The following is a 922,746-nucleotide window of genomic DNA, read 5'->3' on the forward strand; positions in this document are numbered from 1 at the left end:
TTAAGATATAAAGGCAAAAAGCTGTTGTAACGGAGATAAAAGCGATCATATATTATATGTATATGTTATTATCTCCGCTACAATGGCTTTTTGCTTTTTGACTTAAACTTTATACTTTTCCCTATATGTTTTTGGCTTTATGCGATAATTCGTATCTTGCACCACTATTTTCTAATCTAATAGTAAAATATGTCAAGCTGGTTTAAGCGAATTAAACAAGGCATCTCTACCACCACCAGTGAAAAGAAAGAAGCACCGGATGGTTTGTGGCACAAGTGTCCTAACTGTAAAAAAACCACCACCGTAAAGGATCTGAAAGAGCATTACTATGTTTGCGATAAGTGTAATTATCACAACCGTATTAACTCTGCAGAGTATTTTGAGATCATATTTGATAACAATCAGTTCGAGGAACTGTTCCCAAATATATACCCGACCGACTTCCTGGGATTCAAGGATCTGAAGCCGTACGCCGACAGGCTGAAGGATGCGCAGAAGAAATCCGGGCTGAAAGACGCGATGACCGTAGGAGCCGGCAAGGTGCTGGGAAACGACCTGGTAGTAGCCTGTATGGATTTTAACTTTATCGGGGGTTCTATGGGCTCTGTAGTAGGTGAAAAGATAGCCCGTTCTATCGACTACTGCATACTGCACAAGATGCCGCTGATGGTCATCTCCAAATCAGGAGGCGCCCGTATGATGGAAAGTGCCTTCTCCCTGATGCAGATGGCGAAAACATCGGCCAAGCTCACGCAGCTGGCGGATGCAAGACTCCCCTACATCTCTTTAATGACTGACCCCACCACCGGTGGTGTAACCGCCTCCTACGCAATGCTGGGCGACCTCAACATTGCTGAACCAGGCGCGCTCATCGGGTTTGCAGGTCCCAGGATCATTAAAGAAACGATTAAAAAAGACCTCCCCGCTGGTTTCCAGAGCGCTGAGTTCCTGCTGGAACATGGCTTCCTGGATTTCATCATGGATAGAAAAGAACTTAAGACAAGGTTGGCAGGTTTGCTGACCATCTTCAAAAATTAGAAAAACAGCTTTTAGCCTTCAATTGTTAGTACGGGCATGGATCTTTCCTGCATCTGCTAACAATTGAAGGCTAAAAACTAACAGCCCATATTAAAGCGCAAATGGCAGAGTTAAAGAACAGATCGGCATATTTTGAGTACGCAATAGAAGATAAATTTATTGCCGGGATGGTATTGCTGGGTACGGAGATCAAATCGATCCGCGCCGGCAAGGTGAGCTTTAATGATTCTTTCTGCTATTTTTCCAAAGGAGAATTATATGTGAAGAGCCTGCACATCGCAGAATACTCACACGGTACCTCCTCCAATCATGATCCGCTGCGGGAACGCAAACTGCTGCTTACCAAGCGGGAACTGAGAAAGATGGAAAACAAGATGAAAGAACGTGGCTACACCATTGTACCACTTCGCATGTTTATTACCGATAAGAGCCTGGCAAAAATGGAAATTGGTATCGGTAAAGGTAAAAAGCTTCACGACAAACGCGACTCTATCAAGGCCAGGGAAGCAGACAGGGAGCTCAGACGACAATTTAAATAAACATAGCCCCGGCAGGCAAAGCATATCCTTATAAAACAGTTCCCCATTGAAAAAACTAGCATTCAGGCCGTTACTGAGCATTACCGCCATCCTTCTCTACACCTGTATTCTCTCCTGTAAATCAGGTGAAAAATTATACAATAAAGGCAGATACGACGAAGCGGTTACCGCTTTTGTAAAAAAGCTGCAACGTAAACCGCAGGATGCCACCGCCACGCGGATGCTGCCGGACGCCTATAAACAGGCGCAACTGGTGCGGGAAGACCGCGTTAACGGATACCTTCGCTCTAATAATCAACTCAAGTGGGAAAATATACGGAATGAGTACAGGGCTTTACAAACGCTCTACAATGCCGTTCACAGCTCCCCGGCGGCCCTTAAACTGGTGCAGCCGGAGGACTACCGCGATGCGATCACCGGCGCCCAGGAAAACGCCGCAGAAATGCGATACGACCGGGGCATGGCTTTGCTGGATAAAGGCGATAAAGCCAGTGCACGCCTGGCCTTTGATGAATTTAATGCCGCACTGAAGCTGATCCCCGATTACCGGGATACCAAGCAACGGCGGGATGAGGCTTACCAGATGGGCGTGATCAATGTGGTGGTCAGTGAAATTGAAGTACGCTCACCTTATTACCAGTTCAGCGCCGATCAGTTCCGCGACTACCTGGTGCGCAACCTTCAGCAGCGCAGTATCAACCAATTTGTGCAGTTTTACGACGAACGGGTGGTTCGTAATGAAAATCTCCGCCCCGATGAATATATTGAACTGCGCTTTTTTGATTTCGTGGTGGGTCAAACATATGTAGACCGTATCCAGCGCGATGTTTCAAAAGAAATTGTGATTGGTACCACGAAAGACTCCACCGGTAAGGAGTTCAATATCTACAAAACGGTGAAGGCCACACTTTTTATCACTAAAAAAACGGTGGTATCGAAAGGGTTACTGGATTACCGCATCACCAATACCGGCAACGGGCAATTACTGCGCACCGACCGCATCCCCGGCAGCTATACCTGGCTCAACCAGTTTGGTACCTTTAAAGGCGACGAAAGAGCCCTCAGCGATGAGGACAAGCAGCTGATGGGAGGACGGGATATGCCGCCACCGCCGCCTACAGACTTATTTATGGAATTTACCCGGCCTATTTATGATCAGCTGGCAGGGGATCTGCAGAGTTTTTACAACAGGATTTAAGGGACATAGTGTATAGATAGTGCATGGATAGTGCATGAGGAGTCCATGAGAAGTGCATGGATGGTCCATAGTATACGCAGGTTTTAGGCATGGATGAAGTATCCATGAAGTAATGAAGATTATATCTTTTGCTTTAGCAGCGGTATCAGCTGGTGTGCTGGCACTACCCCACTCTGCCGCCAGATCAGTTTCCCTTCCCGGAAAAGCAACAAAGTAGGTACGCTGGCAATCTGCCATTGAGCGGCCAGTTGCTGGTTTCTGTCTATATCTATCTTGATGATCCTGATCTGTTCCCCCATTTTATCCTTTACTTCTTTCAGGATAGGCGGCACCATCTGGCAGGGACCACACCAGGTGGCAAAACAATCGATCAGTACCGGGGTTGATGAAGCGAGTATTGCCTGAAGGTTTTCCATAGCACAAGTTTTAATTCCAATCACAAATTACGACTTTTTGAAAATCAGAAAATATAACATATATTACCAATATAACCCGTCTTATTTATTTGCATATGAACGTGCTATCCACTATTATCTATTTTGCCTGGTTCCTGTCTGAGATTCTGCTGCACCGCATTCTCCGCGGCAAGGACAAAGAAGACAAGAAGAAAAAGGACCAGGGCAGCCTGGCGTTTATCTGGATCGTGATCATTGTGTTCATCAATATTTCCGTATTGGTATCTGCAAAAACAGCTTACCCTATTCTTCCAGGCCCGGATATGAATCGTATAGGCCTTAGCGTTATACTACTGGGAATGGTGTTTCGCTTTATGGCCATTGCGCAGCTGGGCAGGTTGTTCACCGTAAATGTAACGATCCGGAAAGACCATCACATTAAAAAGGATGGACTGTACAGCATATTACGGCATCCCTCCTATGCCGGTTCCCTGTTATCTTTCCTGGGATTCGGGTTATCGCAGAACAACTGGCTGGGATTAGCCATCGTGTTCATCCCGGTTTTTATAGCATTTGCTTACCGGATGAACATAGAAGAAAAAGTACTGAGCGAACAGTTTGGAGAAGAATACACCAACTATATGAAGCATACCAGCCGGGTTATTCCCTGGATCTATTAGCAATTTCTTTTTACGATAAAAATATAGAAGCATAAAAAAAGCCCCCGGAAATTCCGGGGGCTTTTTTTATGCTTTAATTATTGATATTCGGATTGTTCTGCAACTCCGTAATTGGAATGGCAAAGAGGTAATATTTACTGTATGGCACAAACGGCGTTCCATCCGGTTGTTTCAGCGTAAGATGGCCCTGTGCAGGCACTTCTACAAAGGTACCGTCTCCTCTTGGCACACTGATGATGCTATCCTGCCCATTATAAGAAAGGAATGGCTTCCTTACTACGGTACCGCCTGTACGAATAATATCAGACAATGAAAATCCTTCTCCCCACAACTCTTTCCTTCTTTCCACCAGGATGGTATCCACCAGGCTGCCGCCACCTTTATAAAGCGTAGCGTTGCGCGCTGCACGCAATACATTGAGGGCTTCCGCACCTTTGACAGTGTTGCCGCTTTGGGCATAGGCTTCTGCTTCAATCAGGTACATTTCTGCGGAGCGCATCAGTACCAGGTCGCCCACCAGTGCGCCGGCATCACGGAAACGGAATTTTTTATAGCGCAGGTAGCCTTCCTGGTCAGGCAGGGTATCCCAGTCGAATAAACGGAAACGTACGTCTGCACTATCAAAGAAATTCTTAAAGTAAGGATCTGCCATAAAGCTCTGGTAGTAAGAGGCCGGGCTGGAAACATCCAGGAAATGGAAGTTATAGCTGGCGTTGCTTTGATTAGGCGTTTGTGCATGTCCCCAGATCCACTCCCCATTATTGATATCGCTGAATCCTTTGTTATAATCATCGCCCGACATCAGGGGATAACCATTGCGGGCCGCTATGGCAGCGGTGACAGCGCTTGTCCATTGGCGGTTGTAAAGGTAAGCACGGGCCAGTAAGCCATTGGCTACGTTGAGGTCAATTTTCCATTTCTGGGTAGCGTTGCGTTGATAATTCTGTAACAGCGGCAGCGCTTTCTGCAGGTCGTCGATTACCTGTTTGTATACTTCTGCTACGGTTGATTTTGCCTTTCCTGCAGTGGCCGGGCCGGATGGTTCTGTGTAGATCGGGATGGCTTTTTCTGTCCCGGTTCTGTTAAACTGGTAAAAAGACGCGAGCGTGAGGTAGCAATTGGCGCGCAGGGCGTATGCCTGGCCTTTAAGACGTTTCTTTTTGTCCTCGTCGCCGGTGGCATTATCTACTTTCGCGATTACATTATTACAGTTGTCGATCACCTTGTAAAGAATAGTCCAGAAGGCATTTACCCGGTTCTTGGTATTGTCCGTCATTTCAGTGTATCCATATGAATCACGCAGGCCATACGATTGCGTTACCGCTACATCGCTGCCCATGGCGTCGCTGGTGAGATGAATGGATTTATAACCCGGCACTGCAAAGGTGAAGAATTCTTCAAACATATATGCCCAGGTACCGTTGATCACCGTTTCCACGTTGTCGGCAGTATTAAACACCTGGTCGTCGGGTACGGCATTGGTTGGTTTGGTATCCAGGAAGTCCTTGTTGCAGGCGCCTAATACCAAAGCTGCGATTATTATTAAGAATATATTCTTTTTCATGGTCGTAATTTTTAGAAGCTCAGATTAATACCTGCAGAAATGGATTTGATGGCCGGGTAACGATAGTAGGTAGTACCTCCTACTGATTGTTCCGGATCCAGGCCCTGGTGGTTATAGATCGTGAACAGGTTTTCTCCCTGCACATATACGAGTACGTTATTAAGATGTGCTTTATCCATTAATGATTTAGGAAGGTTATAGCTGATGTTCAGGCTCTTCAGGCGGGCGTAGCTGGCATCGTACAGGAACCGGTCGGAAACGGATGTCCAGTTGGTTTGTACGGTAGTGAGTTTAGGCACATCCGTTACCTTGTTGGTGGGCGTCCAGCGGTTCAGCATTTCCGTGCTGAAAGGGCGGCCTGCGGAGGTACCGGTACCCAGCAGGAACAGGTAATCCTGGTCCAGTACTTTACCACCAAGACTGTACACCATCAGGAACGACAATGAAAATCCCTTGTAGGTAAATGTGTTGGTGAAACCGCCGTATACATCCGGCAGGGAGGAACCGTTATAATACTGTGTAGCCGAAGAATAGTTGCCGGTAGTACCTTTGGTGCCATCTGCATTATCGATGTACCACATTGGCAAACCTGTTTCCTGGTTTACACCTGCCCATTTTCTCAGGTAAAAATCATAGATAGATTTACCTACCATGAGTTTCTTGGTGCCGCTGATAATTTCTTTCTGCGGCAGCTCCGTAATCTTATTCTTATAGTGAGTAGCGTTCAGGTCAATGGACCAGCTGAAATCTTTTGTTTTCACCGGCACTGCGTGTATGGAACCTTCCACCCCGGTATTTTTCAGTGCGCCGATATTTTCATCTACCGCCGAGTAACCTACTGAAGGCGCCATAGGCCTGGAATACAACAGGTCCTGTGATTTGCGCTGGAAGTACTCTATGGTACCGCCCAAACGGTTTTCAAACATGCTGAAATCCACACCAACGTTCAGGTTCAGATTGGTTTCCCATTGCAGGTTCGGATTGTATACCTGGCGACGATAGGTACCACCTTCTCCAAGGTTGCTGTTTACATTCAGCAGCGGGTAGTAGTTGTAAAATGCGTCATCACCGAGGTTATCGTTGCCTTGTCCGCCGTAGCTGGCGCGGAGTGTTAGCAGGTTAAGCCAGGAACTATTCTTAAGAATACTTTCCTCTGTTAATTTCCAGGAAGCGCCCACGGACCAGAAAGTACCCCAGCGGTGATTGGGTGCGAAACGGGAAGATCCGTCGCGGCGCAGGGAAGCCGATAAGAAATATTTCCCTACATAGTCGTATTCAGCCCTGCCCAGGAAGCTTGAGAGCGTGTACGTATCAGTATATCCCTGCAGATCCTTGATGAGAGAGGCATCCGACAGCTCTTCCAGTCCTGGCAGGGAGAAGCCGGATTTCTGACCATCTAAAAAGGTAGTGGTGTATTTATAAGCTTCCTGGCCTGCCAGCAGGTTCAGGTGATGCTTTTCATTAAATGTTTCTTCGTAGGTGAAGATGTTGTTGAACGTCCAGCTGAATACGCGGGTGTTCAACCGTTCTATTGTTCCGCCCACTTCTGCATCAAAGCCCAGGGTTGGGTTTGTATAATCATATTGTTGTTTGGCGGTATAATCGGCGTTGTAACTTGATTTGAATTTAAGTCCGCGCCAGATGGTGGCTTCGCCGTACAGGCGGGCCGATAAGTCATCGCGGGTAAGGCGGTGTTTATCGATAGCGGATGTGGCCACCAGGTTGGTGTTTGTATTGGCTGCGCTGGGGCGGTAACTGCCGTAGTCAAAGATCTTATTGCCGTTGGCATCCAGGATATAGGCGCCGGTGGACCGGTCGCGCTCATAAATAGGATAGAAATTTGACATCAGGCGGCCATAGTTTACATAGTTATCAGAGCGGCTGTCTTCCGAAGGAGGCGCATCCTGTTCGGAGTGCGTACCATTCAGGTTCAGTCCTACCTTTAACCATTTCTTGGCATCAATATCAATATTGCTGCGGAGGTTATAGCGTTTGAAACCGGAAGCAAGATAAATACCCTGGTCATTCAGGTATCCTCCGGAAACGTAGTACCTCGATTTTTCGGTAGCGCCACTGAGTGCCACATCTGCCTCGGTACGTTTCCCGGTTCTTTGCATGGCATCGTCCCAGTTATCGTCCCACAGGGCTTTAGCGCCGGCTACCAGTTTGCCGTCGGTGCCAACAGGTTGCGGAAACGCGGTGCCATAGGGGTTAATCCCTACCCTTCTGATAAGGCTGCTGCTGGCCTGGGTGGCTGCGGTTGCGGGCGATAAGCCGCTGGTGAGGCCACCGTTACGGATGGCTTCCCAATACATTTCAAAATACTGATCGGTGCTTACCCGGTCGTAATTATCTACTGCTCTTTTTGAAAAACCCTGACTAACGCGAACGTCTATATTACTTCCCTGTTTCTTCCCTTTCTTGGTAGTGATAATCACTACGCCATTGGCGCCACGGGAGCCGTACAGCGCGCTGGAGGCAGCGTCTTTCAGTACACTGATGGATTCAATGTCGTAGGGGTTGATCGCATTCAGGCTGCCTCCGTAAGGCACGCCGTCTACCACGTATAACGGATCGGCGGACGCGTTGATGGAGCCGATACCGCGGATGCGGATGGTGGCATCAGAGCCCGGCTGACCGCTGGTAGACGTGCTTTGCACACCAGCTGCAAGCCCCTGTAATGCTTTGGTAACGCTGGATACCTGCCTGTTTACCAGTTCCTCGCTTTTAATTTGCGAGACAGAACCGGTGTAGGAACTCTTTTTAGCAGTACCATAAGCTACCACTACAATTTCATCAATGTCTTTCCCCAAAGAACGGAGTGATACATTGATGGGAGATGTGCTGATGGGTACTTCCTGTTGTTCCAGGCCAATGTAGCGGATCACGAGCGTAGTAGCAGCCGGATCAGTTACCTGGAGACTGAAGTTACCTTCAGGATCACTCACCGTGCCGCTGGTAGTGCCTTTAATCACCACCGAAGCACCCGGTAAGGGCGAATTATCTTTCGCGGAATAAACACGACCGGTCACCGTACGTGTTTGTGCAAATACTGCCATGGGTCCAATAAGCAGTAGAAAGAGGAGTAGTCGTTGTAACATAGTAAAATGTTGAGAGTTTTGCAGTGATCTGGTTTTTCCTGGTAATACCTGCCCCTGTCTGTTATTGAACAGGCATTGCAGCTTTGTATCCCATTGTTTTTTAACGCCGGTACAGACGGAGTTCCGGAAACAGTTATTGATCGTTGTAACCTGCTGTGGTTAAGCAGACAAATATTTATTACTTCTTAATGGTGGCAACAACAATAGTTGCTTAAACAATATGGTTGGGTAATATTCTCCATAAGCAATTCTTTAAATTAATTCCGTTCTATTATCCTATAACTCCTATAGACTAATGGGACGCAAAGCTATATGCTTTCATAATTAAAAACAAAAGAATTGTTAAAAATGTTGAAGAAAAGATTTTTCATCAGAACAGGTTTTCAGTACAGACGTGGATTTCAGTGTTAAAAAATGTGATGAGCGGGGAACATCAACTGCCTTTATGCATCAGCAGCACGATGATGACGCCGGAGGTAGTGAGTGTAATATTCGCTACTGCATATGCCACGGTATATCCCAGTGCGGGCACTTTGCTGTTGATGGCATCCTGTATGGCCAGCAGTGGTGCTGATTCATCATGCGCTCCCGCGCAGGCCCCGAGACCAATGGCCGGGTGGAATTTAAATACATACTTCGCCAGGAACAGTGCCAGCACCATTGGCAGCAGGCTTAGCACCACACCGGCCAGGAAAAGAGTGACCCCTTCTTCTTTCAATCCCTGCAAAAATCCTTCACTGGCGCTCAGCCCAACGATGGCAATAAATACATGTAGCCCCAGTTTGGTCAGCACCCATTGCGAGGCAGCCGGGATGTAACCAAACCGGGGATGAATACCACGCATCCAGCCGAAAACAAGACCTGCTATCAGCGCCCCGCCACTGGTACTCAGCTCTACAGGCACACTGCCAATATGTATGCTCAAACTGCCAAATAAAGTACCGGCCACAATGCCTGCTGCGAGATAAACAATATCTGTTTCCACCCCACTGCTTTCCTTATAACCTAACAACGCAACCGCCTTATCAAGGTCTTCCTGGATGCCCACCAATTCTACCATATCTCCTTTCTGTATAACAGTAGATGCATGCAGTGGCATCTCCATGCCGGAACGCAGAATTTTACGCACGCTGATACCATGAAATTCGGGATGTTTTGAAAATGCTTTCAGCGGCTTATTATTGGCGTCCTTGCTGGTAATGATCAATGTTATTGACTGTACCGGGAACGTGAGCAGTTCCTCATCGGCTACTTCTTTTCCCAACAAAGATACTGACGCAATGGCCGCTGCACGCTGGCCACTGACCGCAATAATATCTCCCGGCTTTATTATAAAATCAGGGGAAGTTTCCATGAGCTTTCCTTCCCGTCTTACCCGTAAAATATAGAGGAACCTTTTCTTGTCGTGAAGTAGGTTTTCTATTTCACGGATGGTTTTGCCATCACCGGTAAGTTCTGCACTAACGAGGTAAGCGCGGAAAGCCACCTGGTCGTAGGCATTGGTAATATTCTCCTCTCCTTCTGCACCGGCCTCTGCTACTTTCGCTTCCATTTCCCTGGTTTCTTCGATGAGCTTTGCACGGCTGCCAGACATAAACCATGGCCCTATTACAGAAAGGAACCAGCTGGTACCGGCGGTACCAAAAATATAGGTGACTGCATAAGCGACCGGGATCTGGTTGATGAGCGTATTCTTTTCATCGTCGGTAATATTAAGTTCACCGATCGTATTGGATGCCACCCCGATGATAGCGGAACAGGTATTGGCGCCGGACATTAACCCCGCAGTGGTACCTGTTTCAAAACGCAGCAGGGAGGCCAATCCCCAGCAAAATAGCAAACTGCTGCAGCATACTATAAAGGAGAACAGCGCCAATGGCAATCCGTCTTTTTTAAGTCCCTGGAAAAACTGCGGACCGATACCATAGCCGGTACAAAACAAAAAGAAGAGAAAGAAAATAGATTTTGTTTCTGAGGGTATATTGATGTGAAAGCTCCCTAAGGCAATGCCTACTAATAAAACACCAGTAACAGTGCCGAGTGTAAAACCTTTTATATGCACCCTGCCAATCAGGAAGCCCGTCAGAAGGGTTAGCATCACTGCTATTTCGGGGTATTTCTGCAACGTATCTGTGAACCAGGAGAGCACCATCGGAATATAAGTTTGCGCTTATATTACAATTATGATTGCCGGTTGGTTCGGTAAAGAGTGTGTTATTCTTTAAGCCAATCCGTTTTCAAAACCTTCATCAATCAGCCAGTTACCGCTGTCGGCGGCCTGTGTGGCCAGTTCATCACAGCGGTTATTGAAAGGGTTGCTGGCGTGGCCTTTCACCCATTGCATTTTTACCTGGTGTCTTTTAAACAAGGGGATAAAGCGTAACCAGAGGTCTTTATTTTTTTTATCTTTAAAATTAATTTTTACCCAGCCCCATAACCATCCTTTCTCAATACTATCCACCACATATTTACTGTCGGTAAAAATGGTGACGGTTACGCCATCTTTCTTCAGTGCTTCCAGTGCAACAATAACAGCCAGCAGTTCCATCCTGTTGTTGGTGGTTTTGCGGTATCCCTGGGATAATTCTTTCCTGACATTTCCCCATATAAGCACCACGCCATACCCACCCGGACCGGGGTTACCGCGGGATGCACCATCTGTATATACTACCAGTTCAGCCATGTTCAATTTTAAAGAAGCGCGAAGATAAGGAAAAGTGCGGAGGGGATCGAACACTTTCCCCTCCGTTCTTTACACCTGGAATACGCCTACACTAAAAGGCTGATCCACCGGTGCGTTGTTGGCAGCTTTAATACCTTCTGCAATTCTTATCCGGGTATCGGCGGGATCAATGATATCATCTACCCATAACCTGGAAGCGGCGTAGTAAGGAGTGGTTTGTGCGTAATATTTATCGGTAATTTCTTTCAGCAGGCGGGCTTCTTCTTCCGGGGTGATCACCTGTCCTTTTGCTTTCAACGAAGCCACCTGGATCTGCAATAATGTTTTGGCGGCCTGCTCTCCTCCCATCACCGCAATTTTAGCGGATGGCCAGGCATATATAAAGCGTGGATCATAGGCTTTGCCGCACATCGCATAGTTGCCTGCGCCATATGAATTACCAACGATGATAGTAATTTTTGGCACCACGGAATTAGCAACGGCATTCACCAGTTTTGCCCCATCTTTGATAATACCGGAATGTTCGCTTCTGCTGCCTACCATGAATCCTGTTACGTCCTGGAGGAATACCAGTGGAATTTTTTTCTGGTTGCAGTTCATGATGAAGCGGGCTGCTTTATCGGCGCTGTCGTTGTAGATAACGCCGCCCATTTGCATTTCGCCTTTTTTACTTTTTACGATTTTACGTTGGTTGGCAACAATGCCTACTGCCCAGCCATCGATACGTGCGTAGCCGCAGATAATGCTTTTGCCGTAGTCCTGTTTGTATTGGTCGAGTGTGTTGGCATCTACAATACGGTCTATTACTTCCAGCATATCATAGGGCCGGGTACTGTCGGCCGGCAGCACGCTGTCCAGTTCATCGGCGGGCTTTGCCGGTGGCTGCGGCGCTATCCGGTCGAAGCCGGCATTACCGGTATGACCCAGTTTGCTTACAATGCGTTTTATCTGGTCGAGGCATTCCTCATCAGACTTGAATTTATAATCGGCGATGCCGGAGATCTCAGTATGGGTAACGGCGCCTCCTAACGTTTCCGCATCTGCGTCTTCCCCGATGGCGGCCTTTACGAGGTAAGGACCCGCGAGGAAAATGGAGCCATTACCTTCTACCATGAGCACTTCATCGCTCATGATAGGCAGGTAAGCTCCTCCGGCCACGCAGCTGCCCATTACCGCAGCAATTTGTGTGATACCCATGGCGCTCATGCGGGCGTTGTTGCGGAAGATGCGGCCAAAGTGTTCTTTGTCGGGGAATATTTCATCCTGCATGGGAAGGAATACGCCGGCGCTGTCGACCAGGTAAATTACCGGCAGCCGGTTTTCCATGGCGATTTCCTGGAGGCGCAGGTTCTTTTTGCCGGTCATGGGGAACCAGGCCCCGGCCTTTACGGTCATGTCGTTGGCTACAATCATACATTGGCGGCCGCTTACATATCCAATTCCTCCTACGGTACCTGCTGCGGGGCATCCGCCATATTCTTCGTACATGTCGTACGCGGCGAATGCGCCGATTTCGGTAAAGGGGGTATCTTTATCGATGAGGTATTGAATGCGTTCCCTGGCAGTGAGCTTACCTCTTTGTCTCACTTTCTCCAGGCTTTTCTTTCCTCCGCCCTGTTCTATTACGCCCAGGCGTTGTTTCATGGTGCTGATTGCCATCCGCATAGCATCTTCATTTTTGTTGGTTTCCAATTGCTGCTGATCCATAACGATGGTTTTTATATTCTTTAAAAATAAGGGAAAGAATTCAGTAAATTACGATTAACGGGAAGGCTACCGGTGTTTGAAGCCGGATATCTTTTAAAATAAAAATCCTATTGTATGTCTTTATTACTGGAGCATTTAGCCGTATCGCTTGAAAATCTTTACAATGGCACCCCCTGGATCGACGTTACCTTCCAGGAACATCTTTCGCGCATTGACGCCCGGCAGGCGGTAAAATCTTTCGGGGAATCCAATAACATCTGGGAGATTGTCAATCATGTGATATTCTGGCACCAGCGGGTGCAGCGATACATGCACAATGAAGCGCCGGAGCAGGATGGCGACCTGCCTGATTTTTATATGCCGGAGAACCATGGGGAAGAAAACTGGCAGGCTACTATTCACCGGCTGACCCATTCCTTTGAGCAAATAGCCGCTACCATCCGGAAGTTCCCGGAGAAAGAATTGTTTGACACATTTCCCGGAACAGAAAACAAGGCCATTTATTATTTACAGGGGCTGGCGGAACATGACGCGTATCACCTGGGGCAGATCGTACTGCTGCATAAATATGCATAACGGGGGAAGAATCCGGGCATACCTTGCGTATGCTTAAAATAAATCCATATCGTAACGCTGTTCATACAGTTGCTGTCCCCACAGCTGCAGATATTTTTCGCCCGTTTTGCGGAAGCCGGCATTCTTATACAGGGCAATGGCGGTTTCCTGCATGCTGGTGGTCATCAGGTATACTTTCTGATAATGTTTTTCCTTACAGAAGGCAATGGCCTCCTGCAGCAGTTTCTTTCCCAGCCCTTTGCCCCGGAAGTCGGGATGGATAAGGAACCACCGCAATTGCGCCAGGTGGCGGGAAGATCCCAGGATGGCCACTGAACCAACAATCTGATCGTTTACAGTAGCAAGGAACATCCTGTCTTTGGCCGGGTTATAGGCAGGAAGAAATTCATAGAATGTCTTACAAACATATGCCTCAAACTCCAGGTTATATCCTGATTCCCTTGCATACAGCTGCCCGTGCAGGTAAATGAGGTAGCCTACATCCCCCGGCAGCAGGTTATAACGGATATGGATATCCGAAGTTTGCTCACCCGGCTGTGCAGACAATACCTGTTCAATGGTTTTCATAGCACCGGCTACCTGTTGTTGTTGTTTTTCGGAGAGATGATTGGTGATCTGCCTGATCTCCCGGTTAGATTTATCTTCCAGGCCGGCCAGCATTTTTTTACCGGCAGCACTGAGGTAAAGAAAAAACGTACGTCCGTCGGCGGTAGACTGCTGCCTGTTCAGCCACCCATTCTTCTCAAACTTTTTCAGCAGGCGGCTAAGATAACCTCCATCAATCTTCAGGATGGCAATCAATTGCCCGGCAGTACATTTTCCAAGCTGTCCTATTTCAAATAAAACCCTCACTTCGGAGAACGACAGGTTACTGTCCAGGATATGCTGGTTCAGCAACCCGATCATGCCGGTATAGAAACGGTTAAAGCGGCGGATATCGCCTACAACCGGAGATTCGACAGTCATAGTTACTTGTTTTCCAGGCAAAAGTAGATAGTTACTTGACAAAAGCAAATAATTAATTTGCTTTTGTCAAGTAACTTGAGCGGAGTTTGTCTTTCTCAGGATTACGCTGATTATACTGATTTGGGGGATTTGATCACTTTGGATTTTAAATGATTCGGGGAGATCTAAGCGGATTTTAAATGATTCGGGGAGATCTAAGCGGATTTTGTGTTTTTCAGGATTGGGGGGATATACTGATTACCTTTGTCCTTTTGTCCTTTTGTTCCTTAGCGGGAAAGTAGTATCTTGATTAAATTTGATTTTTGATTTATGTCTCCAGGATTATTATTCTCATTCGTCATTGCCTACTTTATCATTTTGCTGGTAGTTGCCTGGTATACAGGCCGGAACTCCAACAACGACTCCTTTTTCATCGGTAACCGCAACAGTAACTGGATGCTGGTGGCCTTTGGAATGATAGGCACCTCACTGAGCGGGGTTACTTTTGTAAGTGTGCCCGGCGCGGTGGGGCGCGACGCCTTTTCCTATATGCAGATCACCCTGGGTTATTTTATCGGGTACATTACGATTGCCTATGTGCTGATACCGCTTTATTACCGGCTGCAGTTAACTTCTATCTATAATTACCTCGACAGCCGCTTTGGAAGAAGCTCCTATAAAACCGGGGCCTCCTTCTTTATCCTTTCCCGTACACTCGGCGCTACCGCAAGGCTATACCTGGTGGTGAGAATACTGCAGGACGCCATCCTCTCCAGTTTTGGCGTGCCCTTCTGGTTAACGACCATCATCATCTTATTTATGATATTGCTGTATACCTATGAGGGCGGTGTAAAAACAATTGTATATACCGACACCCTGCAAACAACCTGTATGCTGGCCGGACTGGTAATTTGTGTAGGTTATATCCTGCATACCATGAACCTTAGCCTCGGTGAAAGCTTCACCGCCATGGGTGAAAGAGGGCTGACAAAAATTTTTAACACCGATCCAAACGACAAACTCTTTTTCATAAAGCAGATTGTGGCGGGTGCATTCATCACCATCACCATGACCGGTCTTGACCAGGAGATGATGCAGAAAAACATCTCTGTAAAAACTTTAAAAGATTCCAAGAAGAACATGGTATCGCTGGCTTTTATTATGGTGATCGTAATTGGCCTGTTCCTCTTCCTGGGTGGTTTGCTTCATTTATACGGCGCACAGCAACAGGTAACAGCCACCGGCGATAAGTTATTCCCGGAACTGGCATTGCATCATATGCCACCGGTAGTTTCAGTGATCTTCATCATTGCGCTTATCTCAGCGTTGTTCCCCAGCGCCGACGGCGCTATGACGGCCCTCACCTCTTCGCTCTGCATCGACATCCTGGACATGCAAAAGCGCACCGACTGGTCCGAAGCAGAAAAGAAAAAGTACCGTCAGCGTATTCACCTGATGATGGCGTTTATCTTCCTTCTTTTTGTGATGGTATTTGAATGGGTGAATAACCAAAGCATGATAGGCGTTATCCTGAAAGTAGCTACTTATACCTATGGACCGCTGCTGGGACTTTTTGCCTTTGGCATTTTAACCAAACGCAAAGTGCAGGATGCGCTGGTCCCGGTTGTTTGCGTAGCTGCGCCGTTGCTTTGCCTGGTGGTGGATCTCTACCAGTCGCATATTTTTGGTAAATTCCAGATAGGACTGGAACTGCTGATCATCAACGGGCTGTTTACTTTCCTGGGGTTATTGCTGATTTCCCGTAAAGACTAATGATATCATCCGGATGCAGTGATGATCACTGCGTCCGGGTACAAACTATTTCAATTCTTTTGTTTTATTCAGGTGGTGCAGCTCCAGCACAGTTGTTTTCCCGTTATCACTTTCCCGGTACATCGGTATAAATTTCCTGTTATAAATAATTTCCTGGTAGGTGTAAGACGTGCGTTGCAATACCGTATTGGAATACACATCATTAAAGCCTCTTACCGTTACATAAATTTCCGCATCGGCCACTTCCATATCCTGTGCCGTAAACCCGAGGAAGGGGCTGTTTTCGTCGATAGGATGCACCACGGTCCAGTTCATCGACAGTGTTTCAATTTTGCTTCGTTCCAGGGCAAGGTTATAAAACTTGTATACGGCCTCCCCGTTTTCCTGCACCTGGACACCCGCTGTTACCAGCACTTCCACGTTGGTGAGGGTATGATTTTCTTTGTAAGAAGCGAAGCGGAACATCAGGGCTGTTTTATCCTTGTAAGGAGCAATCAGCGCATGATCGCTGAACAACAGGTGTGCCCGTGGCTTTGAAAACCGGCCATAGATAAGACCTGTAGCAACTGCGAAAGAGAGGAAGCCTGTCATTGCTTCAATGGCAGCTACAAAGTTGATGCCGTCGCCCACCGGGTTAACACGGCCATATCCTACCGTAGTAAAGGTTTCTGTACTGAAAAAGAATACTTCTTTAAACCTTTCCCAGCTGGTTTTACCGATGATCCCCTGAAATCCTTCCGTGCCTATCCACCAGTAAATACCGGTATACAGGAGGTTAATGGAGAAATAAAAAAGCAGGATCACCAGGGCAAACTGCCAGGCGGGTACACTTAATAAAGCATGGTAAATATTAAAACGTTGCATAAACGAACGGCCTTCCCGGCGGATGTTAAAGCTTCCGTCGCGGTTAATAAACCGGCCGCCATAGCCATTTGCATTCGTACCAAAGCCGGTGTCGTCGTTTTGCCTGGAAAAAGGGTTGATTCTTTTCAGAAGCGCCATAAATGGATATTTGAGGTGTAAAGCTAAGAAGAAATGCGAGGATAATAATGAATCAGGATGATCGTGTTTGGGTGGGGTTAACAGTTGGAAAGTAAAAAATTGATTTCTTGCAGAAAAGGAACGTAATGGCACTAAATTTAAAGATAAACTTTAACGATTGTTATGAAACGGAAATACTAAGCTCACTAAACCAGGTTATTAAAACCAGGGAGCAAGCGCATATCTTTATGACAATATTGAAGTGTTTATAACTAAATCAATAAATAGAAATGGCGCAGAAGATTAATCCTGCGCCATTTCTATTTATTACAGTCACCCGTCTATAAAAATTGACCAGCCAATTACCTTATAAAAAATCAAACTATTGACAATCTCCTTCCGGTGTACAAACCTGGCCTGATAAAGTATCCAGTGCTGTTACCGGCTGTGTGCTTTTCCATTCTGCAAACGCCTGTTCCAGTGTTTGTGTGAAAGCTTCTACCGGTTGTGCGCCTGACACGCCGTATTTGCGGTCCAGTACAAAAAACGGAACACCCCGGATGCCCAGTTGCTGCGCTTCGCTCACATCCCTGTTCACGGCGGCGGCCATTTCTGATGTTTCCAGTACAGCCTCCACAGTAGCTTTATCCAATCCGATTTCCAGGCCAAGTTCCAGCAGGGTGGCATGGTCGCTCACATCTTTACCTTCCGTAAAATAGGCGTAAAACAGGCGTTCTTCTGCTGCATCGCCGAGGCCTTGTTGCTTCGCCAGCTGAATAAGGCGGTGGGCATCAAAAGAATTGGCGATAACTGCTTTATCAAAATTATAGGTAAGACCCGCTTCACGGGCGGTACCTGCCAGTTGTTCGTGTACGGTTAACGACCATTCGCGCGACTGCCCCTTCATTTCTGCTACATAGTCATATACATCTTTTCCCGGCTGCGATTTGAGGGAAGGGTTCAGCTGGAAGCTTTTCCATTCCACCGTGATGTTGTCTTTCCCCGGAAATTTCTCCAGTGCTGCTTCAAATCTCCGCTTGCCGATGTAGCAAAACGGACACATGATATCGGACCATATTTCTACTTTCATTAATTTAAATTTAAGTTCCACCAACAAAGTTAATATATTTGCTATCAGAAAGTAACCAGTTTCCTTAAAGTAAGTGCTTTACAAAAGGTAACCAACTGTATGCAGATGAAAACAGAAGAACTCACGATAAATTGTGGCAGACCGGAGGCGGAAAGCAGTGCTCATACCGATTGCCATAAAGTGATTATGCCGGTAAGGGACGCGCTGGATGTGATCAGCGGAAAATGGAAACTGCCCATTATCATCGCTGTTTCCCGGGGTCATAAACGTTTCCGGGATATAGAGCGCAGCATTCCTAAAATAACGTCGAAGGTGCTTTCCAAAGAGCTGAAAGACCTGGAAACGCATAAGCTGGTGAAGCGAACTGTGTACGATACACAGCCTGTATCGGTAGAATATACCCTAACGCCTTATGCGGCTACACTGGACAGTGTGATCATTGCCCTGCAGAAATGGGGCATTCAGCACCGGAAAAAAATACTCGGCAAATAATACCATCAGCCGGAGGATGACCCCGGCTGACGTTTATTCTTCCGCTATCTTCAGTACTATTTTTCCCCTTCCGCTACCACCATTTTTACTGTATTCCTGTGCTTCAGCGGCGGCCGACAGGGAATGAAATACTTTGCGGACGTAAGGCCGGATCAATCCTTTATCCAGCAATTGATGCACCTCCTTCATGGAAGCGAGTGTTTTGGTGCCTCCCCACAGCGCGCGGACGCCTGCCGCAGCCACCTTTTCCGCATCAGGCATTTGCACGATACACAATAATACGCCTTCGGGTTTAAGCACCGCCAGCGATCTTTCCGTGGTATCTCCGCCAACAGTGTCAAATACAATATCTACCGGCGCTACCTGGTTTTCAAAAGGCGCAGCCTTATAATCAATCACTTCATTGGCGCCCAGCGAGGTAACGAAATCCAGATTCTCTGCACTGGCCGTGGCAATTACATATGCGCCTGCATTATAGGCCATTTGTACGGCGAAATGCCCCACTCCGCCTGCGCCGGCATGAATAAGAATGCGTTGTCCCTTTACAAGGCCTGCCACATCAAACATTGCGCCCCAGGCCGTTCTGGCGCCCGCCATGGTAGCTGCTTCCTCAAATGATATGCCGGGTGGCTTACGGAATAAACCTTCGCCCTGCGCAATGGCATAAGCGGCATAGGAGCCATCTACAGAACCATATACCTCATCGCCTATTTTTTTCCCGAAAACGCTTTCGCCTACTGCAGTAATAATACCGGAAGCTTCCACTCCAGGGATGTAAGGCAAGGGATGTTTCATAAATCCTTCTCTTATTTTCCAGTCAATCGGGTTTACACCGCTGGCTACCACTTTGATCAGCACCTGGTCTTCTGCCGGCACCGGAACGGGCACCTCCTGCAGTTGCAACTGCTCAGGGCCTCCATATGCTTGAACACTAATAGCCGGTATGTGGAGGTTTTTCATAGCTTTTTTTATGCTAATGTATTGAAATAAGAATTACAAAGGGCAAATCCATAATTGGTAATTCTTTACCTTTGCAGTTCATATTATAGTAGTATCATGACTTTTGGTGATTTAAACCTGAATACCCCATTATTAAACGCGATAGACGAATTAGGTTATAAAAGACCTACCACCATACAACAGCGCGCCTTTTCCGTTATCATGTCCGGACAGGATGTGTGCGGGATTGCGCAAACAGGTACCGGTAAAACTTTCGCTTACCTGTTGCCCACATTACGGCAGTTTAAATTTTCGAAAGAAAAATATCCCACTGTACTGATCATTGTACCTACCCGGGAACTGGTAGTACAGGTGGTGGAATCCGTTAAAAAGCTCACTACCTACATGAATGTATCAGTGCTGGGCATTTATGGCGGCGTGAATATGAATCCTCAGATGGAGGCGGTGCAGGACAAACTGGATATTCTCGTGGCTACCCCCGGGCGCCTGTACGACGTTATCCTTAGCGGCGCCTTGAAAGTGAAACTGGTAAAGCGTCTTATTATTGATGAGGTAGATGAAATGCTGAACCTCGGTTTCCGGACCCAGTTAAGAAATATCATGGACCTGTTGCCTCCAAAACGGCAGAACCTTATGTTTTCCGCTACCATTACGGAAGACGTGGAGAAAATGATTGAAACGCATTTTAATAACCCGGTAAGAATAGAAGCAGCGCCTACCGGTACCCCACTGGAAAACATCGACCAGATCGTATACAGGGTTCCCAACTTTTATACAAAGGTGAACCTCCTGGAAATGCTGATCACGGACGATAAAACCATGACCAAAACCCTCATTTTCGCCGCCACCAAACAACTGGCGGATGATCTGCATGAGCAACTGGAGAAGGAATTCCCCGGCCAGGTAGGCATTATTCACTCCAACAAGGAACAGAATCACCGTTTTAATACTGTCCGTAAATTTCAGCAGAACGAATACCGTTTCCTGATTGCTACAGACATCATTGCCCGCGGACTGGATATTGCAGAGGTAACGCATGTGATCAACTTTGATACGCCGGAAGTACCGGAAAACTATATTCATCGTATAGGCAGAACCGGTAGAGCTGATAAGAAAGGAATTTCTATCCTGTTTACCAAAGACGCAGAAACAGAAGACCTGGCGCGGATAGAAAGCCTGATGAATTATGCCATTCCCGTGCAGCCATTACCGGACGACCTGGTAATTTCTGATGTATTAACGGAAGATGAAAAACCGAAGGTACATATGCGGAATACGCTGGTAAAGGCGCCCAAGCGGGAAGACGTAGGCCCTGCTTTTCACCAGAAGCTGGCTAAAAATATGAAGACCAACAAAAAGGTGACCCACAAAGAAAAGATGATGCTGAAATATGGCAAACCCAAGAAAAGGGGCGCCAAAAAGAAATAGTAAAGGCGGGTTATTTTGTGCAAACTGCACAGAATAACTCCGTTTTCCTCCTCCTGCTCCCCTGCCTATTCCTGTTTCAAACACCTGAGACAGCTTCCGGAAATGACGGAATAACAATTCATTAACAAACTTTACTTCTAATTAAAAATCCGCCCATACCCCCTGATCGAATATATTCTGTAGTGTGCATGTTATTGTATCAAAATCAGTTGTCTTACGGGTGGTTTTTCCTCATTGCTTAAAATAGCCATGCTGTTTCCTGCCCTGTCTGACGTATTTCCTAACCGCGTATCAGTAACCATTTGACAACAGCAGCCGTTGCCAGGCCTGCGATTATCAACTAAATCCCAGCATGAGTGCATCTATCAACGATATTGAATTGCTTGCACAACTGAAATCGGGCAGTGTTTCCGCTTTCCAGTATTTTTATGAGAGCTACCGTCAATGGTTGTATATGACTGCATACACAATACTCAGAAACGAAACCGAGGCCCAGGAGCTGGTCCAGGACTTTTTTGTCGACTTCTGGCAAAAGGACCTGAGCGCGCGGATAGACCTGAGCGCCACCGGTTCTCTCAAAAACTTTCTCTTTGTCAGCGTACGTAACCGCTGTTTGAATAAAATTGCCAAAGATGCCACCAGGAACAAAAGGTTAAAGGAAATCATGCTGCCTGAAACCTACACGATTCCTCCAAGCAGGCTGGAAAACAACGAGCTGAAAGAGCAGCTGGAAACCGCCATCAGTCAGCTTCCGGAACGCCAGTCGATGGCATTCCGGCTGGCTTACCAGGAACATAAAACGCGAAAAGAAATAGCAGCCTTCATGGACACCACTGAAGAAACTGTAAAAAAACAGGTAGCCAACGCGCTGAAAACTTTAAGGGCATCCTTAAAAAAAATCCTTTTTTAATACCCCGCCAGATCAAATAAACGGTTAATAGTGTACATGAACAGCGCAGAAGAAATATACAGGCTAATGACGGAAAAGCTTGCGGGAAGAATTTCCGCAGCAGATGACCAATTGCTGGAAGAACTTATCGAAGAAGACGAAGTAGTAAGGGAGAAGTGGGAACAGCTTTCCATGATGCAGATCCCAGCCCCTCCTGCCCCGTGGCTGGAAGTGATTGACTTTAAGCAGAAAAAGCCGCTGTACCGCACCATACTTCCCTGGGCAGCCGCAGCAGTGGTAATGGCCCTTGTAGCATTTTCGGCCTGGAAATGGGACTTTTTCGCCTCTCCCAAACCAGCGCCGGTGGCCACCATCAATAAAGATGTGCTGCTGGAAATCACCGGCCAGCCCACCATCAACCTGACCCAATCAGCCGGCAACGTAACTATTGGCGGTAAAACGATTCCCAATAAAAACAATACCCTTTATCTCAACGCATCAGACGACCTGCCACAAGGCATTCACTCATTGATAGTACCGCACGGCAAAAGCTATGAAGTAGCCCTCCCGGATGGTTCCGTAATTACGCTCAATGCTGCTACCACCATGGATTTCCCGGCTACCTTTAAGGGGGCCGACAGGGAAATTACCCTGAACGGGGAAGCATACCTGAATATCGCGAAGCGCGCCGGTAAACCTTTCCTCGTACATCTTCCCAACAGCACCGTGGAAGTACTGGGTACCAGCTTTAATATCAACAGCTACGACAGTGGCATGGTGAAAGTATCCCTGGTAGACGGAAAAGTGCGGATGAAAGCCGGTAAAAAAACCGTTACCATGAAACCCGGACAGCAGGCTATCTTCAACAAAGAGGCCGCTACCCTGGATACACAACCTTTTAACGCTACTGTAGAACTGGGCTGGCAGAAAGGGCTTTACTGTTTTTCTGATACCCACCTGGATGAAATATGTAATGCCATCTTCCGGTGGTACGGTGTTCGCGCTACCCTGGATCATCCTGACCTTGCCAGCAGAACCTTCACCGGTTTGCTGGATAAAAATACACCGATAGGCTTCCTCCTGGAAGGTATAAAAGCCACTACAAATACCGATTATTATTTTACCGCGGATAGTACATTGCATTTCAAATAACAGGCAATATCAAAGGAAATTAACCATGAGTCAACCGAAAACCAAGTACCTGCTGATCAATCCTGGGAAAAGAGTTTGCACCACTTACGAACAGGTTCCCGGCTACCTGCAGTCGCAACTGATCCCTAATGCCAAATGCTTTGCCGATATTGATGAAAACGGGGTGATCATGGATCAGGAGATAGCGCTCAATGAACTATCTGTCCACTACGCCCTGGTTCATCTGAAACAGGGCGTGGAACTTACCACGGTAGCGCCGGACAACGCCTGTCTGCCTGTTTGTATTTCCGGTTTTGCTGAAAATGCGGCGGCTTTTCCCATGAAGATGAAACCGGGCAAAAAGGAAATGAATACACGGGAAGGCGCCACCCACACCACCACCCTGATCACAGAAAAGGAATTTACGATCAACTTTCATGTAAATCTGCACCTGCCGGCGGCGAAACACCTGGTCACCGAATTTCCCCTTTTCAAGGTGTTGAATCTGAAAGAACCGGCTGCAGACAAACAGCCCGTTAAAAAAGCTCCTTATCATCTTAATGAAGTCAACTACCAGATCATGCACCGGATCCGCAGCTTCAAAGCAGTGGGCGAAACGGCAGACGTTTTCTTCCGGCGTAATGCCATCGACTTTTACGCTACCTATCTCCGTTACCTGCAAGGCCCTCCCTCGCTGATGCTGATGGAACACTACCGCGAAAAGCTGCGGGAAATAGCCAATTATATTATTCATCATCCGGCGGAAGCGACCTGCAAGGAAGCGCTCTGCGACCGGTTTAGCGTGGCGTCCGAATTCCTGGAAGCGCCATTTGAACAGGAATTCCTCATCACTGTGGAAGAACTGATCCTGCAGGAAAAAATGGCCTTTGTATTTAAAATGCTTATTGAAACCGACCGTACACTCACGCATATTGCCAGTCTCACCCAATACAGCGGATGGGAAGAACTGTCAGATGTATTTGAAAAATATTATAAATGCAATATCGCAGAACTGCGAACCGCACAATAACCCCTTACCTGTGGTCACCCGGCGGCAGCACTTATGTTGCTGCTGAGTGCCATATGGCGCCGCCTTACTTCCCTGTGGGCGGCAACTCCTTCAGTAATTCCTTTATAAACAGATCTGCCGCTTTTTTGTGATACGTTTCTTTTTGCCAGATGATATACGCCCGGCGTTGTAACTCCTTTCCTTCAATAGGAATGGCCACCAGGTTTTTCCATCCCAGCAAGGCCCTTTCGTTAAGTAGCGTAGCCCAATGTCCTTTCTCCACCAATGATAAAATAGAATGCACATCATTCATTTCAATCTTCACCGAAGGCTGAATTTTATTCTTCTGTAATACTTCGTCCAGCGAATCACGGGCGCTGAAACCCCGCGAGGCAAAGATCAAATCCATACCATTTAAACTTTGCAGGTTGATCTTTTTTAATCCTGCCAGCTTGTTCTTTTTAGACACTGCCACTACAATCCGGGAACGGAACAGCTCCCGCGTTTCCAGGTCTTTGTAAAACGCATCCTGGTGAAAAGCCAGTACCAGGTCCAGTTCAGAGGCTCTTAATTTATTTTCCAGCTGTTCAGTAGTGCCATACTCCACGAATATTTTGATGCCGGGATATTTTACCGGGAAAGTTGCCAGCGCCGGCAACAGGAACGAGGTAAAGGCATATGTAACGCCTATACGTAATTCGCCACTCAGCATATTCTGCAAATCCTGGATCGCCTGTTTACCTTTCTCCACGTCGAGCAGGATTTGCCGGGCATGCAGCAGGAAAACCCCGCCTGCCTCTGTGAGGTGAACATGCTTGCCGATCCGGTCGAACAATAACATGCCCAGTTCATTTTCCAGCTGCTTGATCTGTTGCGATAAAGTAGACTGGGTAATGTACAGCGCCGCTGCCGCTTCTGTAAAATGCACCATTTCTGCGGCCTTCACGAAATACATCAGTTGACGGAGTTCCATGCACTAATCGTTTTTATCAATCAATATCATTAAAACAATCTATTTAACAAATATACTTCACTTACCGAAATTTGCACCAGTTCAATAACGGATCAATACCCTAAATATGATTTCTAAATGGATGCTTTTCGTGCTTTAAAATCCCGGAATTTCCGGTTATTCTTCTACGGACAATCAGTTTCACTCATAGGTACCTGGATGCAGAAAACAGCCGTATGCTGGCTGGTATATCGCCTCACCAACTCGGCAGTGCTGCTGGGGGTAGTGAGTTTTGTAAGCTTAATTCCTTCCCTGCTCCTGTCGCCATACGCCGGCAGTTATATCGATCGCCACAACCGTTACCGGATCCTGATGATCACCCAGATCATTTCCATGCTGCAGGCAGGCGCATTGGCGCTCATGATCCTGTTGCGTTACTATAATATTCCGGGCATCATCTTATTATCGCTGATACAAGGCGTTATCAACGCCTTTGATGTTACCTGCCGGCAATCGCTGATGGTGGAAATGGTAGAAAAAAGGGAAGACCTCCCCAACGCCATTGCGCTGAATTCCACGATGTCTAATTTTGCCCGCATCGCAGGGCCTGCGCTGGCAGGGTTTATCCTGAGTACTTTCGGGGAAGATATCTGCTTTGTCAGCAACTTCCTGAGCTATGTGCCGGTGCTGATCTCTTTATGGATGATGAAAATTATCCTGCCGCCGGTTCTCCGGTCGGACCGGAGCATATGGGCCGAACTAAAAGAGGGTTTTCATTATATCGCCGGTGATAAAGACTTATCGTCGCTCCTGCTCATGCTTTCAGCCAGCAGCCTGTTTGTGATTCCCTTCAATACCCTGATGCCGGTATTTGCCAAAGACATTTTCAATGGCGACGCCAAAACATTCAGCTGGTTTGAAAGTGCTGCTGGTCTTGGGTCTATTGCCGCAGCCATTTACATGGCCAAACTAAAGCCGGGAAAGGATCTTGTAAAGCTCCTCATTACTGCCAGTCTTATTTTTTCGCTCAGCGTACTATTGTTGTCGCTGTCGGGCTGGTTGCCGCTGGCACTGGTATTTATGGCGCTTTCCGGTGTGGGTATGATGGCGCAAACCGCGTCTATTAATACTTACATTCAAACACACGCTATTCCCACCATGCGCGCAAGGGCTATCAGTTATTATATCATGGCTTTTCAGGGCATTATCCCCGTGGGCAGTTTGCTCACCGGGCTGCTGGCGCATTTTATAGGTCCGCGGTTAACGGTATTTGTAGCAGGTTTGGCGGGCGCCGTGACTACAGTGGTATTTGTTTATTATCGTAAAAAACTACGCTTTCACCACTACGAAATACAAGGGGATCGTCGTGCTGGTGTGGCAGCATAACTGAAAACGCCCGGGCTGTGAGGATACACCGCCCAGGCTTCTTTTATTAAAATTTAAACGACAAACTTCCGGTAAAGCTTCTCAGCTTCTGTGGGTTTACAGTAGTATAGCCAATCCAGTAATGCTTATCAGTAATGTTATCCATTTTAACCGCTACGCGGAAACGGGGTTGATCATAGAAGATACTACCATTTAACACGGTGTACGATGGCAGTATAAAAGTACCGACTGTTCTGTCGTTCACTATTTTATTGTCGCTGGCATAATTGCCGCCAAAACCAAAACCAAGACCGTCGGCTACGCCGGCGGATATACGATAACTGAGCCACAGGTTAGCCACAGACGGCGCGCCGGCAGTACCCGGACGCATTCCTTCCACCTCTTTAGCGGCGGCCTCATATTTGGAATCATTATAAGCAAAACCGGCCACAATGTTAAAGCCCTGGAAAGGATTGGCAATTACTTCTGCCTCAAATCCTTTACTCACCTGCGTTCCATCCTGTACAGAGAAATTGGGGTTCGCCATATCCGGACGGAGTACGTCTTTTACTTTGATATTATAGTAACTGAGCGTACTGTTAATACGGCCATTCAACAACTGTAATTTCACACCTCCTTCCAGCTGGTTGGCCTGCTCCGGCTTAAACGCTTTCCCCGCAGCACTGGTGCCAGCCTGGTTGGTAAACCCGTTCTGATAATTACCGAATATGGAGATCCTGTCCTTTAAAGGCTCATACACGATACCCAGTTTTGGAGAGAAAGCGGTTTGGTTGTAGCCACCTTCATAAATACCTTTTACATCATTGTAACTGCCCTTGTTATCAAAATAATCCACGCGGAGGGCGGCCATGATCATCAGGTTATCGGTCAGGTTCAACAAATCCGATACATAGGCACTGTAAGTATTGGTAAGGTTCCGGATAGGAAAGGTAAATGCCAAACCGTGATTATTGTACAATGTATCCAGGTTACGGCGATTGAAATTGGAATAGGTGGGGATATCGCCGTGAGAAGGAATGGTATCATAGGTACCGCCACCAAAGAACTGGTCGGCATTATGATGGAAATAATCCAATCCGCCAACGAAACGGTTTCTCAGGCTGCCGATGTTAAAATCTCCATTAAAGTTTTGTTGTATTTCCAGGATACGATCCCTGCTGTTATCGGTAAACTGGTCGTTACGCGAAATATAGTTACTTCCTTTGGCGCCGGCTACCCCGGTAGCTGCGGCGTCAGACAGGAGATAAAAATAGGGAGAAGGACCATCTGAAAAGCTGTTGGTAGAGCTGATGTTGGTGCTCATGGACCACTGGTCAGACAATTTATACTTCATTTGCCCGAAAATATTGGTATTACGGGAAGTCTGGTACAGGTCATTCTTTGCATAGGCACGTTTGTAATCTATCTTCAGCTCATCGGCGCGGTTAGTGCCCAGATCAGCCATGGGTTGCATATACGGGAAGAAAAACACACCCAAACCGGTATTCTGTCCCGTGGAATATTCTGCATCGAAGAGGAAAGACAGACGGTCGTTGACCCTATAGGATAAACTTGGCGCGAAGGAGAAATTTTTGTTAAAGCCATAATCCTGCCAGCTGCCTTCGTAATTATAGGCCGTATTGATTCTCAGTAATACGTCCTTTTCCTTGTCCAGCGGCGTATTTACGTCGGCGCTTACGCGGTTAAAACCGTAACTGCCCATTGCGTAGGTAACATCTCCGCCGAAATGATCGTAAGGTTTTTTGGTAACGCGGTTAATGAGGCCGCCGTAGGAAGTAAGACTGTTACCAAACAAGGTGGCAGACGGTCCTTTGATGACTTCCACCTGCTCCAGGTTATAGGCATCAATTTTAGCGGTCACATTACCAGCCAGGCCATTGCGCAATTTACTCTGGGTGATAAACCCGCGGAGGTTATAATAACCGCCACCATCGCCGCCTCTGCCCGTGGCGTCCCACATACGGGTAAGACCCGGTGCATTTTTCAGGGCATCATCCACTGAAAATACCACCTGCTGCTGTAACAGTTCTTTCGTGATGGTGCTGTATACCTGCGGGTTTTCCAGGTTTTTCAGCGGCATTTTTGCCACATCGTAGCTGGAGGTTTTGATGAGTTTATTATGGTTACCGGTTACCACTACTTCTTTCAGGGCTTTGCTGGTAACGGCCAGCTGCAACCTGATGGTAGTGGTTTTCCCGGCATTTACCACTACCTGTTCCTCTATGGGGGTGTACCCCATCAGCGTTACGGTGAGGTGATAACTGCCCGGTTTTATGCGGTTAAACACGAAAGATCCATCCGTTTCCGATATTGCGGTTTCATTCGTTTCCTGCAAGAGGATGACTACATCACTGGCAGGCTTACCATCTGTGGTGATCACTTTTCCCCTGATGGTACCAGCATTCTCCTCTTCTGCCCGCAGGCACACTGGTGAAAAAAGGAGTACGATAAATAAAAAAACTAAGCCGGTTTGCCTGATCATATTTTGCTTTTTTTGATGGTGCAAAATTGGAGCAGGCAAGACCGGCAATGTAATCGTATCCGGAATTTTATTTACGCAATAGGGAAATGTTTAGCGGATCACCGCTTTGGTAACGCCTTCGCGGGTGATTTTCACCGGTTTGATATAACCGTCTTTATCAAAATACATCCGGTCAATACAGGTTTCACGGGAATTAGCCGCTTTTTCGGTTAATGGACGGCGGTGGTACACTATATACCAGCGGTTTTCCTCCGGAATACCGATAACAGAGTGATGACCTGCGCCAGTGGCGATGGTGGCGTCCTGTTCCAGGATTTTGCCGATCCTTTTGAACGGGCCCATCGGGGAATCAGCAATGGCGTAGGCCACGCTGTAGTCGGGGCCTGTCCAGCCGCCTTCAGACCACATAAAGTAGTACTTCCCATCTTTTTTGAACATGGTAGGTCCTTCCACGTATTTTTCGGGAGTGATTTCTTTAAAGGTAGTACCGTCTGCAAAGGGAATGAAGCCGGTTAAATCGGGTTTCAGCTGTGCAATATTACAATGTCCCCATCCGCCGTAGATCAGGTAATACTTCCCGTCGCTGTCGTGAAATACATACTGGTCGATGGGTTGCGCCTTATTAATGATCTTATCCACCAGTGGTTTGCCGAGATAGTCTTTAAACGGACCGGCAGGATTGTCGGCCACCGCCACGCCAATGCCGCCTGTTTCCTCGTTGTTCTGTATGTCGTTGGCGCCAAAGAACAGGTAATACTTATTCGCTACTTCTATAATGGACGGCGCCCATACGGCGCGTTTGGCCCACTTCACCGAAGCGGTATCCAGGATATGCGGGTGTTTTGTCCAGTTAACCAGGTCGGGCGACGAGAAAGCGTCGAAGAACACCTGTTTTTCGTAAGCGGCAGAATAGGTAGGATAAATCCAGTATTCCTTACCAAATACCACTCCTTCCGGATCGGCGTACCAGCCCGGGAATACGGGGTTTCCGGATAACTTGTCCAGCTTTTTCTGCTGAGCCATTGTAACATGCGTACTTCCTGCGAGCAACAACAGGGCTATCAATCTTTTCATGTAACCAGATTTTATGAATCGTTAAAAATAATAAAAATCGCTGGCCGTTCTTAAGAGATGAAAAATATCTGCTATATTTTTTCATAATTTTATCGTTCAGAAAGGCATTTACATGAAGCGGGGAAAAAAAGTAATCAGGCTATTCCTGATCATCACAGGCGTTTTTTTGTTGGTGATGACAATAGCCGGCGGTATCTTATACAGTCAACAGGAGCGGCTCACGCAGATGGCGGTGAAGGAAATGAATACCGAAAGCAGTTTGCGGGGGAGCTGGTCATCACAAAAAGTAGTATTTCTCCATTCAGCAACTTCCCATATATTTCTATTGCCCTGCACGACGTTCGTTTTTTTGCAGATAAAAAAATGCAGGGACAGCCACTGTACCAGGTAGAACGCCTGTACGTGGGCTTCAGCTTACCAGATATCCTCCGGCAGCGCTACAATGCCCGCATTATTGTGCTGGCCAACGGCCGCGTGCATGTGGCCCGTTATGCTAACGGCGATGTGGATCTGATCAAAGCCCACGAATTCAAAAGTACCGGCCCCGCTGCGCCGGCCGACTCCAGCGAGGACCTGAGCCTGGACCTGAAGAAAATAATCCTGAAAAATATTGACGTCAGCTATTTAGACGGCATGTCCGGCCTGAAAGTGAACACCCATATAGATAGGATAAAAACAGCTTTCGCGATGGACTCCGCCCGTATTGCCATCGATATGGACAGTAAGCTGGAAATAGACATCACCGGGAAGTCCGATACCACGCTCTTCCGGCACAAACAGCTGAACTTTAAACTGGCGGCTGTTTATGACAAGCAGCAAAAACAACTGACCCTGCCTCCCGGCACTATCCGGCTGGAACAGGCCTCACTGCAACTGCAGGGAGTGGTCAGCGAACATTTTGTGGACCTGAAAGTGAAAGGCGATAAACCGGATCTGAACCTCCTGCTGGCCATGGTGCCGGCAAACGTGGCTGTGATGCTGGATAAATACCGTCATGATGGCCGCGTCTTTTTCGATGGCATTATCAAAGGCGCTATCGGCAAAGGCATCATGCCTTTAATGGAATTTAATTTTGGCTGCGAAAATGTATGGTTCCAGAATAAGAAGATCGACCGGAAAGTAGACCAGCTCGGCTTCAAAGGGTTTTATACCAATGGCGCCGCACATAACCTGCAAACATCCGAACTGCATATCCTGAACTTCAATGCCAAACCGGGAAGCGGCATATTCAAAGGTAACTTCGTGATGAAAAATTTCACCGATCCGCAAATCCTGATGCAGTTATATTCTGAGCTGAACCTGCGCTTCGTGGGCGAGTTCCTCGGCATCAAAGACCTTGAACAGATCAGCGGTGAAATCAAGCTGAATATGAATTTCCGGGAAATAGTGGATATGCGCATACCGGAAGAAAGTTTAGCTAAACTGAAAGACGGCGTACAAAGTGAGCTCACTGTTAAAAACCTTGAATTCCGTATTCCCGGCTATCACCTGCCGGTACGCAATATGAATGTGCATGCGCAAATTCGGCAGGGGCGGCTGCAGCTGGATTCCATTGCTTTTCGTATAGGCAGCTCCGATATACTGGCGCAGGGCGCTGTCAGTGACGTACCGGCGCTGTTTCACCAGCAGGATAAACCGGTAGCAGTAAATTTCAGCGCTTCCAGCAAGCGTTTGCAGCTGGGAGAATTATACAAATTTGATTCTACCCATCCCATTTTATCCAAAGAAGTAATTACCGGGTTTAATATCGGCCTTGCGTTTGAAACGTCGGTAAAAGAATTACTGCATCCCAATCCTTTGCCCAAAGGCACCTTCAAGGTAGAAAAGCTGTACGCCAAGTTCCAGCAGTACCCGCACGCCCTGCATGATTTTAACGCGGCAGTGATGATCAACGACACCAGCCTGCGGGTGTCTAACTTTAGCGGAAATATCGACAGCACCAGCTTTGCACTCAAAGGAAGGTTAAATAACTATCTCATCTGGTTTGATAAAATTAAAAAAGGAAACACGGAAGTGGCATTCGATTTTAAGTCGGACCGCCTGGCCGTAAATGACCTTATAAGTGAACGTGGACACAAATTTATTCCGCAGGGATATTGGTATGAAGAAGCCAACAACGTTTGGCTGCGGAGTAAAATGAGCATAAAATACGATACTGTTTTTAAACGGATAGATGCCCGCATCGCCAATATTTCCGGCACATTGAAACAACATCCTATCAAAGTGGAAAATGTGACCGGGCGTATACGGTACGGCAATAACCGCTTTATTGTGGTAGATACGCTTACCGGTAAAGTAGGTCGCACCGATTTCAACCTGAACATGCGCTATGCTACCGGCAAAAGCAAACGTCAGTTAAAACGCAGCAATTACTTCCGGTTCAAATCTGACATGCTGGATATTGATGAACTGATGAACTATGATTTCAGCGACCATCCCGTGGCAGGCGCTGCACCCGCGCGGCGCACCACAGTAAAGGAAAACGACTCGCTGCATGCCACCGGCTTCAACGTATTCAATATTCCTTTTTCAGAATTTGAAACACAGGTGGATGTAAAGAAGATCAAATACAAAAAGCTGTGGCTGAAAAATGTGCTTGCGAATATTCATATGCGGGAAGACCAGAAAATAAAGGTAGACACCATTGCCATGAATATTGCCGGCGGACATATTGCCATGCGTGGCATGTTCAACGCAGCTGATCCTAAGAAACTGTATTTCCGCAGCGGCATCTATCTCAAAAACGTGGACATCTCCAAACTGCTCATCAAGTTCGACAACTTCGGACAGGATTTTGTGCTCAACAACAACCTGAAAGGTATACTGAGCGGTAATATCAAAAGCTATGTGCGAATGCATCCCGATCTTACGCCGGTGCTGAGTGAAACGGAATCGCAGATGGATATTGAAATCACCAATGGCACCCTGCTGGATTTTGGTCCTATGCAAGCCATGGCCGGTTACTTTAAAGATAAGAACCTCCGCATGGTACGCTTTGATACCCTGCGCAATAAGCTAACCCTGAAAAACGGCACACTCGTTATTCCAAATATGAACATCAATTCTTCGCTCGGCTATATTGAGGTTTCGGGCAACCAGTCGCTGGACATGAGTATGAACTATTACCTCCGCATCCCGATGAAAATGGTGACCCAGGTAGGCTTCCAGGCGCTTTTTGGCCGGAAGCAGGAAGAGGTGAACGTGGACCAGGTGGATGAAATTGAATACCGGGATAAAGATAAAAAGGTGCGTTTTATGAACATCAACATTTCCGGTACCCCTGATAAATACAAGATAGCCCTTAAAAAAGCAAAGAAAACTTCTTAGGGCATTACAGATGCCCGCTGGCGGGTAATGTAGGCGATCCTGCTTTTTATTTCCTCTTCACTGGTTTTGTCGGCCACCAGGTTTTTACCGTTATATTTTTTATATAACGGCGAGATGTTACCCGGCTGGAACTGCACCTGTTCTACAGATGCCACGATACCTGGAATGACTGCGCCAAACCAATGATCGTCCGGTTGCTGTTTCCAGGTGACCAATGTAAGCAGGGCATCTGCCGGATAAGTGGCCGCTCCTTTCCTTGCACTGGCTACTGCCCGTTCGTTGCCATACAGGGTACTCATGGTCTGATCTTTCTGAATACCGCTGGTGATCACCTTCCATTCATTCAGCTTCAGGCCCAGCGTATCAGGCAGTGAAGCAACAGTGTGCTGCGTAGGCGCAGTGAACACAAAATCGTTGTTGCGCATAGGTTGGTGGCAGTTAACACATTCCATGGTGAACATAGCATTTTTACCATAGGGCTTCAGCGCGGTTCCTTTCCAGCGCGCCCATCCCCAGCCTTTGGTGGAAGCATATTTATGGCTGTCTTTGATCATAAATTCTACCTGTTTAAACTCCCCCGGGGTAATGTTCCCGGCGGCATCAGGAAGTTCATCCCAGGCTATTTTTGCGAAGGCAGTACCGTCGGGCCAGGGATTGGTCTGGTGTTCCCGGATGGCCTTCACGGCGATGTCATTCCCGGTAATGACCCGCATGGTGCCGTTGTCCAGTCGCTGGGTGCTGCTGATGGCTTCCCAGTTCTTATACTCCGGCATATAGGCGATGCCGTTAGGTACGGGCATTACTTTTACAACAGGGCTGTCCGGATGCCAGGCGGCGTATTGAAGGTTGGCGGCGGCGGTTTTATTACGGTCTGGCTTCAGGGGAGCAAGTTGTGTGGCCAGGTAGTTTTTCAGGATGCTGATCTCATCATTTGTAAGGCGTGCAGCGGGATGGAGGGCCGTGTACTGCGACAGTGGCATTACATTGAACTGCATCTGGTTCAGGGATTCAAACAGTTTTCCTTTTTGCTGGTCTTTCGGTATACTGTCCCAGTTGGAGAAATTAAGCACCCGCCGGCCTTCCGTGATATGACCGGCCACCAGCCAGATAGCAGGTGAAATCTGGTCGAACCAGGCCAGGTGCGTTTCATTTGAGTGGCAGTCGTAGCAGGCCTTCCGCAACACAGCGCTGACTTCCGGCGGAACATCCGGTTCGCCTGTAACGGGTGGATGGGTAATACGCGGCCGGATAAACTGTACGGCGATAAAACAGCCAATCGCCACCAGCAGTATTACTTTCCATTGTTTATACCGTTTCATAAGGTCGACATTTATATTTATGGCAAAGTAAATTCCCTTGTTCACCGTAACTAATATTTTTAGGTGAACCGGGCAAATGGGGGTGTGAACCAGGATAAATTAACAATGAACCCGGGCATATAGTTGCTGCCACCTGGCAATAAGTGCTGCTGCCTGTCCGGAAATGAACACTTCTCCCGTGAAAACGGACAACCTTAATTATCCAAATAACTCATTATCAATATAAAATGCTATGGCATTATCTTGGCCGGAGCTAGTCGCACTACTCCCAAATGTGTACAAATGATGATGCTAAAAAATTATATTAAGATCTCATTCAGACATCTCTGGAAAAACAAAACCTACAGCTTTCTGAATATTTTCGGACTGGCCATTGGCCTGGTCTGCGCCGGTGTAATTTTTTTATGGGTAGAAGATGAAGTTACCTACGACAGCTCTCACGTAAAAAAAGACAGGATCTACCAGGTGTGGGAAAACTGGAATTATGATGGTAACATCCGCACATTTACCTCTACGCCTGCCCTGCTGGCCGATGCGATGAAGACAGAAATACCGGGTATTACGCAAACCTGCCGTACCTCAGAACAAACGACCAACCTGCTATTCACGTTCGGAGATAAAAAAATGTATGCCGGCGGTATTTATGTGGATGCCAGCCTCTTTAATATTTTCACGCTTCCATTTACAGAAGGCAACGCGGCTGTTCCGTTTCCGCAGTTATACTCCATTGTGATCACTGAAAAAACCGCCCGGAAATTTTTTGGCGACACGAAGAATATAGTGGGCAAAACTATTACGGTGGATAATGCGCAGCCATACGTGGTATCCGGGGTAATAAAAGATATCCCGGAAAATTCCACACTGAAATTTGAATGGGTAGCTCCTTTTGAGATCTTTTTCAACCAAAATCCTTATCTGAAAAACTGGGGCGCCAATTCTGTTGACACATATGCCGAACTGGCTCCCCATGCAGATCTGACCGCTATCAACCATAAACTTCAAAACTTCATTGCAGCGCACAATCCCGGCGCCATTAACCAGGCCTTCCTGTTCAGTATGAACAACTGGCGGTTGCGCGACCAGTTCACTGACGGAAAACAAAGTGGTGGCCGCATAGAGTATGTCCGTTTGTTTTCTCTGATTGCCTGGATCATTTTATTCATTGCCTGCATTAATTTCATGAACCTGTCTACAGCGCGCAGTGAAAAACGTGCAAAAGAAGTGGGCATCCGCAAAGTAGTGGGCGCCGGAAAAAGTAGGCTCATCACGCAGTTTATCGGTGAAGCACTGTTTATGTCAATGCTGGCAGCGGTGGTGGCGGTGCTGCTGCTATTCCTGGTGCTGCCCGTATTTAATGCGCTGGTGGATAAGCGCCTCAGCGTAGGGCTGGATAAACCGATGCATCTTATCTGGTTACTGGGAATTACGTTGATTTGCGGCGTACTGGCAGGCAGCTATCCGTCGCTGTACCTGTCTTCCTTTAACCCGGTTTTTGTGTTAAAAGGTATTAAGTCGAAGACCGGCAGTGCCGCCTTTGTCCGTAAGGGCCTGGTGATTGCGCAGTTCAGTGTTTCCATTACGCTCATCATTTGCACGGCTATCATTTACCAGCAGATCCAGCATGTAAAGAAGCGGAACCTCGGTCTTAATAAAGATAATCTTATTTCTATGCCGCTTCAGGGAACGATGAAGCAAAACTTTGCCGCCATTAAAACAGCCTTGCTGGCTACCGGCGTGATAGAAAATGCTGCATTGGCGGACCAGGTTACTTTATACGGCGGCAACAACACCGACGATATCGGCTGGAGCGGAAAATCGCCTACTGATAAAATCCTTGTTTCCCAGCGGCGCATAAGCCCCGAGTTCATTCAAACTACCGGAATGAAGATAGTGGCTGGCAATGATTTTAAACCGGTGGCTGCTGCCAATGGCATGGATGTGCTGATCACCGAATCGTTGGAACAGTTGATGGGCAAGGGAAGCGCTGTAGGCAAAACTATTAACACACCATTCAGCGCCGATTCTGTCATTCATTCCCGTGTAGCCGGTGTAGTGAAAAATTATGTTTATGGTAATATGTATGGCTCACCTGATCCTGTAGTGTTCTATTGTGTTCCTGATGACGCCAACCTGCTGTATGTGCGCATGAATGCGGGCACAGATAAGGAAGTGGCGCTTCATAGAATCGGCGATGTGATGAAGCAGTTGAATCCCGCTTATCCATTTACTTATCAGTTTGTGGACGACCAGTTTAACGAGATGTTTACCAATGAAACGCTGATGCAGCAGCTTTCCCGGCTGTTTGCCACGCTGGCTATTGTGATCAGCTGCCTGGGGTTATTTGGACTGGCCGCATATACCGCGGAGCGCAGAACCAAAGAAATAGGCATCCGCAAGGTACTCGGCGCCAGCGTATCCGGCATTACGCGCCTGCTTTCTGCCGATTTCCTGAAGCTGGTGGGCATTGCCGCGCTGATTGCCTTCCCGGTGGCGTGGTATACCATGGATCAGTGGTTGCAGAAATTCCCTTACCGCATCTCTATTCATTACTGGGTATTTGTGCTGGCCGGTGTGGCCGCCATGCTCATTGCCCTGCTCACTATCAGCTTCCAGAGTATAAAAGCAGCACTGATGAATCCCATTAACAGCTTAAAGGCAGAATAATACTGTTGCCCATATAAGTAATTCCGGCGGGGAAGTTTGAAATCAAACCTCCCCGCTTTTTTTAAGCCAATAAGTTACAAAAAAGCCGTGCATTTGTTTACTTACTACTAAGTAAGTATATTTGGGCCGCAAACGGCAAAGTATGTCTGAAACAAAAGATAAAATAGTGGCGCTGGCCGACCGCCTGGTGAGGACCAAAGGATTTAACGCCTTTAGTTACAAAGACATTTCAGGACCGCTAGAGATAAAAAATGCGGCGGTGCATTATCATTTCCCGGCGAAAGCCGACCTGGGCGTGGAAATAGTAGACCAGGACATTGCGAAATTTATCGCACAAACGAGCAAGTGGAAAAGTTTGCCGGAAGAAGAACAACTGGTAAAGCTGACGGAAGTATTCCGCCGGCACAGCAAAGAAGGCAATATCTGTTTGATGGGCTCTCTCGCCCCGGATTTTGAGACGCTGGAACCGGCTATGCAGGCGAAAGTACAGGAAATGGCCAGCGGCATCCTCGCCTGGCTTACCCGGTGCCTCGAAGAAGGCCGGAAAAAGAAACGCATTCACTTTAAAGGCGCCGCTAACACGCGTGCGCTCATTATCATATCCAATTTGCAGGCCTCCCTTCTTTTATCGAGGGTGATGGGACCATCAGCTTTCCGCCACATTGCGGAGCAGCTGTTGGACGATCTGCGTCATAAATAACCAGCTATGAAAAGAGTTGTCATAACAGGAATGGGTACCGTATCCCCTATTGGTAACAATGTTACCGATTTCTGGAATAGTCTTGTTACCGGTAAAAGCGGTGCTGCCACTATCAGTCACTTTGATGCCAGCCGCTTCCGCACACAGTTTGCACACGAGCTGAAAGGCTTCGACCCTGGCGCGTTGCTTGACAAAGGCGAAGTACGCAAAACAGATCCCTTTACGCAGTATGCGCTCGTAGCGGCCGACCAGGCGGTGAAAGATTCGGGGCTGGACTTCAGTACCATGGATCCTTTTGATACCGGCGTGATCTGGGGCTCCGGGCAGGGCGGTATGCAAACGTTCGAGGAACAGGTTACTGAATATGTTTCCGGCGATTTTAATCCCCGTTTCAGCCCTTATTTTGTGCCCAAGCTCATCACCAATATGGCATCAGGCATGATCTCCATTAAATATGGCCTGATGGGCATTAATTATACGACGGTATCAGCCTGCGCCACTTCCAATACCGCTATCATGGATGCATTAACGTATATCCGTTTGGGTAAGGCGAAGGTAATTGTGACCGGCGGTTCCGAAGCGCCCATCACATCGGCATCTGTAGGTGGCTTCTGCGCCATGAAAGCCATGTCGGTGCGCAATGATGACCCTACCACCGCCTCGCGTCCTTTCGACGTGCACCGCGATGGCTTTGTGATGGGGGAAGGCGCCGGTGCACTCATACTGGAAGAGTATGAACATGCCAAAGCCAGGGGCGCACACATTTACGCCGAAGTAGCCGGTGCAGCCATGACCGCCGATGCCTATCACATGACCGCCACCCATCCGGAAGGACTGGGCGCCCTGCGGGCTATGCAGCTCGCATTGGAAGACGCCGGGCTGAATAAAGAAGAAGTGGATTACCTGAATGCACACGCCACCTCCACACCCGTGGGCGACCTGAGCGAAATAGCTGCCATCGGCAAAATGTTCGGAGCCGCACCGTCGCACCTGCACATCAGCGCCACCAAATCCATGACCGGCCACCTGCTTGGCGCCGCCGGCGCCATAGAAGCTATCGCCAGCGTCATGAGCATTCAGAAAGGCATCATCCCTCCCACTATCAATACACAGGAACTGGATGCCGCCATCCCTTCCACCTTACAGATCGTACTGGGAACCGCCATAGAAAAAACGGTCAACGTAGCCATGAGCAATACCTTTGGCTTCGGCGGACATAACGGCATCGTCGTTTTCCGCAAAGCTTAGCGGAGGTTGTCTTTCTCGCTGATTACGCTGATTATACTGATTTGCTTGATTTTTACTTTTGGATTTTATAAAGGATTACGGGAGATAGAAGCGAATATATCCGTTTCTATCTCCCGTATTATTAATCAAAAAATCCAAAAAAATCCAAAAGTAAAAATCAAGCAAATCAGTATAATCAGCGTAATCAGCGAGAAAGACAAAATCCGCTTTGTCACGCAAAACACCCACTCCGTCACATTAATCCCCGCGTGCATCACAACTCCGGAAATACGTGCCCGGAAAATTCCATCTTTCGGGAAATAATAACCCGGTATGAAAAAAATATTCCTGGTATTTCTGGTGTTCCTGGCCTTCCTGGTGCTATGCGGTGGTGCTGGTGTGATGGCACAAGCAAACCAAAGCCTGGTTTCCTTCGGCCAACCTGATAGCATTTATTCTGATGTATTAAAAGAAAAAAGACCCTTATGGATCTATACGCCTTCGGCAGATACCAGCTATTCTGCAAAGCCGGCCTTCCCGGTGGTATATGTGCTGGATGGCGATTTTCACTTCTCCTCCCTGCAATCAATGATCCTGCAGCTAAGCGCCATTAATGGGAATACAGCGCTGCCAAGGATGATCATTGTTGGTATTCCGAATACCGGCGGTAACCGGATGCGCGACCTCACACCCACACGCGATTCGGCGTATCCCGGTTCCGGCGGCGGCGAGGCTTTCACGGAATTTATTGGTAAAGAACTCATTCCCTATATCGATAAAAAATACGCCACGGCCCCCTACCGTACGCTGATAGGACACTCCCTCGGCGGACTGATGGTGGTGAACACGCTATTGTATCATCCTGCGTTGTTTAACGGTTATATTGCCATAGATCCGAGCATTTCCTGGAATAAAGGCCAGGTGCTTGCAACAGCCAGCAGGCAATTGCAGCAGTCATTTAAAGGTAAAAACCTCTACCTCGCAGTGGCCCATACCATGAAGCCCGGACTGGATACTGTACAATTAAGAAAAGATAACTATCAGGGATCCGTTCATACCAGCGCCATTCTTAACTTAACCGATTTCCTGAGAAAATTCCCCGGTAACCAGCTCAGGTGGAGTTATACATATTATGAAGATGATGACCATAACTCGATACCGCTCGTGGGAGAATACGACGGATTAAGATTCCTGTTTCCGCATCACCGCTTTCCTACTTATCTCTATACCGATGACAGCTGCCCTGCGGATTCGTTAAAAACACTTATCACCCAGCATTTCGATATTTTGTCGAAAGACATGGGCTACCGGGTACGCCCCTACGAACCTACCTTTAATGAATTTGGCTACCACCACCTGCAACAGAAAAATTTTGATAAGTCTAAAATGTTCTTTCAGCTGAACATAGATTATTACCCGGAAAGCTTTAATACGTATGATAGTATGGGAGATTATTACCTGGAGAGGAAAGATACTGTAAATGCCAACATCCTCTGGAAAAAAGCGCTGAGCATCCGGCCTTCAAAGGAAATTAAAGATAAGGTGGAGAGCATAAATAATACTCCGCCACGTTGAGGGTTACTATTGTTTGAAAAAAGGGGCTGCAGTCACAGCCCCTTTTTATTTGTTTATGGTAAGGTATTAAAATTAATTACCGGCGCAGTACCCGATGGTGTACGGGTAAGCGGCGTATTGATTTTTACAAAGTTAGAGAAGAAGCCACAGTTGCGCAGGTAAAACTTTGTGGATTCCACGCCACCGGCAAAGTCCATACGCGACTGGGATGCAGCAGTAGCATCGCCTGTAAACTGCGCCTTTGTTAACTCATACCAGGTGCCATTGGTATCTCTTGCCCACTGATTGCCGTACTGTGCTTTCCGGCCGATGTAACCGGTTTCGGTGGAGAAATTTTCCAGGAAAGAATACAACCCGGTCAGGTATGTATTGGTTTGCGGACGTCTGAAGCTGGCAATCAGTTGCCAGGCGCCGGTTTCAGGGGCATAAAACCAGGAAGTGAATTCCGTTTTGTTATTGGCCACCGGCACAGCATGCGTTAAAAAGCGATAAGTAGTTCCCGCCTGCCAGTTGTATACCAGGTAACTTTGTCCGCCTGCACCTTCGTTGCCAAAGGAACCCGTTTGTACATTGGGGCCTTTGCGCAGTAATTCAATCTTCAGTGAATCCGGGATGCTGTTGGGATCATCTGTATCGGCAGGACTCCAAACTGAAAACAACACCCTTCTTTCGGTAGTACTGTTTACCTGTATGCCAAAATATCCCTGGCTAAAGCCGTTGGACATAAAGTAAGATCCAACCGGGTCCTGGCCAGTAGGTACGGTTACTTCATTATAAAACCATTCCACGTTTTTACCCGCCGGCGGCGTATAGCCCAGGTGTACAGAGGGACCTCTCCTGCCCCAGTATACATCGGTTTGAATGTAGTTGAGCCGGCCACTGGTGGCGGCGCCGCTGATGTACAGGTCGGACAGGTCGGCAAAGTAGCTGCCTGTTTTAGATACGCCCTGGAAATCGACTTTCAAATAGCCGGTATCCGTTAGGTTAAAATCGCCCACATCAATGGTGTGGTAGTTGCCGCCGGAGGCGGTAATAGTTTTCGACTGGCCCGCGGCGGTTATTTTCAGCTGGCTGCTGCCACCCGGTACTTTACCGCGCAATGCGAGGTGAAGGGTGCCGGTAGCGCTGGTGCGAAAGTAAGCGCTGAATACGGAACTGCTGCTGGTCCAGTTGGCCAGGCCATAGTCCACTACTACTTCTGCAGCGCCTGCGCTGCTTTGTGTTAACCAGGCGTTACTACCCAATGCCACGGCAACATCCGTAATGCCTGAAGCTTTAACGGTGGCGGGTGACAGGCTGTCTTTCGGGGATTCGCCGGAGGCAAAATAGTTCTTTGAACAAGACGCGAGGGTGAGGCATCCGAATGCGAACGCAAGCGATAATTTTGGTTTCATTGCACTGTATGTTTGGTTAAAAAAGACAAATGGGCTCACAGATTTTTTCGTACGCTCTTCTACGTGGTATACCTTGAATTTAGTTACTGTAATGGTTATACGGAAATACTGCCGCCCAATTATGACATTGTAATGACGCCTGTATTTTACGGGATGGGGCAATTGTGTTTTTTATCTCCCGAAAATAAATACCGGTAAAGGCATAGGGGTATATGGGGTGCATGGTGTCTTCCTCTAAAGCAATAAATATCACTCATGACGAATCAACAACGCATACATAAACAGCCCGTGCAGCAAAAGAAAATATATACCTGTTTGTTACTCGCCTTATTCGCCTTTGCACCTATGCAACGCCTGTGGGCGCAGCTGGGCGCCACTTCCCTCAATGGTCCCGGCATTGGGATCAGCGTGGATTACTTACCACCCTCCCGTTATATCAGGCCGGAAGATAGTGTGAAAACAAAGTCCACTACTTCGCAGCAACGTTATAATTTCGGCGCTGTATTTATGCTGAGCAACCAGGTGGATACCGCTACCGGAAAGGTGCGTACCTGGAACCTCGCGGCTTCCGGCAGCTATACCAAACTGGTCAGCGAAGATTATGATCACCGGATCTTTCCGGAAGAACTGCTGGAAACACAGCTGGCGCTCCTTCATTTCCGGAGTATCGGTAACCGTTGGGGTATGCTGAGTATGTTATCTGCCGGGGTTTTCACTGATATGAAAAAGATCAACGGGGAAGATCTTTTTATTAACGGAGGCGTAATATTTATAAAACAACATAACAAGCGGTTCTCCTATGGTATAGGCGCTATGCTTACCAATAGTTTTGGCACGCCTATGATATTGCCTGCATTGCTCATTAAGTACCAAACAGCCGGCAGGTACAGGATAGATGTTAATTTCCCGGAGAAAATAAGTGTATCCAGCAGTCTGAATAAACAAACGGACCTGGCGCTGGCATTCCGTATGCGCGGTTCTTCGTACGATGTGGAGAATGCGCCGGATAAAAAACGGCTGATGGGTTATGCTGAAATGAGCGTGGGACTGGAGAATACCTGGCACCTGAACCGGCATATCGATTTTGTGGCGTCGGGTGGCAGTATCCTTTACAGCGGCGCTACTTTTAAGGAGAAGAATTTATCTGAGATGTTTGCAGATAAACCGATGCACCGTTTTGCGACCAATTACTTTTTCAGTGGCGGACTGCGATGGAATTTCCAGCCGCGTAAATAAAAAAACCGGTGGCTGTTTACTTAAAGCAAACAGCCACCGGTCAGTTATATAAAGCCGTTATCTCACTTCATAAGGAGGCTGTGCAGGCGCCTTGTAAGGCTTTGTTTGCAGCAGGTTCTTTATTTCGGTGATGGCCCGTTCCAGCTGCGGATCGATGCCTTTGGCCATATCGCCGAGATTTTCATCTACCGCAATATCAGGATCTACGCCGTGTCCTTCGCGGAACCAGGTACCGTCGTTATTAAACATGCGGAAGGATGGTACGGTGATGATGCCGCCGTCGATTAAGCCGGGTGTATTGCTGATACCGATCAAACCGCCCCAGGTGCGGGTACCGATGATGGGGCCCAGTCCTGCCTTGCGGAAGTAATCAGGGAAGGCATCCCCGCCGGAACCGCTCCAGCCGTTGATCAGCATCACCTTCGGGCCGAAATGCGCGTAAGAAGGCCATTGTGTGGGCGTACCGTTACGGGTAGCCCAGTAAGCCAGCGGTTTGCGGTTCAGCATTTCTATAAAACGATCGGGAATCTGCCCGCCGTTATTGAAGCGTTCATCAATGATAAGGGCCGCCTTATCCCACTGACCATTAAACTGGCGGATCAGTTCATCCTGGCCATCGATGCCGGTACTTGGCACAAAGATGTATCCAACCTGGTTATTGGTGGCATCCGCAATACGTTTGCGGTTACTTTCTATCCAGGCCAGGTGGCGCAGGCGGTATTCGCTGCCGATGGTTTTTACGATCGCGGTTTTAGCGCCTTCCAGGGAAGGGCGGCTATTCCAGGTGATCTCCACTACTTTTCCTGCGAGCGACTGAAACACGCTGTATGGTTCCTGCGCGGTGGTGAGGGGCTCGCCGTTTACTGCCAGGATATAATCTCCTTCATGAATGTTCACACCGGGTTCGTCCAGCGGGTTACGGGCTTCCGCGTTCCATGCGGCGCCGCGGACGATGCGTTTAACTTTGTAGTATTTACCATCTGCCTGCCAGTCCACGCCCAGGTAGCCTACATTTTCATGTTTGCCATCTTCAACATCGCCGCCGAAATTATACGTATGCGATGCATTCATTTCGCCGAGCATTTCATTAATCACAAAGCTTACTTCTTCGCGGGTGCGGGCGCCTTCCAGGAGGTGCAGGTATTTATCTTTTACACTGTTCCAGTTCAGGCCGTGCATATGGGGATCATAGAAGAAATCACGTTCCAGGCGCCAGGTATCCATAAACAGCTGTTTCCATTCTTCTGCCGGGTTCACGGTCATTTCCATGTCGTCCACCTGCATAGCGGTGTCGATCTTCTGATTTTCGGCTACGTCGATCACGCCATAGGGCCCGTTATTGACCAGTATTTTATTGCCATCGGCGGAAAGTTCGTACTGGCCCGGGTCTTTGATGATAGTTTTTACCTGTTTGGTAGCGATATCATAGTATTGCAAAGTGGCTTCACCGCCGCTTTCCTCGTCGCTGGGTGGTGTGCTGCTCACAAACAGGATTTTGCCTTTTACGGCGCCGAGGCGGGAGTAGTTGCCACCTGGTACCGGCAGCAATACCATCCTGGCTTCCATGTTGTCCAGGTCGATATTGGTGGCGGTTTCTTTTTTCTTATCGTCTGCAGGTTTCTCCTTCTTCTCTTTTCCTTTTTTTGCGGCCGGCTTTTCCGGTTCCTTTTTATCTTCCTTTATATTCACTGCATCATTGCGGGTTGCCAGCAGGGAAGGTGTTTCCTTTTGCAGGCCAATAACCCCGATCACGGTGCTGTTGGCGTAAATAAAAGTATTATCGATACTGCTGTAGGTGGGTTTGAACGACTGGTTGGTAAGTACATAAAGATACTTGCCTTCTTCGTCAAACACCGGCCGGGCGGCATCATAGAAACCGCTGGTTACCTGGTGGCGCTGGTTATTTTTTGTATCGAAGAGAAAAACGGCTTCATGGCCGTTGTCCATGTCGCGGCTATAGGTAAGCCATCTGCTGTCGGGAGTCCAGCTGAAACGGAAGCCATCCAGCACATCGGGTGAATAGTGAAGGGCTTTGTCGACCGCCGTGGTTTTACCGGTGGTCACATCCAGCACCCATATTTTCAGGTCGTGGTCTATAAACGCAAGTTGTTTGCTGTTGGGCGACCAGTGCGGGCGGTAGCGGAAGCCGGGGCCGTAATGGGTGATCTGTTTAGCCTCATTTTCCTTGCCGGCGGCAGCCAGCCACAGTTCATATTCACCTGATTTATCGCTCCACCAGGCGATGGTTTTGCCGTCCGGCGCCCATACAGGGAAGCGTTCTGCCACACCGCTGGTGCGGGTAAGATCTTTCACGTAGCCGTTTACAGCGGGTACGGAGAAAACATCGCCGCGTGCGCTTATCAGCGCACGCTGGCCATCAGGGCTGATGGCGGTGGACTGGATATATTTAGCAGTGCGTTGTGTGCGTGGTTTCAGTGCCGCGAGGTCGGTGGTGATATTAATTTTCACCTCGGTAGATTGTTGTGTGTTCAGCGACAGGAGAAACAATTTGACATTGGCTTCATACACGATATCATCTGGTCCCAGGGAGGGAAAGTGAACGTCATAGTCTTTGTAGCTGGTAATTTGCTCGCAGGCTTTGGTATTAACATCAAAACGCCAGAGGTTCATCCTTTTCTCTGCGCCGCGGTCGGACAGGAAGTAGATGAAGTTGTTGTGCCACATGGGAAATTCGTCGCCCGCGTCACTTTTTGCGGAAATGTTTTCCGATTGTTGTTTGGCAAAATCAAACACATGGATATCTGCTTTCATACCGCCGCGGTACCTTTTCCAGTTGCGGAAGCTCTGGGAGCGGGTAACCAGGGCCATTTTGGAACCATCGGGCGACCATGATCCAAACTCTGCGTAGGCCAGTGGCAGTTTGGTGGCGGCGCCACCATTTTCCGGGATGGTGTAAAACTGGTTGAAGCGTTCTTTCGTGCTTTCCCTGCCGGAGGCAAAAAGCACCTGCTTGCCGTCGGGTGTCCAATCTACTACGCGGTCGCTGCCGCCGTACTCCGTGAGACGCAGCGGTACCCCACCGGCTACCGGTAATACGTATACATCGGCGTTGCCATCATAGTTGGCGCTGAAAGCGAGTTTGTTGCCATCCGGGGAAAATTTCGGGAAGGCCTCCACTCCCGGTGGAGAAATCAGTTTGATGGCTGTGCCACCCGTTTTCGGGACAATCCAGATATCATTGGCATAGGAAAATGCGATCTGCGACCGGGATACATCAGGATAGCGGAACAGGCCGGCGTCTACCTGTGCCATTGCCTGTTTTCCTGCAATAGCAGCAAGGAAAACCAGGGCCGTTTTCTTCATCATAAGCGTTTTAAATTTTTTTAGACGGGTCCACTTCCAGGTGGTTAATTTTGTTGCGCACTAAAACCAATTTGCTAATCTATGGAAATCCCATGACACCATAATTATCCCTGGTCACAAATAAAATATCATGATAATCTGCAACGTGATGCGAATTATTTTCAATGTGCAAAAAATATAGAATAGCCGCTATAGGGAGTCCTGGGGCAAAATACCTGTGCATAAAGGCTGTGCTGCTTTATATTCCGGGCCTTTTACGCAAAAAAAGCCGATCTTTGTAAGGTATCAAAATATATACATAAATATGGCTAGATCCCAGGAAACAGTTGGTAAAAAAGAAAAAGAAAAGAAAAAAGCGAAACAAAGACTGGATAAACAAGAAAGAAAGGAAGAACGAAAGAGAGAAAGCGGAAAAGGAAAGAGTCTGGAGGACATGATGGCTTACATAGATGAGAATGGTAATATCTCTTCTACTCCACCCGATCCAAGCAGGAAAAGGGAAATCAATGTGGAAGACATTCAGCTCGGACCAGGCAGACAATTGCCCGAGGAACCAGCAGAACTGATCCGCAGAGGTGTGGTGAAATTTTTCAATGAGTCCAAAGGTTACGGGTTTATTATCGATCAGCAGACACAGGATAGTGTGTTCGTTCACATTAACCAGCTGACTGAACTTATTAAAGAAAAAGACAAGGTAACTTTTGAAGTGGAGAGAGGACAGAAAGGTCCAAGTGCGGTTAACGTAAAGAAAGAAGTAAAAAGCTAAACTGTAACAGGTCTGGCTTTATTGAAATAAAAAAATCTGAGCGGTTATTGATAATCGCTCATTTTTGTGCGTGGTAAGGTACTCAGCCACCTTTCTAAAAAAATACAGCGTGCCGCATCCAGTGAAAAAATTCTTCCAGCGTCCTGTTATCTGGCTTTCAAACAGGTTTTCTTCCCAGCCGGACAAATCCCAGGTATTTACCTCCCTATCCCAGCTTCACGAGGAAATCCTCAAAGGCAACCGTCAAAAAGGACTGATTGTTCCTTTTGATTACGAGCATAGCCGCTTTATTATTTTCTCCGATCAACATAAAGGAGGTAAAGATGGTGCGGACGACTTTATGGCCGCAGAAGCCAATTATGTGGCTGCGCTCCGTTATTACTACGACAAAGGCTACACGTTTATTAACCTGGGCGATTGCGAGGAATTGTGGGAATGCACGCCGGCTACCGTGATCCGGGAAAACCGCGACACATTGCTGGAAGAAGCCCGGTTCCTGCAACAGCAACGTTATTTCAGGATATTTGGGAATCATGACCTGGAATGGCATTACGCCATACCCCGGCAGCAATTTCTGAAGGGGATCTTCGGGAAGAAACTGAGAGTATATGAAGGCCTTATCCTGCAAACCCGCTACCAGGACCACGACTACAAAATTTATCTCACACATGGCCACCAGGGCGACCTGCGCAGCGACGGCAATGCTTTCAGCAAATGGTTTGTAGCCGCTATATGGACACCCGTACAGCGCTTTTTTGATATCCGGATGGATACCCTCTCCGATTCCTTTGACCTGGCCGACCGCCACAATATCATGATGTACGAATGGAGTATCCGGTACGAGAAAACCTTCCTCATTTCCGGGCACACCCACAAACCGGTGTTTGCATCACTGGATCATATCGACAAACTCACGAAACAACTGGATAAAGCCCGCGCCCAGGGAGACACTGGTGAGATAGCCATCTTACAAAAAGCATTAGCAGCCAGACAGGCAGAATATGCCGGTAAACAGGTGGTAAAAACAATGGCGCATCCCTCCTATTTCAACACGGGCTGTTGCTGTTTTAATGATGGCGATATTACGGGGATTGAAATAGCAGATGGCGCGATCCGGCTGATCAAATGGAAAAACGATGCGCAGGGGAATTCCCGGGTAGTGCTCGAAGAATCCCCGCTGTATTACCTGTTTGATCAGATGACCTGATCTGCTGTGGGCTGCCGTAATGGTTGCTGATGCTGCACCTCCTCCAGGAAAGCCTGTTTCACCACCTTCGCGGTTTTATGATCCCCGGTATGGCTCCATCCCGGCGGCATTACAATGTACAACAGCTTGTTTTTTATGCCGGGCGCTTTCCGGACATCTTTCCACAACCCGTACAATTCACCAAAATAAACATCCAGGAAATTATTGGGATTCATTTCCCGGGAAATACCATATTCGATCTGCATATCCCTCTTTTCAGGCTGGAAAGTGCCAAATACCTTATCCCAGATGTTAAGCAGGTTACAGAAATTGGTATCCATGTACAGGGGATTCTTTGCATGATGCACCCTGTGATGCGATGGCGTGAGAATGATTTTATTGAGAAAGCCAAGACGCCCGTCTTTAACCAGGTTTTCACCCACATGAATGAAAGATCCCCAGGTGCCGTCGATGAACATAATGATAAAAAGCAATGGCGGATTAACGCCCATGAGGATACAGATACTGGTGCGGATTACGTCTGCATAGGGTGCTTCCAGGAAGAAGTGCGCATAAGTAACCGAAAGGTTCATGGTTTGCGGCGCATGATGAGTAGAGTGCAGGCACCAGAATAAACGCACCTTATGCCCATAATAATGGTAAATAAAGTGGGAGAATTCCCAGATCACATATCCATAAATAAACCAGTACCATTTAAGGGAAGTATTGATCAACGCATATTTCTCCAGCAAGCCAATACAAAAAGCAACTGCCGCAATAGAAATGAACCGGGAAATGAACCGGTTGGCCACAAAGATCAGGAAGGGCATTTTATAGTCTTCAATCTTGAATTTCTTATAAAAAATGGCCCTGCCTATTTCCAGCAATAGCAGAAAAGGTACCAGCGGTGAGATAACCGAGAAGATCCCGTTTAACGTAAGCAGCACCTTATAGTTTCCTGTTTTACATACTTCTATTAGTTGCGAGATACCCAGGAACCCGATGATCTCCTTGAATATCGTTTGAATGACCTCCATAACGCGCCTTTATTTAAGTTTACTTTGTTCGTACAATATACAACTTTGTATGAACAAAGTATAGCAAAACGGCTACTTTTTTTTCAGATAATGCCGCGCCCGGTACACCAGGCCCTACCGCCCGGATAGGCCGTAAATCCGTATATTTATGCCCTGAGACCCAAAAATTACTTTATGGAAGAGGCGGATAAACTAAAGCGTATCGTAGAAGCGAGAATGAAGCTCAAATCCCGTTTTGAGGAGAAGATGCGGCTCACCCCATCTGTAGCCGATAATAAACCCAAAGGCAGCGGCAATCCCAACCGGCATGGCATGCCCGTATTACCGGTAGGACAAACCATCACGCATAAATGGCCGGTACTGGACCTGGGCATACAGCCGGAAATTGAAAAAGAAGAATGGCAGCTTGTCCTCGATGGTGCTGTGGAACACCCGGTGACTTTGAGTTGGGAAGATTTCCTCGCACTGCCGCAAACATCCGATACCTCGGACTTTCATTGCGTTACCACCTGGTCGAAGCTGAATATGAACTGGGTGGGCGTTCGCCTGCTGGACCTGGCCGCGCTGGTACAACCAAAAGACACGGCCACACACATACTCTGTTACGGATACGATGATTACACCACCAACGTGTCGCTGGAAGAAGCATTGAAACCGGATGTGCTGCTGGTACATACATTTGAAGGCGCGCCATTACCAAAAGAACATGGCGGACCGGTAAGAATGATTACCCCTGAACTATATGCCTGGAAAGGTGCCAAGTGGATACGGCGCATTGAATTCCTCACTGCCAACAGGCTGGGCTTCTGGGAAGAAAGAGGTTACTCCAATACCGCTTACCCCTGGAGAAACGACCGGTATAGCTAATGCTTTATAAACGCTGCCAACGACGGTACCAGCTGCGACGACAGTGGTAATGGCGTCTTATTCCCTGCGGGAACGGGTGCGGTGTCTTTCAGCGCGTGCGTCATTCCTTTGATCATCAGCAGCTGCGAACCCGGCTTACAGTGATGGAGAATATCGGCTTGTACAGGTGGCACCTGTGTATCGCTGGTACCGCCAATAATTAAGAACGGCATTTTTACAGCGGGTAGCAAGGTACAGGGATCATAATGAAAAGTACTTTTCCAGAAAGTATACAGGGAAGGATTGAAAAGCGTGCTTAATACCGCCGGTACCTGCTGCGGATTATTGCCCTGCCGGAGTTCATTTAAAATCACGGTCGCCCTATCATATAACGAATCAGCCAGCATTGGCCTTAACTGTGTCAGCAATACTTTATCCATACATTCCCCCGGTCCGGATAATGATATCAGGCTGTTAAAGCTCCTGCGGCCGGCACACATCAGGCCTATTAAAGCCCCTTCGCTATGCCCAATAACTGCCACACTTTTAAATTGCTGTGTATTTTTTTGGAGATGATCTATCCAGGCGATGGCATCATCCGTAAAATCGTCGAGTGAGGTGGCGCTGCTGCTTTTTTTGAAGCCGGTGCTTTGCCCGATGCCGCGTTTATCGTAACGCAAAGAGGCAATGCCATTGGCCGCTAAAGCTGCTGCCAGCTGCTGATAAGAGTTACCGTTGGCAGCCGCTGATAATGGATTATTACCATTATGATCAGTTGGCCCGGAACCTGCGATGATCAATGCCACCGGCCAGGGTTGTTTTTCCACGGGCTTTGTAAGAATGCCATACAGGATACCACCGTCCGGAGTAATCACCGTATCCGTTTCTTCATAAGGCAACAGTGCGGTAGTCAGGAGTTTGGTACCTGCAATAAAAAAGCCGGCAATCCGGTGGTTGGTGTCGAACACCACACGAAAGGTGATAATGGCTTTGCCAAACCTGTTATCCGCCAGTATCATATCATATGCGCCTTCCTTTGCTGTTTTCAGGGAGATAACAGTTTCCCATTTCCCATGGGACTGTTCAATCTGCTGCCAGATCCCTTTCAGCATGTCCGGCGTTACCTTTGCCGTCATGGTGGCATCCATATTTTCTTTTGCGCCGTCCCAGTTCCCTTTACCGAGCTGCTCAAAAAAATGAGTCGCTATCTGATCATTTTGTTGCGCAGATGCCGTGCAAAGCAGGATGCACAGGAGTGATAACAGGTACCATTTCTTCATAGGTCCGGAATTTACTGCATTATTTTTTGCTGGGCCTAAATTATTGAATACGCCTGACAGTCAAAATTAAAATCACATTAATAGAGACCAGGCCGTCTGTATTAAAAAATAAACAACTCTTACCGTCTTATTGCCGGATGAAAAAAGATACTTAACTTAAGAAAGTATTTTTTCATCATTAAAACCTCAGTATGATTATGAAACTGAAACACCTGACCACAGTGATCCTCTCCGTGGGACTATTGTTCATGATTTCCTGCAAATCGAAACCTAAGGATGCAGACATACAGGCTGCAGTAACCACTGCATTACAATCGTCGCCCGGCGTTAGTGCAGATGTGAAGGATGGCGTAGTAACCCTTTCCGGATCTGTTGCCACCCAGGCTGACAAAGATGCCGCAGAAGCTGCTGTTAAGCTGAACCAGGGTGTTAAGAGTGTTGTTAACAATGTTACCGTAGCCCCTCCTCCACCGCCGCCACCCGCACCGGTAGAAGTTACTGCCGATGATTCACTGAAAACAGCCGTAGCAAGTATTGTGAAAGATTTCCCTGGTATCCAGGCAGATGTTAAAGACGGAGTAATTACTATTACCGGCGAACAGAAAGCAGACCGTTGGAAAAAACTGAAAATGGCGCTGGATGCCCTGAAGCCTAAAAAGGTAGATGCTTCCGGTTTAAAAGTAAAATAATCTTTCTCTTTAAATACAATAATCATGGCAGCATTACAGGATAAATATAAAGAGCTGATTGATGCAGCACAAGCTGCAGGCACCAGCAACCTGAAAGTAAACGAACTGGATGGCGTATTGCATATCGAAGGAGAAGCACCTACCGGCGCCGTAAAGGACCAACTGTGGAACATCTACGGAAAGATTGATCCCAACTTCCTCACCGGCGACGTAGTAATGAATATCAATGTAGCTACTGCTGTAGCAGGCGCTAAACTGAAAGTGATCACAGAATCAACTAACCTGAATATCCGCAAGGGCCCCGGCACCGACCAGCCTGTTGTAGGAAAAGCAGCACACAATGAAATTGTTTCGCTGATCAGTAAACAAAGCGATCAGTGGTGGCTGATCCGCACAGATGCAGGCGAAGAAGGCTATGCCTATGCGCAGTATCTGCAACCGGTGGAATAAGCGGATATTGTCTTTCCCGCTGATTACGCTGATTATACTGATTTGCTTGATTTTTACTTTTTGGATTTTTTTGGATTTTTAGATTAATAATAAGGGAGATAAAAGCGGATATATTCGCTTCTATCTCCCTTAATCCTTTATAAAATCCAAAAAGTAAAAATCAAGCAAATCAGTATAATCAGCGTAATCAGCGAGAAAGACAAAACCCGCGTTTATCTACGCGGCGCCGGGATACGGATAAGCGCCACCGAGCGGGGCGCAACTTCATAACTAATCACTTTGTCGATTTCGAGATTACTGGTAGCAGATGTAACTGCCGGCGCATTTTTATCCGTTGCATTTTCTGTAAGTACCGTTACTGCTGCATTTGTATGCCGCGCTACGAGGCCGGCCACATTGGCTTTGGCGGATACACCGGTTTCACCGGCATTCACCAGTTTAATAATGAGATCACCGGTTTTACTGTCTTTCACGCAAGATACGCCTGTATTGGTATTATTATTCAGCGTAACGATATCAGGGTAGCAGATATCGCCTGCATTGTTTGAAAACAGGTGCTGTACGTAATAATTAGGCGTACGGGTGATTGTAGTACCCGTGAAATAAATGAGGTTCGGGTTCCACGAAGTATGACCGGTACGGGCCAGCAGCGGAGCGTAGGAAGATAACCGTACGATGTCGCCGTTGCGTTCCAGCGCGGTCATGTATACGCCTTCCGCTAAGGCATTGAACCAGGTGTTTCCTCTTGAAGCATATTCACCGAGGTATACTTTGGATTTCTTGCGGTTATAGGAATCGTAGCGGTTTTTATTTTCCAGGAACCACTCCGGTTTTTCGTAATAGTGTTCATCTACGATCTGCAAAGCATTTTTGTCGGCAAATGCCCATCCTGCCTCAAAATCTTCTCCTGCCGGAGCCGGGCCGACGGTTCCGATAAGGGTAATTTCCGGGTGCTTTTCTTTTACAGCCGCTTCAATTAATTTAAAGCGCTCCCTGAATTCGGGCGTTTGTTTATCCTCGTTGCCAATGGCCAGGTATTCCAGGTGGAACGGCGCAGGATGACCTGCAGCAGCCCTTTTGGAGCCCCAGGTGGAGGTGGCTGGTCCGTTGGCATATTCAACCAGGTCCAGTATTTCATTGATATAAGCGGGCATTTCTTCCAGTGGCAATCCCTTTTGCCCGGTGCCGCCAATGCGCCAGGTGCCGCCGGAATTCTGGCAGCTCACCGCCGCAGGTACTACCGGTAAAGGTTTGGCGCCAATATCTTCACAAAACTGGAAGTACTCGAAGTAGCCAAGTCCGAGCGACTGATGATAGTTCCATATATTCCGCTGTGCTTTTCTTTCTTCTACAGGACCGATGGTGTTTTTCCAGCGGTACATGTTTTCGAGGCCGTCGCCATGCACGAGGCAACCTCCCGGGAAGCGCATGAACCTGGGCTTCAGATCCGCGATGGCCTGTCCGAGATCGGCTCTTAGCCCGTTTGTTCTGCCATGAAAAGTATTTACCGGGAACAGGGAAACCATATCTATCGCCAGGCTGCCTTTCGCTTTGGCCACCAGTACCAGCACGGCGCTATCGTCTGTTTGTTGTGCGGTAAGAACGCCACTGCTCTTCTTCCACTCCTTTGCATCTGCCGTGATGCTTACTTCTCCATACACCTCCCCTTTCCGGCCGCGCAGCTGCACAGACACTGGAATAGGAGTTGCCGACAGTAGCCGGGTAAATACGGAAAAGTTATACTGTTCTCCTTTTTTGATGGCAATGCCATCAAACCCGTTGTTTTGCAGCCCGATGCCTTCCTGGCCGGGTTCCTCAATGGTGAGTACTACATAATGCGGGTTATTGGGATGAACCGGCGATTTACTTTCCACGTTCACCGCTCCGTAGCCGAAGCCTTTTGTTACGTATTCCCAGGCCGTGAAAGCATGCCACTCCCGCCTGTCGGCCGGTGTATACTCAAACGAACGGTTCTGGATTAATTCTGCATACAGGCCGCCATCTGCCGCATAGCTGATGTCTTCAAAAAAAATTCCGAACAGATCGGGGGAAATAGCTTTGCCGGCTTTGTGCTTCGTTTGTGCACCCGCCAGGTGTGTACCCAACAAGCCAATAAAGAACATAAAGAGGATCTCTTTTCTTACATGCTTTTTCATAACGCGTACTAATTTTTGTAGCTGCCTGGCAGGTGCGCCGGCTTACTTCTGACAGGAAAAATAATAAAACTATTTTATTAATCGTCAATTTGACAATTAATTTTTATAATTCCGGAAGATGCCTGTGTTTTGTTGTTATATTTTTGTTGACAGCAATAAAAGCCCCGCTCCGCTTCCGGTTCTTTTTTCTCCGGCTGGTATATAAAACTTAACTTCCCGTTATTCATTTTATCGTTGTTAATGAGCATGACCATCAGACCATATACGCCCTCCGATAAACCAGCCTGCATGGCTGCTTTTAAAAGTAATATGCCTGGCTTTTTTGCACCGGCAGAATTACCCGATTTTGAAGAATGGCTCCGGGAACAGGATGCACGGTATGCATCTCCCCAAAAAAATAACAACGAACAATATTATGTAGCCACCCTGCAGGAACAGGTAATCGGCTGCGGAGGTTATTATATCGATACTGCAAAACAGGAAGCTGCAATGACCTGGGGCCTTATCACACAGGCATTACATAAACAGGGATATGGCAGGCAACTATTCCTGTACCGCGTACAGGTGATCCGGTCGGTATGCCCGCAATGCAGCATCAGGCTTGACACTACGCAACACGTTTATCCTTTTTTCGAGAAACTCGGATTTGTGGTTACCCGCATCACGAAAGATGCTTATGGTCCGGGACTCCACCGGTACGATATGGAACAGCATGCATAATCCGCACACCGGATGGAAAATATTTTTTTCGGACAAAAAAATGAAGTTATTTGTCCCCCTCATGAATATTCAGTCGTTACTAAAACGAAACCATAAAACATTATGCAATGAAAGAATTCATGTTAATTTTCAGAAACAGTACCAACTCGCACGACAACCCATCTCCCGAACAGTTACAGGAAAGGATGAACTGGCTGGCTGGTATTGCCGCCCAAAACAAACTGGCAGATAAAGGAAACCGGTTATCCGCCAGCGACGCCAAAACCGTGAAGCCCGATATGGTAACAGACGGCCCCTACACGGAAATCAAAGAATTTATCAGTGGCTATATGATTGTGAAGGCAGCCAATATTGAAGAAGCGGTGGCATTTGCCCAGGCCAATCCGGTACTTAAAGCCGGCGGCAATGTAGAAGTAAGGGCTATACTCAGACCGGAAGAGAAAAGCTAACGCCCATGGCAGCAAGCACCCCTCCCCACCCGGAGCTTTTACCTCAATTATTCAGGTTGGAATATTCCAAAATGACGGCTGTATTATGCCGTCTTTTTGGCTTGAAACATATGGAAACAGCCGAAGACATTGTGAGCGAAACCTTTCTGAAAGCCACCGAAATATGGCGCGTACAGGGCACCCCTGAAAACCCCACCGCCTGGCTGTACACCGTAGCAAAAAATAAAACGAAAGATTATCTCAAACATCTGTCCATCTTCGAAACACAGATAAAAGGCGCTCTTACAGCCAGCGAATGGCAAATAGCACCCGACTTTGATTTCACCCCGCAAACTATCAGCGACAGCCAGCTGGCCATGATTTTTGCGGTTTGCAATCCCGCTAACTCCACCGAATCACAGATCTGCCTCGCCCTCCAGATCCTGTGCGGATTCAGCATCGAAGAAATTGCGGATGCCTTTCTTTCTAAAACAGCGACCATCAAAAAAAGATTGCTCCGGGCAAGGGCCAATCTGCGCAACGACAACTTCCAGATCAGGCAACTGCAGGAAGCAACCATAAAAGAAAGACTGGACGTTGTTTTAAGAACCCTCTATCTTTTATTTAATGAGGGATACTTTTCTAAATCCAATAATCACCTCATCCGGAAAGACCTCTGTTCAGAAGCCATCAGGCTGGCGCTGGTACTCGCCGAAAACCCGCTCACTAACACCACTCAATCCAACGCACTGCTGGCACTGATGTGCTTTCAAAGTTCCAGGCTGAATGCAAGGGACAACAAAGGAGAAACCGTGCTGTATGAGCAACAGGATAAAAACCTGTGGAGCAAAGAACTCATCCAACAGGGCAACTACTACCTCGTAAATGCCTGCTCCGGCAATGAAATATCGAAGTATCACCTCGAAGCAGGCATCGCCTACTGGCATACCACGCCCACTGATCATAATAAATGGACGCATATCTTGCAGCTGTATAACCAGCTGATATTAATTGAATATTCTCCTATGACCGCACTGAACAGAACCTTTGCCTTTGCAAAAGTTTACGGACACCCCGCCGGCATACAGGAAGCGGAAAAACTTGGCTTACACAACAACAGCCATTATCATTCCCTGCTGGGTTATCTGTACGCGGAAAACAATACAGCAAAAGCGGTTGCGCATTATCAACAAGCCATCCATCTTACAAAATCAACCGCAGAAAAGAAAACGCTGATGAAGGAAATACAACGGCTTCTCCTGTAACAGGATCACTTTTTTTTGATAACTTTATATTATGCAGGCGGATATTCAAATACTCTATCAATCTCCCGTTTGCACCGTACATAATTTTCTGTGCCGGTGCCAGGAATGTTCCGTGTCTGCAAAAGAATACCAGGAAACATTTTCCATTGCTTATATCCGAAAAGGAAACTTCCGCTTCCGGGTTTTCAGGAATGAGCTGGATGCTTACAGCGGTCTTTTCCTGCTCTGTAAACCCGGCTACGAACACCAGGTAGCGCACGTGCACAACATACCGGATCAATGCACCATTTTTTCTTTTACACCCGCAAGTGAAGGCCTGTTGATGGAACATGCTGCCAACTTTTCCTGGTTCTTCAGTAACCCCGACATTCAATCCATCCTGGTAAAAGCTACGCCGGAAATGGAGTTCCTGCATCAGCGCATATTCAGCCTGCTGCAAAAAACACGCTACCCTTCTTTATGGGCAGAGCAGCTGATGACCGCGCTTTTCCACCTGGTGTTGTCTGCCGGAGATCCGCGCCATCCCCTGCCCGTATTGAATGATAAACAAAAAAGGAATTACCTGCCGGTGATAGAAAAGGTGAAAGCGTTTATCCATGAAAACTATGCAGACAATGTTACGCTTCCGCAACTTGCAGCGCAGGGAAATATGAGCCCGTTTCATTTTAACCGGCTTTTTAAACAGATCACCGCCGCCACTCCCTACAGTTATTTGCTGCAGGTAAGGCTCAAACAAGCTGCGCTGCAACTTTGCAACACAGGGCTGCCGGTAACCGACATTGCATTCTCCACAGGCTTTAACAGCCTCGAACATTTCTCCGCCGCCTATAAAAAACAATTTGGCCAATCACCCTCCGCCATGCGTTCTTAAAGAGAGCAATTTTCCTTAAACAGATGCTTCCCCTTCCGGTTAATTTTGCGGTAACAAACTTAATATTATGAAAACGCAATTATTAACGACCCTGGAAAATGCGAAGCATTATACGCTAAGCGTAGCGGAGGCCATGCCGGAAAAGAACTATCACTTTAAACCAACACCAGCCGTATGGACGTTTGGAGAACTGCTGCATCATATTGGTTATGGCATCGGCTGGTGGGAAGAAAATTTTATCCAACAACAATCTTCAGAATGGAACCCTCCTCCTGCTACTACCGGCAAAGCGGCCACCATTACCTACCTGAACCAGGCTTTTGCCGCCTTGAAAAAAAGTATCGAAGAAATGCCGCTGTCGGACCAGGTGGTGGCCGGCTTCTATGCCACCATCGATCATGTTACGCATCACCGCGGACAGGCGACTGTCTATCTCCGCACACAAGGTATTGTTCCTCCTGAATACGTTTACTGATCTTTCAAATAAAAAATCATATGCCTGTATATTATATCAATAGCTACGACATTATCAATGAAGAAGAATATGCAAAGTATGGCCCGCCGGTAGTTCAATTATTGCATAAATATGGCGCGGAAGTACTGGCATCAGACCTCCAGGCCATCGCTGTAGAAGGAACGGTGAAGAAGATGACTGCCATTATTAAATTCCCGTCGGAGGCAGCTGCGCTGCAATGTTACCACGACCCGGAATATCAGCCGCTAAAGGCCATTAGGTGGCGTTCTACTGAAAATTGTACGATGACGCTGGTGCATGGATGGGAGTAGTGTATCAGTGCGGATGCCCCGTAATTTCCTGGAACGACCTTTCAAAATCCTGCCCGTAACTTTCCTTGTATTCCTTTGCAAAGCGCTGGTAAACATCTTTGGCGGTGCCATGCCTTCCCAGCAGGATCAACGCCTTGCTTTTATGCACCAATGCTTCTTCATTCAGTGTATCGAAAAAGAAGATGCAGTTGCTGAGCCGCACAATAAGCTCTGCATCTGCACTCATATCAGCATGGTTAATAAAAGATAGTATAACGTCCGTCACCTGGTTGGAAACGTCTGCTTTGATATGATCCAGCCATTCGTACTGGCTTGTTTTAAGAAAGGCTCCCCTGCCCGCTATGCGCAGCAGTTCCAATATCCAGTCGCGGTTAACAGGCGCCTTTGCGCCCACCAGCTGGATATACTGCTGGTAATCCACCCGGATGGAGTTATTCAGTATTTCAAGCCGCCATTTACCTGCTTCTTTTACTACCTGGTAGTCGCCTACTTTTTCCAGGAGATTTTTCAGTTTTAAGATGTTTACGGAGTAATTGTTTTTGGCGTCTTTCTGTAACTTATCCGGCCATAGCGTACTATAGAGTTTTTCGGGAGAAATGCCTTTTCCGTCTTTAAGGGAATAAATGAGCAGTAACAGGAAAAGCTCTTTCAGCAGCGGGGTGAAATGTTGCGTAATATCCTGACCGTTGGCATCAAATACTTCGAAGGATCCAAAAAGAAATATGGCAGCAATTTCGGGGTTCTCCTCCGGCAAAGGAGCGGCGGGTGGCTCCGGTACGGGAACAACCGGCGCTGCGCTGCTGCTGACCGGAGGAGGCACCATAGCCGGCACGGCACTCTCCGCGGCTTTTGGGAAAGCAGATTTCCGGCTCCGGTAATAAAGGAATATAAGACCCGCTGCCGCAAGTGGCAGCAACAGGTACCACCAGTAAGTCCTGCCGGTTGCCGGAACGGCCGCCCACACGCCTGCCTGGTTTGGCGGAAAAAAGATCGTATGTACTTTCACGTTGGTAACATTCCCTTTGGAATTGTATAAGGTTACGGCTACCAGTTTTTTACTAACCGGACAATAATATAAGTCGGCAAAAGAGGCGATGTCATAAAAGGAATAAGGGATGGAATCTCCCATCAGCTGATATTCCGGGGAGTTTAAGGAACCTTTGATCAGCTGCAGGGTGGTATTGAACTTATCCGTTGGATAAATGAGTGCATAGAAATCATTGGTCCCCGGTATGGTGATCATGCTGTTGGCAAAACAGAATTGTCTTTCCGGCTTTTTAAATTCAAAAACCGGGTGAAAGGTCCGGTCCCTGATGCTATAAGCCATCAGGTCGTAGCAATATTGCGGGTTGATCCCCTGGTCGCCGGATTTACTGCCGTAGCCACCTATAATATACGCGGTATCCTTTGCCGCGTTCATACCAAGTGCGGTGAGATAACGCGGCATGGGACGTTCCCCTCCGTAGGGAACCACTTCCCAGGTTTTACTGGGAAAATGATAGCGTTGCAACAGGTTTTTATACTGCAGTTGCCCGTAGCCGCCCAGCACATATAGGGAAGAGTCAGTGGGAGAAAGGAACTTGTTGACCTGCCAGAATACGGTCAGGGAATCCGTGGTAAAGTTAACGTCCCACTCCGGTTTGGCAGGATCCAATGTGCTTACCTTTTTTTCATCTGCATAAAAATTATACAACCGGTTATTTACCGGATCAAAAACGGACTGGTTGCCGGGAGGCAGCAGGTGACGGCTGCGGGTAAGCCTTTCGCCTTTCAGCTGCATATTGCTGAACGATAATTCATAAATGGAATCAACCGACACTACACAGAGCACTTCCCGCTTACCGTCGAAGGCAATACTGGCAGCGCCCTTTGTGTCAAAGTCCACTGCCTTTTCCCATTTCCGGTGTTTGGGACTGATCCAAACAGGGTTGCCCACGCGGGCCACCCTTTTCCCGATCTCATCACGGGCTTCATTGCCCTTCTCTTCTGACAAAGGGAAATAATGCGTCAGCTGCCCGTTTTCACTGATCCTGATATCCCGGATATTCATGGGAGGGATATCCAGCATCTGGAATCCCTCAAAACTGTTGGCGCCAAAATAGATATTGCAACAGGTACCGGCGGAAAAGTTGCCTTTGCCTTTACTGATTAACCGGCCATTCATATAAAAAGAAGCTTCCTGCCGCTCTGTATCAAATCTTATACGGACCTGGCTCCAGTTCCCGAATAATTTAGCAGAGTCGATATCATACCCCCCTATATAGTTTTCCCCGATAACAAAATTCAACCTCGCCAGCCGCTGGTTATATACCAGGTCGATACTCTGATTGGTGGGGGTAATCAGCCGCATGATATACCCGAAATAAGTTTCATGGTAAGGCAGAAAGGTAAGATCGAAGGATATTTCCGTGTTATGTTGCAGGCATATGGGGGCAGTGGGGGTTAGATGAAGGGATGTCCGTTTCTCCTGTACCACCTCATGGCTCCGGAACTGCAATCCGTGTGATTGACAATACCCCCCGTGGCCAGCTAACAACACACCGCATATACATAAGATATATCTTAACATTAGATCCATTCTAATAAGGACTACAATAATTTCCTGGCTAATACGCTGGTGGAATTAATGTCGGAATTTTTAATCAACGTGAACAGTTACAATAAACAATTAACCAGCGGACAGCGTCTGCCCTGTTTTGCGCCAGCAGGATAAATTAATCTTTTACTTTGGTTGATGAGAGATAATCATAGGTAAACTACCTCCAGGATGCTTTCAGCACAGTGTTTTCAGCCACAGATCCTCCTGTCATATTATCCCTGAGGCAATATTATAAAATTAATCCAAAGAATAATCGGTTTTTTAAATATTGAAGATGACCCATTTTTTGTCTTATTTTTTATCGACTACAATATATTGAAAACCAACTAGTTATCATTCTTACAGAAAATTAATTTTTCAGTTAGTCGGTTCATTAACCGGTTTATTAGAAGCTCTCCGATTTATTGCAGCAGCTTATTGCAGCAAAACGATTCCACGATTATGAAGCGACTTATATTCCTTTCAGTACACCTGTTTGTGTTGGTTTACTCCTGCGTGCCAGCCATCGGAAAACATCCTTACACTTCAGCTTCGTTTGTGCATATCACCTTGCCTGCCATCAGGTAGCATATTCCTGTTTCGCGTATTAACCAAAATCAAGTATTGATATGATGTATTGTACTCATTTTTTTCCACCGTAATCCCGGAAGAATCATCAGGCACTCCTCTCCTGACGACTTTCTGGCGAAAACAAATTTATCCAATGCAATAGTAACGTTATGAAAAGAATCTACCACCTATTCCTTTTAATATGTATCTGTCCGTTAAGTGTGCTGGCCCAGCAAAGGACCATCACCGGCAAAGTAACGGATGCCAAAGATGGCAGCCCCATACCGGGAGTGAGCGTAACGGTGAACGATAATGCTCCTGTCCGTTCCGGCGCCACTACCAATACAGCAGGGATCTACCATATCACCGTAGATGCCCGCGCTACGGAACTGGCCTTTTCTTTCATGGGCATGAAAGGCGCCATCGAAAAGATCAATGCCCGTACTACCATCAACGTTAGTTTGTCGGCCGGCGAAGACCAGCTGGGAGAAGTAGTGGTGGTGGGATATGGCACCAAACGGAAAGAAACCCTTACCGGGGCCGTATCCAATATCACTTCAAGGGAAATACAAACCTCCACCAATGTAAGCCTTGCGCAAAAGATCCAGGGTAAAGTAGCCGGCCTGATGGTCCGCCAGTTAGGCGGCGAGCCGGGTAACTTCGATAACATGATCAATATACGTGGCTTCGGAACGCCGCTATATGTTATAGATGGCATTGTAAGAGATGGCTCCTCCGAATTTCAGCGTATCAACCCGGAAGATGTGGAAAGCATTTCCTTCCTGAAAGATGCTTCCGCCGCCATCTACGGGTTCAACGCCGGCAACGGCGTGGTCATCGTAACTACGAAGAAGGGCGCAAAGGGAAAAACCGCTTTCAACTATTCAGGTACCGTAGGCATGATGAAACCTACAGACGTACCCCGCATGGCCAATGCCTCCGAGTGGATGCAGATGCGCAATGACGCAGCCGTATTAGGTACCGGCGCCCCTTTTGTAACAAAAGAAGAGTTACAAAAATATATCGACGGGGCTCCGGGCTACGGTACCACCGATTGGTACGACGTAACCATGAAGAAAGCCGCTACCCAGCAGCAACATAACCTGTCGGCCACCGGCGGCACCGACAAAACCCAGTACTTTGTAAGCCTGGGATATTTCCAGGAAGGCGGTTTGCTGCGTAGTAACGACCTGAACTACCAACGCTTTAACCTGCGGTCAAATATCACTACGGAACTCACCAGGAATCTGAAGGCAGAAGTATTGATCGGCGGCCGGTACGATAAAAAAGAAGCGCCGGGAGAAAACTTCTTCAACATCTTTAAAGGTACCCGCGTTACCCTCCCTACTGAGCAACCCTATGCCAACGGCAATCCTGAATACCCGGCAGTAGTAACCCCTTCTAATCAGAATCCACTGCTGCTGTCGCAGCGAGGCGCCACCGGCTACAGTGAAACCGTGAACAGGAGTGTGCAGACTTCCCTCGCGCTCACCTACATGTTTCCTTTCCTGGAGGGACTTTCGGTAAAAGGACTGGCAGCCTATGACATGAACAGCTACCAGGGTAAAGATGTATCCAAACCTTATAATCTCTACACGTATGTAAACGACGAATACCTCGTGGCTCCGCAACGTGTAGGCGCCGGCGCTATCAGCAACGGCTACGGTAATGGTAACCGTCTTACGTTACAAACACAGCTGAATTATTCCACCAGCATTGCCCGCGCCCATAATATTGGCAGCTCCCTCGTATTTGAGCAGCAGCAATCCTGGAGCCGCAATGCGGACCTGAGAAGGCTGTATTCCTTTTATACCACCGACCAGATCAACGGCGCTTCAGAAGCCGGCATGACCAACTCCGGCCAGGAAGGGCAATCTGCCTACCAGTCGTTGCTGGGCCGTTTCAATTACGACTACAAATCCAAATACCTGGTAGAATTTGCCTTCCGTTACATGGGCAACTATGCATATCCCAGCAACAGTAGATGGGGCTTCTTCCCGGTGATCTCCGGCGGCTGGAGAATTTCTGAAGAACCTTTTCTTAAAAACAAGATACCAGCGATCTCCAACCTGAAGTTACGCGCCTCCCATGGTAAAATGGGCGAAGATGCCGGTCAGCCTTTCCAATGGATCCAGGGATTCTCCACTTCAGGCGGTGGACGATATGAATTTGCAAACGGAATTCTTACCAACGGCGCCGCGGCTCCCGGTATCACCAATCCCAACCTCACCTGGGCTACCAACACTACCACCGATCTGGGTATCGATATCGGTTTATGGAACAACAAACTCGGACTGGAAGCGGACGTTTACCGGAAAACACGGACCGGTCTGCCCGCCCGGAGAAATGTATCATTGCCCAATACTTTTGGCGCAGGATTACCGGAAGAAAACCTGAACAGCGATCGCGTACAGGGCGTGGAGTTTACCATCACGCACAACAACCGCATCGGTGAATTCTCCTATAATATCTCTGCTAATTTCAACTTCTACCGTGCACAAAATCTGTATGTAGAAAGAGGCGCTTACCAGAACAGCTACGACAAATGGAGAAATGGTAACGACTACCGGTATAACGATGTGATCTGGGGATACCAGTACCTGGGCCAGTTCCAGAATTTAGACGAAATCGCCAACTGGCCTTTGCAGAACGGCGGTCAGGCTAACATCCGTGAGCTGCCCGGTGACTTCAAATACGCTGATCTCAACAATGATGGCGTTGTGGATGATAAAGATATGACGCCCTCTTTCATCGGCGCCGTGGGTAACAACGACAATCAAAATCCAAGCGGCAAAAATCCGAAAATAAACTACGGTCTTTCTATCGGCGCCGCCTACAAAGGCTTCGACCTGAACCTGCTCCTGCAGGGCTCTGCCATGTATACCGTACGTTTCAGCGAAGTGTATGCAGAAATACTGGCGTTCCGCGGTAACACCCCCGCCTACTTCTTCGACAGATGGCATAAGGCAGATCCCTATGATCCAAACAGCGAATGGGTGCCGGGCAAATGGCCAGCCTCCCGATTCAATGGCGACGTAGGTAAAATGTATGCAGAAAGCTCCGTGTGGAGAAAAGACGCCTCCTATGTCAGGTTAAAAAGCCTGGAACTGGGATACACCTTCGGTCCCAACCTGCTCCGTGGAAGCGGCATCCAGAAGATCAGGATCTATGCCAACGGCTTCAACCTCTTCACGATTGCAGATCCATTCGTAAAAGCGTTTGATCCTGAAAGACTGGAAGGCCTCTTCAACGCCGGCTTCAACTATCCCCTCACGAAGAATTACAATTTCGGGATCAACGTCAACTTCTAAAAGCACGCAACATGACTACCAATAAATTCTCTTTTATTATACTGTTGACAGGCATCCTCTTTTCCGGCTGTAATAAAGTACTGGATCTGAAGCCTACCGACAAAATCCAGGCAGAAGCCCTGTTTGGCGACCCGGAAGGGGTGAAAATATATATGGCCAATCTCTATTACCAGTTACCGGTGGAAGACTTTACCTATTTCCGGAACGGGTTTAACTGGAACAGCGGAGATCCCAACAACGGCGGGTTCGCTCCTGCCATGGCTACCGATGAAGCCGTGCATACCGAGTTCGGCGACTTCGTTGGCGACGGTGATTTTAATTGCTGGGAGAGCGCTTATAAGCTGATCCGCGATGTAAACCTCCTGATAGATGCCATTCCAACATTAAAGATCCGTGAAGAAGAACGTGCGGCGTTAATTGGCGAAAGCGCCTTTATTAAAGCATACGCTTACTTCGCACTCGCAAAAAGATATGGCGGCGTATCGCTCATTAAAGCATCCCAGCAATATACCGGTGACGCAGAAAGCCTGAAAGTGCCCAGGAGCACCGAACAGCAAACATGGGATTATACCTTGGAATTGTGCGATCAGGCGATCAGTAACCTCGGAGATGGGGTGAGCAGAAGAGCTTCCAAATGGACGGCTTATGCGCTGAAGTCGAGAGTAGCATTACATGCTGCTTCGCTTGCAAAATTCGGCAGCCTGGCGCCTATGTCCGGACAAGCAGTAAATGAAAAGCTGATAGGACTCGAAGCCTCCCTGGCCAATGGTTATTATGAGGCCTGTAAAAGCGCTTCCCTGGCGATTATGAATGCCAACAAGTTTGAACTGTATGCGGCTAGCCCGGCAAACCGGGAAGCAGCAGCAGAAAATTACCGGCTCCTGTTCCAGGACCCTGGAAATAAGGAAGTCATCTTTGCAAAAGGATATACACTTCCCGGCGCATTCCTGGGTCATAACTACGATATCTGGTACCAGCCCGCCCAGGTGGCCAATGGCTGGCCGCATCCCGGCAGGATGAACCCTACGCTGGATCTCGTAGACACTTACGAAAGCTATGATAATCCCGGTCATTCATCACCCGTTGTTACCTCTACAGATGCAAACGTGACAGACTATAACGGCTATAACCCTTCCAGGACGTATATCCAGTTTGATTCTCCCAACGACATCTTTAAAAATAAAGATGCCCGCCTCTGGGGAACCGCTATATTACCCTCTACGCTCTGGAAAAATATCCCGATCATCATACAGGCAGGTTACGTAAAACCGGATGGCACCGCAGTGATCCGCACCAATGATCACATCACCATCAATGGCACCACCTATTATACATACGGCGCCGCCAGCACCAGCCTGTATTCCGGCTTTGATACCTACGGCGGCAATAACACCCGCACAGGCTTCTCTTTCAAAAAATTCATGAATCAGAACGCGCCTATTATACCGGGATGGAACCAGAGTACCACCGACTTTATTGACTTCAGGTACGCAGAAATATTACTCAACTATGCGGAAGCTGTTGTGGAAAGCGGAACAGGTGATGCGTCCATCGCTGTAAAGGCGCTGAACGATATCCGTAAAAGGGCCGGTCATACTACAGATATCCCCTTAACCGCCGCTAACGTACAGCGGGAAAGAAAAGTAGAGCTGGCATTTGAAAACAAACGCTTCTGGGACCTGATCCGCAGAAGAGAGTATCATACCGAATTCAATAACCGGATGCTGCACTCGCTGTTACCATTACGGGACCTCCGTGCATTACCGGCCACGAAATACATCTTCGTCCGCGTAAACGTACCTAATACCAATACCAAAACATTCCAGCCTAAATCCTATTACAGACCTATTCCGGGTATCGGTTCAAATGGCTTGATCCAAAACCCGCAATATTAATGTGTGATTCTAAAAAAATGATTATGAATAAGCTAAGATATTTTTTCTTCATCGCCGCACTGGCACTGGGAATGATGTCCTGTGAAAAGGATAACTACGATGGCCCCACTGCAGGATTATCCGGCAGCTTCCGGGATGTTAAAAGCGGTGAACTGATAGAACAGGACATCATCCTGGGCACTACCATTGAAATTATTGAACATGGTTATGCTTCCCGCACACCGCAACCGCTGATCGTAAAAACCGACGGCACCTACGCCAACACCATGCTCTTTGCCAACACCTATACCGTTACACCGGTGAGGGGTAACTTTATCCCCGTAGATTCGCAGGTGGTAAACATCAATGGCCAGGTAACCCTTGATTTTGCGGTAACGCCCTACATCCGTGTGAAGGATGTAAATATTGTAAAAAGCGGCACCAAGGTAACCGCTACCTTTAAGCTGGAACAGAATGTGATCAACAACGTAAAGAAAATCGGGCTATATGCACATTCCGATGCAAGGGTCGGGGAACCTATGCGCCTGGTGGCCTCCGAGATACAGTTAAATGCGGTAAGCGATCCGGCACAGGTATATACACTGGAGATTGATCTGGCTGCCAACAGTTCTATACTGAAACCCGGCAACAAATACTATTTCCGGGTAGGTGCGCTTATTGATGCCGGTGAAGCGAAACCTAATTACCGCCCGGCAGTTCGACTGGATATTTAACCCATTATAACAATTGATGAAGTTCCGCCTCCCTGCGGGACTTCATCAATCGTTGTTCTCAAAAATAAATATTATGAAAAAACTAAGTTGGCTCTTTTGTGTACTGGCGCTTTACATGGCTTGCGGTTGTTCCAAAAAAGAAAAAAAAGTTGACACCCCGCCTCCAGGTCCTCCATCAGATACGGAAAATGTAGTGTATGACGAAACCGGTTGTTTGTACAAGAGTTACAAGAACCTGGTGATGGCTGGCTACCAGGGCTGGTTTGCAGCCGCAGGCGATGCGTCTGACCGCGGATGGTATCATTATCAGAATGGCAGCTGTGGCGGCTTTCTGCCAGGTTGTTCTGCAATTGATTTCTGGCCGGACATGGGCGAATATGTGAAAAAATATAAATCCCCTTTCAGCTTCGCCGATGGCACCGACGCATATTTGTACAGCCCCTACGATGAAGAAAGCATGGACCTTCACTTTAAATGGATGAAAGATTACGGCATCGACGGCGTTTTCATGCAACGTTTTGTGGTGGAGATCAAAAACTCCAACCCGAAAGGGAAACGGCATTTCAATAAAGTGCTGGAAAATGCACTGAAAGCGGCCAATAAGTACCAGCGCGCTATCTGCGTGATGTATGACCTCAGCGGCTGCACCAGTGAAGATGTGGCGTATATTGAGCAGGACTGGAATGAACTGCAAACGTTATTTTCCCTCTTCGACAATAAAAAGCATCCCTCCTATGTAAGGCACAACGGCAAACCGTTGTTGTCCATCTGGGGCGTGGGATTCAATGATAACAGGAAGTATACCATCGCCAATGTAGACCAATTGGTAACAAAGCTCAAAGGAAAAGGCAACAAGGTATCCATCATGCTGGGTGTGCCTTATTACTGGCGCTCGCTGAAAAATGATACAGAAAATTCTTCCCTGCTGCATTCCCTCATCAAACGTTCCGATATTATTATGCCCTGGGCCGTTGGCCGGTACGACAACAACAGCTACAACAACGTGGCCGGCGCGGAGCTGGCGGCTGATATCCAGTGGTGTAACACGAATAAAGTAGATTATGTGCCGCTGGTATTTCCGGGTTTCAGCTGGGGAAATTTGAAGAACGACGTGGCAGCCTACAATTCCATTCCGCGACTGAAAGGCGACTTCTTATGGAAGCAGGTGGCAGGCGCGCGGATATCCGGGGCGCAGTCGTTATACGTAGCTATGTTTGACGAAGTAGATGAAGGCACCGCTATTTACAAGTGTGCCAGGGAAGGCGAACTGCCACTACATGGCGATAAAAAGTTCGTCGGTATTGAAAAAGATCTGTCGTCCGACTATTATTTATGGCTTACAGGTCAGGCTGGTCGCTGGTTTCATGGTGAAAGCGGCTTCAGTGCCACCAAGCCGGCCAGATAAAACAGTTCATTTCTGTTAAATCATAAAAGCGCCTTGCAGGTAAACCTGCGAGGCGCTTCCGGTACAACACCTTATCTGCTAAAGCTGTTTCTTCATCGCATATTTCAGATATACGTCACCGTTAGAAGTGGAATTAAGCACATACCACTTTTTGTTGTCACTGAGCAAAAGCTCGTATGTAACGCCGCTTTTGTTGGTAAGCTCTGTAACCCCTTCGATATGCTTATTATGATACTCTTTCTTTACCGTCAGCAGCACGCTCAGCGGCAATTCACTCTCCTGGCAGTACCTTAAAGCATAAACCAGTGCGCCTGCTTTATCATACCATATCCTGCATTGCGTATCGTTCCTGGTGAAAGAAACAATATAATACTCGCTATCTTCCACCCACGAGGTGGATTTCGCATCCGGGAATGTTTGACTGAACACCCGGAGTACCGTATCATTGGGCGCTGCCATTGCATGGGATAACCACAGTGTAGCGGTTATCATGATGAGGAGTATTTTACTTATACCGCGAAAATTCCGTTTCATAATTTTAAAGTTTAAAGGTGATTTTGTGTTTCACGATGTAAAATTAGGATAGCCCTAAACTTTAAAATTGTACAAAACGGAACAAACGCTTACAAAGACCAAACTGCCAGTTCGTACCCGTCAGGATCCGTGAAATGGAACCGTTTGCCGCCGGGGAAGCTGAAGATATCTTTTACAATGGTCCCTCCTGCTGCTACAATCTTTTGCTGGGTTGCTTCAATATTGTTTGAATAAAGGATAACCAACACAGTTCCTTTCACCGGTTTACCGGTGGTGAATCCTCCATCTACATAATCCCCTTCAAATGCCGTATAGTCGGGACCGTAGTCAGTGAACTTCCAGCCAAAACTTTTGGTATAAAATGCTTTGGCGCGGCTGATGTCTTTTGACAGGAATTCGAGATACTGTACCTGCTCGTGTTTTAATTTGCTTTCAGAATGTGTGTCTGCCATAGATCTTATGCTTTTTGTAAAGATAAGAAACGACCGTTTTTACCTGTTTGTAAAAAAACGACAACGTTACACATGAATTTCAACTTCGCCTAGTTATCAATAATAAAAGTACCGGCTTCGGCCAGGCCGGGTTGAGGCTGACTGTCGAGCCCTGATACCGGCACCAGTTTAAAATACCTGAAATGCTTTCTGGCGGGAAGATTAAAATACTGTTTATTAGGATGGAGATTAAGCAGTTCAGCGGTACCCAAATTTTCCCAGTTCTGATTATCATTGCCCGCGAGTATCTGCAGCTCTTTTATTTTCCGGTCGCCACTCTTCTGGATAAAAACAAACCCATCTACTGCAAGCGTATCGCCCATGTCTACCGCAATCCAATGGTCAGGGTAGCTGGTGGCGGGCGCGGAATAGCGGGCTATCCAAACTGTAGACGAGTCATCGTCTATTATTCGTATAGCCAACCTGCTGTTGTTAAGCTCCTCCGAGCTGAATCCGGCAATTGACCAATTCTCTTTGGTATACATCTTCCGTACCGGTTCACCGGAAGGCTTCTGCACAAACGAGCCGATTTTAACCGGTACCCCGAAATCAGGCGTGCCATCTGTTTTCCATGTAAAGCGCTGTATACGGGCATTCCGGGCTCCCCCGCCAGCCGCACTGCGCGCATGGTAGATGAGCCAGTCTTCCGTACCGTCGGGTGATTTGAAAAAACCATTATGACCGGGACCAAAAGCACCACTATCTGCGTTCATTGAGAAAACGGGAGTTGATGTTTTCACCCAATCCGCCGGGTTCATGGGATCGCCGTTCTGGTTAAGACTAAGTAATCCGAGGCAATAGGTATCCACCCAATAGCCGCTGCCCGAATACACAATGAACAGGCGTCCGTCCGGGTTGACGATCACCTGCGGCCCCTCGTTAATGGCATTGCCATTCATTTCCCAGGAGTAGGTGGGGCTGGAGATGGCCACTTTCGCGCCCGCGATGGTCCAGGGATTGCTCATGCGGGCGATGTAGATACGCTGCGGAGCAGCGCCCGCATTGCCACCGGACCATAACATATACATCTGTCCGTTATGCTTAAAAACAGTTCCGTCTATTGCCCATTGATCGGATGAATCGGCAACCTTTCCCTTCAATGCCCAGGATCCCTGCGTTGGATCGGCAGAGCTGTTTTCCACCACGTACATACGGTGATTGGCATTTGTGCCGTTGTCGGCGGCAAAATAGATGTACCATTTATTATCTATTTCATGAAGCTCCGGCGCCCAGATATTTTTGGAGTACGGCATGCCCTGTGGAGGAATCCATGCATCATGCGGAGTTGCCAAAGCCAGTTCGGTCATGGCGCTTGTTTTGTAAAGCACCAGTTTACTCCCCTGTGTATACATGAAATAATACATCCCGTTCTTTTGGGTTACCCAGGGATCAGCCCCACGTGGTATCAGCGGATTGGTGAAGGTGTTCTCAATAGTAAAATTTGCATCATTTACTTCATTAGCCCCGATAGCCATGGCATGATGGCCAACCAGCTTTTCAGGATTATTTTTTTTACACGCGGAACAAAGTGCAAGGCATAACCAGGCAAACAAATAGGGTGCTTTTTTTTTCATGGACGAAGCGGATTAACGGTTAACGCGGAAAAATAGAATATGCTATTCTAATATACTAAATTATCCGTACAGTTATCGTCACTTTGAACTACTGCATTAACGCAGCACCGGCCCGCTTCAGGGTAAGCACCGTTATTTCAGGCCATATGCCAATTCTGCCTTTTAACCCGTGAAAACCAAAGCCCCTGTTTACATAAAGATATTTACCCGCCTGCTTATAAAGACCGGCCCATTGCTTGTAGAAATATTTTATCGGGCTCCATTTGAAACCAAACAGTTCAATGCCAAACTGCATACCGTGTGTATGCCCCGCCAGGGTAAGATGTACATGTTGTTCATGATCCACCGTTACTTCGTCCCAATGGGACGGGTCATGGGACATCAGAATTTTAAACGCGTTATCATGTACCCTGGCGGTCGCTTTTTTCAGATCGCCATATTGATGAAAACCGCCTTTCCCCCAGTTCTCCACCCCGATGAGGGCAACATGCTCTCCCTGCTTGTTTATTTCCACCGCTTCATTAAGCAATAATTTAAAGCCGGTTTCCGCATGAATTTCCTTTAGGCGTTTAAGATTGGCTTCCTTAGCCGCATTACTGTCCCACCTGATATAATCGCCGTAGTCGTGGTTACCCAATACGGAATACTTCCCGTAAGGCGCCTTCAGTTTCGTAAACATAGGAATCCATCGATCCATTTCCGACGCCATGTTGTTGACAAGATCTCCCGTGAACACCAGCAGATCGCTGTTCTGGGAATTTACAAGGTCAAGGCCCTTTTGTACGCCTTTAGCATCGCTGAAGCTTCCGGAATGCAAGTCCGATATTTGTGTGATGGTAAAACCATCAAATGCCTCGGGGAGGTCCGGGAAATAGATCGTTTCCTTTCTTATCTTGTAAAAGTGCTTACCACGGGTAACACCAAAAACGATGATGAGAAAAATCAGGCCCGCCAGCGCAAGCGCCGCCTCGCTAATGTAAAAGCTTCTAGGCGGAAAGCCCCGGAACAAACGGAGGATATCTTCTGCCAGCAGAATAGGTGAAGAGAATAATTTTGGAATGAAAATCAGCAGCATGGCAGTCATTAGCCCGGAAAGCAGACGCTGCACCTTCCTGCGTGCCCTGAGCATAGATATCGCCGATATAATCCCGGCCATCAGTAAAATATCAATCAACCAGTAGCTCAGGTGGATAACCGGATTCGGCGTAAGTGTAATAACAGCCTGGTAGAAATAAGTATCGCCTATCAGGAAAAGTAATAATATCAGGAAAAGTCTTCTGGCCATATAGATAAAAACATGTGTAAATTAGTAGACGAACAACTAGCAGGAATATTTTATCCACGGACCGCATCGTTATGAAATACTTAAAAATAAGTTATGAGTAAGGTCAAAGTAGCCGCATTTTCGGTTTCCCTGGACGGGTTCGGTGCAGGAGCCCATCAGGATGTAGAAAATCCGCTCGGTATCAGGGGCGAAGAACTTCACACCTGGATGTTTGAAAGGACCAGTAATGTTGAAAACACCGGCGTGGATGATGACTTCGTTAAGAAGTCAATGGAAAATATAGGCGCCTGGATAATGGGGCGCAATATGTTTGGACCGGTTCGAGGCCCCTGGCCGGATGCTGAATGGAAAGGCTGGTGGGGCCAAAAACCACCCTATCATGTTCCGGTATTTGTTTTAACCCATCATCCAAGGGAATCTTTTGAGATGGAAGGAGGAACCACCTTTCACTTTGTCACCGGCGGTATTGAAGCGGCGCTCGAAAAAGCTGAAAAGGCGGCAAATGGAAAAGATATCCGTATAGGTGGTGGCGTTTCAACAATACACCAGTTCTTACAGGCGGGCTGTATCGACGAAATGCACCTGGCATTCGCTCCCATTTTCCTCGGTTCAGGAGAACACCTGTTTTCAGGAACCGATATCCCCGCCCTGGGCTTCCATCAAATCGAAAAATTTAACGGAGAAAGAGCCACACATATTATTTTAAAAAAATAACATAACACCCTAAACAGACAGTATGGACAACGCCAATCAGCGTATCGCAAAAATGACATTTGCCTCCGTCTATCCGTTGTATCTCGCAAAAGTGGAAAGGAAAGGCAGAACAAAAGAAGAATTGCATCAGGTGATAACCTGGCTGACCGGCTTCGATAATAAAAAGCTGCAGGAGCTGATAAAAGAAAATGTAACCTTCGCTGCATTCTTCCAACAGGCTTCGCTGAATCCCAACGTAAACCTCATCACAGGCGTCATCTGCGGATACCGTGTGGAGGACATCGAAGATCCTTTAACGCAACAGGTCAGGTATTTGGATAAGCTGGTAGATGAATTGGCGAAAGGCAGAAAGATGGAGAAAATTTTGCGCGGCCAGCAATAAAAGCTACCTGTTTTCGCAAGCCATTAAAATTGATATCCCAAACATCGCCTTTGGAAATTTTATTTCCCAGGTTATATATATTTATTATTATTGTCGGAGCTACACTTTACCGATCCAACCGCTATACTCAAATTATCTTTTCACTTAAAGGTGAGCACTTGCCAATGAGCATCAATTACACACAAAACAATCCGGATGGCGTACCTCCTGATAATCCACGGTTCGACAAAGCTGCCTTTAAGGAGTTATTTAAGCAACATTATCCACCTCTTTGTCTTTACTGTAAGTTGAAATATGGCTTCGACATTCATGCAGCAGAGGAGATTGTTCATTCAGGTTTCATAAAACTTTGGGAAACCCGCCAAACGCTTGCCCTGACCTATCTCCAATATCTTATCTGTATAAAATTGTTAACAATCTCAGTTTAAATACGCTCAGGCATGAAAAAGTAAAGCAACAGTATGCAGCCCATCTGTTGAGAACAACTTCTGAAGATATTGCTGAAACGGACTTTAACAGTATTGATTTAAAGCAGCTAAGTTCCGCTATAGACGCTGCTATTGCAGAACTCCCTGAACAGATGCGCATCATATTTGAACTCAGAAAATCTGAAGGGTTAAAGTACGCGGAAATAGCCAGCCGGTTAAATATATCTGTAAAAACAGTGGACACCCAGATAAGCAGGGCTATGATCAAATTGAAGGAAAAGCTGTCGAAGTTTCTCCTCTTTATTATTGTATTGATTTTCAGCCTCTTGTTAAAAAAGTAAAAATATTTTTTCCCCGCTTGTAGGGAAGAATTCATCATCAGGTGTATAAATAATATAGCGCACATGGAACATAATAATCAATATGACGAGCTTTTAGTCAGATACTTGTTTAATGAGGAAACTGCTGAGGAGAAAGTATTTGTTGAAAACTGGCTCAATGCAAGTGAAGAGAACCAGCCTAATATTTCTTATGCAGACCTGGCCCCTAAAATAAAGGGAATGCTGGTTAAGCACAGTCCTAAATATTTTGCGCAGACAAAAGCTGACCTGTTCCTGGAACCTTTAAAGGACTGGCATTTATTTTCGGAGTACAGGAATGGAGTGGCAACCGGCGGCCTGATAGACTACGTGAAGATGTTTGCGATCATCGGAATCCTCATCCTGGTCATTGCCTGTATCAATTTCACGAATCTTTCCATAGCACGTTCAGAAAAAAGGGCGCGCGAAGTGGGCATCCGTAAAGCCATAGGCTCCCGTCGTAAAGACCTGATTTTGCAGTTTTTAACCGAATCCATGACCTTAACAGTAGTGGCATTTTTGCTTTCGCTGCTTATAGTCATCCTGGCGCTCCCGGCTTTTAACAACCTTACCCATGCAACTATCAGCATTCCTTACACTAATGGCTTGTTCTGGCTAACCATGGCAGGCTATGTCCTGTTTACAGGCCTGCTTTCCGGAAGCAGGCCCGCTTTTTACCTGTCTTCCTTTAACCCGGTGAAAGTTTTAAAAGGGTCTATACAAACAGGCAAAGGTAGCAACCTTCCCCGGAAGGTACTGGTGGTAGTGCAATTCACCTGTTCTATTACACTGATCATTAGCACGATCATTATTTACCAGGCTTATCATTATTTGCAAAACTGGCTGATGAAATACGAGTACCGGATCATAATCAGCCCCATGGCGTTTGTATTGGCGGCGGCAGCAGCCATCTTCATAACCGTATTTACCGTCAGTTTCCAGGCTATTAAAGCGGCCATTGCAAATCCAGTGAAGAGCTTAAGGTCGGAATGATCGTCCTTTCCTGAGAATCATTCCTACTTATGAATTCGATGAATGCTTGCTTTAAGGATCAAATAATTGTAAGATTAAATTATAGCCTTTTAAATATTATTTGCCAGATCAGGTAGTGATTATTGCATATAAAAAATGGCCGGAAATTCTTCCGGCCATGAGTAAAAAAGTACTTATCATATTTTAATGATGATTAATTATCTTTAGAACGTAATTCCTTTATTTTTTTGATTCCTATTTCATCCATCCATTGTTCAAAGCCTGTTAGCTTTGGCATCCAAGATGATATAAATTTGTAATCGATAGGATCATAACCTTCTTTGTCGATCATTTCAACCAGTTTCGCAAATGTTTCACTTTGTTGATAAAGTACTTCTAAGGGTACTTGTACGAAATTGATTGATTGGTTCAACTTCTCCTCCAATAACGATAAAACTTGTTTAGGTGTAAAAAGTTCACCTCCAAAATCAACTGTTTTGCCATTGAATTCTTTATAATTCTGAAATATTATTCGAGCAAAAGTTCCAATATCACCGGTGGCTACCCAAGGGATTGCTTTTTCTTCAGGTAAGGGATTGATAAACTTGCCCTCTCCCAATCCGAAACCTGGCAAAAGTAGATTTTCCATAAAGGAAGCAGGTCTAATTACTGCTCCTTGTAAATTGCTTTCTAATAAGTATTTTTCGATTGTAAATTTAAATTTCGGCCTGAATAAATCCTGTTTATCCGATCCAAGAACTGATGAATAAAGAACAAATTTAACGCCTTGCTCTTCTGCAAATTTGATTGCTTGTATTCCAATTTCTGCTTCTTTCTCATCCGTTTCTTTGCTGGAAACCCAGACAGGAGGAAGGACTAAAAAAAGTCCGTCGACTTTTTTAAATATGTTACTTAAACCTTCAATATCTTCTAAATCGCCTTTCACCAAAACTGCTCCTGCTTTTTTTAAATTATCCGCTTTTGAAGATTGAGGATTTCGGGTAAGTGCAAATACCTCAAAATTGTTTTTTAGCAACTCATATACTGCGGCACTACCTTGCTTTCCAGTTGCACCTGTAACTAAGATTCTTTTCATTTTAATATTGTTTACAGCAAAATTACTTTCCCTATTTAGTAAATTTGTGGTTAGTAACCTTTAGGAAAGTATTATGGAAAAGAAAATAAAACCTTGTATAGAAAATGAAAAAATCTTAAAACAAAGATTTTTAGCATTGAGAGACACCTTAGATTTATTAAGTGGAAAATGGCGTTTCTGTATTCTTTTAAACTTACATTATTATGAGAAGTTACGGTTTAAAGATTTCTTTGAGGTATCTAATGGTATTTCTCCGAAAGTGCTAAGTTCTGAACTTACGACGTTGGAAGCTCATCAGCTAATCGAAAAAAATATTGAATATACACCCACACAAGATATAACTTACTACCAATTAACTAAGCACGCTCAAGAAATCTGGCATGTCTTGAATACTTTAATTGAATTTGGACTGTCCAATCGTAAAGAAGTGATCAAATCACTGCATCAAGGTAAAAATTAGACATTTCCCTATTAAAGAAAATCTTCTATTCAGTATGTAGCATTCTGTTATTTAAGTATTAAAGTGATTATTTTGATAAGTTTTACCAAAACGAACTTAAACGTTTCTTTAGTTGGAGTAGGGAATTAAATATGTTTGATAAACCAAGGTAATGCAAACCGAATTTTCCTGCCAGAGTAAAAAGCCTTACGGGGTGTGAGAGATATAGGATTTTTCCTTTACAGACTAGCTAAAATCGATGCGTAACATCATAATCCCCAAGTTTTCAACTTGATTCGGAATATCATTAAAATAGCAAACCCGCTCTACGAGCGGGTTTGCTATTTTAAGTGCCCAGAACTGGATTCGAACCAGCACACCCTTGCAGGCGCTGCGACCTGAACACAGTGCGTCTACCAATTTCGCCATCTGGGCAACTGATATTGTGTCAGGGCTGCAAATATAAGCAGCCATTTTATTTTTCCAAAATTTCACCGAGATATTTTTTCAGTCAACCGCCGCAACTACCCTGAAAACCAGCCCGGTAAACAAATAACCCGCCGCTGTTGTTTAAATAACTATGACTTCTATCATCATCATACTCGTACTTATTGCACTCAACTTTTACTTCTCCATTGCGGAGATTGGTTTAATTTCTGTCGACAAACCCCTCCTCCAGCAACAGGCGGACAACGGCAATAAAAAAGCCCTCAACGTACTAAACCTCATCAAAGATCCGGATGAATTCCTCAGCGCAGTACAGGTAGGCATCACGCTGGTGGGCATACTGGAAGGACTATACGGAGGCGATCTCATGGCTGCGTGGCTGGAACCGGTATTTGTTTCCTGGGGCCTGCATGAAAGCATGGCGCATCTCATAGCGCTGATCGTAGGCGTAAGCAGCATCACCTACCTCACTATCGTTATCGGTGAGCTCATCCCTAAAACCCTCGCCCTGCTGAACCCGGAAAAAGTATCTTACCTGATCACCCCTTCGATGATCATCTTTTCAAAAATTACCTATCCTTTTATCAAACTGCTTACCGCCAGCACCAAGTTCATTCTTGGCCTCTTTTCCGTAAATACGATCCGCGAAGAAAAATTAACAGAAAACGACTTACGGAGCATGCTCACCGCCGCATACAAACAGGGACTGATAGATAAAGGAGAATTCACCCTGCACAAAAACCTGTTCTCAGCCTACGACCTCACAGCGGAAAACATCATGACGCCGGCCAGTATGATCACCTACATCAATAATCAAATGAACAGGGATGTAATAACGGACACGATTAAACGCAGTATACACCGTACCTTCCCCGTAGTCAGCGATAAAAGGGAAGTGCTGGGCGCACTGAGCGCGAAGGAATTCCTGCTGTATCCCGATAAGCCGCTGGAAGCGCTGCTCTCCCCCGTTTCTTTCCTGTCGGTGAACCAGGCCGTGTACGATATCTTCCAGCAGCTGCGCCGCGAAAACACGAATGTAGGCGTAGTGATCAATGAGTACGGCGCCTGCGAAGGAATAATCTCCTATCATGATATCGTTTCCGGCTTACTCGGCGGCAGCCTGCCGGGATTCAACGCCACAGAGCGTTACCTCGTACAGCAGGACGACAAAAGCTGGCTTACCTACGGTTATACACGGCTAAACTATATCCGCGAAACACTGAACTTCGAATGGCTCCGCGAATATGAAAAGGAAGATATTACCATCGCCGGCCTGCTCATCGATAAACTGAAACATATTCCCGCTCCGGGCGAAAAAGTAATGCTCAACCAGGTTACTTTCGAAATAAAAAAAATGGATCATCACCGCATCGATGAAGTAATCATCCGTACGCAAACGCTTGCGCAATAATGCTTTTACTATAGTTCATCTACCATAACATGTCTATCTTGACACAAACAATCTGATGGTATGGTAAGAAAGACCTGCTTGCTTGGGCTACTGGTCTTGCAGGGCATCGTAAAAAAAGAACACCGGAACGCACATATCAATGAATGGGAATTCATCAACCCAAAAACAAACAAAACGAAATAAAAAATACCACCGGTATGTTCAACGTGGTTGAACATACCAGCGATTCACTACTTGTTTTCCCACTTAAACCACTTCACCCCCAACACCACAAATACAATAGTATAAGCTGCAGACGCCAGTAATGCCCAGGTGGTATCTATACTCCAGCTGGCAGGATCAAGGCTCGCCGCCAGTACTTTCCTTACCACACCATACGGCGACCAGATCACCAGTAACGCTATCTTCTTACCCAGCACGCCAAACTCGCCGAACATACCGATCATAATAAATATAAAGTAAACAAGACGGGTAGTAGAGTTAACCGTATCGGGATTTTTGATGAGTCCCACAATGGCCTGCCCCATCCCCAGGTACACTAAACCTCCTACCATCGCCATCAGCAAACCGGCGATGTAACCCACCGGCGAAACATAAATGTGATCCACAAAATAACCCACCACAAAAACAAGGATCGTCATCAGCAAAATCATCGCTATTTGTACAATCAGGCGGCTCATCATAATCGTCCATGCCGATACAGGGCCTACTCTCAAACGCTGAAACACGCCCCTGTCGCGGTCGCGGGCAATGCTATTGGAATACCCCATTAACCCGATACTGGTCAGCCCGATCGTAATACAGGACGACAGCACAAACACACCGCCCAGTTTATCCACCAGCCCTTTCCAGGACACTAAAATAACGAGCGACACCAGCAACACCAGTCCGAACGACCGGCGGTTGCGCCACAGCGTTGTAAAATCGGCCCGCAACAAAGCAGTCATCACCGTCCTATTTTTTGGTACACTTGTTTCCATCCGTAGTAATTTGATCAGGAACGGACAGCCGTTCCGGTTAAACCAATAAACACATCTTCCAAAGTAACTTTCCCCTTCCTCACTACGCCCAGCACTGCCGGATCATCCCGGTGCTGCGCGATCAGCGCCTCCGGCGTATCTATGGCGATAATGCGGCCATGGTCAATGATCGCAATACGGTCGCATACCGCTTCCGCTTCTTCCATGGAATGGGTGGTGAGTAATACCGCATGACCGTTGTCGCGGAAGTACTCCATCCTTTCCCATAACTGGCGCCGCGACTGCGGATCCAGCCCCGTAGTGGGTTCATCCAGCAATACCAGCTGCGGGTTATGAATAGTGGAAATCACCAGCGATACGCGTTGCTGCTGTCCGCCCGAAAGCTGCGATATCTTCTTTCCTGCTGAGGTTTCAAGATTGATCTCCGCCAGCTTTTGCTTCACGGCATCATCCTTTAAGTTTACCCCATAAATACTGGCAAACAACCGGATGATTTCAGAGATGGTCAGCTCAGGCTGAAAACTGGTAGCCTGTAATTGTACGCCCATATTGGCACGGGCATGCAGTGGCTTCTCCCTGATATCAAAACCTGCTACGGTAACGCTGCCGGAAGCAGGATGTAGCAAGCCCTCAATAGCGCTGAGCGTACTGGTTTTGCCGGCGCCATTGGGGCCCAGCAAACCGAAAATTTCACCGGCATGCACCTCAAAGGAAACACCCTTCACTGCCTGGAAAGCGCCATACTGCACGTTCAGCTGGTTCACAGCCAAAACGGGAGCAGCGGCCTGTTGTTGATTGATCATCTGATCACATTTAGTTTAAACGTACAGCCGAAAATACAACAACCAGATTGATCACCGCGGCTAAACCGGTGAATGCCACCGGAAAGGCGGTAAACAGTGGAGATAAAACGGTGAAAGCCAATTGTCCGGAATTGAAATCAGTTGTTCAGAACCGGACAATAAAGCATGATTAAAGACATTGAATCTGAGCACCTTACATTTCTGACCTGCTTTTTGCAGTGGCATAACCACTATGATAAACAGCTACCTGAAAACAGCCTTTCGCAGCATCACCCGGAAGAAAACTTTCACCATCCTGAATATAGCAGGCCTGTCTGCCGGCATCGCCGCTGCATTGATCATTTTCCTGGTCATCAGTTATGAACGCGGCTTCGACACCTATCATACCAACACCAACAGGATTTATCGTGTTACCACCGACGTAATGAACCGCAGTAACGGAGAAGTGATAGAGCAACTGAGTACGGTGAACTGGGAGCTCCCGGAAAAAATAAAAACCGATTTTTCCGGCGTGGAAAAAGCCGGGCTCATTTCTTTCCAGGGGGGAGCGCAGATGTACGTTCCTGCCCCCGGCGCCACTGATGAAAAGCGTTTCAAACAAAATGGCATCTTCTATACCTCTCCTGGTTTCTACAGCATCTTTGATTATTCCTGGCTGGCCGGTAACGCGGAAGGCTTATCAGCCCCGAATACAGCGGTCATTTCAGAAAAAGTGGCAAGGGCCTATTTCGGGGACATCCATGCCGCCATCGGGCGCACTATCCAGATGTGGTCCTTCAGGGTGCCATTGCAGGTAACCGGCGTATTCAAAGACCTTCCCGCAAATACAGATCTCCCCATACAAGTGGGTGTATCTTACAGCACCCTGAAAAAACTGGTACCGGAAGATTTTACTGCGGGTGCACAATGGGACGCCGTACCCGGTGGTTATGGGCAATGTTTTGTGCTGCTGAAAAAACCGGATAATGCCGCGGCCATTACAGCAGGCCTGCCCGCCTTTGCCAAACGGTATTACAAGCCTCATAATACGCGGTTGCCCCAGCTAAAATTGCAGCCGCTGACTGCCATGCACCTGGATAAGCGCTATCCCAATTTCACCAATGCAACGCTGAGTACCAGGGAATTGTGGGCGCTTACCCTCATCGGCATTTTCCTTCTAATGGTAGCCTGTATCAACTTTATTAACCTGGCCACTGCCTTGTCTGTAAACAGGGCGAAGGAAATAGGCGTGAGAAAGGTACTTGGCAGTAACCGCCTGCAGCTGTTTTCACAATTCCTGTCGGAAACAGGTGTCATTACGTTGCTTTCCATCGCTGTAGCCATCGTTATTACCATCGTGGCACTGCCTTATGCGGGCAACCTGATCGACCGGCAGCTGCCATTGTCGTTACTTGCAACGCCACGTGTATGGGCCGCCATCCTGGCCTGCGGCATTGTGGTAACACTTTTATCTGGTTTCTACCCGGGCATGATCGTTTCCGGTTTTAACCCGGTAACAGCGCTTAAAAGCAAAATCAGTATTAAATCAACCGGGGGCGTGTCGCTTCGCCGTGGCCTGGTCGTATTCCAGTTTGTAGTTGCCCAGCTGCTGGTCATAGGAACACTGGTGGTACTGAAGCAAATGGATTATGTAAGACACCAGTCGATGGGCTTTAACAAAGATGCTGTTGTAATGATCAACCTGCCCAGCGACAGTACTTTAAAATTAAAATACAATTCTCTGAAAGCCAGTCTGGCTGCACTGCCGGGCGTTACAAATGTTAGCTTCTGTGCAGATGCTCCCACCACTTACTGGATATTTATGCAGAATTTCCGCTTTGATACTAATCCCGAAGGACAACCCTTTAAAATAGGCGCCAAAGCAGCAGACGCCGACTTCTACAAGACCTTCGACATCAAACTGAAAGCAGGCCGGCTTCCCTACCCCAGCGATACGCTGCATGAAATTACTGTGAACGAAACCACCGTAAAAAAACTGGGTTTATCCTCTCCCGAAAATATTCTCGGGAAGACGATCACCATTGATCATAAAAGTTATCCCGTGGTAGGTGTGGTGAACGACTTCAACAGCAAATCCCTGCATGAAGCCATTGTGCCCATGTTCATTGGCTCCCAGGCAGCAGCTTATGAATATGTAGCTGTGCGGATGGATCCCGGAAAGGTAAGCGCCACGCTGAAATCGGTGCAACAAACCTTTACCGGCATCTACCCTACTTACCTGTATGACCTTTTCTTTTTAGATGAGCGGATCAGGGATTTTTATGCGGCAGATGTTATTACGTCAAAGCTGTTCCAGTTATTTGCAGGCATTGCGATATTTATTTCCTGCCTGGGTTTATACGGACTGGTTTCTTTCATGGTCACCAACCGTACAAGGGAAGTGGGCATCCGTAAAGTGCTGGGCGCATCGGTTAACAATATCCTCTTCCTTTTCTCTAAAGAATTTATGCTGCTGATAGGTATCGCCTTTGTAATTGCCGCACCGCTGGGATATTTCTTTATGCAAGGCTGGCTATCCGGGTTCTATTATCATACCGCCATTGGCGTGGGCGTATTTGCGGCCGCCATTATACTGTCGCTGATGATGGCATGGATCACCGTAGGTTACAAAGCGCTGAAAGCGGCCCTGTCTAATCCCGTAAAAAACCTGCGGGAAAACTAAGCCCTACAAAGAAACCAGCTGCCTGCGCAAAGCTTCCAATACCATACCGGTACGGCTTTGCACGTTCAACTTATTAAACAGGATTTCGCGGTAACCATCCACGGTTCTTTCTGTGACGTTCATTTTAACGGCAATAGCTTTATAGGTAAGATCACTGCACGCCAGGTGAAGGAACTCCCGTTCCCGCTCTGTAAGCGTTTGCTTTTGTTCGGACTGCAACAGCAACCGGCGGTAGTTAACATTGGAAGCATCGTTGTTATACTGACCAGTGGTATAAATTTCCGTTAGTGCTTTTTCCAGTTCTGTGGGATGGATATCTTTCAGGAGATAGGCACAGCAACCAGCCTTCAGCATTTCTATGATCGTGGCGTCATTGTCTTTCATCGACAACGCTACTACTTTTACCGTGGGATACAATTTCAGCACCGCCTCGGTAGCCCTGGCGCCATCCATCACCGGCATATTTACATCCAGCAGCAGGATATCCGGCAGTACAGGCAGTTGCGCCAGCTTATCCAGCATCTCCCGGCCATTCATGGCTTCCGCTACAATATGAAAGCCGGTGAAACCACTCACCAGTAAACTAAGTGATTTCAGGAACAGCTGGTGGTCATCTGCAATACCTATGTTGATCTTCATAAACAAAAATTATTCAAGGGGTAATGTTATCAATACGGCGGTACCGCCGGCGGTGGTTACCTCCCAGCGGATTTCGCCTCCAAGTAAACTGGTGCGGTGCTGCATATTCCGGATGCCCATCCCGATAGACGACATCCCTGCTTTATCAAAGCCGGAACCATCATCTGCGATAATGAGGATCAATTGTTGGCCCGCGGTTCTGATACTGATATCAATTACCTGCGGACGGGCATGTTTTATACAGTTCTGGATCGCTTCCTGGATGATCCTGAACAGGATGATCTGGGGTTCTGCCTGTAATGGCAGCACCGTTAGTTCATGGGTAAACTTTATGGTGATAGCCCTGCTGGAATTGATCCTGTCCACTTCTGCTTTCAGGTTTTCTATCAGGCTGAACTGGTCGAGCCACTGACGGCTAAAGGATTTGGAAAGCGCCCGCAGATGCTGAATGGCGGTACTCAGGGTATCTTCCGCAATTTGCAGGGTATCCGGGATTTCCTTCATGCTCCGTTGGGTTACATTGATCAGGAGCTTGGTACTGCTCAGCAGCTGGCCGATATCGTCATGCAGTTCCTGCCCGAGGTGGGCAAAGGCTTCTTCCTGCATTTCAATCTGGGACCACATTAATTGTTTGTCGTAATCTTCTTTCATTAACTTAAGCTGATGTAAATATGCATCCTGCTTCTTCTTATAACTTATTACCGCTGCCACTACCACCAGTCCCATGATGGTAACCAGCAACGAAATAAAAATCACAGCTACAAAGAGATCCTGTTTGACCGGAAGCATACGACGCCTTTTATCAGCATAATATACAACAGGTAATTGGATAATGAGTTCAACACCGCGAAAAAATGCCTGGCCCTGGTAGTATCGTTTTCCAGCAACAGGTTATAAAAGGCATTTACACTCACGGAAGCCGCGAAATAAATAAAGAAAGCAAGGGTTAACCAAAAAACAGGGTGCCGGAATATAGACGCTTCACTATCCGGGGTTATTGAAAAAAAGGATAAAAGGCACCAGCAAATAACCAGGAAGCTTTCTATGGTGATGTTGATACCCGGAAAGGCACGCCACCCGCCCAATACAAAGCTGTAGAAAAGGGACACCATGCAAAACACAAAAATGGAAATCCCCATCAGTAAGCGCCAGCGGTAATCCCTGATCCCCGATCGGAGAATAATTGTAATCAGACTATATTCCAGCACCACAAAAAAATGATACACTATAAAAAAACCTAAACCTTCTGTGCCGATCAATTCTACTATTATCTCCGTAACAATAGATACTGCGAGCAATACGCACAGTAACTTTACTTCCCTGTGTTCCAGGTGAAATAAGCTGATAATAAAACAGGCTATCAATAAAGCATAATATGCGTACACCCAACCGTTCATCGGCACAAAAAGTTTTAATCGGGTTAACCAAATATCTGGTCCAGGTCTGCCGTAGCTAACGGTGATCCATGTCCTTTCAGTAATTCAAATAAATGTTTTAACGGCGGGAAAGGAACCGGTGTTCCATTGCCCCTTTCCTCTATTTTCGGATCACCGCCGGCATGCACCATGTTGTTGTCCGTTGCTTTCTGCAACAACTGCGCATAGCCTACCTGGCTTCTGTCGAAAATTAATCCCTCGGCTACCAGGCTCAGCTTCTCGTTAGGCTCGGGGATGGCAAAATGAAAACGTACGTATTCGCAACCTTCCTGACTGAGGATGCGTAAAAGAGAGGCTTTACTGAAATCCACAGAGTAAGATCCCTGGAATAAAGGAATCAGACCCGGGTTAGCAATCAGAAATTTGTAGAAGTTATTCAGCATACCAAAATATGCCGCAACAGTAATAGGCATTCCATAGGTCACGGCCTGGTCCTCTGTAAAGGGCATCCGGTAGTCCAGCTGTTCGGTGATAGGATTCAGGTAGCCCTGGTCATTACAGCCATAGCCTGCAAGGGACATTTGATCACTCATGTTAGGTCAGTTTAGTGGAAACAAATATTTGACTTTTTGCTCATGACTGATACCGGGAAAATCCCCGGTAATGTAAAATACTGCTTTCCACCTGCAGCGGTCCTCATTTACAACCTCAGCAAACCCAGCTTGTGAAGGGTATTCACCGGTTTATTATCCCAAAACAATTCAAAATCATCCAGCCCTGCCGATTCATAGCTGTCTTTCACCTCCTGCAGCGTATATGTTTTAGCGTTAGTCACGGCCAGCTGTTGCAGCATTTCCGTGAGCCATGCCCCCTGGGGAGGTTGCACGCTGATATTTACTTTCTCCTTTTTACCCTGGAAAGTTAAGGAAGACATTTCCCAGGTACTCCCTTTCTTTGATTTGGTAATTATCTCCATCGCCGGCTGTTTGCCCAGGTATACTACTTTAGAAGTAGGTTTAACCGTGCCCGCTTCCTCCTCCATCAGCGCGGTAGTGATGAAATCAGGATGCACCGTGGTTTTCGGCACTTTGAAGTCGAACCATTTGGACAATGGATAATCCAGGCAGGCGCCGTGCATAAAGTTCAGCAGCGATTTCTTCAATCCGTAGCTGAATGCCTCATGGTCAGTACCGGTAGGATCAATATGCAGGATATCGTTATTGGCAAAGGGTCCAATCTCTTCTGTTTCTTTTTGTACGCCGAACCTTGCAGGTTCCAGTCCTACCGGGCTGTGAGCCGTCATCGTAAACTGGTGCCAGAAGGCCGATTGCAGTATCCCCGCCTGGAACATCTGCCGCACCATTTCCAACGCGTCAATGGTTTCCTGCGCTGTTTGCGTAGGGAACCCGTACATCAGGTACGCATGCACCATAATGCCCGCTTCTGTGAAATGCCGGTTTACACGCGCCACCTGGGCCACGGTAATCCCTTTCTGGATCAGCCCCAGCAAACGGTCGGAAGCTACTTCCAATCCGCCGGAAACGGCAATACATCCAGATGCTTTAAGCAACAGGCAGAGATCACGGGTAAAGCTCTTCTCAAAACGGATGTTTGTCCACCAGCTAACAGTGAGCTTGCGCCGGATGATTTCCAGCGCCAGCGCGCGCATCAGCGCGGGAGGTGCGGCTTCATCCACAAAATGAAACCCGTTTTGCCCGGTTTGCGCAATGATAGCTTCCATCCGGTCGCATAGCAGTGAAGCGGTAATGGGTTCGTATATCTTTATATAATCAAGAGAAATATCACAGAACGTACATTTACCCCAATAGCAGCCATGCGCCATGGTGAGCTTGTTCCAGCGCCCGTCGCTCCAGAGGCTGTGCATCGGGTTTACCACTTCAATAGCGGAAATGTATTTATCGAGCAACAGGTTGCTGTAGTCCGGCGTACCCAGCTGGGCTTGTTTATAATCGTGTGTAGCCTTGCTGTTCACATAAGTTACTTTCTCTTCCGTAAGCAGGAAAGTACGCTTCAGCTCTTCTGCCGTTTTCTTTCCTTCCAGGAACAGCAGCAAATTTTCTATCGGTGCTTCGCCATCGTCGAGCGTAATAAAGTCCACGAATTCAAATACACGGGCGTCTGCCAGCGAGCGCAGCTCGGTGTTAGGAAACCCTCCTCCCATCGCTATTTTTACCGCCGGGTAATGTTGTTTGATCCACTGTCCGCAGCGTAATGCGGCATACAGGTTACCTGGAAAAGGCACAGAAATCGCTACCATTGCAGGTTCAACCTGTTGCATATGCAGCGCCAGGAGATCGGTCAGGATACTGTCTATATAAGTATATTCCGCCTGCAAAGCGGCGTATAGTTCATCAAAGCTGTTGGCAGAGCGGCTCAGGCGTTCGGCATAGCGACTGAAACCAAAATGCGGGTCCACACATTCCATGATCAGATCCGAGAGATCTTCCAGGTACATGGTGGCCAGGTGTTTCGCTTTATCCTGTGTACCCATAGAGCCGAAAGCCCAGTTCAGGTCATCCAGCTGCGCAAATCTCGACGCTTCCGGCAGGTAATCCCGCTTACAGATAAGATGTGCCAGCGTAGGATTCTTTCCCTGTAAAAATAAAATAACCGCGTCGATGGTCTGTATATAATCGTCCTGCAGCACCAGCATCCGCGCAATATTCTCTGAGGCCGCCGCCGGCGGGGCTGCAGCAATATGCGCAAACAACTGCTCCAAACCCTGTTTTGAAAATAAACGGAGCGTTACCTCAATACCCAGATCCGACTGGAAGGAAGTAATATTCTTTGTATTCAGAAACCCTTTCAGATAAGCAGTGGCCGGGTAAGGCGTGTTCAGCTGGGTAAATGGTGGTGTTATTAAAAAAACAGTATTCCTCAAGTCCGGTTATTTAAACCGCAAATCTAGCTCTTTTTGCGCGGACTTTGTCTTTCTCAGGATTACGCTGATTTTACTGATTAATTTGATTTTACTTTTAGGATTTATAAAGGATTTTGGGAGATAAAAGCGGATATTTTCGTTTATGGCTTTTGGATTTTTTAAATTAAAAGGATCAGATCAATGAAACCAATTTATATCTTCTAAAATCCTTTATAAAATCCCAAAAAACAAAATCAAATTAATCAGTAAAATCAGCGTAATCCTGAGCCAAGACAAAATCCGCGCTAGTAGTCTACAAAATTTATAGACTTTTATTTGGAAATAATAAAAGACCCCTTTATCTTTGTTTCACCACCACTGATAAAGCCACCACTCCATCAGTACTCCACCACCAGTTTTATTTGTAGCATACCTCGTCGCCCCACCAGGACCGGCAACGTCTTGCATTGTTCAACCAATAATATACAAACATGAAAACGCATAAGCACCTATTTCTAACCGGCCTGATGGTGGCAGGATTATTCGGCAACAGCTCCTTCGCTGCCCCTAAAAAACCATTCGTAAAACAAGGCATCTGGAGAGGCGTGTTCACCCTCAGCGAATCACAGGTACCCTTTAATTTTGAACTGAAAGGGAAAGACCCCGAGCACGCCGTTTTCACGCTGATCAACGGTTCCCGCCGCGACGACTTCCACGTGCAGCGCATTGGCAACGACTCTTTATTTATAAAGATGAATACCTATGACGCCGCACTCGTAGCGAAGATTGAATCAGATGGTAAGATCACCGGCGAATACCGCAGCCTGGTGCCTAACTTCCGTGGCAATGCCCTGCCATTCATCGCGGAACACGGACAAACCTACCGCTTCGCGGAACCTGGTACGGAAGCCGCTCCTACCTACGATATCAGCGGTAAATGGGACCTGAAAATTTATAGTAAGGAACCCACCCCTAACCGCATCGGCTTACTGAAACAAAACGGCAACAAACTCACCGGTGTTGTGATGTCTGTAGTGGGCGACAGCCGCGAACTCGAAGGCACCGTTCATGGCGATGAATTTGAACTGTCCGGCTTCACCGGCCCCAGTCCCATCTACATCAAAGGAAAAGTGAATGATGATAAATCCCTTACCGGGGAAATCAGCTTAGGCATCTACAATAACATCAAATTCGATGGAGAAAAAAATGCCGCCGCCGAATTACCAGACCCTTACAAACTTACTTTCCTGAAAGAAGGTTATAAAAAACTGGACTTCACCCTGCCAGACCTCAATGGCAACAACGTTTCCCTGAGCGACGACAAATACAAAGGAAAAGTAGTGATCGTGGAAATCATCGGTACCTGGTGCCCTAACTGCACCGATCAGACCTCCTTCCTTTCACCGTGGTACAATAAAAACAAAGACCGCGGCGTGGAAGCAATCGCCATCGGCTTTGAACAAAAAGACGACCTGGAGTATGCAAAGTATACCCTGGGGAAATTAAAAGAAAAATACAACATACAATATGATATTCTTTTTGGTGGTATTGCTGATAAGAAAGTGGCATCAGAGAAGCTGCCAGCGCTCAACCGCATGATGGCCTTCCCCACCACTATTATAATAGACCGCAAGGGCGAAGTACGGCAAATACATACCGGCTATACCGGCGAGGTTACAGGTCAGTATTACAAGGACTACGTGGCAAAATGGAACCAGGACCTGGATGCTTTAATCGCTGAAAAGTAATTTTAACATTAATTTCCGGATCTCGTAAACGCTAATCCGCCCGTCACCCTTAAATTGCACCTAATTTAAACACACAACACATATGCAACGATTAGCATCATTATTCTTTATTGGAGGAGCTGTCTTCCTGATGTCTTTCACCACACCTGCTACTGTCAACAAAGGAGAAAAACCAACCAAAGCTGCTGCCACCAGGAAAGCAACGGTTTTCCAGGTAGACATTAAAGAAAGCAAGTTAAGCTGGACAGGTAAAAAAGTAACCGGACAACACGAGGGTACCATCAATATTGCCGACGGCAAACTGGAAGTAGAAAGCAATGTACTGAAAGGTGGCAGCTTCTCACTGGATACCCGCAGCATCGCGGTAACCGATATCAAAGATGCTGGCGGCAACGCTAAATTACTGGGCCACCTGAAAAGCGAAGATTTCTTCGCCGTGGAAAAATTCCCGGCAGCCACTTTTGCTACTACCAGCGTCACTTCCAAAGGCGGCGGTAACTACGAAGTAACCGGCAACCTAACCATCAAAGGAATCACCAACCCGGTTACCTTCCCCGCAACGGTAACGGTGGCAGGCAACAAACTCACTGCCAAAGCCGCTATTAAAGTGGATCGTACCAAATACAATATTAAATACGGTTCCAAAAGCTTCTTTGAAGGCATCGGCGACAAAGCCATTTACGACGACTTTGACCTGGATGTAACCCTGGTAGCCGCTGCCAAATAATTCGTTCTTGTTTATACTACCCCATTATATAATTCCTGGGGAGCACGGGCACTCCCGCCCATGCTCCCGGGAATGCCAATAACCATTTCTCTTTTTACAGCCTCCTTACAGCAACACCTTTTTTATTAATCGACCAATTACTTTTTAGCAACGCCCAAGTTGCTGCCAGGCATTTCATGCCATCCATAATTTTTACCACCATGAAGCTGAGAAAAATGATGCTCATCTTACCGGGCATGCTATGCGCCATTGCCATCAGCGCGGGGTTCAACACCACTGATCCGCCTACCAAAGCGCAACTTGGAGAAAAACTATTCTTTGATCCGCTGCTGTCGAAAGACCGTAGCATCAGCTGTGCCTCCTGCCATATCCCACAATTTGGATTCGCCGATACCCTCGCTTTCAGCAGGGGCATTCATCATACGCCCACCAAAAGAAATACACCAGGCATCACCAACCTCTCCGGCCGCCCCAACTTCTTCTGGGATGGTCGCGCCGCTTCCCTGGAAGACCAGGCGCTGCAACCTATCATCAATCCCGACGAAATGGGATTGCCCATCGAAGAAGCCGTACAACGCCTCAACGACAATGAAAGCTACCGCCGCTATTTCCAGCAACTGTTCAACAGTCCGCCTACCAGCAAAAACCTGCTGCAGGCCATCGCCGCTTTTGAACGTACCCTGGAAACTGCTAACAGTCCATATGACCGGTACATCGCCGGCGACGACAACGCACTAACGCCGTCGGCTATACGCGGCCGCCTCCTTTTTATTGGTAAAGCCAATTGCAATAATTGTCATTCGGGAGAAGATTTTACGGCAGACCGCTTCAAAAATATCGGTCTTTATAACGGAACTACCCTTACAGATGCCGGCCGCTTTGAAACAACGAAAGACAGCTCCCACCGCGGCTTTTTCAAAGTGCCGGGACTGCGTAACGTAGCCGTTACCGCTCCGTATATGCATAACGGTATGTTCAAAACACTCAAAGAAGTAATTGCCTATTATAATACACCCAATAACATTGTACACGATGGCATCAACCGCGATCTGTCGCTCAACAAGCCACTGAACCTCAGCAAGGAAGAAATGGAAGATCTCGAAGCATTTCTCGTAGCACTTACAGACGACCGATTTAAAACAACACATCACTAACCATAAAAATCAACCAGGGCATGAAAAAAATTATACTGCCGGTCATCTCCCCCCTGTTGCTGTTTTCCGCAACACTTACCGCACAGGATAAACACCTCACCGATACCACCAGCCAGCTGGGTGAAGTACAGATTGTAGGCAGCCGCAGCGCCAACCGTACCAAACTGAACTCGCCGGTACCTGTAGATATCATCGATATCAAATCACTCCAGGAAGCAGCGCCGCAAACCAGCATCACGCAGTTGCTGCAATATGTATCACCCTCCTTCCATTCTGTAAACGGTTCCAATGCCGGCGACGCAGGATCTGCCCTCAGTCTCGCGCAACTGAAAGGCCTGGGTGTGGATCAACTGCTGGTACTGGTAAATGGTAAACGCCGCCATAAAAGCTCCAATGTCAACTGGGGCGGCCTCGGCAACGGCGCCACCGGCTACGATCTTAACTCCATCCCCGCCGGCGCTATTGAACGCATTGAAATACTGCGCGACGGCGCCGCCGCACAATACGGCTCCGATGCCATCGCCGGCGTTATTAATATTGTACTGAAAAAACAAACGGCCGATGTAATCGTGAGCACCACCGGCAGCATCCGCCGCCGCGGCGATGGCGCCAGCACCCGCACCAATATTAACTACGGCATCAAAATAGGCGATCGTGGCGGCTACCTCAATGCCACCGCCGAATTTGCCACACAAGCCGTGTCCCTCCAACCCGGCCGCGACGATGCCGGATTGTACAACGGTCCCTTTTATGGCGGCGGCGCCAATACCCGCGGATACGATAATATTTATACCAAAGAAATAGACGATGCCATTCTCGCCAGCCGGGGCATCGACCGCCACTTCTTCGACCAGCGCGGCGGAGGTTCCAACAAAGCAAAAGACGCACTGCTGTTTTTTAATACGGCCATTCCCGTTGGTGAACATGCAGAAGTGTACGCATTTGGCGGTATCAGTCACCGCAACTCCCAATTCACCGCAGTATACCGTCTACCCGGCTGGACGGAACGCAACAACACCGGTCTTTACCCAGACGGCTTCTTACCCGCCATGGACAACAGTATCTCCGATAAATCCATCGCCATCGGGCTGAAAGCCAAAGCAGGTGAATGGAACCTCGATATCTCCAATGTATTTGGCAAAAACGACTTCGGCAACGTGATCAGCAATTCACTCAACGCCAGCCTGGGGCTGAAAAGTCCAACCACCTTCGACGCCGGTAAATACAACGCCTCGCAAAATACTGCCAGCCTGGATATCAGCCGGTACTTTCCTGCTGCGCTGCATGGTCTCAATGTTGCACTCGGCGCACAATACCGCACCGAAACCTACCAGATCATCGCCGGGGAAGAAGCCTCCTACAGCAAAGCCGACCTTCGCCCTATTTACTCAGTAGATACGTCCGTTAACGGCATCCCTTACCTCACCGACGGCGGCCTTCTCGCGCTTAACGGCCTTTCGCCCGGATCACAGATCCACGCAGGATTCCGGCCATCGAATGAAGTGAATGTAAGTCGCGCTATCGTAGCCGGCTATGCAGATGTGGAGCTCAACGTCACCGAAAAATGGCTGGTGTCCGCCGCCGTCCGCGCGGAAAACTTCTCCGACTTCGGCAATGTAACCACCGGTAAAATAGCCACCAGGTACAGCTTTGCACCCTGGCTCGGCATCCGCGGATCTGCTAATACCGGCTTCCGCGCACCCGACCTCGCACAGTTCTATTATACCGAAACCTCCACCAGCTTCCAGCAGGGCCGCGCTATCGACCAGGTAACCGCCTCCAATAAAAATGCTGCTACCAGGGCGCTCGGCATCCCCTCCCTTACGCCGGAAAAAAGTACAGGATACACCGCCGGCATCACCTCACAACCCGCCAGGAACGTGGAACTAAGCGTAGACGCCTATCTCGTGGATATTAAAAACCGTGTAGGCAATACCGGTAATTTCTCCGCTAACGATCCCAATCTCCCGGCAGATGTAAGGGCACTGCTCCTGCAAACAGGTACCACACAGGCAAAGTTTTTTTACAACGCTTTCAGTACCCGCACCAAAGGAATTGAATTCACCGGCAGCTACAAAATTCCCCTGCACAGGAACAGCCTCCAACTGCTGGCCGGCGGCAACTTTGTGAAAAATGAAGTAACGGCTGTAAATACGCCCAAAGGACTGGAACAATACAAATATGTTATCTTCAGTGAATCAGAAAAAGCCAGGGTAACCACCAATATTCCGCAACAGAAAATAACGTTGCAGGCTATACTGAATACGCCCCGCTTCACCTTCCTCGCGCGTACCATTTACTTCGGTTCCGTTACCACCGCTTCCGCGCTCAATGCTAACTTCCCACGCCCCGATTACTACTTCCAGGAACTGAAACCCATTTGGGTAACCGATTTCTCAGTAGGATATCATATCAGCAAAGCCATACAGGTAACCGCCGGCGTAAACAATGCCTTCAATGTACTGGGCGATTACTCCGATAAAGTAATAGCAGGATTACGCAATCCATCCGTAGTAGGCATTCAGAACGGCAGCGCAGGCATTCAGCCGTTTGTAAGATTGTACGCCCGTTTCTAATACTTAAAAAATGTACTCATGAAAAATAATCTCCTCTTGCTGGGCAGCTTCACCATACTGGCTTTCAGCGCCTGCAATAAAACAGATTACCTCGATGTAAACGCCGGCGACCGGCCTCCCCTCTCCGCTAATATCCGTTTTGTAAATGCCCGCATCCCTGCTACCGGGATCCAGTTCTGGACCTTCACGCAAAAGGTAACAACCGATGCAGTACTCCCAGGCGCCGCATCTCCCTATGTAGCTACTACTTTCGGAAATGTACAGATCAATTTCACGGAAGGCGGCGGCACTGCCTATAAAGCTTCCAGACAGTTTGGCAACAGCGCTGCGTATTCCGCCACCGGCGGACCTAACGGCCCCATTGCCGGATACTACCACACGGTATTTGCCGCCTCCACAAAGTATAATGCCGCCAAAGATACCCTGCTCCTTTTTTACGACGACCTCTCTGCTCCCACCGCCGGTAAAGCAAAGCTCCGCTTTGTACACCTGGCGCAAGGCGTTGCCGGTGTGAGTGTACGGTTACAACAAAATAATACGGAAACCCCGCTGTTCACCACAATCCCCTATGGCAGCGCCGGCGGCAGCAACCTGCAGGGTGCTGCATACGACAGTGCGCCGTTCACTAACGTAAACGCAGGTACGGTTTCGCTGATCGTTAGCGCTGGTGAAAATGCGGCGCCTGTTACTATTGACCAGCAGGCACTCACTAATATTCACCTGGAAGCCGGGAAAATATATACGGTATTTATCCGGGCCGATACAAAGGGCGTGGTGAGTGCAGGCATACTCTCCACTACAAGTTTGTAGCCTGCAACAAAAAAGCTGTCTCAAAATAAATTTGAGACAGCTTTTTGTTATTGAAGTAAACCAATGCTTAGAAAAAAGTCTTTTGCAGATAACTTTCCAGGGAAGCTGGTTTTCTGCCCAACAAATTTTCCAATTCAGTACCTGGCAGATTGAACTCATTCTTTTTAATTGCTTCTGCAAAGCCCGACATAACGCCAACATACGCCGGTGGTACGCCCGCTTTCGCTAAAGCAGCTGTATACGCATCATGCGGGGCGTCAACATAAACTACCTGCTTATTAGCCAGTTTAGATAATAGTTGCGCAATATCAGCAAATGAATAAGTAACATCAGATGCAATGGTATATTCCTTATCATCGTGTCCTGTTCCGGCAAGCACATTAGCCGCCGCTTCTGCCATATCCAACCTGGATGCATAAGGCACCCTGCCTTCTCCACCCGGAATGAAAACACCGGTTTCCACTACCTTTTCTCCAAGAAACATGGGCAATACATCTGCATACAGATTGTTGTTCAGCAGCGTATAGGTCAACCCGGATGCTTTAAGGTGGTTAGCGGTAGCGATGTGTGAGTCTACCACCATAGGAATAACGGTGGTAGTTGGAGCATTGGTCGCAACGCTGGTATAAATAACATGTTTCACACCTGCTTCCTTAGCGGCATTGATCACATTGATCTGCTGACCGGCACGATCATTAAAATCACTGGAAGATACCAGCAATATTTTATCAACGCCCTTAAAAGCCGGTACCAAAGAGGGATAATTGTGATAGTTGGCAACCCTTATGCTAATACCTTTTTCTTTTAATCCACTGGCTTTTGCTTCGTCTCTTACTAATGCCGCAATCTGGTTAGCGGGAACTTTCTTCAGCAGAAAATCGATCACCGCTGCTCCTAAATGGCCGGTGGCGCCTGTTACAAGAATCATTATGTTAAGTTTTAAATTTTTAATAATACCAGTATGTAACTACCTTTACATACTAATCGTATGTTAGTTACCTTTGGTAAGTCAAAGCTATTAAACAATTGATTATCAAACAATAAGGCACTAACAGGTGTGCCAATTACCTCCGGGTAAGTAATACTAAAAATCAATCTGTTGACATGATAGAAGAATATAAAAAATTTGATAAATCCATCCCTTGCCCGGTCAGAACACTGATGGACCGGATCGGCGACAAATGGGCGGTACTCGTTATCAGTACCCTGGGAGAGAAAGGAACTATGCGTTTTAACCAACTGCATGAGATGATTGGAGATATCTCGCAAAAGATGTTGACCGTAACGCTTAAAAAGCTGCAGGAAGATGGATTGGTATCCCGTAAAATGTATCCCGAAATTCCTCCCAGGGTTGAATATGCCTTAACGGCTATGGGCGAAAGCCTTTTACCACATATTACAGGTCTTGAACAATGGGCCATCGCTAATATGAGTGGCATTCAACAATCCAGGCAACAGTATATGTCCGCTAAATGATATTGCAAAAAAAGCTGTCTCAAAATTCCTTTTGAGACAGCTTTTTTCTATAAGTTATTATCAGAAGCTCACCTTGCCCCCCACCGTTATCCAGCGGCCAGGCATAGGCACTGCACCTGCTTCCACATAGGTTACATCCAGCAGATTGTTGGCATCTGCATAGATCTGGTAACGTGGTTGCCTATACGCAATACGCGCATCTACCAGCGTATAATCTTTATAATTTACCCGCATACAATAACGCGCTGCAGCAGAAACACTGAAATGGCCGATATCCGTACGTACATTGGCGGTGAACTGGTGCCGCAAACTTTCAATGACATACCGTGAAATCTTCGTTGTGATCGCATCCCCTTTGAAGGATGGAGAAAGATAATTGTACCCGGCATTTACACCAAAGCTGTTAAACAGCGAACCACTATTGAAAATAGTATTATAGCCGCTGTTAAGGGAAAAACCAGTCATATCTGCGCGCTGGAAATTCTGCGGCTGCCACGGAACCTTTGTTGGATCCACACCACCGGCGGTATCTTTTACAAAATCAATAAAGTTGCTGACCTGTCTGTAGAACACAGACCCTGCAAAAGAAAATTTACCACTGAACTTCCGTATCCCCGCTTCTGCAAACGATGCTTTTTCCGGTCCCAGGTTTTCGTTGCCAATAATACCACCGCCTTTATAATAAAGATCGGTGTAAGTAGGCAAGCGCTGAGCGGTACCTGCATTGGCAAACAGTTTTATGTCGGGGGTAATATTAAAGCCCACATCTGCTCCCGGGAAAAACTGCCAGCCATATACGGTGTTGTAATTGAGATAACCGCCTATCGTGAAACTAAAGCGGCGGTCGGCCACCGACTTATACTCACCATACAGCCCGAGGTTGGTTCTGTCGTGGTTACCAAGATTAGAACTTTTAATATGCTCGTAACGTCCTTCCACACCGGCGCCAATGGTACCAATAGCAGTGGTGAACGTATTATTCAGCTCTGCATCAAATACGTGGGTATTATGAAGATTACGGTATTTATCCGGTTTTATGTAGATGTAATCATCTTTGGTGTACCGGTAGCTCACCCTGGGCGTCATTACCCAGTTGGGATTGATCCGCGAAGTATTGCTTACGGCGGCGAAGGCGGTTTTCACGGTTTCTTCTGAATTCAGATCACCGGGGGCTGCATAAAAGCCGTTGGCGCCGTAGCCGTTATTTACAAAACCGGCCATTACATTGTACTGGTGCAGGGTATCGCGGTTAAAGGCGGCCTGGTAAAACGCACGGTAGTTACTGTAGGCCGTATTATAGCGGTAGCCGTTGCCCTGGTTGCGGCTGGCGGAAAGCGACTGGCTCACGCCATTCTTTACCAGTGCGCCGGTAGCGCCAATGCTGTAAGCGCCGTAAAGGTTATTGTTTTCGTTCTTTTTGAAGCTGCTACCCCCGCTGCCGCTAACGGTAGCGCCGCTTTGGGTGGCTTTGCGGGTTACGATATTGATAGCGCCATTCAGCGCGTTGATTCCGTAAATACGGGCGGCAGCTCCTCTCAGTACTTCAATATGGTCCACATCGGAGAGAGACACCGGCAGGTTCATGATGTTATGCCCCGTTTGCGGATCGGTTATTTTCACCCCGTTCAGCAGCACCAGCGTCTGGTCAAAAGTGCCGCCGTCGATACCAATATCCGCCTGGATACCGCCCGGACCGCGCTGCCGCACATCCAGTCCCGGCACATAAGCCAGTACTTCCGTGATAGACGACACCGGCATGGCTTCTATCTGGCGGCGGGTAATGATGGTAATATTACGGTTCACTGCCTTTACAGGCGCGGCCAGCCTGTTTTCCTGCACAATCACCTCATCCAGGTGATGGGTGATAAGGACAGAGTCGGCCTGCTGCTGCGCAGTGGCGCTGCCACAGAGGCCCAGGAACAGGGATATCAGTAGTTTATTATTCGGTACTGCTACACGCATCTTTTAAAAATCGTTGCTAAAAGAGCGCAAAAGTACGTATTAAATCATTTATTCAATCATGAAAGCCGTTGCTGGCTCATGAAACGGCACCTGCGATGCGCAACCAGGTATCCCGGTCCATCTCAAACCTTACCTCACCGTTTTTCATCAGCCCTGCATTTTTCCAGCCGCTGCGGGTGTAAAACCGCTCTGCCCTTGTACCTGGCGAGGTTCCCAGCCACAACGATGTTTGATACACCGCAAAGTACCAGTCGAGCATCAGGCGCTGCAACTCTCTGCCCACTCCCACCGCCTCTGTACGCGGGTCTACAAACAGCGCCCAGATATTATGCCGGTGTGTATCCACAATGGCAAACCCCACAATAACACCGGCAGATTCACATAGCCATCCCCTGCCATCGGTAGTGAGATATTGTATGTAATCTGAGGTAGTAACCAGGTCGGGGTTATTCAGTACATTTTCCTTTACAGCGCCACGTACCCGTTGCAAACCGGGAATATCTGCAGTAGTTGCTTCTCTGAAAATCATATACAGGGATTAGGTGATTACGCCGACGCATACACGTAATTGCCAGCCAAAATATATTCACCCGGGCAAGATACATTTATCTGCACAAAAATCTTAATTTTGCAGGGCTATGACACCGGAAAATAACAGGAAAGCAAAGATCCTCAAATGGATAAAAAAGCTCGGCTTCTGGGGCTTTCTTTTCTTCCTTATAAAAGGCCTGCTATGGCTGGCCCTGGGCTATTGGGGCGTTTCTTTATTCCGCTAAAAACGGAACACCCCGTCTATCACTGTTACCGCTTCTCCTTTCAGCAATACCCGGTTACCTTGCAGCACTACTTTCAGTTCACCTCCCCGCTGCGATGCCTGGTAAGCAAAGAATTCACTTTTATGCAAACGTGCAGCCCAATATGGCGCCAGACTGCAATGTGCGGAACCTGTTACCGGGTCTTCATCAACGCCCACCGGCGTAGCAAAATACCGGGAAATAAAATCGTACGGCGATCCTTCATCACCCTTTCCTGTAACCACCAGTCGGTATGGCGCCAGCAGGTTCCTGTCGGGCACAAAGCCGGCCACAGCAGCCCCCGTTTTCAGCTCCACCAAATATCGATCTACGCTGAACACCACGTTCGTCACCTCGTCTTTAAACAATGGCTGCAGCTCTTCCGGCAGCGTAGCGGGTTCATGGTCCCTGGCGGGGAAATCGAGCGTAATCCAACCGTTTTGCCGGCTGGCGGTGAGCAGGCCGCTCAGCGTGGTAAAGGAAATGGTTTCATCCGGAGTTACCAGCCCGGTTTCCCATAATACATGCGCACTGGCCAGCGTGGCATGCCCGCAAAGCGCCATTTCCACCAGCGGCGAAAACCAGCGCAGGTGGTAGCCATTCTCCACCCGTAATAAAAAGGCCGTTTCCGCAAGATTATTCTCAGCGGCGATGGCTTTCAGTACTTCATCGTCCGGCATCTGCTCCAGGAGGCACACGCCTGCCTGATTGCCTTTAAAAGGCTGCCTGGTAAAGGCATCTACCTGAAAAAATCTTACTTCCATATGTTACTGCAATTTGTAACACAAAAATGCGGTGATTTATTTTCTGAAAACAGATGCAATTCTGCTCATTTCGACCAGATCAGATATAAAAAGGCTCCATGCAACACGTGCATGGAGCCCCTGAATGTTATCATTGTGACCTTACTTTTTAGGCGGGAGCGCAAAAGCCACGGCGTCGTGCTCAAAATGTCCCTTGTGTGAACCATCACAAAACGGCTTATTGGCAGAACGTCCGCAACGGCAGATCCCTACCGCTTCCCGGCCGCCCAGGTCGTATTTGTTGCCGTCTTTATCCACGATCTCAAATTCACCTTCTATCTTCAGTGAACCATTGTTGTTAACAGTAATCTTAGTAGCCATAAATGTTCCTTATTTGAGCGGCAAAAGTAGGAAAAACAATTGGCTATTACGTTAACACCGGGTTAGCCTTCTTCCACAACCGAAAGTATATTGCCGGCAGGATCAGCAAACCAGGCTATCACCGGTCCGCCTCCACGGAATATTCCCTTCTCATCTGTTTTAAGTTCCCCTTCATACTGCTGGAACTTTACACCCTTTGCGGTCAGCTGGTCCACGGCTTCTTCCACATTACTCACCTGGAAGTTAAGCACCGTAAAGGTAGCAGGTGTATGATCCGGTTTTTCATAGATCCAAACCGATGGTATCCCCGCAATTTTAAGTGTGATCACCGGCTCTTTGCCGGCTGATACTACTTCTATTCCCAGCGTTTCCTGGTAAAAATTCTTTGCCTGCTGCAGATCATTAACCGAAAAACTGCTGAATGCTTTTGTTTTCCCAAACATAATAACTGATTTTTTCAGGTGAAGAATAAATGCAGTGAAACCCCGCACAGCGGCCTGCTCCATTGCATATGCAGATATAAATATATCACCATTATAGCACAGTTACAGGGGGTAAACAGGGCAAATAACGGGTGTATTACGACATAAATCCTTTCACTGCTTCACCCAGATCATATACCGGCGTTTGCGTCTTTAATGCGGCCGCTACAATACTGCTGCCCGCCGCACTTCTATAGCCACCGGCACAATGCACTACCACCGGCTTATCTGCCGGAATTTCGGATGCCCGTTCCCGTAGCTGATCCAATGGAATGAGCATCGCATGCTCAAAAAGTGGTTCCTCTTTTATTTCTGATGGCATGCGTATATCCACAATCGTATACTGCTCCGGATGTTCCCGGAAATCCGCCAGTGGTATGGGCGCCATCATTTCGGCTCCTTTTGTATAAACCGCCGCAGCCCTGATATTACGCTCGTAACCAATTTTAGCAGCCTTGCGGATCACCTCCTGCAACTCCGCTTCATTCTCTGCCAGCAAATAATACGGTTCCTCCGGCGCCACCATGCTACCCAGCCACGTTTCAAATTTCCCGCCATTCTGCAGGTTGATCGCATTAGGCAAATGCCCCTGCTTAAAACCGGACTGTGGCCTGCTGTCTATTATAACAATATTTTCTTCAAACGCTGGTGTGCCCTTTACGATCTCCACTTTATCCAGCGAAGCCTGCAAAACCGGCGCTCCTTCCCGGTTTACAGCTACATCATAGGGAAAGTATTTTGGAATAAAAGGCTGCTCCGATAATAAAGCCACCACAAATTCTTCTTCCGTAAGCGGCTGCAGGCTCCAGTTGCTCACTTTCTCGGCAGCAATCGTGCTGCTGTCGGCATCACCGAGCGACTTACCACATAACGTACCGGCGCCATGTCCCGGGTACACCAGTACATCATCCGCCAGCAACATCAGCTTTTCATGAAGGGAATGATACATTTGCTTCGCCAGCTCATTGCGGCTCACAATAACATTGCCGGTATTCTCCCGGAGATCCGGACGACCGCAATCGCCCACAAACAAAGTATCGCCCGTAAATACAGCCCTGGGCTCTGCTTTATACACCAGCACCACACTGATGCTGTCCGGCGAATGACCGGGTGTATTCAATGCTTTCAGCACAATATCCCCCAGCATCATCCGCATACCATCATCAAAAGTTACATGCGGGTAAGCTGCATGGGTATACTTCGAACAATAGATAGTGGCTCCCGTAACGCCATGCAGCTCCAGGTGGCCACTCACAAAATCCGCATGCGGATGGGTTTCAATAACACCGGTGATCTTTGCATTCAATGCCTTAGCATACGCCAGGTAAGGCGCAACATCCCTCGCCGGATCTATCACAATCACTTCCCCCGACTTTTCACTGTAAATAGCATAAGAGTACTGCGCCAATCCCTTGTCTTCAAACTGTTGGATATCCATGACTGTTTATTTTTAATGAGGTAATTGCATGCGTCCGGAATGAAGCATACAAGTTACGACAATCAGTATTATCACCAGTTACCCTTATTTGTTTGTTTTCGGGAGATGTAAAACGCCCCGGGACTTCCGGGGCGCAAATTATTCACAGGGGTTACTTTACAAAACGTGGCTGCAGGTAAGGCGCTGCACCCGGCAGCTTTACCTTGTACCGGTAAAAGCCGCCAAAGGAATCTTCTTCTTTTAATAATTCATGCCCCGCTTTGCTGATCCAGAAAGTTTGCGAGTAATGCCCCCGTGGCGAATCCCCTTCGGTTAACAACTTCCAGCAGTCCACCGGCCGCTGATCCAATGTCTGCAGCACTTCACTGCCGGTTACTTTATATGTCACATACGCAGGAGGTTCCAGCCCCGCATCGTAAAACCGGATAACAAAGGTTTTGCCGGCCTTTAAAGGCAGCATCTCAAACGTTTCAATGTCGAGGTTCCAGTTATAATTGGGACGGTCAAAAGCCAGCTTGAAATCCGCCGCTTTATTGTTCATGGTGGCAGTGTCACCGCTGATCCCATTAACCGTCCAGCGATAAGCCTGCTGCTCCCCGCCCCTGGTTTGTGCATGATATAATGGTGAAAAATCGGCCACGCTGTTATAGGAAATGCTTTCGAGATACCGGGCAGTGTCGCTCCCATACCAGTGCTGGGTGATCCGGAATACCGGCTCATTGTTGCGGCTCGTTTTCTCAATCTCCCGCACCCACAGGCTCAGGTCCAGCCAATTACTGCGGGAAGGCATCTGGAAGTACACGAGGTATTGTTTTACTCCTGGCTTCAGGAAGGCTGTATTCAGCCGGTGATGTTGCTGATCAACTGTATCGGTTTGTGCAAAAGCAGGGAGCATGGCAATGGTGACTAACAGTACCGAAAGGACCAGGAAACGTTTAGGTTGCATATCTATCAGGGAATTTAAAGTTTTCAATATCCGCCGCCGGAGGGCATACGGACGTGTAATTATGCTCAAAGATTCCCGGTTTCCGGTCTGTCAAAAAAATGATTTCAATAACAACCCCTGTATTTTTAATAATCAGGCGGTTTTACCCATCACCGGCCCTCGTTGAATTTCCGGGCCTGCCCGTTGAGCCGTTACCGGTATTTATTGAATCCTGAACAGGACAGGGGTTAATGAGCGCAAAAGCTTCGTAAATTGAGACATGCAATTGATAAGTCGTATGCCGGCAGCCGCAAAAGTGCAATGGGCGCTTTGGCTGGTTGTTTTCCTGATGATGTTTTTCTCCATGCTGCCGGAAGATGGCTTCTGGCAGGCCGCCATTTTTTCATTGTTGAACACCCTTTTTTATGCGCTGGTCATTTATGGCAATATCAGCTGGCTCTATCCACGGCTTTATTTAAAAGGCCGTATAGTGGTATACGTTATAGCCGTGCTGCTGTTTTTACTGGTGGCAGGATTATCCAGGGGCTTCTTTCTCAGCTGGATCTACAACACCTGGTTCACTTCGCATCCCGAACCCGTTACCGTAAAAATAATGCTCCGGTATATGACCGGCATCCCGATGTTATTTTTACTGAGCTTCGTATTCCGGATGGCCATCGTTTATTTTGAACTGAAAGCACAAGCCGCCGCACTGGTTTTACAGAACACGAAAGCAGCACTCAACCTCCTGAAATCACAGGTGCAGCCGCATTTCCTTTTTAATACCCTTAATAACATCTATTATGAAGCCTATCTTGAAGCGCCGCGAACCGCCGCCCTCATTGAGCGGCTGTCGGATATCATGCGGTATTTTGTAGATGAAAGTCCGAAGGACCAGGTAGACATCTTCACAGAAATAAACTTCCTGGAAAATTATATAGCTTTGGAGCGCATCCGCATCCGGCATGATATCGACCTGCAATTCACCCGCGAGGTACCCGGCGGATGCAGTATTCCGCCGATGTTACTAATGACTTTTGTAGAAAATATTTTCAAACATGGGATCGATAAAACCAGTTTACAAAACCACATTGATATTTCACTCGTGAAACAGGAAAACAGGTTACTCTTTACCACCCGCAACAGCTTACCGCAACAGCCGGTACATAATCATCCGCTGGGGTCCGGCATCGACAACCTCCGGAAACGCCTTACCCTGCTGTATGGCGCCGGCTTTATCCTGCAAACCGCCCGGTCAGAAAATTATTTCACCGCCTTTTTATCCATTCCGTTATGAGCCTGAAATGTATCATTGTTGATGATGAACCCAATGCGGTAAATTTGCTGGAACTGCATATTCAGCAAACCACCGACTGGCAGCTCATCGCCAAATGCTATCACGCGCTGGAAGCGCTGACGTTCCTCAAAAGCAACAAGGCAGACCTGATTTTCCTTGATATAAACATGCCCCGGCTCGATGGCATGGAACTGGCCGCACTGCTGCCGCCGGAAATGAAAATTGTGTTCACCACCGCCCATACGGAATATGCCGCCGCCAGTTATAATTTCCAAACGGTCGACTATCTCCTGAAACCCATTACCCTTAAACGTTTCCTGGCGGCCCGGCAAAAAATAGAATCAGCGTTTATGCATTCCCGTATGCCGGAAACCGCCGCCCCGGCGCCTTCCGCCGATTACTATTTTGTAAAAACCGGTAAAACCCTCCAACAGATTAAACTCTCTGAACTACTATACGTTGAAGGAGAAAAAGAATATCTACGGATCGTTACACTCCGGGAAGAAATCCTGGTTTACAAACGCCTGAAAGAAATTGCCAGCCAGCTGCCGCCGCCTTTTATCAGGGTACACAACTCCTACATTGTAAACACCAGCCGGATCGATAAAATCCAGGATAATCACCTGTTCATCGCCGGCAAACGCATTCCGCTAAGCGACAAATTCCGGCCCGCATTCATGGAACTGATACAACAGCGTTTTTTATAAACCGGTATTTTACTTAAATTGCAGTTACCGCAATTTTCAACCAAAATGATATACAGGGAAATCCTTCCGGAACAACTGTTAAAACCATATGTAAAATGTTACTACCATTTTGAATCCGAGGCAGACACTGCTATCGACGATGTAGTATTTCCCGGCGGTCACATGGAAATTATCTTCAATCTGGGAACAGCCACCTGGAAAACAGCCAGCAATAATATCTTTCAAAACACCCCTAAAATTGAACTCTGGGGCCAGATTACCCGTCCCCTTCCCGTGAAAGCCGCAGGCAGCTATAATAAAATGCTGGGCGTGAGATTTTACCCCCATACCGCCGCATTTTTTATGCAGGAAGATATCATGCTGCTGAATGACCAGGTGAACGACCCTGCAGATATGTTAGGCAAGTCCATACACCAGTTGCATATGAAACTGCTGGAAGAAGAAAACCTGGACCGGCAAATAAAACTGGTGGCACAATTCCTGTTAAACAGGCTACAGGAAGTAAAACGGAAACCGCTGAACATCGCTATGGTGGGCAATATCATCCACCAGATGAAGCAGCCGGACGCTGATGCAAAAATTGAAAGTATCGCGCGGCAACATCTTATATCTTCCCGGTATCTTCATAAACTCTTCTTACAGTATACCGGCGTTCCGCCCAAATTTTATACAAAACTGCACCGGTTCCAGAAAAGCCTGGAACTGGTGCAGCAACATAAACTTTCCCTCACAGCCATTGCTTATGAATGCGGGTATTTCGATCAATCCCACTTCATCCGGGAATTTAAATCCTTCACCGGCGTTTCCCCCGCCTCCTATAAAGTATCCCCCTATCCTGTTACGCTGATCTGATTGGTTCTCATCATTTTGTTTTCGCCACTGCCGATGACAACAACCCCGCCACCTTTGCTTCCATCCCATCTGATTTGTTGCGGGCAGCATCTGCTTTCACAGCGTTAGCGGCCGCCCATTGCATCAGCGCATTGTCATCCCCTTGAGCAGCCAGCGTAGCGATCCGGTAATAAGTATAAGCCAGCAGGTCCGGTGCGCGTGATACGCATTGCAAAGCACGCTCATAATAGGCCAATGCTTCCGCCGGTTTATTTTGCATGGCAGCAATACGCCCCATGTGGTAAAAAAGTGTAAACTCCACACCGTACTGGTCATCCGGGAAACCTTCCTTAATATAGGATTGCGCCAACTGCATTGCTTCGTCATTTTTTTGCTGGCGGCGCAGGTTCATCACCCGCACCACTTTTGCCTGGGCAAGCGCCTCCGGTGTTAGCGCTTCGTCCCAGTGAAGCACTTTGAAATAAGGATCTACCTGTACCTCCTTTACTTCGCCATTAACCGGCAGTTGCAGCTGATTGCTGCGGTCGCGGATAGTGACTTGCTGCAGTGAAGTGGTTCCGTTGCTATACGTGATCAGCACTTCTAGCGGAAGATGATATATACTGTCTTTTTGCGTAATGCTGAGTTGCAGTTTGTTTTGCTGTTGCTGCCAGCTGCTTTGCCAGGAAGGTGCGCCCAACTGCTCAAACCACTGGCGGTAAAACCATTGCAAACTGCTGCCATGCGCTTTCTCCACTTCCATCTGGAAGCCGTCCCACGTAACGCCGGTTCGATTATATTTATCGCCGATCGTGCGCAGCGCTTTATGAAATACGGCCTTACCAACGGTGTTAGATAATAGTTCCAGGGCAAGAAAACCTTTACTGTCGCCAATAGTATGACCATTGTTGCCTGACAGCGACACTAACGCTTCATCATTACCGGCAGCTACGTTTTTAAGATAGCCCAACCCACACTGATCGCTGATATAACCGGGGTAACCGGTTCTCCGGTAGGCCATCGCATGGGTGCTGTCGAAATGACTCACCACCTGCAAAGAACCATATTGTGCCAGTCCCTCCGAGAGCATGGCTTCTCCTTTCGTCCCGGCCGATAACACTTTATTGCCCCACCACTGGTGACCTATCTCGTGACCAAAAAGCGCATAGTTAAATTCGCGCAGCGCCCCGGTAGGCATGGCCACACCACCTAGAATACTGGCGCCGCCAATACCTGTGATTTCAGCCACATAGTCGGGGTATTCAATAATGGAAAAGTTGGGAATGTCCAGCGGACCAAATTGTGAAGACAGGTAGTCCAGCACCGCAGCGGACTTGCGGCTTAAATCGTTGCCATCAACACCCTTACTTAAACTGTAAGTATAAAAAGACCGCTGCCCTTTATATTCCTGCCGGGTGTAATTACCGATATAAAGTGAGAAAATATCCGGTTGTGCATAATGGAAAGTATAGGTGTGTCCGGTCACTGTCACCTTACTTGCAGCCATTACAGGCATCAAATTAGCGGAAGTGGTAACAGCAATGGTGCCGGTACCACGGGTATGATTACCTGCGCCATCTGTAACCTGTGGATACCACGCAGCGCCATAGCCGCCAGCCATGCAAAAGGTACTGTCGAGATAATACTGGAACGCCGGCGCACCACCCCGCTCATACGCACAGGTAAAATGCAGGGCCGTTCCTGCCGGCAGCGGCGATCGGAAATGCCAGCGGTAAATAATATCCCCGGAAGCCTTGCGGCTGGTATCCATTACGGCGGCAGCACCCTGTAACTGCAGCCTTACCGGTCCTGCACCCTGGCTGATGACAACATCCACTGAGTCGGCAGCAGCCGTGTCGGTTTTAAAACTAAATCCGCCCTGTACAAAAAACGACTTCTTTACCAGGTCCGCTTTTACCTGCAACTGGTAATCCAGGTTACGCTGTGCTGATAATAATGCCGGTGCTAACAAATATAAAAAGACGATCAATCGGCGCATACGCTTTTTTTACAAAGTAACGGCCGGCGCCACAAATAAAATGGTACCGGATTAACTTTTTAGCAATGCCCGGAATTTATGGGGAGTAGTACGGTAAAACAACCGGAAACACTTTACCAGGTGGGAAGCATCGGAAAAACCGGCGGTAAAGGCAATATCTGTTACCGGCAACGTAGTGGTGAACAACAAGGTCATCGCTTTTCGCACCCGCATCTTTAACTGGTACTCGCCGGGCGTAATCCCCTCCCTTTCTTTAAAGGCGCGGGCCAGGTAAACGGGGTGTACAAACACCCGCGCGGCTAACGACTGAATAGTATGATGGGTATCAAATTCATTTTCCAGGATCTGCTTTGCTTTAGGAAGCCAGGGCAGGCGCTCAGGCATTTTGTCATTGGTATATTCACACAGCCAGTTGATAATATGTTCTTCCGGTAATGAACTGCCCGGATCCTGTACAAAAGCATACAACAAGCGGTACAGGTAATCGAATGTGCCGGTTTTATAGATCGCCGCGGTGCGGGGAAGCAAATGATCCAGTTCCAGTTCCTGTAATCCGCCTGGTTTAAATTCTATATTCAAACACCTGCCGCCTACTGCCTGGAAGTGGTTGGCATGGCTGTATCCGGCCGGCCGGAAAAGCACTTCGCCGGGAACCACCCCGCTCTCCGTTTTTTTACTTCTCTCTTCATAACTGCCGCTGATCAGCAAACTCAGGTACGCATTTTCATGATAGTGCTCACGGATCTGCACATCCGGCTGGTATGCCGTGATGTTCAGCCGGAAAGACGCATTCTCGCTGACCTGTTGTTCTTTGCCAAAATAATTACCTGGCGACAGGATAATACTCATAAAACGGGCCCGTATCCTTTAGGCGTAACGGTTATCAAAGATACTTTAACCATTTCGTTTTCTTAACTGAGTTTACATTTCTTCCCTTTCATACAATTTTAGTCCCCTCGATAACCGGATGATCGATTTAGTCATACGGCTTACTCTCGTTTCCGTTCTTTTGGCGGAATAAATCCAGTCGATATAAAATTTCTGCTCACTTTCAGACAGGGATGCAAAGAAACGGTTAGCAGAGGGCTCGTCTTCCAGGCAAGCCTTCAGCTCCTCCGGTATTTCCAGCGGATCATCATCCCGGAACAAAGTGATTTCCACCCAATCGCCTTCTTTCTTTTTTATTTTCTTCCTGATAGCTGCTTTTACAGGAAGAAATAACACCCCATTGCCCATAGGCATCAGGTGGCATTTTTTTATTTCATGGTCGTCAATAAACCCCTTTACTCTTACCAATCCGAACGCTTTCACTTTATCGGGCGTAATTTCGGGGATACGCGCGAAAGTCCATCCACCTTTCCCGGGGATTTTCTCAAGGCGGTAGGATTGACGGACGATTGGTGTAGCAGCCATAATATCAGAAATGGAACGAGCCTTAAAGTTATTGTATTTTAACATAAATGATCTTTTCAACACCGGAAACTGTCCACATGTCAAAAATGTTTTCCTGAAAACCGCCGGTCAGATAGGTTTGCACTAAACAATTATCTATGCAACCAATATCTTCTTCCCGGCTGGCGTATTTAGACTGGCTCCGCATCATCGCTATCCTGGGCGTCCTGTTCTTCCATTCCGCGATGCCCTATGTGTCTGAATGGGGATGGCATATAAAAAATAAAGAAACCAGCAATGTGCTGCTTGAAATGAACGACTTCCTCCACCGCTTCCGCATGCCCTTGCTGTTCTTTGTTTCCGGCACAGTAAGCTATCTTATGCTGCAGCGTAATTCCGGCGGCAGCTTTATCGGCCTGCGTTTCCGGCGGCTGTTTATTCCGTTGCTGGTGGGCATACTGATTATTGTTCCACCTCAGGTATACATGGAACGCCTCACCCAGGGCTTCAAAGGCAACTTCTTCGACTTCTACACCAGTATGTTTACCACCGGCGCCTATCCGTACGGCAACATGAGCTGGCACCACCTGTGGTTTATCGCTTACCTGCTGGTATATGATATCATTTTTGCGCCCGTTTTCGTATGGCTGATCTCCGGCAAAGGCAAAAATCTACTTCAAAAATTAAACTGGATGGGAAGCAAACGGTATATCTACCTGTTCATCATCCCGGGAACACTGGTGCACACCTTTCTGCTCATCTGGTTCCCGCAAACCGGCGACCTGGTACATGACTACGGCTATTTCTTCTACTGGTTGTTTTATGTACTGGCAGGATTTATCTGCATTGCCAATCCCCTGTTCATGGACAGCCTGGAACGGAACCGCCGGTTTTCACTGGCCATCGCTTTCGCCGGCCTTATGATCATTAACTACCTGCGCTGGAATAAAATGGAACCCTGGCTCTTCAACGACAATGCTAAACATGTACCCTTTACTTATGTATATATGGCTTTAGGCGGCATTGTTGCCTGGATGTGGGTACTGGCGATTGTTGGCTACGCAAAAAAATATCTCAATAAACCCCTGCCCATCCTGGCATATGCCAACCAGGCCGTATATCCGTTTTACATCCTGCATCAAACGGTTATTGTAATACTTACTTATTACCTGGTGCAGGTACCTGATGGCGTTGGACTGAAATACACTTTTACCGTTCTGGTTACTTTTTTAATCAGTATATTCATCTTCCATTTGTTTATCAGACCCTTTACCATCATGCGTTTCCTGTTTGGCATGAAACCACCGGCACGGGAAGGGAAAGATCGCAGGTCCAAAGAAACAAAGTTAATACCGGCACAACCTGAAGTGGCATAATTAATCAGCTATCATGAAAATATTCTGGAAATATTTCTTTCCCCCGTTATATGGCCTGCTGGTATACTTTACCATCCGCCTGCTTACGGACAGCATAACAGAAATGAAATTCTGGTACCGGCCACTACTGGTTAACATGATTGAAATAGGATCCAGTATGCTGATGGGCTACCTTTTTGTGTGGATCTTCAACCTCCTGTTCCGCTATCTCGATCAAAAAAGCCAGGCCGGCTTCTCTTATAAAATCATCCTGAAGGAATTATTATATGTCTTTATCATCAATCAACTTATACAAAACGCCATTTTTACGCCCATGGCCGCCTTCACTGACAACGGCCTGCAATCGTTCGACCTCATCGATATCAATGTGATCCCGTTGTTATATTGCCTCATCTACTATGGGGTACGAAGAAGCAACTCTTTTTTACAGGCATATATCAATAACCGGCTGCAGCTGGAGAAAATCACCAACGACCAGCTGCAAACAGAACTCAAATTCCTGCGGGCACAATACCACCCCCATTTTTTGTTTAATGCGCTAAACACAATATATTTCCAGATGGATATGGATGTGGAGGCAGCTAAAAAAACAGTGGAACGTTTTTCAGAACTGCTCCGCTACCAATTGTACGATCAGCAGCAAACGGTAAGCGTGATGAATGAAATACAATACCTGCAGAACTTTATTGCCCTGCAGAAGATCAGGTCGTCACGCAGGCTGCAGCTCAACGTATTTTTTGATGAAGCCCTGCACGATGAACAGGTATATCCACTGCTGTTTCTGCCGCTGGTGGAAAATGCCTTTAAATATGTTGGTGGTAATTTTCATATCAATATCGATCTAAAAAAACAGGATCATGAAATATCTTTTTGTGTAGAGAATTCAATACCCGATAAAATTAGCTTCCAGGAAAAAGGAGGCATCGGGTTAGATAACCTGAAAAGAAGACTGGAACTGTTGTACCCCGGTAAACATACGTTTACCGCGGAAATTAAAGAAGATAGCTTTTTGGCTGAACTAAAACTCACTACGCGATAATGGATCAATTAACGATACGCTGCATTATCACTGACGATGAACCTCTCGCCGGAGAAGGATTACAACGTTATGCCCAGAAAACGCCTTTCCTGCAGGTAATAGCTGTTTGTGAAGATGCCATACAGCTCAATACCCTGCTGAAGCAACAACCTGTGGACCTGTTGTTTCTCGATATTGAAATGCCTTATATCACCGGCATCGAATTCCTGAAAAGCTATCCAAATCCACCCAAAGTGATTTTTACCACCGCATACGAGCAATATGCCATACAGGGTTTCGAGCTGGATGTACTGGATTACCTCGTAAAACCAATTTCATTCGACCGCTTCCTCAAAGCTTCCAATAAAGCATTTGATTATTTTTCCTCCCAGCACATCAGCAAAGAACAACCTTACTTCTTTATAAAAACAGATAATAAGCTGGAGAAAGTAATATTCAATGATATTTTATTTGCAGAAGCATTGGGCAACTATGTGGCGATTTATACCGCAGACAAAAAAATCATCACCCATACAACCTTGAAATCGGTACAGGAAAGTTTGCCTGCGCGGCAGTTCCTGCAACCACACAAATCCTATCTCGTTAACATCAATCATATCAGCGCCATTGAAGGAAACGTATTACACATGGGCAATCATGAAGTACCTATCAGTAAGTACCAGAAAGAAGAATTACTGGAGAAGATCGTCAACAACAGGCTGCTGAAAAATAAATAACATCATTTCATCCGGTCCCGGATAAATTGTATGACCTTACCGGCTGCCGGCCGGTATTGCGACTGGTACTTAATCCGCACTGAACTTTTATAAATATTATCAAAATACACCCAGCCGCCCATCTCCTGGATAACATATTTAGGCTGCCTTTCCGCGTTATAAACTTTATCGAATGGCGCATGCGCGAGAAAATCCTGGTGAACCTTTTCAAACAATGCTTTATCAATGGCCGGTCCGTTAACGAAAGTAATGTTCTCCTGCTCGTAGTGGTAGTAACTGTCGAAATATACATCACCTGAAAAATGATACGTGTGATCGTAATAATCAATCACCTCCTCAAAGGCGGCAAACCGCAGGATCTTATCTGAATGCCGCGGCAGGATAATAAAAGGATATTGGCTATCGTCAATTACAGCAATGATATCTCCATCAATCGTAGTCGCAATGGTTAACCCATTCAGCACTGCAGGTTCTTCACTCTCCGGCAGCTCCCATAAATCCATATACTCCCCGAAATTAGACCGGATATACGCTTCATCGGGTTGATGGATCATCAGTAGTTCATTGATGGCTCCCAGTCCGTAAGTATAAAGAAAATCCCGGTAGCTCACCGGCAAAAGAAATGGTACCGCATCGGTTATTTGCTGAAATTCAGCCGGGGTTAATGGTTTTATTTGTCCTATTAGGTAAGGAGCCTGCATAGCCTGTATCCACTTATTTGCAACCGCAATATACGAAGGCAACGGAGAATATTTTCATGGGGATCGCATTTAGGCCCGGAATTTCGGCGTCGCCAGCAGAACAGGTAAACTGGTCCGGCAGGCTATAACGCCCCAATTAAGCATTGGCCGCGATGGTATGCTGGTAAACCGCCTCAATAAAGCCCTGATACAGGGCGGCAAGGACCGCCTGCAACAACTCGAAGGCTTCCGGTTCAACCGCCACACCGGCGTGGAGAAATTCTTCTCCCGGCTCCCTATGCTATCTACGGATGGCACATTGGCGATCCCCGCACAAACCTGGTCGCCATCAACCGCCGGCGATCTGCTGGAGCTCAGCGTTATCGCCGTTCGCATCAATCCGGTTACGCATCGGGTAACCGGCAGCCGCAGCTCCTCCCTGTTCACAAATATAGAGGAACTATTTAATGGCGCCACACTGGAAGCCAACGTTCCTGGAAAAGGAATCTTGCTCGTTACGCTCCAGGTGAGAATATTTAACGGCGCCACCCCTACACTAAACCGCCGGTTTATGGCCGCCGATATAATAGCAGTCGTACTGCCGGTCAACAAACAAAAATCCAGCAAAGGAAACCGCCTGGCCGGTGTTAAACGGGTACTACGGTACGCTCCGGGTAAAGTTAACCGCATGAGCGTCATCACCAACTCAACACCTGATCAAGTCCACCTCCCGTCCGGGCATTCCCCTACTCCCAGCCCTGCCATAGGGCATTCCAGGGCATGTGCTCCCCCATCCATTGCATATCTCTTTTAAAGACTGTATTTTACAAGGATCAACAGACAGGCATTTTTCATGACAAACACCGACATAACGGTTAAAAAACTCTCCGGACTGGATCATTTAAGGTCGCTGGCAATACTCATGGTGTTGTTCTATCACTACCGCATGTTCCAACATCCGCAATGGCTGGATAATATCATGGGCTTCGGGTGGACAGGCGTAGACCTGTTCTTCGTATTAAGCGGATATCTCATATCCTATCCCCTCTTTGTAAACATGGCGTCAGGGAAAAACATCTCCCTGCCGGAGTTCTTTATCAAACGTTTCTTCCGGATCATTCCGGCTTACCTGGTGGTACTCACCATCTACTTCCTTTTTCCGGCATTCCACGAAAGGGAAGCCCTGCCACCGCTATGGAAGTTCCTGACCTTTACGCAGAACTTCAATTTCGACATTAAAAACTATGGCACATTCTCTCATGTATGGTCGCTGTGCGTGGAAGAACACTTTTACCTGCTTTTCCCGCTGGTACTAATTACGCTGCTCCGTTTCAAGGTATGGAGAAAAGCGGGATTCCTGCTGCCGGCGTTATTTATATTGGGTATCGGTATCCGACTGTACTGCTGGTACGCCCTGATTGCCCCTCACGCAGAACAGGACAATTTCTGGGTGATCTGGTACCGGCACATGTACTACCCCACTTATACCCGCCTTGATGGCCTGCTTGCCGGCGTTTCCATTGCTGTGCTGTTTGCATTCAAACCAGCTGCAAAAACATGGATTATCAAACGTGGAAACGTTATTTTATTATTGTCCCTGCTTGTGCTTACAGGCGCCTGGTTCCTGTGCAATGAACAGGAAAGCTTTTACGCTTCCATATTCGGTTACCCGCTGGTGGCGGCAGGATATGGATTGATGGTGATAGCAGCGGTAAGTCCGACAAGCATATTGTACCGGTACAACAGCCGTGTTACTGCCTTAATAGCTAAACTATCCTTTGCATTGTATTTATCGCACAAAGGAGTGATACACCTGGTGCAGCCCCTGCTGGCACAAACAGGCATCGCGCCAAAGGGAAGCCTCATGCTGGTGCTATGCCTGCTTATTGCCGTTTTAGGAGCATTCATCCTGAATAAGGCGGTAGAGGCGCCGTTCCTGCGGCTCCGGCAGCGTATACTGAATAAGCGGAAAGCCATTACCCATAAAAATGTGGCGCTTCTCACCAAGGATTCCGCAGCATAACTTAACTTCACATGATTAAAAGAGGAAAGACATATGAATATTGAAAAAGCGATTCTTGCCGGTGGTTGTTTCTGGGGCGTGGAAGAACTGATCCGCCAGCTACCCGGCGTGATCTCAACAGTGGTAGGATACACCGGTGGCGATGTTCAAAACGCCACCTACCGGAACCATGGCACCCATGCGGAAGGTATTGAGGTTACCTTTGATTCAGCCGTGTTATCATACCGCTCCCTCCTGGAATTTTTCTTCCAGATACATGACCCTACCACGCGCAACAGGCAGGGCAATGATATAGGCACCTCCTACCGCTCCGCTATCTTTTACCAGAACGAAGCGCAACAGGAAACAGCCAAAGCCTTAATCGCAGAACTGAATGCCTCCGGTAAATGGCCGGGGCCCATTGTAACAGAAGTGGTTCCGGCAACAGCATTCTGGAACGCCGAAGAAGAACACCAGGACTATCTCCAAAAGCATCCGCATGGATATACCTGCCACTTTGTAAGGCCCGAATGGAAAATAAATTAACATAAAAAAGGAGAAAATGAATCCACTTCATTTTCTCCTTTTTTTATAGAAAGATAAATAGCGCTTAGCTATTCCGATCTCAGCGATTTAACAGGGTTCATCAATGCCGCCTTGATCGATTGGTAGCTCACCGTCAGCAAGGCGATTAACAACGCTCCTGCAGAAGAAGCCACAATGATCCACCACGATATTTCCGTACGGTATTCATAACGCTGCAGCCAGTTGTTCATAAAATAACAGGCCACCGGCACCGCTATCACCAAAGCAATAACAACCAGCATAATAAAATCCTTTGTCATCAAACGCCATAAGTTGAAAACGGAAGCGCCCAAAACTTTCCGCACCCCTATTTCCTTTACCCGTTGCTCGGCCATGAAAGACGCCATGCCAAAAAGTCCCAGGCAACTGATGAATACCGCCAGCACCGCGAAAAAACTCGACAGTTTACCAATGCGTTGTTCTGCATCAAATTTAGCGGCATACTCATCATCCACAAACCTGTAAACGAAAGGAATACCAGGGTTATATTTTTTAAAGATGCCCTCAATCCGGGCCAGCGCATCAGCGGTTTGTTTAGCCGGGTTTATCCTCGCATTGATCACATTGGCAGCATTGTAGTCCAGTGTAAAAACAGTCCGGAAAACCGGCTCGTATGGCGACTGCATCACCATATCCTTTATCACACCGATCACGGTAAAAGGCTGGCCATCTTTTTTTACAATTTCTCCTATCGGGTTTTTCAGCCCCATAAACTTAACAGCCGATTCATTCAGGATCATCGCCGTGCTATCCGAAGCAAAATCCCTCGAAAAATCACGTCCTGATATGATCTGCCAGTTGATCGTTTTCCCGAAATCATGCGTAACCGTTACTGCGCCAAAATTGCCCTGTGCACCTGGCGCCATCCCTTTCCAGGTATAACCATTGTTTATTGCATCCACATCTGTTGTAGGCGCGGAAGAATAAGCCATCTCCGTAACGGCGCCTGATGATGTCAACTCATTCCTGATCACCTCGAAATGGTCTTTCAATGCGCCGGTAGACACCGGGATAAGGAGCAACCCTTCACGGGTGTAGGCCGTAGGCCGGTTCTTAGCGAAATGAATCTGCCTGAACACCACAATCGTTCCGATGATCAGGATCACCGATACCGTAAACTGCATCACCACAAGTGCTTTCCGCGGAATAGCGGCATAACGTCCGGCCCGGAAAGTACCTTTCAGTACTTTTACCGGCTCAAAAGAAGAAAGATATAACGCCGGGTAACTGCCCGCTATTAAACCCGTGAATAAGGTGATACCGAAACAAACCAGCCAGAATACCGGGCTGCCAACCGGAATGCTTACCTTCTTATCAGCTACCTCGTTAAATACCGGCAGCCCGACCTGCACCAGCACCAACGCTCCCACAAAACCGATAGCCGCCAGCAAAAGCGATTCACTGAAGAACTGCGTGATCAGCTGTCCCCGGAGGGAACCAACTGCCTTGCGGATGCCCACTTCTTTCGCCCTTTTCTCAGAACGGGCAGTGCTCAGGTTCATAAAATTGATGCAGGCCAGCAACAGCACAAATACACCGATGATCCCGAAAAGCCATACAAACTGGATCCTGCCACCTATATTCTTCCCGTTATCCCAGTCGGCGTACAAATGCCATTTGCTCATGGGATGAAGAAAAACTTCGGGTTTAAAAGCGGCGTCTGCTGCGCGCACTTTGTGCAGTTTTACATCTTTTATTTTAGCGGATACTTTTTCAAGGTCGGCATGATCCGCCAGCTGCGCATAGGTCTGCGTAAAATTGGATCGCCACGGGTTTTCCATCTCCCTGATCCAGGGCTGACTGCTCAGGTACAACTCCCACGGCGCCATAAAAGCCAGGTCCCGGAAAGCCGAATTATAGGGCAGATCTTCATACACCCCCGTTACCTTCACCGGCGTCTGGTTATCCAGTTTCACCAGCTTATCTACCGGATCTGCATTCCCGAACAACGCCTTCGCAGTGGAAGCCGACAGCAGGATGGACGCAGGATCTTTCAATCCGCCGCGGGTCCCCTTCAGCATTTTTAGCGTCAACATTTCCGGGAAATCCGGTTCAAAATAATTCCCGGTTTGGGAAACCACATTGTTGTTGTAAGCCAGCAGGTGTTTGTTGGGCCACGATGCCATGACCACGTATTTAAAATCGCTGCCGTATTTATCCCGGATCTCCTCTCCCAGCAGGTAAGGATTAGCCGTTTGCGTACCCACCACGCCGTTAAAGGTTTGGTGCTGCATCACAGATACAATACGGTCGTAATTCGCATGATTTTTACTGAAAGTAAGCTCATCGTATATCCATAAACCTATCAGCATGGCTACCGCCATACCAGTAGATAGTCCCACAATATTGATGAGCGAAAAAGTTTTATTTTTCAACAGATTTCTCCAGGCAATTTTAGCATGATTTCTTAACATAGCTAACTGGTTTGCCATTGAAAAAACAATAATACTGCCACACCTGAAATGCTTACTGGTAGACATTCTACGAATATTTTATTTTCATGTATCTGTCCGGATATGAACACCGGTGTCTGAAAATGGACACCGCAACGATCAGGCTGGTCTACAATTTGTCCAAATCTCCCTACTATATCCATCAACTTTACCCGCTCAGGATCATCTCTCCGCCTGCATTGTCCACCTGCTGCTATCCGGTCTGCCTTTTGTTGGAACAGATGGTCAGGACAATATCATTCACCCATAAAACAACGGTTATGATTAATAAAGATGACTTAAACGAAGACCTGCTCAATGAAGACGATTTACCGGAGGAAGATACAACGGCAGATGCGGATGCAGATGTAAGCGAAGAAGAGAAAGAACTATTGGAAGAAGCATCTACCACAGATCCAACTTATTCGGAGGAATTACGTATGCGCGGAGCCGTGGTAGATAATGCAGATGACGACGGAGACCCACTGAATGAAGCCGGAGACCTGGATGTACCCGGCGCAGAGCTCGACGATGACCAGGAGCGGAACGGCGCAGAAGATGAAGAAAATAACGAATACAGTACGGATAAAAATGACTGACCGCAAAATTTTACCGCGAATTGTGCTATCATCACCACTGGATGGGCATTGATTTTCTATGGTTACTATCTTTCCTTTGCATTGTTCAAATACATCAAAATGAGAATAGTAACCTTAGAAGAACATGTATCCTTCCCGGAGATGACCCATCTTCTTCCCGCCGGTACCCTGAGCAATACACGGCCATCAGCCGTGGCAATGCAAATGATGCCAAAGCTGGCCGACATTACCGGTGAACGGTTGGATTCCATGAACGAATCCGGGATATCCATGCAGGTATTATCCGTTGAAAACACCGATGTAAACCTGCTGGACACCACCAGCGCTCCGGCGTTTGCTTCAAAATACAATGATCTGCTGGCGGAGAAAATCAACAACTATCCCGGCAGGTTCACCGCATTTGCACATCTCCCAATGACCGCACCCGCAGCGGCGGCCGACGAACTTGAGCGCGCCGTAAAATCTTATGGCTTTCGTGGCGCCATGATCAGGGGACTTACAAACGGAGAATTCCTGGACGCTCCTAAATTTGCGCCGGTGCTTGCAAAAGCTGAAAAGCTGGGTGTGCCTATTTACATCCATCCGGGTCTTCCACCCAAACCGGTGATAGATGCCTATTACAGCAACATAGGGCATGATACCGGGCCTTTTGATGCGATTGCCTGCTGGGGATGGGGATGGCATTCGGAAACCGCTATTCACGTGCTACGCCTGCTGGTGGCAGGTATCTTTGACGTTTACCCGGAACTAAAAATAATTATCGGTCATATGGGCGAAATGTTACCCATGATGTGGGCGAGATCCAACCGGTCGTTTCAACCCGGCAACGGCGGGCGCAATCAACGCACACTGATCGATACATTCCGGCGGCAACTCTATATCACCACAAGTGGCTTCTTTACACAACCACCCCTTCAGATTGCACTCGATACGATTGGTATCGACAACATTATGCTATCAGTGGACTATCCTTTCAGCACGAACCAGATGGGCATCGAGTTCTTAAATAACATCCAGCTTCCCGCAGAGCAGGTAGCAAAAATTGCCCATGGAAATGCAGATAAATTACTCCGGTTACAGGCTTCATGAACCTGCGTTAAAATACTTACTTTTAAACTCATGAAGAATATTCCGGTACATAAATTACAGGACAGCACCAGTCGCGGTTACCTGCTGAAGCCATTCACAAACAAGGGAACAGATGATAAACCGCCCGCACAACCGGGCGCGCACCGGGATGATCACTATATCTTTTTCATCATGCTGAAAGGCGCCGGTACAGCCGTGGTAGACTTTGAAGAAAAAACCGTGCGTGCAAATCAACTCTATTATATTCTGCCGGAACAGATTCACTACCGGATTAAAGCCGACAAAGCAAACGGGTGGTTCATCGCTGCAGATCCTTCGTTAATTGATCCCGCCTGCCGCCATGCTTTCGATAGCTGGTCGGGCTTCCAGGAACCTGTTACTTTATCGCGCAGCGATGCACATCACTACAACCAGCTCCTTAGCATCCTGTATAGCAAAATGACGGATCAACCTCCTGGCAGTTTAACGGTACTTCATTCATTACTTCGCTCCTTCTTTGAAATGGCAGCAGACACTGTACGTGTCTCCGGGGATGCCGGTACCGGCAGTTCAAGGCCAGCCTACCTGTCGCTCAAATTTAAAAAATTGCTTGGCGAACATATAAGACAACACAAAAGTCCTTCGGATTACGCCGACATGCTCCATATTTCAGAGCCGTATCTCAATGAGTGCCTGAAGAAAATAACCGGTTCCCCGGTTTCGTTCTGGATAAAATACAGGATTATTATAGAGGCAAAGCGACTGCTATATTTCAGCGACCTGAATGTAAAACAAATAGCCGATGACCTGGGCTTTGAAAACCATTCTTACTTTTCCCGGTTTTTCAGTAAAGAAACAGGAATGACTGCCCTTACTTTTCGTAAAAAACTCAAAGATCCAAGCTAGTTACTCTGCTGAAATGTATAAAGAATCTTTAGGGTTATATGATATCACGTGTTTTATACCCACTGGAAATTGTGCTGATGCTGTTTCCATCACCTTTTCTACCGCTGGTTGAATCCCGCTATAATTTGAATCCGCCCACTGCATTACCACGATGTTAACGCCAGGCTTACCATTGATACGCGAAAAGTTTCCATAAGTATAAGGGCCAAATTCAATCTTCGTCGCCACGTCCTTCCATCTCAGGATGGTATCAGCATCCTTGCGGATAACCATATTTCCATACTCAGCAGGTTGGTTGTGCTTACTACTGCACTTAATAATATAATCAGATGATGATTTACTTTTCTTATAAAACATTTCCGTTACTGCATCCAGTTGCCCTGCCGGAATGGCTGCTAATATTTCCTTTAGGGTGAGATGAGCAGCGGCCATGTGCTCTTCATTTAACCAGATACGCATCACCGAATCTTTACTCTTGTTAAAAGTGATCAAATGACTGACCCCGGGGATTCCCCGTATTCCAGGAACAATATTGGTTGCCGTATAATTTACCAGGAATGCCTGATCATAACTTCCGGTATCCTCCGCATACATACCCACCGCCATTACAATGGACTCATTTTGCCGGGTAACGGTAACGCCTGATTGTACTACGGGTGACGGTAGTTGTGGCGAAGCTACTGCCACCACGTTGGATATACCCGTTGCAGCTGAGTCCAGATCAATACCTGGTTTAAAATAAACCGTAACAATGAATGAACCATCGATATTGGCCGTATAGGTTATATGATCCATGTTTCCGGCATACTGGGAGAAAGCATCTTTTAATGGCGCGGATACTGAATCCAATAACTTCCCGGCATCGGCGCCAGGATAAAACGCCCTTACCTGTATAGATGGTAAGGCCTGGTGAGGGGACTGCTTTACGGGGTGTTTGGTTGCCGCTGTTTCGCCGCAACTAAATACAGTATAAATAATCGTGGCTGCTACCAGCCATTTCAACGGGTTCTCAAACATCTTTCTGAAATTATTCAACAAGGAAAAATGATTTTAAATATCAGGCTGGCACAAGATAAATTATATTTAGATTCCGTTCGTTTTATTCATTCAGTTTTCAGAAAACGAGTCATCTTCTTTCCCGGCGACTGTAAGGTCCTTTCCGGTTAGATTAAGAAATATTGATTCTAGCGCTTCAAAATCCCATGAAGGAATATTATTACCGAATTTAATTGTTCTTCCTTCAAAATCAAAAGCAAGCTGATTATCCCCATGCATATCATTAATTACCTGCTGTCCGGTCTGAAACCCCAGATAATCAAATTCTCCTCCTGCTAAAGTATGCCGGGTTAAGGTTGGTTTTGCCAGATGTCTGAAACTGGATATTTTCTGTATGTCGAAGACCTGTATTGCCGATCTGAAAATCCCTTTCCTTATTAAATGCAAGGACTCCCTGGTAACAAGTATCTGTTCTGTCATAACAATTTTATTTGCGAACTGGTAAGCTCCTGCATAAGTCAACAACATAAACAAGCCACCTACAATTAACGCTACTATTTTGTCGGAGTTTGTTAAAACTACACGGAGCATGAATGTTCCTAACGTGAATAAAACAATGAAGTAAAATAAATATAGCATCTTGGACCTCGTATCAAATGCAGTTGATAGAATTACTAATTTTCCGGCGCCGGAATCTTTTATTTTCATAGAAAGGATATTTCAAATAGTAGCAAAAATAACTATATATTTGATTACCAGGTAATGATTTTCCTGGCTAATCAAGTAATTGGTTGTAACAACGGCAGGCGGCAGGCACTGCTCTCCTACCGAATCGCGAATTAATTTGTTATACTGGACGATGAATTAATTTTCACATCTGCATATTGCCAGGCGGATTCGAATGCAGCCAATATTTCCTTCGCCTCCTTATTTTTCTTTTGTAAAACCAGCGCGTTATATAAACCGATCAATGCCCATCCATTCTTTCTCCATATTCCCAGGTCTTCCCGGTAAACTGTCTCCGCCTGCCGGTATTGCCCTGCTTTGAGGAGCACTGCACCTAAATGATGCCGCACGGAGAAGAACCAGTCCGGCGGCTCGTTGTAGTTGAGGTGGTCTTCCATAGCCACGGCCTCTTTTAACAATGAAATAGCCGTGCCGGACGCTTGTTGCTGCACTGCGATGCCCGCAGCCAACACCTTTCCGGCAATTTCTACCAGGTCGGCCGAAGTATTGATATTCCAGATCGTCAGGCTTTTCAGGATGGTATCAGCAGCAAGTACATACAGGCTATCCAGTTCTTTCCGGGCCTTTATTACTTCATGCCTGCCTAAATAAGCCATTCCCTTTGCATAGTGCCAGATAGCCCGTGGATACACCAGGTGCTTGTCCGGCGCTGGAAGCGCCAGTATGGTGTCCCACATCGATAACTTCGCGGCAATATAAAACGGGATGGTATAGTAGTGTTGCAAAGTGCCCCAGCCCGGCATGCTCATAATCTCTTCGGAGGTATGTTGCTGCAATTTCACAGCGGTTTGCCAGGCCAGAGCGGAATGGCCTTCCAGCGTAGCCGTAGCTGCCAGGAAGTGATAGTTATGCGGGTAGTACGCCAAAGGGTAAGCCCCCTGCGCATGACATGCCACGGTGTAAACGCTATCGGTGGTTACCGCGCGGATATTTGACAGCGAACCTTCATGATAATCGCCGGTACGGATGTAAATATGTGAAGGCATATGTAGTAAATGCCCGGCGCCGGGCACCAGGCTATCCAGCAATTTCGCACTGTGTATGGCTTTCTCCGGCTGCGAAGAAGCTTCCAGTGCATGAATATAAAAATGATGCGCGCCAGGATGAGTAGGATGCAATTGCATCAGGTGTTCGAGTACTGCTATTATCCCGGGCGTCCATGCTTTGGGCGCTTGTGTTCTTTTCTCATACAAATCCCAGGGATGCAGGTTCATCATCGCTTCTGCATATAAAGCACCGATATCCGGATCATCGGAGAATTGCGTGTATACCTTTTTCATGGCTGCCGCATAGGCACTGTCCAGGGCGCTGCGATCAGCCGGTGGATCTTTAACATACCTGCTGGCCAAAGCGGCGATGAGCGCCTGCTCTTTTGGACTGTTCTGATGGGAAAGCGCCTGTGCTTTCACAACAGCTTCGTAGGCGCGCTGAAAATTATCCGATTCCATACCGGCATTGTAATTGGGGCCCAGCACGTACGCAAAGCCCCAATAGGCCATGGCACAGGTGGAATCCAGCCGGGTGGCTTCAAAGAAAGAACGGGCTGCTTCTGCATGGTTAAATCCATAGGAGAGCATCATTCCCTGGTTAAAATAAGTTTGTGCTGCTTTCACGGATGTTGAAATCGTGAAATGAACGCCTTGCAACCCATCAAATAAAGGCGCTTTCTTACCGGATGTATACCATTCTTTGTCGGTGGTAGCAGGAACTGTGCAACCAATGGTATTAGCATTGCTTTTTACCTCTTTGGACGGGCGTCCGTAATTACAGGCCATTAGGCAGCAAATGACGGATGCTACATAAAACGTTTTCATAAAGGGATTGAATACTTTGGGGTAATGGAAACTATCGGGGTATAAGCCTGTCGCTGATTACTAATTTACATCATTCCTTCCATAATTTGTCAATAGGAGAAGCGGGTGTATCCATGTTCAGATACTCCCGCTTTAATTTTGTGAGTAAGTTTATGCAGTGGCGCTATCGTCTCCGGTTGTGTGATCTTCGCTGGCTACAGTGCCTCCGGATGTAGAGGAAGATGAATCTCCACCCAGGAATATTAATAAGGCCGCGGCGGCGGCCGTGCCGATGATCAGTCCTAATTTGGTTATAGGCTCAGGGTCTGCTAAAGCAGCGACCACTAATGCAACCATTCCTCCAAGGGCGAAAGCCGGGATACCGATATGGATCAGGAACCGCTCTACCCGTTGCCGTAATTCCGGGTCAGGTGAAGCCGTTACAGGCTCTCCATCCCGCCGCATGGCAGGGAGAGGCCTTGTGGGAAACTCCCTTTCAGCAAATTCCCTTGCTTCAGATAAATCCTGCGCTTGCTCCCTGGTGAGCTGGTAGCCCCGGCACCTGTCGTTAATATCCCATTCACCCAGTTTGGTGCGCAGACGGCCACGGTCATAGTTAAAACGATCGCGGTGACCGTCCCAGCTTCCATACTCGGGATGTGGGGTACGCCTGCCAAAGAGGCCATGGCGGTCGTTTTCAGCATCCATAATACGGTGTGCCACTTCTTCCAGCAAAGCAATGATTTCCTGGAGCAAATTAAAGCAGGGATCCGGTCCACCCGGCGTACCGGCTACCTGGCGTTGTACCGTAGCCGGAGCGGCGGCGTTTTGCTGCGCTACATGCGTAAGCTCGTGTGCCAACAGATGCTGTCCCTCCCGGGAATGAGGGTTGTATTCCTGTTCATTAAAAACCACATGATTGCCCACGGTATAGGCCCGGGCGTTCACAGCCTGTGCCGACTGCGCAGCTTTATCTTCTGTATGCAGCACTACGTTGCTGAAGTCGTAACCTATTCTCTCTGACATTTCCCGCTGGATGAGGTTATTCATTGGCTGTCCGCCAGTGGAAATCACTTCATTGATCATGTCTGCGGATGGTGCGGAGACTTCAGCGCCGTCGATCTCTTTGCGGGTCAGCTCTTCTTCATGTTCGCATGCCTCGCATTTTCGTTGTAAGAATGTGTTGTGGCCAGCATTTATTTTAAGATCCATGGCGGCAGGCTGGGTAACGGCGTCCGCTACGGCGTCGGCCTCTTTTTCCTGCACAGTATCTGGTTGTCCTACCTTTAGACGGGGCTGAAAAAAGCTGGGTTTGGCAGATTTCGGGTGATCATTTTTAGCAGTAAAAAATGGGGTATGCTGTGGACGTGCAATCCCTGGTGATTGATTGGGTACTTTAGAGAACATTCTGGGGTCTATTAAATGTTAATGGATATTGGGGGTCATCTTTAGGGAAGTTACTAAAAATTTGGAGAAAAAGAGGGCATGACTAAGGGGGTATTTTTCCCGGGTAAAAGAGCTCTTGTTCATAGATCAGGAAACAGGTCGCCCTGTCCAGGTTTCAAAAACTAACGGAACGATTATTGAACAAACCAGCTTCGTAAACGTTTAATTGGTTAACAGTGCCTCTCGCTCTCATCTTCAGTTCACTAAGCATAACAATATCATCGGGTAAAAATTTTTCCTTCAATAAAGGAGGGATGAGTCATTGCAATTTGAAATGCATACAAATGCCAAAGAGTGCAGGTGGAAGCCTAAGATTGCATGCAAGCTGATCATTCCTGTTATGCTGTTTTTCGCAAGCAGTGGTGCTTTCGCGCAGTCTCCCCCTCCATATACCTTCGGTTTCATTCCTGCTTCCATCGGGGAAACAGATTTTTCCTTTCCATTGATAAAAAAATGGCATCTCGACGGCGAAGTAGACCTGCAGATAGTTACCCAGGGCTCATATGATACAGGCAATCCATTTGCCTATGCACAACGGTTTGTTGTCAGGCCCTGGATATCTTACTCAGGGTTCAAAAATATGAAGTTGTGGCTGGGCTACGCGCGCAATAAGAAATATGAAATAAAGGAAGCCGGCAACTATGAAACCCTCGAGCGGCGGTTAATCGTTATGGGCTCCTTTGCTGAGAAACTGCCCAAAGGAAGCCTCTTTCAGCAGGTACGGTTTGAAACCAAATTTTTTGACGACCGGCAGGGTATAGCAAGGGTGGTACCGAGGATCAGGGCCAGAGTAGGTGTCAATCACTTTCTCCTTAATAACGTCATCAACAGCCAATCTTTCTTCTTTTACATCAGAAAGGGATGCGACAAATACACTATACTTTACGACCTTCACTGGCATCACTTAAAAATTTAGAGGTTAATTAAATCGTTACATTAATGAAGAAAGTAGGGCCGAGTATAAAAAGCGTACAAAAACCACACTGACACAAATAAAAAAAGGTTGCAAGTCCTCAAACTTACAACCACTCTAGTGCCCAGAACTGGATTCGAACCAGCACACCCTTGCAGGCGCTGCGACCTGAACACAGTGCGTCTACCAATTTCGCCATCTGGGCAACTGATATCGTGTCAGGGAGCGCAAAGATAAGCAGCTATTTTAATTTTCCAAAAAAATAACGGCAACGCCTATATTAATAATTAAAAATAAAGCCAAATGCTGTAATGCTGAAAGGCATCCCGCCCTTCGCTACCAGGTACAGATCATGCACGCCTTCGGCATGACGAAGATTACCCGTTAACTTCAACGCATAGGTGCTGTCTCCCGTATAAGGAATGTCAAGGGTACCAATAATTTTACCTTTGGGTTTATCTATCCGGAACTCCAGCCGGGCATTACTCTTTTTGTGCTCCGATGCCACTTCCACGCGGAAGCCTATTTCACCAAGACTTAAATTAACCTGGGCAAAGCTGAGATAACTGCCCTCCTTCATCTGGAATTCCGTTGCACGATTCCCCTTTTTACCCGCCGGCGCCGCCGTCTGTCCCAAAACAGATACCGGCACGAAAGCAAAAAGCAGCAATAACATCAGCCTCATAGGATAGGATAGGTTGTCTTCTTCTCTTTTCTAAGATGGTCAGGAAATAATGCTTCCCGGGATAAATTAATAATAAAAATTATAAAATTAAGGAATTATGTAATATTATAGCAAAATAATAACCCGGGCTCACGGGTAACCACGAAAAAGCCCGTAACAATAAATGCTACGGGCCTCTCCTTTAATTTCATTTCTTTGATTATATACCGGCCAGCCGGGCGTAAATTTCCATCATCCCCGCCTGTCCCAGCAGCTCTTTTTCCGGACGGTTGCCCACCATATTGTTGCTGCTGTTCCTCTCCTGCTCCCATACCTTACCCGCATACTCCTGCATGGCACGGATATACTTCGGGTTGTTATCTGTCCTGTACAGCGCTTCGTATCCCCTTAGCAATACGGCATTAAACCAGTACGAAGATGGAAACTTTCCATTTCTGAAAAAGCGCCTGTAGCTGCCTTCTGCAATATGACGGGCCTCTTTTAAATACTGCGCATTCTTTGTAATGCGGTACAGCTTTACATTGGCCTCCAGCATAACGCCGGCATTGTAAGTATACGTCGCAGAATCAATACGGTTGTTTTCTGCCGGCTTTATGGCATCCCAATACACGCCGTCCTCACTGCGGAGATACCTGTTTACCCAGTTGTACAACAACAAAGCAGTATCCAGGTAGGCTTGTTTATGAACCGCATCATACAATTGCAGCGCCAGTAAAATAGCCGGTCCGTTGGAACAGGTATTTTTCGTGGTGAGATCTCTTTCCTTCCAGTATAAACCGCCACCACTAACGGTATCGTAACCCGTCATCATAAAACGGTAGATCTCCGTTCCTTTACCCAGGTACCACTTCTTCCTGGTACGCGCATACGCATCCAGGTACGCAATGCCAATCCACTGGTTATCGTCGTAGTACCTATCCTCCCGCCTTTCCTTCACTACATAAGATGCATATCCCGGAGCAGGTGGAATAGGATCATAATACTGGTTAATTGCCTCCACCACCGGCGCCATATACACTTTGCCGGGATGGATCCGTTCCATTTCATTGGTGGCTTGTATGAGCCCGCAAAGACCCCACAGGTCGGCATGCGGATTATGATTCTTTGTACGGTCGCTGGTTTGGATATACAACCCCGTTTTGCGCTCATACAAATATTTGTTCACTGCCTGCTGCAGCATCTCTGCCTTTTGCCTGTTGCTTTGGGCAAATACGCTGCCGGCAGACAGCAAACACCAAAAGGTAAGCCTCACTATTCTTCTCCCCATCTTTATCATTTTCATTACTTCATCAGTCCCATACTCTTCAGCTTCACCGCCGCTTCCATGAGCATAGCGCCACTCAACTGGGTGGTGAGGTCGCTGCCGGCAGCCATGGTGGACCAGTCCTTGTTAAATAACACCTGCGGGCGCGTCGTGCCTTTCAGCCACAACGTTTCTGCGTTCAGCTGCAGGAAAGCGGCATACTTTGCCACATCCGTGCTGCTGATACTGCCATCGGTGATCAGTAACATCAGGTAACGCACCAGTACACCTTTGAACAAACCACCATCTCCGCCGCCTTCATCTTTCAGGATATTGGCATTGGTAAATCCACCGGCTAAGGCGTTGTTGGCCGTTTTCAATGCGTCATTGATATATACATTCTGACCGGTCAGTTTATACAACTCCACCCCTGCTCCAATAAACACACCCTGGTTGTAAGTGAAGTTCCAGTTCTTGGTTACCTGACCACTGCCGTCCTGGTTAATACCATCCCAAACGAGACCGGTAACCGGGTCTACCAGCGTGGCTTTCTGCCAGTCGTAGATCTTTTTTGCCCAGGCAATATCATCCGGGTTCTGGGTAAGACCATACATCCGGCAGGCAATAATACACGCAGGCGCATTGGCAGGCGTATTCTTGTAGTTCTTGGATTTATCCTTATTCCAGTGGATACCGCCGCCCCATACATCATCCCAGCCGCCTTTGATATCGTTCCACAGCAATACGGCTACATCTTTGTACCGGGTATCGCCGGTGGCCTCAAAAGCGCGTAAGCAGGCAAGGTTCATCCACTCCATATCATCATAGAAATGGTTGATGTAAGTACCGCCGTTCTTTGTTTTCATGCCCGCCAGCAAATCATCCATACGGGTTTTGATAGCCGGGTCATTTTTACGTATATAGGCATCCGTTAGTACGTCCAGTGCATGCGCATTGGGCCAGTAATTAAAGGTGGCATTACCCGCATTATTGGCGTTAAAATATTTCTCCTGGTTCCAGAAGTTGCTGGTGAGCCCCTGTAAAGAGGAATCACCGATCTGCGCCCAATCGAAAACATAACGCGCCTTGTTGGCTCCCGGACCCGGGCCATTATCTACAGGTTCTTTCAAACATGCAGTGAAGGCCAGGGAGAGCATCAAAAGGGAATATCGTATCAGCTTCATAGCGGTCATTATTTTACGATGATTTCGTGGGTGTAATTTTTATCCGTGGTGAAGTACAGGTCCACATCACAATTCTTGTTATCTGCTTCGGTAGCGAACTTGTAACAGTAGTTCCACTGGTCGTTGTTGGTAATAGGACGCAGCTCCCAGAAACTCAGCGGTGTAGCGGAAGTTGGACGGTTGTTATCTGCATTGGAACTTCCTATCCACTCTTCACCGGCATTGCCATCACTGTCTTTTACGTTGATACGGAATTTATAACGCTCATCACGTCCCCATGATTCCTGTTTGAAAGTGATCAGCTGGCTCTGAATTTTCCAGGTACCGCCACCGGCATAATTGATCTCGAATAAAAATTTATTCAGTGGCGCAAACCAAAGACCAATAGTGCCTATTTCTGTTACGGTTGCTGCCGCGTTATTGAAATCCAAGCGCAGGCGATACACTTTAGTACCTGCGGTTTGTTCACTTTCACCACCTTCTTTTACAGCGGTACCGGTAATGGAATAGGTATCCGGTGTACCAGTGTTCCTGCTGGTGAAATGATATTTACCGTTTTTGAGAGATGTATAAATTTCATATACCCCCGGAGCAGTGGATTTCAGCTTCAGGGCTTTCGACAGGTCAGCACCCACTTCGGTAGCTTCACCGGTGAGGTACACATCTGTAGGGATCTCGGCAAAACCATTAGGTCTTTCTACTTCAATGGTTTTTGTTTCGGCTGCCTTCTGGATATTATATCCTTTGGATGCCAGCACCGTCCATATCAGTTTACCGGTGGCCAGGGAAGCAATGCCTGCTTTACCCGCCACACTGTTCAGGTCTTTATGCGACAAGGTCAGTTTGTTCTGCACACCGCCACCATCAGAAGAAAACTTTGCCACAGGGGCAGAGAAATCGCCACCGGCTTTGTCAAAGGCTACTTCATATTGCACCAGGGAACCATCTTCGGCGCGGGCCTGGTCCCATTCAAAGCTCACCGTAGCGCTGGTAGTAGGCTGCAGCTTGATGTATTTATTGTCCAGCGGCGCGGTGAGCTTTGGCACCGGCTGCATATTGGTGTTGAGTGAATAATCGTCTTTCTTGCAACTAAAGAATAAAACACTCAGTATGATGATCAGATATTTTTGCATGTTATTACAGTTTTAGGTGGAAGGATATTACCAGTCTTGATTTTGTGAAAGATTTTTATTCTGATCGCGTTCTACGGTTGGCACCGGCCACAGGTAGTGTTTGGGATTTGTAAACAACCTGTTTTCCACGATGATGTAGCCGTTCGGATCTTTATTGAATGCACCGGAAGTTACTTTGATGCCTCTCACTGGCCTGTTCATCACTACCTCCGCAATTTTCCAGCGACGTACATCGTAAATACGCAGTCCTTCAAACGCCAGCTCAGCTCTTCTTTCCCGGCGGATCACCACACGCTGCTGATCCTGGTTAAGCGCTGCATTAAACTGCGTGGCGCCTGCATCGTTAAAGCCGGCACGCACACGGATAGGCTGAATGGTTTGATTCCATACGGCCGCATTCATCTGCCCCAACTCATTTTTTGCTTCTGCATACATCAGCAGTACATCGGCATAACGGATCATGATCAGGTTCAACCCGGAAGCATAATTGGTAGCGGCGCGGTCATAATATTTGTAGAAATAATAACCGGTGGGAGAAGCGCCCTGGTCGTCTACCGTATTGGTAGCAGGCACAGAACCCGGCTGCGTAAGAATGGTTTGCTCCGCTCCTGTGAAATCAATCACCTTAGAGCCATGATGCAGGATGGTAGCCTCAAAGCGTGGGTCCCTGTTGATATACGGCGTGTTCTCATTATAACCGGAACCGGCTTCACCAATGGCTTTACCGTTAGCCATGATATAATCATTTACCAGGTCCTGGGTAGGCACCAGCACACTTCTCAGCGCGGCAATGGTTTGCGGCATGAAGGAACGTTGCTTGTCGTATGTTCTGCCACCACCATATTGCAGGTCCAGGATTACCTCGCTGTTATATTCATTGGCTACGGTAAACAGGCCGCTGTAGTTGCCAAACAAGGCATAGGCGCCATTGTCTGTTTTGCCGATCAGCTTCTCACAATCTGCTACCACAGCTGCCCATTCGCTGCGGAACAGGTGTACACGGGCGCTCATAGCGATGGCTGCACCGCGGGTAATGCGACCACGGTCGTTCTGCACCTGTTGCGTGTTAGTAGGCAGGTCTTTCTGGATATCCGCCAGTTCTGCTAATATAAATTCCTGGACGGTGTTCTTATCGGTACGTGCAATGGTACGGGAAGCATCAATGGTGATGAGGTCCGTATAGAAAGGCACATCACCATACCAGGCGGTGAGCTGAAAATAAGCATACGCACGGATAAAGCGGGTTTCCGCCAGGATACGGGCTTTCAGCGCCGGGTCCATATTGGGTACCCGGTCTATATTGGTGGTAACGGTATTGCACCTGCGAATAGTGGTATAGTAATACGACCAGGTATCCGATACACGCCCGTTGGCGCCATCATAACCGCCGTTGGAAATGGCATTTACATTTATCATGCCACCGCCGCTGTTATACGCATTATCACTCAGCGCTTCATCTCCAAAGAAATAATCATCTTTTGAAAGATGTTCATAACAGGCGGTCAACGCATCGAGGGCATCCTGTGAATCACGCCAGTAGGCAGTTTCAGTGAACTCCCGGGTGATCGGCTGATCCAGTTTACGGCAACTGAACAAAGTGCCGGCCATTAATATTGATAAAACTAATTTCTTCATACAATTGATTGTTTAGGCATCAAAACTTAACATCCAGACCAAAAGCAAAAGTGGCCGCATTCGGGTAATTACGTCCTGCAATAGGGTTGTAATTAGACATGGACAACTTATCATCAAACTGCGTAAACTCAGGGTCCACGCCTATTTCACGGAAGCGTTTAGGCATAATCGTTATCAGGTTCTGGCTGGTAAAGTATACCCGCACACCCTGGATACGTGCCCTGTTCACTAAAGCTGCAGGCAGGTTGTAGCCCAGCTGGAAGTTTTTCAGACGCAGGTATTTGGTATCAAACAGCCAGTAATCGGAATAAGCGAAGTTGTTGGCATCAGCAGAACCGATGGTCAGCCGTGGATAGGAAGCACCCGGATTAGTAGGCGTCCAGCGGTCGAGGTGCTGCACCATGGCGTGGTCTTCATTGTTATGGAATGCCTCCACGATATCGCCTCGAAGGAACTGGGAACGCTTGCCCACGCCCTGCCAGAACATGGTCATATCGAAGTTCTTCCAGCTTACGCTGTAGTTAAAGCCAAAAGTGTAACGCGGGAAAGGATTACCAAAGATGTAGCGGTCGTTTTCATCGATCACGCCATCTTTATTACGGTCAATATATCTCACATCTCCCGGCATCACCTGCTGGTTGTAGGCAAACGGCACTTTAGGTGCATTCTTTATATCGTCCAGGTTCTGGTATAATCCATCGGATTTATAACCATAGTAAGAAGCGATGGGAAATCCTTCTTTAATGATAAAGGTTACATCGGAACCACGAACAGATTCCTGGCCGAATTTAATCACCTTGTTCAGGTTATCGGCGAGGTTGAAACCAAAGTTGTGGTGGAATTTACCGGTGGTCAACCTGTAATTCACAGCCAGTTCCCAGCCTTTGTTATTTACCTTACCCACGTTTTCCAGCGGAGCGGCAGTACCTGCGGTTCCCGGTACCGTCTGGAAAAGATAGATCCCGTCTGTTGTCTTATTAAAATAATCGAAAGACGCTGTTAAAGCACCCTTCAGGAAATCCGCATCGATACCATAGTTACTCATGGTAGAAATTTCCCACTGCAACAGGTCGTTGTAAGTAGAGAAAGTAGCGCCAATGGCAGGCGTGTTATTAAACGAATAACTACCGGTCGTATACGGAGAATTGCGGTCATCTGTCAGTCGTACCCTGGCCAGGTAATTGAATCCGCCGATGTTAGAGTTACCCACCTGTCCCCAGGAATAACGCAGCTTAAAGTTGCCGATCTTATCCTTTACTTCTTCCATAAATGCTTCGTCTGTCAATCTCCATCCCAGTGAAAATGCCGGGAAGAACTGCCAGCGGTGGCCCGGAGCCAGCTTGGAAGAACCGTCGTAACGCCAGGTCACTTCCGCCAGGTATTTATCGTTATAAACGTAGTTAAATCTTCCGAAAAGAGAATTCAGCGCATACAGGTTAGGATTGCTCATATCGTTATAGGTGCCAATATCCCTGTAATCGAAGGTGCCATCCGGTTTAGGGATATAGCCGCCACCGATGGCCCAGTCGTTGTCCAGGTTGGTAGTACCAAAACGGTCGGCCCGGAAGCCGTAACCTTCATTCACCGCATCACTGCGCACACCCACCTGTCCTTTTACATAATGCTTACCAAAGGTATTCTCATACTCTACGGTACCATATACGTTTGTCGTCAGATCCTTGTATTCGGAATTATGCATCTCATTATACAACGGCGGTGTGGCGGTAGTATAATAAGGTGCATACGTGAATTTATTAATACGGGTAACGGTATTATCAATGTTATAATTACCGGACGCATTCAGGTTGATCTTAAAATGATCTGCCGGTGTAATCACTACATCGATTCCTCCCATCAGGTTATCTACTGTTCTCAGTTTGTATCCGCTCTGTGCCAGTAAAGCCATTACGCTGTTGCTGGTCAGTGGTGGCACCACCCAGTTACCCAATGTATCTTTCACGGCAGTGGTACGCGGTACACGCATCGCATCGCGCATCAGGAAGCCGATATCAGATACCTGTGTGCGATAAGTGGAGCGGGTATAAGCTACATTACCGCTTACTTTCACGTATTTGCTCACATCTACCGACATGTTGAGGCGGGCGTTGTAACGCTTGTAGTAAAAGTCCTGCGGCACATATTTATTCTGGAGCATATTGCCCTGGTCGAGGTAACCCAGCGATAACAGGTAACTACTGGTTTTACCGCCGCCGTTTAAACTTAAATTGTGACTTTGCTGCGGCGTGTATTTGCGGATCATTTCGGTGAGCATGGCGGGTTCGGAGCCACGGTTGTGCCACGACTGTATATCGCCCGGCGTATACTGCGGCGTTTTGCCGGAGTTCACGAGGGCTTCATTTTTCAGGGTCATGTACTGCCATGCTTCCATCTGCCGCGGCAGTGTGGTGGGCATTTGCCAGCCATACATACCGTTGTAGCTAACTGAAGGATGTTCGTCTTTCTTACCTTTCTTCGTGGTAATATAGATCACTCCGTTGGCGGCCTGCGAACCGTAAATGGCGGCCGATGCCGCATCTTTCAGTACAGAAATGGTTTCCACATCGTAGGGGTTCAGGTTCTGCAAACCATTGCCTCCTGCCTGCACACCATCAATGATGACCAGCGGAGCATTGCCGGTTAGGCTACCTACCCCGCGGATGTTCATGGTCATAGGTGCGCCGGGTTCCGCAGTGTTCTGCTGCATGATGAGGTTGGGCGCCTGTCCCTGCAAAGCCTGGAACATATTCACGGCCGGCCTGCTGGTGATGTCTTTTGAATTAATGGTGCTGATGGCGGCGGTTACCTGTGTTTTCTTCTGCTGGCCATAAGCCGTTACCACGATTTCTCCCAGGTCTTTGGAATCTACATTCAGCATGGCAATGATGCTGGTTCTTCCGCTGATGGCTATTTCGGAAGTTACATATCCTACGGAAGAAAATATCAGGGTGCCGTTAGCGGCGCTGGCAGGGATCTTCAGCGTGTAGTTGCCTTCCGAATTAGTAACAGTTCCCACACTCATTCCCTTTACGCGAACGTTGGCGCCGGGAATGGTTTCTCCTTTGTTATCCACTACGCGACCGGTAATAGTAATATCCTGCTGCTGATCATTATCAGCAGTAAGATTACTACGCTTCAGGATAATTTTATTAGCGATGAATTCATAGTTGATTTCCAGCGGCAACAGGATCATCTGCAGTACATCATCCAGTTTGTTATCCTTTACGTTCAGGGATATTTTTTGTGCTGCTTTAATATCATCGTTGGAATACACAAAAACCAGGGAGGTTTGTGCTTCAATCTTTTCCAGTACCAGTGCGAGACTGGCATTGTCAACCTGCAGGCTGATCAGCTGATTCATAGCGGGAGGTCTTTCCCGTTCCTTTACCGGCTGATGTTGCACCTGGCGGCGTAGCCCTGCCGCATAGGCTACCTGCGCATGCAGATCCAGCACGCTCAGCAGCGATAAGCAGATTATCAGCGACAGGAAAGGCGGACGAAAAGAAGGCTTGTATAATACCTTTCTCATAACGTAGTGGTGATTAAAAATGAATAAATATTGGTGTTGGCTTGATGTGATTATTCTCCTATAACTAATGTTGAATCGGTGATACGGTAGTGGAACGCTTTCGATTTACTGAGGTAGTACATAATATCTTCCAGGGAGTTATTATGGAAAGCCCCGGTTAACCGGTACTGTTTTGGTGCGTTGGCTTCAAACTCTACCCGCTTGTTGAAATTGCGTTGCAGGCTGGCGCCGATTTCTTCCAGGGTGGCATTTCTGAAAATAAGCCGTCCTTCTGTCCAGGCTTTATCTTCCGACCCGATGGTATTGCCTTTGATCAGGGTGCCGCTGCTGGCGGTATAGGTTACCTTTACATCAGGTGTTACCAGGATGGTATCACTAATCTTTTTGGTTCCTTCATAGCGTGGAATGAAGGCTACTTTTCCTGTTACCACGGCGGTTTGCACCGGTTCATTTTCATAGGCCCGGATATTAAAAGAGGTACCCAGTACTTTAATAGTCCCTTTTTTCAGGTGTACAATAAAAGGACGTTTGGCGTTGGTGGCTACATCAAAAAAGGCCTCTCCTTCCAGGAAGATCTCGCGGTTGTCGCCGCGGAATTTTTCCGGGTAAGTGATCACGCTTTCTGCATTCAGCCAGATCTTACTGCCGTCGGCCAGTTCAATAAACGACCGGGTAGCCTTGCCGTTGCTGCGTTTCACCCATTGTTCCCGTCCGGCATCCGGTATCTTACGTGTAGCGTTAAAAAACCAGAGGACGCCGACCGGTAACAATATGGTGGCAGCAACAGCAGCTACCCATTTCCATCTCCCGGATCTCTTAGGCTCCATCGGATGGATGTTAGTCGTTTGTTGTTTTATTTTAGACATCGTTCGCTGCAGGGCCTGTTCCGTGTTTTCGGCCGACAGGTGCCGCGGATCTTCAAAATAGTGGTGGAGGTGATGATATTTTTCTTTCAATACCGGGTACTGTTCCAGCAGGGCATCCAGCTCCGCCAGTTCCGCAGGCGTTGCAGCTCCCGCCAGTTTACGGGTAACCAGTAAGACGAAATGTTCTTCGTTTATCATAAAATGGAATCGTGTTCAGGTATAAGGACAGGTGGCGGAGGGAAAACTACTTACAAGCGCGGAAAAAATATTTTCCGCGGAGGTTGTCTTACTCAGGATTACACTGATTATACTGATTTTCTGGATTTTGTTTCTTTGGATTTTTTTGATTTTAACAGAATTAGTGGGTGAGATATAATCGAAGCTATCCGCTTATATCTCCCCTAATCATTAATAAAATCCAAAGAAAAAAAATCCAGAAAATCAGTATAATCAGTGTAATCCTGCTCCAAGACAATTTCCCTCGCCGAAGGCGAGCAGGGCAGACATAGCGAGCAGCATGATCAGCGGTGGCAGCATTTCCTTCGTTTTGCCGATGGCGCCCAGCCCTTCGTTCAGGCGGCGCATGGCGCGGAAAAGCTGCGTTTCCACCGTGCGGGGAGAGATATTGAGGATTTCAGCAACCTCCTTGTATTTGAAGCCGTCTTCTTTGATCAGCTGGAAAATGCGACGGCATTGGGCCGGCAGCGAGGACACGATCTGGTCCATTTTAAAACGCATCTCCTTCCATTCCAGGTCGCGTTCCAGGTCGATGCTGTTACGCAGATCGGCCGTATCGGAACCGGAAAGCGGTACAATGCGCAGGTGGGAATACTGCTCCAGGTAATTGAGCGAATGATTTTTTACGGCCACAAAAAGATATACTTCCAGGTTAGATACCTGCTCTATTTCCTTACGGCGGTTCCAGAGTTTAACAAAAACATCAGACACTATTTCCTCCGCCGCTTCCTTTACATGCACATACCGGATACAGAAATGCAATAAACGGTCGTACAGATGACGGAACAAACGGGCAAATGCCTGTTCATCATCATAACGCGCTATCTGCACCTGCCATTCACTAATCTCAGCCATCTTCATGTGTATGCTAAAACGTTTTTGCTTAGTGGACAAAAAAAACGAGAATCAGCGGTTCTCCTTGTTGTTCTGGTTGTTATCGTGATAACTTTTGGTTGACATAACAATGTTATAAAAAAAGATCAATATAAACAATTATCCATTTTAAATGATAATATATCTGCATATATCTATCAGTCACGTTGCCCTGTCTCTCCGGATCTTACCTCCATCCTTCCTTAGTCAAAGGATAAAAATCATTATAATCAGCGTAATCAGGCAGAAAGACAAAATCCGCTGCATTAAACCCACCCCTCCTTCACCGCCTTTACCACCAGTTCAGCAGCCGATTTGATTCCCGTTTTCTTCAGCATGTTTTTACGGTGCTTGTCCACCGTAAGCTTACTGATATTTAGATGGATAGCAATCTCCCGGCTGGGCATACTGGCCAGCACCAAACGAAGGATCTCTTTTTCCCTTTTGGTCAACACTTCCCGGCTGGGTGTGAGCGTTTTCCGGATTTCCACATTGGTAAAAGATGGTTCTCCCTCCAGCCCTACAAAAGATAACACCGGGTGACCGGCGGGTTTCAGGTGGGTAATATCCGTATGCACGCATAAACTGCGTAATACGGCGCCGGTTTCATCGTGCTGTATGCAGGTGGACTGCTGCAGCAACCGCACATATTCGCCGCTGGCTTTCCGCACGCGCAGATCGTAACGGACTTTATACTTCAATACTTTTTCGGGTGGCAGCCGGGAAAAGAAATCCACCGCCGCCTGCTCAAACTCCAGGAAACTGGCCACATCTTCCGGGTGAATACGTGACATCATCTCGGTAATCGTACATTCATCCGCGTTATAACCCAGCACGTCGTATACACCCGGATGCATGAAGTCGAGTTCTCCCCTTACCGCATTAAATATAAAGTAGTAGCACGCTCCCACCTGGAAAAAACTAAGCACTTTCTTATGGACTTCCATCTCCAGCGCCAGATCCGGCGGATCATTGCGCTCAGCCAGTATATTCCAGACCTTCCTGGTTTCTTCATATATGCGAATCGTCATGGTACTAGGGAGATATTACAATGAAAACCGTAAGCAAACCTGCTAAAAAGGGCTATCGACGGGCATTCCGGCAACGTCAACTAGCTCAGCAGATTAAAAGATACAAAAACAATTGTGATACTTATGCATATTAATGCCACCAGGAAGGTATAATCAGCTACCTGTTCCAACCGCTCACTGGTCCTCCCTTCGTTGCTTTTCAACGATAAAAAAGACAACAGGCAACTCGCCATCAGCAGGATGGCCGCTATCCCGGTGCAGTCATCTATAATGGTGGCATGATTGAAATGAGCCACTTTAATGGAAGTTAATACGATCAGGCAAAAGCCCAGCAGGTTGGTAGAGGTATTCAGTATGTGCGGCGACTTACTTTGATTTGCCATAACTCTGTATTGTATGTTATTCAGGATTAACAAAAGTCCTGTATTGCAAATGAATAAATTTTGTTGATAGTTTAGGCTCCTGATAGCATATCTTATGAAAAAAATAACACTTATAGCGCTGTGTTTGCCCGCATTCATAAATGCCCAACCCGCAAAATATGTCCTGAACGGCAAACTTACCAAACAGAACGGCCCCGCAAAAGTGTACCTGAACAAAGTAGTGAATGATGTGCTGGTAGTTGACTCGGCAGTGGTACAAAATGGTGAATTCCGTTTTGAAGGTTCCGTGGAAGGTCCCGTTCGTGCCATGCTCATCCTCGATACCAAAGGTGGCGGCATCGATTTCATGCAGCTTCCACCGGACGCGGACACCAGGATCTTTTTCCTGGAAAAAGGAACCACCAAAGTGTTGATCAGGGAACATGTAAGCAAAGCGCGCATCTCTTCCCCCATCAACGAGGAAGCTGCCAACTTTAATAAATCCATGAAATCTGTTCTGAAATCCATCCGGCAGCTTTCAAAGGAATATAACAGGGCGCCTGCCAGTAAAAAAGACGACAAAGGATTCCAGCAGCAAATGGCCCTGCAGTACCGCGTGTCCTACGAAGCACAAAAACTGCTTCAACATAAATACATTGCAGAAAATCCCAACTCCTTCTATAGCCTCATGGCACTGGAAGAACTGGCGGGCCTGGATGTAAACCCCGACCTGATAGAACCTATCTTCCTTAAACTCTCCGAAGAAATACGCAATACCACCGAAGGAAAAGCCTTTGCAGCAGAAATTGCCCGGGCCAGGAGCCTCACAGTAGGATCAGATGCACCCGACTTTGAAGTACCCGACATGAATGGGAAAATGGTAAAGCTCTCCGACTTTAAAGGCAAAACCGTATTCCTGGATTTCTGGGCCTCCTGGTGCGAACCCTGCAGACGCGAACACCGCAAGATCCAGGAAGTCTATAAACAGTTCAAGGATAAAAACTTTACCATTATCAGCGTGGCACTCGATCCGCCGGCCGACCGGAAATATTTGCTCGAAGCCATTAAAGAAGACAGCATGGTGTGGACCAACCTCGCCGATCCTAAAATAGATAAAAACCACGCTGCCAGGGTATATGGCGTGAAAGCCATCCCACAGAACTTCCTCATAGATTCTACCGGCATGATCTTCAATAAAGACCTCACCGGGGAAGCACTCTACCAGCAATTAAACAGTTTGCTGAATAAACAGAATGAGTAAAAAGCCCTACATTTGTCCTTGTCAATTATAAATATAAGTTATCGTAAATATATAATACATGGACAAACAGCCCCTTTTCTGGGCCGCTAATCTCAAATTATTACGGACACGAAAGAAGATTTCCCAACAGCACCTATCTGATTTACTTGGACTGAACCGGAACAAGATCACCGCACAGGAAAGCGGGAAAACACGCAATCCCCGGATGGACGACCTGGCGCTGATCTCCGGCTATTTTAAAATAGACCTGGACCTCATGGTGAAAACCGACCTGTCGCAGCTCCCGGAAGAACAACTCCTGGAACTGGAAGCCGGGAAAAAGGTGGACCTAACAGGCAGGCATATACGTATCCTGCCGATTACGGTCGACAACAGCAATGAGGAAAACATGGAGTTTGTTCCTGCACGCGCCCGGGCAGGCTACCGCAGCGGCTTCAGCGACCCGGCGTTTATTTCGGCACTGCCCAAATTTACCCTGCCCGGTTTGCCCAGGGGTAAAACCATCCGCATGTTTCCCATCAGCGGCGACTCCATGGAACCCATTCCTGATGGCAGCCATGTTATTGCGCAATACCTGCAGGACTGGTCCCATTTAAAAGATAATACCGCCTGCATCCTCGTGCTGAAAGGAGGCGAAGAAGAAATTGTATTTAAAGTGGTAGGCAATCACATTAAGCAAAACGGTACGTTATCACTGCATTCACTGAACCCGCAGTATGAAACCGTAACCGTAGCCCTTGAAGAGGTACTGGAAATATGGACTTTCATCGGTTATGTGAGCAAACAATTCCCGGAGTTGAATTAAATCAACCCGGCGATAACATTTTCATGCGTCCCCGTTTATTTAAATATAAACAGGCGCACAAAAAAACGATGCCGGCCGGCATCGTTTTTTTGTGCGCCTAACTTTCTGAGGAACCGTTTACTTGTAATTCTCTCGGAACGCCTGTAACGCCTGTTCTATCCTGACTTTCAGCTTTTCGCCGGGTGGCCCGTCGCCGGGTTTGGCGATGTGAAAAAGCGCCAGCGTATTGTTTTCCTTCAGCTCACGGCTGCCCTTGTCGCTCTCCGCTATGTGTACAACCGGGCCGTCAAATTCCAGCCCGATATAATAATCATAAAACACACCTTTAATGGAGCTCACCGGCGCACTAAGGCGGTAAAGGCTATAACTGGTTTCCACCGGGTAACGGAAAGTTACCGACAGGATACCATCTTCGCTCACGCGGAAAGAAGACTCGATTTTCGCACCCGCCTCCGTGAGATAAGATAACTCCGGCGGATATACGGCAGCGGCGTCGTTGAGGATTTTGGTAAATACGGCGGCGGCCTTGGCCCTGCTTCCCGGGTTGACTGCCTCCTGGGCGAAGCTATGGATACTGAAAATGGTCAGCAGGATGCCGACAAATAAGTAGCGTTGTTTCATAGGTATAATTTCGGGTTAGATAGTTTATTACAACCCTAAATATAATATTTTTAAATTATATATCTATACCCCGGACACGGGAAGAAGAAATTCACTGTTTTTGTTTACCTGTAGGGAGATACAGACCGCGGCCAGACCTGCTTCTTTTTAAGATTGTTTACAATCTTTTAAATTTCATTAACAAGTTATTTTTCCTGTTCATACTAATTTCATCCTCACATTCTGAGACCTGTGATTTAATCAGAAAATCGATTTAGCAATATAAGAATTTATCAGACCAAAATTCAAATTAGTAACAAAAAAAGGAGTTTATCAGACCAAAATTTTGTCATCGGAAGCGACGATGGTATTTGTCAAATCAAAATTAGTCAACAACAGAGAATACGTTTTACATCATTTATTCCGGGTATAATACGTCAACCAATATCATAATAACAACTGGGTAATCAGCATTCCAGTATCATTCATCAGTTTCAAATCAATTTACATGACTGTTAATTTTACACAAAACAGCCGTAACGGCGCTGTTATGTTATTAACGTTCTGCCTCACCTTCCTATGCCTGAGAGGTACCGCACAGGTAAAATCTGCCTCCACACAGATCACCGTATCAGGCACAGTAAAGGATGGTTCAGACGGCAACCCGTTGCCGGGCGTATCTGTAAGCATTTCAGACAGCAAAGCAGGCGCTATCACCAACACGGATGGTGGCTACACACTCAAAATGAATCCTGGCAGTACGCTTACCTTCAGCATGATGGGCTATCTTCCTTACTCGGTAATAGTAAAGGAAGCTAATGCGCATCTAAACGTAACTTTACCGGTAGACAAAAAAATGTTGAAAGATGTGGTAGTTATCGGGTACCAGGAAACCTCCCGTAAAACAGTTACCGCCGCCGTTACTTCCATTAATCCAAAAACATTACTGGATGTGCCCACCCCTACTTTCGACGCCTTGCTGCAGGGACGCGCACCCGGCCTGGATGTGCAGAACTATTCCGGTGAACCCGGCGTAAGGAGCAACGTGGTAATGCGTGGTAACACCGCCGTAAGCCGCAACATCAACAGCGACTTTACCAGCAATTCCGGGAAAGCCAGTTTGGCCCGCGCATTGAGCGGGCCCCTTTACGTTATCGACGGTGTACCGCAAACCACGGAAGACATTGCCGCCATCAATTACGGCTCCGGTACCAACACCGACGTAATGGCTGGTATTTCCATCAACGATATTCAAAGCATCGATATCCTGAAAGATGCCTCTGCTGCCGCGATCTACGGATCAAGAGGCGCAGGCGGTGTCATCATCATCAAAACAAAAAGAGGGATCTCCGGTAAACCCAAAATTGATTTCGCTACCTATCATGGTTTCACTGAAATGCCCCAACTGGATAAAGTGCTGATAGGCGCGGAAGAACGCCGGGCTAAAATGGACCTGATCAACCATTACGGCGACTGGGGCACCCTGAGAAATATCCCGCAGGTGCTGACCGACAGCCTGAATCCGGCCTTCAATAACGCCAACGATTACCAGGGTGGTATGTATCAAACCGGCCGGGTCGACAACTACGACCTTTCCATTTCCGGTGGTAATAACCTGATCAACTACCGCTACGGCCTCAACTACTACAGCGAAGATGGTATCATCCGGAAATCAGGCTTAAAGCGTTACAGCTTCAGCAGCAGCACCGGCTTGAACCTCTCTCCCAATGTACAGATCAATACACAGATCCGTTACTCGAAAATAGACCGCCCAAGATCCATCAATGATCTCTCCGGCGGCTACGGTCCTTTCAACGGCGGGTACTATGCATCCAACGCATTGCCTACCTCCCTGCTGTATATGAGCAATGCCAACAAAGACTTCATTTTCGGTAATACCACCAGCGGCACAGATCAGAACAGTAATGATAACCTGTCTATCAGCCCGATCATCGAATGGAAGATCTCCAGCAAATTTAACTTCACCACGGTGATCTCCTTTACACAAACCAACAGCCGGATGGACTCTTATACCCCCGGTGCTGTAAGAAGAGACGGAACCGGTAAGGCCACCAGCTTTGTTGATAAATCGAACAACTACTTAATGAGCAATACGCTCCAGTACACCACCACGCTGAATACCAATCACTCGTTCAACTTCCTGGCGGGTCAGAATACAGAGTACTGGGAATACCGGGCTACACAGTCCAGTGCGATCGGTATACCGAATGACCAGATCCGTACCGTTACCGTGCTCAATAAAAACCTGGCCGATACCCGCTCCGATCTGTTACAGAGCGGTATCCAGTCGCTTTTCTTCAGAGCCAACTACGGCTATAAAGAACGCTACCTGTTATCTGCAGTAATCACCGCAGATGCCTCCTCCCGTTTTGGTAAAAATAACCGCTGGGGTTATTTCCCTTCCGTATCTGGTGGCTGGGTAATCAGCGACGAACCGGCACTAAAATCTGCCAGCAGCTGGCTAAGCCTGTTGAAATTACGCGCCAGTTACGGCGTTGCCGGCCGTCAACCGGATGGTGGCGACAACTACCTCTCTTATAATACTTACCGTATCGGTGCAGGTGATTTCCCCGGCAGTACCAATCCTGCTACAGGAAACAACTATGGCTTTGCCTATAACGGTATTCCGGCCGTGTCGCTCGACTTCGACAAAGGTCTTACCAACAATAACCTGAGCTGGGAAAAGAGTACACAAAGTAACCTGGGTTTGGATGTAACCTTATATAACGGCAGGTTTAATGTTGTTGCAGATGCTTACATTAAAAATACCAACGGCGGTATATTTAACCTGAATGTACCTGTAACCACCGGTTACTCCATCCTCACTGCCAACGCCATCGGCATACGCAACACCGGTGTGGAAGTACAGTTCATTGCCAATATCCTGAAGCCATCTTCAAAATTCCAGTGGCAGGCGTTGTTAAACCTCGCGCATAACGACAACCTGATTACCTCCCTGCCGAACGGCGGCCGTGATATTTATCTCGATAAATACCTGCTCCGCCAGGGACAACCACTGAACTCTTACAATGTATTTAACAAAACAGGCATCTACTTTACCGATGCAGATGTACCGGTAAATAAAGCCAGCGGATTACCGCTCAGTTTCTACGGTTATCCATTCAGAGGTGGCGACCCGATCTGGCAGGACTCCAACGGCGACGGTATCCTCGATAACACCGATTACATCCCGGCTGGTAACCCCAACCCTAAAGTAACCGGCGGTTTTGGTAATACCTTCAGCTACAAGAATTTCACGCTGTATGTGTTCTGTACTTTCACGGCGGGCCGTAAAGTATTCAACGACTACCTCGCCGGAAAGCTTTCCCAGCTGGTACCTACGGATGATGGCGATCCCGATCCCTATCACTCCCTGTCCACCCATTCCATGCCCGACCTGAGCAACATCAACTACTGGAGAAATCCGGGCGATAAGGCGGACTATCCAAGTCTCAGTTCCGTAAACGGTACCCACTACAAATACGCCATGGTAAGTTCTGCCTGGATCGAAAGCGGCGCCTACTTCCGTGTGAAAAACGTATCCCTCTCCTACTCTTTCAAGCAGGAAGTACTGGATAAAATTCACTTCAGACGTTTAAGGATCTATGCGCTGGCCGACAACCTTTATATCTTCAAACAATCTAAAAATATCCCTGACCCTGAGCAGGTGGATGCCTTTGGAGTATATAGCGGCAGTGGTTATCCCATTCCCAGAAAGTTCACCCTGGGACTGGATCTTAGCCTTTAACCATAAAAAAGAAAATCATGAAAAAACAACGCTTATATATCGCTTATGCAGCTGCTGTTATTTCTGCAGCTTCCCTGGTGTCGTCCTGCTCCAAAATACTGGACCTGGAACCGCATAACTCCACTTTTACCAGCGCTTATTTTTCTACGGAAACAGATGCCAAAACATCGCTCGCCGGAGCTTATGCCATCCTGCGTAATATCCTGATCCGTGATAATTCCTGGCATAAATACGGGGACATTGTATCCGGCGAACTGAGTATCGACGGCGGCCGGGATAACGGCAACTACAATATTTCGAATGGTCAGTTTGTTGGCCTGAACGTGGGTGGTAATAACTGGAACTGGCAGCAGTACTACCAGCTGCTCCAACAGGTAAACCTGATCATCAATAAAGTACCGGGTATCGACGACAGCAAATTCACAGATATCAATAACAAACGGCACGTGATCGGCGAAGCTTACTTCCTCCGCGCCTTTACCTACTTCTATATGAGCAGGATCTGGGGAGATGTGCCGTTGAAACTGGAACCTGACCTGGATGTGTCTACCGCGAAGAATATCCCGAGAAGCCCGGCCGACAGCGTTTGGAAACAATGCCTGGCCGACCTGGAAGTGGCTAAACAAAACCTGGATTTTGGTTATGAAGATGAATCTGAACGGGCGGTAAGAGCCAATAAAGGCGCTGCATTTGCCCTGCAGGCACATATCCTGGCATGGAAAGGCGATTACGCCGGCTGTGAAGCAGCAGCGAATGAAGTAATCACCAACGGTGGTTATGCGCTGATCGATTCTGCCAATTACATGAAAGTATTTATCGGTAAAACACAGGAAGGTATTTTTGAGATCAATATCAACGACGGACAGTCAGAAGGAATTTCCCTGGCCACCAATGGCGGTGCAGGCGTTACGCTGATGATGCCGTTTATCGACGGAAAAGGATATATCGAATGGCCGGTGAATGAAAACTACCTGTCAATTTATGATGCCGATAAAGATATCCGTTTCAAAGACTTCTTCTACGGACTTGGCGGGAACCAGGGACAGATCATCAAGTTTTCCAATATTGCTTATGCGGATGGTTCTACCAAAAAAGATCCCCGCATGACCAACAACCTCACCATCTTCCGGCTGGCGGATATCCTGCTGCTGAGGGCTGAGGCGCTGAGTAAACTGGGTAAGGATGGCGATGCACTGCCCCTGCTTAACAGGGTACGCGAACGTGCAGGACTGGACGATTATGCCGGCGCTGGTGAAGACCTCGCCACTACCATCCTCGAAGAACGCCTCCGGGAACTCTTCTACGAAGGCCACGCTTATTACGACCTGGTGCGTAATAAAAAACTGACTACCTACAATGAGCATTTCCCAGGCGATCAGTTTGAAAACGGCGGCTGGTTATGGCCCATTGATCCAACAATGTTTAAAGACGATTTCACCCTTACACAAACTCCTTACTGGAGAGGTAAACTCTAACCCATTAAAATCAGCTGTATGAAACATAAAATATATATCTCTTTCATCGCTTTGATGGCCCTGGTTTTATTTTCCTGTAAGAAGGATTACACGATCGGCGGCAGTTTGCATGATCCGCATGTAAACATGACTACTTATGATTACCTGAAAACAAATCCGCTTTTTGATACCGTTGTGTTGATGATCGATAAAACAGGTTTGAAGGAAGAAGTAAATGCTACCGGAACCTTCTTTGCCATCACTGACTATGATATCACCAACTACCTGGATTTACGGCAGGAAATGGAACGCACGCAGAGAACAGATCCTAACTATATCTTTACTTTCGACTCCCTGGATTTTGGAGCAATGAGAGATTCTTTACGGGCTTATCTTTTCAAAGACCTGATTCCTTTAGACAAAGCTACCAAAACAGGAAAGCTGTACAGGGCAAACGACGGGGAACTGCGTCTGGTACAGGGCATTCCCAGCGGGGATTATACCGACGGAAGCGTATTCACGCAATACCCGGTATACCTCTACCTGACCAAGCTGATTGCAAAACCCGGCCATCCTGTTCCCGTAACAGATGCCGACCTGGCTAATACCATACCAGAGCAATACCTGCAAGCACGCTGTCAGACTACCGGTATACTTACTACGAACGGAATACTGCATGTGTTGAATAACAAACACACATTTACCTATTTCGCGGATACGTTTAACTGAGTTTTCACCCTTACGCAATGATCATGAAAAGAAATATAAAAATATTCGGCGCCCTGGTGATGGCTGTTTCGGCAGCTATGTACGGTTGCTCAAAAGTGGAAAACGGTTTTCTCAGCAACCAGATACGCTACATCGATAATCCGATTAAAATAAAACGCGGCCAGGTACAATCCACCAACCCCGTGAGCAACGATGGTTCCAGCGCACCGGTAGTGTACAAGCTCCTGGATATCCGCGATGCGGTGAAACACACCCATGCCGACTCCGTGTTCACTAATTATGAGCGCTATGAGTGGATCGGGAAATTTGATCCGGAAAAAGATACCACGGTAGAATTGCTGAATAAAAAAAGACAAAAAGTAAACACCCCCTGCTTTGAATTCAACGAGCATACCGGCGCCTTTACTTTTTACGGCACTTCCATCAAAGTACCACTGGGCACCTACGAATTTGATATAGAGGCCTCCAATCAGAACGGCAGCAAACAGTATAAAAACATTGCCACCTTCACGCTGATAGACGAGCCGCCTTATCATGTGGGCGACGGCGGCGCTGCCTGGTTTAAAGACGGTACCACTACCAGTGGCGACCTGGGCGTGCCCACCGTTACCATCCGGAAGATCTCCGATGAAGGCACCAATATTATCCTGAAGATCGCTGACCAGAACGGCCGCTACTTTAACCCGGCCAAGGGAGAGATCATCCGCAGGGGCGACCGTAGTGATTTCCAGACCTATGCACAGTTTCATCCGCTGGAGAAAACAGATACGAGCATGGTCTGCAACTTTGAAACCACGCCGTTTCCCTTATTACAAAGTGTGTACGGATACCTGATCTATTATCGTATCCCAAGCCAGTTTGTAACCGTGGATCCAGGGTATGCACCTACCAACGAAAAAATCTATAACGTGAACCCCCGGTTCCAGTTCCAGATTTTCCAGGAAGGAACCTACGAGGTGGTTGTTAAGATCAAACACGTGAATAGAATTATTTAACAACGATAAGACGATGAATGAAGTAAGAAAGCCTTTCCGGTAATTCGGGAAGGCTTTTTTATGTGAGGAAAGAATATTCCCCTGCCAGTTTCCAGGGGCCTTTTAAATACCGCCACACCTGCATGCCCGTAGCGGTTACTTCAAAGGGCCGGAAGCTGGCCGCCAATTGTTCATGCGCCTGCTGCGCTTTAAAAGCCGTTACCTGGTTCATGATAGTGATATGCGGCCGTAATGGCTGCCGGTCGCGCGGAATCAGCCAGGGTTCCCATTGCATTTGCAGGGCTTCATGCAATGCCTGTAGTTCTGTGGACATGAGCGTATAGGCAATACCGTTGGTATACCGTTTCAGTTCACTTACCTGCAATAAAAAAGACGGCCGCGCAACCATCGCCGCAAGGGAAGTAATGATTTGTGGTTCATCCGCCGGCAGGCGGTAAAATAAAGTAAGATGTGCGTGCACCTCGTTGGCATGAGCAGGATAATACTGCCGGCGCATCTGGTTAAAGAATGCGGCGGCGTTCCGTTCAAGTTGCAAAGTAACGATGTAAGATGCCATGTCAGCTGCGAAGATAATAAGGCGCCGCCGGTTTACAGCCAAGATATCAGCATAAAAAAAGACCGCCTCATTAAGAGACGGCCTTTCTTTTGTCTTCATCATTGTTACCGGTTCACCAAAACCAGTAAACTTCTTAGCGCCTAATTACTGTACGCCCCAGCTTTTGTTAGGCTTCGGGCCCATGAACAGCTCCAGCGTTCCGCCATCAGTTAACTGCTGATGTGTAAACGTAGGTTTGTTCAAAGGTTTGCCGTTGAACTTTGCCTGTTGAATATATTTATTTACCACGGAGCTGTTGTGCGCCACTACGGTAAACTGTTTCTTGTTGGGCAATGCGATGCTTATATTTTCAAACACGGGGCTGCCAATGGTATATTCCGGGATACCGGGTGTTACCGGGTAAAAGCCCATGGAGGAAAATACGACGAAGGCCGACATTCCGCCGCCGTCTTCATCACCGGGAATACCAAAGATGTTATCCTTAAACCAGGTATCGAGCAGGAAACGGATACGCTGCTGCGTTTTCCAAGGAGCGCCGGTGTAGTTGTACAGGTACGGAATATGAAAGCTTGGTTCATTACCCATGGAGTATTGTCCTACAAGACCGGTGGCATCCGGGAACTTACTCCAGAAAGCGTAACGCGACATATCCAGCGGTTCACGGAACAACTGATCCAGTCTTTTTTCAAACGCATCTTTCCCACCCATCAGGCTGATGAGGCCGGGGATATCCTGTTGTACCTGCCAGAGGTAGGTCCAGCCGTTATTTTCGTCGTAGAAATCGCGACCACCAATACCGCCGTCATACTTTACGTTGATATCGATCCATTCCCCGTTACCATCTTTCGGCAGGAAAAATTGTTTATCGGCGTTCCATAGATTTTTATAATTCTTCGCTCTTGGTGCAAACAAACGCTGGTCATCTTTCTTATTCAAATCACCAGCCAGCTCGGACAATGCCCAGTCGTCGTAGCTGCCGCCTAAGGTAACGGCTACTGCCTGTCTTTTTTCAAAAGGATGCACCGCTGGCTCGGTTTCTTTTTCGCCGATGCGCAATGCAGGGAAATAACCTTTGTTGTGATACACGTCGTCGAGCGCTGTTTTAGGACCATTGCGCCACGGAAGCATAGTAGCGTCCGTCGCATTTTTCCGCATGCCCTCATAGGCTTTCCCAATATCAAAATTTTTCAACCCTTTCCGGTGTGCGTCCAGCATTACTACGGAAGAATGGAACCCGTTCATGCAGGCGTGATCGCCAAACAACACGGGGAAGGTAGGCAGCCAGCCACTTTGCTCGTACATGTGTACAAACGATTGCAGCATGTCTTCTTCCTTTGCAGGATCCAGGATCATTCTCAGCGGATGCAGTGCCAGGTAGGTGTCCCAGGTCCAGTCATCTACATAAAAAGGACGGTTGTCTTTGTGGATCTGTTTATCATAACCACTGTAATACTGCCCGTCTTCTGTAATATCCACTGCTCTTTCATAGCAACGGTATAAGGCCGTATAAAAAGAACGTTGTTGCGCCAGCGTACCACCTTTTACCTTCACCTGGTTCATGACATCTGCCCAGGCTTTTTTTCCACTGGCGGCTACGGCGTCAAAATCTTTCTTACTGATTTCTTCTTCATAACTTTTCTTTGCCTGTTCTGCGCTGATGTAACTGATAGCGTATTTGAAAGTAACTTCCTTTATAGCGGCAGGGAAACTGATAAATGCTTTGATTCCTTTACCAGCAATATTTTTATTGTTGCTCAACTGTCCCTGTTCCGCTACACCGGGTGTACCGGCTTCACTGAAAACACCGTACAGGTATACTTTTACATAGCCGTTATAAGTTTCCATGCCGGTCATTACCTTATTGGGCAGGAAGGTGTAAGCAGCCTCCCCATCGTTATAGGTACCAAACAACAGCGATTTTTCTTTACCGGCAGGAAAACGGAAACGGTAGTAGCCTGCTTTTTTACCGGCAGTAAATTCCACGTTTACTTCTTCATCCAGCAGCCAGGTAGAATAGTACCAGGGCCGGTTGGTTTCCAGGTTATGGTCGTAAGCCATCCGGGTTTGCCAGTCATTTTCCGACAGCTTGCCAGTGGCGGGTTTCAAGGAAAACACCTGCCCGAGCCGGTGTGATACCACGTTCAATGGAAAGTCGGAGATCTGGTCATCCATAAAGTCTTTCCGCTGCGGTGTAAACCGGATCAGCTGGTTCGGCAACTGCACGGTGGGCCGGGTAGGCTCCAGCAGCTGACCTACGTTTCCTATGGTTGGGTCAATCAGGTCGATGGATGGCTTTACGCCGGGGATAGTATCATACACCGCTGCATGCGCGCGGCCGGATAAGCATACAAAAGGTGTCAGCAACAGAAGGCTGTACAGCTTCCAGTTTGTTTTTTTCATTCACTAAAATTTATGCGCTGGGAGAATTCCTCATTGGCTACAGAACGAATTAACAAAATAGTTTAATCATGCACAAGGCATGATTAAACTATTTATAGGCCAAATCAAAAAGTGTTTAGTATGTCGGGTTTTGTGTCCATCCCGGGCTCAGGTTCAGATCTCTGAACGGGATCGGAGCAATATACTTAGGACCCGGGTTGGCAACCGCAGCAGGATTCAACGGGAGATCCTTGAACTCATTCGGATCGCGGCGCGCAATTACTTTTGGCAGCAACTGCAAGCGAACGATATCGAACCAGCGTTGTCCGAATTCCCCGGCAAATTCATATTTGCGTTCATTGACTACTGAATCACGGAAAGCCACTGCCGTTAAACCTTTTACGATGTTGGGCAAACCGGCGCGCCGTCTCACCCTGTTCAGCGCTTCATAGGCTTCATCAGAAACGGTGTTGGCAGCCATGGCAGAAGCTTCCGCGTAGGTGAGCAATGTTTCTGCAAAGCGAACGATATCAGTGGTTTTATTGGTACTGGCGTTAAAGCTCACCACCTGTGTAGGCGTTTCAACGATACCATCACCTGCGCCATAACGGAATTTGTTATAGTAAGGATGGTGGGTAGCCGTTCTCGGATCATCCCATTTTACTACACCGATTTTATTGCTTTTGATTTGTGTGTGGAATGTTTGATCGGTACGTTTACAAACCGGTGCATCCTTAAAGTAGTTGATTTCAGGAAAGAAATCATCCCATCCACCTTCATCATCAGGAATACAGGTAGCGCCAAAGGAACGGTTAGGCAACTGGCCGCCTACATTGTATTGCAGTCCGAATACCGATTCAATATTATTATTGGTTTTGAATACATCGAGGTAGTCGGGCATCAGGTCGTATTTCCCGGCGTCCATTACGGCTTTCGCCTCCGTGGCAGCCAGCGCGTAATTGGAATTTTGGTTAACAGGCCAGCCTGCCATAGTGAGGTATACGTTTGCCAGCACGGCTCTTGCCGACAATGCGCCGGGTCTGCCTACGTCTGCGCCGGTCCATTTATCGGGCAGCATGTCAGCCGCCTTTTTCAGATCGGCGATGATCAGTTCGTATACTTTTGCAGGTTCTTCCCTGGCCGGTGTTACAGTAATATCTGCCGGACCGGTAACAATAGGCAATGCACCAAATGTTCTTACGAGGTAGAAATAACACAGTCCCCGGAGGAAGTATGCCTGTCCGCCGGCATACGTGCGTTGCTGAATCGCTTCATTGGTGGTGGCGGTTACTTTTTCAAAATTGGCAATCACGTTGTTTGCCTGATAAATGGTATTCCACGGGCCTTCCCACTCGGCTCTCATACTGGAGTTGGTGGTGGTACCCTGGAGCCGGTCAAATTCCCGCGAGTCTGCTTTGTTGGAAGCAGGGTGCGTGGTTAAATCATCGGAGCCGAAGTAACTGGTCATTTTACTGGTGAAACCCCATGCACCATCTACGGCGAGCGCCCTGAAAGCAGAGGTTACAGCGCCATCCAGTTCATTTTGTGTATTGAAATAATTGCCGGGAGTGAGTGTTGCTCTTGGATCTTCCGTCAGCTTCACGCAGGATGATGCACCGATCATTGCTGCCATCGCTAAAGGGAGGAAATATTTTTTGTTCATAATAGTAATTTTTTAGAAAAACAGAATCCTTACTTATACGCTATGTCAATTATAAACCAAGTCTTACACCAATCGTATAGGTTTTGGGGTTAGGTATCGTACCTGTTTCCAAACCTTGTGTAATGGCATTGGTGGCGTTGGTTACTTCCGGATCGTAGCCAGGGTAGTTGGTGATGGTCCAGATATTCTGGGCGCTGATATAAACATCCAGGCTGCGTGCATGTATCCTGTTCAACAGTGATGCTGGAATGGTATAAGTGAGGGAAATATTTTTCAGTTTGATATAGCTGGCATCGTATACATAACGGCTGCTTTTAATTTCGTTCTGGTTACCATAGACGGGAACGTCTGTCTGTTTTTCAGGCGTCCACATATCGAGGAGTTGCGCGTTGGTGGCATCGCGTGCATCTCCCAGTCCGCCCATTGTATAGGCCTGGGTAAAGGAATACATCTGGTTGCCGTGCGTGCCCTGGAACATAACGTTCAGGCTCCAGTTCTTGTAAGAGAAATCATTGATGAAACCGAAGTAATATTTAGGCATACCATTACCAATCGTAGTAAGATCGCCGCCGGAAAGTTTATGATCGCCATCGAGGTCAGCATATTTTGTATCTCCGGGCTTCTTGCCGTATGTAGCGGCTTCTGTCTTTTCTTCATTTTTCCAGGTGCCCAGGTATTTATAACCATAGAAGGTACCCAGCGGTTCCCCTACTTTGATGATGGATACGCCTTGTTGTGCAGAGCCGATACCATTTACAATGATATTGTCCTGACCTCCCAGATCCAATACTTCGTTCCTGTTGAAGGAGATATTGAAGTTGCTGGTCCACTTGAAGTCTTTTCCAACAACCGGCATACCGCCTACGCTGAATTCCAGGCCGGTATTCCTTACGCTGCCGATATTACGCTGAAAGCTTCCGCCGCCATAGTAAAAAGGGTTATCGGTGGCATACAGCAGGTCGGATACTTTTTTATTATATGCATCCGCGGTGAAGGTTAAGCGGCCACGCCAGAATTCCATGTCCAATCCTACATCATAGGTAGCGTTCTTTTCCCACTGAAGCGTAGTGGCTACCGGTGTTCCCAGCGGGGTATTTACGCTTGAAGTAGTACCATCGAAGTAGTAAGGCAGGGCCGTACCGATCTGGGCAATGGTAGAATAGGCAGGTACTGCCTGGTTACCCGTTTGCCCGTAGCTGGCGCGGAGTTTCAATCCGGTTATCACTTTGGACTCTGCCATAAATCCTTCTTTGTCTACAGCCCATCCCAATGCAACTGCGGGGAAAGTGGAGTACTTCTCTACCAGGTGGGACGATCCATCTGTACGAACAGAAACGGTTAACAAGTATTTATCTTTAAAGGCATAGTTTACCCTTCCCATATAAGAGATGAGCGCATCTGCCCAGTAACCGCTGCTGGTCGACTGGGTTTTACCTAATCCCAGGTTCCAGTAGCCGAGGCTGTAGGTAGATAATTTATTAGCCTGCGCAATGGTGTTTGTATTGGTTTTGGAAGCCTGTTCCACGAGCGCGGTGACCGTGAGGGAATGATTCCCGAAGCGGTTGTTATAGGTCAGGAAATTGGAGTTCTGCCAGCTCCTGTACCGGCTATTCTCCATTTTCGCATAGTCGTTACCGTTAAACGCTTCGTTTGTTCCCGGAGGAAAAACGGATTGCGTTTGCTGGTTCTGCAGCTCATAGCTGTTATTGGAAGTAAAGGTAAGGTGATCGATGATACGATAGGTGAAAACGCCGGTAGCAGTCAGGTTAGACGTTTTTCCATCCACCGAACGGCTCATGATATTTTGTACCGGGTTTTTAGCGAGGGATGCGAAATTAGACTGGCTGAGATAATCACCAGCCGCATTTCTTACCGGGCTGGTAGGATCCCACATACTGGACTGCGAGAACGGATCAACGATATCACCGGAGAAATCCGTGTTGTGTGATTCCGGCAACAAACCTGTAATATTTACTTTCAGGTCCATTTTGCTGTTCAGCTTCACATCCACATTCGCGCGCAGCGTATTTCTTTTATAGCCGGAGTTGATCAGCAAACCTGGCTGATCCAGGTGGTTGTAAGAGAAATAATACTTTACATTTTCAGAACCACCGGACACGCCTACCTGGTAGTTTTGTGTCAATGGCTTGCGGGTCAGTTCATCCTGCCAGTCGGTGCCACCGGGATTTTTCTGCAGTTCTGCGAGTTGCGCATCGGTAAACGGATGGCCCGTTCCGGCAACATCGCCTTTTTTATTTACCTGCTGCGCAAATTCGTAGGCGTTCATCAGGTTTAGTTTCTTTGGCAAAGAAGCTTTGCTTATCCAGGCGCTTGCATCCACGCGGGGTTTTCCTGATTTACCGGTTTTGGTAGTTACCATTACCACGCCGTTAGATCCGCGGGAACCGTAGATGGCGGTAGCGGAAGCATCCTTCAGGATTTCCATGCTTTCAATATCGCCGGGAGCGATGGACTCCAGGTTGCCGCCAATGTAACCATCAATGACGTATAACGGGTCGTTACTGCCGGTGATGGAACTGGCCCCGCGGATCCTTACACTGATGCCTTTACCCGGCTGACCACTGTTGCTTTGCACCGTTACGCCGGAAGTAGTTCCCTGTAAAGCCTGTTCTACTCTTACTAAAGGACGTTTGGCAATTTCCACGGCTTTCACCGAACTGGTAGCGCCGGTTACGTCGCTTTTCTTCTGTGTGCCATACCCGACTACTATGATATCATTGAGGGATCTGGCATCCGTTTTTAAAGTGACGGACAAGTCGCCGCCGGTTACCGTCACCTCCTGTGAAAGGTAGCCGATATAGGAAATCACCAGTACCGGGGAAGCGGTTTCGCCGGTAGCAATCTGGAATTCGCCCTGTGCATTGGTGGGGCTTGAGATGTTGGTACCTTTTACTCTAACGGTTGCTCCGGGTAGTGGTTGGCCGGTTTCATCCAGCACTTTACCCTTTGTCAACTGCTTTTGTGCATAGGCCTGCAGCAGGCCCGATGCGAGGAGCATCAGCAATAGTAATCTTTTCATAACGCGAACGATATTTCGATTGATAAGAGAATAATGAATGCAAGTAAGCGCCGGCGGCCTAACAGCAGCGCTAATAATGAACTAACAGCCGTATTAATGCTGTATTTTTTTTAATTTTCTTTTTAAGAAGAAGCTATTAATCCCTTTCAAAGGATTTGAACAACTCCGGCGGCAACGCTGGTTGCTGGCGGCGATCAAAAATATAATTCCCCATTACCAGGTAATCCATTTCTGTTCGCATAAAAGCCAGCCACGCATCTTCCGGCGTGTTTACTACCGGCTCTCCCCTTATATTAAAAGAGGTATTGATCAACACACTGCAACCCGTTAGTTCTTTAAAACAATTAATAAGTTGCCATAACTTTGGATGAAGCGTACGATGTACGGTTTGTATCCTGGCGGAATGATCGAGGTGTGTCACCGCAGGGATGGTGGAGCGTTGCAGATGCAGCCGCTCATAAATGGAGGCGGGGGCATCTGCTGGTGTATTTGTGCGCAGCGCATCTTTTAATGTGGTGGTAAATAACATATAGGGAGAAGCAGTGGCGTCATTAAAATAGTGGTGCGCATCTTCTGCCAGTACTGCGGGTGCAAAGGGGCGGAAGCTCTCACGGAATTTTATTTTCGTGTTGAGTTGCTGCTGCATGGCCGCCTGCCGTGGATCGGCGAGGATGCTCCGGTTGCCGAGTGCGCGGGGACCAAACTCCATCCGGTCGTGGTACCAGCCCACTACTTTTCCGCCGGCCAGGTGGGCGCTCACTTCCTGCGTGAGTGCGACGAAGTCCGGCTGATGAACAGCCACCGCTGCATAGCGGGCCAGCAGCTTCCGGATATCGGCGTCGCCATAAGCGGGGCCGAGAAATGCGCCCTGCATGCCATCATCTCCCGGGAAAAAAACACGCGCCTGCTCCATACCAATATGATAGGCGACGTATGCAGCGCCCAGCGCGCCGCCGGCATCACCGGCAGCAGGCTGTATCCAGATATCCTCAAAAATACCGGCGGCTTTTATTTTATGATTGGCCACACAATTAAGCGCTACACCGCCTGCCATCACCAGGTGATTGCTGCCCGTAATGGCTTTCGCCGTGCGTGCCAGCGTCACTACAATTTCTTCGGTAACCTGCTGAATAGCCAGCGCCAGGTTCATGTGCGCCTGCGTGATAGCTGACTCCGGCTCCCGGCGGGGAAAACCAAACAAGGCTTCCCATAGTGGCGTAGCCGTCATTTTCAGCCCGGTGGCAAATTCAAAATAATCCATGTTCAGCAGGATGGAACCATCGTTTCGTATATCCACCAACGTTGCCAGGATCTTTTCCCGGAAGGCAATGGTTTGCGGGGTATCAGCCAGTCCGTAGGGCGACAGCCCCATTAATTTATATTCGCCGCTGTTTACTTTAAAGCCCAGGAAATAAGTGAATGCAGCATATAATAAGCCGGGTGAATGCGGAAATCGCAGTTCCCTTAAAATTTTGATATCGTTACCGGCGCCATAACAAATGGTAGTGGTAGCCCACTCCCCTACGCCATCCACCGTAAGAATGGCCGCCGACTCAAAAGGCGACGGGTAAAAAGCGCTGGCAGCATGAGATAAATGATGTTCTGGGAAATACAGTGGCACTTTTATCGTAGCTCCCAATGTGCGGAACTGGTGGCGGAGCATTTTCTTCATAAACACTTTCTCCTTCATCCACACCGGCATAGCGGTGATGAAGCTGCGCCAGCCACGTGGTACAAAAGCGTGATACGTTTCCAGCAACCGTTCAAATTTCAGCAGCGGTTTGTCATAAAATGCCACCGCCGTTAGCTCATCAAAGGAGATACCCGCTTCAGACAATACATATTTAATGGCCTGCGCCGGGAAAGCAGCATCCTGCTTAATGCGCGTAAAACGTTCTTCCTGTGCGGCCGCAACAATGCGCCCATCGATGATCAGCGCAGCTGCACTGTCATGATAAAATGCCGATATACCCAGGATAATTTTCCTCAAAGCCGTTAAAATATGGCATAAATAAAAGGCGCCAGCGCGGAAGCACTGGTCAGGGCTACCAGCGATGCCAATAACAACAGCACGATGATCAGCGGAAGCAGCCAGAATTTTTTACGGGTTCTTAAAAAATAGAACAGTTCATGCAGAAATTCCATGACGTGAAAATGATGATCGTTTTAAAATGTGTGCAGTAAATCTTCTTTCGTATATACATGATTACGTGTAACCATCACCGATCCTTTCTCCTTCTTAAACCCGCGTAGCTGTAAAGTATCTTTGCCCCGCCACTTCCGCCATAAGCCCACAGGTACTACTACCAGTATAAAAACAAGGGTCAGGAGTATGCGAATGTTTACTTCTCCCAAAACTTTTCCGATGCCCAACCAGATCACCGCCAGCGGATAAAAAAGCCGGGGCGCCAGCAATGTGATGAGCAACAGCAGCAAGGCAATGGTTACCAGCCTGAAATCACGGAAATACAGGGCCGCCGCCAGTAGCGCCGCCACAGCCACCTGGCCGGATTCTATACATTGCTGCAACGTAATATGGGTGAACCGTTTCCACATGGCTATACTTTTTTGAGTTGACTTTGCATGGTGAGTGCATCCCGGTTGCCTGGCGAGACTTGCAATACTTTTTCTACATACAGCACGGCGCCCTCTTTATTGCCCATCCGGTAGTACAGTCCCGCAATCTGGTTAAGCAAACCTATATTTGCCGGCTCCCTCGCCGCCTTTGTTTGCAGCTCCAGGACCTGCAACAGGCAATCTTTTACGGGCAACAGGTTTAAGCGCCGTTCGTTATGATCGATGGCATAATTCAGGTAAGGCAATGCTCCGGTGGCGTTATCCTGTTTCAGGTAAAGCACAAAAAGCGTCCTGGCCACCTCAAAGGAAGGCGACATGTCAAATACTTTTTTAAAGTAGAAGATGGCTTCCGCAGTATGATCCAGCTTACCATAGTAATTACCGGCTTCCTCGTAGTATCCCGCTTCGGTAGGATGCTCCTGTACCCATGCCGCCACAATGGTAGCGGCGTTTGCAAAATCGCCGTTTTGATTGTAGGCATTATAAAGCTGTTGCAGCGCCGCGGCCCAGGATGTTTTCCTGAAAGCAACTTCATAAGCAAGCTGTTCTTCTGCACTGGCAATCAGCATAGTATCGTCAACATGCGTTTTACTAAACGGCCAGCTTCTTTTAAGATTAGCGATCTTATAAGCGCCGGATAAGCTGTCGATAACCGTAATGGGCATGGTTTGCTGCAACCGGGCAAAGCTCATTTCCGTTTCCGGCAACGGCTTGAAAAGTCCCTGTGCTTTCATGGTATTATAAAACACATCCGACAGGAGCGCATAGCCTTTCAGGTTAGGATGTACATGTTCGAGGATCAGCTCATTACCGATAATACGGCCGGCACTCGCAGCTTCAAAAGCCGCATTGGCATCTACCAGGTGCGCGTTCTTATATTTGCTGCATAGCTCCAGCATCACTTTATTCAGTTTGGATGGCCCCCGGAAACGAAGGGCATCGAGGTCCCTGGCTTTGTCGAAATACGTTTTGGCAGCGGCGCTATCGCCGTTGTGCTGGGTCAGCAGTCCCAGGTAATAGTTGCAGCCGGCATGCGCCTGGTAGCTGTTTTCCGCGGCCATGAAATATTGCAGGGCTGCAGCGGAATCCCCATTGGCCATCGCCCCCTCACCCTGTAGGTATGCGGTGTTGAAGCCCGGGTACTTTATGCTGTCGGGTGGCATACTAACAAATGGGAACAGGTCTTTTTCAGCAGACACCAGGTTGCTGATGAACACCGGAACATTTGCCTGGTCCAGCATGTGCAGGGTATTATCCATGTTGGCCGTGAACTGGGCAATGCCTCTTTCGTACATCGCTGATCCAAAAGGGATCTGTTGTGCTGCCACCATCATTTCCATGCGGGTTTTGCCGGCGCCATCCGGGCTGGCCGGTGTTAGCCTGGAAATTTTATGGAGCGCGTTGGCCATGAGCTGGGTAATCCGGAACTCCCGGAGCTTCAGCACCAGGTGGATCAGGAAAGGGTTGCCGGCAATTTTGTCGGTGCTGCCGGTGCCCAGGCAGCCATAATACTCATTATGCCCGGTATAAATAAGTACCGCATCCGGCTGATACGGCAATAATTCTTTTGTAAAACCCTCTACTGTATAGGAATTAACGCCCGTTAGTGAAAGATTAATGATTTCGAGGCGTTTCTCCGGGCAGGAATGCATGAGGCGGTATTGCAGCCAACGGTGAAAGGAGCCATTATGAAAATAGGGATACCCGATCGTAGTGGACTCACCTAATACAAAAATGCGGAGGGTACCTGTGTCTTTTACTTTCTTAAATAATTCACTATTGCCTTTGGTAGCGATTTCCGTATTGGAAAAATATTTCAGGGAAGCTGCGGGGTTGAGTTGGTAGTAATTGCTGTTTTGCGGAGAGGTAATAAAAAGCGCCAGGTTGTGGCCGTAATTAAATAACCGCAATCCCCCTTCCACTCCACCGATAATTAAAAAAGGAAAAAGAATGCTGATGATTTTAATCACCAGCATCCTTTTTTTTCGTAATAAAACGGCCTGAGTGCCATAGTCGTGGAACCTTGTCTTATTCATTTCAATGCAATTTATACGGCGGGCCTTAACGGCAGCACTAATAATGCACTAACGCGGGATAAAAGCGGAAGGATTGATGCGGATTTTGTCTTTCTCACTGATTACGCTGATTATACTGATTTTTAGGATTTGATCACGTTGGGATTTTAAAGGATTTTGGGAGATATAAGCGGAGATATTGGCGCAGATCGCCTTCGGCGATTTTAAATTGACTTGGTGCAGGATTAGGTTGATTAACGCCGATTACGCTGATTTGATAATGTTTTGATTTTAACGATAATAATAACAATAATCAGGAAAACAGAAGCCAATATATCCGCTTATATCTCCCAAAATCCTTTAAAATCCCAACGTGATCAAATCCTAAAAATCAGTATAATCAGCGTAATCAGTGAGAAAGACAAAATCCGCTCTAATCCCGCTACCCTGAGTAGTCCGTGAACGACTGCGGGAACTCTTCCCCATACATGTGGAGATATTCCTTCGCGAACTTGTTGAAGGCCGTTTTGGCGAGGGAATGGCGCCCCAGCGATACGAGGCTGCTGCACTTCATGCGAAGGGCTTCTTCATTCACGGGGTCGAAGAGGAAGATGCGGTCCGCGATTTCAATGAGGAGTTCCGGATCTGATTTGAACTGGTTGGCGGCCTCTGTGAGGATGTCGAGGGTTATGCCGGAGATTTCGGACTGGATATCTTCCAGCCAGGTGTAGTTGGTGTCGGGCAGGAAAGAGCCACGATGGAGGATCTTCAACAGATCCCTTACATGTTGTTCCTGCAGTGGACGGGGCGAGTGCAGCAGTTGCTGGAACCCGGCCAGGTCCATGTCGATATCGGCGGTGGAGTATTGGAGGCTCCAGCGGTCAGCTTCTTTTACGAAGGCACAGGCGCCCAGCTTGTCGAGTATAGCTTTAAGCTTTACCATATTCACAGAGCGGTTGTTCTGTGCTTCCTTGCTGGACTTATCGCGCCAGAGGGTGGCATAGAGCCGGTCGGATGAGATACCTTTTCCTGAACGGATGGTATTGATGGCTATCAGCAGGAATAATTCTTTGAGCAGCGGCGTGAAGAATTTGGTAACGTCCTGCCCTTCTTTGTCCAGTACTTCAAACGGACCAAAAAAGTAGATGTTTCCTTTTTTTTCAGCAATGATTTCTTCCGGTGCCGTTTCATCTGTAACCGTTTCGGGTATTACCACGGGCAGCGGAGGAAGCGGTGTTGCAGTTGCTGGTACCGGCGGCACAACAACTGAAGGTGGTGGCATGATCTTTCTGCGGCGGCGCAGGAATAAGAACAGCCCGGCGGCGACTACGGGAATGAGCAGCAGCGGGTACCAGGCGAAAAATTCCGGGAGACCGGATTTATCTGCCACTACCGCGTCGGGCGGGAACTCCAGCGTATACACCTTTACTTCCGTGATATTGTCTTTAGAAGTATAAAGTGTTACGGCGACCAGCTTTTTACTGTCGCGGCAGTAATAGAGATCTGCGAATGATTTGATATCATGAAAAGAGTAAGGGATGGTATTGGCCAGTGGCTTCAACCGTGGTGCTTTCAGCGAGCCTTCCACGAGCTGCAGGCTGGTATTAAATTTATCGTCGGGGAAGATGAGGGCATAATAATTCTGGGTATTGGGATCGATCACCAGACTGTTGGCAAAGCAGAACTGCACAGGAGGTTCTTCCAGCTGGAACACTTTATGAAAGGAGTGATCTTTCACGTGGAAGGCCATGAGATCGTAGTAATGGCGGGGGTTTACTACCTGGTTCCCGCTGTTGCTGCCGTAGCCGCCCAGGATATAAGCGGTATCTCCATTGCTGGTAGCGCCGGTGGCGGCGAGATACCGGGGAATGAGCCTTTCGCCGGCAGTGGGTACGGAGTCCCACTTCTTATTGGCAAAATGATATCGCTGTACGGTATTTTTATATTGCATTTGTCCGTATCCGCAGAGGATATAAAGGGAAGTATCCCGTTGGGAGACAAATTTATTGGCTTGCCAGTAAACGGTAAGCAGGTCTGGTGTGTAGCTGATATCCCATTTCCGGTTGAGGGAATCATAAGACCCTGCTTTTTTTTGGTCTATATAAAAGTTAAAGAGCTTATGGAGAAATGGGTTGAACACCGACTGGTTCCCCGGCATGAGGCTATCGAGGCGTTGCGCCAGGCGGATACCGTGTTGCTGCTCATTTTTAAACGAAATATTGTATAGTGAATCGGAAGATACAATATAGAGCACTTCTTTCTCCCGGTCGAAAGCCACACTGGGGGTACCATTAATTTCCCAGCTCTGGAGCAGGCTCCAGTTGCGGTGTTTGGGACCTATCCAGTTGGCATTGCGGATCTCGGCAGTTTTACCTTCCTGCAGGTCGGTGGCGTTACTGCCATCGTTTTCGGAGAGCGGCCAGTTGTACCTGGTTTGGGCGCCTTCTTTCACCACTATATTACGGAGGTTCATGGGTGGAATATCCACTGTTTGAAAACCTTCGTAGGTATTGGCGCCAAAGAACACGCGGGTACATGCCGGGTTGCCTAGCTTTGCAGGACCTTTGGCGATAAATTTATCATTGACCGAAATAGCGGCTTCATTACGCCCGAGGTCGAGGTGAATAGTGATATGCGTCCACCCGCCGAAGAGGGCGGCTGAATCAATGGCAAATGCACGTGAAAAGCTTTCGCCTATGAGGAAGTTAAAGGTTCTTTCTTTCTGGTTATATACCAGGTCTATGTTCTGGTTGTTGGCGGCGATGATCCTTAATACGTATCCGAAATAAGTTTCTTTATAAGGAAGGAAGTTCAGATCGAATGATATTTCCCCGTTCTTTTTGAAACACAGCGGACCGGATGAAGTTAAGTTCAGCGTTGTTCTCCTTTCCTGCACCACTTCATGACTGGAAAAGCGTAATCCGTAGGACTGCGCATAACCAGCATTTGTAATCAGATAAACAGATAAAAATAGTAAAAGGATAAATTTCCGCATACTCCGCTAAAAAACTAAAATAACTGATTGTCTAATATTTGTTGATCTAACGCCACGCGGAATATACAAATAATAAACAAATTAGTGCTTTTTTATAGCCTAATAATCAATGACAAATGTAAAATGTACACGCTAAATTGGCAATCGGTAACCGTCAGTTGCCGGTTATTTTAAATACTGGGTAACTAATTGTTCCCATTCTTCTTCCTGTGTACCAGAAGGCCTGGTGGTGCCTGCCCGGCGGTACCAATAGTCAGCATTTGCCTGATCTCCTTCTACCCTGTGCAGGTAAGCATGTACCCTTGCAGCATCCGGTCCCGGCAGATCGTCTACCAGGTCGTGCGCCTTTTTCCAGTTACCTTTCCCTTCGTACCAAAGGGATTCAAGATATATGTCGACATATTTCGGTGGGTGCGTCTCCTGTAAAGATTGCTTAAATTCGTTCAGATCCATCTTTTCCATTTACCAGCTTGAATAATGTGGGTCTCAAATATACGGAAGCACAAAGCAAAATGACAACTTCCTCTTCCAATCTGATATTAAATTAGCCAATATTCCCTGATCCTCAAAACGATGTGGTTATTTCCTTTCATCCATTTTTAAGGAAATAAAATATAATATTCTATTATTTTGTGTCCCGCAAATCAAATCCATAATCACATTACATGAGTGAACTGTTCAGGCTATGCACGCAGAGACTTCCGGCCCTGTTTATTGTCGGATTGACATTAATTATGCAGGGATGCGGCGACCATCCTGCCAAAAGCAAAGCTACCAAAGCCCCGGAAGACAACCGTTTTACCAAAACCATTCTTTCCAACGACCTCAACGAGCCGATGGAACTGGCGGTAGCTGGAAATGGCAGCGTGTATTTTATTGAACGCAGCGGTAAATTGTATCACTACGACCCGGCCACACAGGCCACCAAAGTCGTATATACATTCCCGGTACTCCCCGATACGAAGGAGGGATTTGGTAACGGGTTGCTGGGTGTTACCCTTGATCCGGACTTCGACAAAAATCATTATATCTATTTTTACTACACACCCAATAAGCTCCCGGCAGCGCAACAGGTATCCCGCTTTATGCTGGAAGGCAAAGACTCCCTGGTGGTAGCTTCCGAAAAGGTATTGCTCACCATTCCGCTGGAACTGGAAGTGAGCGCGCATACCGGCGGCTCGCTCGACTGGGACCGCAACGGCAACCTCTTTATTTCCACCGGTGACAACACCGTGCCTTTCGCTTCCAACGGTTATGCGCCGATAGATACTATTCCCGGCCGCATTACTTTTGACGCAGAGCGCTCCGCCGGTAACACCAACGACCTTCGCGGAAAAGTGCTGCGCATCCATCCCGAACCGGATGGCAGCTACACGGTTCCTGCCGGTAACCTCTTTCCGAAAGGTACCGCCGGCACGCGCCCTGAGATATACGCGATGGGCTGCCGCAATCCCTACCGCATGTCTGTTGACACGGCCACCGGCATTGTTTACTGGGGCGAAGTAGGTCCGGATGCTGGCCAGGACGGCGACCAGGGGCCGCGCGGATACGACGAGATCAACCAGGCGAAAAAACCAGGCAACTTCGGATGGCCATTCGTAGTAGGCGATAATAAAGTATATCCGCAATATGATTTTGCCACCAAAACCATCGGCGCACCTTTCAAAGCAGAAGCGCCGGTAAACAATTCACCCAATAACTCCGGGCTGAAAGTATTGCCACCCGCACAAAAGGCCATGATCTGGTATCCGTACGATTCCTCTGCCGTATTCCCTCAACTGGGCAACGGCGGCCGCTGCGCAATGGCCGGACCAGTATTCCATTATAATGAAGCAACTGCCTCCCCTACCGGTTTGCCTGCATGGTATGATAACGCCTTATTTATTTACGACTGGATGCGTAACTGGATATATGCTGTGCGACTGGACAGCCAGCAGCACTTTAAATCGATGGAACCTTTCATGAAAACCAACGGCGATTTCAGGCGCCCGATAGACATGGCCATTGGTAAAGGCGGCGACCTGTACATACTCGAGTATGGCTCCGTATATGGTATCGACAACGACGATGCGCGACTGGTACGCATTTCCTATAACGGTGGCAACCGCGCACCGGTAGCAGCTATTACCACTGCTGATACCGCCGGCACTGCCCCTATGAAAGTAAACTTCAGCAGCAAAAGGAGCTATGATTTTGATGAAGGACAGGCACTTAAATACGAATGGCATTTTGGCGATGAAACCGCTGCGGTAACTGATTCCTCACCTGTGCACACGTATGAAAAGAATGGCGTGTACCATGCCATCCTGAAAATAACGGATCCGGAAGGCGCCAGCAGCACCGATACCCTAACCATCCGCGTAGGTAACACCGTACCGGAAGTAAAGGTTAGCACAACCGATAACACTACCTTCTATTTTGAAAACAGCCCGCTGCATTATGCCGTTACAGTGACGGATAAAGAAGATCCGGCCATCAATAACGAGCAACTGATGATTGGCCTGCATTACATTCCACGCAGCAAAGCGAAAGCAGAGAAAGGACATCAGCTCATTACCACGGTACCGGCGCATCCTGGCAAGTTGCTGATGGAAAGCAGCGATTGCAAGGCGTGTCACCAGGTAGATAAAGCCTCCGTAGGCCCTGCCTTTACACAGGTAGCCAAACGCTATGAGAAAGACCCTAAAGCACCAGCCTATCTTGCTGCCAAGATCATTAAAGGCGGCGGCGGCGTTTGGGGAGAACACTCTATGGCGGCACATCCGCAGCTGTCTGTTGACGAAGCCGGACAAATTGTAAAATACATCCTCACGCTGTCCGCGCCACAGGCGGCAGGCAGCTTGCCCGCCTCCGGCAGCGTAGCACTGAAGGATCACCTGGGTAAGGAAAAGTATGGCACCTATGTACTGGCAGCCACCTATACAGATGGCGGCGGCAACGCCTCCCCGCTCAGCGGCAGCGGACTGTTGCTCCTTCGCTCCCTCCGCGTACAGGGAGAAGATGCGGACTCCGTTAACAACATAGACCGTTCATCTGATCACCTTGGAGCTATTCATAACAAATCGTTCTTTGTATTCAGGGATATTGATCTGAAAGGTATTCATAAAGTCACTTACCGGTATTCATCCCTCGACAAGGATGCGGTGCTGGAAATTCATACCGGCAGCGTGAACGGACCAGTGATCAGCAAGCTGGCATACAAAGCCACCGGCAACTGGGATAAATTTATAGAAGTAACCGCACCAGTGGAAGCACCTGCCGGTAAAAATGATCTCTACTTCGTGTTCAGCAAAGATCAGCAACCGGACCAGCATTTGTTTACACTGGACTGGCTCGAATTTAAACCATGATAAAAATATAGCCTTGCACGTTATGGTGCTTTTCTGCGCCCTGTATACAAATGTATACAGGGCGCATTTTTTTATCTGCATTTGATTTATCTTCCGTCTGAAATTATTCATTATGTCTCACAGAGCTTACCTCTATAATATTTCTTCCCCGGCTGTTGTTCAGGATACCGATGTAATGGTAATGGAATGGGGATACGAAGTGCCGCTGCTGCTGCAACCCCTGCTGATTGACGAAGGTTTTGTGTCAGGTAACATTTATAACACGCATACCGATCCAGAAAATTTTGGTCTTTATTATAATGCAGAAAAGGGAATCCAAAACATTAAACGGTTTTATAATTTTATCGAAAATCACCAGTCAGCACTGATAGATGATATAGAAAATTTTACGGTCGCCAAAGAAAAAATGTTCCGGTACCTGGATAATTTAAGTCAGCCTTACATTCATGTAGATGCCTGGGATGTTTTTAACATGAGCGATGAAAGTCATCAGCAGCAAGCCAATGACCTGTTGACGGTGATAGCCTATAATAACAATGTCATCACCCGTGCAATAGACGCCGATGATATTTCGCTTTTAACCCCTGCTGCATTTGCAGGCGGGGTGATGCTGGGGTTCTCCGATTTCAGGTCCTTGCTGAATTACCCTGGTTATGATTATGGATTCAGGTATATCTATGAACAGGCAGATACCGGGGATACAGATATTTTTGAAGAAAACGGACTTTGGGGATTAAAAGATAAGAAGGGGGAGATATTGGCGGAAGCGATTTATGACGAGTTCTATGGTTTCGATGAAGAAGAAGAACTCGCCGTTGTAGCAAAAGACGGGAAGTACGGCTATATCCATAAATCCGGAAAAATGGTTGTACAGCCGGTTTATAACGACGCCTATGGATTTGACGGCGGATATGCAGTAGTGAACTTAGAGGGCAAGTATGGCCTGATACAGTCGAACGGCAACATCAAGCTCCCGCCGCGTTACGATGACCTCTCCTCCTTAATGCCTTTGGGAAGTTACTGGTCGGCCGCATTGAATGGAAAATACGGGGTAATAAATGCTGATGACAAAGTAATGCTGCCTTTTGATTATAATCATGAAATTAAAGTTTCCGACGATGAAACGTTTTACACCATCGAAGAGGAAGGCTCCGGCAGCCATTTAATATTCTCCGGTCAGTTTGTTTTTCTCGGCAGATTCGATCCTGCCTTGGTTAAAGGGAGAGCTATTTATCATGCTGAAAATTTTAATGAAGAGGTTGTTATATTCGAGGTTTTAAAACATCCATATCAGGCGCATAATGTTTTACTATCTTCTAGTGGAGAAATCTTACTGGCTGATTATACTGACATCATTGAAACCTGGGGACACGCATTTTTAATGAGTAAGAATGATAAACAAGGATTGTTTAAATACCCGCTGGGACTGGTGCTGGATTTCGATTTTGATTTAATAGAAGATCTGCGTCCAATTACCGATGAGCCGATAACGGCTATTATCAAGGAGTTACCCGAACGTCTTGAACATCTGTCTTTCAACTTTTGTAAGGTTACTACCAATAATCAAGATGGCTTATTCTTCACCTGCGGTGATTTTAGCAAATGGATACTGGCGCCTGAATACGCCGCAATAGAATACCTCAAATCGCAATACATCGCCGTGCATGACGGCGCCAACTGGGCGGTGTTTAATATTGACGGAAGCCAGCATACCGGTTTTGAATTCGAAGAACTTATCAACCTGATTTCTTACACCGGAATTGCCTACGGTATAAAAGGAGCACATGTTTTTACCATTATGAAAGAGGGAATCATGCCTGCTGATAAAATGCATTTGCAGGATTATGTGGAGGCAAACGAGGAGTATGGTTATTATTATTTCACGGAGGATGTTCAGAAAAAGTTCCAGGCGTATATTGACGAAGAATGATAGGAAGGGGTCCGGTATCCGATGATAAAAATCCCGTGTCAGGTCGATCTTATACTCATCGATTCCCACTTTCCTGCCCAATCCATCAGATAGGGCTCCACCCCTTTTATTGACTTACATTTTTCCAGGATCCGGTACACATTCTCCCAACTTTGCGCATTGGGCACAGTTAGAAACCGGTGGATGTTTTCCGTCAATATCTCCAGCGCCTGTTCTCCATGCGACACACTGGCAATCAATCCCAGCAATTCTTCGGCTTTTTCGCGGTCAGCACCAGATAGTGACGGTGCACTAACAGGCGGCGATTGGGGTTGAAAACGAGGTATGTCCGGCTGCGGGGATATTGTTGCAGTTGTATTGGGAATAAAGGGACCCGGGTCTGCTGTTTTAGCTTTCTTGTCTTTTCCTTCGCCGGTCTCCTCTGTTTTCAGGTCTGTTTCAGATTTACGTTTCTGTATTGACCGTTGCACATGATCAAGTGCCATATCGAGTTTTTTATAGACCGAAGCCAGTAGCTCCTCCCGTTTTCTTGTAATTAATGTTCCTTTCAGGTCCCGCCAGTATTTTTTATAGCCTTCGATGATAGCTCCTGCCTCTCTATTAAACTTCTCTTTTTTCCAATCTTCCTTCAAAACAGGCAGGTAGCGCGAATTGATCGTGGCATTTAACTCATTCAAAAGCCCCTGCACAAAATCACTCGTTGTTTGTTCCTTCAGCAACTCTTCTTTGTCCCTTGCGATCTGTGTTTTCAGTGGAGCCATCAGGATATCCATTGTTTTTTCACCAAGTTGGGGGTCTTTCTCCCATTCTTCCTGGGTTTTAATCAGTATTTCTCCTTGTTTATCCTCAAAACGTTTCCCAAATTCGGGGTTAAGTTCCAGGGTATACTTCTCCACTTCCCTTTTGAACGCTGGTCCCAGCTCCCGTAACCAGCGCTCTTTCTTAAGTTCTGCCAGGGTTTTGACTTTATACTCCGGCTTGGGTGTCTTTTTCTTTTCCAGTGCCAGTTTCTCATCTTCCTTTGCTTTCCTTACTTCTTCTACCTTCACCGCATATGCTGCTTCATTAGCCGCCTGCTCTGTTTTTTTGGCGATAAGAAACGATTGGCCTTCTGGTGTTGTCGTGGAATGTATATTATTATTATGAATGAAGGCTATCGGCTTCTGGGGTATCGGTATTAGTTCATAACCAGCCGGCATTTTAAATGCAGTGGTAATCTCCAGGTCGTACTCCTTAGAAAACAGTGTACTTTTATTCAGCCCAAACGGTTCAAAAAGATAGTCGAATCTGGATCCGTTAATAAAATATTTGCCTGAAAGATGATAATCCGGTGGCACTTCTTTTAATGTTCCGGTAGCAGAAAAGTAATACCCAGGTATAAATGTTTCCGGTACCAGCGCCATTGTTCCGCTCTTGGTTTCTTTGCTGGTTGGTATGGTATGCACCAGTGTTTCACTGAATATCGGGCTTTTAGCGGCCAGTTTCCAGTGGCCGGTTTCACTACCATCTTTTGTGGGATCCCGCTCCAGCTGTTGAACAAGGAACCTGAACTTAGCTGGAAGTTTGTTCTCCTCCAGGAAAGTGCCTTTAAAAAACCCTTTGTATGCGCCCCATTCGAGTGTTTCCACTTCAAACCTCACTACTTTATTGTTGGCATTCACGGCTTCTTTGGTTTTCGCTTCCACCGTTGTCTTCATCAAACTATTAAACGGGGTGGATATAGGAACCAGGTTATCGTTAGTACCTGGTCCATGCAGGTGATCATTCAGCATATGACCACGTATATACGTGATCTTTTTGTTGAGCGCTGTGAATAGTTTTGATTCACCCGTAGGGGCGCTTCCCATCACACCGTCATCCCTGGGCAACAGGCTCAATGGGTGCATCACCACTTCCTTACAAAAAGTGTCCCCGTCGGTCGTTGTATGAACGGATGATTTTTCTTTATGAGATGGTGGCCGTACCTTTTTCATCACATCAGCCGACTTCGCGTTTAGCTGCTTTAGCAATCCGGCGATCTCTCTCAATTGGCCCACCGCCATAATGCGCTCCGCCTTTGTGGCCGCCACGTGCTGAGATTTTTTTGGTAAACCAGTCTTCTTACTGATCCTGTTAGCCGCCTTAGTAGTGCCATAGGTATTCACATGCACCTTCTTCGCCAACACCTCAATATCGTTCAGCAGTTTAGCGATATCCGGCGTCATATGCCTGGCGTGTTTGCTGCGTTTCCGCCTTAGAAAAAGTTCCAGTGTTTCTTTGTCTGAATGCAGCCACAACTGCCCATCTGCGGTGTCCATGATCAGCGTATGCAGTTCATCTTCGCCATCGCCGTCCATATCGATCAGCAATGGCTCCGTCAGTTCTCCATTAAACGGTACTTCTGCAGTGGGGATTTCCTCCTGTGGCGCCGCCCCCCGGTTTGCTACCGCCGGTATCGCAATGCCATTGGTTGCCGCCTGGTTAGCGGCTGCATGGGAACTGGTTAACGTATCCGGTGATGACGCGGCCTTCATGAAAATGGTTATTTATAAGGAAGTTACAAAATTTTCGTTTTATTTTGAACCTGCTTTGCACTTTGTTATTTATGACTTCAACCCATGAACAAAAAAACCGCGTACATCATTCTTCTTTCCATTGCACTCCTATTCACACTCTATGAAGAGCTGAAACTCAGACCTTACTTATTAAAGCATCATATTACCACTTTTTACATAGCGGATTCCCTGCCGAACTTCCTGGCGGTGGTGATCTCTTTTGTGGGATACATGGTGATAAGGTTTCCTGTCGACGACCGGAAAGCTCCCAGCCTTATCTTTTCGCTGGTAGCCGGGCTCACGCTATACGAAGTTTGCCAGTTATGGATGCCCGGGCGGACTTTTGACGTAAAAGATGTGATTGCCTCTGTTATCGGTGGCACATTTTCCTACCTGGTTTTTCGCATCGTGAATAAGGCATTTAATAAACATATTTAATACCGGTTCTCCCAGATAATAAATTCAGGACCATTCATCCAGTAATTCATCAAAGACTTATCATTCCCCGGCTTTGCAGCCATATTTCCGGCGAGGATATCCGGCTTGCCATCGCCGTTAAAGTCTTTTACATCCATACATACCCACCGGCCCATGCCAGCCACCTGTTTGTCGGTATGTAATTCAAACTGTCCATCCTTTTTTTGCAGCAGGCAGGTAAGGGCCAGATCGGGGTGCTGTGCATAATCAGCGAAGAAGCTGATAGCAACAAGGTCCGGGCGACCGTCGTGGTTAAGATCCGCCGGCACTGCCTTATAGCAGCCATACAGCGGCTGGAAGAATACCTGGCGCCAGGCATTGCCTGTGTTCCTGAAAATATAGACGCCATGATAGGGCTTCAGTACGGGCGACTGATCCGCATTGTCGCCACAGGTAAAAATGATATCCCGCTTGCCATCGCCATCCATATCGGCCAGCTGGAAATAGGTAGCGCCATAGGAAGGCGGGAATCGCAATACCTCCTTTATTTCAAAGTTACCGTTTCCTTTGTTGAGCAACTGGAAGATGCCTTCATTCCCCTGTGCAAACAATACCCAAATATCTTTTTTACCATCTCCATCAATATCTTCTATATACATTTTTTCAGCACCGGGAAGATTAACGATCACCTTTTTACCGGCTTTGGTAAATAGAGACAATCCCCCTTCCATAAAACCAAACTCGCATACCAGCAGCTCATCATCCAGCAGGAGCGATTGTACCGGCCGGTAAAGCTGGTCGCATAAAATTTTTCGCTGTATAATCTTATTGTCTTTGATGGCAATTTCTTCCACTGCGCCATTCCTCGCTATCCCGCCCGGATTAAGACTTCCAATGTGCGTGAGCAGGTAACGCCCTTCGCCCACAGGCGCTACATCCACCACTGTGCTGTTATCAAGACTGTCCACCTGCTGCAATGCCGGGTCAAAAACACGGAGGATACGCTTATTAATATCTGATTGAAACAGCAGCTTTGCTTTTTCATCATAATAAATGCAAGATGTAAAAGACGCCGATTTTTTTGGCGGTAATTTCAGCAGGAAGTTGTTGCCGGACACAGGAACAGGAAATACCGGCTGCGCAATTCCTGCTGGCGCCGATGCGGCGTACCAGGCCACAATTTCCTTCCAGTCGTCCAAAGGAATAAATGTTCTCATAGGCGCTATGGCCGGATCACGCAGGTGCTGCAATGCCGGCGGCAGCAGCTTATATTCGCCGCTGCGGTCCTTATAAATATCCGCAAAGGCGCCCATCGCCGGCAGCACGCCATCCGTCCAGATATGCGCCGGCAGCAGCGCCGGTTCAGGGAACAAATGACAGGAAGCGCAATATTTTTTTGCGATATCGCGCCGGTGATCCGGCTGCTTCCCTGCGCAGCCACAGAGCAATAATAAAACAACGGACCAGGCCCGAGCCAGGTCCGTTGCTTTAATTTTAGTATCCATTATTTTGCTTGATAACACCTTTGGATTCGTCGATTACCTTCCGGGGCAACGGGTACAACACAAATTCCGGCTTTGCAAATATGGAGCCTTCATCTTTCGCATGCTGTACAAAGGTTCCCCACCGGATCATATCTTCCCGGCGGCTTCCTTCACACCACAGTTCAAAGAACCTTTCATCCATGATCTTCTTCCTGAAGGTATCCTTCGTGAATTGACCAGGCTGGTAGGTAGCCACGCCTGCGCGGGTTCTCACCGCGTTCACCAGGTCACAGGCTTCCCGCACAGGGCCCTGGGTTTCGTTAATGGCTTCTGCCAGCATCAGCAACACATCTGCATATCTCCACACAATAATATCCGTTCCCTGTGCTTCACTGATAGCGCCGGGATCAGGGCCATACTTCATGGGAATGGCGCCAATATAATTATTTGCACGGGCGTCGAATATGGCGCCGCCGGAAGTGGGCCATTTGGCCAGCAAAACGCTCAGGCGTTTGTCCTGCTGATCAAATTTATCGTAGGCTTTCCAGGGCATTTTATAACCGCCCCATTGCGTAATGGTAAGTCCTTCGGGATCTACATAGTTACCCGGCATACACATAGCCAGCCAGAGGTTATTATTGACCGATGCGTCGAACCTGCACGGGATAGCCAGGATTACTTCCTGGATATTTCCTTTGTTAGCGAAGGTGAAAATATCCTTATAGTTATTCTGCAGGCCATGACCATATGTTTGCAGCTGTTTACCAGTACTGATAACCGATGCCCAGTTCTTTTCATGCAGGTATAATTTCATCAGGCCCATGAGACAGATATCCTTTGTAAACCTGCCATAATCGGAGGTTGCCAGTTCACTGGCCTTGGGTAACCCCTCAAATCCTTCCTTGTAATCTTTTTCTATCTGTGCTACCATCCATGCGGCATCGGGCCGGGGAATAGGTTGTGCTGAAGGATTTGCTGCTTCCTTCGCATCCAGGCGGATAGGCACAGGGCCATAGCAATTATAGAGAATCCAGGAGTAATGGGCGCGCAATGCCTTTAGCTCTGCGATATACCTGCTTTTCAGGGTTTCATCCATCTGCACGCCTTGTATTTTGTCGATGTCAATGGCTATTTCAGAAATCACCGGCATCAGGCCATTATAATGATTTAACAGTTGGGAAAAATCTTCCGAAAAATTCAGCTGGTTAAACTTACGCCAGCCATCCCAGCCCCAGGAACACACCAGTTCATCTGTGGTGAAGCTGCTCTGGGCATTCCAGCCTTCATTGGCGGCGCCCCAGCCTCCCCCGTAAAATCCTGCATTGAGCATACCGGCATACATACCGGTAACCGCCGCTTTTACATCTTCGGCATTCAGAAAAAAGGTGGAGGAAGAATAACGGTCGTATGTTTTTTCTTCCAGCCCCTTTTCACAGGAAAAGCTGACCAGGGAGAAAAGAAAAATTATCAGTAAAGCGTATCTGTAGTTATTTGGACGTTTCATTGCTGTTCCTTTTAAAATGAATAAAGAGGCTAGAACCTGGCATTCAAACCAATGGTGTAAGAGCGGGACATGGGATATGCCAGGTAGTTCTGCAATTCAGGATCAATTCCCCGGTAAGGAGTAATGATAAAAGGATTCTGAACATTAGCATATATCCGTAAGCCGCTCAATACATTTTGTTTGGCAATCATTTTTCCGCCGAAAGTATAGCCCAGGGTAATATCCCTGCATCTAAGGAAACTGGCATTTTCCAGCCAATAGTCGGAGTTGGCGGCGTAGCTGGCATAAGGATCATTGAGACCGGTGGGGTACTTCGCGTTCACATTATCGTACGACCACCTGTCTTTGGCAATGCTCAGCACATTCCAGCCAAATTGTCCCAGCTGCGCATAAGTACTGAATGCAGACGCATAGTCAGAATTATATTTCTTCTGAATAAAACCATACATGAAAATGCTCAGGTCAAAATTTTGATAGCTGAAACTGTTGTTGAATCCAAAGCTGTAGCGTGGACCGTCGATGCCCACCAGCACCTGGTCGGCAGAGGAAATTTTGCCATCGGGTTTACCGGTAAGATTACCCGCATCGTCGTAGCCATTCAGGTCTTTCACAATAATTCCACCCGGCAGGATGCCCGGCATGCTGGCCGGAGCTGCTTTATCTCCGTTATAGATCCCGTCGCTGACATAACGATAGAGCCCATTGAACGGGCCATCGGGGGCAATATATTTTGCCAGCGATCTTAACGCATCAGGGGATCTCTTCACCCAGGAATTATAGTAATGCGACAGGTTGATCGTGGTGGACCAGTTAAATCCTCCCGCTGTTTTGCTTATAATATTTTTAGTATTCAGGCTTGCATCCCATCCGCGGCTGCGTGTTTCGCCAGCGTTACCCGCCACGCTCGATACCGGGAAGTCCGATGTCAGCGGTACGCTCTGCAGCAGGTTCACAATCGTTCTGTTGAAATAGTCGAATGAACCTCCTACCCTGTTACTGAACAACTGGAAATCCAATCCTACGTTCACATCCCTTTGTGTTTCCCAGCTCAGGTTATCGTTACTCAGCTGGCTAAGCGACACACCAGGCAAGCTGGTACCTCCAAACACATAAGAGGTGTTGGCAGTATAATAGGAGAAAGCGCTGCCGCCGATGTCGCTGTTACCAGTGGTGCCATAGCCTGCCCTTAACTTCAGGAAGCTGATCACCGGGAGATTATTTTTCAGGAAATTTTCTTCGGAGATGATCCAGGCAGCGGAAATGCCGGGGAATGTACCCCACTTTTTGTTAGGTGCAAAGTTAGACGCGCCGTCCCTTCTGATGCTGGCTGTGAGGATATACTTATCTGCAAAGTCATAAATAATCCTGCCAAAATATGATTTCCAGATACGGGTAGGATTTCTGTAAGAGCTTACGCCGGGTCTTGGCGCGGTACCGTACCCGATGTTATTAAAAAGGAAGTTATCGGTCGGGAACCGGTCATTATAAAGCCCTAAACCATCCCAATCACTTACCTGGTAAGAATGTCCGGCCAGTGCCTGGATATTGTGTTTTTCCCCGAAGCTTTTATTGTAGTTGAGTGTAACTTCTGAAATTTTGGAGACAGAGTTATTTTCATTGATAGATGCCTGTCCGCCTGCGCGTGCACCATAGAGGAAGGTTTTAGGGAGATAGGCATACCGTTTCCCGGAGGACTGATCATAGCTGTAATTCATTTTAGCTTTCAGGCCGGGGATGATTGTCCATTCCGCATAGCCGGAAGTAAGCAGGCGACTGCTTTTGGTGTAATCTGTAATATCCAGGAACGACAGCGGGTTGGGTGAGTTCTGGTAATCCGGGTTGATGAGATAGTTACCCGCTGCATCTCTCAGGGGCATATTGGCCGGGTAATAAAATGCGGACAGCACCATGCCGGAATATTCATTTGCCTGTGTGCCCACGTTGGCATTGATGGCATTGGAACCGGAAGCAATCACGTTTACACCCACTTTTATGTTCTCGCCAACTCCCTGGTCAAGACTGATCCTTCCATTGTACCGCGTAAACGCAGAGTGTTCCAGTACACCCTGCTGATCCAGGTAATTGCCGGATACATAGTAACGCGTTTTATTGCTGGCGCCGGAGAGGGAAATGTTATGCTGCTTGGTATAGCCTTTCCGCGTGATCGCATCTATTGCACTGGGTAATAAAGCAGTGGTATCTATTTGTGATTGTGTATACTTTGGAATATACGGCGTTACGGTACCCGGATCAGTGCTGCCATAAGGCGCAATCTTGTTAGTCAGCATCCATTGTTCCAGTCCTATTTTGTTACGTTGCTCCATATACTCTTTCGTATTCAGGATATCATAAAACTTAATGATATCCTGGAAAGCGTAGCTTCCGCTGTACTCAATATGCGGCTTATCTCCTTTACCCTGTTTGGTGGTGATGAGCACCACACCTGCGCCGGCCCTGGCGCCATAGATCGAAGTAGCCGAAGCGTCTTTCAGGAAGTCGATCGATTCAATATCATTGGGGTTAATAAAATTAAGGGGCGACCGGTCAACACCTGAGCTGCCATACCGGGTGTCTGACGAAGGTTCCGCGGCGTTATCGTTAATGATAACTCCATCTACCACGTACAGTGCTCCCGGGGAAGCGAATGATGGATTACTCCTTATCTGCAGGTTAACGCCGGCGCCTGGCTGTCCGCTGCTCTGGATGGCGGATACGCCCGCAGCGCGGCCAGCCAGTGCCTGTACCACATTGGTGGAAGCGGCCGTATTCAGTTCGGCAGTTTTTACAGAAGATACGGCGCCGGTCACATTTCTTTTCTTAACGGACCCGTAACCAATCACCACTACTTCCTGTTTTTGCTCGATAGCGGCTTTAAGTACAATCCTGAGTTTTGTATTGCCATTCAACGGCACTTCCTGTGTCACCATCCCGATAAAAGAGAAAATAAGGGTATGGGAAGCATTATCAGGCACGTTGAGAGAAAAATTTCCTCCTGCGTCGGTACTCACGCCTTGTTTTGTTCCTTTCACCTGGATGGATACGCCCGGCAGCGGTGCGCCGTTTTCATCGGTTACCTTACCGGAAACCTCCACCCGCAGCGGCGCTGCGGCCGCTGGATCAGGGGCATTCCTGCTAACAACAATCACATTATCGACAATGCTGTAATGAAATGGCTGCCCTTTTAAACTCAGCTCCATCACTTCCGGCAATGAGGCCTTGTCTACCCGGATGTCTACTTTCCTGGCTTCTTTCAGCAGGTTAACATCATACCAGAAAGAGTACCCGGTTTGTTTTTCAATCAATGAAAAGATCCGTTTAAGCGACAGGTTGCGCTCATTCAGCGTCACTGTCTGGGAATGGGCGCTGGCCGATATTCCCGTACTGACAATGATTAACAGGACCGCTAGCTTCATAAATAGCAGTTTTTTTATTTTTTTCCAATTAAAAGGGATCGTTAAGCTGTTCCCCTCCGGACGGGGGAATTTTTCTTTCCGAAAAGCCTGCAATTTCATACTTTTGGTTGTTTGGATGTTAAATGAAAATTTCTGACAAAGGAATTCCGTTTAGTTCAGGCGCCGCCGCTTCATCTCGCACATGAAGCGGCATTTTATTGAACTATTACAATAAGTAGATGGATCAGGATCATGACTATCCTGAGTACATTATGAAAACTCTCGCTGACATAGCTTTTGGTTGATATTAATTTGTGCTATCGGGACTTAATGATGATTTTATTTCCTGTAATTCTGAAGTTGATGCCACTTAATTCTAATACCTTCATCACCTGCGATACTTTGGTGGCACGGGATATCCGTCCGTTATAACGGCCGTCTGGTAGCGGGCCGTCATATTCCACGTCGAGGTTATACCATCTTTCCACCTCCCGCATGATCTGGCCGATATTTGCTTCTTCAAAAACAAAATAGCCGTTCTTCCAGCCCATTACTTCGTCCATATTTACATGATCAGAAAGCGCAATCTGACCGTCTTTTCCAACAAGGGATTGTTGTCCGGGTTGCAACAGTTTTGTATTTGCACCCTGTTTTATTTTGACAGCGCCTTCGAGCAAAGTAGTTTTTATATCCGTTTCATTATTATAGGCGTTGATATTAAAATGCGTACCCAGCACGGCTACTTCCATGTTCCCGGCTTTACAGAAAAAAGGAACCGGGTTGCCTTTTACCACCTGCTTTGCCACTTCAAAATATACTTCCCCGGTAACTTCCACGGTGCGTTCCTTTTCTGAAAAAGCAACGGGGAAGCGGATAGAAGAGGCACTGTTCAACCATACGTTGGTGCCATCGGATAAAGTAAGTTTAAAGATGCCGCCACGGGGCGTTGCCACCTTGTTATATATAGGATTACCGGATCCGTTTGTTGCTGCGGCGTAGGAAAGATGCCCCGGCGCCTTGCTCAGGTTAACAGTACCCTGCCGGGTAATAGCCCCGCTCCCGGCACTGTCGAGATTCACGGTGTTACCGTCTGCCAGTATCAGTACGGCTTTATTCGCCGCAGGCAATGCATCTCCCTGCGGTTGCACATGCGCTAAAACGGGCGCCGCACGGCGGGCAGCAAAATGCGACCATGCCCCGCCTGCTGAAACCAGGATTAATACGGCAGCAGCAATTTTCAAAAGACTGAAGATCCTGGTCCTTTTAGCAGGAGCCTCTCCCAGGACAATCTTATTATACATGAACTCCCAATCGATCTCCTCACCGTCCTCCGCAACTCCGGGAGCTTCAAAATCTTTATCCACTATATTATTGAACAGCTCCCTCACCGCGGGGTTTTCCAGGTACCGGAACAACTCCTGCATTTCTTCAGGAGTACAGCGCTTTCGTGTATATTGCTGTAACAGGTACTGCAGCCTGTCATAAGCGGGAATTACCTTTTCTGTCATAAAACGTGAGGGGGAAATACTTCCTCCAGTATATAGACTGTTAATAAAGGCAACCGTACCGGTTGAATGCAAAAAAAATTTTCCTATAGAAAGAAAGAGAGCAGGAAGCCTATGATCAGGACGGAGGATTCGTACTGGTTGCTCATATAGGTCCTGATATAACGGAGGATCTCCACGAGGGAATTTTTAACGGTAGGCACGGAAATGCCCAGTTGCACAGCTATTTCCTGGTTACTTAACCCTTCCCGGCGGCTGAGGTAGTAGATGGACTGCTTGCGGCTGGAAAGACCGTTAACCGCCTTTTGAACGATATTGGCCGTTTCAGCTGCCAGCACTGCCTGCTCGGTGTAATCGCCGCTTTCATGGATATTTGCCCATACCTGTTCATGCAAACGCTTATTCCTTGCCACCCGTGAGAGATGATCAAACACCTGGTTGCGCGTCATGGTATAGATATACTTTTGTGGAAGCTGGATATTGGCAAGGTTTAACCTGTTTTTCCAGATTTTCAGGAACACATCCTGCACTACCTCCTCTGCATCGGTTCTGGAATGAGTGAACTGGAGAGCGAATGCGAATAAACGCAAGCGGTAGCATTCAAAAAGCGCTTTAAAGGCTGGTTCATCCCCTTCAGCAATAAGCCGGAAGAGCGCTTGTTCACTATTTAGCTCATTTTCTTTTTTCATTAAGTTCCCTGTACAAGGTAAATTTAGTCCTTTTTTTCTTATCAAAAAATTTGCCTTGCCGGCGGGAAACTGCTTGCCCCTCCTGCTCCAGGTTGCCCTGGTAACCATCTATAGCGATTTTATTTCTTACCTCTTACCGGTGTATTTTCCTGCTTATTAAATTCAAGGGCAAGTGTTAACCAGTAATTAAAATCTCTTTTCGTTTTAAGATGCTCTTCATTTACATATACAAATCCTTTGTACTCCCGTCCTCTCATGATGACTGTACGGCAGCCTTCTTTTTTTATCGCTTCTTCATGAATACCGGGGTCAATGCGGCACATCATTTGTCCTGGGCCTGCTGTCAGGCACATTTTATTATTCACCATAAAGGCAATCCTGCCAAACATTTTCTTCTCTTCAACATTGGGCACTTGTGCGAGTGCCTGCCGGATTTTCTCCGCCAGTTTTTCACTGTAGGGCATAAAAATTATTTGGGGATATGCTTATCAAAAGTAAGCGTATCAAAGAAGATTGTCAGTGCATCTAATTTTCCGTTCTTTGCCTTCCAGATCTCCGCTACATCGCCATTGATGCTTGCTCCGTCGGGAAATATAAAATCGTAATTTCCGATTACACAGGCATTTTCACCGTCTATGATCATTTCCTTCACCCGCATTGTTTTGAATGCCCGTGAAAATCTTTTAATCACTTCTATGTACGCCGCTTTTCCAACAACAGGCGCCGTTTTTGTCATATCGCCGCCGGTGAATTTAAAGTCGTCGGAGATGACCGTCTCCCATCCTTCTTTCCTGGCAAAGCCATTGTAATAAATTTCGAGTAATTGTTTTGTTGACGTGGAGGTTTCCATTTTTTTCTATTTTTAAAGAATCAGGAATTGCAATCTTAGTTATTGCATTTTGCAAGTAAAAATAATAAAGTTATTGTAAATTGCAAGTACTTTTTAAAATCAGTCAGTATGGAAAAAGTCAGGTCGGATTGCCCCATCAGTTGCTCGCTGGATGTTTTTGGAGACCGGTGGTCGCTGCTGATCATCAGGGACATTATGCTCAGGGGGAAATTGTCTTACAGTGAGTTCCTGGAGTCGGAAGAAAAGATCGCCACCAATATCCTGTCGAACAGGCTGAGCGTGCTGGAAGCAGAAGGTATCCTGTTAAAGCGGGTATCACCGGCGAATAAGTCGAAGTTCCTTTACAGTCTTACGCCAAAAGGAATAGACCTGTTACCCATCATCATTGAAATAATGGATTGGGGGGCAAAATACAATGTAAATTGTCCGCGAAGAGAACTTGGAAAGAAGATAAAAAAAGATAAAGCCGGGGCCGTTAAGGAATATTTTGCAAAGTTGAAAAAGCAGTTCAGGTGAGAGGTTGCACCCTGTTATTTACGCTTCAGATCTTCCCCCTTCCTGGTGTATAATACAATACACGGACACGGCGGATGTAAATCCTGGAATACTTTTGCGAAGGCGAAATCCGACAGCGGGCGCGTGGCCACTATAGACGCAGGCACTTCATTCTCATCTATGAAATATTGTACCCCGGAGGAACAGGAAAGCACGCTGCTGGATTGCCACCCTGGCGGTAGCTCCCGGTTCAGAAAATCCAGCACAAAGTATTCCCTGCCGGGGTTGATGGGGTCCCGGAGATCAAAAGTATAATGTTCAATGGCCCTGAATTCCTCCCGGATGACATATTGCTTATTTAACGCCGCATGCCTGTTCTGCCAGCGTGCCTTTACCCTTACCTCCTTTAACTTTCTGGGTTTTGTGGTATCTGCTTGCTGTTGCTGCGCCATTGCAAAAAGGGGCAGGGAGAAAAAGAAAATAAAAATAATGCGAATCATTACAAGGATTACACAGATCAGCAGGATAAAGTACCCTGCTTTTTTGGATGGCGTTGCCTTTTTTTTCCAGTACTGTATTGGGTTCTATCAATATGAGCAGGATGCCCGGTTATACTGATATCGGTTATCATTTTAATCCGGGCCCCGCCGCCCCCAAATCGGACATAGTGCATGGGGAGTGCATGGGAAGTCCATGGGGAGTGCATGCGAACAGTATTAAAACCGCATGGATGATCCATGATATACCCATGTTTGACCCATGGATGAAGCATCCGGGAAATAACCGTGTCCCAAAGGACTTTTATTTAACCGTCATCTTAAATACCAAATAGAAAACAGGTGAATTTAATATTAACTCTGAATGTTTTTTGCCATTACCTTAGTGAAAGTTTATGCTTATAGAGAATCGTCATTTTTAGTTACCCGTACTATGTAGTTTAACCAAAATCGTAGTTCGTACCTATTTGTAAACAAGATCCTGTAACAACCTGTAAACCTAAACACGCGTATAGTTTCAACCAAATATCAAGCTTCATTTAAAACAACAGAACATGAGAAATCCTCTCCGGTTATTGGCGATATTATCGCTGGTATTCCTGATGTTACCCAACATTGCTTATGCACAGGAGCAAAAACTCATTACCGGCATTGTGTTAGCCGATGATGGTAATCCCCTGCCTGGCGTCACCGTCAGAATCAAAGGTAGCAACCGTAATACACAAACCAATGCTACAGGGCATTACCGCATTGCGGTAACTCCGGGAGAAGTCCTGGAATTTTCCTTTATCGGCTATGAAAGCCAGAGCATTCCTACCGGGAAAAGCCCGACAATCGACGTGAAAATGCTGACGAGCGCCAGTTCGCTTGAACAGGTGATCGTTACCGGTATGGGTATCAAAAAAGAGAAAAAAGCACTGGGTTATGCCGTGCAGGACATCAAATCGGCTGAACTGCTGAAAAACAAGGATCCTAACCTGGTGAATTCCCTCAACGGTAAAATTGCTGGCCTGAACATCACCAACTCCGGTGGCGCACCCGGCGCTTCTGCCTCAATTATTATCCGCGGAGGTACCTCCCTGGAAGGAAACAACCAGCCGCTGTTTATCATTGATGGTATGCCAATGGACAACTCCACCGGGCAGGGCGACAACAGCGCCTTCGATGGATCTATCAACCAGAGCACCACTTATAGTAATCGCGCCATGGATATCAACCCCGAAGATATTGAGTCCATTTCCGTCCTGAAAGGCCCCGCTGCGGCTGCGCTTTATGGTCTCCGTGCTGCTGCCGGCGCTATCGTGATCACCACCAAAAAAGGTACCACCGGAAATGTAGCCGGCTCCGTTACCAGCCGCTATATTACCAACTGGGTAAACCGGCTGCCCAAACAGCAAAGTATCTATAAACAAGGCTCCAATTATAACGGCACCTTTACCGATCAGACGGCGATGTCGTGGGGAAATAAATTTGACCCGGGCGAGAAGATCTATGATAACATGAAAGACTTCTTCCAGACAGCCAATGCGTTTGATAACAGCTTCACCATTTCAGGAGGTACTGCCACCGGCAACTTTTATCTCTCCGGGTCTAACCTCAACCAGTCAGGTGTAGTGCCTTCCACAGACTTCAACCGTTCTACCGTGCGGTTTAACGGCGAACAGAAGATCGGCATTTTTACGTTTGGCGTAAATGCTACCTATGCGCGGAGTGAAACGCAGAAAACACTTACCGGAAGCGGCTTATGGGCCTCCGGCGGTTCCGGTTATATGGAAAGCATTGTGGCCTGGCCACGGAACGATGATATGAAAGTATGGCTGAATGCAGATGGCTCCAAGCACCGGCTGCTGCCGGATATTCCGCTGGATACCGACATCGACAATCCTTACTGGATCATTAACCGTAACCCGCAGTCGGATAAAACCAACCGCTTTATCGGTTCTGCTTATGTAAATGTAAAAGTAACCAGCTGGTTTGACGCTACCTACCGCCTGGGCATAGACAACTACTACACGCAGCTGCGTAATTTAATTTCCCCGGGCTCCAGTGTCAAAGAAGGCTGGCAGAAAGGAATGCTGTCGGAAACAGACCGGAACTACAATTATGTAAACTCCAACCTGATGCTGAACTTCCACAAAACCTTTCATAAAGACTGGGATGCCAGCCTGCTGCTGGGTACTACTACAGAAGACAGCTACACAAAATCCAATTCTGCCCGTGCAGAAAGTTTCCAGATACCCACCTTTATCAGCATTAACAATGCTGCCAAGGAAAACCAGTACATCAGCCAGGGAATCAGCCGCAGAAGGTTGGCCGGCTTCTATGGCGACCTGCGCTTGTCATACAAGAACATTGTATTCCTGAGCGCTACCGGTCGTAACGACATTGCCTCTACCCTGCCACCTCAGAACCAATCGTTCTTTTACCCTTCATTAAGCGGAAGCCTGGTGTTTACGGAGCTGATCCCCAAAAACAATATCCTGAGCTTTGGTAAGCTGCGTGCTTCCTGGGCGCAGGTGGGTAAAGACGCTCCTACCTACCAGACCAACACTTACCTGTTCGGGCCTGAGCTTACTATTGGCGGCGGCTTCCGCAACTACTGGTCGAGAGGAAACGATAACCTGAAACCGGAAACAACTACCTCTACAGAATTTGGTACCGAAATGCGTTTCCTTAACGGCCGGCTCGGATTTGATTTCACCTGGTATGTTACCACCAGCCGCGACCAGATCCTCACGCCCCGCGTAAGCAATGCCACCGGTTATATCCTCAGCTCTGTGAATACCGGTACCATTGAAAACAAGGGGATTGAAATATCCATTAACGCCACGCCGATAAAGAAAAAAGATTTCAGCTGGGAGGTAATGCTCAACGCGTCGCATAACAACGGCGTGGTAAAATCCCTGCCGGGCTCCCTGCCTATCCTGTATGTAACTGATGTCCACCTCGCAGTAGGCCAGGCTGCTTCCTTTGATGGTGGCGTGTTTATGGGCGTAAGCGGCTCCGTATGGCAGAAAGATGAAAACGGCAACCTGCTGCTCGACTGGAACACCGGCTACCCGATTCCTACCACCGCCCTTACTACGTATATAGGTAACCGTGAGCCCGACTTTCTCGGAGGGTTGAACAACAGTTTTACCTATAAGCAATTTAACTTTTCCTTCCTCTGGGATTTCAGGGTGGGCGGAGATGTGTTTAACGGCACCGACTACCTGCTGACCTCCTACGGCCTGAGCGAACGCACCGAAAACAGGAACAGCGAAATTTCCTTCAGCGGTGTAGCTAAAAATCCCACCACAGGAAAATTTGAACCGGTAACGAAAACAGTGGTGCAGTCGGAGAAATACTACCGCGATGTGTATGTAAAGAACGCGCCTTTCTTCCTGGAAAAAGTAAACTGGATGAGACTCCGTTCTGTTTCCCTCTCCTACTCACTTCCCAGAACATGGCTTAGCGGCGCACGCTGGCTGAGGGATGCCACAGTAACCGCTACCGGCACCAACCTCTTACTGCTGACGAACTACTCCGGCATGGATCCTGAAACCAGTACTGCCGGCGCCGGCGTAATAGGCTCCGGCTCTTCCGGCATCGACTATTGCGGGGTACCTGCCACAGCAGGATTTGCCATTGGTTTAAATCTTAAATTCTAAACGTGCGGAAAATGAAAAAAATACTCTTTATCATCAGCCTGTCGTTTGCACTTGCCTCCTGTAAGAAATGGGTGGACATCAACGACAATCCCAATAGCGCCAATTCATCTGTACCCACCGCCGAACAACGGCTGCCGCCACTCATCGCCCAGTTCTGCGATGCATATGAAAGCACCGGCACCCGGGCAGCCTATCTTTCACAACAACTCGCTTCCGTATACGTCAGCGGCGGAAGTAACTACAATCTTACTGCCTGGGTATCTAACAGCACCAACATACAATGGCCGTGGCAATGCTGGTATGTAAATACCGCCGTAAACGTGGCGCCACTCATCACCGCCGCAGAAAAAGTACAGGCGTATCATTATATCGGCGCCGCCAAAATCATGAAAGCATGGGGCTTTGGCACCCTCGCAGATGTATACGGCATGCTGCCATATGACCAGTTCGACGATCCCACCACTATCACGCCGAAATTTGACCAGGCATCCTACGTTCAGGAAAAAGTGCTGGCACTGCTGGATGAAGCCATTGCGGACCTTCAGAAAACACAGGGACCTACTGCGCCTCCGCTGGCCAAAGGAGATATCCTCAACAACGGCAGCACCGACAAATGGATCCGCCTGGCCTACGGCTTAAAAGCACGCTGGTTGAACCACACCTCCGCATTGCCTGGCTTCAACCCACAGGCCGTACTGGATGCCACTTCAAAAGGCGCACAGTCGAAAGACCAAAGCGCCGTGATGCAATATGTAGATGAAGGTCCAACCGTCACCTCTTCTGCCAAAGAAGCATTACAGTACACGAATACAGCTACCACCGCCAGGATCACCAAACTGTACATGGACTACCTCACCAATAACTACACCGGCGCTCCTACAGGCATCAATAATATGGAAGATCCAAGAGTAGACCTGCTCATTCCAAGCATGGCCGACCGGAACGGCGTACTGCACCGCACACAGGGCGTAGACATGACTTCCGGTATTACCAATACGGGTCCATTGTCATACACCTACAGTACGACTAATAATACGTTCTCTAACAAGGATTCCATTTATGTGATCCTGCGTAAAACACCGTATGCCCCAACGGCTACCGACCGTATACAATCCACCGGTACCTGGTACACAAAAAGAGGCGCTAAAGGATTATTGTTTACCAATGCGGAACTGCGTTTTATTGAAGCGGAAATTCTTATTAAGCAGGCTAAAAATACAGAGGCATTAACAGCCTACAAAGCCGGCATCCGTGCGCATATGGAACTGCTGGATATTCCCGCCGGAACCATCGACGCATTCCTCAACAGCAGCTCCGTAGTGCAGCTGCCGGCATTGCTCACACTCAGCAATATCATGATCCAGAAATACATTGCGTTGTCTTACTCCCCCGAAAACTGGGCAGACCTCCGCCGGTTAAATTACTGCACCGACGCCGCCGGAAACTATAACGAAACAACCGGCGTTTATAAAGGATTTAAACGTCCGGCGCATGTTAACACGCTCTATTACCCGGCCCAAACCGATTGGCCACGCCGCTTTGCGGTACCCAGCTATGAAATCAATTACAACAGCACACAGGTACTGAATGCAGACCCTACTGCCAGCAGCCCGACGTATATCAGCCAGCCAGTGTGGTGGAATAAGAAGTAAACGCGTAGGTTGTCTTTCTCAGGATTACGCTGATTTTACTGATTACCTGGATTTTTACATTTGGATTTTTTTAGATTTTTAGATTTTCTTAAAAATAATAATTAAGGGAGATAAGAGCGATATCCGCTTCTATCTCCCTTAATCCTTTATAAAATCCAAAAAGTAAAAATCCAGGTAATCAGTAAAATCAGCGTAATCCTGAGAAAGACAACCTACGCTCTACGGCACATCATCATCTTTAAAAAATGGTTGCAGGAAGAAGTGCATGATCAATAATCCCAGCACAAAACCAATACCCAGTATGGCCAGCACACTCATTAGCGGCACACTGTGACACTGACCTGGTATGCTGCTGATCCCTACAAACGGTATTTCCTTATTTAGAAAAAGCGCCATAAAGCCACTGACCACCGTAAGCAGGATGAGTACAATCAATAGTATCAATAATTTCTTTCGCCACTTCCAGTCGTCCCCTTGTGTTTTTACAAAATAAAAGTACACAGCACCCGCCATCAGCACTAAAATAAAAAAACCGATGGTGAAATAAATAAAGTAAACATCCCCTTCATACTGCGAGGCATCCACGCTGCATGGATCTTTGAACAGTATAGCGTATATGCTCAATTCTCTTTTTATGCGCTGCCAGAACGTGAGATGCTGCGGGATGGGGGGATACAGCGATACCGTATCAAGAACAAGCGTGTCTGTTACCACAAATTTATCTACCAATGCATCCCACAGGTCTGTGGTGCCGTTATCGGCGCCCAATGTCCATATTGCGATGCCACCTAGCTCATTCTTCATTACAAAGTCATACTTCATCGACATGCTGATGCCATCATCAAACCAGATCTCCTCCTTTACTACGCCATACTGATCTTTTACTTCTATAAAAAAAGTAGCGGTGGTTTCATCGAAGATGGCGACAGTATCCGAAGGGTACTGCTTGCGGATATCGCTGTAGCTAACGTAGCGACTGAAAACATCCGGGTTGCCATCTCTTCCTTTTTTCCATACGGCGCCGTAGTAAGGCAATAACAAGGAAAGTTGTGCAGGCGGAATATCGCCTTGCAGGTAACGTGAAACAGCGCCTGTCAAAGACTTTGACGCATTGCCATCCAGTGGTGCAAGCGGTCCTGCCGTTTCGCCGCCCGCCTGTGTAAAATCAATGATAAAGTAATCGACATAACTGTGGAGTGCACGCAGATCGTAGTTATAGGAAGGGTCGTACGGAGGTACAACTACATTAATTTTAAAGTTCTTATTTACATTTTTCAACGCACCGGAAAGCCCAATGATAAAGCTGCTGAAAGCGGCACGTTGATTACCGGGCAGTGCCTGAAAATAGATAGTAACCCCATCTGCTTTTTGCTGCACCAACAAACGGGCAAGGCTATCCGAAAACGTTGCCTGTGCATTTTTATTTTTGAGAAGGGCGAGTATGTTACTGCTTTTTTTATCAAGAAAAAGAAACTGCAGGTTGCATCCTGCCGACAGCGCATCGCCCACAGACTTCACTTCATCCTGCTGAAAGGCTGGCTGGATACGGCCAGTCTGGCCATCAACCAGGTATCCGAGGAAACTGTAAGTACTCAGCGCATTAAAATTGTACGTCGTATATCCCTGCTCCATCCAGTATGGCTGGATACCCATTACATTTACTTTTTGTGAAAGCCGGAGCAGGTAACGCGCGCCCACACTATCGCTCAGCCGCAATGTATCTACCTGGTCGGGGGGCCGTCCGTACAATGAGCGGATAGCGGTAAGATGAGCGGCTTTGGTATTTTCTGTTTCCTGTTCCTCACTCTTCTTCTGCAGGATGGGCATCATCTTATCCACCAGGGCATCAAGATCAGTTCCGGGCACCGCACTATCGGGTTCCTGCACCGGTTTTTTACTGCTGGTATCAGCCGGCGGATTTGCAGCCTGCGAAGCATGACTTAATGCAATGGCATTGAGCAGTGACATCAGCGAATCAAATTGCTGGTTTTCTGTTTTGGTTAATGCCTCGTTTAATTTCCGTATGTCATCCTTACTAACTACCAGTGAATCTGTTAACGTTTGGTTGATAACATATAAAACGCGGGCGCGCTCGCGCGCGTGAGCATTATATCGAAAACGAAAGGCTTTTAAAATCCGTTGTATGAGCTTAGTGTTGGCGGCAGTATCCGATGGCAGCTTTGGCGGCTTCGGCAATTTAGGCGCTGGTGGCGGCTTTGGCGGCTTTGGTAATTTAACTGGCGACTCCTGGAAATAATGGCGCACACTCCTGCTGTTGCCGTATGCGGTGCTATTGCAATGAAAAAAAACGAGGAATGCAATTATGAGGGCGGTTATTTTTTGAGCGGGATTCATCAGGATGCTTAAGATAATAAAAGATAGAAAAATATTTTTTCAAATAAAAATAAATAAATCGCTTTTTTGAATTTATATTGCGACATCAACATGAAAACTCAATTTCATTTCTCAAAATAACGAACACCTTTTTCAGCCCGGACAATTTACAGGACAGTATACATCTCGCGATAAGAATTAAATACCATTCCAATGATCTATGAGGCCCTTAGCTGTGTTACAGAAGATATTAACAATAACCTGAAGCGAAAATTACAGATCAACGAAGATAAAGTGATACTTTCCGGTATTGTAAACCAGGATGGTTCCGTAGCGATACAGGGCGAAAACAAAATGCTTGTAACGCTTGTCAATGTTGAAAAAGAGACAGCAAGAACATCCGTTTCAAATACCGGCGCCGGCATGTACAATACCTCGGCAGCAGCGGTATCCGTGAACCTCTATGTATTATTTTCTGCTTACTTCAGCAGCAATAACTACGCGCAGGCTTTAAGATTTCTTTCCTACACCGTCGCCTTTTTTCAGTCGAAAAATACCTTTACCGCACAGAATACACCTGCGTTAGATGCCGGCATCAGCAAGCTTGCCTTTGAACTGGAAAGTCCCGGAGCCGACAGGCTAAACAACATGTGGGCTACGCTGGGCGCCAAGTACATGCCATCCGTTTTGTACAAGGTGCGCATGCTTACGTTCGACGATTCCATCATCAAAGAATACAGGCCAGCCGTTGCGGGCACTGCCGGAGAAATGTTACCGGCGAGATAAATGTTATCCTTAGCTAGTTTTAAAAACTTGAATGAAACAGCAATATGAAATACTGACTACTATCCGCTATCGTCATGATTTTTTCCAGGCGCTATCCTACGAAGGCATAGGCATCCGCATGTCTGCCGCTACCGGAAAACAGTTACTGAATGCAGATCTGATGCTTAAACAACAGGCATCCGGGTTCTTGTTGCTATACAACACACTGGGCGCTGGAAAGCGCACCAGGAGCGACTTACTGCAAGACAATACCATGCTAACCTTTGAAGTAATCCTGAAAGATCCGCTGTTTTATAACTATACTGCTATTGATGCCGGCAGCATTACTACCCAATGCTTTATGTTTGGCAATGATGCCGCTAATGCACCAGGCGTTTTACACCGGCATCCATATGCTGATGCAGCAGACCTGTACGGAACAGATACGTTGACGGAACCCTTTTTTACAAAACCGTTCGGATTGCTGACATTGGTGCTGAATGACTCCCTACAGGATAACTATGAGATCAGGTTTCAGGCCCGGAGCACCTACTGGTGCTACTACCTGATGAGTGAACAGCTGGCAGCGCTGCCACACCCGGTAATCCTCAACAACAGCGGAACTTCCTGTTTCAGCGAGCCATTGCTGGCAGCGCTGCCTGAGCGGAATAACGTACCGGTACTGGTATCAAATGACCCTATCCCACTTTCGGATAGGACTCCTGACATACTAAAACTGGCAAACCGGCTATCGGAGGAAGACAACAAACACAAAATCATCATCTCCCCGCTCCCGTCGCCGGAAGTCAACAGGATATCTGCTGCAGGAAGATCGTGGTATACCAATGGAAAAACGTACTCGGAAATATTTTTATACTAAACAAAAAATCACCTAATATGGCATCAACCTTCATGACCCCTGGGGTTTATATTGAGGAGAAAAATGCGTTCCCCAGTTCCATTACCGCTGTGGAAACTGCAGTGCCTGTGTTCATAGGCTATACGCAGAAAGCAGAAAGGAATGGTAAATCCCTTATCCACAAGCCCACCAGGATCACGTCTTTCGCAGAGTACCTGGAATACTTCGGCAGTGAGTTCAAACCTAAATTCACGCTGGCGGACGCAGATCCCAAGGTGAAGCAGGAAACCTTTAACATCAACGGGAAGCCGACCGTGGTCCAGATTAAAGACAATAACACGGCCTACTTCTACAACAGTATGCGGCTTTTCTTCGGCAATGGCGGAAGCCTCTGCTACATCCTGTCGGTTGGCACCTATGGCAGCGGAGCAGATGGCGTTATCATTGCAGCAGATGATTTCATTGGCTCGGACACCAAGCCCAATGTATTTACCCTGCTGGAAAAAGAAGCTGAACCCACGCTGATTGTAATGCCCGACATCATTGCACTGGGAGCAGATGCCTATACTACGGTGTACTCACAGGTATTACAGCATTGCGCCAACATGCAAAGCCGCTTCGGTATCTTCGACCTGGTAAAACAAAAACCATCGGACGTACTGGAAGATGTGGTGGGCGTATTCCGGGAACAGATCGGCGTTAACTCGCTCAACTACGGCGCTGCTTATCATCCCTGGCTGAAAACTACTATTGTGCAGCCGGATGAAGTGGACTTTGAAAACCTGGATGCCAGCGTAGACCTGGAAAAATTATTACCCGAACCAGCGGCTGCGCAGATCATCACCAAATTTAAAACCAACGCCACACCTGATAAAAATACCAAAAAGAATTTCCATCAGTCGCTGAAGGCTGCCAGTCCTACCTACGTGCATATCCTCGAGGAAGTGCGTGCGCAGATGAATGAACTGCCACCAAGTGGAGCATTAGCGGGCATCTATACCCTGATAGATAATTCACGCGGCGTGTGGAAAGCCCCTGCCAATGTATCTGTGAGCATGGTAACCGCCCCCACGGTTAACATCTCCGGTGAGGAACAAAAAAATCTCAACGTGGATATCATGGCAGGAAAGTCTATCAATGTGATCAGGCCATTTACAGGCGTAGGTACCCTGGTATGGGGCGCCAGAACATTGGATGGCAATAGTCTCGACTGGCGTTATATCAACGTGCGGCGCACGCTCATCATGATTGAGCAATCTGTAAAACTGGCTACCCGCGCTTATGTGTTTGAATCCAATGATGCCACTACCTGGATCACGGTAAAAAGCATGATCAACAACTTCCTGCAAAACCTCTGGAAACAGGGCGCACTGGCCGGCGCCGCACCGGAGCAGGCTTTTGATGTACAGGTAGGTCTTGGTGCTACTATGACACCCCAGGACATCCTGGAAGGCAGGATGCTGATCACCGTAAAAGTAGCGCTTACACGTCCTGCTGAATTTATCATCATCACCTTCCAGCAGCAAATGCAGGAATCTTAATCCACAACTAAAAAATCTATTCAATAACTTTTAAAACTTGCAATTATGGCAGATGACGGCTCCACCCAATCACAGGCCACCTGGCCTATGGTAAAGTTTTCTTTCAAAGTCATGTGGGATGGCAAAGAGATCATATTCCAGGAAGTAACCGGGCTTACTTCCGAAACACAGGTAATAGAATACCGCGGCGGCAGTAATCCTGTATACTCGGTAGTAAAAATGCCGGGGATCGCCAAGTTCAATAATATCACCCTGAAGAAAGGTATCTTCAAAGGAGATACTACCCTGTGGGATAATTATGATCTCATCAAAATGAATACCATCAAGCGTTCCACCATTGTAATCAGTTTACTGGATGAAACCGGTCAAACCGCGATGAACTGGACACTGACCAATGCGTTTCCCTGTAAAATGACGGTTACCGATATGAAATCCGATGCCAATGAAGTGGCAGTGGAAACCATGGAAGTAGCGCATGAAGGACTGCATTTAACCAAATAAAAACGGACAACGGGTAGCGAAGCCGCAGGAATGACTTCGTTATCCGTTACTCCGCTTATTCACGGCTTCAAATAAATTGTCATGCCTATTCCACCACCACCGCCCTCGTCGGCCCAAACGCCTTTTTATCCACCGGTGGGATTTTATTTCAGGGTAATGGTGCCGGGAATCACCGGCAGCAATGAAGGCAGCTTCCAGGAAGTAAGCGGACTAACCGCCACCATTACGCCATTGGAAGTAAAAGAAGGGGGAGAAAACAGGTTTATCCATCGCCTTCCGCAGGCGCCCAAATATGGCAACCTGGTGCTCAAAAGAGGCATGCTCACCGGCTCTCCGCTGATACGCTGGGCGCAGAACAGTATCAATCTTTTTACCTTCTCGCCCGTGGCGGTAGTAGTAAGCCTGATGAATGCAAACCGCGGACTGGTAGCCTCATGGCAATTTGTAAATGCCTATCCCGTAGCATTGAAAGTATCAGAATTCAAAGCGCAGGAAAGCGTTATTGCCCTGGAAACACTGGAACTATGCTATGACTATTTTCAACAAATCAGTTAGTTATGCCTTTGGAAATAAGAGAACTGGTGATCAAAGTCACCATAGAAGAACATCCCCCGCAGGCAACAGGCCATACCGGCGTTAAAGACCTGCAAGCCCTGAAAGATAAGATAGTAAGGGAATGCATGGATAAATTAATTACTACCATAGAGAACTTACCCGCAAGATGAACCCTACAGGAGGACCCACGAAATTGTTACTGGCAGGCTATGCAGATCCGGAAGCTACGGAATTGATCGACAGCGTATCCGCCGTAATCAACCCGGACAATTATACGCTCAACTATACCATCAATTATAAAAACACAGATGAGCAGGGCGCAGTAGCGCCTACACAAATTTTCAGCAGCATGGAGTCGGGTAACTTCGACCTCGAACTGCTGGTGGATGGAACCGGCGTAATCCCTATTCCCGGCGGATTAACAGTAGACGCCTATATCGAAAAAGTGATGAACATCGCGTATAACTACCAGGGAACAGACCACCGTCCCAACTACCTGCGCATCACCTGGGGAAATACCAACTTTACAGGCGTATGTAAGAACATCAACATTAAGTACAGCCTGTTCAGCACTACCGGCGTGGCTTTGCGTGCAGTGATCAAACTCACTGTAATAGAGTCGGTAGCCTTTGCAACGAAAATAAAAGAATCCGGTGTGTCATCCCCGGACCTTACACATATGCGGACCGTACTGGCCGGCGATACCCTGCCGTTAATGACCTATCGTATTTACGGTGAACCCGGTTATTATATGGAAGTGGCCAGGGTAAATGGTTTGAATAGTATCCATGATATTAAACCCGGCGACGGACTCTATTTCCCTCCGCTAAAGAAATAAATTCCCATGGCAGCAGTTGTACCTATCAATATAGCAGATCCTACCCTGCAATATACCATCACGGCAAACGGCACCGCTGTGCAATACACGTACCCTGTCATATCTGTAACAATACATCATGAACTGAACCGGATCTCCTATGCAGAAATCATGTTGTCTGATGGCACTACAGCGAAAGCATCTACAGGTGTGATCGGCGATTTCCCCGCCAGTGACAGCGACAGCTTTTTGCCCGGGAACACCATCACCATTACTGCCGGATATGGTAATACCGGTGAAGAACTGATTTTCACCGGCGTGGTGGTGAAGCAGTCCATACAGGCCACCGACCAGGGTTTCCACCTGATCGTCACCTGTAAGCACAGCGCCGTGCAGATGACCATCACCAAAAAAGATGCAGTGTTCATCAATCAAACAGATAGCGACATCATGTCCACGACTGTTAGTAATAACGGTTTGAGTGGAGATATACAAAGTACCAGCGCGCTCAACGAACTGGTGTTTCAGAAATTTTGTACCGATTGGGATTTCCTGTTATCACGTGCGGAGTTTAACGGCTTCGTGGTATCACTGGTAGGTCCCAAAATAGTGGCCGCCCCTCCGGTAGTAAGCGGAGAGCCGGTGGTATCTGTAGCTTTCGGTGAATCGCTGATCAGCTTCAACGCTTCTGTAAGCGCCGAGAAACAGGTACCTTCTCTCACCGCTGCCGCATGGGACCCGCAAACATTGGCCATGATTACCGCTACCGCCACGGAACCGGGACTGAATGCGCAAGGTAACCTGGAAGCCACCACACTGGCTTCCGCGCTGCATCAAACGCCGCTGCAGCTGGTATCCAATTCGCCGCTGGCACAGGAAACTTTGCAATCATGGGCCAACAGCACCCTGCTCCGTATGCGGCTGGAATCCATCAGCGGGCAGGTATCCTTCATGGGCAACGCCACCGTATGGCCCAACACATTGATCACCTTAGCCGGCGTGGGCGCACGCTTTAACGGCAACGCCTACGTATGGGCCGTAACACATACACTCAAGGAAGGCGTTTGGAATACCAACGCAAAGTTTGGGTTGAACAGCAAACCTATTTATGAAAGGGAAAATTTTTCCTACTCCCCGGCAAACGGGCAGCTGCCGGCTATACAAGGACTTCAGCTGGGCACCGTAGTCGCCATTTCTGAGGACCCTGCCGCAGAGTACCGCGTGCAGGTGATGCTGGCCAGTACCGCTACCGGTCAGCAAGGCACCTGGGCCCGGCTGTCTACTTTCTATGCCACCGCCAGTGCAGGTGCCATATTTTTCCCGGAAGTAGGCGATGAAGTAGTAGTGGCTTTTATTGAAAATGATCCGCGTTACCCGGTGATCATCGGCTCCTTATATGGCAAAATGAAAACGCCGCCGGTAATTCCCGCAGATAATAACAATTACATCAAGGCGCTGTATACAAAGAGTCAGCTCAAAATTAGTTTTGATGATGAGAACAAGATCATCACCGTGATTACACCGGGAGGCAACAGCGTGGCACTGAATGACACATCGCAGGAAATAGTGATCCAGGACCAGAGCAGTAACAGCATTACCATGGCACCGGCAGGCGTTACCATAAAAAGCGCCAGCGACCTTACATTGCAGGCCACGGGGCAGCTCAAACTGAATGGCATGTCAGTGAATGTTGCCGCCACTACCGCACTGGAAATGAGCGGCGCCACACTGTCAATGTCGGCCGACACCACGCTCAGCGCTACCGGTAATACCTCTGCTACCCTCTCTTCTTCTGCTGCCACCATCATACAGGGAGGCGTAGTAATGATTAATTAAAACGATAAAAAATAAATTATGGGACAACCCGCCGCAAGGATCACAGATATGCATGTATGCCCGCTCATTACACCTGGACTGCCCCCTATTCCGCATGTGGGTGGCCCCATAGTAGGGCCGGGTATGCCCACTGTTTTAATCGGCGGCATGCCCGCCTCCGTAATGGGCGACCTGTGCACCTGTGTGGGACCGCCTGATTCTGCCATCATGGGATCGTTCACCGTGCTCATAGGCGGAAGACCTGCGGTACGTATGGGCGACACCACCGCCCACGGCGGCGTAATTGCATTAGGATGTCCAACGGTATTAATAGGAGGTTAACAATGGCAAAAGATATCAAATCATTTTTAGGAACAGGCTGGAGCTTCCCTCCTTCCTTCGACAAACCCAACGCCTCGGTACTGATGGTGTCTGATGTGGCGGATATTGAAGAAAGCATCCGCATCATTCTCAGCACCATTCCCGGCGAACGCATCATGCTGCCGGATTTCGGCTGTAATATCCGCAAGATGGTATTTGAAGTAGTAGACTCCCGGTTTTCCGGGGAACTGAACCACCTCATCTATCATGCATTGCTGGAATACGAACCACGGATCAAACTGGTGGACTGTCAGATTGTTGACCAGACAATGGAAAGCGGCACCGTGTACGTTCAGATCAACTATACGGTGATTTCTACCAATACCCGGCATAACCTGGTGTATCCGTTCTACTTCCTGGAAGGTACCAACATCAGCACGAGATGAATAACTACTTTGAAAATATACAGGATGGCGTCAGCCAGTTGGAACGGCAACTGGATGCATTGCAACCTGCCTATGTAAAAGTAGACGACAAAAGTACCTTTGACCTGCTGGCGCAGCTGACCGCGCTCGCCAGCCAGTTTAACTATTATAATTTCCAGGATCAGCCGGATGGCGACTGGCAGGAATTTTTTCAGACAGATCTGGTGATTATGCTCATCACCTGTTCCAACCTCCAGTTCACCGCCTATGAAGAAAAATATCTCTTCCTGCGGGAAGCGATGGGCAAAGCAGGAAATGAAGCCAGTCTTTTTAAACATACCGCCGGCTTCTTCTCCCTGCTTTACGACATTGCCATTGAACTCATGGATGCCCTGCAGAAATTATTCCTCTCGGATAAACAGCAGGTGATCCGGCATTACATACAACAGGTAATCCAGGTGGTGGAAGATGAAACGATGAAGTTAAACCGGTATGAATTGCAGGTAAAACAATTGTTTCCTTATGAAACAGCCAGGCATCATACCCTCCGCGGCGTCACTACCACAGCGCGGTTGCAGGCGCTGTTCCCGGGCATTTCAAATAGTATCACCGAAAGCGAAGACATCTTCAGCGGATTTTTTTCGCTGAACGAAATTTACGATACACTGCGGACGAAATTTTACCAGACTTCCAGCGCTTCCGCCTACTACCTGAAGAATCAGCTCCGGGAACGGAAACATACGCCGCATATGGGGCTGCTGATGGCGTTTACGGAGCTTTATAAATACCTGCAGGACCAGATCAACGAAATACCCAAACGGCATCTGGATTATTATTACCGCACCATATTGGGTATGGAACCCCTGCATGCGGTACCGGACAAAGTACATATCCTGGTCACGCCCGCCCCGCAGGTGAACAGCCTCACGCTGGATAAAGGAGAAATAGTGCTTGCGCCCAGCGCTGCCAGGAAGGAACCCCTGCAATACCGGCTGCGGGATCCCCTCAAGGTACATGCCACCACCATTACCGCCATACACACCCTGTATATCAGTAATTACCTCCAGATCGCTGCGCGGTCGCTGCAAACAAATAACATCTGCGAAGCAGCTATTTATCATGCTATTCACCCGGTAATACCACCACCGGCTTTTGCCGCCCTCACCGCCCCGCCGGTGACCTGGCCCTTGCTGGGAGAAGATCAGCACGACCTGTCGCAATCGGTACGTACCATGGAGAATACCTCGATCGGCTTTATGATCGGATCGCCTACACTATACCTTACAGAAGGTGCGCGGTCGGTACAGGTAAGACTTCATTTTAACGCTGCCGGCTATACGGAGTTGATTAAATACCTTCAGAATTTTTCTGCCGTTACCGGCAGAAGTGCCGCTATCATTAACAGTGAACTGATGTCTGCCGCATTCCTGCTATACTACACCACTCCCACAGGATGGGAGCCCATTAAACATTATAACGTGCGGTGCAGCGCCGCAGAGCAGGCAGATAACGCTATTGTCATCAACTTCCTGCTACGCAGCAGCGAAGCCGCTTTCACCGTATTCAGCCCCGATGTACATGGCGATAATATTACATCGGCATTGCCGCTCCTGAAAGTATTGCTGAACAATAACAGCTTCCACCACCCCTACTCCTTTCTCCGTCAACTGGTACTGGACCGGGTAACGGTAACGGCTAAAGTAACCGGCTTCCGGGCCGTAAAACTGGATAATAACGTAGGGGAACTGAACGCATACAGCTCCTTCAGGATATTCGGCCCCATGCCGGCAGTAGGCTCTTTTCTCGATATCTCCAACAGCAATGTTTTTAATAAGTATACGAAAGACTTCAGCATAAAACTGGAATGGCTGGATCTTCCCAAAAATATAAACGGGTTCGATAGTTACTTCGCCGCCTACCCGGGGAATATGACCAACAACTCTTATAAGGTGGGCCTTAGTAGTATTAACAACGGCGTATTTCTGCCCGAACGTGGCAACCAGGAACAGTTCCGGCTTTTCGATACGCGCCGCGACAAAGAAGGCGATCTGTACCTGACCGATACCTCATTGATTAAAGACGCCGATTTCAATAAAATCAGTTTCCCTAATGGGATGAAAATGGATAAGGAAGTAAAGCGCGGCGGCACGGCTTACAAGCAGGGCGCCGTCAGGCTGGAGCTGTCGGCCCCCTCCGAAACATTCGGGCATCAGTTGTACACACTCATCTTTCCGGAAGTAATTTTATACAACGCCAAACACCCGATGCGGAAAAAACCGCTGCCGTCGCCTCCTTACGTGCCGGTGGTAAAGGCCATTGCCGTCAACTATACACTGGAACATTCCGAGTCATTAAAGCCGGGAAAAGTAGCCATACCTGGAGAAACCATGGAAGTACACCATGCGGGCGTATTTGGAAATGAGGGCATTTATCCCGGCAACGGCGCCAATGACTTTTCCCTGCTTCCGGTATTCAACGAAGCCGGTCACCTCTACATTGGGTTTAACGAACTGAAACCCGGAGAAGAGCTGTCGCTGTTGTTTCAACTGGAAGATAAATATTTCACCGACACCACTACCAATCTTACCCCGCTCAACTGGCATTACCTGGCAAATAACAAATGGTATCCCTTTGAAAGCATGTGTCTTTTATCAGACAATACAAATAACCTTTCGCGGAGTGGTATTGTAAAGATCCGTGTTCCACACGGTATCAATCCCAATAACACTATCCATACACCCGGTACCTGGTGGATCAGGATTTCCACCCCTTCCCACGAATGCATTACGCCGAGGGTGATTGGTATCTTTCCTAATGCCGTAACCGTGGAGCGGGTGTTTGAAGGAATTGGCGGTTCGCTCGAAAAAGTATTAACGCTCCCACCCCTGACGATAAAAAAAACAAAAAAAGATATCCGCACCATCCAGGCGATCTGGCAGTTATTTCCTTCTTTCGGGGGCCGTAAAACAGAGCCCGAAAGTAAATTTTATACACGGGTAAGTGAAAGACTACGGCACAAGCAACGGCCCGTTACAGCACTGGATATTGCGCAGGTATTACTGGAAGCTTTTCCGGAGATACTGATTGTAAAATGCATCACTGCGCTACCCGGCGCCAGGGACGAAGATGTAAGCATTGTGGTGGTTCCGCGGCAATCGGACAGCGGCCTGTTTATTAGCCCGGAACCCAAAGTAGACCTGGATACCCTTTGCCGCATTCAAACCTTTATGCAACAGCATATATCTCCCTTTGTACGTTTATCGATCCGCAACCCGGTGTATGAAAGCGTGAAGGTAGTATGCAGCATCATGTTCAGGGATCCATCTGAAAACAACCAGAACAGCCACCTGCAACAGCTGCAGCTGGATATCCAGAAATATCTTTGCCCATGGTTGTTTGATCCTTCTTCCCATTTAAAGATAGGCAGCACCTTGTACAAATCTGAGCTACTGAATTATATCAACCGGCAGCCTTATGTGGAATATATCACCGGTTTTTCCCTCGTGCATTTCTATTACACAAAAGATGAAGATACCGGTATGGTAACGGCCTATTGTACAGATACCGCCATAGGCGGCCTTCAGCAGGTTACGCCTTCCTTGCCGCAAGCCGTGCTGGTCCCGTCGAAAGAACACCTCATCACCGTGCTGCACTCGCCCGAATACAAAGAACCGGAACCATTGGGCATCGATGCGTTGAAGATCAGCAACGAACTCATTATAGGCAACGACCATCATGTTATAACGCCAACGGACCAACGACCGGATCACGCAACCGATGAAGAGATGCTGACCATCTCTATACTTCCACCCTGACCGGTCATACCAGTAACTATTCATCTCTTAAAATAAATTGCTTATATATGGATACGCAACAAAGTAAAAAAGTATACGGGCGGGATGAGCTCAAACAATATTTCAGAAACGGCATAATGCCAACAGAAAACCACTTCGGCTACCTGATAGATTCTACCATCAATAAACAGGAAGATGGTTTTTCAAAAGATGAAGACAATGGCTTGCTGGTATCTACGCTCGGCGACTCCAAGCGGCTGGTATCCTTTTACCGCGCCACTGATGACCTGGAACCTTTTTTCTGTATGGAAAAAGATGAACAGGACTTTCCTGCCCTTCGCCTGAAACCCGGCACCGGGGAAGATGACCAGACCGGACCCGGGAAGAGCTTCTTTTTTCATATGAACGGTAACCTCGGGGTCGGGAAAAAAAGTGACCCCCGTTTTAAAGTGGATGTCAACGGCTTTGCAGGTATGCAGGGACGCGTAGGAACTTTTAAAGCAGGCGCCGTTCCGGCAAACGGCAAATGGCATCCCATTCTCGAATCGATGGATAACTGCCAGGCATTTGAAGTGATGGCCAGAACCGGCCGGAAAGGCGCCGGCAGGGTAGCATTGCTTCACGCCACGGCACTCGCGGCATACGGCGGATCACATAACCGGATCAGCCAGCGCTGCGCCCACTATGGCTTTTTCTGGAATAAGATCAAACTGCGCTGGAAAGGCACCACGCATAACTACGCGCTGCAATTACGTTCCAACAGCAACTATGGCGATGGTGTGGAAATCTTTTATAACATCACCCGGCTATGGAGCGACGAGCTGTTTATGCCGGATGAATATTACTATTAATGCTGTCATATGTCCGATAGTCCCGTTCAGATCAACAGAGACAAATCCATTGCCCCTGCAATGGATTATGATCTTTTAATGAAGGAAGCCATTACCCGCGTGCAGGAGCTGTCCGGTACCGAATGGACCGACTACAACCTGCATGATCCCGGCGTAACCATCCTGCAACAGCTATGCTATGCAATCACTGATCCGGCATATCGCACGGCTTTCCCAATAGAAGAAATACTGGCAGATAAAAAGGGCGACATTGATCCTTTGCAACACTCCTTTTTCCGGAGAGCAGAAATGCTTACCTCCGCGCCCGTGACGGTGAACGACTACCGCAAACTGGTGCTGGATGAAATAGACGACCTGGAAAATGTATGGATTGAACCCGTACAAACCATCCATCCATCCGGGTGTACAAAGGGCGTATACCGGGTATTTATACAGGTGGAAGATGCAATTGCCCGGAACATGGAAGCCAATGCAGACCAGGTACAGCAGCTGGCCGCACAAACAGATCATCTCCTGCAATCGTACCGGAACATCGGGGAAGACTTTGAACCCGCAGTAGTATTGCAACCACAGGAGATTTTCATTAAGGCCGAAATTTTTGTAGACAGCAGGCATGAGCCACAGCAGATCCTCGCCCTGATGTGCAATGCTTTTGAAATGACAATGCACCCGCCGGTAAGATTTGTACCCGCCGCCGAAATGTATATCAATGGCCACACACCGGAAGAAATGTATGCAGGTCCCTTGCTGAAGAAAGGTTTCGTAGCGAACAGCGATCTGCATCCCCGCAAACAAACCGCCGATCCGGCCGACCTGATGAAAAGTGTTTCAGAAGTACCCGGCGTAATGAAAGTAAAAGCTATTTACCTCGCGGATGAAAACGGTAACTTCCAGGCAAAACCGGTGCAGATCAAAGAAGGCCACTACCCTTATCTGGAAATGATAAGCGAAAAGCACGAGATAAAAATATCGAGCGACAAATTTGAATACAACCTCCGCGATGCCGGCTTCCTCAATATGTACGAGCAGGTAAAAACAGTAGCCCGCAGGAAATTTACTGGTCATCAAAATGCCGAAGCTCCCAAACCACTGAAAGGAATATACCGCAACTTAGGCCAGTACTATTCCCTTCAGCATCACTTTCCGGCGATTTATGGCATCGGGCATGAAGGCCTCGAAAAAGATGCTCCCGCCCTCCGCCAGGCACAGGCTAAACAGCTAAAGGCTTACCTGCTCTTTTTTGAACAGTTGCTGGCCAACTACCTCGCGCAGCTAAGCAACATCGGCAACCTGTTTTCGCCTTTCCTGCAACAGGTGCCAGCTGCTACCTACGCTACACAACCGCTGTACAACGTGCCGCATGTGGCCTCATTGCTGAAAGCATTTACCCATCAGAAATCACCCGTATCCTGGGAGGATTTCATCAATGATAACGGGAACCCCTATATTAAAAATATGCAGGAAGCAGCAGAACCGGATAAAGAATACCAGCAACGTAAGAACACGATACTGGATCACCTGATGGCCCGCTTCAACCTGGTGTTACTGAAATACCCGGTTACTTTCTTTGAACAAACCTATGACCGCGATGCGCCTCCCACCCGGATCAGTCCGGAGCTGGAATGGAAAGCATCCATCCTTCGTGACCTGCCCGCACTCAGCGCTAACCGCAACCGTTCGTTCAACTACCGCGAAGATATTTTTAACGAAGGGAGTTTGTCAGGCTATGAAACCATTCTGCATAAGTTGCTGCATGTGCGTCCGGAAAAAAGAAAGCGGCTTACCGCCGTATTTGATAGCAGCAACTGGAAAGTATCCGTGAGTCAACCTTCCGAGCCACATATTCATGTTCACCTGGTGAAGGAATACAAAGTGAAAGACGAACTGCTGAAAGTGAACATCGCTGAAAGCACTTCAGGCGAAATCATTACCGGCAAGAAATATGACTATGGCCGTCAGTCGGTGTCGCTGCTGCGTTACGGACTGGATCCGGCCAATTACCGCATCGTATACGATGGGGAAGAAGATGTGTACCTGGTGGTATACCGTCAGGCTACACATGCGTTGTGGCAGGTGATAACCCGGGAAAACACGCATGAAGAAGCTATGCAGGCGCAAAAAGAAACGATGCGGCACCTGAAACAGATCAGCACAGAATCGGAAGGATGTTACCTGCTGGAACATCTGTTGCTGAAACCTGCCTACACAGACAAGAGTTTTGGTTTCCGTATTTACAGCAGGTCCAATAAACTGCTGCTGCAACATGCGCAATGGCTCACCCTTGAAGAGCGGGAAGCGCAGCTGGAAAACGTGGCCCCGCTGGCGGCTGCCCTGAATGAACAGGATGCTTATGGCAGCTGGCAACAGCTGCAACAGTATTACAAAATATATTTCTATCGCGGCGATACGCCGGAACTGTTAACAGCAGCACATTTCACTTCGCCTGATCATAAGGTCGCCGTTGAAAAAACAATGCTGGACCTGCTGTTGCTCATCAGGCAAATGAAAACCGGGCAGCACCGGCAGGTACGTGTGGTGCCTTATGTAAAACACGGCGAGGCTGAAATGTTGCAGGAAGCCTTCTTCAAATTCGGCATGAGCATTATTTTCCCTTCATGGCCGGCACGCTTCCAGTATAAGGAGTTCAGGAATTTTACCGAAGGATTGTTCCGGGAACATACACCCGTGCAATTCCGCTTGAACTTCGACTGGCTGGGTATCAGCGCGATGCGGGACTTTGAATCCCGGTATTTCGATTGGCTCAAAGCCATGCGTGGAGAGGGCGACCGGCCATCTGCCACCGCTGCTTTGCTGGCCTTCATTGTAAAAGATCCGGCATTTTCTCAACATGTAGTTACTGTATAATGGAAGCACACATCATCCGGCGATACAGCTTTGATATCACCTACGATTCGAGGCCCAGGGCTTTTGCCTTGCAGGATAAAATGAGTACGCTTTTCCGGCAAAGCATCAGCAATGGTACGGATGATCTACTGCAACAACTGATCCCCGCCGACATGATGGCTTCTATCGACGGGCTGATACTGAACATAGGGACCATTCCTTTCAAAGACCTGGAAGCTGAGCTGCCAACAAAAATATTAGCGGCTTTGCAACAGGCGCTTACCGATCTGCTGTATCATCAACAGGCGGGCACGCAGCATGGCGTTAGCGGGGATATTACCATAAGGAAAGGCGAAGACCGGCAGCTGGAACTGATGAGCTTTTTCCTGTTGCAGGGGGTGATGCCGTGGTGGGCCACTACCACCGAACGCGCGCAACCGGGAGACATCATTTTACAGTTATCAAAAACTTCCCCGGGGAAACTGGCTGGTTTTATCCGCAGCATTGGCCGGAATCAAAGCGTACGGGAGCGAATTGTGTGGCAATTTTCCGTTGATGTATTACAGGCCATCGTACAGGTGCTGGAACCGGCGGAAGCGCTGTTTATTATTGCCGGCAGCCGGGAAATACTGTTGCTGCAACAGCAGCAACAATTACTCCATACTGAAACCAGTGAACTGGAAAAAGCGGTGTGGTTATTTATGCTCACCTATCTCATTATGGAACGGGGCAGCAACTTTAACCGCAAAGAATTTGTACGCAGCAACCTGCTGAAGCTGGCGGGGCATTTCAACCTTTCCTATGAAACCATCCTGGAGTTGTTTTATGAAGCATTGTGGCGTTACAAATCTTCCTTACCAGAAACAGGATTGGGTAACTATATCAAAGATCTCTATAACGAACTAACCGTTTCGCCTCAACGAAAACCAGTTGCCGGCGGTGATCCATCTTACAAAAAATTAATGGCAGACACCGGGGAACAAATCAATGTACTCCGCTATTATCTGCTATATGGCGCTATTCCCTGGTGGGCTCCGGGTGTTACACCTGCGTCCCTGCAACTGATGTTTAACAATACCGGTTACCATGCCGCCGCCTCCCTTAAACAAATGCTGCAGCTGGTATTGCAGCATCAAACCGCTGCCGGCAGGTGGCATGAACTTATGCAAACCAATGAAGCGGTGGTGGAGCAAACCGGGTATTTAAGGGAGATAAAGAACTGGGCAGCTGATACCATTGCTGCGGCTTCCTTTACCGGGGACACGCTTACAAAACGGCTGTTGCTCCGCGATGTGATCCTGCACCTGCTCACCTATGGCAGTATGTCGTGGTGGGGAAAAATATATGCGCACTACTCCCTTAACAGCTTACTGGAACAGCTGGCCGATCAGCATCCGGATCAAACGCTGACGATACTCGAATACGCCGCCACCCTACCGGCAGCTATGTACCGGCTGGTGTCAGGCGTAAAGCCCGCGGTGTTTTTCCGGTTGCTGAAAAGCAGCGGTATGGCGGCCGCCGCGGAAGAAGTATACGACAACGTATATACGCTATTAACCGCTGTACAACAATTTGTGACGGTTAGCACCCTGCCGCCGGAGCAGTTTATCCTGCAAGCCATCTGGCAATCACTCGCCGCCACGCGTTACCGCCGGATCAGCAAAGAGGTGTTACTGCAACACCTGTTCCTGCCCGCATGGTCGGAAACGCCGGTGGCAGCACCGCACATGATCCGCTTCCTGCTGCAACAGCTGCTGCCCGTTATTAATCACCTTTCCGGGAATACGGTACTGGCCAATGATTTGCAGGCATGGACCATGCCTGTATCCGCTCTTTCCCTGCAGGAGGCAGAACGCTTACCCGCACAGATAACAGCCTCACCGGAAGAGATTACCCGCTGGCTGCAACAATTCCTGACCACCGGGCAATTACCTCCGGCAGCAGGCAATGTCTCTTCAGCCTATGCCGCAAGGTTACTGCAATGGCTATACGAATATCATGAAGAACACATGAAGCTATTACAGGAAAGCATCACCCCATCGCCGCAACTATTCCGGCAACTGGAGGAGCTGTTTCTTCAGCTGGAACCACATATTGAACCGGTACAGACGTTACTGCAACCCTGGCTGGAGAAAACCATCGCAGAAGGCAGCTTCTTTGCGGAAGGCAGCAGCAGCAGCAGGATCTATCAACCGGCGGTGGCCTTCCGGTCGTTATTACAGCGCATGCAGCGCTACCCTTCCATTACCGTGGAACATCAGCAACAGCAAGTGCTGGAAGAAGCGCGGCAGCTGCTAACGGCATACCTTACACGCTACCGGCTGCCGGAAAAACTGGGTTCGTTGCCATTATCAGCGACCAACGAAATCATCAAAGCAGCCGTGGTCCTTTTATTCAACGCCGCTCCTGCCATCCTTCATCAGCTCTTTACCAGCTACCGTCAACAACTGGCGGCCAGGCTGCAGGTATATGGGTTATTCTCCTTCTACGCGGGGGTGCCCGACAGCCATATCCGGCAAACGCTGGATATATACGCGGTACAGGACAGCCTGCTCCTGTTACAGGAAACAGCCGGTAACAGTCACCAGGGCAGCATCACCGACCTGCGGAAGGCCGTCCGCTTTTATAAGCAGCGCAGCCGGCAGGAACGCAGGTTATTCTACAGTAAAATACTGCAGCATCCGGCACTGATAGAACAAATGGCGCAGCACCTCGATGAAGAATCGTTCCTTGACATTGTACAGGATGTTCCCCTTGGCTGGACAGCCAACACCACGGATGCCTTGCACGAGTTGCAACAGCTGCTGGAATCACTGCTTCCCGGCAGCCAGGAGAAAATACAGCTGCAACAGGTATTCCGGCGGTTTCACCTGTTGCTGCTGGGCGCACATATACATGTATATGACGCGCGCAGCTACGCTGCCCGTTTCCTCGATTTTATAAATATGACCACCCCGGGCATCGCGGAAATACTGGTCAACCGGCTGGTAAAAAGCGCGCAACAACCAGCGTCGCTATCGTACACGCATATACGGCATGTAGTACCGGTATTGCAGCAGGAAGCGCAATTAAACATTACAGCCAGCCGTCACCGGGCGTTGTTACGGGAAAGTCTCTACGAAAAAGACCTTCTCCGGACAACAAACCCGGCTACCGCTACGGCAACGGCGCATCCGCTGGAAACACCGCCTCACGAGCCCGACAGCTGGGCTAAAGTGAAGAAGCAACCATTGGATACCATTTATACCGGTAACGCCGGCCTGATCATACTGCATCCTTTTATTCCGTTTGGCTTCAAGCGGATCGGCCTGGTGAACGACGAAGGTTTTGTAAACCGGGAGGCACAACATCGTGCCGTACACCTGCTTCAGTATATGGTAAACGGCAGGGAAATACACGCAGAGCATGAATTGGCGCTCAATAAAATACTATGCGCCTTACCACTGGAAGAACCCGTGCCCGCAGAAATACTGCTGACCGCGGAAGAAAAACAACTCTGCGAAGAACTGCTGAAAGTAGTGATCCAGCGCTGGGAGAAAATGAACAATTCCTCCGTAGAAGGTTTCCAGGCGGCCTTCCTGCAGCGCGACGGCGCACTGTGGCAAAAAGATGACGACTGGTGGCTGCGGGTAGAAGAACGGGGCTACGACATGATACTTCAAACCTTACCGTGGGGCATTGGCATGATCAAGACCCCGTGGATGGAAAAAACAATATATACAGAATGGGCATACAGTTAATAGCAGCCAATGCAGCTGCATTGGAGAAAGAACTGGAATGGTTCCGGCTACTGACGGAAGCACGGATGCAACAATACTTCCAGCAAACAGTGGGTGGAATACCCGCCAATACCGGATCTCTCGGAAGATCCATCTGTGTACGCACAGATTATAAAACACTATGGCATGTCGCATGCGGAGCGGATTATACTGCTGCTCGCGCTGATCCCGCATATACAGCCACAGTTGCTGGACATTTTCTTTGTAAAGAACGCCACCTATGATAGAGGCTTCACAGAATTTGGTGGTATTAAAGGACAGATGCACGGCGGCTTTTTACCAACCGGGGAAACAGCCGCGTTCCTGCTGACGGCGGACGGCTTGCAGCAACGGTTTAACATGATCCGGTATTTTAGCCCCGATCATTTCTTTGCCAAACATCAAATCCTCAAACTCAACCCCGCCGGCGATGAGCCGCTGCTAAGCGGCACCCTAAGCTTGTCGACCGAGTATCTCAGCCTGTTTACAGAAGGCGTTTCCTACCGTCCTGATTATAATACGCAGTTTCCTGCCAAGCGTATTGAAACCGGTATGGAGTGGCAGGACCTGGTACTGGAACCGCATGCGATGGAAGAGGTAGAAGACATCCGGACATGGATAGAACATGGCACCACCCTGCTGCACGACTGGGGCATGAGCCACAAAATAAAGCCTGGATTCCGCAGTCTTTTTTACGGACCACCGGGAACGGGGAAGTCGCTCACTGCCTGCCTCCTGGGTAAAACGTTCAACATGGATGTATACCGGATCGACTTATCGCTGGTGGTATCAAAATTTATTGGTGAAACAGAAAAGAACCTCGCACAGGTATTTGACAAGGCCATCAACCAGCAATGGATTCTATTCTTTGATGAAGCAGACGCGTTGTTTGGAAAACGCACACAAACCTCTTCTTCCAACGACCGTTACGCCAACCAGGAAGTGGCTTACCTGCTACAGCGCGTGGAAGACTTTCCGGGCGTGGTAATCCTGGCCACTAACCTGAAAGCCAATATCGACGAAGCTTTTGCCCGTCGTTTTCAATCGATGATCTATTTCTCTATGCCAGGGCCGGAACAACGGTTACGCATATGGGAACAATCCTTTCCTTCACATATAGCGCTGGAAGATAAAGTGAACCTGGAAGACACTGCGCGTAAATACGAAATGACCGGCGGCACTATTATCAACGTCGTGCGGTACAGCTGCCTGATGGCGCTGAAACGGGGAGATAAAACCATCCGGCAAAAGGATCTGCTGGCGGGCATCCGCAAGGAGTTTGGGAAAGACGGGAAGATTGTATAGGCGTTACTTTAGCCAGGACATATCACTACCTTCAAAATCGCTTACCGCCAGCGAAGGGACTTTAATGGAGAGATCGTCTGCTGATATTTTATTTTCCATTGCTTCACTGAAATACTTTCTATTTCCGACAGGGATACTACCGGGAACCCCTCTTGTCCTGCTGTTGGTTCTTAACGCTTCTCTCATTCCCTCCGGACCTGTGGAGCCCATTGTTTCTAATCCCCGGGCGCTAAATAATCCTCCTTTCACGTCAGGATACTCTTTAAGCCTCTCCCCGTCTTGATATAGCGCATTCAGCTTCTTCTCCGCATTAGCGTTAATAAGTCCTATATTCTCTGCGCCAGGCAATGCTGCGATCAGGTCATTGGCAGCCTTTTTTGCTTCTGTCCTGTTATGGGTAAGCATACCTGTTTTATAGATCTTCTTTTTTACTTCTTCAAAAATATCAGGATGTTCTGCTTGCGGGGAGCTACCCGCCGATTCATGCTGCCCGGTATTCTTCCTGAAACCAAGATCGCTGTCTGAATAGATGCCGCCATACTTGCTGAGAATGCTGTAACGCGCCAGATCGGACGCAGTGCCAAAGTTGGTCCATGTATCATTTGGATCCGTGGGCGCTCTTTTAATATAGCCTGCCTCCTTCTTATAATGTTCTGTAAAGACGCTGGCATCAGCCGAGATATCCTTTATGGTTATTTCATGCTCTCCTGCCCAGGCGGCCATATCTGCAAAACCATTCTGTATAAGGTTAGTCCGGTCGCGCCAGCGGCTGTCAGACCATAACCAGATCTGCGCAGTGGGATTTCTTTCCTTCCAGGCAAGTACATTTGTTTTCCCGGATCCAGGCATGGAAGCCCCTATCCAGATAAAATGGATGATCTTCGGCAGGCCTCCGTTATCCTTACTCTTAAATTCACTAATGTAACGCTCAATAGCCTCCTTCTCTTTTCCTTTCTCCAGTGGATATACTTTGGGTTCGCGCATCAATACCTGTATTAAGCCATAGTGCTGCTGAAACAGTTCCGGATTAAAAGCTATCATATCAGTGATGGTGGGTTCCTCTTCGGTACCATCATATATAAATTTTCCCTGTACAGGCGGATTTTGGGAGATACCATTTCTGCCAGCTATGTGATCGGCATTGCTGCGGAATTTACGTTCCTGGGGGTTATTTCGGGTATACATGGGAGTTGTATTTTCGTTATTCCGGCTGACTGAAATTAACGAAAAACACCCGGCTTTCAACATTTAGTTTAACCCGCAGAATTATACCGCCACCAGGTTTTCAACCCCGGCCTGTTTCCTTAAATTCATCAGTGCATACCGTACCCTTCCCAGCGCTGTATTAATACTGATACCGATGGTTTGCGCCATCTCCTTATAACTCAGGTCGGCGTAATACCGCAGGATCAGGGCTTCGCGTTGCAGTCCGGGCAGACGGTCCAGCATCCTGTTTACTTCTTCGGTTACCTCTGCACGGATCATACGGTACTCCTGGCTGTGTTCCGTGACTTCCATGTAATCGCCCAGGTCATCGTTGTAGGTAACGATGGTGCTTTGCCGTTGATTGGTTTTCCTGAAATGACTGATACAGGCGTTATGGGCAATCCTTACCGCCCATGCCAGGAACCGGCTGTTATCAACATAGTGGCCCGATTGTAAAGCGTTCACTATTTTTATAAATACTTCCTGGAAGATATCTTCCGCCAGGCTTCTGTCTCTCACAAGTAAAACAATAGTAGTAAAGATCCTGTTCTTATGGCGGTATACCAATGCGGTAAAAGCCGGGTTATTTCCTGAAATATACAGGCGGATCAACTCCTGATCCGTAAGGTCACTATATGGGTTCATACACGGTTTCGTAAATTTTGGTCAATAAATGATTTCAAATGGGGGCCACCCTGAATAAGGCAGCCCTTTTATATACTGGTGGTTGTATTAGCCAACCTAGTCCTTGAGATTTAAATATTTTTCCACCTGGCTGTAATCATTCCAGTCGATGCCTGCCGCAGATCTTGCAGACACGCCACCGGGAATAATTACATACCTGTATTGATAACGTTTATCCGTAGCAGTGGTGCTGATAGGTGCATTCGCAAGCAGGTCGATGGCGCCGACAGAGGCTACAAACCTTACCAGGTAACCATATTCATCCACATACGGTAACGCTTGTACGAAAGAATTGGCAGCAGTACCGAGATTGATATATACGTTGATAGATGCATTGGCCAGTAAGGGAGCTGTTAACTTCGGAGCATCCAGGCTGGCGCCATATATGATGGTGTTAATAGTACCATTCTGATTAAAGATGGTATCTGCAGGCGCAAAGGCCACATCCTTCCAGGCAGAATAAATAACATTCGCACTACCGGGCGCACCTGAATCGCCTTTGGGACCGGTAGCACCGGGCACACCCGAAGGACCCGCAGGGCCAGCAGGACCGGCAGGACCCTGGTCTCCGTCTTTGGAGCAGGCAGCAAAAAATAATACAACCGCAGTGATCAATGCATAGGGCATAAAGCGTGTAACCTGTTTCATAATGACAATTGTTTTGTTTTTGTTTTTATTTATTAAATGAAAAGATGAAAAAATTGACAGCCGTTACCATACGTTACGGGGACAGGTATCTCCATACTTGTTACCCAGCAGGAAACCGATCATGATTTCATGAGTACCCCGGCTCACTGTATTCAGGGAAGATGCCGTATAGTCGTAAGAGTAACCAATGTTAAACTGCGAGCTGATGTTGACCCCAAACATAGCAGCCACCCCCGTCGTTTATCCTGTAAGAAGCCCCCAGCCAGAGCCGGTCGCGGTACATAAACCTGGCGTTAACATCCACACTGAATGGCATGGCGGTGATCATTTTCAGCATTACCGACGGCATCACATTCAGATCATCGTTTATCCATAACCGGTAGCCGGTAGTAAAGAATAAATGCGGTACCAGTTTGCCGCTGTAAACAGAGTCGCCCACTACTTTGCCATTGTCGAACCCGATTTGCTGCGGGATAATATTCTGTACAGAGATACCGGCAAAATAATCTGCTGAGTACAGCCACAGTCCGGCGTTTACTTCCGGCTTCCATTTGTTCAGTATACCGGTGCTGGTGCCCAGCACCGGATCGGAAGGATCAAAGAATTCCACCCTGCTGGCATCCAGACTCACCTGTTGCATACCTATACCGATACCGGCGCTGACGCTGGTTCTGGGAGATAGGTTAATGTGATGCGCATATGCCCCCGTAATGGAAAAGCGGTTAAGCGGACCGGTTTTGTCGTTCAGCACGGTGAGCCCTATTCCGGGATGCGGAGGCGGTGTGGTGTAATCCTGCCAGTAGCCTTTTCCACGGGGATTATTTCCTTCTGGCTCAAAACCTGTAGGCGATGCGGTACTGTAATCCGATTTACGCAAAGGCCCCTGCAGGGTCATATACGTGGTTACCGGTGCACCTTTCATACCTACCCACTGATGCCGGTGACTGAAGCGCAGGTCCCAGTAGTTTTCAATACCCGCCAATGCCGGGTTGATGATGAAAGGATTCATGATATACTGCGTGTAATGTGGCTGTTGCTGCGCATGGGTAACATGCACCAGCAAAACAAGCAAACCTGTGAGCACAATGTTTTTCATGGATCAGTGATTTTGGGTTAAACAGCCGGGCTGTTACTTTTTAATGATCGTAAATGCCGTTCTCCTGTTCTTTTGTCTTCCTTCCGGGTTATCACTACCATCTTCCTGGGTGTTGGGCGCTACCGGCTGTGTATCGCCATAACCTATATAAGTAAGCCTGGAGCGATCAATGCCTTTGCTGACGAGATATTCCACGCAGGTTTTCGCACGGGCTTCAGACAGGCGTTGGTTAAACGCGGGCTTACCTTTACTGTCGGTATGCGCACTCAGTTCTATGTGCATATCGGGATTGGCGGCAAGCAGTTCCGCTAGCTTATCCAATGAAGGGAATGAACCTTCCTGTAACGTAGCCTTGTTGAAATCGTAGTACACGTTTTCCAGCACTACCGGCGCTTCCGGTGTCACCAGTTTCGTCAGACACAATACCGGCACTGTCATGGCAGCGGTGTCTTCGTCCTGTGGAACAGTTATCTGCCGGGCATTGGTCGTATAACCGTCTGCATTAGCTACTGCCTTTAACGGTAAAAAGTCTTCCACGGTAAAAGCGTAGCTGCCATCGGCGGCCGTGGTGTGCGTGTATACCACTTTGTTACTGATAGTATCTATCACATTTACGGCAGCACCCGCCAGCGGCGTGTTACTGTCGCAGGATACCACGATGCCGCTCAACCGTTTTGGCGGACGGTTTTTATGTACAAAGAACAATTCCAGGCAGCATTCTGCTGCACGGTCAGTGCCCAGCAGTACATCATCCAGCAGGTTTTTATTATTGCTTCTGCTGGTAAAATAAATATCGTCTTTCACGGAGTTCACCGGGTAACCCATGTTTACCGGCGCTTTCCAGGTACCTACATTTCCTTTGCTGGAAAAGAAGTCGTATCCGCCCATACCTACACGGTTATCTGCCGAAAAGATCAGCGTTTTGGTAGCCGCATGATAGAATGGCGCCTGCTCATTACCGGCAGTGTTGATTACTTCTCCCAGGTTGGCTGTTTGCAAGGGCTTACCGGATTCATCAAGGGAGGCATACCATAAGTCGAAACCACCGTAGCCATCGGCCCTGTCGCTGGCGTATAACAATGTTTTACCATCTTCCAGTAAATACGGTTGCTGGGTATTATTACCCACCGAATTCACCAGCGCATCCATCACCACAGGTTCGCTCCAGTTATCACCGTTTTTACGGGACACATAAATGGCTGATACCTTTTTGCCATGATCCATGTGCCAGCGGGTAAGGAATAGTAACTCCCCGTTGGGCGACAGGCATGCAGCGCCCTGGTGCAGCCCTTCCGGCTGATCGAGCTTTAACAGGTGAATATCAGATACCTGCCCGGCTTCATAGGTGGCGGTATATAAACGATTGATATAAGTATGATTTTTCTGAAACGAACTGTCGGGCCGGGTAGAAGTAAAGATGAGGGTACTGCCGTTACTCCACAACGGCGCATAGCTGGCCCCCGTAGTGTTTAACGCAGGAGGCGCCTTCTTTACGCTGTACTCCGACAGATCTTTTTTATTCAACTGGGCGGTAATAAAAGCCAGGTTCTGCAATTCGCGTTTAGCCGCTTCCGTGAATTTATCATTAGCCGTATAGCTGTCCAGGAAATTTTTGAACGCCTGGGTCGCCTCTTCATACTTAGCCAATGCCCGCAGGGAAACTGCGTAGTAGTATGGCGCCAATGGGAAACCAGCTTTATCCAGTTCCATCACGGATTCGTAGTAAGGCGCTGCCTTACCATAGTTATGCAGGTTGCGATAGCTCTCTGCCAGCTTATACACCGCCAGCTGTTCGCTGCTTACCTTTACTGTTTTATTCTTTACCACCGACACGGCCGCATAAGGTTTGTAAGTATCCGGCTTCACCGTTTTGGTACGGGAGCCCAGGTACTTTTCATAATAGGTAGCCGCTGAATTGTAGTCTTCTTTACTGTAGTACTGATCTGCCGCTTTGAGATAGTTATAGGTAAATTGTGCAAACGACATCATACCCGATAACAGCAATGCGGAAGTAAATATTATTTTTTTCATGAGATCCTGTTGCTTTTAAAAGTTGATTACAATCGTGGACAAACAAATTCTACATCCGGTGTTCTTACCGATCTGCGGCCAATGAACGTAAGGGATATTTCAAAGCTGTTGGAGCCATGTGCCATTTTGCTGAGATCAGATGTATTGATATCATAGCTGGCGCCGAGCATCATATTCTTATAAATAAATCCCGCGTGTGTAGTCACTGCATCTTTGTACCGGTAGTTTACACCGAGCAGGAAATCCGTTCCCGCTGCTGCATTCAGCTGGCCATAGGCGCCGATCATTTTTTCCTGTGCAGGGCCCTGCTGCATGAACAGGAAGTTGGGTGTAATGCTGAGTATTTCCGACAGGGTTAACTTCACGCCGCCGTGTACATTAAAGCGCATCGGGAAACGGGCATCACCTTTGGCGCTGAACTGGTCCTGTGGTTTGGTAAGATGCATAACGGAGACGCCGCCATAAATATTAAAGTTCTTCCCGGGGGTAGCGTCATAATACAATGCCCCTGCGCCGGCATCAAAGGAGGCTGCCGAGTTACGGGTAAGTACATCCGATACAGGATTACCGGGGTTGTAGCCGGTAACAGGGTTCCATTGCTCGCCATAGGTGAGCTTGGAAGGGTCAAACCTGCGCTGGATAAAGCCCAGCTGCAAGCCGAAGTTCAACTGGTGATAATGGGAAGCATCGAGTTTCACACCGGTATAGGCCGCGCTTACATAAGCCGTTGTATAATTGTAACCGCCATCGCCGGCAGTTTGATTTAATACGCTGGCGCCTATATTAATATTCTTTGCGGTGGGTATTTCCCCGCTTACACCGTATGTTTTAAACGGGCTGATATTCCCCCACTGCGTGCGGTAAATGGCCGCCACGCGATAGTCGCCATCAAATACGCCTGTAAGCGCAGGATTTAACCACGACGGATATACGTAGTACTGTGAAAAGTGGGGATCGGTTTGCGCCATTAACCGGGTACCGGAGCATACAGTGGCAGCAAAGATGAATAAGGTTGCAATGATCGTTCTCATTTACAATACGGTTTTATGTGAATGATTTACTTTACCTGATAATAGTTACATAGCCGGTGATAGGCGCCATACCCGCCCGGAGCCTGATTACATAATAGTAAGTGGCCATTGGCAGCTGATTACCTTTGAATCTGCCGTCCCATGGTACATTATAACCGGTGGAATGGTATATCCTTTGTCCGTAGCGGTTAAATATTTCCACGGTGCTTTCTGCATAATCAGACAGGTTGGTGATAATCCAGGTGTCATTAACACCATCTCCGTTTGGAGAGAAGGCATTTGGTGGCGCAACTGGTTTTAATACTTTCACCGTCATAGCGTCACGAGCCATACAACTATGTTTGCCGATGGCAGTAAGTGTGTACGTGGCATCGTGCATGGCGGGAATTACCGGCGACAACACCGTAGGATCGGGGAAGTCGGCAGCAGGGTCCCAGGCAAAAGTGAGGTTCACCGAATCGTTGGCTACCGGCTTAAAGCTCACGATAGTACCCTGCGGCACAACAAAGGATGGTCCGGCATCTATCACCGGCTGGAGGTATACAATCACCTTGCTGCTATAGGCAGATGATCCGCAACCCGACTGATTTGCTACCTGCAACTGCACGCTGTATTCACCAGGTGCGGTATATTTTTTTACCGGGTGTTGTTCAGTGGAGGTGGTGCCATCGCCAAAGCTCCACTCCCATTTATTAATGCTTCCGGTAGGATCTGTGCTTTGATCCGTAAACACATTGTCGGCGCCCTGGCAAAGGGTATCCGGCGTTACTTTAAAGGATGCCACCGGCTGGCCAAAGAAGGCGCTTAATGTTTTAGTGGCCGAATCTTTACAACCATAAGCGGTAGTAGCCACCAGCTTCACGTTAAACGGTCCAAAGGTTTTATACTGCCAGGTAGGATCTTTTGCCGCCGATCCTGCACCACCGTCGCCGAAGTTCCACTGGTAAGAAAGGGATGACTTGTCTCTCGCCGTAGTGAGATTGGTAAACGCGGCGGTTCCATCCGGCATACATACTTTGGCAGGCAGCGCAAAATCGGTCACCGGCAACTCATGTACGGCCACTATGGCTTTGGCGGTATCGCTGATACAATTATGATCACTCACCGCCACCAGCTTCACGAGGTAGCTGCTGTCTTTCTGGTAAGTGATGGTAAACGGATTGTTGTTGGTGTTGTTTCTCAGCGTACCATTGCCCAGGTCCCATTTCCAGTTGGTGATGGTTCCTACGGGAATGGCAGACTGGTCAGTGAAAACAGTATTCTGTCCAAGACACAAATTGGCGGTAGCTGTAAAAGCAGCTGCAGGTTTAGGATACACTACCACGGTGGTGGAAATGGAATCGGTACAGCCGTTGCTGGTGGTAAACACATACCAGATGGTATGCGTACCTGCGCCTGCAGTAGCAGGGGTGAAATTGCCTGTTGAATCCGTAGCCGGACCACGGTAGTAACCTTTACCAGTTACGCCATTTTGTACAGTAGCTTTGCCTATGGCAATGGTGCCGGGCATGTTTACGCAAACCCCGTTCAGGGCAGCATAAGCCAGTTGTGGTTTCAGTTTAAAGGTAGCCGTTACCGTAGTATCCTTCGTACAGCCTTTATCGGTAGTTACACTATATTTAATAGCATAAGTGCCAAACTTCGTATAGGCATGCGTGGGATCTTTCGCCACCGAGCTATTCGGGTTAGCAGTTGTTGCATTAGCATCCCCGAAGTTCCAGGCGTGTGTGCTGATGGTTTGCGCATCGGGTACCACTGCACCGCTGGTAAACTGTACCAGGCCACCTACCGGCAGGCAGTCGCCGGGATAAGCAAAAAGCGGGTTGGGTTTGGCGTACACGGTAACCGTTTTTGAAACGGTGTCGCTCACACAGAGGTTACTTACTTTCACCACGTGTTTTATGGTGTAGGTATTATGATCTTTGTAAGTAATCGTTTGTACCGCGTTGGTAACAGCGTTCAGCACAGAATCATTTCCAAAATTCCAATACCACGATTTTAAAGGCGCCGTACCTCCGTAAGTGGAGTTATCGGTCATCTTCAATACTCCGCCTTCGCATAAGGCAGCAGCATCTGTTGTAAAGGATGCCACTGGTTTGGCCGCTGCGGCTACCTGGAAGGAAGTATCTCCCACACAGCCATCCCTTGAAATCACCGTTAGCTTTACCGCAGCATTCCCCACAGGAAATACTTTTCCTACCTGGATGCCACTATCCTTCACTGCTCCCGGGAACTCCCACTGCCAGCGGTCGATCAGCGGATCCTTCAGGCTTGTATCTCCCTTAAAGTAAACCGTATCCAGCGAACACCCGGTATAGGTATAAGTCATTACCGCACGCGGCTTTCCTTTCACCAATACCGTGAATCCCACCTTTTCGGTGTTGTTACAGTTTTCAATGCTCGGATGCGTGGACATGACCGGGATATCATACTCTCCTATTGCGCTGAACTGGTAAGTGCCGGGCAATGAGTATTTATAATAAGTGATCCCATTGATCAGTACCGTACCGGTGCTTACCGGTGCATTAACCGTTACGTCTGCGTTAGGTGTAATCGCTGTGCCCAGGGTGCTGAGCCGCCACACCATTTTTGTAGGCTTGTACGCCATTAAAATGGACAATTGCACGGGGGTATTGGTACAGGTAAAATCATTGGATGTTTTAGAAGTATCATAACTGTTGTGAATAGAGCCTACGGCATTGAGGTTATTGATCAGCGTACCGGCATTGTAGCCATAGCTTTCCACGCTGCCCAGGCCGTATGTAACTGCGGTGAAGGCGGAGTCGCTGCTCACAATACATTGTGCAGGCGCAGCCGGCCATCTTTTGATCACTACCGTGTAACCGTTCAGGTTAGGATGCGGGTAAGAGAAGTCAAACAGGGGGCTGCCATCAATCCTGAGCGAGGGAATACCTGCCGTAGGAATGATCATGGTGAGATAGTTGGTTTCTATAAACTCCCGGTCGTTCCGGTAAAAACCAATCCGCTTGATGGCTTGTTCTATAGGGCTCAGGTATACCATTTCCGGATCTCCCAGTCCGCCGGTATTGCCGCAGGCCCCGGAAGACGACATAAACTGCGCCACCAGCACCGGCTTATCTGACTCTATATAATCGGCGGTATTGCTAACAAACTCGTAGTAAGAATTGGCGATCAGGCCGGTGAGCGTTACACCATTTCTTTTTACAATGGTGGCAGGATCTTTCACCACTACTTTATAAATATTATACTGGAGGGTCGACGGCAAATCATCTTCAGAGGTGGGCGCGGTGAGATAACGTTTACCCCACGCCTGGAACGGAAAGATCTGCTGGATGTTATTATCGCCGCTGCTGCTGGAGTTATTGCAGGTGATGGCCGTACGGCTGCTGCCGGAATACACGGCCACGGGATAACACTGTCCCATTGGATTGCCGATCGATTTAATAGTAGTGCCGGTCAGCTCCCGGCCGGCGCCACTGCCCAGCGAAGCGCCTACCAGCTGGTAGATATCCCCGCGGTTCAACGTAACGGTGAAAGGTACGCCCGCAGGGCGTCCGTTACGGGTTAATACCGAAGGGGTAATTTCCACCACAGTATTATTCTGGTTCGCAATAACAAACATCCAGGAGAAACAGTCGTCCGCATAGTTCTGCATACTGTTCACAGAAATGTAGGAATAACCCCATGTTTCTTCCGGCATCAGCATAGTAGCCCCGGAAGAGGCGCTGCCATAAATATGCGCATAGGCAACAATAGGCACGTTACTTTGTATGTGAATAGACTTTCCCGTGAAAACGCCCTCGCCTCCGGTGCCGCCAAAAGAAGGCGGCAGGGAATACAGTCTTGCATCTATAGCGCCCGATTTAGGGATCAGGTCAGAAGCAATAACGGTATTCGCCGGGATGTTATACGTACGCGTCCAGGTGGTGCCGGTAATGCTCACTGTAACGGTGGCAGGCTGTTCTGCACTCAGGTACAGGATCATTTCCTGGCTGTTGCTTTGCCCCATCTCCATGAACTGGTGGTGTCCGTAGCCCACCCAGAAATCTTTCCCTTTATTGGAAAGATTCTGGGCGTATGCAACATCGGCTACGAACTGAAACAGGGTCAGGGATATGGCAATGCAAAGTCGCTTTATGTATAGTAATTTGGTTGACATCTTCTTCAATTTTTCATATTGAAATGATTATTGTTTGATGATCATCTTCGACGTCGTTGTGCCATCTGCAAAAATGGTATTCAGCATATAGGCTCCCCGCTGGATATCCTGTACATCCAGCTGGTTATTTTTACCGGTAACCGCTACACGCTTGATGGTTTTGCCATCCATCCCATAGAGTACCAGCTGTTGAATTGATTTGCGTGACTGTATGGTGAGGGAAGAAACGACCGGGTTGGGATATACCTTCACAGATCGCTGCAACATTAAAAGGCTGTCGATATCCTGGCGCATGGGCCGGATAGTTGCATTGGCGCAAGGCCAATGCAACATCCAACATCCAATGACTAACAGTAACAACTTCTCTATGCTTACTTTTTTCATACAACTGTTTTTAGCGGATCAGGTTAATAACTCCTTTCTTCTCTGTTTTACTTCCGTCTGTAAGGGTCAGATGACATACATAGATGTATACACCGGAGGGCAATGCCTTTCCTTTGTAGTTGCCATCCCAGCCAACAGACTGATTGTTGGATTCGAATACTTTTTCACCCCACTGGTCAAAAATGGTGATGTGCAGCTGCTTGATAATGTAACCATACACGAGCAGTACATCGTTCCGGCCATCATTGTTAGGTGTGAACGTATTCGGAATATAGATGCCGTCAGGCAAGGTTTTACCTTCAGCCGGCAGTGATGCCTTGTCTTCACAACCTTTCGCACGGACAATCAGTTTCACTGTTTGCACCGGTTGTAACCCGCTAACGATATGCACCAGTCCTTCCCTGCCGGAAGTTGGCAATGTCCAGCTGGTACCGCCATCCAGGGATACTTCATAACCGGTGGCATTGGCAACTGCCTTCCATTTGAAGCGGATCATGTTTACGCCTACGCTGTCTACCGTAACTACCGGTGTTTCCAGAACCGGCAATACATGTACAATGGCTTTAGCGCGTGACAGTCCGGGGCATCCGTGTGTGAGTGTTTCCAGGTAGTAATTACCGTCGGCGGCAATGTTGTTAATCGTGTAGTCGTTGCCGGTATGCAGCAGGGTACCCCCTGTTGGAGCATCGTACCAGTTGTACAATACGCCGGGTTCAGGATTCCTGGCAGACAGGGTAACATCCGTGCCGTTACATACAGTCATAGAGTCTTTCACAAGTTGTGCCAGCGCAGGCGCATACACTTCCACTTCTTTGGTAGTATCACCTACGCAACCCTCTGCCGCCACAATGCTCAGTTTCACTTCTTTCACACCCGGGTATCTGAAGTACTTCAGGGTATCTTTTGCGGACGATACTGTAGAATCGGCAAAGCTCCATTTCCAGGTGCTGATAGCAACCCCGTTGCTGGTAGTGGCGGTGCCTTTAAACAAGGCGCCGTCGTTCAGGCAGCCGGTATAGTCAACGCTGAAATCAACCACTGGCGCAGGGATTACCTTTATCTGCAGAATGCTTTCAAAACTGTTGCTGCAGCTTTCTATATCCGGATGTGAAATCAGGATAGGCACTTCATACAAGCCTGGTTTGCTGAAGATGTAATCAGCCGGCACCGTAAAGCGATAGTACTTCCGTTCGTTGCTGATGATAGAATCCACTGGCACCGGGTTATTCTGCACGATATCAGTTTTAGGTGCAAGGCTTGCTACCTGGCTGAATTTCCAGGTAATCGCTGTTGGCTTCACTGGTATCAGCATAGAGAAGCGGAATGGTGTTTTAGCGCAGGTGTAGGTGTTGTTCTGACCACTGTTGTTCATTACGTTGTTAAATGAAGGCAGGATGTTCAGATTCTTCACCAGGGTACCCGCGTTGTAGCCATAGCTTTCCACGCTGCCGAGGCCGTAGGTAACGGCGGTGAAGGCAGAGTCGCTGGTTACCGTACACTGTGCAGGTGCTGCCGGCCAGCGCTTCACTACTACCGTATATCCGGTAGCGTTAGGATGCGGATACGTATGATCGAAAGTAGCGCTGCCGTCGATCAGCAGGGAGGATACACCTCCTGTAGGTATGATGAGGGTAAGATAATTAACAGTAATAGACTCCTGTGTATTGCGGTACAGTCCTACCTTTTTGATACCCTGTTCTACCGGGCTCAGGTAAATCATTTCAGGATCGCCGTTGCCGCTGGTATTGGGACAGCTGCCGCTGGACGACATATACTGCGCTACCATCACCGGCTGATTGGCTTCAATATTATCGGCAGTGCTGCTTTCAAACTGGTAGAACCTGTTGTTGATCAGTCCCGTCAATGTGGCGCCATTTATTTTCACTACGGTAGCAGGATCTTTCACCAGCACACGATAAATGTTGGTCATGAAAGAACTGGCCGATCCGCTGGTAGAGGTAGGTGCAGTAAGATACTTTCTGCCCCATGCCTGCGACGGGAAGTTCTGCTGGATCAGGTTATCGCCCGATCCACCCGTTTCGATGCCGCAACCAATACCGGTACGGCTGCTACCGGAGAACACCGCCATCGGGTAGCATTTTCCATCTTCATTGATGACAGACCTGATGTGGCTACCAGACAAGTCGTATCCTTCGCTGCCACCGCCAGGCATCATAGCGCCCAGCACCTGGTACACTTCTCCTTTATTCAGTGTAACCGTAAACGTTGTATTGGCAGGTTTACCGGCCAGCGTGGGCACAGAAGGTGTGATCTCCACTTTTGTATTATCATAGTCTGCTATTACATAGAACCAGGAATAGGTGTCTGTGCTGTAATTCTGCCTGGACGATAGTGTAGCATATTCATAACCATAGGTACCTACCGGCAGCAGCATGGTGGCGCCGGAAGAGGCGCTGCCATAAATATGCGCATAGGCAACAATAGGCACATCACTTTCAATGCTGATACCTTTATCTGATAATCCTTCCTCTATCAGGCGGGCATCGCTCAAACCACTCTTTGGTATTATCTCCGTAGTGATGGTTTTGTTGGCAGGAATGTGATACACTCTTTCCCAGCTGGTGCCATTAATACGCACGGTTACGTTGGAAGAGTCCTGTGCATTGAGGTACAGCACCATGTTCTGCGAGTTGTCCCCGGTGAAGAACTGGTGGTGACCATAACCTACCCAGAAGCGGGTACCGCGGTTGGAGCTGTCGGCCGGCTGCAACAATTGAGAAGTAGCCGTGCCGCCATTGAGACCGGTGAATTTATCCAGGAAGTGTACAGCGCTATCCCTGATCACATTCGGGATATCATATACATGGCTCAGCGAATCCACGATCCATGCATTGGCACTGTCTGTGCGGCCCATCCGGATATCCTTCTGGCGCCTGATATAACCCTGCCACGGATCGATATAGAACTGATCGATGTTAAAGTTATACTGACCATTGGCCGGTGTTACATCCACATCTGTGTAGAAATACATAAAGTCCCTGCCTGTAGCCAGGTTTGGCGGCTTAATACCGGAGTAGCGTCTTACCGCTATGTTATTGGGTATGGCCGTACCCGGGTTCCAGGTAATTTTTGTTACCGTGTCCGTACCAAACATAAATGTTTGGGTAACGCCGGGAGCCGGTGTAGCCGGGAATGCCGGGAGCACCGGTGGCACGGAAGTAGGCAGGAATTCGTAAGCGCCCATATCCGGCACACCATCTGTGAGCTTAACTGCCCTGGCAACACCGTTGATGTCTTTATCATTACCTTCTATCTGCACACCACGGCCATGGATAGCCCATACATCGGGCTTTGCAATGGCTGGTTGCAGCGTGGTATCATCTGTAAATGCAGGTTTGTATACAATTGAATTTATATCCAGTGTATCCGCTGTGATGTAGTCATGCAATGTAGCATAGCTGCCCGCAGGGGTAAGCTGTTTCACCAGCACGGTACCTTTTGTATACAGTGTGTTATAATCGCTCTTCATGTAAAGCGGGTTCGCAATATACATGGCGATACCGCTGGTATCTGAAGCAAAAATGTTATTCTTTACTTTGATATTACCATAGTAAGACGCCGTATGCCTGAAGTATGCAGCGTAGTTATCGCCGGTGGTAGTGGAGCTGTTCAGTACCGAGTTATTGTAGTAGCTGAGGTTGGAACTGCTTTCACTATAAATACCGTACGCATTCACACCATTGGCTTTAACACTGATCACGTTATTGGAGATGGTAGCCCCGTCTGCCTGGTAAAGTTCCAGTCCACGGACTTCCCCGGTAATATTTCCTCTTGCAGTAATCCTGTTTCCGGATACGATGCCTTTTACGCCGGCATCAGCAGTCGCGTAGTAAAGGTATATTCCGTGAACATCATCGGTGGTATTGGTTACCTTAATGTTGTTGGCTGAAATCGAGTAACCGTTGGTGTTATCTGTATGGATACCATAGGCATCAGCTGCCATGTTACCACCCAGGTTCACCTGGTTGCGCCGGATCATCACACTGTCGGCGTACTCAACATACAAGCCGTTTGAATATGGTTTATCTACAATATTGCTATCCAGTACAAGTCCGCGTGCAACGGCGCTGTAACTGCCTTCCCAGTAAACGCCATTCGACCCGTTGGTGATGGTATTACCGGTGATCACGTTACCAGTGCCGATACATTCATCGGCATACACACCGCTCACGGCAGTACCGGTGCTGGTGCTAACCGGCAGCGGAATGGCGCAGTTAGCGATGCTGTCGTACGAAGATGCGTTGGCATACACCACTGCCCTTGCGTTGGTGGTGCCTGCCGGTTTAATGGTAATAGCTCTCCAGGTGACATAGTCTACGCTATCCAGCTGCAATACATAATTCAATGCAGATGTACCGGCGTAGGTAAGCGTTACAGCAGCTGCGCTGTTGGCTTCACTTTGGAAGGTTACCCTGTTTACCGCAGAAGCGCCGGGGATATGATGCATGGTGACCTGCTCTGTATAGGTACCTGCCTTTGCAAGGAAGGTAACGGGACCGGCTATACCGCATTCCAGTTTGGATACAGCGCTGCTGAACGACTGGAAGTTAGTAAGACTGGTAGGCGCAGCAGGGTTAATGGTATAGGTGCCTGCCAGCAATGGTGGGTTCAGGTTAGCCTTTACCACGGTAGAATAAGCGCTGTCGGTGCCTCCGCATATGATTAAGCAGCGGTAGTAGTTTTCTACGCCAATGGTAGTATTAAATACGCTCACATATTGTGAATCGCTGACAATTACCCATGGACCTGCAGCGGTGGTAGAACGCTGCCACTGGTAGGTTTGTGTGCCACCGGTGCTGTTGCCGGTAAGATCCAGCTTAATATCGGTACCCATGCACACCGGTGTAAGCGGAAATACGGTGGAAGTACCCGGTACCACTGGTTTGCTGCAATTAGGCACGCTCACTTCGTAAGCGCCCATGTCTGGTTTGGTAGTACTCCTGGTTACACCAAGGATATCGGTAGTAATGCCTACCGGCTTACCGGTGTTATCCAGTGGAGAGATAACCGTTGCGTAGTTACCGGCAACAGGATCTGCAAACACAGGTTGGATAGACAAAGAGTTGCTGTCCAGCTTAGTGGCGGCAGTCCATGCTGCAAGCGTAGGATAGTTACCGCCTATATAAGCTGTATTAAAATTGCTTTTTACATAAATATCATTGTAATTGGACGTAAGCACCGTGCTGGTGCCTATGCTCAAACCTCTCCTGTTTCCTTTACCGGACCTGCTTACATCAAGAATATTATCAAAGAACTGGATGCCTGTAGCAGTACCCGACTGATAGAAGCCGGTAGCTTCATCGGAAGAGGTACTCTTAAGATCATTCAGCGCAATTGTATTGTGATAATAGTAGACATAGTCGGCGCTGTAGTTGGAGAATCCATACTGCGTACCCTGACCACGGAAATCATAGATCACGTTATTGAAAACTTTTGCCGGGTTAGTGGCGGTTGCATCTGCATAAGAGAACTCCATTCCATAAACAGTAGAAGTACTGCCTGGTGCACCGCCCAGCAGGTTATGGATACGGTTATTGCTCACCACCACATCAGCTGCTTTGTTTTCAACGCTGATACCATACAGGGAGTAGCTGTCATTGTCACGGCCCGGCCTGGAAATATCATTATGATCTATCAGGGTATTAGTGGTATAGCTTACCGCAATACCTGTTTCATAAAACTCTTTTATGATATTGTAACTGATGGTATTACGTGTGGGGATAGAAGCAGTAGCACCATAGATAAGCACACCGTTATACCCGCCGGTAATGGTGTTTTTTGTGATGATATTGCCATCACAATCGTTATTGGAACCGGTGGTTGGACTGGATTCACTACCATTGATCACGATACCGGCAAACTCATTGTAGGTACCTGTTTGATCTATGATGAGGTTACAGCGGCGGATAGTATTGCTATCAGCGTTATTGAGCATCTGCACACCATAGCCATAATCATCGCTGGCAGCGTCTATGGTAAGGCTGTCGAAGGTAATATGATCAGCACCACGCAACTTTATCACCGCCCTTTCATTATCATCGGTAGGTGCAAATTTTATTGTATTGCCGTTACCGTTAAAGGTGATGGTGTTAATGGCAGAGGCGCCTGCAATAGAGTCGAGGATCAGCTGCTCCAGGTAAGGACCGGAACCGGCTACTACATTCATTACCACAGGGCCTTGTATACCGCATTCCATTGCCGCTTTGGCAGCGTTAAAGCTGATAAAGTTGGTGGCGCTGGCTGGTGCATTTTTATTAATGGTATAGCCGCCACCTGGGAATGCCTGGTTTACAGTAAGGAGTATTGGTTGTGAGTACGCGGTGTTACCACTACACGTAACGGCTACACGATAATAAGACGTTATAACCGCCGTGATCACTGTATCCGGGTTGGTAAGCACATTGCCAATGTTGGTGTACGTACCCGTAGCGGTAGCTGACCGCTGCCACTGGTAGGTTTGTCCGAGTCCGATAGAATTATCTGTGAGTGATAACGCCACTTTCCGGTTCACACAAATCACGGATGGGCTTACCTGTGCATTACCTGCCAGCGGTGGATTAATGCAGGGACCGGGTGTAAACTCATATGCACCAATATCAGGCGTAGAGGTACTTCTTACTGCATTATTAATATCTACAGTAATATTTACCGGTACACCTTTGTTATCGATAGAAGCATTCGCCGGCTGATAGTTACCGGTGCTGACAGATACAAACAGCGGATTGGAACTTACCGAGTTGCTATCTTGTGCAGAAGCGGTTTGCCAATCGAGCAACGCCGCATTGTTAGCGCCAAAGTAGCCTATATTGCTGGTGCCACCGCTGGCAGCCAGGTAGTAATCATTCCTGTTGGCATGAATAGTACCGTTGGTTGCAGCAAAGTATATGCAATACTTGCTGCCGCCACCACCACGTGTTACAGCAATGAGGTTATTTAAAAATTCGATACCGTCGGCCTTGGATGTCTGATAAAAGCCGCGGGCGGTATAGGTAGTACCTGTAGTGGCAGTTCCATCCAGCGCAATGGTATTATGGTAATACCAAACGTTGTCGGATCCTGAGTTGTAAATACCATAAGCATCTCCCTTACCCGTATAATTATACATAAGGTTATTGCTTACTACGTTTTCCAGCTGTGCGAGTGCATCGGTGCTGCTGAAATAAATGCCGTAAGCCGCGCTGGTGCTGTTAGGCGCTCCTCCAAAAGGATTGCTGATGATATTACGGGTAACGTTTGCCTTTGTACTGAGATTCGTGAAATAGATACCGTAGAAGGTGCCTACACCGGTACGCGCCGGCCGGCTGATGGTATTATTTTCTATCAGCGTATTAAAAGAGCCGGTTACATAGATACCATAGCTGTAGAAATTGCTGATCTTATTACCGGTAACTTTATTATTACCATTTGCAAAAGTATTGCTGCCGGTTAATACAATTCCATAGTAACCGCCATTGATAATATTATCAGAGAAGATATTGAAATCACATTTCGCCTCTCCGGTAGTAGTAGCTGAAGTAAGCGAGCTGCTGATAACGATACCTGCGTTACTGGTGGAACTGGCGGTAGAATCCAGCAGGAATGTACAGTTCTTTATTGTGTTATAATCTGCATCGTTGATCAGATGTACACCCCATCCGTTGCTGGCGCCACTGGTTTTAATCACCAGGTTGCTAAAAGTAAAATAGTCGGCGTCCGACAACCGGATCACTGCCGGCGCTGAAGCGGTGCCCGCAAATGTAAGCGTGTTGCCGTTACCGTTAAAGGTAATGGTATTGGTAGCAGAGGCACCTGGTACCGGTGTGATCAGCAGTTGTTCGTTGTACGGACCACTGCCGGGAGCCACGTTAAATACAACAGCATTGTTGATACCACACTTAATAAAATTATAGGCATCATTGAAGGAGGCAAAGTTGTTACCACCGGTAGGCAGGGCCTTATTAATATTGAAGACGCCTGACACCGCCTGCGGAGAAGTAACTGTTACCGCATTGGAGGTAACAGTGGTACTGGAAGCGACACAGGTTACGTTACAGCGATAGTAAGTAGTAGCCGGTTGTGTAGTTACCAGGCGGTTGGTAGTATCGTTGGGAATATTGGTCCAGGTAGTATTATCAGTGGATTTCTGCCATTGATATTTAATACCGGAGGCAATAGTAGTGCCGGACAAGGTGATGGTTACCTGCCCGTTCATACAAACGGTTGATGAACTGGCGGTAGCAGTTCCTGCAGCGGGCGTACCGGTACAGGCCACAGCGGGCGTCCAGGAAAAGATCACATCCGGGCGGGTGGTCATGGTACCGGTATTAGTGGTGCTGGTGGTACCGCACAAATAATTCAGTCCGTCGGAGCGGTAGGTATGTGACGCGTTAAAAGGAAGTCCTGTTGTATACGGTACTTCCGGGTTATTCGTATAGGTAACATTGTTATCTGAATCAGGCGCACCGTTACATATTTCCACTACGATGTTATCTGTGCCATTCCAGAAAAAAGCAGAGCCAAAAGGAAAAACATTGACACCTGTTTTCGGGAGATAATTAACCGGACCCAATACCTGGTTGGTAATGGGTACCCAGGTGCTATTGTCCAGCGCCGTATCAGTAGTAGTGCCAATTTTTATGGTATACTGCTCGATCGTATCGGCGCCGTTGAGGTTGAGCACCTTGTATTTCAGTCCGCTGATAACACCGGCATTCATTCCTGCGGCATGCAGCTCTGAAGCGCGGTACAGGTATTGCGTCCTGGTGCCTTCATAGTAATCCTGTAACGGGCACGGATATCCCGTGTTGGTATTACCGGAAGTGCTTTGACCAATGCTGATATCCGTTTGCGCCGACAGCCGGCAGACCAGCATCAGCAATACTCCTACAAGTAATGTTGTTTTATATAGATAATGAACAGTACAATTTCTCATATGAGGTTATTTGAATTTTGGTTGAATGCATTTAGAATCCCTGCCAGTTGATCCATGATTTACCATCCCGGGCGCTTACCATGTCGTAGGTAAGGGAGCTGGTTTGTACCAGGTAAAAGCCCATCGGATCGGCCATCAGCGACCTTGTTTTATTGATAGCGGTTCTGTTGGCGGGTAAGTTGCCATATAAGCCGTTATCATTAAAAATGATCCTGCCATCCGAAGTAAAGGTGGGTGCGTCGTAGCCGGGACCATAAGAGATCACATTTCCGCCCGTTTCCTGCTTCACAACAAAACCGAGTAAGTCCAGGGAAGTACCGGGACCGTCTATCTGGGGATAGTAAGTGAGGAAAGCATAAGCTGGCAGGCCGGTGATACCGCAGGCGTCGTCCTTTCCATTTACATGGAAGCCATAATAGGTAGCCCAGTAGCTTTCGTTCTGCAACGCGTACCGGTACCATCTTTTGGGAGCTGTTGCATCAATCGCCAATGGCGTTACCGTTTCCGTGATGGCTGCGGGTTTACCGTTTACCGTGAAAGTAATGGCGCCATTTTCCCACTTCACCTGGTCGAAACTATTAATAGTGATGGTGCTGTCGGTAAATGCCGGCATCAGGGAAATACCTGTTGCCGTGTATACGTAACCGGTAGAAGCCTGTTTTACCTTGCCGTTGGAGATCCAGGTAAAATTTACCTGGTGCAGGTAGGGATTGATACTGATATCATACCGGTTGCCGCCTGTGGTAAACTTGTGGAAATAAGTAAGTATAGCGCTGATGCTATCGATGGAGCGGTTAATACGGTGCTGGAAATAATTATCCTTATCCTGCTGTGTAGCTTTCACCAATATGGCTTTACTGCCATGGAAACGGCCGGTCAGCCAAACGGTATCGCCCGCGGCGCCATTAATAGCAAATTCAAAATCGGAGCCAAGGCCCTGGCCGTATTGGCCGCCATTCTGACCGGCATCCGGATCGGAAAGCACATGCAGGTAGGAATAGGTATCAAACAGCAGGCAGGGTTGCTGCAATGCTTTCAGTCGCCAGCTGCTTTCGCGCATGGTTCCCGTGCTGGGGGCATCGAAGTCGGAAAACATCTGCACCCGGTTAGCATCAGAGAAACTAAAGTAAAAGCCAAATACACTGCCCGGAACGCCGGCAGGATATACGAAAGCTTTCCAGCCATAAGGCGCCGTTGTGAGCACCTGCTGGTACCGTGCCAATGTATCATTGATACGTTCGTCCGGTGATTTATCAAACAGCGGATCTGTTTCCTTTTTACAGGCAAACATCCCGGTGATGATGAAGAATAAGCAGATCAGATTATTTCTCATACTATTATTTTTACTCCTCCGGAGTCTTTCGTTTTAATAGAGTAACTGATTAATTTCTTTCCTGGTACGGGTTTGAAGGCTATAAAAATTGATATGCCATACGGTGAGGAAATAGCTGACTACCATTGCCTCCTTCTGGCGCAGCCTCGACTGCGCCTCTGCTTTGGTTACGCCGTTGATGCTGGTTCCTTCCGGGATACTGTTCACGATGGCATCAAAGCCCTGCTTTCCTTCTACCAGCATGGTAGATACCATTTCCACAAAGTCCTCGTCAAAGGCCGACATCGCGTAGGGCGTTACAAAGCCATCGCGGCGGGCGGCCATATCGGAGATGTTGTTCCAGTTACCGGTGTAAAAACCCGCGCAGATGCGTTTGAATTCCACCGGGTACATCACTGTTTGATGCAGGATGTGTCCGAACTCATGCTCTATGACATGGAACATCTGTTTCACGTTGGCGGAGTCGGAAGGTTTGTAGCCTTCCATCGACTTTGTGAGGAAATCGTTTACCAGGTATAACACTACCTTCCGGCCGCCTTCTGCGGTGCCGAGGGTGATGGTGCCGTTTTCATTCCAGCTGGCGCTTCCGGAGAGAATAAAATACTTGGGACAGTACTTTTTAAAGAAGAGGGCGCCCGCTTCCGCAATGTAGGTGTCCATCCAAACCTGCCGGATGGCCGACATCACCGGGATTATTTTCTCTTCTTTAGGGGGTACCAATGTTTTGTTGAGTTCAAACTCGAACTGGTCCCATTTATATTTCACGGCAATATTAAAAGGCACGGTAAGGGTATCGTGCAGCCATTTATCCAATGGAGAAGCGGCCCAGGTATCTCCGCCGAGGCCGGGAATATCTTCCACATTGCCCAGGTCTTCTTTTTTGCTGCAGGCCATCAGCAAGCAAAGAGGGATGATGAGTAAGAATGCTTTCATTTGTGTATGTATTAATTTTGGTACTATCGCTATTATTATCTTGGATTCAATGCTATTCCTGAGGTAGTGGCCGACGCCGGTATCTGGAACAGGCGGCGGTTATCATCGGCTTTCAGCTCCAGTACTTTTCCTTCGCGGGTGGTGTGCACCACGGGGATCTTATACCGCTGCAGATCAAACCAGCGCTGGCCTTCCTGTACATACTCCGCACGCTTGAAGTCAAGGATGGTGCGGATACAAACCGTTCTCGCATCGCTGATACCGTAGAAATTCTGCATAGCAGCCAGGGAAATATTATGCAGGGAGGCATTATAATTCCGGATACGTTTGCTGGCAAACAGGTTGAGATCTTTTAGTACGGCGCTGGTGTTGTTGAGATACACATTGGCCTCTGCGCGGTTAAACAATACTTCTTCCGTGGTGAACAGCGGTGTCATTACATAGGGCTGACCAATGGTAGCATTCACGGAGTTCTTTACAAAGTACTCAGAGAGCTTTGGCACAAAATAATCCTGTGAGCCGTAGTAGTATAACGGGTAGGACCAAACGCCGCCGGTGACATTCCTGCCCAGGATGAGCGCTTCATGCTGGAAGTCGAGGTCATACCGGAGCCGGCCTGCATTGCGGCCCCACAGCGAAGGCGCTTCCACGATCAGCAGGTTGGCTTTTTCGTTGGCATTGGCATAAATATCAAAGATCTGCGCCGGCGACATGCTGCCATATGTGGTATTCCACAGGCGCATGTTGGAGGCCACGTCATTGTTTGAAAAAGTATTGTCGGCATAGGCTACTACTTTCGCGTAATCTTTTTTATACAGGTAGAACCGGGTGGCGAAGGCATAAGCAGCGCTGCGGTTAAAATGGAAACGGGGTACGCTGTAGGCGTCGTCACTGATCAGCGGCAACCCGGAGAGCAGGTCTTTCTCCACCATGTCATACACATACGCCACTGTTTTGCGTTCGTATTGTTTCATTACCACGGTTTCCGGTACTGTTACGTATGGTATTCCCGGATCGTTTGCAGCGGTAGCCGCATCGTAGGTTTTGGCAAAAATATTTACCAGCATAAAGTGGGCATAGGCTCTTGCCAACAGCGCTTCGCCCCGCTGACGGGTGTAAGCGGCCGGATCGGCGGCCTTTTCACAGGCAGCCAGCGCCTGGTTGGCTGCGGCGATAGCAGTGTAGCAAGCCCTCCAGTAAGCTTCCGGAGAGTCTTCCTCTATCCATTGAATGTCGTTAAATAGATAGGCGTCACCGTTAGGGCGGTAGTACTCTCCCACTCCCTTGTCGCCCACATTATCCGACATGGCTTCACACATCGTGATGTAACTGGCCTGCGGATAAGCAGTTCCCAGCAGCTTGCTCACCTTTACTGGCGAGCTGAGATCTGTCCAGGTACTGTCTGGTACCTGTTCCAGGTATTTTTTACACCCTCCGGTGACAAGGGCCATCAGTGCAAATGCCCCGATGATGGCAGGCTTTATTTTTCGTTTATTCGCGGAGGTTATATAGTACATTGACATAGTGCTTCTTTTTAAATACCTACTTTCAATGAAAAAGTGAATTGTTTCTGGATAGGCTGTGCCACGCCACCAGCGTTGAAAAACTCGGGATCCTGACCCTGCAGCTTTTCATCGGCATAGATCAGCCATGGATTAATGGCAGCAGCGCTTACAGCCACATTGCTTAATCCTGCGCGTTTGATGATTACACCCGGCAGCTGGTAAGTAAGTGACACTGTTTTCAGGCGGATGAAATCTCCTTTCGCCACTCTTTCGGTGGAATAGTTATAGTTATTGTAAGGATGAGCGCCTCTCAGTAATATCTGCTCAAAAGCATCCAGCATAGAGGGAACACCTGTTTTGCTTTCATCTCCCGGCATTACCCAGCGGTCATAAAATTCTTTAGGCATCGCATCGAGGTCTGAATAAGAAGTTTTGAAAGCCGGGTACAGGCGGATTTTGTTGCCAAACTGGTAAGTAAAAAATATATTCAGTGATAGCGCTTTATAGCGGAAAGTATTGGAGAACCCGCCGGTAACCGGTGGATCAACCGGACCTTCGTATACCAGGTGGGCTGTATTTAATGATTGCAGGTTTACATCGCCGCTGACAGCACCGTCCTGGTTGATAAACACCGGGGAGCCTGATTTGGGATCAAGCCCGGTGTATTGCAGGGAAAAAAGACTATGTACAGGATAGCCTTCGGTGTTACCGCCTTCTGCTACCACCAGGTCGAAAATGCCGGGGATATTTTTTGCATTGGTGATTTTATTGACGCTGTATCCGAGCGTAACATTCGATTTCCAGCCCCAGTCTTTACTACGGAACACATCTCCGCCTACCATTACTTCCACCCCTTTTGAATCCATATCGGCGTAGTTGGCCGCTTTAAACATTTCACCGCCGATACCGGAAGTTTTGATGCGGCTGATCAGGTCAAAGCTTTTACGGGTGTAAGCATCTATACTGAAGTTGAGGCGACCATTGAAAAATCCTCCGTCAACACCGATGTTGGTGGTATATAATTTTTCCCAGGTGAGTTCATCATTCTGCAGGTGCGACAGGCGGATCACTGACTCTACTTCTGTGAGGTGAGGCCTGTTGGTATTAACGGTCTGGTATACGATGTTTGAATTGGTGGCGGGTCCCATGCTGGCGGTTAAGCCGTAGCTGGCACGCAGCGTGAGATAGTCCAGCTGGCGGATACTGGCCGCAAAAGGCTCCCGGTCGATGTTCCAGGAACCGGCTACGCTCCAGGTGGGCAGCCATCTTGCCTTACGGGATTGTCCAAGGCGGTTGGAACCATCGTAGCGGCCGGTGGCTGTAAAGTTATACTTGTTGTTATAGGCATAGGTGCCGGTAGCATAGAAAGCGGCGAAGCGATCATAGTCCCTGCTCATGCCAAAGTAAGGGAAGTTACTTTCAATGGTTTGTTTGAGGATGCGGTAGTCAGTGAAAGTGGCGCCGCCATTATCGTATTGGTAACCGTAGCCGGTATTGGAAGCGTTCTGGCGGTCGGCATATTTTACCTGCTGACCTACCAATACGTTGATATTATGTTTCTGGGCGAAGGTGTCGGAGTAGTTGAGGCCATTGCGGAAATCATAGTTCAGCAGCTGGTCTTCCGTACGGTTATAGAAACCGCCGGCGGGCAAAACAATTACCGGTTGTGCATCGGGATTTTCCGGATCGCGGTAAAGGAATTTATTCCTTTCCGCGATGGTAGCATTACCGGCAGCGCGGTAAGCATTGGCCATGTTGGCATTCTCTGCAATCTGGTGTTCACGGGATGATTTTACATACCTGATAGCACCGGTAAATTCGTAGCGGATATTTTTTGTCAGCTTGAAAGTCAGGTCGCCCTGCAGGCGCAAATCCATCATGTTCAGGTCGAGGTAATTATTTTTCAGTTCATTGATGATATTGAAGGGAGCATAATTTCTTCTGAAGTATTCCAATTGTCCATTTGGATCATAGGCAGTAAGTGTGCGGCTTGTATTCAGCGAGTAGCTGAATGGGTTAATATCGAAATCGCGGTCGTATTGTCCTTCTACAGGATTACTGCTGCGGGTGAGAGCGCCGGGCGCTTTCTGACGCCGCACAGAGGCCAGTGAAGAGAATCCGGCAGATAACCGGTCTGAGAGCTTATAGGTATTGCGGTAGTTCAGTGTGTAACGGGTTACTTTATCCGCGAGGGTCCAGCCGTTATCGCTGTAAAAGCTGGTAGAAAAATAAGATTGTGATTTATCCGTACCGGAAGAAATGCTGAGCGAATGTTCCTGTACGAAGTTGTTGCGGAAGAGCAGTCCGAACCAGTCGGTATTGGCTTTCGCGTAACGCAGTAAAAAAGCCTTCTTACTTTGCGGATCGTTTTCTACGGGAAAGTTACCATCTCCATCTGCATCCAGTTGTTCATATAATTTACCGAACACCCCGATATCACCGCGTGAAAGGATATCTGAGTTAAGTATTCCTTTTCTTTCCAGTTCAGCCAGTACAGACATCTGCTGGCCGGAGTTCATGATATTGAAGTTGTTGTAGTTAGGTTTCAGCTGTGTGCTGAAGTTGCCGCTGTAGTTAATAACGGGCTTGCCTGCACGACCTTTTTTAGTGGTGATCACTACCACTCCGTTCATGGCGCGGGCGCCATATAACGCAGCGGCTGCGGCATCTTTCAGGATGTCGAAGCTTTCGATATCGTTCGAGTTAAGACCGGCTACTGCGGAGCCCAGTAAGGTGGTGGGATCGCCACTGGAAAGCTGATCATTGGAAATATTTACCACGTCTTCCAGTACTACGCCGTCTACCACCCACAATGGCTTGTTATCGCCATTAATAGAGGTAGCGCCGCGGATGCGCACTTTGGGGGCGGAGCCGAAGGTACCGGATACATTCTGGATGGCAACGCCGGCTACTTTACCCTCCAGCATGCGGCTTACGTCTGTCATACCATCGATCCTCACATCTTCTCCTTTGAGCCGGGTGGCGGCGCCGGAGAATTTAGATTTATCGATGCTCTGGAAGCCGGTTACCACTACTTCCTGGAGGCGGGTCGGTTTTTCTTTCAGTATGATGGTCAGCGTGCCGCTTCTGAATTCCGCCACGCTGATTTCTTCTGTTTTATACCCGGTAAAATTAAATACCAGTATAGCATCGTTGGCGATCTTCTTCAGTTCAAATACACCTTTGTCGTTGGTAGTGACTCCGCGGGAAGTTCCTTTGATCATGATGCTTACGCCGGGTAACAGTTCCTTCTTTTCATTTGTCACCACTCCTTTTACATCTGTAACGGGAACATTGAGTTTCAACAGTGTATTCGTTACCGTTAGTTGATTCAACTTTTTGCCGCTGTCGTGTTTGATCACCACGCGGTCGTACATCACGCTATAGGAAAGTGAGTAGGGCGTAAGCAGTTTATTAAGCAGGTCGCCTACTTTTTCGTTGTGCGCATTTACACTTACCTTATTCACATCCAGGGCTTCATTGCCTACGTATACAAAGGATACTTCGGCGAGGCTGCCTATCTTCTCCAGTGCATCTTTAAGGATGACATTCTTTAGTTCGATCGTAATTTTTTTATCGAGAGCGTCCTGCAAACCGTTACCGGCGTGGGCTTGCGTTACTGCCAGCAGGAGCAGTAAGCAATAGATGAATGATAGTTTTCTTCTGAACATAATTGTTTTTTATTGGTTTCGTTCGGCCATAGGTTCCCCGTTCCGGTTTTTGGACAAAACCGGGCAATAAAGGGCCTTCTGCGTAAGCAGGGTGTTTTTCAATCAACTATATCATGGCAATATATTAGCCGGGCGGTAAGGGTATTACTTGTATCATGTACAGTTTAGTTTGGTTGAAAATAATTCTACGGTTTATTCACGGTAAGTATTGGCAACAGGTGGCCCTGTGATCAGTTTTCGTGATCACTAGTTAACTAACCAGCATGAAGTTCTTTCAGGCTAAAAGGCCACCAGGATAGTATACCAGACTGAAATTTCTATTCTCTTAAATTTTGGTTCAGCTTTGTTGATAGCAGTTTCTCATTTGAAATATAGTTTGGTTAACGATATAGCGGTCGTTATTTTACTTACAATTTCCACCAACGATGATATATCCTTTATTGATATTATCTTTTTTGACTCTGGCATCTAATGAAAAAGCAATTAACGCAAGTGCTTTATCTAAATCGTCCACTGTATTAAATGATCCGTAAAACCTGCACTGTGCCGATCTTTGGTCGGTTATTACCGGCACATTGTAATATCGCTGCAGGTCTGTTGCCACTTTTGACAACGGATCTCCTTTGTAAATAAATTTGCCACTCGTTTTCTGGGCAAAGAATTTGGCATCTTCTGTTCCGTCCTGTAACAACAGGTCTTGCGAGGCCGGGTTGTATACCGCGGTTTTGTTGGCTGTTAGTACCAGTTGGCCGTTTTTATGCGGTTTGCCTTCACGGGTATTCACCTGCACCATTCCTGATACCACTACTACCCTGGCGGTATTGCCTTCGTGTACTTCCATGTTAAAGGAGGTACCTAATACGGTAGTATTGATCAGCGAAGAGGAGATGATAAAAGGGTGCTTTGCATCGTGGTTGATTTCGAAGAAAGCTTCTCCTTTTAATATTACTTCACGATTCTTTTTATCAAACACTTCCGGGTAGGTAATGCTGGAGCCTTTCTCCAGGTGTACCACTGAACCGTCGGGCAGTTTCACGGTTTGCCGTTCTGATGTGGTGGCAAACACCCTTTGCTTTACCCGGTCGTGCAGTAACATGTACCAGGCGGCCCCTGCCAGCAGCAGTAAGGCGGCAGCCGCTGCTACTTTATATTTAACTAACCGGAAGATTCCTTTGAAAGAACTATCTGCAACGCCTATACGCTTATGAAGGTTATTCAACATCCTGTCCGACAGGCGTTTATCTAATATATGCTTTGCCGTTAGGAGGTCGGCCTCAAAATATTCGGCGGCTACTGTTTCCAGTTCTGAAAAATCATTGGTATCCAGGTATTCTACCATCCACTCCTGCTCTGTGGCAGTCCATTGATCTTTACTTAACAGCTGTTTGAGATATTCCTTTCTGTTGGGCACTAGCGTGATGGTTTAATCTAAATACGCGCAGTTAATAAAAATGGGTGGGTCGTTTTTGAACTTTTTTTGAAAAAACAAAACATTAATTAAAAGATAATATGAAATAGGTTCATCTGCTTATGAATCAGGATAGCTCAGGAACAGCATCAGGAGCACAATGTATTTCTGATCGCCGTTGCGCTGCATATAGTCGTTTAGCTTGATCATGGCGGCAGACAGGTGTTCTTTTACTGTATTACGGGAGATGTTCAGTTCATTGGCTACTTCTTCATAGGTTTTACCTTCCAGTTTACAGCGGGTTACGATGGTTCTTTTTTTAGGAGATAGTTTTGAAATCGCCTGTTCCAGTAAATGATATTGTTCCTCATCGATATTTTTACGCTCAATGGCTACCGCATCATCCGTATCGGTTTGGAAGATATTTTTGTGGAAAGCCTGTTCACGCAGCTTTTTCCTTACAAAAGACACACACATATTAAAGCTGATCACAAACAGCCAGCCGCTCACAGACTGGTCTGGCTCGATATCCTGCCGTTTTTCCCACAGCCGTGCGAAAACATCCTGGAGAATATCTTCAGTAACCACATCATCTTTCACAAACTTGAAAATATTCCGGTATACAGCCCCGTGATACTTCCAATACAAACTATCAAAGGCGCTTACTTCGTGGTTTTGTAACCGCACTACTAATTCAGCATCTGGTATATTCATATCTCTTCTTTTATATAAATCATATCGTGGAATATAATTTATATGGCTAGAAAAAAGCCAGGTCTCCCAAAGGCAATGGCCATCTATTTTGCTGCATAAATTAGTAACAAATATTATTATTTTATAAATAAATTCGCATTAGCTATAATTATAAATTATTACACACCGGCAGAGAGCAGTGAAAACATTGGCTGGCAGGGATTTTCGGGATATATGGGAAAGATGGGAACAAGAATTTCTGGCACAGACAGCTTCTGCCAAACATTAAAACAGGGTAATAATTACTAATATGTCGGCTTTATACAGGCGTTACTTCGTAGTTATTCCATTCCCACTGCAGCAGGGATACAATAATCGGCACAAGTCCCTCGCCTTTTGATGTAAGGCTGTACTCTACATGTACCTGGGTATCCGTATATGTTTCACGGAGAATGATCTCCTCCGCTTCCAGTTCCTTTAAACATTGCGCAAATACCTTTGCAGATACATCGCCTATAATAGCATGCAGTTGCCCGAAGCGCATTTTACGGTTACGTAATGCGTAAATAATAATAGGTTTCCACCGTGATCCGATGATTGATTTTGACCGTTTGATCGGGCAATCGCTGTATTTCGTTAATATCTTATCTTTCATTTGTACTTACCTTAAGGTAACTGGTATTGCTCCAAAGCCGCTGTAAAATTAAGCATTTGGTTGTTGCTTTGCGTAAAAGAAATATTCAATGAATTACGCATCATTTTTTACACCGTTTCAATACAAAGGTCTTCACCTGAAAAACCGTTTTGTGATGGCGCCCATGACACGCGCGGCGTCGCCGGATGGCATACCTACCCAGGCAGTAGCCGATTATTACGCACGCCGCGCCGCCGGAGAAGTAGGGTTGATCCTCACCGAAGGCACCGTCATCGAGCGGCCAGCCTCGAAGAATGAAAAAGACATTCCCAATTTTTATGGAACCGCCGCACTGTCAGCATGGAAAAATGTAGTGGACCACGTTCATGCACAACAGGGCGTTATTGCCCCACAACTATGGCATACCGGCGACGCTCCCGGCATGAGCGGATGGACGCCGGCTGCACCAATAGAAAACCCTTCCACCATGTCGGTCAGCGATATTGAAGCCACTATCGCCGCATTTGCCAATGCCGCCAAATCGGCCAAAGAAGCCGGGTTCGACGCCATAGAACTCCATGGCGCACATGGCTACCTCATCGACGAATTCTTCTGGGACAAAACCAATTCACGCACCGACGACTACGGCGGCAAAACCATCAAAGAAAGAAGCCGCTTTGCAACCGCCATCGTAAAAGCCATAAGAGCTGCAGCAGGCCCCGACCTGGTGATCATCCTCCGTGTATCACAATGGAAAGCCACCGATTATAACGCAAAGCTGGCGCACAATCCAAAAGAAATGGAAGACTGGATCATTCCACTCGCAGATGCAGGTGTAGACATTTTTCATGCCTCGCAAAGAAGATACTGGGAACCCCAGTTTGAAGGGTCCGATCTGAACCTCGCCGGCTGGATTAAAAAAGTGAGCGGTCAGCCTACCATTACTGTCGGCTCTGTTGGCCTCTCCGGCGATGTAATGGGCGCCTTCTCCGGTGAGAACTCAGACGTGGTTACGGATATGCGCGAACTGGAACGTCGCTTCGAACGGGGCGATTTTGACCTCGTGGCGGTTGGCCGGTCGATTTTGCACGATCCTAACTGGGTGAAGAAGGTGAGGGAGCAGCAGTTTGATCAGTTGAAGCCATTTGATGCAGCGAGTATGAGGACGTTGTATTGAGGGAGGGCTTGCTTGCTAAATCTAATAAATGATAAAACCCAGTCAACATACTGACTGGGTTTTATCATTTTAATTCTGTTATTTTAAAACCTGTACTTATTTCAGGAATACATAAAGATCTGATTCATACCAATCATTAATTATTGGGAGTATGCTGCGCAGAGTTTCCATACTACTGCCAGACAGAGAAAATTTGCAGATCGTCTTATGCCCTCTAGGTATCATATCAAATGGCATAATATATCCCTGGCTTACCTTTTCAAGAACAATTTTCTCAGAAGATATATCATCTCCATTCATGCCCTCAATAAGATTAAATTCATATCCAGTAGGAATATCAAATTCTGAAAAACTACAGAACAAAGCAATATCATTATCTTTTATATCTAATACCGACTTAAAAAGATTAAGCACTTTATTAGAGGCTATTCCGACAACCTTCACTTTTATCTTTTCTATACTATTCATGAAGTTATACGGCTTTTATAAAATTTATCGTTGCAACGCTTTAATGAGTAATGCAAGATTATGCACCAACTAACCTGAAGTGACCTCCTCCCAATAAATCGGGCCATTGAAAAGTAGAGAAATCGGGCAATAATTCATAATTTAAACATGAAAAATTGCTCATGAAAAAAACAAAATTTACCGAAAGCCAGATTGTGTTTGCGCTTAAGCAGGCGGACAGTGGTGTAAAGGTCCAAGAAGTATGCCGGCAAATGGGTGTCAGCGAAGCTACTTTTTACAACTGGAAGAAAAAGTATGGAGGACTTGGAATGAGTGAGCTAAGGCAACTGAAGCAACTTCAGGACGAAAATGCGAAGCTGAAGCAGATTGTCGCAGATTTAAGCCTGGACAAACAGATGTTGCAGGATGTGCTAAAAAAAAATCTTTGAAAACCCGTCAACTACGGCAGTTGGTAACCCATTTAACTGCCGACTACCAGGTATCCCTTCGAAGAGCCTGCCGCGTAGTTTGCATGCCCTGGTCCAATTGGCATTACCGTTCGCGCCGCCGAGAAGATCGGCACCTTCGCCAACGAATGCGCGAGATTTCAGAGGCGAGGGTCAGATATGGGATGTGGCGGATTTACATACTGTTACGCAGAGAGGGGTTTAAGGACAATCATAAAAGGATTCATAGGATCTACAAAGAAGAAGGGCTTAACCTACGCAGCAAAAGACCACGAAGGAATAAATCAGCGGCACACCGTCTGGAAAGACCCAATATCACTAATTTACACCAATGTTGGAGCATGGATTTCGTAGCCGATGCTCTCTTCGACGGACGTAAATTCAGGTCGTTAACTATAGTCGATAATTTTAGTCGCTACTGCCATGCGATCCGGGTCGGGAAATCCATCAAGGGGATAGATGTAGTGGAGGCTCTGGAAACTCTTAAGCGGGAGAATGGCACCGTCCCAAAACGGATACAAGTCGATAATGGAAGTGAATTTATCTCGAAGGATTTTGATCGATGGGCATATGAAAACAAGGTTGTGCTGGACTATTCTAGACCAGGTAAACCTACAGACAACCCATTCATAGAATCCTTCAACGGTTCATTCAGGGATGAGTGCTTAAACGTAAACTGGTTCTTATCCTTGGATGATGCCTATGAGAAAATTAGCAACTGGGTACAAGAGTATAATACCTTTAGACCACATAGCTCATTAAACGAGCTAACACCTGCTCAGTTTGTAGCCAATTGCAAACAGAACGAATATTGAGATGGTAGAAATAAAAATAAATCCTGATGATAAAAAGACGTCTTTTGCGGCAGTAGAATATAAACCAACGGCATCAGAAAAGACATCTTTTTCCCATCAGTTTTGTATCTTTAGATAGCCCGGCTTTCTCTATCTCACACTGACCCGACAAATGGGGGGACCTCAAATTAATTTATAACTCTAATTCTTGCGGCCGAAATATGGGGGAGCCGACATTTGATTACGATATTTATGTTTCCTACATTTGCCAAAACATCATCTTAACCGTTGTTTTTACTACACATATGAAGCAGGTTACTTTTGGCAAAAGGCTTACTGAAGTGAGAAAGGACAAAAAAATGTCCCAAGAGGAGATTGCTAAAAAAGTAGGCGTACATGGCGCCGTAATTGGCAGATATGAACGTGATGAGGTAAAACCCTCTATCGAGATGGCAGCCCAGATTGCAACAGCACTCAATGTTTCTCTTGATTACCTGGTAGGCAATACCGATCTTTTACTTGACCAAACCATCCTGGATAGGATTATGGATATACAAAAACTAAATGACCAGGATAAAGCTGATGCCTTTAAACTACTGGATATGTTTATACGTGATGCTAAAGCTAGGCATACTTATCATAAATAAATGAACCCCAACCTAACGGTTGGGGTTCATTTATTAAAAAAATTTCTACTTAATCCTATTTTAAATGCTCAAATTTAATATCTGGCAACTTTATGTTTTTCAATTCATCGATAGTTACAGGATGTAAGTAGTCAGGAACCTCCATTCTTGAAAGATGGATTCCTCTAAACGTTACTGAACACCACAAAAAACCATACCCTAGTTTAGTTGTACCTTGTTCTTTAACTACTACAAACAATGATTCAATAACACCATCTTTAGCAAATGGGGAGGGTACATTTTTCTCGCCTCTTAAAGCCCGAAAAATAATTGATTCCCAAATCTTATCCATTACTTCTTATTTGTTTTATAATAGTTCCAAAAAGTTCCCTCTATATTATAGGCAGCATTCTCAAAATTTGTTATCATTTCACTCGATGGATTTGTTCCCCATATACGATATTGCATAACATGAGTTCTTTCATGGCCTAATGTTTCTACAAGTGTGCGATAATTAGTAAAGGCTCTGGGAAACAAGGTGATTCTATCTTTCTGAGCACTAGCAAGATAAGGGAAGCCACTAGCCATTTTTGAGGCATCTCTATCAATCTTAATTTTAACTCCTTTAAGCCCTACTCCCGCCTCCTGTGCAACTTTTCTTACCTCTTTTAAGCGCATCGGCACCTCTAAACCAGAATAAACTCCAGTATTACCCTTTTTAAACAGCGTTAAGCCTTCACCTACAGCATCTCCCCCTAAAGACAGTCCACTACTTCTTGACGCCCCTACTTTCCCTAAAATAATGCTACCTGCAATGTCTTCATAGTTATGAACATTTGTTACCTCTTTGCGTACAAAATCAGCCTTGTCATCATCACTTGTTTCGCTTAACCATTGCAGCCCCCTAAAAACAGCAGAGATGATACCTTGTTTCATGCTGCTAATTGTTCCCTTAGGATCGGCTGCAAAATTTGCATCAAGTTGTACAGCATCAACACCTTGATTCCATGCACTTCTGAGAGAGTTTGACCCAAATACACCTAATGGGTCTTGATACCAACGTCGATTTTCATAACTCAATTTGTTAACCTTAGCCCCTCTAAAATCATATTTTTCTAAACCATCAAGATCTATCGCTGTAATGGGAGTATTGCTTGCAAATTGATAAGGCGTTAACTCTGGATACTGCGCAGTTATAGGGTCAACACTCAAGAACTTTGCTATTCGCGGATCATAGATTCGTAATCCATAATCCTGCTGATTCCCCTCTCCCTTCACTTCATTATCATTCTCCTTCCCGTTAAACCCATATCTATATACTCCCCCCAGCGCCCACTTCCTAACCCTCCACCTGCTACCAGATCGCTTGCTCAAAGAACTCCCATAAATATATAGCTTTTTATTTCATCTGTTTTTTTCAGTTGAAAGAAAAAAATACAGGTGGGTAAAATGCAGGCGCCGTCCTGGCAGATAGATGATGTGTTACTGATGCTGATAGTATGTTATATCGCTGATCAGGGAACTAACGTCCAGCCCATGTTCTAACGCTGATCACATCATCTGTCTACCAGGGCGGAAGCAAGATAGCAGACAGCTGATCAGGGTACTGAAGCTGATGTTCGCGCGCTTTATTCTCCCGCCCGCTGGGCAATGTTATAACGCTGATGGTTATCCTATCGCCCTAACATACGGTCTACCGCCCCGCACCGCCATTCCCCCCTGGCCGCTGCGGCGGTAGCCAGAGCGCAGGCCCCGAAGCGCAGCGGAGGGGCCCAGCGAGGGCGAGCCGCAGCAGGCCGCGCCTTCGACCTTTATCTGGCCGGGAGCGCCAGCGGACGGCAAAATCAAAAATGCAAGGCCAGGGGGGACGGCGGGGGGCGGACAAAATGGACAGCGAAGGGATGGCGGGCATAAAGGCAACCAATATTAAAAACACCTCCTTAGCCAGACCGGGAGCTGGCCGAACGAAGGGCGAAGGGAGCGCAAAAAGCGTGACAGGACGAAGCGCAGCCCCTGAAGCGCAGCGGAAGGGGCAAGCGGAGTACTGGCGCGCCTTTTTGCCGACCTAGCCCGTAGTGAGACCTTTTAACCCAACAGGTCTTTATGGTCAGTAGAAGCAATACTGCATACCTGTAGCAACCGGGATTACCGCATCGGATGATACTGTTCTATCGCCGCTTTCAACACCTCTACCCCGCTCTGCTTATAGCGCTCCGTGCTGGATGGATATTTATGCCCCGCGAACTGCTGCACCACACTAATATCGTGGCCCTGAGCCAGCAGGTTAGCTATCACGCTACCACGTATAGCCTGCGCCGTTACACGCCGATCAGCATATACGTTTTTATAACTACGCAGTACATGCTTCACTATATCATCCGCTCTCATGGGCGTACCTCTGTGGCCGATCAGCAACGCATCACTATCAGCGCCCTTTAACAGCTTTGGCCGCACCTGTTCCAACCAGGTATATAACAACAGGATCTGACCGGGCTTTAGTGATAATGTACGACTGTTAGTTATGTGGGTAGATTTTATGTAGATGCCTCCCGCCTCCAGATTAATATCTGTAACAGATAATAAGGCCATTTCCTGCGGCTTTAACCCCTGATAGATCAATAGCCCCATTAGCACCCGGTTACGGTAATATAACGCCTGATAATGCTCTTTGCGGTCCAATAGCTTTTCTAGTTCTTCCCCGGTAAACAGATCCTGCAACTGTACATCACGGCTCCGCTGATCTCTTAACAGGATAGAACGCGCAGGGTGATCATCACGGCTGCCGGTGCAACATAAATAATCATAGTACACCTTTATACTGCATAGGATACGGTTTAACGTAGCGGCATTATTATAACGCTCACGTAAAACAACCAGGTAACCTATCAGCTCTGCATAAGTAGCCATCGGCGCAGCTGTGTAATTGCTTAAAAAGATGGATATTTCACGGTGATAACTTTCCGCCGTAGCGGGCGTGTAGTGCTTTTCAAGATATTCATATAATGTCATAAGCCTTGTAATTGATGTGATCCGGGCCGGGCATAGATCTGCGTGGATTCAAGACATTTATGCCCTAAAAAGTCACGTACATATTCAATGCTCATACCACTTTGTAAAAGATGGGTGGCTATACTATGCCGCAGATGATGTGGGCCGATATCCTTACGCATACCTGCTTTGCGCAGTAAAGATTTAAGCAGGAGAACATAACTATTACCTCGCATAGCCCTCCCCTTGCTGTTAAGCATAAACGCAGTACCAGTGTACCTGGCCCTACCCCGCTCCTGTAATATATATTGCTCCAGACTGACAGCAATCCTGACCGTTAAAGGGATCACCCGACGCCTGTCACCCTTACCTGACCTTACATACAGTAACCGCGGCATGAAGTGAACATCCGATAACTGTAATCGTACTGCCTCACTGCGTCTTAGCCCACAACTATAAAACAGGTGAAGCATAGCATGTTCCCTGCAGGTGACAGCTGCAGTAAACAGGGCTTGTATTTCTGCCACCGTTAAGGGCTTCCGGTGATTACACACGGGCCGTTTAAACTTCAATACACTAACAGGATTATGGGTAATGGCTCCGGTTTCAAGCTGCCAGCTAAAAAATACCTTTAACGCATACACGTAATGACTGATCATCATTTCGCTCAAAGCCCCCTCACCACGCTTTAACGGCCGTTCATGCAGCCATTCATAAAACTTACTTATATCCACTGGCTGGATCTCTCCGATACTGCTATACTGCCCATACGCCAAAAAATCACGGATACACGCAGGCAGCATACTTTGCGTACCACTGCTGTACCCTAGTACGGACAGATAGCTTTTAAAACTATCTACGATCTGGTACATAACTAATGATGTTATTTTGTGATAAAATAAAGAGAGGGGTTAACGGTACGGCGATTTCGGTATAGGTATGACGTTTTTTAAAAAGGGGCCTTGAGTACTTTTTTGGAACGCGGAACGCCAGGGCTATTTTTCAGTATGGGTAAGGATTACAGCGTTCCACTGGCGTTCCGTGGCGTTCCATTTTTAGTTATTAGCGTTCCGGATAAAAACTTATTTCAACACTGGCAAGGGTTCCAGCGTTCCATAATGAGCAGACGCCCTGATAGACTGTATTTGAGAAGCAAGATAATTACGGATTCTTTCACGCAGCAACTGGTAATTATCACAATAACTGAGTTTGTATGTAAAACCTCTGTTGATATGACCTCCGCATATCTGTATATATTCCAACCGGGTTAGATCACTTGCATAGCGGAACACCTGTGTTTTACTGAACTTCAACGATTGCCTGATTTCACGTAGGCCAAACGACGCATTTTGATATTTATCACCATGTTGCTGCTGCAGCCACCCTTTCAGCTGCTCATAGAACTGCCGCAGGCTCCCATCAAGTTCATCCACCTTCAACACAATACTATCGAACATAACATCAACTGCCGTTTCAAGATCGGTTATTTCTGTGATTAAACGGCCTTTACTATCTTTTTTTCTTTGGTACTGATGTACCAGGGTGATCATTTTTACAAAGTTTAAAAAAGATCGTTTAAGCGCCTGATTTTATGCGCATCAGGCGGCAGTTGTAACTTACTGGCGTAAGGGTTGATGACCTGATACACCTCTAAGGAACGGATAAGGTTTTGTATAAAACGTTTTGTATCCTGTTCCTTCTTATTATCGATCTGCCCGGAGGCCTTATCATTCTGATAACCAATAATACGGCTGGTCTGATTCCCGCTTTCATCTACTGCCAGCAGGAACACACGGCTCATATTGTCCTCATAGATTTCTCCCCGCGTAGTACAGGCAAGGGAAGCAATAGGCCCTTTTACTGTTTTCTGGCCGCTGGTGATCTGTCCGTTATCCAGCTTGATGCTGGTAGCACTGTTCAGCTCTCCGTTGCTCTGTAGTTCCCTAAACGCAAACTCCGCTTCTTCACTCAGCCCGTCTATATCTTCAAGGCATAGCAACCGGTTGACAAAATAATGCTCCGGGTAATTATACAGCACCTTATCACTAACACGGGTGAGCTTCGTTACTTTCTCCTGCGGGATACAATCCGAGATTTGTTTTAGTAACCGGGTCTTTCCGCTGCCGCTGCTGCCTTGTATCAGCGCGTGCAGGGTTTCAGGCATCTTATAGCTGATGGCGATAAGCAGTAAAAATAAACGGTTCGTTTCTTCCCCTACTATACCTGTCTGCCCCAACTGATCATTCAGTCTGTCCATCAGGTCCGGGGCTTTTAAAAAATCTTCTGCGATAGTGCGTTCCTGTAACGTAAGCGGATACACGCCTGTAACAGCTCCATTATCACCTCCCGGTTTAATATCCTTTTCCCGGTACTCGTCCAGTAGATCCGTTAACCGGTATAAATCCGCTTCCAGTAAGGACTTATCCAGCAACAGTTTTTCACTCACCTCCCTGCTCACTTTCTCCACCTGCTTATCTTCGTAAAGATCCAGTTTGTTTCGGCTTTTCTGGCTGTTATCCTTTCGTTCTACTACCAGCGTCACTTTCATACTATCCAGCTGCTTACTAATACCACCCTGCACATAATAAAAAGCATAATCCGTGCTGTAGCAAAGTTTATAAGGATTCGTTATATCCAGACCACCAGGTAATAGCTCCTTTTCAGTAGCCTCCATAGCGGGTTCCGGTGTTATTTTTTCAGATGAAAGAAAAAATTCCTTTCGCTCACTAAGCAAGTGAACAAAAATATCCGGTTCATGGGATAAAGCCATACTGTTTATATCCTCACCAGCAGGAAGGGCTAACGTAGTAATAACAAGTTGTGGCTGCTGCTCCCGCAGCCGTGCCGCATATTTAGCAATAGCTTTATTTCCTGCCTCGTCACCGTCAAAGGCAAAAATGATTTCCTGTAAGGCTGGTAAAGATTTAACGGCCGTCCAGTGTTCCTGTGTAAACCCATTGGTGCCGTAGCAGGATAATACGCTGTAATCCTTTATAATAGCGGACTGCTGTAGTAATGTGGCGCATCTATGATAGCTTCCGTAAGGATTAAACGCTGCGTGTCCGGTTTAGGATAACCCGGATAAAGACCCCGACGGTCTTTTAAATAAAAGTGTTTCTGTTCATCATCGTTAATAGTACTGCGGAAGTAAAGGCCACTCACCTGGTTACTGCTGTCACGCAACGCAAACACAATACAATACTTGGCAAAAGGTTTATATGCCTGCCCACCTTCACGGGTATTGGTTCCCCACGGCGATAACAACCCCACTTCCACACAAGGCCCGATAAGGCTGGCATCTTTACGATTACCATGATGGAACTGCGCCGTATTATAACCTATCTCTAAAACAGTAGCATCCAGTCCGCGGCTGCGTATATACTCCTGCGCTGGTTTGCTGTGATGTACGGCATTCCTAAAATAGATAAACATATTGCCCAGTATAGATATACCGGGCGGTGAGGGAACGTAAGTTTGATATACGGGGCCACCGATTAATTGTTTGCATTTCTGGATAGCCTCATGTTTGCTGCAGCTTTCCTTATGCATCACAAAATCGATCACGTCTAATGCCTTGCCATGTGTTTTACAGTTAGAACTAAAACAATAACAGGTATGCGTTTTATAGTACACCTGCAGGCTAGGCGTTTTATCATCATGGAACGGGCAGTGTAACCGCAGATGCTTATCTGGTTTTAAGCCATAATGCTGCAATACAGCCGATAACGTAAGCTGCTGCTTAATCTCCGCTATATTCATTGCGCCAGCTTTTTCAGCGTCTGCTTCATTTCCTGCAACGCGGATTTATATTCATGCGCTGCCTGCTCCGTACCTTCAAGTGGTTCTATGATAAGCAGCCTGTCACGGGTGGTAATCTTTACCATATCTCCCACTTTAAAACCCAACTCTTCCAACCACACGCCGCTGATATTGAGCCACGGTACTACTGTATGACTGCCTGATTGATCCCGGTGTTTGGGTTGCAGTTTGATTTGTCTGTTATTGCTTGTCAACATAGAAAAATATTTTTTTGTACCTAATCCGATACAAACATACTTAATCATATTTATTTGACAAACTTTTTCAGATTTTTCTGTAGTCTTTAAGTACTATATATTTGTACAAACACCGTATTATACGGTCATTTAGTACCTAATCCAGTTTAAAAATGGCTACTTTCGGTAAAAGAGTAAGAGAGTGCAGGGAGGCTAAAAGCCTTTCCCAGCAAGAGTTGGCAAAGCAGATGAAGACTTCTTATACTGTCGTCGGTAAGTATGAACGTGATGAGATGCTACCTTCCATTGAAGTCGCTAAAACTTTAGCCCGACTCCTGGACACGACTGTAGGTTACTTACTGGGCGAAGCTGCCAACAGTAATACATTTAAAGATCCTGCTATGTTGCAGCGCCTTAATGAGATCAGCTCATTGCCTGAAGAAGATAAACACTGTATTTTATATACCATTGATAGCCTGTTACAAAACGCCAGGACGAAGAAGGCATTTGCCCATAAATGATAAAACCCGGTCGACGACCGGGTTTTATCATTTATGGGATTATAGCATATCAAGATTTAGTAATCTTAAGCCTTGATATTACACTATATTTACCACAGTTATCACATACTAAATATCGATCAACCGCATCTAGACCAGAAATTGGCTCATCCTTCACTAGCAATCGTCCCTTCCCACACGCTGGGCAAATTACAATAGCTGTTGGATCTTTGGCTAAGATCTCTCCTGCTTCAATCCATTTTTTTATTCTGATTTCCATAATTATTTCTTCTTAACATAAGGTAACAACTTATCGGCAGTTTTCTGAGCAAAATCCGTATAACCTCTACCTTCGCCAACACCTAAACTTTTACTCGTTTGGTTATACAACCTGCTAGTTTCCCATATTACTGTATGCTCAACACCTCCTGAAGCAGTATTAAATGCTTTAGGCCCTAACATAAATCCTTCATTTTCTAATGTCATTGCTTCTGAGTAAGTCCATTCCGGATTGTATAAAACTTTCGTACCTTTAATATTAACCTCTACTTCTACCCCCTTTTCAAATGCCTTCCTTATAACATTAAACTCCTTTGCATTAACAATTTGCCGTGATTGAGCTACAATCTTCCTCTCTATATCTGATAATTTTCCTCCTCCACCTAAACCACCTGCTGGTAATGCCGCATTTTCTGGCCCCATTGCTGGGCCAAACTGTGTTGCAGTTATTGCAAGCCTATCAGAAAAAGACCTAGATCCATTCTTACTACGCGAAAAATCATCTAAAGAATTATAGGTTGTTCCTATATCAAAATCTCTCCACTCCTGCGACTGATTTGGATCTAATCCTCCATGTCGATCTATTGGTTCCCTGTAAACATCATGTACGGTAAATAATTGACGTTGATTCACACGGGTTTCATAAACAGGAACTGGTGCATCATTGTATGTACTGTGAGAACTTCTATAACTTGCAACAACCTTATCAATAACATCTGTCTTGCCTAGGTAATGAAGAGATGTATTACCATCTTTACCTTTTATATAGGTAAAATGATATTCCTCAGCACCATCCAGATCGATAGCTTGTATCGGCGTATTTCCTGCGAACTGATAGGGCGTATAATGTGGATACTGTTTAGTTAGAGGATCTGTAGAAAGGAACTTTCCTATCCTCGGATCATAGATACGCATTCCGTAGTCTATCTGATTCCCTTCCCCCTTCACCTCATTATCATTCTCCTTCCCATTAAACCCATACCTATAAACTCCTCCCAATGCCCACTTCCTAACCCTCCAGCTGCTACCTAACGGCATGCTCAAAGAACTCCTATAAATATATAGCTTTTTCTTTCATCTGTTTTTTCATTTGAAAGAAAAAAATACAGGCGGGTAAAATGCAGGCGCCGTCCTGGTAAGATGATGTGTTACTACTGCTGATGTTATATTCTAACGATAGCCATAGAACTACCGTCCAGCCTATGTTCTGCTGCTGACCACATCATCTTACCAGGACGGAAGCAAGATAGTACTACAGCTGATCAGGGTACTGACGCTGGTGTTCGCGCAGTCTTATTCTTCGCCCGCTGGGTAATGGTATAACGCTGATGGCTATATGCTGTCGCCCTAACATACGGTCTGCCGCCCCACACCGCCATTCCCCCCTGGCCGCTGGGGCGAGAGTGCGAGCCGGGCCCCGGAGCGCAGCGGAGGGGCCTGGCGATGCACGGAGCACCAGCAGGCCGCGCCTTCGACCTATATCTCGCCGGGAGCGCCAGCGGACGGCAAAATCAAAAATGGAAGGCCAGGGGGGACGGCGGGGGGCGGACAAAATGGACAGCGAAGGGATGGCGGGCATAAAGGCAACCAATATTAAAACACCTCCTTAGCCATACCGGGAGCTGGCCGAACGGAGGGCGAAGGGAGCGCAAAAAGCGTGACAGGACGAAGCGCAGCCCCTGTAGCGCAGCGGAAGGGGCAAGCGTAGGACTGGCGCGCCTTTTTGCCGACCTAGCCCGCAGTGAGACCGCTTAACCCAACAGGGCTTTATGGTGAGTAGCAGGGATATGTTATTCCGAAGCAATGTCACTAGCCTTTAACACGCTTTATACCTGCCTTTGACGTGGACTTGATCACCTTCTGATCCGTAGTCAGATGCTCATTAAAAAGAGAATAGGGTTTATTGGCGGAGAGAGAGGGATTCGAACCCTTGATGGGCTTTCCAGCGGTTCAAAATAACTCCCGTTAGGGATACCTGTTAGGAGTTGAACTCCTATTCATTTCACTCCTTTTAATACATGTGCCCCCCCTGGGGCTCGAACCCAGGACAAACAGAGTCAGAGTCTGTCGTACTACCGTGCGAAGGAGGAGATTCGAACCCCCAAGACCTTTCAGGCACTCTCAGAGGTTCCGAGCGGATCGAACCAGCTAACAATAATAAAACATTTTCTTCATTTCATTGGGTGATATTGTTCTATCGCAGTTTTTAATGCTTCCACCTGGCTTTGTCTGTACCGTTCAGTGCTGGACGGATACTTATGCCCTGCAAACTGCTGCACAACACTAATATCATGACCCTGAACCAGCAGATTAGCTATCACACTACCACGTATAGCCTGCGCCGTTACTACCCGTTCAGGATACATATTCCGGTAACTCCTGATTACATGCTTTACTATATCATCCGCACTCATGGGCTTTCCTCTATGGCCGATCAGCAGCGCATCACTTGTGGCGCCCTTTAACAACTGCGGGCGCACCTGCTGCAACCAGGTATATAGTAACAGGATCTGACCGGGCTTTAACGATAAGGTACGGCTATTAGTGGTAGGAGTAGATTTTATGTAGATGCTGCCCGCTTCCAGATTAATATCTGTAATCGATAATAAGGCCATTTCCTGCGGCTTTAATCCCTGATAGACCAGCAACCCCATTAACACCCGGTTTCGGTAATATAACGCCTGATAACGCTCTTTACGGCCCAATAATCTTTCCAGTTCTTCCCCGGTAAACAGATCCTGCAACTGCACGTCACGGCTGCGCTGATCACGTAACAGGATAGAGCGCGCCGGATGATCACTGCGGCTGCCGATACTACATAAATAATCATAGTACACCTTAATACTGCATAGGATGCGGTTTAAGGTAGCGGCGTTATTATAACGCTCACGTAAAACACCCAGGTAACTGATCAGCTCTGCATAGCCAGCCACCTGCGCAGCTGTGTAATTGCTTAAAAAAATAGTGATTTCCCGATGATAACTTTCCGCCGTAGCAGGCGTATAATGCTTTTCAAGATATTCATATAATGTCATAAGACTTGTAATTGATGTGATCCCGTCCGGGCATAGATCTGCGTGGATTCAAGGCATTTATGCCCTAAAAAGTCACGTACATATTCCATGCTCATACCACTTTGTAAAAGATGGGTAGCTATACTATGCCGCAGATAATGAGGGCTGATATCCTTACGCATACCTGCTTTGCGCAGTAAAGATTTAAGCAAGGCGACATAACTATTACCTCGCATAGCCTTACCCTTGCTGTTAAGCATAAATGCAGTACCGGTGTACCGGGCTTTGCCACGCTCCTGTAATACATACTGTTCCAGACTAACCGCAACCCTGTCCGTTAAGGGGATCACCCGCCGTCTGTCACCCTTGCCCGATCTTACATACAGTAACCGCTGCCGGAAGTGAACATCGGATAACTGTAACCGTACCGCCTCACTACGCCTTAGCCCGCAACTATAAAACAGGTGAAGCATAGCATGCTCCCTGCAGGTGGCTGCTGCTGCAAACAAGGTTTGTATTTTTGCCACTGTTAAGGGTTCCCGGTGGCCACGCCCTGGCCGTTTAAACTTCAATACACTAACAGGATTACGGATAATAGCTCCGGTTTCAAGTTGCCAGCTAAAAAATACCTTCAAGGCATACATGTAATGACTGATCATCATTTCGCTTAATGCCCCTTCACCACGCTTTAACGGCCGCATATACAACCATTCATAAAACATACTAATATCCACTGGCTGGATCTCTCCTATACTACTATACTGTCCGTACTCCAAAAAATCACGGATACACGCAGGCAACATACTTTGCGTAGTGCTACTGTATCCCAGTACGGACAGATAGCTTTTAAAACTATCTACGATCTGGTACATAACTAATGATGTTATTTTGTGATAAAATAAAAGGATGGGTTAACGGTATGGCGATTCTGGTATAAGTATGACGTTTTTCTAAAGTAGGGCTTGAGCACTTTTTTGTCACGCGTTACGCCAGCGCATATTTTGGCTATGGCAGAGGATTCTGGCGTTTCGCTGGTGTTTCACTGGTGTAACATAGAGGGGGCTGGCGTAACATTTTTAAGCAGATCGATTTGCACTTGCAGGTGCTGCTTCACCCTTGCCCGTAAGGCTTCGTAATTATCCCAATAGATTACCTGATAGGTAAATCCACGATTAGCATGACCGCCCTGCTGACGAACATATTCCAGACGGCTAAGATCATTAAAACAACGGAACACCTGCATTTTACTACAGCGCATTCCCTGACGAACTTCCCGCAGACTAAAGACAGCCGTTTTATAGTTTTCGCCGTATTCCTTGCGCAGCCAACACTTCAGCTGTTCAAAAAACTGTCGCAGGCTCCCATCCAGTTCATCAACTTTCAGCACAATACTATCGAACATAATATCAACTGCCGCTTCAAGATCGGATATTTCTGTGATTAAACGCCTCTTACTATCTTTTTTTCGCTGGTACTGATGTACCAGTGTAACCATTTTTACAAAGTTTAAAAACAGATCATTTAAACGACGGATCTTATGCGCATCTTGTGGTAACTGTAGCTTACTGGCATAGGGGTTAATCACCTGGCATGGCTGTAAACACCGCACAAGATTTTGTATAACCTGTTTTGTTTCCTGCTCTTTCTTACCGTCGATCTCCCCCGATGCCTTACTGTTCTGGTAGTTAATAATGCGGCTGGTCTGATCTGTACTTTCATCAACAGCCAGCAGGAACACACGGCTCATATTATCCTCATAAATTTCTCCCCGCGTGGTACACGCAAGGGAGGCAATAGGCCCTTTTACTGTTTTCTGGCCGCTGGTAATCTGTCCGTTATCCAGCTTGATACTGGTGGCGCTGTTCAGCTCTCCATTGCTCTGTAGCTCCCTAAACGCAAATTCTGCTTCTTCACTCAACCCGTCTATATCTTCCAGGCATAGCAACCGGTTTACAAAATAATGCTCCGGGTAATTATATAATACCTTATCACTGACGCGGGTTAGTTTGGTGACTTTTTCCTGCGGGATGCAATCAGATATTTGTTTTAGTAACCGGGTCTTTCCGCTGCCACTACTGCCCTGTATCAGTGCGTGCAGGGTTTCGGGCATCTTATAACTGATGGCAATAAGTAGTAAAAATAAACGGTTCGTTTCCCTCTCCTACTATACCCGCCTGACCTAACAGGTCATTTAATCTGGTTAGCAGATCCGGTTCCTTTAAAAAGCTCTCTGCTGCTGTACGTTCCTGTAACGTAAGCGGGTACACACCTGTAACAGACCCATTATCACCACCAGGTTTAATAAGATCCTTTTCCCGGTACTCGTCCAGCAGATCCACCAACCGGTATAAATCCGCTTCCAGTAAGGATTTATCCAGCAACAGCTTTTCGCTGACCTCCCTGCTCAGTTTATCCAGCTGTTTATCTTCGTACAGATCCAGCTTGTTACGGCTTTTCTGGCTGTTATCCTTCCGTTCTATTACCAGCGTCACTTTCATACTATCCAGCTGCTTACCGATACCGCCCTGCACATAATAAGATACACGCTCCGTACTATAGCAGAGTTTATAAGGATTCGTAGTATCCAGACCACCAGGTGATGGCCTCTTTTCAGCAGCCACCGCAGCGGGTTCCGGTGTTATTTTTTCAGATGAAAGAAAAAAATCGGTTCGTTCACTAAGCAGGTGAACAAAAATATCCGGTTCATGGGATAAAGCCATGCTGTTTATATCCTCGCCAGCAGGAAGATTCAATCTAGTAATAACAATATGCGGCAGCTGCTCCCGCAGCTGCGCCGCGTATTTAGCTCCCGCTTTATTTCCTGCCTCGTCACCATCAAAAGCAAAAATGATTTCCTGTAAGCCTGATAAAGATTTTACTGCCGTCCAGTGTTCATTTGTAAAACCATTGGTACCGTAGCAGGATAGTACACTGTAATCCTTTGTTATAGCGGATTGCTGTAGTAAGGTGGCTGCATCTATAATAGCTTCCGTAAGGATTAAACGCTGCGTTTCCGGTTTAGGATAACCGGGATAAAGACCCCGACGGTCTTTTAAATAAAAGTGTTTCTGATCATCATCGTTAATGGTACTGCGGAAGTAAAGGCCACTCACCTGGTTACTGCTGTCTCGCAACGCGAACACAATACAATACTTGGCAAAAGGCTTATACGCCTGCCCACCTTCACGGGTATTGGTTCCCCACGGCGATAACAACCCCACTTCCACACAAGGCCCGATAAGGCTGGCATCTTTACGATTACCATGATGGAACTGCGCCGTATTATAACCTATCTCTAAAACAGTAGCATCCAGTCCGCGGCTGCGTATATACTCCTGCGCTGGTTTGCTGTGATGTACGGCATTCCTAAAATAGATAAACATATTGCCCAGTATAGATATACCGGGCGGTGAGGGAACGTAAGTTTGATATACGGGGCCACCGATTAATTGTTTGCATTTCTGGATAGCCTCATGTTTGCTGCAGCTTTCCTTATGCATCACAAAATCGATCACGTCTAATGCCTTGCCATGTGTTTTACAGTTAGAACTAAAACAATAACAGGTATGCGTTTTATAGTACACCTGCAGGCTAGGCGTTTTATCATCATGGAACGGGCAGTGTAACCGCAGATGCTTATCTGGTTTTAAGCCATAATGCTGCAATACAGCCGATAACGTAAGCTGCTGCTTAATCTCCGCTATATTCATTGCGCCAGCTTTTTCAGCGTCTGCTTCATTTCCTGCAACGCGGATTTATATTCATGCGCTGCCTGCTCCGTACCTTCAAGTGGTTCTATGATAAGCAGCCTGTCACGGGTGGTAATCTTTACCATATCTCCCACTTTAAAACCCAACTCTTCCAACCACACGCCGCTGATATTGAGCCACGGTACTACTGTATGACTGCCTGATTGATCCCGGTGTTTGGGTTGCAGTTTGATTTGTCTGTTATTGCTTGTCAACATAGAAAAATATTTTTTTGTACCTAATCCGATACAAACATACTTAATCATATTTATTTGACAAACTTTTTCAGATTTTTCTGTAGTCTTTAAGTACTATATATTTGTACAAACACCGTATTATACGGTCATTTAGTACCTAATCCAGTTTAAAAATGGCTACTTTCGGTAAAAGAGTAAGAGAGTGCAGGGAAGCTAAAAGCCTTTCCCAGCAAGAGTTGGCAAAGCAAATGAAGACTTCTTATACTGTCGTGGGTAAGTATGAACGTGATGAGATGTTGCCTTCCATTGAAGTGGCTAAAACCTTAGCCCGGCTCCTGGACACGACTGTGGGTTATTTACTCGGCGAAGCTGCGAACAGCAATACGTTTAAAGATCCTGCCATGTTGCAGCGCCTTAATGAGATCAGCTCATTGCCTGAAGAAGATAAACACTGTATTTTATATACTATTGACAGCTTGCTACAAAACGCCAGGACAAAGAAGGCATTTGCACATAAATAGTAAAACCCGGTCGCTGACCGGGTTTTACTATTTATGTGCAATATTTTTTCTATTGAAAAAACTTAACAACACCTCTTATTATATCGAACTGTTGATAATCATCTGTCTCAACAACCCTCGTGGGCACTTCTTCCCTATCTTCTTTAATGTTATACAATGCGTAATCCAAAAAACCTTTACTCCAAAAGTAAATATAACCACTAAAATTTGGGGAGTCTAAATCAACTCCTGCTAAAACACCTAGATTATTAGAGTCACTACTATCCCGTCTGATACTAATGATCGTATCTTTATTTACTTGAGATAAAAACTCCTTTTCTAAAAATTCAATAAAATCCATCTAGTCCTTTTTTTCTTTAACCTCAGAAATATTTTTTACTTCCGGATTTAGCGTGCCGCCTTGCTTCTTCAATTGATATTTCATAGCTGCGTTAGCGCCTCCACCTATTGTTTTAAACCAATCGGACTGACCTCCTTGAAGTAAACTATTAGAAGGCACATCGAACTCAACATAAACAGATCCAGATGCTGCTTGTTTCCTAAAAGATGCTGGTCCACTGGTTGCTGTAAAGGTCATTCCCCCAGCCCCTTCCTGGATTCTCCCAGTACTCTTCATGGCTGCATACTCCTTAGGTTGCATCCACCTTCCGACTCTAGTAAATGAATTACTTTCAGTATTGACTTCGGCGGCATTAGTATTACCACCCTGTGCTGCCGTAGCTTGTTTATTCGTCCGCTGTGTTGCAGCAGTACTATTAGTTGGGCGTTGAGGTGCAGATTGAACTCTACTCATTGCATAATTAACAGTGGCTGCAGTCTGAAAACCTTCCCCTATAGTATTACCAATTTCCTCTGCATGCTGAGTTTGTTTCTGTCCGTCGGTTTGAACAGTATTCATAAATTCATTCCGGTAATCCTCATCATAAGCAACCTTCCTCAAAACATTTAAGCCACCTTGACTTGCAGTATTAAAGGAATATGTACCTACAAATTTCCCACTTTGATATACATCTAAGGAGGGAATTTTCATACCAAACAAATCGAAAATCGTCCATCCTAAAGGAGTTCCAACATTCTTACCTAAAAATACAAATCCGGTTTTATGCCCCTTATCATCCAAATCTAGTCTATAATCATAAATCTCTTTGCCATCCAAATCAACGTTCTCAATAGGGTTATTTGCTGTAAATTGATATGGCGTCAACTCTGGATACTGTTTCTGCAATGGATCTACACTCAAAAATTTCCCTACTCTCGGGTCATAGATACGCATTCCGTAATCTATCTGGTTCCCCTCCCCCTTCACCTCATTATCATTCTCCTTCCCGTTAAACCCATATCTATACCTGCCCGCTCCCAAGTTCCATGTCCTTCCCACCATCTGCATACCAAACGGCGCATAGTCCGACATATTATACACCGTAGCATTCAACCCTACCTGCTGATCTGAAATCACTCCCAGGGTATTTCCCAGGTGATTATTCAACTCATAACGGGTCAAATTAATCTGCGACCATGCCGTGGCGGGATTGCCAACTGTACCTGTTACTGCTATTTCTGGCATCCACATACCCAATCTGGAGCTACCGTAAAGATGTTGCTCTTTCCAGTAGGTTTGAGTACCGCCATTATTACCATAAACGGCCAGGGAATTGCCTTGTGCATCCTTTACATACCAGGTTTTATTGACAGTACCGCTTTTTGTATACTCCTTATAGATACGGTTGCCGGAGGCATCATATTTATACATCAAAGAACTACCGTCACTAAAAGTAATACTTTTAATTTTACCATAAACAGACCAGGCAATATTTGTGATGGAAGCGCTCTGATCTTTTATCAGATTACCTATTTTATCATAGGTATAATTGTCATCAGGCATGTCGTCGAGGTCCGAATTATAGGTACCAGGAGCAACCGTTTCCTTTATATGACGCAATGTATTGGCAGTAAGATTCCCCGCCTGATCTATGGGATAGTAATAGCTGAGATTATCCATCGGCAGGGATACGTCATGGGTACCATTCCTGAAATAGGAAAGGATATTACCATTACCATCATAGCTGATATCTTCCTGATTGTCTTCCACCCGTTGCGATAAGCCCCATGTACCTATGGCTGTCAGCGGGTGCTGACGCATACGTATCAGGCGGTTTAACTGGTCATACCGGTAGCTGTAGCCAACTGGGTTACCGCTGTTCAATTTCGATAAGGCCACAGTGGTACGGCTGATATTTCCATTAAAGAGGTTCTGTCCGGTGATGTCGGTGGCGGTGGCGGCATACTTTACCGCGAGAGCATTGGCTGTAGTGCCAATAGGCTTATAGTCGCCGGTAAAATAGTCAAGAGAATATGCCATTACGTCTTTGGCGAATGTGCTGTTTCCGCTGCCTGTTTGCCCATCCTGCCCAATGTCATTGGCAGGGGTAAGCCCTGTACCATTTATCGCTTTAAGCCATCCCTGTAATGTGTAGGCATAGTCAATTCCCTGCGCGTTGTTTTTACCGATGCGGGCACGTGCAAGAGGTCCGTGCTTGTAATAATAATAATGCGCATCCGTAACGATACCGGTAGGGCTAATTGTCCAGTTGCTGCCGTTATGCGCAATACCGGAATTGGCTTCCACCAGCCTGTTTTCAGCATCGTAGGCATAGTTATAAAAGAATTGATCGGGTTTTGCCTGCTGATAACGGACCGCGTTCACTTTACCGCTTACCAGGTCATAATTGTAGTCGATTTTCTTTACTTCATGTAAGCCGTACAACTTCTGCCACAGCGTCTTCACATTACCTAACGCGTCATAACTATAATAAGATGCCTGTTCTACAGTTCCTTCTGTTTCCAGGTATTGGCTTGCCGAAACACGTTTACGGAGATTATCCTGTGTATACAGCGCATCCGGAGCAACATCGTAGAAAGTGCGGGTAATCTGGCTGTTGGTTCCACTGTTTAAAAAGAGGTTCACAGTGGCGTCAGCTATAAAAGCCGGTACGCCAAGACTATTGCCATTCTTCTTTTCCCCTACTTCGGTGATCCTGCCGAGATTATCATATTCGGTATAACTGAATTGATTGGTTCCCAGGTACTGATTGGCATTACGGGATGCGAAAAGCCTGCCTTTCTGGTCGTACCAGAAATAGCTGGTATTGGCATCCGGCGAATTTTGCTGCACCACCTGCCCCAGGGAATTATATGCGTAGTCCGTGCTAAGCCGGTGCCGTGGATATACCGCGGATGTTTGCACCTCCGTTGTTCCTCCATCCGGGAGCGTGGTTGCTGTTCCGGGCAATGGCGTATTGAACCTTCCCCAGCTAATGGTGTCCGCTAAAAGGGCGGCACTATAGGCCGCTGCCATCCCCATGCAGTTCTCTTTCGCATTGGCGGCAATTTCGGCAACAGACATCAAACGCTTATACATCCTCAGCTGCCTCAGGTAAGTAAGGTTCTCCGCAAATATGGCGCTTCCAGTCGCTGCGGCTGTAATGTCCCATCCACAACCCAACTGCGGAGCATTACTCACAGCAGGACAACTTACCCCATTCACAAATACACTGATAACACCACTTTCGTCCAGGTCAGGGCCTTGCAGTACCACATGGGTCCAGGGATTCAGTGGCAATAAGGCGCTGATATTAACATCTATGCTGTTGGAGGCAATGATCTCTGCAGATCCCGTCACCGGTGGCGCCAGTTTATACACGTCTGCATGCAGGTAACTGCCGTCTATGCAAACATTGAAATACGCCTTGTCTCCTGCGTTGGCAAGCACTTGTGCCCCACCGCCATCTGCATTATACAACCACATTTCCACCGACTGGCTCGCGCCTATCAGCGCAACACCGAGTTTATCGAGCGTGGCATCTTCGTTTGTATTCGCCTGTGGTCCTGTATAGGTACACTGACTGTACTCTGCCCTTCTCGAGCGATCAACCCAATCAAGCTTTTCAGGTTCTTCGATCAGATCCACGCCTTCGGGCGGAACGGTCCGCAGGAGATTCCCGGCCTGATCATAATAGTATAAGGTATAATGATAAATCTGCTGGGAGGTGTTGAGTGATACCTTAGATCGTACCGCACTGCAGATATCGATGTATTGCTTACGGAAATCCTGTTTCACAGAATCTATATACATGGTGTAAGACCTCTTCGCTCCTTCTATTGCGCCATCAACTAGGTCATACATGCACTGGTATGGGTCCGCCGGCAAAGTGCTGTACACGGGACTGTTACAAAGTGTTGCAGTGGGACTTGTCTGTAATAACTTCCTGAAATTATCATAATCCGAAAAAGTGAGCGAAAAGCCCCAGCGCTGGTTCAGATAATTACGATATATATTCTTGTAGGTGATGGCTGAAGTATCTCCAGTTGCTCCAACTGATGCCGCAAAAGCTGCTCTGACGGCCCAGAATTCGGTGGCAGTAATACACCCTTTGGTAGTGCCATCCAGGAATACCGGTAAGGTAACTTCCCGGTCGAGTAAATACCGACAGTTATTACAGCCTTTCATGAGCGCGTCAAGTTCAACAGACGTGATGCTCATGCCACTGCCATACTTCGCCACCAGGTAATTAAAGAAGGTTGTGCCGGGCTGTGTGTTTTGTTGTTCCAGTTTAAGGGCGTTCAAACGTGCACACATGGTTGAATCAGTAGCGCCCACTGACCTGGTAACGGTTTGCGGACTCACGTTGTACGGATAAGGCACATCAATCAGCCATGGATTACAAAGCATGCTAAGCGAAGTAACGTTCAGGTAGCGTTTCAGTACCTGCTCAAAGGTCGCATCGCCATCAGTATTTACTTTTCCAGGCGCCGCATTGCTGGAGCCATTGATATGCGTTTCATCTCCACCCAACGCGCAAACCTCTATCAAACGGGTACGCAGCAACGGCTTATTTCCTGCAGTAAGGGCAGAGCATCCTTCCAGTTTTTTCATCAGAAGATCCACCGTCACTTCACAGGAGCGCTGTATCTGCAGCTTCAGCGAGTCCCTGGCAGCTGGCAGATAAGCAGCCGTATCAACGGATAATACTTCGTTGTATTTATAATTATTCAAACGGCTTGTCTTACTCCAATAATCTACTGCGCAGGGCGAAGGAGGATTTGTAGGCGTACCGGTGCATGAATATTCTGACCAGGTAATCTGCTGTCCGCTTTTTAAAGTAAAGCTTTGAGGACCTGATCCCGCAACAAACTGCACATCATAAGGCATATCTGCCGGCCAATTGCCACCATTAGCATAATAGGTAATGTCAATCAGAAGACCAGCTGGAATCGGCATATTGGCAGGAGGCCATATAGTAACCGTTCCTACATTACCAGACTTGGTAAACATCGACAAATTAAAGTCAGCACAGGTCCTGTAAGGAACAGGTGGTGTAGGTTTGTTTCCTGGGCTGATTACCGGGTAAGCGCCTACCGTACAAATACCCTGGCAGTAATTGGCGTCCCTTAAAATCTGGTAATACTTTTCTTTCAACTCCAGGTACAGATTGGCATACGTTTGCCATTGCTTGTCAGGAATTCTGCAACTGGCAACCGGGGAACACTGATTCCATCTTATCGTTAAATCCGTACTTGCGTTCACATTGGTATTACCCTTACCATCTCCGCAATACAATAAATAATCTACATACTGCGACAAGCTCTTATTATTCACCCCCGAACCCGATATGTGCAGTATGTTTGCGGCATAATTATCCAGGTCCGCTTTAAATGCAGCATAATAGGCCGTACCGGCACCGGTGCCTGTAAAGAAGGGATCAGCGGCCAACAACCAGGAACCATTGCTGATATCATATGCCAAACCCGCCTTAATCAGCGGAATATCTGCCGTTGTGTTATAGATTTTTTCTACCCGCTGGTCCCATGATTTATAGGTATTCATCGCTCCGCAGAAAGTGAGCGCACATTTCTCCGGATGATAGGCAAGGAACTTCTCCGCCCATTCCGTCCTCCAATAATTCACTAACATGTCTAGCGTAAAAGACTCATCATAGGGCGACGTGTAAGAGCCATCTTGTAGCTGAAACTTAGCGGCTTCATAATCCGTATTTCCGGGTTGCTTTATTGGAAAAACATCCGGTTTGCGCCAGTTATTATAAATCACATTTATATTGGTTTCCATCGGCACACCGTTGGAAAACATCGCGTATTGGCCGCCAGGACTTACATCATTTAAGAGTATATTTTCTAGTTTGTCGCATGGAGACGCCAAACAGGAAGTACGCAATGTCTGGCAATTACTGTACAATGCGTCATACAATCCGCCTGCCCAGGTATTAATCGCCGCGAGGTTGGTGACCGTATCAATACCGTTCTGACTGATCCTTATCTTCAGGGCGGTCATAAATCCAGGTTTCGTTCCCAGCGTTTCCCGGCAGGTGGTACACTCCGAAAAACATCCCGTAAAATCTTCTCTCTTCAACTGTTCCATTGCAAACTGGAACTGCGTTTTAAGATTGGTATTCCGCGCGATGAAATCATTTGTGTAATACTCAATTACATTCGGATTAAGCGCCAGTTCAAACGTAATGTAGTACTCTCCGATTTTATTCAGCGCTACCGTAAAAGTGGTATCACTCGCAGATGTGAGATTACAATCCGACAATGCACTTCCCCTCTTTACATTGGCAATATTCAGTATCCGGTTATTGCAATCATCATTGACAATGACCTTTACATCATAGTAACAATTACTGCAAATAGTGACACCACCCTGCACGTACTTCTTAATTAACCTGTCCATGCTAAAAGTAAAAGACGCAGTAGGATCCGGCACAGAAGCCAGGTAAGTGGTAGTAGCAGTAAGTTTTAGGGTACCAGGATCAAATACAAACCGCTCCGGCTGCAGCAACACCATATTCTTTTTAACCGCAGCAGGTTTAGAGGGCAATGCCAGCAGCGACGTATCAGGTGTGCTCCCCGTAAGTGCAGTTGCTACCGTTTTTCCGGCGGCGTTCTGATAAGATATGCTGATCTGGCCATTGGGATCTATCACCATATTCTTCAGATAGTGATCCGCATAGCCGGCGTCATTACCAAACAGACGATCAAGCTCCCATTGCTCGGGCTTACCATAATAATAGCGGGTAGTATGATTCGCAGCAACATTTGTTGACGGTTGCATAGTAAGTCCCACTCCACCTTTCACCGCAATACGGCCCGTGTTGTCCGGCGCATACGACGTCACTGCCAGTGGATATCCCTCTGCATCAGGAATATATTTCGCCAATGCATCCGTTGCAAGGAATTCGTTACTGATAGAATAGTATTTAGATGCCCCGGACTCCGTTTTTAAAGGATCAGGGAGTCCTATGCAGGCGCCTGTAAGGCCCTTAAATACGTTAGCAGCAGTATAGGTAGTTCCCGCAGCATTTTTGTTAAAAGTAGGGAAAAAGTTCAAAATCCCGGAGCCTGTCGGAGCTGGCAAAATATTCGCTACGGGCCTGCCATACTGGTCATAAACATTTTCCTGTACGATGGCTACCTTGTCACTGTTGTTTACTGTAACCGTTTGCCTGTTGCGAAGTGTCCCATCAAAATAATTCACCACTTCTTTTTTCTTTCCCTCTTCCGCATAGGTTGCATCATACTGCCAGTTTAAACCTGGCTGATGCCAGGTAGTAGGGAGTACCACCACCGCCGGCGAAACAACGCCACCGGATGAAATCTGGTAGCTCCAGGTGCCCTCGTTACGATACCCTGCGCTTTCATCAACAGTACGCATGCGGATAAGCAGGTACTTATTGTTGTGCACCAGTGAAATCGTGTAGTCAGTATTCTCCACCGTAATGCGTGTGGAATTATTACGGAACATTGGCGCCAGTATCTGCATAGTAGCACCGCTCCCTGCCTGCGCAAGAATAGCACCATTGGCAGATTCCTCATCTACAAAAGTCCACTCCAGGTCATACTTCTGCGCGCCCGGTATCAGGTCCCAGCTTACTTTTACGGCATTGGCCGTTATTATTACGGATGTCATGGCGCTCATGGCACTCATACCCTGCATCACCGGCTGTTCATCCTCCACGATATCTACCATAGGGATCAGCGTTTTACCACTTTGCGGTAAATAATCCCTGTTTACAACAACATGTGCCTCCAGCATGAAAATGGCAGGCAATTCACTCAATTCATCACTGCTGATATCATTTACAGTAACCTTTATCTTATAGGCATTGCTGAAGTCGTATTGCGCCACCTGCTGATATACAGCACCGGTAGCAGTGTCGTAGTTAATGGTAAGCTTCACATGCTCTATGGTAATAGGCTCTTCCTGTCCGGGTTGACTCCAGTACTCCACTTTAAGATCCGTCTTGCAGGAAAATGACTTGTTAACCCCGGCAAGCGCGTTATTATTAAGTTTAAAAACAATCATGTTCAGCACAGAATTGTTATGGATCGCATCCCAGTTGTAAGCGGAATTCTCAAACTTTTCGTCTTTCACTACCAGGGTGTCACCCTTTTTCACGAGGCCCTGAATTTTCTGCTGATACGGCTCTATCGCCGCCAGGGCCCTTCCGGTTGCAACGCATAACAACAGGAACACAATCAGTATGATGACAGATGATCTGGTAAAATATTTGAATAAAGGCATATTCAACATTAAATGGGGTTAACACTAAAATAAACTGATCAGCGTATAACCGGCATAAGCGCCGGCGGGTTCCCATCCCTCGCTTCCTTTTTCCAGGTAGGTTTGCTTTTGCAGCAGCTTTTGGGGAATAGTGCCTTCCTGCCACCTGTCTACAGTGATCATCACTTCTTTGTCCATCTGGTCATTAAGAGGATCAAGGAGATTAGTCAACCTCATATACAGGCCTTTCAGCACCATGGCGGACGGATCATATTCATAGCGGTATTCTTTACAGGAAATATGCCGGCTGTTCTCCATGCTGATACTCGCTTTTCCGGAAGAAACATCTTCAGTGATCTTATAGTTTTCATCCCTCCATATCTGAACAAGACTATCAGCAGGCATATGAAACGGAGGAAGTACTTTCCTGGCAGGTCCCACAAAGATCTTCTTTGTATTCTTGCTTACGCTGATAAAGATGTCCTTCAGCGCAATGGTTTCCACGTCACTTGCCTGGTAATAGAATTCATTCCCCTTGCGGCAGAAACTATAGGCAGTGTACAGGTTGCTGGCACTATCTGATGGATCTTTGGCTGATATGGTACCAGCGGTATAAAACTCCTGGCAGGAATCCATATGCGCATATACGCCGATCAATTGCCGCAGCGCACTTTCATCTTTCATACTATGTAAAACACCCTCTTTAGAAGCGGGATTTACGGAAAGCTTGCGGCTTGTGGAATTCATCCAGGCAGGCACGCCTGCAAAGGAAATGATAACGCCTCCGAGAATCAATGCCGGGAGTATGAATTTTAATATCCAGATAAACTTTTTCATATGTAGGGAGTCAGATCCGTTTAATATTATTAATTAACTTTTTTACGAAACACTGAGCGGCTTTCTTTAAGAGTCATTATACCACGGTCTGTTTCTTTCTTGACCCTGATCAATGTTCCTTCATCATCATACTCATAGAAAGTGGCAAAGTTATTCTCGTCCATTTCTGCCATCAGGCGCAGTGTTTTTTCATCGTAAGCATATGTTTTAATCGTGGCATCATAGGGAAAAATGCGGATATCATCTACTGCAGCTGACGCAGATGCAGGCAATATTACCTGTATAGAAGTAGCTCCGGACAGCACATCAAATTTCCCTTCCACAAGTTTCCAGCCTTCTACAGCGGCTTTTACCGTTAATGCAATCGCGGCGCCGTTAACAGACGGATTGAAAGCAGGCATCGTCAATCCCGTACTACCATCCTTTACCCATGCCGAGAAAACATACTTCTTTGAAGGCAAGGGTTGAAATCCTTGTGGGTACAAGCCTTTCGTAAGTTTAATAATATACTGGCCAAATGCATCTTTATTCAGATAATTGCTATTACCAGGCTTATGTTCCTGCGCGTGAACAATTGCCTTCAGCGTAATGGTATTGGTTAACTTAAGACTGTAATTACCAGAATGCGCGTCGTCAGATTTAAGGTTGGTAAGTGAGCTGGTACCTAGTGCCGCGCGGATGTCAAAGCTATCTAAACTACAGGACCCGGCGCCGCAAAGACCACTATACTTATAATCCTCAAAACCATCATAAAATACTTCCCGCTTCATTGCATTCCCCGCAACAGCTACCGGCACCACTCCCCTGTAACCAAAAGCAGCGCTGCTATACCGGAGCAAGGCATCCTTATTCTCGATTTCCTGGCCATACTGATCATACAAGGTTACATAACGGCTGGTCACCCAATTGGTATTGGCAGGAACAGGCCCCCATTTCCCGGTGGGAATATCATAATACCAGAAAGATTTAAATGTATTGTAATAACCGCTGTTACGCAGGTTAAGTCCACCGCCCTTGTTAGCGAAGATCTGCTGATCTGTACGGTTCACTTCATAAGTTTTTTCTTCAGACACCCGCCAGTTACCTAATATCCCTGCCAGGTAAGGATTTACCGTTCCGGCAAGAGGCCGGGTATCGCATATAAATGGATAAGTGCAAAGATCCTGGATGCAGGAATACCTGGATATTCTGCGGTTGCCGCTGGCGTCCAGGATGTAGGTATTTACCTGTGGATTATTGGGAAGAGTTTCAGTAGAGAAGAATTTGGTGACAGCTCCAGCCTGGGCATCTGTCATTGCGCTGAGTGCATCTACAGTTGCGTTGTATATCTCTACCCCAACCGAGCCAGCGTTGCCGGCGGTCGCTGCCGGGAAGTTATAGAATTCTATACGGATCTTATGCGAACCGGCTGTAAGCGGAAGTGCTACTACTGTCCAGCTTCGGTAGTTGACTGCATCTCCTCCCGAAATGTTTGGCGTAATTACTTTCAGTACATCATCAATATATAGTCTCATCTGATTATCCGCACCGTAACCCACGGCATACGTCCCGGAACCAGCTGCTGTAAAGCAGGTTTCCAATCCCATCCAGATATCAGTTACAGTTTGTGATTTATTCAACCATACCCCTGATGAGTATAATCTCCCGCAGCGTGCCACAGTTAAGGCGGCAGATGTTTTTGCATGTGAAGAAGTATCAGCCTTACTACGAAGATCATCTGACATGGTAGTATCCTGAATAGAGTCACTGTTAGCAGCCATCAAAAATGACCCTCCTCCATCAGGACAAGCGCCGCCCCAGAAAGCGCTTTTCTTTGTCACTGTGGTATTGTCTGATTTTTTGAAAATTACCCCATCCATACCGTAGTCGGCATCGAATATCCCTACTACATTCAACGTATCATTAGGATTCAACACCGACATTAACTGGCATTTGGTACTATCCGCACTGATCGTATATCCCGGTGGACAGCTGATACACATTTTTGCCCCCCATTCTTCTTCATATAATATCGCCTTGGCATCTATTACTCTGTAAGAAGTATTGTCGGCATTGGAAAGAACAGCAAGCTTACCGCCTGCCAAAGGATTCTTAAGACTAACCACGGCACCGGCGGTTGCGCCCAGCTGGTTCCTGTAACCGGAGCGATATACTTTTACATCGCGGTTCAGGCTCCTTACCAGGTTTCCGGCGTCGTCAATTAACCGTATGCGGTTTACCGGATCACTGCTTGTCGGACTGCTGATCACCCAATACCGTTTGCCGTTTGCCACCAGGTCTATCAACTCATCTCCACCCGTCAGATAAGAGGCATAAGTTGATCCTACCAATCCGTTGACGTCGGTAGTTAAATTCTTAAATATCGTATTGACGTTCTTATAAGCACCGGCCATTTTTCCATAGCTCCAGTAAGCCGGCATATTTACGGAATACACCGGGTCATCAAACTCATTGTTGGTGCTTGTTACTACCGGCTGACCAGTATTGCGGTCAAATACCAGGTTAGAAGAAGTAATGGTAGAACCATTCACCGTTTTCACTACTTTTTCCAGTATACCTGTTTGCTGCACTGTTTTAAGTACCGATGCTGATCTGAATAATCTGTAACTGTCGTTATCCTTCCTGGGCCAGTGTGGGATAGGCAGCGCGCCCCATATAAAAGGGACTACATCCACTCCAAGTTGTATGGATACTCCCATATCACTGGTTTCCTGCTCACGCATATCCGCGACCAGTTCTATTTCCCGGCCAATCACTTCTGCGGGGTTAATGGTCCCCTTTTCGTCCACCGTAGCTACCGTATTGTTTAACTTTTGCTTACCCGCATCCAGCAGATCAGATTTATAATAATAAACAGAGGAAGATATTTCCGAGCCGTTCTGATTAAATACCCGTTCTGCTTTGGGCTTACCATGCATATCATTCAACCAGATAACGTACCCCTGCGACATGGCCAGTTCGTATACCTGGTTTCCCCCGGCAAAGTTGGCCCATCCGGCCGGGCCTCTTTTCTCTACATCCGGTCGCGCCTGCACTTCTGTTATTACAGGGTAGTCTTTTGCGGTGTAAAATTCCTGCTGGATCCAGCCGGTGTTTTTTTGCGGATCAGCATTACCTGCTGCATCCAGGTCGCGTATAATCACGTTGCTATAGCCTATTTGCGGAGCCGGGAATAAGCTTTCCCCAAAAGGCTCTTCCAGGTAAAAATAATTGGTCAGCGTACCTTTGGATTCCTGGCTGTAAGGGACAGGCATCCGCATCGGGTTTTCATCCGGACCAATAGACGGTTCGTAAGATGCCACGCCACTGCTGATCGTTTGCCCGGATGCATTAGTTGTTCTGTACTCATATTGCTGCCCATAAGCCGCTGCCGGGGCAGTGCTACCGCTCATTACATCCCAGCCATCAAACATACGTATTTTTTTCACTCGCGCTGGACCACCTAATTTAATGCCATCCGCTTTTACAACGCGGGCAAAGCTTTTACCGAGATTAACCTTGGTCGCAAAGTCATTGTCCCTTGCACGCTCATTGAAATTCTTCTTCAGCTCAGCCAGATTACCGATTGCGTTCACGATGGCTGTTAAAGCCCTCTCAATACCTGTTTCGTTTTGGATCCTGTCTTCAAACCCAGGGTACGCATATTTCGGATATTCCAGCCTCATTTTCTGCCATGCCGCCATAATAAATGGATTGGCGGTGACCCTTCCCTCTGTAAGATCTTTAAAGATTACATTGGTCGTGCCATCTCCATTGTTCTTAACCTTTACTATTTCTCCATAGCAGGAAACGTTGTCAAAGGAGGCATCGCCTGCTGCCCCCGGAGCGTCCGTTACATTTACATTTATCCGCGTATAAAAATCATTCCGGCCGTTCAGATAGTCATTTACAAAATTCTGCAGAATGGCCGCATCATTCACTCCCCTTAAAGGGCCGGGAGTAGGTATTTTTATGCCATGAGCAGCTCTAAGGTTACTGGTGGCATTACCGGCGCTGTCAGTAATAAACGCCTTGATATCTACCATCTGCATCGCTTTCCGGTCCTGCACGTACGCATAATCACCGGATTCATACTCTACTTCAATTTTTCCTCCTGTAGGCAATTTTATCCTCGACAAATTCCACAGGCGTGCATTATTGTTGGCGGTAGTCTGGTTCTGTATGGTATATGGGAATTCGTCATTCCTCATGGCGCCGGGATTCAGGCCTGTTCCTTTAAAAACACCCCAGCGGTCGGTCGATAAATATCCATAAGCCTGGTTATAGTCATATTCAAACTCATAGGGATGATTCCTCCCTTTAGTAGAAGAAGCGTAAGTGAAGTACACACTCTTCAATGTGTTTTTACCGCCCCCCAGGCTATTATTTGGTACGCCGGGACACAGGGTGTTGATATAGTCTAAGTGAACCGTTTTAATAGGACGGGTAAGATCGCTTTTGGAATACAACCTTATTTCCTTCAGCTTACGTTGTTTGACGGTGTTATCGCGGTGCCCGTATACGTCGCTCACGCCAAGTGCATCGTCCCTGTCTGCCGTAAGAAAATAAGCAATCTTTGTTTTGGTTTCTATTGAGCTCAGGTACCATAGTTCCTTTCTGCCATAAATTACACTTCCTTTATCATCTTCTGCATCTGCATTCAGTCCGCGGTTATATAACGCCTTGCCTGCATCCAGCGGGGCACGCCATCCATAGTTGCCGGGAACCTTGGAATAATTGAACTTTACCGCGGTACCAAGATCATCGTCTGTTATACCGTTGTTCGTAACATCTACGTAGTCCGGGCTTAATATGGCGGTAAGCAGGTAGGAGGAGGCATATGGCGGCTGTTTTTCGTGCTTGTAATATCTGTCTCTTCCAAAATCATGCACTATTTCTCCATCACTGTCAACATCCATTCCTATCAGGTTCTTCGCTACATCGGTTGCATTATTTTTATACGTGGGATTTACTGCAAATGTAAATTCGTCCTGCTGCAGGTTATAAACAGGCAAACCATATACGGCTCTTTTACCATCATTTTCAGTTACAGTAATTTCTGAAATATGATGTTTCTTCCTGGTGACATCACTCCTGAAAAAGGTGTTCACAACTTCCGGCCCGCAAGGCGGAGGCGTACTTAAAGTAGTATCATACAGCTTATAGGACTTATAGCTGTTATTACCAGAAGTAAGCATCGCTTCGCCGGCAGTAAGATAGCTTACAGGCGAATTTCTCAGCTGACGGTCGTTTTTTTTAAATCCGCCTGCCTGCAGATATTCGTTGCCATATTTATCGTGTATCTTTTTTTGTGTCTTTCGGCCATCCAGTGAAACCGCTATCATCTTCTCTCCCTGTACACTGTTTACATATCCTCCATCCTCCGCCGTTTGCTCACCCATCATTTTAAAATAGGTTTGTTCTTCCATTATTTTGGCAGGATCTGCATAGTAGTCTGCAACAGGAAGAAATGGATTGTCTTTAGTCCATTTCCTGGTAACATTGGTAACATTCTGATCATAAATGGCTATGCCGCCATGAAACCATAATCCGAAACCATAATCCGCACCCAGAGAAAAATTCCCTGACTGGTCTTCAGCCTTAGGGTCAAATACCACCCCGGTATTCCCCCGCTGCAGCCGGAACTGCCCGCTGCCGGCCTGGTTGGTGTAAGAAAAAACATCCGGGGTATTAACAGGTACCGCCAGGTTCGGCAAGCCGGGAATAATGGGGTTATCTTTTTCACGTAAAAAGTCCATTACAGCCCGGTTATCCTTCGTTCCCCTGTCGGCATACAGGTAACCATACTCCGGTGTCATTAATTTATTTGTGATCAGGGATTGTTTGTTCATATACCCGGTGAGTCCTCCTCCGCCGAAAACTGCAAAAGCATGACCTCCTATTGTTATAGAATAAGACTGATTGGAAGATTTATACCCGAAGCCAATCCGGGGACTAAACGGCGGCGTGTTGTAAGAATAGGTAACACCTGGCTGCGGAGCCAGTTCTCCTGGTAGAAAAGAACCTGACAGCGCCAATTCTTTGAAGCCTTCCCTGGTATTATAACTGAGATTCGCGGAAACACCCGATACACTAGTTGGATTGCCAGCTATATTGGCGTTCATAGACAAGCCTCCGAAAACGCTCACACCGCTGCTGGTATTCGAGTTTACCCCGACATTCAAACCTCCGGTAAGGCACCCGCTGTTCACAGCTCCCAGACTTAGGCCGGCATTTACACCAAACTCCGCTCCCATGCCAGTGTAGCTATCGCTAAAAACACCTATAGAAATAGAGCCTGATACTTTCGCCACGTCTCCGCCTTTTAGTTCCAGCCTTACAGTACCTCTTCCCCCGTAGGTAATTTTGTCGGCCGTAAAATGAGTAGTGGCAATGGTATCCCCGGCAAAGTCGTCCGGTACCCCACGCAGCTGCCGGTTAACGGCGCCCACGTTCAGGTTCCATCCAAGTCCCACCCAGCTGGCCTCATCATCAATTCCAACCCCGGAAGCGTAATTCAGGTTAACAGGGTACCCATCAACATCCAGTAAGGGTATGTTATATTTAAACGCCCCGGAGAACAGGTCTACCATATCGTTTGTGCCATAAGGAGCAAACTGTTTATGTTCCGGTTGTGCCGGTCCTGAAGTCAGGGCCAGGGAATGAAGCGGCAACAACATCTCCGCAGTCAGGAGAAACAGGAAAAAAAATGCCAGTGCCTTTTTAATCTTTATACTTTGAATAATCATAACCTGCAGCTTATAGAATCTGATTTCTGGAGATAATTTTTTTGTAGCGGGAATACCAGCCTGGTAGAAGTAAATAACCAGTCCTTGTAGATAAATGCAGCCGCCTGCACACTACTCAGCGGGCGTCTCTCAAAAATTACCAGATATTCAATTCCTTTCATATTACCATTGGCAATGCGCTGCGCCTGCAATGGCGCCAGCGTATCGTGATTGAGCACCAGCTGGAAAACAGAATCCAACCCATAACTGGCTCCCTGGGCGTCTTTCTTCCTCATGCCTGCACTATTTCCGGGAGAAAACACATTTACCTTAAAGCACATTTCTGTAGCCCCTTCGTTTGCGCTCCGTCCATTGACACGCTCCCAACACGCAGGCAAATAAGTAAATGACACTACGGTATTGCCCACACGCTTTTCCTGGTGTAAGCCACTTGCCGGATCATTCATGATTGCTTTGAGACCTGCACCTGGCTGGTCGCAGGCGGAGAGTAGCAATAACGCAATCCCAAATAAATTCAAGACCTTTCTCATTATTCTGTTTCGCTTTTATAGAGGAATCTGAGTTGTTTTACTTCGCCGTCCGGCAGTTTCACCGTTAGCTGGTAATAATAACCATCCACGAATGCCCTGTTTTCCGAAATATCTATGATTACATGGTTGTTACCATTTTCTAGCTTCACTTCCGGCAGCTTCCTGATTACTTTCTTTGGATCCGATATACAAGTAATTTGATATTGCAGTGTGGTTTTCTCAAAGATGTTCTGCAAAGCAAACAGTACTTTACCACGCGCCACATAAAAATTGCCTTTTTCCAGATCCCTGATATCACGGAAACTTTCCGGTGTAAATGGTTTTACACTGTCGGTGCAGCTCACCTTAAAAGTCCATATTTCAGAAGTGCCCAGTATCATTCCTTCTTTGTACGCGGTAACCTGCCAAACATATTGATGTCCCTCTTCCAGTGCTTTAGCAGACGGCGGGAAAAAAAGCATAGGTAAATTGATATATTGCTGGTTAATTACCGGGAAGTTATACCTGAGCGCTTCCACCTTTGCCTGGTCCTGCTTCCACTCTGCCAGCACCAGCCGGTACTGCAGGCCGGGAATTGCAGGCAACAAAGGCTGCCAGTAAAGCGACGGACGTTTATCACAGATGTCATCCTCATCAGCCGGACTACTTAACAGCAACGGCGAAAAGGGCTGCAGATAATAATCGAAACACTGCATGCCGAGTGTTTCTCCTGTATGCCCGCCCTCATCCAGCAGTTCAAAACAATATTCATAATCTCCTTCCGTAAAAAAGCCCGACTGGCGGACGATTGTTGCAATTTTACTGTTGCCGAAATTAATACCGGCGCCAGCTATGAGTCCTGGAGGCAACGGATTCACACCAGGCTTCACTTCAAATGGTTTTGTTTTAATAGTCACGATACGTCCTTCTTTCGGTGCAGTTACCGTTATCTGCAAACTGGCTACCAGCCGTTGTGCAGCAACACCGGCAATCCTTACCTGAAAAAGACCATCCATCGTTCTTCCCTGTACTTCAGGCAGAAATACAAATGATACCTGTGCAGTTGCCTGCGCACTTATCAGAAGTAAACATCCTATGATCCAATACGTAAACCTCTTCATATACTATCTGTTCAATTGGTAATTTAAAGCCAGCTGCGTGCTGATGTTGCCAAAAAGATAATTTTGCGGGGTGTTCAGTAATTGCTTCCTGCAATCAGCATACAGGTTGACCTGTAGCCGATCCAGCAATGCGGCACTGACAGTTTGCAGTATTCCTATCTGCCGCACCACATCTTTATTATCGAGATAATTAATACCACTGGTACATGACCAGATTTTACCCAACTGATAACTCCATCCGGTTTCCGCGGTAAAAAGATTACCGTAGAGCGCCTGATCCTTCACATCTTTATTATAGAACACGGAAACGGTCAACACATGGGTGTTTATCACCACACTATGATTGATATTCAGGTTAACCAGCAGGCTTTTCATCGGCAAAATGTCCATCTGTTGCAGACCAAAACTGACATTGTTATTCTGCATGCGGGAAAACAGCTTTCCGCTTAATTGTGATGAAACATTTATTTGCCTGCTCAGGTATCCGGTTTCGAAAAGTCTTTCCGAGGTGCTCTTCATGGTGGATTGACCCATACGAGTGGAGAGGGAAAAATTCTTCTTCACTTTTATACGGGTATCCAGTGTATACTGCCGGTTGCGCCATCCGGAAGCCGTGGTGGCAGACGTATTCATGTCCTGCATATCTGTTCTGAATCCCACCATAACTTTCCGCTTATTCCAGTACCGCTTAACATTGAGGCCGTAGCGTATGGTTCCTCTGCTGCCACCCGGCGATCCGGGGTTCGTATAGGCCAGGCCGGAGTAATTAAGGTATAGCCGCTGCGACATGCTTTGGGCTTTCCATTCCCCGCTGTAATCCAGTCCTGCTGAAACAGTTTGCCAGAAATCGTTCAGCAATGTGAATGCAGCGGTTTTGGATGAAAGTGCGTAGCTGTTCCCGGTGGCAGCGTTATTGAATTCGTTGTTCGACTTCGATATATCTGCTGTTATACTTCCATATTCTCCCAGATCCATTTTCTCAGAAAAAGCTCCCACGAATATGTTACGTTTCAGGCTCGAGGCATTGAACTGCCGGTAATCTTTGTTTTTTGTATTGGCATTCATCAATGCCACATGACTGTGTGTCTCGCTGATATCACCTTTACCCATTTGCAGGAACTGCATGCTATAAGCGCCGGGGTCAAGGGAAGAACTGAAATTCTGATCCCTGATATCCCCGCCCTGACGGGTAGTTCCCAGGCCCAGCATCAGGAAACTGCCCTTATTAAGAAATGACCCCTGCACACCGGACATGAAAAGATCCCGCACACCACCCTTACTACCGTTTGCAGCTATATTACCGATGTTGAGGCTTTTAGCCTGCAGTAGCAGCCGTTGTAAAAAATTCAGGGGTAACAATTCTTTAATACTCCTTTTCTGCGCCTCCGGATCATTGATCCGCTGCCGGATATCACCGGTAGCCTGATGCTCGGCGGACAATGTTTCCCTGGCCTGTAATCCCTGCACCACCGACGTTTTTAAGGTTTCAATCCTGCTGAGATAGTGACGGGCTGCCATCACTGTTTTTCCGTGGGCCGACACCGAATCCATTCCGGCGGCAACATTTCCGTTCAGATCTTCGGCTGTAAGTTGCAACGTCTTATCACTTAACAGCAGCTGCCTTATCTGGCTGCTGTCCAGGTAAATCAACTGTTCGGGGGATGTCAGGTTATTGAAAGCGGCGGCCTGTGAAGGATCTGTCATTGCCTTCATTTCATTCTGTATATCAGTGAGCTGTTTTGATGCAAAAGATTTAACAGCAGTTGTTACATCTATATCTCCCAGGAAATATTTTTTGAGATCGTATGCTTTATTAAGATACCCGTTCATCCTTTGCAGGTAAACATCTTTATCAAATGAAAACTTCTTCAGTTGTTGACCCATCAGCCCTTTATCAAACGGGGACGTTCCTGCCAGGCTGTTATAAACAATGTTCACCGGGATATTGCCTACTACCACCCTGTCCTCCAGCTGCACACCCACGCCGGATTTCACAACTGCTCCCGGCGTATTATCATAAAAAGCACTACCGGATAATAATTTAAAGTCATTCGCATATGCGCCGGCCTTCATAAAGGCTGATGCTTCGGATTCATTCCTGAGAGCATAAAATCCTCTTAGTTTTCCGGCTACATAAGAAGATATTTTAGCGGTATCTCCAAACATCTGGTAGCTGCGGCTTAACTGTTGTAACTGCCGGGGGCCATACACAGAATTAACATGCCTGTAGAAAAGCTGACGGGCAGTATCGTTTAATGCGGCGGCCAATTTCCCCGGGTTGCTTTTACCCATCAGTTTCCCCTTCTTGTTCAGGGAATCAATCAACGCTGTTTGCAAAGCCGGGTTTGTCCTGAGCAGTGTGTTATAAACCTGTTGCGCCGAAGAAACCACCGGCAGCAGGCTGATAAAAACCAAGAGATAAAAAGTTTTCATTGAATTGCTCATAGGAGTTTCAGTTTTCCTGTAAGATGAGTGCATTTAAAAAGTGCCATAGGCCGGATTTAATTTTCAGTGTACCTCCACCCGCCCGGAACATAGCGCTGTCCGGAGCAGTAAGGGATAACATCCTAAATAAGAAAGACAAACAAAACTTCATGGTATAGGGATTAATGTTAGCCGGCGCTTTGGAACGCCGGAAGAATAAAATAACAGTCTGACCGCACTTGGATTACACAGGTATACCACCAACATCACCGATGGCATGCTGCATATCAATCCCCTTTTTCTCCGGATAATTTGTATCCCCCAAAACGCTGACGGGACCTTGAACAGTAGTGTACATTGCACAGGCAATATGACGGATTAACAACAAATATTTCATGGTATAGCATTTGAAAATCTCTGATAAGGACAAACAAAATATAGTGGGCTCTTTACTTTTACTACATGACTCTATTCCGGCACAAGATACTCACACCATTTCCGGGTTTCAATAACACGTTAGTGTAAAATGTTGCTTAAAGGGTTAACTATGTTACTGATGATATAAAGGTAGAAAGCCGCAACGTATTGTATGTGCGTAGTCTTTGATGAAGAAAGAATAGCTTCTGTACAAGATTAGTTCATGCACCCTAAATACCCCTCCCCCGCCACCACCTGGAAAAACCCCATACCACCCCGGCCAGCCCCAGCAAAATAATACTCGTATACGCTACATACTGTACCCCTGCCCTGGCAATAGTCATACCTCCCAGCGTGGCGCCTATAGTAACCGCCATGTTGCCACAGGAAGTAAAAATACTGTTGACAAACTCCCGTGACTCCGGCGCCGCGGAAGTGACATTGATATTACTGATCAGGAAACCACCGGTATGAATAAATCCCCACACAATAATAACCATCACCATCGGGATAAAAAAACCGCCGGCTACATACAGCAACAGGTGCGCCAGCGATAGCAACAAAATAAACATAATAGTGGTAAGTGGAATATTCCTGCTCAACATTTTGCCGGCCAGCCAGTTGCCGCCAACGCCCGCGACTCCGAAAATAAGCAACATAACACCGATTTCGCGGCCATTCATTCTGGTGATGCTGTTCAGATAAACGGCCAGGTAACCGTAGCTCGCGTACATAGCAGATACCATCAAACAAGCCAGCAGCAATTGTATCCATAATACCGGTTTCTTTAAAATCTTTACCTGGTCACCAAAGGTTGCCTTTACACTTACCGGCATCGGCGACAACCATAAGCATAAACCAAGCAGGGAAAATCCATTTACTATGGCGCATAAAGCAAAAGAGGCCTGCCAGTTAAAAACAGCCGCTATGAATGTGGACAACGGCACGCCCAATACACTCGCTATGGTAAAGCCGCCAAAAACAATTCCCACTGCTTTGGGCGAATCTGCTGCAGGTACTGCGCCCGCTGCGGCAGACAAAGCAATAGACCAGAATACAGGGTGCAAAAATGCGGGTAATATTCTCGCAAACAACAATAAAGGGAAATTAGTTGCCAGCGCCGACAGGATATTCGAGATCGTAAAAACCATCAATACAAACACCATCGCTTTCTTCCGGTCCACGCCCGAAAACAATAAGGTCATAAACGGCCCGAATACGGCAATTACCAGTGCGAAAGCACTCAACAGCCAACCAGCCTTATCTACTGTGATCTGAAAATGGGAGGCTATCTGCGGCAATATGCCAATTACGCCAAACTCTGTGGTAGCAATACCAAATACCCCTAACGCCAATAAATAAAGGGTGCGTTTCATCCTGCTTTGCATGTGTAAATTTTTATGCAAATTTGCAGGACCATAACATTGTTATTGGCATGTACACTTTTAAGTGTGATACTCACCTTTTTGAAAGCATCTTATCTGTCAACGATTTAAAAGTCCTTTCCACCACCCCCAAAAAAAACTCCACGAAAAAGTAAAATCTATACCAAACCTTCGTTTTCGTTCTATTTTTTACTACCCCGTTGCCGCACTTTGCAGCCAAATTGAGCTGCATGGATCAGAATACAACACCTTATACGCTTCAACAGCTGGTGCTTTATTTTCTCCGCCTGGGCGCCTTGGGCTTTGGAGGCCCGGTGGCACTGGCCGGCTATATGCACCGCGACCTGGTAGAGCAACGCAAATGGATCAGTGAAGAAGATTATAAAGAAGGGCTTGCACTGGCGCAACTCGCTCCCGGACCACTGGCCGCCCAGCTGGGCATTTATATCGGGTATGTTCATTACCGCATCCTCGGCGCTACACTGGCCGGACTGGCATTTATACTGCCATCATTCATCATCGTAGTGATATTGGGTTACATCTATACCCAATGGCAGGGAATCCCCTGGATGCAGGCCGTATTCTATGGCGTGGGAGCGGCCGTCATAGGCATCATCGCTATGAGCGCCTGGAAGCTAACACGTAAATCAATCGGCGCAGATAAATGGCTGACAGGCATCTATCTCCTTACAGCTGCTTACACCATTTGGAAAGAAAATGAAAACATATGGCTTTTCCTCGGGGCGGGTATTATTTACTGGTGGTGGAAATCCCCCGGAAAAAAAATATCCTTCCTGAAAAAGAAGCCGGCAGATCTTATCAAATCGTTATCATTTCCACTCCTGCTCAATACATCTCTTACCACATCGGGCAACACCCTCTGGCAACTCCTGCTGTATTTTACGAAAGCAGGCGCACTGGTTTTCGGCAGCGGCCTGGCCATCGTTCCATTCCTTTATGGCGGCGTAGTGAAGGAACATGCGTGGCTGAATGAGCAACAGTTTATGGACGCGGTAGCCGTTGCCATGATCACGCCCGGACCTGTAGTGATCACCGTAGCATTCATTGGTTTCCTGGTGGCCGGCTTTGCCGGTGCGGGTATAGCCGCATTAGGCACCTTCTTTCCCTCTTACATCTTTACTGTTGTACCAGCGCCCTATTTCAGGAAATACGGGAAACATCCCGGTATCAAAGCGTTTGTAGATGGCGTTACCGCCGCCGCTATCGGCGCCATCTCGGGCGCAGTGATTGTGCTGGGCAAAAGGTCTTTAACCGATGCCTATACCATCGCTATCGCCATTATTACGGTGGTGATAATATGGCGATTTAAAAAAGTACCGGAGCCGTTGATCATCCTGGCAGCAGCAGGCATCGGACTTTTGCTGAAAAATATCCAATGATTGTAATATCTTAACGGGAGAATTTCCACCAGAAAGACCGGCACCATACTTTTAAACAGTTTGATAAATGAACGTTTACCATAAAAAGATGCTGATCAGCGGCTGTTTCATCACGCTGTCATTATCTGGTATAGCACAGCAAAGAACTATCCGCATCAAAGAGTTACTATCACTGGTACAATCGCAGCCACAGGTGAAAGCATCGGAACAACAATCCCAGGCTGCGCAATACAATGTGCGTATGGCCCGGAATTCACTGATGCCTGAGCTTACCGCAGGATACCAGGCAGGATATGCCACCTACAACAATATTACCGGCATGAGTTATCCCGGTTTGTTTTTACCGATCAGCGGCCCTCCATCTGCCGGAAACACCTACGACCCCGTTCCCGGTACGGCATTAACCGCCCTGGTAAAATGGAACCCGCTCACCTTCGGCCAGCGCCAGGCCGCCGTTGAAAAAGACATTGCTCAATATAAACTGGCAGGCAGCTATTACAATGAAGCGCTTTTCCGCCAGCAGTACTTAGCTATATCCACTTACCTGGATGCGGTATATCTGCAGAAATTATTACTGAGCTACCAGTCGAATATTGAACGCACCCAGGCCGGCCTGCAGCAATCGCTGGTGCTGGCTCAACAGGGACTACGCCCCGGCATTGATACCACACAGTTCCAGTCGGTGCTGGCACAGGCCCGGATGGACCTGATGACAGCGCAACGGCAATACTATGCACAACTCACTGAACTCAGCCGCCTGGCAGACCTGCCGGGTAAACCGGATGATATTTTACTGGCAGATACATCGCTGATAAACCAGTTCCCCTCCGGCGCCGATACTACCACCAACCTTACAGCACATCCTTCTTTCCAATATTATCAAACAAAAAAAGAAGTAAGTGAAGCAGCGCTGAAAGAAGCCGGACGCGCATGGCGCCCCAAACTGGATCTCTGGGCAAATGCCTATGCCCGCGGCTCCGGTGTGGATGCTGCCGGTAATATCAATAAGGCCGACGGCTGGTCGCTTTCCCATAAGAACTATGGCGCCGGTATCCAGCTGAGCTTTCCGATACTACAGTTTTCACAGGTAAATCTTCAGAAAAAACAATACCGGTCACTGTTAAAATCCGACGAAGCACAACTGGACCAGGTAAAACTGAACCTGCAAAAGCAACAGGAAACCGCACAGTTTAATTACGACCAGAACCTGCTGATTGCACGCCAGGCGTTAATACAATCGCAGGCAGCACGGTATGCTTTCGACGGACTGAAACTCAGCTATGAAAGCGGACTGGTAGATTTTACACGCCTGATGCAGGGACAATATGAACTACTGAAAGCGGAAACAGGTGAAGCCGGTGCATTCCTCCAGGCATGGCATGCTTTACTGGAACTGGCTGCGGCAAATGGCAACCTGAATGTTTTTACAGATAAACTGAAATAACGATCCATTCTTTATGAAACTAATCATTTCGGCATTAAGGCATCCCGTCACCATACTGGTAGCTGTTATTGCCATCCTCTTTTTTTCCTTCCTCTCCATCCGCAATGCCAGGGTGGATATATTCCCGCGCCTCGGACTGCCCGTGGTATATGTTGCCCAGCCGTACGGGGGGTTGTCGCCCGAGCAGGTGGAAGGTTTTGTTACTTCTTATTATGAATACCACTTTCTATACATCACCGGCGTTAAATACGTGGAGTCGAAAAGTATACAAGGCGCGGCCCTCATCAAAATAGAATTTAATGAAGGCACTGATATGAGCCAGGCAATGGCAGAAGTAGTAGGCTATGTGAACAGGTCCAGGGCATTTATGCCTCCCGGTACCGTGCCACCATTTATTACGCGCTTTGATGCTGGCAGCGTGCCGGTAGGACAACTCGTATTCAGCTCCGACAGCCGCTCGCTGGGAGAAATATCAGATCTGGCGCTGTTCCGCGTGCGGCCTATGTTTTCAACACTGCCGGGCGTATCTGCCCCACCGCCGTTTGGTGGTAACCAGAAAACAGTACTGATCACCATAGACCCGGAAAAACTGCGCGGGCATAACTTCTCACCGGACCAGGTGGTACAAACCATCGCAAAGTACAATACTATTTCTCCTGCGGGCAATGTGCGTATCGGCGATACTACTTACATCACACCGCAAAACAGCGTGATCGAAACATTACAGGACCTGCAGAACACGCCGCTGCAATCCGGCGCAGGACCCGCGGTATATGTGAAAGATATTGCCAACGTTACGCTGGGATCTGATGTAACAACCAGCTATGCGCTGGTCAATGGTAAACGCTCTGTTTATATCCCCGTAACCAAACGCGCCGACGCTTCCACCTGGGAGGTAGTGCAACGGGTAAAAGCGGCACTGCCTGATATGCAGGCGGCCATCCCGGAAGACATAAAAGTAACCTACGAATTTGACCAGTCCGGATACGTGATCAACTCCCTGAAAAGCCTGTTGTTTGAAGGCGGACTCGGCGCACTGCTCACCGGCCTGATGGTATGGTTTTTCCTGGGCGACAGGCGCAGCGCGCTCATCGTGGTCATGACCATCCCGCTGGCATTACTTTCGGCAGCCACACTGTTGTACCTCGCCGGGCAAACCATTAATATCATGACCCTGGGAGGACTGGCCCTATCAGTAGGTATACTGGTAGATGAAGCCACGGTAACCATTGAAAATATTCACCGGCACCAGGAAGCGGGTAAAAATAAAGCACGCGCCATTGCAGATGCCTGCCGGGAAATAGCGGCGCCAAAACTGCTGATCCTCCTGAGCATCCTCGCGGTATTTGTCCCCTCCCTGTTTATGAACGGCGTGCCCAAAGCCATGTTCCTGCCTTTATCACTGGCAGTAGGCTTCGCCATGATAGCTTCTTTCCTGCTATCGCAAACTTTTGTGCCGGTAGCGGCCAACTGGTTGCTAAGGGATCATCAAACCCAACAGAACACCGGCTTTTACCATCGCCTGCAACAGCGGTATACCAACACCGGCCAACGCTTTCAAACCGGCTTTGGATGGCTTACCACCCTGTTCCTGGTAGTGTCATTGCTGCTCGTGGGAGTGTTGTTCTATTTTACCGGCACGGAACTCTTCCCGCAAACCGACAGTGGCCAAACACAGGTTCGTTTGCGCATGCCCGTAGGCACCCGTTTTGAACGTACAGAAGATGCTACCAGGAAACTGTTGCGACTGTCCGACAGCATTGCCGGCAAAGGGAACACCGACATCACTTCTGCCTTTATTGGCACCCAGCCGTCCAGCTTCCCCGTAAACTACATTCATCTGTGGACCGGTGGCCCGCATGAATCAGTAACAAAAATAAAGTTGAATAAAGATGTGATTCCGATAGCTGTTTTCCGGGAGAAATTACGCGCAGCCGTTGCAAAAGAAATTCCGAAAGCCACGGTTTCATTTGAACCGGGCGACATCGTGGAACAGGTGCTGAACCTCGGCAGCACGAACCCCATAGAAATAGCTGTGGTAAACCGCAACCTCGCAGAGGGCAGGAAAACAGCGCAGCAACTGGTACATCAGCTGTCGGCCATTCCTTCGCTGCGGGATCTGCAAATTGCCACACCGCTGGATTACCCGGCCATCAGGCTGGAAATAGACCGCGTAAAAGCCGGACAGCTCGGCATCTCCGGCGAACAGGCAGCCCGCTCTGTTGTTACCGCTACTTCCTCCAGCCGCTTTACGTCGCCTAATTACTGGCTCGACAAAACTACCGGAACGGCCTACCAGGTGCAGGTGCAATACCCCGAATACCGGATGAACAGCACCGCGCAACTGGAAGCAATTCCTATCTCCGGCGGCATTGGAAACACCCACTACCTCAGTGAATTAGCCACGTGGAAACGAACCGTTGTTGCCGGTGAATACGACCGCCTCAACCAGCAACGTTATATCACCATCACCGCAAACATCCACCGGCAGGATGCCGGAACCGTGTTTAATAAAATAAATGGCATCATTTCCGGCATGGGTAAACTGCCCAATGGAGCAAAAATACTGCTTCGCGGACAACCACAACTGTTACAGCAAACGCTTACCAGTCTGCAGTTTGGACTGTTAATCGCTATCGTCGTGATCTTCCTGCTGATGACGGTTTACTTTCAATCGTTCCGCGTGGCACTGGCAACCTTGTCCATTATACCCGCGGTGGTAGCAGGTTCCCTGCTGTTCCTTTTTATTACCGGTAACACGCTGAATATCCAGTCGTATATGGGCGCCATCATGGCGGTGGGCGTGGCCATTGCAAACGCCGTACTCTTTATTACCGGTGCAGAGTATAACCGGAAAGAAGGGATCGAGGCAGGTCATCTCCGCGCAGCGGAAACACGCCTGCGTCCCATCCTGATGACCAGCGTCGCAATGATAGCAGGCATGATCCCAATGGCGGCAGGGCTCTCGGAAGGAGGCGATCAAACCGCACCACTGGGCATCGCAGTGATTGGAGGCCTTTTATTTTCAGCCATCAGCGTATTATTTTTCCTGCCGCAGGTGTACCAGCTGATCGTTGGAAGAAGGAAATTTGTGGCGGTATCTTTAGATCCGGATGATGTAAACAGTATTCATCACGACAAACAATCTTAAAAAATAAATTTAATCATATGCGATCTATCGCGTTTATCAGTTTGGTTATAACACTGGCAGCCTGCGGCAACGCAGCGCAGCAACCGGAGCATAAAAATGACAGCGCCGCAGCGGATACCGTGCCGGTATTCTTATTGAAGCAGGACACTGTTAAAAAAACAATTGAATTACCGGCAGAACTCATCCCCTACGAAACCGCTGAGTTATTTGCCAAAGTACAGGGCTTTGTGCGCAGCATGAAAGTGGACCTGGGTGACCGCGTAAAAAAAGGACAAACACTGGCAGTAATTGAAGCCCCGGAAATCAACAGCCGCCTGGCGGAATCCGAAGCTGCTTTACAATCCGCCAAAGCGAAATGGGCGTCCAGCAGGGATAATTATGAGCGCCTCTACAGGGCATCACAGGCGAAAACACCGGGCATCGTTGCCCCGGTAGACCTTGAGCGGAGCCGCAATCTGATGCTGGCCGACAGCTCCACTTACATTGCCGCCAGCAAACAATCGCAGTCCTACAAGGAAGTTTCCGGCTACCTGTATATCACCGCGCCTTTTGATGGCATCATTACCGCGCGTAAAGCCGATCCCGGTGCGCTCGTAGGCACCAACGCCATGCTGCTCACCGTTCAGAATAACCGCACGCTGCGTCTTCGTGCAGCCGTGCCCGAGATATACACCGCTGCCGCAAGCCCGTCAAAAAACATCGACTTTCGCGTAGATGCCTACCCTACCCAGCGCTTTAAAGCTACGCTCACCCGTAAGTCTGAAACCATCGATCCCGGCACCCGCACGGAGTTGTGGGAGTTCCAGGTAGATAACAGTGATCACTTACTTAAAGCAGGATCCTTTGCATATGTAAAGCTGCCGCTGGAACGCGGCACTACTTCCTTCATCGTGCCATTTGCAGCCGTAGCCACTACGCAGGAAAGGAAGTTTGTGATTAGAGTACACCAGGGCCAGGCAGAATGGGTGGACGTACGCCAGGGCATGACGGTAGATGCTGGCATTGAAATATTTGGCAACCTCTCTCCCGGCGATACCTTGCTTAAAAAAGCAACAGATGAAAGAAAGCCTGGCAGCACAGGGCTCTGGACATTGAAATAATATTATGAAAGATGCCCGCCGGTTGTTCCTGGCGGGCATCTTTTATAAATCACTGCTGATAAATCGCCTTTTCTGAATAGAGTCCCGGCAACACGCCCAGGTATCGCAGATAACGATCCAGTAATTCCTTATCAAACACAGGTTCCGCTATACCACTCCCCTCCAGGAAAGTAGCCACATGGGTGTTATCCCAAATGTAGGTATCCTGGTACAACTCTACGGTAGATAGCCCCTCGTGCATATTGTCTTTGAACAAACTGGTGAGCGCATACAACCTGTTGGCAGGATCATCTTCCCATATCTTTCTCCATTCTTTATATGGCAGGCCACGCAGATCAAAAGAATAGTATTTATTCAAGAGGTCAAAAAACTGCTGCAACGTAAGGTTCGTTTCCGGGCTGGCAATCAGGTTAAATTTCAGACCCAGGGCTGTCTCCTTTTTTGAAATATAAGCGATGGCCTTTGTCATGTAATCTACTGTAATCAGTCCTTCCCTTAACTCCTTTAATGCAGGATACGCATTAAACTCAACACAGTTTTTCACTAGTCCGGCCCACCACTGGTAAGGTGCGCTGGCGCCGGTTTCGCTATGGCACATCGCATAGCCAAGCCGGTAGGTAATTACCGGCAATCCCTGCGCAGCCGCAAGATCTGCGATGCCTTCCATCACCCACTTGCTTCTTACATAGCCGATATCTTTGCTCACCGCCAGCAGGTTCTGGCCAATATCATCTGTTTCCTTCATCACGGTTTTATGCGTGAACACATGCCCCCAGCTGTATACAGAAATAGTGGACAGCAATACCAGGCATTTTGTTTTACCGGCAGCTGCAAAGGAAATAATTTCCCTTAGCCCTTCCACGTTGGCCGACTTCATATACGAATAAGGTTCGATAAAATTGACGGAACTACCCGAATGATAAATCACATCAATGGTATCAGCTAATTCCTTAAACCCGGTTTCCGTTAATCCCATATCCGGTTTGGAGAAATCGCCCGTTACCGGTATAATACGCTGGCGCAGCGATTCATCGAGGTGGATGTGATAATTGTTCAGGTATCCATTGATCCGTTCCATCGCGTAATATTCGTTACTGGCCCTGATAAAACAGTATACCTTTGCATTGGAAGCCAGCAGCAGGTCTTTCAGCAGGTGAATGCCTACAAAACCGGTAACGCCGGTGAGTAATATTGCCCCCGGGTTTTGCAGCCTTATAATGTCAAAATCCCTACGGATAACAGTGCCGGGTTTCAGGTACACATCCTGCTGTAATGCAATATATGGTTCGACGTCTTCCTCCATCACAATGGTATCCGCCTGTGCCTGCCGGGCCGTCAGGGTTTGCGCCAGGTCTTTCAGCACCGGGAACTGGTATACATCTCTCATATATACTTTCAAAGACAACCTTCTCCCCAACGCAGTTACTACCGGCGCTACCCGAACAGAGTTGCCTCCGATATCAAAGAAGTTATCCGTGTTGTTGATGGCCTTCCGCCCCAATACACTTTCCCAGATAGCAGCAACCGTTATTTCCATATCTGTTACCGGCGGTTCATACACTGCTTCTTCTTCATAGGCAGCGGCCAGCTGCGATAACCTCGCCTGGTCTGTTTTCCCATTAGGGGTTACGGGGATTTTATCCAGGAAAATAAATTGCGAAGGGATCATGTAGCCTGGCAGCGCCTCTTTTAGCACCGCCCTGATGGCCGCGATTTCCGGCGCTGCTGCTTCCCAGTTTTTCACTAAAAAAGCAACAATATATTTATGCTGTTTTTCATCGTCGCGTGTAATCACAGCAACATCTTTGATACCATCGATTGGCAGCAGCACTTTTTCTATCTCCCCCAGTTCTATCCTGAACCCACGGATCTTCACCTGGTTATCGACCCGCCCTGAAAAAGTTAATTCACCCGACGGCAATAAGGAGACGAGATCACCGGTTTTATACAAACGCGCACCAGGTATAAACGGATGGTCAATAAATGATGCTGCAGTTTGCGCGGGTCTGTTCCAATATCCCAGTGCCAGTCCTTCCCCGCCGAGATAGAGTTCCCCAATACCACCTGCAGGCACGGGCTGCAGGTGCTGGTTTAAAATATACGCCTGTGTATTGGCAACCGGTTGCCCGATGGACGGTACATACTCCCCGTTTTCATCGCGCACAATCCGGCAGGTAGCGAAAATGCTGTATTCAGTAGGACCATAATAATCCACCAGTTGATAATCCAGGCCATGTGTGCGTACTGGCTTCAGTTTTTCTCCGCCGGTAAACAGGTAGCGCAGGTGAAGATGGGGAACAGAGCGGCTAAGTGCTACTACTTCCGGCGCCAGCACGGTGGGAACAAAAGCATGCGTGATACCATGCCTGGTATAGAACTGCAACAGCGCTGCTGCATCCGTTCTTTCTTCGTTGCTGGCTATCACCAGCGTAGCGCCGGAAGTAAGTGCAGTCCATATCTCCCAAACAGAAATATCAAAAGCAATTCCCGCCACCAGGGTAACCCGGTCGTTCGCGGTTACCTCAAACCGTTGCTGATGCCAGGTTACCAGGTGTTGTAAAGACCGGTGCGCCACCATCACGCCCTTTGGCATTCCGGTAGAACCGGAAGTATAGATGATATATGCCCGGTCATCGGCGGTCACCGGTACCTCCGGCAGGGCATCTGGCCATTCATCAAGACTGCCCAGCGAATCCAGCATCACATAGTGATACTTACCGGCATCCGGTAATGTATGTTTACTGGTCGTGATCACGCAGCTGGTTCCGGTGTCTTCCAGTATCACCTGTACCCGTTTAAGCGGATAGGAAGGATCAATGGGCACATATGCCGCACCCGTTTTTAAGATGCCAGTTACTGCTACCAGCCATTCAACGGACCTGTCGATCCATACCGGTATAATATCACCTGGTTTTACCCCCTGCTCCAGCAGGTAATGCGCCATCTGGTTAGATCGCCGGTGTAGGGTGTCGTAGCTGACTACAGCTGAGTCGAATACCACCGCAGTGCGATCCGGGTTAAGTACCGCCTGCTGATTGAAAAGAGAGATAACAGTGGCCGAGCGGTCATAGCGCCATTGCTCTCCCTGTACCATAAAATTTTCCGGATTTTCATACGCATAGTTTTGCTCCACGGGAGCGTGTTTGGGCTTCATAGAATAATAGTTAGAAATTAAGAAAAGGGGCGTTTGCTTCCCCTGGGTTAAAGGTTCTTACAAAAATCGTGGTATATGGTTATATGGTTATTTCGCGCAGGAACAAAACTATCCGGTTCCACTGCGATATTTCTACAGTGAAAAAAAATTCCGGTTAAAAAAAAAGCGGATGGTAAACCATCCGCTTTTAAAAATATTTGTTTAATTAATCCATACTGTCTTCTCCCCAAACCTTCGCTCCTGCAGCTGATCATACTCCTTCACATAGTCGGGGTGCTCTGTTCCCATCGCCCTGTCCCACACCCGGAAATACAACCCATAATTACCCCTGAACTTTTTGTGATGCAGGTTGTGGTGAACAGACGTATTGAACACTTCAAACAACCAGGTATGCCGGAACCCGCGTGGCATCAGTTCATAGCCGAGATGGCCATATACATTGATAATAAACCCGGATACGGTGAACAACAGCACTGTAACCGGATGCATAGGCATTACGCTCGTAATCACCACCAGCACTCCGCCTTCCAACACCGCTTCCAGGAAATGAAAACTATAGGAAGTCCAGGGAGAAGGATTGATGCTCTGGTGATGTACCAGGTGGGTGCGCTTAAACAGCTGCTTATGATGCAGCAGGCGATGCATCCAATAGAAATACGTATCGTGTATAACGAGACTCCCCACCAGGCTTACGCCGATGTACCACACCGGGAACGCCTGTATATCGGTATAGATCATGGTATACTGCCTCACCGGCGTAAACAGCAGTATAATCGTAATGGCGGTAAACACCAGCGTGCTTTGCATGGAATACCAGATCTCCCGGAGAAAATCTTTCTTTGATGCCAGCTTCTGCTGGATCTTGAAATGTTTAAACCTGTCTGGTAACAGCAGGTAGAATAATGTAAAAGGAATACCCGCCAACACAAAATACCGGAGGGCAGACATGCTAAAGATCTTAACGGTAGCTTCAATGATCGGTTCCATGGCCTTGAGAAATTTATCTCTCAAAATTAGAGAACCGCTATGGCAGATGTAGTTAACAAAAGATAATTTCGCTGCTTAACAAAGGATAATTTATCCCTTCCCCTTATCAAGCATCCGTTTGCGGATACGGCTTAACGACACGGGTGTGATGCCCAGCATGGAAGCAATATATTTATCGGGCACCCGGTTCACCAGGTCGAAACGCTCTGTCAGCAGGTTACGGTACCGCTCTTCCGGCGACAGCGTGACAAAAGATTCCATGATTTTTAACGACTCGGACAACATGCGCATCAGGAAGAAATTCCGCAGCGGTTCATATTCCGGGTGCGTTTTCAGTACTTCTTCCAACACATCATAATCTATTTCCAGCAATGTGACTGGCTCCAGTGCGCGGTAAATAAAACGGGAAGGCTGCCGGTGAATGATAGTATCATGCGAAGCGATAAATTGCTTTTCCCAGCGCAGAAACAAGGTGGCTTCATCGCCATTATCCTTAATAATATAGGCCCGCATGATGCCCTGTTCTATAAAAGCAAGACGGCGTTCGGTATCACCCTCATGGATATACGTTTCGTTGGCCGCCAGCTTTACCTGCCGCGTCATGGCAAATAACGGCGCGGTGTCGGCCGGCAGCACGCCGGCCAGGTCAAATAATAACTGCTGTAAGGTGGTGATGGATACGCTCATATGATCTGTCAGAGCGCTAATTTAAGGTTATTTCCCTACAAGCTGAGCTATTGTTAATTTCACCGTATTAGTCAATATTTTCATGATTCCGGACAAATGCTACTTTTGTTCTCTCACCTTATTATTTTACATTTCAAATAATCTTATGGGCTTAATTGCTTCATTACCGGATATAGAGAAAAAGAAAAATTCCGTTTTTGTCATGCACGAGAAATCGGAAAAACTAATCCCTCTGCACCGGCATAATAAGGGGCAATTAAGTTATGTGGAGGGGGGAATCGCCTATATTACCGTTGAAAGCCTTACTTATATAGTTCCAGCCAGGCATTACTTCTGGATTCCGCAGGGAATGCCGCACATACTGCGGATCGGCTATAAGGCCACTGTGCTGCGGTCGCTCTATTTTTACGCCCACGATGATACCAGGGATCCTTTTTATAACAGGCTGGGAATTTACCCGGCCAGCGAATTAGTGATCCAGATGATCAATTACACGGAGCGGTGGGATGGAAAACATGTTGATAACACGGATCCCAACTTTGAATTCCTGGTAGCGCTGAAAAAGATCCTTCCTGAAAAAAGCAGGAAATCGCTCCCTATAGTTTTGCCTGCTACCAACAATGAACAGATGCAGGATATCATTGATTACCTGGAAAAAAATATCGGGAAAAAGCATACACTGACCAGCATCAGTAAGCAATTTAATATCGGGGAACGCTCCCTCTCCCGGTTATTTCAGGCTAACCTTAAAATTTCATTTTTGCAATTTCTTAAAACAATAAGAATGATAAAAGCTATTGAAATGATCTTAAAAACAAGTAAGCCTATCAACGAAATAGCTTTTGCGGTAGGTTACAGCAGCATCAATTCCTTCAGCGATACATTCAGGGGATTCCTGCATGCGAGGCCGTCGGACTTCAGAAAACTGTAACCGGTTAACCAGCGGCGTGCTGGTTAACCGGTCCGTTACGAATGTGCTTCCTTCATTTTTGTGAGTTGAGCCAGCGTATAGGCGCCGATTGCCATCACCAGGTCCCTGACCGCCACATCGAAGTACTGACCGCCAAGAAGCAATTGCAGTGCAATGCATATCAGCCAGGCCATTACAACGTACGCGCCGACCAGCGGACGCACCAATACAAGTATCCCCGCGGCAATTTCAATAATACCCACGATTTTCATGAAGGTGGCGGCGGCAAACGGGAGCATATCTGCATTACTGCCCAGGTAGTTTTCCCAGTGGGTAAGCAGGTTAGTGAATTTGTCCAGCCCGGCTACAATGGGCACAATGCCAAAGGTCAGGCGTAAGGTGCTTTGAAGCTGTTTTATGGTTGCCATGATACATATGTTTAGTGTATTAATTAGAGAGGCTATTGACAAAAAGGTTACAGGAAATCAATAGTAATTTTCTGTAACCTTTCTCCTCTTACTTCATCTAAATAACATGACCATACAAAAAGAAGCAATAGCCGCACAGGTTCCTGACCGGGAAGCAATAGAAAGAATACTGGCAGGTGAAAAGAAGATGTTCAGTGTAATCATCAGCCGGTATAACCAGCGGCTGTACCGGATTGGCATGTCTATCCTGGAAAATGATCCCGCAACTGAAGATGCCATGCAAAATACCTATCTCAATGCTTATTGTCACCTGTCACAATTTCAACACCGCGCTTCATTTGGCACCTGGCTTACACGGATTATGCTCAACCAGTGTTACGAACTGAAACGTAAAAATAACCTCCCTTTTAGTCAGTTACCTTCAGATAAATTCATAGACATGAAAACTCCGGCCAGAGATTTAGCGAATAAGGAATTGAACCAGATACTGCAAGACGCCATTACCCGCCTGCCGGAAAAATACCGGCTGGTTTTTATGCTGCGCGAAATCGAGGAAATGTCTGTCCGGGAAACCTCCGAAACACTGGCCATTGAAGAAAATAATGTAAAGGTACGCCTGAACAGGGCTAAGGCCATGCTCAGGGAAGATCTGACCGCCTATATGAAAGATCATGTCTACCATTTTCATTTAACCCGCTGCGACCGGATTACCCGTAATGTTTTACTAAAGCTGGGTATAGAAGGAGAAAGATGAATTGAAAAAATGTCATTTTCCTGAAAAAATTTCCGGCAGATACCGCCTGGTATACCCTTTGCCGGGTGCAGGGAAAGCATTTTAAGCATTCATTAAAATCTCCGTTAATATATGGTGAAAGGCTATTGTATTATCGTCGACATGAGGGTACAGGCCGGCTATACGGAATACTGCCGGTTCTATATCGGGGAAGACCGCAGCAGGGCGCGGGCACTCTTCGACTCCCTGCATGGCAGCATCGTCATTGAAAGCATCCTCCTGCGGATGAGCCTCGTAAACCTCGATGATACACCACACGAGGTATTGGTTGTCCGGTATTGCACCCTCACAGAACTTACTGAAAACTGCCGCCTGATCACTAAGGAGGTATTCCGTTATTTTAATATTGAGTAAACGGCGTGATAAAGGTTACCCCATCCGGCCAACCATATGTCTAAATGAGCCCCCATTTTGTCTAACTCACCCTAAAACCGGTTCCCGTTACCTGGTCCGGCTGGTACCTTTGTTTCGCCTGGGAGCACAAAAGCATCTGCAGGAACGCATTATGGAACCGACAAAAAAATTTAACCGCAGACATTTTTTAAGCGCTGCTGCTTTAACTTTCGCAGCAACCAAACTCTCACCCCTGCAGGCATTGGCCACTACGGGTCAAAGGGACAAAAAAGCTAGTCAGGCCCCTGTATCCTTTCAGGACATCAAACAGGTCAGGGCCGGGCTGTTGGATGTTGGCTACGCTGAAGCCGGCCCGGCAAATGGCCAGCCCGTTATCCTCCTGCACGGATGGCCTTATGATATTCACAGCTATGCAAAAGTATCGGCCATACTGGCTGCTGAAGGCTACCGGGTGATCGTGCCTCACCTGCGTGGTCATGGTACCACACAGTTCCTTTCTGCCGGCACATTCAGGAACGGGCAGCAGGCGGCAGTAGCAAATGATATCATCTCGCTGATGGACGCACTCCATATAAAAAAGGCGATCATCGGCGGGTTCGACTGGGGAGCGCGCACCGCCAATATTATCGCGGCACTATGGCCGGAACGCTGTAATGCAATGGTTTCTGTTAACGGCTATCTCATTAACAACCTGGCAAAAAATAAACAGCCCTTGCCTCCTAAAGCAGAATGGGGATGGTGGTACCAGTATTACTTTGCTACCGACCGTGGAAAACTGGGGTATACCGCCAATTGGTACGACTTCAACCAGCTGATCTGGAAAAATGTTTCTCCCAAATGGGATTTTGATGATGCCACTTATAAGTTGTCCGCAGCCTCTTTCAATAACCCCGACTATGTTGCCATTGTTATTCATAATTACCGCTGGCGGCTGGGCATAGAACCCGGTGAAGAACAATACGACGTCATTGAAAAGCAACTGGCTGCAGCACCGGTTATTACGGTTCCATCGGTTACGCTGGATGGCGATGCTGACGGCGTTGTTCCCGCCGGTGATGGTTCAGCGTATGCCCGCATGTTTACCGGCAAACACGTGCACCGCATCATCAAAGGAGCCGGCCATAACCTTCCGCAGGAAGCGCCGGAAGCATTCGCCAAAGCGATTATCGAGGCGAGCAGCTATGCCTGACATTGGAAATACATCTCAGTAAAAAAATAATTTATGAAGTTATCTTTCTGGAAAACCAGATCCGGCCTGGTAATAGCCCTGTTCATTTTAATGGTAACCGCTATGCAATTCATTGGTCAGCCGGTTCAAAACCACGCCGTTACGTCGCCCATAAAAGCGCCGGAGGAAGTACTGGGCATTCTTAAACGTGCCTGCTACGACTGCCACTCCAATGAAACTAAGCTTAGCTGGTATGATCATATTGCGCCGGTTTCATGGCTGGTAGCTGCCGACGTTACGGAAGCAAGGTCCCGGTTTAATTTTTCCACCTGGGATACACTCTCGTCGGCCGACCAGCAAGGACGCCTCTGGGAAATGGTGAATATGGTGCTGACAGGAAAAATGCCATTGAGCACTTATACTGCTACACATCCACAATCCAAGCTTTCTGCAAAAGATATCACTGTTTTAAAGGAATATGTAACGGATATCAGCCCCTCAAAATATCACGATACAACCATTATCAGTGAAGCCGCCCGGGAGTTCCAACAATTCCGGCAACAATCCCTTCTCTCAATGGAGAACCCGGTTGCTGCTAACGGAGTAGCCTATACGCCCGGCTACCGGGAATGGCAGGTGATCAGTACCACCAACCGGTTCGACAACCACAGTATCCGGGTAGTGTATGGCAATGCCCTTGCCGCAAAAGCCATCCGCGATAACCGGATCAATCCTTTCCCGGAAGGCAGCACCATCGTAAAAGTAGTGTGGAACAGCATTGAGGAAAAGAACGGTGACATCATCCCGGGTTCTTTAAACAGTGTACAGATCATGACCAAAGACAACCAGCGCTTCGCGGATAGTGAGGGCTGGGGCTTCGCAAAATTCAACGGAACAGCGTTGAAGCCTTATGGCAGCACACCTATGTTTAATACCACCTGTTTCAATTGCCATAAAATAGCCAGTGCGAATGATTATGTATTCAACCTTCCTTTAGTCGATAACGCACCTAAGCCGGCAAGGGAGATGTTTGATGCAGGAAACCTGCATGTGATCACATCGTTTGCTAACAGGCAAAAACAAACAATGTCTGTGTTGTATGGCAATACCGCCGCACAGCAATCTGCGCTTGCCGGTTACGAAAAACATACCCCCGGTGAAGTATTCCGGCTGGTGACCTACAAACAGGCCGATAATAAATACTGGTACGGCAGTTATATCAATGGCGAAGTTCAAACCGTGGAAATGGTATCCGGTGATGCGGACAAACTGACTTATCAACTGGAACGTGGCCACTGGCCGGTCAATAACGCAGGCAACAAAGTAGATGCAGCCGTCCGGATCAATAATATATTTTCCTACAGACCCTCTGTTTTCCCTTGATGCTTACCGGCGGGAATAAAAGAGGGCAACTAACTTTCCTAAATGGTAAGTTAAAAATCAATATTTTTAATTTAGCATTTAGATTGATTTCTTACAGATGGAAAAAACAGGGTTTAAAATATCACATGCAACGATATGGGTCAGCTCCATTGTTCTCGGACTGTTGTCGTCCGTGCCGCAAATTGCCGAGCACCATTTTCACTTAGCGGAAGCAGCTGTTAATGCAGGTATAACAGCCACCTTCGCCGTGCTGATGTGGTACTTCAATATTTTCATGCTCTCCCGGCAGTCCGATGCTCCCCGGAAGCAGAGCATTTCGTATTCAAAACTGATAAGCAGCCTGTTATTTGGTCTGGTAGTGATGCTGGGCCTTGCCTGCATACAGCAGTTGATCCTGTCGCATATTAATTTTGGGCCGGTGATGCTGATGGTGGAGGTAAGAGGTATCCTGATCAACCTGGTATTTTATATGTTCCTGCACCTGCTGCAGCAGAATTATGAAAACCAGCATGTGACGATGGAACTGGAACGTATTAAAAGTGATAATCTCAGCGCGCAGTATGAACTATTGAAGCAGCAGGTGAACCCGCACTTCCTGTTCAACAGCCTGAATACGTTGAAGGCTATGGTAGAAAGCGGTGAACAGGAATCTGTTGACTTTATCATCAAGCTGTCCAACTTTTACCGGTTTACGCTCGAAAGCCGCAAACTTGACCTGATCCATGTGAGTGAAGAAATGGAAATACTCAACGCCTATCTCTTTCTGCAGAAAGCGCGGTTCGAGGATGGCTTTACCTTTGAGAGCACGCTTAGCCCCGGCACATTGAAAACGCTGATTCCTCCTTTCACGTTGCAGTTACTGGTTGAAAATTGTATCAAACACAATATCGTTTCCCTGGAGAAGCCATTGCGTATCAGGATCTATGAGGAAGATGACAAAATAATTGTAGAGAACCAGGTCCAGCAGAAAACAGGAGAACAACATTCTCTTGGTGTGGGATTAAAAAATATTGACCTGAGATATCAGCACCTGCTGAACCAGCATATTGATATTGTTGCCGACGAAAAAGTTTTTCAAATCAAACTTCCGCTTATTCATGAACATTATCATCATTGAAGACGAACTTAAAACAGCTAAATCACTTGCGAATATTATACTTGAATTAAAACCCGGTGATAAAATTACCGGCCAGTATCAGAGTGTGGCAAGTTCCGTCAGCGCGTTGTCTGAGGGCCCCATGCCCGACCTTATCTTCATGGATATCCAGCTGGCCGACGGTCTTTGCTTCGAAATATTTAAGTCTGTAAAAATCACCTGCCCCGTGATATTTTGCACGGCTTATGATGAATATAGTCTTGACGCTTTTAAAAATAATGGAGTGGATTATGTGCTGAAGCCCTTTTCCAAACAGGATATACAGGACGCATTGCGGAAGGTGGATGAACTGAAAAATTTCTTCCAGCAGAAAACAGTTCCTGACCTCAATGACCTGCTTTCAAAATTGGCGCCTCCCAGCGGCAAGACCAGCTTTCTTATCTTTCAAAACCAAAAGTACAAGACGATAAATGTGGAAGACATTGCGTTCTTTTATATACGCCATGACGCCACCTGGATTATGTGTTTTGATAAGCAGCAGTATGTCATCAGCCAATCACTGGACCAGATCACACAGTCGGTATCTTCCCTGCAGTTTTTTCGCCTTAACCGCCAGTACCTTATTAATTTCAAGGCCATCAAAGAGGTGGAGCCCTATTTTCTCCGTAAACTTTATGTAAAACTGGTTATTGAAACACCAGAAAAACTGCTTGTAAATAAAGAAAAATCCCATAGCTTTCTCAGCTGGATGGAAGAACGTTAACCTCATTTTTCTCCCGGCCATATATTCCCGGTTGAAAGCCAAAAATGTCCACCTGGTGGCTTTTTTGCTTACTTAAGCCATCAGCAGCCGGTACTTTTGAATAAAATAAAAATTCAAAAGATGAAAACAATAATGATGTCGGCGATAGGCGCCGCAATGGCATTCACACTGGTTTCCGCGGTATGTGCAAACAGGAATACCACTCACAAAAAAACAGCTCCGGCCGGCAACGGCTTTGCCGTGCTGGAGCTGTTCACCTCGGAGGGATGCTCCAGTTGTCCATCTGCTGATGCCCTGTTAGCCCGTATCCAGGACGAAGCCGGAAATAAGCCTATCTATATTCTGGCCTACCATGTGGATTACTGGAACCGCCTTGGCTGGAAAGATATATTTAGTGATTCCCGGTTTTCAAAGCGGCAATATCAATACAGTGAACAGCTAAACAGCCAGGTATATACGCCGCAGCTGGTGGTGAACGGCAAATCATCCTGCATAGGATCAGATGAAGCTGCAGTAACTAACGCAGTAGGCGACGCTTTGACCAGCGCTGCTGAACTAACCCTGAATATAAAAGGGCAACTGCAATCCGGCAAGGCAAGTCTTGCTTACGAATTTACAGGCGATGCCGGCAACAGCCGCCTGCTGATAGCCACAGTGCAAAAACGTGCTGTCAGTAAAGTAACCAGAGGAGAAAACGAAGGCCGCATGCTTTCACATGTGCAGATAGTACGGGACCTTCACTCATTCGGCCTCGGAGCCAAGCAGGGCACTGTGCAGGTTAATTTACCCGGCGATTTTAATACACAGGAGTGGGAACTGATTGGTATGATCCAACATGGGGAAACAGGAGCTATTAAAGCGGTAACGCGGGCTTCCCTGTAATACGTACTACATTAAAAAGAAATGCCCGGAATATATCCGGGCATTTCTTTTTAATGTAGTGGACAATTCGTTTTACAGCCCGTTGGGCCTTGAAAACTCAGCATTTAAACCCGGGTACATCTTCCGGAACATCGTATAAGTTACACTTACCATTATAAACGCCACAACAGCATCTACGGTTGCCAGTAACCCAAGTACGCTTAATTTTGATGCAAAGGCAAAGATGATATCAAAAAAGATTCCGGCGAACACCCATTCCTTTAACCGGAGCAACTTGCCAGGCGCTAAAAGAACGGCTACACCAGACAGTTTGAAAACACCAAGCAGGTATATGAAATGTGAGGGATACCCCAGTTGCTGCGTTATTCCCCATACAATGGAATTTCCGGTGATTTCAAAAAATCCGCTTGCTCCAAACCATAAGGAAGTGAGTACGGTTCCTATCCAATAAATTGTTGTTACAGTTTTCTGTGTCATGAGAATTTTTGGTTTATGTTATCAATGACACAAAGTTGTTGCAGGAAGGGGGAATAGTCCAGGTAATTTGAGGTGAAGCGGACAAATGAAAAGGCTGATTAGACAAAGCGCTACTTCAACCAATCCGCAATCGTAACCCCGCCAAGATACCCCATAACAAGCACCACCAGCCACCCCGCCAGCTGCATCCATACAGGATGCCGGTAATGTTGCAATAACCTTGCGCTGCCTGCCGCCACCAGCACTACTGCAAGCGCCACCGGCAATATAAGGCCATTAAGCGCGCCTGCCATCAGCAACAGCTGCACGGGGTTGCCGGCTATTACAAAAACAACAGTGGAAAAAAGTATAAAAACGCTGATAAACCAACGCTCGTTCGCCGCAATAAAAGGATGAAATGTCTTCAGAAAGGAAACAGAAGTATACGCCGCACCTACCACAGAGGTAATAGCAGCGCTCCACATTACGATACCAAAGAAACGGTAACCGATCTCCCCTGCCGCGATCCGGAATACAGATGCCGGAGGATTACCACTGTCGAGCACCGCGCCCTGTGTGATAATACCCAATGCCGCCAGGAACAATAAAACGCGCATGATGGCGGTAATAACAATGCCGCTTACTGCACTGCGGTTAACAAACCGTACCTGTGTTGTTCCACTTACACCAGCGTCCAGCAGCCGGTGTGCGCCGGCAAAACTAATGTAACCACCAACGGTTCCGCCCACAAGGGTAACAATGGCTTTGGTATTAATCACTGCGGGCCATACGCTTTGCCGCACCGCCTCCACCATTGGCGGATGGGAACTGATGGCCACGTACAACGTGAGCAGCACCATCAGGATACCAAGCCAGCGCGTAAACTGATCCAGCACATTGCCGGCCTCCTTCATCCAGAAAATAAACAGCGCGATACCACAACTCAGCAACGCACCATAAACAGTATCCATACCGGTGAGTACCTGTAACCCCAATCCACAGCCACCTATGTTGGCAATGTTAAAGGCCAGTCCGCCTGTTACCACTAATGCCGCCAGCACATAACCCAGACCCGGCAACAACGCGTTGGCAAGATCCTGCGCGCGGTACCCGGAAACAGTGAGGATACGCCAGATATTCAGTTGCGCACCGATATCCAGCAACACCGATATCAATATTACAAATCCGAAAGACGCCGCCAGCTGCTGCGTAAATACCGTTGTTTGTGTCAGGAAACCGGGACCAATGGCGGAAGTAGCCATGAGAAAGGCTGCGCCCAGCAGCACGGAAGATTTTTGTTTACTCAAGGCCGTTGTATAGTTAATTGATGATGATGTAATGCAACATGAATGGTGCGCGCAAATTCGACAGCATGTGCGCCATCGCCGTGAATACAGATGGTTTCAGCCGTCATCGGAATCGTATGCCCGTTAACGGTAGTTACCTTTTGGTCGGCGACCATCTGCAACACCTGGGCTATCACCTGCTCCTCTTTTTCAATAAGCGCATTGGGTTGTGTGCGGGGAGTGAGAGAACCGTCGTCCTGGTAGGTCCTGTCGGCAAATACTTCGCTGGCTGTTTTAAGTCCGGCCTCCCTGGCGGCGGTAATAAGCCAGCTGTTACTGAGACCGAAAAAACAAAGCCGGGAGTCCACATCTTTCACTGCTTTAACAATCACGCGCGCCATTGCGGGAGACTTTGCCGCCATGTTATACAATGCACCATGTGGCTTTACATGTCGCATAGTGGTATCGAGCGATTTGCAAACCAATTGCATGGCATACAGTTGTGTGGTAATCAATTCATACAATGCATGATCTGAAAGCTGCTGTTCTGTTCTGCCGAAATGTTCTTTATCTGCAAACCCCGGGTGGGCGCCAATAGCCACGTTATTTTCGAGCGCCAGCATTGCCGTACGCAGCATCGTATCATGATTGCCGGCGTGGTAGCCGCAGGCAATATTGGCGCTGCTGATAAAAGGCATAATAGCGGAATCGTTGTCCAAACCCTCTCCCATGTCGCAGTTGAGATCTATATAATGCATAGTGATGATGATTAAACAGGCTGCTGTTGCAGCCATTCCTCCAGTCGTAATTTACAGGCATTTTGAAGAAAGAGCAAGTCCTGCTCCTGTTTCCACAACAAGGCAGACGCCTTTTTTTCCTCGGTCATACTGAAATGAATCTCCTGGTATGGCATGCGTTGCGAAAGGGAAGGCATATCCGCGGTTGTCACGTGCGCCAGCCGCCCATACCCACCGGTGGTTTGATGGTCGGCCATCAGTATAATGAGTTGTCCGTCCGGCAATAACTGGATGGTGCCCCTGGTGGTGCCGGCAGATAGCTGTTCCTCCCGCGGCTCGGTAGCCAGGGCCGGTCCGCTTAACCGGAACCCCATCCGGTCGCTTTGTTCCGTTAAGGTGAAGGCAGTGTTGGTAAATTGCTGACGGGTATCTTCGGATAACAGGTTCCATTGACTGCCCGGCAATGTATGTATAATGCCGTTTTTGGTATAAAGATGGCTTACATCAGCGGTCCATGGCAACGCTACAAACTCTTTACCCTGGAACCATGACGGGGAAATATTGCCTGACCGCAGGTGGAGGCGGTCATTTTTTTTCAGCGGCCGGCCATCAAACCCGCCGGCGCCTGCCTTTAAATGGGTGCTGTAGCTTCCCAGCCAGGGCGTCAATGCCAATCCTCCCCGTACTGCCAGGTAGCACCGCGCACCGGAAACAGGCTTGTTAAAACGCAGCACCGTTTGTTTACTGACCAGCACCGGCCGGTTAATATCGAGGGGCCTGCCGTTGACGATTGCCCCGAAATCAGCGCCGGATAAGGATATCATGGCTTCTGTATCAAACAGGAAAGCAGATGCCGGAAAATGCAGTTCAATAGCCGCTTCGGTAATGTCGTTTCCCACCAGGCTGTTGGCAACTGCAAGTGCAACCCGATCCATAGCCCCTCCGGGGTTAATGCCCAGGTGCTGATAACCGTACCGCCCTGCATCCTGGATGGTATCCAGCAATCCTTGTTGTATTACCTGTATCAATGTTTTCTGGTCTTAATGTGTCAAATATAATGGGTCATCTCCCGGAAATCTTCCAGTGATACCGGCATAAACTTCACCTGGTCGCCAGGTTCGCAATAACAAGGGGCTTCCGCAGCGGCGTCAAACAGCCGCAAAGGGGTACGACCAATAATATTCCAGCCCCCCGGCGATTCCTGCGGATAAATACCGGTTTGTGCACCGGCAATACCTACACTTCCTGCCGGTACCCTGAGCCGGGGCTGCTTTAACCGGGGCGTAACCAGCAAGTCGTGAACGCTGCCCATGTAGGGAAAGCCGGGCAGAAATCCCAGCATGTACACCGTGTAGGTTTGTGCCGTATGCAGTTCGATGATATGCTCCGGGGAAACTTTCTTGCTCTCCGCCATCGCATGCAGGTCAGGTCCTAGGGAAGGATGATAGCATACAGGGATCTCCAGCAGGCGGGGTGGCGGGGCGGCAGTGATTTCCGCGGCCCCGTCCAGCGTTGCCGCAATCAATTCCCGGATCTTTTCACCGCCGTAACTATGCTGTTGAGGATACAGCACCACCGCATCATATACCACCGTCAGCGAGGCATAGGCCGGGATAAGGTCCAGGATGTAAAGCTGATGCAGCTCCCGTAGCCGCCGGAACGCCTGCATCACCTGGCCATGAATATCCCCGCCAATCTGTTGTTCCCATTCGATGATAACAGCCCGGTCGCCCAGGGAAGATATACGGTAGTTTTTGTGCATATATCTATGAAGATAAAATAACTTTAAAACATTATGGTACATTGCTGTTAATACCGTAATTTCAGGGTACATAACATATCTATGAATGAACCTTTTTAGCCTCACCAAGCTTAAATTGGGTCCATCACTACTTTTATTGCTATTAGCGGATTGTTTTATTTTTTCGGGAGTAACAGCACAAATCAAAGCAGATTTCAATGCTTCATCAACCAGTGATTGCGAACTGCTACTAACAACATTTAGTGATAAATCGACAGGTCAGCCTATATCCTGGCAATGGGACTTTGGTAACGGTTATACCTCTACTGAACAGCACCCCGGGGCTACCTATGTCAAGCCGGGTGTGTACACCGTGTCCCTCACCGTGAAGGATGCAGCCGGACAATCTTCTACCATTACCAAAACAGGATTTATTACAGTAAGATCTAAGCCCAAAGTGGACTTCACGGCTACCAATGTAACCGGCTGCGCGCCTTTGCAAACCACCTTCACAGATAAATCAGACCCGGTAAGCGGCACCCTGCTCACTTATACCTGGGACTACGGAGATGGAACTACCGGCACCGGCAGCACCAGCACACATACTTATCAGCAGGCAGGAAAATATCCCGTAACACTCATTGTTACCAACAGTTATCAATGCACCAGCTTTAAATTGGTAGATACACTGGTAAGGGTATCCCCTCCTATTGTGGCCGGTTTTACGGTCGCCGATAAAATATTCTGCAGCGCACCCGCCATTGTGCAGCTCACCAATACCTCCACCGGTCCCGGCCAACTGGCCTATAACTGGACCTTTGACGACGGAAGCTCTTCTTCTTTAAAAGATCCCGGCACACATACCTTTACCAGCAAGGGCCTTCATTCGGTTACCCTGACGGTGACCAACGAACTGCGTTGCAGCTCGGTTAAAAAAGCAGCCGATATTAACGTAGCCGCCTATACTACCGATTTCACCTTTCCATCTCCTGTTTGTTCCAATACGCCGGGCATTTACAGCGGTGTATTTGCTACTACCGGTCAGCTCCAAGTAGCCTGGGAGATCAACGGTCAACCGGCTTTAAACAACCCGGATAATACTACCACCTACACCCCGCCTGCTACTGGTCCGTTACATATTAAACTAACCGCTACCTACGGCAAATGTGTGGATGTAGCAGAGAAAACACTGGATGTTAAACCATCACCGGCGGCCAACATCGCCGTAACCGTCCCGCTTTTCTGTAACCTGCCGGCTACCGCCACGTTCGCCGGCAACGCCCCTGCCGCCGCTGCATGGAAATGGGACTTTGGCGACGGGCAAACCGCTACCACGCAACACCCCGCACATACCTATGCTGCAGAGGGTAACTACACCGCTACATTGCTAACCACCAGCAAGGATGGCTGTATGGCTACCACCAGCAGCAGCTTCGATATATCTCCCGTAAAAATAACCGCAGCAGCAAAAAACAACAGCGGTTGCGAAGGACTAACGGCCACCTTCAGCGCCGCTACCAACAATGCAGACGTCATTAAAACCTACCTATGGGATTTTGGCGATGGTAGTCCCGCATCGGCATTGGCAACTCCTGCCCATCAATATAGTGACGCAGGCATCTATACGGTTTACTTAACCTATACTACCGTCAATGGCTGCACGGGAAAGGTAGAGACAGTGAATAAGGTAGAAGTATATAAAAAACCGGTTCCTGACTTCGTTTCACCTGATGCGCCGAAAATATGCGGTAATAATCCCGCTGCATTTAAAGACCAGTCAGATATTGGCGACAGCTGGCGCTGGGACTTTGGAGATGGAGCCGCCGCCGCCGGCAAAAACACCACGCATAGCTATCAACGCCCCGGAACGTATGACGTGCAGCTGATTGTGGGTAATCACACCTGCTATGATACTATTGCGAAAAAGGAATACATTACTGCTACTACTCCATTCCCCCGGTATGCGGTAAGGCCGGTGGACTGTAACAAACGCACTGCTATCGTTTTCGAGGATCATTCCTTAGGAGCGGAATCCTGGGAATGGAATTGGGGCGACGGTACCGATACGGCCTATAGTAAGGCTACCGCTACTTTAACACACGTTTACCCGGGCAGCGGTACTTACCAGGTAGTGCTGACTACGAAAGACAGTCACTGTACCACCCATCAAGGATTGATGGTAACCGTGATCGCTCCTTCTCCTGTAGTCATCAGTACAGATAAAACTACTTTATGCAGCAATGAGTTGCTGAACGCGGCTATCACCAGCTACAACCCCGCTATATATAAAACCTCAGGCTACAAATGGCTGGCAGATGGCATCGACCAGAGCGATCCCGACAACCAGCAAACATTCATCTACAAAAATCTTCCTCCGGGTAAAAAACTGATACAATTATCAGCCGAAAACCTGCAGGGCTGTATAGACCTCAGTAACATTATACCCGTAAACGTTCGCGGACCTGTTGCCGGGTTTAAACTGCCGGCCGCAAAATGCGCCGGCACCGAACTCACTTTCACGGATGTTACCACTACGAAATACAGTGCAGGTATCAGTCAATGGCAATGGGATTTCGGCGATGGCACCCCGGTAGCCACCTTTACAAAAGGACCTTTCGTGCATACCTACGAGCAGCCGGGCAATTACAACCCGATGCTGAAGGTAACAGATAAAGAGGGTTGCGTAAGCTATGGTTATGACAACACCCTCCAGGTAAAAGGCCCTCATGCTGTATTCGACGCCAGCAGTTATCTTGTTAAACCAGGTACAGATGTATTTTTCTATAACAAATCCAGTGAAACCGGCGGCACTATTACCAGTGTGAACTGGAACTTTGGAGACGGGCATACTTCTGCCGCCACCGGAACGGTGGTAAATAACTACACGCTGTCGGGAACCCACCAGGTAATACTGCGCGTAAAGGATAACAATGGTTGTGAAGACAGTGCCAGGAAACAGGTAAGAGTGTCTGCTGTTGGTGCAGCCTTTACCTATAGCGGTATTTTTGCTAATGGCGGCAGTTGCGCACCTATGATCTTCTTCTTTACCAATACTTCCCTCAGCTATATTTCCAGCCATTGGAGCTTTGGCGACGGCACCACTTCTACAGAAGCGGATCCCATTCATACCTATACGGAACCCGGACGTTATGAAGTGATACTAACCGCCCGGGGCGAAGCTGGCGTAACAGATCAGTACATTGATACCATAGAAGTAAAAGGCCCCTATGCCGCTATAATAGCCAGTTCTGACGGCGGCTGCCTGGAAAAGGAGATCCGGTTTAATGTGGTTAGCAAGGGTACACAGGATTTCAGCTGGGATTTTACAGATGGTATTATCCTTCATACCAACGACCAGGTAGTGACGCATGTTTTTAAAACGCCCGGCATCTATCAACCGAGGCTGCTCCTCACTGACTCTGCCGGTTGCAGGGGCAGTGCACTGCTGCGCAACCCGATTGTTATTGACAAACTCGACGTGCAGTTATCATCCATGCCCGCTATCCTTTGTGGTAAAGGAACGGTTACTTTTAATCCTGTATTCAACAGTTTTTCGATTGATCAATTAGGGAAGCCGGCTACCTATCAATGGGATTTTCATCCCACATTGGTACCCTCCAATGAAACTACGGCCACCCCATCCTTCTTTATCCCCGCACCGGGTAAGTATGACTTTAGTCTTACCACCACTACCGCCTATGGTTGTAAACAAACAGTAACTACCAACGTAAACGTGTATACGAAGCCTGAAGCCAGCATTGCCGGACCTGATAAAGTGTGTGTGGAATCGCCGGTCAGCTTCACCGGCAGTGCCACCAACGACAATGGTCTCACCTGGGAATGGAACTTTCATAACGGGCAAACCCCTGCCGGCAGTAAACCTCCGCAACAAGTGTTCTCTCAGCCTGGTCCTGTGGATGTATCTCTTGTTGTTGCCAATAAAGACGGCTGTACAGATACGGCCCACCACCTGCTCAACGTGCAACCTTTACCTAATGCAAAGGCCACTTCACTGAGTGAATTTATCTGTTTACATAATACTACTGTACTACAGGCTTCCGGCGGCACCAGTTATGAGTGGACACCCGTAACAGGGCTCAGCAACCCGCTCACCGCCAACCCCGCGGCAAGTCCTGATACCAATACCATGTACCACGTGAAAGTAACAGACAGCAATGGATGCGTTAATACAGATCAATTGACGCTGGCCGTAATCCAACCCTTTAAGGTAACGGCCACACCGGATACCTCACTATGTCTTGGCGCAGTATTGCCATTATACGCTTCCGGTGCAGACTATTACAAATGGGAAGGCAGCGGCCTGACAAATCCCAATACGGATGCTACCACGGCTACATTAACGAATACAGGCAACTATACCTACACCGTAACAGGCTATGACAGCAAAGGATGCTTCTCCGATAAATCATCCCTGCAGGTAACCGTAGCGCCCCACCCATCGGTAAATACAGGCCCCGACCGGAATGTTCCCGCGGGCACTCCTGTGCATTTGACCGCTGCTGCTAGTAATGATGTAGTCAGCTATAAGTGGTCGCCACAACAGGATCTCAATTGCCCTGGCTGTGGCAGCATACAGGTGACTCCCAACCTTACCACCATCTATTCCGTAGAAGTGGAAAACCGCTATGGCTGCAAAGCAACAGATGATGTTACGGTACACGTCCTGTGTAACCAGTCCGCCGTTTTTATGCCTAACGCATTTACGCCCAACCAGGATGGTCAAAACGACCGCATTTATCCTAAGGGAAAAGGCGTAAAAGAAATTGAATACCTGCGCATCTATGATCGCTGGGGAAAACTGGTATTTGAAAAAACACATTTCCAGATCAACGCACCTTCTGCCGGTTGGGATGGCCGGATAAACAATACAGCGGCCGCTTTTGGAAGCTATATTTATTACATGCAAACCATCTGCGAAAACGGAGAGAAATTTGAATTCAAAGGAAGCATTTTACTGGTGAAGTAATCTTTCCAAACCCGGAGCAGATACCACCATCATCTTCATGGAGCTGTATGCCCCGTCCGACAATGGGTACGGCCGTTCATTCACCATCTGCACAAACTCAATGCTGAGCGCCAGGAACAACGGGAAAGGACTGTGCGGCGAAATACTGACGGTAAGCGTCAACGGCGCAGTAAAGCGGCTATCCAGCAGCAATGGAGCACTACTTACCTCGTCACGTTCAAAACGCGCTCCGGCAAAATCGATCGCACTCACTCCGCAGGTAATAATGACATGTGTTGCGCCGCGGGGAGCCTGCACCTCCTTTGCCGGCAGGAAAGGTGGTATTACAACGGTTCCCTTGCCGGTATCGCGATCGATGGCCGCCGTTAAAGGTGCATAAAAAGAAGTACTCATCACGCGCGCTGTATTGAATTCAAAATGCTCCATGATTTTTATATCGCCATCCATCACGTTGCGCCATCCGCGCTCACTGATCGTATCCGCTTTTATCACCTTCAGGAATTCCCGGAGGAGGCGGGGTGTAACGCCACCATCGGCTGCGTTCCTTATCATATTACGGAAAGCGGTGCGGAGCAGTTTCCCGGCCCTTCCGGCCCGGCCAAATTCCCAACTATTTTCCCTGCTGCGCTGGAAGGCAGGGTCTGTAGCTACCCGGGCGCCCGGCACACCGGCACACCGGATCTTTTTCTGACCACGTAACCATGTTTGGTTTTATAAAATGATAAATTTTCGAGTGGGCCAGTAAATTGCAGCAATCCATCTTGTTTGCTCATAGTAAAGTATTTTCGTTAGAAGAAAGGCAATTTAGGTTGCTATGCCTGTTAAGCTGCTCCTGTTGATCAACCAGGTACTATGCGAAGTTCTTTACCGGCAGGCACACGTAAAAACAAACCTGCCGCTTTTGCCGCTTTTTGTCACATTTTGCCGGAAATGGTTGTGGCATAGTGTATGGGAAGTGCATGGGAAGCCCATTGGAAGTCCATGGGGAGTGCATGGTAACCGTATAGATAACGCAGGGAATACGCAGGGATCAGGCATGACTGAAGCAGGTGGTAGTCATCCCTCACCCGGTGGACATCGAAAGAGAAATGATGCTATTTACGCTGTAGCTCTTGAATATGCTTATATAAAGGTTAACAATTCTTCCGTTACCAGTGTACTTTACTTTATGTTTCCGCTTAAAACACTTAATTCATTCGCTGTTAACAGAATCATTTCATAAATTTACTATTAATTGTTATCACTAAACCTACCTATATGATCCCCCCAAAAGAAGTTGCTATTGACGATTCCAAGGCCGTACCATCACCTCCCAAGCCACCAAAAATTGTACAGTTAACGGATTTGCTCAAGGTTGTATTATGGCCAACAATTGCGTTACTAATCATTATAATATATTGGCGGCCTTTATATTTGATTCTGGACGAGTTACCTGGAGTAATAAATAACTCAGAATCAATTACAATAGGCAGCTTGTCTCTCAAAATTGAGAAAAGTATATCCCGGCCTCCTTCAAAAGAAATCCGGGATATTTTGAGTTCGATGTCAGCATCTGGCGTAGAGACCTTAATCACTGGTGAAGGAGTTACAAAGTATTATCACAAGAGTGAGGCTTTATACGGACAAGAAAAATACGCTGAACTGATAAAGCTCGGCTTATATAAGGAAATAGATGTTAATCATCTCAGCCTTGACCCTAATAATATTAAATATCAATACGGAGTTCAACCCACGGAGCTGGGCCTGCAGGTTCGGGATTACTTAATGAAAGTATTTGCTGCCATACTTAAAGAAGTGTGACAAAGCAGGTCCTTCACTTATAGGGCGAAGCCAGTAAATTCCCTGGCAATAAATGAGGCTGCCCCCATCTTACTCCCCAAAAGTATGGATCACCTTCGGCTCGCCATTCCTTGCAATGTCGCTGATCAATGCGCTGTCGCCGGGATAAAATAAGCGCTTCCCGGTGCAGGTATGCAACCCACAGGGCCAGCAGGAAATTATGTTCTGTTGGATATTGATGTAATCCTCTCCCCTGTAGCTGACCAATGTTACACTGCCGCCCTGCTTAAGCGACACAAAGCTGTCGATGGCATGCTTCAGCCAGGGTAGATTCGCCACAGGATTTTCCACATCACAGGCGGTTGTCTTTTTCCTGTCTTTCTTACAGGCCGCTACTAACAATGCTGCAGCTAAAATACAGTAGATAAATCTCATAGGGTTGCATTTTTTTATTAAACGTTTTTATCCTGCATAAAGTTACATATTGCTAAAGCTAACGCACGGGTAATGCCATAACGCATACCATTACCGGCCATCGGTACAACCAGTTGCACTTCCATTCCATTCAGCGTATAATCTGTAATTTGTACCGTGTTGCCGAATACTTTACTGGTCGACTTCACCTTATACCCCTCTCTCAATAATTGTTGCTGAATGGTTTCCAGGTCATTTTTATAGATAGTGTTGTAGGTTATTGTATTAGGCCTGTCAGAATACAATATTTTTTCCATAGTTAATGTTCCACCCTCCTTTTTCAGTTCATAAGCATGGTATGTATACGGCTCCTCCGGCGGCATTCTTTTATTAGCAAAAACAAACTTCTGCTTATCCTCCATCTCTATCCTGAAAGCGTCCATACTCATTTTATTCATCTGCCTTAAATTTTCAAGACTAAAGCTTTGGGCAAAGGTACTTCTGCCCAATAACAATAAAATGACAACTGCAATCGCCTTTATCTTTTTCATAATCTCTTCTTGAATTTAATTTGCTTCCGGTTCATGCATCAGCGCTTCCGGAAAACTATAGTTCTTATTAATCCAGGGAATAATGACGCTGTCTGTTTTCTTTTCTTTTTTAGAGACAAGACAACTGCTGCGTATAATTTTCAGGTCGTAATTTTTCTTTTCTGATTTGATAAACAAATAGTTTCTTTCGTTGCATATTTTCAGGCTTTTTTCATCATGCGACGACCCAAAATCACCATAGCTATGATGGATAACGACAGAAGTCAGGTTGTATAATTTACCGGCTTCCATCGCAATAATATCATCTTGTTCCACCAGATCTCCCATATGCATTTGCCCACCGGCGATTACCAAAGCTACCACATTAGTCCCGGCCTGAAGCAACTTCTTAAATCCCCCGGAATTGCCGTACATACCCCCACCTCCCGCATGTAGTTTAAAATCTGTCATCCGCCATTGTTGATCTTTTTGCTCAAAAACAAAGGCATCGCACCAGCCGTAGCTAAGAATGCCCTGCTCCCGCCCGGGATTCTCCACCACTACTACCGCATATACGCCACCAGGAGTTTGAAAAAACCGGGGATCGTTAACAATGCGTTGAGCGCTCTTTTTATTAACAGCCGCATCGTTTTTTACAGTATCGTATACAGGTTTTATAAAATTATTCACCGTCGCTTTGTCCAACCCGGGCTGGTCTATTAATTTAAGGTTCCAGCCTTTTTCTGCCCTGTCAGTTTGTAACAGGCTGGTACTCCGGATAAACCATTTGTGTTCTTTCTCTACCAGCACAAAGTTCTGGATATACCTTCCGTCACCGTTCACCGGGTCTTTTACTACCACATCTACTTTTGCTTCCATGTTTTTAGTGTCGCGCTGTCTTTTATAAGTAACAGACGACAGGATAACATGATTAATACCGCCGTAACTGCCTGAATCGGCAAATTGTTGCAGGGTGCCCCATTGAGGCCCGGTACACAACGCATAGGCACTGTCAAAATCCCGCTTTCCCAGGGCACCGTAAAATTTTTCTACAACGCCCTTGTATGCCTGGGCATAAATAAGGGGTGATGCAAGCATTAACAAGAAAAAAGAAATCAAAAATCTGCTATTCATTATCCCGATAAAAAAATACGTGACTTATAAGTTTTTTCACAAGATGGTCGTTGTGTTTTAAATCTAAAAGTAACCATAACACGGGCTACAATAAATACCTGCTTTCAGGTATTTATCTGCCGGTAAAACTGTACTACTTTTAAAAAGCCAATACCAATATACGCTTGCAGAAACCATCAAAATGAAATAATTGATGAACCAAAATAATCTATTTAAGATAATATCGCTGCTAATAAGCAGCCTTTTTTATTTTACTTCGTGCGCGCAGGAAATGGAATATGCCATCCCACCGGGACAGTTTAGCCGGATACAACCTATGAGTGAGGGACTCCTGAGCGTAAAAACAAAAAGAGATGGACTATATGGTTTTATCAATGCCGCAGGTGAGTGGAAAATACCCGCCCAATATAATCTGTCATCCCCGTTTAGTGAAGGCTTCGCGTCGGTAGTACCAGCGGGTGCTGATCTCTATGGTTATATTAATAAAACAGGAAAACTGGTTATTGAACCAGGATATAAGGATACAAGACCTTTTTCCTGTGGACGCGCCATTGTGTGGATTCCAGGAGATAAAGGCTGGGCCTGTATCAACACTAATGGCAAAATAATATTTACGGCGGAAAGTATAAAAGCCGAACCTACCAGTATGCCCTATATGTTTAAAGAAGGTCTGCTGGAAGTTTTCCAGGCAGATAAAGATAACAATTTCCGCCACGGATTTGCGGATACTGCCGGCCGGTTGGTGATCCCCTATCAGTATAGCAATACCTTTTATTTTTCAGATAGCGTGGCGGTAGTAACAGTAACAAAAAAAACAGGGAACCAAAACGAAGGAGACGAATACCATGCAATAATTGATAAGAAAGGTAATACCTTGTTTACCATTACCAACAATATAAATGAAGTGACAATATTTAAAAAAGGCATCGCCAGGTTCCTTGCAGATGGGCATTATGGATTAGTAAATAAGAAAGGTACAATAAGGTTAGCTCCCCGTTTTGATAGGTTGCCGCCAGATTACGATGGCGGGCCTCTTTGGGGCATCATACGTGGAAAGGCGGGTGACAGCAAAGACGGCTTCCTTTACTTATTGGACAGCAATTTTACAGAAACAGGCAAACTGCTCCTTTATGCCGCAGGCAAACGTATTACCGGCACTGAAGGCAATTTTAGCGAAGGGCTACTGGCGGTAAGACAAGATGATTTATGGGGTTATGTTGACACAAAAGGTAAATGGATCATACCACCACAATTTACCGAAGCCGGGCAGTTTAATGAAGGGCTGGCTATTGTGAGCAATAGTGAGGATTCAGTAAGCATTATTAAGAATCCATTGAGTAGTTCTAAATAACCTCCCTGGTTCCACGTCCCTTTCTATCTAAATCGGAATTAGCCTATATTTGCTTTGTCATTATTCTTCTTTTCCGAAATTCGCTTCTTTATGCGGCTCAGCGATTGATTTTTGATACCTAAATAAGAAGCAATATGAAACGAAGGTACACGCTGCACAATGTTGGGATGTTCTTGTAGTAAATTCAGATACCTTTGTTCATGGGTTAAAAATAGCAGTTCTTCTGTCCTTCCCTGAGAATGATTAAAAAAATGCTCTGCAAGAATTCTCCCAAATTTCTCCCATCCTTTATGAGATGCGTATAAATCCTGCAGATCGGGGTAATTCAGGCACAGGATCTCTGCATCCTCCAATGCTTCTATATAGTAGACACAGGGATACTGAAAAATAAAACTTCTGAAAGAAACAATAAATTGATGCTCGGAAAAGAAAAAAATGTTTCTTTCCTCATCGGTTTTAGGGTCATAATAATAAACTCTGAACATTCCCTTGACCACAATTCCTAAATCTTTACAAACAACATTTTGCTTGTTATAAAAATCTCCTTTTGCAATTTTCCGTTTATGCCAAAAAGCAAGACTAACAGAGAGATCCTCCTCTGTCAGTCCTGAAAATTCTCTTATTACCTGTCTTAATAAATAAGTTTCATCAGTAGTAATCATTTATCTGCATCAATTTTCTACTAATGTAGAATAAGTTACCGTATTCCGGCAGATTTGTTGAATTTTTTCTGTTTGATAAACTGATAAACAGCGCCCGCAATAAATAATACCAGTACCACTAACAGCGTTCTGCCAACCACAGGGTCGCCTGGTCCGCTTGCCAACGGGTGATGCAGCGGAATCCTTGTTAAAGTTTCGTTGACAGTTGGGATCATAGAAAGGAAAAAGCTGAATGAAAAACAAAAGTTCTCCCAGTAACGCGCTTTTTTACTTTCCTGTTTTCTTTTAAACAGGAAATATGAAATGCCTATCAATGCAATCACCAACAAACTAAGTCCATGCCCGGGATTGAACCCTCCATGCCTGGAGATACCCAGCGCGGTCAGGGATGTAACCAGTGTTCCGAGAAAGTAAACCTTGCCTGACCAGTGAGCCAGGCTGATTTTTCCAAATTTAAAAAAGGATGCCAGTCCTGCGATAATGGCTACCACACCAATAATAGTATGAAAGATGCCTAAAGGTGATATTCCCATAATTGAATATTTTTAGGCAAAGCTGGGGGAATATGAGGACGTTTTTTTTCACTTAAGTTAATTTCAGAAAATGTTTTATTCGGAGGCTTACGCATCATGATAAGATCGACCACTCCGTTGCAACCTCTATCCTCTATAATGATACAAATTGTCAACATTATGATACAAATTGATGAACCGGTTAAAGAAAGTCTTTTTAACTTTTAGAAAGTTTAATCACATTAACCTCTAAATGTTATCTTATGAGCAAAAGGACTCTACTTTTGACCGCAGCCATCATTCTTAGCTGCGGTTTTGGCATGAAAGCCACTTCCGCGTTAAAACAAACAGCTTCCATCCCTGGCGTGAAGGCGCCGGCTTTCGCCTGGAATTTCATCTATGCCTTTGGTAATGGCCCTGTATCCGGCTTAAGCTGGTCGAGCAATTATTTGTATGTTTCTTCCGGCAGTTACATAGTATATTCCGCGAACGGATATGGATTCCTTACACCATCGACCCCGGTTTATTGTAATGCGGCAGACAATGCAAACACCTATGTACAGGTGGCTGTAAACGGCGGCCCCGTTTCGTATTATGACTTCCAGGAATATTAATTAAAAAAAGAGCAGCGCCTTTTTCAAAGCGCTGCTCTTTTATTCAGTGACTATCTTTCTTCCTGCGCTTTTGTTGCCAAATCCTTGATGTCTGCAACCATGTACGGTATTGCCCTGTGATAAGAATGATCCATACCTGAAAACACCCTGTAATTTGCCTGTGGCATTAACTTTTGGTAAGTTTCAAATTGCTGACGGGGAATCACCTCATCGTCTGTTGAGTAATAAAAATAAATATTATCCAGCTTGTTAAGATTACCTGCAAAATCATCTTCTATAACATATTCCGAAACATCCCAGTTCTGATCCTTCCAATAGGGAACACCGAACAGGATCATTCCTATTATTTTATCCGCAACCGGCTCCTGGGAAAAATGCTTTAATATTACAGAGGCTCCTAAAGAGTGGCCGAGCAGGATAACCTTTCCCGATAAGTTTTCCAGGCTGGCCGTTAAAACAGCGTCCCAGGCCTGATAACTGGGATTGTCAGCATCCGGAATAGGCGGGTATATAATCCTGAACTCATTGCCAAGTTCAGCCTTCAGGGCGTCTGCAATTACCTGTTCTTCTTCTGTGGTTACAAGGCCCGCGCCCTGGATTAATAATATTTCATAACTCATAGCACTTCGTTTAGTAAGGTGGTTAATAAAGCATCGCTATTCTACAAACTGCCGGGACTGTATCCGAAATGTTTTTTAAACGCATAGGAAAAATGGGAAAGATCCTCGAAACCTGCATCGAGGTAAACCTCGGATGGCTTTCGTTTTTTTTCAGAGATCTGGTAATGCGCCAGTTCCAGGCGTTTTTGGGTGAGCCATTTGCCGGGTGTGCTGTTGAAAGCTTTTCTGAAATCTTTTTTAAAGGTAGTCAGGCTTCTGCCGGTCAGATAACCAAATTTCTCCAGCGGAAGATTGAAACAATAGTTTTGCTCCATGAAACTAACCAGGTCCAGTTTGCCGGGCTCTTCAAAATGCCCCAAGAGCAGATCCACCTGAGGGTCAATTACCCGGAGTACACGAATGGCTTCCTCGACTTTTAAGGCAGCGATGTCCTCCGGCAAAGCATCGGCCAGCTCAAAGTAAGGTTGTAAAGAATTGAACAAACTTTTCAATAAGGGATGTTCTCCTAAAACCATGAGCTCCGCACCATGGCGTTGTGAAGTGGCCAACTGATTCTCCGTATAATATTGCTGTAGCTTTTCTTTACGGAACACTACTGATATGGCGATGCAGGGCTGCCCCGCCAAAGGGAGTTTGCTCATCCTGCCCAATTGGTTACGGGGTAACAAGATCGTATCGCCTGCGAAAAACTGATAGTGACGTTCCGCAGTAACAATCCTCATTTCGCCGGAAACTATTTGTACCAGCGCTGGTTGCGGTAAAATTAGCTCACGGCTGTAATGGGCCTCTTTCTTGCAGGCAATAAATACTTCGGCTACTTCCATCGGTATAAAGTTAGCTTTATTGATCGAGTAATTGCAAACGGATCAGGCTTTGTGCAGCGGCCAGTATCGCTTCCTCTGCAGGGCGCGGAGACCAGCCGAGCTGACGAATGGCCTTTGCGCTGGTTACGTTCATCACTTTACCCAACAGCGGGATCATCGATTTAACCATCGGGTCTTTCAACGCGGCAATACGTAACAAAGTATTGGGCAATTCTTTCACTTTAACTTTGTCGGCAGCAGCACCAAGGTTCTCTTTTAATATTTTTGCCACAGCCACCAACCAGATACTTTCGCCGGCAGTGGCAATAAAACGCTCACCGTTTGCTGCAGGATTTTCCATTGCACGCAGGTGCAGGTCCGCCACATCACGCACATCTATAAAACACGAGTTGATCTTAGGGCAACCCGGCATCTTTCCGGTCAGGAGATTTTTGATCAGGTGAATGGAATGCGAATAATCAGGTCCTAGTACCGGGCCCATAACCGTTACCGGATTAATAACAGCAAGTTCCAGCCCGTTTCCTTCCGTTTTGATGAAGTCCCAGGCCGCTCTTTCCGCCAGAGTTTTTGATTTTTGATAGGCTGGAGCATTTGCTGTATTCGTCCAGGTATTTTCATCGAAGGGTGCTGTTTGGTTAGGATGTCCGTAAACAACCGCTCCGATGGCGGAGGTCAGCACTACACGTTTTACCCTGGCATCTTTGGCTGTGCGCAATACACGCAGTATACCTTCCCGCGCCGGAATAATCATTTCATCCTCATGTTTGTAATTAACTTTTGGAGTAGGTGAAGCCACATGCAAAACGTAGGTGCAATCACTTACCGCTTTACTCCAGTTGGCATCTGAAGCAAGATCGGCCTGCACGAAATTTAGCCGGTCACCAGCGTCAGCGCCGCCTTCGCGCAACATGGCTCTCACGGTGTCCCCACGGTCCAGAGAACGCAATGTCGCTCTTACATGGTAACCGGCATTTAATAATTGAGCAATGCAATGCACTGCAATAAACCCAGTGCCACCGGTAACCAGCACCAATTTTTCTTTACTTGAGTTCGTGTTCATCTCATATTGTTTTGATGAACCAAAATTCGGTTTAAAGAAGATAGCTTGTTTTGTTTAAAAGGCGCATTATGCTTTGTTTAAAAGGCGGGGGAGATTAGACAGGCACCATCGCTTTAGGGCTTATCATCCGAAATGGCCTCCTCTATCCGCAGACTTTCTTTATGGATGGCATTGAGCATTTCAGTGACGAATTCGGCCGACAGTCCTTCTTTCTTACCCGCCTCAATCCCTCTTTCCAGCACCTTTTGAAAGCGGGCGGCCTGTAAGGGAGCAATATGATGCCGGGCTTTATAAACACCTATCTCACGGACAACCCCTTCTCTTGCCCCTAGCACCTCGAAAAGCTTTTTATCAAGCGAGTCGATGTCCTTTCGTTTGTTTTCCAAAACAGTATCAGTGATATTTGTGGACGGGCTTTGTCCATCTGCTTTGTCCGCAATGGCTATAGCAGCCAGAGTGATAATAAAGACAAGAAATGTATTTTTCATACCGGAAGGCCCGCCATTTTAATGCCATTTTTGGTGAGCGTCAATGTCATAGTAGGGATTCCCACGTCGTTTATTACACCAATCATAATAAAATTTGTATATTGTTGTCGTATATACTATATTTGCGACAACAATATACATACACAATGAGAAAATTGGAATTTGCATCCCTGCAAGTCAGGGATCTTGAAACCTCGAAAGAATTTTACATTACCAAACTAGGGTTTGAAGAAGCAGGAATCTCCAATCCGGGAGCCTGTATTTTTAAATTTAACAAAGGCGAAGCAAGTTTTGCCATCAGAACGCCTATCGGTAACCTCGAAGGAAAAGAACTCGGTATAGGTACCTCACTTTGGTTCGCAATCGATGAGGAAATAGAGGAGCTGCAAGCCCGGTTATCAGCAAAGAATGTGCCCCTGTTAGGCCCGGTCCAGGCAACACCTTTCGGGAAAATCCTCGTTGCTAAAGACCCCGACGGATACAACATCACCTTTCTAAAGTCAAACTAAATCATTCGGATATGAACAGGGATACGAAATACTGGATCATCGTGGCATCGAAAGACCATGTCAAAACCGGAATCGCAGAGGGAATTGCCCAAACCTGCCATGGAAAGGCATCACCTTTGAAAAGGATGCGTAAGGATGATTTCATTATCTATTATTCGGGAAAGCAGACACTGGAAAAACCCCAGGCCTGCCAGGAATTTACCGCGATAGGAAAGGTTATGGATGATGAAATCTATGAGATCCGGGTGTCTGAGAACTTTTGCCCATCAAGGCGTAAGATTGAATTTTTGCCAGGTGAGGATGTTTCTATTTTGCCGTTAATTCCCCGGCTGGATTTTATCCAAAACAAGAAAAGCTGGGGCTATCCATTCCGTTTTGGTTTCTTCGAGATCAACCGGCACGATTTTGAACTGATTTCTTCACAGATGCTACAAAAAAACTATGCCCAAAAAGATTGAGTTTCATTTTAAAAAGCCAGAGGACAGTCCGGGCTATTTGCTGGGACAGCTGACCATGTTATGGCAGAGAAAACTAAAGCGTGTTTTAGATCCTCTGGACCTGACGCATACCCAGTTCATACTGCTCTGTGCACTGGCCTGGCTTTCCAGGGAGAGCGATGCCGTAACACAGATCGATATTGCAAACCAGGGGAATGCGGACAGGATGATGGTATCGAAGGTGTTAAGAACACTGGAAGATAAAAAGTTTATTACCCGTCACGAGCATCCGACGGACACGAGGGCCAAAACGATCAGGCTTACAGCTACAGGGGAAAAGATCTTACAAAAAGCTATTATCAGCGTAGAAAATGCTGACCTGGAATTTTTCACAAAATTGGGTACTGAGCTGGTGGCGTTCAATGCTAATATGGCCAATCTGATTAAAGAGAACAAAACAGAATAGTTTTCTCCAATCTCTAATGGGTCCTTCCGGTTTTCGCTGGTAAGACAGTTTCAACAGCACGAATGTAGAACGACTGTTCAACAGGTACTGCCGACTGGAACTTTCCTGTAATGCCATACTGCCAGGCCACCACAGTAACTTTTAACGGTAGCTTTGCACGTGGCGGCACGCTTGTAAAAACCAGCTTATTGTTGTCAATATATGCGGGACCTTCCTTTACATAATAACTCACCGGCAACCCCGAAGTCGCCTGTGCAGCCAGTGGCAGACCTTTTATCCCCTTTCGCTGATCCGGCAGTGATTTGAAATGTATCTGCTGCGCTTCACCGGTAGTTTGCGGTAGCGGTATCTTAATATTCAACTGCTGTACAGCGCTCTTAAACGTATCATCTCCTTTATTCTCCGCTACCAGCCAGATATCGTTGCTTCTCTTGGTATTATTAAAGCCCATACGGTAAAAATCCAATCTGAAAGTGGTGTCATTTATCTTCTTAACGGGGCCGCATATACGATTAATTTGCAGCGCCGTTGAAGCATGTTGAGCAACTTGCCTGGTTCTGGTGGAATCGCTAAAAAATGCGCTGATATGAAAAGTGCCATCGCTGAGCAGAGGGCTGTCTATGGCATATACAGCATGAGATTTACCAGGTATTAGCGGCTTGCCATCCTGCATAAACCCGATGAACTGTTGCTGTTTTCCTCTTGCCATGCGATAATACTGTTCGGTGGCATCGGCCATTTGCCGGTCAAATACCCATGAAGCAGATTGCCTGTTCCCCGTATATGCGTTGAAAGGCGCCGCAGCGGCGTTAGGCAAACTATCCCTGTGCCATCTGTCCACCAACCATCCCTCCTCCGGCTGCACCGGATGTAAACCCTTTGCACGCCAACGGAATTTCATCGCTTTGCGTATAAACAAGGAGAGATAATCGACTAAGGCATCTGATGCATCAAAATGACTGTGACCGGCATCTGCAAATAAGGAGATGACGCTACGCGGATGTGATTGTATGTAGGAGAATGCCGGGACAATCCGGTCTTCCCACCACTCATATTCCCCCATGATAAAAAGAGAAGGCACACCATTTATATCCCTGTTGCCCCAATCCGGATTGGCCTTGCCGCTACCGGTTAGCGTTGTAAGCGGCGCATCGCCATGAAGGGATATTACTGCCAGCGTTCGTGCCGGATTCCATGCCGCAAAATTCCAGGGAAAACTGGCCTGGGCAGAATGGCCGATAGGAATAACAGGAATTGTTTTTAGCTCCGTGTATCCGGAGACCTCTGCCAGCCGGTTCATCATCATCTCAAAATCTGCAGGTGCATTTTTGGTGAAATCGAACATCTGCGTGGTAATAGGGGTAACCCATATTTCTCCCACCCCAAGTTCAGCCAATGTTTTACGGAATGCAGGATGTTCCAGCACCGTTTCTTCCGTCATGTTATGCTGCCCCCAAACTACCGCCTTTAACTTTTTACAGTTCTCAGGTATCCAGAGAAATGCATGCGGAGGTGCTTTCGTCTCACCGGAAATAATATTGTCTACCAGAATACTCCACTGCCAAACCTGCGCAGCAGACCGGGATGCAATGAGAAGAAATATTACAATTGCGAAACTTACCTTCATCCTTCTTTGGGTTTTAATGCAGCCGAACACGTACCGTAGTGGTATTTGAAATATTGGAGGCCGCAGCCACACCAATCAGTACCGGCTGGTCAGCGCGCCATTCTACAGATGCCAATTGCTGCCATTTTATACCATCGTAGGATCCGGAACCTGTTATGGTATTGCCTGATCGCTTAAGCTTTAACCAGTAACTTCCTGTCAGGCGGCCGTAGGTTACCGCCGGCGGTGTTAATAGTTCCCTTGCAATAACAGATGCATTAATTCCGGGAGCCTTCCGTTGCAGGAACTGCATCATCCATGCAGGCACTTCTATTTCCTTTGTTTTACCAGGGTACAACATCAGCGCGGCAAAAGGACTGTCGGGCTCCAGCCCGGACCTGATCATCAGTCCCACCGTTGTAAACTGTGAACTCGGCTGCGGACACACCCCGACAATCATCTCCTCATTTCTTAACAGCTTCCTGTAGGTATAATTGAAAGCTTCCTGCAAGGTGTCTGTAAATACGCCCCCTGCCTCTATCCTGAGCAGATTGCCATCATACTGTGCGTAACCGGCCTTTCCTGTATTTCCGATATCACTGTTACGCCAGCCGCCGGGAAGCCCTCCGCCCGCTAGAGATACAGGGATTGATGCGGCTGATTCTTTTCCATTACTTATCCCTGCAACAGTATAATAGTATACAACTCCTTTTTTTACATGATCATCCGAGAAGAAATTTCCCGTAGAAGTTCCTATTGTTAGATACGGACCATTTTTTTTATCTGCCCGTTTGATTATGTAAGACGAAGCATCTACCAGACCAACCCAGCTCAGCGTACTTGCATCAGGCGTTGCTGTCAATACCAGCCCGGCAGGACTTTCAGTGACAATATTTTGTGCATGCCTGTTTCCCTCTCCCGGATCAATGGAATAAAATAAGGTACCATACCCGGGATGATCTGCCCCCGGATTACCGGGGCCTTCAGGCCGGAGTTTATCAGCCGCCGCTTTTGTAAACGGCGCCTCTATCCCCATCCTGTGTACATAGTGATTATACACCTGTTCAAATACAGCACGCAGATTACCCCGTGCCACCTCCGATGGACGCATATGGCTGTATTTACCGGTGCGGTCAGGCATTGGCGTATAGGGGATATCGTTATACCCCAGGTTATATTTTGCGGTGTATTCAAATCCTTTTAATAAACGGTTGTCAGCATAGGCATATAGGTTCAGTCCCTGGTGCCAGGCCATTTCGCAGCATTCGGCCAGCATGCCAATGCCGAGCTGCGTGTGGGCCTGATCCCTTCCTGTTTCCTGTACCTGGCCGGTGTCGTTAATAATATAGTGAGTAAGGCTTCCATTCCCCCGTCCGTTTACATAGTAGCGGACTGCCGTTTCAAAAATTTCACGGTCATTGCAGAAAATCCCTATCCCCATCACCGTTTTAAGCGCGGCATCGTCCCAGTTGCCATTTGCAAAAGGCGCAAACTCCGCAAGAACAGGATAAATCACCTGGCGAAAATGTTTCTCTGTACGCTTTGCGGCATCTTCCGGCCACCCCGCATTACTGTGTCTTATAATCTCTGCGGCGTTAACCATTTTAAATGGGCCCAGGCCGGCCATCAGCACGGCGTCTTTTCCGGTAACCGCCTTCAGCGTATTACTCCATGCGTCAATGATGCGGATCGCTGTTTCGGCATGGCGTTTATCACCGGTGATGGCCCACATCAGCGCATTCTGATAAGCGGCATTGGCATCACTGTCATAGTCGGACTGGCCAATGCCCGGGTTTCTGCCCACGGTCGTCAGCGGTCCCTTTATCCTGTAATCATAATGTGAAAAAGGACTTTCCCTGAAAACCAGGTAACCTTCGTATATGGGTGACCGTTGCTGTGCCACGCCGTTTCTCATGCGCTGTAAATCAGCCTGGCTATGCAGCAGGCCAGGGTGTAAAAAAGCAGGCGCCTGTGCGAAAGCGGTATCATAAAACAATAATATGCATGCCACAAATGATACGATTATTAGTATCACATTTTTCGTGCGACTCATCATCTATTCGATTTTTATTTTTCGGGGTTGTTGGCGCCTGATCTGAAAATGATGGCCTGTCCACCTTTCGCTAAAAGCTTTACCGGCAGCTTGTCGGTATTGTTGAGTGTAACGGTTCGCTTATTGATGGCTTGATTATCGCCGTCTTCATAAATAGTGGCAGTATAAGTAATGCCAGGCCGGAGAAAAGAAAGGTCCAGCATAGTTTCCCAATCCTGCGGGCCGGCTGCACAACCAAGGTACCAGGTATCTCCTTTTCTCCTCGCCACTGCTATACCCTTTCCGATATCGCCCGACAGGTAATGCGATTCATTCCAGGTAGTAGGTACATAGTTGTAGAACGCGATCTCTTCATCGTTGATATAGTCGTTGGGCTGGCCATACCAGAAAACGGCCTGCAGCGGGCTGTAGTAAACCACACTGAGCGCCAGCTGCTGGGCTTTCGAAACTTTTATATTTTTTGAAAAACTATTCTTCGAATTCGGGAAACAATAGGTAAAATCAGCAGCTCCGGCGAAAAAGCGCGTAAATGGCAGCGTAGTATTATGAAAAGCATCAGGGCTGTTTTCATCTCCTCTTATGCCTTCCTGCGTCAATAACGCCGGGTAGGTCCGGCTAAGACCAGTAGGTTTGTAATTATCGTGTATGTTCAGTACAAAACCATAATGCTGGACTTTTTTAATGGCCTGCGACAGCCAGCTGAGACCCGCCTGGCTAAGACCATCCACGAAACCGAATTTAATACCTGCTACACCCCATTGCTTATAAAGCGGGAGAATGGTATCCAGTTTGCTTTTCAGCCCTACGTAATTTACATACAGGATAACCCCAATATTTTTTTCCTTGCCATATGCTATCACCTTCGCCATATCAATCGCGGGGATTACCTGGCAGGGATCGGAAGACGAACGGAACTCCGCACCATACCAGCCTGCATCAAACATGATATATTGAAAATGATGCTTTACTGCAAAATCAATACAATCCAGTCCGCTTTGGGTATTCAGCTGTGCACGGATAAGTTTCCCAGGCCTGATCCACGATAAATCGCCTGGTGCAGGCGCATCTGCCAGCTTCAAATTCAAGGTGCGGCAATGAGCCAGCGCAATAGCAGAACCGGCTACACTCAACGTTCTCCATGGTGTTTCAATTTGTTTGCTAGACAGTACAGCGGTATCACGAGGAAACTTTACCGCCAGGGTATTTCCATCAACTCCACGGGTCAGTTCCACTTTCGTGTAATTAAGGTTCGCGGCCTCTCCAAGCTGGCAATAATTTCCATCTGCCAGGAGTGTAACCGGCAAATCCGTAGTAGTGTGGAAGGTATCCACCAAGGTCGGCGTAAAAACAGACTCCTGGTTGTATTGATAGATGAGTGGAGAAGATGGGAAAGAGAAGGTAGTCAACTCCCGGAGCTGATGCGGTACGGCGTCAGCAACAGATACGGCATAACGGAATGCCACACTGCTGTCCATCACCCTGAAATCCAGCCTTACCTGGTTACCACTATTGGTTTTCAGATACAATTTTGCCTGCCGGTAATTGCTATACAAAGTGTCCTGTTCGCCCAACGGACTCGCAAAAGATTCCCGGTGCAATGCAGGCTTAACATACCGGCTGATTTTTGCCGTGTTGAAAGACACGCCATCCACTGTAATCTCAAGTGCAGACCTGTTCGTAATTGTTTTTCCTTTAAAAAAGAGCTGATAGCTGAGCTTCCCACCTTCAGCCCGTAATTCCAACACTGTTGTTCCACCCGGGGATGCAATGGAGTATACTTTTTGTGCAGCTAGTTGCCCATACTGCAAAAGAAGTATCAGGCCCAGCATTCCGGGTGATTTCAACCAAAAGAACCTTTGACTCATTTTCAATTTTTATCAATTTAAAAAATTAATTGTGCTATTTCCTGAAAAAGGTACTCCAGCAAGGTATTCACCATACACTATTCTGTTTTCCTGAATACCAGGCTATCTACAAACTCACCTACAAACATCCGCGCCATATCTGCTGTTTTATACCATCCTGGTTTTCCCTTCATATTATCGGACATGAGTGTTCCATTAATTTTCAGGTTTTCGAATACAACGTTCCTGACCCTTCGCGCTTCGCTGTAGCCGGTAATAATAGAAAGTTCCGGGTTATCGCCGTTGTAGGTTATATTTTTGAATAGTATATTTTCTATGCCTTCGCCGGGCGCTGTGCAGTATTTCTTATTAAACGGGATCTGCAGATGCACCAACTGGCCGCACCTGATATTCTCTATGCGGATATCTTCAAAGGATACATCTCTCACAAGATTATTATCGCCCGCATTGATGGCCATGCATCCCTGGTAATCTACCTGCATTTCCCGGTGTTCCAGGATATCGATGTCGGTATAACGCACATTTTCGATCGTATCCGGATGCGGCGTATTCCCATGGAGACCAATATGAATGGGATGAGCAACATCTGCCCAGAGCGTGGAATGCTGCATGACTATATTCCGGCAGCCACCCACAAAACCCTTTCTTGTGGCGTATACGGTACTGCAATCATCTGAGTTGCGGCAAAAAACACCATCATACAATACATTATTGCTGGCAAATACATTCATGCCGTCACCCCATTTGTAAGCGCTGATGCTTTTTACATTCCTGACTATCACGCTATCTGAACTACCCACCGGGCATTGTGTGAGGATAATACCCTCCAGCAATACATTTTTTGAATGCGAAATTTTCACCCCTTCCTGCCCGGGAGAATCAATAATACCCCTGCCGCCTATTTTCACATCCCGTACACTATCCACCGCAAAATGGCCTTTTACTACAGCCCCACCGGCGAGGTACACGTATTTTCCTGACGGCACCTTCAGCACCCCGCCTTTGATTTCGTGGATACCCGGACCAAAATAAATAACATTTTTTGCTTTCGGATCCGGGACCGCTGCCTGTACAGGATTGGCAAACAAATGAAGATTATGAAATTTATCTCCGTTGATTTCAATGGAAAGATGCTTCGGCTGAAGCAGGCGGAAATAAATCGTATTGTTTACCACCTTGCGACCAATTCCGTATGAAAGCGGCCGTATTGCCACCTGTCGTATTGGTGCCCTGTTGCTGGTGATGGCAACTTCTACTTCTCCAGAAAAATCAAAGGATGCCATGGAAGCGTTTTCCACATGATGATTAACTCCGCGCACCTCATCTACCTTTACATTATACTCATATAAGTCCTGCCACTTGCCACCGGGTTGCCGCACCTTCACCATAAAATCTGCGTTATGCGCAGGATTTCCCGCCTCTGGTGCGGGGAAAGCATAAGCCACCAATTGCTGCTGCTGTGCCATACATACTGCTGAAAACAACACACAAATAATAATACCGGTTAGCTTCGTCAATATCCGATCGAAATTCATCATTGTAAAATTGAAAGCACTAATAAAATTACTTGCCGTAAAATTCAATTTCCGCTATGTTACAGTTGCCTGCCGGAGAGTAATAATAGATATAGCGATAACTATTGACAGTTGAAATTTGCGCATCCGTATACACACCATTAGGCGGTGCAGCGGCAATGGTATAAAGCACCACATAATCGGACAGTGACGGATCATTGGCTGCTCTTATCTGTCCGCCCACCATCCGGGCGGCATTGCCGCTCCTGGGTACGTAACGTACCGATTTCAGTAATGCCGCTTTCCCTTCTCCCATATCGTATCCAACGTAACCGGTTGCGGTAGGTCCATCTATGTAGGTATTCAGATTACCGTCTACAGCAGCAGGAATCATGGTGGCCGGATTATTGGACCAGGAGCCTGAATGTCCAAACAGTATACCAGTAAGCTTCTCCGCGTTTATCAGCAGGTATTGTCCAATGAGGCGCTGACCATCAACAACCAGTGTTACGGATCCGGGAAGCGCATCCGGCACCTTGAATTTTACCTGTTCCGATGCAACGCTCAGCACTTCTGCCTCCTTTGCACCAACAAACACATGAACGAGGGATTTATCTGTTCCGAAGTTATTTCCTGTGAGCGTAATTTCATCGCCTGCCTGTGCTTTATCCTTACTCATAGAAATCAGTCGGGCAGAGGCTTTGAAGGTAAATACCTGCGGTATGGAATCGCGCTTGCCAAATATCTCAACGGTGACTACACCGGTGATGCCTTTTGGAGGGACCTGCACTACAATCTTATTGCCGGTAACGCTTCTCACAGTATCTGCACGCACGTTACCAAAATATACTTTCACTGCACCAACCACTTCCCCGAAATCCTGCCCGTCTATCGTTACATTGGACAATGCATATCCCTGTTTAGGTGAGAAGTCTGTCACCACGGGAGCAGGATAATTAAATTCCCTGAATTGTGCATCCTTTTCACAGGCAGGGAGAAATATGCCGGCAACCAATATCATTCCCGGCAGGAACAGGTTTTTAAAAATATTGCTAGTCATATAAAATGCGCGCTGTTAATTGTGAATTGAATGTTTTTAATAACCCGGGTTCTGCAGCAGATTTTTATTTAAGATCATCTGCGAGGTGGGAACCGGGTACAGGTAATGTTTCTTTGCAACACTGTTATTACGCGAACTGGCGACCACCACACATTTCAACATACCGGCCGGTGTTGCCGCGGTTTCCTCTCCAAACACATAGGTGGATGGTTTATAGGCAGCCGTTGGATTGCCTGCGGCATCTTTAAACGGTGTTTCATAAGACGCATCGCCCACTACCCTGCCAAGCCGGGAAGGATTCAGTGATGCCTCCAGTATGCCCCAGCGTTTCAGATCGTCAAAGCGTTTACCTTCACGATACAATTCCACAGTACGTTCCCTCCTGATCTCTTCCTTGATATCCAGGCCGTTTGCAGTCACCAGTGCATTGGTGAGATGGGCTACGCCGGCACGGTCACGCAGTTTATTGATGGATGCGTCTAACTGTCCGTCTGACATGTTTCCATTCAATTCTACCAGCGCTTCCGCATACGTGAGGTATACTTCCGCAAGGCGGATGACAGGCCAGTTGGCCGATTCAGTACGATCAGTTCTGCGGCCGCCGAAACCGTAAACACCATATTTGTTGTTGCCATAGCCGCTGGATCCCAGGCCGCCGAAGTCCAGCGTCACGGTTGCCGGCGCTGTAGCGGAAGCATACAGGTAGTTCAGTAAACGCAGGTCACGGTTTTGAAACTCAGCGGCAGCCGTATGGTATCCCTGGAACAGGGATGACTTTGCCGGTGGCAAACCGTCTGTACAAACCGCCATATCCACAAACTTGCGGCTGGGGTACAACTGCCCTACGGTCCAGGTGATGTTGATGCCGGATTGCCGCAGCGTATAGTCGTACACGGTATAGAGGATAAATTCCTTGTTGGATTGCTTATTGTAACCGCCAGGGTTACTGCCTTCATCTTCAAGATTGAATAAATACCAGGAACTTGAATTGGCCATTTTTGAATCGCTGTTCTTGTTCCACAACTCATAACCGCCGTTGTCCATTATCTGCTGGCAAAGGCTCACGGCCTCATTGAGGTATTTGCCGGCATTGGCAGGATCGTATCCCGCAGTGCCTGCGCCAACGCTGCTGCCATCGCCATCCGGCGCCTTGCCTACATATTTTTCCCAGGTAGCTTCATATAGTTCCACCTGCGCCTTCAGCGCCATGGCGCCCCACTTACTTATTCTGCCTTTATCGGCAGTACCAATATTCTGCTCGGTGGGCAATCCTGCAATAGCCAAATCAAGGTCAGCTAATATCTGGGAAACTACCTGGTAGCGGCTGCTGCGCTTGTCATAGAGTTCAGGCGACTCAACACCCAGTACCGTTGTTACAATGGGTACCCCACCATAGAGTTTGAGCAGGTTAAAGTAAGCAAAGGCACGAAAAAAATAGGCTTCTGAAACATACTGGCCGATTTCACCGCCACCGGTATACGCAGCTGCCTTTGATAACAGGATATTACAACTTCTTATACCATTGTAATTCCAATTGGTGCTGCCAACAGCAATAGTACCAGTGCCGATGTCCGAGCCATTGCCATTTGTATTGGCGGAAAGGTCAGAGCCATTGTCCATGGAACCAAAATTCCATCCGGGTAATTGACCATAGAACCCTGTGGCGAAGTCTTTGAAATCCGACGGCTTCTTAAAATATACTGCGTCCGTAAACTGGGCATTCGGTTCCAGGTCAATAAAATTCTTCTGGCAGGCAACCATTCCCAAACAAAGGCTCCCTATGATAATATTATTAAGTATAGATTTCATGAGTTTTGTTTTTATAAGTTCCGGTATGAAAGATGAATACCTTATAATCCCAGGTTTAAACCAAAGGACCAGGTTCTTCCGAATGGATAGCCACTGTTGATGGAAGCCTCTCCCATTTCAGGATCAAATCCGTCTTTAATGGAAGTCGATTCCCATAGGTCGTTGCCGGAGAAGTATACACGGACCCTGTTCAGTTTTGCTTTTTCAGTCCATCGTTGTGGCAGCGTATAACCGAGTATGAGTGATTTCAACCGGATATAACGGTTGTTTTGCAGCATAAAATCATTATTGGCATAGTTCCAGCCTGCACGGGTTGGATTCACCGTTAAACGCGGGTACATCGCTTCCGGGTTGCTGGTGGTCCAGGTCTTACCGAGGAATATAGGATTCTGGTTAGTGTATACTGCGCCAAATGGATAAGCCATATAGCCATTACGCATCATATTCTGTTTAAGCTGTCCCTGGAAAGTGGTGAAGATATCAATACCTTTCCAGGAGGCGCCGAGGTTAAGGCCAAAGGTGAGATGAGGTGTGCCGTCGCCTGCATACACCAGTGAGCTTTTTTCATTTCCGATGTTGGTAATATTTTTCGTACCGGCTACATCTACCCTTTTCGTGTCGCCGGGGCGCAATGCAACCGCCTGATTGTTCTGAGGCATATTCGCCAGCAAAGTACTGCCTCCATAGGCGGCATAATAAGCGTCTACATCAGCCTGATCGCGGAAGTAACCGTCTGTTTTGAAAACGAACCACGACTGATACGGATAACCATTCACAATATCGTTTCTTCCGGGGCCATAACTATCTCTCCCTTCCACGCCGCTAACCACTGTATTGGTATTGCTGATATTAAATGTGGCACTGTAACTGAAGTCTTTTTTCGAGTCTTTCCACGAGAGTATAAACTCCCATCCTTTGGTTTTGAACCTGCCGCTGTTCGTTTTCGGAGCCGATCCACCCAGCACGGAGGGATAGGTTACGTCTATCAGCATGCCGATATTTTCTTTTACGAAGTAATCTACGTTGGTCGACAGCCTGTTGGACAGGAAGTTCAGGTCCACTCCGATATTCTGCTGCTTTACTTTCTCCCATGTTCTGTTATAGCTGATCAGGCCATTATTATTAAGTCCGGTCGACTGCTGCTGCGTAACGGGAGATCCCAATGCCGTTGTTCCGATATTGACGGTAGACAAATAGTCGAATGCACCCAGCCCGGATGCTTCATTACCGGTAGTGCCGTAGGTAGCACGGATCTTACCAAAACTTAGAATGGAGTTAAATCTTTCCATAAAACCTTCGTTGGTAAATACCCATCCCAGCTGCACGGTACCAAAGTTTTTGAATTTATAGCCGGGGGCAAACCTGGAATTACCATCTCTTCTTCCCACTAACTCCAACAGGTATTTTTCCGCATAGTTATAATTCAGGCGGCCAAGATAAGAATAGCGGCCATTCAGACTTTTAGACCCTGAATTGGTTTGGGTGGTGGTAGACGCCAGGCCGATGTCATACACGCCCATATCGGTAAAGCCTATACGCTGGGCCGACACCCACTGTGCATTATTCTTTTCGGCGTTGATACCGGCCATTGCTGCAATATGGTGTTTCGTGGCGAGGGTTTTATCGTAACGCAGTAATCCTGAATAGTATTGGTAGGTACCCTGCCAGGCATAGGTATAATAAGTATTATTGGTTCCTCCTGTGTTAAGACCAATACCGGTAGGTACGTTATACCAGTTGTATAACTGCACCGGTAATACGTAACGTTCCTGGTTGAACCGCTCGTTCTGAAGAGAAACCAGGCCTTCCAGCGACAAGTCTTTTGTGATCTGGTAGGTTGCCTTTACATCCACTCTGCCTGTCAGTGAATTCCTGTTGTTTCGCCCACCGGCTGCGCTCATAGCTGCCGCATTCCTGTTGGCGCCGCCATCGATACCGTTAAAGGTAGCAAACCAGTTGCCGTAGGGATTCTTTGCGGGGAAGAACGGCATATCATATGCATAGAGGGTATTATCCAATCCTACAGCAGGCTCGCTGGTTTTTGCATCGATCAGGCTGATATTGGTTTCCAGTTTCAGGTCCTTTGTCAGGTTGTAGTCGTAATTAAACCTGGCGTTGTATTGTTTCTGTCCGTCGTAGGCGGTAGCCAGATTACCCTGGTTATCTGCATAGCCGAAAGACAGGCGATAGGACGACTTTTCTGTACTGTTGGAAATACTCAGATTATGCTGATAGGAATATCTTGGCGCAAACATTTCCTTAATCCTGTTGGCATTGTATATATAGAACTCGGTACCATACAGCGGATACGCGCCTTCAACGCCCTGTTGCATTTTCTTCACGTTATCTTCGCCCCATACCCACCAGTTGGGAACGGTTTCCTCCTTGTTGGCTTCCACCCACATGGTGGCATATTCCTGCATGGAGGGTGAATAACCGGTGATACCGTTTGTAACGAAACGCATATTGCCGTTGTAGTCTACTTTGAGTTTGCCCTTGCCTCTTTTGGTCGTAACAAGTATCACCCCATTGGCTGCACGGGATCCGTATATAGCCGCAGATCCATCTTTCAGCACAGAGATACTTTCAATATCATCCGGATTGAGGTTCTGAAAAGAGTAATTGTTGAGAACAGGCACGCCATCTACTACAATCAGCGGATCACTCCCATTTACAGAGGAGGCGCCGCGGATACGCATGGAAATCCCTTCGTTGCCCGGGCGGGGAGAACTTCTTGTAACCAGCAGGCCCGGCGTTTGCCCCTGGAGTGCCAGGGCGATGTTGGTGACCGCCCGGCTTTCAAATATTTTGCCGGATACCTGTTCTACCGCACCGGTGAGGGTAGCCTTCTTTTGTTTGGCATAGCCAACGACTATCACTTCGTCGATATTTCCGGCAGGCTTGAGTTTTATATCCAGGAAACCTGCTGTGACAGGCACTTCCAGCTTTTCAAAATTCAGGTAACTAACGGTCAGTGTGGAGGAAGAGGTGGATACCGGCAGGGAGAAGAGTCCATTTTGGTCGGCGGTTGTTCCCACCTTGAGTCCTTTAACCAAAATGGTGGCGCCAATTAATGGCTCGCCCGTTTCGGCATTTACCACTTTGCCGGAAACGGTTCTCCCGGTTTTAACCTGTGCCGGCAGGGAGTTTACAATTAATAGTAATAACATTGTTCCGAGGATGGCGGCACATGTTGGTAATAGTCTGATTTTACGCATACCAGTTTTTTTTGTGGCGTTGAACGTGGATAATAAATCTTGATAAAGCTTTTGTACTGTTTTTTACTGACAAAAAATCAGGGATAAATCACGCTGGTGATTCATAAAACGTAGAATGATTGTCATAACGGGTAAATTCAATTTTGATTGATAAGTATTACTGGCCAGTATGCAAAGTAAACACCAAGCACTCCCAACTATAAGGGGGAGTATTCGCATAAAAAGGGGGGTGTAGTGTGAAATTTAGGGAGAATTTACCCCTCCCCGGGCGGATTTGCCGGGAAGGGGAAGCGGGGGTTAACATATCCGGGTGTCAGACTTTCTTTCGACCTGCCCTCTTTTTCCGTGTATCTGTCTGTTCAAGGTTGTATTTATCTTCGAATACCTTCCGGTAACGCCTTATATATTCGGAAGGATTCACGCCAAATACCTTGTTGAACTGTCCACGGAAAAATTTAACGTCATTAATGCCGACCTGGAAACCTATTTCATTGACATTCAGACTTGTATTTATCATCAGCTCAGCGGCTTTCCTGAGCCGTATAAAACGCACGAACCCTCTCAGCGACTCCCCGGAAACCTGCCGGATCTTTTTATAAACCGAAGAGTGGCTCATGCCAATTTCCCTGGCCAGTACCTTTATATTGAATTCATCATTATCGAGGTTAGCCTCCACTATTGCAATACATTTTTCGACAAACTCCTTATATTGACCTGACACTTTAAAATCATTCTTACGGAGAGTCACTTCGTTCAGAAAATAATTACGCAGGTTATCCCTCATCTGCAGTACCCCCTGCACAGCTGCCGCTAACAACTCCTTGTCAAATGGCTTGGTGATGTAATAGTCGCTGCCAACTTCCGCGCTTTCCAGCTTTCCCTCTTCAGTGGAGGAGCCCGTGAGCAGGATAACCGGGATATGATTCAGCAATGCATGCTGTTTGATTTCTTTGCAGAGCTCCAGCCCTGACATCGTCTCCATCCTGATATCGCTGACCACTACGTCCGGTAGTATGGCTATTGCCTTTTCCAGGCCTTCTTTCCCATTGCCGGCTTCCTCTATGTTAAATGCTGAGCGGAACATGCCTGAAATGTATTGGCGTATCTCGGCGTCATCATCTACTATCAACATGGTTTGTTTGGCCGTTATTATGGTACCGATCGCTTCCTCGTCAGACGGTCCGTCCAGTATTTCTTCGGGCTCTTCATCTGCCATTGTGGTCAAAAAACTGGTTCTGTCAACGGGAACACTATGGGGAGAATCTGAATGAACCTCGTTCTTACTACGGGGCAAAACAACTTTGAATACAGTGCCCTTGCCCTCTTCGCTTTCAAAATTGACATTGCCGCCGTGCAGCGCTATAAACTGTTTCACCAGGTACAGGCCAATACCGAATCCCGGTTGTTGTGTATGACCATTGCCCTCCGACCTGTAGAATTTCTCAAATACGTGATGGGCGCTGTCGGCACATATTCCATAACCAGTGTCCGCAATGGTTATTTCCACCTGGTCGCCGGCACAAACGAGTTTCATTTCAATGCTGCCACCGGCAGGAGTATATTTTAAGGCATTCGATAACAAATTGAATAACGCTATCTCCAGCTTCTCCCTGTCACCGGATATCCATAGCGCCTCGCTTTCGCAAACAAATGAATAGTGCTGACTGGCCGACTGGGCCTGCTGTTCAAAGTACTGGAATACCTCCTGGCATAATTCCGTGAAATTAAAATGGGCTGGCTTCAACCGGTCTATATCACTGTCTGCCTTCCTGAACAACAGCAATTGATCCAGCAACCGTAACAGCCGGCGGGCACTCCGGTATATGGTAGTCAGCTCGCGATGGTGCTTTCCGCCGGGCTCCTGCTCTGTCATCAGGTCCTTCACAGGATTAATAATGAGCGTGAGCGGTGTGCGGAACTCATGTGATACGTTGGTAAAAAAGGCGATCTTCTTTTCATTGAGTTCCCTTTCTTTCTCCGTATTCAAATTTGCCATGGCAACCTGGTACCTGAGCCTGCGTTGTTTTGTTTTATAGGTAATATAAATGGCCGTCACTGCCAGTACCATGAACAGGTATAGCAAATATGCCCACCAGGTGTCATACCAGGGAGGCAATACTATTATCTCCAGGCTTATTTCGTTACTGATCCATTGACCTTCTGCGCTGGTGCTTTTTACCCGGAATGTGTAATGACCCGCCGCAAGATGTGTATAGGTGGCAGTTCTTGTATTCCCGGCCTGGACCCAGTTTTTATCCCAGCCATCCATATAGTAGGCGTAGGAGATCTTATCGGAAGTAGAATAATCCAGCGCGGTGAAGTCGAAAGAAAAGACAGCATCCCTGTATGGCACCCGGACTTTCTGTATGTCATCACCCAGCCGTTTGGCAATGTAGCCTGGTCGCTGCCCTACAGGCATATTGTTAATATGGATATCGGTGAAAAGCATTCTGGGCTTTTCGCCCGATGCTATAATATTTGATGGCCGGAAGATGTTCAGCCCTTTAATTCCTCCAAACATCAATTCGCCCGAGTTAAGCCGTAGCGCTGCATTGTAATTAAACTGGTTACTGGAAAGGCCATCGCCCTGGTAGAAATTGGTAAAATTTTTCCGGGTGGCATTGAACCTGGAGAGGCCATAAAAAGTACTTAGCCACAGGTCTCCGGCTTCGTCTTCCAGGATATTGAGTACTGCATTGTTGCAAAGCCCTTCGGCTGTAGTATAGCGTTCCAGTATTTTACCGTGCGTACGATCAAATAAAATCAGGCCTCCTCCTTCGGTACCGATCCAGAAACGCCCTTTACTGTCTTCATGAATGGCTCTTACCGGGTTGCCCAGCGTATAGGAGGTATGCATTTTGTTTTGAGGGTCAATCTTTATCAGGCTGCGAAGATTCCCCGCCCACAGTTGCCCGGACCGGTCCTCGTTCATCGTAAACAGATCCCTGATCCTGTCGTCAAAGAGTCTGAAAGAATCCTGCTGCCTGTCATATTTATACAATGCGCCCTTATATAATGAACCTCTGCCAAAGGTTCCAGCCCATAGCGTATTCTTGTTGTCTTTATACAGGTAAACGGTTTTACTCTCTTTTTGGGTGTTATTATAAAACAGGCGGTAATGCCGGAAGCTATTTGTTTTTTTGTCAAACCGGTTGATGCCTCCCCAGAAAGTAGAAACCCAGATATGCTGCTCATTGTCGCATCGCACATTTGTTACAAAATTATCGCTGAGAGATGCAGGTACACCTGCCTGATGAACGAAGTTAGTGAACAATCCTGCTTTTCGCTGCCACCTGCTTAGCCCACCACCATCTGTACCTACCCAGATGGTTCCGTCGCCCTCTTCGCAGAAGGTGAAAATGAAATTGCTGACAAGACTGTTCCTGTTTAATGGGTCGTGGAGAAAAGACTGAAACCTGTCTTTTTTAGGATCTATGATGTTAACGCCCCCCCTTAGTGTTCCGATCCACTTTCTACCGTCCGCATCTTCATAAATTGCGCTTACTGAGCCACTTGCAAGCGTATAGTTGCTATTGCCCGAGGGGATGCTCTCCGCTACCGTTCCGTCTTTTGTATGAATGATATTTATGCCTCCTCCATTAGTGGCAATCCACAGCTTGCCGCATTTGTCGAGGAACAGGCCGGATACTTTGTTGTAAGAGAGTTTTCCGTTTTCTTCCGTATAGCTCTCCTGGTATTGGTTAGCGGGAATGGAGTATTTCTGCAGTCCATTTTGTGTACCTATCCAAAGCAGGTCCCTGTCGGCTTTTATACAGTCGCCCGTCGGATTAGTTCCGTTAATCAAACTAACCCGGGCAGCGCTTTTATCCATGCGACACAATCCTTTCCCCTGCACAAACAGCCATACATCGCCATTAGCGGCCACCTCAATGGCTCCTGCATCATATGAAACGAGGCGCACCCCATCAGCATCCAATGGTAACGGTATAGCAGTATAGGTTCCGGCGGGGCAAAACAGCAGGCCGAGTCCCTCTGTCCCAATCAACATATTTCCTTTCGCATCTTTTTTAATATCGCGCACAACTGCCGTGATCGGCTCATATCTTGTTGTACCGGTTACCTGGTAACGTACACTGCTGAATTTCCCGGTTACCTGATCGTATATGTTAAGTCCCTGACGCGTGCCTATCCACAGTTTATACTGCAAATCCTCGTTAATCGTGAATACCCAGTTATTTACCAGTGAACTGCTGTCGTTGAACCTGTTGCGGAATACCTTAAATACGTTACCATCGTACCTGTTCAGCCCATCATAGGTGCCAAACCACATAAATCCTTTGTGATCCTGGAACACACAGCGCACAGCGTTATTCGATAAACCCTGTTCTATGCCCAGGTATGATATAACATGGTAACGATTATCCCGGGCCTGGGAACCCGGTGTGTGGAATGTTGCCGCAATAAGCAGCAAACAGTGCATTACAAATTTTCTCATCCCGTGAAATTGAAAATAGTACACAAGAATTACTGACAATTCCTTCTATCTTCCTATTATGATCTGGTTGACTGGCTGAACTACGAATTTACCCCATGTCCTACATGATTAAGGTCTATTCTCATCATTCAGAGTGCATAATAGTAATTATTGTCAAAATGACAATTTTTTATTTTGAGGTGATATTGGGGCGATGACCGTCTGCCGGGAGGGGATGTTGGAACCGGGGCATTGTTTCTTTCTGTGCGCTAAGATATAGTCCAATTAATCATGTCGGTTATGTGCCAGGCGGTCCTCACCCGGCATTCAATAGTTAGCATAAAAACAATTCCACGTTAAAGCATAAACCTTATTTGGCGGCGGCAACTCTTCTATTAAGATCAGGCCAATATTTCACATACCCGACATCTGTGGAATCTCCTATCTGCAATTTTGGATCCTTTGAACCATTCTTATACGCCTCCCCATTGACATAAAAAAGATAAGAATAAGATCCATCATGACTAACAGGGCTATTACCCATATAATTTTTTGTCATCGATAATTATGGCCCTGGTCCTCTGTGCATCATGTTTCAATAAATAGCTGGTTAGTTGTCTTTTACCAACCTTACAGAAGATAAAACTAAACATGATTAAAAAGCAATAATTGTTGCTATACACTTTAACTTATTCATTGCATTTATCACTTTTATCCTCTAATTTGCCCTTGCTCCCTCATTCTCATGATAAAGAGCATTCAGCATATGGAAGGTCTATGTCTTTGTAATATACTTTCTAAATACAAGTCTAAAAAGAACCCATCCTGCCAAAATAAAAACAACAATTCGAACAGGTATCACGAGGGCACGTTGGGCTGGATCGGAGTATAAGATGCTCCAACCTATGAAGTTAACTGGTAGAGTGAGTAACACTCCCCACATAGCCCACTCACCATAAAATAAATTATAGTGTCAACAATAATTGCTCTGTCATACTTTGCAATAGTATTTGACTTTGTAAAAGGAAAAATGGTTAGCGTCATCGGTATACTCTTGGCTTTCATTACCCGACAAGAACCGCCAGCCGCTGTCCGCATTTTCGGTAGGTTCTTCTCTATACATGTAACCGAGGGAGCCGCCATCTACTGTAATCATATCAGAAGCTATACAACCCATATTTGAGTCAATAACCTTAATGATATCTTCGGCGGATATTTTGAACTTTTTCCCTTTCATAAATTCAACATCTATTTCGCTGATGGGTTATCAAATCAACCTGTCAACCTGAATGATGGGATGATAAACAGGCTTACTGAAAATCCCACAACTCCTTGCCGAATCCCTCATCCAAATAGGGGAAAACAGTTTCCTTGTAGTTGGCATTCCGCTGTACATTATTCAAAATGGTATTTACCAATATTATGATATCATATGTTTTACTATTGGACAGAAAATTTTATTCTATACTCCTTTGGTGTCATGCCAGTAGTCTCTTTAAAGAAGAATGAGAAGTAAGAGATATTGGTATAACCCAAACTGTAGCCAATTTCCTTTATTGACAGTTCGGAGCTATGAAGGAGTTTTTTGGCTTCCAGGACTACCCGTTCCCGAATCATCTCCAGGGGTGACTTCCCAAATTGCTTGCGACAAATAATTCCCAGGTAGTTAGGTGTTATGCTCAGTTGCTGAGCATAAAAAGCGACAACTTTTTGAGATTTATAATGCTTATCTATTAAGGCATGGAACTTATTTGAAAGGCTTGCGCCTTGTGATATTTCGGTATATCCGTGTACATGTTCTTTCCATAAGTGTACAATTAGAGCAATAAGCCTGGCCCTGGCATTAATTAACTCAGGGAAAACAATATTTGAGCCAATTTCTTTTTTGATCGCATTGAACTCAGAGCTAAATCTCTCATATCCTTCTTCATCAAGGCTTAGGGCAATATTTTTATTTAAAGATGAGAATGTGTGCCTTATTGGAATTGTAAATGTTTCCATTAAGGCGCTTTTTATTAAAAGTCTTCTACCGAAGGACTCAGGCGAAATTTTCCAATCAAACGTTTTATCAGGAAGATGGATGAAAATCTGCTTTGATCGGAGTTCAAACATGGTATTGCCTGTCCTGCATTCACCAGCGCCATTGTCAAGCAGAACAATCGTAAAAGATCTATCCGGAAAGTAATTTAGTTGTGCTGAACTTGAAAATTCCTGATATAGCACGTTGGACTCATTTTTAACTATTCCGGCCCGATTAGAATTCAACTCAATTGAATGGTTATTATTTTCTTCAGTCATCTGATTTTAATATAAATTCCGAAAATACCATGAAATTAATAATTTGCATAGTACCATAAATAAAATAATAATAAAAAACCGGTGCATTTCAAGACAAAAATATAAAAATAACAGTTGGGCTCAAAATTCGTCCAGGCATACAAAAAATATCAAAATAAAATGGAATTTGTGTCGAATATTGTGATATTAATGTCTATCATTATCACTTCCTGAGACTTCAATTTATATTCTATTTATATTCTATCCTACCCCGATTTTAGCATGAGGTATTTTTTTTAATTTTATGATGTTGATTCATTTTCAATAAAATCATAGCCTCAAATTATTTATATGAGGATCAGAATGCCTGAAATAATGCTCAGGGAATTGGCACGACTAATACGGTGGGTTTCAGTGGCTGGTCAGCTAAAGGAGTCTGCTCATTGAAAAGGATTGTGTTTGTATTGATACTGTTGAAGATCAAAGCGGTAATTCCCAATCCTCTGTTTAACTGTCTGTAAAAACTTGTATTTATGAAAGAAGACCATCATGCAGGAGATCAGCATCCTGGAGGAACAGAATGGGTTCTGAAGGCTATACCGGATGCTGAAAACCCATATCGGCTGCTGAATCTTAAACTAACTCCGGTGAAAAGCTGGGCTGCGGGCGTTCCTGCAGTGATGGCGGCGATGAAGGATCTCATGGAGGAGAAGGCTTTTTTAAGAGGAAACATTGCCTTGCTGAAAATGAATCAGTTTAAGGGCTTTGACTGCCCCAGTTGCGCATGGCCTGACCCTGATGATGAGCGGTCTCCGATAGCTGAGTATTGTGAGAACGGCGCAAAAGCCTTGGCAGAAGAAGCAACTACTAAAAAACTTACTACGGAATTCTTCAAGGATAATTCCGTGGTTGATCTGGCAAAATTAGATGATTACAGGATTGGCAAATTGGGACGGTTAACGGAACCGATGTACCTGCCCAAGGGAGGAACGCATTATCAACCGATATGCTGGGATGACGCATTCAAAAAGATTGCTGAGCATCTTAATGCGTTGGAAGCTCCTGATGAAGCGGCATTTTATACCTCAGGGAGAACAAGTAATGAAGCTTCCTTTGTATACCAACTTTTCGCAAAAGAGTTTGGAACCAACAATATGCCTGACTGTTCCAATATGTGCCATGAAACATCTGGTTCGGCGCTACGTCCCACCATTGGTATTGGCAAGGGAACGGTGAAGTTGGAGGATTTTTATGATACTGATGTAATAATTGTTATAGGACAAAATCCCGGAACCAATGCGCCAAGAATGATGAGTGCTCTGGCAAAGGGAAAGAAGAACGGGGCCAGGATTATAGCGGTCAATCCTTTACCTGAAGCTGGATTAATGGGCTTTCGTAATCCACAGGAAGTATCAGGTGTTTTGGGGAATGGAGAAAAACTGGCAGACCTGTATCTACCGGTGAGAATAAATGGTGATATGGCATTCTTAAAGGCTATAGAGCTGTTATTGCTGGAATTTGAAAAGCAATCTCCGGGAGAAGTATTGGATCACCGGTTTATCAGGGAAAAGACTGTAAACTATGATTTATTCATTGAGCAGTTTGCGAATTATAACCTCGATGACCTTGCTGCTGAGGCCGGACTCGAACCTGCTGCGATATATGAGGCTGCACAAATGCTCGCCTTTAAAAAGCGCATAATTGTTTGCTGGGGCATGGGACTTACCCAGCAGCCTAACGGAGTGGACATGATCAGGGAGATGCTGAATATTTTACTGCTAAAAGGAAGTATAGGTATACAAGGCGGAGGTGTTTGTCCTGTGCGGGGGCATAGCAATGTACAAGGAAACAGAACAATGTTAATTGATGAAAAGCCAACTGACGAGCAGCTGGACCGACTTGAAAACTTCTTTGGGTTTAAAGTGCCGCGTAGTCACGGATATGATGTAGTGCGGGTCATTAAAGCCATGCACGATGAAAAGGTAAAAGTTCTGTTTTGTATGGGCGGAAACTTTCTATCTGCAACGCCGGACACGACTTATACTGCAAATGCGTTGAGAAAACTTAATTTGTTGGTATGTGTTTCCACAAAATTAAACCGTGGCCATTTGATTCATGGGAAGGAAGCTATCATTTTACCGACATATGGGCGCAGTGATAAAGACATTGTTAATGGTGAGCTTCAATTTGTTTCTACCGAGAATTCAATGGGAGTAGTACAGCATTCTAAAGGTGTATTGGATCCTGTATCCCGGAACCTCATCAATGAAACCCAGATTGTGTGCCGAATGGCAATGGCTACATTAGGAAGCAGGGCAGTGGTAAATTGGCAGCGGTATCACGATAGTTATGACGCGGTTAGAGACGATATTGAGCAATGCATTCCTGGATTTAAAGATTATAACGTGCGGGTGCGGGAAAAAGGAGGGTTCTATCTGCCCAATGCCGCTCGCGATGAGCAGCGTTTTGCAAAGCAATACGGATATCGGGCACCCTTTACACTAACTGTAGTTCCGGAAAACCGGCTTGCCGATGACGAATATATGATGGCAACAACCCGCACCCATGATCAGTTTAATACAACTATTTACGGTTTGGATGACAGGTATCGGGGTATACATAATGAACGGCGTGTGGTATTTATGAATCAAAAGGATATTGATAAAGCAGGATTCAAGGCAGGAGACAAGGTAGATTTATTTAACTATGATGACGACATTGAACGTATCGCTCCTTTATTTATTATAGTATCGTATCCTATACCGGAAAAAAATACTGTTACATATTTTCCTGAAACCAATGTGTTGGTATCGGTAAACAATGTGGTAAAAGAGAGTAATATGCCAGCGTCAAAATATGTAAAAATAAAAATTAGAGGACATGATCCGGAAGTATATAAAAAAATAGATGAAATGCTTCATAAAGGGCAGCTTCAACGCTAACCTGTATTAAGTGGTGATAATGCTGATATTTAAGCGGTATTGTATCTGAATTTATTTATATAACTTGTGTGATAGGAGATTTTAGATTTCGGTATCCAGTTTTTTGCTTTGCCTCTAAGTATTTTACTTACGCTACATTTGTAATACAAGCCTTTCCCAGAATTAATCAGCACAATAGAATTATGATTATCAGAAAGAAGGAACACTGGTTCAGGATGCTTTTTGTGTGGCATGGATCTGTGCTTCCCAAAGTACTGCCACGGCTGGTAGCGCTATTTATACTTTCATTTGTGATAGTATATCTTCATGGTCACATCCTGTCCTATAAAGTTCCGTTAAACCCGGCGCCGCTTACTTTGTTTGGCTTTGTGCTGGCCTTATTCCTGGGATTTCGCAATAGCGCAAGCTACGAACGTTTCTGGGAGGGCCGGAAGCTATGGGGAAGCATGCTCAACGTGACACGTTCTTTAACACGACAGGCTTTAACACTTGTTAATCCTCAATTGAAGGATGAGGAAGTTCTTGAATTCGTACAAATGCTTAGTGCTTGTACTTATGCTCTTAAACATCAGTTAAGAGGAACAGATCCACGACAGGACCTTGAATGTCGCTTGAAGGAACGATTATTTAAAATAGTGGAACCGGAGCATTACAAACCTACCGTTATAATGAGGTTTTTAGGTGAATGGGTACAGAAAGTAAAGCTTGACAATAAAATAGATTCTATTCAGCAGGCCCGTTTCGACGAAAATCTTGATAAAATAGCTGAGATAATTGGCGGTTGCGAGAGAATTGTTTCTACTCCCATCCCATACAGTTATCGGGTATTACTACATCGGACCGTTTATATCTACTGTTTTTTGTTACCATTCGGACTGGTGGACAGTCTCAGCTGGTTAACGCCTTTTATAGTCGCGTTTATTGCATACACATTTGTTGCCTTTGAAGCCATAGCAGATGAGATAGAAGAGCCTTTTGGGGTGGATACTAACGATCTTGCGCTTACCAGTATGTGCGAAATGATTGAGGTTACATTATTGGAACTGATAGGCAAAGATGTGGATACAAACCGACAGGGCAATGACGGTTTCGTTGATTGAACTTTTGGTAAAATTGCACAGAGGGAATGACAGGTAGCTGACCGGATAGCGTAATTTTTTGAAATAGGGTTATTTCAGGGAACTGTTATTTTTTGCATCAAAGCTTACCGTCCAGTTGATCCCAAACTGGTCTGTCACCATTCCAAATAAATCACCCCAAAAAGCAATCGCCAGGGGGACCGCAATTTGACCGTATTGAGCGAGCCCTGAAAATATTTTTTGTGCTTCGGCTTTGTTCTCCGCCGAAACAGACACACAGAAGTTATTACCTTGTATGAGGGAGGCGGCACCTTGTTCGTCTGCATCGCAGCCCATCAATACGGACATCCCTATTGGCAGGGAAATATGCATAATAAGAGCTTTATTTGCCTGGGTAACCTGGTATCCCTGATTGGCAGGCAATTCACTGTACCGGACAATATGGCCAAAGTCTCCACCAAATATTAACTTGTAATAGTTGAATGCTTCTTCACAAGTGCCGTTGAAAGTAATGTAAGTATTTGTTGTTGCCATGTTTTATTTTTTATGATTGGTTTTTTTTTGCACAGAATGTCTTTCTGCCTTCATTTGTGACTGTGCGCTTATAGCATTTTCGATGTTCTTTATTTTTTGCTGAAGATGCTCTATGCGGTTAATCAGATGATGTATGGCATCTAATCCTGCGATATTAATATCCAGTTCGTAATGCAATCGCCTGAATTTTTCGAAGCGGGGCAGCTGCTCAAATGCCAGGTATGATTCTTTCCCCGAACGGATAAGCTCAATCAATCCATACTCATCCAGCTGCTGGACAAATGATGTTTCTACTTCATAATAGATACAACATTGTTCTACTGAAATTTTTTTTGATGACTTCATACGTATTTTCCATTTACCGCTCTTTGGAGAGCTGTTGAAATAATTCTTTTTCCTTTGCTGTTAAGTTTGTCGGCAACTTTACCTCGTATGTTACATAGAGATCTCCATAAGTATCTTCCTTTTTATAAACAGGAAAACCCTTTCCTTTTAACCTTATTTTTGCTCCGTTTTGCGTTTCTGGCAAAACCTTAAGTTTTACAGCCCCTGACAGGGTGCTAATGGTTTCTTCGCCACCCAGCATGGCTTTATAAAGGTTAAGAGGGACAGTTGTGAACAGATCATTCTGTTTTCGGATAAAGTTTGTATCGTTTGTTATATTAAAAGTGATATAGAGATCACCGTTCGGTCCTCCGTTGACGCCGGGTGAACCATAGCCGGAGATTTTTATTTCCTGGCCGTTTTCAACGCCTGCAGGAACCGTGATGCGGATGTTTTTCCCGTTTACAGTGAATGATTGCTTATGGTTATGATAAACTTCAGATAATTTGAGTTGTAATGAGGCTCTTATGTCCTGACCTCTGAATTTGGATTGCCTGCCACCTGCTGCATTGTAATGGCCAAACATCGATTCAAAGAAGTCCGAAAAGTGGCCTTCATCAGCTTCGTTGCGGGAATAGTAGTCGCCACCGCCAAATGGATTCGCGTTGGCATAACTAGATTTATTTTGTTGTTGCCTGCGTGTTTCTTCAAACTGGTCAGCGTGTTTCCAGTCTTTGCCATATTGATCATATTTTTTTCTTTTTTCGGGATCACTCAATACTTCATTGGCTTCATTGATCTGCTGAAATAATTTCACCGCGTCGGGGTTTCCTGGGTTTAGGTCCGGATGGTGTGCGCGAGCCAGTTTCCGATAGGCCTTTTTTATTTCCTCCGTGGTAGCATTTTTGTTAACGCCTAGAATTTTATAATAATCTATATAATCCATTTCATTTTTTGATTAATAATGGTAATCCGTCTGTAAAGCCGCAGCTACTTTGCTTTGTATGCGTTAAGTAAATCGACTGAAGGTGCAAAGAAAAGAGTTCCGGTTTGAGCGATGCTGAAATCAAGGATACGATCATAGTTGCCGGGGGGATTTCCGATGTACATACATTTCAGCATTTCATTAGTGGTGCTGAACGTATTGGCATATGAGATAAAATAGGTGCCGAATTCATTTTTTGCTGCATTTCTAAAAGGCATATTATCCCGTACGATCTTCAAATCATTACCTTGTGCGTCAGTGATGCCAGCCAAGGCACTGTGGGAGTTGCCCGGTTTTATGTTTTCCGGCATTTCAATATCGCTGATCTTATAGCGTCCAAAAACTTTTTCCTGTTGCTCATCCGACAGACTGTTCCATGCCTCCATATTGTGCACGTATTTTTGTACAAACAGATAGCTGCCACCTTCATATTGGAGATCCTCTTTACCCACCATACCAAAACGTGCCCTTTGTTTTCCAATAGGATTTTCCGTACCATCTACAAAACCCAATATTGACCGGCCATCCCAATATCTGAAGCCGTGCACTTCCTCCACGCGGTCTGCGACAGTGTTTAACACCGCAGCAATGGCTACCGACATATCGATACATGCGGAAATATTAGCCGCCCGAAAATGGAAATGGATATCTCCCGGGGTGGATACTGCGGTGTATTTCTCACCAACTATAGGCCGGAAATTTGTTAACTCCTTTGGTACCGGCGTAGGTAAGTTCAGCTTTATCCATGCCTCATAGCCAATTCCCATGACACAGCTGACCCTATCCTCCGGCATTCGGACAGCAAAGGAATGGTTTAGGTTGGCAACCACTGCACAAACCTGTTCGAACGCAGGTTGAATATCAGCGTCTTTTTTAAATACCCAAACACAAAAGATGGTATTTGTATTTGGATAATCCGTTACATTCTGGGATTCAAAATGCTTTTCATAATTATCAGAAGAATTCATATTGTATCTATGTCTTTTGTCTTTGTTAAGGCCTATTGATTGTGGAAAAATGTATTTTTTAGGTTCAACCCCATTCTGACAAAAGTAAATCTTAGTTAGGTCAGAAATGATTAGCGTAGAATTGTTTTCGATATTGTTTTCACAATATTGGATACTAATAGTGTTGTGCATATTATCCTATACATGACGATAAATATTAGTTTTACGATAGAAATTATCCTTGAGTAGTTAGCTCCCTTGAGATGATAAATAAACTTGAGATGGTAAATAAAGTAAATAGTATGACATTCATTGTTGTTACCCGGATTAAATAGTTGATGAGTAATTACCTCATTACTTCCGTGATCAATGAGTGGTCAAATTGATGCAGGCATATTTTAAATTGGTTACCTCAGGTAATGTATCCTTAAGCTTTATTCTTTAAATACTTTAATTTCTATTTATGGGCAAAATAATCGGAATAGATTTAGGTACTACTAACAGCTGTGTGGCGGTAATGGAAGGCAATGAACCCATCGTGATAGCTAATGACGAGGGAAAAAGAACTACCCCTTCAGTAGTGGCTTTCAGTAAAAACGGAGAACGTAAGGTAGGTGATCCGGCAAAACGGCAGGCCATTACTAATCCTCACAATACAATAATGTCTGTAAAGCGATTTATGGGTAGGAAGTTTGACGAGGTTCAAAGCGAATTATCTCATGTTAGCTACAAAGTAGTCAGAGGTGATAATGATACCATCCGTATAGATATAGAAGGCCGCCTATATACTCCTCAGGAAATTTCCGCAATCATTTTGCAGAAGATGAAAAAAATTGCGGAGGATTATTTGGGACAGGCGGTCACAGAAGCTGTAATAACAGTGCCGGCTTACTTTAATGATGCTCAAAGACAAGCTACAAAAGAAGCGGGTGAAATAGCCGGGTTGAAAGTAAGCCGTATTGTAAATGAGCCTACCGCTGCAGCTCTGGCGTATGGACTAGGGAAACAAGACAGAAATCATAAAATCGCGGTATTCGATCTTGGGGGAGGAACATTCGATATTTCTATTCTGGAACTTGGTGATGGCGTGTTTGAGGTAAAATCTACTAACGGTGATACTCACCTTGGCGGTGACGACTTTGACAAGATTATCATGGACTGGCTGGCAGAGGTGTTTAAGAGCAATGAGGGCATTGATCTTCGTAAAGACCACATGGCACTGCAAAGGTTAAAAGAGGCTGCTGAAAAGGCAAAAATTGAACTTTCTTCAGCTACAGAAACCGAGATAAACCTTCCTTATATTACCGCTGTGGATGGAGCGCCTAAGCACCTGGTAGTAAAACTTACACGGGCCAAATTTGAGCAATTAGCAGATTCTTTGTTTGAGAGATGTCTCAAGCCCTGCCAGGCAGCGCTGAAAGATGCCGGGCTGGCAGCTAAGGATATTGATGAGATCATACTGGTAGGTGGAAGCACCCGTATTCCGAAAGTACAGGACATAGTAGAGAAGTTTTTCGGTAGGAAGCCTAATAAAGGGGTGAACCCGGATGAAGTAGTAGCAATTGGAGCTGCCATACAGGGCGCCATCCTAACCGGGGAAGTAAAAGACGTTGTACTCCTGGATGTAACACCATTATCGCTCGGTTTGGAAACGATGGGAGGCGTAATGACTACACTAATACCTGCCAATACAACCATTCCTGCAAAGAAATCAGAAGTGTTTTCTACTGCTAGCGATAATCAGCCCGGAGTGCAGATACAGGTATTGCAGGGAGACAGATCGATGGCCAAGGACAATAAAAGCCTGGGGATTTTCAATTTGGATGGCATTCCACCTGCACCCAGAGGCGTTCCCCAGATTGAAGTAATATTTGATATTGATGCGAATGGTATTTTGAATGTCAGCGCCATAGACAAAGGCACAGGGAAACAGCAGACCATCCGTATTGAGGCTGGAAGTGGGTTGAGTAAAGAGGAGGTGGAGAAGATGAGGGCGGATGCAAAAGCGAATGAGGCGGTAGATAAAGCTGCCAGGAAAAAAGCAGAAAAGATGAATCAAGCCGACAGCCTGATATTTCAGACTGAAAAACAGTTAAAGGAATTTGGAGATAAGATATCTGCCGATAAGAAGACGACGATCGGGGACGCATTATCCGCTTTGAAATATGCACATGAACATCAGGATGATATTGCTATTGATAAAGCCTTAACCGACCTCAATGCAGCATGGGCTGCGGCGGGTGAAGATATGTACAGGCAAAATGATGGTTCAGCGGGCGGTGATACGACTGCAAATGCACAGGCTCAACCTGATCAGTCCAATAGCAGCGGCGGCGGGGATGTTACTGATGTGCCTTTTGAAGAAGTGAAATAGCATTGGCTGTTTTATGTTTATGAATTGATAGAAGCTCTCCGTGATACCTTTTTCTTTGGTAATGATTGTTATTACTTAGTATCCTTAAAAGTGATGAGAAAAGCAACGATGAGAGTAAATCGCCTCATGTTTAGATCGGTATAGGGTTAACAAATTTCTTCACTGCACAAAACGGTACGTTCGATTTTAAAAATCGAAATCCTCAGTTTGTCGAAATTGTTTTATTGGCTATACCGGAAGGCGATTGCTTTTCCGTCCGGCAAAGATTATGATGAATAACGGCAATCGTATTTTTTTTTATAATGCCCTAGATAATCGAATTACTCAAAATTATCTTAGCCCTTTTAAAAATCTCTCTCAGAATAAATAGTAGGTGCCCAATTACACCCGCCGATCAAAAATTTATTTCAAATTTATTCGCAATTAATCAACTGCCAACCGTTATGATAGAATTACCTTTCTACTGTATGGAGATTATATGGAGATGTGTCTTTTAATTCCACTTTTGTTCCCGTAGTTTTACATTAGAAAGTTCTTTTAAAAAATAAGCCACCATAGGATGTTTGCAAATTGTTTGCAAATTTGTTGGAAATAAGAAAGGCCCGCTTGCGCGAGCCTTTCTAAGTATTTGGTAATCAATGTGCCCAGAACAGGAATCGAACCTGCACTCCCTTTCGAAAACAAGATTTTGAGTCTAGCGCGTCTACCAATTCCGCCATCTGGGCAATCTTACTAATGAACTTCGCCGCGTCAATTGCGGGATGCAAATATAGAAACTCTTATTTAATCTGCAAATAATTTTTACATTTTTGTATATAAAAATTTCGCACCCCGCATAAACAGGGCGTTTCAGGAGTTCACAAATGACTAAAATACCCTAAATTCAAAGATGGAAAACAAGATACACATCGGACTTATCAGGGAAGAAAAACACCCGCATGATAACAGGGTAGCCTTTACACCCAAACAATGCCAATGGATCATGCAACATTTTCCACGGGTTCAAATCTACGTACAACCATCCCCGTTACGATGCTTCAAAGACGATGAATACGAAAAAGCAGGCGTCCCGCTGGAGGAAGACCTCTCCCACTGCACCACCCTGCTGGGCATCAAAGAGGTTCCCACCGATAAATTGATCGCAGGAAAAACATACCTCTTCTTCAGCCACACCAAAAAGAAACAGCCGCATAATCAACACATGCTGCAAACCATCCTGGAAAAAAATATCACACTGATAGATTATGAATGCCTCGTACACCCCGACGGACAACGAATCCTGGGCTTCGGCTTCTTTGCAGGTATCGTAGGCGCGCATAACGGCCTGATGGCATACGGGGAAAAAACACAGTCCTTTCATTTTAAAAGAGTGCACACGTGCCACGACTTCCAGGAACTCATCAATCATTACTTCGGCATCAAACTGCCTCCGCTGAAAATAGTAATCACCGGCTCGGGACGGGTAGCCGCCGGCGCACTGGAAATCATGGGCCTGCTAGGTATCAAATATCTTCCGCCGGAAGAATACCTGATCAATACTTATTCCTACCCGGTATATACTCAACTGAAAGCAGGCGAACTCTATCTGCGGAAAGATGATAAAACATACAGCCGGGCCGACTTCCACGCACATCCGGAAGCATACGAATGCCGCTTCCTTCCCTATGTGACCGTAAGTGATATACTCATGAACGGGATCTACTGGGACCAGAAAATCCCGCCGCTCTTCCAGGCAGATGATCTGAAAAAAGAAAACTTCCGCATACAGGTCATCGCCGATATCACAGACGATACCAACGGCTCCATTCCCTGCAACCTCGGCGACAGTACCATCGAAAGCCCCGTGTACGGCGTTACAAAAGATAAGATGGAACAAACAGAACCTTATCTCCCCGGAACGGTAGACATGATGTGCGTAAGCAATCTCCCCAACGAACTGCCGCGGGACGCCTCACAGTATTTCGGGGACCAGCTGATGAAATATGTTTTTGATGAGCTACTGCAAACAAACAGCGAGATGATCAGTAATGCAACGATCGTCGCTAATGGCAAACTAACCGCTAGGTATGCTTACCTCGAAGACTATGCAAAAGGAGCGCTATAGCAACAGGTTAACAGCGCCTTTCAGCTGTTTTTCTATCCCATCAATGTTCTTATAACGGATGAAATATACATAGGCTCCCACCGGTTGCAACTGCCCTTTATATGTACCATCCCATCCCTGCAACAGGTTAGTCGTGGAAAATATTTCCACGCCCCAACGGTCAAATACTCTAAACTCCAGCAATACCTGTCCGTTCGGCTGACGAAGCCTGAACACATCATTCAGCCCATCACCATTCGGCGTAAATGCATTAGGGACATACAAGTCAGAAGCACATTCCTTCACCAACGTTTGCAGGTTAACCACACCGCATTCATTGGAAACAGCCACCCGGTAAATACCCGGGTAACGGATGGCGTAAACATTCCCGGAAAATCCGCTCTGCCATTCATATTTGTCGTATCCCGGAACCAACGTTATAACGGTTGGCCGGCCGGAAAACAAGCACACTTCAGGGACAAGCATTACCTGCGGCTTCTCTTTTAATGCCAGGTACACAATAACCGTACTATCGCAGCCACTGGTAGTAAACAATGCGCTCACATAACGCCCGGTACTGCTCACACTTCTGCCGTCAGGCAGCGTATAAAATTGTCCATTGCAAATGGTATCATATTTTTCCTGGCTGTAAACAGGCATTACAGTAAGCCGGGTGGTAATAATGCTATCACATCCATGATAGGAAGCGAACGAAGATACATACGTACCGGAAACCCTCACTGACCGCCCGTCCGGTAATATATAAGGTTCTCCCTCACAGGTAATAGCAGTCTTCGCAATATTATAACGCGATTGCATCTGCAGGTTTGTAACAATAATGCTGTCACATCCTTTATCACTCTTGAAACGGGAAGTATACTGCCCCGTAATACTTACAGTCCGGCCATCCGGCAAGCGGTAAGTATCACCATCGCAAATGCTAATGGATTCCGCGGCAGTATAAACCGGATTCACCACCAGTGTTGTGATAATAACACTGTCGCAGCCCGCCGAGGACGTAAGAATACTGTTATAGATGCCCGCAGCAGTCACCACCTTCCCATCCGGTAAGCGGTAATTATCGCCCTCACAAATAACTGCATCCTGCAGATAGTTCTTCTCCGGCACATACAGTTCAGTGGTAATGATACTATCGCAGCCCTGGTAAGTTTTCAGGGAAGATGTATAGCTACCAGAACTATTTACCTTTCTTCCATCAGGCAACTGGTACTCCTGTCCGCTGCAGATAGTCACTTTCTCCGTCAACTGATATACCGGCAATATTTTTAAGGTGGTGTTAATAATGCTGTCGCAACCATTGCTCAATCTTTTCAGCGTACTAACGTAAACGCCGGCGGTACTCACTTCCCTGCCATCCGGCAGCGTATAAGTGACGTTACTGCAAATACTTTTTGTAACACTTTCCTCTATCTTACTGCCAAGGATGATATCCTGTATTTTCTCATCAGTACTGCATCGACGCGTTACCTTTACTTTTACGGTATGTTTTTTTTCGATGGCATATGTATGCCGGGGCGACAGGTCGGCAGAAGTAGTTCCATCTCCAAAATCCCACAATATACTCGTTACATCTACTTCATTATTCAGCCTGAAAACAGGGCTACGACTACAGAGGTCCGATGCAGTAAAGTCCGCAGGAAAATAAAGAAAGCTATTTACAAATGTGGGAAAGGACACCGAAGTTCTGTGTTGCCCGGTGCCGGGAGGCTCCATATCTATCGCATCCCGTTCAAAATTACAACCTACACCCCTCACCTCCGGGTTATGGATCATACCCACATACCGGTATCCCCCGTAGTATCCCTGCTCATACCCCATATAAATATGCCCGTCAGGCCCCATCTGAAGTCCGCCCATCTGGATATCATCCGTATTGGTGACTATTGTTTGCTGGGAAGCATTGATGTTGGGCGCCCTCAAATCATACTGGTATAACTTACCCCAATTCAGATAGTTCATGCTCACTACGTACAGCAGCTTCCCGCTGATAGTAAATTCAATGCCAAGTGGGAAAATAATATTGAGCGAAGCAAAAGGAGGACTGATCACGCCTGTACTGTTATTAAACTTCAGCAAATCTACCACGCTCATAGCGCCCTGACGGATAGATCCCAGGGAATGCACCATAGTGCCGCCGTCAGGCGAAAACTTGATATGACCGGTTTCTTCCCAGCCTCCCGGATGAATAACTGCACCAGTTGTATAAGTAGTGGCAGCAGATAATCCGGCAGGGGAAAGCAGGTATACATGAAAGGTAGCGGTATTGGCGGAATGCGTTACTACCCAATAGTCCCTCCCGTTACAATGCCGGGTAGCCGCCATTTTCTCCGTACTCTGACTATTACTCAGCAACGGGGTATTCTTGGTGGAAGGAATGATATCACCTTTACCGTTATCCAGCGCCATATCCAGTATATTATAACGGAACCCTTTATTGGTCATTGTAGTAAACAGGTAATACTGCCCCGGATGTCCCGGAAATGGTACGGCAATACCCGACTGCACACTGGATGGGTCGCCCATGAGACCAGTTCCATTGGGCATAATGCCATGTTGGGCATTCCAAACGGTAGATCCCTCTGTATAAAAAAGTAATTTCCCGGTGGCGCCATCACAAATGGTGGCTACCCCTTCGCGGGTGTAAGTTCGTCCATCAGTAAGAACGGTGGCAGGGGTAGTGTTGAAGTTAAGCCCGGCATTATATCCAAAGTACCAGATATTGATCTCTTTCTGGGCATGCACAATAACGGGCAACAATAAAAACACCAAACAAATTCTGGCTACTCGAAGCATATCAGGATAAATAGAGTGCCAAAATACAAAAAATCTACAGGTATAAATAATATGGCCGTAATAAGGCGATAAATCCAGGCGTATATACATGCTCCGCATCATACACGGAAAGTTCGCTGATCACAGTATTCACCGGCTTCCTCGAAAAAATACCCACGGTCCGAAAAAAGCCATGGTTCACACTCTGCCGGATATACAACGCCTGCTTCAAATGCAACCCTGCTGCCTGCGCCAATACACGGAAACCCTCAAAGGCAGTATAAGGCAGTAACACCGACAACTCTCCCGACGCCGCCAATTGCTGGTCGACTGCCGCAATCAATTCCTGGTAGCTCAGGTTGGTGGCATGCATGGCCTGGTCTTTCTCCGCCTGCCCACTCTTCAACGCACGCTCATAAAAGGGTGGATTGCTGATAATAAAGTCATACTTCACCAACCCATCCAGTTTTCGTATATCCTGCCGGGGTTAGGGTTAAACGGTTCGCCCAGGGCGATTCTTCAAAATTCTGTATGGCCTGGTGAGCGGCTCCGGCGTCCAGTTCCACCGCTGTGATTTCAGCATCTACCTGCTGCGCCAGCATAAGACTCAGCAGGCCGGTACCGGCGCCTAAATCCAGTATAGCCGGCGCCGTTATATCGTTGTCCGCCAGGTACTGTGCTGTGAAAGCCCCTTGTATACAGGCATCTGTACAAACTTTCATGGCGCAATGCTCCTGGTGAACCGTAAACTGTTTAAATTTAAAAAATGTATTTGCCATCTTTATTTTGAATCTAACACCACCGCCAGGTTAGGCATCCGTAAATTACGGTGCACAGATACCGGGTTGGCCTGCCTGATCACGCAGTTTTCTACTTTACCGCTGCCGCCTGTACGTTGCGGCAACTGCTGAACATATAACACCTGCGGTACATTACGGCTGATGCCCACTACTGCCTGCTTCGCAAAACGACTGTAGAATTTGGCCACCAGCTGATTCTTTCCTTCTTTCAAAGATAATAATAACACTTCCGATTGCGTACCTCCCCTTTCCGGGTTATTGTGCAATAACTGCTCTTCCCCGTTCAGATATACTGCAATACCATCTCCGCTATTAAAACTTACCAGGTAATCACCGGCTTTCGGCGCCGTGATCTCCTGTAAAATATAACTGGCCACACTTTTATCTGCGGTTAATGTAATAGGTGCATCATTCTTCCAGTCACTGTGCAGTGTCCACGCAGCATTATCCTTATTGGGCCAGGGTTTGGACGGATCAATATCTTTCACACTTCCATGCGTGCCATCAATACCGGACCAGAAAGGACCCGCGCTGTACATTGGTCCCCACTGCAGGGAAGCCGGGTCATTTTTCAGCGGACTGGTAACACCACCATCCAGCAACACTTCCCTGGTGCTGCCATTCAGTGTCAGCAAAATTCGTTTGCCTTTCTCTGCATCGCTATACACCAGCTCCAACGCAGCAGGGCGCGGTGTGGTAAATGCCCACAACTCACCCACCTCACTGCGGTAATAGCTTTCATAATCAATACCGGAGAAGCTGAATAACGGCGTAGCATTATCCCTGCTCAAACGCGTAGCATGATGTAATAAGTGAACCGGTGTAATCGCCACAGGTCCTTTGCAGGCAACTGCCAGCACGGCAATGTCTTTATCTGCGAGCTTAAAATCTGCGGGTAACCGGAGATAGGTGTTACCATCTTTGGCAGATATTTTAACGGGTACTTTCTTTCCATTGCTCAATAAGGTTACCTGGCTGATCTTACTGTTCAGTCCTGGTAAGATAATAGTGCCATGTTCCGGCTGCTGCAGTAAATGCAGGTACAATTTTCCGGGCTTCGTAGTCACTTCGCCCCAGGCAAAGGTAGTATCGAACGGATTGGCAGAAGCGCTGTAAATAGCTTCACCATTGAGTTTCAGCCAGGCGCCGTTTAACAGCAGCACCTCTTTTTCAAAGTCCACCACAGAACCGTCGCCACGCGGGCCAATATTCAGCAGGTAGTTTCCGCCACGGCTTACCACTTTAATCAGCCCCTCCAGTTTTTCATGCGCTTTGTCTTCCGCCTTGCCATGCTCCTGCCAGCTGCGATAGCCCCATGTTTCATCATACACGGAGGCAGGCGTTTGCCATGCGGAAGCAATCTTATAGTCAGGATACTGGTTATCTCCCATTACACAAAAATCACCGGCATCATTTCCCAAACGGCCACTCACCATACAACCCGGCTGCAAACGATGCACGATATCAGCAAGGTCCCTGCTTTGCTGCGCTGTCAGTGATCCCATATCAAACCAGATCTCGGATACCGGACCATAGTTGGTCATCAGCTCCGTTACCTGCTTCTTATTGAATTCATGATGCTCGGGGGTAATAGGATCACTATTACTGCTGGAAATAGGATACGCCTGTGGAAAATGCCAGTCGATCAAAGAAAAATACATCCCAAACTTCAACCCATGCCTGTGGCACGCATCCGATAATTCTTTCAGCACATCCCGTTTGAAAGGCGTTGCATCCACTACATTATAATCTGTATACGCAGTATGAAACATGCAAAAACCATCATGATGCTTGGAAGTCATTACCACCGATTTCATACCCGCCGCCTTTGCCAGCAGCACAATTGAGTCAGCATTCCATTGTTCGGGGTGAAACTGTTTGGCCACGTCTCCATAGGTATCACTGTAAATACCGGCATGCGCCTGTATCTGTTCACTATATCCCTTCGTAACCGGCTTGCCCTCCCAAACGCCTCCCAGCGTGGAATAAATAGCGCCCCAGTGTATAAACATGGAATACTTCTGATTCTTCCACTCCGTTTGCGCCACAGGTTCCTGTGCTACCGCAAACTTTCCTACCACAATAAGCGCCAGTAAAATGCTAAAAATTCTCTTCATAGATAATAAGTAATGTAAAAAACAATAAAATCAGCGTAATCCTGCTCCAAGACAATTTAACATCGCCGAAGGCGATCCCAAAGCACGACTTAAAGCTAAACCGATATACTATTGATTTAGAATAGGATTTTAGCAATTAGCAGTTCGTTTTTAGCCAACCTTGTTAATGAACTTAAAAAGCGGCTCTCGCAGTAGGCACCGCATCCAGTGACGCAAAGTCACCCGCCAGGTATTTATAGTAAGCTGTAATGGCAATCATACCCGCATTATCCGTACAATATTCGAACTTAGGAATAAATGTCCGCCATTGGTGTTGCCGGCCATATTCCGTTAAAGCAGTGCGCAAACCACTGTTGGCGCTCACGCCGCCAGCAATGGCAATATCGCGGATACCTGTTTCTTCAGCCGCCTTCACCACCTTGTTCAGTAATATACTCACAATACGGTGCTGGATGGAGGCACAGATATCAGGCAGGTTTTGCGCAATAAAGGCAGGATCTTTCTGCTGGTTCTCCTGCAGGAAATAAAGAATAGCCGTTTTTAATCCGCTGAAACTGAAGTTCAGACCAGGTATCCGGGGCTCGGGGAACTTAAAGCGCGCCGGATTGCCCGTCTGCGCATATTTATCTATCAACGGGCCGCCGGGATAGGGCAAACCCAATATTTTGGCACTTTTATCAAAAGCCTCTCCGGCAGCATCATCCAGCGTTTCACCAATTACCCGCATGCTAAGCGGACTTTCACATAAAACGATCTGGGTATGACCACCAGACACGGTTAAGCATAAAAAAGGAAAGTCCGGCTTGGGATCATCTATAAAGTTAGCCAGTACATGCGCCTGCATATGATGCACGCCTATCAGGGGAATATCCAGCGCCATCGCCATCGATTTGGCAAAGCAACTGCCTACCAGCAGTGAACCGATCAATCCGGGCGATTGGGTAAAAGCAATCGCGCTCAGCTCCTCCCGCTTCACCCCTGCGGTTCTCAGGGCAATATCCACCACAGGCACTATATTCTCCTGGTGCGCGCGGGAAGCCAGCTCCGGCACCACGCCCCCGTATTGCTCATGTACCTTCTGACCGGCAATATGATTGGATAACACCTGCCCGTCTACAATGACTGCTGCTCCTGTATCATCACAGGACGACTCTATAGCTAATATTTTAACCGACATAAGGCGCAAAATTAATAAAAAAGGCGGGAAAACCCCGCCTGTACAACAGCTAAGCTGTTGCCTGTTACGTATGCCTGTTTAGTTGCTGCGGATGGCTACCACCGGATCCAGCTTGCTGGCCGTATAAGCAGGAATAAAGCCCGCCAGCAGCCCTACCAGGGCAGATATGCTCAACCCGAATATCACAGAACCGGCAGACAGCACCATCTCAAAGGTACCAGACAGATTAATAATTACTGTAAGAAGATAAACCAGCAGCAAGCCAAAAGTTCCTCCCAACAAACACAAACTCACCGCTTCCAGCAAAAACTCCATCAGGATAATGCCCCGGCGCGCTCCTATGGCTTTTTTCAGCCCTATGATGTTGGTGCGCTCTTTTACCGTTACAAACATAATATTGGCAATACCAAAAGCCCCCACTATCAGCGCAAAAATCGCAATCATTCCCCCACCCATATTGATCGCAGCAAACATCGCGTTCAAACTGTCGTTGGCGGTACTGATTTCATTCAATGAAAAATCATCCTCTTCCTTCGGCCTTAACCGGTGAGACGCGCGCACCACCCCTTTCAGCTCATCTTTCAGCTGATCCATACTCACACCGGGTTTGGCCTTTATCAGGATATACGGGTCCGCAAACCGGCGCTCATCCACTACCGTACGGGCAAACCGGTAAGGCAGTATAATGGCATTGTCGTACCCGATCCCGCCAATCATGCTTTCTCCCTTCTTCTTCAACACCCCGATGATCTTTACATCCCTCCCCGCTACTTTCACCACCTTGCCCATAGCCGCTTCCGGCGAAGGGAAAAGTCCATCCCAGATAGTAAAGCCCAGGATCGCCACATTGGTGCCGCTGTTACTTTCACTGTTGGCAAAGAAACGGCCGTCCAGGATCTGTAAGGTCTGTATCTGGTCAAAGTCGTTCGTCACCGCCATCATCGTCACGCCATCCATATAATCATCCCCATATTCCACCTTCTTATTGCCCGATTCAAAATTAAATGAAGCAAAACTGGCGCTCTGCACCTTGTCCTGTATAGGTTTCAGGTCCTTATACTCCGGCTCCGGACGGTTCATATATTTCCACCACGGATATTCCCCATTACCGCCCCAGGGCCACTTCTGCATATATACCACATCGTCGCCCAGGTCAGCCAGATCCTTTCTGATATTGTGTTCCAGGCTACCGGTGAGCGTAAATACCGCGATGATACAGAAGATGCCAATGGTTATTCCAAACAACGATAAAAAAGTGCGCAGCTTATTTACCCGCAGCTCCTGCATCGCCATTTTGAAACTATTCCATAATATTTTAAGGGTTGCTATCATATTCCAAATTTAGCGGATTTATCGGCACGGGCAGCGCCAATAAACACGAAATATAGCCGGACAAAAAATTTAGTTACCTTTGCTGCCATTTTTCGGATATTTATGAAGTACGCTAACGAAATCAGTAAAAGAAAATCCTTTGCTATCATCGCTCACCCGGATGCCGGTAAAACTACGCTGACAGAGAAATTCCTCCTGTTTGGCGGCGCTATTCAAACAGCCGGTGCGGTGAAGTCCAATAAAATAAAGAAGCACACCACTTCGGATTTCATGGAAATTGAAAGGCAAAGAGGTATCTCCGTAGCCACTTCCGTTATGACCTTCGAATACCGCGATATCCTCGTTAATCTCCTGGATACCCCCGGTCACAAGGACTTTGCGGAAGATACCTACCGTACGCTGACTGCCGTAGACAGCGTGGTACTGGTGATCGACTGCGTGAAAGGAGTGGAAGAACAAACGGAAAGACTCATGGAAGTATGCCGCATGCGCGATACGCCCGTGATCATCTTCGTCAACAAAATGGACCGCGATGGTAAATACCCGTTCGACCTCCTGGATGAACTGGAAGAAAAACTTAACATCCGGGTAAGACCCCTCAGCTGGCCTATCAATATGGGCAGCGACTTTAAAGGCGTTTACAACCTGTACGATAAAAGCCTCGTGGCCTTCCTTCCCAACAAGAAAGCAACGGACGAAGACGTAGTACCGCTCACAGATCTCAGCAGCAGCTACATCGATGAACACTTCAATGAAAAAGATGCCGCACAGCTGCGGGGCGACGTGGAACTGATCGAAGGCGTGTACGATACCTTCAACAGGGAAGAGTACCTCGCCGGTAAACTGGCGCCCGTTTTCTTTGGCAGCGCCGTCAACAACTTCGGCGTGAAAGACCTGCTGGATACCTTTGTGGACATCGCGCCCATTCCGCGTAACCGCACCGCTACCACCCGCGAAGTAGACGTAAACGAAGATAAGTTCAGTGGATTCATTTTTAAAATCCATGCTAACCTCGATCCGCGTCACCGCGACCGTATCGCCTTCCTCCGCGTTTGCTCCGGTAAATTCGAAAGGAATAAATTCTATCACCATGTTCGTTTAGACAAAGACGTTAGGTTCAGCAACCCTTACAGCTTCCTCGCCCGCGAAAAGAACGTAGTAGACGATGCCTACCCCGGCGACGTGGTAGGGCTGTTTGATACCGGCAACTTCAAGATCGGCGACACCCTTACGGAAGGTGAAAACTTTTACATCACCGGTATTCCCAGCTTCTCTCCTGAACTGTTTAAGGAACTGGTGAACAAAGATCCGCTGAAAACAAAACAGCTGGAAAAAGGTATCCGCCAGCTTACAGACGAAGGCGTGGCACAGTTATTTACGCAGCACGGTGGCAACCGCAAAATCATCGGCTGTGTGGGCGACCTGCAGTTCGAAGTAATCCAGTACCGCCTGCTCCAGGAATATGGCGCCGCCTGCCAGTTCAATACCCTGCCTTTCTACAAGGCCTGCTGGCTCACCGGTCCGAAAGAGAAAATCGAGGAATTCATCCGCTTCAAATCCTCCAACATCGTGGAGGACAAGGACGGCCATATCGTATACCTGGCGCAATCGGAATGGTACCTTAACACCGAGCGCACTAACAACCCTGACATTCAATTCAACTTCACATCGGAGATTCATAAGTAGCGGAGGGAGGGCGGCGCCTTCGGCGCCTTTTGTCTTGGAGCAGGATTACGCTGATTATGTTGATTACGCTGATTTTCCCACCTTTTGTTTTAGATTTTTTTGGGGAGAGATTAGATTGATTTTCCCACATTTTATTTTAAATATTTTGGGAGATAGAAACAGAGATCTCTGTTTCTATCTCCCATTTTTTTTATCACAATACCAGGAAAATTTTTCTAATCAAATAAAATGCAGAAAAATCATTCCCATCTTCCCCTAAAAAAATCTAAACAAAAGGTGGGAAAATCAGCGTAATCAACATAATCAGCGTAATCCTGCTCCAAGACAAAAGGCGCCGAAGGCGCCGCCCTCCCTCCGCACAAAAAAGCCACTCCCTGTGAACAGGGGCGGCATTACTTGTACGACCAACTCAAATTATTGCTTTATTGAGAATATCTTGGTGCTGTGTATCGTGTGTGTGTTACACAAAAGTAGGTACAGCAATGCACTCCGCTTTCTCGAAGCGGGAAAATCATTTACGCAATCGGGAAACTTTACTCCGGGGAGAGGGTATACTGGAAAATGTATTCCTCGGTGGTGCCGTCCCGCACGCCTTCCACGCGGGCGTCGAGGTGTTTGGCGTCTTTAAAACGGTAGGTGATTTTTTTGGGGAAATCATTGTTCAGGTCTTCTGCAACAAAACCAATGGCTTTTAAAACCCGCAGTTTCAGGTGTATGGTGGCGGGTTTGTCCTGCCCTTCATAGGCTGGAATATAAAAGATGCCGGTTCCTCTTCTCACCAGCTGCATGGATTGTTGCAGGGCGCTGTCCGCTCCTACTACCCGCCAGGTTTTCCCTTTCCAGGTAGAGTCATTGACCTGGCTCCAGGTTTCCACGATGGTGCTTTTGCGGGTGTTCATCTTCCAGGTGCCTTCCAGCTTATCCAGGAAACGGAAGTCGGCAGCACTTACCTGGCCGGCTGCCCGCAGGCTGCCGGCCAGTAAAAGGATCAGCAGCAGGTAACTACTGTTGTACCACCGCTTCTTCACCATAAATCTGTTGTTTGTATTTGAGAGAAGGAGAAGTCAGTAAAGGTCCGATACCCAGCTCAGGCCATTTGGTATCCACTTTCCGGATAGTGGCATCGTCGGCCACAATGATATTGGGCCAATCGCGCTCAAAATTGTCCAGCAGCCTGGTTTTCAGGGTGCCGTCCATACCAATGCCGCCAATATATTTACCGGGTTCCCCGGAAGGAATACGAACAACAAAGCTGTCACGTTTAGGGTCCAGGTTATTGCAGAAGCGCCATAACGCAGAAGCAAGATCGCTTACGTCCACGGTATGCTCTACGAAAAGGATCATTTTAATGCCCGCCAATGCCGGTAAGGTGTACAGCTTTTCATTCAGCTCCCTCACATGCGAAGGACGGGCCTTTTCCACTGCCACCAGGATACAGGAAATATCCAGTGGCAGCAGCGAAGCGTTGATGCCTTTGATTTCCGGGAACTGCTGCATGATGGCGGCTGTATCCAGCTGCCGCGGCGCCGGAACAGATATAAAGGTGGTGTCCTGCTCTTCTTCATATTTGCGGGTACCATCGATACACATTTTACCGCCAAAGCCCATTTTGGAACAGGAGTGATCCAGTACATCCATCGGCCCCTGGCTGAGGTATATATCGGCAGCGGGGTTCAGGTGTTGGAAGACATACTGCGCCAGCTGCTTATAGTCTGTGATCTTTGTGCCGTCGTCTGTTACCACCAGGATCTTGTTAAACATCATCTGGCCGGCGCCCCACATGGCGTTCATTACTTTCTGCGCCTGTCCGGCATAGTCTTTTTTAATCTGTGCAATCACCAGGTTATGGAACACGCCTTCCACCGGCATTTCCATATTAATGATTTCAGGCACGAGTGTCATTTTAATCGGCGCCAGGAAAATACGTTCGGTGGCTTTGCCTATCCAGGCATCTTCCTGCGGCGGAATGCCTACTATCGTCGATGGATATACGGCGTCTTTACGGTGCGTGATAGCGGTGACATGAAATTTAGGATACCAGTCGGCCAGTGAGTAATACCCGGTATGATCACCGAAAGGGCCCTCCCAGATGAGGTCTTCAGCCGGTTCTACATAACCTTCAATCACAAAATCGGCATCTGCCGGCACTTCTATATCCGGTTGGGTGATACACTTTACCAGCTCTACTTTCTTCTTGCGGAGAAAGCCGGCCAGCATATATTCATCTACGTTTTCCGGCAGCGGGGCGGTAGCAGCGTAAGTATAAACGGGATCCCCGCCCAATACTACGGCAACGGGCATACGCTTATTCAGCTTCTTGTATTCCATGAAGTGTTTGGCGGATACCTTATGTTTATGCCAGTGCATACCGGTCATATCTTTTTCAAATACCTGCATACGGTACATGCCTACGTTGCGGGTGCCGGTAAGCGGGTCTTTGGTATGGATTACGGGCAGGGTGATAAAAGGACCACCGTCCTTAGGCCAGCAGGTAAGCACCGGCAATTTGCTGAGGTCCGGGTTGGCCATTACCACTTCCTGGCAACTGCCTTTTCCACTTACTACCTTTGGCATCCAGGAAGCAAATTGTCCGAGCTTTGGCAGCATGGCCAGTTTATCAAGTATACTTTCCTTTGGTTTGGATAATAATTTAAAGAGATTTTCAATTTCACCGGCCACATCGTCCAGTTCACTCACGCCCAGCGCCAGGCACATACGTTTGTAGCTGCCCATGGAATTAATCAGCACAGGGAAGTCGGTACCGGTATTTTCAAACAACAGGGCTTTGCCGCCATCCGGCGATTTGCTGACCCTGTCTGTTATTTCAGCGATTTCCAGTTTAGGGTCCACATAAGTTTTTATACGTACCAGTTCTCCTGCCTGTTCCAGCGTGTCTATAAAGTGTCTGAGATTTTTATATGCCATGTTTGAATCTTATTACCAATCAACAAAAGTAACCATCCCGCACCGCAATAAAAAATGCCCCCCATTTAAATATGGGAGGCATCTCATTTATTCCATTTTCAGTTATCAGTTCACGATGGTAACACCCGCGTGGAATACGGCCCCTGGCCTTGATGGGTAGTAACGTACCGGAGCTGGTACCGGAACAGGTATTACAGCAGGGTAGTAAGCCGGTCTGGCGTATACCACTCTTTGACGAGGGTAGCAGTCATAGTCATACCTGTCGCGTACATACACTCTCCTGGGTCGCTCGCATCTCTCCCAGCGGTCATCATCATAACGGTCATGTCCGCGCCCATGTCCATATCCGTGGCCACGTCCATGTCCCCTTTGTGCATACGTGGTGAGCACAGTGCCGCCAATAAGCAGCATCAACAGCAGTACTTTTTTCATGTTTCTTTGGTTTTTAGTTCAAGATCGGTTGGCAAATAATAGTTGTGGTGTGTTGTTAATGTTAACCCGCATACCGGGCAAAACTGGCATCTGTAACAACATAAGTGGAACCCGGATATGCGATAAAAGAATATCTCCGGGGCTTACGCGGTTTCTTGTAATGCTTTTTATACGGTTTTTTATGATGATGCGGTGGTGTTGGCGGAGCCGGTGGCCGGTGATGCGGAGGCGTTGGAGGCCTGGGCAATCCTGGTGGTACTGGTGGCGCCGGCGGATGTGGTAAATGTGCCGGAGCCGGTGGCCTGGGTGGCAGTGGTGGTGCAGGCGGCCTTTGTTGTGCAGAAAGGCTCATTGAACCTGTTATCAACATCACTGAAGCTATATTTAAAAACTTCCTCATGGCACTTCTTTTTCGTTAGTTAAAACAGGCAGTTGCACACCAACTTATTTTCTTGCGGCTGTTGATTCATTACTTTCTCCGCGATTTGTGATTCTGCGATCCGCCATAAGCTGGTGGCTGCATTAGTACCTGTTTGAACTCATAAATTCAACAACTATGCCAATAAAAAAAATCCCGGCGGGATGCCGGGATTAAGAGGATAAATAAAGTATTAAACAGTTTGAATATCAGCTGATTACGGCCTGAGTATCGGGCACCGGGTAGCCTTTTGTTTACCCCAGCCACTGCCACCACCCAAACGGTAAGTAATGGTGAACCCGGAAAACGCATACCAGTCGTTATGCTTGTCAGAACCACGGATAGCACCATCTGCAGGATATGCTCCCGGCGCCACTTTGCCGGTTACTTCATCGCCACGGTAAGCCATATCTACCGCCTTCTGGCCACGGTAGGTCAGCAAGGTATTCTGATCAACATAGTTAGTGCTCACATCATCCATATAGTCTGTGGTAGTAGCACGAAGTCCTATCTCAAATCCAAGTGTCCATTTATCATTGATGATCGCCTTTACACCCGCTCCAAACGGAAAGGAAAAGGAAAACAGGTCGTAAGGCTGACGGGTAGGATACTGCGGTAATCCCTGTCCTTCGGTACCGAGGGGACGAAGCCGTACCCGGTTGCCCGACTGGTCTTTAGAAGTGGGATCAAAACCAAAACCACCCACACCCACAAACACATAAGGCGTAAACCCCTTTTCGTCGAGATCAAAAAAGTTGATTTCACCAATCAGGCTGCCTTCAAAAATATTGGTCCGGAAACTAAGGTTACGGGCCACCAGGTCTTTGGAAGAGTTGGTGCTGTCGGCGCCGGTAGCAATTCCCCAGGTAAAAGAGCCACGGATAGTGAGGTAACGGTTAATATCCTTTCTCACCAGCAAGCCAAGCGCCGGCCGGGTATATTTCATATCCACCCTTTGCTGGGTAAGATCCCCGCTGTAGTTGCTGATACCTGCAAAAGCGCCGACATGCCAGTCCTGCGCAAAGGTGAAAAAGGGAACTGCCATGAATAACAACAGTATTCCGGTAGATTTGGAGAATTTCAATGTATTTAAGTTTAAAGAGGTTAGTCCTTATTATTCGTGCATCCATTTAACGTTATTACTGCAATTTTTATTTGGTGCCGCCCTCCCAAACTTTCAACCGCTATTCCCGGCACTTTACTTTAAAAATGTAAAAATAAACTAATAAACCAATTAACTCATAAACAATTAAACTAACATCTTATATAGGCCCATCCCTCCTGTTGCCTTTCTATAAGGTGCGCTATGGCTGCAGGCACCACTTCCACAAAGGGAAACAGCTGATCCGCTGCCAGCTGACGACTATTCAAGGTATTTTGGCAAATAAGGAAACGGACCGACCGGCCCTGCAGGGACGCTATCTTTTCGGGGAAAGGGTGGCCCTCCGGCAGCAGTAAATTCCAGGCATGACCATGTACTACCACCTCTATGGCTACACGTGTTTGACGTTCGTTGGTATAATGAAGAAGATTATTGAGCTGCCCGAGCATAGACAATTGTGCATCCCGCTCACCGGATGTAATCTGAAAAACTACCTGCATGCCAGCAAACCTAACTAAATATTGGCAAACCCGAAAACAATGACATCAATACCAGGTGGATGTTATTTTCAGCGCTGACTCTCTTTTTGTTTTCCATTATGCAGCTCATATTGTACCTTTCTGAGCTTCTCTTCCAGCTTATTGTATTTTTCCCTGGCCTCACGCAGCTGGAACTGCAACGAAGCCTCTTTCTGCGCCTGTTTTACCAGGTTAATATTAGCTACCCGCAGGGCCCTGAAATGGTGGTACAGGATGGCCCAACCCAGCAGCAACAATAACGCTAAAACAATGATGACGGCTACCATAACATAAAAGGTTATACAATCAAATCAATCAACTATGCTAAACCACCGGCAAATGGTGTTGCGAGGGCCGCAACTCCATAACAGGATTGATAGGACAAAATCATTTAATGGCTATAAAACTATGGGAATGCCCGACTGATGATCCAAACATAACATGACTGTCAAAGATATTCATTCCCGTAATTAACGGTTTGTCCATTTTAGCTTTTTCTGTTTTTTTTCTCCTCCGGAACCTCCTTCCAGGCAACAATTTTTCTACATATTATAAATTCATATGCTAAATGCAAAATATATCATATTGAAAATCAACTTAATAAAATGATCCTGAAATTTACTTCTCCGGTAATCATAAAAAAATTAAATTAGGGATAATGTTCTCGTAGCGATCTGCTTATCCAGGATGTAAATCAGCATGTACCGGATCCAATGAAAATCAACTAAAATCCCTCATATTTTATGGCCGCCCTTTTGACCAAAGAACAACTTGAAAATTTTGCTTTACAAGGGTTATCTTATGCAGATGATCACGTAAGTGATCCCTTTAATATCAGAGATGTGGCAGAACGCCTCGGCATCTCCTACTCCTACTTCTATCACAACTTTGTGAATTACATGGGAGAACCATTCTGGCACTATGTTAAAAGACACCGCCTGGAACTCGGAGCAGGCCTGCTCCGGCACAGTGGCTATAACATCGGTGAAATAAGCGAGTATTGCGGATACGCCACCACCGCGGCTTTCAGCAAAGCCTTTAAACTGCACTTTAAAGAAAGTCCCAAAGATTTCCGCCGCATCATCATCCTGCCCAATGAAAACAGGACCCTGCAGATCACTAAAACCATCACCGCAGCTGTAGGTAGTGAAGCATTCCAGGAATTGTTCAATTATGATCGCTGTGAGAAAATCAGAATGCCGGACAGCATCCTGTACTACTCCTTCATTTCACGGGGCCAGGACCCGATCGCTGAAATGATCGCCCGCATGAACACCTATCATAGTCTGTTTAAAAAGATGCAGACATTATACGATCTGCCACAAAGCAGGATCATTACAGGTACCCTCGACGCCGTACCGGTAACCAACTATGAAAAGCTGTCTATGTTCGCTGGATTGTTGATTCCAACGGCTGCAATAAACGCGCATATCCAGCTGACGAAAAACCACTCCTATCTCGCCACAAAACGGATAGCAGGTGGCAACTACCTCAAACTGCCGGTGCCAATGGACTTCGCCACAGCAGGTATGCCGATGTATAATTTTATCAGCATGAACTGTAAGGAAGGAATCTTCAAAATGAGCGGGAACCACTTCTTCATTTCGCTCGACGGCCCTCAATACTCTGAAATATTTATTCCGCTGCTCAAAAAACATTATTAAAAAGAGAACGGAATGACCAATGATGTCATTCCGTTTATTCTTTTATCTATTTAGTAAATACAGCCCGGAAACAATTGGCGCTCGTATTCACGGTATCTTTCTGCGGCTTGCCCGTTCCATAAAACTCATCCAGGAACCCGGCGGCATCCGACCAAACCGTTTGCATCATTCCCTGGAAACGGGGTTTCATTTCTTTGGTGGCACTCGCCCGGTAATCATACATATCCTTCAGCTGCAGCTTCGCATTAGCCGGCATCCTCCACGGACACGTAATCACCGATAATCCCTTCATCGCCAGGTATACCGGCGTTTTATCCGGACGCTCGTAGTGCCAGTCGCAAATCACCACATCCTTCGGAACCAGGTCCACCGCCCGGTGTGTATTGTTCATACTCGCCTCCCAGGCGCCTAACCCCGTCAGCTTGCCATCCAGCAACCGGTCGCCCCACATCCACAGTTCACGCCCCTGCTGCGCCAGGTGATTCCGGATCGTCCATACCTCCCCGGCAAATAATTCGGCCTTGTCCCGGCCGCCGCAACGCGGACATTTATCCTCGCCAATATAAAATACTTCATCCATGCCGGCATGAAAAGCGGTGCTCTCAAATACATCACAGATCTCATCCACCAACTCAAACACAACTTTATGTACCCCCGGATGCAACGGGCAATAACTTTTGCAATACAACCCATCTGCATTTGGCCATACATATTTCGCCGGCATTTTTACCCACGGCGTTTCATCAAAATCAGGATACACCTTCAGCAGGTTGGTAGTTGTACCCGCCCACGACTGGTGCCCCAGCAGGTTGATCTGCGGAATCAGCCGGATATTATGCTTACGGCAGGTTTGCACCAGCTGTTTTACCTGCTGTTCGGTTAACCCACCGGCATCACGCAGTTCCGGGTGCGACTTAAACTGGTAATTAAAATCAACGCGCAGCACCAGGGTGTTGATGTGCCGGGGCGCCAGTTCTGTATCGATAAATCTCAGGAACGGAGCCAGTCCTTCCGCCCTGGGCGCCGCTATACAAAAACCGCGGACAGGTAAGGTGTCAGCCGGCAGGGGTTTTGCAAAGGAAAGGGATCCACTGCCGCAAACGAGCAGCAAAAGGGCAAACAGTTTTTTCATAACGCTTGAATTTTTACGGGCATGTCCGTAAAATAATAAAAGCGGTGCGCAACTGCAACCTTTTCACCGTAACAAATGTATAATCAGCATTCTAATGTTATACACTTTGATTTTTAATATCTTTGATAAAAGCACTACCTCTATGAACGAGATCAAACTACCGTTTACTGCCCGTCTCACTTTTACCCTGTTTTCGATTATCCTTATCATCTATATAGCTCATGTTGGCAGTGGTATCATCGTTCCGTTGATGTTTGCCATGCTCATTGCCATCATGCTGCTGCCCGTTGTTCATCAGCTGGAAAAATGGCGCCTGCCCCGGGGGATGGCAGCCATCATAGCGGTATTGCTGTTTATCATCGCCATCCTGCTGATAATGCTCCTACTCGCCAAACAAATGGAAGCCTTCATCTCCGATTTCCCGCAACTGGAACAAAAGCTCATGCTGGTGATAGATTCCACCCAGGATTGGATCAATACCAAGTTTCATATCAATTCCAGCACACAAATGAGCTACGTGGAAAAAGCGATGATGGGTACCCTCGGAACCGCCACCAGCTTCATCAGTCAAACATTCCTGTCGCTTTCCTCCCTGCTGGTATTCGTTGTATTTGTATTCCTGTATGCTTTCTTTATCCTCTTCTACCGCAGGTTACTGGTATCTTTCCTGATCAAGATCTTCCAGGAACAGCACCGCGAAAAATTACTCACCGTCATCGCCAGCACCCGCACCATTATTAAAAGCTATGTAGGCGGCCTGATGATAGAAATGGTGATAGTAGCCGTTCTCAATACCGCCCTGTTCTTTATTCTTGGTATTAAATACGCCATCCTGCTGGGCGTAATGGCCGCTATCTTTAATATCATTCCTTATGTAGGGATCTTAACGGCCGCCATCCTTATCATCCTGGTAACACTGGCTACGGGTACGCCTATACAGGCATTGCAGGCGGGCATTGCCCTGTTCCTCATTCATGTACTCGACAGTAACGTGCTTTTCCCCAGCATTGTGGGTTCCAAGGTAAAGATCAACGCATTGATCACCATCATTGGGGTGGTACTGGGCAATATGTTATGGGGCATCCCCGGCATGTTCCTTGCCATTCCGACCATCGCTATTATTAAAATTATTTGTCAGAATATCGAAGAGATGACCCCCTGGGCTATTTTGCTTGGCGATGAATCCAAACCGAAAGTAAAGAAGGTGAAAGTGGTGAAGAAAGACTAAACCATAAATATCGTCGTTGCCGCAGCGGTCCGGACTAACAAAACCTTTACAGCCATTTACCGGCCGGAGGAAAGAAAATATTAAAGGTGGTTCCCTGCCCTAACACGCTGCTCACCGTGATGGAGGCCTTATGCAGGTACAGAATCTTTTGCGTCATGGATAAGCCAATGCCATACCCCTCGAAGGAATGCGCATTATCTGCCCGGTACAGCGGCATAAAGATCTTTTCGGTATCAGCTGCCGCAATACCAATACCACGGTCGCTTACAGACAGGCTGATACCACTGTCGCTATAGGAAAGCCGGCAACTAACGTCACGGTTATACGAAAATTTAAATGCATTACGGAGGATATTTTGCAACGCCAATGCCATCAGCGAACGGTTACCACGGATGCAAAGCAAAGCAGCATCGTCTGGCATACCGCTGAGTTGTACGTGCAGCTGCAACGGCGGCGATTTATGACGCCAGTATTCCGCCAGGTCCCACAATAACTCGTCCATCCGGATCAGCTCACTGTTGGCTTCTGTAAGGTTGGCATCCACCCGTGTAAGCTGCAACAGTCCATCCGTAATGATCTTCAGTTTCTCCGATTCACCGAGCAGCGTACCCAGCGTTTGTACATATTCTTCCGGGCTACGGCTGTTCTGAAGGGTTACTTCTATCTCCCCGATAATAGTAGTTAATGGTGTACGTAACTCGTGGGAGGCATTGGATGCAAAAGAACGCTGCATATCAAAAGCCTGTTCCAGGTGTTGCAACAGTCCATTGAAATTAGCAGCCAGTTCATCTATTTCATCTTTATTTAATCCCTGCTGCACGCGCAGGTGCAGGTTGTTGGAGCGGATCTTTTGCACCTGCCGGTTGATGCTTTTAATAGGTTCGAGCGCCCTGCTGGCATACCACTGCCCCATCAGGAAGGTGATCAGCAGGGCAACAAAAAACATCACGACCAGTATCCATAAAAGATACTGCAGCTGCTGGATGCCCGCCGTATTACGCGCGGTTACTATCACTACAAAATCGCCCTGGTTATCGGGATAATAAATCCCCAGGCCCGACTCTTCCCGGAAAACGAACCGGTACACTTCCTGGTGACGGATGGTTTCCAGCAGCGACACCGGCCAGTTATACCTCGTTTTTTCAATGAACACCGCCTGGTTGTGCTGATCGTAAATATTACTGGATTCATCGGGTATCCGTTCCCGGTAGCTCTTTTCTATTTCAAGAAATTTCTTCTTCGTCAGCTCGTCTTTTTCAAGGTACACCTGCGCAGTTACCAGCGCACGCATCTGCAACAGCTTATAAAAACTGTTCCGGATGTATTGGGCAGATAACAGGTATATCAGTACGAAAACAACCGTAAGGATAATACCTGAAATCAAAGTAAACTGCAGCGATAGCCGGTGGCGGATCTTCATAAGCTTATTTCTGTTTCATCACATAACCCATCCCAACTACGGTATGGATCAGCTTTTCACCGGTAAAGCCTTTTTCAATTTTATTCCGGAGATAATTAACATATACATCAATGGTATTGGTGCCTGTGTCAAACTCGAGTCCCCACACGGCTTCTGAAATAAGCGCCCGGGACAGCACCCTTCCTGTATTACGGAGCAGCAGCTCCAGCAACGCATACTCTTTCGCTGTAAGCACAATTTCCTGTCCATCCCGGCTGGCAGTTTTGGAATGGGTATCCAGTTGAAGATCCGCAAACCTAAGCACCGCAGGCTCCTCGTGGAAGTGGCTTTTCCGTCTCGACAACGCATTGATACGTGCCATCAGCTCAGAAAAATGAAAAGGCTTGGCGAGATAATCATCTGCCCCGGCATTGAGTCCTTCTACAATATCCTCCGTGGCATTTAACGCGGTAAGCATCAATACAGGGATACTGATTTCCAGCGCACGCAGTTTTTTACATATAGCCGTTCCGTTTATTCCCGGCAACATCAGGTCCAGTAAAATGAGATCATAGTCGTGTTCCAGCGCCGCCTGCTGACCGGTAATGCCATCCGTATGCACATCCACATGATGATGATGCTCTTCCAGCCCGCGTTTGATGAAAGCGCCCACTTTTACTTCATCTTCTATAACCAGTATTTTCATATCAAAAAATTATAAGCAATAAACCCTGCAAAAGTAGCATTGTTTACCCGGGCAGGCATTAAAGCGGGATTAAAATCAAGGTTCCTATGGACATTTTCGCAATATCTGTTAGCTTTGCCCCAACCTAAACCGGCAACCGTATCATGCATTTACCCGTTTTAAATACCGGCAACCTGGTACTGAGACCAATAGACGAAAAAGATACCGCCGCCCTGTTCAGGCATTTTTCGGATGATACCGTCACAAAATATATGGACATTGATTCATTTTCCAATATCAGTGAAGCCACCCATATTATACAGTTTTTCCGCCAAAGCCTGGAAAAGGAAGAAGGCATGCGATGGGCCATCACACTGGCCGGAAAGGATGAACTGATAGGCACCTGCGGGTATCACAAGATCAACAAAACACATTTCAAAGCGGAAATCGGCTACGATCTGCGACCCATCTACTGGGGCAAAGGCATTATGAAAGAAGCGATAAGCGCCATGCTCAGTTATGGCTATGAAGAATTGCAGTTCAACCGCATTGAAGCCTTTGTGGACCCGGAAAATCAGGCGTCGTCCAAACTGTTGAGCAGATTGGGATTCCGCTACGAAGGCTTTTTAAGAGATGCCTTCTTTGAAAAAGGAAAATTTGTAAATGCAGAACTCTACAGTCTTCTAAGACACGAACATACACGCGAATCTATTTTCTAATTATTATATCATGAGCTTACAATTCCGGCATGCTACAGAAGCCGACCTGCCAAGGATCGTTGAAATTTATAACACCACTATCGCCAGCAGAATGGTGACTGCCGACACCTCACCTGTTACTGTTGAAAGCCGGCTACCCTGGTTTCATGCGCACAACAATACCCTCCGTCCCCTGTGGATGATAGACGACAACGGCAGTAATGTGGGCTGGATGAGCTTTCAATCGTTTTACGGCCGGCCGGCCTACGACGGCACAGTAGAAGTAAGCATCTATCTCGATGAAACGATGCGTGGCAAGGGATTAGGCAAAAAAATACTGCAACATGCCATTACCGTAGCGCCGGAATTTGGCGTACAAACACTGCTGGGTTTTATTTTTGCGCACAACGAACCCAGTCTGAAACTGTTTCTGAATATGGGTTTTGAAGAATGGGCGCACCTGCCGGAAATTGCGGTACTGGATGGAGTGGAAAGAAGTTTAAAAATTTTAGGTAGAAAGATCTGATTCCGGCTACAACATTCCTTCAGTTTTCCGGGATAACTTACAAACCGTAAAAGGAAAAATATGTGGTGGTTTTATGCATTACTATCCGCTTTCTTCGCGGCCTTAACCGCTATCCTGGCCAAAATCGGGGTAGCGGACATCCCTTCCAACCTGGCTACCGCCATCAGAACCCTCGTTATATTGGTATTGGCCTGGGCCATTGTGTTTGCAAGAGGGGAATATAAAGGCGCCGGCGCCCTGTCCAAACACGCACTGCTCTTTCTCATCTTATCCGGTATCGCTACCGGTTGTTCCTGGATCTTTTATTTCAAAGCGCTCCAGATCGGCAAAGTATCGCAGGTAGCCCCCGTGGATAAGCTCAGTGTGGCGCTCACCATTCTCCTCTCCGCTATCTTCCTTCACGAAACACTCACCCTGAAAACCGCCATCGGCGCCAGCCTCATCATCGCCGGCACCCTGGTGCTCATCCTGAAATAACAGTCTCACGCGGATTTTGTCTTTCTCGCTGATTACGCTGATTATAATGATTAGCTTGATTTTTACTTTTGGATTTTTTTAGATTTCTTTGATTTTTTCAATAATAATTAAGGGAGATAAAAGCGAATATATCCGCTGCTATCTCCCTTAATCCTTTATAAAATCCAAAAGTAAAAATCAAGCTAATCATTATAATCAGCGTAATCAGCGAGAAAGACAAAATCCGCTACTCCGCCTCTATCTTATACACACAACGGCGGGCGCCGTTGATAATATGCTCCATCCGCGACACATTCATTTTCTCCCCGAGTATGCTCACAAACGTGCGCATTTCGGAAGTACAGATATTGTCGCATTCTGTGGCGGCGCAGCAAATGGGACAGTGATTCTCTATGAAGTAATACGTATCGCCTTCTTTTTTCCATTCCGCCAGGTACCCTTCGCCGGAGCGGATGGCCGCAAACGAGGTGAGCCGGTTTTCAATACCGTTGACGCCTTCCAGGGCGCTGCTGTATTTTTCCAGCTGGCTTTTTTCCCGGGCGTTCACCACGTTATCGAGCGCTTCCTTACCCAATACCGTTTTAATGGTCTGGATCAGCTGAAGGGTGAGTTCGGTATGTGTGTCAGGGAAACGGGCATTACCCAGGGGGGTAAGACTCCATATTAAAACAGGGCGTCCTACGCCTTTGGAAGCACTTTCCGACTGCACCAATCCTTCTTCTGCCAGTTTAAGCAGTTGAAGCCTGGCGCCCTCTCCGGTAATACCCAATTCGTTGGCCAATTCAGCTGCAGACAGCGGTCCCCGGGTCTTGAGCAACGTCAAAAACCGTTCGGCAGCATTCTTGGTTCGTATTGGATAATTTTCCAAGTTCTTACTTGTTTTATTCTCAAATATCGGTATTTTTGTGAAAGCTAAAAAAAAGATTTTGGGATTTTGGTGAGTTTATGAGATCCTTCATCAAAATTTAATCTCATAATCATTTAAATTTCTAAAAGTTAAATATTAATGAACGTCCTGATATTTAATGGTGCGATAGATGACCGTCCTTATGCCACAGCAAACCAGCTGGCGGTGTATCTGACGGAACAGTTAAAAGAGAAAGGATTTTCCCCGGAGATCTTTAGTCTGGGTAACGCCCAGATCCCCTTTTTCTCCCAGGCGGAAGCAGGAACGAAACCACCCGCAGTAGACGCCATGTGCAAAGCTTTTTGTAAGGCAGACCTGCATATTTGGATGACTCCTTTATATCATGGCAGCATGACCGGCGCCATGAAAAATTGCCTGGACTGGCTCGAGATGACAAGCAAGAACCAGCGTCCTTATTTAACAGGAAAGGTTGTAGCTTTGCTGTCCTGGGCGGACGGCACCCAGGCCATGCAGGGTATAAATGCGATGGATGCAGTGGCAAAGGCACTAAGGGCGTGGGTTTTACCATATTCCCTGCCCATTTTGAAAGACAACCTGTATGACCCCGAAACCCGGGGGTTCACTGAGTTCTATAAAAATAAACTGGATACGATGGTGCAGTTACTGTGTGCGGCTAAATCGCATGTAGTGGCTGGTATTGAAGGATAAACAGATAAGGATAGGCCGGGAAACCGGTAAATAGCTAATTAAAACAAATTCTGAGTATGATAACCGTTTCAGAAAAAGCAGGAGAATATATAAAAGCGCTGATGGAAAAAGAACATCATGCGCCGGGCACCTTTGTACGGGTAGGCGTAAAAGGTGGTGGCTGTTCTGGTCTTGAATATGTGATGAAATTTGAAGCAACCGAAGAAGAAGGCGACCAGATTTTTGAAGATAAAGGCGTAAAAGTAGTAGTACAAATGAAAAGCCTCCTTTACCTGTATGGTACAGAACTGGACTATTCTGATGGACTCAACGGAAAAGGCCTCTACTTTAATAATCCAAATGCAACCAGAACGTGTAGCTGCGGCGAAAGCTTTGCGGTTTAAATATTAAACTTGTATGATCAACAGTAACGAAATAATTGATGATATAGCCAATAAGGAGTACGAGTTTGGCTTTAGCACCGATATTGAAATGGATATAGCTCCTCCGGGGCTGAATGAAGATATCATCCGTTTTATTTCGGCGAAGAAGAATGAGCCCGAATGGCTGCTGGAATGGCGCCTGAAGGGATTTGCCGCGTTTAAGAAAATGGAATTCCCGAAATGGCAGCACTTTGAAATGCCTAAGCTTGATCTGCAGGCACTTTCCTATTATGCCGCACCAAAGAAGAAAATACAGCTCAACAGCCTGGATGAAGTAGATCCGGAACTGCTGGCTACCTTCGCAAAACTGGGTATTCCCCTGAATGAACAGAAAGCCCTTACCGGTGTAGCCGTGGATGCCGTTTTTGACAGCGTTTCCGTAGCCACCACTTTCAAAGGGAAACTGAAAGAAATGGGCGTTATCTTCTGCTCTTTCGGTGAAGCAGTACAGGAACACCCCGACCTGGTAAAGAAATACTTGGGCAGCGTGGTTCCCCATACGGATAACATCTTCGCAGCACTCAACGCCGCCGTATTTTCCGATGGTTCCTTCGTTTACATTCCCAAAGGCGTACGATGCCCGATGGAACTGAGCACTTACTTCCGTATCAACGCACAGAACACCGGACAATTTGAACGTACCCTGATCATCGCAGACGACAACAGCTACGTAAGCTATCTCGAAGGCTGCACCGCTCCCATGCGTGATGAAAATCAACTGCACGCCGCAGTAGTGGAACTGATAGCACTCGAGCAGGCTGAAATAAAATACTCTACCGTACAAAACTGGTATCCCGGCGATAAAGACGGTAAAGGCGGTATCTATAACTTCGTTACCAAAAGAGGCATCTGCAAAGGCGCTGCCAGTAAGATCTCCTGGACACAGGTAGAAACCGGCTCCGCTATTACCTGGAAATATCCCAGCGTAATCCTGCAGGGCGACCACTCCGAAGGTGAATTTTACTCCGTGGCAGTAGTCCGTAACAAACAGATCGCTGATACCGGTACCAAGATCCACCACATCGGTAAAGGCACCAAAAGCCGCATCATCTCCAAAGGTATTTCCGCCGGCAGAGGCGATAACAGCTACCGCGGCCTGGTATCCGTTGGGCCACGTGCCGATAACGCACGTAACTTTACCCAGTGCGATTCCCTGCTCATCGGTAACCAATGCGGCTCCCACACCTTCCCGTATATCGAATCAAGGAACAAAACAGCCATGATCGAACACGAAGCCACCACTTCGAAAATCGGGGAAGACCAGATCTTCTACCTGAACCAACGTGGCATCGACAGCGAAAAGGCAGTTGCCCTGATCGTAAACGGCTATGTGAAGGAAGTACTGAACCAACTCCCGATGGAATTTGCAGTAGAAGCGCAAAAATTATTATCTATTACACTTGAAGGAAGCGTTGGATAACTCATTATCCAATTAATACATACAGAACGAAATAAAACAATCATGCTGACGATTAAAAATCTGCACGCAGAAGTAGAAGGGAAAAAAATTCTGAAAGGCATTAATCTCGAAATAAACAAAGGAGAAATGCACGCTATCATGGGACCTAACGGTTCCGGCAAAAGCTCACTGGCTTCTGTTCTGGCGGGACGTGATAACTACACTGTCACCGAAGGTGAAGTTTGGTTCAACGGCAAAAATCTGCTGGATATGGCTCCGGAAGAACGCGCCCGCGAAGGTGTTTTCCTCGCTTTTCAATACCCCGTAGAAATTCCAGGTGTTTCCAACCTCAACTTCCTCAAAACCGCACTGAACGAAATCAGGGCGTATAAAGGTCTCCCGGCCCTCGAAGCCAGGGAATTCCTGAAGCTGACCAAAGAAAAACAACAACTGGTCGATTTTCACTCCAACCTGATGAACCGTTCCCTGAACGAAGGATTCAGCGGTGGCGAAAAGAAACGTAACGAAATTTTCCAACTCGCTATGCTGAACCCACAGCTCGCCATATTGGATGAAACAGATTCCGGACTGGATATCGATGCACTGCGTATTGTTTCAAATGGTGTAAACAAATTACGCGATGCAGAAAAATCTTTCGTAGTGATTACTCACTATCAACGCCTGCTGGAGTATATCATACCTGACTTTGTGCATGTATTATACAACGGCCGTATTATTAAAACCGGTACCAAAGAACTGGCACTGGAACTCGAAGAAAGAGGATACGACTGGCTGAAAGAGGAATTACATTTGAAAGAATCTGTATAAAAAGAACTATGACAAGCGATATGATATTGCCATTTTACCAGGCGTTAACAGAAGATGTAAATGCACTGTCGGCACAGGCTCCCTCCCTCGCTACCGATACGCTGCAGGACATCCGCCGCAAGGCGCTGGAGCGTTTCTCTGCGATAGGCTTGCCTACGCTGAAAACGGAAGCATGGCGCTACACGAATATTCAGCGCTACCTGAAAGAGTTTCCTTATGAACTGCTTACCACTGCTTCCCCCGTTGCGGAAGAAGTAGTAAACAGCACCGCTATTCCTGAACTGGACTGCTACCGCATTGTGCTGGTAAATGGCCACCTGCAGGCGGATCAGTCTACCCTGCCGCAAGGCAAAGGTATCACCGTTGGCGCCATGAGTGCCCATACCACCGCACCAGGCTTTGTTACTTATTTCAATGAACAGCACCACCTGGCCGCAGAATCATTGGCACAGCTTAATACAGCCCTCTTCGCAGATGGCCTGTATATCGAACTGGCCGCCAACACCGTGGTCGATAAACCCATACATGTAGTAAACGTTTACTCCTGTACAGCGCATGCCTTCATTCAGCCACGCCACCTGTGGATCCTGAACAGAAACGCTGCCGCCACCATCATCGAAACTTCCATTCACCCGGAAACCGCCACCATCGCTTTTGCGAACAGTGTACTGGAAACCGTGGTACTGGAAAATGCAGAACTGTGGCACTATAATGTACAACAGGGCGCCGAAAGCTTCCGGGAAGTACATACCACCGCTGCACAGCAACACAAAGACAGCCGTTACCACCATTTTAATTTCACCCTGCCAAACACCCCGTTCACCCGTAACAACCTGAGCGTGGCCCTGAATGGCAGTCATACCGAAACTAATCTGAACGGTTTATATATTGCCAGCAAACACCAGCATGTAGATAACCATACCTTTATGGATCACATCATGCCGGACTGCAACAGCAACGAACTGTACAAAGGCGTACTGCTCGATAACGCCAACGGCGTATTTACCGGCAAGATCCTTGTACACCAGGAAGCACAGAAAACAAATGCTTTCCAGCAGAACAATAACCTCCTGCTCGGTACCAAAGCGGACATCAATTCACAGCCTCAGCTGGAAATTTATGCCGACGACGTAAAGTGCAGCCACGGTTTTACTGCCGGTCAGTTCAGTGAAGAGTCCATGTTCTACCTCCGCTCACGCGGTATTGGCGAAGATGCGGCAAAAGCACTGATGGTAAACGCCTTCTCCCACGACATCACAGATGCAGTGAAGGTGCCTGCCCTGCAACATTTCCTGCAGACGCAGATTGCGGAGATCATGAATAACTAATTTTACGATGGAACATATTGCTAACATCATAACCGACGGCCTGGACGTAAAGCAGATCAGAAAGGATTTTCCTATCCTGCAGCAACAGGTACATGGTAAACCGCTGGTATACTTCGACAACGGAGCTACCACGCAGAAACCACAGGTTGTAATAGACACGGAAGCCCGCTATTACGAAGAATATAACAGCAATGTGCACCGGGGTGTACATCACCTGAGCCAGGTAGCTACCAACGCATACGAAAAAGCCCGCATCACCATTGCAGGTTATATCAATGCCGCAGACCCGCATGAAGTAATCTTCACCGCAGGTACCACCGCCGGCATCAACCTGGTAGCCAATACCATGAGCCGCCGCTTCCTTCAGCCGGGCGACAGCGTCATCATTTCCGCCATGGAACACCATAGTAATATAGTGCCCTGGCAGATAGCCTGCGAAGAAACCGGCGCCACACTCAAGGTAATTCCTATCAACGACCGCGGCGAACTCCGGATGGACGCATACAAAGCCATGCTGGATGATTCCGTGAAAATAGTAGCCGTTACCTACGTTTCCAATACCATGGGAACCGTAAACCCGGTACAGGACATTATAACGCTGGCGCATGCACGCAATATACCGGTACTGCTCGATGCCGCCCAGGCAATCCAGCATATCAGTATCGATGTACAGGCGCTCGACGTGGATTTCCTGGCTTTCTCCGGCCATAAAATTTATGGCCCTACCGGCACCGGCGTACTCTATGGCAAAAAAGAATGGCTCAATAAACTGCCCCCCTACCAGGGCGGCGGCGATATGATCAAAACCGTTACTTTCGAAAAAACAATCTATAACGAACTGCCGTATAAATTTGAAGCCGGTACCCCTAACATTGCCGGTGGCATCGCATTGGGTGCGGCTATCGAATACCTGCAGCAAACCGGGATCTCCAAAATCCAGCAATGGGAAGAAGAGCTGATGGAATATGCCATGCAGGAACTACGCCAGATCGATGGCATTCGTTTTATCGGAGACGCCACAGAAAGAAGCGGCGCCATCTCCTTCCTGGTACACAACATCCACCCGTTTGATATGGGTGAACTGCTGGATCAGCAAGGCATCGCCGTAAGAACAGGACACCACTGCACCGAACCACTGATGGATATCTTTAAAATCCCGGGTACCGTGCGTGCATCCCTTTCTTTCTATAATACCAAAGAAGAAATAGACAAACTGGTAGCCGGCATAAAAAGAGCCGCCGCCATGCTTTTGTAAACAGGTGAATATGACGATTCAGGAAATACAGGAAGAAATAATATCCGATTTTTCGGTGATGGGCAGCTGGGAAGATAAATACGAATATATCATCCAGCTGGGTAAGGAATTACCGCTCATCTCAGAAGAATTTAAAACGCCGGACAATCTCATCAAAGGCTGCCAGTCGCGCGTGTGGCTGCATACAGAGCTGAAAGACGGGAAACTTTTTTTTACCGGCGACAGCGATGCCGTTATCACCAAAGGCCTCGTAAGCCTGATGATCTATGTACTTTCCGGTCATACGCCACAGGAAATTGCCGCAGCAGACATTTATTTTATCGATGCCATCGGCTTGAGCAGCCATCTCTCCCCCACCCGCTCCAACGGGTTGCTGAGTATGCTCAAACAAATGAAGCTGTACGCCATCGCCTACCAGGCTAAAATTAATCAGCAATGAGTGAAGCAATATTAAGAGAACAGATAGAAGCACAGCTCAAAACCGTATTCGACCCGGAAATCCCGGTGAACATATGGGAACTTGGACTGGTATACGAAGTAAAGATCAAGGAAAATAACAGGATCGGTATCGATATGACCCTTACCGCCCCTGGCTGCCCCGTAGCCGGCGATATTATCCGCGAAGTAGATGAAAAAATAAGAAATATAGAAGGCGTTTCCGATGTGGATGTGCACCTTACTTTTGATCCCCCCTGGACAAAAGAAATGATGAGCGAAGAAGCTAAACTGGAACTCGGCTTTCTGTAAAACAACACAATACTTACATACTAAAACCAAATATCAGATACACTGCGTAGTGTTACCTGATATTTGGTTTTTTATTTTATGGAATTATTTACTTTGCGCTTTAAATCGTTAATCCATTGAACCTATCCGACGAACAAGTGCTTGCTATGGCGCCTGATGAATCTTCCCGTAAATCCGGGAAGGATCTGGCTAATCCGGCTAAATGGGTTAGTAAAGGCGTCAGCGATATAGCGTTATGGGGCGAATGCCAGGGCAGCGGCAGCAAACCATACCAGACACAGATAGATACCGGCAACATGGCATTCAAATGCAGTTGCCCCAGCCGTAAGTTTCCCTGTAAACACGGACTGGGCCTGCTGTTGCTCTACTCCAGGCAACGGGCTTCCTTCCAGAAAGAAACACCACCGTCCTGGGTAAGCGAATGGCTCGCCAAACGCGCCGAAAAAGAAGAGAAGAAAAATACATCCGCCACTTCAACAGAGAAGCAGCCAGATACGTCCGCACAGGCCAAAAGGCAACAGGCACGCATGCAGAAAGTAAGCGACGGCGCCGCAGAACTTCTCCGCTGGATAAAAGATCTCGTGCGCAACGGTATCATGGACATGCCCGAAAAAGATCCGGCTTTCTTCGAAAATATGATCCGCCGCATGGTAGATGCACAGGCCCCCGGCCTCGCCGCCATGTTGCGCGAACTGGCAGACATCAGCTACTTCCACGACGGATGGCAATCCGTTTTTATCACCCAGCTCACACGCATTTACCTCGTTATACAGGGCTATCAGCACCTCAGCGACCTCCCACCAGCACTCCGGCAGGATATCCGCACCCTCGCCGGTTTTTCTACCTCACAGGAAGAACTGAAGGAACAAAACGGTATCACCGACACCTGGCAGGTACTGGGAAAACAAACCACGGAAGAAGACCGCCTCGTGGTGGAACGCTACTGGCTGTACGGCATAAATACCAAACGTCCCGCACTGATACTGCAGTTTTATGTACGCGGACAAAGCACCATCGCCAATACCCTCACTCCCGGCAGCGCCATCAATGCGGAACTGGTATTTTATCCTTCCGCAGCACCGCTGCGCGCACTGATCAAACAACAGGTAACAGTGCCGGCAAACCACACCTTCAGCGGCTATGCCGGATGGCAGGAAGTAGTAACCGCGCAAACCGCCATCAATGAAGTATTGCCCGTGTATAACGACCAGGTATATACGATCGCAGACCTTACCCCTGTTTGGCACGCGGATCAATGGTGGCTACAGGACAGCCGTCAGCAACTCATGGCCGTGAAAAAAACTTTCCAGCACACCTGGAAACTGCTGGCGCTGAGCGGGGGAACACCCCTCCATATGGCAGTTACCGGTAAAGAAACCCAATATGAACCCATTGGCGTTTGGCATGAACAGGAATATAAAATACTATAATGGAGCACTGGCATCAACTCATTAATACCGCCTTACTGGGCACCGCTAAAAAACCGGTAGACAGCACCGGTATGAACGGCCCCCTGCAACAGGCGGCCCATACCATCCTGACAGGCGAACACACAGATAAAGAAGATAAGTTCCTGCAACTGGCAGCAGTGCTCTATAACTACCGCCTGAGCGGCACGCAACCCGTTACCGCCAACGTAGCACCCATGAAAGTGTGCCCGCCGGAAACAAAACTTTACTGCAAGCCCGCCGCCATAAGAGTACTGCAACAGGTACTGGAAACCGAAAGCATCCAGCTGCTCCAGCTATGGCTCGAATACTGCGCCAAGGCCAATGTACTCCTGCCACCGGCGCAACTGCCCGTGATGCTCGACAAAGGCTGGCGGAATAAATCATTGCGCGCATTGATCGCTGCTACGGGCGGACAACGTGCGGAATGGCTCGGGCACTTTAACCCCGACTGGAACTTTTCACGCGTAGCGGATACCATCGAAGACAGATGGCAGAATGGCGCCACCGCACAGCGTTTTGAAGCGCTGAAGGAGTTGCGTGCAACCGATCCCGTAATGGCGCGCACCTGGCTGGAGCAATCCTGGCCTAAAGAAAGCGCTACCGTGAAAACGGAACTGCTCTCCGTACTGGAACAACCTGCCCATCCCGCAGACATTCCCTGGCTGGAATCGCTGCTCACCGAAAAAAGTAAACAGGTAAAAGACACCGCCACCCGCATCCTGAAAAAACTGCCCGGCTCCTCCCTCCATGAAAAATACTGGCAGATCGTAGCCGGCGCCATACAACTCGATGAATACGGTCAGGTAACGGTAGCGCTCCCGGAAATAACGGACGACAGCATTTTCCAGAGCGGCATCGAAAAACTCAGCAACGATAAAAGCATTACGGATGAAACACACATCCTCTACCAGCTGATCAGCTTCGTACACCCCGCCCGCTGGGAAGAACATTTTAACCGGAATACGGAAAGGGTCATCGCCCTCTTCCAGCTACAGGAATCGCTGAAACCTTTTATCCCTGCGCTGGTGCTGGCTATTGCCTGGTTTGAAGACAAAGCGCGCGCTGTCTCGTTTATGGAGCACAGCGAAACTTTTTATATAGATATCATCCCCCTGCTACCACCGGAACAACAACAGCAGTTCAGTGAAAAGTTTTTTGATGAACACCCGGACTCCATTATCCAGTATGCCTGCAACAACCAGGAAGAATGGAGCCTCCCGCTATGTACCCGGATCTTCAAATATGCGGCCACACAGCCTTACACCTACAATCAGCAATTCATGAATAATCATATCCGGCAGATACCCGTAGCCATTGCCGCCACCCTGGATGATATCACACCCGTGGAGGCCTATCACACCGGGTACTGGAATAATATCAAAGTTCACCTGGGCCGGCTGCTCCAGGCAAAAAGCCAGATACAATCACTTTAATCCAAACACATTAATCAACATACCATGTCAGACATTTTACGCTACCACGCCGAACAACTGTACGCACAGGAGCTGGAAGAACTGAAAAAAGACGACGCAGGGAAGCGTCCGCAAAACTGGTTACTGCCGCCACAAGCGGTAGTTACTTACCTGATCGGCGGGAAACTGAAGAACGGTTTTGAAGTCACCCCTAAATATATTGGCAGCAAACGCCTCATGGAAATAGCCGTGGCTACCCTCGCCACCGACAGGGCCCTGCTGCTGTATGGTTTGCCTGGCACCGCCAAAAGTTGGGTGAGCGAACACCTCGCCGCAGCCATCAGCGGCGATTCCACGCTCATCATTCAGGGTACCGCCGGTACCAGCGAAGAAAGTGTGCGCTATGGCTGGAACTACGCCCGCCTGCTGGCCGAAGGCCCTACCCGGAATGCCCTGGTGGAAACCCCGGTGATGCGCGCGATGCAGGAAGGAAAAATTGCCCGCATAGAAGAACTCACCCGCATCGGCGCCGATGTGCAGGATACCCTCATCACTATCCTGTCGGAAAAAACGCTTCCCATTCCTGAACTGAATACGGAAGTGCAGGCCACCAAAGGATTCAATATCATTGCTACCGCCAACAACCGCGATAAAGGCGTAAATGAATTATCCAGTGCGCTGAAACGCCGCTTCAATACTGTTATCTTGCCTGTTCCGGATTCCATGGAAGAAGAAATTGATATTGTAAGAAGAAGGGTGGAAAGCTTTGAAAAAACGATGGACCTGCCGGCAGAAAAACCTGCGGTGGAAGAAATCCGCCGCATCGTTACCATCTTCCGCGAACTCCGCAACGGCGTTACCCTCGATGGCAAAACCAAGCTGAAGTCGCCCGGCGGCACCCTCAGCACCGCTGAAGCCATTTCTGTGGTGAATAACGGTCTCACCCTGGCCGCCTGGTTCGGCGATGGCACCCTCAATGCTGCGGATCTGGCCGCCGGCATCATCGGCGCTGTAGTGAAAGATCCCGTTCAGGATAAATTGGTTTGGCAGGAATATCTCGAAACAGTGGTAAAAACACGGGAGGATTGGAAAGATGTGTACCGCGCCTGCCGTGACCTGGCTTAACAGCAGGTAAGGTTCAGGTCCGCCTTTAAAGCGGGGATGAAGCGTATCAAGTCCACCTTTATGAAGGCTATAAAGCGTGATACAACGTGAAAACTCCTGCTTTACTGCTTTAGTTTTTACTTTAATAGTAATTTCATAAGTAAATCATAATGTGTTCATTACATTATGTTTGTTTAGAAATTACTTTCAGTATAATTTCCGGGAGATGCCGAACTGCTGGCACTCCATTCATTTGTTAATAATGATCGACGTATGTCCGTACATATATTAGGTATCCGGCACCACGGCCCTGGCTCAGCAAGGAATGTAAAAGCTTTCCTGGAAGAGCTGCAACCGGATATTGTGCTGATCGAAGGACCACCGGAAGCAGATGCCTTGCTGCAATGGGCTGGTCATGAAGAGCTGCAACCACCCGTGGCCATCCTGGCTTATCAGCCGGATAGTCCGCAGAAAGCCTGCTTCTATCCATTTGCGGCCTTCTCACCGGAATGGCAGGCCATGCTGTATGCCAAAACCCACCGCATCCACGCCCGCTTTATGGACCTTCCCCTGGCCCATGTATTCGGCATGGAAAACGAAGCCGCGGCAAAAAGAGCAGCCGGCGCTCAAAAAGAGGAAGCTCAAAAAGAAGAAGCTGAAAACACAATACCAGGGGAAGACATGCCTCCCGCGGAACTGAACTCCGCATTGAATGCTTCCACGAAAGCATTCAATGCGGAAGAACTGGACCTGGAATTTCTCCCGCCATCACCGCAGGACCCGGTCGCCCACCTGGCCCATGCCGCCGGATACGACGATGGCGAACGCTGGTGGGAACATATGTTTGAATACCGCCTCGGACAGGAACAGGTATTTGAGGCGGTGCATGACGCCATGCACGCCCTCCGGGAAGAACTCCCCCGGCGGTACGACCGGAAAGAAGCCCTCCGTGAAGCCTGGATGCGGAAGTGCATCCGTCAGGCAGAAAAGGAAATGTTCCAGCGGATAGCCGTCATATGCGGCGCCTGGCACGCACCGGCGCTGCAAACCATGCCCAAACAAAAAGATGATAACGACCTGCTGAAAGGCCTCCCCAAAGTAAAAGTGGAATGCACCTGGATACCATGGACGTATAGTCGCCTCAGTTATGAAAGCGGCTATGGCGCCGGCATTCCGTCACCGGGATGGTACGAACACATCTGGGAATACCCTGCCGATGATGGTACCCGCTGGATGGCGCTGGTAGCAAAGCTCTTCAGGGAGCAGCAACAGGATACCTCCGTGGCGCACGTAATGGAAGCAGTACGCCTGGCCAACGCATTGGCTGCCCTCCGTCATTATCCCAGACCCGGATTGGAAGAACTCAACGAGGCCACCCTCAGTGTGCTCTGCAACGGGGAAAGTATCCTCATGCAACTGATCCGTGATGAGCTGATTGTACGCAACCGGATCGGGAAAGTACCCCCAGAAGTACCTACGCCTCCACTCCAGGCCGATATTTCCCGGTGGCAGAAAAAACTAAGGCTGCCGCAAACAGCTGACTTTAAAGACTATACCCTCGACCTGCGGAAAGACACGGACCTGGAAAGAAGTATTTTCCTCCACCGCCTGCAACTGCTGGAAATATACTGGGGAAAACGTTTCGAGGTATCCGGGAAAGGTACCTTCAAAGAACAATGGCGCCTGCAATGGGACCCCGCCTTTTCCATTGATATCATCGAAAAAGGCAGTTGGGGAAATACCGTAGCAGAAGCCGCTACCAGCTTTGTTACCAACACCGCCAATAATACCGGCACTCTTCAGCAGGTATGTAAAATGCTGGAATCCGCCATCCCTGCAGAACTCCCCGCTGTAGTGGAAGTATTGATCCACCGGATCAACAACCTCGCTGCCGCCTCCGGCGATGTGCTCCAGCTGATGGAAGTAATTCCCTCACTGGTAAATATCAGCCGCTATGGCAACGTGCGCAAAACAGATGCGGCGCTGGTCAGCAACATCACCGAAAGCATGATAGGCCGCATCTGCATCAGCTTACCCGCTGCCTGCACCGCCGTTGCCGATGATGCCGCACTCCCGCTGCTGGATCTCTTCTTTGCCATGAACGACGCCATTAACCTCATACAGGATAATGCCCTCACCACCTCCTGGCAGGAAACGCTGCTGGCCATTTCCCGCAACGCGCAATCGGCCCCCATGATAGCCGGCTACGCTTCACGGCTCCTCTTCGACGGCAAAATAATGACGGGGGAAACATTGGTAAAAGCTTTCAGTGTATCCATGTCAGTAGCCAATCCGCCTGCACTGGCGGCCGCCTGGCTGGAGGGCTTCCTCAGGGGCAGCGGTACCCTGCTGCTCCTGGATGAAGAGCTGTGGGACATGGTGCATAATTGGGTTTCCCAACTGGAAAATGATATTTTCATACAGGTATTGCCGTTATTACGCCGCACCTTTTCTAACTTTACCGCCCCGGAACGAAAAAAACTGGGCGACAAAGTGAAACACGGCGGAAATGGAACCAGCATAAAAGCAACTACCACAGGGGATATAGATCATGACCGGGGCGCCCGGGGCATCCCCGTAGTGATGCAGCTGCTGGGATTTAAAGACGCTAAATTATTACCGGATGGAGCATGAAGAACAGGTTCGCAGGTGGCGGCTCGTACTGGGTGGATCCCAGAATGACGGTACCTCCTTCCCGTTAAATAAAACGGACCTGCAGTTGGACAAAACACTGGAAGCCCTGTACGACAGCACCAGGCAGGGAGGATTAGGACCATCCTCTCCAAACGTAAGCCGCTGGCTGGGCGATATCAGGAGCTACTTTCCCGCCTCTGTGGTGCAGGTAATGCAACAAGATGCCCTCAAACGCCTGAACCTCACCCAGATGCTCTTCGAAAAAGAGATGCTGGAAAACATAGAACCCGATGTACACATGGTGGCCACCCTGATGACTTTGAGCAAGGTTATCCCGGAAAAAACCAAAGACACCGCCCGGCAGGTAGTGAAAAAAGTGGTGGATGAACTGATGCGGAAACTGGCACAACCCACCCAGCAGGCCATCACCGGCAGCTTAAACCGCAGCGCACGCAACCGGCGCCCACGGCATAACGAGGTGAACTGGCCTCTAACTATCCAGAAAAATCTGCAACACTATCAACCGGAGTATAAAACCATTATCCCTGAAACACTGATCGGGTACGGCCGCAAACGGTCGGCGCTGAAAGAAGTGGTATTATGCCTGGATCAAAGCGGATCAATGGGTACCTCTGTCGTTTATTCTGGTATCTTTGGGGCTGTAATGGCTTCTATCCCGGCGCTAAAAACACAGATGGTGGTTTTTGATACCGCCGTGGCAGACCTTACAGAAGAATTGCAGGACCCGGTGGAACTGCTGTTCGGCGTACAACTGGGCGGAGGTACAGATATCCATGCCGCACTGAAATACTGCGCACAGATCATCACCAAACCGGCAGACACCGTACTGGTACTGATCACCGATCTCTTTGAAGGAGGAGATGAAAAAAATATGCGGAAACGCTTTACCGAACTTGCAGCAGCAGGTGTACAGGTAATCGTACTGCTGGCGCTGAACGATGAAGGCGCCCCCAGCTACGATCACGAGAATGCCCAATTCCTGGCAAACCTCGGAATACCCGTATTCGCCTGCTCCCCGGACAAGTTTCCGGAGATGATGGCCTGCGCATTGAGCAAACAGGATGTTGCACAATGGGCAGCAAAAGAAGATATTGTGCTGAAAAAATAATCTGAATCTATCTATACCCTTATGCCATACAAAAAGGAAACTATACTACCTCTTGTTGAAAAACTGAAACAACTGAATGACTATGAAAACATCGCAGGCGCTATACAGTCCGGGGTAGATTTCCTTACAGGGCACACCTATGAAACACCGGTATTTCCCACCGCTGAAACCGCCCGGCAAATGGGACATTTCATCTCCCTGCTGCAAATTCCCGACCACTGGGACGACAACGACCGGCTCATACTAAAGCTGATTTCACCACCGATTACCTGGAACGAATGCAGGGAAACCTTCCTGACAACCATCATTCCGATGATGGACATGCCCGGCACCTCCTCTTCCATTGTACTGCGGTTCAGCTATTTTACCAGCTACCTCCAGCAACGGGGTTGCACACCGGAAGAAATCGGCTCTCTCATGATCAGCTATTCCAGGGACGGTAACAACTTCGACCTTGCACCGCTGAAATTCACGCCCCTGCGCAAATTTCTGCAGGACCTGATCAAAAGTGCGGAACCACATGTGATCAACGCCTATGTAAACACCTGGCGTAAAAAAGGATGGAACTCCCTCTTCTTCCGGCTCCTTACCAAAGGGCACCCGGACCGGGAAATGGAATACCTGGAAAACATCCTCCTGCTGCCGGAATACCTTCCGGATCAACAGGCCGTGTCCCGCGTATTACTGCAAAACAACCCTGGCAAGTATGAACCGCTGATCGAAAAAACAACCACGCAACTGGCTGCACTACCCGATTATGCCGCCGCCGTCAGTGGTTATTATCTTCTCGCCGGTCATCTTCCCGAAAAATATAACCAACGGCTGCTGAAAGCAGCCTACGATTACCTGGAAAGGCAGGTTGCCGGCCCATACACACCGGAATCGGGGTACTCAAAGGTAACAGGGAACATACCGCCCAACAACATGCCCCCCGGCGTACTGGCAGTGCGCGGCTTGCTGCACCTCGACCGCCCCGCAGCCGTTCCTTATCTCGCTGACCTGCTTGCTCAAAAACGTTCGCTCCACCCCGAAGCCTTCCAGGTGCTGGCAGACGAGTTACAGGAACAGGCAGCACCCATGCTGCTGCACGCACTGGAAAATGATTACGACGCCAGAACAATACTCCCGGTGCTCTCCCAGCTGGACAAGGCGCTGTATATAGATCAGCTCTGGCCTTACACCCTGCATAAACTGAAATCAGTTCGTACGCTCGTTGCCGTGATACTGGCGGAACACCCGCAGGCGCTGGAAAGAGCGGCGGAATTACTGGGGCATAAGAAAGCCGATCAACGCTTAACCGCCGTACAGATCCTGTCTAAACTCGACCATGAGCATGCCCGGGAACTGCTGCAACAGGCGCTCCACAAGGAAGTAAACGACGATGCACGTGACCTGATGCTGGAAACACTGGGAGGACATACCCTCACAGATACCGACGACCTGGTGCTCGTTACCAGGCTGGTGATGTTTGCAAAGAAAAGACACAAACTCTCCAAGCCGGCAGAGAAATGGCTGGACGACAAAGCCTTGCCGCCGCTCTACCTGCTGGATGGTACAGTGATGACCACCGACATGATGCGCTTCCTGATTTACCGCATGTCGAGGGTAACGGAAGTACACGCCGACGTGGAAGCCAAACCACTGCTGCGTTTGATCGACCGGTCCCGCAGCGGCGACTTTGCCCGCGCACTCTATAAAGCATATGCCGACCAGGGCGGCGACCTGAAGCTAAAGTACCTCATGACGCTCACCGCCCTGCTGGGAGACGACCTGCTGGCCGATACCCTGCGGGAAGACATACAGCTCTGGATTACCACCAAACGGCTCAAAATGGCGGAACACGGCGTGGGCGCGCTGGCCCTGCATGGCAGCAATAAAGCGCTCCGCGAAGTGGAATTCTTCTCACGCAGGTACCGCTTCCGTAAAGCAGTAGTAGGCGCTGCAGCCCTCCGGGCGCTGGAGCTGACGGCCACAGAAAGAGGTCTAACGCTGCAGGAGCTGATCGATTCAATAGTGCCTGATTTTGGCTTCGATGGACTGTACCGGTCCTTTGAAGTGAAAGGCGAAACATACCGCGCATTCCTCGACAGTAACTTTAAACCGGCTTACATTAATGATAAGGGCCGTCGCCTGAAAGCCATTCCCGTAGCCACTCCCAGGGAAATCAGGAATGCTTTCAAAGCACTGCCAAAGGAAATGGCCGATACCATCAAAGTACAAACACAGCGACTGGAACTTTTCCTGGAAGAACAAAGAAAATGGAGCGCCGAAAAATGGCAGGCCGTATTCCGGCACAACCCGGTGATGTCCGTTTTCGCCACAAGGCTTGTCTGGGCGTTATTCGATGAAGGCGATCAGCTGATCACCGCCTTCTACTGCGATGAAAACATAACACCACGGACGCTTACCGGCGACTCCCTTACCCTTCCGGAAAATGCGCAGGTAAGGATATTGCATCCCATTCACCTGGATACAGCTACCCTGCAGCAATGGAAAGATACATTCAAGGCGCAGCCGGTGTTTCCTCAACTGGACAGGCCCGTAACCCTGCCGCAAAATTATGCGGTAGAATACGACTATGGCGACGCCTCTATGGAAAACGGATTACCAAGCGGTTATATGGAACAGGAAGGTTAATGGCGCAGTTCTTTTAAATCACGGGATTTTATTGTATTTTTTCACCTTAACCAAGTGAACAATAAAAATCTACGTATGTTAAAACTACGCTCCACCCTGGCATTGGCAGGCCTGCTGCTGCTATCGGTAAGTACCATGCCCCTGCAGGCAATCAATATTATTCCGCAGCCGTCGGAAGTAAAAACATTGTCCGGCACGTTCTCTTTATCCGGCGCCACTGCCATCATTCCAGGCAAGTGCGCCGGCGAGGCCAACCAGCTGCAACAGGCATTACAGGAAACATATGGACTCTCTCTGACACTGAAACCTGCTGCCAAAAACAACTACATCCGCTTCTCCCTGGACGCAAAACTGGAGAAGGAATTAGGCAAGGAAGGCTACCAGCTGCAGGTAACGCCTGATAACATCACCATCACCGCGGCAACTACAACCGGCGTGTTTTATGGTATACAGTCTTTACGCCAACTCATTACCGCCAACGGCAGCGCATATACGATTAATGCCGTGTCCATCAAAGACAAGCCCCGCTTTGGCTGGAGGGCATTCATGCTGGATGAAGGCCGCTACTTCAAAGGCGGCGAAACCGTAAAACACCTCCTGGATGAAATGGCGCTGCTGAAAATGAACGTTTTCCACTGGCACCTCACCGACGACCAGGGCTGGCGTATTGAAATCAAAAAATATCCCCTGCTTACCACTGTCGGCAGCAAACGCGATTCCACCCAATCCGGTACCTGGAACAGCAAAGTATACGACGGCAAACCCCACGAAGGGTTTTATACGCAGGAACAGATTAAAGACATTATCAAATACGCGGCAGACAGGCACATCACCATTGTTCCTGAAATAGAAATGCCGGGCCATTCCAGCGCGGCCATTGCAGCCTATCCGTGGCTTGGCACCACCCACACGCCTATCAGGGTTCCGGGTAAATTCGGTGTGCATTACGACGTTTTCAATGTGTCTGATCCCAAAGTGATCGCCTTCCTGGAAGATGTGTTGCAGGAAGTGATTACCCTCTTCCCCTCTAAAGTGATCCATATCGGCGGCGACGAAGTAAAATACGACCAGTGGAAAGCAGATGCCGGTGTAAATGCCTTCATGAAAGCGCATCAGCTTGGCTCTCCTGCCGACCTGCAGATTGCTTTCACCAACAATATCTCCAACTACCTGGCAAGCAAAAAACGCCGTATGGCCGGATGGAACGAAATCATGGGCACAAAGCTGCATGAGTTCACTGATAGCAAAGATGTTTCCGCTACGGAAAAACTCGCAGCCGGTACCATTGTGCAATTCTGGAAAGGGGAGCTGAAACTGATCACCGATGCGGTGTCTAAAGGATACGACGTAATCAATTCCTATCACGCCATGACTTACCTGGATTACAGCTACAAGGAAATATCACTGGAAAAAGCCTACAGCTTTGATCCCATCCCCGAAGGCCTTGATCCGAAGTTCCACAGCAAAATACTGGGCAGTGGCTGCCAGATGTGGGGTGAATGGATTCCGGATGTAAAAACAATGAACCACCAGGTATTTCCCCGCCTGGCGGCTTATGCAGAAGACGCGTGGACCATTCCCGCCAATAAAAACTTCACACAGTTCTCCGATGCACTGCAATACTTCTATACCCGCTGGGATAAAGAAGGTATTCAGTACAATAAATAATTGTAAAAAAGCTATTGCAGCCATACCAGGCTGCAATAGCTTTTTATTTCGCCGGCACCAGTTTCAGGGTGTCGCCTGCCTTTTGCAGGTGATAAATGATAATCCCTTTGGTGTTTGCAGTTAACGCATCGGGATCACCTTCCCTGAACGCCGGAAAAGTACGTACCAGCGTTTTCTCTTTTATAAAAAATGTATCCTGTCCCCTGTAATCCTTTTGCTGCATGGTATCCAGGGAAACAGTGTTAATCCTTGTCACTTTAGGCCGGCCTATTTCAAAAGCATAGATCTTACCAAACCGGCCGGTACCCTCCGATAACATTTGCAGGTAAAGCTCCGGTTTACCGTTTCCATCCAGGTCTGCGATCATCATATTTTTCAGCTGCCCTTTCACGTCATGCTCAATGGTACTGTCTGCCTGTGTAGAATCCTTTTTGCTGCCTACCGCCAGGATAAGATCCCGCATACTGCCGGTACCAGAGGCAATCGCCGAAATGCGGTAATCGCCATATGTAGTATCTAACGAGATGCTTTCCGATTTTTCTTCTGGCACGCCCTGAACCGGGGCATTGGCCGAATCTTTGGCTGCCCGCTCCTGCTCATTCTGCATCGGGCTGTTACATGCGGTGCAAATTACCACCGCCAACAGCGATAACCTGAAAAATGTGTGATCCATATGCTGCTGATTTAAAAGCCCGGCCGCCGGTTAGCGGCCCGGAACTGCCTGTCATCAATGCTTTTTATGTTTATTAGCTTTGGTGTCTTTACTGTTGTGCGTGGTATCGCTGCCTTTATAATCCTGTTCTTCATTTTTCCTGCTGTCAAGATTATCCCTGATTTCGGGCCGTGGCATATTGGAAAAAGACTGTTGTTTACTTTGCCGGGTGTTCTCATTTCTGGTGCCTTTCATAAGATAAATTTTTGGTGAACAATATCTTAACCGCCACAAAAGCAGTGCCTCACGTTCTTCCGGCCGTCCATAGGGGTATACAGTATGGGATAACGTGTCTGTCACTCCACTGTTTGACGTGCAATATCCACAGTAAAAACGGGAATAAATAACGCAACGATAAGATAACTGAAATATTGTCAGCAGCTTACATCAACAGTGCTCTGCCGCTGGAAAGGGCGCATGATATCTGCTTATTAATACCTGAACAAATTTATTTTTTTATGAAAAACCTACCAGCTACCATCGGCCTTATAGGCACGCTTACCCTCCTCTTTTTCTTCAGGGGTACTCCGGACAAAGCACAGGCGGCTCCGGTAAAGCCAGCTCAGATTGATCAGATTGAAGTATTTGCACAGGACACTTTTCCACCTAAGCCAATGGATACCGTCATGAAACACAAGAAGAAAAAAGATAAGAAAGGAGATACTTCCTGGCCACAGAAAAGAGATACTTTATTCAGATGATTTTTAGCGGAGGGGAATCTCCCCTCCTTTTTATTGTTCGAGGGTACCAAATAGCCCATTCTTATAATCCTGTATTGCCTGCTCCGTTTCTTCCGCAGTGTTCATTACAAAATTATCTTTTGCCGCCACGGGTTCATTGATCGGTTCCGCGCAAAGGTATAACAGGCGGGTATTTTCAAGTGCTGAAATATGAATGTCCGGTTGCTCATCATCCTTATCAAACACCACCAGGTGATAGCCTGATACAGCGGTTCCATTCACTTCTATTTTTCCATCCACTACATACAACAACGTCCAGTATCCACGTGTAGCCGTAAGCGTTACGGCTTTTCCTGCTTCCACATTTCCCCAGATGGCGGTGATGGGCGTAAAGTTTTTTAATGGCCCTGTTTTACCTTCATAATCGCCGCCTACCAGCGTAAGGTGCACGCCTTCTTTTACCGCCACTGCGGGCATTTCTGTTCCTTTAATATACTGGTACCAGGGATCTTCTGCTTTATGCGCTGCTGGTACATTAAACCAGAGCTGCAATAGTTCATAGTTGCCCCCTTTCTTCAGAAATTCCTCCGACGGGCCTTCACTATGCAAAATACCTTTCCCGGCAAACATCCATTGTACGTCGCCGGCGGTAACGGTCATGGCATTACCGGCATTATCGCGGTGATATCCCTGCCCCTGCAGCATAAAGGTAACCGGTGCAAACCCGCGATGCGGATGCGGATGCAGCCTGTCTTCCGGCGATCCCGGCGCAAAATACTTTGCCGGCATATGATGCACCACAATAAACGGGTTGGCAAACCGGAACTGCATGGTAGGCAGTGATTGTCTTACGACTTCTGTATCTGTAATATGTTTTTCGCGTCCTTCGAGGACGTGGAGGATCTTCTTCTCCATAAAAATTATTTTATCGGATCAGTTTTAATCTGGCTTTTTCCACGGAGCTGCGGAACATTTTCAGGATCAGTACTTCATAATTTTCAATGATGATCACTTCTCCTTCCCTCGGAATATTTCCGTGGATGTAGTTGATTAAACCCGAAAGGGTTTCATAATGTTCACTTTCTGGCAAAGGATGGGGTAATAATTCATTGATATCTGCCAGGTATTCATGCGCATCTACAATAAAATTATCATCTTTTTGCTCTACAATCGGCGTTTCATGATCATGTTCATCCTGTATGTCGCCTACCAGTTCCTCCAGGATATCTTCCATGGTAACAATTCCCTCTGTATCGCCAAATTCGTTGGTCACTACCGCCATTTGCAGGCGTTGGCCCTGGAAGGTACGCAGCAGGTCTTTTATTTTCATGCTGTCCGGCACATAAAATACCGGCTTCATGATATCCTTAATGCTATGCAATGTTTTTTCATGCACGCCCTTCACCACATCTTTGGTATACACCACCCCTTTTAGTTCATCGAGCGAACCGCTGGATACGGGATACCTGGAGTAGCCGTCCCTGATCACCTGGTCTATCAGTTGATCCAGGGGCAGGTTGATGTCGAGGGAGGATATGTCTTTACGGTGGGTGAGGATTTCCTTTACGCGGCTGTCGTCGAACATAAATACGTTCTGGATCAGTTCCCGTTCGGTTTCCTCGATAGCGCCGCCTTCCTGGCTTTCAGAAATGATCAGCTTCAGTTCTTCTTCCGAATGGATTTCCGATTCTCCGGCCGGTTTAATACCCATAAGGCGGAGAATACTGTTGGCCAGCCCGTTGAGCAGCCATATAAAAGGACGGAAGATCACAAACAGCGCCCGCAGCGGGATGGCCACCACCAGCGTGGTGGGCAGCGGTTTACGGATGGCCATTGATTTGGGAGCCAGTTCCCCGAAAACGATATGCAGGATGGTAATAATAGTGAAAGCAACGGCTACGGCAATTACATGGGTAGCGGCCATTGAAATGGTAACACCAAGACTTTCCATCAACCGGAGTACGATGGCCGTCATCACCGATTCACCCACCCAGCCAAGTCCCAGTGAAGCCAGGGTAATTCCCAGCTGCGTAGCGGCCAGGTACCCGTCCAGGTTATTGAGGATGCTTTTGGCGGCGGCGGTAGCTCTTTTGCCGGTCAAACCGCCTTTACTGTTGATTTGGGAGGAACGTACTTTAACAATGGCAAATTCTGCCGCAACAAAGAATCCGTTTAATAATACTAATATAATTGTCCAGAAGAGTTGCCAAAGCATGTAGTTGTTAAATTGGTTCGCAACCCCAAATATAGGTAAATCAATTTTTATACGTTCGGGTATTTTGAAGAATTACAGATTATAAATTAAAATTCCGGGAGATATATTCGGGATTTTACCTTTCTGATATGCAATTTTTTCCAATCAGTCTACTTATTTCATAGAGTTTATGTATTTTGTGGGGAATTAAGGCTGGCACATTATTAAAAAATGGAGAAAGAACTTACTACCCTTGCTGCACCCGCAGCTCCGAGCACAAACGAATCAAATGCTGCAACGCCGCAGGAAAGCGTCAACTTTAGAAAACAGCGCTGGATTTATGGTATAGCAGGCATCCTCATACTGGGCGTTATCCTGGGTGTGGCGTGGTGGCAATCGCCCGATTTCCGCACGTATGTAGAAGACGTACCTCCTACTTTTTACTATTTCCTCATAGCAGGATTTATCTTCGCCATGATCGACGGCGCCATCGGCATGTCTTACGGCATTACTTCCACTACTTTTTCCCTGTCGATGGGCATTCCGCCTGCATCGGCGAGTACGGCGGTGCATATTTCGGAAATCCTCAGCTGCGGCATTGCCGGCTGGATGCATATGCGGATGGGAAATGTCAACAAAAAACTGTTTAAACTACTCATATTACCGGGTATTGCCGGTGCTGTGATAGGGGCTTACCTCTTATCGTCGCTGGAACATTACGCACAATACACTAAACCGGTGGTATCGCTGTATACGCTGATCCTCGGCACCGTTATCCTGATGAGAGCCATTAATGCGCAGCGCAAAAAACACGCAGCTAAAAAAATTAAGCGAATAGGCCTGCTAGGCTTCGGTGGCGGATTTATAGACGCTATCGGTGGCGGCGGCTGGGGTTCTATTGTGTTGTCGTCCCTGATTGCCGGCGGCCGACATCCCCGCTTTTCGCTGGGCACGGTAAAGGCTACCCGCTTTTTTATCGCTATGCTCAGTTCCCTCACTTTTGTAACGGTGTTGTATCACGTACACTGGGATGCCGTACTCGGCCTCGTAATAGGCAGCGCCATCGCCTCTCCTATTGCGGCAAAAGTATCCAATAAAATTTCTGCTAAAACTATTATGGTAGCGGTGGCGATCATTGTGATCCTGGCAAGTATGAGGAGCATCTATATGTTTGTAGCCAAAATCATATAGCCGTAGCCGTTAATCGTTGCTTACCTGCTGGTTTACCTTTAAAGTAATGGGCTTGTCGACTTCGTATTCCACCAGCGCCTTAATAGTGATCACTTCCCGGTCGCTGAACGGCCGTTGCGGGAGGAACTTCGGGTCTATGTCCACCTGGATTTCGGCGGTACGGTCTTCAAAAAGATAATTATTGCCACGCAGCTTTTTGGTGATGTAACCGGTCACCTTAACAGCGATGCTGTCGTTGTGCAGTTGCCGGGCATTGCGCATCACCTCTCCGATGGTGTAAGTTCGTTCCTGCAGAGCGAACAGGGGAAGCAACAAACATAGCATCCAGCTTTTCATGATAAATATATTGGTTCGCTAACACCATAAACAATAATCATGGCAGATTGTTCACCGAACAGATACATTTGGTTATCTTGTAAATCATAAACTTCAGGTATGGGATTCCTCAAAACGTACAGTAGTATGTTCTGGTTACTGGCAGGCATCATTGCCGGCAGTATTGCCGGGCTTATATTGGGTGAGCGTGTAGCCGTTATCAAACCATTGGGCGATGTATTTCTGAACCTGCTGTTTACAGCCATCATACCACTGGTATTTTTTGCGATCTCGTCCGCCATTGCCAATATAGAAGCGGGGCATAAGCTGGGCCGTATTCTCGGTGTGATGTCGCTGGTATTCCTTGGTACCGTTCTCATCTCCGCCTTTCTTACTATTGTGGCCGTATGGATATTTCCCATCCACCAGCAGGTAACGCTTACAAAAGATGTGAACCTGGAACAGCCGGGCAACTGGGGCGAGCAGGCAGTACGGCTCCTCACTGTGAATGAATTTTATGAGTTGCTGTCGCGTAAAAATATGCTGCCGTTCCTGATTTTCTCCGGCCTGGTAGGTTTTGCAGCCATGCGTACGGGAGAGAAAGGCGCTGCTTTCCGCGGATTTCTGCAGTCGGGCAATGAGGTGATGAAAGATATCCTTACGCTTATCATGAAATTGGGCCCTATCGGGCTGGGCGCCTACTTCGCTTACCAGGTGGGCACTGTAGGACCGCAACTATTTGGCACCTATGCACACTCTCTCGGTATTTACTACGGCTTTGGCGTTGTATATTTTATTGTTGGCTTCAGTGCGTACGCATTTGTTGCCGGTGGTATACCGGGTATAAAAATTTTCTGGAAGAACAATATTGTACCCACCCTTACCGCGGTTGGTACCGGCAGCAGTATTGCCACTATTCCGGCTAATCTCCACGCAGTAGAGCGGATGGGCGTTCCACGCGATATCGGCAACGTGGTAGTGCCATTGGGCGCTACCCTGCATAAAGATGGCTCCAGCATTTCTTCCATCATAAAAATGGCCGTGGTGTTTGCCATGTTCGGAAAGGGCTTCGACAGCGTCCCCATCATTTTAATGGCACTAGGCGTTACTGTTATAGCCAGCATCGTGGAAGGCGGTATTCCTAATGGCGGCTACATTGGCGAACTGCTGGTGATGAGCATCTACGGGTTTCCCATAGAAGCACTCCCGCCGCTGATGATTATAGGCACGCTGGTAGATCCGCTGGCTACAATCCTCAATGCGACGGGCGACAATGTTGCTGCTATGCTGACAACACGTTTTCTGCGGGGGCGGGCGCCGGCAGTTTCGTAAACGCCTGCTCCAGGTCGGCCAGCAGATCGGCGGTTTCTTCAAGTCCTACTGATAAACGGATCAGGCTATCGCTTACGCCTGCCGCTCTTCTCTTTTCTGCGGGAATGGATTTATGGGTCATCGCCGCGGGATGACACAATAAGCTTTTGATGCCTCCGAGGCTTTCTGCCAGTTTAAAGTAATGCGTAGCTGTAACAAACGCAGTTGCCGCTTCGGCCCTGTCATCTTTCAAGGTAAAAGATATAATTCCTCCAAACCCTTTACTCTGCTGCTTTGCCAGCTCGTGGCCCGGGTGCGATGGCAATCCCGGGTAAAACACTTTATCTACTGCCGGGTGTTTTTCCAGGTATTCCGCCAGGGCCTGCGCATTAATGCCATGTTGCTTAATACGCAAGTGCAATGTTTCAATACCACGTATCAGCAGGAAGCTGTCGAACGGGGAAAGAATAGCGCCGCAGGCATTCTGATAAAATTTAATCTCCTCTCCCAGTTGTAATGTTTTAGCCACTACCACGCCCGCAATCAGGTCGCTGTGGCCGCCCAGGTACTTGGTAGCACTGTGGATCACCAGGTCGGCGCCCAGCTGCAAGGGCTTTTGCAGCACAGGGGAGGCAAAGGTATTGTCTACACAAAACAAACAGTTATGCGCTTTTGCAATGCGGCCTATAGCCGCAATATCTGAAATCTTCAGCGTTGGATTAGTGGGCGTTTCCAGCCAGATCAGGCGCGTGGCCGGTGTGATGGCGTTGAATACCGCCTGTGTATCGGAGGTATCTACATAGTTTACTTTGATACCAAACTTCTCATATACTTTATTAAACAGCCGGAAAGCGCCGCCGTAAATATCATCTACCGCTACAATTTCATCGCCTGATTTCAGGAGCTTGATTACCGCGTCGATTGCTGCCAGGCCGCTGGCAAAAGCAGATGCAGTAGCGCCGCCTTCCAGTTTCGCAATGATCTTTTCTGCGGTTTCACGGGTAGGATTATTTGACCGCGCATAATCGTATCCTTTATTTACACCGGGTGCTGTTTGCACAAAAGTAGATGTCTGGTAAATAGGAACTGCAATAGCGCCTGTTTGCGGATCTACGGGAATAGAATGGATCAGTTCAGTGATAGTGCTCATCTTTGTTTGATTTTTAGTTTGATGAAAAATTGGTTAAACAGGTCCGTTAAATGAGCATATCAAAAAGGTGGGAGCATAAAAAAAACTCACCTGGGAGCCAGATGAGTTTTCTATTATCGTAAGAATAATATAATGTAAAACTATTGATCTGACTTATCTTTCCTGGTCCGTAAACCGGGATGGATGCAGCACCTTTCACTGTTTGCACAGTGATGGTTGCTAAGGTATCGTCGGGCCATGTCCCTCCTCCTTTCTTGATAAGCTATTTAAAGAACTGGTGCAAAGATAAGACAGAAAAAATAACTTCCAAATTTATTTTCCTACTAAACCGGTAGACTATTATTTATGTGCCAGTGTTAAACGGATTCCTTCTTCATAAGAAGTAGGTTTCACCTTAAAGTGTTGTTCAAACTTTGTAGAGTCGAAGATATAAGGATAGTTACTCTGGTACAGCATTTCCTTCATTTCCCGGATGGTAGTGTCAAACAATCCCGAGAGGGTCAGCATAAAACTGCCCAGCTTCATATATTTAGGTTTCACCCCCATCTGGGTGGCAATTATATTTATATATCCGTTGCCGTCCGGCGCCGGGTTGGCGGTCGGCAGGTGCCATACCTGGTTCCAGGAACTATCGTCCTGTGAAAGAAGGAACAATCCTTTGGCAGCATCCGGCGTAAAGGTATAGCTATGTGTCTGATCGTCTTTTCCAAGCCACATGGCATTGCTGTTCTTCCGGAACTTATCGATGATCAGCAGGTTCAGGAAGCCGGTTTTATCTGCGCCGGGTCCGTAGAAGTCGGCCGCCCTTGCAATGGTAGCCGTAAGGCCACCGGCCTTTACCTCGTTCATTAACTGGGTTGCAATGGCTGCACGGATCGTTCCTTTCTTACTAGAGGGATGATACGGCGTATCTTCTTTCATAGGTCCGTTTACTAACCCGTAAGAATATACGTTGTCGAAGAAAATGAGCTTCGCACCGGCTTCCTTGCAGGCATTAATTACATTGGTCATGATCTTTGGCCATGCATCAGACCATACTTTGATATTATATTGGAGACCGGCTGTAAGAAATACGATGGCACTATCTTTCACGGCGTTCTTTGTTTGAGCGGCATCAGTAATATCGGCCGGCACCAGGTCGGAGATGCCTTCAATGTATTTTGGCGACCGGCTTACGAGGCGTACCCGTTTCTGATGACGCACCAGTTCGGCTGCCAGTTCGTTAGCAATAATACCTCCTGCACCGAGGATTGTATATAAGGGCTGGATAGATGAATCAGACATAATAAGGATGTGTTTATAAAGTAGACGAATAAATGAATGAGATATTTTATTTCAGGGGTCCAATGGATCAAACACATTTACCTGCAGCGACCGCAGATCCGGCAGGAATGATAAAAAGTAAAGGTCGGCCTGTTTGATATCTGCCGCAGGCATATATCCTAACTCTATGGTGCAACGTTGGGTGAACATCGGGCTGTTCACGTAGGCAACGTGCATCACATCAGACACGCACATCATTCTTTTACCGGCCGGTATGCCACTCTGCCACACGATCCTCACGGCATTACGCACGTTGGTGGTAGTGTGGCGGGCATAAGGGTCTACCATCACCGCCGACGCGGGGATCTTCAGTTCATTTACCAGGTATTTCCTCATTTCCACTGCTTCGGAATATTGGGTACCTACCGGTCTTACATGACCACCGGATACAATAATAAAGGGCGCCATTCCTTTGCGGTATAATTCCGCACCGGTACGGCAGCGGCTTTTACCGGTTTCACTGATGGCCTCCTTTGCTACCGGGCTTGCGCCCAGGATAAGCATGGCGGTGTACGGATATTTGTTCCAGTCTGTTTTCTTTATTTGTTTATACGCATCCCGGTTGGTATCAGATAATGGTTCATAACGCACGGCTTCATCGCGGCGGTTCAGCGTCAGTAATTCCAGGGCCACGTGCAGCGACGGCTGGAAAAACAAGTCCGGCTTCTTTTTCCCCGCATCTTCAATTACACGTTGTACCATTGCCTTGTAGGCAGGCGACATCACGTAATAAGTGGCCGAATCAATCACCGGGTAGCGGAGTCCTTTTCCGTTCGTATAGGCATTGAGGATATAGTTCACGCCATCGGCGGCATCCTTCCAGGCGAAGGAAAGCAATACCGGGTCCGTTTTCCCGGCATACAACTGGAATAAGCCACTGCTGCGCATTTCACTTACCAGTTGTTCCATTTCCTTTGGATGTTGCTGTAATAAAGTAATAAAAGCACTGCTCACTTCACTGATGGTGCTGCCGGCAAACTGCAACGGAGCGGTAAAATCACCGCTACTCACGGGATGGGTTATACGCTGTGTGTATTCATCCCGCAATGCGGTAAGGGTGCTATCCTTATTTATCAGCTGCGTCACACCAGGCACACGCTCCAGCAATGTAAACAGGTAAAAGATCCTGTCCTGCAGGGCACTGGTTCCTTTGTAAATTTTGTAATGCGGTTCCGGTGAAACAGGTTGACCAAAAACAAAAGGCAAGCATACGAGGAGTAACAGACCGGTAAGAAAACAGTTTTTCATCAAAAGCAGGTATTACAGCAACAATAATACAAAAGGAAAAGGGAACTTTATCTTCTCCCTAAAATATAATACATATTTTATATACCAATATTAAAACCTTAAAGTTTGCACCCATATGAAAGTTTTAATAGGTAAAAATATATAATGTATTAAATATAATTATACATAGGAAACTCAGCAGAAAATACATACCTATTCTTTTAGTTTTTCATTGATTATCTATTAGTTAGGGAACGTAAAATCATTATTTTCGTCGCGGTTTTGCCACCACGCCGACGTCCCAATCATATGTAACAATGTATACAACCCACGAAAAAAAGACCTTTGTACGTTATGCTGTGCTAACGATAATGGTGATTGTTTTGATGACCTTTTTCATGATTATCTCTTTAAGAAAAAAAGAGTCAGCACAGTTAAGCATTGTTGTTAAAGACCTGATAGCCACTAAAACTGATGTAGGTCATATTGACCAGGCAGTGCAACTGTTGTACGCAGCAGACAATAACTTCCGTGTATATACGCTCACTTACGACAAGCATTACCTGAATGCTTATGTGGGCCAGTTGAGCAGCATTACTGCGCACCTGGACAGCGCCGTGAGCTCCGCTAAAAATGAAAAGCAGATGCATGCGCTGCTGGCGGATAAAGTAAAGAAGTCGCAGCTGTACCTACAGACACGCCTATACGTAGATTCATTGCTGCAGCTATCGCAGGTATGGGACACTGCCACCCACCCCCTCCCCCTGCAGCAGTTGAGTAATATTAAAATACCGGCGCCCAACATAAAGGCCGACACGATTATAACTACGGAAACGGCCACTGCAAAGGGCCGCAAGAAACTATTGGGCCGCATCAAAGACGCGATCAGCAATAAATCACAGGTACAGCAAACGAGCCAGCAGGTGAAAATCGTTCAATACGACACACCAAAGGATGGCAAAGCCTTTTCAAAAGATCAGCTGTCAAAGATCCAGGCCGCCTATAACAAGTTTATAAAAGATGCCACCGAAAGTCATAATAACCTGAAGCAAAAAGAATACGCCCTCGTTATTGCCAACGAGCGGCTGTTCTCTGAATTGCTTCGCCTCATGGCGAACCTGAAACAGGACATCGTGGCCGAAACCGATAAGCGGCGGCTGCAATTGGGTCACGATATCGATCATTCCCTCTACAAGCTGGATAAGCACAACTACTGGGAGATTCCGCTCATCCTGTTACTGGCAGCGATTATTATATATGGTATTGTCCGTTTATACCGCTACGACCTGGCGTTGCTAAGAGCCAAGCAACAGGCTGAAAAGTTTGCACAACAGAAAAGCGACTTTGCAGCGACGATCAGTCATGAAATACGCACACCGGTACAGTCGGTGCTCGGCTATACGCACCTGCTGGAACGCGATACAACGCCCGAAACGGTGGCGGCTATACGTCACTCTGCAGAAATGCTGCTACAGGTTGGTGAATAACGTACTCGACTACACGCGGATGGAATCTGCAGAACCCATATTAAGAGAAGAGAAGTTTGCTCCCCGTACCGCTATTGAAGAAGTATGCAATACACTGGCCATACAGGCAGCCATGAAGTCGCTCACGCTGGAGGTAAACATCTACTTTCCCAGCACTTTAATTGTGGTGGGCGATGCCTTCCGCCTGAAACAGGTGTTGATTAACCTGGTAGCCAATGCCATTAAGTTCACAGAAAAGGGCGGTATTACGGTAACCGCGCATATACGTGACAACAACTTATTACAGGTAAGCGTAAAAGATACGGGTGTAGGTATTTCGCATAAAGAACTACCTTTAGTTTTCGAGGCCTTTTCTCAGGGAAATAACCATTATCATAAGGGAAGCGGATTGGGATTACATATTTCCAAGAAGATCATCGACCTGCACAACGGAAAGATACATGTGGAAAGCCTCGCAGGAAAGGGCTCCACTTTTTATTTTGAAATCAGGTATAAGCTGATGACCCCATCACCTGTTACCAAAAAAATTATTGTCCCGGTGAATAATACATCTACAAACGCAACTATTCCGGCGGGTATCCGGTTACTGGTAGTAGAGGACAGTATCCTCAACCAGAAACTGCTGGCCCTGATGCTGGACAGAATGCAGGCTTCTTACCTGATTGTTTCTTCAGCAGAAGAAGCACTGGAAGTATACCATCGTGAAGCATTCGATTTTGTACTGACCGACATTGACCTCCCCGGCATTGATGGACTGATGCTGACCAATATGATCCGGGAATTACCTGACAAGAAGAAAGCCTCCGTAACCATTATTGCCATTACCGGTAATGTTATGGACGATGATATTGAGCTGTATCTTCGTTCAGGTTTAAATGATTACATCATGAAGCCTTACCGCGAAGAAGACATCCTGGAAAAAATTACCAGGCATCATCAAATGGCGTAAATTGCGGAATGACTATCGCCGATCAGATCATTAGCTTCAACAGCCAGCTGCATTTCCCGGGCAAGTTGCCCGCAGGTATACGTGTGATGAACCCTTTCCGGGAAGGCCCCGGTATCATGGATATCATGACACAGTTCTATAAAAAATTTTATAACGACAAACAGCCACGCCAACTGATCCTGGGCATTAACCCCGGCCGGCTGGGATCGGGATCTACCGGCGTCCCTTTTACGGATACCAAACGTATGTGGGACAAGTGCGGCATTGAAATTACCGGGCTTAAAACGCACGAGCCCTCCTCTGTATTTGTATATGATGTAATAGACGCCTATGGCGGGGTGAAAAAGTTTTACCAGCAGTTTTATATCAGCTCTGTTTGTCCGCTCGGATTTACCTCTCTTCAACCTGGCGGGAAGGAAATAAATTACAATTACTACGACAGTGCCGCTTTAACAAAAGCCGCCTATCCTTTTATGGTGAGCAGTTTAAAAGCGCAATTGCAGTGGAATATCAGTCGTGAGGTATGCTATTGTATGGGGACAGGGAAGAATGCCGCGTTCCTGCAGGCATTAAATGAAAAGGAGAAATTTTTCAGGGCGATTGTCCCGCTGGAACATCCCCGCTTTGTTATGCAGTACAAATCCAAAACGAAGTCGCAGTATATCGACAAATACCTTACAGCTTTTGAGGAACACCCGTAACCCCAATCTGTGGAATTTTTACGCCGTCTGAACCGCGATCTGGTCTGCAATGTTGTTCAGCAGTCCCATGTTTAAACGACGGCCATTGTCTGTAGCGCCCGGTGCACGTACATATCCGTCTTCGTCTTTCTCCATCATTACCTCTTCTCCGTCTACGTCTACCAGAAAGCGTTCAGCTGAAGAGGGTTTTACGTAAAAGCGGCCTCCGGAAGTTTTAATCATAAATGCGTTCATAAGATTCTTTTTTCTAAAGAACTTACGCAAACCACGGACCAGCTATGTCAGGACAAAAAATAAAAATATTGATTCCAGATCAGTTCAAATTCTGCCTTGGAAATTAGTTCAGGAATAAATTGCCTGTCTTCCATGATTTCTTCCAGGCCGGGCATCACCTGATCGGATAAGGCGGTGCCGCCGAAATGAAAATTGCTGCAGGCGATGCCGAAGCTTCCATCCGGGTAGATTTCAATTTTCCTGTTTTCGAAACGCTGCGAATCTATCTCGCTGTATAGGTATACCGGTTCGTCTTCAAAATGATGAAGCCAAGATACTTTGAGATACTCCATTTTTTAGATTTTTACAAGACGGCAATCCCAGGTATCTTTGGGTTGTTCCTGTACCGGATCGGGCGTTACCACGCCGGTGATCTGGTAGATATTGCCTTCTTCATGCAACCGGTCGCCAATTTGAGGCGTCAGCTCGTATTTAAAGCGGATGGTAGCAATGATACCGAAAGACTTGTAACTATGAATTTTTATGATACTCGCAGATCTTACAGGTAAAAGCAATTCGGCCTTTTTGCGATTACGACTCCTGTACATGGAGATCATCGCCCATAATGCCAGGGCAAACAAAAGGCTAAGGAGCAGCAGATTCACGGTTTTGATCAGGTTTAGGTTGAATAATATTTTATAGTTGAGCGGTACCTCCTGTTGGCATAAAGCAGGTACTACTACAATATAGTGAATTTAATACATGTAAACAATTTTTTTTACAAGGCGGGGATGCGCCCTCCGGCGGGGAGGTATGGAGAATGCTTATATATGTGTTACTTCCGGGATACTTCTGCCATGCTTCAAACCTGCGTATACCTTGGATAAACCATGCGGTATTAATACTGTCAGCATGCACTTCTAATGCACTACCCATGCACTCCCCATGCACTATGTCTCATTTTCCCCCCGGATGGGCGGGTGTTGGTACTTCCTGAATGATGTCCGGAATTCGTATTCTCCGGCAGCAGCGTCCTTAAACATTGATATTATTAAACACCTGTAGCGGATCATCATACAAAAAACTATATCCCAGCACGTTTCTCAGTTTACTGGAACCTACAATTTTATAGGGTTCCTCTTCGGCGGGTAATCTGCGTGGCATCTGGATGCCGAGGTATTGCGCAGCTGCCTTGTAATAATGGCTGCGTTGCGGGTGTCCGCTGGCGCAGGCGTTGAATACTTCTCCCCACATCTTCTTTTCTATCACCTGCCGGATAATACCGATGCAGTCGTCGCGGTGGATTACATTCATAGGCTGGCCGTTGGCTTTCCGGCCTTCCATGATCCGGCGCTGATCTGGCAGCCGGTCGTAGCCAATGAGCCCGCCGAAGCGCAATACGGTGGTATCAAATGCGTCTGACTCCAGCAGGAGGCTTTCGGCTTCCCGTAGCGCCATTCCGTTGGGAGTGTCAGGGATTTCTTCATTTTCTTCTGTTACCAGGCCGTTAATGTCTTTATAGACAGAAGTGGAGCTTACAAAGATAACTTTGCTGATGGGCGTTGTGGCTATAAAACTGCGCAACAGCGCTATTTCTGATACATGTGCATCTTTGCCTCTTTCTTTCCGCGGCGGAATATTTATGATCAGTATGTCGGCATCCCAGAAGGCATCGGGGCCGGTCAGCACGTCTTCAGACAATACCACCGTATACGCTTCCAGGCCAAGGGCCTGCAGCTCCTGTACGCCTGCCATGCTGGTGCGGGCTCCTTTTACGGAATAACCTGCGGCTTGCAGGTGCAGTGCCAGCGGCTTTCCCAGCCAGCCACAGCTTAAAATACTGATCCTTTCGTTTCTTTCCTGTCCGGGGTTTACCGCTGTGCTGTCCATATAAAATAATATTTTACTGCAATAATGCTGATGATCATCACGAAAGTAACTGCCTGATTAAGGTACATTACCTTGCTGAATTCTCCATGTTCAATACTGCGTTCATTTTCACCGATGTAAGGTTTGTTTACCACTACTCCCTGGTAGAGGTTGGGACCACCGAAGCGGCAGTCCAGGATACCTGCCAGTGCGGCTTCCGGATATCCTGAATTGGGGCTGCTGTGTGCCGGTCCGTATTTAATCATAAAATGCCAGGCACGGCTGCTGCCATACAGGAGGATCATCAGCAGCGCCGTGATACGGGCCGGGATAAAATTGGCTACATCATCCAGGCGCGCAGCGAAGCGTCCAAAATACAGGTATTCCTTGTTCTTATAGCCTATCATGGAATCCAGGGTATTGATCATTTTATACAACATCATGCCGGGCAGCCCCAGCACGGCGTAAAAAAACAGCGGCGCTACTACCCCATCGCTCAGGTTCTCAGACATCGATTCAAATACCGCGATGCGGATCTGATCAGGTGAAAGATGACCGGTATCCCTTCCAACTATCCACGACAACCGCCTGCGGCCGGCCTCCACTCCTTCGTGGTGTAAAGCTGCAAATACTTCTTTGCCTTCCTGTAGCAGGCTTTTGTTAGCCAGCGCGAAAAAAACAAACACTGCACTGAATCCATAGTACACTACCGGCCACCCCGATAGTACTATAAGCGTAAAATAAAAACTTATATATACTGCTACGCACAAGGTAACCGTGAGCAAGGCCCCCTTCCAGAACCGGGCGCCTCCCCTGTTCAGCCAGCGTGTGCCCCGGCTGATCAGCCAGCCATAAACTTTCACAGGATGCGGCCAACTGCGGGGATCTCCCAGCAACAGGTCGGCGATATACCCTAACAGTAGCGGCAATACGAATTTTAATACAGGGTCCATTGGCGCAAAGCAGTAGTCAGTAATTGATTGTCAGCGGCATTGCGGCAGGCAACCCGGCAATGCCCGGCTTCCAGTCCATAAAAATTGGAAGCATCCCGGATCAGCAGGCCATACTTCTCCATCAGCCATGCTTTCAATGTAGCGGCGGTACCGGTTAATGTTTCAAACAAAAAATAATGCGTATGCGATGCATATACTTTGTACTCGGGCATCTTACGGATACTCTCCCACAAATGAAAAGTTTCCTGCAACAGGCTGTCGGTCGCAATGGTAAACTGCTCCGGGTGTTCCACGATATAATAGCCGGCATCCAGTGCCAGGCTATTCACCGACCATGGCATCCGGAAAGCCCTGACACGGTCCAGCAGTTGTTTTCTTCCTGCCATATACCCCAGCCGTAAGCCCGGGATACAACAGGTTTTAGTCATGGATCTCAGCACCAGCACATTTGGTAACCGGTGCAGGAACGGCAGCATGGTAGCGGCATTTAGTGTAAACTGTATATAGGCTTCGTCAATGATGAACACCGTATGCTTATTATGGGCGATGAGTTGTTGCAGGGCTGTTTCATCCAATGCCTGCCCTGTAGGATTGTTAGGATTGCAGATAAATACCAGGTCGCTGCTGAACACGGTACCCGGTGTGAGCTTATCCCATTGCAGGTACAGCACCTGGTGCCCATACAGCTTACACGCATCTGCATACTCCGAAAAAGTAGGCACTACCACCGTGGTAGTGGCGCCTGTAAATGCCTGTGCCACCAGGTAAATGGCCTCTGTGCCACCGTTGGTAACCAGGATACTGCCGGCGGGGAGAGCCGCCTGGTTTTCGAGCATGGCCTGCAGCTTTGAGCCACCTGCGTCCGGGTAATGATCTATACCCGTTACTTTATTCCTCAGATGCTCCTTCAATCCTTCCTGTAAACCACCATACCATACGTTGGAGCTGAAATCAGCTTTCACCTGTTGGGCAAACAGGTAACCATCATCACCGTGTCCTTGTATCATAATGCAATATTATTATAATTCCAGTGCCTTATAAACAGCCGGAATGTCCAGATGTTCACGGATGTGTGTTGCCAGTTTGTTATATTGTTCCTCCTTAAACCGGCGGTAATCGAACTCCTTTACTACTGCGGGTTTCCCGCAATGCGCCAGCAGGTCGTTGATCACTGTGTCGTTATCGAGGATGCCATGCAGGTAAGTACCCCAGCAGTTAGTCCGGAGGAAATACCCGTCTGTGCCGCCATCTGTAAACGTGTTCAGCGGGGAAGCCACTGCGGCGGTGGTATCTCCCATATGAATTTCATATCCTTCACATACTTTCGGCTGATCCCGGTAATAAAAGCTTCTTTGCCTGGTGATCTTTTCTTTTGTAAGCACAGTGGCAACTGGCAATATTCCAAGCCCCGGTATGCTGCCGGCAGGGCCTTCCACACCATCAGGATCCGCTACCTGCTGTCCCATCATCTGGTAGCCACCGCAAATACCGATCACTGCTTTATTTCGTTTATACGCTTCCGTTATTGCGGCAGCGGTACCGTTATTCCTGATGGAGACCAGGTCGGCAATCGTATTTTTACTGCCCGGCAGGATGATAATATCTGCGGCCGACAGTTCTGCCGGATTATCTGTATAAAATATATTTACGCGCTCATCTTTTTCCAGCGCATTGAAGTCGGTGAAGTTGGACATATGCCGCAGCAGTACGATAGCTATATTTATCTGACCGGCGGCAAACCGTTTCTGTTTAAGCTGCAATGAAACCGCATCCTCTTCTTCAATATGAATATCGTGATAGTAAGGCAGCACACCGGTTACTGGTACGCCGGTAATGCTTTCCAGCATCGCCCGCCCGTCTTCAAACAACCGGATATCGCCACGGAATTTATTGATAATAATTCCTTTGATCAACGCCTTTTCTTCCGGCGGCAACAGGGCGATAGTCCCATATACGCTGCCAAAAATACCGCCGCGGTCAATATCCGCGATCAGGTACACCGCTGCTCCTGCATGCAGCGCGATCCGCATATTCGTGATATCTTTTGCACGCAGGTTCAGCTCTGAAATACTGCCTGCCCCTTCCATTACCAAAGGATTGAATCGCTGCGACAAACGGTCAAAAGCGCCTTTCACTTCTTCAAAGAGCGCGCGTTTATCGTCTTCCATAAAGTATTCCCAGGCCGACTGATTACCAGCTGGTTTGCCGTGCAGCACCAGTTGCGCGTTGCGGTCACTGGTAGGCTTCAACAACACGGGGTTCATATCGGTGTGACATTGCACCCCGGCAGCTTCTGCCTGAACAGCCTGCGCACGGCCTATTTCCAGTCCATCGGGGGTAGCGTAGCTGTTGAGCGACATATTCTGGGCCTTAAAAGGTGCAGGAGCATATCCATCCTGTTTGAAAATACGGCAAAATCCTGCGGTGATTACGCTTTTGCCTACATCGGAAGCCGTACCCACAAACATTACCGGCCGGAGTTGTTTCATTCGTTCATGACGTTAGTACTGCCGCGAAGATATTAACTTTAAGACAAGTATGCCACCTTTATGCCGCCTGTAAGGGAGTGGCCTGCCGGCAATTATTTAAATATATCATCTCCCAGCCCACTGTTAATAGCCGCCTTTTTCACTTTCATCACCGCATCATAACCGCCTGTATTGGTAGTAATGGTAAACGGCAGTTGTACACCATTCACGTTGCGGTAATCAGTGTAATCAGTAGTGGTTTCCTTTTCATTGCCTTCCTGTCCCGGCAGGGAAACAGTGCGTACTTTCAGGCCCGTTTTCACATCGTAGTAGTTGCGCAGCAATGCCCCGTTGGAAGTAGCCACACCAATAACATAGGCGCTTGCATTATTGACATCGGCGGTCAGCGGCGCCAGTTCCAGCTTAACATCGCCGGCATGGTTAAGGTATTGCAGTTCGGGAAACAGGCTGTTTTTATCCTTCAGTATAGCCTTGTCCGCCGGTGAAAGCGGCACCTCCTGCCCCATGCGGGCCATACTTACATTATTGCCATTGATAAGCAACTTATAGGCAATTAACTTATTCACCGGAACGCTTACCACCTGCAGCATTTTATCGGGTTGTTTCGCCTGCACACTGCGTTCAATAGCCGTTCCTGCAATATCTCCATCTTCTTCCAGCAACAGGTCTTTTATGCTATTCAGCTTATCGGCGCCGCCTATGGCATCAATGTATTTTTTTAGTATAGCCGTTCCCGTAGTACCGTCGGGTACAGGTTTACCGGTGTCTGCTTTCCAGCTGTTATTTGGAGGGTTGATATCGGGGAAATTGCCTGCTGGATCGATGATCACGCTGGTGAGCTTAGTAGTGGAAGGATAGCGGAAAGTCCAGTTGTTGCCGCGTTGCCACACTTCCACCGGCAGGTGAACGGTATCTGTTTTACCATTGGCATCTGTTACTGCCAGCACTACCGGCATGGGAAGTTGTTCCAGGTTCTGAATGGTGATGAGCGCGCCCTGGGCAGGATCGTTCTTTACATATTTCACATCTTTTACTGCCTGGTCGAGTTTCCAGGTATTAAAAAACCAGCCGCGCCAGAACCAGCTAAGGTCTTCACCCGCGGCGTTTTCAATACTTCTGAAAAAGTCCCACGGTGTGGGGTGTTTAAATGCCCAGCGCTTAATGTATTCCCGGAATGCATAATCGAAACGTTCCGGACCCAGGATTTCATTCCTGAGAAGATTCAGTCCTGCTGCGGGTTTATAATAAGCCGCGATGCCATTGTAATTGAGACCGATAACATCCGGGGTATTCATAATGGCTTCCGCATTGGCGGAAAACAGCATGGGGGCTGCTCTCTGCATACTTTGACGGGCAGCATATTCTCCGTTGTTGAAATTTTTAGTGGAAATACCGTTAATGAAGGTGTTGAAGCCTTCATCCATCCAGGCGTATTTACGTTCGTTGGAGCCCACGATCATGGGGAACCAGTTGTGTCCGAACTCGTGGTCTGTAACGCCCCAGAGGCCGCCCTTGGTGGACTTCCAGTTACAGAAAACAATACCGGGATATTCCATTCCACCTACAATACCTGCTACGTTGGTGGCTACCGGGTAAGTATAAACATACCATTTATCTGAGTAGTGTTCGATACACCCTTTCACATATTCGGTGGATCTGCCCCAGCCATTTTTACTGGCAACTTCTACCGGGTAAAGTGATTGCGCCAGCGCCTTTTTGCCACCGGGCAGGTTAATGCGCGCGGCGTCCCAGATAAACGCTGCGGAGGCGCCCCAGGCCACGTCACGGGTATTTTTACATATGAAATGCCAGGTACGATTTCCTTTGGCGGTATTGTTTTTTACATCTGCACTGTCGCGGATAAACACGGTTTCATTGCTGTTGCGCGCTTTGGCCAGCCGGCTCATTTCCTTCGGCGACAGCACCTGCGCTTCATTCAGCAGTTGCCCGGAGCCTCCTATCAGCAGGCTGGCGGGAGCTGTGATGGTATAATCGAAGTTGCCGTATTCAAGATAAAACTCGGACGCGCCCAGGTAGGGTATATTATTCCATCCGAGTACATCGTCATACACGGCCATGCGTGGGTACCACTGTGCTATTTCGTAGATCCATCCGTTGGCGGTGCGCAGGCGGCCGGTGCGGTCGGTACCATATTCCGGGATGGTATAGGCGTAATCTATTTTCAGTTGTACGGAGGCGCCTGTTTTAAGGGCATCTGCCAGCTTCACCTGCATACGGGTATCATTTACCAGGTAATTGGCGGAGGCGGATTTGCCGTTGGCAACTACGTTTACGCTTTTCAACTCAAAGCCTTGTGTGAAGCTCCGGTTAGCAAATCGTTCGCCGGAAGCCGCTACGGTAGCGCTACCGCGGGAATCTTCCCGGTAAATGTTCTGGTCCAGCTGCAGCCATAAAAAGGGCAGTTGGTCCGGGCTGTTATTTTTATAGGTAATGACTACGGAGCCGCTTATACGATGTTGCGCCGTGTCGAGCGTTACGGCCAGTTTATAATCTGCTGCGTTCTGCCAGTATTTCGGACCTGGTTGTCCGCCTGCACTGCGGTATTCGTTACCGGGAGCAGGATAAAATAGTGGGGAAAAAGCCTCATGCGCATCATATTTAGATACTGTCTGGCCCATTACCTGCTGCATCCCGGTGCATAATAACAAGGACGCGATAGCATAGATTCTGTTGATTTTCATCGGAAGAGAATAGATTTAGCAGCACCGAATATACAGAAAATGCCGACAGTATAAAGCTGTTACAGCGAACGGCAAAGTGGTGAATTACTTTGTGGTTCGCTGTAACAGCTTCTACGGCGTATCTTTTTTAAAGGCCGTGTTCTTTTAATTCTTTTTTAACATGTTTGAGACGGAAAGCGAAGATAATACTGAGAATACCGGTTCCCCAGAAGGCAGCGGCCATCAGTCCGAGTACAGTAGCCACACCGAGTGCGGGGTTATCGAGAATAAAGATAGCGATAATAATAAGCCCGATTCCTCCCACCAGCAGCCAGCCCCAGTTAGGCACCTTATCTGTTTGAAGCTGGATAGAGAATCCAATGAGACTGATACCTTTGAACAAAAACCAGAAAGCCAGGAAAAGCGGGATCACAGCCATACTTACCGAGGGATACAGCATCAGGATAAAGCCTATCACTACATCTATGATACCTGAGGCCAGCGACCATCCCCACCCGTGGTGCCCCCTGCGGTTGCCGGCAGCAAAAGCTATTTCAAAGATCCCTGTCACAAAAAGGGTGACACTGAAGAATATGCTGAGCAATACATAGCTGCTGAAGGGATTGGCGAAAACAACGCAACCCGCAATGAGGAATATGATCCCGTTGAGCAGGTACAACCACCAATACTTCACATTGTTCCTGATAGCCGAAATGAATTGTGACATAATAATTACTTTAACGTGATGAAAGGATAGTACTACGTTTCTCTCTAACACATCCGGTTGTAAAATGTTCGCCGGAATATAGGCGCGCAAAAACCGGGGAAAAGCACTTAACTTTGTCCAAATGATTTAAATCATTTATTTAATAAAAGACGGAAATTATCTTTGTGGAATGAATAAGGCGATCAAGCAAGAAAGACAGCCACCTAACTGGTGGCACCAGGCAGACTTCATGGGCATTCACGCGGTGCCCTTACTGGCATTTTTCACCGGTACAACAGCTTTTGACTGGATATTGTGCGGTGTACTGTATGTAGTACGTATGTTTTTTGTAACGGCTGGTTATCACCGTTATTTCTCGCACCGTGCATTTAAAACGTCGCGGTTCTTCCAGTTTATCCTGGCGGGAGGTGCACAAAGCAGTTTACAGAAGGGCGCCTTATGGTGGTCAGCCAATCACCGTATTCACCACAAACACAGCGACACCCCGGAAGATCCGCATTCAGCAAATGTTTACGGATTCTGGTATGCGCATATCGGCTGGATCATGGGCCCGGAATACAAGCCCACCCGTTTCGACCTGATCAAGGACCACAAAGCAAAAGAATTGTTGTGGCTGAATAAATGGCATATGATACCGGCAGTGGTACTGGCAATAGCAGTGTATTTTGTGGGCAATAAAGTAAATGGTACTGGCTGGTTCGACTGGTCCGCCGGGTTATCTACTTTACTGATCGGGTTTTTCCTGAGCACCGTACTGTTATATCATGGTACTTTTACCATTAACTCACTTATGCACAAAATTGGTAATAAGAGATATTATACCGGAGATGAGTCCCGCAACAGTGCTATCCTGGCGCTGATCACCCTGGGAGAAGGCTGGCATAACAACCACCACTACTACCAGAGTGCAGCCAGACAGGGCTTTTACTGGTGGGAATTTGATATCACCTATTATGTGATCAAAACACTGGGTTTCCTGGGAATCGTATGGGAAATACGCCCGGTTCCAGCCAAACTGAAGGAAAGCAATAAGCTGAAGCAGGAAGCTGCTCCACGCGTACCGGTGGAGGAACTGAGCTAAAGCGGATGTTGTCTTGGCTCAGGATTACGCTGATTTTACTGATTACCTGGATTTTTACTTTTTGATTTTTTTTGATTTTTTAGATTTTCGTATAATAATAGTTAAGGGAGATAAGAGCGAATACCCGCTTCTATCTCCCTTAATCCTTTATAAAATCCAAAAGAATAAAATCCAGGTAATCAGTAAAATCAGCGTAATCCTGAGCCAAGACAAAATCCGCTTTATTTTTCTATCTTGTCTCCCTAAAATTAAAATTCCATGCATTACACACCCGCTGCAGACAGGTATAACAATATGACCTACAACAGGTGCGGTAAGAGCGGTTTACAGCTGCCTGCCGTATCACTGGGTTTATGGCACAATTTCGGCTCTGTTGATAATTTTGAGAACGGACGCAGTATTATTCATAACGCTTTTGATAAGGGTATCACTCATTTTGACCTCGCCAATAACTACGGGCCATTACCTGGTAGTGCGGAGGAGAATTTCGGCAGGATATTGAAACAGGATTTCACCGGGCACCTGCGGGATGAACTGATCATTTCTACTAAAGCAGGTTATACCATGTGGCCTGGTCCTTATGGCGACTGGGGATCCCGTAAATACCTTGTTTCCAGCCTGGACCAGAGTTTACGCCGCATGCAGCTCGAATATGTGGACATTTTTTATTCTCATCGCCCGGATCCGGCTACCCCTGTTGAGGAAACAATGGGAGCGCTGCATAGCATTGTGCAACAGGGCAAGGCGTTGTATGTGGGACTTTCCAACTATACCGCCGAGCAAACAAAAGTCGCTGTAGAGATATTAAAATCGCTTGGTACGCCCTGCCTCATACACCAGCCTAAATACAGCATGTTTGAACGCTGGATAGAAGGCGGACTGCTGGATGTACTGGAAGCCAACGGCGTAGGTTGCATTCCCTTCTCTCCCCTGGCACAGGGATTACTGACAGACCGTTACCTGAATGGTATCCCGGCCGGCTCACGCGCCAGCAAACCAACAGGATTTCTGCAGGAAGGTGAAGTAACGCCTGAAAGAATTGAGAAAGTAAAAAAGCTGAATGTATTGGCGCAACAACGCGGCCAGTCCCTCGCCCAGATGGCGCTGGCCTGGATCCTGAAAGACAAACGGATTACCACCGTATTGATCGGCGCCAGCTCTGTTGCTCAGCTGGACAACAACCTGGATACGCTGAAAAATACCGCCTTTACAAAAGAAGAACTGGACGCTATTGAAGCGATACTGAAATAGTTTTTTGGTGGTTAGCCGTTAGCAGAAATTGCTAACGGCTAACTGCTACTTTCTTCGTTTTGCCCGCTCGTATTGCACCGGCCATTTGATCTCAGCCCCCAGTTCATGGGCCGCCCTCAACGGGAAATATGGATCACGCAGCATTTCACGCGCCATCAATACCATATCTGCACGCCCCTCGGCAATGATAGATTCTGCTTCTTCTGCTGTGGTAATTAATCCTACTGCACCGGTGGCAACACCGGCTTCCTTCCGGATTTTCTCTGCAAAAGGAGTCTGGTATAAAGGTCCCACTTTAATTTGCTGATGTGCGGCCAGTCCGCCGGAAGAACAATCTACCAGGTCTACCCCCTTCCCTTTTACAATTGCCGCCAGCTTTACAGCTTCCTCCAGGTTCCATCCACCTTCCGCCCAGTCGGTAGCCGAAATACGCAACAACAAAGGATATTGCTCCGGCCACACTTCCCGTATGGTTTCTATTGTTTCTACCAGCAACCGTATCCTGTTTTCAAAACTGCCTCCATATTCATCTGTACGTTGATTACTAAGGGGAGATAAAAAGTTGTGCAGGAGATAACCATGCGCGCCGTGTATTTCTATTACCTGGAAGCCGGCCTTCTGTGCCCGGACAGCGGCGGTCTTAAAATCATCTTTCACTTTACGTATACCTGTTTCCGTGAGTGCTACCGGCATAGGATATACGTCGTTGAAAGGAATGGCGCTGGGCGCTACCACCTGCCATCCACCGTCTTCTGCGGGCAGGGCGCGGCTGCCTTCCCACGGTCTTAGTGTGCTGGCTTTCCTGCCGGCATGCGCCAGCTGAATACCAGGAACGGCGCCCTGCGCGGAAATAAATGAGGTGATTTCCTGCAGCATAGGTATGTGCTCATCTTTCCAGATACCCAGGTCGTGAATGGAAATACGGCCTTCGGGGGATACCGCTGCGGCCTCCGTGAGCACCAGTCCTGCGCCGCCCACTGCCCGGCTTCCAAGATGCACCAGGTGCCAGTTGGTGGCAAATCCATCGGTAGAAGAATATTCACACATAGGCGACACCGTTATCCTGTTCCGGAACGTAACTTCCCTCAATTGCAGAGGGCTAAACAAATGTGACATAAAACGCTGCTTTTAAGACCTTTAAAATTAAGCATTAATCGTATAGCGAAAACATAATATTCAAGACTCGCCAGGCAAAGCAAATATCCGCGGAAAAGCCTATTTTTAGGGCTTATACCTATACGTCCGATGTACCGTTTCCCTGTCCGATGCAAATTTGTTGTATCCCTTGTACTATGTTTTGTTATCAGTTTATGTGCGTTGGCGCAACAAAACGCCGACTTTTCTGCTTCCGCCACCAGCGATTGTGAATCGCTCATCACCAGTTTCACCGACCTGTCTACCGGTAACCCCACCGCCTGGCTGTGGGACTTCGGGAATGGAACTACTTCTACCAAAAAAAATCCCGGCGCCACCTATGTAAAAACAGGAAAATATACTGTATCGCTAAAAGTAACCTTCGGAGATGGCAGTACGAAAACAGCCGTTAAAACAAACTATATCGCAGTAAGGGCAAAAGCCGTCAGTAAACTTCAGTGTGTCTTCCGGCAAAGGATGCGCACCGTTTACGACTACGTTCACGGATAAATCCACAGCGGAAGGTACCCTGCAAAACTTCAGCTGGGATTTTGGCGACGGCGAAGTTTTACAGAACGGCAGCGGCGTAGTTGATCACATTTACAGCAAACCAGGAATTTACAGTGTAGTACTCAGTGTAACTGACGGCTATGGCTGCACGAATTTCAAAGTACTGGATAAGGCAGTAGATGTAGCCCCTGCTATAAATGCTGATTTTACTGTAACAGAAAAAACCTTGTGCAGTGGTCCGGCCGATGTGTTCTTTAAAAACACTTCTACAGGTCCGGGGACCCTTTCGTATAAATGGGAATTTGATGATGGTGGCAGCAGTACTCAAAAAGATCCCGCCAAACATACTTTCAACAAAGGGCAGCACAGCATTAAGCTCACGGTTACCAATGAAAGAGGATGCAGTGATACAAAAGAAGTAAACGATATCAACGTCGCCAACTATGGTACCGACATTATTGTTCCGGCGCTTATGTGTTCTAACGAATATGCCACCTTTAATGCCAGTTTTAGCGGGGTTACTCCAAACAGCACCTTATGGGAATTTAATGGACAAAACGCTTACGGCAACTTCGACAACGCCACCTATATGCCCTATGGCAGTGCCGGCACTATTACGGTACGGCTAACCGCCAACTATGGAAGCTGTAAAGAAGTAGTAGAGAAAAAAGCGGTTATTAATCCCGCTCCCACAGGGAATCTGCTGATAGAAAGTCCTCCGACCTGCACGGTACCGGCTACCGTCAAATTCAAAGACAATTTAACCGGCGCCAGCAGCTGGAAATGGGATTTTGGGGACGGACAAAGTTCCACCGAACAAAACCCTTCTCATATTTACCAGGCAGAAGGCGCTTACCAAATTGTGTTGACCGGCACCAGCAGCAACGGTTGGGCTATGAACAGCTACAGTGCGGTGACGGTTTATACTACAAAAATATCTGCCATCGCCTATAATGACAGTGGTTGCGAAGGCATGTCGTCCGGCTTTACCGCCATTGGCAACTATAATGATCCCATTACAAAATATGAATGGGATTTTGGGGATGGCAGCCCGGTGTCCCATGAAGCCACACCAAACCACATTTTTAAAAAATCCGGCATCTTCGAAACATATCTCCAATATACCACCACGGCAGGCTGTACAGGCAGAATAAAAGTTTATAACGACGTCAGGGTATTTAAAAAACCAGTGGTAGATTTCAGTTCTCCCAATGCACCTATCGTTTGTGGGAATTCTATGGTTACCTTTAACGACAAATCTGATGTTGCCGATGCCTGGTTCTGGGAATTTGGAGACGGCGCAGGAGATGGCCATAAAAGCACTCAACATGAATACAGTGAACCCGGTGCATATGATGTAACACTTACCGTATGGAACGGCGGTTGCCCTGCTACGCTTACCAAAAAGGCATACATCACTACTGTTGATCCCTTCCCGCGGTTTACGATAGACGATGTGGATTGTGCGAACCGGAATGTAATCACCGTGACCGATGGTTCTCTGGGCGCCACCGGCTGGAAATGGGAATGGGGCGACGGGCAGGATACTGCTTATACGGTGAGCAGCAATAAGATCTCACATTATTACCCAAAAACCGGCACCTATATTATTAAACTTACTACAACAGCGGGCAATTGCACCACTTTTAAAGAAGTAATGGCGCGTATATATACTAAATCCCCGATTGAAATCACTACTGATAAAACCATATTGTGCGCCGGTGAGGCGCTGACCACCACCATTACTAAAGCTGATCCTTCCTATTATGATGTAGCTGGTTACTACTGGCAATTAAACGATCTTAGCAATTTTCACAATAATTCTTCCCAGTCGTTTGGTTATTACATCATGGAACCCGGTAAATATCGCGTAAGGGTAATTGGTATCAATGATCTCGGCTGTGTAGACACCAGTAATTCGATTGATGTAAACGTACGCGGCGCTGTTGCAGATTATAATTTCCCCGTTCCCTATTCCTGCCGCGGCACCGAAATGAGCTTTACTGATAATTCAAATGTCAGTAACAGCAGTGGAATTGTAAAATGGGAATGGGACTTCAGGGACGGAAGCACTCCGCAGACGTTTACAACCCCTCCCTTCAAACATACCTATAACAAATCCGGCTATTACCAGCCCTCCGTTACTATTACGGATAAAGAAGGTTGCAGGAATACATTTGATGGCAGGTATATCCAGGTGAATGGCCCCATAGCCGATTTTGAAGCAGATAACTATATAGTAAAACCCGGTACAGACGTATTTTTCCGCAACACCTCGAGTGAAGTGGGTGGCAATATCTCTATGGTAACATGGAATTTTGGAGACAATAATACTTCCAATGCCATGCAGGATGTAACCCATAATTATCCCAATAAAGGAACATATCCTGTAACTATAAAAGTAAATGACAATAACGGCTGTACGGACGAGGTAACCAAAAATATCAAAGTGGCATCTGTTGCCGCAAGTTTTGTTTACACATCAGAATTTGTAAACGGCGGAAAATGCGCTCCTATGATATTCCGTTTTAGTAACCGGTCCCTCAACTATCTGAACAGCTCCTGGGATTTTGGTGATGGCGGTACCTCTAATCAAAGTGATCCCGTACATACCTACACAGAATCCGGCCATTATACCGTAAAATTAAAGGTATACGGAGAAGCCGGCACTGAAGATGAATACAGCGAGATAGTGATCGTTACCGGGCCGTACGCTACCATCGCCACTAGTGCCGACGGCGGTTGCCTGGAAAAAGAGATCACCTTTACCATCAAGCCGGAAAATGCAACGACCTTCAGCTGGGACTTTACGGATGGTAACGTTGAACAAACCACGTCGCTCGAAATAAAACATCATTTCACCGAACCTGGCATTTATAAACCACGGCTATTACTGAAAGATGATGCCGGTTGTAAAGGCAGCGCCTTCCTGGATCACCCGGTGGTAATAGATCAGCTGGATATTAAGCTGAATCCTTCTCCCGCAAAAATATGCGATGCAGGAACGCTTACTTTTGCCCCTGCGTTTAATAGCTATTCTGCAGATGAACTGGGTATTACACCTGCTTATACCTGGACCTATGATGCCGCACTTACTCCAACGGATATCAATACTACCACACCGGTGTTTCACCTGGACAAAACCGGCGAATACATCTTCGGCATGACGGCCACCACTAAATACGGCTGCACACAAACCGTAACGGTACCGGTAAACGTATACCCGAAGCCGTTAGCTGCCATCAGCGCGCCCGATAAAGCGTGCAAGGACGTGCCGGTTACCTTCAGTGGCAGCGTTACCAAAACGAATGACGTTACCTGGAGCTGGGATTTGGGTAATAATACCACCAGTGATGTGCAGCAACCAGCGGCCTTGTCTTATTCGCAGCCCGGCCTGGTGCAGGTAAAGCTCACCGTTACCAGCAAAGACGGCTGCACGGACGAAAAAATACATCCACTGAATATTTTACCCTTACCGGACGCCAATGCCAGCGCCCCCGCAGATTTTATTTGTCTTGGTAACACCACTGTATTACACGCCGGCGGCGGCGGCACCTATGAATGGACCCCTGCCACCGGGCTAAACGATCCCACCATCGCTACCCCTACGGCCGCACCATTGGCAACCACCACCTACCAGGTAAAGGTAACTGACAACAACGGCTGTAGCAATAACGATGAAGTAGTAATACGCGTAGTACAGCCCTTTAAGATACAGGCAACGCCTGATACTGTTTTATGTCTCGGTGATAAATTGCCGCTACAGGTATCGGGCACGGATTATTATACGTGGACCGGCACCGGAATCGACAAGCCCTCCTCCCCTGCGCCTGTAGCCACGCTCAACGCCACAGGGCAATACGTGTATGAGGTAACCGGGTTCGACAAAGACAATTGTTTCTCCGATAAAGCTTCCCTTACCGTAAAAGTAAATCCTGCCCCAACCGTAAATGCTGGCGTAGACCGTGAAATTATGGCGGGCATCCCTGTATACCTGGCAGCACACGCCAGCAATGATGTAATCCGCTGGCGCTGGACACCTGCGGAATTCCTGGATTGCGCCACCTGTGCACGGGTCCTGGCACTGCCTGATTTCACGACAAAATACCGGGTAGAAGTAGAAAACGTATATGGCTGCAAAGCTGCCGACGAAGTAGTGCTGCACATTCTCTGCAACCAGGGCGCCGTTTTTATGCCAAACGCCTTCACCCCCAATCATGATGGCAGAAATGAACGCATCTATCCAATAGGAAAAGGTGTAAAAGAAATTGAGTGGCTGCGCATCTACGACCGCTGGGGTACCCTTGTATTTGAGAACACCCACTTCGCTATCAACTCGCCTTCCTCCGGCTGGGACGGCCGTAGCGGCAACAAGGAAGCGCCAATGGGCACTTATATTTACTCCATGCAAACCGTGTGCGAAGGCGGCGAGAAATTCGAGTTTAAAGGGAGTATTACGCTGATTAAATAACGCGGATTTTGTCTTTCTCGCTGATTACGCTGATTATACTGATTACTTTGATTTTTACTTTTGGATTTTTAGATTAATAATATTTAAGGGAGATAGAAGCGAATATCCGCTGCTATCTCCCTTAATCCTTTATAAAATCCAAAAGTAAAAATCAAAGTAATCAGTATAATCAGCGTAATCAGCGAGAAAGACAAAATCCGCTTAATACCCCGCGTTCTGCTTCAACGTAGCCGTACCGTTTTTAACACTGAGATCGATCTGGCGTTGTGGAATAGGGAACCGCACGTTTTTGCTGGTGAAGCTACCGTTCACGATGTCGGTGGTGATATTTTTTTCGTAACTGAAATAGCGGTTCAGTTCTGTTTGTGCGATGCCCCAGCGCACCAGGTCAAAGTAGCGGTGCCCTTCCATTGCCAGTTCCAGCTTACGTTCAAACTGGATGGCTTTGATGGCCCATGCTTTGCCGTTGGCGGTAAAGGCGCCGGCAGGATAAGCTTTGATGTTGTATTTCGCAGCGGGCGTGTTGGTATATCCGTCCATCGGGTGTGATGGATTCAGGTATGTTTTTACCCAGCCAACAGGATTTGCAGCGCGCATGCGAACAGTGTTGACATGATCCTGTGCGGTAGCCAGGCTTCCGGCCTGTGCCTGGCATTCGGCTGCCATGAGTAACACATCGGCGAAGCGGATCAGCACATAGTTGATGGCGTTGCCGGGCGCCCAGCCATTACCATCATAAAATTTATCCTGGGTAGCCTGCATGTACACGTTTTTGATGGCGGCATAAGGACCTGCGGATTGCTGGTCGCGCACCCAATTCATACCAGGATGATTGCCCCAGTCGAGAAAAGGAATACCGCGGCGGCCAACGGTCCAGTCGAGACGAGGGTCCAGGTTACCTGCATCCGGTGTAAAAGCGGCGCTGCTGGCTAGTCCCATGTCGTTCTTCACAGGATGGCTGTTAAAGTCGTCGATGTAGGGCAGCCCATTGGCGTCGGTGCGATAGGAGTTCACCAGGTCTTGTGAAGGCTGGTAGAAACCACAGCAGCTGAAAGGTCCGTTGTAAGGATAGTTCAGCATTTCGCCCTGGTTAGCGTTGCCGGTGCCGCCGGAACCATCGTTGGCGCTGTATTGAATGGAGAACACTGCTTCACTGTTATTCTCTGTAAAAGCATCAAAATTATCATGGAACTTTGTAGTGAGGGCGTAAGGAGTTCCTTTGGCGGTAACGCCGTGCGCAATCACATCTTCAAAAATGGGCATGGCTTCCGCATATTTCTTTTCATAGAGCAATGTTTTAGCCAGGTAGGCTTTGGCGGCCCAGCTGTTAGCGCGACCTATTACATCCTGTATTTCATTAAGATTTTCAGCTGCATATTTAAAATCCGCTTCAATCATCGGCCAAACGTCTTTGTCGTTCGGTATTTTATATTCATCTACATCGAGCTTGTTATAGCTGTTGGAATTTTCATCTACCCAGGGAACATTATCAAACATCTTTTTCAGGTCGGAATAAAAATGACCGCGAAGGAACCGGGCTTCCGCTGCCAGTTCTTTCTTTTCATCTTCCGTCATATCTGTAACATTTGGCAGGATGTGCAATACAAAGTTACAGCGGCGCACGCCTTCATAATTTACGCGCCATTTATCATTGAAGAAGCCGTTGGTAGCATTCCCCACGAAAGTGCCGATTTGCAAAATAGCGGCAGCATCACCGGGATCGCTGCCTTTATGGGCATCCCCACCGCATACGCTGCCATAGATCCAGTTATCGGGAGATACGGCAAAACCGCTGCCACCGGAGATATTCACCATATCGCCATCTTTAAAATCCTGCCCGTCCAATGCACCATAGGCGCCAATGAGCAGCGTATTTACACCCTTTTTATTGGTGAGGGAAGATTCTTCGAGGGAAGATTGCGGGGTGCGTTCGAGAAAACTCTTGCTGCAACCGGAGATGAAGGGAGTTGCAATGGCCGCACTCAATAGTATATGATATAATGATTTCATGATCCTACTTTTTTAAATGAGCAATTGTTAGAAACCCAGGTTGATGCCAATGAGGAACTGCCGCTGGTTGGGGTATGCGCCTTCGTCTACCCCAAAGTCGGTGATATCGGAACCCCCGATTTCAGGATCCAGTCCGGAGTATTTTGTAATGGTGAATACATTGGCAGCCTGTATATAAACACGCAGTTTTTCTACGTGTATACCCGACAGCAGTTTAGTGGGCAGGGTATATCCGAGCTGCATATTTTTGGCCCGGAGATAAGCGCCGTTTTCCACCATATAGGAATTGGGAACGCCTTGTGTGCTGGTAGATCCGTCCACTTCCTGGATAGGCGCTGTTGCGTTGTGGTGATCGGGTCTCCAGGAATCATACAAGGCTGTTTTGCTTTTGGCGCTTTCAAAGGATGGATAGAAATCGCGCCACCAGCGTACATTATTCCAGATCTGGTTGCCGTGTGTACCAAAGAGGAAGATGCTGAAATCAAATCCTTTGTAAGTTACGCCCAGGTTGATGCCGTAAGAGAAGTCGGGGTTAGGGTTACCGAGGAAGGTACGGTCGTCTGGTGTGATGATACCATCGCCGTTCACATCCTGGTAGCGGAAGCGTCCGAGCCCTTCGCCTTCCTGGTAAATGGCGTCTGTGCTGTTGGTTACTTTCTTTGCCTGTTCATCTGCTGCTGCAATTTCAGATTCTTCATTCCAGAAACCGATCACTTTATATCCAAAGAAAGAAGAAACCGGTTGGCCTACTGCATTGCGGATGATGTTGCTGCCATCGAAGCGGCGACCGTCGCTATCGAAGTAGTCTACGCCGTCGGCAATTTTCACAATTTTATTTTTATAGGTAGTGAGTGTACCGCTGATGTTCAGCTGCAGATCTTTGTTGATATTTTTATGCCAGCCGATGGAGAAGTCGAATCCTTCATTTTTCATGCGGGCAATATTTACAAACGGCTGGGCGCCTGTGCCGGCAAGTCCGGGCAATTCAGGATTGTAGAGCAGGTCTTTGATATCTTTGCGGTAGTAGTCGGCAGAGAAATCTAATTGTCCGTTAAAGAGACTGGCATCGATACCGATGTTTGCATTCACATCGCTTTCCCATTTGGCGTCGGGGTTACCGATTTGTGTGCCTGCAAAGCCGGCATTGAGACCATTGTTAACGCCGGCCAGGTCGTAATAGGAAGAGTTGCGGTTCCCACCGTAGAGGAAGTAGCCATTGTTAACGCTGAGGTTGAGCTGGTTGCCCATGATTCCCCATCCGCCGCGGATCTTCAGGTCGGTGATCCAGCTGATCTTCTTCATAAATTCTTCCTGGGAAATACGCCATCCTGCGGTAATAGCGGGGAAGGTGCCGTAACGGTCGTTTACAAATTTGGAGGAACCATCACGGCGGATGGTAGCGCTTAAAAGATACCGGTCGTTAAATGAATAATCCACGCGGCCCAGGATAGAAAACAGTCCTTCTGATGCCCGGTTGCTGTAGTTGGTTTGTGTGCCGGTGCCGGTGCTCAGGTCCGGGAAGTAATCATCGAAAGTAAAATAATCTTTCGTAGTACCGCCTACTGCGCGGTTGCGGCTATCAAAAGATTCCGTGCCGGCAATTATTTTCAGGTCGTGTTTATTAAACGTCTGGTGATAGGTAAGGGTATTGGTCCAGGTCCAGCTATGCGCGTTCACAGATCCTTCTGTGTAGGAATTGCTGGTGGAATTTTCTTTGTTCTCATATTGCGGGAACAGGAAAGAGTGCGACCAGCCGGAGGCTACTTCTCCGCCGAAGCTGGTGCGGAAGGTCAGGTACCTGAGGAAGTCCACTTCTCCATATACATTCCCGAACAAACGGGTATTGAGACCTTTATTATTCCGGGTACGATACTGCGTCGCTACCGGGTTAAAAGCGTCTCCCAGTGCGTCGCCGGAGGAACCGGCAAAGTTGCCTTTGATATCATATACCGGTATAATGCTTTGTTCGCGCATAGCATGACCAATAGCGGCATCCGACGTATTGATATCTACCGAAGGATTTTCTGACATGGAAAAAGCGAGGTTCTCTCCCACCCTGATACCGGGTGTGATATTATACTGGGTGTTGGAGCGTACCGTATATCTTCTCAGGTAGGTGTTCATTAAAGTTCCCTGCTGATTAAAATAATTAAGGGAGAAGAGATAGTTCCCTTTATCGCCGCCGCCGCTCACTGCTACATTGTGGCTGGTGATGGGCGCCGGGCGGAAGATCTCACGGTACCAGTTGGTACCTGCTTTGTTGGCCTTTGAAATCTGGTAAAAGCTGTTATAATCGTCCAGGTCAGTATAGTTTGGATTTACATAATAGAGAGATGGGTCAACGGAGGGATCTCCTTCCATTGCGCCCGATGGCAGGATGTAATCCGGGATAACGGGTTTTGTACCGTTGCCATAGAGTTCTGTTCCGGGATCTAATCCGGAATTTTTGTAGGCCAACCACCGTAGGTCGGCCTGTTCCTGGGGGTTGAGGGTATTCCATACGTTACCTTTCTTTGGATATTGCCGGCCATAGTAGCCGTCGTATGCCACCTTTACCTTGCCGGAACCGCGACGGGTGGTGATGATGATCACGCCATTAGAGGCACGGGAACCATAAATGGAAGCAGCGCCGGCATCTTTTAATACCTGCAGGCTGGCTACGTCGTTGGGGTTGAGGTCTGCGATATCTGTGGTAGGCACGCCGTCCACCACATAAAGCGGGGAATTGGCGCCGAAGGTATTCACGCCACGGATACGGATCTGCGGGGATTCGCCAGGCTGACCGGAGCCTATAACGGTGACGCCTGATGCCTGTCCTTGCAACTGTTCTGTTACCTGGCCGGAAGGTTGCTTTTTCAAGTTATCGATGTTCACTACCGCCACGGAGCCTGTCAGATCTTTCTTTTTCTGCGTGGTGTAACCGGTGACCACTATTTCGTTCAATGCGCTGGAACCCTCTTTCATGGTAACATTGATGAGTGATCTACCGCTAACGGGTATACGTTGTGCTTCGTACCCGATGAAAGTGATATCCAGTTCATCACTGCTTCTTCCCGGGGCGGAAATGGTATAAGAGCCATCGGCATTGGAAACGGTACCGATGCTGGTGCCCGCAATGCGAACCGTTACACCAGCCACGGGATTTCCTTTTTCATCCCTTACCACGCCCTTTACCGGGTGTTGTTGCTGTATGCCGGCGGGTTCTGCAGGAGCAGGAACAATGGCTTTTTCTGTGACCATGTAAAAGTGTTCCCGTACCTTTTCGAAGTGGAGATTAAAGGGCGACAACGCCTTGCCCAGGGCTTCTTCTGCCGACTGACAGGCAGCTACCGACAATTGTATCTTTTTGTTTTTAACCAGGTTGCTTTTGTAGGCGATGGATACGCTGAAATGTTCTTCGATGAGGTGGAGAACTGTTTTCAGGGATGATTCATCTGGTTGTGCTTCCGCACTGTTACCGGTTGCGGGGGGAACCGGCTGATTGCCGGCATCAGCCAATTCCTGAGCTGATACCGTTTGGGACAGGAAATACAGGGCCAATGCTTGCATCAGCAAAACACGTAAACCTTTTTTCATCTTGAACAGGTTTTAACGATTAAGAATAAGACATCTATAAAATTGAGCGGCGAATGTTACGGTTTATGGATCCAGACTTCGTCGCCTCTTTGGTTGAATTGCATACGGAAAACCTTACCCAGCTGTGTCATCATAGTATCGGCGTTATAAACGATAGGCATTGAGCCCGATACTTTATAGTTTAATAGTTGTGTGTCGCGAACGATCAGTTTTTTACCAAACACCTGTTCCATGAAGATGGCTGCATCTGCCAGCGTAAAATCATCCATGATTAACCGGCCGGTGTGCCAGGAGGTGTAGTGTATAGCATCTACACTTTTTTTGGTATAGTCGCCGTCCTGTTTGTTGTACCGGAGCATTTCCCCCGGCTGCAGGTACAGCGCTGCGGCTTTTCCCTTACTGGTTTCGCCTATATTGAGCAGGATACTTCCCTGCTGCAGCACTACTACTATTTCTTTACCGGTGCTGTTTACATTAAACTGTGTTCCCAGTACTTCCACGTCGAGGTTATCGTAGGTATGCACAATAAACTGCTGTTTGGAGGCGGTATGTTTTACATGAAAAAAGGCTTCTCCATCGAGCCATACCTCGCGCTGCCCGTTTCCGGCAACAGCATACAGCAGGCGGGAGTCGGCGTTCAGCGTAACTTCCGAGCTATCCGGCAACATCAGGTGCCTGGTTTCTCCCAGCCGGGTATAGGTGCTGAGGATGGCCGGTTGCTGTACTGCAGGCTTCCACCACCACCAGGCTGCAGTGAGCAGGATACCGAGTATTACGGCTGCTGCATATTTACCCACATTCCTCCAGACAGACGGATGTATTGGGATGGTTGTTTCTTCTTCCTCCTCTTCCAGTCCATTCAGCACGGCATCCCACAGTTGTTCCTTGTCCGGTGCGGACAGGGAATAGTCGCGGAAGCGGATGCTTTGCACGAGTTGCCTGGCGTCGCTGATGACCGATTCTTTTTCCGGGTGTTGCCTGAGCCATGATTCCCAGAATACATTCCTTTGCTCCGGGTGTAGTACCCATTGCTGAAAGTCCTCGTCCATCGCAAACTCCCGGGCCGTGTATGATAAATAGTTACTGGCTGCCAAGAGAACGTGCTTTTACCTAAAGAGCCCGTAACGCTCAAAATCTCATCACTTTTTTAAAAAATATTTTTTATTTGCCTAAAAGCAGCAACAGAAGCGGTAGCGGGAGGTTCTTTTTGAGGATGCCGATGGCTTTGGAGATGGTATTATATACAGAATCTACCTGCATGGACATGATATCGGCGACTTCAGTATAGCTCAGGTTCTGGAAAAAGCGGAGATAGATCGCTTCGCGCTGGCGCCGTGAGAGGTTGCTGAGGGCTTCCTGGAGGAGGCGCTTTTGTTCTTCTATGGTTTCGTGCTGGATTAACTGGTTTTCGAGCGGCAGGGTGTATTCAAATTCAAAGGCTTCCCATGATTCGCGGTGCTGGTAGCGGCGGTCTTTACGCAATGCGCGGAGCAGCCGTCTTCTCAGGCTGCTGATCAGGTAATACCGGACATTCCCGATATTGGCAGTCAGGTGTTCCCTGCTGATCCAGAGATCCTGGAACAGGTCCTGCAAGCAGTCTTTCACCCTTTCCTTATCCTGGCAGAAATGCATGCCATAATGAAAGAGGTCATCGATGTGTGCATCGTATATTCCGGCGAAAGCGTGGCGGTCACCCTGTAGAAAGAGTCCCCAAAGTGAGGAATGGGAAGCCACCACGTGCAGCCCCGATCTGAAGGCTTTCCCTGTATTCATACTATTCTGGTTGATCTGCTAAAGCTTGTTAATTATTCTGACACTTGCAAATATTTTTTGGTACAGGATATGTCTGGTAGTATATAACATTAAAACTGAACGATATGAAAAACCTCACTTATTTGTTACTGTCATGCCTGGTACTTTTACTCAGCAGTTGTGAAGTTATAGGCGGAATATTCAAAGCAGGCGTGTGGACCGGCATATTAGCCGTAGCAGTGGTGGTGGGCCTGATCATTTTCTTAATAAGCCGCGGCGGCAAGCGGGGCTAAAGCTTTATAAATGCAGCCTTGTAACAGTGTTACAAGGCTGTGTTGTTATCATGGGTGTTTATCGTAGTGATGGTTGTTAAAGGTAACCATGTGGTTGTTAAAGGGTATTTATTACGCTTCAGCGATTTTTTTCCTGCTCCTGCTTCAACATCGCTTCCAGCAATTCAATACGCTTCCGTTCTGTGGCCAGGAGTTGATCGTATAAAGCCACTATTTTTTCAATGGGATTAAACTGGTAATTGATCACGGTATTATTCTGGTCATACACATTGTTGATGATCACGTCTTCCCGGAAATTACGGATTACATCCGGCGATACTTCCAGGGCGGAAGCCACTCTCTCCAACCGTTCATCATCCATCGACTCACAATTCTCCATTTTAGATAACGCCTGTTGTGTAACGCCTAACCGACGCGCCAGATCAGCCTGCTTAATGCCCCGGATTTCCCGGAGACGGGCAATTTTCTGACCAATATTCATAGTAAAAAAAGTTTTGCTTTCTAAAAGTACGTCAAACAATCAAATAATAGCTGATCCGGTACTTTTTTCAAACACTTTATATACAATAAGTTAGCAGGACTGGCAATCGAACCATTTGTAAAACACAACTATACAGGTTGTATTTTACAACCTGCAAAACTTGCATTAAGCGCAATATTATGGAATCTTTGTTTTGGTGCTGCAACAGTTCCTATATGCTTAAAACAGCACCTGCCCACAACCAGATGATAAACATTCCCCTATTTGTGATCCACGTATGAAGCAATGTTTGTTAAGGGGAAAAGAATAATGACCAAGACAAAGTACTGAGATTAACATTCCGGCAGCAACCGCCGGAAAGGATGTATGTTTTTTTTAACCACGCTTGCAATCGATTACAAGAAAAATTGACCGCCACAAAAAATCCTTTATGAATTATTATCTCCTGATGAAAACATCCGGCGCATAGCCGCGTACTGGCAACATTCTCCTGAACAAAGGTGATTACCGCAGTTGCTATTCCACTGATCCACCGGATAAAATACTGGTGGAAATGGCCTTTCTATGTCTGTAACGGAAACGTATACACGAATTTTATCCATCTTTTAAAAACAATTTATGCGAGACAAATTTTACGTTGGTATAGTAGCCATATTGCTGCTTTTATTCCGGCTGCCTGCCTCTGCTGACGCCATTCTCCCGGCAGCCGACAAGGAAGTAAGGGGACTGGTAACAGACAGCAGCGGCGTTCCCATGATAGGCGTAACCATCGCTGTAAAGAACAAGCCAGGAGTGGGCACCGCCTCCGACGTCAACGGACGGTATATCCTGAAAGTTCCGGACAATGCCTCCCTGATATTTTCCATGATAGGTTTCACCTCACAGGAGATCCCGGTAAACGGCAGGGAAGTAATTAATATCATCATGCGGCCCTCCTACAGCCAGCTGGGAGAAACAGTAGTAGTAGCTTTTGGCAAACAGAAAAAAACAGATGTAGTAGGCGCCGTAACCACTATTAACCCCGCTGAATTAAAAGTACCGGCCAGCAACCTGACTACCGCCCTGGCAGGCCGCATTGCCGGCGTCATTGGCTACCAGCGCAGCGGCGAGCCTGGCCAGGATAACGCCGATTTCTTCATTCGCGGCGTAACCACCTTCGGCTATAAAAAAGATCCGCTGATATTGATAGATGGTATAGAACTCACCGTAACAGACCTCGCCCGGCTGCAACCGGATGATATTGCCAGCTTCTCTATCATGAAAGATGCCACTGCCACCTCCCTGTACGGCAGCCGCGCTGCCAATGGCGTAATACTGGTAACGACCAAGGAAGGAAAAGAAGGGAAAGCCGCCATCACCGTCCGGCTGGAAAATTCCCTGGCCTCCCCCACCCGCAATGTGGCACTGGCAGATCCCATCACTTATATGCGGCTGAATAATGAAGCGGTACTCACCCGCGATCCACTTGGGCAGCTACCTTACACAGATCAGAAAATTGATAACACCATTGCCGGCATTAATCCTTACATGTATCCGGCTACCGACTGGAGAGGCACACTTTTCAAGAGCTATACCACCAACCAGCGCGCCAACCTCAATGTAAGCGGTGGCGGCACCGCAGCAAGATATTATGTGGCCGGCTCTTTCAATAAAGACAATGGCATACTGAACGTAGATAAACGGAATAATTTTAACAGCAACATCGACCTGAAAAATTATTCGCTCCGTTCCAATGTAAACGTGAACATCACCAAATCTACTGAGATGGTGGTTCGTTTAAGCGGCTCCTTCGACGATTACACCGGTCCTATCGACGGAGGCGCAGACCTGTACAAAAAAGTAATGCGCACCAATCCCGTGTACTTCCCGGCCTATTACCCGGCCGATGCAGACCACCAGTATGTTCAGCATATTATGTTCGGCAATTATGATGACGGCACCAACGCCTATCTGCTGAATCCATATGCCGACATGGTAAAGGGATATAAAAATTATTCCCGCTCTATGATGGCGGCGCAGTTTGAAGTAAAACAAAACTTATCGGCACTGACAGAAGGTTTGAATTTCAGGACGATGGTAAATGTAACACGCAATACCTATTTTGATGTAACCCGTGCCTACAGCCCCTTCTGGTACCAGGCAGGTTCTTATGATAAACTACAGAACACCTTTAAACTGGAACTGCAGAACGAAGAACTGGGCACAGAATACCTGAACTATGTACCCGGCGCCAAAACAGTGAACTCCAGTTTTTATATGGAATCCGCACTTAATTATAACCGCACTTTTCACAAGGATCATACCCTGAGTGGTTTGTTTGTGTTTATGGTACGTAACAATCTTACCGGTAACGGCGCGGATCTGCAGGCGTCGCTGCCTTTCCGCAACGTGGGCCTGGCAGGACGCGGCACCTACTCTTACCAGAACAGGTATTACGTGGAGCTGAACTTTGGCTATAACGGGTCGGAACGTTTTCATGAGTCCCACCGCTATGGATTTTTCCCTTCTGCAGGCGTAGCCTGGAGTATCTCCAATGAGAAATTCTTTGAGCCTTATAAAAATGCCATCTCCAACCTGCGGCTCCGCGCTACTTACGGGTTGTCCGGTAACGATGCGATCGGTGATCCAAACGACCGCTTTATGTACCTCTCCAATGTAAACATGAACGACGCCGGCAAAAGTGCAGTATTTGGCCGCGACAATGGCTACAGCCGGCCAGGTATTTCCCTCTCGAGATATGCAGATCCTAACATCAGCTGGGAAACTGCTAAAAAAGCCAACCTGGGCCTGGAGCTGGGCCTGTTCGGCAAACTGGATATCATGGCCGACTTCTACCAGGAACAACGCAGTAATATCCTCATGACCAGAACTGCCACACCAGCCACTATGGGACTTTCCGCCCAACCCCGCGCCAACGTGGGCGCCGCCGAAGGAAAAGGAATCGATCTCTCAGCCGATTACAACCATTCTTTCAACCAGCACTTCTGGATCCAGGCAAGGGCCAACTTCACCTATGCCACCAGCAAGTTCACCACCTATGAAGAACCATCGTACGATGGCGCACCCTGGAAACTGCACGTGAACTACCCCATCTCCCAGCAATGGGGATACATCGCAGAACGGCTTTTTGTTGATGATGCGGAAGCTGCAAAATCGCCGCGGCAGAATTTTGGGGAATACGGCGGCGGAGATATCAAATACCATGATGTAAACGGCGACGGGCAAATCACCCAACTCGACCAGGTGCCACTGGGTTTTCCTACCACGCCTGAAATCACTTACGGATTCGGTTTTTCTATAGGATATAAACGATTCGACCTCTCTGCATTTTTCCAGGGACTTGGCCGGGAATCGTTTTGGATCAATGCACGCGCCACTGCCCCTTTCATGACCTATTATTATGATAATGAAACATTGTCAGGTAAACCACAGAACCAGCTGCTGCAGGCATACGCCGACAGTCACTGGTCAGAAGAGCACCGCGATCTGTATGCTTTATGGCCGCGGCTCAGCACTACCGCCATTGGCAACGATAACAACTCCCAGCAAAGTACGTGGTTTATGCGGAATGGCGCTTTCATCCGGCTGAAGCAGGTGGAAATAGGTTATACCGTGCGGCAATGGGCGCATATGAGAACATTACGTGTATACACCAACGGTACCAACCTGCTTACCTGGAGCAAGTTTAAACTATGGGATGTGGAAATGGCCGGTAACGGTCTGGGTTACCCGGTACAACGGGTATTCAACGTTGGCGCACTCGCCACTTTCTAAACATCCGCTTTCTTATTCTTTTAACTGCATGTTATGAAAAAGATCATCTGCCTGATATTCATTGTTACGTTACCACAGCTTTTCAGCAGCTGTAAAAAATACCTGGACATAGTACCGGATAACGTGGCCACCATCGACTATGCCTTCCGGCTCCGTTCTACTGCCGAAAGATTTCTTTTTACCTGCTACTCCTATATGCCGGCGCTGGGCAACTTTGACGGCAATCCGTCTAATGCCGCCGGAGATGAGTACTGGCTGCCCGTTACCAATACCTCCAATGCCTGGCAGATTGCCCGTGGCAACCAGAATGTAGTGAACTGCTACATGAACTACTGGCAGGGTACTTCCGGGGGTAAGGATTTGTTTGAAGGAATCCGGCAATGCAATATTTTCCTGGAAAACATTGGTAAGGTGCCCGATATGGAGAGCACCGAAAAAGAACGCTGGGCAGGGGAAGCAAAATTCCTGAAAGCCTATTATCATTTTTGGCTGTTCCAGATGTATGGCCCTGTTCCGCTCATCAAAAACAATGTGCCGGTAAGCGCCGGCGAGGAGGAAGTATATCCAGCCAGAGAACCGGTAGATTCCTGTGTGAACTACATTGCCAAGCAGCTGGACGAAGCTGCTGCACAACTGCCGGACAAAATAGAGAATGAAGTATCAGAGCTGGGCCGTGTTACCAAAGCCATTGCATTAACGGTGAAAGCACAGGTGCTGGTACTGGCGGCCAGCCCGCTGTTTAACGGCAACTCCGACCACGCCGGTTTTAAAGGTCCCGACGGCAGGTTGCTGTTTGCCCAAACCAATGATCCGCAGAAATGGGTACGCGCCGCCGCTGCCTGCAAAACTGCGCTCACGCTTTGCGAATCGCAGGGATACAAACTATATACCTTCAATCCGCAGTTCTTTCAATATAAAATCTCCGACACCACGCGGATAGAACTCAGTATCCGTAATGCTGTATGTGAGAAATGGAATCCCGAAATTATATGGGGCCATACCAATAGTTTGGCCGGCAGCATACAGGCCAGCGCCACTCCGCGCGGACTGGATCCTTCTAAAACGGCCAACAGCGCTACGGTGGGCAACATCGCCCCTACCCTGAAAATAGCGCAGCTATTTTACACCAATCATGGTGTACCGATCACAGAAGATAAGACATGGGACTATAACGGCCGTTTTAAACTGCGTACCGGCACGCATGCATACCGGTACGACCTCCAGGAAGGATATCAGACCGCAGCCCTTCATTTCGACCGGGAACCCCGCTTTTATGCCGACCTGGGATTTGATGGCGGCATCTGGTACGGGCAGGGTTTATTTAACGACAATGCCAATCTCTTTTTTGTATCCAGCAAAAAGGGACAACCAGCCAGTGCGCAGAACCAGTCGTCGTACTCCGTTACCGGTTACTGGCCTAAAAAGCTGGTGAACTTCAACAACGTAATCGGCGATGGTACCACCTACACCATTCAAAACTATCCATGGCCTATTTTACGATTGGCGAACCTGTACCTGTTATATGCAGAAGCCGAAAATGAAGCCAATGGCCCCAGCGCAGAGGTATACCGGTATATCAACCTTATCCGCGAGCGGGCTGGCTTAACATCCGTGGAAAGCGCCTGGACCAACTACGCGCGTAACCCTGCCAAGTTCACGACAAAAGAGGGCATGCGTGATATTATCCAACGGGAACGGCTGATTGAATTAGCCTTTGAAGGACAACGCTATTGGGATCTCCGGAGATGGAAAAAAGCTGTGGACGAACTTAACAAACCCATTACCGGGTGGGATCTGGCGCAGGAAGACGCCACCGCTTATTATCGTGAAAAAGTGATCTATAACCAGGTTTTCACCACCAGGGATTATTTATGGCCGATACCCGAATCAGAGTTGCTGAGTAATAAAAAGATCAATCAAAATCCCGGCTGGTAATCTGTTTACAAAAAAAGAAATTAACTATGAAAAAATATATCATACCTGTTCTGCTTTGTGCTGGCTTATACTGCTGTAAAGAGGAAGGCGTTCAGCCGCTTAACAAAGACCAGGCGCCGGGGCCGGTTACCAACGTACGCGCCGAAAGTATTGCCGGCGGCGCCAATATCAGTTATAGTCGCCCGAAAGACAAAGACCTCCTGTATATAAAAGCCGTGTACTCCATCCGGCCAGGTATAGAGCGGGAAGTAAAAGCATCTTACTACCAGCATATGCTAACCATAGACGGATTTCCCGACACGCTGGAATACCCGGTAAAACTTTATGCTGTGAGTCGTGGCGAAAATATATCGGAGCCGGTCACCATCTCCGTAAAGCCACTTACGCCGCCGGTAAAACAAGTATTCCAGCAACTGACGCTCGCTGCTACCTTCGGTGGCGTAAGGGTCAACTTCGTAAATAATTCAGAAGCAGATGTGGTGATTACCGTACTGGCGGCCGATTCCACGAACGACCTGGTACCGGCGGAAACATTTTATACCAAAAGAAAGACCGGCACGTTTGCCGCCAGGGGCTTTAATACTACCAAAAGAAAATTTGCCGCCTTTGTGCGTGACCGATGGAACAATCACTCCGATACGCTGTACGCAGCACTATCGCCTTTATTTGAACAAAAACTGGAGAAAACAAAATTCAAAGAAGTAGATCTTCCGACAGATACCTATGCAGGGCACATCAGCAGTAAAATCCCCTACCTCTGGGATGACAAGCTGGGCAACGCCGGTACCTCCATCTTCCATACCAAACCAGGCAGCGGCCTGCCGCAGTGGTTTACGATCGACATGGGCGTTACTGCTACGCTGAGCCGCTTCAAGCTGCATCACCGTGACGGCAGCACCGCCGACGGGTCTTATACCGGCGGCGATCCCAAAATATATGAGATCTGGGGCAGTAATAATCCATCCAGCGATGGCAGCTGGGACAACTGGGTATTGCTATCCGGTTTTGAATCCGTAAAACCCTCCGGTACGCCCGATGGCACCATCACCACGGAAGACAAACAATTTGCCACTGTAGACGGGGAGGATTTTGATTTTCCGCCCGATGTACCACCTGTGAGATACCTGCGCTTTAAAACCGTCAAAGTATGGGGCGCGCTGGATCATATCTACATCGCGGAACTTACCTTCTGGGGCAATGTGAAGTAAAATGTTATCATCTAACACAAATAACTGGTCATGAAAATATATAACGCCTGTTTATTAGCGCTGCTCCTGTTATTTGCTGCCTGCAGCAAAATGGATGACACCTACAAACAGTTCATTAAAAACGGAGAAATCCCTTACGCCGGCTCAGTAGATTCCGTAAAGGTTTTTCCGGGTGATAACCGGATCCAGCTATCGTGGCTGGTCAGCGATCCCAGGGTCACTAAAGCTAAAATTTACTGGAATAACAAAAGTGATTCCCTGGATATGGTGTTGAAAAGACAATATGATGTAGACACTATCAACGTGATCCTCTCCCCGATAGCCGAGGGCGCTTACTCTTTCGATATCTATACTTTTGATGATGAGGGAAACAAGTCCATAAAAGTAAGTACTACCGGCCAGGTGTATGGTGAGCGGTATATCAGCTCCTTGTTACCCAGACCTGTTAAAAGCGCGCTCTACTCCAACGGCAAAGTGGCCATTACCTGGGGAAGCGCAGATACCCACGTAACGGGTACGGAAATACGGTATACAGATGCTGGTGGTACGGTGCAGCACATCAGCGTACCGGTAGATTCCAATACTACTACCTTGTCTAATTTTCTTTTCAGTGATAATACCGATCTCGCATACACTACGGTATACCTGCCGGATTCCAGTGCCATCGACTTGTTTAAAACGGCCTACGAGGCGATTGCGGTAAAGGGTCCGCCGGTGGAATATGCCAAAACAGGGTGGACGGCCACCGCATCTGACTATGACGAACCCTCCGGCCGCGGGCCCGCCAATGCGATCGATAACAAAGCATCTACCGTATGGCACATGTCGAAAGTTGCAGGTCTTACTTATCCGCGTACCATTACAGTAGATATGGGTACCATCAACCTGGTCTACGGCTTTACCTTCACACAACGTACCCCGCTGGACGGACCATTGAAACTGATTGAAATTGAAGTGAGCGACGATAATACCACCTGGCAACCGCTGGGTGCGTTCACCTTGTTATCCGCAGCGGATAAGCAATACATAGACCTGACGGAAACGGTAAGTTTCAGGTATTTCAGGGTGATTGTGCGGTCGGATTATAAGAACGGAAATTTCTCTGCGCTGGCGGAAGTGGGTGTGTATAAACGTTAAAGGAGCTGTTTTGAAAAAAAGGCCGCAGGTGTTGTACCTGCGGCCTTTTTTCGGTTTTACCTGAACGATTTCTTAGAATAAATGCTTATATTTAGGATATACATTCGTACTACTCCACTACCTGTCAAAACCCTGGCTAGAAGCAAGATTTAACTTCATAGGATAAAACTAAAATCTACCATTATGCCTAAGTATGTTATCGAACGCGAAATTCCTGGTGCAGGTAAACTCTCAGGAGAACAGTTGAAAGCTATTTCACAAGCTTCCTGTGGCGTATTAAGCAATATGGGTCCGCAAATTCAATGGATCCATAGTTATGTGACTGCTGATAAAATTTATTGCGTTTACATTGCCCCTAATGAAGAAATGGTTCGTGAGCACGCGAAGCAGGGAGGATTTCCGGCCAATGCTGTCAGTGAGGTGGCTACTGTTATTGATCCTACAACTGCGGAGTAAAAGGTTATAGTATTTTAAAAGGGAAACTTAGGATTAAGGATCCTCTCCCACCATTAGAAAAAATTTCCTGCACTGCGGTGGTATGCTTATTGGTCGTCCATATTTGAAAATAGTAGTAATGGCTAGTGAGGATAAACTCCATTCCTTACATCGGGTAATTATTGCATCATCTGATATTGAATCATCCAATTCCCGGTCGGCAGATATTATTCTAATTCAAGACAACCAACTGCAAACTGACCATATATTTAAATACCAAGGCTGGCACATCTTCCCAATTAGTGTCAAAACAACGCTTATAAAAACCCACACACCCTCTCTTATTCATATTATTGTCGATATGACATTTAACATAGACGCATATTAATACTCTACCGGCTTTTGGGATAAAATACGTTTACAATCGGTTAATTATTCTGAATCCATGTTTACGGCTTACACCTACTTTTATTCCGCTAACTATTCTATGCAGCCCTCAACTTGTCAACCAAACGTTTATTCAAATGGCACTATCAGCAAAATCAGCAGTATCAGGATGCTTCGTACCGCTATATGTGGTATGTTTTCTCGCTTTCTTCTCCTTGTCTGCATCTGCGCAGAAGAAAGCGATTACGGGCACTGTCGCCGATTCGTCCGGCATGCCTGTTATAGGCGCCACCGTCAGGGAGAAAGGCGGGAAGGCCGTCACCACCTGCAGCGCCGACGGTACATTTAAATTAACCGTGGACGAAAAAAATTCGCTGGTCATTTCCAGTGTTGGATTTCTTAGTGCGGAAGTACCGGTGGGTAGCAAAACAACGTTTGCTATTACTTTAGCCAGCAACACCTCGGCGCTGAATGCCGTGGTAGTAACGGCATTGGGAGTAAAACGGGAAAAACGCAATCTTACCTTCAGCTCCCAGCAGCTGAACGGAGAAGAACTATTAAAAACCAAGGAACCCAACCTGGTGAATACTTTGGCCGGCAAGGTGCCGGGCATACAGATTACCAGTTCTTCCGGTAATGCAGGCGCCTCCTCCCGCATTGTGATCAGGGGTAACTCTTCTCCCACCGGGGAAAACCAGGCGCTGTTTGTAATCGACGGCGTGCCCGTTGATAACACGGAAACCGGCAATATCAGCGGCGGAGCCGCGGGCTCCGGCGTAAACCGTATCGCAGATATTGATCCCGCTATCATTGAAAATGTGAACATCCTGAAAGGCGCCGCCGCTACGGCGTTGTATGGGTCTTCCGGCGCCCGGGGTGTAGTACTCATTACCACTAAAAATGGCGGTGTGGATAAGAAACCGGTATTCAACTTTTCGTCAGATGCTTCTTTTGAGCATCCACTCCTGCCGGAACGGCAAAATATATATGGACAGGGTACCACCGGTATCTTTTATAACGGTGAGGACGCCGACAAAAAAACAAGCCTTTCCTGGGGTCCCCTCATGGATACCCTCAAAGTAAACGGCCAGCCTGCACCTACCTACGACCCGTACGATTTTTTCCGCACGGGTATTACTACCAACAATACTATTTCTGCCTCCGGCAGTACCAATAATTCCAACTATTTTCTCAGCTATTCCTATTTCAACCAGAAAGGTGTAATGCCGGGAAATGATTTTAAGCGGCACTCCTTCTTTGCAAAGTACAATTCCAAAATAGGCAAATATGTGAGCACTACTTTCCAGATGGGATACAACAACTCCGACCAGGAAAGGCTGCCGGAAGGCGCCAGCAACGGGCCTTTATTTGTGCTGCTGCTGCAACCGGTATCGTGGAATCCATACCCTGTGCTCCTGCCCGATGGTAGCCAGCGCGGCTACCGCTATTCCAGGAATATGCCGCTGTGGACGCTCGATAACATCAGCAATGATTCTAAAGTCAACAGGTTTCTCCCGGTATTTACCGCCAACATCACTCCTACCAGCTGGCTTACTATTACAGAAAGACTTGGCGCGGACATCTACACGGAGTCTGATAAGTATATAGAACATCCAAGTCCGCAGATTGGCCTCACAGGACAAATCAGGAACCAGAACATCAACTTCCGGCAATTCAATAATGACCTGATCATCAGCGCCACGAAAACATTTGGCAAATTCAACGTAAACCTGTTAGTCGGTAATAATATCTATACTACTTACAGCCAGTATATGAATATTAACGGCACCGGGCTAAATATTAACGACTTTAATAACTTATCGTCCGGCTCCACTATCACAGGTACTGAAAGTTACACCCAGCTCAGAAAAGTAGGCTTCTACTCCCAGGCTAATATTGAGTACAACCGCTTCCTCAACCTGTCTTTAACCGGCAGGTACGACGGCAGCTCCGTGCTCAATCCCGATAAAAACTTCTATCCTTACGGATCCGCCGCTGCCAGCTTTATCTTTTCCGAATTCCTCGGACCTAAAGCCTCCAATGTCATTAACTTCGGAAAGGTACGCCTGAGCTATGCTACGGTGGGTAACGACGGCGTAGGTCCGTATGCGTTATCTACCCCTTATGTGCAGGCAGGCAGGAATACAAACGCCGGTTTTTTCCAGTTCCCGTTCCAGGGACAGCAAGGCTTTTTACTGACAACTGCATTGGGTAACCCCACGCTCATCAATGAACGGCTCAATGAATATGAAGCGGGGCTTGAAATGCGTTTCCTGAAAGACAGGATCACCTTTGAAGGATCTTATTTTAGCCGTCGCTCCAAAAGCGGGCTCATTCCGGGGTCACAAATCCCCCCTTCAACCGGTTTCAACAGCACTACTATTAACTCCGCTGAAATATCCAACAAAGGAATAGAGCTGCTGTTGGGCGCCACTCCTGTAAAGACAAAAGATTTCAGCTGGAATGTTACCCTGAATTTTTCGAAGATCAAAAACGAGGTACTTTCCCTGGCGCCGGGCGTTGACCAGCTGGGACGTTTGATCAAAGGAGAACCCTATAACATCTTCTTTGGCAACCGCTATAAACGGGCCGACAACGGGGAACTGCTCATCGACGCCGGTGGACTACCGGTAGTAGATCCGCAACAAGGCATTGTGGGCGATATTAACCCGGATTGGCTGGCCGGCATGGATAATACCTTCCGTTATAAACAGCTCAGCCTCTCCTTTTTCTTCGATATGAAAAAAGGCGGCGATGTGCAAAATGATGTTGAGTCGGCCGGTTTCTACTACGGCACTGCAAAGGTAACTGCCACCCGCGGCCAAATGGTGGTGAAAGGAATCAGCGAAGTAGACGGAAAGCCCAACACCGTGGCAGTAGATGCGCAAACCTACTACCAGACCAGGCAATACGAATCTACCATCCAGGATGGTACTTATATCAAGTTGCGGAATGTAAGTCTTTCCTACCTCCTGCCTGCTTCCTTTGTGGCTAAAACACCTTTCAAAACCGCTTCCCTGGCAGTAGCCGGCAGGAATCTCTGGATCTACAGTCCGCATTTTACCGGTGCTGATCCGGAAGTAAGTTCCTATGGCACAGGCAACAGCTCACAGGGTATTTATGCGTTTTCAACGCCAACATCACGCTCTATCAACTTCTCATTGAAATTTAGTTTTTAGTATGCCGGCACCACTAAAATTTATCAACATGAAAAAGTCTCTTTATATACTGCTGCTCACCGGTCTTTGTTTACAGGGATGTAAAAAATTCCTGGATATAAACACCGATCCCAATAATCCGATAGATGTGCAGGAATCACTGATCCTGGCGCCGGCGGAACTGAACATTTCTGACAATATCCATGGCGGCAATGCGGGAATCATTATACAGAACTATGTGCAGAACATAGCCGCCAACCAGCTGAATCCTTATGTGGGCAGTTACCAGCTGTTTAATATTGATATGGATGGCGACTGGTCCAACTTCTACGTCACCTCACTCAACAACCTGATCACGTTGAATAAAAAGGCGGAAGCGAATAACAACTGGAACTATGCGGCCATTGCCAAAATACTTACGGCTTACACCCTCGGCACTGCCACCGATTTCTGGGGAGATATTCCTTATTCTAAAGCGTTTGTCAGCGGCGTTTTCACAGTACCTTACGATAAACAGGAAGATATTTACAAAAGTATCCAGTCATTGCTCACCGATGCCATAGCCAACATCGACAAAAACAGCAGTCCAAAGAGCCCAACAGGTGACGACTACTTCTACAACGGCAATATGAACGCCTGGCGCAAGCTCGCATGGTCGCTGAAAGCGAGGTATTATATACATCTCACCAAAGCACCCGGATACACCGCCAAGGTACAGGCCGAAAGCGCAATAGCTGCTTTAAAGCAAGGCATGACATCCAACAACGATGATCTTAAGTTCACCTACTCCGGTGCGGCAGGATCGGAAAACATCTGGTACCTCACCTTTACACCGGTAACTACCTACGTGATGAATGCCACACTGATCGATACCTTACGCAACCGGAATGATCCGCGGCTGCCGAAGATGATTGCTCCTGCCACGGCAACAGGACTGTTTACCGGCAGAAAGATCGGTACGCCCACAGGAGACCTGGCTAAGTACTCTTACCCCGCTGCATTTTATGGCGCCAAAGCATCGTCCAATTACATCTTCAATTATTCTGAAGCACTATTCATACAGGCAGAAGCCCTGCTGATCACCAGCGGTTATGCCGCTGCGCAGCCGGTATATGTAAATGCGATCAATTCCCATCTGTCTAAACTCGGGATTGATACTGCCAGCGCTGCGGCCACTGCTTATGTAAACCGCCGCAAACTAACCGCCGGAAATGCGCTACAGCTGATCATGGAGGAAAAAGCAGTAGCTAATATCTTCAACTTTGAAACGTATAACGACTGGAGAAGAACGGGTTTTCCAAAATTGCAGAAAGTAGATGGGGCATTGATAGATATCCCCCGCAGGTTGTTATATCCGCAAAACGAGATATTAACGAATGCACAACCACAACAAACAGCTATCCAGAGTACAAAGGTTTGGTGGGATAATTAAGAGAAGAAAAGTAAAACAGTAATACGGGGCGTCTCAAAAGTATTTGAGCTGCCCCTTTTTTTTAAAACAAAAGCTGGTGTGGCCACCTCTTATTTTTTTCGGACCTTTTTCCCGGTTGCGCCACCTTTTCCGGATGATGCTGCCGCCGGCTTTTCTTGCGTTGCCCAAAATTGATTGATACCGTCTACCATGGTAGCAATAATGCGTTGCCCTTCTTTCAGCCGTTCCAGGGTATCCAATACAGCTGCCCTGCTATCACCCAGTGGGATCTTTGCAAAAGCCCGCAGGTCAAAACGTAACTCTTCTAATCTGTCAGTGCTGCTTCTCAGGAAACTGAGTTCGTCTTTCAAAATGGAATCGTCCCCTTTTATAATGGTATTTAATAAATTCTCTAAGGCTTGGTTTAATGCCTGTACTTCAACGGCATTCCCAGCCAGGGTTTGGCTTTCATATTCCCTGTCCAACGCCTGTTTTTGTTCTTTCGCTACTCTTTTCCTTTCTATATTCTCTGCAGAATTTTCCTGTTCCGAGAGTGATTTCATTTTTCTACTATCGCCCAGCCGCCGCTGCAGACGTTCTTCCAGTCCATGCATTAAATGCTGGCAAGCCTTACAGGAAGGTACAATATCACCACTGCCATATTTTATGATCTTGCCATGTGCATCAATTATAGGAACCGTACTGTCGGCATTGAGTGGAGACACCCATCTTTCCGTCATGGATGCATGCTGCATAGTGGTGGGATGCAATTTCACATGGCCTCCATCAATGATAGACCAGATCAGCTTCGGGGCAGCACAGGTACCGGCAAGCCCGGTTTTCACTTCCTCGCTCCCCGTATGTTCTTTTACAATGTTTTTCTCCTCTCCGGTTCCAAAACTATGCGGCCCTATTTCTTTGACGATAATTCCTCTTGCTTCCTCCACATTCATTACGGAGCTCACGTACTGCATCCCCAGTGACTTGGCGATGAGCTCAAAACCGGCCGACTGACCACCGGAGCAGGTAGCAAACACCTGCCCATCCATAATAAGTACACCCAGCATATATCCTTTGTAGGTGTCGTGCTCTTTATCATAACGCAGCAAGTTTCCCAATTTCGTTTTTGCCCCATTATCTTCCTTTTTCACCAGTTCAAACAAGCGTTTCGCTTCCTTATCAATCTCTTTATACAGTGTCTCCGAGCGCTCCTGGCTTTTCTCGCTTTGCGGAATGGTAAAAGGCTTGTCCGGCCTGAGGTCATGAGATCTCAGGTTGGGATAGGGCGTATGTTCCATGAAGATCGTATTCACGTCTTTAGACAACCGGATAATGCAGTCTGTTATGACATCAATTTTTTCACCAGACAAGGATTCCTTTAGTAAAAGCCAGGTTTTGGAGATTGCCAATTTATCACTCAACGCCGGGAACAATACCATCACTTCTTCCACCGCCTGTTCAAAAGTCTGGCCCCGTGAATTCACGGCGCCTTTCATATAACGTTCAATCGCCTGCTTATCACTTCCGTTGTCCAATAACTTGTCAATTTTGAGCTGCATGATCCCCTGTTGTTGTAATACAGGTGGCGTTATAACGGCCGGATAGGCAATTCCACTACGGGGAACCGTTTGATTTGCAGCTGCACGGGAAGCGGCAGGGACAGGTATTTTGAGGAAGCCTGATGACATATGGGATGCATCTATTTATACAAAAAATAATCAATTGCACCTTCATAAACAAAAATTGTTTGCAGATGGGCCACCCGGCAACATTTCACTTTTTCGTTCCCTTAAAAAACCTGCCGATATTATACGATATACTCATAGTAATACAAATGGGACATACCCCGAAGCGGAAAAATGTTAGGGCCACTTTCTTATACCATGGCAGACGAGCGGGAACAACAGGGCAGCTTTTACCATCTCCTTCATATTCCCTTATTCCCCAAATATTGACAGCTGTTTTCATTCTAACTGTTTTTTAATCAACCAAAGAAATGATAAAGGCAAATACCAGTTAATACTAAAGAGACAATACAAAAAATGATTTTTGTTTTTACAGACATAATTAAACTGTTTAAAGGTGATTTCCTATTAATACCCGTTCATAAGATTTATCACCCAAAAACTATATGCTATCTTCTTTTGCCTTCATTTTCCTAACCTGTTGAATGCATTTATATTGCTGATTGGCTGCTGTATGCCTGTTTTTCCAGCCCATTCTTTTCATTAAAACTTCCATAGGCTCCCGGTAAAAAAAGATGGCTTTTAGTATACGCTGGCAATGCCCTGTGATCCTGGATATCCAGGTTTGTACTTTTTCATCTTCGGTTTTCTCCTGGTGTAATTCCGTTGGAAAGTCCGCTGTCGCGCACGGATACAGGGATACATCCTCTACGGGCAATAACCTATTATCCCGGAGATGTTTCAGCCAGAGGTTCCTGGAAATAGCAAAAAGATAAGTTTTCAGGGAAGCCGTAAGTAAGAAATCAGGTTGCCTTACTTTTTGAAGCAATACAATCATTGCTTCCTGAAAAATATCTTCCGCACCCTCATTTTGCCCGTAGTTATTAATAATATATGCGGCAATAGTTGGAAAATAGTATTGATACAATACCTCAAAAGAAGCATTGTCCTCACTTCTGAGCATATTGAGCAATGTGTGGTCTGATATTGTTTGCATACGATGGTGAACTTGGTCCATACTATATACCGGAAGACGCGATTTATCACCCGCAAAGCATAAAATTAACGATAAATGTCATTGCTGGAAAGCTTCGACAGCTTTTTATCCTTTTGTATCTTTTCCCTTATCTGCTCCAGATAGGCCGCCCGGTTCGTTACCATTTCATTCAACCGTTGCTCCCAGGCAGCAACGTCCCCGAACCAGGCCGACAGCGTATTGGCAGGCACGGCTGCTGCTTGCTGACGGATACTTCTCAGGCTTTCCCGGACCTGTGCCTCATCGTCGACATAAAGCGCCACATGCAATTTTATCAGGTGAAAACCTATCAGATATTTAATTCGCGCTTTCACCTCGATCCATTCCATAAAATAATCAATCATTCTGTAAATCGCTTCCTGTGTTATATCCCGATCAAAAGGAATACTGAATTGTGTAAGTACACCATCAATTACAGCCGGTAATATAACATCATACTTCTCTTCAGGTATAAACAACTGCCTGTTATCCGTATCCCTTGCCTGTATAACTATCTCTGTACTGCCTGCTTTGCCATCCGCTTTTACGTCGATTAACGGAATGAATACAAAATAGGGCGCATAACGCTTCCAACCGGGAATTTTATTTATTTGTATCCCTATAACCAATGGCCCCAGTATCTTAAGTAATCGTGTACTGCCATACATCGACAGACCAGGCAATACTTTCAGCCATTCCTGCGCAATCATTTTACCCGACACATTTTCCGTCATTTTACTTATTTGGTTTAATAATTGTTGATGATGAGCCCGTAAATTCATTACGGTATCTTATCATTTGGGGGGAATTATTCAACATAGCCGGTGTTTTATCCGGATACCCAAATTTAAAATCGTATATCATATTATTTTGCGGGTCCCATAAATCCAGGAATCCCGCCCTGCCATCATTAAAATACTCTCTATACCGGAAACCCCTTGATCCGTCAATACGCTCAAACTGATCCAGAAGTGTAGTCACATAAGAGTGTTTCTCCGTCCCCGCGAATCTTCCTGTCCCGCCTACCATTCTTTCTGCCTCGTCGGCGCCAAACTGTATCAGTTCTGTATTGGTCAGGCCCTTTGGAATTAAATGTTCATTTCCGTTTACGACCACCCGTACAGTAGCTTTTTCTGCCAGCTTCACAGCCTGCCCGGAAATTTCCTTTACCAGGACTTTCTCCGCTACCTTCATCGTCACCTTCGCGACACCCTTGGCAGCCCCTTTAAACAAGGATTCTCCCGCCAGGTCGGTGGCTGCGTATAATACGCCAGTAATATAGTTTCCTTTTTTAAACTCTTTAGCGGCGTCAACGAAAGGTACAAATCCTTCCACAATCTCCTGCGCAAAATCTACTGCTTTTACAAAAGGCCTACTTGCAGGGATGGCTTTATCCATCATAAAGTTAAAGTAAGCCTGCAGCTTCGGATCCACACCATGATCGCCCTTGTCCCGCCCCGGGACGTTCAATCCCCTCGCTATATAATTGGCCACCATTTGACTCATTCTGTTACGTGGCCCCGGGCCATCAACAGGCGACATCCCGTCCGGATCAATGAACCTGATTGGGTTATCAAAAGCGTAGTTATAAGGCGACCACCTCCTCATTTCATCTGCCCGGGGATCCGGGGTAAACCATCTGCCAATCTGCGGGTCATACATGCGTGCCTCAAAATCCAGCCACTGCAGCCCTTCCCCGTCACTAAACTCACGGCTTTGCAACTCCTTACCACCAAACTGAAAATCGTTAGGCTGCTTACCAAATGCCTTACTGCAGATACCTTCCAGCCTTCCTCCAAAAGGATAGTAATGCGTTTCCTCCAGGATCGCACTGCGTTGCTGCGTTACCTGGAAATTGTCAAAGTATACCTCTTCCTCCGTCTCATTACTGTAATAGATATAGGCATATCCGTTCTTATTTACATTAATGGCATTGGACAGGGATTTATCAATCGTCTGTTTAACTTTGTTGCTGATATAACCTACCGGGAAAACTTTGCTGTTTACCTTATCAAACTGCAGCTGTTCATTAAAGAATATAACGTTCAGGTATGCTTTCGGCGCCTGGTTGGTACCGCTGGTGGCAGGGCTGGTATTCAGGAGATTGGCCAGGTCAGCATTGCCGGAGAGTCCTCCGGTAATAGCTGATACATTACCCTTGATGAGTTCAGAAGGCACAGCACTGGCGGTAAGGGCATTCAACAGGCTGGCAACAATACTTTGCGCACCGTTCGCGCCGGTATTATTAGCATTGGGTACATCATACCAGTAGTCTACCTTTACATGCAACCTGTCACCACTCATGACCTTCAGCAGCTTAGCCCCGCCTATGGCACCGGCGCTCTTTTTTACAAGCATACCGTAATCATTGACCGTGCCCGGAGCTACCGGGTTATTGGCTTTATAAGCCGAAGGCCATGTTGTCCGGCTACCGGCAACAGCGATGCTGTTACCATTGCGATTCTCATAATTACTATCCTGTGTTATGACTTCAGGGCTACCCGACGCTCCTTCAAATGATAATGCAGGATAAGCATCCGTCTGTACCTCCTCTGTCAGTACCATCCTGACATTGCCCAGGTAGTCTTTTAGGAGGTAGTCAAAATCATACCTGCCAGGGTTGCTGCCTATACCTTTCGTGAAACGGATACGGCCTTCTTCATGCTGGAAGTATTTCAGCTGGTCATCTTCATATACCGCATTGTCCAGATACTGGAAAACCTTCACCGGCTTGCCGGTTTCATTTATCTTCTTTGTCAGCTTGTTTCCCGAGGCATCATAGATATACTCTATGGTGCCTTTGGATGTTCCGTCACTTTTAAGCAACGTGATAATCCGGGGAAGGTTCAGGTGATTATAAACGATACTGCTGATTCGTTTATTCTTATCCGTTAGCAGGTTGCCATTAGCGTTATAAGAATAATCATCGTTGCTACGGTTGATATCTGTGAAATCACCCAGCTTATTGTTGGTAAGACCGATGGACGCATCCTCTGTTACCGCCAGTAACTGGTTACTGGTTCCGCCGGCAGTATAGGTATAGCGCATTTTATCCAGCGGCGCGGAAGTTCCCAGCTTTAGTCCGTTCTGGAAAAGACTCAGCAGGTTACCGTTTGCGTCGTACCCGATCTTATTACCGTGTTCAGGCGCCCCATATACGCTAAAATCAACACTGGCAGCAGACCATCCGCTATTGTCCTGATTCTGGGTAAAATCGGCCTTATTGAGCCGGTCCAGGTTATCATAGAGGTAGTCATACTTACGGAGTATCCCGTCTCCTTTGCTTTTCCATACCACTCCGCCAATACTGCCATTGAACCTGGCTGCCTGGTAAGCCGTACCTGGGATACCCGCATCGGTTTTATCATATCCGATCACCATACCAAAATAGTGGACACCATTACCTTTTACATAGTCGCCGTTGATACCGCTTACCCACCCCCTTACATTATAGGTATAGTCAACTGTTTCCAGGGTTCCGTTGTTAGCGCCCAGCTTCTTGCGCAACGGTTCACCCAGTTTATTGTATTCGTAAGTAACGATCGACTGTTCCGGTTTGTCGGCTGCCAGTGTGGAAGATATTTTCTTACGCACGCTCAGTAACCCCACATGATTGTACGTATTACGGGTGAGCACTTCATGAACCTGGGCATTAGCGCCCGCTTTCTCCTGTTTGAGATAACTTGCATTTATCCTTCCTGCAAAATCATATTGGGTAGTAATGATATCTGTCCCACCCGTTTGCTGTTTGGTCTGCGACTGAACCAGTTGTTGCCTGGAATTATAGAAATTCACACTCAACACAGCGGTATTCCCATCGTCCAGTATCAGGTTTTTCACACCAGTAGATAAACCTCTTGTTTGCGTGCCCTGTGCAATGGACTGCGGATAAGGGTAAACCGTATTGGAAGCAGCCGGCAACTTGCTGTCGTAGCTGTTATTCTTTATTGAACTGATACCCTGTGTGCTGCACCAGTCGTAGTCATCATAATAGCTGGCTGTAAGAAAAGGCGGATTTAAAACTGACGGAAAACTGAGACTGGTAGTATAACCATGTGCGGTACCAACATCTCTTTTTTCTGCACGGCTAAGTGTGGCGGTACTGGCGTCCACAAAGCTTTTCATCTGTGCTAAACCAATATGGGTAGCGTCCGAGTAAAAGCCCGTCATCACCACCCTGTCCAGGCCATCATACTTGGTAAAGATCCATTTGTTGGTCTTCCGCAATTCCCCGCTCTGCGTTAATACCACCCGTCCCCACTGGTCATACACCGTGAATACCGGGGTGGCGCCCGGTGTCCTTTTGGAAATTGTTCTTCCCTGTACATCGTAAGTATACTCAAAACAATACTGTGTAATCAGATTTGCTACAGCGGCGGGATTCCAGGTGGCATTCCTGATCAGTAACTCCACCCCGGCAGGCTGCATAACCATTACCAGGTTTTTGTAATCATCATAAACATAATAAGTACATAACCATCCTGTGTGATTTACACCCGGAGCATCCGCCAGCTGCACTTTTTTCAGTACCAGGTTATTGTTTTTATCAATGTACTCCACTACCTGTTTTCCGTTCTCATTGGTCGTAACGGATTTATAAAGTGTACCACCGGGATAGGCATTAGGCGAAGTATAAGTACCATCTGTATTTATATTCCAGATCCTGACTTCATCGGCGGCAGTATTGGTGAGAAATTGTACACCGACCCCCCTGTTACTGCCAGACCAACTGGCGCCCGGCGCCGTAGTTTTAATAATCCTGTTAAGCGGAGATGCTTCATAGCTCATTTTTTCCAGGAATGCGGATTCCCCGGGAAACTGGGCCGCATTAAAGCTCTGTTGTTCCGTGAGCGGATTGATTTTATAGTTGCCATCAGAGCCGGCCGATACATACGGCATATACTTGTTGCTCTCCCTGCCATATGCATCGTATTCCAGCGGTTGTACCAGATCAGCCGGAGCTGCGCTGCCGCTCTGCTGTTTAGACACTTTCTGGATCAACCTGCCCAGGCCATCAAAGTATTCGGTTACCTGCTGCACGTCTTCAGGACTTGCCTGGGCATCTGCCACCGCCTTATCCACAATAAGGGGTTTGAAGAAGCTACGGGTGCGGATATAGTTCATATTAAGCGCATCAGGGGGAGCCTGCTGCACCACAATAGTTACTACATTGCTCAGAGATATTTCAGTCGCACAACTTACCACACGCCTGTAAGAAGTAGTGGCAGTGAGTATGCCAGGATCAAAATTTATTGTAGTAGCGCCTGTAATATTGGTAAATGTTGACGCATTGGGGGAAGACTGCCACTGGTAACTATAAGCACCATTACAGTTTCCTCCGCCGGCGGTAGTACCGGAGATATTACCGGCAGGCGTTCCGCCGGGTATATTTAATACCGGCGCTGATATACTGCCACCCTGCAATGCAGGCGCAACGACAATCTTCACTGTATTTGCACTCACTACGTCGGTACCGCAGATTGTCTGACGATAAAAAAAGGTGGTGGCAGTCAGCGGGCCAGGGGTATAACTCTCGCCTGTGGCGCCATTGATCACTTCAAAATAAGTATCATCCGGACTCCTGATCCATTTATACACGTAAGCGCCGTCACAGCTTCCTCCTGTGGAAGGTGTTCCCTGTATGATACCCGGGCTGGTGTTATAGAGGACCTGTGTATTTGTTGCCTGAAGAGAACCGGCAGATAAATACGGAAATACTTTCACCAAAGCGTTATTGGTAAACCCTATTGTGCTACCGCAGGTTACCCTTCTTCTGAAATAGGTGTTGACAGTAAGGTCCGACGTCCACTGAAATACCAGGGACAGGCCATTGGCGCCGCTGATATCGGTGAAATTAGTTCCGTTCGTACTGGACTGCCACTGGTAAACATAATTACCGCTGCAATCCCCACCTGATGCAGCAGGTCCCGTAATGGTGGCGGGGGCCTGGTAGTACACAATGTTTTGTGAGGCCGGCCCTATACTGCCAGCTGCCAGTGGAGCGGTAACATAAACAGTAGCCACATTAGAGTATCCTTCCGTACTTCCTGAAATGGTTCTCCTCCTGTAGGAAGTGGTATTTGTAAGTGCAGCGGAGAAGGACAAATTAACCCCGGTAGCGCCGCCGACATCCGTCCAGTTAGTGTTATCTGAAGAAGATTGCCACTGATAAGCAAACGAAGGATTACAGGTACCGCCTTTACCAGGTGCACAGCTGATCGTAGCCGGCACAGTATTGTAGGCGATCTGTTGTGTGGTAGCCGACGTAATATTACCCGGTACAAACGGTGATACGACCGTTACTGTAAGACTCGCATTTCTACCACTTAACTGGCAAGTCACCGTAGCTGTTCCGGGATTCCCCCAGGTGATCTGGATAGAAGGTAATGGTGTGCCGGACCGGCAGGTTCCGTTACTGCCCGTAATGATCCCATTGTCTGAGCACCATAACATATTGGTCGTAACCGACCAGTCGCCCGCTATCGCATAATTATTGGAGGAACCGGATATTACACAGGTAGGGCCGGATATAGTAAATTGTGAAAAGCCTTTTAAAGAAAAAAGGGAGTAACAGATTATTAGCAGCACCCTGACTACGAACCTGTGATGGAAAAATCGTTTCATACCAGTGTCGTTAAATGAGTTAATAGTTTTTATAGTTGTAGTCGACTGTCTTCTGGATATTCCGGTCTTCGTCCCTGATTATTTTCAATCTCAGCAAATCATCATACTCATAATAAGTAACGACATTTCTTTCATCACACTTGGTCAACATGCCAACACCCGGTTTATAAGTATAAGTCCGCATCAGTGCATCAGCAGGGTATAGCCGTACTTCATCCAGTAAAACCGTACTACTGCCGATCGTATAATCAGCCGCATTGGTAGTGGTGATAGAGACAGGTTGTTCCTTGTATACCCATGCGCCGCTGCTGCCGGCAGTTTTCTCCCACCACGATAGTATATATTTCCCCAATGTCCAGGGCATCGGTACATTAAAGGGACCGGTAACGCTTTTGCTACCTGTTTTGCCTTCGTTCTGAAAACCTGTGGTGAGGTCTTCAAAGCTGGTGTGGAAAATGCTTCTATGAATACGGGCTTCGTTATAATTAATCTTGATATCCACCCTGGTAGTGGTCGCCGTTACACCGGTCCAGTTCACCGAAAAATAATAAGAGTCAGTTCCTTCAGGTAACTGCGCGGTTTCGGTATAGGTATTGGCGCTGTAATAAGTACCGGTATGAACCGTTCCGTTACTGCTTCGCAGGTTTACGGTAATCATCCCACTCGGATTGGTACCTTCCATTATTACTTTAACAGTATAGGTTACGGGTTGACCGACATTGGTTTTGAAGGGGGTAAAGCTAACTGATGCCGGCGATGCGCTCAGGTCCAGAAACTGGCCTACCGCCTGGCTCCTGGGTATCATTTCATTGACAGGCTGCAGTGGCGCATTGTTAACTTCTGCAATGGGATAAGTATCGTCATATCCCCATATGTAGGAAACAGGTTTCCCTCCATTTTTAGAGAAGGACGCCACCTTTCCATTCTCCAGGTAACCGTTATATCTCATTTCGAGTTGAAGGCTCCCAAGAGGTCCTTTCTGAATAAATTCCTCATATGGTTTGATTACTTTCCCGTTATTGAGCCAGTCTTTATACGTCCTGCTTTTTTTTGTCAGCAAAACATTATCCTTGAGATAATCTTCATCGATCACCGCACCTATCATGTTCCTGCTTAGCATAGTGGCATAAACGCCACCCAACAGGGATGCTTTTTCCTGCACATAGTGATTGGTTGTTTGGATCGTATTGTTCTTGCTATCGGTACTGACAATCCGTGTCGGGAGACAATTGCCCGTCTGATCATAATAGTATTGGGTGGTACTGATCACCGGATTAGTACCATTCTGATCATAGTGATATACCGTTTGAAGACTTGGCCGGATCCACTCCGTAGTTATATCATAAGGAAAATCTTCACACTTGTCATAAGCAAAACGCCTTACATGCATCACTTTGGCATTAGCGGAGGAATATTCGTTATGAACGCGGTTCAGCAGTACATAGGCGCCATTTACCTTACTATACGTATATTCGTCATTCAGATTTCCGTTTCTGGCTGATATATTCAGGGGCACCGGAACAGGAAATATTCCCGAATAATAATTGGTGGGCGGAGGCACAACATTTTCGAAGTAAGCCTCCCTTTTGCCATTCTGCCCATTCTCACCAAAATATGTAACCACTTTATCATATCCGAGCATAGCACCATTCACCGTTTCACTCATGGTTGAATAGTTAGCTGAAACAACGAGTTTGCGCCGCACAGATCCGTAAACAGTACTCTGGTAGGAACAACAGGAGCCGGCTGGTACGATAACAGACGTAGTCAGATCTGTGGAGAAGAATTCATATTCATCTCCCATGAGTTTGCCGCCGGTATACTCAAAATTTCGGACATCCAGTTTATTGGCCGGGTCCAGGGCATAGATTTGCCGGATGCGTAATCCTTTCGGGCCAGGCATGAGGCTACCGGCTTCATTTGGTTCGAACTCGAAATGGGTACTGCCACCTGTAGGATAAACGATAGACTGTATAATACCGTTGCTTCCCATAAATCCTCCGTGGGAAGATTTATCATCCACATAGTCGCTGATATAATAAAATGAGTAGGGTTTAAATGCAGCTGTCTGCGTTTTTTCATTAATGCTCCGTAGCCGCAGGCGGGTAGAAATAGCCGGAGGAGCAGTACTGCCGGAGCTGAAGTAATCATAACCCATCTGAAAAGATTTCAGATAAACGTCTGCCCCGGAAACCTTCATGTAAATATCGATCTTGTCCAGTTTTTTACCCGGGGGTAACCCTGGTCCCACCCGTAGGTCGGTTCTGTTACTGGTATTGAGCACTATCTTTCCTGTCGGATAATCTACCTGGGTCAATACCACATCATCTGACAAAATACTGGTGTTTGAGTAGCTGTAAAACGTTCCTGGTTCAACCGATCCCGGCGCGCAGCAACCGCTGCCCAGCTCGGGCGGATATATAGATACCAGCGACGATTTGACCGATGAAGAAGTTGCCCTTAATACTTTAGTATTCAGCGGTGTTTGATAGGTATAGTTTATCCTGGAGTTATCCGGTAAAATGATGGAGGAGATATACCAACTGGAAATGTAGGTTTCTGATTTATCCTTATCAGGCCCATCGGCTGATGGGCTAACTGTACGTTCCGTAGTCATTTCAGTTTTGGAAAATACATATTTCACACCGTCATCGGTCGTAAGATTCCAGGCAGAATTGAGCATATCGTATTCAAAACGTATATTCTCCTGCGTAAAAGAGCGGACTATAAACGGTTGTCCGCCTGTTCCGACGTCCAGCACAAACTTCCCCGTATAACCGTTGAAGTTATAATAGAACATGTCAGGCTCCTGATCTATATCCTCATGACATAAATTAGGAAAACCAGGAGGGAAAGTATTCTTCCTGAAATACCCCCATTGGGAAAAATCATCCAGCTGACGTTTGGATCTGGTGATCACCCCACCGATGTTCAATGCCCAACCCAGGCCAACCCAGGACGCCTCATCAGAAGTCCTGAATCCTCTCCCGTGGTAAGTTATTGAAACCGGCATATTAAAGTCTCCGGTACTGATGGTGTGAAGCGGTATACTTATTTCTGGCACGCCGCTATACTCACTGACCGGCACTTGTCCATAGATCCCAAGGCTGGCAGCATTCGGTCCGGGAGGAACATAAGATTTTAATGATTGGGCTATCAGCGTGATTTGAAAAAAGGTACAAAGGAAGAGGGCCTGGCAAAGGCTTCTTGATAGTAATTTCATAGCATAAGAATAATGGGTTCTATAAACAGTAACCTACTCTGAATTTAAATGGCGTGGTGACAGGTGCCCGGTATCTGTACAGAAAATCATAAAGCAGCTTTATTTCATAGCTCTTAAATAGTCCGGACCCAATATTTAGTTTTTTAGTTAATCCAAGCAAGGCGCTCTGTTTCCAGTCAGACACCTGCCGCAAACTCCGCAGCATATGAAACGGCTGCTGGTAATTAAATTCCCAGCCTCCTGAAATCCAGATGCTTCCTTTAAGTTTTATATCTGTGAATGTGCGCAGCGATAAGCCCTGCCCTGTAATATTGATATCCTGAAATCCTTTTCCCCAGCCGATCTTCCCACTCGATCCCAAACCGGCTGTGCTACGTTCATTAAACCGGTAGCCAACAGAAAGGCCAAGGTCTGTCGTTGCCGGAAAGAAGTTGTCAGCACGTACAGTTTGTATATTGGTGGAGTATTCTAACCTTTCACGGAAAGATTTCCTGCGCTTAAAGCCAGCATGGACGCCTGTCAAACCAGGATCCTCTTTTTTGAGATCTGTCAGTTTCTGCAGATCTGATAACATACCGTCCACCTGGCCAGCGCCGGATGGAAGGCTTTCCTGTATCCTTGATTGTACATTACTGGCCGAACCGGTACTTTGCGCTATAATTTGATTGAGCACATCCCTTGTTTGCAGATTAGCGGCGTTTGCAGCATTACCCTGGCTACTCCCCAGCTGAAAGATACTGCCCAGGTCTGAGTTACTGTTGAAGAAAGTACGGAAATCCGGATTACCTGCTAACAGGCCGGTGATCTTGCTTTCCAGCTTGGAAGGGTTCTCCCATATCTCTTTGCAGGCACTTATTTTTGAACGGTAACCTGCTATCTGTTCCTGCATTTTCCGAAATCCCTTATAGCGTCCCAGTTCTCCTATCTTATCCAATAACTGCTGCTGTCTCTCCATTAATAGCCGGCTGATATCATTGGTTTCATTAAATTTTTGCTGCAGTTCATTATATTGGGAAAGCAATTGCTGGTACTGTTTCTGCCCCTGTACCGATTGCAGTAACTTTTGCCGGGAAAGAAATTTCATAGCAGTTTTCAGAGAATCCAGTTTGCTGCTGTATACGTCAGAGAAAGCCTGTGCAGGGAGTTGCATCCCGGAACTTATCCTTTTCTGCAGTCCGTCATAAAAGGCTGCTGTTGATAACAGCGATCCATTATTTAATAAAGTGTCTTTCCTCTTTACTTTATTCAATAATCTATCTTCCTGCATCCGGAGCTTTTGCAGGCTCCTTTTCGTTGCCAGTAGTAATTTGTCCTGCGTTTGGGAGGTGGTACCATTTAATTTAACAAGCCATTCATCAGCTAACAGGGACTTTTTCTCTTTATAGGCTAAACTGTCAGATTGAGCGAATGACTGGATACACATAAGCATGCAGCATCCAATCATGAAAACTGAAGATTTCACGGGAACGGGTTATTGTAGTGACGTAAAAAAAATGCGATAAAGGGCTCTCCTCTGTTGATTAATATGCTACTCTGGGAAACTAATTAGATTTGGTCTATCTGTCGGGTCGGATAACTAACATTAAATGATTCTCATAACAACTCTTAGTACACGATCAAATATAAATATTATATTCTTTAAAAATAAAATTATTTTTTGATCTAATTCAAAAAGAGGAGTTCTCTGTTGACAATGATAGTGGATATTCAATGCCTGTGATTATTTTCAGGTTTTTAATGTCATTCCATGCGGCAGTAATGGCAGCGTATTCAGCTTAACACCGGTAACATCCGCAATCGCGTTACGGATGGCAGGCGCAACACCAACAATCGGAGCTTCACCCGCTCCTGCAGATGGAATGTCCTTTCTGTCAACAAGCACGATGTCCAGTTCCGGAATATCTCCAAACCTGGGCACCCGGTAGCTGGAAAGCGATGGGTTTAAAATGCGGCCATCCTTAAAGTCCACGGCTTCAAATAAAGCGCCACCAAGTCCCTGCAACACACAACCCATCACCTGATTTTCCAGGTGCATGGGATTCACAATGGCGCCACACTCAAAAGCCACCACAAGACGGAGCAACTGCAACTGCCCGTTGGATTTATTATAGGCTACTTCCGCGCAGGTTCCTACATAGGCGTTTTTTACAAATCCACACGCCATACCGTAACCACGACCAGCTTCCTTTTGCCTTGTCCAGCCAAATTTGGATGCTGCGGCCAGTAACACTTGTTTTAATCGTTCATCTTTTAAATTATTAAGCCGGAACCGGAATGGATCCTGTTTTAATTGCCGGGCCAGGTCGTCCATTACGCTTTCTATGGAAAAGACGTTGGCCGTGGCAGCAAGACCCCTGTAAGAGCCTTGTTTCAATGGCGTATCAGATGGATGGTATTGGATGTGCTTGTGTGCCACTTCATAAGGGACTTCAATACCCGCACCGCCGGAGTTGTAATTATGAAACTCCCAGGATGCCAAAAGTCCTTCGTTGCTGGCGCCGGCAACAACTTCTACGAGTCCGGCCGGTCTGAAATAAGCCCATTTGAATTCTTCTTCACGGGTCCACACTACTTTTACCGGTTTACCTACGGCCCTGGAAAGGCGCGCCGCTTCCACCGCAGCTTCCCCGCTATGTTTTCCGCCATAGGCGGAGCCGGTATCCGGCATCATTACACGGATATGATCTTTCGGAATGGAAAATACTTCCGCCAGTTCTTCCTGCACACCAAAAGGCCGTTGCGTGCCAGTCCATACGCTCAGCTTCCCATTTTCCCACACCGCCAGCGCCGCCCTCGGCTCCAATGGCACATGGGCAATATATTGCACCTCAAAATGTTGTTGTACCTGCACCGGGGCTGCCCCAAAGGCTTTATCAACGGCCTCCCCAGCTTTTCTTTCCTTGTCTTGTGCGTGCGTTTTAAGATAAGTGAAAATTTCCGCCCTGGAAGGCTGCGGGGTAGTTTTCCAGCGGGCCTCTATTCGGGCCAAAGCATTAGTGGCTGTCTGGGGATCAGGGGCAGTTACGCCAATGAAGTTATCTTCTTTAACAACATTTACACCTGGAGAGATCTTTGCCTTTTCTACATCAGCAGCAACCAGGGATGCGCCATAAGACGGCGCACGGAGCATTTTCCCATACACCATGCCTGGCATCACCATATCTGATACATATTGATGCTTTCCTGAAACGAAGCTTTTCGCATTAACCTTTGCCACGGGTGTACCGGCTACGGTCCATTTTTCAGCAGGAGTGAGCTGCACCTGGTCGTTTACGGCTAAGAGCATTTTCTTCCCTTTGGTGAGATCGCCGAAGCTCGCGGTTTTACCGGATGCGGCATGGCTAACCTGGCCGTTTTTAACAGTCACCGTTTGTTGGGCGACGTTCCATTGTTTCGCAGCCATATCCGTGAGCACCTCTTTTAACGAGGCGGCCGCTTTCCGCAACTTCGGTCCCATAGTAGGTGTAGTGAGACTGCCATATGTACCCCGGTCGTAAGGGGTAAGAAGGGTATCGCCCATGATCATTTCAATGCTGGTCACGGGAACAGACAACTCTTCTGCCACCACCTGCGATAAGGAAGTACGAATGTTTTGTCCTACTTCCACTTTGCCGGTGTAAACGGTTACTGTTCCGTTTTCCAGGATGTGCACCCAGGCGGCGATAGCGTCATCGCCGGGAGGAACGAAAGCTGTATGCTTCGATAATGCGTTCAGATCAGAATAGGTAAGGGCAACCGCAATACCGCCGCCCAGCAGTTTCAGAAAATTCCGTCTGTTGATTCCTTCCACAGGAGTTTGCCTTGTGCCTGAATTTTTCATAACCTTGGGTTTTGAACGTTAAGCCTTGCTGATGGCATTTATAATACGTGGATAAACACAGCAGCGACAAATATTTCCCTGCATTGCTTCTATGATCTCCTGCCTGGTGGGTGTTGGATTTCTTGCTTTTAAGGCAACCGCTGAAATGATCATGCCGGAGCTGCAATAGGCGCATTGGAAGGCGTCTTCATCCAGGAACGCCTGCTGTATAGGATGCAGCTGACCGTCTTTTTCCAATCCTTCTATGGTGATAACAATTTTATTTTCCACGCTTGCTACGGGGGTAATACAAGAAGGTGTAGCATGACCGTCTATCAGCACTTTGCATGCCCCACAGGCGCCTTCTCCGCAGCCGTATTTACTACCGGTGAGATTTAAATTTACTCTTAAGGCATCAAGAAGGCTGGTGTTAGCCGGCACGTTCAGGGTATAATCTGTGCCATTTACATTGATTTTCATAAGAGATGATTTAGAATGACGGGAAAACCATTTTTATTCTATAACTAAACTTAATCAAAATTAGGTATTATACCTATTTTCTAACTATCATTCCAGGGCTTGCCATACTCCTCGCCGGATTGTTCAATGTTTTGACGAATCGTACCAAATATAGCATGCACCGCAATCAAGTGATACAATTTTATTTTAAAACCCATAGTATTTTGATATCATTATTTATATTTGAATTCAGTATTATGAAATTCCTCGGTTATATTGTTTTGCTGAATTTATTCTTACCGGTCACCATTTCTCCATGTTATGGGCAATATTATTTTAAGCACTACCAGGTGGATGACGGGCTGGTGCACAATGCAGTGACCGCTGTAATACAGGATAGTAAAGGGTTGATATGGGTGGGGACCCGTGGTGGTTTGAACCGTTTTGACGGGTATTCTTTTAAAGCCTACAAAAACAATAACGATAAATTCGGCAGCCTGGGAAATGATGTTATCAATTCTATCGCTGAGGATAAAAACAGGATGATCTGGATAGCCACCGGCAAAGGCATTTTTAAATATAACCCGTACAAAGAAGTACTCACTGAGCTGGAAACGGTCCCGAAAGAATATACCAATAATCTTGTAATAGACAAGGATAATAATCTTTGGTTTCTCATCCAGTTTTCTCTATACAAATACATACAGGCAGAGAACCGGGTAGAGGATTTAAAAACAAGAGCATCCTGTATTGCACTGGATTCAAATATGAATTTATGGATGGGAGATAATGACGGTAATATTCATATTTACAACCCGAAAACAAAGCCTGGCATAAAGATAAGGATCGTTGATAAAAGTGCTCCTGCAAATGCCCGGTCTATCAGCAAAATATACCCTATCAATAATAACGAACTGTTGATAGGTTGCTTTAAACAGGGATTAAAAAGCTATCATACCCAAACAGGCATCGTTAAATCTTTATCACTGGATGCCGATAAAAACAAAGACATATTTGTCCGCGATATTGCAACGGGTAATGACGGGCAATACTGGATAGCTACTGAATCAGGAATTTACATTTACGACTTAGCCACCAACAAGAGCATAAGCCTGAGAAAACGGCCAGGCGACCCCTATGCCCTGGCAGACAATGCTGTTTATGCAGTATGCAGGGACAACCAGGGTGGTATGTGGGCCGGTACTTTTTTTGGCGGGTTAAATTACTATTCGAAGGTTAATGCACGATTTGAAAAATATTATCCGCTACCGGGTGCTAATGCTATTTCAGGAAATGCGGTAAGAGAGATATGTGCTGACAGCAGCGGCCACTTATGGGTGGGTACCGAAGATGCAGGTATTAACAAATTGAATTTAAAAACGGGCATATTTACAAACTATACAGCCACAGGCAAAAAAGGAAGCATCTCTTACTCCAATATACATGGCCTGCTATCCTGGGGGAACGAGTTATTTATCGGCCCTTTTTTACAGGGCATGGAAATAATGGATATGCGTAGAGGTTTGGTTACAGACCGGTTTAAACTTATTGGTGACAGGAACGGCCCGGTAAGTGATTTTGTAATTTCAATCTACCGCACAAAAAACAATAAACTACTGGTGGGTACTGCATATCGTAATGCAGGACTATTTGAGTATGACCCACAACACAAAACATTTAAGCGCATCAGCCAGATACCATACAACACTTATGTTTATGATATATTTGAAGACTCAGAAGGAAATATCTGGACAGGCAGTGTAAAGGAAGGCGCATTTTATTATAATCCTAAAACCGGCCGCCGCGGGAATTTACATTTTGGTGATACCACTAAGGGAAAGACCATCAACGAATTCCCCGTGTACAATATTTTTGAAGACAGCAACCATGCTTTATGGTTTGCCACAACCGGCAGTGGGCTTATAAAACTAAGCCCCGACCGGAAAACCATCAAAAGATATACAACCGCAAACGGGCTGCCAGGCAATGTATTATACAGTATCCTGGAAGACAATTCAAAACATTTGTGGATCAGCTCATCCAAAGGTCTTATTTGTTTTGACCTGCATACAGAACAGGTAAAAGTGTACACACAAGCCAACGGGCTGATAACGGACCAATTCAACTACAACTCAGCGTATAAACATACCGATGGTAAAATGTACTTTGGCTCTGTTAAGGGTATGATTGGTTTTGACCCGGTTTTATTTAACCAAAGAGAGCCAAGCCCGCCTACCTATATCATAGGTTTCCAAATTAATAACAAAGAAGCAATACCTGGCGGGCATAACAGCCCCCTCTCCCAGTCTGTTTTATACACAGACACCGTTATATTGAAATATGATCAGAACAATTTTAGTATTGAATTTGCGGCGTTGAACTTTTCCTCGCCTGAAGCAACACGGTATAAATATCTTATGAAAGGCATTGACCAGCCCTGGACCTATCTCAATACTAACCGCAAAGCGTACTTTACCGATCTTACCCATGGCACTTATGAATTTATTGTCCAGGCTGAAAGCAACACCGGAAGCTGGACGGGCAAGGAACGGCGGCTGTTCATCAAAATCCTTCCACCTTTCTGGAAAAGCAACTTCGCTTATATTGTATACCTGCTGCTTTTAGGCGTTATAATATTCATCACGGACCGCCTATATCGTCAATACCTGGAGCGTAAAAATTTGCGAAAGCTACAGTTGTTTGAACATGAAAAGGAAAAAGAAATTTACCAGGCCAAAATAGAATTTTTCACCAATATTACCCATGAAATACAAACGCCGCTTACACTGATAGCGGGCCCCATAGAATGGTTGAGCAAAAAATTTGATAAAGACCCAGATGTTAAGAAAACGCTCGCCATAGCTGAAAAAAATACCCGGCGCCTGATAGAGCTGGCCAGTCAACTACTCGACTTTAGAAAAACGGAGGCGGACCAGTTCAGCCTGAATTTTGTAAAAACAGATATTGCCGGGCTGATAACCGATCTGGTAGCGGGCTTTAAAACACAGGCTGCCGCCAACAATATTGAACTGGATATCGCATTACCGGAAAAACACCTTACGGCTTTTGTAGACAGAGAGGCGCTCATTAAAATATGCACCAACATACTATCAAATGCTATTAAGTATGCAGCCACCAGGGCCACCGTTAATATAAACACGGTAAGCGATTCCGACGAATATTTTAAGATTAGCTTTCACAACGATGGCAAAGGTATACCAGAAGAGTTTAAAGACCAGATATTTGAACCCTTTGTAAGAGTACGTGGAAATAATAAGCCGGGCACCGGTATCGGGCTGTCGCTTGCAAAATCGCTCACAGAGTTGCACAACGGATCGCTGCGATTGATTTCCGGCGAAACTGACTTAATTATATTTGAACTGCAACTGCCCATACATCAAAAATTTGAATTTCAATTAAGCAGTTGGAAAAAGATAAAATAGTATGACCGAAAATATTCTTATTATTGACGATAATGAAGATATCCTGGAATTCTTATCTATGGTTTTGAGAGATGCTTACCAGTTACATCTTGCCGCCAATGGAGAAATTGCACAAACCATTTTGGACAAAGAAATTATTCACCTCATCATATCAGACATTATGATGCCGGGAATTGACGGATTTGAGTTGTGCAGGCTCATTAAATCCAATGTTGAATACTGCCATATCCCCATCATTTTATTAACGTCTAAAAATACGTATAAGGCTCACATCGAAGGACTGGAGGTAGGCGCAGACGCCTATATACAGAAGCCATTCTCATCAGAATTGCTGCAGGTACAGATTGCCAACCTGCTTAAAAACCGCCGTAAGATAAAGGATCATTTTGCCAGTTCGCCTTTTGAGGATGTAAGGGTAATGGCGCATTCAAAAACAGATGAAGCCTTTCTAAAGAAACTGGATGAATATATCAAAACAAATATTGAAGACCCCAATATTGATATTGACATGCTTGCCGCACACATGTTCATGAGCCGCACCACCTTATATCGCAAGATCAAATCCTTGTCCTCGCTATCTCCAAAAGAACTCATCGACATCACCCGTCTTAAAAAAGCCGCCGATTTAATTGCTAAAAATGAGTTTTCATTTTATGAAATTTCAAAGATGATAGGTTACAGCTCGCAAAGTCTATTCAGTCGTAATTTTCAGAAGTATTTCAAAATGTCGCCACTCGAATACTTTGATTCATTGCCAAGAGAGTAAGCAAGCCTTGTACGCCTTCATTGGGAAGGCGTACAAGTATTTCCATTGTCCTGGGAGGTGACCGTGACTGTACCTCTCTTCTTAATCTTTGTTTTCATCATTAACGGCATCTTCCCATTTCGTCCACATCTCCACGCCCTGTCCATAACCGTTATAACCGGGGTTTTGGCGGAGTTTTCCATACAAATTTGCGTCGATCGCCGATTGAGGAATGGGCCAATAGATATTATGTGGCGCTATGGTATAGGATCTGCCCTTTACAGTTACTTTGTTTTTGTTGTAATAATTGCTGTAATGCTGTATGCGCTGATACCAATAACTGTTTTCTGAAAGGGTATTCACATTATAGGTATTCCCCCATTCATCTGCTTTACCGCTTAAGGCCAGGCTATATGACATACGGCTTAGCTCCATGTGCCGCCACTCTTCCATCCATAATTCCCGGGCACGTTCATTGGCAATATCACCAATAGTAACAGTAGTGTATAACTGCTGGCATTTTGCTCTTTGTCTTACAATATTTACGTCTGCTGTAGCTGCGCCAATATTCCCTTTATAAAATTGGGCCTCGGCACGGAGCAGATAGGTTTCCGCAAGGCGATAGCAATACCAGTCTGCCGCCCCACCCTTATTGTTATTACTTGCAGCATTGCCAATATGATCAGGATCGTTTACGAAAACTTTGTAATGCGGCCAATCGAACCAGCTACGCACCGTATCGGTACATAAAAGTTTATTGCCATTGTAAAGCCGCAGGTTTTTACCGAAATACAATGCGTCTGAAGGATCATTGTATTTCAGGGAATCCATTCTTGCCCAATTGCCCACGCTGCTGTTGTGTCGCAGGTCTCCGGCATCATTAATCCCGTTTACGTTCCAAAGATCGTGTTGTGCAAAATAGGTAGGGCTAATCATTGCAATACCACGCCCTACAGCCGAGTTATAATCGAGGTTGGCCCGGTAGGAGCTGCTTGATGAAGCGTAGCACTGCATAAATTTCCCAGCAGGCGACACTAAGGTAGAGATATTCCACATCGGCCCCCAATTCCGCATGGTGCGCATTTTTATTGCGGCATCTGTATTATCACGGTTGGGCATAGCAAGAATGGCTTCTTTATTTGTCAGGATACATTTGTTCACAGGGCGGTGCAGGTCCCATATCACGTTCCGCGTAATATGCCAGGTGCCTTCCAGTGGGCTTTCAAACGTACCAAATGTGTTTGTCATTAAGGAATAACCTGAATTATTAATTAAAGAATCAGCTTGTGCAATTGCCTTGTCCCACTGACCGGTAGCCAGGTAGCATTTGATCAATAACTGGCGGCAGGCGCCTTTATTAATCATGCCTATATATGACATACTGGACTGATCAGGTACCCATTGCACGGCATCTTCCATATTTTTGGTGATCATTTCCAAAATAGCTTCACGACTGGTGCTTTTATAGTTTTGCTTGGGAGAAGAAGGGATTTGGGTTATCAGCGGAACATTGTTAAACTGAAAGCACAGGGCGAGATAACGAAAAGATCTGTGAAAGTAAGCCCTGCCAATATATTCACGTTTTGTAGCTTCATCCAGGCCGGGAACTTTATCAATAAACGAGGTGATTGTATTGGCATACTTGATACCATTATAAGTTTCCCCCCAGAAATAGCTCAACATGTTCACATCATTAGTGTACATACCATCTGTTGGAGTAAGGCGTGTAGCCACATCCGCAAAGATACTTCCATCATCTGTTTTACCAGCTACCGCCATGTCTGACAACATATACTCGGTATTAATGGGCACCGAAATATCCCTGGTCGTGATGTAGCTCCAATAGCTCCGCAGATGTTTGTCACACATCCCTATTGCAGCATCCAGTCCCGACTTGGTAGAGAAAGTAGTTTCGGGCTCATAAAAAGATAAAGGATCCGGTTTAAGATATTTCTTACTACAGGCGGCAATCATTGTTGATGCCATCACCAGGAAGAAAATTTTTCTTATATAGTTATTTTTCATTTTTGGTTTTTTTATTTCCCCTGCGTAAAAGTTTAGAATGTCACGTTTAATCCAAGCGTGTAAATTCTCGGTGCAATGTCACCAGTTTCTATATCCCAGTAGTCCCAGTTTTTGTCCTTTCTCCAAACAGCTACATTGCGAACGGTTGCATATAGTTTCAGGTTTTCAATGGCTGCCCGTGAAATAAGTTTGCGGGGCATTGTATAGCCAATTGTTACATTATCAAGCCTGATAAAAGAACGATCGAATACTCTGCTGGGGGCAGCAACTCCGGAAGGACCTCTCGCATCCAGCCGCCCAAAAAAATCACTCGGATTATCAAGCGTCCAATATTGTTTTTGATAGGTATTGGCATTGTATGTAACCAACGAAACACTATTATCCTGGTTCAGGTAAGAAGTACTTAAGCTTTTACTGCCCCAATAAGAATAGATATTGAATGAGAAGTTGAAGTTTTTATAGGTAAAATCATTTCGCAACGACCACATAGTAGGCGGTGTAGTCTGGCCCAGGAATTCCTTATCCTTATTATTATAAACCGCCGTTGTAGTTCCATCGGCGTTTTTAATATCATCTGCCGTGTAATTGTTAGCTACTTTAGGATCGCCGGGGCGCTGGCCGTACTTAGCCGCTTCTGTAACCTCATCCACCTGCCATATTCCCGTTACACGGTAGTTCCAGATGGCACTGGCCGGTTGTCCGATAAACCATCCGTTGGATATATCATCAGATTCTTTTGAGGTCACTACATTTCCATTGGCATCTAACACATCCTCGTACCGGTAATAAAGATGCTTAATCGTATTTTTATATTTCGAAAACCCCACTGTAGTATTCCAGGTAAAGTCAGGCGTTCTTATATTTTGTGTGTTGATCGAAATCTCGAAACCTTTGTTTTGTACTTCCCCTAGGTTGGTGGTGATACTCGTAAATCCTGAAAAATCCGGTAACGATTGGCTCATGATCATATTGGTGGTGGGCATGTAATAATAATCGAGTGTACCGGAGATCCGGTTATTTAAAAAAGCGAGATCCAGTCCGATATTATATGCAGTAGTTTTTTCCCATTGCAAATTGGGGTTTGCCATACGGTCAATTCTTAAATAGTAATACTGGATATAATTACCGCTGGCATCTACGTATCCCTGAGTGGTTGCGCCGTTTGCAAGGTTTGCCAATGCTATATAGGGATTGGCAAGCGACCTGTTTCCATTTTGTCCATAAGACAAGCGCAATTTACCATTGCTCAATGGACTCCATTGAAAGAATTTTTCATTAGTAAATGTCCAGGCCAAAGCTGCCGAAAAAAAAGTAGCCCTTGGATTCGAAGTGCCGAAAGCAGAATAGCCATCACGGCGCACAGAGGCTGTCAGCATATAACGGTCATCATACGAATAAAACACACGCGCAAGCATACCATCAGCAGTTTCATGAGAATCGTCCGTATTAAAACTGCTGTTAAGCGGATCGCCGGTAGAAGTTTCGTGGAATCCCAAGGCATCACTTGGTAAAATATTACGTGCATTAATAGCATCGCTCCAATACCGCCGTTCTTCTGCTTCCTGAACCAGGGTTATATTTACCTTATGTTTTTGGGCAAAAGTTTCTTCCCAGCTGATCGTATTATTCAAAGACCAGTCGAAACGCTTTCCCCAGTTCCGGTCAACACCATGATTAATTGGCAGCCAGTCGGGATGCTCCGAGGATTCAAAATAGCGGTTATAATACCACTGATACCTGGGAGAAACATTAAAAGAGTACTTGATATTAAAGGGCAGTTTTACTTTGGCAGAAAGAATGGTATTCAGAACAGTATAGCCTCTTTCCAATTTCATATACTGTTTATTGAAATCAAAATTATATCCTTTACTGGCAGTCATTTCATCGCCCATAGGATGTACTTCCAGGTTTCCATCCTCATCTTTATAAGATGCAAAAGGGCTGTTATTAATAATCTGTGATCCCCAGTTAACCGCAATATTTCCGTCGGACCGGTCCTGAAAATTAACATTGGCGCTAATATCCAGCCAATCGGTGACCTTTCCGTCCACTTTTAAGTTGGAGCGTACTGCCCTGTAATTATCACCCACAACCACTCCCTGGTTAGACAAATAACCTGCAGACAAATAATAATTTATTTTATCACTGGCGCCGGATACGCTGAGGTTATAATCCTGGTTAAAACCAGTACGGAAACTATGGTCATACCAATCGAAGGTTTTACCTTTCAGATAGTTATCCAATGTTGTATATTGAAGACCTAACCGTTTAGCCCGGATTTCGTTATCAGGTGCGTTACCTGTATTTGTTGAATAGGCTCTCCATTCGTCGATAGTGATACCGTATTTCTTCAGCGTTTCATCGGTAGGCATTTCATAGTATCCCAGCTTACCCGCTGTTGCCGTTTCTGATATATAAGGTTCATAGGCTCCTGTTGCTGAATTGATGCCGTAGGTACCAGCCATGTACCAGTCCTGCCGGTATTTCATATAACCGTCGGGGCCAAAAACCTTCCTGTTTGCGGCCATATCAGAAAGCCCGAAATTGGTTGTCAGATTAACAGTCGGCTTCCCCTTTTTCCCTTTTTTTGTAGTGATGATAAGAACCCCGTTAGCTGATTTCGCTCCATAAATTGCAGCAGCTGATGCATCTTTAAGGATATCAATCTGATCAATATCATCGGGATTAATTTCAGACAATTCTCCATAAAAAATCATACCATCCAGTATCAGCAAAGGATCATTATGTCCGCCATCCGTATAAACGGAACGCTGTCCGCGGATTCGTATGGTACCTCCTCCTTTTGCAGAGGCATCGAAACCTACACTCACACCAGGTGTTCCGCGTATGATATCCTGAACTGTTTTAGGATTCTCGTCTGCAATCTTATTTGGGCGGATAGAAGTTATTGCCCCGGTAAGATCTTTTTTCTTCATAGTACCATAACCAATCACCACCACATTGTTCAGGTCATTGGTAGCTTGTTGCAGTATAATAATCAAAGGCTTTCCATCCGGTATCACCTCTCTGCTGACATAACTTACGTGTGATGCTCTCAGGGGCACTCCTTTGGCAGCCTGAATGCTAAAATTACCCGATACATCTGTTTTTGCAATCACGGTTGTTCCCTTAGCGGCGATTGTAACATCAGCTATTCCATGACCGAGAGAGTCAGTAACCCTGCCGGTTATACTTTGATGTTGTGCATGGGCACAAAAGGGAAACAGCAGAAACAATAAAGCCCAGAATAATCCAGGCAATAAGAACATCTTACACAAAGAAGAGGCATTGCTTTTCCCGGTTGCTGTATAATTTTTCTCCATAATGATCAGTTAGTCGTTATCGCGGTGAAATTTATAATGCTGTATTGGGTTATAGAGACCCATGGTTGTTTTAATAGCCACAATCGTTAAAAAGATTAATAGAATAATATACATACGCCGCCAAGGCACGTAGTTCTTTGAAAGTTTTCATTCTTTGAGATGCGTGGAATATTCACCGGCGCGACTCCTGGCCAATTCATAAGTGGACACACATATTTGTGGATAATTATTAATATTAATACTGTAACGCGAAGTAAAAATTCTTTTTTGATACGTTTTATTCAACTTTTTGTCGAATCATTCCAAAGTAAGGAAGCATAGAAAAGGGAGGTGTTAAATCACAGGTGCGCGAAAACAGCTTTTCAGGATAAGCCGTTGGCGTCATGCCCCTGTGCAGGGGCGCCAACGCCAACGGCAGTTATAAAACTCTCCAACTATTTTCCTAAAAGTGCAGCTGCGCACCAGAGATAGGGTGCTTGGCCGTGAAGGTCACCTGCATTACGTGGGCGATCGTGGTAATACTGTTTATCATTCTTTTTGCCCGTGCCAACGCAAACTTCGGTCACATTATTACGTTCATCGATATACGAAACCATAGCTGTCCATGCTTTTCGCGCTGCCGGAGCGTACTCCGCCGCATCCAGCCATCCTTGCTTAACGCCTGTAATAAAAGCATACGTGAACATAGCGGTGCCGGATGTTTCCGGCCAGAAATCTGCTTCATCAATAAGCTGGTTCCACATTCCATTGGGCCTTTGGTGCTCCTTCAGACTTTTCATCATGGTAAGATACCCTTCCATAATGCGTGGGCGGTCTTTGTGATCTTTAGGCAACTCACGAAGCAGATCGGGCATACCTACTGCCATCCAGCCAGCTCCTCTTGCCCAGTAATATGGAACATCCGGAGCATGATAGAAAAGCCCGTTCGGGCGTTGCAGCTCATCCAGGTAGCGTACCATTTCCTTTGCCGCCCTGTCAATATATTTGCGGTCGCCGGTTACTTTATAGGCTTCATTTTGCACAACAGTAATCATATACATATCATCGATCCACAAACGGGTTTGCCACGAATATCCTTTATCCGCCCAGGCTTTTTCTTCCGGATTCGCATTCTTTGGCACTTCCCACTGCGTATCGGCGTAGGCCAGTCCGATTTTCTTATAGCGTTCGTCTTTTGTTACCTGATAAAGTTTCAGCGCAACGCTGCCAAACATATTGTAGTCCACGTGATTCATGGGAGGCAGTAATACTTTCTCCCGGGAGAAGAAGGGCTCAAATTTATCCTGTAAAAGCCTGATCAGCTTTTGGTCTTTTGTTTTTATAGCGTAGTCCAAGGCGCCATTCCAGGTACAAACTTCGGCATAGTGAATGTACCTTCCTGCATAGAGTTCATGCCTGCCGTCCACGAAGTGATAGGCCAATCGTTTGCCCACCTCGCCAGGTGTAGCTCCCTTTGGAAATTTGGTCAGATGATCCTGCTGGGCAAACAAAAACTGAAAAGATATCATTGCCAGCAACGATAAAAATAATTTACTCATAACGCTTTTTTTGTAGAACTTATTTAAATTTTAGTGATTATTTCCAATGCTTTGAACGACCGCCTCATACTTCATCCAGTGTATGCTGCTGGTATATTTCAGTTCTGAGATCGTGCGAAGAAATGAAATATCTCTTTTAAATTTTGTTCAGTTTTTTGTCGAATTGATCCTAAAAACCGGCGTGAGGAAGAATAGCGGGAATGTAAGGCAACAGCCGTGGATGGCAGGAATATTTATAACCAATGGATTACTTAGCAAAAGATAGATTCAGGGCGTTTTTCTGTCCCGTATGAAGAACGTGGATAAAATAAAAAGAAGCTGCCTCATTTATTTATGAGACAGCTCCTTCTTTGTCGCCCTGACTACCGTACAAAATTCGAACTTACTTCTGCATGGCTTTAGGGGAACATTCTTTTTAAGCTATGCTTCCCCGCATTACCACACCATCCTCCTTTTTTTCGCTCTTAGCGATCTGCATTTTATTTCTGTTAAAATAAGATAGCGCCAGCACAGCCATCACACCCACAGGCAGTAGTATAAACCCTATGTTCCCATCTACAACGGCATGACTGATGATAGCGAATACCAGGTTGAACGTAAGTCCCGCATAGGCCCATTCCTTTAACCGGTCCGGGATCGGGGGCAACAATATAGCTAATGCGCCTGAAAATTTCAGAATGATCAGCGCAACTGCAAAATAGTCAGGATAACCAAGTGGCTTCGTTCCTGCATTGGTATACTGTGGTGCAAACAATAAGGTACTGATGGGCATGATACCTTCAAACAGGAATATAAAAACAGTTGACACCCAAAAAATAATTTTAGCCTTTTTCATTTTTGTATAATTTATTTTTGAACACTTAATATCAAACTGATATAGTACATGTCAACGACGTTAACCAACGGGCTGGGATTTCGGCCTACATCATGGTTAACCGGGGAACTTGCTCATATCCATATATAATACCTCCCAATGGTTACCATCCTGATCGCTAAAGCTTCTTTGCTGCATAAAGCCGTAGTCCTTTGGCGAATTGGGCTCGCTTCCACCGGCACTTAAGGCAGCATCTGCCATGGCATTTACTTCCTCCAGGCTGTCGACTGAAATGGAGTTGATCACACCAATGTCTGTTTTAGTGTCAATGATTTTTTTGCTTGTAAACTGCGAGAACTTGTCATGGGTCAATAGCATCGTATAAATTTCTTCACTTAGTACCATACAGGCGGCAGTGTCGTCCGTAAAATCCGGATTGTTGGTAAAGCCAATTTTGGTATAGAATTCCATTGCCTTTTTAAGGTCAGTTACCGGTAGATTGATAAAGATTTTCTTTGCCATGATGTGTAATTTTAATTGTTAGTTCGATGAAACAAAGGTGGTCTAAATACATGGGACTGAGGATACATAAATGCGTCAAATTAGGGGGGTGAAAATGACAGGGATGTATTATCTTTACTTTTAATCTTACAACGTCTATGTTAATATCAGTTTTTGCACCAGAGAAGGGCGTAATAGAAGCGGTAACGCCACCTTACCGTGCTTTTAAGACAGCCAATGATTTTCTTATGGCCCTGGGAAAAGAGGCGATATTTGAGGTTGAATATGTTGGCCTTACCCCGTTTGTTTCGGCAAACGACGGTGAATACACGATAAGGACCGACCGCTTGCTCCGGGATGTGAGTAAAACCGATTTATTAATAATTCCTCCTGTATATGGCAATATTGCTGACGGAATAGAAATAAATGCTGACGCCATTCCACACATCAGGAAATTGTATGAAAAGGGCTGTAGCGTTGCCAGCTTGTGTTTAGGCGCTTTCCTGCTGGCTGAGACCGGGTTGTTGAACGGCAAAAAGTGCTCTACACATTGGGCCTACCTTGACGAGTTCAGAGCGCGGTACCCTGGAATTGAGGTAGTGGATGGCGCTATTATTACTGAAGTAGGAAACATATATAGTAGCGGAGGTGCCAGCAGCCTTTGGAATTTGGTCCTATACCTGATTGAGGAATTTTCCGACAGGGGAAACGGCCGTATTAATTTCAAAGAGCTTCGCCTTAGATATTGGCCGCAGCAGCCAGGCCGTATTTACAGTGTTTAAGGGGCAAAAGAAACATGCCGATGAAGAAATCATGAAGGTCCAGGATTACATCGAGATGAATTACAACGAGAAAATGTCGATAGACGAGTTAGCGGCCATAGTTAATTCCGGGAGAAGGACCTTCGAGCGAAGGTTCAGGCAGGCAACAAGCAATACTCCTTTGGAATATATACAAAGAGTACGCGTAGAGGCCGCTAAGCGCTTCTTTGAGGCTTCCCGGAAAAATGTGAGCGAAGTAATGTTTGATGTAGGGTACACCGATACCAGAGCTTTCCGGGATGCATTTAAAAAAGTAACCGGCCTAACGCCTATAGAATACAGGAACAAATATGTTAAGGTTACTGCAGAAGTATAGATGTGGGTTGATATTAGGAATGGAAAACGCACGGTACAGGATCAGGACCATTCCATTTGAAATTGTTTACAAATGGCAAGAATTTCCTCCGGTGTCTTTTCAAAGTGATTTAATACGACTGTGTACCTCTGGTTGCTGTTTGGGTTCAGGTTATCTATATTACTAAGGGTTATGATAAGATACTCATAGTTCGTTGTGATGGCTCCTCTATCACCACCGTTATCCGGGATGCAGTACGTATAGGATTTTACATCAAAGTCTGCGATATTTCCCCATTTAAGTTTTACAATTGATGGAAAAGCAAAGCTGCCTCGCGCATCTACATCCTCTAAAATACTTCTGCCATAGTATATGACCATCTCGTCTTCTGATAGTTTTATTTGTGATGGTACATCCCATAAATATTTCACTATTCCAACTGAAGGGATGATTAATGAGACGATAAAAATAATGGATGGTAATGAAGCTGAATATTGTATAATAGAAATCAGTCCTCCAGCCAATAATATAGCAAAAATGATCAAATCTGCTATATATTTTCTCTTGCGTTCTGCAATGATTATTGTTTCCATATATTGTTCATAACAAGGTAAGTATTTAACAGTAAACCTGTTCTTTGGTTCTAAGCCTTCAATTGTAGTGGTAAGTTAGAAAAAACGGACACAATTCGAACTTTCTTATGGCAGACTTAATTAGTATTGATAGTTTCCATCAGAAATCAGCACAAAAATTATTAACAATGAAATAAAGCCGCTATTCCTATTGGATTAAGTTGTGTTTGCAAAACATGGAGGGGACCCTTCTTAATTTTCTTCCAACCAATGTCTCCATTATCCACCATGGTGTTTCAACTATTTTGAAACCAGCCTTTTCCTGATCCGGCTTAATGCTTCGGGCGTAACTCCAAGATAAGATGCCACGTAATACTGCGGTACTCTTTGAATCAACTCTTCCCTTTCTTTTATAAGATTCAAATACCGCTCTTCGGGCTTTTCTCCCATCAACCTGGCGTTTTTTTGGGTAACACGCAAAAACTGGGCTTCTGCAATGAGCCTGCCAATGCGTTCATACTCAGGAAATCTTTCATACAGCTTTTGCAGGCTGTTGAAATGAAGATGATACAATTCACAATCTTCCAGGGCTTCTATTCCATAATTAGCAGGACGGGACGTCAAAAAACTTTCATAATCTCCAGTAAATTGATGCTCAAAAAAGAACTCGTAGACGGTCTTCTTCCGGTCAGACAAATCAAATGCGATCACCGCCCCCTTCTCAATAAAGGACACCCATTTGTTTACAGCACCCAAATCACTGATAATTTCCCCTTTCTTGTAAGACTTCACTACCAAAAGCTCAGTAAGAGGCTCCCACGCCCCGGCAGAAAGGTTGGGTAAAAATTGCAAAAAATACTGATGAATATTTTCAAACATAAACTTAGCCGGCTTCAATAGACTGTTTTTCCCAGGATACTTTCTTTATTGACCCAGATCAATGAACAGGAAGATCCTGTTGTGGATTTTTGTCCAAAATAATTTCCTGAGATAAATATAGCGAATTATGGCAGCAAAATCAATCTATTATAAGGCCACTTTATTGGCTGTGTTCCTCATTGCCTTTTTCAGCAATGTACAAGCCCAAACCCAAACTATAAACGGGAAATTAGTTGACGAGGCCTCGTTCGCTCCTATCGGTGGTGCGACAATACAAATGGCAAATTACCCGGGGATAAATACGTTTTCGGACTCGCTTGGAAGTTTCCGGCTTATGGGAGTTCCTTTAGGCAGGCAATCTATTATCATTACGTTTGTAGGATACGAACCCTTGTTTCTTTCCGATTTATTGATCACCGCAGGGAAAGAACTTCAACTTAATAATGTGGCAATGCGTGAAAAAATTAAGATGTTGGATGAAGTGGTCATTAGCGCTTCTAACAGGAAATCACCCAACAATGAAATGGCTACGGTAAGCGTCCGCACGTTCAATATGGAAGAAACCAAAAGATATGCCGGCTCTTTTGGCGACCCTGCACGGATGGCTATAAACTTTGCCGGAGTGGTATCCACCAATGACACAAGAAATGACATTATTATACGGGGCAATTCCCCCAATGCTATGCTGTGGCAGTTTGAAGGTCTTAACATTCCCAATCCTAACCACTTCGGTGCGCTGAACAGTATGGGAGGTTCTGTAAGCATGCTGAACAACAACCTGATAGCCAAGTCTGATTTTATATCAGGTGCTTTCCCCGCCCAATATGGTAACGCTGTTGCAGGCGTCTTTGATTTACGGTTGCGAAATGGAAATAAAGACAAGCATGAATTTGTAGGACAAGTAGGTTTCAACGGATTTGAAGCCGGAGCAGAGGGGCCGACCGGGAAAGGTAAAAAAGCGTCCTATCTCGTAAATGCCAGATATTCCACCCTTTCTGTATTCCGGCAGTTAGGGCTCAACTTTGGCACTGGCGGAGGGCAACCCGACTACTACGATGTAAATTATAAAGTACACTCATCAGTCGGGGCGAAAGGGAACCTGAGTTTGTTTGGTATTTGGGGCAGAAGTTCATTTGTGAGCCTGGGCAAAGATTATGATCCCGGCGGACAGGCTTATGGAAATAGCTACTCCAATCGTTTTGCCGATTACGAAACCAACATTACAGGACTTAGTTACGAGCATCTGCTCAGCAATAAGACTACTGCGAAAATAACAGTCGGTTATAGCAGTACGAACGAATGGTTTGACAGGGATTCTATCAGTACGGTAAAACCCGATATCGCTACTCCCGACTGGCACTGGAAATTCTCCACTCAAAAATATTCTGCTGTTTTTCAGTTGAATCATAAGTTAAATGCAAGGCATAGCTTTATTGCAGGGGTTTCCAATGACTATACCAACTTCTCCATTCTCAACAAACGGATCTACGCCGGCGTGCACGACCTGGTAATTGCTGACCGTCAACGCGATTTGGACCTGTTGCAGAGCTATGCTCAATGGAAATACAGGATGAACGATGTGTGGACATTTATTGCAGGGATGCACTACCAATATCTGGATATTTCCCAGAGCCAAAGCATAGAGCCAAGAATAGGGCTAAATGCTAAAATAAACAACAGGCATACTTTAGGCTTCGGTTTCGGAATGCACAGCCAAATGGACAACCTGCTAAATTACACGGTTGTAACATCCACTCCCTCCGGCCACTTGTATACAAATGAATCCTTAGGGTTTATAAGGAGCAACCATGCTGTGTTGTCACACAACTGGAAATTAAACAATAATACAAACCTGAAGACCGAACTTTATTACCAGTCGTTGTATGACCTTCCTGTGGAAAGTCATCCGTCTTCTTTTTCGACCGTCAATCTTGGAGCAGAGGCCACTCCTACATTGCGGGACAGTCTTATCAACCAGGGCAAGGGAAGAAATTTCGGTGTAGAGTTTACCCTTGAAAGGAATTTTTCAAAAGGGCTTTATTACCTGCTTACCACATCCCTGTTTGATTCCAAATACCAGGGAAGCGATAGGGTATTGCGAAATACGGCGTTTAATATGGGTTATGTAATCAATGCTCTTGCAGGCAAGGAATGGAAGTTCAACAGGGAAAGATATTTCAGCATTTCAATGAAGGTCTCTGCTGTCGGAGGTCGCTATCTTTCACCTGTGGACATTACAGCATCTATTGCAGACGGCGAAATACAGTTTATTGAAGAAGAGGCTTTTTCATTAAGGCAATCGGCTTATTTCCGCTCGGATGTAAAGCTATCCTACCGGAAGGAATACAGAAAATCATCTTTAGAAATTTCGCTGGACCTGCAAAACGTTACCAATAACAATAATATTTTCAGACAGGATTGGAACGCCCGTACCGGACAAGTCGTAAACAATTACCAGCAGGGGTTTTTCCCTGTGCCGTTTGTAAGGTTTACTTTTTAATGAAATTGACCAGGATTGGGTTTCGTCTCAAAAACCCAAAACACGATCACTAAAAGGATTTTCACTTCGAACTATCCTCATCAATACCTGGGGGTTTGAGCGCTCCTCCGGCTCCCATCACAACCTCTTTCAGGTTTTGCCGCAATACATATACGGTTACCTTAAAAGATTGGCCATTGCTGGAATCCGGATGGATACCCAGCAAGCCGAAAAGATGCATAGACGGTACATTGCAATGCATGCCATTGGTATTCCACCATTCCATTATGGATTGAAATGGCTCGTTATCCCTACCACAATAAATCAACACCCCTTCCTTTTTTACCCAGTCAGCCAAACGGCGTGCACATCTGGCAGATAAATAATGGTGCCGGACTTCAACATGGAGGAAGCACTTCCTGCTGAAATGCAACAATTGCGTCAGTAGCACGCAAATAGCCTCCTGCACTATGGATTGTGTCCTTTATATTGTGTACAGAATACCGGATCGATTCACTTTGGAATACTATTGTGACAGCCTCACGAAGTGCTTCAGCAGTAAACTCTGTACGATCAAGAATAAGGCCCAGATGCAAATCCCGTATACGTTCTGCTGTTGTTACCTGTTCCTTTATGGATGGTAGCACAACCAAAGGCACACCATAATACAGGCTTTCCATGGTGCTGTTTAAGCCGCCGTGAGTGACAAAAACATCCACATGAGGGAGTAGCGCGGTCTGAGGAACAGAGCGCCTTACAACAAAATTATCGGGAATGGGTTCTAGCGTATGTAAGTCAACCTGATCTCCAACCGACATTACCACGCTCCAACCGGGTGCTGAAAAAGCAGAGAAACACATCCGGTAAAAATCAGGTTCATTATTTCGTAATGTACCCAATGAAATATAGATCCTGATTGCTGGTGATTTGCTGCTTTGCGCTATCGGCCATGGGACTGGTGGTTGCTCCATAAAGGATGGCCCTACAAACAAAAAACGCTCGTCGAATTGTGCGGCATTAACCTGAAATATTTTTGGTAGAAATACCAACGTTAATCCAGGCACTTCTGAAAACAGCTCCTGAAGGGTAAGATCAGGAATCTGGTACAATGTGGTAACTTCTGCAAACGCTTTATTAGCAGTATGTGCAAGTAGTTTGAAATTCGGGGCAGTAAACGTTTCGATAATCTTTTGCGATTGTCTGGGACTATGGAATGGCCGGAAGCCGATCGCAGGTAACCGCAATATCCGTGCTGCGAGTCTGGCTGCAAGCAGCATGGTATTAAATACAATACAGTCAGGGCGTATACTTTTTAACTTTTCTACTATTTCCGGCACTATACGTGGCGATTCACGCGCCATTAAAAACGGTAAAAGCGCAATCTCTTTATCCCCCGGTGGCGGTGTATTTTGACTTCGTAAAGTTCCTGACAATGTGACCGGGATGCCACCTGCTTTTTGCACAGCCCCGGTGAAGGATTCGCCAATAAAATAATAAATTTTATGGCCACGTCTACTTAGTTCTGCCACGATGGGGAGCGTTGGGTTCACATGACCATATGCTGAAATATTGAAAAAAACGTAAGTGGCCATATTTTTATATTCCGATGTGAACATGGTATCTTTTCCAAATCTACACTTTTCCGTTTACCATGCAATGTCTGTGAACGCAATTCATTACTTTATCGTATAATCCTTTGTGTCTACTTCCGATAACCTGAAATATCCATAAGCGAAGTTTGCGAAATGGGTCTGATTGATGATATTTCCTCTCACCGAACCTGGCGTTGTTTGAAACGGGCCGCTACCAGCTCCGGATGCTGCTAACAATTTCCTGAAATAATCATAATATCTCCTGGAAATTCCATACAGCCGGATGTTTACCGGATCTCCGGCTTTCAGATCTTCGTCAGAGAAATATTCCGGTATCAGGTTACCTTGACTGTTATCATCGTCTTTAGCTTTATAATCCGGAAACGTTGATACAGGTGATTGAATACGGTGCAGATAATAATTTTCCACATTGCCGTTATCCTGGTAATAGTAGGTGATCTCCACTTCATCACCCCCAAATCCGCCCTTATCATTCTGTACAATATTATTGTCAATATTCGGCACACCAATACAAGTTTCGGTTGCGGTATAAATCTCTCCATTTAAAACCACTTTTAATGCATAGTTTTCCCCGATAACCGGATGGAAATTGGAGCAGATATATTCCCCCGTACCGGGATTTTCTATAAAACTAAAAACAGTATTTGCTGAATTTGTTATAACTATATTGGCTCCGGAAACTGTTGGAAATTTCGCACTGTAATATCCCGTTGTGGTGGAGAGTTTAATTTTCTGCTCATTGCCTGTTGTACCTTTCACCCAATCAATCGATGCGTCAATTACCAATTTTGGTGCTGCCGTTTCCAAATCCACTTCCACTACTTTTGTGCAGGACAGAAGAAAAAAACAACATGAAGCAATCAGGTATTTAAGTATGTTTTTCATTTTGTAATTATTAGAATCAAAATTTGAAATTGTAAGTCACACCAGGAATGATACCGAAAATCGATATCCTCTTTGCTTCACTCAACCCTGTTTCCCTGTTTTGCTCGAACATAATAGATGCGGCGTTGCCTCTGCTGTAAACATTGTAGATACTGAACACCCATTCACCTTTCCACCTTTTTTTGCTGTCAGGCTTTGGCGTGTAGGTGGCCGATAAATCCAAATGGTGATAAGCCGGAAGCGAATTGGCGTTTCGCTCCCCGTAGTTCCCAATTGTAATTCCCTGATACTCATATTTTCCAATAGGATAAGTTGCAGCTTTCCCTGTTTGGTAGGTAAAAATGCCGCCAAAACTCCACTTTCTTGTCAGTTGATAAGCGCCTGTAAGCGAAAAATTATGTGTTTTATCGTAGTTGGCACGATACCATTCGCCGTTGTTAATGCCAGGTTCTCCGGCGTTTCTTCCCGGTGTACGCTGCTCTGCTTTAGAAAGTGTATAAGAAAGCCAGCCTGTGAGTTTTCCGGTATTTTTCTTCAGCATCACCTCAAGTCCGTAAGCCCTTCCTTCCCCGTTTAGCAATACCTGTTCTATGGCTTTTTGGGCGATCAATTCGGCTCCGTCAATGTAATCCGCTTTATTTTTGATTTTCTTATAAAAGGCTTCTGTTTCCAAAGAATATTTTCCATTGTTGAAATTTCTGAAATAGCCCAATGCAACCTGGTCAAGAATTTCGGGTTTCAAAAACTGGTCGCCCGGCGCCCAGATATCGAGTGGAGAAACGGAAGCTGTGTTGGAAATTAAGTGAATATACTGGCTCATCCGGTTGTAACTCGCCTTAATGGATTGGTCGTCATTTATGGCAAAAGAAACTGCCAAACGAGGTTCTAAATTTCCAAACCCAACAATCTTTTCGTTTTTATTGTAATGCGTTATACTGGTAGGCGTTCCTTCCTCATAAATTTGTAACCCGCGATTGAAAACCACTGCCTGATTATTAGCATAATTATTTACGTTCTGTTCCCCCAACCGCATGAAATTGCTATATCGCAGACCATAATTCAATGATATTTTATCGGTGAGTTTTTGCTCGGCACTGATATACAACGCATTCTCCCAGGCATATTTTTTTTCAAGCTGGTCGGCATTGATAGACGATTTAGCGTCCATGGGTTTTATTGTGCCGGGATTGAATTGGTAGTAGATGGAATTGATGCCATAATTCAAAACCAACTTATCAGACAGACGGTGGTTAAAATTATATTTCAGATTATAATTACGGATGTCCGATGCCCAATCAATGCCAACATACTTTATTTTCAGGCCATAATCGTACTTACTGTAAATGATCGATGCATTGGAAAAAAGTTTATCGGAAAAGATATGATTCCAGCGAAGATTAAAGAATGAGTTTCCATAATTGTTGCTGAAAAAATTACTGAAATCCATTTTATCCTTACCGAAATATCCTGAAAGGAAAATCCTGTTATTGTCATTAATGTTATAATTCAGTTTCGCATTCAAATCATAAAAAGAAACAGAATTGGGGTTGTCTGCCAGTTTCATAAACAATTGAGCATAAGAAGTACGACCAGCAACCACGAACGAACTTTTACCTTTTACAATAGGGCCTTCTGCCAGTAATCTGCTCGAAATCGCTCCAATTCCATCCGTTACGTGATATTCCTGGTTGTTCCCTTCTTTTTGATAAATATCCAGAACAGACGAAGTACGTCCACCGAAATTTGCTGGTATTCCACCTTTATACAATTTCAGATCTTTAATCACATCAGCATTAAAAACGGAGAAAAAGCCGAACAGGTGCGAAGTATTGTAAACAACGGCTTCATCTAACAATATCAAATTACCGTCAACCGAACCTCCTCTGACGTTAAAGCCGGTTGCTCCTTCCTGGGCAGTGGAAACTCCTGGAAGCTGCAGAATAGCTTTCAAAATATCAACCTCGCCCATCACTGCCGGCATCTTTTTGATGGTGGAAATAGAGAGTTTATTCACACTCATTTCCGGATTCCGGATGTTGTTTGTTGAACTCCTGTCCTTTATCACTACCTCATTTAAAGTTCTGCTTTTTTCAAGCATCGAAAAATTTGCTCTGGTGTTTTCTGTCAGAGAGATATGTTCCTCAATATTTTCAAATCCTATACAACTGATAACGATTGTATATGCTCCTTTCGGCAGCGTGATAGAATAAAAGCCATAGGCATTGGTAACTGCCGAGGCTTTTGCTTCAGGGATGAAAACACTTGCACCGATTATTGTTTCGGTGTTTGTTTTCATGGTAACTGTTCCGCTCAATGTGACCTTCTGTTGTGAATAAGCCCCGAATGAAATCACGATAAACAGCAGTGTATAAATGATTTTGTATCTCATCTTTTAAAAATCGATTTAACAATTGTAATTGGCTACAAAACTATCCCTTTGGATAACCGCCTTTTTTTAATTATACCAAACGCGGTATCTTTTATAGCAAAGTATACCGGGGCACTACAAAACATATTTCTTGTCTTATGCGTTTTTATAATGCGTCCTGATTTCGTATAAAAAGCGTACACTTTCGTATAAAACCAGGATCAAACCATCACTTTAATTGTTAAGTTTGCTATATACAATTTTATAAATGAATGATTTTAACCATCAACAGCTTATTAGCGAAAACGTGCTGTTTCGTTTCCTGATTTCACCTGACCTCAGGATATTCCGTCATTTGCTGCTCATTGTTTTTATAGGTAGTGTATTGTACAACAGCGCTTCCGTAATTGCCAACCCGATAGCGATATTTGTATATTTTATAATATTATTTTATGTAAATATGTACGTACTGGTACCAAAGCTTTTGTTCAGGAATAAGAATATCAAATACTGCTTATCAGTGATCATCATCCTGGTTGTAATGGCTGTTTGTGGCTATTTTTTTAATCCTATTAATAAAGAAAATGCGCTGAATATTCCACTTTTTTCCTTCCTTACTGTACTGCTGTTAGCAGCGTCATCTTCCATAAAACTGTTTCAGAAGGGAATGATGGACAAGCAATTGATCTACGAGCTGAAACAGTCGAAAACTGATGCAGAACTGGAACAATTGAAAAACCAGATCAACCCGCATTTTTTATTTAATATGCTCAACAATGCCAATGTTCTGACAAAGAAAGATCCCGAAAAAGCCTCGCAGGTTTTAATGAAGTTGAGCGATTTACTTCGCTACCAACTTTATGACAGTGCAAGAGATAAGGTGTTGTTGACTTCGGATATTCATTTCTTGGAAGATTTTTTAAATTTGGAGAAAGTAAGGCGGGATAGTTTTGATTTCCTGATTTCAAAAGAGGGAGATCTGAGCGGCGTGCAAATCCCTCCTTTGCTGTTCATTTCGTTTGTGGAAAATGCGGTAAAGCACAACAATGATGCAACAAAAGCATCTTATGTAAACCTGTATTTCGATGTTAGAAACGATGAACTTTTCTTTAAATGTATCAATTCCAAACCTGTGCTTAAATCCGTTAATAATACAGGCGGATTGGGGCTGGCAAATATCAAACGAAGACTGGAACTTTTGTTCCCGGCAACACATCGTTTAAATATCGAAGATGATTCAGAAAGGTATTGCGTAACCTTAACTATAAAGCTATAACTTGCATAGTAATCAATAACGAGCCGATGGCGATGAACGTGATCAAATTCAAATATCGCAAACGATAATTTCGTTATATAGTAAAGCGTATAAATTATGAACTGCATTATTATAGATGATGAACCACTCGCAAGAGAAGCCATAGAGATGTTGATTGACCAAACCGATGATTTAGATTTAATCGGTTCGTTCAACAGCCCCGAAGCCGCCAAAAATTTTATAGAAAACAATACAGTTGAATTAATTTTCCTTGACATACAAATGCCGGGAATAAACGGAATTGAATTTGCCCGAACCATTCCGAAAGAAACATTTGTGATTTTCACAACCGCCTATTCTGAATTTGCTACCGACAGCTATGAAGTAGATGCGATTGACTACCTGATAAAACCCGTAAAATCGGACCGTTTTCAAAAAGCGGTTGAGAAAGCCCGCACCTACTCCAAATTATTCAAGGCGGACTACGCCGATAACAATATTGAACAGGTAGCAGACGACTTTTTCTTTGTGAAAGCAGACCGGAGAATTTTTAAAATCTATTTTAATAACATACTTTTTATTCAGGGTTTAAAAGACTATGTCGTGATGCATAGCGAAAATCAGAAAGTAATTACGGCGATGAATATCAAAACTATCTACGATCAATTACCAAAAGATATGTTTGTGAGAGTAAGCAAATCCTATGTCATTAATGTTAAGCATATCGATTCTGTGGATAATAACACAGTGTACATAGGTACAAACGAAATTCCCATCGGAAATACTTACAGGGATTTCTTTTTCAATGAATTTGTAACAAAAAAGATTGCGAACAGGTAGCATACGCATTTCCCTGCTGTATCAAAAGGCGCTTTCAGCCAGAAGAAGCCTTGATGAAATTTTACCCTCCCGATTAGCGATACGATAGCTTCACAACACCCTATTGGTTACTATTATCTCCTTTTGTATAAAAACCAGCCGGTTTGGTATAAAATGAATTTAAGCCGTTCTCCTGTGGACTATTTTAGCATCATTTATCAGAAATCCTTTTACAGACGAAGGAATAAGTTAGAATGTATGGCTAAAAATTTTCTAATGCTAATGATCTTTTGCATCTATGTCAAAGCTGAGGCCCAGGAGAGCTGGACATTGAAGCATTGTATAGCGTATGGTCTGCAAAATAACCGGAATGCCAGCATTTATGCGAATCAGAAGATAGCTGCCGATGCTAAAGCCAGGGAGGTTCTTGCAGATTATCTCCCCAAAGTGAGCCTTACTTCAATGTTGGACAACAATCTCAAATTGCAGCAAAATGTTATTCCAGCTGGAGTTCTCGGACCCAATGAAATCAAGGTGTCCCTTACCCAAAAATTTAACTCGAATGCCGTTGCACAACTTGACCAGGTATTATACGATCAGTCATTGTTGACAGGGCTTAAAGCAAATAAGTTCAATAGGGAACTGGCGGATCTCAATATTCAACAGAGTCAGGAATCAATTATCTACAATATTAGCGCTGCCTTTTTTCAATTGCTGGTTTACCGGCAACAAATTCTGCTGTTAGAATTTAACAGCAAAACATATGAACGACAGATGGATATATACCGGCTGCAAGTGGTTAAAGGTGTTGTATTACAGAAGGACCTGGATAAGGTGTCCGTGGATTTCAATAACACTATGTCACAGATCAGGGTAGCTGAGAGTAATTTTCAATTGGCGGAGAATCAATTGAAATTCGAGATGGGATATCCCATTGATGATAAACTTCCCGTTAATCTGGTTGATGCTATAGCACCGCTGGCTGGTCCGGAGGATTCGCTGGTGCGTTTTTCTCCGGCAGCCCGGATTGACTATCGGATATCATCCGCTAATATCAGATTATTAGAGATAGAACAGGCTTGCATTAAAGCCGAAGGACTACCCAAATTAACGGGATATGTGCGTTATGGCGCTGTTGGATTTGGCGAAAAATTGAGAGGGGCCTATGATGAATTATTGCCATATTCGACAGTCGGCTTAAAACTTACAATTCCGATCTTGGACTTCTATAAACGTAATGCCAGACATAAGCAGGCTGTGTTGAATCGGATCAATGCAGAGGAGAGTTTGAAGCTTTCCGAGAGTAAGTTCAGCGTTGAATTTGAAAATGCCCGGACGAAAGTTGCCCAAACCCGGACCAATATGGAAAACGATAAACGAAATATGGACCTGGCCGAATCAGTATTTAAGGTAACAAATCTTCAATTTCAGAAAGGCACTACTGATTTGAATGACTGGTTAATTACCCAGAATTCCCTCAAGTCAGCACAAAACAATTATCTGAACGCTATCTACAACTACTACCAGGCTCGGGTTGATCTTGAGAAAGCCGCAGGTACATTGAAAACATTTTTAAATTCTCTTTAACTGGGATGAAAAAAAGAATCGTATTGATACTGGTTATTACTGCAATGTTAATTGCCATTGTGTTTAAGTTAGCATACAATAAAACCAAAATTGCAGAGAAAAATTCGCCTGCTAAGATTGAAGACATTCGTATACCTGTCACTACCTCCAATGTGAAGTCGGAGATTATGCTGGAACCGCTGGTGAAAACTGGCGCGCTGGCGCCTTTAAGAGCGTCCAGGGTGTTCTCTGCTTCCGGCGGCCAGTTACAGAAAGTGATGTTCAACCTGGGCGACCATGTAAGAAAGGGCCAGTTACTCGCTATTGTTGATAGCAGGTTGCTTGCGCTAGATCTGCAAAAGGCAGAAACGAATGTTGCAAAGTTGGAGAGGGATATTAATAATTACAGGGAACTGTTGGCAGGAAACGCCGTCACCCTTGAAAAGGTGGAGAGTATGCAACAAAGCTATAATGACGCATTGAATCTTGCTCAACAGATACGAAAACAGATAGCCGATGCGAGTATTAAAGCGCCGGATGATGGCATTATTGCTTCCAAACCGGTTGAACAGGGCATATTCATAGCGGCCGGAACGGAAGTGGCTTCAATAGTGAATATGTCGTTGCTGAAAGTACAGGTAAATCTGACTGAGGATGAAGTTTACAAGGTGGCTAAAGGCCAGAAAATTGGTATCACCACAGCTGTTTATCCAGGAAGAATTATTCCCGGCGTAGTGATTTTCATTAGTCCCCAGGCTAACCAGGCATTCAATTATCAGGTTGAGATTACTGCACCGAATGATAAATCCATGCCGCTGCTTGCAGGTACATTTGTTAATGTCGATTTCTCAAAGAAAACTGAACGGAAAGTATTACTTGTTTCGCGGGAGGCCTTAATCGAAAGCACTACTAATGCAGCTGTTTATGTGGTGATAAATGGCAAGGCTATCCGGCGGGAAATCAGCGTAGGTAGAAATTATGGGGATGAACTGGAGGTACTGGGTGGTTTGGAAGACAAGGATAAGGTGGTTATTTCTGGTCAGGTTAACCTGAAAGACAGTGCCTTGATTAATGTTATTAAGTAAAGAATAAGATGTATGTCAATTACTGAAATCGCCATAAAACGGCCACTACTGCTGATTGTGATCTTTACTGTACTGATCCTGTTTGGTGTCCAGTCGTACCTGGGTTTAAATTACAATCTCCTGCCCAAAATTGATGTTCCTACGGTTTCTGTCAGCACAATCTATCCAGGGGCTGCAGCTGCTGAAGTTCAAACCAATGTTACAAAAAAATTGGAAGATGCGGTTTCCTCAGTTGAGGGATTGGATCAAATTAGTTCAACTTCCCAGGAGAATCTTTCAATAATTACAATTTCTTTCAGATCGGGAACCGATATCGATAAAGCAGAACGTGATGTTCAGCGAAAAGCCGATCAAATTATTAGTCAGTTACCACTTGATGCTGAAAAGCCGGGGATAAGTAAAGTTAACCTGGATGAAACGCCGGTTATTAAGGCCGGCGTTACGGGGAACCTGCCTCCGCGGAAAATTTTTGACCTGGTTGATAACCAGTTGCGCCCAATATTACAGAACGTTCCCGGAGTGGGGCAGGTTAACATTATCGGGGGAGAAAAACGGGAGATTCAGGTAAATGTAATGCAGGATAGGCTTATGGCTTATGGGCTTTCCATTGGACAGGTGACAAATGCGATCGGTAAAGCGAACCTTTCATTTCCTGCAGGGAGCATTGAAACAACAAACAAACAGCTTTCCATCCGCTACGATGCAAATGTGGATTCGATCGGGGAGCTTCGTAATCTGATCATTTTACAACACCCAACTCAGGGTACCATAAAGTTAGGAGATGTTGCGGATGTGTCAGATGGGACGGCAAAGCCTACCGCCATCAACCACATAGATGGGATTCCATCAATTGGTATCCAAATCATTAAGCAGAGTGATGCAAATGCAGTGGCAGTAAGCGATCGGGTAAAGAAGTGCTTTCGTGAGCTAGAGAAACAATACTCGGGGCAGAAACTGCTGTTTAATGTTTCCTCGGATCAGAGCGTGTATACATTGCATGCAGCTAATGCAGTTATGTTCGATCTGTTTTTGGCTGTAATAATTGTAGGTATTGTAATGTTGGCTTTCCTCCATAGTATAAGAAGTGCGTCATTTGTACTGATCGCTCTTCCATCTTCTATCATTCCTACATTTATCGCCATGTATCTGATGGGATTTTCCTTGAATTTAATGACGCTAATGGCAATGTCTTTGGTGGTGGGGATACTTGTGGATGATTCAATTGTGGTTCTGGAGAATATTTACCGCCATATGGAGATGGGGGCGGATCGCCGGAAGGCTGCACTGGAAGGACGAAATGAGATTGGTTTTACAGCCTTATCTATCACATTGGTGGATGTGGTGGTGTTTCTGCCGTTGGCATTAGCAGGCGGGATGATTGGAGCAATTTTACGGGAATTTTCCCTCGTCGTTGTTTTTTCAACACTAATGAGCCTCTTCGTATCATTTACCATCACACCTGTGCTGGCAAGCAGGTTTGGTAAACTGGAGCAGCTGTCTGCAAAAAGTATTTGGGGAAGGATTAATTTGAAGTTCGAGTACTTTATCGAAATGATAAAAGAGGAATATGGCAGGTTATTAAGAGCAGTATTAAGAAAAAAGAGATGGTTACTGATACTTGTAATGTGCCTGATTTTTGGATCAATTGCGTTGGTCCCGATGGGGTTTATCGGCGCCGCGTTTATTCCTAAAGCGGATCAAAGTGATTTGATCCTGAATATGGAACTGGAGCCAACAGCAAGTATTTACAAGACTAATATGAAGGTTCAGCAGGCGGAAAAGATTATCCGGGAACAACCAGAGGTGAAGAAGATCTTCTCCAGCATAGGATTTGTGAGTGGAAGTGTGGCTGGAGCATCTGCAAATGCTAACCTGGCTGAACTGACGGTTGGCCTGGTCGATAAGAACGGGAGAAGTAAAAGTTCTGAGGAACTCGGAATGTATCTACAGCAAGAACTAAGTACTATCATAGAGGGTGTGAAGTTTACAGTCGCCTCCACTTCAATAACCGGAAATGTAAGCAATGCGCCGATACAGATAGCCATCAAAGGTGTTGATCTGAGCGCCGTTCGACAGGTTGCCCAGGAGTATATGAAGGTGGTCGCAGATGTTCCCGGAGCGCAGTTTGTAAAGCTGTCGGTAAAGGACAGGAAACCCGAGGTGGACATCAGGCTCAATAGGGAAAAAATGAGTCTCCTTGGACTCAATGCGAGTGCTGTTGGTGTTGCGTTACAGAATGCTTTTAGCGGGGATGATAAGAACCAGTTCAAACAAAATGGGAACGAGTATGATATCAGGATAGGGCTGGATCAGTTTAGCAAATCGGATATCAGCAATATAATGGACCTGCCGGTGGTAAACGCTAATGGTCAGACAATACTGCTGCGGCAATTCGCGGATGTTAAAGAAACACTGGGGGAAACCACTCTTCAGCGTATTGACCGGCTCGGGTCTATTACAGTGCAGGCAAACGTTTCCGGGCGGCCAACGGGTACTGTAGCCGATGAAATCAAAGCTAAGACAAAATCTATAAAGGTGCCGGAAGGGGTTAATATTGAGTACCTGGGAGATTCCAGGAATCAGGCAGATGCCTTTGGAAGCCTTGGTCTGGCACTTATCACCGCAATCGTACTGGTATATCTTATCATGGTAGCGCTTTATGAAAACGCGGTGTATCCATTTGTAGTGCTGTTTTCGATACCAGTGGCACTGGTTGGTGCATTACTGGCACTGGCGCTAACTATGGAAACATTAAACATCTTTACAATTATTGGGATGATTATGCTATTGGGGTTAGTCGCTAAAAATGCTATTCTCATTGTCGACTTTGCAAATAAACTCAAAGAGGAGGGACATGGAACTGTAGAAGCACTGATAGAAGCAGGCAGGGAAAGGCTTCGCCCAATTTTAATGACAACGCTCGCGATGATTTTTGGCATGTTACCTATAGCAATGGCAAAAGGCGCCGCGGCTGAGATTAAAAACGGAATGGCCTGGGTAATCATTGGGGGGCTGACAAGTTCTATGATACTCACGCTCTTTGTGGTACCCGCAATGTACCTGATTGTGGATGGTATACTTGTCCGCCTTTCCCGTCATCGTAAGCAGCCTTCCATCGAGGGTACTTCATAAGCAGCAAGAAAGCCGCCTCATTCCGGGCAACCTTAATTTTTGTAGTTGAATCGTGATAGGTGCCGGTTGCTAAGGTATTATGGGCCGCGTTTGGCCAATATTCCTCCTGAACATAATGCAGATGTATACTTTCTGAACACTTATGGGTAACACTAACACATACAGTGTAATCAGTTGTAGGTTAGACAAACGGCCCCGATATTTATCGGGGCTTAATTGTTTGTGAAGTATTGTGCTTTCCAGCTACTTTCTCGTACGCAGGGAAGTATAAAATACCAGCAATAAAAAAGCCTCAAAACCTTTACTAATAAAGATTTTGAGGCTTGTCGGGACGACTGGATTCGAACCAGCGACCTCTTGCACCCCATGCAAGCGCGCTACCGGGCTGCGCTACGTCCCGTTTTAACCGGTAAATTCCCCATTCGATGGGGTGCAAAAGTACTTAATTATTTTATTTTTCAAAATATTAGGTATACTTTTTTTTATAAAATATTCATTTCTAAGGAATCATCGAAGCTTCGGACTACCCCTCATTTTCCGCCCACCGGGATTCTTCCGTATTACCATTGATCAAAAGTTCAGCTCCGGCAACGACAGGCGGTCATGCCTGTGCGACAATTTTTGTTATTGTTCAAACTCCGGATATATCGCGCCGCCTTATTTGTTGTAAGAATACAGATTGTTGCCTTTTTTCATTATATTCAATATCGATATAACTGCTTGTCAGATGAAGGACGATTGATTGATTATCATAATCATTCGTTTCTTTTTCTTAACTGCCTAAGTATATTAATCAATAGTTTTGTTTTCATGTTAAAGTGCAGATCATTACCTGCCAGGTACTATATACCCTCCAATGCAAGATCAAGATTAAATAAATAAAGCAATATGGCTAAATATTCAATTCATGTAAATGGCAAAACACACGAAGTGGATGTGTTAGAAGATATGCCATTGTTATGGGTGCTGCGGGATATCATTGGCTTAAAGGGAACCAAGTTCGGTTGCGGCAAAGCCTTGTGCGGCGCCTGCACGGTACATCTCAATGACACGGCCATCCGCTCCTGCAGTTATCCTGTTTCTGCAGTTGGCGCCGATAAGATTACCACCATTGAGGGGTTGGCGGAAGAAGGGGATCATCCTGTTCAGCAAGCCTGGGAAAAGCTGGTCGTGCCACAATGCGGCTACTGTCAAACCGGGCAAATCATGAATGCAGCAGCCTTGCTGAAAAAGAATCCGCACCCGTCCGAACAGGAAGTCGAACAGGCGATGCAGGGCAATCTTTGCAGATGCGGCACCTACAACAGGATTAAAGCAGCTATACTAAGTGCTGCTACTGTCTAATTAATCAGTCATTCAAAAAGAACAGATCCATGAAGGTTATATCTCCATTTGAGAAGAACACCGATGCCGTAGCATCGGAAATCTTCAGAGCTTCCAGAAGAGATTTTCTAAAAGTAGGTGGTTTACTCGCAGGAGGTTTGGTGTTGGGTGTGAGTATTTTTAGCTGTAATGAAAAAGGAAAAAAGATTGCCACTTTAGCTCCCAATGTATATTTACGTATTACTTCGGCCGGAGAAGTGATCATCATTGCCCACCGCTCTGAAATGGGTCAGGGCATCCGGACTTCCCTCCCACTGGTTATAGCAGATGAATTGGGAGCCGATTGGAGCAAGGTTCAGATTGTGCAGGCAGAAGGCGATGAAAAGAAATATGGCAATCAAAATACAGATGGCTCCTTTTCCATAAGGATGTTCTATAAGCCGATGCGTGAGGCAGGAGCAATCGCCAAACTTTTACTCATGCAGGCGGCGGCAAAAAAATGGCAGGTGCCCGTAGAGGAATGCGACACGGCCAACGGCCAGGTGGTTCACAAAAAATCGAATAAGCAGCTGGGTTTTGGCGAGTTGGTGGACGCCGCCAACCTTTTACCGGTTCCCCTTGCGGCCAATGTGAAACTGAAAGATCGTAGCCGCTTTAATATGATTGGCAAAGCAACTCCCATTGTGGATCTGCACGATATTGTAAGTGGCAAAGCCGTTTTTGGAATAGATGCCGTGACAGAAGGCATGAAAGTGGCGGTTATAAAAAGGTGCCCGGTAGTAGGCGGTTCTGTAAAGTCGTTTAACGATACAAAAGCCCGCAGCATACCAGGGGTGATCAAAGTTATTGCCATTAAGGGCGCGGGTCTTCCGGCTACTTTAACAAAACCCCTGAGTGGTGTGGCGGTTATTGCTGAAAATACCTGGGCAGCCATCAAAGCCCGCGATCTGCTGGAAGTGCAATGGGACCTGGGACCTAATGCTACCTATGATTCAGCCAAACAGATCGAGGAATTAAAGCTGGAAGTCGCGAAAAATGGAACGGTGCGCAGAAAGCGGGGCGACTTTAACGCCGCAAAATCGGGAGCTAAAAAAGTGATTGAACATACCTACGTGGCGCCACACCTTGCCCACGCCACCCTGGAGCCGCCCTGCGCGCTCGCAGTGGTAAAAAATGGCACCTGCGAAGTTTGGGCCTGCACGCAAAACCCACAGGGAGCGCGGGATGCCATTGCAGAAGCATTGGGATTTTCCGCAGAAAAGGTAAAGATAAATGTTACCCTGCTGGGCGGCGCTTTCGGACGTAAGTCCAAGCCCGATTTCATGCTGGAAGCAGCCATACTCGCAAAAGAATCCGGTCTTCCCATCAAAGTACAGTGGACCCGGGAAGACGACATCCATCACGATTACCACCATGCTTTAAGCGTACAACGCATTGTTGCCACCATTGACCACGACAATAAGCTCAGTGGCTGGAATCACCACATTGCCTACCCCTCCATTTCGGCTACAGAAGATATTTCCGTGGTGCAACCCAGTGACGGAGAGCTGGCGCTGGGTGCTTCCGACTTCCCGTATAACGCGTCTGCCATACAAATAGAAACGCATGATGCCAAGTCACACATGCGTATAGGCTGGCTGAGATCCGTGCGTAACATTCCCCAGGCATTTGCGATTACCACCATGCTGGACGAAGTAGCGGAAGCAAGAGGAATGGACGCTGTTGCCAATGCCATTGACCTTCTGGGAGAAGACCGTAACATCACCTTCAACCAGGAACTGGTGAAAACCACTTATCCGAATTATGGAGAGGATATCGCCAATTACCCCTGGGAAATCAGCCGGATGAAAGGCGTTATCCAACGGGTTGCCAAGGAATCCGGATGGGGGAAAACAATGCCCAAAGGTTCCGCACTTGGCTTTGCTGCGCACCGGAGTTTTTTAACGTACGTTGCCTGCGTAGTGGAAGTACAGGTAGATGCGAATAACAAAATCACGATTCCAAGCGTCCATTATGCGGTCGATTGTGGTACGGCCGTAAACACCGACAGGATCAAATCGCAGTTTGAAGGAGGTGCGCAATTTTCGGCCAGCTTTGCGTTGAAGAGTGCTATTACCCTGAAAAACGGGCAGGTGGAACAGAACAATTTCGACGGCTACCAGATTATCCGGATGCCGGAGTCACCGAAAGAAATACATGTGCACATCATAGAAAGTGATGCCCAGCCAACCGGTATTGGCGAGCCTCCCGTGCCGCCTTTCACCCCCGCATTATGTAATGCGATTTATGCCGCAATAGGTAAACGCATCTATACCCTGCCTATTGATTTGAGCGCCTGATGTATGCAAATAGTTAAATAATTGAATGAACAAGGCCCGCTTTGCAACGGGCCTTGTTCATTCAATTCAAGTTCCGGTATTCCCTCGGTGAATAACCGGTTTTGCTTTTAAATAATTTTGTAAAGTGAGATGGGTGTTCAAATCCCAGCTCGTAGGCTATTGTTGCAATAGCGTTGTCGGTGCCCCACAACAGGGATTTAGCCTTGTCTATCAGCTTCAGATGAATGTGCTCCTGTGTCGACTTACCGGTATATTTGCTTAATAAATCCGAAAGATAATTGGCGGAGAGATGAAGACGCGATGCGAAATATTTCACATCCGGTACACCGGACGCTATTGGAGTATCCTGGGCGAAATAGTCATTCAAAATCCTGTCAAATTTCTCTATAATATCATTGCTTGCCTTTGTTCTTGTAAAAAACTGGCGATCGTAAAACCTTGCGCAATAGGATAACATCAATTCAAGATTAGTCAGGATAAGATGGTGTGAATGAGTATCCAGATTCATCGAGATCTCCCTGCTGATATTCTTCAGACAATCTTCCAGCACACTTTTTTCAGCATCCGAAATATGCAGGCATTCGTTGGTATCATACCCAAAAAAAGAATAGCCGGTCAGCTTTTGTCCCCTGCTGGTGTGCAAAAAATCAGGGTGGATATAAATTGCCCAGCCTTCCACCTTATTCTCTATGCCGGGCGATAAAACCTGCTGGGGAGCTGTGAACATCAATGAGCCTTCGGAGAAATCGTAAGAAGTACGCCCATATTTAAAGGAGCCCTCTATTTTCTTGCAGGCAATGGAATATAAATCCAACCGGTAGGCCGCCCCTGCCTTCCGGTGCGACCGGTCCACTTTAGACAAATCCACCACGCTTATCAACGGGTGCAGTGGCTTATCATAATGAAAAAAATCATGCAATTCCGAAATCGATCCGATGTCGATATACTTCGTTGGTGTTGTCATAAAGTAATTTAACAAAAAAAGAGATATCATTAACGACAGCGGCCATCTGACAGATGGCCGCTGTCGTTAATCAGATAAAGATACCGCCGCTAACCTCAATTCGCTGGGCATTTACAAAGCGGCTGTCGTCTGAAAGAAGTGATGCAACAAAAGCGCCAACATCATCCGCCTCGCCAAGGCGACCGATGGCAGTCATACCGGCAATTTGCTGGCGGTGACTTTCATCCCCTTTTCCTCCGCCAAACTCCGTGTCAATGGCGCCGGGCGCCACACTGTTAAAACGAATTTTCCTTTCCGCATATTCTTTGGCAAAATACCTGGTCAGTCCTTCCAACCCGGCTTTGAGCGCACCATACACTGCAACACCGGGAAAAGCAAAGCGGGCAAGGCCAGATGAAATATTGATCACCTGCCCGCCCTCCTTCATCAAGGGAATCAGCTTTTGCGTCAGGAAAAATACGCCTTTGAAATTTACGTTTACGAGCTGGTCGAAAATCTCCGGGGTGGTGTCTTTAATGAGCGTTCGCTGGGCGATCCCTGCATTATTTACAAGGTAGTCGAAGTCTTCCCGGTTCCATTCTTTTTTAAGTACCTGTTGAACCTGGCCGACGAAATCGTTGATGGAGCTAAATTCAGCAGCATCCATCTGCAAAGCAACAGCTTTTCCTCCATTACCATTGATAGTATCCGCTACCGCCTGGCCTTGTTCAGGATTGCTGTTGTAAGTAAGGATGACGCCGATATTACGTTTAGCCGCATTTAATGCAATGCTTTTCCCTATACCCCGGCTGCCACCGGTCACCAGGACGATTTTTGATGGCTGATTTGTTGTGTTCATAATCATTGAATTTTATAACACAAAGTTCCATCAGCCTTTCGTCACGCAGTTGAACATTTAACGGTAAAACTTATACATTTCTCTGAAATGAAATGTATTTAACGCTGGTGAGAAGCTACTATTCATTCAATGTCTATAAGTTGCACATAATTGCCGGCGCTACATAAACTCCGCCTGCATCCCCAATAATATCAATACCACCACTAATTTATCCGCAACAAACTTCTTGCGAAGTACCTGGTTGGCCAGGTTTAGATGCTTTTCAATCGCTTTTACACTCAACTTTAACTGATCTGCAATTTCCTGGTGAGTATAGCCATGTTGTTGTTTCAGGAGGAATATTTTACGGCGTTTCTCCGGTAAGGAATTAATAACTTCATGAAAACTACGCCAACCATCTTTGAATATCAGGTCTTCTTCGAAAGATACAGAAAGCGGTTGCTTCTCATTAAAGGCAATATCCCGTAACAAACGCCTTGCTTCCTTCTGATTGTGGTTCACTATTATACGGTAAACATAGGTGCGCAACAAGGGATAGATCATCGCATCATCCTTCAGCGAGGGCAGGTTATCCCATACCTTAATAAAACACTCCTGCACCAGGTCTTCTACCACGAGGGTATCTTTAGTATATCGTTTTACAAAATAATAAAGGCGGTCTTTATTGTCCAGGTAGATCCGCTTAAACCTTTCCTCCAGGTAAAGTGATTGCATGTCCATATTGCTGGTACTTCCCGTTATCGGGGAGCTACAAAGTTGGAAAAGTTTTACCTTCTGCCGCTTCTCTTATAAAAGATAATGATTAATTCACATGCCCACTCACCAATGTTATCTCCATGTTAACTCCACTTTTCGCGGTAGGGTTCTGGTATGCCAGTGCTGTGTTATTATTAGCGGAGATCTTAAATGCACTTCATGATGATAGATAAAGCCTTGCTTAGTAAATACTTTGACGGAACATGCACGCAACAGGAAGAACAACAGGTGCTTAAGTACCTGGCGGGACGGGACCATCAGGAATTCATTTCCCTTATGGAACAATCATGGGATGACCTGCCTGCCGGCAATATTGGGGAAGACATTACCCGGCGTATGCTGATGCAACTGGAAATGAAAACCTATGGGAGGCAGCAGGTTATTCCTGTTGAATGTGCTTCGCAGAAATGGCGGAAAAGCTGGCTGCGCATAGCGGCTGCTGTAGTATTCATGATAACAGGAACTACATATTGGCTTATTACGAACAAGAACCATACGACGCCCATTACCTGGACCACCATTTATAATGATCATAACAATCCCCAACTAGCCGTATTACCTGACAATAGTAAGGTGTGGCTGGCGCCAGGCAGTAAATTATCCTATACGCCATTTACCGGCAAAGGGCAGCGCAGTATCAAACTGGATGGAGAAGCTTTTTTTGATGTGGCGCAAAATGCCTCCCGGCCATTTGTGGTGTATACAGATAAGCTAGCTACCCGTGTGTTGGGTACCACCTTTAATATTGAGGCCTACCCGCAGGAAGCAGCCGTGAGAGTGTCGCTGGTAAGCGGACTGGTTACGGTAGCATCTGCTGACAGCGCTGATCATATGGCTACAAGGCTTCACCCGGGCGATGTGATGGGTTACGAAAAAAGCAGCCATACGTTTAAACGGCAACAGATTAAAATCAGTGATCCGCAAGAATGGACGAGCGGTTCACTGGTGTTTAATGATCTGCCGCTCACGGATGCAATGCAAAGGGTAGCCGCACGATATCACCTGGTTATACACTATGCAAAAGGAACGCAATCCGCACTGTCAGATAAAAAGATAACAGCCATCTTCCGGAAAGAAAGTAGTAGCGAGATCTTAAATAATATACTTTTCATCTCCAACTGTTATATGCAGCAGCACGGCCAGGATATCACCGTTTACAATATGCCTTAAACCAACGCCAATAGCGGGGCCATATCCCCGCTATAATCTATTCTTAAAATAAATTAATGTATGCTTTCTATGTACTATAAGGCAAATGAAATTCTTTTGCTATTCAAGTTCCTTCCTATACAATTAAAGCGAGGGTGTTTATGCCTGCTGATGTGTTGTACCATTTATACGCTGCAAGCACAGGAAAAATTCTCCGGGCTTACAGCTAAAGTTGAGTATTCATCCGCCGCCATCAGCGCATCCGCGTTACTCGAATCTATACAAAAACAAACGGACTATACTTTCTCTGTAGACAAAGCGGTATTAAACAGCATCACCGTCCGCGACGTGCACTTTACCAAAACGAACCTCGGTAAAGTATTACAATACCTGGAAGAACATTATGGTCTTGCATTTTCCGTGGCCGGAAAAAATATTGCTGTGAGAAAGGTTGCTGCCGTCAGCCCGGTTCCTCAAAAAAAAACAGCGTCAGCAGAAGGTATATTAAGAGGAAGAATTGTTGACTTCGAAAATGCGCAGCCCTTGCCCGGTGCAACACTACGACTGGATGGAACCGCCAAGATCACCATCAGTGACGATAAAGGTTTTTATAACATCAATAGTATACAAGCCGGTAAATACGCCCTGACGGTTACCTATACGGGCTATGCTACTACCCACCAGATGATCCGGATAGAAGCGGGAAATAATACGGTGGATGTAAAGCTACAGGTGAAATCCACTACTGCCAACACCGTAGTGGTAACTGCTATTAAACGGAAACGGGTGGCCAATACCACAGATGCACAGCTGATCCGGGAACTATACAATGCCAAATCAGTAGTGTCCGGCATTTCCAGCGAGCAAATAGCCAGAACACTTGACCGTGACGCGGCTGAAGTGGTAAAAAGAGTGCCCGGTGTAAATATTTCAGAAGATAATTTTGTTATCGTTCGTGGGTTAAACAAAAGATATAACCTTACCTATCTCAATGATGCAATTGCCCCTGCCAATGATGCTGACAGCCGTTCATTCTCCTATGATGTGATCAGTAGTAACGCAATTGACCGTATTATGGTGTATAAATCTCCTTCTCCTGATCTGCCTGGAGAGTTTTCAGGCGGACTTGTAAAAATATATACCAAGAAAAGCCAGATGACCCGGCAGGTGGATCTTCAGCTTTCTACGCAGTACCGTTCCGGTTCTACATTCGATAATGTCTGGTCTTATGCAGGCGGTAAATATGATTTCCTGGGTTTTGATGATGGTACGCGCAAACTCCCCTCCGGGATACCAAGAGCCGCAAATTTCAATCATCTTACCCCTGCAGAAAATGCCGGATACTCAAAGCAGTTCAAAAATATTTATGTCCTGGATAAAACCTACACGGCGTTACCGGACCTGCGGCTGAATCTCAATTACTACGATGCCTGGAAAACAGGACGGAAATACCTGAAAAACCTTAGCGCCGTTTCTTATTCAAACACCCACGAACAAAGGCTTTCAGAACAACGTTCGCTATATAAATTCTATGACGGGCAGCTCACACAAGGTATTCATGCCGCCAGGATTTCCATAATACAGGATAATGAAATGCAGGTCAGTGACCGGCTGACACTAGCGCTTCATAATTTTCTCAACGTGAATAATCAGCGTATTGCAGTAGAAGATTACCGCAAACTGGATGATTACCCGGGTCAGGAATTCCGCCATACCAATCTTTACTATGTACAAAACACCCTGTACTCCGGCCAATTTGCCGGAACATACCTTTTTGGAAAAAATAAAAGAAATGAACTGAAAGCAAATGCAGGCTATTCCACTATCCATAAGCAGGAGCCAGACAACCGCGACTATACATTCAACAGGCAGCTATCCAATACCGGAGAAAGCCCCTGGGCCCTCAGCACTGAATTGATTTCTTTCTATACACTATCCCGCTCTTTCAATGACATTACCGAAAAAAGCTACCAGGCAAACACTGACCTGAATTACCGGCTTACGGATGTATGGGGGTTTAAAGCAGGCGCTTATTACCAGTCAAGAATGAGGAATTTCAACAACCGGATCTTTATTATCGTAAATGGTGTAAACCTCTACGACCCCAACCTGGCCATCCGGGGTTCAAAATATGATGGCGACAACGGGGAGGTAATGGGAAATGGTCAGCTCATTGAAGAGAAATACCTCCAACATTATTTTGATCCCTCCATGTTCCGCACAGATGGAACCGGTTACCGGTGGTTGGAAAAAACAACCCCCAATAACCAATACTATGCAGACAATACGTTGAAAGCAGGTTATATCAGTACCGATATTAACCTGTTACAGGAGCGTCTTAATATATTTGGCGGCGTGAGGATTGAAGACAATCACTTCCGTATCCTGGGATCCTACGAAAATGGCCTCGCTGCGTATCCGCTTATTGTGGATCAGCCGCTCACCAGCATTCTGCCCTCCGTGAATGCATCTTTTAAGGCAGACAGCTCCCTGATTATCCGCATCGGTTATGGCAAAACACTGAACCGTCCCGAGTTCAGGGAAGCCGCGCCTATGCAATATGTTAACTACGTGGACCAGGAAACCTACAACGGTAACCCGGATCTGAAAACAGTAAATATTCATAACACCGAACTGCGACTGGAATGGTATCCCCGTGGCGCCGGTAGTAATGAACTGATAAATGTAGGCTTCTTTTATAAACAACTCGACCGGCCTATTGAACGTTTCAGGATGATCTTTAGTGAAGGTTTTGACCAGTTTGTATATGTGAATACCGGCAAAGCTAACGTCTATGGCATAGAAGCCGAACTAAGAAAGAACCTGGATTTCGTTTCAGGCAATTTCTTCCGGAATTTATCGGTGGTTCTGAATGGATCCTGGTTCAAAAGCAATGTAGATGTGCCTTCCATGCCACAGTATGTGGGCTATGAAGGCACCAGGTCCAGGCCCATGCAGGGCCAGTCGCCCTATTTGATCAATGCTGCTCTCAACTACGAAAACCCCGGCCTCGGTACAAAAATTTCCATTACCTATAACCGTGCGGCCGACTACATCTATGCGGTAGGTGCCAACCAGGGAAAAAGGGCGGATACCGACATCATGATGAAGTCGAGGAATCAGCTGGACCTGACATGGAGGCAACGCATCAATAAAACGTGGAGCATAGGCGCCGGTGTACAGAATATGCTGAATACACCTGTACTGCTTTACCAGGACTGGAAACACAACTATCACTTTGATAAATTAAAAGGTATTGCACCTGAGCCTGGGCAGGTAATCCCTTTTGACCAGGCAGACATTATATATCGCAGATACTACCAGCATCCTTACTATTCACTCGCTTTAAACATTATTCTCTGATTGTCATGATATGTACTCATATGCAAATAAAATCACCCACTGTATACCTGCTCCTGCTGCCGCTCCTCTTATGCTGCTGCAATAAATTCAGGGAAAAACTGGATCTTCAAAACAACGAATCCGGCATTATTAAGGTAGTGAAGGCTGGTGTCAATATTACGGAAGCACAGATCGATGAAACGATTACGGTATATGCCAAAATAGGAGATCCGGCAGCAGTCGTCAAAATATTCGTTTCGGACGTGGAAGCCCAGGTACTCACCCACGGTAAAGGCAACAGTACGCTTTTAACATCAATCGGAGAACATGTGCAGGTACCTATGGACACCTTTAATATCACTGTTCCCAAGGCGGCCCGCATTGGTCCGGGTAATATTTACTTCTCCGTGAACGGACTTGCAAAACCCGCCCTTCCATTTGTGGTAAAACGGCCGAACATCCTTATTCCAAACCAGGTAACAGTAATACCTTACCTCTTCTCGTATTCCGATAGCCTGAAAAACAGTGACGGGGCATACGAATACACTTTCCCTGTTGAGCTGAAAGACGGTCCTTCCAGACAGGCAGTGGTGAACGTAGTGAAGCAGCTGACCTATGATCGCAATACCCAAACCTTTTACTTCATCGATTTTCAGCAGAGCGATAACTCCCTACGCATCCGGATGATCAAAAACGGAATGGTAACCACCATTGCAGGGGGAGGCGATGATTATTTTGCCATCACTGGTAGTAAACTCAAACTGGGAATAACTGATTTTAGCCCCAGTGCAGCCAATACCGTTGATATGAAACCTGGGCCCGACGGCAAATTATATTTTAAGAACCTGTTTACAGTAGCGCCTGCAACGCCTGACGAAAAACCAGCCGATTACTCGCTGATCCAGAGTTTAGACCCCGCCACCGGTAAAGTAACCATCCTTGCCGGTAATAACAAACGCAGTATAGATGCTTATTACTCGAATACAGTAATGAACTACCGTGGATTGGAGGATGGTCCTGCAGATTCAGCGATGATCACTTCTCCCAACGGGCTTACTTTTGATAAAAATGGAAATCTCTATTTTCTGGATATGGAAACATTGCTCCGGGTGCTTAAACCCGATGGCTCTATTAAAACGATAATGGGTAAAATTAGCAGGGAAGTATTTGATTTTGAAGACGCAGATGGCGTTACCTACCATCCTGTATTGTACACCAATCTCATGGAACATAGTGATGGATTTGGTGATGAAGCACGCTTCTATAACGCTACTAACATGGTAATGGCAGGCAATGGCAAACTCTATGTTCTCAGTAATGGCGCCGGATGGGGCACTAACATTGTAGAAATAAACCTGGATACCCGGGAGGCCTCCACCATTGTAGGCTTACCGGAGGGACAACGCAGTGATTACGAGACCGGCACCTTCAAAGAAGTAGGTTTGCCTTATACGATCACTACCTATGATACCGATTTCGATGGGAATATTGTTTTTGGGTTCACCACTATTTACAAAATGGACCTCAGGGCGGAGACGATCGCGGTGATTGCAGGCGGTCCCATGCAAAATCCTATTCCGCCGGAGTATAAGTCCCAGCGGGCTTTTATGCAGGATCCACATCCCGGCAATAATTGTATACTCGCCAGGCCAAACAGGATCGTATTTGATCAATTCGGCGATCTGTATGTAGGTTATGACAATGTGTGCTGTGGAGCAGATGTGAGAATTGTAAAAATAGTCATTGGAAAATAATAACCACACATTTAAAGTCAAAAAACAATGATAAAAAAATATCTTCTCCTGGTCCTGGCAACAGGGTGGTTACTGATATCCTGTAAGAAGGATAGTGAATTACCAGCTTCTCCCACCCTTGCGTACCTGATGGTATACAATGGTGTACCGGATTTCTATGGCGCCAATAGTATGGTGCTGGTGAATAATACACCTTATGGCCCCCGTAGCTATAATGATAACGGCAATGGATTGGTGGGCGCGTTCAATTTTTCCAAATACACTTACACAGATACCGGCGTTTTCAAAATTGGGTTTACTGATACCACCAATCTGCCGGACAACGCGCATAAAATTTCGGAAACCCTGCTGAAATTTGAAAACCATCAACATTATACGCTTTACCTGCTGGATAGCCTGGGGTTTTATGAAATACGCTATACCCATGACGACGTACAGCCAGATCCTGACCATGCAAAAATAAGGCTGGTACATCTGACGCCTGATATGGGCGCAGTATATATGAAGATTGATACCACCGCGGTTGATGCGATCAAAAACATTGCCTTCCGTAGTGTGAGCAACTATGCCACCGTTTCCCCCGGTCCCAAGCCCGCCATCCGGATCATGTACAGGGATGATGTTACAGGTGAAGAAAGAACACTGGTCCGCAAATCGGTACCACTGGAAGCAGGCAGATGCTATACAGTCATCCTCCGCGGCTACCGCCAACCGGTAGATGGCAATGTAAATAAAACCATCAACCTTTCTACGATCACCAATTTCTGACCTTACAACCGTAATAATGAAAACAACTTTTTTACTTAAACATATACCCGGGATTGTGCTAATGTTTTTGCTGATTGCTTGTAAGAAAGATCAGCCTTCGGCAGATGACCTGGCTATACAAACACCGGTGATCAATAAAGTCAGCAGAACGTTTGCACAAACCGGAGACCGGCTAACGATATACGGCCACCTGCTTATACAGGATGGCCTGCTTACGGAAGTATTTATCGGTGGGCGCCCCGGCGCTATACTGAACCGGTCTGCAGACAGCATCGCCATTATAATTCCGGCCAAAGTGCTGAATGGCCGGATCCGGGTAACGATCAGCCATAATCAGCAATTTAAAAGTGCAGATGGTCCTGAAATAGCGGTAAACCCCACCCCGTTAATAAAAAGCTACTGGCCCAGCTATGCGTTTGCAGGAGATACCGTTGCTTTATACACGGAGAATTTCAGCAGGCAGGATAGTGATAATTTCTTCTATATCGGAAACGCAGCATTAAAAATCGTTTCAAAGAGAGGCAGTGATACCTTTCTTGTTAAACTACCTGCAAATGCAGATACCGGACCTTTATCATGGCATACTTATGATGGCGCTTCAGATACTTTTCCTGTCCCTTTCCCTATCAGGCAGGCCAGCTATGCAGTCAATACCGTAAAGGATTGGCTGCACCTGGATCCTGCGTTCTCTTATATGGATACGCTCGTACGGGGTTATCCCGTGCTCGCTGGCGGTAATTATGCCGACGTCCATAAAAGGATCTACGATTCCGTACTGCTGTATATAGCACATACCGACCGGCCCTACACTATCTTTCTACCGGCAAGTGACAGTTATCTCAGGAATAATATCAGCCGGGAAACCTTTTTGAATAAAATAAAGGCAACACCTTATAATTATAACTCGTTGTTGATTACAGCAATTATTCCAGGCCGCCAGCTCCAGCTGCAAACCCTGCACGCTGGCGATCTTTTCCCTACTGCCTATACCATGAAAATGGTATATGGAGATGATTACAGTGACGAGTATGGAAACTCCGTTTCAATAATAGAACAGGGTGGCGAAAAATATGCGCAACTGACAGGCATCTACGGGGAAACAAATCCACCCGTTAAAATACTCAGAAGTCACCAGGCAGGTAATGCCACCATTCTTGAAACAGACGGCGAACTGGGAATTATCTATTTTTAGACCCGGTTTTCCGTGAGTATCGTTTGAATGTGCCAATTTAAAAGGTGAAAGCCGCTCAGGGAGCAGCTTTCACCTTTTAATAAAACCAGGAAAATCACCATCAGTTCAAAGGCTTTCCCTACACTGTTGTTTCGTTTCTTTTCTTTGCCTCCTGCGTCACCGGGGTAAAGAAGTTAATCAGGTTGCCATCCGGATCCCTGAATAACAGTGAGCGGTTCCCCCACGGCATTGTGGTTGGTTGCTGCACCACCTGTTCGCCTAGCAAACTGGCCAACTGCTGGTATTTGTCATCAACATCGTCAACACCAAACTCAATGATAACCGACCTGTTACTCGAAGCTGTAGCCACCTCATTTCCTCCAAAAAGAGCTAACGTGCGGGTACTTCCTATAGCCAGAGCCCCGAGAGGCGTTCGCAGTTCGGCAAAATCATCAGTATACCATTTAAACGGCACTCCGGTGATGCTCTCATAAAACTGCACCAGGCGTTTAATATCGGCAGTAATAATACGGATGGAAGATAAATTCATATTGTACTTCGTTTTGTTTAGTACAAAGCTATTCCGGCCGTGTGACAACCCTATGTCAGCAGTGTAAACGATAGAAGGTAAACAAGTCGGTTGAAGACAGCTTTGTGAAGCCGGCCTGGCGCAGCATGGTTACTAACTGTCCCCGGTGAAACGTAGAATGGTTAATGATGTGAGGGAATGTTTGCACAAACTCCATCTGGTCTTCTTCGCCATTCGGTTTTATAAAAGAAATTTTTTGCAGATAATTTTCTTCCGGATATTCTTCTATGAAATTTCTCAGGCCGGCGGATGCCTTTCTCCAAATTTCTATTAAATCATTCTTCGTGCCTTTAAACCCGGCTGATAAATAAACCGGATCAGGAACCTTTCTCCAGAAGTCCACCCAGATTTTTTCAGCACTGGCAATATGAATGGCAGTTTGTTGAATGCTGCTGAAACTGCTGATGACAGGCAGGTTCCATTGCTCCTCATCGATTTGATTGAGCCATCCCATAGCAATATTATCTGCCCAGACGTTGTAGTCTGCCAGCGTTATAAAATACTTTTTGTCCATTTTCCTGATGTTTCTCTTTACCTCAATGCGGCTTACTGTTTTTGTCCGTATACCAGCAGCGAGGCTTTAGCGAGGGTAGTGAAGTGTATATTGAAACCTACTAACGCCGGGGTAGCGCTTTTATCCAGTTCCAGTTTTTTGCCCAGGGCATAAACCGTGATCACATAACGATGTGCAGGGCCATCAGGAGGCGCAGCCCCTGCGTAGCCGGGAGTTCCCATATCCGTATTGCTTTGCACGGCGCCTTCCGGAAGTAAATCCTTTGCCGGATTTCCCGCATCCGGCAGGAGTTCGTGCACATCGGCCGGGATATCGAAAACTACCCAATGCCAGAAGCCACTGCCGGTTGGAGCGTCCAGGTCATGCATGGTTACTGCGAAACCCTGCGTTTCTTTCGGGGCGTTCTCCCAATAAAGCTGCGGTGATTGGTTTTCGCCGGAGAATCCCATGCCATTGAAATACTGTTTGCCGGTTAACTGACCGCCAAGCTCGTTGCTCTTCAGGGTGAATGCCTGCGTCAGGGCGCCGCCGCCGGGTGCCGTAGCTGTTACTAGTGTTGCCATAACTTTATGAATTTTATTCAAAGGTAGCCCGGAAGAGGGCTGGCAACAGATAGTGCAACGTTCAAAAAGTGTTGCTAAACGTTCAATTTGACAGCTGGAATTGCTTGGGGGTTATTCCGTGTACTTGTTTAAATGATTGAATGAAGCTCGACAGGTTCTCGTAACCAAGTTCAAAATATATCTCGCTTACTTTGCATTCGCCTTGTTTAAGCAATTGAGCCGCTTTCTGCATTCTCTTTTCAAGCAGCCATTTATTGGGCGAAGTACCATAAATTCTGGCAAAGCGACGCTTAAAGGTGGACAGGCTCATGTGACATAGAAAGGCCAGCTCTTCAACGGTCACCGTATTATACATGTTCGCCGTGATAGCCTGGCGGATCAGCAAATCGTTGTCAGTTTCATCGTTGAAATTGCGGAGCCCCTGGATTTTCTCGGGATAGTGTTCACTTAAATACAGCAGCAATTCTTCCAGTTTCACTTTCCTCAATTCCGCGGACGGAGGCACACCGGAAGCTAAAATAAAACCCAGCGACTCAATGAAGTTTATCAGGAATGCATCTTTCTCAAACACCAGGAAAGGTGCTTCCTGTTTTCTTTGCGCCGGGGTCTGGGGATGACGGAGGAAGAAATCTGCCAGCACTTTATTATCCGCAAAAAGCAGGATACTCCTGTAACGACCACCAGGCGCTGCAATTTTCTCGCTCATGAGGCAATTGCCGGATGAAAGCAGTAAGAACTGATCCGGGTTTATGGTTACCTGTGATCCGGCGTATTGAACGCTCTTCTGGCCTTCCAGCAGGAAACTGAATAAGTTTTGCCGCAATTCAATTTTGCCATTAATATTTGCCACGTCCGGGTTATACAGCATAACAGCCACCTGCTCCAGCGTATTTTGTGAACCGGCAGTAGGATGACCGGCAGGTAATATAGATTGCTTCATAAAACGGTGTATATAAAACAATGCGAATTTACATTTTTTTGATTTGAGAGCCGCGTGCCGGCTATGGCTTTATACCACCGCATATTAGGCCAGGTAAGCATTCCACGTCATCCTTTTACTTCCTGGTTCCTTAACCAAGGCTACCTCAAAAATACATCTCCCCGGCGAATCCTGGATGAGATTGCTCTGCTACTGTAAAGTGCTCGCTGAAAGAATCTCCAAAATGTAAAGCTAATTCTGTATTCAATACATCAACTGTAAGGCTTTTCTGTACTAAGACACCGTAGCCGTGCTATCGGCCTGGTGGGACGAGTGCACGGCTACGGCGCAGGCGGGCTAAATAACCGACTGCTGGTATATTCCCGGAACCCAAAGGAAACTACGTTGTCAGAACCTGACAACAGACCAAAACGCCTTCTTTGGCTGCAAATCCTTGTCGAATAAAAGGGGATAGTCTTTCCGGCCACGTACAGGGAAGTTATCAAGCCAGCTGTATCTGTCAGATATATTCCAGAACGTCACACCGGTTAAAGCATTACTATACTTCCGGAAAACATCAAAACACATACGGAATTGTTCGATCTGCCGCTGTTCCCTGGCAGCAGTAAAAGCAAAGGCGCTGTCGCCCGGTTGCCTTTCCCGCATTTCGTGCTCCTTTGCGTAAACAGAGATGTCGAGTTCAGTGACCTGTAGTTTCAGGTTCAGGGTGAGAAAATCCTCAAAAGTCTTTTCCAACTGCTCTTTGGAGGGCTCATTGATGGCCCAGTGGCCCTGCAGGCCAATACCATGCACCGGCACGCCTTTGGCGATCAGGCCAGTCAGCAGTTGCATTATTTTTTTCCGCTTTACGGGGTTAATTTCATTATAATCATTGTAAAACAACAACGCCTCCGGATCGGCTTCATGGGCCCACTGAAATGCCTTCTCAATAAATTCCTCACCGCAGATCTGGTACCAGGGCGAATTCCGGTACATTTCATCCCGCTGATCACTTATCACTTCGTTGGCAACATCCCAGGCATACACCACGCCTTTGTACCTTTTCACTACTGTTGTAATGTGATCTTTTAACCGCTGCAGCAATACTTCTTTAGACACCTGCTGTCCGCTGGCATCCTTAAAGATCCACTCCGGCGCCTGCCGGTGCCAGACTAATGTATGCCCCCGCAACTTCATGCCGTTTCTACGGGCAAATGCCGCTATGGAGTCGGCGTCTTTCCAGTTATACCATTGCTCACGGGGATGGATAACGCTCATCTTCATGGCATTTTCGGGCGTGAGACTATTAAACTGGCTGATAAGTAATCCCGCTTCATCTGTTCGCAGGGCACGGGCGGAAACAGCCACGCCTATAGGAAAATAATTTTTGTAGTAATCCTTCAACCCGCCCGTTCCGGGAGCAGCAGCGGGTTGTGGACGGTAGGCGAAGCAACAAAAGCTCACCGAAATAACGATCAAAGTAATAGCAGCAAAGCTGGTATATTTCATACGAAAATTGTTCATGAAGTGGTTATTCCAATTTTATTTAAATGCACTCAAAGGCTGGATAGTGCCGTCACTATTATACTTTATCTCAGTTACCTTCACGTTTCTCAAATGGGTTTTACCGGACAGCTGCGTATCGTGGTAAAACAAATACCATTTATCGCCAATCTGAATAATGGAGTGATGATTGGTCCAGCCATCAACAGGTTTCAGTATCACCCCCTGGTATTTAAACGGTCCGTACGGATTATCCCCGATCGCATACACGATATTATGCGTATCCCCTGTTGAGTAAGAGAGATAATACTTCCCATTATACTTATGCATCCAGGCGGCTTCAAAAAAACGTTTATCATTGTCCTTTTCCAGGAACAGGTTACCATTGCTGTCTGTTATTTTTATTTCTGCGGGCTCCCCTTCCAGGCTTTTCATTCCCGGCGAAAGCCTGGCCACACGCGGAAGAATCGCTGTCTCATCTTTATTACGCAGCTTTGCGGAAGAATCGTACCGGTTGTTGTTCCAGTTCTGCAACTGCCCTCCCCAGATACCTCCAAAGTATAAATAAAACGAGCCATCATCATCCCGGAATACAGTCGGATCAATGCTATAGGTTCCTTTAAGCGGCTCCTTTTCTGCCGTAAATGGACCTTCCGGCTTCGGGGAAGTAGCCACCCCTATTTTAAATAAACCCTGCTTATCCTTTGCGGGGAAATACAGGTAGTAAGTTCCCTGAGAAAACGCTGCATCCGGCGCCCATAGTTGCTGCGAAGCCCACGATACCTCTTCTACCTTCAAGGCAACACCATGGTCTGTTACCTTTCCTCCAATGGAATCCATGGAAAGGATACGATAGTCGGCCATCCTGAAATGATCACCATTATCATTCTCTGTAGTGCTTGTTGCAGTATCATGAGATGGATAGATAAATATTTTACCATCAAAATAATGGGCCGATGGATCGGCAGTATAGATATGAGACACCAGTGGCTGGGAAGCATATTTTCCGGTTGTTCCTTCAGTGATCGCACGTCCGGCACGTGGCGGACTACAGGCAACCATGTAAAAAATAACTATCACGGACAACAGGTACTTAAACGATGTTTTTCCCGGTGTACAATACATTTTCTTTGATTTAAGTGAATAAAATAAATTCAACATAAGCAGTTATAACCCGGGAACAACGCTGGCGGCGTTGCCCTTCTTTCCGGGCGTGGCGTTGGTGAAAGAAAACCAGTTAAGACTCACCGGCGATCCCGCATCTCCCGTAAACTTAAAAGTCAGCCGGTGTTTCCCCGTCAGTTTTTTAACTGGTATAGAGATGGTGCTATATTCCTTAGCCGTAGTGGAAGGCAGCGTGATGGACGCATAAGGGTTCAGGGAATCTTTGTCAACATACACGGTAACATGCCCCTGTCCGGGAGAAACCCGCAGCAGGAGCTGCTGGTAGCCCTTCTCAAAATCCACCTGGTTAAACCTGATCCAGGAACCATCGGTTAAATTGGAGATATCCTGATCACCGGGATGGCTCAAATCCTTGCTGGCGGTGGCATGCCCCAGGTGTATTTCATCATACATTTCCGCCTGAACAAACGAAGCCGCTTTAAAAAGATTGGGCGGCCCCTGGCGGGTATCCATCCGGAACCAGTTAAAATCCACATACCCGCCAGGCCGCCCGGTGGCATAGTTAAACAATGTAAACCTGTTGCCCGTAAACATCTTCAGGTCAAACTTCATGTTCAACGTATCGCCAATGGGAACAAACACCTTGTTATCAAAACTATAAGAAAAATGAGCCTGGTCTTTAACCGTATTGACCGACGCTTTGAAAAAGATAACATTCCTTTTCCCTAAAGCAATACTATCGATGGTTTTCCCCGCATTTTCCATTACAATAAACTTTGCACCTGCTGCTGCCTTTACACCAATGAGTGCATGAGGGATTTGTAATACCGCAAGACCTGCCACATCTCCCACCTGCATGTGGCTCACATCCAACTCCGTGGTGGCATCGGAGAAGGGACCAAAGATCCGTTGGGCCAGGGAATTCCGCGCCTGCGGAAGGTTGGTTGCAATACCGCTGGTAATCAGCCGCAGATAACCTTTTCGCGCGGTGAGCGACCAGGCGCTGTCGTTTGGATTATGGTTCCAGGCCCACTGAATGGCTGGCTTATCTGTATTAAATTCATCGCTGGTAGGCAGCATCCGTACGGGTGAAAGAGTACCTGTATTGGGCTTGGCATAGGTAACCACTGCCCGGCCATCTTTTCCTACCATGGGCCAGCCATCTACCCACTGAACCGGCTGCAGCGTGGGCACTCTTCCTACGCCTCCCCTGTCCTGGAAAATCACACTCCACCATTCCCCTTTCTGCGTTTCAATCAATGCCCCCTGGTGAACACCCCTGCCATGAAGGTTCATATCGTCCTTTAACACAATCTTCTCTTCATAGGGACCAAAAATATTTTTTGACCGGAGACAACATTGATAACCATCCCCACCACCATAAGTAGCATAGATATAGTAGTACCCGTTTATCTTGTAAACATGCGATCCCTCCAGCCCGGGTCTCTGCACCTTGTCAAACACCACACTGTCCCTGCTAATTGGGGCCAGGCTGGAATCTACTTCTGTGACTGATATTTTGTTATAACCATGCGCGATATAGGTGCGCCCGTCGTCATCGAAAAAAAGGCCTGCATCGTAATAAGGTCTTGCCAGCTTTCGTATCTCCCAGGGACCTTCGGCTTTAGGGGCTGTGCATAAAAAGCCGCCTTCATTCAGCGTAAGAAAGAGGATGTGAAATTTTCCATTGTGATAACGGATACTGCTGGCCCACTGGCCCTTCCCATACCGGTTACCGCCGTTTAGATCGTAGAAGGGATGTTGTTTAAACCGCTCCACCGCATTGGAAGCATACTCCCAGTTCACCAGGTCTTTCGACTTCAGCACAGGAACACCCGGGAAAAAATACATGGTAGTAGTTACCATGTAATAGGTATCTCCCACACGGATCACATCATTGTCCGGAAAATCAGCCCAGATAATCGGATTTGTAAAGGTACCGTCTCCATTATCAGACTGCTGCGCCTGAAGAGCGGTACCTGTAAACAAGAGGGCCATAACGAGGAATCTTTTCAAACCTTTCGCGGTTAGATCTATAAGCATCTTCAAAAAATTATACTATCACCCGCTGCCGTTTTGTCCACACTAGACATTTAGTCATTTACGTTTAAGCGCGGCAAATGGTGACCAGCGATAAAACAAAAATACCCGGACTATGTTTCTGTTGATAGCTCATTTGTTGAAATTGATAGCACAATTGTCTTAAAGACAATCATTTTAAGCGCAAGAAACTACCAGGGGACCGGCGCGGCGCAGATAAACACCGGTAACACTTTTAAGATTGCTTTACAATACTTAAATTGGGTGATGAAATAGTCCCGGCAAAGTTCCATGTACGAAAGTTCAACCAACATCTTGTTTTTTAACGACTGCCTGATATGTTTAAATATAAATTCCCGTTCCTCTGTTGCTTACTGTTCCTGGTTCAGATAGGTTGGGCGCAAACAAAGAAAATAAACTTCACCTCACTGGCCGCAAAAGACGGATTGGTGTCCAATGCGGTGAACTACATCATCAAAGACCACTACGGCCTGATGTGGTTTGCCACGGATGATGGCCTGAATAAATTTGACGGTACTAATTTTACCGCGTACCGGCACAATCCCGGCGATTCTTCCAGCCTCAGGGCAAACGAGGTATTGGTACTTCATGAAGACAAAAACGGCAACCTCTGGGTAGGCACCAGTGGCGGCGGGCTCAGCCTGTATGACCGCAAAAAGGATGCTTTTATTCACTTCCCGGTAAACGCCAATACGCCTGAACTGCCCTCCAACGCTGTTATCATGGACATTTGCAGCGATACTTCAGGAAAGGTTTGGATAGCGCAGTATGAGAACCTCTTTCAGCTTGATCCTGTTACCCGCCATATTTCCAGGATCAAACTCGAAACGGGAAAAGACAGCCAGGAAGCAACGAAAACGCTGGGCTGTGTTTTGGTCGACAAAAAACAACAAATCTGGATAGGCACTACCATTGGTCTTTACTGCTATTCCCCGTCAACAGGCGCCTTAAAGCTGGTATTCAACACAGCAGCGAAATCCAGCGCGCCGGATAATGATATACAGGCCATTGCAGCCGACAAAAACGGCCAGATCTGGGTGGGTACCTTAGCCGGCCTATGCATGTTGCAACCAGACTGCTCCGGATTTACCCCCTACCGGGCATCCACCGGGAATGCGCCCATCAGCAATGTGCAGGTGAACAATATTGAGCCCGACGACGATGACCAGTTGTGGATCAGTACACAGGAAGGACTCATGGTGCTCAATACCAGGACACAAGCCGTTGATCAATATCTTCCGGACAATGGAAATATCTATAGCCTTACCAGCCAGTCGATCAGATGCACCTATATCGACCGGCAGGGAATTTACTGGATAGGCACCTTTCGCGGCGGCGTGAATAAATACGATAAAAACCTGAACCTCTTCAATTTCAAGCCCGGCACTATCTTTCATACATCCGACCGCAAGTCGTCGATAGTAAGTGCTTTTGCAGAAAAGAGTGCGGAAAATATCCTGATCGGCACCGACGGCGGAGGTTTGTTCGAGTTCAATCGTAATACCGGGAAAGCCCAGCCAGTCAACATCCCGCTTCCGGCAAACAATAATGTGTCCATCATGGCGCTTCACTACACGCAGGACAAAAAGCTGTTTATTGGCACTTACGCCCATGGTCTGCTGATTTCCAGCGGCGCCGGCAATTATAAACGCCTGGTAAAAGGAACCGGCCCGGACAACCTGAACGCCAATGATGTTTTTTGTATAAAGGAAGATAGTAAGGGCGACGTTTGGGTGGGTACCAACGGTGAGGGTGTGAATATATTAAGAAATGAAAAAGTTGTTGCCAGATTTAGTCCGCATCCCAGGCCAGGCATGCCTGAAGAAAAAAAGCTCCCGTTTAATGGATACATCAGGACCATTGAAGAAGATGCAGAAGGCAACATCTGGATTGGTTCACACGGCGGGGGAATCGGCGTCTATCATCCCGCCAACAACAAATGGGATATCTATACCCAGGGCAACAGCCAGCTGGCAGGCGATAAAGTGCAGGTGATATTGCGCGACAGCCGCGGAAATATATGGGTAGGCACCTATGGCGGGGGGCTGAGCCTGTTCGATAAAGCCACCGGGCGATTCATCAATTACGACGAAAAAGACGGGCTGCAGAATACCACCATCTACCAGATCCTGGAAGATAAAGACGGCATCCTTTGGTTAAGTACCAACACGGGCATCAGCAGCTTTAATGCTGCCACAAAAAAAATCAGGAACTACAGCCATTACAACGGTGCGCAAAATAATAACTTCGTACATACGTCTGGGTTACGGCTGTCTGACGGGGATATCATGTTCGGCGGATTGGAAGGCTTTAATTACTTCACCCCTTCCGGGTTAACGGTGAACAGGAATGTGCCGGTTGTTCTGCTGACAGACTTAAAAGTGTCCAACAAATCAGTGATCCCGGGGGAAGACAGTCCCATCAAAGATCACATTTCGGTTACCAGCGAAATCAGGCTTGAATACAAACAAAACTTTGCCCTCAGCTTCGTAGCGCTGAATTATACCATCCCCAGGAAAAATTATTACGCCTATAAACTGGAAGGATTTGATAAAGACTGGAACTATACAGGCACCATCAATACCGCCTCCTATACCAACCTGGACCCGGGAGAATATACCTTTCACGTGAAAGCAAGCAATAACGATGGGGTATGGAATACGAAGGACACCACGATAAAGATCTATGTAAGGCCGCCTTTCTGGCGAACCATTTATGCCTACCTGTTTTATATCTCCGCCATCTGCGCCCTGCTGTTGTACAGCCGGTACCGCGGAATAGCCAGGATAAGAAAGAAGTTCCTGGCCGAGCAGGAAAAACAGGAAACAAAACGTGTCCGTGAGTTGGACCGGATGAAAATTAAATTCCTTACCAACCTCAGTCATGACTTCAGGACACCCATTTCCTTAATCCTTGGGCCGGTGGAGCAATTAATTGCCAGTGAACAAACAGGGAACAGGCTGGAAAAACTGAATATGATCAAGCGCAATTCCAGGCGGTTGCTCAATCTGGTTAATCAACTGCTGGATTTCCGGAAAATGGAGGAACATGAGCTAAAACTGCAGCTGGCAAAAGGAGAATTGGTATCCTTTATAAAAGAGGTAACGGACTCTTTCAGTGACTTTGCCGAACGGAAAAACATCCGTTTCACCTTTAGCAGCAGAACCTCCTCCCTGTACGTTTTCTTCGACCATGATAAAATGGAACGTATTCTTTTTAACCTGCTTTCAAACGCATTTAAATTCACCCAGGAAGAAGATGCGGTGATGGTGGAACTGCAGTTGCCGGAAAAGCCCGCTACTCCCGGCTTACAATGGGTGCTCATTACAGTGAAAGATACGGGTATTGGTATTCCGAAAGATAAGAGAGAAAAAGTATTCGACCACTTCTTCCAAACCAATACCAGTTCCGCTATACTTAACCAGGGCACAGGTATCGGGTTATCCATTACAAAGGAATTTGTAAAAATGCACGGGGGAGATATTGAAGTGGAAAGTGAATCCGGACAAGGCGCTACCTTCTCCATACAACTTCCGTTAAAAATAGCCGAGCAGGAAACCCCTCCCCTGGCTACAGCTTTAGCATCCCAGCAGGAAGATACTGCGTTACCGGAGGCATCCCGCGTATTGCCCGCCGCACAAAGCTTCTCAGAGATGTCAACGATATTACTGGTGGAAGATAATGAAGACTTCAGGTTCTATCTTAAAGATAACCTCCGCAACAGCTACAAGGTAATAGAAGCAGCCAATGGTAAAGACGGCTGGCAAAAGGCACTGGCGCTGCATCCGCATCTGATTGTCAGTGATATCACCATGCCGCAAATGGATGGTATCAGCCTGCTGCAAAAACTGAAATCAGACAAAAGAACCAGCCATATACCGGTGATATTACTGACCGCACTTACCAATGAAGAACAACAGATCTCAGGACTGGAAACCGGCGCCAATGATTACCTGATTAAGCCGTTTAATTTTGAGATACTTCATGCGAAGATCCGGAACCTGCTGCATCTCAATCATACCCTGAAAAACACCTATACCAAACAAATAAAAGTGCATGCCCCCGAAGTGCAGAAAGAATCAACAGATGAAAAACTGCTGAACAGGATCGTTTGTCATCTCGAAGAAAAGCTGACCGATTCCCAGCTTTCTGTTGAAAGCCTCAGTAAAGAGGTTGGCATGAGCCGTAGCTCCCTGTATAATAAATTACTGGAGCTCACCGGGCAAACACCTGTTGAATACATCCGTTCCTACCGGCTGGAAAAAGCGATGACCCTCATGCAAAAAAGCGACATGACCATTGCGGAAATCGCTTACCAGGTGGGATTTTCCACGCCTAACTATTTCGCTAAATCATTCAAGAATAAATACAATATGCTGCCCTCTGAATTTATAGCGCAGGTTAAAAAAGAGAACAGCAGCGAATAACCCTTCCTCAAAAAAAATCCCCGGCTTCTATTGCCGGGGATACTTATCAAAAACAAAAATAGGGCTTCCTGTTATTTCGCATTAGCTTCAAGCGCCTTTGCCACTGCAGCATACGAGAGCTTCCGCACAAATCCTTCGGTCCAAAGTCCGATGGGTTCACCCGGACGCCAGAAGGAACCCGCCCTGCTGTCCAAAGGACTCCAGATCGTAATACCGTAACGTTGCTTCGCAGGAATGAGTTCAAAATATTTATCAATGACATACTTATACATCTCTGCCTGTGCTTTGTAATGTTCGGCAGTAGCTTCGGTTGTTTTTACCCCCACACCAAGATCCAGTTCAGAAACTTTTATCAACTTGCCCGTAGCGGCCAGCAGCTTAAACATTTCGGCAATGTTTTCCTTACTGGTAGTAGTGGTGATATGCATCTGCGTACCAATACCATCTACTTTTCCGCCTTTGCTTTCAATGTAATTGACATACGCAATCAGGCCACGGCATTTATCCAGGCTATACTCAAGATTGTAGTCATTGATAAAATGAATGTCGCTCGGATTGCCGTATTGGCGGGCCATTTTAAATGCAGTTACTGCATAGTCTTTACCCAGGTAGTCCTGCCAGAAAAACTCATCAGCCGCTATGACCGGCCTGCCAATACCCGTTTTTAGTTCATATGGATTACCGTCATCCATGGGTTCATTCACAACATCCCAGGCCTTCACTGCTGTTTTTCCGGCCCCGACCATGCCATCCATCCATTTATCGAGTGCAGCGGTCAGGATAGCCTTTTTCTCTGTGGCTGTTTTTTCCACGACGGTAGTTGATCCACCGGTTGCTTTGGAATTTTTCAGTACTACATCATCAATGTAAATGGTACCGGCAAATTCACCATAGCTAAAGATCAATCGTGTCCGGTCGGCCGCGGTAGCCGTGGTGGCGACAGTTACCTGCTTCCATGCGGTAGTAACCGCCACCTGTCCGTACCCATTGGATGAATAGTTGGCGCTTTGCAGTTCCGGGCGGATTACGCCATCGGCGGTTCCTTTTACCCAAAAGCTCAATTCGTAAGTTTCTCCGTTAGCAAGCGGCGCTGCAAAATCATAGCTGGTTTGCACGTCCCAGTAATTGGCGCCTTTTGTGGGATTGGTCACATAAAAAGCCTTGCCTTTGTTACCAACACCCATGCCGTCAGCAGTTACGCCGCGGGTGGAGCTGCCGCCCCAGCCTCCCCAGCCACCTCCGGATTCAAAATCGCCGTTGGCCACCAGGTTGTTTACTACGGGTGCGCCTTGCGTATCGTAGATGTACAAATTGTTGACGTCAATATAATAAGTTACACCGGCTTTATAGCCCAGGTCAAAATGCAGTTTAATATTATCGGCGGAAAAATCATCAATGGTAAAGCGGATCTCTTTCCACGAAATCCCGGTTGTAAAAGTCGGGGAAGGCGTACCTGATTTGGTCCAGTCGATCGATGGCGTATTGTTATTTAACCCTTCAAAAGAAACCCTTCCTTCACCCGCTGCATCCGACTTTATATACATCACTACTTCATACTTATGCGATTTGTTCACGCCAACCTGCGGGGTAACGAGCTGCAGATCGGCAGCTGACGACGAGCCGCCTTTTGACACCAGCTTAATGGCTTTGTTCCCGGTTCCCATGCCTTCACCTTCCGCTATTGAAATGCCCGCCCCCGGATTGGCCAGGGACCAGCCGGTGAAGGTTTTATCCTTCAGGGCTGCAAGATTTAAGTCATTCTGATAAGCGGGGGATGTTACCAGCAAAGGACTAAGCAATCCATTCAGGTAGCTGGCATTCTGGTTGGCATGCCACATGAGGGTATGACCATATACCTGCATTCCCGCTTCGCCGGCAGATTGAAGCAATGATTTTACTTTTACCAGGTTTAAACTGCCATCGGCCTGTACTACGGCGCCATGTTTCATATCGTAGCCTATAACCACCTCGTCGAAATTCCTGTTGGCTAACCGGTACATCACGCCTTTGTCAAGATATTCCTGTAAACCCAGCGCCACACCCAATTTAAACCCGGGTTGCGCCACACGGTTAATATAGCTTTTCAGGGCGGGGTAAGCGTCTATGTCTTCCTGAAGCGCAATACTTTCAGGCTTGTCCACGTTAAAATCAAGCGCTTTATATTTACTGCAGGAAGTAATGGCCATGAATGCCATAAAGCCAACTGCTATTTTATGATGTTGATGCATATAAATTACTTTAATTGTAGGCAGAAAATTATTTGCTCACCGGTGTAAAAGTTTCCATGGTTACGGACCGGTCCCTTAATACCAACGTATCTGATGTAGATACCTGCATACCCGATAAGGTCACCTGGTAATTGAGATACAGTGCATCACGGTCTTTGCTGCCCCAGCTGTTCTTTTCTCCTCTTTTTACAAACTGCCCGCTCCCGGTGGCTGTGAAACCGCTGGTGGCAGACGAAATGGTGCATTTACCGTTGTCGTCGAAAGTGAGCAGCAGTGTGCAATAAATATTATTGCCGTCTTTGTCTTTATACACTACCGGAAACTCAAGTTCCTTTCTGGACTTCGTGTTCAATTTATTCACCTCATCCGATTCAACATATTCTTTGTGCCTTACAATTGTTTGGTTTACACTTCCGGACACCACATCTTTTCCCCTGCGCAGGTAGTTGCCATGCCAGGTGTTCACATATTTGATGGCGTAGAGGATGAAGTCTTTCCCGCTGAGGATAGAGTCAGCGCCCGATTTATTATTGATGCGCAGCGGGATCACATAGGTATTCCGGATCGACTTTGGATCATTGAAGAAAGCGTCTGTGAGCTGTACTTCCACTCCACCTGTGAGGCCGCCTTCCGGGATAACAATCTCATTTGCCGCCAGCGAATAGTAGTTAGCGGGCATCGCTAAGATCTCATCTTTGCCGGCGCCAAACAGCAAGCCGTTTCCCAGCAGGGAGTTATCTACCGCGATCCCGATATGCAGATCCTTTTTGCTGTAGTAAACACCTCCGGTTGTTGCCATGATTTTACATTTGCCCTGGTTGTCCAGTTCGGTGCTGAATATATCTTCCCCGAAAGTGATGGTTCGCACGGGGTACTGATAGGCGAAATACACCGTCTGGTATTTATAATCCGGGAATTCTACCTCTTTATTGCATGCTGCTGACACAACGAGTAGCATGATGGGTATTAAGAACTTTTTCATCTTTGTTAATTTCAAAAATCAAAGAAAATTATTTATGTACCAGGAGCTGTTAGCGCCAGCCTTTGTTCTGTTCTAACGACCCAAACTTTAATGTTTCGCCGTAGGGAATAGGACCATAGATCATGAACGGCTGGAACTGACGGTTTTCCACGTTAATAACAGCGTAACCGTTGTTGCGTATGCTAACGCCTTTAGCCGTTTCGGCGATGTTTGCCTTCCAGCGGCGAAGATCCCAGAAGCGGAAGCCTTCAAAGCACAGTTCAATTCTACGCTCATTCCTGATAAGCGTGCGCATTTGCTCCTTGCTGCCTTTTGATTCTTCGAGATATGCATCGCCGTTGGTAGTGCCTACCCCTGCTCTTTTGCGGATAGCTTTGATAACATCATAAGCGGAGAATCCGAAGGCGCCACTGCCTGTTGGTCCCCAGGCTTCATTGGCAGCTTCTGCGTAGTTGAGAAAAATTTCTGTATACCGGATATGAGGTTTGTAATGCCGTTGATTATTCGCCGAATTAGGATTGAGGTTCACATCCTGGCGCAGCAATTTGCGGAGGTAGTAGCCGGTCCTGGTAGAAGTTTCTACTTTATTCAGCGCGTCGTTGGTAGCGCCGTCTGCCGCGGTGGAGATCACGGAATTATTTGGACCTGCTGTGCCGCCATTGACTAAAATAAACATCCGCAGCCTGGGATCGCGGCCCACGTAGGGATTGGCAGCATCATAACCGCTGGCGGCATCCGTAATGGGAAGCCCGTTCGCCATGGGGAAAGCATCCACGAGGTTTTGTGTTGGATTGATGCGGCCATTGCCAAATAAACTTGGTGGGAAATTGGCTTGTTCCAGATCACGATTGTCGCCATAATTATTTCTCCAGAGTATTTCAGAAGGATTTGCGCCATCGGCTAACCCCGCAATTTCAGAAGCGTTGGAATACCAGTTGAGGCCATTTGCAGACAAGGCAGTTATCCCGCCTTTCAGCGCAATTACTTCACCGGCGTAATTCGCAGCGTCTGCCCAGGTGGTAGTGGTGCCGCTGCTGAAAGCTGGGCTCGCTGCCAGTAACGCTGCTTTCGACCGGATCGCCTTTACGATACGGCCGGTAAGAAATCCACGGAAGGCAGCGCCAAAGGCACGGTCGTATTGTTCCTTGGTCACCGTGCCATACTTTGCCGGGATAAGGGACGCATTGGGAATGTTTTCGTAGTCGGTTGGCAACAACTGATCCGCCTGTGCCAGATCACTGTAGATCTGCTTCATGCACGCATCAAAATTGCTCCTGGGTTTATTGAAATCAGCATTTGATCCCTGCACTTCCAGGTTGATGGGCACACCGAGTACAGCGCCACTTTCAGACATGCCGGCATGTGCCTGCAACAGGTGGTAATAGAAAAGGGCGCGCAGGCCATAAGCCTCTCCCTTTACCCGCATACCAAACAGTTTGCTGACAGCAGGATCAGCGGCCCACTTCACGGTATCAACATCCCGCAGTGTGATGTTAAGATACTGAATAGCGGCATATGCATTTTCCCATTGGTTAAGCGGATTATTATTGGCGGTCCATTGGCCGTTGGCCATTTTCAGGAAGCCATTGTTCTGATCATTTGTTACCGCATCATCTGTGGCTACATCATTAAACGACCATGAATTGGTTGGTATGCGGTTGTAACCATTGAGCAGCACGCCAAACGGGAGTCCGGCATCATTAGGATTATAATTTGCCGGGTTCAGGTCCCGGTTATTTTCAATTTCCGGTGTCAGCAGATCCTTGCAGCTGGTTAGCAGCAGAACGGATGCCAGCAGCATGATAATATTTCTTTTCATAAAGTGGAAACTTGATTGGGTGAAAGGCATCATTAGAACATAGCTTTTACTCCCAGGTTATATAAGCGGGTTTGAGGTGCACTGCCAATACTCATTTCCATCAATTTACGCTCGGCAGCAAACGTCAGCAAATTGAAGCCACTCACATACACCCCCATCTCCTTCACGATCTTTTTATTGCCAATCAGATCGCTCATATCATAAGAGATCTGCACCTTGGCCAGGTCGATGCGGTTAGCCTTGTACAACCAGAAATCCGAATTGCGAAAATTGTTATCGCTGTTGAAGGTGGTCAGCCGCGGATATTTCGCTGACGGTGCTGTTTCGGGCGTCCAGCGGTCTCTTACCACTTCAGAATATTTATCCTCTCCATCTACCCAGAACCAGGAATTGTTCTTCATTCCATAGGAACCGAAGCGGCCCTGCGCCAGCGCAAAGAAGGAGAAATGCTTCCATTGCACACTTACGTTCACACCTAGTGTAAGCGGTGAGCCAAACCAGCCCCCACGGCCCAGGTATACTTCATCTCGGGTATCAATAACCCCATCTCCATTCTGATCTTTATACTTGATATCGCCCGGTTTTACCTGGCCGAAAGTTTGGGAGGGAGAATTTTTGATGTCATCCGCATCCTGGAAGAAGCCCATGTTTTGCAGTCCCCATATGGCGTCCAGTGGCCTTCCCTGCCGGTATTGGTAATTGTCTTCATAAATCTCCGCCCGTTTTGTGGCAATCGTTTTATAGTAAGTACCTACCAGCCCGATGGAATAGTTAATATCAGACAGCTTCTTATTCAGACTGAGGCTGAAATCAACTCCCATCCGTTTATCGTCATTATAATTTACATAGGGAATGAAAGAAGATGATGGCCAGCCGGTGGTGTAGTAAGAAGGGAACAACACGTTGGGCTGGATAATGTTGCCGGTAATTTTATTGACAAAGAAGTTACCATCCAGTTTTAAAGATTCATGGAAGAAAGAACCTTCCAGGCCAATGCTGATCTCCTCTCTTTTTGGGAAACGCATATCCGGGTTAGCCCCTCGCCTTGATTCCGTGGCCTGCACGCCGGTACCATCTTTCCAGCCGAACCAGCTTCCCTGCGTGGTATAAACACCCTGGTATAGATAATAAGAAGCAATATCCAGGTCGGTATGCAGCACACCTGCGGAAGCAGTTAAACGAAGATCATCCACTCCCCTTACACCACGCATAAAGGGCTCGTTGCTGAGCCGCCAGCCCAGCGACACGGTAGGCGAAAAAGCGGTGCGGTTTCCTTCGGGCAGCTTCGCGCTGTGAATAACGGCGCCGCTGAAATCGATGTAGTAAGTATGGTCTAAGTTGTAGCCCAGTTGCAAACCGAGATTGGCATTGCTGGTACGGTGGTACACGGCTGATTCAGATTGCTGGAAGCCATTCACCAGTAACACGGCAGAAAGATTATGCCTGTTGTCAATGGAGTTCACATAATTGAACTGACCGGAAGCAGAGATCGTTTGCCGGTACCAGCTGTTGCTTACATTCTGCACACCTGAAGTGGCATCCTGTCCGTATTGCGTGAGGCTACTGATCAGGTCCACGCCGGAATACGTATTCCAGGTGGGCGCATATACCGCATAGGTATTGTTGAAAGCGAGGTTATAAGAGGTGTTGTAGTCAACAGCAAACGCAGAGCGGAAGGAAAGGCCTTTCAGTAAATTTCTCAGATCGGCATTCACGCCGGTATTGAACTGGAATTGCCGGCTGATATAGCGGTTGTTTCCACCGGCATAAATGGCGGCAAACGGGTTGGTTTGATCCAGCTGCGTTCCGCCCAGCAAATATTTCCCATCAATAATGTGATTGCTGTTCTTCACAAATACGTTGGATGCTTCATCATTTGACTCGATCATATCCAAAGGAATGAGTGGGGAAAAACGATGCGGGCGCAAGGTAGCAGCGCTTTGCCAGTAGTCGGTGTTTACGCCCCTGCCGGTATAGAAAATCGCGGTGGCATCTACATTACAGGAAATATACTGGTTAAGATTCACATCCACATTACCGCGCAGGTTGAGGCGGTCGGACTTGCCGTTGCTAACAGCCTCACCAAAGTTGAGCAACGAACCGGCCGTCTGGTATCCAATATTGGTATAATACCGCGCCTTGTCATTTCCCCCGGATATCTCTGTTGTTATATCATAGCGGCCAAAGGATTGTTTAAGATACTCGTCGGAGTAATAATCTACATTGGGATACCGGTATGGATTTTTACCTGACGCGAACTGGTAGATCGTTTCAGGGCTATACAGCTCGGCCAGTCCGTCGTTGCGGCGGGCTTCATTGTAAAGCGTCATATACTCCGCCGATCCCAGGTAATGGGGATACGCTTTGGGAACGTTTACGCCGGCATTGGCCCTGATATCGATCCGCTGGTTGCCTGCTTTACCTCTTTTGGTGGTAATGTATACAACTCCTTTGGCGGCCCTGCTGCCATAAAGCGCTACGGCATTCACTCCTTTGAGAAAAGAGATCTGTTCAATTTCTGTGGGCACTACATTTCCTGCTTCACGGGGCACCCCGTCGATGACGAGCAGATAGCTACCCATGCCCCACATACTGTTTCCATTATAACCATTTACCCAGCCGTCCATGTTCTCCAGGCTGGTAGTCATATAGTTTAGTTTCATTTGTGATGCCACGTCCACCACTGAAACGCCTCCTGACAGGTCTTTTTTATCCACCTTCCGGAAGGCCACCTGTACCGGGTTACCGGGAGGAATAACAGTGGTAGTTTTTGCCGTGGTGTCCTGCGCCTGCGAAACCGGCGTCAGGTTCATCAGCGCTGCAAAGGCTATTAATGCTTTTATCTGATTCATGAATTTTTGAAATTAACAGTAAACGATACATGTAAGGGTTGCACGTTTTACCAACCCGGATTCTGTGGAAATTCCAGGTACATATTGGCATCTGAATTTTTTAACGGCAGCCAGTAGTGTTTCTCTGTATACCTGCGTTCCAGGATAACGGATTCGCGTAAATTGAGTACCCGGTTATTCATTGGATCTACAGTACTGAATGAGGACGACCGGTCAAATTCCACCGATTTTTTCAGTGTGTACGGGCTTTGTATCAGCAACATCCACCTTCTTAAATCATTGAAACGATGGCCTTCAAAAGACAGCTCTACGGCCCGTTCACGGCGAACTTCGCTCATAAAGCCATCCAGGGAGGCGGTGAAGGCAGCAGCAACGTGTCCTGCGCCTGCACGGTCGCGGATTACATTCACAGCATCTAATGCCGTTTTAGCATAGTTGCCGGCCTTGCCTGTGGCGGCGCCATAACCCTGTGCGGCAGCTTCGGCATACATCAGGTACACGTCCGCCAGGCGCATATACGGCAGGTGGATATTCAGCGCTTTGTCGTAGGTCCAGCCATTATCAAATCTGTTGGCTGTGATAGGAATAAACTTATAGAGCAGGTAACCGGAGCGGCTGCCGCTGCTGATGTCACGGTAAGTGCCGCCTGTATAAAGATTGGCGTAACGGTTTCTTTCATCGGTAGTGGCGCCCTGTACACATTTAACCCCATCGAAAACGATATCATTGTAGAAACGCGGATCCCTGCCTCTCCACGGATAAGCGGGGTCGTATCCTGACTCCGGATCGGCCTTTGTAATGTCCTTGATGGGCAGGCCGTTAGCCATACCGTAATAGTCCACATAATTAGCCGTAGGCACAAAAGTGATGGCTTCTTCTGTGAGCAAAGCCGGACCGTATTGCTTGGCGGTGCCATAAGTGGAGCCATGCGCGCCATAGTAAGGCCCACGGAAAATAGCTTCGGTACCGCCTGGCATTAACCAGTTCTGACCGGCGCTATAGAAATTGGTATAGTACTTCGAAAATTCTACCAGCTTGTAAGGCGCCTCTCCGGACTCGCACAATTGCAGTAATTCACCAAATGCTTCTGCCGCCTTTTTGCAATACTCCGCGTTGTAGGTTTTGCTGCCGGCAGATACATAGTTCATCAGCGGACTACCTGCCCATAAATAGTTTTTCCCCAGGTAACCCAGCGCCATAATTTTATTAATGCGCAACTGGTTTTTTCCGAGCGTTCTTTTACCTGCTGTGGTATTGTCCCAGTTTACGGGCAGCAGGTTTGCCGCTTCTCTGAAATCGGCCGCCGCTTTATCCGCACATTCACTGTATTTGAGACGTGGTAAGGTGAGCTTCTGATCACCCGGAAGTACTTTATCGATGTATGGTAACCCGCCAAAATACTGGATGAACATAAAATGAAACCATCCCCTGAAAAACAACAACTGTCCTTTAATCAGGTCTTTCTCTTCCTGCGTGGCGTCTGTTAATTTATCAATATTTTCCAGTCCCATATTGGCTTTCCGGATACCGTACCATCCCAGTTTCCACATCGACTTTGCAAAACGGTCGTCATTGGTACTGGTATTATTCCGGTCCATCCAGCCAGCCTGCCAGCCGTCAAACTGCGACTGCCAGCCCCAGAAATCACCATTATCTATTTTTATGATGAAATGGAAATCACGTGCGGTAGATTGAATTTCATCTTCTCCCCAGTTCCAGGAATTGGTCCAGTAGGCATTGGTAAAATCCGGTATGCAGTGATAAAGTTCTTCGGTAAAGCCCTGGAAACCGATAAAGGTCTTAAAGGCATTTTCTTCCGACACGATAGATTGTGGTTCCTTATCCAGGAACTTCTTGCAGGATGCCAGGCCAAGTATCGTTACGATCCCTGTGGCAGCCAACAACATCTTTGTATACTTATTCATAAAGGTCATGTTTAGAAAGTAAAATTGGCGCCGAGATTGTAACGCTTCACTGTAGGATAAGCTCCCTGGGATGCCCAGCCGGTACCTGCAAAATTTGATTCACGATCGTCCGGCATCTTGCTCCAGGCAGCCAGGTTATTGCCGTTGAGATATATTCTCAGCGATTCAAGACCTATCCGTTTTATAAATCCTTTATCGAGTGTGTAGGCAATTTCAGCGTTCTTTAAGCGCAGGTAGGAACCGTCGTACATATATTGGGTACCGCGGTAATAGCCTGCTGGTGTGGATAGCCAGCGTGGCATGGGCACATCTCCGTTGGTATTGTCCTTCGACCAATAACTGCCTTCGTTATAAACCGTGTGACCCTGGGAACCTAAACTGTTGAATACCACCTGGCGGGTTACGTTATTCACCCCATAGAATTGTACAAAAGCAGTGAGCCCTTTCCAGTCCACGCCAAACGTGGCGTTGTAAGTATTGGTGGGCCATCCGCTATGACCATAGGGAATGTTATCGCTCGCGTCGATTACACCATCGCCATTATAATCCACGATGTAATAGTTGCCTGGCAGCTTCTGATTGTCGTTGGTATTATGCATGGTGCTGCCATAAAGTTCATCCCATGTGTTGTAGTAACCCTGGCTCACATAAGAGTAAGCCTGCCCGATCTGCATGCCCTCCGATTTCTGGTAAGCCGGCAGCAGCTCAGGATTGTCGGCTTCAATCACCTTATTTTTGGTATGGGTCATGTTCAGGTCTGACCACACCCGCAGCTGTTTTGTGACAGGATAACTGAAATGTAACTCCACCTCATAACCCCGCGATGTTACGCGGCCAAGATTTGCTACCGGGGGAGTGGTGCCGTAATAAGACGGCACAGACGACCTGTTGGCAAGCAATATTTTGGAACGTTTATCTTCGAAGAAATCCACTTTACCTTTTACGAAACCTTTGAATAATTCAAAGTCGGCACCAACATTCATTTTCTCCGCCTGCTCCCATTGCACATTCGGATTTCCAACGGTAGATTCACGGTACCAGTTAAACGGACTTTGCTCCGCACCTTCGCCTGTAGTTCCAAGCCGCGAGCGTCCACCATATGCCCATTCGGTCATGTACAGAAAACGGCCTGCTACGTTGTCAAAACCCGTTTGTCCATAAGAGGCACGGAACTTCAGCAGGTCCAGGAATTTTATATTTTCCATGAAGTGCTCATTGGATAAAATCCAGTTTACACCGCCTGACGAGAAGAAGGCAAACCGGTAATCAGGTGCAAACTTCTCCGAGCCATTATAGGCGCCATTGTATTCGAGGGTGTATTTGTTTTTATACGTGTAAGTGGCACGGAATACCCAATCTTCGCGGTACGAGGGTATCATGCTGCCGTTGGCGGTAACATTGCGGTTCAGCAATCCCATGGCAGTTACCTGGTGATCGTCCGCAATAGTTTTTGCATAATTTAACTGCAACTGGTAAAACAGTCGCCGTTGATTATCCGAAACCGCACCTGCTGCCGGTGTCCACTTGATGCCTTCCTGGAAATCGAAATTGGTGACCCCATCAAAGGCGCTCTTATAAAATACATTTCCTGTTGCAGGATCAATCCACTTGCGTTGTACATCGTGGTAAAGGTCATTCACTCCCCTGTCGCTTTCAAGGAAGGTATTATCCATTGAAATGGTGGCGTTGAGTTTCAGTCCGTCCACGAGCATATCCAGGTTCTGTTCTACGGTAAAGTCGGTGGTGATGCGTGTAGTGGTCTGGTATTGAATACCGCCCACTGCCAGGCTTCTGGCCGAATTCTCCGCCCGTCCCTCATTTGGCGCATAGTAGCCCCAGGAACCATCCGCATATACCGGCAGGAATACATCCGGCGCGGTAGTGTAAGCGTCGATCCAGGAACCATACTGATTACCCGAAAATCCCCAGGGACTTTTCCGCACACCATATGATCCGGAGAGATTTACCTTGAAGAGTGTAGAGGGCGTTAATTGAAAATCCAGGTTGGACCGGACATTTAATCTTGTAAAACCAAAACCGGGTTTGTATCCGCGTTTGTTATCGTATATTCTAAAGAGATCGCCTTCATGCAGAAAATCTGCGCTGGTGAAATATTTTACGAAACGGGTACCGCCGCTGATATTGAGATTAGCATTTTGCGACGTAGCATAATCCTTGAATAAGGTTTTTGCCCAGTCGACATTAGGATAACGTTCGGCTTCTTCCAGGTTGGCGGGATTCCGGTATTTATCCAGAATTGCCTGTGGGTAATAGTTATTCCAGCTTTCAGGTTTTAATGCCAGCTCATATTCTATGGCTTCGTTAACAGTACGCAAAGCGTCGTACGAATCTGCCTTTCCGGGCAGTTTGGATGGCGCTTTCACGACATTGTTCACCGTAGCCCGGATAGAAGCTTTGCCGAGCTTTCCTCTTTTTGTGGTGATGAGGATAACGCCATTGGCGCCCCGTGAACCGAATACCGCCGTTGCCGAAGCGTCTTTTAAAACCGTCACCGTTTCTACGGAGCCGATATCGACACTGGACATGGGCCGTTCCACACCATCCACTAATATTAACGGGTTGCTGTTATTCCAGGTACTAAGACCGCGGATGATCAGTTGAGGATCTTCCTCACCGGGCAGGCCGGTACTTTGGGCAGTGATAAGACCCGGTACATTGCCGGTGAGGGCAGCGCCGATATTTGACACGCCTCCGGCCCTTTCCAATGTTTTACCGGTAGTTTGGGAAACGGCGGCAACAACGCTTTCCTTTTTCTGCCGCCCATAACCTACTATCACCACATCTTCAAGACCAAAAACATTGTCTTTCAGGGTAACGGCGATGGTCGACTGGTTACGGACGTTTACTTCCTGCGGCGCCTTTCCTATAAAACTGAAAATAAGAATGTATTTGTCGGCAGGAACGCGGATGAGAAATTTACCATCATTATCTGTGCTGGTACTAATCTTCGTTTCTTTTATCTGTATGGTGGTACCGGGAACAGGCGTCTTTTTCTCATCCAGCACTACTCCCTGTACTACCCGTGTATCCTGGGCCTGTAAGGAAGCACAGGTGAGCGTACCTGACAGCATTACTGCTGTCACGACAAGCCATTTCCACGACTTTTGCGAAAGAATCATTTTAAACATGGAATTCAAAATATTTAATGTTAGGGCAATGAGGGGTTCTGACAGCCAGTACATGACTATCACGCCGGCACACCCGGCGGGAACAATGAGATGCGATAAAAAGCAGAACCCCTAAAGTAATTATCGGATGCTACCCATTAAGTGATGGAACTGAAAATGATTATATCGGGACGTGGTACCCCGGGGGACATTCAAATTTCATAAGTAATCATTTAGTGTTAAATTGACAATTTTTCATAACGGTAATGCGTAAGCCTATCAGGTGGAGCTGAAAGGAAAAGCAACAGACGAATCTACAATAGCCATGTATATATGAATGGCACGAATCTCCAAAAGGATGGAAATAATGTCTAAATAAAGCGCAGATGGCCCTGTCAGGAGCTGCGAAATCAGTTTGCTACAAAAAAACGGGATGTTTATTTTCCTGTTTTTAGCAGCCGGATACTTTTAATAAATATCTCCTGTGAGGCGCCTGCGGGAAACCAAATAAAGAGGTCGTGCTGACCGGAAATATCCTTATTCAGCAAAGGAGCATGCCCGGAAAGTTTACCTGGTTTGATGGGAACGCCTGCAATTTGCCGGCCGTTCTTCAGGTCATCTATCCATACCTTCAGTTCACCGCTTTTAGTTGCATCAGCTGTGATTTCAATCGCTTTGGCATCTCCGGCGGCGCCGAAGTCCACTCCTGATATCATCAGCCAGCCACCGTGTGCGGAAGCGTTAGTGACTACCCAATCATCTCCCCGTTTTACTTTATAGGTTCCATAGTGATTGCTGCTTCCTGCAGCTGGCAGGGCAGAAAATCCATCTTTACAAACAAAAAAGTCGAAATCAACCGGACCGCCCTCCGCAAACAAACCAATGCTGGTGCCTACCCAACTGTTGTAATTAGGTTGGACTTTATCCAAAGGCACTGCACTGACAGCGGCGCCAACGGGTGTCCAGCTTTTACCATCGGAGCTGAAAAAGCCGGTCAGCTGATGTTCCAATCTTTCCAGTTTAAGCCAAACCTGGCGTCCTTTATTATAGGGCAGCTCCCTCAACGCGGAATCCAATTGAAATACAATGCGTCCGTTGGAATAGTAAAGACGGGCAAACACACTTTGGTTGCCATTGGTGAGGTAGATGCCACCATGTGCTGCCGGCTCGCCCGCGCCAATGTCCACCCGGGTGACTGCCGAATAGAAATGGTCGGTTTCCTTTTGCAGCAGATGCGTTCTGCCGCTGTCGGGAGATAAACGGATCCAACCTTTCCGGTGCGCCAATGAGTAGTGCGCAGCAGCAGGCTTGGTTAAAAAATGCCACCAAAGGCCAAGGCTGTCGGTATTAAAATGATCGGTATGCACGCTGCGCCAGGGAGTATTATTGTTATCCAGTGCAGGCTTTACTACTGGTCCGCTTACCGGTGGGGCGCCCCAGGGGCGGTCGCCCTCCCATAATACCTGGTACAAAGAAGTTTGCCTGCCCATACCTGACCAGTCGTCGCTACCTCTTTTCTGGTAACTCTGCCCGATCGTCCACCAGGTACCATCCGCCAGTTGAACGGGCGCTGAAATATGATTAGGACGGGGAAAAGTATTGTCCGGGTCGGGACTTGGTTTGAAAAAATCCCCTAACCGCTCCCACCTGGTGGAATCAGCCGTGAGGGCCGTTGCCCGCAAAACGTACTGTCCGCCGGATACGTCGCCGGCCAGGAAGTAATAATAATACCCGTTACGCTTACACATCACAGGACCTTCCGCCCAGCTGTATTGCAGGTTCGCATTGATCCAGTCGAGGTTGATCACCGAATCTGTAAGCTGGCCATCCTGCCCCAGCGCTTGCAGCCGGTTTACCTTCTGGCCGTTTTTAATTACCATGTATGGCTTTCCGTCATCATCCACAAAAATGGAGTTATCATATCCCAGCGGCCCTGTTTCCCGGTTCTCCTTCACCCGCACGGGGGCAGTCCACGGGCCCTCCGGCGCCGATGCTTTGGAAAACCATTGTCCGCCTGAAGAAAAATAAATCCAGTACGAGCCATAAAAATAAGTGATGGCGCCCTGCCATACACCGGCGCTGGGACGATCTGCCACCATACCGGCATGTGCCGGCGGCAATACACGGCTGATCACTTTCCAATGCACCAGGTCTGTGGAGTGGTAGATGGGCAGGTAGGGATTGAAATGAAAAGAGGAGCCACAGTGATAGAAGTCGGCGCCAACTTTCAGCAGGGTTGGGTCGGGATGATCTCCCGGTAAAACAGGGTTGACATAGGTATTTACCTCCGAATAAAAACGTGTGGAATCTGTTTCAGCGGGCGGCTTCCTGCCAGGACCGCCTTGCCGGGCAAGCCCGTTTTGTATCGTCAGGCTAAAAAATAAAAAGATAAGAACAATAGATTTTAGTAACATTTGACAAACGTGGTTTTTTGTAGTGGTAAGATAATTCCGCGCTCCTCCAACCGGCAGGTACAAATGTTGAAATGAAGGGTAAAAATGTTTTGACCGGTTGTTTGTTACTCATTTGCAGGCAAAAAAAACTCCGCCGGGTAATACCGGCGGAGTCAGGAAGGTGTTTTATAAAAACGTTCTATAGATAATTATTGATAACATTTTCCAGGTACTCTTGTCTGCCGCTCTTCACTGCTGGTTCTCCCTGGGCAATTGCAAAGGCGCGCAGTTCTTCCAGGCCGGCCTGTCCTGATTCAAAAGCTTTGGCTGTATCAACATTGAAAGAGGCGTAACGATCCTGGCGTATTTTCCGGTAGTCGCTTTTCTCCAGGATAGCATCGGCAGTGATCAGTGCGCGGGCGAAGCTGTCGACGCCACCAATATGCGCATAGAAAATGTCGGCGGGATCGGTAGAGTTTCTCCGGATCTTCGCGTCGAAGTTAATGCCACCGCCTTTAAAGCCACCACCTTCGAGGATAATCAGCATGGCCTCGGTAAGTTCGTTGAGGTTGGTCGGGAACTGATCTGTATCCCAGCCATTCTGGTAGTCGCCCCTGTTGGCATCCATGCTTCCGAGTAAACCGGCGTCTATGGCTACCTGCAGTTCATGCTGGAAAGTATGGCCCGCCAGTGTTGCGTGGTTTACTTCGAGATTGAGTTTGAAGTCATTCAGCAGGTCGTACTGACGGAGGAAACCGATCACCGTTTCTGCATCATAATCATATTGGTGCTTGGTAGGTTCGCAGGGTTTAGGCTCAATAAAGAAGGTACCTGTAAAGCCATTTTTGCGTGCATAATCTCTTGACGCCTGCAGGAACCTGGCCAGGTGTTCCTTTTCCCGCTTCATGTCTGTGTTTAAGAGGCTCATATAGCCTTCACGGCCGCCCCAGAAAACATAGTTCTCTCCTCCGAGTGCGATGGTAGCATCGAGCGCGGCTTTTACCTGGGCGGCGGCGTGGCTGAGCACGTGGAAATCGGGATTGGTAGCGGCGCCGTTCATATAGCGGCGATGACTGAACAGGTTGGCGGTACCCCACAATAACTTAACGCCGCTCTCCTCCTGCTTCTGCTTCAGATACTGCGTAAGCGTTTGCAGGCGCTTTTCATTATCTGCGATGTTGTTGGTGTAATCAACCACATCTACATCATGAAAGCAATAGTAAGGCAGATTGAGTTTGGTAATCAGTTCAAAAGCGGCATCGGCCTTGTCTTTTGCGCGCTCAATGGGGTCGGCGTTTTTATCCCATTCAAAAATATGTGTTGCTTCGCCAAAGGGATCGGCGCCGGTTCCGTTAAAGGAATGCCAGTAGGCGACCGCAAAGCGCAACCACTCTTTCATGGATTTGCCGGCTACGACTTTGTTTTCATCATACCAGCGGTAAGCTAAAGGATTATCTGTACGTGGTCCTTCATATTGCACGGCAGTAATGCCGCTAAAAAATTCTTTCTTTCCTGTAATTATTTTCATATCCGTGTTTTAATACGCAAATATTGCCTGAATTTAAAAGGTTATCAACCGTTATTTTTGAAAGAAAATATGCTATCTTATCAATAATTTGATAAATTCAGTCATTTATATGATAAGATGGGTTATCTTAAGCCTGCATGAAAACGATTCTTCAAAAAATCACCAATGACTCCAGCCAGAGTTTTGCCTGCCGTATTTATGAAACGCCGCAGTTTGAAACCAACTGGCACAAGCATCCTGAATACGAATTGATCCTGATACTAAAAGGACATGGAACCGCCATGATCGGGGACTATGTAAGCGACTACACGGTGAACGATGTATTTTTCATGGCGGGTAATCTTCCGCATTGGTTCAGGAAAAGTCATCCTAAAATGAAAGGGGCCGCCCTGGTTATACATTTCACCAGGGATTGCTGGGGAGAAGGGTTGCTGCAAATGGCAGAAATGAAAACGATCCAATCGTTGCTGCAAAAGAACAACGGCATACAATTGGAATACGCCCTGAAAAAGGACGTATCGGAAAGCATGCAGCAGATACACCACGAAAAAGGGTTTGATAAGCTGATGCTTTTACTGCAATGCCTGCATCAGATAGGTCATTCCACCCACTATAAAATACTGACAGAAGATTTCACCGACACCGGCAATGTGCTCAACCCGGTTATTGAGAAAATTATTGATTTCTCTTTTAAACACTATCTCGAAAAAGTGACCCTGGAAGAAGTGGCGGCTATTGCCAACATGAGCGTGCCTAACTTTTGCCGCTTCTTTAAGAAAAATATCAAAAAAACGTATTTCGATTTCCTGAGGGATTTACGGATCAGCCATGCCTGTAAGCTGCTGACATCCACTACGCAGCCGATACTGGATATTTGTTATGAAAGTGGTTATAAAAGCTGGGCGCATTTCAGTAAACAGTTTAAAGAAGTTAAAGAACAAACGCCCAGCGAATACCGGAGAACATATTTGTATTGATAAAATTATCGTGTCGTATAGCCACCATTCGCAAAAATGGTTTGCCCCGTAATCCACCAGCCGTCCGTAACCAGGAACTCCACCAGGGGAGCGATATCTTTGATATCGGTAAGTCCACCTAATGCGGAAGCTGATCTATGATACGCTACGGCCTCCGCGCTTTCTTGTCCGTAAAAAAACGGGGTATCCATTGGCCCGGGTGCCACCGCCGTTACTGAAATACCACGGCTGCCAAACTCTTTTGATCCGGCACGGGTGAAGTCCTCCACTGGGGCTTTCATCCCGGCATAAGTGGAATAGTATCCTGTAAATGCGGCCAGCAGAGAGGTAACGATGGTACATATCTTACCATTGGCATTCAATTTTTTACCCGCTTCCTGGATAAAGAAATAGGCTACTTTGGAGTTGATGTCGGACATGCTGTCGTATTCCGCTTCAGTAGTATCTATATAAGGTTTCTTCAATACCTTACCAACAGTATTGATGGCGATGTCTATTCCGCCAAATTTATCAATGGCTTCATCAAAGAATTTAACAATGTTATTTACATCAGTGAGGTCTGCCTGGAACAGGAATGCCTCCGCTCCCAGGGATTGTACATCCGCCAGTGTCTTTTCTGCGTCAGCCTTCGTGTTTTCGCTATTGTAGTGAATGGCCAGTTTGGCGCCCTTTTCTGCAAAATTACGGCTTAATAGTCCGCCCAGGTTCTTCGCTCCACCCGCGATTAAAACCACTTTTCCATTTAAATCGTTTCTTGCCATATGAGTTGTTTTTAATTACGGCAAAGATCTGCAGGTCCGGCAGGTTTATCATGGTGAACTTTTCGGAACTTTCAATCCGGCAGGTTATTTTTCCGCCACTGATCAGGTGTTAACTTTACATACTTTTTGAAGAATTTTGAAAAATTAGATGGGTCGTAGGTCAGGGTGATGGCGATATGCGCAATAGACGCATTGGTTTCCTGCAGCAGTTGTTTGGCTTTTTCAATAATTTTCTGATCGTAGAAGTGGCAGGGATGAGCCCCCATTGTTTGCCTGATGGTATCGGTCAGGTGCTTATGTGAAACGCATAACTCAGCCGCGATTTCATTCAGCTCCATCATTTCCGTCGCTCTCCCCTTCACCAGGTCATCGAGGTGCTTATCCAACAGCGTGAAGTATTGACTGGTTATTTCCTCACTCCGTTTTATCCGTTTGGTACCAATATCAGCCATTATTACTTTTTTACAAATTTACTATCTAAAGATTATAAATCCATACCTGCAACATGGTGAACTTTTCCGGGAAGTATATCAAATTTTTTTTGGGCAATCCTAACTATTAAGTTAGCTTAGGTCAATACTTTCTTTTAACAACTATGAAAAAACACCTGGTTATTTTATTCGGCATCCTTTCTTTGTTTTCCCAGAGCTTTGCACAGAAAATCCAAACGCCCCCCATACAAACGCTTTCCGTAAAAGACCTGGAAAGTACTTTCAATGCCGGCGAGAACGTTAAACAATACCTGGCAAAAAAAGGATTTAAAAACGCACACCTCCTGGACAATAATGATTACAACGAAGACACGGTAGTAACCAATAATGCAAAAGGTGATAAGATCCTCCTGGTGTATTATTACGGACGTGTTACCGCGTTGTTATTCCAAACTTATTCTTTTCCAACGGCAAAAGTGGTATTGAGCAGTGCTGCCTCCCGCTATCAGTTGACCGACAGCGCCGCACTGGCAAAAGGTCCTGGCAACAAAACATTCCTGCAAAAAAGATATGCTTACCTGGAGAAGCGGAATACCGCATTATCATCCACTCCGCCGTCGCCCTATCCGGAGGGAAGGTTTGTTTTTTGTTTTATCAATCCTTCGGAAGGAAATGAGAAGAAACAGTATACTATTCGGTTCTGGCAAACGCAAACAACGGCAACTTCCGATGTAATGATAGAGATGCCGGATCAACAGAACCGGCCAACAGCGCTCAATTCATATGAATATGACCGCTTCCAGATCGATTCACTTAAAATAGAACGGTATATACATCCTGCTAAAACCAATCCCATTGCCCCTGGTGTACCCGGCCAGATGAACGAATTTATACTTCACCATATTTTTGAAGATCATTACCTTCCCCTTCAATTCCTGGATTACGCCAACGCACAATCAATTTTCATAAGCCCGGATAATGAAAAACAACGTTCATTGGAATACCAGTTTAATACAGCCGGACAATTAACGGCTGTTTTATTAAAAAGACAACAACCTTCCGCAGAAAGGGATTGGGAGCGCTATATTCCTTTCGATGCGGAAGCATATTCAACTGTTACCATCACCGATAACAATCAGGCAAATTTCGGGTTTGATACGAGGCAGCATGCCATAACATACCAGCAAACCATTCCCGTTAAAGCAGGCAATGTGTCGCTGGATTACCATATGGATACAATCATTGCATATAGTCCCAACTGGTTAAGGGTTTATAAAATGCTTAATAAAACGTTCTTCCTGATTGAAGAATACCATCTTTCACCGGAAAGTTACCAGAAGAAAAAGTTAAATACCGGCCTTGAATTTACACTAGAAGAAAAAGATGGAAATGTATATTACTCCTGCTTCAACAAGGAAAAGGACCGCATGTTGTTTAAACGGCGCTATTCTAATACCGGTTGGCAGTTGCCCTTAACTATTACTGATTACGACGAACGAAGCGCTGCTTATGGCCGTTTATTTGAAAGCTACCAGCAAAAACAGACCGGAGAAATTATAAAAGAAACCCGTCAGCATGGAACTTATACCTACACGATAGAACATGCTCATTTGAGCGGGGTAACAGGGTGTAAGGTGATGTATAAAACGTATTAGGACATCGCAGCATAGACCCTGACGGCCGCTTGCTGATCCAATATGGCTGGTAAAATCTTAAAGCCTTACAGTAATTACTGTAAGGCTTTAAGATTTTATGATCTTTTTGGCGGCTCTACATAAACTGCTTTATGACGCTATGGTTTACTTCACTGGCTGCTTCACTTTAAAAAACTGCAGTACCAGTCCCACCACCAGTAATCCCAGCAACACCTTAATGCAGTTCTGCACAATCGAAGAAGTAGGTCCATCGGACAGCGGGTGCCCCACCGGCACACGTAGTAAGGTTTCGTTTATCGCCGGTATCAGGGAAAGGAACAGGGTAAGCGTCATGCAAAGCACCTGTATCAGCAACAAACTTCTTTTGCCGGACGCTTTGCGCCCCAGCAAATAGGCCACTCCGAGTAAAATAAGTATTAGTATCCCGATACCGTGCCCGGGATTAAAGCCACCCGCTTTGGAAAGCCCAAAGGAAGTGACCGAGGCGATCACCGTCAGTATGCTATATATCTTGCCCGTATTGGAGAAAGGGTTGATGATACCTTCTTTCAGCAAGGCAGCTACAGCAAATAATAAAGCAACGATGGCGATAATGGTGTGTACAATACCTAAAATACTCATAGGAAAAGGATCTAAAGGGTAAATAAAATGAATTAAACGTCTATTCCTGAATTTTGGTTCAATGGCCCTGGTTCATAAATTTAGAAAATCCTTTTTGTAATTACGTTAATCGTGAAAGATCAATTTATTTACCGCTGCTATTTCCTGGCGGCTGATGGTATGTCCCATATTAGGGTAGATGATTTCGGTTACCTTCGCTCCCATTGCTTCCAATAAGGTGGTACTTTCTTTCACCCGGCTCACAGGTACATGAAAATCCGGATCACTGCTTCCAATAAAAATGGGTGTACCATCAAAATCACCATTATAATTACGGTGGTCAACATGGTCACCAATAACCCCGCCGGTAAAAGCCACGATGCCACCAAACCTTGCTGCATTGGATGCCGCAAACTCCAGTGTCAGACACGCGCCTTGTGAAAATCCCAACAGGAAGATCTGCGATTTTGAGAAACCTTTTTCTTCAAGATCTTCCACTATATCTCCCAATACCTTCATGGAATCAGAAAGAAACGGTTCATTTCCTTCCCTTGGCGCCAAAAAAGATTGCGGGTACCAGCTATTACCTTTCGCCTGGGGAGCAATAAGTGCAAATGCCACAGTATTCAGCTCCGCCGCCAACGATAAAATATCCTCCGCCGATCCGCCGCGGCCATGTACCATGATCAGCACCTTCTCTGCCACATCAAGGCGCTTTCCTGCTGTCAATATTTCCTGCATAACTATACTAATTTTGGAAGCACTTTTTCTAAATCTCCTCTCAGATGTGCATGTTGATGAGGCAACATCAGGTGGGTACCCAATTCATTCAAAGGTTCATCAACTGTAAAACCCGGGTTCTCTGTAGCGATTTCAAAAAGGACGCCGCCCGGCTCCCGGAAGTACAGCGAGAAGAAATAGTCCCTGTCAATTTTTGGGGTAATCTGTAAATTCCTGCTTAATACTTTTTCCCGGAGCTCCATTTGCACCTGCTCATCTTTTACACGGAAAGCCACATGATGGTTCGTTCCTGCAGCATTTATCCCTCTCTGGCCATCCGGAACTTCCAGTAGATCTATGATTGCTGCTGTGTTTACGGTGTCTGTAATGAAGCGGTACCGGTTACCCTCCTGAGAAAGAAAACGATAACCCAGGATATCGGTCAGTACTTTCGCGGTTTCCTCCATTTTCCGTAGGGTAAGCGTGGTACTGTGAAACCCCCTGGTAGCAGTATCTTTCTTAATCTCGTCCGTTACCCAGGGTACCCTGTTATCTTCCGCTTTCGGAACAATGAGGCTGAGCGACAATCCGTCCGGATCACGGAAAGAAAGAAACTGCTCACCAAAACGCTCCGCAATTTCGCTGGTCTTCACCTGCTTCTTTGCAAACCTGTCTAACCAAAACTCCAGGCTCCCGGCAGGAACCGCATACCCAATTTCAGTAGCCATTCCAACACCTTCACGTCCCTGTCCAATTCCTTCCCAAGGAAAAAATGTAAGGATCGTTCCGGCAGATCCGCTTTCATCACCATAGTAAAGATGATAAGTTCCAGGATCGTCGAAGTTGACTGTTTTCTTCACTAACCTTAAACCCAAAGCTTTGGTATAAAAATCTAAATTTCCCTGCGCACTTCCCGCAATAGCGGTGATATGGTGCAATCCTAAAATACTGTTGTTCATAATGGTGTACTGGTAGTCAAGAAGCATACCACTGCATATTTCCCTTTAAATCAGCACTTTATCACAAAATCCTTTTTCAAAAAAATACTATATATCGTAAATTTATGAATTCACGTGAAGCATTGGCTAACGGATGTTTTGTGCAAGTTTGGAATTGGTGATCACTTCCTGCGGTATGAGCAACGTATAACGGGCATCATTGGCAGGCAGACTGTATACCGTTCCATTTACGGTACGGGAAAGGTTCTTTGCAAAACGGGTGTCTTTATTAAGCCTCCGCAGATCCGTCCACCGGAGTCCCCTCATCAGCAATTCCTTACGCCGTTCCAAAAGGATCTTTTGAAGCGCATCAGTTGCGTTGCCTACAGTAAAGCCGGGATAAGTTCCCGTTGACCAACGGGTGGCGAGTAAGGTATTCATATCGTTCACCGCATTAGCGGTTTGCCCTGCGCGTGCGTAACATTCTGCCCGTACCAGGTACAATTCATCTACCGCAAGACCATTAAACAAAGCGGATGAACCCACTGCTCCTTCATAGTTACCGACAAAGCGATAGGTACCTGAAGGTACCGGCACATCCAGGTTCTCCTTCACCAACAATTGTTTACGAAGATCATCGTTCTGATACGCGCTGATAATCACGGGATCGATCAGCGCTTTGTTTTCATCGCCAAAACCTACTTCCAATACACTGTTTTGATAGTCAATAACTGAATGGAATATTACTTCTTTATTGAAACGCAGAAAAGGATTATAACTGCCCAACTCGAGTGTGTTATAATCAAGCAGGCCGCTTTTGAGCTTCAGCGCTGCATCGGCAGCGGATAAGGCATTGGGATAATCTTCCATCGACAAATAAACGCGGGCGAGCATGGGCCAGTGCTGCTGCTTTGTTTGGCCGGGAAGATATGCTGGAAGTATTGTTAAGTAAACCGGCCGCCCGGGTAAGATCATCAACGATCGCATCATAAGTTTCTTTTACGGTGCCCCTGCCGGGAACATCGTTGATATCTGAACGCTTATGGATAGGAAGGCCCGGTTCCTGCATGGTAGCGGCGCCATAAGGTTTGATATACACTTGTGCCAAAGGCCATAAAGCATAGGCACGCAGAAATAAGGCGCTGCCCTGCAGGTTATTGATCACTGCCGGCTGGTCTGTGTCCTTAATTTTTTCCAGGGCTTCCAGCACCAGGTTACAATGATAGATCTTATTGTAAGAGGCCACCCACTGAGTTGACGCGGCACGAATAGCATTAGGCTGCCAGGTATACAGCGCTTTATCTTCCAGTGTAATCGCATCTGAATTATAACGGTTATCATCCAGGTAATAATCATCAGCGGCAATCTCCCCGTCTATCGGGTAATTGATGTTGAACAGATCATAATTATCCAGTATCAGCTGGCAATCTTTTGTTGTTTCAATAAAAGACTGCGACCCACTTTTTTTGATGTCTACATATTTCTGACAAGCGGTAGCCGTAAGCACACACACTATCAAAAGAATATATTTTATATAATTTTTCATGACTCGTTCAATTAAAAGTTAGTTGAAAATCCCAGGCTGTAAGTACGCGGCAAAGGATAATCGAATACTTCCGGATCTATCCCTTTATCGTTGGCGCGCCAGATAATACCCAGGTTGCTGATGTTGGCATATACTCTTGGATCTTTAATACGGCATCCAGGCTTTACTTTCAGGGTATAAGACAGATTGATCTCCTGTAATCTTACATGATCCCCTTTCACTACATTGATGGCCGAGTAATAGTAAAAATTATCCCTGTTGGGGTTACCCGTCGACATGACGGCCGACGGCACATTAGTGCCTGTTTCATCGCCGGGGCGCTGCCACCTGTTGTTATATTCTTCCCCCTGCAAACTGTTACCGGAATACAGGTTGCCATAGTTAACCACCTGCGCTAAAGGCCGGCGTACATAGTAGCCGAGTTTGTAAAGCAGGTTGGCCGACAGCGCAAAAGAAGCGTAGGAAAATGTATTCCTGAATGACCCATAATACACAGGAACCGCGCTGCCAAAATATTTCAGGGTACCCAGCGGGGCATTCTGAATAGCTTTGTAATTGTTGTCGCCCTCGGGGGAATTAGATATGGTTACGATGTTACCATCCAGGTATCCCCGCGGATCGCCGGTTTTAGGGTCCAGGCCCGCCCACTGATATCCAAACAACCGTGACAGGTCGTAGCCTTCGTTATAGGAACCGGTGCTGTTACTCACCGCCGCGCCGGCCTGGCTGGTAGCCGTGGCAAACAGCTTCGTTACCTTAACCCGGTTGTAGGCAAACAACAGGTTGCTGTTCCATTTGAACGCCCCTGCGCTTACGTTCAGCGAGTTTAGTGTGAGCTCTACCCCATGTCCCTGCAGGTTGCCTGTGTTGTAATTGATATTGGTGTATCCTGTGCTGGGATCAAGCGCGCCGCCGGCAATCAGGTCGGTCGTTTTCTTGCTGTAGTACTGGATATTACCGGAAAGCCGGTTGCCTTTAAACTGGAAGTCTACACCTATATTGAGCACGCCTGTCCGCTCCGGACGCAACTGGCTGTTAGTGATGCCGGTGCCGAAGGAAGTATACGCATACGGAAGATTATTGGTGCCATTGAGCGTGGAATAAGTGATCAGTGGCCTCGCAATAATCAGCGGGTTTACGTTTCCGTTATAACCATAAGTTGTTCTCAGGGTCAGTGAAGGCACCAGGCCCCAGTGATAAAAACTTTCGTTGTGAATATTCCAGGCGCCGCCTACAGAATAAAATGGTGTCCCTTTCTGGTTGGTGCCACGCCCAAACTCACTGGAAAGATCCTTGCGTATACTGCCTGAAAGCGTATACCTGGCGTCATACGTATAGGCAGCATTGGCATAGTAACTGAGGGTGCGCACTTTATTGTCGATAAACCCGGTTGAAAGATTAGGAATATATTCACCATTGTACCCGCTGAAGTCTTCTGCAAAAGCAATTGGTATCATGGTTTTAAAATCCAGCTTGTTATTGGTATACAAGGTGCCTTCATCATAGCCGTAGTAACCGTTGCTGGCGGCAAGACTATAAGACTGGGCCATATCAAAACCTGCAATGGCCGATAACTGGTGCTTTTCTTTCCAGGTATGGTCAAAGTTCAACTGTCCCCTGAAGGTATGATTGCTGGAGGTAGTTTGCATAATCGTGTACTGGCCTCCTAAGGGCAGTTGACGGTTATAAGGCTCCACTGGTTCCAGTGTTCTGGGATCTACAGACGCCGGCGAAGTGGTGAAATAATTGAGCAGGTTCCTCATATAAAATGAGTTTTGCCGGTAAAGGGTATTATCATTATTTCTGCCGGTGTTATAATTATACGTCAGCTGTGCGGTAAGCCCGTTTGATATCCTGTAATTGGCGTTGATGCCCAGGTTCAGGTTCTGCGATTTCAGCTTGTTGTATCCTTCATTGATATCGTTCAGCGGCACATAGCGGTAGCTTAAAAATTTATCGGCATATTCCTTTTCCACCGCAGCGGCAAAGCCCTGGCGGTAAAGTTTGGCAAATTCCAGGTAGTTACCCTGGTCATCGGCTAAGCGTGAATAAGGATAAAAGGTAGCATCAGTAGCGCCGGTGATCCTGTTTTGCGGGGCTTGTTCGTTGTATTGCTGAACATTGTAAGAAATATTTCCCTGTAGTTCGAGTTTTTTGAGCGGTTTAACGGACATGGAATAACCGAGTGCGATCCGGTCGTAGTCCGAATTTTTTGTATTGTTGATGGTCTTGTCCCATCCGCCGGACAAGCGGTAGTTAAAGCGTTCGCCGCCACCATCTACTCCTAAGGAATAACTTTGGGTAACTGCATTTCTCAGAAAATATTTATCATAATCTTTCCTGATGTCATTGTTCCTTAAAGCATCCAGTTGCGCGTTGGCCTGCGCGTCGGTCAGTGTATGTTTAAACTTCCAGGCATCTACAATTTCTGCTACCGGTGATTTTATTTCCTGCCCGTATAAGTGGGAGATGCTCAGATCCGGCAATGGCCGGTTCTGCTGTTCAAAATAAGCTGCCTGTGCGTCGATGTAATCAGAAACGCTCATTGTTTTATTGTAGAACAGGTCCACCTTTTCGGTGACATTAATATTGCTGTTAAAGGTTACCCGTGGTGCGCGGTTATACCCCCCACGTTTTGTTTTAATAACAATAACGCCATTGGCAGCGCGGGAGCCCCAGATAGAAGCGGCGGCGGCATCTTTCAGGATGGTTACGCTCTCTACATCATTAGGGTTCACCCGGTCGATGGAGTACGGACTGGCAATACCATCGATCACCACCAGCACCTGGCCGCTGTAGTTACCGTTCAGGTCTGCGTTCACTGCGTCATTCAGGGTATTTTTACCACGGATGGTAAGGTTGGCCAATGGAGACTGCCTGGCATTAGGCGAAGCTGAATTGATAGGACGAAGATCGTTACGAAAATCCAGCGAGGTGGTAATCCCTTCCAACCGCCGGATCAGGTTGGGATCGGTGCTGTGTTGAAGCTGCTCCTTAGAAATGACTTCAAAAGATCCCGTGGCTCTTTCTCTCGGCAATTCCTGCAAACCGGTTGAAACGATGGCCACACCCTTCATTTCAATGGATGCTTGCTTCAGCAACACATTGATGGCTGTTCTGCCCTTTACGGCAATAGTATCGGACTGGTAACCGACATAAGAGAATATCAGGCGGCCATCGTCGGGTACCCTGAGTATTTTGTACAGACCGCCCTGGTCGGTTGCCACTGATATGGGAGTCCCTGACAACCGGATGGTGGCCCCGGGAAGGCCCACGCCCTGGTCGTTGGAAACGAATCCCATGATATCAACGAAATTGATCGCCGGAGCGGCGCCTACCGGCTTTTCTCTTAGTATAATGGTATTATCATCGATAGTATAGGACAGTGGCTGGTCTTTTAAAACCAGGTCCAATACGGTTCTGATATCAGCCGCTTTTATATTGATACTTACTTTGTGGGTATTTTCCAATAGCTGGGTAGTATACACAAATTCATAATTGCTCTGCTGCCGGATCTTTGTAATGATCACCCGGATAGCCACCTCTTTTTCCTTGAGTGATATCTGCTGGGCAAAGGCTGCCGACACGCTGAAGAGCATGATGAACAGTAAGCAGGACGTTAATCGCATGATCCGCCGGATTTTACGGACATACAAATGATGCATGCCGGATTTCATCGCATAATTTTTATACATTTGTCTTGTTTGGTTGATAGTTGATACAATCAGGAATTTTATTGACAATACCGCCAGGCGCCAGCCAGTTGTGTGCAACCACATCTGGCTATTTTTCGCCCTTCAGTGACTTATTATTTGGTGACGATAATTGTTCTTCCCACAATTTTAAAATGCACTTTATTGGTCAGTTCCAGTTTTCTTAATACCTGTGAAACGTAGGCACGGCTGCTTACGCGGCCGCCAAAATCATCGGTTGGCAATGTTCCTTCATACACCACTTCCATATCGTACCAGCGGCTTATTTTACGCATGATCGACTGGATCTTTTCATCCTGGAAAACGATATAATTGTTTTTCCAGCCGATGGCTTCCTCTGTATCTACCAGGACGGTTTTAATTCCGGCGTCACTTTTCTGCGCCTGCTCTCCTGGTTTCAATACTACGTTACCGATACGGATACTGCCTTCCAGCAGGGTTGTTTTGGTGATCGACTCATCGATATAGCTGCTGATATTGAAATGTGTTCCCAGCACTTCCACTTTTTGCCCACGGCTTTTTACGACAAAGGGTTGCGCTTTATTTTTTGCCACTTCGAAGTAACCTTCTCCCTGCAGCTCAACTTCCCGCTGTTGTTGTCCACCAAAGCTGGAAGGAAAAACCAGGCGCGAAGCTGCATTGAGCCAAACGACAGAGCTGTCGGGCAATACCAGCCGGTACGTACCTCCTTTAGGCGTTTGCAAGGTCAGCATCCGGATACCATCGCTTAAAGCGGCATCCCCCTTGAGCTTTGTATTATCATCGTACCTTACATCGCCGCTGTTCACCACAATACCCCTCCTGGAAGAATCCAGCACCATCGTACCACTGCCGGCAACAGACAAGGTTGCTTTGTTTGTGGCGGGAGGAATATCATTCTTACTCTCCGCCAGTTGGCTGACAGAAATTGCCGGTGTATGCACCGGGCGGTAAAGAAAATAAGCGCCTATCCCGATCATGAAAGCTGCAACAGCTGCTGCGGCCACCAGGTTACGCCGCCATCCAAACAGGCGTTTGACCGGGCGGTATTCATTTTCCAGCCGCTCCCATACCTGGTCAACGGCAGCAAGCCGCGCTATCATATCAGGCGCGGCCGCCCCTTCTTCCCGGTAGCTTAAGTACCATGACTCCAGCAACGCCAATTCCTCCGGGGTGGCCTCTCCCAGCCTGTAATGCTCCAGCATCTCCCGGATTTGTTGTTCAGTTAGTTCGCTCATAACCTGCGTATATTATGTAAGACAATCAACACCTCCCCAGGAGGTATATTTTTTTTATTTTCTTTTCCTGCTGATCAAAAGCACTGCAGCACAGGCGATCATTAATGCAGGTATTCCCCATAATGTTCCTGACCGGTAAACCGATAATTGCTTTCTGCTGGTTAAAATGGCATCGTCCTGCGGCGCCGGGCGGCTCACCTTCACCGGGAACCGGCCATCGCTGAACCATCTAAAGATGCCATTAATAAATGGGAAATTGTATGCCTGCGGAATGGAATTATTACTCATAAAATCGGCATCTCCGCTGATCAGGATCTTTTGCTCCCTGTTGGCTATTTTACGTTTGAGCATCAGGACTAACGGTTTGCTTCCCTTCAGATCTCCCAGCTCGGGCTGGTAGGATACCGACGACGATGAAGGATCAAATCCATTCGTCCTGTTCCAGCCCAGGGCGCTGCTTTGCAGCACGGTATCCGCGGTGAAAACACTGTCTGTTACCTCCAGCATGGCCGCAGAAGGCATGGCCACAGCCGCATTCATGTACATCAGCTGATCCAGGTATTCGTTATTTTCTGTGGCAATGCGCCCCTGGATAAGATCGGCAGGCGCATTTTTATCGGGGTTCACCATCATGCCCGGGGACAGCTGCACACCAAACTGACGCAGGAATGGATTGATCACCTCCCGGTGCGAAGGTTCTGCTGTAATCAGCATATCGCCTCCCGTAGCTATATAACGGCGCACACTGGAGTCGGCACGGTGGCTCAATGGCTTGGCCGGATCTGCCAGTATAAGCAGGGTTGTGCTTTCCGGCACATCCGCTACATCCAGGTTTACGCTTACTACATCAAAGCCCTGGTTGATCAGCGACTTCCTGGTTTTCCTGGCGTTACTGAACAAATTGTAACTCCGGTCCCCTTTTATCCGGATACTGCGTTCATCATCTCCTTCTATAAAAACAATCTGCTGGCGTGGCGCCATCAGCTTCTTTATAGCAGCCGTAATTTCCGCTTCTTCCGGGAACTGGTTATTTTCATTATACAGCCGGAGAAAGCTGGTGTTGCCGCGGTAGCTGAGCTGCCGGACAAATGTATTTTCCTCCGGCGCCAGGTCAATAATTTGATGGATCTGGTCAGGCGTTAAAAAATCGTCAAGGTCAACTCCTATGTTGTCCGCCACTTTTTCAGCCACTTGCTTTGTATTCAAACCGGTAATATCTCCCTGGTAAATCATATTGGGATTACTGGCAAGATCGGTAGCATCATAATAATAAACATAGTTCATTTTGATACCAGGTATAAACCTGCGGAAATCTTCAAAACGCGACAGATCCGTGTTTCGTGATACCGGCAGCCCGGCGTATACATGCTGGTCCAGGAGGTTTACGTAAGTGGTGATTATGAGGGGGCCTTCCATCTGTTTGGCAACAGCCTGGCTGGCCGGTGTCAGCGTCTGGGACTTTTGCGCGGTAACATCCAGGTAGAAGATACCGGAGGGTCTTGCACTTAAATATCCTGCCAGCAAAACAAATGCAAGGAGCGCAACATACTTGCCTGCCTGTATGGCCAATGGTTTAGACTCACGGCTCACTTTAAACCGCAGCATCGTAAGACCCAGGAAAAGTAAAATAATGAGCAGGTAATAGATGATATCCCTGGAGGTGATCAGGCCATTTAACATACTTTCCGTTCGTCCTGATAAAGACAGAAAATAGGTAAGGTCTCTTACAAAATCAATGCTTTGTCCTACCGTTCCAATATACTTCAGCACCGCAAATACAGCAAGGGTACTGATGGCAGCAACCACCTGGTACCCGGTAAGGCTCGACATGAACAGGCCAATAGCCGCGTAGGTGGCTGTTAACAGGAACAAAGACAACAATCCAGCGCCGATCAATCCAGCATCCGCATCTTTAATCACACACATACCAATCAAACAGTAAATGCCTAAAATAGCCATCAGCATCAGCGCGTAATAAATCATGGCGAGGTATTTACCCAAAATGATTTCACTGATTTTTACCGGCGACGATAGTAATAATTTGATAGAACCGCTGCTGATTTCCCGGCTTATCAGTCCCATGGTAAGCAGCGGGATATATAAATAAAGATTTTGCAACACTTTGTCGAACAGCCCATTGGTAGCGGGAAAGAGAAGCTGCGTTAAATTATCTGCTTTTTCTCCCATCATAAACAACTCCTGGAAACTGCCCAGCATTCCAAAGAAACCCATCCCTGATTGCACCATAAAAATCACCAGCACGAGCCAGGCTACAGGGGAATAAAAAAGTACGCTGAGCTCCAGCTTAGCTATTTTAAATATTTTAGTCATAACAGGTTCAGGAAGTTTTGTTTGATAACTGTGCAAAAATTTCGTCCAGGCTGCTTTTCTCCAGCATGATCTCTGTGAGCTGCCAGTTATCGTCAACGGCGAGTTGAATAATAGTAGAAGACACCAATGAAGTAGTGTCAAAATGCATCCTGAAACCACCATCATTCAGCAGTTCTACATGGGTGATCCCGGGGATGGCCGCCATTGTTTCAATTGGCGGCGGATTGTTCATATAAACACGCAGGGAATTTGGCAAAATGTAATTATTGAAAGCCTTCATGGTATCCGCAAATACCATTCTTCCGCCTTCAATCATGCGTACATCATCGCAGGTGGCCTGCACTTCCGATAAAATATGAGAAGAAAAGATAACGGCCCTTTCCGTGGCGATTTCCTTGATCAGCTTGCGCACTTCCAGTATCTGGTTAGGATCCAGTCCGTTTGTTGGCTCATCCAGCACAACAAGTTTGGGCCGGTGTATGATGCTTTGAGCGATGCCCACCCGCTGCCGGTAGCCGCCACTGAGGTTGTTGATAAGCCTTTTGCGGAAATGGGCAACCCCGCATTTTTCCATCGCCGACGCTACTGCCACCTTTACATGCCGTTTATCGATGTTGCGCAGGTAAGCGCAATACGTTAAGTATTCACTAACCGTCAGATCAAGGTGCAGCGGGGCGTTCTGAGGGAGGAAGCCTATCCTCATTTTGGCTGCTTCCGGCTGCTGCCGGATATCAATCCCATCTATCTCCACGGTACCTTCTGTCTGGCTCAGCACCCCGCACAGGATGTTCATGGTGGTTGATTTGCCGGCGCCGTTTGAACCCAGTAAGCCCAGTACGCCCAGCTTGCTGATTTCAAGGTTGATATCGCGTATGGCCCAGTCCCGGCTGTATTTATGAGACAGGTGTGATACTTTTACAATGCTGTTGTCCAATTTTCTGATGATTAGCTTTAAAAAAGTGCTTTATACATCATAAGACAGGCAGGAAGACTATAAGTGGTATAGCCGGGAGAAAAATATTTTTAAGCGGACCATCCTCACTTAGTGCTTTAGCATCCAGAGCAGGTAGAGATAAGCAAAGAAACCTATTTTTTTACGGAGATGTTTTAAGGCATTAGACATTTGCTTTTTCACCGTTTGCTCGGTAGTGCCCATGATTTCAGCGATCTGTTTATGGCTCAGGTGCTGTTTCCGGCTTAGCTCAAACACTTCCCGCATTCTTGGCGGAAGGTCGGCTATTTCTTTCTCAATTGCCGCTGCCAGCATAGATTCGCGCACCTTGTGATCGGTAACGGCCGTTCCATGTTGGGAATAATGTTGTATGGAGTCAATATATTTCTGCTGAAGTTGTTTTTTCGCAAACAGGTTCAGGATATGATTCCTCACACTGCTGTATAGGTAACCTGATAAATTACTTTCAATCTGAATGGCCTCTCTTTTTACCCAGAGATTAGAGAAAATCTCCTGGATCACATCCTGCGCATCAATGTCGTTGCGGGTTTTATTCCAGGCGTGATGGTGAAGTACCAGTTTATACCGGTGATAAATTTCTGCAAAGGCATTCCGGTCTCCTTCCTTAAGTAATAAGACCAGATCAGGATCGGAATAATTGCTATAATTAACCATACGCGTACGCTGGTAAGGAGGAACCAGTGCTGCAATTATAATAAATATATCGTAAACCCGGCAGAATTTTTCACAATCAGAGAAGATGTTTAATGCAACGGGGACTACGTCCAATGGCTTGTCCCCGTCACATTAACTACCGTTGCTATTCTTTGATAAATTTGATCAACTCAGCATTGGTCTTATCTTTTTCTTCGATAAATGCAGCATGCCCGCTTTTCTCAAAAGGCACCAGTGTTGCATTCTTTATACCTGCCTTCATCTGTTCAGCCAATGCGTACGACACGATGCTGTCGTGCGTAGCGTGCAGGATGAGCGTAGGTATCTTTATTTTGGGCAGGTCTGATCGCAGATCCTCGTCCCGGAGTGCAATAAGCGCCTGTTCTGTGGCGTATGGCGAAGACTGTGCTTCAATACCTCCCAGCCAGTTACCCAAACCTGGTGTCAGCGAAGTTGGCGACAGCGTGAACTTTGCCGCTACGGCATCAAATAAGGCCGGGCGGTTGTTGTTGTGCAACTCAATCCAGCTGGAAATCTGATCTTTGGTGAACAGCGGATAAGGATAATCCGCTTTCTTTGTGTGACAGGGAGCTGCCGCATCAAACAATACCAGTTTTTTTACATGCGCCGCATTAAATTTGGCGACATAATGCAGTGATATCGCTCCGCCCATCGAATGACCGCCAAGAATGGCATCTTTAATGTTTAGCTTATCGAGTACTGTTTTAATATCCGTTGCAAACTGATCGTAGTTGTACTTGCCATAAGGCTTGCCGGATAAACCAAATCCCCGCAAAGTAATGCCAATAACCCGGTAGCCGGCCTTTACCAGGGCATGGTACTGGTATTCCCAGCAGGCATCGCTCAAAGGATATCCATGAATAAGCACAACGGGCGTTCCTTCCCCGAGATCGGTAACATGCAATCTTACATTGGGCTCCACCTCGATGTATTCAGCCCTGGCAAATGGTTTATTTTGAGCGGAAGTAACGGCAGTCATCAGCGAAAACACGAGGACTGCAGCAACTGATAAAGTTAATTTCATGATGTTCTTTTTAAATTTGTAAAGATGATTTCAGCAGGTTTACTGAAGTATGGAAGCGGATACAATCACGTCAGCCACTTCTCCCGGATGGGTCATGAACAGTGTATGACCACCTTTCATTTCCACTACCTTGCTGCCCGCCCTTTGATACATGGTTCTTTCCAGTACAGGATTGATGGTGCCATCGTCGGTGGGAAGAATAGCATAGGAAGGTTTAGTTTTCCAGGCCGCCGCGGTTACTTTATCAACGAAGGCTGTCACGGTTAAAGGAATCTGCGAATCATACATGAAGTCAGATTTCTCTTTGCTTTGTCCCGTGGCAAATGTTTGGTTAAACTTATCCTTATCCAGGTACACCAGCCCTTTTTCATCCGGGGGCAGAATACCATTTACTTCCAGGATTGGGGCCGACTGAACAAGGGCCAGCGTTGATTCATCGACATCAGGAACAAAAGCAGCCACATACACCAGGCTCATTACTTTAGGATGTACGCCCGCTTCAGTGATAACAGTACCGCCCCAGGAATGACCTACCAGCACGGTGGGTCCATCCTGCCGGTCCAGCGCAACGTTGGTCGCCTGCACGTCGTCTTTCAGTGTAGAGGTAGGATTTTGTACCAGGGTAACATTATATCCTTTTGATTTTAAGATATTGTAGGCAGCTTCCCAGCCGGAAGCGTCTGCGAAGGCGCCGTGTACAATAACGATATTTTTTACAGAAGAAGCACTCATGTTATGATATTATAATAAAAATGATGGAATGGATAAAAGGCGATCTTTTACTTTAAGCCCAGGTATTTTTTGAGTTCTGCTGCGGCCTGCACAAAAAGCGATTTTGTTTGGGGAATGTTTGCCAAAGCATTCAGTAATCCGAAGTCGTGGATCATTCCATTGTATCGAACGGTGGTTACCGCTACGCCGGCTTCATCGAGTTTGCGGCCGTAAGCCTCACCGCCATCACGGAGCACATCCGCTTCGGCTACCTGTATTAGGGCAGGAGGAAGTCCTTTTAACTGCTCGATCGTAGCGTTAAGTGGAGATGCGTACACCTGCTCACGTTCTGCAGGATCCGTAGTGTACTGATTGTACATCCATTTCATTAAAGGCGTGGTCAGAAAACGGTCCTGTCCGAATCTTTTGTAGGTATCATGTTCAAAGCCGGCGTCAACAATCGGCCAGAACAGCACCTGTACAAGGATCTCAGGGCCTTTATTTTCTTTGGCTTTGATCGCTGTTACGGTAGCCATATTACCACCTACGCTGTTGCCTACAATGGCAAGGCGACTGCCATCCACACCAATTTCAGCGCCATGCTCCGCTACCCATTTGGTGGCTGCATAAATTTCATTCACCGCCTGGGGATAGCGGGCTTCGGGTGAAGGTGTGTAATTCACAAAAACGCCTGCTGCACCGGATAACACCACCAGGTCCCTTACCATTCTTTTATGCGTGGGATAATCGCCCAATACCCAGCCGCCGCCATGGATGAAAATGAATACCGGGAGTTGTTCTTTGTTTCCTGCTGGTTTTACGATATTTAATTTGATCGAAAAACCACCGGCGCTGATCGTCTTTTCACTTTCTTCAATACCGGAATAGTCAACATCCGCAGCCGCCTGCGCATTGATCAGCACCTGGCGGGCTTCACTTACGGAAAGTGTTTCCAGTCCCGGTGCTCCCGGTACATTCAGCACACTTAAAAAAGCTTTGACGTCTTTTGAAATGGCCGGATCATTTGCTACCGCAGGCACCTGCTGTGTAGTTTCTTTTGTGCTCATAGTTATTGGTTTGTTTTGCCCAGGCAAGTCAAACGGTGTGCCCAGCTTTAATCAATTAACAATCAAATTCTTATGAAATTAATTAGTTTTAAAAAATACGACATGTCGTAATATTATGATATCGCTTTCTTGTCCGGCTCTATGAAATTCAGTACTTTCGATGATGCAGAAAACCAATCATACGGGTCCGGTGGATATAGAACAGGGCAGTCATGTGGACAAGAATGCCATCTTTGAAAATCAACTTATTCAAAAAGAAAATGAACAGGCAAGTTTGCTTTGCGTAGCCGGCAGAATTGCTGCGGTGCGCAGCCGGGCCGACCTGTGGGATATCATCAATAATGAAATACTGGACCTGTTTAACAGCCAGTATTATACTTTATGTTTATTGTCTGAAGACGCTACGACGCACTATCCGTTTTTGCATAGCCGGGATAAGAAACTGGAAAATGGTAAGGTGGACAGTCCCATTATTCACCGCCAGCATCCTGTGAATGACGGGGTTTTTAACCTCGCGTTGTCCGCTGATCAGCCGGTGATTTTTCAACTTGCTGCACTCACCAGGCAAAAGGATATTGCACCCTACGTTCACTATTGGTTTAAACTCGGCATCAAAGAAATGATGCTGGTTAAAATCACCAATGCCAACGAAGACAGGGGTGTGTTATTTCTTTATTCAAATAAGGAAGGGGCCTTTTCAGCTGAAAAATTCAACCTGCTCGCCGGCGTGGCAGACCTTTTAGGAACTGGTATGTGCAATGTGCTGGCCAATGAAAAGATAGAACAGCAGATGGAGGAAATAGACCGGTACAGGCAACAGCTGGAAGAAGAAAAGGCTTACCTGATAGCCGAACAATCGGCCAACCGCTTTTCAGGCTTCATTGGTCATTCACCCGAAATCCAGAAGATTTTCCGTTTAATTTCGCAGGTAGCGCCATCAGATGCTACCGTACTTTTACTCGGGGAAACCGGCACCGGCAAGGAGTTGGTTGCCCGTGCCATACATGAGGCGTCTCCGCGCCGGGGGAAGCTCATGATCAAAGTGAATTGTGCTGCATTGCCGGCGAACCTCATAGAAAGCGAATTATTCGGCCATGAGAAAGGAAGTTTCACCGGTGCGTCCGACCGCCGTATCGGGAAGTTTGAACTGGCGAATAACAGCACCTTGTTCCTCGATGAGATCGGAGAATTGCCACCGGAGCTCCAGGTGAAATTATTAAGGGCATTGCAGGAAAAAGAAATAGAGCGGGTGGGTGGTGGAAAAACCATCAGTGTGAATGTAAGGATCATTGCCGCCACCAACAGGAACCTGGAAAAGGAAGTGTCGCAAAACCGCTTCCGGAGCGACTTATACTACCGGTTAAATGTATTCCCTATTACCTTACCTCCCTTGCGGAAACGAAAAGAAGATATTCCCGCCCTCACCTCTTATTTTATAGAACGGTTCTCCCGGAACTCCGGGAAAAAAATTTCGGGCATCTCCCAAAAAGCAATGGAAAAATTAATTTCCTATGCCTGGCCGGGTAATATCCGTGAACTGGAACACCTTATTGAACGCGCGGTATTGCTGACTAATAAGAGCATCATTAAAATGATCCAGCTTCCTGAGCAAATTGGTGCAGAAAGCAGTTTAAATGACAAAGCTTTTAAGATCCTGCCGCTGGAAGAAATAGAACGGGAGTATATTCTGAAGGTGCTTAAAATATGCAGGGGAAGAATTTCAGGACCCAATGGCGCTGCTACAAAATTAAAGATGCCGGCAACTACCCTGATATCAAAAATGCAGCGGTTAGGCATTAAAAAAGAACATTTTGTTACCGGCAAAGAAGACGGGGAAGCGTGAAACTATTTTCCTTTAAGATCGAGCTTACCGGAAGTGTAAGCCCAGTAGATCCACAAGGCCACACAAAGAAACAACGCAGCTGTTGGTTGCACAAAGGAAAGGATAAAGGCCAAGGTATGCACCGGGATGCCGTACAGGTAATTCCTTTTTATACGCTTAATACCGTCGTCGGTGATGTCTGGTCTTAACAGTTGCCGGTCCTGGCTGGCGATCCACCAAAGCAGGTTGAATGCCAGGTTAATGCATACAAATAAAGCGGTATAAATGGCCACTACAATATGAACGGAGGAAGTATGGTAGTAACGGGAGAGTAATGCCGTAGGATAGGAAACGCAGGTAGCCAGGAACAGGATAAGCCCGTTGGCGAACATCAGCGGGGTATTGCGCCGGTAGATCTGTTTGAAGATTTTATGATGGTTGACCCACATAATGAAAATACTGAAAAAAGACAGGCTGAAAGCCAGGAAAGAAGGCCATTCCGCGGCCAGCTTTTTCAACAACGAATCTCCTTTCCCGTTTTCTTCCATCAACGGCACATGCAGTTCCAATACCAGTAAAGTGATGGCAATGGCGAAAACCCCATCACTGAAAGCTTCTATCCTTGTTGTTTCTTTTTCCATGTGACGGCATTCAAAAAATAATACTATTTGTAACCCGATTCAATTCCATGTTTTTTCATTTTGGAGTATACAGTTTGCGCAGGTAACCCAAGCATTTCGGCAGCGCCATTAACGCCAGAAACCCGGCCCTTGCATAGTTTTAATGCGTTCATAATATGGTTCCGCTCCATCTGCTCCATCGTTTCAAAGGAGGTGGAACCCGGATTTTTTTCCAGGTGTACCGGCAAATCAAAATCAGTGATCTCATTGTTCATCGTCAGAATAACCTGCCGTTCAATGACATGCTCTAATTCCCGGATATTGCCCGGCCAGCGGTATTCCAGCAGTGATTGCATGGCTTCCTTACTCACTTCCGGTACCTGTTTTCCCAATGCCAGTGCAAACTTTTTAAGAAAGTAAGCGGTCAGCGGCGGAATATCTTCTGCCCTTTCGCGTAAAGGCGGCAACGCTATCGGAAATACATTCAGCCGGTAATACAGGTCCAGCCGGAACCTTCCTTCGGCCACTTCTTTTTCAAGATTGCGGTTGGTTGCCGCAATCACCCGCACATCTACCGGCACTGGCATATCGCCGCCAAGGCGGTGAATTTCCCTTTCCTGTAATACGCGCAGAAGTTTTACCTGCGCTTCTAAAGATAATTCACCGATTTCATCCAGGAAGATGGTACCTCCACCCGCCTGTTCAAACTTACCAATCCGTTTCTGACCGGCGCCGGTAAAGGCTCCCCGCTCATGACCGAATAATTCCGACTCTAAAAGAGCCAACGGCAAGGCAGCGCAATTAACCGTTACCAGTGGTTTGTTTTTCCGGTTGGAAGCTTTGTGAACGGCCTGCGCAAACCGTTCTTTTCCTGTTCCGCTTTCTCCCAGCAGCAATACGGAGCTTTTACTGCGGGCTACTGCACGGATTTTTTCGAGGGCCTTTTTCAATGCAGCTCCTTTACCAATAATGTCGGGAAAGCTGTTGTCGTCATCGCTTACAACGGTCGTATTATTTTCAGCAACACCATGCTCCGCGCTATAACGGTACCGGGCAATGTCCAGCATCACCAGCAGGTCGCGCTCGCGGAAAGGCTTCACCAGGAATCCATATGGCTGTGTTGTTTTTGCTGCTTCCAGCGTAGCCTGGTTTGTATTTGCAGAGATAAACAAAAACGGTTTTTTCTGCAGAAATAATTCTTTGGCCAGTTCAATCCCCGACACCGGCGTCTTCAACGTAATATCGAGCAGCACCCAGTCGGGATCTTTAAGCGCAATTAACTCGCGGGCCTGCTCTACAGAAGAAGCAATCCCACACATGGTATAACCGGCTTTCGCCAGCATAATACGCAGATCATTGGCAACGATAAATTCGTCTTCCACGATCAGTATTTTCTCTTTTAAACTCATCCTGCAGGCGTTTTAACTGTTTATAGTACTAAAGGTCCTGCATTGAAAGGATAACCTGATTCTTACGCCGGCTCCCACAGCAGCCGATATACGGAAATTGCCATCAAGCTGACCGGAAAGGCCGTGCATCAGGCTCATTCCCAGCGATGTGTTCTCCGGATCCTGTTCCTGCAAAAAGCCAATACCATCATCTGAAATCAGCAGCAAACAACCGGCTTCGTTTGTACGTTTCAATGAAACATAAATATTGCCTCCCTGGTCTCCCGGGAACGCATATTTGATCGAATTGCTCACGGCCTCATTAATGATCAGCCCAATGGGCACTGCCTGGATAACATCGAGCAGCAACGGATCAGTTTCCGTAGTGAAAGAAATCTTATCTGTTTGTTCAAACGACTCCTTCATATAACCAATCAATTCCCCCATGTACCATTTCATATCTATTTTCCCAAGATTATCAACCTGGTAAAGCCGCTGATGAATGAGCGACATCGCATACATGCGGTGCTGACTGTTGCGGATGGCAGCTATTGCATCTGCGTTATCCAGGTATTCAGACTGCGTATTGAGCAGGCTGATCACAATCTGTAAATTATTTTTAACGCGGTGATGTACTTCTTTCAATAACCACTCTTTTTCTTCCACCAGCTTTTTCAGCACTTCGTTCTGATCATTTATTTCCCGTTGTTTACTTTCCAGCTCCAGGTTAGAACGTTTTTTCAGCCGGTAACGGTTATACATTAATGTGGAGAAAAGCACCAGCATGGCTACACCTGCGGCAAATGCATTGCGGAATACTTTCTCGTTTTGCAACAACACCTCCTGCAGCGCACTTTTCTGCGTAAGTAATTCTATATTTTTATCTTTTTGCCTGGTTTCAAACTGTAATTGCAGTACTCCCAGTTGTTTCGCCTGGGCAACACTGGTTAAAGAATCGGAAAGCAATTTATATTGCCTGAAATGGCTGAAAGCTGAAGAAATATTACCCATGGCCGAATCAGTTCTGTAAAACAGGTACTCTCCTTCCACCTTCCGTACAAGCGCCAGTGGTATGCTATCTTTGTAGTGGGCATAACTCCGGAGATAGGGAATCGTTTCCTTATAACGGCCCACCGACTGCAGGTAATAAATAATCGCCAGGCGCAAAAGCTGGCTGGTTCTGTCAGGTATCCTGCGCTGCTGATAGCTGCTTACCAGGTTCCTGAAGTAATGATCTGCTTTGTCGAACTCCATGAGCGCCATATAGTCCTTCATATAGATCATTGGTTCCAGCATCCGTTCCGTTTCACTCGCAGACGGCCCATATTGCGCGCTAACCAACAAGGTGTCGAGGCTTCTCCTGTATCCGCCCCTATTGCGGCAGGCGTCTGCAATATTGACAAGCATGGTTTTAATACTGCCGGTGTCCCGGTTACTCCGGGCCAGTACTAATGCTTTATTGAAGTAATCAATTGCCTCGTCATAATATTTAATACTATAGTAATTCAGCCCAACACGGTTATATACGGTCGTCATCACCGGTCCTGTATCGCCTGTTTTTTTTCCGGCTTCCACGGCGAGTAAATTATACCGGAGCGATTGAGTGAAATTGTTTAACTCGTGATTGATTTCACCCATTATCGAATAAATTCCCTGTAAGCGCGGGTATCCTATTTGCTGGTAAACGGATAAAGTGGCTGTGAGTACTTCCAGCGCCTCCGTATACTGACCGTTCAGCTGCAGCAGATCTCCCCTGAACTCATTAAGTTTGGCCGCAGAAAGACTGTCGCCCAAGCTTTGATAAATATCGATGCCCTGCTTGTATAAACTGATCTTTGTTGGAAGGTCTTCCGCCGAATTGGAGTAGCTGCCGCCCAGCTCCAATATTGCTTCCGCCTTTAGCCTGGGTGTTCCATAAACACTTAAAAGGCGAACCGCTTCTTCACTTGATTTTCTGCCTTCGGCGGAACGTCCGGATTCCCGGTAGGCTTTTGCCAGTAACAGTTTACTCAGCCCAAGTCCTGCCGGGTATCTCAGCTCCTTACTTAATTTTTCCATTTGGCCGGCGATCTGGAAAGCCATTTTCATATCTGGCTCCAGTGACCCCGGTTTGTCGAGGAACGATTCTCCCCGCTTCATCCAGGCGGTGATAGTAGCGGTATCTCCTTTACTGCTTTGAACCAACCGGCCTATGGTTTCAGGGCCGGCAACGGACTGCCCATAGGCTTCCCCGGTAACCGCCAGTCCCAGCAACATCCATATCCATATTTTCCCCCGGATCATTTTCCTCATGGCGCAAATTTACGCGCCAGCACCTCTCCCTGCAAATAGCAAACAACAACGGCCACTCCCGGCAGTAGGATAGCACTGAGTCCCAGCCATTTAGCCATTATTGCGCCGATCACGCAACCGGCTAAAAACCCCCCGATGGTGAACACTTGGCCCTGGAAATCCTTCCACGCCAGGGCATCGCCGCTCCGGCCCTTCCGGATCAGGTTTCCCAGATCCAGCGAGGCCTGGGTAACGTTGCCGGTCATCATGGTGGTTGGTCCGTGTGTTTCTTTGGCAAATAATTTCCCAAAAGCATTTTGCAGCCCCATTGCTGCTGCAGTAGTCATCACAATTGAATAGATCATTACTTTCTCTTCCACTCCCGTTAGCATAGGCTGCAAGATAGCGCCAATTCCGCAAATCATGAGTACGATGCCCTCCACGAGGAGTATTTTATACTTTTTCTGCGTTTTCTCAACGGCCCATCCGGCGGCCATTACAGCGAATACAAATACAGGAAAGGTGATTAGTTTCATCCAGGACTCCATGTGATCGCCACCCGTTGCCACCTGCGCCGCAAACACAATAAAATTGCCGGTCACGTGTGCAGAAAAAATGCCATCTCCCGATACAAAGGTGGCGGTATCGCAAAAACCCGCCACCCATGCAAGTAAAAATGTTACCCAATTGATATTGTGTGTAGCTTCTGTCATGTTTTAATTTTGTGGTGTTTAAAACCTTTTTTGCTATTCAAGATGCGCCCTTAGCATCCAGGCCATTTTTTCATGCTTTTCCATCAGCCCTGTGATATAATCACTGGTTCCTGCATCATGGAATGCGGTTACGTAGCCGTCAATGTTTTCCCGCAGGCGGATCAGTATACTTTCATGGTCCGACAGCAGTTCTTTGATGTGGCCTGTTGCATCATTTTTTTCTCTCGACTGCTCCGTGAGGTGCGTCAGGCTTAAAAACTCCTTCAGGGTTGCGGGCGGGAAATGGCCAAGGGACCGGATCCTTTCTGCCACATCATCCACTATTTCTTCCATCTGCCCGTACTGAGATTCAAAAAAAAGGTGCTTGCTGTGAAAATCAGGTCCTGTTACACACCAATGCGCTTTGAGGGTTTTGGTGTAGAGAACGAATTCGTCTGCCATTATTTTTCCCAGCGAATGGGCTACGGCAGAAAGGTGTTCTGGTTTAATACCAATACGTGTAATCATCTTTTTTAATTAAATAATTGAAGCAATAAAAAGGTATCCAAAGAATAGGTACCGGCGCCCAGCGCCAGTAAAAAAAGTAAAGAGAGTGTGTACATATAGGGCACATCGCGTACCTCCAGGTCGTCGTTACGGTGTACCACAAAGTAACCGATGGCGGTTACTCCAATCGTCGGCAGAATTACCAGCCGCGTACCGATGCCCAGCATTACCAGGAAAGGCACTACCGTATCTGAAAACGTAGCCACCAGTGCGTTGAGCTTTTCCGGTAAATGAAGCGGATTGGGTACATGCTCTTTTTGCCCGTTCACTACGCGGAATTTTTTCATGCCATGTACCCTGAACAGCTCCAGTGCCAGCAGGCAGCGGAATACCAGCATAGCGACGTTATTCCAGGTGCTGCCCAGGTCGGAGTAAAGTATGGAGATGATAATATCGTTCATAATATGCGCGTTAAAATGCAAAACAGGAGCAACCAAATGCCCCCCAGAATGCGGTGTAATTGTTAACAGGGATGTTGCTCTTACGGGCAATATCGTGATGATGCCCGTGAACGTCGCAACTGCCTTTGCAGCTATGTATCCCGGCAGCAGCAACTGCTTCGGCAGCTGGCGCCTTGGCAACAACCGCAGCATCTTTATGGTAACCCGGATAGTTTTTTACGGGTGACCAGTCGGGCAACACAGGTATTGTTGGCGGTGCGTGGGTAGCGAAATCGTCTTTGGCGTATACCACCTTTCCGTCAACAATGGTGAGGATGGACTCAATAGATTTGATCGCTTCATCATCCACTTCAAAAAAGTCGCGGTCCAATACCGCCAGGTCGGCAAACTGCCCTACTCTGATACTGCCTTTCTTTTGTTGCTCCCCGGAGAACCATGCACTCCCTTTTGTATACAGTTCCAGTGCAGTTTCCCGGCTTAATTTGTTCGCATCGCCGTATAGTTGCAACCCTCCTACGGTTTTGCCGGCAGTAAGCCAGTACAGGGCTACCCATGGATTATAACTGCTAACCCTGGTGGCATCGGTACCTGCGCCAACGGGTACCCCTGATTGAAGCATTTGTTTAACCGGTGGCGTATGCGCCGCTGCGGCAGGCCCATAACGATCGGCAAAGTATTCGCCCTGGAAAGCCATGCGGCTTTGAATGGCAATGCCGCCGCCAAGTTCCCGAACACGGTCAATGTTGCGCTCATCGATGGTCTCCGCATGATCGAAGATCCAGGGAAGACCGTTAAAAGAAATCTCCCGGTTTACTTTCTCAAAAACATTTAAAAACCGGGTGATACTTTCGTTATAGGTAGCATGTAAACGGAAAGGCCAGCGTTTTTCTACCAGCAGCCTCACTACCCGTTCCAGCTCCTCCTCCATTGTATCGGGCAAGTCCGGCCGCGGCTGGAGAAAATCTTCAAAGTCGGCCGCAGAAAACACCAGCATTTCGCCGGCGCCGTTGTGACGATACATATCGTCTCCCTGGTGAAGGGTAACGGAGCTGGTCCAGTTTTCAAAGTCTTCCCGCTCCTGTTTAGGCCGTTGTGTGAACAAGTTGTAGGCGATACGAACGGTCAGTTGCTTTTTCTCATTCAGTTCACTGATAACTTTATAGTCGTCGGGGAAATTCTGAAAGCCGCCACCGGCGTCTATCACGCTGGTAATGCCAAAGCGGTTTAACTCCGTCATAAAGTGACGGGTAGAATTTACCTGGTGTTCATACGACAACCGCGGTCCTTTGGCGAGTGTGGCATACAGGATGAGTGCATTGGGCGCTGCCAGCAGCAGTCCGGTGGGATTGCCTTTGGCATCTTTCTCCAGGCGGCTTCCCGGCGGCGCCGGCGTGTCTTTTGTAAATCCAACTGCCTGCAATGCTGCACGGTTTAACAGCGCCCTGTCGTACAGGTGCATAATAAACACCGGCGTATCCGGCGCAATGGCATTGATCTCATCCAGGGTGGGCATTCGTTTTTCAGCGAACTGGAATTCAGTCCAGCCACCTACCACACGCACCCACTGCGGCGATGGTGTTAGTGCCACCTGCACTTTCAGCATGCGCAATGCATCTGCCAGGGAAGGGACGCCATCCCATCTTAATTCAAGATTATAGTTCAGGCCACCGCGGATTAAATGGATATGCGAATCGTTTAATCCTGGTATCACCCTTTTGTTTTTCAGGTTGATCAATACCGTGCCGGTATCCTGAAATCCGTTCAGTACCGTAGCGTCGTCTCCCACTGCAATGAATTTGCCCTCTTTGATCGCCACTGCTGTTGCTGAAGGCTGGTGCCGGTCTACGGTATGGATTTTACCGTTATAAAGAATTAAATCGGCCTTTTTCATCGTCGTCAGTTTTAGTTATGAAATGAAGCAATGGCTTCTTTGATTCCTTCGCCGGCAGTGACGAAAAATGCGGGGCCTGCAAGCAGTATTACTTTGGTTATTTTTTTCGGGGCGGCTAAATTATTTTTATGGAGATACAGCTGCGTTCTGTATGCCTCAATAATGCCTTTGGTGACGTTACCTGCAACGAGGGCCGTCGGTGAATCGATACCGCCATCTTTGATATCGCTGGCGAAAGAAAAACTGGTCACGCCTAAATTCAGTGCTTCACGCATGGCCACAGTTGCCACGGAGGTCATAAGATCGGGCGTGAAATTATTCCGGTTGCCCATACCAATCAATAATAAACGCGGGGATTTCAATGCGCCTTTGGCGGGCGTAATCAGAATCGTTTCCAATGCATGCCCGGCAAACCTGCCTGTTTTGCGCAATTCTGTAATTTGACCGTGCAGCGCCTCATCCAAATGAACCATGCCGTTCAGCGCGGCGGGCAATGCAGGAGGATTAAAAATATCCCCTTCCGTGTACTCGAACACACAAGCCACCTGTAAAGGCGATTCGGCGGCTGAAGGCCCCTGGACCAATCCCTCGATGGCGATCCCATCTACCTTTCCCCAGATCTTTGAAGTGCCGATCGCAGTTGTCTTCACAGTGGTATCCGCGGTTGCCGCTTGTTGGGCATATGCTGTGGTTCCTAGCAGCAACGCAAAGGCTACCGGCAACAGGCTTCTTATTTTTGTTACCCAAAGACTTCCATTACGCTTATAATTTCTCATGATGAATAGTTTATTTCGTGTTAAAATTTGAATGCAATCCTGGTGTTGATGAATAATCCGTCTTTATGATCTTTGATCAGATCATCTACAAAAGCGCCTGTCTTAAAATATTGTATACCGGCATTCAGCGAGATAAACCGGTTCAGTGTGTATACTGCACTTGCGAGATAAGCGGTACCTATATATCTTTTTGCTGAAGAAGCACCTGCCAGGTTAAAATTGCCACTGGGGCGATATACACCATCCTGCAGGGAGTAACGCCAGTTGAATACCACATCTGCCTGCAACAGCAGTTTAGGTCCCGGGTTCACAGTAGCATAAGGATGGATATCAATGAGGTTTACAGGGCCTATTTGCGGACTGAATCCGAAATATCCTCCTTTGGGATACAACGGGTTAAAGGTGCCCAGTTTTCCGTCGCCTTTGTTACGGTCTCCGGAGATGTAGTCATTACGTAAATTGATCGTTGGCCGGCCTTTCACAGATTCAAACATATAGCCGATATCTGCGGAAGCAGTCCAGGCGCTGATATCCGCAACGCCAAATTTTCCGAACTGCCATGCCGCCTCGAAGTTGTAAATGAAGCCGCCGCCATATTTCCAAAGCCTGCTGCCCAGTGTATGTCTTACTTCCTTTGCAGCTCCATCTTCGAAAACTGCCAGATCCCGCCGGACGCCCAGGTAATACACATCCAGGTTACCAGCCCGGGGGAAAATACGCTTCGCATATAGCCCCCAGAGGTTTACCTGTTTGCTGATCTTATTGTCGAATGCGCCTGTGTTCACGGTGTCTGCTGCCATTACAAATGCGTCTGCGGTAAAACCTGCGGCGGCATACATTAATTTAAGTCCATCAAAATAAAGCCGCAGGTTGGGGCCTTCGCGGACAGAGATCAGCCGCCCGCTGCCATAGTCCAGCTCCTGGCGGCCGGCACGGACAGTAAGGCTGTTTGTGTTACGTTTATACAGCTGTGCATCAATAAAGAGGTTCTGAATATTCAGGTGATCTTCATCAATAGGCCTGGGACCGTTTTTACGACCTCCTTCCCAGGCACTTCGCAGCTGCGTGAACACCCGGATGCGTTCTCCGAGGTGAACATCCGCATGAAGGTCGTAGCGCTGCAATAAGAAATTATTGTGACCTGTTCCCAGCCGTCCCCAGTCTTCATTATTAAAATCAACATATTCCCACCTCGCCGATCCGCCGAAAGAAACGTAGATGTTATGTTCAGCAGAAAGGGAAGTATATTTTACCTGGCGATAAAAGGTGGGTGCAGAATCACGCAGGTAGGCATAATTCTCATCAAAACGCATCCCTTTAAATGATTGTGTGAAACCTGCATGGCTGATCAGCAGGAGCATGATCAGCATTGCTGACTTTTGCCATAAACAGAAATTGGAAACTCGCAAAGCTGGTAGAGGATTTTACAGAAGAATCAGTGTTTAAGCATATGATGAGCATAATGAATGCCTATGCCATAAGAACCGCCATACTTTTTCATCAGGTCGGTAACTGCTACATACGTTTCCTGTCTGGCCCAATCTCTCTGCAATTCCAGCAGGTACTGAATAGCGGTAATGGGTTTAACGCCTGCGTGCACCATGCGTTGCACGGAGCGTTCATGCGCTTCGGGGCTAACGTCGCCACAGGCATCGGTAATAACATACACGGTATAGCCTTCTTCAATGGCCGACAGCGCAGGACCTACAATACAAACGCCTGTCCACAGGCCAGCAAGTACCAGCTTCTTTTTGCCGGCGCCGGTAATGGCTTTATACGCAGCTTCATCTTCCCAGGTATTCATGGAGGTACGGTCGATGTACCCGGAAGTAGCCTGTGGGTAAAATTCTTCAATTTCAGGAAATACAGGGCCTGAAAAGGTTTCTTCGGCAACTGTTGTTACAATGGTAGGGATATTAAAGATCTTTGAAGCGCCGGCAACAATAGCGGTATTGGTACGCAGTTCACTGAGCGGAATACTCTTGGTGGCAAAAGCCATCTGGCCTTCAAAATCAATTAATACTAATGCGTGGTTCTCCGGTGATAACAGATTCGGTGACGGTTTCATAAATTAAATAGTTTCCGCCCGGTAAGACAACAAAGATGCCACCTCGCAATCATCTCATAATCAACACCATAAGCGAAACTATTTAATAAAAAATATACGACATATCGTAAATTTATGATCGTACATAAAACTCACTCCCGCTTACGGATCAATGCTATTAACCCTTCATTCCCGATAATAATCATACCATGACGATCTGCGGTAATACCCTCTTTCAATTGATAAGTATACCTGGGCACATTTCCTTCCATCACCGTTGGCAGGTATAAAAAACGGTAACTTCCATCCTGTTTTTTCAGGGCCTCGCCCACCTCGATAATATGCGAGGATATAATAAAGAAACAATTCCTGTGTTCCGAAAAAGCAGCGGTAATAGCGAGCGTAGCATCATAAGCATCCTTTACATTGGTGCCTTTAAATAACTCATCGAATATAACTACGAGATCTTTTGACGCTCCAACCTGCTCCGCTACACTTTTCACCCGCAATACTTCCGCATAAAAGTGGCTATAGCCATGCTCCAGGTTATCGGGGACATTAATTGTAGAAAAGAGCCCGTCTTTTACAGAGAACTCCATTTCCGCTGCCGGCACCGGGAACCCCATATGTGATAAAAAAACGGCAATGCCAAACGACTTCATAAATGTTGACTTCCCCGCCATATTTGCCCCGGTAAGAAAAGCAACATTCGATGCCGGATGAAATGAAATATCGTTAGGCACGGCATGCTCCACTGAGGGGTGAAACAATCCGCTGATATTGATTACATTTTTATGTTTGGGTAAAGCCCTGGCGTAACAAAAGTGCTTTGTCCGCGCAACAGTGGATACGGCTATATATACATCAAACTGGTAAATAACGTCTATCACAGTCTTCATCTCCTCCAGGCATCCTGTTCTTAACTGGTAGTCGTATTTTATAAGCTTTGGCAGCGGAATATTCTTTACATCTGTTTCTTTCCGGAGCCACAGCAGCCGCCGATCGTTAAAGATCTGCCGGATTTTTTCGACCTGTTCCTGAACAGGGCCATAGGCGCCCAGTTCGGCTAATTTGTAAATGAAATCACGAAAGGCTATTAACAATGTGATCGTTTTTCCCAGCCCTGTTACAAGCAGCTCATAGCTGTTATCGCGGATCACTGTTTTAAGTAACTTCCTGTATACTATGTTCCATGCAGCGGCAGGCATGGTAGCACTGGCGCCAGTGGTAAGATAATTTTCTGCTATGCTGAATGATTCAGCACTGAAAGGCAGTACAGCAGGGTTGCTGTCAAAGTATTGAAATATACTGCTGCGTTCATTGATCGCAAGATGATCTGTTAACGGATACCGGAACATATCATCCAGTAACTTTCTGCCACCGCCGGTTATAACGTTGTCGAATATACGGTAAACGGATTTGTTGTTGTACCTCCCGGGAATGTTCAGATCATCAAGCGTTTGTTTGTCTGCGAGAAAACTCATACGTCCTTATTTTTATCTTTCTTTTTGCCGATGATATCCAGGATACCTTCATTTTTGATAATAATCATCCCATGCCGGTCGGTGGTAATACCATTGGCTAACCGGTAGGTATAAACGGGTTTGTTGTTTTCCATGCGGGTAGGCAGAAAAATGAATTGAATGTTACGGCACTGCTCTTTCAGCACTTCTCCCGCCTCGGTGATATGCGTTGAAATGACAAAAACACCATTCTCTCTTTCTGCAAAGGCAGCGGTAACTGCCACCGTACCTTCATAGGCGTCTTTTACATTGGTGCCCCTGAAAAGTTCATCAAAGATGAGCAACAGGTTCCTGGCTTTCGACAGCTCCCTGGCGATCTTTTTTATCCGCAATACCTCCGTGTAAAAATGGCTGCTTCCGGAGGAAAGGTCGTCCGGTAAATTGATAGTGGTGTAAATACCATCCCTTACGGCAAACTCCATTTTCTCCGCAGGAACGGGAAAACCCATATGCGCCAGGAACATGGCTATGCCCAGTGATTTCATAAAGGTGGACTTACCCGCCATGTTGGCGCCGGTTAAAAAAACCACGTTGCTTTCCGGGGTAATATGTATCGTATTGGGCACCGCCTTCGCTACCTGGGGATGGTAAACGCCCTCCAGCCGTATATGGTGACTACCGGCATCCAATGCAACCGGGAATATAAACTTTCTTTGTGCCGCCACGTTGGCTACCGTGATATATACATCTAAGTGATAGATCAGCGACAACATTTTGCCCAGTTCATTTCTGAACCGGAACCTGAGCAGTTGATCATAGGCTACTACTTTGTCGTAAGGCAATTTAGTTCCCGCCGGCTCCTGCAATACCGGCTCCAGTGCCGGGTCTTGCAGGAGTTTTTTCATTTCAGCGATATCCGGCAGGTATGGGTGATCAGCGGACATTTTTGTCATATCAATAAAAAACCCTTGCAGCGTTTGCAGCATTTCTATCACCGACCGGACCCCATCGCTGACCGTTTTAAAATTAGTATCGGCCGCTATCAGGTGGTTGAATTTCCTTGCCAGGGTATTGCCCTCCGACGATAAACGGGTCCGGTCGTCCTGCACTGCCAGGTAGCCTTCTATTACGTCGAACAAACCGCTGCTGAAGGGGAAACGGGCATCAACAGACTGAAGAAACCGGATCTTGCCGCTTCTATTGTTGATAGCGGTTTTTTCCGCAAGCGGGTACCTGAACATATCTTCCAGCACAGCGGCGCCACCGCGTGTGCTGGTATGATTAAAAACAGTGTAGATGGAATCAGCTCCCGGTTTCCCCAGTATATTGAGATCAGTAAGGGTTTGCTTATCGGTATTAAAAATCATCTTATAAAAAATTAAAACTATCCCTGACTATTTCCTTTTCCGTCTGATGAGCAATATGGCGCCGAATGCCAGCAGGATGCCAGGCAATACCCACAGGTAAATAATCCGCAGGAACTTCACCTGGTCTTTTGTTAACAGTACGGCTGTATCTTCCGGCTTGGGGCGGGTGCTATCGATCGGGAATTCGCCATAACTGAGCCAGCTGAACAAAGCGGTATTAAAAACAAAATTGGCGGCTCTTAAATTAAAACGCTGCAGCTCCGCGTTGCCCATGAAATCGGCATCACCGGTCACTATAATGCGTTGTTCTTTGTTATTGATCTTCCGTGTCAGGGAAACCGCTGTGGCAAAAGATTTGCGCTCGTCGCCCCTTTCCGGTAAGAAAACCACTTCCGCAGAATCGGTTACGAGGTTATCTTTCTTCAGCCAGCAGTTTCTTATATCCGTTACCAGCAATGGCTTGATGGTGAATGCACCGGTATCGCTATAAGAGAGGGCTGTTGCCCGCGGCATGGAAGCCATAGCGCTATCGTGGTGACTATGTGCCAGCGCCGGATAAAACGATGCGACCGTGGCTGTGAGATAAGGCGTGATCAGCTCCGGTTGCAGGTCTTTGCTGGTTTGCACTAATATACCATCCATCAATTGCACGCCCAGCTGCCTCAGAAAAGGATTCAATATGGCTTGCTTGCCCGGTTCTCCGGCCACCAGCAAGTTTCCGCCGTTGTTTACATATCGCTGCAATTTCTCCATACCAGCCGTTGTGATGGCCACCTTCGGATCGGCCAATACCAGGGCAGAGATATCAGTGGGAATATCCTGCGACTCCAATGATAGTGTATCCACGTCAAAACCCTGGTTCAGCAATGAGTTACGGAAGGTAGTGAGGTTCGTGAGCACTTTATATTCCCTGTCTCCCAGCTTATTTATACTTCTCTCCAGGTGCCCTGTCAGGAAAACTATTTTGGGCATTTTTGCCTGCAGCAAACGCTTAAATGCAGCCGATACTTCCGTTTCGCCCGGCCATTCCTGGTTGTCATCAAACACCCGCAGGAACGTGGTTTTCCCTTTATACTTCAGTTGCATTACGTACCGGTTCAACTCCGGTTTCAGGTTAATCACCTTCCGCATTTCAGCCGGCGTTTTAAACTGATCCATTGAAAGATCCCTGCTATCTGCATATTGCTTGGCTATCTGGTCCAACGTTTTGCCCTGGTAGTACCGGTACATACCGGGATTTTCATAGGACGAATCATAATATAAAACCGTTTTAAGTTCAATATTATGTTTGAACCGGGTATAGGGCTCCCAACGGCCCAGGTTCCGGTTATATGAATCGGGGCTGCCCAGGTCCCAGTGGCGTCCCAGCAGGTTATTATATGCCGTCACTTCCAGTGGGGCATCTCCCAGTTCCTTTATAATTTTCTGCGCATTGGGTGTCAGCGTTCTTTGCTTGCCACGGCTGGCGTCATAATAGCCCACCATTGAAGGGATGGAGCTAAAGTAGCCAACGGCCAGTGTGGACACTATCACAAAAGCATATCTCCCGGTTTTTACAATAGCCGGTTTGGATTCCATGCCGGCTTTCAGCTTATAGATACTGAGCCCGAGGAAAAGATAAACGATGGCCAGGAAATAGATCACATCCTTTGAAGTAATGAGCCCCAGCAGCATGTTCCCCGTACGCCCTGAAATAGACAGAAAGTAAGTCAGGTTCCGCACAAATGCAATATCCTGCCAGAGCGTGCCTACATAGGATAACAGGCCTATCATTACAAAGGTGCATACCGCAGCCACCACCTGGTAAGTGGTGAGGCACGACATGAACAACCCGATGGCCGAATAGGCGCAAAGCAACAGGTAAAGCCCCAGCATAGCGCTGAACAGCATACCGGTATCCGGCGATTTAATCTGGAACATGCTGGAGGTAACAAAGATCCCAAAGATCATCACCAGCAACAAGCTGTAGATCATCATCGCCAAAAATTTCCCGAACACAATTTCCCTTACCCGGATAGGCGAAGTATACAACAGTTTAATAGTGCCGCTGCTGGTTTCACGGCTGATCAGGCCCATCGTGAGCAATGGAATGTATAAGTATAAATTGCGCATTACGCCGCCTAATACACCCCTGTTACTCAGGAAAACAAATTCTCCTACACTGCCGAAAAATTTCCCGCCCGCATCCTGGTCCCTTGCGATGGCTTCCATTACGCCGAGGTACGTTGCCCCGCATTGGATGAGAAATACAATCATTAAAAACCAGGCAATAGGTGAGTAAAACAGGGTGCGTAACTCTGTTTTGGCTATTCTGAATATCGTCTTCATTAATCCGTTATTGTTTTGATGATGGATGGGATAACTGCTTAAATATTTCGTCGAGTGCGCTTTTATCAAGGCTGATCTCCCGGAGTCGCCAGCCATTATGTACCGACGCAGCGATGATCCTTTCCGTGATCTCCTGTTCACCATTGAAGTAAATGCGCAATTGTCTTTCTGTAAGAAATTCCACCTGGGTAACACCATTAATTTTTAGCAGCTCCGCTTCCACCGGGGGATTCTCCATATGTACCAGCACACTGTGTGGTTCTACATAGTTGTTAAACGTGTCCATTGTATCGGAGAAAACAATTTTCCCGTTTTCGATCATCCTGATTTCTTTACAGAGTATCTGCACTTCAGACAGGATGTGCGAAGAAAAAATCACGGCCCTGTCGCGGGCGATTTCTTTGATCAGTGACCGTACCTCTATGATCTGGTTAGGATCCAGCCCGTTGGTAGGTTCGTCCAGCACCACCAGTTTGGGCTGGTGTACAATGGCCTGTGCAATGCCTACACGCTGGCGGTAACCGCCGGAAAGGTTCCGGATCAGTCTTTTGCTGAAATGATCTACCCCGCAACGTTCCTTGGCTTCCTTTATGGAGGGTTTCATTTTATCTTTTGGCAAATGCCGCAGACCGGCGCAATAGCTGAGGTATTCATCGACCGTAAGATCCATGTAAAGCGGCGGATGCTGCGGCAGGAAACCGATATCCCTTTTGGCCTGTTGCGGATGCTCTTTCATGTTAACGCCGTTAATATAAACATCGCCTTCGGTCTGGTTCAGTGCCCCGCATACAATATTCATGGTGGTCGACTTTCCCGCACCGTTTGAGCCCAGCAAACCGACAATACCTGTTGGGCTTATTTCCATATTAATATCACGGATGGCCCAGGAAGTACTGTACCGGTGGGACAACTTTTCAATTCTGAGAATACTTGATGCCATTTATTTTATATTTTTTTTTGCAGATGTACAGTCTATGGATTTTGTTCCATTTCCGGGTTCTGGGTGATGAGTATATTGGCCAGTGGAAATACGTAGCCGCTGCTGTTGGGCGCCAATGTGTACGTGTTACCATTGAATGACCTGGTAACAGTTTTAGCAAACTGCGGATCCTTGTTCAGCCGGCGCTGATCAAACCAACGCAGGCCGGTGCCGAAGAATTCGCGACGGCGTTCCTCCACTACCAGTTGCAATGCTTCTGCTGCAGTAGCAGCGGTAAGGTCTGCATAATCGGCGGCCAGGAAACGGAATTTACGGAGTGTATTCAGCATACCCACAGCTTCATCTGTTTTGCCTGCACGGGCAAGGCATTCTGCTTTTATCAGCCAGGTTTCATTTACGGATAGGCCCACTGCGGGCTTATCCGGGGCGCCTGAATATTTTTCACGCGACCAGAAACCGAACCCGGTAAATGAAGGATAAAACGAAGTGCCGGTTTTTACAAAAAGCTGGTAGCGCAAATCCTTTGTTCCGAGCAGGTCCAGTATTGCCTGACTTAACTGCGGAGCGCTATACATTCCACGGGGCACTTTCCGCAGCAGGATCTGCTTATCGTTGAACTGGGAAGGGAAAAAATAGGTACTTCCGGCAACGGCTAAATTATAGTCGTACAAGGTACTTGATAACGCCAGCGTACTATCAGCAAAAGCAGCGGCATTGGTGAAGTCGCGCATGTTAAGGTATACTTTGGCTAACAGCGCATAAGCCGATGCCTTATTGGGCCTGAAATTAATATCCTGTTTGAGTGGCAGCATGGGAATTGCCGCCGTGATGTCCTTCAGCACCTGCTCATATACCTGTTTCACCGTTGCCCGTTTTAAATCCACAAAAAGAGCTGCCTTTAGTAATACCGGCACAGCAGGATCGGTTTCCGCAGTAGCAGCATCATACTGCTTTCCATACAGGTTAGCCAGGTTAAAGTAGGTAAAAGCCCTTTGCATCAGCGCCTCCGCCAGGATCGTTTGCTTCAACAGCTGATCTCCTCCTTTACTGTCCATTACGCCGTCAATTACTACGTTGTAAGTGTACATACCCGCATACAGGGAATTCCAGTCATTGTCTTGCATAAGATCCGTGTAAACGGGTTTACGCCAGGTATAGGTGGCCGTTTGAACAGTGTTACCTTTAATATTATCCTGGATCTCCGGCGCACGGAACTCCACGTCATCACAGCTCACAAGCGGGGCTGAACCAAAGGCGCTCTCCTGCTGATCCCGGTTATTCATTAAAGCGCGGTAGTCTTCTGTATACACCAGCACACGCTGGCCCTGTATGGGCACTTCTTCCACATATTTACGGCAGGAAACCATGCCGGCACCCAGTAATAAAAAAACAATAACTATTGTATAGTGACGCATACTTTTCGGTTTAATGAATTAGAAACTCAGTGCAACTCTGAAAGAATAATTGGTTAATGGAGGAAGCTGGTAGTTATTACCGGTGGTATAGAGATAATCGGGGTCCAGCTTCTCCTTATTGGCTGCCCAGATCATTCCGAGGTTGCGTGCGAGCGCTGAAACGGTTAAGCTTTTCAGTCCTGCTTTCCCCAGTAAAGTAGCAGGAATAGCATAAGACAACATCACCTGCTGCAATTTGATATTACTGCGGCTTCTTACCAACAGATCTGATTCCCTGTAACGGCCAGTGCTGGTATTGAAGTTGGTATTAGCGCCGAACGCCAAAGCCGGAACGTTGGTGAAGGCTTCATCCCCCGGCTGTCTCCAACGATTGGCCAGGTCCCCATTTCTTCCTACAAAAAGATTATTACTGAATCCGATATCCTGGATAGAAGGTTTCAGGAAAACACCACCAAAAGCGCACTGGAACTGTGCGCTCAGGTCGAAGCCTTTGTATTGCACGGAATGACTGAAACTTCCAAACCAGGGTGAGGTAGTGCGTCCCGAATAAACCCGGACGTTTTCATACGGAAACTCCGCAACAGAGTATTTTTTCGAATGGTCTTTACCGTTGTAGATCAATGCCTGACCGGTATTATCCAATCCTGCCCAGGCGTAGGTAAACAGGTAATCTGTGGGATAACCTGAATAAAGCATCTCCGGCGCAAAGTAAGTAGTCGGTTTTTCGAAACGTGGATCTTTGATAATGTTCGTATTATAAGACATATTGATGGTGGCTGTCCATCTCCAGTTTTTGCTGAGAACCGGCACTACATTGATTCCCAGATCCACTCCATGACCTTCCAGGTTGGCGGTGTTAAATAAAGTAGATATAAAACCGTAGGTACCGTTGATCGGCAGTTGCCAGATGATATCTGTCGTATATTTCTTATAATATTCTGCAGAACCGAATACCCTGTTTTTAAAGAGGGAAAAATCGAGCCCCCAGTTCATCATCCTGGTTTTTTCCCATCCAAGGTTTTCCATAGCGGGAGTGGCAATCACACCATAAGGGTAGTTGGTATAATAGTCAGCACCGAGTATATTGATAGTAGTAACCGGCGCATAACCCTGTGGCGCGTTTCCGCTGAAGCCATAGGTAAAACGTGCCGACAGCTGATCTATCCAGGTAATATTACGGAGAAATTCTTCCTTGCCCAGGTTCCATTTCGCGCCGGCAGACCATAAAGGGATGGCTCTTTTACGCCGTTCCACACCCAGTAAATTATAGTCATCAAAACGTGCACTTCCGGAAACGGTATATTTATTGTCGAATGTGTAAGATCCGTTCGCGTAGTACGACAGCGCCCTGGTGGTTTTTTCTGTGACCGGCCTGGTAGTGGCGCCGATACTCTGCGTGATCCCATAGATATCTGTATATCCGACAAAAGGATTCACGCTGCGAAAAGCGTTGATAGACTTATCATAACCGTAGCGCATTTCCCCGCTGTTTTTACTATATGATTCCCTGATTTCATTACCTGCCAGTAAATTCAGCTGATGCCGGTCTTTCCAGTTCTTGTTTACATTGATCTGCCCACGCAGGTTGTAACTTCTTCCCTGCCCGTTGGCCAGATCCAGCCTGCCGCCCGGAGGCACGCCATACACACGGGTGCCCGTGGAACTCAAACTGGTAGCCTTATTCACCAGCATCCTGGCGTCGTAGCTGTCCGGTTCCCAGTACTGCTCGTATTCCGTAAACATCCTGCCTACATTTCCTGAAATATTAACTCCTAACCAGGACGTGATATTACCGTTCACCGCCAGATTCAATGCCACGTTATTAGCGGTATTATAACTGTTGGAATACTGCAGTTCGTCGATGGGAGAATAACGAAACGGAAGATATCCCTTGTTTTCAAGGTACCTGGCTGTTGACGGAATAGTCAGCAGATCATAATAAATATTGTTACCAGAAGCATCTTTGAGCATATCGTAAGGCCGCATACCGCCCGACACAGTGCTCATTGCCTTTACAGCGGCGTTGTTTATCTTATCCTTTGTATTCCCGAAAGTCAGATCTGTACTTATTGTAACGCGTCCATTCAACAAACTGGAGGTGTTCCCTGCTTTGAGGGAATATCCCCTGTTCGTATTATTTCTGTAAACACGGTCTTCCTTATAAAAATAACCCGACAGAAAGTAAGAGCTGTTTACTCCGCCACCGGAAACAGAGAGGTTATATTGCTGGGTAGTGGGTGACTGGATCATGTATTTTTCCATCTGCGAGCGGTTGTCGTTTGCGCCCAACGCCGCCAGCTGTGCGTTCATCTCGGCATCTGTTATTTCTCCGCGTTTGTTCCTGAAATAAATAGCCTGCACCTGGCTGCCATTCTCCGGATAATAGCTTCCCGGTGTGCTACGGGGAACCGGATCAGAATATCTTCCTTTATCCAGCAGTTCTTTTTCCAGGTCAACGTATTGTGATACCGACATCATTTCTCCATATCCAAGAGTAGGTTTACTGCTGGTCCCCATCGTAGTGGAGAAACTGAAAACCGGTTTGCTGTTACGTACTCCTCTTTTTGTGGTGATCACAATTACGCCGTTGGCTGCCTGGATGCCCCAGATAGAAGCCGCTGCCGCATCTTTCAGAAAAGTGATCTGGTCAATATCATCTGGATTAAGCAGGTCCAGCGCGCCATTGGCAATAGACACTTGCGAAGGGAATCCGTCTATGACCAGCAAAGGATCTAAACTTACTTTGGTGTACTCACTTTTAATAGTAGACAGGCCCCGGATTTTTACCGACCCGTTACGGCTTTTACCCGCCGTGGTTTTGGTGGAAATTTCCACGCCCGGCACCATGCCCTGCAACCGCTCCAGGATGCTTACTACCGGCACCTGTGCCAGCTGCTTCCCGGTAACCACGCCGAATGATCCGGTAGCCCGTTCCTGTGGAAGCGCCTGATACCCTGTATTCACCACTACCTGTACTTCCCCGAGTTTTCTGATGTCCGCATAAAGCCGGAATGTAACCGCGCTTCTTCCCTCCAGCTTTAATTCTTTTCGCTGATAAGCAATATTAGTGGCTACCAACGTAGCGTTCCGGGGCACATTTACAAAAGAGAAATCCCCCTGGATATCGGTAACGGCCATGAGCTTTGTATTGCGTACCGCCACTGTAACATCCGGTATCGGCAAACCGGTGGAATCCAGGATCCTGCCTTTCAGCAGGGGAATCACCGTAGAATCTGAAAGCGTGGCAGACTCCTGCTGGTAAGGCTTTTCAGAGAGGAAGATGGTTTTACTGTCGATAGAAAAAGTTAATGGTTGGTTTTTAAATACGTTTTCCAGGAACTCCTGCAAAGGGATTTCCCTGGCGTTAATGGTAATAGGGATCGCACGTTCCATCAACCGGTCGTTGCTGAATACCACGAAACCGGTTTGTTTGTAAACGGCGTCAAAGATTTTCTTCAGAGGCATATCCTTCCCCGAAATAGTGACCGCCTGGGATAAAGATTTTGCGGAAACGTGCAGTAAGGAGGCGAAGAGGCAGAAGGTAGTAATTCTCATAATCCGCAATATTTGTATAGGGACCGGCAATAGAAATCCCTTTCGTTCTACATGAGCGATTTTTTGCATAAATTTGGTTGTGGTTTGGTTGATAAAAAATTCGTTACACCGAAATTTTAAGTTTAGCCGGCTACCTGCCGGAAGCGCTCCTACTGCTTCCGGCTTTTTGTTTTTTCGACTAACCCTGTTTGATGATCTTTTTTATGATGATGATTATTGTGTGACTACCAGTCTTTTTCCTTCTTCAATGTTCAAATGTACCCCGGTGCTGTTCAGGCCTTTGATCAGGCCAGCCAGACTTATGTTCCTGCTGATCTTTCCATAAAATTTAATATCGGGCACAGCCCCTTTGTATACGATCTCTACATCGTACCATCGTGCGATTTGTTTCATTGCATATTTCAAATCCATTCCATCGAAATCAAAAAGCCCGTTTTTCCAGGCCATGATCTTGTCGATGTCTGCATTGCTGATCACCCTGGGGGTTTCTGACAATTGCAGCTGTTGCCCCGGGCGGAGCACAATGCCCTTGCGGTAGAGGTCTGACGCCTGCGGTTTCAGCGACAGTACTTTCACAGCGCCCTCCAGCAAGGTGGTATGCTGGCTTTCTTCATTTGCGTAGGCATTTACATTGAAATGGGTGCCCAGTACTTCAATACGGACATTATCCGGCACGGTTACCTGGAATGGCATTTGCGCATTTTGTGCTACTTCAAAATATACCTCCCCGGTGATCTCCACATTCCGGTGCTTACCTTCAAATACCGTAGGATAGCGGATAGAGCTGGCGGCATTCAACCACACCTGCGTACCATCCGGTAAGCTTACCCGGAACTGGCGACCATTCGGGGTCGTAATGATATTATAGGCAACTTCATTGTTTTCTTTTCCGCCAGGGCCATACACCAGCCGGCCGTTATCAAATAAGATCCGGGTGCCGTTCTGTGTGGCCACCACACCGTTTTGCAGACTATCCAACGCTATGCGGGAACCGTCGGCTAATTTCAGGATGGCACCATTTTTTCCGGGTGCGATGTCGGTTACCGGTGCATTGCCAGCAAAACCGGCAGGAGCCGGTCGTTGGGACTGGAACCAATAGAAGGTGCCTGCCATAAATATAATAGCCGCTGCAGCAGCCGCCCATCTCCATCGTTGCAGGAAATGAACCCGTTCCCCGGGGATTGGTTGTGCGTTTGGTGAATACCTGGCCAGGAACTGCGCCAGCGCTTCGTTCTCATTGTACTGGGCGATCAGCTTTACTGCCGCCTGTTGAACGGCGGCATCATTAATTTCCTCCCATACCTGCTGGTGTTGCTTGTTATCCGCCACCCATGCATGTAGCTTCACCGCCTCTTCCGGCGTCAGGGTTCCCTTTAAATGCTTGCTGAGCAGGGCGGCTATATAAAAGGCATTTGATGTTGGTTCATCCATATTGGCACGGCGCTTTCTCTTATTACGACGTGATATTCTTACCGTACCAAAGCATCCAAAAAAAATCAGGAATGAGTTGTCATCAGCAGGAGAATGACAAAAATTTCAGGCGGGAGCCTGCGTTTTAACAGCATTATTCCCCGGGATTTCTGGTTTTTCACCGTTTGTACAGATAACCCCAGCTCACGGGCAATTTCATCGTTTTTCAACCCTTCTATATAACCCATGCGTATAATTTTGCTGCATTGTTCCGGCAGCTGGTTGATTTCATGATAAAGTTCATTGAATACTTCCAGGCGGATCATTTCAAGATCTGCAGCGGTTTCCCAGTCGGCCTGGGCGCCGAGAAATACAGCCTGGCGTTCTTTACTGTGAATGGCCACCTTTATGGAATCGAAACACGCATTGCGGGTAGATTTGAACAAGAAATCCTTCAGGTGCCGGACGTCTTCAAATGCCTGGCGCCTGTTCCATAACTTCAGGAATACGTCGTTTACCAGGTCTTTCGGATCGGCTGCTTCCTGGATAATTTTTTGTGCGAAAGCACACAAAACACCATAGTATTCCCTGAAAACAACAGAAAACGCGGCTTCATCGGCAACAGCAAGCCGTTGCAGCAGTTCTGCTTCTCCATATGGTTGGTCACGTTCAAACGATTTAATCAACTGCATCCCCGCTTATATGATATACTAAAAAAATGAATAACCACGAAGCCGGCAGTCAATGAGCGCCTTCTTTTAATTAGGATTATTCGTCATGAAAGGAACAACAGGATGGTAACCGGCATTTATTGGTTGACTTGAAAAGATGGACTCCCTTTTATTATTATGGTTGCCGCGACGGAATATCCATCTGCTTATGATAATGAACAGTCACTGTGCTGGTAAAATACTAAATTTTACCAGCCAATTTCATAAATTATTGTCAATCGGACAAATATATTACGTTCAGATGTTATTTGGATATAGCTATTCATTTTATTCATTCTGATTCCCGCCGGGTTTTCATTTTGGTTTTTTGACAAAACTATTTAATTTTAAATATCGACTGAATCCTATGTAACGACCGTAAATAGCTATTCCTAAAACCCTGCATCCTTCACCGGCTGCATAATACAGCATGTTTACCCGCTGTAAAAGTATCATTACCATAAGACATTTACCGTTACCTGAAAAACCAGTTGTTTGTAATCATTTACTCAATTAATAACCATGGAGCGCCTCACCGGTTTCCAAAAACTATCTTATATGCTGTATTGCCGTATACGGGAATAGTTCCTCTTATACAGGTAAACTACCAGGCATTTTTGCAGCCCGGCAAACCACCCGCATCCGGTGGTGGTGATATCCTTTTGCATCCTCAGATAACCATTTAAAACCGAAACATATAAACTATGGAAAGCCTGCAAACAATTAAAAGTGACGATATGGTGGAGATCCAATCCAAAGCGATCAAGTTAACCCATACCGGAAATTCAATCAAAGTATTATCAAAGGAGGAGATCTTTAAACTGATAGACGTTCATGAGCCCTATTACGCCCTGAAAGAGGTACGTGTGGATGAACATAATTTTGTAACTGCCACAATAGAAGCAGAACAACCGCTGGGAGAAGAGATCTCCCCTATTGCCGCGGCTGAAGCATGCAGGCATCTTGCCATCCTGGGATCCGTATGTTGTGCACTGATCAACCCAGTAAAACAAAAACACTACTATCTTGCCCACCGGGGAACCTATAAAGGGGCCGCGGAGAAAATACATTACACCCGAAAGAAATTAGTGGCCACTACCACGTGTACTTTTTTTAGTAAAAGAATGGCTAGCATAAAAGCCTGCCTGCTGGATGAAGACAATCAGCTTATCTGTGGAATAGAAACCAGTTTCCATGTAGTGCCCCATGCCCTCTTCGAACGGCTGTATTACAATTTCCATAAAGAAACACCTGATTTCGGCGTAACAAATCCGTATCATCAAAAGAAACCACTTTTTGATGTACAGTTTTCCGGCTTATCGGCGGCGGCCTCATTAGGTAAAATCCAGGATAATTATTGTGCAGGGCATTTCCCTCACTTCCCGGCGATGCCGGTGGCTATCCTGATGAATACGCTGCTGGACCTGGCCGCCAGGTATATTCATCACATCACCGCTGACAAATCATTAAAAATGTATGTCAGGGAAATGACGTTGTTGGCCGATAACCTGGGGTTTTCCGGGGAGGCAGTGGTGCTGCATGTTAAACAGGAAGCGTATGTTGATAACCGGTTTAAGCTTCACTGTATCGCCACCTCCACTGACAATAAAAGTGTGGGCGATATTACTGTTATCATTGAAACGGTGAAAGCGTTTTAAACTTCAATCACTAAAAATATAAAAACAGGGATGGCAGTTGCCATCCCTGTATCGATCATCGCATGTGAATTGTTCAGATTACTTTCCCCCGTTGTATAGCCCCAGTATTTTCGAAGCATTCCCGTTATAAATCTTTTCCAATACTTCATCCGGCAGGTACAATCCATAAATCATCCAGCGCGCCTGCATATGATGACTGGGCGACGGATCTATATATTCATCCTTTGTTTCCAGGAAACGGTAATAAATACGATAGGCTGCTGCATCACAAGGTGTGTCTGTGCCAAACAATACCCTGTCCTGGTATTTGATCAGGAAATCGCGCGCGGTATACGGTTGTCGCCCAAGCTCACTGATGCGCGCAGAAATCTCCACATATAAATTGGGATATTTATCCAGCCAACCGGATACCCGCTCCAGTTCCTCCGGCAGGTTGCCTACATGCGCGCCGATAAAAATAGTTTTGGGATGACGTGCAACGATATGATCACGTTGCGTGAGTATGGCCTCTTTGGAGGGAAACTGCGGCCCGTAAAAGGACCAGTCCGGGTGCGCGCCCAGCTCATCATACCGTTCATTATAGCGGTCTGCCGGCGTAAAAAAAGCTTTTGGATCAGACACGTGTATCAGTACCGGAATTCCGAGCTCACCGCATTTCTCCCAGAAGGGATCGATGCGCGGATCATCTACCGGCACCAGCTTCCCGCTTTTGTCCTTTATGATCAGCCCAAGTTCCTTGGCAATTTTTACACCGCGGATGCCCATCTTCACGGCTGCTTCCAGTTTCTTCCCCTCTTTTATACCAAAATCGGGTTCATCGATCCGGCCGAAGTCGGGCCGGAAAAATACGAGGAACCTGTCTTTTGATACGGCTTGTGAAGCCTTCAGATGATCCAGGTATTTATCACCGGCAGAATAAGCATCCAGGCTTACACATTTTATCACGCCGGCTTTATCCATCTCCGACAGGTAGTGCGCGGTATTTTTTAATTCGCCCAGGTGGTTGTGAATATCTATCACCGGGAACTTCGGCTTTATCACGCTGGTTTGTTTCACTACCAGCTGACTGCGTGGCTGCCAGTCGAGCAGTTTAAGGTCGCCTTTTTGCGCGAGCAGTATAACGGGCAACAGCAACAAATGAAGCACCGCTATCAGGCGGCTGACATTTTTTTTCATGTTCATTTTTTTTCGTCATTTCAGTTCATATACGCGTACGTAATCAATAACAAAATCTGCCGGGAAGATGGTAGGATCAATGCCCTGTTCTCCGCCCCAGTCGCCGCCAATAGCCAGGTTCAGCAAAAGGTATTGTGGCACATGATAGGCCCATTTGCCTTCGGGTACATCTTTCTTTTCGTAAGAAAAATATTTCTGGTCATCAAAGAAAAAATCGATCCGGTCCTTATACCACTCAATGGCATACACGTGAAAGTTCTCCCAGGGTTTTTCCACGGTGATCTTTCCGCCACGGCTGCCGCCATCATAACCCGGATGGATGTTGGCATGGATGCTGTTGGGATCATGACCAACAAATTCCATGATGTCAATTTCAGAATACACCTGGGTAGAATCACCGGGACCCCAGGCCATGTTATTACCCAGTGTCCAGATAGCCGGCCACACGCCCCTTCCATGTGGCAGTTTGGCCCGTACTTCCACCCTGCCGGTAGTAAATTCGAAAATATCTTCTGTATTGAGGCAGGCAGACGTAAACTCTCCCCCGCTGTCGGAAGTAACGAAGCTGGTGCCGCCCTTGATCAAACGCAGCGGCTCTTCCTTGATCGCTCTGATGATCAGGTTCCCGCCTTCCACATGTGCATTTTCGTAGCGGTTTTTGGTGTAATACTGCGCTTCGCGATGTCTCACAAAACCTTCTTCATATCGCCATTTTCTGGGATCCGGATGCCCGGTATAATTAAATTCATCCGACCATACCAGCTTGCCCTTTTGCGCAAAGGCAATAACCGGCATAACAAAAAAGATACAGGCTACTAATTGTTTCATCATCTTCATACTATTAATAATTTAAAAATTGATTTTATTCAAATACCAGGTAACCGAATTTTTCTATGTCATGAAAACTCTTCCCGGTCAGCTGCCACGACCACTCCGCTTCTCCTTTGTCGTAGTCTACCCGGTACAGGTTTGCCTTCCAGGTAGTTCCCCTCCGGGGATGAATATTTTGCAATGGCCGCAGGAGTTTAAAAGGAATAAAGAATTCTGCTGTCCAGCTTTTGATTGCAGCGCCGCTTTTCTTTTTGCCTCCCTGTACGGTGGTGGCGTGCTGTGTTTTCCTGTCGGCATCATAATGAAATGGCTGCCAGCGCACCAGGTCGCCCTGCTGGTTGGATATCAGAATAGGCAGTTCATAGTTCAACGGAGATATTTCGTATTCAAAATAAGCCGGCTGCAACGTGTCCGGCCACAGGAATACTTCGGCAACGTCTTCTGTCCACAGATCCAGGAAATCTGCCTGCATGGAGGCGCTGATCCGTTGGTCCGTGCAAGCAAAGAGGAAGTATATCCCGTTGGGTGAATACAGGGCCTTTACTTTTGTTGATGCAGGCGACTGCCCGCTGCGTTGCGGCAGCGTGATCCACGCCGTTTTGCTCCAAGCCGGGTGACTGCCGTCGCCGGTTACCTTAAAGTCGCTGGTAGCGGTTACTTTCAGCACCGCGGGTTGCTGCGCAGCCAATGACATGTTACAGCAGATCCCTGCAAGCACCAGTACCCGTTTACAATATAACAGCATGATCATGGATTCTGGGTGAGGTTAGGATTAAGGCCGGTTTCGCGTTCGGGAATATAATTGATCACCTGCGGGTCTGTTGGCTGGATGGTTTGATCATACTGATTACTGCCATGAAAGCCGGGATAGGCACGCACCATGGGACGGTTGTTGCGGTACAGGTCATACGGCCGGTGTGCTTCAAACGCCAGCTCCAGGCGGCGTTCTTCCAGCACTACATCCAGTACAGACGCGCGGCCTTTCAGATTGCCGGTGGTATATAATGCGGTACCTGATAAACCGGCGCGGCGGCGGATCAGGTTTACATCGTCAATGGCGGCTTGCGCATTACCCAGTTTAGCATTGGCTTCTGCGCGGATCAGGTACATCTCCGCCAACCGCAGGACGACCGGTGAACTTAGGTTAGCCACTCCTTCCTGCCAGTTATACTTGTTGATAAAATATACCGGCGTCTGGTTACGTAATTGCATGTTCCCATTCGCATCACGCTGTGGTTCCACAAAGCTGTGGCGCACATCCCCGGGATTCTGGTCCAGCAGCTTTACAAAAGCAAGAGAGGCGTATACCTCTCCCCAGCCGGTGGATTGTGTAACCGGATCATTATAGTACATGGAGCCGATCGCATCTTTACCCCGGTCATCTGCCACCGTATGCCTGATAGCAAATATCGTCTCGGGATTTTCTTCCGGTATTACGCGGAAATACGTTTTATAAGGCTGGGTTTCCATCAGGCGATAACGGTTGGAGCCGATCACCTTATTGGCATATAACAGGGCATTGGTGTTATCTTCCATGTACAGGTACACACGCGATAATAACGCCTCCGCCACTTCTCTGGATGCAAAGGCCGCACTTCTATTTTCTTTCATTAACGTGGCTGCATGTTTGAGATCGGCTATCACAAACGCATATACGTCTTTTACGGAACTCCTCGCAGGGCGGTCATCTTTTGTATTGTCTTTGATCACCACGCCGGGATTGTTGCCCGCGCCCTGCGGGTAGGGTCTTCCAAAAAGACGTACCAGGTCGAAATGCGCCATGGCCCGCAGGTACAGGTTTTCTCCCTTCAGTTGGTCCAGCTGCGGGGAAGTGCCATCATTTATTCTTTCAATAATGGCATTGGCAGAATAGATTACTTTATAAGCGCCCTGCCAGAACTGTTCGGTGTTTCCCATTCCCGGGAAATGAGTATAGGTATAGGTATAAAATACCTGGTCGCCCGTAGCGCCGCTTAATGCCACATCATCACCAGGATATTCACCCAACTGGTTGAGGTTTTTAGTGTACATCCTGTCTACCAGCCCGGAATAAACCCCATAGGTGGCTGTTTGCAGGTCTTCCGGCGTTTCCAGGGCCGCATCGTCCGATTTACCGTTATATGGCTCCAGGTCTTTGCTGCAGCTGCCGGTTATGACTATAATAGCGGCAGCGAGTGTATAATATTTAAAGAGATTTCTTTTCATAGCTGCTGTTTTTAAAAGGTGACATTAATACCAAACAGGACTTTCTTCGCCAGCGGATATTTGGTGCTGTTCTGCTGGAAATTGTTACCGCTTTCTCCTGCCGGCTGCGAATACGGGCGCAGTCCCATTTCAGGGTCCATACCGGAGAAACGGGTCAGCGTCCAGAGGTTATCGCCACTGATAAATATCCTTGCATTGTTCACCTTTATCCTTTGCAGGAAAGACTCCGGCACATCGTAAGAAAGGGTGATGTTGCGCAAACGCAGGTAGCTGCCATCTTCCAGGAACCGGGATGATTCCAGGTCAGAGTTTTTATTGCCGCCGTATACTGCTTTGGGATCTGTGGCAATGTCCCCCTCTTTCTGCCACCTGTTATGGTTTTTAGGCAATACCCTTGAATTGGAAGTGGGCTCGCTGCCATCGTTCGTGTTTTCTTCATATACCTGGTTGCCGTTTACAAAATTGAAAAAGGCGCTCAATGTTATTCCTTTCCAGGAAAAACGGTTGTTGATACCACCGGTAAAATCGGGCGAAGCGCTGCCGATGTACTGCAAGGTGGCATCGTCATATGAATTAGTGGTACCAATGGTTTGCTTGCCGTTGGCGTCTGTGCTCACTACTTCCCAGAGCGGGTCGCCGTTCTTCGGATCTACGCCTGCCCATTTGCGCATATGCCAGCTGTACAGATCGCGGCCTTCGCTGATCCACTGCAGGGATGAATAAGGAATGTCTTCATGGTTGTTTAGCTTCAGCACCTTGTTCCTGTTGATGGAAAGGTTAAAGCTGGTTTTCCATTTAAAGCGGGCGCCATTTATATTTTTAGTATTCAGGTTAAACTCTATTCCCCTGTTGCGCACAGAGCCTACGTTGCGGGTAACATAAGCATACCCGCTGGTGTAGGGAACCGGTACATCCAGCAACAGGGCGCTGGTGGTTTTATCGTATACATCTACGGTCAGGGATATACGTTTTAACAGGTCTATATCCAGCCCGATGTTGGTTGTCTTTGATTTTTCCCAGGTGAGATCAGGATTTTGTAAAACAGATGGCACAGAACCCGGGTTGGATGCATACTGCGAGGTGTATGCATAAATGCCTAACGATTGGTAGTCGCCGATTTCCGCATTACCGGTAATGCCATAGCTGGCCCTGATCTTCAGCTGATCAATGAACCGTTGCCCTTTCATAAACGATTCGTTGCTCAGTATCCAGGAGCCGCCTAATGTGTAAAAGCCCGCCGAGCGGTGATTGGCTCCAAAGCGGGATGACGACTCATTGATGTATGCACCGATGAGATTATACTTTTCGCGGAAGGTATAATCGACCTGCACCAGTCCTTTTGTAAAACGGTTCTCAGACTTGCTGCCGGGGCCAAAGGGCGACTTCTGGATGTTAGCCGCTGCATCCATGATATGCAATCCTGCCGGGATCTTGTTGCCATACAGGCTGTTGTTTTCAAAATAGTTCTTCTCTCCTTCCGCTACCGCTATGGCACTCAGCGCGTGTTCGCCAAAGGTGCGCTGGTAATTAAGGCGGTTGGAGGTGATCAACCTGTTTTCATAGCTGGAGTTGTTATACATTTCTCCCAGTCCCCTGCCTGCTTTGGAACGCACATCATAATACAGTTCACTGCGCAGGTTGGAATAACTTAAACGGTTATACGAAGAAAAGGTGAGATGTGGTGTGATATAATAATCAAGGTTGATATCGGCATAGGTGGTCAGCTGTTTTCCTTTATCATAATTGAATTGCCATCCGTGGAGGAAGTTGTCGTGTTCCCGGCCTATCCATCCTTCTTCAGTCCCCATCTTTATGGAGCCATCTGCGTTATAGGGATTATCCCAGGGCAAATTGATTTTCGACAATACCAGTGCGCCGTAATTCCCGGAAGCTTCATTTTCAAAATTGCGGGAAGCTGCGTTGATCCTGGTGCTTAGCTTCAGTTTCTCATTGATGCGATGGGTGATGTTGGCCCGCAGGTTGTATACTTCGTTACTGGTATGCCTGATAATACCATCTTCTTTATAATAATTTCCGGAGACATAAAACTGCGTTTTTTCAGATCCGCCGGATACAGATAACAGGTGATTCTGGGTAAGCCCTGTGCGATAAGCAAGGTCCATCCAGTCGGTGTTTTGCGACAGCAAGCTGGCAGGACGATCCCTTGCAAAATCGGCGGGAGCAAAATAACTTTTCTGGTAATCATACAGCTGCTGGCTGTTCATGAGCTTCATATTGCCCATGCTCATTTTATTGAAGCCAACACTGGAATTCAGGCTGATCTGTGTTTTACCGGTCTGGCCTGATTTGGTGGTGATAATGACTACGCCGTTGGATGCCCTGGCGCCGTACAATCCTGCTGCCGCGGCATCTTTCAGGATGGTAACGGAAGCAATATCGTTCGGGTTGGCGGTACCGCCAATGATACCATCTACCACGTACAACGGTCCGGAACCGGCGGTGATAGAACTGGATCCGCGGATGGTAACGTTAGCGGCTACACTGGGATTACCGGAGGCGTTTTGTACCACCACTCCGGCTACCTTTCCCTGCAACAGGCTGGCTACGTTATTGGAGGTGACATCATTTAATTGTTTCCCGGAAACTACGGCTACAGAGCTGGAGATCTGCGATAACCGTTTCGAAGTATAACCGGTTACCACTACTTCATTCAGGTTGGCATTTTCAGCTTCCATCTTCACCGCTATCCTGCTGCGGCTATTCACCTGCATTTCCTGCGATGCATATCCCATGGCCTTAAAAACGAGGTTCCCTTTTGCGGGTGCCTTTACCTGGTAATGCCCCGTGGCATCGCTGGCAGTACCCGTTTTCAGGGAAGGCACGTATACGGTTACACCGGGAAAAGGATTTCCTTTTTCATCCGTGATCAGGCCGGAAACGGGGATCAGCGTATCCTGCCGCAGTTGTGCATTGGCAGCGGCGCTTTTTTGTCCGCTGAAAACAAGCAGTAACAGGATCAGGCACACATGACAATACAGGTATTTTCTTTTAGCGTCGTTGCGCTGTCTTTTGGTTGACGGCCCGTTGACCGGGCCCTTCTTCATACATTGGAAATACATACGCTTACGGTATTAGGTAGTCTGTAAATAGTTGATCGCTGGCTGATTCTTCATAACTGCATTAACGTCAAAGCATTCAAACGGTAAATTTTTTCCAGTATAGCGGCACTTAATCCCAGCCCGTATAAAGGCCAGTGATAAGTGAATATTTCATGTTCATAAAAATGATCGTCTGTTGTTTCCATAATCCGGAAAGCAGTACGGTAAAACTTAGCGGCATACTCCATATTCATTTTAGGATCATAGCCCAGGTCGGTACCAAATAGCAGCCGGTCCTGGTACTTTTCATAAAATGCTTTGGCAAAACGCGGAATGGTGGCGGTTTCTGCAAACCTCGCGGCATTATCTGCATACAGGTTAGGATAACGATCCAGCATTTTTCCTACTATGCTGAGATCATAGGTGCAGTTGGCAAAATGACAGGCGATGAAAATGGTACCGGGGTTGTCCCTGACTACGTTTTCAAAGGTCTTTATCAGTGTGGGATGGTCCAGGAGTCCTGGCTGAGTGTGGTCTATGCGCCACTCGTATGCATTCATTAATCCGTCGTTCGTAGCATCCATCGGCAGGTACATCCACATGGGATCTGCGATGTGTATATTCACCGGCATATGCAGCTGGCCGCACTTTTCGAAGAGTGGTTTCATGCGCGGATCATCCAGGTGCAGGCCGTATCCGGCTACAGGCCGGGAATAAAATTCGCCAAGACCTTTGTCGCCCAGCTCTCCTACGCCTTTTGCTCCCATCCGGTGGCAACGTTCCAGTTCTGCTACCGCATGATCAATCCAGCTGTCGCCTGGCTGGTCATAACCGGTGTAGTCGAACCCGCACCACAAATCAAAGCGGCTGGCATAATCTGCATATTGCCTCGTAACGGCATCAAAGCCGGCGCCGGTTTCAAACGTAAGAACAGTACTTTTTTCAATGTTTGCCTCGTCCATGCGGGCAATCCATTTGCTTACATCGAGCCCCGGCTGCCATGCGTGAGTATGCATATCAATCACCGGGAAAGCAGCTTTTACAATGGCTGTTTCCGGCGTTTTAAATATCGACTTCGGCCGGTAGTCCTGTAATCTGATATGTTCCGGTGATGACGAAACATCTTCTAATGGCTTTGGTTTTACTTTGTCGAGATCCATAATCATCTGTTTTTAAAATGTCAGTTTATTTTTCAGCAGGATATAAAATACTTTAGTCATGGTAGCGGGCTACGGGCTGAAAATAAGGCCAGATGGGGAATACCCGGAATACCCGGATATTCCCTGTTGATCTGTTTTTTCATATAGGCGTTACGGTAATGTAACATATTTTGCCTCGTATGGATTCAGGTTTACTGCTAATGTGTTGTTGATCTTTGTTTTTTGTATGGCCGCCGTTTTATTGATCAGCAGGATCTTTGTTTTGGAAGACATGACCATCACCCGTTGTTCATCTGATACCGTAGTGGTGCATAAGTTAGTACCTGCCGGAAAATAGGTGTTGAAATTTTTGTACAGCGAATAATTCCTGAATGGTTTGCCTCCGTTCGGCACCAGGGTACTGCTGAAAAAGTTGCTTACATTCCCTTCCCCTTCCTGCTGTTCAGGCGCCCAGCGCAGTGATGCGGCATCGCCGGCCAATGCGTGGTGTATCAGCATACAACCCAGTGCTGCCGGCTGAATGGTGGTATCTGTGTTCAGGCCCACATAATCTTCCGACCACCATATAGGCAGTGTAGTTTGCGAATGCAGCCAGTTACTGGCATCCCTGAACTTCTTCGTAGAGGCGATCACGTTGGTGGCAACCCCGTCTTTTGAATCCACGCCTCCGTCTACGCAGAGGAAGTCGCCGCCATGCTTGTTCTGCAGCCAATAGGTTACTACATCCAGGCAACGTTTATCCAGTTCTCCGTAAGTGGGATCTGTGATGCCGCTATGGGCGTTGCCTGGCGCACTATGCCAGGAATCTATCCCGATATACGGACCACCGATGATGGCATCCGGGCGTGCCGCTTTCACAGAGTCATATACCAGGTTATACAGCCGGGTATAGCGCACATAATCCCAGCGGTTATTCGTCTCGTCCCACATACTTTTCAGCTCATTCCATACCTGGAAGGTTTTTACCGCGGGATAACGTTTCGCTACCAATGCGCACAGGTGGGCAAAATCCTTTTCATGTTCCGGCAATGGCGCCCATTCCACTTTGCTCCAATCCGTATCGCTGCTGTCTTCATATTTTCCCGGCGCCCAGTCGGGGTCTACCATCCAGGTGGGGGCCGTGGCAAGAGTGATCACCGGTGTTGATTGCATCGCGGTCATCATGTTTACGCGGAGGTCCAGCGATTCCCAGTCAAATACACCGGGTCTTGGCTCAATGTTATCTGCGCCGAAACCGAATATATGCTGGTTGTGATAAACAACCGCTCCTTTCAGCAAATTGGTACCCCTGGTAATGGAGGGGCCGTCACCCCAGGCGTCGAGGTTATTTTTCATATAGGTCACACCCAGCTTGAGCGAACTGGTCATCAGCACAGCATTCTTGTTTACCGTAATTTTCACGGTATCTGCCAGCAGGGCGCCTTTGGTGAGTGATGCTTCTGCAGACAGTATTTTTGGATCAACTTTGCATGATCCGGCAAAGAGGGCTATCATAGCCGGGGCGATAAGGAATTTTTTCCATGTTAGCGTGGTCATTATGTGAGGTTTTTCCAGTGCTTTTATTTTTTATGCACTGCTGGTGAACAATAAATAAAATCAATACTCCGTATAGTCGCGGGCGTTATAAGCGCCCGGACAGTTATGTTTCTAATCGTATTTATTTTTATTCAGACAGGATGAAGATCGCCACCGCTGCCAGCAGCAAACCTGCTGTCAGCACCGCATCCGGCACTACTCCATAAATAATGAGGGAAAGAATGACTGTGATGACAGATGATAAACTGGTGAGCGGTATTACAATAATCGCTTTGCCGTAGCGCAGTGCATATACCAGCATCAGGGCGCCGATGGCATTTAACAGGTGGATGGGAACAGCCAGCCCAAACCCTTTCCATCCCCAGTTGATGGCGCCGGAGAAGTTCGTCATGCCAATGGCCGCGGGCACCAGCAGTAAAGACGACACTGTCATATAAAAAAAGATACTTTCTGCTTTCATACGGCTATTGGCAAACTTCATCACAAAGCCCTGGGTGGCCCACATCACAAACACGAGCATGGCCATGATCAGCCAGGTGTAGCCCTGCGCCTGTTTATTCTGCCCTGGCTGAAAGGCCAGGAAAAATGCGGCCAGCAACGCCACGCCAATACCCAGCCATTGCCTGCGGGAGCAGGTTTCCCCGAGGAACACCACCGACAGCAGGATGGTGAGCAGCGGGAAAAGGGCAATGAGCGGAAATAAAATATAGGCCGGTCCTATCCGCAATGCCTGGAAAAGGATGAGTTGTCCTCCGGCGCCGAGCAGGCCCACCATAGACCCCAGGAAAATATCCCGCGGCGTATGTTCCAGTTGCCACTTCACTATCCACAACGCTGCGATAGCACAGGGCAGCATAGTCAGCGTCCACACAATATATCCGAGCGTTGCCGGGAAGCCGGCTTTTTCAGGTATTTCTATAAAAGCCCCCCATACTCCTACAAATACAGTATTGATAGCGGTATATAAAAGCCAAAGCCGGGATTTGTGCATACGCGGATATTTGTTGTTTCAAGGCGCCTTAACCTTCGAAACCTTGTTTTTCATTTTAAAACAAAGTAAATATAAGTTTTTTAAATAGAAAACAAGTAATAAATATTTTTTTAGAAAGATTTTGAAGATGCATAACAAAGGAAACGAAGGCATCGGGGTATACAAAGACAGAAGCCGCAAAAAGACTGTTTTATGATCGTCTTTGCGGCTTCCGGCTTGCGGGAAAATGAATGCTATGCTATAATCACCTTTACGTCCAGGTCTTCCAGCCGCTTCTTATCTTCTGTGGAAATACCGGCGTCGGTAACTACGGTGTGGATCTTATTTACAGGGCAGATAAATGCCAGGCTCTTTTTGTTAAACTTGCTGGAATCCGCCAGTACAATCACTTCGTTGGCGATTTCTATCATGATTTCATTCAGGTAGGCTTCTTCCATATTGGGCGTATAAATACCATTGCGGGTATCAAAGCCATCTACCCCAAGAAAAACCTTATCTACATGGAAACTGCGCAGGTTCTTTTCCGCCAGCGGACCAACGAGCGACATGGAATTTTGCCGCAGATAGCCACCAGGGATGATTACATTGATATTTGGATAGCCGGAAAGCATGTTCACAATGTTCATGGCATTGGTAATGACGTTCAGGCTTTTGAAAGACTGCATATGCTTTACCATCTCCGCGGTAGTGGTACCTGAATCAATGATCATGGTATCGTTTTCACTGATGAGGGCAGCGGCACTTTTGCCGATCGCCACTTTTTCGACGTAATGAATTTTGTTCTTTTCACTGATCCGCTGATCCACTCCCACATTATTCTCCAGCTTGATAGCTCCGCCCCTGGCCCGTAACAGCATATTCTTCTGCTCCAGCTGGTCCAGGTCGTTCCGGATGGTCACTTCGCTTACATTAAATTCTTTGCTTAGTTCACTGATGATCACCTGCCCATTTTTATACAGCTTCTGCAGTATTTCTTTCCTCCTGTTTACAGTTGATCCGTTTTGGCTCTCTTCCATTTGCAGTTATTTATTTTGAGATTTTACTATTACAAGCCAGCTAAGTTACAAATTATTGTGCAATCTCTTTCAAACGAAATTTAAAACAAGTTAACCTAAATAATAAAAAGGTTTTGAAAGTAATTTACCTTTTGATATATTTGTATTGTATTACTCACTTATATCTTAACTATGCAATCAGTACTTGAACTGGAATCTTCCGCATTGCAAGAAAAAGGAGCCTTCCATACTGCCCGGGAAATTGCGCAACAGCCTTACATATGGGAAAAGATCATGAACGGGCTCACCGGCGAAGCCACTGCCCTGTCGGCGTTCCTGGAAGAAGCTTATCATACAGTGGACAACATCATTCTTACCGGTGCCGGTACAAGTGCTTTTATTGGCCTTTCGCTCACAGGCAGCTTCTTCCGCCATACCGGCGTTATCACCAGGGCTATACCCACCACAGACCTGGTAGCGCACCCGCACGATTATTTTCATTCCGACAGGATACCACTGATCATTTCCTTTGCACGCTCCGGCAACAGCCCCGAAAGCTGCGCTGCACTGGAACTGGCAGACAACATCTCCCGGCGCTGCTACCACCTGATCATTACCTGCAATCACAGCGGGCAACTGGCCGGCTGGCAGAGCCAACACCCGCAACACATGATCCTGCTGCCACCGGAATGTAATGATAAGAGCCTCGCCATGACCAGCAGCTATACCGGCATGCTGCTTACCGGCGCCCTGATCACCCGGCTGCATAACATCGCCGCCATGCGGCAGCAAGTGGAAGTACTGTGCACCTATGGGAAGCAGCTGCTCACCCGTTACACGGCCCTGCTCCGCACTATCGCCGGCAAAAAATTTACCCGGGCAGTATTCCTGGGCGACGGCGCATTTTACGGTACTGCCACAGAAGCCCACCTGAAACTACAGGAACTCAGCGGCGGCAAAGTCATTTGCAAAAGCGACAGTTTCCTCGGCTTCCGGCATGGCCCCAAAGCTATTATCGATGAAAACACCCTCGTCGTATATATATTCTCGAACAACAGCTACGTTTTAAATTATGAAAAGGACCTCGTCATTTCCATGAAGCAGGGTAACAAGGCACTGCTGGAAATGGGTATACTGCCGGCTAACGGCGAAGTGCCTGAACTGGATACCGTTCTGCTCACAGGTGATCAACAGTTGCTGCTGGAGGAAGATCTGTTATGTGTATGCAGTATATTGCCCCTGCAACTGCTGGCCTTCTTTACTTCTTTATCCCTGGGCCTTCAGCCGGACAATCCTTCCGTAAACGGCGCCATCACCCGCGTTGTGGAAGGTGTTGCCATCTATCCGCTCAATGCCTGATAAAAAACACCGTTATGAACAACACAACGTTTGATGTATTGGTGGTCGGAGAACTGAATGTTGACCTGATACTCAACAAGCTTAACACATTGCCCGCTCTGGGCAAAGAAATACTCGCCAAAGACATGACCTTCGTACTAGGCAGCAGCGCCGCCATCTTTGCCTGCAATCTTAGTACCCTTGGCGCTGCTGTTACCTTTGCCGGTAAAATAGGTAATGATATGTTCGGCCATAAAGTGCTGTCGGAACTATCCTCGAAAGGCGTGGATACTTCCGGGATTGTATATAGCCGGACCGCCGGTACCGGCATCAGCATTGCTTTCAGTCATGAGCAGGAAAGAGCCATGATCACGTACCCCGGCGCTATGGAAGAACTGAGTATGGCAGATATTACGGATGCCACGCTCGCAAACGCCCGGCACCTGCATGTAAGCTCTGTATTTTTACAACCAGCCCTGAAACCTGATCTGTGCCGGCTTTTTGCCCGGGCAAAAATGCTGGGACTCACCACCTCTCTTGACCCGCAATGGGACCCGGCAGAACAGTGGGATATCGACCTCCCCACATTATTGCCCCACGTAGATGTCTTTCTGCCCAACATCGCCGAACTATGTGCATTCACCGGCGGCAACAGCGTTTCTTCCTGCCTGCAAACGGTCAGCGCCTATGCCAATATTGTAGCGGTTAAGCATGGGGAAGCAGGCGCCTATGTGTGGGACGGTCACTCGCTGTTCCACCAGCCTTCCTTTAAACAAACAGACATTGCCGATTGTATCGGGGCGGGCGACAGCTTTAATGCAGGCTTTATCAGTCAGTATATCCGTAACCGTTCGTTGCGGCAATGCGCTGAATACGCCGCCCTGGCCGGCGCCATTAACACCACCGCACCCGGGGGCACCACGGCTTTTCATAGTCTTGACACCTTCCACGCTATTGCCATTCAAAAATTTAATTACCTACCAGCATGAACCTGAAACAACAACTACAGCAATGTTCACAGTCGGGCTCCGCTTTGCTGGCTGTGAATTTTTATAATTTCGAAACACTGAAAGGCTTGCTGATGGCGGCCAAAGCAGCCAACTGCAGCCTGATACTGCAACTATCAGAAAGCACGTTGCAATACCTGGGTATCAACTCCGCCGTTAACATGGCGAGGGTAGCGCTTCGTCAGTATGGCGTAACCGGATGGGTACATCTTGATCATGGCAGCAACATACACACGATCCGTGAATGCCTGGATGCCGGCTTCGACTCCGTAATGATCGATGCCAGTGAAAGATCTTTTGAAGAAAATATTCGTACTACCACTGCCGTTGTAAGGGTAGCCGCTGGTTATGATGTGAATGTGGAAGCTGAACTGGGATATATTGCAAAACTCGGACAGGAACAAACAGCTGCCTTCACCAGCCCGGAACAGGCGAAGCAATTTGTAGAAGAAACCGGTGTTAACGCACTGGCCATCGCCATCGGTACCGCGCATGGTTTTTATAAATCACCTCCGCATCTGCAGATCGGCCTGCTCAAAGAGATCCACGCCGCCACACCCGCTGCTCTTGTATTACACGGCTGCTCCGGTGTTCCGGACGACCAGCTGAAAGAAGCGGTTAAAAACGGTATCACAAAAGTGAACCTGGCGACAGAAACAAAAAATATTTTTATGAAAACATTGCAGCAACAATTGCTGACCAGCCAGGACATAGATTTGCGCAGGGTTTTTCCGAAAGCCATCAATGCGGTAACAGAACTGATATCGCAGAAGCTGAGTGTGATATAAAATAACCGGGTTTAATTTTTTAAAGTAGCTGTTTTACCTGAAAACCTTCTGCAGAAATGCAGTGGAATAATCCATTGTTTTATCAAACCAGGGATCAAAAAACCAGAACGGATGCGGCGTATCCGGCAGCTCATGGGCTTCCGAATAGATCTTGTGTTCTTTCAGTACACGCATCATGTCGTTCCTGCCGGCATGAAACTGGGGAAAGGAGCTGTTAATAAAAAGCATGGGAACCGTATTGCTTCCTGCATAGGTTAATGCAGATGCCTCCTTCCATAGCTCCGGCTTTTCCTCATAGGTGCCGCCCAGCCATTCAGACGCCGCGCCGGCTTCCGCCGACTCCGGGTGTTTGAATGCCAGGATACCATCGATATCAATGGCCGCCTGAACAGCGGAGGAATGAGCTATGTTGCCCTCTTCAAACTTTGGTGCGCCGTTGGTGGCGCCCATTAACGCAGCCAGCTGCCCACCGGCAGAACAACCCAGTGCTGCAATGTGATTGGTATCAATACCATACTCACCGGCATGCGCGCGCATCCAACGTACAGCCGCCTTCAGATCCTGCACAGCCGCGGGGTATTGCGCTTCCCCGGACAAACGGTATTCTGCTGATACCGCTACGTATCCTCTTTTCACCAGCTCCACTGCCATTGCATGGTTATGGGTTTTATCGCCCGAATGCCAGCCACCGCCAAAGATCAGTAACACCGCAGGTTTACGCTGTTTTTCTTTACTATAAAATACATCCAGTAATAAACTGCGACCGCTTGCTTCGCGATAAGGCACATCCATTGCCTGCTTCATACCGGCGGGCGGCGTTGGCGATGCAATCTTTATAAATGGAAACTTCAAACGTTGTTTCTGATAAGTACTCCAAACGGCGAAAGACGTATCCCGCGGCACTTGTGTGTCCATCCGCACATTATCAAGCACAATATTATCGGCATCCGTTAATTCTTTTCCGATAGCTGTTTTAAAGACACTATTGCTGATCCGGATGTTCCTCACCGGCATCTCCGGTAAACCACGGATAAAAATTGCTTTCTTTGCACCATTACAAACAATGTTATCAAACTCCATGTCCCTGAATACCGGCGTACCTTCATTTACCTGTGGCCGTTCATCCCGCTGGCTGTCTGTAGCAAATTTCACGAAGTAGTACAGGTCAAAAAATACCGCTTCTTCCACAATATCTTTCATGAATATATTCTTTGCATAGATCTTTTCCACCACGCCTCCACGGCCACGGGTGGATTTGAATCGCAGCCCCTTGTCCGTTCCCACAAAAGTACAGTTGTATACAAAAATGTTCCGGGCGCCGCCACTCATTTCACTGCCTATCACAAAACCGCCGTGGGCTTTATACACAATACTGTTACGCACAATACCATTTTCGGTTGGCTTGCCCCGCCGGCGTCCTTCTTCATCTTTGCCGGATTTGATACAAATGGCATCATCACCTACATCAAATGTGCAGCCCTCTATCAAAAAGTTGCGGCACGACTCAATATCAGCGCCATCCCCATTTTGCGCATAAGCCGGGTTTTTAACCAGCAGGTTACGCAAAGTGAGATCTTCGCAAAGAGAAGGATGCAGGCACCACGCAGCGGAGTTCTGGAAAATTACGCCCTCCAGCAATACTCTTTTGCAGTTATTCAGCGCTACAAGATTGGGCCGGAGGAAATCTTTCATCACGGCATACTCCTCCAGTGGCTTGCCTGGCACCAGCAGCATGCTCATGCCTTGTTCCTTAGCCGCTTTGTATTGCTCACTCGGATACCATTCATTTCCATTTTTTCCAAGTACACCACCCGACGCTACTTTCTTTTTCCATTCACTTTCGGTTAGCTGGCCCTTGCCCACTGCACGCCATACATCACCGTTACCATCAATCACTCCTTTCCCGGTAATGGCGATGTCATGCAGGTTGCTGCCGCTTACCGGCGATTGGTTACGGGCGGCGGAACGGCCTTCATAAAGACCTTCCACCAACGCATACTGGCTCTTATCCGGTGTAAACAATAGCGTAGCGGCACTTTTCAGATGCAGGTTCACATTATTTTTCATGACCACAGGCCCGGTAAGCCAGAGTCCTTCCGGCACCAGCACCACGCCGCCACCATTCCGGCTGCATGCGGTGATCGCGTTATTGATCGCCGTTGTATTCAATGTAATACCATCCGGAACCGCGCCATAGCGGGTGATATTAAAAGTATCTTTCTTAAAAACAGGAGATGCTATTTCAGGTAACCGCGTCCAGGAATACTGCGAAAAAGCCTGTACAGCTATTCCTATGCCTGCGGCCATTAAGATGCTTATCTTTCGTATGTTCATACCAGTTATTTTTCTTTGTTAACAGGATCCCACCCTCCCAATATATTAGTCGCCACATATCTTTTGGCCTCCCTGGCGCTCAATTGCTTGCTCCAGGGAACCCGCCCTGCAACAATGGCCCCTTCTCCCGTGTTATTATATTCTGCGTAAAAAGCAGTTTGTTCATTTTCTTTTTTATCCCAGTTATGCCAGCCTGCCGGCAAAATATGCCTGCCCATTTCACAACGGATAAAAACGGTACGGGCATAGGCCCGCCACGGCCTGCCGAGATATACTTTGCTGGCCTCTTTACCAGCTGTGATGTTGCATTCCAGGAATACATAGCCGTATGCCTGTTCCTTCGTGGTAGAAGCGGCCGTGATATAGGAATCGGAAAGGCTCCGGATGGCGCAGCTACGGAACAACGCCGTAGCCGGGCCAAAAATAAAATCGGTGGTGCCTTCAATCAGACAATTCTCATAATACTGGCAGCTGTTGCTGTTAGCCGTCAGCAGCGTATCCTGGTTGCCGAGCAGATTACAGTTACGGATCACAAAATGATCGCCGTCTACATGCAATGCAACGGCCTGGCCTACACGCCCTGCTGTATTCCGGATCGTAAGGTTTTCTATTTTCACATCATTGCCCTGCACCCATACGGTGTAGGAGTTGAAAGTACTTAACTTCTTATCTCCCACCAGCTTACCGGAATAATCATCATTGGTGATAATAGTGCTATCACGGCTTTCACCGATGAAGGTGATGTTTGTAACCCATGAAGGAACGACCAGCTTTTCGGGATACACCCCGTTTTTAATAGTAATAGTAAGTGGTACGGGAGAATAAGCCCTGACGGCATTCACCGCTTCCTGGATGGTACTATAGTCTCCGCTGCCATCTTTAGCCACCGTTAACCGCGAGGGATATACTTGCTGCGCCATTGCGCCTGCAGCGGAGCATATAATAAGTAGCAGGTAAAATATTTTTTTCATATGGATGATTTTTAGAATTCCCTTAACCAGATATTGCGGAAGCTCACGCGGCTATTATGTTCCTGTAATACCAGCGGTAATTTATTTTCATGATATTGATACTCCGGGTAACCGGCATATACCATTGGTCCTTTGATAGCTACATGATATTGTATCAATACCCCGTTATGAAATACCGTGATATACGCCGGTGTTTTCATCGACCGGTCGGTGTTGAATACCGGGGCTTCAAATACCACATCAAATGTTTGCCAGGTTTGCGGCGGCAAACAGGCATTTACCAGCGGCGCGTATTGTTTATAGATACTGCCTGCCTGCCCGTTGTAATAGATTTTATGAAGATATTGATAGTTCTCGTATATCTGCAGTTCATATAGTCCCATGAACAGTACCCCGCTGTTACCACGACTATTACCACGATCTTCCCGGGGATCAGGTGTTTTCCATTCTATGTGCAGTTGTATATTGCCGAAGGCCTGTTTGGTACGGATATCTTTGGCTTTAGGCGTTACCGTTAGTTCGTTTCCTTTTACGGTCCATTTTACCGCGCTGCTGTCGGCGTGCTCCCATTTGCCCAGGTCTTTTTCCCCTGCAAACAACACGATGGCATCGGAAGGGGGGCCTGCATTTTTACCGGGTGTTACCTGCGGCGGTTGCGTGGACCAGTCCTCCGTAGCTTCCGGTTTTATTTCCTGTGCCTGCACAGCGTATGTGAAAAAAAGGAATGCTGTAAAAAGATAAATTGTTTTCATAGAGAAATCATTGCTTGATCATTTGTAACCGGCCGGCTGTCATCTGTAACTGGTAGCGCTTTCCTTTCTTCGCCGTAAATTTCACCTGTTGTTCTTTATAGCGCAATTCACAAGGTCCATCTGAAGTAGCCGTTACCGTTAGTTGCTGCAGCTGGCATTGTTGCCAGCGGATATCCAGCACAAAACCTCCCCTGGCGCAAATGCCACTGACCTGTCCCGAGGGCCAGGCATCCGGCAACGCGGGCAGCAGTTCAATATAATCCATATGGCTTTGCACGATCATTTCTGCCATGCCGGAAGCGCCGCCAAAATTTCCATCTATCTGGAAAGGCGGATGCGCATCAAACAGGTTAATATACGATCCTCCGTGTGCCTTTCCGGTAGGGCCTTCCGCGGGAGTAAGTAATTTGTTGATCATGGTAAGCGCGTGATTGCCGTCTTTGAACCTTGCCCAGAGGTTGATCTTCCAGGCCAGGCTCCAGCCGGTGCCATCATCGCCACGGAAAAGAAGCGATTGGCGGGCGGCTTTCATCATGGACGGCGATTGATCCCAGGTAATGTCGGTGCCGGGGAATACGCCCCACAGGTGCGATACATGGCGGTGATGATTTTCCGGGTCATCCACATCCTGCAACCACTCCTGCAGCTGCCCGTACTTTCCTACCTGGTTGGGCGCAATCTGTTTATATTTTGCCTGCAAGGTTTCACGGAAGGCGGCGTCCTGGTGCAATATTTCGCTGGCTTGTATACAATTCCGGAACAGGTCTCTTATTAGCTGGTGGTCCATCGTGGGACCCGCCACTAAGCCGCCATTCTCCGGCGAGTTGGAAAGAGTGCTGATCAGCCAGCCTGTGGCAGGATCTTTTACGAGGAAATTCACAAAAAAATCAGCTGCGGCTTTCATCAACGGGTAAGCCTGTTGCTGTAAAAAAACTTTATCCTTTGTATAGAGATAATGTTCCCACAGATGGTGGCACAGCCATGCAGCGCCTGTAACCCATATGCCGTGGTTGGCGGCATTGATAGGCGCTGTTCCTCTCCACAAATCCGTGTTATGATGCAACACCCACCCAGGAGCACCGTAATGCTCCGTTGCGGTGCGGCGGCCCGCTTCCGATAATTCGCGGGTCATGGCGAACAGCGGCTCCGCACATTTGGAGAGATGCAACACTTCTGCCGGCCAGTAATTCATTTCCAGGTTAATATTGGTGGTATACTTACTGCCCCAGGGCGGCGACATCTGATCGTTCCAGATACCCTGTAAGTTGAGTGGTTGTCCGCCTGGCCTCGACCCGGAGATCATCAGATACCGGGCGTATTGAATATACAATGCGGCCAGCGCGGGATCGGTAGTCGCGGTAAACCGGCTGATCCGCTGGTCTGTAGGCAACTCCGTTTGTCCCTGGCCCAGATCCACCGAGAAGGTATTGAAATATTGTTGGTAGTCTTTGATATGTGCGGAGCGTATGTTTTGGTAAGATGATAACGGCTGTATAACCTTCCTGCACAGCGCTACCGGATCTGCTGAAACATCCTTATAATTGCGGTAACTGGTAGCAGCAGTAAGATATAGCGTAGCTGCGTTCGCGTTAGTAACCGTGATGCTGCTATCTGTAACGGCTACACCTCCGTTTGACACACTCACCTTCAGCCAGCTTTCTCCTTTCAACACGCCGTGCAGTACTTTCAGGGAAAGCGCCAGCGTGCTGTCATTTATTTTCCGGGTGGTATACAATGGCTGCGGGCTTTTCAATGCAGCGGTGAAGCTGATGCTGCCGGGCTTATTAGCCGACAGCCGCAGAACGATGGCCTGATGTGGTGCACTGGAAAAATACTCGCGGGTATATTGCACGTTATTGGCAATATAAGTCGTACGGGCAACAGCGTTAGCAAGGTCCAGTTCCCGCCGGTAACCTGTTGCGGCCAGCAGTGTATCTTTAAAACGTAGCCAAAGGTCGCCGAACGGCTGATAATCCGCCTCATAGCGGGATACCGGTGGCGCGCTTTTCTGTCCCATGAAATGCTCTTCCGCCAGTTGTTCCGCTTCCTTTTGCCGCCCTTCGGCGAGGAGTGCACGGATCTTTGGCAGGTACTGCACCGCACCGGCACGCGCATGTTCACGCGGACCATCAGTCCATAAGGTAGCTTCATTGAACTGCAGGTGTTCTTCATTTACACCCCCAAAGATCATGGCCCCCAAGCGCCCGTTGCCGATGGGTATTGCGGCGGTCCATTTAGCAGCGGGGTGGTCATACCAAAGCGTTAACGCTGCTTTTTTTGGCGGCAGTGGCGTTAGTACGGGTGTAAGATTGGCTCCGCTGTATATTTTCCCCAGATCTGCAAACACCTGGAAGCCTTTCCCTTTATGATATTTTTTACCCGTTTTATCCCACAGGATGGTAAGCAGGCGGCCATGATAACGCACCTGGTCCAGGCAAAAGTAATCCCAGGTTCCGGCGGGTATCAGCGGGTATATCTCCACCTGTTCATCGTCCCGTGGTTTCAGTCCCACCAGGTCGCTGATCACCAGGTCGCAGAAGCTGGAGTGGTTATAATAGCTGCTGCGCGGATCATCCCCCTTCAGCCAGTAGCCGTTCTTTTCATCCTGGTATTCACCCAGGTAAGGCTGCCCGTTTTTCTGATGGGAGCGCGCATAGGTTTGTAACGCGCGGAAATATACACTTGCAGTGATGCCGTCATGATGCCGGTAACACGTAAGCAGGTTGGCCAGCCCTTTCAATGTTTGTGTAGTGGCAAACGGCCATATGGCGCCGTCCCACTCGCAACCACCGGTACCGTGCGTACGAAAAGCCGGATGCCGCTGCTCTGCGGTGGTAAGCCCCCAGGGCGCATTAAAGCCGTTGCGGTCTGTTAACTGCTGCCAGGCCTTTGCATATTCAGGCTGATCGTCCGGCAGGTTGAAATACCAGGGGATATACCCTATTTCTTCTCTTACGCCTGACAACGGGCCCTTGGCCAATTGCACCTTAAAAAAAGCAGCGGTATCATCCCAAAGCCTGTTTTGCACACCGGCTTTGAGCTGTGCTGCCAGTTGCACGTATCTCTGCCGGAGACTGTCGCGCCCGGCCATAGCAGCCAACTGCGACAATGCCCTGGCATTTCCGTACATATAGCTATTGATAGTGGGACGGATATTTCTTTCCTTACGTGAACCACTGATGGATTCTTCCATGCCATCTTTCACATCAAACTGCCAGTACATGCCGTCGGGCAAACCTCTTTCCTGCTCCCACAGCCGGTAATCTTTATCGAGTGAATCCAGCAGGCTTAGGGCAAAATTCCGGTCCGCATTTACGAGATAATAATTATAGATAGCATCCGCCGCCCAGCTGCTGAACTGGTGGAAACGCGGTTTGGTCTGCTGCTGGTCCTTCTCCAGCCAATAGCGGATATATTGATGAACGTACTGTGTATCGCGCAACCAGCGTCCTTCATAAATATGATGGCCGAGTGCGCAACTCAGTGCATTATATCTGCCTGCATGTTTTACAGGAATAATAAATTCTGTGAAGATAAACCCGTCAGGAGTTTTTTTAAGATGCTTACGAAAACTCCACCAGCGGAAATAGTACGTTTGTTCGATCACGTTATCAGGGCAATCAAATAACGGCACATTGCTTTCAAGCCACGCAGCTGCCTGGTCATCCGGGATGTATTGTTTCACTTCTCCTGTGTCCAGGCGGTTGAAGAGCGTAACATATTTCTTCAGTTTATCTGTACTTAATACAGCTTTCCTGTCCTGTGCCCAGCTATTGGCCGACACGCATATCCATAAACAAACATAGAAAAATCGTTGCATGATCACTTTATTTCTTTACAACTTTCAATATTCCTTTCATCACGGTATAATGCCCGGGGAACGTACATACGTAAGGGTAATTACCCGGTGTTGCCGGTGCAATAAAATAAATGCCCTGTGATGTTTCCGGTTGCAACAGGCAGGTGTTAAACAACACATCTGCTGAACGGGGCACATAGGCGAGCTGGGAACCATTCAATCCCATATCCATCGCCAGTTTTCCTACCACATCTCCTTTGCCGGGTTTTACGATCACCAGGTTATGCAGCATATCATCGTTATTATTAAACACCAGTTTCACTTTGCTTCCCGCCGGCACCTGCACTTCAGCCGGATCAAACTTCAGACCGGGCAGGGTACCTATTTTGATGACTACATCGGGACCTTTGGTCCAGCTGGCCGGCTGCATATTTACGCATTTCGAAGGATCACTGCCACAGGCAGTATTATTATTGGCAGTAGCTGCCGCGCTTTTGGGTGTTATAGCACAACCAGGCATCCCGCCGCTTCCAGCCGGAATAGCATTCAGCGTATAATAGGCCGTATTATGCAACAGTGGTACGCCGGCCTGCGATTGCAGACCGGTTATATCCAGCGCATGAATATATCCTTCGCGTAAACCTTCTACATAGATCCTCACCCGGCGGCCATCATCAGACACTTCGCTTTTTACAACGGCGCAGGGTTGACTGTTAATCACCGGGCTGCCGTACTTACTGTGATAGCTATACGTAAATCCTGTTACCTGGAATAAGCGGTTATTGACAGCCTGTTTTTTATTTACCGGAGATGTAAATTCAAGTTCAAAGCCATTGCTTTGCGCCCGCATGGCCTTTATCTCAAAAGGCGTGTTACCCTTAAAGTTCACCCGTTGCAAACCGTAGGGAGCCGGCCCTGTAGAGGCCCATCCCCTGCTGGTCATACCAACAAATAACGAATGATCGCTTCCCCATACAAGCCGCAGCACACCTGACGAAAACCCTTCCAGGAAAGGGAAACAGGCGCCCTGGTATTTGCCGTTCACTTTCTCCAGGAAGGCGCGCATTACTTTGCTGTGTCCCTGATCGCCTACCAGCAGCTGGCCTTTAAAAGGACCAAATGCGTCTGAGTCGATGTTGATGACTGCTGACGTAGAAGTGCCCATGAGTGTATGCGGAAACCATACGCTGGGTTCCTTGAAGTGCGGTATTTTACGGGCAAAATCGTGCAGGATACCGATGGAGTCAGGAAATTGCTGCGGCTTTAAATGCAGTGGTGATCCGTATTCGCCGGACCAGCGCATACCTGCAGGGTGACCCGCAAAATCGCCATAGTCCAGTTGAGTGATCCTTCCGGACCCGATCCAGTCGCCCTGGTTTTCTGCAAAAAAAATATCCCCGCTCTCCGACAATCCAAAACCTGCGGGAGAGCGCATGCCGCCGGCAAAAGGTTTCATGGTGCCATCCGGTTTTATCTGCATCATCCAGCCACGCCACTTGGTAAGGCTTGCGCCGCGACCAATCCAGGAAAGGTTGAGCGTAACGATCATATCTCCGTTGGGCAGGAACAGCGGTCCGTAGGAATATTCATGGTAATTGCCCGATAAAGGCCAGGAGGCAACCGTTTGAAAGAGATCGGCTTTCCCGTCTTTGTCTGTATCTGTAACACGGGTTAATTCCGAGCGTTGCGTAGTGTAAAAGGAACCGTTGTGCCAGGCAAGGCCCAGAGTTTCATGCATGCCTGCTGCAAAGCGGGTATAATGCGGATATCTTGATTTCTTCTGGTAGGGATCTGTAATCAGCCATATCTCCCCGTGCCGGGTGGCCACTCCCAGCTTGTCGTCCGGTGTAAATGCGAGACCTCCCACTTCCAGCGCTACGCTGTCTGGTATGGGCACGTCTGTGATGGAATAATATTTACTTTCCCTGGCCTTCATCTCCTGTTGTGCAGCTGCCATACAGGGTAACAGCATACTCCACACGAGCAACAAAAAAGACCTATGTTGTTTGCTTATCATAATTTTTACCAGATAATGGAATAATGAATGTTCACCTTTTTGCTATCCGCCGGCAAGGGCACTAACAAACGGTATTGTCCTTTACTTTGCACGATCTGCGGCGACAAGGCTGTTTCTATATAATATTGTTTATCATCTACCGCATAACTGCCATCCGGTAATTTTTCGATGACGCCGCCGCTTGCCATTAACCACCAGGCGTTCCCGTTAGTGCTTCCGTTATTGGTCACCGTCACCTCGCGGATCAATCCTTTCCGGTCGCTGCGGGGATGCAGATAATCTTCCACAGACCATTGATGCAAGGTATACAGGTACACCGGCAATCCATCCGGCAACAGTTTATATCCGCGGTTAGTATAGCTGCTGCTGTCTTCCCGTATGGAGTCCGGCCATGGGGCATCCGGGGCCTGCAACTCCGCAATAGACGGCGTACCTGCCAGTTCCAGGGCAGCGCCCAAAGGTTTTTCCAGCTGCTTCTCACCTCGTTCATGCCACATTTCAGCGATATCCAGGTACCGGCCGTGCCAGGTCATTAAAGGGCTATAGTTAACCATATCGTAAGCGTAGTTCAATCCGCCGGGCATACCCACTGCTATGCTGTATGGATTAACCTTACCGCGATGTTCTATAAAACCGCGTTGTACTGCCGGGGCATTCCTAACAGGATATTCCATCTGTGGCGATATTTCTGCCATCCTTTCAGAAGCAGGCGTAGTAAGGGCGGTAAAGGGAATATGCGGACCTTCATACAGCAGTACCAGGCTTTCGTCGTAATTGGCGTAGCTGAGTTGAAAAGTATGTTCTCCTTTCTCCAGCGTAGTATCACCGTAAAAAGCGCGCTGGTAGTCGCGGGTACCGCCGTTGTTGGCGATTTCATTTCCATCAATCATTAACCGCACAGGACCACCGGCCTGCAGCCTGAAGATGTATTGGCCTGTTACCGGTACCAGTAGTTTTCCTTCCACTAATAAGTGGGCGCGTTTATCGCCGGTATGGAAGGTCAGTGAATCGGTGCTGCCTGATTTTACGGGCGTTAGCTGTCGCAGCGTATCGTGATTTTTATAGACGCCCTTATACACACGGAAACGCATATCTGCTAATTTCGCGCGATCATTGCCATAGGTTTTATAGCGGATATTCCGGAAGGCCACCGGGCCTTTGTGTACGATAAAACGCAGCGGTCCGGGTACATCGCGCAATGTGGTGTCGTGTGTGTTAATGATCTGCAACCCGCTCACCGCGCGGCCATTCAGTTCCACGGATGCAAAGCCGTTTTCGCTTCCGGAGTAAACACCATTGCTATCCGGTTTTGAAGGACGCAATGCCTTATATCTCACCGACAGGTGCTGCCATAAACCCGGCGCTTTGCAGGCGTTCAATACAGGCGGTCTTCCTTCAATAGCTCCGCAGTCTGTGTTTGTAACGCTGTCTTTTAGCCAACTATCTTTCAGCTGCAATGCATATTTTCCCTGGAAAAGAATACTTGCCGCGGCATCAGCAGATAACATGAAATCCAGCTCCAGGTCAAGATCGCCATGTACCAGCCTGGTGCGCAGCTCCGTACTGTCTGCCGTATTTCCGGAAAGGTCACACACCAGGATGCCTTTGCCGGCTGCAATTTCCATGTGATGCGGTTGCTGCCGGTCCGCATATACGTTGCCGGCTATACGCCAATGATGATCCGTTGCCGTAAAAGCATCCGTATTATCCAGGTTGATTTCCTCCATGGGCAGGCTTTCCGGCTGAACGGCATTTTTACTGCCGGACGAGCAGGATGCCATACCCAGTATGGTTAGACTTTGTAATAAAAGAGATCTGATCGACATTGACAGGTTATCAAAGAATTAAAAAAAGTTGCTACGCTGCTTACAGAAAAGCTACACGCTTATCCATCATCCGCACAAGATCCGGCACATCATAATATTGCAATGCGCCCGGAATTATGCTACTGTATTGGTCCTTCTTCATTATCCGGCGGATCATCGTGATAAAGGAATCCGGGTATTGATCTATTTGCAGGCGGTTAATCCGTGGATCTATTACCGCTGCATGCAGGGCTACCAGCGCCGTGGCGCCGGAGGCTCTTATATCAACCATGCTTTTCTGAAACTCCTGGTCCGACAGCAGGTAATCCAGCAGCAGCAACAGGTCTGTTACGCGTTGGCCGATCAACGGCCGGCCAATATGCAGGGAAGACATCACATTCCGGTACTCCCTGTTATAAAATTTTGGATGATTGAATGCAGCTCCATCGGCCGTTTCACCTATTCCACGCAGATCAGGCAATAACACCGCATAACCTTTTTGCAGGTACGATTGCAGGAGGGCAGTGCTGTCCAGCAGTGTGCGCTTGCCTTCATCGTTCAGGCATATCACTACCTTTTGTACCACACTATTGCCCGGTGGCCGCATCAGTATAAAAGGAAGCGGCGGTTCATTTTCGCTGCGCAACAATAACTTTTCGTATACCCATTCCTGTTGCTGCCTTGTAGCGGCACGTTCCACCTGCACTTTATTCCGCCGGACATGGATGCCCAGTAATTGCTGCAATGTATCTGTAAACGCTTTTTTAGTAACCGTGCGTTGAAATTGCATACGGCGGGCGGCGAGCGCGGTAGCGGTTTGCAGGAAATGTTGTTGCAGGGTAATTTCTCCGGAGATACTATTATTTAATTCCCCGCTGCCGGTACAATTCAGCGCGGTAGCTGGCAGCACGGCAAGAACCCCTTCCTGTACCGGTTTATCATCCTGGTACAACCACCTCCTGAACCAGCGGGCTGCGGCTTCGCGCTTAGGTTGCGATATGCCATGCCCATCGTCTACCGTGAACAATTCTATCCGTTCCGGTGCTCCCAGGGTAGTATAACATTGTTTTGCTTCGTTGTAAGCCTGTTCTGCGCCGGTATAGTCTACAAAATCGTATCTGCCGGCCAGTACCAGCAACGGCTTAGGCGCCAGCAGGTGCATATAGTCGGTGATCTCCAACCCGTATTTACCTTCATTGGGTATTTGCACACAGCCATCCAATGGACCAGACAGTTCAAACGTTCTTTCACGGGTGGTGATGTAGCTGCATACCGCGGCAACTTTTATCCTGTTTTCAAAGGCCATGAAATAAGCGGTTTGTGTGCCGCCGCCGGAATTACCCAGGCAACCGATCCTGGTGGTATCTACTTCTTTACGGGACAGCAGGTAATCGAGCCCCCGCTCATTATCCCATAATTCATAAGCGGCCACACTGGAGCCTACCATGGCTGCTGCGGTATTCAGCAGCGTATGTTCCGTAGTGCCTCCTCTTGTGGAAGGCTGGCCAGTGCTGTCTGTCAGCTGATGTCGCTCTCCTTGTGAAACAGGATCAATCATCAATACCACAAACCCCTGCCTGGCGAACAGGATAGCGGTTTGCTGGTACGAGGGTGTGGCCTTTGCTTCTGCCTCATGACCGCAAAATAATAGCACACCGGGAAACGGACCGTTACCTGCCGGCACATACAAACTGGCCGTTACGTGATGTTTGGGGAAACTCTGATAAATGATCTTTTCAATATGATAGCCATCCTGACGGAGTATACCCGTGACCGTTGGCTGTAACGGCGTTTTTTCCGGCAATACGCCCAACAGCTGGCGATAGGAAGCACGAAGCTGTTGCTGGTAAGCCTGTACGCTGGAAGCTGATTGCATGGCCTGCTGCACCCGGTTACTACGCCCCGCATACTGCCGGTGCATTTGCTGCATCAGGTAGGTGTTCAGCATTTTATCTGCGCCCCAGTCGATAATACTGGCAGGCGCTTGCGCACATACCGTTGTGGCCGGCAGCAATAAAATAAATGGAATAAGTATGGCAGCCGTTAAATAATTGTGTAAGTAACACTTATCGGATAGTAAAAGGCTACGCGTAAATATTTTCATCAACATGGAATTCTGTTCTCCTTTACCGCAATCAAGCTACAGAAATATCTATGCAAAAAAGTATTTTTTTACGCAATCGTTGCCGGAGCGCGGTGGTATAGCATAATAGGAAATGTTCTGTTAACTTTATCTTCTCACTATCTGTATGAAAACTATTTTCCGATATATTATTATCACAGCCGCTATTCTTCACACCTCTCCTTCTTTTGCCCAGCTCCCGGAACTGGACAACCACAATATTACCTGGAACAGCCAGAGCCGGAATGCGGCGGAATCCATGCCTTGTGGCGGCGGCGACATAGGACTGAATGTATGGATGGAAAACGGGGAATTGTTATGTTACCTGTCGCGCAGCGGCACCTTTGATGAAAACAATACCTTTTTGAAGCAGGGCAGGTTAAGGATAAAATTAATGCCCAATCCTTTTGAAGCAGGTACACAATTCCGGCAAACATTGCATCTGCGGGAAGGCTACATAGCTATTACCGGCAGTAAAGGAAAGCAGCAGGCGCAGATCCGGGTATGGGTAGATGTGCATCACCCGGTAGTGCATGTGGACGTGAACACCCGTCAGCCGGTAACGGCCACCGCGCACTATGAAAACTGGAGAATGGACGACCGTGTAATGTCAAAAATGGAGCTGCTGGCATGCTCCGGTTATAAAGGCGCACCGGTAGCCGTTACGGCTTATCATGATGAAGTTACTTTTGATGACAGGAAGGTGTTGTTTTATCACCGCAACCGGAATGATGCGCTGATATTTGACTTCACGGTACAACAACAAGGATTGGACTCCGTAAAGGCACAACTATGGAATCCCCAACAGGGACTTACGTTTGGTGGTTTCCTCTGGGGCAGTGATATGCAGCCCGCCGGTACAGATACCGGGCGATATATAAACACCGCGTATACCTCCTGGCAGCTGCAAAGCATCCGTCCTTCAAAGTCGCATCACATCAATGTACTGCTGCATACAGCGCAAACATCCACGCAGGAAGCATGGTACAAAGGACTGCAGGAACAACTGCGGATAGCCAGCGTAGCAGAAAAAACCGCCTTTCAGCAGACCACTGCATGGTGGCAGCAATACTGGAACAGGAGCTATATTTTTATGGGCGGTGATACTGCCAATGCCGTATGGCAGGCGGGCCGGAACTACCAGTTGTTCCGCTACATGCTTGGCTGTAATGCATATGGCGCTTATCCTACGAAATTCAATGGCGGGCTTTTTACGTATGACCCGGTATTTGTAAATGAAAAATTTCCTTTTACACCGGATCACCGCAACTGGGGAGGCGGCACCTTTACCGCGCAGAACCAGCGCCTGGTATACTGGCCCATGCTCAAAAGCGGCGACTTTGATATGATGACCGCGCAATTTGATTTCTATTTGCGTGCGCTGAAAAATGCCACCACCAGGAGCCGGTTTTACTGGGGACATAACGGCGCCTGCTTCACCGAACAAATGGAATATTTTGGTTTGCCTGCTGCCAGTGAATATGGATGGAAACGGCCCTCCTGGTTTGATAAAGGCGTAGAGTACAACAACTGGCTGGAATATGAGTGGGATACCGTACTTGAATTTTGCCTGATGATATTGGACATGGAGCGCTTCAGCGGGAAAGATATTTCACGGTATATACCGCTTATAGAAAGTTGTCTTACTTTTTTTGATGAACATTATCAATACCTCGCAAGGTTACGCGGCTCCAAAGCGCTGGATGGAAACGGCCACCTCGTGCTATATCCCGGATCGGCAGCAGAAACGTATAAGATGACCTATAATTCGGCTACTACCATCTCCGGGCTAAGTACCGTTACCAGCAGGATGCTGGAGCTACCAGGCAAATATCTTTCCGACAGCACGCGTACACAACTGCAGTTATTCCGGCAACGTATCCCCTTACTCTCCTATCGTAACGTGAATGGCTACACGACCATTGCGCCGGCCCAATCCTGGGAGCGGATCAACAACCAGGAAACGCCGCAGCTATACCCGGTATTCCCCTATGGCATATATGGCATAGGAAAACCCGGACTGGATACAGCGATTAACACCTGGCGGTATGATACCACGGCTGTTAAACACCGCAGCGCCGTTGGCTGGAAACAGGACAATATTTTCTGCGCCCGGCTGGGCCTTACCGACAGCGCCGCCTATTATACTATCGAAAAACTGAAGAATGCCAGCACGCGCTTCCCGGATTTCTGGGGGCCGGGTTTCGACTGGACACCGGATCATAACCAGGGTGGATCGGGCATGATCGGATTGCAGGAAATGCTGCTGCAAAACGACGGTAAACACCTTTATCTTTTCCCGGCATGGCCGGTTGCATGGGACGTTCATTTTAAACTGCATGCACCTTACAACACAACGGTAGAAGGCGTTTTAAAAAATGGTAAGCTGTTGTCCCTGAAAGTATTTCCTGAAGAAAGAAAAAAAGATGTCCTGGTAATGCTGCGATAACATCATTTCACTGCAATGCTTACCTGGCTGCTTTGCAATCCGGATGCTGATGCCTTTACAACAATATTTCCCGCCTGCCCGGAAGATTTCACAATCACCAGGCATCTCCCCTGCCAGGCATTACGCTGTGGCAACTGGTAACTCTCCGTACTGAGCGGGTTCGCATTGCCAACGCCCACAATAGTTCCAGGGCCTTCCACATCAAAGTGTACCTGGTTGTCTGCTTTAGTATGACGAACACCATTTGCATCCTGCAATTCCACGGTGATGTAACTTAAGTCCTGCCCGTTTGCCCGGATAGCCGTACGATCAGCTACCATATTGATCTTTGCCGGTTCACCGGCTGTTTGCAATACTGCACTGCTTACTGCTTTACGGCCATTATAACCCGTTGCGTTCAGTGTGCCGGCCTGGTAAGGCACCTGCCAGGTGGCTGTGAATTTATTGGCACGGTTGGTTGCTTTTTTTCCCAGCGACCGGCCATTGAGCGACAGCTCCACCTGTTCGCAGGAGGAATATACTTCCACTTCCAATGGTTGTACGGTGTTCTCCCAATTCCAGCTAGCTAATACATCATGCCATTCCCAGCGGCTCCAGTCCACCTTATGCGGATTAGTGGCAAACGACGGCTGCGGTGGTTTTACAAAAACAGACACCTGTCCTTCTTTCCATAATACATCGCGGTAATACGACTGCGGGCGCTTCCAACCACAAACATCAATATCGCCGCAATACGCAAGGTTCCAGGGATAGAAGCCCTGCTCCTGCCAATATCCCAACCACCCGATGCTGGCTTCGCCGATGTAATCGAAAGCGGTCCATACAAAATCACCTATCACCCAGGGATGATCTGCCACGCCCATCCAATAGTCAAAAGCTTCCAGCGGCAAAGACTCCGTTGCAAACATCACCCGTTGCGGCAGGCGCTGATGATCCGTTTCATATTTATCTCTTGCATAGTTGTAACCTGCCACATCGAGTGTTGCCAGGAAAGCATCTTTATCTTCCGTGACGCCGTTTACACCACAGGTCACGAACCGGGTTGTATCCAATGTGCGTATAAAACTACTGAGCGCCTTTGCCACCTCCACTACTTCCGGCTTTTCGCGGTTAGGGATTTCATTGCCGGTGCTCCACATGATGATGGCAGGATGATTCCGGTCGCGGTATACCATACTTTCCACATCTTTCTTCCACCAGTCTTTAAAATACAGGTGATAGTCGTCAGGATTCTTTCCATCTTCCCAGGTATCAAATGCTTCATCGATCACCAGTATACCGAGCCGGTCGCAGGCATCAAGGAAAGCAGGAGAAGGCGGATTGTGCGCGCATCTCACCGCATTATAACCGCTGGCTTTAAGCAGTTCTACCTTGCGTTCTTCTGCACGGTCGTAGGCTTTTGCCCCGAGCGGGCCGTTATCGTGATGCACGCAGCCGCCCTTCAGTTTCAGCGGTTGCCCGTCTAAACGGAAACCATTCACGGCGTCAATGGTAATACTGCGGATACCAAAAGGCGTGACAGTACGGTCCGTTAATTGTTGCTGGCGGTAAACCTCCGTTACCGCGGTATATAGCACCGGCGATTGCACCGACCATAACGCCGGTTTGCGTACGGTGAGATCCTGTTCCCACGTGGCAACCGCGCCGGGTGTTAATTCACGTGTATCCGTCGCCGTAACTACTTCCTTCCCATTTGCATCCATAAGGTGGGTGATTACTTTCACCGCAGCAGTGCTGCTGGTTTCATTCATCACTTTAGTTTGTACATGTACTTTTGCGGCAGCGGCATTTACTTCCGGCGTAGTAATATAAGTGCCCCATTGCGCTACGTGTACGGGGTCCATCACCTTTAACCATACATGGCGGTAAATGCCTGAACCAGCGTACCAACGGCTGTTTTCCCCTTCATTCCTGACCTTTACGGCCAGTACATTTTGTTCACCGAATTTTACGCGGTCAGTGACATCGTAATAAAACGACGTATAGCCGTAAGGGTGCTTACCCAACCGTTTACCATTGATCCACACTTCTGCGTTCATATAAATACCATCGAACTGTACCTGTATCCGTTTCCCTTTCTGGGTTACAGGCAGCGTAAATGTTTTGCGATACCAGCCGGTACCGCCGGTGGTAAACCCGCCGCTTGCCTGGCTCACCGCATCACGGTTAAAAGGCGACGCGGTGCCGGGGAGGTCTTCTATACTCCAGTCATGCGGCAGATCCACGATGCGCCATTGCGTATCATCAAAAGCTGCTTTATCAGCGCCTTGCGCCCCACCACGATGGAAGCGCCAGTCGTTATCAAAAAGCTGTGTTTCCTGTGCATGGGCGCCAATAGTGGCGAGCAGCAATAAAGTAGTTACTATTTTTTTCATGACGCCGATCACACTTGTTGAAAAACCGATTTTAAATACGCGGTGTTAGCGCCAAAGTTCCATTTTACATTACGCGGGTCCTGTGCATTACGCGAGCGTTCTATCACCAGCCATCCACGCCAGCCCATCTCATCCAGTGTTTGTTTTACTTTGGGGAGATGAATACGCGGGTTGTCCTGCAACCATACGCCATCTTTATCGGTACAATGAATCTGGCAGATGCGGTCTTTCCCAAGTATGCGCAATTCCTTTTGCAGGTCGCGGCCTGCTTCCAGGGCGTTGGCAAAATTGAAATAGCTTTGGATAGCAGGAGAACCAATATCTTTCAGCAACTGCACTTCTCCGGCAGCATCCAGCGCGGTTTCTATGCCAATGACCACGCCTGCCTTTTCTGCCTGTGCAGCCGCAGCCTTCAACCGTTTAACAATAGCGGGACGCAGTTCCGGATGTTGTACCAGGTCGCCTTGTACGCCCAGCGGCAGGAACGCTACTTTCACCTGCAACTGCTGCATGGTATTGATACAATCCTGTACCATGCGGTCTACACCAGGCCGTTCTGCAAACGACTGCGCATAAAACCCCGACATGGCAATAGAACTGATCTCCAGGTTAAGCCTGCGCGCTTCTTCTATAAATTGTTTGGCGATCGCGGGATCTGTTAGTTTGTTGTCAAACGTTTCACGGGTGCCCAAACCTCCCATGTCCAGCTCCAGTCCATCAGCGCCAATGTCTTTCGTTAACTGGAATGCGCCCAGCTTTTGCCGCTTCAGGATCATCCAGTCGCAAACAGCAATCTTATAACGTTGCGCTGCCGGCGCTGCGGCGAACGATACCTTGCGGTACAGCAGCCCCGCAGTAATAGCGGCGGTTGTATTGATTAAAAAATGACGACGGTTCATAGTAGTTACAGGTTACTCAGGCCATTGCCCGTTTTTAATTGCTTTCAATTGTAGTTGCTTCGGATCGACTTTCACATATTTGATCCGCTCCCGTCTCCAGGTGTAAACGATATGGATAAATCCATCCGCGCCATAAATCACCGCCGGGTATGAATACTGGCTGATGGGTGAGTTCTCCAGCACCAATGCTGCGCTCCAGTTTTTGCCATCTTCTGATACGGCTACATTCAACGGCGTGCGTGGACCTTTGGCCAATCCGTCCGGTGGCAGTACGTGGTTGTAAACAAGTACCTGCCGGCCATCAGGAAGGGTTACTGCATCTGTTCCTGAATTGTTGTTGGGCAGTACAATAGGCGCTAAAGGCGACCAGGTGCGGCCGTTGTCCGTTGACCAGGACTCCAGTATGGCCCGGTTCTTACTTCTGCAAAGCGCCTGCAGCTTTCCGTCCGGATAAAACAATATGCTGGGTTGTATGGCATTGTAAGTGTCACCACCATCCACAGGCGCAGTTTTCTCCCAGGTTTTACCATTGTCTTTTGTTGATTCAACATGTACTCTCCAGCGGTCTCCTTCTGTGCTGGACGGACAAAGCAATGTACCATTGCTTAACAGTACCGGTTTATTCTTTATCGGTCCCAGATAACCATCCGGCAAGGCTTCCGGCGCGGACCAGGTAGCGCCGCCATCTTTGGAGGTAATCAGCCATCCTTTCCATCCGGATATTTTAGGACCTATTTTGTAGAACAGCAGTAAATCGCCGCCGGGTACCTGGTACAATACCGGGTTCCAGCAGGGAAAGCGGGTACCGTTTGGCTGTATGCCATTGGCTACTTCCACGGGCACAGTCCATTCACCGCTCTGCTTTTTACGGCTTACCCATATGCCCACATCCGGATGTCCTTCCTTTGTGCCTCCAAACCAGGCAGCTACGAGGCCCTGCTTCGTTTCCGCGATGGTAGAAGCATGACACGAAGGAAACGCTGCTTTTTCAAATATAAATTCGTCGGTGACAATGCCGGCGCGATAATTTCCAGCCTGACCTTGTGCCAGTAAACCAGCGAACAATAAAATCGTTGTACAAAAAATACGTATAGTCATAAGCGTTATTTTCGACAGAATAGTTTAGCTGTGATTGGGATCTGTTGTTTTCAACGATCCGATATAAAATATCGCCGGCTGCTCCGGTTCTCCCGCGTGTGGCAGATCAAAAGTTTGTTCTGCCGGGGTATCTGCATCCGGCGTATGCCGTGGTATACCTGTGCGGAACACCATACGCGCTACACTTTGCACCGGCGCAAAAGTGAGTTGCGTCAATACATCTTTCCCATTTATATTAACGGTATAAAAACGGGTGGCAGTGTTCAGGGTAATGCGGATATTATAAGTAGCGCCGGCCTGGTACTTCAGAATGTTTTTAAATTTGGCGCCGGCCTTTACCTTTAATGTACTGTCCGCCTCAAACATGAGCCGTACGCAGGGATTCCCTTTGGTATCCTGCAATTCCGCATGCAGGAGTCCTCTATTATTTTGTGCAGGGGTAATGGAAAACTCCACCACTACCCGCTGCGTTTCGGGAAACAAGCGTTCTGCTTTTGCATAATCATATGGATCGCCGTCTTTCAATGCCAACACCGGGCCGTTTGCGGATTGCTCCATTTTTACCGGCGCCCAGGCAGGGCTGTAGATGTTCCATTGCTGCAATGCTGTGTCCGGCAACATCTGCTTAAACACATCATTTACAGGTGCGGTTACTTTATCGGTTACAGGTACCGGGATGCGTGCCACCCAGATATCTTCCTTATTCATACTGTACGTGATCCACATATTACCGCCGGGAGGCGTACCGTTATTTTCTGTGATGCCGCGCACATACTGCGGACCATAATCCTTAAAATATCCCTTATAGCGCAGGGGAGATATTTCGCCCTGCACCAGCAACATATTCGTATAATCGAGACCGTTATTACTTACGGAAATAGCCAGTGGCCAGCGGTATTCGGAAGGGTTATATACGGTGGCATAGCGGCCATCTGCAGTACGCTGCCCCCATATTTTAGCATTGGCGTTTACAAAGCCCGGCGCCCTTACAGCCGATTCAGGCCAGGTTTTACCACCGTCGTTGCTGATAGCGGTGAGTGCATTTTTCCATAGCCCTACTACCCTGCCATCGGGCAAATGATAATAGCTGAGGGCTTTGTATTGTTTTTTAAGCGGTATCAGCGGATCATTCCTGTCTGCTTCTTCATTCCATTGCTGCGTTACCAGCGGATCCGCCAGCAGTTCGTTGCACGCGGCTACAAAGTCCTTATCGGGACTGGCGCTGTAGTGTGGATAAGACGTATTCTTTTCATTCCAGGCGGAGTTATAGCGGATGAAGTAAATGGGACCAAAGCTGCCATCAGGGAGTATTTCACGCACTACGCGGCCAATGCCTTGTCCATCATTGGGCCGGTCGTCTTCATCGAGGCAGATGCCATAAAACGCCAGCGCCAGCAGCCGTCCTCTTTTTGATGTATAAAAACCCATGCGCTGATGCATTACCGCATACAGGTTATGCGCCACACCGGGATAGCCTTGCTTGGTAGTGCCATCCGGTATTTTATAAAGGGGAAAGATGATGGCCGGCTTTGACCAATTGTAACCATCTATGGAGGTGGCAAGTAGTGTTTGCCCGGGCGCCACACTTTCGCTGACCTCATCACTCAGGTATTCCAGGTAAAAAGTGTGGTTCCGGTAAGCCAGCATTGGTGCGTGGTTATAAGTATAACCGGTACCTTCGGCCTTTTCAGGATGTTCGCGATTGGCCCGCAACACCTGGATGTTATGCACTCCCATGGCGGGACTTAGCTGCCCGTGATGGTAATCGACATTAACGCGGGTTTGCCCGGTATATCTTACGGTATCGGCGGCGGGTTGCTGTAAAACATCCAGTATATTTTCTGTTACCTGGAAGATAGAACCATGCTTATGCCCTTCCGGCACCTGCACCTGGTCTGATATATCGGTGAATGTTTTAAAATCCTTTGTCTTTACTGCGCCGTAATATTTCTCTCCATAAGCATCAAAATAAATGAGCCATTCGCTGCCCACTTTTACCGTAGCAGGCCCTTCCGTAAAAGAAGATGTAAACGGGACTGAAACATTGATATATGGACCCGTGGGATGCTTACTGAACGCCATCTTCAGGTTCCTTTCGGGACGGGTATTATCTTTTAGCACCAGCGCATATTTACCTGCTGCCTGCTGAACAATGGTGGCGTCAATCACGCTAAACCCAGGATCGAGAAATAATTTTGCGGGAGAAAATGTTTTGAAATCTTTTGTGGTGGTATAGTACATACGGTGGTTATTATCTTCATCTTCCTGCCCGCGGGGAAAACGATGCGGGATCGTGGATGCCCAGATAATAACGAATTGTTGCTGCTCTTTGTCATAAAACAGCTCGGGCGCCCAAACATTCACGGTAGCGGGTTCGTGTGCCATCACATCAATAGCGCGTTGCTCCGACCAATGCACCAGGTCTTTTGAACTGGCGTAACCAAAGCCTTTTTCACTTTTCCAGCCGCTGGTCCATACGAGATGAAAAGTACCATCCGGCCCCTGCACCATAGAAGGATCGCGCATCAGCTTTTTTTCTCCCACTTGCGGTTGCAGGAAAGAGCGGCCCAGGCTCATCCAGTGATAACCGTCGTAACTGTACAGCAAACGCAATCCATCAGTGGCCGGTTCCCGGAAAGAAGTGAACAGGTATACTTTTCGTCCGGGAACATAGGTATCCAGTATTAATACCCAGTCGTTACCATCTTGTTGTGTGCCGGGCGGATCAAAGCTGGCGATGCCTTTGTTGGGGAATTTGCCAATAAGTGTTACCTGGCCGTTGCGGGGATCGTACCAGGACGCCTTCACCGTGTCGCCGGCAATTTTGCCCATGTTCACCCGGAAGTTGCGGCCGTTATAAGTATAAATAAAAACATATTGTTTTCCGCGGGTAGCCAGCACGCGGTTATATTTATCGCCGGCGTCGCCTGCTATGAGTGATGGATCGGGCACCCGTTCAAAGTACGGTCTTGACAACAATAAATTTTTCAGATGTACCATTTGCTGTGCACCGGGTGCATTGATCGCATCGGACCAAACATCTGTTACGCCGTAGCTTCCTTTTTTATCCTTGGAAGCATGCATCTGCATCACGGCATTATCACCGTAGGTATAACCTGCTGCGCCGGCAAACACCGACCAGTACCCATAGCGCCGTACATCTTTGTCGTTCCATCTTGCTTCGAGGGAATCATGTAATCCCTGTGGAATCCCTTCATATGATGGCTCGCCATCAAGCGTAGGTTTGGCGGGAGTTTGGCGGTAGTCGGCTTCAATGTATTTCCAGTTATCTTCCCCGTAGTGGAAGTCGCCTGCGCTGGTGTCCTGATCATAACGGCGATGCCCCGACTGGAACATATTGAACTGCAGCCAGGAAGCCTGGTGAAACCAGCGGGATGATTGCGTGCGGCCACGTGGATGGAAAGTAAGCAGATGACCGGGATCCTGTGCGTGGAGCGTGGCGCCGATAGCATTCCATACCTCCATGCCATCGCTGCCTTTAATATCTCCACCATTCAGCCAGATGATGTTGGGTTTGTTTTTGTACCTGGCTGCCAGCCACGCAGCGTATATGCGTGCCTGTTGTTCGCTTACCTGTCCGGCTTTTACATTGGAGCCCCAAACCGGCACCAGCGCCATATACAAGCCCTTCTCCGCTGCTTTACCAACGATATAGTCCACATGATCCCAGTAATCATACTGTGCAGTATCTGTGAAAGCGTTGCCTGTTGTGGTATGCGGGGTGGCTATATTTTTATTGATCAAAGCGGAATCACCATAAGCATTTACCTGCTCAAGGTTATGTACCACCATTACCTGTATGACATTGAATCCTTTCTTACGGCGGTCTTCCAGGTATTTTTCCGCCTCTTCCCTGGTTAATTTATTAAACAATAACCAACCGGTATCGCCCAGCCAGAAGAAGGGCGCATTCCCTCCGGTGGTAAAATACCTGCCGTTGGAAGAAATGCCCAGTTTGGTAATGCGACCTGTTTGTGCATGTATGGCATTGGTAACCGAGAGCAACGTAATAAAAAATATAATAGCGATCTTATGCATGCATCCAGTTTGTTTATTTATTTACGATCGATCCAGATTACCACCGGTCCCGGTTGCGGGCTGGCGAGGCTGACCTGTTTACCACCTTTCTGTTTTTCTTTTTTAAGCAGATGTCCGTCTGTTGGACTAATCCAATAAACACTGTACGCACCGGCTTTGCTCAGATCAAGCTGTACCGGAGCATTGTTATTGGTATAAATAATATAGGCATTGCCGTTATTACCCAGCGCCCATTGTCCCTGCGGGGAACCGGGGAGTACTATGGGTTGCATAGTGGCTGCGGCTTCCAGGAAGCCACCAGCGGCTATGGCGGGAATGCCCGCGAGGGAGCCGCCAGCCATGAAAGCGGCCCACGACTGCTCCTCATATGCGCTGCCTGCATACACCACAGCTTTGCCGGCATAGCGTTCGCGGCATTCATGCACCGCCCTGTAAACCTGTTCGAAGCTGCTTTTCTTTGGTTTCAGCAGGCGGGCATGTTGACGGGGCGCCAGGTTCTGTCCGCCCTTGGGTGCGTACAAACTGCCATCCGGCTGATAATGCCACTGGCGTATATCTATCACCGTTATAGCAGCTGAGCGCACCGGATCCGCTAATATAGCGTCCTGTACATCTTTGGTGGTGCTCAGGCCAATAAGTACTTTTTTACCTGTTTCTTTTTCCCACTCCAGGATGGTATCTATCCAGAACTCTACAAAGGTAACCGGACCGGTAAACTCCGCTCCTATCAAATGGATCACACCATTGTTATCCGCGAAATTGTCGAGGCACTTGCGGATATAAGCGGTGTGCAGTTTGCGGCGTACAGGATCTGTAATATCATAGAATTGCGCCGCCATAAAAATGCGCTTGTCGCCCGCATAGGGCGGTGGTTCCGGGAAGCCGGTATGATTGATATTGTTAGCGGTGCGCCAGGGGAAATCCGCCCAGTGTGCACCGGCTTCAATGATGTTGTGCTGAAAATACTGCTGGTGAACGAGTACCAGTCCCTTTTCATCTGCCAGGTCTGCAAATTGTTTAAGGCGGCTCCAATACCAGTCGTTATACCTGGTGAGATCATAGCGGCTTAGTCCATCCCATGCGCTTCCCTGTCCGCTGCGCGCGAAAGGAAGTTCATAGAAGGGAGCCCATACTTCGCCATCCATACGGCGGATGCGTTCATGATCGTCGCGGCGGCGATCGTACCAGAGACCATAGTTATGCTCCAGCGATACAAAGTGTTCGTTTGTCATCCATGCGGCTACTTCCTGCAGGTCGTCGGTTAATCCTTTACCGGTGCGGCCGGGAACAAACCGGGTGATCGCCGGCATGGCTTCCCGGATACCATCGGGCCGTGTGTTGCCACGCCACCAGGGTACTTCGTAGTGCCTGCCGGTCAATAGCCTGTTGCCGCGCACCAGCCAGCCGTTTGCGATGCGCATGGGTGGTGCAGGAGGAGAAGCCGGTTTCGTATAACCGGTACCGTTGGCTGTTTTAACACCGGTGATTTTTACAGGAATAGGATTCCGTACGGCAGATTGATCTATCCAGTCTGATAGTACCATCGCGGGTTGTACAGCGCGTGCAGTGAGTTCCGCCGCCTGTTCTGCTGCCGGGCTGCTGGAGGCTTCGGATTCCACTGGCAGCAGCTGCGCCCGTTTTAACACATCGGCGCCTATCCGTTCTGCCAGTTGTGCATAGTATAAACTTCGTGGGGTGATATGTTCATTGGATGACTCCCAATAGCCGTCGCCGGCAAACTGTGCCCAGGAGCCAAAGGCCCAATTACTGGCTGTTGGCGGGCGGTAACAATCTATCCGGGCGGCGCTGCATTGCCATAATACGCTGTTGGCAGCGCTCCAGCCGGCGCCCTGTGCATCCTGTCCGAGGTTGCCAAAGCGGATGGCCTGCCCGTCGATGTTCACGATATCGAAGAGCACACCGGAAGCCCAGCTATCGATCGCGCCGCTGAAACTGAAAGGCAGGTGCGCTTCGCATTGCACAAAGGCATTGGGCCCTGGCGCACAAAAGCCAACCGCGAAATCATGGTAACCATACTCCGCGTAGTTGCGCTGGAAAAGCGTTTGCTGCCCGGAAGTAAAAAAAGTATAGCGGCGTTGCCCGCCTATTTCAGATACCGGCGCCAGTGATTTACAGTCTTCCACGGTAATGCGTTTGCCTGTTTCCAGCACGGCCACTGCCGAACCGGCGAAATGCTCAAAGGTTACCTGCCGCACCCAGGCATCGCATGCATTTTCCAGCGTGATGGCCATCCACCGGTGGGCTTCATCTTTGGGGTAAAGGGTGTCGTATGCGGAGCGGCAACGCAGGTGTTCCACACCGGTCTGAGCGATGCGGACAGGCCACTGATATGCTGCCACAGTACCGCCTCCATAGGCGGTATCCAATGCAGTAGTGAGCGGCGCATCCAGGGTAATAGCCGTGCCGTTTATACCAACAATCGTCCGGTCCCAGGCAATATCACGCTGCCCCGGTTTCCAGCCCAGCGTAGTAATGCCGCCGCCCTGGTGGTCCATGCCAAGTTCGTTTATCCATTCCCGTGTGGACGGCCGTTGTACCAGCACCTTATCGCCGGCTTTGAAGCCTTGTACCGATGCTACCTGTACAGTACGGGCATTTACCGGCACATACGCATCCGTAATCTTAACCGGCGCTTCCGTTACCCGGCCGGGCTGTCCCGCAATACGGATCAGCGTTTGCCGGTCGCGGCCCTCTCCTGTTAACACGGTGCCATCATTACCCATACCGCTGCCACGCAGCACTACGCCGGATGCACGAATTACAAGGCCGCCCGAAAGGTGGTAGTTGCCCTTCTGCAGTTGCACAGCGCCGCGTATGCCGCGGTTATCCGGCGGCAACGCGGCCACTTCATCCAACGCATTTTGTATAGCCGCAGTGGCATCTCCAGTTATAACAGGCACTACTATACGAACCGGAACATCGGGAATGGGCTGTTCTCCTGCCATATAACCGCAATAAGAAAAATCCGGTATCCGGTTGCCCTGTGCATCGGGGCTATATACCAGTTTGCCGGTGGCATTCAGTGCCACCGGCGGTACCGGTTTGGATTTCTTTTGCGCGTAAACGGTAGTAACGGCGCTTATTGCTATTAAACAAAAACTAATTATCGGGCGCTTATTCATTCGGTCGTTTTGATCTGCTATGCGCAACTATTTAGCTTTAGCTGCACTTCTTTTTTTCCATTCCTCTTCCGCCTGCTTCATATTGATGCCGGCAGCAGAAAGATAATTGTTGATCCTTCCTTTGTATTTACCAAACCATTGATGTTTCTTCTCTGATGATCCCGCATCCATCGCATGCTCACGCGCTTCCACCAGCCACGCCATGATCTGCGCTTTTTGCTCAGTGGTGAGATTGGGCAGCATATCATTATACACGCGGTAGGTAAGCGGCAGCACGCCATAGGTCATGCCGTCCTTTACCTGGTTTACCTGTTGCGGAGTCAGGTAAGCCGACAGCTTTTCCAAATACCCCGTATGTCCTTTATCCAGTTGCTGGTTAGTGGCATCTTCTATTCCTTTCAGCTGTGTGGTTAAAGCCGGTTTGTCATTGGCAAATTGTTCTTTAGCCAACTTTACTTCCTGGTCGTGCTTTGCCTGGACTTCATTTAAATAGCGGTATTGCTGCGCGATCACGTCCCGTACGAGCAGGGCGCTATCTGCATTGGCAACGCCGAGGGTGGCTACAATTTTATCCGCCCGCTGATTGGTGGTGCGGATATAAGCTGTGTCATCCTCCGTGTTAGCCTGCCTCGCAAATACAGCTGCCTGGCAAAAAAGAAGGACTCCAAACAACAGCAGGTATCTCTTCTTAATAAAATTTTCCAAAGTATTGATCATGGTTCCACAAGTTAAAATATCACGTGTATTATTTACAAGCTGTTCAGATACATTTCCAACCTGGTGTATCCTTTTTTATTCACAACATTCCGGTCGTCCGGGTTACCCGGATCTGAGCCGTTCTTCTTTTCCCATTCATCCGGCATGCCATCATGATCAGTATCTGCCGGCGCCTCTGCACCTGTGTAGGCAGGCCAGCCTCCCACGGCAGCCGGCAGGTCAATAATGCCGGGCTTCCCTGATGAACCTGCGCCACTGGCAGTAACAGTGCGTGTTTCCTTTACGATGCGCGCATCCACTGCATCCCGTTGGGGACGTGTGGCGCCTGCCTCCGCGAGCACCGCGTTATAGGCGTCCTTTGCACTTTGCAGCGGCAACACGGCTGTAACCGGGAAAGGCGCCGCTGACCGGGCTTCCCCCCTGTTTGCTTCAGGGATCTTTGCGAGGTCTGTTCCCAGCCAGTTATCCGCGGTCATACCGGTACTGCCTTCCATGATATTACCGGCTACATACCATTTTCCGATGCCCAGCGCTTTAGCCGCGGTATAGCTGGCCTCCACAAATTTGCGGGTGGCCGCAGTAGCGGGACCTGGTTTGTAATAATTATTGATGATGTTTACGGTGGACTTTCCTCCGGGTATTTCCACTTCCCCGCCATAACAGGCGCCTGCACTGCCCCAATTGTAGATCACATTATTGCGATAGTCCACCAGTGCGGTTGTATCGTGCGCACGGGCGCCGTTAAACCTTACGGTACGGCTGTTCTGATGCGCGATAAGGTTATGATGATAAGACGCATACTGCCCTCCCCATACGCCCCCATAGGAACGCACGCCCTTTGCGTGGCCGGCATTGTAAAGTCCTTCGCTCACAATGCACCATTGCACCGTGGTATATTTTGTGTCGTATAACGCGGCGCATTCTTCATTGGCCCAACTGAAAGAGCAATGGTCAATGATCACGTTGTGGCAGTTTTCCATATCAAAGCCGTAAACGCCGGTGGACAGCGTTGCACCAGGTCTGGAGCGCAGGTGACGGATAATAATATTGCCGTGGTTACCTCCTTTGCTCAAAGCCCGTGCACCATTCATGATGAGCGAATGACCTTTCAGGCAGATGCCGTTTCCAGGTGCTGTTTGTCCTGCTACGGTAACGTTGGAACGCTGTACTTTAATGGCGGAATGCAGCTCAATGATGCCACCCACGCGAAACACAATGGTGATGGGATCATCGGGATATTCCAGGAATGCCTGGCGGAAGCTGCCGGGTCCTGCATCATTCAGATTGGTAACTTCCACTACTTTACCGCCTCTCCCACCGGTGGCGTATTTACCATAGCCTTCCGCACCCGGAAAAGCGGGTAATGCTTCCGTGTTTTCTGTTCCGCCGTGTTCATCAAACCCGTGCTGTATTTTAGCACAGGTGATGAACATCAGCAGGGAGAATGCAGAGACGTATGTTCTGGAAGAAAGTGCTTTAAGGCCCATTCAGGAGGTTTTGTAATTATGAGTGATTCAGGAACTGTTCAATATTCGTGTATCCATTGCCGTTGGTAGCCAGCCTGGATGCGTCCGATGCATCATTGGGATTTAATCCGTGCTTCTTCTCCCACTCATCCGGCATACCATCCTGATCACTGTCTTTGTACGGTGTGCCTTTGTACACAGGGTATCCGCCTACCTGGCTGATATCCGAAATAATTCCTTCTTTATAGGATTCTTTATCGAGCCGGCGTTTCAGGAACTCGCTGCCTACATCGGTAGCGGAATTAGTTTTGTACTGGATCTTGCCGGTACGCACCTGTTCTACAATGCGGGTATCCACGGCATCGCGCTTAGGAAGGGTGGCGCCTGCATTTTTCAATACATAGTCAAATGCTTCCTTTGCAGACATCATTGGGAACGATGGCATCGGGAAAGGCTTGTTCACCCGCATGCTGTCGCGGTAGGGTCCTGCATTTGCTTCATCTTCCACCTGTACACCGCCATCCCAGTTGTCTTTCGTTACTTTATCATAACCTTCCATGATATTGCCATGCACATAAGCCCTGCCGTATACATGATAGCCGAGCTTACTGCGGCCGGATTCAGGTTTCAGGATACGGTGGCCTACCGGTTCATCTTTTGGTGTGATAGGTCCGGGTTTATAATAGTTATTGATCATGTTGAACATGCCGCGGTAGTCAGATCCATCAGCAGAACGGTGACGCCAGTTGAACACAACGTTATTCACGAAGTTAAACACGCCATTCCATCCGATGGAGGGATTACGACCGGTATTGCAGGCCCACAGGTTGCGCATGAAGGTGGCGTTTTCGCCGCCCAATGTGCTGCCAAAAGAATGGTTGTAGGTATCCAGCGCTTCAGCGGAGATTGTATTCTGGATGGTTACATTCACGGTTGCCAGCTTCTGATCCTGTGAACCGTCTCCTGCATTGTACATGTGACGGTAGATAGAAATATTTTCATCCAGTCCCCAGCTGGTAGAGCAATGATCGATGATGATATTGCCGACAGGATTACCGCCCAGTGCGTCGTCCCTGCGGCCAACGTAGGTTTCCCCGCGGCGGAAACGCATGTAGCGCAGCACTACATCATGCGTGTTGATCCAAACAGATTCACCGGCCACGCATACACCGTCGCCAGGCGCAGTTTGCCCCGCGATGGTGATGTAAGGCGCCCGTATAATAAGGGGACTTTTCAGGCGGATAATGCCCGCTACGTTGAACACTACGATACGTGCGCCTCCCTGTTCACAGGCATCCCGTAAAGTGCCGGGGCCACGGTCTTCCAGGCTGGTTACCACGTATACTTTTCCTCCCCTGCCACCAAAGGAATAAGCGCCACCGCCCATAGCGCCGGGAAAGGCCGGAATATCTGCCTGCGGCAGATCATAAGGGCGGGTAGCCCAGGGAATGTAAGGTTTACCGTTTACCGCATCTTTTTGAATAATGGGTAATGCTTTTGCCCAGGCTTCGTCCGAGAGCCGTTGCGCTTCTTTCAGTGCTGCCTCGCTGGAGTCCTGTATGCGCTTTGGTATGGTGGGGTACTGGGCTTGTGCCGCCTGTACCGATACACAAATTGCTGCTACTGCCAGCAAAAATACTTTTCTGTTCTTCATTGTTGTTATGGTTGTTGTTAAAGCTGATTTCCTTTATTTAAGCGGGTCGAAAGAGCCCGGACCGGTAAAGCCATCCCAGTCCTTGGTTTGTTCCAGGTATGGTGCATTGTTAAGAATCGTTTGATTTAATCCGAAGAAATAATATTGATTATACCAGGTAAACTTCCAGTCGTTCTTAGTCGGGTCCAGGTCATCTTTCTCTGTCACCTCAAAATAATTATCATACAGGTAATCTACATACTCATCCTGGTTGTTGATGCCCGGCGGGAAAGCGGCCGGTTCACGATCTGCCAGCACTTTGCCGCTGCCGCCGTGTTGCGGCGTATAAAGCGGGTCCTGGTTGTTGGCGCCGGTATATTTTGTACCATCGGTATTTTTTACATAGATAAAAATGCCCGTTCTGCGGGTGCCATTTAAAGGCGGAACGCCCAAACGGGCACAGGTGCCATTATCATTATTAAACAGCAACCAGCGCCGCAGGTCCCAGAAACGTTTTCCTTCGTAGGCCAGTTCAATTTTCCTTTCGTTCAGTACAGCCGCAAAAGCCGGATCAGCGCCAGCGATACCGCTTAAGCCATATGCGCCATCGAGGTTTTCCACGCCTGCTCTTTCCCTGATCGTTTTAACATAATCCAGTCCTTCGCCGATGTTATCCATGCCGATGGCGCTTTCCGCCAGGTTAAGGATTACTTCTGCAAAACGCAGTTCTATAAAATCGGTGCCGCTGGTTTTAAAGTTGCCCACTGCATTGCTGGCGTTACCCGTAGTTGCTTTACGGATATACACGCCGCTGCTGTTAGTGCCGCGCTGCTCCGTGGTGGAAGCCGGTGTTGCAGCCGAGGCATTGGCAAACCAGCGGTAGGTCCACAGCCGATACTTTGAATTTTCCTTGAATGGCCACATGCTGCCGTTATAAGCGAATGTTTTATAAAAACGGGGATCCCTGTTTTTATAGAACTTTTTAGCCTCGTAAGTATAAGATGATTGTCCCGGCATTTTACCATCTTTCATTGGGAAAGCGTCCAGCATTTGTTTGGTAGGACTCAGGGAACCATCGCCAAATATCTCTTTGGGCCTGGCTGCATTTTCCCATCCGTTCCATTTCTGCACCTGGTCGGAGATCACGTTATTAAATCCAAACACGAGTACGGCTTCGGGGTTGTTGGCTTCTGCCAGGAACATATTTTCCCAGGCAGTGCCATCGGGCAGGTTGCCTGTTTTATATAAGCCAAACCCGTTGGCTTCCAGTAACAACTTCGCAGCGAGATTGGCATCATACGATTTTTTCCAACGGGCCTTGTCGTTGTTACGGTTAAACTGCGGGCTTGCCCAGGTAAGCAGCACACGGCCTTTCATGGCTGCCGCTGCACCGCTGGTAATTCTTCCCCAATCGGCGCCGGAGGGCCATTTGCCCGGCAGCATGGCCATGGCCGAATCCAAATCTGCCGAGATCTGGTCAATACATGCCGAGCTGGCGCTGCGGGGGATCTGGAGGTTTTCTCCTGCCCCTACAATGGGGTCCTGCGCGTGCAACACTAGCGGAACGCCGCCGTAAAGTCTTATGAGGTCGAAGTACTGCCAGGCGCGCCAGAAATATAATTGTCCCTTTAGTTTGTTCCGGGTATACAATGGCAGGCCGTATTGATCTACCTGGTCGAGGAACAGGTTGATCTGCTTCATTCTGGTCCAGGTGTTGTTGTTAACGCCTGACGCAAGCGGCACGCCGAAATAAGGCAGTGCGTGTGCATTCAGGTAAGAAACAGCCGGCCATAATTTGTTCCAGTTGGTTTCACCTGGCAATTCCTCTGTTGTTTGCGTAAACTGGTTGTTGTTGGTAGCGAGGTTCCAGGCGAGCGACTGCGCATTACCCGCAGGCAGGAACATACCGTATATGTAGTCCACATAAGCCTGGGCCAGTGTAGAATCCTGGAATACCTGCTCGTTTACACCACCCAGATCACGCTTCTCTTCGAGGAAGTCTTTTTTACAGGCTGCCAGCGCCGACAACACGAAGGCGGTGGCGATTAATGTTTTACTATATTTCATGATTTTATTTATCATAACGTTATAGATCAATTCGTAAACGAATCAGAGTGTCAGATTAACACCTAAAGAATAAGTTCTCAGGTTTGGAAAAACATCATAAGCGCCTTCCGCTGCTTTATAGTCGAACGGATTGAAGAACTGTACCGGGTTCAGCATCGACAAGATAAAACGGGCGTTATTGATGCGCAATGCCTTAATAACGCGCGGAGGCAGGCTGTAATTCAGGTTCACGCTTCTCATTCCCATTCTGAAAGCGCTTACTTTCCAGAAGGCAGAAGCGCGGTCGAGACTAATACTTTCCCAGTTTGGATTTGGATATTTTCCATTGGGATTTATTTCCGGATCGTAGATATCTTCCCAGTAAGCCGGTCTGCTCTGGAAGTTCCGTTCGATGGCATTATCCATCTTCTCCCTGGAATCACCGTCAATTTCTGCCCAGCCACCGAAAGAGCCACCGATTACGCAATCGAAGCCGATGCCTTTATAATTGGCTTTAAAAGTGAAGCCAAAGCCGTAGTGGTTATTGGCTTTTTTCGCCAGCCGGATCTGGTCATTTTCATCAATGATACCATCCGGTCCTCCAAAGGTGCCATCTGTTTTCAGCGCTCCTCTTACATCGCGGTAGTATAACATACCAGGCTTCAGATCTTTTGCTTCTGTGCCAAACACGGAAGTGATGTTATATTGTTTTACATAAGCATCAATATCTCCCTGGGTTTTGAACATGCCCTGGTAATCGTATCCCCACATGCCGTTATCATCCGATTGTCCCTGTTGTTTATTCCAGGGATAGTAAGCATCTGTGGCGGCGAAATTTCCCTGTTTCCATTTGTTATCATACCAGGAAAAACGCGCATCCATACCATAACTAAAATCTTTACTGATCCTGTCGTTCCAGCCCAGGCTTACTTCATAGCCGAAGAAGTCCATCTTGCCCCAGTTTTCTGCCGCCACACTTCCGCCTACGGTGAGAGGCGCCGTAGCGGTTCTTTCCATCAATAAATCCGTTCCCTTGTTATAGAATCCTTCCATGGTAAGGGAGAGGCGGTTTTGCAGGAAACGCGCGTCTATACCAAGATTATTTTTGAACTCATTACTCCAGGTAGCATTCCTGTTAGGCGAGGCTTCCATCTTCATACCTGTTGTTACATCTGCATTACCACCAAACACGGCTCCTTTCCCGCCCTGGAAGCTGTAGCGCTGCCGCCATTGCCATGCCTTTGTATCATCTTTACCCAACAGGCCGGCGGAGTATCTTAATTTGAGATAATTAACTGTAGAAGATTTAAAGAAAGATTCATTGGAGATTACCCAGCCGGCTGACAAAGAATAAAATGAACCCCAGTAATTTTCGGGTGCGAAATGGGTGGAAGCATCTGTGCGGAACAGGAATTCCGCCAGGTACTTGTCTGCATAGCTGTAATTAATGCGGCCTATATAACCCAGTGTACCGGATTCTGCTCCTGATGTTCTGCCATCGATGGCGCCGAAAGCGCTGCCAAACTGGCCATTGGTACCGGCTATGGGCTTTTCTTTCCATACATCTTCCTGTTTTACATAGGCTTCTCCTTTTTCAACAGAGAACAGGCCGCTGATATTATGTTTGCCGAATGCGCGGGCATAGTTGAGCGTGAAGTTCACCTGTTCTGATTCTCCGTTTGAGTTGGAGTAATAAAGCCGGTTACCATTTTCGTATGTTGCGCCCGGTAATTTCACGGTGGCCCCGTCATCATAGATATGTGCGTTTGTACCGGTACGGTTGAAGTCATAGAGCTTATAGGTGGTGCCTATCTGTGAAGCGTTTGTCCCGGTAAAGTAGCGTGCATAGTTCACCCTGGCCTTTAATCCTTGCAGAAAAGGGAGTTCATATTCCGCGTATGCATTTACCGCGAGTGTTTTGTCTTTTGTTTCTGAGAGATTCTTCAATCTTTCAATTTCGTAAAAATGATAGCCGGAGAGTTTATCACTGCCTGGTATTTTCACCGGGTATCCATCTACGTAAGACGGGATATAGCGGGGTGCGAGGAGCAGGTTGCGATAGTCGTTTTCTTCGTTTTCGTTGCCTATTTTGTTATAGGTTCTCACCTGGTCCGACCAGTTGCCGGATACCTGCAATCCTAGCTTCAATCCTGAAGCCACTGTGATATCCCCGCCTGCGCGGAAGGTCCATTTTTTATAATCGAGACTGCTTAAATTGCCATTTTGCGAATAGTAGGATCCGCTGGCAAAAAAGGTAGATTTTTCTGTGCCACCGCTGATGTTCAGTGTATGGCGGGTATTGGAAGAACTTTGCCACACGGGATCGAGCCAGTCGTGGTTAATTGTTTTAAAATGTTCCAGTTCATCGGCGGAGAAAAACGCATTCTGATCTGTGGTGTCTTTATTTTCACCATAGGGTCCGTTCATGATATTGATATACTGTGCATAGCCATAGGCGCTCAGCATTTTGGTGCGGTAGCTTTCATCGTTGATACCATAAGAGCCGCTGTAGCTGATCCTGGGGGCGCCTGCGCGGCCGCGTTTGGTAGTTACCAGCACTACGCCGTTTGCCGCCCTGGAGCCATAAATCGCGGCTGAACCATCTTTCAGGATGCTGATGCTTTCCACTTCGGAGGGGTCGAGGTTATTGAATTGTTCCGCATCATTTTTACCGTCGCCGGTCACCTGGATCACGCCGTCGATTACATACAGCGGGTCGGTGGAGCCACCATCTTTCGCGAAAGTGGCAGGATTCCTGATCGTTAATGTGGCCTGTGAGCCTGGCCGTGCGGTACCTCCACTCACGGATAGGCCGAGCACGCGGCTTCGCAGTGCGGCGCCAAGATTGCCTACTGGCAGGTCTTCCACCTCTTTGGCTTTGATAGTAGTGATGGCGCCGGTTAAGTGTCCTTTTGTTTGTGTGCCGTACCCTACTACTACTGTTTCGGAGAGATCTGTGGTGCCGTTTTTCATGGTGACGTTCACCACCTGGCGGTCGTTCACCGCTACTTCTACCGGGGCGTGGCTGATAAAAGAAAACACCAGCACCGATTTGCCGTTGGGCACCTGGATGGTGTAATTGCCATCAGCATTGGTGATGGAGCCTTTTGAAACGCCTTTAACGCGGACGGTGACGCCGGGAATTTCTTCTCCTTTATCTGATAATACTTTTCCTCTTACGGTGATAGGGGCTGCCGTTTGCGCAGATACAGCAGGGATACAGGCACATATATAAAAGAATAGCAGTAATAGGATCGCCCCTGTGGTAAATGGCTTACCAGGAAGTAGCTGATTAATCATTGATTGAATGATTTAGATGGACAATAAGAGTTGACAGAATAGATTAGTGTCTATCAGACAATAATAACATTGCAGACAGGAATGGAATTTCTATTTTTCATAACAAAGGAATTTTTATGGTCTTTCCTTTACAATCAGAGACGCTGTTCCCCTCTGATAATTACCCCCGGAATTTTTGAGGAGTATATCCTGGGATCAAGCTAGAAAAATATTTACTTAAAAAAGGTATATCACCCGTTTTTTTTTACGCAATCGTTGCCGGCATCGTTGCCGGGAATCTATTTTGGAAAAAAGTATACCATAGTATACCATAGTTCATAAAAAACACTATCTTGGTAAAAGTTGAGGTGATTAAAAAAAGTTTACCCGTCACATTCACTATTTATATTTTTATTATCAACCTGGTCTTCCTCTTACAATCCTGACTGCTGTTTCATTAAATCCAGGTTATGAAGAATACAATGCTGTTTAAATACCGGCAGGGGTTACTACTGCTATTGATCATCTTATTTTACCAGTTATCATCTGCTCAAAAAAATATTGTTTATCAACCTGAGTGGAATTCACTTCAGCAACATAAAGAAGTGCCGGAATGGATCCGTGATGCGAAATTTGGTATTTACTGCCATTGGGGAGTGTACACCGTTCCTGCATATAATAATGAACATTACTATTCGCACATGCATGCCGATTCGGGTTATTCCAAACTGGGCACGTATCAGCGACATATCGCATTATATGGACCACTGTCAAAATTTGGTTATCATGATTTTATCCCGATGTTCAAAGGGGAATATTTCAATGCAGATGAATGGGCCGACCTGTTTGTAAAAAGCGGGGCGCGGTTTGCCGGGCCTGTAGGTGAGCATCACGACGGGTTTGCCATGTGGGACAGCCAACTGACACCTTTTAACGCCAAACAAATGGGCCCCCACCGCGATGTGGTAGGGGAACTGGAAAAAGCCATCCGCAAAAGAGGCATGAAGTTTTTCGTGTCATTGCATCATGAACTGAACTACGGTTATGTAAAGCCCAAACCCGGATGGGCAGCGGCAGATCCTAAATATGCCAAACTATATGGCACGCCCATGCCGCATGAGGCATGGCTGAAGATGTGGCAGGGAAAGTGTAATGAAGTAGTGGATAAATATCATCCCGACATCATGTATTTTGACTCCTGGCTGGAAAATATCCCGGAGCAATACATCAAAGGATACCTGGCGCATTACTTTAATGATGCCGGGCAACGCGGACAGGAGGTGACAATGACCTACAAAGGGAATGATATACCGGAAGCCATCGGGATGGTGGATCATGAAAACAGCAATCCAGACCACATCATCGCCCAACCCTGGCTGTGCGATTATTCCATCGGCACCGGCTTTGCCCTGTCGTGGGGATATACAGCAGGAATGGAGATCCGCTCCCCAAAAGAAATAGTGCATAAGATCATTGAAGTGGTGAGCAAGAACGGGCAACTGCTGCTGAACTTATCTCCAACATCCGACGGCCGCATTCCGCAAAACCAGCAGGAAGTAATGTTCCGGGTAGGCAAATGGATGTGGGCCAATGGCGAAGCAATTTATGGCACCCGTCCTTTCAGTGTGTACGGAGAAACCACCGGAGAGGGTCAACGGGTACACTACACGCGTAAAGGAGATACGCTGTATGCTGTTTTCCTGGACTGGCCGGGCGATAACAAGACGGTGCACCTGAAGGCGCTGAACAACGCCAGTATGGGCGGCGGCATACAATCCCTTCAACTGCTGGGATTAAAATCGCTGGAGAATTGTCCTTTCCGCATGGAGGAACAGGGACTGGCACTCACGATTCCTGCGAAAACCAGGATACCTTCCGACATCGCCTATGTTTTCAGGATTGTACTTAAAGACTCTAATCATAACGTGAACGAGAACGGGCAACAAATGTCCCAATCGCAGGGGAACCATGCACAGGCAGGTTCCCCTTTTTTTAAAACTGAAACACCACTGTTTGATATTATAGACGGTCCCGATACCCCGGTGATCAATGAAGGCATGCCCGGTACAACCGGCATCCAGGGCGGTTTTGAAGGAGGCGCCTGTGTGAAGGTGAACGGCACCTATCATTTGTTTCCTACCGAAAGAGCAGGACAGGCAGGTATGCCGCCGTACTACGACCGGGTGAAAACACGCATCGGGCACTGGACCAGCACGGACGCCATACACTGGAAACGGCAGAAAACACTTTACCAGGCCAGCGGGCAATATGCGCTGACAGCAGACGATAATCCTATAAATGACCGCCGCGCGGCACTGTGGTCGTTTATCCCTGTATACAGCGAAACACATCAACGCTGGTATGGATATTACCTTGCCTATACTGTGCATAAAGATATTGAGCCGAATCATTCCTTTGGAAGGATCTGGCGCGCGGAATCGGTAAAAAAAGGCATTGAGGGCATTGGCGGACCTTATACGGATAAAGGCATCGTGATGGAACCCGGCCTGGATACACAACTCTGGGAGGGCCGCCAGGGCGTAGCTTCCTTTTTTCCGTATCCTGTTGGGAAGGAATGGCTGTCGTTTTATGCAGGCGCCTATCCTTACGCCAGGCAGGAAGACTATCCCGCAAAATTAGGCAAAGGCTGGTTCATCGGCCTCGCCCGGTCTTCTAGCCTGGAAGGGCCGTGGACCCGCATGGACAGCAGCATAAATCCCGTGACTTCCATTCATCCCTGGTTTGTTGAAAACCCGCTTGTAAGCAAACTGCCCAACGGACTATACATCGCTATTTTCGATGGCGGCCCGGAAGGGTTCGGATTACACCTTCCTAACATGATGGGCTATACGCTTTCCAAAGACGGCCTTCACTGGACCGCTGCACGTTACTTACCGATCCAGGCCAAAGTAAAAAAGTGGTGGGATATCATGAGAACGCCGCTTTGCCTGATACCGGAAGGAAACGACCACTATACCATACTATATGCCGCCATTAATAATGATAAACGTTTTCATCCCATCGGTATGGTTCGCGTAAAACTGAACCGCCAGGCACTGGAAGAAATAGGAAATAATATCAGCACTACGAACTAAACAGGTATGAAGCGACTTCTCAGCATTCTCTTTTTCGTTGGCCTGTTACCGTTATATGCCTCCGGCCAGGCAGGCCGTGACAAATCCATATGGCTGGTAACCGGCACCCACCCTGCCGCCAGGGTGCAATACGGCATGGAACAATTAAGCAAAGCCCTTCAGGCAGCCGGGTACCATGTACAAACCAGCACGCAGCGCAACCTGCCTACGGATGCATCCACGATAGTAATAGGCGCACTTGTTGATACACTTACCCAAACGGCTATACGCCAGTTTAAATTCTCCCTTAACAACACACCCGGTAAAGAAGGTTTTGTGATCACTACCGGTAAGCAACATACGCTGATTGCAGGCGCCGACAACAGCGGCACCTTATATGGCTGCCTCGAAATGGCCGGCAGGATCCGCGCTGCGGGGGCGTTACCCACCGGGCTAAACATCACCGACCAACCGGAAATGGTATTGCGCGGCACCTGCATAGGTATACAAAAAACCACTTACCTGCCTGGCAGGAATGTATATGAATATCCCTATACGCCACAGGAATTTCCGTGGTTTTATGATAAGGCATTGTGGATTCAATACCTGGACATGCTCGCCGCCAACCGCATGAATTCCCTCTACCTGTGGAACGGTCATCCGTTTGCATCGCTGGTGCGCCTGAAAGATTATCCCTATGCGGTGGAAGTAGACAGCGCCACCTTTCGGAAGAACAGGGACATGTATCATTTCCTGACAACGGAAGCCGATAAACGCGGCATATGGGTGATCCAGATGTTTTACAATATTATCCTGTCCAAACCTTTTGCAGAAAAGCATGGTCTTGTTACACAGGACCGCAAACGGCCGGTAACACCGCTTATTTCAGATTACACCCGTAAGTCCATTGCCGCCTTTGTAGCGGAGTATCCCAACGTAGGGTTGCTGGTAACATTGGGAGAAGCCATGAGTGATGAAGATGATGTGAAATGGTTTACGGAAACCATTATCCCCGGTGTAAAGGATGGGTTACGCGCATTAGGCAAAACCACCCTCCCGCCTATTGTGCTGCGCGGACATGATACCAATCCGCAACAGGTAATGCAGGCAGCCCTTCCGTTATATCCTAACCTCTATACCGAAAATAAATACAACGGCGAAGCATTAACCACCTATACCCCGCGGGGACCATGGGCCGCCATGCACCGGGATCTTAGCCGGTTGACTGTTGACATCGACAATGTACATATCCTCGCCAACCTGGAACCTTTCCGGTATGGCGCCACTGCGTTCATTCAAAAATGCGTGCAGGCCATGCACAGCATCCACGGGGCCAACGGCCTGCACCTGTATCCGCAGGCGTCTTACTGGGACTGGCCATATACCGCGGATAAGGCAACACCGCGTTTGTTGCAGGTAGATCGCGACTGGCTCTGGTACCAGGCCTGGGCGCGGTATGCCTGGAACTGCCACCGCAACCGGGAGGAAGAAGACCGTTACTGGAGCGGCTTACTGGATGCGCAATTCGGCGGCCGGGAATCCGGTAAGAATATACTGGAAGCTTATGAACAGGCCGGGGAAATAGCGCCCAAACTCCTGCGGCGTTTTGGCATTACTAACGGTAACAGGCAAACGCTCACGCTGGGTATGCTGATGAGCCAGCTGGTGAATCCTTCGAGGTGGCGTGTATGGGCCGACCTGTATGACTCCGACGGTCCTGCAGGAGAAACGCTGACCGCCTATGCTGAAAAAGAATGGCTACATCAGTCGCATACCGGAGAAACACCTGTGCAGGTCATTACGGAAATTATCCAACACGGCGACCGCGCCGTAGCAGCTATTGAAAAAGCAGCTGCCAACGTGCAGCAAAACTCCGCGGAATTTGCGCGCATAAAAAATGATATGTACTGCTACCAGGCGCTGGCCCGTTACTTTAATGCGAAAGTACAGGCGGCCTTATATGTATTGCGGTACCGGTATTCGCATGATAACAACGATCTGCAGAAAGCCCTGCCCTTTCTGCAACAAAGCGTGGTACACTATAAAGAGCTGGCAGATCTTACAAAAGATACTTATCTCTATGCCAACAGCATGCAAACCCAGCAAAGAAAAGTGCCTGTTGGCGGTGATAACGGAAAAAATAAAACATGGGTAGAGCTCCTGCCATATTATGAAGCAGAATTACGCAACTTCAAACAACATCTTGATTCACTCAAAAATATACCACAACATGGCAGCAACGCTAACGGACACACGATAATTACCCGGTTGCACCCGGCGCAGGTCAACTTCTTACATCCTGTTAACGGGTACTATCAGCCGGTGGCGCAACAACGCCCGTTCACAGATAAGGACTTCCGCATACAAACCGCCCACCAGGCATTAAGCGGCTTACAGGCATTGCCCTTTTCCATGCAGCAGCAACAGGAAAAAGGCACTACACTTCAATTCAGTAATACACAACCTGTAAAAGCGGTGATAGGGTATTTTGATACGAAAGAAAAAAACTACCTGCGGCCACCTGACCTGGAAACAGATGCCAGCGCCGACGATCACGGGCAAGCCGCCATCAGGATGGCGCATGCCTTAACCATTCCATCCCTTCCACCGGTGAACCTGCACACGTATTATTTTGATGCAGGGAAGCATACCCTTATATTGGGTAAAGGCGCCTGCCTGGTATTGGGATTTATGGATGGCAAACAGGAGATCAGCGCCGGTGCCGCGGCAGACAGCGTTCAGCGCCTGGATTGGTTATTTGAAGAATAAACATCGCAACATATGAAGTCAATTATTTCACTCGATCACACTTCCGAGGCCCCCAAATATCAACAGATCATACAATCTATTATCAATGCTATCGACAACAACCAGTTAAAGATCGGTGACAGGCTCCCTTCTGTAAACCAGGTGAGCGACAACACCGGCATTGCCCCTAAAACCGTTATGCAGGCCTTCCGCAGCCTGAAACAGGCAGGACTGGTATCAGCGGTGCAGTATAAAGGATTTTTTGTAGCCAGCACAAATACACAATCGAGGCACAACATCTTTGTATTGTTCAACAGCCTGACGGCCTATAAAGAAGAAATATATGAAAGCATTAAAAACACGATAGCCGGCAAAGGCACAGTGAATATTTACTTCCACCATAACAACGTGGCATTGTTTAATACACTGCTGGCGCAAAGTAATGGCAAATACACGGCGTACATTATTATGCCTATTAAAGATAAAGACATTGCTGCTTCATTAAAGCAACTGCCGCAGCAGAAGGTTTATATTCTTGATCTTGGTTACCGCGACTGGGGCGCCAGGTATCCTTCTGTTTGCCAGTATTTCCATGAAGATATTCACCAGGTGTTGCAGCAGCACTTAACAAAGATCCGTCGCAAGTACAACAAGCTGGTCCTGGTAATGGGGCCTGCCTTCTATAACCTCAAACAAATTGAGAATGGCTTCCGGCGGTTCTGCCGGGAATCCGGTCTCCCCTCAGCGGTGGTTACACATGTTGGCAATAAGCCACTGGCAACCGGGGAACTATATATACTGGTACACGACGGGGATCTTGTGCATCTTGTAAAACGGATCACCGCGTTATCCTTTAAGCTTGGAAAAGATATTGGCATCATTTCCTATAATGAGATCCCCATTAAAGAAATTGCCGCCAATGGTATCGCCACCATTTCCACTGATTTTACAAAGATGGGGACCGATATCATTAACATGGTGCTTAATAAAAAGAAACAGCATTTAAAAAACCCCTGCAAACTGATAGAGCGCCCCTCGTTTTAAGATACGAAGCAGCGCATTACAGCTGGAGCACACGGGCTAGACCGGTTTGCAGCCCCCGGAGTTCAGCAAGCCCCTTCAATCGCCCTATGCAGGAATAACCCGGATAGGTGGTCTTGTTCAAATCGTCCAGCATCTGGTGGCCATGATCAGGCCGTACCGGCAGGGAAATATTCCGCTGTTGCATCAGCAGTAATAATTCACGCACTATAGTCACCATATCAGCATCGCCATCTAAATGAGCTGCCTCAAAAAAGTTCCCGGATTCATCGCGCCGGGTATTGCGCAGGTGAAGAAAATGGATGTGTGCGCCCAATCGTTGAATGATCCCGGTAAGATCGTTACCCGGCCGTACGCCCAGTGAGCCGGTACAGTAACACAGCCCGTTTGCCGATGAAGGAACCGCCTTCACTATGTCCAGCAAATCCGCTTCCGAGCTCACCACGCGGGGTAATCCCAACACAGCATACGGCGGATCATCCGGGTGTATGGCCATCTTCAGCCCCAGTTGTTCTGCTACCGGCACCACTTCTTTCAAAAAATACATTAAGTGCTCCCTTAATGTGGCGGCGTCGATATCTTTATATGTTTCCAGCGCTGCCAGAATTTCTTCCGGCGAAAAGCGCCCGGTGCTGCCCGGCAGCCCCAGCAACGCATTCCGGAATACTTCGTTTTGTTGTGCTTCGGTATGCGCATACATCCATCTTTCCGCTGCTTCAATTTCAGCGGCGCTGTAATCCTTTTCTGCCTGATTTCTTTTCAGCATAAAAAGATCAAAGGCTACAAAAGCGGCACGTTCATAGTAGAGCGCTTTACTTCCATCGGGCATGGTGTAGCTGATATCTGTACGAACCCAGTCCAGCACCGGCATGAAGTTGTAGGTGATCACCTGAATACCGCAGGCGGCAAGGTGTTGCAAACTCTTCTTATAATTTTCTATATGAACCTGGTAATGGCCACTGCGCCGTTTTATGTCCTCACTTACGGGCAGGCTCTCCACCACCGTCCAGCTCATGCCTTCGGCTTCAATGAGGGATTTCCGCTGCTGAATTTCTGCCACCGGCCACACATCTCCCACCGGGATGTGATGCAACGCGGTAACAACACCGGCACAACCAGATTGCCGGATGTCTTTTAAACTAACGATATCATGCGGTCCAAACCAGCGCATGGTTTCATGCATTAACATAGCGATTCTATTTTACTCAAGAAATGTTGCCTACTATGGCGCGTTTAATATCACCTGTGCCGGCGTTAAGCCGGGTGATTGCGCCGTTACTTTTATCGGTCCCGTTGTTCCCGGCTTTGCGCGGACAATGACCATCGCCAGCTCGTTAAATGCTTTTCTTACTGTAGAAGAAAAAGATTGCAGGTCGGCCGGATCACCGTTATCGGTGGCGACAATTTCGCCTGGTCCGGATACTTCAAAGCGGATCCGGTTGCCGGCCCGCGGTACCAGTACACCTGCGCCGTCGAGTACACGGAGGGTGATAAATGAAAGATCTTTTCCGTCGGCGCGTATGTTATCCCGGTCGGCGATCAGCTGCAACTGCGCCGCCTCACCGGCTGTTCTTACCGTGTCGGCAGCCCATACCGCGCCGTTTTTGTAGGCCACCACGCTTAGCACACCGGGTTTATAAACAACACTGTCCCAGCGGAGGCGATAGGTATAAGGACCTTTCTTCTTTCTGCCCAGGGATACTCCATCCAGGAACAGCTCCGCTTCGTCTCCCGATGTAAACACATGTACCGGGGTGATGGCGCCCACGCGCTCCGGCCATGTCCAATGCGGCAGGATATGCGCCATTTTATAGTCTGGCCGCCACCGGGATTGATACAGGTAAAAGCGGTCCTTTTTAAACCCGGCCAGGTCTACAATGCCGGAATAAGAACTACGTGCGGAATAATAGGGCGTGGGTTCTCCAAGGTAATCAAAACCCGACCATACAAATTCGCCGGCTACATAAGGATGCTTGTCCTGCGATGCAAATACTTTATCGGGCGATGCACCAAATGCAGCCGTATAAAGCTCATAGGCGCTTACTTGTTGCAGCTTACCGCTGCCGCCCGTTCCTTCACCAACAGGCGCACTGATCCCCTCAAAAACCGGAAATAAATACGTGCCCCGGGTACTCAATGCGGAGGCGGTTTCACTGCTGAAGATCATTTTACCGGGAAATTGCTGTTGAAAGGCGGGATAAAGCGGTGATGTACGGATGCCCTGCAATTGCTGATAGGCAGGCGCATCGCGTATTCCTTCTCCCTGGTAATTCAAACTCAATATATCCATTACAGCGGGAAAAGGCATTCCCGGCTTTGCATAGTTCATAGATGCGGTGGCCGGCCTGGTACTATCTTCTTCCTTTACAATATCATACAGCTTTTTTGCAATCGCGGCTCCCTGTTCCGCTGTATACTGTTCCCCTACTTCATTCCCAAAGCTCCAGGCAATCACCGAAGGATGATTCCTGTCTCTCCTGATAAAAGCCCTGGTATCGGGTTCATACCAGTCGGGAAAAATCAGGTGGAAATCCAGCGGTGTTTTTTTCCTTTCCCAGTTATCAAATATCTCATCAATTACCAGGAAGCCCATCCGGTCTGTTAAATCCAGCAGCTCCTGCGCCGGTGGATTATGCGCCAGCCGGATGGCATTGCAGCCAAGTTCCCGGAGTATTTCCAGCTGTCTTTCTGCTGCCCGTACATTAAACGCCGCGCCTAATGCGCCCAGATCGTGGTGCTGGTTAACGCCCTGTACGCGAACAGGCGCGCCATTTACCAGTAGTCCTTTTACCGCATCGAATGTAAGTGCTCGGATACCAAAACCGGTGCGATATTCATCGACCGGCTTGCCGTTGGAGATGATATGTGTAACCGCTGTATAAAGATTGGGGGTTTGCGTTGGCGGCGGCCCCCACAGCTGCGGATGTTGCAGTATCACGGAACCTGCTGACTTGTGCGTGGCGCCGGCTTTCAGGATAACCGCTGATGCAGGTATGGTCGCTACTTTTTCCCCGGCAGTGAAGATGTCCGTGATTACTTCGATCTGCTGCTCATGGTCCGATTTATTGCTGACCTGAACCACCACATCAACAGTAGCAGATGAGGCAGAAACATTTTTAGTGGTAACAAATGTTCCCCATTGTGCCACCTGCACCGGGTTTACTTTCGTGAGCCACACATTGCGGTAGATGCCTCCGCCGGGGTACCAGCGGGCTGAATTAGTGGGATTGTCCAGCCGTATTGCCAGTTGATTATCCCCGCCGGGATTGATATAAGGCGTGAGATCCAGGCGGAAGGAGTTGTAGCCATAAGGCCATCCACCTACCAGGTGGCCATTCAGCCAAACCATGGTGTAAGACATGGCGCCATCAACATCCAGGTAAATAACTTTTCCTTTATCGGCAGCAGGGATATCCAGTTTCCTGCGATACCAGGCCACTCCGTGAACAGGCAGCCTGCCCATTCCACCGCCGACGATGGCATCGGGCTCGCTGTAAAACGGTCCTTTGATGGCCCAGTCGTGCGGCAGTTGTACGGACTCCCAGTTATGATCGTCGAAATTGTTTTGCACAAACGGAAAATCAGCGCCGGGTTTGCCTTGCGGGCGCTGATGTTGTTTGGCAGGATCGGCAATAAAATCATTGCCGGAAGGCAGTATCCAATTCTTTAATACCTGCGAGGAGGCATTCACTGCCACCGATTCAGTTGGCCTTGAATCTGCTACCACATTATCGTTCCGGTCGGTCACCTCGGGGCGCACATCATAGATCAGTTTATCCGGCTCCCCGGTATACCGGAAAAATTTCCAGTCGTTGTTGATGCTAATCTGCTCTCTGAGCGACGTTGATTCCTGGCGTACGCTGTTTGCATCCTGCACTAACCGGGCGCTTTTACAGCTGCTCCCGGTCCATGAGCTGAATAACAGCATATAAACAGTGCCACGAAACACATACCGGAACATCCCCGGCCATAAATTAACATGCATGTATCCAGGTTTATCTTCTTAAAAATACGACTAATTGTAACCCGGATTTTGCTCCAGTACGGCGCTTCTGTTTCTTTCAATTTCTCCCTGTGGAATCGCCCAGAGGTTAAAACGTGGTTCCATATTCGCCCCGTAAAAAGGATTATACTTTTTCACCCGGTCATACAGTTTACCTAAGCGCATCAGCGTCAGCATCCGTTTTTCTTCTACTCCCAACTCTCTTAATCTTTCATCCAGAATATAATCAATCGTCACATCTCCTGCCAGCACCGGTGAAGCATTGGCGCGTGAGCGCACTACATTTATATCTGCTGCGGCGGCGCCGGCATTGCCCAGGCCAAGGTAGGCTTCTGCTCTCAGCAAATAGGTTTCAGCCAGCCGGAAAATATACTGGTCGGCAAACGTGCCGCCTGCCGTGGCTTTCAACTCATACTTCTTGATAGGATCAGATGAACCCGGATTCACGTAGAGTGATGCGGGGTGATTAAACGGCGTGGTTGCCTTCGACTGATACGGATAAAACACCCTTGAAGGAAAAGTGATGTTAGCACCCGGAGGAGGATTTTGTGTAGAAATTTTTTGTCCGAAAAACGGGCTTGCCGGGTTGGTAGCCACCACTTCTCTTACGAAATTGTGATTGGCATTCCGGATATCGTTATTAAAATCACTTTGCCATACTTCATCCGCAAAATGTTTTGAGGGCTGTAAAAAACCAACACCCCTGCCACCGGTATAATCGCCGATAGGCCATTGAAACAATGCCACTCCGTTCACCCGCATATCGCGGTACAACGGCACGTGTACGCGCTCCAGCTGGTAGTTGCCCGCCATGGCGGTGGACACGGCAGATCCTCCCTGCACATCTGTTTCAAGCTGCACTACCCAGATCGCTTCTGTATTGTTGGCAGTTTTCCTGTTTTGATTTTTTGCCTGGAACAGGTCCCAGTATACATCGCCGGGGGTAACGGTTGACCGTGAACCAAACCGGGTTTTCATCAGGTCGGTGGCGGGATCATCAATCACTACAGATGCCGCAGTTACCGCGTCCTGGAACTTACCGTTGGCGAGGCATACTTCCGCCAGCAGGTGCTGCGCAGCGAGGTTGGATGCTTCACCATCTTTCACTGCTGTTATCCCGGGCAGGTTAGCAGCCGCAAATTTCAGGTCGGCTGTTATCTGCGTCAAAACTTCCTGCTTTGTGGCCCTCACAAAATCAGTTTTCTCTCCTATTATTTCATTCAGCACCAGTGGCACACCGCCATATAAATATACCAGCGTTCTGTAACCCAATGCACGGAAGAACTTTGCCTTCGCTTCAAACATTACTTTGTTGGCATCGGACAGCTGCGAAGCAGGAATGCGGCTGATAATGGTGTTGGCTTCTGCCACAATTTTATACAGCTGGCTCCAGTGGTTATTGGTGAGCACCCCGTTTGATCCAAATTCTGCAGAAAGATTAGGATTACTACCTACCGCCACTTTCACGGCCAGATCTGTTCTGTATAGATAATGCATAGGCTGCCAGTCGCTGGATGTATAAAACTCGCTTCTAACCAACCCGTACAGGTTATTTACTGATGCATCAAAATCTTCCGTTGTTTTAAACGCATTGGAAGTACTGAGGAACGACAGCGCTTTTTCATCCAGGAAATCATGCTTACAGGAAGTCGCGGGTGAACAAAGCATTAATATGAGTGATATCCGATATAATGTCTTCATAAAAATATTTTTACAACGTGGATTAATAAACAATACTCAGACCTACGGTGAAACCTCTCAGAACGGGCCTTCCGCCGATGATCAATCCCATCGGATTACCGTCGTTGTCGTTGGCTTCAGGGTCCCAGCCTTCCCAGTTGGTCCAGGTGTAAAGGTTTTTACCGCTTACGTACAGGTTGATCGATTGTGCCTTGAATTTCTTCAGCAGCGAGGTGGCCAGGTTATAGGACAGCGATACATCCTGCAGTCTTACAAAGCTCCGGTCCTGGTACATGTTAGGTTCAATCTTCGCACGGGAGCCGGAGATATTCCTTGGATATTTACCCGTTGGATTGGAGGGCGACCAGAAGTCGATGCCCTGCAGGTTATTCACTCTTATGCTATTGTCTTCCCGGAAAAACGACGGGTTGTTATTGCCGAGGTATCCATCTTTACCGCCCTGCACTGAATTCAGGAATAAGGTGAGGGTAAAAGCTTTGTAGGAAAAAGTCTGCAATAAGCTCATGCGATAGGCAGGCTCCTGCCGGCCGAGAAATACCCTGTCGGCCTGCTGGGTAATATCATTGTCTTTGTTTTGATCTACGACCCTGACCGAGCCTACCGGGAAGCCTGGAATCCTCGTATCATTGAGCTGATAGATCCCATCTAATTTGTAGTCGTATATGGCCCTGATGGACTTGCCCACAAATAATGAACTTGACACCAGGTCGTCTTCTTTGCCATCTCCGTTGGCATCCACGCCTGTAAGCGTAACAATCTTGTTATTGTTAGCGGAGAAATTAAAGGTGGCTGACCATTTGAAATCCTTTTTATCTATGACGTTATAGTTTAAAGCGGCTTCAAAGCCAGCATTACGGATCTGGCCGAGATTCGTGTAAATATTGCTAAAGCCGGTAACGCCGGGGATAGCCACGCTGTACAACAAATCGTAGGTATTATTCCGGTAATAGTCTAAACTGCCACTCAGCCTGCTGTTGAAGGCAGCAAAGTCAACGCCCACATTCATTCCCTTTGTGCGTTCCCACTTCAGGTTATCGTTTCCTAAGGAGGCTACCTGCTGACCAAATGCGGTGGTGCCGCCATCGCCATACACATAAGCGGCGCTGGTGGTTACCCGTGCGATAGAAGTATAGCGCGATGTCTGGTTGCCTGTTACGCCGTAACCAGCGCGTAGTTTGAGGTAGTTAAACGGCGTTACGCCCTTCATGAAATTTTCTTCTGATGCTATCCAGCCGAGTGCCAGTACGGGGAAGGTGCCGTATTTATTATTCTTTGCAAATCCCGAAAAGCCATCGCGGCGCAGGATGGCGGTCAGCAAGTATTTATCCCGGAATTTATAGTTGACGCGCGCCATCTGGTAAGCCAGGTTTTCTTCCCATGCATCCGACTGTGCCAGCTGGATGTTGCCCTGGGAAAGGTTGTTGTAGCTAAGTGTCAGCCGCGGAAATCCTCTCGCTTCAGAAAGGGTGCTGTTGAACTTTCTTCCTACGGCGCCATATAATAACGTAGCGGTGATATCATGACTGCCAAAAGTTTTGGAATAAGTAAGAATATTATCAAAGGTATAGTCATAATAATCCTGGAACTCTTTGTAGGCTCTTCCTGTTTGTCCGGCATCATATATACTGGAAAAAAAGTGTTTTGATAAGCGGTAGTTGTTACCAAAGTTCATCCGGTAGTTGAGTCCTTTCAAAAACGGAAAATCTATATCCGTGTAGATATTGGCAAAATAGTAGTTTGTTCTGTCGTAGTCGTCGACGTTATAGGTGGTGAATGGATTTGGCTCCAGCGTATTCATAGGAAACGGTATCAGTTTACCGGAGGTATCATATGGAACGATGAGGGGCGTCATACGTTGCAGGCTGCCGAAAGACGGCTCTGCGCCATCCTGGTTGATAAAGGCTGCGGAGGACAGCAGGCCTACTTTCCACCAGGATAAAGGCCGTGTTTCGATGTTGGCGCGGATAGATTTTCTTTTAAACTTATCGTTGATGATAAAACCTTTCTGCTCTACCAGGCTGCCGGACAGTAAATAGGTAACGCGGTCGCCGCCGCCGGAGATGCTGAGGTTAGTTTCCCCGATGGTGCCGGTGTTGGTGCCTTCTCCAAACCAATCGTAGTTATTGGGCAGCAGTCCGCCTTGCGGGCTGCGGATACTGTTATCTGCTACATCTTCAATTTTGAAGTTGGGGTTAGGTGTTGTATAGTCCGGACCCAGGTAAGCTTTATCGTAAAATGCTTCTTTCAGATAGTTAAGATATCCTTCGCGGTCGTATGGTTTCAGGTTGCCGACGGTTGGGTACTGGTTGGTATAGGAAGTAGAAAATGCGATGCGTGGTTTCTGGTTGATCTTTCCTTTCCGCGAAGTAATCAGTATCACGCCGTTAGATGCCTGTGCGCCGTAAACCGCGGTGGAGCTGGCATCTTTCAATACATCAATGGTAGCGATATCATCTGGGTTGATGTAAGAAAGGGAGCCGGTGTATTGAATACCATCGAGAATGATCAGCACATTCTGGTTACCGTTGAGTGTTACGCGTCCCCTGATGGAAATGGGCGGGGTGCCGCCGGCAACGGTAGCGATACCTACGTTTAACCCTGGCACGGTTCCTGCAGGTACTGACCGATATTGGTGTTGGGCGCTTCACGCAGTGTTTCCAGGTTTACGCTGGCAACGGCGCCGGTTAAGTCCTTTTTTCTTTGCGTTCCATATCCTACTACTACTACTTCTCCGATATCCTTTGTAGCGGCGGTGAGTTGCACTTTTATGGTGGTGTTGTCTTCCACCCGGATTTCCTGGCTGGCGTACCCGATGCTGGAAATAATAAGGACAGCACCTTTGGCGGCTACCAAAGAAAATTCACCGTTGGCATTAGTGGTTTGTCCTTTGTTAGTGCCTTTTATGGCTACGGAGGCGCCGAGAACGGGGTCGCCGCCATCGCCGGTAACGCGTCCGTGGATCGCTTTGTCCTGTGCCAATGAAAGGGGCGGCCTGGCTAAAAGACAGGCGGTAAAAAGAGCGATTGTCAATATGCGGCTGATTGACAGCCTGACTATGCCCGGTTTGTGCTTTAATTTTTCAGTTTTTTTCATAACGATTAATGTCGTTTAGACAATTAAAAAAATGGAAGAAAAGGAAGAGATGGAATTTGTCTATCGTGGTTATTCCTTTTTATTAAGCTATAAAGTGATCAGGGCCGCCCGCAAAAAGGTGAGCGCTATAGTTCTTGATTTTGGTTGATCATTCAGTTGTTTCATAACGGGCGTTTTGCGTAAAAAAATTGATCGCTGGCTGATGGTCAGGGTTTGTTCTGTGAAACGAATATAAGAAAAAATCAGATTTACGTAACCGATTGCATTTTTTTATTCAGAAAAAGTTCATTTCCTTTGAGAAACAAGCTGTACTAAAATGTCAGAGGACCGGGAAGTAACGATATACGACATAGCCAAATACCTGAATGTTTCTGCCGCCACGGTCAGCAGGGGGTTGAAAAACAATCCCATGATCAGCAAAAACACCCGGAAAAAGATCGTAGAGGCTGCAAAATCGCTTGGTTATCAATCCAATACATTTGCGAGTAGTTTAAGAAGCAGGCATACGCATACGCTGGGCGTACTGGTACCGCGACTGAACAGTCACTTCATGTCGTCGGCATTGGCCGGTATGGAAAATGCCGCCAACCGGCATGGTTACAACCTCATTATTGCGCAATCGCTGGAAGATGTGGAGAAGGAAAAACGCAATGCGGCTACCATGTTTAATAAAAGAGTGGATGGACTCCTCATCTCACTTTCCTCCAATACACAGGACATTAACCACCTGGAGCCCTTCTTCAAACGAAAAATACCGGTCGTGTTCTTCGACCGCGTGTTCCCTCATGAGGAAAGCACCTCCGTTGGCATCAATAACCAGGAAGCGGCCTATAATATTACCAAACACCTGATAGGACAAGGCTGCAAACGGATCATGCACCTGGGAGGAAATTTGCTGCGGAACGTTTACCAGGAAAGGCTGAACGGCTACAAGCAGGCGCTCCACGACCACCACCTCACCTTCAGCAAAAAGCTTTACTTAACCAGCACGCTTTCAGAACAGGCAGGAACAGATGCCGCCAGGTATATCCTGGACCTGCCCGCCGGCGAACGTCCGGATGCGGTATTTTCCGCCAACGACACGGCCGCCGTATATTGCATGCTGGCCCTTAAAGCCGCCGGCCTGCGTATCCCGGAGGATATTGCCTTCGCCGGCTTTAATAATGATCCCATCAGCCGGGTGATTGAGCCCAACCTCACTACCATGGACTATTCCGGCAACAGCATCGGGGATACCGCCGCTACCTATTTAATTAACCACCTTAAAGGGATCAGCAACCTGTATACCACCGATGCCATTACACTCCGCGCGGAAATGGTGATCCGGGCTTCCTCCCTGAAAAAATTACCTGAATAGGTTTTTTTTTATGATATTTACGCAACCGATTGCTAAAATAGTGCGTAAAAAGCGGCTATTTGCGTTATTTTGGAACCGTTATGAAAGAATTATTCCACGATGATGATGAGCTATTCCGGTAGCTTTATCAGCAACATAAAATAGTTATTGCCGGTATGAAAAAACTCACGTTATTGATAGGATGCCTCTGCTGTTTTCTCATCACAAAAGGAGAAAACGGATATGATCTCTGGCTGAGATATACACCTGTTGCAAATAAAACATTGCTGCAATCCTACCGCGAAAATATTACCACCATCATCACCGGCAGATCATCCGCTACAATGGATATTGTAAGCAATGAACTGTCGGCAGGCTTGTCGGGTTTGCTGCACACCACCATCCCTCACGGCGCTGCCATTAACCGCAACGGCGCTATCATTGCTGGCACTCCCCGCTCCTCTTCCCTGATCAGCAACGCCGGGATTTCCATACCGCTGCAACAGGCCGGTGAAGAAGGATTCGTTATTATCTCTAAAATACTGAACGGTAAACGTTGCATCCTCATCAGCGGCAACTCGGAAAAAGGAGTGCTGTATGGCACGTTTCATTTCCTGCGCCTGCTGCAAACGGAGCAACCCATTCAGCAGTTAAATATCATTTCCGCACCGAAGATCCGGCTCCGGATGCTGAATCATTGGGATAACCTGGACCGGACTGTAGAAAGGGGCTACGCGGGTTCTTCTATATGGAACTGGCATACGCTGCCTGGTTATATTGATCAGCGTTACATCGATTATGCAAGAGCCAATGCATCCATAGGCATTAATGGTACCGTAGTAACCAACGTAAATGCGAATGCCCTTGTGCTCACCAAACCTTACCTGGAAAAAGTAAAAGCATTGGCGGATGTGCTCCGGCCTTATGGCATCAAAGTATATCTCACCGCCAGGTTCAGCGCGCCTATGGAAACCGGCGGACTAAAAACCGCCGACCCGCTGGATACGTCCGTTAAGCGCTGGTGGCAGGAAAAAATAAAAGAAATATATACCTATGTGCCGGACTTCGGCGGCTTCCTGGTGAAGGCCAACAGCGAAGGACAACCCGGTCCGCAGGATTACAAACGCACCCATGCCGACGGCGCCAATATGCTCGCAGATGCCATCGCTCCTTTTAAAGGCGTGGTTATCTGGCGCGCATTTGTTTACAGTCACGAGAACCCGTTAGACCGCCATAAGCAGGCCTATGATGATTTTGTTCCACTGGATGGTACCTTCCGGTCAAACGTATTGGTACAGGTGAAAAACGGGGCGATTGATTTCATGCCGCGGGAACCTTTTCATCCTTTGTTTGGCGCCATGCCTAAAACATCCTTGATGATGGAGTTCCAGGTAACGCAGGAATACCTGGGTCAGGCTACCAGCCTGGTATTCCTGGCGCCGTTGTTTAAGGAAACGCTGGAGAGCGACACCTACGCTAAAGGCAAAGGCAGTACCGTTGCTAAGGTAATCGACGGCAGCCTGGATAATCATTCCTTAACAGGCATGGCCGGTGTGGCGAATATTGGCAATGACATTAACTGGTGCGGTCATCCGTTTGCGCAGGCCAACTGGTATGCACTTGGCCGCCTCGCGTGGGATCATACTTTGTCCAGCGAACAGGTTGCAGACGAATGGCTGCGGATGACCTACTCCAATAATCCTTCATTCCTGAAAGCCGCCTCCCGCCTGATGCTGGAAAGCCGCGACATCATTGTACAATATTCCAATCCCCTGGGCCTGCATCATATTATGGGTACCAGCCACCATTACGGACCTGCGCCCTGGGTAAATAACCAGCAGCGCCCGGAATGGAATCCCGTTTATTATCACAAGGCAGATAGCGCGGGCATAGGCTTTGACCGTACTGCTACCGGCAGCAATGCCCTTGCGCAATACCAGCCGGCAGCGCGGGCGCAATGGGAAACCAGGCAAACCTGCGATGAAAAATACCTGTTGTGGTTCCATCATGTGCCCTGGAATTTCCGGATGAAAAGCGGCAACAGCCTATGGGAAGAACTATGTTATCAATATTATAAAGGGGCTGAACGCGCCGGGAAAATGCAGGATACCTGGAAAAGTTTACAGCCATTTGTAGATCCACAAAGATTTGAACAGGTAACCATGTTGCTGAAAATTCAGCAGGAAGAGGCGATCTGGTGGAGAAATGCATGTATATTGTATTTTCAGACCTTCAACAAAATGCCCATACCGGCGGCGTACGAACAACCAGGCAAAACACTGGAGTACTATAAAAGCCTGCGGTTCCCGTTTGCACCGGGTATTTAACCACAGCATATTAAATCAACGAAGAAGATGACATCAACAAAAAGAAAATTAGCGATTGTAACAGGCGGCGGTTCAGGGATTGGCCTGGCCATCGCCGAAAAGTTCGTGGAACAGGGAATCGAAGTGGTGATTGCAGGAAGAAACCAGGAAAGACTGGATGCCGCCCAACAAAAACTCGGCGCGCACTGTCATGCTATCAACTGTGACGTAACCGACCTTTCGGCCATTCCCGGTTTTATACAAACAGTGATTGACAAGTACGGCCCCATAGATATACTGGTGAACAACGCGGGCACCAACATGAAAAAGGATTTCACGGAAGTAACAGATGAAGAGTTTCAACAGGTAGTCCTTACCAATCTTACAGCCGTTTTCACGATGAGCCGTGAGGTTGTCAAAAACATGTTGCAGCAGCAGGCTGGCTGCATCATCAACATCAGCTCCATGGCTGCCCAGTATGGCATCCCAAAAGTGATTGCCTATTCTGCCAGTAAAACGGCTATCGACGGCATGACCAGGGCAATGGCTGTTGAGCTGTCGCCCAAAGGCATACGGGTGAATGCCATCGCACCCGGGTTTATTTATTCCGACATGACGGCAAAAGCGTTGGACAGCGATCCGGAAAGAAAAGCAAAGGTATTTGGCAGAACACCGATGGGGACGATGGGACAGCCAGCCGACATCGGCGAGGCGGCCTGGTTCCTTGCCAGCGATGCGGCAAAGTTTATTACAGGCGTGATATTGCCTGTAGATGGTGGAAACAGTATTGGTTTTTAACAACGCTTAGCCGATGAAACGGACAATATCTTTCTTAATAACAAGCCTGCTGGCTATTTGCTGTGATGCGCAATCGATCATTGTTGATAATGCATCGAAAGCAGCATTTGCCCTGACCCGCGCGGTGATTTGCGTGGACCCGAACGACGGCCAGCCGGTGTTGCAATCGGCCAGTTGCTTACAGCGGGATATTGAGATGGTCACCGGCATAAAGCTGCCGATATCAGCGACCATTCCCACCGGCCCCGCGATCATTATCGGCTCCAATGAAAGATCCGCGCTGGTACGTGCGCTTGCAGCAGCGGGGAACATCCATCCCATCTCCCTGAAAAACCAGTGGGAAGGGTACCTTATACAAAGTACTGCCAACCGTTTGATTATTGCGGGAAGCGACAACAGGGGAACCGCTTACGGCGTATTTGAAATATCCCGGCAATTGGGCGTATCGCCCTGGTACTGGTGGGCAGATGTGCCGGTAAAAAAAAGAACGCAGCTGTTCGTTAAGCAGCATATCACGATCAGCGATGCACCCAAAGTGAAGTACCGCGGCATCTTTATAAACGATGAAGCGCCCGCACTGGCTAACTGGAGCAAAGAAAAGTTTGGCGGCTTTAATCACCGCTTCTATGAAAAAGTATTTGAACTGATCCTCCGGCTGAAAGGCAATTATCTCTGGCCGGCCATGTGGGGCAATGCGTTTTATGATGATGACTCGTTAAACATCCGGATGGCGGAAAAGTATGGCATCGTGATGGGCACCTCCCACCATGAACCATTGATGAGGGCGCACGATGAATGGAGAAGATATGGAACAGGGCCATGGAATTACGACAGCAATGCCGCAAAACTGAAAGCCTTCTGGCGCACCGGCTTGCAGCGGGCTATCAATGAAAAAATAGTAACGGTGGGCATGCGCGGCGACGGCGACGAGCCCATGTCGAGAGAAACAGCGACGGCTTTGCTGGAACGGATTGTTGCTGATCAAAGAAAAATTATCAGCGATGTAACCGGCAAACCTGCCAGTGAAACACCGCAGCTCTGGGCCTTATACAAAGAAGTGCAGGACTACTACGACAAAGGAATGAACGTACCGGATGATGTAACGCTGCTGCTTTGCGACGACAACTGGGGCAACATCCGGAAACTACCCAAACCCGGAGAGAGAAGCCGCAAGGGCGGCTATGGCATCTATTATCATTTTGATTATGTAGGGGCGCCCAGGAATTACAAATGGCTTAACACCAATTCAATTACCAGGGTATGGGAGCAAATGCACCTTGCCTGGGAATTTAATGCCCGTCAGATCTGGATTGTAAATGTGGGAGATATCAAACCAATGGAATTCCCCATCTCCTTCTTCCTGGATTATGCCTGGAACCCGGAAAAGACCGGCCCCGGCGACCTTCAGCAATATACCGGACAATGGGCTGCAGCCCAGTTTGGAACACCCTATGCAAAAGATATCGCAGCTATCATAGCTGCCTATACAAAATTTAATGCCAGAAGGAAACCCGAGTTGCTGGATGCCAATACTTACCGGCTTAACTATGATGAGTGGAGAACGGTGGTAAAAGATTACAACGAACTGCTGAAAAAAGCCAGCGCCATAGATAGCTTGTTACCCGCTGCATATAAAGACGCCTACTTCCAGTTAGTGCTGCATCCGGTGAAGGCATGCGCCAATTTGAATGAGATGTATTACTATGCAGCGCTCAACAAAGAAGCTATTAAGAATAAACAGCTAACGGCCAATACCTATGCCGACCGGGTAAAAGCATGCTACCTGGAAGACTCGCTGATCACCGTTGCTTATCATCAATTAAACAACCGGAAATGGAACCATATGATGGACCAAACGCATATCGGTTATACCAACTGGCAGCAACCACCGGTACAAAAAATGCCCGCCGTGAAATATCTTCCGGCAGATTCAGCGGAGGAAAGAAAAGTACCGGGCATGCACAAGCTGATGCGTGCAAGCATTCCCGGCGGTGTTACCGGTAACGTTTTTTACCAGGAAGAAGAAAAAGGCGTTTCCATAGCAGCGGATCATTTTACCAGGGCCATTCATTCAAATGGTATTACGTGGACGATTTTGCCTGATCATGGAAGAACCGGTTCCGCTATCACGCCTTTTCCGGTTACCGCAAAAGAACAGCAACCTGTTGGCAATGCACCGCATGTGGAATATGATTTTTATACTTACAGCAAAGGGGAAGTTACCATCAACACCTATTGCTCTCCCACATTGAATTTTCACAGCAACAAAAATGGTTTGCAATATGCGGTATCCATTGATGACGAAGCGCCGCAAATCATCAGTATCAATAAGGAAGATGCCATTACTTACACCAGCATCTGGAATAAGTGGGTAGCTGACAATATCATCATCCAATCCAGCAAACATACGCTCTCCACCACCGGTAAACATACGCTGAAATACTGGATGGTCAACAGCGGTGTGGTGCTGCAGCAACTGGTGCTCGATTTCGGAGATCTGAAAGAAAGCTATCTTGGTCCGCCGGAAACAATTTTTAATAAATAACGATATCCCTTTCCCGTTTTAAAGTTCCTGATATGAAAAAGATAATCCTCCTCCAGTTATTCCTGCTCGCTGTATTCAGCGGGTTCGCACAGTTGAAATTGCCCCGGCTTATCCGCGACAGTATGATCCTGCAAAGAGATGAAAAAATAAAGTTGTGGGGATGGGCTGCTAATCATGGAAAAGTGCAGGTCCGTTTCAATGGCAGAACATACCAGGCGAAGGCAGATGCCAATGGTAACTGGGAAGTGCATTTGCCGCCTACTAAAGCCGGTGGGCCTTACAACATGGAGATTACTGCGGGTAACAAAATTACCCTGCATGATATCCTGTTTGGAGATGTATGGTTTTGCAGTGGCCAGTCGAACATGGCGCATCAGCTCAATGTTCATGACGTAATATATGCCCGCGAAATTGCGGAAGCGAACTCCCCCCAGATCAGGCAGTTCCTGGTACCGGGTGGCACCGGCTTGTCCGGCCCCATCCCCGACCTGCCCACCGGTTACTGGAAACCGGCCATAGGCGAAGATACCAGGCCATTCTCTGCAGTCGCCTATTTCTTCGCAAAAAAGATCTACGAAAAATACAAAGTACCTGTAGGCATCATTAATGCCAGCGTGGGTGGAACGCCGATTGAAGCATGGATGAGTGAAGAAGGCCTGAAAGAATTCCCTGCAGCCACAGCAACAATGAATAAAAATAAAGACACCGCTTATCTCAACAGCTTCAAACGGCCACCGGGAAATACGGTGAAACCGCCGGCAGACGCAGGACTGGCAGGAACCGATAAATGGTACGACGAGGCGTATATCCCGAAAGGATGGCGCAGGATTAATATTCCTGGCTACTGGGAAGACCAGGGCATTAAGGATTTAAATGGCGTGGTATGGTATCGCAGGGAAATAGAACTCCCTGCTGCGATGGCCGGCAAGCCTGCCAAAGTTTTCCTGGGACGGATTGTGGATGCGGATGAACTTTACATCAACGGCAAACAGGTGGGACGCACTACTTACCTGTACCCCCAACGCCGGTACCAGGTACCGGCCGGTGTATTGAAAGCAGGCAAAAACCTGTTCGCGGTGCGTGTTACCAATACCGCCGGCAAAGGAGGGTTTGTACCGGATAAGCCTTACTGCATTTTCTCCGGTACCGATACTGTTGATTTAAAAGGCGACTGGCAGTATAAAGTGGGCGCCGTTTTCAGGCCCTTACCACGTGAAAGCACTACCCCGAATATCAACCTGCAAAATCAACCCGCTGCATTGTATAACGCGATGGTGTTCCCGGAAATCAATTATACCATAAAAGGTTTTTGCTGGTACCAGGGCGAGACGAATGCCGGTGAGCCCAGGCAGTATGCAAAGCTGCTACCGGCGCTGATCAGCGACTGGAGAGCTAAATGGAACCAGGGGCCTCTCCCCTTTCTTTATGTGCAGCTCCCGGGATTTATGGACTACACTTACCTCCCAACAGAAAGCAGTTGGGCCATGATGAGGGAGTCACAAGCTAAGGCGTTGTCGGTTCCCAATACCGCGATGGCAGTGGCGATTGACCTGGGCGAGTGGAACGACGTTCATCCTGATAATAAAAAAGCCGTAGGTGAACGCCTGGCTCTTGGCGCTATGAAAGTGGCTTACAAAGAAAATATTACCTTCAGCGGTCCGCTTTACCAATCGGCTGTTACCAGGGAGAACAGCATCGTTATCAGCTTCACTGATAACGGCAGTGGGCTGATCACCAATGACGGCGAGGCGCCAGCCACCTTTGAGATTGCCGGCGCTGATAAGAAATTCGTTCCGGCCAATGCGAAAATAGAAGGGAATAAAGTGACAGTATGGAGCGACGAGATCAGTGCACCCAAATACGTCCGTTATGCATGGTCTGATAACCCGGTGAACCCTAATTTATATAACCGGGAGCTGTTGCCCGCATCACCCTTCAGAACGGACGAGTGACGCGGGGAATACAGCAGATGCTCAGGTACGTATTTCCCTTCGCATAAAAAGATAATAGGAAAGCGCGAAGCATACTACGGTGGCGGCAATCAAACCGCTTACCTGTGGCCATACCACCAGCAGGCTTTCCCGCACGGACAGCGGCGAAGGAATGGCCCCGGCCATCTGCTCCATGGTGAGTGGCCCCAGGCTGCGTACAGAAGGCATCAGCAGCGTGGTAGTAGCATCGGTATACAGCTGGCTTGGTATAAAGCGCAGGAAGGTTAAAATAATCCTGTTATAGGCCAGCAACTGGTCCTGGCTTAATACATCCGGGTCCGGCAGGAATGCTTTCACAATAATATTCAGCAACACCTGGTAGAAGACGGTAAAGAACAACCAGATAGCGATGGCCGTTAATGCGGAGGTAGCCGTTTGACGGAACTTTACCGACAACAGGATGGAAAGGTTAAGCCAGAACGATACATAGATCACACTTAACACCACAAAACACAGGATACGTACAAACTCCGAGGGCTCAATTCCTACGCCGGTAATAATGAGGCCCCCGCCGATCATCAGTAGGTTCAATGACAGGAAAAGTGTGCTGACAACTATCAATGACGCTACAAATTTTGCATTGATCACGGAGTCGCGGTATACCGGTTGCGCCATCAGGCGGATCAGGGTGCCGTTGGATTGCTCAGAGTTAATAGCATCAAAGCCCAGGCTAATACCCAGCAACGGCCCCAGGAAACCCACGAATACGTGGAAGGGAGGCAGCGTACCATCCGTGGTGGTGAGCAGCTTCAGGTATAAAAACAACCTGTCGGGGTCGCCGGCATTGGAAACTGCTTTGCTGATATTGGTCATGGACACATACATGGAGCCAAGGAAAGTAAGCAGTATCAGTCCGGCTAAAATGATAAACCGCCAGCTGTGTATCTGATCGGCCACTTCCTTGCGCACCATCACAAAAAACGGATTCGTTGCGCTGTTTTTCTTCTCAACGCTTTTTGAACCTGCCGAAAAAAGACCGTTGAAATAAGCCACCTGACTTTTCATTGGATGTATTTTCCTTTAAATTATTTTCAAAATATTGTTGATAGATTTCATCGAGGCCATAGCTTTTCTGTTGTACGCCGGTAACGTCAATCCCTTTGCCCACAAAGAAACGTACAATGTCGGGGGTAATATTCTCCTGGCCGAAGATCTCCACCAGGGTTCCATCGGCTGTTACTTTACTGACGGCGGGCATTTGCAGGAGTTCCTTCTCCAGTGCGCCTGCATCGTTGACGGGCGTTTTTATAGTTACCTGCACCATATAGGGTGCGGTGTTAAATAAGTTGGCTGCCAGCGTTTCAATATTACCTTCTGCCAGTAAGTGTCCGCCAACGAATATGCCTACACGGTTACACACCTGTTGCACCTGGTGCAGGTGGTGTGACGATAACAAAATGGTGAGGCCCTGGCGTTGGTTTAATTGCCTGATCAATTCCAGGAAATCCCTCACACCTGTGGGATCAATACCCAGCGTGGGTTCGTCGAGGATGATCACTTCCGGTTGTTTAATCAGTACTTCCGCCAGGCCGAGCCGCTGTTTCATACCGCGGGAAAAGGCGCCTGTTTTCTTGTGTATGGCTGCACCGAGACCTACCTCCTCCAGCATATTCCGGGCAACGCCTGTTACTTCTGTTTCAGGGATACCATTGAGCCGTCCTATGTAGGTGAGGTTTTCCAATGCGCTGAGTTCATTATAGAACCCAACACTGTCGGGCATATACCCTACTTTCCGTTTTACCGGGATCGGGTTCCTGGAGGCGTTTAATCCGCAGATGCGCGCTTCACCTGCGGAGGGTTCTGTGAGGCCGAGGAGCATTAATATAGTGGTGGACTTGCCCGCGCCATTAGGTCCGAGCAGTCCGAATATTTCGCCCTTCCCGATGGTGAGATGGAGGTTGTCCACGGCCTTCAGGGAGCCGTAGTATTTGGTCAGCCCATTTATTTCAATAATTGGTTGTTCCATAAGCTGCTATCTCCTGCCATATTTACGGATAAGGTAATAAACGGCGCCAAGTGCTGCCACTATCACCAATACACCCAGCCATCCTGTAAGTGCAGATGTTTTCACCATCATACGGAAAGCTGCACTGGCGTTGGCATTGGTATTTTTAACAGAGAAGTTGGTGACATAATCACCCGCGAGTGTTTTATCCGGTACGCTCAGTGTAGCGGTAACTTCCGCATCTTTTCCCGGTTCCAGGCGGGTAATGGTGGAGGGAACAAATGCCGCTTCCCATTGCGGGGGCGCCTGTGCGGAGAGGTCGAGGTTGTCGAGTGTAATAGTGCCCGTATTCTTCACCACCAGGTGAATTTCTTTCCGGTTTCCTTCGGTGACCTCATCGCTTAACCTGCCTGATGGCGTAGTGAGTGTAACGGCATAGCTTCCCTTTACTACCGCCTCGAGATCCAGCTTCGCGGTATCTGTTCCGGTAATGGCCAGCACGGGGATATTATACTTGCCGGGTTTTGTTTCAATGGCCGGATTAATTTCCAGGGTGATGTCCTGGGTCTTTTCTGAATCGATGTTCAGCGATGTTACCTGTACGCCTTCTACTTTGAAGGAGGAGTTCCACCCGGCGGGCAGGCTTGCAGAAAGTTGATAGACACGGGATGCGGCAGATCCGTTATGAAGCCGGGTGTTGTAGGTAAACGTGGTGTTGGTAGCAGCTTCAATGTTGATGAGTCTTGCCGTAAAAGGTGGTGATGAATGATTGTTTCCCTGGGCAATTCCCTGTTTAGCGAATAAAACGGATACAAGCAAAAAATAAAAAAGAGAATGCGGATTCAGCGTAATCCGCCGGCGATAGTGGTTGTTCCTTGCTGACATTGCTAACATAAGATTAATAAATAATAATTATATTCTGATGAAATAATAGCTATTTACTTCTCCATACAGCGGTGGAGAATAGTGATCCGATGTTTCCTAAACGGCGGCCAATTTAACAAGAAATATTAAATGCAATTGCAAAAAAAATGTGAAAATTGCGGAGTAGATTGCGGGTGCAGCACCTGCGAGCGTTTTTCTTAACCTGATAAAAAAATGCCGAAGACCCTTATCTCTGTTTATTACAGTTGTTATGATACACCCCTGCCCGCGGATACTTTCAACCGGCTGATGGCCGCTCTGCCGGAAGGTATGAGGGCAAGCATACACCGGTTCAAACGTTGGGAAGATGCCCATGCCGGTTTGCTGGGCAAGCATCTGCTGCAATATGCCCTTCCCGGTTATTCACTGGCTGATATCGCATACACGGTACACAGGCGGCCGTTCATTAAAGGGGCACCCGATTTCAACATTTCCCATGCAGGTAATATGGTGGTATGTGCGGTTGCCGGTAAAGGAGATGTGGGTATTGACATTGAAAAGCCCACGTTATTATCTGTTGAAGACTTTCACCAGCAGTTTACCCCGGAAGAATGGGATGCTATCCGTATCGATCCGGCATCACCGGAAATCTTTTACCGCTACTGGACCCGGAAGGAAGCGGTATTAAAAGCCGCCGGCACAGGTTTGAATGAAGCACTGCACCTGCTTAACGTTATGAATAATTCGGTTTTTTATCATCAGCACACCTGGCAGCTTAGCGCGGTACCCATCATGCCCGGCTACGTGTGCCATGTTGCCTCCGGCGAAACGGAGATAGCTATTAATACGCATGCGGTGAGCATGCAGGAACTGGTATCCATGTACCGGTAACGCCCGGTTTCCACCTCGGAGTGTAGAAAATTATCTTCATAAAATACCCAAAAACATAAAATTATCATCACCCTTAAATAATTGATAAACAATCAGTAACAAGTTTAATCCCCGATTTTGGTGCGATATTGGTTTAAGATACGGGCACATCAAATCGTATTGCTATGACCAGGAAGATCCTAATCACAGAAAGCGATGTTGATATAAAATTGCTTGTATCATCATTGCTCAAGAAGCATTACCAGATTTCTTTCTTGAATGATGCTAAATTATTATTGGAAGGGTCATTTGAGAAACCAGATCTGTTTATTTTGAACAGTCACTTACCGGACCATAGTATACTGGAAGTATGCAAGCACCTGAAATCACATGCTGACACGAGGGAGATACCGATACTGATCATTTCCGCATCAGAAGATATCGACTCCTTAATGGAAGAATGTCCGGGTGACGATTTTATCAGGAAGCCCTTCTCAGGGGGTGAGTTACTGGAAAAGGTACACAGTGCCATTAATACAAAGATTACGAGTAGATAACTGATGACCGGGTCGCCTTCGGCGGCCCGGAAATTGTCTTGGAACACTGATTACGCTGATTATAGTGATTAGCTTGATTTTTACTTTAGGAATGCCGGGGAAATACTGTGGAATAGGGAGAGACATGGAGGAGAGGTACTTTTAACATGTCGTTGAGGTGGATTTGATCAGGAGGTGTTCTTTTGATGAGATGCTTTCAATAAACCGGGGAGAAAGGAGGCTTAAATGACAGGTTTCTGTGAGTATTTGGAGGTATGTGATGTTTAAGCAGATGGGGAACCAGGCAATTTGATGTGCAGGCGCATGGGGGTTGGCGAAGAGCGGCCCTTCGTTGCGTAAAAAATTATTTTTGAGAAGAGAACAGCGTTGCTTCATTCCCGCTGCAGTTGAGACGCCGGGTGTTGGAGCCTGGAACTGATGCTGATGGATTCCGGCTGAAGAGACCATCGCTTTCTTACATCAGGGATGCTGTTAGCCTTCAGGCGCTTGGGTTTGGTGGCGGCAGGTGTCAATACTGCTATTATATCTGCAGCAAAAAAACGGCGGTTACCCGTTGCAATGGTTCCATTAAAACTTCTTACCTGCAAGATGATCAGCAGGGTTCCTTTTCCTGGTGTATTGGCTTCCAGTTCCAAACCGTTGAAAGGCTGGTATAAGTCGAGCATGACGGTGGTGCTGCTCCGGCCGGTAATCTGGCGCTCCGGGAAACAAATACGTACGGCCGTTACCGTAACTTCCAGGTGGGAAGCCTCACCCTGCGGCGGTAAACTTTGCGCTGGTATTTTTAACTGGCCTTATTTTGAAACAACTGGTGGATGAGGGAAGAATTGTTCCGTTCCGGTGTAGCGGTTTACCCGGAATCCTTCGAGGCCGCGGAGACTATCACTGCTTGTTTGTATCAAGGCTTTGTTTAGCCGGTTAACGAGCGACCCGTCGTGATGAATATGCAGCTGTGGAATGATGGCCCGCCGGATCAGTTTTCCTTTCCTGCTGGCGACGCCAAAGTTCCTGGAGGCCTTCCGGGTAGCGGCAGTTTGCCTTATGGATGCCGGAATAATGCTGAAAAATTAGTCATGTTTACCGTGCCCTTTCCCGTTGTTACCTTTTCCGTTATTGCCTCTCCCATTGTTGCCCTTTCCGTTGTTACCTTTCCCTTCTTTATATTTTCCATTCTTTGGATGTCCTTTTACCACATAATATTTTTCGTCGTTACTATAACGAATGATCTGCTGTTTGCCATAATTACCTTTATACCTTTTGTATTTATTGCGGTACACATCCGGATGAAGGTATGGCCTTGGTTCATTCACCACCACTTTATAACCCCTGTTTAAATCGTAATGATAACTGGCTGGCAGTGATGGAGCGAAGATCCATCTTCCGCCGTTCAGGTATATAAAGCGCCGTTCAGGCACGTAATAATAGGCATCCACATCGGGCAGATAATAGTATTCTGCATAATCGTATCCAACAGGACCCCAAAGCGGCTGATTACCAATATTCACATTTACATTTATCCCGACCTGTGCGGAACCGGTATTCCCATAAAACAAACCGGCTATAGCTAAACAAGTGACAATCAATATCTTTTTCATGATCTTGTTATTTATAACCTTATAGTTCCAAACGGAGTGCCAATTTGCAGAACCCGTTATCTGGCGGTAGTTTTCATTTGTCCCTGCCAGGCCTCCCTGCTGATTTCATACACAAAATTCAGCCTGGGCGCTTCTCCAAAATAAATCACTTCCTGTTCGGCAATCTTTTTTGCCCCAATACGGCCAATGGAAATTTGTGAACGGAGATTATTTACCCCGATATGGAAGTAAACCGATGAAACAAATTGGAAAATATATTCCAGCATGGTAGCTTTTACCAAATGGTTAACGCCCGTTCCCCAATATGATTTGGCATAAAACGTATAACCTATAAATATGCTGTTTGCCTGCTCATTATGTTCATAAAACCGCGTGCTTCCTATAATATTCCTGGTGGCTTTATCCACTATTTTAAAGGCCCCTTTGCTTTGCATGGCTCCTTCAAAGAATACTTCGAATACTTCTTTCCTCCAGCGGTCTTTATTGGGATGCTGCTCCCATATTTCCGGATCTGATGCCACGGCGTATAAAGCGTCGAAATCTTCCTGCTGCAACGGCAGGATCTTTACTTTTTCGTTTTCTAACGTAGGTTGTATATTAAAATTCATCTGTCTTATTTTAAAATTTTCTTCATCATGATATCTGTTTGTTCATCATCACCCAGTTTGAAAATATGCTTATCAAACGCCACAAAACCATTTTTCGTGTAAAAGCTGATGGCTCTCTGGTTTTCTTCCCAAACACCTAACCAAACGTAGTGGGCATTTACCTGCGCTGCAATTTGCATCGCTTGTTCATAAAGCATTTGCCCCACTTTTTTGCCATGATATTCCTGTATCACATAGATCCGTTCAATTTCCAGTGCTTTGTCGTCCTGCAACTCGGTTTGCGATTGCCCGATATTCAGTTTCAGATACCCGATTACCTTATCATCCAATACTGCAAAATAAAATGACGAGCCTTCATTAGTCAATTCGGCGGTGAGCTTTTCTGTCGTAAAACCCTCTTCCAGATATTTAGTCATATTTTCTTCGGTATTTCCGGCCGAAAATGTTTCGTAAAAGGTTTGCCGGCCGATTTGTTGCAATTGCGCCATATCGTTCTGCGTTACTTTTCTGATAATGATATTCTCCATATGTACTATTTTCCGGATCAAAATTACCCATAAATTGGATTACATTTGTAGTCCAATTAGAATAAAATGGGTAGTCCAATTTTAGCACAGTTTTTTGATGGCCTGCGTTTCGACCCTTCTTCCGGCAGGGCCGTTTATCTTCAGTTTGCGGATGCCCTTTTATTGCTGATAAAAAACGGGAAACTTCGTTCAGGGCAAAAGCTGCCGGGTTCAAGGGATGTTGCCGCCCTGCTGCATATCAACAGGATTACCGTATCCAAGGCTTATGAAGAACTGCAGATGCAGGGTTGGCTGGAAAGCTATGTAGGACGTGGTACGTTTGTGTCGTCGCATATCCCGGAACCGGCGCCCCACATCCTGCGGCATGGCGGTACAGCGGCAGTTCAAAAAAAGGCAGGATTCTCTGTTACGCCAAAACCTTATGCAGAAATTTCACTGGTGAGTGCGGAGCTTCATTTAGACGACGGGTTTCCTGACCCGGCATTAGCGCCGATAAAAGAACTGTACCGGGCCTACCGGAACCAACTGACAAGAAGCGGTCTTTATCACAAATTCGGCAGCTACAGTCACCCGGACGGCTCCTATTTTTACAGGGATGCCTTATCCCGTTACCTGAATGAAACCAGGGGATTAAAGACGACGGCCAAAAATGTTCTATCGGTAAGAGGTACGTTAATGGGCGTAAACCTGGTATGTAACGCGCTGATTGAAGAAGGCGATGTTATTGTTTCCGGCGTACCGGGTTGGAATAGAGCGGAACTTAACTTTGTTCACGCCGGCGCGAAACATATTACCGTACCGGTGGATGAAAACGGCCTGGTGGTAGACGAACTTAAAAAGATCTGCAAGAGAAGAAAGGTCAGAATGGTGTATGTAACCCCGCATCATCATTATCCCACCACGGTATCGCTGCGGCTGGACCGGCGACTGGAGCTGTTGCGGCTGGCCAATGAATATGGTTTCATCATTTTTGAAGATGATTATGATTTTGACTTTCACTATAAACACCGCCCGTTATTGCCGCTTGCGAGCGCCGATGAAAACGGGATGGTTATTTACTGCGGGTCTTTCAGCAAAAGCTTTTCGCCTGCTTTCCGTATGGGGTACCTGGTGGCTGCAGAAAACGTTATTGAACACCTGGCCAAGGTCCGTATCCTGCTGGACCGGCAGGGCGACCACATTTTAGACAATGCCATGGCCAGCCTGTTAAATGACGGCACGTTGCAGCGATACCTTAGAAAGGCCTTGCCGGTATATGAAAAGAGGCGCAACCTTTTCTGCGACCTGTTACACCGTGAATTGGGCGATGCGGTAAGCTTCACCATTCCCGAGGGCGGCATGACCGTGTGGACGGAATTTGACCCATCGATCGACCTGGAAAAATTAGCAAAAAGAGCCCTTGGCAAGGAGTTATTCCTTTCGGATGGTAAAGCCCATCAATACCGTAACTATCATGTCAATGCCGTGCGGCTTGGCTTTGCCTCTTCTTCAAACGAGGAATTGACGAAGAGTGTGGCCATATTGAAAGAGTTGATCTAAGGCAATTACAGGTTATGAATAAAGGCAATCATCAAAGCGGCCGTAACGCGTGTAGCCGGCACCGTGCCAATGGTACCTGTTAACAGGTTGGACTCCTTCGGATCATCGAAGTTAATGGGTTGCTGGTAACTGCCGGTGTGGCCGTAGCCCAACAGGATGCCTGTGCGGAGATTATACTGGCTCCTTTTGATGTTTACCCCCAGCTGGCAGTAATAGTTATTCCACGTAGACGTATTAGGCGAAAAACCATCGGTATTCTCCCTGCTGGCATAGTTGAAATCGGTTCTGAGGGAGCAATAGCCTGTTAATTGTGGTTTCAGCTGGTAACTAACGCCAACGGATACATTAAAAATAGCTTTTCTTCCCTCGCGCATTTCCAGCAATGCAATGGCGGATGAATTACTATTCCCGGTGTCGGGCCTTTGAAAAATTTCAGGCCGCGGGGTGAGGATATTATAGTCTTTTATTTTCAGGAAGTATTCCGCCGCCATATACACCTGTCCTTTGCGATAGTCGTATGCATAACCAAACGCTGCACTGGCGGGCGTTTTATAGTTTATTTTCAGGTTAGTCTGCCGCGTATTCGCCAACAGGTTGATGGGGTCTTCGTCCAGGAAACGGACATTGGCAATAGCCATGTTACTCAGTAAAGTTCCCCGTCCACGTATATGAATAAGGGGCGATGACAACAAAAACCCGAAATGATGTTTCGTTACTTCATAGCTTAAACCGGCCTTTAGTTTTAAGCCGATGTGATGATAATCCACCTGGTACGCGCCCTCGTTACTGGCCAGTGGCAGGGTGCTGGAGGTATTGCTGCCAATCAGTGCCCGGGCGGAAACGGTTTCACTGTAGTGCTGGGAACGGGATTGTCCTTCTGCCATAAAACCGATTGCCCAGCGGTTAGACAATTTAAACCCTGTGCTGATAAGGGCAGATGTTTCCCGGGTAAGGTTCTGAAAATTGTACTGGCCAAGATAATATTCCAGTCCGGGGCTCCCGCCGCCGTCTACAACATTGAGTTTGGTATCCTGTTGCTGGGATACATTATAATTCAGCACCGCAGTATGTGTGAGTGCATAGCCGATATAAACGGGTTTCCTGCGGCCTACCGAAACAATACCGGATAACATCTGGGGCACGCTGGATGTGATACGTGAATGCAGGCTTTTCCCGGTACCGGCGCCATATTTTATTTTGATGGACTCTACCTGGTACACAGTGCCTGAAATAGAAGCGGTTTTCTTTTTAGTGAGCGCCTGCAATGCGGGATTATAAAAAAGAACGCCGCTATCCTTGTTGTTGGCAATAACAGCACCGGGCGTAAAAAAGCCACCAGGGCCATAGTTTCCAGACCAATAATTGGCGTCCTGGGCAAACAATAACTGGCTTATGCATAGAAAAAGGATGCAAGTGATAATTGCTCTGTTCATCATGCTGTACTTGAGGAGTGAATAAAACGGTTCCCTACTGAACAACTAAGCCGCGAAATTGTTTGCGCGGATTTTGTCTTTCTCGCTGATTACGCTGATTATACTGATTAGTTTGATTTTACTTTTGGATTTTTTTGGATTTTTAGATTAATAATTAAGGGAGATAAAAGCGAGTATCCGCCTCTATCTCCCTTAATCCTTTATAAATCCAAAAAACAAAATCAAACTAATCAGTATAATCAGCGTAATCAGCGAGAAAGACAAAATTCGCGCGTTAGAATTTGTAGGACACCGTGCCCGTAAACTGGGTAGGCGGTATTGGATTGATGCTGTAGTTTTCGTGTACGTAGTAGCTGTAGGTGTTGGTAACGTTAGAAACTTTACCCATTACTGCAAAGCGTTTGAAAGCGTATCCGGCGCTCAGGTCGAGGGTAGAGAAGCCGGGAACAGAAATCAGGCGGTTATATTTTTGTGTTTGATTGACGGTGTTGTTCCAGCCTGCATAGCGCTGACCGAGGTAGTAATATCCAACGCCCACTTTCAGACCTTTCAGTTTTGTTTCCTGTAAGGTATAGAATGCGCTGGCATTGGCGGTATGATTGGGGTTACCTACCAGGCGTTCGCCTTCTATGGAGCTGCCGTTAAGTCCTGTTGTTTTTTCGATGGTCATGTTGTTATAGCTGTAGCCTGCTATCAGATCCAGACCGGCTACAGGATGTCCTGCGATATCCAGTTCCACGCCCTGGCTGAGGGTTTCACCGATCAGTGTTTTAATGTTGGTGTTGCTATTCACGGTGGTGCCATCGCTTAAGAACGCCGCCATTTGTGCGTAATTGTTATTACGGATGCGGTATGCAGTAACGTTAACGGACAAACGTCCTTTCAGGATATCATTTTTCACACCCAGTTCATATTGTTCGATGGTGGATGGCTTCAGGTTTGCGCCATAGATATCCTGGCCGCTGTTGGGTGTAAATGAAGTGGAGTAGCTGGCGAATACCGCGGTAGAAGCGATTGGCTTATACACCAGGCCGAAGCGGGGTGAAAATGCGTGATCGTATTTAGATTTACCGGCCGTTTTGCCACCTTTAAAGTTATAGGTAACAGGGGCTTCTGTTTGCAGGTAAGAGAACCGCACGCCTGCCAGTACTTTAATTTTTTCAGAGATGCTGATCAGGTCCTGTACGTAAGCGCCTAACCTGTTTACCGGTGCATTGAGAACGGTTTTCAGCGTGTCCGCCGGCATATCGGTGCGGTATGGGAACTTATTGGGTTCGTATACATTGATGATATCGTAGATACCGGTAGTTTTGTTGATAGATGGTACGGTGTATCCATAGGTGCCTGTGAGGTACCTGTCGGCGTCCACGCCGGCGAGGACGGTATGTTCTATGGCGCCGGTTCTTACGTTACCGGTTAAATCCACCTGTGCGGCGTAGTAATCTTCATTGGTACCATTTCTTCCCAGCGGGCGTGCCCAGGTGCTGTCGCCTTTTGCCTGGATCCTTTCGATGGAGTAATAGTCCCGGTAATATTTAGAGTAAGCGATATTGCCTGTTATTGCCCAGTTATCGTTCAGTTTATGTTTGATGTTGGCAGATGCGGTGGTTTGTTGTGTATGTGCATATTGCCATGGAGCGCCGTAAAAAGTATTGCGGGGCACTTTGATCAACGCGGTATCGCCGATAGAACCCGTACCGAAATCGGGGGTAAAGTCGTGTTTCAGGTAATCTGCCTGCACTACTAATTCCGTGCGGTCGCTCAATTTGAACAACAGGGAAGGATTTACATAATAGCGTTTAGAGTGTACCTGGTCGCGGTAGCTGTCGGCTGTTTCGAAGGTACCGTTTACGCGGTAGGCTATCTTTGACGACAGGGGACCGTATACATCGAAGGCGGGTTTCAGTAATCCGTAGCTGCCGGCACGGAGATTTACTTCACCACCGAAATTGAATTTGGGTTGTTTGGTGACCATGTTCATTACAGCACCGGGAGAAACGTTGCCATACAGGATGGCGGCGCTGCCTTTCAGCACTTCTACCCTTTCGAGGGAGCTCATTTCTGGCATAGCGCCGGAGTTAACGCGGGCGCCGTTCTTGAAGGTATTGGTGCTGGAAAATCCGTATCCGCGGGCGTTGAATGTTTCCTGGGTACCGGCTCTCATGGAGGCCATGTATACGCCGTTGATGTTTTTCACCACGTCGCTGAGGCGTTGTGCCTGCTGGTTTTCCAGTACTTCATGACCGATGATAGCTACGCTTTGTGGCAGGTCCATTACCGGTACCGGCAATTTTCCGATGCTTACCGGTCTTTTATTAATGGTTCTTGTTTTAGTGCCGTCTACCACTACTTCGTTCAACTGGCTGGCGGTTGCTTCCAGTGCGATATTTACTGCGGTCACTTCATCTGCGCCAATGGTTACCGATTGATTCAGTGTTTTAGCGCCGGTGTAAGAGATGATCAGGGTGTAATTACCGGGCTTTACATTCTTCAATGTAAAGAGACCTGCTTCGTCGGTCAGGGTGCCCTTTTTAGTATCTTTTAATCCAATTGTTACAAATGCTGCAGGCTGCCCGTCGGCGGAGCTGATTTTTCCTTTAATGACACCTGTTTGTGCCAGTACAGTAAGGTTGATAAAAATGAGGCCGAGAATAAAGTATAAATGTTTCAACGAGATTAATTTTGTGCAAAGAAAAATCAATCCTGTCGATTAGCTCAGACGGATCGGGAAAAGTTCGATGATCCTTGTACACCGTGATTAACCCCTCTAAACGCGGTGATACCGCCGTTATCCATCTCCCTAAAAGATAAACAAAGTACCAAACAATACACAAGTAACTGTTATACAACATATTAAGAAAGACGCCCAGGATGACTATATGGCGCTAGTCCCATACCGCCAACGGGTAAATTCAGAATTAATTCAGAATTGAAGTTTAATTTAGTGCCATGAAATTACTGATTATAGAAGACGAGATACAGCTGGCACAAAGCATTATCTCTTATTTATCAGGTGAAAATTACGTATGTGAATATGCAGGTACCTATCAGCAGGCATTGGCAAAAATAGAGATGTTTGACTATGAATGTATCCTGCTGGACTTGATGTTACCCGGCGGCGATGGTATCAGGCTGCTGGAAGAAATAAAAAAGCGGGAGAAAGACGAGGGCATTATCATCATTTCTGCGAAGGACTCCTATGAAGATAAAATACAGGGATTAAAAACCGGGGCAGATGATTACCTGGCCAAACCGTTTCATTTGCCGGAGCTATCGGCCAGGATTTTTTCCATCATCAGGAGAAGAAAATTCAATAACAATAATATTATCCGGCAAAATGAACTTACCATTAACCTGCTGGCTAAAACAGTGCTCATTAATAATGTGCCGGTGATCCTCACAAAAAAAGAGTTTGACCTCCTACTCTATTTTATCAGCAATAAAAATAAGGTCATCTCTAAAAATGCGCTGGCAGAGCATCTTTCAGGCGATATTGCCGGTATGCTTGACGACCACAATTTCATTTACGCCCACATCAAAAATCTGAAAAAGAAACTAACGGAGGCCGGGTGCGGTCATTATCTTAAAACTATTTATGGCACCGGTTACAGGTGGGAAGTATAGTTTATCTTAGCAGCCTTAAAGCATCCTGCAAGGCTATGAATAAGTTGCTTAATAAATCGATGAGGGCATTTGTGCTCTATGCCGGGATGGTGCTGGCATGCAGTATTCCTGCCTACTACGCCATTATAGATTTCATCTGGGAACATGAACTAAAAGAACATAACCGCATTGTAAGCGCCACCACGCGGCAAAACCTGCAGGCGCTTTCCCTTACTGATAAAGAACTCGCTGAAAGTGTGGCCCTCTGGAATAAATTGCAGCCGGAAACACAGTTACAACCTGTTGCCGCATTACGGCCGGATTCCACGTATAACATCTACCGTAAAAATAAATATATACCCGCAAAGGGCTGGGACAGGTTCCAGGGATTGGTGACCTACTTCACCATTCATGGTAAAGTATTCCGGCTTACGCAGGAATCCAATATGGAGGAATCCTATGAAACCATTATTGCTATTGGGGGTGTAACGTTTATTTTCTTCCTCATCCTGCTGGGCGGTCTTATTTTTATTAACCGGAAAATATCTGAAAAGCTGTGGCGGCCTTTTTACAACAGCTTACAAAAGATCCAGTCGTTTGACCTTCATCAACAACATGCTATTCAATTTGAAAAAAACGGGATTGAAGAATTTGAAACACTGAACCATCACCTGGAGAAATTAATTGCCGGCAATATTGCGGTGTATAAACAACAAAAGGAGTTTACGCAAAATGCATCGCATGAGTTGCAAACGCCTTTATCCATTGTGAAGTTCAAACTGGACCTGCTGCACCAAAGCAAACCTGTTACAAACGAGCAATCGGCCCTCATCGATGAAGCGCATCAATCGTTGTCGAAGGTAACACGCATCAATAAAAACCTGTTACTGCTGGCGAAAATAGAGAACAGCCAGTTTTCCGGGAAAGCCACCATCCACTTATCTATGCTGCTGGAAAATCATCTTTCATTGCTGGAAGATTTCGTGGACGACAAGCAGTTGCAGTTGGTCACGCATATTGCACCGGACGTTATAATATCCGGTAATAAAGTGCTGGTGGAAATACTGCTCACCAACCTGATCATGAATGCGGTGCGGCACAGTAACTTCAAAGATACTGTGATCATTACCCTGAAAGAGGGCCTGCTCGAGATATCCAATACCGGCGCCATGCCGTTGGAGGAGAAAATGCTTTTCCGGCGGTTTGGCACTTCCTCCCCCAATACCACCGGCACGGGTTTAGGGCTGGCAATTGTGCGCCAGATCTGCCACCTGCATGGCTGGCAGGAAAGCTACCGTTTTGAAAATGGCCTGCACCTGTTCACCATTGCGTGGGCATCATCAAAATAAATAAGTAACATGCACCATTACGCGGTTGCCTGCTTTAATCCGGGTATCAGCCAGTTGCTGTGAAATAACGGGTTGGAAATTTCCACCTATGGAAACAACGCCCATGGTGGCTTCCAGGCCCAATGTGGCCAGCAGTGAATGTCCGCCCGAAATATCCACGGCATACTTTTTTCCTTCCGTATCTTTTTCGGCGGTTTCATACAGTATCCCTGCATTGGGCGCCAGCGTAACTTTCTCCGCTGCCCTTATTTTATAATAGGTCAATATGTTTGCAGTGAATTTATTCCCATACTGGTAATCGTATTTATTATAGCTATTGATTTTGTAACTCACGTTGGTATTTACCCCGAAGTCCATTAACCGCACATCGTACATGGCATTTAAAGTAAAGTCGGTGCTGGCGGTGCCCAGCTGGAAGTTATTGGGTGTATCTTCATTTTCCTTATGTTCGGTTGGCTCATATTTCCCCGTAGGTACTTTAATGCCCCCTCCTATCCATAACGACTGCACCAGCAATTTGCCGCCACCGGTAGTATGCTGTTTATCCAGCAACTGGTAATAGCCCACCACCGCTATATCGCCAATGCCGGATTTATGCATAGTGACGCCCTGGTTTTCGCGGCTGTTGAAGTTGACCGGTATAAACCCCAGCACCCGGAAACGTTTGCCGATATTCCATCCGCCCCAGAGTTCCGCGGTCTGGTAAGTTTCGTTGGTAGTAAGATAGGAAGTGCTGCCACCGGGGCCCAGGTGGGAACGCAGTGTTTTGTACTGGTAGCGGAGACCGATAAACTTCTTTTTAAAATCCGGCAGCAGGCCTATGTAGTAGCTTCCTACCCCGCAGCCGCAGATATCACAGGCCCTTGCTTCGTAGCAACCGGTAGTGATCATCATCAGCAGCAATAGTATTTTTTTCATCTGTCGTATCATTTTATTGCGATTCTTCTGAGAACCGTTTGTCTTTAACAAAATTCCGGTCGTTCAGCGTGTTGAGGAATACCAGCAGTGATTGCTGTTCTGCTGCGCTGAGTGAAATACCGGGTTTCGCGTTTATTTTCAGCAGCGGATCGAGCGTTGGGCCGTCCTCCACTTCTGCTGCATAATGATTTAACACGCCCTGGAGTGTATAAAAGCGGCCATCGTGCATATAAGGAGCGGTGTACGCGAGGTTACGCAGACTGGGCACTTTAAACTTATACCTGTCCGCCGGGTTCAGTGTGATCGGGTACCGGCCTTCATCGTTGTTGGGCCCTGTGCCGATGCCATTGTTCCGGAAGGAATGATCCGTAAACAGCGGTTCCTGGTGGCAGCTGTTACATTTTTGCTGAAACACGGCGTAGCCCTGCTGTTCTGCCGGTGTAAACGTGGCCTGCTTACGGGCTACACTATCGTATTTCGATTGATCGCTGACCACCATTACCATGAATTGCGACAGTGCTTTCATCATCCGCGCGGTAGTTATTTCTTCTGTGCCGAATACTTTTTTAAACAGTGCCGGGTAGGGCGTTGTTTGACGTAGTTTATCCAGCACGTTGCCCATTGTTTCATCCATTTCCACGAAGTTGGTGATGGGTGCTACCGGTTGCAGGTCGAGGTCGAAAACGCCGCCGTCCCACATGAAGGTGGTATTCCATGCCAGGTTCATGATGGGTGGTGAATTGCGGCTGCCGAGCCGGTCGTCGATACCATGACTTACATCATGCCCGTGATGGGTGAAGGCGGCGGTTTGTATGTGGCAGGTTCCGCATGAAATGGTATTGTTGCGGGAAAGCCTCGGCTCATAGAACAGTTTGCGGCCCAGTTCAAATCCTTCTTTGGTAATGGGATTACTGACCAGCTTATACACCGGCGCGGGGAATCCCGCGGGCTGCTGAAAGCCGGTAAATGTATTGGCGGGATCTTTTAATTCATCATTTTTACCGCATGCAGATAAAAGGAGTACCAGCAGGGTACGCCAACTAAGTTTAGCCATGACCGTTAGTTTTAATTTTCCGTATGATCGTGGTGGAACATGTGGCTGTAGTTGTCCGCTATTTTTGCGCTGAAGTCGCCAAACATCACGGTGGGATTGGATAAGATGCTGACGGTGGTAGCGCCGTTAAACATTTTCAGTACATCTGCCATCAGGTGGATATTTGCTTCCCTACCCTGCCTGACTTTTGCGGTGCCGCCGGCGGTGAGGTTGATGGTAATGGTCCTGTTATTGTTTAAGGTAGGCGCGCTGTATCCGCCGAAGCCACCGATATGATAACGGAATTTGTGTTGCCCGCTGGGGTCTGTTGGAGCGGCGTCTGAGGTGCCTTCCATTTTAAAGAAGATGTAGCCCATATTCCAGCCCCAATACATACCATCGTCCATCCCACCGGCGGGATCCAGTACGCCGGTGCGTTTGCTTACGTCCATTACGCTGCTGAGGCTGTCCACACCCAGGATGAAGCTGAGGGAAGTATATTCACCTTCCGGTACACGCACTTTTACAAACTGCGAGGCGGGGTCTGATTCTGATACCAGGAAATAGCTGCTGTCTTTGGGGACGGTGTATTCCTGTCCGCCGGCATTCCTCACTTTGATATTGGTGATAAAATACTTCAGGCGATCTACTTTAAAAGATTCTCCTGCCGCATTCATATACGTGCCGGTATTCAGCTGGAGGTTTTTATCGCCCGCGATATTATCAAACTGAATGGATAGCGTGGCTTTCGTGGTTTCATTAGCTGCCGGGGTGGTGTCGTCTTTTTTGCAGGCGGTGATGCCGCTGCTGATCACCAGGATGGTGAGTATAATTTGCCTGATACGGTACATGTTAAATGGTATTGTAAAGAAATAATAAATGAATGATCCGGGCAATAGAAGGCCCTGTCTGCATGGACTGCAGACCTTTAAAGCATATGCGAAACCGGGGCGATGGGCGGGCGGAAAACGGACGAGGGCCGGTCAACAGGAGCACCTGTATGATCACATACCGGGTAATTGGTATTTACAGCAGTGAATGCCGGTTTTAAAATATTATTATCAGGAAGACAGGCATAAAATATTTCGCTCCTGTTATCTGTTTTACTCCAGGGGCTTTCGTGTTCTTTCCGGTCTTCCTCACGGAGTTGTTTCGCCAGGTGGCATTTACCGTTACAATGCAGTTGCGGTTGATCGCGGTTAATACACAAATTTTTCGCGATGTACTCCCGGTTTACATAAAACCCGAGCATCACCACATAACGGCCTGATAGCTGGCAAAGCCAGATCAGCATTAGCAGTACCGTTATCATTTGTTTCCGCATTGCTTAAGTAGGTTGTAATTTCCTGCAAAGTTATTTCTTTGATAAGTAGCTGCCTGAAAATGAACGGGACAATGATTTAGATAAAGTGACTTTTTTTCCGGGGAAAAATAAAAACCACCTGATTATTTTATAATTTACTTTAAAATCCTTTTAACCTATGGAATTACAAACACAAGAATCCATCTTTACGGATGAGGCCACGCTTGAAATGGCCGGTCATGGCCGGCGTCTGGCGAATTACATCATAGACCTGGTCAGCTTTTATATTGTCCTGATAGTGGTAATAATACCTATTACGATTGCCTATCCGGATCTGCTGGACTTTGCGGATTCGCCCGGGATGGACTATCTCGACAGGTTGCTGGCCATGGTGGCGTATGGCATCTATATGGGTGTGGTAGAAGCTGTATTTAAGGGAAAGTCGCTCGGCAAACTTATCACGGGCACCCGTGCAGTAAATGAAGATGGGAGTGAAATATCAGCGAAAACCGCTTTCCTGAGGGGGTTGAGCCGTGCAGTTCCGTTTAATGCTTTCAGTGCGTTTGGCGGCTGGTGTCATCCGTGGCACGACCGGTGGACCGATACTTATGTAGTTGATGTAAAGAAATCAATTTTACCGGTGGGGAAATAATTTTGTGGCTATAAAAGCCGGCAACAGGGAGTTCCTGTTGCCGGCTTTTATACAGTTATTTACTTGTAACTACTCTGATACGTTATCCGTGTCTTTTGTATGCTTTTCTTCTTCCTGTTTTTTTTCTTCTTTTTTCTTTTCCTTATCGGGTATCACATTTTTCAGTGTATCATCCGATGTTACTTCGCGGGTAATATCGCGGCTGTAGTCATTTCCCAGATCCGGACTGGTTTCGCCATGTCCGCCGATCGTTTTGTCTTTTAGTGGCATAACATTCCGTTTTAAAGGTTAAAAATTAATTATTCAGCGGCTACGCGCCAGATGGTGTTGGCAGCATCATCTGCTACCAGCAGGGCGCCATCTGCCGCTACGGCCACTCCTACCGGCCGGCCGTATACGTCGCTTGTTGCTGCATCTGCGATGAAGCCGGTGAGAAAGTCTTCCGCAGGCCCTGACGGTTGCCCTTTTTGAAAGGGCACAAACACCACCTTATACCCTGCCAGTTGTGAGCGGTTCCAGGAGCCATGCTGCCCTATAAAAGCGCCTTGCTGGTATTTGCCAGGGAAAGCGCTGCCGCGGTAAAAAACAAGTCCTAATGAGGCCGTATGTGCGCCCAGCGGAAAATCAGGTACGATCGCCTTTTTTACGGAGTCAGGCTGCGTTCCTTTCAGGCGTGGGTCTTCATGCTGACCGAAATAAGAATAGGGCCAGCCATAAAAGCCGCCTTCCTTTACGCCGGTCAGGTAGTCCGGCACCAGCTCATCGCCCAGTTCATCCCGTTCATTGACCACGGTCCACAGGGTATTGGAGCCGGGCGCCCAGTCCATGCCAACGGGGTTGCGGAGACCACCTGCATATATCTTTTCATCGCTGCCATCAGGATTGACCTGCAGGATATTAGCCCTGCGCTTTTCGTTTTCCATACCATGCTCCGCCACATTGCTGCCGGAGCCTACGGACACATAGAGCTTTGCGCCATCCGGCGAAGCGATCACATTACGGGTCCAGTGATTGTTGTAGCCGCCAGCCGGCAATGCCAGTATGGTTTTACCGGCTGCGGTAATTTTGTTATCGCCTTTTTTATAGGGGAACTGTACGAGACCGTTGGTATTAGCTACGTAAAAGCTGTTGCCGAGGATGAGCATCCCGAAGGGCTGGTCAAGCTTTTGCAGGAACGTAAACCGCTGGTCGGGTTTACCATCTTTATTGGTATCTCTCAGCAGGGTGATACGGTCCGCGCTTTTCTGTTCATTCTCTGATGCGGCCTTTCCGGATACTACATCGCCTACTTTCTGTACAAATGCGCGGGTGGCATTTGACTCTGCCACGAAGATGTCGCCATCCGGCGCCACATAGATCCAGCGTGGATTTTTGAGTCCGTCGGCAAATTTAGTGACGGTAAATCCTTTCGGCGCTACCGGAGTTTTGTTTCCCGGCCACCCGATAACACGACTGAAATTTTTCACAGACTTGGTCGTATCCGGCTCTGGAAAGGTGTCTCCCGGCACATTTTGCTGGGCCGCGAGGCTATCCGACGCGGGCGCTTTCTTTTGTTGATTATTGCAGGCAAATAAAACCGTAGCCATGAATAACATCCATGTATTTTTAACGCCACGGGATTTTCTTAAGGCTTGTATCTGCATAAAATAATTTTACTGTTCTCCGCTGGTATCCTTTTTCTCTCCATCTATCTCTTCCGTGTTCTCTCCTTCCGCATCCTCCGCAGATTGGATCTCCGCCGGCTCGGACTGTTCCTGTTTTCCCAACAGGTCATTTTTTGAAAAAGGTTTTTGTGCCGGTTGCTTACTCTGATCGTGCTGTTCCATAACCTGTCTTTTTAAAACATTAAAAAATCAAATGTTCCTGCTCAAAATTTCGGCAAAATCATGCCAGTATGAACAGCGGCATGATCCGTATGTAAGGAGTCCTCCTCTACCGTGGCATAGTATTTAGATGTGATTTAAATACTAAACCAATAGCTATGATATCAAGAGATGCATATTCCATCAGCCTCTGGCAGGATCACGCAATGCCCTTTGAAGGGAGTAAAACGGCTGACCCGGACAAACTATACGATGTGATCATTATTGGCGGGGGAATTACCGGCATAAGCACCGCCTTTCTTTTACAGGATGAAGGCAAAAACTGTTTGCTGCTGGAAGCGGAAAATATTGCCTATGGCACTTCCGGCGGCACTACTGCGCATTTAAATACATTGCTGGATACTCCATATTATGTGATCCGGAAAAACTTTGGCAAGGAAGCCGCCCAACAGGTATATGCCAGTGTTACAGAAGCCATTGCACTGATAAAACATAATATCAGCAGATGGGGAATTGAGTGTGGATTCAGTGACGCAAATGCTATCCTGTTTGCACAAAATGAGGAGCAGGACAAGGAGCTGGAGCACATTGCAGAAGCCGCTGCCGAGGCGGGGCTTGAAATGACCCCTGTGGACACCATTCCCGTGTCCATTCCTTTTACCAAAGCCATGAAAGCCGGCGAACAGGCAAAGTTCAATCCCCTGCAATATATTCAGGGCCTGGCGCGTGCCTTTGAAACCGCAGGCGGTACCATCCGGCAACAATGCCGCGTAACCGGTGTGGACAACAACGAAACCGTTACCGTTACCACCAATGCCGGCACTTTTAAGGCCAGGGCGGTGATTTATGCCACGCATATTCCACCCGGCATCAACCTGCTGCACCTGCGTTGTGCACCTTACCGCAGCTATGCAATGGCCTTTACGCTGGAAGACGACAATTACCCGGATGAACTGATCTATGATATGCATGATCCTTATCATTACTACCGGACGCAGGAAGTAGACGGACAAAAATACCTGATCGCCGGCGGGGAAGATCATAAAACCGGTCAGGATGAAAATACCGCCCAATGTTTTCTCCGGCTGGAAAGCTATGTGAGGCAACACTTTAAAGTGAAGGCAATAAAATATCAATGGTCGTCACAGTATTATGAGCCGGTAGATGGATTACCTTATATCGGAAGGCTTCCGGGCGTGGAAGATAATATCTTTGTGGCTGCCGGCTATGGCGGAAACGGGATGGTGTACAGCAGTGTGGCTGCTTTGTTACTGAAGCGGATACTGCTGCAGCAGAAGCCCAAAAACGAAGCGCTTTTTGATCCCAACCGTATTAAACCTGTGGCGGGATTCAGCCAGTTTATTTCCCACAATGCGGATGTAGTGAAACAATTTATGGGTAAATTGTTTTCCGGCGAACAGCTGGAAGTGCTGGCAGGAATAGCTCCCGGAGAAGGCAAAGTAGTGGAGTATGAAGATCAGAAAATAGCGCTGTATAAAGATGAAGAAGGCAGGTTGCATGCGCTGAAACCTGCCTGCACGCATATGAAATGTGATGTAAGCTGGAATAACGCAGAACATTCCTGGGACTGCCCCTGCCACGGCGCCCGTTACGGTATCAACGGCCAGGTGCTGAATACCCCGGCAGATCAGGGACTGGAACAACTGGATATCTCCTGAAACATTATATTATAGTATTCAAAAAGGCTGGCTATGAGTTTGGAAAAATACCGTCAGAAAAGAACTTTTAGTAAAACGCCGGAGCCTACCGGCGGGAAAGGTGAGGATCAGCTGCTACACTTTGTTGTACAAAAGCACGATGCCTCTCACCTGCACTACGATTTCCGCCTGGAAATGCGGGGTGTGCTGAAAAGCTGGGCTGTACCCAAGGGACCGTCTATGGACCCGGAAATAAAACGGCTGGCCATGATGGTAGAAGATCATCCGTATAACTATAAGGACTTTGAAGGTATTATTCCCGAAGGCAACTACGGCGCCGGCACCGTGATCGTTTGGGATGAAGGCGTTTATGAACCGGCGGACGATAATGACGCAGATAAGAAACAACAAACAAAAGACCTCCTGCATCAATTGCACAGCGGCAAACTAAAATTTGTGCTCAAAGGGAAAAAGCTCAAAGGCAGCTTTGCCCTGGTGAAGGCAGCAGGCAGAGGAGAAAACGCGTGGCTGCTGATGAAAGTAAAAGACCGTTACGCTTCCAAAACGGAAATTACCGCTAAAAACAAATCGGTCATTTCCGGTAAAACCATTGAGCAGATTGCAAAGCATCCGCCTAAAGTATGGAAAAGCAACCGGGAACCCACCGTTACTAAAACAGCCGCTAAGAAAAAGGCGGCAGCAATACCAGCAGCAGATGATTTTACCGCGCTGTTGAAAAAAGGGAAAACGGCTCCCATGCCCAAAGAAATTAAGCCCATGCTGGCAACGGTTACCTCCAAACCGTTTGATAAAGAAGACTGGCTTTATGAAATAAAGTGGGATGGCTACCGCGCCATCGGGTATCTCAACAATGGCAGGGTGGACCTGCTTTCCCGCAACCAGCTTTCTTTCAATGAAAAATTCAGCGTGATCACCGAAGCGCTGCAGCAATGGAAAGTAAAGGCCGTAACCGACGGCGAAATTGTGGCCGTAGATGAAAAAGGTAATCCCGACTTCCAGGCCCTGCAAAATTATTTTAAGCACGGCAAAAGTGCGCAGCTTGTTTATTACGTTTTTGATATACCCTGGTATAACGGCAAAGATCTCACACACTTACCGCTGGAAGAACGGAAAGCGATCCTGGCGGAGATCATACCGGCGGATCATGACATCATCCGGTACAGCAACCATATCAGCGGGCAGGGCACCGCATTTTATGAGGCAGCCGTTGATAAAGGGCTGGAAGGGGTAATGGCCAAAGCTGCCGGCAGCAGCTATATTATGGGCCGCAGAACGGAGAGCTGGCTGAAAATTAAAAACAGTCACCGGATGGAGGCCATCATCTGCGGGTATACTGCCGGCAGGAACAGCCGAAAGCATTTCGGGGCAATTATACTCGGAAAGTATGAAGGGAAAGAGCTGAAATATATTGGTCATACCGGTGGCGGATTTAATGATAAACTACTGAAAGAACTTTTTGCAAAATTCCAGCCGCTCCTTGCACCAAAACACCCGTTTAAAACCAGGCCCCAGACCAATATGCCCGCTACCTGGTTAAAACCGGTGCTGGTATGTGAAGTAAAGTTTGCCGAGGTAACGCGGGAAGGCATACTTCGTCAGCCTGTATTTATGGGATTACGGGAAGATAAAAAAGCAGCAGATGAAAAAGAGGTAAAAGTTGTTGCCCCTCCCGCCGGGAAAAAAACATCCTCCCGGAAAAAGGATGCGGGGATATTTTTACCCGATGATGAGAAGCAGGTAGAAATGAAGGTAGACGGTAAGTTGCTGAAATTTACCAATCTTGATAAATTATACTGGCCGGATGAAGGGATCACCAAGCGGGATATGATCAATTACTATGCAGCCGTTGCCGACTACATACTGCCTTATCTGAAAGACCGGCCACAGTCGCTCAACAGGTTTCCCGAAGGCATCAAAGGATTTAATTTTTACCAGAAGAATGTGGAAGATAAGGTAGCCGACTGGATTCCAACCTTTCCTTATACCAGCGAATCGGATGGGGAAACAAAATCATTTCTTGTTTGTAAAGACAGGGCCACGCTATTGTACATGGCTAACCTGGGATGTATTGAATTAAATCCCTGGCACAGCAGGATCCAGCATCCTGATGAACCGGACTATTGCCTGATAGACCTGGACCCCGACAACAATTCCTTTAACGAGGTAATTGAAACGGCGTTGGTGATCAAAGATATTTTAGATGAAATTGGTGCGTCTTCTTTTGTAAAAACTTCGGGGTCTACGGGCATGCATATACTTATTCCCCTGGGTGCGAAATACAGCTTTGAGCAATCGAGGATGCTGGCCGAGCTGATTGTAAATATTGCCAACAAACAACTGCCGGATAACACCAGCGTGCTGAGAACACCGGCTAAAAGGAAAGGCCAGATCTATCTCGACTTTATGCAGAACCGCCAAATACAAACGATGGCGGTGGCTTATTCGCTGCGGCCGAAGCCGGGAGCTACCGTGTCGGCGCCTTTGCGGTGGGAGGAAGTGAAGAAGGGTTTGAAAACGGCTGACTTTAATATTTATAATATGCCGGAGCGGATAGCGGCGGAAGGCGATCTGCTGAAAGGTTTGCTGGGAAAAGGCATTAATATGAAAACGGTGCTGAACAAATTGCAGCGTTTATTATAAGGTGGCCCGCATTCCGTACGGACCACCTTATTTATCAGGGTTTCAGGATTTCATAAGTTGTGTCTTTTTAAAGTTAATGGAATCAGTTTATGTCCTGGTTCAGATCACCATCACTGCGACGGCTATCTTCGTTAATATATTCCCGTTCCTTGCGGGAAGCTACATGTCCCGGCTTCTTTTCGCCGAGGGCTTCTGTACTGGGTTCGTTCAGTTTGCGCGCGTTGGCGGCTGCTTTGGAAGTGCCGAGCAAGTCGCTCATCCACACATGCATTTTTGTTTTTGAGCCGGAAATAATTTTGCGTTCTCCTTTCATCAGTGCATCATAGCCGTCTTTCGCCACTTCTTCCGGAGGAGCCAGTGATTTTTCACGATAGGTAACGGTGTCTTCCTGGTGTGCCTTGTGGAAGAAGTCGGTATCTGTGGCGCCAGGCAGTAATACCGTAACGGTTACATCGGTGTCACGCAGTTCTTCTGCCAGGGCGGCGCCAAAGGAAATAACAAAGGCTTTGGTGGCTGCGTATACGGACAACAGCGGCATCGGCGTGGTGCCTGCTTCTGATCCCAGCAGCAGGATGCGGCCCATGTTCCGTTTATGCATGTCTCTCAGGTAAAATTTGGTGAGCGACATTAACGCAATGATGTTTAACTGGATGATATCAATATCCCTGTTCAGGTCAGTTTCCAGGAAAGGGCCCCATTCTCCCTGTCCTGCGTCATTTACCAGCACATCGATGCTGATACCCATGTCTTTTGTTTCCGCATAAATTTCAGCCGCAGCAGATGGCATGAACAGGTCTTTTGTAATGGGCGTTACTTCCACTCCATAGGCCGCTTTCAGTTCATCCGTTACTTCCTGCAGCCGGTCGGGGTTCCGTGCCACGAGGATAAGATTGTAACTGTCTGCCGCCAGTAGTTTAGCCAGTTCATAACCAATACCGCTGGTAGCGCCGGTAATTAATGCGTATTCATTCCTGTTGTTAACATTAACGGTTGTCATAGCAAATGAATTAAGTGTGTATAGAATGATTTTTAAAAATGGCAGCAAAGACGGGGCCGGGTGTGCTGAATGGCACAGCTTTAGTGATTTATAAAAAAAAGCAATGAACCATGGACCCATTCATATCTGATACTGAATTACTGCGTGATATCCGGCAACTGCTTACCAGCAACCAGCAAACCCTGGCGGTAGCAGAAAGCGTAACTGCCGGGCATTTGCAGGTAGCGCTTTCGCTGGCTGAAAAAGCGATGGATTTTTTCCAGGGTGGTATTACCACTTATAACATTGGTCAGAAAACAAAGCACCTGAACATTGATCCCATTCACGGACAAAAGTGTGATTGTGTATCGGAGAAAGTAGCGCTGGAGATGGCGATAGCAGTGGGGCCTTTATTTTCGGCAGACTGGGGCATTGCTATCACCGGGTATGCTTCACCGGTGCCTGAGCTGGGCATCTCAGAACTGTTTGCCTATTATGCTTTCAGCTTCAAAGGGCAGCCCATGTCGCAGGGCAGGTTAAAAGCAGCCGACAACGGAGATCCGGCTGCAATACGGCAATATTATACCCATGAATTATTATTACTTTTTAAAGATGCATTACATCTTCCTTATTCTCCCGTAAAAAAATAATACAAGCGGTTACAAGCTGAAAAATTACTCCCACTCTGTAACCGGTTTTCCCATTGAATGGGTAAAGTGTTCCGCACTCCACAAGGATAGTAATGCGGGAAGCGCTGCTCCGGCACATGGCGTAGTCTTTGAACGACATTAAATAAAACTCAGACTATGGAAAAACAAGCATCAAAACAAAGTACTCCTGACAAACAGGTTAGCGGAGGATTCAGCAGTCATGCCAATACGCAAAGTACTGCCGCACAAAATGCCCGTGAAGAAGAGGATCTTGATACCGGGTTAACAGCAGATGAAGAAGCGGACGAGGAAGTAGAAGATACCGATCCGCCATTAGACGAAAATGACCTGGAAGAGAATAATCTTTCAGATGAAGAAGCAGATAATATTGAGTGGGACCAGGACAAGGAATCCGGCAGCTGATATTATTGTTTCCCTTACTAACCCATTTTTTATTTCATTTTAATTTCTGGAGATGTATACATTAGGTATAAATGCCGCTTTCCATGATTCAGCTGCCTGCCTGGTCAAAGACGGGCAGCTGATTGCAGCGGTAGAAGACGAGCGGTTTACCCATATCAAACACGGAAAAAGACCCATTCCATTTGCAGCCTATGAGCTGCCTTTTCATGCCATTGATTATTGTTTGCGTACCGCCGGCATTCATATCAACGATGTAGATCACTTTGCCTATTCTTTTGATCCGTACCAGTTGATGGAGCCGGAAGTTGCCAACAAAGAAGAGATAAAACTGCCCTTATTTCCGGCGGGAACACTTACCGCGGAAAAGTGGCAATCGCCCTGGGATCCGTTATTTCTGCAGGCCATTGTTAATGCCAGGGGACAACTGAATGATGGTTATCCGCATCACCTGCAGCCAAGTTTTTATCAGGGTAACAGTAACCCCGGGCAGTGGCATCATATCGACCACCACCTCTGCCATGCTGCCAGCGCTTTTCTTCCCTCTCCCTATCATGAAGCGGCTGTAATGACGATAGACGGCCGCGGGGAAAGGGCTACCACCACTTTCAGTACCGGGTCCGGCAATGCGCTGGAGAGGATCAGCCAGGTAAATATGCCACACTCACTGGGACTCCTGTACGAAAAAATTACTACTCATCTTGGGTTTCTTCATTCTTCTGATGAATACAAGGTGATGGCGCTGGCATCATACGGCAAACCTGTTTATGTAAATGCGTTACGCGATATTATTTCCTTGTCTGATAATGGGCAGTACCAGATTGAGGATGTGGACCTGACAGAGATCCTGGGTCCTAAGCGGCGGAAAAATGATCCGTTCACTGCGCATCATTTTGACATTGCACATTCCATGCAGCAGGTGTTGCAGGAAAGCGTGCTTTCGCTGGCTTCCTGGCTGAAGCGGGAAACACAAAGCGATACCCTGTGCTTTGCCGGCGGGGTAGCATTAAACTGTGTATTGAATGCCACTATCCGCGATGCAGGCATCTTTAAAAACATGTGGGTACAACCGGCGGCCGGCGATGCCGGCACTGCGCTGGGTGCTGCCCTGTGGCTGGATGCGCGGATGCGGCATCCGGAAGGAAAGGATTTTGTAATGGATCATGCTTACTGGGGTCCGGCTTATACAGATGCGGAAATTGAACAGTTTTTAAAATGGACTAAAACACCCTACCGCAAGCTGGATAACATAGCAGAAGAAACCGCGCAATTGCTGGCAGATGATAAGATCATCGGCTGGTTCCAGGGCCGGATGGAGTTCGGTCCGAGGGCGCTGGGCAGCCGCTCCATTCTGGCTTCTCCCCTGCATGAGGATATGCAGGCCCGCCTGAACGAAGTGAAAGACCGGGAGGATTTCCGGCCGGTAGCGCCGGTGGTGACGGAAGAAGATGCCGCTGAATGGTTTGAGGGAGCGAAGCAATCGCCCTATATGTTGTTTGTATACCCGGTGAGAAAAGACAAGCAGTCCCTTATTCCGGCCGTTACGCATGTGGACGGCACCGCACGTATCCAAACCGTAAATGAAGCCCAGCATCCGGCTTATTACCAGCTTTTACAGGCATTCAAAAAGAAAACAGGTGTGCCGGTATTAATCAATACCTCTTTTAACACATTGGGTAAGCCTATTGTATGTACGCCCCGGGATGCACTGGAATGTTTCTGGTCGTCGCCTTTTGATGCACTGGTAATAGGCTCCTTCCTGGTTGAAAAATAAATAACAAGATGAAGAAAGAAATAAAGATCTCCGTAGTGATTCCAACCTATCGTAGACCGGAGCTGCTGATGGAATGTATTCATGCGCTGGCGCGGCAGCATTTCGACAGGGCGGATTTTGAAGTACTCGTGGTAAGCGATGGTCCGGATGCTGCCACCAGAAAGGTGGTATCCTCGTGGAAAGCCACCGGCCTGTTGCAGCTGAAGTACCTGAGCCTGCAGCATAAAGGAGGCCCGGCGGCTGCCAGGAACAAAGGATGGAAAAATGCGGCCGGAAAAATCATTGCCTTTACTGACGACGACTGCCGGCCCGACCCCGAATGGCTGAACCGTATCTGGCAGCACCACCGGCAGGACGAAGACCTGGTGGCCTACACCGGCAAAGTGGTGGTGCCAATGCCCGAACCCGGCGCGATCACAGATCACGCGTACAATACCGCTCATTTATCCGAAGCTGAATTTATTACAGCCAACTGTGCATGTACTAAAAGAGCGCTGGAGCTGACAGGAGGTTTTGATGAACGGTTTACGATGGCGTGGCGGGAAGACAGCGACCTGGAGTTTAACTTTCTCCGGCATGGCATTCCTATCCGTTACCTGCCGGTGGCGCGGGTGGTTCATCCCGTGCGTAAAAGTTCGTGGGGAAGCAGCCTATGGGACCAGCGCAAGGGTATTTTCAATGCGTTACTTTTCAGGAAATACCCATCTCTTTATAAGGCCAGGATCAAGCAATCGCCCCCGCTGAAGTATTACATTATGGCCGGCAGCCTGCTGGCATTTATGATTTGCTTATTGTTGGGAAATTTACCTGTCGCGGCGTTATTGCTGGGTTGCTGGATAGTCACGTGGCTGTATTTCACAGGTCAGCGGTTATTACATACCAGCCGTCAGCCATCGCATATGCTGGAGATGCTGTATACTTCTGCCTTTATTCCCATACTGTCTATTTACTGGCATTTTTATGGCAGCATTAAATACCGGGCATTTTTCCTGTGAGTAATTAAACCGGCTGCAGCAGTTTGTTCACCGCTTTCAACACATTTTCCACGGTTGCTTTTTTCAGTTGATGCTTAGGGATCTGTTGATAAGCATATTGCAACAATACATTTTTACTTTGCAGCGATGGGGGAACATCAAAATATAACACTTCACTTCTTACCCGCCAGGGCGTGTGCTGCAAATTTGTTAATGCATACAGTACAATCACCGGCGTAGCCGTAGCTGCAGCGATATGGATCGTTCCCGTATTTACAGAAATTACCAACGGGCTTTTACGGATCAGCAGCGCAAATTCAGCGACAGACAATGTGCCTGCCAGGTTGATAGCGCCCTCACCAATGGCTTCTTTCAGCGCTTCTGCATCTGCTTCTTCACCGGTGTTGCCGGTAATCAGTAGCTGACACTGATGATGTGCAATGATCTGCTTACCTATTTCCACCCACTTATAAAAATTATACTGGCGCTTTGCGTCCTGCACCATTGGATGCATCACGATCCAGGGTTTGAGGTGATCGGCGCCATACAGTCTCATTTTTTTGATGATGGCCGGCCAGTGCGTTTCGTGCGTTTGCAGGGAGAGCTTTGTGCTCATCACTTTCGCGCCGGTAAAAGCTACCAGGTTAATATCGCGTTCCACCTGGTGATGGACGGTATGCAGCGGTTCCTCATCCGGGATCCAGTGTGTAAGCAGCTGGTAAGGATTTTCGCGGCAATAGGCAAGCCTTAAAGGAATGCCTGCCTCAAAAGCCAACATAGCCGTAGGCAATGGATTCTGGCTGTATACCGTAAAAATAATCGCCGCATCAAAATGTTCTTTGCGCAGGGTTTCCACCAGTTGCTGGTAGGTTTCCGGCGTAGCCACATGATCATGTTTTACCCAGGGCGCATTGAATACAATTACCTGGTCTATTTCCGGTATGTCGGCTGTTACCGGGGCGGCGGCGGCGGAAGTGAGCAAGGTCAGGTGGCATTGAAAAGACTCTTTCAGTGCCCGGAAAGCCGGTGTGCTCATCAGGAGGTCGCCCATATTGTCGAGGCGGATGCACAGGATTTTCTTGCAGTCGTTCCAGTGTGTATTCATAACTATTAAGCGGGATGTGATAGTTGCCGGTCGGATATTTTCCTGATAATAGCGGTGGTAGAGCGGTCTTTTACCAGTGGCAGCAGTACTATCTCCCCGTGTTGCTCTTCCACCAGCCTGGCTTCCGGCAAATCTTCCAGTGAATAATCTCCTCCTTTTACAAACACCTGCGGCCGCAAAGCTGCAATCAGTGCAGCGGGTGTGTCATCTGTTATATCCCCGAAAGGTACAATGTGCGTTACTGCCCCAAGACCAGACAACACCTGCATCCGTTCTGCGAGGGTGTTCACGGGTCTGTCGCTCCCTTTCAGGCGGCGGATGCTTTCATCGGTATTAATCCCGACAATGAGCACATCGCCCAGTTCCCTTGCGCGGCAGAGGTAATTAACATGACCGCTGTGGAGGATATCGAAACAGCCATTTGTAAATACTATTTTGCTGCCGTTGTTGCGATAGAAATTCCCCAGCGCTTCCAGTGTATCCGTATCCGTGAGCACCTTACCATTGAGCGCTGCGGCGGCCAGCAATTCTTTGGATGTACAAAAAGCAGTGGTAGCTTTGCTAACGGCAATGGCAGCGGCCATGCCTGCTACTGCAGCCGCTTTTGGGGCATCAGCCCCATGCAGGCACGCTACCGTAAATGCGCTGATATAACTATCGCCGGCGCCGGATACCTGTGGATGCAATATTTTTTGTGCGGGTGTATGCAGCAATAGCCGGTCCCGCTCAAAGATCAGTGCCCCGGCTTCATCCAGCGTTACGGCAGTAATATGTGCGCCGGTGGCGTTGAATATTTCCTCCCCGGCCTGTTGCAGGATGTCCAGCCTGTTTGTTCCGTTGAGGCGGAGTTGCAGCAGCCGGGCAATTTCATCGCTGTTAGGTTTTACCAATGACGGATGCAGGTCCCGGTAAGCAGTGAGGTTTTTTGCATCTATGGCAAGAAACGGCTGGTATCGTTGCTGCAGGCGTTCCAGGGCAGTGATGATGCGGGGCGTTAACAACCCTTTCTGGTAATCTGCCAGCAGTACGGCGTCGAAGCCGGCGTATATCCGTTCCAGTTGGTCAATCACCTGGTCTTCCGTTTCCCGGCTGATAGTTGTTTCCGTACCCGTATCATACCGCGCGATCAGCTGTGTGCCTGCCAACAGGCGGGTTTTGCAGATCGTGCGCCGTTCAGGCGGTGAGAACAGTAAGGGGCTGATGTGATGCCTGCTGAGAAGTTGCTGTATCTGTCGGCCTGCTGCGTCATTTCCGGTGATGCCGAGGCAAGTAACCTCCGCGCCAAAGCCAGCCAGGTTGATAGCCGTATTGCCGGCCCCGCCGGGGGCGTATTGCCGGCTGTTGACCTCCACCACCGGTGCGGTGGCTTCCGGGCAAAGACGATGACTTTCTCCCTTCATATATACATCAAGCAACAGGTCTCCTATCACCAGTACGGATAGCTTTTTTTCTGCTGCACAAATCTGCTTAATAAGTAAGTCCATAAACAGGGTTCTTTGAGTGTTCGATAATAATATCTGTCGCCGCCGGCCAGGAGTCTGCCCGGTATAACGGGGTCCTGCTGGCATCCATCCGCCATTCGGTTTCATGGCCGTTATCCAGCAGCAGGGTTTTGCATCCTGCCCGGTTGCCTGCTTCTATATCGTTGAGGATATCGCCTATCATCCAGGACGAGGGCAGGTGAATGTGGTGATCTTTGGCTGCGCCCAGGATCATACCGGCGCTAGGCTTCCTGCATTGGCAGTTAACCCGGTATCGTTTAAGTGCGGCTTCCGGGTGATGCGGGCAATAGTAACATCCGTCGAGCCAGGCGCCTTCATCACGCAGCAGGCTGTTGATGTAATTAAAAACACCTACCAACATAATTTCGCGAAAATAGCCGTGTGCCACACCCGCCTGGTTGGACACCAGGATCAGTGCAAAGCCCGCTTCCCTTAATCTCCGCAGAGATACTCCTGCAAAAGGTTCCAGCGTTATCTTTTCAGGGTTCACGTTGTACGGTTCGTCATGGATCAATGTGCCGTCTTTATCAATGAATATGGCTTTTTTCATACTGCTCTTTTTATGGTATCTGCTTCACTTCTCCTGCTGCTTCGCGCCAACACCTCACCATAAAGTTTGTGCATCCTGGAGGCTACCTGCTGCCAGGTAAACAATTTGCGTACTCTTCTTACTGCCTGCTCTCCCATTTCATTTAATTTCTCAGGCGCCTGTAACAGCTGGCTGACGGCGGCAGCCAATGCCTCCGGATCTTTCGGTGGTACCAGTTTACCGGTAACGCCATCGGCTACACTATATTTGATACCACCTACGTTAGCGCCAATCACCGGCGTTCCGCAGGCCATGGATTCCAGCGGGGTGATACCAAAGGGTTCGTACCAGGGTGTGGTGATAAAGAGGTCTGCTGCAGAGTAATAGTACTTCAGTTCATCCCTGTTTTTATGTCCTGCAAACTGAATACCGGCCGTTACGCCCAGTTCCTTTGCCAGCATTTTCAGCCGCTGGGCTTCATGATTATGTTGGGTGGGGTTGGCGTCGCCGCCCACTACAATGAGCCGGATGTTATGCTGGCGGCAGCTCAGTTTTGATAACGCCTGGATGACGTTGTCGATTCCCTTACGGGGAACGATACGGCCAAGCTGCAGCAGTATTTTTTCTTCTTTGGGTAGCCGCAGCATAATGCGGGCCAGTTGCTTATCTATAGGAAACAGTTCTTCGAGGTTTACGCCACATGGGATAACAGCAATCTTATCTGCCGGTGCATCATAGTATTTCAGCAAATCTTCCCGGTCTTGCGGACATTCGGCCACAATACCGTCTGCCATCAGCATGGCTTGTTCCTCTATAGCCAGCCGTTCCGGCGGGAACCGGTCATTTTCTCCCTGGAACAATTGCCGGATATGACCTAAGGCATGGAAAGTAACTACATAAGGAATACGTAATAAACCTTTTATTTCCATTGCCACCAGGGCAGACATAAAGAAATTGGCGTGTATAAGCTGATAGTCGATTTCTTCTTCCTTCATAAATCTCAGCATGTCTTCTCTGAAGGCAGCCATATAGGGCAGCAGCTTTTCCTTTTCGATCACTTCCGGCGGACCTGCATCTACATGAATGATCCTGATTCCCTGCCGCCATTGTAAGCAGCGGGGATAATCACGGTTCTCCCTGCGGGTAAAAATATCTACCGCATAACCTTTCTGGGTAAGCTGTCTTGCCAGTTCCGCCACGTACACGTTTTGTCCGCCTGCATCTACTCCGCCCAATATGGCCAGTGGAGAAGCATGCTCGCTGATAAATGCTATCCTTTTCATACTATTAGATTTTATCGAATTAGTTGAATGCTACTTTCAAAAAAATCAATAATAGCACCAACCGGATAATGTGAACAGGTTAGCGTTTTCAACGGCACGGCAACCGGATTTCTTGAGCCCGATTCAAACGCCTGTGTTGTAAAGCGCTTCAAAGAAAAACAGCCTGCTGGCGTAGAATATAGCAAGATCGGGCATTGGGGCGTTTCCGGGATAGAATAAAATTCACACAACAAGCATTAATCTCTACAAAGTATCCATATGGTTCTCAAAAAAAAATGGATGCATATTTAAGCATCCATTTTTTTTTGCTACGATCTGTTATTCTGTTGTATGGCCTCCCATATCTGTTGAACAATGTACCCGCCTTCCATTTCCGTAAGCCTGGGAGAACAGGTAAAGCCATCCCCGTTTTCCATCAGCATGAGGTTATCAGGCACAGCATGATGAAACAGTTCACCCAGGTTGTCGTTCAGTAAGTAATACACGGAATGGCCGTTGTAAGTGTCCGGCTGAATGTCCAGCGAATATGAACGGCCATTTACAGTGGCATTTAGATGCTGTATCATAACAAAGATTTATGAAATAACCACAAGTATTGCACCAGTACAACTGGCATGTTTCTGGCCGTTAGCATCTGTTAAAAAACAGTATGAGCAACCAGATTAAAATGATGGCGGAATACGCAGACAGCATCCGATTCAGTTCGTTGCCTGCGGCGATTACAAAACAGCTGAAGATACATTTACTCGACAGCATGGCTTCTTTCATATTCTCCACCCGGGAAGATCTTCCACAAAAAGTAGCGCAGGGGCTCAGCAGGTTGTCTGGTATACAAACGGCTGACTTCCCGTTACAACTGCCTCCTAACCTCGCTGCGCAGTATTATACCACACTGATCAGGTACCCGGATTTTATGGATAACTTCCTGGCCAAGGAATCTACCTGTCACCCCAGTGATAACATTGGTGCATTGTTAGCCGCCTGCCACGTAAAAGAGATCAGTGGCGCCGACTTCCTCGCTGCGATGGCCGTAGCCTATGAAATGGAATGCCGGCTTACCGAGCAGCTGCCGGTAATGATCAGCGGGCATGACCATACCACGCTGCTGGCGTTTTCCGCCACTGCCGGAATTGCGAAGCTGCTGCAAATGCCGGTGCCGCAAATGATGAATGCCTTAGGTATTGCCGGCTGCAGCTATCATCCTTTGGTGACCTCGCGTGCTTCTTATACCACCCAGTGGAAAGGGCTGGCTTCCTCTCTTGTGAATGAAGGTTGTATGACGATCTGTGTGCTGGCACAGGAAGACATTACCGGGCCTGTACAATTGTTTGAGATCCCCGAAAAGGGATTTAATGCTATTTACGGGATGAAGCTGGAGTACGACTGGTCTAAAGACCAGTTTGAACTGATCCCACGTTGTTGTTTGAAAACTTATAATGCGGAAGTACATACCCAATCTGCTATTACCGCAGCTGTGGAATTAAGGGAACAGCACCGGATTAACCCGGCTGACATCCGGCAGGTGGAAGTAACCACCTTTCTCACGGCTTATCATATTGTTGGTGGCGGCGAGTATGGCAACCGCACGCTGGTGCATACCAAAGAGCAGGCAGATCATAGTATGGCTTATGTAATTGCCGTGGCCCTGCTGGATGGTGAAGTAACGCCGGAACAATTTTCGCCTGAACGGATTACCCGGACAGATGTACAACAACTATTGCAGAACGTAACCACCCATACCGCATTTCCGCTGCATAAACCGGTGAAGGTAGCGGGTTTGCTGGATCCTTACACAGCCGCTTATCCTGATAAGCTTAAAAGTAGTGTAGCCATCCGTATGAAAGATGGTACAATATTTAAAGCGGAAAAAGAAGCATACAAAGGATTTTATACAACACCTTTCACCTGGGAAGATGCAGAGGAAAAATTCAAAAGGCTCACGCAGGGGCGGATATCCGAAAGCACCGGTGAGCAGATTGTGGCATTGATACAAGACCTTGAACACAGCAGCATCCAACAATTGTTACAGCTAATTTTTAAGTCATGATAACCAGCCATATTCAACGCATCGCTATTTTAAGGGCCTTACAGCTGGGCGATCTTTTATGTGCAGTACCGGCCTTCCGTGCGCTCAGGGCGGCGTTTCCGAACGCGCATATCACTTTGATAGGGTTACCGTGGGCCAACACTTTCCGGCAGCGGTTCTCTCACTACATAGATGAGATGGTGGTATTTCCCGGCTATCCCGGGCTGCCGGAGCAACCGCATGACCCGGTCGCTTTCAGCGAATTTATGAGTCTCATGAGAAAGCGATCGTATGACCTGGTATTACAGATGCAGGGCAACGGCACACTGGTGAACCCCCTGGTGCTGGCGATGGGAGCGAAATACACCGGTGGGTTCTCTCCCAAAGGTACCGTTCCTGAAAGCGGGATGTTTGTTCCATATCCGGAAGACCTCCATGAAATTGAGCGGCACCTGTACCTGCTGAAGCAGCTGGGCATACCAGAAGCGGGCACACATCTTGAATTTCCGCTGACTACCGCCGACCGGGATTCGTTCCGGAGCCTGCAATTACCGTGTGAGGACTACCGGTATATTTGTGTGCATCCCGGCTCACGGGCAGCGTGGCGGCAATGGCCTCCACCTTACTTCGCCGCAATTGCCGACCACCTGGCAGAACAGGGTTGGAAAATAGTACTCACCGGCAGTAATGAGGAGCGCGAATTGACGCTGGCCGTAAAAAGCTATATGCGGTTCCCCGCAGTGGATACTGCCGGAGAACTAAGTTTAGGAGGCATGGCCGTGCTGATAAAAAAATCGAGGGCGCTGGTATCCAACTGCACGGGCGTATCGCATATTGCAGCGGCCACGGCAACTCCCAGCGTGATCATCAGCATGGATGGCGAACCGCATCGCTGGGCGCCGTTGAATACGCATCTTCATTGTACCACCGACTGGACCCGCCACAATGATTTTGACCGGATGCTGATAAAAGCAGATCAGCTGCTGGAGCGTACAGATGCCCGGGTGTACCACCGGGCTTAGTGTCCGTTGAGTGCAGGCACGGCGGAAAAAAGGCTTTCAGGTTGCCATGCCATGCCGGTAACCTGACGGAACACCTGCTCCCATTCTGTTGTAAAGCGTGTGATATTAAACAGGGCATTGGCGGTTTCCTTTGCGCGCGCTCCCAGCCGCATCGCATGTTCGGGATCATTTAACAGCAGTTGCATTTTTTCGGTGAGGTAGTTCACATCTGTATGGATATAGCCATTTTCGCCATCTTTAATAACTGTTACCAGTTCCGTGGTAGCCAGCGCCACCACCGGCATTCCCTGCATCATGGCTTCACAAACTGCCAGCGCTAAACTGGTGTGTCTTACCGGGTGAAAATAAAACCGGTACCTGCTCCGGAAAGCAGGCAGATCGGGATGCAGCACTTCTCCAACGCCTTCCTGGTTGCCCATACCGGCGAGGTCCAGCGGCACCTGCCTGCTTACCTGGTCGTAAATATCCCATCCAAGGGTTCGGCCCCGTTGCCTGAGATGGTTAATGGTTACGAGTCCGCAGGGAAGGTCGCCGCAATAAGGATAAGGAGAATCCGTAACCCCGTGTGTGATAACGGTAACGGGCGTACGATTATTATCCCACATCAGTTTATTGAAATGCGTGACGTGTACCAGCAGCACCATCGGGTCATCCACTACATGCGACTGGTTCACCGGGTGGAGCGATGGCGTGTTGTGTTCCAGGTAAATACGCGGCAGCCGTTGCTGCGTAGCGGATAATACATCAAACTGATCAGTGAGGTAATTTTTTTCCGATTGAAACAGGATACAATCGAATGTATAATGTTTTACCTCATCGAAAGGAATTTCGTGTACATTATTGCCGAAAGGAAAAGTGGCTCCCCGGCCATAATACCCTTCTTCTTTGTTTTCCTTCACCGGAATATACAGTTCATAGTTGCCCTGGGACAGGTAGTACAGGTAGCTGCCGTGTACATGCCAGGTAAATATTCTCAGTTTTTCAGCGACATGGTGCATAAGTTGTTTTTTTATGGAAGTCATCAAGAATAACACCAAAACAATGGTCATTTTATTTCCGGGGCGCTTTCTTTTTGGACGTTTTGCGGGACAGCAGGTCTTCCTCATGTTTACTCAATGCGTCTCCGATCGCTTCTTCCACGGAGTGGGATTCTGTCATGGTCATTCTTTTCCTTGTTTCTTCCACCATCACACAATAGTATTTGTGCAGCACATCCAGTTCTTCTTCTGATAAATTTTCCACATCAATCAGCCGGTTGCTGGCTGTTTTGTTGGCTGCAATGAGTTCATTGAGTTTCAGTTGAACTGATTTGGCGTCTTTATTCTGCGACTTCTGGATAATAAATACCATCAGGAAAGTAATGATGGTGGTACCGGTATTGATAACGAGCTGCCAGGTATCGGAGTAGCCGAATACGGGCCCGCTGACTGCCCATATAATGATCACTCCCAGGGCTATAAAAAAGGCCCAGGGGCTACCGGTGGCGGCGATGACCTTTGTGGCCATTGTTTCAAAGAAATTGGTTTTAGGTTTTTTGTCGGTAAGCGCTTTCATAACATCGGACTGTTTGGTTTCTCTTCTTTTCCCATACAACTTTTGCACCAGCGCTTTTTAGAGGGATAAAACGGGTTTTCCGCCACAATCTGACCCAGTGGCGCCACAGGATATTCCCTGCTATACCGCGTCTTTCACGTATGTTACCAGTAATTCGTATATTGGTTTGAATTTACCACGGAAGACACACCAGAATGAACACGTTTTCTACGCCTACTACCCTCAAAAATGACGCATGCATATTTTGAATATTATTAAAAACGCTGGCACCCAATATTCCACGGAGCCAGAAAAGCGTACCATCCTCATTATTAATTCCCTGGCATTTCTAACCAGTATGCTTGTTTTTATACTTGGAGGAGTCTTTTACCTGCTGGTCCACAGTTTACTGATCCTGCTGCCGCTATTGCTGGAGGGTATCGGGATGCTTGCGGTTATTGTATTGAACGGTATGGGTAAAAGGGACAGCGCCAACTTCAGCATGTTTGCCATCCATTACATAGCGGCGGGTTACTGGACAATTTTATTAGGCAATGCCATCCCGATTGAAGTGGTGATTGTTTTTCTACTGATCTTCCTTATTTGCGGTTCTTTCCTGGTATATAAACGTCACAAGGCAAGAATAGGTTTATTACTGGCAATTGCAGTGCTGCTGGCAGTAACCCAGGTGAATACTTTTTTTGGGTTCATTAAACCAATAGACCTCCATCCTACATCTGCTTATATTATGCGGCTTTGCACCACCGGGGGGATGATTACTTTCATTTTGTTTGTCATCTTCGAGTTTATGAAGGAGATCATCCGGCTGATGGAGGATCTCAGCAAATCGAACAAAGTGCTGGCAACAAATGCTGCTTTCCTGCGGGAAACATTTCACGAGCTGAAAACGCCGCTGAACAGCATTTACGGTATTGCACAGTTGCTGGATATGGTACGGAAGGAAAACAAGCAGGCGCCCATCATGGAGGAAATAGGGCCTGACCTGAAGAATTTACTGGGTGCGGGACAGCTATCGCGGGACATTGTAAACAATGTACTGGATCTGAAACGGATCGAGGCCGGCAAATTTTTTGAAATCAAGCTGGGGGCTGTTCACCTGCGGGATTGTATTGAGCAGTGTATGGCAATGAACCAGTATACCGGCGCCCTGCAGCATGTCCGTATTGTATTAAACTACCAGTTACCGCAGCAATTTATAGAGAGTGATGAAATCGTGCTGATTAAAATCATCAATAACCTGACTTCCAATGCCGTGAAATTTTCTTCCCCCGGCGGGGAGGTGGTGATCAGCGTTTTCCGGGACGATCACCAGATTTGTTTCCGTGTTAAAAATGAAGGGGAGATATCGCCTGAGCGGCAGGAAAAATTGTTTCTTCCTTATGAGTCGGAGCGAAACCATATTACATCGGGAACCGGTATCGGCCTGCACCTCACGCAGCAGCTGATCACTTTACTGGAGGGTAGTATCCGGGTATTCAGTGAAGATCATTATACCATCTTCGAGTTTTTTATTCCCTTCCGCGCTGCGCATCCTGAGGCGGCCATCGAAAAGAAATTTGACATCAGCAAAGACGAATTTGAGGGGATGAAGGTGTTGATTGTGGATGACAACGAGATGAACCGGTATGTAATCGAAAAATTTGTGACCAGAGGAGGTGCAAGGGCGTTGTTATGCAGCAACGGGCAAGAGGCGCTGGAAGCTACACTGGCGGAAAAGCCGGACATCATTATCACTGACTCGCAGATGCCGGTGATGAATGGCCGGGAATTCCTGTTGCAGTTGCGGGCCATTCCTTCGTTTGCTGATACACCGTTTATCGTTATATCGGGAGATGCTTTCAACAAGTACAGTAATGAATCCGAGGAGCTTTTAAAGGCAGGCGCGAACGCTTTCTTTAATAAGCCCTTTTCTTTTGAGGACCTGTATGCTGAAATGATGAAGCATCTCCCGGCTAAATCTGTAAAAGCCTAAACTTTACTTTTGTATCGTTCGGTATCGATGAGCGCCCAGTCGAAATAAGCCTTGATAGCGATGTACAATCCGTCGATGTACACATCCAGCTGCGCATTGATCTCCCCGCTCCAGAAAGGCAAGCTGGCGCGGTGCTCCTCCAGTATAAGCAAATTACGGTGGTATTCATCCGAGATCTGCTGAATGGCTTCCTCCAGGGAAATACTCAGTTCCTGTTCATAGATCAGTACGAGGTTCAGTCCTTTCGTTTTTAGTTCCCTTTCCCGTTCCAGGGAGTGAAGGTCGTTGGCCAGGTTGGCGGTGAGATTCAGCAGGAGCTCTATTTTTTTTACCAGCCAGTGTTCATATACTTCTTCCGGCAAATCAATTTTCCCAAAGATGCTTACCAGCGGGAACATAATATAGAAGCCGGTTTTGGGTCTCCACTGGAGATATTCCCGGATGCTGGGGCTATATTCTCCTTCCTGCATTTCTGTTTCCCACAGGCATTCTTCAAAATAGGACACCATCTCTTTGCAGAACAAGGAATAGAGAAATGGCGGGCTGAGATGTTGGAAGCGGGTGCGGATGTTGATGAGTGCATCATTCAGGGGTGTTTCTACCGTGCTTTCCCGGTGTTCCATAATAGCGATAAAGCCGTTCAACATACTGCGCAGCCAGGCGCCTTCCAGGGTGCCAGAAGAAAAGCGGTCGCATTTGTCGTCGATGGTAAACAGCCAGGTGATCAGATCCCCCACCAGGCATAGTTCTTCATAGTTTGCGGCGGGATATTCCCGGGCGGCATACCAGCCGAATTTACCTTTGTTAAACCGTTTGAGCTTTTCGGGCGATTCCAGGCGGAATTCATGGGCCCATTTAAAAGTGTGTACCTGTACTTCTTCTGCAAGCGGGCTTATGGCAGAAGGGGTTGGAAATTCCAGGGCAGGAATGTAGAGGGTGTGTGTTTCCATGTTTTTTAATGTTTATTAAGTGAAAAGAATCTGCATACGGAACCCGCCGGGTTTTACCGGGATAAGGGCATCAAAATGGATAAATGGTTGACATTCAGATATTGAGTATAGTACGCGGGTCAGCCGGCAAGGATGAGCGAATACACTACGACAAAAGTCTGTAAAAATGTTTTAGCGGAAGGCTTTCCAGGTTTTGGGGTTTACATATCTTACCAGGTCCGGACCAAACATATTTTCACTTTATATAACATGATATTCTTTTTTTCAAAAAAAAATATGCTTATATTAACATTCAATTAACTCATTCCGATGCATATCTGGCTAGATTTACCTTAACCCAAAGAAATCTACTGCCTAATCCTCTAAATAACTATACATGAGAACTGGTATCTATCCTACAGCTGCTACCATTACAGCCACACTCATCAAACCTGTTTTTGCCGGAACCCAGCATTTTGATAAAGCGGAAGAAAAACGTCCTGTTATTATCATCAACGCGATGGCCATTGTGTTAAGCGCGCTGGTTGTCGGGGTTGGCAGTTATTTTTATTTTCTTAAGAATTCGGTGTTCTTTTTAATCGGGATTCCGCTGGAGACGCTTAGTTTTCTGGCAGTTATCCGGTTAAACCAGGTCCGGCAATATTTTAATGCCAACTTACTCATGCTGAGTACCAATGCTATCTTTATTGCTTACTGGTCTACCGTACTGGGGTCAAGTATTTCCCTGGAGCTACTGCTGGCATTCAATACCATCATTATATTCCATTTAAGTTCTGCCTTTTTCCTGTACAAAAGAAGCGGGGCGCTGCTGGGCTGTATAGCCGCAACGGTGGTATTTGCCGCGTGGATGGTGGCCAATTCCCATTATAACTTCATCCAGCCGATACAGCTTTCGCCTGACGTATCATTAACCATGAAGTGGTCGACCACCGTGGCGCTGCTGGTATTTATATTATGCGTTATGATGTCTTATGTGGCGCAGATCAGGAGTTTGATTGCTTCTGCGCAGCAGCTCCGGGAGGCATCTGAAAGGAAAAGCATTTTTTTACGGGAGGTATTTCACGAGATCCGTACGCCGATGAATGCCATTTTTTCTATCGGCCAGTTGTTTGAATTGCGGAAGTCCAAATACTCCATGGCCGAAAGAAAGGAAATTAACCAATTGTTTGCCTCCTGTTACCTGGCCCGCAATGTCATTAATCATGTGCTGGAAATGTCGAGGATTGAATCGGGAAATTTTTATTCCGTTATGAAGGAGGCCATCAGTTTAAAAGACTGTATATCCCATTGTATAGCGGTGAATAGCTACCTGGCAGCATCCAGGGGGATAAAAATTGAGATGGCGTTTGACAGGCAGCTGGGTGAGCCCATTAACAGCGACCCTCTTTTATTAACCAAGATCCTGAATAATATCCTCTCGAATGCGGTAAAGTTTGCCAGCGGTAACTCCCTGATCCATCTAAGTTGTACGAAAGATGCGGACCAGATCATTTTTAAGGTAACCAACCAGGGGGTGGTAGATCCGGACATTGCCGGCAAAATGTTCGACAGGTTTGTATCAAAACGCGAACAGTTTGAAGGCACCGGGTTGGGCCTGTCTATTACCAAGCACCTGATCAGTCTTTTCGGCGGACAAATTGCGCTGGCCCCTATTGATCCCTCCTCTCCTTTTACCACTACCATTACCTTCAATATCCCTTATGAAACAGGCGTGGGAAAAACCAGGCAACAGCTACCTCCTAAATTTATGAATGGCTGCTTTATAGGCGGGAAAGTGGTGATCATTGAAGATGACCTGCTGAGCGCTGAATTGCTGATCAAATTCCTGAAGGAAATGGGAATAGACCCCGTGTTATGTAAGGATCATGCGTCTGTGACCGATGTTATCCATACAGAAAAGCCCAACCTGGTTATTTCTGATCTGAATATGCCGGGCTTTGATGGCAGGGACTTGTTGCAGTACATAAAAAATGATCCTGAATTAAAAGGCATCCCCGTACTGATCATTTCAGGAGATGCCTTTTTGAAAGATGAGATGTTAGCGACAGGCGCCTGCGGTTTCATAACGAAACCGGTTTTCATCAGCGACCTACATCTCGAATTAGCAAAGTATCTGCCTCATCATATATTTTCATAGCGGCCGGTATCAATCACGGCCCAGTCGTCGTAACCTCTTACGATGGTATATAAGCCCTGTATGTAGCGGTCTACCTGCTCATTAACGGCCCTGCCCCAATAGGGAAGTTGCGCACGGAGTTGTTCAAACCGGAGCAGGTGCGCTTTGTGTTCATTGATTACATATTGCACCGCTTCGTCCCTGCCCAGGTCTAGTTCTTTTTGGGCGATAAAGATCAGGTTAAACCCCGGCTTCTCCAGTTTTGCTTCACGGACAATAGAATGTAAATCATTGGAAAGGCAACCGAGCAGATTTAAGATGAGTTCTATTTCGCGGATAATACTGTGATCATATACTTCATCCGACAGGTTCAGTTTTTCAAAAATGGCTACCAATGGAAACATGATATAGAATCCTGTGTAGGGCCGTTCTTTATAATACCGGTCGATGGACGGCATGAGTCCATCTATCTGCATATCGATCTCAAAGAAACATTCATTGAGATAGTCGGTCATGTGCATGCAGTATCTGCGGTATAAGAAGGGGCTGCTGATGGCACTGAAACGATGCAGGATATCTTTCAGGGCCATACTAAGACCATTATCGTCCTCAATATATTCATCATTAAGGATAGCGATGAATATTTCCAGCTGACGTCTCATTTCCAATGCAGTTGCTGCGTCGGCAGAGCCGCGGTCGCAGCTGTCGTCTACTGTGAAGAGCCAGGACAGCAAATCTCCGGCGAGACTTACCTGGGCATAGGTGGCATCAGGGTATTCCCTGGCTGCCTGGAACCCGAAACGGGCTTTGGAGTACCAACTAAGGGGTTTAAATTTTGGGGCAATATCAAATTGCTGTACCCACTTCAAGGTATCATTCTGAACATCCTGAAAACAGGAATTAATCTTAGACTTTCCCGGGATAGTGACGCAGGAAGTTAAAGCATTTGACATAAATGTTAATTTTTAAAGTGAATAAAAGATTGATGATCTAATATTTAAGCGTAGTAATGGTTATTCAGTGCGGATACAACAACCAGTTTGCAAATATTACCATGTTCTACAGACAAAGCCCGGAATTATATTATGATGTTACCTGACGTTGAAGATTGGTCCAAAAAGCTAAATTGGACAAACTAATATTACGAAAAAAGCACCCATTTGCGTGGATTGGATTTTGGGATGAGGCCGCGGCAAAGGGGGCAATGCAGTACAAGGGAGGGAGGCGCATTACAGGCTATCTCAGCAACCGGCTACCGTAGCGGGCTGCAACGCCGCAACCCGGCCCGGATGGTCTCTTTTTTGTAACTTTATTATCCATTTCTTCACTCAAAACCGCAGCTTATGGCACCATTACAAACCAACGCAACAATACAGATCTCAAAACCCATCTCCGAAGTTTTTGATGCTGTTATTGACCCGCTGAAAATGTCCAACTATTTTATCGCCACCGGCTCAGGTCCCATGGAAGAAGGAAAGCAGGTGATCTGGAAATTCCCGGAGTTTGATACGGTTGTTCCTGTAAGTGTATTGCAGGTGAAAAAGGACGCGCTCATCTCCTTCCAGTGGGAAGGGGTCAAAGACCATCAGCTGCAGGTAGACATCCTGTTTTCCGAAAGATTTGGGCATACCACCCTGGTAAAGGTTACTGAAGGCAGTATGGAAAATAATGAAGAAGGAATTAAATGGCTGAAAGGCAATACGGAAGGCTGGGCTAATTTTCTTGCCTGTTTGAAGGCTTACCTCGAGTATAATATTAACCTGAGAAAAGGAGCGTTTGATTATATGAAAGCAGAACAATAATCGCACTTACGGGCAAAAAGAAGGGCTGCTGAATAACCAGCAGCCCGGTAATGTATAACGGTAACGGATATCCGTTACCTGAGCTTATATAATTTATATCCAAACAGAAAAATAACCACGTAGCATATGATAGGCAGGTAGTAGGCAGTAGCGATATTTGTGTCTGCAATACGCCCCATGATAAAAGGAAATATGGCGCCGCCAAACATTCCCATTACGATGAAAGAAGAAGCCTGTTGTGTTTGCGGGCCCAGGTCTTTTAAACCAAGACTGAAAATAGTAGGATACATGATGCTGAAGAAGAAGTTGATCATCAGCAAGGCGATAAAGGAGGTCCAGCCCCAGCCCTGCGCCACCAGGATACACATGAGGATGTTGCCGAGTGCGAAAGCAGCGAGCAGTTTATTGGGCGCGATGTAACGCATCAGTGCCGTGCCAACAAACCTTCCGGCCAGCATCATACCCATAAACACCGTCATAAAGTAACCCGCTTTCTGATCAGAGAAGCCCATCACTTCATGTCCGTAGTTAATGAAGAAGGCCCAGGTACCTGCCTGTGCGGCTACGTTAAAGAACTGTGCCACCACAGCGAACACAAAATGTTTCTGCTGGAATAATTTTTTGCGGACACCAGCCACGCCACCTGCATTTGAAGGGCCATCGTGCGGATCGGTGAGCGCCGGTACTTTTACCATGGCAAATGCAATAGCGATGGCTGCGATCACTGCCCCGATATAAATGTATAATTGTTTTACAGACAGCAATTCGCTGCCTGCATCGTGGCCTGCGCTGAGGAGGAAGTAGGAACCAAGCGTTGGTCCTACTATGGCGCCTACCGCATTAAACGACTGTGCAAAATTGATACGCTGATCACTGGTGCGCTGATCTCCCAAAGCAGCCATGAAAGGATGCGCCACTGTTTCCAGTGTAGCCATCCCGCAGGCCAGTACAAAAAGGGCAATGCGGAAAATACCAAACGAGGCGGCATTGGCTGCAGGCACAAAGAGAAAGGCACCCAGGGCATACAGGGTGAGCCCCAGTAACACGCCGTTTTTATATCCCATCTTTTTAATAAACAACCCTGCCGGGATGCCCATCAGCGCGTAGGCGCCGAAAATAGAAAACTGTACCAGGCCGGATTGGGATTTGGATAATCCAAGTACATTCTGGAAATGTTTATTCAGTACATCGCCCATGGTTAATGCAATCCCCCAGCACATGAACAGGGAAGTCACGAATATGAGGGTGATGACATATTTATTCTCCGTGAATTTTGCGGGTATGGACGCGGTATTTTTAGCGGTTTCTAAGGCTTCCTGTTCCAGGGAGTCAGGTGATATCATGATCAGAGTTTTTAAATTTTATTTATAACGTGGAATGATGGTTTGCGCATGCATCCGAAGCGCTAATATACATTTCCATTTTTATAAACTCCAATCCTCTGCCGGTTAAATCAGGCGGGTAATATCAGCTCCATCTGGATATTGCAACGTTCGTATGGCGTTGCCCTGCCGGCAATCTTTTTAAATCCCAGCTTATTATACAGGCTGATAGCCGGTTTCAGGATGGTGTTACTTTCGAGGTAAATGTTCCGGGCGCCGAGTGATATTGCTTTCGCAATGATAGCCTGCCCCAACAGCCACCCAATGCTTTTTCCCTGGGCTTTGGGAGATACCGCCATTTTAGCCAATTCATAATCGTAGTCCGGGTCGTCCATTTTTATTAATGCACAAACCCCTACCGGTTCATCGTTGTAAAGCGCAACGAAAATATGACCGTTCTTTTTAAGTATATTTTCTTCCGGGTGATCGAGTGATTTATGGTCTGCTGCTTCCAGTTTAAACCACCTGGAGATCCATTCTTCATTCAATGCTTTGAAAGCCGCTTTATATTTGGGCTGGTAATCCACGATCGTTACTTTACCTGCTTCTCTTTTTTTATGTGCTTCCACTACGCGGCTGAGCAGCGACTGCTGTTCCAGCAGGTACTCCCATTCTTCCATTGCTTTCCACAAGTCGTGTGTGGTTTGGGCAGAAATGGCTTCAATAGCGGTGTTCACGTCTGTAAGCTGGTCCTGTATTTTAAGGGTGATGTCCAGTCCTTTTTTAGTAAGACTAACAATATTACGCCGGCCATCTGTCTTATCTTTTTTTTCTACCACCAGTCCCTTCTTCCCCATTTCGCCGATAATTTTACTTACCGAGGGATGGGAATGGCCAATTTCTTTTGCAATGGCCGTAATTGTTTTCTCCTCTCCTACGGATAATACATAAAATACCGGGAACCACTTCGGTTGCATGTCGATGTTATACAACTGGTAAATCTTTGCGGCGTCTTCTGTGATCTTTTCTGTGAGCATACGCAGCCTGCTTCCGAGCGCTACCTTGCCTGTTTTGTTGAAGAATTCCATATTGTAATAAATTACGTAATCAGTTACGCAAATATAAGAAGTACTGCTGAAAATACAAATAAAGCCTGCGGCTTTTTCCCGATCTTTATACTTTTATAACAAAATTCATCTGATGGAATACAGACAATTAGGCGCATCCGGTTTACAGGTACCGGTGCTGAGTTTCGGTACTGCCACTTTTGGCGGCGGCAATGATTTCTTTAAAGCCTGGGGCAGCACGCTGGCAGATGAAGCTACCCGCATGGTGAATCTTTGTTTGGATGCAGGCGTAAACCTCTTCGATACTGCCGATATTTACTCCGACGGTCTTTCCGAAGAAATTCTTGGGAAAGCCATTGCCGGCAAGCGGGATCAGTTGCTGATTTCCACCAAAGCCACTTTCCCTTTCGGAAAGGGTCCCAATAACCAGGGTTCTTCGCGGTTTCATCTGCTGCGGCAGATAGAAGGAAGTTTGAAGCGGCTGCAAACAGACTATATCGATATTTATCACATGCATGGGTTCGATGGCAACACACCCGTGGAAGAAACCATGCGTACGCTGGATGATCTCGTGCAAAGCGGCAAGGTACGCTACATTGCCGCCTCCAACTTCTCCGGCTGGCATCTGATGAAATCGCAGGCCATCGCGGAGAAATACGGGTGGAACCGCTATGTGGCGCACCAGGTATATTATTCACTGGCCAACCGTGAATATGAATGGGAGCTGATGCCGCTGGGCCTGGACCAGAAAGTGGGCGCAATTGTTTGGTCGCCGCTGGCGGCAGGCAGACTGGGAGGTAAATACCGCCGTAATAGTCCGCCGCCACAGCATGGCCGCATAGCGCAGGGAGGCAGCCCTGTACCCGAGGCCGTGGTGAAGGAAGATGTCTTTTACAACATCATCGATGCGTTGGATGAAATAGCTGCCGAAACGGGCAAAACGGTGGCGCAGATCTCCCTGAACTGGCTGCTGCAACGCCCCACGGTGTCCAGTATTATTATCGGCGCCCGTAATGAAGAACAGCTGATTCAAAACCTTGGCGCCACCGGCTGGAACCTCACTACCGGCCAGCTTAAAAAGCTGGATGCCGCAAGTGACATACCTACCATTTATCCTTACTGGCATCAGCAGCAAAACCTCACATTGAATCCGCCACCTGTTTTCTATTAATACTTTTTAGCGGGGGGATCGTTTCCCCCCGCATTTTTTTATCCGCTGGCAGTACGCATAAAGCTTTCTCCTGACCAGGAGGGGAACAATATCTTTATAAAAGAAAATATCAGCGGGAGCAGATCAGCTGGTAGGTGCCGGGGGTAACTCCTTCCGCATTCCTGAAAAGCCGGATAAAGTAATTGGTATCATTAAAACCACAAAGCATACTCACCTGGCTCACGCTGTTGTTGCGGTCTGCCAGCAACTGCTTCGCCAGCTTCAGCCTTTCCCTGTTTATATATTGCAGGGGCGTAATTCCAAACTGGTCTTTAAACCATTTGAAGAAGACATTGCGGCTCAGGTAAGCCTTCCGGCAAAGCGTATCTACTGAAATATTTTCAGTAAGGTGCTCATTGATATAATGCAGCACAAAATGAAGCCTGCTGCTGTTACTGTTGGTATCCTTTTCATCTGCCACCAGCTGCAGGTGCTGGCTTTGCAGGATGCGGACCAGCAGTTCTTTTATACTGAGATCGGCGTAAATATTCCTGGAAAGATCGGTGCTGCGGCAGATGCGGACTAACTTATTGATCAGGTCTGTGAGATCTGCATCATTATTAAAGTGATACTGGTTGAATTGCAGCCGCCAGTCGTTTTTATCGGCATACTGGCTGTTATAGTATTCGTTGAGATATTGCAGGGTGCTGCGGATATAGGTTTCATCCACCGACAGCGCAATACACTGTGTCGGGTTTTCTGCAGAGGCTTCAGGGAAGTCGATCACCATGGTTTCGTTGGCTGGTACAATCACGGTTTCCCCGGGCTGGTATTCAAAGGAGGGCTGATCGAAAAGATGCATGATCTTTTTTCCCTGCACCATGCTGGTAATAACGAAATCTCCGAAAGTAAGGGGCACCCGGTAATCCTGCTGATAACTTTCAAATATATTCAGTTCACAGCTATTCAGGTTATAGACCCGCCTGTTCTCCACCAGGCGTTGTAGTTGCTTCGGATGCGTGAGGTCTATCGGCTGTACAAAATGTTTTACCGGCATGGCTAATGTTTTTAGCTACAACAAGTTAGTATAATTTAACCGAACTCAGAAAAACAGGTACGAATGTGCTAAAGATAAATACGAAATTTTGCAACTGGATGCCGAATGTTCACCATATTGGGTTTTCGTGGACGGAAACCATCTTTTTTCCCTCAAATAACATCCACCAGGTTAAGTACTAATTGCACAAAAAAGGCCGTCCCACCGGACAGCTTTTTTTGTGCAATTAGTACCGTTACACCAACTTATCCTGTTAAATTAATTGGCATCCCTCCCGGTTTTGTTCCTGAACTGCATTAAATTAGAGCCTACTAATCAAAACCAACAAACAGCATTATGAAAAAATTACTCCTCCTCGCCTTCCTGTTGCCATTGCTGGCGGCAGCGCAGGACAAAGGCATTCATTTCGAGCATGGCAGCAGCTGGGCCGATGTGCAGGCCAAAGCCAAAGCTGAAAACAAATACATCTTTATGGACTGCTTCACTACCTGGTGTGGTCCCTGCAAGTTTATGTCGGCCAATATTTTCCCGCAGGAAAAAGTAGGCAGCTTTATGAATGATAAATACATCAGCGTAAAGGTACAGATGGATCAAACGGACAAAGACAATGAAGAAGTAAAAAGCTGGTATGCTGCCGCCAAACAAATAGAAAAGGACTATGCCATCCGTGCCTATCCTACCTTCCTGGTGTTTGCACCCGACGGCCATATCGTTGACCGCCAGATAGGCGGCGCCGAAGCAGACCAGTTCATTGAAAGATGCGCTGCTTCCCTGAACCCGGCCACACAGTATTACACACAGCTGGACCTTTATAAAAAAGGAAAAAAGGATACCGCTTTCCTCCGCGAGATGGCACTGCTGGCACTGAATAAATATGACCAGGAAAATGCGTCTCTTATTTCCAAAGAATATCTTGCCAAGCAAAAAGATCTTTACACACCTGTAAACCTCCAATTCATCGCCAAATTTACCAATAGCAGTAAAGATGTAGGATTTGATATGTTCCTGCACCATGCCGATAAAGTAAATAAAGTACTGGGCGCCGGTAAGGCCGAGGAAAAAGTAATGGGCATTGTAGCACAGGAAGAAGTATACCCCGAGCTGATGAAGAAAGACGGCAGCAAACCCGACTGGGCTACCCTTGAAAGCAGCCTGACCAAAAAATATCCTGCTTTCGCGGAAGAACTGCTCCTGAAAACAAAAGTACAATACTTCAGCTACGTAAAAGATGCCGATAACGCCGTGGCTAACATTGTTGCCTATATGAAAAAATATGGCCACAAAGCAGATCCACAGGCATTGAATGAATATGCCTGGACCATCTTCGAAAAATGCAACGATATGCAATGCATAGAACAGGCGCTGGAATGGAGCAAACGCTCTTTCAAAGACAACGAAGTACCTGCATTCATGGACACTTACGCTAACCTGCTGTATAAATCCGGTAAAAAAGAAGACGCCCTCGCATGGGAAGAAAAAGCCCTGAACAAAGCCAGTGGCGACGAAAAGAAAAACTACGAGACCACGCTGGAGAAAATGAAGAAAGGCGAGAAGTATTGGGAATAGAGCGAGTTTTGTCTTTCTCACTGATTACGCTGATTATACTGATTACTTTGATTTTTACTTTTTGATTTTTTTTAGATTTTTAGATTAATAATTAAGGGAGATAAGAGCGAATATATCCGCTTCTATCTCCCTTAATCCTTTATAAAATCAAAAAGTAAAAATCAAAGTAATCAGTATAATCAGCGTAATCCTGAGTAAGACAACCTCCGCGTTAAGGGGTTGTAATCCACCATGTATTTCCAAACGGATCTCTTACGCCGCCGGACTTGCCGTAGGATTGTTGTGTTACGGGCATTACTTCTGTAGCGCCTTCGGCCAGGGCCTTTTTAAAAGTGGCGTCGGCATCTTCCACGTAAATGAACAGTCCTGCGTTGTCGGCGCCCCAATTGTCATTTGACTGGCCAAACATAATGACGCTGCCGCCGATGCTGATTTCGCCATGCATCAGCTCTTTGCTGCCTTCCCGGTAGGTCCGGTGGTTTTCTTTTGCCCCAAATACTTTGCCGGTAAAATCGAAAAAGCCTTCTGCATTTTTCAGGATCAGATAGGGCATTACCTGCTGATGTTTTTCTGGTAATTTCATAACATTTTTATTTTAAGGTTAAACGTCTCTTGCACAAAATTGCAACAGTATGCCCTGATAAAATTGGAAGAAACCGACATTCTTGTTAATCGCGCCAGTCGGTGGCCCCGGAGCGGCCGGAGAAATACTGTTTGGGATGCATGCCTGAAAATGCGCGGAAGTCGCTGATAAAATGCGACTGATCATAATACCCGCATTCCAGTGCCAGGCGTCCAAGGCTCATTACCTGCCGGTTATAAAAGGCGGTGGCCGACTGGAAACGGACAATCCGTGAAAACAATTTGGGTGATAGTCCTGCATACTGTTTGAACTGTCGCTCAAACTGCCGTTCCGACAAATAGTATGCCTGTGAAAGGGACCGTATATTCATGGAGAGCTTGTGATGAATGATATCCCTGATCGCGGCAAACACCGGTAAATCCGCCACACGGCTGGCTGCCAGCCGCTGCTCCGTAAACCGGCAAAGGATCTCACAACGCTCCCTGTTATTTTTCGCCAGCATGATTTTTTCTTCGAGGATGGTACCTTCGCCTTTCAGCAGGTACCTTAATTCGGCGGCCGTATTAGTCAGATCGGCCGCGGAAATATTAAATAGTAATGGAACAGCCTGTGGGTAAAAATATACGCCAAAAATACCGAAGCCTGTATCAACAGTATACTTCCGCAGGATGTGTGTAACGCCCTGCACACCGGCGGTAAACGATGTATCTGTATGGCCGTTATCTGCTATTTCGCCGAACAGCCCATGATAATGAAACACCAGCTCTACGCACGCATCCGCCATATTGTAATGCGTGTAACCCACCTCTCCTTCCAGCACCCAGAAGAACCGGATGACGTGCGCAAGATGAGGCGGTGGTGGAATTGTCTGGTAATGCATGATCCTAAATTTACAAAAAGCATTTAAGCTTTGAGTGATTCCCTTTTGGTGTCGCGTTGCAAACACGCCATTACCAGCAATACCAGGGCTATAATGCCTGCCAGGGTGCGCACAATGTGCCAGTTATTCCACGGCATGGCAAATGCCGTCCGCATGCTGTGCAGTTGCTCCGCCGAAGCCCCGTTTACCTGGAAGGCCGCCAGCTTGTCATTGAGCGGAATATTGGCGAGTACTGTTACCCCAAATGAGCCAACCACAAATACCACGGTCCCAGCCAGCAGGTACCAGCTGCGGCGGGTAAAAACCGGTCGGGCGCTGAGCCAGGTGGCCAGCGGCAATAACACCGGTGCGCCTAAAAAACATACCAGGAAGGCAGGGTTCACAATGGCAACGTTGATGGCCCGGGTAGCCGTTATATAAGCGGCATCCGGTAATTGCGCAAAAGCGACATTAACGGAAACAGCAAACGCATAGAACAAACCCGCTACCAGGGCCGTGGTGATAGTGGCAAGCGCCAGTACAAAATTCTTCATGATGTTCCGGGTATTTTTAATCCCATGCAATATTACCTCCCTTCCCTTTCCGGAAATAGAACAAAACCGACACATCAGTCGATATAGTTGGCGGCCGCTTTACCCGACTCCTGGTGCCTGCCCGGCTGGAAGATATCAAAGTAATAGAGATGCTCCTTTGCATATAGCGGCAGCTGCGCTTTTAAACGGGTTTTAAAGCCATTAAAGTCCTTTGCCGGGGCTGACGTCCAGGCAGTTTCCGCCAGCGCCGCAATGCGGGGAAAAAGCAGAAAATCGAGCCGGTTGTTGCTATGGATGGTTTCTGACCACAGGCAGGCCTGCACACCGAGTATGAGGGATTCATGCCCCTGTGTGGCCGGAATGGCGGCGGCCGAGAAATTATACACTGCTTCCAAGGGATTGAATTCACCATCTTTCCATCGGCGCCCGATTTTGTGGGTGCTGTCCTGTACAAAGTCGAAATAAAACGGCAGTCGCGGGCATAACACTACGGAGTATCCTTTCTGAAATGCCATGGCCAGGTTTTCCGGTTTATCATGGCGCCACCAGCATACGATGGTGCTGTCGGCAGGCAGGGACGCCGTGGCTATTTCATCCCAGGCCATTACTTTATTATGCAACTGCAAAACGGTGTCGGCCATGCGTTGAATAAAATAGTCCTCTACCTGTTTGCGGTCTTTCAGGCCGTGGGCCTGCTTTAACCGGATGATGCCGGTATCCTGGTCCCAGCCCGCATTGCCAAAGGTAACTTCGTCGCCGCCGAGGTGAATGAGCTGCGCGGGAAACAGTTGAGCCGTTTCCGTTAGTATATCCGCCAGGTACGAGTAAGTGCCTTCCCTGCCGGGGTTGAAGGTGAACTGCGGGTACTTTGCAGTACCGCCGCCGTCGAATGCAGGGTAAGCCCTGTTGGCGGCGCCGGCATGCCCCGGCATATCTATTTCCGGAATAATATCGATGCAACGCGCTTTGGCATAGGCCACTATTTCCCGGATATCGTCCTGCGTGTAATAGGCTGCCGGCGCTTTGGGGTCGGCGATGTTGCCGATACCGCCAACGGTGGTGAGCAAAGGATACTTTTTAATTTCCAGCCGCCATCCGGGCATGTCAGTCAAATGCCAGTGAAAGCGGTTCAGCTTATAAAAAGCCATCCAGTCGAGCATGGACTTCACCTTCTCTTTACCAAAAAAATACCGCGACTCATCCAGCATTACGCCGCGCCAGGCGTATTGCGGAGCATCCGCGATGTTCCAGCAAGGCACCTGTAACACTTTCCCCGGTGCCGGCGCCTGTGCAGTAAGCTGCAACAGGCTGATGATGCCATTAAACACCCCTTCCCGTGCACCTGCGGAAATAGTAGCCGCTTGCTTATTCATAGTAAGCGTATATGCATCGATGTTAGTACCGGTTATTTTTTTCAGCAGGATAACGGTACTGCCTGATTTCCTTTGCAGCGGTACTTTGATATGATAACGGCGGAGCAGTTCCTGCTGCAGCCAGGTGCCCAGTTGAACCAGGGAAGTGTCTTCCCAGCTGATAACGGATTGTGCGCTGATTTCAAATGCGCCATGACCTTTCCCTGCTTTTACCGGCAAAGGAATCACCGGGCAGATTTGCTGCGCGGCAACGGGAATAGCAGTTAATACAATGGCGATAGCCAGCAGGTATTTTTTCATGTTCAAAGCTGATTTTTAGGCGTGCCCTGTCTTAACCAGGGCGCCGGCGGACAAAATAATAAAATATCGCCAGTACTTCTCCATAAAATAATATATAAATATTTCTCCATTATTCAGATTCCCGGTTTAGTTACAGGTCAACGACTTAATCCTACAGTTCAACAGGTAATCAATGGCCAGTCCATTTACCAGTGGCATATTTGCTGTAAATGATGATGTATGCAACACCTCTCCGTTTTAGTGATCAGCAGTATGATGTTCGTCCGGTCATTATTTGGTGATACCAGTGAATTTAAGCTGGTAAAACAGGATAATGCCATTTCGTTGTATGAAAGGTGGATACCCGGCGCAGATGGTGAAAATGTAAGGGAGATCAAAGCCGTCTTCCTGGTGAAATGCGCCGTACCGGCGGTGATCGGACTTTTCAAAGACCAGGCCCATGGCCGCGAATGGAATACCAATGCCAGCGAATATCGCATCGCGGCAGCACCCGATCCCCGCCACTGGATCACTTATATTAAATATGATATTCCGTGGCCGGTCGACGACCAGGACTGCTGCCTGCTTTACCGCTACCAGGAAATTTCCAGCGACGCTGCAGAAGTGGTATTTGAAAGTATCACGGATCATCGCTTCCCTCTATACAATAAAACAACACGGATTACCGGCACGCGGGGAAAATGGATCATGGCGTCTTCGGGGGACGGGCAGCTGCGGATCACTTATATGGTCACCACCGACCGTAGCAGGAAAATTCCCCGCTGGGTATCCGATCCCATCATTCATGATAACCTGTTCAAAACAATGACAAAATTTAAAAGCCTGCTTGAAAATAAAACATATGCCAGACAATAAATACACGCTCATCACCGGCGCCAGCTCCGGTTTGGGCAAAGAATTCGCCATTCAATGCGCCAGGAAAGGCATGAACATCATTCTCATTGCCCTGCCGGGCAGCCGCCTCCAATCCATGGCGGAGAACCTGGAACTGGAATACCGCATCTGCGTAAAAGTGTTTGAATTTGACCTGTCCGACAGCGATGTACTGAAGCAGCAACTGCAGCTTATTACCCGCGACTATCCCATTAATTTCCTCATTAATAATGCGGGCATCGGCGGCACCTCTTCCATCACCCATACCTCACTGGAACGGATAGACGAAATCATGATGCTCAATGTAAGAAGCACCGTTTTACTTACCCACCTGCTGATCCCGCACCTGCTGAAACATCCGCAGAGCTATATCATGAACATTGCCAGTATGGCTGCTTTCACGCCCATTGCCTATAAAACGGTGTACCCGGCATCCAAGGCATTTATCTCGTCTTTCTTTCTTGGACTAAAAGAAGAACTGGCAGACACCAGTGTATCCGTGAGCGTAGTATACCCCGGCCCTATTATGACCAACTCGCACACGTCGCGGCGGATCATCAGCCAGGGATTGAAAGGAAAGATGGGCCTGTTGTCTACCCCCGACATTGCAGACATTGCGCTGAGAGGAACGCTTGCCGGACACCCGGTGATCATACCCGGGTGGATGAATAAGCTCAATCACATACTGATGCAGTTGCTGCCACTCTCCTTCAGGATGAGGATCGTATCCAGGGAAGTGAAAAAAGAGATCCCCTATAGTTTATCTGTCTAAAAAAAATTCATGAAAAAAGTACTGATCACCGGCGCCAACGGCTTCCTGGGTTCCAATTTAACACGGGAACTATATCGCATGGGGTTTGACATAAAAATTTTAATCCGGCCTTCGGCCGATATGAAAGGCATCGAGGACATTCCCTGTGAAATCTTTTACGGGAGTATCAGCAACAACGACGATGTACATGAAGCCGTGAAGGGCTGTGACATTGTGATCCATGCCGCCTGTATTACCGCACAATGGGGCGTTTCGTTTGCCGAATATGAACATACCAACTTTACCGCCACCAGGTATATTACCGCGGCCTGCCTCGAGCACCGGGTACAGAAATTCATTTATGTCAGCACCGCCAACACCATCGGGCCGGGCGATAAAAACAGTCCGGGTAACGAACTGAATGGCTTTACCCTGTTCAACGCCAACTCCGGCTACATCAACACCAAGTACCTCGCGCAGCAATACGTGCTTGAACAGGTGGCCAGCAGGCAACTCCCGGGCATCGTGGTAAACCCCACCTTTATGATAGGGCCGCATGATGTGAAGCCCAGCTCCGGTAAACTGATCCTGTACGGACTAAAACACCGGCTGCTGTTCTATCCGCCGGGAGGCAAAAACTTTGTGCATATCAAAGATGTATGCCGCGGTATTATCAACGCTATTGAAAAAGGCAAAACGGGCGACTGCTACCTGCTGGCCGGTCAGAACCTCAGCTATGCAGAATTCTTCCGGCTGTTGAAAAAGATTTCCGGTAAGCGGCAGCTGCTCATTCCGATACCTGCCTTTATCCTGAAAGCAGCGGGTATCATAGGTTCCCTGCCAGGCATCTCCGGCAAATTAAATTATACCACGGCTTATATGCTATGCCTGGACAATTACTATTCCGGCAAGAAATCAGAGCGGGAACTGCAACTCAGTTACACCCCCGTAGAAGCAGCTGTTACCGGCGCATTTACGTGGTTTAAGGAAAATAACTACATTTAGTACTATACAACCCATCAGATGAACTTCCAGGAAAATGAAAAATTGTTCTCCAGTAAACTATTCCTGTATCTTTCCAGGATACTGATACTGTATACCTTCAGCATCATCTTCAAATCCTTTGACCATACCTTCGTGAAAGGTTTACGGATACTGGATTACAGGGGGCAGATGTTCAGCCTGTTCTATGTAATTTTTGGTCTTATTGCCTGGGAAGGCGCCACCTGGCTGGCCCGCACCACAGAAAGAAAAACGGTGAACAAACATACTTCCGGCAAACTGGTGTTCCTGTCGGCGGTCCTCGTGGTGTACGGTATGCTGGTAGCCTTCCTGTTTGGCTTCTTCTATTCAGTGACCGACATCCTGCTATTTAACCGCTATGAAGCATGGGATAGCTTCCGGCATTTCAGCTACGACCTCAACTTCGGCACGTTTATGTTTTACCTGCTGATACTGGCATTTAACGGTATCATCTTTTACTATTCCGGCTGGAAGGAATACCAGCTGCAAACAGAAAGACTGATGCGGGAAAACATCCAGGCGAGATATGATGCGTTACGTAACCAGATAGACCCGCACTTCTTTTTTAATTCGCTCAGCGTGCTGACCAACCTGGTATATAAAAGCGCGGACCTCTCTGCTGATTATATTACACAGCTGGCAAAAACATACCGGTATATTCTTGATAAAAAATTTGAAAACCTGGTGCCGGTGCAAACAGAACTGGATTTTCTTGACGCCTATCTTTTCCTGATCCAGATCCGCCACCAGCAAAGCATACAGTTTAGCGCTGACATTCCTGACAAGATAAAGACCAAAGGCATGATTCCCCCGGTAACCCTGCAAATGCTGATTGAAAACGCCATCAAGCATAACCGGTTTTCCGCGCAGGATCCACTGCTGATCACCATTAAAAGTGACGGCCATTTCCTGGTCGTGTCCAATCACAAGCGGCCAAAAGTTCACCCGGAAATATCTTCCGGCATAGGACTCGAAAATATTCAGAAAAGATATGCGCTGATCAGCAACAGCAATATTGAAATCAGTGAAACAGCAGAGATGTTTATTGTAAAACTACCCATTATCAGTGGCTCATGAGAATCGTTATTTTTGAAGATGAAATGCATAATGCCGAGCGGCTTACCCAGTTGCTGCACAAGTGTAATGCCGCGATAGAGATCGCTGCCGTTATTACTTCCGTGGAAGAAGGCATCCGCTGGTTGGAACAACAGCAGCCGGTAGACCTGATGCTGATGGATATCCAGCTGTCCGACGGCAACTGCTTTGAAATATTCAGCAAAACAAAAGTACGCACGCCTATCATTTTCACCACCGCATATGATGGCTTTGCCTTACAGGCTTTCAAGGTAAACAGTATCGATTACCTGTTAAAACCTATTGACCTTGACGATTTAAAGAATGCACTGAAAAAATACGAGCAGTTCAGGCCAGCCAATAACTATACCGTAGACATCAGCAGGATTGCAGAAGAATTCCTGCGCCGCGACAGCGCCCGTTTTATCGGCAGGATCAACAACCAGCTGATCTATGTAAAAGCAAAAGACATTGCCTGGCTGCAGTTTGCACGGGGCGCCACCTGGGCCACCACCGTCACCAATCAGCGGGTGCCGCTGGATTACTCCCTTGACCAGATTGAACAGTTGCTGGACAAGCACCAGTTTTTTCGCATCAACCGGCAGTTTATTATCCAGATAGATGCCATTAAAAAGATCACCACTTATTACAATAGCAGGTTAATTCTTCAATTAGCGCCCGATGTTGATACTGATGTTATTATTAGCCGTGAAAGGGTTTCTGAATTCAAAAACTGGCTCGAAGGGAAGAGTGAGAGCGCGTGATTAGAGCGAATTTTGTCTTTCTCGCTGATTACGCTGATTTTGCTGATTAGTTTGATTTTTACTTTTGGATTTTTTTTAGATTTCTTTGATTTTTTAATAATAATTAAGGGAGATAAGAGCGAATATATCCGCTTATATCTCCCTTAATCCTTTATAAAATCCAAAAGTAAAAATCAAACTAATCAGCAAAATCAGCGTAATCAGCGAGAAAGACAAAATTCGCTCCGATCACCTTATTTAGAATTGAAGAAGATTTTAAAGGTGCTTCCTTTGTGTAACTTGCTGTCCACCTCCGTCATCCCGCCGGAAGCATCCACAATTTTCCGGACAAGGAACAAGCCGATGCCTAACCCTTCCATTTCCGGATGCAGGCGCTTATACATATTGAAGACAGTATTGAGTTTATCCTGTTCTATCCCGATACCATTGTCTTTTACTTCCAGCAACAGGAATCCGTTTTCCTTACGGGTATTGATTTGAATTTGCAGCAGCCGGTCCGGCGACCGGAATTTAAGGGCATTGGTGAGAAGATTGTAAATAATGCTACGAAGGTTCTTCCTGGAAAACACCAGATGGCTTTCTTCCAGGTTCCTAGTAATTAAGACCCTGGCAGCCCGTACTTTGTCCTGTATACTAACAAGCACGTCATCCAGTATGGCGTTAATATCAACTTCCTGTACTTCCTTGAGTGATTCGCTTTCAATCTTTCCTACTTCCGCCAGCTCCCGCAGGTTTTCTTTAAACTTGACAATAGAAGACTGGATCATATCTGTATACCTGACAGTTTCTTTGTCCTGCATATCCAGTTTCTCTCCCAACAATTTCATCAAGCCTTCTATATTTGTAAGTGGTCCTAACAAATCATGGGAAGCTGAGTATACAAAATTGTCCAGGTCATCATTGATCCGTTGCAGGCTCAGGTTGGAACGATGTAATTCCAGCTGGGCTTTATTTAGCAGGGTAATATCGTTAAACGAAACAATGGCGCCATCCTGTGCCTGGTCCAGTTGCCGGATATAGGGCATTATCATCATCTGATACCAGTTACCGTTCAGTGATTCCACTACCTTCGACAGTACTGTACCATTTTTAATGACCAGCCGGAGGTCATCTTCCAGGGAATTATTTTTAAAGTTGACGGTAATATTCTGGATAGGTCTGCCGATATCGCCTTCCTGAAGATTGACATGTTTTATGGCGGCAGGGGAAAACTTTTTTCAGCTTCAGGTTATTGTCTACAAACAATTGCCCGTTGAGGTTACTCCTGAAATAATTATCCATATCATCGTTCAGCACAATGAGTTCCTTTATTTTCAGCTGGTAGTCGGTGTTAATCGTTTGCAACTCTTCATTTACCGACTGCATTTCTTCATTGGCACTTTGCATTTCTTCGTTGGCAGAAACCAGTTCCTCGTTGAACGACTGCATATTTTCATTGGAGGCTTCCAGCTTCTCCGTGACATCCTGCAACCGTTCGCGGGTATCTTTTAATTCTTCTTCCAGGCTTTGCAGGCCTGCATTGAGATACGTTTGTACGTCAAAAGGCTGTACGCCCTTCTTTTGTTCGTCATTGTTTTCGCTGAAAAGCACCAGCAAGAGGGAACGCTCGCCTTCCCTTGCGTGAAGCGGACGGATCGTAAGGTTAACAATCTTTGCCGGGTTGTAATCTGCCACCGGGATACCACTTACAACTACCCGCTCATTTTCCTTCCTGGCTTGCCGGGCAGCTGTTACATATACTACCCCCAGCGATTTTGGCAGCAGCTCTACCAGGTCGAAACTGAAGATCTGCTGCAACAGGAAGTGCTCTACCTTGCCCAAATATTTAACGACCTGGTTATCCTGGTCCACGCATATCCCTGCAACATTTACTTCTTCCAGCAACATTTCATTTACCTCTTCCAACATAATGCTTCTCTTACCGGCACTACCGGTTTTTTTTGATGGAATCAAAGGCGCCATACTACTATCCGCTATCATCACAGGTGTAAAAATATCGAACCTTACAGACCTGGCCGATTCCTGGTTACGGTATATTTTCCATTTCTTACTAATTTCTGTGAGATAGGACAGTAACATTCCAGGATTTTCACTGGAACCGAGGAACAGGTATCCTTTCTGATTAAGCCCGAAATGCAGCATTGAAAGCGCCTTCTTCTGCAGGGATATATTCATGTAAATGAGCAGATTGCGGCAACTGATCAGATCCATGTTACAGTAGGGCGGATTCTTTACAACATTATGCTGTGCGAAGATCAGCATTTTGCGGATCTGTTGTTTGATGCGGTAGCCATTACCTTCCCGGCTAAAATACCGCTCCAGTCTTTCTGCTGACAACTCATTCCGGATATGTTCTCCATACAAACCTTTACCGGCGAACTCCAGTGCAGGCTTATCTATATCAGTGGCAAATACTTTTACGGGAATATTCTTACCGGATTTTTCCAAGTGTTCATGTAACAGGATCGCCATGGTATAGGCTTCTTCCCCGGTGGCACATCCTGCTATCCAGATTTTTATTTCTTCCTCTTCCTTTTTCCGCTGTACAATTTCCGGCAGCACAGTTTCAGCCATTACTTCAAATGCCTCCGGATTCCTGAAGAAAGCGGATACACTGATCATAAAGCTCTGGGCCAGTGTTTCCACTTCGCCGGGGTGTGCCAGCAGGTATTGATAATAAGCTGCCACATCATCTAAAGCGAGATATACCATACGTCGCCTGATACGCCGCAGAATGGTAGTGGGCTTATATTCTGAAAAATCAAAAGGCAAACGCTCCCTGATAAGGTCAATAATAGCGATCACACTTTTATCTTCCATTGCCTGCGCTGCAGGGGGCAAAATACTTCTCTTCGCCTTGTTTACATACCGGGTGATCACGATTGGCATATCTGCCGGGGCCAGTATATGATCTGCCGCACCGGTGGCAATTGCCTCCAAAGGCATACTGCTATACTGTGCAGTATCCGGATCCTGCACTATAATTAATCCGCCTGCCCTGCTGATATTCACGATTCCTTCACTGCCATCATCACCGGAGCCTGAAAGTATGACGGCTATGATCTGATATTCGCTGTCTAATGCGAGTGAGTTGAAAAAGGTATTGATCGTTTTGTGGGGAGCTGAACTGCTATTCTTGTCTTTCAGCAACAGGCGGCCATCCTGTATGGTCATGCATTGCTGACTGGGGATCAGGTACACCTGGTTAGGCTCTACCAGCATATTATTGGCTGCCTCTGTGACCTTTAGCTGACTGTGCCGGGACAGTATTTCTGCCATCCTGCTTTTATAATCGGCAGAAAGATGTTGTATAATCACGTAAGAGGCTTGCGCCAGCGGAGTATGATCAAAAAAAGACTGCAATTCTTCCAAACCACCTGCAGAGGCGCCTATGGCAATAATAAAATGTGGTTCCTGATGATAATGAGTGCTCATGCAAAATATTTATGTCAACCTCTATCTTTATTCTGATGAGACCACCATGAAATGCCGGTTATATTCATCTAATGTAGGAAATAATAACCGGCCGTCAATTTTTATTACTTGCCGTTAAATGTTAATTGTTCTCCACTTTTAAATATCTGTTAATCAGGGCGCCTAATTTTTCATAGCCCGTTTCATTGGGATGAAGGCCGTCGCTAAACAATTGTTCTTCAATTTTTCCGCCTGGTTGAAGGAACAATTTCCCGGCATCCACATATTGAATATTCCTGCTTACGGCGCGCTTTATGATCAACTGATTGATGCGTGCTACCCGGCTTTCCATATTGCGGCGGGGCAGAATGCCCATCAGTATGATTTTAGCGGCGCCCTGTTTGGCCTGTATTTGTTGCAGCAGGTACTTAATGCCACCGGCAATTTCTTCATCGGTATTTACCTGCAGGTTGTTGGTGCCAATCATCAGTACAATATAGCGGGGAGTAATGCCATCCAGTTCGCCGTGTTGTACGCGCCACAATACATTTTCTACCCGGTCCCAGCCAAAGCCCATATTCACGGCCTGTTTAGGCTCAAAGTATTTATCCCATGAGCTGGTTCCCCGGCGCACTTTCGCCACGGGGTTGCCGCCCCAGAAATGCGTAATGGAGTTGCCCATAAACACTACTTTCGGCTGGTGTGCTTTATTCCAGGCCATCACCTCCTCATGCCTGGTTTCCCAGTCGTAGTTGGCGGCATCGCGGCGTTGCGTAATGGGCGTGGTGGTAACTGTGCTGCCGGTTTCGTCGTGAAAAATTTCACGGATCTTTTTCGCATAGGCGTTGGCGTAGTGCATCATCCCAATATCGTTGGGATGGGTGCCATCTACCATGCTTTCAATGTCCTGGCCTATTTCTTCTTTTGTGAGCAGGCTGATATTTTTAACGCCGGCTTTCAGCAGGGAGTCTCTTACTTCCCGCAGGGTGATGTTCACCTGCGTATACGTAGCTTTGCGGGTGGAATCCATTTCACCGTCGGTGTACCCGTCATGTTCCGTGAGCAGGATAGGCGTACCGGGCCGTTGCTTCTGCAAAAATGTAACGGCGTAGGTTATACGTTTTTTCAGTTCCGCACCGGCGTATTGGGCGCCGGTGAGATTAGGCAGGCAATCCAGCACAAAGAGACGGGCATCCAGTTCGGCTACCCGGTCGAGTACTTCCTTCTCCAGGCGGCCGTTGCCGGAGAACGCGAGATTGATTACGGGCGTTTCCAGCTGCCGGGAAAGGAGGTTAGTCCAGGCCATACCCGGCCGTGATGCGCAGGCGCCCTGGGCAATGGAGGTGCCGTATACCACAATGGGCGCCGCTTTCCGGACCGGCAGCGGCTTGAATATACTTTCTTCCGGTACATCTACAGATAACCATTTTACAGAATTATACAGCGGGAGATAAAGTGTGTAATCGATATTTTTTACATGGTGATCGTATTTCTTCAGGCGGGTGAACCGGTATACGATGGTATCGCGGAAGTTGTATTTCCCGGCGCACCACATCCACTCTCCATCTATGCTTTTGGCGTAGAGGTCTACCCCGCTTACGCCGGTGGCCGCCATGTGCGGCATGGCTGCGGGGCCGGAAACGGTATACTTTATCACTATTTCATCGGCATCTGTTCTGAAGCGGAGACTGAGCCCTGCACTGTTGTTCGACAAGTTCCATACCGGCGGCCGCACTTCTTTTTCGGATATTGCGGGCAGGCGGTCGTAATAGTTTTTTAGCCCGGTTTTCCATCCTTGTCCTTCCCAGTGCGTATACACTGTCGGTGGTGGCTGGCGTCCATGTTTTAAAAACACGGGGTGTTTGTCCAAAGCACATACCGGCGAACAGTAGCAGTGCAGCGGTGATGGGCATCATTTTCATCTTCATAACATACGCGAATTTTGTCTTTCTCACTGATTACGCTGATTATAGTGATTATATTTTAGTGGAGATGGGTAGCAGCTAGTAGCCCCACTTTTTCATTACGGCCAGGTCGTCGCGCACGGCATCCAGTGGCGCCTGTCCCTGGTAGGACTCCTGCTCAATAATAAAGTGTTTGGTACCACCGGATTTTTTACCGAGATCAATCACTTCTTTCACCGGTATAATACCCTTGCCCAATACGGTGCTTTCATATTTACCGCCCATTTCTCCCTTGTCTGTTTTAATTTCATCTTTGACGTGCATTAGCTCAAAGCGGCCAGGGTATTGCTTAATAATATCCAGTGCTATACCCCCGGCATGGTACATATTGCCGATATCCAGCTGTTGCGCCACCAGGGAAGGATCCGTGTTTTGCAGGATGAGGTCGAAGATCTTTTGCCCGTTCAGCTGCTGGCTGAATTCAAAATCATGGTTATGGTAGCCGAACTTCATACCTGATTTTTTACACAAAGCGCCGCTTTTATTGAATACGTCCATATAGGCTTTAAAGTCGTCGTAATTTTTACGGAGGCTTTCATCCAGCCAAGGGCTGATCACATAGTGCTGTCCTACGATGGCGGCATCTTCCACGGTATATTTCCATTCGTCGGTGAAATCATTTTTTGCTGCATCCCAATGCTGTTTGCCCATTACGGTATGTCCGCTTGGCATCAGCAGGCCGAGATCATCCAGGAGTTTTTTAAACTCTTTGGCGGAATAGCCATAAAATTTCCGCTGGCTGTACCCTGCATGTTCCACATTTTTGTATCCCATGGCGGCCAGTTGTTTGAGCGTACCCAACGGGTCTTTCTTCATATCATCACGGATAGAATATAGCTGTATGCCCAGCACGGGCTTACGTACCGTGGCTGCCAGCAGATCATTTGACAGCAATGCAGTGCCGGCGATCGCCAGGCTCCCTTTCAACAGGAAATTTCTTCTTGAAATACTCATAGTAAAAGATATTTTGAATGTTGAATGATGACTGTTAAAGGGCAAATGCCAGGTAAGTATCTCCTGATTTCTTTCCCAGCTTACCGCCACCGCAGGCGATCACCACAAATTGTTTTCCTTCCACTTCGTACACCGCAGGTGTGGCAAAGCCGCAGGCGGGCAGGTCGGTTTCCCACAGCAGCTGACCTGTTCTTTTATTAAAAGCCCTGAACTTGCTGTCGGCCGTAGCGGCAATGAACAGCAGGCCGCCGGCGGTTACCACTGGTCCTCCGTAATTTTCCGTACCACTGTGAATGCCTTTTGCTTTCAGTTCGGGGTAATCGCCCAGGGTGTCTTTCCACAGCACTTTTCCCGTGTTAAGGTCAATGGCGCTCAGTGTGCCCCAGGGCGGCATTACGGCCGGGTATCCTTCTTTCGTTAAAAATTTATTATAGCCGGTGGTGCGGTAAGGTAAATTCGTATATGCGTCTACGTTTTTCCGCGATGCAGTAAACGGTTGTTGTTGTTTCGACTTTACATCCAGTAAAAAGACGGCCAGCGCTTTTTTCTCGCTGCTGTCCAGCTGTTTGAATGCCGGCATCATTCTACGGCCGGTATTAACCAGTTGCATCAACGCCGTTTCCGTATATTTTGCCTGGATATTTAAGAGAGATGGAAAGTTACCGCCCCCTTTGCGCTCCGGTCCGTGGCACGACATACAATTGGCGGTATACAACCGTTTCCCTGCCTGGAGTTGTGTTTCGGTAGCGGAAGGATGCTCGTCTTTTGCTTCCACCATGGTGAGCACCCAGGGCATTTCGCTGGCGTTTACATACAGGATACCCGTTTCAGGATCTGCTGCCGGGCCGCCCCATTCGGCGCCGCCATCAAAGCCAGGAAAGATCACGGTGCCTTGCCTGGAGGGCGACAGGAAAATGTGGCCGGTTTTATAGGATGCCAGCCGCGCTTTGATATCGGCATAGGACGAATCCGGCACCAGGGTGTTCAGGTCCTTCTCCGACAGCGACTGCCGCACAAATGGTTTAAAAAAGGTGGGCATGGGCTGCGTGGGCGATGCCCATTCCCCGGGTAAGGTGGTATCGGCCGGTATAGGCGTTTCCGTTACGGGGTATAGCGGCTGGCCGGTGCGACGGTCCAGCAGGAAAATGAATCCCGTTTTCGTCACCTGTACCACTGCTTCCACCTGCTGCCCGTCTTTTTTCACGGTTATCAGCATGGGCGCCGTAGGCAGGTCCCTGTCCCACAGGTCGTGATGCACTGTTTGAAAATGCCAGATCCTTTTGCCAGTGGCTGCATCCAGTGCCAGCACGCAATTGGCGAAAAGGTTGTTGCCGGGTCTTTTGCCGCCGTAAAAATCATCTGTGGCAGATCCCACCGGTGCATACACGATGCCTTTCTCTTCATCCAGACTGAATCCTGCCCAGGAGTTGGCCCCGCCGGTATGTTGCCAGGCGTCTTTGTCGTTCCACGAATCATAGCCTTCTTCTCCCGGTTGCGGGATGGTATGGAAAATCCATTTCAACCGGCCGTTGTGCACATCGTAAGCGCGGATGTAGCCCGGAGCTGCGCCAGCGGCTTCTCCCACGCGGGTGCCTACGATCAGCAGGTTTTTATAGATGATGCCCGGTGTGGTGGATGTGATATCCAGTTGATCCATGTTACGGCCCATATCGCGGTGAAGATCCACATACCCGCTGTCGCCAAAGGCCTTAACAGGCACGCCGCTTTGGGCATCTATACAATACAGCCGGCCGCCGGCCGTATAAAAAATGCGTTGTTCTTTGCCCCCGTTTTCATAATAGGTAATGCCCCTGCAGGGATTAAACTGGAAAGCGTTCTTTTCGCTGGCCTTTACAGGGTCAAATGTCCAGTACAACTTTCCTGTAGCTGCTTGCACGGCAAATAGTTTCAGCTGTGGGGAAACACCGTACAGCCGTTCTCCCACCACTATGGGGTTCACCTGGATCTGCGTACGTTCTGCGGTGTCGCCGGTACGGTATGCCCAGGCGATCTTTAATTGTGATACATTGCTGGTATCCAATTCCGTTAAGGCGCTGTAGTGAATGTTTTCCTTACTGCCGCCGTATACCTGCCAGGTGCGGTGAGCAGTGTTTTTCGAGGTGCAGGATAGTAATAACGTGGAAACTATCAACCCATAACTGAATTTCAGGAGCATCGGAAAGAAAGTGATTTTCTGTTCCTTTAAAAATATACTTTTTAAAATTATTTTTTAATAAAACTACGGCAATGGTAAAAATAACAAAGAGAAGGCAGGGCGCCTTCTCTTTGTTATTCCGTATGTTATTAATATTATCCTTTCATTTTCACTACCAGCAGGCCATCCGGCACATCGCCGGGGCGGAGCCCCGAGAGGTCTACCAGGCAGTCCTTTCCCTTCTGCTGCCACCTGATGGCTTTGGTGCTGCCAAGCACAGTGGCCACAGCGCCTTTTGCCGGCGTATAATCGCGGATCACCACCTGCTGACGGTAAGAGGGCACAAAGCAATACAAAGCGCCCGGCTTCTGGGTGAAGAACAATTCCACGTTGGCATGCTGATCTGATTTTTTCACCAGCTGTGAAATGTTGTAACCAGACATATAGCTGGCTTCCTTCGTTTCGGGGCGTTTACCGGTGCTCCACTGCTGGCTTACCTTCCAGGGTTTGGAGTCGTAGATGGCCTCCCCGTTTACTTCCAGCCATTTGCCGATGTCCAGCAGCTTTTGCTGCATGATCACGGGAATACGGCCATCTGCAGTGGGTCCGATGTCCAGCAGGAGGTTACCACCCCGGGATACGATATCTACCAGCATCAGTACCAGGTCCGCGCTTTTCTTGTAGTCGTCCGCGGTTTCCATACGGTTATAGCCATACGATTGCCCGATACCCTGGCTCTCTTCCCAGATAACGCCGGGCTGCATGCCGCTGCCATACTCAGAAGTAAGATAGGTAGCGCCGTTGTTTTTACCACGGGTATTACTGCCCCAGCGGTCATCCACCACTACTTCATTTTTTACCGGCGATTCATTAAACAGCCAGGCCAGCAGCGAGGGGCTTTGCCAGGCCGTATCGGTCAGTTCCCATTCTCCATCCGAAAATATAACAGAAGGTTTGTAACGGGTAACCAGGTCTTTGAACTGCGGCGTCATTACTTCCTTTACATACCGTTGTTTATCTTTTAACCAGAGCGGGTTAAACCATTCGTACAGGGAATAATAGTAGCCCATCTTCAGCCCTTCCTTGCGCACAGCGTCCGTGAGATCGCCCAGCAAATCGCGTTTAGGCGTTCCCGTAACAGCGTTCCAGGAATGCCCCCAGGATTCGTTTGCCTGTTTGTTGTCCCACAGGCAATAGCCTTCATGATGCTTGGAAGTAAGCACTACGTATTTAGCGCCGGAGCGGCGGAATATTGAGGCCCACTGCTGCGGGTTATACAGCGAAGCGGTGAACTGGCTTTCAAAATTTTCATAAGGTGCATCCTTTCCGTAATTCTTATCATGAAAAGCCTGTACCTGCTGATGGGAACCTTCTTTACTGCCTCTCAGATTATACCAGTACCATTCGGAATAACCACCGGGGCCTACCACGGCATAAGACGGCACTGCATACACACCCCAGTGAATAAAGATGCCGAACTTGGCATTGCTGAACCAGGCAGGAATGCCCCGCTTGTTGAGGGAATTCCAGTTAGCTTCATATTGCTGGGCAAAAACCAGGGAGGCGCTCATCAGCAAAATGAGCATCCCGATACCGCGTTTTATCATAACAGGAAATTTAGATCTTAATGGCCATCAAAATTAATCAATGCATTCAGCTATAATAATGGTATTTTCTCTGAATATGATAAATACTTCCCTGTCGCGCTGCCTGCCGGTGTTGTCTGCACATTTACCCCGGACGTCTATTCTTCCTTAATGAACGCCGTTAATGCGGCTAGCTTTATAAAAATCAGTAGCTTTATCCGGACAGCAGATGAAAAAAAATATCTCCCTGAAAAAAATTACGATCGCGCTGCATATAGTGATATGGAGCGTAATACTGTTGTTGCCCTATATCGTTTCCAGTGCAGCGAATGGCTACCGGATAGGCAGCTTGCCTGGCTTGTTCTTTACCCTTTCCGGTATTATCCATATGGCCATCTTTTATATCCATGCCCTGGTGCTGTATCCCAGGCTGTGGAACAGGCGGTATTGGTGGCTTTATTTTCCTGCGGTTATACTGCTGATAGGACTGTCGTTCCCATTAAAATATACGATCATGGCGCATTGGTTCCCGGATGTTGCGCGGGACCTGGCAGCGTATAAATTTGTGTTCGGCCCGTCGGTGGCGGTATATTTTATCAGCCTGGTATACTGCCGTGTAACGGATATGCTGCGCGCAGAAAGACGGCAGAAGGAGCAACAGGCGGAGCAACTCAGTTCGGAACTGAAATTCCTGCGTTCACAGGTGAGTCCGCATTTCCTGTTTAATGTGCTAACCAACCTGGTATCGCTGGCCAGGAAAAAATCCGACCAGCTGGAACCGGCGCTTCTCATGCTATCCGACCTGATGCGTTATATGCTGTATGATACCGGAAAAAAAGTGCTGCTTTCCGAGGAGATCCTGTACCTCAACAGTTACATTGCCCTGCAAAAGCTGCGCTTCGGCAACGAAGTGGCCATTAACGTGAAAATGGCCGCCAGTCAGGCTGCCGGCAACTACACCATAGAACCCATGCTGCTGATTCCATTTGTGGAAAACGCTTTCAAGCACGGTACCGGCTATACGTCGCATCCTGCTATTGATATACAGCTGGCCATGAAAGAAGATGTACTTATCTTTGAAGTACTGAATGAATACGATAACGATCCCAATGCCAGCAAAGACGAAAACTCTGGTATTGGTTTGGCAAATGTAAAAACAAGACTGCAACTGCTGTACCCCCGACGGCATCAGTTGCAGATCAGGGACGAACCACCGCTGTTTCATATTACCCTAACACTGAAGCTCACATGATACGTTGTATAGCCGTAGATGATGAACAACTGGTAAGGGAATTGCTGGAAGATAATATCCGGCAGGTGCCCTTCCTGCAACTGGTAAAAACCTGCCGCAATGCCATGGAAGCACTGGAGGTATTACAGCAGGAGCCCATTGACCTTATTTTCCTGGACATACAAATGCCCCGGCTGAATGGCCTGCAGCTATTGCAATCGCTGCAGCAACCTCCCATGGTGATTCTTGTTACCGCCTATGAAGAATACGCACTGCAAGGATTTAACCTCCAGGTAGTAGACTACCTGCTTAAACCATTCTCCTTTGAACGTTTTCTGAAAGCGTGTAACCGTGCCAGTGAGTTGTTCCGCCTGAAAAGGCCGGCGATTGCAGAAGACCATTCCTTTTTTGTAAACGTGGAATATACCCAGGTAAAGATCCTCACTGCCGACATTACCTATATAGAAGGATTAAAAGATTATATCAAGATCCACCTGTCCGGTACGGCCAAACCCGTGCTCACCCGCATGACCATGAAAGCGATGGAGGAAAAACTTCCTGCCGGCGCTTTTATCCGCACGCATAAATCCTACCTTGTGGCCGTGAAGAAAATCACTACAGTGAAACGCGACCTCGTATGCATCGGCAATATTGAAATACCGGTGAGTGAATTCTATAAAGAGAACGTCACCCGGATGCTGCAATCCTGAACCGTTCCTGTTTTGTCGCTACACTTTCCCTTCCCGTCTACTCTCCAAAATAACAGTCACTCATCCCGGTAGCTTTGCGGTTATAATACTAACCGTCATGAAAACAGGGTTATTTTTCATCGCACTCCTTCCCTTTGCCGCCTACGCGCAGAGCAAACAGGACACCACTATAAAAAGTAAACGTCCCCTGCAGGAAGTAGTAGTAAGCGCCGGCAGCTTTGAAGCCAGCGACCGCGCCAAAGGCGCCTCGCTCACCCCTATCGACGCCGTAACGGTGGCCGGCAGTAATGCTGATATTGCACAGGCGCTGCGCTCCCTGCCCGGCGCCCAGCAGATCGGTGAACAATCAGGACTTTTTGTGCGCGGTGGCACCGGTGATGAAACGCGGCAGTTCATCGACGGTACCCTGCTCAAAACACCCAACTACCCCGCTGTTCCCGGCGTGCCGCAGTATGCCCGCATCAACCCCTTCCTGTTCAAAGGCATCCTGTTCAGCTCAGGAGGATACTCCGCTTTATACGGCTCCGCCATGAGCAGCGCGCTCATTATGGAAAGCACCGACCTGCCGGAAAAAACGTCCGCCAGCTTCAGCGTATTCCCCGCCAACCTGGGCGCCGGTTTCCAGCACCTGGCCCAGGATAATAAAAGCAGTTATGGCGTGAACCTGAATTACAGCAATCAATCGCTGTACAACAGCGTAGTGCCGCAGGTACCTGATTATTTCGCAGGACCGGCATATGCAGATGGCAACTTCAACTTCAGGATACGTACCGGCAAAACAGGTATGCTCAAACTGTACAGCAACTGGAGCTGCAGTAATGTGGGTATGCGCAAACCAGACATCGACAGTGCCGTGCTCAATGCAGGGTACCAGGTGCGCGGCTGGAACAGCTACAATAATCTCAGCTTCCGCAGCTACCTGGACAACAACTGGAAGATGGACCTCGGCGCCGTGTACAACTACAACCGCGAAGCTACGGCCAACAGCCTCACGGATGCAAAAGGTAATACCGCTGTTTCATCTCTCCCTTATAAAACAGGCAGCCACACCATCCGCACTGATTTTGCGCAGGCCAGGGTTGTATTCACCCGCTTCTTTTCCAAAGGACAAGCGCTGCGCTTTGGCGCTGAACATTTTTATACCTGCGATAAAGGCTTCTCCAACGACAGCGCTATTGCCTTAACGGATCACCTGTCGGCCGCTTTTGCCGAAGGCGATATTTACCTCGCCCCCAACCTCGCCGCCAAAGCCGGTGTACGCATGGAATATGCTACCGTGCTCCGCAAGCTGGTGGCAGCGCCCAGGATAAGCCTTGCTTACCGCCTCCCTGATGCCAGCCAGTTTAACCTGGCCTATGGCATCTTTTACCAGGAGCCGGCCAACGAATTTCTTTACCAGTTCCGTGATCTCAATTTTTCCAGCGCTACCCACTATGTGCTGAACTACACCCAAAAAGCCAACAACCGTTTCTTCCGGGCAGAGTTGTATTATAAAAAATACCGCAACCTGGTTAAAATAATACCCGCATTGAGCAATAACGGGAACGGCTATGCGCAGGGAGTTGAACTTTTCTGGCGGGATAAAAAAAGTATCAAAGACCTGGACTATTGGATAACGTATACCTACCTGGATACCAAACGTAACTATCTTGATTATCCTTATGCCCTCCGGCCTTCCTTCACGGCGCCGCATACCACCACGGTGGCTGTTAAAAAGTTTTTCCGGGAGATCAGCACCAACGTGAATGTTTCCTGGGCGCTGGCAGCAGGACGGCCCTACTATAATATCAGTACCCACGGTATTACGGACCAGGGCACCACTAAGGCATATAACATCGCCAACCTGCACGTGGCTTACCTCTGCTCCTTCTTTAAAAACCGGAAGTGGAAAGACTTCTCCGGCTTTGCGATGGGGGTTAACAACCTCTTTGGAACCAAACAGGTGTTCGGTTATCAATACAGTGCAAACGGGCAATTCAGGGAGCCGGTAACGCTGCCGGCTACACGTGGTTATTTCATCGGCGTATTTATGAGTTTCGGTATAGACCGTACCGACGACTTTCTTAATAATAATTTATAAAACACTAAACACATCAACATGAAAAAGTTATTTATCTGCACCCTTATGTTAGTATCAGGCTACAGCAGCATGGCGCAATCCAATGCATTACAGCAAGCCGTTAACCAACTGGACCAGGCCCAAACGGTGAAAGATTATGCGGCGCTGGAGAAAACATTTTCCGGTATCAGCGAACAACCGGCCTGGCTGCCGCCCTACTATGCGGCGCTGTGTAATGCAAAGACCGGCTTCCTCTTGCAGGACGACGGCGAAAAGATAGAACCCTTCGCCGACCGCGGGGAAGCAATGGCGCAAAAAGCGCTCTCCTTGCTGGACAGCACTAAGCAGAAAAAAGAACTGGCGGAAGTATACACCGTACTAAGTATGGTATACCGTACCAGGGTGTTCATCAATCCGATGACCTACGGCCGTAAATACGGCGTACTGTCCGGACAGATGCTTCAGAAAGCGCTGGCATTGGACCCTGGTAATCCACGCGCATTGTATGTGGCGGCGTGGGTAAAATACTATACGCCGAAAATGTGGGGCGGCGACAAGGAACAGGCAAAAAAACTGGCTACAGAAAGCCTGCAAAAGCTGGGCAACCCCGGCACAGATGTGTACCCGCACTGGGGCCGGACAGACGATCAGCAATTGCTGGGTAAAATTAAATAACCTTTAAAAAGAATGATTATGGGATTTGGAATTGTTATTGTGCTGCGTGTGCTGTTTGCGGCCAGCATGGTATTTATTATCGGTTATGTTTTTGGCGGATTTTCAAAAAAACCGGCCCTTCGCACTATCACTAAAGTAGCTTCCATACTGGTGATTGTATTATTTATTGCGGCCAATGTGCTGCTCACCCGGATGGCTATACGTCATTGGAATAATGATCCCGGGTGCCACCGCGGGCATGAGGAAAGAACAACCATTGTACGTCCGTAAAAACCAGCAGGACCGGCCATAGCAGCCGGTCCTTTTTTACATCAAACCTGCCGCTTTTAACGACGTGGTTACCTTTGTGATCAGTTCATGGGTAGTGCGTTCATACGCATCATCCGATTCGTTGCTCACCCAGCAACTCAGGATCACTTTCACCGCGCCTCCATCGATGCCGCTATACCAAACTGTTTTGGGTTTATCCGGCACTACGGCTTTCATCTGCACTACAATATCTGTCATGATCTTTTCCGCCTCCTTCAGTTTATCCGACAATGGAATAGAGAAGGTGAGTGCAATGCGCCGCAGTGGTGTGAGTGAATGATTGATAATAGGTTTCTGGAAAATTTCCTTATTCGGAATAATGACATGCAGGCCATCTGCGGTGATCATGGTAGTGGATCTTAGCTGGATGGCATCTACCCTGCCGGTAAAACCGTTGGTTTCAATAATATGACCTACCTCAAACGGCTTTTTGAAAGTGATAAAAATACCGGAAATAAAATTGGCGGTCAGGTCCTGGAAAGCAAAGCCAAGTGCCAGTCCGATAATACCAGCGCCTGCCAGCAATGAGGTAACGGCTTTATCCAACCGCAATACATTCAGCGAAATAAATAAGCCCAGCAATAAAAACAGGATATAGAATAAGCTGGATACCAGGTTGGAGATGGCGGGTGTTTCAGACAACCGTTGCGAAAACCGGTAGGTGATTTTACGGGTAAAACGCGCCAGCAATAAAAACAGCGTAAAGATGATCACCGCCAGTATAAAATTGGGCGTCATTTTAACCGCGGTAATAAACCAGTTATGCAGTTTATCAAAGATCAGCTGACTGTAGCTGGTAAATTGTTCGTTCATACACTATAGAATAAAATGCACAATACCTGTAAATATCTCTACAAACCTATGCTTCATATAAAAAAAAGGCGGGTGAATAACCGGCCTCAGACAGAATGGGTTTCGCTACATTAAACACTTTCAGGCCGTTGATCTGGCCTTCGAGCTTCCCCACATGGGCATGCCCATGGAAGGCCGCCACTACCTTACGTCTTGTTAAGGGTTCTGCCAGGCGGGAGCAGCCCAGGAATGGGTAGATCTCCTGTGATTCTCCCACTACCGTTTCCAATACAGGAGAATAATGCATCAGTGCAATTTTCCGGATATCGGGATGTTCCTGGTCCAGCCGCGCCAGCGCCCTGTCGAGCCGCAAAGCCTCATCCACCCCCGTTTGCACGAAAGCTTTCATTTCATCTTCTCCGAACATAGAGAGCATATGACCATCGAATCCACCGCCGAAACCCTTTACGCCGGCAAATCCTATCCCGTTGATGATCGTGCATTCGCCATCCAGGATATGTACATCGTGGGTTTCCTGGATGATTTGCCGGATCAGTTTGTGCCGCCCTTTCTCGTAGTCATGATTGCCTAATACGGCTACAACGGGGATCGTGCAGGCAGCCAGTTCTCCGGCCAATACCTGTGCTTCTGATTCATCACCGGTATCGGTCAGATCGCCCGCAATGAGCAATACATCTGCCTTAGCGGAGATGGCTTTGAAATAATCCGTCCACTTCCCTTTGTCGTTGACGCCTATATGCAGGTCGCCTACCGCTGCTATCCTCGTTGGTTGTGTAGCTGCTGCCATAATCAAACCGTTTTTATGGTAGATGATTTATAATTCCATTCTTTTATATCAGTGGCATATTGTGTCTGATCAATCACAGGTCCCCGGCAAACCCTTTCTGTTGGCGGTGGCAGCTCATACTGTTCCAGCGCCCGTTGCATTAACTCGGCAAAAAGCCAGCGGGGAATGATGCGGTGAAAATCTGCCGGGTATACAAACTGAAAATTGATCAGCTGCTGCAGTAACAAATGCCAGTGCTGATCCAGCCGGAATAAGATCCGCTTCCAGTTGAGTGGATTATGCCGCAGGATCACGTGGTTAACATCCGCGCCGTCGTACCGCTCCCTGTTCTGCACGTATATCTTGCACCAGATCAGTTCTTCAGGAGATATCAGTTTTACCGGCACCCCTTCAAAAATGGCCGGCACAGCGTGTTCATACCAGGTATCATCTACCCGGCAAATGTTATTGACCGTATCAAAAATGATATCTATAAAATATTCTCCCTTGAATACTTTAGCCAGCCAACGCACATCAGTTAATTCTACTGTGTATCCTTCCAGTTTGCCGAAGTATTTCAATATTTTGGGGTATTCAGTCCACTTACAAAAGATATCAAGATCTTTGGTATCGCGATAAATGCCGGTATAATGAAACATGGCAAAAGCGCCACCCAGCATAAATTCCGCCCCACTCTCCTCTAAGTGCAGCAAGGCCTCTTTATAAAAGGCGTGTGCTTCACTGCTGTGCACCGCGGCCTCAAAAACCATGTGTCCGTTAAGATTTGCCATAGCTGCTGGTATTTGGTAGATGAAGTAAAAACCAAACGCTATGCCATGCGCACAACATGGTTTGTTTTTTGGACGCCCTCTTATGTATACTCAACTTTTGTTACTTATAAATTCAGTACAATGGCTACTATGCAAACCACGAAAACAAGTACACGAAAAAGTACACGTACTGCTGCCACAAAGAAAGCAGCGCCCAAAAAAGCGGCAGCCAAAAAAACAGGCAGCATCGCTAAAAAGAGTAAGGTCACTTCTTTCGATAAATTCAAAACCTTTGGCGATAAACAATATACAGGCGTTCAGATAGGCCGGGGGCATCACTGGCACTATGACCAGGGCGATTGGAAAGAAACGAAGATCACACCCGATCTCTGGGAAATATCTTATGCTGTTACCAAGCGCAGAACAGGAAAGGCACCGGAAGGATCCGGTGTGCCGGTGGGTACGGCGTATCACTGGTATATCCTTGCCCATCAAAGTGCGGTGAAGCTTGATGCCAACGACTATGCCACTACCATGACGGGCCTCAAATTCAAGATTGCGCACAAGCGTGCGGATAAAGGCAAATGGAGCACTTCGGGACCTACACAACGAAAGCACCTGATTGCCTTCCTGAAAAAATTTGTGGCACAGCTGGAGAGCACGGTGATCCCGATTGAATTTGAATTGAATGGTAAAAGCTATAAAGGAGAAGCGGTGCCTATATCGGAAACCTGTGCCAAAGGGGTGTGCTATGAAGCAGAAGTGATGCTCAATGATGAAGCCATTGGCATTATACGTTGCGCGAAAAGCGGGTGGAAAATGGATCTTGTAAAAGACAAGAAGCTGATTGATGCTATCGGCAACTGTATTACATTATGGTTTGAGTAGCGGAGGGAAATCGCTTTCCCTCCGCGGTATGATTTATAATTTGTAACCCGGGTTCTGCACCGGGTTGGGATTGGCATCCAGTTGTGCCTGTGGCATAGTTCCTTATTAGATGAAAAACATTCCCCGTCAAAATAGCCAAATAATTATAATTTTCAAGTGCAGAAAAAGTAAAGATGGCATAAAGCCGGTTCATCAAATGTCAAAACGGCATCCGGAATAAACTGGAGATATATTTGAGCCGACTGTACATTATGGATAACTCAATTTCATTTCTCACACAACAGGTGTCGGACGATAAGAGTTTATTGGATGCCTATTCTCAAACCGTTACCGGCGTAGTGGGTACTGTAGCCGAATCGGTGGTACATATAGAAGTACAGAAAAAAGTAAGTGACCAGCGAACGCGGGAAAGGCGAACGCAGGGAGGCACTGGTTCCGGCTTCATTATTTCTTCCGATGGTTTTATTATTACCAATAACCACGTCGTGGAAAACGCCGACAGTATTAAGGTGTCGTTTGTTGACGGCAGGCGCGTAAACGCAGAAATTAAGGGGGCCGACCCTTCCACGGATATTGCCGTATTGAAGATCGACGAAACGGGGTTGAAAGCGATGCCGCTGGCAGACTCCTCCATGCTGCAGGTAGGGCAGATTGCGATTGCCATTGGTAACCCGATGGGATTGCAATATACCGTTACCGCTGGTGTGGTGAGCGCATTGGGGCGTACGCTGCGGGCCAGCAATGGCCGGCTGATCGACAATGTGATCCAGACCGATGCCGCCCTTAACCCCGGCAACAGCGGCGGACCGCTGGTCAACTCCCTGGGGCAGGTAATTGGCGTGAATACAGCAGTTATCGCTTCCGCACAGGGACTTTGCTTTGCCATTTCTTCCAACCTGGCAGCGCAGATTGCCGGTCAGCTGATCCTGCACGGGAAGATCCGCAGGGCGCAGCTGGGTATTGCCGCACAACCGGTAAACCTGAGCAGCAGGATGATTGCCGCCAACAAACTCAGTATCCACACGGGTGTATACGTGTTTGAAACCGTTCCCGATGGTAATTTCTACAACAGCGAACTGCATATCGGCGATATCATTATTGCATTCGACAATAAACCGGTTACTTCAGTTGATGACCTGCATCTTCTATTATCCGACAAACAGATCGGCAGGAAGATCCCGGTAGACATACTGCGGGGTGGCAGGAAGCAGGTAGTGGAAGTAATTCCCGGCGAAATAAAAAATTAATAGTGGCACCTGAAAGACAAAGCTGTTCCGGAACAAGCATGTTCCGGAACAGCTTTTTTTATTATCTCCCGGAAGAAAGATTTCGTAAGTAAACAAACATTTACTTACTTTGCAGTAACATTTATTGCATGAGACCTAAAAACCTGGAGAAGGAGGAAGCCATCCGCACCATTGCATTGCAGATCATTGCTGAAGAGGGACTGGAAAACCTCACCATGCAGAAGCTGGCAAAAGCGGCCAACATATCGCCCAGAACGATTTATATAAAGTATAGGGATAAAGAAGATCTCCTGGTAAAACTTTATATAGAAGAAGTACTGGAGACGTATGAAAAAGCCGTGCTGGAAAACTTTCACGCGGGTATGGACTTTGCGACCGGCGTAAAAAAGCTCTGGCAAAACAGCTTCCGGTACCTGACCCTTAACAGGACGCATTTTGCATTGCTTCAAAACGGGAAAACCTCCCCCCTGCTGAATAAAGCATACCAGCAGGCTAACATACAACAGGGACAGTATTTTAAACCCATCCACCAGTTTTTTAAGCGACAGGTAAAACAAGGCGTGATCCCGAATTTTCATCCCGATATTCTCCGCGCCCTATTATTTGCCCCGCTGCTGGACCTGGTAAATGAATATTTTGATTATACAGAAAGACCCAAACAGCTCATCACAGAAAAAGTGATACTGGAATGCTGCAACGCAGTGATCAAAGGAATGCTGAAATAAATTAAATAACAACATGAGCATCATTCAACACAAAAAAATAGCCATTGTAGGCGGAGGTCCGGGTGGATTAACACTGGCCAGGATACTGCAGATGAACCATGCAGACGTAAAAGTATACGAGCGGGATATTAACAGGGAAGCACGGGTACAGGGCGCTACACTGGATCTCCACGAGGAATCAGGATTAAAGGCACTGGAAGAAGCGGGGCTGACGGAAGCATTCAGGGCCAACTACCGCCCCGGCGCCGACCGGCTACGCATTGTGGACAAACACGCCGCCATTATCCTGGATGACCATGAAAATGGCGGAGAGGACAGGTCGCGCCCCGAAATTGACCGTGGTCCGCTCAAAGAAATACTGCTGGATTCGCTGGAACCCGACACCGTTGTATGGGACAGCCAGTTTGTGTCTATGTCGCCACACCTCCACGGCTGGCTGCTGATGTTTAAAAATGGCAGCACTGCCACGGCCGACATCGTGATTGCAGCAGACGGCGCCAACTCAAAGATCCGTCCATATATCACGCCCATTCCGCCTTTTTATGCAGGCGTTACCATCGTGGAAGGCGCCGTATATGATGCAGCAACCACCTGCCCTAACATCCATGCACTGGTAAAAGGAGGAAAAGTATTTGCACTGGGTGACGCGCAATCTTTAATCGTAAGTTCCAAAGGCGACGGCAGCCTTGTATTTTATACCGGGATAAACACCGCTGAAAACTGGTATAAAACCAGTGGCCTCAATTTTTCAGATAAAACACAGGTACTGGCCTGGTTTGAAGCCACCTTTACCGGCTGGGATCCCGTCTGGCTGGAACTGTTTGAAAATGCCAATGCTAATTTTATAGTACGCCCGCAATACTGCATGCCGTTTGATCAAACCTGGGAAGCATTACCAAACCTTACTATGCTTGGCGATGCTGCACACCTGATGCCTCCCTATGCCGGCGAAGGCGTAAACATGGCGATGCTGGATGCCCTTGAATTAGGACAATTTCTTACCGGGGAAAACTTCCCGGATGTCCATGCTGCCATCGCCGCGTATGAAAAACAAATGCGCGCCAGAGCGGGTGAAACGGCGAGGATGACGATGGAGTCGACGGCGGCATTGCATTCGGAAGAGGCGATTGGTTTTATAATGGGGATAGTGGGGTAGAGAGATTTTCCTATCTTTATTTCTCCATAAAGCATAACGATATGAAAAATTATCTGTTACTCCTCCTCGCTTTGTTACCGCTGGCTGCCTTTCAGCCAACACCACCTGTTAAAGCCATCCTGTTTAAAAACGTGACATTGATCGATGGTAACGGTGGCGCACCAACGGAACATACAGATATATTCATCAAAGATGGAAAAATTGCTGCAACCGGAAAGGATTTACCAGCCGGTGGTGCCACAATAATTGATGGCACCGGCAAAACCGTTATGCCCGCTATCACCAGCGGCCATGTGCATATTGGCATGATGAAAGGCAACGATAACAGCACCGATCCGTATACCCGCGAAAACATATTATCACAACTGAAAAAGTACGCGGACTATGGCATCACCAACATCCTCGTGATGGGATCTGATCAGCCGATGCTGTTTGCATCCGGGTTACGCGACTCCTCTGTAAACGGCTTGCTGCCAGGCGCCCGCCTGTTTTCAGCCGGTTATGGATTTGCCGGTACACAGGGAGGTCCGCCGATGAAGTATGTATATCACCCCGCTACGGTGGCACAGGCTACTACACAACTGGATAGCGTGGCGCTGGTAAAGCCAACGGTAATAAAAATGTGGGTAGATGATTTTGGCGGTTCTGCTCCTAAAATGGACCCTGCTATTTACAAGGCGCTCATCACCCGTGCCCATGCACATCATATCCCTGTGGCCTCACATCTTTACTATCTGGAAGATGCGAAAGGTCTTGTTGCCAGCGGGCTGGACATCATTGCCCACAGCATCCGTGACCAGGAAATTGACGCAGCATTACTACAACAGATGAAAGCCAAGGGAGTCATTTACATCCCCACCCTTTCACTGGATGAATATGCGTATATCTATGCCCGTAAGCCGGAGTGGATCAATGATCCTTTCTTTAAAGCGTCGCTGGAACCAGGCGTATATGAAATGATTACTTCGCCTGCCTACCAGGATAAGTTAAAGAACTCCCCCTCCTACCAACGGAATGTCCATGCATTTGAAACAGCGATGAAAAATGTAAAGAGAATAGCGGATGCCGGCATCATCGTAGCACTGGGTACCGACTCCGGCGCACAACCGGTGCGCACACAGGGATTCTCCGAACACCTGGAAATGGAACTGCTGGTACAGGCCGGCCTGAGTCCCTTACAGGCCATTACCATTGCCACTAAGAATGCAGCTGCTGCGCTGAAAATAGATCAGCACTATGGCACTATAGAAAAAGGTAAAACGGCCGACCTGATCATCCTGGACGCCAACCCTGCACAGGATATTAAGAATACCCGGAAAATAGCAGCAGTATACAAAGCAGGCGAAGAAGTAAGTAAAGGGCCACTGCACCCGTAGTGTAGTGCGCCTGCGTACACCCGGTGTTCATTTTCGATACAGGTATTTTTATTTTAAAATATATAAGAAGATAACAGTGAAGGCTGTGCCAAATGGCATTCTCTTAGGATAAGTGTTTTCAAAAAACCAACATGAAACATTTTATCCCCGCATTTCTTTTATGCTTATCAACCCTTCTTTCGCAGGCGCAGGTAACAACTGATAATCTTCATAAAACAAAAGTGGACAGTCTTGTTCAATCTGCGCTCACCATTTTTATGCAGGACAACGCCCGCGTTAGTGCAGAAGTAGGGGTATATACCGGCGGACAGACCTATATCTACCGTTACAGTAAAACAAACCTCCCCGCTCCCAACACACCCTACGAAATAGGTTCCGTTTCCAAAACATTTACCGGCTATTTACTGGCCAAAGCAGTAACAGATAAAAAAGTGAAACTGGATGATGACATCCGCTTTTACCTGAACGGCGACTATCCCAACCTGCAATACAAAGCACATGCTATCCAGCTGAAACACCTGATTGCACACGTTTCCGGCTTACCCTTCATGCTGCCCGACCGTCGCGATCTTTTCCAGCGCCCTGATGATTCCATCCCGGGCGTGATCGATAGTTTGCAGCACGACTATTCCATGGCTGCTTTCCTCAATGATCTTCACCAGGTACAACTGGATACCATTCCCGGTTATCATTTCAAATATTCCAATGCAGGGGCACAACTACTTGGGTTCATACTGGAACGCATATACGGCATGCCGTACGCCCAACTGGTGAGAAAATATATTACCCGTCCGCAGCAGATGAAATACACCACTGCAGCACTTCCTGATAATGCGGCGAAAGGCTATAATCAACAGGGACGGATCATGCCATACAATCCCCCGCTGTTGCTGGCTGCCGGCGGCATCTATTCTTCCGTAGCCGATATGCTGCAATATGTCCGCCTGCAAACCGATGAAAACAACCCGGTAGTAAAATTAACACACCAACCTGCCTGGGGCGATATCAATAGCTATGCGATGGGGTTAAGCTGGCAGATGAATAAAACCAGCAACGGTATAAGAAGGATCTGGCAAAGCGGCGGCACGTTTGGATTTTCCAGTTACTGCGTCGTTTACCCTGAACGGAATACCGGTATTGTGATATTAACGAATGAAGCCGACCGCACTGCACAAGATGCGTTGAGTGTGGCCGCAGGAAAAATATTTGAAGGATTGGAGTAGCAATAAAGGTATTCTAAGTCAGAGATAAATACTAGTCAGCCACTTGCCGATGCTGAAAAATGTGCCGCCTGAAGCACAATTCCATCTTAAAATGGCTGGCTATTACTTTATTTCTGACTTTCTTTACTTTTTAAAGTCTGTAAAGGTCTTTCCATCATAACGATGCACCCCGCCTCCGGATCCAAACCAAATACTTCCATCGTTAGCTTCTAAAAGTCCCAAAAAAGCTGGTGGTCCTGACAAGATTTCGGTTACAGCAGGTTTTTTGTTGTACAAGGACTTTGCATCATAACGTGAAAGCGCCCAGACTGACCCACCAGGAGGATTTATGCTACCTGTAGTCCAGATGTTTCCTTTTTCATCTTCGATTATTGCATAAGCCCCCCTCTGCGACACCTTAGTAAACGTTCTGCCGTCATAGCGCCAAAGACCACCAGCGTCACCGAACCAAATGCTTCCTTTTTTATCTTCGATTATTGACCAAACGTTTTTAAACGCTTTGCCATCTTTGTCTTTTAAAACGGTAAATGTTTTTCCATCATAAAAACAAGGCCCGTCCCATGTGGCAATCCATAATTTCCCTGTTTTGTCTTCCATGATAGCCTTAATACCATTATTGGGAAGTCCGTCTTTCGTTGTAAAATTTTGAAAGGATTTCCCGTCGTAACGGCTTAGCCCATTTCCGCCGAACCAGATATTACCTCCTTTATCTTCATAAATAGACATAACCATGTTATTGGCAAGCCCCTCCCTGGTTGTAAAATGTTGAAAGGTTTTGCCGTTGTCATTATAAACTCCGGAATCAGTGGAAGCGAACCAAAGGTTTCCGTGTCGATCTTCCAGAACATCCCAGAATCTGTGCGAACCTATTTTATTACTTGTGAGATTAGTAAACGATTTTCCATCGTAGCGAAAAGCACCACTCCATGATGCAGCAATCAAAATGTCTCCATTTCTGGCCTGCTTTACATGCCGAACCTGACTCTTAGGTACCTTGGAGGTAGCCAACTCTTTAAGTTGGGACTCGGAGTAGCCATTGTGTTCTTTACTGAAATTATCTTGTGGTACGTTTATTTGGTTTTGTCCGCAGGAAGTATGAAAAACAAGCATCCAGAAGAGGACATATACGTGTGCATATTTCATAATTTTTTCTATTTAATTATCGGGAACAGAAACACTGGCAGACCTATCGCTGCATTGCTTTCTTAGACATGTAGCCAGTTAACGACATCCTTAGCGCCATGTTTCTGTTGAGCCTGCACAGAAGAGTGAATTAGTTCAGCGGGCATAGTGAGCAGGCTATTCAAAAAGGTTCCTTTATTTTTCATATCCTATTAAAGCTTGATACAGCGAACCTACTTTAATCCTTTTAACTTCAAGGATCCTGATTGTAAATTAAAATGTAAACTTTGTAAATTGTTGTGGGAAGAACCCAGTCGCAACGGTAGTGCAGCATCCTTTATACCGCTAAACTAAAGGTCCTTATAAAGAAGTAAACCCTCTTTTTTATAAGGACCTAATTCCTGCTATCTTTTTTTTCCCGATTGAGTAAACCAAATTCCCGATCCGATTCCTTTGTGCCCCTCCTGCCTCCTACCTTTGCGAACATAAATACTATGTTCGTCTGTTGTAGCATTCCCACTATTCCCTAAATCTTAAAAACTGATCATGAAAGTTATTGCATTGGCAATGGCATGTGCGTTACTGGCCTTGTTAAACACGGCTGTTAAAGCGCAGCATCCGGCACACGGCGTCATCAAAGGCCGCATTACAGTGGAAGACGGCACACCGGTTCCTGGTGTGGGACTCCGTTTGAAAGATTCCCGCAAACAAACTACCTCCAACGAAAATGGAACGTATACACTCCGCAATATTACTCCCGGCACATATACCGTGGAGATTTTTATAACCGGCCGTGATGTGGTCAGCCGTTCAGTGACCGTAACAGCAGGAGAAACTGCGGAAGCCGATTTCCAACTCAGTGCTTCCAAACAAACTTTGCAGGAAGTGATTGTAGCAAGCGGTCGTAATAAATTTGCAAAAAAAGAAACAGATTACGTAGCCCGCATGCCGTTGAAGAACCTGGAAAATCCGCAGGTATACAGCATTGTAGGATCCGAGTTGATGCAGGAGCAGGTTATCGTGGATTATAAAGATGCGATCAAGAATGTAGCCGGCGTGAATTCCACTGAAACGGTGAGCAATGGCCGTACCTCTACTATTATCCGTGGCTTCCGCACGCAGAACTATATACGAAATGGTATGATGGCCAACCAGCTGGTAACGGTAGACGTATCCAACCTGGAAAGGATTGAAGTGATCAAAGGTCCTTCCGGCACATTATTTGGCACCGGCGCCGTATCTTATGGCGGGCTGGTAAACCGTGTGACCAAGAAACCTTTCGATACCTTCAAAACAGATGTTAGCCTGACCGCAGGAAGTTACAACCTGAATCGCATTACCATCGATCTGAATGCACCGCTGAATAAGGAAAAAACAGCACTGCTGCGCGTAAACTTCGGCAGGCATGCCCAGGAAAGCTTCCAGGAAGCAGGCTTCAAAAGAAACTATTTCCTGTCTGCCGCCTTCTCTTACCAGGCTAATGAGCGACTGAGCTTCCTCGTAGACCTCGAAACGTTCCGTAACCGCGGAACACCGTCCATCGCCTATCTGAACCCGGCAGCCGGTGTTACTGATTACAAAGAGGCAATGGGTAAATACTATAAGCGGACCTTTTATACCAATGATCTTATATCTACTTTCCCCGGATATAACGTATTCGCACAAATGAATTATAAGATCAACAGTAACTGGAACACCACCACCGTATTCTCCACCGGCGGTGTGAACGCCCGCGAACAGTACCAGTTCTCCGGCAACTGGCTGCCGGGAAAAGATAGCATCACCCGTCAGCTTCAGAAGTATAGTCACAACTACAATACTATTCAGCTCCAGCAGAACCTGAATGGTACTTTCCATACCGGTTCCATCAAACACCGTATACTGGTGGGTCTGGATTACCTGGCTGATATCACGCAGCCAACTTATACTTCCCGCTTCATCCTCGATACGGTGAGCGCTTCAGCACCTACCAGGTTCCTGATGATGGAAAAAATTTATCCTATGTTCCCCACTCCTACTGCACAGGCGAATAACTTCTATAAAAGCCATCTTGACCGCTACGGCATCTATGCTTCAGATGTGATCAATTTTACGGATCGCCTGCTGTTGATGCTAAGTCTCCGTTGGGATAAAGTAGATAACCAGGGCACCACCAACCTGCTGAACGGCAATGTAACCGGCAGCTACAGCAAATCATCTTTCTCTCCAAAATTCGGCGTGGTATACCAGCTGATCAAAGACCAGCTGTCTGTTTTCGCCAACTACCAGAACGGCTTTACTTACAGCGCCCAAACAGATAAACAGGGTAACCTCTTCAAGCCGGAACAGGCCAACCAATGGGAAGGCGGCGTGAAAGCAGAACTGTTTGAGCGCAAATTAAACGTTACCCTCAGCGCATACGACATTAACGTGACCGACAAGCTGCGCTCAAATCCCGAAGACCCCGCCTTTTCAATACAGGATGGATCGCAGAAAAGCAAAGGCTTTGAAGCCGAAGTGATCGCCAATCCTTTCCCTGGACTTAACATTACAGCCGGTTACGGGTTCAACGAAAGCGAGATCACCAAAGCCAATGCTAACGTAGGGAAACGACCTGCGCGCTCCGGCGGTAAGCATATGGCCAACACCTGGATCAGCTACCGGCTGGTGAAAGGGAAACTACAGGGCCTCGGCATTGGCGGCGGATTGTTTTACAACAGCGAAACGCCTTTTGATGATGCTAATACCTTGTTCTTCCCTGCCTATGCACTCGTAAACAGCACCGTGTTCTACGACCGGCCTGGTTACCGCATCGGTATAAAACTGGATAATGTTTCAAATACCATGTATTGGGGTCCATGGGGCGAGCCGCAGCCGCCACGTAACTATGCGGTGAACCTCGTGATCAAACTATAGGGTTTTCGCCATTCATACATCCATGAAAGCACGGTTCGCTGTGCTTTCATTTTACATTTTAACACATGCGCATCAAAAAAATATTCGGTTGGCTGCATCTCTGGCTGGGACTCGTTTCCGGGATCATTGTATTCATCATTTCCATCACCGGCGCCATTTACGCCTGGGAACCGGAATTGTCTGAATACACGGCTTCCTATCAGCACGTAACTCCGCAGGACCTGCCCTTTCAGCCTGTAACTGCCATCCGTACAGCGGGAGAAGCCAGCATGGGTGGCGAAAAGGCATTCCGCATCCTGTACCAGGGGAAAGACAAAGCGGCCGTGGTTCAGTTCTTCCAAAAGAAACCCTATCACTACTACAACGTATACGTAAATCCCTATACGGCCAAAGTGCAGAAGGTGCTTAACCGCGACGATGAGTTCTTTCATTTTATCCTGCAAGGCCATATGCACCTGTGGCTCCCGCAGGAAACCGGCGGCGTTATAGTCGGATGCAGTACATTGGTGTTCTTCCTGATGCTCGTAACCGGCATCGTGCTGTGGTGGCCGCGCAACAAGGCCCGCCGGAAAGTCAGCTTCCGCGTTAAGCTGGATGCTTCGCCAAAAAGACTGAACTATGATCTCCATAATGTGCTGGGATTTTATGCCAGCTGGATCGTTATTTTCGCCGCCTTAACCGGCCTGGTATGGAGCTTCACCTGGATGGCGCAGGCTGAATTCTGGGTATTCAGCGGCGGCCAGAAAAGGCCGGGTGCCGTGCCGGTGAAATCCGGTAATCATGCGCCGGTGAAAGACAGCACCCTCATTAACCAGGTATTTGGATCCTTTATGGACCATTATCCGCAGGCCGCAGGCTACAGCATTTCCCTGCCTGCCAACGATTCCGCAGCCATCATTGCCAGGGCCTACCCTGGTCGCCACCAGTTTTATGATGCCGACTACCTCTATTTCGATCAGCATACCGGCCGGGAAATTACGCCTTCCTATCTCGGTAAGTATAAAGACGCCACCGTGGCAGAGAAAGCGGTACGCATGAATTACGACATCCATGTGGGCAGCATCGCCGGACTCCCGGGCCGGCTCCTGATGTTCTTCGCCGCCCTGATTGCCGCTTCTTTACCTGTTACAGGTTTTCTCATCTGGTGGGGCAGAAAGAAAAAATCAACACCGAAGCGTCCAGCAAAAAAAGAAAGCATTAAGAATTTTCACGCCGTGCCGGATTGATGTATCCGGCTTCTGACTTACCGGGAAACTTATTAGTCTTATCAAACAGGAAGTTGTAACTTCATTAACAATACAAAAAGACGCTTTAGCAATAAGACATTGTGATACAAGAAAAGTAGCAACCGTGTAAATTCCTCTTAACTGATACTGTTATGAAAACACTGCTCTTTCTATTCCTGCTGCTTCCCCTGATTTCATCAGGCTTTGCCACAGATACCGTTCCCTACTTCTACCTCACTCCCGCAGACGCCGCAAAAATACTGGGCCAGCCTGCATTACTCACCCTGAAATCAGAAAAACAGGAACGCGATGCACTGAAGTACCGCTGCGCTTTTACAGCCGTGGAATCGGACCCCGTTTCCGGGAAAACCGGTAATGTGTACTACAACTATGAAAAGTACCGTTCAGTAGCTGCTGCACAAAAAACCTACACCGGTATATTGGACGACAACCGCCACAATGGCAACATCCAGCTACTCGATAACACCGGCGATGAAGGCTTCTTTCAAACCGACAGCGATAACTTCCAGCTGATCATGGTAAGAAAGAAGGATAAAATTATCCGGATGAAAGTCAATAAGGTGACGAGTACCTCTTCTTTAACAGCGCTGAAAGAAACCGTTAACAGGATAGCCGCCACGTTATAGTACCCTGCCGAAAGTTTGAGATTCGAAGTTACTCTTCTGCATAAATGCATAAAAATAAACCTGCCGGTTTTGCCGCTTTTTGCCGGATTATGCCGGAATCTGTTGCGGCCAGAAATAGTCACAGTGTATGGGGAGTGTATCATGAGAGTATTGTGAGAGTATGGGAACTGTATCGGGACTGTATGGGGACTGTATGGGGAATACGACACATAGACGAGTCCTAAGTATCTGAGAAGTATTGGAGATGTATCCGAGAAGTATTGGAGAAGTAATAAAGAGACTTATTAATCGGCCACTGAAATTCAAATTTACCATATTAATTCTCATTCAACCGGAAAATAAAAAAACTGCCTCATTATAAATGAGGCAGTCTTCTTTGAGTAACACCACTTCTCTACAATCCCTTTCCAAAATCCGGCGCCTGTTTATCATACCAGATCCTTTGCGAACTCAGTGTAGGCAAATCCTGTGCATTGGGCGTAAAGCCCTGCTGCTGCATCGCCGTATTCCAGTTGGCCCTGTTTACTTCGCCTGGATCTGTTAACCAGAACCGGCGCGGTATCAGCTCATTAAAAGTTTCCCTGCCATAGTAAGCAGAACCCGTTTTCGGATACCCTGTGCGCCTGCAAAATACATACGCTTCATTAGCCTGCCGGTACATGCTCAGGTAAGCCTGTATGTAGATCCGTTCGAGGTTATTAACACCATTGAATTTCACCTGCGCATTATTCAGATAGGCATTGATTTCAGTTAACCCCGTGCCCGTGTAAGCGGTAGTAGAACCGGCTGCTACCGCAATCGCATTCATGGTTTGAATGGAAGATGTAATACCTTTCTTATACCAGTCTTCCGCCGTTCCTTTGGTATCCGCTCCACCGGCATATCCTTTCTGTATAAACTCTGCTATATAAAAACAGGTTTCGGCGTAGGTAACCGGTACATCGAGGAAATTGCCCGTAGCCGAGTTCAGTTTGGGAGAAAAGAACCTGCGGTTAATGGGCGATATCAGGTTGTATTTGGTATACTGGCTCACAATAAACCCATTCCCGATATACGCTGCCACCGTAGGATTGGTGGTCCAGTCGGCCGGACCGCCCTGGTACATGATCAGCGGATCGTTGGGATTAATGAAAGCAGGCAATGTAACGTTGTATTTTGCCAGCGAATCTTTATAACCGCCTACCAGGTCGTTCTTTTCAAAATATACCGGTAAACGCGGGTCCTGGCTCTTTTTCAGGAACGCCATGATGGACGTGGTGGCATAACGGCGGCTGCGGTAATCGATATCTCCCCCGTTGCCAAAGGGCGTATAGGTGCTGTTGAGATACTTCACCTGTGAATCGTCGCCATCAATAGGCCCGGTAGCATCTTTTAATACCTGCTGAAAAATGGCCTGGCATTTTGCTTTATCAGCGTTCTCTAACCTGGCGGCTATACGAAGTTTAAGCGTGTTGGCCAGCTTCACCCATTTAGTCCAGTCGCTCTGGTAAAAAATATCCGATTGACCGTAGCCTACCTGCGCAGGCAGTGAATTATTGGACAGCACCGCAATGGCCGCATCGAGTTGTGAAAGCCAGTTATTGAACAGGGCGGGCTGCTCATCGTATACCGGTCCGTATTGCGCCTGGTAACGGCCTTCAATGGCTTGTGAATAAGGAATGGAGCCATTCATATCCGTTACTTTAATCCCGTGGAGCACCTGTAATACGTAGGTGGCCATCGCAATCTTCTGGTACGCATCTTTATTCGGCATCGCCTCTACCTGCTTTCTTATCTCAAAAAGATTAGGTAAGATTTGCAGGTAGTAGTTATTATAGCGGGTATTTACATTGTTGGTGATTTCGTACGGACTGGAAGTAACATGCTGCGTAAAACGCATCAGCTGTTCCATGCTTTCCCACACCCATTCTGTACCCTGGTAGGTAATGATCTTATCCTGCGAATAACTTAAAAGGAACTTCACATCCGGCTTGGAAACGAGACTGGGGTTGGTATTGATATCTCCGAAATTTTTAGAGCACGAACTAACGCCCAGCAGTGCCAGCAACAAACCGGTTCTTATATATTGAAATGTATTTTTCATGATCTTGATTTTTTGTTTGTACAATTTAATTTCCTTTAGAACCCAACCCTGATAGTGCCTGCAATGGAGCGTACCATCGGCAGAAATCCTTCTTCACCGGAGAAGGCCGTGTTATTGGAGTTGTTGGAAGCAGGATTGTAATTAAAAGGCAATGAATTGTACAGGTATAGTAAGTCGCGGCCAATAATCGCCACGCTGAGATTATTCAGCATCAGCTTCTTGCAGAGTGCCGGTGAAAACTGGTACGCCAAAGACACCTGTCTCAAAGAAATCCAGGAATTCTTTTTGATCCAGTAATCGGAAACACCGGTAGAAGAAGAACCATAGCGATAATAAAACTGCGGGGCATGCGTAGGTTCCACAAAACCTTTTTCATAAGCCTGCTGATAGGTCATGCCGCCTACATTTACCTGTGAGCCATCGGGCATGGTCACCATCTGGCCTTTGGCAAATACGCCGTCGGGAATAAGTCCGTCGTCGTAGGTTTGCTGATCATACTTGCTGGTCCAGGTGATGCCGCCATGTTCTGCATCCCTTCCCTGGAGCGTGTTGGGCAATACGCCGGTATGTGTGCCATAGCGATAGGTAAGCAGTACAAAGTCACCGCCAAATTTGCCATCCAGTAATACGTTCAGCGAAAGATTTTTAAACCGGAAAGTATTGCTCCATCCTGCTCGGAACTTTGCATTGATATCACCTACATCCTGCAGGGTGTTGCTGCGGGCAGGAAATCCGGCGCGTGCATCGGAGCGCCAGGCCAGTTCAGGTTTGCCGTTATTGGGATCGGCTACCGGGTTGCCGTTGGCGTCGGTGGCCTGGTATGCTTTTGAATGGATGGTAGTACGGAGGGTACCGTAGGATTTACCTACAATAGCCCAGGTACTGATTTCTCCTACATTAGCTTTCAGGTCGTACTCTGTTCTGCCGGGGTACAGCGATTTAATGAGGTTCCTGTTGAGAGAGTAGTTCACGCTGGTGTTCCATTCAAAGCTGTTTGTTTTCACCGGTGTTCCATCGATCATCACTTCCAGGCCCCTGTTCTGGATATTTCCGGCGTTGATGATAATGCCTTCCAGTCCGGATTCCGGCGGAGTGCCAATATCGAGGATCTGGTTTTTGGTATTATCCTGGTAAACAGATACATCAAAGCCTACCCGGCTTTTGAAGAAACGCATTTCCATACCCAGTTCCTTAGCTACTTTTCTTTCGGGTTTCAGATCGGGTACCAGTGCAATAAATTTACCGGTAAGCGGATCAGGGTACCGGCTGTAAGTAGAGATGGGCAGGTCCAGACCGCCGGAAGAAGTGTAACCGTTAAACGCAAATCCGGGGTTAATATTAAAAGGATCGGTATCATTACCCAGTCCGGCGATATTACCTCTTAACTTACCATAGGAAATCCATGCAGGCAGTTTAAAGGTTTCGGAGAACAGCCAGGAAACGCTGACAGCCGGGTACTGGTAAAAGAAATTACCGCTGCCATCTGTATAGGTGAGCGCGGATGACCAGTCGCCGCGGAAGGTACCCTGTACAAACAGCTGGTTTTTCCAGGCCAGGTCCACGCTTGCATAAATAGAGTTAAAGGCTTTCTTACTTTTCAGCCCGCCTTCTGCTCTTGGCTTCTCTACAGAGTTTGCCAGGAAGTAATTGCCGGGGTAACTGAGTCCGCCTACTGTTTCGCTGTAATTGTAGGTAGTTTGGAAACGTTGGGTTTCACCGCCTATGTAACCGCTGAGGTCAAGATCTTTCGTGAGGGTTTTATTAATGGTTCCCATCCATTTAAAGAAATAACTTTCTTTGCTCGTATGTCCAATACCGTATAAGCCACCGGTGAAATTCTGTCCCTGTCCCAGTTCTTTGTTTTCATTTTTGGTGTACAGGTTATTTACGTTGCCTTCCAGTACCAGGTTAGCCCAGGGGGTGAGCTTAGCGGTAATGGCTACACGCCCGCGGATGGTTTGCTCATTCTGGAAATAATCGTTTTCATATAAATTAAACCAGAAGCGGGATTCCGGCGACTTGTTCGTTTCATTAGGATCTGCCGGGTTGGGAGCGCCGCCGAGTGCGCTGGTGTAATGTGCTTTTTGCATCCAGTAACGCGTATCATAGTTACGTGGCAGGATCCAGGTAAACAGTTTACCGAAGTTATAGGAAGCAAAGGCATCCAGGCCACCCAGCCGTGGCGGGTTCCTTCCGGTGAAATAGGTGTAGTTGGTGCTTACATCAGCGCTCAGGAATTTATTGATCACATGGGTAACGCGTGCTTCCACGCTGTTTTTGAGCAGGCTATTTTTAGCTACAATACCTTCGCTCTGGTCGCGGGTGTAGGACACGCGGAAGGTGGAGCGGTCGTTACCGCCATCTAGCGACACGTTGGTAGCGGAACCATGACCGGTTTGAAATGCGTCGAGGAAATTATTGGGTTGCGCTACATATTTTGTGGGGGTGCCGTCGTAGTTGATAACGTCCTGGCCGGCAAAGCGGGGTCCCCAGTTCTCCAGTTCCCGTCCTATCTGCCGGTCGATATACGGCTTACCGGTGGCCGGGTCTGTGGGGAACACCTTTGTTCTCCATTGTTCGTTCGGTTTGTAATTGGGATCGCGGTTATCAGTAAAAAAATTGCCTACGGTGCCACCGCCGAATTCATTCTGGAAGTCGGGGCCGGAGTAAGGTTTGAATACATTAAACGTCTGACTAACGTTAATGCCTAAACCTTTTCTTTCATGTCCTTTTTTGGTAGTGATGAGGATGACCCCGTTGATAGCGCGGGAACCGTATAACGCGGCAGCGGATGATCCTTTGAGCACGGTAACAGACTCAAAGTCTTCCATGTTCAGGTTCTTCAGGTCATTACCAAAGTCACGGCCCGTACCGCTGAACGTGCCATTATCCACGATTACGCCATCTATCACAAAAATGGGCTGGTTGTTACTACGGAGGGTGGAGTTACCGCGGATCACTATCTTGGTGCTTCCAAAAAGTCCGCCTGCGCCCTGGTCGATCTGCACGCCGGCTACTTTTCCCTGCAGGGCATTCACCGGGTTTACTTCATTGGTCATGGCCAGGTCGCCGCCTTTAATTTCAGTTGCCGAAAAGCCCAGGCTCTTTTTAGCTTTGGTGATACCCAAAGCGGTGACTACTACTTCTCCCAGCTGTTTGTTGTCTTCCACTACGGTGACGTTGATAGTGGTTTGGTTGTTAATGGGAATTTCCTGGCGCAGATAGCCGATGGCATTAAAGACCAGTACGCCATTGGCCGGTGCGCTGATGGAATAGTTACCGGCTGCATCGGAAACGCTGCCTGTTTTAGTACCTTTCAGTAATACAGAAACGCCAGGTATGACTTCCTTTTTGGTGGAAGTAATTGTTCCGGTGACTTTAATGTTTTGGGCAAAGGCTGCAGCAGTACAGCAGAGCATCAGGTATAAAGAAAATGTTCCGCGTTTGCAGGAACGTAAACAAGTCCACATACATGTGAGTTTTAAGGTTGATAATACTTATGCTATTGACTGATTTGAATTGCGCGATTTGTTCACTTGCTTATGATGGTTGATTACAGTAACGGTTGATAATTTGCTTATAACTATAACGGCTGAATTGGTCAATTGTTCATTGTTGCAGAAGTGTTCCTGCTATTTTTTCACACGTCGCCAGGTACATTGAGATTTTTGTAAAAGTAATCTAAAGCCAACTATCAACGTCAACTTTTATCTATTCACTTTTAAATACAATGTGTCATGTTTACAACCATTTCCCGTCCGGACCTTTATTGTCCATATCCTCAGCGCCTGCATCCGCAGGTACATGAAGCGGATGCACATACCACCGGTTGGGTGCATACTTTTCATCTTGCTACAGACGAAAGCTCCTGGAATGCTTATCATGATCAGAAGTTCACCTGGATGGTAGCCAGGATGTTCCCGGATGCACCGTTTTTTTCGCTATGTATTGCGAGCGATTTTAACACGCTTCTTTTTTTGTGGGATGATCATCTCGATGCGCTGGCGCCTAATGAATTCAACACCGGCTTTGAGCGTATGGCGCATCACATGATGCAGATCCTGCAGACCGGCCGGACGTTTACGCTGGACAGCGGCGGTCCCCTGCTGGCTGCCATGAGCGATATCTGGCAGCGGATGTGCCGGATCAGCAACCGGGCCTGGCAGGCGCGTTTCGCCCGCAGCCTGAAAGATGCCTTTACTGCCAATTTGTGGCGTATGCAACACGTGGATCATGCCCGCAATATTTCCCTGAAAGATTATATGCGCTTTCGCCCCCAGATCGGCGGCGCTAACTTTTTCCTGGAACTGGCTACCCTGATGAGCGCCATCCATCTGCCCGCCGATCTGCGCGCCAACCCGCAGGTAAAAAACATGGGATTATATTGCAGCCGTACCATTTGCTGGGCCAACGATCTCTACTCCTTCTCGAAAGAATCAGAACTCGGCGATGAACTGAACCTGGTTATGCTGCTGAAACATCACCAGCAGCTTACGCTGGACCAGGCGGTAGAACAGGCCGTGAAGATCCACAACTCCGAAGTTGCATTGTTCAACAACACCGCCGATGTGCTCACCGCTGTATGCGCAGCTGGCGTACGGCCGGTACTGGAAAAGTATATTTTAACGTTGGGACAAATGATGAAAGGCAACATCGACTGGAGTGGTAAAGATACTACCCGCTATCAGTACGTATATGCGTAACTATTGGAACAACACTTTATTTACGGTGCTGTTCAACAGTTTAAGATCAATAGGTTTAGAGATATATTCCCTGGCGCCCGCACCCAGCATATCATCGATCGACTCCTGGAATGCATCGCCCGATACGGCGATCACCGGAATATTTTTTAAAGCAGGTATATCACCGAGCAGTTGAAGGGTATCTTTCCCGCTAAGTCCCGGCATATAACTATCTATGAAAATAAGATCCGGTTTTTCATCCATTGCTTTGTTAATACCTTCTGCCCCGCTGCCGGCCACTATGGTAGTGAAGCCGAGCCTGCGCAGAAAGCTGGACAATACCAGCTGGCTCATCTCATTATCATCAATTACCAGGCTTTTCAGCCCTTTATGGAGCGTTAATTCCATCCAGCCTCCCTGGGCAGGCGACGGCGCCGAACTCACCGTTAATGGCAACCGCACAATAAAGGTGGCTCCTTCTTCCGGTATACTGGTAACAGTAATCTTTCCACTCATCATTTCCACATATTTTTTTGTGATCGGTAATCCAAGACCCGTTCCCTCAAAATCGCTTTTACCTGATTTAAACGGTGTGAACAGGGTCACCAGGTCCGCTGCAGGAATACCCTGGCCCTGGTCCTTTACCATGAACTGCCAATGTGCTTCTTCGCACAAAACGCCAACTGAAATCAGGCTGTTGGTGCGGGTAAATTTGATGGCGTTAAACAGCAGGTTATTCAGTACCTGTGCCAGTTTGTTTTTATCTGCCAGTATATAGCAGGGCATATCTTCTGCAATATCTGCCCTGATCTTTATTCCCCGCAGATCAGCAATGTATTGGTATACGATGATCTTGTCGGAAATCAGTTCGCGGATATTAAATGATTCGGGATGAATGGCATGGGCTGCGCCGTCTTCTATTTTAGAAATGGCCAGCACATTATTGATGATCTGTAAAACATTATGCGTAGCGGAATACAGGTGCTCTATTTCCGGGCGGATATCACTATAACGTTCCTCTTTCTGCGCTTTCATCATCAGATCCTGGCTGATACCGTAAATGGCATTCAGCGGGTTCCTGATTTCATGGCTGGTTTCCCTGACAAAGATCGTTTTCTCATCCGTTGCTTTTGCCAGTTTTATATTGAGCGTTTTTAGTTTTCTTACATACAGGAAGATAGTAGCTACATCCAGCAAAAGTATAGCCGGTAGCGTTATCCAGCGGATGATAAATTGCTGGCTATGCCCCATTTCCATGGGAGTGATCAGTGTGTAGTAATAATTGATTTCGCAGGCCGTTACCGACACCACCGCCACCACGATACTGGCTACCACCAGCGCGCGTGTTCTGAAAATCATGAGCGACGCCCCGAGCAGGAACAGGAATAACAGGTGTACTTCCGTTAACATGCCCATTACGGCGCTGAAATAAACGATGGCGATATTGTTAATGGCAATGAAGGCGATGCTGGCTAAAACGGGTTTATTTACAGCGTTAAGGAAAAATACGCCGAGGAAAAGTCCGGCTTCTATATAAGCAGGGATCAGCAGGTCAAATTTCCCGGTGCCCATGTAAGCAGGGATGCCGAATAAAAGGCAAAGCGTGGTGGTAACAACAGAAAAAGTATTAACCATCCTGGTCACCTTTGCCAGCGATTCCTCCTGGCGGAAGGTTCCGGTATTTACAACACGGTGAAAAAGTTGACCGATGTTCATATGGCTATATTTTGAGAGGCATTCGCGGGATAGCTGACAAAGCAATACAGTTGTAAAATCAGTTATATCACATTCATAATCCTATTGCAATTTAGTGATTATTTATTTCCCGGAACCTTTCACTTTCAACAGGCTGGCATTAATGGCTACCACCACGGTGCTTACTGTCATCAACACCGCTCCTGCAGCGGGGCTCAGCATAATTCCCTCTTTATAAAGCACGCCGGCGGCCAATGGCAGCGCCACAATATTATAACCCGTTGCCCAGGCGAGGTTCTGGATCATTTTCCGGAAAGTGGCCTTACCAAATAAAATCAGGTTTACTACGTCTTGCGGGTTGCTGTTCACCAGTACGATGCCGGCCGTTTCTGCCGCCACATCGCTTCCGCTGCCGATGGCAATACCCACGTTGGCCTGCGCCAGCGCGGGGGCGTCGTTGATACCGTCGCCGGTCATGGCTACAAACTCGCCCTGTTGCTGCAATGCTTTAATCTTATCCAGTTTCTGGTGCGGCAGCACTTCAGCAATATAGCTGTCCATACCAAGCGTCTTACTTACGCTTTCTGCTACCACTTTGTTATCGCCGGTGAGCAGCACCGTTTTGATCCGGTTTTCCTTCAGCGTGGCAATGGCGCCTGCCGATTCCGGCCGGATCTGGTCCGCCAGCGCAATAAAGCCCGCTACCTTGTTGTCCTTTATCACATATACCAGGGTTTCTCCCGGCTCAATGTTGGCGGTAGCGGCATCCCTGAACTCTTCGGCCACATAACCCGGACTCACCACCTGCACTTCTTTCCCGGCAATATTGCCGGTGATACCTTTCCCGGTGATGGCCGTTACATTTTCCGCCGCCGGCGGGGTAAGCTGCATTTCTTTTGCTTTACCTGTAATCCCCGTAGCAATGGGATGTTCGGAACTGCCTTCCAGCGCAGCCGCCATTTCCAGGATCTCTTCTTTGGAAATACCCTGCTGCAATGAATCAAACCTCACCACTTCAAAACGGCCTACGGTGAGGGTACCTGTCTTATCAAAAACAATAGTGGTAATCTTCCTCGAATTCTCAAAGTCGGTGCGGTTTTTTATGAGCAACCCATGCCTTGCGGATAAAGCGGTGGATTTCGCAATTACCAGCGGCACCGCCAGGCCCAGCGCATGCGGGCAACAGATCACGATCACCGTTACCATGCGCTCTATGGCAAACGACAACTCCCGGCCGCTCAACCACCAGTATAAGAAAGTGGCAATACCGGATAAAATGGCAATTACTGTAAGCCAGCGCGCGGCTTTGTCGGCCAGCAGCTGGGTTTTCGAACGGGATTGCTGCGCATCCTGCACCAGCTTCACTACCTGCGAAAGATAGGAGTCGGCCACACCATGCGTAACAGTGACCCTGATAGCGCCATTGCCGTTGATAGAACCGGCAATTACTTTATCGTTCGCCTGCTTTTCCACCGGTTTGGATTCGCCGGTAAGCATACTTTCATTCAACGACGTGTTGCCTTCCAGGATGGCACCATCTGCAGCCACTTTCTCCCCGGGCTTTACCAGGATAACATCTCCCGCTTTCAGTTCCGCGGTTTTTACATCCATCACATGATTGCCATGTACCAGGTGCGCTTCATCCGGCATCAGCTGCACCAGCAGCTCCAGCTCCCGCGAGGCGCCCATCACCGATTTCATTTCAATCCAGTGTCCCAGCAGCATGATTAGGATCAGGGTGGTAAGCTCCCAGAAAAAATCCATGCCGGGCAAACCGAATACGGTAGCCACGCTGTACACGTAGGCTACCGTAATGGCAAAGCCGATGAGCGTCATCATGCCCGGTTCCCGGCTTTTCATTTCCTCCCACCACCCCTTCAGGAAAGGCCATCCGCCATAAAGAAACACAACAGAAGATAATACCAGCAAAACATATCCATCTCCCGGAAATGTAAAAGAAATGCCCAGCCAGTGCTGAATCATTTCCGATAGTAACATTACCGGTACCGTCAGCACCAGCACTACATAAAAACGTTTCCTGAAATCGGCGATCATCATGGCATGATGATCGTGATGTGCACCGTGATTCATGGATGCATGCGCATGCTCCATTTTCATGGTGTTGTGCTGATGCTGATGTTCCATTGCTGCTTGTTTTAATAGCTTAATGTAATACCTGCGCCGAGTCCCATGTCACTGTCGTAGTGCGTGGAAAATGCAAAGTTCTTTGTAACAATGTACCGGAACCCCGCCATGTATTCTTTATCGGTGTTCACCATAAAACCAAAACGTAACCTTCTTGTAAGTGGCACGTCCTCTCTTGTTAACTGCACCCTTATTTTACCATCTGTGTCTACAGAAGCATCTGCCACGATCAGCATGGGTAAAGTGTATTCCACGCCCACATGAAATACCTGCCTGAAATCCTTTGTATTTTTCTGGCCGAAGAGATTTTTCTCCGGTTCATCCATTTTGCGGTAACGCACGTCCCAACCGATGTAAGGGAACAGCCATTGGTTCTTACCGAGATATCTTCCGAAATGGCTTTCACTTTCATAACCATCCCGGTCGTTTAACCCTACACGCCATTCGGTAGACAAACGGTAACGGCTATTCGCAACTACGATTTCACCATCACTACCGGTGCTTTCCAGCCCTACGCGCGCCATCGGGTACAACATGCGGTCGTCTTTCTTCAACATACGGTATGCCCTGGCAGGGTCCGGCACTTCCGGGTTTGGTGGTGAATTTTCGTAACTAAACACCCGTCCCATGCCACTCATCATGTGATACAAAATGTGACAGTGGAAGAACCAGTCACCGCTTTCGGTAGCGGCAAACTCAATCGTATCCACTTCCATTGGCATAATGTCCAGTACGGTTTTCAGCGGCGAGTATTCGCCCTGTCCGTTCAGCACCCGGAAGAAATGCCCGTGCAGGTGCATGGGATGCCGCATCATGGTGTTGTTGTACAACACGATCCGTACAATTTCGCCTTTTTTTATTAAGATCTTGTCTGTTTCAGATACTACTTTGTTGTTGATACTCCATACATAACGGTTCATGTTCCCCGTTAGTTCAAAATGCAGGAGTTTAACGGGGCCGGGCGGCAGCGTTGTTTTTTCCGGCGCCCGCAGCATACCGTAGTTCAGGGTTACGATATCTCCGGCAGTGCTATCCATTTGCATGTTTTGCATATCATGACCTGCGTGTTTCACCCGCTTATCATCACCGGTGATTTCAGGATACATGACCGTGTTCATATCCATTACCTGGTTACTCATTTGCATACCAGTGCTGGTATCGAGGTTGCCATCCATTTTCATCATATCATTCATCATCTTCATGCCTTCGAAATACTTCAGGTGGGGTAAGGGCTTTGCCGGCATCTTCATGCCCTGGCCCAGCCACAGCGAAGTGGAGCGGGTACGGTCTTCCGCAGTGGCAAGGAACTGATACTGCATATTATCCGGGATGGTCACTATTACGTCGTAGGTTTCAGATACGCCCACGAGGAGCCTGTCTACTTCCGCGGGTTCCACATCGGCGCCGTCATTGGCCACTACGGTGAGTTTCCCGCCGGCATAGTTCAGCCAGAAATAAGTGGAGGAGCTGCCGTTTATGATGCGTAACCTTACTTTATCACCGGCTTTAAATTGCGGCTGTTCATCTGTTTCTTTACCGTTCGACAGGAAGCGTTCGTAATATACATCGCTCACATCCATTGCATTCATGCGTTTCCATTCATTGGTCACTTTTGTTTTGAAATGCTTATGCTGTATGGCTTCGGCGTAGCTCTGCACCGATCCTTTTTTTATGGCGAACCAGTCGTTGGCATTGTGCAGGTAGCGGTTTACGGTATGCGGATGCATATCGGTCCAGTCGCTCAGCAATAACGTATATTCTTTAGCGGTAGTTTCTTTCCGTTCATGGAAAACAATTGCGCCATACATACCGCTTTGTTCCTGGAACATCGTATGGCTATGGTACCAATAGGTGCCGTGTTGTACCACGGGAAAGCGGTAGAGGTGTGTTTCACCGGCTTTAACAGGCCGCGTGGTCAGATAGGAAACGCCGTCGTACTGATTGGGTAAGATGAGCCCATGCCAGTGTATAGACGTTTCTTCTTTCAATGTGTTGTGTACATAAATCTCTGCAGTGTCTCCTTCTGTAAAGTGCAGGACGGGTCCGGGGATGGTGCCGTTGATAGTAAGTGCATGGCTCATTTTACCGGAGTAGTGTACCATGCTGTCGCCTACGTATAAATCGTAGCGGACTACCTTTGGCGCAGTGTTTAAAGAAGCCTGTGCAGCAACCATACTACACAGGCTCATCAATGTTATATACAGGAATACTGCTTTCATACGAATGATTAAAGACTATTTAATGGTATCGCTTACTTTACCACAGGTAAGCATCTGGTTGCCGTAGTAAGGATTTTTAACAGCATTGCTGCTGCTTAACCAGTAAGCCTTTTTCATAGGGCAGTATTCCTGGTATACCGGCTGTGCGGAAAGCGGTGTAGCTTTTGCGAGCTGATAGAAATTATCAGAGAATGTTTTGAAATGTTCGCGTTGTTTACTGATATCTTTTGCTTCAGCTATCGCTTTTGCATCCGCCGTGAGCTTTGCTGCCAGCGGCATGTAGGCATTGTGAACAGCAGGCGGCATGGATGACATATCAACCTGGGCGGCGGCTTTTACAAACTCATCTGCTTTGGCGGCTGCCACTTCCGCATTGCTGCTCACGAGTGCATCTTTAATATTGTAGTATAAAGAAAGTAAGGGAGATAACTGTGTGGAAACAGTTTTATCCTGTGCCATACCCTGTTGCATAAATGCAGCTACCAATACGATGCCTGCCATTAATATTTTTTTCATGTCTGTTAGTTTTTACTTGTGGATAATATACTCCATGCTGCCTGTTATTACGATAAGGCGTCTGCCTTGTAACCGGCTTTTTCTATCGCCACCCTGATTTCGCTTTTATCCAGGTTTTCTTTTGTAACGGTGAGTATTTTGTCGGGGCTGGCCAGGTCTACTTCCCAGTTATCTGCGCCCACCAGTTTATTTAATACAGGCGTTACCGTTGCAATACATCCGGAGCATTTGATGTTGGTTTTGAATTGTGTTGCGTTCATGTTGATTCTTTTATCTGGTGATGAATAATTAATTTGATGATGTAAAATTACGATGCCCGGGAGGCGGGACTGTTATACAATTCATGCTATCTTTTACATAATTCTTATGGCCGTGGCTGGGCCTCTTTTAGGGGTACATGCGTCATTTTTACCGGCTTCTCCTGAAAAATTATAAAATAATGCCTGTCTTCCTTACATTTATACGCACATGATTCAACAGGGGCGTTCCCCACAATACAGACAATACCACAATTATGAAAAAAACAGTTTTATTGCTGGCGGCAACCATGATAAGTTCCTTCAGTTTTGCCGACGTTCGTTTACCCAACGTTTTCGGCGACAACATGGTGCTGCAGCGCGACAAGCCGATCCCGATATGGGGTTGGGCTGATAAGAATGAAAAGGTCACTATCCGGTTCAATCAACAGGAAAAAACGGTAAAGGCCGATAAGAACGGTAAATGGAAGGTATTCCTGCAGCCGGAAAAAGCAGGCGGCCCCTATACCCTGTCCGTAAAAGGCAAAAATGATATCAGTTTTCACGACATCCTGATGGGCGACGTATGGATCTGCAGCGGGCAATCGAACATGGAATTCCATGTAAACGGCGTAACCAATGCCAATAAGGAAATTGCCCAATCCGCCAACCCTGCCATCCGGCATTTTTACCTGCCCAAAGCGATGTCGGTGACGCCGCTGGATGATGTGAATAAAAGCGCCTGGTTACCGGCCTCACCGGAAAACACGGCCGATTTCACGGCAGTAGGCTACTTCTTTGCCAAAGCATTGAATGAACAAACACACGTACCTATCGGGTTAATACATACTTCCTGGGGCGGCACCATCGTGGAAACCTGGATCAGCAAAGAGGGGCTGACCAGCAGCGACGAGTTCGGCGACATGATGCAACGCATTCCCACGCTGAACATGGACTCCTCTGCCATCGCCGCCAAAAACAGGCAGCAACAGCTTATCCAGAATTTACAGGGCGGCCTGCCCAATGCCGCCACCGTGGCCACCTGGTCTGCCGCTAATACGGATGACCAGTCCTGGAAAAAAATGAAAGTCCCCGGCCTCTGGGAAGAGCAGCTGCTCCCCGACTTCGACGGTATCGTATGGTTCCGTAAAAGCTTCCAGGTATCTGCAGCAGATGCCGGCAAACCAGCGGAACTCAGCCTGGGCACCATCGACGACAACGATATTACGTACATCAACGGTACACAGGTAGGCAGCACCAAAGGCTATGATGCCGCCCGTACCTACCACATCCCGGCCGGTGTTTTAAAAGCCGGTACTAATGTAATTGCAGTAAGCATAGAAGATAATACCGGCGGAGGTGGTTTTTATGGAGATGCAGAGAATATTTTTCTGCAAACAGCCGGCCAGAAGCAATCCCTTACGGGCGACTGGTCCTTCCGCATCCAAAAGGCGCTGAACCCCGGCACCGCCGTTGGCCCCAACAGCTACCCATCGTTGCTGTTTAACGCCATGATTAACCCGGTACTGCCTTTTGCCATTAAAGGCGCCATCTGGTACCAGGGCGAAAGCAATGCCGACCGCGCCTACCAGTACCGCAAAGCCTTCCCGCTGATGATCAGCGACTGGCGCCGGCTGTGGCACCAGGGCGACTTTCCCTTTTACTTTGTACAGCTGGCCAGCTTCAACTCCAGCAACGGCACCAGCCAGAAAGGCAGCAAGTGGGCGGAGCTGAGAGAAGCCCAAACCCTCACCCTGCAGGTACCTAATACCGGCATGGCCGTTACTACCGACATCGGCGAATCCAAAGATATCCATCCAAAAAACAAACAGGATGTAGGCAAAAGGCTGGCAGCCGTAGCATTACATGACACCTACGGACAAAACAACGTTTTCAGCGGCCCCATATACCAGTCCATACAGGTAAACGGCAACAAGGCAACCCTCAGCTTTACCAGCACCGGCAGCGGCCTTATGGTGAAAGATAAATATGGCTATATCCGCGGATTTGAAGTAGCCGGCGCCGACAAGCAATTCCACTACGCCAAAGCATTCGTTGACGGCGATAAAGTAGTAGTGTATGCAGACGAAGTAAGCACACCGGTAGCAGTACGTTACGGCTGGGCAGATGATAACCTGGAAGACAACCTCTTTAATAAAGAAGGCTTCCCGGCAGCACCTTTCCGCACTGACACCTGGAAAGGCGTGACCGAAGAAGTGAAGTACAGCGTGAAATAATGCAGCGTAGGTTGTCTTACTCAGGATTAAACTTATTTCACTGATTACGCTGATTTGATCACTTTTTGATTTTAATGGATTTTGGGAGATATAAGCGGATATTTTCGCTTATATCTCCCAAAATCTTTTAAAAGATATAATCAGTAAAATCAGCGTAATCAGTGAGAAAGACAAAATCCGCGTTTCCGCTTCTATCTCCCCGAATCTTTTAAAATCAAAAAGTGATCAAATCAGCGTAATCAGTGAAATAAGTTTAATCCTGAGTAAGACAACCTACGCGCCGAACGTGATTCAGAGCAGCGACGGCGCCGGCAGCAGGTCTGTTGCTTTGCCGGTTGCCACATCGGCCAGGGTTTGGATCAGTTTTCGTACCTGCATTTCCGTGGGTAGGTCGGTGATCACGCCCTGGTCGTTGATTTTTGTTCTTACCGAGGAGATAACGAGTTGCGCTGCCTCAGCGATCTTTGACTCGATGATCAGTAAGGTGCCGAGCAGCGACTGGTGCGCTTTATGGCCGGAAGTGCCGGCGGTGATCAGGGCGACGGGCTTTTTGGAGAAGTGCATGGAGGAGACGGTCCAGTCGATGGCATTTTTAAGTGTTCCCGGCACACCAATAGCATATTCCGGGGTGCATATCAGCACGGCATCGGCGGCGGCGAGTTGTGCCCGGAAATGTTGCACTTCCTCCGGTGCGCTGTTGACGTCCATGTCCTGGTCGGGATTAAAATGCGGGATGGTGGTGAGACTTTCCACCAGTTGTACCGTAAAGGTGTCCCTGCCCAGTTCCGTGATCGCTTTTATAAGATGGTGATTGGAAGAAGATTGCCGGGTGCTTCCACAGATAGCCAGCAGTTTTATCGGTTGTGTCATATAAGTATTGTTCATTGGCTTGCAAATTAAGCGGATTCTCCTGATATCGCCTTCGGCGATATTAAATTGTCTTGGAGCAGGATTACACTGATTTTACTGATTACGTTGATTTTACTTTTTGGATTTTATAAATGATTTTGGGAGGTATAAGCGGATATTTTCGCTGATATCTCCCAAAATCATTTATAAAATCCAAATGATCAAATCCGAAAAATCAGCATAATCAGTGTAATCCTGCTCCAAGACAATTTAAAGTCGCCGAAGGCGACGCGGCCATCTCCCCGAGATTTTAAGAATTATTCTCCGGAAAAAAAATATATTTGTCGAACCACGTTCCGGATATCAACTAAGAGAAGAATTCCATGTATAATGAAACTGAATTACTGACCAACATCGCGGCAGGAGATGAAGCTGCCTTCAAACAACTTTTCGAACACCATAGAAAGAAGCTCTATCACTATGTGCTGGCTGTTACCAAATCAAGGGAGGTAGCGGAGGAAATTGTGATTGACGTATTCCTGAAGTTGTGGACGGGCAGGGAGCTGATCACCCATATCCAAAATATGGACGCGTTCCTGTTCAAGGTGGCTTACAATAAAGCGATGGACTTCTTCAAGCTGGCCGCTAAAAATGCCAGGCTGCAGAAACTGGTGAGCGAACAAATGGAGGCCCACCAGGAACAAAGCGCCGACTACAGCCTGTTGAACAACGAATGCCGGGAGATATTGAACAACGCCTATAAACAATTGTCGCCCCAGCGCCGCCTCATGATCACCCTGAGCCGGGAAAAGGGCATGACGCATGAAGAAATAGCCACAGAACTGAATTTATCCCGTAACACCGTTAAAAATACCATCACCGACAGCCTGAAGATCATTAAGCAATACCTGCTGAATAACCATATTACCCCTTTTGTGTACCTCCTGTTGCTGTCAGATTTATTTTCTGACTGATTAGTACTACCCCCTCCTTTTTGTCGTCATTGCAGTTATATAACTGGCATATGTCGTCTAATCCGTTAAGATTAAAACTATTACTGCAAAAATACCTGTCCGGCGACTGTAGTCCGCAGGAGCTGGAAGAGTTCTGGGCATTGATGGCGGAGCTGTCGGAAAACGACCTTGTTTCGCAGGAGCTGGCAGCGCTCTGGGAGCGTACGCCCCGGCCGGCGCAGGAGCCTGCGTGGGAACAATTGTATACAAAGCTGCAGGGAAAGATCCGGGAGGGGGAGGTTGATATGCTCAAGGTAATGACGGTAAAGCGCAATCCCTTCTACAAAAGGATGGCCGTTGCCGCCGCTGTACTACTGGCGGTGCTCAGCGCCTGGTGGCTGCTGCCGGTTACAAAGCCCGTTCCTACACTAACCGCGGCACTTCCCAAAACGCAGCAGTCGTCCAATAAAATAATTACCCTCCCTGATGGCAGCGTGGTGACGCTCAATGAAAACAGCCAGCTGGATTATCCTGCCGCCTTTAATGGAGGTAGCAGGGAAGTATACCTGAGAGGAGAAGCTTTTTTTGAAGTAGCGCACGATAAAAACAAACCGTTCCTGGTGCATACCGGCGCCATAGTGACGCGGGTGCTGGGAACCTCCTTTAATATCAGGGCTGCGGGGGATGCCTCGCCAATAGCCGTTACCGTTACTACCGGCAAAGTACAGGTGCAAAAAGCTAATAACGCCGTGGTAGCAGAACTGTTGCCCGGTGATCAGTTAATACTGGACAAGGCCGCCATTGCCCCTTTGGTGACCAAAGCCAATATGAAAGAAGTGCTGGTCTGGAAAAAAGACGAGCCGGTATTTGAAGATATTTCCTTTGAAGCAGCGATTCCACTTATCAACAAATATTATGGTATTGATATCCGGTTCAGGGATGAATCCCTGCGCGTTAAAAAATTCACCGGTAATTTTATCAACGATCCCATGAAACAGGCGCTGGATGTGATTTGCGAGCTAACACACGCTCAATGGGAAAAAGGACAAGACAGTATAATCTGGCTGGATAAACGATTTTAAAAAAAGGCTATACTAAGGACTAGTTAGTATAGCCGGTTGTCTTAAACATTTCGGTAAACATTTAAAAACTACCCAAAGGTATGAAATTTCTTATCAGGGGAAGGCTACGCCTTTTCCCAAAGCGAACGTTTGCGTATTATATGAAACTAAGTTGCTTACTCGCCTCTGCTTTTCTTTTCGGCATCAATATGCTGATTGCTGCTCCCGGCAAAGCGCAGCGATTGGAAGAAGTAGACGTTACCGTAAACCTGAAACGGCAATCCCTGAAGGAAGGTATTAAGCAAATCCAGCAGCAAAGCGCCTTTAAGTTTGCTTATGTTGCCGCACAGCTCTCTCCCTATGATGATATTACTTTGCCCGCGGAACGAAGATCCGTGCTGCAAACACTCAACCTGCTGCTGGAAAACACCGCCCTTACCTGGTCGCTGAATGCCAATACCATTGTGATCACCGAGAAGCGGGTGGCAGATCCTACGCTATCCTCTGCGCGCGTGATCACCGTTAGTGGAAAAGTGACCGATGAAAAAGGCAGCGGGCTTCCCAATGTTACCATCACCATCAAAAACGGTGGTGGCGGGGCTATTACCGATGTTAACGGGCATTTTACCGTCCGGGTACCGGATGAAAAATCCGTTCTTGTTTTTAGTATGATCGGGTATACTTCCGTGGAAATTGCCGCCGGCAGCGCTACCCCGCTGAACATTATCCTGAAGGAAGAAACCCGCTCGCTCAATAATGTGGTGGTAGTGGGATACGGCACCCAAAAGAAACGGAATGTTACCGCCGCCATCGCCTCCGTGCCTATGGCCGAAATGCGTGACATGCCTATTTCCAATGTGGCCACCGGTATGCAGGGAAAAATTCCCGGCGTGATCGTGCAGCAAACAGGCGGCGCCCCGGGTGCTACCCCCGCCATAAAAGTACGTGGCTTCGGCTCTATCAGCGCAGGTACCAACCCGCTGATTGTAGTGGATGGCAATATTGTGGACGCCAGTGTGTTCAGCAATTTCAACAGCAACGATGTGCAAAGCATTGATGTGCTGAAAGATGCGTCCTCCACTGCGATCTATGGCTCCAAAGGCTCCAACGGTGTGCTGATCGTAACCACCAAACGCGGTAAATCCGGCAAAACAAGGTTTAACGCCGACGTATATACGGGATTCCAGGAGCTCTCTAAAAAGATAGATGTGCTCAACTCGCAGCAGTTTGCAGAGTTCTCCAAAGAAGCCTCCAATAATGCTTACCTCGATAACGTACCCGGCGCCAATATATCAGACCCCAACAGTGCGCGCCCGTCTTCGTATTTGCGTTACCGTTATCCACGCGGCGATCTGTTTGAGTGGTTCAACTTCGACGATCCGCAGAAGGTAGCCGCCATGCCTACGTATGATTACCAGGATATGATTTTTCGCAAGGGAATGATCAACAACTACCAGGTAACCGCCAGCGGCGGCAATGATAACGCGCAATACCTGGTAACCGGTGCCTACCTGAAACAGGATGGCATCATTGAAAAATCCACACTCGACCGGTACTCCATCCGTGCGAACGTAGATATCAACGTGACCGACCGTTTCAAGCTGGGCGCCAATATCAACCCTGTATATAAAATCCAGAACGATGTAAACAGTGATGGTCACTGGGCTAACAACGGTATTATCAATGCGGCCTTATCTGCAGTACCAATGACACCTGTCTGGAACGCCGACCATAGCGCTTACACCTCGCAAACCGCACTGGCCGTGCCTTATGGCTGGCCTGGCATCACCAACGCCGTAGCCAATATCACGGAAAATCCGAATGAGCTAATCACCACCAATTTGCTTACCAACGTGTATGCATCGTACCAGTTCCTGAAAGATTTCAGTTACCGCGCTACCGGTAACTTCAACGTAGGCTCCACCAGGAGAAATGCCTATAAAACATCCCGCATGCCGCTGAACCAGATCTTGCCGCCTACACAAGCCGTGGGTGAAGCGTCTTCTGATCAAACCACCAGTTGGCTGTTTAACCAAACCGTAAACTATACTAAAGCCACCGGCCCGCATAACATCGATGTGTTGCTGGGTATGGAGGCCTATAAATACCAGTACCAGAAAAGCCAGGCGATTGGTACCTCTTACGCCAACGACGTAGTGCCTACACTGAATGCTGCAGGGTTGCCGAGTACCGTCACTTCTTTCAGAACTGCCAATACTTCCACCTCCTACTTTGGCCGTGCTACCTATAATTACAAAGAAAAGTACATCGCCAATGTATCCCTGCGTGCAGATGGATCTTCCATCTTCGGCAGCCAAAACAGGTGGGGCGTATTCCCCGCGGGTTCCGTGGGATGGGTGTTGACAGAAGAACCATTTATGAAAAACATCCCGGTGATCTCCAACGCCAAACTGCGTGTGAGTTACGGGCTGGCAGGTAATAACCAGTTCTCCGGTGACTATCCTTACCTCGCTACACTGGAAGCAGATAACTACAGTTTCAACAACTCGCTCGTAAATGGTTTGGGCGCAGCCTCGCTTGGCAATCCTGAACTGGGCTGGGAAAAAAGCAAACAGTTCGACGCCGGCATTGACCTCGGCTTCTTCCATGAAAGGATCGGTATTGGCATCGACTACTATAAACGAAATACCAACGACCTGCTGCTGGCAGTAAATGTGCCTACCATCACGGGCTTCAGCACCGCTGTTAAAAATATTGGCGCTATTGAAAATAAAGGCTGGGAGTTTTCCCTCGCCACCCGGAATCTTACCGGCGCCTTTACCTGGAATACCAACGCAACGCTTTCCTTTAACCGCAATACCGTGGTGGCACTGGGTCCTACGGGAGATCCCATCCGCAGTAATTCCGGTGTAAATGAAACCAATATCACGATAATCGGCAAACCGATCGGTAATATTTATGGATACAAACAGATAGGCATCTTCCAGAACCAGGCCGACCTCGACAAATTTCCACACGACATCACTTCCAGACCTGGTGATGTTAAGTATGAAGATGTAAATAAAGATGGAAAGATCACAGCTGACGACCGCACCATCATTGGTAACAGTCAGCCTGATTTTATTTACGGCCTCACCAACACCTTCCGGTATAAAAACTTCGACCTGATGGTGGCCATACAAGGCCAGCAAGGCGGAGAAATCCTGAACCTCAGCCGCCGCTTCTTTGAAAACGTGGAAGGCAGCGCTAACCAGCTCACCACGGTGTTGAACCGTTGGCAGTCGGCCGACAAACCAGGCAACGGCATCATTCCCCGCGCCAATCAGCGCACCACCGGCAACAACAACGCCATCTCCAGCCGCTGGGTGGAAGATGCTACCTACCTGCGTATCCAAAACGTGAGTATCGGTTACCAGCTGCCGGAAAAAATATTACAGCACATCCGCCTGCAACAGGCCAGGATCTATCTCTCGGCTCAAAACCTCTACACGTTTACCGACTACCTGAACTATAACCCGGAAGTAAGTAATTACGAAGGCGCTTTAACCAGCGGCGTAGACTATGGCCGGTATCCGCTGGCCAGAACATTTGTAGTTGGGGTAAATATTGGATTCTGATCTTGCTAAAAAATTAAAGAACATGCGCACAAATTATATATACATATTCCTCGCAGCAGCTGTTTCATTTACGGCCTGCAAAAAGAGCTTCCTGGAGCAGGTCCCGCCTTCCACGGCCACTACGGAAAACTTCTACAAAACAGCAGACGATTTTAAAAATGCACTCAATGCCAACTATGGCTCCTTGCAGTCGGGCGGCGTATTTGGCAACGCTTATATTTATGGCGATATCCCATCCGACAATAACTTCCCGGTGCCTTCCGGCTCTGTAACAGACCAGGATGAATTTGACCGCTTCTATATCAAAACTACCAATCCTTTTGTGGCCGCCCGCTGGAACGACAGCTACAAAGCCATTTCCCGCAGCAACACCATCCTGTCGAGGATTGCGCCGATAGCCATGAGTGATTCATTGAAGAAGCGCTTCTCCGCAGAAGCGCAGTTTCTCCGTGCGCTAGTGTACTTCAACCTGGTGCGTTCCTTTGGTGATGTGCCTTTGGTGGTAACAGAAATCACCAATGCCGACCAGGCATATGAATATACCCGTGATCCAGCAGCCAGCATATACGCACAAATTGAAGCCGACCTGAAAGCCGCTGAAGCCGCATTGCCGGTGAGTTATACCGGCGCCGATATAGGCAGGGCTACCCGTGGCGCGGCTAAAGCCTTGCTGGGAAAGGTATTGCTCACGCAACATAAATACCCCGATGCTGCTGCAAAGCTGAAAGAAGTGATCAGCTCCGGCACTTACGCCATATTGGATAAATATGCCGACGTTTTTGATGTAAGCAAGAAAAATAACAAGGAATCTGTTTTTGACGTACAATATAAATCAGGTGGCGTAAAAGAAGGCAATCCGCTGCCTAACTCTTTTGCTCCTGAAAACTCCGGTGATGCGGTAGTGAAGTTTGGCGGCGATGGCAATAACCAGGTTACTCCTGATATGGAAAGCGCCTACGAAACCGGCGACACCAGGAAAGGCTTTTCTATGGCTACTTCTTATGTAAATGCCAGCGGAGCTACCGTAAATTATTATTTTGTAAAGAAGTACTTTGATGTACCTGCCACCAAGAACGATAATGGTAATAACTTCCCGGTGATTCGTTATGCAGATGTATTATTGATGTATGCGGAAGCCCTTAATGAAATAGGCTACCAGGGCGGTGGTGAAGCATTCACTTACCTGAACATGATCCGCAAAAGAGCAGGACTCGCAGAAAAAACGGCCGCCAACGTGCCTGACCAGGCATCGTTCCGGCTGGCAATAGAAAATGAAAGACGGGTGGAATTCGCGTTTGAAGGTCACCGTTGGTACGACCTGGTGCGCACCGGCAGGGCGATTCCGGTACTCAACAGTAAAAAAGCACAGATCAGGTTAGTAGCGGACCTTACCAGCGACAACCTCGTAATACCAGTACCACAAAGCCAGATAGATATTAACAAGGATAAGATCAAACAAAATAAAGGATATTGATGGTACGTAAAACCGTTTGTACTTTTTTATGGTTAACAGCTGGTATGGCAAGTGCTTTGGCACAAACCAGCCAGCTGTTGGCTTATGTAGACCCGTTCACCGGCACTTCCAAAAGCACCACCCTCACCGCCCTGGCGCATGGCGCCGGCACCGAGCAGCTGGCCAATACGATTCCCGCGGTGGGCACACCTTTTGGCATGACGCAGTGGACCCCGCAAACCAGGCTCACCGAACAGAAATGTGTGGCGCCGTATTATTACACGGACTCTCTTTTCAGTGGCTTCCGCGGCACACACTGGCTCAGCGGTTCCTGTACACAGGACTACGGCAGCATGACCGTTATGCCCGTTTGCGGCGAACTCAAAACCACACCTGACGGTTACGCCTCAACGTTTTCAAACACCGGTGAAACAGCCTCGCCCGCCTGCTACAGCACATTACTGGGCAAAGACAAGATACACGCAGCCATCACTGCCACCGCGCGTTGCAGCATGATGCAGTTCAGCTTCACCAAAGAGGACGACTGCTATATAGTGATCAGGCCCAACAGCGACCGGGGCAAAGGCGCCGTGTATATCGATCGCCGGCGGCAGGAGATCTCCGGCTATAACCCCGCGTTCCGCATTTACCAGGGACAGGGACAGCCAGCAGGATTCAGCGGCTACTTCGTGGTGCAGTTTGAAGAAGTATTTAGTGATGCAAAAGTATTCCGCGACAACACCGTTCTGGCGGAAGACAGTATCAAAGACTATGCAGGTATCGGCGCTGCTGTAAAATTCAATGTGCATAAAGGCAGCGTGATAAGGTTACGTGTAGGCACTTCCTTTACCAGTATTGACGCGGCCAGGGAAAATCTTGCATCAGAAATCAGTCACTGGGATTTTACCGCACAAACAAAAACTGGCAGCGATATATGGAATAAAGCGCTGGGGAAAATTGAAGTAACCGGTTCTTACGAAAAAGATAAAACAATCTTTTATACGGCATTGTATCATACCATGCAGCACCCGCGCCTCTTCAATGATGTAAAAGGCACCTACCCTGCTTTTGCGCAATCTTACCAGGTGAAACAACTGGCTTCCGGCAATTACTACGACGACTTTTCCATGTGGGATATATACCGTGCGCAACTCCCGCTGTATGAGATACTGGACACCACATTGATTAACGACCTGGTACGATCGCTGATCCTGAAAGGGCAACAGGGTGGCTGGCTGCCAATCTTCCCCTGCTGGAATAATTACACTGCCGCTATGGTGGGTGATCATGCCATTCCATTTATTGCATCTGCCTATAACAAAGGCATCCGTAATTATGATGTGGAAGAAGCGTATCGCCTCATGCGGCAAAATGCTTTTGACACCGCTGCCATAGCTGATTATAAAGAAGGCAAGGGCCGCAGGGCTTTATCTTCTTACCTGAAATACGGATATGTACCTTTGGAAGATAACGTGCCGTATGCTTTTCACAGCCGTGAGCAGGTATCGCGCACACTTGAATATGCGTTTGATGACTACGCGCTATCTACCATCGCGAAGGCACTGCATAAGCAAAAAGATTATGCAGCCTTAACAAAAAGGGCCGGCAATTATGCCAATGTATTTGATCCGCAGCTGGGAGATGTAAACGGCCGGTACGCCTCCGGCAAATGGTATGAGCATCCCGACCGGGACAAGAAAATGTTTTTTATTACCGAGGGAACGCCACGGCAGTATGGGTTTTATGTACCGCATGATATTCCCGGTCTTATTAAATTAACCGGTGGAAATAAAAAATTTGAACAGGCGCTGGATAGTCTTTTTTTAAACCAGCAATACTGGCATGGCAATGAACCCGGTCACCAGATCCCTTTCCTGTATAACTACGTAAACGCGCAAACGAAAACCATTGCGCATACCCGTGAAATCAGGGCCATGGAATATGGCGTAGGTCCGGGAGGGTTATGCGGCAATGACGATGCCGGCCAGATCAGTGCCTGGTATGTATTTGCCGCGATGGGATTTTACCCGGTGAACCCCGTGGCGCCGGAATATGCCGTCACCATTCCCACTTTTGAGCGTATTGTCATTCATACCGGTGCGCATACCACTACCACCATCCGTGTGGAGGCTAAAGGCACGCCTGTATCCATTGGCGCCATAAAAAAGGATGGAAAGCCATACAGTACCACGCGCCTGTTGCACACCGACCTGATGAAAGGCGGCGTATTTGATATTTACTCAATCCCCGGCGGGCAATAATCCTTACTCGCAGCGGAAACTACTCCATAGCCCGTCCATCTGCTTCCAGATCGCATGGGACGCCTGCTGCGGGGAAATTTCAAAGAAGAGGGCGGTACGCTGTTGCGATTCGCAATTGCTTACATGTATGGTACAGTGCAGCACAATGGGGCGCTGTACCATATAGTTTAACATCCGGATAGTGCCGCCGTAGGTTTCCACATCTCCTTCCAATGTTTTTACTTTTTTGATATCGACGACCGTAGGAACCTGTTTTTCCGCGGGTATCCGGCGGCCGATAACGTTACGTTTTACCAGGCCATTGTAATAAGCGGTGAGATAGGTATTCAGCGTAGCCGCGTTTACCACGGGCTTATCTTTCAGCCACCAGAGGAAAGCATACGACCAGTGTTCCACGCTGGTGCTGTCGCCCCATCCTGGTGCAAAGCGGATATCTTCCACACCTTTATAGCGGATCTCCGGGGCAAAGTCCACCGGCACCTGGAAATGTTCTGTTCCCCAGCCCTTCGGCTTGTTCAGCTTATAAGGTGGTTTCCAGTTTACCGGGTCAAAAATATCCAGTGTACGTTTGATCCATTGGATACATTCTGTTTCATCTACAATAGAAAATGCCTCTGCGTAACGGGCGCCGTTGATGCGTTTACCGGGTTGCGGTGAAGCGATGAACTCCGCTTCTCCGTTGCCGGCCAGCAGTAGCCTGCTTATCAGTTCGGTGGCATCGGGAATATAAGTATCATACAAGCTGTTGCGGCGTTCCTTCAGCAGCCACGCGATGTCCGTATCATAATACACGCGCACGGGTACACGTTGCAGGTATTGCTCATTGCCGGCAGCCGTGTCTTCCCGGTTGAACGGTGAAAGGGCTCGGTAGCGTTCCGGGCGCGCCGTTGGCGTACCAATTTCGCGGGTCATTTTATCAAGAATATAACCTGCGTCGCCCATTTGTCCGTCGGTTGTTTTTTTCCGGATTACCTGTTGGCACCACTGCCACAATCCATTCAGATCCACCGGGCCGCTGACAATAAAAACGGCTTTGGGATGTACGGCATAGGCGGCGGGGAACTGCCGGGTTAATTCCGTATAGCGCAGCGCGATGTTGCTGGCATACTCGTATCCCGCCAATACAAATTTCGACGTATCCGCTTTGTATTTATTGGCCACATGCTGTATCACGGTGCTGATGCGGTTTACCACGGCGGTATCGGCAAACAGTTGTTCCTGCATAGAAACAAAAACAGTGAGCAGGTCGTTGGCACAGGCCACATTGTGTAGCTTTGTTTCCGGTACCAGGTTATCCAGCTGGTAGAAGTTAGACAGCACCACCACCACGCCTTTTATCTGATGGGACAGCGGCGGTACCGCGAGATAAAAATTGCCGGTACTGTCTTTTGTATCAAAAACTACTTTTTCGATATACTGCGCGTTTGCGGATAATGCTGTAAAAAAAGCAGCCATTACAAGCAACGAAAAAAAACGGTTACGCATGATAGCGGAAATTTAATGGTGAACGGTTATGGCAGGGGATCTCCGGGCGCCGGGTGCTTTGGATCAAATACAGCCATCCCTACCCTGCTGTCGGCGCAGCCGTAGTATAAAAACCATTTCTTCTTAAAATATACCAGCCCTTCTATAAACACGGTGCCTGCGGCATACTGCCCGCTTTTCTCAAATGCTTCCATTGGACGGAGGAACGGAACATCCAGGCGGGCAATGGCTTTTTCGGGGTCCTGTTTATCAAAAAGTACTTGCCCTGCGCTGTAGCTGTTTGCGGTAAAGCGCCGGTCGCCTCTTTCACCCGGCTGATTCTTCCCGTTATACATCAACAGGATGCCTTTATCGGTCATAATAGCCGGCGGACCGCACTCCGTCAGCCCGCTGTCGAAATAGCCCTTCCTGGGCCTTATAAGCGCTTTTAATGCACCGCTGCTATCGGTAACGGGTTGCCAGTCCACCAGGTTATCAGAGGTAGCGGCAAATACGCCGGCTTCGCCCCAATACATCCAGTACTTTCCATTTACTTTTGCAATCACCTGCTTCTTTCCTTTCAGCATGGTAACGATGGACGCCGATTTATGCGGCTGATCCACGAAACGGCTGCCGGCTTTCCGGAAAATGGGCCCGTGCTTGGTCCAGTTGACCAGGTCTTTACTGGTAGCCACTCCCAGGCGGGGTACCTGCCGGTTCCACTGTGTATAGAAAATCACATAGGTGCCATCAACGGTAACAGCTACACGGGGGTCTTCACAGCCACCCGGCCATTCATAGGTTTGCTGATCATCGTTACGCGGATATAATACCGGTATTTTTTTTCTTTTGAAAGAAGCCCCGTTTTTACTTTCTGCATAGCCGATCCTGGATGTACGCGTACCTATCTTGATACCGGATTTATCTTCTGCGCGGTAGAGCACTACTATTTTCCCGGCCTTCACCACAGCAGCAGGGTTAAAGGTGTCGTTCGACTCCCAGTCGACCTCCCTTTGCAGGAGCGAATCATAAAAATGCGCTGTGGAATCTGTGCGGATCACGGGATTTACGCCGGCGGGCCTTACAAAGCCGCCCATTGCCCAATCGGGTAAACGGTTGGTTTGGGCTTTCAACGGGTGCTGCGTGAGTACTATTATTGCAGCGATCAGAGGCAGAATCTTGCTATTCAAGGTAGTTTGTTTAAATTGAGTATGGAAAGGATAAAGATAATCTCCGCTTTTGACTCATTCAAACAAAACTATATGTGCCCTATTACCAAACGCCTATGAAACATCGGGATCAATTTTTAGCTCGTGGTGGAGAAATGGGCAGGCTGATTAAAAGCATGGACTGGTCGGCAACATCCTTAGGACCTATTGAATGCTGGCCCCAAAGTTTGAAAACAACGGTCAGTCTGTGTCTTGCTTCCACATTTCCCGTTTTAATCGCCTGGGGTCCCGATACTATACAGATCTACAATGATAGCTACCGGCTTGTCTGTGGTGATAAACATCCCATGTCTATGGGTCAGAGCTTCCGGGTATGCTGGGAAACAGCACTGCCCGTGGTAGGCGATGCTTTCACCCGCGGACAGTCAGGAGAAGGAACCTATATCAAAGACCAGCGGATGTTCCTGGACCGTAACGGCTACCTCGAAGAAGCGTTCATGACTTTCTCGTTTGCGCCCATACGGAATGAAGCCGGCGAAGTGGGAGGCATTTTTCACACGGTTACCGAAACAACAGATAAAGTGCTGGCTGCGCGCCGGACGCAGGTGTTGCATGATTTGTCGACCCTGATAGGCAAAGCAGAAACTACTGAAAAGATATGCGAAGCAATATTGGGAAAGACGATTGACTTCAGCTGCGATATCCCTTTCCTGCTGTTATACCAGCTGGATAGCAAAGTAAATAACCATTGTGTGATAGCCGCCGCGGGGATTGATGCGGATACTGCAGGAGTTAACTGGTCTTTCGACGAAGCGTTACAATCCCTGCAACCGGGAGTGATAACTGACCTGGGCAGCCACCTTGGCCATATTCCCTTTGGTCCCTACCCGGAAGCGCCACACAGCGCTGTTGTGCTGCCGGTAAATATCGCCGGCGAGCAGCGGCCATGGGGATTTGTTGTTGCCGGCGTGAGTGCCAGACGAACGCTGGACGAAACTTATTTGAATTTTTACGAATTACTGGGTAACGCTTTCAGCATCGCTTTTTCGAATGTACATGCATATGAACAGGCACAACAACGCAACGACGCATTAGCGGCTATTGATAAAGCCCAAACAGCCGCCAACAGCCCTGAACGGGCACACGTGCTCATCGTAGACAATAACGCAGATATGCGTAACCACCTGGCAAGGCTACTCGAAAAATATTATTATATCACGACTGCCAAAAACGGACTGGAAGCACTGGAGCAAGTGGAGCGCAATAAGCCGGATCTCATTCTCAGCGATATCATGATGCCGGTCATGAATGGAAAAGATCTGCTGGAACGTTTACGTGGTAACCTGGCTACAGCGCAGATACCTGTTATCTTCCTTTCTGCACGCACCGGTGGCGAAGCACGTATCGATGGATTGGAAGCCGGTGCAGACGATTACCTGGTGAAACCCTTTTCAGCCGTAGAACTGCTTACGAAAGTAAAATCGCATATTAGAATTTTAAAGTTGCGCAACCATGCAGAACAACAACTGAAAAATTTATTTGAACAGGCGCCGGTAGCCATCTGCTTATTGAAAGGACTGTTAATGAATATCGAGGTAGCCAATGAAATACAATTGCAATACTGGGGCAGAGCGGCCGAAGAAGTAATGCAAAAACCACTACTGGAAGCCTTACCAGAGCTGAAATCACAGGGAATGGAAGGCATGATAGAGAAGGCATACACCAGCGGTAAAAGATATATTACCGGTGAACTGCCATTAAAGATTATCCGCTTTGGCAAACCAGAAGATATTATTGTCAGAATTACATTTGAACCACTGTATGAAGAAAATGGTCATGTTTCCGGCATTATGTGCGTTACTAATGACATTACCTTTTTTGTGGCAGCGCGTGAAGCTGCCAGGAACTATTCAGATAAGCTGGAACAACATGTGGAAGACCGCACCACAGCATTGAAAGTAGCCAATGAAGAATTGAAACGGACAAACAGGGAACTGGAAGATTTTGTATTTATGTCAAGCCATGACCTGCAGGAACCGCTACGCAAAATTCAAACCTTTGGTAACCTTGCTATGAGCGCAGAAGCGGCACGGCAACCGGTAAGAGAATACCTGGAAAAAATGATTGCTTCCGCTTCGCGTATGTCCGGGCTGATCAAAGACCTGCTGACTTACTCCAAACTGAATAAAAATGAAGATCTGTTTATTGAAACAGATCTGAACGTTGTTATGAAAAACGTATTGCGTGATCTTGAACCCGATCTGAAGAAAAGAAAAGCCCATATTGAAATATCACCGCTTCCACGAATAAAAGCTGTTCCGTTACAGATGAATCAGCTCTTTCATAACCTGCTTGATAATTCCCTGAAATTTAATGACCAGGAACCGGTGATCCGGGTAAGTGTGAGCATACTATCACCGGAAAAACAGGCTACCGTTCCAAAGCTGGAAACTGACAAACGTTACTATAAACTGGTATTCCGCGACAACGGTATTGGCTTTGAGCAAAAATACGCGGATCAGGTATTCACTATTTTCAAACGTTTGGTGAGGGTTTCCGACTATCCCGGTTCAGGTATTGGGTTAACCATTTGCCGGAAAGTGGTATTAAATCACGGAGGATATATTTACCCTGAATCACAGTTGAATGAAGGTTGTACGTTTTATGTATACCTGCCGGTTTTGTAAGTGCCGGATGAAATAAAATAACCATCTTACCAAATCAATTTTTAGGAAATTTTTAATGATTTTTATCATGTCCTGGTAATAAATTATCGGCTAATTTTGCTAAATTAATAGTAGCACCAAAACAAACCGATAGACATATGCAATACTGTAGCAGAATTTTTTACCTGATCTGCTTGTTGATGTGTATCAATGTAGCAGCAGACGCGCAAAAGAAAATTACCGGCATTTATCGCAGCATGGATGATTACCTGTCCGGCGGGTTGAGTTATACCAAGGATAACAGCAACAAAACACCCAGGATTCATCTGCATACACTTGCGCCTAAAAGTTATGTCACCCTGGAGCATAATGGCAAAAATATTCATATCAACAAAAATGAAATATTTGCTTATCAGCTCACTAACGGTGATGTTTACCGGGTAGAGGGCAATCATAGTTACCAGATCCTGAATAAAAACCCGCAATTATTGCTGTATAAGAGAAAAATACCCACTTCTCCCAAAGCCGGTCCGGAAGATCAGTACAAAATGTACTTCTCCGCTCCTAACGGTAAAATACAAACGCTGACCGCCTGGAATGTAAAACAGGCCTTCCCTGCGCATGAAACCCTGGCCGATCAGATGGATGCCCTGTTTAAACGGGATGCAGAACTGCTGACTTACGACAGGTTCCGCGGGATGTATAAGCTGGAATGGCTGGTAAAATAAACGCATGACAGTTAGCTTTCTGCGTAAAGCGGAAAGCTAACTGTTTAACTACTTTGCCGCTTTTAAAATAAAATCTACAATAGGTGTAGGGTCCGGGAAGCTGTGAGGATGATGGGCGAATCCCGGTTTATGCATCACCGTTATATCTCCTCCGAGCGCTTTTATTTTCTCTTCAAACGGCAGCGTATTTTCTTCAGGCGGTACATCCGTATCCGCATCTGCCAGCACATGCAGCATCGGGTACTTTCCTTTTACTATTTCCCTTATTTTATAGAGCGGGCTTCCCTTAAACAGCATAGCAGCGCTATCGGAAGTAAAACCGTAATCCTTTTTGAAAGCTTCCCACTCGTTAGGTTGCGCGGCCTGTTTTTTAAACTGGCTTCCCGGCCAGCTGCACAGGTCTATCACGGGATTATCTACATATACAGCCGCTACTTTATCCGGATTTTCAGCCGCCCAGTTGTACACGTATACCGCTCCCCTGCTCATGCCTTCCATCACTGCTTTACGTGCCAGTCCGGCTTTGCGCAACAACGAATAATACCCGTTCCATAATTGTATAGCCTCCTTATTGCCAAACAATTCAGCCACATCACAGTATACCACATGATAACCCCGTTCCAGCAGGGCGATATCCGTTTGCGGTTCATGCCCCCAGAAACGGGCGCGCCAGATCCACGGATGACCGGCAGCCGCAAACTTAGGCGCCACCACTTTACAGGCGCGTCCCCTGAAATCAAAATCCGTGCAGCGGTAGCCATAAAATGAGGTGATCTTTTTATCGCCGGGTAGCCGGCTAATGGCGTTAAAGGCCGTATCCCGCACCGGGTGCAGTACCTCAAAAAGTGTTTTCGCTATCAAAGTAGTGCCCTCCAGTTCAGGATGAATTCCATCCGGCATGAGTCCAGGTTTACCCATCAGCAGTGCGTTCAGGTTTACCAACTCCAGGTTTTCCTCATAAGCCACCTGTCTTACCTTTGGTAAAATCTGCTTTGTAATCACCGGGTCCCAGATCTGGGTAGTGTCTTTCACAAAAGAAACAATAGGCAGCAGCAACAGGATACGCGGGTGTGAAGGCAATGCCCGGAACGCACGGATCATGTCGTGATAATCCCGCTCGTATTCATCCAGATATACGCGGTTAATCAGCTTGCTGTCGTTGCCGCCGAGGTCGATCAGCACAATATTTGGTTCACTTGCCAATGCAGCTTTATACCCGGAAGTATTCCAATAGGGATGATCGCCCTTTTTCAGTAAAGTGGTACTGCTTACGCCGTAGTTGGTCACCTCAAAGTCCGGCCCCAGGAGCTTTCCCAGCTGCGCGGGATAGGATTCGGTTTCAGGATGCTGCAGCCGGGCGCCGGCACAGATGCTTGCGCCCAAACAGGCAATCTTTACCCGCTGTGCAAATAATGGGACCTGATACAGCAGGATCAACAGTAAAATAAAACACCTGGACCTCATGGGTAAAAATTATACGTGGAATAATGGGTTGTTAAGATAATATTTACTTTTATCATTCCACGTATCCCTTACTGCATCTCTTTTACAAGATAGCCTGCTGTTTTCACAAAGCCATTTGCTTCCAGGTAGCCCGGCGCTATGGAAAGCTCTGCCCACATGGCATCCCGGCCATTATATACCGCCAGGCATTTTTCCAGCAATGAGGCTGCTGCTGTTCCGCCGGCATGCGCCTGCAATATCGCGAAAGCCGACAGGTGTACGATCCGCTTCCCTTCCAGGAATGGAGGCCGCACGCCGCCATCGGTAAGAAAGGCGAAGCCCGCCGGTTCTTCCTCCGCATATACGATGAACCACTGACTTGAAAAACTATTCATACTGTTCACCAGGATTTTTTTGGTGTATTGCCCTTCCATCTTTATTTCGGGATGCTCTGCCAGCCAGGTGCGGGTAAGGTATAACAGCTCATCAATCATCTTGTCTGATGCCACTGCAAACTTTGTAATGATAGTACTCATGTCCGGTTGTTTGAAAAGAATGAACCACGAAAGTAGCAGTCCACCGCTGCGCAGCAGGATACAGGGAGCCGAAATATAACCGGTACAGGAACCCTCAGCTGTGGGCTACCGCGTAGCTTCCCACTTTTCGTATAGCCGCCACCTTTGCCGGTGTATATTTATCGGCAAATACCAGCCGGAAGTAATGGTCATAAGCACCTGTAAAAGAGAAGGCCGATCCCGGTGTAAATCTCACCCCGGTATCTTCACAAAAGCGGTAAAAACCAGTCATATCCAGCATTTCCGGCAACTGCACCCACAGGTGATAACCGCCGCCCGGACGACTTACTTTGGTCCCCGCGGGGAAACATTCCCTGATCAGTTTCAAACTCTGCTCACACTGTGCGGCCAGCTGCTTCCGGAAAACGCGCAGGTGTTTTTCATAAGCACTGCCTTCCAGTATTTTATTCATCGTTTCCTGGTACACAGGCGATACGCTGCTGCCCACGGCAAACCGGATCTGTTCTGCCTGCCGGAAAAAGCGGCCGGCCGACAGCCATCCCAATCGGATACCCGGCGCCAGCGATTTTGCAAAAGAGGAACAGGTCATTACCAACCCACTACTATCGAAGGAGCGGATGGTGGAAGGACGCTGGCCGTTGAACGGCAGCTCACCGTAAATATCGTTTTCTATCAGTGCAATGTTGTGGGCTTGCGCGACTTTCAGCAGTTGCTGCTTTTGATCATCCGTTAGCAGTGTGCCGGTAGGATTATGAAAATTCGGTGTAACGACAATGGCTTTAAAAGCATGTATGGCACAGGCTTCCTTCAGCACATCCAGATCAAATCCTGTTTGCGGACGCACAGGAATTTCCACCACTTTCAGCCGCAGTACGCGGATCACTTCCAATACGGAAAAAATACAGGGACTTTCAATAGCAATTACATCTCCTGGCTCACACACCGCTGCCAGCGCAATATATACTGCCTGTAAAGCGCCGTCTGTGATAAGCAATTCATCAGATTGTAAACGGGTATTGTGATGTGCTGCGCGTTTGGTAATGCTTTCACGCAATGTGGCCAAACCATTGGCAGGATAATATTTTAAGAGCGCCGCTCCTTTTTCGCGGATCACCTGCTGCATGGTTTTCAGCAACAACTGCTGCGGCAGCAACAAATCGCCGGGAGCCGCCACGTTGAATTCAGATAGTGCGCTGCGTTGCCGGTTTTCGGAAGAAATCGCCGCCAGGTTATTCCTGAAAACAGGATCCCTTACTACCATGGTTTCAGTTACTTTACCGGTAGCTGCCGGCCGGGCGCTTACATAGTAGCCGGAACGGGGAACGCTTTCCACCAGGCCCCTTAACAGGAGATCGTCATAGGCGCTCTGGATGGTACTCAAACTGGTGCTGTAATGTGCCTTCAATGTTCTTACTGAAGGTAACCGGTGACCAGGTAAATACTGGCCACCGGTGATCTTACTTTCAATGTTCGCTGCTATTTCTTCGTATTTATATTGTTTCATTTCTTTACCGGCTACGATGACCCGGTAAAGGTAGGCGAATTTCAACAGCTAATTCAACAACAGCTCATCCGCAAATGCCCATCCGCGGTTTCCTTTACCAGGATGCCAGCCCGGTATTTTCAGCAGGGGTTCCATCACTACTTTTACACAGGAAACGTTGGTAACGGGGAAAGCTGCTGCTATTTCCATAGCGGCGGCGGGGTCGTCTTTTTTTCCTGCTGCCGGAATAATCCGTTTCAATAGCTTCAGGTGTTGTGCATCTGCCCCACCCCATATTTCTATTTTGGCGGGTGGAAAAATATACCCGTTAATATTTCGTAAGATGCCTACCGATACTGACTGCAAGGGTATGGCCTGCTTGAAAAGCAGCATGGCAGACATAGGTTCTTTCACATAGCCCAGCCATTTTCCGTTGCCCTGATCCATACCGCCTTTCTGCCCATCGCATAAGGTTTTGGCGCCACTGCCGGCATAGGTTCCATCCGGCTGCGTGAGCAATACCACACTGTCAGGGATATACGTAGATTTATAAAAACTGAACTGCACCGGGTCGCTGGCGTACCAGCCTTTTTTGCAGGCAATGGCACGGATGGTGGTATTGTTTTGCAGCAACAGGCTGTCTTTAAACAGCGGCGAGTTGATGCTGTCTGGTACCGATCCATCAGTAGTGTAGCGGATCTCCACCCCTTTTATGGGATGCTTCAGCAGCAGTTGTGCCGTACTGTGGAAAACAGAAGCGGTATTCAGTAATAAAGGCTGATTCAGTTTTAATAGTTGTTTACCATCGTCTATAAATCCTTTGATGATGGCTACCTGTTTAAATGCAGCAGGGAGCTTGTCCAGTTCAGCAGCAGTGAGTCCCGTATTCCAGAGGTATAACTCCTTCAACGCAGGTGCTGTTTTCAGTACCTGTAGCTGCTGTAAGGTAACGGGGGTGCCGGACAGCGAAAGGCTTTCCAGGTGCGGCAGCTTTGCCAGGGCCGACAGCGTTTGTCCCTTTACGTTAGTAAAGCTCAGGTTCAGCACCCGCAGCTCCGGAAACTGTGCAATGATATTCAGATCGGCATCCTGCACCGGCATCTTCTGCAGGTGCATTTCTATGATCTGCTTTTTCAGCGGGAGCAGTTCTTCGATGGATTTACTGTTGAACTGATCTTTATTATAGCAGTTAACAACAAGTGGGGCTGCATTTAACGCTACCGGGTAAATAACACGGTAATTGTTATTCAGCTTTTGTACCAGCTTTTCATCTGCTGCGGCAAAGTTGTATACCGGGGTTGTTGATGCGGCTGGCTCTAACATGGCTGCGGCCAGCAACCGCAGGCTATCCTTTGCAGGTAATGCGGCTACTTTTGTTTTAAAATCAGCGCCGCCTTTGATCCAGTAATACAACAGGTCCGCTTCTTCTGGTGTAAGCTGCGGCTTTCCTGCCGGCGGCATATGTTTTTTGGCATCCAGTGGCAGGTGTAGTCTTTCCATCAGCAGGCTCATGTCCGGTTTACCGGCAACAAACAGTTTACCGCTCTTTCCACCTTTCAGCAGTTGTTGCGGCAGCTCCATTGCCAGCTCCCCTTTTGCCTTGCCTGTATTATGACAGTTCATACATTTTTCCTGCAACACCGGTTTCACCAGGTGTTCATATACCAGCGCCTGGTCGAAGGGCACCTGTGGCCCTTTACCCGCGGGGTTTACCGGCGCCAGCACAAAGTTTTCACCGTGCGTGATATCAGCTCCCAGGTGACCGGTGATCACCAGCAATGCCGCGGTGATGAGCACACCGCCCTTCTGTAACAGCGGCCGGCTTTTCTCCGATTGTCCAAACCAGTATAAGAAAGAGGCCAGCCAGCACATTGTCACGCCGCTCCATTTGTGCCACTGTAAAGTGCCACTGCCGTTGTATCCTTCTTCACCTGATAAAAACAGGCCCATGATAACGGTAACGACTGCACTGAGTGCGCCGGTAAGCAGTAACACAGATGCCAGCTGTTGTTTCCACGCTTCAGCAGCAGGCTCACGCAAACGGATAAACGTTAAAATGCCTGCCACAAGAATCAGTACAATTGGAAAATGCAGCAGCAAAGGATGCATGCGCCCCAGCACCTGCAACCAGGGAGGTAACACCACCCTGTTGCCAAAGATCACGAGGAAAAGGATAAAAATATTTCCGGCAAATAACAGGCTGCTGCCTGCGCTTTGCCATCTGGATGGCTGTTTCGCGGTCATTATACCCTCCTGAGTTTATAAGGATACACCTTCCCCGAGGCCCATTGTGCCACATAGAGGTTCCCGTCGTTATCCACACATACGTCATGCGGATGTACAAATATTTTCTCTGCCTGCTGCATGGGCTGCAGTTTTCCATCGGTATATACCGGTGCGGTGCCACCGATATTGGAAACTACCTTGTTGTCTTTATCCAATATCGTTACAAAACCACTGCCTTCCTTATCCATATTAGGCGAGCGTAATACGGCTGCATACAGGTGATCGCCTTTTATAACCGCGCGGCATACGCAGGCGCCGGGCAGCGCAATTACTTCCTGTAGCTGTCCGTCGAGGCTGAAGCGTTTAAAGCAATTCCGTGTTCTGTCGGTAACAATGAGCGTAGGCGTGCCTTTGCGGTGATCTACCACGATACCGTGGGCATTGTCCAGGTGTTCATCTCCCTGACCCCTTCCGCCAAAATAACCCAGCAGTTTACCATTGCGGTCATACCGCATTACATATTGCGCACCATAGCCGTCGGCAATATAAAAGTCGCCGTTGTCTGCCACGGTTGTTTCTGTAGGTACAAATTCCTCTTTCTTCTTATACACGCCTGTTTCAGCGGGATAGTCGATAGTCAGCAGAATTTTACCTTCCATCGTTGTTTTGTATACCTGGTGTTTCTCGGTATCCGTAATGAACAGGTATTCGGTACCATTTTCATTGCTGAGTGTAAGTCCGTGTGCGCCGGGGAATTCATGGCCCCAGTTTTCCAGCAGTTTGCCGGATTTATTATAGATAAGAATATTATTTTTTGTTTCGTTGGTCAGCAGGATGATGCGGCCTTTTTTGTCCTGCACCATTTCATGGCAATCTTTCACCGGGTACCGGCTGCTGTCGAGCGTTCCCCATTTGGTGTCCAGCGCATAGCGCATATTATTGTGGCCGTATACCGGTCCTTTTGGTTTGGCAAAAAGATCGCGGGAAATATAAAAGGAGGCGGTTACTAACGCCGACGTCTGTATGAATTTTCTTCTTTCCATTATAACAGTATTTATCAGGCCATCAATCCGGGGATTACCTTGCCAGCCACATCTGTGAGGCGGTAGCGGCGTCCCTGGTGTTTAAAAGTTAATTTTTCGTGATCCAGTCCCATCAGGTGTAAGATGGTGGCATGGAAGTCGTGCACGTGTACCGGATCCTTTATAATATTATATCCGAATTCATCGGTTTCACCGTATACGATGCCGGGTTTTACGCCACCGCCGGCCATCCAGATGGAGAAGCAACGGGGATGGTGATCGCGGCCATAATTATCGGCAGTCATTTTACCCTGGCAGTAGTTGGTTCTGCCAAATTCACCGCCCCATATTACCAGCGTTTCATCGAGCAGGCCACGTTGTTTCAGATCAGTGATCAATGCCGCGGAAGCACGGTCTACATCTTTTGCCTGTCCGGCCATTTCATTGGGCAGGTTGCCATGCTGATCCCAGCCCTGGTGGTACAGCTGGATGAACCGCACGCCGCTTTCAGAGAGCTTCCTGGACAACAGGCAGTTGGCAGCGAAGGTGCCGGGCACCAGGCAATCCGGTCCATATAGTTTAATGATATCGTCCGATTCTTTGGAGAGGTCCGTCAGCTCCGGTACCGCCGTTTGCATGCGGTAAGCCATTTCGTACTGCTGGATCTTCGTATTGATTTCCGGGTCGCCAAATTCTTTATACGACTGGTCATTCAATGCGGCGAGCTGGTCCAGCATCTGGCGGCGATTAGCCATGTCAATGCCTTCAGGATTATTCAGGTACAGCACAGGACTTTCACCACTGCTGAACTGAACGCCCTGGTGGATGCTGTCTAAAAATCCATTGGACCATAACTTGGAATATACGCCTTGTCCGTTTCCTTTACCTCTCGACAGCAGCACGCAAAATGCGGGGAGGTTTTTATTTTCGCTGCCGAGGCCGTAGCTCATCCAGGAGCCAAAGCTGGCGCGGTTACCTTGTTGTGCCCCGGTCTGGAAAAAGGTAAGGGCCGGATCATGGTTGATCGCTTCCGTAAACATGGAACGGACAATACAGATGTCGTCCACTATTTTGGCGGTATGCGGAAACAGGTCACTGATCCAGGCGCGCGCTTCGCCATACTGGTGAAAATCGTAGTGCGAACCTACCAGCGGAAAAGACGACTGTCCCGATGTCATGCCTGTTAAGCGCTGCCCCATACGGATGGAAGCCGGCAGTTCCTGTCCCATCATTTCCCGCAGCTTCGGTTTGTAATCGAAGCTCTCCAGTTGTGAGGGCGCGCCATTCTGAAACAGGTAAATTACCCTTTTGGCTTTGGGTGCAAAGTGCGGCATGCCGGGAATGAAAGGCGCTTCTTCCCCGCTGTTTTTACCAAAGAGGTCAGGTACCAGTAATGAACCCAGGGCAAGGCTGCCTACGCCAAGGCTCAGGCGCGACAAGAACTTGCGGCGGTTCATATTCAGGTGGTGTTCTATGAATTCGTTTTTCATCGTCCTTTATTATGCGTGACTATACGATCGTTATGTTTTTGAAAGTGTTTCCTCCAGGTTATAGATGGTGGTGATCACCTGCATCATGGCAGCCCATGAGGCATTGTCGAGGTGTTGCGCCATCGGGTATTCTCCATGTTGCAGCAACTTTACTGCGCTGGCCGGCTGTTGTTTATACAGCTGCTGTTGCTGGTCATAATACTTCTCCAGCAAGGTTAGTTCCTGTGGTTGCGGTGTACGGCAAACAATTAAACGGAAGGCCTGCCGGATATTCCTGGAGCTGTTATTATCTTTTTGCAGCAGCCTGGATGCCAGTACCCTGGAAGCTTCCAGCACGGTAGGATCATTGAGCATGATAAGCGCCTGCAAGGGCGTGTTGGTGTTTGCGCGTTTCACTTCGCACTGGTCGCGGTTGCTGGCGTCAAAGATCATCATGGAAGGCGGTGGCACTGTACGTTTGATAAAGGTATACAACCCTCTGCGGTACAGGCTTTCACCATGGTCCTGTTTGTAGCTGGCCAGGATTCCCCTGCCAGATGTAGCCATTTCCCATAAGCCTTTAGGCTGATAAGGTTTTACGCTGGGACCACCGATCACCGGTACCAGTAGCCCGCTGCTTTTCAGCACCAGGTCGCGCACTCCTTCTGCGGGTAAACGGAACCGCGGTCCTCGGGAGAGGTAAATATTTTCGGGATCTGCTTTTAGTTTGTCTTTGGAAATGGCGGTCGATTGCCGGTAGGTGGTGGTCATGACCATTTGTTTCATGAGACGTTTAATATTCCAGCCGTGCTGCATAAAGTCCACCGCGAGCCAATCGAGCAGTTGCGGGTTGGTAGGCAGATCGCCCTGCATACCGAAATCGCCGGTACTTTTAACGATGCCCCTGCCGAATATTTCCTGCCATTGCTGGTTCACGAACACTCTTGCGGTGAGTGGGTTTCGCTTATCGAACAGCCAGTTGGCCAGTCCGAGGCGATTGGCCGGATATTGTTTCACATCAAACGGCAGCACCGCATGTGGCGTTTCAGGTTGCACTTCCAGCGTAGGGTTGTCATAGTTACCACGGCCAAGGATATACGTTTTCCGGGTAGTGTCTTTCTCTCCCATTACAGATACGATCAGCCTGTTGCTGTCCTGTTTATTAATAAATTTCAGCACTCCTTTGAGATCTTCTTTCGTGATCTCCATATAGGGCGTTTTGGCGTAGGTTTCCGGGCCGCCCACCGCGGATTCCAGTCCTACTTCCTTCACGTTATTAAAGAAGGCAAAGAGTTCATAATATTCTTTTTGTGAGAACGGATCATATTTGTGATCGTGGCAGTGAGCGCATTCGATGGTGATGCCGAGCATGCTTTTACCAAATGTATTGGTGCGGTCAGAAACATATTCTATGCGGTATTCTTCGTCTATTACTCCTCCTTCTTCCGTAATTTTGTGGTTGCGGTTAAAGCCGGAGGCCAGCAGTTGTTCCCGGGTAGCGCCGGGGATCATGTCTCCTGCGATCTGCCAGGTAATAAAGTCTTTGTAAGACAGGTTTTCATTGAATGCGTGGATCACCCAATCCCGCCAGGGCCACATGCTGCGGTAGTTATCGTCCTGGTAGCCGTGCGAATCAGCATAACGGGCCACATCCATCCAGTGCACTGCCATCTTTTCGCCATAGGCGCTGTCCTGCAGCAGTTCATCTACCATACGTTCGTATCCGGCGTCGCTGGTATCTTTGGCAAAGCGCTCCATTCTTTCGGGTGATGGCGGCAGGCCGGTAAGATCGAGGCAAAGGCGTTTGAGCAATCGCTCATGATCCGCAGCGGGATTGGGTTCCAACCCTTTCTCTTCCATGCGGGCCAATACAAAATGGTCTATTTCATTACGTGCCCATTTCTCTTTGTTTACTTTGGGCAGCGGCGGTGTTACCGGCGCCACAAAGGCCCAGTGTGGTTTATACTTTGCGCCTTGTTTGATCCATTTTTCAATCAGCTTTACTTCATAGTTGCTAAGCGACATATTGGAGGATGGCGGAGGCATGCGCATAGAAGTATCCGTGGTGCTGATGCGCTGGTACAATACAGAAGCCATGGGATTACCGGGTACGAGCGCATGTGCGCCGGGTGTTTCACGGAGCGCTTTATAAGCGCTGTCGGCAATATCCAGGCGCAGACCGGCTTCCCGTTTATTGGCATCCGGACCATGACAGGCATAGCACTTATCCGATAAGATAGGCCGTATATCAAAATTGTAATCTACAATTTCAGGCAATTTTTCCTGCTGTTTACCGGGTGTATCGCCATTATTACACGCGTATAAAAATGCAAGAGAGCAGATGGTGAGTCTGACACAACGTTGGAACATAATTTTCTGCAATTAATTGTACACTGTACTTATACAACGGGGAGGCCCGTGAATTTTTACTATAGCTGTCTGGTTGTTTAATAATGGTAAATATCGGCTATAATAACATGCCATTTTGATGCTATTTTGCTCCATAATGGTGCTTTCTTAGCATTATGTATATACATACCTACAAATTGATCATGGTGAGGGATGGAGACCTAATTTAATGACTGGTTCCGGGTATTGTTTGTTAGGGAGGAGGCCGGGCGTTATCTGGTTACCGGTAGGCTAAAATCCACCTTTAGGATTCCGCAATATTGCCCGTGATGACTTACAGAAACAGGAGAGCGCCTGCCATTTTCACGGTGAAGGATATACGGTATTCCATGATCGTCTTTATAAAAAAACTCCTGCGGGGAAAGTACTTCCTGCATAAAATTCAGATAGTCTTCGCCGGCAACCTGCTTTATAAACACAGCTGCATCCTGCACCGGCCGGGGATTTGTGGCCGCACAGGTATGGATGTAATGATCTGTGATAAAACTCTGGTAATAATAGGTATGCTGTTCATATACCACCGTGCCGGTATAGTTGCCGGCAATCATATCGGATGTAACATCCTGTTCCACCTGGCACATAAATCGCTGTGGAGCGTATCGTCTTTCGCAGGTATTACGGTTCACTATTTTATACGCGGCTTCCTTGCAACTCCACAACAACCAGGTGAGCACTGCCGGTGCGGCAGCATTACGGATCATCCTGATTTCCTCGGGCAGGAACAATTTTTCCAGGAAACCTTTCCGGTGAATACGGCTTTCCATGGCGGCTGCCCGGAGATCTATAATGTCGTTGCCGATCATTTTTCTTTGAGCTTGGCTTCCACGATATCGAGGGCCGCCTGCACGTTCAGCATGCGCTCCATTTCTTCGTTCTGGATCACGATATCGTATTTCTCTTCTACATCCAGTACCACATCTACCAGGTTGGCAGAATTAATTTTGAGATCGTTGATAAAATCGGTGGAAGTGCTGATGGTGGCCAGTGCTTCCTGATTTTTAGCATAGGGCCTTACTATTTCTCTTAACTGCTCAATGAATGTTTCTTTGTCCATGTTATTTCGTTTAAGGTTGCGGGTATTTTTGCAGAATAATACAAGCGTTTACATCTCCAAAACCAAAACTCGCTTTCGCCACTAAATTTATGTCTTTATACAATAGCTGTTCCGGAATTCTTTCCCGGTCTACCAGCGCCTGAATATCGGGGTGCAGGTCTTCGCAGTTGATATTGGGAGATATAAAACCTTCCTTCAGCTGCAGTGCCGCCGCTACCAGTTCAATACTCCCCGAAGCGCTCAGGCAATGTCCCACCATCGATTTCAGTGCATTGATGTAGGGAAAGTTTTTCCCGCTGCGCTGCAGGGCACTACACCAGTTGGCTATTTCTTCCGCGTCTTTTCCGGTGGCGGTAAGGTGACCGTTTATCAGGTCAATATCAGCGCCCTGTACACCGGCCTGTTGAAGCGCCGCGGTAATGCAACGTTGCACCGCAGCAGGATTGGGGGCCGTCATACTGCCACCGTTCCGTTGACCGCCGGAGTTAATATGACCGCCCAGTACTTCCGCATAGATGGTAGCGCCGCGTTCCAGCGCGCTGTCCAGCGACTCCAGTACCAGCGCTCCTGCCCCACTACCGGGAACAATACCACTCGCAGTAGCGCTCATTGGCCTGGAACCGGCTTCCGGGCGTTCGTTATATTTAAAGGTGCTTACTTTCATGGCATCAAAGCCGCCCCAGATATAGGGACCGCTGTCGCTGGTACTGCCGGCCAGTACGCGTTTGGCATGACCGTACTTAATCCGTTCGCAGGCGAGCAATACACTTTCTGCACCGGTAGTACAGGCAGAAGAGTTGGTGGTTACCTGGTTGCCAAGTCCCAGTTTTCCACCGAGGAAAGCGCTGATGCCACTGGCCATGGCTTGCGTAACCGCAGTGCTGCCTAAACGGCGAACCTGTAAATCATCTACCTTATAAACGGCTTCGCGGAATTTTTCCACACCGGAACTACCGGCGCCAAAAATAGTACCGCTGTCCCAGTCAGGCGTTTCCTGTGATATTGGCAAACCCGCATCTGCCCAGGCCTGCATACCGGCTATTACGCCGTAAATAATACCGGAACTGCCCAGCTGCCTTAATTCCAGTTCTTCAAAATATTGTTGCCGCAAGCTTTCGGAAACCTCTGGCTTACCTGCAATCTGGCAGGAAAATTTCAGGGCAGCCAGTTGTTCATCATAACGGATACCGGATATACCTTTTTTGATCGCTTCGCGGAAAGCGGCGATGCCGGTGCCGTTTGGCGCTACCACTCCTAAGCCTGTTATGACAACCCTGTTATTCATTTTTGTTATTGATGATCATGCCTGCCATCGTTCCGTCGCAGACTAATGCGCCTGCAGCATTATACAACGCTACGCGGCATTTCAATTTGTTAAACCTGAAGTATATTTTCGTTGCCTCCGCCCTCACCGTTTCACCGGGTGGCACAGGCAAATAAAAGTCGATGTGAGTGGAGGTCATAGCTACCGTGGGCAATTGCTTATGGATCTCTTCTCTCAAAAGATAAATACCTAAACAAGCCAGCCCCGTTTGTGCCATTACTTCCGTTAGCAATACACCCGGCGTAACAGGCAACCCTTTAAAGTGGCCCTTATAGCAAGGCATATCTGCGTGAAAAGTATATATACCTGTTACCTTTTCTTCATCGATGTATGCCAGTTCATCTACAAACAGGAAAGGCGGTGCATATGGTAAGTGCTGCAGGATCTCTTCTTTTGTCATACGCTAATGAATATGTGTTCCTCCGTCGACCGGTATAATGGCGCCATTGATCCAGGCGGCTTCGTCCCGGCACATCAGGTATACTACATTCGCTACATCCTCCGGTGTGGTGAGCTGCCCGAAAGGGTTTCTCTTCCTGCTGTAATCCAGCAATGCCTCACTGCCCGGAATTTTCCGCAATGATGCGGTGTCAGTCACCCCCGCACGGATGCAGTTGGCCCTGACCCCGTGCGGCGCAAATTCCAGCGCTATGCTACGGGTAATGGATTCCAGTGCCGCCTTCGCCGCAGATACCGCCGCATAGTGCGCCATTGCTTTGTAACTACCATCGCTTGTAAAAGAAAGGATACGTGCATCTGCAGCAAACAGTTGCCTGTTCAATATATCTGCCGACCATTCATACAAGCTCACCGCCATATGCCCGATGGTGGTATTGAAATCATCCGCCTGCAGGTCCGGCAACGCTTTGAGGTTGCCCCGTGCGATGCTGTGCAGCAGGCAACGGATACGCCCCGTATCCATAGCTTCCTGCAACTGCTGCAAAATTTCTGCACGTTTTTCAATGTTGAGCACATCGGTATTAAACGTCAGCAGCTGCACGCCTAACGACCTGATCTCCTCAAACTGCTGCTGGATATCCGTTAATTCCACGCGGGTGTTGCGGTGCACAATGCAGATGTTCATGCCATGTGCCGCCAGCTTACGCGCGGATGCCAGTCCAAGCCCGCTGCTGCCTCCCAATATTAATGCCCAGTAAGATGCAAACTCTGTTACCATTGTAATAATATTCTTTGTGCCGAAAAGCCCGGACCAAAACTCAGCATCAGTCCTTTGTCGCCTGCGGGCAACGACTGCTCCATAAATCTTTCCAATACATATAACACCGTAGCGCTGGACATGTTGCCATACAACCGCAGAATTTCCTTGGTGTCGTCCAGTTTCTTTCCCATACTGCGGAACAATTCTTCCACGAGGGTAATGATCTTCTTCCCGCCGGGATGAAAAATGAGGTGGTCGATATCTTCGATCGTAAGATTATTTTTTGCCAGGAAAGGGTGTACGATATCTCCAAAGTGTGCTTCTATTTTTTCGGGTACTTCTATATCCAGCACCATTTTTAAACCGGTGTTGGAGAGATGGAATCCCATCAGGTATTCCGCGTCATAGAAGTGATACATTTCTTCTGCGATAATTTCCGGACCGGTATCCTGTTCATGAGAAGAGAGGATCGCACAGGCGGCGCCATCGCCGAAGATGGCTGCACTAACGATATTGGCCATCGAATAATCGTCCAGCTGGAACGTGGCGGTAGGCGATTCCACTGCTATTACTGCGGCTCTTTTACCGGGGTTTGCTTCCAGCATTTTCTTTGCGTAGATGATCCCCGACACACCGGCTGCGCAGCCCATTTCAGTAACAGGCAGGCGTATAATATCCTGACGCAGCTGCAGTTCGTTGATCAGGTATGCATCTAAAGAAGGGATCATGATGCCGGTGCAGCTCACGGTGATGATATAGTCGAGGTCAGTTCCCTTCAAACCGGCTTTATCCAGCGCGCTTTGCAGGCAGGTCCGGCCCAGGGTAATCATCTCCCGCTGGTAGATATTATTTTTATCTTCAAAAGAAGTATTGGTAAATACTTCTTCAGGTCCCATAATAGAATAGCGTTTATCCACGCCGGCGCTCTCAAAGATCTTGATCACCTTGCGGATAAATCTTTCTTCCTGGCCCTGGAGCCATAATGATAGGAAGGGAATAATTTCGGCGGTGGTTCTTGAGTAAGGCGGTAGTGCTTTTGTGACAGTCTGAATTTTAACGCTCATAATTTATTGATTATCCATTGATACCGGAACGCCCATTTCCATTTAAGGGAATACTGATCAATATTAAGTTCTGCCGATAAATGTTGTAATTCTCTTTTTTTAAATCCCCGGAGAATGGATACCAGTCCATCTTCCCTGACCATCCTGTTTAAATTGAACACAAAGCATACCAGTTGAAACAGGCGGTATGCCAATGCGCTCCTGTGCAGATCATTGATCACTACTCCTTTCCGGGCCTGCCGGTAAAAGATTTTCATCAGCTCCCTGATTTCAGCCTCTTTAAAGTGATGCAGTGTAAGCGTACATAAAACAATATCATAGTGTTGCTCCCGGAAGGATAACTGTGTAATATCCTGACAATAATACTCAATGTGCGGATAATCTTTCGATAAATTCCGTGCATGCGTTACCGTGGCCTGGTTGGCATCGATGCCGGTTAGTTTTATTTTTCTATGGGAACAAAAGGTATCCGACAGTTGCCGCAGCATATCACCATTACCACAGCCGATATCCACGATGGTAACTTTCTGGTTGGCAGGAATATCTTTCAGGAGGGCCGCAACGCCTTCAAGGGTGACGCGGTTGCCGCCCAGTAAAGCGTTGATTTGTGCGATTTTATCCAACGTAGCCTTCAGCAGATCGCCTTCCATACTGAAATCGTCCATGATTTCGGTAGCCTGGCTCCGGTGCCGGGTGTTTACACGCATTCCGGTACGGCATTTAACGGTTTCCCATGAGTGCGACGGATGATTCCCGGCAGCAGGCCGGGGAAGAGGATCAGTCCTTTCATCATGGTAGCAGAAAGCTTTTCATTGCGGAACAACCGGGATAGTACACGACCGGTGCGCATACGGCCGCTGAACATTTTGTTCCAGGCTTTCGTATAGTTCTGTTCCATCAATAAACGGTTCCGGGTGGGAGCTGAAAAATATTCCAGCACCTTATCGGATGCTATCTGTGCGCTTTGTATGGCCATAGCCATGCCGTTGCCGCAAAGCGGGTGAATAAGACCAGCGGTATCGCCGATCATCAATATATGATTCAGTACCTTTTCTTTATCTGTGAAAGACACCTGGCTGATGGTTAAAGGTTTGTCGAACAACGCAGTGCTGTTTTCAAAAATATCCTTCAGGTGCTGATTACGGTATAGCACCTGCTCCCGGTGTGATTCTATCTGCTTGAAATTCTTAAAACTCTCGTAACTCACCAGGTAACAGATATTCAGGATATCATCCTCCACTTTTGATACGCCGCAATAGCCGCCGTCGAAATTATGGAGTCCTACAGTATCGGCCGGAAAGCTGCCACGGTAATGGGATTTCACGGCCAGCCAGGGCGATTTCTCATTAAAGAACGGACGGGCAAGCTTACCATCGAGTGCGGCTCTTTTGCCATAAGCGCCCAACACCACCGGCGCGGAAAAAACGCCATAGCTGTTGGTATCAATGAAGAAGCGGTCGTTTTCAAATACCACGTTGGTGACGGTATCTTCAATTAACTCCACCCCGTTTTCGGTCATCTTCTGCATCAGGAACTGGTCGAACGCATACCGGCTTACCCCGAAACCTCCCAATGGAAGCGTCGTTTCCAGCGTTTTACCATAATGATCTGAAATGATTAACCGGTTGATCCGGGAAGGATGTAATACCGAGGGATCTGCCCCGAGTGACTGCAGATATGGTAATACTTCATTGGAAACATATTCCCCGCATACTTTGTGCGAAGGATATTTACTTTTTTCGATTACGGTTACCTGTAATCCTGCTTTCGATAAATGAATAGCACTGGTGAGACCCGATAGGCCCCCACCTATAATAATAACATCTCTTGAACCCATACCCCTATGGTTAAAACAATAACAAGCTCCGACACAAGGAAGGTAGCCTACCCCAATATAATGAATTTATAGCTGATTTCCGTTTCGCTAAGATCAGAATATTCTTTATAAATCACGGCATTATAAAACTTAACATTGCCAATATTATTTAATTGTTAATTTCGAATATAATTGTTTTTGTAAATAAATAATGCTCCATGACTGATTCGAGTAAACCGACCGGCAAGCATCTTAAAAAAGAAGCTGGTGTAAAAGTAGCCGAAGTATTAACCGCATTAAGCGAACTAAAAGAGAAGCTGGGAGAGAAAAAGTTTCTCCGGAACGTAAAAAAGGCCACTAAAGCGATGTTAGCAGGACTGACAGATAAGCCAAAAGGACCTGCCAAGCCGAAGAAGAAAGCTGCTGCCGAAAAAGCTGCTGCACCCAAAGCTCAAGCCAACACTCCCAAAGCCGCCGATAAAAAGGTGACGCCTAAGAAAGCTGCTCCCAAGAAAACTGCCGCTAAAAAAGCTTAATCCTACATCTGTAATTCCTGTGAGTGTCTTTATTATTCCTGTTTACAGGAACCCGTATTGCTGCGTCCTGAACCGCGGACAATAAAGATGCTTACAGGTCGGGCGCTTTGTAATGCCTTACATAGCGGTTAACATCATATCCTTTGTCGTCCCAGATCATCCCCTTCACCACCAGGGCCTCATGATGGAATCCTGCTTTAGTCAGCACCCTTTCCGAGGCTTCGTTGCCGGGTAATACATCTGCAACGATTTTTTTCAGACCCAGTTTGGAGAAGCAATACTGCACCACGGCCTCAATGGCTTCGGCCATGTAGCCTTTGCCCCAGTATTCCTGTACCAGCGCAAACACCAGCGGAACCGTATCTTCAGTTTCATAATTATTGAAACCGATGAAACCGATCAACGATGTTTTTTCTTCAAGGGCAATACCCCAGCGGATGCCCTGCTTATCGGAAAAGCGCTTTTTAAAAAGATCAATAACCGGGCGAACACTGGCCACTTCACTCAACGGGATTACATGATAATACCGGGTCACCCGTTTATCCGTGAGCAGGTAAAACAGATCCGGCTGATGCGAATGTTCAATTTCAATCAGGTGAAGGCGGGGCGTAGACAGGACGGGGAAAGTATCCGGCAGTAAACTCATATGCTGGCTGGCTCGTTTTAATGACCCCAATATAAAAACAATTGTACCACACAACCAAAAATGTTATTCCCGGAAAACGAAAAAAAGTATCTTGTTTTCAAAATTTATTCCACGACATGTTAGCATTCACTCAGCGTCCGGCAGCAGCATTGCTGGCTGCAGGCATTAGTTTGTGGGCCATGACCGCCCGCTCACAACCACCCTCCTTCACCGGAAAAGGCATTACCCGCCCCGCTCTGGAATATTACCTGGATCATGCGGTTACCATGACTGAATTTCTTTCAGTAGATCCTTACGCCTCCGATGCGCCCTATCCCAACAAGGAAGATGATATCCGCCTGATCAGGAACATCGGCGCAAAGTTCATAGGCAGGGCCATTTACCGCTGGGGCGGGGAATCGGTGCTCAACAACAAAGATTTTCTTCACCAGGCCAAACGGATGGTGCAGGAAGTACAGAAAAATGACCCGGAAGTAATTTTCCAGGCCGCCCTGTTTGAGCAGATCAGTGAACAGGTAAACACCATTCCCGTTCCGGCATGGGCATTCAAAGCGCTGGGATTACCGTCGGAAGACCGGCGTTTCCGTTACGACAGCATGCTGAATACAAAAGGGAAACTGGTCAATCACTGGAGTAAAGGCAACAGCGTACCCGATATTACGCGGGTGGAAACGCAGCTCTGGTTTATGTTCCTGGCCGGCACCTATATGGAAGTAGGCTGCGAAGCGCTGCACCTCGGGCAAATTGCCCTGATAGGCATGGAAGATCCGCAGCTGACAGAATGGGCGGCCTTCCTGGAAAAATTACGGGCCTATGCAAAAGATCACACCCGCCATCACTGGGTATTACTCGATGCACACACGCCATCGGGCGGTATGGTGGTAAATGGCAAAAGCTTACTGGATTTTAACTCGTTTCCGTTGCGTATTAAATCGGTGCCTGCGCATCCGCAGGAAGGTATCCTGGAAATGGGTTTTACAGATGCCCTTTTCGGGAGAAGCAAAGGCGGTATTACACCCAGTGGCTGGAAAGCCGCGTCAATGCCTTACCTGGTGGAGTTGGATAATTTTGGTATCAGCGATCACCCGGGTGTGCCGGATACCACTACCATTTACCCGTGGGGCTTTGATGAAATCAGCTGGTTTTATCAGCAACCGGAACAATACCGGCACAACTGGTTGCAATATGCACATCAATGGGTAGCAGCGCATGATGCCAATGGTCATTTGCAGATGCCGGTTACCCGTGTAGTTACGTTGGGACGCAGGAAGCCAAGATTGAAATACCGCGCCAATACACGCTCCGCGCAGTGTCCGGACGGGATGGATGATGAAGCAACGATCAAATCCATCTGGCAGGCAGCTGATGCCCGCAAAAAATAAGGATCATCACCGGTTATCTTTCTTCCGGAAAATAACCGGTGACTGTTTTATTTTTGTTTTACCAGCTTCATCACTTCAAAACCTGACATAACAGCGGCAGATTGTACCTGGTTAAGATTGATTGTCAGCAACAGCGTATCTCCGCTCCAGGAAATTTTTCCGCCTGCCGCCTGTACTTCTGTAGTGCCGCCTCCATAGGAAGGGGTTTCCATTACACCTGCGCTGAAATAAATGGAATCTGCTCCCACCAGTTTATAAGGGTTAGAAGCATTATAGGGATCCATATCCATCTGGAAAGGCATTTGCATATCGCTTACCAGTACGCCATCCATGTAAAGGACATTCCTGATCACCGCATCAATGGAATAGCTCAGGCCTGTAATTTTGAAAGTACTTCCATCAATCACCATTACCCCTTTATTATTGAAGGTGGTATAGTCGTTGTAGAGCGTGGCTTTAGCGCCGGATTCCGATATGGTGGCGATGCTGTTTACACGGACTCCTGCAAAGTTCCAGGTACCTTCAATTTTATTATTGCCTGTTACAGGTGGTGTGGTAGGCGGTGGTATTACCGGGGTAACGTTATCCGGTCCGGCCATTTCAAGGCTTCCGCAGGCAGCGAGTGTAGTGCTCAGAACTGCCATCAGCAGCAGGGATCTGTAAGTATTCATCTTCATAAGTTTAAACAAGGGATAATGCGCGTAAAGTTACCATCAATTGACGAACGAGTTTCACTAATCTTTCATCAAGTTATCATGAAACAGGTTACCGCATTCTCATTTCTTCAAAAAACGGGGTACGTCTTTCTTCCACGCATTTCGCGGCATACAGGTACAGTGCTGCGCTCCAGGTTTGCCATTCCTGCCCTTTTGCGGTACCATCCTGGGCTTTCAGCCATTCGTTGAAACCATAATCCACCGTGCCGCTGTTGGAAATAGTTATAATCCGGGTGAGCTCCAGCAGTTTTTCTTCCGCCAGCCGGTATTTTTTTGCCGCTACCAGTGCAGCTACATAAAAGCCACAGATAAAAGGCCAGATGCCGCCGTTATGATATTCCCCTGGAAGATTAAAAGAAGCATACCGTTCGTGCCAGTCGTTGTCTCCCGGTTTCGTATAGGGGAAGAAGTTAGGCGGCAGTTTTACGGCCAGCTGGTTATTTTTTATCAGTTCCGCGCACTCGTCTTCGATCCACGATACCATTTCCGCTGCCCTGGTGGGAGCAGCAATGCCGGAGAGGATGGCCAGGCTGTTGCCCAGCAGGTCGAACCGTTCGCTGCTCAATACCTTATAAGACCACATGGCGTAATAGGGTTTGTGTTTTACGACCAGTCCTTCGTGTACATGCCGGTGCTGCACCCCACCGGTGATGGTAAATCTGCCCATTGCCTGCCGTACTTTCTCTGCGCGTTCATGATGCCCGAGGATGCGGAGATAACTATACACGAGCGTGTTTACAAAGAGGCCGTAACCAAGCACCCATTGTTCATCGCGCCAGTCGCTGGTAGGCTGTTGGGCCACCAGGTAACGATCTGAAGGACTTTGGTATTCCATCCACTGCAATGAACTGTTCACCGCTTCTTCGAGGAACTGCTCATTACCCGACAGCTTGCGATACATGCCTGCTGCCAGCAGGAAGAGCGGCGTGGTGTCGCTCGCGCCCAGGTCTTGTTTGTCGTGTACGAGAGAAGGGATATGTCCGTGTGGCGTTTGATTTTTCGCCAGTGTTTCAAGCACCTTCCGGATGCTGTTGATCAGCACGGGGTTGCCGGTAACGCCTACGCCTAAAAAGGACAGCAGCAGATCCCTTGTATATGGCTCAGGATATCCCCATCCCGCGGTGCGGGGGAGGCCGTGAAACGGTCCGTTTACATTATGCAGCAATACCTTCAGGGCGGCATCCCTGGCTGCGTTGATGGTTAACCAGGAAGAAGCTTCCATGTTCAGCGGATATTAAGTTTTTCATGCATCAGCTGCACAAACTGCCTTGCTATCAACCGGTAATCAAAATTTGCTACTACTCTTTTCCTTGCAGCTTTTCCTAACTGTTCCCTGTAGGCGGCATCTGTCATTAACCGTTGCAAATGCTGCCTGATATCGTTGATATCTGCCCGGTAGTCCACTGTACGGGGCGTAGAAAATACGACCTTCTTTTCCGTCTCGAAACCCGACTCTTTACCAACCATCACTTCATTCAGCACAATTTCTTCTGCCACACCGGCCAGCAGTGCGGTTTCGCCATCTACCAGCGTATCCAGCATGCCCATTGCGCGGATGCCGATCACCGGCTTTTCGCAGGCGCCAGCTTCTACCTGTGGCATCCCGAAGCCTTCCAGCCGCGATGGGGCCACATAAATATCGCAGGCGTTGATGAGATAAGGCATCTCCTCCCTTGAAACAATGCTGGTAATATATTGCACCTTGCCGCCCAGCCCCAGTTCTTCCGCCAGTGCCAGGTCGGCTTTATTTTGTATGCTGGTGCGCGGCTGCGGCCATACTTTACAGATATACTTCCAGTTGCCCGGCACTTCACTGCTGAGTTGCGACAGCGCCTGCATGACTTCCCTGGCTCCTTTTGAACAGGCGTCGCCGCCTACGGTGAGCAGCATCAGCTCATCCGGCGCCACGCCCATTGATTCCCGCACGGCTTTCACCCGCGGATGATCTTTAGGCAGCGGCGCGAACCTGTTGGTATTGCAACCAACCGGCAGTACGGCTATTTTGTCGCCGTTGATGCCGTCGCGTATATACATTTCCTTTACCCACTGCGAGGTAACGAGGATCAGCGGCAGTTTATTCAGCACCTCCTGGTAGTTGGCGATATATCCATCGGCCACCAGCCATGGAACCGGCTGCACACCAAATTGCTGCGGATGCAGGATCAACTGCGGGCAATATCCCCAGTAACCTACGCCCACCACCACATCCGGCTTAAACGAGTTGTAGTACCATTCCTTTTCCAGTGGTGAGTCGTAGTGCACCGCCAGCGCAGTTACACCTATTTCCAGCAGGCCATGGTACAATAAATTTCCTTGTGTTGCCAGTCCCCCGGGAGCCGGCGGATAATCAAATAACAAAAGTGCTTTCATAATTCAAACGGTAAACTGTTGAGCCACTGATGGGCTTCCATGCTGTTATTAAAACACCAGAATGATTCCGCCAGTGGCGTGGTGGCTGCTTCCCAGCTATCGACCTTAAATCCGTACGTTTGAGTGATCACCTCGTATTTCCGTTGCCAGAGATCTTTATCCAGCACATGATAAATAGTTGCTTCAGGAATAGCTTCCGGGAAATAGGACTTTAATCCGTCTTCATAAGCAAACGCCCAGAGCTCATCTGCTGTGATCCTGTCTTGTTGCCACAGCCGGATCACGGCGCTGCTTACTTCTTCGTGGCGGAGGTGCCGCGTATATTCCCCGCGCGGATGATGGGTGATGACCAGGTCGTAATGCTGCACCGGTAATAATGCCAGCACCTGGTTTTCCACCACCTCTTCCGGCAATGGCGTTTGTTCCGGACCATCGTCCATATCTCCCATAACACCCTGTGCTCCGTACAATTGTAATGCCTTAAAAAATTTAGGGGCTCTGTCTGTATCACTGGCGCGGCACAGGCTGATGATGGTCCAGTTCCACTGCGGATGAAACAGGATGGTACCTCCGGCCCACAGCGTTTCATCATCGGGATGGGCTACAATAATGGCAACAGACTTTCTTTTTGTTACTTGAGGGTTTTCTTCGCGCATATTCATAACATTTAACAGGCGGGTTAAAGAGGGTTCTTAAAGTTAACAAATCCGGAGCAGCTACTCATCACTAAAAATTACCCATTCCGGAGAATATTTATCATCTTACAGAAAATTTTTACGGAAACATGATGAAAAAACTGGTAGCATTATCCGCTTTCATAGCGATGAGTATGGGACTAAAAGCACAAACAATGCAATGGTATAACACTCCTCAGAAATGGTCAGCAGACCACAACAAGATAAACGTGACCGTTGACCCCGGTACCGACTACTGGCAGGTAACCCACTACGGCTTCATCCGCGATAACGGCCCTTTTTATTTCCAGGAACAGGAAGGCGATTTTACCGCCACGGTAAAAATTACCGGACATTATAAAGAGTTGTTCCACCAGGCCGGCCTGATGATCCGCAAGGACGCCAAAAACTGGATTAAAACCGGTATCGAATATGTAGACGGCGTACAGAACGTAAGCGCCGTAGTAACCCGTGAAGTATCCGACTGGTCGGTAGTTCCGCGCCACGACAGCCCCAAAAGTATGTGGCTGAAGTTACTGCGTAAAGGCGACTATGTACAGATTGAATATTCCTTTGATAATAAGAAATTTGATATGCTGCGACTGGCCTATTTTCCTCCCGGTGGTAAAGTACAGATAGGCCCTGTGGCCGCTGCACCGGGGAAGTTGCCGTTTGAGGTGGTGTTTGAGGAGTTTAAGGTGGTGGCGGAGAAATGATTTTTTTGAGATGCGGTCGCCGGAGGGTGGCCGCTAAAATATCTTTGATAAAACCACGGGAACATAACCCGTCAAAAGATAAATACATTGAACATGAAATTCTTCTCCGCAAACTATCTTAAAAAAACCTGGGGATTATTACTCCTCTTCACTGCCAGCAGTTATGCGCAGCAACAACGCCCTAATATTATTTTCATTTTCTCCGATGACCATGCCTACCAGGCTATCAGCGCCTATGGCAGCAAACTGGTACAAACGCCTAACATCGACCGGATTGCCAGCCAGGGGGCCATTTTCAAAAATGCCCTGGTCACCAATTCCATTTGCGGCCCCAGCAGGGCTACCCTGCTTACCGGTAAGTATAGTCACATCAACGGCTACACGCTCAATGAGAAAAGGTTTAATGTAGAACAGCAACTATTCCCTGCCCTGCTGCAGGAAAACGGCTACCAGACTGCCTGGATAGGTAAATGGCATTTAGGCAGTTTGCCAAAGGGGTTCGACTACTGGCGTATCCTCAACAGCCAGGGCCAATACTACAACCCTGATATCATCGGTCCAAACGACACCACCCGCATGGAAGGCTATGTAACCAATGTTATTACCAACCTTTCTGTTAACTGGCTCAACAAACGCGATACTTCCAAACCCTTCTTCCTGGTAGTAGGCGAAAAAGCAACACACCGCGAATGGCTGCCGGATGTCCAGGACCTCGGTGCATACGACGATAAAACATTTCCCCTCCCGGCCACTTTCAAAGATGATTACAAAAACCGCCTGGCAGCACAAAACCAGGACATGACCATCGATAAAACCATGCGCCTGAAAGAAGACCTGAAAGTGCATGCCAATTACGAAAAAGGGATCTACGGCCGCTTTACGCCGGAACAAAAAAAGGCATTTATTGATTACTATGAAAATAAGATCAGCAAAGAATTTGATGAACAAAAACTAACAGGTGATGCCCTCGTAGAATGGAAATACCAGCGCTACCTGAAAGATTACCTGGCCACGGCAAAATCGCTCGACAGGAACATCGGCCAGCTGCTGGACTATCTCGATAAATCAGGCCTTTCAAAAAATACAGTCGTCGTATATGCCTCTGATCAGGGCTTCTATATGGGAGAACATGGCTGGTTTGATAAACGCTTTATTTATGAAGAATCATTACGTACACCTTTTGTGATCAGATACCCCGGCGTAATAAAGCCTGGTACCTCCATCAATCAGCTGATGCTGAACATCGACTGGGCCCCCACTTTCCTGAACATCGCCGGCGTAAAAGTACCCGCTGATATACAAGGCACCTCCTTTTTACCGCTGCTGAAAGCAAATGCCGGAAATGTTCCCTGGAGAAAAGAAGCCTATTACCACTATTACGAATTTCCAGAGCCCCACCATGTATACCCGCACTTCGGTATCCGCACGGAGCAATACACGCTGGTACGCTTTTACGGGGAGTCCAACAGCTGGGAACTGTATGATCTGAAGCAGGACCCGCACGAAGTAAACAATCTTTACGGCCGGAAAGGCACGGAGAAACTCACCGCCACCTTAAAAGAGCACCTGAAACAACTGATGGTTCAATATAAAGACACCGGGGCGCTAAAAATCCTCACGCAGCCATAACTGCTGCCAGCCGATGACGATCAAATCTTTTGACAATTAAGCCAAAAGGGCTATTTTTGAGCCCTGATTGCAGTTTTTACTGGTGATCTGCTGGCTTGAATGTGCGACCGAAAAATATTCTTTAAGTTATTGATAAAAAGGAAATTAAAACTTAAGGAACCGCATCAGCAACGATGCGGTTTTTTTTATGCACCGTCTTAATCATTATACGATTATTATTTAAATATGAAGACATACTTCCGATTATTATCATTTGCTAAACCTATTAATAAATTTGCGATCCCCTATATCATCTGTGTACTGTTGTCTGTAATATTCAGCACGCTGAACCTTGCATTGCTGGCGCCTTTGCTGGAAACGTTGTTCAACAAGGACCTCAATCAGAAAATTGTTCCGATGCCGGACAACTACTTTGATATTTTCAAAGTATTTAAACATTACACCACCACTATTGCCAGTGAATATGGTAAAATCAAAAGCCTGGAATTTGTTTGCGTCTGTATTGCCTGCTCAGTATTAGTAGGGAACCTGTTCCGCTATTTCGCAGATCGTACCATGGAAAGCCTGCGCATACAAACCTTGCTGAACCTGCGTAAATCAGTATTCAACAATGTAATGAACCTTCACCTGGGTTATTTTAGCAATGAAAGAAAGGGAGATATCATTTCTAAGATTGCATCAGATGTCCAGGTAGTACAGTATACGGTAACCGGTACCCTGCAGGTGTTATTTAAAGAACCGGCCCAATTGATCTCTTTCCTGGTCATCCTGTTCCTTATCTCCTATAAATTAACGCTGGTATCGATGCTGGTGATTCCGGTAGCCGGTCTGATTATATCCCGGATCGTAAAACGACTGAAAGAACAGGCTACCGCTTCCCATCAAACTTACGGCATGATGATCAGCTACCTCGATGAGGCGCTGAACGGCATCAGGATCGTAAAGGCATTTAATGCCGTTGGATTTATTACCAACCGCTTTGATGAACAAAACCGCAAGTATTCCAAGATATCCCGCTCAATGGCTAAAAGACAGCAACTGGCGTCGCCCGTTTCTGAAACTTTAGGGGTCTTAATGGTGGCCGGTATCGTGTTTTATGGCGGTTCGCTTATTATCAATAACCAGGGGGATATGGACGGATCTACCTTTGTGGTATATATTGCCCTCTTCTCCCAGATTATGCGCCCGGCAAAAGCTATTTCCACTGCGTTCAGCAATATCCATTCAGGCGTTGCGGCGGGCGACAGGGTGCTGGAGCTGATCGATCAGCAATCGGCTGTCACCAACGCACCTGATGCTGTTACCTTAAACGGCTTTACCAATGAGATCCGTTTTGATGGCGTTTCTTTCGCCTACGGCGAGAAGAAAGTACTGAATAACATTCACCTCAGCATACCCAAAGGCTCCACGGTGGCGCTGGTGGGCCCTTCCGGCGGCGGAAAATCCACCTTGATGGACCTGATCCCCCGTTTCATGGACCCGCAGTCAGGCAGCGTCCTGATAGACGGCAAAAACCTGAAGTCTGTTACAATGGAATCTTTACGGGCACTCATGGGCGTTGTAAACCAGGAGTCCATCCTCTTTAATGACACCATCTTTAACAATATTGCTTTTGCCAAACCTGACGCCACCATGGAAGAGGTAGAGGCCGCAGCCAGGATTGCCAACGCACACGATTTTATCAGCAAAACCGAAGACGGCTACAACACCAATATCGGGGATAAAGGGTCCAAGCTCTCCGGCGGACAACGGCAGCGTATCTGCATTGCACGCGCCGTGCTCTCCAATCCACCGCTGATGCTGCTGGACGAGGCCACTTCCGCCCTGGATACCGAATCCGAGAAAATGGTGCAGGATGCGCTGAATAACCTGATGAAGAACCGCACATCCCTGGTGATTGCCCACCGCCTGAGCACTATTCAGAACGCGGACCTGATCATTGTACTGGATAACGGCCAGGTGGCCGAGCAAGGCACCCACCAGGAACTACTCAGCAACAACGGTATTTATAAACGGCTCATTGAAATGCAAACGTTTAGTAACTAAATAAAAAAAGGCCACCGATCGGTGGCCTTTTTTATGAAATATCTTTTTTGATTATTTACTCCGTCGTTAAATGGTGCCTGTAGCCGTTGGAACAATAGGCAATCCCGTGGTTTAAGGTATCCAGGTAAACCCTGTAGTTGATGTTTTCGTGTACACGGGAATTAAAAGGATGATGCAGGTGATAACATACCGCTTTTAATTTTACCTTTTTCTGGTATAAACCTGAGTTGATGAAACGTGCTGCCAGTTCAATATCCTCGTGCCCCCACCCTTTCAATTCGTTATTATAACCATTCACTTTCAGAAAATCTTCTCTCCAGAAAGCACAGTTACAACCGATCCAGTTACGGGAACGCTGACTCTTTTTAATCAGCAATGGAGCCAGGAAAGGAATGCGAAGTGAATTAATCCGGTTTCTCACGTCTCTGCTGAAAGAAGATACCCGCTCAAATTGACCATTGTTCAGGTATTTCCTGGTAATCTCTTCCTGTAACAACACCCTGCTGCCACGGATAAAATATCCTTTTTCCGCTTCACTGATATGGTCCCTGATGAAAAGCTCATGCATTACAATATCGCCATCAATCTGGATAATATAGTCGGAAGAAGTACCGGTAATTGCCTGGTTAATGATGATAGTTTTACGGAAACCTTCGTCCGGATGCCAGAAATGCTTCACCGGAATATTGGTTTTTCGTCTGAATGCCTCTACAACATCCCTGGTAGCCTCTCCGGAGCCATCATCAGCTATAATGACTTCGTCGGGGAGAACGGTTTGCACCAGTACACTATCCAGCACAAGCTTTAATGCTTCCGGCCAGTTGTATGTAGTAACAAGTAAGGCCACCGACACTCTTTCACCCATATTAGTTAGATATAAAATTAATGTTTAAAAAGCTCATATTGTTAAGCTTCTCTAGTATAACGCCATTTTACCCCTAATTATTTTACGCCATTTCTTTCGTTGTGTACACAGTATTTGTCTTGTTATATGTACATATAATCAAGAAAAGTGTAGGTTTATTTCCATTAATAATCGGCCAGTTATACTTTAAGTTAGCTTCTAATTATAATAACGATCTAAGGCTTCAATAAGTTACATGTAGCTACAGTACTTTCAATAAAATTATGCCAATCTGGTTTTTATAGGAACTTATCATGATTTATTTTTTGGATATTAGTTTACAAACTACAAAAACATAATAATTTTATGCAATTTATAATTTAATTATCAGAACAACATAATATTTTTTTTAACGATACATTCTCTCCTGTCCTGCATCTATTTTCTTTACTAATTCCTGTCTTACCACCAGCGGTACCTTGTCAAGCAACTTATACCTGGTAGCCTTTTCTATCTCGTCAATAGATGTCAGGTAAGCGCTCCACCTCGCATTTACATCGTTTTTATTTGGTGTGTTCACTGCAATAATACGGGTGTTCTTATTGATTCGCTGCAAATCATTGTTTCCTTCCGGTAAAATTACGAGGACCTTCCAGATATGGTCCGGCACGGTAACCTTACGCCCGTCTATTGTTTTGGCCAGTCCCTTGCTGCCGGCTCCCCCGCTGCCATAGCTGCCCATGATCACATATACTTCGTTCCCTTTCATCACCAGCTCCCGGGTATATTCTTCCAGGTTCTTCCATAAATGCTGGTTGTGGTTAGGCGCCTGCGGGATCATATTGGTCATCAGGAAAGTGGATTCATTGGCGGCACGGGTGGCGGTCCGGTCGCCCGACGGACAATTATGCCCCCTGTCGAATCCGCTGCCCATATAACTAGTTTGGGATACCTGGTACCAGTTCCCAGGAATATCGGCGTCCGGCCTGAAATCATTGGCCCTCGACATTTTGCCCAGGTCCTTCCGCGATACATGCCAGGCCACCCAATTGGGCGTTCCCCTGTCACGGTTATACGACAGCTTGTAATATTCCTTATCCATCAGGTAATTATTCGCCATCACCAACGATCCACTGGCATCGCTGGGATTGCCCAGTAACAGGTTGTCGTCGTCGCTCCCTGCCGGTTTCTCCACCGGCTTAACCGGTGTGTCCTTTCCGCCGGCAGTGACCCGGAACCGATCAAAATTGATCCTGCTGCTGCCGGGATCTGTTTTCCGGATATCAAAACGGATAGTGCCCGTACTTTTCGCGGTAAAAGTGGCCGTTTTCAGCACACCGGACGTAACACTAACGGGATCCCCCACACGAAAATAGCTTTGCCCGCGGTTCACTGATGCCCACAACTCCCATGTGCCCATTTTATCGTCCCCGTACCCGGCAAATTTTAGTGTAACCGTTACCGTTCCTTTTACAAGGATATCGAATTTCATTCCGGCCATACCATTGTCCCGGATACGCAACGCCTGCGTACCTGTTTTATGATCTTCCTCCAGGTTGCCGGTGACGGCATCCTTAAACTTCCAGGTACCACTGGATAATGCCACGTCCCCGCTGTTATAATTTGTTTTGGATCCCGTTTCAAAATCTTCTGCCAGTAAAAATATACTGGTGCCGGAAGTAGTATTTTTTTTGTGAGATGATTTCTTTGGAGGAGATTTTTCATTGTCCCCGGTAATTTTCCGGGAACAGGTAGTCACCGCAAATGCAGCGATGATCAATATAACGATAACGGCTAAACTGCTGCTTCCCTGGTGCTTCTTCTTTTTTCTTCTCTTCTTCTTTGACATAGAATGGTAACGAACGCCCGCGAAGATAAAGAATAAAAAACAGGAGGACAAAGTTCATCGTTTACACGAGACCGTTAGCCAGTTCCTTATTAATTCCGGGTAGCCCCGCTGATCATATATTTCCACACGGCTATGAAGTCTGTTCCCAGCGTAGATCCGTGTTTATCTTTACGATCCACATCCGTAACAAGGATACTATTCCTGGAGTGAACGGGCATTCCCGGCTGCACCATCGTGGTATCGGTTATCGCCTGGTGGCTCACCGCGCTTACATCCTGCACCTGGTACTGGTAATTAAACGGGTCAGCAACATGCAGAAACGCATAATACCTGTTCACCGGCGTGCGGCCACGCTCCTGCTGCCAATGCGCCGGCGCATTAAAATATTGCAGGTAATCCTGCGGGCCCGAAAACATCAGCACTCCACGCAAACGGAACTGCTTCCCAAAATATGCTGCATGCCCCGCTCCCTGCGAATGACCTGCAGCAATAACTTTATCCCAGCGCACTTGTCCATTACGTACAAACTCACTCCAGCCACGATCCTGCGCAGCCAGGTACACCACCAGTTTTGTAAAACGGTTCACCAGGCTGTTGGCAGAATCTACATCTACCTTATCACTCACCGGCGTACCAAACATAATTTCCTGGCGGAAATGATCAAAACAGGTACTGTCTTCACTTTTGGAACACGCCGTGGTGATCACCGTGTTCATATAATCCGGGGTGATCACATAATAGCCCATGGCAGCAAAAGAACTGTCGAATGTACGGAAATCAGTGGCCGTGCCGCCGGTACCGGGAATCATCACTATCAGCTGATGGCGGTTGTTTCCCGCAGCGGGTTCTGCGGCAAGATGCGGCGAATGCACTGTCTTTAATCCCGGCTGGGTGACGTTGGGTGCTATTGTCCGGAACTTTACCTGCGCCCGGGTTGTAACGGAAAAAAGAAACGCAGTGGCAATGAGTAAACGTAGTTTGATTGGAAGCATGCGAAAAATATAAATGAATTGATGTCAAGATACAAATTTTGATCTTCTTTAACAGCCTGACTATAATCAATGTAATCAGGCAGAAGACAACCTCCACAGGATGAAAGAAAATTTATTGCGTAAATTAGTAGTATGATACCCTGGATGGAAATATTGATAAGATTATCGCTGGCAGCGGTTTTTGGCGGTATAATAGGTTTGGAAAGAGAACGGAAGGACTGGGCTGCCGGTCTTAGAACCCACATGATGGTGTCTGTAGGTGCGGCGTTAACCATGATGGTTTCCGCTTACGGATTTTCCGATATCCTGGGGCAGCCTAACATTGTACTGGACCCCTCCAGGGTGGCGGCACAGGTGATCAGCGGTATTGGATTTATCGGCGCCGGCACCATTCTTTTTCTGAAAGAAGGCGTGGTTCGCGGGCTCACTACCGCCGCGGGATTATGGACGGTAGCAGCTATCGGGCTCGCCACCGGCGGCGGCATGTATTTCGCCGCATTTATTGCCACCGCTATTGCAATCATCATCCTGTGGCTGCTGCAGCCGGTAGAAAAAAGATTCCTCAGCCGCTTTGAACAAAAAACTATCCGCATCATCACTTTTGAACGGAGCAAATCCATTGAGGTAGCAGATAAATTATTTCAAAACACCGCGCTCAATATTACTTCCTGCAACATCGAGCAAACAGACAGTTTCTTCTTTATCACGGTACGTTTCAGAAGCATGGATAAAACCATTGTAGGCAAGCTGATCGCAGATATACAGGCAGATACCGGCGTAAAGGAAGTATCATGGAACAGTTGATCTACAGCATAGGAAAGCCGGCCGTTAACACGGCCGGCCCGATCCATCAACCTATATCAATTAATACCGGAACGACTCCCAGCCGGAAATAGTGGTACGGTTGCAGGTCATAGCCTGCGTGCCGTTTTCGCACGACACATATCGCCCATTATTTCCGCGGAGGGCGATGCTGCCGTCTGTATTTACTATCCAGTCAAATTTTTCCCAGTCGCCCACACTGGTACGGTTACACGTAATGGGATTAACGCCGTTTTCTGAAGAAACATACTTACCCTGGCTTTTCAATGCCACCTTACCACCGCCGGCATCTTCCACGGTAAACTGTTCCCATCCCTGTGCAGTAGTGCGGTTGCAGGTCATGGCCTGTGTGCCGTTTTCACTGCTCACAAAAGCATTATTAAATCCTTTGAGCGTAATGGTGCTGCCAATAGGCGCATTGCCACCGCTGTTGGAAATGGAGTATACCCGCACGTAATCCACGTACATATTGGCAGGCAGTTTACTTTCATCAATCGTTTGTCCGGGGAAATCGCCTCCCACAGCCATGTTCAGGATGATAAAAAACTGGTTGTGGAATTCTTCGGTGCTGTTGATACTGTTCTGTATATTGGCCGTTGCAAACTGGTTACCATCCAGGTACCAGCGGATTGCATTGGCATCCCACTCCACCGCATATACGTGGTAATCAGTAATAGTGGTACTGGAAGTGCCGCCATAGGAAACATGACCGTTGGCATCCCAGTGAATAGTGCCATAAACAGTGTTGCTGGTATTTACCTGCTCCATGATATCTATTTCACCGCATTTCGGCCAACCCACGGAGCCAATGTTATTGCCCAGCATCCAGAAGGCAGGCCATAGCCCCTGCCCGGAGGCCAGTTTAATCCGCGCTTCAATGCGGCCGTACTGCGTGGTAAAATGCCCGGCGGTGTTCATTCGCGCAGAGGTATAGGGCCAGCCGTTCACGGACTGCTTCTTCGCGGTAATCACCAGGTTGCCGTTGCTCACACTGGCATTGGACGACTGGTAATACTGCTTTTCATTATTCACACCCGGACCGGTTTCAAAAGACCATTTGGAAGTGTTGACACTGGTGCCGTCAAATTCGTCAGACCAGATCAGCGTGTACGCTGCGGCTGCGGCTTGCACTGCCACTGCAGCAGGCTGGGCATCCAAAGGCTGCAGATTATTGGTTGTTTTCGCCTCTTTTTTGCAGGCGCTCATCATTACCACTAACAGGAAGGAACCTACGCTAATGGAGATCAGTTTTTCTTTCATGGAATTTACAATTAAAGAAAAGGTGAACAAATAAGGCTAATGGATCAAACGTGGAGTTAATTTTATGCGTTCTTACTTTCTTTCAAAGGTCATCCCGGTAAACACACCGCCACCCTGCACAAAGGCTATCCGGATCCGGTGTTCCCCTTTTGTGAGGCGGATATTTTTCACCACCACCTGCTGCCCCGCAGATGGCACGGCAATATCAGCCGCCAGCACGTTGTCATCGCTGCTGATCTTAAACCTGGGGGCAACACTATCGGTATCTGCTTTTATTTTTACGGTAAGGGTGTAGTTCCCGGCAGCGGCAACCCGGGTAGTGTACTGCAGCCATTCGCCGCTTTCAATATGAAATACCACAAACTCATCCTCCTCCTTTTTTATATCCACGCCATCGTTGCGGTAAGCGTGTCCGCGGTTCCCTTGTGTATTAACACCCGGCGTATAATGGTAGCTCGCGGTATCCAGGTCGTTATACGCTGAAAGGTTTCGTCCCAGATCATAGTCCACCGCGCGGATCACAGCCTTGTCTTTGATGATATGTTTCCGGAAAGGAATGGCCTTACCGGAAGCCACCTGGCGGAACATGGCATCTGTCACATCTTTATGGTAAATATTATTTTCGATCCCGGTATTGCCTGCAAATTCCATGAGCGCGCGATAGGCTTCATCCGCCGCAGGTGCGGGCCCTTTGCCGTTCCAGTAATCCAGGAGCGCCTGGTAACCGGGCGTGAGCTTTATTTCCAGGGGATTGTTGACCCCCATCTTTTTCAGCTGCCACCATGCCCAGCCGATATCATTGCTTTCTGCCATACTGATAGTATGGGTGAACCAGTTATTGGAGTTTTCCCCCGATTCCCCCAGCCACAACGGGAGGTTATATTGCGCCCGTAAATCCAGGAAATTCTGGATAGAAGCGGTATTGGTGAAGTTGCCGTATTTGTGAAAGCTGATCACCATGTTATTATCCCACGCAGGCAGTATGCCCTTGTAATTATTCCCGAAACCATTTCCTTCTATAATGATGATATGCTGTTGATCTACTTCCCGGATGGCTTTGGTGATGGCTGTCATCAGCTGTTTCAGGGGAATGTTCTTTGTTTCTTTGGTGCCCCTTTTATCCCCGGCGTCTTCAAATCCCCAGTTAGGTTCATTGATAATATCATAACCGCCTATCCAGGGTTCGTTGGCGTAACGCGCTGCCAACTTGCGCCATAAGGCAATGGTTTTATCCCGGTTAGCCTGGCTTTCCCAGAGAGATGGCTTTTCGGGGTGCCTGTCGGAAATAGGCAGGTCGTTCCCCTGCCCACCAGGTGCAGCATGCAGATCAAGGATCAGGTACATATGATTGGCCTTACACCAGTTCAGTAAGGAATCGGTCAGTGCAAACCCTTTCTCCAGCCAGGTATTTTGACCGGCAACCGGCTCCTCATCTGCCGGCAGCGTGTACAGGTTGAAGTGCATGGGCAGGCGAACGGAATTGAACCCCCATGCCGCCATCGAGTCAATATCCCTCCTGGTGGTATGATTGGTAAGCCACGCATCATAAAATGCCTGTGTTTTTTCAGGCCCTATCAGTTCCCGGATCTTTTCGCGGATCCTGTATTGCTGGCCGATATTACCCAGGCGGAACATATAGCCCTCCTGCAACATCCAGCCTCCGAGGCCCATTCCCCGGAGGATCACCTGCTCGTTTTTTTCATTAACAATAATGTGGCCGCGGGTTTTCAGATATCCCTGCCCGTTACCAGGCAGCACAGAAGCCAGCAATAACGTGAGTGCTATAACGTGGAATTTCAGCATGTACAGTGTCTCTTTAAAAAGAAAAATAAGAATATCCAAGATCCCTATTTAAAAGCATAAAATCATTTCCGGCACTACGTCATTTCTACTTCAAAGGACATTAAAACATTGATAGCTAATCTATCTTCATTACATCTTACCTACATCAGCAAAAAAATTTTACATTTAGTAAAACGCTTTTTAGATGAAGCATTTGTTGTTGCTGGCCCTTTTATTCCACGGAAAAATATTATTAGCCCAGAATACAATCGGACTACCCGCTGTGGTGAATTTCAGCAAAGCCCAATACCAGGGAAATGGGCAAACCTGGGACATTGATGTTGACCATAATGGCATCCTGTATTTCGCCAATAATGAAGGGCTTCTTACCTTCAACGGCAATTACTGGAAGCTTTACCCCGTACCCAACAACACCCGCCTGCGAGCAGTAAAAGTGGCGCCGGACGGGAAGATTTATGTTGGCGCACAGGACGACTTCGGGTATTATCTGCCCAATAAAAATGGTATCCTGGAATATACTTCTCTCAAAAAGTATATCCCCGCCGGGCAAACAGAATTTGCAGACATCTGGAATATTGCATTATTCAACAATGGCGTTTACTTCAAAAGCAACAATAAAATATTCGGCTGGCGTAACCGGCAGATAGACGTGTACAATGCCCCCGTAGAATGGAAAATAATGGGCAGCACGGCCCATGGCCTTTACGCGCAGGACCTGAAACAGGGACTGCTGAAATTATTAAACGGTAAATGGCAACCTGTTTGCACCGGCTTCCAGGGCAAATCTCTCCTGGTCACCGCTTTCCTGGAAGAAAAAAATGATACCCTGCTGGTTGCCACCCTCAAGGATGGCCTTTTCCGTATCACCGGGCAACAGTTACTCCCGCTGCAAACAGCAGCAGATAGTGTTTTCCGGAGCAGCCGTATTTATTGCGCCATCCCGCTGGGTAACGGCCAGCTGGCGGTGGGCACCTTCTCCAAAGGATGCTTTATCATCAATGCCAATAGTGGCAGCGTGATCCAGCAATTCAGCATGGACGAGGGCCTTCAGAATAATAATGTGCTCCGCCTGTTTGCTGATCCCCGCCATAATATCTGGCTCGCGCTGGACAACGGTATCGATCAGCTGCGTTACAATACCGCCATTAAACAGATACTGCCCGCCAAACATAATTCGCTTACCACTTATGCGGCAAAGGTGTTTAATCAGCGCCTTTACATCGGCACTTCCGATGGACTATACAGCACACCACTGGACACCGTTGCAGACCTCAGCTATTCCAAAGGCAACTTTCAGCCGGTGGCCAACACCCGTGGCCAGGTATGGAACCTTTCTGCTATCGGCTCCCACCTGCTGATGGCCCACCAGGAAGGAACGTTTGAAATCACCGGCAACAAGGCTGCTGCAGTGCTGAAAGACCTGGGCTGCTGGGCCTACCTGCCGCTTTCCAACAACATACTTACCGGCTGTTATAATGGCCTGGCTATTATCCGCTATAACGGCCTACAGGTGCGTGTCAACCGGCACGTCTCCGGTTTATACGAATCCCTCCGCTTCCTGGCGATGGACCCACAGCAACGTATCTGGTCCTCCCACCCCTACCGCGGTGTATACCTGCTCACCCTAAAAAATGACACCGCCCTGAGCTACCGCTTGTTCACGCAAAAAGACGGGCTGCCGTCCACCTACAATAATTACGTTTTCCGTATTCAACAACGGATGGTAGCCGCCACCATGAAAGGCATCTATGAATTTGATGAAGCCCGGCAGCAATTTGTTCCGTCGCAGGGATTGTTTGCCCCGCTGAAAAATGCAGCGGTGCAATATCTTTCGGAAGACAGCAGCGGCAACATCTGGCTGGTGGCAGATAAAAAGCCGGGAGTATTGAAACCACGGCAGCAAACAATTACCTGGTTCCCCGAACTCACCGGGAAGATCGTTGGCGGCTTTGAGTTCATTTATCCTTTTAATGAGGAGAATATCTTTTTTGGCGGCGACAAAGGCATTTATCATCTCAACTATAAAAAATACTCCCGTCATGATGCCGGCCTGTCGGTATTACTCGGACAAATAAAAGCCACCAACCGGAAAGACACCCTGCTGTATGGCGGCTACCAAACGGCCGGTACGCAGCCGCCAGTGGTACTCCCGAATGCGTTCAACAGTTTTCATTTTGAATATACGGTTCCCCCGGCAGAACAAGGCAATCATATTACTTACAGCTATCAGCTGGCCGGCTTCGATAAACAACCCGGCGAATGGACCGCCAAAACAGAAAAAGAATATACCAATCTCCCTTACGGAAAATATACTTTTTGGGTAAAGGCAAAAGATAACCTCGGCAATATCTCCGCTCCCGCCAGTTATTCTTTTACCATTTTACCCGCCTGGTATCAAACCTATATAGCGAAGACGGTGTATATACTGCTGCTCGCGGGGCTGATCTGGTACCTGTACCGGCGTCAGAAGAAAAAATTTGCTGCACAGAAAGACAAACATCTGCAGGAACAACAACATCTCATTTTTCAACACCAGCTGGAGCTGGAAAGAAACGAGAAACAGCTGATCCGGCTGCGCAATGAAAAACTGGAATCAGACGTACAACATAAAAATAAAGAGCTGGCCACTGCCACGATGCACCTGGTACAGAAAGGCAAACTGATATCCAATATCCGTGAAGAGCTGATACAAAGCGTAAAGAAAACCAATGACCCGGAAGCGCTTCCTTCTTTCAAAAAAGTGATGCGGTTATTTGAAGAAGCAGAGAATAACGAGGAAGACTGGGCGCAGTTCTCCCAACACTTTGATGAAGTGCATAACAACTTCCTGCGCACCCTTAAAAAACAATACCCGGATTTGACCACCACTGATCTTAAGCTTTGTGCCTACCTGCGCATTAATCTTACCACCAAAGAAATAGCCCAGTCGATGGGTATTTCCGTACGCGGCGTGGAAACCAGCCGGTACCGGCTTCGCAAGAAACTGAACATCCCCGGCGAAACAGGACTGTATGATTTCCTGATCAATATTACACAGGAATAAATACGCGAATGCTTGTCTCCCCACGGTAAAATCAAAGAAGATAACAGTCACATCACCCGAAGGGGCGTATTTCTTCTTACTTTTGCAGGGAAATTTTTTAAAGCCATATTATTTTGACCAACGAACTTTCAAAATCGAAATATTTCTTTCTTATCCTGATTCTCGGTACGCTCACAGCACTAGGCCCTTTCTCGATCGACATGTATCTTCCCGGCTTTCCGGCTATAGGAAAGGATCTGGGAGTAGATCCTACCAGGGTGGCCTTATCACTTTCGAGCTTTTTTATTGGAATTTCAGCAGGACAATTACTATATGGTCCGTTGCTCGACCGGTTTGGCAGGAAGAAGCCGCTATTCATAGGACTCGTGCTGTATGTGATTTCTTCTATCGGCTGTATGTATGTGTCTTCCCTGAACGGGCTTATTATCCTCCGCTTTATCCAGGCTATAGGCAGCTGCGCCGCGGCAGTAGCTTCTGTTGCGATGGTGCGTGACCTCTTCCCCGTGAAAGACAATGCCAAAGTATTTGCACTGCTGATGCTCGTAGTGGGAACGTCCCCCATGATTGCCCCTACCGTGGGCAGTTATGTAACCAGCGCCTTTAGCTGGCACGCAGTATTCCTGGTACTGGGCGTTATGGGCGCACTGATCCTGATAGCCACCATCCTCTGGCTGCCGGAAAGTTATAAGCCGGACACGTCGATGTCACTGAAGCCTGGTCCCATTATCAGCAACTTCCTGTCGGTGGTGAGTGAACCACAGTTTTATACCTACACTTTTGCAGGCGCAGTTTCTTTCTCAGGACTGTTCGCTTATGTATCAGCTTCCCCCCAGGTGTTTATGGATATTTATAAGCTCAGTGACAAAGCGTATGGTTGGATCTTTGCAGGCCTTTCGGTAGGACTGATCGGTTCCAGCCAGGTGAACAGCCTGTTGTTGAAACGGTTCAGCAGTCAGCAGATAGTACCGGTGGCGCTGCTTTGTCAAACCATCACCGGGCTTGTTTTCATTGTCTGCGCCTGGAATAATTTTTTATCATTACCCGGTATCATCGTATTGTTGTTCATCTACCTTTGCTGCCTGGGCTTTATCAATCCCAACACGACAGCATTATCGCTCGCCCCGTTCAGTAAAAATGCGGGCAGCGCATCTTCCCTGATGGGCGCCACACAAATGGGAATAGGTGCGCTTGCCTCCACGGTGGTAAGCCTGTATAACACGCACACAGCTACGCCGATGGCGATCACCATGTGCGGCACTTCCCTGCTGGCACTGTTTATATTACTGGTATGCCGCCGGAATATCAAAACGGCTGTGGCAGCGGCGCCTGGCGCCGCTACCATTGCGCATTAAACCAGTACGGCGCCGCCATCTGCCACTACTATCTGCCCCGTGCTGAATCCATTCTGCATCAGGTATAAATAAGTTTGCGCAATATCTTCCGGCTGCCCCACGCGGCCTGCCGGAAGCATGCCGGCAGCCTGTTGATACATGGCTTCGCGATCGGCCTCCGGCATTCCTGCCCAGAGTGCTGTTTTCACAATACCAGGCGACACCGCGTTTACACGTATAGGCGCCAGTTCGATGGCCAGCATGCGGGTGAAGCCCTCCATAGCGCCACAAATGCAGGCGCCGGCGGCCCATCCCTGCTGTGGCCTTAAATTGGCGATGCCGGTAGTCAACACCACTGATCCCCCCGGCAATATATTTTTACTGCCATACTTTACGGCATTGAATGCACCGAAAAAACGTAATTGAAATGCTTCCTGCAATTCCGCGGCTGTAAGGCTTTCCACCTGCCCGAACGGGAAGGCGCCACCTGCTGTAAATACCAGATGATCAAAGGCGCCTGATGTGCGAAAGAAGTCACGCACCGCTGCTTCACTCCCCAGATCCAGCGCAAAGCCCTGCGCAGTTCCGGGTAACGTCGCCAATGCTTTATTTACTCTTTCAAGATTACTGGAAACAATGATCACCGTTGCACCCGCCACCGCTGCCGCCTGTGCCGTTGCCAAACCAATGCCGGCCGAACCGCCCAATACCAATACTTTTTTTCCTGTCAGATCCGTATTCATAATTATAATTTTTTATGAACACAAAATTCGGCAGCCGGCAGCAGGCGTCATTTAACAAATGGTAAAAAGCATTAAAGGCGGCCATTTTTCCTGATCCGGCTGAGCGACTGCTGCGTAATACCCAGGAAAGACGCAATAGTACTCAATGGTACACGGGAAACAATATCCGGTTCCTTTTGCAGGAAATACCGGTAACGCTCCGAGGCATCCAGTCCCAGGTATTCGTTCCGGGCCAGCACCTTTTCCAGCAAGCCTTGCCGGGTAATCTGATCTATCAGGGATCTGAGGTAAGGGATTTTTTCGTATAGCCTCATGAGGTATTCCTTATGCAATACAATTACAGCCGCATCACATACCGCCTCCAGTACGTAAGGCGAGGGCGTTTCTTCGAGGTAACTGCCCAGTATGGTGGCACACTTATTTTCTTTCAGAAAAAATATGGTAATATCCTCTCCGTCATCCGTATACTTTACCAGGCGCAATATACCTTCACAAATGAAGAACAGCTCCCGTGGCACTTTGCCCTCCGGCAATAACACCGCTCCTTCCTTCACCTGTTGCACAAATAACCCTTCGGATAACAGCTGCCAGTCGTCATCAGACACCGGATGCAGCTGCTTCAGGAAGCGGTAAAAAGTATCCAATCCTGCCATAGTTATAAATTTCATTACAATATTATGGTAATTAAAGGAAGTCGTACCTTCATATCTCCCAAAAAATAGCTCAATGGCATTCAATGAAAAACTCGCTGATCGCGTACGCGAAATTCTTTATGCTTCCACCGATAACATCACGGAAAAGAAAATGTTTGGTGGCCTGTGTTTCATGGTAAACGATAAAATGTGCGTAGGCGTACGGCCCGATAAAATGATGGTAAGAATTGATCCTGCTAAATCAGACGAGGTAGTCGAATCCTCTTCCGGCGCCGAAGCAATGATTCATGGGGGCAAAGAAATGAAAGGATTTATTTTTGTAGATGAAGGTGAGCTGCACACAAAAAAACAATTACAATACTGGATTAAAATGGCATTAGAATTTAACGTAAATGCTAAGTCTTCCAGGAAAAAATAATCCTATAATGCCGTGGGACTTTGATTTGCTACATTTTTTTCTACCTTTAAAACTACTGTAGCAACAATAGGAACCTGATTTTTTAACCGGCATTATTCGATTACTTATGAACACATTTACGCTGATAACGGCTTTAGTTACCATTAGTGCATTAATTTCCTACATCAACAACCGATTCATTAAACTTCCCGGAACCATAGGTGTGATCGTGGTTTCGCTGTTATTATCTTTACTGATTTCCCTGACGGGTAAAATTTTCCCCGGCGCATTCACTTTTATTAAAGACGTCACCAACGGTATTGATTTCACCGGTACGCTGCTGGATGTAATGTTAGGCTTCCTGCTTTTCGCCAGCGCATTGCATTTCGATTTCAATAAACTAAAAGCACAGCGGTATCCCGTGCTGGTATTGAGTACTGTAGGGGTTATCGGCTCTACTTTTATATTCGGATTCCTGTTGTACTGGGCCACTGAACTGCTGCACATCGACATCCCGCTGGTATACTGCCTGTTGTTTGGCGCACTCATTTCACCTACCGATCCGGTAGCGGTATTATCGATCTTAAAAAAATCAAAAGTCCCGCCCGCCCTTGAAACCATTATTGGGGGCGAGTCTTTACTGAATGATGGTACTGGCATCCTGTTATTTGTGATCCTGAAAGAAGTAGCCGGGCAAACAGATAGTCATGTTTCTCTATCACATGCTGCCGCCCTGTTTTCGCAGGAAGTATTCGGCGGGATCCTGCTGGGTGTTGTTTCCGCTATTGTAGCTTACAGGACCATGAAGCGTGTAGACGACTTCAATATCATTGTAATGGTATCCTTATCCATGGTAATGGTAATTTCTGTGGTAGGCGCTATACTGCACGTATCTATTCCACTGGCGGCCGTTTCCGCCGGATTGATATTAGGTAATACTTCCCTGGGAACAAAAAATGCAGAAGAAATACAACACTATTTTCACAACATATGGAGTCTCATCGATGAACTGCTGAACACCATCCTCTTTGTGATGATCGGGTTGCAGATTGTGATCATGCCCTTCCTGCAAAACTATTGGTTCACCGGTTTAATGGCCACCGTATTTGTACTGATTGCGCGGGCGCTGAGTATTACCATCCCCGCCATTGTATTAAAGCGCTCCCTGAAAACAAATTATAAAAGCATTACCATATTGGTTTGGGCCGGACTGCGTGGGGGCATCTCCGTTGCACTGGCGCTATCGTTGCCGGAATCTCCCTATAAGGAAATTATCCTCTCTGCCAGCTACTTTGTGGTACTTTTCTCTATCATAGTGCAGGGACTCACGCTAAAGAAAGTAGTCGACCGAATGGCGTAGAGCGGATGTTGTCTTTCCCGCTGATTACGCTGATTTTACTGATTACCCGGATTTTTACTTTTGGATTTTTTTTAGATTTTTAGATTTTCTTAAAGTAATAATTAAGGGAGATAAAAGCGAATATATCCGCTGCTATCTCCCTTAATCCTTTATAAAATCAAAAGTAAAAATCCGGGTAATCAGTAAAATCAGCGTAATCAGCGAGAAAGACAAAATCCGCGTTATCTCACGCGGAACTGCTGCGACAACACGAAGTTGTCTGAACTCTTTCCTATATTGATCGTATACGTGCCTTTGTATAGCTTCCACGCGTGTTGCTGCAAATCCCATTTCTGCAACTCTGCTGCTGGCAGTGCCAGTTCCACGATTTCTTCTCCGCCTTTGTTTACACGAACACGTTTAAATGCTTTCAATTCCTTTACCGGCATGCGTTCCATATCCGGATAGGTGATGTAGGCCTGCACTACTTCGTCGCCATCAAAGGCGCCGGTATTTTTAACGGCTACGGATACACGGATAGTGTCTTTGCTGCGGTATTCTTTTGCAGGCGTTGCACGCCAGGTATAATCAAATTTCGTATAGCTGAGGCCGTAGCCAAAAGGATATGCTGATTTACCTTTAAAATAACGGTAAGTACGGTTCTTCATGCTGTAGTCCTTATAGTCGGGCAAGTCCTGCAGGGATTGATAAAATGTAACAGGCAACCGCCCTGCGGGCGAATATTTTCCAAAGATGATATCTGCGAGGGCATTACCGCCCTGTTCTCCCGGGTACCACGCCAGGATCACTGCATCTGCATAGGGAGCAATGGCAGATACGTCTACTGCACTGCCGGCAGTAATTACCGCAATGATGGGCTTCTTATGCGCTTCCCTTAATTTTTTCATGAACAGAATCTGGGAGCGGGGCAGGCTCAGCGTATTTTTATCGCCGCCGGACGAGGACAGGAAAGCGTCACCTTCTTCTCCTTCCAGCAGAGGCGTTAAGCCGATCACCGCTACCGTTACATCGCAGTTCTGCGAAGCCCAGATACCACCAAAATGCAGGGTATCTGTAAAGTCGCATCCCTGGTCGTATTGCATGGCCATACCCGGACCTGCAGCCCTGGCCAGGCCAGCGGCAAAAGTGACCATGTTACCCGATACACCGTGATAGTTGCCCATCAGTGCTTCCAATGATGCAGAATTGGAGCCGGTCACCAGCATGGAAGCATATTTATCCGGACTTAAGGGTAATACACCATCATTTTTAAGCAATATCATGCTTTCCCTGGCCGCTTCACGGGCCAGTTGGGCGTGATAGCCGTTATTTACACTATCTGCGCCATATCCGTTATAAGGACTTTCCGCGGGCGCATCCAGTAATCCCAGCTTTATGCGCGTACGCAGTGTGGCACTCAGGGCACTGTCTACATTCGCGCTGGTTAACCAGCCCTTATCAATGGCTTTCATCACATCGTCCTGTAAAATATTGGCGCAATCGAGATTTACGCCTGCTTTCACGGCGGCTGCCGCCACTTCCTCACGGGTGGGAATGGCTTTATGACGCAGCCAGATATCGTCCAGTGCCCAGCAATCGGTAACAACCTGTCCGCCAAATTTCCATTCATGCCGCAGGATATCCTGCAACAGTGTATTACCAGTGCAGCAAGGCTCGCTGTTTACGCGGTTATAAGCGCACATGATCGATTCTACTTTGCCGTCCACCAGTTTTTTAAACGCATAGAGATAGGTTTCCCGCAGGTCTTTTTCGTCGATGATGGCATTAAAGCTATGCCGGTCAGCTTCCGGTCCGCTATGAACGGCGAAATGTTTGGCACAGGCCGCCGTTTTCAGCATGCCGGGCACATCTCCCTGTAATCCCTGCACAAAGGCGCCCGCCATGGTAGCAGTGAGATAAGGATCTTCTCCATATGTTTCCTGACCGCGGCCCCAGCGGGGATCACGGAAGATATTGATGTTAGGCGTCCAGAAATTAAGCCCCATATATTGCACATGCCGGTGTTGCTGCACGGCCAGGTTATACTTAGCACGGGCTTCTGTAGAAATGGTACTGGCTACTTCCTTTGCCAGTGGCGCATTAAAGGTAGCCGACAACCCTATCGCCTGCGGAAATACGGTGGCTTCTCCTCCCCTGGCAATACCGTGCAACGCCTCATTCCACCAGTTATACGCGGGGATTTGCAACCGGTCTATCGCCGGGCTGTTATATCCCAGCAACGATATCTTTTCAGACAAGGTAAGGGTATGCAGCAGGTCGTTCACCCGGTCATTCAACGGCGCATCCGCCCGTTTGAACAATGCCGGCTGCTGTGCAACTGCGTTTGATGTAAATAAAAGTATGAAAGAACCAAAAATGAAAAACTGTTTTCTCCACATGCTAAACCTGATTTTTTTCTATAAGATGATCCACCTCTGCGCAAGTTATCATATAAAAAACATAATCGCATGCCGCCACGCCACCAATGGTTTATTTTGTTTATTATCGTGAAGAAATTAATAAAATAGTATGACTAAATGGGAGAATATCAGGGCCGATTACCCGGTATGCGATAACTGTACTTATTTTTTTACCAACGGCGGCGGCCCGGTAAGTATCCCCTTTGTACAAAAGGCAACGGCGCTTTTCACGGAACTCAGTGAAAAAGGCCGCGGGGTAATGCCCGGCTGGGATCAACAGGCCGACGAAGCCAAAGGCCTCATCGGTGAAATGATCCGCGCAAAGGCCAGTGAAATTGCTTTCATCACCAGCACCTCACAGGCCATGATCCTCCTGTACGGGATGTTTCCCAAACACTATGAAATCATCACCATGCGGGATGAATTTCCCAGCAGCTTTGTGGGCTGGATGCATAACGGTCATACCGTTCATTTAGTAGACAGTGATGATCGTAACCAGATCTCCATAGCAGATATTGCGGCTAAAATCACACCAGACACCCGTATCCTCATCACCAGCCACGTGATGTTCAGAACCGGCTTCCGTCAACACCTGAAAGCCATCGGCGAATTATGCAAACAGCATCAGCTGATCCACATCGTGGACGCCACGCAATCATTCGGCGTAAACGATATTGATGTACAGGAATGTAATATCGATATCCTCATCTTCCACGCCTACAAATGGGTAACTGCCGGCTATGGTACCGGCGCTATGTATGTATCACGGAAAATACTGGATCAATACCCTCCACAGGTGATGAGCTGGTATAATGTAGAGTATGAAATAGCAGATTTCCAGTCGGTAAAGGACTACACGAACTTCACTCCTAAAAAAACCGCCACCGCATTTGAACCCGGCACGCCGCCGTTTGTAAATATATTACTATTGGGAGAAGCGCTAAAATACCTTCATCGTATAGGCATTCGCGATATAGAGGCGTATGTCGGAGAGTTAATTGCCTACCTGGCGCAACAGGCTTCGGCACACGGTATCCGGCTGCTGTCTGACTATCCGCCGGAACACCTTTCTGCCATACAACTGCTGGAAATTACGCCGGCGCAAAATGAAAAAGTTGAAAAGAATAATATCCAGGCGCGATATAAAAATAACATCCTGACGGTAGCCCTTAACTTCTACAACAACAAAGCCGATATCGACAAATTATTTGCCGCGCTGGCCGGGGCTTAGAGCGAATTTTGTCTTGGCTCAGGATTACGCTGATTATACTGATTACCTGGATTTTTACTTTTGGATTTTTTTGATTTTTTTGATTTTTTTAAGATATAACTAAGGGAGATAACAGCGAATATATCCGCTTCTATCTCCGTTAATCCTTTATAAAATCCAAAAGTAAAAATCCAGGTAATCAGTATAATCAGCGTAATCCTGAGCCAAGACAATTTCCGCGTTAGAAATTGAAATTATCCGGGTCTGGTCCTACCCTTTCGCCACGGTCCAGTGCATCAATCTTCAGCGCATCTTCTTTACTGATCTCGAAATTGAACAGCTGCGCGTTGGAAATCACCCTGTCCTGGCGGATGCTTTTAGGAATGGTTACCACATCCTTTTGCAGGTCCCATCTTAATACCAATTGTGCTACCGACACTTTATATTTCTCCGCGAGTTCTTTCAGCAATGGCACGTCGAATGCTTTACCCTGCATCAATGGGCTCCATGCTTCAAACTGCACGTTGTTTTTCTGACAGAAATCCAGCAGGGACGGCTGTACCAGGTAAGGATGAAATTCCAGCTGATCCACCATAGGTATTACCTTTGCGCTTTGGAAGAGATCTTCCAGTTGGTGTTGCAGGAAATTACTGACGCCAATGGCTTTTACGCGGCCATCTGCATATAGCTTTTCCAGTGCACGCCAGGTTTCCTTATACTTACCTTTCACCGGCCAGTGTATCAGGTACAGATCAAGATAGTCTGTTTTCAGTTTTCCAAGGGAGGTATCAAATGCTTTCAGGGTACTGTCGTAGCCCTGATCCGCATTCCATACTTTTGTGGTCAGGAAGATATCCTTTCTATCGGTGGCATTTTTTTCAATGGCAATACCCACTCCTTCTTCATTACCATAAATAGCAGCAGTATCTATATGCCGGTAGCCGGCATCCAGTGCATAAGTCACTGAATCGATCACTTCCTGTCCTTCCTTTGTTTTAAAAACACCCAATCCGAAATAAGGCATTTGTACGCCATTCGATAATTGTACCGTACCGTTAATGTCTGTAATATTCATATAATGAAGATTTTATTTTACTGGTTAAAACACCGGAAGGCCGGAGAAGCAAAATTACGACGAAACAACATCGTACCACCAGTATATATGAGAGATATTTTTGTACAAATAAGAGAAAAAGGACCTGCCGGCGCTCTTTCCTCAGATTAGTTTTTTCAATAAAAACCACCTATCTTTGCGGTGCAATTTTAAAAGTATATGAACAACTATCTCACATATCAGGCATGCAGTTACGCAACTACCGTTATCAGAGCGGTAATTGCAAGTACCCGCATTGTCTTAATTCAAGACGGGGAGGCAAATCCATCCCGGATATGAGAGGTTAATATATAACTCCTGAAATCTTTTTCAAGGGCCTCTTCATCCGAAGAGGCCTTTTTATTTGCTTCCCCAATATCTTCAACAGTTTCTTTAGTAAACAATAAATCAATATGAACACCAACAGGAAATTTATTATTAAAGCATCAATGTCATTGACGCGGCTAGTCCGGTAATGCAGACTTCCTGTTGCATAAAGCAAAGGCCGCTCATTACCAGATGAACGGCCTTTTTTAATTCCTTTTTAAATAAGAATATATGAAACGCTTAGCGGATTTTAGAAATATAGGTATCATGGCACATGTCGATGCAGGTAAAACAACGCTCACTGAACGCATGCTTTACTTCACCGGCTTCACACATAAACTTGGCAACGTAGACGAAGGCAACACTGTGATGGATAGTGATCCGCAGGAAGAAAAGAGAGGTATTACCATTTCCTCTGCAGCGATCACCACCTATTGGCAACACCAGGATCATACCTGGCAGATCAATATTATTGATACGCCCGGCCACGTCGACTTCACCGCTGAAGTGGAACGGTCCTTACGGGTATTGGATGGCGCCGTAGCCGTGTTCTGCGCCCGCTCCGGTGTGCAGCCGCAGTCGGAAACAGTATGGCATCAGGCGAATCATTATAATATTCCCCGTATTGCGTTCATCAATAAAATGGACAGGCAGGGCGCCGATTTCCGGCGCGTAGTAAGCGACATACGCCAACGGCTAAACGCCAATGCACTGCCCGTACAGCTGCCCATTGGTGCGGAAGATGACTTCTCCGGGGTAATAGACCTTATCACCATGAAAGCGCTCGTATGGAACACCGCAGACGGTAAAACATATGAAACGCTGGATATCCCGTCGGCCCTGCTGAACGAAGCGCTGGAAGCACGTAATTATTTACTGGAAGAATTATCCCTGCTGGATGAATCTTTACTGAATAAATATACCACTGCTCCCAACAGTATCCTTCCGGAAGATATTTACGCCGCACTGCGCGGCGCTACCATCCGCCTGGAGGCGGTACCCGTATTGGCCGGTGCCGCTTATAAAAACAAAGGTATTCAACCCCTGCTCGATGCAGTGGCTACCTACCTCCCTGCTCCGTCAGACATCGGCGATGTAAAAGCCGCCGATCCGGAAACGGAAGCAACGGTGATGATCCCGGTTAGTGAAAACGCGCCGCTCGCTGCCCTTGCGTTTAAGATCATAACAGACGATTACGTAGGGAAGTTAACGTTAGTGCGGGTATATGCAGGCGTATTACACAGTGGCGATACACTCTGGAACAGCCGCACCAGCCGCAAGGTCAGGATCAGCCGTCTCATGCGTATCATGTCCGATAAATATGAAACAGTGGAAGAAATAGGCGCCGGCGATATCGGTGCGGTAGTAGGACTGAAAGATGTAAAAACAGGCGACTCCCTTTCGCATCCGGATCACCCGGTATTGCTGGAAAAAATCAGCTTCCCGGAACCCATGATCGGCTATGCGATTGAGGCGAAATCTGCCAAGGACAACGACAAACTCGGCGATGCCTTAAACAGGTTGCTGGAGGAAGATCCTACGCTCACCGTAACAGTGGATAACGCTACCGGCCAAACGATTTTGAAAGGCATGGGCGAACTGCACCTCGAAGTAGTGCTGGAAAAGCTGGCAACGCAATATCATCTCGACATCAACAAAGGACAACCGCAGATTGCGTATAAAGAAATATTTACGCAGGCCGTTACCCATCGTGAAGTGTATAAGAAACAAAATGGTGGCTCCGGCAACTTTGCGGACATCCAGTTTGAACTATCACCCGGCGATGAACAGGCAACCGGACTGGAATTTATCAACGAAATCAAAGGCGGTGCTATTCCAAAAGAATTCATTCCTGCGATCAGTAAAGGGTTCGAGTCCGCCATGAACAACGGCGCCCTGGCGGGCTACCCGGTGAAGTCCATGCGCGTGAGATTGCTCGATGGGTCCATCCATAGCAACGACTCCCACGCCCTGGATTTTGAACATGCAGCCATCACCGGTTTCAAAAGCGTAGCTGCCAAAGCAGTTCCCCGCTTGTTGGAACCCTGGATGAAAGTAGAAGTAACCATGCCGGAAGAATTTACCGGTACCCTCACCGGCGATCTGAACAGACGTCGTGGTGTGATCAAACAAATGGAGATGGATGGAGCCGTGCAAACCATCACCGCCATGGTACCGTTGTCCGAATTATTCGGTTATATAACGGTACTGCGTACACTCTCTTCGGGAAGGGCCGCGGCATCGCTGACATTCGACAGCTACCAGACCGTTCCTGGTAATATTACCAGCCATCTGCTGGTGAAATAAATGAAAATGGTGAAGGACAATCCTTCACCATTTTTTTATGCGAGAAAACCATTTCCTATTGCAACACCTCACGATCGCTGTGAACATCCTGGTAAAATTTCTTTACCAGCCGGCTATCTGGCAGGGAGTTCAACACAGCGATAAACCATTTGCCGTCTTTCTTCACCACCTTGCCCTTATAATAACCGACCGACATCAGCTGGATCTGCCCGGTGGTAAGGTCTGTCCAGAGGTTACTGGCATACATCGTTACCCGCACCGTATCATTTGTGCCGGGGTAAAACTGCATATTAGAGATAAGGTGCCTCGACTGGTAATGCGTGTTCCGGATACTCAGCACCAGGGAATCCATCTTAGCGGTCCAGTTTTGTTTTCCTTTTAGCTTTACCCCATCAATTTCCCCGCGGATGTTATCGTCCATAAACTCCACACATTTATCCAGGTGACCGTTGTCGAAATGCTCACAGAAGCCATAAATCACTTTTTCAATCTGTTGTTGTTCCCGGTATCCCAGGTCGCGGATATGGTCAACGTCCGGAGTAACGGCAGCGGTGCTGTCGGCGGTAATTTTTTCTTCGGGAGATGTGTGGCAGGAAAAGAGGCCTATGGTGCTAAGAACAAGCGCAGTGGCAAACGGGAAAAATCTGGACATCTGATAAATTTTATGATATAACAAAACAAACGCATAATTAGTTTTATTATATCATAAAATTTCCTGTCTATAACGGACACTTCTGGTGATAATCAATTAATTCAATCGGCGTGTTGGCCAGTTCAATGCCTTTATAATGGGCTTCAATCTCATCTAATACGGCTTCCACTTCTTCCACGGTTTTCATGGTCACCAGCCTGGTGCGGAACTGTTTGATATCAGGTAACCCTTTCAGGTAATTGGCGTAGCAGCCGCGCATTTCGTTGATTCCCTGCACAGGGCCTTTCCATTCCACCGACAGGCGGAGGTGTTTCTTACTTACGGCAATACGTTCTTCCAGGGTGGGGCCAGCCATAATCTCGCCGGTATTCACATAATGTTTGATCTCCCGGAACAACCACGGATAGCCAATTACTGCACGGCCGATCATAATACCATCTACACCGTAACGGTTTTTATATTCCAGCGCTTTCTGCGGGCTATTAATATCTCCATTACCAAAAATAGGAATATGTATACGGGGGTTATTTTTTACTTTACCGATGAGGGTCCAGTCGGCTTCGCCCTTATACATCTGGCAACGGGTACGGCCGTGGATAGCCAGGGCTTTGATGCCCACGTCCTGCAGCCGCTCTGCTACCTCTTCAATATTCTTTGAGTCGTCGTCCCATCCCAGCCGGGTTTTCACCGTAACCGGCAGCTTAGTGGCCTTTACGCAGGCTTCAGTGAGCCGTACCATCAGGTCCAGGTCCTTTAGTACACCGGCGCCGGCGCCTCTTCCGGCTACCTTCTTCACCGGACACCCAAAATTGATATCCAGCAGATCCGGGTTGGTAACATCCACGATCCTGGCAGCCATCGCCAGGCTATCCTCATCCCCGCCAAAGATCTGTATCCCCACCGGGCGTTCATATTCAAAAATATCGAGCTTCTTCCTGCATTTCATAGCATCACGGATCAACCCTTCACTGGAAATAAATTCCGTGTACATCAGGTCAGCGCCCGCATCCTTGCACACCGCCCGGAAAGGAGGATCACTCACATCCTCCATAGGAGCCAGCAGCAAAGGAAAATCAGGAAGCGTTATGTTATCAATCTTTACCAAAATCTATATCTTTTTGCAGAAGCCGCAAAGATAAAGAATTATTACGCGGATTTTGTCTTTCTCGCTGATTACGCTGATTATACTGATTACTTTGATTTGATCACTTTGGATTTTAAAGGATTTCGGGAGATATAAGCGATATATTCCGCTTCTATCTCCCGAAATCCTTTAAAATCCCCAAATAAAATCCAGGTAATCAGTATAATCAGCGTAATCAGCGAGAAAGACAACATCCGCTTTAATTCGCTAAATTTACTTACTTTTCGTTGGTATAATCTTTGGCCCCGCATCCTAAATCTTTCCGTATGCAAAAATTTGACGCCATAATAATCGGATCAGGTCAGGGGGGAAATCCGCTGGCAAAAAAAATGGAAGAAAAAGGCTGGAAAACCGCGCTCATTGAACAACGCTATCTCGGTGGCACCTGCATCAACGATGGCTGCACACCTACCAAAGCAATGATCGCCTGCGCAAAAGTAGCACATACCGTTTTTCATAGTAAAGACTGGGGCATTCACAGCCACGGATTCATGGTGGATCTGCCGTTTATTGTAGCGCGGAAAAACAATATCGTAACGGAATTCCGCGGAGGAACAGCCAAAGGATTACAATCAGATAATGTAAACATCTTCATGGGAACAGCCGCCTTCACCGGGCATAAAACAATTACGGTGACCGGCCACAAAGGAGAAGAAGATATACTAACTGCCGATCACATTTTCATCAATACCGGCACCAAGCCGTTTATTCCCCCTATACCGGGCCTGGCTGACGTACCCTATCTTACCTCCACCACCCTGCTCGATGAAGTAACGGTTCCGAAAGAACTGATCATTCTCGGCGGCAGCTACATCGCCCTGGAAATGGGACAACTCTATCAGCGTTTAGGCAGTCACGTTACTATAATAGAATCCGCTTCTCAACTGGTATCAAAAGAAGACGCCGACGTGGCGGCGGTAATAAAAAAAATGCTGGAATCGGAAAACATGCAGATCCATACCGGCACACAGGTAACGCACGTATCCCTCAATGGGAAAAGGATCAGCATAGACATTACCACCGGTAATGATAAAGATACTATAACGGGCACGCATATACTGATTGCAACCGGGCGCACGCCACAAACCGCGGCACTGCAGCTCCAACAAACAAATGTACTTACAGATGAAAAAGGGTTTATACAGGTAAACGACCGCCTGGAAACTTCCCAACCGGGCATCTATGCCCTCGGCGATGTAAAGGGAGGCCCTGCATTTACACATATCTCCTACAACGATCATCTCATTATTTATAAGAACATTTTTGAAAATGCAAACATCAGTATAAAAGACCGGCAGATACCTTACTGTATGTTCACCGATCCGCAATTGGGACGTATTGGCATCACTGAAAATGAAGCGCGGAAAGAAGGTATCCCGTTTAAAACAGCATGCCTGAGTATGGACAAAGTTGCCAGGGCCATAGAAACAGGGCAAACAAGAGGTTTTATGAAAGCACTGGTACATGAACACACCGGTAAAATCCTGGGAGCCGCTGTAATAGGCACCGAAGGCGGCGAAATCATGTCCATCCTGCAGATGGCCATGCTTGGCGGTGTCACTGCCACGCAGATACGTGAAATGGTGTTTGCCCATCCGCTCTATGCAGAATCATTAAACAATCTCTTTATGACCCTGGAGAAACCTGCTCCATAATGAGCAATTTTTTCCACAATCTGATATATACCGAATGATCAAACTGTCGAATGTTTCCAAATATTTTGGTCCTGGGAAAAAAGCAGTCGATGATATTTCCTTTGAAGTAAAGGAAGGGGAAACACTGGTACTGCTGGGCACCAGCGGCTGCGGCAAAACCACTACCCTCCGCATGATCAACCGCTTACTGGAAGCCGACAGCGGCCAGATATTTATTAACGGGAAAGAAATACAGGAGCTGTCTCCTGAAATACTCCGGCGTAACATCGGCTATGTATTACAGAACACCGGGTTGTTCCCGCATTACACCGTGAGCGACAACATCGGCCTCGTACCCTCCCTGCTGAAGTGGGATAAAAAACGCATTCACGATCGCACCACCACGCTGATGGATAAACTCCGTTTACCTGCCGCCACCTACGCGGAAGTATATCCGCAGCAGCTCAGCGGCGGACAACAACAACGCGTTGGCCTGGCCCGCGCACTGGCGGCAGATCCGCCGGTACTCCTCATGGATGAACCCTTTGGCGCACTGGATCCGCTTACACGCATCAGTGTCCGGAAGGAATTTAAATCGCTCGATGAGATCAGCCACAGAACCATTATCCTGGTAACACATGATGTGGAGGAAGCCTTTGAACTGGGCCACCGGATCTGTCTCATGAACGAAGGACGTATCCAGCAACTCGGCACACCTGCGGAACTGATCTTCCATCCGGCCAACGATTTTGTAAGGTCCTTCCTCGATCCGCAGCGACTGCAGCTGGAGCTGAAGTCCCTGCAGATAAAAGACCTGTGGCAATGGTTGCCATCTTCCACTGTTGCTGCAAACGGGCAATTAACCGCCTCCAGCACCTGCTGGGACGCCCTGGAAGCCATTACGCAACAGCCGGTAGCCGTAACATACGAACAGGAACAAAAGATAATTGACGGGAATGGGCTTATGGCGGCAATAGCTGCCTACAAAAATTAACGCAACGGCATGGAAGCAACCGAAACCTTATTTGAATTTGTACAACAACAATCCGGTAAACTGCTGGAGCAAACCCTCACGCACACCGGGCTTACCTTTATATCTGTGCTGCTGGCCGTAGCCATAGGCGTACCCGCCGGCATTTTCATCACCCGTAAAAAAAGACTGGCAGCACCTGTGCTGGGCTTCGCCGGCGTAATGCAAACCATTCCAAGCATTGCCCTGCTGGGGTTCATGATCCCGCTGCTGGGCATTGGCCCCAAACCCGCTATAGTAGCCTTGTTTCTTTATGCACTGCTGCCCATTATCCGTAATACCTATACCGGTATCAGCGGAGTAGATCCCAATGTAACAGAAGCGGCTACCGGTATGGGAATGAGCCGCAGGCAAATGCTGATGAAAGTGCAACTGCCACTGGCCATGCCCGTTATACTGGCCGGTATCCGCACCGCAACAGTGATCAACGTAGGCGTAGCTACACTGGCTGCCTACATCGCCGCAGGCGGACTCGGGGAATTTATCTTCGGCGGCATCGCACTCAACAACACCAATATGATGCTGGCGGGAGCCATACCCGCAGCTTTACTGGCATTGTTGTTCGACTGGCTCTTGTCGCTGCTCCAGCACATCAATATCCGGAAAGCCCGTAAAACACTATACGCACTGCCTTTTATCTTCCTGCTTCTCTCCTCTTTCTATCTTTTACCCGATACCTACAGCGGTAAAATGCTGGCCGGATTCACCCCCGAATTTATGGGCAGAAAAGACGGTAACCTCGGGCTAAAATCCGTATACGGCCTGCATATCCGTACCCTCGTCATCAGCGACATGATCATGTATAAAGCCGCCTACGAAAAAAAGCTGGACGTTATAAGCGGAAGCAGCACAGACGGCAGGGTAAAGGCTTTTGACCTGGTTGTACTGGAAGATGATAAACATATTTTTCCGCCCTATTATGCAGCCCCCATTGTACGGGAAGAAACCCTGCAACAATACCCGGAACTGGAACCGGCACTCAACCTGCTGGTTGGTACAATTAATGATAGTATCATGACGGAATTGAACTACCGGGTGGACTATCTTAAACAAAATCCGGAAAAGGTGGCAAAGGATTTTCTTGTTGCCAGGCAACTCTGGAAACCAGCCGGCAACGGCGCTAAAGGCACTATCCGCATCGGCTCGAAAATTTTTGGCGACGGTTATATCCTCGCCGCCATGTACAAGATGCTGATCGAAGGTCATACCGGTCTTGCTGCAGTCACCAAAACAGGACTCGGCGGTACAAAGATTGTGTTCGACGCATTGGTAAACGACCAGATAGATATGTACCCGGAATACACCGGCACCGGTTTGCTCGTATTACTCCAGGCGCCGCAACAGGTCACAGACAGCATTATCGGCGACAGCCAGAAAGTTTACGACTATGTAAGCGCAGCATTTGAAAAACAATATCGTATCAAATGGCTGCAACCCATCGGATTTAATAATACCTACGCATTAATGATGCGGAGAGCCGCAGCAAAAGAACGGCACATCCGCAGCATTTCTGATTTTACAAAATATGTGAATCAACAGTAAGCACCTGTAATTATGTTACTGAAAGAACAATATGAAACAGTACGGCGGAGAAGCGAAAAAATTTGCGCCCCGCTAAAAACGGAAGACTATGTAGTGCAACCTATTGTGGATGTAAGTCCGCCTAAATGGCACCTGGGCCACACCACCTGGTTTTTTTGAAACATTTATCCTGCTTCCTAACGCCAAAGGTTACACGGTTTTTGATCCTCAATATAATTATGTTTTCAACAGCTACTATGAATCCGTTGGCGCACGGGTGATCCGCACCAACCGGGGTAACCTGAGCCGCCCGGCAGTGGAAGATATCATGCGCTACCGGAAGTATGTGGATGAAGCCATGACAGATTTTTTGAAAGAAGAACTGTCCCCGGAGCTGCAGGAGCTGTTTATTCTCGGACTGAACCACGAGGAGCAGCACCAGGAATTACTGTACACGGATATTAAATATATCCTCGGGCATAATCCCCTGTTCCCTGCCTACGATATTCATCATAAAGATATACCCATAGTGAACAATCCCGGCGATACCTGGTTAAATATACGTGCCGGCGTATATGATATCGGCTTTGCAGGAGACGGATTCTGTTTTGATAATGAACTGGGCAGGCATACCGTATATTTGCAGGATTATAAAATCAGTACCACGCTGGTCACCAACACGGAATACCTGGACTTTATCCAGGCCGGTGGCTACCAGGATTTCCGCTACTGGCACGCGGAAGGATGGGACTGGGTAAAAAATAACCAGGTAACCACCCCGATGTATTGGTACAACATCGACGGGAAATGGATGCATTATACCTGGCAGGGGCTTCAGCCAATCATGCCGGATGCACCTGTTACGCATATCAGCTACTACGAAGCGGCTGCATATGCCGCCTGGAAAGGACAACGGCTACCAACAGAGTTTGAGTGGGAAGTAGCCGCACCGCAACTGGCATGGGGCCAACGGTGGGAATGGTGCGAAAGCGCTTATCTCCCCTACCCCGGCTTTGCAAAGGCGCCCGGCGCCATCGGTGAATATAATGGAAAATTCATGATCAATCAGATGGTACTGCGTGGTGGCTCTGAAGTAACTTCGCCCAACCATAGCCGTATCACTTACCGTAACTTTTTCCATCCTTCACTGAGATGGCAATTTACCGGGATAAGATTGGCAGGATGATTGAGACAACGTTGTGAAATGATCCGGATCTCCGGAAAATAGCTTCGCTGCTTTCCGTGAATCCAAGTTCAGAACATCAAAAAATAATTATGACTGTAATTCCTAACGTACTTGCGCCATGCAAGCGCAAACCGGCCACCGATATATTTTATCACGACGTGGTGCAGGGCCTCACTGCACCCCAGAAATACCTGGACCCGAAATATTTCTATGATGCGGCAGGAGATGCCCTCTTTCAGCAGATCATGCAGTGCCATGAATATTACCTGACCGGATGCGAAATGGAAATTCTCCGCGAACAGTCTGCGCAAATAGTACAGGCGTTACAGTTATACGCCGGCGATTTTGATGTGGTGGAACTGGGTGCAGGCGACGCTACCAAATCCGTTCACTTGCTGCAACAGCTGATCAATAACGGCGTCGATTATACGTATTTCCCCATCGACATTTCCGCCAACGTGATCACGCAACTGGAAAAGAACCTGCCCGCGCAGGTCGCAGGCCTTCAATTGCATGGCTTAAACGGGGAATATTTCCATATGCTGCAGCAGGCCAATAAGGTGACTGCCAAAAAGAAAGTATTGCTTTTCATGGGCGCCAACATCGGCAACTTCAGCGTGAGCGCTGCCCGTAGCTTCTGCCAGCAGCTGCGGCAATATATGCAGCCCGGCGATCTGCTGCTGACCGGCTTCGATCTCAAAAAACATCCGCAGGTAATCCTGAATGCATATAACGACTCCGCCGGCATCACCCGCGCGTTTAACTTCAACCTCTTACACCGTATCAACAGGGAGCTGTATGCAGATTTTGACACCTCAAAATTTGAACACTTCCCCACTTATGATCCGGTTACCGGCGCCTGCAAAAGTTATCTCATCAGCCTGGAAAACCAACAGGTGCACATCGGGGAGGATACGACGGTAAATTTTGCAGAAAATGAATCCATTTATATGGAGATCTCACAGAAGTACAGCCTGGAAGAAACAGACCAGCTGGCAGCCTATGCAGGCTTCAGGCCGGTGGCCCGCTTCTTCGACCGCAAACACTGGTTCACCGATTGTTTATGGAAATGTATTTAATGCCAGGCATTCAGCATTCTTCTGACAGCTACAATCTCACCGGTGTGATAACTGGTGTGATCCAGCAACAATACGGCTTCCCGGAATAAGTGCTGCCCGGTGCCATGTGAAAAAGGCGCAAACAGATCATCGCTCTGTTCCAGCAGATCAATAAAGGCATGCAGGTCCTTATCCACCTGCTCCACGCTGTGCTTCCATGTGGCATCGTCCTTCGGAGCAGTTTCCTCCGGCCAGTAGGCCTTTGGCCACTCAATTTCCTTATAGTCCGGGTTCCTGGAGAAATCGAGGATATCATATTGCGTAATCCTGATATGCTCCACCAATTGCCAGATGCTGTAAGGCATACCGGCAGGTACCACACCCCTCAGATCAGCTGGCAGCTTTTTTACCGAATCGCTGAAAGTGACGTGTGCATTGGGTTTAAGCAACATGTCCTTCAGCGATTTAACTAACGTAGCAGTATTCATAAAATAGTAATTTTATTTGTCGGGGTTCAAAGATCAAAAAAGAAAGACATCTCATCAAAAAATACTCCAATAATCATGGCCCCGGCATTTGTGAATCAATTGTTAATCTCGTTATCTTATTAATAATTCTTTAACCATTCTGACAACATTTGGTATTGATTAACGGGATGAGGATGCTTCCATACTATCATTGTATTGAAATAACCAAAATCCTCGCATGGCAAAATACTACGCATTATCGTTAACCGTACTGCTGATAGGAATGCATTTTACGCTTTCCGCACAAAGAGAAATAAAAGGCCATGCGTATGACAAAGATACCCGTAAACCACTGACAGGAGCAAATGTACTGCTCTTCACCGCAGAAAGATCCATTCTTAAAGCACAGGGCATCACGAATGAATCCGGCGACTTTATCCTCAAAAAAATACCACAGGGAAATTATGTGATCACGATCAGTTTCATGGGATACGATGCCGCTACCTCACTCATCATGATATCAGAAAAGTCAGCCAAGGTATTTCAGGTAGACCTTCGCTTTTCCGGTCTTCAGCGTAACCCGATCAAACTAAACAGCGTTAACGTAAAAGTAAATAAATCGGCATTCACCATACGGAAAGATACTGTTGAATTTTCTGCGGGCGATTTCCAGACAACCGAAAATGCTTCTGTAAGAAGCCTGCTCAATAAACTCCCCGGCATCACCATTGATGCCGATGGGAACCTGTCTTTCCAGGGCACCGCTATCAAAACCATCCTGGTAAATGGCAGACCGCTTTTCCAGGATGGCAATAGTGCAACAGGCGACACCAAAAAAATAACGCAGAACCTGCTGGCGGATATTGTCGATAAAATACAGGTCATCGACAGAAAAAGAATAGATGGTATGGTGGAAGGTGGTAAAAATGAAAAGGTCATCAACATCACCGTTAAAAAAGAATATAAGAAAGGACTCAATGGCGCTGCCGGCGCAGGCTATGGAACTGACAAACGGTATAACGCCGCCGCCAACGTTAATATGTTCAGGGATACCAGGCAGGCGGTGGTGATGGGATATATCAATAATGTCAATTCCTCCCGCGGCCCCGCTTCCACCGATGAAAACCTGAGCAGGGGAGAAAGTATGATGGGCGGCCTCTCCAGGAAAAATAATGTCAGCGCGAATCTTGGTACCGATATCTCCAAAAAAATAAAACTCAACGCCAACTTCCTTCATCAAAGCCAAAACGTCAATAACAGCCAGCAGCAACAGCGCGACAACGTACTTCCGGACAGTAACTTCCGCTACAACAACAACAATACCTCGGGAAGCACTGCCAACATGAATATCCTCTTTACCAACCTGAGCATCCAGGTCGATGAAAAAAATCTTGTCTCCATAGATATGTCGGCCAACACACAACATAACACTTTCCGCTCCTTCAATCAATACGTTTCAACAGGCGGGAAAAGCAATGACACTATCAACTTTGGCAACACCAATAACCTGGAAACAAGAAGGAATAATGTTATCAACCTCACCACCCAATATAACCACCAGTTCAGTCCCACAGCCGGCAGCATAAGCATATCCTTCAATATTGATCAGAATAATACAAAAGATGAACAGCAGAATACCACCCTGAACACCTTCGCCGCTGCAAACCTGGCAGACACCATCAACCAGCAGGTAAATGCAAAAATAAATGTCAGGCGGCTGATGGCCAGGTTTAACTACCAATATCCGCTGCTCACTTCCATGTACCTGAACGTATCCTATAAAATAACCAACAACTTCACAAAAAATAACCAGGACGCTTTCGATTTCGACAATGAAAAGAAAGGATATGATCTGGTTAACCAGGACCTGACCTACCGGTTTAAAAACAAGATCAATGAGCAGTCGGTCGGCGCAGGACTCTTTCTTAATAAAACAAAAATACAGGGCCAGTTAAATATTGCCTACAACTTCACAAATTCAAAAAGCAATAACACCACCGCCGGCAATGAGTTCCTGCAAAGGATTCATTACCTGTCTCCCAACCTGTCCCTTTTCTATAAAATAGATAACTACAAAAGCCTGGACCTGAGGGTAAACAGGGAAACCCGCATCCCGCCTCCCAACGTATACTTGCCGGTAGTATCTACCCGGAACCCGCTGTATGTGCAGCTCGGCAACCCGGATCTGAAACCGTCTATTTATAACTCTGCCGCCATCGGCTACCGTTCCTTCAGCGTGAAAGGCCTTACGTTCAGTACCAACCTTGGCGCTGATTTGCCAAATAATGCCATGACACAATCCATCTACTCCGACTCTGCCGGCCGGCAAATCAATAAACCAGTAAATGTGGATGGAAATTTTAGTTTTAACCAGGACTTTTCAATAGGTAAAAGATTCAGTAAACCCGCCTTAACACTTAACTATTCATTGTCCTATTATTTCAGCCGGAATAATTCGTTTATCAACCAGGTCAAAAGCCGCACTACTGATCTGAGTATCACACAAATGCTGAACGGCTCCTGGATGTACAAAAAAACGCTGGAACTGGAAGGATTTGTAAGCATGCTGTATATCAGCAGCGTTTACTCCATCCAGAACAACAAACATTCCGACTACCTCATGTACAATGTATCACTCACCGCTAACGTTTTTCTCCCTGCCAACCTCAGCATCGGCAGCGCAGCCCTGTATTTCAATAATACCAGTCAGCATCAGCAATTTGTAGTCCTCAACAGCTGGGTTGCCAAAGCCTTTGGAAAAGATAAAAGCTTCCAGGCAAAACTCTATGCCTACGATCTCACAAAACAAAATCAATCGCTGCTCACCATGCAATCCCCGACCTACATAGAACAGCAGCGGAACACCGTTCTCACCCAATACTTCATGCTAAGCTTCTCCTGGTTCTTCGGCAAAAAACCAGCGGCGAAGCCTGCGGTGTAAGCATCGCCTTCGGCGATGGAAATTGTCTTGGAGCAGGATTACGCTGATTATACTGATTAGCTGGATTTTTACTTTTGGATTTTTCTGATTTTCTTAATAATAATTAAGGGAGATAAAAGCGAATATCCGCTTCTATCTCCCTTAATCCTTTATAAAATCCAAAAGTAAAAATCCAGCTAATCAGTAAAATCAGCGTAATCAGTGTTCCAAGACAACCTTCGCTTAATTCGCTGGTTTTTCCAGTAATTTGAAGAACTGATCCAGCTGTGGCAGTATTACGATCCTCGTTCTGCGGTTGGCTGCTTTGCCTTCAGCGGTGTCGTTGGAAGCGATAGGCAGGTATTCGCTTCTGCCCGCAGCGGTCATGCGTGCTGGCGGAATGTTATACTGGTTCTGCAGAATACGTACTACGGAAGTAGCTCTCTTCACACTCAGATCCCAGTTGTCCAGCAATACATTCGGACGGTAAGGCACGTTATCAGTATGACCTTCTACCATGAATTCAATATCCGGCTGGGCAATCAGCACTTTGGCCACTTTACCCAGTACTTCCTTGGCTCTTTCATTGATTTCGTAACTACCGCTTTTAAACAGCAGCTTATCGGAGATATCTATATATACCACCCCTTTGTCCACTTTAATATTGATGTCTTTATCATCCATATTTCCAATGGCGCCTTTCAGGTTCATCACCAGCTGCATGTTCAGCGAGTCTTTACGGGCAATAGCTGATTGGAGATCTTTAATATAAGCATCCTTGGCGCCAATATTATCCAGGGATTTCTTGATGCTTTCTGCCTGGGCGCCGGAAATTACGGACAACTCCTTCAGGTGATCCAGCATCTGGGTATTGTTGGTTTTCAGTTGCTGTTGTTGCTCCGTTAAATTTGTCACTTTTTCTTTGTACGATGCAGCGGCACGGGCGGCATCTTCTTCGCAGGTTCTCAGCTTACCGTAGGTAGCGCGGTAAAGACTATCAAGTTGCGCATTCCTGGCCTGTGATTCCCTTAATTTACGAGGGGCGGAACAGGATGCAAAAATGGTTACTAAAGCTACCGGCAAGGCTAGTTGTGCTATTTTCATAAAATTACACTTTTTAATAATCTAAAGAATAAGTATATATAAATAGTGGGGTATACAATGGAAAGCAACCCCTGTATAGCAAATAGCAGGCCGAAGCCCCCTTCAGCCCGTTAGAACCCGGTTAGAATCCAGTGTGGTATTAGATGTTGACACGCATAAAAAAAATAAAGCCGTCATCCTAAACAAGCTTTATTCATAAAAAAAAGCTAATGTTTTCCAATATCTAAGTAACTTGTCCGGCAGAGTATACGCTGTATCTATTTTCTATTAATTGCTGAAATGTATGAGAAAGGTGGTTTCTTCGGGTCAACCAACAATAAAGGAAATTGCAAAAAGGCTGAACATCTCTGTATCCACGGTATCAAGAGCGTTACATGATCATCACAGTATAGGTTTAAGAACTAAAACCAGGGTAAAAGAACTGGCGGCCGAACTGAATTATGAACGCAACCAGACAGCTATCTATTTCCAGCAGGGTAAAACATTTACGATCGGTATCCTTTTACCCGAGCTGTCGGAGGCATTCTTTGCCAGCGCTATCAGCGGTATCGAAGACACGGCATACAGCAATAACTACACGGTACTGCTGGGACAATCACACGATGATGAAGCCCGTGAAAAACAGATCATCCAGAGCATGAAACAGCACCGGGTGGACGGCTGCATTGTTTCTATCGGAAAAAATACCAGCAATTACGAACACTTTGAAATGCTGCAACAGGCAAGGATTCCGGTGGTTTTCTTCGACCGCATTCCCAACCTTCCTGATATGCACGCGGTTTCCTGCAACCTGGAATCCGGCACCGTACAGGCAGTGGATTTCCTGCTGAAACAGGGCCACCGCGTAATTGGTATGATCAACGGCCCCGAAACAATGGTGGCCAGCAAGGAACGTGCTACCGGCTACATCAGGGCACTGCAGAAACACCGCCTTAAATACGATCCCAAAATGATCGTCAACGCCGACCTCACCGCCGCAGGCACAGAACAAGCCATGCAGTACCTCCTGTCGCTCAAAAGAAAAGTAACGGCCGTCGTTACTTTCAATGACTATGTAGCCATGGATGCCGTACAGTATGCCCTGAAACAAAAATTGGAAATAAATAAGGATATAACTTTTGTATCTTACGCCAATACACCGGTAAGCGGGTATACAGCCTTTCCCCCTGCTGCATCTGTGGAGCAGTTTCCTTATGAACAGGGCCAGGCGGCTACTAATATGTTATTATCACTCCTGAACGGGGAACATGCCTTGAATGATTTTCAACGCACTGTCATGGAGTCGCAACTGGTGATACATCACCGCTGAGGCATTATCTTATCGATAACCTTGCCACAGTAGTTGACCGTGGCAGGTTATTCGACTTCATTGTTCGCTGTCTATAATTGCTGCTTTTCCAGCTTAGTTCACTTTCTGATTAATTGCTACAACGATTCTACATGATTTTTTTGGCATTCCATGTACGCAAACGCTTGCGTTATCCGCGCAAGCGTTTGCGTAAAGCCTGTTTTCGCTTGTTTTAGCTATTGTTGCACCACCCACCTGTTCACCGTGTTTAACGGCCCTTCCAATACAATCTTGTAAAATGAGGATGGAAGCGATTTTACGCTGATGCTGGCGCCTTCTTTTGATACAGGCACCTCTCCCAGCAGCTTATATTCATCGTGCCCGCCGGTTTTATAATGATTAGTTGTCGTAACCCATATTTTTACGCTTCCCTTTTTATCATAAGCTTTCCATCCCAGTTGCAACTGATCCTTCACTAAGCTGGCAGTAGGCTGCGCCAGTGAAATAGCGCCTGTCAGCGGCACACCATCCAGTTCACGCGCATTCTCCTTAGGAATAGAGATATTCATAAACCGCGCAATGGAAGGCAGGATATCTACAATACCCGGTTGCGCCGTTTTAAAGTAAGGATTCAATCCTTTTGCATTGGTAACAATCCAGGTAGTCCGCTCACGATCCGATTGCCCGCCGTGGCCATGTCCGCCATGCGCATCACGACCGTGATCCGTGGTAATATAGATCTGCCAGTCTTCGTTGAAATTTGCACGCCTGTATTCCATCGCATCCCAGATCTTACCCACCATGTCATCCGTCATCCGCACGGCAGTATCCAGCCGCTCACCGGTACCATAACGATGCCCCATGTCATCGCTGTATTCCAGGTATACCCAGGTCATATCAGGCGCATCGCTTCTTACAAAATCTGCCGCCTTATTCACCACCGTTTCATCAATAAGATGAATATACCAGCTGTCTTTATCATGCGGAAACCGCACGGTATCAAGCTCCAATCCATCCACCGCGTGATCAATATGCAGGTTGCCCGTTTGCGCTAATCCATCTCCCACCAGTTTGGTACGGTTGTCCAGCCAGGTGGAAAAAATAGCCGTCTTCTTTTCAGGATAAGCCGATTTAAAGAACCGGAAAATGCTGGGATAAGCATAATTCTGCGCGGCAATATCATTGTCCCATACATTATGTTTATTCACCCAGGTGCTGGTAAGTAAACTGTTGTAACCCACCGCTGAAATAGTAGGCGTCTGGGAATAACCATTCTTCTCTCCTCCCACGTAAGCACGGCAATACCCGCCTTCCTTTGCTATACGCTTCAGGTTTGGAGTGGGCTGCGACTCAATCACATCTGCCGGAATACCATCCGCAATAATAAATAACACTTTGTGTTTCTTCTGCTGTGCCGCTAACGTGGTAGCTGTCAGGAGGCTCATAGCGAGGAATAAATACTTCATCGTTGACTGTTTAAGATTAGCTGATCGCAATTAGCATAAAATAATAAAGCGAAGATAACAGCGAATATTAATTTTTCGCTATGATCTTCGCTTTAAAAAGAAATCTAAAAAACTATTTCAGATGGACGTCAAAATAGTCGGTGATCTTCTGCATCAGGTGAACCCTGTCTTTTCCCAATACATTATGTAGATGCCCCGGATATACGAAATAATCTACCTGTACTTCATTATCTACACAGGCTTTCAGGAAATCCAGCGAATGCTGCCAAACTACCACATCATCGTTGGTGCCGTGGATCAGCATCAGTTTACCCTGCAGGTTTTTTGTTTTGGTAAGCAGGTTGGAATTGGCATAACCTTCCGGGTTTTCCTGCGGCGTATCCATATAGCGCTCAGTATACATAATTTCATACATGCTCCAGTCGATCACCGGGCCACCGGCTACTCCTGCCTGGAACACGCCCGGATGACGCAGCATCAGCGATGTGGTCATAAAACCACCAAAGCTCCAGCCATGTACACCCATCTTCTGCTGATTAATATACGGCAGCGACTTCAGGTAAGCCACGCCCTGTAACTGATCATTCATTTCCACAGTACCAAGCTGCCGGAAAGTGGCCTGTTCAAAAGCCTTTCCACGGTTATCACTGCCGCGGCCATCCATGGTAAAAATTACATAGCCATGTTGCGCCATGTATTCATACCAAAGGTTACCGCTGTAGGGATAAGTGTTACGGATCAACTGCACATTGGGCCCATTATACAGGTACACAATTACCGGGTAGGTTTTGGTAGAATCAAAGTTCACCGGCAGGATCAGTTTACCGTATAAAGGCGTGCCGTCATCCGCTTTCAGTGTCACCTGCCTGATTTGCGGACGCTGAAAGTCTTTCAGCGGATCGGTGGCGGTGATAATATTTTGTTCAAATTTACCGGCGGTGGCAGTTACCCCCGCTACATACGGAGTGGTACCGGAACTGTAAGCGTCCAGCACATAGCTGCCATCGGTGCTGGCCTGTGCATCGTGCCAGCCCGCAGCTTTATCCAGTGGGGAAAGCGTTGCTGTTTGCTGCTTGTAATTAATCTTATACAAATGTTTCTCCATCGGGCTTTCTTTGGAAGCCGTGAAGATGATTTCATTTTTCTTCGGAATAAAACCCGTTAGTTCATTCACCACCCAATCACCGGTGGTAATTTCCCGCAGTTGTTCTCCTTTGGTATTATAGAGATATAAATGGTTATAGCCACTTTTTTCGCTCCACCAGATAAACTGATCGGTTGTGCCGGGAACAAAAGTTAACGGATGGGTAGGATGTACATATTTAGCATCTGTTTCTTCAAACAGTGTTTTTACCAGTTCCCCGGTAGCCGCACTGTATTGGTTCAGCCATAAATGATTCTGTTCGCGGTTCAGCAGCGCTACATAAACAGATTGCTGGTCAGGCGCCCAGGTAACACATGTGAGATAATGATCTGCAGGCCCGCCGGTTTTCAGGAAAATAGTTTTTTGGGTAGATGGCTGATAAATACCCAGCGTTACTTCATGTGACTTACCACCCGCCATCGGGTATTTGATATTGGTATTATGCGCGGGCGTTACCGACCAGTCGATAACCGGGTAATCATTTACCATGCGCTGATCCATGCGGTAAAATGCCAGCTGATCGCCTTTGGGAGAGAAGAAAATACCTTTGTCGATGCCAAATTCCTCACGGTGAACGCTTTTTCCATTCACAATATTGATATCGGCGTCGTTGGTAACTGCCTGTACATGGCCATCGGCGGTACGGATAAACAGGTTATTGTTTTCGGTCCAGGCAACCTGGCCGCTTTGGTTGTTCACCGTCACATTCTCTGCTTCTTTGGGTAATTCGCACCATTGGCTGAATTGCATGAGGCCATTTTGTAGCTGACCTTTATACAGCATGTTGCCGATAGAAAACCAGGCGCTGGTAGAAGACATCCAGTGCAGCGACGGTACACCGCGTAAAGGTTTGGAAGAAAATAACTGTTCATTGAGCCGTGAAAGTGTCAGCAGGGTATCTGTTTTGCCGGCGGGTAGTGCTACCTTGATCCAGGCGTAATTATCTTTTTCAGATAGTATCCTGGTGTAGGCGTTTTCACCGGGCACCCATTCAAACTGTTTTAAGCGCTCGGGCGCCAGTTGCTGCCGAAGCCCGTTGGTGGCTTCCGCCATGGTATACTGACGTTGCTGGCCATAGGTATATTGCAGCCCACCCGTCATCCATCCTGTCAAAAGCAATAGGAAAGCTTTCTTCATCCTTCTTTTTGGGGAGCTAAATTAAGGTTTTACCCGTTACGCGCTCACAAGATGTTTTTTAACCCATTCCCTTTCTTCGGGCAACAGGTAGTCGGCCCGTTTCTCTGTAATCCAGGAAAATGTTTTCTTCACATCTGTCTTTGCAGTTCTGAAACGGAACAGGAATTCCATGCCCAGCATCAGGTCTGTAAAGCCATTCTTCACGGTTTCTATCGTCATCCGGGCGCTGCTGCGTCTTTTTGATAACAACTCGGTAATGCGGGCGGTCACCGCCTGGATCGCATTCTCATCGGCATACTTATAAATGGCTTCCATCGCTTCAAATTTGAGTTGTCCACGCATAAGGCAGCGTGTATAGAACATGGCTTCCTTCTCTTTTTCAATGTCAGCGATAGCGGCGAAAGCCAGGCTTTTTACATCCTGGCGGTGATATTCCAGGAGCCTGCGCAGTGCAGGCACACTTTTCTGCGTACCCACTTTATGCAGCAGCAGCGTGATATAATAGATATCGTATTCGTTTACGGTGCGCTTCAGCAGGTTCAGGGCCCAGTCTTCCACCGAAGGGTGGCGGGTACCTCTGAGCGCCAGCAGCGCAGAGCGGCGGATATTATTATTGAGTGAAAGCGTGTTATTAAACAACGGTTCCAGGTTAATATAGCCTGGTATGGCGAGTCCCCGTTCCAGGTCCTGCTGCATCGCTGTGATCATATCGGCATCCTGTTCCATTTTAAGCCGGTCCAAAAGAAAACGGATCACTTCGGGGTCGTTGGTATTCCTGGAAAGCTGGGTGATAATAAAACAGGCGGCGCGGCGCTTATCTTTGTCGGGCTCCTGCTCAATGTATTGATAAAGTAGGGGTATATAAGCGTGATTAGCGAGTTGTTCTGCTTCGCGGAGGGCCTGCCAGCTGGTCGTCTGGCCATTATGCAATTGTTCTGAGCGGTCGCATATCCGTGCTACGAGGTTAGAAAGATAGTCAATCATCAGTAGTTATTTTGATCTGCTACCCCTGCATTTTCAATTATCATACCAACCTGAACAGCCGTCCGAAAAGTAGGGGCCGCTCCCCTTCAACAATTAACAGTTTTATGTTACATTTGCCCCTGTATTTTCGGACCGGTTATAGAACGTAAAGCATGCACATACTACTCAAGAACGTAAAGATCATAGCGCCTTCCTCATCCTTACACGGGCAGCAAAAAGACATTTCTATTCAGAATGGCATCATTCAGCAGGTTGGTAACAACCTCGAAGATGCCCGGGCAACGGTCATTTCAGGTGATAACCTGCATGTTTCCGCTGGATGGATGGATGTTTTTGCACATTTCTGCGACCCCGGACAGGAACACAAAGAGGATCTGCAAAGCGGTATCAAAGCTGCCGCCACCGGCGGGTACACAACCGTAATGGTGGTACCCAACACCCAGCCCGCCCTGCATACCAAACCGCAAATCGAATACGTACTGAGCAGAACCCGTCATTCGGCCGCCACGGTGTTGCCAATTGGCGCTGCTACGAAAAACCTTGAGGGTACCGGCCTCGCGGAAATGTACGAAATGCAGCAGGCAGGCGCTGTAGCCTTCTCCGATGGCCTCAAGCCATTGCAGTCGCCCGGCCTCATGCTCAAAGCGCTGCAATACATCAAAGCATTCGACGGCACCCTTATACAGCTGCCGGATGACCAGAGCATTTCTTCGCATGGACTCATGCACGAAGGCATTTACTCCACCCAGCTGGGAATGCCCGGAAAGCCCGCACTGGCAGAAGAACTCATCATTCAACGCGACCTGGAGCTGGCGAAATATGCCGACTCCCGCATCCACTTTACCGGTATCAGCACCCGTAAATCAGTGGAGCTGATCGCCGCCGCCAAAGCAGCAGGAATCAAAGTTACCTGCTCGGTAACACCTTACCACCTGTCTTTAACCGATGCTCAACTCATCAACTACGATACCCACCTGAAGGTAAATCCGCCGCTGCGCAGCGCAGACGATGTGAAAGCCCTGCAGGAAGCCGTTTTACATGGCACCATAGATTGCATTGCTACTCATCACACGCCGCAGGACTGGGATGCCAAACAGGTAGAGTTTGAATATGCCAAAAACGGCATGATCGGCCTGGAAAGCGCCTTCGGCGTAATAAGGCAATACCTGCCTCAGCTGCCGCTGGAACAGCTGATTAACATGCTCACCATCCAACCGCGGAAAATATTCGGCTTGCCACAGCCGGCCCTGCAGGAAGGCGCCGCCGCCAACCTCACGATCTTTGATCCGGAAGCCAGCTGGCAGTTTACCAAAGCCCATATCGCTTCCCGGTCCAAAAATTCAGCGTATATTGGCGAACAACTGAAGGGGAAAGTACATGCCACAGTGAATGGACCCGTATTTCATATAAATGATTAACCTATATGCAGAAAAGTTCTAACCCAGGCCTGTTATGGGGCGTAGTGGGAGGCGTATCCCTGGTATTCCTGAACGTGATTACTTACATCGCCGGCCCATCTGTATTGTTTGCATGGTGGAACAGCATGTTGCAACTGGCTGTATTTATCGTTATTGCAATATTCGCCGGCCTGGAAGCCAGGAAACAACAGGGAGGGTATATTAGTTTTAAAGAAGTGCTGAAACCTGTGTTCACGGCGTTTATTATCGGAACTGCCATCATTACCGTGTACCAGTATATCCTGTATAAGTATATTGATCCAACACTGGTAGATGCACTGAAAGAAAACCTGCTGGAGTCTACAGAAAAGTGGATGCACAAATTCAAAGCGCCGCAGGATGAAATTGATAAGCAACTCGATGAATTAAGTAAAACCGACTTCAATGTTGGTATTAAAAAATCATTCCTGGACTTCCTGAAAGGAATTATATTCTATTTTGCAGTGTCAGCGATTATTTCGCTGATCTTACGCAGGAAACCGGCTGAAAGACCACTTTAATAATACTATTCTATTAAGATGAACATATCCGTAATCGTTCCTTTAAAAAACGAAGAAGAATCCTTGCCGGAACTCGCGGCATGGATTGAAAGAGTGATGGACACACACCATTTCACCTACGAGGTATGGATGGTAGACGATGGCAGCACAGACGACTCCTGGGCCGTTATACAACAACTGGCCGCGCAGAACCCCCTCATAAAAGGGATCAAGTTCCAGCGCAACTACGGCAAGTCCGCAGCCCTCAATGAAGGCTTCAGCGCGGCACAGGGCGATGTGGTGATCACCATGGATGCCGATCTCCAGGATAGCCCTGATGAAATTCCAGAACTCTACCGCATGATCGTGGAAGAAGGCTTCGACCTCGTGAGCGGCTGGAAAAAGAAACGTTACGATAATGCTTTTACCAAAAACCTTCCTTCAAAATTATACAACTACACCACTACCCGCATGAGCGGCGTGAAACTGCACGACATGAACTGCGGTCTGAAAGCCTATCGCAAAAAAGTAGTGAAGTCTATAGAAGTATACGGGGAAATGCACCGCTATATTCCGGTTATCGCCAAATGGAACGGCTTCCGCAAAATAGGTGAAAAAGTAGTGGAACACCGCGCCCGCAAATATGGCGTCACCAAATTCGGACTGGAACGTTTTATCAACGGCTTCCTGGATCTGGCCACCATCATGTTTATCGGCAAATTCGGCAAACGCCCCATGCACCTCTTCGGCGCACTGGGCTCCCTCTCCTTCTTCGTAGGGTTTGTGATAGCTGCCTACCTCGCACTGGCAAAAATATTCTTTGATAAAGTAAACATGACAGACAGGCCCCTGTTCTATTTCGGGCTGCTTTGTATGATCATCGGTTCCCAGCTATTCCTCACCGGTTTTATCGGGGAACTGGTAACACGCAACGCCACAGAACGTAATTCATACCTCGTGGAAGAGCGGATGGACCATACCAGTAATGTTACGGATGAAGAGTTGCAGTTAGCACACCAACACAACCGCAGACGCTGATCCGCTCATTCATTATCGTTATCTGAATCTATGGCTGACAAAAAGAAAATACTTATTTTAGGTACAGCCTACCCCTTCCGGGGTGGGCTGGCTGCTTATAACGAGCGACTCGCAGAAGAACTCCAGCAAACGGATGAGGTGGAAATATGGACCTTTACCATACAGTACCCCAAATTCTTTTTCCCTGGAAAAAGCCAGTTCTCTACCGACCCCGCTCCCGCGCATCTGCGCATCAAAAGATTGATCAACTCCGTTAATCCGCTGAACTGGTTAATAACAGGCCGCAAGATCCGGAAAATGAACCCGGACATCATCATCACCAAATACTGGCTACCCATCATGGGCCCGGCATTAGGCTCCCTCCTGCGGTTAGGCAAAAGAAAACACACCAAAGTTATTGCCGTACTGGATAACGTAGTGCCGCACGAAAAAAGACCCGGTGACGTAGCTTTTACAAAATATTTCCTGAAACCGGTAGATGCCTTTGTAGCCATGAGCCAATCGGTACTCAACGACCTGCGGGTATTTGAGCCCGTGAAAAAAGCCTCGCTCATTCCGCATCCTATCTACGACAACTACGGCGCCCTGATATCGAAAGAAGATGCGCGCACCCAGCTGAAACTGAACCCGGGCAAAAAATATATCCTCTTCTTTGGCTTCATCCGCCAGTACAAAGGACTCGATCTGCTGTTGCAGGCAATGGCGGATGAAAGACTGAAAAAACTGGATGTTCACGCCATCGTTGCCGGCGAATATTATGAAGATGCAGCCCCCTACCTGGAACTGCTGAATAAATTGCAACTGGGCGACCGCGTGATGATGCACACCGATTTCATTCCGAACGAAGCCGTTAAAAACTATTTCTGCGCCGCCGACCTGGTGGTACAACCCTATAAAAGCGCTACCCAGAGCGGCATTTCACAGATCGCCTATCACTTCGAAAAACCGATGGTGGTAACAAATGTAGGCGGACTCGTGGAAATGGTGCCGGATGGCCTAGTAGGATTCCAGGCCGAACCGGAACCAGCCTCTATTGCAGCTGCCATCGAAAAATATTTCGTGGAAAACCGCGAAGCTGATATGGTGGAAGCCCTCCGCAAAGAGAAACTGCAATATTCGTGGGCACGGCTGGCAAAAGAAATTCATGCGCTGGCAACAGATCGCTGATGAATATGCCGGTGGTAGACACAGCGGCATCATAATTGTTGACTACATGGCCAGCAAACTAAACCTGACAACTAGCATGATTTACAGAAGTAAAGCACCTTTACGTATAGGCCTTGCCGGTGGTGGCACAGATGTAAGTCCGTATTCGGACTTATACGGTGGCGCCATTCTCAATGCTACCATCTCCTTATATGCGCGCGCATCCATAGAACCCCTCCAGAACGGACAAGTGGTTTTTGATTGCGCCGACAGAAGGGAAACCGCTACTTATGATGCCGTATACCCTTTACCGTTAGACGGGAAACTGGATATCCTGAAAGGCGTTATTAACCGCGTGCAAAAAGATTATGGCACCTTACCATCTGCCGGTTTTAAACTCACCACCTTTGTAGATGCACCGGCCGGCTCCGGCCTCGGTACCTCCTCCACCCTCGTGGTGGCCGTACTGGGCGCATTCGCGGAATGGATGAAATTACCGCTGGGGGAATATGACATGGCGCACCTCGCTTATTCTATTGAACGCGAGGACCTGAACCAGGCCGGCGGTAAACAAGACCAATACGCGGCTACCTTTGGCGGCGTAAACTTCATGGAGTTTTACCAGGGCGACAAAGTAATTGTAAACCCGCTGCGTATTAAAGAAGTAAATCTTCACGAACTGGAAAATAACCTGGTATTGTTCTATACATCTACCAGCCGCTTATCTTCCACTATCATCTCCGAACAACAAAAAAATGTAACCGATAAAAAAGATGCTTCCATTGAAGCCATGCACCAACTGAAAGAACAGGCGGTGATGATGAAGGAAGCATTACTGCGGGGAACCATCGATAAAATCGGTGAAATCCTGAACTACGGTTTTGAAAATAAAAAGAAGATGGCTCATGGCATCACCAATCCCCAGCTCGATGAAATTTACGAAGCTGCCCGCAAAGCCGGCGCCAGCGGTGGTAAAATTTCCGGCGCCGGTGGCGGCGGATTCATGATCTTCTATTGTCCGAAAAATACCCGCTTCGCCGTAGTAGACGCACTAAGCGGTTTTGGCGGAGATGTAAAACGCTATACCTTTACCAATCACGGTATTCAAACGTGGAGCATTTAAGGGCACAACAAATCAAAAATATCTGCTGATGAAACAATTCATTGCCAATAAGATCCGGGAAAGCATCGCTGTAAAAGAAGCCATCTGCCAGGATGAACCGTTGTTAAATACCGTCAAACTGGTAGCAGAAGCCATTACCCACAGCCTGCAAACCGATCATAAAATCCTTTTCTGCGGAAACGGCGGCAGCGCCGCAGACGCGCAACACCTGGCCGCAGAATTCTCCGGCCGGTTTTATAAAGATCGCATGCCCCTGTATGCAGAGGCACTGCATTGCAATACTTCTTACATCACTGCGGTAGGCAACGACTACGGCTACGACCAGGTATATGCCCGCATCCTGAAAGGCATAGGCCGCCCCGGAGATATACTGGTAGGCATTTCTACCTCCGGTAACTCCGCTAATATCCTTGAAGCCATAAAGGTGGCAAAGGAACAGGGTATGATTGTAGTAAGCATGACCGGCGCCACCGGCGGCAAAATGAAAGAAGGCAGCGACTACCTGATCAACATCCCCTCCGGCGATACCCCCCGCATCCAGGAGGCACATATCACCGTGGGACATATTATTTGCGAAATAGTGGAAAACAACCTGTTTGGCGCATGACGAGAGAATGTATCGTACTCGCCGGGGGACTCGGCACCCGCCTCAGAAGCGTAGTGGCCGATAAGCCTAAATGCATGGCCCCCCTCGGTGAACGCCCTTTTTTATATTACCTGCTGCAATACCTGCACAAACAGGGCATTAACCACGCGGTACTGTCGCTCGGCTACTTGTCTGAACAGGTCATAAACTGGTGCAACAGCATAACACTCCCGCTGCGTGTATCCTTTACCGTAGAAACGGAGCCGCTGGGAACCGGCGGTGGCATCATCAATGCCCTGTCTGCCGTGAAAGGCAATGAGATCTTCATCGTTAACGGCGATACCTATTTTGATGTGGACCTCGCAGCGTTTAATAATTTTCACCAGGCGCATCAAAGCCCGCTGTCACTGGCGCTGAAACCAATGAAACAGTTCGACCGCTACGGCAGTATCCAGCTGGATGAACATCAGCAGATCACCAGGTTCCATGAAAAAAAATATTGTGAAGAAGGAGTGATCAATGGTGGCATCTACCGCACCTCTGCCGGTTTCCTGCAAAGCCTGGCCCTGCCGGAGAAATTTTCTTTTGAGAAAGAAGTACTGGAGCCCGGCGCACAGGCAGGAAAATTATATGGCTTCATCAGCGACACCTATTTCATTGATATCGGTATCCCGGATGATTACGAAGCAGCAAAAAAAGTATTGGTATCATGACCCTATTCCTCGACAGAGACGGTGTAATCAACGATGAAATCCACGATGGATACGTGCTCCGGCCGGATATGTTTCACTTCAGTGAAGGTGTGCTGGCTGCAATGCCCATCCTCGCCAGCCGTTTCAAACGCATCATTGTAATCACCAACCAACGCTGTATCGGCCGCGGACTGCTCACTACAGCAGGCTTACAAGAAATTCATACGCAAATGCAGCAACAGATTGAGCTGCACGGCGGTAAAATCGATGGTATCTATTTCTGCCCGGATGTAGACAGCAGCAGTCCATGCCGTAAACCCGCCACCGGCATGGGTATTCAGGCAAAACAGGACTTCCCGGATATTGATTTCAGCTCCTCCGTCATGGTAGGCAACACCCTCAGTGATATGCAGTTCGGGAAAAGCCTGGGCATGCAAACCATCTTTATCCCGTCTACCCGTCCGGAAACACCCTTTCCTCACCCGCTGATCGATCAGCGATATCAAAACCTGCTGCAGTTTGCACAGGCGGTACAATAATTCTAAGCCGTAACCGTATAATAGATATGGCAAAAAAAACACTACTGTCACTGCTCTTCGTCTTTACTTCGCTGCTCACCCTGGCGCAGCGGCCGGATGCCGCAGGGCTGAAACAGTTAATGCATAACCAGGATACCCTGCAGGTGCTCAGTCAGGATATCTTCAACGGAAAAGGCGACGAAGGCCGGCAACGGGCTACAGAAGCCTTCATTCCGTTGCTGGTAAGAACACTGAAAACAAAATACTCCTTCCGTTTTCCGTTCGATTCCCTGAAAACCATCTCTATTCAATATCCGCAGGATAGCGCCTTCCGTATTTTCACCTGGGCACTGGAACGCGAAAATGGCTTCTACCGGCATTTCGGGGCCATCCAGATGAATACTCCCGATGGACAGCTAAAGCTCTTCCCCCTGTTTGATGCCTCGGATTATATGACCAACACCGATACCATCGGCGATAATAAATCCTGGTATGGCTGCCTCTATTACAATATTGTGCACCGCCATTATTTCAACAAAGAATATTATACCCTCTTTGGCTGGGATGCCAACAATCCCCGCAGCCAGAAGAAAATAGTGGAAATGCTCACCTTCCAGAATGGTACACCTGTATTGGGCGGCCCGTTTTTTAGTTTTGCGGAAGATAGCACACCCAAACCCACACGCAACCGCTTTATCATTGAATATAAAAAAGAAAGCACCGCCACGCTCAACTATAACAAGGAACTGAACATGATCGTATTCGACCACCTCATATCCGAAACCAATGAGCCCATGAAGAAATTCACTTACGTAACCGATATGGACTACGAAGGCTTCAAATGGCAGGCCGGCAAATGGATGCACGTTAACAAGATCTTTCATGACGCCATCCCGCTCGGAAAAGGCGCTCCTACCCCGCAACCACTGGATCAGAAAAAGAAAAGTATGACCCAGCCTAAGTCGGCAGAAGATTTCCAGCAGGAATCACCTAAGAAACCCGCATCAAAGAAGAAACAATAAAACAATCACATGGCAGCAACGGACAACGAATCAACATATATCAGGGCTATCAGGTTATTCAATACCAATGAAACAGATTGTTCCTTTGAAACCGGTAAGATCCCGACCCGGAACAAAATTGACGCGAACTATTTCTTTTGCCAGACAGGAACCGGTGAGCTGGAACATATTCCCCATCCCGCCCCGCGGCGGCAATTTGTGATCACACTGAAAGGCAGGCTCCAATTTACCGTCACCAACGGCGATACCTTTATCCTTGAACCCGGCATTATCCTCATAGCTGAAGACGTGAACGGCCCCGGCCATACCTGGGAGGTAACCGACGGCAACGAATGGGAACGGATCTACATCCCTATGGACGGAGAAAGCAATACGGGCTTCCTCGCCGATCCCAGCTAATACTGGTCTTAAAAAAAATGCGTTTTTTTCTTTAAAAGAACAATCATTCTCTTATATTTGCATTTAAAAGAGCGAACATTCATTTATCATCTACACTATAATGCAACTTAATCACTTAAACCTCAGCGTCAAAGATGTACCGGCAACCCGGGCATTATTTGAAACCTACTTTGATTTTATCTGCGCCGACCCAAAACTAAACGATACCCTGTCTGTTTTAAATGGCCCCGACGGATTTATCCTGGTATTGATGAACCAACGCATGAATGAGAAAGGAAATAACACCTACCCGGATACTTTTCACATAGGATTTTACCTGGAAGATAAAGCCGCAGTAACTGCCACCTGGGAGCGACTGCAAAGCGGAGGTATCGTACTGGACCAGGTTCCGCAGATCATGCGTAAGAACTTTGGCTTTTACTTTACTTTCGACACCTTCATGATCGAAGTAACCACCCCCATCAAAGATTAAAAACAATTTTATGCAATCCGAAATAGACCAAAAGCTGCCCATCGGCTGGTACCTGAAAGAAGCCGATTGTCTCATCACTAATTTCACCAATGCCGCCTTCGAATCCTTTGGCATCAACAGGTTTCACTGGCAGGTATTGAAAAATATAAATACGCACGGAAAGATCTCCAAAGACCTGTATTACCACCAGGTAAGCCGCTTCCTCACCGTTGCAGAGCTGGACGAAATACTGGAAACACTGCTCTCGCGCAACTGGATCCAACATGCCGATGATCTTTATTCCTTTACAGACACCGGCAAACAGGAGTACGCTGCCATCGACGCGCTCCAAATGAAAAACAGGGAAAAAGTAATGGAAGGCATCACGCCGGAAGAACATCTTACGGCGATCAACTTCCTGGAAAAGATGATCAAAAACCTGGGCGGCAAAATATAATCATCTTACAAAACAAAAAAGCGGATAGCAATAAAATGCTATCCGCTTCTATATTTTCTGCAACAGGTGGGTTAGAATAATTCTCCCTGTCCGCCTGCCGGTCCTTCTTCATTCGGGTCAGGATCCTCATCTTCAGACAACAACTCCGCACTGATCAGGTCATCCCCTGCAATCCTTGTTCCCACTGCTTTCCAGCCGGTAACCTCCACAAATTCGGACAAATCAATTTCCTCTTCTTCCGGACTGCGCTTCTTGCCTGTTTTCAACAACACAATTGGCTGGGTATGCGTTGTCACCATTTCCAGGTAATTATTCGCTCCCTCCTTAATGAAATTGAATTTATTGTTCAGCGTCTGCGTTTCAATCCGGAAACGTTTCACATTAAACTGCTTCTTATCAGCATCAAAGTAAATAGCCGTTACCGTTTTCTCCGGGTTGAACTTCTCAATGTACACGACATCATTCGACTCGTAACGGTTGGTGAGATCATAGTTCGTGAGCTCATAGGTACCGTTTTTAAAGGCGACAAAGATCTTGTCTTCCCCTTCAAAAGCACCAATATACACGCCACGTTCTTCCGTATTCAAACGACCGGTTTCTGTATCATACCAGATCTTTTGTCCGGCCAGTGTAGACACTCCTTTCTCCTTGAACTTCACACCGCGGATCGGGTATTTGGTTACCACGTTCCCCATGGAGTTACGTCCCTTGATCGCAATGGTTTCAAAGAACAGGTCGAACTCCTTGTTACGCGCGCTGCAGTTCGGGCTCAGCTTAATGGTCACCACTTCTGCTTCCCCGTTGGGATTCGAAGAGAAATAATGCACTTTGGAATTCTTCTCCCCTTTATGCGCCAGGTCGTATTCCTTATCGCGGGTAACACCCGTTACATTGAAACGTTTGGCATAGCTAACTCCCGTCTTACCTTCTACATAGATCATATTGTAAGTAGTACGCTCGTCATTCTTACGGAAAATGTCCACATGAATGATATCCTTGCCCACAAAGGTTTTATCCGCTACTTTGGTCACCAGCATTTTACCATCCCGGCGGAATACGATGATGCTGTCCAGGTCAGAACAATCTGCCACAAACTCATCTTTTTTCAGGGAAGTACCAATGAAACCATCCGCCCGGTTCACATATATTTTAGTGTTGGCAATAGCCACCTGCGCTACCTGGATGTTGTCGAACGTTTTAATCACCGTTTTACGTTCCCGGCCTTTACCATACTTCTTCAGCAGGTTGTCGTAGTAAGCAACGGTATAATCGGTGAGGTTCGCCAGGTTGTTCTTTACCTCTTTGATTTCCGCTTCAATACCCTTGATCTGTTCATTCAGTTCATTGATATCCAAACGGTAAATACGGCGTACAGGCTTTTCCGTTAATTTCACAATATCCTCGCGGGTGATTTCGCGTTTCAGTTGCTTCTTATACGGTGTAAATCCTTTATCAATAGCATTCAGTACGGTTTCCCAGTCCTTATGCTTTTGTTCCAGCTCCTTGTAAATTCCTTTTTCAAAGAAGAGTTTTTCCAGAGAGGTATAGTGCCATTTCTCCTGCAGTTCCGCCAGTTTGATTTCCAGCTCCTGCTTCAGCAGGTCTTTGGTATAATCCGCGGAGGATTTCAGCAGATCGGAAGCAGTGAGGAACTGTGGCTTATCATTTACGATCACGCAGGCATTCGGCGAAATAGAAATTTCACAATCGGTGAATGCATACAATGCATCGATCGTAATATCCGGTGAAATACCCGGCGCCAGCTGCACTTCAATTTCCACTTCCGCAGCCGTGTTATCCACTACTTTCTTGATCTTGATCTTGCCATTGTCGTTCGCCTTTACAATAGACTCCATCAGCTGCGTGGTAGTAATACCGTAAGGTACATCCTTGATCAGCAGCGTCTTTTTGTCCTTCTCTTCAATATGTGCGCGTACTCTTACTTTACCACCGCGTTTGCCATCATTGTAACTGGCAATATCCACCATGCCACCGGTAATGAAATCGGGGAACAGTTCAAACTTTTTACCACGGAGGTATTTGATCGAAGCGTCTATAAGCTCAATGAAATTGTGTGGTAATATTTTGGTAGATAAACCAACCGCGATACCTTCCGCTCCCTGTGCCAACAGCAGCGGGAACTTCATCGGTAATGCCAGTGGCTCATTTTTACGGCCGTCGTAGCTAAGCTGCCAGGAAGTAGTTTTAGGATTAAATGCTACGTCCAGCGCAAACTTCGACAGGCGCGCCTCAATATACCTGGCTGCTGCTGCATCATCACCGGTTCTTACATCACCCCAGTTACCCTGGGTATCAATCAGCAGGTCTTTCTGTCCGAGGTTAACAATGGCATCACTGATAGAAGCATCCCCGTGCGGGTGATACTGCATCGTTTGCCCGATCACGTTGGCCACCTTATTATAACGGCCATCGTCCATTTCTCTCATGGCGTGCAGGATACGACGCTGTACGGGCTTCAGCCCATCTTCCATGCTGGGCACCGCCCGCTCCAGGATTACATAAGAGGCGTAATCCAGGAACCAGCTCTCATACATGCCTCCAACGTGGATGACATTGTGCAGAGATTCGTCTGATGTTTTATTTTCCATGTCCATGTATAATACACTTACGGTTTTACGTTAATCATTTTTTCAAAATCCTCCCGCCAGATACGTACACTGTCTTTTTGTACATCCTCCAGGGAGTTCAGTTCTATAAAGCAACAATCTGTAATGGCCACCAGCTGATGCCATACATTCACAGGTACTTCTACCCTTGCCGGCGCCGTTATCTCCGTAGTTACTATTTCATGGCCTCCCAGCGCACACCAGTGAATGGCTGCCTTGCCGGTGAACAGGTATAGCACCTCCGGGTTCTTATGGTCACTTTTACCTTCGTGATAATGCTGCCCGCTGCTGCTGCCCGCATTCCGGTAGCAAACCAGGAAATCACCCGTACGGTTGCAGTTCCAGAAATAACCGCTGCCGCGGTCATCAGCTCCCATCAATTCCAGTGGCGTTACGGTTATCATACAGTAGTTGTTGGATTTTCAGTAGTTTCTCCCGGCTGTTTCACTTCAAAATCACGGATCGTTTTCAGATCGCCCCTGCTTTCCAGTTTGCCTTCGCGGATCAGCTCTTTCAGCCGCCAGCCCAGGAACTGGTCCATCACAGGGTATTTCAGTTTACCGGTTACCTGCTGCACTACCCGCCATGCTTTCACAAACTCTTTTCCACTCTGCGCCAGTAACTCCTTGTCGTAAAACAGGGTAGGCTCTCCTTTGATCTTCTTTCCGCCTTCCAGTAAACGGATACCTGCGTTCTCATTCATCAGGCGATGCCACTCATCGCCATCCAGCTCATATTCTGCCAGTGAAATAGGACGCGCCAGCTTCTTTGCCTTCAGGAATTCCTTTGGCAGTATCTGGTGCAGATGGGTAGGATAAAACACCGCTCCCTTTTCATTAAGGAAAGGCAGGTTGTTGAGGTAAATAATATGGATGCGTCCTGCAAAATCATACAGCTGGCTTACCAGCCAATAGTACCCGCATACATCGCGGGCGTTTTGCCCGGCCCATATCCATACTTCCTGTTCGGGGTCTTCCTTTAATTGCGCTTTCAGGGATTTAAAAAGATCGGCATCATCGGGATCGCCGGTCACTTCTTCAGCCGCCGGTTCTTCCCCGGCTGCCGGAGCTACCGGTTCAATACCCGCCAGCTGCTGCCAGAACTGGCGACGGCCGGCACGGCCCTCTTTGGTGTCCAAGATAAATAATGGTCCAACGGACAAGTCATCTTCAAAACAGCGGATCTCTCCGCTCATTTTCTCATCCATCGCAATCGCCTCTCCCAACACCGGAACCGAAGACTGACCAAAAACAATGTGTATTAAGCCCATATGCCTTTCTATACTGTTTCTTCTACTAAATCCTTTTCATACCGCAGGTTGTTGATGATAAACTCCTGGCGGGTCTGGGTATTTTTACCCATATAATATTCCAGTAACTTCTGGACATGAATATCTTTCGATAAAATGATCGGCTCAATACGGATATCTTCCCCGATAAAACGGCCAAATTCATCCGGAGAAATTTCTCCCAATCCTTTAAAGCGGGTGATCTCCGGTTTGTTGCCCAGCTTCTTTACCGCCTTCTGTTTTTCATCTTCATTATAGCAGTAAATAGTTTGCTGCTTGTTTCGCACCCGGAACAACGGCGTTTCCAGGATATATACGTGACCATTCTTTACCAGGTCAGGGAAAAATTGCAGGAAGAAAGTCAACAGCAGCAAACGGATGTGCATCCCGTCCACATCGGCATCTGTAGCCACCACAATGTTATTGTAGCGCAATCCTTCCAGCCCGTCCTCAATATTCAATGCATGCTGCAACAGGTTGAACTCCTCGTTCTCATATACTACCTTTTTGGTAAGACCAAAACTGTTCAGCGGTTTACCACGCAAACTAAATACCGCCTGCGTTTCCACGTTGCGCGATTTGGTGATGGAACCACTGGCAGAATCTCCCTCTGTAATAAAGATGGTGGAATCCAGCCGGCGGGCTTCCTGTTCTGCCTTATCTTTCCCGGTAAGCTCATCATTCAGGTGCAAACGGCAATCGCGCAGCTTCTTGTTGTGAAGGTTCGCTTTCTTCGCTCTTTCGTTCGCCAGTTTCTTGATACCGGCCAGCTCCTTACGCTCACGCTCACTTTGCTCAATACGTTTCTTCAACGCATCTGCAATCGCCGGGTTACGGTGCAGGTAATCATCCAGGTGCTTGGAAAGGAACTCCAGTACAAACGCCTTTACGGACGGCCCGTTTTCAAAAACAACCTGTGACCCCAGCTTGGTTTTCGTTTGCGATTCAAATACCGGCTCCTGCACACGGATGGATACCGCTGCACAAATAGAAGCCCTGATATCAGTAGCCTCGTAATCTTTCTTATAGAAGTCGCGTACCGTTTTTACAAACGCCTCCCGGAAAGCTGCCAGGTGCGTACCACCCTGGGTGGTATGCTGACCATTCACGAAAGAGTAATACTCTTCCCCGTATTGGCTTTCATGGGTAATCGCTACTTCAATATCTTCTCCCTTCAGGTGAATGATCGGGTAACGCAGGTCTTCTTCATTCGTTTTACGCTGCAGCAAATCCAGCAAACCATTCTTTGAAATGTATTTCTTGCCGTTGAAGCTGATGGTAAGACCCGCATTCAAAAAGCAATAGTTCCAGATCTGGTTCTCCAGGAATTCCGGTATAAAACGGTAGTTTTTAAATACCGTCTCATCCGGTGTAAACGTCACCAGCGTACCATTGGGCTCCGTTGTCGCCGTTTCTTTATGCTCTTTTATTAAAACTCCTCTCTCAAACTCAGCGGTTTTCATACGTCCGTCACGGATCGATTGCACCTTGAAATAGCTGGATAAAGCATTCACTGCCTTTGTACCCACCCCATTCAAACCTACTGATTTCTGAAAGGCTTTACTGTCGTACTTCGCGCCGGTATTAATCTTACTCACTACATCCACTACCTTTCCCAAAGGAATACCCCGGCCAAAATCGCGGATGGTGACATGATGCTCCGTTACCCTGATATCGACCTGTTTACCAAAGCCCATGGTATGCTCGTCAATACAGTTATCCGTTACCTCTTTAAGCAGGATGTAAATACCATCATCCATACTCGACCCATCTCCCAGTTTACCGATATACATACCAGGCCGGAGGCGGATATGCTCCCGCCAGTCCAGCGACCGTATGGAGTCTTCCGTATAGGAAGCAAATAGATCTTTGTTATCCGTTTTGTCCGTGTTTGCCATAATATATTATAATTTCCTAAATACTATTGTTTCGTAGGTCGCACCCTATTTTGCAAGGATACTAAATCTTTTAGCAAAATCTGATTGCTGGCAAAAATAAAGGATTCAGGGAATCATCCCAAGTATAAGTTATACACTATGCTTACATTATTTATTACCAATGTATTAAGACTGTTAAATTTTATATTTCCGGGAGATAATGAACAGTTTTGGGGGTTTTCGGGAAGTATCACATGAAAATGGTATAAAAAAAACTAATGTGAATGGATCCTTATATCAGATATTTCTTTATATTTACATAAGTCAACAATTTTGAGATATCCTAACCTATGTCCCTATGAAAATACTATTTCTAATCCTGCTTACTGCAGTTTTTCTGGTAGCGCTTGTAGCTACCTACTTCATTAAAAAAGAAGAGGATAACAGCATCGGAAATAAATTCCTTCGCCTTATCCGGAAATTTGATTCATGGCAAATGATGCGATGATCAGTTTTACCTGCTTTTACCAACAATGGCTTTCATACAATATTCACAACTCGTCACATCAGCCTGGCAATAGCCATCAGGGAGTATTATGTCTTAACTATTATATTACCTATTAACCGTAAATCCCTATCCCATGAAAACCGGTCTGTTATTTAAACTCGCCTGTCTGTTGATTGCTGCTGTGGTATTATCTGTTCACCTGGTGTTCAAACCTAAAGCCGGACACCGGTGAAAAAAATTCAGGGATTTTATTGTTTCTCTTGGAAGCAATAAAATCCCTGAATTACTGATTATCTGTTATAATATTTATTTACAGCATCCGTACGGCTGCGCACGTGCAACTTCTCATAAATATTATGTACATGCCGTCTTACCGTTTCAATACTGATAAATAAGTTGCTGGCAATTTCCTTGTACAAATAGCCTTTCGACAACTGATCCAGGATTTCTTTTTCACGCGTAGTCAATGCTTCCAGTGCGGGATTAGGTTTAGCCTGCTTCTGGAAAAATGCTACCACTCTCCTCGCTATCTGCGAACTCATCGGGGAACCACCATCATACAAATCACGGATGGCTTCGAGTAATTCACCCGGAGATGTTTTCTTAAGAATATAACCACTCGCACCCGCCTCCAGCGCCATAAAAATTTTATCATCATCTTCATACACCGTCAGCATCATAAACTGCATATCAGGATGCTCGCGCTTTAACTGCGCAATACATTCAATACCATTCATGCCACCCGGCAGGTTAAAATCCATCAACACCACATTAGGCATCAGCTGAGGGATTTGCTCCACGGCAGTTTCCGCATTATTGAATGTCCCTACACAGGCATAACCGTCAGAACCATTAATCAGCAATTCCATAGCCGTGCGGATATCATGATTATCTTCTACTATCGCAATAGTGATAGTGTCCATGTTATCCTGGGACTTCTTTTTTGAGTATACCGTCATGTTTAAGAGGAATTATAACACTTAAATGTTATTAAAAACAAATGTATGTTAATTTAGTGGGATATCGAGAAAAACTATTGTTCCATTATTCGAACTGATATCCGCATTTCCGCCAACCGATATCATCCTTTTCTGGATATTTTTTAATCCGTTTCCAAACAATCTTACCTTCTCCTGGTCAAACCCTTTTCCATTGTCCTTAATCATGATCGTCATGTTTTTATGCATCTTCACTTCCACAATTACCTCCGTTGCCTTCGCATGTTTCACTACATTATGCAACGACTCTTTCACTGCCAGGTAAATATTCCTTCGCGTGCCACCACTCAGCTTAATATTTGGAATAGTTTCCGGAATATAAAACTGGTGCGTGATATGTGCATGCTCCAAAAACTCGGCCGCAAAACTTCTCATATAAGCAATCAGGTTAGCCAGCGAATCATTGGAGGAGCTCATCGCCCAGATGATCTCACTCATCTTATCCACCATCTCTCCCGCCGTTTCAGAAATCCGCTCTACTTCCCGCGTCTGCGAAGGATCCTGGATTTTCCGCTTCGCCACTTCACTCAGCAACCGGATAGTAGATAACCCCGAACCAAGATCATCATGCATATCGCTGGAAATACGCGCCCGCTCCTGGTCTACCGCCTGCTCTTTCTCCAGCTTCAGTTTCTCATGCCGTATCTTATAATCAAGATATAGCGTAGAGAAATAATAAGCAATTCCCAGCAGTAATAACAACAGTAAAAACCGGAACCACAGCGACTGCCAGAAAGGAATTTTGATTACAATTTCCAGCGTGGTAGGAACCGTACTCCAGATATCATCATTATTGGAAGCCCTCAACTTAAAAACATAACTGCCGGGATGCAGGTTGGTGTAACGCGCCATCCTGAAAGTACCCGCCTGCACCCAATCCTCATCCGCTCCTTCCAGCTTATACTGTACCTTGTTCTTTAATGGATTGGTATACTCCAGCGGCACAAATTCGATAGCAATAGTATTCTGATTATACGGCAATTCTATTTTCTTCAGCAATGAAATGGCCGTGTCAGATTCATAAGGCTTGTCCAGCACCTCCATCCGGCGGATGATCACTTTGGCATTGGATAAATTGTCCCGGAAATTCTTCGGGTAAAATCCATTCACCCCACGGATGCCGCCAAAAAATAATTGGCCGTCGATGGACTTATAAAACGCACCGGTATTGAACTCATTCGACTGCAACCCATCTTCATAATTATAAGTAGTGATTTCACCTGTCAGCGGGTTAATCTGTGATAACCCTTTATTATGGCTCACCCAGATCCTGTCTTTATCATCCAGCAACACACCATACATGTAATCATTGATCAACTTGGGATTATCATAACTGTTGTAATGCTGCTTAATGCGCCCTGTATCATCCAGAATGAATAATCCTTTGTTGGTAGCCACCAGCAACTCTTTATGCGCATTTTTATTGATGGATTTCACCGTAGTGCCGGGCGCAAGGAATACGTTTTTCCAGCGGGAATCAGCTACTCGCTTTATATATAACGCCGATTTCGTACCCACGTACTGGTTACCCAGGTAATCTTCATAAAAAGCGGTTAGTACTTCATCCGAAAAATTATGCACTACCGCTACTTCGTATCCTTTCTCGGTATTATCAAACATCAGCAGATAGCCGCCATAATTGAAATACAATTGTCCGTTGGTACGCTTAAACAGGAAAGGGAATGGCGCCAGCTGCGTCGGTAAACCCAACGCCGTTACTTTTCCGGTAAGATCCAGGAAAGACTTGGTTTCTACATTGAACAGGCCGATGTGCATCCCCGCAAAGTGCAGCCAGAGCTGCTCTGCATTCTCCCGGCAAATAGCGCCCAGGTCGTTGCCGGGAAATTTTCCGGGATATAATTCATTGGAAATGCGCTCCAGGAATTTTCCACCATCTTCATAAATATTCAATCCGTCCCTCATCAGCCCCACGTACAATTTTCCATCATCGTGCTTGTACACGGCCTGCACCATGTTATGTGTGATATAAGGCGAACGGTAAAGGTTAAATACTTTTTTATGCGGGGAATACTTCTTCAATCCATCGCCATCGGTGCCTACCCACATGTTATCAGCAACATCCCGGTAAAGCCACGACACATCGTTGAACGACCGCGTTTCAAAAGTATTAAAGCTCACAATATGCCGCACAATTTCATTACGCGCAATACTGTAAATCAGCACACCATCGCTTCCGCCTATCCATACATTGCCGTACTGATCCAGCTCAGATACCGCAGGAATAAACGGTTCCCCTTTTTCATTCTTCACATCAAAAACCAGGTCGCTGAATTTATTACGCTGCTTGTTAAAGAGCGTAATATGACCTGCACTGATGATGATCATGGAGTCTTTATTCAGATTGCGCAGCAACGGCTTATCGCCCACACCGGGCAGGCAATAGGTGGAGATGCGGAGATTTTTGATGTTCAGGGAAAAAAGCTCTCCCTGGTCGCCGTTCATCCAGATGGTATTCCCGTCTTTCATCACTACAGAAGGCAATATCCCTCTTTGTACAAACTGCGGCGGATACAAAATGATGCGGCGCGTGGCGTAAGTCGTATTATCCAGCACATAGATACCTTTCATCGGACGCCATACCCACAAGGTGTTGGTGGCCGTATCTTCTCCCAGGATCACAAATTTCACATTATTATCACGTTCTGCGGCATTTACGATAGTAGTATCTTCCAGCAGCTTACTGAAGTTGTTCTTATATTTATCGTACACGCTGATCCCGTTGTTATGGGCCAGCAATAACTGGGAACGGCTGTCTTTATAAAAAGAAAATCCTTTATATCCTTTCAGATCAAAACGGTTGATTACCGCGCGGTTGCCGGTAGATCCGCGGGCTACCAGCTCTCCCCTGCCTTCGCCTGCCTTGTAAAGGGAACTGGGTTTATACCGGTATTCATTAAAGGTATACCCGTCAAAACGGTTGATGCCGTCGCGGGTGGCAATCCACATAAATCCCTGGTCATCCCGGGTGATATCGAATACCGTGCTCTGAGAAAGGCCTTCATTAACGCTATAGCTGTCAAAAATGTATGGTTTGTCCTGCGCATGCAGCATCTCGGAGAAGAGTCCCCATATACAGCATAGGATGAACATTTTTAAGCGATGCGGTTGATGCACTGGAATATTGTTAATGTGTAAGCAGGTTAGGTAATCTGCAAATATATAAATCTGTGTCACACTTTGTAGCAATTTTGTAATTTTCTTCCCGTTAACAGATTGGGAATAAACGAAATACTCTTATGAATACAGTCAACACAGCAGCCGGCCTGCCAGGCTTAAATACAGTACAGTGGCCATTTATCACCTGTAAACAAAGGGTGCTCCGCCGCCTGTTGCTGCTGGGATGTTATACTTTAATATTTGCTTTTCGCCCGGCTGCCTCCCAGGACACGGCAGCCGGTTACCATATAAACATACTAACAGCTAGTCCGGTTCAAAGTATCCGCGGACTGAGCGTGGTAACAGACAAAGTGGTTTGGGCCTCCGGCACCGGCGGTAAGGTTGGTAACAGCACCGATGGCGGTAAGCATTGGAAATGGACCACGGTTACCGGCTGCGATAGCTGCGACTGGCGTTCACTGTATGCCTTTGATGCCCGTAAAGCCATTGTATTGAATGCCGGTGCACCGGCGTTGATTTTTTTAACGGAAGATGGCGGCAATTCCTGGAAGCAGGTATTCTACGATAACAGGCCGGGCATTTTCTTTGATGCCATGCAGTTTTTTAATGAACAGGAGGGCATCGCTATCGGCGATCCGATCGACGGGAAATTTACTGTCATACGGACACATAACGGCGGCCGCAGCTGGAAAGCTGATCCCATGCCCGCTTTGCCGGCCGCTGCAGAAGGGGAAGCCATCTTTGCTGCCAGCGGCACCAGCATGGTGCTGTTGCCGGGGAAGAACGTTTACTTTGCCACCGGCGGCCAGGTAGCCCGGCTTTTTAAAAGCGTGGATAACGGAAAAGCCTACACGATTCCGCTGATACAGGGCAGCAGTACCACCGGCGTGTTTTCCATCGCCTTCCGCGACGCGGCCACCGGGATCGCTGTGGGTGGCGACTATAAGCAGGACACTGCGCGGAAAGGAAACTGCATGCTCACCACCAACGGCGGCCTGAGCTGGGAAGCACCCACAGTACCTCCCGGCGGATACCGCTCCTGCGTAGCCTGGATCAGTCCCCGGCTGCTTATCGCTACCGGCACTTCCGGCACGGATATTTCAGAAGATGGCGGTCAGCACTGGAAAAAAATCGGGAAAGGCTTTAATGTGGCAGCCAAAGCAAGAAAAGGAACAACCGTATATGTAGCAGGAAAAGATATCGGTGTACTGGCAAAACGTTGATCAGGGCCACCGCCAATAAAAAGGTGCTCCTGGAAAGGTGCACTCACTAAAATAGGTTAAAGCAAAAAGTAAATTTATTGATATGAAGTTAATAAGTAATTTATTTACTTGTTAGGATTTTTTGCGAAGCTGCCAATTTAGAGGGTAAACGCCCAAAAAGGAGCATCTAACGCAAAAGGACTATCACTACTCTGATTTTTTTATGTAATTTAAGACCTCGGTAACGCATTACCGCGCATCCAGAAAAAGAGATTATGCAAGTTGAAACCTCGTCAAGTAAATACGGCGCCAAACACTATCCCGATGGTATCAGGGATTGGAAAAAAGAAGGAAATTATTTTTGTTTTTATACTACCGAAACAATTCTCGAAGTAAGGGTAATTGCCGACAAGATCCTCCGCTTCAGATATGCTGCGGAAGGCTCTTTTCAACGGGACTTCTCCTACGCCACCAGCGATACGCTGGAAGAATCACCAATCGCTTTTGGTATAAAAGAATGGGAAGAAACTTTTGAGATCTATACAGATGAATTAAAGGTATTTATTGCACGGGATAACCTCCGTATCACCATTTCAGATAAGGAAGGAAGAGTGATCAACCAGGATGAAATGGGTTATCACTGGCAACACTACCTGCTCAAAGGAGGTAAAATCCAGTATTGCAGCAAGTTAGTGCAGGAAGGGGAATGCTTCTACGGACTAGGCGACAAGCCTACTGAATTGAATCTCCGGGGCAAACGCCTGGAAAACTACGGAACAGATGCCTACGGCTATCAGAAAGATACCGACCCGCTGTACCGGAACATTCCTTTCTATTATGGCCTGCATCATGGCATCGGCTACGGCATTTTCTTCGATAATACCTTCCGCACCATCTTTGATTTTGGTAAAGAAAGGGAAGATGCCTGCAGTTTCTGGGCTCGCGGCGGTGAAATGAACTACTATTTCATTTATGGTCCCGACCTGCTGGAAGTGGCCGAATCTTATACAAAAATCACCGGTACCCCCGAACTCCCGCCACTATGGGCGTTGGGATATCACCAGTGCCGCTGGAGCTACTACCCCGATACCCGCGTAAAAGAAATTGCGAAGGAATTCCGGAAACGGAAGATCCCCTGCGATGTTATTTACCTCGATATCGATTATATGGACGGCTTCCGCTGCTTTACCTGGAATAAGGAATGGTTCCCAGACCCCGCTGGGTTGATCAAAGAACTGGCCGCTGAAGGTTTTAAAGTAGTAGTGATCATCGATCCCGGCATTAAGGTAGATGCCGATTACGCCGTATACCAGGAAGGCATCAAAAACAACTACTTCTGCAAACGCGCCGATGGCGCCCTGATGGAAGGAGACGTTTGGCCGGGCAAATGCGTGTTCCCCGACTACACCAACCCCGAAGTACGGGAGTGGTGGAGCAGCTTGTTCAAAAGCCTGGCCGAAACCGGCGTCCGCGGCGTATGGAACGATATGAACGAACCCGCCGTATTTGAAATGGGCTCTTTCCCGGAAGATGTCCGCCACGACTACGACGGCGAAGAGGTGAGTCACCGCAAGGCGCATAACGTATATGGCCACCTGATGAGCAAAGCCACCGCAGCCGGTATGAAAAAATACCTGATGCCCAACCGCTCCTTCCTCATTACCCGCTCCTGTTATGCAGGCGCACAACGCTGGTCTTCCGTATGGACCGGCGATAACGTATCCAGCTGGGAACACCTGTGGCTGGCCAGCGTGCAATGCCAGCGTTTAGCCGTTTCCGGTATTTCATTTACCGGCAGCGATATCGGTGGCTTCATAGGTGAACCCGATGGCGAACTGTACACCCGCTGGATTCAGCTGGCTGTTTTCCACCCGCTCATGCGAACCCACTCCGCCAGCAATGAAACAGGCTTTAACCAGGAACCCTGGAGCTTTGGGCCGGAATACGAAAAAGTGGTGACTAAGTTTATTACATTAAGATATAAACTGCTCCCCTACCTGTACACTACCTTCTGGCAATACGCTACCCACGGTACGCCGATGCTGCGCCCGCTGGCTTTTGTGGCGCAAACAGATGCCGCCACACACAACTGTTCTCACGAGTTTATGTTCGGCGACTCCCTGCTCATCAGCCATGTAAGCGAAAAAGGTATGCAGGAAAAAGCAGTATACCTCCCCGCCGGAAACTGGTATTATTTCTGGAACGATCAGAAATATGCAGGCGCAAAAGAAATTAAGGTAAAAACTCCCCTCGATGAAATACCCCTGTTTGTAAAAGCAGGCGCTGTATTACCGGAATTCCCGGAAATGCAGTACACCCAGCAAACACCGGTTACGGAAATGCTGCTACATGTTTATTTCGGGGATACAGAAGTAAAAAGCGTATTGTACGAAGATGCCGGCGATCACTATGGCTATAAAAACGGACAATATAACGTGATCCGCTTCAAGCAACGTTCTACCGCGCAACAATTCTATCTTAAAAAGCAATTTTATATCAATTACGAAACAACCTATAAAAATCACCGGATCATTGTGCATGGCCTTCCCTTCAAACCCACTACATTGCTGGTAGACGGACAAGCCATTGCCTTACGCCCGGAAAATATACTGGCAGATAATACCGTGTCATTTGTTGTACCAAGAAGCTTTGAAGAAATATCAATGAAGTAGAAAGATATCTAAAGTGGTAAGAAAAAAAGAAAGGCACTTCAGATAGAGATCTCGCGCCGGTTTCATAACCTATGCCAACTTTAGAACTATAAAAGTAGATGCTAAATATCATTGTACAAAATGTTCAGCGGCGATAAACGCACAATGAACAAAATGAATAAGTTGTTAACGTTGAATTAAGAGTTCCCGAATCAGAAATAAAAGTAAATAGCTTATAGATCTAATCTGAATAAGGATTACAGCTTAAAAAATCAATTTAGCAATGCTTACAAAAATCGTAAAGGCTCAAGGATGATAAATCATCTTTGAGCCTTTCTTACGTTGATGATCATTGTTTATGCTTAATAAAAAATAGACAAAAAGAAAATAGAAGTCAATGCACAAAACACTAAAAAGATAAAAACAGCCCTGAAAAGGATTTCCATCCTGTCAGTAGCATATTCTATTCCGTGTAATTCCTGAGGATTCTCCGCGTGGTTGATAGTAAGGCTTTTCATACAAACAAATTAAAAGGATTCTCAATAAAAAAATTATTGGTGACTTACGGGTTCTATAAGATCACATCCTGTTTGATGAAATTACATAAAAAAAAGCTAAAACGGACAAATCTTTTTGTTCATTTTAGCTTCCAAGCTGTTCACTTTTGTCAGCCCTTCTTTTTGTGCTTGCCGGTATTTTCATGCGGTAACTGCAACGGGGCTTTCTTTACCGCAGGCGCGGCCACCTCGGTACTATCGCCCAACTCATCAGCACTAACGGTTTCGCCCCGCTTGTAATACTCTTTCACCATCTTCCCGGTTTCTTCATCATATAGCTTCCATACCCCGTTACGAACGGAATTACCCAACCTTACAATCTCTGTCGGCGTTTCGGCATTCGTCACCGGATCTATGATCATGATCGTATCCCGTTGTCCTTCAATTTCAGTAGCCAGGAAAGCCCCTTCCTCACTGAGCTTCCCGTTAGGAAAATAATACTTGCAGTAACCATCCAGCACATTGTTTTTATAAGTTTCTTCCGCCAGTAAATTACCAATGGCAGAAGTCTTTTTCCAAACGCCTTCCTTCCGGCCGTTTTTGTAAACGCCTTCCCAGGTATACCCTGGCTCCCCCCTCACTTCTCCCACTTCCTCCACCCAACGCCCTTGCTTACGGTTTTGCGCATCACGCTGGTTCACCTTCACCTGGGCAATCGCCATACTGCAAACACTCAATAATAACAGGTATAAAAACAACAGTTTCTTCATAGATATTACTTTGTCACAAGTTAAATATTTTACGCGCGCGAATTTTGTCTTTCTCGCTAATTACGCTGATTATACTGATTACTTTGATTTTACTTTTGGATTTTATAAAGGATTAAATGAAAAGTCCGGGAAGATATAAGCGAATTTTGTCTTTCTCGCTGATTACGCTGATTATACTGATTTTAAGGATTTTATTTTTTTAGATTTTATAAATGATTTTAATAAAAATTCGGAGAGACATAAGCGGTTATCTTCGCTTACATCTCCCCGAATCTTTTAAAATCAAAAAGTGATCAAATCAGCGTAATCAGTGTAATCAGTTTAATCCTGAGTAAGACAACCTACGCTGCTACTATTTATGCAGCTGGATATTCCCGATCCGCGTGTCTTTCCCGCGCTCTACCTTTACGCCGGTAACGGTGGTGTCCTTATAACCGTTGGAGGCATTTACAAAAACGTTCCAGTCGTCGCCCACTTTCAAACCACGTACCTTATACTCACCGCTTCTCCATGGCAGTGCATATAAAGTGTCGCTGCTGCTGTTATAAATAGAAATCACCGGGTAGGCATCCCATGGGGTTACCTTACCGGAAATACTGCCCATTTTAAGAATGGTGAATACATTAATGTAGGGTTTGAGGATGAATTTTCCGTTCCATGTTCTGATAATAGAGCGTTGTACATCAAAGTCCAGCCACAACTGCAGGTTATCCGCGCTCAGCTCATCCCACTCGTTGTGACGCACTCTCACAATGATCTTCGATTGACCGGAGATCGATTTCACCGGGTAAGTAACACCGTCCTTCACCAGCGAATTCTGGTCGCCAATAGTAATACGGATACGTTCCATTGTTCCTTTCGCTACCACGCCGCCAGCCAGCAGGGTATCAGCTCCGTTTCTTAAAGTTAGCAGGTCATAAACACCAGGGTTAATATCCAATGAATCCCACAACTGGCAGGTATCCCGCCCACTGTTCCGGTCGTGGTCACGGTCCTCATCCCACCAGCAACGGTCCCGGTCGGACCAGTTGTCGTCATCCGTTTTACCGCAGGTGTCCACCAGTACTTCTACACTGCGGATATCCAGTAATACTTTGTCGAAGTAACCCGGATCATCTGATAAATAAAGACTTACCTTTTGTTTATTGTCCGGAATAGGCGTGGTGGAAGCGGAGTTATCCTTTTTACAGGCTCCCGCTAATGTAACAGCAGCCAACACTGCCATCACCAAACCATGCCCCGGTTTGCGGAGAAAGTTTTTCATAAAAAGAACGGTTTTATGTAACTAAATAAAAATATGGACGAATTGATCTGGTTGAAACACTGATACCACATAAAACGTACCACCATCACCGCTTATTGCAACAGGGATCAGATTGCTAATAGACGATGGAAATAAGAGAAGGTTTAATTTGGGGCGGATTTTTTCTTTCTCGCTGATTACGCTGATTATACTGATTACTTTGATTTTACTTTTTTGGATTTTATAAAGAATTTGTGGAGATGTAAGCGGAGGTTGTCTTTCTCGCTGATTACGCTGATTATACTGATTACTTTGATTTTACTTTTTTGGATTTTATAAAGGATTTGTGGAGATGTAAGCGGAGGTTGTCTTTCTCGCTGATTATACTGATTTAGGGGATTTGATCACACGGATTAAAAAGATTTTGGGAAGATAAAGCAAGTATATCCGCTTGTATCTTCCCAAATCCTTTATAAAATCCAAAAAGTAAAATCAAAGTAATCAGTATAATCAGCGTAATCAGCGAGAAAGACAACCTCCGCTTACATCTCCACAAATCCTTTATAAAATCCAAAAAAGTAAAATCAAAGTAATCAGTATAATCAGCGTAATCAGCGAGAAAGACAACCTCCGCTGCTATCGCAGCTTCAATATAGTCGCACCCAAAGGAGGCAAGCGCAAAGAAATCGTATAGTCCCTGCCGTTATACGTCTGCTTAACGGTGCGGATAACACCGGTGTTCACCACACCACTGCCGTAATACTTCGGGGCATCGCTGTTCATTACTTCTTCCCACTCTCCCGCTACGGGAAGTCCCACCAGGTAGTTTTCCCGGACTACCGGCGTCATGTTCAATACCACCAGCAGAATATCGCCGGCTGCTTTTCCTTTCCGCACATAGGCCAGCACACAGTTATCATAATCGTTTACCGTTATCCATTCAAATCCTGCGGCATCAAACTGCTGCTCATATAAAGCGGTAGAAGCGGCGTAAAATTCGTTGATATCTTTTACAAAAGCCTTTAAACCCTGATGGGTAGGATGTTTCATCAGGTGCCAGTCGAGCTCCCCGCGGTAGTTCCACTCGGATGTTTGCCCGAATTCATCACCCATAAACAGCAACTTGGTGCCGGGATGGGTATACATATAACTATATAGCAACCGGAGATTGGCAAATTGCTGCCAGTCGTCACCAGGCATTTTATACAGCATGGGCGACTTCCCGTGTACCACTTCATCATGACTCAGCGGCAGCATAAAGTTCTCTCCGAACGCATACACCAGGCTGAAAGTCAGATCGTTCTGGTACCACTTCCGGTGGATAGGGTCCTTTTTAAAATAATCGATCGTATCATTCATCCACCCCATCATCCATTTCATACCAAAGCCCAGCCCACCCATAAAAGTAGGTCTGGATACGCCATAGTGGGAGGTAGAATCTTCCGCAATGGTTTGCACATCGGGGAACAGCGCATATATCGTTTCGTTCAGCTTCTTCAGAAAACTGATGGCTTCCAGGTTCTCATTACCACCCACTTCATTCGGTTCCCATGCGCCTCTCTCCCTGGAATAATCCAGGTGGATCATCGATGCTACTGCATCTACACGGATGGCATCTACATGGAACCGGTCGAACCAGAAAACGGCATTACTCAGTAAAAACGATCGCACCTCGTTCCGTGCATAGTTGAATATATAACTGTTCCAGTCAGGGTGATAACCCTTACGCATATCCGCATATTCATACACATGCGATCCGTCGAAGCGGAACAGTCCATGCGCATCATATGGGAAATGTGAGGGCACCCAGTCAAGTATCACACCAATACCGGCCAGATGGAAGGCTTCCACCATCTCCATAAAATCCTGTGGCGTGCCATACCTGGAAGTAGGTGCAAAGTAACCAGTGATCTGGTATCCCCAGGAACCATCAAAAGGATGCTCCATAACGGGCATTAATTCTACATGGGTAAATCCCATTTCCTTTACATACGGCACCAGCATATCGGCTATTTCCTGGTAGGAATATACGCGCTCCGGATCAGAGGGATCGGGGCGGCGCCAGGAACCGAGGTGTACCTCGTATACGGCAAAAGGACTGTCGAGTGCATTGTTTTTCCGGCGATGATCCATCCATTTCTTATCATCCCATTCATAATCAAGCGGGTATACCACCGATGCTGTTTTAGGACGTACCTCCCAGTGATTGGCGTATGGATCTCCCTTGATCAGCTCTTCCCCGCTGTTGGAACGGATAAAGTATTTATAGAGGGAGCCAGGCTTTACACCGGGTGCAAAACCTTCCCAGATGCCGGAGCTATCCCACCGGGGGTAAAGCGTATGGGTGTAATGATCCCATCCGTTAAAATCCCCCATTACTGCTACAAATGCCGCGTCCGGTGCCCAAACGGCAAAGTACGTTCCATGGGCGCCTTCCACCTCCATCGCATGGGCGCCAAACTTTTCGTATAGCCGGTAATGTGAGCCTGCCTGGAAAAGCGTTATATCACTGGAAGAAAAAAGAGTAAATGGTTCTACGTACTGTAAAGCGCGATTTGTATCTCCGGTCATAATAACGTGTGAATTGGGTGTCTTGATTAACAAGATAGTTTAAATTTGGGAAAATGACCTATACAATGAAACAGATATTTACATAAAAAGAAAAAGGTGCCCGATGGACACCTTTTCTCTTTTTATATTGCTATTCCGTTTTGCGGATTAGTATTTTTTCTTGTATGGAGGTTTGCCACCGCTGCCGAAAGACTCACGTCTGTCGCCACCGCTGCGGCTACCACCTGTGCGGCTGCCACCTTCTGCACTCCAGCTTCTTTTACGCGGACCATCTTCACGACGCGGGCCACGATCGCCTGCGCCGGCACCGGTGCGGGGACGTCTGTCGCCATCCTGGGACATTTCTATCCTCACGCTGCGGCCGTTATATTCCACTTTCTTGAAAGCTTCGGTTACTTTAGGCAGTTCTTCGTTCTCTACTTCAAAGAAGGAATAAACACCCTTCAGATCGATACGGCCGATTTTATTGCCACGCAGACCGGTATTGTCGCACAGGTAACGGAGCATATCGCCGCGGTTGAAATCATCTACTGAACCCAGGTTGATGAATAAACGGGTGAATTTGCCATCGCTTCTGCGCGGACCTCTGTCATCTCCCAGTGTACCGGCACGTCTGTCGTCTTTTGCATTCAGATCAGGCGCATCCTGGTAATATTCAAGGAACTGGTTGAATTCGAGGGAAGCAAAACGTTTGATCAGGTCTTCCTTGCTCATGGAGGCAAACTCTTCGTTGATGCGTTCCATGTAAGGCTCAATCTGCTCTTCGTTCACTACTACATTATGTACTTTATGCACCAGGCCAAACAGCTGTTTTTCACATACTGCGAAACCGTCCGGTACTTCAGACTTTACAAATTTTTTCTGGATCACACGTTCAATCTGGCGGATCTTTCCGGTATCACGGCTGCTGATGATAGCAATAGAGATACCTGATTTACCAGCACGGCCGGTACGGCCACTTCTGTGTGTGTAGTTTTCCACGTCATCCGGTAAATCGTAGTTGATTACGTGTGTTACGTTATCCACGTCGATACCACGGGCAGCCACATCTGTAGCTACTAATACCTGCAGCGCTCTTTCGCGGAAGCGTTTCATCACCTTATCACGCTGCTGTTGGGTTAAGTCGCCATGCAGGGCATCTGCATTGTAACCGTCCTTGATCAGCGATTCTGCAATTTCCTGTGATTCAATTTTGGTACGGGTAAAAACGATACCAAAAATTTCAGGGTTGAAATCCACGATACGTTTGAGGGCCGCATATTTTTCACGCGGGCGCACTACGTAGTATTCGTGTTCTATATTAACGTTACCGCTGTTTTTGTTACCTACAGTCAGTTCAAACGGATCCTCCATGTATTTCTTGGCGATACGGCGAACTTCCGTTGGCATAGTAGCCGAAAACAACCAGGTAGTTTTACCTTCAGGGGTGTTAGACAGGATGCTGTTGATGTCTTCCTGGAATCCCATGTTCAGCATTTCATCTGCTTCATCCAGGATAGCATAACGCACATTGTCGAAATTAACCGCACCACGGTCAATGATATCCAGTAAACGGCCGGGAGTAGCCACTACAATGTGTACTCCTCTTTTCAGTTCACGCAGCTGCTGAACAATGCTGGAACCGCCATATACCGCTACGATGCTCACATCGCCAAGGTATTTGCTGAAGTTTTTCAGATCATTGGTGATCTGTAAACAGAGTTCACGCGTAGGGCATAAGATCAGTCCCTGTGGTTTATTTATTTTCAGATCCAGTTGCTGCAGCAATGGCAGGCCAAATGCAGCAGTTTTACCGGTGCCCGTCTGGGCAAGACCTACGAAATCGCGGTCACCTCCTAACAATACTGGTATTGCCTGTTCCTGGATGGGAGTTGGGGAAACGAAGCCCAGGTCCGTAATTCCCTTTAAGATAGGCTCTTGTAAGCCCAGTGATTCAAATGTAGTCATATTTGCATTAATCAAGCTCCGTCGGGAGCTGTGTATATAGCTTCCAGCAGTGCGCTGTCAGCTGTTAAAAATATTATTTCAGCTTCCAGCGGTTAGCTATCGGCTGTTGGTTACCTTCAGTGATTAGCTGTTGGTTACCAGTTCTCCTTCGAGGTCGTAATCAAACGCCTTGGTGATACGTACTTCTACAAAGTCGCCCGGTTTCAGGCGTTTGGTAGTGTCAATGATCACTTCGTTGTCTACTTCCACCGAATCAAACTCGGTACGGGCAAGGTATCTGCCTGCCTCTTTTTTATCTACTATTACTTTAAAGATCTTCCCTATTTTCTCCTGGTTTTTTTCCAGGGAGATTTCCTGCTGTACTTCCATTATTTCCTGCGCCCTGCTCTCCTTTTCTTCTGCTGGAATATTATCTTCCAGTTCATAGGCGCTGGTTCCTTCTTCATGACTGTAGGTAAACACCCCTACACGGTCAAAACGCATTCTTTCCAGGAAACCTTTCAGTTCTTCCACGTCCGCTTCCGTTTCACCGGGGAAACCGGCAATCAGGGTGGTACGTAAACAGATACCCGGTACTTTGGCCCTGATGTCATGCACCAGCTGCTCAATTTCCTCCCTGGTAATCTGACGCTTCATGGCCTTCAACATGGCATTGGAAGCATGTTGCAGCGGCATGTCAATATACTTGCAGATATTTGGGAACTCGTTCATCACATCCAGGATCTCCATCGGGAATTTGGTGGGATAAGCATAATGGAGACGAATCCATTGCAGTCCTTCCACTCCGGCCAACGCACGCATCAGGTCTCCCAAACGGCGTTGCTTATACAGGTCCAAACCATAATAGGTAAGCTCCTGCGCAATGAGCATGATTTCCTTTACACCGGATTTCACCAGTTTCTGTGCTTCGGTTACCAACTCCTCAATAGGTTTGGAAACATGGCCACCCCGCATCAGCGGAATAGCACAAAAAGAACAGGTACGGTTACAACCTTCTGCTATTTTCAGGTAAGCATAATGAGACGGGGTACTCAGTAATCTTTCTCCAATCAGTTCTGCTTTATAATCTGCATCAAATTTTTTCAGCAGCAATGGCAATTCCATGGTTCCGAACCAGGCATCCACTCCGCCGATCTCTGATTCCAGGTCACCCCTGTAGCGTTCACTCAAACAACCCGTTACGTATACTTTATCCAGTTTACCACGTTGTTTCAGCTCTACCTGCTCCAGGATGGTGTTAATCGATTCTTCTTTGGCCTTGTCAATAAATCCGCAGGTGTTCACCACCACAATGTTATGATCGCGTTTTGCACTTTCATGCACCACATCGATTTCATTAGCCATGAGCTGACCGCTCAGTACTTCTGAATCCACCATGTTCTTGGAACAACCAAGCGTAATAATATTAACCTTGTCTTTCTTTAAAGTTTTTGTCTTCAAGCGCGAATGTTTTTAAACAAGCGGTCAATCATTTGTTGAGCCGCTACCGCCACGAAGACACACAGACACTGATTGAATGTAACAGCAGACTTACTGTATGTGACTTGAGTCTTAGTGGGGGTTAAGGAAGGTGCAAAGGTAGTAAAAAGAATTGACAATTGGAAATTAATGCTAAGTAACTGTTGACTAGCTACTTAGCATAACGTTGAAACCCAGGTCAGCTCAGCGTTTGTATGGCCTTGTCGGCACGTTCGCGGGCCTTCTGCCGTTTATAATGGTACCACCACTTGGGGGCCATCCTGATCATCAGGTTATTCATTCCCCGCAGGCCCACCAGGTGATAAAGCCCGTTTAGTTTATTGACGAAAGAAGGATCCAGCGCCCGGAGACTCATGGCGAAACCGCCATCCAGGTACTCCATATGATGCCAGTAGCCCGCCGGCATAAACATCGTGTCCCCGTGGTTCAGGATAGTAGTATATCCCCGCGCATGTTTCAGCGCCGGAAACTGGTCCTGGTCCAGCTGCTCATGCCAGTTGACGAAGTTCGCAGCGCTCTCTACGGTAAAAGGCATCCGGTAAATAAGCGGCGACTGATTATTCTCCAGCAACAATACCCGCTTACGGCCAATAAACTGTGTATGGAAAATGTGTGAAAGGTCGATGTCGTAATGCATATGCGCCACCGAACCGGCGCCGCCCACAAATAACATCGGGTATTTCTTCAGAAACCCGGAGGCAAATTCATCCGGGAAAGTAAAATCTTCCACCAGCTGGGGAGCATGCTGAAAAATGTTGAACAGGAAGATCCGGAGCGCTACCGGTCCCTGTTGTATCATATCGAGGTATGCCCCGAAAGTAATATAATCATCTGCTCCGTTGACAAGCGTATTCTCGTTGGCGCGCTCATTATTATATACCCCAACCGTCTTGTCTCCGACTATCGATTTGAAATAATCCCATGTCCACTTGTTGTAGGCCGGCCAGTGCTGGCTAAGCGCCGCCGCCGGTATAATTACAGGTTTACGTGGCTGGTAATAGTTCTTCTTGAATTCCGCTGGTGTAATATCTTCAACTCGATCTATGTGCTGTACTATCATACTTACGAATTGTTAAAAAGGGTACAAAAAGGGAACAAGTATTCAAATTTAATAAATGCAGTGCTATTTATAATTACAAACGAAGCGCTTTAATGTTAATCAAATAACGAGCCGGGCTCCTGTTGGGAGCCCGATTGTTTCACCTAAAGTAAAATATTAAATAAGATTTGTGCCAGTTGTTAATTAACATTCACAATAAACAGAAAATCAGACATTTACACTGAATAGCGAATCTACGAAAGACTCTTTATTAAACACCTGTAAATCCTCCATTTTCTCACCGATACCAATGTATTTTACCGGTATTTTAAACTGGTTGGCAATGGCCAGTACCACACCACCCTTCGCAGTACCATCCAGTTTGGTAATAGCCAGGGCTGTTACCTCTGTGGTAGCTGTAAACTGTTTAGCCTGCTCCAGCGCATTCTGCCCGGTAGAACCATCCAATACCAACAACACTTCATGCGGCGCGTCCGGGATCACCTTTTTCATCACCCGTTTAATTTTTCCCAGTTCATCCATCAGGTGGAGTTTGTTGTGCAAACGGCCGGCGGTATCTATAATAATTACATCCACATCTTTAGCGGCCCCGCTCTGTACCGTATCAAAAGCCACCGCGCCCGGGTCAGATCCCATTTGCTGCTTTACAATCGGTACCCCTACTCTTTCACTCCAGATAGTCAGCTGATCCACTGCGGCTGCACGGAAAGTATCCGCAGCACCCAGCATCACCGACTTACCCGCTTTCTTGAAATTATAGGCCAGCTTACCAATGGTGGTGGTTTTGCCCACTCCATTTACGCCTACCACCATGATCACATAAGGCTTCTTACCGGCCGGTATATCGAAATCACGGAAACCACTATCAGGGGCATCTACCAGCAACGCTGCAATCTCTTCCTGCAACATTCTGTTCAACTCACTGGTTCCCAAATACTTATCTTTAGCTACCCGCTGTTCGATCCGGTCAATGATCTTCACAGTCGTGTCTACGCCAACGTCCGCAGAAATAAGGGCGTCTTCCAGGTTATCCAATACTTCAGTGTCTACACTGGACTTCCCTGCAATGGCGCGTCCTATTTTACTCAGGAAGCTCTCTTTGGTTTTTTGTAAACCCTGATCCAGATTTTCCTTCTTCTCCCTGGAAAATAGTTTATTGAAAAAGCTCATAGTTTAGATTAATTGGGTCCGGTACATCCCGGTTTTTTGGGTGCTAAAATACGCGAAAATTCGCGGATTTTGTCTTTCTCACTGATTACGCGGATTTTGTCTTTCTCAGGATTACGCGGATTATACTGATTTAGGGGATTTGATCACTTTAGATTTTAAAAGATTTTGGAAGATATAAGCGGGTATACGGATATACCCGCTTATATCTTCCAAAATCTCTTTAAATCCTTTATAAAATCCAAAAAGTAAAAATCAAGGTAATCAGTATAATCAGCGTAATCCTGAGAAAGACAAACTCCGCATAACGCAAAAAGCTGTCCCTTAACAGGACAGCCTTTCAGTATTATTAGTAAAGCCGAATTACTTTTGGGTCATGTACTCCTGGATCTTATCCTTGTGCACGATTGCTTCCTTAAAAGTATAAGCACCGGTTTTAGGAGAGCGGATGGCTCTGATAACCTTAGTCCATACCTTTGATTCAGCTGCTGCTTTAGTATCTTTTACTTTCGCGTTCTTTGAAGCTACTTTTGCCATGGTATTCTATTGTTTTTATGGTCCAATGGCTAATTGGCAGTATGCTAATACAGCCATTCACCATCAACAATTACTTATTTAATTTCTTTGTGTACAGTCACTTTCCTTAAAATAGGATTGTACTTTTTCAACTCCAGACGCTCAGGAGTATTTTTCTTATTCTTGTTAGAGATGTAACGGGAAGTTCCGGGTTTGCCAGAAGCTTTGTGCTCTGTGCACTCCAGAATTACCTGTACTCTATTACCTTTTTTTGCCATTGTGTATTACAAATTAAGTGAGTCTTAGAATTAGATTGCCTGACCAGCTGCACGCAATTCCTTCACAACTGCATACAAACCTCTCTTGTTGATGGTTCTTAAACCGTCAGCAGAAACTTTCAATGATATCCATTTGTCCTCTTCTGCCAGGAAAAAACGTTTCTTTTGCAGGTTAGGAAGAAACCTTCTGTTCGTCTTAATGTTGGAGAAGGAAACATGGTGACCTGTAATCGGCTTCTTTCCTGTCACCTGACATACTCTTGCCATGATCTAAAAATTTAGGAATGCAAAAGTCCAATTTATTTATGGATTTTGCAAATATTATTAAATGAATTTATTCACATATGCTTAAAAGACACGCGTGAAAAGCGGCTTCTTAAAATGTGAACACAATGCAAAATATTGATAACCATCCAGTTATCAGGCAAATTTACATCTGTCTTTTGCCGAAAATATTTTTTACAACAGAACGATCAGGCTACGTAAAACGGCTCCCAATCTTACCGATTCCAGCACTCTTTGCTGATCGGTTCCATGTTTCAACAACGCTTCTTCGTGCGAAGTTACACACATTTCACAACCATTCAGCGCAGACACCACCAGGCTCAGCAACTCAAAAAACTCTTTCCCCAAAACCGGGTTCGCCATAATGCTCATCCGGATACCCGCAGGAGTAGTCGTGTAAAACTCCTTGTTCACAAAATGCCTGAAACGGTAAAATACGTTATTGGCACTCATGAGGGAAGTACAACTGATTACCTCTGCAATCTCCTTGTCGGTTGCGCCTTCCTGCACCGCCAGCTTCTCAAAAGACGCCTGCAGATCCGTATGCTTCTCATTTACCGCCACGGCCAGCCCGATCATATACGCCTCTTTCTTCGACAATGTAGCCGCCGCCAGGGAATTGGATACATTGATCTTCAGATCCTTCAGGTAACGCGCATCCACGTTTACAAGCGACTGCAGCTTTCCTGAAACCGAATCCGCCGTTAAACCCACTGCTTCCAGCAATTGAACAGCCGTATCCTGATTTGTAGTTGCAAACATAATATCTAATTTTTTTATTTAATAATTTTATTACCGGAAGAAGTTGTCCCGCCACGCTTATCCCGGCAGGACAACCCTCTTTCTTAATAAAACCGTAAATGACTTGATTCATTAAGCTGTCAGCGTAGCTTCACCCTTCGTCCAGTTGCAAGGGCACAGCTCATCTGTTTGCAGCGCGTCCAGTACACGCAGTACTTCTTTCACGCTACGGCCTACAGACAGGTCGTACAAAGAAACCCAGCGTACAATACCCTGAGGATCTACAATGTAGGTAGCACGGTAAGCCACTTTTTCATTGGCTTCCAGGATACCCAGCTCAGTAGCAAGGGATTTGGAAGTATCCGCCAGCATAGGGAACTGCAGGCCACGCAGATCATCATGATCTCTTCTCCATGCAGCATGCACAAACTCACTGTCAGTAGATGCTCCGATTAACACCGCATCACGATCAGCAAAATCCTGCGCATGTTTGTTAAATTCAGCTATTTCAGTAGGACATACAAAAGTAAAGTCTTTAGGCCACCAGAACATCACCATCCATTTGCCGGAGTTCTTCAGTTCTTCAGAAGACAATTCATAAAATTCTTTACCTTTTTCAATTGATACTACAGCCGTTTTTTTGAATTCGGGAAACTCTGACCCTACGGATAAGATAACATTTTTCATAATTACTAATTCTCTTTTTGATTTACAGACTAATGATTTTATGCTTTGACGGCGCAAAGATCACATTACATTCATTATTAATCAAATAGATTTTAAAAATGTGGTATTGAGTTTCTCTATATATATGCCTTTCCCCTGCGGCAGGGCGGGCAACAACAAACATGGCAACTATAAGGAAAAAAAATGTTCCGGACTTAACATTTTTATGCTATTTCTGTAACATTTTGGCACGTTATTTAGTTATATAAGTGGACTTTTTTTAATCAATTTAGCATGGAAATGAAGAAAAAATACTTTTTACTGGTGGTTATCACGATTGGACTTGCTTTGATCCCGTTTATTAAAAACAGCATCATCAAACACGATGAATTCGACGCTACCCGAGATCTGTTCATTTAGTGTTTAGCGGGTCCCATTGACCGTTCCTGAAAACGCCCCAAAGCGGGGTCGGACTTTTATACGCCGGTAAGTACTGATGCGACCGGCCTGCACTCCTGCCCCCTCAACTTTTCACAACCTTACTCAGCGGCTGAACTGCCGCCAAACATATCGTCACTTTATCATTAAAAAGAGATGGGCAGACCATAGCGGATATCCCCGCCGTTGTCTTCCCATCTCTTCCAAATGCATAAACAGCCCTATCAAATTCCCCGCTAACCCAAACCAGGCAATGGTTTCCAGATCAAGTCCACATCACCTCCAGGTGACCTCCATCTTTACTGCATGTCAAAGGCTACTCCTAAGCATGTCCCAGGCGTGTTAGAGCCATTCTCCAGCGCAGTCCCCCGCGGATGTTGTCTTTCTCACTGATTACGCTGATTTTACTGATTACCTGGATTTTTATTCTTTGGATTTTATAAAGGATTAAGGGAGATATAAGCGGATATTCGCTCTTATCTCCCTCATTTATTATTAGATATTATTAAATCTTAAAATCCAAAAAAATCCAAAAGTAAAAATCCAGCTAATCAGTAAAATCAGCGTAATCAGTGAGAAAGACAAAATCCGCGTCACGTCGTTTCGCTAATCATATCCGCAAAATTTCGGATACCGATCATCTTGGCAGACGTATATCCCTCGGCATACTCCACCCCCACCATCTTACCCAGCATTTTTGCACGGTAAATAACGCTGTCGAAAAAGCCCGAACCCGAAATGTAGGTTTGCGGTTCATGATCTTTCGGCGCCAGGAACTGTGAACTGAAGCTTTTAATCGCATCCAGCTTCTGCTCCATTACGGCACTGATATCTATTACAAAATCAGGCTCATGATAACGGTCCTGCAGGAAATGAAAAACCTGCTTCGGACGCCACGCGTCCTGCGTCTGCCCGTCTGCCATAGTTTCTATCTTTCTTAACCCTGCCAGGAAACAACTGTCGGCAATCAGTTTGCCGGCCCTTCCGTGGTCAGGATGACGGTCGTCCATTGCATTGGCCAGCACGATGTCCGGGCAGTACTTACGGATCGCCGTAATGATCGCCATTTGCTCCATCGTATCGTTTCTGAAAAAGCCGTCAGCAAGTCCCAGGTTCTCCCTTATTTCCAGTCCCATGATCTTTGCAGCCGCCTGCGCTTCCTGTTCCCGCAGCTCCGGGGTACCACGGGTGCCCAGTTCCCCCCGGGTGAGATCCACCACGCCCACCTTCATTCCCTGACGCGCATGCACCATCAGTGTGCCTGCACACCCCAGCTCCACATCGTCGGGGTGCACGGCTATAGCCAGTATATCTAGTTTCATATGCTGTAAATTGAGGTGCAAAGATGGGAAAATATTTAGTTATCTGAACTGGTGATAACGATCCCGGCTTTCCGGTCCATCACCTGGTACTTATCCTGTACCTCTTTCTCAGAAATAACCCGTACAGAACGGAAGGTTTTCGGGTCTAAGGTCATCAAACCGGTTTCATTGGTAGGCGTAACCGGTTTGCCGTTTACGATGAAGTAAAAGCTGCTGTCGTTCCCGTATTTCCGCAACAAACTGTCATATGCGGGGGATTCATTGCTCAATAACACATTCACCCTTTTACGGGCAAAGGGTTTCGTTTCTATATATATCACGCCGTTCTCCGCCTGGTTGCCATATTTCAGCACAGCCTTGGCGCCTTTGGCAATGGTGATCACGCCAATACGGTCGGGCGACACCTGCCCCATGGCCGACGGCGTCACGATCACGCTGTCCAGCACGTACACGGGATCGTCACTGGCTACCTGTGCCATCGCTCCAACAGAAATAAATAATAAGCTGATAAGTAAGATCCTTGCTTTCATAATAAGCCCTTTTTCATGACAGGCGAATATTACGAAGATAGCCCAATTAATTGTAGGCGCGGAATTGCTGGTACATTTCCAGCTCCTGCACAATCACCTCGATGTCGCGGTCTTCCTGTTTGTCGTAATCACTTTTCAGGTTACCTCCAAAAAAGAAAGCAACGGTTTGCCAAACACGGGCATTAAAGCCGCCTTTGAGTTCCTTGATGATTTCAAAGCAGTTCTGACCCGTTTCACGGTCGATCAGTTTCATCAATACTTTTCCCTGGTAAACGGAGAGGTTTTCCAGTTTATCGCCAAACTGGGCCTTGAGTTCTTTCTCTTTAGAGGCCAGGAAGGCTTTACGTTCCCTTTTATTCATGGTAGCCATGCGGCTGTTCACATCTTTCAGCACTTTTGCCGCCGATCTGGCAAAAGGATAGGTTACATATACCGCATTGCGCAAACGGCTCCAGCGCTCGCGTTCTTTACGCAGCGCCCTTGGCATTTTAGCTACTACGTCAAATATTGCCAGCGTGATTACCGGAACGGTATCACGTCCTACTATCATGGCATGCAACGGTATCACATCAGCACCATGCGCCTCCTGGGCCATCGCATCCGTGTGACAGAGGGATATGACAAGTACCAGGAATAATGAAACGATGATCTGTTTAAAACGGATGCGCATAGTTAACTTAACGTTGCTTATGTACGGAATGTTACCACAAGTTATAAAAAGATTTGAAAATCCGGTTTAACTAAAAAGTGTTACTGTACCGGCCTCATATGTAACTTATTTACTACGAAATCATCTATGGCTTTCTCTACTGCGGGGATATCATGCCCGGTGAGCGCACAGCCCATCACATGGCTGCCGGCGCCGGGTATAGGCACCGCTTCCTTCAGGGAATCGGGCGTTCCCAGCTGCTTTTCCATCTCCAGGATGGCGGCTACCCGCACCGTTTTATCCTGGTGCGTTTCATCTTTATAATAATATAAATTGATCACCGGCTGATGCACCTTTTTAAAGGTCTCCTCCACCATACTGGATTCCAGCAGGTTTTGCAACTGCACCACTGCTTCCAGGCGGTAATTGTTGTACCAGTACTTTGCTATTTCGGGGTCTTTATCATCGCTCCGCCTGAAATCACCTTTGCTCACCGTTCTGGCCAGCTGCAATCCCCAGGGGTTATTGGCCAGGAAGGCCAGGTTGTCGTTGATCGCAACATTGGGCGACATATTGATCATCGCATATACATCACCCGGGTAGGCCGCTGCCAGCTTCAGCCCCAGTGTGCCGCCCGTGGAGGTGGTCATCAGGATCACTTTATCACCCAGCGCCTTGCCTATGCTCAGCGCTTCTTCTGCATCTTTCCACAAACCCGCCGCAGTCATATGCAGCAATGGATCGCTGGTATCGATCCCATGCCCGTCGAGCCGCGACAGGTACAAATTACATCCGTAACGTGCCGCAAAGTTGCGATGCACCGGGTTCCCCTCTTCCTGGCTGGCGGAAAAGCCGTGCAGGTACACCACGGAATAAGGCGTTTTATGATGTCCGGAGTCCTGCCATACTATACGGGCTTCATTATCCGGTTTGAGCCGGTGCCCGGCTTCTTTATGCTGTATGTAGGCTTCCAGGGCCGGGCCGGCAACCGGTACTGCGGGCAGTTTGTGTTCGTAAACCGGTTCGGCCGGTTTGGGGCCAAGAAGATACACCACAGCTGCTGTGGCTATAACGATCAGGGATATACGCAACCACTTAGGCATCATAAGGATATTTATTCCAGCTAAATGTAGATAAGAATTCTGAAATGGCGCTGCCCGGCTGGTGATTTAACCAAGAAAAAATCCTTCAACAGCAACGCCATTGAAGGATTCTTTCAAAAAAATATCCGGAGGTTATCTTCTTCTTACTTTCTGATAAATACTCATGGCGGTACCAATCACCGTAATAATGATTCCCAGCCATAACACGTTGATATAAGGGAATATCAGCGCTTTCATCACGATGTAATCGCTGAAGCCCGACGCTTCTTTTACCTTCAGCTCTATTTTATTCTCCGCCGGCATAATCTTCGAGAACCGTACATTCAGTCCCAGTGGCGCCAGGGTGTCTTCCACGCTGTACTGGTAGCTGCTGTCGCGGATAAAATAGATCGGCTGCAGTTTAAAATGATCATCTGTTTGCGTATATACCTCCAGCTCTGCGCCTACGGCCAGGTCGCCATTCTGCGGAATGTAATTGCGGCTTTCCGGTTTGGTGTTTAATCCTTTCAGCACAATAAATCCTTTGGAGAAGAACACCGAATCGCCCTGTTTCATTTCATGGGTAACATAAGGTGTGGTATCTTCTTTGGCGGCTTCTTCGCGGTTAGGTGCGGCAGATACATAGGTGAAGATATCCTTCGTGAGGTAATGCCTGGAAGCCGGGTTGGACGACAGCGCATTTTCCTTTTTATTCACAAACGCATCCGGGTAAAGGGTGAAACGCTCCAGCGCCTTGCCGGTTTGTTTATCCTTTTTCTCATAATGCACTACATAATACGTTTTGGGATCTCCCTGCGCTACGGAATCGCCGGTATAGGTAACATGATAGTCGCCCATTTCCACCGGCACATCCTTTGGCAGCATAATATTTTCCCGCGGATTCTGTTTGCTTTCCTTTGTAAAAATACCATCGCCCAGCATCTTCATGCGGTCCAGGGAAATCACTTCCATTTTGGCGGAGGAAATCAGCACGCCCAGCAACACCATCCCAAAACCGATATGCGCAACAGAAGCGCCTGCATTTTTGATTTTGCCTTTCAGGCCGGAGAAAATATAAAAGAAGTTGCCCACAATCGCATAAATGCTGGCAAACAACATCAGGTAAATAGCAGTAAGGAAACCGGCGCCGTAAGTATCGTAGGTAATAGTGCCTTTCCAGGCCACCAGCCCGGTTAATAAGAGCGCTACGATAGTAGGTACCAGCAGTTTCTTCGTGATTTCGCCGCGGAGAGTATCCTTGTACCGCATAAACTGCACAATCGCCGTTAATACACCCAGTACAATCGCAATCCAGATCTGGATTTTGTTGTAGTGGAATATACTGTCAGACGGCGGCGCAATATCGTTCATGTTGAACGCAGACTTCAGCCCGGTGAGGCTCAGTAATTTATTCCATACCGGAATAGAAGTAGTGAAGGTAATCTGGATGGCTGCAATCAGCAGGATCAGGGAACCTACAAACAGCCAGAACTCACGCGAGTAGCTGTTCTCTTCTTTCTTTACGGAAGGGATTTCTTTTCTGCGTACAATCAGCAGGGCGATGGCCGGAACCGTGAACACCAGCATGGAAATCAGCAGCTGTGCGCTCATGCCCATATCGGTAAAGGAGTGTACGGAAGTATCGCCTAGTACGCCGCTCTTTGTTAAGAAAGAGGAGTACAGGATCAGCACGTAGGAAATAAAGAAGAAGAAGAAGGTAGATTTCAGCGAGTGCCCGGTGGCTTTATACGCCAGAAGTGTGTGCACGCCTGCCACCATGGTAAGCCACGGCACCAGCGATGCATTTTCTACCGGGTCCCATGCCCAGTAACCACCAAAGTTGAGCGATTCATAAGCCCAGGCAGCGCCCATCATTATACCGGTTCCCAGCATCATTATGGCAAATAAACCCCAGGGCTGTACCGGTTTTACCCAACCGGTATAATCTTTTGTCCATAACCCGGCAAATGCAAAAGCAAACGGAATGATCATAGAAGCAAAGCCCAGGAACAATACCGGCGGGTGAATCACCATCCAGTAGTTCTGCAACGTCACATTCAAACCGTTTCCGTCGTGGATATGCTGCATATAGTCTGCTGTCTGGAAGATAGGCGCCAGTTGGTTTTCAGGCGCTTCCCTCAACAGCATGAAAGGATTGCTGCCCACTTTATAGCCCAGGATGAAAATACCCAGCAACATGCTGGCCATAATCAGCTGTGCAAGGGAGAAGATGGTCATTACCGGCGCTTCCCAGTTTTTGGAAGTGCGGATCAGGAAAATCCCCAGGATGCTGTTCCAGATGCTCCACAGCAGGAAGCTGCCTTCCTGGTCGGACCAGAGGCTGGATAACAGGTATTGGATAGGCAGGTCGCGGGAAGTATTGCGCCATGCGTATTTATATTCGAAATAGTGATTATACAGGATAAAGTAGAGGCAGCTGAATACGCCGATTACGGCCGCCGACTGTATAACGAAAGACCAGCGCGCCAGTCGTTTCCACGAATCCCTGATCAGCGGTTCTTTTCCTTTAACTACATTATAATAAGCCACGGTGGCTACCATAGATGCTACAAATGCCAGTATGGCAAAGAAGTGGCCTAGTTGGCCCGGCAGTAAATGTTCCCCTACAAACTTCATAAAATTCCTCTGAGAGATGTGAATATTGTGGCATTGATCATCCGACGGCGACAATCATATACATATAGCTAATTATATCTGTTTGTTGCTCACTGCAACCTGGTCGTCCTTATACTTGGAAGGACATTTCATCAGTATTTTGCTGCAGTGAAACTCAGTGCCTTCCATTTTACCGGTCAGTACAATGGATTCGGCCTTTTCAAAGTCGGTAGGTTTTGCGCCGTAGAAAACTACTTTATGGGATTCCCCCGTTTTATCGTGGACGTAGAAGCTGAACAGGTTGGCATCTTTAGTTGGATCGTAGTTCATCGCTTTTAAGGTATCGAGTTTACCAATAACATGGAACTCTTTCCCTTCTTTCTCGCGGGCTGTTGCAAAAGTTTCATAGGTGCTGAAATCACCCACCATAGTCACTATCACTCCAATTGCCACCGCAATTACCACCAGCAGAATAATATTTGTTTTTTTCATATGAAAATTATCTTCCCTATTGATTAGACACAAGCTGCAAAAACCCTTTACCAGCGCGACTTCAACAACTCCTTTCCTTTTGCCGTACTTTATTTGTTTCCGATTAATCGGCAAAATTAAGTGAAAATGACCTTCTTCCGACAAATTTTATATAAAAGGTAATTCTTTTTAGGAGAAGGACGGCTGTAAGTAAACAGAATCCTATCTTTGCGCGGAATTTAGAAAAGTACGACTTTATCATGGCAGATTTATCTCAATTTGACCCTAACTCGGTTGGCCTGCTGTCCAACAACGTTTTTGGTTTACCTTTTTCCGAAGAAGAGGCAAGACTGGTATTATTACCTGTTCCCTGGGAAGTGACCGTTTCCTATAACAATGGTACGGCCCGCGGCCCGGAACGTATCTTCAGGGCTTCCTTCCAGGTAGACCTGTACGACGCAGATGTAAAAGACGGCTGGAAACAGGGTTTCTACATGCGGGAACCAGACAAGCACCTCCTGCTCCGCAGCGATTACCTGCGCAAGGAAGCAGAACTGTACCTGAAATTCCTGACCGAAGGGGGAGATATTTCTGAAAATGAATTCCTGAAAAAAACACTGGTAGATGTAAGTAACGGTACCAGGGCCATGAATGAGTGGGTGTACATCCAAACCAAATCGCTCCTGGAAAAAGGCAAGCTGGTAGGTTTGGTAGGCGGCGACCACAGTACGCCACTCGGCTTCTTCAAAGCCATTGGTGAACACAAGGGCGAGTTTGGGATCCTCCAGATCGATGCACACTGCGATCTCCGCGATGCATATGAAGGATTCAAATACTCCCACGCCTCTATCATGTTTAATGCCCTGGCAGAAGTGCCGCAGCTCTCTAAACTGGTACAGGTAGGTATCCGCGACTATTGCGAAGAAGAAGTGGATTACGTAAATAATAGTGAAGGCCGCGTAGTAACCTTCTTCGATAAACAGATCAAGGAAAGACAATTTGAGGGAGAATCCTGGAAAGCTATCTGCGACAGCATTGTAGACAACTTACCCCAACAGGTATACATCAGTTTTGATATCGACGGACTGGATCCGAAATTATGCCCGCATACCGGTACCCCGGTACCCGGTGGGTTTGAGGCGGAGCAAATATATTATCTCTTCAAACGGGTGCTGGACAGCGGCCGGAAACTGATCGGTTTTGATTTGAACGAAGTAAGCACTTCACACGACGAATGGGATGCCAACGTAGGCGCCCGTGTGTTGTTCAAACTTTGTAACCTGTTGATCAGTTCCAATTCTTAATCTCACATTCGTGTTCATGCATAGTTTGCGCATCCTGCATCCGAATACCTCCAGCAGAATCCGGTTATTACCGGTTATGCATGGGCTTACGGGCATACTGTTCCTGTTTAATGCGATCGGTATTTACCGCAGTCCGCAGCCGAACTGGTTCCTGGCGTTTTTTTTCCTGGTAGTAGGTGTATTGTGCATCGGCTTTCCTTTTACCATGAGAAGGTTTAAGAAATTCACCGAAGCCAATACCGTCGCACGGATGATAGAAGCGCTCATCTGCTTTACCGGCAGTTTGTATTTCCTGTCGCACCTCAACCCGGTTACCGCATTACTGCTGTTCCTGGTAGGCGCCGGGCTCGCCTACGTAGGCTGGATGGAACACCGTATTTTCCAGCCATCGTATGTAAAGATGGATACCACCGGAATTACCCTTCCTACCACCTTTTCAAAAAGGCTGGTTGGCTGGAACGAACTGAATAACGTAATTTTGCGGAACGATCTGCTCACAATAGACTTTAAGAACAACAAGATCCTGCAACTCGAAATACTGGATGAACCAGGCAACGAACAAAGGGAAGCACTGAATAACTTCTTCCGGAGCAGGGTGCAATAACAGTATATAAAAACAGAAAATGCTAAAACAAACACCTTACATATTATACTCAGACGGTAACGGTAATATTTTTGAAGATACCACCCTGTATGTAACCGGCCGCAGCGGCTGGGATGCATGGCCGGTAGAAGCAGACGAATGGATTGAATTACCGGAAGGAGGTAATTTGTATGAGTTGCCCGGCCGCCGTGGTATTGGCATCAACGCCGCCACCGGCGATATGCAGCTTTGTGATAAAGGATGGGCCGTAGCCGCATTCATACCACCGGCGCATACCGGTTTTTACCTGGCTGCCTACGAAACCATGCCGGATGCGCCTACCCTGCCGCTGTTTTGCTACACCGCAGTAGGCTGGCTGGATGGTAAGTTTTATGTGCCCGCCACCCGCATTGAAGCAGATATCCGCCAGGAATGCGCGGGTTTTGACGATAAAAAAGTGAAACAGGGCGTAAAAACCCTGGTGGAAGCATACCCGCATAACAGGCTGGTACAACACCTCGCGGAAAATTGCGCGCTCACCTATGAGTGTCCTGCTGCCCGTAATTATTTTATGGGAAGATGGGAGTGCCCTATTCCTTCCTCTCCTGCATGTAATGCCAATTGCGTGGGCTGCATTTCATTCCAGCCGGAAGAAGAAAGCATTGTTTCCACGCAGGACCGCCTCCGCTTTAAACCAACCGCGGAAGAAATTGTGGAGTACACCGTACCTCACCTGGAATCGGCCCCCTTCCCTATCGTAAGCTTCGGACAGGGCTGTGAAGGCGAACCACTGCTGATGTGGGAAACCATCCGCGAATCCATCCTGGAAATACGCAAACACACGCCTAAAGGCAGCATCAATATCAATACCAACGGCAGTAAACCGGATGCGGTAAGAGCCCTGTGTGAAGCAGGCCTGAACAGTATCCGCGTAAGCCTGAACTCCGCACAGGAAAAATATTACACCCCGTATTACCGCCCTAACAACTACGTTTTTGAAGATATCATCGAAAGCCTGAAAGTAGTGCGTGAATTCGGCGGCTGGACCTCGATCAACTACTTCGTATTTCCGGGCATGACCGATAGCGCAGATGAATATGAAGCGCTGCGTAAACTGATCAGGGAAACAGGGTTGAATATGATCCAGTGGCGTAATTTCAATATTGATCCCGACTGGTACCTCGGTAAACTGGGTGTAACGGAAACGGGCGAATGCTTAGGGGTAAAACAGCTGCAGGAACTGATCCATGAGGAATTCCCGGATCTGAAGTTCGGTTACTTTAATCCTCCGATGGAGCGTATTACGGGCGATTATATGAGCGACTTCGCTCACTGAGAATAGAACTCTTTATATTAAAAAAGGCTGACCGCGATGGTCAGCCTTTTTCGTTTAACTTACTTTAGTTCTTCCGCAAAGCGGTATTGCCTTGCATACGCCGAAGGCGACATTCCCGTTACCTTCCGGAATACCCGGTTAAAAGTAATCGGGTTGTTATACCCGGTAGCATAGGCCACTGCTGCAATACTGTCGAAGTCACCGTTAATAATATTCTTGCACGCCACATTGATCCTGATCTCATTCAGAAATTCGAGGTAGGTTTTGCGGGTATGTTTTTTAAAGTATTTGCAAAAAGCATAAGTAGTAAGATGCGCCACGCCGGCAATTTGTCCAAGCGAAATATTCTCCGCATAATGCTCCAGCGTGTATTGATAAATATCATTCATCCGCAGTCCTTCCGACTCGCTGTAAGATTGCCTGGAAAATCCCGTGGATAACGACTTCCAATCCTTCACCTGTTTAGAGAAATATACCAGCATGCCCACAAACGCCAGCAACCTTTCGGCGCCGCTGAGCCGGGAGATCTTTAATATATCGGCAGCTGTTTTTTCTGCGTATTCGGCCGGCAGTTGCAAGCTGTTGGCGCTGAGTTGCAGGAACTTTCTTACCGCCTCCATTTCTTTCAGGGAAAATAAGCCCTGTAATGCATGTTCATGATCGAAAAAGATATGGATGGCGTGGATATTCTTCTCCTGTAAATTTTCGAAATACCGCGCATCCCCTTTAAACATATGGGGCTGGTTGGCGCCAATCACATAAATATCTCCAGCCTTGAAAGGTTGGGTATAGTTTCCGGCAATCAGGGTGCCTTCCCCCTTTATAATAAGTGTTACCTGCGCCTCTTTGTGACGATGCAGGTAATTATAAAAGTAAGGGAGGATATCTTCCTGTATGACTACAGCACCTTCATCGGCAACGGGGACAGTAAATTGAATTACTTTCATTAACCAATATTACTAATTTACCTGCAAAATTAGCAATTATGTGGCAATAATGGTAAAGTGTTGGACAATATCATCCATTGATTTCTTTTCTGCCCGTCCCTATTTTTTGCTGCAACCACAAAAACCCGCCGCCCGACAATATGCACCCCAGCGCTGTAATCCCCCACCACGGCCTAAACCCAAGATGCTGCACCACAAACGCCCCCGTTGTGGGCGATACAATATTGGCCAGCGAATACGAAATGGTATACAACGCGGCATACTGTCCGCGGTTATGGTCCAGGCTCCTGCCGATCCAGAAACTGTTCATAAAGGGAAGGCAAAACATTTCGCCGAAGGTGATCACCACCATAAATACTACTGCCAATGCCCATACCGGCGGCAGGAAACAAAGTAACATATAAGACAAGCAAACCATCATGGCGCCGCGGGCCACAAAGGACAGGTTAGGCATTTTCCCGTCGAGGCGGTACACCATTACCATTTCCACCAGCGCAATCAGGATCCCGTTAACAGACATATTCAGACCAATAGCCCACTCTTCCAGGTGCATCACTTCTTTAAAATATAACGGCACAATGCTGGAAAACTGGAACAGGCAGATGGCATTTACGGTGGCAAAAAGCAGGAACCAGAGGTAAATATGATCCCTCCATACCTTCTCTTCTGCTTTTACGGCTGCCTTGGCAGCCTTTGGCGGCGCAGGTACCGGCGGCAGGAAAATCCGCATCAGGATGGCCGCCAGCATACAGGTGAACCCGTCTACCCAGAAAAGCAGCTGGTAACTGAAACTGGCAAGAATCCCGCCGATAGCAGGACCTACTGACCAACCCAGGTTCACCGCCAGCCGGTTCAGGGCGTACGACCGGGTCCGGTTTTCCGGCGAACTGTAGGCGGCAATAGCAATGCTGTTAGCCGGCCGGAAGGCATCTCCCACAGAACTCATTACAAATACGCAGATACATATTTGCTCAAAGGTGCGCATCTGACCCAATAAAATGAAGAATAATCCGTTAGAGAAAAGACTCCAGAACTGTACCTGGTAGAAACCGATCTTATCAGACAGCCATCCGCCCAGCAGGGCGCCAACAATGGCACCGGTACCAAAACAGGCCATAACCAGGCCTGCCTGGGCAATACTGAAATGAAGATGTTGTGTAAGATATACGGTCATAAAGGGAATGACCATCGTTCCGCTCCTGTTGATCAGCAATACAAGCGAGAGCCACCAGGTAGCAGGAGCAAGACCAGTATAGGCATTTTGGTAAAGACGGATCGTTTGTCTGGCCAGGTTCATAAAATCGGTGAAAAATAATTTACGATAATTGGATTAACAGCACAGTTTTTGCAAAGATCCGGAATTCATCTTTTGATGAGCGATTATTTTTTCTGGATCAAAACATTAACTTTGGTCTGAACAGGCACTCAATAAGGTTATCATGGAGGAAAAAAACGGTAAAAAAAATATACAGGCTTTAGGAATCACTATCGGCGTGCATGCATTGCTGTTAGTAGCGCTGGTATTTACCGGTTTTTCTGCACCTCCGCCCTTACCGGATCAGGATCTTGGCATGGAAGTAAACCTTGGCACATCTGATGATGGCATGGGCGACGAACAACCATTGAACCCTAATCCGCCCAGTGCTGCGGCGCCAGAACCAGCAGCAGCTGAAAGTCCGGCTGCTACCGCTCCGGCCAACACTGAACCTCAGCAGGATATTGCTACCCAGGATGAAGAAGAGGCCCCGGAAATAAAAAAACCGGAAAAGCCTGTTGAGAAACCTAAAGAGATTCCAAAGAAATTAGAACCAAAACCTGTTAAGCCAACAAAGAAACCTGCAGAAACGCCACCGGCGCCCACACCACCCGCACCAAAACCAAAGGCGGTGTTTTCAGGCGGTACCGGCAACAGTGCCAATAGCGGTAACAGCGCCAATGGCTCCAATAATGCCACAGGAGAAGGTAATACCGGCAAACCCGGCGATCGCGGTCAACTGGGGGGTAACCCTAACGGCGGCGGATATACGGGGGGTGGACTCGGCGGCGGACGCTCCGATTTCCACCTCAATGGAAGAAGCCTTATCGGCAGGCCACAGGTTACTTACGACGGCACTGAAACAGGCTATGTAGCCATCAATATAAAAGTAGATCAAAAGGGAAATGTGACATCTGCCACTTTTAGTATGAAAGGATCTACTATCAGTAACCCCCGCCTGATTGAGATTGCCAAAAAGGCTGCCTCCAGCGGACAACTGAAATACAATGCCAACCCGGATGCACCAGAAGAACAGTTCGGAGTGATCCGCTTCTTTTTCAAAGCAGAATAAGCAGCGTAATATATACAGATTTTAAAAGAGGCTGTTTTATTTACCGGACCAGGAACTGATCCGGAACAGCATAGCTTCATCCTGAAATCTGTCGTTCCTACATCATCTTTACCTATGATTGCAACAACTGACAGGAGCAATTTTTTTGTGTCATTTCGAGGAACCTATTTTTTATCGCCAACGATGATTGTAAAACTTAACCGTATCTTTTCCGGCACCGCAATATTGCTCGTGCTGATGCAGGCCGCTGTGGCTCAAACTTTCCCGGGTTACAATAACAGTAACTACGCGGGTATTTATGGTGTATTCTCCAACCCGGCCAGCGCTGCCGGCTATCGCTATAAATGGGATGTAAATATTATAGGTGCGGATGTAAATGCCGGCAACACTTATGTGAGCGTTCCGAAATCATTGCTGTTTAATATTCCTGATACGCTGAAACGCAACCAGGATTATTTCCTCGATGAAGGCGCCAACAGGAAACAAATGGGCTGGCAAATGGCGGAAATTGCACTACCTTCTGTATTATATGCTATTGATGAAAAACAGTCTGTTTCCTTTGTATGGCGTATGCGCAGCAGCAGCAGCGGCGGTAATTTCACGACCCCCATCGCCAATTTTTTTGGGGTGGATTTCCCAAATCCAGGTTATATCAACACCAATTTAAGCATTCCGCGTGCAGGCGTTTCCTCGCATGTATGGCATGAACTGGGCTTCAGTTATGCACGCACCATCAAAGAAACTTACAGCGGCCGGTGGAAAGCCGGCGTTACACTGAAACTGCTCAGTGGCGTGGCTGCGGGTTACGCTGCTGTTAAGGGCGTTGACTTCAGGCTAAACTCATCAAAAAGTGCCACTATTACCAGTGGTACCCTCTATTATGGCTATAACAAAGAAATGGACGACTGGCAGTCGCCCGCACAAAAAAACCTCCAGTTATTCCATAACAACGGTATCGGTGCAGACATCGGCGTGATCTACGAATACCGCCCCGACAACGGCGGCTTTGGCGCCTCTGAAGGCTCTGATGCAGATGACTATAAATTTCGTATAGGCGCTTCCATTACCGACATCGGCAGGATAAAATATACCAAAGCGCCTATTAACACGGACCTCAGCCTGGTAAAAGACAATGTAGTACCAAAGGATGTGCAGTATAAGAAAAATGAAAGTCTGCAGCAATACGCCCGCCGGCTCAACAATTATTTTACGCCACTGGGCACCGATTCTACTTTCAATATGATGCTGCCCACGGCGCTCAACCTGATGGGTGATTATAATATCGACAGCCGCTTTTTTATCAGCGCACATGCGGTTATTGCATTAACCGCCGGCAACCGCGATATCTCCAAAACATATGCACTAACACAGTTTAATATTACGCCACGGTATGAAACCTACCTTTTTGGCGCCTATATGCCATTCACTATTAACCGTAACGGCCAGGCCGATGTGGGAGCGGGTATCCGCATAGGTCCCCTGCTGATTGGCTCCAGCACAATTTTCACCAACCTCTTTCAAAAACATGTCGATCGTGCAAATGCTTTTGTAGCTTTGCGCTTAAATTCAAGCATGTTCGAACGGGGTGAGGGCGGTGGGCTCTTTAAGAAGCGTAACCGCCAGTTGGATTGCCCGGTGGTTAATAATTATTAATATGGCCTCTTACAAAGAAACGCTGGACTATCTCTATGCACAGCTGCCCATGTTTACCAGAGTGGGCGCCAGTGCGTTTAAAACAGACCTGCATAATACCATTGCATTACTGGATCAGCTGGACCAACCGCAACACAGCTTTAAAACCATACACGTAGCCGGTACCAACGGCAAAGGCTCTTCCAGCCATATGCTGGCAGCCATTTTCCAACAGGCCGGCTACAAAACAGGACTTTATACTTCCCCCCACCTCCTGGATTTCAGGGAACGTATCCGCATCAACGGGCAAATGGTTCCGGAAGATTTTGTAGTTAATTTCACAGAACAGATGCGCGGGCATATTGCCGACATCCAACCCTCTTTTTTTGAACTCACCGTTGCCATGGCATTCCGCTACTTCCAGCAGGAAGCAGTAGACATTGCCATCATTGAAGTGGGCCTCGGCGGCCGGCTGGACAGCACCAACGTCATTACGCCCGAACTGTCGCTGATCACCAATATCAGCTACGATCATAAAAATATTCTCGGCGATACACTCCCGCAGATTGCCAGTGAAAAAGCAGGCATCATCAAAGCCCGTGTACCGGTAGTGATCAGCGAAACACAGTCTGAAGTACAGGACGTGTTTATTAATACCGCCAACGCGCTGAATGCCCCCATTCACTTCGCAGACCAGGAATGGATGGAAGCTTCCGGCGCCATTGAAAGCAATCACTTTACTATAACGTTACTGGATACACGACAACAGCAGATGCGCCGTTTACAACTGGATCTGACCGGCCAGTACCAGGAAAAAAATGTAATGGGCGTATTGTCGGCCGTAAAAATATTACAGCAAAAAGGCTGGCATATCACCTGGGATCACATCAGCCACGCCCTTTCCCACGTAAAGAAACTGACCGGCCTGAGAGGCCGCTGGGAAGTAATACAGCGGCATCCGCTCACTGTACTGGATGTAGGCCACAACGAAGCCGGCATCCGCGAAGTGATGCAGCAGCTCGGACATGTTAACTTCCAGCAGTTACATATTGTAGTAGGATTTGTGAAAGATAAGGAAGTAGAAAAAGTGCTGCCATTATTCCCGCCTACTGCGCATTATTATTTCTGCAAAGCACAGATCCCCCGTGCATTGGACGAAGTAGCACTGGCTGAAATGGCGGCGGCCAGCGGGTTACAGGGCCATGCTTACCCAACTGTTCAGGCGGCGCTGCAGGCGGCCAGGCAACATGCCCAGCCGGATGATATGATCCTCGTTTGTGGCAGCTTTTTTATTGTAGCAGAAGTGATGTAAGTTATTTCATCGTCATTTTACCGAGATACAGCAACGCGTAAAAGATACAGGTGGTGTGCAAACTGTGTACTATTTTGTTATCCAGTAACAGTTGCTGTAGTTCTTCCAGCGGCATAATCACCACTTCAATATCTTCGTTGTGATCCAATTCCTGTTCCTGTACCTTTACTCCTCCCGTTGCCAGGAACATATGCGTGTAGTTGTTGCTGGAAGCCGTATTAGGCGCAATGGTGCCAAGCGACACCCATTCCTTAAATGCATACCCGGTTTCTTCCAGCATCTCGCGTTTCATTGCAAATAAAGGATCCGGATCTGTGGGGTCCATCGTGCCGCCAGGAATTTCCAGCAACGTTTTGCCTACTCCCTGCCGGAACTGCCGGATCATGATCACCTGCCCGTCTTCACGAAGCGCCACACCGTTTACCCAGTTGTTATACTCCAGTACGTAATAAGGCGCCACAATTTTACCTGCGGGCGTTTCGCAGGTATCGATACGCGCCGTAAGCCAGGCATCTTTAAAAAGGTATTCCGATGACAGTAATTTCCAGTCCATATTCATAATAACAATGCTTTACCAATCCATTCGTTCTTTCAGGCGCAGGATATGCTCCAGGTGATGTTTACCATGCCAGGCGTAATTGGCGGCATGGGTTTTTAAATGATGACTGGTGCCATTGGCAGGATGTACAAAAGTACGTTCCCAGTCGGCATCCGATAAGTGCTCCATCAAACTTACCCAGCGGTTATGCAGGGCATGCAGCAGGGTGATAGATACGTTTATGGGCGTAAACTTCACATCAGGAAGTTCCGCCCATAGTTGTTCCTCGTAAGGTTTTATAACCGGCTGTTCTTCTGTGAGGGCCAGCTTCATGCGGGTGTATCCGTTCATATGGCTGTCGGCCAGGTGGTGTACCACCTGCGCTACTGTCCACCCATCCGGGCGGTAAGGCGTTTGCAGCTGGTATTCGTCCAGTTGCTGCACGGCGATTTCCACCAGCTGGGGCAAATAGCGGATGTCGTTAATAAATCCCCGCAACATTTCCGGTGTGTAGTCCGGCAATGCTTCAAAGCGGCCAATAGGATATTTCAGTGATTCCATCCGTTAGGTGTTGGTTTATTCTTCGCGTAAGTCTTTCCCCGTGAGATGAATGAATACATCTTCCAGGTTCGCTTTCTTCACTTCTTTCTTTCTTTCAAAGCCGGAAGATACCAGTTTATCAATCAATGCATCGGGCGAGTCGATAGCAATAATAAGACCGCTGTCGACGATAGCGCAACGGTCGCAGAGAAATTCTGCTTCATCCATATAATGGGTGGTGATTACCACGGTGGTACCCTGGCTCCGCACCTGCTGGATCAGCTCCCACAAGTTGCGGCGGGCCTGTGGATCCAGGCCGGTAGTGGGTTCATCCAGGAAAATGATCTGTGGTTTATTGATGAGCGTAGTGGCAATGGAAAACCGTTGTTTCTGGCCACCGGAAAGTTCTTTGAATTTTGCTTTGGCTTTATCTTCCAGGTTAAACATCCCCAGGAGCTTCATGGGCTCCACGGGCTGGTTATAAAGGCCGCCAAACATTTCTATGAGTTCTGTGAGATTTAGTCCGGGGTAATAGCCGGAACTCTGGAGCTGTACGCCGATGATCTTTTTAATATCGTTGGGGTATTGGGCGAGGTCATAACCTCCCACCATCACTTTGCCGGCTGTTTTTTCCCGGAGGGTTTCAATAATTTCCAGGGTAGTGGATTTACCGGCGCCGTTGGGGCCCAGCAGGCCAAAGATCTCTCCTTCAAACACCTCAAAGCTGATTCCTTTTACCGCGGTAAACTCCCCGTATTTTTTTACCAGGTTGCTTACCTCAATGATCTTTTTCTTTTCCATGGGGCCAAATTACAGAAAGAATGCGAAAAAAAAGAGCCTCTGAACGAAGGGGACGGCCGGTGGCTGTCCCCCTTCGTTTCAATTATTGCTTGATAAACACCTGCGTAAAGAAGGTAATCCTCCCCTTATCGGCGGTGCCGATACCAATGAGCGTATAATCGCCCAGCATATTTTTGCGGTGCCCCGGGCTCTTGATCCATCCATTTACCACGGCTTCGGCGTCGAGGGTGCCATAAGCTACGTTTTCAGCGGCGCTGGCTACGCGGCCCATCTTTTTGGATACGTTGGCTACGCGTTCCTCAAATCCCTCATGACCAAAACCTGTGCTGCCGTTGGCCATATCCCGGCTGTGGCGGCGGGCCTGCTGACTGATGGTCGCATCCAGCTGTAAAGGCTTCAGCCCTTTGGACTGACGGAACTTGTTGGTGTAGTAAAGAATCTGGTCATCCATGCTGGCACCTGCATTACTGCTGTCTGCCGCATGAGTGGCACGTGAACACGCGCTAACCTGGAAAACGGCCAACAGGGCGACTAATAATGCAATGATCCGCTGGTTCTTCAAAATCGACATAGAAATAAAATGGTTAATAATTAAAAATGAATAAAGAGTACTAATATGACTATTAAAACCAGGCCAGGTTTAGCAAGCCGGGTGCCAGAAATTAAAAACGGTGTATAATGGACATTTTGTATCCGCTATACACCGTTTTTTGTAATATTTTTTTAAGCCTACTCGTTCATGATCCGCTGCCAGGTATCCATCATTGTTTTGGACCCTATAAAGATGGCCATCCGCTGGTGCAGCTGTACCGGTTTCAACTCCAGGAGCCGCTGTTTACCGTTGGCCATGGCCACGCCGCCCGCCTTTTCCATGATAAACGACATAGGATTGCACTCATAACAAAGCCTTAACCGGCCTGCCGGGTACTTACCAAAAGCCGGGTACATGAAAATACCACCCTGGATAAGGGTACGGTGTATTTCGGCCACCATACAGCCCACAAACCGGTGGCGGTAAATACGGTCATTTTCATTCCTCGCCATAAAATGATCGATCGATTTACGGATTTTCTGCTCGTATAAGTGGTAATAACCCACATTGACAGAGAAAATATCGCTGTCGGGCGGACATTTCAGGTTGGGATGCGACAGGCAAAACTCCCCGATAGACGGGTCCAGGGTGAACCCCTGCACACTGCGGCGGGTAGCATATACCATCATGGTAGATGAACCATAAATAATATACCCGGCGGCAATCTGCTTGGTGCCCGGCTGCAGGAAATCCTCCAGTTCACATTCAGAGCCCTCCGGCGTAAGCCGGCGGTACACCGAGAAAATGGTACCGATAGATACATTCACATCTATATTGCTGGAACCATCCAGGGGATCCAGTAACACCACGTATTTCGATTTTTTGGAATGCTCATCATGAAAAGGAATAAAGTTTTCATTTTCTTCTGAAGCCACGCCACAGCAGTAAATACTGGTTTCCAGTGAATCAATGAACTGCTCATTGGCAAATTCATCCAGCTTCTTTACTGATTCGCCCTGCACGTTGGTCCGGCCGGCTTCTCCCAGGATGTCGGCAATACCGGCTTTGTTTACTTCCACATTTACCCTTTTAGCAGCGAGGCCGATATCACGCAGTAAACCGGATAACTGACCGGTGGCTCCCGGGTAATTCCGTAACTCCTGGATAGTAAATTCATCCAGTGTCATTACTTTTTGCTTAAGATTCATAACGTTAGGTTGTATGGGCGAATTTAGTCAATTGAAACTATTTTAACGGAACTGTCATTTATCTGCAAACAGATTTTAAAACAATTCTAAACTTGTCTTACTTTGCCGAATAATTTTTTAAAAGAAGATAAACTATCATATGAAGGTTTTCAAGTTTGGTGGCGCAAGTTTAGAAAGTGTTGAACGTATCCGGCAGGTGGCTCAGATTGTACAGTCATTTCCGGACGAAAAACTCCTCATTGTTATTTCTGCCATGGCTAAAACAACCAATGAGCTGGAGAAAGTAGCACAAAACTTTTTCCTGCGCAAACGGGAAATTGCCGCGCAGCTTCTCTTTAACATCGAGGAGCAACATGTGAATGTAGCCGAAGCCTTGCTGGGAACAAAGGATCATCCATTATTTATCCAACTGCAGCAGTTTTTCACCGAAGCTGAATGGACACTGGGCGAAAAACCCCTGCGCACCTATGATTACTATTACGATCAGCTGGTGAGCCTGGGTGAACTGCTCAGCACCTCTATTGTAAGCGCCTTCTTTAACAACGTGGGTATCCACAATACCTGGCTGGATGTGAGAGATATTTTCCGTACAGACGACAACTTCCGCGACGCCAATATCGACTGGATCTATACCCAGCGGCAGGTAACCGAAAAGGTGGTTCCCCTGTTCAGCAACACCAATATAGTAATTACACAAGGCTTCATTGGCAGCACCGACCAGAACGAAAGCGTTACGCTGGGCCGGGAAGGCAGCGATTACTCCGCCGCCGTTTTCGCCAATATGCTCGATGCCGAAAGCCAAACCATCTGGAAAGATGTGGAAGGATTGAAAAATGCCGATCCAAAACTGTTCCCCAACACCGTGAATATACCGGAGATCAGCTACAGCGAAGTGATAGAAATGGCCTACTATGGCGCCCAGGTGATCCACCCGAAAACCATTAAACCACTGCAGAACAAACAGATCCCCCTGCTGGTGAAATGTTTCCTGGATAAAAACCTGCCCGGCACCATCATCAGGGAAACCGCAGATGTAAAACAGCTGCCCCCTATCATTGTGCTGAAAAAGAACCAGGTGTTGCTGAATATTACCTCTAAAGACTACTCTTTTATCACAGAAGATAAGATCAGCGACATCTATGAGATCTTCCACGGGCTGAAGGTGAAAATTAACCTGATGCAGAACGGAGCCATCAATTTCTCCTGCTGTATAGATAATAACCCGGAGAAGATAGAACTCCTGATCAAAACGCTCCACGAGCAGTTTAAAATCGTTTACAACGAAGGACTGGAGCTGCTTACCGTTCGTTATTACCAAACCGGCCTACTCGAAGAACTCAGCGACGGTCACACAATATTATTAGAACAACGTTCAACCGCCACCATACAGCGTCTCTGGAAAAGATAAATTTATCCAGTAAAAATATTATCCCCCTTCGTGCAACTTTTTTCGTACCCGTTCGTCTTTAGTAAAAATGTGGTATGAAAAAAGTTGCTATCGTTTTAAGCCTGAGTACCGTGGTGATGCTGATCATAGCATGCGGAGGGAAAATGGTCAACCGTGGCTACCTTTCCGCCAGCAACCCGGATGAATTGCCTATTTACCTGATCACCCTGGGATATTTCAGGGAAACACCTGCTTGTCCCACTACCCCATCGTCGTGTATGATGAATAAAACAACAGAGATGCCCCTCGGCAAAATACAGGATGTTTTAAGATCGGCGCTTCAATACTACCAGGAAAACTGCAGCAGGAAATAACAGACCCCCTTTTTTGGTACTAGCTTTTGAGAAAATTTACAACGGAAACGATAGTATGAGAACAATCATCGTAGCCCTGGGAATGCTTTTTATTGGTGTGCACGCTACCCTGGCACAACAATCCAATTCCACAGGAAAAATTACACTGACAATTACAGACCATGAAGGCAAGCCGCTCCCCTTTACCAGCGTAATGGTGAGGAATATCAAAGATTCTTCCCTCGTAAAAGGAGAACTGACCACTACCAACGGCAGTTGTGCCTTTGAAAAAATAGCCTTTGGCCATTATTTCATCCAGGCCTCCCAGATGGGATACAACACCACCTACAGCAAAACATTTCAACTCAACGCCGCTCATAAAAACATTACCCTGGATACCATCCGCCTGAACACTTTAGGCAAAAACCTCCAGGCCGTGAATGTAACCGCCCAGAAACCTTTTATTGAAAGTTCTGCCGGGAAAACAGTCATGAACATCGAGAACAGCGTGAGTGCCGCCGGCAATACCGCGCTGGACCTGCTCCGCCGCGCACCGGGAGTACAGGTGGATAACAACGAAAACGTAACCCTGAAGGGGCAAAGCGTTACGGTAATGATCGATGGCAAACTGACCTACCTCAGTGGCGAACAATTAACCAATCTCCTGAAAACAACACCCGGAGAAAGCATTGCTTCCATTGAAATATTAACCAGTCCTTCTGCCAAATACGATGCCTCCGGTAACGGCGGTATCATCAACATAAAAACTAAAAAAGGAAAAATGACCGGGATAAATGGTAACGTGAATGCTACCCTTACCCAGTCGAGATACGGCCGCTATGGTATTTCCGGTAATGTTAACTGGAGAACGGAAAAATTCAACCTGTTCGGTAATTTCGACCAGGGCGACTATCCCCGCCAGGTTACCCGCGTATACAGCCGGAACGTAAAGGAAAACGATGGCAGCTCCACCTATCTTCAGCAGAATATATTTCAGCGTAACCGCTTTAAAAATAACTACCTGAAAATAGGAATGGATTACTTTATCACTGATAAACAAACCATCGGCGTACTGGCCAACGGCTATAAAAACGCCTTCAGTAACCAGATCTACAGCAATGCCGACCTTGGCCGGGTTAATATGCCGGCAGATTCCACCGTGAACTCCCTTACCACCAACAATAACAAGTTCGATAACATTGCGCTCAACCTGAATTATAAACTGATCCTGGATACTGCCGGCGGAAGGGAAATCAGTTTTGATGGGGACTATGCACAGTTCAACAACCACCGCTTTATGCAGCTGAATGACAGCCTGTATGACGCCAAAACACAGTTGAACCGCAACCCCAACAGCATCCGCACCACCGGAGGTACACAGGTAATTATCAAAAGCCTGAAAGCAGATGTAAGCTGGCCGCTCGGCAAGGAAGGTAAACTGGAAGCCGGCGCTAAAACCAGCTTCGTTACCACCACCAACGTATTGCAATTCGACTCTTTGTTTCATGGTGGCTATAAACCTTCTCCCGGATTAAGTGACCGCTTTAACTACCAGGAAAATATTTATGCCGCATACGCCACTTACAAAAAACAAATACATAAAACGAATCTGCAGCTGGGGCTGAGGGTAGAGAACACCGAATCTACCGGGACTTCTTTTACGACCGGAACAAATGTGAAACGCTCTTATGTCGATTTCTTTCCAAACATCAACGTGGAGCAAAAGCTGAATGATAAAAATAAGCTGAGCCTGGCCATGTCGCGCAGGATAGAAAGACCGCAGTACGGTCAGCTGAATCCATTTATGTTTTACCTGGACAAGTATACCTACTTCCGGGGGAATCCTTACCTGCGGCCGCAATACAGCAACATCGCAGAAGTTGCCTATACGTTCAAAGACAAATACATCGCCACTTTCCGCTATAGCCGGATTAAAGATATGATGGAAGAATTCATTACACAGGACGACAGTACCAAAGCCTCCATCAGCACGGAACGCAACTATGATAAAACAGATATTTACAGCATCCTGTTTACGCTGCCTTTCCAGTTTACAAAATGGTGGACCAGCGACAACAACGCAGATTTCTCCTATAACAAATACCGTTTTGAAGATCCCGTAACGAATGATCCTTATTACCGCTATAACTTCAATTATTATATCAGCAGCACAAATACTATTACTCTTCCGAAAGATTTTAAGGTAGAAGTAATGGGCTACTATAACTCGCCTTTTATTTTTGGGATTTTCAGGGGCTATGCACAGTATAACCTGAACCTGGGCGTTCAGAAAATGTTCCTGAATAAAAATGCCACCGTAAAACTGAGCTATAACAATATCCTGCGGAATGAAAGCTATCGCGGGGCCGCAGAATTTGCCAACCTGAACATGAGCATCTTCAATACCTGGCAGTTCCGCACGGTGAACCTTTCTTTCAGCTATAAATTTGGCAGTGCCACCATTAAAGCGGCCCGTGAAAGAAAAACCGGTACCAGTGATGAACAGAATCGCGCAGGTTAAACCAGGATACGCATCATTTGCTGAATCAGCGCCATCATAGCAGTAGGATATACACCCAGCCCTATTAACAGTATGGTTAAAATCACCAGGGTAATATTACCGGCCATGGGCAGGGCCGGCATCACCGTTGTTTGTTGCCCTTTTGCAGGCACCGCAAACATAGCCGCCACCAGCCGGATATAGTAATACAACCCGATCACACTGTTAATCACCAGCATAAACAACAGGAACCACTGGTGCCCGTCCACGCCCGCCAGCACCACATAAAACTTACCGATAAAACCGGCGGTAAGCGGAATGCCCGCCAGCGATAACAGCATCGCCGTAAATACGGTGGCTACCCAGGGGTACCGCCAGAACAGCCCCCTGTAATCAGCAATCGTTTCCGCATCCTGCGAACTGCTAGACATTACAATCACCACCCCAAAAGCGCCGATGCTTGTAATAAAATAAGCTACCAGGTAAAATGCCAGCGCCTCCAGCCCGGTTTGCACACCCGATAAAAAAGCAACCAGGATGTAGCCCATATGCGCAATAGAAGAATAGGCGAGGATACGTTTAATATTCTGTTGTGTGAGTGCCAGCCAGTTGCCCGCAAACATTGACGCTACCGCAATAATAGCTACTATCCACCACAACATCGGGTAGTCGTTCCCGTGAATGTCCTGGTAAAAGCGGATCAGCAACACCAGCATGGCTCCCTTGGAAACCGTGGCAATAAACGCCGCCACCGGCAACGGCGCGCCCTCATAAATATCCGGCGCCCACATATGAAAAGGAACAATGCCCAGTTTAAAACCCACGCCTATCAGCATCAAACCAAAACCCGCCATCACGCTCACCGGCAAATAACCTGCCTCACGTAAGGCTGCCCCTATTCCCGGGAAATCCATATGGCCTGTAAAGGCATACACCAGCGCCATTCCAAACAGCAGGAAAGCAGACGACAACGCCGCCAGCATCAGGTATTTAATCCCCGCTTCATCAGACCGCTCACGGGCACGCAGGTACGCAATTAATCCGTATAAACTGATGCTTAGTATTTCCAGTCCGAGGAACAGCGACATAAAATGACGGCTTACCACCAGCACCAAAGCACCGATAGTAGCCAGGATCAGGAGAATGTAGTATTCTTCCTTCCGCTCTTCCCTTTCTTCAAAATAATTAAATGACAACAACAGGATAATAAACCCCGACACGAGGATCAACCCGGAATTAAAGAGTGAAAACTCATCGATCACCAACAGCGGTGGCACGGGATGAGGAATATACTTAATGGCAGGAATCACCGCCGCCATCGCCATACCAAAAGCAAGAAGGGAAAAGCTGTACACGATGCGGTGATTACGCCAGGCTGCAACCAGCAACATGGCTATCACTGCCGCAGCACATAGGGTGATCAGCGGCCCCAGACTTAAAAAATCAGCGAACGACATAGTCAATGTTTTGGGAAGTATTCAATACCGGTTGCGGATGGAAGCCCAGCCAGCATATCACTATTACCAATGCTATTATGATCACCAGCTCACGCCCGTTCAGATCGGGCATGGCATATTGCCGGTCGCACGGACCGAAGAAAACTTTCTGCATAATACGCAGCGAATACGCCGTTGCTACCACCAGGCCAATAGTAGCCAGGATAGTGAGCACATGATTGGCCTGCCAGCTACCCAGCAGCACCAGGAATTCCGCTACGAAATTGCCTAATCCCGGTAACCCGAGAGAGGCCATCACAAAAATCATGGCAGCGCTGCCCATCATGGGAAGCCGCAGCCAAAGCCCACCCATTTGCCGGAGGTTGCGGGTATGTATGCGCTCATACAAGGCGCCCGCAATAATAAATAACGCACCTGTACTAATGCCATGTGTGATCATTTGCATCACTACGCCCTGGTAAGCAATTTCATTCAGGGCAAAGGCGCCCAGCAGTACAAAGCCCATATGGCTTACGCTGGTGTAGGCAATCAGCCTTTTAAAATCCGTTTGCGCATAGGCCAGCATGCCCCCATACAGGATACCAATTACCCCCAGCAACATGGCCACCGGTGCTATGTCTGCTGCAGCAGTGGGAAACAGCGGCAACACAAACCGGAGGATACCGTAAGCGCCCGTTTTTAGCAGCAGCCCCGCCAGCACCACGCTGCCTGCAGTAGGCGCTTCCGTATGCGCATCCGGCAACCAGGTGTGAAAAGGTACTGCCGGCAGCTTTACCAGGAAGGCGATCAGGAAACCCAGCATCAGCCATCGCTCCATAGAAGGCGTCATAGGCGTATTCAACAGCTCAAAATAATTAAACGTATATACATTAGTGTTAGCTTTATGCACAAAGTAAAGACCGAGTATTGCCAGCAGCATCAGCAAGCCTCCCGCCTGTGTGAACAGGAAAAACTTGTTGGCCGCATACTCCCGGTGTTCATGTCCCCAGATACCAATCAGGAAGTACATGGGGATCAGCATCATCTCCCAGAAAAAATAAAACAGGAAAAGATCCATCGTCAGGAAAACGCCTGTGATACCACAAAGCACAAACAACAGGTTAAAGTGAAAGAACCCCACCCTCGTTTGGATTTCCTTCCAGGAAATTAATACCGCCAGCGCCCCCAGGAAAAATGTCAGCGCCAGCATCAGCATACTTAAACCATCCATCGCCAGGTGCAGGCTGATACCGAAATGAGGTACCCAATCCATCCGGAACTGGTACCACCAACGGCTGCTGCTACCCGTATGCTCCATCCATACCCCTGCGATAATGCCGAGGTTCACCAGCAGGCTGCATAGGGCTATCCACCGGCTGGCAGCGTGGCTTTTCACGCCAGCCACCCACGACAATAACGCCGCGCCAAAAAGGATCAATATCAATACCAGCAATATCATAATTGTTCGTTTAATCGTTCGGGTTATATGTATATCCGCCAGATCAGCACTGACAATATCGCCACCGCACCCAGCACTACGCCAAGTATATACCATCTCAGCAAACCACTCTGCGTACGTGCGAGCACGTTATGACACCATTCCATAAACGCCGCCAGCCTGGTATAAAACGTGTCTATCAGATCCCTTCTGTTGATACGCGACAGGTACACAAAGGGGCGTACCAGCAGCACATTGTACAATTCATCAAAGTCCCATCCCCTGCTCCAGTAGCCACGCAGCCACATAATAGCAGGCATTTCCAGGAAATCAGACATGCCTTTGGGATGCTTCACTACCCAGGCATACGCCAGCCCGATGCCGCCCAACGCCAGCAAGGCCGATAAGGCCTGTGAAGTCCATTCCATAGAAAGACTTTCATGCAGTACCGTCACCGCCGGCAATACCGGTTGCAGCCAGTTGCTGAACAACGTTACATGCCCCATCGTATGGGGCAATTCTATAAACCCGGCAACCGTAGATAATACCGCCAGGATATACAGCGGGATCATCATACTGCTCCCCGGCCGGTGATGCACCTTTGTTTTCTCTTCTCCATAAAATACCAGGAAAAACATGCGGAAAGTATACATACCCGTGAGTAACGCACCCAGCAGCGCCGCCAGCCAGAAGCCAATATGACCACCGGCAGCGGACCACGACAACCAAATGATCTGGTCCTTGCTGTAAAAGCCGGCTGTTATAAAAGGAATAGCCGCAAGGGAAGCACAGCCAACCAGGAATACCCAGTAAACGCCGCGCAACTGCTTTTTCAATCCTCCCATCTTAAACATATCCTGCTCGTGATGCAGCGCTACAATGATAGCGCCTGCGGCCATGAACAGCAACGCCTTGAAAAAAGCATGCGTAACAAAATGAAATACCGCCGCCGACCACGCGCCGCAGCCCAGTGCCAGGAACATATACCCGATCTGGCTCACCGTGGAATAAGCCAGCACCCTTTTAATATCCGTTTGCACCAGCGCGCTGAAACCTGCCAGCACCAAAGTGATAGCGCCTATCACGGCAGTAGTGGTTTGCGCCGCCGGCGCCAGTTCAAATAAAGTATGCGTACGCGCAATGATATAAACCCCTGCCGTAACCATGGTGGCGGCATGTATCAACGCACTCACCGGCGTAGGGCCCGCCATGGCATCCGGCAGCCAGGTCTGCAACGGCAGCTGGGCCGACTTGCCCACCGCGCCGCCCAACAACAGCAAAGCGATGATGGTTACCACTCCATCGTTCACAGACCAGATTTGTATACTGTTTTCCAATATGCCGGGAATACTCAGTGTACCGGTATACTGAAATAACATAAACAAAGCAATGGCCATCGCGGTATCGCCTATGCGTGTTACAATAAAAGCTTTCCTCGCTGCATACCCGTTGGCAGGATCTCTATACCAGAAGCCGATCAGCAGGTAACTGCAAAGGCCCACACCTTCCCAGCCAAAGTATAACAACAATAAATTATCTGCCATCACCAGCGTAAGCATGGCGCCTACAAATAAATTCATGCAGGCAAAAAAGCGGGCGTAGTCCGGATCGTCGTGCATATAACCGGATGCATATACATGGATCAGGAAGCCCACAATGGTGATCACCAGCACAAATACCACCGACAGCGCATCCATCCGGAAATCGAAACCTGTTTTAAACCCACCGGCTTCCAGCCAGTTGCCGGCATGCTGAACAATCGCCTGTTCACCATTTGCGGCAAATTGCATAGCGATGATAATAGCCACTATTGCAGCCAGTCCGATACTGCCGCATCCGATTACGGTAACGCCTATACGGTCGATACGCTTCCAGCCCAGCATGAGCAGGAAGGCGCTGATAAAAGGAATGAGCGGTATGAGTGCAGGAAACATACAATTGAATATTTTATCCGTTCATTTTTGCTGCTTCGTCGCTGTCCAGTGTTTTGAGCTGATGATATAACTGTAAGATCAATGCCAGTCCTACCGATACTTCTGCCGCCGCCATCGCCAGGATAAAGATGAACATCACCTGCCCGTCTGCTGTACCCCAGTGAGAAGAGGCCACAACAAAGGCCAGTCCTGCTGCGTTCAGCATTATTTCCACCGACAGCAACATAAAAATAATGTCGCGGCGAACCAGTATACTGATCAGCCCCAGCACAAATAAAACGCCGGCAAGCAGCATGCCCGCTGTGGTAGGATGTACTATCATGATTGATTATTTTCAAGGAACCGGTGCAATGTTTTCTCTTTCTGACGCCCTAAGTGGTAAGCCCCTACAATGCCCGCCATCAGCAACATCCCGGTAAGCTCCACCGCCAGGATATAAGGGCCGAACAAAGCAATGCCCACCTCCTTCGGATTCACGATCTGAATACCTGATACGGGCTGGCGGTTCTGCAACACCAGGAAAACAAGCTCTCCAAGCAGGATGATACAAAGCAGCGATGGAAAGATCCAGATGCGCGGCTTCAGCCATAGCCGCTCCTGCGCGGCCGACTCTTTTCCCAGGTTCAGCATCATCACAAAAAAGATCAGCAATACCATAATGGCGCCCGCATACACAATCACTTCCAATGCCGCCATAAAAGGCGCGCCATAGAGATACAACACCACTGCCACCGCCAGTAAAGACACTACGAGATATAACAAGGCATGCATAATATTGTACCGGGTGATCACCATCACGGTAGATAACACTGCAATCAATGCAGCAATATAAAATGCAGTTCCTATCATGGTATCAGGCTTTTAATATCTACCGGTGGTTCTTCGTGTTGTGCATCGCCTTTGTCTTTTCCGCGAATGGCCATACCGGCTATATTGTAATAATTATAACCTGGATATTTGCCTTCACTGTTGATGAGCAGGTCCTCTTTTTCATATACCAGGTTCTGACGGTTATATTCTGCCATTTCAAAATCGGGCAATAACTGTATCGCGTAGGTAGGACAAGCCTCTTCGCAGAAGCCACAGAAAATACAGCGGGAGAAATTGATCCGGAAAAACTCCGGATATCTTCTGCCCGATTCATCTTCCGTTGCCTGAAGGGAGATGCAGTCTACCGGGCAGGCCGCGGCACACAGGTAGCAACCTACACATCGTTCGCCTCCATCCGGATCGCGGGTTAACGCAATGCGGCCCCGCCAGCGGGCCGGCAACGGCGCCCGCTGTTCAGGGTACTGAAAGGTTTCCCGCTTGTGGAACATGTGCAGGAATATCAGCCACATACTTCTTACCAGACTAAACATGTTTTTTGTTTTAAGTATTTAACCACAGCTTAATGGCAGCTGTTACCATCAGGTTTAAAATCGATAACGGAAACAATACCTTCCATCCATACTCCATCAACTGATCATACCGCGGCCGCGGCATAGATGCCCGGAACAGGATGAACAACATGATAAAGGCAAACGTTTTTATTACAAACCATAATACCGGCGGCAGAAAAGCCGGTCCAAGCCAGCCGCCAAAATAAAGCGTTACCAGCATGCCGGAGATCAGCGTTACGCCCAGGTATTCACCGATGAAGAACATACCGAACTTCATCCCGGAATATTCCGAGTGAAAGCCTGCTACCAGCTCACTCTCCGCCTCCGGGATATCGAAAGGTAAACGGTGTGTTTCCGCTACGCCCGCCACCAGGAAAATGAGGAAGCCGATAAACTGCGGGATAATAAACCAGACCTTCCGCTGTGCCTCCACTATTTCGCCCAGATTAAAAGAACCACTCAGTACCACCACGCCCATCAGCGCCAATCCCATAAACACCTCATAGCTGATCATCTGCGAAGCCCCGCGCATAGCGCCCAGCAACGCATACTTGTTATTGGAAGCCCAGCCGCCCAACACTACACTGTATACGCCCAGTGAAGACATGGCCAGGAAAAACAACAGGCCGATATTCAAATCCGCCACCACAATTCCTGGTGCAAAAGGTATCACCACAAAGCTCATGAGCACACTCAGCATCACTACGCCGGGCGCAAATACAAACACTACTTTATCGGCAAATGGCGGAATCCAGTCTTCTTTAAAAAACAACTTGATAGTATCTGCCAGCACCACCAACAGCCCGAAAGGCCCTGCCCTGTTGGGACCGTAACGGTCCTGCCACAGCGCCAGCATCCGGCGCTCCACCCAAATGAGACCGGCCGCCGTATTTAACAGTGCAAAAAGCACCCCACCTATTACCCACCAAATGTTTATCATAGCATTATACTTTTATCAGTTGCGGCGCCTCTGAAATCTGCATGCCGGGAAGGCCTACAGGTATTCCGGCAACGCCTTCCTGTAATGTATCGTTAATGATCACCGGTAACGTATAGTGATGACCGTTATCTGTGAAATGCAGCAGGTATCCCGCGGTTACCTGCAACCGTTTTGCGTCTTCACTGTGCAGCATAATGTAGGGGGCCGGAATACGTTCCGCAATGCCCGGTGTATGCACGCTCAGTTCCTCTGATCCGAAAATATGATAGAGGGGTACCAGTAACAGGTGCTCTTTGAGCGGCAGAAAGGGCTCCGGTACTTCCGTATAAAAAGGCGTTTGCCCGTTCGCGTGAGGTTCTATCAATCTCTTGCCGGAGTTGCCATCGTGCAGCGGTCCGCCTGTTTCCACCTGGAATTTGTTTACTGATTGTACAGAGTTCCATCCGGGCGACCAGAAAAAGGGAATCATGGAAGAAGGCGGCTCTCCCCGGTATCCTTCCATGGTAAATGACAGCGCGGTATCTGTGTCCTGCGGCGGACGGGGCTCGCTTACATCTACATTTGCCTGCATAGCGGTACGGCCGCTAAAGCGATGTGGTTCCCGCGGTACCTTCTGACCGGCAATCCGGAAATCAGCATGCGGCGCGAGATGATCTATACTTTCAAATTTTTCGTATGCGTGTGCAAGGTGATTCACTACTTCATCGAAGTGTTGCAAACCGGAGAGTGTAGCATGCCCGTTAATGCTGGCAATCTGCAACAGCCAGCGCCAGCTTTCCTGCACTGCGGAGTCGGGTGCAAACACCTGGAAAAAGCGCTGGGCGCGGCCTTCATTATTCACCAGCGTACCGTCCGATTCAGCAAAGGTGCCAGCCGGTAAAATGATGGTGGCTTTCTCCGCTGTGGGATTATAAAGATGATCCAGCAGGATCACATCTTTC

General features: G+C 47.4%; 704 protein-coding genes, 4 tRNA genes, 1 pseudogene and 1 riboswitch (1 of these 710 only partly in view). Of the genes and pseudogenes, 282 read left to right on the forward strand and 427 right to left on the reverse strand.

Annotation, left to right across the window (positions count from 1 at the left end):
• The first annotated feature begins 189 nt into the window (after nt 1–189).
• From accD to QFZ48_RS28065, 3 genes are all read left to right on the forward strand, one after another.
• Nucleotides 190–1,038 (forward strand): acetyl-CoA carboxylase, carboxyltransferase subunit beta, encoded by an 849-nt coding sequence (gene accD / locus QFZ48_RS28055; RefSeq protein WP_429047680.1) that lies wholly within the window; start codon nt 190–192, stop codon nt 1,036–1,038.
• Nucleotides 1,039–1,139: 101 nt separating this feature from the next.
• Nucleotides 1,140–1,577, forward strand: coding sequence for an SsrA-binding protein SmpB (gene smpB / locus QFZ48_RS28060; protein ID WP_079467455.1), 438 nt, complete (start codon nt 1,140–1,142; stop codon nt 1,575–1,577).
• A 46-nt stretch (nt 1,578–1,623) separates the two neighbouring features.
• Nucleotides 1,624–2,775, forward strand: coding sequence for a tetratricopeptide repeat protein (locus tag QFZ48_RS28065; protein WP_429064781.1), 1,152 nt, complete (start codon nt 1,624–1,626; stop codon nt 2,773–2,775).
• A gap of 119 nt (nt 2,776–2,894) precedes the next feature.
• Here the strand turns inward: QFZ48_RS28065 and trxA are convergent, their stop codons facing one another.
• On the reverse strand, nt 2,895–3,191 hold the full coding sequence (gene trxA / locus QFZ48_RS28070; RefSeq protein ID WP_370910318.1) for a thioredoxin: 297 nt from the start codon (nt 3,189–3,191) through the stop codon (nt 2,895–2,897).
• Between the two features lie 95 nt (nt 3,192–3,286).
• Here trxA and QFZ48_RS28075 point away from each other — a divergent pair, with 95 nt between their 5' ends.
• Complete coding sequence (locus QFZ48_RS28075; protein WP_429047675.1) at nt 3,287–3,850, forward strand: methyltransferase family protein; 564 nt, start codon at nt 3,287–3,289, stop codon at nt 3,848–3,850.
• Nucleotides 3,851–3,923: 73 nt separating this feature from the next.
• On the opposite strand, the gene QFZ48_RS28080 is transcribed toward QFZ48_RS28075, so the two are convergent.
• The 5 genes from QFZ48_RS28080 to QFZ48_RS28100 all read right to left on the reverse strand — a co-directional run bounded on the left by QFZ48_RS28080 (nt 3,924) and on the right by QFZ48_RS28100 (nt 12,905).
• On the reverse strand, nt 3,924–5,414 hold the full coding sequence (locus QFZ48_RS28080; protein WP_429047673.1) for a RagB/SusD family nutrient uptake outer membrane protein: 1,491 nt from the start codon (nt 5,412–5,414) through the stop codon (nt 3,924–3,926).
• Nucleotides 5,415–5,425: 11 nt separating this feature from the next.
• The gene (locus tag QFZ48_RS28085) at nt 5,426–8,515 is read right to left on the reverse strand and encodes a SusC/RagA family TonB-linked outer membrane protein (RefSeq protein ID WP_429047671.1); all 3,090 of its coding nucleotides are present in this window, start codon (nt 8,513–8,515) and stop codon (nt 5,426–5,428) included.
• A 433-nt stretch (nt 8,516–8,948) separates the two neighbouring features.
• On the reverse strand, nt 8,949–10,667 hold the full coding sequence (gene aspT, locus QFZ48_RS28090; RefSeq protein WP_429064783.1) for an aspartate-alanine antiporter: 1,719 nt from the start codon (nt 10,665–10,667) through the stop codon (nt 8,949–8,951).
• A gap of 69 nt (nt 10,668–10,736) precedes the next feature.
• Nucleotides 10,737–11,198: a ribonuclease HI gene (rnhA, locus tag QFZ48_RS28095; protein ID WP_429047668.1), complete on the reverse strand. Its 462-nt coding sequence runs from the start codon at nt 11,196–11,198 to the stop codon at nt 10,737–10,739.
• Nucleotides 11,199–11,267: 69 nt separating this feature from the next.
• Nucleotides 11,268–12,905: an acyl-CoA carboxylase subunit beta gene (locus QFZ48_RS28100; protein ID WP_370910311.1), complete on the reverse strand. Its 1,638-nt coding sequence runs from the start codon at nt 12,903–12,905 to the stop codon at nt 11,268–11,270.
• A 114-nt stretch (nt 12,906–13,019) separates the two neighbouring features.
• Here QFZ48_RS28100 and QFZ48_RS28105 point away from each other — a divergent pair, with 114 nt between their 5' ends.
• Nucleotides 13,020–13,481, forward strand: coding sequence for a DinB family protein (locus QFZ48_RS28105; RefSeq protein ID WP_370910310.1), 462 nt, complete (start codon nt 13,020–13,022; stop codon nt 13,479–13,481).
• Nucleotides 13,482–13,514: 33 nt separating this feature from the next.
• Here the strand turns inward: QFZ48_RS28105 and QFZ48_RS28110 are convergent, their stop codons facing one another.
• Nucleotides 13,515–14,447, reverse strand: coding sequence for a bifunctional helix-turn-helix transcriptional regulator/GNAT family N-acetyltransferase (locus QFZ48_RS28110; RefSeq protein WP_429064785.1), 933 nt, complete (start codon nt 14,445–14,447; stop codon nt 13,515–13,517).
• 309 nt (nt 14,448–14,756) lie between these two features.
• On the opposite strand from QFZ48_RS28110, the gene QFZ48_RS28115 reads away from it, so the two are divergent.
• Nucleotides 14,757–16,199: a sodium:solute symporter gene (locus QFZ48_RS28115; protein WP_429047663.1), complete on the forward strand. Its 1,443-nt coding sequence runs from the start codon at nt 14,757–14,759 to the stop codon at nt 16,197–16,199.
• 45 nt (nt 16,200–16,244) lie between these two features.
• Here the strand turns inward: QFZ48_RS28115 and QFZ48_RS28120 are convergent, their stop codons facing one another.
• Complete coding sequence (locus tag QFZ48_RS28120; RefSeq protein ID WP_429047661.1) at nt 16,245–17,201, reverse strand: ion channel; 957 nt, start codon at nt 17,199–17,201, stop codon at nt 16,245–16,247.
• Nucleotides 17,202–17,562: 361 nt separating this feature from the next.
• Nucleotides 17,563–18,270, reverse strand: a complete 708-nt coding sequence (locus QFZ48_RS28125) for a DsbA family oxidoreductase (protein ID WP_429064787.1) — start codon at nt 18,268–18,270, stop codon at nt 17,563–17,565.
• Nucleotides 18,271–18,369: 99 nt separating this feature from the next.
• Here QFZ48_RS28125 and QFZ48_RS28130 point away from each other — a divergent pair, with 99 nt between their 5' ends.
• Entirely contained in the window at nt 18,370–18,762 is a 393-nt protein-coding gene (locus tag QFZ48_RS28130) for a winged helix-turn-helix transcriptional regulator (protein WP_429064788.1), read from the forward strand.
• 33 nt (nt 18,763–18,795) lie between these two features.
• On the opposite strand, the gene QFZ48_RS28135 is transcribed toward QFZ48_RS28130, so the two are convergent.
• Nucleotides 18,796–19,722, reverse strand: a complete 927-nt coding sequence (locus QFZ48_RS28135) for an NADP-dependent oxidoreductase (RefSeq protein WP_429047653.1) — start codon at nt 19,720–19,722, stop codon at nt 18,796–18,798.
• Between the two features lie 96 nt (nt 19,723–19,818).
• On the opposite strand from QFZ48_RS28135, the gene QFZ48_RS28140 reads away from it, so the two are divergent.
• The 4 genes from QFZ48_RS28140 (at nt 19,819) to QFZ48_RS28155 (ending at nt 24,200) form a co-directional block, all read left to right on the forward strand.
• Nucleotides 19,819–21,150, forward strand: coding sequence for a DEAD/DEAH box helicase (locus QFZ48_RS28140; protein WP_429047652.1), 1,332 nt, complete (start codon nt 19,819–19,821; stop codon nt 21,148–21,150).
• 352 nt (nt 21,151–21,502) lie between these two features.
• On the forward strand, nt 21,503–22,060 hold the full coding sequence (locus tag QFZ48_RS28145) for an RNA polymerase sigma factor (RefSeq protein ID WP_370910302.1): 558 nt from the start codon (nt 21,503–21,505) through the stop codon (nt 22,058–22,060).
• Nucleotides 22,061–22,096: 36 nt separating this feature from the next.
• Complete coding sequence (locus QFZ48_RS28150) at nt 22,097–23,191, forward strand: FecR family protein (RefSeq protein WP_429047649.1); 1,095 nt, start codon at nt 22,097–22,099, stop codon at nt 23,189–23,191.
• A 25-nt stretch (nt 23,192–23,216) separates the two neighbouring features.
• Complete coding sequence (locus QFZ48_RS28155) at nt 23,217–24,200, forward strand: hypothetical protein (protein WP_429064790.1); 984 nt, start codon at nt 23,217–23,219, stop codon at nt 24,198–24,200.
• Nucleotides 24,201–24,264: 64 nt separating this feature from the next.
• Here the strand turns inward: QFZ48_RS28155 and QFZ48_RS28160 are convergent, their stop codons facing one another.
• The gene (locus QFZ48_RS28160) at nt 24,265–25,152 is read right to left on the reverse strand and encodes a LysR substrate-binding domain-containing protein (RefSeq protein ID WP_429064792.1); all 888 of its coding nucleotides are present in this window, start codon (nt 25,150–25,152) and stop codon (nt 24,265–24,267) included.
• Between the two features lie 117 nt (nt 25,153–25,269).
• Between QFZ48_RS28160 and QFZ48_RS28165 the strand changes: the two genes are divergently transcribed.
• Nucleotides 25,270–26,517, forward strand: a complete 1,248-nt coding sequence (locus QFZ48_RS28165) for an MFS transporter (RefSeq protein WP_429064794.1) — start codon at nt 25,270–25,272, stop codon at nt 26,515–26,517.
• Nucleotides 26,518–26,563: 46 nt separating this feature from the next.
• Here the strand turns inward: QFZ48_RS28165 and QFZ48_RS28170 are convergent, their stop codons facing one another.
• Together QFZ48_RS28170 and QFZ48_RS28175 are read right to left on the reverse strand one after the other, a co-directional pair.
• Nucleotides 26,564–28,999 carry a TonB-dependent siderophore receptor gene (locus tag QFZ48_RS28170; protein ID WP_429047643.1) on the reverse strand — a complete coding sequence of 812 codons (2,436 nt, stop codon included), beginning with the start codon at nt 28,997–28,999 and terminating at the stop codon, nt 26,564–26,566.
• Between the two features lie 90 nt (nt 29,000–29,089).
• Entirely contained in the window at nt 29,090–30,073 is a 984-nt protein-coding gene (locus QFZ48_RS28175; RefSeq protein ID WP_429064796.1) for a glycoside hydrolase family 43 protein, read from the reverse strand.
• Between the two features lie 363 nt (nt 30,074–30,436).
• Here QFZ48_RS28175 and QFZ48_RS28180 point away from each other — a divergent pair, with 363 nt between their 5' ends.
• The gene (locus QFZ48_RS28180; RefSeq protein ID WP_429064798.1) at nt 30,437–33,400 is read left to right on the forward strand and encodes an AsmA-like C-terminal region-containing protein; all 2,964 of its coding nucleotides are present in this window, start codon (nt 30,437–30,439) and stop codon (nt 33,398–33,400) included.
• Here the strand turns inward: QFZ48_RS28180 and QFZ48_RS28185 are convergent.
• Nucleotides 33,397–34,719 (reverse strand): cytochrome P460 family protein, encoded by a 1,323-nt coding sequence (locus tag QFZ48_RS28185; RefSeq protein WP_429064800.1) that lies wholly within the window; start codon nt 34,717–34,719, stop codon nt 33,397–33,399. The two genes, QFZ48_RS28180 and QFZ48_RS28185, sit on opposite strands and share 4 nt — an antisense overlap.
• A 282-nt stretch (nt 34,720–35,001) precedes the next feature.
• Between QFZ48_RS28185 and QFZ48_RS28190 the strand changes: the two genes are divergently transcribed.
• From QFZ48_RS28190 to QFZ48_RS28205, 4 genes are all read left to right on the forward strand, one after another.
• Complete coding sequence (locus QFZ48_RS28190; protein WP_429064802.1) at nt 35,002–37,383, forward strand: ABC transporter permease; 2,382 nt, start codon at nt 35,002–35,004, stop codon at nt 37,381–37,383.
• A gap of 142 nt (nt 37,384–37,525) precedes the next feature.
• Nucleotides 37,526–38,083 (forward strand): TetR/AcrR family transcriptional regulator, encoded by a 558-nt coding sequence (locus tag QFZ48_RS28195; protein ID WP_429047632.1) that lies wholly within the window; start codon nt 37,526–37,528, stop codon nt 38,081–38,083.
• 6 nt (nt 38,084–38,089) lie between these two features.
• Nucleotides 38,090–39,331 carry a beta-ketoacyl-ACP synthase II gene (fabF, locus tag QFZ48_RS28200; RefSeq protein ID WP_429047630.1) on the forward strand — a complete coding sequence of 414 codons (1,242 nt, stop codon included), beginning with the start codon at nt 38,090–38,092 and terminating at the stop codon, nt 39,329–39,331.
• 312 nt (nt 39,332–39,643) lie between these two features.
• The gene (locus QFZ48_RS28205; RefSeq protein ID WP_429064804.1) at nt 39,644–40,885 is read left to right on the forward strand and encodes an alpha/beta hydrolase-fold protein; all 1,242 of its coding nucleotides are present in this window, start codon (nt 39,644–39,646) and stop codon (nt 40,883–40,885) included.
• A gap of 53 nt (nt 40,886–40,938) precedes the next feature.
• Here QFZ48_RS28205 and QFZ48_RS28210 read toward each other — a convergent pair whose 3' ends face one another.
• A complete protein-coding gene (locus QFZ48_RS28210; RefSeq protein WP_429064806.1) occupies nt 40,939–42,279 on the reverse strand; it encodes a DUF3472 domain-containing protein in 1,341 nt (446 codons plus the stop codon).
• Between the two features lie 255 nt (nt 42,280–42,534).
• Here QFZ48_RS28210 and QFZ48_RS28215 point away from each other — a divergent pair, with 255 nt between their 5' ends.
• Nucleotides 42,535–43,515, forward strand: a complete 981-nt coding sequence (locus QFZ48_RS28215) for a DUF6268 family outer membrane beta-barrel protein (RefSeq protein ID WP_429064808.1) — start codon at nt 42,535–42,537, stop codon at nt 43,513–43,515.
• Nucleotides 43,516–43,572: 57 nt separating this feature from the next.
• On the opposite strand, the gene QFZ48_RS28220 is transcribed toward QFZ48_RS28215, so the two are convergent.
• Nucleotides 43,573–46,842, reverse strand: coding sequence for a S41 family peptidase (locus QFZ48_RS28220; protein WP_429064810.1), 3,270 nt, complete (start codon nt 46,840–46,842; stop codon nt 43,573–43,575).
• A gap of 301 nt (nt 46,843–47,143) precedes the next feature.
• Here QFZ48_RS28220 and QFZ48_RS28225 point away from each other — a divergent pair, with 301 nt between their 5' ends.
• On the forward strand, nt 47,144–47,605 hold the full coding sequence (locus QFZ48_RS28225; protein WP_079469927.1) for a cold-shock protein: 462 nt from the start codon (nt 47,144–47,146) through the stop codon (nt 47,603–47,605).
• 109 nt (nt 47,606–47,714) lie between these two features.
• Entirely contained in the window at nt 47,715–48,812 is a 1,098-nt protein-coding gene (locus QFZ48_RS28230; RefSeq protein WP_429047622.1) for a metallophosphoesterase, read from the forward strand.
• On the opposite strand, the gene QFZ48_RS28235 is transcribed toward QFZ48_RS28230, so the two are convergent.
• Entirely contained in the window at nt 48,800–49,828 is a 1,029-nt protein-coding gene (locus tag QFZ48_RS28235; protein ID WP_429047621.1) for a sterol desaturase family protein, read from the reverse strand. The two genes, QFZ48_RS28230 and QFZ48_RS28235, sit on opposite strands and share 13 nt — an antisense overlap.
• A 174-nt stretch (nt 49,829–50,002) precedes the next feature.
• On the opposite strand from QFZ48_RS28235, the gene QFZ48_RS28240 reads away from it, so the two are divergent.
• Entirely contained in the window at nt 50,003–50,695 is a 693-nt protein-coding gene (locus QFZ48_RS28240) for a sulfite oxidase-like oxidoreductase (RefSeq protein WP_429064812.1), read from the forward strand.
• Here QFZ48_RS28240 and QFZ48_RS28245 read toward each other — a convergent pair.
• Nucleotides 50,692–51,954, reverse strand: a complete 1,263-nt coding sequence (locus QFZ48_RS28245; RefSeq protein WP_429064814.1) for an alpha/beta hydrolase — start codon at nt 51,952–51,954, stop codon at nt 50,692–50,694. The genes QFZ48_RS28240 and QFZ48_RS28245 overlap by 4 nt on opposite strands.
• 197 nt (nt 51,955–52,151) lie before the next feature.
• On the opposite strand from QFZ48_RS28245, the gene QFZ48_RS28250 reads away from it, so the two are divergent.
• Both QFZ48_RS28250 and QFZ48_RS28255 read left to right on the forward strand, forming a co-directional pair.
• Nucleotides 52,152–52,643, forward strand: coding sequence for a BON domain-containing protein (locus QFZ48_RS28250; protein WP_429047616.1), 492 nt, complete (start codon nt 52,152–52,154; stop codon nt 52,641–52,643).
• A 24-nt stretch (nt 52,644–52,667) separates the two neighbouring features.
• On the forward strand, nt 52,668–53,093 hold the full coding sequence (locus QFZ48_RS28255; RefSeq protein ID WP_429047615.1) for an SH3 domain-containing protein: 426 nt from the start codon (nt 52,668–52,670) through the stop codon (nt 53,091–53,093).
• Nucleotides 53,094–53,305: 212 nt separating this feature from the next.
• On the opposite strand, the gene QFZ48_RS28260 is transcribed toward QFZ48_RS28255, so the two are convergent.
• Nucleotides 53,306–55,249: an alpha-L-arabinofuranosidase C-terminal domain-containing protein gene (locus QFZ48_RS28260; protein ID WP_429064815.1), complete on the reverse strand. Its 1,944-nt coding sequence runs from the start codon at nt 55,247–55,249 to the stop codon at nt 53,306–53,308.
• 240 nt (nt 55,250–55,489) lie between these two features.
• On the opposite strand from QFZ48_RS28260, the gene QFZ48_RS28265 reads away from it, so the two are divergent.
• From QFZ48_RS28265 to QFZ48_RS28290, 6 genes are all read left to right on the forward strand, one after another.
• Nucleotides 55,490–55,969, forward strand: coding sequence for a GNAT family N-acetyltransferase (locus QFZ48_RS28265; RefSeq protein ID WP_429064817.1), 480 nt, complete (start codon nt 55,490–55,492; stop codon nt 55,967–55,969).
• A gap of 107 nt (nt 55,970–56,076) precedes the next feature.
• Nucleotides 56,077–56,418: a YciI family protein gene (locus QFZ48_RS28270; RefSeq protein WP_429047609.1), complete on the forward strand. Its 342-nt coding sequence runs from the start codon at nt 56,077–56,079 to the stop codon at nt 56,416–56,418.
• 5 nt (nt 56,419–56,423) lie between these two features.
• Nucleotides 56,424–57,662, forward strand: coding sequence for an RNA polymerase sigma factor (locus QFZ48_RS28275; protein WP_429064819.1), 1,239 nt, complete (start codon nt 56,424–56,426; stop codon nt 57,660–57,662).
• Between the two features lie 31 nt (nt 57,663–57,693).
• Nucleotides 57,694–58,533: a helix-turn-helix domain-containing protein gene (locus QFZ48_RS28280; RefSeq protein WP_429064821.1), complete on the forward strand. Its 840-nt coding sequence runs from the start codon at nt 57,694–57,696 to the stop codon at nt 58,531–58,533.
• A gap of 67 nt (nt 58,534–58,600) precedes the next feature.
• A complete protein-coding gene (locus QFZ48_RS28285) occupies nt 58,601–59,008 on the forward strand; it encodes a DinB family protein (RefSeq protein WP_429047604.1) in 408 nt (135 codons plus the stop codon).
• A gap of 20 nt (nt 59,009–59,028) precedes the next feature.
• Nucleotides 59,029–59,319: a DUF1330 domain-containing protein gene (locus QFZ48_RS28290; RefSeq protein ID WP_429047602.1), complete on the forward strand. Its 291-nt coding sequence runs from the start codon at nt 59,029–59,031 to the stop codon at nt 59,317–59,319.
• A 4-nt stretch (nt 59,320–59,323) separates the two neighbouring features.
• Here the strand turns inward: QFZ48_RS28290 and QFZ48_RS28295 are convergent, their stop codons facing one another.
• Nucleotides 59,324–61,816, reverse strand: coding sequence for a hypothetical protein (locus QFZ48_RS28295; protein WP_429064822.1), 2,493 nt, complete (start codon nt 61,814–61,816; stop codon nt 59,324–59,326).
• 543 nt (nt 61,817–62,359) lie between these two features.
• Here QFZ48_RS28295 and QFZ48_RS28300 point away from each other — a divergent pair.
• The 5 genes from QFZ48_RS28300 to QFZ48_RS28320 all read left to right on the forward strand — a co-directional run bounded on the left by QFZ48_RS28300 (nt 62,360) and on the right by QFZ48_RS28320 (nt 69,791).
• Nucleotides 62,360–62,485 (forward strand): hypothetical protein, encoded by a 126-nt coding sequence (locus tag QFZ48_RS28300; protein ID WP_429064824.1) that lies wholly within the window; start codon nt 62,360–62,362, stop codon nt 62,483–62,485.
• 152 nt (nt 62,486–62,637) lie between these two features.
• The gene (locus QFZ48_RS28305) at nt 62,638–65,778 is read left to right on the forward strand and encodes a SusC/RagA family TonB-linked outer membrane protein (RefSeq protein ID WP_429064826.1); all 3,141 of its coding nucleotides are present in this window, start codon (nt 62,638–62,640) and stop codon (nt 65,776–65,778) included.
• Nucleotides 65,779–65,789: 11 nt separating this feature from the next.
• Nucleotides 65,790–67,673 carry a RagB/SusD family nutrient uptake outer membrane protein gene (locus QFZ48_RS28310; protein WP_429047594.1) on the forward strand — a complete coding sequence of 628 codons (1,884 nt, stop codon included), beginning with the start codon at nt 65,790–65,792 and terminating at the stop codon, nt 67,671–67,673.
• 23 nt (nt 67,674–67,696) lie between these two features.
• The gene (locus QFZ48_RS28315; RefSeq protein WP_429047592.1) at nt 67,697–68,386 is read left to right on the forward strand and encodes a DUF3823 domain-containing protein; all 690 of its coding nucleotides are present in this window, start codon (nt 67,697–67,699) and stop codon (nt 68,384–68,386) included.
• Between the two features lie 73 nt (nt 68,387–68,459).
• A complete protein-coding gene (locus QFZ48_RS28320) occupies nt 68,460–69,791 on the forward strand; it encodes a glycoside hydrolase family 71/99-like protein (protein WP_429064827.1) in 1,332 nt (443 codons plus the stop codon).
• Between the two features lie 78 nt (nt 69,792–69,869).
• Here the strand turns inward: QFZ48_RS28320 and QFZ48_RS28325 are convergent, their stop codons facing one another.
• From QFZ48_RS28325 to QFZ48_RS28340, 4 genes are all read right to left on the reverse strand, one after another.
• Nucleotides 69,870–70,325, reverse strand: coding sequence for a hypothetical protein (locus tag QFZ48_RS28325; protein ID WP_429047588.1), 456 nt, complete (start codon nt 70,323–70,325; stop codon nt 69,870–69,872).
• 89 nt (nt 70,326–70,414) lie between these two features.
• Entirely contained in the window at nt 70,415–70,777 is a 363-nt protein-coding gene (locus QFZ48_RS28330) for a VOC family protein (RefSeq protein ID WP_429047586.1), read from the reverse strand.
• Between the two features lie 89 nt (nt 70,778–70,866).
• Entirely contained in the window at nt 70,867–72,390 is a 1,524-nt protein-coding gene (locus QFZ48_RS28335) for a family 43 glycosylhydrolase (protein WP_429047584.1), read from the reverse strand.
• 88 nt (nt 72,391–72,478) lie between these two features.
• Nucleotides 72,479–73,675: a metallophosphoesterase gene (locus tag QFZ48_RS28340; RefSeq protein WP_370910264.1), complete on the reverse strand. Its 1,197-nt coding sequence runs from the start codon at nt 73,673–73,675 to the stop codon at nt 72,479–72,481.
• A 93-nt stretch (nt 73,676–73,768) separates the two neighbouring features.
• On the opposite strand from QFZ48_RS28340, the gene QFZ48_RS28345 reads away from it, so the two are divergent.
• The 4 genes from QFZ48_RS28345 (at nt 73,769) to QFZ48_RS28360 (ending at nt 76,551) form a co-directional block, all read left to right on the forward strand.
• A complete protein-coding gene (locus tag QFZ48_RS28345; RefSeq protein WP_429047582.1) occupies nt 73,769–74,389 on the forward strand; it encodes a dihydrofolate reductase family protein in 621 nt (206 codons plus the stop codon).
• A 22-nt stretch (nt 74,390–74,411) separates the two neighbouring features.
• Nucleotides 74,412–74,771, forward strand: a complete 360-nt coding sequence (locus QFZ48_RS28350; protein ID WP_370910263.1) for a DUF2200 domain-containing protein — start codon at nt 74,412–74,414, stop codon at nt 74,769–74,771.
• Nucleotides 74,772–75,120: 349 nt separating this feature from the next.
• On the forward strand, nt 75,121–75,540 hold the full coding sequence (locus QFZ48_RS28355; RefSeq protein WP_429064829.1) for a sigma-70 family RNA polymerase sigma factor: 420 nt from the start codon (nt 75,121–75,123) through the stop codon (nt 75,538–75,540).
• Nucleotides 75,541–75,603: 63 nt separating this feature from the next.
• Complete coding sequence (locus QFZ48_RS28360) at nt 75,604–76,551, forward strand: ABC transporter permease (RefSeq protein ID WP_429047578.1); 948 nt, start codon at nt 75,604–75,606, stop codon at nt 76,549–76,551.
• Nucleotides 76,552–76,744: 193 nt separating this feature from the next.
• Here the strand turns inward: QFZ48_RS28360 and QFZ48_RS28365 are convergent, their stop codons facing one another.
• Nucleotides 76,745–77,626: an NmrA family NAD(P)-binding protein gene (locus QFZ48_RS28365; protein ID WP_429047577.1), complete on the reverse strand. Its 882-nt coding sequence runs from the start codon at nt 77,624–77,626 to the stop codon at nt 76,745–76,747.
• Between the two features lie 73 nt (nt 77,627–77,699).
• Here QFZ48_RS28365 and QFZ48_RS28370 point away from each other — a divergent pair, with 73 nt between their 5' ends.
• Entirely contained in the window at nt 77,700–78,086 is a 387-nt protein-coding gene (locus QFZ48_RS28370; protein WP_429047575.1) for a winged helix-turn-helix transcriptional regulator, read from the forward strand.
• 330 nt (nt 78,087–78,416) lie between these two features.
• On the opposite strand, the gene QFZ48_RS28375 is transcribed toward QFZ48_RS28370, so the two are convergent.
• Nucleotides 78,417–78,500, reverse strand: a tRNA-Leu gene (locus QFZ48_RS28375).
• Nucleotides 78,501–78,645: 145 nt separating this feature from the next.
• Between QFZ48_RS28375 and QFZ48_RS28380 the strand changes: the two genes are divergently transcribed.
• Nucleotides 78,646–79,923 carry a hemolysin family protein gene (locus QFZ48_RS28380; protein WP_429064830.1) on the forward strand — a complete coding sequence of 426 codons (1,278 nt, stop codon included), beginning with the start codon at nt 78,646–78,648 and terminating at the stop codon, nt 79,921–79,923.
• 230 nt (nt 79,924–80,153) lie between these two features.
• Here the strand turns inward: QFZ48_RS28380 and QFZ48_RS28385 are convergent, their stop codons facing one another.
• Both QFZ48_RS28385 and QFZ48_RS28390 read right to left on the reverse strand, forming a co-directional pair.
• Complete coding sequence (locus tag QFZ48_RS28385; protein ID WP_429047537.1) at nt 80,154–80,870, reverse strand: ABC transporter permease; 717 nt, start codon at nt 80,868–80,870, stop codon at nt 80,154–80,156.
• Between the two features lie 47 nt (nt 80,871–80,917).
• Nucleotides 80,918–81,706, reverse strand: coding sequence for an ABC transporter ATP-binding protein (locus tag QFZ48_RS28390; protein ID WP_429064831.1), 789 nt, complete (start codon nt 81,704–81,706; stop codon nt 80,918–80,920).
• A 232-nt stretch (nt 81,707–81,938) separates the two neighbouring features.
• On the opposite strand from QFZ48_RS28390, the gene QFZ48_RS28395 reads away from it, so the two are divergent.
• Nucleotides 81,939–84,368, forward strand: coding sequence for an ABC transporter permease (locus tag QFZ48_RS28395; protein ID WP_429064833.1), 2,430 nt, complete (start codon nt 81,939–81,941; stop codon nt 84,366–84,368).
• 3 nt (nt 84,369–84,371) lie between these two features.
• Here the strand turns inward: QFZ48_RS28395 and QFZ48_RS28400 are convergent, their stop codons facing one another.
• The 5 genes from QFZ48_RS28400 to QFZ48_RS28420 all read right to left on the reverse strand — a co-directional run bounded on the left by QFZ48_RS28400 (nt 84,372) and on the right by QFZ48_RS28420 (nt 89,285).
• Nucleotides 84,372–85,007, reverse strand: a complete 636-nt coding sequence (locus QFZ48_RS28400) for a response regulator (protein ID WP_429047531.1) — start codon at nt 85,005–85,007, stop codon at nt 84,372–84,374.
• 9 nt (nt 85,008–85,016) lie between these two features.
• Nucleotides 85,017–85,796 (reverse strand): sensor histidine kinase, encoded by a 780-nt coding sequence (locus QFZ48_RS28405; protein ID WP_370910250.1) that lies wholly within the window; start codon nt 85,794–85,796, stop codon nt 85,017–85,019.
• Complete coding sequence (locus QFZ48_RS28410) at nt 85,766–86,404, reverse strand: hypothetical protein (protein ID WP_429047530.1); 639 nt, start codon at nt 86,402–86,404, stop codon at nt 85,766–85,768. The genes QFZ48_RS28405 and QFZ48_RS28410 overlap by 31 nt, the downstream gene beginning before the upstream one ends.
• Nucleotides 86,405–86,427: 23 nt before the next feature.
• Nucleotides 86,428–86,976, reverse strand: coding sequence for a hypothetical protein (locus QFZ48_RS28415; protein ID WP_429047528.1), 549 nt, complete (start codon nt 86,974–86,976; stop codon nt 86,428–86,430).
• Between the two features lie 107 nt (nt 86,977–87,083).
• The gene (locus QFZ48_RS28420) at nt 87,084–89,285 is read right to left on the reverse strand and encodes a B12-binding domain-containing radical SAM protein (RefSeq protein ID WP_429064834.1); all 2,202 of its coding nucleotides are present in this window, start codon (nt 89,283–89,285) and stop codon (nt 87,084–87,086) included.
• A 470-nt stretch (nt 89,286–89,755) separates the two neighbouring features.
• Here QFZ48_RS28420 and QFZ48_RS28425 point away from each other — a divergent pair, with 470 nt between their 5' ends.
• The 5 genes from QFZ48_RS28425 (at nt 89,756) to QFZ48_RS28445 (ending at nt 96,279) form a co-directional block, all read left to right on the forward strand.
• Nucleotides 89,756–91,012: a peroxiredoxin family protein gene (locus QFZ48_RS28425; protein ID WP_429047525.1), complete on the forward strand. Its 1,257-nt coding sequence runs from the start codon at nt 89,756–89,758 to the stop codon at nt 91,010–91,012.
• Nucleotides 91,013–91,094: 82 nt separating this feature from the next.
• A complete protein-coding gene (locus tag QFZ48_RS28430) occupies nt 91,095–91,739 on the forward strand; it encodes a YceI family protein (RefSeq protein ID WP_429047524.1) in 645 nt (214 codons plus the stop codon).
• A 200-nt stretch (nt 91,740–91,939) separates the two neighbouring features.
• Nucleotides 91,940–92,893, forward strand: coding sequence for a cytochrome-c peroxidase (locus QFZ48_RS28435; RefSeq protein ID WP_429047522.1), 954 nt, complete (start codon nt 91,940–91,942; stop codon nt 92,891–92,893).
• A gap of 20 nt (nt 92,894–92,913) precedes the next feature.
• Nucleotides 92,914–95,469: a TonB-dependent receptor plug domain-containing protein gene (locus tag QFZ48_RS28440; RefSeq protein WP_429064836.1), complete on the forward strand. Its 2,556-nt coding sequence runs from the start codon at nt 92,914–92,916 to the stop codon at nt 95,467–95,469.
• A gap of 18 nt (nt 95,470–95,487) precedes the next feature.
• Complete coding sequence (locus QFZ48_RS28445) at nt 95,488–96,279, forward strand: DUF4397 domain-containing protein (RefSeq protein ID WP_429047518.1); 792 nt, start codon at nt 95,488–95,490, stop codon at nt 96,277–96,279.
• Between the two features lie 67 nt (nt 96,280–96,346).
• On the opposite strand, the gene QFZ48_RS28450 is transcribed toward QFZ48_RS28445, so the two are convergent.
• The gene (locus QFZ48_RS28450; RefSeq protein WP_429047515.1) at nt 96,347–97,207 is read right to left on the reverse strand and encodes an SDR family oxidoreductase; all 861 of its coding nucleotides are present in this window, start codon (nt 97,205–97,207) and stop codon (nt 96,347–96,349) included.
• Nucleotides 97,208–97,383: 176 nt separating this feature from the next.
• On the opposite strand from QFZ48_RS28450, the gene QFZ48_RS28455 reads away from it, so the two are divergent.
• Nucleotides 97,384–97,755: a winged helix-turn-helix transcriptional regulator gene (locus QFZ48_RS28455; RefSeq protein ID WP_429047514.1), complete on the forward strand. Its 372-nt coding sequence runs from the start codon at nt 97,384–97,386 to the stop codon at nt 97,753–97,755.
• A gap of 60 nt (nt 97,756–97,815) precedes the next feature.
• Here QFZ48_RS28455 and QFZ48_RS28460 read toward each other — a convergent pair whose 3' ends face one another.
• Together QFZ48_RS28460 and QFZ48_RS28465 are read right to left on the reverse strand one after the other, a co-directional pair.
• A complete protein-coding gene (locus QFZ48_RS28460) occupies nt 97,816–99,717 on the reverse strand; it encodes a TonB-dependent receptor plug domain-containing protein (protein ID WP_429064838.1) in 1,902 nt (633 codons plus the stop codon).
• A gap of 76 nt (nt 99,718–99,793) precedes the next feature.
• Entirely contained in the window at nt 99,794–100,246 is a 453-nt protein-coding gene (locus QFZ48_RS28465) for a GNAT family N-acetyltransferase (protein ID WP_429047511.1), read from the reverse strand.
• A gap of 109 nt (nt 100,247–100,355) precedes the next feature.
• Between QFZ48_RS28465 and QFZ48_RS28470 the strand changes: the two genes are divergently transcribed.
• Nucleotides 100,356–100,493, forward strand: a complete 138-nt coding sequence (locus tag QFZ48_RS28470; protein ID WP_370910237.1) for an alanyl-tRNA synthetase — start codon at nt 100,356–100,358, stop codon at nt 100,491–100,493.
• Here QFZ48_RS28470 and QFZ48_RS28475 read toward each other — a convergent pair.
• The 5 genes from QFZ48_RS28475 to QFZ48_RS28495 all read right to left on the reverse strand — a co-directional run bounded on the left by QFZ48_RS28475 (nt 100,490) and on the right by QFZ48_RS28495 (nt 104,501).
• Nucleotides 100,490–101,275 (reverse strand): PhzF family phenazine biosynthesis protein, encoded by a 786-nt coding sequence (locus QFZ48_RS28475; protein ID WP_429064840.1) that lies wholly within the window; start codon nt 101,273–101,275, stop codon nt 100,490–100,492. The genes QFZ48_RS28470 and QFZ48_RS28475 overlap by 4 nt on opposite strands.
• A gap of 141 nt (nt 101,276–101,416) precedes the next feature.
• Nucleotides 101,417–101,635, reverse strand: a complete 219-nt coding sequence (locus QFZ48_RS28480; protein WP_370910235.1) for a CDGSH iron-sulfur domain-containing protein — start codon at nt 101,633–101,635, stop codon at nt 101,417–101,419.
• 62 nt (nt 101,636–101,697) lie between these two features.
• Entirely contained in the window at nt 101,698–102,078 is a 381-nt protein-coding gene (locus QFZ48_RS28485; RefSeq protein ID WP_429064841.1) for a VOC family protein, read from the reverse strand.
• 136 nt (nt 102,079–102,214) lie between these two features.
• Complete coding sequence (locus QFZ48_RS28490) at nt 102,215–103,555, reverse strand: MBL fold metallo-hydrolase (RefSeq protein ID WP_429064843.1); 1,341 nt, start codon at nt 103,553–103,555, stop codon at nt 102,215–102,217.
• Nucleotides 103,556–103,706: 151 nt separating this feature from the next.
• Nucleotides 103,707–104,501 (reverse strand): hypothetical protein, encoded by a 795-nt coding sequence (locus QFZ48_RS28495; protein ID WP_429047502.1) that lies wholly within the window; start codon nt 104,499–104,501, stop codon nt 103,707–103,709.
• 259 nt (nt 104,502–104,760) lie between these two features.
• Between QFZ48_RS28495 and QFZ48_RS28500 the strand changes: the two genes are divergently transcribed.
• Genes QFZ48_RS28500 through QFZ48_RS28510 form a run of 3 tightly spaced genes read left to right on the forward strand, consistent with a single transcriptional unit; the run spans nt 104,761 to nt 107,336 of the window.
• Nucleotides 104,761–105,777, forward strand: a complete 1,017-nt coding sequence (locus QFZ48_RS28500) for a sensor histidine kinase (RefSeq protein WP_429047499.1) — start codon at nt 104,761–104,763, stop codon at nt 105,775–105,777.
• On the forward strand, nt 105,774–106,484 hold the full coding sequence (locus QFZ48_RS28505; RefSeq protein ID WP_429064845.1) for a LytR/AlgR family response regulator transcription factor: 711 nt from the start codon (nt 105,774–105,776) through the stop codon (nt 106,482–106,484). Before QFZ48_RS28500 ends, QFZ48_RS28505 begins: the two co-directional genes overlap by 4 nt.
• Nucleotides 106,485–106,529: 45 nt before the next feature.
• Entirely contained in the window at nt 106,530–107,336 is an 807-nt protein-coding gene (locus QFZ48_RS28510) for a DUF6597 domain-containing transcriptional factor (RefSeq protein WP_429064846.1), read from the forward strand.
• A gap of 10 nt (nt 107,337–107,346) precedes the next feature.
• On the opposite strand, the gene QFZ48_RS28515 is transcribed toward QFZ48_RS28510, so the two are convergent.
• The 3 genes from QFZ48_RS28515 to QFZ48_RS28525 all read right to left on the reverse strand — a co-directional run bounded on the left by QFZ48_RS28515 (nt 107,347) and on the right by QFZ48_RS28525 (nt 110,727).
• Nucleotides 107,347–109,314, reverse strand: coding sequence for a M1 family aminopeptidase (locus QFZ48_RS28515; protein ID WP_429064848.1), 1,968 nt, complete (start codon nt 109,312–109,314; stop codon nt 107,347–107,349).
• A gap of 51 nt (nt 109,315–109,365) precedes the next feature.
• Nucleotides 109,366–110,163: a helix-turn-helix transcriptional regulator gene (locus tag QFZ48_RS28520; RefSeq protein ID WP_429064850.1), complete on the reverse strand. Its 798-nt coding sequence runs from the start codon at nt 110,161–110,163 to the stop codon at nt 109,366–109,368.
• 72 nt (nt 110,164–110,235) lie between these two features.
• Entirely contained in the window at nt 110,236–110,727 is a 492-nt protein-coding gene (locus QFZ48_RS28525) for a DUF1905 domain-containing protein (RefSeq protein ID WP_429064852.1), read from the reverse strand.
• A 137-nt stretch (nt 110,728–110,864) separates the two neighbouring features.
• Here QFZ48_RS28525 and QFZ48_RS28530 point away from each other — a divergent pair, with 137 nt between their 5' ends.
• The 3 genes from QFZ48_RS28530 to QFZ48_RS28540 are packed head-to-tail and all read left to right on the forward strand — an operon-like array spanning nt 110,865 to nt 113,837.
• Nucleotides 110,865–112,082, forward strand: a complete 1,218-nt coding sequence (locus QFZ48_RS28530; protein WP_429064854.1) for an acyltransferase family protein — start codon at nt 110,865–110,867, stop codon at nt 112,080–112,082.
• 13 nt (nt 112,083–112,095) lie between these two features.
• Complete coding sequence (locus QFZ48_RS28535; protein ID WP_429064855.1) at nt 112,096–113,121, forward strand: sensor histidine kinase; 1,026 nt, start codon at nt 112,096–112,098, stop codon at nt 113,119–113,121.
• A complete protein-coding gene (locus QFZ48_RS28540) occupies nt 113,121–113,837 on the forward strand; it encodes a LytR/AlgR family response regulator transcription factor (RefSeq protein WP_429064857.1) in 717 nt (238 codons plus the stop codon). The genes QFZ48_RS28535 and QFZ48_RS28540 overlap by 1 nt, the downstream gene beginning before the upstream one ends.
• 2 nt (nt 113,838–113,839) lie before the next feature.
• Here QFZ48_RS28540 and QFZ48_RS28545 read toward each other — a convergent pair whose 3' ends face one another.
• Nucleotides 113,840–114,538: a hypothetical protein gene (locus tag QFZ48_RS28545; protein WP_429047488.1), complete on the reverse strand. Its 699-nt coding sequence runs from the start codon at nt 114,536–114,538 to the stop codon at nt 113,840–113,842.
• A 157-nt stretch (nt 114,539–114,695) separates the two neighbouring features.
• On the opposite strand from QFZ48_RS28545, the gene QFZ48_RS28550 reads away from it, so the two are divergent.
• Genes QFZ48_RS28550 through msrA form a run of 3 tightly spaced genes read left to right on the forward strand, consistent with a single transcriptional unit; the run spans nt 114,696 to nt 117,065 of the window.
• A complete protein-coding gene (locus QFZ48_RS28550; RefSeq protein ID WP_429064859.1) occupies nt 114,696–115,331 on the forward strand; it encodes a hypothetical protein in 636 nt (211 codons plus the stop codon).
• Between the two features lie 39 nt (nt 115,332–115,370).
• A complete protein-coding gene (locus QFZ48_RS28555) occupies nt 115,371–116,540 on the forward strand; it encodes an acyltransferase family protein (RefSeq protein ID WP_429064861.1) in 1,170 nt (389 codons plus the stop codon).
• Nucleotides 116,541–116,573: 33 nt separating this feature from the next.
• A complete protein-coding gene (gene msrA / locus QFZ48_RS28560) occupies nt 116,574–117,065 on the forward strand; it encodes a peptide-methionine (S)-S-oxide reductase MsrA (protein ID WP_429047481.1) in 492 nt (163 codons plus the stop codon).
• Nucleotides 117,066–117,133: 68 nt separating this feature from the next.
• Here msrA and QFZ48_RS28565 read toward each other — a convergent pair whose 3' ends face one another.
• Nucleotides 117,134–119,518: an ABC transporter permease gene (locus QFZ48_RS28565; protein ID WP_429064863.1), complete on the reverse strand. Its 2,385-nt coding sequence runs from the start codon at nt 119,516–119,518 to the stop codon at nt 117,134–117,136.
• Nucleotides 119,519–119,817: 299 nt separating this feature from the next.
• Here QFZ48_RS28565 and QFZ48_RS28570 point away from each other — a divergent pair, with 299 nt between their 5' ends.
• From QFZ48_RS28570 to QFZ48_RS28580, 3 genes are all read left to right on the forward strand, one after another.
• Nucleotides 119,818–120,135 carry a hypothetical protein gene (locus QFZ48_RS28570; protein WP_429047478.1) on the forward strand — a complete coding sequence of 106 codons (318 nt, stop codon included), beginning with the start codon at nt 119,818–119,820 and terminating at the stop codon, nt 120,133–120,135.
• 99 nt (nt 120,136–120,234) lie between these two features.
• A complete protein-coding gene (locus QFZ48_RS28575) occupies nt 120,235–121,224 on the forward strand; it encodes an amidohydrolase family protein (protein WP_429047476.1) in 990 nt (329 codons plus the stop codon).
• A gap of 30 nt (nt 121,225–121,254) precedes the next feature.
• The gene (locus QFZ48_RS28580) at nt 121,255–122,109 is read left to right on the forward strand and encodes a helix-turn-helix domain-containing protein (RefSeq protein WP_429064865.1); all 855 of its coding nucleotides are present in this window, start codon (nt 121,255–121,257) and stop codon (nt 122,107–122,109) included.
• Here QFZ48_RS28580 and QFZ48_RS28585 read toward each other — a convergent pair whose 3' ends face one another.
• The 4 genes from QFZ48_RS28585 to QFZ48_RS28600 form a co-directional block, all read right to left on the reverse strand.
• Nucleotides 122,110–123,126 (reverse strand): efflux RND transporter permease subunit, encoded by a 1,017-nt coding sequence (locus QFZ48_RS28585; protein ID WP_429064867.1) that lies wholly within the window; start codon nt 123,124–123,126, stop codon nt 122,110–122,112.
• Nucleotides 123,127–123,216: 90 nt separating this feature from the next.
• Complete coding sequence (locus QFZ48_RS28590) at nt 123,217–123,813, reverse strand: hypothetical protein (RefSeq protein WP_429047472.1); 597 nt, start codon at nt 123,811–123,813, stop codon at nt 123,217–123,219.
• A gap of 131 nt (nt 123,814–123,944) precedes the next feature.
• Entirely contained in the window at nt 123,945–125,666 is a 1,722-nt protein-coding gene (locus QFZ48_RS28595) for a hypothetical protein (RefSeq protein WP_429047471.1), read from the reverse strand.
• Between the two features lie 150 nt (nt 125,667–125,816).
• Nucleotides 125,817–127,052 carry a DUF4157 domain-containing protein gene (locus tag QFZ48_RS28600; protein WP_429064869.1) on the reverse strand — a complete coding sequence of 412 codons (1,236 nt, stop codon included), beginning with the start codon at nt 127,050–127,052 and terminating at the stop codon, nt 125,817–125,819.
• A gap of 379 nt (nt 127,053–127,431) precedes the next feature.
• Between QFZ48_RS28600 and QFZ48_RS28605 the strand changes: the two genes are divergently transcribed.
• Complete coding sequence (locus QFZ48_RS28605; RefSeq protein WP_429064871.1) at nt 127,432–128,007, forward strand: DUF2490 domain-containing protein; 576 nt, start codon at nt 127,432–127,434, stop codon at nt 128,005–128,007.
• A gap of 118 nt (nt 128,008–128,125) precedes the next feature.
• On the opposite strand, the gene QFZ48_RS28610 is transcribed toward QFZ48_RS28605, so the two are convergent.
• The 11 genes from QFZ48_RS28610 to QFZ48_RS28660 form a co-directional block, all read right to left on the reverse strand.
• Nucleotides 128,126–128,209, reverse strand: a tRNA-Leu gene (locus tag QFZ48_RS28610).
• A gap of 75 nt (nt 128,210–128,284) precedes the next feature.
• Entirely contained in the window at nt 128,285–128,689 is a 405-nt protein-coding gene (locus QFZ48_RS28615) for a carbohydrate-binding protein (RefSeq protein WP_370910178.1), read from the reverse strand.
• 199 nt (nt 128,690–128,888) lie between these two features.
• Entirely contained in the window at nt 128,889–129,956 is a 1,068-nt protein-coding gene (locus QFZ48_RS28620; protein ID WP_429047464.1) for a glycoside hydrolase family 76 protein, read from the reverse strand.
• Nucleotides 129,957–129,970: 14 nt separating this feature from the next.
• Nucleotides 129,971–131,116 (reverse strand): glycoside hydrolase family 76 protein, encoded by a 1,146-nt coding sequence (locus QFZ48_RS28625; protein WP_429064873.1) that lies wholly within the window; start codon nt 131,114–131,116, stop codon nt 129,971–129,973.
• A gap of 8 nt (nt 131,117–131,124) precedes the next feature.
• Nucleotides 131,125–132,249 carry a SusE domain-containing protein gene (locus QFZ48_RS28630; RefSeq protein WP_429064875.1) on the reverse strand — a complete coding sequence of 375 codons (1,125 nt, stop codon included), beginning with the start codon at nt 132,247–132,249 and terminating at the stop codon, nt 131,125–131,127.
• Between the two features lie 27 nt (nt 132,250–132,276).
• Complete coding sequence (locus QFZ48_RS28635) at nt 132,277–133,884, reverse strand: RagB/SusD family nutrient uptake outer membrane protein (RefSeq protein ID WP_429064876.1); 1,608 nt, start codon at nt 133,882–133,884, stop codon at nt 132,277–132,279.
• Between the two features lie 19 nt (nt 133,885–133,903).
• On the reverse strand, nt 133,904–137,410 hold the full coding sequence (locus tag QFZ48_RS28640; protein ID WP_429064878.1) for a TonB-dependent receptor: 3,507 nt from the start codon (nt 137,408–137,410) through the stop codon (nt 133,904–133,906).
• Nucleotides 137,411–137,460: 50 nt separating this feature from the next.
• The gene (locus QFZ48_RS28645) at nt 137,461–138,474 is read right to left on the reverse strand and encodes a FecR family protein (protein ID WP_429047454.1); all 1,014 of its coding nucleotides are present in this window, start codon (nt 138,472–138,474) and stop codon (nt 137,461–137,463) included.
• A 252-nt stretch (nt 138,475–138,726) separates the two neighbouring features.
• Nucleotides 138,727–139,374: an RNA polymerase sigma-70 factor gene (locus QFZ48_RS28650; RefSeq protein ID WP_429064880.1), complete on the reverse strand. Its 648-nt coding sequence runs from the start codon at nt 139,372–139,374 to the stop codon at nt 138,727–138,729.
• A gap of 278 nt (nt 139,375–139,652) precedes the next feature.
• Complete coding sequence (locus QFZ48_RS28655) at nt 139,653–140,417, reverse strand: LuxR C-terminal-related transcriptional regulator (protein WP_429064882.1); 765 nt, start codon at nt 140,415–140,417, stop codon at nt 139,653–139,655.
• An 80-nt stretch (nt 140,418–140,497) separates the two neighbouring features.
• On the reverse strand, nt 140,498–140,800 hold the full coding sequence (locus tag QFZ48_RS28660; RefSeq protein WP_370910169.1) for a hypothetical protein: 303 nt from the start codon (nt 140,798–140,800) through the stop codon (nt 140,498–140,500).
• A 94-nt stretch (nt 140,801–140,894) separates the two neighbouring features.
• On the opposite strand from QFZ48_RS28660, the gene QFZ48_RS28665 reads away from it, so the two are divergent.
• Nucleotides 140,895–142,040: a redoxin domain-containing protein gene (locus QFZ48_RS28665; protein ID WP_429047449.1), complete on the forward strand. Its 1,146-nt coding sequence runs from the start codon at nt 140,895–140,897 to the stop codon at nt 142,038–142,040.
• 58 nt (nt 142,041–142,098) lie between these two features.
• Nucleotides 142,099–142,845 (forward strand): XRE family transcriptional regulator, encoded by a 747-nt coding sequence (locus tag QFZ48_RS28670; protein WP_370910167.1) that lies wholly within the window; start codon nt 142,099–142,101, stop codon nt 142,843–142,845.
• Nucleotides 142,846–142,962: 117 nt separating this feature from the next.
• Here QFZ48_RS28670 and QFZ48_RS28675 read toward each other — a convergent pair whose 3' ends face one another.
• Nucleotides 142,963–143,466, reverse strand: a complete 504-nt coding sequence (locus QFZ48_RS28675; RefSeq protein ID WP_429047447.1) for a hypothetical protein — start codon at nt 143,464–143,466, stop codon at nt 142,963–142,965.
• Between the two features lie 487 nt (nt 143,467–143,953).
• Here QFZ48_RS28675 and QFZ48_RS28680 point away from each other — a divergent pair, with 487 nt between their 5' ends.
• The 4 genes from QFZ48_RS28680 to QFZ48_RS28695 are packed head-to-tail and all read left to right on the forward strand — an operon-like array spanning nt 143,954 to nt 150,392.
• Entirely contained in the window at nt 143,954–147,214 is a 3,261-nt protein-coding gene (locus tag QFZ48_RS28680) for a SusC/RagA family TonB-linked outer membrane protein (RefSeq protein ID WP_429047445.1), read from the forward strand.
• 17 nt (nt 147,215–147,231) lie between these two features.
• Nucleotides 147,232–148,689 carry a RagB/SusD family nutrient uptake outer membrane protein gene (locus tag QFZ48_RS28685; protein WP_429047443.1) on the forward strand — a complete coding sequence of 486 codons (1,458 nt, stop codon included), beginning with the start codon at nt 147,232–147,234 and terminating at the stop codon, nt 148,687–148,689.
• An 18-nt stretch (nt 148,690–148,707) separates the two neighbouring features.
• Nucleotides 148,708–149,397 (forward strand): hypothetical protein, encoded by a 690-nt coding sequence (locus QFZ48_RS28690; RefSeq protein ID WP_429064884.1) that lies wholly within the window; start codon nt 148,708–148,710, stop codon nt 149,395–149,397.
• Between the two features lie 23 nt (nt 149,398–149,420).
• On the forward strand, nt 149,421–150,392 hold the full coding sequence (locus QFZ48_RS28695; protein ID WP_370910162.1) for a DUF5007 domain-containing protein: 972 nt from the start codon (nt 149,421–149,423) through the stop codon (nt 150,390–150,392).
• 58 nt (nt 150,393–150,450) lie between these two features.
• Here the strand turns inward: QFZ48_RS28695 and QFZ48_RS28700 are convergent, their stop codons facing one another.
• From QFZ48_RS28700 to QFZ48_RS28745, 10 genes are all read right to left on the reverse strand, one after another.
• Nucleotides 150,451–150,948 carry a 2'-5' RNA ligase family protein gene (locus tag QFZ48_RS28700; protein ID WP_429064886.1) on the reverse strand — a complete coding sequence of 166 codons (498 nt, stop codon included), beginning with the start codon at nt 150,946–150,948 and terminating at the stop codon, nt 150,451–150,453.
• A gap of 144 nt (nt 150,949–151,092) precedes the next feature.
• Nucleotides 151,093–153,348: a GH92 family glycosyl hydrolase gene (locus QFZ48_RS28705; protein WP_429047439.1), complete on the reverse strand. Its 2,256-nt coding sequence runs from the start codon at nt 153,346–153,348 to the stop codon at nt 151,093–151,095.
• A 115-nt stretch (nt 153,349–153,463) separates the two neighbouring features.
• On the reverse strand, nt 153,464–154,990 hold the full coding sequence (locus tag QFZ48_RS28710) for a RagB/SusD family nutrient uptake outer membrane protein (RefSeq protein ID WP_429047438.1): 1,527 nt from the start codon (nt 154,988–154,990) through the stop codon (nt 153,464–153,466).
• Between the two features lie 49 nt (nt 154,991–155,039).
• Nucleotides 155,040–158,030, reverse strand: coding sequence for a SusC/RagA family TonB-linked outer membrane protein (locus tag QFZ48_RS28715; RefSeq protein WP_429064887.1), 2,991 nt, complete (start codon nt 158,028–158,030; stop codon nt 155,040–155,042).
• A gap of 136 nt (nt 158,031–158,166) precedes the next feature.
• Nucleotides 158,167–160,020 (reverse strand): carbamoyltransferase family protein, encoded by a 1,854-nt coding sequence (locus QFZ48_RS28720; RefSeq protein WP_429064889.1) that lies wholly within the window; start codon nt 160,018–160,020, stop codon nt 158,167–158,169.
• 5 nt (nt 160,021–160,025) lie between these two features.
• Nucleotides 160,026–160,175, reverse strand: a complete 150-nt coding sequence (locus QFZ48_RS28725) for a DUF5989 family protein (protein ID WP_429064891.1) — start codon at nt 160,173–160,175, stop codon at nt 160,026–160,028.
• A gap of 21 nt (nt 160,176–160,196) precedes the next feature.
• The gene (locus tag QFZ48_RS28730) at nt 160,197–160,586 is read right to left on the reverse strand and encodes an SxtJ family membrane protein (RefSeq protein WP_429047435.1); all 390 of its coding nucleotides are present in this window, start codon (nt 160,584–160,586) and stop codon (nt 160,197–160,199) included.
• A gap of 2 nt (nt 160,587–160,588) precedes the next feature.
• The gene (locus QFZ48_RS28735) at nt 160,589–162,643 is read right to left on the reverse strand and encodes a hypothetical protein (protein WP_429064893.1); all 2,055 of its coding nucleotides are present in this window, start codon (nt 162,641–162,643) and stop codon (nt 160,589–160,591) included.
• Between the two features lie 421 nt (nt 162,644–163,064).
• Complete coding sequence (locus tag QFZ48_RS28740) at nt 163,065–165,617, reverse strand: hypothetical protein (RefSeq protein WP_429064894.1); 2,553 nt, start codon at nt 165,615–165,617, stop codon at nt 163,065–163,067.
• 165 nt (nt 165,618–165,782) lie between these two features.
• A complete protein-coding gene (locus tag QFZ48_RS28745) occupies nt 165,783–166,079 on the reverse strand; it encodes a hypothetical protein (protein ID WP_429064896.1) in 297 nt (98 codons plus the stop codon).
• Nucleotides 166,080–166,282: 203 nt separating this feature from the next.
• Here QFZ48_RS28745 and QFZ48_RS28750 point away from each other — a divergent pair, with 203 nt between their 5' ends.
• Together QFZ48_RS28750 and QFZ48_RS28755 are read left to right on the forward strand one after the other, a co-directional pair.
• Nucleotides 166,283–168,967, forward strand: a complete 2,685-nt coding sequence (locus QFZ48_RS28750; RefSeq protein WP_429064898.1) for a PQQ-dependent sugar dehydrogenase — start codon at nt 166,283–166,285, stop codon at nt 168,965–168,967.
• 112 nt (nt 168,968–169,079) lie between these two features.
• Nucleotides 169,080–170,897, forward strand: coding sequence for a WG repeat-containing protein (locus QFZ48_RS28755; RefSeq protein WP_429064899.1), 1,818 nt, complete (start codon nt 169,080–169,082; stop codon nt 170,895–170,897).
• Between the two features lie 38 nt (nt 170,898–170,935).
• On the opposite strand, the gene QFZ48_RS28760 is transcribed toward QFZ48_RS28755, so the two are convergent.
• On the reverse strand, nt 170,936–173,410 hold the full coding sequence (locus QFZ48_RS28760) for a hypothetical protein (protein WP_429064901.1): 2,475 nt from the start codon (nt 173,408–173,410) through the stop codon (nt 170,936–170,938).
• A gap of 84 nt (nt 173,411–173,494) precedes the next feature.
• Between QFZ48_RS28760 and QFZ48_RS28765 the strand changes: the two genes are divergently transcribed.
• On the forward strand, nt 173,495–173,869 hold the full coding sequence (locus QFZ48_RS28765; RefSeq protein ID WP_429064902.1) for a VanZ family protein: 375 nt from the start codon (nt 173,495–173,497) through the stop codon (nt 173,867–173,869).
• Here QFZ48_RS28765 and QFZ48_RS28770 read toward each other — a convergent pair.
• The 7 genes from QFZ48_RS28770 to QFZ48_RS28800 all read right to left on the reverse strand — a co-directional run bounded on the left by QFZ48_RS28770 (nt 173,866) and on the right by QFZ48_RS28800 (nt 183,272).
• A complete protein-coding gene (locus QFZ48_RS28770) occupies nt 173,866–175,353 on the reverse strand; it encodes an FG-GAP repeat domain-containing protein (RefSeq protein WP_429064904.1) in 1,488 nt (495 codons plus the stop codon). The genes QFZ48_RS28765 and QFZ48_RS28770 overlap by 4 nt on opposite strands.
• Nucleotides 175,343–176,836, reverse strand: coding sequence for a RagB/SusD family nutrient uptake outer membrane protein (locus QFZ48_RS28775; protein ID WP_429064905.1), 1,494 nt, complete (start codon nt 176,834–176,836; stop codon nt 175,343–175,345). Before QFZ48_RS28775 ends, QFZ48_RS28770 begins: the two co-directional genes overlap by 11 nt.
• Before the next feature lie 29 nt (nt 176,837–176,865).
• The gene (locus QFZ48_RS28780; protein ID WP_429064907.1) at nt 176,866–180,249 is read right to left on the reverse strand and encodes a TonB-dependent receptor; all 3,384 of its coding nucleotides are present in this window, start codon (nt 180,247–180,249) and stop codon (nt 176,866–176,868) included.
• Nucleotides 180,250–180,545: 296 nt separating this feature from the next.
• On the reverse strand, nt 180,546–181,736 hold the full coding sequence (locus tag QFZ48_RS28785) for a FecR family protein (RefSeq protein ID WP_429064908.1): 1,191 nt from the start codon (nt 181,734–181,736) through the stop codon (nt 180,546–180,548).
• Nucleotides 181,737–181,819: 83 nt separating this feature from the next.
• Nucleotides 181,820–182,422 carry an RNA polymerase sigma factor gene (locus QFZ48_RS28790; protein ID WP_429047416.1) on the reverse strand — a complete coding sequence of 201 codons (603 nt, stop codon included), beginning with the start codon at nt 182,420–182,422 and terminating at the stop codon, nt 181,820–181,822.
• 119 nt (nt 182,423–182,541) lie between these two features.
• Nucleotides 182,542–182,886, reverse strand: coding sequence for a TfoX/Sxy family protein (locus QFZ48_RS28795; RefSeq protein ID WP_429047415.1), 345 nt, complete (start codon nt 182,884–182,886; stop codon nt 182,542–182,544).
• 5 nt (nt 182,887–182,891) lie between these two features.
• On the reverse strand, nt 182,892–183,272 hold the full coding sequence (locus QFZ48_RS28800; protein WP_429064910.1) for a nuclear transport factor 2 family protein: 381 nt from the start codon (nt 183,270–183,272) through the stop codon (nt 182,892–182,894).
• Nucleotides 183,273–183,380: 108 nt separating this feature from the next.
• On the opposite strand from QFZ48_RS28800, the gene QFZ48_RS28805 reads away from it, so the two are divergent.
• Nucleotides 183,381–183,788: a winged helix-turn-helix transcriptional regulator gene (locus tag QFZ48_RS28805; protein ID WP_429047413.1), complete on the forward strand. Its 408-nt coding sequence runs from the start codon at nt 183,381–183,383 to the stop codon at nt 183,786–183,788.
• 14 nt (nt 183,789–183,802) lie between these two features.
• Here the strand turns inward: QFZ48_RS28805 and QFZ48_RS28810 are convergent, their stop codons facing one another.
• A complete protein-coding gene (locus tag QFZ48_RS28810) occupies nt 183,803–184,267 on the reverse strand; it encodes a hypothetical protein (RefSeq protein WP_429064912.1) in 465 nt (154 codons plus the stop codon).
• Nucleotides 184,268–184,818: 551 nt separating this feature from the next.
• Here QFZ48_RS28810 and QFZ48_RS28815 point away from each other — a divergent pair.
• On the forward strand, nt 184,819–187,914 hold the full coding sequence (locus tag QFZ48_RS28815; protein ID WP_429064913.1) for a SusC/RagA family TonB-linked outer membrane protein: 3,096 nt from the start codon (nt 184,819–184,821) through the stop codon (nt 187,912–187,914).
• An 11-nt stretch (nt 187,915–187,925) separates the two neighbouring features.
• The gene (locus QFZ48_RS28820; protein WP_429064914.1) at nt 187,926–189,566 is read left to right on the forward strand and encodes a SusD/RagB family nutrient-binding outer membrane lipoprotein; all 1,641 of its coding nucleotides are present in this window, start codon (nt 187,926–187,928) and stop codon (nt 189,564–189,566) included.
• Between the two features lie 219 nt (nt 189,567–189,785).
• Here QFZ48_RS28820 and QFZ48_RS28825 read toward each other — a convergent pair whose 3' ends face one another.
• A complete protein-coding gene (locus tag QFZ48_RS28825) occupies nt 189,786–191,534 on the reverse strand; it encodes a glycosyl hydrolase family 18 protein (RefSeq protein WP_429064915.1) in 1,749 nt (582 codons plus the stop codon).
• A 579-nt stretch (nt 191,535–192,113) separates the two neighbouring features.
• Between QFZ48_RS28825 and QFZ48_RS28830 the strand changes: the two genes are divergently transcribed.
• The 15 genes from QFZ48_RS28830 (at nt 192,114) to QFZ48_RS28900 (ending at nt 212,051) form a co-directional block, all read left to right on the forward strand.
• Nucleotides 192,114–192,686 carry a DUF4255 domain-containing protein gene (locus tag QFZ48_RS28830; protein ID WP_079467627.1) on the forward strand — a complete coding sequence of 191 codons (573 nt, stop codon included), beginning with the start codon at nt 192,114–192,116 and terminating at the stop codon, nt 192,684–192,686.
• Nucleotides 192,687–192,717: 31 nt separating this feature from the next.
• A complete protein-coding gene (locus QFZ48_RS28835) occupies nt 192,718–193,545 on the forward strand; it encodes a hypothetical protein (protein WP_429064917.1) in 828 nt (275 codons plus the stop codon).
• A 17-nt stretch (nt 193,546–193,562) separates the two neighbouring features.
• The gene (locus tag QFZ48_RS28840; protein ID WP_429064919.1) at nt 193,563–195,065 is read left to right on the forward strand and encodes a phage tail sheath family protein; all 1,503 of its coding nucleotides are present in this window, start codon (nt 193,563–193,565) and stop codon (nt 195,063–195,065) included.
• Between the two features lie 45 nt (nt 195,066–195,110).
• Nucleotides 195,111–195,566 carry a phage tail protein gene (locus QFZ48_RS28845; RefSeq protein ID WP_079467630.1) on the forward strand — a complete coding sequence of 152 codons (456 nt, stop codon included), beginning with the start codon at nt 195,111–195,113 and terminating at the stop codon, nt 195,564–195,566.
• Nucleotides 195,567–195,647: 81 nt separating this feature from the next.
• A complete protein-coding gene (locus QFZ48_RS28850) occupies nt 195,648–196,121 on the forward strand; it encodes a phage tail protein (protein ID WP_429047405.1) in 474 nt (157 codons plus the stop codon).
• A 2-nt stretch (nt 196,122–196,123) separates the two neighbouring features.
• Nucleotides 196,124–196,291, forward strand: coding sequence for a DUF5908 family protein (locus tag QFZ48_RS28855; RefSeq protein WP_370910132.1), 168 nt, complete (start codon nt 196,124–196,126; stop codon nt 196,289–196,291).
• Entirely contained in the window at nt 196,288–196,959 is a 672-nt protein-coding gene (locus tag QFZ48_RS28860; protein WP_429064921.1) for a CIS tube protein, read from the forward strand. Before QFZ48_RS28855 ends, QFZ48_RS28860 begins: the two co-directional genes overlap by 4 nt.
• 6 nt (nt 196,960–196,965) lie before the next feature.
• Entirely contained in the window at nt 196,966–198,774 is a 1,809-nt protein-coding gene (gene vgrG, locus QFZ48_RS28865; RefSeq protein WP_429047402.1) for a type VI secretion system tip protein VgrG, read from the forward strand.
• An 18-nt stretch (nt 198,775–198,792) separates the two neighbouring features.
• Nucleotides 198,793–199,095 (forward strand): PAAR domain-containing protein, encoded by a 303-nt coding sequence (locus QFZ48_RS28870; protein ID WP_370910129.1) that lies wholly within the window; start codon nt 198,793–198,795, stop codon nt 199,093–199,095.
• 2 nt (nt 199,096–199,097) lie between these two features.
• Nucleotides 199,098–199,520 (forward strand): GPW/gp25 family protein, encoded by a 423-nt coding sequence (locus QFZ48_RS28875; RefSeq protein WP_370910128.1) that lies wholly within the window; start codon nt 199,098–199,100, stop codon nt 199,518–199,520.
• Nucleotides 199,517–203,314, forward strand: coding sequence for a hypothetical protein (locus QFZ48_RS28880; protein ID WP_429064922.1), 3,798 nt, complete (start codon nt 199,517–199,519; stop codon nt 203,312–203,314). Before QFZ48_RS28875 ends, QFZ48_RS28880 begins: the two co-directional genes overlap by 4 nt.
• 47 nt (nt 203,315–203,361) lie before the next feature.
• Nucleotides 203,362–204,144: a hypothetical protein gene (locus QFZ48_RS28885; protein ID WP_429064924.1), complete on the forward strand. Its 783-nt coding sequence runs from the start codon at nt 203,362–203,364 to the stop codon at nt 204,142–204,144.
• Between the two features lie 9 nt (nt 204,145–204,153).
• The gene (locus QFZ48_RS28890) at nt 204,154–207,009 is read left to right on the forward strand and encodes a hypothetical protein (RefSeq protein WP_429064926.1); all 2,856 of its coding nucleotides are present in this window, start codon (nt 204,154–204,156) and stop codon (nt 207,007–207,009) included.
• The gene (locus QFZ48_RS28895; RefSeq protein ID WP_429064927.1) at nt 207,009–210,728 is read left to right on the forward strand and encodes a contractile injection system tape measure protein; all 3,720 of its coding nucleotides are present in this window, start codon (nt 207,009–207,011) and stop codon (nt 210,726–210,728) included. The genes QFZ48_RS28890 and QFZ48_RS28895 overlap by 1 nt, the downstream gene beginning before the upstream one ends.
• Before the next feature lie 165 nt (nt 210,729–210,893).
• A complete protein-coding gene (locus QFZ48_RS28900; RefSeq protein WP_429064928.1) occupies nt 210,894–212,051 on the forward strand; it encodes an ATP-binding protein in 1,158 nt (385 codons plus the stop codon).
• A 3-nt stretch (nt 212,052–212,054) separates the two neighbouring features.
• On the opposite strand, the gene QFZ48_RS28905 is transcribed toward QFZ48_RS28900, so the two are convergent.
• From QFZ48_RS28905 to QFZ48_RS28985, 17 genes are all read right to left on the reverse strand, one after another.
• Entirely contained in the window at nt 212,055–213,236 is a 1,182-nt protein-coding gene (locus QFZ48_RS28905) for a glycosyltransferase (protein WP_429047394.1), read from the reverse strand.
• A gap of 81 nt (nt 213,237–213,317) precedes the next feature.
• Entirely contained in the window at nt 213,318–213,902 is a 585-nt protein-coding gene (locus QFZ48_RS28910) for an RNA polymerase sigma factor (RefSeq protein WP_370910121.1), read from the reverse strand.
• 96 nt (nt 213,903–213,998) lie between these two features.
• Nucleotides 213,999–214,589 carry a hypothetical protein gene (locus tag QFZ48_RS28915; protein WP_429064930.1) on the reverse strand — a complete coding sequence of 197 codons (591 nt, stop codon included), beginning with the start codon at nt 214,587–214,589 and terminating at the stop codon, nt 213,999–214,001.
• 63 nt (nt 214,590–214,652) lie between these two features.
• Nucleotides 214,653–214,811: a type IX secretion system membrane protein PorP/SprF gene (locus QFZ48_RS28920; protein ID WP_429065574.1), complete on the reverse strand. Its 159-nt coding sequence runs from the start codon at nt 214,809–214,811 to the stop codon at nt 214,653–214,655.
• Complete coding sequence (locus QFZ48_RS28925; RefSeq protein ID WP_429064931.1) at nt 214,780–215,685, reverse strand: PorP/SprF family type IX secretion system membrane protein; 906 nt, start codon at nt 215,683–215,685, stop codon at nt 214,780–214,782. The genes QFZ48_RS28920 and QFZ48_RS28925 overlap by 32 nt, the downstream gene beginning before the upstream one ends.
• Before the next feature lie 33 nt (nt 215,686–215,718).
• Nucleotides 215,719–217,716, reverse strand: a complete 1,998-nt coding sequence (locus QFZ48_RS28930) for an OmpA family protein (protein WP_429064933.1) — start codon at nt 217,714–217,716, stop codon at nt 215,719–215,721.
• A gap of 26 nt (nt 217,717–217,742) precedes the next feature.
• Nucleotides 217,743–218,747, reverse strand: a complete 1,005-nt coding sequence (locus QFZ48_RS28935) for a PorP/SprF family type IX secretion system membrane protein (protein ID WP_079467646.1) — start codon at nt 218,745–218,747, stop codon at nt 217,743–217,745.
• A gap of 31 nt (nt 218,748–218,778) precedes the next feature.
• Entirely contained in the window at nt 218,779–222,888 is a 4,110-nt protein-coding gene (locus QFZ48_RS28940; protein ID WP_429064935.1) for a PKD domain-containing protein, read from the reverse strand.
• A gap of 27 nt (nt 222,889–222,915) precedes the next feature.
• Complete coding sequence (locus tag QFZ48_RS28945) at nt 222,916–223,272, reverse strand: T9SS type A sorting domain-containing protein (protein ID WP_429064936.1); 357 nt, start codon at nt 223,270–223,272, stop codon at nt 222,916–222,918.
• A 10-nt stretch (nt 223,273–223,282) separates the two neighbouring features.
• A complete protein-coding gene (locus QFZ48_RS28950; RefSeq protein ID WP_429064938.1) occupies nt 223,283–232,204 on the reverse strand; it encodes a right-handed parallel beta-helix repeat-containing protein in 8,922 nt (2,973 codons plus the stop codon).
• A gap of 31 nt (nt 232,205–232,235) precedes the next feature.
• Entirely contained in the window at nt 232,236–233,537 is a 1,302-nt protein-coding gene (locus tag QFZ48_RS28955) for a DUF4302 domain-containing protein (protein WP_429064939.1), read from the reverse strand.
• Between the two features lie 33 nt (nt 233,538–233,570).
• Nucleotides 233,571–234,470, reverse strand: a complete 900-nt coding sequence (locus QFZ48_RS28960; protein WP_370910112.1) for a zinc-binding metallopeptidase — start codon at nt 234,468–234,470, stop codon at nt 233,571–233,573.
• A gap of 35 nt (nt 234,471–234,505) precedes the next feature.
• On the reverse strand, nt 234,506–235,993 hold the full coding sequence (locus QFZ48_RS28965) for a RagB/SusD family nutrient uptake outer membrane protein (RefSeq protein WP_429047380.1): 1,488 nt from the start codon (nt 235,991–235,993) through the stop codon (nt 234,506–234,508).
• A gap of 11 nt (nt 235,994–236,004) precedes the next feature.
• Entirely contained in the window at nt 236,005–239,646 is a 3,642-nt protein-coding gene (locus QFZ48_RS28970) for a SusC/RagA family TonB-linked outer membrane protein (protein ID WP_429064941.1), read from the reverse strand.
• A gap of 403 nt (nt 239,647–240,049) precedes the next feature.
• A complete protein-coding gene (locus QFZ48_RS28975) occupies nt 240,050–241,057 on the reverse strand; it encodes a FecR family protein (RefSeq protein ID WP_429047376.1) in 1,008 nt (335 codons plus the stop codon).
• Between the two features lie 117 nt (nt 241,058–241,174).
• Nucleotides 241,175–241,768, reverse strand: coding sequence for an RNA polymerase sigma factor (locus tag QFZ48_RS28980; RefSeq protein ID WP_370910108.1), 594 nt, complete (start codon nt 241,766–241,768; stop codon nt 241,175–241,177).
• A 298-nt stretch (nt 241,769–242,066) separates the two neighbouring features.
• Nucleotides 242,067–242,402, reverse strand: a complete 336-nt coding sequence (locus tag QFZ48_RS28985; protein ID WP_429064943.1) for a winged helix-turn-helix transcriptional regulator — start codon at nt 242,400–242,402, stop codon at nt 242,067–242,069.
• 88 nt (nt 242,403–242,490) lie between these two features.
• Between QFZ48_RS28985 and QFZ48_RS28990 the strand changes: the two genes are divergently transcribed.
• On the forward strand, nt 242,491–243,558 hold the full coding sequence (locus tag QFZ48_RS28990; RefSeq protein WP_429064945.1) for an NADH:flavin oxidoreductase: 1,068 nt from the start codon (nt 242,491–242,493) through the stop codon (nt 243,556–243,558).
• Nucleotides 243,559–243,654: 96 nt separating this feature from the next.
• Here the strand turns inward: QFZ48_RS28990 and QFZ48_RS28995 are convergent, their stop codons facing one another.
• Complete coding sequence (locus QFZ48_RS28995) at nt 243,655–244,026, reverse strand: hypothetical protein (RefSeq protein ID WP_429064946.1); 372 nt, start codon at nt 244,024–244,026, stop codon at nt 243,655–243,657.
• A 161-nt stretch (nt 244,027–244,187) separates the two neighbouring features.
• Here QFZ48_RS28995 and QFZ48_RS29000 point away from each other — a divergent pair.
• Both QFZ48_RS29000 and QFZ48_RS29005 read left to right on the forward strand, forming a co-directional pair.
• Nucleotides 244,188–245,287, forward strand: a protein-coding gene (locus QFZ48_RS29000) for an IS3 family transposase (protein ID WP_394349268.1) whose coding sequence is annotated in 2 segments (ribosomal slippage) — nt 244,188–244,443 and nt 244,443–245,287 — 1,101 coding nt in all. Because the reading frame shifts where the segments join, the coding sequence is not laid out codon by codon here.
• A gap of 200 nt (nt 245,288–245,487) precedes the next feature.
• A complete protein-coding gene (locus QFZ48_RS29005) occupies nt 245,488–245,913 on the forward strand; it encodes a helix-turn-helix domain-containing protein (protein ID WP_429064948.1) in 426 nt (141 codons plus the stop codon).
• 55 nt (nt 245,914–245,968) lie between these two features.
• On the opposite strand, the gene QFZ48_RS29010 is transcribed toward QFZ48_RS29005, so the two are convergent.
• The 9 genes and pseudogenes from QFZ48_RS29010 to QFZ48_RS29050 form a co-directional block, all read right to left on the reverse strand.
• Nucleotides 245,969–246,244 (reverse strand): hypothetical protein, encoded by a 276-nt coding sequence (locus QFZ48_RS29010; RefSeq protein WP_429064950.1) that lies wholly within the window; start codon nt 246,242–246,244, stop codon nt 245,969–245,971.
• A complete protein-coding gene (locus QFZ48_RS29015; RefSeq protein WP_429064952.1) occupies nt 246,244–247,266 on the reverse strand; it encodes an RHS repeat-associated core domain-containing protein in 1,023 nt (340 codons plus the stop codon). The genes QFZ48_RS29010 and QFZ48_RS29015 overlap by 1 nt, the downstream gene beginning before the upstream one ends.
• A gap of 771 nt (nt 247,267–248,037) precedes the next feature.
• Nucleotides 248,038–248,901: a tyrosine-type recombinase/integrase gene (locus QFZ48_RS29020; RefSeq protein WP_429064954.1), complete on the reverse strand. Its 864-nt coding sequence runs from the start codon at nt 248,899–248,901 to the stop codon at nt 248,038–248,040.
• The gene (locus QFZ48_RS29025) at nt 248,898–249,752 is read right to left on the reverse strand and encodes a tyrosine-type recombinase/integrase (RefSeq protein ID WP_429064956.1); all 855 of its coding nucleotides are present in this window, start codon (nt 249,750–249,752) and stop codon (nt 248,898–248,900) included. Before QFZ48_RS29025 ends, QFZ48_RS29020 begins: the two co-directional genes overlap by 4 nt.
• 210 nt (nt 249,753–249,962) lie before the next feature.
• Complete coding sequence (locus QFZ48_RS29030) at nt 249,963–250,430, reverse strand: hypothetical protein (protein WP_429064957.1); 468 nt, start codon at nt 250,428–250,430, stop codon at nt 249,963–249,965.
• A gap of 11 nt (nt 250,431–250,441) precedes the next feature.
• On the reverse strand, nt 250,442–251,650 hold the full coding sequence (locus QFZ48_RS29035) for a hypothetical protein (protein ID WP_429064958.1): 1,209 nt from the start codon (nt 251,648–251,650) through the stop codon (nt 250,442–250,444).
• A gap of 60 nt (nt 251,651–251,710) precedes the next feature.
• A pseudogene (locus QFZ48_RS29040) lies at nt 251,711–251,878 on the reverse strand (toprim domain-containing protein); the annotation flags it as partial.
• Complete coding sequence (locus QFZ48_RS29045; protein WP_429064960.1) at nt 251,872–252,639, reverse strand: CHC2 zinc finger domain-containing protein; 768 nt, start codon at nt 252,637–252,639, stop codon at nt 251,872–251,874. The gene QFZ48_RS29045 and the pseudogene QFZ48_RS29040, both read right to left, overlap by 7 nt.
• Nucleotides 252,636–252,896 carry a SymE family type I addiction module toxin gene (locus tag QFZ48_RS29050; RefSeq protein WP_429064961.1) on the reverse strand — a complete coding sequence of 87 codons (261 nt, stop codon included), beginning with the start codon at nt 252,894–252,896 and terminating at the stop codon, nt 252,636–252,638. The genes QFZ48_RS29045 and QFZ48_RS29050 overlap by 4 nt, the downstream gene beginning before the upstream one ends.
• Nucleotides 252,897–253,048: 152 nt before the next feature.
• On the opposite strand from QFZ48_RS29050, the gene QFZ48_RS29055 reads away from it, so the two are divergent.
• Complete coding sequence (locus tag QFZ48_RS29055) at nt 253,049–253,396, forward strand: helix-turn-helix domain-containing protein (protein ID WP_336388750.1); 348 nt, start codon at nt 253,049–253,051, stop codon at nt 253,394–253,396.
• Nucleotides 253,397–253,657: 261 nt separating this feature from the next.
• On the opposite strand, the gene QFZ48_RS29060 is transcribed toward QFZ48_RS29055, so the two are convergent.
• The 6 genes from QFZ48_RS29060 to QFZ48_RS29085 form a co-directional block, all read right to left on the reverse strand.
• The gene (locus QFZ48_RS29060; protein ID WP_429065577.1) at nt 253,658–254,692 is read right to left on the reverse strand and encodes an RHS repeat-associated core domain-containing protein; all 1,035 of its coding nucleotides are present in this window, start codon (nt 254,690–254,692) and stop codon (nt 253,658–253,660) included.
• Nucleotides 254,693–255,825: 1,133 nt separating this feature from the next.
• A complete protein-coding gene (locus QFZ48_RS29065) occupies nt 255,826–256,689 on the reverse strand; it encodes a tyrosine-type recombinase/integrase (RefSeq protein WP_429064962.1) in 864 nt (287 codons plus the stop codon).
• Nucleotides 256,686–257,540: a tyrosine-type recombinase/integrase gene (locus QFZ48_RS29070; protein WP_429064964.1), complete on the reverse strand. Its 855-nt coding sequence runs from the start codon at nt 257,538–257,540 to the stop codon at nt 256,686–256,688. Before QFZ48_RS29070 ends, QFZ48_RS29065 begins: the two co-directional genes overlap by 4 nt.
• A 167-nt stretch (nt 257,541–257,707) precedes the next feature.
• Nucleotides 257,708–258,778: a hypothetical protein gene (locus QFZ48_RS29075; protein WP_429064966.1), complete on the reverse strand. Its 1,071-nt coding sequence runs from the start codon at nt 258,776–258,778 to the stop codon at nt 257,708–257,710.
• Nucleotide 258,779: 1 nt separating this feature from the next.
• Entirely contained in the window at nt 258,780–260,378 is a 1,599-nt protein-coding gene (locus tag QFZ48_RS29080) for a CHC2 zinc finger domain-containing protein (protein WP_429064967.1), read from the reverse strand.
• Entirely contained in the window at nt 260,375–260,635 is a 261-nt protein-coding gene (locus QFZ48_RS29085; protein WP_429064961.1) for a SymE family type I addiction module toxin, read from the reverse strand. Before QFZ48_RS29085 ends, QFZ48_RS29080 begins: the two co-directional genes overlap by 4 nt.
• Before the next feature lie 152 nt (nt 260,636–260,787).
• Here QFZ48_RS29085 and QFZ48_RS29090 point away from each other — a divergent pair, with 152 nt between their 5' ends.
• Complete coding sequence (locus QFZ48_RS29090) at nt 260,788–261,135, forward strand: helix-turn-helix domain-containing protein (protein ID WP_336388750.1); 348 nt, start codon at nt 260,788–260,790, stop codon at nt 261,133–261,135.
• Nucleotides 261,136–261,184: 49 nt separating this feature from the next.
• Here QFZ48_RS29090 and QFZ48_RS29095 read toward each other — a convergent pair whose 3' ends face one another.
• From QFZ48_RS29095 to QFZ48_RS29135, 9 genes are all read right to left on the reverse strand, one after another.
• A complete protein-coding gene (locus QFZ48_RS29095) occupies nt 261,185–261,475 on the reverse strand; it encodes a hypothetical protein (RefSeq protein WP_429064969.1) in 291 nt (96 codons plus the stop codon).
• Nucleotides 261,476–269,731, reverse strand: a complete 8,256-nt coding sequence (locus QFZ48_RS29100; RefSeq protein WP_429064971.1) for an RHS repeat-associated core domain-containing protein — start codon at nt 269,729–269,731, stop codon at nt 261,476–261,478.
• A gap of 24 nt (nt 269,732–269,755) precedes the next feature.
• Complete coding sequence (locus QFZ48_RS29105) at nt 269,756–270,547, reverse strand: hypothetical protein (RefSeq protein WP_429047364.1); 792 nt, start codon at nt 270,545–270,547, stop codon at nt 269,756–269,758.
• Between the two features lie 29 nt (nt 270,548–270,576).
• The gene (locus QFZ48_RS29110; protein ID WP_429047362.1) at nt 270,577–277,275 is read right to left on the reverse strand and encodes a hypothetical protein; all 6,699 of its coding nucleotides are present in this window, start codon (nt 277,273–277,275) and stop codon (nt 270,577–270,579) included.
• Entirely contained in the window at nt 277,272–277,805 is a 534-nt protein-coding gene (locus tag QFZ48_RS29115; RefSeq protein ID WP_429047361.1) for a hypothetical protein, read from the reverse strand. Before QFZ48_RS29115 ends, QFZ48_RS29110 begins: the two co-directional genes overlap by 4 nt.
• Nucleotides 277,805–278,905: a hypothetical protein gene (locus QFZ48_RS29120; protein WP_429064972.1), complete on the reverse strand. Its 1,101-nt coding sequence runs from the start codon at nt 278,903–278,905 to the stop codon at nt 277,805–277,807. Before QFZ48_RS29120 ends, QFZ48_RS29115 begins: the two co-directional genes overlap by 1 nt.
• 3 nt (nt 278,906–278,908) lie before the next feature.
• A complete protein-coding gene (locus QFZ48_RS29125) occupies nt 278,909–281,350 on the reverse strand; it encodes a hypothetical protein (protein ID WP_429064974.1) in 2,442 nt (813 codons plus the stop codon).
• Between the two features lie 223 nt (nt 281,351–281,573).
• Nucleotides 281,574–281,726 (reverse strand): hypothetical protein, encoded by a 153-nt coding sequence (locus QFZ48_RS29130; RefSeq protein WP_429047357.1) that lies wholly within the window; start codon nt 281,724–281,726, stop codon nt 281,574–281,576.
• Nucleotides 281,727–281,976: 250 nt separating this feature from the next.
• A complete protein-coding gene (locus tag QFZ48_RS29135) occupies nt 281,977–283,134 on the reverse strand; it encodes an MFS transporter (RefSeq protein WP_429064975.1) in 1,158 nt (385 codons plus the stop codon).
• A gap of 227 nt (nt 283,135–283,361) precedes the next feature.
• Here QFZ48_RS29135 and QFZ48_RS29140 point away from each other — a divergent pair, with 227 nt between their 5' ends.
• The 4 genes from QFZ48_RS29140 to QFZ48_RS29155 all read left to right on the forward strand — a co-directional run bounded on the left by QFZ48_RS29140 (nt 283,362) and on the right by QFZ48_RS29155 (nt 290,226).
• Entirely contained in the window at nt 283,362–284,531 is a 1,170-nt protein-coding gene (locus QFZ48_RS29140) for a chromate transporter (RefSeq protein ID WP_429064977.1), read from the forward strand.
• Between the two features lie 67 nt (nt 284,532–284,598).
• Nucleotides 284,599–285,975, forward strand: a complete 1,377-nt coding sequence (locus QFZ48_RS29145; RefSeq protein WP_429064979.1) for a TolC family protein — start codon at nt 284,599–284,601, stop codon at nt 285,973–285,975.
• A gap of 13 nt (nt 285,976–285,988) precedes the next feature.
• A complete protein-coding gene (locus tag QFZ48_RS29150; protein ID WP_429064981.1) occupies nt 285,989–289,126 on the forward strand; it encodes an efflux RND transporter permease subunit in 3,138 nt (1,045 codons plus the stop codon).
• A gap of 17 nt (nt 289,127–289,143) precedes the next feature.
• A complete protein-coding gene (locus QFZ48_RS29155; protein ID WP_429047347.1) occupies nt 289,144–290,226 on the forward strand; it encodes an efflux RND transporter periplasmic adaptor subunit in 1,083 nt (360 codons plus the stop codon).
• 49 nt (nt 290,227–290,275) lie between these two features.
• Here QFZ48_RS29155 and QFZ48_RS29160 read toward each other — a convergent pair whose 3' ends face one another.
• The 3 genes from QFZ48_RS29160 to QFZ48_RS29170 all read right to left on the reverse strand — a co-directional run bounded on the left by QFZ48_RS29160 (nt 290,276) and on the right by QFZ48_RS29170 (nt 295,054).
• On the reverse strand, nt 290,276–293,380 hold the full coding sequence (locus QFZ48_RS29160; RefSeq protein WP_429064982.1) for an amino acid adenylation domain-containing protein: 3,105 nt from the start codon (nt 293,378–293,380) through the stop codon (nt 290,276–290,278).
• A 201-nt stretch (nt 293,381–293,581) separates the two neighbouring features.
• The gene (locus QFZ48_RS29165) at nt 293,582–294,367 is read right to left on the reverse strand and encodes a sterol desaturase family protein (protein WP_429064983.1); all 786 of its coding nucleotides are present in this window, start codon (nt 294,365–294,367) and stop codon (nt 293,582–293,584) included.
• Nucleotides 294,368–294,457: 90 nt separating this feature from the next.
• The gene (locus tag QFZ48_RS29170) at nt 294,458–295,054 is read right to left on the reverse strand and encodes a Crp/Fnr family transcriptional regulator (RefSeq protein ID WP_429047341.1); all 597 of its coding nucleotides are present in this window, start codon (nt 295,052–295,054) and stop codon (nt 294,458–294,460) included.
• A 202-nt stretch (nt 295,055–295,256) separates the two neighbouring features.
• Here QFZ48_RS29170 and QFZ48_RS29175 point away from each other — a divergent pair, with 202 nt between their 5' ends.
• Nucleotides 295,257–295,985, forward strand: a complete 729-nt coding sequence (locus QFZ48_RS29175) for an AraC family transcriptional regulator (protein WP_429064985.1) — start codon at nt 295,257–295,259, stop codon at nt 295,983–295,985.
• A gap of 35 nt (nt 295,986–296,020) precedes the next feature.
• Here QFZ48_RS29175 and QFZ48_RS29180 read toward each other — a convergent pair whose 3' ends face one another.
• A complete protein-coding gene (locus QFZ48_RS29180) occupies nt 296,021–296,392 on the reverse strand; it encodes a hypothetical protein (protein ID WP_429047336.1) in 372 nt (123 codons plus the stop codon).
• Between the two features lie 106 nt (nt 296,393–296,498).
• Between QFZ48_RS29180 and QFZ48_RS29185 the strand changes: the two genes are divergently transcribed.
• The 7 genes from QFZ48_RS29185 to QFZ48_RS29215 all read left to right on the forward strand — a co-directional run bounded on the left by QFZ48_RS29185 (nt 296,499) and on the right by QFZ48_RS29215 (nt 302,831).
• Nucleotides 296,499–297,146 carry a sigma-70 family RNA polymerase sigma factor gene (locus tag QFZ48_RS29185; protein WP_429047335.1) on the forward strand — a complete coding sequence of 216 codons (648 nt, stop codon included), beginning with the start codon at nt 296,499–296,501 and terminating at the stop codon, nt 297,144–297,146.
• 111 nt (nt 297,147–297,257) lie between these two features.
• Nucleotides 297,258–297,539, forward strand: a complete 282-nt coding sequence (locus QFZ48_RS29190) for a hypothetical protein (RefSeq protein ID WP_429047334.1) — start codon at nt 297,258–297,260, stop codon at nt 297,537–297,539.
• A 151-nt stretch (nt 297,540–297,690) separates the two neighbouring features.
• The gene (locus QFZ48_RS29195; RefSeq protein ID WP_429047333.1) at nt 297,691–298,728 is read left to right on the forward strand and encodes an alpha/beta fold hydrolase; all 1,038 of its coding nucleotides are present in this window, start codon (nt 297,691–297,693) and stop codon (nt 298,726–298,728) included.
• A 33-nt stretch (nt 298,729–298,761) separates the two neighbouring features.
• Nucleotides 298,762–300,090 (forward strand): heme-binding domain-containing protein, encoded by a 1,329-nt coding sequence (locus QFZ48_RS29200; RefSeq protein WP_429064986.1) that lies wholly within the window; start codon nt 298,762–298,764, stop codon nt 300,088–300,090.
• Between the two features lie 97 nt (nt 300,091–300,187).
• Nucleotides 300,188–301,207: a sensor histidine kinase gene (locus QFZ48_RS29205; RefSeq protein WP_429064988.1), complete on the forward strand. Its 1,020-nt coding sequence runs from the start codon at nt 300,188–300,190 to the stop codon at nt 301,205–301,207.
• Complete coding sequence (locus QFZ48_RS29210; RefSeq protein WP_429047330.1) at nt 301,188–301,949, forward strand: LytR/AlgR family response regulator transcription factor; 762 nt, start codon at nt 301,188–301,190, stop codon at nt 301,947–301,949. Before QFZ48_RS29205 ends, QFZ48_RS29210 begins: the two co-directional genes overlap by 20 nt.
• A 120-nt stretch (nt 301,950–302,069) precedes the next feature.
• The gene (locus QFZ48_RS29215) at nt 302,070–302,831 is read left to right on the forward strand and encodes a DUF1223 domain-containing protein (RefSeq protein ID WP_429064990.1); all 762 of its coding nucleotides are present in this window, start codon (nt 302,070–302,072) and stop codon (nt 302,829–302,831) included.
• Nucleotides 302,832–302,903: 72 nt separating this feature from the next.
• Here the strand turns inward: QFZ48_RS29215 and QFZ48_RS29220 are convergent, their stop codons facing one another.
• The 5 genes from QFZ48_RS29220 to pxpB all read right to left on the reverse strand — a co-directional run bounded on the left by QFZ48_RS29220 (nt 302,904) and on the right by pxpB (nt 307,072).
• On the reverse strand, nt 302,904–303,308 hold the full coding sequence (locus QFZ48_RS29220) for a DoxX family protein (RefSeq protein WP_429047327.1): 405 nt from the start codon (nt 303,306–303,308) through the stop codon (nt 302,904–302,906).
• Between the two features lie 110 nt (nt 303,309–303,418).
• Entirely contained in the window at nt 303,419–304,594 is a 1,176-nt protein-coding gene (locus QFZ48_RS29225; RefSeq protein WP_429047325.1) for an NRAMP family divalent metal transporter, read from the reverse strand.
• A complete protein-coding gene (locus QFZ48_RS29230) occupies nt 304,591–305,367 on the reverse strand; it encodes a 5-oxoprolinase subunit PxpA (protein WP_429064991.1) in 777 nt (258 codons plus the stop codon). The genes QFZ48_RS29225 and QFZ48_RS29230 overlap by 4 nt, the downstream gene beginning before the upstream one ends.
• Nucleotides 305,343–306,338 carry a biotin-dependent carboxyltransferase family protein gene (locus QFZ48_RS29235; protein WP_429047323.1) on the reverse strand — a complete coding sequence of 332 codons (996 nt, stop codon included), beginning with the start codon at nt 306,336–306,338 and terminating at the stop codon, nt 305,343–305,345. Before QFZ48_RS29235 ends, QFZ48_RS29230 begins: the two co-directional genes overlap by 25 nt.
• A 20-nt stretch (nt 306,339–306,358) precedes the next feature.
• On the reverse strand, nt 306,359–307,072 hold the full coding sequence (gene pxpB / locus QFZ48_RS29240) for a 5-oxoprolinase subunit PxpB (RefSeq protein ID WP_429064993.1): 714 nt from the start codon (nt 307,070–307,072) through the stop codon (nt 306,359–306,361).
• Nucleotides 307,073–307,157: 85 nt separating this feature from the next.
• Here pxpB and QFZ48_RS29245 point away from each other — a divergent pair, with 85 nt between their 5' ends.
• The gene (locus QFZ48_RS29245) at nt 307,158–312,038 is read left to right on the forward strand and encodes a PKD domain-containing protein (protein WP_429064995.1); all 4,881 of its coding nucleotides are present in this window, start codon (nt 307,158–307,160) and stop codon (nt 312,036–312,038) included.
• Here QFZ48_RS29245 and QFZ48_RS29250 read toward each other — a convergent pair.
• On the reverse strand, nt 312,024–312,704 hold the full coding sequence (locus QFZ48_RS29250; RefSeq protein WP_429064997.1) for a hypothetical protein: 681 nt from the start codon (nt 312,702–312,704) through the stop codon (nt 312,024–312,026). The two genes, QFZ48_RS29245 and QFZ48_RS29250, sit on opposite strands and share 15 nt — an antisense overlap.
• Nucleotides 312,705–312,852: 148 nt before the next feature.
• Here QFZ48_RS29250 and QFZ48_RS29255 point away from each other — a divergent pair, with 148 nt between their 5' ends.
• Nucleotides 312,853–313,260, forward strand: a complete 408-nt coding sequence (locus QFZ48_RS29255) for a hypothetical protein (RefSeq protein WP_429064998.1) — start codon at nt 312,853–312,855, stop codon at nt 313,258–313,260.
• A 35-nt stretch (nt 313,261–313,295) separates the two neighbouring features.
• The gene (locus tag QFZ48_RS29260) at nt 313,296–313,838 is read left to right on the forward strand and encodes a hypothetical protein (protein WP_429047319.1); all 543 of its coding nucleotides are present in this window, start codon (nt 313,296–313,298) and stop codon (nt 313,836–313,838) included.
• Between the two features lie 69 nt (nt 313,839–313,907).
• Here the strand turns inward: QFZ48_RS29260 and QFZ48_RS29265 are convergent, their stop codons facing one another.
• Genes QFZ48_RS29265 through QFZ48_RS29275 form a run of 3 tightly spaced genes read right to left on the reverse strand, consistent with a single transcriptional unit; the run spans nt 313,908 to nt 315,859 of the window.
• Entirely contained in the window at nt 313,908–314,252 is a 345-nt protein-coding gene (locus QFZ48_RS29265) for a hypothetical protein (protein ID WP_429047318.1), read from the reverse strand.
• 17 nt (nt 314,253–314,269) lie between these two features.
• Complete coding sequence (locus tag QFZ48_RS29270; protein WP_429065000.1) at nt 314,270–314,782, reverse strand: hypothetical protein; 513 nt, start codon at nt 314,780–314,782, stop codon at nt 314,270–314,272.
• Between the two features lie 15 nt (nt 314,783–314,797).
• Nucleotides 314,798–315,859 carry a hypothetical protein gene (locus QFZ48_RS29275; RefSeq protein WP_429065002.1) on the reverse strand — a complete coding sequence of 354 codons (1,062 nt, stop codon included), beginning with the start codon at nt 315,857–315,859 and terminating at the stop codon, nt 314,798–314,800.
• A 307-nt stretch (nt 315,860–316,166) separates the two neighbouring features.
• Here QFZ48_RS29275 and QFZ48_RS29280 point away from each other — a divergent pair, with 307 nt between their 5' ends.
• The gene (locus tag QFZ48_RS29280; protein WP_429065003.1) at nt 316,167–317,246 is read left to right on the forward strand and encodes a WG repeat-containing protein; all 1,080 of its coding nucleotides are present in this window, start codon (nt 316,167–316,169) and stop codon (nt 317,244–317,246) included.
• A 38-nt stretch (nt 317,247–317,284) separates the two neighbouring features.
• On the opposite strand, the gene QFZ48_RS29285 is transcribed toward QFZ48_RS29280, so the two are convergent.
• Together QFZ48_RS29285 and QFZ48_RS29290 are read right to left on the reverse strand one after the other, a co-directional pair.
• Entirely contained in the window at nt 317,285–317,908 is a 624-nt protein-coding gene (locus tag QFZ48_RS29285) for a Crp/Fnr family transcriptional regulator (protein WP_429047314.1), read from the reverse strand.
• Between the two features lie 35 nt (nt 317,909–317,943).
• Nucleotides 317,944–318,441 (reverse strand): hypothetical protein, encoded by a 498-nt coding sequence (locus tag QFZ48_RS29290; RefSeq protein WP_429047313.1) that lies wholly within the window; start codon nt 318,439–318,441, stop codon nt 317,944–317,946.
• A 242-nt stretch (nt 318,442–318,683) separates the two neighbouring features.
• On the opposite strand from QFZ48_RS29290, the gene QFZ48_RS29295 reads away from it, so the two are divergent.
• The gene (locus QFZ48_RS29295) at nt 318,684–319,034 is read left to right on the forward strand and encodes a hypothetical protein (RefSeq protein ID WP_429065005.1); all 351 of its coding nucleotides are present in this window, start codon (nt 318,684–318,686) and stop codon (nt 319,032–319,034) included.
• A gap of 50 nt (nt 319,035–319,084) precedes the next feature.
• Here QFZ48_RS29295 and QFZ48_RS29300 read toward each other — a convergent pair whose 3' ends face one another.
• The 4 genes from QFZ48_RS29300 to QFZ48_RS29315 all read right to left on the reverse strand — a co-directional run bounded on the left by QFZ48_RS29300 (nt 319,085) and on the right by QFZ48_RS29315 (nt 322,026).
• A complete protein-coding gene (locus QFZ48_RS29300; protein ID WP_429047310.1) occupies nt 319,085–319,654 on the reverse strand; it encodes an alpha/beta hydrolase in 570 nt (189 codons plus the stop codon).
• 41 nt (nt 319,655–319,695) lie between these two features.
• Nucleotides 319,696–320,478 carry an AraC family transcriptional regulator gene (locus QFZ48_RS29305; protein ID WP_429065006.1) on the reverse strand — a complete coding sequence of 261 codons (783 nt, stop codon included), beginning with the start codon at nt 320,476–320,478 and terminating at the stop codon, nt 319,696–319,698.
• A 16-nt stretch (nt 320,479–320,494) separates the two neighbouring features.
• Entirely contained in the window at nt 320,495–321,538 is a 1,044-nt protein-coding gene (locus QFZ48_RS29310; RefSeq protein ID WP_429065008.1) for an SDR family oxidoreductase, read from the reverse strand.
• A 113-nt stretch (nt 321,539–321,651) separates the two neighbouring features.
• Nucleotides 321,652–322,026 carry a chorismate mutase gene (locus QFZ48_RS29315; protein ID WP_429065010.1) on the reverse strand — a complete coding sequence of 125 codons (375 nt, stop codon included), beginning with the start codon at nt 322,024–322,026 and terminating at the stop codon, nt 321,652–321,654.
• A gap of 146 nt (nt 322,027–322,172) precedes the next feature.
• Here QFZ48_RS29315 and QFZ48_RS29320 point away from each other — a divergent pair, with 146 nt between their 5' ends.
• The 3 genes from QFZ48_RS29320 to QFZ48_RS29330 are packed head-to-tail and all read left to right on the forward strand — an operon-like array spanning nt 322,173 to nt 323,438.
• The gene (locus QFZ48_RS29320) at nt 322,173–322,535 is read left to right on the forward strand and encodes a VOC family protein (RefSeq protein WP_429065012.1); all 363 of its coding nucleotides are present in this window, start codon (nt 322,173–322,175) and stop codon (nt 322,533–322,535) included.
• An 11-nt stretch (nt 322,536–322,546) separates the two neighbouring features.
• Entirely contained in the window at nt 322,547–322,993 is a 447-nt protein-coding gene (locus QFZ48_RS29325) for an EVE domain-containing protein (protein ID WP_429065014.1), read from the forward strand.
• Nucleotides 322,977–323,438 carry a MarR family winged helix-turn-helix transcriptional regulator gene (locus QFZ48_RS29330; RefSeq protein ID WP_429065016.1) on the forward strand — a complete coding sequence of 154 codons (462 nt, stop codon included), beginning with the start codon at nt 322,977–322,979 and terminating at the stop codon, nt 323,436–323,438. The genes QFZ48_RS29325 and QFZ48_RS29330 overlap by 17 nt, the downstream gene beginning before the upstream one ends.
• Nucleotides 323,439–323,451: 13 nt before the next feature.
• On the opposite strand, the gene QFZ48_RS29335 is transcribed toward QFZ48_RS29330, so the two are convergent.
• The 10 genes from QFZ48_RS29335 to QFZ48_RS29380 all read right to left on the reverse strand — a co-directional run bounded on the left by QFZ48_RS29335 (nt 323,452) and on the right by QFZ48_RS29380 (nt 343,296).
• Complete coding sequence (locus tag QFZ48_RS29335; protein ID WP_429065018.1) at nt 323,452–325,065, reverse strand: hypothetical protein; 1,614 nt, start codon at nt 325,063–325,065, stop codon at nt 323,452–323,454.
• 13 nt (nt 325,066–325,078) lie between these two features.
• Nucleotides 325,079–327,055, reverse strand: a complete 1,977-nt coding sequence (locus tag QFZ48_RS29340) for an alginate lyase family protein (RefSeq protein ID WP_429065020.1) — start codon at nt 327,053–327,055, stop codon at nt 325,079–325,081.
• Between the two features lie 56 nt (nt 327,056–327,111).
• Nucleotides 327,112–328,962: a glycoside hydrolase family 97 catalytic domain-containing protein gene (locus QFZ48_RS29345; RefSeq protein ID WP_429065022.1), complete on the reverse strand. Its 1,851-nt coding sequence runs from the start codon at nt 328,960–328,962 to the stop codon at nt 327,112–327,114.
• A gap of 77 nt (nt 328,963–329,039) precedes the next feature.
• Entirely contained in the window at nt 329,040–330,500 is a 1,461-nt protein-coding gene (locus QFZ48_RS29350) for a glycosyl hydrolase family 28 protein (protein WP_429065024.1), read from the reverse strand.
• Between the two features lie 25 nt (nt 330,501–330,525).
• Entirely contained in the window at nt 330,526–331,536 is a 1,011-nt protein-coding gene (locus QFZ48_RS29355; RefSeq protein ID WP_429065026.1) for an IPT/TIG domain-containing protein, read from the reverse strand.
• A gap of 36 nt (nt 331,537–331,572) precedes the next feature.
• Nucleotides 331,573–333,345, reverse strand: coding sequence for a RagB/SusD family nutrient uptake outer membrane protein (locus tag QFZ48_RS29360; protein WP_429047288.1), 1,773 nt, complete (start codon nt 333,343–333,345; stop codon nt 331,573–331,575).
• A 41-nt stretch (nt 333,346–333,386) separates the two neighbouring features.
• On the reverse strand, nt 333,387–336,563 hold the full coding sequence (locus QFZ48_RS29365; RefSeq protein ID WP_429047286.1) for a SusC/RagA family TonB-linked outer membrane protein: 3,177 nt from the start codon (nt 336,561–336,563) through the stop codon (nt 333,387–333,389).
• A gap of 313 nt (nt 336,564–336,876) precedes the next feature.
• A complete protein-coding gene (locus QFZ48_RS29370) occupies nt 336,877–341,019 on the reverse strand; it encodes a hybrid sensor histidine kinase/response regulator transcription factor (RefSeq protein WP_429065028.1) in 4,143 nt (1,380 codons plus the stop codon).
• A 970-nt stretch (nt 341,020–341,989) separates the two neighbouring features.
• The gene (locus QFZ48_RS29375) at nt 341,990–342,235 is read right to left on the reverse strand and encodes a DUF2185 domain-containing protein (RefSeq protein WP_429047283.1); all 246 of its coding nucleotides are present in this window, start codon (nt 342,233–342,235) and stop codon (nt 341,990–341,992) included.
• Nucleotides 342,236–342,438: 203 nt separating this feature from the next.
• A complete protein-coding gene (locus tag QFZ48_RS29380) occupies nt 342,439–343,296 on the reverse strand; it encodes a helix-turn-helix domain-containing protein (RefSeq protein WP_429047282.1) in 858 nt (285 codons plus the stop codon).
• A 512-nt stretch (nt 343,297–343,808) separates the two neighbouring features.
• On the opposite strand from QFZ48_RS29380, the gene QFZ48_RS29385 reads away from it, so the two are divergent.
• On the forward strand, nt 343,809–346,217 hold the full coding sequence (locus QFZ48_RS29385) for an FdhF/YdeP family oxidoreductase (RefSeq protein ID WP_429065029.1): 2,409 nt from the start codon (nt 343,809–343,811) through the stop codon (nt 346,215–346,217).
• A gap of 182 nt (nt 346,218–346,399) precedes the next feature.
• Nucleotides 346,400–347,317 carry a bestrophin family protein gene (locus QFZ48_RS29390; protein ID WP_429047279.1) on the forward strand — a complete coding sequence of 306 codons (918 nt, stop codon included), beginning with the start codon at nt 346,400–346,402 and terminating at the stop codon, nt 347,315–347,317.
• A gap of 69 nt (nt 347,318–347,386) precedes the next feature.
• Here the strand turns inward: QFZ48_RS29390 and QFZ48_RS29395 are convergent, their stop codons facing one another.
• The 4 genes from QFZ48_RS29395 to QFZ48_RS29410 are packed head-to-tail and all read right to left on the reverse strand — an operon-like array spanning nt 347,387 to nt 350,107.
• Nucleotides 347,387–347,830: a VOC family protein gene (locus tag QFZ48_RS29395; protein ID WP_429047277.1), complete on the reverse strand. Its 444-nt coding sequence runs from the start codon at nt 347,828–347,830 to the stop codon at nt 347,387–347,389.
• Nucleotides 347,831–347,833: 3 nt separating this feature from the next.
• Entirely contained in the window at nt 347,834–348,175 is a 342-nt protein-coding gene (locus tag QFZ48_RS29400) for a chaperone modulator CbpM (RefSeq protein ID WP_429047275.1), read from the reverse strand.
• Between the two features lie 13 nt (nt 348,176–348,188).
• Complete coding sequence (locus tag QFZ48_RS29405; protein WP_429047273.1) at nt 348,189–349,100, reverse strand: DnaJ C-terminal domain-containing protein; 912 nt, start codon at nt 349,098–349,100, stop codon at nt 348,189–348,191.
• Between the two features lie 44 nt (nt 349,101–349,144).
• Nucleotides 349,145–350,107 (reverse strand): Dyp-type peroxidase, encoded by a 963-nt coding sequence (locus QFZ48_RS29410; protein WP_429065031.1) that lies wholly within the window; start codon nt 350,105–350,107, stop codon nt 349,145–349,147.
• 442 nt (nt 350,108–350,549) lie between these two features.
• Between QFZ48_RS29410 and dnaK the strand changes: the two genes are divergently transcribed.
• Nucleotides 350,550–352,460: a molecular chaperone DnaK gene (dnaK, locus tag QFZ48_RS29415; protein ID WP_429047271.1), complete on the forward strand. Its 1,911-nt coding sequence runs from the start codon at nt 350,550–350,552 to the stop codon at nt 352,458–352,460.
• 641 nt (nt 352,461–353,101) lie between these two features.
• Here the strand turns inward: dnaK and QFZ48_RS29420 are convergent.
• Nucleotides 353,102–353,185, reverse strand: a tRNA-Leu gene (locus QFZ48_RS29420).
• Between the two features lie 164 nt (nt 353,186–353,349).
• On the opposite strand from QFZ48_RS29420, the gene QFZ48_RS29425 reads away from it, so the two are divergent.
• A complete protein-coding gene (locus tag QFZ48_RS29425; protein WP_429047269.1) occupies nt 353,350–354,564 on the forward strand; it encodes an NAD(P)-dependent oxidoreductase in 1,215 nt (404 codons plus the stop codon).
• Here QFZ48_RS29425 and QFZ48_RS29430 read toward each other — a convergent pair.
• The 6 genes from QFZ48_RS29430 to QFZ48_RS29455 all read right to left on the reverse strand — a co-directional run bounded on the left by QFZ48_RS29430 (nt 354,559) and on the right by QFZ48_RS29455 (nt 362,762).
• Nucleotides 354,559–357,357: a gliding motility-associated C-terminal domain-containing protein gene (locus QFZ48_RS29430; protein WP_429065033.1), complete on the reverse strand. Its 2,799-nt coding sequence runs from the start codon at nt 357,355–357,357 to the stop codon at nt 354,559–354,561. The two genes, QFZ48_RS29425 and QFZ48_RS29430, sit on opposite strands and share 6 nt — an antisense overlap.
• A gap of 34 nt (nt 357,358–357,391) precedes the next feature.
• Complete coding sequence (locus QFZ48_RS29435) at nt 357,392–357,790, reverse strand: hypothetical protein (RefSeq protein ID WP_429065035.1); 399 nt, start codon at nt 357,788–357,790, stop codon at nt 357,392–357,394.
• A complete protein-coding gene (locus QFZ48_RS29440; RefSeq protein ID WP_429065037.1) occupies nt 357,780–358,115 on the reverse strand; it encodes a methyltransferase domain-containing protein in 336 nt (111 codons plus the stop codon). The genes QFZ48_RS29435 and QFZ48_RS29440 overlap by 11 nt, the downstream gene beginning before the upstream one ends.
• Before the next feature lie 2 nt (nt 358,116–358,117).
• Complete coding sequence (locus QFZ48_RS29445; RefSeq protein ID WP_429065039.1) at nt 358,118–360,253, reverse strand: alpha-L-fucosidase; 2,136 nt, start codon at nt 360,251–360,253, stop codon at nt 358,118–358,120.
• 172 nt (nt 360,254–360,425) lie between these two features.
• Nucleotides 360,426–361,430: a tRNA (adenosine(37)-N6)-threonylcarbamoyltransferase complex transferase subunit TsaD gene (gene tsaD, locus QFZ48_RS29450; RefSeq protein ID WP_429047262.1), complete on the reverse strand. Its 1,005-nt coding sequence runs from the start codon at nt 361,428–361,430 to the stop codon at nt 360,426–360,428.
• 78 nt (nt 361,431–361,508) lie between these two features.
• On the reverse strand, nt 361,509–362,762 hold the full coding sequence (locus tag QFZ48_RS29455) for an ABC transporter permease (protein WP_429047260.1): 1,254 nt from the start codon (nt 362,760–362,762) through the stop codon (nt 361,509–361,511).
• Nucleotides 362,763–362,864: 102 nt separating this feature from the next.
• Between QFZ48_RS29455 and QFZ48_RS29460 the strand changes: the two genes are divergently transcribed.
• A complete protein-coding gene (locus tag QFZ48_RS29460) occupies nt 362,865–364,448 on the forward strand; it encodes a peptide chain release factor 3 (protein ID WP_370909935.1) in 1,584 nt (527 codons plus the stop codon).
• Between the two features lie 533 nt (nt 364,449–364,981).
• Here QFZ48_RS29460 and QFZ48_RS29465 read toward each other — a convergent pair.
• From QFZ48_RS29465 to QFZ48_RS29475, 3 genes are all read right to left on the reverse strand, one after another.
• On the reverse strand, nt 364,982–365,479 hold the full coding sequence (locus QFZ48_RS29465; RefSeq protein ID WP_429047256.1) for a DUF6265 family protein: 498 nt from the start codon (nt 365,477–365,479) through the stop codon (nt 364,982–364,984).
• Nucleotides 365,451–367,373: a menaquinone biosynthesis decarboxylase gene (locus QFZ48_RS29470; protein ID WP_429047253.1), complete on the reverse strand. Its 1,923-nt coding sequence runs from the start codon at nt 367,371–367,373 to the stop codon at nt 365,451–365,453. The genes QFZ48_RS29465 and QFZ48_RS29470 overlap by 29 nt, the downstream gene beginning before the upstream one ends.
• A 105-nt stretch (nt 367,374–367,478) precedes the next feature.
• Nucleotides 367,479–367,805: a hypothetical protein gene (locus tag QFZ48_RS29475; protein ID WP_429065041.1), complete on the reverse strand. Its 327-nt coding sequence runs from the start codon at nt 367,803–367,805 to the stop codon at nt 367,479–367,481.
• 192 nt (nt 367,806–367,997) lie between these two features.
• On the opposite strand from QFZ48_RS29475, the gene QFZ48_RS29480 reads away from it, so the two are divergent.
• Nucleotides 367,998–368,228, forward strand: a complete 231-nt coding sequence (locus QFZ48_RS29480) for a hypothetical protein (RefSeq protein WP_429065043.1) — start codon at nt 367,998–368,000, stop codon at nt 368,226–368,228.
• 212 nt (nt 368,229–368,440) lie between these two features.
• On the opposite strand, the gene QFZ48_RS29485 is transcribed toward QFZ48_RS29480, so the two are convergent.
• The 3 genes from QFZ48_RS29485 to QFZ48_RS29495 all read right to left on the reverse strand — a co-directional run bounded on the left by QFZ48_RS29485 (nt 368,441) and on the right by QFZ48_RS29495 (nt 370,130).
• Entirely contained in the window at nt 368,441–369,307 is an 867-nt protein-coding gene (locus QFZ48_RS29485) for a DUF6089 family protein (RefSeq protein WP_429065045.1), read from the reverse strand.
• A gap of 170 nt (nt 369,308–369,477) precedes the next feature.
• A complete protein-coding gene (locus QFZ48_RS29490; RefSeq protein ID WP_429047247.1) occupies nt 369,478–369,825 on the reverse strand; it encodes a DsrE family protein in 348 nt (115 codons plus the stop codon).
• 68 nt (nt 369,826–369,893) lie between these two features.
• A complete protein-coding gene (locus tag QFZ48_RS29495; protein WP_370909928.1) occupies nt 369,894–370,130 on the reverse strand; it encodes a hypothetical protein in 237 nt (78 codons plus the stop codon).
• Between the two features lie 456 nt (nt 370,131–370,586).
• On the opposite strand from QFZ48_RS29495, the gene QFZ48_RS29500 reads away from it, so the two are divergent.
• Entirely contained in the window at nt 370,587–371,507 is a 921-nt protein-coding gene (locus tag QFZ48_RS29500; protein WP_370909927.1) for a helix-turn-helix transcriptional regulator, read from the forward strand.
• Between the two features lie 46 nt (nt 371,508–371,553).
• On the opposite strand, the gene QFZ48_RS29505 is transcribed toward QFZ48_RS29500, so the two are convergent.
• A complete protein-coding gene (locus tag QFZ48_RS29505; protein ID WP_429047242.1) occupies nt 371,554–372,639 on the reverse strand; it encodes a family 20 glycosylhydrolase in 1,086 nt (361 codons plus the stop codon).
• A gap of 142 nt (nt 372,640–372,781) precedes the next feature.
• Here QFZ48_RS29505 and QFZ48_RS29510 point away from each other — a divergent pair, with 142 nt between their 5' ends.
• Complete coding sequence (locus tag QFZ48_RS29510) at nt 372,782–373,867, forward strand: AI-2E family transporter (protein WP_429065046.1); 1,086 nt, start codon at nt 372,782–372,784, stop codon at nt 373,865–373,867.
• A 46-nt stretch (nt 373,868–373,913) separates the two neighbouring features.
• Here QFZ48_RS29510 and QFZ48_RS29515 read toward each other — a convergent pair whose 3' ends face one another.
• Nucleotides 373,914–375,287 (reverse strand): ATP-binding protein, encoded by a 1,374-nt coding sequence (locus tag QFZ48_RS29515; protein ID WP_429065048.1) that lies wholly within the window; start codon nt 375,285–375,287, stop codon nt 373,914–373,916.
• 4 nt (nt 375,288–375,291) lie between these two features.
• Nucleotides 375,292–375,972, reverse strand: coding sequence for a response regulator transcription factor (locus QFZ48_RS29520; protein ID WP_429047236.1), 681 nt, complete (start codon nt 375,970–375,972; stop codon nt 375,292–375,294).
• 143 nt (nt 375,973–376,115) lie between these two features.
• Between QFZ48_RS29520 and QFZ48_RS29525 the strand changes: the two genes are divergently transcribed.
• From QFZ48_RS29525 to QFZ48_RS29535, 3 genes are read left to right on the forward strand one after another with little or no spacing between them, the layout of a single operon-like run.
• Nucleotides 376,116–376,670, forward strand: a complete 555-nt coding sequence (locus QFZ48_RS29525) for a GNAT family N-acetyltransferase (protein ID WP_429047235.1) — start codon at nt 376,116–376,118, stop codon at nt 376,668–376,670.
• A gap of 10 nt (nt 376,671–376,680) precedes the next feature.
• Nucleotides 376,681–377,175 (forward strand): N-acetyltransferase family protein, encoded by a 495-nt coding sequence (locus tag QFZ48_RS29530; protein WP_429065050.1) that lies wholly within the window; start codon nt 376,681–376,683, stop codon nt 377,173–377,175.
• 60 nt (nt 377,176–377,235) lie between these two features.
• A complete protein-coding gene (locus QFZ48_RS29535) occupies nt 377,236–377,652 on the forward strand; it encodes an EamA family transporter (protein ID WP_429047230.1) in 417 nt (138 codons plus the stop codon).
• 226 nt (nt 377,653–377,878) lie between these two features.
• On the opposite strand, the gene QFZ48_RS29540 is transcribed toward QFZ48_RS29535, so the two are convergent.
• On the reverse strand, nt 377,879–378,520 hold the full coding sequence (locus QFZ48_RS29540; RefSeq protein WP_370909919.1) for a helix-turn-helix transcriptional regulator: 642 nt from the start codon (nt 378,518–378,520) through the stop codon (nt 377,879–377,881).
• A 138-nt stretch (nt 378,521–378,658) separates the two neighbouring features.
• On the opposite strand from QFZ48_RS29540, the gene QFZ48_RS29545 reads away from it, so the two are divergent.
• The 15 genes from QFZ48_RS29545 to QFZ48_RS29615 all read left to right on the forward strand — a co-directional run bounded on the left by QFZ48_RS29545 (nt 378,659) and on the right by QFZ48_RS29615 (nt 397,242).
• The gene (locus QFZ48_RS29545) at nt 378,659–379,228 is read left to right on the forward strand and encodes an NADPH-dependent FMN reductase (protein WP_079467720.1); all 570 of its coding nucleotides are present in this window, start codon (nt 378,659–378,661) and stop codon (nt 379,226–379,228) included.
• A gap of 56 nt (nt 379,229–379,284) precedes the next feature.
• Nucleotides 379,285–379,611 carry a HesB/IscA family protein gene (locus QFZ48_RS29550; protein WP_370909918.1) on the forward strand — a complete coding sequence of 109 codons (327 nt, stop codon included), beginning with the start codon at nt 379,285–379,287 and terminating at the stop codon, nt 379,609–379,611.
• Between the two features lie 13 nt (nt 379,612–379,624).
• Nucleotides 379,625–381,070, forward strand: coding sequence for a Fe-S cluster assembly protein SufB (gene sufB / locus QFZ48_RS29555; RefSeq protein WP_370909917.1), 1,446 nt, complete (start codon nt 379,625–379,627; stop codon nt 381,068–381,070).
• Between the two features lie 42 nt (nt 381,071–381,112).
• Nucleotides 381,113–381,877 (forward strand): Fe-S cluster assembly ATPase SufC, encoded by a 765-nt coding sequence (gene sufC / locus QFZ48_RS29560; RefSeq protein WP_370909916.1) that lies wholly within the window; start codon nt 381,113–381,115, stop codon nt 381,875–381,877.
• A gap of 8 nt (nt 381,878–381,885) precedes the next feature.
• Nucleotides 381,886–383,205 (forward strand): Fe-S cluster assembly protein SufD, encoded by a 1,320-nt coding sequence (gene sufD / locus QFZ48_RS29565; protein ID WP_429065051.1) that lies wholly within the window; start codon nt 381,886–381,888, stop codon nt 383,203–383,205.
• 7 nt (nt 383,206–383,212) lie between these two features.
• The gene (locus QFZ48_RS29570) at nt 383,213–384,460 is read left to right on the forward strand and encodes an aminotransferase class V-fold PLP-dependent enzyme (protein WP_429047225.1); all 1,248 of its coding nucleotides are present in this window, start codon (nt 383,213–383,215) and stop codon (nt 384,458–384,460) included.
• A gap of 10 nt (nt 384,461–384,470) precedes the next feature.
• Nucleotides 384,471–384,899: a SufE family protein gene (locus tag QFZ48_RS29575; RefSeq protein ID WP_370909913.1), complete on the forward strand. Its 429-nt coding sequence runs from the start codon at nt 384,471–384,473 to the stop codon at nt 384,897–384,899.
• The gene (locus QFZ48_RS29580) at nt 384,896–385,207 is read left to right on the forward strand and encodes an iron-sulfur cluster assembly protein (RefSeq protein ID WP_429047223.1); all 312 of its coding nucleotides are present in this window, start codon (nt 384,896–384,898) and stop codon (nt 385,205–385,207) included. The genes QFZ48_RS29575 and QFZ48_RS29580 overlap by 4 nt, the downstream gene beginning before the upstream one ends.
• A gap of 116 nt (nt 385,208–385,323) precedes the next feature.
• Nucleotides 385,324–386,637 carry an SWIM zinc finger family protein gene (locus QFZ48_RS29585; protein ID WP_429047221.1) on the forward strand — a complete coding sequence of 438 codons (1,314 nt, stop codon included), beginning with the start codon at nt 385,324–385,326 and terminating at the stop codon, nt 386,635–386,637.
• The gene (locus QFZ48_RS29590; protein WP_429047219.1) at nt 386,637–388,091 is read left to right on the forward strand and encodes a DUF5691 domain-containing protein; all 1,455 of its coding nucleotides are present in this window, start codon (nt 386,637–386,639) and stop codon (nt 388,089–388,091) included. The genes QFZ48_RS29585 and QFZ48_RS29590 overlap by 1 nt, the downstream gene beginning before the upstream one ends.
• Nucleotides 388,092–388,115: 24 nt before the next feature.
• Nucleotides 388,116–389,195: an ATP-binding protein gene (locus QFZ48_RS29595; protein WP_429047218.1), complete on the forward strand. Its 1,080-nt coding sequence runs from the start codon at nt 388,116–388,118 to the stop codon at nt 389,193–389,195.
• A gap of 252 nt (nt 389,196–389,447) precedes the next feature.
• On the forward strand, nt 389,448–391,808 hold the full coding sequence (locus QFZ48_RS29600; protein WP_429047217.1) for a DUF5682 family protein: 2,361 nt from the start codon (nt 389,448–389,450) through the stop codon (nt 391,806–391,808).
• Complete coding sequence (locus tag QFZ48_RS29605; RefSeq protein WP_370909907.1) at nt 391,798–392,937, forward strand: VWA domain-containing protein; 1,140 nt, start codon at nt 391,798–391,800, stop codon at nt 392,935–392,937. The genes QFZ48_RS29600 and QFZ48_RS29605 overlap by 11 nt, the downstream gene beginning before the upstream one ends.
• Nucleotides 392,938–392,958: 21 nt before the next feature.
• Complete coding sequence (locus QFZ48_RS29610; RefSeq protein ID WP_429065053.1) at nt 392,959–395,574, forward strand: DUF4132 domain-containing protein; 2,616 nt, start codon at nt 392,959–392,961, stop codon at nt 395,572–395,574.
• Between the two features lie 75 nt (nt 395,575–395,649).
• Complete coding sequence (locus QFZ48_RS29615; protein WP_429047211.1) at nt 395,650–397,242, forward strand: beta-N-acetylhexosaminidase; 1,593 nt, start codon at nt 395,650–395,652, stop codon at nt 397,240–397,242.
• A 43-nt stretch (nt 397,243–397,285) separates the two neighbouring features.
• Here QFZ48_RS29615 and QFZ48_RS29620 read toward each other — a convergent pair whose 3' ends face one another.
• Both QFZ48_RS29620 and QFZ48_RS29625 read right to left on the reverse strand, forming a co-directional pair.
• Nucleotides 397,286–397,915, reverse strand: coding sequence for a hypothetical protein (locus tag QFZ48_RS29620; protein ID WP_429065055.1), 630 nt, complete (start codon nt 397,913–397,915; stop codon nt 397,286–397,288).
• A 54-nt stretch (nt 397,916–397,969) separates the two neighbouring features.
• Nucleotides 397,970–398,149 (reverse strand): hypothetical protein, encoded by a 180-nt coding sequence (locus tag QFZ48_RS29625; RefSeq protein ID WP_370909903.1) that lies wholly within the window; start codon nt 398,147–398,149, stop codon nt 397,970–397,972.
• A 263-nt stretch (nt 398,150–398,412) separates the two neighbouring features.
• On the opposite strand from QFZ48_RS29625, the gene QFZ48_RS29630 reads away from it, so the two are divergent.
• Complete coding sequence (locus QFZ48_RS29630; protein WP_429047207.1) at nt 398,413–398,655, forward strand: hypothetical protein; 243 nt, start codon at nt 398,413–398,415, stop codon at nt 398,653–398,655.
• Between the two features lie 30 nt (nt 398,656–398,685).
• Here the strand turns inward: QFZ48_RS29630 and QFZ48_RS29635 are convergent, their stop codons facing one another.
• Nucleotides 398,686–399,549, reverse strand: a complete 864-nt coding sequence (locus QFZ48_RS29635; RefSeq protein WP_429047205.1) for a pirin family protein — start codon at nt 399,547–399,549, stop codon at nt 398,686–398,688.
• Nucleotides 399,550–399,559: 10 nt separating this feature from the next.
• On the reverse strand, nt 399,560–400,849 hold the full coding sequence (locus QFZ48_RS29640) for a hemolysin family protein (protein WP_429065056.1): 1,290 nt from the start codon (nt 400,847–400,849) through the stop codon (nt 399,560–399,562).
• A gap of 210 nt (nt 400,850–401,059) precedes the next feature.
• On the opposite strand from QFZ48_RS29640, the gene QFZ48_RS29645 reads away from it, so the two are divergent.
• Nucleotides 401,060–402,019, forward strand: a complete 960-nt coding sequence (locus QFZ48_RS29645; RefSeq protein ID WP_429047201.1) for a sulfite exporter TauE/SafE family protein — start codon at nt 401,060–401,062, stop codon at nt 402,017–402,019.
• A 9-nt stretch (nt 402,020–402,028) separates the two neighbouring features.
• Here QFZ48_RS29645 and QFZ48_RS29650 read toward each other — a convergent pair whose 3' ends face one another.
• Nucleotides 402,029–402,355 (reverse strand): NirD/YgiW/YdeI family stress tolerance protein, encoded by a 327-nt coding sequence (locus QFZ48_RS29650; protein WP_429065058.1) that lies wholly within the window; start codon nt 402,353–402,355, stop codon nt 402,029–402,031.
• A gap of 99 nt (nt 402,356–402,454) precedes the next feature.
• Between QFZ48_RS29650 and QFZ48_RS29655 the strand changes: the two genes are divergently transcribed.
• A complete protein-coding gene (locus tag QFZ48_RS29655) occupies nt 402,455–403,666 on the forward strand; it encodes a dicarboxylate/amino acid:cation symporter (protein WP_429047198.1) in 1,212 nt (403 codons plus the stop codon).
• Here QFZ48_RS29655 and QFZ48_RS29660 read toward each other — a convergent pair.
• From QFZ48_RS29660 to QFZ48_RS29670, 3 genes are all read right to left on the reverse strand, one after another.
• Complete coding sequence (locus QFZ48_RS29660) at nt 403,617–404,795, reverse strand: trans-sulfuration enzyme family protein (protein WP_429047197.1); 1,179 nt, start codon at nt 404,793–404,795, stop codon at nt 403,617–403,619. The two genes, QFZ48_RS29655 and QFZ48_RS29660, sit on opposite strands and share 50 nt — an antisense overlap.
• 150 nt (nt 404,796–404,945) lie before the next feature.
• Nucleotides 404,946–405,059, reverse strand: a riboswitch (SAM riboswitch).
• A 75-nt stretch (nt 405,060–405,134) separates the two neighbouring features.
• Nucleotides 405,135–406,079, reverse strand: a complete 945-nt coding sequence (locus QFZ48_RS29665; RefSeq protein ID WP_429065060.1) for an NAD-dependent epimerase/dehydratase family protein — start codon at nt 406,077–406,079, stop codon at nt 405,135–405,137.
• A 51-nt stretch (nt 406,080–406,130) separates the two neighbouring features.
• A complete protein-coding gene (locus QFZ48_RS29670) occupies nt 406,131–407,366 on the reverse strand; it encodes a YdcF family protein (RefSeq protein ID WP_429065062.1) in 1,236 nt (411 codons plus the stop codon).
• Nucleotides 407,367–407,662: 296 nt separating this feature from the next.
• Here QFZ48_RS29670 and QFZ48_RS29675 point away from each other — a divergent pair, with 296 nt between their 5' ends.
• Genes QFZ48_RS29675 through QFZ48_RS29685 form a run of 3 tightly spaced genes read left to right on the forward strand, consistent with a single transcriptional unit; the run spans nt 407,663 to nt 410,482 of the window.
• A complete protein-coding gene (locus tag QFZ48_RS29675) occupies nt 407,663–408,832 on the forward strand; it encodes a sensor histidine kinase (protein WP_429065064.1) in 1,170 nt (389 codons plus the stop codon).
• Nucleotides 408,825–409,781, forward strand: coding sequence for an ATP-binding response regulator (locus QFZ48_RS29680; protein ID WP_429065066.1), 957 nt, complete (start codon nt 408,825–408,827; stop codon nt 409,779–409,781). The genes QFZ48_RS29675 and QFZ48_RS29680 overlap by 8 nt, the downstream gene beginning before the upstream one ends.
• Nucleotides 409,782–409,789: 8 nt before the next feature.
• Nucleotides 409,790–410,482 (forward strand): uracil-DNA glycosylase family protein, encoded by a 693-nt coding sequence (locus QFZ48_RS29685; RefSeq protein WP_429065068.1) that lies wholly within the window; start codon nt 409,790–409,792, stop codon nt 410,480–410,482.
• Nucleotides 410,483–410,500: 18 nt separating this feature from the next.
• Here the strand turns inward: QFZ48_RS29685 and QFZ48_RS29690 are convergent, their stop codons facing one another.
• The 9 genes from QFZ48_RS29690 to QFZ48_RS29730 all read right to left on the reverse strand — a co-directional run bounded on the left by QFZ48_RS29690 (nt 410,501) and on the right by QFZ48_RS29730 (nt 419,414).
• A complete protein-coding gene (locus QFZ48_RS29690) occupies nt 410,501–410,716 on the reverse strand; it encodes a hypothetical protein (protein WP_370909891.1) in 216 nt (71 codons plus the stop codon).
• A 47-nt stretch (nt 410,717–410,763) separates the two neighbouring features.
• A complete protein-coding gene (locus QFZ48_RS29695) occupies nt 410,764–411,048 on the reverse strand; it encodes a DUF6881 domain-containing protein (protein ID WP_429047189.1) in 285 nt (94 codons plus the stop codon).
• 3 nt (nt 411,049–411,051) lie between these two features.
• On the reverse strand, nt 411,052–411,360 hold the full coding sequence (locus tag QFZ48_RS29700; protein WP_429047187.1) for a hypothetical protein: 309 nt from the start codon (nt 411,358–411,360) through the stop codon (nt 411,052–411,054).
• Between the two features lie 370 nt (nt 411,361–411,730).
• A complete protein-coding gene (locus tag QFZ48_RS29705; RefSeq protein ID WP_429065069.1) occupies nt 411,731–412,585 on the reverse strand; it encodes an SDR family NAD(P)-dependent oxidoreductase in 855 nt (284 codons plus the stop codon).
• Nucleotides 412,567–413,517, reverse strand: a complete 951-nt coding sequence (gene cbiB, locus QFZ48_RS29710) for an adenosylcobinamide-phosphate synthase CbiB (RefSeq protein ID WP_429047184.1) — start codon at nt 413,515–413,517, stop codon at nt 412,567–412,569. The genes QFZ48_RS29705 and cbiB overlap by 19 nt, the downstream gene beginning before the upstream one ends.
• Nucleotides 413,502–414,524: a pyridoxal phosphate-dependent aminotransferase gene (locus QFZ48_RS29715; RefSeq protein ID WP_429047181.1), complete on the reverse strand. Its 1,023-nt coding sequence runs from the start codon at nt 414,522–414,524 to the stop codon at nt 413,502–413,504. The genes cbiB and QFZ48_RS29715 overlap by 16 nt, the downstream gene beginning before the upstream one ends.
• A 12-nt stretch (nt 414,525–414,536) precedes the next feature.
• On the reverse strand, nt 414,537–416,006 hold the full coding sequence (locus QFZ48_RS29720) for a cobyric acid synthase (protein WP_429047180.1): 1,470 nt from the start codon (nt 416,004–416,006) through the stop codon (nt 414,537–414,539).
• A gap of 92 nt (nt 416,007–416,098) precedes the next feature.
• Complete coding sequence (locus tag QFZ48_RS29725) at nt 416,099–418,708, reverse strand: M1 family metallopeptidase (RefSeq protein WP_429065071.1); 2,610 nt, start codon at nt 418,706–418,708, stop codon at nt 416,099–416,101.
• Between the two features lie 127 nt (nt 418,709–418,835).
• A complete protein-coding gene (locus tag QFZ48_RS29730) occupies nt 418,836–419,414 on the reverse strand; it encodes an HdeD family acid-resistance protein (RefSeq protein WP_370913032.1) in 579 nt (192 codons plus the stop codon).
• Nucleotides 419,415–419,583: 169 nt separating this feature from the next.
• Here QFZ48_RS29730 and QFZ48_RS29735 point away from each other — a divergent pair, with 169 nt between their 5' ends.
• Together QFZ48_RS29735 and mgrA are read left to right on the forward strand one after the other, a co-directional pair.
• Nucleotides 419,584–420,495, forward strand: coding sequence for an acyl-CoA desaturase (locus QFZ48_RS29735; protein ID WP_370913031.1), 912 nt, complete (start codon nt 419,584–419,586; stop codon nt 420,493–420,495).
• A gap of 258 nt (nt 420,496–420,753) precedes the next feature.
• A complete protein-coding gene (gene mgrA, locus QFZ48_RS29740; protein ID WP_429047176.1) occupies nt 420,754–421,746 on the forward strand; it encodes an L-glyceraldehyde 3-phosphate reductase in 993 nt (330 codons plus the stop codon).
• 45 nt (nt 421,747–421,791) lie between these two features.
• Here mgrA and namA read toward each other — a convergent pair whose 3' ends face one another.
• Nucleotides 421,792–422,862, reverse strand: a complete 1,071-nt coding sequence (namA, locus tag QFZ48_RS29745; protein ID WP_429065072.1) for an NADPH dehydrogenase NamA — start codon at nt 422,860–422,862, stop codon at nt 421,792–421,794.
• A 201-nt stretch (nt 422,863–423,063) separates the two neighbouring features.
• Between namA and QFZ48_RS29750 the strand changes: the two genes are divergently transcribed.
• Nucleotides 423,064–423,390, forward strand: a complete 327-nt coding sequence (locus tag QFZ48_RS29750) for a PKD domain-containing protein (RefSeq protein ID WP_429065074.1) — start codon at nt 423,064–423,066, stop codon at nt 423,388–423,390.
• Complete coding sequence (locus tag QFZ48_RS29755; RefSeq protein WP_429065075.1) at nt 423,341–427,861, forward strand: PKD domain-containing protein; 4,521 nt, start codon at nt 423,341–423,343, stop codon at nt 427,859–427,861. Before QFZ48_RS29750 ends, QFZ48_RS29755 begins: the two co-directional genes overlap by 50 nt.
• A gap of 201 nt (nt 427,862–428,062) precedes the next feature.
• Here the strand turns inward: QFZ48_RS29755 and QFZ48_RS29760 are convergent, their stop codons facing one another.
• The 4 genes from QFZ48_RS29760 to QFZ48_RS29775 form a co-directional block, all read right to left on the reverse strand.
• A complete protein-coding gene (locus tag QFZ48_RS29760; protein WP_429065076.1) occupies nt 428,063–429,871 on the reverse strand; it encodes a RagB/SusD family nutrient uptake outer membrane protein in 1,809 nt (602 codons plus the stop codon).
• Between the two features lie 27 nt (nt 429,872–429,898).
• Nucleotides 429,899–433,447 (reverse strand): SusC/RagA family TonB-linked outer membrane protein, encoded by a 3,549-nt coding sequence (locus QFZ48_RS29765; protein ID WP_429065078.1) that lies wholly within the window; start codon nt 433,445–433,447, stop codon nt 429,899–429,901.
• Between the two features lie 56 nt (nt 433,448–433,503).
• Nucleotides 433,504–434,541, reverse strand: coding sequence for a FecR domain-containing protein (locus QFZ48_RS29770; protein WP_429047168.1), 1,038 nt, complete (start codon nt 434,539–434,541; stop codon nt 433,504–433,506).
• 67 nt (nt 434,542–434,608) lie between these two features.
• Nucleotides 434,609–435,220 carry an RNA polymerase sigma factor gene (locus QFZ48_RS29775; RefSeq protein ID WP_370913023.1) on the reverse strand — a complete coding sequence of 204 codons (612 nt, stop codon included), beginning with the start codon at nt 435,218–435,220 and terminating at the stop codon, nt 434,609–434,611.
• Between the two features lie 104 nt (nt 435,221–435,324).
• Between QFZ48_RS29775 and QFZ48_RS29780 the strand changes: the two genes are divergently transcribed.
• Nucleotides 435,325–435,492 (forward strand): phosphatidate cytidylyltransferase, encoded by a 168-nt coding sequence (locus QFZ48_RS29780; RefSeq protein WP_079467765.1) that lies wholly within the window; start codon nt 435,325–435,327, stop codon nt 435,490–435,492.
• A gap of 118 nt (nt 435,493–435,610) precedes the next feature.
• On the opposite strand, the gene QFZ48_RS29785 is transcribed toward QFZ48_RS29780, so the two are convergent.
• Complete coding sequence (locus QFZ48_RS29785) at nt 435,611–435,973, reverse strand: helix-turn-helix domain-containing protein (protein ID WP_370913021.1); 363 nt, start codon at nt 435,971–435,973, stop codon at nt 435,611–435,613.
• A 618-nt stretch (nt 435,974–436,591) separates the two neighbouring features.
• Between QFZ48_RS29785 and QFZ48_RS29790 the strand changes: the two genes are divergently transcribed.
• The 7 genes from QFZ48_RS29790 to QFZ48_RS29820 all read left to right on the forward strand — a co-directional run bounded on the left by QFZ48_RS29790 (nt 436,592) and on the right by QFZ48_RS29820 (nt 449,439).
• Entirely contained in the window at nt 436,592–439,747 is a 3,156-nt protein-coding gene (locus QFZ48_RS29790; protein WP_429047166.1) for a SusC/RagA family TonB-linked outer membrane protein, read from the forward strand.
• Between the two features lie 33 nt (nt 439,748–439,780).
• A complete protein-coding gene (locus tag QFZ48_RS29795; protein ID WP_429047165.1) occupies nt 439,781–441,682 on the forward strand; it encodes a RagB/SusD family nutrient uptake outer membrane protein in 1,902 nt (633 codons plus the stop codon).
• A 26-nt stretch (nt 441,683–441,708) separates the two neighbouring features.
• Nucleotides 441,709–442,890 carry a DUF5000 domain-containing lipoprotein gene (locus QFZ48_RS29800; RefSeq protein ID WP_429065080.1) on the forward strand — a complete coding sequence of 394 codons (1,182 nt, stop codon included), beginning with the start codon at nt 441,709–441,711 and terminating at the stop codon, nt 442,888–442,890.
• Nucleotides 442,891–442,920: 30 nt separating this feature from the next.
• Nucleotides 442,921–444,027 carry a DUF4998 domain-containing protein gene (locus tag QFZ48_RS29805; protein ID WP_429065081.1) on the forward strand — a complete coding sequence of 369 codons (1,107 nt, stop codon included), beginning with the start codon at nt 442,921–442,923 and terminating at the stop codon, nt 444,025–444,027.
• Between the two features lie 183 nt (nt 444,028–444,210).
• Nucleotides 444,211–444,483: a DUF4242 domain-containing protein gene (locus tag QFZ48_RS29810; RefSeq protein WP_370913016.1), complete on the forward strand. Its 273-nt coding sequence runs from the start codon at nt 444,211–444,213 to the stop codon at nt 444,481–444,483.
• Nucleotides 444,484–444,986: 503 nt separating this feature from the next.
• Complete coding sequence (locus QFZ48_RS29815; RefSeq protein WP_429065083.1) at nt 444,987–448,028, forward strand: SusC/RagA family TonB-linked outer membrane protein; 3,042 nt, start codon at nt 444,987–444,989, stop codon at nt 448,026–448,028.
• A 28-nt stretch (nt 448,029–448,056) separates the two neighbouring features.
• The gene (locus QFZ48_RS29820; RefSeq protein WP_429065084.1) at nt 448,057–449,439 is read left to right on the forward strand and encodes a SusD/RagB family nutrient-binding outer membrane lipoprotein; all 1,383 of its coding nucleotides are present in this window, start codon (nt 448,057–448,059) and stop codon (nt 449,437–449,439) included.
• Between the two features lie 89 nt (nt 449,440–449,528).
• Here QFZ48_RS29820 and QFZ48_RS29825 read toward each other — a convergent pair whose 3' ends face one another.
• From QFZ48_RS29825 to QFZ48_RS29860, 8 genes are all read right to left on the reverse strand, one after another.
• Nucleotides 449,529–451,106, reverse strand: a complete 1,578-nt coding sequence (locus tag QFZ48_RS29825; protein WP_429065086.1) for a hypothetical protein — start codon at nt 451,104–451,106, stop codon at nt 449,529–449,531.
• A 439-nt stretch (nt 451,107–451,545) separates the two neighbouring features.
• Complete coding sequence (locus QFZ48_RS29830; protein WP_429065087.1) at nt 451,546–452,100, reverse strand: RNA polymerase sigma factor; 555 nt, start codon at nt 452,098–452,100, stop codon at nt 451,546–451,548.
• 65 nt (nt 452,101–452,165) lie between these two features.
• Nucleotides 452,166–452,852, reverse strand: a complete 687-nt coding sequence (locus QFZ48_RS29835; RefSeq protein WP_429047155.1) for a hypothetical protein — start codon at nt 452,850–452,852, stop codon at nt 452,166–452,168.
• A gap of 1 nt (nt 452,853) precedes the next feature.
• A complete protein-coding gene (locus QFZ48_RS29840; protein WP_429065089.1) occupies nt 452,854–458,742 on the reverse strand; it encodes a DUF6443 domain-containing protein in 5,889 nt (1,962 codons plus the stop codon).
• 19 nt (nt 458,743–458,761) lie between these two features.
• Nucleotides 458,762–461,965, reverse strand: coding sequence for a hypothetical protein (locus tag QFZ48_RS29845; RefSeq protein WP_429047152.1), 3,204 nt, complete (start codon nt 461,963–461,965; stop codon nt 458,762–458,764).
• A gap of 19 nt (nt 461,966–461,984) precedes the next feature.
• On the reverse strand, nt 461,985–463,394 hold the full coding sequence (locus QFZ48_RS29850) for a hypothetical protein (RefSeq protein WP_429065090.1): 1,410 nt from the start codon (nt 463,392–463,394) through the stop codon (nt 461,985–461,987).
• Nucleotides 463,395–463,691: 297 nt separating this feature from the next.
• Nucleotides 463,692–465,785 (reverse strand): molybdopterin cofactor-binding domain-containing protein, encoded by a 2,094-nt coding sequence (locus tag QFZ48_RS29855; RefSeq protein WP_429047149.1) that lies wholly within the window; start codon nt 465,783–465,785, stop codon nt 463,692–463,694.
• A gap of 18 nt (nt 465,786–465,803) precedes the next feature.
• Complete coding sequence (locus QFZ48_RS29860; protein ID WP_429047148.1) at nt 465,804–466,244, reverse strand: (2Fe-2S)-binding protein; 441 nt, start codon at nt 466,242–466,244, stop codon at nt 465,804–465,806.
• 203 nt (nt 466,245–466,447) lie between these two features.
• Between QFZ48_RS29860 and QFZ48_RS29865 the strand changes: the two genes are divergently transcribed.
• Both QFZ48_RS29865 and QFZ48_RS29870 read left to right on the forward strand, forming a co-directional pair.
• Nucleotides 466,448–469,666 carry a ligand-binding sensor domain-containing protein gene (locus tag QFZ48_RS29865; protein WP_429047147.1) on the forward strand — a complete coding sequence of 1,073 codons (3,219 nt, stop codon included), beginning with the start codon at nt 466,448–466,450 and terminating at the stop codon, nt 469,664–469,666.
• A gap of 1 nt (nt 469,667) precedes the next feature.
• Nucleotides 469,668–470,432: a response regulator transcription factor gene (locus tag QFZ48_RS29870; RefSeq protein WP_429047146.1), complete on the forward strand. Its 765-nt coding sequence runs from the start codon at nt 469,668–469,670 to the stop codon at nt 470,430–470,432.
• Between the two features lie 81 nt (nt 470,433–470,513).
• On the opposite strand, the gene QFZ48_RS29875 is transcribed toward QFZ48_RS29870, so the two are convergent.
• The 5 genes from QFZ48_RS29875 to QFZ48_RS29895 all read right to left on the reverse strand — a co-directional run bounded on the left by QFZ48_RS29875 (nt 470,514) and on the right by QFZ48_RS29895 (nt 478,633).
• On the reverse strand, nt 470,514–472,436 hold the full coding sequence (locus QFZ48_RS29875) for a RagB/SusD family nutrient uptake outer membrane protein (RefSeq protein ID WP_429047144.1): 1,923 nt from the start codon (nt 472,434–472,436) through the stop codon (nt 470,514–470,516).
• Between the two features lie 32 nt (nt 472,437–472,468).
• Entirely contained in the window at nt 472,469–475,759 is a 3,291-nt protein-coding gene (locus QFZ48_RS29880) for a SusC/RagA family TonB-linked outer membrane protein (RefSeq protein ID WP_429065091.1), read from the reverse strand.
• A gap of 434 nt (nt 475,760–476,193) precedes the next feature.
• Nucleotides 476,194–477,297 carry a glycoside hydrolase family 88/105 protein gene (locus QFZ48_RS29885; RefSeq protein ID WP_429047140.1) on the reverse strand — a complete coding sequence of 368 codons (1,104 nt, stop codon included), beginning with the start codon at nt 477,295–477,297 and terminating at the stop codon, nt 476,194–476,196.
• 415 nt (nt 477,298–477,712) lie between these two features.
• Nucleotides 477,713–478,132, reverse strand: coding sequence for a DoxX family protein (locus tag QFZ48_RS29890; RefSeq protein ID WP_429065093.1), 420 nt, complete (start codon nt 478,130–478,132; stop codon nt 477,713–477,715).
• Between the two features lie 96 nt (nt 478,133–478,228).
• Nucleotides 478,229–478,633 (reverse strand): VOC family protein, encoded by a 405-nt coding sequence (locus QFZ48_RS29895; protein WP_429047136.1) that lies wholly within the window; start codon nt 478,631–478,633, stop codon nt 478,229–478,231.
• 137 nt (nt 478,634–478,770) lie between these two features.
• Between QFZ48_RS29895 and QFZ48_RS29900 the strand changes: the two genes are divergently transcribed.
• Both QFZ48_RS29900 and QFZ48_RS29905 read left to right on the forward strand, forming a co-directional pair.
• Nucleotides 478,771–479,394, forward strand: coding sequence for a GlxA family transcriptional regulator (locus QFZ48_RS29900; protein WP_429065095.1), 624 nt, complete (start codon nt 478,771–478,773; stop codon nt 479,392–479,394).
• A gap of 31 nt (nt 479,395–479,425) precedes the next feature.
• Nucleotides 479,426–479,749 (forward strand): helix-turn-helix domain-containing protein, encoded by a 324-nt coding sequence (locus QFZ48_RS29905; RefSeq protein WP_429065096.1) that lies wholly within the window; start codon nt 479,426–479,428, stop codon nt 479,747–479,749.
• Nucleotides 479,750–479,790: 41 nt separating this feature from the next.
• Here the strand turns inward: QFZ48_RS29905 and QFZ48_RS29910 are convergent, their stop codons facing one another.
• Both QFZ48_RS29910 and QFZ48_RS29915 read right to left on the reverse strand, forming a co-directional pair.
• Nucleotides 479,791–480,321 (reverse strand): hypothetical protein, encoded by a 531-nt coding sequence (locus QFZ48_RS29910; RefSeq protein ID WP_429047133.1) that lies wholly within the window; start codon nt 480,319–480,321, stop codon nt 479,791–479,793.
• Between the two features lie 279 nt (nt 480,322–480,600).
• On the reverse strand, nt 480,601–481,197 hold the full coding sequence (locus QFZ48_RS29915) for a Crp/Fnr family transcriptional regulator (protein WP_429047131.1): 597 nt from the start codon (nt 481,195–481,197) through the stop codon (nt 480,601–480,603).
• Nucleotides 481,198–481,306: 109 nt separating this feature from the next.
• On the opposite strand from QFZ48_RS29915, the gene QFZ48_RS29920 reads away from it, so the two are divergent.
• Entirely contained in the window at nt 481,307–483,679 is a 2,373-nt protein-coding gene (locus tag QFZ48_RS29920) for a TonB-dependent receptor (RefSeq protein WP_429065098.1), read from the forward strand.
• Between the two features lie 61 nt (nt 483,680–483,740).
• Here QFZ48_RS29920 and QFZ48_RS29925 read toward each other — a convergent pair whose 3' ends face one another.
• The 4 genes from QFZ48_RS29925 to QFZ48_RS29940 all read right to left on the reverse strand — a co-directional run bounded on the left by QFZ48_RS29925 (nt 483,741) and on the right by QFZ48_RS29940 (nt 488,545).
• On the reverse strand, nt 483,741–483,944 hold the full coding sequence (locus tag QFZ48_RS29925) for a hypothetical protein (protein WP_429047127.1): 204 nt from the start codon (nt 483,942–483,944) through the stop codon (nt 483,741–483,743).
• 112 nt (nt 483,945–484,056) lie between these two features.
• A complete protein-coding gene (locus tag QFZ48_RS29930; RefSeq protein WP_429065100.1) occupies nt 484,057–485,274 on the reverse strand; it encodes a macrolide family glycosyltransferase in 1,218 nt (405 codons plus the stop codon).
• Nucleotides 485,275–485,334: 60 nt separating this feature from the next.
• A complete protein-coding gene (locus QFZ48_RS29935) occupies nt 485,335–486,156 on the reverse strand; it encodes a DUF4249 domain-containing protein (protein ID WP_429047123.1) in 822 nt (273 codons plus the stop codon).
• 16 nt (nt 486,157–486,172) lie between these two features.
• Entirely contained in the window at nt 486,173–488,545 is a 2,373-nt protein-coding gene (locus QFZ48_RS29940) for a TonB-dependent receptor (RefSeq protein ID WP_429065102.1), read from the reverse strand.
• A gap of 499 nt (nt 488,546–489,044) precedes the next feature.
• Here QFZ48_RS29940 and QFZ48_RS29945 point away from each other — a divergent pair, with 499 nt between their 5' ends.
• The 5 genes from QFZ48_RS29945 (at nt 489,045) to QFZ48_RS29965 (ending at nt 496,381) form a co-directional block, all read left to right on the forward strand.
• Nucleotides 489,045–489,800: a sensor histidine kinase gene (locus QFZ48_RS29945; RefSeq protein ID WP_429065103.1), complete on the forward strand. Its 756-nt coding sequence runs from the start codon at nt 489,045–489,047 to the stop codon at nt 489,798–489,800.
• Nucleotides 489,801–489,896: 96 nt separating this feature from the next.
• On the forward strand, nt 489,897–490,619 hold the full coding sequence (locus QFZ48_RS29950; protein ID WP_429047115.1) for a LytR/AlgR family response regulator transcription factor: 723 nt from the start codon (nt 489,897–489,899) through the stop codon (nt 490,617–490,619).
• Between the two features lie 237 nt (nt 490,620–490,856).
• On the forward strand, nt 490,857–492,185 hold the full coding sequence (locus QFZ48_RS29955; RefSeq protein WP_429065105.1) for a TolC family protein: 1,329 nt from the start codon (nt 490,857–490,859) through the stop codon (nt 492,183–492,185).
• A 5-nt stretch (nt 492,186–492,190) separates the two neighbouring features.
• Nucleotides 492,191–493,249: an efflux RND transporter periplasmic adaptor subunit gene (locus tag QFZ48_RS29960; RefSeq protein ID WP_429047111.1), complete on the forward strand. Its 1,059-nt coding sequence runs from the start codon at nt 492,191–492,193 to the stop codon at nt 493,247–493,249.
• A 12-nt stretch (nt 493,250–493,261) separates the two neighbouring features.
• Nucleotides 493,262–496,381, forward strand: coding sequence for an efflux RND transporter permease subunit (locus tag QFZ48_RS29965; protein ID WP_429065106.1), 3,120 nt, complete (start codon nt 493,262–493,264; stop codon nt 496,379–496,381).
• 326 nt (nt 496,382–496,707) lie between these two features.
• Here the strand turns inward: QFZ48_RS29965 and QFZ48_RS29970 are convergent.
• Nucleotides 496,708–496,781, reverse strand: a tRNA-Pro gene (locus tag QFZ48_RS29970).
• A gap of 488 nt (nt 496,782–497,269) precedes the next feature.
• On the opposite strand from QFZ48_RS29970, the gene QFZ48_RS29975 reads away from it, so the two are divergent.
• Together QFZ48_RS29975 and QFZ48_RS29980 are read left to right on the forward strand one after the other, a co-directional pair.
• Entirely contained in the window at nt 497,270–497,725 is a 456-nt protein-coding gene (locus QFZ48_RS29975; protein ID WP_370912998.1) for a (2Fe-2S)-binding protein, read from the forward strand.
• Between the two features lie 29 nt (nt 497,726–497,754).
• The gene (locus QFZ48_RS29980; RefSeq protein ID WP_429065108.1) at nt 497,755–500,043 is read left to right on the forward strand and encodes a molybdopterin cofactor-binding domain-containing protein; all 2,289 of its coding nucleotides are present in this window, start codon (nt 497,755–497,757) and stop codon (nt 500,041–500,043) included.
• Nucleotides 500,044–500,104: 61 nt separating this feature from the next.
• On the opposite strand, the gene QFZ48_RS29985 is transcribed toward QFZ48_RS29980, so the two are convergent.
• The 3 genes from QFZ48_RS29985 to QFZ48_RS29995 all read right to left on the reverse strand — a co-directional run bounded on the left by QFZ48_RS29985 (nt 500,105) and on the right by QFZ48_RS29995 (nt 502,565).
• Nucleotides 500,105–501,007: a helix-turn-helix domain-containing protein gene (locus QFZ48_RS29985; RefSeq protein ID WP_429065110.1), complete on the reverse strand. Its 903-nt coding sequence runs from the start codon at nt 501,005–501,007 to the stop codon at nt 500,105–500,107.
• Nucleotides 501,008–501,077: 70 nt separating this feature from the next.
• The gene (locus tag QFZ48_RS29990; RefSeq protein WP_429065111.1) at nt 501,078–501,845 is read right to left on the reverse strand and encodes an SDR family NAD(P)-dependent oxidoreductase; all 768 of its coding nucleotides are present in this window, start codon (nt 501,843–501,845) and stop codon (nt 501,078–501,080) included.
• A gap of 159 nt (nt 501,846–502,004) precedes the next feature.
• On the reverse strand, nt 502,005–502,565 hold the full coding sequence (locus QFZ48_RS29995; protein WP_429065113.1) for a sigma-70 family RNA polymerase sigma factor: 561 nt from the start codon (nt 502,563–502,565) through the stop codon (nt 502,005–502,007).
• 195 nt (nt 502,566–502,760) lie between these two features.
• On the opposite strand from QFZ48_RS29995, the gene QFZ48_RS30000 reads away from it, so the two are divergent.
• The 5 genes from QFZ48_RS30000 (at nt 502,761) to QFZ48_RS30020 (ending at nt 510,806) form a co-directional block, all read left to right on the forward strand.
• Complete coding sequence (locus QFZ48_RS30000) at nt 502,761–503,771, forward strand: FecR family protein (RefSeq protein ID WP_429065115.1); 1,011 nt, start codon at nt 502,761–502,763, stop codon at nt 503,769–503,771.
• Nucleotides 503,772–503,921: 150 nt separating this feature from the next.
• A complete protein-coding gene (locus tag QFZ48_RS30005; protein ID WP_429065117.1) occupies nt 503,922–507,113 on the forward strand; it encodes a TonB-dependent receptor domain-containing protein in 3,192 nt (1,063 codons plus the stop codon).
• Between the two features lie 20 nt (nt 507,114–507,133).
• Nucleotides 507,134–508,846 carry a hypothetical protein gene (locus tag QFZ48_RS30010; protein WP_429065118.1) on the forward strand — a complete coding sequence of 571 codons (1,713 nt, stop codon included), beginning with the start codon at nt 507,134–507,136 and terminating at the stop codon, nt 508,844–508,846.
• Between the two features lie 27 nt (nt 508,847–508,873).
• On the forward strand, nt 508,874–509,614 hold the full coding sequence (locus QFZ48_RS30015; protein WP_429047095.1) for a DUF4397 domain-containing protein: 741 nt from the start codon (nt 508,874–508,876) through the stop codon (nt 509,612–509,614).
• 16 nt (nt 509,615–509,630) lie between these two features.
• Complete coding sequence (locus tag QFZ48_RS30020) at nt 509,631–510,806, forward strand: IPT/TIG domain-containing protein (RefSeq protein ID WP_429047094.1); 1,176 nt, start codon at nt 509,631–509,633, stop codon at nt 510,804–510,806.
• A gap of 118 nt (nt 510,807–510,924) precedes the next feature.
• On the opposite strand, the gene QFZ48_RS30025 is transcribed toward QFZ48_RS30020, so the two are convergent.
• The 7 genes from QFZ48_RS30025 to QFZ48_RS30055 form a co-directional block, all read right to left on the reverse strand.
• Nucleotides 510,925–511,335, reverse strand: a complete 411-nt coding sequence (locus QFZ48_RS30025) for a VOC family protein (RefSeq protein ID WP_429047092.1) — start codon at nt 511,333–511,335, stop codon at nt 510,925–510,927.
• Nucleotides 511,336–511,390: 55 nt separating this feature from the next.
• Nucleotides 511,391–511,888, reverse strand: coding sequence for a DinB family protein (locus QFZ48_RS30030; RefSeq protein ID WP_429047090.1), 498 nt, complete (start codon nt 511,886–511,888; stop codon nt 511,391–511,393).
• A gap of 32 nt (nt 511,889–511,920) precedes the next feature.
• Nucleotides 511,921–512,451, reverse strand: a complete 531-nt coding sequence (locus QFZ48_RS30035; RefSeq protein ID WP_429047089.1) for a YbhB/YbcL family Raf kinase inhibitor-like protein — start codon at nt 512,449–512,451, stop codon at nt 511,921–511,923.
• A gap of 82 nt (nt 512,452–512,533) precedes the next feature.
• A complete protein-coding gene (locus tag QFZ48_RS30040) occupies nt 512,534–513,391 on the reverse strand; it encodes a helix-turn-helix domain-containing protein (RefSeq protein ID WP_429047087.1) in 858 nt (285 codons plus the stop codon).
• Nucleotides 513,392–513,778: 387 nt separating this feature from the next.
• Nucleotides 513,779–514,894: an endo-1,4-beta-xylanase gene (locus QFZ48_RS30045; RefSeq protein WP_429065120.1), complete on the reverse strand. Its 1,116-nt coding sequence runs from the start codon at nt 514,892–514,894 to the stop codon at nt 513,779–513,781.
• 18 nt (nt 514,895–514,912) lie between these two features.
• A complete protein-coding gene (locus QFZ48_RS30050) occupies nt 514,913–515,998 on the reverse strand; it encodes a glycoside hydrolase family 43 protein (protein WP_429065122.1) in 1,086 nt (361 codons plus the stop codon).
• Nucleotides 515,999–516,040: 42 nt separating this feature from the next.
• Entirely contained in the window at nt 516,041–518,041 is a 2,001-nt protein-coding gene (locus QFZ48_RS30055) for a family 43 glycosylhydrolase (RefSeq protein ID WP_429065124.1), read from the reverse strand.
• Between the two features lie 335 nt (nt 518,042–518,376).
• Here QFZ48_RS30055 and QFZ48_RS30060 point away from each other — a divergent pair, with 335 nt between their 5' ends.
• Nucleotides 518,377–522,486 (forward strand): hybrid sensor histidine kinase/response regulator transcription factor, encoded by a 4,110-nt coding sequence (locus QFZ48_RS30060; protein ID WP_429065126.1) that lies wholly within the window; start codon nt 518,377–518,379, stop codon nt 522,484–522,486.
• 71 nt (nt 522,487–522,557) lie between these two features.
• Here QFZ48_RS30060 and QFZ48_RS30065 read toward each other — a convergent pair whose 3' ends face one another.
• From QFZ48_RS30065 to xylA, 8 genes are all read right to left on the reverse strand, one after another.
• Nucleotides 522,558–524,714 (reverse strand): endo-1,4-beta-xylanase, encoded by a 2,157-nt coding sequence (locus QFZ48_RS30065; protein ID WP_429065128.1) that lies wholly within the window; start codon nt 524,712–524,714, stop codon nt 522,558–522,560.
• Nucleotides 524,715–524,742: 28 nt separating this feature from the next.
• Nucleotides 524,743–525,696, reverse strand: coding sequence for a DUF5627 domain-containing protein (locus QFZ48_RS30070; RefSeq protein ID WP_429047080.1), 954 nt, complete (start codon nt 525,694–525,696; stop codon nt 524,743–524,745).
• 49 nt (nt 525,697–525,745) lie between these two features.
• Nucleotides 525,746–527,515, reverse strand: coding sequence for a RagB/SusD family nutrient uptake outer membrane protein (locus QFZ48_RS30075; RefSeq protein ID WP_429047079.1), 1,770 nt, complete (start codon nt 527,513–527,515; stop codon nt 525,746–525,748).
• Between the two features lie 32 nt (nt 527,516–527,547).
• Nucleotides 527,548–530,367 carry a SusC/RagA family TonB-linked outer membrane protein gene (locus QFZ48_RS30080; protein ID WP_429065130.1) on the reverse strand — a complete coding sequence of 940 codons (2,820 nt, stop codon included), beginning with the start codon at nt 530,365–530,367 and terminating at the stop codon, nt 527,548–527,550.
• A 47-nt stretch (nt 530,368–530,414) separates the two neighbouring features.
• Entirely contained in the window at nt 530,415–532,292 is a 1,878-nt protein-coding gene (locus tag QFZ48_RS30085; protein WP_429047077.1) for a RagB/SusD family nutrient uptake outer membrane protein, read from the reverse strand.
• Nucleotides 532,293–532,303: 11 nt separating this feature from the next.
• On the reverse strand, nt 532,304–535,441 hold the full coding sequence (locus tag QFZ48_RS30090; protein ID WP_429065132.1) for a SusC/RagA family TonB-linked outer membrane protein: 3,138 nt from the start codon (nt 535,439–535,441) through the stop codon (nt 532,304–532,306).
• A gap of 416 nt (nt 535,442–535,857) precedes the next feature.
• Entirely contained in the window at nt 535,858–537,834 is a 1,977-nt protein-coding gene (locus QFZ48_RS30095; protein WP_429065134.1) for a family 43 glycosylhydrolase, read from the reverse strand.
• Between the two features lie 178 nt (nt 537,835–538,012).
• Nucleotides 538,013–539,341, reverse strand: a complete 1,329-nt coding sequence (gene xylA / locus QFZ48_RS30100) for a xylose isomerase (RefSeq protein ID WP_370912973.1) — start codon at nt 539,339–539,341, stop codon at nt 538,013–538,015.
• Between the two features lie 137 nt (nt 539,342–539,478).
• On the opposite strand from xylA, the gene QFZ48_RS30105 reads away from it, so the two are divergent.
• The gene (locus QFZ48_RS30105; protein WP_429047069.1) at nt 539,479–540,318 is read left to right on the forward strand and encodes an AraC family transcriptional regulator; all 840 of its coding nucleotides are present in this window, start codon (nt 539,479–539,481) and stop codon (nt 540,316–540,318) included.
• Nucleotides 540,319–540,323: 5 nt separating this feature from the next.
• Here the strand turns inward: QFZ48_RS30105 and QFZ48_RS30110 are convergent, their stop codons facing one another.
• Both QFZ48_RS30110 and QFZ48_RS30115 read right to left on the reverse strand, forming a co-directional pair.
• Nucleotides 540,324–541,079, reverse strand: coding sequence for an SDR family oxidoreductase (locus QFZ48_RS30110; RefSeq protein ID WP_429065135.1), 756 nt, complete (start codon nt 541,077–541,079; stop codon nt 540,324–540,326).
• Between the two features lie 71 nt (nt 541,080–541,150).
• Nucleotides 541,151–541,531, reverse strand: a complete 381-nt coding sequence (locus QFZ48_RS30115; RefSeq protein WP_429047065.1) for a helix-turn-helix domain-containing protein — start codon at nt 541,529–541,531, stop codon at nt 541,151–541,153.
• Between the two features lie 143 nt (nt 541,532–541,674).
• On the opposite strand from QFZ48_RS30115, the gene QFZ48_RS30120 reads away from it, so the two are divergent.
• Nucleotides 541,675–543,165, forward strand: coding sequence for a hypothetical protein (locus QFZ48_RS30120; protein WP_429065137.1), 1,491 nt, complete (start codon nt 541,675–541,677; stop codon nt 543,163–543,165).
• A gap of 144 nt (nt 543,166–543,309) precedes the next feature.
• Here the strand turns inward: QFZ48_RS30120 and QFZ48_RS30125 are convergent, their stop codons facing one another.
• From QFZ48_RS30125 to QFZ48_RS30185, 13 genes are all read right to left on the reverse strand, one after another.
• Nucleotides 543,310–543,786 (reverse strand): hypothetical protein, encoded by a 477-nt coding sequence (locus QFZ48_RS30125; RefSeq protein WP_429065139.1) that lies wholly within the window; start codon nt 543,784–543,786, stop codon nt 543,310–543,312.
• Between the two features lie 105 nt (nt 543,787–543,891).
• A complete protein-coding gene (locus QFZ48_RS30130; protein WP_429065141.1) occupies nt 543,892–544,506 on the reverse strand; it encodes an alpha/beta hydrolase in 615 nt (204 codons plus the stop codon).
• 2 nt (nt 544,507–544,508) lie between these two features.
• Nucleotides 544,509–545,471 carry a ring-cleaving dioxygenase gene (locus QFZ48_RS30135; RefSeq protein WP_429065142.1) on the reverse strand — a complete coding sequence of 321 codons (963 nt, stop codon included), beginning with the start codon at nt 545,469–545,471 and terminating at the stop codon, nt 544,509–544,511.
• Between the two features lie 99 nt (nt 545,472–545,570).
• Nucleotides 545,571–546,317 carry a RagB/SusD family nutrient uptake outer membrane protein gene (locus tag QFZ48_RS30140; RefSeq protein WP_429065143.1) on the reverse strand — a complete coding sequence of 249 codons (747 nt, stop codon included), beginning with the start codon at nt 546,315–546,317 and terminating at the stop codon, nt 545,571–545,573.
• A complete protein-coding gene (locus tag QFZ48_RS30145) occupies nt 546,226–546,969 on the reverse strand; it encodes a RagB/SusD family nutrient uptake outer membrane protein (protein ID WP_429065144.1) in 744 nt (247 codons plus the stop codon). The genes QFZ48_RS30140 and QFZ48_RS30145 overlap by 92 nt, the downstream gene beginning before the upstream one ends.
• A gap of 11 nt (nt 546,970–546,980) precedes the next feature.
• Entirely contained in the window at nt 546,981–550,748 is a 3,768-nt protein-coding gene (locus QFZ48_RS30150) for a SusC/RagA family TonB-linked outer membrane protein (RefSeq protein ID WP_429065146.1), read from the reverse strand.
• Nucleotides 550,749–550,777: 29 nt separating this feature from the next.
• Nucleotides 550,778–551,899, reverse strand: a complete 1,122-nt coding sequence (locus QFZ48_RS30155) for a FecR family protein (protein WP_429065147.1) — start codon at nt 551,897–551,899, stop codon at nt 550,778–550,780.
• 54 nt (nt 551,900–551,953) lie between these two features.
• Complete coding sequence (locus QFZ48_RS30160) at nt 551,954–554,230, reverse strand: Gldg family protein (RefSeq protein WP_429065148.1); 2,277 nt, start codon at nt 554,228–554,230, stop codon at nt 551,954–551,956.
• 7 nt (nt 554,231–554,237) lie between these two features.
• The gene (locus QFZ48_RS30165; protein ID WP_429065150.1) at nt 554,238–555,164 is read right to left on the reverse strand and encodes an ABC transporter ATP-binding protein; all 927 of its coding nucleotides are present in this window, start codon (nt 555,162–555,164) and stop codon (nt 554,238–554,240) included.
• A gap of 108 nt (nt 555,165–555,272) precedes the next feature.
• Entirely contained in the window at nt 555,273–555,857 is a 585-nt protein-coding gene (locus QFZ48_RS30170) for an RNA polymerase sigma factor (RefSeq protein ID WP_370912958.1), read from the reverse strand.
• Nucleotides 555,858–556,002: 145 nt separating this feature from the next.
• Entirely contained in the window at nt 556,003–556,902 is a 900-nt protein-coding gene (locus QFZ48_RS30175) for an alpha/beta fold hydrolase (protein WP_429065152.1), read from the reverse strand.
• A gap of 39 nt (nt 556,903–556,941) precedes the next feature.
• On the reverse strand, nt 556,942–557,634 hold the full coding sequence (locus QFZ48_RS30180; protein ID WP_429065154.1) for an alpha/beta hydrolase: 693 nt from the start codon (nt 557,632–557,634) through the stop codon (nt 556,942–556,944).
• A gap of 47 nt (nt 557,635–557,681) precedes the next feature.
• The gene (locus tag QFZ48_RS30185) at nt 557,682–558,680 is read right to left on the reverse strand and encodes an alpha/beta hydrolase (protein ID WP_429065156.1); all 999 of its coding nucleotides are present in this window, start codon (nt 558,678–558,680) and stop codon (nt 557,682–557,684) included.
• Between the two features lie 160 nt (nt 558,681–558,840).
• Between QFZ48_RS30185 and QFZ48_RS30190 the strand changes: the two genes are divergently transcribed.
• Complete coding sequence (locus QFZ48_RS30190) at nt 558,841–560,523, forward strand: sigma-54-dependent Fis family transcriptional regulator (RefSeq protein ID WP_429047041.1); 1,683 nt, start codon at nt 558,841–558,843, stop codon at nt 560,521–560,523.
• 2 nt (nt 560,524–560,525) lie between these two features.
• Here the strand turns inward: QFZ48_RS30190 and QFZ48_RS30195 are convergent, their stop codons facing one another.
• The 18 genes from QFZ48_RS30195 to QFZ48_RS30280 form a co-directional block, all read right to left on the reverse strand.
• The gene (locus QFZ48_RS30195; protein WP_370912954.1) at nt 560,526–561,143 is read right to left on the reverse strand and encodes a TMEM175 family protein; all 618 of its coding nucleotides are present in this window, start codon (nt 561,141–561,143) and stop codon (nt 560,526–560,528) included.
• A gap of 23 nt (nt 561,144–561,166) precedes the next feature.
• The gene (locus tag QFZ48_RS30200) at nt 561,167–562,531 is read right to left on the reverse strand and encodes a sigma 54-interacting transcriptional regulator (protein ID WP_429065157.1); all 1,365 of its coding nucleotides are present in this window, start codon (nt 562,529–562,531) and stop codon (nt 561,167–561,169) included.
• 12 nt (nt 562,532–562,543) lie between these two features.
• Nucleotides 562,544–564,802, reverse strand: coding sequence for a tetratricopeptide repeat-containing sensor histidine kinase (locus QFZ48_RS30205; RefSeq protein WP_429065159.1), 2,259 nt, complete (start codon nt 564,800–564,802; stop codon nt 562,544–562,546).
• Nucleotides 564,799–565,494 carry a YoaK family protein gene (locus QFZ48_RS30210; protein WP_429065161.1) on the reverse strand — a complete coding sequence of 232 codons (696 nt, stop codon included), beginning with the start codon at nt 565,492–565,494 and terminating at the stop codon, nt 564,799–564,801. The genes QFZ48_RS30205 and QFZ48_RS30210 overlap by 4 nt, the downstream gene beginning before the upstream one ends.
• Before the next feature lie 33 nt (nt 565,495–565,527).
• A complete protein-coding gene (locus tag QFZ48_RS30215) occupies nt 565,528–566,001 on the reverse strand; it encodes a Dps family protein (protein ID WP_370912950.1) in 474 nt (157 codons plus the stop codon).
• Between the two features lie 5 nt (nt 566,002–566,006).
• Nucleotides 566,007–566,441, reverse strand: a complete 435-nt coding sequence (locus tag QFZ48_RS30220; protein ID WP_429065163.1) for a DoxX family protein — start codon at nt 566,439–566,441, stop codon at nt 566,007–566,009.
• Between the two features lie 10 nt (nt 566,442–566,451).
• The gene (locus QFZ48_RS30225; protein ID WP_429047031.1) at nt 566,452–568,332 is read right to left on the reverse strand and encodes an amidohydrolase; all 1,881 of its coding nucleotides are present in this window, start codon (nt 568,330–568,332) and stop codon (nt 566,452–566,454) included.
• An 11-nt stretch (nt 568,333–568,343) separates the two neighbouring features.
• Nucleotides 568,344–569,108, reverse strand: coding sequence for a M17 family peptidase N-terminal domain-containing protein (locus QFZ48_RS30230; protein ID WP_429047030.1), 765 nt, complete (start codon nt 569,106–569,108; stop codon nt 568,344–568,346).
• Between the two features lie 20 nt (nt 569,109–569,128).
• Entirely contained in the window at nt 569,129–570,478 is a 1,350-nt protein-coding gene (locus QFZ48_RS30235) for an alginate export family protein (protein ID WP_429065165.1), read from the reverse strand.
• A gap of 65 nt (nt 570,479–570,543) precedes the next feature.
• Nucleotides 570,544–571,176, reverse strand: coding sequence for a hydrolase (locus QFZ48_RS30240; protein WP_429047027.1), 633 nt, complete (start codon nt 571,174–571,176; stop codon nt 570,544–570,546).
• Between the two features lie 131 nt (nt 571,177–571,307).
• The gene (locus tag QFZ48_RS30245) at nt 571,308–572,639 is read right to left on the reverse strand and encodes a MutS-related protein (RefSeq protein WP_429047025.1); all 1,332 of its coding nucleotides are present in this window, start codon (nt 572,637–572,639) and stop codon (nt 571,308–571,310) included.
• A complete protein-coding gene (locus tag QFZ48_RS30250; protein WP_429065167.1) occupies nt 572,636–573,985 on the reverse strand; it encodes a MutS-related protein in 1,350 nt (449 codons plus the stop codon). Before QFZ48_RS30250 ends, QFZ48_RS30245 begins: the two co-directional genes overlap by 4 nt.
• A gap of 27 nt (nt 573,986–574,012) precedes the next feature.
• Nucleotides 574,013–576,313, reverse strand: a complete 2,301-nt coding sequence (locus QFZ48_RS30255) for a Gldg family protein (RefSeq protein WP_429047023.1) — start codon at nt 576,311–576,313, stop codon at nt 574,013–574,015.
• Nucleotides 576,314–576,320: 7 nt separating this feature from the next.
• Nucleotides 576,321–577,253, reverse strand: a complete 933-nt coding sequence (locus tag QFZ48_RS30260) for an ABC transporter ATP-binding protein (protein ID WP_429047022.1) — start codon at nt 577,251–577,253, stop codon at nt 576,321–576,323.
• Between the two features lie 32 nt (nt 577,254–577,285).
• Nucleotides 577,286–578,668 carry a RagB/SusD family nutrient uptake outer membrane protein gene (locus tag QFZ48_RS30265; protein ID WP_429065169.1) on the reverse strand — a complete coding sequence of 461 codons (1,383 nt, stop codon included), beginning with the start codon at nt 578,666–578,668 and terminating at the stop codon, nt 577,286–577,288.
• Between the two features lie 18 nt (nt 578,669–578,686).
• Entirely contained in the window at nt 578,687–582,223 is a 3,537-nt protein-coding gene (locus QFZ48_RS30270) for a SusC/RagA family TonB-linked outer membrane protein (protein ID WP_429047020.1), read from the reverse strand.
• 213 nt (nt 582,224–582,436) lie between these two features.
• A complete protein-coding gene (locus QFZ48_RS30275) occupies nt 582,437–583,654 on the reverse strand; it encodes a FecR family protein (protein WP_429065171.1) in 1,218 nt (405 codons plus the stop codon).
• 65 nt (nt 583,655–583,719) lie between these two features.
• Complete coding sequence (locus QFZ48_RS30280) at nt 583,720–584,325, reverse strand: RNA polymerase sigma factor (RefSeq protein ID WP_429047017.1); 606 nt, start codon at nt 584,323–584,325, stop codon at nt 583,720–583,722.
• Between the two features lie 722 nt (nt 584,326–585,047).
• Between QFZ48_RS30280 and QFZ48_RS30285 the strand changes: the two genes are divergently transcribed.
• Entirely contained in the window at nt 585,048–586,001 is a 954-nt protein-coding gene (locus QFZ48_RS30285) for a hypothetical protein (RefSeq protein WP_429065172.1), read from the forward strand.
• 78 nt (nt 586,002–586,079) lie between these two features.
• On the opposite strand, the gene QFZ48_RS30290 is transcribed toward QFZ48_RS30285, so the two are convergent.
• The 9 genes from QFZ48_RS30290 to agaR all read right to left on the reverse strand — a co-directional run bounded on the left by QFZ48_RS30290 (nt 586,080) and on the right by agaR (nt 597,975).
• Nucleotides 586,080–587,177 (reverse strand): amidohydrolase family protein, encoded by a 1,098-nt coding sequence (locus QFZ48_RS30290; RefSeq protein ID WP_429047015.1) that lies wholly within the window; start codon nt 587,175–587,177, stop codon nt 586,080–586,082.
• A 15-nt stretch (nt 587,178–587,192) separates the two neighbouring features.
• A complete protein-coding gene (locus QFZ48_RS30295; protein WP_429065173.1) occupies nt 587,193–588,008 on the reverse strand; it encodes a glycoside hydrolase family 16 protein in 816 nt (271 codons plus the stop codon).
• 31 nt (nt 588,009–588,039) lie between these two features.
• The gene (locus QFZ48_RS30300; protein ID WP_429065175.1) at nt 588,040–588,759 is read right to left on the reverse strand and encodes a carbohydrate-binding family 9-like protein; all 720 of its coding nucleotides are present in this window, start codon (nt 588,757–588,759) and stop codon (nt 588,040–588,042) included.
• Nucleotides 588,756–590,213, reverse strand: coding sequence for a RagB/SusD family nutrient uptake outer membrane protein (locus tag QFZ48_RS30305; protein WP_429065177.1), 1,458 nt, complete (start codon nt 590,211–590,213; stop codon nt 588,756–588,758). The genes QFZ48_RS30300 and QFZ48_RS30305 overlap by 4 nt, the downstream gene beginning before the upstream one ends.
• A gap of 11 nt (nt 590,214–590,224) precedes the next feature.
• A complete protein-coding gene (locus QFZ48_RS30310) occupies nt 590,225–593,278 on the reverse strand; it encodes a SusC/RagA family TonB-linked outer membrane protein (protein WP_429065179.1) in 3,054 nt (1,017 codons plus the stop codon).
• A 65-nt stretch (nt 593,279–593,343) separates the two neighbouring features.
• Entirely contained in the window at nt 593,344–594,432 is a 1,089-nt protein-coding gene (locus tag QFZ48_RS30315) for an amidohydrolase family protein (protein WP_429065180.1), read from the reverse strand.
• Nucleotides 594,433–594,582: 150 nt separating this feature from the next.
• Nucleotides 594,583–595,968, reverse strand: coding sequence for a beta-galactosidase (locus QFZ48_RS30320; protein WP_429065181.1), 1,386 nt, complete (start codon nt 595,966–595,968; stop codon nt 594,583–594,585).
• A 127-nt stretch (nt 595,969–596,095) separates the two neighbouring features.
• Nucleotides 596,096–596,959: an EamA family transporter gene (locus QFZ48_RS30325; RefSeq protein WP_429065183.1), complete on the reverse strand. Its 864-nt coding sequence runs from the start codon at nt 596,957–596,959 to the stop codon at nt 596,096–596,098.
• Nucleotides 596,960–597,192: 233 nt separating this feature from the next.
• Nucleotides 597,193–597,975 (reverse strand): transcriptional repressor AgaR, encoded by a 783-nt coding sequence (gene agaR, locus QFZ48_RS30330; protein ID WP_429065185.1) that lies wholly within the window; start codon nt 597,973–597,975, stop codon nt 597,193–597,195.
• 171 nt (nt 597,976–598,146) lie between these two features.
• On the opposite strand from agaR, the gene QFZ48_RS30335 reads away from it, so the two are divergent.
• The 3 genes from QFZ48_RS30335 to QFZ48_RS30345 are packed head-to-tail and all read left to right on the forward strand — an operon-like array spanning nt 598,147 to nt 601,087.
• Nucleotides 598,147–599,313 carry an SIS domain-containing protein gene (locus QFZ48_RS30335; protein ID WP_429047007.1) on the forward strand — a complete coding sequence of 389 codons (1,167 nt, stop codon included), beginning with the start codon at nt 598,147–598,149 and terminating at the stop codon, nt 599,311–599,313.
• A 14-nt stretch (nt 599,314–599,327) separates the two neighbouring features.
• Nucleotides 599,328–600,281 carry a carbohydrate kinase family protein gene (locus tag QFZ48_RS30340; RefSeq protein ID WP_429047005.1) on the forward strand — a complete coding sequence of 318 codons (954 nt, stop codon included), beginning with the start codon at nt 599,328–599,330 and terminating at the stop codon, nt 600,279–600,281.
• Nucleotides 600,278–601,087, forward strand: coding sequence for a class II fructose-bisphosphate aldolase (locus QFZ48_RS30345; protein WP_370912923.1), 810 nt, complete (start codon nt 600,278–600,280; stop codon nt 601,085–601,087). Before QFZ48_RS30340 ends, QFZ48_RS30345 begins: the two co-directional genes overlap by 4 nt.
• 33 nt (nt 601,088–601,120) lie before the next feature.
• On the opposite strand, the gene QFZ48_RS30350 is transcribed toward QFZ48_RS30345, so the two are convergent.
• The 7 genes from QFZ48_RS30350 to QFZ48_RS30380 all read right to left on the reverse strand — a co-directional run bounded on the left by QFZ48_RS30350 (nt 601,121) and on the right by QFZ48_RS30380 (nt 614,869).
• On the reverse strand, nt 601,121–603,421 hold the full coding sequence (locus QFZ48_RS30350; protein WP_429065186.1) for a glycosyl hydrolase family 28 protein: 2,301 nt from the start codon (nt 603,419–603,421) through the stop codon (nt 601,121–601,123).
• Between the two features lie 5 nt (nt 603,422–603,426).
• Nucleotides 603,427–604,392, reverse strand: coding sequence for a pectinesterase family protein (locus QFZ48_RS30355; protein WP_429047003.1), 966 nt, complete (start codon nt 604,390–604,392; stop codon nt 603,427–603,429).
• An 11-nt stretch (nt 604,393–604,403) separates the two neighbouring features.
• Nucleotides 604,404–605,144, reverse strand: a complete 741-nt coding sequence (locus tag QFZ48_RS30360; protein WP_429065188.1) for a 3-keto-disaccharide hydrolase — start codon at nt 605,142–605,144, stop codon at nt 604,404–604,406.
• Nucleotides 605,145–605,151: 7 nt separating this feature from the next.
• Nucleotides 605,152–608,964, reverse strand: coding sequence for a glycosyl hydrolase family 95 catalytic domain-containing protein (locus tag QFZ48_RS30365; protein ID WP_429065190.1), 3,813 nt, complete (start codon nt 608,962–608,964; stop codon nt 605,152–605,154).
• A 7-nt stretch (nt 608,965–608,971) separates the two neighbouring features.
• Nucleotides 608,972–610,900, reverse strand: coding sequence for a plastocyanin/azurin family copper-binding protein (locus QFZ48_RS30370; RefSeq protein ID WP_429065192.1), 1,929 nt, complete (start codon nt 610,898–610,900; stop codon nt 608,972–608,974).
• Between the two features lie 65 nt (nt 610,901–610,965).
• The gene (locus tag QFZ48_RS30375) at nt 610,966–612,741 is read right to left on the reverse strand and encodes a family 16 glycoside hydrolase (protein ID WP_429065194.1); all 1,776 of its coding nucleotides are present in this window, start codon (nt 612,739–612,741) and stop codon (nt 610,966–610,968) included.
• A gap of 85 nt (nt 612,742–612,826) precedes the next feature.
• Nucleotides 612,827–614,869, reverse strand: a complete 2,043-nt coding sequence (locus QFZ48_RS30380; RefSeq protein WP_429065196.1) for an alpha/beta hydrolase family protein — start codon at nt 614,867–614,869, stop codon at nt 612,827–612,829.
• 145 nt (nt 614,870–615,014) lie between these two features.
• On the opposite strand from QFZ48_RS30380, the gene QFZ48_RS30385 reads away from it, so the two are divergent.
• Nucleotides 615,015–617,336 (forward strand): DUF5703 domain-containing protein, encoded by a 2,322-nt coding sequence (locus QFZ48_RS30385; RefSeq protein ID WP_429065198.1) that lies wholly within the window; start codon nt 615,015–615,017, stop codon nt 617,334–617,336.
• A 2-nt stretch (nt 617,337–617,338) separates the two neighbouring features.
• Here QFZ48_RS30385 and QFZ48_RS30390 read toward each other — a convergent pair whose 3' ends face one another.
• Genes QFZ48_RS30390 through QFZ48_RS30435 form a run of 10 tightly spaced genes read right to left on the reverse strand, consistent with a single transcriptional unit; the run spans nt 617,339 to nt 638,072 of the window.
• Nucleotides 617,339–619,711: a sugar-binding domain-containing protein gene (locus QFZ48_RS30390; RefSeq protein WP_429065200.1), complete on the reverse strand. Its 2,373-nt coding sequence runs from the start codon at nt 619,709–619,711 to the stop codon at nt 617,339–617,341.
• A gap of 8 nt (nt 619,712–619,719) precedes the next feature.
• On the reverse strand, nt 619,720–620,610 hold the full coding sequence (locus tag QFZ48_RS30395; protein ID WP_429065201.1) for a sugar phosphate isomerase/epimerase family protein: 891 nt from the start codon (nt 620,608–620,610) through the stop codon (nt 619,720–619,722).
• Between the two features lie 12 nt (nt 620,611–620,622).
• Nucleotides 620,623–621,708, reverse strand: a complete 1,086-nt coding sequence (locus QFZ48_RS30400) for a sialidase family protein (RefSeq protein ID WP_429065203.1) — start codon at nt 621,706–621,708, stop codon at nt 620,623–620,625.
• 24 nt (nt 621,709–621,732) lie between these two features.
• Entirely contained in the window at nt 621,733–625,767 is a 4,035-nt protein-coding gene (locus QFZ48_RS30405; protein WP_429065205.1) for a DUF4038 domain-containing protein, read from the reverse strand.
• A gap of 17 nt (nt 625,768–625,784) precedes the next feature.
• Nucleotides 625,785–628,910: a DUF6298 domain-containing protein gene (locus tag QFZ48_RS30410; RefSeq protein ID WP_429065207.1), complete on the reverse strand. Its 3,126-nt coding sequence runs from the start codon at nt 628,908–628,910 to the stop codon at nt 625,785–625,787.
• Nucleotides 628,911–628,937: 27 nt separating this feature from the next.
• On the reverse strand, nt 628,938–629,627 hold the full coding sequence (locus QFZ48_RS30415) for a DUF3826 domain-containing protein (RefSeq protein WP_429046991.1): 690 nt from the start codon (nt 629,625–629,627) through the stop codon (nt 628,938–628,940).
• A 32-nt stretch (nt 629,628–629,659) separates the two neighbouring features.
• Complete coding sequence (locus QFZ48_RS30420; RefSeq protein WP_429046990.1) at nt 629,660–631,114, reverse strand: pectate lyase; 1,455 nt, start codon at nt 631,112–631,114, stop codon at nt 629,660–629,662.
• Between the two features lie 16 nt (nt 631,115–631,130).
• The gene (locus QFZ48_RS30425; RefSeq protein ID WP_429065209.1) at nt 631,131–632,747 is read right to left on the reverse strand and encodes a polysaccharide lyase; all 1,617 of its coding nucleotides are present in this window, start codon (nt 632,745–632,747) and stop codon (nt 631,131–631,133) included.
• 33 nt (nt 632,748–632,780) lie between these two features.
• Nucleotides 632,781–634,793: a RagB/SusD family nutrient uptake outer membrane protein gene (locus tag QFZ48_RS30430; RefSeq protein WP_429065211.1), complete on the reverse strand. Its 2,013-nt coding sequence runs from the start codon at nt 634,791–634,793 to the stop codon at nt 632,781–632,783.
• 42 nt (nt 634,794–634,835) lie between these two features.
• Nucleotides 634,836–638,072: a SusC/RagA family TonB-linked outer membrane protein gene (locus tag QFZ48_RS30435; protein ID WP_429065213.1), complete on the reverse strand. Its 3,237-nt coding sequence runs from the start codon at nt 638,070–638,072 to the stop codon at nt 634,836–634,838.
• 449 nt (nt 638,073–638,521) lie between these two features.
• Here QFZ48_RS30435 and QFZ48_RS30440 point away from each other — a divergent pair, with 449 nt between their 5' ends.
• From QFZ48_RS30440 to QFZ48_RS30450, 3 genes are read left to right on the forward strand one after another with little or no spacing between them, the layout of a single operon-like run.
• The gene (locus QFZ48_RS30440) at nt 638,522–641,146 is read left to right on the forward strand and encodes an alpha-L-fucosidase (RefSeq protein WP_429065215.1); all 2,625 of its coding nucleotides are present in this window, start codon (nt 638,522–638,524) and stop codon (nt 641,144–641,146) included.
• 6 nt (nt 641,147–641,152) lie between these two features.
• Nucleotides 641,153–643,894 carry an alpha-d-galacturonidase gene (locus QFZ48_RS30445; RefSeq protein WP_429065217.1) on the forward strand — a complete coding sequence of 914 codons (2,742 nt, stop codon included), beginning with the start codon at nt 641,153–641,155 and terminating at the stop codon, nt 643,892–643,894.
• A gap of 12 nt (nt 643,895–643,906) precedes the next feature.
• Entirely contained in the window at nt 643,907–644,917 is a 1,011-nt protein-coding gene (locus tag QFZ48_RS30450) for a GntR family transcriptional regulator (protein WP_429065219.1), read from the forward strand.
• 16 nt (nt 644,918–644,933) lie between these two features.
• Here the strand turns inward: QFZ48_RS30450 and uxuA are convergent, their stop codons facing one another.
• Genes uxuA through QFZ48_RS30475 form a run of 5 tightly spaced genes read right to left on the reverse strand, consistent with a single transcriptional unit; the run spans nt 644,934 to nt 653,711 of the window.
• The gene (gene uxuA / locus QFZ48_RS30455; RefSeq protein WP_429065220.1) at nt 644,934–646,103 is read right to left on the reverse strand and encodes a mannonate dehydratase; all 1,170 of its coding nucleotides are present in this window, start codon (nt 646,101–646,103) and stop codon (nt 644,934–644,936) included.
• Nucleotides 646,104–646,136: 33 nt separating this feature from the next.
• Nucleotides 646,137–648,899: a beta-galactosidase GalB gene (galB, locus tag QFZ48_RS30460; protein WP_429065222.1), complete on the reverse strand. Its 2,763-nt coding sequence runs from the start codon at nt 648,897–648,899 to the stop codon at nt 646,137–646,139.
• A 30-nt stretch (nt 648,900–648,929) separates the two neighbouring features.
• Complete coding sequence (locus QFZ48_RS30465) at nt 648,930–650,618, reverse strand: RagB/SusD family nutrient uptake outer membrane protein (RefSeq protein WP_429065223.1); 1,689 nt, start codon at nt 650,616–650,618, stop codon at nt 648,930–648,932.
• A gap of 22 nt (nt 650,619–650,640) precedes the next feature.
• Entirely contained in the window at nt 650,641–653,223 is a 2,583-nt protein-coding gene (locus QFZ48_RS30470) for a SusC/RagA family TonB-linked outer membrane protein (protein WP_429065225.1), read from the reverse strand.
• On the reverse strand, nt 653,211–653,711 hold the full coding sequence (locus QFZ48_RS30475) for a carboxypeptidase-like regulatory domain-containing protein (RefSeq protein ID WP_429065226.1): 501 nt from the start codon (nt 653,709–653,711) through the stop codon (nt 653,211–653,213). The genes QFZ48_RS30470 and QFZ48_RS30475 overlap by 13 nt, the downstream gene beginning before the upstream one ends.
• Before the next feature lie 316 nt (nt 653,712–654,027).
• Between QFZ48_RS30475 and QFZ48_RS30480 the strand changes: the two genes are divergently transcribed.
• From QFZ48_RS30480 to QFZ48_RS30500, 5 genes are all read left to right on the forward strand, one after another.
• The gene (locus QFZ48_RS30480) at nt 654,028–655,068 is read left to right on the forward strand and encodes a LacI family DNA-binding transcriptional regulator (protein ID WP_429065227.1); all 1,041 of its coding nucleotides are present in this window, start codon (nt 654,028–654,030) and stop codon (nt 655,066–655,068) included.
• 155 nt (nt 655,069–655,223) lie between these two features.
• On the forward strand, nt 655,224–657,374 hold the full coding sequence (locus tag QFZ48_RS30485) for an alpha-glucuronidase family glycosyl hydrolase (protein ID WP_429065229.1): 2,151 nt from the start codon (nt 655,224–655,226) through the stop codon (nt 657,372–657,374).
• 27 nt (nt 657,375–657,401) lie between these two features.
• Nucleotides 657,402–658,151, forward strand: a complete 750-nt coding sequence (locus tag QFZ48_RS30490; protein ID WP_429046974.1) for an SDR family NAD(P)-dependent oxidoreductase — start codon at nt 657,402–657,404, stop codon at nt 658,149–658,151.
• A gap of 13 nt (nt 658,152–658,164) precedes the next feature.
• Nucleotides 658,165–660,696, forward strand: coding sequence for a glycosyl hydrolase 115 family protein (locus tag QFZ48_RS30495; protein WP_429065231.1), 2,532 nt, complete (start codon nt 658,165–658,167; stop codon nt 660,694–660,696).
• A 32-nt stretch (nt 660,697–660,728) separates the two neighbouring features.
• Nucleotides 660,729–662,648, forward strand: coding sequence for a sialate O-acetylesterase (locus QFZ48_RS30500; RefSeq protein ID WP_429065233.1), 1,920 nt, complete (start codon nt 660,729–660,731; stop codon nt 662,646–662,648).
• Nucleotides 662,649–662,669: 21 nt separating this feature from the next.
• On the opposite strand, the gene QFZ48_RS30505 is transcribed toward QFZ48_RS30500, so the two are convergent.
• The 3 genes from QFZ48_RS30505 to QFZ48_RS30515 are packed head-to-tail and all read right to left on the reverse strand — an operon-like array spanning nt 662,670 to nt 665,517.
• Entirely contained in the window at nt 662,670–663,692 is a 1,023-nt protein-coding gene (locus tag QFZ48_RS30505) for an ABC transporter permease (RefSeq protein WP_429065235.1), read from the reverse strand.
• The gene (locus QFZ48_RS30510) at nt 663,634–664,653 is read right to left on the reverse strand and encodes an ABC transporter ATP-binding protein (RefSeq protein WP_429065237.1); all 1,020 of its coding nucleotides are present in this window, start codon (nt 664,651–664,653) and stop codon (nt 663,634–663,636) included. Before QFZ48_RS30510 ends, QFZ48_RS30505 begins: the two co-directional genes overlap by 59 nt.
• 6 nt (nt 664,654–664,659) lie before the next feature.
• Complete coding sequence (locus QFZ48_RS30515; protein ID WP_370912890.1) at nt 664,660–665,517, reverse strand: NEW3 domain-containing protein; 858 nt, start codon at nt 665,515–665,517, stop codon at nt 664,660–664,662.
• A gap of 213 nt (nt 665,518–665,730) precedes the next feature.
• Between QFZ48_RS30515 and QFZ48_RS30520 the strand changes: the two genes are divergently transcribed.
• Together QFZ48_RS30520 and QFZ48_RS30525 are read left to right on the forward strand one after the other, a co-directional pair.
• Nucleotides 665,731–666,387, forward strand: coding sequence for a 4'-phosphopantetheinyl transferase family protein (locus QFZ48_RS30520; RefSeq protein ID WP_429065239.1), 657 nt, complete (start codon nt 665,731–665,733; stop codon nt 666,385–666,387).
• Nucleotides 666,388–666,551: 164 nt separating this feature from the next.
• On the forward strand, nt 666,552–666,923 hold the full coding sequence (locus tag QFZ48_RS30525; RefSeq protein WP_429065240.1) for a response regulator: 372 nt from the start codon (nt 666,552–666,554) through the stop codon (nt 666,921–666,923).
• A gap of 371 nt (nt 666,924–667,294) precedes the next feature.
• On the opposite strand, the gene QFZ48_RS30530 is transcribed toward QFZ48_RS30525, so the two are convergent.
• The 4 genes from QFZ48_RS30530 to QFZ48_RS30545 form a co-directional block, all read right to left on the reverse strand.
• Nucleotides 667,295–667,588, reverse strand: coding sequence for a hypothetical protein (locus tag QFZ48_RS30530; RefSeq protein WP_429065241.1), 294 nt, complete (start codon nt 667,586–667,588; stop codon nt 667,295–667,297).
• 402 nt (nt 667,589–667,990) lie between these two features.
• Nucleotides 667,991–668,518, reverse strand: a complete 528-nt coding sequence (locus tag QFZ48_RS30535) for a hypothetical protein (protein ID WP_429065243.1) — start codon at nt 668,516–668,518, stop codon at nt 667,991–667,993.
• 56 nt (nt 668,519–668,574) lie between these two features.
• Nucleotides 668,575–669,126: a GNAT family N-acetyltransferase gene (locus QFZ48_RS30540; protein WP_429046964.1), complete on the reverse strand. Its 552-nt coding sequence runs from the start codon at nt 669,124–669,126 to the stop codon at nt 668,575–668,577.
• A 5-nt stretch (nt 669,127–669,131) separates the two neighbouring features.
• Nucleotides 669,132–669,653 (reverse strand): N-acetyltransferase family protein, encoded by a 522-nt coding sequence (locus tag QFZ48_RS30545; protein WP_429065245.1) that lies wholly within the window; start codon nt 669,651–669,653, stop codon nt 669,132–669,134.
• Nucleotides 669,654–669,719: 66 nt separating this feature from the next.
• On the opposite strand from QFZ48_RS30545, the gene QFZ48_RS30550 reads away from it, so the two are divergent.
• Nucleotides 669,720–671,192, forward strand: a complete 1,473-nt coding sequence (locus QFZ48_RS30550; protein ID WP_429046962.1) for a PLP-dependent aminotransferase family protein — start codon at nt 669,720–669,722, stop codon at nt 671,190–671,192.
• Between the two features lie 5 nt (nt 671,193–671,197).
• Here the strand turns inward: QFZ48_RS30550 and QFZ48_RS30555 are convergent, their stop codons facing one another.
• Both QFZ48_RS30555 and QFZ48_RS30560 read right to left on the reverse strand, forming a co-directional pair.
• Nucleotides 671,198–672,625, reverse strand: a complete 1,428-nt coding sequence (locus QFZ48_RS30555) for a hypothetical protein (protein ID WP_429065247.1) — start codon at nt 672,623–672,625, stop codon at nt 671,198–671,200.
• 274 nt (nt 672,626–672,899) lie between these two features.
• Entirely contained in the window at nt 672,900–675,296 is a 2,397-nt protein-coding gene (locus tag QFZ48_RS30560; protein WP_429046960.1) for a TonB-dependent siderophore receptor, read from the reverse strand.
• Nucleotides 675,297–675,574: 278 nt separating this feature from the next.
• Here QFZ48_RS30560 and QFZ48_RS30565 point away from each other — a divergent pair, with 278 nt between their 5' ends.
• On the forward strand, nt 675,575–676,249 hold the full coding sequence (locus QFZ48_RS30565; protein ID WP_429046959.1) for a response regulator transcription factor: 675 nt from the start codon (nt 675,575–675,577) through the stop codon (nt 676,247–676,249).
• A 35-nt stretch (nt 676,250–676,284) separates the two neighbouring features.
• The gene (locus tag QFZ48_RS30570) at nt 676,285–677,577 is read left to right on the forward strand and encodes a sensor histidine kinase (protein WP_429065249.1); all 1,293 of its coding nucleotides are present in this window, start codon (nt 676,285–676,287) and stop codon (nt 677,575–677,577) included.
• Here QFZ48_RS30570 and QFZ48_RS30575 read toward each other — a convergent pair.
• The 4 genes from QFZ48_RS30575 to QFZ48_RS30590 all read right to left on the reverse strand — a co-directional run bounded on the left by QFZ48_RS30575 (nt 677,569) and on the right by QFZ48_RS30590 (nt 680,852).
• The gene (locus QFZ48_RS30575; protein ID WP_429065251.1) at nt 677,569–678,495 is read right to left on the reverse strand and encodes a transporter; all 927 of its coding nucleotides are present in this window, start codon (nt 678,493–678,495) and stop codon (nt 677,569–677,571) included. The two genes, QFZ48_RS30570 and QFZ48_RS30575, sit on opposite strands and share 9 nt — an antisense overlap.
• Before the next feature lie 13 nt (nt 678,496–678,508).
• Nucleotides 678,509–679,549, reverse strand: a complete 1,041-nt coding sequence (locus QFZ48_RS30580; RefSeq protein ID WP_429065253.1) for a cytochrome-c peroxidase — start codon at nt 679,547–679,549, stop codon at nt 678,509–678,511.
• A gap of 11 nt (nt 679,550–679,560) precedes the next feature.
• Nucleotides 679,561–680,379 (reverse strand): MbnP family protein, encoded by an 819-nt coding sequence (locus QFZ48_RS30585; protein WP_429065256.1) that lies wholly within the window; start codon nt 680,377–680,379, stop codon nt 679,561–679,563.
• A 77-nt stretch (nt 680,380–680,456) separates the two neighbouring features.
• A complete protein-coding gene (locus QFZ48_RS30590) occupies nt 680,457–680,852 on the reverse strand; it encodes a hypothetical protein (RefSeq protein ID WP_429065257.1) in 396 nt (131 codons plus the stop codon).
• Between the two features lie 157 nt (nt 680,853–681,009).
• Between QFZ48_RS30590 and QFZ48_RS30595 the strand changes: the two genes are divergently transcribed.
• A complete protein-coding gene (locus QFZ48_RS30595; protein WP_429046950.1) occupies nt 681,010–681,483 on the forward strand; it encodes an RDD family protein in 474 nt (157 codons plus the stop codon).
• A gap of 69 nt (nt 681,484–681,552) precedes the next feature.
• Here the strand turns inward: QFZ48_RS30595 and QFZ48_RS30600 are convergent, their stop codons facing one another.
• Genes QFZ48_RS30600 through QFZ48_RS30610 form a run of 3 tightly spaced genes read right to left on the reverse strand, consistent with a single transcriptional unit; the run spans nt 681,553 to nt 683,309 of the window.
• A complete protein-coding gene (locus QFZ48_RS30600) occupies nt 681,553–681,753 on the reverse strand; it encodes a hypothetical protein (protein ID WP_429046948.1) in 201 nt (66 codons plus the stop codon).
• 29 nt (nt 681,754–681,782) lie between these two features.
• Nucleotides 681,783–683,126 (reverse strand): PQQ-dependent sugar dehydrogenase, encoded by a 1,344-nt coding sequence (locus QFZ48_RS30605; protein ID WP_429046947.1) that lies wholly within the window; start codon nt 683,124–683,126, stop codon nt 681,783–681,785.
• A 9-nt stretch (nt 683,127–683,135) separates the two neighbouring features.
• Entirely contained in the window at nt 683,136–683,309 is a 174-nt protein-coding gene (locus QFZ48_RS30610) for a hypothetical protein (protein ID WP_429065259.1), read from the reverse strand.
• Between the two features lie 155 nt (nt 683,310–683,464).
• On the opposite strand from QFZ48_RS30610, the gene QFZ48_RS30615 reads away from it, so the two are divergent.
• Together QFZ48_RS30615 and ligD are read left to right on the forward strand one after the other, a co-directional pair.
• The gene (locus tag QFZ48_RS30615; protein WP_429065261.1) at nt 683,465–684,985 is read left to right on the forward strand and encodes an FAD-dependent oxidoreductase; all 1,521 of its coding nucleotides are present in this window, start codon (nt 683,465–683,467) and stop codon (nt 684,983–684,985) included.
• A gap of 33 nt (nt 684,986–685,018) precedes the next feature.
• A complete protein-coding gene (gene ligD, locus QFZ48_RS30620; RefSeq protein ID WP_429065263.1) occupies nt 685,019–687,625 on the forward strand; it encodes a DNA ligase D in 2,607 nt (868 codons plus the stop codon).
• Between the two features lie 82 nt (nt 687,626–687,707).
• Here the strand turns inward: ligD and QFZ48_RS30625 are convergent, their stop codons facing one another.
• Entirely contained in the window at nt 687,708–688,622 is a 915-nt protein-coding gene (locus tag QFZ48_RS30625; RefSeq protein WP_429065265.1) for an SDR family NAD(P)-dependent oxidoreductase, read from the reverse strand.
• A 110-nt stretch (nt 688,623–688,732) separates the two neighbouring features.
• Between QFZ48_RS30625 and QFZ48_RS30630 the strand changes: the two genes are divergently transcribed.
• From QFZ48_RS30630 to QFZ48_RS30645, 4 genes are all read left to right on the forward strand, one after another.
• Nucleotides 688,733–689,251 (forward strand): CinA family protein, encoded by a 519-nt coding sequence (locus tag QFZ48_RS30630; protein WP_429046940.1) that lies wholly within the window; start codon nt 688,733–688,735, stop codon nt 689,249–689,251.
• A gap of 156 nt (nt 689,252–689,407) precedes the next feature.
• Nucleotides 689,408–689,674, forward strand: coding sequence for a hypothetical protein (locus tag QFZ48_RS30635; RefSeq protein ID WP_429046938.1), 267 nt, complete (start codon nt 689,408–689,410; stop codon nt 689,672–689,674).
• Between the two features lie 52 nt (nt 689,675–689,726).
• Nucleotides 689,727–691,445 carry a carbamoyltransferase family protein gene (locus tag QFZ48_RS30640; RefSeq protein ID WP_429065267.1) on the forward strand — a complete coding sequence of 573 codons (1,719 nt, stop codon included), beginning with the start codon at nt 689,727–689,729 and terminating at the stop codon, nt 691,443–691,445.
• 8 nt (nt 691,446–691,453) lie between these two features.
• On the forward strand, nt 691,454–692,440 hold the full coding sequence (locus QFZ48_RS30645; protein ID WP_429065268.1) for a glycosyltransferase: 987 nt from the start codon (nt 691,454–691,456) through the stop codon (nt 692,438–692,440).
• A 4-nt stretch (nt 692,441–692,444) separates the two neighbouring features.
• On the opposite strand, the gene QFZ48_RS30650 is transcribed toward QFZ48_RS30645, so the two are convergent.
• The 5 genes from QFZ48_RS30650 to QFZ48_RS30670 all read right to left on the reverse strand — a co-directional run bounded on the left by QFZ48_RS30650 (nt 692,445) and on the right by QFZ48_RS30670 (nt 697,404).
• The gene (locus QFZ48_RS30650; protein WP_429065270.1) at nt 692,445–693,524 is read right to left on the reverse strand and encodes a glycosyltransferase family 9 protein; all 1,080 of its coding nucleotides are present in this window, start codon (nt 693,522–693,524) and stop codon (nt 692,445–692,447) included.
• Between the two features lie 5 nt (nt 693,525–693,529).
• Nucleotides 693,530–695,008, reverse strand: a complete 1,479-nt coding sequence (rfaE2, locus tag QFZ48_RS30655; RefSeq protein WP_429065272.1) for a D-glycero-beta-D-manno-heptose 1-phosphate adenylyltransferase — start codon at nt 695,006–695,008, stop codon at nt 693,530–693,532.
• Nucleotides 694,992–695,576, reverse strand: a complete 585-nt coding sequence (locus QFZ48_RS30660) for a D-glycero-alpha-D-manno-heptose-1,7-bisphosphate 7-phosphatase (RefSeq protein ID WP_429065273.1) — start codon at nt 695,574–695,576, stop codon at nt 694,992–694,994. The genes rfaE2 and QFZ48_RS30660 overlap by 17 nt, the downstream gene beginning before the upstream one ends.
• The gene (locus QFZ48_RS30665) at nt 695,573–696,838 is read right to left on the reverse strand and encodes a glycosyltransferase family 4 protein (RefSeq protein WP_429046926.1); all 1,266 of its coding nucleotides are present in this window, start codon (nt 696,836–696,838) and stop codon (nt 695,573–695,575) included. Before QFZ48_RS30665 ends, QFZ48_RS30660 begins: the two co-directional genes overlap by 4 nt.
• 308 nt (nt 696,839–697,146) lie before the next feature.
• Nucleotides 697,147–697,404 (reverse strand): hypothetical protein, encoded by a 258-nt coding sequence (locus tag QFZ48_RS30670; protein ID WP_429046924.1) that lies wholly within the window; start codon nt 697,402–697,404, stop codon nt 697,147–697,149.
• An 83-nt stretch (nt 697,405–697,487) separates the two neighbouring features.
• Between QFZ48_RS30670 and QFZ48_RS30675 the strand changes: the two genes are divergently transcribed.
• Both QFZ48_RS30675 and QFZ48_RS30680 read left to right on the forward strand, forming a co-directional pair.
• Nucleotides 697,488–698,885 (forward strand): MmgE/PrpD family protein, encoded by a 1,398-nt coding sequence (locus QFZ48_RS30675; RefSeq protein ID WP_429065275.1) that lies wholly within the window; start codon nt 697,488–697,490, stop codon nt 698,883–698,885.
• On the forward strand, nt 698,882–699,886 hold the full coding sequence (locus tag QFZ48_RS30680) for a glycosyltransferase family 9 protein (protein ID WP_429046920.1): 1,005 nt from the start codon (nt 698,882–698,884) through the stop codon (nt 699,884–699,886). The genes QFZ48_RS30675 and QFZ48_RS30680 overlap by 4 nt, the downstream gene beginning before the upstream one ends.
• Here QFZ48_RS30680 and QFZ48_RS30685 read toward each other — a convergent pair.
• Together QFZ48_RS30685 and QFZ48_RS30690 are read right to left on the reverse strand one after the other, a co-directional pair.
• Entirely contained in the window at nt 699,883–700,884 is a 1,002-nt protein-coding gene (locus tag QFZ48_RS30685) for a glycosyltransferase (RefSeq protein WP_429065277.1), read from the reverse strand. The genes QFZ48_RS30680 and QFZ48_RS30685 overlap by 4 nt on opposite strands.
• A gap of 52 nt (nt 700,885–700,936) precedes the next feature.
• Nucleotides 700,937–701,440, reverse strand: coding sequence for a low affinity iron permease family protein (locus tag QFZ48_RS30690; protein ID WP_429065278.1), 504 nt, complete (start codon nt 701,438–701,440; stop codon nt 700,937–700,939).
• A gap of 244 nt (nt 701,441–701,684) precedes the next feature.
• On the opposite strand from QFZ48_RS30690, the gene QFZ48_RS30695 reads away from it, so the two are divergent.
• Nucleotides 701,685–703,412: a hybrid sensor histidine kinase/response regulator gene (locus tag QFZ48_RS30695; protein WP_429065279.1), complete on the forward strand. Its 1,728-nt coding sequence runs from the start codon at nt 701,685–701,687 to the stop codon at nt 703,410–703,412.
• Here QFZ48_RS30695 and QFZ48_RS30700 read toward each other — a convergent pair.
• The gene (locus QFZ48_RS30700) at nt 703,409–704,362 is read right to left on the reverse strand and encodes a terpene synthase family protein (protein ID WP_429065280.1); all 954 of its coding nucleotides are present in this window, start codon (nt 704,360–704,362) and stop codon (nt 703,409–703,411) included. The genes QFZ48_RS30695 and QFZ48_RS30700 overlap by 4 nt on opposite strands.
• Nucleotides 704,363–704,738: 376 nt before the next feature.
• Here QFZ48_RS30700 and QFZ48_RS30705 point away from each other — a divergent pair, with 376 nt between their 5' ends.
• Nucleotides 704,739–706,499 (forward strand): hybrid sensor histidine kinase/response regulator, encoded by a 1,761-nt coding sequence (locus QFZ48_RS30705; protein ID WP_429065282.1) that lies wholly within the window; start codon nt 704,739–704,741, stop codon nt 706,497–706,499.
• Here the strand turns inward: QFZ48_RS30705 and QFZ48_RS30710 are convergent.
• Nucleotides 706,484–707,431, reverse strand: a complete 948-nt coding sequence (locus QFZ48_RS30710; RefSeq protein WP_429065283.1) for a terpene synthase family protein — start codon at nt 707,429–707,431, stop codon at nt 706,484–706,486. The two genes, QFZ48_RS30705 and QFZ48_RS30710, sit on opposite strands and share 16 nt — an antisense overlap.
• 390 nt (nt 707,432–707,821) lie before the next feature.
• Here QFZ48_RS30710 and QFZ48_RS30715 point away from each other — a divergent pair, with 390 nt between their 5' ends.
• Nucleotides 707,822–708,280 (forward strand): SRPBCC domain-containing protein, encoded by a 459-nt coding sequence (locus QFZ48_RS30715; protein WP_429065284.1) that lies wholly within the window; start codon nt 707,822–707,824, stop codon nt 708,278–708,280.
• A 74-nt stretch (nt 708,281–708,354) separates the two neighbouring features.
• On the opposite strand, the gene fucP is transcribed toward QFZ48_RS30715, so the two are convergent.
• Nucleotides 708,355–709,623: an L-fucose:H+ symporter permease gene (fucP, locus tag QFZ48_RS30720; protein ID WP_429065285.1), complete on the reverse strand. Its 1,269-nt coding sequence runs from the start codon at nt 709,621–709,623 to the stop codon at nt 708,355–708,357.
• Between the two features lie 110 nt (nt 709,624–709,733).
• On the reverse strand, nt 709,734–710,690 hold the full coding sequence (locus tag QFZ48_RS30725; RefSeq protein WP_429046899.1) for a bifunctional helix-turn-helix transcriptional regulator/GNAT family N-acetyltransferase: 957 nt from the start codon (nt 710,688–710,690) through the stop codon (nt 709,734–709,736).
• A gap of 112 nt (nt 710,691–710,802) precedes the next feature.
• Between QFZ48_RS30725 and QFZ48_RS30730 the strand changes: the two genes are divergently transcribed.
• Nucleotides 710,803–711,840, forward strand: coding sequence for an aldo/keto reductase (locus tag QFZ48_RS30730; RefSeq protein WP_429046897.1), 1,038 nt, complete (start codon nt 710,803–710,805; stop codon nt 711,838–711,840).
• 109 nt (nt 711,841–711,949) lie between these two features.
• On the opposite strand, the gene QFZ48_RS30735 is transcribed toward QFZ48_RS30730, so the two are convergent.
• On the reverse strand, nt 711,950–712,876 hold the full coding sequence (locus QFZ48_RS30735; protein WP_429065286.1) for an AraC family transcriptional regulator: 927 nt from the start codon (nt 712,874–712,876) through the stop codon (nt 711,950–711,952).
• A 336-nt stretch (nt 712,877–713,212) separates the two neighbouring features.
• Here QFZ48_RS30735 and QFZ48_RS30740 point away from each other — a divergent pair, with 336 nt between their 5' ends.
• Complete coding sequence (locus tag QFZ48_RS30740) at nt 713,213–714,442, forward strand: DUF255 domain-containing protein (RefSeq protein ID WP_429065288.1); 1,230 nt, start codon at nt 713,213–713,215, stop codon at nt 714,440–714,442.
• A gap of 211 nt (nt 714,443–714,653) precedes the next feature.
• Here QFZ48_RS30740 and QFZ48_RS30745 read toward each other — a convergent pair whose 3' ends face one another.
• The 4 genes from QFZ48_RS30745 to QFZ48_RS30760 all read right to left on the reverse strand — a co-directional run bounded on the left by QFZ48_RS30745 (nt 714,654) and on the right by QFZ48_RS30760 (nt 718,111).
• The gene (locus QFZ48_RS30745) at nt 714,654–715,025 is read right to left on the reverse strand and encodes a VOC family protein (RefSeq protein WP_429046894.1); all 372 of its coding nucleotides are present in this window, start codon (nt 715,023–715,025) and stop codon (nt 714,654–714,656) included.
• Nucleotides 715,026–715,110: 85 nt separating this feature from the next.
• Nucleotides 715,111–715,905, reverse strand: coding sequence for a DUF6597 domain-containing transcriptional factor (locus QFZ48_RS30750; protein ID WP_429065289.1), 795 nt, complete (start codon nt 715,903–715,905; stop codon nt 715,111–715,113).
• Nucleotides 715,906–715,928: 23 nt separating this feature from the next.
• Nucleotides 715,929–716,438 (reverse strand): DUF1772 domain-containing protein, encoded by a 510-nt coding sequence (locus QFZ48_RS30755; RefSeq protein ID WP_429046892.1) that lies wholly within the window; start codon nt 716,436–716,438, stop codon nt 715,929–715,931.
• 74 nt (nt 716,439–716,512) lie between these two features.
• Nucleotides 716,513–718,111 (reverse strand): beta-N-acetylhexosaminidase, encoded by a 1,599-nt coding sequence (locus QFZ48_RS30760; RefSeq protein ID WP_429065291.1) that lies wholly within the window; start codon nt 718,109–718,111, stop codon nt 716,513–716,515.
• A gap of 219 nt (nt 718,112–718,330) precedes the next feature.
• On the opposite strand from QFZ48_RS30760, the gene QFZ48_RS30765 reads away from it, so the two are divergent.
• Genes QFZ48_RS30765 through QFZ48_RS30785 form a run of 5 tightly spaced genes read left to right on the forward strand, consistent with a single transcriptional unit; the run spans nt 718,331 to nt 722,596 of the window.
• Nucleotides 718,331–718,966, forward strand: a complete 636-nt coding sequence (locus QFZ48_RS30765; RefSeq protein ID WP_429065293.1) for an START domain-containing protein — start codon at nt 718,331–718,333, stop codon at nt 718,964–718,966.
• The gene (locus QFZ48_RS30770) at nt 718,953–719,756 is read left to right on the forward strand and encodes an SDR family NAD(P)-dependent oxidoreductase (RefSeq protein ID WP_429065295.1); all 804 of its coding nucleotides are present in this window, start codon (nt 718,953–718,955) and stop codon (nt 719,754–719,756) included. Before QFZ48_RS30765 ends, QFZ48_RS30770 begins: the two co-directional genes overlap by 14 nt.
• A 9-nt stretch (nt 719,757–719,765) precedes the next feature.
• On the forward strand, nt 719,766–720,740 hold the full coding sequence (locus QFZ48_RS30775; RefSeq protein WP_429046888.1) for an NAD-dependent epimerase/dehydratase family protein: 975 nt from the start codon (nt 719,766–719,768) through the stop codon (nt 720,738–720,740).
• A gap of 18 nt (nt 720,741–720,758) precedes the next feature.
• On the forward strand, nt 720,759–721,835 hold the full coding sequence (locus QFZ48_RS30780; RefSeq protein ID WP_429046886.1) for a sensor histidine kinase: 1,077 nt from the start codon (nt 720,759–720,761) through the stop codon (nt 721,833–721,835).
• Nucleotides 721,832–722,596 carry a LytR/AlgR family response regulator transcription factor gene (locus QFZ48_RS30785; protein WP_370911512.1) on the forward strand — a complete coding sequence of 255 codons (765 nt, stop codon included), beginning with the start codon at nt 721,832–721,834 and terminating at the stop codon, nt 722,594–722,596. Before QFZ48_RS30780 ends, QFZ48_RS30785 begins: the two co-directional genes overlap by 4 nt.
• 233 nt (nt 722,597–722,829) lie before the next feature.
• On the opposite strand, the gene QFZ48_RS30790 is transcribed toward QFZ48_RS30785, so the two are convergent.
• From QFZ48_RS30790 to QFZ48_RS30815, 6 genes are all read right to left on the reverse strand, one after another.
• On the reverse strand, nt 722,830–723,792 hold the full coding sequence (locus QFZ48_RS30790) for an ATP-binding protein (RefSeq protein WP_429065580.1): 963 nt from the start codon (nt 723,790–723,792) through the stop codon (nt 722,830–722,832).
• Entirely contained in the window at nt 723,725–726,031 is a 2,307-nt protein-coding gene (locus tag QFZ48_RS30795; protein ID WP_429065296.1) for a chemotaxis protein CheB, read from the reverse strand. Before QFZ48_RS30795 ends, QFZ48_RS30790 begins: the two co-directional genes overlap by 68 nt.
• 121 nt (nt 726,032–726,152) lie before the next feature.
• On the reverse strand, nt 726,153–727,865 hold the full coding sequence (locus QFZ48_RS30800) for an SGNH/GDSL hydrolase family protein (protein ID WP_429065298.1): 1,713 nt from the start codon (nt 727,863–727,865) through the stop codon (nt 726,153–726,155).
• Nucleotides 727,866–728,013: 148 nt separating this feature from the next.
• On the reverse strand, nt 728,014–728,928 hold the full coding sequence (locus tag QFZ48_RS30805; RefSeq protein WP_429046879.1) for a sugar phosphate isomerase/epimerase family protein: 915 nt from the start codon (nt 728,926–728,928) through the stop codon (nt 728,014–728,016).
• A 34-nt stretch (nt 728,929–728,962) separates the two neighbouring features.
• On the reverse strand, nt 728,963–731,104 hold the full coding sequence (locus tag QFZ48_RS30810; protein WP_429065300.1) for a PQQ-binding-like beta-propeller repeat protein: 2,142 nt from the start codon (nt 731,102–731,104) through the stop codon (nt 728,963–728,965).
• A gap of 134 nt (nt 731,105–731,238) precedes the next feature.
• Nucleotides 731,239–732,690, reverse strand: coding sequence for an alpha-L-fucosidase (locus tag QFZ48_RS30815; RefSeq protein ID WP_429065302.1), 1,452 nt, complete (start codon nt 732,688–732,690; stop codon nt 731,239–731,241).
• A 208-nt stretch (nt 732,691–732,898) separates the two neighbouring features.
• Between QFZ48_RS30815 and QFZ48_RS30820 the strand changes: the two genes are divergently transcribed.
• The 5 genes from QFZ48_RS30820 (at nt 732,899) to QFZ48_RS30840 (ending at nt 737,614) form a co-directional block, all read left to right on the forward strand.
• Nucleotides 732,899–733,921, forward strand: a complete 1,023-nt coding sequence (locus QFZ48_RS30820; RefSeq protein WP_429065303.1) for a sensor histidine kinase — start codon at nt 732,899–732,901, stop codon at nt 733,919–733,921.
• The gene (locus QFZ48_RS30825) at nt 733,918–734,610 is read left to right on the forward strand and encodes a LytR/AlgR family response regulator transcription factor (protein ID WP_429046873.1); all 693 of its coding nucleotides are present in this window, start codon (nt 733,918–733,920) and stop codon (nt 734,608–734,610) included. The genes QFZ48_RS30820 and QFZ48_RS30825 overlap by 4 nt, the downstream gene beginning before the upstream one ends.
• 97 nt (nt 734,611–734,707) lie before the next feature.
• Nucleotides 734,708–736,690: a TonB-dependent receptor plug domain-containing protein gene (locus tag QFZ48_RS30830; protein WP_429065304.1), complete on the forward strand. Its 1,983-nt coding sequence runs from the start codon at nt 734,708–734,710 to the stop codon at nt 736,688–736,690.
• Nucleotides 736,691–736,708: 18 nt separating this feature from the next.
• Nucleotides 736,709–737,344 carry a hypothetical protein gene (locus QFZ48_RS30835; protein WP_429046871.1) on the forward strand — a complete coding sequence of 212 codons (636 nt, stop codon included), beginning with the start codon at nt 736,709–736,711 and terminating at the stop codon, nt 737,342–737,344.
• Between the two features lie 18 nt (nt 737,345–737,362).
• On the forward strand, nt 737,363–737,614 hold the full coding sequence (locus QFZ48_RS30840) for a hypothetical protein (RefSeq protein ID WP_429046870.1): 252 nt from the start codon (nt 737,363–737,365) through the stop codon (nt 737,612–737,614).
• 36 nt (nt 737,615–737,650) lie between these two features.
• Here QFZ48_RS30840 and QFZ48_RS30845 read toward each other — a convergent pair whose 3' ends face one another.
• From QFZ48_RS30845 to QFZ48_RS30855, 3 genes are read right to left on the reverse strand one after another with little or no spacing between them, the layout of a single operon-like run.
• On the reverse strand, nt 737,651–738,466 hold the full coding sequence (locus tag QFZ48_RS30845) for a mechanosensitive ion channel family protein (RefSeq protein ID WP_429046869.1): 816 nt from the start codon (nt 738,464–738,466) through the stop codon (nt 737,651–737,653).
• A gap of 46 nt (nt 738,467–738,512) precedes the next feature.
• Nucleotides 738,513–739,253, reverse strand: a complete 741-nt coding sequence (locus tag QFZ48_RS30850; RefSeq protein ID WP_429065306.1) for a metallophosphoesterase family protein — start codon at nt 739,251–739,253, stop codon at nt 738,513–738,515.
• A 2-nt stretch (nt 739,254–739,255) separates the two neighbouring features.
• Nucleotides 739,256–740,023 carry a nucleotidyltransferase gene (locus QFZ48_RS30855; RefSeq protein ID WP_429046867.1) on the reverse strand — a complete coding sequence of 256 codons (768 nt, stop codon included), beginning with the start codon at nt 740,021–740,023 and terminating at the stop codon, nt 739,256–739,258.
• Nucleotides 740,024–740,143: 120 nt separating this feature from the next.
• Between QFZ48_RS30855 and QFZ48_RS30860 the strand changes: the two genes are divergently transcribed.
• The 6 genes from QFZ48_RS30860 to QFZ48_RS30885 all read left to right on the forward strand — a co-directional run bounded on the left by QFZ48_RS30860 (nt 740,144) and on the right by QFZ48_RS30885 (nt 746,617).
• Complete coding sequence (locus QFZ48_RS30860; RefSeq protein ID WP_429046865.1) at nt 740,144–740,890, forward strand: hypothetical protein; 747 nt, start codon at nt 740,144–740,146, stop codon at nt 740,888–740,890.
• Between the two features lie 251 nt (nt 740,891–741,141).
• A complete protein-coding gene (locus tag QFZ48_RS30865) occupies nt 741,142–742,137 on the forward strand; it encodes a S1C family serine protease (protein WP_429046863.1) in 996 nt (331 codons plus the stop codon).
• A gap of 128 nt (nt 742,138–742,265) precedes the next feature.
• Entirely contained in the window at nt 742,266–742,862 is a 597-nt protein-coding gene (locus QFZ48_RS30870; protein WP_429065307.1) for a TetR/AcrR family transcriptional regulator, read from the forward strand.
• Between the two features lie 13 nt (nt 742,863–742,875).
• The gene (locus QFZ48_RS30875; protein ID WP_429065309.1) at nt 742,876–744,018 is read left to right on the forward strand and encodes an FAD-dependent oxidoreductase; all 1,143 of its coding nucleotides are present in this window, start codon (nt 742,876–742,878) and stop codon (nt 744,016–744,018) included.
• Nucleotides 744,019–744,059: 41 nt separating this feature from the next.
• Entirely contained in the window at nt 744,060–745,394 is a 1,335-nt protein-coding gene (locus QFZ48_RS30880) for an amidohydrolase family protein (protein ID WP_429046859.1), read from the forward strand.
• Between the two features lie 131 nt (nt 745,395–745,525).
• A complete protein-coding gene (locus QFZ48_RS30885) occupies nt 745,526–746,617 on the forward strand; it encodes a serine hydrolase domain-containing protein (protein WP_429046858.1) in 1,092 nt (363 codons plus the stop codon).
• Nucleotides 746,618–746,740: 123 nt separating this feature from the next.
• Here QFZ48_RS30885 and QFZ48_RS30890 read toward each other — a convergent pair whose 3' ends face one another.
• Nucleotides 746,741–747,760 (reverse strand): ligand-binding sensor domain-containing protein, encoded by a 1,020-nt coding sequence (locus tag QFZ48_RS30890; RefSeq protein WP_429065311.1) that lies wholly within the window; start codon nt 747,758–747,760, stop codon nt 746,741–746,743.
• A gap of 525 nt (nt 747,761–748,285) precedes the next feature.
• Between QFZ48_RS30890 and QFZ48_RS30895 the strand changes: the two genes are divergently transcribed.
• The 3 genes from QFZ48_RS30895 to QFZ48_RS30905 all read left to right on the forward strand — a co-directional run bounded on the left by QFZ48_RS30895 (nt 748,286) and on the right by QFZ48_RS30905 (nt 752,507).
• Entirely contained in the window at nt 748,286–750,634 is a 2,349-nt protein-coding gene (locus QFZ48_RS30895) for a TonB-dependent siderophore receptor (RefSeq protein ID WP_429065313.1), read from the forward strand.
• 65 nt (nt 750,635–750,699) lie between these two features.
• Nucleotides 750,700–751,860 (forward strand): PepSY-associated TM helix domain-containing protein, encoded by a 1,161-nt coding sequence (locus QFZ48_RS30900; protein ID WP_429046855.1) that lies wholly within the window; start codon nt 750,700–750,702, stop codon nt 751,858–751,860.
• A 152-nt stretch (nt 751,861–752,012) separates the two neighbouring features.
• Entirely contained in the window at nt 752,013–752,507 is a 495-nt protein-coding gene (locus tag QFZ48_RS30905) for a hypothetical protein (RefSeq protein WP_429046854.1), read from the forward strand.
• Between the two features lie 394 nt (nt 752,508–752,901).
• Here QFZ48_RS30905 and QFZ48_RS30910 read toward each other — a convergent pair whose 3' ends face one another.
• Both QFZ48_RS30910 and QFZ48_RS30915 read right to left on the reverse strand, forming a co-directional pair.
• Entirely contained in the window at nt 752,902–754,590 is a 1,689-nt protein-coding gene (locus QFZ48_RS30910; protein ID WP_429046853.1) for a SusD/RagB family nutrient-binding outer membrane lipoprotein, read from the reverse strand.
• Nucleotides 754,591–754,625: 35 nt separating this feature from the next.
• The gene (locus QFZ48_RS30915; protein WP_429065315.1) at nt 754,626–758,060 is read right to left on the reverse strand and encodes a SusC/RagA family TonB-linked outer membrane protein; all 3,435 of its coding nucleotides are present in this window, start codon (nt 758,058–758,060) and stop codon (nt 754,626–754,628) included.
• 267 nt (nt 758,061–758,327) lie between these two features.
• Between QFZ48_RS30915 and QFZ48_RS30920 the strand changes: the two genes are divergently transcribed.
• Complete coding sequence (locus tag QFZ48_RS30920; RefSeq protein WP_429046851.1) at nt 758,328–759,293, forward strand: terpene synthase family protein; 966 nt, start codon at nt 758,328–758,330, stop codon at nt 759,291–759,293.
• On the opposite strand, the gene QFZ48_RS30925 is transcribed toward QFZ48_RS30920, so the two are convergent.
• The 5 genes from QFZ48_RS30925 to QFZ48_RS30945 all read right to left on the reverse strand — a co-directional run bounded on the left by QFZ48_RS30925 (nt 759,294) and on the right by QFZ48_RS30945 (nt 766,107).
• Nucleotides 759,294–760,988, reverse strand: a complete 1,695-nt coding sequence (locus QFZ48_RS30925; protein WP_429065317.1) for an ATP-binding response regulator — start codon at nt 760,986–760,988, stop codon at nt 759,294–759,296.
• A 102-nt stretch (nt 760,989–761,090) separates the two neighbouring features.
• Nucleotides 761,091–763,112, reverse strand: a complete 2,022-nt coding sequence (locus QFZ48_RS30930) for a copper-translocating P-type ATPase (protein ID WP_429065319.1) — start codon at nt 763,110–763,112, stop codon at nt 761,091–761,093.
• Between the two features lie 11 nt (nt 763,113–763,123).
• Nucleotides 763,124–765,331: a multicopper oxidase domain-containing protein gene (locus QFZ48_RS30935; protein ID WP_429065321.1), complete on the reverse strand. Its 2,208-nt coding sequence runs from the start codon at nt 765,329–765,331 to the stop codon at nt 763,124–763,126.
• 15 nt (nt 765,332–765,346) lie between these two features.
• Nucleotides 765,347–765,847, reverse strand: coding sequence for a DUF3347 domain-containing protein (locus QFZ48_RS30940; protein ID WP_429046847.1), 501 nt, complete (start codon nt 765,845–765,847; stop codon nt 765,347–765,349).
• Nucleotides 765,848–765,894: 47 nt separating this feature from the next.
• The gene (locus QFZ48_RS30945) at nt 765,895–766,107 is read right to left on the reverse strand and encodes a heavy-metal-associated domain-containing protein (protein ID WP_370911476.1); all 213 of its coding nucleotides are present in this window, start codon (nt 766,105–766,107) and stop codon (nt 765,895–765,897) included.
• 254 nt (nt 766,108–766,361) lie between these two features.
• Here QFZ48_RS30945 and QFZ48_RS30950 point away from each other — a divergent pair, with 254 nt between their 5' ends.
• Nucleotides 766,362–768,320 (forward strand): sialate O-acetylesterase, encoded by a 1,959-nt coding sequence (locus QFZ48_RS30950; protein ID WP_429065323.1) that lies wholly within the window; start codon nt 766,362–766,364, stop codon nt 768,318–768,320.
• Between the two features lie 291 nt (nt 768,321–768,611).
• Here the strand turns inward: QFZ48_RS30950 and QFZ48_RS30955 are convergent, their stop codons facing one another.
• A complete protein-coding gene (locus tag QFZ48_RS30955) occupies nt 768,612–769,205 on the reverse strand; it encodes an NADPH-dependent FMN reductase (protein ID WP_429065325.1) in 594 nt (197 codons plus the stop codon).
• Nucleotides 769,206–769,552: 347 nt separating this feature from the next.
• On the opposite strand from QFZ48_RS30955, the gene QFZ48_RS30960 reads away from it, so the two are divergent.
• The 5 genes from QFZ48_RS30960 to QFZ48_RS30980 all read left to right on the forward strand — a co-directional run bounded on the left by QFZ48_RS30960 (nt 769,553) and on the right by QFZ48_RS30980 (nt 778,475).
• Nucleotides 769,553–770,143 carry an RNA polymerase sigma factor gene (locus QFZ48_RS30960; protein ID WP_429046844.1) on the forward strand — a complete coding sequence of 197 codons (591 nt, stop codon included), beginning with the start codon at nt 769,553–769,555 and terminating at the stop codon, nt 770,141–770,143.
• A 50-nt stretch (nt 770,144–770,193) separates the two neighbouring features.
• Nucleotides 770,194–771,204, forward strand: coding sequence for a FecR family protein (locus QFZ48_RS30965; protein ID WP_429065326.1), 1,011 nt, complete (start codon nt 770,194–770,196; stop codon nt 771,202–771,204).
• Between the two features lie 140 nt (nt 771,205–771,344).
• Nucleotides 771,345–774,761 (forward strand): SusC/RagA family TonB-linked outer membrane protein, encoded by a 3,417-nt coding sequence (locus QFZ48_RS30970; protein ID WP_429065328.1) that lies wholly within the window; start codon nt 771,345–771,347, stop codon nt 774,759–774,761.
• A 22-nt stretch (nt 774,762–774,783) separates the two neighbouring features.
• The gene (locus QFZ48_RS30975; protein ID WP_429065330.1) at nt 774,784–776,235 is read left to right on the forward strand and encodes a RagB/SusD family nutrient uptake outer membrane protein; all 1,452 of its coding nucleotides are present in this window, start codon (nt 774,784–774,786) and stop codon (nt 776,233–776,235) included.
• A 44-nt stretch (nt 776,236–776,279) separates the two neighbouring features.
• On the forward strand, nt 776,280–778,475 hold the full coding sequence (locus tag QFZ48_RS30980; protein WP_429065331.1) for a GH92 family glycosyl hydrolase: 2,196 nt from the start codon (nt 776,280–776,282) through the stop codon (nt 778,473–778,475).
• Between the two features lie 3 nt (nt 778,476–778,478).
• Here QFZ48_RS30980 and QFZ48_RS30985 read toward each other — a convergent pair whose 3' ends face one another.
• Entirely contained in the window at nt 778,479–779,960 is a 1,482-nt protein-coding gene (locus tag QFZ48_RS30985; protein ID WP_429065333.1) for a hypothetical protein, read from the reverse strand.
• A 26-nt stretch (nt 779,961–779,986) separates the two neighbouring features.
• A complete protein-coding gene (locus QFZ48_RS30990; RefSeq protein ID WP_429065334.1) occupies nt 779,987–781,129 on the reverse strand; it encodes a glycoside hydrolase family 130 protein in 1,143 nt (380 codons plus the stop codon).
• Between the two features lie 95 nt (nt 781,130–781,224).
• Between QFZ48_RS30990 and QFZ48_RS30995 the strand changes: the two genes are divergently transcribed.
• Both QFZ48_RS30995 and QFZ48_RS31000 read left to right on the forward strand, forming a co-directional pair.
• Nucleotides 781,225–783,795 (forward strand): sensor histidine kinase, encoded by a 2,571-nt coding sequence (locus QFZ48_RS30995; RefSeq protein WP_429046834.1) that lies wholly within the window; start codon nt 781,225–781,227, stop codon nt 783,793–783,795.
• 137 nt (nt 783,796–783,932) lie between these two features.
• Nucleotides 783,933–784,502: a hypothetical protein gene (locus QFZ48_RS31000; RefSeq protein WP_429046833.1), complete on the forward strand. Its 570-nt coding sequence runs from the start codon at nt 783,933–783,935 to the stop codon at nt 784,500–784,502.
• Between the two features lie 48 nt (nt 784,503–784,550).
• Here QFZ48_RS31000 and QFZ48_RS31005 read toward each other — a convergent pair whose 3' ends face one another.
• From QFZ48_RS31005 to QFZ48_RS31075, 15 genes are all read right to left on the reverse strand, one after another.
• Nucleotides 784,551–785,966, reverse strand: a complete 1,416-nt coding sequence (locus QFZ48_RS31005; protein WP_429065336.1) for a GDSL-type esterase/lipase family protein — start codon at nt 785,964–785,966, stop codon at nt 784,551–784,553.
• Between the two features lie 68 nt (nt 785,967–786,034).
• Entirely contained in the window at nt 786,035–786,481 is a 447-nt protein-coding gene (locus tag QFZ48_RS31010) for a hypothetical protein (protein WP_429065338.1), read from the reverse strand.
• Between the two features lie 94 nt (nt 786,482–786,575).
• Complete coding sequence (locus tag QFZ48_RS31015; RefSeq protein WP_429065339.1) at nt 786,576–788,030, reverse strand: PLP-dependent aminotransferase family protein; 1,455 nt, start codon at nt 788,028–788,030, stop codon at nt 786,576–786,578.
• 3 nt (nt 788,031–788,033) lie between these two features.
• Nucleotides 788,034–790,208, reverse strand: a complete 2,175-nt coding sequence (locus QFZ48_RS31020; protein ID WP_429065340.1) for an FN3 associated domain-containing protein — start codon at nt 790,206–790,208, stop codon at nt 788,034–788,036.
• Entirely contained in the window at nt 790,208–791,233 is a 1,026-nt protein-coding gene (locus tag QFZ48_RS31025; RefSeq protein ID WP_370911460.1) for a 6-bladed beta-propeller, read from the reverse strand. The genes QFZ48_RS31020 and QFZ48_RS31025 overlap by 1 nt, the downstream gene beginning before the upstream one ends.
• Before the next feature lie 14 nt (nt 791,234–791,247).
• Nucleotides 791,248–792,702 carry a DUF1501 domain-containing protein gene (locus QFZ48_RS31030; protein ID WP_370911459.1) on the reverse strand — a complete coding sequence of 485 codons (1,455 nt, stop codon included), beginning with the start codon at nt 792,700–792,702 and terminating at the stop codon, nt 791,248–791,250.
• Between the two features lie 30 nt (nt 792,703–792,732).
• Nucleotides 792,733–795,051 carry a PSD1 and planctomycete cytochrome C domain-containing protein gene (locus QFZ48_RS31035; RefSeq protein WP_429046822.1) on the reverse strand — a complete coding sequence of 773 codons (2,319 nt, stop codon included), beginning with the start codon at nt 795,049–795,051 and terminating at the stop codon, nt 792,733–792,735.
• Nucleotides 795,052–795,302: 251 nt separating this feature from the next.
• Nucleotides 795,303–795,893, reverse strand: a complete 591-nt coding sequence (locus QFZ48_RS31040; RefSeq protein ID WP_429065341.1) for a 4'-phosphopantetheinyl transferase family protein — start codon at nt 795,891–795,893, stop codon at nt 795,303–795,305.
• Nucleotides 795,890–796,144 carry an acyl carrier protein gene (locus tag QFZ48_RS31045; RefSeq protein WP_370911454.1) on the reverse strand — a complete coding sequence of 85 codons (255 nt, stop codon included), beginning with the start codon at nt 796,142–796,144 and terminating at the stop codon, nt 795,890–795,892. Before QFZ48_RS31045 ends, QFZ48_RS31040 begins: the two co-directional genes overlap by 4 nt.
• A gap of 10 nt (nt 796,145–796,154) precedes the next feature.
• Nucleotides 796,155–797,429, reverse strand: coding sequence for a beta-ketoacyl-[acyl-carrier-protein] synthase family protein (locus QFZ48_RS31050; protein ID WP_429046817.1), 1,275 nt, complete (start codon nt 797,427–797,429; stop codon nt 796,155–796,157).
• Nucleotides 797,422–797,868 (reverse strand): 3-hydroxyacyl-ACP dehydratase FabZ family protein, encoded by a 447-nt coding sequence (locus QFZ48_RS31055; RefSeq protein WP_429046815.1) that lies wholly within the window; start codon nt 797,866–797,868, stop codon nt 797,422–797,424. Before QFZ48_RS31055 ends, QFZ48_RS31050 begins: the two co-directional genes overlap by 8 nt.
• Before the next feature lie 3 nt (nt 797,869–797,871).
• A complete protein-coding gene (locus QFZ48_RS31060; protein WP_429065342.1) occupies nt 797,872–798,645 on the reverse strand; it encodes an SDR family oxidoreductase in 774 nt (257 codons plus the stop codon).
• Nucleotides 798,639–799,691 carry a type III polyketide synthase gene (locus QFZ48_RS31065; RefSeq protein WP_429046811.1) on the reverse strand — a complete coding sequence of 351 codons (1,053 nt, stop codon included), beginning with the start codon at nt 799,689–799,691 and terminating at the stop codon, nt 798,639–798,641. Before QFZ48_RS31065 ends, QFZ48_RS31060 begins: the two co-directional genes overlap by 7 nt.
• Nucleotides 799,688–800,398 (reverse strand): methyltransferase domain-containing protein, encoded by a 711-nt coding sequence (locus QFZ48_RS31070; RefSeq protein WP_429046809.1) that lies wholly within the window; start codon nt 800,396–800,398, stop codon nt 799,688–799,690. Before QFZ48_RS31070 ends, QFZ48_RS31065 begins: the two co-directional genes overlap by 4 nt.
• Nucleotides 800,389–801,528 (reverse strand): NAD(P)/FAD-dependent oxidoreductase, encoded by a 1,140-nt coding sequence (locus tag QFZ48_RS31075; protein ID WP_429046807.1) that lies wholly within the window; start codon nt 801,526–801,528, stop codon nt 800,389–800,391. Before QFZ48_RS31075 ends, QFZ48_RS31070 begins: the two co-directional genes overlap by 10 nt.
• A gap of 197 nt (nt 801,529–801,725) precedes the next feature.
• Here QFZ48_RS31075 and QFZ48_RS31080 point away from each other — a divergent pair, with 197 nt between their 5' ends.
• Nucleotides 801,726–802,043, forward strand: coding sequence for a hypothetical protein (locus QFZ48_RS31080; RefSeq protein ID WP_370911447.1), 318 nt, complete (start codon nt 801,726–801,728; stop codon nt 802,041–802,043).
• A gap of 91 nt (nt 802,044–802,134) precedes the next feature.
• On the opposite strand, the gene QFZ48_RS31085 is transcribed toward QFZ48_RS31080, so the two are convergent.
• Nucleotides 802,135–802,689 carry a GNAT family N-acetyltransferase gene (locus QFZ48_RS31085; protein ID WP_429065344.1) on the reverse strand — a complete coding sequence of 185 codons (555 nt, stop codon included), beginning with the start codon at nt 802,687–802,689 and terminating at the stop codon, nt 802,135–802,137.
• 116 nt (nt 802,690–802,805) lie between these two features.
• Here QFZ48_RS31085 and QFZ48_RS31090 point away from each other — a divergent pair, with 116 nt between their 5' ends.
• The gene (locus QFZ48_RS31090; RefSeq protein ID WP_429046803.1) at nt 802,806–804,071 is read left to right on the forward strand and encodes a hypothetical protein; all 1,266 of its coding nucleotides are present in this window, start codon (nt 802,806–802,808) and stop codon (nt 804,069–804,071) included.
• A 47-nt stretch (nt 804,072–804,118) separates the two neighbouring features.
• Here the strand turns inward: QFZ48_RS31090 and QFZ48_RS31095 are convergent, their stop codons facing one another.
• From QFZ48_RS31095 to QFZ48_RS31110, 4 genes are all read right to left on the reverse strand, one after another.
• A complete protein-coding gene (locus tag QFZ48_RS31095) occupies nt 804,119–804,742 on the reverse strand; it encodes a hypothetical protein (RefSeq protein ID WP_429065346.1) in 624 nt (207 codons plus the stop codon).
• Between the two features lie 94 nt (nt 804,743–804,836).
• Complete coding sequence (locus tag QFZ48_RS31100) at nt 804,837–806,009, reverse strand: glycoside hydrolase 100 family protein (protein ID WP_429046801.1); 1,173 nt, start codon at nt 806,007–806,009, stop codon at nt 804,837–804,839.
• A 2-nt stretch (nt 806,010–806,011) separates the two neighbouring features.
• Nucleotides 806,012–807,157: a glycosyltransferase family 4 protein gene (locus QFZ48_RS31105; RefSeq protein WP_429046799.1), complete on the reverse strand. Its 1,146-nt coding sequence runs from the start codon at nt 807,155–807,157 to the stop codon at nt 806,012–806,014.
• Nucleotides 807,154–807,813: a hypothetical protein gene (locus tag QFZ48_RS31110; protein WP_429065348.1), complete on the reverse strand. Its 660-nt coding sequence runs from the start codon at nt 807,811–807,813 to the stop codon at nt 807,154–807,156. The genes QFZ48_RS31105 and QFZ48_RS31110 overlap by 4 nt, the downstream gene beginning before the upstream one ends.
• A gap of 128 nt (nt 807,814–807,941) precedes the next feature.
• Here QFZ48_RS31110 and QFZ48_RS31115 point away from each other — a divergent pair, with 128 nt between their 5' ends.
• The 3 genes from QFZ48_RS31115 (at nt 807,942) to QFZ48_RS31125 (ending at nt 812,222) form a co-directional block, all read left to right on the forward strand.
• Nucleotides 807,942–808,547 (forward strand): DUF1349 domain-containing protein, encoded by a 606-nt coding sequence (locus tag QFZ48_RS31115; RefSeq protein WP_429065350.1) that lies wholly within the window; start codon nt 807,942–807,944, stop codon nt 808,545–808,547.
• A gap of 93 nt (nt 808,548–808,640) precedes the next feature.
• The gene (locus tag QFZ48_RS31120) at nt 808,641–810,176 is read left to right on the forward strand and encodes a sulfatase family protein (RefSeq protein WP_429065352.1); all 1,536 of its coding nucleotides are present in this window, start codon (nt 808,641–808,643) and stop codon (nt 810,174–810,176) included.
• Nucleotides 810,177–810,401: 225 nt separating this feature from the next.
• The gene (locus tag QFZ48_RS31125; RefSeq protein ID WP_429065354.1) at nt 810,402–812,222 is read left to right on the forward strand and encodes an ABC transporter ATP-binding protein; all 1,821 of its coding nucleotides are present in this window, start codon (nt 810,402–810,404) and stop codon (nt 812,220–812,222) included.
• Between the two features lie 55 nt (nt 812,223–812,277).
• Here QFZ48_RS31125 and QFZ48_RS31130 read toward each other — a convergent pair whose 3' ends face one another.
• From QFZ48_RS31130 to QFZ48_RS31140, 3 genes are all read right to left on the reverse strand, one after another.
• On the reverse strand, nt 812,278–813,087 hold the full coding sequence (locus tag QFZ48_RS31130) for a glycosyltransferase family 2 protein (RefSeq protein ID WP_429046790.1): 810 nt from the start codon (nt 813,085–813,087) through the stop codon (nt 812,278–812,280).
• Between the two features lie 388 nt (nt 813,088–813,475).
• The gene (locus QFZ48_RS31135) at nt 813,476–814,915 is read right to left on the reverse strand and encodes a DNA/RNA non-specific endonuclease (RefSeq protein ID WP_429065355.1); all 1,440 of its coding nucleotides are present in this window, start codon (nt 814,913–814,915) and stop codon (nt 813,476–813,478) included.
• Between the two features lie 89 nt (nt 814,916–815,004).
• Nucleotides 815,005–815,907: a BPSS1187 family protein gene (locus QFZ48_RS31140; protein WP_429065357.1), complete on the reverse strand. Its 903-nt coding sequence runs from the start codon at nt 815,905–815,907 to the stop codon at nt 815,005–815,007.
• A gap of 132 nt (nt 815,908–816,039) precedes the next feature.
• Here QFZ48_RS31140 and QFZ48_RS31145 point away from each other — a divergent pair, with 132 nt between their 5' ends.
• Complete coding sequence (locus QFZ48_RS31145; protein ID WP_429046784.1) at nt 816,040–816,711, forward strand: MgtC/SapB family protein; 672 nt, start codon at nt 816,040–816,042, stop codon at nt 816,709–816,711.
• A gap of 60 nt (nt 816,712–816,771) precedes the next feature.
• On the opposite strand, the gene QFZ48_RS31150 is transcribed toward QFZ48_RS31145, so the two are convergent.
• The gene (locus tag QFZ48_RS31150; RefSeq protein ID WP_429065358.1) at nt 816,772–817,989 is read right to left on the reverse strand and encodes a family 16 glycosylhydrolase; all 1,218 of its coding nucleotides are present in this window, start codon (nt 817,987–817,989) and stop codon (nt 816,772–816,774) included.
• A gap of 72 nt (nt 817,990–818,061) precedes the next feature.
• Nucleotides 818,062–819,792, reverse strand: coding sequence for a cellulase family glycosylhydrolase (locus QFZ48_RS31155; protein ID WP_429065360.1), 1,731 nt, complete (start codon nt 819,790–819,792; stop codon nt 818,062–818,064).
• A 184-nt stretch (nt 819,793–819,976) separates the two neighbouring features.
• Here QFZ48_RS31155 and QFZ48_RS31160 point away from each other — a divergent pair, with 184 nt between their 5' ends.
• Nucleotides 819,977–822,835 carry a triple tyrosine motif-containing protein gene (locus QFZ48_RS31160; protein WP_429065362.1) on the forward strand — a complete coding sequence of 953 codons (2,859 nt, stop codon included), beginning with the start codon at nt 819,977–819,979 and terminating at the stop codon, nt 822,833–822,835.
• Nucleotides 822,836–822,948: 113 nt separating this feature from the next.
• On the forward strand, nt 822,949–824,187 hold the full coding sequence (locus QFZ48_RS31165) for a multidrug effflux MFS transporter (RefSeq protein ID WP_429065363.1): 1,239 nt from the start codon (nt 822,949–822,951) through the stop codon (nt 824,185–824,187).
• Here QFZ48_RS31165 and QFZ48_RS31170 read toward each other — a convergent pair.
• Together QFZ48_RS31170 and QFZ48_RS31175 are read right to left on the reverse strand one after the other, a co-directional pair.
• Nucleotides 824,184–824,909 (reverse strand): SDR family oxidoreductase, encoded by a 726-nt coding sequence (locus QFZ48_RS31170; protein ID WP_429046776.1) that lies wholly within the window; start codon nt 824,907–824,909, stop codon nt 824,184–824,186. The two genes, QFZ48_RS31165 and QFZ48_RS31170, sit on opposite strands and share 4 nt — an antisense overlap.
• Nucleotides 824,910–824,980: 71 nt before the next feature.
• A complete protein-coding gene (locus QFZ48_RS31175; protein WP_429046774.1) occupies nt 824,981–825,577 on the reverse strand; it encodes a Crp/Fnr family transcriptional regulator in 597 nt (198 codons plus the stop codon).
• Between the two features lie 58 nt (nt 825,578–825,635).
• On the opposite strand from QFZ48_RS31175, the gene QFZ48_RS31180 reads away from it, so the two are divergent.
• Together QFZ48_RS31180 and QFZ48_RS31185 are read left to right on the forward strand one after the other, a co-directional pair.
• Nucleotides 825,636–825,980 carry a TfoX/Sxy family protein gene (locus QFZ48_RS31180; RefSeq protein WP_429065365.1) on the forward strand — a complete coding sequence of 115 codons (345 nt, stop codon included), beginning with the start codon at nt 825,636–825,638 and terminating at the stop codon, nt 825,978–825,980.
• A gap of 106 nt (nt 825,981–826,086) precedes the next feature.
• Complete coding sequence (locus QFZ48_RS31185; protein WP_429046770.1) at nt 826,087–827,319, forward strand: cation:proton antiporter; 1,233 nt, start codon at nt 826,087–826,089, stop codon at nt 827,317–827,319.
• Between the two features lie 221 nt (nt 827,320–827,540).
• Here the strand turns inward: QFZ48_RS31185 and QFZ48_RS31190 are convergent, their stop codons facing one another.
• A complete protein-coding gene (locus QFZ48_RS31190; protein WP_429065367.1) occupies nt 827,541–829,697 on the reverse strand; it encodes a glycoside hydrolase family 3 N-terminal domain-containing protein in 2,157 nt (718 codons plus the stop codon).
• 130 nt (nt 829,698–829,827) lie between these two features.
• On the opposite strand from QFZ48_RS31190, the gene QFZ48_RS31195 reads away from it, so the two are divergent.
• A complete protein-coding gene (locus tag QFZ48_RS31195) occupies nt 829,828–830,949 on the forward strand; it encodes an aminotransferase class V-fold PLP-dependent enzyme (protein WP_429046766.1) in 1,122 nt (373 codons plus the stop codon).
• A 220-nt stretch (nt 830,950–831,169) separates the two neighbouring features.
• Here the strand turns inward: QFZ48_RS31195 and QFZ48_RS31200 are convergent, their stop codons facing one another.
• Nucleotides 831,170–832,003, reverse strand: a complete 834-nt coding sequence (locus QFZ48_RS31200; protein WP_429046764.1) for an aldo/keto reductase — start codon at nt 832,001–832,003, stop codon at nt 831,170–831,172.
• Nucleotides 832,004–832,579: 576 nt separating this feature from the next.
• Between QFZ48_RS31200 and fusA the strand changes: the two genes are divergently transcribed.
• The gene (gene fusA / locus QFZ48_RS31205) at nt 832,580–834,655 is read left to right on the forward strand and encodes an elongation factor G (RefSeq protein WP_429065369.1); all 2,076 of its coding nucleotides are present in this window, start codon (nt 832,580–832,582) and stop codon (nt 834,653–834,655) included.
• A 55-nt stretch (nt 834,656–834,710) separates the two neighbouring features.
• Here the strand turns inward: fusA and QFZ48_RS31210 are convergent, their stop codons facing one another.
• Entirely contained in the window at nt 834,711–835,307 is a 597-nt protein-coding gene (locus tag QFZ48_RS31210) for a nuclear transport factor 2 family protein (protein WP_429046759.1), read from the reverse strand.
• A gap of 67 nt (nt 835,308–835,374) precedes the next feature.
• On the reverse strand, nt 835,375–836,412 hold the full coding sequence (dusB, locus tag QFZ48_RS31215) for a tRNA dihydrouridine synthase DusB (protein WP_429046757.1): 1,038 nt from the start codon (nt 836,410–836,412) through the stop codon (nt 835,375–835,377).
• Nucleotides 836,413–836,717: 305 nt separating this feature from the next.
• Between dusB and QFZ48_RS31220 the strand changes: the two genes are divergently transcribed.
• The 6 genes from QFZ48_RS31220 (at nt 836,718) to egtD (ending at nt 842,901) form a co-directional block, all read left to right on the forward strand.
• The gene (locus QFZ48_RS31220) at nt 836,718–838,106 is read left to right on the forward strand and encodes a mercuric reductase (RefSeq protein ID WP_429065371.1); all 1,389 of its coding nucleotides are present in this window, start codon (nt 836,718–836,720) and stop codon (nt 838,104–838,106) included.
• 34 nt (nt 838,107–838,140) lie between these two features.
• Nucleotides 838,141–839,079, forward strand: a complete 939-nt coding sequence (locus QFZ48_RS31225; RefSeq protein ID WP_429046753.1) for an ABC transporter ATP-binding protein — start codon at nt 838,141–838,143, stop codon at nt 839,077–839,079.
• A 9-nt stretch (nt 839,080–839,088) separates the two neighbouring features.
• On the forward strand, nt 839,089–840,657 hold the full coding sequence (locus QFZ48_RS31230) for an ABC transporter permease/substrate-binding protein (RefSeq protein ID WP_429046751.1): 1,569 nt from the start codon (nt 839,089–839,091) through the stop codon (nt 840,655–840,657).
• A 12-nt stretch (nt 840,658–840,669) separates the two neighbouring features.
• Entirely contained in the window at nt 840,670–840,816 is a 147-nt protein-coding gene (locus tag QFZ48_RS31235; RefSeq protein ID WP_429065373.1) for a DinB family protein, read from the forward strand.
• A gap of 97 nt (nt 840,817–840,913) precedes the next feature.
• Nucleotides 840,914–841,822, forward strand: a complete 909-nt coding sequence (locus QFZ48_RS31240; RefSeq protein WP_429065375.1) for an SUMF1/EgtB/PvdO family nonheme iron enzyme — start codon at nt 840,914–840,916, stop codon at nt 841,820–841,822.
• An 89-nt stretch (nt 841,823–841,911) separates the two neighbouring features.
• Complete coding sequence (gene egtD, locus QFZ48_RS31245; RefSeq protein ID WP_429046748.1) at nt 841,912–842,901, forward strand: L-histidine N(alpha)-methyltransferase; 990 nt, start codon at nt 841,912–841,914, stop codon at nt 842,899–842,901.
• Here the strand turns inward: egtD and QFZ48_RS31250 are convergent.
• A complete protein-coding gene (locus QFZ48_RS31250) occupies nt 842,898–843,368 on the reverse strand; it encodes a DinB family protein (protein ID WP_429065377.1) in 471 nt (156 codons plus the stop codon). The genes egtD and QFZ48_RS31250 overlap by 4 nt on opposite strands.
• A 217-nt stretch (nt 843,369–843,585) precedes the next feature.
• On the opposite strand from QFZ48_RS31250, the gene QFZ48_RS31255 reads away from it, so the two are divergent.
• Entirely contained in the window at nt 843,586–846,288 is a 2,703-nt protein-coding gene (locus QFZ48_RS31255; protein ID WP_429065379.1) for an outer membrane beta-barrel protein, read from the forward strand.
• Nucleotides 846,289–846,510: 222 nt separating this feature from the next.
• On the opposite strand, the gene QFZ48_RS31260 is transcribed toward QFZ48_RS31255, so the two are convergent.
• Nucleotides 846,511–847,371 carry an OmpA/MotB family protein gene (locus QFZ48_RS31260; protein WP_429046743.1) on the reverse strand — a complete coding sequence of 287 codons (861 nt, stop codon included), beginning with the start codon at nt 847,369–847,371 and terminating at the stop codon, nt 846,511–846,513.
• 283 nt (nt 847,372–847,654) lie between these two features.
• On the opposite strand from QFZ48_RS31260, the gene QFZ48_RS31265 reads away from it, so the two are divergent.
• The gene (locus tag QFZ48_RS31265; RefSeq protein WP_429046741.1) at nt 847,655–848,680 is read left to right on the forward strand and encodes a LacI family DNA-binding transcriptional regulator; all 1,026 of its coding nucleotides are present in this window, start codon (nt 847,655–847,657) and stop codon (nt 848,678–848,680) included.
• 215 nt (nt 848,681–848,895) lie between these two features.
• On the opposite strand, the gene QFZ48_RS31270 is transcribed toward QFZ48_RS31265, so the two are convergent.
• From QFZ48_RS31270 to QFZ48_RS31280, 3 genes are all read right to left on the reverse strand, one after another.
• Nucleotides 848,896–850,125 (reverse strand): alkaline phosphatase family protein, encoded by a 1,230-nt coding sequence (locus tag QFZ48_RS31270; RefSeq protein ID WP_429046740.1) that lies wholly within the window; start codon nt 850,123–850,125, stop codon nt 848,896–848,898.
• 112 nt (nt 850,126–850,237) lie between these two features.
• On the reverse strand, nt 850,238–852,406 hold the full coding sequence (locus QFZ48_RS31275; protein ID WP_429065380.1) for a DPP IV N-terminal domain-containing protein: 2,169 nt from the start codon (nt 852,404–852,406) through the stop codon (nt 850,238–850,240).
• A 36-nt stretch (nt 852,407–852,442) separates the two neighbouring features.
• Nucleotides 852,443–853,390, reverse strand: coding sequence for a hypothetical protein (locus QFZ48_RS31280; RefSeq protein ID WP_429046738.1), 948 nt, complete (start codon nt 853,388–853,390; stop codon nt 852,443–852,445).
• Between the two features lie 152 nt (nt 853,391–853,542).
• Here QFZ48_RS31280 and QFZ48_RS31285 point away from each other — a divergent pair, with 152 nt between their 5' ends.
• The 12 genes from QFZ48_RS31285 (at nt 853,543) to QFZ48_RS31340 (ending at nt 862,758) form a co-directional block, all read left to right on the forward strand.
• Complete coding sequence (locus QFZ48_RS31285) at nt 853,543–854,808, forward strand: dihydroorotase (protein WP_429065382.1); 1,266 nt, start codon at nt 853,543–853,545, stop codon at nt 854,806–854,808.
• Nucleotides 854,809–854,813: 5 nt separating this feature from the next.
• Nucleotides 854,814–855,347: a DUF4199 domain-containing protein gene (locus tag QFZ48_RS31290; RefSeq protein ID WP_429065383.1), complete on the forward strand. Its 534-nt coding sequence runs from the start codon at nt 854,814–854,816 to the stop codon at nt 855,345–855,347.
• An 18-nt stretch (nt 855,348–855,365) separates the two neighbouring features.
• Entirely contained in the window at nt 855,366–856,364 is a 999-nt protein-coding gene (locus tag QFZ48_RS31295; protein WP_429046734.1) for a glycosyltransferase family 2 protein, read from the forward strand.
• Nucleotides 856,365–856,394: 30 nt separating this feature from the next.
• Nucleotides 856,395–857,531, forward strand: coding sequence for a glycosyltransferase (locus QFZ48_RS31300; protein ID WP_429046732.1), 1,137 nt, complete (start codon nt 856,395–856,397; stop codon nt 857,529–857,531).
• Nucleotides 857,509–858,633, forward strand: coding sequence for a dehydrogenase (locus QFZ48_RS31305; protein WP_429046730.1), 1,125 nt, complete (start codon nt 857,509–857,511; stop codon nt 858,631–858,633). The genes QFZ48_RS31300 and QFZ48_RS31305 overlap by 23 nt, the downstream gene beginning before the upstream one ends.
• 28 nt (nt 858,634–858,661) lie before the next feature.
• Nucleotides 858,662–859,240, forward strand: coding sequence for a D-sedoheptulose-7-phosphate isomerase (locus QFZ48_RS31310; RefSeq protein ID WP_429065384.1), 579 nt, complete (start codon nt 858,662–858,664; stop codon nt 859,238–859,240).
• The gene (locus QFZ48_RS31315; RefSeq protein WP_429065385.1) at nt 859,237–859,932 is read left to right on the forward strand and encodes a nucleotidyltransferase family protein; all 696 of its coding nucleotides are present in this window, start codon (nt 859,237–859,239) and stop codon (nt 859,930–859,932) included. Before QFZ48_RS31310 ends, QFZ48_RS31315 begins: the two co-directional genes overlap by 4 nt.
• Nucleotides 859,929–860,450, forward strand: a complete 522-nt coding sequence (locus QFZ48_RS31320) for a D-glycero-alpha-D-manno-heptose-1,7-bisphosphate 7-phosphatase (protein WP_429065387.1) — start codon at nt 859,929–859,931, stop codon at nt 860,448–860,450. The genes QFZ48_RS31315 and QFZ48_RS31320 overlap by 4 nt, the downstream gene beginning before the upstream one ends.
• 26 nt (nt 860,451–860,476) lie before the next feature.
• Nucleotides 860,477–861,451, forward strand: a complete 975-nt coding sequence (locus tag QFZ48_RS31325; RefSeq protein WP_429065388.1) for a hypothetical protein — start codon at nt 860,477–860,479, stop codon at nt 861,449–861,451.
• A gap of 9 nt (nt 861,452–861,460) precedes the next feature.
• Nucleotides 861,461–861,850: a hypothetical protein gene (locus tag QFZ48_RS31330; protein ID WP_429065390.1), complete on the forward strand. Its 390-nt coding sequence runs from the start codon at nt 861,461–861,463 to the stop codon at nt 861,848–861,850.
• A gap of 100 nt (nt 861,851–861,950) precedes the next feature.
• Nucleotides 861,951–862,322, forward strand: coding sequence for a VOC family protein (locus QFZ48_RS31335; RefSeq protein ID WP_429046720.1), 372 nt, complete (start codon nt 861,951–861,953; stop codon nt 862,320–862,322).
• A gap of 10 nt (nt 862,323–862,332) precedes the next feature.
• Nucleotides 862,333–862,758 carry a MarR family winged helix-turn-helix transcriptional regulator gene (locus tag QFZ48_RS31340; RefSeq protein ID WP_429046719.1) on the forward strand — a complete coding sequence of 142 codons (426 nt, stop codon included), beginning with the start codon at nt 862,333–862,335 and terminating at the stop codon, nt 862,756–862,758.
• Nucleotides 862,759–862,829: 71 nt separating this feature from the next.
• Here the strand turns inward: QFZ48_RS31340 and QFZ48_RS31345 are convergent, their stop codons facing one another.
• From QFZ48_RS31345 to QFZ48_RS31360, 4 genes are read right to left on the reverse strand one after another with little or no spacing between them, the layout of a single operon-like run.
• Complete coding sequence (locus QFZ48_RS31345) at nt 862,830–865,367, reverse strand: DNA gyrase/topoisomerase IV subunit A (RefSeq protein ID WP_370911395.1); 2,538 nt, start codon at nt 865,365–865,367, stop codon at nt 862,830–862,832.
• Nucleotides 865,368–865,384: 17 nt separating this feature from the next.
• Nucleotides 865,385–865,789 (reverse strand): hypothetical protein, encoded by a 405-nt coding sequence (locus QFZ48_RS31350; RefSeq protein WP_429046718.1) that lies wholly within the window; start codon nt 865,787–865,789, stop codon nt 865,385–865,387.
• Nucleotides 865,786–866,655: a DUF1835 domain-containing protein gene (locus QFZ48_RS31355; RefSeq protein ID WP_429065392.1), complete on the reverse strand. Its 870-nt coding sequence runs from the start codon at nt 866,653–866,655 to the stop codon at nt 865,786–865,788. Before QFZ48_RS31355 ends, QFZ48_RS31350 begins: the two co-directional genes overlap by 4 nt.
• An 8-nt stretch (nt 866,656–866,663) precedes the next feature.
• Nucleotides 866,664–868,571, reverse strand: coding sequence for a DNA topoisomerase IV subunit B (locus QFZ48_RS31360; protein WP_429065393.1), 1,908 nt, complete (start codon nt 868,569–868,571; stop codon nt 866,664–866,666).
• A gap of 337 nt (nt 868,572–868,908) precedes the next feature.
• On the opposite strand from QFZ48_RS31360, the gene QFZ48_RS31365 reads away from it, so the two are divergent.
• Nucleotides 868,909–869,058, forward strand: a complete 150-nt coding sequence (locus QFZ48_RS31365; protein WP_429046715.1) for a hypothetical protein — start codon at nt 868,909–868,911, stop codon at nt 869,056–869,058.
• A 290-nt stretch (nt 869,059–869,348) separates the two neighbouring features.
• On the opposite strand, the gene QFZ48_RS31370 is transcribed toward QFZ48_RS31365, so the two are convergent.
• Nucleotides 869,349–870,017: a response regulator transcription factor gene (locus tag QFZ48_RS31370; RefSeq protein ID WP_079468073.1), complete on the reverse strand. Its 669-nt coding sequence runs from the start codon at nt 870,015–870,017 to the stop codon at nt 869,349–869,351.
• Nucleotides 870,018–870,065: 48 nt separating this feature from the next.
• Nucleotides 870,066–873,167 carry a triple tyrosine motif-containing protein gene (locus QFZ48_RS31375; RefSeq protein ID WP_429046714.1) on the reverse strand — a complete coding sequence of 1,034 codons (3,102 nt, stop codon included), beginning with the start codon at nt 873,165–873,167 and terminating at the stop codon, nt 870,066–870,068.
• 146 nt (nt 873,168–873,313) lie between these two features.
• On the opposite strand from QFZ48_RS31375, the gene QFZ48_RS31380 reads away from it, so the two are divergent.
• Nucleotides 873,314–874,417 carry a WD40/YVTN/BNR-like repeat-containing protein gene (locus QFZ48_RS31380; protein WP_429065395.1) on the forward strand — a complete coding sequence of 368 codons (1,104 nt, stop codon included), beginning with the start codon at nt 873,314–873,316 and terminating at the stop codon, nt 874,415–874,417.
• 254 nt (nt 874,418–874,671) lie between these two features.
• The gene (locus tag QFZ48_RS31385; protein ID WP_429046712.1) at nt 874,672–877,068 is read left to right on the forward strand and encodes a glycoside hydrolase family 31 protein; all 2,397 of its coding nucleotides are present in this window, start codon (nt 874,672–874,674) and stop codon (nt 877,066–877,068) included.
• A gap of 646 nt (nt 877,069–877,714) precedes the next feature.
• Here QFZ48_RS31385 and QFZ48_RS31390 read toward each other — a convergent pair.
• The 18 genes from QFZ48_RS31390 to QFZ48_RS31475 form a co-directional block, all read right to left on the reverse strand.
• Complete coding sequence (locus QFZ48_RS31390; protein WP_429065396.1) at nt 877,715–878,314, reverse strand: toxin-antitoxin system YwqK family antitoxin; 600 nt, start codon at nt 878,312–878,314, stop codon at nt 877,715–877,717.
• 352 nt (nt 878,315–878,666) lie between these two features.
• A complete protein-coding gene (locus QFZ48_RS31395; protein WP_429046710.1) occupies nt 878,667–879,578 on the reverse strand; it encodes a DUF4382 domain-containing protein in 912 nt (303 codons plus the stop codon).
• Between the two features lie 615 nt (nt 879,579–880,193).
• The gene (glgB, locus tag QFZ48_RS31400; protein ID WP_429065398.1) at nt 880,194–882,128 is read right to left on the reverse strand and encodes a 1,4-alpha-glucan branching protein GlgB; all 1,935 of its coding nucleotides are present in this window, start codon (nt 882,126–882,128) and stop codon (nt 880,194–880,196) included.
• 147 nt (nt 882,129–882,275) lie between these two features.
• Nucleotides 882,276–884,075 carry a DEAD/DEAH box helicase gene (locus QFZ48_RS31405; RefSeq protein WP_370911385.1) on the reverse strand — a complete coding sequence of 600 codons (1,800 nt, stop codon included), beginning with the start codon at nt 884,073–884,075 and terminating at the stop codon, nt 882,276–882,278.
• A 123-nt stretch (nt 884,076–884,198) separates the two neighbouring features.
• A complete protein-coding gene (gene rimO / locus QFZ48_RS31410) occupies nt 884,199–885,515 on the reverse strand; it encodes a 30S ribosomal protein S12 methylthiotransferase RimO (RefSeq protein ID WP_429065399.1) in 1,317 nt (438 codons plus the stop codon).
• A 217-nt stretch (nt 885,516–885,732) separates the two neighbouring features.
• Nucleotides 885,733–886,614: a cupin-like domain-containing protein gene (locus QFZ48_RS31415; RefSeq protein WP_429046707.1), complete on the reverse strand. Its 882-nt coding sequence runs from the start codon at nt 886,612–886,614 to the stop codon at nt 885,733–885,735.
• A 207-nt stretch (nt 886,615–886,821) separates the two neighbouring features.
• Nucleotides 886,822–887,784: a signal recognition particle-docking protein FtsY gene (gene ftsY, locus QFZ48_RS31420; RefSeq protein WP_429065401.1), complete on the reverse strand. Its 963-nt coding sequence runs from the start codon at nt 887,782–887,784 to the stop codon at nt 886,822–886,824.
• A gap of 360 nt (nt 887,785–888,144) precedes the next feature.
• The gene (locus tag QFZ48_RS31425) at nt 888,145–888,318 is read right to left on the reverse strand and encodes a DUF4295 family protein (protein ID WP_079468085.1); all 174 of its coding nucleotides are present in this window, start codon (nt 888,316–888,318) and stop codon (nt 888,145–888,147) included.
• Between the two features lie 74 nt (nt 888,319–888,392).
• Complete coding sequence (gene rpmG / locus QFZ48_RS31430; protein WP_370911381.1) at nt 888,393–888,575, reverse strand: 50S ribosomal protein L33; 183 nt, start codon at nt 888,573–888,575, stop codon at nt 888,393–888,395.
• A gap of 30 nt (nt 888,576–888,605) precedes the next feature.
• Nucleotides 888,606–888,842: a 50S ribosomal protein L28 gene (gene rpmB / locus QFZ48_RS31435; RefSeq protein WP_079468087.1), complete on the reverse strand. Its 237-nt coding sequence runs from the start codon at nt 888,840–888,842 to the stop codon at nt 888,606–888,608.
• Nucleotides 888,843–889,034: 192 nt separating this feature from the next.
• Nucleotides 889,035–889,622 (reverse strand): carboxymuconolactone decarboxylase family protein, encoded by a 588-nt coding sequence (locus tag QFZ48_RS31440; protein ID WP_370911380.1) that lies wholly within the window; start codon nt 889,620–889,622, stop codon nt 889,035–889,037.
• A gap of 111 nt (nt 889,623–889,733) precedes the next feature.
• Nucleotides 889,734–890,288 carry a peroxiredoxin gene (locus tag QFZ48_RS31445; protein WP_133810274.1) on the reverse strand — a complete coding sequence of 185 codons (555 nt, stop codon included), beginning with the start codon at nt 890,286–890,288 and terminating at the stop codon, nt 889,734–889,736.
• Between the two features lie 1,010 nt (nt 890,289–891,298).
• Nucleotides 891,299–892,027 (reverse strand): bacillithiol biosynthesis deacetylase BshB1, encoded by a 729-nt coding sequence (gene bshB1 / locus QFZ48_RS31450; RefSeq protein WP_429046705.1) that lies wholly within the window; start codon nt 892,025–892,027, stop codon nt 891,299–891,301.
• A 35-nt stretch (nt 892,028–892,062) separates the two neighbouring features.
• Nucleotides 892,063–892,557, reverse strand: a complete 495-nt coding sequence (locus QFZ48_RS31455) for a hypothetical protein (RefSeq protein WP_429046704.1) — start codon at nt 892,555–892,557, stop codon at nt 892,063–892,065.
• 46 nt (nt 892,558–892,603) lie between these two features.
• A complete protein-coding gene (locus QFZ48_RS31460) occupies nt 892,604–893,227 on the reverse strand; it encodes a DUF4294 domain-containing protein (protein ID WP_429046703.1) in 624 nt (207 codons plus the stop codon).
• A gap of 80 nt (nt 893,228–893,307) precedes the next feature.
• Nucleotides 893,308–894,309, reverse strand: a complete 1,002-nt coding sequence (locus QFZ48_RS31465; protein WP_429065403.1) for an alpha/beta hydrolase — start codon at nt 894,307–894,309, stop codon at nt 893,308–893,310.
• Nucleotides 894,310–894,441: 132 nt separating this feature from the next.
• Nucleotides 894,442–896,925: a cytochrome c biogenesis protein CcsA gene (ccsA, locus tag QFZ48_RS31470; protein WP_429065405.1), complete on the reverse strand. Its 2,484-nt coding sequence runs from the start codon at nt 896,923–896,925 to the stop codon at nt 894,442–894,444.
• 72 nt (nt 896,926–896,997) lie between these two features.
• The gene (locus QFZ48_RS31475) at nt 896,998–897,396 is read right to left on the reverse strand and encodes a cytochrome c maturation protein CcmE (protein ID WP_370911374.1); all 399 of its coding nucleotides are present in this window, start codon (nt 897,394–897,396) and stop codon (nt 896,998–897,000) included.
• A gap of 239 nt (nt 897,397–897,635) precedes the next feature.
• Here QFZ48_RS31475 and QFZ48_RS31480 point away from each other — a divergent pair, with 239 nt between their 5' ends.
• Genes QFZ48_RS31480 through QFZ48_RS31490 form a run of 3 tightly spaced genes read left to right on the forward strand, consistent with a single transcriptional unit; the run spans nt 897,636 to nt 900,598 of the window.
• The gene (locus QFZ48_RS31480) at nt 897,636–898,679 is read left to right on the forward strand and encodes an agmatinase family protein (RefSeq protein WP_429046700.1); all 1,044 of its coding nucleotides are present in this window, start codon (nt 897,636–897,638) and stop codon (nt 898,677–898,679) included.
• Between the two features lie 16 nt (nt 898,680–898,695).
• The gene (locus QFZ48_RS31485; protein ID WP_429046699.1) at nt 898,696–899,283 is read left to right on the forward strand and encodes a hypothetical protein; all 588 of its coding nucleotides are present in this window, start codon (nt 898,696–898,698) and stop codon (nt 899,281–899,283) included.
• A gap of 19 nt (nt 899,284–899,302) precedes the next feature.
• On the forward strand, nt 899,303–900,598 hold the full coding sequence (locus tag QFZ48_RS31490) for a radical SAM protein (RefSeq protein WP_370911371.1): 1,296 nt from the start codon (nt 899,303–899,305) through the stop codon (nt 900,596–900,598).
• Nucleotides 900,599–900,657: 59 nt separating this feature from the next.
• Here QFZ48_RS31490 and QFZ48_RS31495 read toward each other — a convergent pair whose 3' ends face one another.
• Together QFZ48_RS31495 and QFZ48_RS31500 are read right to left on the reverse strand one after the other, a co-directional pair.
• On the reverse strand, nt 900,658–901,545 hold the full coding sequence (locus QFZ48_RS31495) for an AraC family transcriptional regulator (RefSeq protein ID WP_370911368.1): 888 nt from the start codon (nt 901,543–901,545) through the stop codon (nt 900,658–900,660).
• Between the two features lie 70 nt (nt 901,546–901,615).
• Nucleotides 901,616–902,842, reverse strand: a complete 1,227-nt coding sequence (locus tag QFZ48_RS31500) for an MFS transporter (protein WP_429065406.1) — start codon at nt 902,840–902,842, stop codon at nt 901,616–901,618.
• Nucleotides 902,843–902,984: 142 nt separating this feature from the next.
• On the opposite strand from QFZ48_RS31500, the gene QFZ48_RS31505 reads away from it, so the two are divergent.
• From QFZ48_RS31505 to QFZ48_RS31515, 3 genes are all read left to right on the forward strand, one after another.
• Complete coding sequence (locus QFZ48_RS31505; protein WP_370911366.1) at nt 902,985–903,872, forward strand: hypothetical protein; 888 nt, start codon at nt 902,985–902,987, stop codon at nt 903,870–903,872.
• 183 nt (nt 903,873–904,055) lie between these two features.
• On the forward strand, nt 904,056–905,525 hold the full coding sequence (locus tag QFZ48_RS31510; protein ID WP_429046697.1) for a DUF5723 family protein: 1,470 nt from the start codon (nt 904,056–904,058) through the stop codon (nt 905,523–905,525).
• Between the two features lies 1 nt (nt 905,526).
• Nucleotides 905,527–906,816, forward strand: a complete 1,290-nt coding sequence (locus tag QFZ48_RS31515; protein ID WP_429065407.1) for a bifunctional folylpolyglutamate synthase/dihydrofolate synthase — start codon at nt 905,527–905,529, stop codon at nt 906,814–906,816.
• Nucleotide 906,817: 1 nt separating this feature from the next.
• On the opposite strand, the gene QFZ48_RS31520 is transcribed toward QFZ48_RS31515, so the two are convergent.
• The 5 genes from QFZ48_RS31520 to fbp all read right to left on the reverse strand — a co-directional run bounded on the left by QFZ48_RS31520 (nt 906,818) and on the right by fbp (nt 910,435).
• Nucleotides 906,818–907,375 carry an NUDIX hydrolase gene (locus tag QFZ48_RS31520; RefSeq protein WP_429046695.1) on the reverse strand — a complete coding sequence of 186 codons (558 nt, stop codon included), beginning with the start codon at nt 907,373–907,375 and terminating at the stop codon, nt 906,818–906,820.
• A gap of 12 nt (nt 907,376–907,387) precedes the next feature.
• The gene (locus QFZ48_RS31525; RefSeq protein ID WP_429046693.1) at nt 907,388–907,915 is read right to left on the reverse strand and encodes a YfiT family bacillithiol transferase; all 528 of its coding nucleotides are present in this window, start codon (nt 907,913–907,915) and stop codon (nt 907,388–907,390) included.
• 15 nt (nt 907,916–907,930) lie between these two features.
• Nucleotides 907,931–908,695 (reverse strand): ABC transporter ATP-binding protein, encoded by a 765-nt coding sequence (locus QFZ48_RS31530; protein ID WP_429065408.1) that lies wholly within the window; start codon nt 908,693–908,695, stop codon nt 907,931–907,933.
• 82 nt (nt 908,696–908,777) lie between these two features.
• Nucleotides 908,778–909,266, reverse strand: coding sequence for a CAP domain-containing protein (locus tag QFZ48_RS31535; protein ID WP_200817195.1), 489 nt, complete (start codon nt 909,264–909,266; stop codon nt 908,778–908,780).
• Nucleotides 909,267–909,424: 158 nt separating this feature from the next.
• Nucleotides 909,425–910,435 (reverse strand): class 1 fructose-bisphosphatase, encoded by a 1,011-nt coding sequence (gene fbp / locus QFZ48_RS31540; protein WP_429046692.1) that lies wholly within the window; start codon nt 910,433–910,435, stop codon nt 909,425–909,427.
• A 139-nt stretch (nt 910,436–910,574) separates the two neighbouring features.
• Between fbp and QFZ48_RS31545 the strand changes: the two genes are divergently transcribed.
• From QFZ48_RS31545 to QFZ48_RS31555, 3 genes are all read left to right on the forward strand, one after another.
• Nucleotides 910,575–911,843: an aspartate kinase gene (locus QFZ48_RS31545; protein WP_429046691.1), complete on the forward strand. Its 1,269-nt coding sequence runs from the start codon at nt 910,575–910,577 to the stop codon at nt 911,841–911,843.
• Between the two features lie 74 nt (nt 911,844–911,917).
• Nucleotides 911,918–912,196 carry a hypothetical protein gene (locus tag QFZ48_RS31550; RefSeq protein ID WP_429046690.1) on the forward strand — a complete coding sequence of 93 codons (279 nt, stop codon included), beginning with the start codon at nt 911,918–911,920 and terminating at the stop codon, nt 912,194–912,196.
• Nucleotides 912,197–912,251: 55 nt separating this feature from the next.
• Nucleotides 912,252–914,696: an outer membrane beta-barrel protein gene (locus QFZ48_RS31555; RefSeq protein WP_429065409.1), complete on the forward strand. Its 2,445-nt coding sequence runs from the start codon at nt 912,252–912,254 to the stop codon at nt 914,694–914,696.
• On the opposite strand, the gene QFZ48_RS31560 is transcribed toward QFZ48_RS31555, so the two are convergent.
• The 8 genes in view from QFZ48_RS31560 to nuoG are tightly spaced (at most 23 nt apart) and all read right to left on the reverse strand, a layout consistent with a single transcriptional unit that may run on beyond the window.
• Entirely contained in the window at nt 914,693–916,132 is a 1,440-nt protein-coding gene (locus tag QFZ48_RS31560; RefSeq protein ID WP_429065411.1) for an NADH-quinone oxidoreductase subunit N, read from the reverse strand. The two genes, QFZ48_RS31555 and QFZ48_RS31560, sit on opposite strands and share 4 nt — an antisense overlap.
• Nucleotides 916,119–917,570, reverse strand: a complete 1,452-nt coding sequence (gene nuoM / locus QFZ48_RS31565; protein ID WP_429046685.1) for an NADH-quinone oxidoreductase subunit M — start codon at nt 917,568–917,570, stop codon at nt 916,119–916,121. The genes QFZ48_RS31560 and nuoM overlap by 14 nt, the downstream gene beginning before the upstream one ends.
• A gap of 23 nt (nt 917,571–917,593) precedes the next feature.
• Nucleotides 917,594–919,483 carry an NADH-quinone oxidoreductase subunit L gene (gene nuoL, locus QFZ48_RS31570; RefSeq protein ID WP_429065413.1) on the reverse strand — a complete coding sequence of 630 codons (1,890 nt, stop codon included), beginning with the start codon at nt 919,481–919,483 and terminating at the stop codon, nt 917,594–917,596.
• A gap of 13 nt (nt 919,484–919,496) precedes the next feature.
• Nucleotides 919,497–919,805: an NADH-quinone oxidoreductase subunit NuoK gene (gene nuoK, locus QFZ48_RS31575; RefSeq protein WP_079468113.1), complete on the reverse strand. Its 309-nt coding sequence runs from the start codon at nt 919,803–919,805 to the stop codon at nt 919,497–919,499.
• Complete coding sequence (gene nuoJ / locus QFZ48_RS31580; RefSeq protein WP_370911354.1) at nt 919,802–920,332, reverse strand: NADH-quinone oxidoreductase subunit J; 531 nt, start codon at nt 920,330–920,332, stop codon at nt 919,802–919,804. Before nuoJ ends, nuoK begins: the two co-directional genes overlap by 4 nt.
• On the reverse strand, nt 920,329–920,844 hold the full coding sequence (gene nuoI, locus QFZ48_RS31585; protein ID WP_429065415.1) for an NADH-quinone oxidoreductase subunit NuoI: 516 nt from the start codon (nt 920,842–920,844) through the stop codon (nt 920,329–920,331). Before nuoI ends, nuoJ begins: the two co-directional genes overlap by 4 nt.
• 10 nt (nt 920,845–920,854) lie before the next feature.
• Complete coding sequence (nuoH, locus tag QFZ48_RS31590; protein WP_370911352.1) at nt 920,855–921,805, reverse strand: NADH-quinone oxidoreductase subunit NuoH; 951 nt, start codon at nt 921,803–921,805, stop codon at nt 920,855–920,857.
• A 4-nt stretch (nt 921,806–921,809) separates the two neighbouring features.
• Nucleotides 921,810–922,746, reverse strand: partial view of an NADH-quinone oxidoreductase subunit NuoG gene (gene nuoG / locus QFZ48_RS31595; protein WP_429065416.1) — the 3' end only. It continues 1,757 nt past the right edge of the window; only the last 937 of its 2,694 coding nucleotides appear in the window; the start codon falls outside the window, past its right edge; its stop codon occupies nt 921,810–921,812.

Origin of the sequence: Chitinophaga sp. W2I13 (genome assembly GCF_050434005.1) — a bacterium.
Lineage (GTDB): Bacteria > Bacteroidota > Bacteroidia > Chitinophagales > Chitinophagaceae > Chitinophaga.

Excerpts from the sequence above, each read along its gene's own strand:
- QFZ48_RS30145 (WP_429065144.1), bottom strand. The coding sequence starts at position 546,969 with ATGAAAAATTATATAAAATATATTCTTTTGATAGTGTGTGTGCTTACG.
- QFZ48_RS30020 (WP_429047094.1), top strand. The coding sequence starts at position 509,631 with ATGAAAACAACTTTTTTACTTAAACATATACCCGGGATTGTGCTAATG.
- QFZ48_RS29885 (WP_429047140.1), bottom strand. The coding sequence starts at position 477,297 with ATGAGTAAATTATTTTTATCGTTGCTGGCAATGATATCTTTTCAGTTT.
- QFZ48_RS30175 (WP_429065152.1), bottom strand. The coding sequence starts at position 556,902 with ATGAAATTAACTTTATCAGTTGCTGCAGTCCTCGTGTTTTCGCTGATG.
- QFZ48_RS30550 (WP_429046962.1), top strand. The coding sequence starts at position 669,720 with ATGGGTAGTCCAATTTTAGCACAGTTTTTTGATGGCCTGCGTTTCGAC.
- QFZ48_RS31275 (WP_429065380.1), bottom strand. The coding sequence starts at position 852,406 with ATGAAGAAAGCTTTCCTATTGCTTTTGACAGGATGGATGACGGGTGGG.
- QFZ48_RS30445 (WP_429065217.1), top strand. The coding sequence starts at position 641,153 with ATGAAGCGACTTCTCAGCATTCTCTTTTTCGTTGGCCTGTTACCGTTA.
- QFZ48_RS29615 (WP_429047211.1), top strand. The coding sequence starts at position 395,650 with ATGTTAAAACTACGCTCCACCCTGGCATTGGCAGGCCTGCTGCTGCTA.
- QFZ48_RS30125 (WP_429065139.1), bottom strand. The coding sequence starts at position 543,786 with ATGAGTATTTTAGGTATTGTACACACCATTATCGCCATCGTTGCTTTA.
- QFZ48_RS30650 (WP_429065270.1), bottom strand. The coding sequence starts at position 693,524 with ATGAATACACACTGGAACGACTGCAAGAAAATCCTGTGCATCCGCCTC.
- QFZ48_RS28595 (WP_429047471.1), bottom strand. The coding sequence starts at position 125,666 with ATGAAAACGTTTTATGTAGCATCCGTCATTTGCTGCCTAATGGCCTGT.
- QFZ48_RS28625 (WP_429064873.1), bottom strand. The coding sequence starts at position 131,116 with ATGAAGCTGATACGATATTCCCTTTTGATGCTCTCCCTGGCCTTCACT.
- QFZ48_RS30035 (WP_429047089.1), bottom strand. The coding sequence starts at position 512,451 with ATGGCAACACTAGTAACAGCTACGGCACCCGGCGGCGGCGCCCTGACG.
- QFZ48_RS29635 (WP_429047205.1), bottom strand. The coding sequence starts at position 399,549 with ATGGAGAAGAAGATCCTCCACGTCCTCGAAGGACGCGAAAAACATATT.
- QFZ48_RS29165 (WP_429064983.1), bottom strand. The coding sequence starts at position 294,367 with ATGGAACCGATCATTGAAGCTACCGTTAAGATCTTTAGCATGTCTGCC.
- QFZ48_RS28645 (WP_429047454.1), bottom strand. The coding sequence starts at position 138,474 with ATGATAAACGAAGAACATTTCGTCTTACTGGTTACCCGTAAACTGGCG.
- QFZ48_RS28425 (WP_429047525.1), top strand. The coding sequence starts at position 89,756 with ATGAAAACGCATAAGCACCTATTTCTAACCGGCCTGATGGTGGCAGGA.
- QFZ48_RS31085 (WP_429065344.1), bottom strand. The coding sequence starts at position 802,689 with ATGAGTTTACTGCCGGATACTTTCCCCGTCCTGTCTACGCCCCGCCTT.
- QFZ48_RS31235 (WP_429065373.1), top strand. The coding sequence starts at position 840,670 with ATGTTACTGAAAGAACAATATGAAACAGTACGGCGGAGAAGCGAAAAA.
- QFZ48_RS29405 (WP_429047273.1), bottom strand. The coding sequence starts at position 349,100 with ATGGATTATATAGATTATTATAAAATTCTAGGCGTTAACAAAAATGCT.
- QFZ48_RS29490 (WP_429047247.1), bottom strand. The coding sequence starts at position 369,825 with ATGCAGGTAGTTTTTCAGATTACATCCGGTGAGCGGGATGCACAATTG.
- QFZ48_RS28685 (WP_429047443.1), top strand. The coding sequence starts at position 147,232 with ATGAAAAAACAACGCTTATATATCGCTTATGCAGCTGCTGTTATTTCT.
- QFZ48_RS31490 (WP_370911371.1), top strand. The coding sequence starts at position 899,303 with ATGCTAAAACAAACACCTTACATATTATACTCAGACGGTAACGGTAAT.
- QFZ48_RS29855 (WP_429047149.1), bottom strand. The coding sequence starts at position 465,785 with ATGAAAAATTCAGGCACAAGGCAAACTCCTGTGGAAGGAATCAACAGA.
- QFZ48_RS28305 (WP_429064826.1), top strand. The coding sequence starts at position 62,638 with ATGAAAAGAATCTACCACCTATTCCTTTTAATATGTATCTGTCCGTTA.
- QFZ48_RS30625 (WP_429065265.1), bottom strand. The coding sequence starts at position 688,622 with ATGACAACCGTTAATGTTAACAACAGGAATGAATACGCATTAATTACC.
- QFZ48_RS29845 (WP_429047152.1), bottom strand. The coding sequence starts at position 461,965 with ATGAAATTACTATCAAGAAGCCTTTGCCAGGCCCTCTTCCTTTGTACC.
- QFZ48_RS29720 (WP_429047180.1), bottom strand. The coding sequence starts at position 416,006 with ATGAAACAACTCCGGCCGGTAATGTTTGTGGGTACGGCTTCCGATGTA.
- QFZ48_RS28235 (WP_429047621.1), bottom strand. The coding sequence starts at position 49,828 with ATGGAGGTCATTCAAACGATATTCAAGGAGATCATCGGGTTCCTGGGT.
- QFZ48_RS31105 (WP_429046799.1), bottom strand. The coding sequence starts at position 807,157 with ATGAAAGCACTTTTGTTATTTGATTATCCGCCGGCTCCCGGGGGACTG.
- QFZ48_RS30965 (WP_429065326.1), top strand. The coding sequence starts at position 770,194 with ATGTCGTCTAATCCGTTAAGATTAAAACTATTACTGCAAAAATACCTG.
- QFZ48_RS31010 (WP_429065338.1), bottom strand. The coding sequence starts at position 786,481 with ATGAGTACTATCATTACAAAGTTTGCAGTGGCATCAGACAAGATGATT.
- QFZ48_RS30380 (WP_429065196.1), bottom strand. The coding sequence starts at position 614,869 with ATGAAAATATTTACGCGTAGCCTTTTACTATCCGATAAGTGTTACTTA.
- msrA (WP_429047481.1), top strand. The coding sequence starts at position 116,574 with ATGAATATTGAAAAAGCGATTCTTGCCGGTGGTTGTTTCTGGGGCGTG.
- QFZ48_RS30320 (WP_429065181.1), bottom strand. The coding sequence starts at position 595,968 with ATGACCACGCTAACATGGAAAAAATTCCTTATCGCCCCGGCTATGATA.
- QFZ48_RS30500 (WP_429065233.1), top strand. The coding sequence starts at position 660,729 with ATGAAAAAGATAATCCTCCTCCAGTTATTCCTGCTCGCTGTATTCAGC.
- QFZ48_RS29850 (WP_429065090.1), bottom strand. The coding sequence starts at position 463,394 with ATGCTTATGTGTATCCAGTCATTCGCTCAATCTGACAGTTTAGCCTAT.
- QFZ48_RS28725 (WP_429064891.1), bottom strand. The coding sequence starts at position 160,175 with ATGGAATTTCTGCATGAACTGTTCTATTTTTTAAGAACCCGTAAAAAA.
- QFZ48_RS29870 (WP_429047146.1), top strand. The coding sequence starts at position 469,668 with ATGACCGAAAATATTCTTATTATTGACGATAATGAAGATATCCTGGAA.
- QFZ48_RS29715 (WP_429047181.1), bottom strand. The coding sequence starts at position 414,524 with ATGATACAAGGACACGGTGATGATGGTTACCTGTTTGCCCAACAGGTG.
- QFZ48_RS28660 (WP_370910169.1), bottom strand. The coding sequence starts at position 140,800 with ATGGCAAATCAAAGTAAGTCGCCGCACATACTGAATACCTCTACCAAC.
- QFZ48_RS28705 (WP_429047439.1), bottom strand. The coding sequence starts at position 153,348 with ATGAAAAAAACAAACTGGAAGCTGTACAGCCTTCTGTTGCTGACACCT.
- QFZ48_RS30945 (WP_370911476.1), bottom strand. The coding sequence starts at position 766,107 with ATGAACGCAACACAATTCAAAACCAACATCAAATGCTCCGGATGTATT.
- QFZ48_RS30155 (WP_429065147.1), bottom strand. The coding sequence starts at position 551,899 with ATGAGCGAACTAACTGAACAACAAATCCGGGAGATGCTGGAGCATTAC.
- QFZ48_RS29060 (WP_429065577.1), bottom strand. The coding sequence starts at position 254,692 with ATGCCGTTAGGTAGCAGCTGGAGGGTTAGGAAGTGGGCATTGGGAGGA.
- QFZ48_RS30995 (WP_429046834.1), top strand. The coding sequence starts at position 781,225 with ATGAAACATCGGGATCAATTTTTAGCTCGTGGTGGAGAAATGGGCAGG.
- QFZ48_RS28100 (WP_370910311.1), bottom strand. The coding sequence starts at position 12,905 with ATGGATCAGCAGCAATTGGAAACCAACAAAAATGAAGATGCTATGCGG.
- tsaD (WP_429047262.1), bottom strand. The coding sequence starts at position 361,430 with ATGTCGGTTAAAATATTAGCTATAGAGTCGTCCTGTGATGATACAGGA.
- QFZ48_RS29265 (WP_429047318.1), bottom strand. The coding sequence starts at position 314,252 with ATGAGATTTATCTACTGTATTTTAGCTGCAGCATTGTTAGTAGCGGCC.
- QFZ48_RS29155 (WP_429047347.1), top strand. The coding sequence starts at position 289,144 with ATGCGATCTATCGCGTTTATCAGTTTGGTTATAACACTGGCAGCCTGC.
- QFZ48_RS28435 (WP_429047522.1), top strand. The coding sequence starts at position 91,940 with ATGAAGCTGAGAAAAATGATGCTCATCTTACCGGGCATGCTATGCGCC.
- QFZ48_RS31210 (WP_429046759.1), bottom strand. The coding sequence starts at position 835,307 with ATGTCCAGATTTTTCCCGTTTGCCACTGCGCTTGTTCTTAGCACCATA.
- QFZ48_RS28500 (WP_429047499.1), top strand. The coding sequence starts at position 104,761 with ATGCAATTGATAAGTCGTATGCCGGCAGCCGCAAAAGTGCAATGGGCG.
- QFZ48_RS31155 (WP_429065360.1), bottom strand. The coding sequence starts at position 819,792 with ATGCTGAAATTCCACGTTATAGCACTCACGTTATTGCTGGCTTCTGTG.
- QFZ48_RS28395 (WP_429064833.1), top strand. The coding sequence starts at position 81,939 with ATGATAAACAGCTACCTGAAAACAGCCTTTCGCAGCATCACCCGGAAG.
- QFZ48_RS30325 (WP_429065183.1), bottom strand. The coding sequence starts at position 596,959 with ATGCACAAATCCCGGCTTTGGCTTTTATATACCGCTATCAATACTGTA.
- QFZ48_RS29295 (WP_429065005.1), top strand. The coding sequence starts at position 318,684 with ATGAGCAAAAGGACTCTACTTTTGACCGCAGCCATCATTCTTAGCTGC.
- cbiB (WP_429047184.1), bottom strand. The coding sequence starts at position 413,517 with ATGGACCCTGTATTAAAATTCGTATTGCCGCTACTGTTAGGGTATATC.
- QFZ48_RS31390 (WP_429065396.1), bottom strand. The coding sequence starts at position 878,314 with ATGAAGAAACTGTTGTTTTTATACCTGTTATTATTGAGTGTTTGCAGT.
- QFZ48_RS30345 (WP_370912923.1), top strand. The coding sequence starts at position 600,278 with ATGAACCTGAAACAACAACTACAGCAATGTTCACAGTCGGGCTCCGCT.
- QFZ48_RS28795 (WP_429047415.1), bottom strand. The coding sequence starts at position 182,886 with ATGCCCTACAGTGAAAAACTGGCGGAGAAAATCCGGCAGGCACTCGCA.
- QFZ48_RS29905 (WP_429065096.1), top strand. The coding sequence starts at position 479,426 with ATGAAGGTCCAGGATTACATCGAGATGAATTACAACGAGAAAATGTCG.
- QFZ48_RS28325 (WP_429047588.1), bottom strand. The coding sequence starts at position 70,325 with ATGAAACGGAATTTTCGCGGTATAAGTAAAATACTCCTCATCATGATA.
- QFZ48_RS31405 (WP_370911385.1), bottom strand. The coding sequence starts at position 884,075 with ATGACTACATTTGAATCACTGGGCTTACAAGAGCCTATCTTAAAGGGA.
- QFZ48_RS30795 (WP_429065296.1), bottom strand. The coding sequence starts at position 726,031 with ATGAGCACTCATTATCATCAGGAACCACATTTTATTATTGCCATAGGC.
- QFZ48_RS30085 (WP_429047077.1), bottom strand. The coding sequence starts at position 532,292 with ATGAATAAGTATACAAAGATGTTGTTGGCTGCCACAGGGATCGTAACG.
- QFZ48_RS29170 (WP_429047341.1), bottom strand. The coding sequence starts at position 295,054 with ATGAGCGTATCCATCACCACCTTACAGCAGTTATTATTTGACCTGGCC.
- QFZ48_RS30935 (WP_429065321.1), bottom strand. The coding sequence starts at position 765,331 with ATGAAAGCAGTATTCCTGTATATAACATTGATGAGCCTGTGTAGTATG.
- QFZ48_RS29500 (WP_370909927.1), top strand. The coding sequence starts at position 370,587 with ATGGCCGCCCTTTTGACCAAAGAACAACTTGAAAATTTTGCTTTACAA.
- QFZ48_RS28565 (WP_429064863.1), bottom strand. The coding sequence starts at position 119,518 with ATGTTAAGAAATCATGCTAAAATTGCCTGGAGAAATCTGTTGAAAAAT.
- QFZ48_RS30780 (WP_429046886.1), top strand. The coding sequence starts at position 720,759 with ATGAACTTCCAGGAAAATGAAAAATTGTTCTCCAGTAAACTATTCCTG.
- QFZ48_RS29395 (WP_429047277.1), bottom strand. The coding sequence starts at position 347,830 with ATGGCAACAACAAATACTTACATTACTTTCAACGGCACTTGTGAAGAA.
- QFZ48_RS30300 (WP_429065175.1), bottom strand. The coding sequence starts at position 588,759 with ATGATCATGCTGTTATATTGTAAACGGGTACTGGTGCTTGCAGGGATC.
- QFZ48_RS28380 (WP_429064830.1), top strand. The coding sequence starts at position 78,646 with ATGACTTCTATCATCATCATACTCGTACTTATTGCACTCAACTTTTAC.
- QFZ48_RS30765 (WP_429065293.1), top strand. The coding sequence starts at position 718,331 with ATGCAACACCTCTCCGTTTTAGTGATCAGCAGTATGATGTTCGTCCGG.
- QFZ48_RS28585 (WP_429064867.1), bottom strand. The coding sequence starts at position 123,126 with ATGTTTGAGAACCCGTTGAAATGGCTGGTAGCAGCCACGATTATTTAT.
- QFZ48_RS29830 (WP_429065087.1), bottom strand. The coding sequence starts at position 452,100 with ATGCAAACAATATCAGACCACACATTGCTCAATATGCTCAGAAGTGAG.
- QFZ48_RS28850 (WP_429047405.1), top strand. The coding sequence starts at position 195,648 with ATGCCTATTCCACCACCACCGCCCTCGTCGGCCCAAACGCCTTTTTAT.
- QFZ48_RS31060 (WP_429065342.1), bottom strand. The coding sequence starts at position 798,645 with ATGGTAACAGAGTTTGCATCTTACTGGGCATTAATATTGGGAGGCAGC.
- QFZ48_RS28980 (WP_370910108.1), bottom strand. The coding sequence starts at position 241,768 with ATGAATATACCAGATGCTGAATTAGTAGTGCGGTTACAAAACCACGAA.
- QFZ48_RS29315 (WP_429065010.1), bottom strand. The coding sequence starts at position 322,026 with ATGAAAAATACATTTCTTGTCTTTATTATCACTCTGGCTGCTATAGCC.
- QFZ48_RS30280 (WP_429047017.1), bottom strand. The coding sequence starts at position 584,325 with ATGCAGTTGATTAAATCGTTTGAACGTGACCAACCATATGGAGAAGCA.
- QFZ48_RS31480 (WP_429046700.1), top strand. The coding sequence starts at position 897,636 with ATGGCAGATTTATCTCAATTTGACCCTAACTCGGTTGGCCTGCTGTCC.
- QFZ48_RS30840 (WP_429046870.1), top strand. The coding sequence starts at position 737,363 with ATGGGATTTGGAATTGTTATTGTGCTGCGTGTGCTGTTTGCGGCCAGC.
- QFZ48_RS30185 (WP_429065156.1), bottom strand. The coding sequence starts at position 558,680 with ATGAGCACAAAAGAAACTACACAGCAGGTGCCTGCGGTAGCAAATGAT.
- QFZ48_RS29660 (WP_429047197.1), bottom strand. The coding sequence starts at position 404,795 with ATGAGCACTATCACTGAACTGATCCATTCTATTCCCGTAGATCCGCAA.
- QFZ48_RS29655 (WP_429047198.1), top strand. The coding sequence starts at position 402,455 with ATGGGATTCCTCAAAACGTACAGTAGTATGTTCTGGTTACTGGCAGGC.
- QFZ48_RS28155 (WP_429064790.1), top strand. The coding sequence starts at position 23,217 with ATGAGTCAACCGAAAACCAAGTACCTGCTGATCAATCCTGGGAAAAGA.
- QFZ48_RS31250 (WP_429065377.1), bottom strand. The coding sequence starts at position 843,368 with ATGAATACTGCTACGTTAGTTAAATCGCTGAAGGACATGTTGCTTAAA.
- QFZ48_RS31230 (WP_429046751.1), top strand. The coding sequence starts at position 839,089 with ATGGAAGCAACCGAAACCTTATTTGAATTTGTACAACAACAATCCGGT.
- QFZ48_RS28110 (WP_429064785.1), bottom strand. The coding sequence starts at position 14,447 with ATGACTGTCGAATCTCCGGTTGTAGGCGATATCCGCCGCTTTAACCGT.
- smpB (WP_079467455.1), top strand. The coding sequence starts at position 1,140 with ATGGCAGAGTTAAAGAACAGATCGGCATATTTTGAGTACGCAATAGAA.
- QFZ48_RS29975 (WP_370912998.1), top strand. The coding sequence starts at position 497,270 with ATGGCTAAATATTCAATTCATGTAAATGGCAAAACACACGAAGTGGAT.
- QFZ48_RS28385 (WP_429047537.1), bottom strand. The coding sequence starts at position 80,870 with ATGACTGCTTTGTTGCGGGCCGATTTTACAACGCTGTGGCGCAACCGC.
- QFZ48_RS28650 (WP_429064880.1), bottom strand. The coding sequence starts at position 139,374 with ATGAAGATGGCTGAGATTAGTGAATGGCAGGTGCAGATAGCGCGTTAT.
- QFZ48_RS29925 (WP_429047127.1), bottom strand. The coding sequence starts at position 483,944 with ATGGAATGGTGGAATACCAATGGCATGCATTGCAATGTACCGTCTATG.
- QFZ48_RS30290 (WP_429047015.1), bottom strand. The coding sequence starts at position 587,177 with ATGAAAAAAAATGTCAGCCGCCTGATAGCGGTGCTTCATTTGTTGCTG.
- QFZ48_RS28840 (WP_429064919.1), top strand. The coding sequence starts at position 193,563 with ATGGCATCAACCTTCATGACCCCTGGGGTTTATATTGAGGAGAAAAAT.
- QFZ48_RS31035 (WP_429046822.1), bottom strand. The coding sequence starts at position 795,051 with ATGTTCCAACGTTGTGTCAGACTCACCATCTGCTCTCTTGCATTTTTA.
- QFZ48_RS29475 (WP_429065041.1), bottom strand. The coding sequence starts at position 367,805 with ATGAAAAAAGTACTGCTGTTGATGCTGCTTATTGGCGGCACTGTGCTC.
- QFZ48_RS29610 (WP_429065053.1), top strand. The coding sequence starts at position 392,959 with ATGCCATACAAAAAGGAAACTATACTACCTCTTGTTGAAAAACTGAAA.
- QFZ48_RS29430 (WP_429065033.1), bottom strand. The coding sequence starts at position 357,357 with ATGCTTCGAGTAGCCAGAATTTGTTTGGTGTTTTTATTGTTGCCCGTT.
- QFZ48_RS30575 (WP_429065251.1), bottom strand. The coding sequence starts at position 678,495 with ATGAAAAAAATACTATTGCTGCTGATGATGATCACTACCGGTTGCTAC.
- QFZ48_RS29350 (WP_429065024.1), bottom strand. The coding sequence starts at position 330,500 with ATGATGAATTTCGATCGGATATTGACGAAGCTAACCGGTATTATTATT.
- QFZ48_RS28600 (WP_429064869.1), bottom strand. The coding sequence starts at position 127,052 with ATGTTCTCTAAAGTACCCAATCAATCACCAGGGATTGCACGTCCACAG.
- bshB1 (WP_429046705.1), bottom strand. The coding sequence starts at position 892,027 with ATGAAACTAGATATACTGGCTATAGCCGTGCACCCCGACGATGTGGAG.
- sufC (WP_370909916.1), top strand. The coding sequence starts at position 381,113 with ATGCTGACGATTAAAAATCTGCACGCAGAAGTAGAAGGGAAAAAAATT.
- QFZ48_RS29110 (WP_429047362.1), bottom strand. The coding sequence starts at position 277,275 with ATGATTATTCAAAGTATAAAGATTAAAAAGGCACTGGCATTTTTTTTC.
- QFZ48_RS28605 (WP_429064871.1), top strand. The coding sequence starts at position 127,432 with ATGCTGTTTTTCGCAAGCAGTGGTGCTTTCGCGCAGTCTCCCCCTCCA.
- QFZ48_RS29095 (WP_429064969.1), bottom strand. The coding sequence starts at position 261,475 with ATGGATTTTATTGAATTTTTAGAAAAGGAGTTTTTATCTCAAGTAAAT.
- QFZ48_RS31055 (WP_429046815.1), bottom strand. The coding sequence starts at position 797,868 with ATGACAAAAGAAGAGATCCTGCAGCACTTACCATATGCACCGCCTTTC.
- QFZ48_RS30810 (WP_429065300.1), bottom strand. The coding sequence starts at position 731,104 with ATGCTCCTGAAATTCAGTTATGGGTTGATAGTTTCCACGTTATTACTA.
- QFZ48_RS30870 (WP_429065307.1), top strand. The coding sequence starts at position 742,266 with ATGAGACCTAAAAACCTGGAGAAGGAGGAAGCCATCCGCACCATTGCA.
- QFZ48_RS30295 (WP_429065173.1), bottom strand. The coding sequence starts at position 588,008 with ATGATGAAACAATTAGTAGCCTGTATCTTTTTTGTTATGCCGGTTATT.
- QFZ48_RS31375 (WP_429046714.1), bottom strand. The coding sequence starts at position 873,167 with ATGTTCATCCTATGCTGTATATGGGGACTCTTCTCCGAGATGCTGCAT.
- QFZ48_RS28315 (WP_429047592.1), top strand. The coding sequence starts at position 67,697 with ATGAATAAGCTAAGATATTTTTTCTTCATCGCCGCACTGGCACTGGGA.
- QFZ48_RS31045 (WP_370911454.1), bottom strand. The coding sequence starts at position 796,144 with ATGGACAAAGAAACATTCATTGAGCAGTTAAGAGAAATAGTAAGGCCC.
- QFZ48_RS28770 (WP_429064904.1), bottom strand. The coding sequence starts at position 175,353 with ATGGATACTAAAATTAAAGCAACGGACCTGGCTCGGGCCTGGTCCGTT.
- QFZ48_RS31150 (WP_429065358.1), bottom strand. The coding sequence starts at position 817,989 with ATGAAAGAAAAACTGATCTCCATTAGCGTAGGTTCCTTCCTGTTAGTG.
- QFZ48_RS28930 (WP_429064933.1), bottom strand. The coding sequence starts at position 217,716 with ATGAAAAAAATAATATTTACTTCCGCATTGCTGTTATCGGGTATGATG.
- QFZ48_RS29245 (WP_429064995.1), top strand. The coding sequence starts at position 307,158 with ATGAACCTTTTTAGCCTCACCAAGCTTAAATTGGGTCCATCACTACTT.
- nuoJ (WP_370911354.1), bottom strand. The coding sequence starts at position 920,332 with ATGATAGGAACTGCATTTTATATTGCTGCATTGATTGCAGTGTTATCT.
- QFZ48_RS31220 (WP_429065371.1), top strand. The coding sequence starts at position 836,718 with ATGCAAAAATTTGACGCCATAATAATCGGATCAGGTCAGGGGGGAAAT.
- QFZ48_RS29300 (WP_429047310.1), bottom strand. The coding sequence starts at position 319,654 with ATGAGTTATGAAATATTATTAATCCAGGGCGCGGGCCTTGTAACCACA.
- QFZ48_RS30545 (WP_429065245.1), bottom strand. The coding sequence starts at position 669,653 with ATGGAGAATATCATTATCAGAAAAGTAACGCAGAACGATATGGCGCAA.
- egtD (WP_429046748.1), top strand. The coding sequence starts at position 841,912 with ATGACTGTAATTCCTAACGTACTTGCGCCATGCAAGCGCAAACCGGCC.
- QFZ48_RS30600 (WP_429046948.1), bottom strand. The coding sequence starts at position 681,753 with ATGCCACTAAAAGACAAAACGATCGGCGGACATGGCGAAACCAGTCCG.
- QFZ48_RS29145 (WP_429064979.1), top strand. The coding sequence starts at position 284,599 with ATGAACGTTTACCATAAAAAGATGCTGATCAGCGGCTGTTTCATCACG.
- QFZ48_RS29780 (WP_079467765.1), top strand. The coding sequence starts at position 435,325 with ATGAAAAACCTCACTTATTTGTTACTGTCATGCCTGGTACTTTTACTC.
- QFZ48_RS30340 (WP_429047005.1), top strand. The coding sequence starts at position 599,328 with ATGAACAACACAACGTTTGATGTATTGGTGGTCGGAGAACTGAATGTT.
- QFZ48_RS28260 (WP_429064815.1), bottom strand. The coding sequence starts at position 55,249 with ATGAAAAAGCATGTAAGAAAAGAGATCCTCTTTATGTTCTTTATTGGC.
- QFZ48_RS30805 (WP_429046879.1), bottom strand. The coding sequence starts at position 728,928 with ATGAGTATTTCAAGAAGAAATTTCCTGTTGAAAGGGAGCCTGGCGATC.
- QFZ48_RS31160 (WP_429065362.1), top strand. The coding sequence starts at position 819,977 with ATGAAGCATTTGTTGTTGCTGGCCCTTTTATTCCACGGAAAAATATTA.
- QFZ48_RS29520 (WP_429047236.1), bottom strand. The coding sequence starts at position 375,972 with ATGAAAATACTGGTTATAGAAGATGAAGTAAAAGTGGGCGCTTTCATC.
- QFZ48_RS29860 (WP_429047148.1), bottom strand. The coding sequence starts at position 466,244 with ATGAAAATCAATGTAAATGGCACAGATTATACCCTGAACGTGCCGGCT.
- QFZ48_RS28220 (WP_429064810.1), bottom strand. The coding sequence starts at position 46,842 with ATGATGAAGAAAACGGCCCTGGTTTTCCTTGCTGCTATTGCAGGAAAA.
- QFZ48_RS30405 (WP_429065205.1), bottom strand. The coding sequence starts at position 625,767 with ATGCATAAGATCGCTATTATATTTTTTATTACGTTGCTCTCGGTTACC.
- QFZ48_RS30090 (WP_429065132.1), bottom strand. The coding sequence starts at position 535,441 with ATGTTTAAAATGATTCTTTCGCAAAAGTCGTGGAAATGGCTTGTCGTG.
- QFZ48_RS29160 (WP_429064982.1), bottom strand. The coding sequence starts at position 293,380 with ATGAAGCCCAAACACGCTCCCGTGGAGCAAAACTATGCGTATGAAAAT.
- nuoK (WP_079468113.1), bottom strand. The coding sequence starts at position 919,805 with ATGATAGTACATCCTACCACAGCGGGCATGCTGCTTGCCGGCGTTTTA.
- QFZ48_RS30730 (WP_429046897.1), top strand. The coding sequence starts at position 710,803 with ATGGAATACAGACAATTAGGCGCATCCGGTTTACAGGTACCGGTGCTG.
- nuoI (WP_429065415.1), bottom strand. The coding sequence starts at position 920,844 with ATGTTTAGTCTGGTAAGAAGTATGTGGCTGATATTCCTGCACATGTTC.
- QFZ48_RS30040 (WP_429047087.1), bottom strand. The coding sequence starts at position 513,391 with ATGAAGCAATCTATATTACCTGCCGGTCATCCTACTGCCGGTTCACAA.
- QFZ48_RS28105 (WP_370910310.1), top strand. The coding sequence starts at position 13,020 with ATGTCTTTATTACTGGAGCATTTAGCCGTATCGCTTGAAAATCTTTAC.
- rpmB (WP_079468087.1), bottom strand. The coding sequence starts at position 888,842 with ATGGCAAGAGTATGTCAGGTGACAGGAAAGAAGCCGATTACAGGTCAC.
- QFZ48_RS28775 (WP_429064905.1), bottom strand. The coding sequence starts at position 176,836 with ATGAAACGTCCAAATAACTACAGATACGCTTTACTGATAATTTTTCTT.
- QFZ48_RS31315 (WP_429065385.1), top strand. The coding sequence starts at position 859,237 with ATGACGAGAGAATGTATCGTACTCGCCGGGGGACTCGGCACCCGCCTC.
- QFZ48_RS28270 (WP_429047609.1), top strand. The coding sequence starts at position 56,077 with ATGAAAGAATTCATGTTAATTTTCAGAAACAGTACCAACTCGCACGAC.
- ligD (WP_429065263.1), top strand. The coding sequence starts at position 685,019 with ATGAGTTTGGAAAAATACCGTCAGAAAAGAACTTTTAGTAAAACGCCG.
- QFZ48_RS29090 (WP_336388750.1), top strand. The coding sequence starts at position 260,788 with ATGGCTACTTTCGGTAAAAGAGTAAGAGAGTGCAGGGAAGCTAAAAGC.
- QFZ48_RS28970 (WP_429064941.1), bottom strand. The coding sequence starts at position 239,646 with ATGTTCAGAAGAAAACTATCATTCATCTATTGCTTACTGCTCCTGCTG.
- QFZ48_RS28700 (WP_429064886.1), bottom strand. The coding sequence starts at position 150,948 with ATGGCATCTTACATCGTTACTTTGCAACTTGAACGGAACGCCGCCGCA.
- QFZ48_RS29460 (WP_370909935.1), top strand. The coding sequence starts at position 362,865 with ATGAAGTACGCTAACGAAATCAGTAAAAGAAAATCCTTTGCTATCATC.
- QFZ48_RS31525 (WP_429046693.1), bottom strand. The coding sequence starts at position 907,915 with ATGGAATCACTGAAATATCCTATTGGCCGCTTTGAAGCATTGCCGGAC.
- QFZ48_RS28455 (WP_429047514.1), top strand. The coding sequence starts at position 97,384 with ATGATAGAAGAATATAAAAAATTTGATAAATCCATCCCTTGCCCGGTC.
- QFZ48_RS30690 (WP_429065278.1), bottom strand. The coding sequence starts at position 701,440 with ATGAAAGCGCTTACCGACAAAAAACCTAAAACCAATTTCTTTGAAACA.
- QFZ48_RS29055 (WP_336388750.1), top strand. The coding sequence starts at position 253,049 with ATGGCTACTTTCGGTAAAAGAGTAAGAGAGTGCAGGGAGGCTAAAAGC.
- QFZ48_RS28075 (WP_429047675.1), top strand. The coding sequence starts at position 3,287 with ATGAACGTGCTATCCACTATTATCTATTTTGCCTGGTTCCTGTCTGAG.
- QFZ48_RS30425 (WP_429065209.1), bottom strand. The coding sequence starts at position 632,747 with ATGAAGAACAGAAAAGTATTTTTGCTGGCAGTAGCAGCAATTTGTGTA.
- QFZ48_RS30475 (WP_429065226.1), bottom strand. The coding sequence starts at position 653,711 with ATGAAAAAAACTGAAAAATTAAAGCACAAACCGGGCATAGTCAGGCTG.
- QFZ48_RS28635 (WP_429064876.1), bottom strand. The coding sequence starts at position 133,884 with ATGAAGAAATTAGTTTTATCAATATTAATGGCCGGCACTTTGTTCAGT.
- QFZ48_RS30490 (WP_429046974.1), top strand. The coding sequence starts at position 657,402 with ATGACATCAACAAAAAGAAAATTAGCGATTGTAACAGGCGGCGGTTCA.
- QFZ48_RS31170 (WP_429046776.1), bottom strand. The coding sequence starts at position 824,909 with ATGAATACGGATCTGACAGGAAAAAAAGTATTGGTATTGGGCGGTTCG.
- galB (WP_429065222.1), bottom strand. The coding sequence starts at position 648,899 with ATGCATGTTAATTTATGGCCGGGGATGTTCCGGTATGTGTTTCGTGGC.
- QFZ48_RS28755 (WP_429064899.1), top strand. The coding sequence starts at position 169,080 with ATGTCTCACAGAGCTTACCTCTATAATATTTCTTCCCCGGCTGTTGTT.
- QFZ48_RS30885 (WP_429046858.1), top strand. The coding sequence starts at position 745,526 with ATGAAACATTTTATCCCCGCATTTCTTTTATGCTTATCAACCCTTCTT.
- QFZ48_RS28875 (WP_370910128.1), top strand. The coding sequence starts at position 199,098 with ATGGCAAAAGATATCAAATCATTTTTAGGAACAGGCTGGAGCTTCCCT.
- QFZ48_RS30210 (WP_429065161.1), bottom strand. The coding sequence starts at position 565,494 with ATGACAGAAGCTACACACAATATCAATTGGGTAACATTTTTACTTGCA.
- mgrA (WP_429047176.1), top strand. The coding sequence starts at position 420,754 with ATGCATTACACACCCGCTGCAGACAGGTATAACAATATGACCTACAAC.
- QFZ48_RS28170 (WP_429047643.1), bottom strand. The coding sequence starts at position 28,999 with ATGATCAGGCAAACCGGCTTAGTTTTTTTATTTATCGTACTCCTTTTT.
- QFZ48_RS29325 (WP_429065014.1), top strand. The coding sequence starts at position 322,547 with ATGAACAGGGATACGAAATACTGGATCATCGTGGCATCGAAAGACCAT.
- QFZ48_RS28125 (WP_429064787.1), bottom strand. The coding sequence starts at position 18,270 with ATGAAAGTAGAAATATGGTCCGATATCATGTGTCCGTTTTGCTACATC.
- vgrG (WP_429047402.1), top strand. The coding sequence starts at position 196,966 with ATGGCAGCAGTTGTACCTATCAATATAGCAGATCCTACCCTGCAATAT.
- QFZ48_RS30915 (WP_429065315.1), bottom strand. The coding sequence starts at position 758,060 with ATGTGGACTTGTTTACGTTCCTGCAAACGCGGAACATTTTCTTTATAC.
- QFZ48_RS30510 (WP_429065237.1), bottom strand. The coding sequence starts at position 664,653 with ATGGAACAACCAATTATTGAAATAAATGGGCTGACCAAATACTACGGC.
- QFZ48_RS29765 (WP_429065078.1), bottom strand. The coding sequence starts at position 433,447 with ATGAAAAAAGGTTTACGTGTTTTGCTGATGCAAGCATTGGCCCTGTAT.
- dnaK (WP_429047271.1), top strand. The coding sequence starts at position 350,550 with ATGGGCAAAATAATCGGAATAGATTTAGGTACTACTAACAGCTGTGTG.
- QFZ48_RS29825 (WP_429065086.1), bottom strand. The coding sequence starts at position 451,106 with ATGTCATCAGGCTTCCTCAAAATACCTGTCCCTGCCGCTTCCCGTGCA.
- QFZ48_RS28205 (WP_429064804.1), top strand. The coding sequence starts at position 39,644 with ATGAAAAAAATATTCCTGGTATTTCTGGTGTTCCTGGCCTTCCTGGTG.
- QFZ48_RS31185 (WP_429046770.1), top strand. The coding sequence starts at position 826,087 with ATGAACACATTTACGCTGATAACGGCTTTAGTTACCATTAGTGCATTA.
- QFZ48_RS29215 (WP_429064990.1), top strand. The coding sequence starts at position 302,070 with ATGAAAACAATAATGATGTCGGCGATAGGCGCCGCAATGGCATTCACA.
- QFZ48_RS29960 (WP_429047111.1), top strand. The coding sequence starts at position 492,191 with ATGAAAAAAAGAATCGTATTGATACTGGTTATTACTGCAATGTTAATT.
- QFZ48_RS29195 (WP_429047333.1), top strand. The coding sequence starts at position 297,691 with ATGGAACCGACAAAAAAATTTAACCGCAGACATTTTTTAAGCGCTGCT.
- QFZ48_RS29800 (WP_429065080.1), top strand. The coding sequence starts at position 441,709 with ATGAAAAAATATATCATACCTGTTCTGCTTTGTGCTGGCTTATACTGC.
- QFZ48_RS28960 (WP_370910112.1), bottom strand. The coding sequence starts at position 234,470 with ATGAAAGCATTCTTACTCATCATCCCTCTTTGCTTGCTGATGGCCTGC.
- QFZ48_RS30105 (WP_429047069.1), top strand. The coding sequence starts at position 539,479 with ATGAAAACGATTCTTCAAAAAATCACCAATGACTCCAGCCAGAGTTTT.
- QFZ48_RS30680 (WP_429046920.1), top strand. The coding sequence starts at position 698,882 with ATGATAACCAGCCATATTCAACGCATCGCTATTTTAAGGGCCTTACAG.
- QFZ48_RS30270 (WP_429047020.1), bottom strand. The coding sequence starts at position 582,223 with ATGAGAATTACTACCTTCTGCCTCTTCGCCTCCTTACTGCACGTTTCC.
- QFZ48_RS28790 (WP_429047416.1), bottom strand. The coding sequence starts at position 182,422 with ATGAAAAAAGAAAATGAGCTAAATAGTGAACAAGCGCTCTTCCGGCTT.
- QFZ48_RS28180 (WP_429064798.1), top strand. The coding sequence starts at position 30,437 with ATGCAGGGACAGCCACTGTACCAGGTAGAACGCCTGTACGTGGGCTTC.
- QFZ48_RS31440 (WP_370911380.1), bottom strand. The coding sequence starts at position 889,622 with ATGTTTGCAACTACAAATCAGGATACGGCTGTTCAATTGCTGGAAGCA.
- QFZ48_RS28805 (WP_429047413.1), top strand. The coding sequence starts at position 183,381 with ATGGAAAAAGTCAGGTCGGATTGCCCCATCAGTTGCTCGCTGGATGTT.
- QFZ48_RS29530 (WP_429065050.1), top strand. The coding sequence starts at position 376,681 with ATGAGCTTACAATTCCGGCATGCTACAGAAGCCGACCTGCCAAGGATC.
- QFZ48_RS30225 (WP_429047031.1), bottom strand. The coding sequence starts at position 568,332 with ATGAAAAAGGCCGATTTAATTCTTTATAACGGTAAAATCCATACCGTA.
- QFZ48_RS28440 (WP_429064836.1), top strand. The coding sequence starts at position 92,914 with ATGAAAAAAATTATACTGCCGGTCATCTCCCCCCTGTTGCTGTTTTCC.
- QFZ48_RS28525 (WP_429064852.1), bottom strand. The coding sequence starts at position 110,727 with ATGGCTGCTACACCAATCGTCCGTCAATCCTACCGCCTTGAGAAAATC.
- QFZ48_RS29105 (WP_429047364.1), bottom strand. The coding sequence starts at position 270,547 with ATGAAAAAGTTTATCTGGATATTAAAATTCATACTCCCGGCATTGATT.
- QFZ48_RS31310 (WP_429065384.1), top strand. The coding sequence starts at position 858,662 with ATGAAACAATTCATTGCCAATAAGATCCGGGAAAGCATCGCTGTAAAA.
- QFZ48_RS31040 (WP_429065341.1), bottom strand. The coding sequence starts at position 795,893 with ATGATCGGCAACGACATTATAGATCTCCGGGCAGCCGCCATGGAAAGC.
- QFZ48_RS30150 (WP_429065146.1), bottom strand. The coding sequence starts at position 550,748 with ATGTGGTTGCACACAACTGGCTGGCGCCTGGCGGTATTGTCAATAAAA.
- QFZ48_RS30385 (WP_429065198.1), top strand. The coding sequence starts at position 615,015 with ATGAAAACTATTTTCCGATATATTATTATCACAGCCGCTATTCTTCAC.
- QFZ48_RS29175 (WP_429064985.1), top strand. The coding sequence starts at position 295,257 with ATGCACGAGAAATCGGAAAAACTAATCCCTCTGCACCGGCATAATAAG.
- QFZ48_RS31340 (WP_429046719.1), top strand. The coding sequence starts at position 862,333 with ATGCAATCCGAAATAGACCAAAAGCTGCCCATCGGCTGGTACCTGAAA.
- QFZ48_RS28555 (WP_429064861.1), top strand. The coding sequence starts at position 115,371 with ATGACAAACACCGACATAACGGTTAAAAAACTCTCCGGACTGGATCAT.
- QFZ48_RS31365 (WP_429046715.1), top strand. The coding sequence starts at position 868,909 with ATGAAAATACTATTTCTAATCCTGCTTACTGCAGTTTTTCTGGTAGCG.
- QFZ48_RS30635 (WP_429046938.1), top strand. The coding sequence starts at position 689,408 with ATGGAAAAACAAGCATCAAAACAAAGTACTCCTGACAAACAGGTTAGC.
- QFZ48_RS30255 (WP_429047023.1), bottom strand. The coding sequence starts at position 576,313 with ATGAAGACGATATTCAGAATAGCCAAAACAGAGTTACGCACCCTGTTT.
- QFZ48_RS29795 (WP_429047165.1), top strand. The coding sequence starts at position 439,781 with ATGAAAAAGATCATCTGCCTGATATTCATTGTTACGTTACCACAGCTT.
- QFZ48_RS28165 (WP_429064794.1), top strand. The coding sequence starts at position 25,270 with ATGGATGCTTTTCGTGCTTTAAAATCCCGGAATTTCCGGTTATTCTTC.
- QFZ48_RS28730 (WP_429047435.1), bottom strand. The coding sequence starts at position 160,586 with ATGTGGAAACGGTTCACCCATATTACGTTGCAGCAATGTATAGAATCC.
- QFZ48_RS30865 (WP_429046863.1), top strand. The coding sequence starts at position 741,142 with ATGGATAACTCAATTTCATTTCTCACACAACAGGTGTCGGACGATAAG.
- namA (WP_429065072.1), bottom strand. The coding sequence starts at position 422,862 with ATGTCACATTTGTTTAGCCCTCTGCAATTGAGGGAAGTTACGTTCCGG.
- QFZ48_RS30775 (WP_429046888.1), top strand. The coding sequence starts at position 719,766 with ATGAAAAAAGTACTGATCACCGGCGCCAACGGCTTCCTGGGTTCCAAT.
- QFZ48_RS30465 (WP_429065223.1), bottom strand. The coding sequence starts at position 650,618 with ATGAAGACATTATATCGGATATCACTCATATTAATGCTTTGTTCACCC.
- QFZ48_RS30180 (WP_429065154.1), bottom strand. The coding sequence starts at position 557,634 with ATGAGTGCTTCTTCTGTAAAAAATATCGTTATTGTACACGGCGCCTTC.
- rnhA (WP_429047668.1), bottom strand. The coding sequence starts at position 11,198 with ATGGCTGAACTGGTAGTATATACAGATGGTGCATCCCGCGGTAACCCC.
- QFZ48_RS30585 (WP_429065256.1), bottom strand. The coding sequence starts at position 680,379 with ATGTACCGTATCAGGCAAATTATACTCACCATCCTGGTGATCAGCAGC.
- QFZ48_RS29535 (WP_429047230.1), top strand. The coding sequence starts at position 377,236 with ATGTGGTGGTTTTATGCATTACTATCCGCTTTCTTCGCGGCCTTAACC.
- QFZ48_RS31190 (WP_429065367.1), bottom strand. The coding sequence starts at position 829,697 with ATGTGGAGAAAACAGTTTTTCATTTTTGGTTCTTTCATACTTTTATTT.
- uxuA (WP_429065220.1), bottom strand. The coding sequence starts at position 646,103 with ATGTTAATGCATGAAACCATGCGCTGGTTTGGACCGCATGATATCGTT.
- QFZ48_RS31370 (WP_079468073.1), bottom strand. The coding sequence starts at position 870,017 with ATGACGGTATACTCAAAAAAGAAGTCCCAGGATAACATGGACACTATC.
- QFZ48_RS30630 (WP_429046940.1), top strand. The coding sequence starts at position 688,733 with ATGGACCCATTCATATCTGATACTGAATTACTGCGTGATATCCGGCAA.
- QFZ48_RS28320 (WP_429064827.1), top strand. The coding sequence starts at position 68,460 with ATGAAAAAACTAAGTTGGCTCTTTTGTGTACTGGCGCTTTACATGGCT.
- QFZ48_RS29445 (WP_429065039.1), bottom strand. The coding sequence starts at position 360,253 with ATGAAGAGAATTTTTAGCATTTTACTGGCGCTTATTGTGGTAGGAAAG.
- QFZ48_RS28150 (WP_429047649.1), top strand. The coding sequence starts at position 22,097 with ATGAACAGCGCAGAAGAAATATACAGGCTAATGACGGAAAAGCTTGCG.
- QFZ48_RS31295 (WP_429046734.1), top strand. The coding sequence starts at position 855,366 with ATGAACATATCCGTAATCGTTCCTTTAAAAAACGAAGAAGAATCCTTG.
- QFZ48_RS28445 (WP_429047518.1), top strand. The coding sequence starts at position 95,488 with ATGAAAAATAATCTCCTCTTGCTGGGCAGCTTCACCATACTGGCTTTC.
- QFZ48_RS29980 (WP_429065108.1), top strand. The coding sequence starts at position 497,755 with ATGAAGGTTATATCTCCATTTGAGAAGAACACCGATGCCGTAGCATCG.
- QFZ48_RS28195 (WP_429047632.1), top strand. The coding sequence starts at position 37,526 with ATGTCTGAAACAAAAGATAAAATAGTGGCGCTGGCCGACCGCCTGGTG.
- QFZ48_RS28990 (WP_429064945.1), top strand. The coding sequence starts at position 242,491 with ATGAATTACGCATCATTTTTTACACCGTTTCAATACAAAGGTCTTCAC.
- QFZ48_RS30735 (WP_429065286.1), bottom strand. The coding sequence starts at position 712,876 with ATGCCGGTAAAACATTTTGTACAGCCGATAGACCTCACGCATCCGAAG.
- QFZ48_RS28965 (WP_429047380.1), bottom strand. The coding sequence starts at position 235,993 with ATGTCAATGTACTATATAACCTCCGCGAATAAACGAAAAATAAAGCCT.
- QFZ48_RS30440 (WP_429065215.1), top strand. The coding sequence starts at position 638,522 with ATGAAGAATACAATGCTGTTTAAATACCGGCAGGGGTTACTACTGCTA.
- QFZ48_RS30985 (WP_429065333.1), bottom strand. The coding sequence starts at position 779,960 with ATGCGTAACCGTTTTTTTTCGTTGCTTGTAATGGCTGCTTTTTTTACA.
- QFZ48_RS29360 (WP_429047288.1), bottom strand. The coding sequence starts at position 333,345 with ATGAAATCTATACTTAATAATATTATCATAGGGAGCCTTTGTTTGGGA.
- QFZ48_RS30230 (WP_429047030.1), bottom strand. The coding sequence starts at position 569,108 with ATGAGAAATTATAAGCGTAATGGAAGTCTTTGGGTAACAAAAATAAGA.
- QFZ48_RS29190 (WP_429047334.1), top strand. The coding sequence starts at position 297,258 with ATGGTGAAAGGCTATTGTATTATCGTCGACATGAGGGTACAGGCCGGC.
- QFZ48_RS28140 (WP_429047652.1), top strand. The coding sequence starts at position 19,819 with ATGACTTTTGGTGATTTAAACCTGAATACCCCATTATTAAACGCGATA.
- QFZ48_RS30110 (WP_429065135.1), bottom strand. The coding sequence starts at position 541,079 with ATGGCAAGAAACGATTTAAATGGAAAAGTGGTTTTAATCGCGGGTGGA.
- QFZ48_RS28750 (WP_429064898.1), top strand. The coding sequence starts at position 166,283 with ATGAGTGAACTGTTCAGGCTATGCACGCAGAGACTTCCGGCCCTGTTT.
- QFZ48_RS30135 (WP_429065142.1), bottom strand. The coding sequence starts at position 545,471 with ATGCTTCTTGACTACCAGTACACCATTATGAACAACAGTATTTTAGGA.
- QFZ48_RS28740 (WP_429064894.1), bottom strand. The coding sequence starts at position 165,617 with ATGCGGAAATTTATCCTTTTACTATTTTTATCTGTTTATCTGATTACA.
- QFZ48_RS28190 (WP_429064802.1), top strand. The coding sequence starts at position 35,002 with ATGATGATGCTAAAAAATTATATTAAGATCTCATTCAGACATCTCTGG.
- QFZ48_RS28810 (WP_429064912.1), bottom strand. The coding sequence starts at position 184,267 with ATGATTCGCATTATTTTTATTTTCTTTTTCTCCCTGCCCCTTTTTGCA.
- QFZ48_RS28330 (WP_429047586.1), bottom strand. The coding sequence starts at position 70,777 with ATGGCAGACACACATTCTGAAAGCAAATTAAAACACGAGCAGGTACAG.
- QFZ48_RS31260 (WP_429046743.1), bottom strand. The coding sequence starts at position 847,371 with ATGAAAATAGCACAACTAGCCTTGCCGGTAGCTTTAGTAACCATTTTT.
- QFZ48_RS30285 (WP_429065172.1), top strand. The coding sequence starts at position 585,048 with ATGGAAAGCCTGCAAACAATTAAAAGTGACGATATGGTGGAGATCCAA.
- QFZ48_RS29255 (WP_429064998.1), top strand. The coding sequence starts at position 312,853 with ATGCCTGTTAAGCTGCTCCTGTTGATCAACCAGGTACTATGCGAAGTT.
- QFZ48_RS30845 (WP_429046869.1), bottom strand. The coding sequence starts at position 738,466 with ATGAACGAACAATTTACCAGCTACAGTCAGCTGATCTTTGATAAACTG.
- QFZ48_RS29465 (WP_429047256.1), bottom strand. The coding sequence starts at position 365,479 with ATGGTGAAGAAGCGGTGGTACAACAGTAGTTACCTGCTGCTGATCCTT.
- QFZ48_RS30770 (WP_429065295.1), top strand. The coding sequence starts at position 718,953 with ATGCCAGACAATAAATACACGCTCATCACCGGCGCCAGCTCCGGTTTG.
- QFZ48_RS30235 (WP_429065165.1), bottom strand. The coding sequence starts at position 570,478 with ATGCTGATCATGCTCCTGCTGATCAGCCATGCAGGTTTCACACAATCA.
- QFZ48_RS31465 (WP_429065403.1), bottom strand. The coding sequence starts at position 894,309 with ATGCCTAAGTGGTTGCGTATATCCCTGATCGTTATAGCCACAGCAGCT.
- QFZ48_RS30910 (WP_429046853.1), bottom strand. The coding sequence starts at position 754,590 with ATGAAAAATACATTTCAATATATAAGAACCGGTTTGTTGCTGGCACTG.
- QFZ48_RS30400 (WP_429065203.1), bottom strand. The coding sequence starts at position 621,708 with ATGACTATACGTATTTTTTGTACAACGATTTTATTGTTCGCTGGTTTA.
- QFZ48_RS28630 (WP_429064875.1), bottom strand. The coding sequence starts at position 132,249 with ATGCAAAAATATCTGATCATCATACTGAGTGTTTTATTCTTTAGTTGC.
- QFZ48_RS30005 (WP_429065117.1), top strand. The coding sequence starts at position 503,922 with ATGTGTTGTACCATTTATACGCTGCAAGCACAGGAAAAATTCTCCGGG.
- QFZ48_RS29620 (WP_429065055.1), bottom strand. The coding sequence starts at position 397,915 with ATGGATCACACATTTTTCAGGTTATCGCTGTTGGCGGTGGTAATTTGC.
- QFZ48_RS29705 (WP_429065069.1), bottom strand. The coding sequence starts at position 412,585 with ATGGACAGCACAGCGGTAAACCCCGGACAGGAAAGAAACGAAAGGATC.
- QFZ48_RS31460 (WP_429046703.1), bottom strand. The coding sequence starts at position 893,227 with ATGCGCATCCGTTTTAAACAGATCATCGTTTCATTATTCCTGGTACTT.
- QFZ48_RS29365 (WP_429047286.1), bottom strand. The coding sequence starts at position 336,563 with ATGCGTAAAATCAGACTATTACCAACATGTGCCGCCATCCTCGGAACA.
- QFZ48_RS28900 (WP_429064928.1), top strand. The coding sequence starts at position 210,894 with ATGTCGCATGCGGAGCGGATTATACTGCTGCTCGCGCTGATCCCGCAT.
- QFZ48_RS29690 (WP_370909891.1), bottom strand. The coding sequence starts at position 410,716 with ATGAACGCATTTATGATTAAAACTTCCGGAGGCCGCTTTTACGTAAAA.
- QFZ48_RS30930 (WP_429065319.1), bottom strand. The coding sequence starts at position 763,112 with ATGGAACATCAGCATCAGCACAACACCATGAAAATGGAGCATGCGCAT.
- QFZ48_RS29115 (WP_429047361.1), bottom strand. The coding sequence starts at position 277,805 with ATGAGAAAGGTCTTGAATTTATTTGGGATTGCGTTATTGCTACTCTCC.
- QFZ48_RS28430 (WP_429047524.1), top strand. The coding sequence starts at position 91,095 with ATGCAACGATTAGCATCATTATTCTTTATTGGAGGAGCTGTCTTCCTG.
- QFZ48_RS28800 (WP_429064910.1), bottom strand. The coding sequence starts at position 183,272 with ATGGAAACCTCCACGTCAACAAAACAATTACTCGAAATTTATTACAAT.
- QFZ48_RS29600 (WP_429047217.1), top strand. The coding sequence starts at position 389,448 with ATGTCCGTACATATATTAGGTATCCGGCACCACGGCCCTGGCTCAGCA.
- QFZ48_RS30570 (WP_429065249.1), top strand. The coding sequence starts at position 676,285 with ATGAATAAGTTGCTTAATAAATCGATGAGGGCATTTGTGCTCTATGCC.
- QFZ48_RS29995 (WP_429065113.1), bottom strand. The coding sequence starts at position 502,565 with ATGGACATGCAATCACTTTACCTGGAGGAAAGGTTTAAGCGGATCTAC.
- QFZ48_RS30170 (WP_370912958.1), bottom strand. The coding sequence starts at position 555,857 with ATGGTTAATTATAGCAATTATTCCGATCCTGATCTGGTCTTATTACTT.
- fucP (WP_429065285.1), bottom strand. The coding sequence starts at position 709,623 with ATGATATCACCTGACTCCCTGGAACAGGAAGCCTTAGAAACCGCTAAA.
- QFZ48_RS28365 (WP_429047577.1), bottom strand. The coding sequence starts at position 77,626 with ATGAAAAGAATCTTAGTTACAGGTGCAACTGGAAAGCAAGGTAGTGCC.
- QFZ48_RS29890 (WP_429065093.1), bottom strand. The coding sequence starts at position 478,132 with ATGAAAAAGGCTAAAATTATTTTTTGGGTGTCAACTGTTTTTATATTC.
- QFZ48_RS28885 (WP_429064924.1), top strand. The coding sequence starts at position 203,362 with ATGGATACGCAACAAAGTAAAAAAGTATACGGGCGGGATGAGCTCAAA.
- QFZ48_RS29580 (WP_429047223.1), top strand. The coding sequence starts at position 384,896 with ATGAGTGAAGCAATATTAAGAGAACAGATAGAAGCACAGCTCAAAACC.
- QFZ48_RS31555 (WP_429065409.1), top strand. The coding sequence starts at position 912,252 with ATGAGAACAATCATCGTAGCCCTGGGAATGCTTTTTATTGGTGTGCAC.
- QFZ48_RS30590 (WP_429065257.1), bottom strand. The coding sequence starts at position 680,852 with ATGCGGAAACAAATGATAACGGTACTGCTAATGCTGATCTGGCTTTGC.
- QFZ48_RS30275 (WP_429065171.1), bottom strand. The coding sequence starts at position 583,654 with ATGGATGAACCAACATCAAATGCCTTTTATATAGCCGCCCTGCTCAGC.
- QFZ48_RS31285 (WP_429065382.1), top strand. The coding sequence starts at position 853,543 with ATGCACATACTACTCAAGAACGTAAAGATCATAGCGCCTTCCTCATCC.
- QFZ48_RS29950 (WP_429047115.1), top strand. The coding sequence starts at position 489,897 with ATGAACTGCATTATTATAGATGATGAACCACTCGCAAGAGAAGCCATA.
- QFZ48_RS31030 (WP_370911459.1), bottom strand. The coding sequence starts at position 792,702 with ATGAAAAACGAATTCATAGAACACCACCTGAATATGAACCGCCGCAAG.
- QFZ48_RS29505 (WP_429047242.1), bottom strand. The coding sequence starts at position 372,639 with ATGAAAAAACTGTTTGCCCTTTTGCTGCTCGTTTGCGGCAGTGGATCC.
- QFZ48_RS30505 (WP_429065235.1), bottom strand. The coding sequence starts at position 663,692 with ATGAAAAGTCAGGTGGCTTATTTCAACGGTCTTTTTTCGGCAGGTTCA.
- QFZ48_RS31270 (WP_429046740.1), bottom strand. The coding sequence starts at position 850,125 with ATGAAGTATTTATTCCTCGCTATGAGCCTCCTGACAGCTACCACGTTA.
- fbp (WP_429046692.1), bottom strand. The coding sequence starts at position 910,435 with ATGAATCTTAAGCAAAAAGTAATGACACTGGATGAATTTACTATCCAG.
- QFZ48_RS29020 (WP_429064954.1), bottom strand. The coding sequence starts at position 248,901 with ATGACATTATATGAATATCTTGAAAAGCACTACACGCCCGCTACGGCG.
- QFZ48_RS28250 (WP_429047616.1), top strand. The coding sequence starts at position 52,152 with ATGAAACTGAAACACCTGACCACAGTGATCCTCTCCGTGGGACTATTG.
- QFZ48_RS30595 (WP_429046950.1), top strand. The coding sequence starts at position 681,010 with ATGGAATTACAAACACAAGAATCCATCTTTACGGATGAGGCCACGCTT.
- QFZ48_RS30855 (WP_429046867.1), bottom strand. The coding sequence starts at position 740,023 with ATGGCAAATCTTAACGGACACATGGTTTTTGAGGCCGCGGTGCACAGC.
- QFZ48_RS29140 (WP_429064977.1), top strand. The coding sequence starts at position 283,362 with ATGGATCAGAATACAACACCTTATACGCTTCAACAGCTGGTGCTTTAT.
- QFZ48_RS30010 (WP_429065118.1), top strand. The coding sequence starts at position 507,134 with ATGCAAATAAAATCACCCACTGTATACCTGCTCCTGCTGCCGCTCCTC.
- QFZ48_RS29675 (WP_429065064.1), top strand. The coding sequence starts at position 407,663 with ATGTATACAACCCACGAAAAAAAGACCTTTGTACGTTATGCTGTGCTA.
- QFZ48_RS31070 (WP_429046809.1), bottom strand. The coding sequence starts at position 800,398 with ATGCGTGTAAACACCCGGCACCGGAGCCAGGCTACCGAAATCATGGAC.
- QFZ48_RS29070 (WP_429064964.1), bottom strand. The coding sequence starts at position 257,540 with ATGTACCAGATCGTAGATAGTTTTAAAAGCTATCTGTCCGTACTGGGA.
- QFZ48_RS30580 (WP_429065253.1), bottom strand. The coding sequence starts at position 679,549 with ATGGCTAAACTTAGTTGGCGTACCCTGCTGGTACTCCTTTTATCTGCA.
- QFZ48_RS28210 (WP_429064806.1), bottom strand. The coding sequence starts at position 42,279 with ATGAAACCAAAATTATCGCTTGCGTTCGCATTCGGATGCCTCACCCTC.
- QFZ48_RS29030 (WP_429064957.1), bottom strand. The coding sequence starts at position 250,430 with ATGATCACCCTGGTACATCAGTACCAAAGAAAAAAAGATAGTAAAGGC.
- QFZ48_RS30815 (WP_429065302.1), bottom strand. The coding sequence starts at position 732,690 with ATGATAAAACGCGGTATCGGGATGCTCATTTTGCTGATGAGCGCCTCC.
- QFZ48_RS28360 (WP_429047578.1), top strand. The coding sequence starts at position 75,604 with ATGGAACATAATAATCAATATGACGAGCTTTTAGTCAGATACTTGTTT.
- QFZ48_RS29880 (WP_429065091.1), bottom strand. The coding sequence starts at position 475,759 with ATGGAGAAAAATTATACAGCAACCGGGAAAAGCAATGCCTCTTCTTTG.
- QFZ48_RS30700 (WP_429065280.1), bottom strand. The coding sequence starts at position 704,362 with ATGGAAACACACACCCTCTACATTCCTGCCCTGGAATTTCCAACCCCT.
- QFZ48_RS30645 (WP_429065268.1), top strand. The coding sequence starts at position 691,454 with ATGAAGAAAGAAATAAAGATCTCCGTAGTGATTCCAACCTATCGTAGA.
- QFZ48_RS28415 (WP_429047528.1), bottom strand. The coding sequence starts at position 86,976 with ATGAGTGATCAAATGTCCCTTGCAGGCTATGGCTGTAATGACCAGGGC.
- nuoH (WP_370911352.1), bottom strand. The coding sequence starts at position 921,805 with ATGATAAACATTTGGTGGGTAATAGGTGGGGTGCTTTTTGCACTGTTA.
- QFZ48_RS28080 (WP_429047673.1), bottom strand. The coding sequence starts at position 5,414 with ATGAAAAAGAATATATTCTTAATAATAATCGCAGCTTTGGTATTAGGC.
- QFZ48_RS29820 (WP_429065084.1), top strand. The coding sequence starts at position 448,057 with ATGAAAAAGTCTCTTTATATACTGCTGCTCACCGGTCTTTGTTTACAG.
- QFZ48_RS29200 (WP_429064986.1), top strand. The coding sequence starts at position 298,762 with ATGAAGTTATCTTTCTGGAAAACCAGATCCGGCCTGGTAATAGCCCTG.
- QFZ48_RS30940 (WP_429046847.1), bottom strand. The coding sequence starts at position 765,847 with ATGAAAAAAATATTAATGGCAGGCATCGTATTGGTAGCTGCATTTATG.
- QFZ48_RS28845 (WP_079467630.1), top strand. The coding sequence starts at position 195,111 with ATGGCAGATGACGGCTCCACCCAATCACAGGCCACCTGGCCTATGGTA.
- QFZ48_RS29910 (WP_429047133.1), bottom strand. The coding sequence starts at position 480,321 with ATGGAAACAATAATCATTGCAGAACGCAAGAGAAAATATATAGCAGAT.
- QFZ48_RS31455 (WP_429046704.1), bottom strand. The coding sequence starts at position 892,557 with ATGAAAGCAAGGATCTTACTTATCAGCTTATTATTTATTTCTGTTGGA.
- QFZ48_RS29410 (WP_429065031.1), bottom strand. The coding sequence starts at position 350,107 with ATGAATTCTTCTGATAATTATGAAAAGCATTTTGAATCCCAGAATGTA.
- QFZ48_RS30215 (WP_370912950.1), bottom strand. The coding sequence starts at position 566,001 with ATGATTACACGTATTGGTATTAAACCAGAACACCTTTCTGCCGTAGCC.
- QFZ48_RS29595 (WP_429047218.1), top strand. The coding sequence starts at position 388,116 with ATGTCAGACATTTTACGCTACCACGCCGAACAACTGTACGCACAGGAG.
- QFZ48_RS31305 (WP_429046730.1), top strand. The coding sequence starts at position 857,509 with ATGCGCTGGCAACAGATCGCTGATGAATATGCCGGTGGTAGACACAGC.
- QFZ48_RS31140 (WP_429065357.1), bottom strand. The coding sequence starts at position 815,907 with ATGCTTCCAATCAAACTACGTTTACTCATTGCCACTGCGTTTCTTTTT.
- QFZ48_RS28715 (WP_429064887.1), bottom strand. The coding sequence starts at position 158,030 with ATGAAAAGATTACTATTGCTGATGCTCCTCGCATCGGGCCTGCTGCAG.
- QFZ48_RS31505 (WP_370911366.1), top strand. The coding sequence starts at position 902,985 with ATGGAGGAAAAAAACGGTAAAAAAAATATACAGGCTTTAGGAATCACT.
- QFZ48_RS28895 (WP_429064927.1), top strand. The coding sequence starts at position 207,009 with ATGGAAGCACACATCATCCGGCGATACAGCTTTGATATCACCTACGAT.
- QFZ48_RS30760 (WP_429065291.1), bottom strand. The coding sequence starts at position 718,111 with ATGAAAAAATACCTGCTGGCTATCGCCATTGTATTAACTGCTATTCCC.
- QFZ48_RS28855 (WP_370910132.1), top strand. The coding sequence starts at position 196,124 with ATGCCTTTGGAAATAAGAGAACTGGTGATCAAAGTCACCATAGAAGAA.
- QFZ48_RS31100 (WP_429046801.1), bottom strand. The coding sequence starts at position 806,009 with ATGGAAGCTTCTTCCTGGTTAACCATCAACGCAGCCAGGGATGCCGCC.
- QFZ48_RS30615 (WP_429065261.1), top strand. The coding sequence starts at position 683,465 with ATGATATCAAGAGATGCATATTCCATCAGCCTCTGGCAGGATCACGCA.
- QFZ48_RS28880 (WP_429064922.1), top strand. The coding sequence starts at position 199,517 with ATGAATAACTACTTTGAAAATATACAGGATGGCGTCAGCCAGTTGGAA.
- QFZ48_RS31000 (WP_429046833.1), top strand. The coding sequence starts at position 783,933 with ATGCAATACTGTAGCAGAATTTTTTACCTGATCTGCTTGTTGATGTGT.
- QFZ48_RS31005 (WP_429065336.1), bottom strand. The coding sequence starts at position 785,966 with ATGAGGTCCAGGTGTTTTATTTTACTGTTGATCCTGCTGTATCAGGTC.
- QFZ48_RS29665 (WP_429065060.1), bottom strand. The coding sequence starts at position 406,079 with ATGTCTGATTCATCTATCCAGCCCTTATATACAATCCTCGGTGCAGGA.
- QFZ48_RS30520 (WP_429065239.1), top strand. The coding sequence starts at position 665,731 with ATGCCGAAGACCCTTATCTCTGTTTATTACAGTTGTTATGATACACCC.
- QFZ48_RS28920 (WP_429065574.1), bottom strand. The coding sequence starts at position 214,811 with ATGTTTGGGGTCAACATCAGCTCGCAGTTTAACATTGGTTACTCTTAC.
- QFZ48_RS30705 (WP_429065282.1), top strand. The coding sequence starts at position 704,739 with ATGAGAACTGGTATCTATCCTACAGCTGCTACCATTACAGCCACACTC.
- fabF (WP_429047630.1), top strand. The coding sequence starts at position 38,090 with ATGAAAAGAGTTGTCATAACAGGAATGGGTACCGTATCCCCTATTGGT.
- QFZ48_RS28620 (WP_429047464.1), bottom strand. The coding sequence starts at position 129,956 with ATGGGGAGAAGAATAGTGAGGCTTACCTTTTGGTGTTTGCTGTCTGCC.
- QFZ48_RS28815 (WP_429064913.1), top strand. The coding sequence starts at position 184,819 with ATGAGAAATCCTCTCCGGTTATTGGCGATATTATCGCTGGTATTCCTG.
- QFZ48_RS29955 (WP_429065105.1), top strand. The coding sequence starts at position 490,857 with ATGGCTAAAAATTTTCTAATGCTAATGATCTTTTGCATCTATGTCAAA.
- QFZ48_RS31335 (WP_429046720.1), top strand. The coding sequence starts at position 861,951 with ATGCAACTTAATCACTTAAACCTCAGCGTCAAAGATGTACCGGCAACC.
- QFZ48_RS31415 (WP_429046707.1), bottom strand. The coding sequence starts at position 886,614 with ATGATAGTACAGCACATAGATCGAGTTGAAGATATTACACCAGCGGAA.
- QFZ48_RS28185 (WP_429064800.1), bottom strand. The coding sequence starts at position 34,719 with ATGAAACGGTATAAACAATGGAAAGTAATACTGCTGGTGGCGATTGGC.
- QFZ48_RS28940 (WP_429064935.1), bottom strand. The coding sequence starts at position 222,888 with ATGTCAACCAAATTACTATACATAAAGCGACTTTGCATTGCCATATCC.
- QFZ48_RS30240 (WP_429047027.1), bottom strand. The coding sequence starts at position 571,176 with ATGAAACCGTCACCGAATCTGTTATCACCGGAGAACCACGCATTAGTA.
- QFZ48_RS28745 (WP_429064896.1), bottom strand. The coding sequence starts at position 166,079 with ATGGAAAAGATGGATCTGAACGAATTTAAGCAATCTTTACAGGAGACG.
- QFZ48_RS31120 (WP_429065352.1), top strand. The coding sequence starts at position 808,641 with ATGAAATTCTTCTCCGCAAACTATCTTAAAAAAACCTGGGGATTATTA.
- QFZ48_RS31080 (WP_370911447.1), top strand. The coding sequence starts at position 801,726 with ATGACTGATTCGAGTAAACCGACCGGCAAGCATCTTAAAAAAGAAGCT.
- QFZ48_RS30200 (WP_429065157.1), bottom strand. The coding sequence starts at position 562,531 with ATGAGTTTAAAAGAGAAAATACTGATCGTGGAAGACGAATTTATCGTT.
- QFZ48_RS30670 (WP_429046924.1), bottom strand. The coding sequence starts at position 697,404 with ATGATACAGCATCTAAATGCCACTGTAAATGGCCGTTCATATTCGCTG.
- QFZ48_RS28340 (WP_370910264.1), bottom strand. The coding sequence starts at position 73,675 with ATGGCCAGAAGACTTTTCCTGATATTATTACTTTTCCTGATAGGCGAT.
- QFZ48_RS29695 (WP_429047189.1), bottom strand. The coding sequence starts at position 411,048 with ATGGAGTATCTCAAAGTATCTTGGCTTCATCATTTTGAAGACGAACCG.
- QFZ48_RS30920 (WP_429046851.1), top strand. The coding sequence starts at position 758,328 with ATGTTTACAACCATTTCCCGTCCGGACCTTTATTGTCCATATCCTCAG.
- QFZ48_RS29685 (WP_429065068.1), top strand. The coding sequence starts at position 409,790 with ATGACTATCGCCGATCAGATCATTAGCTTCAACAGCCAGCTGCATTTC.
- QFZ48_RS31550 (WP_429046690.1), top strand. The coding sequence starts at position 911,918 with ATGAAAAAAGTTGCTATCGTTTTAAGCCTGAGTACCGTGGTGATGCTG.
- QFZ48_RS28535 (WP_429064855.1), top strand. The coding sequence starts at position 112,096 with ATGAAAATATTCTGGAAATATTTCTTTCCCCCGTTATATGGCCTGCTG.
- QFZ48_RS30605 (WP_429046947.1), bottom strand. The coding sequence starts at position 683,126 with ATGCAGATACAAGCCTTAAGAAAATCCCGTGGCGTTAAAAATACATGG.
- QFZ48_RS28670 (WP_370910167.1), top strand. The coding sequence starts at position 142,099 with ATGGACAAACAGCCCCTTTTCTGGGCCGCTAATCTCAAATTATTACGG.
- QFZ48_RS30045 (WP_429065120.1), bottom strand. The coding sequence starts at position 514,894 with ATGAACAATTTTCGTATGAAATATACCAGCTTTGCTGCTATTACTTTG.
- sufD (WP_429065051.1), top strand. The coding sequence starts at position 381,886 with ATGACAAGCGATATGATATTGCCATTTTACCAGGCGTTAACAGAAGAT.
- QFZ48_RS29320 (WP_429065012.1), top strand. The coding sequence starts at position 322,173 with ATGAGAAAATTGGAATTTGCATCCCTGCAAGTCAGGGATCTTGAAACC.
- QFZ48_RS28460 (WP_429064838.1), bottom strand. The coding sequence starts at position 99,717 with ATGCGTGTAGCAGTACCGAATAATAAACTACTGATATCCCTGTTCCTG.
- QFZ48_RS28350 (WP_370910263.1), top strand. The coding sequence starts at position 74,412 with ATGGACAACGCCAATCAGCGTATCGCAAAAATGACATTTGCCTCCGTC.
- QFZ48_RS28115 (WP_429047663.1), top strand. The coding sequence starts at position 14,757 with ATGTCTCCAGGATTATTATTCTCATTCGTCATTGCCTACTTTATCATT.
- pxpB (WP_429064993.1), bottom strand. The coding sequence starts at position 307,072 with ATGCACAAAAACTACCGTATATCTTCCCTGGGCGACCGGGCTGTTATC.
- trxA (WP_370910318.1), bottom strand. The coding sequence starts at position 3,191 with ATGGAAAACCTTCAGGCAATACTCGCTTCATCAACCCCGGTACTGATC.
- QFZ48_RS28890 (WP_429064926.1), top strand. The coding sequence starts at position 204,154 with ATGTCCGATAGTCCCGTTCAGATCAACAGAGACAAATCCATTGCCCCT.
- QFZ48_RS28370 (WP_429047575.1), top strand. The coding sequence starts at position 77,700 with ATGGAAAAGAAAATAAAACCTTGTATAGAAAATGAAAAAATCTTAAAA.
- QFZ48_RS28905 (WP_429047394.1), bottom strand. The coding sequence starts at position 213,236 with ATGTATACCCGAAATAACCCCCAGGAACGTAAATTCCGCAGCAATGCC.
- QFZ48_RS29510 (WP_429065046.1), top strand. The coding sequence starts at position 372,782 with ATGAACGAGATCAAACTACCGTTTACTGCCCGTCTCACTTTTACCCTG.
- QFZ48_RS31485 (WP_429046699.1), top strand. The coding sequence starts at position 898,696 with ATGCATAGTTTGCGCATCCTGCATCCGAATACCTCCAGCAGAATCCGG.
- QFZ48_RS30265 (WP_429065169.1), bottom strand. The coding sequence starts at position 578,668 with ATGCGTCACTATACAATAGTTATTGTTTTTTTATTACTGGGTGCCGGC.
- QFZ48_RS28945 (WP_429064936.1), bottom strand. The coding sequence starts at position 223,272 with ATGAAAAAAGTAAGCATAGAGAAGTTGTTACTGTTAGTCATTGGATGT.
- QFZ48_RS28680 (WP_429047445.1), top strand. The coding sequence starts at position 143,954 with ATGACTGTTAATTTTACACAAAACAGCCGTAACGGCGCTGTTATGTTA.
- QFZ48_RS28615 (WP_370910178.1), bottom strand. The coding sequence starts at position 128,689 with ATGAGGCTGATGTTATTGCTGCTTTTTGCTTTCGTGCCGGTATCTGTT.
- QFZ48_RS31425 (WP_079468085.1), bottom strand. The coding sequence starts at position 888,318 with ATGGCAAAAGTAGCTTCAAAGAACGCGAAAGTAAAAGATACTAAAGCA.
- QFZ48_RS30665 (WP_429046926.1), bottom strand. The coding sequence starts at position 696,838 with ATGAAAAGGATAGCATTTATCAGCGAGCATGCTTCTCCACTGGCCATA.
- QFZ48_RS31445 (WP_133810274.1), bottom strand. The coding sequence starts at position 890,288 with ATGAAAAATGTTATCTTATCCGTAGGGTCAGAGTTTCCCGAATTCAAA.
- QFZ48_RS28985 (WP_429064943.1), bottom strand. The coding sequence starts at position 242,402 with ATGAAAGATAAGATATTAACGAAATACAGCGATTGCCCGATCAAACGG.
- QFZ48_RS30130 (WP_429065141.1), bottom strand. The coding sequence starts at position 544,506 with ATGCAGGAAATATTGACAGCAGGAAAGCGCCTTGATGTGGCAGAGAAG.
- QFZ48_RS28515 (WP_429064848.1), bottom strand. The coding sequence starts at position 109,314 with ATGCGCCGATTGATCGTCTTTTTATATTTGTTAGCACCGGCATTATTA.
- QFZ48_RS31225 (WP_429046753.1), top strand. The coding sequence starts at position 838,141 with ATGATCAAACTGTCGAATGTTTCCAAATATTTTGGTCCTGGGAAAAAA.
- QFZ48_RS29290 (WP_429047313.1), bottom strand. The coding sequence starts at position 318,441 with ATGGGAATATCACCTTTAGGCATCTTTCATACTATTATTGGTGTGGTA.
- QFZ48_RS31320 (WP_429065387.1), top strand. The coding sequence starts at position 859,929 with ATGACCCTATTCCTCGACAGAGACGGTGTAATCAACGATGAAATCCAC.
- QFZ48_RS30750 (WP_429065289.1), bottom strand. The coding sequence starts at position 715,905 with ATGCATTACCAGACAATTCCACCACCGCCTCATCTTGCGCACGTCATC.
- QFZ48_RS28345 (WP_429047582.1), top strand. The coding sequence starts at position 73,769 with ATGAGTAAGGTCAAAGTAGCCGCATTTTCGGTTTCCCTGGACGGGTTC.
- QFZ48_RS30555 (WP_429065247.1), bottom strand. The coding sequence starts at position 672,625 with ATGAACAGAGCAATTATCACTTGCATCCTTTTTCTATGCATAAGCCAG.
- QFZ48_RS31175 (WP_429046774.1), bottom strand. The coding sequence starts at position 825,577 with ATGAAATTTATAACTATGGCAGGATTGGATACTTTTTACCGCTTCCTG.
- QFZ48_RS30825 (WP_429046873.1), top strand. The coding sequence starts at position 733,918 with ATGATACGTTGTATAGCCGTAGATGATGAACAACTGGTAAGGGAATTG.
- QFZ48_RS28465 (WP_429047511.1), bottom strand. The coding sequence starts at position 100,246 with ATGATTTTCAGAGAAGCAACTACTGCAGATATTCCCGGTTTGCAACGG.
- QFZ48_RS29775 (WP_370913023.1), bottom strand. The coding sequence starts at position 435,220 with ATGAATACAGGGAAAGCCTTCAGATCGGGGCTGCACGTGGTGGCTTCC.
- QFZ48_RS30390 (WP_429065200.1), bottom strand. The coding sequence starts at position 619,711 with ATGAAAAAAATAGTAACTACTTTATTGCTGCTCGCCACTATTGGCGCC.
- QFZ48_RS30245 (WP_429047025.1), bottom strand. The coding sequence starts at position 572,639 with ATGAGTTTTCTCGCAGACAAACAAACGCTTGATGATCTGAACATTCCC.
- QFZ48_RS30830 (WP_429065304.1), top strand. The coding sequence starts at position 734,708 with ATGAAAACAGGGTTATTTTTCATCGCACTCCTTCCCTTTGCCGCCTAC.
- QFZ48_RS29455 (WP_429047260.1), bottom strand. The coding sequence starts at position 362,762 with ATGATAGCAACCCTTAAAATATTATGGAATAGTTTCAAAATGGCGATG.
- QFZ48_RS28935 (WP_079467646.1), bottom strand. The coding sequence starts at position 218,747 with ATGAGAACGATCATTGCAACCTTATTCATCTTTGCTGCCACTGTATGC.
- QFZ48_RS30065 (WP_429065128.1), bottom strand. The coding sequence starts at position 524,714 with ATGCATCAACATCATAAAATAGCAGTTGGCTTTATGGCATTCATGGCC.
- QFZ48_RS30895 (WP_429065313.1), top strand. The coding sequence starts at position 748,286 with ATGAAAGTTATTGCATTGGCAATGGCATGTGCGTTACTGGCCTTGTTA.
- QFZ48_RS30755 (WP_429046892.1), bottom strand. The coding sequence starts at position 716,438 with ATGAAGAATTTTGTACTGGCGCTTGCCACTATCACCACGGCCCTGGTA.
- QFZ48_RS28955 (WP_429064939.1), bottom strand. The coding sequence starts at position 233,537 with ATGAGAAATAATCTGATCTGCTTATTCTTCATCATCACCGGGATGTTT.
- QFZ48_RS30785 (WP_370911512.1), top strand. The coding sequence starts at position 721,832 with ATGAGAATCGTTATTTTTGAAGATGAAATGCATAATGCCGAGCGGCTT.
- QFZ48_RS29630 (WP_429047207.1), top strand. The coding sequence starts at position 398,413 with ATGAAAAACCTACCAGCTACCATCGGCCTTATAGGCACGCTTACCCTC.
- QFZ48_RS30370 (WP_429065192.1), bottom strand. The coding sequence starts at position 610,900 with ATGGCAGCTGCACAACAGGAGATGAAGGCCAGGGAAAGTAAATATTAT.
- QFZ48_RS28240 (WP_429064812.1), top strand. The coding sequence starts at position 50,003 with ATGGAAGAGGCGGATAAACTAAAGCGTATCGTAGAAGCGAGAATGAAG.
- QFZ48_RS29470 (WP_429047253.1), bottom strand. The coding sequence starts at position 367,373 with ATGGCATATAAAAATCTCAGACACTTTATAGACACGCTGGAACAGGCA.
- QFZ48_RS30525 (WP_429065240.1), top strand. The coding sequence starts at position 666,552 with ATGACCAGGAAGATCCTAATCACAGAAAGCGATGTTGATATAAAATTG.
- QFZ48_RS28520 (WP_429064850.1), bottom strand. The coding sequence starts at position 110,163 with ATGAGTATTATCCTGTCGCCAGGTAATTATTTTGGCAAAGAACAACAG.
- QFZ48_RS29275 (WP_429065002.1), bottom strand. The coding sequence starts at position 315,859 with ATGCTTGCATCACCCCTTATTTATGCCCAGGCATACAAGGGCGTTGTA.
- nuoL (WP_429065413.1), bottom strand. The coding sequence starts at position 919,483 with ATGTTTCCTGCACTCATACCGCTCATTCCTTTTATCAGCGCCTTCCTG.
- QFZ48_RS28215 (WP_429064808.1), top strand. The coding sequence starts at position 42,535 with ATGACGAATCAACAACGCATACATAAACAGCCCGTGCAGCAAAAGAAA.
- QFZ48_RS29065 (WP_429064962.1), bottom strand. The coding sequence starts at position 256,689 with ATGACATTATATGAATATCTTGAAAAGCATTATACGCCTGCTACGGCG.
- QFZ48_RS28870 (WP_370910129.1), top strand. The coding sequence starts at position 198,793 with ATGGGACAACCCGCCGCAAGGATCACAGATATGCATGTATGCCCGCTC.
- QFZ48_RS30610 (WP_429065259.1), bottom strand. The coding sequence starts at position 683,309 with ATGGAACAGCACGATCAGAGTAAGCAACCGGCACAAAAACCTTTTTCA.
- QFZ48_RS29605 (WP_370909907.1), top strand. The coding sequence starts at position 391,798 with ATGGAGCATGAAGAACAGGTTCGCAGGTGGCGGCTCGTACTGGGTGGA.
- QFZ48_RS31495 (WP_370911368.1), bottom strand. The coding sequence starts at position 901,545 with ATGAAAGTAATTCAATTTACTGTCCCCGTTGCCGATGAAGGTGCTGTA.
- QFZ48_RS30980 (WP_429065331.1), top strand. The coding sequence starts at position 776,280 with ATGGCAAGTGCTTTGGCACAAACCAGCCAGCTGTTGGCTTATGTAGAC.
- QFZ48_RS28575 (WP_429047476.1), top strand. The coding sequence starts at position 120,235 with ATGAGAATAGTAACCTTAGAAGAACATGTATCCTTCCCGGAGATGACC.
- QFZ48_RS31145 (WP_429046784.1), top strand. The coding sequence starts at position 816,040 with ATGATACCCTGGATGGAAATATTGATAAGATTATCGCTGGCAGCGGTT.
- QFZ48_RS28545 (WP_429047488.1), bottom strand. The coding sequence starts at position 114,538 with ATGCAGGCTCCTTACCTAATAGGACAAATAAAACCATTAACCCCGGCT.
- QFZ48_RS30160 (WP_429065148.1), bottom strand. The coding sequence starts at position 554,230 with ATGACTAAAATATTTAAAATAGCTAAGCTGGAGCTCAGCGTACTTTTT.
- QFZ48_RS30970 (WP_429065328.1), top strand. The coding sequence starts at position 771,345 with ATGAAACTAAGTTGCTTACTCGCCTCTGCTTTTCTTTTCGGCATCAAT.
- QFZ48_RS29930 (WP_429065100.1), bottom strand. The coding sequence starts at position 485,274 with ATGTTCACATCGGAATATAAAAATATGGCCACTTACGTTTTTTTCAAT.
- QFZ48_RS28570 (WP_429047478.1), top strand. The coding sequence starts at position 119,818 with ATGATTAATAAAGATGACTTAAACGAAGACCTGCTCAATGAAGACGAT.
- QFZ48_RS28505 (WP_429064845.1), top strand. The coding sequence starts at position 105,774 with ATGAGCCTGAAATGTATCATTGTTGATGATGAACCCAATGCGGTAAAT.
- QFZ48_RS29990 (WP_429065111.1), bottom strand. The coding sequence starts at position 501,845 with ATGAACACAACAAATCAGCCATCAAAAATCGTCCTGGTGACCGGTGGC.
- QFZ48_RS29150 (WP_429064981.1), top strand. The coding sequence starts at position 285,989 with ATGAAACTAATCATTTCGGCATTAAGGCATCCCGTCACCATACTGGTA.
- QFZ48_RS30745 (WP_429046894.1), bottom strand. The coding sequence starts at position 715,025 with ATGAAATTACCAGAAAAACATCAGCAGGTAATGCCCTATCTGATCCTG.
- QFZ48_RS29400 (WP_429047275.1), bottom strand. The coding sequence starts at position 348,175 with ATGAAGTCATCAAAAAAAATTTCAGTAGAACAATGTTGTATCTATTAT.
- QFZ48_RS30395 (WP_429065201.1), bottom strand. The coding sequence starts at position 620,610 with ATGAACCGTCGTCATTTTTTAATCAATACAACCGCCGCTATTACTGCG.
- QFZ48_RS30350 (WP_429065186.1), bottom strand. The coding sequence starts at position 603,421 with ATGAACATACGAAAGATAAGCATCTTAATGGCCGCAGGCATAGGAATA.
- QFZ48_RS30925 (WP_429065317.1), bottom strand. The coding sequence starts at position 760,988 with ATGAACATCGGTCAACTTTTTCACCGTGTTGTAAATACCGGAACCTTC.
- QFZ48_RS30360 (WP_429065188.1), bottom strand. The coding sequence starts at position 605,144 with ATGAAAACAATTTATCTTTTTACAGCATTCCTTTTTTTCACATACGCT.
- QFZ48_RS31350 (WP_429046718.1), bottom strand. The coding sequence starts at position 865,789 with ATGATAACCGTAACGCCACTGGAATTGATGGGAGCTGATGACCGCGGC.
- QFZ48_RS30565 (WP_429046959.1), top strand. The coding sequence starts at position 675,575 with ATGAAATTACTGATTATAGAAGACGAGATACAGCTGGCACAAAGCATT.
- QFZ48_RS28290 (WP_429047602.1), top strand. The coding sequence starts at position 59,029 with ATGCCTGTATATTATATCAATAGCTACGACATTATCAATGAAGAAGAA.
- QFZ48_RS29965 (WP_429065106.1), top strand. The coding sequence starts at position 493,262 with ATGTCAATTACTGAAATCGCCATAAAACGGCCACTACTGCTGATTGTG.
- QFZ48_RS30120 (WP_429065137.1), top strand. The coding sequence starts at position 541,675 with ATGAAAAAACACCTGGTTATTTTATTCGGCATCCTTTCTTTGTTTTCC.
- QFZ48_RS30960 (WP_429046844.1), top strand. The coding sequence starts at position 769,553 with ATGTATAATGAAACTGAATTACTGACCAACATCGCGGCAGGAGATGAA.
- QFZ48_RS31195 (WP_429046766.1), top strand. The coding sequence starts at position 829,828 with ATGACTAAATGGGAGAATATCAGGGCCGATTACCCGGTATGCGATAAC.
- QFZ48_RS29900 (WP_429065095.1), top strand. The coding sequence starts at position 478,771 with ATGTTAATATCAGTTTTTGCACCAGAGAAGGGCGTAATAGAAGCGGTA.
- QFZ48_RS29100 (WP_429064971.1), bottom strand. The coding sequence starts at position 269,731 with ATGCCTTTATTCAAATATTTTACCAGATCATCTGTCATCATACTGATT.
- QFZ48_RS30055 (WP_429065124.1), bottom strand. The coding sequence starts at position 518,041 with ATGCTTATAGATCTAACCGCGAAAGGTTTGAAAAGATTCCTCGTTATG.
- QFZ48_RS28540 (WP_429064857.1), top strand. The coding sequence starts at position 113,121 with ATGGATCAATTAACGATACGCTGCATTATCACTGACGATGAACCTCTC.
- QFZ48_RS29125 (WP_429064974.1), bottom strand. The coding sequence starts at position 281,350 with ATGAGCAATTCAATGAAAACTTTTTATCTCTTGGTTTTTATCAGCCTG.
- QFZ48_RS29385 (WP_429065029.1), top strand. The coding sequence starts at position 343,809 with ATGAAAGAAGACCATCATGCAGGAGATCAGCATCCTGGAGGAACAGAA.
- QFZ48_RS30075 (WP_429047079.1), bottom strand. The coding sequence starts at position 527,515 with ATGAAAAGAAATATTATCATGCTGCTGGCATCCGTTCTGCTGCTAACC.
- QFZ48_RS28335 (WP_429047584.1), bottom strand. The coding sequence starts at position 72,390 with ATGAAAAAAAAAGCACCCTATTTGTTTGCCTGGTTATGCCTTGCACTT.
- QFZ48_RS29355 (WP_429065026.1), bottom strand. The coding sequence starts at position 331,536 with ATGACTAGCAATATTTTTAAAAACCTGTTCCTGCCGGGAATGATATTG.
- QFZ48_RS31115 (WP_429065350.1), top strand. The coding sequence starts at position 807,942 with ATGATGAAAAAACTGGTAGCATTATCCGCTTTCATAGCGATGAGTATG.
- QFZ48_RS30195 (WP_370912954.1), bottom strand. The coding sequence starts at position 561,143 with ATGGAAAAAGAAACAACAAGGATAGAAGCTTTCAGTGATGGGGTTTTC.
- QFZ48_RS30220 (WP_429065163.1), bottom strand. The coding sequence starts at position 566,441 with ATGAACGATATTATCATCTCCATACTTTACTCCGACCTGGGCAGCACC.
- QFZ48_RS30355 (WP_429047003.1), bottom strand. The coding sequence starts at position 604,392 with ATGAAAAAAATATTTTACCTGCTACTTATTATATGCTCCGCTGCAGGC.
- QFZ48_RS30710 (WP_429065283.1), bottom strand. The coding sequence starts at position 707,431 with ATGTCAAATGCTTTAACTTCCTGCGTCACTATCCCGGGAAAGTCTAAG.
- xylA (WP_370912973.1), bottom strand. The coding sequence starts at position 539,341 with ATGAAAATAATTACAGGAAAGAAAGAATTTTTTAGCGGCATTACTGCC.
- QFZ48_RS29330 (WP_429065016.1), top strand. The coding sequence starts at position 322,977 with ATGCCCAAAAAGATTGAGTTTCATTTTAAAAAGCCAGAGGACAGTCCG.
- QFZ48_RS28995 (WP_429064946.1), bottom strand. The coding sequence starts at position 244,026 with ATGAATAGTATAGAAAAGATAAAAGTGAAGGTTGTCGGAATAGCCTCT.
- QFZ48_RS28580 (WP_429064865.1), top strand. The coding sequence starts at position 121,255 with ATGAAGAATATTCCGGTACATAAATTACAGGACAGCACCAGTCGCGGT.
- QFZ48_RS29670 (WP_429065062.1), bottom strand. The coding sequence starts at position 407,366 with ATGAAAAACTGTTTTCTTACCGGTCTGTTACTCCTCGTATGCTTGCCT.
- QFZ48_RS29650 (WP_429065058.1), bottom strand. The coding sequence starts at position 402,355 with ATGAAAAGCTGGATGCTATGTTTGTTGCTTCCCCTGTTCGCTCTGCAG.
- QFZ48_RS29840 (WP_429065089.1), bottom strand. The coding sequence starts at position 458,742 with ATGAAACGATTTTTCCATCACAGGTTCGTAGTCAGGGTGCTGCTAATA.
- QFZ48_RS30485 (WP_429065229.1), top strand. The coding sequence starts at position 655,224 with ATGAAAAAACTCACGTTATTGATAGGATGCCTCTGCTGTTTTCTCATC.
- QFZ48_RS29270 (WP_429065000.1), bottom strand. The coding sequence starts at position 314,782 with ATGAAAAAGATAAAGGCGATTGCAGTTGTCATTTTATTGTTATTGGGC.
- agaR (WP_429065185.1), bottom strand. The coding sequence starts at position 597,975 with ATGGAAGAGAGCCAAAACGGATCAACTGTAAACAGGAGGAAAGAAATA.
- QFZ48_RS29790 (WP_429047166.1), top strand. The coding sequence starts at position 436,592 with ATGCGAGACAAATTTTACGTTGGTATAGTAGCCATATTGCTGCTTTTA.
- QFZ48_RS30375 (WP_429065194.1), bottom strand. The coding sequence starts at position 612,741 with ATGGCATCCTGCTCGTCCGGCAGTAAAAATGCCGTTCAGCCGGAAAGC.
- QFZ48_RS31025 (WP_370911460.1), bottom strand. The coding sequence starts at position 791,233 with ATGGAAAGAAGAAAATTCATACAGACGTCGGCGTTAGTAACCGCCTCC.
- QFZ48_RS29920 (WP_429065098.1), top strand. The coding sequence starts at position 481,307 with ATGGCAGCAAAATCAATCTATTATAAGGCCACTTTATTGGCTGTGTTC.
- sufB (WP_370909917.1), top strand. The coding sequence starts at position 379,625 with ATGATCAACAGTAACGAAATAATTGATGATATAGCCAATAAGGAGTAC.
- QFZ48_RS29130 (WP_429047357.1), bottom strand. The coding sequence starts at position 281,726 with ATGAAATATTTGTTGTTAATCCGTCATATTGCCTGTGCAATGTACACT.
- QFZ48_RS28475 (WP_429064840.1), bottom strand. The coding sequence starts at position 101,275 with ATGGAAGTAAGATTTTTTCAGGTAGATGCCTTTACCAGGCAGCCTTTT.
- QFZ48_RS31200 (WP_429046764.1), bottom strand. The coding sequence starts at position 832,003 with ATGAATATTACAGACATTAACGGTACGGTACAATTATCGAATGGCGTA.
- QFZ48_RS30880 (WP_429046859.1), top strand. The coding sequence starts at position 744,060 with ATGAAAAATTATCTGTTACTCCTCCTCGCTTTGTTACCGCTGGCTGCC.
- QFZ48_RS30260 (WP_429047022.1), bottom strand. The coding sequence starts at position 577,253 with ATGGCATCAAGTATTCTCAGAATTGAAAAGTTGTCCCACCGGTACAGT.
- QFZ48_RS28860 (WP_429064921.1), top strand. The coding sequence starts at position 196,288 with ATGAACCCTACAGGAGGACCCACGAAATTGTTACTGGCAGGCTATGCA.
- QFZ48_RS30365 (WP_429065190.1), bottom strand. The coding sequence starts at position 608,964 with ATGCAACGATTTTTCTATGTTTGTTTATGGATATGCGTGTCGGCCAAT.
- QFZ48_RS29025 (WP_429064956.1), bottom strand. The coding sequence starts at position 249,752 with ATGTACCAGATCGTAGATAGTTTTAAAAGCTATCTGTCCGTACTAGGG.
- rfaE2 (WP_429065272.1), bottom strand. The coding sequence starts at position 695,008 with ATGGACTTACTTATTAAGCAGATTTGTGCAGCAGAAAAAAAGCTATCC.
- QFZ48_RS30480 (WP_429065227.1), top strand. The coding sequence starts at position 654,028 with ATGTCAGAGGACCGGGAAGTAACGATATACGACATAGCCAAATACCTG.
- QFZ48_RS31135 (WP_429065355.1), bottom strand. The coding sequence starts at position 814,915 with ATGTCAAAGAAGAAGAGAAGAAAAAAGAAGAAGCACCAGGGAAGCAGC.
- QFZ48_RS30515 (WP_370912890.1), bottom strand. The coding sequence starts at position 665,517 with ATGTCAGCAAGGAACAACCACTATCGCCGGCGGATTACGCTGAATCCG.
- QFZ48_RS29940 (WP_429065102.1), bottom strand. The coding sequence starts at position 488,545 with ATGAGATACAAAATCATTTATACACTGCTGTTTATCGTGATTTCATTC.
- QFZ48_RS29220 (WP_429047327.1), bottom strand. The coding sequence starts at position 303,308 with ATGACACAGAAAACTGTAACAACAATTTATTGGATAGGAACCGTACTC.
- QFZ48_RS29380 (WP_429047282.1), bottom strand. The coding sequence starts at position 343,296 with ATGACTGAAGAAAATAATAACCATTCAATTGAGTTGAATTCTAATCGG.
- QFZ48_RS30305 (WP_429065177.1), bottom strand. The coding sequence starts at position 590,213 with ATGAAAAGAAATCTCTTTAAATATTATACACTCGCTGCCGCTATTATA.
- QFZ48_RS30890 (WP_429065311.1), bottom strand. The coding sequence starts at position 747,760 with ATGAAATATGCACACGTATATGTCCTCTTCTGGATGCTTGTTTTTCAT.
- QFZ48_RS29035 (WP_429064958.1), bottom strand. The coding sequence starts at position 251,650 with ATGGCTTTATCCCATGAACCGGATATTTTTGTTCACTTGCTTAGTGAG.
- QFZ48_RS28175 (WP_429064796.1), bottom strand. The coding sequence starts at position 30,073 with ATGAAAAGATTGATAGCCCTGTTGTTGCTCGCAGGAAGTACGCATGTT.
- QFZ48_RS29835 (WP_429047155.1), bottom strand. The coding sequence starts at position 452,852 with ATGACGGAAAATGTGTCGGGTAAAATGATTGCGCAGGAATGGCTGAAA.
- QFZ48_RS28510 (WP_429064846.1), top strand. The coding sequence starts at position 106,530 with ATGATATACAGGGAAATCCTTCCGGAACAACTGTTAAAACCATATGTA.
- QFZ48_RS28760 (WP_429064901.1), bottom strand. The coding sequence starts at position 173,410 with ATGAAGGCCGCGTCATCACCGGATACGTTAACCAGTTCCCATGCAGCC.
- QFZ48_RS30850 (WP_429065306.1), bottom strand. The coding sequence starts at position 739,253 with ATGGCAGCAGCTACACAACCAACGAGGATAGCAGCGGTAGGCGACCTG.
- QFZ48_RS31475 (WP_370911374.1), bottom strand. The coding sequence starts at position 897,396 with ATGAAAAAAACAAATATTATTCTGCTGGTGGTAATTGCGGTGGCAATT.
- QFZ48_RS30535 (WP_429065243.1), bottom strand. The coding sequence starts at position 668,518 with ATGAAAAAGATATTGATTGTCACTTGTTTAGCTATAGCCGGTTTGTTT.
- QFZ48_RS28820 (WP_429064914.1), top strand. The coding sequence starts at position 187,926 with ATGAAAAAAATACTCTTTATCATCAGCCTGTCGTTTGCACTTGCCTCC.
- rpmG (WP_370911381.1), bottom strand. The coding sequence starts at position 888,575 with ATGGCAAAAAAAGGTAATAGAGTACAGGTAATTCTGGAGTGCACAGAG.
- QFZ48_RS30335 (WP_429047007.1), top strand. The coding sequence starts at position 598,147 with ATGCAATCAGTACTTGAACTGGAATCTTCCGCATTGCAAGAAAAAGGA.
- QFZ48_RS30050 (WP_429065122.1), bottom strand. The coding sequence starts at position 515,998 with ATGTATTGTACACCGGGAAAAACATCGTTTAAGTACCTGTTGTCCGTG.
- QFZ48_RS30450 (WP_429065219.1), top strand. The coding sequence starts at position 643,907 with ATGAAGTCAATTATTTCACTCGATCACACTTCCGAGGCCCCCAAATAT.
- QFZ48_RS29045 (WP_429064960.1), bottom strand. The coding sequence starts at position 252,639 with ATGAATATAGCGGAGATTAAGCAGCAGCTTACGTTATCGGCTGTATTG.
- QFZ48_RS30095 (WP_429065134.1), bottom strand. The coding sequence starts at position 537,834 with ATGTTACTAAAATCTATTGTTCTTATCTTTTTATTTTTTAGCCTGACG.
- QFZ48_RS30000 (WP_429065115.1), top strand. The coding sequence starts at position 502,761 with ATGATGATAGATAAAGCCTTGCTTAGTAAATACTTTGACGGAACATGC.
- QFZ48_RS31345 (WP_370911395.1), bottom strand. The coding sequence starts at position 865,367 with ATGGAAAATAAAACATCAGACGAATCTCTGCACAATGTCATCCACGTT.
- QFZ48_RS30015 (WP_429047095.1), top strand. The coding sequence starts at position 508,874 with ATGATAAAAAAATATCTTCTCCTGGTCCTGGCAACAGGGTGGTTACTG.
- QFZ48_RS28390 (WP_429064831.1), bottom strand. The coding sequence starts at position 81,706 with ATGATCAATCAACAACAGGCCGCTGCTCCCGTTTTGGCTGTGAACCAG.
- QFZ48_RS30975 (WP_429065330.1), top strand. The coding sequence starts at position 774,784 with ATGCGCACAAATTATATATACATATTCCTCGCAGCAGCTGTTTCATTT.
- QFZ48_RS29515 (WP_429065048.1), bottom strand. The coding sequence starts at position 375,287 with ATGAAGATCCGCCACCGGCTATCGCTGCAGTTTACTTTGATTTCAGGT.
- QFZ48_RS28410 (WP_429047530.1), bottom strand. The coding sequence starts at position 86,404 with ATGAACGGTTGGGTGTACGCATATTATGCTTTATTGATAGCCTGTTTT.
- QFZ48_RS28780 (WP_429064907.1), bottom strand. The coding sequence starts at position 180,249 with ATGAAGCTAGCGGTCCTGTTAATCATTGTCAGTACGGGAATATCGGCC.
- QFZ48_RS28590 (WP_429047472.1), bottom strand. The coding sequence starts at position 123,813 with ATGAAAATAAAAGATTCCGGCGCCGGAAAATTAGTAATTCTATCAACT.
- QFZ48_RS30640 (WP_429065267.1), top strand. The coding sequence starts at position 689,727 with ATGTATACATTAGGTATAAATGCCGCTTTCCATGATTCAGCTGCCTGC.
- QFZ48_RS28255 (WP_429047615.1), top strand. The coding sequence starts at position 52,668 with ATGGCAGCATTACAGGATAAATATAAAGAGCTGATTGATGCAGCACAA.
- QFZ48_RS28830 (WP_079467627.1), top strand. The coding sequence starts at position 192,114 with ATGATCTATGAGGCCCTTAGCTGTGTTACAGAAGATATTAACAATAAC.
- QFZ48_RS28915 (WP_429064930.1), bottom strand. The coding sequence starts at position 214,589 with ATGAAACAGGTTACACGCTTTATGCCCTATGCATTGATCACTGCGGTT.
- QFZ48_RS28765 (WP_429064902.1), top strand. The coding sequence starts at position 173,495 with ATGAACAAAAAAACCGCGTACATCATTCTTCTTTCCATTGCACTCCTA.
- QFZ48_RS29335 (WP_429065018.1), bottom strand. The coding sequence starts at position 325,065 with ATGAAGGTAAGTTTCGCAATTGTAATATTTCTTCTCATTGCATCCCGG.
- QFZ48_RS29230 (WP_429064991.1), bottom strand. The coding sequence starts at position 305,367 with ATGGCTGCAACAGCAGCCTGTTTAATCATCATCACTATGCATTATATA.
- QFZ48_RS30430 (WP_429065211.1), bottom strand. The coding sequence starts at position 634,793 with ATGAAATATAGTAAAACATTAATCGCCACCGCCTTCGTGTTGTCGGCG.
- QFZ48_RS30025 (WP_429047092.1), bottom strand. The coding sequence starts at position 511,335 with ATGAATTTATCTTCCATCCGTATTATTACTGCCGATATTAAACGCCTG.
- QFZ48_RS28735 (WP_429064893.1), bottom strand. The coding sequence starts at position 162,643 with ATGAATAAGACAAGGTTCCACGACTATGGCACTCAGGCCGTTTTATTA.
- QFZ48_RS30140 (WP_429065143.1), bottom strand. The coding sequence starts at position 546,317 with ATGCTCGCCCGCGTTTATTTGTCGATGGAAGATTATCCCAATGCCTTA.
- QFZ48_RS28495 (WP_429047502.1), bottom strand. The coding sequence starts at position 104,501 with ATGCAACCTAAACGTTTCCTGGTCCTTTCGGTACTGTTAGTCACCATT.
- QFZ48_RS30715 (WP_429065284.1), top strand. The coding sequence starts at position 707,822 with ATGGCACCATTACAAACCAACGCAACAATACAGATCTCAAAACCCATC.
- QFZ48_RS31125 (WP_429065354.1), top strand. The coding sequence starts at position 810,402 with ATGAAGACATACTTCCGATTATTATCATTTGCTAAACCTATTAATAAA.
- QFZ48_RS30410 (WP_429065207.1), bottom strand. The coding sequence starts at position 628,910 with ATGAATAAGCGCCCGATAATTAGTTTTTGTTTAATAGCAATAAGCGCC.
- QFZ48_RS31515 (WP_429065407.1), top strand. The coding sequence starts at position 905,527 with ATGGCCTCTTACAAAGAAACGCTGGACTATCTCTATGCACAGCTGCCC.
- QFZ48_RS29875 (WP_429047144.1), bottom strand. The coding sequence starts at position 472,436 with ATGAAAAATAACTATATAAGAAAAATTTTCTTCCTGGTGATGGCATCA.
- QFZ48_RS28665 (WP_429047449.1), top strand. The coding sequence starts at position 140,895 with ATGAAAAAAATAACACTTATAGCGCTGTGTTTGCCCGCATTCATAAAT.
- QFZ48_RS29805 (WP_429065081.1), top strand. The coding sequence starts at position 442,921 with ATGAAAATATATAACGCCTGTTTATTAGCGCTGCTCCTGTTATTTGCT.
- QFZ48_RS29735 (WP_370913031.1), top strand. The coding sequence starts at position 419,584 with ATGAATAAGGCGATCAAGCAAGAAAGACAGCCACCTAACTGGTGGCAC.
- QFZ48_RS28280 (WP_429064821.1), top strand. The coding sequence starts at position 57,694 with ATGCAGGCGGATATTCAAATACTCTATCAATCTCCCGTTTGCACCGTA.
- QFZ48_RS28450 (WP_429047515.1), bottom strand. The coding sequence starts at position 97,207 with ATGATTCTTGTAACAGGCGCCACCGGCCATTTAGGAGCAGCGGTGATC.
- QFZ48_RS29625 (WP_370909903.1), bottom strand. The coding sequence starts at position 398,149 with ATGAAAGGCACCAGAAATGAGAACACCCGGCAAAGTAAACAACAGTCT.
- QFZ48_RS28160 (WP_429064792.1), bottom strand. The coding sequence starts at position 25,152 with ATGGAACTCCGTCAACTGATGTATTTCGTGAAGGCCGCAGAAATGGTG.
- QFZ48_RS30820 (WP_429065303.1), top strand. The coding sequence starts at position 732,899 with ATGAAAAAAAATATCTCCCTGAAAAAAATTACGATCGCGCTGCATATA.
- QFZ48_RS31110 (WP_429065348.1), bottom strand. The coding sequence starts at position 807,813 with ATGCGCGAAGAAAACCCTCAAGTAACAAAAAGAAAGTCTGTTGCCATT.
- QFZ48_RS30660 (WP_429065273.1), bottom strand. The coding sequence starts at position 695,576 with ATGAAAAAAGCCATATTCATTGATAAAGACGGCACATTGATCCATGAC.
- QFZ48_RS30115 (WP_429047065.1), bottom strand. The coding sequence starts at position 541,531 with ATGGCTGATATTGGTACCAAACGGATAAAACGGAGTGAGGAAATAACC.
- QFZ48_RS28825 (WP_429064915.1), bottom strand. The coding sequence starts at position 191,534 with ATGTCACTGCTCAATGCCATTGCATTAAGTCATGCTTCGCAGGCTGCA.
- QFZ48_RS30205 (WP_429065159.1), bottom strand. The coding sequence starts at position 564,802 with ATGAGGAAAATGATCCGGGGGAAAATATGGATATGGATGTTGCTGGGA.
- QFZ48_RS28925 (WP_429064931.1), bottom strand. The coding sequence starts at position 215,685 with ATGAAAAACATTGTGCTCACAGGTTTGCTTGTTTTGCTGGTGCATGTT.
- QFZ48_RS29425 (WP_429047269.1), top strand. The coding sequence starts at position 353,350 with ATGGAAAACAAGATACACATCGGACTTATCAGGGAAGAAAAACACCCG.
- QFZ48_RS29310 (WP_429065008.1), bottom strand. The coding sequence starts at position 321,538 with ATGAACACGAACTCAAGTAAAGAAAAATTGGTGCTGGTTACCGGTGGC.
- QFZ48_RS28640 (WP_429064878.1), bottom strand. The coding sequence starts at position 137,410 with ATGAGAAAGGTATTATACAAGCCTTCTTTTCGTCCGCCTTTCCTGTCG.
- QFZ48_RS29590 (WP_429047219.1), top strand. The coding sequence starts at position 386,637 with ATGGAGCACTGGCATCAACTCATTAATACCGCCTTACTGGGCACCGCT.
- accD (WP_429047680.1), top strand. The coding sequence starts at position 190 with ATGTCAAGCTGGTTTAAGCGAATTAAACAAGGCATCTCTACCACCACC.
- QFZ48_RS31395 (WP_429046710.1), bottom strand. The coding sequence starts at position 879,578 with ATGAAAAACTTTCTCCGCAAACCGGGGCATGGTTTGGTGATGGCAGTG.
- QFZ48_RS30495 (WP_429065231.1), top strand. The coding sequence starts at position 658,165 with ATGAAACGGACAATATCTTTCTTAATAACAAGCCTGCTGGCTATTTGC.
- QFZ48_RS30905 (WP_429046854.1), top strand. The coding sequence starts at position 752,013 with ATGAAAACACTGCTCTTTCTATTCCTGCTGCTTCCCCTGATTTCATCA.
- QFZ48_RS29440 (WP_429065037.1), bottom strand. The coding sequence starts at position 358,115 with ATGGCAAATACATTTTTTAAATTTAAACAGTTTACGGTTCACCAGGAG.
- QFZ48_RS31090 (WP_429046803.1), top strand. The coding sequence starts at position 802,806 with ATGTTAGCATTCACTCAGCGTCCGGCAGCAGCATTGCTGGCTGCAGGC.
- QFZ48_RS31360 (WP_429065393.1), bottom strand. The coding sequence starts at position 868,571 with ATGGCAAACACGGACAAAACGGATAACAAAGATCTATTTGCTTCCTAT.
- QFZ48_RS30540 (WP_429046964.1), bottom strand. The coding sequence starts at position 669,126 with ATGAATTTTAATATACAACCTACGTTAGAAAACGAAAAAGTAAAGATC.
- QFZ48_RS30900 (WP_429046855.1), top strand. The coding sequence starts at position 750,700 with ATGCGCATCAAAAAAATATTCGGTTGGCTGCATCTCTGGCTGGGACTC.
- QFZ48_RS29725 (WP_429065071.1), bottom strand. The coding sequence starts at position 418,708 with ATGAAAATCAACAGAATCTATGCTATCGCGTCCTTGTTATTATGCACC.
- QFZ48_RS29645 (WP_429047201.1), top strand. The coding sequence starts at position 401,060 with ATGGAGAAAGAACTTACTACCCTTGCTGCACCCGCAGCTCCGAGCACA.
- QFZ48_RS30080 (WP_429065130.1), bottom strand. The coding sequence starts at position 530,367 with ATGAATCAGATAAAAGCATTAATAGCCTTTGCAGCGCTGATGAACCTG.
- QFZ48_RS29085 (WP_429064961.1), bottom strand. The coding sequence starts at position 260,635 with ATGTTGACAAGCAATAACAGACAAATCAAACTGCAACCCAAACACCGG.
- QFZ48_RS29005 (WP_429064948.1), top strand. The coding sequence starts at position 245,488 with ATGGGGGAGCCGACATTTGATTACGATATTTATGTTTCCTACATTTGC.
- QFZ48_RS29080 (WP_429064967.1), bottom strand. The coding sequence starts at position 260,378 with ATGAATATAGCGGAGATTAAGCAGCAGCTTACGTTATCGGCTGTATTG.
- QFZ48_RS31020 (WP_429065340.1), bottom strand. The coding sequence starts at position 790,208 with ATGACCGCGAAACAGCCATCCAGATGGCAAAGCGCAGGCAGCAGCCTG.
- QFZ48_RS29260 (WP_429047319.1), top strand. The coding sequence starts at position 313,296 with ATGATCCCCCCAAAAGAAGTTGCTATTGACGATTCCAAGGCCGTACCA.
- QFZ48_RS31380 (WP_429065395.1), top strand. The coding sequence starts at position 873,314 with ATGAATACAGTCAACACAGCAGCCGGCCTGCCAGGCTTAAATACAGTA.
- aspT (WP_429064783.1), bottom strand. The coding sequence starts at position 10,667 with ATGGTGCTCTCCTGGTTCACAGATACGTTGCAGAAATACCCCGAAATA.
- QFZ48_RS28300 (WP_429064824.1), top strand. The coding sequence starts at position 62,360 with ATGAAGCGACTTATATTCCTTTCAGTACACCTGTTTGTGTTGGTTTAC.
- QFZ48_RS30955 (WP_429065325.1), bottom strand. The coding sequence starts at position 769,205 with ATGAACAATACTTATATGACACAACCGATAAAACTGCTGGCTATCTGT.
- QFZ48_RS31560 (WP_429065411.1), bottom strand. The coding sequence starts at position 916,132 with ATGTCGTTCGCTGATTTTTTAAGTCTGGGGCCGCTGATCACCCTATGT.
- QFZ48_RS29895 (WP_429047136.1), bottom strand. The coding sequence starts at position 478,633 with ATGGCAAAGAAAATCTTTATCAATCTACCGGTAACTGACCTTAAAAAG.
- QFZ48_RS30060 (WP_429065126.1), top strand. The coding sequence starts at position 518,377 with ATGTTTAAATATAAATTCCCGTTCCTCTGTTGCTTACTGTTCCTGGTT.
- QFZ48_RS28225 (WP_079469927.1), top strand. The coding sequence starts at position 47,144 with ATGGCTAGATCCCAGGAAACAGTTGGTAAAAAAGAAAAAGAAAAGAAA.
- QFZ48_RS29810 (WP_370913016.1), top strand. The coding sequence starts at position 444,211 with ATGCCTAAGTATGTTATCGAACGCGAAATTCCTGGTGCAGGTAAACTC.
- QFZ48_RS29120 (WP_429064972.1), bottom strand. The coding sequence starts at position 278,905 with ATGAAGAGGTTTACGTATTGGATCATAGGATGTTTACTTCTGATAAGT.
- QFZ48_RS28400 (WP_429047531.1), bottom strand. The coding sequence starts at position 85,007 with ATGAAGATCAACATAGGTATTGCAGATGACCACCAGCTGTTCCTGAAA.
- QFZ48_RS31330 (WP_429065390.1), top strand. The coding sequence starts at position 861,461 with ATGGCAGCAACGGACAACGAATCAACATATATCAGGGCTATCAGGTTA.
- QFZ48_RS28405 (WP_370910250.1), bottom strand. The coding sequence starts at position 85,796 with ATGCTTCCGGTCAAACAGGATCTCTTTGTAGCTGTGATTTTTATTTCG.
- QFZ48_RS29185 (WP_429047335.1), top strand. The coding sequence starts at position 296,499 with ATGACCATACAAAAAGAAGCAATAGCCGCACAGGTTCCTGACCGGGAA.
- QFZ48_RS31290 (WP_429065383.1), top strand. The coding sequence starts at position 854,814 with ATGCAGAAAAGTTCTAACCCAGGCCTGTTATGGGGCGTAGTGGGAGGC.
- QFZ48_RS29305 (WP_429065006.1), bottom strand. The coding sequence starts at position 320,478 with ATGGAAGTAGCCGAAGTATTTATTGCCTGCAAGAAAGAGGCCCATTAC.
- QFZ48_RS29280 (WP_429065003.1), top strand. The coding sequence starts at position 316,167 with ATGGAATATGCCATCCCACCGGGACAGTTTAGCCGGATACAACCTATG.
- QFZ48_RS30875 (WP_429065309.1), top strand. The coding sequence starts at position 742,876 with ATGAGCATCATTCAACACAAAAAAATAGCCATTGTAGGCGGAGGTCCG.
- QFZ48_RS28655 (WP_429064882.1), bottom strand. The coding sequence starts at position 140,417 with ATGACGATTCGCATATATGAAGAAACCAGGAAGGTCTGGAATATACTG.
- QFZ48_RS28710 (WP_429047438.1), bottom strand. The coding sequence starts at position 154,990 with ATGAACAAAAAATATTTCCTCCCTTTAGCGATGGCAGCAATGATCGGT.
- ftsY (WP_429065401.1), bottom strand. The coding sequence starts at position 887,784 with ATGAGCTTTTTCAATAAACTATTTTCCAGGGAGAAGAAGGAAAATCTG.
- fusA (WP_429065369.1), top strand. The coding sequence starts at position 832,580 with ATGAAACGCTTAGCGGATTTTAGAAATATAGGTATCATGGCACATGTC.
- QFZ48_RS28835 (WP_429064917.1), top strand. The coding sequence starts at position 192,718 with ATGAAACAGCAATATGAAATACTGACTACTATCCGCTATCGTCATGAT.
- QFZ48_RS29935 (WP_429047123.1), bottom strand. The coding sequence starts at position 486,156 with ATGAAAAACATACTTAAATACCTGATTGCTTCATGTTGTTTTTTTCTT.
- QFZ48_RS28910 (WP_370910121.1), bottom strand. The coding sequence starts at position 213,902 with ATGAACCCATATAGTGACCTTACGGATCAGGAGTTGATCCGCCTGTAT.
- QFZ48_RS31075 (WP_429046807.1), bottom strand. The coding sequence starts at position 801,528 with ATGGGTTCAAGAGATGTTATTATTATAGGTGGGGGCCTATCGGGTCTC.
- QFZ48_RS31180 (WP_429065365.1), top strand. The coding sequence starts at position 825,636 with ATGGCATTCAATGAAAAACTCGCTGATCGCGTACGCGAAATTCTTTAT.
- QFZ48_RS28130 (WP_429064788.1), top strand. The coding sequence starts at position 18,370 with ATGCAGATGAAAACAGAAGAACTCACGATAAATTGTGGCAGACCGGAG.
- QFZ48_RS31500 (WP_429065406.1), bottom strand. The coding sequence starts at position 902,842 with ATGAACCTGGCCAGACAAACGATCCGTCTTTACCAAAATGCCTATACT.
- QFZ48_RS29205 (WP_429064988.1), top strand. The coding sequence starts at position 300,188 with ATGGAAAAAACAGGGTTTAAAATATCACATGCAACGATATGGGTCAGC.
- ccsA (WP_429065405.1), bottom strand. The coding sequence starts at position 896,925 with ATGAAGTTTGTAGGGGAACATTTACTGCCGGGCCAACTAGGCCACTTC.
- QFZ48_RS31095 (WP_429065346.1), bottom strand. The coding sequence starts at position 804,742 with ATGAATACTTACAGATCCCTGCTGCTGATGGCAGTTCTGAGCACTACA.
- QFZ48_RS31545 (WP_429046691.1), top strand. The coding sequence starts at position 910,575 with ATGAAGGTTTTCAAGTTTGGTGGCGCAAGTTTAGAAAGTGTTGAACGT.
- QFZ48_RS29575 (WP_370909913.1), top strand. The coding sequence starts at position 384,471 with ATGACGATTCAGGAAATACAGGAAGAAATAATATCCGATTTTTCGGTG.
- QFZ48_RS31300 (WP_429046732.1), top strand. The coding sequence starts at position 856,395 with ATGGCTGACAAAAAGAAAATACTTATTTTAGGTACAGCCTACCCCTTC.
- QFZ48_RS29390 (WP_429047279.1), top strand. The coding sequence starts at position 346,400 with ATGATTATCAGAAAGAAGGAACACTGGTTCAGGATGCTTTTTGTGTGG.
- QFZ48_RS28310 (WP_429047594.1), top strand. The coding sequence starts at position 65,790 with ATGACTACCAATAAATTCTCTTTTATTATACTGTTGACAGGCATCCTC.
- QFZ48_RS29760 (WP_429065076.1), bottom strand. The coding sequence starts at position 429,871 with ATGAAATCATTATATCATATACTATTGAGTGCGGCCATTGCAACTCCC.
- QFZ48_RS28120 (WP_429047661.1), bottom strand. The coding sequence starts at position 17,201 with ATGGCGCTTCTGAAAAGAATCAACCCTTTTTCCAGGCAAAACGACGAC.
- QFZ48_RS29525 (WP_429047235.1), top strand. The coding sequence starts at position 376,116 with ATGCATTTACCCGTTTTAAATACCGGCAACCTGGTACTGAGACCAATA.
- QFZ48_RS31065 (WP_429046811.1), bottom strand. The coding sequence starts at position 799,691 with ATGAGCGTTAAAATTCAGACTGTCACAAAAGCACTACCGCCTTACTCA.
- QFZ48_RS30415 (WP_429046991.1), bottom strand. The coding sequence starts at position 629,627 with ATGATCAATACTTTGGAAAATTTTATTAAGAAGAGATACCTGCTGTTG.
- QFZ48_RS29345 (WP_429065022.1), bottom strand. The coding sequence starts at position 328,962 with ATGAGTCAAAGGTTCTTTTGGTTGAAATCACCCGGAATGCTGGGCCTG.
- nuoM (WP_429046685.1), bottom strand. The coding sequence starts at position 917,570 with ATGATATTGCTGGTATTGATATTGATCCTTTTTGGCGCGGCGTTATTG.
- QFZ48_RS29370 (WP_429065028.1), bottom strand. The coding sequence starts at position 341,019 with ATGAGAAAATTTGTAATGCACTGTTTGCTGCTTATTGCGGCAACATTC.
- QFZ48_RS30950 (WP_429065323.1), top strand. The coding sequence starts at position 766,362 with ATGAAAAAAACAGTTTTATTGCTGGCGGCAACCATGATAAGTTCCTTC.
- QFZ48_RS29210 (WP_429047330.1), top strand. The coding sequence starts at position 301,188 with ATGAACATTATCATCATTGAAGACGAACTTAAAACAGCTAAATCACTT.
- QFZ48_RS28530 (WP_429064854.1), top strand. The coding sequence starts at position 110,865 with ATGCAACCAATATCTTCTTCCCGGCTGGCGTATTTAGACTGGCTCCGC.
- QFZ48_RS29985 (WP_429065110.1), bottom strand. The coding sequence starts at position 501,007 with ATGACAACACCAACGAAGTATATCGACATCGGATCGATTTCGGAATTG.
- QFZ48_RS31520 (WP_429046695.1), bottom strand. The coding sequence starts at position 907,375 with ATGAATATGGACTGGAAATTACTGTCATCGGAATACCTTTTTAAAGAT.
- QFZ48_RS31510 (WP_429046697.1), top strand. The coding sequence starts at position 904,056 with ATGATTGTAAAACTTAACCGTATCTTTTCCGGCACCGCAATATTGCTC.
- QFZ48_RS30070 (WP_429047080.1), bottom strand. The coding sequence starts at position 525,696 with ATGAAAAAGTTCTTAATACCCATCATGCTACTCGTTGTGTCAGCAGCA.
- QFZ48_RS28145 (WP_370910302.1), top strand. The coding sequence starts at position 21,503 with ATGAGTGCATCTATCAACGATATTGAATTGCTTGCACAACTGAAATCG.
- QFZ48_RS29550 (WP_370909918.1), top strand. The coding sequence starts at position 379,285 with ATGATAACCGTTTCAGAAAAAGCAGGAGAATATATAAAAGCGCTGATG.
- QFZ48_RS28135 (WP_429047653.1), bottom strand. The coding sequence starts at position 19,722 with ATGAAAAACCTCCACATACCGGCTATTAGTGTTCAAGCATATGGAGGC.
- QFZ48_RS29075 (WP_429064966.1), bottom strand. The coding sequence starts at position 258,778 with ATGCCCGAAACCCTGCACGCACTGATACAGGGCAGTAGTGGCAGCGGA.
- QFZ48_RS28245 (WP_429064814.1), bottom strand. The coding sequence starts at position 51,954 with ATGAAGAAATGGTACCTGTTATCACTCCTGTGCATCCTGCTTTGCACG.
- QFZ48_RS28550 (WP_429064859.1), top strand. The coding sequence starts at position 114,696 with ATGCTGGTAAACCGCCTCAATAAAGCCCTGATACAGGGCGGCAAGGAC.
- QFZ48_RS29135 (WP_429064975.1), bottom strand. The coding sequence starts at position 283,134 with ATGCAAAGCAGGATGAAACGCACCCTTTATTTATTGGCGTTAGGGGTA.
- QFZ48_RS31530 (WP_429065408.1), bottom strand. The coding sequence starts at position 908,695 with ATGGAAAAGAAAAAGATCATTGAGGTAAGCAACCTGGTAAAAAAATAC.
- QFZ48_RS31255 (WP_429065379.1), top strand. The coding sequence starts at position 843,586 with ATGGCAAAATACTACGCATTATCGTTAACCGTACTGCTGATAGGAATG.
- QFZ48_RS28690 (WP_429064884.1), top strand. The coding sequence starts at position 148,708 with ATGAAACATAAAATATATATCTCTTTCATCGCTTTGATGGCCCTGGTT.
- QFZ48_RS28490 (WP_429064843.1), bottom strand. The coding sequence starts at position 103,555 with ATGGATATCCAACAGTTTGAAGACAAGGGATTGGCGCAGTACTCTTAT.
- QFZ48_RS31535 (WP_200817195.1), bottom strand. The coding sequence starts at position 909,266 with ATGTCGATTTTGAAGAACCAGCGGATCATTGCATTATTAGTCGCCCTG.
- QFZ48_RS30435 (WP_429065213.1), bottom strand. The coding sequence starts at position 638,072 with ATGATTAATCAGCTACTTCCTGGTAAGCCATTTACCACAGGGGCGATC.
- QFZ48_RS31280 (WP_429046738.1), bottom strand. The coding sequence starts at position 853,390 with ATGATTGACTATCTTTCTAACCTCGTAGCACGGATATGCGACCGCTCA.
- QFZ48_RS28485 (WP_429064841.1), bottom strand. The coding sequence starts at position 102,078 with ATGTTTGGGAAAACAAAAGCATTCAGCAGTTTTTCGGTTAATGATCTG.
- QFZ48_RS29375 (WP_429047283.1), bottom strand. The coding sequence starts at position 342,235 with ATGAAAGGGAAAAAGTTCAAAATATCCGCCGAAGATATCATTAAGGTT.
- QFZ48_RS29010 (WP_429064950.1), bottom strand. The coding sequence starts at position 246,244 with ATGGATAAGATTTGGGAATCAATTATTTTTCGGGCTTTAAGAGGCGAG.
- QFZ48_RS30190 (WP_429047041.1), top strand. The coding sequence starts at position 558,841 with ATGATGCAGAAAACCAATCATACGGGTCCGGTGGATATAGAACAGGGC.
- QFZ48_RS29495 (WP_370909928.1), bottom strand. The coding sequence starts at position 370,130 with ATGGTAGCCGTCATCATTGTTTTAGCGTTATTGTTGCTGCTGGGTTGG.
- QFZ48_RS28785 (WP_429064908.1), bottom strand. The coding sequence starts at position 181,736 with ATGACAGAAAAGGTAATTCCCGCTTATGACAGGCTGCAGTACCTGTTA.
- QFZ48_RS30530 (WP_429065241.1), bottom strand. The coding sequence starts at position 667,588 with ATGCTCGACTTATACCAGCCTTTCAACGGTTTGGAACTGGAAGCCAAT.
- QFZ48_RS30310 (WP_429065179.1), bottom strand. The coding sequence starts at position 593,278 with ATGAAGAAGGGCCCGGTCAACGGGCCGTCAACCAAAAGACAGCGCAAC.
- QFZ48_RS30250 (WP_429065167.1), bottom strand. The coding sequence starts at position 573,985 with ATGATTTTTAATACCGATAAGCAAACCCTTACTGATCTCAATATACTG.
- QFZ48_RS31385 (WP_429046712.1), top strand. The coding sequence starts at position 874,672 with ATGCAAGTTGAAACCTCGTCAAGTAAATACGGCGCCAAACACTATCCC.
- QFZ48_RS30315 (WP_429065180.1), bottom strand. The coding sequence starts at position 594,432 with ATGGATCTCGACAAAGTAAAACCAAAGCCATTAGAAGATGTTTCGTCA.
- QFZ48_RS29730 (WP_370913032.1), bottom strand. The coding sequence starts at position 419,414 with ATGTCACAATTCATTTCGGCTATCAGGAACAATGTGAAGTATTGGTGG.
- QFZ48_RS28950 (WP_429064938.1), bottom strand. The coding sequence starts at position 232,204 with ATGAGAAATTGTACTGTTCATTATCTATATAAAACAACATTACTTGTA.
- QFZ48_RS28675 (WP_429047447.1), bottom strand. The coding sequence starts at position 143,466 with ATGAAACAACGCTACTTATTTGTCGGCATCCTGCTGACCATTTTCAGT.
- QFZ48_RS30740 (WP_429065288.1), top strand. The coding sequence starts at position 713,213 with ATGAAAAAATTACTCCTCCTCGCCTTCCTGTTGCCATTGCTGGCGGCA.
- QFZ48_RS30860 (WP_429046865.1), top strand. The coding sequence starts at position 740,144 with ATGGCTACTATGCAAACCACGAAAACAAGTACACGAAAAAGTACACGT.
- QFZ48_RS28480 (WP_370910235.1), bottom strand. The coding sequence starts at position 101,635 with ATGGCTACTAAGATTACTGTTAACAACAATGGTTCACTGAAGATAGAA.
- QFZ48_RS30030 (WP_429047090.1), bottom strand. The coding sequence starts at position 511,888 with ATGGACAAAAAGTATTTTATAACGCTGGCAGACTACAACGTCTGGGCA.
- QFZ48_RS28695 (WP_370910162.1), top strand. The coding sequence starts at position 149,421 with ATGAAAAGAAATATAAAAATATTCGGCGCCCTGGTGATGGCTGTTTCG.
- glgB (WP_429065398.1), bottom strand. The coding sequence starts at position 882,128 with ATGACCGGAGATACAAATCGCGCTTTACAGTACGTAGAACCATTTACT.
- QFZ48_RS30420 (WP_429046990.1), bottom strand. The coding sequence starts at position 631,114 with ATGGGCCTTAAAGCACTTTCTTCCAGAACATACGTCTCTGCATTCTCC.
- QFZ48_RS30675 (WP_429065275.1), top strand. The coding sequence starts at position 697,488 with ATGAGCAACCAGATTAAAATGATGGCGGAATACGCAGACAGCATCCGA.
- QFZ48_RS29050 (WP_429064961.1), bottom strand. The coding sequence starts at position 252,896 with ATGTTGACAAGCAATAACAGACAAATCAAACTGCAACCCAAACACCGG.
- QFZ48_RS29785 (WP_370913021.1), bottom strand. The coding sequence starts at position 435,973 with ATGAATATTGGTCAGAAAATTGCCCGTCTCCGGGAAATCCGGGGCATT.
- QFZ48_RS28285 (WP_429047604.1), top strand. The coding sequence starts at position 58,601 with ATGAAAACGCAATTATTAACGACCCTGGAAAATGCGAAGCATTATACG.
- QFZ48_RS28470 (WP_370910237.1), top strand. The coding sequence starts at position 100,356 with ATGACACCGGAAAATAACAGGAAAGCAAAGATCCTCAAATGGATAAAA.
- QFZ48_RS31355 (WP_429065392.1), bottom strand. The coding sequence starts at position 866,655 with ATGGGCTTAATACACATTGTTTTTGGTCAGTCTTCGGTTCCGGTGTTG.
- QFZ48_RS29180 (WP_429047336.1), bottom strand. The coding sequence starts at position 296,392 with ATGGCAACCATAAAACAGCTTCAAAGCACCTTACGCCTGACCTTTGGC.
- QFZ48_RS28275 (WP_429064819.1), top strand. The coding sequence starts at position 56,424 with ATGGCAGCAAGCACCCCTCCCCACCCGGAGCTTTTACCTCAATTATTC.
- QFZ48_RS29570 (WP_429047225.1), top strand. The coding sequence starts at position 383,213 with ATGGAACATATTGCTAACATCATAACCGACGGCCTGGACGTAAAGCAG.
- QFZ48_RS30725 (WP_429046899.1), bottom strand. The coding sequence starts at position 710,690 with ATGGAATTCTTCAACAAAACAGGCAAGGTAGCGCTCGGAAGCAGGCTG.
- QFZ48_RS31130 (WP_429046790.1), bottom strand. The coding sequence starts at position 813,087 with ATGGGTGAAAGAGTGTCGGTGGCCTTACTTGTTACTACATACAACTGG.
- QFZ48_RS28085 (WP_429047671.1), bottom strand. The coding sequence starts at position 8,515 with ATGTTACAACGACTACTCCTCTTTCTACTGCTTATTGGACCCATGGCA.
- QFZ48_RS29545 (WP_079467720.1), top strand. The coding sequence starts at position 378,659 with ATGAACGTCCTGATATTTAATGGTGCGATAGATGACCGTCCTTATGCC.
- QFZ48_RS28265 (WP_429064817.1), top strand. The coding sequence starts at position 55,490 with ATGAGCATGACCATCAGACCATATACGCCCTCCGATAAACCAGCCTGC.
- QFZ48_RS31325 (WP_429065388.1), top strand. The coding sequence starts at position 860,477 with ATGGCAAAAAAAACACTACTGTCACTGCTCTTCGTCTTTACTTCGCTG.
- QFZ48_RS29815 (WP_429065083.1), top strand. The coding sequence starts at position 444,987 with ATGGCACTATCAGCAAAATCAGCAGTATCAGGATGCTTCGTACCGCTA.
- QFZ48_RS31050 (WP_429046817.1), bottom strand. The coding sequence starts at position 797,429 with ATGAATAACAGGGTTGTCATAACAGGCTTAGGAGTGGTAGCGCCAAAC.
- QFZ48_RS30685 (WP_429065277.1), bottom strand. The coding sequence starts at position 700,884 with ATGCACCATGTCGCTGAAAAACTGAGAATATTTACCTGGCATGTACAC.
- QFZ48_RS29640 (WP_429065056.1), bottom strand. The coding sequence starts at position 400,849 with ATGCTTTGGCAACTCTTCTGGACAATTATATTAGTATTATTAAACGGA.
- QFZ48_RS31265 (WP_429046741.1), top strand. The coding sequence starts at position 847,655 with ATGAGAAAGGTGGTTTCTTCGGGTCAACCAACAATAAAGGAAATTGCA.
- QFZ48_RS29285 (WP_429047314.1), bottom strand. The coding sequence starts at position 317,908 with ATGATTACTACTGATGAAACTTATTTATTAAGACAGGTAATAAGAGAA.
- QFZ48_RS30835 (WP_429046871.1), top strand. The coding sequence starts at position 736,709 with ATGAAAAAGTTATTTATCTGCACCCTTATGTTAGTATCAGGCTACAGC.